This is a genomic window from Vibrio sp. QJM3NY_39, assembly GCF_057785895.1.
Window position 1 is genome coordinate 173,015 of the sequence record NZ_CM173506.1, and the last position, 922,746, is coordinate 1,095,760.

Annotated in this window: 763 protein-coding genes, 6 tRNA genes, 3 rRNA genes, 22 pseudogenes and 1 riboswitch (2 of these 795 only partly in view); of the genes and pseudogenes, 434 read left to right on the forward strand and 360 right to left on the reverse strand. The window is 44.2% G+C overall.

The genetic code is table 11. The annotated features are described in order from the left end of the window. Positions 1 to 1,302, reverse strand: the 5' portion of a protein-coding gene (gene hcp / locus AC3CHU_RS16830) for a hydroxylamine reductase (protein ID WP_488525987.1). The gene continues 357 nt to the left of window position 1, outside the view; only the first 1,302 of its 1,659 coding nucleotides appear in the window; its start codon is at positions 1,300 to 1,302; the stop codon falls past the left edge of the window. A 274-nt stretch (positions 1,303 to 1,576) separates the two neighbouring features. Between hcp and AC3CHU_RS16835 the strand changes: the two genes are divergently transcribed. Together AC3CHU_RS16835 and AC3CHU_RS16840 are read left to right on the forward strand one after the other, a co-directional pair. After that, positions 1,577 to 1,807, forward strand: coding sequence for a hypothetical protein (locus AC3CHU_RS16835; protein WP_029221973.1), 231 nt, complete (start codon positions 1,577 to 1,579; stop codon positions 1,805 to 1,807). Between the two features lie 53 nt (positions 1,808 to 1,860). After that, the gene (locus AC3CHU_RS16840; protein ID WP_488525988.1) at positions 1,861 to 3,024 is read left to right on the forward strand and encodes an alpha/beta hydrolase; all 1,164 of its coding nucleotides are present in this window, start codon (positions 1,861 to 1,863) and stop codon (positions 3,022 to 3,024) included. A 103-nt stretch (positions 3,025 to 3,127) separates the two neighbouring features. Here AC3CHU_RS16840 and AC3CHU_RS16845 read toward each other — a convergent pair whose 3' ends face one another. The 3 genes from AC3CHU_RS16845 to AC3CHU_RS16855 form a co-directional block, all read right to left on the reverse strand. Continuing rightward, a complete protein-coding gene (locus AC3CHU_RS16845) occupies positions 3,128 to 3,742 on the reverse strand; it encodes a LysE family translocator (RefSeq protein ID WP_029221972.1) in 615 nt (204 codons plus the stop codon). A gap of 127 nt (positions 3,743 to 3,869) precedes the next feature. Then, the gene (locus tag AC3CHU_RS16850) at positions 3,870 to 4,790 is read right to left on the reverse strand and encodes a LysR family transcriptional regulator (RefSeq protein WP_102497373.1); all 921 of its coding nucleotides are present in this window, start codon (positions 4,788 to 4,790) and stop codon (positions 3,870 to 3,872) included. After that, positions 4,784 to 5,245, reverse strand: coding sequence for an Lrp/AsnC family transcriptional regulator (locus AC3CHU_RS16855; protein WP_017082486.1), 462 nt, complete (start codon positions 5,243 to 5,245; stop codon positions 4,784 to 4,786). The genes AC3CHU_RS16850 and AC3CHU_RS16855 overlap by 7 nt, the downstream gene beginning before the upstream one ends. A 256-nt stretch (positions 5,246 to 5,501) precedes the next feature. Between AC3CHU_RS16855 and yjeH the strand changes: the two genes are divergently transcribed. Next, positions 5,502 to 6,770 (forward strand): L-methionine/branched-chain amino acid transporter, encoded by a 1,269-nt coding sequence (gene yjeH, locus AC3CHU_RS16860; RefSeq protein ID WP_488525989.1) that lies wholly within the window; start codon positions 5,502 to 5,504, stop codon positions 6,768 to 6,770. Between the two features lie 46 nt (positions 6,771 to 6,816). Here the strand turns inward: yjeH and pdxR are convergent, their stop codons facing one another. From pdxR to AC3CHU_RS16875, 3 genes are all read right to left on the reverse strand, one after another. After that, positions 6,817 to 8,310 carry a MocR-like pyridoxine biosynthesis transcription factor PdxR gene (gene pdxR / locus AC3CHU_RS16865; RefSeq protein WP_488525990.1) on the reverse strand — a complete coding sequence of 498 codons (1,494 nt, stop codon included), beginning with the start codon at positions 8,308 to 8,310 and terminating at the stop codon, positions 6,817 to 6,819. A gap of 129 nt (positions 8,311 to 8,439) precedes the next feature. Beyond that, entirely contained in the window at positions 8,440 to 9,633 is a 1,194-nt protein-coding gene (locus AC3CHU_RS16870) for an ISL3 family transposase (RefSeq protein WP_488524348.1), read from the reverse strand. 174 nt (positions 9,634 to 9,807) lie between these two features. Beyond that, entirely contained in the window at positions 9,808 to 10,815 is a 1,008-nt protein-coding gene (locus AC3CHU_RS16875) for an AraC family transcriptional regulator (protein WP_488525991.1), read from the reverse strand. Between the two features lie 133 nt (positions 10,816 to 10,948). Here AC3CHU_RS16875 and AC3CHU_RS16880 point away from each other — a divergent pair, with 133 nt between their 5' ends. The 6 genes from AC3CHU_RS16880 (at position 10,949) to AC3CHU_RS16905 (ending at position 17,736) form a co-directional block, all read left to right on the forward strand. Then, on the forward strand, positions 10,949 to 11,299 hold the full coding sequence (locus tag AC3CHU_RS16880; RefSeq protein ID WP_108208668.1) for an MFS transporter: 351 nt from the start codon (positions 10,949 to 10,951) through the stop codon (positions 11,297 to 11,299). Beyond that, on the forward strand, positions 11,293 to 12,516 hold the full coding sequence (locus tag AC3CHU_RS16885; RefSeq protein WP_114635582.1) for an HlyD family secretion protein: 1,224 nt from the start codon (positions 11,293 to 11,295) through the stop codon (positions 12,514 to 12,516). The genes AC3CHU_RS16880 and AC3CHU_RS16885 overlap by 7 nt, the downstream gene beginning before the upstream one ends. A gap of 703 nt (positions 12,517 to 13,219) precedes the next feature. After that, a complete protein-coding gene (codB, locus tag AC3CHU_RS16890) occupies positions 13,220 to 14,458 on the forward strand; it encodes a cytosine permease (RefSeq protein ID WP_032545837.1) in 1,239 nt (412 codons plus the stop codon). Positions 14,459 to 14,467: 9 nt separating this feature from the next. Beyond that, positions 14,468 to 15,745, forward strand: coding sequence for a cytosine deaminase (locus AC3CHU_RS16895; protein WP_488525992.1), 1,278 nt, complete (start codon positions 14,468 to 14,470; stop codon positions 15,743 to 15,745). A gap of 360 nt (positions 15,746 to 16,105) precedes the next feature. After that, positions 16,106 to 16,318, forward strand: a complete 213-nt coding sequence (cspE, locus tag AC3CHU_RS16900; protein WP_004730009.1) for a transcription antiterminator/RNA stability regulator CspE — start codon at positions 16,106 to 16,108, stop codon at positions 16,316 to 16,318. 401 nt (positions 16,319 to 16,719) lie between these two features. Then, positions 16,720 to 17,736 carry a GGDEF domain-containing protein gene (locus AC3CHU_RS16905; RefSeq protein WP_004730002.1) on the forward strand — a complete coding sequence of 339 codons (1,017 nt, stop codon included), beginning with the start codon at positions 16,720 to 16,722 and terminating at the stop codon, positions 17,734 to 17,736. Positions 17,737 to 17,922: 186 nt separating this feature from the next. Here the strand turns inward: AC3CHU_RS16905 and AC3CHU_RS16910 are convergent, their stop codons facing one another. After that, positions 17,923 to 18,519 (reverse strand): aldolase/citrate lyase/malate synthase family protein, encoded by a 597-nt coding sequence (locus tag AC3CHU_RS16910; protein ID WP_054547138.1) that lies wholly within the window; start codon positions 18,517 to 18,519, stop codon positions 17,923 to 17,925. Positions 18,520 to 18,688: 169 nt separating this feature from the next. Between AC3CHU_RS16910 and AC3CHU_RS16915 the strand changes: the two genes are divergently transcribed. Then, positions 18,689 to 20,218, forward strand: coding sequence for a DUF3612 domain-containing protein (locus tag AC3CHU_RS16915; RefSeq protein WP_017085410.1), 1,530 nt, complete (start codon positions 18,689 to 18,691; stop codon positions 20,216 to 20,218). Between the two features lie 560 nt (positions 20,219 to 20,778). Here AC3CHU_RS16915 and AC3CHU_RS16920 read toward each other — a convergent pair. Both AC3CHU_RS16920 and AC3CHU_RS16925 read right to left on the reverse strand, forming a co-directional pair. Then, complete coding sequence (locus tag AC3CHU_RS16920; RefSeq protein ID WP_488525993.1) at positions 20,779 to 22,374, reverse strand: DEAD/DEAH box helicase; 1,596 nt, start codon at positions 22,372 to 22,374, stop codon at positions 20,779 to 20,781. A 164-nt stretch (positions 22,375 to 22,538) separates the two neighbouring features. Further along, positions 22,539 to 23,894 carry a diguanylate cyclase gene (locus AC3CHU_RS16925; RefSeq protein ID WP_488525994.1) on the reverse strand — a complete coding sequence of 452 codons (1,356 nt, stop codon included), beginning with the start codon at positions 23,892 to 23,894 and terminating at the stop codon, positions 22,539 to 22,541. A 283-nt stretch (positions 23,895 to 24,177) separates the two neighbouring features. On the opposite strand from AC3CHU_RS16925, the gene AC3CHU_RS16930 reads away from it, so the two are divergent. Beyond that, positions 24,178 to 25,326 (forward strand): DUF3541 domain-containing protein, encoded by a 1,149-nt coding sequence (locus AC3CHU_RS16930; RefSeq protein WP_488525995.1) that lies wholly within the window; start codon positions 24,178 to 24,180, stop codon positions 25,324 to 25,326. Between the two features lie 105 nt (positions 25,327 to 25,431). Here the strand turns inward: AC3CHU_RS16930 and AC3CHU_RS16935 are convergent, their stop codons facing one another. The 8 genes and pseudogenes from AC3CHU_RS16935 to AC3CHU_RS16970 form a co-directional block, all read right to left on the reverse strand. Then, a complete protein-coding gene (locus tag AC3CHU_RS16935) occupies positions 25,432 to 26,049 on the reverse strand; it encodes a class I SAM-dependent methyltransferase (RefSeq protein WP_488525996.1) in 618 nt (205 codons plus the stop codon). Then, a pseudogene (locus AC3CHU_RS16940) lies at positions 26,049 to 27,302 on the reverse strand (sensor histidine kinase). Before AC3CHU_RS16940 ends, AC3CHU_RS16935 begins: the two are co-directional and overlap by 1 nt. Beyond that, positions 27,299 to 28,009 (reverse strand): response regulator transcription factor, encoded by a 711-nt coding sequence (locus AC3CHU_RS16945; protein WP_065206266.1) that lies wholly within the window; start codon positions 28,007 to 28,009, stop codon positions 27,299 to 27,301. Before AC3CHU_RS16945 ends, AC3CHU_RS16940 begins: the two are co-directional and overlap by 4 nt. A gap of 154 nt (positions 28,010 to 28,163) precedes the next feature. Then, positions 28,164 to 31,307, reverse strand: coding sequence for an efflux RND transporter permease subunit (locus AC3CHU_RS16950; protein ID WP_488525997.1), 3,144 nt, complete (start codon positions 31,305 to 31,307; stop codon positions 28,164 to 28,166). Positions 31,308 to 31,309: 2 nt separating this feature from the next. Continuing rightward, complete coding sequence (locus AC3CHU_RS16955) at positions 31,310 to 32,584, reverse strand: efflux RND transporter periplasmic adaptor subunit (protein WP_488525998.1); 1,275 nt, start codon at positions 32,582 to 32,584, stop codon at positions 31,310 to 31,312. Then, the gene (locus AC3CHU_RS16960) at positions 32,581 to 34,029 is read right to left on the reverse strand and encodes a TolC family protein (protein ID WP_488525999.1); all 1,449 of its coding nucleotides are present in this window, start codon (positions 34,027 to 34,029) and stop codon (positions 32,581 to 32,583) included. Before AC3CHU_RS16960 ends, AC3CHU_RS16955 begins: the two co-directional genes overlap by 4 nt. A gap of 114 nt (positions 34,030 to 34,143) precedes the next feature. Next, positions 34,144 to 34,413, reverse strand: a complete 270-nt coding sequence (locus AC3CHU_RS16965) for a hypothetical protein (protein ID WP_065205837.1) — start codon at positions 34,411 to 34,413, stop codon at positions 34,144 to 34,146. 358 nt (positions 34,414 to 34,771) lie between these two features. Then, positions 34,772 to 35,980 carry a NupC/NupG family nucleoside CNT transporter gene (locus AC3CHU_RS16970; protein WP_004729974.1) on the reverse strand — a complete coding sequence of 403 codons (1,209 nt, stop codon included), beginning with the start codon at positions 35,978 to 35,980 and terminating at the stop codon, positions 34,772 to 34,774. Between the two features lie 612 nt (positions 35,981 to 36,592). Here AC3CHU_RS16970 and AC3CHU_RS16975 point away from each other — a divergent pair. The 4 genes from AC3CHU_RS16975 (at position 36,593) to AC3CHU_RS16990 (ending at position 39,336) form a co-directional block, all read left to right on the forward strand. Then, the gene (locus AC3CHU_RS16975; RefSeq protein ID WP_004729970.1) at positions 36,593 to 37,069 is read left to right on the forward strand and encodes a hypothetical protein; all 477 of its coding nucleotides are present in this window, start codon (positions 36,593 to 36,595) and stop codon (positions 37,067 to 37,069) included. A 285-nt stretch (positions 37,070 to 37,354) separates the two neighbouring features. After that, the gene (locus AC3CHU_RS16980) at positions 37,355 to 37,624 is read left to right on the forward strand and encodes a PTS sugar transporter subunit IIB (protein ID WP_004729968.1); all 270 of its coding nucleotides are present in this window, start codon (positions 37,355 to 37,357) and stop codon (positions 37,622 to 37,624) included. A 9-nt stretch (positions 37,625 to 37,633) separates the two neighbouring features. Beyond that, a complete protein-coding gene (ulaA, locus tag AC3CHU_RS16985) occupies positions 37,634 to 38,890 on the forward strand; it encodes a PTS ascorbate transporter subunit IIC (RefSeq protein WP_004729966.1) in 1,257 nt (418 codons plus the stop codon). Further along, a complete protein-coding gene (locus tag AC3CHU_RS16990) occupies positions 38,887 to 39,336 on the forward strand; it encodes a PTS sugar transporter subunit IIA (RefSeq protein WP_488526000.1) in 450 nt (149 codons plus the stop codon). The genes ulaA and AC3CHU_RS16990 overlap by 4 nt, the downstream gene beginning before the upstream one ends. Before the next feature lie 164 nt (positions 39,337 to 39,500). Here AC3CHU_RS16990 and AC3CHU_RS16995 read toward each other — a convergent pair whose 3' ends face one another. Next, on the reverse strand, positions 39,501 to 40,766 hold the full coding sequence (locus tag AC3CHU_RS16995) for an HD-GYP domain-containing protein (RefSeq protein WP_488526001.1): 1,266 nt from the start codon (positions 40,764 to 40,766) through the stop codon (positions 39,501 to 39,503). Positions 40,767 to 40,991: 225 nt separating this feature from the next. Between AC3CHU_RS16995 and AC3CHU_RS17000 the strand changes: the two genes are divergently transcribed. Further along, on the forward strand, positions 40,992 to 41,528 hold the full coding sequence (locus tag AC3CHU_RS17000; RefSeq protein WP_488526002.1) for a GNAT family N-acetyltransferase: 537 nt from the start codon (positions 40,992 to 40,994) through the stop codon (positions 41,526 to 41,528). Between the two features lie 103 nt (positions 41,529 to 41,631). Here the strand turns inward: AC3CHU_RS17000 and AC3CHU_RS17005 are convergent, their stop codons facing one another. Both AC3CHU_RS17005 and AC3CHU_RS17010 read right to left on the reverse strand, forming a co-directional pair. Then, complete coding sequence (locus tag AC3CHU_RS17005; RefSeq protein WP_054547151.1) at positions 41,632 to 42,981, reverse strand: sensor histidine kinase; 1,350 nt, start codon at positions 42,979 to 42,981, stop codon at positions 41,632 to 41,634. Continuing rightward, positions 42,974 to 43,663: a response regulator transcription factor gene (locus tag AC3CHU_RS17010; RefSeq protein WP_065205833.1), complete on the reverse strand. Its 690-nt coding sequence runs from the start codon at positions 43,661 to 43,663 to the stop codon at positions 42,974 to 42,976. Before AC3CHU_RS17010 ends, AC3CHU_RS17005 begins: the two co-directional genes overlap by 8 nt. Positions 43,664 to 44,475: 812 nt before the next feature. Between AC3CHU_RS17010 and AC3CHU_RS17015 the strand changes: the two genes are divergently transcribed. The 8 genes from AC3CHU_RS17015 (at position 44,476) to AC3CHU_RS17050 (ending at position 53,921) form a co-directional block, all read left to right on the forward strand. Further along, positions 44,476 to 46,482, forward strand: a complete 2,007-nt coding sequence (locus AC3CHU_RS17015) for a putative bifunctional diguanylate cyclase/phosphodiesterase (RefSeq protein ID WP_488526003.1) — start codon at positions 44,476 to 44,478, stop codon at positions 46,480 to 46,482. A gap of 249 nt (positions 46,483 to 46,731) precedes the next feature. Further along, a complete protein-coding gene (locus AC3CHU_RS17020; RefSeq protein ID WP_488526004.1) occupies positions 46,732 to 47,211 on the forward strand; it encodes a type II secretion system protein in 480 nt (159 codons plus the stop codon). Positions 47,212 to 48,060: 849 nt separating this feature from the next. Further along, positions 48,061 to 49,806, forward strand: a complete 1,746-nt coding sequence (locus tag AC3CHU_RS17025) for an EAL domain-containing protein (protein ID WP_488526005.1) — start codon at positions 48,061 to 48,063, stop codon at positions 49,804 to 49,806. Positions 49,807 to 50,028: 222 nt separating this feature from the next. Next, the gene (locus AC3CHU_RS17030) at positions 50,029 to 50,400 is read left to right on the forward strand and encodes a GntR family transcriptional regulator (RefSeq protein ID WP_004729948.1); all 372 of its coding nucleotides are present in this window, start codon (positions 50,029 to 50,031) and stop codon (positions 50,398 to 50,400) included. After that, positions 50,397 to 51,251, forward strand: coding sequence for an ABC transporter ATP-binding protein (locus AC3CHU_RS17035; RefSeq protein ID WP_171310849.1), 855 nt, complete (start codon positions 50,397 to 50,399; stop codon positions 51,249 to 51,251). The genes AC3CHU_RS17030 and AC3CHU_RS17035 overlap by 4 nt, the downstream gene beginning before the upstream one ends. Continuing rightward, positions 51,251 to 52,108: a hypothetical protein gene (locus AC3CHU_RS17040; RefSeq protein ID WP_488526006.1), complete on the forward strand. Its 858-nt coding sequence runs from the start codon at positions 51,251 to 51,253 to the stop codon at positions 52,106 to 52,108. Before AC3CHU_RS17035 ends, AC3CHU_RS17040 begins: the two co-directional genes overlap by 1 nt. Before the next feature lie 947 nt (positions 52,109 to 53,055). Continuing rightward, positions 53,056 to 53,343 (forward strand): putative quinol monooxygenase, encoded by a 288-nt coding sequence (locus tag AC3CHU_RS17045; RefSeq protein ID WP_428783018.1) that lies wholly within the window; start codon positions 53,056 to 53,058, stop codon positions 53,341 to 53,343. After that, a complete protein-coding gene (locus AC3CHU_RS17050) occupies positions 53,343 to 53,921 on the forward strand; it encodes a nucleotidyltransferase family protein (RefSeq protein ID WP_488526007.1) in 579 nt (192 codons plus the stop codon). The genes AC3CHU_RS17045 and AC3CHU_RS17050 overlap by 1 nt, the downstream gene beginning before the upstream one ends. A 19-nt stretch (positions 53,922 to 53,940) precedes the next feature. Here AC3CHU_RS17050 and AC3CHU_RS17055 read toward each other — a convergent pair whose 3' ends face one another. Next, on the reverse strand, positions 53,941 to 54,393 hold the full coding sequence (locus AC3CHU_RS17055; protein ID WP_016769103.1) for an NUDIX hydrolase: 453 nt from the start codon (positions 54,391 to 54,393) through the stop codon (positions 53,941 to 53,943). A 315-nt stretch (positions 54,394 to 54,708) separates the two neighbouring features. Between AC3CHU_RS17055 and AC3CHU_RS17060 the strand changes: the two genes are divergently transcribed. The 4 genes from AC3CHU_RS17060 to AC3CHU_RS17075 all read left to right on the forward strand — a co-directional run bounded on the left by AC3CHU_RS17060 (position 54,709) and on the right by AC3CHU_RS17075 (position 59,565). Beyond that, the gene (locus tag AC3CHU_RS17060; RefSeq protein WP_488526008.1) at positions 54,709 to 56,421 is read left to right on the forward strand and encodes an RluA family pseudouridine synthase; all 1,713 of its coding nucleotides are present in this window, start codon (positions 54,709 to 54,711) and stop codon (positions 56,419 to 56,421) included. A 155-nt stretch (positions 56,422 to 56,576) separates the two neighbouring features. Then, positions 56,577 to 56,957 carry a hypothetical protein gene (locus AC3CHU_RS17065; protein ID WP_004729929.1) on the forward strand — a complete coding sequence of 127 codons (381 nt, stop codon included), beginning with the start codon at positions 56,577 to 56,579 and terminating at the stop codon, positions 56,955 to 56,957. Between the two features lie 273 nt (positions 56,958 to 57,230). Then, complete coding sequence (locus AC3CHU_RS17070; protein WP_481586237.1) at positions 57,231 to 58,427, forward strand: multidrug effflux MFS transporter; 1,197 nt, start codon at positions 57,231 to 57,233, stop codon at positions 58,425 to 58,427. 124 nt (positions 58,428 to 58,551) lie between these two features. After that, positions 58,552 to 59,565 (forward strand): alpha/beta hydrolase family protein, encoded by a 1,014-nt coding sequence (locus AC3CHU_RS17075; RefSeq protein ID WP_488526009.1) that lies wholly within the window; start codon positions 58,552 to 58,554, stop codon positions 59,563 to 59,565. Between the two features lie 20 nt (positions 59,566 to 59,585). Here the strand turns inward: AC3CHU_RS17075 and AC3CHU_RS17080 are convergent, their stop codons facing one another. Further along, positions 59,586 to 60,650, reverse strand: a complete 1,065-nt coding sequence (locus tag AC3CHU_RS17080; RefSeq protein WP_488526010.1) for a helix-turn-helix domain-containing protein — start codon at positions 60,648 to 60,650, stop codon at positions 59,586 to 59,588. A 110-nt stretch (positions 60,651 to 60,760) separates the two neighbouring features. Then, positions 60,761 to 61,693, reverse strand: coding sequence for a GlxA family transcriptional regulator (locus AC3CHU_RS17085; protein ID WP_488526011.1), 933 nt, complete (start codon positions 61,691 to 61,693; stop codon positions 60,761 to 60,763). An 89-nt stretch (positions 61,694 to 61,782) separates the two neighbouring features. Between AC3CHU_RS17085 and AC3CHU_RS17090 the strand changes: the two genes are divergently transcribed. Continuing rightward, entirely contained in the window at positions 61,783 to 62,343 is a 561-nt protein-coding gene (locus tag AC3CHU_RS17090) for a cysteine hydrolase family protein (protein ID WP_488526012.1), read from the forward strand. Positions 62,344 to 62,487: 144 nt separating this feature from the next. On the opposite strand, the gene AC3CHU_RS17095 is transcribed toward AC3CHU_RS17090, so the two are convergent. The 4 genes from AC3CHU_RS17095 to AC3CHU_RS17110 all read right to left on the reverse strand — a co-directional run bounded on the left by AC3CHU_RS17095 (position 62,488) and on the right by AC3CHU_RS17110 (position 66,035). After that, complete coding sequence (locus tag AC3CHU_RS17095) at positions 62,488 to 63,846, reverse strand: Na+/H+ antiporter NhaC family protein (RefSeq protein WP_488526013.1); 1,359 nt, start codon at positions 63,844 to 63,846, stop codon at positions 62,488 to 62,490. A gap of 223 nt (positions 63,847 to 64,069) precedes the next feature. Beyond that, the gene (locus tag AC3CHU_RS17100; RefSeq protein ID WP_488526342.1) at positions 64,070 to 64,834 is read right to left on the reverse strand and encodes a hydratase; all 765 of its coding nucleotides are present in this window, start codon (positions 64,832 to 64,834) and stop codon (positions 64,070 to 64,072) included. Positions 64,835 to 65,203: 369 nt separating this feature from the next. Beyond that, positions 65,204 to 65,509 (reverse strand): DUF3861 domain-containing protein, encoded by a 306-nt coding sequence (locus AC3CHU_RS17105; protein WP_017088697.1) that lies wholly within the window; start codon positions 65,507 to 65,509, stop codon positions 65,204 to 65,206. 34 nt (positions 65,510 to 65,543) lie between these two features. Beyond that, complete coding sequence (locus AC3CHU_RS17110) at positions 65,544 to 66,035, reverse strand: DUF2798 domain-containing protein (protein WP_488526014.1); 492 nt, start codon at positions 66,033 to 66,035, stop codon at positions 65,544 to 65,546. Between the two features lie 97 nt (positions 66,036 to 66,132). Between AC3CHU_RS17110 and AC3CHU_RS17115 the strand changes: the two genes are divergently transcribed. Next, positions 66,133 to 66,558: a MarR family winged helix-turn-helix transcriptional regulator gene (locus tag AC3CHU_RS17115; RefSeq protein ID WP_017094528.1), complete on the forward strand. Its 426-nt coding sequence runs from the start codon at positions 66,133 to 66,135 to the stop codon at positions 66,556 to 66,558. A 130-nt stretch (positions 66,559 to 66,688) separates the two neighbouring features. On the opposite strand, the pseudogene AC3CHU_RS17120 reads toward AC3CHU_RS17115, so the two are convergent. After that, positions 66,689 to 67,671: pseudogene (locus AC3CHU_RS17120) on the reverse strand (MBL fold metallo-hydrolase). Positions 67,672 to 67,849: 178 nt separating this feature from the next. Continuing rightward, a complete protein-coding gene (locus AC3CHU_RS17125; RefSeq protein ID WP_488526015.1) occupies positions 67,850 to 69,634 on the reverse strand; it encodes an SgrR family transcriptional regulator in 1,785 nt (594 codons plus the stop codon). A gap of 602 nt (positions 69,635 to 70,236) precedes the next feature. On the opposite strand from AC3CHU_RS17125, the gene rimK reads away from it, so the two are divergent. From rimK to AC3CHU_RS17150, 5 genes and pseudogenes are all read left to right on the forward strand, one after another. Then, positions 70,237 to 71,142, forward strand: coding sequence for a 30S ribosomal protein S6--L-glutamate ligase (gene rimK, locus AC3CHU_RS17130; RefSeq protein WP_065205814.1), 906 nt, complete (start codon positions 70,237 to 70,239; stop codon positions 71,140 to 71,142). Positions 71,143 to 71,174: 32 nt separating this feature from the next. Beyond that, complete coding sequence (locus AC3CHU_RS17135; protein WP_004733090.1) at positions 71,175 to 71,603, forward strand: ATP-dependent zinc protease family protein; 429 nt, start codon at positions 71,175 to 71,177, stop codon at positions 71,601 to 71,603. Between the two features lie 148 nt (positions 71,604 to 71,751). Further along, positions 71,752 to 73,073: pseudogene (locus tag AC3CHU_RS17140) on the forward strand (IS4-like element ISVbsp1 family transposase). Positions 73,074 to 73,378: 305 nt separating this feature from the next. Beyond that, a complete protein-coding gene (locus AC3CHU_RS17145; protein WP_004732005.1) occupies positions 73,379 to 73,882 on the forward strand; it encodes an acyl-CoA thioesterase in 504 nt (167 codons plus the stop codon). 234 nt (positions 73,883 to 74,116) lie between these two features. Further along, positions 74,117 to 74,389 (forward strand): hypothetical protein, encoded by a 273-nt coding sequence (locus AC3CHU_RS17150; RefSeq protein ID WP_488526016.1) that lies wholly within the window; start codon positions 74,117 to 74,119, stop codon positions 74,387 to 74,389. A 9-nt stretch (positions 74,390 to 74,398) separates the two neighbouring features. On the opposite strand, the gene AC3CHU_RS17155 is transcribed toward AC3CHU_RS17150, so the two are convergent. The 5 genes from AC3CHU_RS17155 to malE all read right to left on the reverse strand — a co-directional run bounded on the left by AC3CHU_RS17155 (position 74,399) and on the right by malE (position 81,089). Then, positions 74,399 to 76,051: an ABC transporter substrate-binding protein gene (locus AC3CHU_RS17155; RefSeq protein ID WP_488526017.1), complete on the reverse strand. Its 1,653-nt coding sequence runs from the start codon at positions 76,049 to 76,051 to the stop codon at positions 74,399 to 74,401. A 79-nt stretch (positions 76,052 to 76,130) separates the two neighbouring features. Next, positions 76,131 to 76,742, reverse strand: a complete 612-nt coding sequence (locus AC3CHU_RS17160; RefSeq protein WP_029235752.1) for an outer membrane beta-barrel protein — start codon at positions 76,740 to 76,742, stop codon at positions 76,131 to 76,133. Between the two features lie 607 nt (positions 76,743 to 77,349). Next, complete coding sequence (gene malG, locus AC3CHU_RS17165) at positions 77,350 to 78,240, reverse strand: maltose ABC transporter permease MalG (protein WP_017081399.1); 891 nt, start codon at positions 78,238 to 78,240, stop codon at positions 77,350 to 77,352. A gap of 11 nt (positions 78,241 to 78,251) precedes the next feature. Beyond that, on the reverse strand, positions 78,252 to 79,823 hold the full coding sequence (malF, locus tag AC3CHU_RS17170) for a maltose ABC transporter permease MalF (protein ID WP_017074675.1): 1,572 nt from the start codon (positions 79,821 to 79,823) through the stop codon (positions 78,252 to 78,254). A gap of 81 nt (positions 79,824 to 79,904) precedes the next feature. After that, the gene (malE, locus tag AC3CHU_RS17175; protein WP_146456305.1) at positions 79,905 to 81,089 is read right to left on the reverse strand and encodes a maltose/maltodextrin ABC transporter substrate-binding protein MalE; all 1,185 of its coding nucleotides are present in this window, start codon (positions 81,087 to 81,089) and stop codon (positions 79,905 to 79,907) included. A gap of 664 nt (positions 81,090 to 81,753) precedes the next feature. Between malE and malK the strand changes: the two genes are divergently transcribed. Next, the gene (malK, locus tag AC3CHU_RS17180; RefSeq protein WP_171307598.1) at positions 81,754 to 82,866 is read left to right on the forward strand and encodes a maltose/maltodextrin ABC transporter ATP-binding protein MalK; all 1,113 of its coding nucleotides are present in this window, start codon (positions 81,754 to 81,756) and stop codon (positions 82,864 to 82,866) included. A 242-nt stretch (positions 82,867 to 83,108) separates the two neighbouring features. Here malK and AC3CHU_RS17185 read toward each other — a convergent pair whose 3' ends face one another. Next, positions 83,109 to 83,309 carry a restriction endonuclease subunit S domain-containing protein gene (locus tag AC3CHU_RS17185; protein WP_004732016.1) on the reverse strand — a complete coding sequence of 67 codons (201 nt, stop codon included), beginning with the start codon at positions 83,307 to 83,309 and terminating at the stop codon, positions 83,109 to 83,111. Positions 83,310 to 83,629: 320 nt separating this feature from the next. Further along, a complete protein-coding gene (locus tag AC3CHU_RS17190; protein WP_488526018.1) occupies positions 83,630 to 85,546 on the reverse strand; it encodes a methyl-accepting chemotaxis protein in 1,917 nt (638 codons plus the stop codon). Between the two features lie 459 nt (positions 85,547 to 86,005). Between AC3CHU_RS17190 and AC3CHU_RS17195 the strand changes: the two genes are divergently transcribed. The 6 genes from AC3CHU_RS17195 to AC3CHU_RS17220 are packed head-to-tail and all read left to right on the forward strand — an operon-like array spanning position 86,006 to position 93,032. Beyond that, complete coding sequence (locus tag AC3CHU_RS17195; RefSeq protein WP_017081852.1) at positions 86,006 to 86,962, forward strand: AAA family ATPase; 957 nt, start codon at positions 86,006 to 86,008, stop codon at positions 86,960 to 86,962. Positions 86,963 to 86,972: 10 nt separating this feature from the next. Next, positions 86,973 to 87,899 (forward strand): DUF58 domain-containing protein, encoded by a 927-nt coding sequence (locus tag AC3CHU_RS17200; RefSeq protein ID WP_488526019.1) that lies wholly within the window; start codon positions 86,973 to 86,975, stop codon positions 87,897 to 87,899. Next, positions 87,896 to 88,381 carry a DUF4381 domain-containing protein gene (locus tag AC3CHU_RS17205; protein ID WP_488526020.1) on the forward strand — a complete coding sequence of 162 codons (486 nt, stop codon included), beginning with the start codon at positions 87,896 to 87,898 and terminating at the stop codon, positions 88,379 to 88,381. The genes AC3CHU_RS17200 and AC3CHU_RS17205 overlap by 4 nt, the downstream gene beginning before the upstream one ends. Then, entirely contained in the window at positions 88,374 to 89,396 is a 1,023-nt protein-coding gene (locus tag AC3CHU_RS17210) for a vWA domain-containing protein (protein WP_488526021.1), read from the forward strand. Before AC3CHU_RS17205 ends, AC3CHU_RS17210 begins: the two co-directional genes overlap by 8 nt. Beyond that, positions 89,389 to 91,347 (forward strand): VWA domain-containing protein, encoded by a 1,959-nt coding sequence (locus AC3CHU_RS17215; RefSeq protein ID WP_488526022.1) that lies wholly within the window; start codon positions 89,389 to 89,391, stop codon positions 91,345 to 91,347. The genes AC3CHU_RS17210 and AC3CHU_RS17215 overlap by 8 nt, the downstream gene beginning before the upstream one ends. A gap of 2 nt (positions 91,348 to 91,349) precedes the next feature. Beyond that, on the forward strand, positions 91,350 to 93,032 hold the full coding sequence (locus AC3CHU_RS17220; protein ID WP_428782995.1) for a BatD family protein: 1,683 nt from the start codon (positions 91,350 to 91,352) through the stop codon (positions 93,030 to 93,032). Positions 93,033 to 93,169: 137 nt separating this feature from the next. Here AC3CHU_RS17220 and AC3CHU_RS17225 read toward each other — a convergent pair. The 5 genes and pseudogenes from AC3CHU_RS17225 to AC3CHU_RS17245 form a co-directional block, all read right to left on the reverse strand. Further along, a pseudogene (locus AC3CHU_RS17225) lies at positions 93,170 to 95,321 on the reverse strand (sensor domain-containing diguanylate cyclase). A gap of 337 nt (positions 95,322 to 95,658) precedes the next feature. Then, on the reverse strand, positions 95,659 to 96,408 hold the full coding sequence (pstB, locus tag AC3CHU_RS17230; protein WP_065111481.1) for a phosphate ABC transporter ATP-binding protein PstB: 750 nt from the start codon (positions 96,406 to 96,408) through the stop codon (positions 95,659 to 95,661). A gap of 90 nt (positions 96,409 to 96,498) precedes the next feature. Beyond that, positions 96,499 to 97,362 (reverse strand): phosphate ABC transporter permease PstA, encoded by an 864-nt coding sequence (gene pstA / locus AC3CHU_RS17235; RefSeq protein WP_004732038.1) that lies wholly within the window; start codon positions 97,360 to 97,362, stop codon positions 96,499 to 96,501. 15 nt (positions 97,363 to 97,377) lie between these two features. Beyond that, on the reverse strand, positions 97,378 to 98,307 hold the full coding sequence (pstC, locus tag AC3CHU_RS17240) for a phosphate ABC transporter permease subunit PstC (RefSeq protein ID WP_004732040.1): 930 nt from the start codon (positions 98,305 to 98,307) through the stop codon (positions 97,378 to 97,380). A 111-nt stretch (positions 98,308 to 98,418) separates the two neighbouring features. After that, positions 98,419 to 99,240 carry a phosphate ABC transporter substrate-binding protein gene (locus AC3CHU_RS17245; RefSeq protein ID WP_054545847.1) on the reverse strand — a complete coding sequence of 274 codons (822 nt, stop codon included), beginning with the start codon at positions 99,238 to 99,240 and terminating at the stop codon, positions 98,419 to 98,421. Between the two features lie 464 nt (positions 99,241 to 99,704). On the opposite strand from AC3CHU_RS17245, the gene AC3CHU_RS17250 reads away from it, so the two are divergent. Beyond that, positions 99,705 to 101,348, forward strand: a complete 1,644-nt coding sequence (locus tag AC3CHU_RS17250; RefSeq protein WP_488526023.1) for a methyl-accepting chemotaxis protein — start codon at positions 99,705 to 99,707, stop codon at positions 101,346 to 101,348. Positions 101,349 to 101,792: 444 nt separating this feature from the next. On the opposite strand, the gene AC3CHU_RS17255 is transcribed toward AC3CHU_RS17250, so the two are convergent. The 3 genes from AC3CHU_RS17255 to AC3CHU_RS17265 all read right to left on the reverse strand — a co-directional run bounded on the left by AC3CHU_RS17255 (position 101,793) and on the right by AC3CHU_RS17265 (position 104,874). Continuing rightward, positions 101,793 to 102,698 carry a hypothetical protein gene (locus tag AC3CHU_RS17255; protein ID WP_488526024.1) on the reverse strand — a complete coding sequence of 302 codons (906 nt, stop codon included), beginning with the start codon at positions 102,696 to 102,698 and terminating at the stop codon, positions 101,793 to 101,795. 301 nt (positions 102,699 to 102,999) lie between these two features. Continuing rightward, a complete protein-coding gene (locus AC3CHU_RS17260) occupies positions 103,000 to 103,893 on the reverse strand; it encodes a lipase secretion chaperone (protein WP_488526025.1) in 894 nt (297 codons plus the stop codon). A 39-nt stretch (positions 103,894 to 103,932) separates the two neighbouring features. Continuing rightward, a complete protein-coding gene (locus AC3CHU_RS17265) occupies positions 103,933 to 104,874 on the reverse strand; it encodes a lipase family alpha/beta hydrolase (RefSeq protein WP_488526026.1) in 942 nt (313 codons plus the stop codon). Between the two features lie 546 nt (positions 104,875 to 105,420). Between AC3CHU_RS17265 and AC3CHU_RS17270 the strand changes: the two genes are divergently transcribed. Continuing rightward, positions 105,421 to 106,668: an SGNH/GDSL hydrolase family protein gene (locus AC3CHU_RS17270; RefSeq protein WP_488526343.1), complete on the forward strand. Its 1,248-nt coding sequence runs from the start codon at positions 105,421 to 105,423 to the stop codon at positions 106,666 to 106,668. A 168-nt stretch (positions 106,669 to 106,836) separates the two neighbouring features. Here AC3CHU_RS17270 and AC3CHU_RS17275 read toward each other — a convergent pair whose 3' ends face one another. Then, positions 106,837 to 108,168, reverse strand: a complete 1,332-nt coding sequence (locus AC3CHU_RS17275) for a DEAD/DEAH box helicase (RefSeq protein ID WP_017073676.1) — start codon at positions 108,166 to 108,168, stop codon at positions 106,837 to 106,839. A 361-nt stretch (positions 108,169 to 108,529) separates the two neighbouring features. Between AC3CHU_RS17275 and AC3CHU_RS17280 the strand changes: the two genes are divergently transcribed. Beyond that, complete coding sequence (locus AC3CHU_RS17280) at positions 108,530 to 108,796, forward strand: Lpp/OprI family alanine-zipper lipoprotein (RefSeq protein WP_004732066.1); 267 nt, start codon at positions 108,530 to 108,532, stop codon at positions 108,794 to 108,796. A 168-nt stretch (positions 108,797 to 108,964) separates the two neighbouring features. Here AC3CHU_RS17280 and AC3CHU_RS17285 read toward each other — a convergent pair whose 3' ends face one another. Beyond that, positions 108,965 to 110,041 carry a L,D-transpeptidase family protein gene (locus tag AC3CHU_RS17285; RefSeq protein ID WP_488526027.1) on the reverse strand — a complete coding sequence of 359 codons (1,077 nt, stop codon included), beginning with the start codon at positions 110,039 to 110,041 and terminating at the stop codon, positions 108,965 to 108,967. Between the two features lie 347 nt (positions 110,042 to 110,388). On the opposite strand from AC3CHU_RS17285, the gene deoD reads away from it, so the two are divergent. The 4 genes from deoD to AC3CHU_RS17305 all read left to right on the forward strand — a co-directional run bounded on the left by deoD (position 110,389) and on the right by AC3CHU_RS17305 (position 115,886). Then, positions 110,389 to 111,099 carry a purine-nucleoside phosphorylase gene (deoD, locus tag AC3CHU_RS17290; RefSeq protein ID WP_004732072.1) on the forward strand — a complete coding sequence of 237 codons (711 nt, stop codon included), beginning with the start codon at positions 110,389 to 110,391 and terminating at the stop codon, positions 111,097 to 111,099. A gap of 81 nt (positions 111,100 to 111,180) precedes the next feature. Further along, positions 111,181 to 112,650 (forward strand): lactate dehydrogenase, encoded by a 1,470-nt coding sequence (locus AC3CHU_RS17295; protein ID WP_029222154.1) that lies wholly within the window; start codon positions 111,181 to 111,183, stop codon positions 112,648 to 112,650. A gap of 186 nt (positions 112,651 to 112,836) precedes the next feature. Beyond that, on the forward strand, positions 112,837 to 114,306 hold the full coding sequence (locus AC3CHU_RS17300) for a hypothetical protein (RefSeq protein ID WP_017090319.1): 1,470 nt from the start codon (positions 112,837 to 112,839) through the stop codon (positions 114,304 to 114,306). After that, entirely contained in the window at positions 114,306 to 115,886 is a 1,581-nt protein-coding gene (locus AC3CHU_RS17305; RefSeq protein ID WP_017081835.1) for a GGDEF domain-containing protein, read from the forward strand. Before AC3CHU_RS17300 ends, AC3CHU_RS17305 begins: the two co-directional genes overlap by 1 nt. Positions 115,887 to 115,965: 79 nt before the next feature. Here the strand turns inward: AC3CHU_RS17305 and AC3CHU_RS17310 are convergent, their stop codons facing one another. After that, complete coding sequence (locus AC3CHU_RS17310; RefSeq protein WP_065206709.1) at positions 115,966 to 116,868, reverse strand: DMT family transporter; 903 nt, start codon at positions 116,866 to 116,868, stop codon at positions 115,966 to 115,968. Positions 116,869 to 117,118: 250 nt separating this feature from the next. Here AC3CHU_RS17310 and AC3CHU_RS17315 point away from each other — a divergent pair, with 250 nt between their 5' ends. From AC3CHU_RS17315 to AC3CHU_RS17340, 6 genes are all read left to right on the forward strand, one after another. After that, the gene (locus AC3CHU_RS17315; protein WP_065206708.1) at positions 117,119 to 117,514 is read left to right on the forward strand and encodes a DUF3302 domain-containing protein; all 396 of its coding nucleotides are present in this window, start codon (positions 117,119 to 117,121) and stop codon (positions 117,512 to 117,514) included. Then, positions 117,514 to 118,644, forward strand: a complete 1,131-nt coding sequence (locus AC3CHU_RS17320) for an HlyD family secretion protein (protein WP_488526028.1) — start codon at positions 117,514 to 117,516, stop codon at positions 118,642 to 118,644. Before AC3CHU_RS17315 ends, AC3CHU_RS17320 begins: the two co-directional genes overlap by 1 nt. A gap of 320 nt (positions 118,645 to 118,964) precedes the next feature. Continuing rightward, complete coding sequence (locus AC3CHU_RS17325; protein WP_048609818.1) at positions 118,965 to 119,513, forward strand: ECF-type riboflavin transporter substrate-binding protein; 549 nt, start codon at positions 118,965 to 118,967, stop codon at positions 119,511 to 119,513. Between the two features lie 6 nt (positions 119,514 to 119,519). Then, positions 119,520 to 121,214, forward strand: a complete 1,695-nt coding sequence (locus AC3CHU_RS17330) for an ABC transporter ATP-binding protein (RefSeq protein WP_488526029.1) — start codon at positions 119,520 to 119,522, stop codon at positions 121,212 to 121,214. Beyond that, on the forward strand, positions 121,211 to 122,050 hold the full coding sequence (locus tag AC3CHU_RS17335; RefSeq protein WP_171307580.1) for an energy-coupling factor transporter transmembrane component T family protein: 840 nt from the start codon (positions 121,211 to 121,213) through the stop codon (positions 122,048 to 122,050). Before AC3CHU_RS17330 ends, AC3CHU_RS17335 begins: the two co-directional genes overlap by 4 nt. A gap of 217 nt (positions 122,051 to 122,267) precedes the next feature. Continuing rightward, positions 122,268 to 122,738, forward strand: a complete 471-nt coding sequence (locus AC3CHU_RS17340; protein WP_017090325.1) for a TetR/AcrR family transcriptional regulator — start codon at positions 122,268 to 122,270, stop codon at positions 122,736 to 122,738. Between the two features lie 80 nt (positions 122,739 to 122,818). Here the strand turns inward: AC3CHU_RS17340 and glgB are convergent, their stop codons facing one another. The 3 genes from glgB to AC3CHU_RS17355 all read right to left on the reverse strand — a co-directional run bounded on the left by glgB (position 122,819) and on the right by AC3CHU_RS17355 (position 129,985). Then, positions 122,819 to 124,999, reverse strand: a complete 2,181-nt coding sequence (glgB, locus tag AC3CHU_RS17345; protein ID WP_488526030.1) for a 1,4-alpha-glucan branching protein GlgB — start codon at positions 124,997 to 124,999, stop codon at positions 122,819 to 122,821. 175 nt (positions 125,000 to 125,174) lie between these two features. Further along, positions 125,175 to 127,355, reverse strand: coding sequence for a 4-alpha-glucanotransferase (malQ, locus tag AC3CHU_RS17350; protein WP_488526031.1), 2,181 nt, complete (start codon positions 127,353 to 127,355; stop codon positions 125,175 to 125,177). Between the two features lie 176 nt (positions 127,356 to 127,531). Next, positions 127,532 to 129,985 carry a glycogen/starch/alpha-glucan phosphorylase gene (locus AC3CHU_RS17355; RefSeq protein ID WP_010431613.1) on the reverse strand — a complete coding sequence of 818 codons (2,454 nt, stop codon included), beginning with the start codon at positions 129,983 to 129,985 and terminating at the stop codon, positions 127,532 to 127,534. Between the two features lie 568 nt (positions 129,986 to 130,553). Here AC3CHU_RS17355 and malT point away from each other — a divergent pair. The 7 genes from malT to sstT all read left to right on the forward strand — a co-directional run bounded on the left by malT (position 130,554) and on the right by sstT (position 139,821). After that, a complete protein-coding gene (malT, locus tag AC3CHU_RS17360) occupies positions 130,554 to 133,262 on the forward strand; it encodes an HTH-type transcriptional regulator MalT (RefSeq protein ID WP_488526344.1) in 2,709 nt (902 codons plus the stop codon). 603 nt (positions 133,263 to 133,865) lie between these two features. Beyond that, positions 133,866 to 134,786 carry a polyprenyl-phosphate transporter gene (locus AC3CHU_RS17365; protein WP_488526032.1) on the forward strand — a complete coding sequence of 307 codons (921 nt, stop codon included), beginning with the start codon at positions 133,866 to 133,868 and terminating at the stop codon, positions 134,784 to 134,786. Between the two features lie 203 nt (positions 134,787 to 134,989). Beyond that, positions 134,990 to 135,430: a hypothetical protein gene (locus AC3CHU_RS17370; protein WP_488526033.1), complete on the forward strand. Its 441-nt coding sequence runs from the start codon at positions 134,990 to 134,992 to the stop codon at positions 135,428 to 135,430. After that, on the forward strand, positions 135,427 to 136,023 hold the full coding sequence (locus AC3CHU_RS17375) for an SCO family protein (RefSeq protein ID WP_054545862.1): 597 nt from the start codon (positions 135,427 to 135,429) through the stop codon (positions 136,021 to 136,023). Before AC3CHU_RS17370 ends, AC3CHU_RS17375 begins: the two co-directional genes overlap by 4 nt. Before the next feature lie 116 nt (positions 136,024 to 136,139). Further along, positions 136,140 to 136,598, forward strand: coding sequence for a copper chaperone PCu(A)C (locus tag AC3CHU_RS17380; protein ID WP_473577673.1), 459 nt, complete (start codon positions 136,140 to 136,142; stop codon positions 136,596 to 136,598). Positions 136,599 to 137,120: 522 nt separating this feature from the next. Next, a complete protein-coding gene (gene rsgA / locus AC3CHU_RS17385; RefSeq protein ID WP_488526034.1) occupies positions 137,121 to 138,185 on the forward strand; it encodes a ribosome small subunit-dependent GTPase A in 1,065 nt (354 codons plus the stop codon). Between the two features lie 421 nt (positions 138,186 to 138,606). Then, on the forward strand, positions 138,607 to 139,821 hold the full coding sequence (gene sstT, locus AC3CHU_RS17390) for a serine/threonine transporter SstT (RefSeq protein ID WP_004732110.1): 1,215 nt from the start codon (positions 138,607 to 138,609) through the stop codon (positions 139,819 to 139,821). 123 nt (positions 139,822 to 139,944) lie between these two features. Here the strand turns inward: sstT and AC3CHU_RS17395 are convergent, their stop codons facing one another. The 3 genes from AC3CHU_RS17395 to AC3CHU_RS17405 form a co-directional block, all read right to left on the reverse strand. Further along, positions 139,945 to 141,165, reverse strand: a complete 1,221-nt coding sequence (locus tag AC3CHU_RS17395) for a tetratricopeptide repeat protein (RefSeq protein WP_488526035.1) — start codon at positions 141,163 to 141,165, stop codon at positions 139,945 to 139,947. A 308-nt stretch (positions 141,166 to 141,473) separates the two neighbouring features. Beyond that, positions 141,474 to 142,076 carry a response regulator transcription factor gene (locus AC3CHU_RS17400; protein ID WP_488526036.1) on the reverse strand — a complete coding sequence of 201 codons (603 nt, stop codon included), beginning with the start codon at positions 142,074 to 142,076 and terminating at the stop codon, positions 141,474 to 141,476. Between the two features lie 11 nt (positions 142,077 to 142,087). Next, positions 142,088 to 143,977, reverse strand: a complete 1,890-nt coding sequence (locus tag AC3CHU_RS17405) for a sensor histidine kinase (protein ID WP_488526345.1) — start codon at positions 143,975 to 143,977, stop codon at positions 142,088 to 142,090. A 221-nt stretch (positions 143,978 to 144,198) separates the two neighbouring features. Between AC3CHU_RS17405 and dsrO the strand changes: the two genes are divergently transcribed. The 5 genes from dsrO to AC3CHU_RS17430 all read left to right on the forward strand — a co-directional run bounded on the left by dsrO (position 144,199) and on the right by AC3CHU_RS17430 (position 151,420). After that, entirely contained in the window at positions 144,199 to 145,035 is an 837-nt protein-coding gene (dsrO, locus tag AC3CHU_RS17410) for a sulfate reduction electron transfer complex DsrMKJOP subunit DsrO (protein WP_488526037.1), read from the forward strand. Beyond that, complete coding sequence (gene nrfD / locus AC3CHU_RS17415) at positions 145,032 to 146,189, forward strand: NrfD/PsrC family molybdoenzyme membrane anchor subunit (protein ID WP_488526038.1); 1,158 nt, start codon at positions 145,032 to 145,034, stop codon at positions 146,187 to 146,189. The genes dsrO and nrfD overlap by 4 nt, the downstream gene beginning before the upstream one ends. Positions 146,190 to 146,203: 14 nt before the next feature. Next, a complete protein-coding gene (locus AC3CHU_RS17420; RefSeq protein ID WP_488526039.1) occupies positions 146,204 to 149,296 on the forward strand; it encodes a molybdopterin-dependent oxidoreductase in 3,093 nt (1,030 codons plus the stop codon). Between the two features lie 411 nt (positions 149,297 to 149,707). Continuing rightward, positions 149,708 to 150,349 carry a c-type cytochrome gene (locus AC3CHU_RS17425; protein WP_488526040.1) on the forward strand — a complete coding sequence of 214 codons (642 nt, stop codon included), beginning with the start codon at positions 149,708 to 149,710 and terminating at the stop codon, positions 150,347 to 150,349. 9 nt (positions 150,350 to 150,358) lie between these two features. Beyond that, positions 150,359 to 151,420 carry a c-type cytochrome gene (locus AC3CHU_RS17430; RefSeq protein WP_488526041.1) on the forward strand — a complete coding sequence of 354 codons (1,062 nt, stop codon included), beginning with the start codon at positions 150,359 to 150,361 and terminating at the stop codon, positions 151,418 to 151,420. A gap of 179 nt (positions 151,421 to 151,599) precedes the next feature. On the opposite strand, the gene AC3CHU_RS17435 is transcribed toward AC3CHU_RS17430, so the two are convergent. After that, on the reverse strand, positions 151,600 to 152,529 hold the full coding sequence (locus AC3CHU_RS17435; protein WP_488526042.1) for a LysR family transcriptional regulator: 930 nt from the start codon (positions 152,527 to 152,529) through the stop codon (positions 151,600 to 151,602). 26 nt (positions 152,530 to 152,555) lie between these two features. Continuing rightward, positions 152,556 to 152,996 carry an Lrp/AsnC family transcriptional regulator gene (locus tag AC3CHU_RS17440; RefSeq protein WP_010431662.1) on the reverse strand — a complete coding sequence of 147 codons (441 nt, stop codon included), beginning with the start codon at positions 152,994 to 152,996 and terminating at the stop codon, positions 152,556 to 152,558. A 141-nt stretch (positions 152,997 to 153,137) separates the two neighbouring features. Between AC3CHU_RS17440 and AC3CHU_RS17445 the strand changes: the two genes are divergently transcribed. Beyond that, on the forward strand, positions 153,138 to 153,722 hold the full coding sequence (locus AC3CHU_RS17445) for a LysE family translocator (RefSeq protein ID WP_010431665.1): 585 nt from the start codon (positions 153,138 to 153,140) through the stop codon (positions 153,720 to 153,722). A 57-nt stretch (positions 153,723 to 153,779) separates the two neighbouring features. On the opposite strand, the gene AC3CHU_RS17450 is transcribed toward AC3CHU_RS17445, so the two are convergent. Then, positions 153,780 to 154,169: a DUF1294 domain-containing protein gene (locus AC3CHU_RS17450; RefSeq protein ID WP_372124634.1), complete on the reverse strand. Its 390-nt coding sequence runs from the start codon at positions 154,167 to 154,169 to the stop codon at positions 153,780 to 153,782. A gap of 179 nt (positions 154,170 to 154,348) precedes the next feature. Here AC3CHU_RS17450 and AC3CHU_RS17455 point away from each other — a divergent pair, with 179 nt between their 5' ends. Both AC3CHU_RS17455 and pulA read left to right on the forward strand, forming a co-directional pair. Further along, the gene (locus AC3CHU_RS17455) at positions 154,349 to 156,121 is read left to right on the forward strand and encodes an alpha-amylase family protein (protein WP_488526043.1); all 1,773 of its coding nucleotides are present in this window, start codon (positions 154,349 to 154,351) and stop codon (positions 156,119 to 156,121) included. 403 nt (positions 156,122 to 156,524) lie between these two features. Next, positions 156,525 to 160,175: a pullulanase-type alpha-1,6-glucosidase gene (pulA, locus tag AC3CHU_RS17460; protein WP_488526346.1), complete on the forward strand. Its 3,651-nt coding sequence runs from the start codon at positions 156,525 to 156,527 to the stop codon at positions 160,173 to 160,175. Positions 160,176 to 160,781: 606 nt separating this feature from the next. Here the strand turns inward: pulA and AC3CHU_RS17465 are convergent. Together AC3CHU_RS17465 and AC3CHU_RS17470 are read right to left on the reverse strand one after the other, a co-directional pair. Beyond that, positions 160,782 to 161,630: a MalM family protein gene (locus tag AC3CHU_RS17465; RefSeq protein ID WP_488526044.1), complete on the reverse strand. Its 849-nt coding sequence runs from the start codon at positions 161,628 to 161,630 to the stop codon at positions 160,782 to 160,784. A gap of 73 nt (positions 161,631 to 161,703) precedes the next feature. Beyond that, a complete protein-coding gene (locus AC3CHU_RS17470) occupies positions 161,704 to 163,050 on the reverse strand; it encodes a maltoporin (RefSeq protein WP_479272465.1) in 1,347 nt (448 codons plus the stop codon). A 434-nt stretch (positions 163,051 to 163,484) separates the two neighbouring features. Between AC3CHU_RS17470 and glgX the strand changes: the two genes are divergently transcribed. The 3 genes from glgX to AC3CHU_RS17485 all read left to right on the forward strand — a co-directional run bounded on the left by glgX (position 163,485) and on the right by AC3CHU_RS17485 (position 168,319). Continuing rightward, positions 163,485 to 165,458, forward strand: a complete 1,974-nt coding sequence (gene glgX, locus AC3CHU_RS17475; protein WP_488526045.1) for a glycogen debranching protein GlgX — start codon at positions 163,485 to 163,487, stop codon at positions 165,456 to 165,458. A 253-nt stretch (positions 165,459 to 165,711) separates the two neighbouring features. Further along, on the forward strand, positions 165,712 to 167,454 hold the full coding sequence (locus AC3CHU_RS17480) for a sensor domain-containing diguanylate cyclase (RefSeq protein WP_488526046.1): 1,743 nt from the start codon (positions 165,712 to 165,714) through the stop codon (positions 167,452 to 167,454). Between the two features lie 142 nt (positions 167,455 to 167,596). Then, positions 167,597 to 168,319 (forward strand): tRNA (adenine(22)-N(1))-methyltransferase, encoded by a 723-nt coding sequence (locus AC3CHU_RS17485; RefSeq protein WP_488526047.1) that lies wholly within the window; start codon positions 167,597 to 167,599, stop codon positions 168,317 to 168,319. A gap of 153 nt (positions 168,320 to 168,472) precedes the next feature. Here the strand turns inward: AC3CHU_RS17485 and yihG are convergent, their stop codons facing one another. Beyond that, positions 168,473 to 169,417, reverse strand: a complete 945-nt coding sequence (gene yihG / locus AC3CHU_RS17490; RefSeq protein WP_017072579.1) for a 1-acylglycerol-3-phosphate O-acyltransferase, YihG family — start codon at positions 169,415 to 169,417, stop codon at positions 168,473 to 168,475. A gap of 355 nt (positions 169,418 to 169,772) precedes the next feature. On the opposite strand from yihG, the gene AC3CHU_RS17495 reads away from it, so the two are divergent. The 3 genes from AC3CHU_RS17495 to AC3CHU_RS17505 all read left to right on the forward strand — a co-directional run bounded on the left by AC3CHU_RS17495 (position 169,773) and on the right by AC3CHU_RS17505 (position 172,189). Then, positions 169,773 to 170,576 carry a ferredoxin--NADP reductase gene (locus tag AC3CHU_RS17495; RefSeq protein ID WP_065206681.1) on the forward strand — a complete coding sequence of 268 codons (804 nt, stop codon included), beginning with the start codon at positions 169,773 to 169,775 and terminating at the stop codon, positions 170,574 to 170,576. Positions 170,577 to 170,642: 66 nt separating this feature from the next. Further along, positions 170,643 to 170,975: a TehB family protein gene (locus AC3CHU_RS17500; RefSeq protein ID WP_017072581.1), complete on the forward strand. Its 333-nt coding sequence runs from the start codon at positions 170,643 to 170,645 to the stop codon at positions 170,973 to 170,975. 221 nt (positions 170,976 to 171,196) lie between these two features. Then, the gene (locus tag AC3CHU_RS17505) at positions 171,197 to 172,189 is read left to right on the forward strand and encodes a 2-hydroxyacid dehydrogenase (RefSeq protein ID WP_488526048.1); all 993 of its coding nucleotides are present in this window, start codon (positions 171,197 to 171,199) and stop codon (positions 172,187 to 172,189) included. A gap of 120 nt (positions 172,190 to 172,309) precedes the next feature. Here AC3CHU_RS17505 and AC3CHU_RS17510 read toward each other — a convergent pair whose 3' ends face one another. From AC3CHU_RS17510 to AC3CHU_RS17520, 3 genes and pseudogenes are all read right to left on the reverse strand, one after another. Continuing rightward, positions 172,310 to 173,182, reverse strand: coding sequence for a patatin-like phospholipase family protein (locus AC3CHU_RS17510; protein WP_488526049.1), 873 nt, complete (start codon positions 173,180 to 173,182; stop codon positions 172,310 to 172,312). Positions 173,183 to 173,412: 230 nt separating this feature from the next. Further along, the gene (gene katE2, locus AC3CHU_RS17515) at positions 173,413 to 174,864 is read right to left on the reverse strand and encodes a catalase KatE2 (RefSeq protein ID WP_488526050.1); all 1,452 of its coding nucleotides are present in this window, start codon (positions 174,862 to 174,864) and stop codon (positions 173,413 to 173,415) included. A gap of 200 nt (positions 174,865 to 175,064) precedes the next feature. After that, positions 175,065 to 176,231: pseudogene (locus tag AC3CHU_RS17520) on the reverse strand (glycerate kinase). 422 nt (positions 176,232 to 176,653) lie between these two features. Between AC3CHU_RS17520 and yiaK the strand changes: the two are divergent. The 13 genes from yiaK to AC3CHU_RS17585 all read left to right on the forward strand — a co-directional run bounded on the left by yiaK (position 176,654) and on the right by AC3CHU_RS17585 (position 188,123). Further along, positions 176,654 to 177,655 (forward strand): 3-dehydro-L-gulonate 2-dehydrogenase, encoded by a 1,002-nt coding sequence (gene yiaK / locus AC3CHU_RS17525; RefSeq protein ID WP_488526051.1) that lies wholly within the window; start codon positions 176,654 to 176,656, stop codon positions 177,653 to 177,655. Between the two features lie 24 nt (positions 177,656 to 177,679). Then, the gene (locus AC3CHU_RS17530) at positions 177,680 to 178,168 is read left to right on the forward strand and encodes a TRAP transporter small permease (protein WP_114634598.1); all 489 of its coding nucleotides are present in this window, start codon (positions 177,680 to 177,682) and stop codon (positions 178,166 to 178,168) included. Then, positions 178,168 to 179,448 (forward strand): TRAP transporter large permease subunit, encoded by a 1,281-nt coding sequence (locus tag AC3CHU_RS17535; RefSeq protein WP_017108910.1) that lies wholly within the window; start codon positions 178,168 to 178,170, stop codon positions 179,446 to 179,448. Before AC3CHU_RS17530 ends, AC3CHU_RS17535 begins: the two co-directional genes overlap by 1 nt. Before the next feature lie 21 nt (positions 179,449 to 179,469). Next, positions 179,470 to 180,444 (forward strand): DctP family TRAP transporter solute-binding subunit, encoded by a 975-nt coding sequence (locus AC3CHU_RS17540; protein WP_488526052.1) that lies wholly within the window; start codon positions 179,470 to 179,472, stop codon positions 180,442 to 180,444. A 95-nt stretch (positions 180,445 to 180,539) separates the two neighbouring features. Further along, positions 180,540 to 181,250 carry an L-ribulose-5-phosphate 4-epimerase gene (locus AC3CHU_RS17545; protein WP_017108909.1) on the forward strand — a complete coding sequence of 237 codons (711 nt, stop codon included), beginning with the start codon at positions 180,540 to 180,542 and terminating at the stop codon, positions 181,248 to 181,250. 10 nt (positions 181,251 to 181,260) lie between these two features. Then, positions 181,261 to 182,124, forward strand: coding sequence for a Cof-type HAD-IIB family hydrolase (locus AC3CHU_RS17550; RefSeq protein WP_488526053.1), 864 nt, complete (start codon positions 181,261 to 181,263; stop codon positions 182,122 to 182,124). 49 nt (positions 182,125 to 182,173) lie between these two features. Next, positions 182,174 to 182,662, forward strand: coding sequence for a NanQ anomerase/TabA/YiaL family protein (locus AC3CHU_RS17555; RefSeq protein WP_488526054.1), 489 nt, complete (start codon positions 182,174 to 182,176; stop codon positions 182,660 to 182,662). Continuing rightward, positions 182,662 to 184,155 (forward strand): FGGY-family carbohydrate kinase, encoded by a 1,494-nt coding sequence (locus tag AC3CHU_RS17560; RefSeq protein ID WP_102307576.1) that lies wholly within the window; start codon positions 182,662 to 182,664, stop codon positions 184,153 to 184,155. Before AC3CHU_RS17555 ends, AC3CHU_RS17560 begins: the two co-directional genes overlap by 1 nt. Continuing rightward, a complete protein-coding gene (locus tag AC3CHU_RS17565) occupies positions 184,148 to 184,855 on the forward strand; it encodes a 3-keto-L-gulonate-6-phosphate decarboxylase UlaD (RefSeq protein WP_488526055.1) in 708 nt (235 codons plus the stop codon). The genes AC3CHU_RS17560 and AC3CHU_RS17565 overlap by 8 nt, the downstream gene beginning before the upstream one ends. A gap of 7 nt (positions 184,856 to 184,862) precedes the next feature. Further along, the gene (locus AC3CHU_RS17570; protein ID WP_017092758.1) at positions 184,863 to 185,621 is read left to right on the forward strand and encodes an IclR family transcriptional regulator; all 759 of its coding nucleotides are present in this window, start codon (positions 184,863 to 184,865) and stop codon (positions 185,619 to 185,621) included. Between the two features lie 9 nt (positions 185,622 to 185,630). After that, a complete protein-coding gene (locus AC3CHU_RS17575) occupies positions 185,631 to 186,500 on the forward strand; it encodes an L-ribulose-5-phosphate 3-epimerase (RefSeq protein ID WP_102307574.1) in 870 nt (289 codons plus the stop codon). Between the two features lie 10 nt (positions 186,501 to 186,510). Next, on the forward strand, positions 186,511 to 186,834 hold the full coding sequence (locus AC3CHU_RS17580) for a hypothetical protein (protein ID WP_009845890.1): 324 nt from the start codon (positions 186,511 to 186,513) through the stop codon (positions 186,832 to 186,834). An 89-nt stretch (positions 186,835 to 186,923) separates the two neighbouring features. Further along, positions 186,924 to 188,123 carry an MFS transporter gene (locus tag AC3CHU_RS17585; protein WP_488526056.1) on the forward strand — a complete coding sequence of 400 codons (1,200 nt, stop codon included), beginning with the start codon at positions 186,924 to 186,926 and terminating at the stop codon, positions 188,121 to 188,123. Between the two features lie 185 nt (positions 188,124 to 188,308). Here AC3CHU_RS17585 and AC3CHU_RS17590 read toward each other — a convergent pair whose 3' ends face one another. The 3 genes and pseudogenes from AC3CHU_RS17590 to AC3CHU_RS17600 form a co-directional block, all read right to left on the reverse strand. Next, positions 188,309 to 188,446: a hypothetical protein gene (locus tag AC3CHU_RS17590; protein ID WP_017072598.1), complete on the reverse strand. Its 138-nt coding sequence runs from the start codon at positions 188,444 to 188,446 to the stop codon at positions 188,309 to 188,311. Between the two features lie 248 nt (positions 188,447 to 188,694). Beyond that, positions 188,695 to 188,907: pseudogene (locus tag AC3CHU_RS17595) on the reverse strand (ribulose-phosphate 3-epimerase); the annotation flags it as partial. 56 nt (positions 188,908 to 188,963) lie between these two features. Beyond that, on the reverse strand, positions 188,964 to 189,563 hold the full coding sequence (locus AC3CHU_RS17600; RefSeq protein ID WP_488526057.1) for an HAD family hydrolase: 600 nt from the start codon (positions 189,561 to 189,563) through the stop codon (positions 188,964 to 188,966). Positions 189,564 to 189,809: 246 nt separating this feature from the next. On the opposite strand from AC3CHU_RS17600, the gene AC3CHU_RS17605 reads away from it, so the two are divergent. Next, on the forward strand, positions 189,810 to 190,019 hold the full coding sequence (locus AC3CHU_RS17605) for a hypothetical protein (protein WP_488526058.1): 210 nt from the start codon (positions 189,810 to 189,812) through the stop codon (positions 190,017 to 190,019). Positions 190,020 to 190,213: 194 nt separating this feature from the next. Here the strand turns inward: AC3CHU_RS17605 and AC3CHU_RS17610 are convergent, their stop codons facing one another. The 6 genes from AC3CHU_RS17610 to AC3CHU_RS17635 all read right to left on the reverse strand — a co-directional run bounded on the left by AC3CHU_RS17610 (position 190,214) and on the right by AC3CHU_RS17635 (position 195,751). Further along, positions 190,214 to 191,095 carry an L-ribulose-5-phosphate 3-epimerase gene (locus AC3CHU_RS17610; RefSeq protein WP_488526059.1) on the reverse strand — a complete coding sequence of 294 codons (882 nt, stop codon included), beginning with the start codon at positions 191,093 to 191,095 and terminating at the stop codon, positions 190,214 to 190,216. Between the two features lie 8 nt (positions 191,096 to 191,103). Beyond that, complete coding sequence (locus AC3CHU_RS17615) at positions 191,104 to 191,751, reverse strand: 3-keto-L-gulonate-6-phosphate decarboxylase UlaD (protein ID WP_009845897.1); 648 nt, start codon at positions 191,749 to 191,751, stop codon at positions 191,104 to 191,106. A 4-nt stretch (positions 191,752 to 191,755) separates the two neighbouring features. Next, entirely contained in the window at positions 191,756 to 192,577 is an 822-nt protein-coding gene (locus tag AC3CHU_RS17620) for a pyridoxal phosphatase (protein ID WP_017092751.1), read from the reverse strand. 110 nt (positions 192,578 to 192,687) lie between these two features. Continuing rightward, the gene (locus AC3CHU_RS17625; RefSeq protein WP_488526060.1) at positions 192,688 to 193,386 is read right to left on the reverse strand and encodes an L-ribulose-5-phosphate 4-epimerase; all 699 of its coding nucleotides are present in this window, start codon (positions 193,384 to 193,386) and stop codon (positions 192,688 to 192,690) included. Between the two features lie 10 nt (positions 193,387 to 193,396). Then, positions 193,397 to 193,864: a PTS sugar transporter subunit IIA gene (locus tag AC3CHU_RS17630; protein ID WP_488526061.1), complete on the reverse strand. Its 468-nt coding sequence runs from the start codon at positions 193,862 to 193,864 to the stop codon at positions 193,397 to 193,399. A 66-nt stretch (positions 193,865 to 193,930) separates the two neighbouring features. Next, positions 193,931 to 195,751, reverse strand: a complete 1,821-nt coding sequence (locus AC3CHU_RS17635; RefSeq protein ID WP_488526062.1) for a PTS ascorbate-specific subunit IIBC — start codon at positions 195,749 to 195,751, stop codon at positions 193,931 to 193,933. A gap of 340 nt (positions 195,752 to 196,091) precedes the next feature. Between AC3CHU_RS17635 and ulaR the strand changes: the two genes are divergently transcribed. The 5 genes from ulaR (at position 196,092) to AC3CHU_RS17660 (ending at position 199,701) form a co-directional block, all read left to right on the forward strand. Continuing rightward, positions 196,092 to 196,847, forward strand: coding sequence for an HTH-type transcriptional regulator UlaR (gene ulaR / locus AC3CHU_RS17640; RefSeq protein WP_488526063.1), 756 nt, complete (start codon positions 196,092 to 196,094; stop codon positions 196,845 to 196,847). Between the two features lie 120 nt (positions 196,848 to 196,967). Next, the gene (gene ulaG, locus AC3CHU_RS17645; RefSeq protein ID WP_017072609.1) at positions 196,968 to 198,035 is read left to right on the forward strand and encodes an L-ascorbate 6-phosphate lactonase; all 1,068 of its coding nucleotides are present in this window, start codon (positions 196,968 to 196,970) and stop codon (positions 198,033 to 198,035) included. 64 nt (positions 198,036 to 198,099) lie between these two features. Then, positions 198,100 to 198,342: a hypothetical protein gene (locus tag AC3CHU_RS17650; protein ID WP_102387940.1), complete on the forward strand. Its 243-nt coding sequence runs from the start codon at positions 198,100 to 198,102 to the stop codon at positions 198,340 to 198,342. A 137-nt stretch (positions 198,343 to 198,479) separates the two neighbouring features. Further along, positions 198,480 to 198,935: a helix-turn-helix transcriptional regulator gene (locus tag AC3CHU_RS17655; protein ID WP_488526064.1), complete on the forward strand. Its 456-nt coding sequence runs from the start codon at positions 198,480 to 198,482 to the stop codon at positions 198,933 to 198,935. After that, entirely contained in the window at positions 198,868 to 199,701 is an 834-nt protein-coding gene (locus AC3CHU_RS17660; RefSeq protein ID WP_488526065.1) for an AraC family transcriptional regulator, read from the forward strand. The genes AC3CHU_RS17655 and AC3CHU_RS17660 overlap by 68 nt, the downstream gene beginning before the upstream one ends. A gap of 81 nt (positions 199,702 to 199,782) precedes the next feature. Here AC3CHU_RS17660 and AC3CHU_RS17665 read toward each other — a convergent pair whose 3' ends face one another. From AC3CHU_RS17665 to AC3CHU_RS17675, 3 genes are all read right to left on the reverse strand, one after another. Next, positions 199,783 to 200,121 (reverse strand): Fis family transcriptional regulator, encoded by a 339-nt coding sequence (locus AC3CHU_RS17665; RefSeq protein WP_488526066.1) that lies wholly within the window; start codon positions 200,119 to 200,121, stop codon positions 199,783 to 199,785. A 199-nt stretch (positions 200,122 to 200,320) separates the two neighbouring features. Then, positions 200,321 to 201,295, reverse strand: a complete 975-nt coding sequence (locus AC3CHU_RS17670; RefSeq protein WP_488526067.1) for a Gfo/Idh/MocA family protein — start codon at positions 201,293 to 201,295, stop codon at positions 200,321 to 200,323. Between the two features lie 3 nt (positions 201,296 to 201,298). Then, entirely contained in the window at positions 201,299 to 201,622 is a 324-nt protein-coding gene (locus tag AC3CHU_RS17675; RefSeq protein WP_488526068.1) for a putative quinol monooxygenase, read from the reverse strand. 106 nt (positions 201,623 to 201,728) lie between these two features. On the opposite strand from AC3CHU_RS17675, the gene AC3CHU_RS17680 reads away from it, so the two are divergent. Beyond that, entirely contained in the window at positions 201,729 to 202,667 is a 939-nt protein-coding gene (locus AC3CHU_RS17680; RefSeq protein WP_488526069.1) for a LysR substrate-binding domain-containing protein, read from the forward strand. 65 nt (positions 202,668 to 202,732) lie between these two features. Here AC3CHU_RS17680 and AC3CHU_RS17685 read toward each other — a convergent pair whose 3' ends face one another. The 3 genes from AC3CHU_RS17685 to AC3CHU_RS17695 form a co-directional block, all read right to left on the reverse strand. Then, a complete protein-coding gene (locus AC3CHU_RS17685; protein WP_488526070.1) occupies positions 202,733 to 203,941 on the reverse strand; it encodes a winged helix-turn-helix domain-containing protein in 1,209 nt (402 codons plus the stop codon). A 34-nt stretch (positions 203,942 to 203,975) separates the two neighbouring features. Continuing rightward, positions 203,976 to 204,623, reverse strand: coding sequence for a DsbA family oxidoreductase (locus AC3CHU_RS17690; RefSeq protein WP_488526071.1), 648 nt, complete (start codon positions 204,621 to 204,623; stop codon positions 203,976 to 203,978). Positions 204,624 to 204,813: 190 nt separating this feature from the next. Continuing rightward, positions 204,814 to 205,611 carry a Cof-type HAD-IIB family hydrolase gene (locus AC3CHU_RS17695; protein WP_488526072.1) on the reverse strand — a complete coding sequence of 266 codons (798 nt, stop codon included), beginning with the start codon at positions 205,609 to 205,611 and terminating at the stop codon, positions 204,814 to 204,816. Positions 205,612 to 205,879: 268 nt separating this feature from the next. Between AC3CHU_RS17695 and AC3CHU_RS17700 the strand changes: the two genes are divergently transcribed. From AC3CHU_RS17700 to arsB, 5 genes are all read left to right on the forward strand, one after another. Beyond that, the gene (locus tag AC3CHU_RS17700) at positions 205,880 to 207,043 is read left to right on the forward strand and encodes a glycosyltransferase family 2 protein (RefSeq protein ID WP_488526347.1); all 1,164 of its coding nucleotides are present in this window, start codon (positions 205,880 to 205,882) and stop codon (positions 207,041 to 207,043) included. Beyond that, positions 207,040 to 207,693: an START domain-containing protein gene (locus AC3CHU_RS17705; RefSeq protein WP_488526073.1), complete on the forward strand. Its 654-nt coding sequence runs from the start codon at positions 207,040 to 207,042 to the stop codon at positions 207,691 to 207,693. The genes AC3CHU_RS17700 and AC3CHU_RS17705 overlap by 4 nt, the downstream gene beginning before the upstream one ends. 34 nt (positions 207,694 to 207,727) lie before the next feature. After that, complete coding sequence (locus tag AC3CHU_RS17710) at positions 207,728 to 208,135, forward strand: glycine zipper family protein (protein ID WP_488526074.1); 408 nt, start codon at positions 207,728 to 207,730, stop codon at positions 208,133 to 208,135. Positions 208,136 to 208,329: 194 nt separating this feature from the next. Then, entirely contained in the window at positions 208,330 to 208,671 is a 342-nt protein-coding gene (locus tag AC3CHU_RS17715; RefSeq protein WP_488526075.1) for an ArsR/SmtB family transcription factor, read from the forward strand. A gap of 105 nt (positions 208,672 to 208,776) precedes the next feature. After that, positions 208,777 to 209,832, forward strand: a complete 1,056-nt coding sequence (gene arsB / locus AC3CHU_RS17720) for an ACR3 family arsenite efflux transporter (protein ID WP_488526076.1) — start codon at positions 208,777 to 208,779, stop codon at positions 209,830 to 209,832. A 112-nt stretch (positions 209,833 to 209,944) separates the two neighbouring features. On the opposite strand, the gene AC3CHU_RS17725 is transcribed toward arsB, so the two are convergent. Beyond that, positions 209,945 to 210,832: a LysR family transcriptional regulator gene (locus AC3CHU_RS17725; protein WP_488526077.1), complete on the reverse strand. Its 888-nt coding sequence runs from the start codon at positions 210,830 to 210,832 to the stop codon at positions 209,945 to 209,947. A gap of 130 nt (positions 210,833 to 210,962) precedes the next feature. Here AC3CHU_RS17725 and AC3CHU_RS17730 point away from each other — a divergent pair, with 130 nt between their 5' ends. Continuing rightward, a complete protein-coding gene (locus tag AC3CHU_RS17730; protein WP_488526078.1) occupies positions 210,963 to 211,394 on the forward strand; it encodes a PACE efflux transporter in 432 nt (143 codons plus the stop codon). A gap of 58 nt (positions 211,395 to 211,452) precedes the next feature. Here the strand turns inward: AC3CHU_RS17730 and rtxA are convergent, their stop codons facing one another. From rtxA to rtxH, 3 genes are read right to left on the reverse strand one after another with little or no spacing between them, the layout of a single operon-like run. After that, positions 211,453 to 226,404 carry an MARTX multifunctional-autoprocessing repeats-in-toxin holotoxin RtxA gene (gene rtxA, locus AC3CHU_RS17735; protein ID WP_488526079.1) on the reverse strand — a complete coding sequence of 4,984 codons (14,952 nt, stop codon included), beginning with the start codon at positions 226,402 to 226,404 and terminating at the stop codon, positions 211,453 to 211,455. Positions 226,405 to 226,425: 21 nt separating this feature from the next. After that, a complete protein-coding gene (gene rtxC / locus AC3CHU_RS17740) occupies positions 226,426 to 226,887 on the reverse strand; it encodes an RTX toxin-activating lysine-acyltransferase RtxC (protein ID WP_145569791.1) in 462 nt (153 codons plus the stop codon). A 26-nt stretch (positions 226,888 to 226,913) separates the two neighbouring features. After that, complete coding sequence (gene rtxH / locus AC3CHU_RS17745; RefSeq protein ID WP_017087586.1) at positions 226,914 to 227,258, reverse strand: protein RtxH; 345 nt, start codon at positions 227,256 to 227,258, stop codon at positions 226,914 to 226,916. A 350-nt stretch (positions 227,259 to 227,608) separates the two neighbouring features. Here rtxH and AC3CHU_RS17750 point away from each other — a divergent pair, with 350 nt between their 5' ends. The 7 genes and pseudogenes from AC3CHU_RS17750 (at position 227,609) to glpD (ending at position 239,218) form a co-directional block, all read left to right on the forward strand. After that, a complete protein-coding gene (locus AC3CHU_RS17750; RefSeq protein ID WP_488526080.1) occupies positions 227,609 to 229,714 on the forward strand; it encodes a peptidase domain-containing ABC transporter in 2,106 nt (701 codons plus the stop codon). Beyond that, a complete protein-coding gene (locus tag AC3CHU_RS17755) occupies positions 229,711 to 231,072 on the forward strand; it encodes an HlyD family type I secretion periplasmic adaptor subunit (protein WP_004732228.1) in 1,362 nt (453 codons plus the stop codon). The genes AC3CHU_RS17750 and AC3CHU_RS17755 overlap by 4 nt, the downstream gene beginning before the upstream one ends. Before the next feature lie 122 nt (positions 231,073 to 231,194). Beyond that, positions 231,195 to 233,285: pseudogene (locus AC3CHU_RS17760) on the forward strand (type I secretion system permease/ATPase); the annotation flags it as partial. Between the two features lie 590 nt (positions 233,286 to 233,875). After that, on the forward strand, positions 233,876 to 234,730 hold the full coding sequence (locus AC3CHU_RS17765; protein WP_004732234.1) for an MIP/aquaporin family protein: 855 nt from the start codon (positions 233,876 to 233,878) through the stop codon (positions 234,728 to 234,730). Positions 234,731 to 234,789: 59 nt separating this feature from the next. Then, positions 234,790 to 236,313, forward strand: coding sequence for a glycerol kinase GlpK (gene glpK / locus AC3CHU_RS17770; RefSeq protein WP_004732235.1), 1,524 nt, complete (start codon positions 234,790 to 234,792; stop codon positions 236,311 to 236,313). Between the two features lie 292 nt (positions 236,314 to 236,605). Continuing rightward, positions 236,606 to 237,391 carry a DeoR/GlpR family transcriptional regulator gene (locus AC3CHU_RS17775; protein WP_004732237.1) on the forward strand — a complete coding sequence of 262 codons (786 nt, stop codon included), beginning with the start codon at positions 236,606 to 236,608 and terminating at the stop codon, positions 237,389 to 237,391. Positions 237,392 to 237,658: 267 nt separating this feature from the next. Further along, complete coding sequence (gene glpD, locus AC3CHU_RS17780) at positions 237,659 to 239,218, forward strand: glycerol-3-phosphate dehydrogenase (protein WP_488526081.1); 1,560 nt, start codon at positions 237,659 to 237,661, stop codon at positions 239,216 to 239,218. A 257-nt stretch (positions 239,219 to 239,475) separates the two neighbouring features. Here glpD and AC3CHU_RS17785 read toward each other — a convergent pair whose 3' ends face one another. The 4 genes from AC3CHU_RS17785 to AC3CHU_RS17800 form a co-directional block, all read right to left on the reverse strand. Continuing rightward, a complete protein-coding gene (locus AC3CHU_RS17785) occupies positions 239,476 to 239,712 on the reverse strand; it encodes an HP1242/YdcH family protein (protein WP_017060944.1) in 237 nt (78 codons plus the stop codon). A gap of 608 nt (positions 239,713 to 240,320) precedes the next feature. Beyond that, positions 240,321 to 241,016 (reverse strand): aspartate/glutamate racemase family protein, encoded by a 696-nt coding sequence (locus AC3CHU_RS17790; RefSeq protein WP_488526082.1) that lies wholly within the window; start codon positions 241,014 to 241,016, stop codon positions 240,321 to 240,323. Positions 241,017 to 241,178: 162 nt separating this feature from the next. Further along, the gene (locus tag AC3CHU_RS17795; protein ID WP_488526083.1) at positions 241,179 to 242,162 is read right to left on the reverse strand and encodes an HAD family hydrolase; all 984 of its coding nucleotides are present in this window, start codon (positions 242,160 to 242,162) and stop codon (positions 241,179 to 241,181) included. Between the two features lie 235 nt (positions 242,163 to 242,397). Then, positions 242,398 to 243,642, reverse strand: a complete 1,245-nt coding sequence (locus AC3CHU_RS17800; protein WP_488526084.1) for an NADH:flavin oxidoreductase/NADH oxidase family protein — start codon at positions 243,640 to 243,642, stop codon at positions 242,398 to 242,400. A gap of 280 nt (positions 243,643 to 243,922) precedes the next feature. Here AC3CHU_RS17800 and nfsA point away from each other — a divergent pair, with 280 nt between their 5' ends. Beyond that, complete coding sequence (gene nfsA / locus AC3CHU_RS17805) at positions 243,923 to 244,645, forward strand: oxygen-insensitive NADPH nitroreductase (protein ID WP_488526085.1); 723 nt, start codon at positions 243,923 to 243,925, stop codon at positions 244,643 to 244,645. A 124-nt stretch (positions 244,646 to 244,769) separates the two neighbouring features. Here the strand turns inward: nfsA and AC3CHU_RS17810 are convergent, their stop codons facing one another. Continuing rightward, a complete protein-coding gene (locus AC3CHU_RS17810) occupies positions 244,770 to 246,302 on the reverse strand; it encodes a phospholipase D family protein (protein ID WP_488526086.1) in 1,533 nt (510 codons plus the stop codon). Between the two features lie 161 nt (positions 246,303 to 246,463). Further along, positions 246,464 to 247,027 (reverse strand): TetR/AcrR family transcriptional regulator, encoded by a 564-nt coding sequence (locus AC3CHU_RS17815; RefSeq protein ID WP_488526087.1) that lies wholly within the window; start codon positions 247,025 to 247,027, stop codon positions 246,464 to 246,466. A 60-nt stretch (positions 247,028 to 247,087) separates the two neighbouring features. Between AC3CHU_RS17815 and AC3CHU_RS17820 the strand changes: the two genes are divergently transcribed. From AC3CHU_RS17820 to AC3CHU_RS17830, 3 genes are all read left to right on the forward strand, one after another. Further along, positions 247,088 to 247,654, forward strand: a complete 567-nt coding sequence (locus AC3CHU_RS17820; protein WP_428782939.1) for a dihydrofolate reductase family protein — start codon at positions 247,088 to 247,090, stop codon at positions 247,652 to 247,654. A gap of 128 nt (positions 247,655 to 247,782) precedes the next feature. Next, on the forward strand, positions 247,783 to 248,280 hold the full coding sequence (locus AC3CHU_RS17825; RefSeq protein WP_488526088.1) for a hypothetical protein: 498 nt from the start codon (positions 247,783 to 247,785) through the stop codon (positions 248,278 to 248,280). Between the two features lie 207 nt (positions 248,281 to 248,487). Then, positions 248,488 to 248,778 carry a putative quinol monooxygenase gene (locus AC3CHU_RS17830; protein ID WP_488526089.1) on the forward strand — a complete coding sequence of 97 codons (291 nt, stop codon included), beginning with the start codon at positions 248,488 to 248,490 and terminating at the stop codon, positions 248,776 to 248,778. 123 nt (positions 248,779 to 248,901) lie between these two features. Here AC3CHU_RS17830 and AC3CHU_RS17835 read toward each other — a convergent pair whose 3' ends face one another. Beyond that, on the reverse strand, positions 248,902 to 249,783 hold the full coding sequence (locus AC3CHU_RS17835; RefSeq protein WP_050651057.1) for a LysR family transcriptional regulator: 882 nt from the start codon (positions 249,781 to 249,783) through the stop codon (positions 248,902 to 248,904). 281 nt (positions 249,784 to 250,064) lie between these two features. Between AC3CHU_RS17835 and AC3CHU_RS17840 the strand changes: the two genes are divergently transcribed. Next, positions 250,065 to 251,252 carry an MFS transporter gene (locus AC3CHU_RS17840; protein WP_017062388.1) on the forward strand — a complete coding sequence of 396 codons (1,188 nt, stop codon included), beginning with the start codon at positions 250,065 to 250,067 and terminating at the stop codon, positions 251,250 to 251,252. A 71-nt stretch (positions 251,253 to 251,323) separates the two neighbouring features. Here the strand turns inward: AC3CHU_RS17840 and AC3CHU_RS17845 are convergent, their stop codons facing one another. The 3 genes from AC3CHU_RS17845 to AC3CHU_RS17855 form a co-directional block, all read right to left on the reverse strand. Further along, on the reverse strand, positions 251,324 to 251,887 hold the full coding sequence (locus AC3CHU_RS17845; protein WP_488526090.1) for a sugar O-acetyltransferase: 564 nt from the start codon (positions 251,885 to 251,887) through the stop codon (positions 251,324 to 251,326). A gap of 175 nt (positions 251,888 to 252,062) precedes the next feature. Continuing rightward, positions 252,063 to 253,061: a LacI family DNA-binding transcriptional regulator gene (locus AC3CHU_RS17850; protein ID WP_488526091.1), complete on the reverse strand. Its 999-nt coding sequence runs from the start codon at positions 253,059 to 253,061 to the stop codon at positions 252,063 to 252,065. A 98-nt stretch (positions 253,062 to 253,159) separates the two neighbouring features. Further along, entirely contained in the window at positions 253,160 to 254,599 is a 1,440-nt protein-coding gene (locus tag AC3CHU_RS17855) for a 6-phospho-beta-glucosidase (RefSeq protein WP_488526092.1), read from the reverse strand. A gap of 317 nt (positions 254,600 to 254,916) precedes the next feature. Here AC3CHU_RS17855 and AC3CHU_RS17860 point away from each other — a divergent pair, with 317 nt between their 5' ends. Continuing rightward, positions 254,917 to 256,479, forward strand: coding sequence for a bifunctional metallophosphatase/5'-nucleotidase (locus AC3CHU_RS17860; protein WP_488526093.1), 1,563 nt, complete (start codon positions 254,917 to 254,919; stop codon positions 256,477 to 256,479). Positions 256,480 to 256,840: 361 nt separating this feature from the next. Then, entirely contained in the window at positions 256,841 to 257,920 is a 1,080-nt protein-coding gene (locus tag AC3CHU_RS17865) for a hypothetical protein (protein WP_488526094.1), read from the forward strand. A gap of 81 nt (positions 257,921 to 258,001) precedes the next feature. Here AC3CHU_RS17865 and AC3CHU_RS17870 read toward each other — a convergent pair whose 3' ends face one another. Together AC3CHU_RS17870 and AC3CHU_RS17875 are read right to left on the reverse strand one after the other, a co-directional pair. Further along, the gene (locus AC3CHU_RS17870; protein ID WP_488526095.1) at positions 258,002 to 258,526 is read right to left on the reverse strand and encodes a hypothetical protein; all 525 of its coding nucleotides are present in this window, start codon (positions 258,524 to 258,526) and stop codon (positions 258,002 to 258,004) included. A gap of 51 nt (positions 258,527 to 258,577) precedes the next feature. Further along, complete coding sequence (locus AC3CHU_RS17875; RefSeq protein WP_017075740.1) at positions 258,578 to 258,967, reverse strand: VOC family protein; 390 nt, start codon at positions 258,965 to 258,967, stop codon at positions 258,578 to 258,580. A gap of 209 nt (positions 258,968 to 259,176) precedes the next feature. Here AC3CHU_RS17875 and AC3CHU_RS17880 point away from each other — a divergent pair, with 209 nt between their 5' ends. After that, entirely contained in the window at positions 259,177 to 260,076 is a 900-nt protein-coding gene (locus tag AC3CHU_RS17880; RefSeq protein WP_488526096.1) for a DMT family transporter, read from the forward strand. A gap of 85 nt (positions 260,077 to 260,161) precedes the next feature. Here AC3CHU_RS17880 and AC3CHU_RS17885 read toward each other — a convergent pair whose 3' ends face one another. Then, entirely contained in the window at positions 260,162 to 261,064 is a 903-nt protein-coding gene (locus AC3CHU_RS17885; protein ID WP_488526097.1) for a LysR family transcriptional regulator, read from the reverse strand. 188 nt (positions 261,065 to 261,252) lie between these two features. Here AC3CHU_RS17885 and AC3CHU_RS17890 point away from each other — a divergent pair, with 188 nt between their 5' ends. After that, on the forward strand, positions 261,253 to 263,325 hold the full coding sequence (locus tag AC3CHU_RS17890) for an alkyl/aryl-sulfatase (protein ID WP_488526098.1): 2,073 nt from the start codon (positions 261,253 to 261,255) through the stop codon (positions 263,323 to 263,325). A 126-nt stretch (positions 263,326 to 263,451) separates the two neighbouring features. Here AC3CHU_RS17890 and AC3CHU_RS17895 read toward each other — a convergent pair whose 3' ends face one another. Next, positions 263,452 to 264,366: a LysR family transcriptional regulator gene (locus AC3CHU_RS17895; protein ID WP_488526099.1), complete on the reverse strand. Its 915-nt coding sequence runs from the start codon at positions 264,364 to 264,366 to the stop codon at positions 263,452 to 263,454. A gap of 9 nt (positions 264,367 to 264,375) precedes the next feature. Continuing rightward, positions 264,376 to 265,749 (reverse strand): MATE family efflux transporter, encoded by a 1,374-nt coding sequence (locus tag AC3CHU_RS17900; RefSeq protein WP_488526100.1) that lies wholly within the window; start codon positions 265,747 to 265,749, stop codon positions 264,376 to 264,378. 328 nt (positions 265,750 to 266,077) lie between these two features. On the opposite strand from AC3CHU_RS17900, the gene AC3CHU_RS17905 reads away from it, so the two are divergent. The 3 genes from AC3CHU_RS17905 (at position 266,078) to AC3CHU_RS17915 (ending at position 269,082) form a co-directional block, all read left to right on the forward strand. Beyond that, positions 266,078 to 266,923, forward strand: coding sequence for an enoyl-CoA hydratase/isomerase family protein (locus AC3CHU_RS17905; RefSeq protein WP_488526101.1), 846 nt, complete (start codon positions 266,078 to 266,080; stop codon positions 266,921 to 266,923). A gap of 210 nt (positions 266,924 to 267,133) precedes the next feature. Beyond that, the gene (locus AC3CHU_RS17910; protein ID WP_488526102.1) at positions 267,134 to 268,003 is read left to right on the forward strand and encodes an SDR family NAD(P)-dependent oxidoreductase; all 870 of its coding nucleotides are present in this window, start codon (positions 267,134 to 267,136) and stop codon (positions 268,001 to 268,003) included. A 203-nt stretch (positions 268,004 to 268,206) separates the two neighbouring features. After that, positions 268,207 to 269,082: a radical SAM protein gene (locus tag AC3CHU_RS17915; protein ID WP_488526103.1), complete on the forward strand. Its 876-nt coding sequence runs from the start codon at positions 268,207 to 268,209 to the stop codon at positions 269,080 to 269,082. Positions 269,083 to 269,208: 126 nt separating this feature from the next. Here the strand turns inward: AC3CHU_RS17915 and AC3CHU_RS17920 are convergent, their stop codons facing one another. Beyond that, positions 269,209 to 269,793 carry a TetR/AcrR family transcriptional regulator gene (locus AC3CHU_RS17920; protein ID WP_488526104.1) on the reverse strand — a complete coding sequence of 195 codons (585 nt, stop codon included), beginning with the start codon at positions 269,791 to 269,793 and terminating at the stop codon, positions 269,209 to 269,211. Between the two features lie 51 nt (positions 269,794 to 269,844). On the opposite strand from AC3CHU_RS17920, the pseudogene AC3CHU_RS17925 reads away from it, so the two are divergent. Further along, positions 269,845 to 270,336, forward strand: a pseudogene (locus AC3CHU_RS17925) (EamA family transporter); the annotation flags it as partial. A 76-nt stretch (positions 270,337 to 270,412) separates the two neighbouring features. Here AC3CHU_RS17925 and AC3CHU_RS17930 read toward each other — a convergent pair. The 3 genes from AC3CHU_RS17930 to ascF form a co-directional block, all read right to left on the reverse strand. Continuing rightward, positions 270,413 to 271,030 carry a bifunctional 4-hydroxy-2-oxoglutarate aldolase/2-dehydro-3-deoxy-phosphogluconate aldolase gene (locus AC3CHU_RS17930; RefSeq protein ID WP_488526105.1) on the reverse strand — a complete coding sequence of 206 codons (618 nt, stop codon included), beginning with the start codon at positions 271,028 to 271,030 and terminating at the stop codon, positions 270,413 to 270,415. A gap of 31 nt (positions 271,031 to 271,061) precedes the next feature. Further along, positions 271,062 to 272,492: a 6-phospho-beta-glucosidase gene (ascB, locus tag AC3CHU_RS17935; RefSeq protein WP_488526106.1), complete on the reverse strand. Its 1,431-nt coding sequence runs from the start codon at positions 272,490 to 272,492 to the stop codon at positions 271,062 to 271,064. A 67-nt stretch (positions 272,493 to 272,559) separates the two neighbouring features. Next, positions 272,560 to 274,038 carry a PTS cellobiose/arbutin/salicin transporter subunit IIBC gene (gene ascF, locus AC3CHU_RS17940; protein ID WP_488526107.1) on the reverse strand — a complete coding sequence of 493 codons (1,479 nt, stop codon included), beginning with the start codon at positions 274,036 to 274,038 and terminating at the stop codon, positions 272,560 to 272,562. A 242-nt stretch (positions 274,039 to 274,280) separates the two neighbouring features. Between ascF and AC3CHU_RS17945 the strand changes: the two genes are divergently transcribed. After that, positions 274,281 to 274,802, forward strand: a complete 522-nt coding sequence (locus tag AC3CHU_RS17945) for a gluconokinase (RefSeq protein ID WP_017075726.1) — start codon at positions 274,281 to 274,283, stop codon at positions 274,800 to 274,802. Further along, a complete protein-coding gene (edd, locus tag AC3CHU_RS17950; RefSeq protein ID WP_488526108.1) occupies positions 274,799 to 276,595 on the forward strand; it encodes a phosphogluconate dehydratase in 1,797 nt (598 codons plus the stop codon). The genes AC3CHU_RS17945 and edd overlap by 4 nt, the downstream gene beginning before the upstream one ends. Before the next feature lie 74 nt (positions 276,596 to 276,669). Here edd and AC3CHU_RS17955 read toward each other — a convergent pair whose 3' ends face one another. From AC3CHU_RS17955 to AC3CHU_RS17965, 3 genes are all read right to left on the reverse strand, one after another. Beyond that, positions 276,670 to 277,677, reverse strand: a complete 1,008-nt coding sequence (locus tag AC3CHU_RS17955; RefSeq protein ID WP_017075724.1) for a LacI family DNA-binding transcriptional regulator — start codon at positions 277,675 to 277,677, stop codon at positions 276,670 to 276,672. Positions 277,678 to 277,820: 143 nt separating this feature from the next. After that, positions 277,821 to 278,522, reverse strand: coding sequence for a lipoate--protein ligase family protein (locus AC3CHU_RS17960; RefSeq protein WP_488526109.1), 702 nt, complete (start codon positions 278,520 to 278,522; stop codon positions 277,821 to 277,823). 122 nt (positions 278,523 to 278,644) lie between these two features. Further along, on the reverse strand, positions 278,645 to 279,454 hold the full coding sequence (locus AC3CHU_RS17965) for a DUF4393 domain-containing protein (protein ID WP_488526110.1): 810 nt from the start codon (positions 279,452 to 279,454) through the stop codon (positions 278,645 to 278,647). 89 nt (positions 279,455 to 279,543) lie between these two features. Between AC3CHU_RS17965 and AC3CHU_RS17970 the strand changes: the two are divergent. The 5 genes and pseudogenes from AC3CHU_RS17970 to AC3CHU_RS17990 form a co-directional block, all read left to right on the forward strand. Next, positions 279,544 to 279,741: pseudogene (locus AC3CHU_RS17970) on the forward strand (IS110 family transposase); the annotation flags it as partial. 136 nt (positions 279,742 to 279,877) lie between these two features. Continuing rightward, entirely contained in the window at positions 279,878 to 280,777 is a 900-nt protein-coding gene (locus AC3CHU_RS17975) for a homocysteine S-methyltransferase family protein (protein ID WP_488526111.1), read from the forward strand. Between the two features lie 112 nt (positions 280,778 to 280,889). After that, entirely contained in the window at positions 280,890 to 281,900 is a 1,011-nt protein-coding gene (locus AC3CHU_RS17980) for a Gfo/Idh/MocA family protein (RefSeq protein WP_488526112.1), read from the forward strand. 10 nt (positions 281,901 to 281,910) lie between these two features. Beyond that, on the forward strand, positions 281,911 to 283,431 hold the full coding sequence (locus AC3CHU_RS17985; RefSeq protein ID WP_488526113.1) for an SgrR family transcriptional regulator: 1,521 nt from the start codon (positions 281,911 to 281,913) through the stop codon (positions 283,429 to 283,431). A 185-nt stretch (positions 283,432 to 283,616) separates the two neighbouring features. After that, positions 283,617 to 284,018, forward strand: coding sequence for a DUF1090 domain-containing protein (locus AC3CHU_RS17990; RefSeq protein WP_265974844.1), 402 nt, complete (start codon positions 283,617 to 283,619; stop codon positions 284,016 to 284,018). Between the two features lie 126 nt (positions 284,019 to 284,144). On the opposite strand, the gene AC3CHU_RS17995 is transcribed toward AC3CHU_RS17990, so the two are convergent. From AC3CHU_RS17995 to AC3CHU_RS18010, 4 genes are all read right to left on the reverse strand, one after another. Continuing rightward, positions 284,145 to 285,239 (reverse strand): HDOD domain-containing protein, encoded by a 1,095-nt coding sequence (locus AC3CHU_RS17995; RefSeq protein WP_488526114.1) that lies wholly within the window; start codon positions 285,237 to 285,239, stop codon positions 284,145 to 284,147. Positions 285,240 to 285,473: 234 nt separating this feature from the next. After that, complete coding sequence (locus AC3CHU_RS18000) at positions 285,474 to 286,529, reverse strand: alcohol dehydrogenase family protein (protein ID WP_488526115.1); 1,056 nt, start codon at positions 286,527 to 286,529, stop codon at positions 285,474 to 285,476. Further along, on the reverse strand, positions 286,526 to 287,044 hold the full coding sequence (locus tag AC3CHU_RS18005) for a TetR/AcrR family transcriptional regulator (protein ID WP_145562754.1): 519 nt from the start codon (positions 287,042 to 287,044) through the stop codon (positions 286,526 to 286,528). The genes AC3CHU_RS18000 and AC3CHU_RS18005 overlap by 4 nt, the downstream gene beginning before the upstream one ends. A gap of 167 nt (positions 287,045 to 287,211) precedes the next feature. Further along, positions 287,212 to 288,333 (reverse strand): multidrug effflux MFS transporter, encoded by a 1,122-nt coding sequence (locus tag AC3CHU_RS18010; protein ID WP_488526116.1) that lies wholly within the window; start codon positions 288,331 to 288,333, stop codon positions 287,212 to 287,214. A 97-nt stretch (positions 288,334 to 288,430) separates the two neighbouring features. Between AC3CHU_RS18010 and AC3CHU_RS18015 the strand changes: the two genes are divergently transcribed. Then, the gene (locus AC3CHU_RS18015; protein WP_488526117.1) at positions 288,431 to 289,204 is read left to right on the forward strand and encodes an AraC family transcriptional regulator; all 774 of its coding nucleotides are present in this window, start codon (positions 288,431 to 288,433) and stop codon (positions 289,202 to 289,204) included. Positions 289,205 to 289,304: 100 nt separating this feature from the next. Here AC3CHU_RS18015 and uxuA read toward each other — a convergent pair whose 3' ends face one another. The 3 genes from uxuA to AC3CHU_RS18030 all read right to left on the reverse strand — a co-directional run bounded on the left by uxuA (position 289,305) and on the right by AC3CHU_RS18030 (position 292,573). After that, positions 289,305 to 290,492 carry a mannonate dehydratase gene (gene uxuA / locus AC3CHU_RS18020; protein ID WP_065206616.1) on the reverse strand — a complete coding sequence of 396 codons (1,188 nt, stop codon included), beginning with the start codon at positions 290,490 to 290,492 and terminating at the stop codon, positions 289,305 to 289,307. A 207-nt stretch (positions 290,493 to 290,699) separates the two neighbouring features. Beyond that, complete coding sequence (locus AC3CHU_RS18025) at positions 290,700 to 291,482, reverse strand: FCD domain-containing protein (RefSeq protein WP_054545960.1); 783 nt, start codon at positions 291,480 to 291,482, stop codon at positions 290,700 to 290,702. 107 nt (positions 291,483 to 291,589) lie between these two features. After that, positions 291,590 to 292,573 (reverse strand): TRAP transporter substrate-binding protein, encoded by a 984-nt coding sequence (locus tag AC3CHU_RS18030; protein ID WP_488526348.1) that lies wholly within the window; start codon positions 292,571 to 292,573, stop codon positions 291,590 to 291,592. 299 nt (positions 292,574 to 292,872) lie between these two features. Between AC3CHU_RS18030 and AC3CHU_RS18035 the strand changes: the two genes are divergently transcribed. From AC3CHU_RS18035 to AC3CHU_RS18075, 9 genes and pseudogenes are all read left to right on the forward strand, one after another. Beyond that, a complete protein-coding gene (locus AC3CHU_RS18035) occupies positions 292,873 to 293,385 on the forward strand; it encodes a TRAP transporter small permease (RefSeq protein WP_048609952.1) in 513 nt (170 codons plus the stop codon). 15 nt (positions 293,386 to 293,400) lie between these two features. After that, complete coding sequence (locus AC3CHU_RS18040) at positions 293,401 to 294,708, forward strand: TRAP transporter large permease (RefSeq protein WP_054542885.1); 1,308 nt, start codon at positions 293,401 to 293,403, stop codon at positions 294,706 to 294,708. A 96-nt stretch (positions 294,709 to 294,804) separates the two neighbouring features. Continuing rightward, entirely contained in the window at positions 294,805 to 296,268 is a 1,464-nt protein-coding gene (locus AC3CHU_RS18045) for a fructuronate reductase (protein ID WP_488526118.1), read from the forward strand. Between the two features lie 12 nt (positions 296,269 to 296,280). Then, complete coding sequence (gene uxaC / locus AC3CHU_RS18050) at positions 296,281 to 297,693, forward strand: glucuronate isomerase (RefSeq protein WP_488526119.1); 1,413 nt, start codon at positions 296,281 to 296,283, stop codon at positions 297,691 to 297,693. A 3-nt stretch (positions 297,694 to 297,696) separates the two neighbouring features. Beyond that, a complete protein-coding gene (locus AC3CHU_RS18055; protein ID WP_488526120.1) occupies positions 297,697 to 298,704 on the forward strand; it encodes a sugar kinase in 1,008 nt (335 codons plus the stop codon). Positions 298,705 to 298,713: 9 nt separating this feature from the next. After that, a complete protein-coding gene (locus AC3CHU_RS18060; protein WP_054545964.1) occupies positions 298,714 to 299,337 on the forward strand; it encodes a bifunctional 4-hydroxy-2-oxoglutarate aldolase/2-dehydro-3-deoxy-phosphogluconate aldolase in 624 nt (207 codons plus the stop codon). 128 nt (positions 299,338 to 299,465) lie between these two features. Beyond that, positions 299,466 to 299,969 (forward strand): YgjV family protein, encoded by a 504-nt coding sequence (locus AC3CHU_RS18065; RefSeq protein ID WP_488526121.1) that lies wholly within the window; start codon positions 299,466 to 299,468, stop codon positions 299,967 to 299,969. Positions 299,970 to 300,239: 270 nt separating this feature from the next. Then, positions 300,240 to 302,288 (forward strand): annotated as a pseudogene (locus AC3CHU_RS18070) (glycoside hydrolase family 3 protein). A 64-nt stretch (positions 302,289 to 302,352) separates the two neighbouring features. Then, positions 302,353 to 302,733 (forward strand): hypothetical protein, encoded by a 381-nt coding sequence (locus AC3CHU_RS18075; protein WP_054545967.1) that lies wholly within the window; start codon positions 302,353 to 302,355, stop codon positions 302,731 to 302,733. A 105-nt stretch (positions 302,734 to 302,838) separates the two neighbouring features. On the opposite strand, the gene AC3CHU_RS18080 is transcribed toward AC3CHU_RS18075, so the two are convergent. Both AC3CHU_RS18080 and AC3CHU_RS18085 read right to left on the reverse strand, forming a co-directional pair. Then, complete coding sequence (locus tag AC3CHU_RS18080) at positions 302,839 to 304,290, reverse strand: glutathione synthase (RefSeq protein WP_488526349.1); 1,452 nt, start codon at positions 304,288 to 304,290, stop codon at positions 302,839 to 302,841. A gap of 122 nt (positions 304,291 to 304,412) precedes the next feature. After that, positions 304,413 to 305,360 (reverse strand): LysR family transcriptional regulator, encoded by a 948-nt coding sequence (locus tag AC3CHU_RS18085; RefSeq protein WP_488526122.1) that lies wholly within the window; start codon positions 305,358 to 305,360, stop codon positions 304,413 to 304,415. Positions 305,361 to 305,487: 127 nt separating this feature from the next. On the opposite strand from AC3CHU_RS18085, the gene add reads away from it, so the two are divergent. Continuing rightward, positions 305,488 to 306,486, forward strand: coding sequence for an adenosine deaminase (gene add / locus AC3CHU_RS18090; protein WP_488526123.1), 999 nt, complete (start codon positions 305,488 to 305,490; stop codon positions 306,484 to 306,486). A gap of 167 nt (positions 306,487 to 306,653) precedes the next feature. After that, the gene (locus AC3CHU_RS18095; RefSeq protein WP_488519576.1) at positions 306,654 to 307,229 is read left to right on the forward strand and encodes a sugar O-acetyltransferase; all 576 of its coding nucleotides are present in this window, start codon (positions 306,654 to 306,656) and stop codon (positions 307,227 to 307,229) included. Positions 307,230 to 307,275: 46 nt separating this feature from the next. Here the strand turns inward: AC3CHU_RS18095 and AC3CHU_RS18100 are convergent, their stop codons facing one another. Next, complete coding sequence (locus tag AC3CHU_RS18100) at positions 307,276 to 308,232, reverse strand: helix-turn-helix domain-containing protein (RefSeq protein ID WP_488526124.1); 957 nt, start codon at positions 308,230 to 308,232, stop codon at positions 307,276 to 307,278. 239 nt (positions 308,233 to 308,471) lie between these two features. Between AC3CHU_RS18100 and AC3CHU_RS18105 the strand changes: the two genes are divergently transcribed. Both AC3CHU_RS18105 and AC3CHU_RS18110 read left to right on the forward strand, forming a co-directional pair. Continuing rightward, a complete protein-coding gene (locus AC3CHU_RS18105) occupies positions 308,472 to 309,716 on the forward strand; it encodes a membrane dipeptidase (RefSeq protein ID WP_341634258.1) in 1,245 nt (414 codons plus the stop codon). 283 nt (positions 309,717 to 309,999) lie between these two features. Further along, positions 310,000 to 310,713 (forward strand): GntR family transcriptional regulator, encoded by a 714-nt coding sequence (locus AC3CHU_RS18110; protein WP_065206599.1) that lies wholly within the window; start codon positions 310,000 to 310,002, stop codon positions 310,711 to 310,713. 29 nt (positions 310,714 to 310,742) lie between these two features. Here AC3CHU_RS18110 and AC3CHU_RS18115 read toward each other — a convergent pair whose 3' ends face one another. Next, a complete protein-coding gene (locus tag AC3CHU_RS18115; RefSeq protein ID WP_488526125.1) occupies positions 310,743 to 311,942 on the reverse strand; it encodes an enolase C-terminal domain-like protein in 1,200 nt (399 codons plus the stop codon). 261 nt (positions 311,943 to 312,203) lie between these two features. Between AC3CHU_RS18115 and AC3CHU_RS18120 the strand changes: the two genes are divergently transcribed. The 3 genes from AC3CHU_RS18120 (at position 312,204) to AC3CHU_RS18130 (ending at position 315,345) form a co-directional block, all read left to right on the forward strand. After that, entirely contained in the window at positions 312,204 to 313,637 is a 1,434-nt protein-coding gene (locus tag AC3CHU_RS18120; protein WP_474357012.1) for a PTS transporter subunit EIIC, read from the forward strand. 106 nt (positions 313,638 to 313,743) lie between these two features. Continuing rightward, positions 313,744 to 314,712 (forward strand): sugar kinase, encoded by a 969-nt coding sequence (locus tag AC3CHU_RS18125; RefSeq protein ID WP_488526126.1) that lies wholly within the window; start codon positions 313,744 to 313,746, stop codon positions 314,710 to 314,712. A gap of 3 nt (positions 314,713 to 314,715) precedes the next feature. Then, complete coding sequence (locus AC3CHU_RS18130; RefSeq protein ID WP_488526127.1) at positions 314,716 to 315,345, forward strand: bifunctional 4-hydroxy-2-oxoglutarate aldolase/2-dehydro-3-deoxy-phosphogluconate aldolase; 630 nt, start codon at positions 314,716 to 314,718, stop codon at positions 315,343 to 315,345. A 95-nt stretch (positions 315,346 to 315,440) separates the two neighbouring features. Here AC3CHU_RS18130 and AC3CHU_RS18135 read toward each other — a convergent pair whose 3' ends face one another. The 6 genes from AC3CHU_RS18135 to AC3CHU_RS18160 all read right to left on the reverse strand — a co-directional run bounded on the left by AC3CHU_RS18135 (position 315,441) and on the right by AC3CHU_RS18160 (position 321,658). Beyond that, a complete protein-coding gene (locus AC3CHU_RS18135; protein ID WP_479281970.1) occupies positions 315,441 to 316,592 on the reverse strand; it encodes a M20 aminoacylase family protein in 1,152 nt (383 codons plus the stop codon). Between the two features lie 24 nt (positions 316,593 to 316,616). Further along, positions 316,617 to 317,579 carry a DMT family transporter gene (locus AC3CHU_RS18140; protein WP_171327679.1) on the reverse strand — a complete coding sequence of 321 codons (963 nt, stop codon included), beginning with the start codon at positions 317,577 to 317,579 and terminating at the stop codon, positions 316,617 to 316,619. Between the two features lie 3 nt (positions 317,580 to 317,582). Further along, positions 317,583 to 318,578, reverse strand: coding sequence for a DMT family transporter (locus AC3CHU_RS18145; protein WP_114634486.1), 996 nt, complete (start codon positions 318,576 to 318,578; stop codon positions 317,583 to 317,585). An 80-nt stretch (positions 318,579 to 318,658) separates the two neighbouring features. Beyond that, complete coding sequence (locus AC3CHU_RS18150; protein WP_114634485.1) at positions 318,659 to 319,621, reverse strand: DMT family transporter; 963 nt, start codon at positions 319,619 to 319,621, stop codon at positions 318,659 to 318,661. Between the two features lie 23 nt (positions 319,622 to 319,644). Beyond that, positions 319,645 to 320,415, reverse strand: a complete 771-nt coding sequence (locus tag AC3CHU_RS18155) for a maleate cis-trans isomerase family protein (RefSeq protein ID WP_171315198.1) — start codon at positions 320,413 to 320,415, stop codon at positions 319,645 to 319,647. Positions 320,416 to 320,494: 79 nt separating this feature from the next. Beyond that, complete coding sequence (locus tag AC3CHU_RS18160; protein WP_102280002.1) at positions 320,495 to 321,658, reverse strand: M24 family metallopeptidase; 1,164 nt, start codon at positions 321,656 to 321,658, stop codon at positions 320,495 to 320,497. Positions 321,659 to 322,000: 342 nt separating this feature from the next. On the opposite strand from AC3CHU_RS18160, the gene AC3CHU_RS18165 reads away from it, so the two are divergent. The 3 genes from AC3CHU_RS18165 (at position 322,001) to dpaL (ending at position 324,389) form a co-directional block, all read left to right on the forward strand. After that, positions 322,001 to 322,678 (forward strand): helix-turn-helix transcriptional regulator, encoded by a 678-nt coding sequence (locus tag AC3CHU_RS18165; RefSeq protein ID WP_017095787.1) that lies wholly within the window; start codon positions 322,001 to 322,003, stop codon positions 322,676 to 322,678. Positions 322,679 to 322,700: 22 nt separating this feature from the next. After that, a complete protein-coding gene (locus AC3CHU_RS18170; protein WP_004732389.1) occupies positions 322,701 to 323,084 on the forward strand; it encodes a RidA family protein in 384 nt (127 codons plus the stop codon). A 126-nt stretch (positions 323,085 to 323,210) separates the two neighbouring features. After that, on the forward strand, positions 323,211 to 324,389 hold the full coding sequence (dpaL, locus tag AC3CHU_RS18175) for a diaminopropionate ammonia-lyase (protein ID WP_488526128.1): 1,179 nt from the start codon (positions 323,211 to 323,213) through the stop codon (positions 324,387 to 324,389). Positions 324,390 to 324,496: 107 nt separating this feature from the next. Here the strand turns inward: dpaL and AC3CHU_RS18180 are convergent, their stop codons facing one another. After that, positions 324,497 to 325,048 carry a disulfide bond formation protein B gene (locus AC3CHU_RS18180; RefSeq protein WP_488526129.1) on the reverse strand — a complete coding sequence of 184 codons (552 nt, stop codon included), beginning with the start codon at positions 325,046 to 325,048 and terminating at the stop codon, positions 324,497 to 324,499. A 9-nt stretch (positions 325,049 to 325,057) separates the two neighbouring features. After that, on the reverse strand, positions 325,058 to 325,213 hold the full coding sequence (locus AC3CHU_RS18185; protein ID WP_017075701.1) for a DUF5993 family protein: 156 nt from the start codon (positions 325,211 to 325,213) through the stop codon (positions 325,058 to 325,060). 297 nt (positions 325,214 to 325,510) lie between these two features. Between AC3CHU_RS18185 and AC3CHU_RS18190 the strand changes: the two genes are divergently transcribed. After that, a complete protein-coding gene (locus tag AC3CHU_RS18190) occupies positions 325,511 to 327,754 on the forward strand; it encodes a hypothetical protein (protein ID WP_488526130.1) in 2,244 nt (747 codons plus the stop codon). Positions 327,755 to 327,885: 131 nt separating this feature from the next. On the opposite strand, the gene AC3CHU_RS18195 is transcribed toward AC3CHU_RS18190, so the two are convergent. Next, positions 327,886 to 328,146, reverse strand: coding sequence for a DUF5062 family protein (locus AC3CHU_RS18195; RefSeq protein ID WP_010431978.1), 261 nt, complete (start codon positions 328,144 to 328,146; stop codon positions 327,886 to 327,888). Positions 328,147 to 328,596: 450 nt separating this feature from the next. On the opposite strand from AC3CHU_RS18195, the gene AC3CHU_RS18200 reads away from it, so the two are divergent. Then, a complete protein-coding gene (locus AC3CHU_RS18200) occupies positions 328,597 to 328,812 on the forward strand; it encodes a hypothetical protein (protein ID WP_065607368.1) in 216 nt (71 codons plus the stop codon). Positions 328,813 to 328,960: 148 nt separating this feature from the next. On the opposite strand, the gene AC3CHU_RS18205 is transcribed toward AC3CHU_RS18200, so the two are convergent. Both AC3CHU_RS18205 and AC3CHU_RS18210 read right to left on the reverse strand, forming a co-directional pair. After that, positions 328,961 to 329,392: a GNAT family N-acetyltransferase gene (locus AC3CHU_RS18205; RefSeq protein WP_488526131.1), complete on the reverse strand. Its 432-nt coding sequence runs from the start codon at positions 329,390 to 329,392 to the stop codon at positions 328,961 to 328,963. A gap of 119 nt (positions 329,393 to 329,511) precedes the next feature. Beyond that, complete coding sequence (locus tag AC3CHU_RS18210; RefSeq protein WP_017078472.1) at positions 329,512 to 330,168, reverse strand: QnrS family quinolone resistance pentapeptide repeat protein; 657 nt, start codon at positions 330,166 to 330,168, stop codon at positions 329,512 to 329,514. A 320-nt stretch (positions 330,169 to 330,488) separates the two neighbouring features. Here AC3CHU_RS18210 and AC3CHU_RS18215 point away from each other — a divergent pair, with 320 nt between their 5' ends. Further along, positions 330,489 to 331,079, forward strand: coding sequence for a TetR/AcrR family transcriptional regulator (locus AC3CHU_RS18215; protein ID WP_102561782.1), 591 nt, complete (start codon positions 330,489 to 330,491; stop codon positions 331,077 to 331,079). Between the two features lie 107 nt (positions 331,080 to 331,186). On the opposite strand, the gene AC3CHU_RS18220 is transcribed toward AC3CHU_RS18215, so the two are convergent. From AC3CHU_RS18220 to AC3CHU_RS18310, 19 genes are all read right to left on the reverse strand, one after another. Further along, positions 331,187 to 332,434, reverse strand: a complete 1,248-nt coding sequence (locus tag AC3CHU_RS18220; RefSeq protein WP_488526132.1) for an anaerobic sulfatase maturase — start codon at positions 332,432 to 332,434, stop codon at positions 331,187 to 331,189. 118 nt (positions 332,435 to 332,552) lie between these two features. Next, positions 332,553 to 334,298, reverse strand: a complete 1,746-nt coding sequence (locus tag AC3CHU_RS18225; protein ID WP_488526133.1) for an arylsulfatase — start codon at positions 334,296 to 334,298, stop codon at positions 332,553 to 332,555. A 107-nt stretch (positions 334,299 to 334,405) separates the two neighbouring features. Further along, positions 334,406 to 334,837: a tetratricopeptide repeat protein gene (locus AC3CHU_RS18230; RefSeq protein WP_102566972.1), complete on the reverse strand. Its 432-nt coding sequence runs from the start codon at positions 334,835 to 334,837 to the stop codon at positions 334,406 to 334,408. A 195-nt stretch (positions 334,838 to 335,032) separates the two neighbouring features. Then, positions 335,033 to 336,238: an iron-containing alcohol dehydrogenase gene (locus tag AC3CHU_RS18235; protein WP_488526134.1), complete on the reverse strand. Its 1,206-nt coding sequence runs from the start codon at positions 336,236 to 336,238 to the stop codon at positions 335,033 to 335,035. A 230-nt stretch (positions 336,239 to 336,468) separates the two neighbouring features. Next, entirely contained in the window at positions 336,469 to 336,912 is a 444-nt protein-coding gene (locus AC3CHU_RS18240) for a hypothetical protein (protein ID WP_004732424.1), read from the reverse strand. An 85-nt stretch (positions 336,913 to 336,997) separates the two neighbouring features. After that, positions 336,998 to 338,413, reverse strand: coding sequence for a coniferyl aldehyde dehydrogenase (locus tag AC3CHU_RS18245; RefSeq protein WP_488526135.1), 1,416 nt, complete (start codon positions 338,411 to 338,413; stop codon positions 336,998 to 337,000). A gap of 276 nt (positions 338,414 to 338,689) precedes the next feature. Beyond that, complete coding sequence (locus tag AC3CHU_RS18250) at positions 338,690 to 339,172, reverse strand: MarR family winged helix-turn-helix transcriptional regulator (protein WP_004732429.1); 483 nt, start codon at positions 339,170 to 339,172, stop codon at positions 338,690 to 338,692. Positions 339,173 to 339,535: 363 nt separating this feature from the next. Then, positions 339,536 to 340,747, reverse strand: a complete 1,212-nt coding sequence (gene choV / locus AC3CHU_RS18255) for a choline ABC transporter ATP-binding protein (RefSeq protein ID WP_171327668.1) — start codon at positions 340,745 to 340,747, stop codon at positions 339,536 to 339,538. Positions 340,748 to 340,749: 2 nt separating this feature from the next. Next, the gene (gene choW, locus AC3CHU_RS18260) at positions 340,750 to 341,592 is read right to left on the reverse strand and encodes a choline ABC transporter permease subunit (protein WP_009845976.1); all 843 of its coding nucleotides are present in this window, start codon (positions 341,590 to 341,592) and stop codon (positions 340,750 to 340,752) included. A gap of 95 nt (positions 341,593 to 341,687) precedes the next feature. Further along, on the reverse strand, positions 341,688 to 342,659 hold the full coding sequence (locus AC3CHU_RS18265; protein WP_171327667.1) for a choline ABC transporter substrate-binding protein: 972 nt from the start codon (positions 342,657 to 342,659) through the stop codon (positions 341,688 to 341,690). Positions 342,660 to 342,804: 145 nt separating this feature from the next. Next, positions 342,805 to 344,532, reverse strand: a complete 1,728-nt coding sequence (gene betA / locus AC3CHU_RS18270) for a choline dehydrogenase (RefSeq protein WP_488526136.1) — start codon at positions 344,530 to 344,532, stop codon at positions 342,805 to 342,807. A gap of 72 nt (positions 344,533 to 344,604) precedes the next feature. Beyond that, positions 344,605 to 346,065 (reverse strand): betaine-aldehyde dehydrogenase, encoded by a 1,461-nt coding sequence (gene betB, locus AC3CHU_RS18275; protein ID WP_488526137.1) that lies wholly within the window; start codon positions 346,063 to 346,065, stop codon positions 344,605 to 344,607. A gap of 96 nt (positions 346,066 to 346,161) precedes the next feature. Continuing rightward, positions 346,162 to 346,764, reverse strand: coding sequence for a transcriptional regulator BetI (gene betI / locus AC3CHU_RS18280; protein ID WP_017075682.1), 603 nt, complete (start codon positions 346,762 to 346,764; stop codon positions 346,162 to 346,164). A gap of 402 nt (positions 346,765 to 347,166) precedes the next feature. After that, positions 347,167 to 348,348 (reverse strand): M24 family metallopeptidase, encoded by a 1,182-nt coding sequence (locus AC3CHU_RS18285; RefSeq protein WP_488526138.1) that lies wholly within the window; start codon positions 348,346 to 348,348, stop codon positions 347,167 to 347,169. Positions 348,349 to 348,385: 37 nt separating this feature from the next. Continuing rightward, positions 348,386 to 349,729 (reverse strand): TRAP transporter large permease, encoded by a 1,344-nt coding sequence (locus tag AC3CHU_RS18290; RefSeq protein WP_171327663.1) that lies wholly within the window; start codon positions 349,727 to 349,729, stop codon positions 348,386 to 348,388. Further along, positions 349,726 to 350,268 carry a TRAP transporter small permease gene (locus AC3CHU_RS18295; RefSeq protein ID WP_171327662.1) on the reverse strand — a complete coding sequence of 181 codons (543 nt, stop codon included), beginning with the start codon at positions 350,266 to 350,268 and terminating at the stop codon, positions 349,726 to 349,728. The genes AC3CHU_RS18290 and AC3CHU_RS18295 overlap by 4 nt, the downstream gene beginning before the upstream one ends. Positions 350,269 to 350,388: 120 nt before the next feature. Continuing rightward, on the reverse strand, positions 350,389 to 351,432 hold the full coding sequence (locus tag AC3CHU_RS18300) for a TRAP transporter substrate-binding protein (protein WP_488526139.1): 1,044 nt from the start codon (positions 351,430 to 351,432) through the stop codon (positions 350,389 to 350,391). A gap of 214 nt (positions 351,433 to 351,646) precedes the next feature. After that, positions 351,647 to 352,873 (reverse strand): M20 aminoacylase family protein, encoded by a 1,227-nt coding sequence (locus AC3CHU_RS18305; RefSeq protein ID WP_488526140.1) that lies wholly within the window; start codon positions 352,871 to 352,873, stop codon positions 351,647 to 351,649. Between the two features lie 98 nt (positions 352,874 to 352,971). After that, entirely contained in the window at positions 352,972 to 353,766 is a 795-nt protein-coding gene (locus AC3CHU_RS18310) for a maleate cis-trans isomerase family protein (RefSeq protein WP_488526141.1), read from the reverse strand. Between the two features lie 309 nt (positions 353,767 to 354,075). Here AC3CHU_RS18310 and AC3CHU_RS18315 point away from each other — a divergent pair, with 309 nt between their 5' ends. Next, entirely contained in the window at positions 354,076 to 354,567 is a 492-nt protein-coding gene (locus AC3CHU_RS18315) for an Lrp/AsnC family transcriptional regulator (RefSeq protein WP_004732456.1), read from the forward strand. Positions 354,568 to 354,632: 65 nt separating this feature from the next. Here AC3CHU_RS18315 and AC3CHU_RS18320 read toward each other — a convergent pair whose 3' ends face one another. The 3 genes from AC3CHU_RS18320 to AC3CHU_RS18330 form a co-directional block, all read right to left on the reverse strand. Beyond that, positions 354,633 to 355,826: an ISL3 family transposase gene (locus AC3CHU_RS18320; RefSeq protein ID WP_488524945.1), complete on the reverse strand. Its 1,194-nt coding sequence runs from the start codon at positions 355,824 to 355,826 to the stop codon at positions 354,633 to 354,635. 210 nt (positions 355,827 to 356,036) lie between these two features. After that, on the reverse strand, positions 356,037 to 357,236 hold the full coding sequence (locus tag AC3CHU_RS18325) for a diaminopropionate ammonia-lyase (protein WP_488526142.1): 1,200 nt from the start codon (positions 357,234 to 357,236) through the stop codon (positions 356,037 to 356,039). A 336-nt stretch (positions 357,237 to 357,572) separates the two neighbouring features. Next, positions 357,573 to 358,685 (reverse strand): alpha/beta hydrolase, encoded by a 1,113-nt coding sequence (locus AC3CHU_RS18330; RefSeq protein ID WP_488526143.1) that lies wholly within the window; start codon positions 358,683 to 358,685, stop codon positions 357,573 to 357,575. Between the two features lie 279 nt (positions 358,686 to 358,964). Here AC3CHU_RS18330 and AC3CHU_RS18335 point away from each other — a divergent pair, with 279 nt between their 5' ends. The 5 genes from AC3CHU_RS18335 (at position 358,965) to AC3CHU_RS18355 (ending at position 366,160) form a co-directional block, all read left to right on the forward strand. Continuing rightward, positions 358,965 to 359,669 carry a response regulator gene (locus AC3CHU_RS18335; RefSeq protein WP_017075673.1) on the forward strand — a complete coding sequence of 235 codons (705 nt, stop codon included), beginning with the start codon at positions 358,965 to 358,967 and terminating at the stop codon, positions 359,667 to 359,669. A gap of 36 nt (positions 359,670 to 359,705) precedes the next feature. Further along, entirely contained in the window at positions 359,706 to 361,025 is a 1,320-nt protein-coding gene (locus AC3CHU_RS18340) for a sensor histidine kinase (RefSeq protein WP_488526144.1), read from the forward strand. A gap of 219 nt (positions 361,026 to 361,244) precedes the next feature. Then, entirely contained in the window at positions 361,245 to 361,520 is a 276-nt protein-coding gene (locus AC3CHU_RS18345) for a hypothetical protein (RefSeq protein WP_017065177.1), read from the forward strand. Between the two features lie 556 nt (positions 361,521 to 362,076). Further along, positions 362,077 to 364,461, forward strand: a complete 2,385-nt coding sequence (locus AC3CHU_RS18350; protein WP_488526145.1) for a M4 family metallopeptidase — start codon at positions 362,077 to 362,079, stop codon at positions 364,459 to 364,461. A 142-nt stretch (positions 364,462 to 364,603) separates the two neighbouring features. Further along, a complete protein-coding gene (locus tag AC3CHU_RS18355; protein ID WP_488526146.1) occupies positions 364,604 to 366,160 on the forward strand; it encodes a M28 family metallopeptidase in 1,557 nt (518 codons plus the stop codon). A 151-nt stretch (positions 366,161 to 366,311) separates the two neighbouring features. On the opposite strand, the gene lhgO is transcribed toward AC3CHU_RS18355, so the two are convergent. The 4 genes from lhgO to AC3CHU_RS18375 all read right to left on the reverse strand — a co-directional run bounded on the left by lhgO (position 366,312) and on the right by AC3CHU_RS18375 (position 372,573). Beyond that, positions 366,312 to 367,541 carry an L-2-hydroxyglutarate oxidase gene (lhgO, locus tag AC3CHU_RS18360; RefSeq protein ID WP_488526147.1) on the reverse strand — a complete coding sequence of 410 codons (1,230 nt, stop codon included), beginning with the start codon at positions 367,539 to 367,541 and terminating at the stop codon, positions 366,312 to 366,314. Positions 367,542 to 367,566: 25 nt separating this feature from the next. Beyond that, positions 367,567 to 369,744 (reverse strand): TRAP transporter permease, encoded by a 2,178-nt coding sequence (locus tag AC3CHU_RS18365; RefSeq protein WP_488526148.1) that lies wholly within the window; start codon positions 369,742 to 369,744, stop codon positions 367,567 to 367,569. Between the two features lie 152 nt (positions 369,745 to 369,896). After that, positions 369,897 to 370,910, reverse strand: coding sequence for a TAXI family TRAP transporter solute-binding subunit (locus AC3CHU_RS18370; RefSeq protein WP_017075666.1), 1,014 nt, complete (start codon positions 370,908 to 370,910; stop codon positions 369,897 to 369,899). Positions 370,911 to 371,232: 322 nt separating this feature from the next. Further along, positions 371,233 to 372,573: a sigma-54-dependent transcriptional regulator gene (locus AC3CHU_RS18375; protein ID WP_488526149.1), complete on the reverse strand. Its 1,341-nt coding sequence runs from the start codon at positions 372,571 to 372,573 to the stop codon at positions 371,233 to 371,235. A 228-nt stretch (positions 372,574 to 372,801) separates the two neighbouring features. Here AC3CHU_RS18375 and AC3CHU_RS18380 point away from each other — a divergent pair, with 228 nt between their 5' ends. Beyond that, positions 372,802 to 374,877 carry an ATP-binding protein gene (locus AC3CHU_RS18380; protein ID WP_488526150.1) on the forward strand — a complete coding sequence of 692 codons (2,076 nt, stop codon included), beginning with the start codon at positions 372,802 to 372,804 and terminating at the stop codon, positions 374,875 to 374,877. 120 nt (positions 374,878 to 374,997) lie between these two features. On the opposite strand, the gene AC3CHU_RS18385 is transcribed toward AC3CHU_RS18380, so the two are convergent. The 6 genes from AC3CHU_RS18385 to AC3CHU_RS18410 all read right to left on the reverse strand — a co-directional run bounded on the left by AC3CHU_RS18385 (position 374,998) and on the right by AC3CHU_RS18410 (position 382,973). Then, positions 374,998 to 377,448 (reverse strand): family 20 glycosylhydrolase, encoded by a 2,451-nt coding sequence (locus AC3CHU_RS18385; RefSeq protein WP_488526151.1) that lies wholly within the window; start codon positions 377,446 to 377,448, stop codon positions 374,998 to 375,000. 127 nt (positions 377,449 to 377,575) lie between these two features. Beyond that, positions 377,576 to 378,211, reverse strand: coding sequence for a bifunctional 4-hydroxy-2-oxoglutarate aldolase/2-dehydro-3-deoxy-phosphogluconate aldolase (locus tag AC3CHU_RS18390; protein WP_488526152.1), 636 nt, complete (start codon positions 378,209 to 378,211; stop codon positions 377,576 to 377,578). A gap of 19 nt (positions 378,212 to 378,230) precedes the next feature. After that, positions 378,231 to 379,178, reverse strand: coding sequence for a sugar kinase (locus tag AC3CHU_RS18395; protein ID WP_488526153.1), 948 nt, complete (start codon positions 379,176 to 379,178; stop codon positions 378,231 to 378,233). Between the two features lie 130 nt (positions 379,179 to 379,308). Then, positions 379,309 to 380,820 (reverse strand): sodium:solute symporter family protein, encoded by a 1,512-nt coding sequence (locus AC3CHU_RS18400; RefSeq protein WP_269335272.1) that lies wholly within the window; start codon positions 380,818 to 380,820, stop codon positions 379,309 to 379,311. Positions 380,821 to 381,025: 205 nt separating this feature from the next. Next, entirely contained in the window at positions 381,026 to 381,418 is a 393-nt protein-coding gene (locus AC3CHU_RS18405; protein WP_004732497.1) for a RidA family protein, read from the reverse strand. 121 nt (positions 381,419 to 381,539) lie between these two features. Then, on the reverse strand, positions 381,540 to 382,973 hold the full coding sequence (locus AC3CHU_RS18410; protein WP_488526154.1) for an N-acyl-D-amino-acid deacylase family protein: 1,434 nt from the start codon (positions 382,971 to 382,973) through the stop codon (positions 381,540 to 381,542). A 176-nt stretch (positions 382,974 to 383,149) separates the two neighbouring features. On the opposite strand from AC3CHU_RS18410, the gene AC3CHU_RS18415 reads away from it, so the two are divergent. Beyond that, positions 383,150 to 384,424 (forward strand): amino acid deaminase, encoded by a 1,275-nt coding sequence (locus tag AC3CHU_RS18415; RefSeq protein WP_488526155.1) that lies wholly within the window; start codon positions 383,150 to 383,152, stop codon positions 384,422 to 384,424. A 146-nt stretch (positions 384,425 to 384,570) separates the two neighbouring features. Then, entirely contained in the window at positions 384,571 to 385,434 is an 864-nt protein-coding gene (locus AC3CHU_RS18420) for a MurR/RpiR family transcriptional regulator (RefSeq protein WP_004732501.1), read from the forward strand. Positions 385,435 to 385,574: 140 nt separating this feature from the next. On the opposite strand, the gene AC3CHU_RS18425 is transcribed toward AC3CHU_RS18420, so the two are convergent. After that, positions 385,575 to 386,117, reverse strand: a complete 543-nt coding sequence (locus AC3CHU_RS18425; RefSeq protein ID WP_488526156.1) for an AAA family ATPase — start codon at positions 386,115 to 386,117, stop codon at positions 385,575 to 385,577. A 53-nt stretch (positions 386,118 to 386,170) separates the two neighbouring features. Beyond that, positions 386,171 to 386,710 carry a hydrolase gene (locus AC3CHU_RS18430; protein WP_488526157.1) on the reverse strand — a complete coding sequence of 180 codons (540 nt, stop codon included), beginning with the start codon at positions 386,708 to 386,710 and terminating at the stop codon, positions 386,171 to 386,173. A gap of 191 nt (positions 386,711 to 386,901) precedes the next feature. Here AC3CHU_RS18430 and AC3CHU_RS18435 point away from each other — a divergent pair, with 191 nt between their 5' ends. The 7 genes from AC3CHU_RS18435 (at position 386,902) to AC3CHU_RS18465 (ending at position 394,060) form a co-directional block, all read left to right on the forward strand. After that, positions 386,902 to 387,471: a porin family protein gene (locus tag AC3CHU_RS18435; protein ID WP_488519540.1), complete on the forward strand. Its 570-nt coding sequence runs from the start codon at positions 386,902 to 386,904 to the stop codon at positions 387,469 to 387,471. 233 nt (positions 387,472 to 387,704) lie between these two features. Next, on the forward strand, positions 387,705 to 389,327 hold the full coding sequence (locus AC3CHU_RS18440) for a phosphoethanolamine transferase (protein ID WP_146455201.1): 1,623 nt from the start codon (positions 387,705 to 387,707) through the stop codon (positions 389,325 to 389,327). 329 nt (positions 389,328 to 389,656) lie between these two features. Continuing rightward, entirely contained in the window at positions 389,657 to 390,592 is a 936-nt protein-coding gene (locus AC3CHU_RS18445; RefSeq protein ID WP_054546020.1) for a CorA family divalent cation transporter, read from the forward strand. Then, positions 390,592 to 391,167 carry a mechanosensitive ion channel family protein gene (locus tag AC3CHU_RS18450; protein ID WP_017078430.1) on the forward strand — a complete coding sequence of 192 codons (576 nt, stop codon included), beginning with the start codon at positions 390,592 to 390,594 and terminating at the stop codon, positions 391,165 to 391,167. Before AC3CHU_RS18445 ends, AC3CHU_RS18450 begins: the two co-directional genes overlap by 1 nt. Positions 391,168 to 391,432: 265 nt before the next feature. Next, the gene (locus tag AC3CHU_RS18455) at positions 391,433 to 392,260 is read left to right on the forward strand and encodes a GNAT family N-acetyltransferase (protein ID WP_488526158.1); all 828 of its coding nucleotides are present in this window, start codon (positions 391,433 to 391,435) and stop codon (positions 392,258 to 392,260) included. 139 nt (positions 392,261 to 392,399) lie between these two features. Beyond that, entirely contained in the window at positions 392,400 to 393,239 is an 840-nt protein-coding gene (locus tag AC3CHU_RS18460; protein ID WP_488526159.1) for a helix-turn-helix domain-containing protein, read from the forward strand. 188 nt (positions 393,240 to 393,427) lie between these two features. Then, the gene (locus tag AC3CHU_RS18465) at positions 393,428 to 394,060 is read left to right on the forward strand and encodes an esterase/lipase family protein (protein WP_054546024.1); all 633 of its coding nucleotides are present in this window, start codon (positions 393,428 to 393,430) and stop codon (positions 394,058 to 394,060) included. A 190-nt stretch (positions 394,061 to 394,250) separates the two neighbouring features. On the opposite strand, the gene AC3CHU_RS18470 is transcribed toward AC3CHU_RS18465, so the two are convergent. After that, positions 394,251 to 395,225: an arginine deiminase-related protein gene (locus AC3CHU_RS18470; protein WP_004732521.1), complete on the reverse strand. Its 975-nt coding sequence runs from the start codon at positions 395,223 to 395,225 to the stop codon at positions 394,251 to 394,253. Positions 395,226 to 395,890: 665 nt separating this feature from the next. Between AC3CHU_RS18470 and AC3CHU_RS18475 the strand changes: the two genes are divergently transcribed. Together AC3CHU_RS18475 and AC3CHU_RS18480 are read left to right on the forward strand one after the other, a co-directional pair. Further along, complete coding sequence (locus AC3CHU_RS18475; protein WP_102450049.1) at positions 395,891 to 397,741, forward strand: ABC transporter ATP-binding protein; 1,851 nt, start codon at positions 395,891 to 395,893, stop codon at positions 397,739 to 397,741. A 297-nt stretch (positions 397,742 to 398,038) separates the two neighbouring features. Further along, positions 398,039 to 398,743 (forward strand): DUF445 domain-containing protein, encoded by a 705-nt coding sequence (locus AC3CHU_RS18480; RefSeq protein ID WP_017078426.1) that lies wholly within the window; start codon positions 398,039 to 398,041, stop codon positions 398,741 to 398,743. A gap of 132 nt (positions 398,744 to 398,875) precedes the next feature. Here the strand turns inward: AC3CHU_RS18480 and AC3CHU_RS18485 are convergent, their stop codons facing one another. After that, the gene (locus AC3CHU_RS18485; protein ID WP_004732526.1) at positions 398,876 to 399,364 is read right to left on the reverse strand and encodes an Lrp/AsnC family transcriptional regulator; all 489 of its coding nucleotides are present in this window, start codon (positions 399,362 to 399,364) and stop codon (positions 398,876 to 398,878) included. A gap of 279 nt (positions 399,365 to 399,643) precedes the next feature. Here AC3CHU_RS18485 and AC3CHU_RS18490 point away from each other — a divergent pair, with 279 nt between their 5' ends. Then, complete coding sequence (locus tag AC3CHU_RS18490; protein WP_162838715.1) at positions 399,644 to 399,814, forward strand: hypothetical protein; 171 nt, start codon at positions 399,644 to 399,646, stop codon at positions 399,812 to 399,814. A 616-nt stretch (positions 399,815 to 400,430) separates the two neighbouring features. Here the strand turns inward: AC3CHU_RS18490 and AC3CHU_RS18495 are convergent. From AC3CHU_RS18495 to AC3CHU_RS18520, 6 genes are all read right to left on the reverse strand, one after another. Next, positions 400,431 to 401,285, reverse strand: coding sequence for a nuclear transport factor 2 family protein (locus tag AC3CHU_RS18495; protein ID WP_146455209.1), 855 nt, complete (start codon positions 401,283 to 401,285; stop codon positions 400,431 to 400,433). Positions 401,286 to 401,407: 122 nt separating this feature from the next. Next, positions 401,408 to 402,298: a helix-turn-helix domain-containing protein gene (locus AC3CHU_RS18500; protein WP_146455590.1), complete on the reverse strand. Its 891-nt coding sequence runs from the start codon at positions 402,296 to 402,298 to the stop codon at positions 401,408 to 401,410. Between the two features lie 294 nt (positions 402,299 to 402,592). Next, a complete protein-coding gene (gene putP, locus AC3CHU_RS18505; RefSeq protein ID WP_029203037.1) occupies positions 402,593 to 404,083 on the reverse strand; it encodes a sodium/proline symporter PutP in 1,491 nt (496 codons plus the stop codon). Positions 404,084 to 404,252: 169 nt separating this feature from the next. After that, on the reverse strand, positions 404,253 to 404,957 hold the full coding sequence (locus tag AC3CHU_RS18510) for a 1-pyrroline-5-carboxylate dehydrogenase (RefSeq protein WP_102569572.1): 705 nt from the start codon (positions 404,955 to 404,957) through the stop codon (positions 404,253 to 404,255). An 11-nt stretch (positions 404,958 to 404,968) separates the two neighbouring features. Further along, positions 404,969 to 408,106 (reverse strand): bifunctional proline dehydrogenase/L-glutamate gamma-semialdehyde dehydrogenase PutA, encoded by a 3,138-nt coding sequence (putA, locus tag AC3CHU_RS18515; RefSeq protein WP_488526160.1) that lies wholly within the window; start codon positions 408,104 to 408,106, stop codon positions 404,969 to 404,971. 181 nt (positions 408,107 to 408,287) lie between these two features. After that, positions 408,288 to 409,112 (reverse strand): AraC family transcriptional regulator, encoded by an 825-nt coding sequence (locus AC3CHU_RS18520; RefSeq protein ID WP_017075637.1) that lies wholly within the window; start codon positions 409,110 to 409,112, stop codon positions 408,288 to 408,290. Between the two features lie 493 nt (positions 409,113 to 409,605). Here AC3CHU_RS18520 and AC3CHU_RS18525 point away from each other — a divergent pair, with 493 nt between their 5' ends. The 3 genes from AC3CHU_RS18525 (at position 409,606) to AC3CHU_RS18535 (ending at position 413,959) form a co-directional block, all read left to right on the forward strand. Beyond that, on the forward strand, positions 409,606 to 410,709 hold the full coding sequence (locus AC3CHU_RS18525; RefSeq protein ID WP_004732542.1) for a PEGA domain-containing protein: 1,104 nt from the start codon (positions 409,606 to 409,608) through the stop codon (positions 410,707 to 410,709). 258 nt (positions 410,710 to 410,967) lie between these two features. Then, positions 410,968 to 412,797, forward strand: a complete 1,830-nt coding sequence (locus AC3CHU_RS18530) for an SUMF1/EgtB/PvdO family nonheme iron enzyme (RefSeq protein WP_146455215.1) — start codon at positions 410,968 to 410,970, stop codon at positions 412,795 to 412,797. 376 nt (positions 412,798 to 413,173) lie between these two features. After that, positions 413,174 to 413,959: a helix-turn-helix transcriptional regulator gene (locus AC3CHU_RS18535; protein ID WP_146455217.1), complete on the forward strand. Its 786-nt coding sequence runs from the start codon at positions 413,174 to 413,176 to the stop codon at positions 413,957 to 413,959. Positions 413,960 to 414,091: 132 nt separating this feature from the next. On the opposite strand, the gene pdxH is transcribed toward AC3CHU_RS18535, so the two are convergent. Next, entirely contained in the window at positions 414,092 to 414,727 is a 636-nt protein-coding gene (gene pdxH, locus AC3CHU_RS18540; protein WP_004732548.1) for a pyridoxamine 5'-phosphate oxidase, read from the reverse strand. A 166-nt stretch (positions 414,728 to 414,893) separates the two neighbouring features. On the opposite strand from pdxH, the gene AC3CHU_RS18545 reads away from it, so the two are divergent. The 6 genes from AC3CHU_RS18545 to AC3CHU_RS18570 all read left to right on the forward strand — a co-directional run bounded on the left by AC3CHU_RS18545 (position 414,894) and on the right by AC3CHU_RS18570 (position 424,491). Next, complete coding sequence (locus AC3CHU_RS18545; protein WP_146455592.1) at positions 414,894 to 416,816, forward strand: sensor histidine kinase; 1,923 nt, start codon at positions 414,894 to 414,896, stop codon at positions 416,814 to 416,816. Between the two features lie 98 nt (positions 416,817 to 416,914). Then, entirely contained in the window at positions 416,915 to 418,210 is a 1,296-nt protein-coding gene (locus tag AC3CHU_RS18550; RefSeq protein WP_065206537.1) for a sigma-54-dependent transcriptional regulator, read from the forward strand. A 112-nt stretch (positions 418,211 to 418,322) separates the two neighbouring features. Further along, entirely contained in the window at positions 418,323 to 419,714 is a 1,392-nt protein-coding gene (locus tag AC3CHU_RS18555) for an HlyD family type I secretion periplasmic adaptor subunit (RefSeq protein ID WP_065206536.1), read from the forward strand. Positions 419,715 to 419,773: 59 nt separating this feature from the next. Further along, positions 419,774 to 420,442 (forward strand): transglutaminase-like cysteine peptidase, encoded by a 669-nt coding sequence (locus AC3CHU_RS18560; protein WP_017078414.1) that lies wholly within the window; start codon positions 419,774 to 419,776, stop codon positions 420,440 to 420,442. Between the two features lie 5 nt (positions 420,443 to 420,447). Then, positions 420,448 to 422,358: a bifunctional diguanylate cyclase/phosphodiesterase gene (locus AC3CHU_RS18565; protein ID WP_146455219.1), complete on the forward strand. Its 1,911-nt coding sequence runs from the start codon at positions 420,448 to 420,450 to the stop codon at positions 422,356 to 422,358. A gap of 18 nt (positions 422,359 to 422,376) precedes the next feature. Beyond that, entirely contained in the window at positions 422,377 to 424,491 is a 2,115-nt protein-coding gene (locus AC3CHU_RS18570; protein WP_017078412.1) for a type I secretion system permease/ATPase, read from the forward strand. 148 nt (positions 424,492 to 424,639) lie between these two features. Here AC3CHU_RS18570 and AC3CHU_RS18575 read toward each other — a convergent pair whose 3' ends face one another. The 4 genes from AC3CHU_RS18575 to AC3CHU_RS18590 all read right to left on the reverse strand — a co-directional run bounded on the left by AC3CHU_RS18575 (position 424,640) and on the right by AC3CHU_RS18590 (position 431,120). Then, positions 424,640 to 426,310 carry a flagellar assembly protein A gene (locus AC3CHU_RS18575; RefSeq protein ID WP_065206533.1) on the reverse strand — a complete coding sequence of 557 codons (1,671 nt, stop codon included), beginning with the start codon at positions 426,308 to 426,310 and terminating at the stop codon, positions 424,640 to 424,642. 419 nt (positions 426,311 to 426,729) lie between these two features. Beyond that, entirely contained in the window at positions 426,730 to 428,829 is a 2,100-nt protein-coding gene (locus AC3CHU_RS18580; protein ID WP_146455221.1) for a tRNA(Met) cytidine acetyltransferase TmcA domain-containing protein, read from the reverse strand. A 93-nt stretch (positions 428,830 to 428,922) separates the two neighbouring features. Then, on the reverse strand, positions 428,923 to 429,897 hold the full coding sequence (locus tag AC3CHU_RS18585; RefSeq protein WP_065206531.1) for a ParB/RepB/Spo0J family partition protein: 975 nt from the start codon (positions 429,895 to 429,897) through the stop codon (positions 428,923 to 428,925). A gap of 5 nt (positions 429,898 to 429,902) precedes the next feature. Continuing rightward, positions 429,903 to 431,120 (reverse strand): ParA family protein, encoded by a 1,218-nt coding sequence (locus AC3CHU_RS18590; RefSeq protein ID WP_004732566.1) that lies wholly within the window; start codon positions 431,118 to 431,120, stop codon positions 429,903 to 429,905. A 1,260-nt stretch (positions 431,121 to 432,380) separates the two neighbouring features. Here AC3CHU_RS18590 and AC3CHU_RS18595 point away from each other — a divergent pair. Beyond that, a complete protein-coding gene (locus AC3CHU_RS18595) occupies positions 432,381 to 434,360 on the forward strand; it encodes a replication initiator protein RctB domain-containing protein (protein ID WP_004732568.1) in 1,980 nt (659 codons plus the stop codon). 445 nt (positions 434,361 to 434,805) lie between these two features. Here AC3CHU_RS18595 and AC3CHU_RS18600 read toward each other — a convergent pair whose 3' ends face one another. The 3 genes from AC3CHU_RS18600 to AC3CHU_RS18610 are packed head-to-tail and all read right to left on the reverse strand — an operon-like array spanning position 434,806 to position 437,051. Continuing rightward, complete coding sequence (locus AC3CHU_RS18600) at positions 434,806 to 435,288, reverse strand: hypothetical protein (protein ID WP_054546038.1); 483 nt, start codon at positions 435,286 to 435,288, stop codon at positions 434,806 to 434,808. Then, complete coding sequence (locus tag AC3CHU_RS18605) at positions 435,285 to 436,217, reverse strand: ATP-binding cassette domain-containing protein (RefSeq protein WP_017078405.1); 933 nt, start codon at positions 436,215 to 436,217, stop codon at positions 435,285 to 435,287. Before AC3CHU_RS18605 ends, AC3CHU_RS18600 begins: the two co-directional genes overlap by 4 nt. Before the next feature lie 9 nt (positions 436,218 to 436,226). Then, positions 436,227 to 437,051 (reverse strand): ABC transporter ATP-binding protein, encoded by an 825-nt coding sequence (locus tag AC3CHU_RS18610; protein WP_488526161.1) that lies wholly within the window; start codon positions 437,049 to 437,051, stop codon positions 436,227 to 436,229. Between the two features lie 362 nt (positions 437,052 to 437,413). Between AC3CHU_RS18610 and AC3CHU_RS18615 the strand changes: the two genes are divergently transcribed. Together AC3CHU_RS18615 and ybiA are read left to right on the forward strand one after the other, a co-directional pair. Then, entirely contained in the window at positions 437,414 to 437,608 is a 195-nt protein-coding gene (locus AC3CHU_RS18615; protein ID WP_004732575.1) for a PA3496 family putative envelope integrity protein, read from the forward strand. 190 nt (positions 437,609 to 437,798) lie between these two features. Next, positions 437,799 to 438,359: a riboflavin biosynthesis intermediates N-glycosidase gene (gene ybiA / locus AC3CHU_RS18620; protein ID WP_102450073.1), complete on the forward strand. Its 561-nt coding sequence runs from the start codon at positions 437,799 to 437,801 to the stop codon at positions 438,357 to 438,359. A gap of 182 nt (positions 438,360 to 438,541) precedes the next feature. Here ybiA and AC3CHU_RS18625 read toward each other — a convergent pair whose 3' ends face one another. Further along, positions 438,542 to 439,300 carry a substrate-binding periplasmic protein gene (locus AC3CHU_RS18625; RefSeq protein WP_146455227.1) on the reverse strand — a complete coding sequence of 253 codons (759 nt, stop codon included), beginning with the start codon at positions 439,298 to 439,300 and terminating at the stop codon, positions 438,542 to 438,544. 88 nt (positions 439,301 to 439,388) lie between these two features. On the opposite strand from AC3CHU_RS18625, the gene AC3CHU_RS18630 reads away from it, so the two are divergent. Further along, positions 439,389 to 441,818 carry a response regulator gene (locus tag AC3CHU_RS18630; protein WP_488519526.1) on the forward strand — a complete coding sequence of 810 codons (2,430 nt, stop codon included), beginning with the start codon at positions 439,389 to 439,391 and terminating at the stop codon, positions 441,816 to 441,818. Positions 441,819 to 441,936: 118 nt separating this feature from the next. Here the strand turns inward: AC3CHU_RS18630 and AC3CHU_RS18635 are convergent, their stop codons facing one another. Further along, on the reverse strand, positions 441,937 to 442,665 hold the full coding sequence (locus tag AC3CHU_RS18635; RefSeq protein WP_065206523.1) for a UTRA domain-containing protein: 729 nt from the start codon (positions 442,663 to 442,665) through the stop codon (positions 441,937 to 441,939). A 211-nt stretch (positions 442,666 to 442,876) separates the two neighbouring features. On the opposite strand from AC3CHU_RS18635, the gene AC3CHU_RS18640 reads away from it, so the two are divergent. From AC3CHU_RS18640 to AC3CHU_RS18665, 6 genes are read left to right on the forward strand one after another with little or no spacing between them, the layout of a single operon-like run. Continuing rightward, complete coding sequence (locus AC3CHU_RS18640) at positions 442,877 to 443,980, forward strand: ABC transporter substrate-binding protein (RefSeq protein WP_171315119.1); 1,104 nt, start codon at positions 442,877 to 442,879, stop codon at positions 443,978 to 443,980. A gap of 33 nt (positions 443,981 to 444,013) precedes the next feature. After that, positions 444,014 to 444,919 carry an alkaline phosphatase family protein gene (locus AC3CHU_RS18645; RefSeq protein WP_488526162.1) on the forward strand — a complete coding sequence of 302 codons (906 nt, stop codon included), beginning with the start codon at positions 444,014 to 444,016 and terminating at the stop codon, positions 444,917 to 444,919. Continuing rightward, a complete protein-coding gene (locus AC3CHU_RS18650; RefSeq protein WP_488526163.1) occupies positions 444,916 to 445,809 on the forward strand; it encodes an ABC transporter permease in 894 nt (297 codons plus the stop codon). The genes AC3CHU_RS18645 and AC3CHU_RS18650 overlap by 4 nt, the downstream gene beginning before the upstream one ends. Next, positions 445,809 to 446,594, forward strand: a complete 786-nt coding sequence (locus AC3CHU_RS18655; RefSeq protein ID WP_488526164.1) for an ABC transporter permease — start codon at positions 445,809 to 445,811, stop codon at positions 446,592 to 446,594. Before AC3CHU_RS18650 ends, AC3CHU_RS18655 begins: the two co-directional genes overlap by 1 nt. Beyond that, entirely contained in the window at positions 446,594 to 447,613 is a 1,020-nt protein-coding gene (locus tag AC3CHU_RS18660) for an ABC transporter ATP-binding protein (RefSeq protein ID WP_146455238.1), read from the forward strand. Before AC3CHU_RS18655 ends, AC3CHU_RS18660 begins: the two co-directional genes overlap by 1 nt. A gap of 1 nt (position 447,614) precedes the next feature. Continuing rightward, entirely contained in the window at positions 447,615 to 448,274 is a 660-nt protein-coding gene (locus AC3CHU_RS18665; RefSeq protein WP_054546049.1) for an HAD family hydrolase, read from the forward strand. Positions 448,275 to 448,368: 94 nt separating this feature from the next. Here the strand turns inward: AC3CHU_RS18665 and AC3CHU_RS18670 are convergent, their stop codons facing one another. Beyond that, entirely contained in the window at positions 448,369 to 448,551 is a 183-nt protein-coding gene (locus AC3CHU_RS18670; protein WP_146455240.1) for a hypothetical protein, read from the reverse strand. An 82-nt stretch (positions 448,552 to 448,633) separates the two neighbouring features. Here AC3CHU_RS18670 and hppD point away from each other — a divergent pair, with 82 nt between their 5' ends. Genes hppD through maiA form a run of 4 tightly spaced genes read left to right on the forward strand, consistent with a single transcriptional unit; the run spans position 448,634 to position 452,633 of the window. Next, a complete protein-coding gene (gene hppD / locus AC3CHU_RS18675; protein WP_114634421.1) occupies positions 448,634 to 449,707 on the forward strand; it encodes a 4-hydroxyphenylpyruvate dioxygenase in 1,074 nt (357 codons plus the stop codon). Then, entirely contained in the window at positions 449,700 to 450,860 is a 1,161-nt protein-coding gene (locus AC3CHU_RS18680; protein ID WP_488526165.1) for a homogentisate 1,2-dioxygenase, read from the forward strand. The genes hppD and AC3CHU_RS18680 overlap by 8 nt, the downstream gene beginning before the upstream one ends. Before the next feature lie 9 nt (positions 450,861 to 450,869). Beyond that, a complete protein-coding gene (locus tag AC3CHU_RS18685; RefSeq protein WP_488526166.1) occupies positions 450,870 to 451,907 on the forward strand; it encodes a fumarylacetoacetate hydrolase family protein in 1,038 nt (345 codons plus the stop codon). A gap of 21 nt (positions 451,908 to 451,928) precedes the next feature. After that, positions 451,929 to 452,633: a maleylacetoacetate isomerase gene (gene maiA, locus AC3CHU_RS18690; RefSeq protein ID WP_488526167.1), complete on the forward strand. Its 705-nt coding sequence runs from the start codon at positions 451,929 to 451,931 to the stop codon at positions 452,631 to 452,633. 238 nt (positions 452,634 to 452,871) lie between these two features. Here maiA and AC3CHU_RS18695 read toward each other — a convergent pair whose 3' ends face one another. Together AC3CHU_RS18695 and AC3CHU_RS18700 are read right to left on the reverse strand one after the other, a co-directional pair. Then, positions 452,872 to 453,801 carry a carbamate kinase gene (locus AC3CHU_RS18695; RefSeq protein ID WP_012601290.1) on the reverse strand — a complete coding sequence of 310 codons (930 nt, stop codon included), beginning with the start codon at positions 453,799 to 453,801 and terminating at the stop codon, positions 452,872 to 452,874. Positions 453,802 to 454,409: 608 nt separating this feature from the next. Further along, positions 454,410 to 456,425, reverse strand: a pseudogene (locus AC3CHU_RS18700) (acetoacetate--CoA ligase). Between the two features lie 199 nt (positions 456,426 to 456,624). Between AC3CHU_RS18700 and phhA the strand changes: the two are divergent. The 4 genes and pseudogenes from phhA (at position 456,625) to AC3CHU_RS18720 (ending at position 459,042) form a co-directional block, all read left to right on the forward strand. Beyond that, positions 456,625 to 457,409: pseudogene (gene phhA / locus AC3CHU_RS18705) on the forward strand (phenylalanine 4-monooxygenase). Then, positions 457,399 to 457,737 (forward strand): 4a-hydroxytetrahydrobiopterin dehydratase, encoded by a 339-nt coding sequence (locus AC3CHU_RS18710; RefSeq protein WP_054546061.1) that lies wholly within the window; start codon positions 457,399 to 457,401, stop codon positions 457,735 to 457,737. Before phhA ends, AC3CHU_RS18710 begins: the two are co-directional and overlap by 11 nt. A 282-nt stretch (positions 457,738 to 458,019) precedes the next feature. After that, positions 458,020 to 458,229, forward strand: coding sequence for a DUF3283 family protein (locus AC3CHU_RS18715; RefSeq protein WP_004732615.1), 210 nt, complete (start codon positions 458,020 to 458,022; stop codon positions 458,227 to 458,229). Between the two features lie 96 nt (positions 458,230 to 458,325). Then, positions 458,326 to 459,042 (forward strand): YebC/PmpR family DNA-binding transcriptional regulator, encoded by a 717-nt coding sequence (locus tag AC3CHU_RS18720; RefSeq protein ID WP_004732617.1) that lies wholly within the window; start codon positions 458,326 to 458,328, stop codon positions 459,040 to 459,042. Between the two features lie 276 nt (positions 459,043 to 459,318). On the opposite strand, the gene AC3CHU_RS18725 is transcribed toward AC3CHU_RS18720, so the two are convergent. Beyond that, positions 459,319 to 459,597, reverse strand: a complete 279-nt coding sequence (locus tag AC3CHU_RS18725; RefSeq protein WP_260811202.1) for a DUF2798 domain-containing protein — start codon at positions 459,595 to 459,597, stop codon at positions 459,319 to 459,321. 85 nt (positions 459,598 to 459,682) lie between these two features. Between AC3CHU_RS18725 and AC3CHU_RS18730 the strand changes: the two genes are divergently transcribed. Beyond that, complete coding sequence (locus AC3CHU_RS18730; RefSeq protein WP_488526168.1) at positions 459,683 to 460,585, forward strand: LysR family transcriptional regulator; 903 nt, start codon at positions 459,683 to 459,685, stop codon at positions 460,583 to 460,585. A gap of 12 nt (positions 460,586 to 460,597) precedes the next feature. Next, positions 460,598 to 461,473 (forward strand): NAD(P)-dependent oxidoreductase, encoded by an 876-nt coding sequence (locus AC3CHU_RS18735; RefSeq protein WP_488526169.1) that lies wholly within the window; start codon positions 460,598 to 460,600, stop codon positions 461,471 to 461,473. Positions 461,474 to 461,615: 142 nt separating this feature from the next. On the opposite strand, the gene AC3CHU_RS18740 is transcribed toward AC3CHU_RS18735, so the two are convergent. Continuing rightward, positions 461,616 to 462,497, reverse strand: coding sequence for a LysR family transcriptional regulator (locus tag AC3CHU_RS18740; protein WP_146455248.1), 882 nt, complete (start codon positions 462,495 to 462,497; stop codon positions 461,616 to 461,618). A 116-nt stretch (positions 462,498 to 462,613) separates the two neighbouring features. Here AC3CHU_RS18740 and AC3CHU_RS18745 point away from each other — a divergent pair, with 116 nt between their 5' ends. The 13 genes from AC3CHU_RS18745 (at position 462,614) to rlmJ (ending at position 478,481) form a co-directional block, all read left to right on the forward strand. Further along, positions 462,614 to 463,591 (forward strand): DUF1254 domain-containing protein, encoded by a 978-nt coding sequence (locus AC3CHU_RS18745; protein WP_488526170.1) that lies wholly within the window; start codon positions 462,614 to 462,616, stop codon positions 463,589 to 463,591. Positions 463,592 to 463,837: 246 nt separating this feature from the next. After that, complete coding sequence (locus AC3CHU_RS18750; RefSeq protein WP_488526171.1) at positions 463,838 to 464,518, forward strand: hypothetical protein; 681 nt, start codon at positions 463,838 to 463,840, stop codon at positions 464,516 to 464,518. Between the two features lie 66 nt (positions 464,519 to 464,584). Then, a complete protein-coding gene (locus AC3CHU_RS18755; RefSeq protein ID WP_488526172.1) occupies positions 464,585 to 465,283 on the forward strand; it encodes an ABC transporter ATP-binding protein in 699 nt (232 codons plus the stop codon). Next, the gene (locus tag AC3CHU_RS18760) at positions 465,271 to 466,569 is read left to right on the forward strand and encodes an ABC transporter permease (protein WP_488526173.1); all 1,299 of its coding nucleotides are present in this window, start codon (positions 465,271 to 465,273) and stop codon (positions 466,567 to 466,569) included. Before AC3CHU_RS18755 ends, AC3CHU_RS18760 begins: the two co-directional genes overlap by 13 nt. Next, positions 466,562 to 467,362 (forward strand): outer membrane lipoprotein-sorting protein, encoded by an 801-nt coding sequence (locus tag AC3CHU_RS18765; protein ID WP_488526174.1) that lies wholly within the window; start codon positions 466,562 to 466,564, stop codon positions 467,360 to 467,362. The genes AC3CHU_RS18760 and AC3CHU_RS18765 overlap by 8 nt, the downstream gene beginning before the upstream one ends. A gap of 8 nt (positions 467,363 to 467,370) precedes the next feature. Continuing rightward, a complete protein-coding gene (locus AC3CHU_RS18770; RefSeq protein ID WP_488526175.1) occupies positions 467,371 to 468,663 on the forward strand; it encodes a hypothetical protein in 1,293 nt (430 codons plus the stop codon). Further along, on the forward strand, positions 468,663 to 469,721 hold the full coding sequence (locus AC3CHU_RS18775) for a sensor histidine kinase (RefSeq protein ID WP_488526176.1): 1,059 nt from the start codon (positions 468,663 to 468,665) through the stop codon (positions 469,719 to 469,721). The genes AC3CHU_RS18770 and AC3CHU_RS18775 overlap by 1 nt, the downstream gene beginning before the upstream one ends. 51 nt (positions 469,722 to 469,772) lie before the next feature. Further along, positions 469,773 to 470,639 carry a LytR/AlgR family response regulator transcription factor gene (locus AC3CHU_RS18780; protein WP_488526177.1) on the forward strand — a complete coding sequence of 289 codons (867 nt, stop codon included), beginning with the start codon at positions 469,773 to 469,775 and terminating at the stop codon, positions 470,637 to 470,639. Between the two features lie 240 nt (positions 470,640 to 470,879). Further along, complete coding sequence (locus AC3CHU_RS18785; RefSeq protein ID WP_488526178.1) at positions 470,880 to 473,654, forward strand: M16 family metallopeptidase; 2,775 nt, start codon at positions 470,880 to 470,882, stop codon at positions 473,652 to 473,654. Between the two features lie 311 nt (positions 473,655 to 473,965). Further along, positions 473,966 to 474,430 carry a hypothetical protein gene (locus tag AC3CHU_RS18790; RefSeq protein ID WP_010432361.1) on the forward strand — a complete coding sequence of 155 codons (465 nt, stop codon included), beginning with the start codon at positions 473,966 to 473,968 and terminating at the stop codon, positions 474,428 to 474,430. A gap of 242 nt (positions 474,431 to 474,672) precedes the next feature. Next, positions 474,673 to 476,472: a protein translocase subunit SecD gene (gene secD, locus AC3CHU_RS18795; protein ID WP_237290000.1), complete on the forward strand. Its 1,800-nt coding sequence runs from the start codon at positions 474,673 to 474,675 to the stop codon at positions 476,470 to 476,472. Between the two features lie 2 nt (positions 476,473 to 476,474). Further along, entirely contained in the window at positions 476,475 to 477,413 is a 939-nt protein-coding gene (secF, locus tag AC3CHU_RS18800; RefSeq protein ID WP_488526179.1) for a protein translocase subunit SecF, read from the forward strand. Positions 477,414 to 477,614: 201 nt separating this feature from the next. Next, complete coding sequence (gene rlmJ / locus AC3CHU_RS18805; protein ID WP_488526180.1) at positions 477,615 to 478,481, forward strand: 23S rRNA (adenine(2030)-N(6))-methyltransferase RlmJ; 867 nt, start codon at positions 477,615 to 477,617, stop codon at positions 478,479 to 478,481. A gap of 270 nt (positions 478,482 to 478,751) precedes the next feature. Here the strand turns inward: rlmJ and AC3CHU_RS18810 are convergent, their stop codons facing one another. Then, entirely contained in the window at positions 478,752 to 478,925 is a 174-nt protein-coding gene (locus AC3CHU_RS18810) for an HNH endonuclease (protein WP_488526350.1), read from the reverse strand. Between the two features lie 186 nt (positions 478,926 to 479,111). On the opposite strand from AC3CHU_RS18810, the gene AC3CHU_RS18815 reads away from it, so the two are divergent. Continuing rightward, the gene (locus tag AC3CHU_RS18815) at positions 479,112 to 480,044 is read left to right on the forward strand and encodes a hypothetical protein (RefSeq protein ID WP_488526181.1); all 933 of its coding nucleotides are present in this window, start codon (positions 479,112 to 479,114) and stop codon (positions 480,042 to 480,044) included. 40 nt (positions 480,045 to 480,084) lie between these two features. Here AC3CHU_RS18815 and AC3CHU_RS18820 read toward each other — a convergent pair whose 3' ends face one another. Then, a complete protein-coding gene (locus AC3CHU_RS18820) occupies positions 480,085 to 481,467 on the reverse strand; it encodes a DNA cytosine methyltransferase (protein WP_241906890.1) in 1,383 nt (460 codons plus the stop codon). Between the two features lie 52 nt (positions 481,468 to 481,519). Between AC3CHU_RS18820 and AC3CHU_RS18825 the strand changes: the two genes are divergently transcribed. Genes AC3CHU_RS18825 through AC3CHU_RS18845 form a run of 5 tightly spaced genes read left to right on the forward strand, consistent with a single transcriptional unit; the run spans position 481,520 to position 489,147 of the window. Continuing rightward, a complete protein-coding gene (locus AC3CHU_RS18825; RefSeq protein ID WP_488526182.1) occupies positions 481,520 to 483,370 on the forward strand; it encodes a DEAD/DEAH box helicase in 1,851 nt (616 codons plus the stop codon). After that, the gene (locus AC3CHU_RS18830; RefSeq protein ID WP_488526183.1) at positions 483,367 to 484,962 is read left to right on the forward strand and encodes an ATP-binding protein; all 1,596 of its coding nucleotides are present in this window, start codon (positions 483,367 to 483,369) and stop codon (positions 484,960 to 484,962) included. Before AC3CHU_RS18825 ends, AC3CHU_RS18830 begins: the two co-directional genes overlap by 4 nt. Beyond that, positions 484,959 to 485,882: a hypothetical protein gene (locus tag AC3CHU_RS18835; protein WP_102385229.1), complete on the forward strand. Its 924-nt coding sequence runs from the start codon at positions 484,959 to 484,961 to the stop codon at positions 485,880 to 485,882. The genes AC3CHU_RS18830 and AC3CHU_RS18835 overlap by 4 nt, the downstream gene beginning before the upstream one ends. Before the next feature lie 54 nt (positions 485,883 to 485,936). Continuing rightward, positions 485,937 to 487,883 carry an AAA family ATPase gene (locus AC3CHU_RS18840; RefSeq protein WP_488526184.1) on the forward strand — a complete coding sequence of 649 codons (1,947 nt, stop codon included), beginning with the start codon at positions 485,937 to 485,939 and terminating at the stop codon, positions 487,881 to 487,883. Beyond that, positions 487,870 to 489,147: an LlaJI family restriction endonuclease gene (locus AC3CHU_RS18845; RefSeq protein WP_488526185.1), complete on the forward strand. Its 1,278-nt coding sequence runs from the start codon at positions 487,870 to 487,872 to the stop codon at positions 489,145 to 489,147. Before AC3CHU_RS18840 ends, AC3CHU_RS18845 begins: the two co-directional genes overlap by 14 nt. A 113-nt stretch (positions 489,148 to 489,260) precedes the next feature. On the opposite strand, the gene AC3CHU_RS18850 is transcribed toward AC3CHU_RS18845, so the two are convergent. The 3 genes from AC3CHU_RS18850 to AC3CHU_RS18860 all read right to left on the reverse strand — a co-directional run bounded on the left by AC3CHU_RS18850 (position 489,261) and on the right by AC3CHU_RS18860 (position 492,468). Next, complete coding sequence (locus AC3CHU_RS18850) at positions 489,261 to 490,385, reverse strand: alkene reductase (RefSeq protein WP_488526186.1); 1,125 nt, start codon at positions 490,383 to 490,385, stop codon at positions 489,261 to 489,263. Positions 490,386 to 490,469: 84 nt separating this feature from the next. Further along, positions 490,470 to 491,678: an MFS transporter gene (locus AC3CHU_RS18855; protein ID WP_474356937.1), complete on the reverse strand. Its 1,209-nt coding sequence runs from the start codon at positions 491,676 to 491,678 to the stop codon at positions 490,470 to 490,472. 106 nt (positions 491,679 to 491,784) lie between these two features. Beyond that, positions 491,785 to 492,468 (reverse strand): SDR family oxidoreductase, encoded by a 684-nt coding sequence (locus tag AC3CHU_RS18860; protein WP_488526187.1) that lies wholly within the window; start codon positions 492,466 to 492,468, stop codon positions 491,785 to 491,787. Positions 492,469 to 492,611: 143 nt separating this feature from the next. On the opposite strand from AC3CHU_RS18860, the gene AC3CHU_RS18865 reads away from it, so the two are divergent. The 5 genes from AC3CHU_RS18865 (at position 492,612) to AC3CHU_RS18885 (ending at position 496,472) form a co-directional block, all read left to right on the forward strand. After that, complete coding sequence (locus tag AC3CHU_RS18865) at positions 492,612 to 493,541, forward strand: LysR family transcriptional regulator (protein ID WP_488526188.1); 930 nt, start codon at positions 492,612 to 492,614, stop codon at positions 493,539 to 493,541. 132 nt (positions 493,542 to 493,673) lie between these two features. Beyond that, positions 493,674 to 494,066, forward strand: coding sequence for a GFA family protein (locus AC3CHU_RS18870; RefSeq protein WP_017070209.1), 393 nt, complete (start codon positions 493,674 to 493,676; stop codon positions 494,064 to 494,066). A 28-nt stretch (positions 494,067 to 494,094) separates the two neighbouring features. Then, on the forward strand, positions 494,095 to 494,562 hold the full coding sequence (locus tag AC3CHU_RS18875; protein WP_171327592.1) for an OsmC family protein: 468 nt from the start codon (positions 494,095 to 494,097) through the stop codon (positions 494,560 to 494,562). A 122-nt stretch (positions 494,563 to 494,684) separates the two neighbouring features. Beyond that, positions 494,685 to 495,917, forward strand: coding sequence for a MalY/PatB family protein (locus tag AC3CHU_RS18880; RefSeq protein ID WP_488526189.1), 1,233 nt, complete (start codon positions 494,685 to 494,687; stop codon positions 495,915 to 495,917). Positions 495,918 to 496,127: 210 nt separating this feature from the next. Next, entirely contained in the window at positions 496,128 to 496,472 is a 345-nt protein-coding gene (locus AC3CHU_RS18885; RefSeq protein ID WP_488526190.1) for a ribosome recycling factor family protein, read from the forward strand. A gap of 150 nt (positions 496,473 to 496,622) precedes the next feature. On the opposite strand, the gene AC3CHU_RS18890 is transcribed toward AC3CHU_RS18885, so the two are convergent. The 16 genes from AC3CHU_RS18890 to AC3CHU_RS18965 form a co-directional block, all read right to left on the reverse strand. Beyond that, positions 496,623 to 496,862 (reverse strand): RNA recognition motif domain-containing protein, encoded by a 240-nt coding sequence (locus AC3CHU_RS18890; RefSeq protein WP_004732698.1) that lies wholly within the window; start codon positions 496,860 to 496,862, stop codon positions 496,623 to 496,625. 112 nt (positions 496,863 to 496,974) lie between these two features. Continuing rightward, entirely contained in the window at positions 496,975 to 497,649 is a 675-nt protein-coding gene (locus tag AC3CHU_RS18895; RefSeq protein WP_488526191.1) for an SDR family NAD(P)-dependent oxidoreductase, read from the reverse strand. Positions 497,650 to 497,850: 201 nt separating this feature from the next. Beyond that, positions 497,851 to 498,114, reverse strand: coding sequence for a hypothetical protein (locus tag AC3CHU_RS18900; RefSeq protein WP_004732701.1), 264 nt, complete (start codon positions 498,112 to 498,114; stop codon positions 497,851 to 497,853). A gap of 278 nt (positions 498,115 to 498,392) precedes the next feature. Further along, positions 498,393 to 498,935 carry a DUF3833 domain-containing protein gene (locus tag AC3CHU_RS18905; protein ID WP_488526192.1) on the reverse strand — a complete coding sequence of 181 codons (543 nt, stop codon included), beginning with the start codon at positions 498,933 to 498,935 and terminating at the stop codon, positions 498,393 to 498,395. After that, positions 498,932 to 499,519: a chalcone isomerase family protein gene (locus tag AC3CHU_RS18910; protein ID WP_488526193.1), complete on the reverse strand. Its 588-nt coding sequence runs from the start codon at positions 499,517 to 499,519 to the stop codon at positions 498,932 to 498,934. The genes AC3CHU_RS18905 and AC3CHU_RS18910 overlap by 4 nt, the downstream gene beginning before the upstream one ends. A gap of 3 nt (positions 499,520 to 499,522) precedes the next feature. Then, complete coding sequence (locus tag AC3CHU_RS18915; protein WP_237298720.1) at positions 499,523 to 500,044, reverse strand: DUF2878 domain-containing protein; 522 nt, start codon at positions 500,042 to 500,044, stop codon at positions 499,523 to 499,525. Beyond that, on the reverse strand, positions 500,022 to 501,302 hold the full coding sequence (locus AC3CHU_RS18920) for an SAM-dependent methyltransferase (RefSeq protein WP_102533956.1): 1,281 nt from the start codon (positions 501,300 to 501,302) through the stop codon (positions 500,022 to 500,024). The genes AC3CHU_RS18915 and AC3CHU_RS18920 overlap by 23 nt, the downstream gene beginning before the upstream one ends. A gap of 118 nt (positions 501,303 to 501,420) precedes the next feature. Beyond that, complete coding sequence (locus AC3CHU_RS18925) at positions 501,421 to 502,227, reverse strand: DUF1365 domain-containing protein (RefSeq protein WP_065206478.1); 807 nt, start codon at positions 502,225 to 502,227, stop codon at positions 501,421 to 501,423. After that, positions 502,224 to 503,495 carry an NAD(P)/FAD-dependent oxidoreductase gene (locus AC3CHU_RS18930; RefSeq protein ID WP_488526194.1) on the reverse strand — a complete coding sequence of 424 codons (1,272 nt, stop codon included), beginning with the start codon at positions 503,493 to 503,495 and terminating at the stop codon, positions 502,224 to 502,226. Before AC3CHU_RS18930 ends, AC3CHU_RS18925 begins: the two co-directional genes overlap by 4 nt. A 2-nt stretch (positions 503,496 to 503,497) precedes the next feature. Further along, complete coding sequence (locus tag AC3CHU_RS18935; protein WP_054546096.1) at positions 503,498 to 504,229, reverse strand: SDR family NAD(P)-dependent oxidoreductase; 732 nt, start codon at positions 504,227 to 504,229, stop codon at positions 503,498 to 503,500. Then, positions 504,229 to 504,660: a nuclear transport factor 2 family protein gene (locus AC3CHU_RS18940; protein ID WP_054546097.1), complete on the reverse strand. Its 432-nt coding sequence runs from the start codon at positions 504,658 to 504,660 to the stop codon at positions 504,229 to 504,231. Before AC3CHU_RS18940 ends, AC3CHU_RS18935 begins: the two co-directional genes overlap by 1 nt. A 14-nt stretch (positions 504,661 to 504,674) precedes the next feature. Then, a complete protein-coding gene (gene phrB / locus AC3CHU_RS18945) occupies positions 504,675 to 506,120 on the reverse strand; it encodes a deoxyribodipyrimidine photo-lyase (protein ID WP_488526195.1) in 1,446 nt (481 codons plus the stop codon). Then, complete coding sequence (locus AC3CHU_RS18950) at positions 506,117 to 507,064, reverse strand: YbgA family protein (protein WP_054546099.1); 948 nt, start codon at positions 507,062 to 507,064, stop codon at positions 506,117 to 506,119. The genes phrB and AC3CHU_RS18950 overlap by 4 nt, the downstream gene beginning before the upstream one ends. Positions 507,065 to 507,240: 176 nt before the next feature. After that, entirely contained in the window at positions 507,241 to 507,951 is a 711-nt protein-coding gene (locus tag AC3CHU_RS18955) for a ChrR family anti-sigma-E factor (RefSeq protein ID WP_488526196.1), read from the reverse strand. Next, the gene (locus AC3CHU_RS18960; protein WP_488526197.1) at positions 507,944 to 508,591 is read right to left on the reverse strand and encodes a sigma-70 family RNA polymerase sigma factor; all 648 of its coding nucleotides are present in this window, start codon (positions 508,589 to 508,591) and stop codon (positions 507,944 to 507,946) included. The genes AC3CHU_RS18955 and AC3CHU_RS18960 overlap by 8 nt, the downstream gene beginning before the upstream one ends. A 110-nt stretch (positions 508,592 to 508,701) precedes the next feature. Further along, a complete protein-coding gene (locus tag AC3CHU_RS18965; protein ID WP_114634375.1) occupies positions 508,702 to 509,322 on the reverse strand; it encodes an LON peptidase substrate-binding domain-containing protein in 621 nt (206 codons plus the stop codon). Between the two features lie 277 nt (positions 509,323 to 509,599). Here AC3CHU_RS18965 and AC3CHU_RS18970 point away from each other — a divergent pair, with 277 nt between their 5' ends. Next, positions 509,600 to 509,986, forward strand: coding sequence for a tautomerase family protein (locus tag AC3CHU_RS18970; protein WP_004732720.1), 387 nt, complete (start codon positions 509,600 to 509,602; stop codon positions 509,984 to 509,986). Between the two features lie 119 nt (positions 509,987 to 510,105). Here the strand turns inward: AC3CHU_RS18970 and AC3CHU_RS18975 are convergent, their stop codons facing one another. Next, the gene (locus AC3CHU_RS18975) at positions 510,106 to 510,903 is read right to left on the reverse strand and encodes a DUF4344 domain-containing metallopeptidase (RefSeq protein ID WP_428782838.1); all 798 of its coding nucleotides are present in this window, start codon (positions 510,901 to 510,903) and stop codon (positions 510,106 to 510,108) included. Between the two features lie 383 nt (positions 510,904 to 511,286). Between AC3CHU_RS18975 and AC3CHU_RS18980 the strand changes: the two genes are divergently transcribed. Both AC3CHU_RS18980 and gltS read left to right on the forward strand, forming a co-directional pair. Next, positions 511,287 to 511,643 (forward strand): YibL family ribosome-associated protein, encoded by a 357-nt coding sequence (locus AC3CHU_RS18980; protein ID WP_004732722.1) that lies wholly within the window; start codon positions 511,287 to 511,289, stop codon positions 511,641 to 511,643. 316 nt (positions 511,644 to 511,959) lie between these two features. After that, complete coding sequence (gene gltS / locus AC3CHU_RS18985; RefSeq protein ID WP_004732723.1) at positions 511,960 to 513,186, forward strand: sodium/glutamate symporter; 1,227 nt, start codon at positions 511,960 to 511,962, stop codon at positions 513,184 to 513,186. Positions 513,187 to 513,299: 113 nt separating this feature from the next. Here gltS and norW read toward each other — a convergent pair whose 3' ends face one another. The 4 genes from norW to AC3CHU_RS19005 form a co-directional block, all read right to left on the reverse strand. Further along, positions 513,300 to 514,448, reverse strand: a complete 1,149-nt coding sequence (gene norW / locus AC3CHU_RS18990) for an NADH:flavorubredoxin reductase NorW (protein WP_488526198.1) — start codon at positions 514,446 to 514,448, stop codon at positions 513,300 to 513,302. A 1-nt stretch (position 514,449) separates the two neighbouring features. Further along, positions 514,450 to 515,955: an anaerobic nitric oxide reductase flavorubredoxin gene (gene norV / locus AC3CHU_RS18995; RefSeq protein WP_065206467.1), complete on the reverse strand. Its 1,506-nt coding sequence runs from the start codon at positions 515,953 to 515,955 to the stop codon at positions 514,450 to 514,452. A gap of 366 nt (positions 515,956 to 516,321) precedes the next feature. After that, a complete protein-coding gene (locus AC3CHU_RS19000; RefSeq protein WP_004732726.1) occupies positions 516,322 to 516,978 on the reverse strand; it encodes an NAD(P)H-dependent oxidoreductase in 657 nt (218 codons plus the stop codon). Between the two features lie 324 nt (positions 516,979 to 517,302). Beyond that, the gene (locus tag AC3CHU_RS19005) at positions 517,303 to 518,169 is read right to left on the reverse strand and encodes a glycerol kinase (RefSeq protein WP_488526199.1); all 867 of its coding nucleotides are present in this window, start codon (positions 518,167 to 518,169) and stop codon (positions 517,303 to 517,305) included. A 570-nt stretch (positions 518,170 to 518,739) separates the two neighbouring features. On the opposite strand from AC3CHU_RS19005, the gene AC3CHU_RS19010 reads away from it, so the two are divergent. The 3 genes from AC3CHU_RS19010 to AC3CHU_RS19020 all read left to right on the forward strand — a co-directional run bounded on the left by AC3CHU_RS19010 (position 518,740) and on the right by AC3CHU_RS19020 (position 522,549). After that, on the forward strand, positions 518,740 to 520,626 hold the full coding sequence (locus AC3CHU_RS19010; RefSeq protein WP_054546108.1) for a PTS mannitol transporter subunit IICBA: 1,887 nt from the start codon (positions 518,740 to 518,742) through the stop codon (positions 520,624 to 520,626). 187 nt (positions 520,627 to 520,813) lie between these two features. Next, positions 520,814 to 521,962 carry a mannitol-1-phosphate 5-dehydrogenase gene (locus tag AC3CHU_RS19015; RefSeq protein ID WP_017075531.1) on the forward strand — a complete coding sequence of 383 codons (1,149 nt, stop codon included), beginning with the start codon at positions 520,814 to 520,816 and terminating at the stop codon, positions 521,960 to 521,962. A 50-nt stretch (positions 521,963 to 522,012) separates the two neighbouring features. Next, positions 522,013 to 522,549: an MltR family transcriptional regulator gene (locus AC3CHU_RS19020; RefSeq protein ID WP_208638372.1), complete on the forward strand. Its 537-nt coding sequence runs from the start codon at positions 522,013 to 522,015 to the stop codon at positions 522,547 to 522,549. A 263-nt stretch (positions 522,550 to 522,812) separates the two neighbouring features. Here AC3CHU_RS19020 and nagB read toward each other — a convergent pair whose 3' ends face one another. Beyond that, on the reverse strand, positions 522,813 to 523,613 hold the full coding sequence (gene nagB / locus AC3CHU_RS19025) for a glucosamine-6-phosphate deaminase (RefSeq protein WP_004732731.1): 801 nt from the start codon (positions 523,611 to 523,613) through the stop codon (positions 522,813 to 522,815). Between the two features lie 564 nt (positions 523,614 to 524,177). Further along, a complete protein-coding gene (locus tag AC3CHU_RS19030) occupies positions 524,178 to 524,531 on the reverse strand; it encodes a MaoP family protein (protein ID WP_017092459.1) in 354 nt (117 codons plus the stop codon). A 156-nt stretch (positions 524,532 to 524,687) separates the two neighbouring features. Between AC3CHU_RS19030 and AC3CHU_RS19035 the strand changes: the two genes are divergently transcribed. Continuing rightward, positions 524,688 to 525,578 (forward strand): LysR family transcriptional regulator, encoded by an 891-nt coding sequence (locus AC3CHU_RS19035; protein ID WP_004732733.1) that lies wholly within the window; start codon positions 524,688 to 524,690, stop codon positions 525,576 to 525,578. 236 nt (positions 525,579 to 525,814) lie between these two features. On the opposite strand, the gene AC3CHU_RS19040 is transcribed toward AC3CHU_RS19035, so the two are convergent. Then, positions 525,815 to 526,018 (reverse strand): hypothetical protein, encoded by a 204-nt coding sequence (locus AC3CHU_RS19040; RefSeq protein WP_004732734.1) that lies wholly within the window; start codon positions 526,016 to 526,018, stop codon positions 525,815 to 525,817. Positions 526,019 to 526,254: 236 nt separating this feature from the next. On the opposite strand from AC3CHU_RS19040, the gene AC3CHU_RS19045 reads away from it, so the two are divergent. The 3 genes from AC3CHU_RS19045 to AC3CHU_RS19055 all read left to right on the forward strand — a co-directional run bounded on the left by AC3CHU_RS19045 (position 526,255) and on the right by AC3CHU_RS19055 (position 528,681). Beyond that, the gene (locus AC3CHU_RS19045) at positions 526,255 to 527,631 is read left to right on the forward strand and encodes an AlkA N-terminal domain-containing protein (RefSeq protein ID WP_171327574.1); all 1,377 of its coding nucleotides are present in this window, start codon (positions 526,255 to 526,257) and stop codon (positions 527,629 to 527,631) included. 25 nt (positions 527,632 to 527,656) lie between these two features. Then, entirely contained in the window at positions 527,657 to 528,139 is a 483-nt protein-coding gene (locus AC3CHU_RS19050; protein WP_171311022.1) for a methylated-DNA--[protein]-cysteine S-methyltransferase, read from the forward strand. Positions 528,140 to 528,297: 158 nt separating this feature from the next. After that, positions 528,298 to 528,681 (forward strand): hypothetical protein, encoded by a 384-nt coding sequence (locus AC3CHU_RS19055; RefSeq protein WP_065206460.1) that lies wholly within the window; start codon positions 528,298 to 528,300, stop codon positions 528,679 to 528,681. A 9-nt stretch (positions 528,682 to 528,690) separates the two neighbouring features. Here the strand turns inward: AC3CHU_RS19055 and nhaD are convergent, their stop codons facing one another. Next, the gene (nhaD, locus tag AC3CHU_RS19060; protein WP_017077049.1) at positions 528,691 to 530,130 is read right to left on the reverse strand and encodes a sodium:proton antiporter NhaD; all 1,440 of its coding nucleotides are present in this window, start codon (positions 530,128 to 530,130) and stop codon (positions 528,691 to 528,693) included. Positions 530,131 to 530,461: 331 nt separating this feature from the next. After that, positions 530,462 to 530,641 carry a hypothetical protein gene (locus AC3CHU_RS19065; protein WP_488526357.1) on the reverse strand — a complete coding sequence of 60 codons (180 nt, stop codon included), beginning with the start codon at positions 530,639 to 530,641 and terminating at the stop codon, positions 530,462 to 530,464. Between the two features lie 526 nt (positions 530,642 to 531,167). Here AC3CHU_RS19065 and AC3CHU_RS19070 point away from each other — a divergent pair. The 4 genes from AC3CHU_RS19070 to AC3CHU_RS19085 all read left to right on the forward strand — a co-directional run bounded on the left by AC3CHU_RS19070 (position 531,168) and on the right by AC3CHU_RS19085 (position 533,942). Further along, complete coding sequence (locus AC3CHU_RS19070; RefSeq protein WP_488526200.1) at positions 531,168 to 531,905, forward strand: nucleoside recognition domain-containing protein; 738 nt, start codon at positions 531,168 to 531,170, stop codon at positions 531,903 to 531,905. After that, positions 531,905 to 532,372 (forward strand): YjiG family protein, encoded by a 468-nt coding sequence (locus AC3CHU_RS19075; RefSeq protein ID WP_004737023.1) that lies wholly within the window; start codon positions 531,905 to 531,907, stop codon positions 532,370 to 532,372. Before AC3CHU_RS19070 ends, AC3CHU_RS19075 begins: the two co-directional genes overlap by 1 nt. 644 nt (positions 532,373 to 533,016) lie before the next feature. Then, the gene (locus tag AC3CHU_RS19080; protein ID WP_488526201.1) at positions 533,017 to 533,403 is read left to right on the forward strand and encodes an MAPEG family protein; all 387 of its coding nucleotides are present in this window, start codon (positions 533,017 to 533,019) and stop codon (positions 533,401 to 533,403) included. Between the two features lie 8 nt (positions 533,404 to 533,411). Then, positions 533,412 to 533,942: a DNA mismatch repair protein gene (locus AC3CHU_RS19085; RefSeq protein WP_065206458.1), complete on the forward strand. Its 531-nt coding sequence runs from the start codon at positions 533,412 to 533,414 to the stop codon at positions 533,940 to 533,942. 43 nt (positions 533,943 to 533,985) lie between these two features. Here the strand turns inward: AC3CHU_RS19085 and AC3CHU_RS19090 are convergent, their stop codons facing one another. Both AC3CHU_RS19090 and AC3CHU_RS19095 read right to left on the reverse strand, forming a co-directional pair. Beyond that, the gene (locus tag AC3CHU_RS19090) at positions 533,986 to 534,621 is read right to left on the reverse strand and encodes an START domain-containing protein (RefSeq protein ID WP_017111346.1); all 636 of its coding nucleotides are present in this window, start codon (positions 534,619 to 534,621) and stop codon (positions 533,986 to 533,988) included. Positions 534,622 to 534,881: 260 nt separating this feature from the next. Then, positions 534,882 to 535,358: a YHS domain-containing (seleno)protein gene (locus tag AC3CHU_RS19095; protein ID WP_108109279.1), complete on the reverse strand. Its 477-nt coding sequence runs from the start codon at positions 535,356 to 535,358 to the stop codon at positions 534,882 to 534,884. A 110-nt stretch (positions 535,359 to 535,468) separates the two neighbouring features. Here AC3CHU_RS19095 and AC3CHU_RS19100 point away from each other — a divergent pair, with 110 nt between their 5' ends. Next, positions 535,469 to 536,293, forward strand: coding sequence for an AraC family transcriptional regulator (locus AC3CHU_RS19100; protein ID WP_488526202.1), 825 nt, complete (start codon positions 535,469 to 535,471; stop codon positions 536,291 to 536,293). Positions 536,294 to 536,524: 231 nt separating this feature from the next. Beyond that, on the forward strand, positions 536,525 to 537,403 hold the full coding sequence (locus AC3CHU_RS19105; protein ID WP_054546119.1) for a 6-pyruvoyl trahydropterin synthase family protein: 879 nt from the start codon (positions 536,525 to 536,527) through the stop codon (positions 537,401 to 537,403). Positions 537,404 to 537,527: 124 nt separating this feature from the next. Here AC3CHU_RS19105 and AC3CHU_RS19110 read toward each other — a convergent pair whose 3' ends face one another. After that, positions 537,528 to 538,568, reverse strand: a complete 1,041-nt coding sequence (locus AC3CHU_RS19110; protein ID WP_488526203.1) for an acyltransferase — start codon at positions 538,566 to 538,568, stop codon at positions 537,528 to 537,530. 123 nt (positions 538,569 to 538,691) lie between these two features. After that, on the reverse strand, positions 538,692 to 539,648 hold the full coding sequence (locus AC3CHU_RS19115) for an AEC family transporter (protein WP_488526204.1): 957 nt from the start codon (positions 539,646 to 539,648) through the stop codon (positions 538,692 to 538,694). Positions 539,649 to 539,808: 160 nt separating this feature from the next. Between AC3CHU_RS19115 and AC3CHU_RS19120 the strand changes: the two genes are divergently transcribed. Together AC3CHU_RS19120 and AC3CHU_RS19125 are read left to right on the forward strand one after the other, a co-directional pair. Continuing rightward, on the forward strand, positions 539,809 to 540,402 hold the full coding sequence (locus AC3CHU_RS19120) for a TetR/AcrR family transcriptional regulator (protein ID WP_054546122.1): 594 nt from the start codon (positions 539,809 to 539,811) through the stop codon (positions 540,400 to 540,402). Between the two features lie 207 nt (positions 540,403 to 540,609). Continuing rightward, a complete protein-coding gene (locus AC3CHU_RS19125) occupies positions 540,610 to 541,458 on the forward strand; it encodes an alpha/beta hydrolase (RefSeq protein ID WP_146455328.1) in 849 nt (282 codons plus the stop codon). A 154-nt stretch (positions 541,459 to 541,612) separates the two neighbouring features. On the opposite strand, the gene AC3CHU_RS19130 is transcribed toward AC3CHU_RS19125, so the two are convergent. Together AC3CHU_RS19130 and AC3CHU_RS19135 are read right to left on the reverse strand one after the other, a co-directional pair. Then, positions 541,613 to 544,153, reverse strand: coding sequence for a glycosyl hydrolase family 18 protein (locus AC3CHU_RS19130; protein WP_488526205.1), 2,541 nt, complete (start codon positions 544,151 to 544,153; stop codon positions 541,613 to 541,615). 438 nt (positions 544,154 to 544,591) lie between these two features. Then, the gene (locus AC3CHU_RS19135; protein ID WP_004732753.1) at positions 544,592 to 545,056 is read right to left on the reverse strand and encodes a DUF2850 domain-containing protein; all 465 of its coding nucleotides are present in this window, start codon (positions 545,054 to 545,056) and stop codon (positions 544,592 to 544,594) included. Between the two features lie 307 nt (positions 545,057 to 545,363). On the opposite strand from AC3CHU_RS19135, the gene ppnP reads away from it, so the two are divergent. Further along, on the forward strand, positions 545,364 to 545,645 hold the full coding sequence (gene ppnP / locus AC3CHU_RS19140) for a pyrimidine/purine nucleoside phosphorylase (RefSeq protein WP_054546124.1): 282 nt from the start codon (positions 545,364 to 545,366) through the stop codon (positions 545,643 to 545,645). A gap of 216 nt (positions 545,646 to 545,861) precedes the next feature. On the opposite strand, the gene AC3CHU_RS19145 is transcribed toward ppnP, so the two are convergent. Further along, positions 545,862 to 546,734 (reverse strand): pirin family protein, encoded by an 873-nt coding sequence (locus AC3CHU_RS19145; protein WP_488526206.1) that lies wholly within the window; start codon positions 546,732 to 546,734, stop codon positions 545,862 to 545,864. 177 nt (positions 546,735 to 546,911) lie between these two features. Between AC3CHU_RS19145 and AC3CHU_RS19150 the strand changes: the two genes are divergently transcribed. Further along, positions 546,912 to 547,193 (forward strand): hypothetical protein, encoded by a 282-nt coding sequence (locus AC3CHU_RS19150; RefSeq protein ID WP_054546126.1) that lies wholly within the window; start codon positions 546,912 to 546,914, stop codon positions 547,191 to 547,193. Positions 547,194 to 547,221: 28 nt separating this feature from the next. Here the strand turns inward: AC3CHU_RS19150 and AC3CHU_RS19155 are convergent, their stop codons facing one another. After that, a complete protein-coding gene (locus tag AC3CHU_RS19155; protein ID WP_146455594.1) occupies positions 547,222 to 548,412 on the reverse strand; it encodes a GGDEF domain-containing protein in 1,191 nt (396 codons plus the stop codon). Positions 548,413 to 548,745: 333 nt separating this feature from the next. Between AC3CHU_RS19155 and AC3CHU_RS19160 the strand changes: the two genes are divergently transcribed. From AC3CHU_RS19160 to AC3CHU_RS19190, 7 genes are all read left to right on the forward strand, one after another. After that, complete coding sequence (locus AC3CHU_RS19160; RefSeq protein ID WP_146455334.1) at positions 548,746 to 549,084, forward strand: DUF1840 domain-containing protein; 339 nt, start codon at positions 548,746 to 548,748, stop codon at positions 549,082 to 549,084. Between the two features lie 404 nt (positions 549,085 to 549,488). After that, the gene (uhpT, locus tag AC3CHU_RS19165) at positions 549,489 to 550,883 is read left to right on the forward strand and encodes a hexose-6-phosphate:phosphate antiporter UhpT (RefSeq protein ID WP_004732760.1); all 1,395 of its coding nucleotides are present in this window, start codon (positions 549,489 to 549,491) and stop codon (positions 550,881 to 550,883) included. 176 nt (positions 550,884 to 551,059) lie between these two features. Further along, entirely contained in the window at positions 551,060 to 551,668 is a 609-nt protein-coding gene (gene uhpA / locus AC3CHU_RS19170; RefSeq protein WP_004732761.1) for a response regulator transcription factor UhpA, read from the forward strand. Beyond that, positions 551,668 to 553,164: a signal transduction histidine-protein kinase/phosphatase UhpB gene (gene uhpB, locus AC3CHU_RS19175; RefSeq protein WP_488526207.1), complete on the forward strand. Its 1,497-nt coding sequence runs from the start codon at positions 551,668 to 551,670 to the stop codon at positions 553,162 to 553,164. Before uhpA ends, uhpB begins: the two co-directional genes overlap by 1 nt. 8 nt (positions 553,165 to 553,172) lie before the next feature. Continuing rightward, positions 553,173 to 554,513 (forward strand): MFS transporter family glucose-6-phosphate receptor UhpC, encoded by a 1,341-nt coding sequence (gene uhpC, locus AC3CHU_RS19180; RefSeq protein ID WP_488526208.1) that lies wholly within the window; start codon positions 553,173 to 553,175, stop codon positions 554,511 to 554,513. 295 nt (positions 554,514 to 554,808) lie between these two features. Further along, positions 554,809 to 556,014 carry a mannose-6-phosphate isomerase, class I gene (manA, locus tag AC3CHU_RS19185; protein WP_488526351.1) on the forward strand — a complete coding sequence of 402 codons (1,206 nt, stop codon included), beginning with the start codon at positions 554,809 to 554,811 and terminating at the stop codon, positions 556,012 to 556,014. Between the two features lie 202 nt (positions 556,015 to 556,216). Beyond that, complete coding sequence (locus tag AC3CHU_RS19190) at positions 556,217 to 559,132, forward strand: alkaline phosphatase family protein (protein WP_488526209.1); 2,916 nt, start codon at positions 556,217 to 556,219, stop codon at positions 559,130 to 559,132. A 44-nt stretch (positions 559,133 to 559,176) separates the two neighbouring features. On the opposite strand, the gene AC3CHU_RS19195 is transcribed toward AC3CHU_RS19190, so the two are convergent. The 6 genes from AC3CHU_RS19195 to AC3CHU_RS19220 form a co-directional block, all read right to left on the reverse strand. Then, positions 559,177 to 559,701, reverse strand: coding sequence for a GNAT family N-acetyltransferase (locus tag AC3CHU_RS19195; RefSeq protein WP_054546133.1), 525 nt, complete (start codon positions 559,699 to 559,701; stop codon positions 559,177 to 559,179). A 96-nt stretch (positions 559,702 to 559,797) separates the two neighbouring features. Further along, entirely contained in the window at positions 559,798 to 560,055 is a 258-nt protein-coding gene (locus tag AC3CHU_RS19200) for an HP1242/YdcH family protein (protein WP_010432560.1), read from the reverse strand. A gap of 156 nt (positions 560,056 to 560,211) precedes the next feature. After that, positions 560,212 to 561,201: an oxygen-dependent tRNA uridine(34) hydroxylase TrhO gene (trhO, locus tag AC3CHU_RS19205; protein ID WP_146455342.1), complete on the reverse strand. Its 990-nt coding sequence runs from the start codon at positions 561,199 to 561,201 to the stop codon at positions 560,212 to 560,214. 267 nt (positions 561,202 to 561,468) lie between these two features. Continuing rightward, complete coding sequence (locus AC3CHU_RS19210; RefSeq protein ID WP_114634351.1) at positions 561,469 to 561,900, reverse strand: GNAT family N-acetyltransferase; 432 nt, start codon at positions 561,898 to 561,900, stop codon at positions 561,469 to 561,471. A gap of 73 nt (positions 561,901 to 561,973) precedes the next feature. Beyond that, positions 561,974 to 562,309 carry a 5-carboxymethyl-2-hydroxymuconate Delta-isomerase gene (locus AC3CHU_RS19215; protein WP_114634350.1) on the reverse strand — a complete coding sequence of 112 codons (336 nt, stop codon included), beginning with the start codon at positions 562,307 to 562,309 and terminating at the stop codon, positions 561,974 to 561,976. Between the two features lie 145 nt (positions 562,310 to 562,454). After that, positions 562,455 to 563,603, reverse strand: a complete 1,149-nt coding sequence (locus AC3CHU_RS19220; protein ID WP_488526210.1) for an aminotransferase-like domain-containing protein — start codon at positions 563,601 to 563,603, stop codon at positions 562,455 to 562,457. Positions 563,604 to 563,718: 115 nt separating this feature from the next. Here AC3CHU_RS19220 and AC3CHU_RS19225 point away from each other — a divergent pair, with 115 nt between their 5' ends. Together AC3CHU_RS19225 and AC3CHU_RS19230 are read left to right on the forward strand one after the other, a co-directional pair. Continuing rightward, entirely contained in the window at positions 563,719 to 564,588 is an 870-nt protein-coding gene (locus AC3CHU_RS19225; protein WP_017085035.1) for an AraC family transcriptional regulator, read from the forward strand. Positions 564,589 to 564,612: 24 nt separating this feature from the next. After that, positions 564,613 to 564,855, forward strand: coding sequence for a hypothetical protein (locus tag AC3CHU_RS19230; RefSeq protein WP_171327554.1), 243 nt, complete (start codon positions 564,613 to 564,615; stop codon positions 564,853 to 564,855). A 130-nt stretch (positions 564,856 to 564,985) separates the two neighbouring features. Here the strand turns inward: AC3CHU_RS19230 and AC3CHU_RS19235 are convergent, their stop codons facing one another. The 3 genes from AC3CHU_RS19235 to AC3CHU_RS19245 all read right to left on the reverse strand — a co-directional run bounded on the left by AC3CHU_RS19235 (position 564,986) and on the right by AC3CHU_RS19245 (position 571,458). Next, positions 564,986 to 567,841: an FAD-binding and (Fe-S)-binding domain-containing protein gene (locus tag AC3CHU_RS19235; RefSeq protein WP_488526352.1), complete on the reverse strand. Its 2,856-nt coding sequence runs from the start codon at positions 567,839 to 567,841 to the stop codon at positions 564,986 to 564,988. A gap of 472 nt (positions 567,842 to 568,313) precedes the next feature. Continuing rightward, positions 568,314 to 569,453, reverse strand: a complete 1,140-nt coding sequence (gene lldD, locus AC3CHU_RS19240; RefSeq protein ID WP_488526211.1) for an FMN-dependent L-lactate dehydrogenase LldD — start codon at positions 569,451 to 569,453, stop codon at positions 568,314 to 568,316. Positions 569,454 to 569,751: 298 nt separating this feature from the next. Further along, positions 569,752 to 571,458: an L-lactate permease gene (locus AC3CHU_RS19245; RefSeq protein WP_488526212.1), complete on the reverse strand. Its 1,707-nt coding sequence runs from the start codon at positions 571,456 to 571,458 to the stop codon at positions 569,752 to 569,754. A 247-nt stretch (positions 571,459 to 571,705) separates the two neighbouring features. On the opposite strand from AC3CHU_RS19245, the gene AC3CHU_RS19250 reads away from it, so the two are divergent. The 11 genes from AC3CHU_RS19250 to AC3CHU_RS19300 all read left to right on the forward strand — a co-directional run bounded on the left by AC3CHU_RS19250 (position 571,706) and on the right by AC3CHU_RS19300 (position 588,238). Continuing rightward, positions 571,706 to 572,623, forward strand: coding sequence for a LysR family transcriptional regulator (locus AC3CHU_RS19250; protein WP_017075317.1), 918 nt, complete (start codon positions 571,706 to 571,708; stop codon positions 572,621 to 572,623). An 11-nt stretch (positions 572,624 to 572,634) separates the two neighbouring features. Then, complete coding sequence (locus AC3CHU_RS19255) at positions 572,635 to 574,695, forward strand: prolyl oligopeptidase family serine peptidase (RefSeq protein WP_488526213.1); 2,061 nt, start codon at positions 572,635 to 572,637, stop codon at positions 574,693 to 574,695. Between the two features lie 373 nt (positions 574,696 to 575,068). After that, a complete protein-coding gene (locus AC3CHU_RS19260; protein WP_102445631.1) occupies positions 575,069 to 576,352 on the forward strand; it encodes a carbohydrate porin in 1,284 nt (427 codons plus the stop codon). Positions 576,353 to 576,581: 229 nt separating this feature from the next. Then, the gene (locus AC3CHU_RS19265; RefSeq protein ID WP_488526214.1) at positions 576,582 to 578,600 is read left to right on the forward strand and encodes a methyl-accepting chemotaxis protein; all 2,019 of its coding nucleotides are present in this window, start codon (positions 576,582 to 576,584) and stop codon (positions 578,598 to 578,600) included. Positions 578,601 to 579,048: 448 nt separating this feature from the next. Continuing rightward, positions 579,049 to 580,056, forward strand: a complete 1,008-nt coding sequence (locus AC3CHU_RS19270; protein WP_102551670.1) for a LacI family DNA-binding transcriptional regulator — start codon at positions 579,049 to 579,051, stop codon at positions 580,054 to 580,056. An 18-nt stretch (positions 580,057 to 580,074) separates the two neighbouring features. Then, on the forward strand, positions 580,075 to 581,322 hold the full coding sequence (locus AC3CHU_RS19275) for an ABC transporter substrate-binding protein (protein ID WP_065206436.1): 1,248 nt from the start codon (positions 580,075 to 580,077) through the stop codon (positions 581,320 to 581,322). 68 nt (positions 581,323 to 581,390) lie between these two features. After that, positions 581,391 to 582,377 carry a carbohydrate ABC transporter permease gene (locus tag AC3CHU_RS19280; RefSeq protein WP_102551672.1) on the forward strand — a complete coding sequence of 329 codons (987 nt, stop codon included), beginning with the start codon at positions 581,391 to 581,393 and terminating at the stop codon, positions 582,375 to 582,377. A 46-nt stretch (positions 582,378 to 582,423) separates the two neighbouring features. Further along, entirely contained in the window at positions 582,424 to 583,272 is an 849-nt protein-coding gene (locus AC3CHU_RS19285) for a carbohydrate ABC transporter permease (protein WP_017077012.1), read from the forward strand. A gap of 17 nt (positions 583,273 to 583,289) precedes the next feature. Beyond that, the gene (locus AC3CHU_RS19290; protein WP_488526215.1) at positions 583,290 to 584,639 is read left to right on the forward strand and encodes a GH1 family beta-glucosidase; all 1,350 of its coding nucleotides are present in this window, start codon (positions 583,290 to 583,292) and stop codon (positions 584,637 to 584,639) included. Then, positions 584,639 to 585,730 (forward strand): ABC transporter ATP-binding protein, encoded by a 1,092-nt coding sequence (locus tag AC3CHU_RS19295; RefSeq protein WP_488526216.1) that lies wholly within the window; start codon positions 584,639 to 584,641, stop codon positions 585,728 to 585,730. The genes AC3CHU_RS19290 and AC3CHU_RS19295 overlap by 1 nt, the downstream gene beginning before the upstream one ends. Before the next feature lie 93 nt (positions 585,731 to 585,823). Then, complete coding sequence (locus tag AC3CHU_RS19300; RefSeq protein WP_488526217.1) at positions 585,824 to 588,238, forward strand: glycoside hydrolase family 94 protein; 2,415 nt, start codon at positions 585,824 to 585,826, stop codon at positions 588,236 to 588,238. Positions 588,239 to 588,366: 128 nt separating this feature from the next. On the opposite strand, the pseudogene AC3CHU_RS19305 reads toward AC3CHU_RS19300, so the two are convergent. Beyond that, positions 588,367 to 589,215 (reverse strand): annotated as a pseudogene (locus tag AC3CHU_RS19305) (aldose 1-epimerase); the annotation flags it as partial. A 79-nt stretch (positions 589,216 to 589,294) separates the two neighbouring features. Here AC3CHU_RS19305 and AC3CHU_RS19310 point away from each other — a divergent pair. Beyond that, positions 589,295 to 590,215: an IS5 family transposase gene (locus AC3CHU_RS19310; RefSeq protein ID WP_488524388.1), complete on the forward strand. Its 921-nt coding sequence runs from the start codon at positions 589,295 to 589,297 to the stop codon at positions 590,213 to 590,215. A gap of 54 nt (positions 590,216 to 590,269) precedes the next feature. On the opposite strand, the pseudogene AC3CHU_RS19315 reads toward AC3CHU_RS19310, so the two are convergent. Further along, a pseudogene (locus AC3CHU_RS19315) lies at positions 590,270 to 590,377 on the reverse strand (aldose 1-epimerase); the annotation flags it as partial. Positions 590,378 to 590,441: 64 nt separating this feature from the next. Between AC3CHU_RS19315 and AC3CHU_RS19320 the strand changes: the two are divergent. Continuing rightward, positions 590,442 to 593,540, forward strand: a complete 3,099-nt coding sequence (locus tag AC3CHU_RS19320; RefSeq protein ID WP_488526218.1) for a GH116 family glycosyl hydrolase — start codon at positions 590,442 to 590,444, stop codon at positions 593,538 to 593,540. Positions 593,541 to 593,636: 96 nt separating this feature from the next. After that, positions 593,637 to 594,650: a LacI family DNA-binding transcriptional regulator gene (locus tag AC3CHU_RS19325; RefSeq protein ID WP_488526219.1), complete on the forward strand. Its 1,014-nt coding sequence runs from the start codon at positions 593,637 to 593,639 to the stop codon at positions 594,648 to 594,650. A gap of 200 nt (positions 594,651 to 594,850) precedes the next feature. Here the strand turns inward: AC3CHU_RS19325 and AC3CHU_RS19330 are convergent, their stop codons facing one another. Together AC3CHU_RS19330 and AC3CHU_RS19335 are read right to left on the reverse strand one after the other, a co-directional pair. Then, on the reverse strand, positions 594,851 to 596,479 hold the full coding sequence (locus AC3CHU_RS19330) for an ABC transporter ATP-binding protein (protein ID WP_488526220.1): 1,629 nt from the start codon (positions 596,477 to 596,479) through the stop codon (positions 594,851 to 594,853). Positions 596,480 to 596,491: 12 nt separating this feature from the next. After that, entirely contained in the window at positions 596,492 to 596,986 is a 495-nt protein-coding gene (locus AC3CHU_RS19335; RefSeq protein WP_004732800.1) for a hypothetical protein, read from the reverse strand. Positions 596,987 to 597,226: 240 nt separating this feature from the next. On the opposite strand from AC3CHU_RS19335, the gene AC3CHU_RS19340 reads away from it, so the two are divergent. Together AC3CHU_RS19340 and AC3CHU_RS19345 are read left to right on the forward strand one after the other, a co-directional pair. Further along, positions 597,227 to 599,587, forward strand: a complete 2,361-nt coding sequence (locus AC3CHU_RS19340; RefSeq protein WP_017083022.1) for a Lon protease family protein — start codon at positions 597,227 to 597,229, stop codon at positions 599,585 to 599,587. Positions 599,588 to 599,825: 238 nt separating this feature from the next. Continuing rightward, a complete protein-coding gene (locus tag AC3CHU_RS19345; protein ID WP_488524348.1) occupies positions 599,826 to 601,019 on the forward strand; it encodes an ISL3 family transposase in 1,194 nt (397 codons plus the stop codon). A 91-nt stretch (positions 601,020 to 601,110) separates the two neighbouring features. Here AC3CHU_RS19345 and AC3CHU_RS19350 read toward each other — a convergent pair whose 3' ends face one another. After that, entirely contained in the window at positions 601,111 to 601,857 is a 747-nt protein-coding gene (locus AC3CHU_RS19350; RefSeq protein ID WP_004732802.1) for a flagellar brake protein, read from the reverse strand. Between the two features lie 274 nt (positions 601,858 to 602,131). On the opposite strand from AC3CHU_RS19350, the gene AC3CHU_RS19355 reads away from it, so the two are divergent. The 3 genes from AC3CHU_RS19355 to AC3CHU_RS19365 are packed head-to-tail and all read left to right on the forward strand — an operon-like array spanning position 602,132 to position 604,774. Then, the gene (locus AC3CHU_RS19355) at positions 602,132 to 602,416 is read left to right on the forward strand and encodes a GNAT family N-acetyltransferase (protein ID WP_488526221.1); all 285 of its coding nucleotides are present in this window, start codon (positions 602,132 to 602,134) and stop codon (positions 602,414 to 602,416) included. Positions 602,417 to 602,427: 11 nt separating this feature from the next. Next, positions 602,428 to 603,603, forward strand: coding sequence for an aminoglycoside phosphotransferase family protein (locus AC3CHU_RS19360; RefSeq protein WP_488526222.1), 1,176 nt, complete (start codon positions 602,428 to 602,430; stop codon positions 603,601 to 603,603). After that, positions 603,593 to 604,774, forward strand: a complete 1,182-nt coding sequence (locus AC3CHU_RS19365; protein ID WP_114634335.1) for an MFS transporter — start codon at positions 603,593 to 603,595, stop codon at positions 604,772 to 604,774. Before AC3CHU_RS19360 ends, AC3CHU_RS19365 begins: the two co-directional genes overlap by 11 nt. Positions 604,775 to 605,726: 952 nt before the next feature. Here AC3CHU_RS19365 and AC3CHU_RS19370 read toward each other — a convergent pair. The 5 genes from AC3CHU_RS19370 to AC3CHU_RS19390 all read right to left on the reverse strand — a co-directional run bounded on the left by AC3CHU_RS19370 (position 605,727) and on the right by AC3CHU_RS19390 (position 612,781). Beyond that, positions 605,727 to 607,424 (reverse strand): hypothetical protein, encoded by a 1,698-nt coding sequence (locus AC3CHU_RS19370; RefSeq protein ID WP_488526223.1) that lies wholly within the window; start codon positions 607,422 to 607,424, stop codon positions 605,727 to 605,729. Between the two features lie 722 nt (positions 607,425 to 608,146). Continuing rightward, complete coding sequence (locus AC3CHU_RS19375) at positions 608,147 to 609,493, reverse strand: MATE family efflux transporter (RefSeq protein ID WP_488526224.1); 1,347 nt, start codon at positions 609,491 to 609,493, stop codon at positions 608,147 to 608,149. Between the two features lie 86 nt (positions 609,494 to 609,579). Further along, positions 609,580 to 610,425 (reverse strand): helix-turn-helix domain-containing protein, encoded by an 846-nt coding sequence (locus tag AC3CHU_RS19380; RefSeq protein ID WP_171327541.1) that lies wholly within the window; start codon positions 610,423 to 610,425, stop codon positions 609,580 to 609,582. A gap of 264 nt (positions 610,426 to 610,689) precedes the next feature. Continuing rightward, positions 610,690 to 611,607 carry a DMT family transporter gene (locus AC3CHU_RS19385; protein WP_054546175.1) on the reverse strand — a complete coding sequence of 306 codons (918 nt, stop codon included), beginning with the start codon at positions 611,605 to 611,607 and terminating at the stop codon, positions 610,690 to 610,692. 271 nt (positions 611,608 to 611,878) lie between these two features. Beyond that, positions 611,879 to 612,781 carry a LysR substrate-binding domain-containing protein gene (locus AC3CHU_RS19390; protein WP_372244757.1) on the reverse strand — a complete coding sequence of 301 codons (903 nt, stop codon included), beginning with the start codon at positions 612,779 to 612,781 and terminating at the stop codon, positions 611,879 to 611,881. Between the two features lie 113 nt (positions 612,782 to 612,894). Between AC3CHU_RS19390 and AC3CHU_RS19395 the strand changes: the two genes are divergently transcribed. Both AC3CHU_RS19395 and AC3CHU_RS19400 read left to right on the forward strand, forming a co-directional pair. Further along, positions 612,895 to 613,203, forward strand: a complete 309-nt coding sequence (locus AC3CHU_RS19395; RefSeq protein ID WP_135456930.1) for a putative quinol monooxygenase — start codon at positions 612,895 to 612,897, stop codon at positions 613,201 to 613,203. Continuing rightward, positions 613,203 to 613,598 (forward strand): RidA family protein, encoded by a 396-nt coding sequence (locus AC3CHU_RS19400; RefSeq protein ID WP_488526225.1) that lies wholly within the window; start codon positions 613,203 to 613,205, stop codon positions 613,596 to 613,598. Before AC3CHU_RS19395 ends, AC3CHU_RS19400 begins: the two co-directional genes overlap by 1 nt. A 770-nt stretch (positions 613,599 to 614,368) precedes the next feature. On the opposite strand, the pseudogene AC3CHU_RS19405 reads toward AC3CHU_RS19400, so the two are convergent. Next, positions 614,369 to 615,281: pseudogene (locus tag AC3CHU_RS19405) on the reverse strand (LysR family transcriptional regulator). Positions 615,282 to 615,415: 134 nt separating this feature from the next. Next, entirely contained in the window at positions 615,416 to 616,309 is an 894-nt protein-coding gene (locus AC3CHU_RS19410; RefSeq protein WP_488526226.1) for a DMT family transporter, read from the reverse strand. A 124-nt stretch (positions 616,310 to 616,433) separates the two neighbouring features. Here AC3CHU_RS19410 and AC3CHU_RS19415 point away from each other — a divergent pair, with 124 nt between their 5' ends. Then, a complete protein-coding gene (locus tag AC3CHU_RS19415; protein ID WP_010432677.1) occupies positions 616,434 to 616,916 on the forward strand; it encodes a MarR family winged helix-turn-helix transcriptional regulator in 483 nt (160 codons plus the stop codon). Between the two features lie 274 nt (positions 616,917 to 617,190). Beyond that, a complete protein-coding gene (locus AC3CHU_RS19420; protein ID WP_086714512.1) occupies positions 617,191 to 617,493 on the forward strand; it encodes a hypothetical protein in 303 nt (100 codons plus the stop codon). A gap of 29 nt (positions 617,494 to 617,522) precedes the next feature. On the opposite strand, the gene AC3CHU_RS19425 is transcribed toward AC3CHU_RS19420, so the two are convergent. Next, a complete protein-coding gene (locus AC3CHU_RS19425) occupies positions 617,523 to 618,428 on the reverse strand; it encodes a LysR family transcriptional regulator (protein ID WP_488526227.1) in 906 nt (301 codons plus the stop codon). Between the two features lie 206 nt (positions 618,429 to 618,634). Between AC3CHU_RS19425 and AC3CHU_RS19430 the strand changes: the two genes are divergently transcribed. Beyond that, positions 618,635 to 619,072, forward strand: coding sequence for a DoxX family protein (locus tag AC3CHU_RS19430; protein ID WP_017075257.1), 438 nt, complete (start codon positions 618,635 to 618,637; stop codon positions 619,070 to 619,072). Between the two features lie 123 nt (positions 619,073 to 619,195). Here AC3CHU_RS19430 and AC3CHU_RS19435 read toward each other — a convergent pair whose 3' ends face one another. Together AC3CHU_RS19435 and aceB are read right to left on the reverse strand one after the other, a co-directional pair. After that, complete coding sequence (locus tag AC3CHU_RS19435; protein WP_076674983.1) at positions 619,196 to 619,636, reverse strand: GlcG/HbpS family heme-binding protein; 441 nt, start codon at positions 619,634 to 619,636, stop codon at positions 619,196 to 619,198. A gap of 103 nt (positions 619,637 to 619,739) precedes the next feature. Continuing rightward, entirely contained in the window at positions 619,740 to 621,365 is a 1,626-nt protein-coding gene (gene aceB / locus AC3CHU_RS19440; RefSeq protein WP_488526228.1) for a malate synthase A, read from the reverse strand. Positions 621,366 to 621,678: 313 nt separating this feature from the next. Between aceB and gcl the strand changes: the two genes are divergently transcribed. The 5 genes from gcl (at position 621,679) to AC3CHU_RS19465 (ending at position 627,623) form a co-directional block, all read left to right on the forward strand. Further along, positions 621,679 to 623,451, forward strand: a complete 1,773-nt coding sequence (gene gcl / locus AC3CHU_RS19445) for a glyoxylate carboligase (RefSeq protein ID WP_488526229.1) — start codon at positions 621,679 to 621,681, stop codon at positions 623,449 to 623,451. Between the two features lie 117 nt (positions 623,452 to 623,568). Next, positions 623,569 to 624,345, forward strand: a complete 777-nt coding sequence (gene hyi / locus AC3CHU_RS19450; protein WP_488526230.1) for a hydroxypyruvate isomerase — start codon at positions 623,569 to 623,571, stop codon at positions 624,343 to 624,345. Positions 624,346 to 624,382: 37 nt separating this feature from the next. Next, positions 624,383 to 625,279 (forward strand): 2-hydroxy-3-oxopropionate reductase, encoded by an 897-nt coding sequence (locus AC3CHU_RS19455; RefSeq protein ID WP_488526231.1) that lies wholly within the window; start codon positions 624,383 to 624,385, stop codon positions 625,277 to 625,279. A gap of 252 nt (positions 625,280 to 625,531) precedes the next feature. Beyond that, positions 625,532 to 626,842: a glycerate kinase type-2 family protein gene (locus AC3CHU_RS19460; RefSeq protein ID WP_488526232.1), complete on the forward strand. Its 1,311-nt coding sequence runs from the start codon at positions 625,532 to 625,534 to the stop codon at positions 626,840 to 626,842. Positions 626,843 to 627,005: 163 nt separating this feature from the next. Next, a complete protein-coding gene (locus tag AC3CHU_RS19465) occupies positions 627,006 to 627,623 on the forward strand; it encodes a TetR/AcrR family transcriptional regulator (protein ID WP_017111425.1) in 618 nt (205 codons plus the stop codon). Positions 627,624 to 627,716: 93 nt separating this feature from the next. On the opposite strand, the gene AC3CHU_RS19470 is transcribed toward AC3CHU_RS19465, so the two are convergent. After that, complete coding sequence (locus AC3CHU_RS19470; protein ID WP_488526233.1) at positions 627,717 to 628,967, reverse strand: sensor histidine kinase; 1,251 nt, start codon at positions 628,965 to 628,967, stop codon at positions 627,717 to 627,719. Positions 628,968 to 629,023: 56 nt separating this feature from the next. Beyond that, positions 629,024 to 629,721 (reverse strand): annotated as a pseudogene (locus AC3CHU_RS19475) (response regulator transcription factor). A gap of 231 nt (positions 629,722 to 629,952) precedes the next feature. Here AC3CHU_RS19475 and AC3CHU_RS19480 point away from each other — a divergent pair. From AC3CHU_RS19480 to AC3CHU_RS19495, 4 genes are all read left to right on the forward strand, one after another. Then, complete coding sequence (locus AC3CHU_RS19480; RefSeq protein WP_017075248.1) at positions 629,953 to 630,786, forward strand: efflux RND transporter periplasmic adaptor subunit; 834 nt, start codon at positions 629,953 to 629,955, stop codon at positions 630,784 to 630,786. 2 nt (positions 630,787 to 630,788) lie between these two features. Further along, a complete protein-coding gene (locus tag AC3CHU_RS19485; RefSeq protein WP_488526234.1) occupies positions 630,789 to 633,806 on the forward strand; it encodes an efflux RND transporter permease subunit in 3,018 nt (1,005 codons plus the stop codon). A gap of 194 nt (positions 633,807 to 634,000) precedes the next feature. Further along, complete coding sequence (locus AC3CHU_RS19490; protein WP_488526235.1) at positions 634,001 to 635,437, forward strand: amidohydrolase; 1,437 nt, start codon at positions 634,001 to 634,003, stop codon at positions 635,435 to 635,437. 273 nt (positions 635,438 to 635,710) lie between these two features. After that, positions 635,711 to 636,454, forward strand: coding sequence for an oligogalacturonate-specific porin KdgM family protein (locus AC3CHU_RS19495; protein ID WP_171307348.1), 744 nt, complete (start codon positions 635,711 to 635,713; stop codon positions 636,452 to 636,454). Between the two features lie 138 nt (positions 636,455 to 636,592). Here AC3CHU_RS19495 and AC3CHU_RS19500 read toward each other — a convergent pair whose 3' ends face one another. Continuing rightward, positions 636,593 to 637,237 (reverse strand): MurR/RpiR family transcriptional regulator, encoded by a 645-nt coding sequence (locus tag AC3CHU_RS19500; protein WP_171307347.1) that lies wholly within the window; start codon positions 637,235 to 637,237, stop codon positions 636,593 to 636,595. 171 nt (positions 637,238 to 637,408) lie between these two features. Between AC3CHU_RS19500 and AC3CHU_RS19505 the strand changes: the two genes are divergently transcribed. The 6 genes and pseudogenes from AC3CHU_RS19505 (at position 637,409) to manA (AC3CHU_RS19530) (ending at position 646,298) form a co-directional block, all read left to right on the forward strand. Next, the gene (locus AC3CHU_RS19505) at positions 637,409 to 638,812 is read left to right on the forward strand and encodes a PTS fructose transporter subunit IIC (protein ID WP_048658931.1); all 1,404 of its coding nucleotides are present in this window, start codon (positions 637,409 to 637,411) and stop codon (positions 638,810 to 638,812) included. An 83-nt stretch (positions 638,813 to 638,895) separates the two neighbouring features. Beyond that, complete coding sequence (locus AC3CHU_RS19510) at positions 638,896 to 641,553, forward strand: glycoside hydrolase family 38 N-terminal domain-containing protein (RefSeq protein ID WP_488526236.1); 2,658 nt, start codon at positions 638,896 to 638,898, stop codon at positions 641,551 to 641,553. Positions 641,554 to 641,564: 11 nt separating this feature from the next. Next, positions 641,565 to 643,265 (forward strand): alpha-amylase family glycosyl hydrolase, encoded by a 1,701-nt coding sequence (locus AC3CHU_RS19515; RefSeq protein ID WP_488526237.1) that lies wholly within the window; start codon positions 641,565 to 641,567, stop codon positions 643,263 to 643,265. A 3-nt stretch (positions 643,266 to 643,268) separates the two neighbouring features. Continuing rightward, positions 643,269 to 643,889, forward strand: a pseudogene (locus tag AC3CHU_RS19520) (fructose PTS transporter subunit IIA). A gap of 14 nt (positions 643,890 to 643,903) precedes the next feature. Beyond that, positions 643,904 to 645,067: a glycerate kinase gene (locus AC3CHU_RS19525; protein ID WP_488526238.1), complete on the forward strand. Its 1,164-nt coding sequence runs from the start codon at positions 643,904 to 643,906 to the stop codon at positions 645,065 to 645,067. Positions 645,068 to 645,110: 43 nt separating this feature from the next. After that, positions 645,111 to 646,298, forward strand: a complete 1,188-nt coding sequence (manA, locus tag AC3CHU_RS19530) for a mannose-6-phosphate isomerase, class I (protein WP_171307342.1) — start codon at positions 645,111 to 645,113, stop codon at positions 646,296 to 646,298. 164 nt (positions 646,299 to 646,462) lie between these two features. Here manA (AC3CHU_RS19530) and AC3CHU_RS19535 read toward each other — a convergent pair whose 3' ends face one another. The 6 genes from AC3CHU_RS19535 to uraH form a co-directional block, all read right to left on the reverse strand. Continuing rightward, positions 646,463 to 648,859: a hypothetical protein gene (locus AC3CHU_RS19535; RefSeq protein ID WP_488526239.1), complete on the reverse strand. Its 2,397-nt coding sequence runs from the start codon at positions 648,857 to 648,859 to the stop codon at positions 646,463 to 646,465. Positions 648,860 to 649,010: 151 nt separating this feature from the next. Then, positions 649,011 to 650,249 carry an alpha-xenorhabdolysin family binary toxin subunit A gene (locus AC3CHU_RS19540; RefSeq protein WP_488526240.1) on the reverse strand — a complete coding sequence of 413 codons (1,239 nt, stop codon included), beginning with the start codon at positions 650,247 to 650,249 and terminating at the stop codon, positions 649,011 to 649,013. 795 nt (positions 650,250 to 651,044) lie between these two features. Next, complete coding sequence (locus AC3CHU_RS19545) at positions 651,045 to 652,409, reverse strand: 8-oxoguanine deaminase (RefSeq protein ID WP_488526241.1); 1,365 nt, start codon at positions 652,407 to 652,409, stop codon at positions 651,045 to 651,047. Between the two features lie 159 nt (positions 652,410 to 652,568). Beyond that, on the reverse strand, positions 652,569 to 654,020 hold the full coding sequence (locus AC3CHU_RS19550; protein WP_248392599.1) for a nucleobase:cation symporter-2 family protein: 1,452 nt from the start codon (positions 654,018 to 654,020) through the stop codon (positions 652,569 to 652,571). 262 nt (positions 654,021 to 654,282) lie between these two features. Beyond that, positions 654,283 to 655,626: an NCS2 family permease gene (locus AC3CHU_RS19555; protein ID WP_017075241.1), complete on the reverse strand. Its 1,344-nt coding sequence runs from the start codon at positions 655,624 to 655,626 to the stop codon at positions 654,283 to 654,285. A 247-nt stretch (positions 655,627 to 655,873) separates the two neighbouring features. After that, positions 655,874 to 656,227, reverse strand: coding sequence for a hydroxyisourate hydrolase (gene uraH, locus AC3CHU_RS19560; RefSeq protein WP_017075240.1), 354 nt, complete (start codon positions 656,225 to 656,227; stop codon positions 655,874 to 655,876). 411 nt (positions 656,228 to 656,638) lie between these two features. Between uraH and puuE the strand changes: the two genes are divergently transcribed. The 14 genes from puuE to AC3CHU_RS19630 all read left to right on the forward strand — a co-directional run bounded on the left by puuE (position 656,639) and on the right by AC3CHU_RS19630 (position 667,821). After that, a complete protein-coding gene (gene puuE / locus AC3CHU_RS19565) occupies positions 656,639 to 657,577 on the forward strand; it encodes an allantoinase PuuE (RefSeq protein WP_488526242.1) in 939 nt (312 codons plus the stop codon). Positions 657,578 to 657,599: 22 nt separating this feature from the next. Beyond that, on the forward strand, positions 657,600 to 658,115 hold the full coding sequence (uraD, locus tag AC3CHU_RS19570; protein ID WP_488526243.1) for a 2-oxo-4-hydroxy-4-carboxy-5-ureidoimidazoline decarboxylase: 516 nt from the start codon (positions 657,600 to 657,602) through the stop codon (positions 658,113 to 658,115). Positions 658,116 to 658,238: 123 nt separating this feature from the next. Then, entirely contained in the window at positions 658,239 to 659,225 is a 987-nt protein-coding gene (gene alc / locus AC3CHU_RS19575) for an allantoicase (RefSeq protein WP_048658943.1), read from the forward strand. 14 nt (positions 659,226 to 659,239) lie between these two features. Further along, positions 659,240 to 659,800 carry an ureidoglycolate lyase gene (locus AC3CHU_RS19580; RefSeq protein WP_004732859.1) on the forward strand — a complete coding sequence of 187 codons (561 nt, stop codon included), beginning with the start codon at positions 659,240 to 659,242 and terminating at the stop codon, positions 659,798 to 659,800. Between the two features lie 14 nt (positions 659,801 to 659,814). Next, complete coding sequence (locus AC3CHU_RS19585; RefSeq protein WP_114635731.1) at positions 659,815 to 661,134, forward strand: urate hydroxylase PuuD; 1,320 nt, start codon at positions 659,815 to 659,817, stop codon at positions 661,132 to 661,134. A 390-nt stretch (positions 661,135 to 661,524) separates the two neighbouring features. Beyond that, positions 661,525 to 662,445, forward strand: coding sequence for an IS5 family transposase (locus AC3CHU_RS19590; protein WP_488524388.1), 921 nt, complete (start codon positions 661,525 to 661,527; stop codon positions 662,443 to 662,445). A 367-nt stretch (positions 662,446 to 662,812) separates the two neighbouring features. Continuing rightward, the gene (locus tag AC3CHU_RS19595) at positions 662,813 to 663,052 is read left to right on the forward strand and encodes a hypothetical protein (RefSeq protein ID WP_102552586.1); all 240 of its coding nucleotides are present in this window, start codon (positions 662,813 to 662,815) and stop codon (positions 663,050 to 663,052) included. 31 nt (positions 663,053 to 663,083) lie between these two features. Continuing rightward, positions 663,084 to 663,557: a GrpB family protein gene (locus AC3CHU_RS19600; protein ID WP_488526244.1), complete on the forward strand. Its 474-nt coding sequence runs from the start codon at positions 663,084 to 663,086 to the stop codon at positions 663,555 to 663,557. Positions 663,558 to 663,913: 356 nt separating this feature from the next. Further along, positions 663,914 to 664,417: an RDD family protein gene (locus AC3CHU_RS19605; protein ID WP_488526245.1), complete on the forward strand. Its 504-nt coding sequence runs from the start codon at positions 663,914 to 663,916 to the stop codon at positions 664,415 to 664,417. Between the two features lie 38 nt (positions 664,418 to 664,455). Next, positions 664,456 to 665,691 (forward strand): MFS transporter, encoded by a 1,236-nt coding sequence (locus AC3CHU_RS19610; RefSeq protein ID WP_488526246.1) that lies wholly within the window; start codon positions 664,456 to 664,458, stop codon positions 665,689 to 665,691. A gap of 50 nt (positions 665,692 to 665,741) precedes the next feature. Continuing rightward, positions 665,742 to 666,212 carry a GNAT family N-acetyltransferase gene (locus AC3CHU_RS19615; RefSeq protein WP_488526247.1) on the forward strand — a complete coding sequence of 157 codons (471 nt, stop codon included), beginning with the start codon at positions 665,742 to 665,744 and terminating at the stop codon, positions 666,210 to 666,212. Positions 666,213 to 666,460: 248 nt separating this feature from the next. Further along, positions 666,461 to 666,979, forward strand: a complete 519-nt coding sequence (locus AC3CHU_RS19620; protein ID WP_054546204.1) for a hypothetical protein — start codon at positions 666,461 to 666,463, stop codon at positions 666,977 to 666,979. Positions 666,980 to 667,023: 44 nt separating this feature from the next. Beyond that, positions 667,024 to 667,380: a MerR family transcriptional regulator gene (locus AC3CHU_RS19625; RefSeq protein ID WP_488526248.1), complete on the forward strand. Its 357-nt coding sequence runs from the start codon at positions 667,024 to 667,026 to the stop codon at positions 667,378 to 667,380. Positions 667,381 to 667,440: 60 nt separating this feature from the next. Beyond that, on the forward strand, positions 667,441 to 667,821 hold the full coding sequence (locus tag AC3CHU_RS19630; RefSeq protein ID WP_488526249.1) for a carboxymuconolactone decarboxylase family protein: 381 nt from the start codon (positions 667,441 to 667,443) through the stop codon (positions 667,819 to 667,821). 113 nt (positions 667,822 to 667,934) lie between these two features. Here AC3CHU_RS19630 and AC3CHU_RS19635 read toward each other — a convergent pair whose 3' ends face one another. The 10 genes from AC3CHU_RS19635 to AC3CHU_RS19680 all read right to left on the reverse strand — a co-directional run bounded on the left by AC3CHU_RS19635 (position 667,935) and on the right by AC3CHU_RS19680 (position 679,533). Beyond that, a complete protein-coding gene (locus AC3CHU_RS19635) occupies positions 667,935 to 668,816 on the reverse strand; it encodes an AEC family transporter (protein WP_488526250.1) in 882 nt (293 codons plus the stop codon). A 287-nt stretch (positions 668,817 to 669,103) separates the two neighbouring features. After that, positions 669,104 to 670,438: a guanine deaminase gene (guaD, locus tag AC3CHU_RS19640; RefSeq protein ID WP_488526251.1), complete on the reverse strand. Its 1,335-nt coding sequence runs from the start codon at positions 670,436 to 670,438 to the stop codon at positions 669,104 to 669,106. Between the two features lie 59 nt (positions 670,439 to 670,497). After that, positions 670,498 to 671,379 carry a xanthine dehydrogenase accessory protein XdhC gene (xdhC, locus tag AC3CHU_RS19645; protein WP_488526252.1) on the reverse strand — a complete coding sequence of 294 codons (882 nt, stop codon included), beginning with the start codon at positions 671,377 to 671,379 and terminating at the stop codon, positions 670,498 to 670,500. Between the two features lie 54 nt (positions 671,380 to 671,433). After that, positions 671,434 to 673,839, reverse strand: coding sequence for a xanthine dehydrogenase molybdopterin binding subunit (xdhB, locus tag AC3CHU_RS19650; RefSeq protein WP_488526253.1), 2,406 nt, complete (start codon positions 673,837 to 673,839; stop codon positions 671,434 to 671,436). Then, complete coding sequence (xdhA, locus tag AC3CHU_RS19655) at positions 673,832 to 675,277, reverse strand: xanthine dehydrogenase small subunit (protein WP_488526254.1); 1,446 nt, start codon at positions 675,275 to 675,277, stop codon at positions 673,832 to 673,834. Before xdhA ends, xdhB begins: the two co-directional genes overlap by 8 nt. 496 nt (positions 675,278 to 675,773) lie before the next feature. Then, positions 675,774 to 676,508 carry a GntR family transcriptional regulator gene (locus tag AC3CHU_RS19660; protein WP_488526255.1) on the reverse strand — a complete coding sequence of 245 codons (735 nt, stop codon included), beginning with the start codon at positions 676,506 to 676,508 and terminating at the stop codon, positions 675,774 to 675,776. 194 nt (positions 676,509 to 676,702) lie between these two features. Next, positions 676,703 to 677,389 (reverse strand): DNA-3-methyladenine glycosylase I, encoded by a 687-nt coding sequence (locus tag AC3CHU_RS19665; RefSeq protein ID WP_136974168.1) that lies wholly within the window; start codon positions 677,387 to 677,389, stop codon positions 676,703 to 676,705. Positions 677,390 to 677,478: 89 nt separating this feature from the next. Then, the gene (locus tag AC3CHU_RS19670) at positions 677,479 to 677,994 is read right to left on the reverse strand and encodes a GNAT family N-acetyltransferase (RefSeq protein WP_488526256.1); all 516 of its coding nucleotides are present in this window, start codon (positions 677,992 to 677,994) and stop codon (positions 677,479 to 677,481) included. A 42-nt stretch (positions 677,995 to 678,036) separates the two neighbouring features. Next, a complete protein-coding gene (locus AC3CHU_RS19675) occupies positions 678,037 to 678,663 on the reverse strand; it encodes an HD domain-containing protein (RefSeq protein WP_488526257.1) in 627 nt (208 codons plus the stop codon). A 210-nt stretch (positions 678,664 to 678,873) separates the two neighbouring features. Next, the gene (locus tag AC3CHU_RS19680; RefSeq protein WP_054546214.1) at positions 678,874 to 679,533 is read right to left on the reverse strand and encodes an HAD family hydrolase; all 660 of its coding nucleotides are present in this window, start codon (positions 679,531 to 679,533) and stop codon (positions 678,874 to 678,876) included. A gap of 410 nt (positions 679,534 to 679,943) precedes the next feature. Between AC3CHU_RS19680 and AC3CHU_RS19685 the strand changes: the two genes are divergently transcribed. Next, complete coding sequence (locus tag AC3CHU_RS19685) at positions 679,944 to 681,272, forward strand: anaerobic C4-dicarboxylate transporter (protein WP_029225082.1); 1,329 nt, start codon at positions 679,944 to 679,946, stop codon at positions 681,270 to 681,272. 131 nt (positions 681,273 to 681,403) lie between these two features. On the opposite strand, the gene AC3CHU_RS19690 is transcribed toward AC3CHU_RS19685, so the two are convergent. The 3 genes from AC3CHU_RS19690 to AC3CHU_RS19700 all read right to left on the reverse strand — a co-directional run bounded on the left by AC3CHU_RS19690 (position 681,404) and on the right by AC3CHU_RS19700 (position 683,450). Beyond that, complete coding sequence (locus AC3CHU_RS19690) at positions 681,404 to 681,727, reverse strand: DUF4144 domain-containing protein (RefSeq protein ID WP_488526258.1); 324 nt, start codon at positions 681,725 to 681,727, stop codon at positions 681,404 to 681,406. Between the two features lie 93 nt (positions 681,728 to 681,820). Next, complete coding sequence (locus AC3CHU_RS19695; protein ID WP_488526259.1) at positions 681,821 to 682,612, reverse strand: CLCA_X family protein; 792 nt, start codon at positions 682,610 to 682,612, stop codon at positions 681,821 to 681,823. Positions 682,613 to 682,748: 136 nt separating this feature from the next. Beyond that, positions 682,749 to 683,450, reverse strand: a complete 702-nt coding sequence (locus AC3CHU_RS19700; protein ID WP_054546217.1) for a flavin reductase family protein — start codon at positions 683,448 to 683,450, stop codon at positions 682,749 to 682,751. 263 nt (positions 683,451 to 683,713) lie between these two features. On the opposite strand from AC3CHU_RS19700, the gene AC3CHU_RS19705 reads away from it, so the two are divergent. The 4 genes from AC3CHU_RS19705 (at position 683,714) to AC3CHU_RS19720 (ending at position 687,819) form a co-directional block, all read left to right on the forward strand. Continuing rightward, positions 683,714 to 685,045 (forward strand): ferredoxin reductase family protein, encoded by a 1,332-nt coding sequence (locus AC3CHU_RS19705; protein ID WP_488526260.1) that lies wholly within the window; start codon positions 683,714 to 683,716, stop codon positions 685,043 to 685,045. A gap of 193 nt (positions 685,046 to 685,238) precedes the next feature. After that, on the forward strand, positions 685,239 to 685,646 hold the full coding sequence (locus tag AC3CHU_RS19710) for a hypothetical protein (protein WP_029223609.1): 408 nt from the start codon (positions 685,239 to 685,241) through the stop codon (positions 685,644 to 685,646). Between the two features lie 81 nt (positions 685,647 to 685,727). After that, on the forward strand, positions 685,728 to 685,895 hold the full coding sequence (locus tag AC3CHU_RS19715) for a hypothetical protein (protein WP_488526261.1): 168 nt from the start codon (positions 685,728 to 685,730) through the stop codon (positions 685,893 to 685,895). 550 nt (positions 685,896 to 686,445) lie between these two features. After that, the gene (locus AC3CHU_RS19720; RefSeq protein WP_488526262.1) at positions 686,446 to 687,819 is read left to right on the forward strand and encodes a carbohydrate porin; all 1,374 of its coding nucleotides are present in this window, start codon (positions 686,446 to 686,448) and stop codon (positions 687,817 to 687,819) included. A 135-nt stretch (positions 687,820 to 687,954) separates the two neighbouring features. On the opposite strand, the gene AC3CHU_RS19725 is transcribed toward AC3CHU_RS19720, so the two are convergent. Then, on the reverse strand, positions 687,955 to 688,941 hold the full coding sequence (locus tag AC3CHU_RS19725; protein ID WP_146455468.1) for a LacI family DNA-binding transcriptional regulator: 987 nt from the start codon (positions 688,939 to 688,941) through the stop codon (positions 687,955 to 687,957). 234 nt (positions 688,942 to 689,175) lie between these two features. On the opposite strand from AC3CHU_RS19725, the gene AC3CHU_RS19730 reads away from it, so the two are divergent. The 3 genes from AC3CHU_RS19730 (at position 689,176) to AC3CHU_RS19740 (ending at position 693,212) form a co-directional block, all read left to right on the forward strand. Further along, positions 689,176 to 690,615, forward strand: a complete 1,440-nt coding sequence (locus AC3CHU_RS19730) for a sucrose-specific PTS transporter subunit IIBC (protein WP_146455470.1) — start codon at positions 689,176 to 689,178, stop codon at positions 690,613 to 690,615. A 195-nt stretch (positions 690,616 to 690,810) separates the two neighbouring features. Then, on the forward strand, positions 690,811 to 691,770 hold the full coding sequence (cscK, locus tag AC3CHU_RS19735) for a fructokinase (RefSeq protein ID WP_488526263.1): 960 nt from the start codon (positions 690,811 to 690,813) through the stop codon (positions 691,768 to 691,770). Further along, positions 691,767 to 693,212 (forward strand): sucrose-6-phosphate hydrolase, encoded by a 1,446-nt coding sequence (locus AC3CHU_RS19740; RefSeq protein ID WP_488526264.1) that lies wholly within the window; start codon positions 691,767 to 691,769, stop codon positions 693,210 to 693,212. Before cscK ends, AC3CHU_RS19740 begins: the two co-directional genes overlap by 4 nt. Before the next feature lie 124 nt (positions 693,213 to 693,336). Here AC3CHU_RS19740 and AC3CHU_RS19745 read toward each other — a convergent pair whose 3' ends face one another. From AC3CHU_RS19745 to AC3CHU_RS19765, 5 genes are all read right to left on the reverse strand, one after another. Next, positions 693,337 to 694,779, reverse strand: a complete 1,443-nt coding sequence (locus AC3CHU_RS19745) for an AGE family epimerase/isomerase (RefSeq protein ID WP_488526265.1) — start codon at positions 694,777 to 694,779, stop codon at positions 693,337 to 693,339. Positions 694,780 to 695,037: 258 nt separating this feature from the next. Continuing rightward, on the reverse strand, positions 695,038 to 696,801 hold the full coding sequence (locus tag AC3CHU_RS19750; protein ID WP_488526266.1) for a DUF1501 domain-containing protein: 1,764 nt from the start codon (positions 696,799 to 696,801) through the stop codon (positions 695,038 to 695,040). A gap of 3 nt (positions 696,802 to 696,804) precedes the next feature. Then, positions 696,805 to 697,398, reverse strand: coding sequence for a DUF1800 domain-containing protein (locus AC3CHU_RS19755; RefSeq protein ID WP_488526267.1), 594 nt, complete (start codon positions 697,396 to 697,398; stop codon positions 696,805 to 696,807). Next, the gene (locus tag AC3CHU_RS19760) at positions 697,386 to 697,631 is read right to left on the reverse strand and encodes a DUF1800 family protein (protein WP_488526268.1); all 246 of its coding nucleotides are present in this window, start codon (positions 697,629 to 697,631) and stop codon (positions 697,386 to 697,388) included. The genes AC3CHU_RS19755 and AC3CHU_RS19760 overlap by 13 nt, the downstream gene beginning before the upstream one ends. Then, positions 697,619 to 698,290, reverse strand: coding sequence for a DUF1800 family protein (locus tag AC3CHU_RS19765; protein WP_488526269.1), 672 nt, complete (start codon positions 698,288 to 698,290; stop codon positions 697,619 to 697,621). Before AC3CHU_RS19765 ends, AC3CHU_RS19760 begins: the two co-directional genes overlap by 13 nt. Positions 698,291 to 698,708: 418 nt before the next feature. Here AC3CHU_RS19765 and AC3CHU_RS19770 point away from each other — a divergent pair, with 418 nt between their 5' ends. Beyond that, entirely contained in the window at positions 698,709 to 699,038 is a 330-nt protein-coding gene (locus AC3CHU_RS19770; protein ID WP_488526270.1) for a hypothetical protein, read from the forward strand. Between the two features lie 78 nt (positions 699,039 to 699,116). Here AC3CHU_RS19770 and AC3CHU_RS19775 read toward each other — a convergent pair whose 3' ends face one another. Then, positions 699,117 to 699,764: a glutathione S-transferase family protein gene (locus AC3CHU_RS19775; protein WP_488526271.1), complete on the reverse strand. Its 648-nt coding sequence runs from the start codon at positions 699,762 to 699,764 to the stop codon at positions 699,117 to 699,119. Positions 699,765 to 699,862: 98 nt separating this feature from the next. Between AC3CHU_RS19775 and AC3CHU_RS19780 the strand changes: the two genes are divergently transcribed. Continuing rightward, the gene (locus tag AC3CHU_RS19780) at positions 699,863 to 700,714 is read left to right on the forward strand and encodes a LysR family transcriptional regulator (RefSeq protein ID WP_488526272.1); all 852 of its coding nucleotides are present in this window, start codon (positions 699,863 to 699,865) and stop codon (positions 700,712 to 700,714) included. 10 nt (positions 700,715 to 700,724) lie between these two features. On the opposite strand, the gene AC3CHU_RS19785 is transcribed toward AC3CHU_RS19780, so the two are convergent. Next, on the reverse strand, positions 700,725 to 702,185 hold the full coding sequence (locus tag AC3CHU_RS19785) for an FAD-binding domain-containing protein (RefSeq protein WP_488526273.1): 1,461 nt from the start codon (positions 702,183 to 702,185) through the stop codon (positions 700,725 to 700,727). Between the two features lie 110 nt (positions 702,186 to 702,295). Continuing rightward, positions 702,296 to 704,086: a sigma-54-dependent Fis family transcriptional regulator gene (locus tag AC3CHU_RS19790; protein WP_488526274.1), complete on the reverse strand. Its 1,791-nt coding sequence runs from the start codon at positions 704,084 to 704,086 to the stop codon at positions 702,296 to 702,298. A 355-nt stretch (positions 704,087 to 704,441) separates the two neighbouring features. On the opposite strand from AC3CHU_RS19790, the gene exaC reads away from it, so the two are divergent. After that, positions 704,442 to 705,962, forward strand: coding sequence for an acetaldehyde dehydrogenase ExaC (gene exaC / locus AC3CHU_RS19795; protein ID WP_102442028.1), 1,521 nt, complete (start codon positions 704,442 to 704,444; stop codon positions 705,960 to 705,962). Positions 705,963 to 706,105: 143 nt separating this feature from the next. Here the strand turns inward: exaC and AC3CHU_RS19800 are convergent, their stop codons facing one another. From AC3CHU_RS19800 to AC3CHU_RS19820, 5 genes are all read right to left on the reverse strand, one after another. Further along, the gene (locus AC3CHU_RS19800) at positions 706,106 to 706,843 is read right to left on the reverse strand and encodes an NUDIX hydrolase (RefSeq protein WP_488526275.1); all 738 of its coding nucleotides are present in this window, start codon (positions 706,841 to 706,843) and stop codon (positions 706,106 to 706,108) included. A gap of 218 nt (positions 706,844 to 707,061) precedes the next feature. Further along, positions 707,062 to 707,463, reverse strand: coding sequence for a hypothetical protein (locus AC3CHU_RS19805; protein WP_102402050.1), 402 nt, complete (start codon positions 707,461 to 707,463; stop codon positions 707,062 to 707,064). A gap of 145 nt (positions 707,464 to 707,608) precedes the next feature. Then, the gene (locus tag AC3CHU_RS19810) at positions 707,609 to 707,941 is read right to left on the reverse strand and encodes a DMT family transporter (RefSeq protein ID WP_012601126.1); all 333 of its coding nucleotides are present in this window, start codon (positions 707,939 to 707,941) and stop codon (positions 707,609 to 707,611) included. 160 nt (positions 707,942 to 708,101) lie between these two features. Then, positions 708,102 to 708,941: an S-formylglutathione hydrolase gene (gene fghA, locus AC3CHU_RS19815; protein WP_488526276.1), complete on the reverse strand. Its 840-nt coding sequence runs from the start codon at positions 708,939 to 708,941 to the stop codon at positions 708,102 to 708,104. 154 nt (positions 708,942 to 709,095) lie between these two features. Further along, positions 709,096 to 710,244: an S-(hydroxymethyl)glutathione dehydrogenase/class III alcohol dehydrogenase gene (locus AC3CHU_RS19820; protein WP_017064961.1), complete on the reverse strand. Its 1,149-nt coding sequence runs from the start codon at positions 710,242 to 710,244 to the stop codon at positions 709,096 to 709,098. 510 nt (positions 710,245 to 710,754) lie between these two features. Between AC3CHU_RS19820 and AC3CHU_RS19825 the strand changes: the two genes are divergently transcribed. Beyond that, positions 710,755 to 712,926, forward strand: a complete 2,172-nt coding sequence (locus AC3CHU_RS19825) for a metallophosphoesterase (protein ID WP_488526277.1) — start codon at positions 710,755 to 710,757, stop codon at positions 712,924 to 712,926. 231 nt (positions 712,927 to 713,157) lie between these two features. Continuing rightward, positions 713,158 to 713,502 (forward strand): DMT family transporter, encoded by a 345-nt coding sequence (locus AC3CHU_RS19830; RefSeq protein WP_054546235.1) that lies wholly within the window; start codon positions 713,158 to 713,160, stop codon positions 713,500 to 713,502. A gap of 99 nt (positions 713,503 to 713,601) precedes the next feature. Here the strand turns inward: AC3CHU_RS19830 and AC3CHU_RS19835 are convergent, their stop codons facing one another. Continuing rightward, the gene (locus tag AC3CHU_RS19835; RefSeq protein ID WP_488526278.1) at positions 713,602 to 713,754 is read right to left on the reverse strand and encodes a hypothetical protein; all 153 of its coding nucleotides are present in this window, start codon (positions 713,752 to 713,754) and stop codon (positions 713,602 to 713,604) included. A 993-nt stretch (positions 713,755 to 714,747) separates the two neighbouring features. Between AC3CHU_RS19835 and gbpA the strand changes: the two genes are divergently transcribed. The 8 genes and pseudogenes from gbpA to AC3CHU_RS19875 all read left to right on the forward strand — a co-directional run bounded on the left by gbpA (position 714,748) and on the right by AC3CHU_RS19875 (position 722,336). Beyond that, positions 714,748 to 716,214 carry an N-acetylglucosamine-binding protein GbpA gene (gene gbpA, locus AC3CHU_RS19840; protein WP_488526279.1) on the forward strand — a complete coding sequence of 489 codons (1,467 nt, stop codon included), beginning with the start codon at positions 714,748 to 714,750 and terminating at the stop codon, positions 716,212 to 716,214. Between the two features lie 186 nt (positions 716,215 to 716,400). Then, positions 716,401 to 716,721 (forward strand): hypothetical protein, encoded by a 321-nt coding sequence (locus tag AC3CHU_RS19845; RefSeq protein ID WP_488526280.1) that lies wholly within the window; start codon positions 716,401 to 716,403, stop codon positions 716,719 to 716,721. Beyond that, positions 716,711 to 717,823, forward strand: coding sequence for a cytochrome-c peroxidase (locus AC3CHU_RS19850; RefSeq protein ID WP_488526281.1), 1,113 nt, complete (start codon positions 716,711 to 716,713; stop codon positions 717,821 to 717,823). Before AC3CHU_RS19845 ends, AC3CHU_RS19850 begins: the two co-directional genes overlap by 11 nt. 202 nt (positions 717,824 to 718,025) lie before the next feature. Then, the gene (locus tag AC3CHU_RS19855; RefSeq protein ID WP_488526282.1) at positions 718,026 to 718,841 is read left to right on the forward strand and encodes a hypothetical protein; all 816 of its coding nucleotides are present in this window, start codon (positions 718,026 to 718,028) and stop codon (positions 718,839 to 718,841) included. Positions 718,842 to 718,906: 65 nt separating this feature from the next. Then, positions 718,907 to 720,196 (forward strand): PepSY-associated TM helix domain-containing protein, encoded by a 1,290-nt coding sequence (locus tag AC3CHU_RS19860; protein ID WP_488526283.1) that lies wholly within the window; start codon positions 718,907 to 718,909, stop codon positions 720,194 to 720,196. Positions 720,197 to 720,656: 460 nt separating this feature from the next. Further along, entirely contained in the window at positions 720,657 to 721,061 is a 405-nt protein-coding gene (locus tag AC3CHU_RS19865) for a DUF723 domain-containing protein (protein WP_488526284.1), read from the forward strand. Positions 721,062 to 721,141: 80 nt separating this feature from the next. After that, positions 721,142 to 722,061: pseudogene (locus AC3CHU_RS19870) on the forward strand (IS5 family transposase). Between the two features lie 95 nt (positions 722,062 to 722,156). Then, entirely contained in the window at positions 722,157 to 722,336 is a 180-nt protein-coding gene (locus AC3CHU_RS19875) for a LuxR C-terminal-related transcriptional regulator (protein WP_488526285.1), read from the forward strand. Between the two features lie 27 nt (positions 722,337 to 722,363). Here AC3CHU_RS19875 and mpaA read toward each other — a convergent pair. Next, positions 722,364 to 723,075: pseudogene (gene mpaA / locus AC3CHU_RS19880) on the reverse strand (murein tripeptide amidase MpaA). A gap of 149 nt (positions 723,076 to 723,224) precedes the next feature. On the opposite strand from mpaA, the gene AC3CHU_RS19885 reads away from it, so the two are divergent. The 7 genes and pseudogenes from AC3CHU_RS19885 to AC3CHU_RS19915 all read left to right on the forward strand — a co-directional run bounded on the left by AC3CHU_RS19885 (position 723,225) and on the right by AC3CHU_RS19915 (position 729,893). After that, positions 723,225 to 724,850: an ABC transporter substrate-binding protein gene (locus tag AC3CHU_RS19885; protein WP_488526286.1), complete on the forward strand. Its 1,626-nt coding sequence runs from the start codon at positions 723,225 to 723,227 to the stop codon at positions 724,848 to 724,850. Between the two features lie 432 nt (positions 724,851 to 725,282). Then, entirely contained in the window at positions 725,283 to 726,332 is a 1,050-nt protein-coding gene (locus AC3CHU_RS19890; RefSeq protein WP_488526287.1) for an ethylbenzene dehydrogenase-related protein, read from the forward strand. Positions 726,333 to 726,411: 79 nt separating this feature from the next. After that, positions 726,412 to 727,011 (forward strand): cytochrome C, encoded by a 600-nt coding sequence (locus AC3CHU_RS19895; protein WP_488526288.1) that lies wholly within the window; start codon positions 726,412 to 726,414, stop codon positions 727,009 to 727,011. A gap of 15 nt (positions 727,012 to 727,026) precedes the next feature. Next, a complete protein-coding gene (locus AC3CHU_RS19900; RefSeq protein WP_171330270.1) occupies positions 727,027 to 727,437 on the forward strand; it encodes a cytochrome c3 family protein in 411 nt (136 codons plus the stop codon). A gap of 191 nt (positions 727,438 to 727,628) precedes the next feature. Next, positions 727,629 to 727,943 (forward strand): annotated as a pseudogene (locus AC3CHU_RS19905) (LysR family transcriptional regulator); the annotation flags it as partial. Continuing rightward, positions 727,936 to 728,178, forward strand: a pseudogene (locus AC3CHU_RS19910) (diguanylate cyclase domain-containing protein); the annotation flags it as partial. The pseudogenes AC3CHU_RS19905 and AC3CHU_RS19910, both read left to right, overlap by 8 nt. A gap of 209 nt (positions 728,179 to 728,387) precedes the next feature. Continuing rightward, positions 728,388 to 729,893, forward strand: coding sequence for a putative bifunctional diguanylate cyclase/phosphodiesterase (locus AC3CHU_RS19915; protein ID WP_488526289.1), 1,506 nt, complete (start codon positions 728,388 to 728,390; stop codon positions 729,891 to 729,893). A gap of 203 nt (positions 729,894 to 730,096) precedes the next feature. Here AC3CHU_RS19915 and AC3CHU_RS19920 read toward each other — a convergent pair whose 3' ends face one another. From AC3CHU_RS19920 to AC3CHU_RS19935, 4 genes are all read right to left on the reverse strand, one after another. After that, the gene (locus tag AC3CHU_RS19920) at positions 730,097 to 731,521 is read right to left on the reverse strand and encodes a PTS fructose transporter subunit IIBC (protein WP_065206331.1); all 1,425 of its coding nucleotides are present in this window, start codon (positions 731,519 to 731,521) and stop codon (positions 730,097 to 730,099) included. A 13-nt stretch (positions 731,522 to 731,534) separates the two neighbouring features. Beyond that, entirely contained in the window at positions 731,535 to 731,975 is a 441-nt protein-coding gene (locus tag AC3CHU_RS19925) for a PTS sugar transporter subunit IIA (protein WP_488526290.1), read from the reverse strand. Positions 731,976 to 732,240: 265 nt separating this feature from the next. Next, a complete protein-coding gene (gene manA, locus AC3CHU_RS19930) occupies positions 732,241 to 733,458 on the reverse strand; it encodes a mannose-6-phosphate isomerase, class I (RefSeq protein ID WP_488526291.1) in 1,218 nt (405 codons plus the stop codon). Between the two features lie 92 nt (positions 733,459 to 733,550). Further along, complete coding sequence (locus tag AC3CHU_RS19935; RefSeq protein WP_488526292.1) at positions 733,551 to 735,455, reverse strand: PTS fructose transporter subunit IIABC; 1,905 nt, start codon at positions 735,453 to 735,455, stop codon at positions 733,551 to 733,553. A 378-nt stretch (positions 735,456 to 735,833) separates the two neighbouring features. Between AC3CHU_RS19935 and AC3CHU_RS19940 the strand changes: the two genes are divergently transcribed. Together AC3CHU_RS19940 and AC3CHU_RS19945 are read left to right on the forward strand one after the other, a co-directional pair. Beyond that, positions 735,834 to 736,673, forward strand: a complete 840-nt coding sequence (locus tag AC3CHU_RS19940; protein WP_488526293.1) for a helix-turn-helix transcriptional regulator — start codon at positions 735,834 to 735,836, stop codon at positions 736,671 to 736,673. A gap of 551 nt (positions 736,674 to 737,224) precedes the next feature. Next, positions 737,225 to 739,003, forward strand: coding sequence for a sodium:solute symporter family transporter (locus AC3CHU_RS19945; protein ID WP_488526294.1), 1,779 nt, complete (start codon positions 737,225 to 737,227; stop codon positions 739,001 to 739,003). A 149-nt stretch (positions 739,004 to 739,152) separates the two neighbouring features. Here AC3CHU_RS19945 and AC3CHU_RS19950 read toward each other — a convergent pair whose 3' ends face one another. Both AC3CHU_RS19950 and AC3CHU_RS19955 read right to left on the reverse strand, forming a co-directional pair. Next, positions 739,153 to 739,926 (reverse strand): PTS sugar transporter subunit IIA, encoded by a 774-nt coding sequence (locus tag AC3CHU_RS19950; RefSeq protein WP_488526295.1) that lies wholly within the window; start codon positions 739,924 to 739,926, stop codon positions 739,153 to 739,155. A gap of 8 nt (positions 739,927 to 739,934) precedes the next feature. Continuing rightward, positions 739,935 to 740,273 carry a PTS fructose transporter subunit IIB gene (locus tag AC3CHU_RS19955; RefSeq protein WP_017074509.1) on the reverse strand — a complete coding sequence of 113 codons (339 nt, stop codon included), beginning with the start codon at positions 740,271 to 740,273 and terminating at the stop codon, positions 739,935 to 739,937. 228 nt (positions 740,274 to 740,501) lie between these two features. On the opposite strand from AC3CHU_RS19955, the gene AC3CHU_RS19960 reads away from it, so the two are divergent. Then, the gene (locus AC3CHU_RS19960; RefSeq protein WP_488526296.1) at positions 740,502 to 742,373 is read left to right on the forward strand and encodes a fructose-specific PTS transporter subunit EIIC; all 1,872 of its coding nucleotides are present in this window, start codon (positions 740,502 to 740,504) and stop codon (positions 742,371 to 742,373) included. Positions 742,374 to 742,480: 107 nt separating this feature from the next. Here the strand turns inward: AC3CHU_RS19960 and AC3CHU_RS19965 are convergent, their stop codons facing one another. Then, on the reverse strand, positions 742,481 to 743,065 hold the full coding sequence (locus AC3CHU_RS19965; RefSeq protein WP_065206324.1) for a TetR/AcrR family transcriptional regulator: 585 nt from the start codon (positions 743,063 to 743,065) through the stop codon (positions 742,481 to 742,483). 154 nt (positions 743,066 to 743,219) lie between these two features. After that, positions 743,220 to 743,393 (reverse strand): hypothetical protein, encoded by a 174-nt coding sequence (locus tag AC3CHU_RS19970; RefSeq protein WP_162838716.1) that lies wholly within the window; start codon positions 743,391 to 743,393, stop codon positions 743,220 to 743,222. A gap of 401 nt (positions 743,394 to 743,794) precedes the next feature. Between AC3CHU_RS19970 and AC3CHU_RS19975 the strand changes: the two genes are divergently transcribed. Then, positions 743,795 to 745,774, forward strand: coding sequence for a methyl-accepting chemotaxis protein (locus AC3CHU_RS19975; protein ID WP_488526297.1), 1,980 nt, complete (start codon positions 743,795 to 743,797; stop codon positions 745,772 to 745,774). A 138-nt stretch (positions 745,775 to 745,912) separates the two neighbouring features. Here AC3CHU_RS19975 and AC3CHU_RS19980 read toward each other — a convergent pair whose 3' ends face one another. The 4 genes from AC3CHU_RS19980 to ohr form a co-directional block, all read right to left on the reverse strand. Then, positions 745,913 to 746,692 (reverse strand): 2OG-Fe(II) oxygenase family protein, encoded by a 780-nt coding sequence (locus AC3CHU_RS19980; protein WP_488526353.1) that lies wholly within the window; start codon positions 746,690 to 746,692, stop codon positions 745,913 to 745,915. A gap of 9 nt (positions 746,693 to 746,701) precedes the next feature. After that, on the reverse strand, positions 746,702 to 748,042 hold the full coding sequence (locus AC3CHU_RS19985) for an aldehyde dehydrogenase family protein (protein ID WP_488526298.1): 1,341 nt from the start codon (positions 748,040 to 748,042) through the stop codon (positions 746,702 to 746,704). Positions 748,043 to 748,228: 186 nt separating this feature from the next. After that, positions 748,229 to 748,537 carry an ArsR/SmtB family transcription factor gene (locus tag AC3CHU_RS19990; RefSeq protein WP_488526299.1) on the reverse strand — a complete coding sequence of 103 codons (309 nt, stop codon included), beginning with the start codon at positions 748,535 to 748,537 and terminating at the stop codon, positions 748,229 to 748,231. A 213-nt stretch (positions 748,538 to 748,750) separates the two neighbouring features. Next, a complete protein-coding gene (ohr, locus tag AC3CHU_RS19995; RefSeq protein ID WP_135457044.1) occupies positions 748,751 to 749,173 on the reverse strand; it encodes an organic hydroperoxide reductase Ohr in 423 nt (140 codons plus the stop codon). Between the two features lie 127 nt (positions 749,174 to 749,300). Between ohr and ohrR the strand changes: the two genes are divergently transcribed. Further along, on the forward strand, positions 749,301 to 749,738 hold the full coding sequence (gene ohrR, locus AC3CHU_RS20000) for a transcriptional regulator OhrR (protein WP_488526300.1): 438 nt from the start codon (positions 749,301 to 749,303) through the stop codon (positions 749,736 to 749,738). 159 nt (positions 749,739 to 749,897) lie between these two features. Here the strand turns inward: ohrR and AC3CHU_RS20005 are convergent, their stop codons facing one another. After that, complete coding sequence (locus tag AC3CHU_RS20005) at positions 749,898 to 751,061, reverse strand: amino acid permease (RefSeq protein WP_488526354.1); 1,164 nt, start codon at positions 751,059 to 751,061, stop codon at positions 749,898 to 749,900. Positions 751,062 to 751,357: 296 nt separating this feature from the next. Further along, on the reverse strand, positions 751,358 to 752,296 hold the full coding sequence (locus AC3CHU_RS20010) for a LysR substrate-binding domain-containing protein (protein ID WP_488526355.1): 939 nt from the start codon (positions 752,294 to 752,296) through the stop codon (positions 751,358 to 751,360). Between the two features lie 153 nt (positions 752,297 to 752,449). Here AC3CHU_RS20010 and AC3CHU_RS20015 point away from each other — a divergent pair, with 153 nt between their 5' ends. The 6 genes from AC3CHU_RS20015 (at position 752,450) to AC3CHU_RS20040 (ending at position 759,503) form a co-directional block, all read left to right on the forward strand. Beyond that, positions 752,450 to 753,886, forward strand: a complete 1,437-nt coding sequence (locus tag AC3CHU_RS20015) for a Mur ligase family protein (RefSeq protein WP_488526301.1) — start codon at positions 752,450 to 752,452, stop codon at positions 753,884 to 753,886. 62 nt (positions 753,887 to 753,948) lie between these two features. Further along, a complete protein-coding gene (locus AC3CHU_RS20020) occupies positions 753,949 to 755,154 on the forward strand; it encodes a D-alanyl-D-alanine carboxypeptidase family protein (protein WP_488526356.1) in 1,206 nt (401 codons plus the stop codon). After that, positions 755,151 to 756,374: an MFS transporter gene (locus AC3CHU_RS20025; RefSeq protein ID WP_488526302.1), complete on the forward strand. Its 1,224-nt coding sequence runs from the start codon at positions 755,151 to 755,153 to the stop codon at positions 756,372 to 756,374. Before AC3CHU_RS20020 ends, AC3CHU_RS20025 begins: the two co-directional genes overlap by 4 nt. 84 nt (positions 756,375 to 756,458) lie before the next feature. Next, positions 756,459 to 757,670 (forward strand): MFS transporter, encoded by a 1,212-nt coding sequence (locus tag AC3CHU_RS20030; RefSeq protein ID WP_065206317.1) that lies wholly within the window; start codon positions 756,459 to 756,461, stop codon positions 757,668 to 757,670. Beyond that, positions 757,645 to 758,613, forward strand: a complete 969-nt coding sequence (gene yidZ, locus AC3CHU_RS20035) for an HTH-type transcriptional regulator YidZ (protein WP_488526303.1) — start codon at positions 757,645 to 757,647, stop codon at positions 758,611 to 758,613. The genes AC3CHU_RS20030 and yidZ overlap by 26 nt, the downstream gene beginning before the upstream one ends. A gap of 341 nt (positions 758,614 to 758,954) precedes the next feature. Next, positions 758,955 to 759,503, forward strand: a complete 549-nt coding sequence (locus tag AC3CHU_RS20040) for a carboxymuconolactone decarboxylase family protein (RefSeq protein ID WP_488526304.1) — start codon at positions 758,955 to 758,957, stop codon at positions 759,501 to 759,503. A 94-nt stretch (positions 759,504 to 759,597) separates the two neighbouring features. Here the strand turns inward: AC3CHU_RS20040 and AC3CHU_RS20045 are convergent, their stop codons facing one another. The 4 genes from AC3CHU_RS20045 to AC3CHU_RS20060 all read right to left on the reverse strand — a co-directional run bounded on the left by AC3CHU_RS20045 (position 759,598) and on the right by AC3CHU_RS20060 (position 764,946). Next, a complete protein-coding gene (locus tag AC3CHU_RS20045; RefSeq protein ID WP_488526305.1) occupies positions 759,598 to 760,773 on the reverse strand; it encodes a MalY/PatB family protein in 1,176 nt (391 codons plus the stop codon). A gap of 12 nt (positions 760,774 to 760,785) precedes the next feature. After that, a complete protein-coding gene (gene nhaC, locus AC3CHU_RS20050; protein WP_146455544.1) occupies positions 760,786 to 762,249 on the reverse strand; it encodes a Na+/H+ antiporter NhaC in 1,464 nt (487 codons plus the stop codon). A gap of 145 nt (positions 762,250 to 762,394) precedes the next feature. Beyond that, the gene (locus AC3CHU_RS20055) at positions 762,395 to 763,399 is read right to left on the reverse strand and encodes a LacI family DNA-binding transcriptional regulator (RefSeq protein WP_488526306.1); all 1,005 of its coding nucleotides are present in this window, start codon (positions 763,397 to 763,399) and stop codon (positions 762,395 to 762,397) included. Positions 763,400 to 763,518: 119 nt separating this feature from the next. Beyond that, complete coding sequence (locus AC3CHU_RS20060) at positions 763,519 to 764,946, reverse strand: aminotransferase-like domain-containing protein (protein WP_488526307.1); 1,428 nt, start codon at positions 764,944 to 764,946, stop codon at positions 763,519 to 763,521. A 124-nt stretch (positions 764,947 to 765,070) separates the two neighbouring features. Here AC3CHU_RS20060 and AC3CHU_RS20065 point away from each other — a divergent pair, with 124 nt between their 5' ends. Further along, entirely contained in the window at positions 765,071 to 765,970 is a 900-nt protein-coding gene (locus tag AC3CHU_RS20065; protein ID WP_488526308.1) for a DMT family transporter, read from the forward strand. A 107-nt stretch (positions 765,971 to 766,077) separates the two neighbouring features. Here AC3CHU_RS20065 and AC3CHU_RS20070 read toward each other — a convergent pair whose 3' ends face one another. After that, positions 766,078 to 767,853: an EAL domain-containing protein gene (locus AC3CHU_RS20070; RefSeq protein WP_488526309.1), complete on the reverse strand. Its 1,776-nt coding sequence runs from the start codon at positions 767,851 to 767,853 to the stop codon at positions 766,078 to 766,080. Between the two features lie 17 nt (positions 767,854 to 767,870). Continuing rightward, entirely contained in the window at positions 767,871 to 771,431 is a 3,561-nt protein-coding gene (locus AC3CHU_RS20075; RefSeq protein ID WP_488526310.1) for an ATP-binding protein, read from the reverse strand. Positions 771,432 to 772,019: 588 nt separating this feature from the next. Here AC3CHU_RS20075 and AC3CHU_RS20080 point away from each other — a divergent pair. The 4 genes from AC3CHU_RS20080 to AC3CHU_RS20095 all read left to right on the forward strand — a co-directional run bounded on the left by AC3CHU_RS20080 (position 772,020) and on the right by AC3CHU_RS20095 (position 775,284). Beyond that, positions 772,020 to 772,286, forward strand: coding sequence for a hypothetical protein (locus tag AC3CHU_RS20080; protein ID WP_488526311.1), 267 nt, complete (start codon positions 772,020 to 772,022; stop codon positions 772,284 to 772,286). A gap of 239 nt (positions 772,287 to 772,525) precedes the next feature. After that, a complete protein-coding gene (locus tag AC3CHU_RS20085) occupies positions 772,526 to 772,804 on the forward strand; it encodes a hypothetical protein (RefSeq protein WP_488526312.1) in 279 nt (92 codons plus the stop codon). Positions 772,805 to 773,339: 535 nt separating this feature from the next. Next, the gene (locus AC3CHU_RS20090) at positions 773,340 to 773,546 is read left to right on the forward strand and encodes a hypothetical protein (protein ID WP_488526313.1); all 207 of its coding nucleotides are present in this window, start codon (positions 773,340 to 773,342) and stop codon (positions 773,544 to 773,546) included. A gap of 115 nt (positions 773,547 to 773,661) precedes the next feature. Beyond that, a complete protein-coding gene (locus AC3CHU_RS20095; RefSeq protein ID WP_488526314.1) occupies positions 773,662 to 775,284 on the forward strand; it encodes a methyl-accepting chemotaxis protein in 1,623 nt (540 codons plus the stop codon). A 100-nt stretch (positions 775,285 to 775,384) separates the two neighbouring features. Here AC3CHU_RS20095 and AC3CHU_RS20100 read toward each other — a convergent pair whose 3' ends face one another. Both AC3CHU_RS20100 and AC3CHU_RS20105 read right to left on the reverse strand, forming a co-directional pair. Next, complete coding sequence (locus tag AC3CHU_RS20100) at positions 775,385 to 775,810, reverse strand: DUF3010 family protein (RefSeq protein WP_010432976.1); 426 nt, start codon at positions 775,808 to 775,810, stop codon at positions 775,385 to 775,387. 247 nt (positions 775,811 to 776,057) lie between these two features. After that, positions 776,058 to 776,405, reverse strand: a complete 348-nt coding sequence (locus AC3CHU_RS20105) for a DUF3316 domain-containing protein (RefSeq protein WP_488526315.1) — start codon at positions 776,403 to 776,405, stop codon at positions 776,058 to 776,060. A 262-nt stretch (positions 776,406 to 776,667) separates the two neighbouring features. On the opposite strand from AC3CHU_RS20105, the gene AC3CHU_RS20110 reads away from it, so the two are divergent. Then, a complete protein-coding gene (locus AC3CHU_RS20110; RefSeq protein WP_017076503.1) occupies positions 776,668 to 777,537 on the forward strand; it encodes a LysR family transcriptional regulator in 870 nt (289 codons plus the stop codon). Between the two features lie 104 nt (positions 777,538 to 777,641). Here AC3CHU_RS20110 and AC3CHU_RS20115 read toward each other — a convergent pair whose 3' ends face one another. Continuing rightward, positions 777,642 to 779,303: a methyl-accepting chemotaxis protein gene (locus tag AC3CHU_RS20115; protein WP_017088291.1), complete on the reverse strand. Its 1,662-nt coding sequence runs from the start codon at positions 779,301 to 779,303 to the stop codon at positions 777,642 to 777,644. Positions 779,304 to 779,578: 275 nt separating this feature from the next. Here AC3CHU_RS20115 and AC3CHU_RS20120 point away from each other — a divergent pair, with 275 nt between their 5' ends. The 12 genes from AC3CHU_RS20120 (at position 779,579) to phnE (AC3CHU_RS20175) (ending at position 793,231) form a co-directional block, all read left to right on the forward strand. Next, a complete protein-coding gene (locus AC3CHU_RS20120) occupies positions 779,579 to 780,091 on the forward strand; it encodes an RNA methyltransferase (RefSeq protein ID WP_102450444.1) in 513 nt (170 codons plus the stop codon). Between the two features lie 86 nt (positions 780,092 to 780,177). Then, complete coding sequence (locus AC3CHU_RS20125; protein ID WP_488526316.1) at positions 780,178 to 781,014, forward strand: SGNH/GDSL hydrolase family protein; 837 nt, start codon at positions 780,178 to 780,180, stop codon at positions 781,012 to 781,014. Positions 781,015 to 781,117: 103 nt separating this feature from the next. Beyond that, positions 781,118 to 782,008 carry a LysR family transcriptional regulator gene (locus AC3CHU_RS20130; RefSeq protein ID WP_488526317.1) on the forward strand — a complete coding sequence of 297 codons (891 nt, stop codon included), beginning with the start codon at positions 781,118 to 781,120 and terminating at the stop codon, positions 782,006 to 782,008. Between the two features lie 91 nt (positions 782,009 to 782,099). Continuing rightward, on the forward strand, positions 782,100 to 783,107 hold the full coding sequence (gene dgcN / locus AC3CHU_RS20135) for an N-acetyltransferase DgcN (protein ID WP_237290127.1): 1,008 nt from the start codon (positions 782,100 to 782,102) through the stop codon (positions 783,105 to 783,107). A gap of 57 nt (positions 783,108 to 783,164) precedes the next feature. After that, a complete protein-coding gene (dgcA, locus tag AC3CHU_RS20140) occupies positions 783,165 to 784,151 on the forward strand; it encodes an N-acetyl-D-Glu racemase DgcA (protein ID WP_237290128.1) in 987 nt (328 codons plus the stop codon). A 382-nt stretch (positions 784,152 to 784,533) separates the two neighbouring features. Further along, complete coding sequence (locus AC3CHU_RS20145) at positions 784,534 to 786,507, forward strand: ATP-binding protein (RefSeq protein WP_488526318.1); 1,974 nt, start codon at positions 784,534 to 784,536, stop codon at positions 786,505 to 786,507. Next, positions 786,504 to 787,856: a sigma-54-dependent transcriptional regulator gene (locus AC3CHU_RS20150; RefSeq protein ID WP_054541528.1), complete on the forward strand. Its 1,353-nt coding sequence runs from the start codon at positions 786,504 to 786,506 to the stop codon at positions 787,854 to 787,856. The genes AC3CHU_RS20145 and AC3CHU_RS20150 overlap by 4 nt, the downstream gene beginning before the upstream one ends. Before the next feature lie 302 nt (positions 787,857 to 788,158). Further along, complete coding sequence (locus AC3CHU_RS20155; RefSeq protein WP_488526319.1) at positions 788,159 to 789,379, forward strand: glycerophosphodiester phosphodiesterase family protein; 1,221 nt, start codon at positions 788,159 to 788,161, stop codon at positions 789,377 to 789,379. A 299-nt stretch (positions 789,380 to 789,678) separates the two neighbouring features. Further along, on the forward strand, positions 789,679 to 790,719 hold the full coding sequence (gene phnD / locus AC3CHU_RS20160; protein WP_004732989.1) for a phosphate/phosphite/phosphonate ABC transporter substrate-binding protein: 1,041 nt from the start codon (positions 789,679 to 789,681) through the stop codon (positions 790,717 to 790,719). A 126-nt stretch (positions 790,720 to 790,845) separates the two neighbouring features. Continuing rightward, entirely contained in the window at positions 790,846 to 791,616 is a 771-nt protein-coding gene (gene phnC / locus AC3CHU_RS20165) for a phosphonate ABC transporter ATP-binding protein (RefSeq protein WP_017092209.1), read from the forward strand. Further along, entirely contained in the window at positions 791,604 to 792,428 is an 825-nt protein-coding gene (phnE, locus tag AC3CHU_RS20170) for a phosphonate ABC transporter, permease protein PhnE (protein ID WP_017087092.1), read from the forward strand. The genes phnC and phnE (AC3CHU_RS20170) overlap by 13 nt, the downstream gene beginning before the upstream one ends. After that, positions 792,428 to 793,231, forward strand: a complete 804-nt coding sequence (phnE, locus tag AC3CHU_RS20175; RefSeq protein WP_004732994.1) for a phosphonate ABC transporter, permease protein PhnE — start codon at positions 792,428 to 792,430, stop codon at positions 793,229 to 793,231. The genes phnE (AC3CHU_RS20170) and phnE (AC3CHU_RS20175) overlap by 1 nt, the downstream gene beginning before the upstream one ends. Before the next feature lie 169 nt (positions 793,232 to 793,400). Here phnE (AC3CHU_RS20175) and AC3CHU_RS20180 read toward each other — a convergent pair whose 3' ends face one another. The 3 genes from AC3CHU_RS20180 to hpf all read right to left on the reverse strand — a co-directional run bounded on the left by AC3CHU_RS20180 (position 793,401) and on the right by hpf (position 795,081). Continuing rightward, positions 793,401 to 794,180: an HAD-IIB family hydrolase gene (locus tag AC3CHU_RS20180; protein WP_488525504.1), complete on the reverse strand. Its 780-nt coding sequence runs from the start codon at positions 794,178 to 794,180 to the stop codon at positions 793,401 to 793,403. 109 nt (positions 794,181 to 794,289) lie between these two features. Then, positions 794,290 to 794,445: a DUF3012 domain-containing protein gene (locus AC3CHU_RS20185; protein WP_004732998.1), complete on the reverse strand. Its 156-nt coding sequence runs from the start codon at positions 794,443 to 794,445 to the stop codon at positions 794,290 to 794,292. A gap of 279 nt (positions 794,446 to 794,724) precedes the next feature. Beyond that, complete coding sequence (gene hpf, locus AC3CHU_RS20190) at positions 794,725 to 795,081, reverse strand: ribosome hibernation-promoting factor, HPF/YfiA family (RefSeq protein ID WP_004733000.1); 357 nt, start codon at positions 795,079 to 795,081, stop codon at positions 794,725 to 794,727. 420 nt (positions 795,082 to 795,501) lie between these two features. On the opposite strand from hpf, the gene AC3CHU_RS20195 reads away from it, so the two are divergent. Both AC3CHU_RS20195 and AC3CHU_RS20200 read left to right on the forward strand, forming a co-directional pair. Further along, entirely contained in the window at positions 795,502 to 796,086 is a 585-nt protein-coding gene (locus tag AC3CHU_RS20195; protein ID WP_488525505.1) for a hypothetical protein, read from the forward strand. Between the two features lie 412 nt (positions 796,087 to 796,498). After that, positions 796,499 to 797,929: a YfcC family protein gene (locus AC3CHU_RS20200; protein ID WP_488525506.1), complete on the forward strand. Its 1,431-nt coding sequence runs from the start codon at positions 796,499 to 796,501 to the stop codon at positions 797,927 to 797,929. Between the two features lie 122 nt (positions 797,930 to 798,051). On the opposite strand, the gene glgC is transcribed toward AC3CHU_RS20200, so the two are convergent. Next, a complete protein-coding gene (glgC, locus tag AC3CHU_RS20205; protein WP_171312105.1) occupies positions 798,052 to 799,272 on the reverse strand; it encodes a glucose-1-phosphate adenylyltransferase in 1,221 nt (406 codons plus the stop codon). 398 nt (positions 799,273 to 799,670) lie between these two features. On the opposite strand from glgC, the gene ompW reads away from it, so the two are divergent. Together ompW and AC3CHU_RS20215 are read left to right on the forward strand one after the other, a co-directional pair. Then, positions 799,671 to 800,324, forward strand: a complete 654-nt coding sequence (gene ompW, locus AC3CHU_RS20210) for an outer membrane protein OmpW (protein ID WP_065105261.1) — start codon at positions 799,671 to 799,673, stop codon at positions 800,322 to 800,324. A 201-nt stretch (positions 800,325 to 800,525) separates the two neighbouring features. Then, on the forward strand, positions 800,526 to 802,352 hold the full coding sequence (locus AC3CHU_RS20215) for a choice-of-anchor I family protein (RefSeq protein ID WP_488525507.1): 1,827 nt from the start codon (positions 800,526 to 800,528) through the stop codon (positions 802,350 to 802,352). Between the two features lie 109 nt (positions 802,353 to 802,461). Here the strand turns inward: AC3CHU_RS20215 and AC3CHU_RS20220 are convergent, their stop codons facing one another. Beyond that, a complete protein-coding gene (locus AC3CHU_RS20220; protein ID WP_004733012.1) occupies positions 802,462 to 803,181 on the reverse strand; it encodes an SDR family oxidoreductase in 720 nt (239 codons plus the stop codon). 250 nt (positions 803,182 to 803,431) lie between these two features. Between AC3CHU_RS20220 and AC3CHU_RS20225 the strand changes: the two genes are divergently transcribed. Beyond that, positions 803,432 to 804,337, forward strand: a complete 906-nt coding sequence (locus AC3CHU_RS20225) for a LysR family transcriptional regulator (RefSeq protein WP_050643751.1) — start codon at positions 803,432 to 803,434, stop codon at positions 804,335 to 804,337. Between the two features lie 40 nt (positions 804,338 to 804,377). Here the strand turns inward: AC3CHU_RS20225 and AC3CHU_RS20230 are convergent, their stop codons facing one another. After that, positions 804,378 to 804,716: a winged helix-turn-helix transcriptional regulator gene (locus tag AC3CHU_RS20230; RefSeq protein ID WP_004733017.1), complete on the reverse strand. Its 339-nt coding sequence runs from the start codon at positions 804,714 to 804,716 to the stop codon at positions 804,378 to 804,380. Between the two features lie 105 nt (positions 804,717 to 804,821). Here AC3CHU_RS20230 and AC3CHU_RS20235 point away from each other — a divergent pair, with 105 nt between their 5' ends. Continuing rightward, entirely contained in the window at positions 804,822 to 805,589 is a 768-nt protein-coding gene (locus tag AC3CHU_RS20235) for an SDR family NAD(P)-dependent oxidoreductase (RefSeq protein ID WP_488525508.1), read from the forward strand. A 135-nt stretch (positions 805,590 to 805,724) separates the two neighbouring features. After that, positions 805,725 to 806,378: a cupin domain-containing protein gene (locus AC3CHU_RS20240; RefSeq protein WP_488525509.1), complete on the forward strand. Its 654-nt coding sequence runs from the start codon at positions 805,725 to 805,727 to the stop codon at positions 806,376 to 806,378. Positions 806,379 to 806,456: 78 nt separating this feature from the next. Here AC3CHU_RS20240 and AC3CHU_RS20245 read toward each other — a convergent pair whose 3' ends face one another. Further along, the gene (locus AC3CHU_RS20245; protein WP_488525510.1) at positions 806,457 to 807,095 is read right to left on the reverse strand and encodes an NAD(P)-dependent oxidoreductase; all 639 of its coding nucleotides are present in this window, start codon (positions 807,093 to 807,095) and stop codon (positions 806,457 to 806,459) included. 154 nt (positions 807,096 to 807,249) lie between these two features. On the opposite strand from AC3CHU_RS20245, the gene AC3CHU_RS20250 reads away from it, so the two are divergent. From AC3CHU_RS20250 to AC3CHU_RS20270, 5 genes are all read left to right on the forward strand, one after another. Continuing rightward, the gene (locus AC3CHU_RS20250; RefSeq protein ID WP_488525511.1) at positions 807,250 to 808,146 is read left to right on the forward strand and encodes a LysR family transcriptional regulator; all 897 of its coding nucleotides are present in this window, start codon (positions 807,250 to 807,252) and stop codon (positions 808,144 to 808,146) included. A gap of 188 nt (positions 808,147 to 808,334) precedes the next feature. Then, positions 808,335 to 809,618, forward strand: coding sequence for a hypothetical protein (locus tag AC3CHU_RS20255; protein WP_488525512.1), 1,284 nt, complete (start codon positions 808,335 to 808,337; stop codon positions 809,616 to 809,618). 143 nt (positions 809,619 to 809,761) lie between these two features. Next, positions 809,762 to 811,612 carry a hypothetical protein gene (locus AC3CHU_RS20260; RefSeq protein WP_488525513.1) on the forward strand — a complete coding sequence of 617 codons (1,851 nt, stop codon included), beginning with the start codon at positions 809,762 to 809,764 and terminating at the stop codon, positions 811,610 to 811,612. Positions 811,613 to 811,614: 2 nt separating this feature from the next. Next, positions 811,615 to 813,540 carry a hypothetical protein gene (locus AC3CHU_RS20265; RefSeq protein ID WP_488525514.1) on the forward strand — a complete coding sequence of 642 codons (1,926 nt, stop codon included), beginning with the start codon at positions 811,615 to 811,617 and terminating at the stop codon, positions 813,538 to 813,540. A 2-nt stretch (positions 813,541 to 813,542) separates the two neighbouring features. Continuing rightward, positions 813,543 to 813,968, forward strand: coding sequence for a hypothetical protein (locus AC3CHU_RS20270; RefSeq protein WP_102518179.1), 426 nt, complete (start codon positions 813,543 to 813,545; stop codon positions 813,966 to 813,968). A gap of 248 nt (positions 813,969 to 814,216) precedes the next feature. Here the strand turns inward: AC3CHU_RS20270 and AC3CHU_RS20275 are convergent, their stop codons facing one another. Then, complete coding sequence (locus AC3CHU_RS20275) at positions 814,217 to 814,378, reverse strand: hypothetical protein (RefSeq protein WP_488525515.1); 162 nt, start codon at positions 814,376 to 814,378, stop codon at positions 814,217 to 814,219. Positions 814,379 to 815,026: 648 nt separating this feature from the next. On the opposite strand from AC3CHU_RS20275, the gene AC3CHU_RS20280 reads away from it, so the two are divergent. Together AC3CHU_RS20280 and AC3CHU_RS20285 are read left to right on the forward strand one after the other, a co-directional pair. Beyond that, a complete protein-coding gene (locus AC3CHU_RS20280) occupies positions 815,027 to 815,272 on the forward strand; it encodes a hypothetical protein (protein WP_241910761.1) in 246 nt (81 codons plus the stop codon). A 434-nt stretch (positions 815,273 to 815,706) separates the two neighbouring features. Then, positions 815,707 to 816,303, forward strand: a complete 597-nt coding sequence (locus AC3CHU_RS20285) for a tyrosine-type recombinase/integrase (RefSeq protein WP_341634772.1) — start codon at positions 815,707 to 815,709, stop codon at positions 816,301 to 816,303. 408 nt (positions 816,304 to 816,711) lie between these two features. On the opposite strand, the gene AC3CHU_RS20290 is transcribed toward AC3CHU_RS20285, so the two are convergent. From AC3CHU_RS20290 to AC3CHU_RS20300, 3 genes are all read right to left on the reverse strand, one after another. Further along, positions 816,712 to 817,938 (reverse strand): dipeptidase, encoded by a 1,227-nt coding sequence (locus AC3CHU_RS20290; RefSeq protein ID WP_341634773.1) that lies wholly within the window; start codon positions 817,936 to 817,938, stop codon positions 816,712 to 816,714. Positions 817,939 to 818,034: 96 nt separating this feature from the next. Continuing rightward, a complete protein-coding gene (locus AC3CHU_RS20295) occupies positions 818,035 to 818,982 on the reverse strand; it encodes a helix-turn-helix transcriptional regulator (protein ID WP_488525516.1) in 948 nt (315 codons plus the stop codon). Between the two features lie 104 nt (positions 818,983 to 819,086). Beyond that, positions 819,087 to 820,313 (reverse strand): dipeptidase, encoded by a 1,227-nt coding sequence (locus AC3CHU_RS20300; protein ID WP_488525517.1) that lies wholly within the window; start codon positions 820,311 to 820,313, stop codon positions 819,087 to 819,089. 294 nt (positions 820,314 to 820,607) lie between these two features. Between AC3CHU_RS20300 and AC3CHU_RS20305 the strand changes: the two genes are divergently transcribed. The 8 genes from AC3CHU_RS20305 (at position 820,608) to AC3CHU_RS20340 (ending at position 828,704) form a co-directional block, all read left to right on the forward strand. Further along, positions 820,608 to 821,864: a carbohydrate porin gene (locus AC3CHU_RS20305; RefSeq protein WP_488525518.1), complete on the forward strand. Its 1,257-nt coding sequence runs from the start codon at positions 820,608 to 820,610 to the stop codon at positions 821,862 to 821,864. A gap of 572 nt (positions 821,865 to 822,436) precedes the next feature. Continuing rightward, positions 822,437 to 823,066, forward strand: a complete 630-nt coding sequence (locus tag AC3CHU_RS20310) for a hypothetical protein (RefSeq protein WP_108176355.1) — start codon at positions 822,437 to 822,439, stop codon at positions 823,064 to 823,066. 159 nt (positions 823,067 to 823,225) lie between these two features. After that, positions 823,226 to 824,071: a hypothetical protein gene (locus AC3CHU_RS20315; protein WP_488525519.1), complete on the forward strand. Its 846-nt coding sequence runs from the start codon at positions 823,226 to 823,228 to the stop codon at positions 824,069 to 824,071. 1,185 nt (positions 824,072 to 825,256) lie between these two features. After that, positions 825,257 to 826,057, forward strand: a complete 801-nt coding sequence (locus tag AC3CHU_RS20320) for a hypothetical protein (RefSeq protein WP_372307881.1) — start codon at positions 825,257 to 825,259, stop codon at positions 826,055 to 826,057. Between the two features lie 121 nt (positions 826,058 to 826,178). Further along, positions 826,179 to 826,913, forward strand: a complete 735-nt coding sequence (locus AC3CHU_RS20325) for a hypothetical protein (RefSeq protein ID WP_488525520.1) — start codon at positions 826,179 to 826,181, stop codon at positions 826,911 to 826,913. A gap of 120 nt (positions 826,914 to 827,033) precedes the next feature. Further along, positions 827,034 to 827,540 (forward strand): SLATT domain-containing protein, encoded by a 507-nt coding sequence (locus AC3CHU_RS20330; protein WP_157939954.1) that lies wholly within the window; start codon positions 827,034 to 827,036, stop codon positions 827,538 to 827,540. After that, a complete protein-coding gene (locus AC3CHU_RS20335) occupies positions 827,537 to 828,316 on the forward strand; it encodes an SMODS domain-containing nucleotidyltransferase (protein ID WP_488525521.1) in 780 nt (259 codons plus the stop codon). The genes AC3CHU_RS20330 and AC3CHU_RS20335 overlap by 4 nt, the downstream gene beginning before the upstream one ends. Before the next feature lie 202 nt (positions 828,317 to 828,518). Continuing rightward, a complete protein-coding gene (locus AC3CHU_RS20340; protein ID WP_134771106.1) occupies positions 828,519 to 828,704 on the forward strand; it encodes a hypothetical protein in 186 nt (61 codons plus the stop codon). Between the two features lie 163 nt (positions 828,705 to 828,867). On the opposite strand, the gene AC3CHU_RS20345 is transcribed toward AC3CHU_RS20340, so the two are convergent. Next, complete coding sequence (locus AC3CHU_RS20345; RefSeq protein WP_017074775.1) at positions 828,868 to 830,223, reverse strand: hypothetical protein; 1,356 nt, start codon at positions 830,221 to 830,223, stop codon at positions 828,868 to 828,870. 550 nt (positions 830,224 to 830,773) lie between these two features. On the opposite strand from AC3CHU_RS20345, the gene AC3CHU_RS20350 reads away from it, so the two are divergent. The 12 genes from AC3CHU_RS20350 to AC3CHU_RS20405 all read left to right on the forward strand — a co-directional run bounded on the left by AC3CHU_RS20350 (position 830,774) and on the right by AC3CHU_RS20405 (position 843,836). Continuing rightward, the gene (locus AC3CHU_RS20350; protein ID WP_086774171.1) at positions 830,774 to 831,598 is read left to right on the forward strand and encodes a hypothetical protein; all 825 of its coding nucleotides are present in this window, start codon (positions 830,774 to 830,776) and stop codon (positions 831,596 to 831,598) included. A 241-nt stretch (positions 831,599 to 831,839) separates the two neighbouring features. Further along, complete coding sequence (locus tag AC3CHU_RS20355) at positions 831,840 to 832,304, forward strand: NIF family HAD-type phosphatase (protein WP_488525522.1); 465 nt, start codon at positions 831,840 to 831,842, stop codon at positions 832,302 to 832,304. A gap of 862 nt (positions 832,305 to 833,166) precedes the next feature. Beyond that, positions 833,167 to 833,976 carry a hypothetical protein gene (locus tag AC3CHU_RS20360; RefSeq protein ID WP_488525523.1) on the forward strand — a complete coding sequence of 270 codons (810 nt, stop codon included), beginning with the start codon at positions 833,167 to 833,169 and terminating at the stop codon, positions 833,974 to 833,976. Positions 833,977 to 834,065: 89 nt separating this feature from the next. Further along, entirely contained in the window at positions 834,066 to 834,902 is an 837-nt protein-coding gene (locus tag AC3CHU_RS20365; protein ID WP_488525524.1) for an endonuclease NucS domain-containing protein, read from the forward strand. 225 nt (positions 834,903 to 835,127) lie between these two features. Then, positions 835,128 to 836,015, forward strand: coding sequence for an FRG domain-containing protein (locus tag AC3CHU_RS20370; RefSeq protein WP_488525525.1), 888 nt, complete (start codon positions 835,128 to 835,130; stop codon positions 836,013 to 836,015). Between the two features lie 625 nt (positions 836,016 to 836,640). Further along, positions 836,641 to 837,561, forward strand: a complete 921-nt coding sequence (locus AC3CHU_RS20375) for a TIR domain-containing protein (RefSeq protein ID WP_231904281.1) — start codon at positions 836,641 to 836,643, stop codon at positions 837,559 to 837,561. Between the two features lie 145 nt (positions 837,562 to 837,706). Further along, positions 837,707 to 838,618: a hypothetical protein gene (locus AC3CHU_RS20380; protein WP_102518556.1), complete on the forward strand. Its 912-nt coding sequence runs from the start codon at positions 837,707 to 837,709 to the stop codon at positions 838,616 to 838,618. A 332-nt stretch (positions 838,619 to 838,950) separates the two neighbouring features. Next, on the forward strand, positions 838,951 to 839,094 hold the full coding sequence (locus AC3CHU_RS20385; RefSeq protein WP_170962378.1) for a hypothetical protein: 144 nt from the start codon (positions 838,951 to 838,953) through the stop codon (positions 839,092 to 839,094). 234 nt (positions 839,095 to 839,328) lie between these two features. Then, entirely contained in the window at positions 839,329 to 840,801 is a 1,473-nt protein-coding gene (gene ltrA, locus AC3CHU_RS20390) for a group II intron reverse transcriptase/maturase (protein ID WP_488525098.1), read from the forward strand. A 390-nt stretch (positions 840,802 to 841,191) separates the two neighbouring features. Further along, positions 841,192 to 841,506 carry a hypothetical protein gene (locus AC3CHU_RS20395; RefSeq protein ID WP_102338697.1) on the forward strand — a complete coding sequence of 105 codons (315 nt, stop codon included), beginning with the start codon at positions 841,192 to 841,194 and terminating at the stop codon, positions 841,504 to 841,506. A 3-nt stretch (positions 841,507 to 841,509) separates the two neighbouring features. Then, on the forward strand, positions 841,510 to 842,952 hold the full coding sequence (locus AC3CHU_RS20400) for an SNIPE associated domain-containing protein (protein ID WP_102518636.1): 1,443 nt from the start codon (positions 841,510 to 841,512) through the stop codon (positions 842,950 to 842,952). A gap of 638 nt (positions 842,953 to 843,590) precedes the next feature. Continuing rightward, on the forward strand, positions 843,591 to 843,836 hold the full coding sequence (locus tag AC3CHU_RS20405) for a hypothetical protein (protein WP_086775630.1): 246 nt from the start codon (positions 843,591 to 843,593) through the stop codon (positions 843,834 to 843,836). A 223-nt stretch (positions 843,837 to 844,059) separates the two neighbouring features. On the opposite strand, the gene AC3CHU_RS20410 is transcribed toward AC3CHU_RS20405, so the two are convergent. Together AC3CHU_RS20410 and ribB are read right to left on the reverse strand one after the other, a co-directional pair. Next, a complete protein-coding gene (locus AC3CHU_RS20410; RefSeq protein ID WP_102551303.1) occupies positions 844,060 to 844,908 on the reverse strand; it encodes a hypothetical protein in 849 nt (282 codons plus the stop codon). Between the two features lie 381 nt (positions 844,909 to 845,289). Beyond that, positions 845,290 to 845,946, reverse strand: coding sequence for a 3,4-dihydroxy-2-butanone-4-phosphate synthase (ribB, locus tag AC3CHU_RS20415; protein ID WP_004733029.1), 657 nt, complete (start codon positions 845,944 to 845,946; stop codon positions 845,290 to 845,292). Positions 845,947 to 846,131: 185 nt separating this feature from the next. Then, a riboswitch (FMN riboswitch) is annotated at positions 846,132 to 846,282 on the reverse strand. Positions 846,283 to 846,669: 387 nt separating this feature from the next. On the opposite strand from ribB, the gene AC3CHU_RS20420 reads away from it, so the two are divergent. Continuing rightward, the gene (locus AC3CHU_RS20420; RefSeq protein WP_341634490.1) at positions 846,670 to 847,416 is read left to right on the forward strand and encodes a phosphatase PAP2 family protein; all 747 of its coding nucleotides are present in this window, start codon (positions 846,670 to 846,672) and stop codon (positions 847,414 to 847,416) included. Positions 847,417 to 847,468: 52 nt separating this feature from the next. Here AC3CHU_RS20420 and AC3CHU_RS20425 read toward each other — a convergent pair whose 3' ends face one another. The 3 genes from AC3CHU_RS20425 to AC3CHU_RS20435 form a co-directional block, all read right to left on the reverse strand. Further along, positions 847,469 to 847,831, reverse strand: coding sequence for an MmcQ/YjbR family DNA-binding protein (locus tag AC3CHU_RS20425; protein ID WP_054546295.1), 363 nt, complete (start codon positions 847,829 to 847,831; stop codon positions 847,469 to 847,471). Between the two features lie 70 nt (positions 847,832 to 847,901). Then, positions 847,902 to 848,627, reverse strand: coding sequence for a sulfite exporter TauE/SafE family protein (locus AC3CHU_RS20430; protein ID WP_488525526.1), 726 nt, complete (start codon positions 848,625 to 848,627; stop codon positions 847,902 to 847,904). A 225-nt stretch (positions 848,628 to 848,852) separates the two neighbouring features. Continuing rightward, positions 848,853 to 850,058, reverse strand: coding sequence for an MFS transporter (locus AC3CHU_RS20435; protein ID WP_488525527.1), 1,206 nt, complete (start codon positions 850,056 to 850,058; stop codon positions 848,853 to 848,855). A gap of 29 nt (positions 850,059 to 850,087) precedes the next feature. Between AC3CHU_RS20435 and AC3CHU_RS20440 the strand changes: the two genes are divergently transcribed. Both AC3CHU_RS20440 and AC3CHU_RS20445 read left to right on the forward strand, forming a co-directional pair. Then, positions 850,088 to 850,237: a hypothetical protein gene (locus AC3CHU_RS20440; protein WP_488525528.1), complete on the forward strand. Its 150-nt coding sequence runs from the start codon at positions 850,088 to 850,090 to the stop codon at positions 850,235 to 850,237. Positions 850,238 to 850,697: 460 nt separating this feature from the next. Continuing rightward, entirely contained in the window at positions 850,698 to 851,312 is a 615-nt protein-coding gene (locus AC3CHU_RS20445; RefSeq protein ID WP_029222369.1) for a DUF6198 family protein, read from the forward strand. A 135-nt stretch (positions 851,313 to 851,447) separates the two neighbouring features. On the opposite strand, the gene sigZ is transcribed toward AC3CHU_RS20445, so the two are convergent. Both sigZ and AC3CHU_RS20455 read right to left on the reverse strand, forming a co-directional pair. Beyond that, complete coding sequence (gene sigZ, locus AC3CHU_RS20450) at positions 851,448 to 852,047, reverse strand: RNA polymerase sigma factor SigZ (protein WP_102551309.1); 600 nt, start codon at positions 852,045 to 852,047, stop codon at positions 851,448 to 851,450. After that, positions 852,031 to 852,327 carry an ArsR/SmtB family transcription factor gene (locus AC3CHU_RS20455; protein ID WP_004733042.1) on the reverse strand — a complete coding sequence of 99 codons (297 nt, stop codon included), beginning with the start codon at positions 852,325 to 852,327 and terminating at the stop codon, positions 852,031 to 852,033. The genes sigZ and AC3CHU_RS20455 overlap by 17 nt, the downstream gene beginning before the upstream one ends. A gap of 233 nt (positions 852,328 to 852,560) precedes the next feature. On the opposite strand from AC3CHU_RS20455, the gene AC3CHU_RS20460 reads away from it, so the two are divergent. Further along, complete coding sequence (locus tag AC3CHU_RS20460; RefSeq protein WP_488525529.1) at positions 852,561 to 853,661, forward strand: permease; 1,101 nt, start codon at positions 852,561 to 852,563, stop codon at positions 853,659 to 853,661. 102 nt (positions 853,662 to 853,763) lie between these two features. Here AC3CHU_RS20460 and trmY read toward each other — a convergent pair whose 3' ends face one another. Next, a complete protein-coding gene (gene trmY / locus AC3CHU_RS20465) occupies positions 853,764 to 854,363 on the reverse strand; it encodes a tRNA (pseudouridine(54)-N(1))-methyltransferase TrmY (protein WP_004733046.1) in 600 nt (199 codons plus the stop codon). Between the two features lie 434 nt (positions 854,364 to 854,797). Between trmY and AC3CHU_RS20470 the strand changes: the two genes are divergently transcribed. The 10 genes from AC3CHU_RS20470 (at position 854,798) to AC3CHU_RS20515 (ending at position 861,814) form a co-directional block, all read left to right on the forward strand. Beyond that, positions 854,798 to 855,322, forward strand: coding sequence for a DUF3087 family protein (locus AC3CHU_RS20470; protein WP_065206283.1), 525 nt, complete (start codon positions 854,798 to 854,800; stop codon positions 855,320 to 855,322). Positions 855,323 to 855,894: 572 nt separating this feature from the next. Then, positions 855,895 to 857,449: ribosomal RNA gene (locus tag AC3CHU_RS20475) — 16S ribosomal RNA — on the forward strand. 123 nt (positions 857,450 to 857,572) lie between these two features. After that, positions 857,573 to 857,648, forward strand: a tRNA-Glu gene (locus AC3CHU_RS20480). Between the two features lie 20 nt (positions 857,649 to 857,668). Then, positions 857,669 to 857,744, forward strand: a tRNA-Lys gene (locus AC3CHU_RS20485). 26 nt (positions 857,745 to 857,770) lie between these two features. After that, positions 857,771 to 857,846, forward strand: a tRNA-Val gene (locus AC3CHU_RS20490). A gap of 25 nt (positions 857,847 to 857,871) precedes the next feature. Continuing rightward, positions 857,872 to 857,947 (forward strand) — tRNA-Ala (locus tag AC3CHU_RS20495). A gap of 65 nt (positions 857,948 to 858,012) precedes the next feature. Next, a tRNA-Val gene (locus AC3CHU_RS20500) sits at positions 858,013 to 858,088 on the forward strand. Positions 858,089 to 858,544: 456 nt separating this feature from the next. Beyond that, positions 858,545 to 861,438 (forward strand): 23S ribosomal RNA (locus tag AC3CHU_RS20505). Between the two features lie 98 nt (positions 861,439 to 861,536). Next, positions 861,537 to 861,652: ribosomal RNA gene (gene rrf / locus AC3CHU_RS20510) — 5S ribosomal RNA — on the forward strand. The 16S, 23S and 5S rRNA genes sit together here with 6 tRNA genes alongside, the layout of an rRNA operon. 71 nt (positions 861,653 to 861,723) lie before the next feature. Next, positions 861,724 to 861,814, forward strand: a tRNA-Ser gene (locus tag AC3CHU_RS20515). Between the two features lie 296 nt (positions 861,815 to 862,110). On the opposite strand, the gene AC3CHU_RS20520 is transcribed toward AC3CHU_RS20515, so the two are convergent. Beyond that, positions 862,111 to 863,523 carry a phosphoethanolamine transferase gene (locus AC3CHU_RS20520; protein WP_488525530.1) on the reverse strand — a complete coding sequence of 471 codons (1,413 nt, stop codon included), beginning with the start codon at positions 863,521 to 863,523 and terminating at the stop codon, positions 862,111 to 862,113. 70 nt (positions 863,524 to 863,593) lie between these two features. On the opposite strand from AC3CHU_RS20520, the gene AC3CHU_RS20525 reads away from it, so the two are divergent. After that, the gene (locus AC3CHU_RS20525; protein WP_488525531.1) at positions 863,594 to 864,448 is read left to right on the forward strand and encodes a glycerophosphodiester phosphodiesterase family protein; all 855 of its coding nucleotides are present in this window, start codon (positions 863,594 to 863,596) and stop codon (positions 864,446 to 864,448) included. Between the two features lie 98 nt (positions 864,449 to 864,546). On the opposite strand, the gene AC3CHU_RS20530 is transcribed toward AC3CHU_RS20525, so the two are convergent. Beyond that, on the reverse strand, positions 864,547 to 865,881 hold the full coding sequence (locus AC3CHU_RS20530) for an MATE family efflux transporter (RefSeq protein ID WP_488525532.1): 1,335 nt from the start codon (positions 865,879 to 865,881) through the stop codon (positions 864,547 to 864,549). A gap of 262 nt (positions 865,882 to 866,143) precedes the next feature. Beyond that, complete coding sequence (locus AC3CHU_RS20535; RefSeq protein ID WP_488525533.1) at positions 866,144 to 867,118, reverse strand: helix-turn-helix domain-containing protein; 975 nt, start codon at positions 867,116 to 867,118, stop codon at positions 866,144 to 866,146. 93 nt (positions 867,119 to 867,211) lie between these two features. Between AC3CHU_RS20535 and AC3CHU_RS20540 the strand changes: the two genes are divergently transcribed. Both AC3CHU_RS20540 and AC3CHU_RS20545 read left to right on the forward strand, forming a co-directional pair. Next, a complete protein-coding gene (locus AC3CHU_RS20540; protein ID WP_488525534.1) occupies positions 867,212 to 868,582 on the forward strand; it encodes a serine hydrolase domain-containing protein in 1,371 nt (456 codons plus the stop codon). A gap of 66 nt (positions 868,583 to 868,648) precedes the next feature. Then, positions 868,649 to 869,440, forward strand: coding sequence for a hypothetical protein (locus tag AC3CHU_RS20545; protein ID WP_488525535.1), 792 nt, complete (start codon positions 868,649 to 868,651; stop codon positions 869,438 to 869,440). A gap of 83 nt (positions 869,441 to 869,523) precedes the next feature. Here the strand turns inward: AC3CHU_RS20545 and ppsA are convergent, their stop codons facing one another. Next, positions 869,524 to 871,896 carry a phosphoenolpyruvate synthase gene (ppsA, locus tag AC3CHU_RS20550; RefSeq protein ID WP_488525536.1) on the reverse strand — a complete coding sequence of 791 codons (2,373 nt, stop codon included), beginning with the start codon at positions 871,894 to 871,896 and terminating at the stop codon, positions 869,524 to 869,526. Between the two features lie 178 nt (positions 871,897 to 872,074). Between ppsA and ppsR the strand changes: the two genes are divergently transcribed. Beyond that, positions 872,075 to 872,908 carry a posphoenolpyruvate synthetase regulatory kinase/phosphorylase PpsR gene (gene ppsR / locus AC3CHU_RS20555; protein WP_017069200.1) on the forward strand — a complete coding sequence of 278 codons (834 nt, stop codon included), beginning with the start codon at positions 872,075 to 872,077 and terminating at the stop codon, positions 872,906 to 872,908. Between the two features lie 127 nt (positions 872,909 to 873,035). Here ppsR and grxB read toward each other — a convergent pair whose 3' ends face one another. The 3 genes from grxB to AC3CHU_RS20570 form a co-directional block, all read right to left on the reverse strand. Then, on the reverse strand, positions 873,036 to 873,668 hold the full coding sequence (grxB, locus tag AC3CHU_RS20560; RefSeq protein ID WP_488525537.1) for a glutaredoxin 2: 633 nt from the start codon (positions 873,666 to 873,668) through the stop codon (positions 873,036 to 873,038). Between the two features lie 348 nt (positions 873,669 to 874,016). Beyond that, positions 874,017 to 874,175 carry a hypothetical protein gene (locus AC3CHU_RS20565; protein WP_004733064.1) on the reverse strand — a complete coding sequence of 53 codons (159 nt, stop codon included), beginning with the start codon at positions 874,173 to 874,175 and terminating at the stop codon, positions 874,017 to 874,019. A gap of 164 nt (positions 874,176 to 874,339) precedes the next feature. Continuing rightward, positions 874,340 to 875,320, reverse strand: a complete 981-nt coding sequence (locus AC3CHU_RS20570) for a Gfo/Idh/MocA family protein (RefSeq protein WP_488525538.1) — start codon at positions 875,318 to 875,320, stop codon at positions 874,340 to 874,342. Positions 875,321 to 875,539: 219 nt separating this feature from the next. Between AC3CHU_RS20570 and AC3CHU_RS20575 the strand changes: the two genes are divergently transcribed. After that, positions 875,540 to 876,022, forward strand: coding sequence for a GNAT family N-acetyltransferase (locus AC3CHU_RS20575; protein ID WP_004733067.1), 483 nt, complete (start codon positions 875,540 to 875,542; stop codon positions 876,020 to 876,022). 2 nt (positions 876,023 to 876,024) lie between these two features. Beyond that, the gene (locus tag AC3CHU_RS20580) at positions 876,025 to 876,804 is read left to right on the forward strand and encodes a L,D-transpeptidase family protein (protein ID WP_488525539.1); all 780 of its coding nucleotides are present in this window, start codon (positions 876,025 to 876,027) and stop codon (positions 876,802 to 876,804) included. A gap of 78 nt (positions 876,805 to 876,882) precedes the next feature. Here the strand turns inward: AC3CHU_RS20580 and AC3CHU_RS20585 are convergent, their stop codons facing one another. The 7 genes from AC3CHU_RS20585 to AC3CHU_RS20615 all read right to left on the reverse strand — a co-directional run bounded on the left by AC3CHU_RS20585 (position 876,883) and on the right by AC3CHU_RS20615 (position 884,046). Further along, positions 876,883 to 877,620 (reverse strand): sulfite exporter TauE/SafE family protein, encoded by a 738-nt coding sequence (locus tag AC3CHU_RS20585; RefSeq protein WP_017079569.1) that lies wholly within the window; start codon positions 877,618 to 877,620, stop codon positions 876,883 to 876,885. A gap of 158 nt (positions 877,621 to 877,778) precedes the next feature. Then, on the reverse strand, positions 877,779 to 878,498 hold the full coding sequence (locus AC3CHU_RS20590; RefSeq protein WP_146456524.1) for a glycerophosphodiester phosphodiesterase family protein: 720 nt from the start codon (positions 878,496 to 878,498) through the stop codon (positions 877,779 to 877,781). A 56-nt stretch (positions 878,499 to 878,554) separates the two neighbouring features. Further along, positions 878,555 to 879,865 (reverse strand): sn-glycerol-3-phosphate import ATP-binding protein UgpC, encoded by a 1,311-nt coding sequence (locus AC3CHU_RS20595; RefSeq protein WP_372244528.1) that lies wholly within the window; start codon positions 879,863 to 879,865, stop codon positions 878,555 to 878,557. Beyond that, on the reverse strand, positions 879,855 to 880,697 hold the full coding sequence (gene ugpE / locus AC3CHU_RS20600) for a sn-glycerol-3-phosphate ABC transporter permease UgpE (RefSeq protein WP_012601047.1): 843 nt from the start codon (positions 880,695 to 880,697) through the stop codon (positions 879,855 to 879,857). The genes AC3CHU_RS20595 and ugpE overlap by 11 nt, the downstream gene beginning before the upstream one ends. Before the next feature lie 38 nt (positions 880,698 to 880,735). Next, complete coding sequence (locus tag AC3CHU_RS20605) at positions 880,736 to 881,617, reverse strand: ABC transporter permease subunit (RefSeq protein ID WP_488525540.1); 882 nt, start codon at positions 881,615 to 881,617, stop codon at positions 880,736 to 880,738. Between the two features lie 246 nt (positions 881,618 to 881,863). Next, on the reverse strand, positions 881,864 to 883,156 hold the full coding sequence (locus tag AC3CHU_RS20610; protein WP_488525541.1) for an extracellular solute-binding protein: 1,293 nt from the start codon (positions 883,154 to 883,156) through the stop codon (positions 881,864 to 881,866). 287 nt (positions 883,157 to 883,443) lie between these two features. Continuing rightward, the gene (locus AC3CHU_RS20615) at positions 883,444 to 884,046 is read right to left on the reverse strand and encodes a 2OG-Fe(II) oxygenase (RefSeq protein WP_488525542.1); all 603 of its coding nucleotides are present in this window, start codon (positions 884,044 to 884,046) and stop codon (positions 883,444 to 883,446) included. A gap of 412 nt (positions 884,047 to 884,458) precedes the next feature. Here AC3CHU_RS20615 and AC3CHU_RS20620 point away from each other — a divergent pair, with 412 nt between their 5' ends. Then, the gene (locus AC3CHU_RS20620; RefSeq protein ID WP_488525543.1) at positions 884,459 to 885,247 is read left to right on the forward strand and encodes an MBL fold metallo-hydrolase; all 789 of its coding nucleotides are present in this window, start codon (positions 884,459 to 884,461) and stop codon (positions 885,245 to 885,247) included. A 41-nt stretch (positions 885,248 to 885,288) separates the two neighbouring features. Here the strand turns inward: AC3CHU_RS20620 and AC3CHU_RS20625 are convergent, their stop codons facing one another. The 3 genes from AC3CHU_RS20625 to AC3CHU_RS20635 all read right to left on the reverse strand — a co-directional run bounded on the left by AC3CHU_RS20625 (position 885,289) and on the right by AC3CHU_RS20635 (position 889,574). Next, positions 885,289 to 886,611: an IS4 family transposase gene (locus AC3CHU_RS20625; RefSeq protein WP_488525544.1), complete on the reverse strand. Its 1,323-nt coding sequence runs from the start codon at positions 886,609 to 886,611 to the stop codon at positions 885,289 to 885,291. Between the two features lie 237 nt (positions 886,612 to 886,848). Next, on the reverse strand, positions 886,849 to 888,486 hold the full coding sequence (locus tag AC3CHU_RS20630; protein ID WP_488525545.1) for a peptide ABC transporter substrate-binding protein: 1,638 nt from the start codon (positions 888,484 to 888,486) through the stop codon (positions 886,849 to 886,851). Between the two features lie 194 nt (positions 888,487 to 888,680). Further along, positions 888,681 to 889,574 carry a DMT family transporter gene (locus AC3CHU_RS20635; protein WP_488525546.1) on the reverse strand — a complete coding sequence of 298 codons (894 nt, stop codon included), beginning with the start codon at positions 889,572 to 889,574 and terminating at the stop codon, positions 888,681 to 888,683. Between the two features lie 98 nt (positions 889,575 to 889,672). On the opposite strand from AC3CHU_RS20635, the gene AC3CHU_RS20640 reads away from it, so the two are divergent. Continuing rightward, complete coding sequence (locus AC3CHU_RS20640) at positions 889,673 to 890,461, forward strand: AraC family transcriptional regulator (protein ID WP_017081402.1); 789 nt, start codon at positions 889,673 to 889,675, stop codon at positions 890,459 to 890,461. Positions 890,462 to 890,740: 279 nt separating this feature from the next. On the opposite strand, the gene AC3CHU_RS20645 is transcribed toward AC3CHU_RS20640, so the two are convergent. Beyond that, on the reverse strand, positions 890,741 to 890,950 hold the full coding sequence (locus AC3CHU_RS20645) for a hypothetical protein (RefSeq protein ID WP_488525547.1): 210 nt from the start codon (positions 890,948 to 890,950) through the stop codon (positions 890,741 to 890,743). A 737-nt stretch (positions 890,951 to 891,687) separates the two neighbouring features. Then, positions 891,688 to 892,578 carry a LysR family transcriptional regulator gene (locus tag AC3CHU_RS20650; protein WP_488525548.1) on the reverse strand — a complete coding sequence of 297 codons (891 nt, stop codon included), beginning with the start codon at positions 892,576 to 892,578 and terminating at the stop codon, positions 891,688 to 891,690. Positions 892,579 to 892,681: 103 nt separating this feature from the next. On the opposite strand from AC3CHU_RS20650, the gene AC3CHU_RS20655 reads away from it, so the two are divergent. Beyond that, positions 892,682 to 893,110: a nuclear transport factor 2 family protein gene (locus tag AC3CHU_RS20655; protein ID WP_488525549.1), complete on the forward strand. Its 429-nt coding sequence runs from the start codon at positions 892,682 to 892,684 to the stop codon at positions 893,108 to 893,110. A gap of 260 nt (positions 893,111 to 893,370) precedes the next feature. Here AC3CHU_RS20655 and AC3CHU_RS20660 read toward each other — a convergent pair whose 3' ends face one another. After that, positions 893,371 to 894,570 carry an IS4 family transposase gene (locus tag AC3CHU_RS20660; protein ID WP_132982278.1) on the reverse strand — a complete coding sequence of 400 codons (1,200 nt, stop codon included), beginning with the start codon at positions 894,568 to 894,570 and terminating at the stop codon, positions 893,371 to 893,373. A gap of 223 nt (positions 894,571 to 894,793) precedes the next feature. On the opposite strand from AC3CHU_RS20660, the gene AC3CHU_RS20665 reads away from it, so the two are divergent. Further along, positions 894,794 to 895,588: an endonuclease I family protein gene (locus AC3CHU_RS20665; RefSeq protein WP_488525550.1), complete on the forward strand. Its 795-nt coding sequence runs from the start codon at positions 894,794 to 894,796 to the stop codon at positions 895,586 to 895,588. Positions 895,589 to 895,648: 60 nt separating this feature from the next. Here AC3CHU_RS20665 and AC3CHU_RS20670 read toward each other — a convergent pair whose 3' ends face one another. From AC3CHU_RS20670 to AC3CHU_RS20680, 3 genes are read right to left on the reverse strand one after another with little or no spacing between them, the layout of a single operon-like run. Then, complete coding sequence (locus tag AC3CHU_RS20670) at positions 895,649 to 896,782, reverse strand: lipocalin-like domain-containing protein (RefSeq protein ID WP_488525551.1); 1,134 nt, start codon at positions 896,780 to 896,782, stop codon at positions 895,649 to 895,651. Beyond that, entirely contained in the window at positions 896,782 to 899,316 is a 2,535-nt protein-coding gene (locus AC3CHU_RS20675) for an ABC transporter permease (protein ID WP_488525552.1), read from the reverse strand. Before AC3CHU_RS20675 ends, AC3CHU_RS20670 begins: the two co-directional genes overlap by 1 nt. 4 nt (positions 899,317 to 899,320) lie before the next feature. Continuing rightward, complete coding sequence (locus tag AC3CHU_RS20680; protein WP_488525553.1) at positions 899,321 to 900,043, reverse strand: ABC transporter ATP-binding protein; 723 nt, start codon at positions 900,041 to 900,043, stop codon at positions 899,321 to 899,323. Between the two features lie 738 nt (positions 900,044 to 900,781). Here AC3CHU_RS20680 and AC3CHU_RS20685 point away from each other — a divergent pair. The 4 genes from AC3CHU_RS20685 to AC3CHU_RS20700 all read left to right on the forward strand — a co-directional run bounded on the left by AC3CHU_RS20685 (position 900,782) and on the right by AC3CHU_RS20700 (position 903,835). Next, positions 900,782 to 901,204 carry an HTH-like domain-containing protein gene (locus AC3CHU_RS20685; protein WP_488525554.1) on the forward strand — a complete coding sequence of 141 codons (423 nt, stop codon included), beginning with the start codon at positions 900,782 to 900,784 and terminating at the stop codon, positions 901,202 to 901,204. Between the two features lie 421 nt (positions 901,205 to 901,625). After that, entirely contained in the window at positions 901,626 to 902,090 is a 465-nt protein-coding gene (locus AC3CHU_RS20690) for a DUF2971 domain-containing protein (RefSeq protein ID WP_488525555.1), read from the forward strand. A gap of 472 nt (positions 902,091 to 902,562) precedes the next feature. Further along, on the forward strand, positions 902,563 to 903,477 hold the full coding sequence (locus AC3CHU_RS20695; RefSeq protein WP_488518939.1) for a hypothetical protein: 915 nt from the start codon (positions 902,563 to 902,565) through the stop codon (positions 903,475 to 903,477). 157 nt (positions 903,478 to 903,634) lie between these two features. Beyond that, complete coding sequence (locus tag AC3CHU_RS20700; RefSeq protein ID WP_108196711.1) at positions 903,635 to 903,835, forward strand: hypothetical protein; 201 nt, start codon at positions 903,635 to 903,637, stop codon at positions 903,833 to 903,835. A 497-nt stretch (positions 903,836 to 904,332) separates the two neighbouring features. Here the strand turns inward: AC3CHU_RS20700 and AC3CHU_RS20705 are convergent, their stop codons facing one another. Continuing rightward, entirely contained in the window at positions 904,333 to 904,947 is a 615-nt protein-coding gene (locus AC3CHU_RS20705; protein ID WP_108100858.1) for a DsbA family protein, read from the reverse strand. Beyond that, positions 904,941 to 905,807: an MBL fold metallo-hydrolase gene (locus tag AC3CHU_RS20710; protein WP_488525556.1), complete on the reverse strand. Its 867-nt coding sequence runs from the start codon at positions 905,805 to 905,807 to the stop codon at positions 904,941 to 904,943. The genes AC3CHU_RS20705 and AC3CHU_RS20710 overlap by 7 nt, the downstream gene beginning before the upstream one ends. 113 nt (positions 905,808 to 905,920) lie before the next feature. On the opposite strand from AC3CHU_RS20710, the gene AC3CHU_RS20715 reads away from it, so the two are divergent. Together AC3CHU_RS20715 and AC3CHU_RS20720 are read left to right on the forward strand one after the other, a co-directional pair. Continuing rightward, positions 905,921 to 906,808 (forward strand): LysR family transcriptional regulator, encoded by an 888-nt coding sequence (locus AC3CHU_RS20715; protein WP_488525557.1) that lies wholly within the window; start codon positions 905,921 to 905,923, stop codon positions 906,806 to 906,808. Between the two features lie 277 nt (positions 906,809 to 907,085). Beyond that, positions 907,086 to 907,265 carry a type 2 periplasmic-binding domain-containing protein gene (locus AC3CHU_RS20720; RefSeq protein WP_371963902.1) on the forward strand — a complete coding sequence of 60 codons (180 nt, stop codon included), beginning with the start codon at positions 907,086 to 907,088 and terminating at the stop codon, positions 907,263 to 907,265. 250 nt (positions 907,266 to 907,515) lie between these two features. Here AC3CHU_RS20720 and AC3CHU_RS20725 read toward each other — a convergent pair whose 3' ends face one another. Beyond that, the gene (locus tag AC3CHU_RS20725) at positions 907,516 to 908,151 is read right to left on the reverse strand and encodes a protein kinase family protein (RefSeq protein ID WP_488525558.1); all 636 of its coding nucleotides are present in this window, start codon (positions 908,149 to 908,151) and stop codon (positions 907,516 to 907,518) included. A gap of 452 nt (positions 908,152 to 908,603) precedes the next feature. On the opposite strand from AC3CHU_RS20725, the gene AC3CHU_RS20730 reads away from it, so the two are divergent. The 3 genes from AC3CHU_RS20730 (at position 908,604) to AC3CHU_RS20740 (ending at position 910,636) form a co-directional block, all read left to right on the forward strand. Then, positions 908,604 to 908,747 carry a hypothetical protein gene (locus AC3CHU_RS20730; RefSeq protein ID WP_170962378.1) on the forward strand — a complete coding sequence of 48 codons (144 nt, stop codon included), beginning with the start codon at positions 908,604 to 908,606 and terminating at the stop codon, positions 908,745 to 908,747. 234 nt (positions 908,748 to 908,981) lie between these two features. Next, complete coding sequence (gene ltrA / locus AC3CHU_RS20735) at positions 908,982 to 910,454, forward strand: group II intron reverse transcriptase/maturase (protein ID WP_488525098.1); 1,473 nt, start codon at positions 908,982 to 908,984, stop codon at positions 910,452 to 910,454. A 47-nt stretch (positions 910,455 to 910,501) separates the two neighbouring features. Continuing rightward, a complete protein-coding gene (locus AC3CHU_RS20740; protein ID WP_488525559.1) occupies positions 910,502 to 910,636 on the forward strand; it encodes a hypothetical protein in 135 nt (44 codons plus the stop codon). A 62-nt stretch (positions 910,637 to 910,698) separates the two neighbouring features. Here the strand turns inward: AC3CHU_RS20740 and AC3CHU_RS20745 are convergent, their stop codons facing one another. After that, positions 910,699 to 912,603, reverse strand: a complete 1,905-nt coding sequence (locus AC3CHU_RS20745) for a bifunctional metallophosphatase/5'-nucleotidase (protein ID WP_488525560.1) — start codon at positions 912,601 to 912,603, stop codon at positions 910,699 to 910,701. Between the two features lie 372 nt (positions 912,604 to 912,975). Between AC3CHU_RS20745 and AC3CHU_RS20750 the strand changes: the two genes are divergently transcribed. From AC3CHU_RS20750 to AC3CHU_RS20760, 3 genes and pseudogenes are all read left to right on the forward strand, one after another. After that, positions 912,976 to 913,800, forward strand: coding sequence for an ABC transporter ATP-binding protein (locus AC3CHU_RS20750; RefSeq protein ID WP_488525561.1), 825 nt, complete (start codon positions 912,976 to 912,978; stop codon positions 913,798 to 913,800). Next, positions 913,797 to 914,758: pseudogene (locus AC3CHU_RS20755) on the forward strand (ABC transporter substrate-binding protein). Before AC3CHU_RS20750 ends, AC3CHU_RS20755 begins: the two are co-directional and overlap by 4 nt. Before the next feature lie 101 nt (positions 914,759 to 914,859). Continuing rightward, a complete protein-coding gene (locus tag AC3CHU_RS20760; protein WP_488526320.1) occupies positions 914,860 to 915,807 on the forward strand; it encodes a FecCD family ABC transporter permease in 948 nt (315 codons plus the stop codon). Between the two features lie 21 nt (positions 915,808 to 915,828). On the opposite strand, the gene AC3CHU_RS20765 is transcribed toward AC3CHU_RS20760, so the two are convergent. Next, positions 915,829 to 916,830, reverse strand: a complete 1,002-nt coding sequence (locus AC3CHU_RS20765) for a zinc-dependent alcohol dehydrogenase family protein (protein ID WP_488525562.1) — start codon at positions 916,828 to 916,830, stop codon at positions 915,829 to 915,831. A gap of 20 nt (positions 916,831 to 916,850) precedes the next feature. Beyond that, positions 916,851 to 917,639 (reverse strand): phytanoyl-CoA dioxygenase family protein, encoded by a 789-nt coding sequence (locus AC3CHU_RS20770; protein WP_488525563.1) that lies wholly within the window; start codon positions 917,637 to 917,639, stop codon positions 916,851 to 916,853. A 499-nt stretch (positions 917,640 to 918,138) separates the two neighbouring features. On the opposite strand from AC3CHU_RS20770, the gene AC3CHU_RS20775 reads away from it, so the two are divergent. Continuing rightward, positions 918,139 to 919,326: a GGDEF domain-containing protein gene (locus AC3CHU_RS20775; protein ID WP_488525564.1), complete on the forward strand. Its 1,188-nt coding sequence runs from the start codon at positions 918,139 to 918,141 to the stop codon at positions 919,324 to 919,326. Positions 919,327 to 919,379: 53 nt separating this feature from the next. Here AC3CHU_RS20775 and AC3CHU_RS20780 read toward each other — a convergent pair whose 3' ends face one another. From AC3CHU_RS20780 to kdgR, 4 genes are all read right to left on the reverse strand, one after another. Next, a complete protein-coding gene (locus AC3CHU_RS20780; protein ID WP_479281370.1) occupies positions 919,380 to 919,625 on the reverse strand; it encodes a hypothetical protein in 246 nt (81 codons plus the stop codon). A 199-nt stretch (positions 919,626 to 919,824) separates the two neighbouring features. Next, entirely contained in the window at positions 919,825 to 920,706 is an 882-nt protein-coding gene (locus AC3CHU_RS20785; RefSeq protein ID WP_488525565.1) for a multidrug transporter, read from the reverse strand. 138 nt (positions 920,707 to 920,844) lie between these two features. Beyond that, entirely contained in the window at positions 920,845 to 922,176 is a 1,332-nt protein-coding gene (locus AC3CHU_RS20790; protein ID WP_488525566.1) for an MFS transporter, read from the reverse strand. A gap of 292 nt (positions 922,177 to 922,468) precedes the next feature. Beyond that, positions 922,469 to 922,746, reverse strand: partial view of a DNA-binding transcriptional regulator KdgR gene (gene kdgR / locus AC3CHU_RS20795; RefSeq protein ID WP_488525567.1) — the 3' portion only. It continues 508 nt past the right edge of the window; the window shows 278 of its 786 coding nt (coding positions 509-786); the start codon falls outside the window, past its right edge — the gene reads right to left on this strand; it ends in the stop codon at positions 922,469 to 922,471.

Sequence of the window (922,746 nt, forward strand, 5' to 3'; positions counted from 1 at the left end):
TGCCAATGTCAGGATTACTGAATCTTCTGGCGCTTGAGCTGTGAAGTCTGTGTAGTAGCTACGCTCAGACTTGTCACCGTCACAACCACCGACTAGGAAGAAGTGCTTGATGTTGCCTTCTTTTACTTGCTCAATAACCGCAGGTGCCGCTTCCATCAGTGCGTTACGACCAAAACCGACAGTGATCATCTGCTCGATCTCGTCGTGTTTGAAACCTTCTTGCGCAAGAGCACAGTCGATTACTGCGCTGAAATCGTCGCCTTCAAGGTGATCAACACCCGGCCAGCCTACAATGCTACGTGTAAATAGACGGTCTGCGTATGAACCTACATCTGGGTTAAGTAGGCAGTTAGATGTCATTACGATGGCACCAGGGAAGTTAGCGAATTCTTTTTGCTGGTTCTGCCAAGCGCTGCCGTAGTTACCCGCAAGGTGTGGGTACTTGTTCAGTTCAGGATAACCGTGTGCAGGTAGCATCTCACCATTGGTGTAAACGTTGATGCCCTTGCCTTCAGTTTGTTGAAGGATCTTTTCTAGATCATGTAAGTCGTGACCAGAAACAAGAATACAGTGGCCTTTCTTAGTCTTAACATTCACGGTTGTTGGTTGAGGGTGACCAAATGCATCTGTCTCACCTTTATCCAGCATTTCCATTACTTTGTAGTTCATCAAGCCAATCTGCATTGATGTATCAAGTAACTGTTTTAGATCGGATGGATCTGTACCTAGGAACGCCATGATTTCATGGTATTCAGCAAAAATTGCATTATCAGTTTGACCAAGAACGCGAGCGTGCTCCATGTAGGCTGCCGCACCTTTTAAGCCGTATAGGCAAAGAAGACGAAGACCAATCACATCTTCGTGTTGAGAGTCGTGACCACGGTTTACAGCAGCTTGAGGCGCAAGTGCCAATAGCTCTGAAGAATCTGTTGGTAGATCGAACTGTGCTGCTGCAGAAAGCTCTGGAATTTCAAAACCAATCAATGTTGCTGCGCGCACTTTTTGCTCTAAACGCTGCTTGAATTCATGAGACTGTTGAGCGAATTCGATAATACGAGCAGGGTCGAAGTTAACGTTAGTCAGCGTTGCGAAGAACGCTTTTGGCGCCCACTCATCAACTTCTGTATCAATAACATCGCAAGTGCGACCTAGGCTTGCCCAAAAAGAAACACCTTGAAGAGAATGCACCAACACGTCTTGAAGGTCGGATACTTCCGAGGTTTTTCCACACATGCCTTGTGCGAAAGAACAGCCTTTTACGGTTGGGGTTTGAATCGTTTGTTCACATTGAATACAGAACATAAAGGGGCTCCAGTAATTTTTTATTAGCTGTAAGTGCTTTGCTTACAGTGACTTATTCCAAACCCTATAGAGCATCAACCGTGCCAACTTTTAACTCATTGATTTTATTGGCCTTGCCTTTATTCCCTTGTTTTAGTGCGTGATTATGACTACATATAAACTCTCAATCCACACACACCTGTGTCATAGTGACTCTCTAGAATTATTTGGTGGTGTTCATGTTTCGTTCAGAATAGAAGCGATATAGTAACAACATAGAAAAAGAGGAATGAATATGAAAAATATATTAGTTACGATTGTTGCGTTGTTTACTGGCCTTTTGGCGTTATTCACTAGCTTGATCCTTGCTATTCCTTTAGCTATCGCAGCTTTAATTACTGGCAAGCGCATTCAGAATCAAATGAAGAAACAAGGTTTCGCAGCTCATATGAACACTCGTCAGTCATCAACCAATGATGCCGGTGTTATTGAAGGTGAATACGAAGACCTTTCAAGCAGAAAGTAATCTAAACTTTAGCTTCAAACATAGTGAAAGCACAACAGAGACAACATTAAAAAATGCATAGAAATACCATTCTAACGCTGCTCGCCTTAACGACTTTAAGTCTCGTTGGTTGTTCCAACGAGACATCTATACCCGCTTACGAAACATCTCCAAGCTTGCCGGCCTATCAGCAAGATAGCTTTGATGCCTACGTCAATGACACCCAAGATTGGCTGCTGAAAAACCGCGTGTTCATGACAAAAGACAAGCAGCTTGAGATTCAACTGAACTCCCCGACTGAATACAAACCTACCAAACCTAACGGCAAGGCAGTGTTATTGGTCCATGGATTAGGCGATTCACCCTATTCGTTTAAAGACATCGCTACCCATTTGGCTGAGCAAGGTTACTTAGTGAGAACCGTATTGCTTCCGGGTCACGGCAGTCGTGTGGGTGACCTAATGCAACCGAGCTTAGAAGATTGGCAAGGTGTGGTAGCTCACCATACTAAGTTGCTTGAGCAAGAGTATGATTCTGTGTGGCTTGGTGGCTACTCAACAGGTGCAAATCTCGTCACGTCACAGGCGATGAACGATCCAAAGATCTCCGGGTTGCTGCTGTTTTCTCCTGCGTTTCAACCAAGATCGTCTGCCGTTCAATACGCTGGGCTAGCAAGCTACTTCGTCACTTGGGCGGATCAAGATCCTGAAGACAATGTATTGCGTTACAACTCATTGCCAATGAACGGTGCCTCGGTTTACTACGAGACATCAGAGGTCGTTCGTGATGACTTACAAGATAAGCACTTCGATAAACCGGTGTTTATTATAATGAGTGAAGGCGATAGCGTGATTGACACCAGTTTCGTTCAACAAGCGTTTACTGAGTCCATGCCCAACCCAAACAATGTGTTGATTTGGCAAGGAGAGACGACACTCGATGATCCGCGAGCGGTTCAGTACAGCATGAAGCTCCCGGAGCAACGCATCTCGAACGGTTCTCACATGGGTTTACTGTTCTCACCAAGCAACCCGTATTACGGAATCAATGGTAGCGAGAAGATCTGCTCCAATGGTCAAGAGGAAGGTTTTGAAGAACAGTGCAACGCGACAAGTGAAGTTTGGTACTCAGCATGGGGGTATCGTGAAGAAGGGAAGAACCATGCTCGTTTGACCTATAACCCTTACTTTGCTGACTCAATGAAAGAATTAGATACGGTTCTAAACTCAGCAGGCTAACTTCTGTTAGCTGTTAACTGTTAGCGTTTAGATAAGTAGAAACAAAAACGGCTCACAAGATAATCTCTTGTGAGCCGTTTTAGATCTTAAGGTCTAGTGATGACTAAATCATCCACACCACACGCACAGCAAGCAGAATCAACACCACACCAGATAGTCGGTCAATCAACTGAGCTTTCGATCGAATACGTTCAACAATCAAAGGGCTAGACAACACCAAGGTGATAAATGTGTACCATAAACCGTCTACAAGTAGCGGCGTTGATACGATAATCACTTGATTGGTCAGTTCATTCCCTAACGCAACAAATTGGCTAAACAGAGCGATGAAGAACAGCGCGATTTTTGGGCTCAAGATAGAGATCAAGAAAGCCTCGCGAGCAGACTGCATGTAACTCATCTGTTCACCCGCTTCCAATTTCGCGGCAACACCACCTTTCGAACGCAACGCATTCACGCCGAGATAAAGCAGATACGCTGCACCCGCTAAACTAATGGCTTTGAACAACATGGGTGATTGCTCAAGCACAACGGCTAAACCAACAATGGTTGCGAACGCATAAATACCGATGCCTACGGCGTGAGACCAAGCCGCGATAAGCCCGTTCATACGGCCACCAGCCAGACTGTGTTTTGCAATCATCGCCAAGCTTGGGCCTGGAGACATTGCACCCAACAAGCAAATCGCTAATAAAGAAAACCAAATTGTTACTGTCATCATTCCATTCCTAGTAAAACAAAGCGCCCCAGCGGAACGCTCTTTGCTTAATACTCAATACTTAGCACTTACCATAATTCGCAGAAGGTATTATTTGAAATCAAAGATTATCATTACATCTATGACTTCAAGTCATACTGATATTATAACTCGACTTCTGCATAGCTTGGAATGCCTTTTCTCTCGCCCATTTGTGGGCAGAGTCGTTGTCATACTTGGGGTGCCACATTAACCAATAGGTGTGCATTTCCGTATCAAATGGCAAAGAAAAATAGGCAGTATCGAGGTGCCGACCTAGGTTATAGGCGATATGTTCTGGCACGATCATCAAATAATCATCTTGCATTAATACGGTTCCTGCGGATGAAAAGAACGGGACCTGTAAAGCCACTCTTCGCTTCAGCCCTTGCTTCTTCAATGCTATGTCCGCGTAGCTGTCTTTATCTCCGCCACCTGTCACTTTGATGTGAGAGTAGCTGACGATATCTTCTGCACTCAAAGCCGATTGGTGGGCTAATGGGTGCGACTTGCGCATCAAACACACCGATTTATCTTCACCAAGCTTAATGCTTGATACATGTTCTGGCTTTGTGGGAAACATACTGGAAGCCAAATGAATACCCGACTCGTTCAGAGCTTCAAGGTAGTTTGGCTGCCACAAGCGGAAAGCTAAATTAATGTTCGGGGCTTCGGCGGACACCTCTGCAACAATAACAGGAAGAATATACTGAGCCACATAGTCACTCGAAGACAATACCAGTTCACCCTGCCAGTCTTTCGGTTCAAAGGGTTTATCGTCTAAAAGGTGGTCGAACTCTCCAAGCAAGTCATCGAGTTTACCTTTGAGCAACAAAGCACGGTTAGTCGGAACCAGTTTGTTACCATCACGAACCAGCAAAGGATCACCACATAGATCTCTAAGCTGAGCCAGTTGACGGCTCACCGCCGACTGCGTGATGTGCAAACGCTGAGCTGTTCGACTGACATGACACTCTTCAAGAAGCACATGCAGAGAGCGCAGTAGGTTTAAGTTGATATTGCCTAACATGAATGCACCGTCGCATTCTGTTTGTTAAAAAACTCCGTCAAGACAGTATGAGTCATGAGGTGTCGAAGCTCTGGATAGCTTTGCAGCCGATCGCGGATTTGATTCAAACGGTCCATGCTTTCAACTTCAACATAAAGCATCATGTCAGTCTCACCGCTAATAGAGTGGCACCATTGCACCTCATCAATACTCTGGATTCGTGTCGCGTAAGACTCACAACTATGGTCGCTGCTCGACATGTCGAACTTCAACAAGATGTAAGCGCACACATTCTTCGTTTGATTGGGCTCTGCCACTTGAGCACAATAACCCGTAATCACTTTGTCGCTTTCCAGTTTCTTGATTCTGGCATTCACCGCCGAACGCGAGAGACTGACATCTCGGGCGATATCGCTCACTGAGCATCGTGCATTGGTTTTGAGAATATCCAAAATTTGGCGATCAAATTTATCCATGCTTCTGATTCTTTCCATTTATTGTTCTATTTATAACGCCTAATTTGACACAACTTTCCTACTTATAACAGCCATTATAACAGCCGACACTTTCACGCTTAATCAAGTTAAAACCGTTAAAATGACGGTGTCTTAAGACGTTTCGCTAGCTGTATTATTGATGTCGACAATGTATGCTCTCATTCATAGCATCACCCATACATCAGAAGACAGGCACAAGAAGGCCGATATGATAAGCCAATAGCTAGGAGAGCGAATGACACAACTCAAACAAGAAATCACGCTTATTTCAGGAATCGGACAACTCTCGACTACCTTGCTAGGTACTGGATTATTTATGATCCCTGCCATCGCAGCAGGCATTGCAGGGCAGTTGTCACTACTCGCGTGGTTAATCCTGTTTATCGCTATTTGCCCGATTGCACTAACCTTTGCCGCATTAGGAAAACGCTACCCCAATGCAGGTGGCACGGCCTATTTTGTGCGTCAAGCATTCAGTGAGCGATTAGAAACCAGCGTGGCTTGGCTGTTTGTGAGTGTGATTCCTGTCGGTATTCCGGCTGCGATTGCATTGGCTGGAGGTTTTGCACAACAACTATTGCCAGCGCCACTCGACACACCACTTGGCGCTCAGTCCTTTACCGTCGCTCTGCTTATTGCTGTCAATTTGATGGGCAGTAAGTCTTCTGGCCGCTTACAAACGGTGATTGCCTTGTCGATTTTTGCCTTGGTTAGCGCCTTTGTTTGGAAAGCCGACATCACTGCAGCGGACATCGCAGTTCCGACCATGACGTCTGATTCGATGTGGTCGATTGGCGCAGCCTTAGCGGTAATGTTTTGGTGCTTTGTCGGGATAGAAGCCTTTGCTCACATGGGAGAAGAATTTAAAAATCCACAGCGTGACTTTCCCATCGCAATCATTGCAGGGTGTTTCGTTGCGGGCATAGTGTACTGGGCTTGCTCGGTGGTTATTATCAAGCTAGGCGCTTATGGTTCACCTGAATTTGATGCTGCATCCATCCCGTGGGTAACAGAACAACTGTTTGGTAATGGCTTCAAAACCGTCATCAGTGTGCTTGGTTTCTTTGCTTGTTTTGCTAGCCTAAACCTTTACACACAAAGCTTGTCTCGTATGATTTGGGCTCAGGCTCGCCAACACACTCCTACGAGTAGAATGGCTCAACTCAATAGCCGTGGCGTACCAATTTACCCAACCTTAGCAATTGGCTTTGTCGCGCTTATCTCTTGTGTGATTGGTGAGTTGTCTAATCTCGATCTCGAATTCTTTCTTAAACTCGCCAACGGTATTTTCGTTCTGGTTTATCTGCTTGCAATGTTAGCGGCTTGCCGATTACTGACTGGCGCATCTAGATACACCGCCATGCTCTCATTGGTCATCTGTACTTTAGTGTTTATCTGTTTAAGCTGGTCGATGCTCTATGCCGTGACTATTTTTGTGACATTGTCACTCCCTTGGCGTAAGTGGCTAGGTAAAGGTAAAACCGTTTCTGTCGACAAGTTATAACTCGATTAATGATGAATCGACAAACTGTAAGCATGCCCTACCAATATTACTGATAAAAAAGCCGAGCGATCTGTGTGATCTTCGGCTTTATCTCAGCCAAACGGATATTTCCAAATCCCAACACCGCCCCATTCCAATCACGAGCATCACTTGATCCATATTCATAAAAGTCAAAAGGACGAATGATGATATTTTCAAGCCCTGCTCTACGGCTCCACTCATGTTCAGATATGCCTTGATACCACTTCACGGTCACATGTAGCCCTGCCGCTTGGCTAATCACTTCAAGATCGCCATGAAACTCACTTTTAATCGCTTCTATCATGGCTTCATGCTTGAGTTTGTATGAACGACGCATCTTTCTAATATGACGCAATAAATCGCCTTCGCGAACAAAATCCGCCAAAGCTTCTTGTGTATGAGACGCCGTGTCTCCAGTGAGCGCATCTTTAATCTCAAGACACTTCGCCACCAAACTTTCAGGCACCACTAAGTAACCTAGTCGCAGGCCATTGAACATCACCTTGCTCAGGGAACCGACATAGATGATTCGATCATCGAATCCTAATTTTCCCGCTAAGCCTTGCATGCAGGTATAAGGGCGATGAGCAAACTGGAACTCACTGTCGTAGTCATCCTCTATGATCCAGGACTGATGTTTGTTGGCCCAATCGATGAGTTTAAGCCGTTGCTCAGTGTTGAGCGTTGTGCCCATCGGGTATTGATTACTAGGAGTGACATACAGAGCCTTAGCATCACAGGCGAGAATTTTTTCAATATCGAGCCCAACTTTCTCTCGGACACTTACACCGTCTAATTCAAGCTTCAATAAATCGACAATTTTATGTACTTGTCGGTAACCAGGCTCTTCCATAAGAATTTTATCGCCCATCCTTAAGGTCGCCATTAAACCTATTGAGATTGCTTGCTGTGCACCTGCTGTGATAATAATTCTATCGGCATGACAGCGAACCGAACGACTACTTGCCAAGTAACCACTTAACGCCTCTCTCAAAGCCAAACTCCCTTGAACATCTTGATTGCCCGCAATGTTCTGACGCGTCGAGTGACGTTGCAGTAGTCTCTGCCATTTAGCAAAAGGGAATGCATCAAGGTCAGGCACACCCGGTGCAAAACTGCGATTGATGTCATTAGGTACGGTTCTGATGCCACTTGACTGACTCGCATCTTTATTAACTTTCGTATTAGGCTGCGCGTCTAGAGTAGCTTGTGCATCCAAAGGCATCGGTTTACTCAGATGAGACAAGCTTAGGAAGTGCTCCGGTTGTTCAACTGAGACATAAAAGCCCGAACCTTGCTTGCTCTCGATATAGCCTTCGGTGACCAGTTGTTCATACGCGTAAATCACCGTATTTCGACTCACCGATAACTCAACGGCCAGCTTACGCGTTGAGGGTAACTTGCAGCCTTTACTCCATAAATCATGCACGATCTTTTCTCTGATCGCGTGAAATAAGGCGGTTTGACGCGTGTCATGTTGCTCGTCTAACTTTAGGTCACCGACATCAATAGGCTGCATAACTGGATCCAAATAGTGTTTAAAAGTGGCTCTATTTAATAGACCAGTTAATCGCTACATTAATCAAAAGGCAATGATTAAGGAGCGATTATGTTATCTAACACGAAAAGAACCACGATTAAAAAAGGTTCATCGCGGCTTTCCGGGGAAAGCCGCTTTTATCTTCAAGAAGAAGTAGTCTGTATCTCGATACCCATACCCCATTCGCTTGATTAACTTTATCTTGTTGTTTATCCCTTCCAGTGTGCAGGTGTTCAACGGATAACTTGCCGATGCGATAATGCCGTGAAGATAAGGACTCAGTTTTCGTGCGAACTCTTTCAATGGCTTAATTCCACTCTCTTGCACTTGTTCCCACCACGTGTCCCAGAGCCCCTTCGCGTGCCCTTCGGATTCACAATACCAAAGCTCTTTGAGTTGGGCTCCGAGTATATAAGTGGTCATTAAGTCCTTATTGATATTCAATATTTCAGTAAGATAGCTATCTTGACGTGTATTTAAGTTGCCTCTATTTTTCAGCAGTACCCACCGTGAGCGCTTCACCCATTGCCTCGCTTTTTTATCTTGCTTGAGTTTGTTGGCTTGGTCGACTCTGACTCTATCCATCACCTCGCGACCGAACTTAGCAACAACATGGAATAAGTCGTAAACGATTTTTGCGTTCGGGCAGTGCGCTTGAACTTCAAGGTCAAAAGCCGTATTCATGTCCATCGCTACTGCTTCGATATTTACCCCATTCTCGCCTAGCTGCTCGAAGAACGGCCGTATGTCCTTGCGGCTGCGGCCTAATCCAACCCAAATGACTTGATGAGTCTTCGCATCAGCGATGACGGTGGCATATCGATGCCCTTTAAAGATGGCGAACTCATCCATCACGAGCTGCTTTAGCTCACCCCATTTCACTGGCGGCACCACTTGTCGAAGTCGGCGTTTATCTATTTCTTTAATGGTGTGCCAATGAACGCCCGTAATTTGGGATATATGCTTAATGGGAAGCAGGGGTAGCAGTTGTTCTATATAGCTTTTTAGGCGCTTTGTTATACGAGCATAAGGCTCTAACCAAGAGAGAGATTCTGTTTTTATGCCGCAGTCACGACACTTAATCCTTCGAGTTTGAACGGAAAGTTCAACAGGCACACCGAGCAACATGGCATCCTTTACGTGACGCCATTGATACTCATGGATAGCCTCGGCCTCAAGACCACAAAGGCATTTAGCCTCAGAGCTAGGTTTAAGAGTCAGGGTAATAAGTGATGCTGTCTGGAGAGACTTTACTATTTGAAAGCCTTCCCAGAATGAAGATAGGAAAGTATGATTCGGCATAGAAACGGTAGTTTGTGTATGATTTTTGTTTGGCGACTAAACCATATCACTTACTACCGTTTTTGTTTTTAGTTCCCGCTAATCCGCGATGAACCTTTTATTTTAAGTACTTGGGTTATCGTTTATTTAACCGCTCACTTTCAAAAGCGAGTCAAAGGCTAATAAAAGTAATGATCAGCATTCACTATCAAAACGTTCAATATACTGCTTAGGTGTTAGTCCTCGGTGTTTTTTGAACATCCTATTAAAACTCGCGACATTGGTATAACCTAATCTCGTTGCAACTTCTTCTATCGGCACTGAATACAACAACAGTTCCACGGCCACGTTGCTTAACGCGTATCCCATTATGGTAGAAAAGTTAACACCCAATTTGTGTAATCGTCGCTGGAACTGCTGTTCAGATAGACCGAGTAAACTGGAAACTTTATGTAAGGTAGGCAAACCAAAATGACGACTATAATTGATCATCTCATAAGTCACCTTATGTTCATCACCAGCATCCGGCATATTGAGATAATTGTCTAAGTCATGAAAATTCATCGCCAGATTCGTTTTACTGTTCGATGGTGATTGATTAATGGATAACCTAGACTCACTCCGTATCCAAACCTCTGTACGAGGCTGCCCCCATTGAACCGTGCAACCGAAATACTCATGGTAAAGATCAACGTTATCTCGATGGCCGGCAATTGATACCGCCACAGGTTTAAAATCATCCCCTAAATAACGGCGCAAAATCTTCATAATGAAAATTGCGACTCTTATCGAATCATGCACTTTACCCGTTTCCGAGTACGCAGGGTTGTCGTAGCACCATTTAATCATTGTCCCTACCTGTGCACCATATAAGAAAGCACCCGACTGCAAACAATGAAGTCCGATGTTGACTCTACGGATCGTCGAAGCAAGATCATGCCCAGAAAAAAACCAATTAGTTAACGGGCCTAACCTTTCAATATCAACTCGATCAGCCAATTTCAAAATGATATCCGGATCATTGGTTTGTAATTCCAACAAGCCAAACCATTTGTCGACTTCACTAACTGGAATAAGGTTCATTGAATTATTAAATACAGACTTCGGAATACCCAAACTGTCCGCATTAACCATAGGATTCGTCACGGCGTGCCGATAGATTCCCAAAATCCCTAACGCTCTTAAGAAGTTACAATTACTCACTAATGGCAGTCCTTTATAAATCCAATGACAGATCAAATCATATAAATAGCATTATCGAAGTAATTAGTAAATTTACAACTTGTAAATCCTACACCCATCACACTCGGTGCATCATTTAACTTAGGGTTTATCAATGAGTTTAGTAAGTGTCCCATTTGTCGGAACCGGCGCCGATACCGCTCTACACGTAGTAGCAGGCGTTGTATTGATCGCAACTATCGCTGCTGCATGTTACGGATTCTGGCGTGTGCATGAATTACCAATCAATAAAGCTCACAGCAAAGAGCACCAACAACTCGGCTTAATCACCGCATTAACTTGGATTGGTTTTATCTGGCACTGGGTATGGGTACTCGCCGTCATCTTGGCCTTTGTTGATATGGAAAAAGCGATCATCAATCTGAGAGACACCTGGAAAGCGCCGACAAAGTCTGACGTTCAACCAGAACACAGTGATAAAAATGAGGAGAACCCAGCATGTTAGAAGGCTTAGCTATTTGGGCACTGTTCATTTACTTGCTGAGATTGGTAGGTATGCCTTGGAACAAAGGCACCAAAGCGTTTGCTTACTTAGGTGGTACATCTTGGTTAATGTTCGTATGGGTTGGGTTAATCAACTTCACGCCGATGGATCTCTCGGGCGGTTCAGTTGTTCAATCTCCGCATATTCAATTACGTCCGGACTCAACAGCGGTCACAGGAAAAACCACCAAGGTTCACATCAGCCCAAACCAAGATGTGGTTGAAGGGCAACTTCTTTACGAGATTGATGACACCAAATATGTGATTGCGAGAGACAAAGCAAGCGTTCAACTGGAGTCAACAAAAGTCGCTTTAGACACAGCTCGCCAAGAAGTCAGCATTGCTAAAATTAGCTACCAGTCGGCGCTAGAAGACATCAAAACATCTATTGCACAGATAGAGTCAGCAAAGACAGATCTAGTGCTGCAATCTAAGACCCTTGACCGGTACCAGAAACAAAACAGCGTCGTAGAACATACGATTACAGAAACTGACATCGACCAACAAACAGCAAAGGTTGACCTAGCAACTCACAATGTCACCACGCTGGAGTCACAACTCAGTAAAAAAGAAGTCGATGCCGAGAATGCGAAATTAAATATCCACAAAGCTGAAACCAATGTGAGCAAGAAGCAAACTGAGGTTGATTCTTCTAAGGCAACACTGGCGCAAGCACAATGGGATCTAAACAGCACCAAAGTCACTGCACCGACTGACGGCTTTGTAACGAACTTTATCCTTCGTGAGGGTCAGCGCGTTTCGATGATGCCTCGTATCCAGATGTATACCGAAGAGAAGTACGTATTGATGCGAGTCAATCACCAAGCGATTCGCAATGTTAAGGTGGGTCAGCCAGCAGAATTTTCGACCGCGGTATACCCGGGGAAAATATTCTCTGCAACCGTAGAAGGCATTGTTGAAGCGACGGGTGAGGCACAAGCTAGCTTATTAGGTATTGATGAACAGGTTCGCGTTACCACAGGCAGAAACCTCCAGAACAAACACCACTTTGTTCGCTTAAAAATTGACGAAGCGGAAGGTTACGATATTCCTGTCGGCTCCGTTGGACTAGCTTGGGTAAGCGGTGAGAAGCCAATTGGCTTTATGGGCTTCCTAGACGTAATACGCGGGATTATCATTCGAATGAAATCTCAGTTGTACTTCTTTTACTCAATCTAACTTAAGTAACAAGTAAATCAATACAAAGCCAGTATGCACTTAAAGCATGCTGGCTTTTTTAGGGAAGAACAAAGACGAGCTAGTACTAACTGTCGGCATAAAATACAAAATAGTTCTTATTACATAGCTTAGACAACCCACCCGCATTTGCATAATGCATTTCCATTTTGCAAATTTATAATTTTAAAACGCGAAAAATCAGCTTAAATACGCACCAAATTGCTATAAAACACCCCTTTTACGTGGTTTTAAAAGTTGGCACACTAACTGCAATGGTTACAGTGACCCTTCTTAAGCCGAGGGTCACCTAGCCAACTGACGTTGTTAGTGAACCTTTGTTGTTCACGATATATATAGGCCAATTGCGAATATTGCGATTGGCCATTTTTTTGCCTGTCATTTAAGAAACATCACTCGCTCAATATACAGACACCCATTCATAAATATAATAGCTAACATTCATAGCCAACCATGAACAACAGATATCTGATGCGTTATAGAAAACGTTTTCTATTTATTTTAATTAAAAAAACATAAAACATAACCTTATGTTTTATATTGCTTTTAGTTAAACAACTGATGCCATGCCGCCTTTATTGACAAAATTAGCATTGACTACGTGATTTATATCACCATAATGCGCACGTTTGCCTGCGATACGGCGACCGTTAAATTTAATTTTGATCATTTGCGGAGGTAAAAAATGGCTGCTGATAATAACTACAGTCTTGGGCCGGTTCCTACATCGGCTAGGAAAGGAGTCGCTTCACTCACCATGGTAATGCTTGGACTCACTTTCTTCTCTGCAAGTATGTGGACAGGTGGTTCACTCGGGACAGGTCTTTCATTCAACGATTTCTTCCTCGCCGTACTCATCGGTAACCTAATTCTCGGTATTTACACTTCTTTTCTTGGCTACATCGGCTCATCTACTGGCCTCTCGACTCACCTCCTTGCTCGTTTCTCTTTCGGTACTAAAGGCTCATGGCTTCCTTCTGCTTTACTTGGTGGTACACAAGTCGGTTGGTTTGGTGTGGGCGTTGCCATGTTTGCCATTCCAGTTCAGAAAGCCACGGGCATTGATACCAACACCTTGATTGTTGTATCAGGCTTGTTGATGACGGGTACGGTGTACTTCGGTATTAAAGCACTCATGGTGCTTTCAGCGATTGCGGTTCCTGCAATTGCAATTCTGGGTGGTTACTCAGTACTGACTGCGGTAGACAGTGTTGGCGGGCTAGAACAGCTACAACTGATTGAGCCGGAAACACCAATGGACTTCTCAATGGCGTTAGCAATGGTTGTCGGTTCATTCGTGAGTGCAGGTACGTTAACTGCCGATTTCGTTCGCTTTGGTAAAAAGCCAGCGAGCGCAGTGTTAATTACCATGGTCGCATTCTTCATCGGTAACTCACTGATGTTTATTTTTGGCGCGGCAGGTGCAGCAGCGACGGGTCTCTCTGACATTTCAGATGTGATGATTGCGCAAGGACTACTTCTTCCAGCGATCATCGTTCTTGGCTTGAATATCTGGACAACCAATGAAAACGCACTTTATGCGTCAGGTCTTGGTTTATCCAACATCACTGGTCGCTCAAGTACTACAATGTCTATCATTAACGGTATCGTAGGTACGATTTTCGCGCTTTGGTTGTACAACAACTTCGTCGGCTGGTTAACCTTCCTTTCGCTGGCAATTCCACCCATTGGTGGCGTAATCATCGCCGACTTCTTTGCGAACCGTAAACGTTACAAAGATTTTGCAAAAGCAGAGTTCCAAACCGTTAACTGGGCTGGCATTATCGCGGTAGCAACAGGCGTAGCCGCCGGTCACTTCCTTCCTGGCATCGTTCCTTTGAATGCCGTGTTTGGTGGTGCAATCAGTTACCTCGTGCTTAACCCTCTATTGAATAAAAACGCTCTGAAATCTCAGGCCGCTTAAGGACACACTATGACAACCTTATTAATCAAGAACGCGAAGCTTCAAGACCAAGACGGCTTGAAACAAATCCTGATTGAAAATGGTCAATTTTCTCGCATTCTCGATAATGACGCACCAATCAATCATCAAGGTGACATCCTTGATGCTGAAGGTGGCATTGCAGTTTCTCCTTTCTGTGAACCGCATATTCACCTAGATACGACGCAAACGGCTGGAGAACCTAACTGGAACATCTCTGGTACTTTGTTTGAAGGTATTGAGCGTTGGGCTGAGCGTAAAGAATTGTTATCAATCGAAGACGTAAAGTCTCGTGCGAAACAAACTCTGAAATGGCAGATTGCTAACGGTGTTCAACACGTGCGTACTCACGTTGACGTATCTGATCCAACGTTAGTTGCGTTACGCGCGATGGTTGAAGTTCGTGAAGAGATGAAAGAGTGGGTCGACATCCAGATCGTTGCATTCCCTCAGGAAGGTATTCTTTCATACCCTAACGGCAAAGAGTTGCTTGAAGAAGCCGTGAAAATTGGTGCTGACGTTATTGGTGCTATCCCTCACTTCGAATTCACTCGTGAGTACGGTATTGAATCTCTGCACTATGCGTTTGAGCTTGCTCGCAAGTACGACTGTCTGATCGACGTTCACTGTGATGAAATCGATGACGAGCAATCTCGCTTCGTTGAAACACTGGCAGCCCTTGCGCACAAATTCGACATGGGTGAAAAGGTAACGGCAAGCCATACTACAGCAATGGGTTCTTACAATGGTGCTTACGCATCTCGCCTATTCCGTCTATTAAAGATGTCTAGCATTAACTTCGTGGCAAACCCGTTAGTGAACATCCACTTACAAGGCCGTTTCGACGACTACCCGAAACGTCGTGGTGTGACTCGTGTTAAAGAGATGCTAGCGGCTAATATCAATGTGTGTTTCGGCCATGATGATGTGTTTGACCCATGGTACCCGCTGGGTACAGCGAATATGCTTCAAGTTCTGCACATGGGACTGCACGTAACACAAGTTATGGGCTACGACCAAATTAACACCTCTCTTGATTTAATCAGCAAGAACTCAGCTCGTACATTGAACATCCAAGACAACTACGGTATTGAAGAAGGTAAGCCAGGAAGCCTGCTAATTCTTCCTGCTGACGATGGCTTTGATGCCGTGCGCCGCCAAGTACCAGTGCAGTACTCAATTCGCCACGGCAAGGTAATCGCAGAGACTCAACCAGCGAAAACAAAAATTAATTTAGATAAAACTGAAGATATCAACTTCAAACGATAATATCGTCTATACTAATGATGAAAAGGAGGCTTAGGCGTCCTTTTTACTTTGTCACGGCGTGTAATTTTATAAAACCATCAGCTATTTCAGGTGGTTTTGTTAACGAGCACAACATGACAAAAAAACTCGCTGATTTCTCAATCAATGAGTGTACAACCGGAAAGACTGTGTTAACATGCACTCGCTCTGTTAGCCGGAGTTATTTAAGTTAGATGAATAGTAAAAAATGACATGTAAAATCGTTACCCGTTTTTGTAAGTAGTTTTTCCTTATTTCTTAGCAACATTAAATAATTCAATTATCAGCGCATTGCAGTAATGCAATCAACAATTTAGAAAATTTATGAATAAGGGACAAATTATGTCTAACACAAATACTGGCACTGTAAAATGGTTTAACGAAGAGAAAGGTTTCGGTTTCATTTCTCAAGACAACGGCGGTGCTGACGTATTCGTACACTTCCGTGCAATCGCTTCAGAAGGTTTCAAAACTCTGAAAGAAGGCCAAAAGGTTTCTTTCGAAGTTGAAAACGGTCAAAAAGGCCTACAAGCAGCAAACGTTGTTGCTCAATAATTAGCTTTTAGCTAAAAAGAATTTTAAAGCGCTGATTTTTATCGGCGCTTTTTTGTATCTGCTCATAAATATTTTCATCCTTTCCCTCTCTCGATTCAAATTTCTGCGTTACTTCTTCAATCGAGTTACTTCTCCAATCGATTCTGAAATCACAGTTCTCTCCCAGACTAAGGTTTTAATAAAAAACTTAACCTATGTTCCATAATGAATAACCAAAAATATGGTTAAAGAACAATCCATTAGACACCATTTATGAATACGCAATCGATATTCATAATAAAAATGAGTTATTTATCCAATCCTCATCGATTAATCATATAATTTTTAAAGCAAAGACCTGCGAAATCCGCTAACCTTGTCCACAAGTGGCTTGAGTTAGTTTGGTATCTGCAGTAAAAATAATGAAAAAAGACGAATTCCAGAAATCCACCGCTAATCTAAAAAAAGCGGTACCTCTTATGATGAAGAACAGAGTGTCTACCACACCTGCAAATTACGCACTTTGGTACACCTATGTCGATAATGCTATCCCACAGTTAACTAAAGACATGGATGGTGTTTTAGAACACTACGGCATTTGTCCTCCAGCCGTTGGTGAGCAGCTTTACAACAATTACGTTGCGAGCAAATCTGAAACCAATATCAACGATCTTCGCGCTAACCTAGAACTGTTAGTTTCTGAAGTTTCGAATTCAATGAATGATACTCTCACCGATACCTCCGCTTTCTCCGACATGATCGATCAAAGCTTCGAGGATTTGGCTCGTGTTGATAATGAAAGTTTATCGATCGACGAAGTCATGTCATTGGTTCGTCAGTTGGTTTCTGAGTCTCGTCATATTCGTCACTCTACTCAGTTTCTAAATTCTCAGCTGCACTCTGCTACATCAGAAATTTCCAAGCTTAAAACCCAACTTGTAGAAGTGCAGAAAGATGCGCTCTTTGACAGTACAACGACACTCTATAACCGTCGCTCTTTCGACCGTGATATAGAAACCTTGTGTGAAGCAAAAGAATCTTTGTGTTTGATTCTTCTCGACATCGATCATTTTAAAAATTTCAATGACACCTATGGCCACTTGTTTGGCGATATGGTTCTTAAAGGGATAGCTCGCAAGCTGAAGTTAAGTTGCCGTGAGGGTATTTCTGCGTATCGATTTGGTGGTGAAGAGTTCGCACTCATCGTGCCAAACAAGTCTTTGCGTATTGCTCGTCAGCTCGCTGATACTAATCGACGCTCTCTAGAAAAGCTGTCTATTAAAGATCGTCGCAGTGGTCAACAAGTCGGTAGTATCACCGCATCGTTTGGTGTCGCTGAACTTGAGCCCGGTGAGTCGGCGCAATCACTGATCGAACGAGCTGATAAGTTACTTTACGAAGCGAAATCACTTGGCCGCAACCGAGTCATGCCTCTTTAAGGTTTCACCGCTGGTTCTGCTCAATGAGAACCCGTGAACGCGAATTGATACACATTTAAAAAACAACAAAAAGCCCCAAAGACTAACTAGTACATTAATCTTTGGGGCTTTTTCGTTGGCTATGTGTATCGGCTTAGTACTTACTGGGGTCAAACCCTCCAGCGTTCCAAACCTTATTTCATACGACTAAAGCTGGTAACAATAATTCAGGCAGTAATCTTCACCACTCTTTGCTCTGAACTCTTTATCTTCGCTGCATGCCTTTGGTTTGCCCTTTGCATCACCTTGAATCAAGCTGATCCAGTGGCGCATTGCTGCAATGGTCTCTTCGCGCATTGTGGTGGTTGCTTCTACTGGCGATTGACCGAACGTGGTGCATGATTCTAACTGAATATCATCGATCTCTACCAATTCAATACACCCTGTCCCTTTATGACATCCAAACATCACTTCTAAGTGACTGCCACTGCCATCTCGGAACAAGATAGAGTCTGGGTCATTCTTCTCACCCATGTACGCTACAAACTGTTTAGGGTGCTTTAGGCCGCTGTGCTGACCATCTTTAAAGTAAGCCATGATATGGCGGTAATCAACTACGTAGCTGGTTACGTCTTGATGTGAACCATTCTCTAGTGGGAACAGTCGATCAAGCAGCTGTTTTGCTTTCACTTGCTTCTCTGTTTGCTGGTTGGCACTGATTGTCTCCACGGCAAAGACAGCTTCAGCGATAAATGGTTTTGATTGTTTTTGGATTTCTGTTTTATCGAATGTAAGCATATTCATAGTCTTTCCCTCTTGACTAGCCCGGTGATAACCACCGATTTCTACAGCAAAAATGTGTCCTAGAGCAATTATTCCAAACTAACGTTTAACTTATTTGTCATTTTGTGAATTGCTTAGTTTGTAGATTAGCGCTTTTTTACATACAATTTCACAACAAAAATTTTACAATGTGAATTTTACAAATATGGCCTTGTCAAAAAGTTTAGTTCGTCAGTCTCATTTCCTAGGTACGAAAATACGTAACCTAAGAAAACGTAACCATTTAACGATGGAAGATCTGTCTGCGCGTTGTATTCGAATCAACCCAGAATACGCACCTTCCGTTTCTTACCTTTCAATGATTGAACGTGGAAAGCGTGTGCCAAGCATCGACATGCTGGAAGTGATTGCGCAGGTTTTTCAGAAGACCCCAACGTGGTTCCTCGACGACGAATCAGAACAACAAGCCATTGCACCTGACAAAGGGAATCGTGGTGGAATAAGTGGCATGGCACTCGAGCCTAGCTTTCTTTTCTCCAACGACATCCTGCAGATTGCGATTCCTGAGATGCTGTCACAAACGGGGATCTCTGGCCGTCAGTTTGCGCACCTCTTGATTAGGGCACACCAAGAAAGCAACCAGAACCACTTCCCTGACCTTGAGCGCGCCGCAGAGGAGGTTGGCCTAAAACGTCTTAACCTCAGCGTAGAAGACCTTATAGACATCGCTAGAACCCTTGGTATTAATATCCGCTGGGTTACGCGCACGCCGCAAGACGTGGTTGACGAGCTAGGAATTAATGCCAAGCAACTGGTTACTTCATTCTTTGAGCCTCCCGGTACGATCTTTTTAAACGAAATTCTCAAAGAGTACCCCACTCGTCTGAAATACGATCTCTCGGTTTATATCGGCCATTGCATTCTGCATAGCAAAGAAGGATTAAAGAGTGTGTTGTCGGTCGGTAACAACAACACATGGGATGACAACCAGGTTTCAGGCTCTTCACAGCTGAACTCTCAAGACATTCTGCAAGCGTGGCGAGACTTTGAATCCAGCTTCTTTGCAGGAGCACTTCTGTGCCCGAAAGTCCCGTTTAGACAGCTGCTTGACCGCACAGGTTACGAAATAGACGTTCATAAGAGAGCGGGGGTTTCCCCCTCTGTTGCGATGCGTAGAATGACGGTAGTATCGCCCTACCCTCACTGGCACTACTTTGATGCTTATGGGCCGGGGAAACTCAAGGCGGTATACCGCGGGAACGGGATTCCACTGCCTTGGGGGAATATGAGAACGGTCGCTGACCCATGTCAACATTGGGCTGTATTCCGTCGATTGTCAGAACCTCGGGCAGGTAGCTCAGCTCAGATCTCCATTTTAAATGTGGGAGATGAGCCAAGAATCTATTGCTGTGAATCCATCAATATGACGGATCCTGCGGGTAACAATCGCGTGTTGTGTGCTGGTATAGACTTAAACCCAGCGATTGATGCTCAAGGCGGTAATTCAAGAGATATAGCAGAGCAGCTTAAGGCGTCATGCGTCAACAATGGTGGCTCTGTGGTAATCCCGCGTAACATCAAGAAAGATCTCACGACAATAGCCAAGATTCTAAATATAAATTGGATTGAACGTGGGATTGAGACAGAGGCTAGGCTTATCTGCTCCAGAGGTGGAGAGTGCCCTCGCCAACCAAGCTGTTACTCGAAGTGTGGTGAGTAAAAAAGTAAAACCAACAAGTAGAACTCAAAATTCAGGCAAAAAAAAACCAACCACAATAAAGGTGATTGGTCATATATTTTGTGTGAACAATATGGGTTCACTAACAACGTCAGTTGGCTAGGTGACCCTCGGCTTAAGAAGGGTCACCATTACTAATGCAGCATACGTGCCAACTTTTAAAACACGTATTTACTAAGCATCTGAACACGTATTGGCCGTAAATCCCTGCTTGTTTTGCAAACTGGAATTGCAAATTGCAAAGATCCACAAAAACGCTAGTGATTATGTTGTTATTAATAAATCATTAACGAATCATTACCTTTCCTCTCAATAGCGTATTTCTTTTTGATTCAGTCGTTTTTACGGCCAAGAAATCACTTCTAATTCGCAAAATAATACCCATAAAAAAACGCGAACATTGAAATTCAATATTCGCGCTTATTCGAGTTAAATTGCAGAAATTCGCTACGCTAATAAACGAGAACCTTTTAAAAAAGTAATTCTCGTTACTGAAACGCTACAAAGCTACCTTATCAACCTTTCGCTCTACCAAAGAGCTACTATTTCTGAGGTGCAGACTTAGAACGGCTTCTAGATGGTGAAGGCTTGTTACCTGTAGGCTTATTACCTGCTGATTTGTTCGATGGTTTGCTCGAGCCATTGCCGCCACCGAAACCAGACTTCTTAGGTTTACCTGCACCAGCTGGCTTACCAGAACTATTCGTAGAAGGCTTGTTTGCCGCATTACCACGCTTATAGTTACTGCCATTATTTCTTAAAGATTTATCATCACCCGCAACTGTTGAGTTGCTGTCAGAAGCTTTGTTGCCTGAATTAGGCTTGTTCGCATTAGGCTTACGCTTAGGAGCAGAACCTGAACCAGAGACATGACGCTTGTTCTTACCTGCTGGTTTGTGCCCGCGAGCATTCTCACCAGAACGTTGACCATCAGAGTGTTCACGTGTCTTTTTCGGCTTCTTAGGCTTAATCGGACGCGAATCCAAACGAGATTCAGGCAGTTTGTTTACAGGTGCAAAACCTTCAAGTTCACGGCGCTCAAGCACTTGCTGAATAAGGCGCTCGATACCAAACAGTTCACCCACTTCATCAGCACAAACCAATGAAATTGCCTTACCCACTTCACCAGCACGGCCAGTACGACCAATACGGTGAACGTAATCTTCTGATACGTTTGGAAGGTCGAAATTCACTACTTGAGGCAGTTGCGGAATATCGATACCACGCGCTGCAATATCTGTCGCCACTAATACTCGGACTTTACCCGTTTTGAAGTTCTCTAGGGCTTTCGTACGCGCGCCTTGGCTCTTGTTACCATGAATAGGAGCCGCTGAGATGCCTTGCTCGTCAAGGAAGTGTGAAAGCTTGTTTGCGCCATGTTTCGTTTTGCTAAACACAAGCACTTGTCGCCAATCATTATCTTTGATGAGCTTTGCTAGCATTGCGCTTTTTTTCTTTTTATCTACTGGGTAGATGCTTTGCTCAACGGTTGGTGCTGTTGAGTTCGCAGGGCTTACCGAGATTTCAACTGGGTTGTTAACTAAACCTTTCGCCAAGCCACGAATATCATCAGAGAACGTCGCTGAGAACAGTAGGTTTTGGCGCTTCTTAGGTAGAAAAGCCAAGATCTTACGGATATCGCGAATGAAGCCCATGTCTAGCATGCGGTCAGCTTCATCTAGCACTAGAATTTCTAGTTGATCAAAACGCACAGCATTTTGGTTGTATAGGTCAAGTAGACGACCCGGTGTTGCTACCAGTACATCACTACCTTTACGCAATTTTTGCATCTGAGGGTTAATTTTCACACCACCAAACACCACCGTAGAAGTAAGAGGTAAGTTAATACCATACTTCACTACGCTGCCATTCACTTGCGCAGCAAGCTCACGGGTTGGTGTTAGCACTAGCGCACGTACCTGGTTCTGACGTACGCGAGGGCCTTTTGACAGCATTTCAAGAATAGGTAGCGTGAAGCCTGCAGTTTTACCTGTACCTGTTTGAGCAGCGGCCATAACATCTTTGCCCGTTAGGACAGCAGGTACGGCTTTCTCTTGTATTGGTGATGGCTTATCGTAACCTTGTGCTTCAATAGCTTTAAGGATCGGTTCAGAAAGGCCCAGGGAGGTAAAACTCATAGATTATTTTCTCAGTTGAATAACATTTAGTATGAGCAACGCGCAGAAAGAAGTCGTTGCTACAGCTTTCGCTCATCAATTGGATTGATAAGGAGCAAAGCGCGGTATTCTGAGGCTTTTCCCCACATTCAGCAACTAAATTCTAATCACAGCTCCAATTCAACCTACATAACTTGTCGCTTTTGTTCGTACATTTTTTCATCAGCCGCTTTCAAGAGTGCATCGACATCATCGTAGGTATTGTTATGAATAACCCAACCGACACTAATTCGAAGATAAATTGAGTACGTCTCGTAGACCACTGGTGTCGTACATATCACCTTACGAAGTTTAGCCACAATCGACGATACATGTTGATCATCGATGATGCGTGGCAATAAGACTAAGAACTCATCCCCCCCTATCCTTGCCACGATGTCTGAACCGCGCAACTCACTCTTTATACGCTTGGCACATTCAACTAACACCTGATCGCCAGCTGCATGACCAAACGTGTCGTTGATCGCTTTAAAACCATCGAGATCGATATTCACAACGGCAAAGGTTCTCGCTCTCTGCTTTTGAGTGGTTTTAAATGCCTGCTTGAGGCTGTACATGAAGTATCGACGATTCGGTAACATCGTAAGCTCATCATGCATAGAACGGCTATCAGCAATTAGATACAGGCGATAAATAGTAATAAAGGCAATCGCTAGTACTAACATTATGGTGTAACCCACCAGCCTTACCGCTTGAACTCGATACCAAGGCACGTCCATCAATACATGCTCATTACCGGAGAGAGCAAGGTACCAACCACCGTAAGGAAAGCTCACCTGCTCGGAGGCAAACGCATTATCGAACACATCCTGGGTGCCATAAAAGACAGGGCCATCTTTACCCGAACTGTTGGCACCGCGAATCGCGAGTTCGTACTTGTTCTCGATTTTCCCAATTCCGACATCGTCAAACAGCTCATCTAAGCCAATAACAGCACTGGATACACCCCAATAGTCTTGATTAAAAGGTGGGTCTCGAAAGATCGGAGTTCGCGTAATGAGGGCTTGACCACCTTGAAACAATTCAAAAGGCCCAGCAATAACAGTGTTACCGAGATTACGGGCTATCTCAACAGACTCCCATTGGTTTGGATAATCGCGATAATTAATACCAAGAATCTGCTCATTGCCTTCCATTGGGTAAACAAAGTTTAGAATATCGTCTTTGGCCAGTGCGATAAGTCGAATATGGAAGCCATCTTGAATGATATTCTCAGCAATCTTGTCCCAATTCTTCACCTCACTATCAGGGTTGATGGTCACTAAGGTAGAGAAATTGTTGAGGATATACATATCAGACACGATCGCGGCTTCGATCCGAGAACGAATAATGGATAATTGTTTTTTCCCCTCAGAATACGATTCATTCTTAAGAAAAGTTAATTGCTTGGCGTGAAAGAACTCAATCGCGCCTACTATCGCTAGGAAAAAAAGAAAAGATACTACTTTGGCAGACCACTGCTTGCTAGAACCACTTGGCATTTACGAACCTCTAACACTTTTGTTCTATATACTGCCTTATAACGGCTCATTTCTGGCTTATTGCTCCAGTATGCCGCTAAGTCACTAAAAATCTATACTAACGTCTACTATCTATCAAATATTGTGCCATTCATCACTTCAGGTCTGTTGGTTATACTAATTGCTTAATCAAAAAGGGTTAGTGAACCTTATAAAGCTTACATTGTATTGACTCAAACCTTACATTAAAGGATTCATCGATGTTATTTTACATAGACTATTAATCAGCTTGGTACCTCACGACATGAAGCTAAAAACGATTACACTGTGCACATTATTATCGGCCTCAGTTACGGTCGCTGTTCACGCACAAGAGAACGCTCTGGCGACAAATGTAACGAGTATTCAAATCCAAGCAGATTCTCTTAACTCTCAAGAACAATCTTTTAAACAGTCTGCTGATCTGATACGCACAACCTACGAAAGCCAACTTTACACTCTGGCTGCATTTAAAGAGGGTCACTATGGTTTACGTATGTATCGACAAACATTAGACGATAAGTATTCCGCCGCCGTATGGAGCGACATGGCACGTGTTGCTAGTAAGCTTAGCGGCCTGTCGAATGACGTTCAAACCATGGAACAAATCGTACTCTACTCAGAAAAGCGCGTAGCTTCGTATGTGGGCGACAACGATGAACGCAGTGTACGCCGTTACAACATCACTAAACATATGCCTGAATACCTTTATCTCGGTGTTGACCTACTCGGCTCTATGGCGCGAGCCAATGAATACGGTTTAGAGCACAAGAACGATACCAAGCTTCGTGAGATTATTCGTCGTTACGACTTTTCACGATACGTGACCAATGAAGATATGGTGAAAGCGTGGGCAGCCCAACTCGCTAATCAAGTTTACTGGCTACGCCAATTGGGTGAGCAAGATGTGGTTGATGAGTTTGTCGAAACTTTCAAAAAAGCCTACCCAGATTCCCAAGACAGAAAGCTATCAAGCCAGCAATACGGCAATAAGATCTATGGTATGACACATGTGATCTTTGGTGATTCAGAATATTACCAACATCAAGTAAGCGAACAAGAACACCAATGGATCTACGATTACTTCAGAGAGAACATTGATACCATTCTGCTGCGCGCTAAAGAAGATGTGATTGCAGAGGTTGGATTAACCTTCTTATTAGCTGGCTTAGAAGATGACCCTGTAGTCGAAAAAACGCGACTCGCTATCCAAGCTTCTATCGACAAAGAACACGGCATGATCCCTTCTATCACTGGTGATTTCGACCTTGAGTACGGCGAACATCGCAACGTGTTGGCGATCATGTTACTTGATTGGCAACAAGTGAACGAAGCACCGACGTTAAAAGGCAACCCTAGGGTGTTTACTACGATTCCGTATGGGCTAATTGAAAACCAGCCATTGAGTAAATAGAAACTCTGGAGTTCATCTATAAAACCCAAAAAGCCGCAAACCTCTCAAGGTCTGCGGCTTTTTACTGCTTGCTACATCAGTACTCGTATCAAGATAAAAATGACATCATGCTCCTGACACGGTTTTGTTCATCACTATCGTAAAATCCCCTGCTGCATATCCTTCTATCAAGGAAACATCGTCACAGAGTGTTTTACAGAATCGATATACGCCTTGAGGGTGATAACTCATCAAGGTATTGCGTGATGGATAATAACTTGAGTTCAACAGATTGAAGATCACCGTATGATTCGCAAGATCAAACATGCGAGTGATCATATCAGTAAGGTAATCTGAATCGCGTGAGTTGTAATTGAGCGAACCACTGGCGATAACCACATCGTGTGCTTCGAGGCTCATCTTACTCATGTCACCCGATAAAAACTGGCAGCGTTGTTCTGTGTAGTTTTGCTTGGCCTTTTTTAGGAAGTCTGCGTGTTGATCAACGCCGGTGTACGATTGAATTCGATAGATGCTGTCGAGCAGTTCAAACAACTCGCCATAGCCACAACCCAAATCTAAGACACTCTTCCTTTCGAAGTCAGCCGAACGAGCGATCACTTCGAAGCGACACAATTGACTCTCTTCGCTCGTCCAACCTAGAGCTTTAGCCTTGTCACCATTCGAGCGGTTAGTCTGTTTTCGATGGTACCAATACACCTTAAAACGATCACGCCAGTGCATTACGTAAAGTCCACCTGAACTTTTCGACCACCAGCCTGTTCTTGATTGTGGTATTGCCAATCATATTGTGCGAGTAGCCTTTCTGTTAACTCTAAGCCGAGGCCAAAACCTAATTCATTATCTTCGATTGAGCCATCCGTATTGCAATTAACAATAACGACTCTTGAACCCTTTTGGACGATATCTACAGTGCCATTCCCTGTGTGCTGATAGGCGTTCCGAATCAAATTGGTCAACACAATGCGTGTTAGGCCGGCTGGTAGCTGATATTGTGATTCATCACTCTCTAAGCTAACCGTAACTGGTTTCCCATTGAGTAAGTAGGTTAAGTCGTGGTTTATCTGTTGCAACATATCGCCAAGATGAATGTTATCAAGAGGCAGGTCTTTGTCTTGTTGTCGGGTGAGCCACAACAAAGTTTCTGTCAGGTCTGTCATAGTGAAACCCGCGCGCTTAATTCGGTCTATCACTTCAAGCTGCTTTTCTGGGCTCTTACCCTTTTGAATCAGCTTCTCTAGCAGTTCACTGTTGGTTCTTGTGACAGCAATAGGGGTACGTAATTCGTGGCTCGCATAACCCAAGAACTTCTGTTCCCGCTCTAAGCTGTTTTGAACAGAGCTCAAGCTATCACGAATGATGTTAGCCAAGGTGTTCAGTTCACTGAAGTGAAAATCTGGTGTGGGTTCATTGAGGTTGTCTTTGTCTAACGACTTAGCCCAGGTTTTTAACTGTTCAACAGGCGATGCTACTTTACGTAATATCAAAACTAAAATCGCGAAAAACAGGACAATCGCGGCTAACGCAGTCAGGAAAATTGTCACAAAGTGAGGCAGTGCCTTGTCTTCTAAGAAATGGTCTTGTTTTTGGTTAAACACAGCAGAAACGTAACGCACTTCGGCTCCCTTCATCACTTTCATAACAAAGTAACCTTCTTTTGGCGGTGCAAAGATTGACTTACCAAGAACCTTTTTTTATATGACATTTAACTCAACGTTACTCTGCTCAATATGAGTTTGAATACCTTGTGGTAAATCGCTCCATTGCGTTGCAACCGTAAACTCTTGATTGGTCATAGGCTTGCCCAGTTTCACAACCTCTTGCTGAGCTTGAGCAATCATAGAGCCACGCATAGCGACATCCATACCTGAGATAAAGTAATTTATACTCAATGCTGATAGAACCAGAATCGTCGTTACGCCCGTAACCAGAATCGCCAGCAATACATAGATTCTTAAGCTTGGTCTAATCTTCATCCTTCTGGTTGCTCCTTAATCGCAAACCCTTTGCCCGCAATGGTATGAAGTAATTTGTTCTCTTGTTCAGCATCGACTTGTTTACGTAGATTGAAAATATGCACTTTTAAGCTATTACTGTCTGGTTGATCATCGCCCCACACGCCCTGCATGATCGTCTCTCGTGAAACAGGATTAGGACTAGATCGCATCAAAACTTCTAAGATTTTGAGCGCAGTTGGGGAAAGCTTTAGAGGTGAGTTCGCACGATAAGCTTGATGCTGTTTAAGGTCGATCTCCAGATCACTCACCGATAAGCGGCTAACCTGACCACTGCGCCGCTTTGCCAATACTTGAGCTCGAACAATCAACTCTTCCATCGCAAATGGTTTGATCAAGTAGTCATCGGCACCTTTTGAAAAGCCTGTCAGCTTATCATCAAGCGTATCACGCGCCGTCAGCATCAATACTGGTGTGTCGATCCCCTGTGCCCGCAAGTTCTCACAAACCTGCAAGCCATTCATTTTAGGTAAGTTGAGATCGAGAATTACTGCGTCATAGCGATTAGTTTCAATTAGATTGAGTCCAGCTAAACCATTTGCTGCATGATCACACTGGATGTCTTCTAAATCGAGGTAATCAATAACAGCAGTAGCCAAATCGAGGTCGTCTTCAACCAAAAGCAATTGAAGCTTATCTGTGAGTTTATTAGTGACGGATTCTGCCATCATGGCGACCTCTATTTTAGTTATATTGTGGCTAGTAATGCGCAGTTCTGTAATGCCTTAGCCTATTGAGCCTGACTGCTAATGAACCTAAACAGATGCTGCTGAGACTAACTCAGCATCCACCCGTTAAATATCATCATTAGCTTAGCCATGGTTAAGCCGTTTGTTCAACGCCTTTGACTCGATTTGTGACTTTAAGAATCAGCGACTTAATCTCACACTGAATCATTAGTAATGCTGGCGTCAGAATCAGCGTAATAAACGTCGCAAACAAAATGCCGTAACCTAGTGCCGCCGCTGCAGGGATCAGGAATTGAGCCTGCAGAGACGTTTCACTTAATAGTGGCGTCAAACCTGCGAACGTGGTGACCGATGTGAGTAACACGGCTCTTAGTCGACCAGAACACGCTTCAACAATCGCATCGTGAACCGACTTGCCCTGCTCTTTGATTAGCTCATTGAAACGAGAAACCAACAACAAGCTGTCATTCACCACCACACCACTCAACGCTAGAATACCGTTTAGCGATAGGATACTGATTGTTAAGTCATTCCACCAGTGCCCTAAGATTGCCCCAACAATACCAAATGGAATCGCCGTCATGATAATCACAGGCTGAATGTAAGACTTCAATGGGATAGCAAGTAAGGTATAGATAGCAATCATCGCGAGTACAAACATACTCATCATTGAGCTGGCCGTCTCTTCTTGTTCTTCGGTTTCGCCTGCAAAATCGACCGTTAACCCTGGATATTGCGCTTCTAGATCCGGGACGAATGTGTCTTGCAACTGATGAACAAGCTCAGCAGGCGCAACCACCTCTTTGTCCAATACTGCACTGATGTACACTGCACGTTGGCTATCAATGCGTGTGATCTCTGATACTTGGTAGTCTGAATGCACCTCAGCAACCGTACTCAAAGGCACCACGGTACCGTCGTTGGTTCTCACGCTCGATTGCTTGATATCCGCAATGGTTTGACGATCCGACTCTGGGTAACGAACTCGAACTTTCACCTCATCTTTACCACGTTGGAATTGCTGAACGATGTCACCACCAAACGCCTGTAATACTTGCTGTGAAAGACTTGCCGTATCAAAACCTAACGCACGACCTTGTTGTGTTAATTCGAAACGATACTGAGGCTCACCCAGATCCAAGTTATGATCAATGCCACTCACACCGTCAATAGCTTGAAGCTTGGTTAAGAACTCATTGCCGGCCGCCGAAACTGATTCTTCATTCCACGCTTTTAATTCTACTTTGAAGTTGTCGACCATCTCCATTTTAGACAAGATCTTGAGCTTCTTAACCCCTTCCATTTGGCCCACAGTCTCTTGCCAAGCATCTGCAAACTCGTTCGATGTGTAAACACTGTCGCTGTCCAATTCAATTTTCACTTGGCCAGAATCATCGGCATCGGCGATAACCTGAAGGCTAAGCAGTTCCGATGATTCATCTTGAACACCGTATTGCGCTCTCAGAGTTTCATCCGTTTGTGTTGCCGCCGCTTCAAGCACTAGCAAGTTCTGTTGTGTTTGACCAAAGCTCGCGTCGTTTTGCATCGACATGTCAGCAGTCACGGTGTCGCCCGGCATATCAGGGAAGAATGCCACACGTACCGCCCCAGTCATTGGTAGCCCTGCCACTAAGATTAGTAGCGACAAGAAAACCATCACCACGGCATAACGCAGCTTCAGCGCCCATTCAATCACAGGGCAATAAATGCGCTTATTAAACCAACCGAGTCCAGTATCGGCAGCATGTTGAACACGAGCCCACAGCCCCTTTTTATCGCTGCGCTTGGTATTAATGTGCGCGAGGTGCGATGGCAGGATGAACTTAGACTCAACCAAAGACAGCAACAAACAGATAGTCACGACCGTGCCGAACTGAGCGTAAATCTGACCCATTTTACCTTCAACGTTAGCCAGTGCTAAGAAAGCAACAACCGTCGTTAGCACACCAAATATGGTTGGTGATGCCACCTTCATAGTGCCTCGAATAGTACTGCCGATCGAGTCGCCTTCTTCTTTGCGTGTGGAGTAGATACTCTCCCCAACCACCACGGCATCATCGACGACTATTCCGAGCGCCATAATGAAACCAAAGGTGGTCATTTCATTGATGGTTAACCCCATAAAGGTGTCTGTCATGAAGAACATGGTGCCAAAGAATACGAACGGTAAGCCCGCAGCCACCCAGAAAGCGACACGCACATTAAGGAATACCGCTAACACGATGAACACCAAAGCAATACCCGTTAACGCGTTCTTCACCAACAGGCTCAAACGGTCTTTGATCATGGTACTTTTGTCGTACCACGTTTCGATTTCGACATCGCTCGGCAGCATGTTGCTGTTTTCCCAGCGATCTACCACTTGTTGAGCCTGTTCAACGATGCTGACGACATCTCCATATTCATCCATCACGATCTGAATCGCCATTGCATTATGTTGGTTGTAACGAGAAAGCATGAAGGTATCGTCGGCAAACATGTCTTCAACGTTGGCAATGTCACCCAGTGTAATTTGCGTACCATCGGTGGTAGTCATTACCGGAATCGCGTTGAAATCTTGGATCTCGTACGCCTGATCAGACACCTTCAAACGAACCGTTTTCTCGCCATTGCGAAGGCTCGTCGAAATAGCCGCAGAAGATTCCGCATTGATCGCTTCTGAAACATCAGTCAGGGTTAATCCATAAGCTTGAAGTTTATTCTCATCAACCTCGACCGAGATCATAGGATCGGCTTTAGCCTTAATCTCTAAGTCACGAATGGCCGATTGGCTCAGTAAATCCGACTTTAGTTGCTCAGCTAAGCTCTGCAGCGTTGCTCGGTCTGCATCCCCATAAAGCTGTACCCATAAGGCGTGGTCTTGCATGCGAGCCTTATCAATCACAGGATTGTCAGCGCCCGCAGGCAGGTTATTGATCGCATCAACCTTAGTTTTAACGTCGGTTAACAGAGTATCAAGATCATAGGTGCTCGTTTTCTCAATCGAGACGTGGCTGCCGTTCGCATCAGAAGTCGACGTAATACGCTTAATACCCGGCACAGTTTCTAACGCATCTTCGATCTTGATCGCTAACCCTTCTTCCGCTTGAACAGGGTCACCACTGTCATAAGTCACTGAAACTGTGACAACATCGGGTTCAAGACTTGGGAAGGCCTCTTTACGTAACGTGTTAAGCGATAACACGCCAATAATGATCACGCCCACTAACAATAAGTTCGCTGCCACAGAGTTGTTAGCAAACCATGCAATAGCGCCTGTATGCTGCTTGTTTGACATGATTAACCCTCCGCCTTAGCCAGAACGACCATGCCTGCTTTAAAGCTGCTTAACGGACGCTTAACCACTTGAACACACTCGTCAATTTCCACGCCCAGTTTGGTAGGATCGATGTAAATCAAACCGCCCTTTTCAAACTCAACATCCGCGTTTGATTTAGAAAGCTGACCGTTGTCATCCACAAACCACAGGTCACCCTGCTGCGAAAGTGCAGAAGCTGGAAGTTCCCATAATTGAGTTAATTGCTTACCCGAGATCGTTGCTTTAACGAATGTGCCCGGATAAAGATCTTTCTGTTGTTCCAAAGGATTATCGACTTTCACGATCAACGAACGTTGACGAGTGTCTTGCTGCAAATGTTGCTCAACTCGTTCAACATAACCTTGCCATTGGTATTGACCATCAGAACTCGACAACGTTACTGACCACGGTTGTACTTTCAATTGCGTGTTATCGCTATTCGGTAAGCTCAACCATTGGCTTTCAGACAGAGGCACAGAAACCTCAACTTCATCGATACTGTATAAAGTAGCTATTTGGGTACCCGTTTGTGCATAGCTTCCCGGTTGAACATCACGGCTCACAACCAACGAATCAAAAGGGGCAACTAATGTTGTTTTTTCGAGGTCTTGCTGAGCCTTAACTAGTTCTAACTTGGCGTTTTCTAGAGCTGCGGTAACTTGTGCTAATTGGGGCTTACGCAATACCAAAGGCGAATCAGGCTCGCCGGACAAACCAGAGCGTTGCCATTCAGACTTAGCTTGTTCGCCTTGTCTTTGCTCTTCCAATAAATCCAGTTGAGCTTGAGCAACATTGGCCTTTGCTTGCGTCACTGCTTGTAGGTAACTGGTCGAATCGATATTAGCGATCACGTCACCTTCGCTAATCACTTGTCCAGTTTCGAACTGTGAACTAATCGCTTCCACTCGACCGCTAACTTCAGTCGAAAACATCAACTCATAACGCGACTTCGCTTCTCCGTATCCCACCACTTCCGCTTGGTAATCACCCAGTGTTGCGAGTATTACAGACACTTGTTGCTGCTGCGATGCAGACAAAATTGTCGTTTCAACAGGCGTCATTTCGAGAGACTGAGTGTCAACAAACTTAGTTTCAATAGACTTAGTGTCAACAACCATAGCTTGAGGCTCGGAAACCGCTAATTCATTGGCCTTTTGAGGAGCAGGAGCCACTTGAGAACCGTTGTAAGCAAGGGCAGCAAAGATGCTTGAACCAGCCACTAGAGTGATGGCAATTGTGATGGTGTTCAGTTTCATGAAGATACTCCCAAGCCCAGAGCTAGGCCTAAATCAATTCGGTTTACGAGACGGTTATAAATGGTTTGTGTTAGCTGCGCTTCAAGGTCGTAGGTTTGTTGCTGAACAGTAAGTAGATCAAAAATGTCGACCAAACCCTGACGGTATTTCTCTTCATAGCTGGTGAAGCTGCGTTGTGCGCTCACCAAGGCATTCGTTAGGTGTTGCTGTTGAAGAGTTAATGACGACTCTTGACCCATCGCGTTCTCCACTTCATTTACCGCACTAAGCAATGTTTCTTGGTAAGCCCAGTAACTGGTTTCTGTGGTTAAGTCAGCAATCTCTGCTTGGGCTTTCAGCTTGCCACCTTGAAACAGTGGTGCCGATACTTGGCCAAGCGCACTCCACAAAGGCCCGGTAAGCAGCGCTTCGCTCGGAGATTCCGCCATATCGGTTAGGCTTGCAGATAAGCTGATCGACGGCAGCATCGCTTTGTATGCGGCATCGGCACGTAGTGTTTCTGCTTCAATATTGAAGAAAGCCGCTTGAAGATCCGGACGCCCTGCCAGATCTTGCGTCGGCATGTTGTCTAGCGGGTTAATGATGGTTGGGAATGAACCGAGATCCGCAAGTGATAACTCCTCAGACTCCCCACTCCACTGCCCCGTTAACAAAACTAACGCGCGTCGACTTTGTGCCAGTTGCTCTTGGTAATCGGCCAAAGTTGCTTGAGTCGATGCGCTGCTCGTTTTGGCGTTATCTAGCTCTTCAAGGCTACCTAGCCCTGTGCGATAACGTTCTAAAACCAGCTCTTCGTTGTTTTCGAGGATCACTAAGCGCTGCGTTTCAATATCAACAAGCTGCTGCTTCAAACTGATATCAAGCCAACCTCTCATAACACTCGCGACCAAAAGATCTTGAGCGCCCTGAAGGTTAGCCTGAGACGTCGCAATATCTTTTAACGCGGCGTTGTTTGTGTCTGCTAATTTCTGCCATAAGTCCAACTCCCAACCGACCGTGACATCCGTAGTGTAGCTTTCAGTGGTGCTTGAGCCGTTAGTGCCTTCGTCAGCTTGACCAGAAAAACTCGCATCGACGGTTGGTAAGCGGTCGCCAGACGTCACACCTTGCTGTGCATAGGCAATTTTGAGTGCTGTGATACTTTGTTGAAGGCTTGGACTGTTCTGTAGAGCGCGCTCGATATAGAGATCGAGCTTCGGCGCATTCACTAAATCGGTGAGTTGTAGATTCTCTGTATCTAACTCTTGTTCATTAGAAGCATGCTGGTTCAAAGCCTGTTCTTCAGAGGTTTGTTGGATCAGCTCTGAAAGCAAGCTTTGCTGTGTCTTGCTAGTGCTTTGCTCTGCTAACGAAACATAGTCAGCCTGACTGGTTGTCGTGCAACCGATCAACCCGATTAGAGCAAGTGAAATAAGGGAATGTTTTAAAGGAAGATTCAATTTCATCTTCTTGTCTCCTGTAAGAATGGAGGCAAGATAACGAGCTGGAGGTTAAGGGAGGGTTAAGGCGAACGTTAACCCTAAAAGAAAATGCAAAAAGTGTACGTTTAAACTTCTGTTTTATGCTTCTGACTTACTAGAAAAGAGCCCACCGATCTTATAACCAATCGCATAGCAGACCACTGCAATAGTCACAAACACCAATGCCGAGAAGAAGTACGCCACCGATGCGGCGACGCCAGTGCCCCATACGATGCTGAAGACTAAACCGTGGTAAGCCTCTTGCGGCCACTGAGAGATAGGGAACTGAGTACCACCAGCAATAAGATAAACCATCGCAAACAAGCCGATAAAGGCAGTGATAAGACCGATGAGAACGCGCATGTTCATGGGGAGACCTTTGATTTATTGGACTTGGTTGCCATTGTTCTTAGTCGAAAGCGGATGTGCTTAGTCGAAACCGAATATTCTCAATCGAAGTCGAATGTTCTTAATCGAAGTCGAATGCTATTAATCGCAACCTAATGATATTCAAGTATATCGGATAAAAGGAGCTTGCTCTATTACTCTTCCGAGTGAGCCTAACACACTACAGAACAATGAGAAGTGGTGGCTAGAACCTTAATCAACCTAACGAGCAGGCACAAAAAAGCGGACACCCTTCTTACGTAAACTCCGTAAGTAAGATACCCGCTTTTACTAAATTTAAGCGCTTTTATTGAATCTAGCTACTTTAACTTAATCTAGCTTAAAGCAGGATGAAGATACCCGCTAAACATGCACTCATTAGGTTAGCTAACGTACCAGCCGCTACTGCTTTCAAACCTAAGTTTGCCACTTCTGCACGACGCTCTGGTGCCATCACACCAATCGAACCTAATTGAATCGCGATAGAACCAATGTTGGCAAAACCACACAATGCAAAAGTCACAATGACTTGGCTATGTTCAGATAGCAGCGCTTTGTTCTCAACGAAGTCGATGAAAGCAACGAACTCGTTCATTACGATCTTCTGACCGATGTAAGAACCTGCCATTAATACTTCATCACTCGGGATACCAATTAACCATGCAAGAGGCGAGAATAGGTAACCGAAGATGGCTTGCAGGGTAATGCCCGCAAAACCGAACATTTCGCCTAGACTTTCTAAACCCGTGTTGACCATTGCAATCACACTCACGAATGCAACCAACATAGTGCCGACAGCGACCGCCACCTTCATACCGTTCATTGCGCCACTTGCCAATGCATCGATCACGTTGCTTTGGTCAGCTTTATCTAGCTCAATGTGGTCGTAGTCACTCGGAGTACTACGCTCAGGAACAATGATCTTCGCCATCAATAGGCTGCCCGGAGCCGCCATGAAGCTTGCTGCAATAAGGTATTTAAGTTCAACACCTAATCCTGCATAGCCACCCAGTACACTGCCGGCTACTGACGCCATGCCGCCCGCCATTACAGCAAACAGTTCAGAACGAGTCATAGACTTTAAAAAGGGACGAATAAGAAGAGGAGACTCACCCTGAGAAAGGAAGATATTACCTGTTGCAACTAGAGATTCAGCTTTACTGGTACCCAGCAGTTTTTGCACGGCTCCACCAAGAACTTGAATCACTTTCTGCATAACGCCTAAGTAATAGAGCGCAGAGATCAAAGCACTGAAGAAGATAATGATTGGAAGTACGCGAATCGCGAAAATGAAACCTTCAGTAGCCAGATCACCAAATAGGAAAGCGATACCAACGTCTGCAAAACCAAGCAAGCTCGAAACGCCATTGCTTAGGCTTGTTAACGCCAGTTGTCCCCAAGGGAAATACAACACCAAAGCAGCGAAGCCGATTTGAAGTAATAGTGCACGAGAGACCGTTTTCCAGTTAATAGAAGAGCGACTCTCAGATAGCAGACATGCGCAAGCAATCAGTGCAATAACACCGACAAGACCAAATAGAATATTCATAATGTGTCCTAGTAATCCTTAAAGAGTGAACATGAGCCAAACGAATGACATCAAAGGAATAGGACAAAGAACCGCAAGCAAAACGCTACGCGATGAAGGAGCTAACAACGTTAGCGACTGTAACAACGAGTTGTTCATGTAAAAATCACCTTATACAAGCAGTGGAACGTAGCTGGTCCGGTCCGTGGGGTCATTCACATATCCATGTGACGGCTTGTATTGGCTAAGCACCGGCTTAAAACCGGAAAAGAAGTATAAACAGTTAAGTGAGACTTTCATCACATTTTTTGACGCAAACGATCGCGCGGTCAAGGATTAAACAAAACGCAGTGTTTATCGTCTTTTGTATGCATAAAAACTGTAAACAACCTGTATGAAGTTGAATTTGTAATGTTAAGCCTTTAAACGTACGAGCGTAATCACTCGGTTAATTCTGTGTGATTCTTACTACTTTTCTGTGCTCTGCCTCATTTCCCGATACTTCAAGATTCATCTTAAGTTTAGATGCGTATATACTTTGTATGATCTCACCAAATAATTATCTATAAAATACTAATAGAGCTGATTATATATAACAGCCATCGAGACTAAGAGAGGAAACACTTGAAGAAAATGGAAGCTCCGCACGACATGAACAATGGAGCTAAATTCAAAACAAATAGACATGGCTATGTGACAGTAGTTGAATATTATAACACCTATACTGTTATTGTCGCGTTTGAAAATACCGGAAATATCCGCGCTATCAGTGCGGCGAAATTACGTACAGGTCAGTTAACCGATCGCTCTGTCGCACCTGAATCAATTATGATTGGTGAAAAGGTTGAATCCGTTAAACATGGAATATTGACCATTACCCAAGTTGAATCTGAAAATATTGTGGTACTAACCAACACTAATAACGAAGAAATTCGAATGTTATTACCAGCCGTACAAAAAATGAAAGATAAGGTCGAAGATGTTGAGAATGATAAAACTGAGGCTCCAAAGCCAACCTCTCTTAGTCAATTAACAAAAAGAAATAAAAAGACCAAAGACGTCAATAGCATGCTTAAGAAAATGCTTACCGATTACGGTCGATACGATTAGTTATCTATTTTATTTCACAGATCCTCTAAATATTTGCCTTCCGAAAAATAAATACATTTACTCCTGCCTTTCTCAATAAGATACGTTGCATATTCGAGTGAAAAGTTAAATTTGATCAAAGTCTCACTCTGGATCTTTAACACGAATTAACGAGATCTCCATCACAATCTCATTTTGGCTTTGTGATGTAGATCTTATTGAAATCTGAATATTTCCATTATTATGCTCTCACACAATAAGAGAACGCAGTTTCTCAACCCCTAAAATCCAATTGAGACAAATATTATGAAAAAGATTCTTGTAGTTTGCGGTAACGGCCTTGGTACTTCACTAATGATGGAAATGGCAGTGAAAGAAGTGGCTAAAAAAATCGGTTTCGAAGCAGAGATTGATCACGAAGATCTATCTTCTGCAGCATCAAGCAATGCGGATATTTGGGTCGCGGCAACAGACGTTGCTAACCAACTGAAAGACGGTGGAAAAGAGAATATCATCAGCCTTAAAAATATTTTTGACAAAGCATCAATCGAAGAACAACTAAAAACTTTCATGTAAGGTCAAATTATGCAAAACTTTTTCGAATTCATGCTCGGCTTATTAAAAGAGCCAGCAATCATGGTAGGTTTAATTGCTTTCATTGGCCTTGTTGCACAAAAAGCTGATATTTCTACCATTCTAAAAGGCACAATTAAAACCGTAATGGGTTTCCTAATTTTAGGTTTTGGTGCTGGCGCTCTTGTTGGCGCACTAAATAACTTCTCAGTTGTATTTACTGAAGCATTCGGCGTAAGTGGTGTTATTCCAAATAACGAAGCAATTGTTGCATTAGCACAAGAAGCATTCGGTTATGAAATGGCTCTAATTATGTTCTTTGCATTCGTTGTGAATATTTTATTGGCTCGCATTACTCCTTTAAAATATATTTTCTTAACGGGTCACCACACAATGTTCATGTCTATGCTAGTAGCGGTAATTCTGTCTACAGCAAACATTGAAGGCACTGCTCTAGTCGCAATTGGCTCTATCATTGTGGGTACACTAATGGTTGTGATGCCAGCGCTAGGCCAAAAGTACACTGAAAAAGTGATGGGTACTGATCAACTGGCTATCGGTCACTTCTCGACACTGTCTTACATCGTGTCTGGCTTCATTGGTAGCAAATTCGGTGACACATCAAAATCAACAGAAGACATCCAAGTTCCTAAAAGCTTAATGTTCCTACGTGATACGCCAGTAGCAGTAGCAACAACAATGGCAATCTTCTTCATGCTTGCGTCTATTATTGCGGGCGGCGAGTTTGTAGAAACAGTATCAAGCGGTCAAAACTGGGTTGTGTTTACCTTCATGCAATCTCTAATCTTTGCAGGGGGTGTTTACATCGTATTGCAAGGTGTGAAGATGCTAATTGCTGAAATCGTTCCTGCATTTAAAGGTATTTCTGACAAACTAGTTCCGGGTGCAAAACCTGCTCTAGATTGCCCAATGGTATTCCCTGTAGCGCCAAACGCGGTACTTATCGGTTTCCTTTGTTCTTTCGCTGCTGGTCTACTAGCAATGGCAGTACAAGGTGCACTTGGTTGGACAATCATTGTAGCGGGCGTGGTACCTCACTTCTTCGTTGGTGGCGCAGCTGGTGTTTACGGTAACGCAACAGGCGGTTTACGCGGTGCAATCCTAGGTTCATTCACGCAAGGTCTGTGTATCTCTTTCCTACCGATGCTGCTACTTCCTGTACTGGGTGGCCTGGGTCTTGAAGCAACAACGTTTGCTGACTTCGACTTCGGTGTAGTTGGTCTGATTCTAGGGTGGATTGTTTCATGAGCCTATTTGATTTAATCGGTAACCAAGGCGTTATCATCAACTCTGAAGAGAACCTAACGGTTGATGCTGCGATTGATTTAACCTGTTCAACACTGTTATCAAGCAAAAAAATCGAAGCAAGCTATGTTGAAGCTATCAAGCAAAAGCACAAAGACATCGGCGCGTACTATGTTCTAGCACCAAAGATCGCGATGCCTCATGCTCGTCCTGAAGATGGTGTAAACGAAGCATCACTACAGGTGACAGTATTCAAAAAGGGTGTTGATTTAGAGTCGGAAGACAACGGTGACGTTTACCTTTCAATCACTCTGGCAGCGATGGACTCAGACAGCCATATCCATACTATTATGGCGCTATCAGAGTTGTTCCAAAATAATGATGACATTGATGCCATTATCGCAGCGGAAACAGAGCTAGAGATCATCGAGATCTTAAAACGATACTAGCTTCAATTTTTAGGCCTTAACCTTTAGTTCCTACTGATGTTTATCTCCTGAAAGCCCCCACTAAAAAAGCGATAGCCTCGGCTATCGCTTTTCTGTTTCTGGTGATTGGTCATTTCTCATCGAGTATGAGTGAAGGCATCACACCTCGAAACCATTCACTAGCGTTAAAACGCGTACATTCTTTTATCAGTTGATAACTCGAAACAGTACTGTGCGTGTTTTTCAAGACATTCAAACACTTCTCGATCTAACTTATAGTTTTCAACATAGTCTCTCAAAATAGCCATCGTCTGTTCTAACGTCATACCAGCACGATAAGGACGTGATTGAGATAATGCTTGGAATACATCTACCACAGCGACGATCCGACTCGGTTGATCCAGCTCTTCCGCCGTTTTACCAATTGGGTAACCTGATCCATCTAACCTTTCATGATGATTGGATGCCCATTGACATACCTGAGGAGAACTAAACAGCTCTTGCAGTGCGAATCGAGTGTCCGTTGCGTGGCGTTTAATACAGCAATACTCCTCTTCGGTCAGCAAATCCGGCTTATGAAGAATGTCATTAGGTGTTTGCAGTTTGCCGATGTCATGAACTAGCCCTGCTAAATAGAGTTTACGCTGAGTTGTGTATGAATAACCCAACTGCTTAGCGAGATATTCAGAAAGCTGCCCGACTTTCAACGAATGCTTAAAAGTAAACGAACTTTTTGTATCAACAACATTGGCGATAAACTCGGCAAAGGCCACCGTCTCGTCCAGCGACATTTGCTGAGAGAAGAATGGCACAGGCTCAAAGTTATCCCTCATGTTCTCGATGTAAGGGATTTCCATCGAGAACCAAAAATCATCCAGATCGACCAGCTCACACATGTGTTGTACAAGGTTGGTTTCGAACATCTCATCCGCTTGTTCAGTCAAACATTCGATAATGCTCGCTTTTCCATCTGGTGTTAAATTTCCATAACGATCAGAAGAGGTTATGCCGTATAGATAATCGACTCTGTCGGCAAGCATCACGATCGCGGCCAATTCTTTTTCTAACTCGCTGATATGAATCGCCTTTAACTCAGCCCACGGGGTATGATGATAAAGAACCGGCTTAGCGAATATAGAAAGAACTGGGCACTCTTTTAAGATTTGGTAGCCCTTCTGACAATGGTGATAGCTCGAGTCGGGCACAAACCCAGAAGTTAAGCTGAGCTGCTCATCAATTTGCGATACGCCACAGTCGTGAATTAACCCTAATGAGAACGCAAGTTGGGCCTGCTCTTCTTCCCACCCGACGCTCAGAGCACATCGATACGCGATATAACCGACCCTCTGCCCATGGTTTTTGCTTTCAAAACCGACGTTATCAAGCGCCTTAGCAATACCAAATAGAGCCTTTCTTAGGTCTACGGTTACCTCTTGGCAATGTTGATTCATTATTTAAGCCTAGCATTTTTATAGTTTTTATATATTTAGGCTGCTAATACTAATGCATAGCTAATGGTTATATACACAACTATTGTAAGGTTTAATGAGTTTCGTGATAGAACTAACGTATCACGAAAAATCCGTGCTACAAGTGGTTGCATATTGAAAATCATGCGACATTATAGCCTGCCGACCAAAAATCACTAAATCATCAGCCAAAAGAAAAGGAAAGACATGTTTAAAACGATTATCGATAACGAACTATCCATCGCATTGGTCGAAGAAAGTTTCGCTGCCCATTACGCTGACTATTCACAAAGCCAAAATGAGTATCTTAGCCAGTGGTTAGCATGGCCACCGCACTGCAAAACAGAGCAAGATTTTAGGATTTTCATCCAACGCTCATTACACGATTATGCTGAAGGGAAAAGCATGACATGTGCCATCGTGTATCAAGGAAAGATCGTCGGTAACTGCAGCTTCAATACCATCGACCACAATACCAAGAAGGTAACGATTGGTTATTGGTTGTCACAGACTCAACAAGGCAAAGGCATCGTCACTCGTGTGGTTCAAAAACTGATTGATATTGCTTTCAATGAGTTAGATATGGAAAAGATTGAAATATCAGCCGCTACTGAGAACATGAGTAGTCGTAAAGTTTGTGAGCGCTTACATTTTACATTGGAAGGCACCATCACTTGTAACGAGAACTTGAATGGCCGCATCGTAGACCACGCCATTTATGGACTTCATCGCTCTAAGCTCTAAGCAGTCACTATTATGTAAATGAGCATACTAAAAAGCCACGGTATTCGACCGTGGCTTTGTTATTTTACGAACCTAGAACCTAAGTAGCCCTCAGAGCGCCCAGTTATACGGTCTTAGGAATCACGATACTGAACTTAGCTCCACCATGGTTGCTGTCATCGATTTTGATATCCCAAGAAAGCTTTTTAGCCGCTGAAATCGCAATCGCGAGGCCTAACCCCAAACCACCCGTTGTTGAGGTTCTGCTTGAATCCAAGCGAGAAAACGGAAGAAATACTTCATCACGACTGTCTTCTGGGATTCCAGAACCATTATCTTCAATAACCACTAGCCAATTTTCTGAATTCTCATCCAGTGTCATCCACACCTCATCGCGCGTGTAATTACCCGCGTTTTTGAGAATATTATCGAAGACCAAACGTGCCATTGAGCAGTCACACTTAATCTTGCAATCTTGCCCTACTTTGGATTCAAAGAGCACATTGTCTAACTGAGAGTAACGAATACGATCGAGACAGTACTCATGAAGATCAGAGGTCACTTTAACGAGCTCAAAGAATGAGTTATCCATGACATTCAACTTCGACAGCATGATAATTTCTGAAGTAAGATCGTTGATATCCTCAATGTAGGTATCAATATCATCGAAAAGCGCCTGATGATGGTCGGGAGCTCCCCTTCTTAGAATATCGGTCGCCAGCTGAATACGACTGAGCGGGGTGCGCACCTCATGTGGGATAGCTTGAGCAAAGATGTGGCTTTGTTTCACTTTGCTCTCGATCTCTTCCGCCATGAAGTTAAAGCTGCTGGCCAAATCTGACACTGGATGAATGTCGTCTAGATCAGAACGAGTACTGAGTTTCCCTCGACCAAACTGTTTTTGCTTCTCAACTAGCAACTCGATTCTTTCTTGAAAACGCCTCACAGGTAAGTAAACACTTGCGCCGATCGCGACAATAATGGCGAACAAAAGCCCGAGTAAAAAGTTTCTTTCTGAATCTTCATACCATTCAATTTCAGGAGAGAAAAAATCCCCTACCTCACTGAACGCGAAACTAAATTTAGAATTTGGAAGTTGAAACACCGCCGAGTACAGATCGTTATCACTGAGGTATATAGGTACACCATTTAAAGTGGTAAATAACTCGCATCGTTGGCATGGAGCCTCTCCCGACCAATTATCTAACAGGCGTAAATTGAAGATATAAAATTGTTGGTAGCCTGTTCTATCGAGTTCTTTATACAGAGAATTATATTGATTGTGCTGACGGGTATACTGCTCAACGAAGTAAATACCATCATTTAAGAAAGTTTCGATCTCGGTTCTTCGCATGTGCCCTTCACCTAGGTTCACAAACAAAAAGATCGTTGCCGACATACCAACCACAATCCCAAGATACAATCGGGCAAACATCGAAACAGAACGAAGTTTCGCAGTCATGAACTTACGCAACCAGCATGTACCCCTTATTGCGAACCGTACGGATCAACTGTTTGTCTTTTGCGTGAATGCGTAGTTTTCGTCTTAAACCGGAAACTCGCATATCAATAGAACGATCATTAAAAGCATAATCAATCCCTCGAAATAACTGACAGCACTGGTCTCGAGTCACGACCTGACAGATGTTATTCACAAGAAGGTTTAAGATTTCAAACTCGGCAGAAGTAAGCTTAAGATTTTGCCCATACAGAGTGGCACTTTGAGCAATATTGTTGATCACAATATCGCATTGCTTTTCAGCCGTTTTTTCTGGCGCGATAGCAATAGGAGCAGCTCGACGTAATAACGCTTCAATTCGCGCCAACAAAGCATGGCCACGAATAGGCTTTGCAACGTAATCATCCGCGCCAAACTTAAATAAGCTTACCTCACTCATTTCATCGGCAGAGGCGGTCAACACTAAAATTATTCCATTGTAAAACTCTCGAGCCTGACGGCAAATTTGAGCGCCACTCATGCCTGGAAGCATCAAGTCCAACAGCACTAAATCAGGTTCAATACTGCGGATCGCTTCAAGTGCTAAATTCCCTTCATGAACAACGCTAACATCGTAGCCTTCAGCTTCTAGGTAAAGCGTAGTTAAACGAGCTATCTCTTGGTCATCTTCGACAATGAGCACTTTGGTTTTCGACATTCCTATCACCAGTATTTATTAAAAGCGAGGGCAGTATATATACTGCTCATATATCATCAATGTTGTGATTCGAGCCTCACCTTTACCGTACGCAAAACATTGTAATCACTTTTGTACATACACGTTTACAAAACGCAGTGCTTAACCACCAGTACGCCTTAGTTTAAGAAGGTTGGCCATCAATAACTCGCTATTCAAGGTGTTTTAATTGCCTATACAACGCTTACGTTTGCTTTATTTTCTTACTCACACTTACATTTAAGGCATTTACAAAACCCAATCAAATCAACCTTCCAAATAGTAATGACTTGTCGGTTAATATCACTGACAAATAACATATTTATAGGTTTAAAATCCGAACATATCGTTCAACAGTCGAAAGAAAACGATTACGTTACCCACCAGCCAGTGTTTTGCATTTTCAGGGCCTCGGCAGGCGCTATTAAGCAATATCTTCTTCAAGTAATATTCATGAAATTGATAATTCGATCCAGCATTTGCTAATCACCACTACCACACAAGGTCCACTTTAAGATGAATAAACCGCTTTCACTGTTACTGACCAGCCTCCCTTTATTTTCAACGCAGTTATTAGCTGATAGCAATAAACAAGAAATAGTGAATCCGATTCAAGCGCAGGCAAATTCTTGGATAAACATTCAGGTCGCGCCAAAAATAACATTCGTCAAAAGATGGGCTTCAACTGTGAGTTCTATAGCGCGCTCCTTTCTGTAGCACTTTTTTCTTCTTCAACACGGCTTTTAACGGCTGTTGAAGACCAGAATTCAATTTGATAAGCGCCTACTGAATGCATGAGTTCGGTAGGCACTGTTCGACCAACACATCAGTTCACCGAGTTCAATATGATGACCAATTATCAACCTTTCGAGCATCTCAAGTGTCCTATTTGGATATATGATATTGATAATAAAAGAATAACTTGGGCAAATAGTAACGCGCTTCCCCTCTGGGAGTCTGAGTCGATGTTTGAGCTGACATCACGTGACTTTAGTGTCGAGATGTCAAAAGCGATAGAAGCAACACTGGAAGAATACCAAAGACAATTTCTACGTAACGAAAGCATCAAAACATGGTGGAACTTCACGCCAAACCACATTTCCAAACGTGCATTATGCCTATTTTCTGGGATCCCATTGCCCGATGGTCGAACTGGGATGTTGGTACAAGTCATTGCCGAAGAGGGCAGCCTAAAGCACGACTTAGCTTGCTCTGATGGCGCAAATCTATCCCTTCTATTTGATAACTCGGGAGACGTAGTGAGCGCTAACTCCGCATTCTTTCAAAGCTATGGTTCACCGTTTAGTACCCTATCCGACTTCGTTTCAAGTGAAGAGGCAGCAGCACAATGGTTGTTTGCTGCGCGTAAAGGCCGCGAGATTTTAGAAGAAGTCAGCTGCGAAATAGATAACAAAATTCATCACTTTGACGTTCAAGGAAAATGGCTATTTGATAAAAGCGAGCTTCTGTTAAACCTCACCTGTACAACTAAACAGAAAGAGAAGTTGATCAAAGCCAGATACAACGCTGAGCACGACTGTTTAACTGAGCTTTACAATCGCCGCGGTATCACCAACCTTTTGGAAACCAGTATTGCCTATCGCTCGCCCTTTGAGTTGATGTTTGTCGACCTTGATGGCTTCAAATTGGTCAATGATACTTATGGACACAGTGTCGGTGACCAACTACTTAAGCAGGTTGGCGAACGTCTTAAACACCTCGTCGACGAAACGTGCATGATCGGTCGATTTGGTGGCGACGAATTCATTGTGATTGCCCACGCCTGCCGAAATCACAATATCCCGCTGCTCTGCTCTCGTATTATTGAAGCCTTGAACAAGAGTTTCCACATCAGAGGGATTGGCACCTTGTCTGTTGGTTGCAGCATCGGTACCGCTCATTTCCCTGATAATGCCGTCGATCAAGAGTCACTGCTCAAGCAAGCGGGTATGGCGATGCATATGGCCAAAACAAATGGACGAAATCGATTTCAAACTTTTACACCTTGTCTAGCACAAACCCTTCACCGCAAGGTAGAGATCCGTCATCGACTCACGCATGCCTTAGAGAATGACGACCTCAACCTTCATTACCAACCGATAATGAACACTAACAGCGACAAGGTGAAAGGATTTGAAGCCTTACTTCGATGGTCGGACGAAGAACTAGGTGACATAGCTCCTGACGAATTTATTACCTTAGCGGAGGAGAGTGGGCAAATAGTTCCTCTCGGAAAATGGGTTCTCAATTCCGCACTCAAACAGTTATCGATGTGGCAACGAGAGTTTGATAATGAGTTGATGATGAGCATCAATATCTCGAGTATTCAGATGCACGCTACCTTTGCCGAACAGTTATTGGCAATGCTGAACTTCTACAACATCCAGCCTCAAAGCGTTGCCCTTGAAATCACGGAGTCTTCCATGATCTTCAAGCATGGTGAAGTCAGACAAGCATTAAGTGATATATCAAAATTAGGCGTAGAACTTCACCTTGATGACTTTGGCACAGGGTACTCCTCACTCTCAATGTTGCATGACTTGCCAATTAGCACCGTTAAACTCGATAAAAGTTTTGTCCATGGTTCGCACAAAGGGAGCAAAGCAATAGTCCAAGCCACTCATGCTATCTGCGACAAACTGGGGCTAAAAGTAGTTGCTGAAGGCGTCGAGACCGAAACGCAAAAAGCGTTCTTGATCGATTGTGGGTACCAGTATCTTCAAGGATTCTTGTTTAGTAAGCCCATCCCGTCAAATGAAGTCGAAAGACAATTTTTAACGGGTCGATTAGTAGACATTTAAAAACTTATTTATCAATAAGTTAGAGCTTTTAGCACTTCGTAGTCCAGAGAGTGATACCCACATCAACGCTTACGTATGCTTACATTGCGGCCAATAACGACAAGCCGAAGTTAAAGTATTGTTTATTATGCAATTATTGAGAACAATCAACCTGCAAGCCATATAACAGATATACCTACCTTCTGTAATGGCTTTGGTATTTAGATTACCCTCAAGCAGCCCCTCAATCAGATCAAATAATCGGTAAATATGAGAAGACAAAACGGCTTCACTCTCTTAGAACTTATCATCGCAGTCTTAATTTTAGCTATCCTGTCTGCCACGGCTATGGTCAAGTTCTTAAACGTTCAAGGAAGCGCCCGTGCGAGTAAAATACACGACGTAGCGGGTAACCTACGTACCGGTATCGATATGATCTACGCCAAGTCTGCGATTGCTGGCGTTGATGGAGAGTGCAACTATGTAGAAAAAACGGAAATTGAAACCTACTACGTCTGTCATGGCTACCCAATAGCTTATGTGGATTCACTAAGAAGACTGCTCAATATCGACAGAACAGAGCTTCACGTGATCAACAAAGAAGTCGATCCTGGTAGCAATGCCGAAAGAGTAGCAGCTATCTCTTTTGACGCAGATAACTACACCTATTCACCTGAAGGTGACTTTTGTCAGGTACTCTATCAACCAGAAAAAGAACCTCAAATCGTCGTACTTGATGGCGCATGTTAAATACTCAACGATTTTACTCATACAGAAGTTAGAGCTAAGCCATCGAGACAGATCTTTGAATATCATGTGATTACGATAAATCTGTTCAAAAATAATACGAATAGGACTAAGTTGTTGCTGCTTACATCTTCAAGTGCTGTTTACGTTATAACACGAACCTAATTCATATCTTATTTTTTATAATTAGTCTATAAAGATCTACATAGGTGTATGTCTGATATAGATATCAACAGTGTTTTGATTAAACATCTTTCATAAATGGATAGGTATAAATATATAAATAAAATAACATGCTCGTGCTATCTAAAACTTCCCCACTAAAAACTTCATTATTTAATAAGACGTAATAATACAAATAAGGAAAACTCAAAATACAATATTATCAATGCCATCATCTATCCATATAATTCAATTACTAAAATCATGTCTCAACTAAATTATATTAACATTACATAAATTGACATAATCTAAGTTTATCCGGAAAAATTCTGATAAATCTCACACATCAATAAATCAAATGAATACCATCAAAAGCTACATTAGAAACCTCTAAATTCAGTGGCTAATCCTTCCGCACAGAAGCTGCAAAATGGATAAATACCAAAACAAATGGATAAATCCCCTTTACCCCTTGTAAATCATTGGCTTTCATTTATAAATTCAACTTTTGGGTGAACATCTCGATAACCTTTCATTCAAGCCCAAATTCTGCGATTAGTATCAACATCTTAAGAGAAAATGGTGACATTTTGGTTATATTATTTGGAAAGGACTCTTAGGTTGAATGAAAATCCCAGCCAATACACATCAATCACATAAATATAATAACTGTCGCTTAGGAGTTGAGCCATGCACTGTTCTTTCAATATAAACAACAATAATGAGAGCTTGCAACTGATCTACAATGAAGAAAAAATATATATCAAGAACAACAGCAATAAGATATCAGAGGAAAGTCTTAATAGTAAAGAGAGTTTTGTATTCAAATACCTTATTGAGCACTCATCAATATCTAACCCTCAATCTGCACGAGATGTTGAAGAGTCTTTTAAATTACATTTTGATGAAGAGTTTAGTTTGTATGCATTAAAAAACATCATCGCCTCAATAAGAAAGAAGTATCGAAACTTATGTAAAAAGGCAAAGATAGATAATAATAGCGAACTTATCTCTAACCTTTATAAGGTGGGTTACTTCATCGATCTCGATAAGAACTCTACAAACTGCGTCGCACCAAAGTACGACATCAATCAATTCAAGCCCAGTCAGATAGAAATGTTGAAAATGATGTTCAATACCTATCATAGAGAACTGATTAAGGCTCTGATAACCGTGTTCACCGTCTCTTCATTTTTCCTCTTCGTTGTCTACTTTTTCCAAATCCTTTATACGACGAAGATTGCAGATGAATACAGCGAAAACACCAAACATATTGCTGAAGAAATCATGCTCTATGGTTGCGATAACCAAGGGGCTGTGCACTCATTAAGGCATTCACTCAACTTAGATTCTGTCATCATGACTACGTCTTATGGTTCATGTTATATCTCCAAAACACGCTCGAAAATGGTAGACCTTGATCAAGTTGATGACTTTTACGATAGTACCGATTTCGCTTATTCACGCTTCGTAGATACCAAGCGTGACATTGACCTTACGGTGCGTATTTCTACACGCTCTATTGAAGCTCGATACAAGAACTCACTATTGCCGCTGTTAGTCGACTCGGTCTCGATCCAGAAGAATGGTTATTACATTCTGAACCTAGGTGAAGAAAGTAAAGCTATCTATCAAACACCACTGCCAACCGGTGCAACCATTGCCTTTTACAGTGACGATATTGTCGTACTGTGGACTGCGCTTTCTCTGATTCTCGCCACACTGCTTTATCGCTCCTATATTCTGGGCTTTATGATCTACCTGTTTCGTTGGAAACACATCTCCTTTGAAGAAGAGCCCATCATCAACACCGAAGACAACAGCGTCCTGTATTACGAGTTGCTATCTCGAGTTCGTAACGTCGGCGTTTTAAGCTTCATCAACACCATGAGACGCACCAATTTACTCACCTTTCACACTATCTTGCTCATCGAGACGGTCAGAAAAGCCAAATTACACAACAGCCATGAGATCTATGGTGTCAACGTGTGTCCGAGCGCTTTGGTGGGGTCGAGCTTCGCAAGGCTCAGAGAGCATTTGGCCGCGATGGAAGCGAATGAATTTGTCGTCGAGATTACTGAATATTCGAATATTGGCTATGGATGTGAGGTTATCGATAACATTAAGGATATCAAAAAGCTTGGTATCACTATCGCTCTGGATGACTTTGGCACGGGCAATAACAACATCGAAATCATCAATGTTATCTCTCCGGCCTATCTAAAACTGGATCGTTGCTTTGTTAAGGATATCGAGTCAGGAGAGCACCATCAAGGTGTATTGCTTAATATCTCTGAGATTGGACGCTTATCAAATATCACGATGATTTATGAAGGTGTCGAGACGCGCAGGCAACAATATATCTTGTGTCAGCTAGGCTACAACTTACATCAAGGCTATCTGTATAGCCGGCCCAATGACTCAGAGGAGCAATAGGCCCCCCTAACAGAAATCTTGACGAGCAACCATTTCCTATTCAAATAATCATCGCTCATACAGCTGCTTGAAAGCCCACAAGGACGTAGGCTTCAAGTACCCTCCCCGCCAAACATGCTTTATCCAAATGTAAAAATATCCGATCCATTTTCATAAAACCCTTGCCAATTCGAATAAAAAGGTTAGTGTTATACACATGTATATCACCATGCAGTTTTAATTATGACCGAATGGAAAGACGACCAACCGATCTTTAGGCAGCTTGCCGCAAAGATCAGTGACCAAATTCTTCAGGGTGTTTGGTTAGAGCAACAAGCATTACCCTCTGTGCGTGCGGTTGCTGCCGATCTCAAGATCAACCACCTTACTGTCATGAAAAGCTATCAGTTACTGGTGGATGAAGACTTGGTAGAGAAAAAACGCGGCCAAGGCATGTATGTGGCCGAAGGGGCACTTCAAAAATTGAAAGAGTCTGCACACCAATCATTCATCAACACACAGATCCCAGCCATCGCTGAGACGCTAGGCATCATTGATATGAGTGTCGAAGAACTCGTGAAACAGCTAGCACAACATATAAAGGACAAGTCATGAGTACTTTACTTTCCGTGAAAAACGTAACCAAAACCTATTCAAATCAAGTGGGTGTCGAAAACATCAGCTTTGAGTTAAAGCCAGGGCAAGTACTTGGTCTGCTGGGCCACAATGGCGCAGGTAAATCGACTCTGATCAAATCACTGCTTGGTGGACACAACTATCAAGGTGAGATTGAAGTAAACGGCTACCACCCTATCCACCAGCACGCTGAGCTCATGCAGCACTTGTCGTACATCTCAGATGTTAACGTGTTACCAGAGTGGATGACGGTTAAACAACTGCTTCGATACACACAAGGTGTGCACCCTAGCTTCAACAAGCAAAAAGCAGAGCAGACATTAAGCAGCACCAACATCAAGTTGTCTTCTACTATCAAGCAGCTTTCTAAAGGGATGAAAGTACAACTTCACCTTGCGATCATCATCGCGACTGACACTCAAGTGTTGATCTTAGATGAGCCAACGCTGGGCTTAGATTTGCTGTACCGCGATACTTTTTATCGCCACCTATTAGAATGGTTCCACGATGGCGAACGCGCCATGATCATTGCAAGCCATGAGGTTTCAGAAATTGAACACCTATTAACGGATGTACTGATTTTGAAGCAAGGTCATTGTGTACTGCAAAAAAGCATGGAAGACATCGAGCACGACTACTTCATTATCGAAGTCGCAAACAACCATTCAAGCGAGATACAGAAACTTAACCCACTCACCTCTCAGCCTGGGTTAGGGACGACTAAGTGGCTATTAGAAGGTCAATACAAAGCGCAGGTTGAATCACTGGGTAACATCTATAACGTTGGTCTAGCAGACCTATTCCTTGCAACACAGACGGAGAAGGCATAATGCATCCAAGTTTTTACATGCTAGAAAAAGAACTCATCGAGCACAAAGTTAACACTCGATTGCCTCTGTTTGTCGCATTATGTGGTTTCTTACTGTTCGTTGGTCTGTTCTTTAATGGCGCAGCGCAACATGAGTTTTTCTTTGAAATGCAAGTGAATGGTGACGTGAGCGACATTCACAGAGACTTCGCACAAGATCTCAACTCAGTGATCTACTTTGGCGCGGGCCTTATTTCACTGATCCTGTCGACGCTTTACATCCCTAAAACGCTGCGTAAAGAACGCCAAGAAGGCAGTTCAATGTTTTGGCGAAGTATGCCGGTATCCAATGCAATGACTCACTGCGTAAAGCTAGGCTTCGGTTTAGTGGTTATTCCGGCTATCTGTGCGTTGTTAGTGCTGTTCGCAGATTTTCTATTCTGGATATTGAACGTCTCAAGTGAGCAACAACTGGCGCTATTGGTTGAGCAGCAATCTCTGTTTTATGTGCTGAGCAACTGGGTCGTGTTTTTTGGAAGAATGATGTTAGTTGCACTGGTTTTATTGCCACTGGCAACTGTCACTCTAGCTATTTCGCAGCTGGTGAACTCCCCATTGCTTGTCATTTTCATCTCAAGCTATGCGATTAAGTTCCTCTCTGTCGCCGTGTTTGGGTTCTATGGCGTCAATGACTTCCTATCTCTCATCGCGTCATTACCAATGAATGTGCTCATAGCAAGCAACCCATTAAGTGCGATTGCAGAAGCGCCGATTTTATCTTTAGGTATTTACGCACTGTTCGGTGTTGGTGGCTATCTACTGAGCCTAAAGCTGAACCGAACCGATGATGTCAGTTTGAAGACGCTCTTCCAACGTTAACGCATTCGCTCCTGACGTTGGTGTTATCTCTCCCGAGCAGGTAACCACACCAGATATCAAAATCTAAATCAAAGCTTCTGAGAAATCGGAAGCTTTTTTTGATCACGACTTTGCGAATACAGATATGGGTAACAAGAACAAAGGTACAAAGGTGCAAAGGGGTTTTAGTTAGGAGTAACAGAGTGAAGCAACAAGAGAATCTAAGAGGAGGTATTAATGAGCTGACATTGAATGCATTGTTGTTAATGCCTGTCAGCTCTTTGGAGGATGATTTCTTTAGTCGCCGACCAGATGAAGGTCCTTGAGAGTGCTAATGAAATCGATTTGTTGCGTTTTACATTTGATTAAGCTTTTCAGCTTTTTTATCTTAAAGCTTTACGATTTAAAGCTTATTTCTTTGAAGCTTCTTTCGCTGTGTCTTTCCAGTATTGGATGCGAACGCGATGAAGCTGTGCTCTTCTCATTTTTTTCATAAGGGATATTTCCTTTTCTTTAACTGCTCTTCATGAGCTATTTTTATTGCCAACCATTCGAATCTAACGGTGTTTGATGTCCAGATCAATGATACAAATCACAAAATTTATAGAGTTTTGAGTACCATTTACATCAAAGTATGACCTAGATATCAACTATGGCTCAATTCAATCCTATGAGCCGCTCTTCAAAATTAAGGTTAGTTCTCTCAGATGACAAATTCATTTCAGTATCAATACAGTTCAATGATACTAATTTAATAGACCGGACCAACGCGGATTTAGTTCCAGCATCTTATCTTTTATTACTCGCCTTACCCATAAAGTTACAGCGTAACTAGATCTATATTCAATGTGAACAATTAATCGCCACATTAGCCTATACGTCACAACATCAAAATGGGATTATGTTTGTAACGGATAGAGCTTTTTATAGAAGAAAGCCGTAGTGAATAAAATTAAATGGACGTAATTATGAGTAAAGTAATTTTGCAAGGGCATATTCTAGTGCCAGACAACGACCTAAAAGCCGTCACACAAGCCTTGGTTGTACACAAAGAACTGACACTGGAAGAACCTGGTTGTATCGTGTTTCGAGTCAGTCAAAGCACGCTTCAACCTAATCGCTTTGAAGTGTATGAAGAATTCACTAGCCGAGAAGCATTCGAAGCGCACCAACAGCGAGTAAAAACGTCTGAATGGGGTGATCTTTCCAAGAACGTGACTCGTCATTATCAAGTCACTGATGTTCCGACATCATAATGATACATCCGCTTGCCAATAGTATCGTCACGTTGATCAAACAGGATCCCTTACGAATACAGGTTTTAGACTGTGTCTCTCAGTTGGATTTACCGCAGTGTTATGTTGCTGCAGGCTTTGTGAGAAACCTCGTTTGGGATCACCTACATGGCTATGCCTCCCCGACTCCACTCAATGATATTGATGTGATCTACTTTGATCCCATTGATACCTCTTACGAATCGGATTTTAGATACGAGGCTCAGCTTAAACAATGCTTACCTGAACTGAATTGGCAAGTTCGCAATCAAGCCTGCATGCACACCAGAAATGGGGATGAGCCTTATCAAAGCTCATTGGATGCGATGAGTTATTGGCCAGAGAAAGAGACCGCAGTCGCCGTAAAGCAAAGCCTCAATGGAGACATCGAATGCATTTCGTCTTTTGGTTTAGAGAGCTTGTTTGATTTGAAGATCACTCCGAACCCCAATCGCAGCAAAGACGTGTTTGACCAACGAGTCCAATCCAAAAACTGGCTAACTCATTGGCCAAAGTTAACGATTAGTCACAGTGAACTAGCTTTCGAATTCAAACGCTAAAGTCATTGACTAAATCGAGCTAATTCAATTTCACTCGGTAAAGCGGATTGACTGGCTTATCGACAAAATACGACCAAATATGATCGTAGACGGCATGTTGGTTGGGGAATGGCGCTAACGCTTTTGCCTCTTCTAAATTGCACCAACGGTACTCCGTATGCTCGTCATTCAGTTCAATCGCTTGGTTGGGTGGGCATAGCACCGCAAACACAGGGATGAGCTGAATCACATTAACGTGAGCCTCGTAAAACTGCTCCAGAAACTGCGCGTTATACAAGGCTTCCACTTTAATTTGGGTCTCTTCTTCAAACTCGCGCACGATAGCCTGCCAGCCTGTTTCACCTGCTTCAATCGAGCCTGCGACATGGCACCAAAACTCGCCCTTCACACGCTTCATAAGTAGCATTTTCATTTGTCCGTCGATCTCTGAAATAGCGACACCAGATACAATCGAAGTATTGAGTGGAATCATAACGTTACCTTAGGTTGAACAAGAGGGCGGCAAGGCTACCACCCTTCGTTTGTTAAATTGTTTTCTATGATTAAAAACGAGAAGTTACTCATCAATTAATGAAGTTCAAGCCATAGCTCATGGGTTCAATGTTAACCATCTCGCTTAGCTATCCAGTAATAGAACCATTTCTTATTTGAGGCGCTTTTCGATAAAGAGTAGAATCGCCGCCTTGTACTGTGTTTCTTCACTTTTGTTTTTAGCGCATCAGTTTTTAGACTCTCACACAGTAGACTCACAACCATTTATCACCACGATATAAGTATTAAGACGACTATGCACTCATCAAACTCAACGCACGACTCAGATAACGGCCACACACCTGAGCATTGCTTCACCCGCTTTCAACAGCCGATCGAGTCATATTCGTTGCCAGAGCGTTTCACATTCCCGTTCTACTACGAACCGCACCCACTGTGTGAAATCGCCTCTCATCAGCTTCAACAATATCTAGAAACGCAAACCGATTGGCAGCATGACTTCGGACTGGATTCTGACGCTGGTCGCGGCAAAATGTTTGGTGTGTTACTGGTGAAAAGCCCTGAAGGTGAATTGGGTTATTTCTCTGCCTTCTCCGGCAAAATCGCCGACCAAAACCTACTGCCTCACTTTGTACCGCCAGTCTTCGACATGCTCAGCAGCGACAGTTTTTTCCATCAAGACACAGCCGACATGATGGCTGTAAACGCTGAGTTTAAATCGCTACAAGCAAATACTAAATACCTTGAATTATGCGAGCAACTGGCGCAGCAGAAAGCGCAAGCTGAACAGGAGATTGAAGCTCAACGACTATTGATTATTGAAGGCCGAAAAACGCGTAAAGAACAACGTGAACAAGGTAAAGAAAACCTTGATGAGCAAGCCTTCGAACAACTGAACAATGAGCTAAACAAAGCCAGTGTTGCCGACAAGAACCAGCAGAAGTACCTAAAACTCAACTGGGAACAGACTCTGCAAGTGTTGCAGGCTAAAGTTGATGTGTTCACCACTCAACTTGCTAAGCTAAAAGAGCAAAGAGCACACATCTCTCATCAGCTTCAACACAAGTTGTTTTCACAATACGCTTTCCAAAATGCAGAAGGAAACGTTGAAGACCTTAACCAGATCTTTGAAAACACGCCAAACAAGATACCACCAGCAGGTTCTGGCGAGTGTGCCGCACCCAAGCTTTTGCAATACGCGTATTTAAACGGTTACACACCATTGGCACTGGCTGAATTTTGGTGGGGTCGTTCCCCAAAATCGGAAATCCGTAAGCATAAGAAATACTACGCGTCCTGCCAAAGTAAATGTGTACCGATTTTAGGCCATATGATGAAAGGCCTAGAGGTGGATCCAAACCCATTACTAGAGAACCCAGCAGAAGGAAAAGACCTCGATATCCTGTTCCAAGATGAACACATCGTTGTAGTACACAAACCAGCAGGTTTTCTATCCGTACCGGGTAAAAACATTAAAGACTCGGCCTACACACGCGTTCAAGAAATGCACCAAGATGTTGAAGGGCCATTTGTTATCCACCGTTTGGATATGGCGACCTCTGGCATTCTGATATTTGCTTTAACACGACGTGCGAACAAAAGCTTACAGAAGCAGTTCATTACTCGTGAAGTTGAGAAGCGATATGTCGCAATGATTGAAGGTGTGCTAGACCAAGATGAAGGCTATATTCGACTGCCATTGCGTGGTGACTTGTATGACCGCCCTCGTCAGATTGTTTGCTTCGAACACGGCAAGCCTGCAGAAACCAAATGGGAAGTGATTGAGCGAAACGAACAAACCACTAAGGTTTACCTGCACCCTAAAACAGGCCGTACACACCAGTTACGTGTTCACTGTTCACACCAAGAAGGGCTTAACATGCCTATCGTGGGTGATGGCCTATATGGTAATAAAGCCGACCGACTGCACCTACACGCAGAAAGACTTGCACTGCACCACCCAGTCACCAAAGAGTGGATGGAGTTCCAGTTCGACGCTGAATTCTAAAATCTCTCATTAGTACCGAGCTTTAAAAAAGGAGTCACACCGCTTGTGGCTCCTACCTCTTTTGGGTATATCTCCACGCTTATTGCACTACATCAAGATTCACTTTGTTGTGAAGAGTAGCATGCCCACCTTCTTCTCTCCTTGAGGCCTTTGATATGTCATCAGCTGCTTTGAATTTGCACCACAACACACAAACTTCTTCTTTGATAACTGCGCAAGCACCAAGCTTGAAACCACTAGCAACCAAAAAGCCTAATCTAAATTTGGCAATGCTAAGCTTAATTGAAGAAGTTAAAAACGAACTCCCACTTTACGAATCGGAGACGTTTATCTGTGGGCCAAAAGGAAACTGCTCGGGTTGCTCTAAGAAACTACTAGAGATGGTCGACAGTGAGTTAATGTATTGGGAGCACAGTATTTCCATTGGCCAAGGCCCAAACTTCGAGGAACTGCGCCGCTTTGGTAAGCTTTGCAGCAGCGTTCGACGTGGTTTAGAGCGTAACGGTTTAGTCGAAAAACGCCCAAAGAAAAGATAACAAGCCAAATCGATAATCATTACAATTTGTCGTTGGCGATCACAAGCCACCCTGCTACTAACTGATTGAACTCGTTAGCTATAAAAGTAATAATGTTTTGTAATACAATTCAGTGCGCAGACCGACTTCGTAAATTCGAACTCATAGAGATAAGCTCATCGATACTTTCACCATATTCTTGAACGACTCTATCCTTCTTGTCTGACGTGCCTAGCCTTCTGTATATCAATATCACATCAATTAGAAACCTACCTTGGACAACGGAGAGCCACCTTGAAGAGACCACAACCAGTACTGGGAAAGACCGGTATGCTATTTTTTCTCGTCATAATAAGTGCTTTCCCTCCATTGACTATCGACCTTTACTTACCTGCGCTTCCGCAGATGGTCGAGGTGTTTAATACTGATCGATCCATGGTCAACCTAACCCTGAGCAGCTACTTCGTTACTTACGCCATCGGTCTTTTGTTCTGGGGGCCGCTCAGCGAAAAATTTGGTCGTAAGCCGATCCTATTGATTGGATTAGCGGGCTATATGGTCGCGAGCATATTGTGCGCGATGACCAATAGCATCGAACAGTTGATTGGTGCTCGTGTATTCCAAGCCTTTGTGGGCAGTGCCATCACCGTTATCGCGACTGCCATTGTAAAAGATCTTTATGACGGCCGAGAACGTGAAAAGATCATGGCGACTATCATGTCACTGGTGATCATCGCACCAATGGTTGCGCCTGTGTTTGGAGCCTTTTTACTGAAAATTGCTTCTTGGCGAATGATGTTTGTCACGCTCGCCATTTTTGGTGCATTTGCGTCAGTATTAGCTTGCTGCTACCAAGAAACACTCGAAAACAAATACCAAGGTTCCATATTCCGCTCATGGGGAAGAATGGGCGTGGTCATGAAAAACCGCTCGTTCGTCAAGCTGCTGGTCATTTTCTCTATCATACCGATGGCGTTGATGGGCTTTCTTGCGGCGGGTTCTTATATCTACATCGATCACTTTGGATTGACCGAACAACAGTTTAGTTACGCGTTCGCATTCAATGCATTGTGCGCCTCATTTGGTCCAACAATTTACATGAAGTTGTCCTACCGAATGCCGGTTCAAAAGGTCATCTCAGGATGTTTTGCTTTATTAGCGCTTGCGGGAATCTTCACTCTAACCATTGGCGACCTGTCCCCTTGGTTCTTCATGTTCATTGCTGCACCAGCGACATTAATGGCGATCATCATGCGAGTACCGGGTACCAACTTGATGTTGAATCAACAAGATCATGACACGGGCTCTGCCGTCGCACTGATACAGTTCTTCAGCATGATTTGTGGTTCGCTTGGCATGGTGTTGGTTTCAATCCGCCCAGATTCACTGATTGAAAACCTAGGCTTTATTCAATTATCCGTCGGTACGTTAGGCGGCCTGATGTGGCTAATGATCAGAAACAAAGAGTTCGTGACTAATAAGCTGAATTAGGCGCATCCAAAATAACTAAGTTTGTACTCAAACACGATTTAGGGCGTCCTCGATCGTGTTTGAGGTCTCGCGCTCACTGGCTTTAGCGCATATTGGCTCCAATCACCTCAATTGGAGTTAAACCATGAAATGGATACATTTACTGTTCACATCCCTACTTTTCCTCTGCGCTTCATCCATCGCTTCCGATGTCGGATTCACTCAAGTCACCTTAACTGACGACCCTAATCGCCCGCTAAACACTGCCATTTGGTATCCCACACAAGATGTCTTAGACACAACCTTGATTGGCGATAACCCAGCCTTCATCGGCACGAAAGTCATCAAAGATGGAGAGATTCAATCAGGCATTTTTCCAGTTGTACTGCTATCACACGGCTACCGAGGAAACTGGCGAAACCAAAACTGGTTGGCGACCGAACTTGCGAGTCGTGGCTACATCGTAGCGGCCACTGACCATCCGGGAACCACCTCTTTCGACCAATCTCAAGAGCAAGCGGCCAAGTGGTGGGAGAGGCCGCGAGATATCACTCGAACCATCGATTACCTGTTAAGCGAAGTTCAATGGAAGCAAGCTGTTAACGCCAACAATATCACTGCAATCGGACACTCGCTAGGAGGCTGGACAGTGATGCAATTGGCAGGAGCGAAAATAGATAGAGCGACCTTTGAAGCCGAGTGTCTTATATACCCTAACCCGCGTACCTGTGGGCTGTCTGATGAATTAGGGCTATCACAAGCCCAACCAGCTGAACCAAATGAAAAAGACCTATCAGACCCTAGAATTCAGCGCGTTGTCAGCCTTGATTTGGGGCTTGCTCGTAGCTTCTCAGTCGGCAGCTTAAATGACGTTACAGTGCCAACCTTAATATTGGCGGCTGGGATTGATATTGGGGATCTACCTCAGGCATTAGAATCTGGCTACATTGCTGAGCACATGCCTCTTAATTTAAGACGCTATAAGGTCTACGAAAGCGCTACCCATTTCAGCTTCATTCAAAGTTGCAAAGCTGGGGCGGTACCGATGCTTGAAGAAGAAGTGCCATGCGATGGCATTATTTGTAAAGATGGCGTTGGTACATCACGCGACCAGCTACATCAATTGATCTTAAACGACATCGTTAGCTTTCTGAATTGATAAACGGAAAGCAAACACACTCAATCTAACACTTGCGGCGAACTTCGATACTCACTCGGAGTTTGCCCAGTTATCCTTGAAAACTCGCGATTGAAATTGGACTTGGTCTGAAAGCCTGAACTAAGGAAGATATCCGTTATCGCTTCATCACTTTGCATCAGGAGAGTCTTAGCGTGCTCAATTCGATAGGCGTTAATCACCTTTGAAATGTTCTGGTGGTGAGTTTGATTAACCGCAGACGATATTTTTCGAGCTGGGATACCTAACTTTCTCGCCACTCGATTCAGGGACAAGTCAGGATCTTTGAACACCTGATGATCCTTCATTAACGCATCAAACTTAGCTACGATCTGCGTGACTTCTTTGTCTTCGTCTAAGCTCACCGTTGGTATCAATGCCTCAACTTCGTCTTGTATGCTATTTAGCGTTGAAAGTTCGCTCTGTTGTTGATTTTTTTTCGGAGTCGGAGACGTACTGGTACTGACAACGACCACAGCCCCAACAATTGCGGGAATAAGAACTAGGTAACCAATAGACAGAATTAAGTCGGTGTGTTGTGCGTTAAGCAGCAAAATATCATACGAGATAATGCTATCCACTAGAGCCGAAAACAGTAAGGCTATACCTGCCGTACGCTCAGCATACAAAACATTCGATACATCACTCAGCCTGACGTGCTCTGGGAAGTTAAACGATGATTTCAACAACAAGCAGCCATAGCTGAGATATAGCGAGATCAACAATAGATCAATCGTTCCATCCCAAATATACGAATAAGAAAAGGAGCCAACCAGAACAACGACTGGGCCTAAGCAATGCAAAAGAGACATAGGTTTACTTCGATGAGCTCCCGCAAAGCAGAGCCATGCAGCCACCGGTACACTTGCCCCTAGAACCGGTTGTAAGAAACGGAACAGTGCAATATCAAACGTCCAACGTAGCCCAACGACAGTAATCATCAACGCACACAACATAATAAACCAAAACGGTTTTTGGCTTGTCTGTGGGTAACGATATCTAAGTAAAACAGCCGTGACGCATAACAGCAGAGCTGCAATAAATGGTAGGGGAATGGCGAGCATCAAAATTCCATTTAGGTTCGGGGGAAGATGATTTCAATATCACGTCACATATTCCGTAAGTAAACCATTGAATCAATGCGAGTGATAAGTATTGAGTATCAATCTATGGTAAATCATTCCTCAGAGAGAAATCTAGAACGAAATCTTGATGGTGTTAAGCCAATGATTTTCATAAAGACCTTACGGAAGCTATTTACGTCCTCATAACCAACTAGGTAGCTGATCTGCTCAACCGGTTTATGAGAGCTTTCCAATAACTCGCATGCACTTTGAATACGTACGTGTTGGATATAGTTAATCGGCGTAAAACTGGTCGCCTTGGTAAATTGACGAATAAAGGTTCTTCGAGTCATAAACGCTTCTTCAGCCAATTGATCAAGAGACAACGAAAGGTGATGGTTCTTTTGAATAAAACGCTGCACCGACACAATTTTTTCATTGCCGTGAGCATAGTTCGGCACAAAGCTCTGATAGTAACGTTGCTCTCTCAACCCCGTATCAAGCACCAAATATTTACCTAGATTACGAGTGTTGGTCGGTGTCGTGTATTTGGTCAGGATAAACAAAGCGAGATCCATCCACGACATCAAACCACCAGCGGTCATCACATCCGCATCATCAATCAAGATTTTGTCGATATCGACTGCGATCTGTGGGTAAAGCTCCGTAAACTTCTGCTGCGCTTGCCAGTGCGTGGTCACGGTTCGCCCTTCTAACAAACCTGTTTTTGCCAAAATGAACACGCCTGCACAAGCTGAGCAAAGGATCACCCCCCTTTGGTGAGACTCAATCAGGTACTCAAGCAAGGCGTCACTCGGATCTAGATAGTAACAACCATCTAAATTCGGTGGGAGTATGATGATATCGGCGTTCGACACGCTAACACTGTCATGCGCTTGGATCTGAACGTTGAATTGAGTCTTCTCAGCCGAAGGTTCAAGAGAATTTGCCATCTGCAGAAACTCTTTCACTCCAAACACGGCACTTTGCAAAGAACCCGGATAGTCGATGATTTCGACCATTACTGATTTTGTCACTATTGCCATAGAGTCTGTCATTTTTGACGTGCGATAAAAACTACAGAGTATTCATAATATCCCTACACCGCAACACACTAAATACAAAGGTATAGACTATGAAGAACACAGCCCTGCTACTTATCGACTTTCAAAATGACTATTTCCCTTCATACGAAGGTGCAAAATGGGCGCTGTCTGAAACAGAGAAAGCAGCCGAAAAAGGTGCACAGTTATTATCCGCTTTCAGAGACAAGCAACTTCCTGTGGTTCATGTACGTCATGAGTTTACGACGAATGATGCTCCGTTCTTCTTGCCAGAATCAGACGGTGCTCAAATCCACAGCAGCGTGACTCCGCTAGAAGGTGAGCCTGTCATCGTAAAGCATCAAATCAATAGCTTTAGAGATACAGAACTGAACAAAGTGCTAAAAGAGCAAGGCGTTGAAAAACTGATCATCGCTGGCGCAATGAGCCACATGTGTATTGATGCTGTGACTCGTGCAGCAACCGATTTTGGCTATGAATGCCACGTAGCGCATGATGCTTGCACAACCTTAGATATAGAGTTCAATGGCGTTCAGGTTCCAGCAGCGCATGTCCATGCCGCATTCATGGCTGCACTGAGCTTTGGTTACGGCAATGTCGCAACGGCCAGTGAACTTGAAAGCCAACTTTAGTCAGACTCAAAACCGCCCACATGGGCGGTTTTGTCTCTATTCAAATCAACACTAGCTTCCAAACAACTCTTTCAGGCACAAAAAAGCTCCTATTAAGGAGCCTTCTTATCAAAGCCAGTTACGACTGAGTTTGGTCAATTACTACTAAGCGTTAGCCACTTGACGTGCTGGATGTTTGATAAACACAGCTACCACAGCAACGACTGCAAGCGCGAAACAGTAGTAAGAATTAGCCACTATATCCAAAGGCGATAAGTTAAATACCGAACCTAATAGCAATACCTGTGCACCGTAAGGCAATACGCCTTGAATCACACAAGAGAAGATATCCAATAAGCTGGCAGAGCGACGTGGAGAAACGTTATTTTCTTCAGCTAATTGGCGAGCCACACTACCAGACACAATAATCGCTACCGTGTTGTTTGCAGTACATAGGTTCACCATAGATACCAAGCCCGCAATACCCAACTCACTCGCACGGCCATTCGCTTGCTTAGAGTGTGAAGAGCCAAACGCACGAATCACACCACTTACTAAGCTAGTCAGGAACGCCAATCCACCTTGACGACGCATGAGCTCACTCAAACCGCCAATCAGCATCGACAATAAGAAAATCTCCTGCATGTTGCCGAAGCCTGCGTAGATGTCTTGAGCGTAATCCGTCATACCGTAGTTCTCAACAGAACCTAGGCTTACGCCACCCGCCAGCAAGATACCAATCGTCAGCACAACGAATACATTCATACCCGATACAGCAAGAATCAAAATAGTGATGTACGGAAGGACTTTCAGCCACTCGATTGGGCCCGTTTCAGGCACTTGAGTTGCCGTGCTGTTGAAAGCAAAGATAACAATCGCGATAAGAGCAGCAGGCAGTGCAATGCGGATGTTCTCTTTAAACTTGTCTCTCATCTCACAGCCTTGCGAGCGTGTCGCGGCAATCGTGGTATCAGAGATGATAGAAAGGTTGTCACCAAACATCGCGCCACTTAAAACAACACCAGCCGTCAGTGGAATGCTCATGCCTGCTGAATCTGCAATGCCTAGTGCCACAGGGGCAACCGCAGCGATAGTACCCATTGAGGTGCCCATTGCTGTCGCGATGAAAGCTGAAATTAGGAAGATACCCGGTAGGATCATGCTTGTTGGAATCGCCGATAACCCTAGGTTTACGGTCGCGTCAACGCCACCAGACGCTTTAGCCACAGCCGCAAAAGCACCCGCCAATAGGTAGATCATACACATTGCGATAATGTCTTTGTGACCGACTCCACCTAAGAACTGTTCGATAGCACGGTTCAATTTATCTTTGCTTAGCAACAACGCTAGCATCACCGCAGGTAAAGCTGCAATCGGAGCTGGAAGCTGATAGAAAGCAAAATCGACGCCTTGCAGTGACAAGTACGTACCTACGCCAATAAACAGCGCTAGGAACACGATCAGAGGGATAAGCGCAGCTGCAGAAGGTGCAATTACAGCATTAGAATTTTTTGAATTGGACATGGAACATCAACGCAATAGAACAGGAAGGTGAGCAGACTAATGTCACACTTAGAGCTTGTCAACGTCTAGACGTCTAAACGCCCAATTTAATGCAAAGTAATAAGCACACCATTGAACATCACATAATAGAAAAGGCTATTTACTCACCAGTAAATAGCCTTTAGATAACAGGTAGCGTATGCGCAGAAGCTAGCTTTTTCGCTTACTTCACGCTTTTGCTAAGTTAGCGTTTTTGCTTGAACGTCACTTGGTATTCACCAATGCCTTCGTAGTGGAAGGTTGTTGGTTTATCGAAGTCCATCTCCACGATACCGCAGTATGAACCCGTGATGATTGCTTCACCCGCTTGGAAATCAACGCCACGACGAGTCATGTAGTTAATCAGCCAATAAATAGGGCTTGGTGGTAATGTATTTGGGTGCTTACCTGCGAATGCTTGAACTTGTTCGCCTTGGGTCACTTCGATATTAATCTCAGCAGAAGTGAACGCTTTTTCGCGGTCAATCTCAGGGCCAATGAACAGACCTTGGTTTACTAGGCCATCAGCAAGCTTTTCGTAGAACTCAGCACCGCTGTCATCAGCAAAACGTGACTGCATCAACTCAAGAGCCATGTGGCAAGAACCGATAGCATCGTTGATTTGCTCTTCACTGTAACCTTCTTTGCTTGCAGGCAGGCTCTTAACAAGCGTAAATGCAATTTCAGGCTCAACACGTACTACGTCGTTGTCAGCAAACAGTTCGCAAACTTCGCCTTGTTGAACGCTACCCGAAAAGATAGGCGCAACAATGAACTTGTCTTCAGCCAAAGGAAGCAAACACTTCCAACCGCCGACCTTGTCGCTCTTGAGATCGATCATTGATGATTGGATCTTTAGCGCATCTTCCAAGTTATTCGGACGGTACTGCTCGTCCAAACTTGATGCTTTAGTTCCCGCGACGCGGCGACTCAGCAGTTCTTCAGCTGCTTGCTCAAATACATTTGTAATATAATACCACCTTTGGTTTTATGACCCGTATAATATCGGATTTCTTGAAGCTTGAATAGACAATTCAACAACGAACCAACACCGAAAATTCAGCCATCAATTTCCACATATTCTAGACGCAAACAACTGAAACTATTTTGATTTATACCAATCACAGTAAGTAAGTGTTCAGAAATAGCGCCGGAAAAAGGTTTGAGAATAAGGAATCATTTTTTGATAAGTAGTTATTCTACAATCAAAAATTATAACGCAGTTATCGAGCGTTTTAACCAGCTAGGCTGACCAGTTATTTACTACGATTGGTATTAGATACAAAAAAGCCAGTAAATTGATTACTGGCTTTCTAAGCGTACTACTGATGATTAGGCTTTACTGCCCTTTTAACGTCTTCTTCAGGTTTTGCATGAAGTTTCTAAAGTGAGGCATGAAATCAACAAACAGAGGGTGCTTTCTATCTTGCATCATCATTGGGCCAAGTAAGCGGATGCTCACCCCTAGTCGCGCTGCTGATTGCTCGTCTAAGCCACTGTCTTGTTTGATCTTCTCAACAATCGCGAACATGTTCTCTCTGTCTTCAATTTCAAACTGCATAGTTTGCAGTTCACGATCTTCTTTGATGTTCACTTCTTCGATAGTGATACGGTAGTTGTTATGTTTGCCTGTGAATGCTGTCATGTGGATCTCCTACAATGCTTAAAAAGTGTGTTGGCTAGCTCTTCATGAATCGTTCGAGCTTAGGTTTAACCGTCATCGACATCACGACCATGATCGTAAGGCCAATAGGAAGCGCAGCAATAAATCCATTAAACCATCCACTGGTAAACGCCGATGTATCCGAAAATCCAATATTATTTGCCGCTGTTACAAATGCCATGATGGACTCCATGATAAAAGCCATAATCAATCCCACGATTAGGTTGCGAGCTTTCTCGCCGTAATTGGGTAATACCTTGGCGATCAACTTAGTCACCAAAGTCATCATTACCACGCCAATTGGCATCATAATCACGACAACTAGGGCTAACGAAGAGAGCCAGTTGCCGATGAATGCCTCACCGAGTCCGACATTCATGTAGGTCATCACAGCCGTTAAGCTGCCGCCAATGGTTAGCATTAAGCTCATCATGACCAAAATTTTGTATAAAACTGGGGTGCCTTTTTGCTCAGGAAGAGTTGGCGTTAGTGTTGCTTGGATCGTCATATCTATTTCCTGTCTTGAATTTACGAACAATTAAGTTGATAATGTCAACTATAAATACAGTAGTTGATAATGTCAACTATATTTCTAAGGATCGTTTATGTCTGATAACACATCGCTAGAATCTATTTTTCGTTTAGTGCACTCTTTGAAACGTCAAATGAGCGAGCAGATTGAGAGCTTAGACTCAGAGATCGCACCCATGAACATTCGTGTTATGAAGATCATTACCAAGAAGTCTCCATGTACGGCTATTGATATCGCACACTTCCTAAATCGCGATAAAGCACAGGTCACTCGATTGATTAACGCTTTGATCAGTCAGGAACTTGTAAAGAAATCTCCGAACCCAGAAGACAAGCGTAGCCAGTTATTGGTTCTGACCGATAAGGGTCAAGAGATCATGACTAAGGTCTCGGATATAGATCGAGACATGCTGAAGAGAATGACCAAAGGCATGGCCGAAGATGAGTTAGAGCAATTCAGAAAAATTGCGAAGAAAATGGCGCAGAACTTAGAAAGCTGATCTTCAAAATAAAACGAAAAAACGCCACCGAATCGAATGATCGGTGGCGTTTTTTGTATCAACTGGCTTTATATAGATTAGCAGCATGACTACTTCTAACTTAGATGAGAGTGTTAATTAGATGTCCGTTCTAATTATTCGATGCCAGTTTCCACCATGCCTGAACAGGTACGGGCTCTGAGATCACCAAACGTTCACCCATCACAGGGCTTACCATTTGTACATCTCGCTCTTTGCTTATCGTGAGAGCTTGATCCATTGGGTCTTGCCAATCGTGCATAGAGAGATCAAACGTGCTGTTGTGGATTGGCATCATCACCTTACCTTGCAGGTCGATGTGCGCTTGAACGCTTTGCTCTGGGAACATATGAATACCTGCCCAAAGTGAGTTGTACGCGCCCGTTTCTACCATGGTTAAATCAAACGGCCCAAAACGGTCTCCAATCTCTTTAAAGCCATTGAAGTAACCAGAGTCACCGCTAAAGAAGACTTTCTTATCTGAAGCGTTAATAACCCAACTGCCCCACAGTGTTTGGTCACGATCAAGCAAGCCACGTCCAGAGAAGTGCTGTGTCGGCGTCAACGTGAACTCAATGTCTGAGGCCGTTGCCGATTCCCACCAGTTCAGCTCAATGATCTTTGCTTTATCCACGCCCCACTTTTCCAGTAGCGCACCGACTCTGAGTGGCACCAAAAATGTCCCTACTTTGTCTGCTAATACCTTTACGGCACCTTTGTCTAAATGGTCGTAGTGATCGTGGCTGATCACTACCACATCAATATCAGGCAGTTCTTGCAGTGAGATTGGTGTGGGATGGAAGCGCTTTGGCCCCATCCATTGCACTGGCGATGCACGATCACTGAACACAGGATCAGTTGCTCGGCTGTCATCGGTTTCAGAGGTAATGCAGCACGCGGTACTGGCTCATTCCTTTCCACTGTCACATACGCTTTCAAGATTGAAAAAATATCAGACATACCCGATTTGTATTCCAACTCACTGTTAACAAACTTCTTCGGAAGCTTATCTAGATTGTCGTTTGATTGTGAACCTGTGCTTACGATAGCGACCACGGCAAGTACTCCTAAAATCGGTAATAGATATTTTTTCATTGGTATATCTTTAATCATTGGGATAAAACCAATACAAAACTACACTGGATAGTTTACATATCAAAATACAAAAGTAAACCAATGAGTGTAATTTTTGATTTATCTAAACGTGATCGTGCCAAAATCGATTTTGGAAAAACCGACTTTGAAAAGGAGTTACCCTATTTGGTAGGTAAGGTTAATCAGCAGACCATACATTCTTGAAATCTGGCCATCCCCAGTTGGTGATGGCCACGTTTTTCAAAATGCCTTGGAAACGCACGGTTTGTAGGTGATGGAACATAGGCACTAGCCAATAATCAGAAATCAACGTGGACGCAACAGGCTCCAACTCTGCCAAGTAATTCGGCAGTTCAACCGATGCCTTATGATGATCTAAGCGCTGCTTCAACCAATCGCTGTTCATCTCTCCTAGTGCAGAGTGCAAAACAGGATCATTCATCAACCACGAGAACAGTGAAGAAGGTGCATTGTCATCGAGATTGAGGTTACACAACACCAAATCTTCTTTAAGGTCACCACTCTGAGATAGCTGAGCCAGTTCTCGAAAACTGTAGGTATTTACCTCAACTTCGACACCATATCGTTTCAATATGTCAAATACACAAATAGCACATCTATATAGGGCGTAGTAATTGTAAACGGCTATGGTCATCTTTTTAGGTAATTGAACTTCTTTCGACGGCGTTCGATACAACTTTTGCCAGCTTGGCAATATATTCTGAGCTAAAGACACGCTGAACAACCCTTGATTTTGTTCCAATTGAGACAAAATAGCTTGCGGATTGGCGAGCCCGGAGAGGTATTTACGCTGCTCATCGCTTAACGAGTTTGCCGTTGAATTCTGATTGAACAGGATAAACAAGCAACCATCTTCGACCCGACTACGAAGGCCATCAGTCTCTGCAGACACCAGCTCCGCATCGCTTTTCCCGAGTTGATGAAAACAAGACGAGTCTTCATAAGGTGACACTTGCATTTGGCTGTCATCAAAACGAGCACTGCCCGACATTGATTCTTCAAATTGCCAAATGGTGACTTCATCCGTTAAAGAACGACAGCCATAATAGTGTTCAAATGCCGCGAGTTTGATACGTTCATTATTGGTCTCAACCACTTTGAAGGGCCCTGTTCCAATAACAGCATGAGATACTGAATTTAATGGCGACGGTTCACGGGTCACTTGGGCAGCAGGTTGAATTGAATACTTAACGCCAGCAAGCAAGCCAGCAAAACCAGTATCGGCCTTGGTCAGCTGGAAGCTGATCCTTAACGGCTGCTCACTGTAAACCGAAGCAACATGAGCTAGCTCTGTCTGATAGAAAGGTAGCGGTTGTAAAGCGGTAAACAACGATACTAGCTGTTTGGCGTCGACGGGTTGACCATCGTGAAAAGTGAGACCGGGGCGCAAATAGAAAGTCCAAACCAACTTCTCAGAATCATATTCCCAATGATGTGCAAGTTCAGGCTTCAACTTCCCCTTGCCATTACAAGTGACTAGGCAACTGAACACTTGCCTGATCAAAAACCGTTCACTACTGCGGTGAATATGATGCGGGAACAAGTCCTCAAACTTACGTTTGTAAGTTAATTGAACGTGCAGTAACCCTTCTCGAATCGTCGCACCGGAAGTTTCTTGGAGAAGAGCACCAAATACAGCCCGGTCATCTTCCAAAATAGAAAGTGCTTTTTCGTATTTACCCTGCTCTATCAATTTACTGGCAACATGTTGAGTCATTTCTTGATTACTAAAACGCAATGTCAGGTTAGAACGTTGATTCCGTCCCACTTTAGGCTCCCACACTACCCACTCAGCCTGATGCATCTTGCCTAACAAGGTTCGTGCATGGCGCAAACTAGTAAACAGCTTGTCTGCAACCTCAGTCAAGGTAACCGAGTGTGAGATGTTAGGCTCGAACGAATCCAGCCTTGTGTAGTAACGCATCATGTTTAGATCAGACAAATAATGAACCTTTTAGAAATAACCTTTCCTCATAAAGCCAATTATAAAACACATTTGTCTTAAAGTGACGATAAAAGACAAAAATAGGAACACTTTAATAAAAACCCATCTGTTTATTACTTCCCATTAAACAACCATAATTAATAGGTCAGCAAGGAACTCAAAGTTCCTACCAAAGCCTAATACAAGAGAAGTAATCATCATGAGAAAATACTATCTTAATAAGCTAAAAAGCACCTGTAGCAAGCTCGAAAGAGAAGCACTACGAACACTTATAGAGCTATGTAACTGGCGTTATTAGTACACTTTTTAGCACCGAGTTAACGCGAGTTGAGTGCAACCTAATAGGCTCCTACCCCCAATATGAGTTAGGTCTCAACTCGCTTTTCCATTTCAAATCCCCTCTCAACCTTGCTGTACCAATAGCTCGTACACTTGATAGATTTCCGTTATCGACTCGACAAATTTAATTCGTTTTCTTAGTTAAACGAAAAGCCTTAAGGTTCGCCCCGAAGCAAGCAAAGAGCCTCAGATAAACTGAAAGCTCAGCTAACAACTCATTTATTTGCAGTTACCAATCAGGTATTAACTAAGGAAACGCCATGCGTATCGCAATTCTTTCTCGCAACGAAAATCTATACTCTACTTCTCGCTTAAAAGCAGCAGGTGAAGCTCGCGGTCACCATGTCGATGTTATCGACACGCTGCACTGTGATATAGATATCGCGAGTAACAATCCGAAGATTCGCTACATGGGTGAAGAGCTACCTCAATACGATGCTGTAATCCCACGTATTGGCGCTTCCATTACCTTTTACGGCACTGCGGTTGTTCGCCAATTCGAAATGATGGGCACTTTTTGTATCAATGAGTCAGTGGCTATTAGTCGTTCTCGCGACAAACTGCGCTCACTGCAATTGTTGTCTCGTAAAGGTATTGGCTTACCAAAAACAGGTTTCGCTAGCCGCCCAGACAAGATTCAAGACTTGATCAAAAACGTAGGTGGCGCGCCACTGGTTATCAAGCTTCTTGAAGGCACTCAAGGTATCGGTGTTGTTCTAGCAGAAACAAACAAAGCAGCTGAAAGCGTTATCGAAGCATTCATGGGCCTAAAAGCGAACATCTTGGTTCAAGAGTTCATTGAAGAAGCTAATGGCGCAGACATCCGTTGTTTTGTTGTGGGTAACAAGGTTATTGCAGCAATGAAACGTCAAGCTGGTGAGGGTGAATTCCGCTCTAACCTGCACCGTGGCGGTACAGCTCAACTGGTTAAACTAACCAAAGAAGAGCGCGCTACAGCGATCAATGCAGCTAAAATCATGGGATTAAACCTATGTGGTGTCGATATTCTACAATCTAAGAATGGCCCTGTTGTAATGGAAGTGAACTCTTCTCCAGGCCTAGAAGGTATCGAGAAAGCGACAGGTAAAGATGTAGCAGACATGATTTTCGGATTTATCGAGAAAAATGCAAAACCAAACGCTAACCGTACTCGTGGCAAAGGCTGATTAAACGCCGTTTACTCATGATTGGAAAAAACATGAACAATAAAATGATCATAGGGAATACAGAAGCACTTTGCTTACCAGAGTTAGGGATAACTGGACTACATACGCGTGTTGATACAGGGGCTCAAACCTCTTCTCTGCACGTAGACAATCTACTATGTGTAAAAACAGACGGTGAAAACTTCGTTGAGTTCGATCTTCACCCAGACGTTTACCACCTAGAAGAGACTGTGCGCTGCAAGGCGAAGCTGAAAACGAGTAAAAGAATCAAATCATCGAACGGCGAAGTTGAACACCGTTGTGTGATTGAAACCATGCTAAAAATTGGTGGTCAGGAATGGCCTATCGATATCACACTCAGTAACCGTCAGGATATGACTTATATGATGCTGCTTGGTCGTCAAGGCATGAGTGACAAAGTGATTGTTGACCCTGCGGGCGAATTTCTAATTTCTCACTAATTGAACTGCTCCACAGTTCAAATAGTGAGTCAACAACGCACACTAATAAAGGCCAGTCTTTGAGACTTAATGCCGATCGTTTAAGAAGACTTGAACGATCCTGCAGTTAGAAGATAATCCTCATCAACAATGTTGATGGGGATTTTTTATGCTTGAACAAGAATTAGCAATGGCACACGAGACCATTGAAGATGCCGATAATTATGAATCTGTCGTCGACGCTATTCAGATTGAGTGGATAGAACAAGCTCTTCTTGAAACAAATAAAGCGAGCATAAGACGACGCCGACTTCCCGCGCAGCAAGCTGTCTGGTTAGTTATTTGGATGGGGCTGCAACGCAACATGTCTATCAAAGAGGTATGCAGTTCATTAGACATTGCGCTTCAGCCTAAACCTGAAGATAGCTGGTCTCGTGTTGCACCTAGTGTCCTAACTGATTCACGCCGACGTCTAGATGAGAGCCCATTAGCGGCTCTGTTTCACACAACGGTAAAGGCTTGGAACGGAGATATCCTTCAACAAGATAAAGACTTAGAGCTTAATGTTCTTGCTGTGGATGGAACAACATTTAGGTGCCAAGACTCCCCAGAGAACGCTGAAGAATTTGGGTTCATCTCTAAAAAATTGAAACCTTACCCTCAACTTCGTTTAGTCGCTTTGATGTCAACAGAAACACGAATGATTATGGGGGCGGCTTTTGATGGCTGTCATGTCGGTGAAACGACCTTAGCTAAGCGTCTATTCAATGATATCCCCGCACATTCATTGACCTTATTTGATCGTTGTTATTTCTCGGCAGACCTCTTGTTGTCGTGGCAAGAGAGTGCGGAAAATGCTTACTGGTTAATGCCTGCAAAACGTAAGCTACGCTATGAAGTGTTGGAGAAATATGCGGAGAACGACATGCTCATCTCAATGCCCATCTCTCCTCAAGCTCAACGGCAGAATCCGAATTTACCCGCACGTTGGGAAGCCAGATTAGTCCTATATCAAGAGCCAAAAGGTGAGATAAAAGGTTTTATTACTTCACTTACAGACCCTAGTAGATACTCGCTAGAAAGCCTGCTGCGTATTTATTGGCAACGCTGGGAGATAGAAGAAGGTTATGGTGAAATTAAACAGACTCAACTGCAAAGTCACGTCACTTTACGAAGTCGTTTTTCTGCCGGTGTGAAGCAAGAGCTTTGGGCGTATTACTTGCCTATAACTTAGTGCGATTAGAGATGGTTAAGATAGCTTCAGAAGCCGGGGTTCGAGCGACTAGGGTCAGTTTTACCGCCGCAATTAACCTTATTGATGCACAATTACGTTGGTTAGCTTTAAGTCCAGACGGAACTCTACCTGTAAAACTGAAAAGGATGAGAGACAGTTTGAGTCACTTCATTCTTCCAGATAAAAGAAAGGACCGAACGTTTCCACGTTCAGTCCTCTTTGTCCCAGCCAAATATCCGTTCAGGTTCAAGCAGTAATGCTTATCCGAACGGCATTATAGCATTACGCTAGGTGTTTTTTTTTGCAATCGACCTTTCTAGCTGTCAGATCCACATTTATTGGTTCTTACTCAATATGGCTAGGCACCTGCTTAATATTGCTTCATCCGCGTTTGCCACTCGCCTCTACCGCCTTTAAACATCAATATTCATCCGTTCGTCACCCGTTTGAAAAAATAGTCTTAATCGTGAGAAACACCGCTTTAATTTATGTCATCTTAAGTATATTGTTATTAGCAAGTAACAAGCATGTTATACAGCACAATAATAATGAAGGAAGATAGATGAGCAGTAACAATAACCGACCAGATGGTAAACGAGACGTTACTCTGCGTTTTTTAGCTGAACCTGGGGATGTGAACTTTGGTGGTAAAGTTCATGGTGGTGCAGCAATGAAGTGGATCGATTTAGCAGCCTACGCTTGTTCTGCTGGGTGGAGTGGTAAATATTGTATTACCGCTTACGCAGGAGGGATTCGATTCGTAGCTCCGATCCATGTTGGCAACCTTGTAGAGGTAAGTGCGAAGGTCATCTATACCGGTTCATCTTCTATGCACATCGCTATCGACGTTCAAGCCAGCGACCCTAAAGAACTCAACAACCGCCTAACGACTCACTGTATCGTTATTATGGTCGCTGTTGATGAAAATGGTAACCCGACTAAGGTGCCGGAGTGGGTGCCAGAAACACCAGAAGACATCGAATTAAGAGATTCGGCTATTCGCCTAATGAACATGCGAAAACAGATCGGTGAAGAGATGGAAGCACACGTTAAGTACCTTAAGTAAACTTTACCAACCACGCTACGCAACAAAACCATATTACAATGCCAAGCACCTGCTTGGCATTGGTTGATCTAATACCCTCGCTCTTTACATGCAAAGCCTCAGTAGATCTAATACGATCTATTAGAGCGTGATGCCCAGCCAAAGGTTGAAATGAATCGGCACTTGTTCGCGGATTTATTTTGACTGTAATAAAGTCGTCATTTTGCTCTGTTTAAATACCGCCAATCATAATGGATGTATTTGAATTTCCTGGAGCAACTCTTGAGCGTCACACGTCCCACTCTTAGCGAATCTACACTGAACAATTTAAAGGCGGTTGAGTACCAATGGGTTAGAACTTTGTACGTCGAAGGCTACGACAGCAACGAAATTAACCACTACATCCAAACTTGCTTTGGTGGTGACCAGACGTTTGCGGATCTATTTCGTCGTGTGGCACTCGATCAAGAAAGCATCTATGTGCTGTTGCAGCATCTTGGCTGTGCTCCTTCTAGTAGAGAATTCTAACCTCAACAATCACTGTTCGACCCAAAGTCGATAAAAGTCACTATAACCTGTGTTTCTTACTTGAACCCCTCTGACTTGTTGAGTTCTAGACATTTCTTCATAACCAGAAAATAACGGTAAATAGGTATAACTTAAACGTAAATCCCTTTCCATCTCCATCAACTCACTAGATGGTGATTCGCCACTTATCGCCCGTTTTATCTTAGCTTGATGCTCATCCATTTTAAAACGGTCAAAACTAAATCGTAATCCCGTTGACACACTTAACCATTCGTAAGTTCCGTAATCAACAGGTGTCTCTATTACATCTTCAATAAGGAGAATATCAGCTAGTTCAGACACCAAATGAGGATTACTAATGTTACTGACGATAACAACTTCCAACTCCACTCCTGTTGAACGGATAACATTATGTAACCATTGAGAATTACGAATTAAGTATGGAATAGTCCATTTGGGCTCAGCCAAGACAATCTTCCCTGTCAAGCTTGGGGCATTTGCTATCATTGGCCTAGCTTTACAGGGATCAAAAGCTAAGCTTTCGACCGCATTAATAGGATCATGTAGCTGTTTTTGCTGGTGGATATAATCGGCTAGTTGGCGCCATGTATCTCGCGAAATGTTCGAGTCAACCCTTTCTCGATAAGTTAAATAGAATAAAGCACTAATACCCTGAACTTCAACTTGGTCCGACGGGCAATTAAAGCTAATCATATTTTGCATATCTGCATCGGCATGCGACAAAGTAACTCGTTCTAACAAAGCTCGAGTAGAGAAATAGTCTTTATGTGCTCGAAGTTGAATACTGTCTTCACACCAGTGTTCAATCTTGAACGGCCCTGTTCCAATATGGTAACTGTATTTATCACCGAAATTTTGCTGATCTCGACAAACAATAGATGCGCTAGACATAGCTAGCATATAAGGAAAAAACTTGTTGGCGTACTTGAGAGTAATAACTAAACAATTGGGTGCGACTGCATCTACACGTTCGGCACATTGCCATAACTCTTTTATAGGGCCATTACCCTCAATTAAACGTCTAATACTCCAAACTACATCTTGAACTTGCAAAAGCTCACCATCATGTCGGTAAACGCCGGGACGTAGCCATAGAGTCATCCTTGTATCTTCCATCACCCAATCGTGAGCTAAGGAAGGCATTAGATCACCATCTGGACTCTGAACCAACAATACATCATATACGCTTTTTGCTATATGCAGCTCTGCATGGCGAAATGTCTTAATTGGATCAATAGTGTTTACCCACGGATAGGAAGCTATCAATACAGCATTGCTTGATTCATTGGTTTGGTTAAGGTGTTCGGTCGCTAAAGTAAGAGCTCTGACTGCAGTCGAACCGTATAGGTCGACAAGACGCGATACTAGCTTAAAACTGCCTTTATTTAGTTCGCTAATCAATAGTTCTGCAATCGCTTGTTGCAACGATTTTTTAATCGTAAGTTTACTAGGATTACTCCTACCGACTGCTGGGATCCATTCGATCCAACCTTGTTCGGACAGCTTTCTCATAACAATTGACACATTACGTTTAGAAGTACACAGCGCGACCTCTAATTCGCCTAAACCTATAGAATGAGATAAGTGAATCTCAAAATGCTTAAGCAACTGATCTAAGTGTCTAAGGTTTACATCGTTCACAACAATTCCACTGCTATTTATCTCAGCTAAAACATAGCAAAGGGAACTAAATATTCCTAGCCCCCTTAGATTCTCGGTATTAGAAGTGGTAATTCATTCCAAGAGAAAAAACACTAATTTCAGCATCGACAGAAGCAGTAGCACCAAGTACTTTTGCTACTTCTAGATCAGGTTTCATATAATCCCACGTTGCTTCAATGCGAAGGTTATCTGTCAGTGAGAAATCTGCTCCCAAGCTATACATACCCGTCATTGTTGTATCAGAGAATGTAGAATGACCAGTTGCCCCAACAAAGGAATTACTGACCTTGAATTCAGCATTAAAATATGCCACTCCGGCTTTTGCAAAAAGATTAAAACGATCATTTATCGGTAAAATAACTTTAGGCTGAATCGCTGCAAATTTCATGTCTCCGACTGTCACTGAACCACTGTCCAAAGCATCATAACCTCCAATGGAGCCTTCCAAAGCAATATAACGGTTGAACTGATAACCACCGTAGATTTTGCCAGCTAAACTAGAATCGTCATCTAATTTTAATGATGTGTTGTCAGAACCGTATGCAGAATCAACAGAAAAGTTAGCACTATCGAAATTTGCTTGACCAATAGATGCTCCAATATATGGATTTGCGTATACCGCAGAAGTTAGCATAAGGAGAGTTGTTGTGATTACTGTTTTTCTTAACATTATATTTAACTGCCTATCTAAAAATATTATTTATCGTTTTCCATATCCTTTAGTAACCAATGCAGTCCCTTTCACTGGGTTTCGAAACAAAATAATATTAATGAATAGGAAACCATTAAAACACGTAATTGTTTGTCATCTTTTTTCCACATATCTATACAATTAGACACAACTGCTCACATTCAAGTTGTTAATCATAAAATCTCTTGGACTTTGGACTTTGGACTTTGGACTTTGGACTTTGGACTTTGGACTTTGGAGAATAGTGTGCTTAGATCACATATCAATGTGTAATTTAAGTATGAGCACTCAATATTTACGCTATACGTCGCATGCTAATTTGACTGAAGTGTTGTTTGGAAGTGAGATTATTATAATTGAGACAAGAAATTAAACACTAGGCATAAAAAAACCCAAGTAAATACCTGGGTTAGAGTTACAAAAAACACTAATCATTAATAGCGTAAGGAACCTGATTAGTAGCCAGCTATGCGTAACCTGAGGGTTATTTTTATTACTGATCGGCGGCCAAACCAAATGATGTAATAAAAATGCCAATACAGAGCGACCTATAAGGTCGCTCTTTGTCTTTCTTATAGGGTACAGCTTATCCTTTTACACCACCTGCCGTCAAACCGCCAACTAACCAACGTTGAGCAAGTAAGAACACGATAGTAATCGGAAGTGCTGAAAGTACAGCCGCTGCCGCAAAATCACCCCATAGGTAGTTCTGAGGATATAGGTATTGCTGCATACCTACCGCTAGCGTGTAAGAGTTCACATCGGTTAGCAGGATAGATGCTACAGGCACTTCACCTACTGTAGCGATGAACGAAAGAATAAACACAACCGCTAGAATTGGCACAGACAGTGGTAATAGAACCAATCTGAATGCTTGCCAAGGCGTTGCACCATCCAGTGCTGCAGCCTCTTCCAACGAGTTATCAATCGTCTCAAAGTAACCTTTAATCGTCCAAACGTGCAGTGCTATACCGCCTAAGTACGAGAAGATTAGACCACCGTGCGTGTTCAAGCCTAAGAACGGGATGTATTGACCAAGCTTGTCGAACAGCGCGTAAATAGCGACTAGAGCCAGTACTGCTGGGAACATTTGGAAAATCATCATCGCTTTCAGGATAGTTTCTTTACCTTTGAAGCGCATACGAGCAAATGCATAAGCCGATGTTGTAGACAATGCCACAATAAGAAGCGACGTCACACCCGCGACTTTAATTGAGTTCCATAACCACGTTAGTACTGGGAATGGAGGTGGTGTCACCGAGCCGTCAGCATTCGTTACCGACATACCAAGAGCCAGTTTCCAGTGCTCCAGTGATGGGTTATCGGGAATCAAACTACCTGTTGCAAAGTTACCTTCACGGAACGAGATAGCGATAATCATCAGTAGTGGGAAGATAATCATTGCCAAGAAGCACCACAACACTGCATGCGTTGCCCACACTCGGTATTTAAGGCCTTTACCTTGTACCATAGCCATTGTCGTGCTCCTTAATCTTGAGACAGTTTAGTGAAACGAAGGTTTAGTAACGCAAGTCCACCAACCAATAGGAAAATAAGCGTTGCGATTGCACTTGCTAGACCAAAGTCTTGACCGCCGCCGCCTTCGAATGCAATTCGGTAGGTGTAGCTTACAAGCAAGTCTGTGTAACCCGCTGGCTCTGAGGTGCCAATCATGTTCGGGCCACCGTTCGTCAATAGTTGAATCATTACAAAGTTATTGAAGTTAAAGGCAAACGCTGCAATCAATAGCGGTGTAAGCGGCTTAATCATCAATGGGAATGTAATACGCTTGAAGTTATCAAGGAAGTTCGCACCATCAATGGCTGACGCTTCGTACAAATCATCAGGAATCGCTTTTAGTAGACCCATACATAGAATCATCATGTAAGGGAAACCTAGCCACGTGTTAACCATCAACACCATGGTTTTCGCAAGAATTGGGTCAGAGAACCAGTTCGGGCTTAAGCCGAAGATATTCTCAAGCACCATGTTGATCTCACCAAAGCTCTGGTTGAATAGACCTTTAAAGATAAGAATCGAGATGAATGCCGGTACTGCGTAAGGCAGAATCAGTAGAACACGATAGATTGAACGACCTTTTAGCTCTTCCCATTGCACGATATTCGCAAGTACAAGCCCGATAACAAGTGTGAACGCTACGGTACATACCGAGAAGATCACCGTCCAAATAAAGATGCTGATGAATGGTTCTTTAATACCATCATCTTTCCAAACACGTTCAAAGTTATGTGTACCAATATTAACCACAAAGCCCGGGGATATTGTGTTACCAGTAAACTCACCATTGGCATCAACAGGTTGATAGAAACCCTCTTCCATGTTTGGCTTGAGAACTTCACCCGTTTCATTGTTGATTAACGTTTGTTCATCGTCTTGTAGCGTGTAAAGCGGAGCAACAGAAGCAAACTTACGTAAGCCACTCATGCGGATGTCGTCACCGTTAGGCAGATGGAAATCAACCGCATTAATCGCAGCACGGTTTTGGATGATCGCTTTGATCTTCTCTTTCTCACCTTGTGCAGACTCAATTGCAGATAGGTCCATCTCTGTTGCACTCATATCTTCAAAAGAAAATACGTCTGTTGCTAACAGCTGGTCGCCATCTTTAACAACGATCTGGTGACCGTCATCAGTCTTGTACAAAGTAAATGGGTAGCTCTCACCGCTTTGGAATGAGCGATCTAAAAGAACGGTTTGAGTGCGCTCTAGAGATAGTTGATTTTTTGCGCTGTAGTTAGTGAACGCAAGCCCGACGGTATAAGCCAATGGGAAAAGAATGAACAAGATCATTCCGGCAATACCCGGATAAATATAACGGTGGGCGTAAGTTTTCTTACTACCAAAAATGTAAAGTGCCAAAGCCGTTAAAATCACAGTAAGCAACGCAAAAGCGAGCTCACCGCGTGAATACATTAGAATTGTAGCGTAGCCGTTAATTAAGCCAACACTACCAAGCAACCCCCATTTGATGAAGACGCTTTTACTGCCTAAAAGGCTTGATGGTGCTGGGATAGCATCTGTACCTTGAACTGACTGCATAGAGGAACCTGCTAGCGATATAGATAAAAAATAGAAAAGTAAGGAGAGGTTACCCTCTCCTTAAAAGGTAGTGCTTGGTTGTTACTTAGTCATACGACCTTCAGCAGCTTTTAGTGCTTGATCTACTGTTTGACGACCGTCAACTACGTTACCGATCGCTTCTTCCATGCTGTACCAGAACGTTGTGAACTGAGGGATGTTAGGCATGATTTCACCATTCATCGCATTGTCCATTGTTGCTGCAATACGAGTGTCGCTGTCTAGTTGACGTTGGAAAGAGTTAAGAGCAACAGCGCCTAGTGGCTTGTCGTCATTCAGGCTCTTCATGCCTTCATCAGTTAGTAGGTAGTTTTCCATGAACTCAACAGCTAGGTCGCGGTTTGGAGAAGCAGTGCTGATACCACCCGCCCATACACCAACGAAAGGCTTAGACGCTTTACCGTTGAACTTAGGTAAAGTTGCTACACCGTAATCTACGCCAGCTTTCTTGATGTTTTCCCAACCCCAAGGGCCGTTGATTGTCATTGCAACGTTACCCGCAACAAATTCAGACTCAGCAACTGAGTAATCCATGTCTGCAGAGATAACTTTGTCTTGTACCATCTTCTCGATGAAACCTAGAGACTTCTGAACACCGTCAGTCGCTACGCCCGCATCTTTAATGTCGTAACCTTCTGCAGTCTGTTTGAATGCGTAACCGCCGTCAGCTGCAAGTAGAGGCCATGTGAAGTAAGCGCCGCCACGTAGAGGCCACATGATCGCTTTTTTGCCGTCTTTTTTAAGTTCAGCATCAAGTGCTGGGATTTCTTCCCAAGACTTAGGTGGGTTAGGAACAAGCGCTTTGTTATAAATTAGAGAAACTGACTCAACCGCTACTGGGTAAGCGATTGTTTTACCTTCGTATGAAACAGCGTCCCATGCGAAGTCTACGATACCTTCTTTAATCTCTTTAGAAGGTTTGATATCAACAAGAAGCCCCGCTTCTGCATAGCCGCCAAAACGGTCGTGTGCGTAGAAGATCATGTCTGGGCCATCGCCAGCCGCTGCAACTTGAGAGAACTTCTCTTCTAGTTTGTCAGGGAAAGCGACTGTTACTTTAACACCAGTGTCTTCTTCGAAGCGTTTACCTACTTCAGCCATGCCTTCATAAGCTTTGTCACCACCTACCCAGATAGTTAGTTGTCCTTCTTCGATAGCAGCATTTGCACCAAAAGAACCCAGAGCAACTAATGTTCCTAGAGCTACAGCGCTTAGAGCGTTTTTCATGTGAATATCCTTTTTATATTTATACGTAGGGCACATCTACCAAGACGAGCCAGTTTTCAGGGCTTATGATCTGAGAAAATAGACTCTAACTCATCATCCTAGCCACTACGCCCTAGCTATTATGGCTTAATTTCGTGATCGCCATCCGGTCAGATTAGAGACTGAAATCACAAAATCCATACTCATCGTGATCAACATCACCGTTATGGGGTGGATTTATTTGAACTGGATCGCCAATTATTAATAACCCCATTTATCTACTCCTCCCCTACTACTCCCCCTCGTTAAATTTTCATTGGGAGGATGTACGATTGCGCCAATTCACCGAAACTGCATCCATCCAAGAGTGGATAGTAAGAACCCTTTACCAGCGAATGTTATGCGTGAAGCATTGTTCATTTAGTTGGCTTCACTGCCCGCTGTTGTCTTTATTAAGCATCGAGCTAAATCTGTGATTGAATCACGGGGGAGATTTAGCTGGATGTGGGGGAAATAGGCACCAGTTTGGCTATGACGGGTGGGCTTGGTTAAAGAATCCAAGTCTCACCCACTTTTTTTCTTACTCATTCAATACTTACCAATTCCTACAGTTACTGCTGACCCAAAAATTTCTTATAATGATAAGCAGTAAAACTTAAAATTTGATCGATCGAGGACTAGCTAGATGGCGAGTGTCACGTTAAAAAACGTTTATAAATCATATGGTGATGTACAGATTTCTAAGGACGTAACCTTAGACATCAACGAAGGTGAGTTCGTAGTATTCGTTGGACCATCAGGTTGTGGTAAATCGACGCTATTACGCTGTATCGCAGGTCTAGAAGACATTACGTCTGGTGATTTGTACATTGGTGATCAACGCATGAATGACGTTGAGCCTTCAAAGCGTGGCGTAGGTATGGTATTCCAATCTTACGCGCTTTACCCTCACCTTAACCTTTATGACAACATGTCTTTCGGCCTTAAGTTAGCAAACGCAAACAAAGCTGAAATCGACAAGCGTGTTGAGCATGCTGCAGAAATCCTTCAGCTTGGTCACCTTCTTGAGCGTCAACCTAAAGCACTTTCTGGTGGTCAACGTCAACGTGTTGCTATTGGTCGTACTCTAGTTTCTCAACCAAACGTATTCTTACTTGATGAGCCTCTATCTAACCTAGATGCTGCGCTGCGTGTTCAAATGCGTTCGCAAATCACTAAACTACAACGTCAACTTGGTTGCACCATGATCTACGTTACCCACGACCAAGTGGAAGCGATGACAATGGCCGATAAGATTGTTGTTCTTGATGGCGGTTATGTTTCTCAAGTGGGTAAACCTCTTGATCTTTACCACTACCCTCAAAACCGTTTCGTGGCAGGCTTTATTGGCTCGCCGAAGATGAACTTTATGTCTGTTCACATCGAGCAAGCTGAAGCAGAACGCGTCCAAGTTCAACTTTCTAACGGTATGACTTTCTGGATCCCAGTTGATGGTACGACTGTCAATGCTGGTGACCGTATGTCTCTGGGTGTTCGTCCTGAACACTTGTTGTCTGCTGAAACAGGTGATGCGACGATTGAAGCTGAAGTGATGATGGTAGAGAAACTAGGCAACGAAACTCAGGTTTACCTAAACCTCGACAGTGCTGATGCTGACGTTATTTATCGCCAACCAGACACGTTGACGATTGAGTCTGGTGACAAACTAGCGATTGGTATTCCTGCGCACCGTTGTCACTTGTTCCATAGCGATGGTCGAGCATGTCGTCGCTTGTACAAAGAGTACGGCACCGACTAGTCGGTTCGCCTTTTTAAGATATAACTTGCCCATATCGAATCCCTCTTACCAAGTAAGGGGGATTTTTTTGTTTAAAGACGCCAACTACTTTCGCTTTGATGGTTTAACTTTGCGCACAGCTCAGTTAACTTTTCGCGCAGCAATAAAAAAGGCCTAGCAATGGCTAGACCTTGATTTGTGTAGTCAGGCTAAGCCCACTACTCATTCTACTCTATCTTAGACAAGATGAAACTGCCTTAAGCTTAGTGGATTGGCGTATCACTTGTTTTGTTGAACTGGCCAAAATGCTTTTCTAACACTTCTGGTGTTAGTTTGCCTTCCGCTTCTAGTCGCTTAAATTCAGCAACGATCGCTTTTTGCTCTTCAATTGATGGCAGTTTTACTTCTGGCTCATCGCCCATCTCTTGAGTCATCTGCTCTAGTTCTTTTTCAAAATCGCTCATGATACTTACCTAAATATTAAACCTAATCAGATTTTACTCATTTACGCTCTGTGATGCTAGAGCGATTAAGTGCAAAGCCTGAAACCAGATCAAGCTAAGGCCAGTTAGAAGAAAACAAGCCCATAAATAAAAAAGAGCTGGATTCACGATTAAATGAATCCAGCTCTTCGTCTATGTCTCTTTCTAAGCCAGCTACAGCTTAAAGAATTTAAAGCTTAAAGAGATTAAAGCTTAAAGAGATTAAAGCTTAAAGAGATTAAAGCTTAAAGAGATTAAAGCTTAAAGAGATTAAAGCTTAAAGAGATTAAAGCTTAAAGAGATTAAAGCTTAAACGAGCCAACCATCTTATCCAGACGTGAAGAAAGGTCTCGGAGCTCTTGGCTCGCTTCAGCAAGCTGCTCAGCGGTACCCGTTGTCACTTCATTGATTGCGTTAATCTCTTCAATGTTCTGGTTGATGGTGTGAACTACGGTTGATTGCTCCTCCGTTGCCGTTGCGACTTGCGTGTTACGATCGGTGATGTCTACGATACGGTCCGAAATGCCACCCAGTACATCTACGGCTTCATCCGATGCAGCTACACCTTCAAGGGTAATGACTTTACCTGTACTCATTGCTGCTACTGCATCTTTAGCATCGCTTTGCAGTTGGTTGATCATCTTCTGAATCTCTTCCGTTGAGTCTGCCGTGCGACTTGCTAGATTTCGTACTTCATCTGCGACCACGGCAAAGCCACGGCCTTGCTCACCGGCACGCGCTGCTTCAATCGCTGCGTTCAATGCAAGTAAATTGGTTTGCTCTGAAATATCACGGATAACACCCAGAATGGAGCCGATATCTTGCGTTGTAGAAGCAAGCTGCTCCACCACTTGACCCGTGCTCTCAATATCTTGAGCTAAGCGGCTAATTGCATCTTTTGCTTTATTTACAACAGAGCGACCAACTTCAGTATTGCCCGAAGCTTGAGTGGCCGTTTCCGCAGCCGTTGCCGCATTTGATGCAATCTCGCTGATTGTCATGCCCATTTGGTTAATGGCAGCAACCACTTGAAGCGTTTGATCACGTTGTTCTTGGCTGTTGTCGTGAGTGATATGCGCTTTATTTGAAACACTCTCCGCCGCAACTTGAAGCGCTTGGCTTGTCGAGCACACTTCTTTCATCGACTCGTGAATCTTCTCAATGAATCCATTGAAGCCCTTAGAAAGCTGTGCGATTTCATCGTTGCCTTTTACTTCAATACGCTGCGCCAGATCGCCATCGCCTTCGCCAAGGTCACCAAAGCGCTTAGCCAGAAGCTTAATAGGCTGAGTAATGCTGTTTGCTAGCACTACACCCATTAGGATAAACACTAAAGCCACGATAGCAGTCATGATCAGCATCTTCTGCGCAGTCGCATCGAGCTCAGCAAACACTTCACCGGTTGGTACCACACCAATAACGAACCAGTCCATTGACGACACATACAAACTCGCCACAAACAGTTCTTGTCCTTGGCTTTCAGTGGTAATCAAATTGAAACCCGACTTGTTCAATAGTTGGCTTGATTGAGGGCCGTAAAGTTGTTGAAGTGAAGAATCACTGCGAGAACGCTCACGGTGAATCTGTACATCACCTTGGCTATCAGTCAAAAATACAAAGCCTGTATTTTCAATCTTGAAACCGTTCAGCAGGTTAACCATGTCATCCATCGATTTTGATAAACCTGACATCGCCAAACCAGAAGGCTGTTGGTAGTTAGCAAACATCTTCACTTCACCATTGGCTTCTTGGAACATGCTCACCATGGTTGGCTGGCCTGACTGAGTAAAACCAAAGAACCAACCGTCTTGTTGTTGGTTTAGCTGGCGTAAAAAACCATCTTGGTTCCAGTAGTAAGCTGTTTGACGGTTCGCTACCGAGGCATCATTCAGCTGATATTGGTTACGAACATTGTTCAGTTGTTTAACCAGTTTACTCTCTAGCGCGGCATCGCGTTCGGTCGATTCGATAACATCTGAAATGAATTCATTTGAAGCAATTTGCTCTGCCGCTAACAATAGCTGAGAGACTTCACGATCAATTTCACCATTGATTCGCTCCAACATACCTGGAAGCTCAATATCAACCAAACGGTGGCTCAATACATCTCTTGCTTGCTGTTGTGCCATCGCGCCGACAATCACTGTCGATGCAAGAACCGCAAAGGTAATTCCAAGTACAACTTTTTGTTTGATACTCAGAGAGTTAGTTTTAAACATATTTAGACCTTTAAAAGAATCGCTCGTTATTAGTATACCCTGAACAGGACTTTTCTAGTGCACTCCAACAAGCAATGCACAATCTGAGTGATGTATCGGCCAAAACCAATAAAACTAGAGACTTTTCTCTCAAAAAACTGCAAATATGATGTAACGACTCAATCATTTCTTGTGGGGGTTGAAATTAGCTAGCTAAATACGCCCCCTTATTGATATTCACCCTTATTATCAAACCCTTTAATTTTTATCTGAGTCAGGCAGCATCACACCTTTGAGCTTTATTGTATAAAAAGTGATTGATATGATAAAAATTCACTGTTCAGTGATTTTTCTAGCTCAACACTTGTAAATCTTTCCAATTTTGAAAAAATAAATTCCGCAAATGTACTGGAACTTTTTCCTGGTAATCAGTGACCAATACTCAAAATAAGAATCAAATGGCCCCCAGAGAGTCCAAAAATGCATAAAAATAACTTCGAAATCCTTCAAAACTACCTAGAGTCTCAAATCATTGGTCAGCAAGAGCTCGTAAAACAACTGATGATCGCCTTACTGGCAGATGGTCATATTCTTGTTGAAGGGCCTCCAGGATTGGCAAAAACCCGCGCGGTAAAGTCACTGGCTGACTGTGTCGAGGGAGATTTTCACCGTATTCAATTCACTCCCGATCTATTACCAGCTGATTTGACGGGCACCGATATTTTCCGTCCAGAAACCGGAGAGTTCACCTTCCAATCTGGCCCGATTTTTAACTCGCTAATTCTAGCGGATGAGATCAACCGTGCTCCGGCGAAAGTACAAGCCGCGATGTTAGAAGCAATGGCCGAGAAACAGGTGACTGCAGGTCGAAAAACCTATGCGCTACCGGATCTGTTTTTGGTGATGGCAACGCAAAACCCGATTGAGCAAGAAGGCACCTACCCGCTACCAGAAGCTCAATTAGACCGTTTCTTGCTGCATTTAGAAGTGGCTTATCCAGACATGGAAAGTGAGCTGGAGATCTTGCGCCTAAACAGAGGCGAAGCTCAAGGCAACGAATCTGTTCAGCCACAAGAGATATCTCAGCAAACGATCTTTGAAGCACGCCAAGAAGTGCTCAACATTCACATGGCAGACACCATCGAGCAGTACATTATTCGACTGGTTATGGCGACTCGCCAACCTAAGCAATACAGCGACCAACTTGATCAATGGTTAGATATGGGTGTCAGCCCACGTGCAACTATTGCTTTAGACCGATGTGCCCGAGCGCACGCATGGCTAGCAGGCCGCGATTACGTAACACCGCAAGATGTTCAAGCGATGGCATTCCCTGTATTACGCCACCGTCTACTTCGCAGTTACCACGCACAAGCTGAAGGGGTCACTGCAAACCAAGTGATCGCACACCTTATCTCGTTGGTTGGTAGCGCATAGGGATAAGCGCATGAATAATCAATTACCTAACCATAGTGACGGTGTCACGTTAAATCTGGACGAACTGCTGCAATACAAAGCGCAGTCTGTTCGCTGGTTGCCTCCAGCCAAGAGTCTTTGGTCGCAACTAAACGGGCAACACGAGAGCAATCGTAAAGGTCGCGGGATGAATTTCTCTGAGGTTCGTCAATATCAGGCGGGTGACGATATCCGCAGCATTGATTGGCGCGTCACGGCGAGAACAGGCAAGGCGCACACCAAACTGTTTTCTGAAGAAAGAGAACAGCCTGTGATTTTGTTCTTAGATCTGTCGAGCAGTATGATTTTCGGGTCAACCTTGTTGCTTAAATCGGTTCAACTCGCGCACTTTGCCAGCCAACTTTGCTGGTTAACCGTCGCTCAAAAAGACCGTATTGGCGCAGTGATAGATACTGGCCAAGAGATCATTGAGATTAAACCCAGTGCTAGCAACCACGCTCCGCTGCGGATTTTACAAAAAGTCATAGAAATCAATAACGCAGCGCTGACCAACCAAAACAATCACAACGACACAACCTTAGAGCATGGGCTGAAGTCTCTCCACCAGCTTTGCCCGAAAGGAAGCGATATCATTATGCTCAGTGATTTCGTCCGTTATAACGAAAGTAATTACTCACTGATCAATCAAATACGTCGACATAATCGGGTTCGCTTGGTGCATTTTTACGATCCATTAGAGCAAGGTGTCACTGCTTTCAAAGGTTCAAAACAGATCACCGACGGCAATAAAACTCAATGGTTCAACTTTTCATCCAGTAAGGAAAAGGAAAAGCTGAGTCATGCATTCGACATGAAACAACAACAGCTTATGCAAATGAGCCTTTCTTTGGCGATCCCATACAGTTCATTGTCTTGTGCGCAATCGTTAATGAGTCAAGTATCAGGAGTTCAGTCATGAATCAACCTCTCGACTTGAGTCCGATTATTACGCCAAGCGCACCATCGTGGTGGCCTTTGGCATGGGGTTGGTGGTCAATCATTATCACGGCCATCGTTCTGATCTCCTTAGTGTTTTTCATTGTAAAACGCAGACAAAAGAACCAATACGCGAAAAACGAAGCACTTGCTTGCTTTCGTAATAGTCAGCCTTCAAATGCTTTATCTCCGAGCGCAGCTCAAGACATCGTTCGTCAGGCTGCACTGAGCTATTTTCCACGCGACAAAGTGGCAGGCTTATCTGGTGATGATTGGTTGGCGTTCTTAGATGCGCAATTGGCGAAGCCGTTGTTCGCCGCAAAACAATCGCAATGGCAACAAGCGCTCTACCAAGATACAGCCTTAATGAGCGACGAACAGAAAAAGGCTCAACAACAATTGGTTAATGACTGCGAAATCTGGCTTCGTAAAGCCCTTCCTCCAAAGCGAGGTCGTTATGACTGACCTTTTAAGCTTTGGTTTTCTAAGCACTATGTTTCTAAGCAAGAGCTTACTAAACATCGAGTTCGTTTGGTGGTGGATGTTTTTCCTCGCGCCACTGCCGTTTATCGTTTACTTGTTCTCTCCTAAGGCGGAATCGAACAATGCCCTAAGGCTTCCATTTCTGCCCGAGGACAGCAATACCAAAACGCCGAGCAGCCCCTTACCCAAAGCCTTGTCAGTCATCATCTGGCTTTTATTGGTAACGGCCATGGCACGCCCAGTTTGGTACGGTGAACCGGTCGAGTTTCAGCCGAAACACCGTGATTTGATGTTGGTTGTCGACCTCTCCTACTCGATGAGCCAAGAAGACATGCAATTCAATGGCGAATACATCGATCGCTTATCTGCGGTGAAACATGTATTGAGTGACTTTATTGATCGACGAAAAGGCGACCGAGTCGGATTGGTGCTATTTGCTGATCACGCCTACTTGCAGACGCCACTGACGTTAGATAGAGACACGCTTTCACAACAACTCAATCAGGCTGTGCTTAAGCTGATTGGTACTCAAACTGCGATCGGTGATGGTATCGGCCTTGCTACCAAAACCTTTGTCGATAGCGATGCGCCTCAGCGTGTAATGATTCTACTCAGTGACGGCAGTAATACTGCGGGCGTATTAGATCCACTAGAAGCCGCGGATATTGCTAAGAAGTACGACGCGACGATTTACACCGTAGGTGTCGGTGCGGGTGAAATGATGGTCAAAGAGTTCTTCATGACTCGTAAGGTCAATACCGCTCAAGATCTAGATGAACGTACGTTAATTGAAATCGCCAAACGCACTGGCGGTCAATACTTCCGAGCGCGAGACAGCAAAGAACTGGCAACGATTTACGACACCATCAATCAGTTAGAGCCCGTGACGAACGCCACTAAGATCTGGCGACCACAACAAGAGTGGTTTGTCTGGCCATTGTCTGCGGCAATGTTCTTCGCATTTATGCTGTTAGCCATTAGGAGAAACAATGTCTAACTTTACTTTTATCTACCCATATTGGTTCTTGGCGCTTGCCGTAATGCCCGCAATTTGGTGGCTGAGCAAGAGACAATCCAAGCAAGGATTATTGGCGTCACACATCGCCCGTTATTTGGCACCTGAATCGAGCAAGCCATCGAAAAATCGTAGTACGTACTTTGGCATTTGGTGGATAGTCGGTGTCATCGCGTTGGCTGGACCAAGCTTTGAAAAAAATGAACAGCCGAGCTTTGAAAAAACGCAGGCGCGAGTTGTGATCATGGATATGTCGATGTCTATGTATGCCACTGACATTAAACCAAACCGTTTAACACAGGCGCGATACAAGGCTCTGGATCTACTATCACTCTGGAAAGAAGGCCTAACGGGAATGGTGGCATACGCCGGAGATGCTTACACCATTAGTCCTTTAACGTCTGACATCAACACCATCAAGAACCTCGTACCCAACCTATCACCAGATATCATGCCCTTCCAAGGCGGCAATGCAGCATCGGCAGTTAAGCTTGCGATTGAGATGATGACTCGTGCTCATATCTATAAAGGCGATCTGGTACTGATTGCTGATGATATTGATGGTCAAGAGAAGAAAGATATCGACTCGCTACTCTCTGGTAGTAATTGGACGTTATCAGTCTTGGCTGTAGGTACGGAAAGTGGCGCGCCGATCTCGTTACCTACAGGTTCGATGTTACAGACCGACTCAGGACAAACCGTGGTTGCGAAAACCAACGTAGGCAATATGCGCGACCTGACTCGTCGCTCTGGTGGCACGTTCACTGAAGTTCAATTTGATAACTCAGACGTTGAACACATCGCAAATTACCTCGACCGAGTTGCGACAACATCAGAAGTGACTAAAACCAATAACTCGCTCAACATCAGAGTGAACAACGGTTTCTGGTTATTGCCGTTTCTGTTACTTCCTGCACTTGGGCTATTTCGAAAAGGGGTCATTTGGTGTGGCCTAGCTGTACTTGTCTCGTTCAGCCAACCGAATACTGCGTTGGCGAGCCCTTGGAAAACCGATGACCAAGTAGGTTATCAGTTGTATCAAGATGAGGACTTTCAACAAGCCGCAGAGCAGTTCGAGCAGCAAGAATGGAAAGGCATTGCGCAATACAAAGCCGGTGATTTCGAAGCGGCCGAACAGACGCTACAAGGTCTTTCTGGCGAAGATGCTCGCTACAACCTAGCCAATGCACAAGCAAAGCAAGGTAAGTACGACCAAGCGATTGAAGAGTATCAACGTATTCTCGAAAGCAACCCTAAACATGCTTATACGAAGAAGAACCTAGAGATTGTCGAACAGGCTCAGAAGCAACAGCAACAGCAACAGCAACAGCAACAGCAACAGCAACAGCAACAGCAACAGCAAGACGATTCTGAGTCCAAAGACCAAAACGAACAAGACCAGCAAGGTCAGCAAGGTCAGCAAGGTCAGCAAGGTCAGCAAGGTCAGCAAGGTCAGCAAAATGATTCTTCGCAAAGCTCGCAGGATCAACAACAAAGCTCAGCTGACAATGGGAAGTCGCAAAGTCAAAGCGACAGCCAAGATCAAAGCAATTACCAAGATCAAAGTGAAAACCAAGCTCAGAATACTGACCAAAGCCAAGCTGATAGCCGCCCTGATTCTAAGGCGGATGAAGAAAACGACAAGCAAGCTGTGCAACAAAACAAACCGGATCAAGCAGATAAACAGCCACAGGACGAAGGTGACTCAGCATCTCAGACTGCACAAGCACAAAAAGCTACAAAGGAAGACAGTGATAGAAGTGCTCAACAAGCAGCAGCACAAGTATCAGGTCAACCTATGTCGAGCGATCCTGATATGCGAAAACTTGAGCAAGTAGAAAGCGCTCGTGATCCGAGCCAACTGCTTAAAGCGCAAATGATTTTACAAGCACGACAAAAAAGTGCTCCTAACAACCAAAACAAAAAGTGGTAACCATGCGATTTTTAAACAAGCCATTTTTATCAATGCTACTGACACTGCTAATCGGTGTTTTCTCATCACATTCTGTATTCGCAGCGACCGCTGTTGCGAGTGTTTCGCAAAACAGTGTTACCAAAGATGAAGTCTTCCTACTTAGAGTGGCGACCGATAAAAAAGTATCGTCCGGTGCTTTAGACCTGACCTCCCTTCAGAAGAATTTCTACGTCGGCACACCAAGCTTTGGGTCATCGATGCGAATCGTCAATGGTAGCCGCACTGTGTCTAGCGAGTGGAATATTACCCTTGCCCCGCTTCGATTAGGCCGATTAGAGATTCCTAGCTTTGATATTGAAGGCGCTAAAACTAAGCCGATCACCATCAACGTTGCGGTTAATAAAGCCGCTCCAAAGCAGAGTGATATGGCCGAGTTTCAACTTAATCTGAGTAAAGACTCGCTATACCCCCAAGAGGTCGCGGAGCTTGATGTAAAACTTATCATTAAGGCTGATCCTAGAAGGCTGCAAGATCCTAAAATTGCACCACCAAGTTCAGCGCAATTAGACGTAGAACCGATTGGAGAGTCTAAGCAATTTCAAGATGTTATCAACGGGCAAGAAGTCACGGTTGTTCAGCAATCTTTCCATATATCGTCACAGCAAGCAGGGCAATTTAAGCTTCAAGGGCCAAAGTTAACCGGTGCCGTTGTTTACTCAACCAACAACTCAAGCACAACGCGCCTTTTCCAGCTCGATACGCCTGTTGAAACCTTAGATATAACAGTAAACCCTGTACCAAAAGGCTATCAAGGTGAGTGGTTACCAACATCGAACTTTAAGCTGATACAACAATGGTCAGACAGCCAAGGTAATGAGCTGACGAATAGCAATGCTTTAGCTGACGACAAGCAGAAAATTGAAATGGAAGCAGGTGATTCGTTAACTCGTACCATTACTATGACGGCTAGCAACTTAACTCAGCACCAACTGCCAAAACTGAATATCACCTACCCTAAAACGGTGCGTGTTTATGAAGAAAAACCGCAATTTGGCACCACTCAATCCGGTGATGCTGTCGTTGTTTACAAGCAAGTCTTGATTCCGAAAGAGGCTGGAAATATCTCGCTTCCTGATGTTTCTCAAGCTTGGTTTAACACTGACTCACAATCACAAGAAATCAGTAAAGCTCTTGGTCTTGAGTTGTCGGTTCAGGCAAGTGAACGCGCTAGCTCAAGCTCGCCAGCGCCTGTTATGGAGACACCAACTCAGCAAGCCAGCCCGACGATTGTTACCGTTGAAAAACCAGGAATGTGGCCTTACCTAACCGCGCTATTTGCTGCTTTATGGATAATTAGCTCTGCGGTTGCTTTTTACTTCTGGTCACGCCGCGGTACAGCAGTAAGACCAAAGCAAAAAGATGAACGTCAATCCGATACGGCAGAAGCGCTTATTGCCGCTCTGAAAATGAAAGACGGTGTGAAGACGAGAACTTTGTTCGAACAGTGGAAAACAGAAAACCCAGACTTGAGTGATGAGATGTTAGAAACAATCGAAGCTGAGCTCACCAAGCTAAATCAGAGCCTCTATGCTGAAGCTGGCTCACCAAGTCAGTCATGGGATCCTTCTGAGGTAATCAAAGCGGTTAAGAAACCAAAACGCATATCGAATAAAGCACAAAAGAGCACATTAGAAAGGCTTTAATTAACCGGTGTTCTAAGTAAGCAGAAAGCTAATTAGGCAGAAAATCTAAGTAAGCAGAAAAGAACGAAGCCGTGATGACCACATTGTGATCATCACGGCTTCAGTCGTTTTTGAGATAGGGAAAAATAAACGCCAGGTTAAATCAGTGGCGTCGCGACCTTTCTTCGCTTTAGAGCAGAGACAATTCGATTTCGCCCTGAGTCTTTGGCTTGATACAAAGCTTTGTCTGCCTTGCCATACAGTAGATCGAAATCGAATTGGCGTTGATCGGAGGTGATTGAAGCATAACCGACAGATGCGGTTAAATACTGGCTAGTGCTGCTTTCACAATGAAGGATCTTCGCCTCTTCAATACATTTTCTGATCGACTCTGCACGCTGTTTAGTTTCAGAGTGATGAGTGCCGATCATCAACAACATAAACTCTTCACCACCAATACGGCAGAAGGTTTCTTTATCGCCATGCACATGAGCATTAAGTATCTTGCCTATAGTGCGCAGAGCAGCGTCACCTTCCGTATGCCCGTAAACCGTGTTGTACAAACCAAAGTGATCAAGGTCAACAAGAATGAGTCCAAACGTGACTTCGTGCTCTGTGGCAAATACCCCTTGATCATCACAATTGAGATCATCTAAAACCTGCGACAACATACGACGATTTCCAAGGCGTGTCAGAGGGTCAAGCTTAGAGATGATATCCAACTGCTCATTGGCTCGTTCAAGCTCTTGAGTGCGCTTGCTGACCTCTTGCTCTAGCGTCTCATTAAGCTTTTTGAGTTCCTCTTGCGCCATGGTTCTCTGTAGCACCTCAGCTAAACTAGAAGCGAAGATACGTATCACTTCACGCAGTTGTGACGTTAAAGGGCTGCGAGTTAACAAATTGTCCGCGGCTATAAACGCAATCGGCTCACCCGTATTGGTGGTGAGCATCGTCATTGCCGTCCAACCGACTCCCACAATATTGAAATCGTGATAGATAGGAACGGATTCTTCAAAGGCGACTTGATTAGGGCAAGCGCGAGCTGCTGCGACAATGTCACGCTCCACGAGCTCTGAGCGGTAATAGGATTCATCGACAATGTCACCTTTTATGTCCGTGCCCCACGTGCCTTGCATGTAACTGCAATTTTTATCGGTGAGGAAAACGGCCAGTCGGTCGATGCCTAAATGCTGAATTGCAAAGCTCACCGCCGATTTACACACTTCACTGACGCTATCGCAACGAGACAGCTCCACCATACTTGAGTGCAACATACGGATGTTCTGTTCTTGCCGCTTGCGAATGTAGATCTGAGAAAGCAGAGAACCAAAGGATTCAAGCATCTGCTTTTGGTAATTGGTAATTGGTAATTGGTGAACGGTGAATGTAGTTATCCATTGCAATCCAACCCACTGGTTTATCACCTTCACGTAAGATCAACATTCCATTCCAGCCCTGCCCTACTACTTTTCCTTCGGTGTAGAGAGGTGCCTGTTCGATAATAACCAAGTTGGTGTGATTGTCTGACAACGCTTCAATGTATTCCGCTTCGAGTTGATGCAAGTCGTACTGGGTATGATGTTCGCTGTTGGTTTTACCGGCCTCATCAGTACCATAAGTGCCGCTAAAACAGCGCTTTTTCATATCGAGTAACATGAAGATCGCACGGTCAAAGCCTAGACGGTCGCGCACTGCCTCAACAGAAGCCTTATACAAAGCATCCAAAGAGTCAGGATTAGAAAGCTCTAACGCGACCTGATGGACTAGTTTCATGTTCTCAACAAATAGCTCTCGCAGCTTAATTTCATCAAGGTACTGCGCTTCACGTGTGTCTCTGTGTTTGATCTCAAGTGCCGCGTTCTTTTCCGCACGAATACACTGCCAGCGAGCTGCGGCTAGTTGAAGGACATCAAGATCTTGATCGAAGGTTTGGTTTATCTGCTGAGCATTGCAATTTTGAACAATTAAATAAGTTCTGCAGGCAGGCGCGTTGTCGAGCATCATGATGAACGACTCACCACCCAGCACCTCCATGTGTTCCCACTTACAAGTATTGATAGACATTGGAAGCACACCATCTGCGGTATCAAACTGGGAAACCCAAGGCCAAAAGGTTGAGGGATACTTGTCGAGGGAGGTTAGCTCGCCGCAAGAAAACAAGGGTAACGAATCGCCTTCTGGTGTTGGCTCGGCAAATACTCCGATCCCTTTTGGGGCAAGTACCTCAACAAGGTAGCCAAAAAGAGATTCTGCCAACAGACGGTGGTCGCGAGTAGCAGATATTTGTTTTGCAAAGGCTTTAACAGGCACAGCTTCCGTCCATTGGCTAATGAGATTGAAGCAAAAATACCGAAGCCTTGATATGCAATCAATGTAACTAAAAATGAGATGTTAAGCGGGTCGCAATTTCACTTTTTACATTATCACAAGCATGAGAAGGACGACAAAAATGGGATTTCCTGCCCAAAATTTCATCGACATTAAGACTTTTTTAGCGACATAAAAAAGCCCCACATTAGAGTGGGGCAAAACTTCCATCGCTTATAGTTATAGTGATAATTCTGTCGATCTATTCGATTATCTAACCTGCGTTTCAGTTAGCGTACTGTCTTTAGAAAAAAACCAAAGCAGCACTGAGTTAATCGAATTAACCAAAGTCACCGTTTACGTAACCTTTAGTACGATCATCTTTTGGTTCGCTGAAGATAACACTCGTTTCGTTGTGCTCTACAAGCTCTCCCATTAGGAAGAAAGCCGTGCGGTCTGAAATACGACGCGCTTGCTGCATTGAGTGCGTTACGATAACGATAGTGAAGTCTTTCTTCAGGTCTTCCATCAATTCTTCAATCTTGTGTGTCGCGATTGGATCAAGTGCCGATGTAGGCTCATCCATCAGGATTACATCCGGTTCCATAGCAATCGTACGAGCGATACATAGACGTTGTTGCTGACCACCAGACAAACCAAATGCGTGTGCTTTAAGACGGTCTTTCACTTCATCCCAAAGTGCCGCGCTGCGTAGTGAACTTTCTACTACTTCATCAATGTGTTTCTTGTCTTTGATACCTTGAGCGCGTAAGCCGTAAGCGACATTCTCGTAGATGCTCATTGGGAATGGGTTTGGCTTTTGGAATACCATGCCTACGCGAATACGTAGGTCAGCCACATCAATGTTACCGTAGATGTTAGTGCCATCCATATCTAGCTTACCTTTAATGGTAACGCCTTCAATTAGGTCATTCATTCGGTTCAAACAACGTAGCAGTGTCGATTTTCCACAACCAGATGGGCCAATCAGAGCCGTTACCTGACGCGTTGGGATTGGCAGGTTGATAGACTTAAGCGCTTGGTTTTCACCGTAAAACAGATCTAGGTTCTCAATATCAAATTTGTTCATTGTCGTATTCTCTAAATTCTTAAATTCGTGTCTAACTTGATGCTTTCTTTATCACGGGGGCTCTTTTTATTGTTGAGCCAGCTAATGAGCTTAGTAAGTTGCCGTGTTGAAGCGTCTCGCAATCAGTTTTGTAACCATGTTGATCAAGAGAACCAATACGATTAGGACTGTCGCCGTGCCGTAGGCTTGGTTCCACTCATCGATAGTAAATAGCTCTGTTGTCAGCTTATATAGGTGAACCGTTAGCGTACGGCCAGAATCAAATACCGATTCAGGAACACGTGCCACCATACCTGCTGTTAAGAATACAGGTGCTGATTCGCCAATTACACGACCAATACTAAGAATGACCGAAGTTAAGATACCTGGCATTGCGCTTGGTAAGATCAAACGCCAGATAGTGTAGATTTTTGAAGCGCCAAGGCCATATGAGCCTTCACGATAAGTTTGTGGTACTGACATCAATGCTTCTTCTGTAGTACGAATAATTACAGGAAGAATCAGGATACTTAGTGTTAGTGCACCCGACAGAATCGAGAAGCCAAGACCAAGAATCGAAACAAAGAAGGTCATACCAAACAGACCAAAGATAATCGACGGAATACCTGCTAAAGATTCGGTACAGAAACGAATCACTTTAACCAGTTTGCTGCCCACTTTAGCGTATTCGGTTAGGTATATCGCCGTCATAATGCCGAGTGGCGCCGCCACTGCAATCGATGCGATAACCATGTAGATCGTGGCAATGATCATTGGGAAAATACCACGTTCTTCACCAGTACGAGTGTAGTCGTCGGTGATGAAGTTCCAGTCTACATATTGCAGGCCATTCGATAGGATGTACCAAATAATCCAAAATAAGAAACCAACGGTGACTGCTGCTGCCGCCCAGATAAAGCCTTTCAAGACATTATCTTTCATTTGACGTGCTTGTTTTAGTTTTACGCGATCCATATTACTTATCCTCGCCTACTTCGTTTTTTCACGATTAAGATAAAGCAGAGCACCATTCAACATCATGATGAATACCAGAAGCACAACGCCGGTTGCGTAAAGTGCACTCGCGTGAATACCACTTGCGTAAGACATCTCAATAGCAATATTTGCGGTTAGCGTACGAGCCGAATCCAAAATACCTTCTGGCATTGCTGGCGCATTACCCATCACCATGATGATTGCCATCGTTTCGCCAAGTGCGCGACCGATACCCAAAATCACACCAGTCATAATGCCTGAACGTGCAGCAGGAACGAGTAACTTAAAAATCGTGTAGATTTTAGAAGCACCCAGTGCAAGTGAGCCTTCTTTGTACGTACGAGGTACAGCGCGGATCGAAGTTTCAGAAACCGTAATAACGGTAGGAAGAATCATGATACCCAGAACAATGATACCCGCGAAGATAGTGTTACCCGCTGGTACTTGGAAAATGTTCTGAATCATAGGAACGATGATTACTAGACCGAAGAAGCCGTAAACTACCGACGGGATACCCGCTAGAAGCTCAACTGCTGGTCGAATAATATCGGCAAGACGCTTTGGAGCAATCTCAGCAATAAAAATAGCGGTTAATACACCAACTGGTACACCAACAACTACAGCTCCAAGTGTCGAAACAATCGATGCAACAATCATAGTTGCAACACCGAATAGAGCTGGCGGTAACCAATCCACACCCAGAACGATGCCAGAAACACCGGCCTCTTGGAATGCAGGGATACTCTCTGCAACGATAAAGTAAGCGATAACGGCTAGTGATACGATGCCGATTACAGCACTCGATAAGAACAAGCCGTGGAAGATTCTTTCTCTCCAGTCAATGCGCTTCTTAGCACGTAGACTCGGCTTATTGATTTGAGTCGCTTCAGTATTCATAAGCTTTTCACTATTTGCGATGGTCATATATAAAATCTCAAACTTTGTGGCTCAATAAGAGCTCGAAATAGACAAAGTTGAAAGAAAAGGCTCAGCCTAAGTTAGGCTGAGCAATAATTAAGTGTTGGTCAGTTAAGATTAGTTAACTGTGATGTAGCCTTTCTTGTCAGCGATAGCTTGAGCTTCATCTGCAACCATCCAATCTAGGAATTGTTGAGTTTCTGCTGTTGGAGCGCCGGCTTTGTAAAGAACTAGGAAAGGACGAGCAACTTTGTAAGAACCGTTCTTAACGTTATCAACTGATGCCGCAGCGCCGTCGATAGTTAGAGCTTGAACTGTGTTATCTACAGTACCAAGAGAGATGAAGCCGATAGCGTATGGGTTGCTTGCTACAGAAACTTTAAGTGCGCCGTTACCGTTTGCAACTTGTGCACGTTGAGAGATAGCCGATACTTTCTTGTCGCCAATCTTCTTCTTAAGTTTCATGATGTCTTCGAATGCACCACGTGTACCAGATGCAGTATCACGAGTGATTGCTACGATTGGCTTGTCTGCACCACCAACATCTTTCCAGTTAGTGATGTCGCCTTTGTAGATTGAAGTGATTTGCTCAGCTGTAAGAGCAGATACTTCGTTATTTGGGTTAACAACAACTGCGATACCGTCACGAGCGATAACGAGCTCTTTCAGGTCAGCTGTTTTCTCTTCTTCTTTTAGGTCACGAGAAGAGATACCAAGGTCAGCACTTCCATTTTTTGCTGCTTTGATGCCTGCAGAAGAACCCGGTGCTTGAATTTCGATGAACACTGGTTCGCCTTTATTCATGTAGGTTTCTGCAAAAACTTCAACCAGTGGAGAAGCACTGTTAGAGCCAACTACAGAGATAGTTTCTTTAGCTGAAGCTGTATTCACTGTTAGAGCGCCTAGTAGTGCGATTGCACCGATAACTGTCTTTTTCATCACAAATTTCCTTTAGTGGCGTTATTGCCGTAATGTTGTTTTGCTTGAACGAGGCCTACTTTAGAATCCGAATGTGACAGTTGTGTTTCACTTAATTGAAGCCTATATGACAACTACAATTTATTTTCTTGTTTTCCCCCTACCAAATAGTCTTGAAGTAATAAATGAGCCTCACTCATAGGCACTGAATATTCATTCCAACCTATTTAAGCCAAACTGCTCAATATCTCGCCCCCTGTTATTACCTAATACCGCACAATGCTCTGCGTTAAATAACCCTATCTTAAAAATGGCTAAAGCCTTGTTTGTACGATAAATAATCAGAATTTATGAAATACCTATCGCATATATAAAAATAGCATCTATTACTGATTGAATTGTCATTCTCAATAGTTAGAATCACTGGCTAATAACAATAATAACAATTGCTTCTGCTCATTTACTTATTCAAAGAAGGACAATACATGCGACAACTTCTCAGTGGCTTATCTATAAAAATACAAATTCTTATTCCAGTACTCTTTTCTGTCGTACTACTTTTGACGGGTGTCATTATCGGTGGTGACAAACTGGAAAATGCTTTTAAAGATGTATCAACAGCAACAGATCAACTCATTCTACATAAAGAAGAACTTAGCGAAATCGTCGACAACAGCTACGGAATGCGCATCAAAGCAATCTATAGCTTATTTAATCCTGACGACGTCAAAACGCTTGTCGAAACGCTAAATCAAAAACGTGACCAAAATACTCGCCTACTGAGCTCGCTTGATACCGTACCTGGCATGCAAGATGAAGTGGCCGCAATGAGCAAAGCGATGAATCACTACGTCGACTTTTCTCGCACCACTATGCTTCCTCTATTAAGAGCAAAGCATGGCAGCGCAGCGCTACCTTCTGACTTTGATAACCGCTATCAGATCGCAATCGACCAATATCGTCACGCGGGTAACGAAATGGTGCAGGCTATCAACCTCCTTTCAAAGCAACTGAACCGTATTGCCACTCAAGAAGTGGACATTAATGGCCAGCAACACACCAACACACTCAATACCGCAACCATCGCACTGTTGGTGATTCTTTCAATCGCATTAGTCATCAGCTGGACGCTGGCTGGCATCATTGTTAAGCCGCTTAGCAATATCCAAGAAACCATGCGCGAAGTAGCAAAAGGTAACCTGCTAGTAAAAGCGGAAGAGCATGGCGACAACGAAATATCTCGCCTTGCCCAAGACGTAAACAAATCCGTTGAACAATTGCGCGACACAGTAAGTTCACTATCTCGAATCAGTATTGAAGTGGCGTCTGCATCAACAGAGTTGGCGGCAGTAATGACACAATCAAGTGCTAACTCTGATCAAGAGAAGCAAGAGGTTGAACAGGTTGCTTCTGCCGTGAACCAACTTGAGAGCACAGCATCGCACGTAAACGAGAATGCAGTACAAGCCGATTCAGCTTCCAAGCAAGCCGATGAAATGGCGACGCACAGTATGAGCTTGTTTAATGAAAGCAACCAAGCCAATGAGCAAATGGCGATTCAGCTTAGCGAAGCTGCAAACGTTGTAGGCACGCTAAAAGAGCACTCTGAACAAATTGGTAAAGTGATTGAGGTGATTCAAAGCATCTCTGAACAAACTAACCTGCTTGCGCTTAACGCAGCAATCGAAGCAGCTCGTGCTGGTGAAAGTGGCCGTGGTTTCGCAGTTGTAGCCGATGAAGTTCGAATGCTGGCAGCCCGCACACAAGATTCAACCAAAGAGATCCAAGCGATCATCGAAGGCTTGCAGGTTCAATCGGGCAACGCTAATGAAAGCATGAGCAGTTCACTGTCTATGTTAGAGCACAACCAAACGCTCTCAGGCGAGGTAAGTGCAGCCCTTTCAGGTATTGCTAACTCAGTAACCGACATGACAGAAATTAACACTCAGGTTGCCTCTGCCGCAGAAGAACAAAGCCAAGTGACTGCAGACATCAACCGTAATATCTCAAACATCTACAGCCTAGTAAGCCAAAACGTAACCGGCATTACCCAAGCTGCAGCAGCAAGTCACGAGCTATCTAACCTTGCCGAGCAGCAAAAGCAGCAGTTGGATTACTTTAAGGTGTAGCATCTAAAGTAAGCTCTGACAGTTACCACTTTGCTCAGTATCTGTCAGAGTATATCAAGGCTCTATTATTATTGATGTAGTTTAACCATTCGAAAAATTAAAACCAAATTAAACTCTGGAGTTATTACAACCCTTTAGCGAATTATAAATTCGATTTCGATTTAACCTCTAGAAATCTTACGTAGCAAACTGTATTACAAAACCAACCAATACATATATAGATAATATAATTTTCGAAGAACAAGAAAGAAACCAAGTCTACAATGAAAATTTATTAGACTTCCACATTTATAACGTGGAAGCCAAAAGGATAGTCTATAGTTTCATTCTAGAAAGACCGAACCCTTATAAAATATAAATAATAAAAAAACCATTAACTGACACCTTTGTCATTAGACAATATAAAGTAAAGTAAATCGGTATTCTAGTAGTCTAAATAAAACATTAAAATCTACCAGAATCACTATCACATGTACTAGCATGACACTGAGAACACAACGCTGTTACGGACTTACCCAAAGCAGCTGTAGCAATACCGCTAATAATAAGTCCCGCACCAGTCGGATAAGTGACTGCCATAGCTAGGCTCGCAGCACCTGTTACACCACCAATAAATGCCGATCTTAGAATATCTCCTCTACACGCTCCTTCGCTATCCCACCCTTCTAAAGCACCACCGATAATTGAACCAACAACCGCATAGCCTCCAGTTTTTGATGCTTCACCATAAACGTCATTAATACTCCCGATATAAAGTGGTGCTTCAAAGGTAACAGTATCGACTAAGAACCTTGATACTTTTTCACCTGAAGTATATGGCAAATTTGTAACTATGGATCGATATTTATTTTTCGTAGAGTTTGCGTTCTGTATATCAGATACAACCAATTTTGTTTGTACTCTGTAATATGCCATATCTGATTCTGAAACAATATGTACTCCTCGAGCTGGGTACCGTAGACTCAGTTTACTACCGCCTTCGACTTTAATTATTCCATAAAAATTGTACTTGTCCGCCACATAAATAGGAGTTTGCGTAAAATTTACAACTTCAGTGTAAGATGTCCCAAGAAGACAGTACTCATACCCTGCAACTCCGAAGTTTTTCTTATCTTTCCACCCTCCAGCAACAACATTACATAAACTTGTGGAACCAACAGATAATATACTTCCCTTAGCAAAACTATCGCTTGTTGCAATAGTAGTAAGCATAATGATGATTATTTTATTTATAGAAGAATTATACTTCCAAGATCGCTTATTAATAAAACTACAATTTATAATAAGACTTCTTAAACTGTACAACCCATAAAAAAATGAAGAAAAAGCTAACAATACACATGCTTTCATAAATACAACGAACCCATACGCTAATTTAATAAATTTCGCGTATACCGCACTCAAACGATAATGAGATCAATTATCATTTGCATGATTAATCACGAGAAGGGCATCAATTAATGATGGATTACTATTGTAATCATGGAAGGAATTTATATTTAGATAAGCCTGATAAATCAGTCGATAGTGTTTAGTTCAATCAGAAAAATGACCATTTACAGAATAAGCAAACGTTTACTAAATTTGTTAAACAACTACCTCCACTAAGGCAATTTTGAAAACTTGAATAACGTCGTTAGATCAGCAAACCTTACTGACCGAGCTCAGCAGCTCTGATTCTTTCAATCGCTTCTACCCTTCTAAGCTGTTGTGGCTGAAAATGAGCTTCCCTGAGCTGGGCAATCGTCTCTTTTTGTTCAATTTCTGAAAGTGCTGAGTCATTCAAAATGTCATTTCGTTCGACAAAGTAGACCTCTAAAGCTCCATCAAAGTCCGCCCTTTGTTGATCAAGCGCTTCGAGCCTCTGTGTCGCTTCTTCGCCAACCAGTTCGCTTCTCTTCAAGTATTTCCCTTGTTCATCTAGTCCTTGTGAGCTGGATAGCTGCGGGAGTAATACTTGATTTTGATGGCTGACTTGAACGTAATCCGGCTGCTCAGATAGATAAGACTCAAGCCTTTGTTGATATTCCGACTCGTCTAACCCTTCTTGTTTCAGAAGTAACTTTTCTAAAGCGACTTCCCTCATTCTGTTGTCATGGGTAAATAGAATACTTATCTCGCTCTCACTGAAAAATTGAGATTGGAGGTCGAGCAACGCTTGATTGAGTGCGCGTAGGTCCTCAGCGGATATTGATGTGGTGTCAAATTGGACATCTAATGATGTCAGTGCCGACTTGTACTCAAGATACTTTGCGAACAATGCTTCATCGACAATAGCAGCTTGTGATTGTTCGTGGTGATTCGCCACATTGTCACGAATCTCTTCAAGGGTTAACTCGGTGTTGCCTGACACGAAATATTCCATCATGTCTTTGGCTGATGCATTATCGATTTCGGTATCTTGTTGAGAAGCAACTTTCAAGGAAGAAACCTTTGGTTCTCTATTACCGTTTGGATCTAGGTCCTCTTTTACGACAATGAAAAAGACCGCCGCTGCACTCATCAGGGCTATTGTGGTTATCGACAAAATGGCGGTCTTTTTCATTGTATTTTCCTTGTTCTCTTATTAAATGGGCAGAGCCACCTACAGGCCTGCCAGCTTCAATCGATTGGCATGTTGACGATATAGCGTCACAGGATCGGTCTCAAAAAGATGGTGGATACCCAACAAGCCATTGATCTCGTCTAGGTGATTCATTTTATAATCGTCACCAATCACTTTGCCCAAATGCGCGCTGCATGCTCCCACTAAACCATCATTAGGTTCATTGAATGCTAAGCCAAGGATTGTCATCGCCCCATCAGTAGGATCAAGAAGGTTGGTAAAATTGGAAGACCCTGTCCACGAGTAGTAATAAACGCCATTACTCGCTTGCCATTCGCCATCACCACACTCAGACGTAGGAACGCCTTCAGGGTAAAACTGATTGAATGCTAGCGAACCTTCGGTGGTCAAAGCTTCAAAAGAGGCAAGCCCGTCTTGATCCAAATCTGAGCCACCAGACAGCAAGTTAATAAGCGTGGTCAATCCACCAGCCAACTTAACCGCAATACCTTCTGTCGCAGAGCCTTCATCTACGGTTCCACGCACTAAGTCAGCCACCTTTGAGCCTTTATGAACCCCGCCAATACTCGTCACGGACGCAACAAGATCAGGTCGAACCGACGCCACATAACGTGCAGTCGGCCCTCCGTGGCTATGACCAACCAAATTCACTTTGCTTGCCCCAGTCGCAGCTAACAGAGTCTCTACTTGAGCCAGTAACTGCTCTCCACGTATTTCAGAGCTGTTGGTCGCTGATACTTGCGCTACATACACACTCGCGCCATCTTTGGTTAGGGACTCAGGTACGCCATAGAAATAATCCACACCCGCTAATGTATCGAAACCAAACAAACCATGTACCAACATAATGGGATATTTCGTTTCCGTGTATCCGCTGGCTTCTAACGCCGATGCGCTCGTTCCGGCATAGACACCAAAACTGGATAGGCAGGCTATCGTCCAAATTAATATCTTTTTCAATGCTCTTTCCTTAAACAGATTAGACCTCTGATGAGTAAAGAGAACCGTAGTTGATGATTTTATAAAACAGAAAATAGCAACTTGATATTTGTGATATTGAACTTGAATTAAACAGTTGTGATGAACATTAGACAAATTAGAACCAGCCTAAGTATCTACACCATAAATTATTGATTAAATTAACATTTAACGAAAATCAATGACGCTAAAACTTCAATTATCTTGACCAAAGATAAGCCCGACATTCACGAAAACAGCTCACCTCTTTTAGATCTACGCCGACAAACTGGCGAGTAGTAGCTCTCAGAAATCGAATATTAAATGATAAATCTCTCGCTTCGAGTTGATTATTTTTCAATCAGAAAGTCGTTGGAAAGTTGATACTTATACCAATTATGGAACGCCAACAACCTGAATGTATTGACGGTAATTATTGATTTTCGATATAGGTCGTACCAGTTATTTACTTATCCACTTATCAACAAGCAATAGGTAACAAGCAACAACGTTTTGTTTGGCTCACTAAATATCAAAGAGAATACAGTGATGAAAAATACGGCTTTAATACTCGCGTTAACCATACCATTTGGGGCTTATGCTGCAGATGACTCGATACTGACACCAGAATCGATGACATCAGCACAAGTGCTCAGCACACAAGGTTCAGAGACTTATTCTTATGTTCGATGTTGGTATCGAACCGATGCATCGCACGACTCTGCAGCCACCGATTGGAAATGGGCGAAAAAAGAAAACGGCGACGATTACACGATCAACGGATACTGGTGGTCTTCCGTTTCTTTCAAGAACATGTTCTACAGTGATACCCCACAATCTGAAATCAAACAGCGTTGTGAGCAGACTCTCGGCATCCAACATGACGCTGCCGACATCACCTACTTTGCCGCAGACAATCGCTTCTCTTACAATCACTCCATCTGGACCAACGATAACGCTGTTCAAGCCAATACCATCAATCGCATTGTCACTTTTGGTGATAGCCTCTCTGACACTGGCAACCTATTTAATGGCTCTCAATGGGTTTTCCCAAATGCGAATTCATGGTTTTTGGGACACTTTTCAAACGGTTTGGTGTGGACCGAATATTTAGCAAAAGCGAAAGATCTTCCCCTATATAACTGGGCCGTGGGTGGCGCAGCAGGTACCAATCAATACGTCGCTCTAACAGGCGTCTATGACCAAGTCACCTCTTATCTAACCTACATGAAAGTCGCTAAAAACTATCGCCCAGAAAACTCCTTGTTTACTCTAGAGTTTGGGCTCAATGATTTTATGAATTACGACCGAGAAGTCGCCGATGTTAAAGCTGATTTCGGCAGCGCTCTGATCCGATTAACGGAATCTGGTGCGAGTAATATCTTGCTGTTCACATTGCCCGATGCGACCAAAGCGCCACAATTCAGATACTCGACGGAGCAAGAGATCATTAAAGTTCGTGGCAAGATATTAGAATTCAACCAATTCATCAAAGCCCAAGCCGAATATTATCAAGGTATGGGGAAAAACGTGGTGTTATTCGATGCAAGCGCACTCTTCGCGAGTATTACCGATAACCCTGAACAGCATGGTTTTAGAAATGCGAGTGACGCTTGCCTAAATATCAACAGAAGCTCATCAACCGACTATTTACGCAGTCATAGTTTAACCAATGACTGTGCCACATACGGCTCTGATAGTTATGTGTTCTGGGGAGTTACGCATCCAACGACGGCTACTCATAAATACATCGCAGACCATATCTTGGCGTACTCATTCTCGACGTTCAATTTCTAACTAGGAAGAGCCCAGCGAGTATCATGAGTTACCTCCTGTAAGTACCGGAAGTTAAGGGCTTACACAAAGTACAGACACAAAAAAACCGCCATCATTGGCGGTTTTTTTTACGTTAACTTTTATAAAGATCAGTTTTTATAAACATCAGCTTTAGTTCACGCGAGTTGCTTACTCGTCGTCCACCTTTGGTGCGACTTTCTTCTTAGGGATAAACACGCTATCACCCACTGCCACATTTTGGTGGAAGCTCTTATCGCGCTTAACAGGTTTCTTAGGTGTTTTCTTAGCTTGAGTCTTCGCTTTATTCTTCGCAGGACCGCCTTTAGTAACAACAGGTTTACGCGGCTTAATGCCCTTAAACTTGCCTTTCAAACCTTCAAGAACAGAGAAAGTAAGATCTTGCTGAAGGTAAAGCTCAACACGTTTGAAGCTATCCCAGTCTTTTGGACCTACCAAAGAGATCGCGTCACCTTTGTTACCAGCGCGGCCAGTACGACCAACACGGTGAACATACTCTTCCGTATGTTTAGGCATATCAAAGTTGATAACGTGGCTTACGTTTGGAATATCAATACCACGTGAAGCAACGTCTGTTGTTACCAAAATTTTGTAAACCGCACGCTCAAATTGGCTCATGATCGCGTTACGTTGTGTTTGGTTTAGATTACCACTCAATGCAACCGCTTTAAGCTTCTTCTCATTCAGCTTTTCCGTCAAACGGTCAGTATCGGCACGAGTTGCAGTGAAGATCATCACCTGACGATATTCAGCTTCCTCAATGACACGGTCTAAAATCGCTTCTTTGTGATCAAGGTGATCACACAGGTAGAATTTCTGAGTGATATCAAGGTGCTGCTCGTTAGAAACGCCTACAGAAATACGTTTAGGTGCGTCTAACATCTCACTTGCAATGCCGTTAACTTCCGCATGATCTAACGTTGCAGAGAACATTAGAGTTTGACGACGACGGTGTTTAGCTGCATTCGCAATACGACGTAGCTCAGGAGCAAAACCAAGATCAAGCATACGGTCAGCTTCATCAAGGATTAGCGTTTCAACACCATCTAAAAACAGTGAGCGGTGCTCAAGGTGATCCGCAAGACGTCCTGGAGTCGCAACAATAAAACGAGGGTATTTACGCAGAGCTTTAACTTGGTCGTTAAAGTTTTCACCACCTAAGATAAGTGTGGCTTCGTAAGACAGACCACCAAGCATGCTTCGCAGTTCGCCGTAAACTTGCTTTGCTAGCTCACGAGTAGGAGCCAAAATTACACCACGAGGATCTTTAGCAGAAAACGCTTTGGTTTTTAATGCTTTGTGTATCATTGGCAACACAAACGCCAACGTTTTTCCTGATCCCGTTTTTGATGAAGCCAATAGATCCTTACCGGCAATAGCAACAGGGATCGCTTTTGATTGGATCTCTGTCGCTTTCTTGAAGTCGTAATGTTTTAAGTTCTTCAGTAAGCGGTTGTCTAAGCCTAAATCTTTAAAGTGCAAAGGACTCTCCAGTCTTGATGGTATTGAATAAAATTAATTTAACGTGACATGATACCGCGAAAGTACTTTATAAGGATAGAGATCACAGTAAATTTATCCTCATATCTCAAGTTGCCTAGGATATTGTATGCATTGGCACCAAAGGGATAGGCCCTCCAAATAATGTAAAAATCGATTCCAACTCCACCGTCTCAAAAATGAGACAGACTGTGATGCTTAGCTAATTACCTCAAAAATTTAGCAATTTCTTTAGTTATTGTTTTTGCAGTTAAAAAATTAGTCGCTACAATCATTAATGAAGCGACTATATGATAAAGAATGTATAGCGCATCTTTTGATGATAAATAAGCAAGGAGTTCTTATGAATAAGACGTTAATCGCAGCTGCAGCCTCAGTTTTCATTTTAGCCGGTTGTTCTTCAGAGCCTGAAGAAGCTGCAGTGTCAGAAATGGATCAATTGACTAACCAAGTTGCTGAACTAAGCAGCGAAGTTGAAGCGCTTAAGAGTGATAAAGCAGCCGCAGAAATGAAAGCTCAAGAAGCATCTGCAGCCGCTATGGCAGCAAAAGAAGAAGCGGATCGTGCTAACGACCGTATCGACAACATTGCAGAGTCTTACACTAAGTAATTGAAAGATAACGCAGTTAATCTATAGATTATATAAGTCGCAAAATGCAGTAAATTGATAGCACCACCTCCGAATAGAGGTGGTGTTTTTTATTTGGGGTAGAGAAAAAGAGAAGAAAGAGAAAGAGAAAGAAAAAAAGCAATGATGCTTTCCAAAGAACCTATTGAATTAAAACTCAATCACAGGCGGTGCGATCTCAACAGGCACACCATTTTGCGCAAAAATAACCGCTTTCGCCTTTGAATTCGGTAAATCAGCATCTTCAAGCCACCATTTTAACTCAACCGGAATTTGTAACGACTTTTTAGAACCGTCACTTCGTGTCAATGGTTCATGAGCTTCAACAAACACACTTCTGTCTGGCTCTAAAGACACTTTAATCGGTTCATCAATGATCGTGACCTGCTCGCCACGGTTAACCTGTTCAAAAAGCCACGCAATATCTTTAGGTTCCATACGGATACATCCTGAGCTCACTCGCAAGCCAATCCCAAAGTCTTTATTGGTACCATGTATCAGATAATCACCAGCACCATAAGCAAGCCGCAATGCATATTCACCTAAAGGATTTTCAGGCCCAGCAGGAACCACTCTTGGTAACTCTATGCCTTTCTCTAAGTACTCTTTGCGAATTGAGTTTGGAGGAGTCCAAGTCGGGTTTGGACGTTTTTGGCTTATCTTTGTGATCATCTCGGGAGTATCTCGCCCTACTCGACCGATACCGACAGGGAAGACATGCACCTGATTTTTCTCAGGCTCAAAGTAGTACAACCTCAACTCGGCAAGGTTAATCACAATGCCTTTTCTCGGAGTATCCGGCAAAATCAAACGGCTAGGAATGCTTAGCACATAGCCTTCAGCAGGAAGAAAAGGATCGACCCCTTTGTTTGCCGCCATTAAAGAGAGAAAGCCAATATCGTATTGCTTTGCAATGATCGCCAAGGTTTCACCCGCCGCAACTTCGTGTTGCTGTATTCTGCCCACGATACGGCTTTCTGTTGGTGGCAACTCAAAAGTTGCAGCAGACACCCACGACGAAGTCATCACGCCAGCAAGCAAAATGATTACCCGAGCAAGTAAAGCAGTTCTCACAGCAAACAAAGTCGTTCTAGCCGTAATCAATGTGGACTTAACAGCAATCAATGTGGATTTAACAGCGACCAACGCTAGCTTATGTAACCTTGTTTTCGTCTGTAACTGTGTTTTCATCGAGTGCGAAGGCGTCGAGTTAGCGCAATACGACATACAATTCCTTGGTTTGTCTCTTTATCAAAGTTTAGATTATCGCTGATCAAACGTCTCTACAACGTATTGTTGCCTCCAAGGCAATATGCAACAGATTTATATTTCGAGCTTTATCTTTAAATATCGTGCAATTTACCCATACAAAATCGATTGCCTTTACGCTTTCAACATATTTGGTTATCAATATTAATAAAACTATAATGGCAAAGCGGTTTTGTGACTAAAGTCTCATGGAGCCTCGTTTTAACTCGCTAATATTGCCTCAACAAAACGAATTCAATTCAACAGAATCGGTAATTGATTAAATCCTGTTCCTATCATTACCGTTTAAACTTTGGAGAACGACCATGGCTACACCTCATATTAATGCTCAAGCTGGTGATTTCGCAGAAACAGTACTTATGCCGGGCGACCCGCTTCGCGCAAAATACATTGCAGAAACATTCCTTGATGACGTGAAGCAAGTTTGTGACGTTCGCAACATGTTTGGTTACACAGGCACTTACAAAGGTAAGAAAGTTTCTGTAATGGGCCACGGTATGGGTATCCCATCATGCTGCATCTACGTACACGAGCTTATCGCTGAATACGGCGTGAAAAACGTTATTCGCGTAGGTAGCTGTGGTGCGGTACGTGACGACGTTAAACTAATGGACGTTGTTATCGGTATGGGTGCTTCTACTGACTCAAAAGTAAACCGCATTCGTTTCAACAATCACGACTTCGCTGCAATCGCTGATTTCGGTCTTCTAGAAGAAGCTGTAAACCAAGCACGTGCACAAGAAGTTCCAGTTAAAGTTGGTAACGTATTCTCTGCAGACCTTTTCTACACTCCAGAAGCTGACCTTTTCGAAAAAATGGAAAAGCTAGGCATCCTTGGTGTTGATATGGAAGCGGCTGGTATCTACGGTGTTGCTGCGGATCTTGGTGCTAAAGCACTAACCATCCTAACAGTTTCTGACCACATCATCCGTGGTGAGAAATTAAGCTCTGAAGATCGTCAAAAATCTTTCAACGACATGATGAAAGTTGCTCTAGAGACTGCAATCAACATCTAACGACTTGATAAAGATACATTGAAAAGCGTTACCTCGCAGCCGAGTTCACTTGGCTGCTCAAATAATCCCGAGGGGGAGATCGTGTCTAACGACAAGCTGCCAAAAGATGCGGATGGTTTGCAACTCAACTTTTGTAAAACATTGGCGTGTGACAACTTTGGCTTGAGCGATGCAAAACGGTATGTTTTGCAACACGCGAACCCTAAGCGTCCAGCGATGGTTTGTCGTGAATGTGGAGCTTTCCCCCCCTTACTTAACAATCGTGAAGTGTTAAGCGAACTTCATCGCCTGCGACAACTTCACAGCGATGGCCTTCCTGCTTGCCGCAATGATGATTGCGATAACTTTGGCCTATCGGTTCATACCCACAAACATCTTTACCATGCCTTCGGCTACAGTGGCGACAGGCAGCGTTATCGATGTAAAGACTGCCAGTCAACCTTCGTTGACAAGTGGTCTGGATCCAATAAAAAACTTCAGTTTCAAGAAAACCTCATGGGCTTATTGTTCATGGGTTATTCCGTACGTGAAATCTGCAGAAAACTTGAGATCAACCCAAAGACTTTCTATGATCATGTTGACCACATCGCGAGCCGTTGCCGTCGTAAATTAGCGATGATCGATGCACGATGGGTTAATCATGCCAAAGATTATCAATTCGCTTCTCATTATCAACGTCTGCAACCGCAAAGCAACAATGGTGTGGTTTGGATAGCAACGGGTGAGGCGCATTCTGGCTATATCCTTTGCCAACACGTCAACTATTCTCAAAATGAAGAGCCTTCAGGGAATGTTGACCACAATCCTTACGATGATGTTGCGCGTTTTGTATCCAAAGATCACTCATCAGAAGCGAACCTCGAACAACCTCAGCCATCTGACAAGTTGAAAGAGCGTATTGAACAGCAGTACCAAGTGATTCTAGCGAGAGGTAACGTTGAGGATCCTATGGGTAACCTCACCACATTTAGCTACCCTTCGAAAGGCGCGCTGATTCGACCGCCTTATACCTCCTATGCTCACTTCTTACATGTGCTTGATATGTGTAATGAAGACAAGCATGTTGCTATCTATATGCCACAAGATCCATTACTAAGATCTGCCGCTTTAAGTGTATGTTTGCCGCGCATTCAGAGTCAAAATATTGACCTTATGTATGTAGAGGAAGATCCTGGCTGGCAAGACGATCAAAGTTTCGAAAAGATCGACATCGTTCACATGAGCTGGTGGCGCGATCGTTGGGCTATCGCAAATCAAGGTGATAATCAGAAAGGTATTTGCTACCTGACGGGTAACAATCCAGAACCAAAACAATGGTTTAACACTGCCTCAATTCAGCAAACCAAGTTCTATCAACAACGCTTCCAGCTGTTATTTGATAGCTTCATTAATGAGCCCAGACGTAAGCTTCGTCCTGGAGGCATTCTTCCATTACTCGACATATTCAGAGCTTGGCACAATCTGTGCTACCAAGATAAGCAAGGGCTCACGGCAGCGCAGCGCTTAGGTGTAGCAGAGCAGCCATTGACCTTAAAGCAACTACTTTCATAGACACGTATCAGCTAGATAATTATTCGGGAACTCATTGATTTTAAAGCAACAACATGAGGTAACACCCATAATTAGAAAAGATACATGTTCCTTTGACGCTCTAAGAAAGATAATTGGTGCTTATCTCAAATCACACACTTATAATGATTGTGTTATCAATATGTTCGATAATTATGGATCTAAGTCTTGGACAAAAACCAGTACCTTCTTGAAACAGAACTAGAACAACTCAAAACTCGTGTCGACTCTGAGCCATCGGTGATCCTTGAGATTGCTCAACAGTGCCTAGTCCGATCGGAGCAAGTTCTGTTTGAAGAGGGTGCTATCCAGTCGTTGATGTTAATGGCAAGGTGTAGCTGGAACCTGATGGATTACCAAAAAGGTTTGAAGTACATCAAGGAAGCCTACAAGCGCCAGAACCGATTAGATACCGACCTTTTCCTCCCTGAAATACTCCATTTACACGCGCTCCAGTACTGGGGACAAGCCAAGTATTACTCCGCCCAACAGTTCTGGATCAATGCCTTAGAGCAATCTGCACTGGTTGATGAAGTCGAGATTCAAATTGAATGTCTCATTGGGCTTGGCAACATTTGGCGAATGACTCATGAATATAAGCTTGCACGTTCTACCCATCAGCTTGCCGTTAAAGTGGCTAACAACAGCCGCATTGGTTGGCTAGAGGGCAAAGCAAGAATACTGCTCGCTTGGGATTACTACCTGCTTAACAACTATGTTGAAATGCTGTCGGTACTCGACGGTGCAGAAGAAGCGTTAAAAGAGCATAAAGATAACACTTGGCATGCCGAAGTATGGGACTTTCGAGGCCTTGCTCTGCTTGGGCTTGAACGTCTAGATGATGCAGAGCGCGCGACAGCCAAAGCGCACAATCTAGCCGTAGAACACAACCTCGTTTGGATGAAAGCGCACTCTTACATCAGTCGAGCTCGATTGGAGCTCCTGAGAAAAAGACCAGAACATGCGGCAGAATTGCTGAAACTCGCTGAACACTCTGCAAATGAATTCGATAATGGTGAGTTGCTTAGCCAAATTTGTTACCAACAATCCTTGGTTGCCGAAGAAAACCAAGATTTCAAAGCTGCGTTGGTCGCCTTTAAAAAGTACCGTCAATATTCCATCGGTATGCTTAAAGAGCAAACTAATCGTGTCGGTTTAGACAAAGCGCGCAGTTCAAAACGCCAGCTTGAACAGAGAGCACGAAAGCTGATTAATCGTATTCGTGGCCAGCATGAATACGATCCTGAAAAGCACCTCTCTTATGTCGTCTCTGAAACCTTTTGGTGGGAGAAGCTGGTCCTCTTTAAGACAGAACTTAAGCGTTCGAACCACAGCATCATTATGTTCCATCATGTCGATACCGATTACTTAGATGTCTGTACCGAGATTGCTCATACCTTGTGTAATCAAAACGACTTCATCGCTAGGCTGAGTTCAGAGCGTGTTGCTATGATGCTTTCAGAAAAAGGCGAAGCCGCAGAACAAACCTTCCAAACTCTCAGCACCATGCTAGAAATATATCCATGGCATAGAAAAGGATTAAAAGGTTCGAGACCTACCGTCAGCCTCAATGATATTTTGACGTTCCCGTTCACTCTTGAACAATTAGAAGAAGACGATGCTGAGGTAATAGAATAATGGAAACCCTATTACGCAAAATCACAGATGCTGGTTTAGACCCTTCATCGGTATCGGGTGAAGAAGCGATCATATTCTGGAACCACATTCGCCAGCACGTTTCGACCACGCAAACAGAGCAAGCGCACTGCTATATAATCAGCTCTGAGTACCGTGCCGAGTTGCAACAAAATCAAACCAGTATTGAAGAACTCAGGCTTGCACTCGACCTACTCCACCTTCCTGTAGATATCGAAGACATTCTCACAGTAAAGACCAGCCTAAGTGACCGCTTAGTTGAAATTGGTGATTACACATCGGCACTGAATGAATTCGTCAGCTCATCGACAATCGCGGTTGAACATGGCCATATCGATGAATATGTATTGGCAATTTTAGGCATGGGGAACCTGTGTGATGCCTATGGTGATCACAACAGAGCTCTTCGCTATTACCAAAAAATCAGCAGTATAGACCACGCGATTAGCAGTCGCTCACTTCGCCTCAAATTCAAGCTGCATATGGTAGCAAGCCTACTTCTGCTCAACCGCATTACCGCGGCCAGCGATTTACTGAATGAGTGCGAAGAACTCAGTATTTTGGTAAGTGACAAGCTGCTCACTGCTCAGATATTGCTTTACCAGGCGAAAGTGCTTCGTGCTAAGAAAAAATACCATGAAGCCTTACGTTGCCTATCAAAAGTTCAATACCCAGCCAACAGCACTCAAGCAAGCTGGCTCGCAACCATGACTCGCCTCGAGTTAGCACATTGCCTAAGTGCAACCGGGAAGCAAGACTATGCGAGCATGATTTTGTCGAGCACAGACAAACGTGTAAAAGCCTACTCATCGCCAGTGCTTGCAAAGCGTTTCTATGACTCTTTGAGTGACGTATGTATGAATCAGGGCCGTTTTCAAGAAGCTCTGAGCTATGAGAAAAAAGGTTACCGAATTGAAACGGATCTGATGAAGCAGATCCCGATCAGCGAACTCGGTGCAAGCCAACTACGCCGCCTTTCGCGTTTTGAGTTACAACTCAAACTCATTCTCTCTGAACAAGAAAATAGAGAACTCAAAGAGACGACTGAACAACACAAGAATACAGTTGCTCAACTACAACAAGATGTTTTCACCGACCCACTTACCGGGTTACACAACCGTCGATGGTTAGATGTGAAACTAAAAGACCTGTTGCTTCACGAAGCACCTTTCGCCTTGATGGTTGTTGATATCGACCACTTTAAGTCTATCAATGATGAACTCAGCCACTTAGTGGGTGATAAAGCGATTGTCAGCGTTTCTCAAGAGCTGCGCTCGTACTTTAAGTTTAGAGGCGCGTCATGTGTCAGGTTTGGCGGAGAAGAGTTCCTAGTCATCCTTGAGAACACTGACCTTGCGAAAGCAGAAATGCACTCTGAAAATTATCGAGAGCGCATCTTCCAATTCGGATGGCATGAAATACTCGGAGAACGCGGTTTAACCGTGAGTATCGGTATCACTTTACATCGCGACGGAGAAAATACTCAGCGTACCTTCTACCGTGCCGATAAAGCGCTATACCGAGCGAAAGCCAACGGCCGTAATCAAGTGTGTACAGAATAGTGCCACGTAGGTCTGTAGGTCTGTAGGTCTGTAGGTCTGTAGGTCTGTAGGTCTGTAGGTCTGTAGGTAAGCCTGCATCTTATTGATAAAAGAACAGAGATATTCCAGCAAGGGCAGCAAGCGTCCCTATGACGCTTTGCTTTGACACCTTCTCCCCTTTAATCGCATAAATCACCAAAATAAAGACCGGACTGGTCGCTATCAATGTTTGTGCAATCGCAGGGTTCGCATTTTTCAGCGCCACTTGTTGAAGCCATAGAGCGAGAAACGTCCCGACAAAGATTGCCCCTAATAACCAAAGTTTATCGAGCTTGGTCATTTCCCATAAATCTCTTTTTATCGATGAATACGGCTTCTTTTCAACAAAAGGGATAATCAGCATTACGGCAAACACACCTATCGTGAGACGAATCAGTGCACCTAATAATGGTGGGATATCACCCGCCACTAACGCGTAATGAGAAATCACCACACCGGATGCCTGACAAACACTCGCCACAAGCCCATAACCAATGCCACCCCACTGTGCTTTGTCATTCGATTCACCGCTCGCCGGTTTTGATGGCTGAAAGACAACAAAGGTCACCGCTAATGTTGTAATCACGACTCCGAGCCAACTTTGCAACGTTAATGCGGCACCAAGAAACATGAGTGCCAGCACGCCAGAAAGAGGCGGTGCTAAAGATTCCAGTAACAGTGTCTTATTAGCACCGATTCTTTTCAACGCCGCAAAATAGGCGCTATCTCCAATCGCAATGCCAATCACACCTGAAATTGCCAATATCAGAAAATGGTTGGTACTCAATTCAAATTCAGGCATCGGTATTAACGGCATGACTAACAGCATCATGCCAGAGGCTACAACACCCTTAACAATGTTCAATTGCATCGCAGAGAAGCGATGTCCAAATTGCCCATAGATCCATGTCGCACACGCCCACACAATTGCAGCGCCAATGGCCGCCAATTCACCTATATACATCCGTATTTGCCCCTTGTGGTTATGCACGTCATTTAGAATCGTAGCTGTCATCATTTCAGCTGAAATACCAACCAGAAAGCCGAAATAGCCTCTTCAAACGCGATGAGATTTTATAAGATTCATCAATGCTTTTATTCGCATTAGAAGCGACAACACATTATTTTCAACTCGGTAAATCATTTTTATAACAATTACTTGGATGATAGCGTAGTATATTTATAACTAATATCTAACATTACAAGGATCTGTTATGTTTTTAGACTACTTTGCGCTCGGCTTACTTATTTTCGTAGCATTAGTCATCTTTTACGGCATCATCGTTATTCACGATATTCCTTACGAAATAGCGAAAGAACGCAATCATCCTCATCAAGATGCTATTCATGTTTCAGGCTGGGTTAGCCTATTCACTTTGCACACAATTTGGCCGTTCCTATGGATTTGGGCGACACTATGGCGCAAAGATCGTGGCTGGGGCTTTGCTAAATTAGAAGAAGAACAACACGACATTCATCATCGTGTTGATATTTTAATCGATCAGGTTAGCACGCTTCAGGAAGAAATTGCTCAACTCAAACAAGCCGATTCAGTGAAAGAGAATCAAGCTAAAGATCAAAATAACGCTCAAGATCAGGAGGCTAAATAATGGATTTACTGCTGATAATGACCTATGCGGCGCTTTGTATCACCATTTTCAAGGTGTTCAATATCCCGCTAAATAAGTGGACAGTACCCACTGCCGTACTTGGAGGTGTGATCATAGTAGGTACCCTAATTCTACTAATGAACTACAACCATCCATTTACGCAAATCGGTAACCAAGTTTACTCAACAACGCCAGTCGTTTCAGGCGTTAGGGGTAAAGTTATCGAAGTGCCTGTAGAAGCAAACAAACCTCTGAAGCAAGGGGATATTCTTTTCAAAATCGACCCAGTTCCATTCGAAGCTGAAGTCGCAAGGTTAGAAGCCAAGGTAAAAGAAGCAAACCAAGGTGCGCTTGGAATGGAATCTGAAGTGGCTGAAGCAGAGGCTGCAAAAATCAAAGCCATCGCAGAAAGAGATAAAGCCAAACGTGAGTTTTCTCGTTACAAGCGCGGTTACGACAGCGGCGCTTTTACCGAGCAGCAATTGGATACTCGCAGACAAGCTTACAAAGCATCGGAAGCGGCCGTGAAAGTTGCGGATGCAAACCTAGAACAAACAAAGATCGCCTTGGACTCTGAAATAGGTGGCGAGAATACAGCGGTTTTAAGCTTATTAGCTGAATTACGTAAAGCTCAGTTTGATTTAGAACAAACCGTGGTTCGAGCTCCCACTGACGGATACGTTACGCAACTAGCATTACGCCCAGGTGTAATGGCAGTACCACTTCCTTTAGCTCCCGTGATGACATTTGTTCACACAGAAGAACAGTTCTATACCGCTGCATTTAGACAAAACTCGCTACAGCGCCTACAACCAGGTTACAAAGCTGAGTTCCTATTTAGAGCATTGCCAGGAAAAGTATTTAAAGGACGTATTGATGAAGTGATTCCAGCTATTGGTGAGAGCCAATTCCAAGCTCGAGGCGCGCTTCTAGGTACTGACGCATTGCGTACCAGTGGTCGTGTGTTTGTTAAATTGAGCATCACTGATGATCTGTCTGACTACCATTTACCTATGGGTACTGCAGTTGAGGTTGCCGTTTATTCTGACAGCTTCACTCACGTGTCTATCATGCGTAAGGTCCTTATTCGCATGAAGAGCTGGCAAAACTATCTATATCTAGACCACTAACTATACCTAGACCACAAAATGGTCGTAGATATACGATGAACCCACTTAACACATTGTTAAGATGAATCAAAAAGCCAGACCCGTTCTGGCTTTTTTGTTGCTTGATTAACCGTAAAAGTGTGCTTTTTACATGATATTTGAGTGTTCGGATGGAATTTTAGACATCTAGACACTTACCTTCCCTTATGGAAGGGTTCTACTGTATAATGCGCGCCTTATTTTTTATATTTGCCCAAAAAACGTTCTCCTTGAGACGCATATTAATAATGGCGAATATTCGTTCTTTATCATGCTTTATCTTTCAGTATTCGAGGTTATCTATGAACTTTTCAGCTAAAACAGTGGTCGTTATCGCCATTGGCGCGGCACTGTATGGCATTGGTGGTTTACCTATGTTTGGTGTCCCAGTGTTTGCTAACACGACATTGAAACCAGCAATGGCAGTCTTAGCACTGTTTTCTGTTTTGTTCGGCCCTATCGTTGGCTTCTTGGTTGGCTTTATTGGTCACTGGGTAACGGATTTATTTGCTGGTTGGGGCGTATGGTTAACTTGGGTATTAGGCTCAGGCATCGTAGGCATGGTTATCGGCTTGTTCCCTATGATGACTAAGAACCGTCTTCAACAAGGTGAACTGCCAATGAAAGATTTTGTATTGTTCGTGGTACTTGCCCTTGCAGGTAACGTTGTAGGCTACGGCTGTTCCGCATTCCTAGACACTATCCTATACGCAGAACCGTTTACTAAAGTCTTCACTCAACTGTCTATCATCGCAGCGGGTAACACCGTTCTGATTGCTGTTGTGGGCTTCCTGATCCTAAAATCAGTCGCTAAACGCAACAAACAAAGCCGCAACCTGACTGAGGCATAAGCGCCAATGACTATAGAATTTTCGAACTTCTCTTTTAGATATGAGTCGCTGGATAAACCGACGCTAAAAAATATCAATCTAAGGATAGAGAAAGGAGAGAAAATCGTCATTATTGGACCAAGCGGAAGCGGTAAATCTACCCTAGGTCAATGCCTCAATGGCCTAATACCTCATGCAATTAAAGGTGAGGTAACTGGCTCTTTAGAGATCAACGGCAAGAATATCTCTGAATTTTCGATGCACGACTATACCGAGCAGGTAGGCACAGTATTGCAAGATACTGACAGCCAATTTGTGGGTTTAAGCATCGGCGAAGATATCGCATTCGCATTAGAAAACCAGTTGATGTCGAACATTGACATGTACCCGTTAGTTAAGTCGACGGCAAAAATGGTTGACCTAGCGGACATGCTTGAGCGCTCGCCACACGATCTTTCAGGTGGTCAAAAGCAGCGAGTATCGCTAGCCGGCATCTTAGTTGATGACGTTGATATCTTGCTGTTTGATGAGCCTTTAGCCAGTCTTGACCCTAAGACAGGTAAGGCGACCATCGAGATCATCGACCAACTTCATAACGAAACCAACAAGACTATCGTGATTATCGAGCATCGCCTTGAGGATGTCCTGCATCGCGATATTGATCGTGTGATTTTAATGGAGCGCGGTGAAATTGTCGCGGATATGACGCCCGATGAAATTTTAGCGTCTAAGTTACTTGATACGCATGGTATTCGTGAGCCTCTTTACTTATCTGCGCTTAAAGCGGCGAAAGCCCCACTAACCTGCGAAGATAAGCTGTCAAACCTCAAAGCTTTGGATTACAAAAGGTTCCGCCCAGCAGTTCAAGCTTGGTTTGCTGACCGCCCTGCCCCAGCTGCAGAAAAGCAGTATCAACCTTTACTCGAAGTTCATGGTCTGACTTATTCTTACGACGGCGAGAAGAACGCACTCGAAGATGTGAGCTTCAAGATTGGCAAAGGCGAGTTTGTTTCGATTCTGGGCAAGAACGGCTCGGGTAAATCTACCATCACCAAACTCATCATGGGTGTGATCGATGCCGATTCAGGATCCTCATATCTAAATGGTGAAGACTTATCTGAGCTTTCTATCTTCGAAAGAAGCCAAAAGGTCGGTGTAGTAATGCAGAACCCAAATCATATGATCTCGCATCATATGATTTTTGACGAGATTGCTTTTGGTCTTCGTAACCGCAATATTGCAGAAGAGCTGATCACAGAAAAAGTAGAGCATGTTCTTGAGCTATGTGGGCTGAGTAAATTCCGTCACTGGCCTATCGAAGCTTTAAGCTACGGTCAGAAAAAGCGTGTAACCATTGCTTCTATCTTAGTGTTGGAACCTGAACTCCTCATCTTAGATGAGCCAACTGCAGGCCAAGATTACCGAAACTACACGTCAATGTTGGCGTTTATCCAAAAGCTTAACCGTGATTTGGGTATTACTGTGGTGATCATCTCACACGACATGCATCTCGTTCTAGAGTACACCACACGTTCGATCGTAATCGCAGACAGCAAGCTTATTGCCAATGCCGCCATGACGGAAGTGTTTAGTCAGCCATCGCTTCTAGAACGCGCAAACCTCTGTACCACTAGTATTTATGAACTCGCGACTATGATGAAAATCGACGATACCAATGCGTTTATGCAGTACTTCATCGACTACGAGAGAAGTTCTCTATGAACGCATCAAAAGTAAAATTCGGCATCAACTACATTGATACCAAATCCCCCCTGCACGCATTAAATGGCATCACGAAATTTGCACTCTTCTTAGCTTGGGTAACCGTGGTATTGACTACGTTCGACCTGAGATTGATTACGCTGCTTATTATGACTGGTTTATACCTATTAAAACTCACCAATGTGCCTATACGCGTGTATAAGCCTTTGTTATTAGGCACGGCGAGTGTCTTAAGTCTAAATGCTTTATTCATGTTCCTGCTTGCTCCGCAGCAAGGCACTGAGCTCATCGGTAGCGAAACTGTATTACTGACATTACCGGGTAACTACTCGTTGAGCCAGGAGACTCTGTTTTACTTAGTCACCGTCACGCTTAAGTACATGAGCATGTTTCCGATAGCGTTAATATTCGTCTTCACTACGCATCCGACTGAGTTTGCCGCAAGCCTCAACCGTATCGGTGTTCCGTACAAGATCGCCTATGCGGTAAGCTTAACGCTGCGTTACTTGCCAGAGGTTAAGAAGGACTTCATCAATATCATGCATGCTCAGCAAGCTCGTGGTGTAGAACTCTCGAAGAAAGCGCCCCTAATAACTCGAATCAAAAACGTGGCTAAGGTTCTAGGGCCGCTCATTTTCTCTAGCTTAGACCGCGCAGACGAGATTTCAAATGCAATGACGCTTCGAGGCTTTGGCCGACACAAGGCGCGTACTTGGTATAGCTATGCACCTTTGAAACGTATCGACTTTGTCTGTTTAACAGTTATTACATTAGCCGTGATACTCGCAATCACAAAGAGAGCACTCGAAGATCAACTGTTCTGGTACCCTTTCTAAACTTCGCAAACTCTACACAAACATACCCAATACAAACAAAGGCCGCTTACTCAAGCGGCCTTTATTATTCATAAACAACTATTTACGTATGAAATATGGATAAATTATATTTTTTTATGTGTGATTTTTTGTTTTTTAAGGTCTATTCCCAGATAGTTTGCTAATATCCTCAATCCGTAATTTATATACAGAATGTCACACTCAATAGAGATTTGTAATGGCTCGAATTACTCAAGTACAGAAACTAGAAAATCAAAAGCACTACGATGAGATCGTACTAAACCTTTTTCTGGCTGAAGGACATGAAGCACTAACTTATGCAAGGATTGCTCAAGAAATTGGCATTAGTTTGACGACGCTTCAGGGCTATTATCCATCGACCCGCGCTATCCGATCAGCGTTACACCAACACATGCTATCAATTGTTATAGAGAATCTAGAGTTCTCGTCGGAAGAAGTATTCATTCAATCTTGGCAAAACGCTCTAGATAATGATCAATTTCGATTCGTGATCAAATTGATGTTTTTCCATGCCTCCCAGGTCAAGAGCCCTGAACAGTTTAACATCAGTTCAGATGGTCAATTCCGCGAGATAATGTTTAATAGCTTTGGGCTTGATTCCGTTCGAATCCTTGAGACTGTCGTAGGACGTTCAATGTTCTATCTCACGAACTTCAATCAGCATTAAACCAAGCGTTATAAATACAAAAATGGGAGCCTTTCGGCTCCCATTTTCTTTTTAGTTATCGCTTACTTCAACTTATAGACCTAATTTAGCTTGTAAAAAACGGTCGATAGCGGTGGTAAACGCAGCTCAATCGATGTGTCTAAGCCTTCGCTTTCTACTGATTCAACCTCAGCAACCGGCTTCACTTCAAAGCCACTGCCTGCATAATCAGCAGAGTCTGTATTCAATAACAAAGAGTACTGACCTTGCGCTGGAACACCTAAGCGGAAGTGCTCATGAGGAACGGGGGTAAAGTTAGAAACCACCAGTACACGCTCGCCTGATTCACTGATACGCTCATGAGCTAAGATGCTCGCTTCAGCTGAATCCTGTAGACGCCATTCAAAACCTTTCGGGTCGAAATCAAGATCATACATTGCAGCTTCAGAACGGTACAGGTTGTTCAAATCTTTCGTTAAGCGCTGAACGCCTTGATGACGTTCATAATCTAGCAAGAACCATTGCAGTTGATCATCGTGGTTCCATTCCGCCGTCTGACCAAATTCAGCACCCATGAAGTTCAGCTTCTTACCCGGCTGCGCGTACATGTAACCCATGTAAGCACGTAGATTTGCCGTTTGCTGCCACTCATCACCAGGCATTTTTTCGTGGATAGATCCTTTACCATAAACCACCTCATCGTGAGATAGAGACAATACATAGTTCTCACTGTGTGCATAAACCAATGGGAAGGTAATTGTATCGTGGTGATATTTACGATTGATTGGATCTTCTTGGATGTAAGACAAACTATCGTGCATCCAACCCATGTTCCACTTAAACCCGAAGCCTAAACCGCCCATAAAGGTTGGGGCTGAAACACCAGGGAAAGCCGTCGATTCTTCAGCAATAGTCATCGCATTAGGGAAGTGCTTGTAAACTTCTTCGTTCATCCACTTAAGGGTTGCGATAGCGTCGTAGTTTTCATTGCCGCCATCCGCATTCGGGATCCATTGGTCATGGCTACGCGAATAATCGAGGTACAACATCGAAGCAACCGCATCAACACGAATGCCGTCGATATGGAATTGTTCAAACCAGTACAGTGCGTTTGCAACCAAGAAACGGCGCACATGCTCTTTGCCTAAATCGTAAATGTACGAATTCCAATCTTGGTGCCAACCACGACGTGGATCTGGATCATGGAACAAAGGTGTTCCATCAAAGTTGGCTAAGCCGTGATCATCACTAGGGAAGTGTGCTGGAACCCAATCCAGAACAACACCCAGACCAGCTTGGTGACATTGATCGACGAAGAATTTGAAGTCATCAGGAGAGCCAAAACGACTCGTTGGAGCGAACAAGCCTATTGGCTGATAGCCCCAAGAACCGTAAAACGGATGCTCTGAAACCGGCATCAACTCTACATGCGTGTAACCCAAGTCCGTTAAATATGGGATCAATTCAGCAGCAAGTTCACGGTAGTTTAAGAATTCCCCTTCAGCGTTACGCTTCCAAGAACCAGCGTGCAGTTCATAGAACGAAAGTGCTTCTTTACGCTTTTGCGTTACTGGGCGATTCTGCCACTGAGTATCTTGCCACTCGTAACGCGCGTGATCGTAAGTCACAGAAGAAAATGAAGGGTATTGCTCAGAGTAAAAACCCCATGGGTCAGCTTTGTGTGGTAAGCCTTCGCCATCAGGTCCTTTTAATTCAAACTTGTATTGAGCGCCTTCTTCCAGTTCAGGAATGAATAGGCCCCACATGCCATAATCTAAGCGTTGCATTGGATGACGACGACCATCCCAAGCGTTGAAGTTACCCACTAAGCTTGCCGCTGTTGCATGCGGTGCATACATCAAGAAACGCGTACCTGAAATCATCTGTCCATCACGCTCTAGCGTAATAAACTGAGCCCCCATGTGATGATACATATCTTTAGGTGTATGGAGATCTTCATAACTCGCGTACAGATCGTGGTACTGGTATGGATCATCGATGATCTGCTCGACTCCAGCCCAATCAACCGCGAGCTTGTAGTGAGTAAAACGTAAATCTCTCTCTTGCTTAAGAATGAAACCACTTTCACCCTCTCGCGCTAACTCAATACGAGGTTCCTTTCCAACAATCAACTCGACTTTATTTGCCCCAGGAATCCACACACGTAATGCACCTTGCTCAGAAGGTAGGTATGGCCCTAAAAACGCAAATGGGTCAGTGAAACAAGCCTGTGATAGTTGGGTATATATTTGTTTTTGCTTTGAAATCGAACTTAGTTCCAAAACGCTTCTCCCTAACCAAACATCCAAAAAATATAATACAAAAATGCCCGCTATTAGTGCGGGCAATATAACGACGGTTTATTCTACCAGATGAGCATTCATTATTGAGTGACCGAGGTTGTAGTTTCGTACGGCGTAAGCAAAAAACCACTTAATTTCAAGTCACTCAACGTCATTACTTAGCTGCTTTTTCTCGAACGTCAGTCAGCTTAGAAGCGATACGATTTACCCCTTCGTGAGCAAATATTTCGTCCAAGTTCATTGATAGTTTACGACGCCAGTTAGGGTATTCATCGACAGTGCCAGGAATGTTTACAGGCTTATCCATCTCTAACCAATCTTCCAGTTGAACACTGAGAAGTGTCGAACCACCAGCCGCAACGTGCAGTTGAAGTGCTTCAGCAAGATAAGAGTCCATCGGTACTTGGCTTGCATCACGACCAACACCTTCAGGTAAGAAGCCATGCCATGCCACTGAATCTAAGATACCTTGTTTGCACTCCAGACGGTCATCGAACAAGGTTTCTAGCTGTTCTGCATCTGGGTATAAACCAATCTCTTGACCCATTTTCAAGTCATCACAATGCCAGAAGCCGCGAAGCGTTGGCATATCATGAGTACAAAGTGCCGCCATCGATTGTGGCGCATAATGTTTCGGTGAGATAAAGCCACCGTCATCTTCTGATGTTTCGAAGAAGAATACTTTGTAAGAATGCACGCCCGCATCCGCTAGAATATCGACGATTTCATCCGGCACAGTACCTAAATCTTCACCAATAACGCTACATTGGTAACGGTGAGATTCAAGCGCCAGAATTGACAGCATGTCTTGTACTGGGTAGTAGATGTACGCACCCTTGGTTGCGTTTTCGCCTTTTGGAATCCACCACAAACGCAGTAGGCCTAAAACATGATCAATACGAAGTGCACCACAGTGCTTCATATTGGCACGGAGTAGCTTAATGTATGCGTCGTAGCTCGTTTCTTGAAGCACTTCAGGATTAAGTGGTGGTAAACCCCAGTTTTGACCTAGAGGACCAAGCACATCCGGTGGAGCACCGATGCTCGCATCCATCACTAGGTTGCCTTCATCGGCCCAAGTTTCGCTGCCTGAATCAGCAACACCAACAGCTAGGTCACGGTACAAACCAACGGCCATGCCTTTCTCTTCAGCAAGAGATTGTGCATCGTTGATTTGGCAATCCGCTAACCACTGCAGGTACATGTAAAGGTGAACATTCTCTAGGTTCTCTTTAATGTACTTCTGTGTCGCTGGGCTGTCGAATGTACGGTACTTCTCTGGGAATACTGGCCAGCCCCACATACCTGAATCTTCAGCATGTAACTCACCGTGCAGAGCATCAAACGCCGCTTGATGCATCAGGCTTTCACCACCCTCTTCTACAAACGCTAAGAACGCTTGTGCACGATCGCTGTTTTTATCTAAATGACGAGTCTTAAATTCTGCGAATAACAGAGGCAAGATGCTCATCTTAAGTTCAGACACTTCGGTGTAGTTTACCCAGTGCGCTTCACGAGCTTTTTGTAGACGCTGTTGGAATTCAGCGCTGCCTACCGTTTGTTGTGCTTCAGCACTTAATGCGAATTCAGGTACTGAGCTCACATCAATGTATAAGATGTTCAACCAACGACGTGAGGACGGGCTGTATGGGCTCGCGCCTTCTGGGTTCGCTGGGAATAATGAGTGAATTGGGTTTAGACCAACAAAATCACCACCGCGAGAAGCGATATCAGCAACAAGCTGTTTAAGGTCACCAAAATCACCAATACCCCAGTTGTGCTGAGTTCTTAGTGTGTACAGTTGAACACTTGGTCCCCAAAGCTTTTTGCCTTGCTCGATTGGTGACTGCTTGAAACACGCTTTTGGCGTAATGATCAATGTCATCTCGTAAGGCTTCTTACGGCGCTTACGACTCACAATCAGCTTGTGATAACCCCATGCCAAATCACTTGGCAATGCAAACACTAAAGGGCCACCCTCGGCACGCTCGTCACGAACGACTTGAGATTGAAGATAGCCTTCAAGTACCTCTCCTTGCTCGGTTTCTAAACGCCAGCTGAACTCACTTTCACGAGCACTAACACCTAGATTAAGCGCCACTTCTACTGGCTCACCGTCACGCAAGACAAGAACTGGGTCTAGTACATCTTTTTTGTGTTTTCTTTCTACAGATTTAAGCAGTGCATCATCGCTGCTTGTATCGTAGCCCAATGAAGCCAATAGAGACGTAATCGTCTCTTCTGATACTTGTGCTTCATCGCCCCACGCACTAACGTAACTGTCGGCAATATTTGCCATTTCTGCGACTTGTTTTAATACGGTCTGTTCTTTCATCGCTCTCTCCGAAAACGTTCTGACGCTTTCAATTTTGTAGGGTTGTTAATTTAATTTGTTACTAATCAATTAGCTTGTGACAATCAGTTTGTAAGCATCGCTATCTTTTTAAGCCATCTATTTGCCCACAAGCTAATTGAGCCAAGGCAGAAACTGCCTTGGCTACTTTGGAAGTATTAACGGTTAACCGCTTCAAGTTTCCAAATGTTGTTCACGTAATCGCGGATTGAGCGGTCTGATGTGAACTTACCAACCAATGCTGTGTTAAGAATCGCTTTCTTAGCCCAACCTGCTTGGTCTTTGTACTGCTTGCCCATGTCTTCATGTGCTTTCACATAAGATGCGAAGTCAGCAAGACATAGGTACGGGTCGCCACCGTCTAGTAGGCTATCAAACGTTGCACGTAGAAGGCCTGGTTGACCTGGAGAGAACTCATCGCCAGTCAGTAGGTCTAGAGATGCTTTCAGCAGTGGGTCTGCGTTGTAGTAATCGTATGGGTTATAACCCTGAGCTTGCAATGCCACTACACCATCAACGTCTAGGCCAAAGATGTAGATGTTTTCATCGCCAACTTCTTCACGAATCTCAACGTTTGCACCATCCATCGTACCGATAGTTAGCGCGCCGTTTAGCGCCATCTTCATGTTGCCCGTACCTGATGCTTCTTTACCAGCTAATGAAATTTGCTGAGAAACGTCTGCCGCAGGAATAATGATTTCAGCCATGCTTACACGGTAGTCAGGGATGAATACCACTTTCAGCTTGTTGCCAATGCGAGGGTCGTTGTTAATCTTCTCTGCGATCTTGTTAACCGCGAAGATGATCTCTTTCGCTAGGTGGTAACCCGGTGCTGCTTTTGCTGCGAAGAAACATACGCGTGGCTCACACTCGAAACCAGGTTCGTTAAGAATACGGTGGTACAGAGATAGAATGTGTAGCAAATCTAGGTGCTGACGCTTATATTCGTGAAGACGCTTGATTTGCACGTCGAAGATAGCGTTAGTATCTAGCTCGATACCCATGTTCTCTTGAACCCAATCAGCAAGGCGCTGTTTGTTTTCTTTCTTAACAGCCATGAATTCTTTTTGGAATTTCGCGTCTGTTGCAAACTTAGCGATGCCTTCTAGCTGCTCAAGTTTTGCTGGCCACTCAGTGCCTATCTTGCCAGTAATTAGCGTAGATAGCCCTGGGTTACAGAACTTCAACCAACGACGTGGCGTGATGCCATTCGTTACGTTAGTCAGTTTGCCAGGGAAGATTTCGTTGAACTCTGGGAACAAGTCTTTCTTAACTAGTTGAGAGTGAAGCGCAGCTACACCGTTTACTTTGTAAGAGCCAATCACACATAGGTTTGCCATGCGAACCATTCGGTGGAAACCTTCTTGGATGATAGAAAGCTTCGCTTGCTTCTCACCGTCACCAGGCCACATCTTGCGAACTTCTTGCATGAAGCGGTGGTTGATTTCAAAAATGATTTCCATGTGACGTGGAAGAAGACGGTTGATCAAAGATTCAGACCAAGTCTCTAATGCTTCTGGAAGTAGTGTGTGGTTCGTGTATGCGAACGTATGAGCACTGATTTCCCAAGCTTGGTCCCAAGTTAAACCTTTCTCATCGATCAGGATGCGCATCAATTCAGGGATAGCGATCGTTGGGTGCGTATCGTTCAGTTGAATTGTTTCTTGCTTAGGCAGATCTTCTAGAGAGAAACCTGCTGCTTCGTGACGACGTAGAATGTCGCGAACAGACGCTGCTGAGTGGAAGTACTGCTGCATTAGACGCAGAGTCTTACCTTTCTCGTGGTTGTCGTTCGGGTAAAGTACTTTAGTGATGTTGCCTGCATCGATTAGCGAGTGTTGCGCTTCGAAGTAGTCACCGTTGTTAAAGCTTGCTAATGAGAATGGTGCGATTGCCTGACATTCCCAAAGGCGCAATGGGTAAACCGTGTTTGACTCGTAACCTACGATAGGTAGATCCCAAGGCATTGCTTTTACTTCCATACCCGGAACCCAAGTACGAACTTCTTTACCATCGATGTATTCAACTTCTACATGGCCGTAAAAACCAATGTGTTGTGCTAGTTCTGGACGAGCTACTTCCCAAGGGTAACCTTCAACACCACGCCACGCGTCTGGTGCTTCTTGTTGACGACCATCTTGGAAAGACTGTTTGAATAGACCGTATTCGTAGTGAAGACCGTAACCGACTGTTGGGTATTCTTGAGCGGCACAAGAATCCATGAAACAAGCAGCAAGACGACCAAGGCCACCGTTACCTAGTGATGGGTCGCGCTCTTCTTCTAGAAGGTCAGTTAGGTTTTGACCTAACTCTTCCATTGCGTGAGTGATTTGCTCGTATAGGCCCATGCTGATCAGGTTGTTACCTGTTAAACGACCAATCAAAAACTCTAGTGAAAGGTAGTTAACGCTCTTCGCGTTCTTAATTTTTTCGTCATTTTCAGTTTCTAACAGATCAAATGTTGTCAATTCTGCTAGCGCACGCCCCATTGCTAGGTACCATGCGCGGCTATCTGCGTTTTCAATCGTTGTTGCGTAGGTTGCAGATAAATGCTTCTTAACGCTTTCTTGGAACGACACTTTATCGAAAGTTTTTTGCTGAGTTGGTTTCATTTCAGAAATCTCGCTTTTAATAGTTCTAATTCATCTGTCACATATCGTGCATGGTCACCATTAACTAAACATCCTCCCGCTAACGCGACAAACTAGGAGTAGATGGGAGGGCGTAGGGGGCGTACCGACATAGGGTTAGTGATCTGACTCTCATGTTCTGACTTCGAACAAAAACTTGGAGTGACTAAGATCACAAGCTCCCGTTCGATAACTTACCTTCAATTGATGTGACTTTTATTTAACCGGATTAAAGTCATTATCAAATTTGATATTCAGATCACGAAAATAATTTCTTCCTCTCATCTTTTGCATAGATTTACGTGTTGGGATGAAGGAAGTCACATTCACAAACCAACCCGCTATGTGAGCAAAGTCTCAAATAAAGGGCGTAGAAGCCTAAAAACATGCAGGAGTGCAAGGTTTCTGAGGAGGATCATAGTCGGTGCCGTTTTGCTTCACGTAATATGATTGAAGACTTAAGTAATTAGGCTGATGTCATTCGATTACACTCAACGATAGATTGAGGTAATCCAGAACATAAGCCACGGAATAGGTGAAAAACTTCGACATGTGGATCCCTTCGAAACTGACTCGTCCCGGCCGCTTACATAATGCAATCCTACGACCTAGGGTTCTCGATCTGCTCCAACACGCAGATTGCTATAAGCTTGTATTATTCCGCTCTCCAGCGGGGTACGGCAAAACCACAATGGCAGCACAATGGCTGGTAGATAAACCCAATGTGGGTTGGTACAGCATTGATGACAGTGACAACGATGCTTTTCGCTTTATCAACTACCTAATGCAATCGCTCAATAAAGCGACTCAAAATGCCTGCCCTAATGCCCAAAAGCTGGCAGAAAAGCGACAATTTTCATCGTTGCATTCTTTGTTAAGTGAAGTGTTTGCTGAGATGTCTGAATTCCATCACGAATGTTTCCTTGTGTTGGATGACTATCACTTGGTCAACAATGACGACATCCACGAAGCAATGCGCTTCTTCCTTAAACACATGCCTGACAACCTGACGCTTGTTGTGACTAGCCGTGGGACACCACCACTTGGCACTGCAAACCTTCGTGTTCGTGATCTGATGATTGAAATTGGAAACGATTCGCTGGCTTTTGATACTGAAGAGACGACGCGCTTCTTCAATCAACGTGTCGCCGATGGCGTAGATGACACGACCGCTGGTAGTATCTGTACTTATGTTGAGGGGTGGCCTTCGGCGTTACAGCTTATTGCCCTTCAAGCTCAACATCAAAAACGCACGCTGGCGCAATCGGCAGAGTCTTTCTCTCACTTTAACCATGCTCACCTTTGGGATTATTTGGTTGAAGAAGTATTCGATCTACTGGATAAAGAAACCCGACAGTTCTTGATGCAGTGTTCAGTACTTGATCATTTCAATGACGAATTAGTCTGCGCGCTTACACAGCGTGAAGACGCACTGGGTATGATCGAATCACTCAACCGATTTGGCTTATTCATCTACCCGCTTGAAGGCGAGAAAAACTGGTACCGATTCCACAATCTATTCGGCGAATTTCTTGCCCACGAGCGCCAAGCTCGAATTCCACAGCAAGAAGCCGAGTTGCACCGAAGTGCGGCTAAGGCGTGGATCAAACAGAAAACACCTCATCAAGCACTGCGACATGCACAACGTGCTGAAGATCCAGAACTGATCATTCAAATTCTGACGGAACACGGTTGGCCGATGTTCAATCAGGGCGAGCTTTCATCGCTAGAGATGGCGATCAAGCAACTGACTACGGATCAACTATACAGTGAGCCGAAGCTATCAATGCTGCGCGCTTGGCTTGCACAAAGTCAGCACCGCTATGATCAAGTGGGGACTTTGTTGGAAGAAGCTGAGACTCAATATCAAGCTCGAAACATCGAACTGGATACTCAGCAGCAAGGGCAATACAACGCCTTGCGCGCCCAAGTTGCGATCAACAGCAATGAGCCTGAGAAAGCATTGGAATTGGCTGAGCTTTCGTTGAGCCAGTTGAACACCACCGTTTATCGTAGCCGCATTGTCGCAACCTCGGTTGTGGGCGAAGTGAATCACGTAATGGGTAACCTAAGCCGTGCGCTACCGATGATGCAACAAACAGAAAAACTGGCACGTCAGTATCAGGTTTACCATCAGGCTCTATGGGCAATTCTGCAGCAAAGCGAAATCTTGATTGCTCAAGGTTATGTTCAAGCTGCATTTGAGCTACAAGACAGCGCATTCAAATTGATCGAAGAGCATCAGCTTCAATACGTTCCTCTACATGAATTTTTGCTGCGTGTTCGCGCTCAGATCTTCTGGTGTTGGAACCGATTAGATGAAGCAGAAGAGTGTTGTTACAAAGGCTTAGATATCCTTGGTCACCACTCTCCGAGTAAACACCTGCACAGCTATTCTATGCTGGCTCGTATTTCATTGAGCCGCGGCGAGATTGATAAAGCGTCGAAATTTATCGACCAAATTCAACACCTGCTACGTCAATCAACTTACCACGTAGATTGGACCGCAAATGCTTCTCTTTCTTTGATTCTATTCTGGCAAGTAAAAGGCAATAAAGAGGCAATCCGTGATTGGCTAAGCGTGGCGGTTCGACCTGAATCGGCAAGTAACCACTTCTGCCAGCTTCAATGGAGAAACATCGTACGTTCTCACATCATCCTTGAGCAGTATGAAGATGCTGAAGAAGCGCTGACTTTCCTTAAGAGTGAAGCGCAGCGTTCACATCTGATTACCGACACCAACCGAAACTTGATCGTTGAAGCGGTATTGCGTACACAAATTAACGATGAAGACAGCGCACGTGTGCTACTTGAAGAAGCGCTTCATATGACCAACCAAACCGGTATGGTTGGTAACTTCTTGATCGACGGTGGAACTATCGGGCATATCTTGGATAAATTGAGCAACAAGCCAGGCTTAGGTGACTTAGAACGCCATCGCGCTCAACAGATCATGAAAGATATCTCAACCACCCAACGCAGCCGCTCGGTTCACTTCGATGAAGACTTTGTTGAGAACTTGGTTAATCACCCGAATATTCCTGAGCTTGTGCGCACTAGCCCACTCACCCAGCGTGAATGGCAAGTACTTGGCTTAATCTATTCTGGCTTTAGTAATGAGCAGATAGCCCAAGAGTTGGATGTTGCGGGGACCACAATCAAGACTCACATTCGAAACCTTTATCAAAAGCTCAATATTGCAAACCGTAAAGAAGCGATCAGTACTGCTGAGAACTTATTGCAGTTAATGGGGTATTAAAACGGATTCGAGATTGATTCGAGATTGATTCGAGATTGATTCGAGATTGATTCGAGAAAAGCTTAAGCTAGTCACCAATGGTGGCTGGCTTTTTTTTCATCTGAAGTTTAGAGCTTAAAAATGTAGGAGCTGGAAAAGTAAAAAGACAATCACCAAACGACAGGCAAAAAAATAGCCAACCGCAATAATCGCGATTGGCTCTATATATTTGTGAACAAATCAATAGGTTCACTAACAACGTCAGTTGGCTAGGTGACCCTCGGCTTAAGAAGGGTCAATGTATATAATGCAGTTAGCGTGCCAACTTTTATTCGACGTTTTATAAGCCCTGCATCGCATAAAAACCATGAATTTGTCATGCGAATTGCAAAGTGCATTTGCATAATGCAACCAAGATGCAATATCGATAAGAGATCAGTTTCATCTCTGCTCTTAATGACAAATTACTAAGTGGTTGTATTTTAAATGTTAGGCAAATGTTCAGTTCAACTTATTGCCTTACAATTAAGAGAGTAATAAAAGCCCTTCCCCAATGGCATATTCATACTTTTTTTACACTAAAGTTTGTATACTGCACAAAATCACCCTCAACTCTATGAAGCAATGAACTACTTAAGTACTTTTTTCAAAGGCATGGCAATGGGCGCAGCAGACGTTGTTCCTGGCGTGTCGGGCGGAACCATCGCATTCATCACTGGTATCTACGATACGCTGCTAGAAAGCATTCGCAGGATTAACCCTAGCGTACTTGGCTTATGGAAACGCGAAGGCTTCAAAGCCGCGTTTAACCACATCAATGGTTTCTTCCTGATTTCACTGTTCGCAGGCGTATTCACGAGCATTGCGACATTTGCAAAACTGATTTCTTGGTTATTAGTCACCCACCCCGTTCCACTGTGGTCTTTCTTCTTTGGCCTGATCTTGGTGTCGGTTTTCCATATTCTTAAGCAAGTAGAGAAGCGCGATATGATTCGATTCGTGTTTTTGCTGCTTGGCGTTGCTTTCGCCTATAGCATTACCGTGCTTAAGCCATTGCAAATGGAACCAACCAGTATCAATATCCTCATTGCGGGTGCGATTGCGATCTGTGCGATGATTTTACCGGGTATCTCGGGTAGCTTCATTCTGCTATTGATTGGTATGTATGGTCCGGTTCTTGGTGCGGTTAAAGAGTTCCAAATCGATGTGCTTGCGCTATTCCTTAGTGGTTGTGTGATTGGCCTACTGACTTTCTCGCACGTACTTTCTTGGTTACTGCGCTCATTCCGCGATTTCACACTAGTGTTCTTAACTGGTTTGATGATCGGTACGCTGCCTAAGATTTGGCCGTGGAAAGAAACCATCAGCTGGCGCATAAACTCAAAAGGTGAGCAAGTTCCTCTACTTCAAGAAAATCTGTCACCGTTTGATTTTGAAGCCGTAACCTCTCAGCCTTCTCAACTGGTAATGGCGATTGTAATGATGTTGGCTGCTATTGCCTTGGTTCTAGGACTAGAGAAATTTGCAGAGCGCAACGCTGACTAATCATTCAGCCAACTTCTGGAAAGCGTTTAGAACGGATAATGCTTAGAAATACTAAGCTCACTTCTCGATTGAACAGACAAAAGCGAAGCCAATGGCTTCGCTTTTTTAGTTCTACCATACGCACAAAATTGCTTTTTGATACAAGCACGTATTGAGGGGTATGATAACATCGCCGCTCTTATAAAATTAGATGAGAACACGACATGCACCCAGCATTAAAGGTGGTGGCTCTTGGCATTGCTCTTGTGGCAGGTTTTTATGGGCCGCAAGTATTTCAAAAATTTAAGTCGGTCATTGAGCACTCAACTGCAGTAGTCAACTTGGATGACTACTGCATGCTTTCAACCATATCGTGTGAGCAGGAATCCATTTCAATGTCGCTTGATCGCGAAACCGCGCAACCTCTTCTACCCACAAAGATAAAGGTCGTTTGGGAAGGGGCTGCATCTGAGACACTGATGTTATCGCTCACCGGTTTAGAAATGGAAATGGGATCAGCGCGTTTTCAATTGAAGAGCATTGGCAATAATACCTATGAAGGTGAAGTGATTTTACCTGTATGTACTTTAGATAAAATGACATGGGTCGGTGAACTCACTGATGGTATCGATACTGTAAACCCTGCAATAAGGATGACAAGATGAGTAGAAATTGGTCGTTAGCATTGGTTGTCGCTTTTGTACTTGGCTTTGGTGTCAAAAGCTATCTTGATGGGCAAAACGAAGTTCAAGAACAACACGCTGCAAAACAAGAGTTCTCCGCAACGACTCTTTTCGGCAAAGACAACCAGCCAACGGAAATCTTTGACCAAACCGATGACAGAATTCGTATCGTTTACTTCGGTTTCACACGTTGCCCAGATGTATGCCCTACTTCTTTAGCTATGTTGGCCGGAGCGCTTAACCAAGTATCTGATGAAGCAAAAGCAAAGATTCGCCCAATGTTTGTTTCTCTCGATCCTGAACGTGATGCCGCTGAAGCCTCGTATGAATACGCGCAATACTTCCACCCGATGATGGAAGGGTTAAGTGGTCCATTGGATGTGACAACAACGCTTGCCCATAACTACGGTGTTATTTTCAGAAAAACTAAGCTTGAAGGTTCAGAGTTGGAATACACCTTAGACCACAGCTCATATTTCTATTTTTTAAAGCCCGACGGTACTTTGATTACTAAAGTACCGCACACGTTGACGCCAGCGCCAATTGTTGAGGCCATCAACACGTTAACACGCTAGCGTACCAAGTCATCAACGACTAGGAACAACGTATAGAAAAATAAAGAACTTAACTAATAAAGTTCGAACAAAAAGTCAGGTCCCAGACCAAAAACATAAAAATTAAGGACAACAACATGAAGTTAAAAGCACTTGCTCTAGCAGGCTTATTGCTCACCCCTTTTGCTCAGGCTAGTAGCGACATTATGGTTCATGACGCGTATGCTCGTGCAACCCCGCCTTCAGCAGTGAACAGCGCGGTGTTCACGACTCTGATGAACCACAGCGATAAAGATCGCGCTATTGTTTCTGCAACAACACCTGCAGCAGGTAAAGTAGAACTTCATGATGTCATCATGGATGGCGATGTTATGAAAATGCGCCAAATTCAAGAGATCACTATCCCTGCGAACGGTGAAGCAGTACTTAAACCAGGTAGCCTACACATCATGTTGTTCGACCTAGCAAGCAGCCTAAAAGAAGGTGAGCAAATCGAGATGACACTGACTTTCGCCAATGGTGAAACACAGACCTTCGATGCGCCGGTTAAGAAAGTAATGAGCGGCATGAAAAAGATGAATCACGATCATCATTAATCGTATTCACAATTGATAAAATAATTTAAGCCACGATGACTTCTCGCCATCGTGGCTTTTTGTTAAACTGAGTTCGCTTTTTATTCAAAGCCTGAACACATAAATAACCCAAGGAGAATAGAAGATGATTGTAATGAACACACTAAAACTGGCAGTAAAAGTAGCGCGTTAATTTGTTTGGTGAATCAAACTTAAATACCGATCGGCCAACATCTCGTCACCCGTGACAACCGCACACTTTTACCCGGTTTACTATTGATCGTAAGTGATCAATACCTGCATGCCCAATAGCGCATGACTAAATCCGGGGTCCTATCTATTTGAATTCGACCCAAGCTCAAAACATTTTTGGCGTCTCGATGCTTTTATCTCATCAACGCTTTTTGGTCTCATTAACTCTTTTGATCTCATCGACAAATTGAGATCTCACAAGACGTTAATGCTCTCATAAGACTTTAATGCACTGATAAGACTTTAATGCTCTCACAAGAAAAGAAAGCTCGCACGTCTGGGTAAATAGACATGAATTCACAAAACGCATTTTCTCATCCAATGTCACTTCAACAACTTGGATGGCAACCTGTATTCCAGCAACAACTGACACTCGAAGACTATGACCATTCCGTCATTGCTCGCATTACCGCGCACCATCGCAGCGGATATACATTAGCGTCAGAGCAAGGCGAAATCGTTCTACCCGTTCATAAAAACCAACCCGCAATGACGGTTGGTGACTGGGTGATGTTGAACTCTGAGCTGCAATTCGACCGCTTACTTGAGCGTCAGTCGCTCTTCCGCCGTAAAGCTGCAGGCAGTCGCTTAGCTGAACAATATATTTCATCCAATATCGACACCGTTTTTATCGTGGTTTCGTTAAATAACGACTTTAATCTAAGCCGCATCGAACGCTATCTAGCACTCGCCAACGAAGCGCAAGTTGAAACCGTTATCGTACTCACCAAGAAAGACTTGTGTGACGACTACCAAGACAAAGTACAACAAGTTCAAAGCTTAGATTCTATGCTGATGATCGAAGCAGTGAGCAGCCTAGACCAAGAATCAACTCAAGTATTGTCACCTTGGTGTAAAACAGGCAAAACGGTGGCTTTGATGGGTTCGTCTGGTGTCGGTAAATCGACACTCGTGAACTCGCTACTTGGCGAAACTCAGCAAGAAACGGGCGGTATTCGTGAAGACGACAGCAAAGGCCGTCATACAACCACGTCACGATCGCTCCACTTGCTAACATCGGGTGGTTTACTGCTCGATACTCCTGGTATGCGAGAGTTACAACTCGCCGATTGTGCTGAAGGAGTAAGTGAAACCTTTTCGGATGTGGAAGAGTTAGCGATGCATTGTCGCTTTTCTGATTGCAGTCATGAGTCAGAACCAGGATGCACAATACGCAAAGCCATTGAAAGCGGTAAGCTTTCTGAAAGACGATTCTCTAACTATGAGAAGCTACTCAGAGAGCAAGCAAGAAATGGAGCCTCATTGGCAGAACAGAGAGCGAACAGTAAACAGCTTTCTAAAATGTACAAAACCGTGCAATCAGAGAGCCGTAATATCAAGAAATCGTCTAAATAGCCGATTATTGGATTAGGTTTACAACACGTAAATAAGCCCTATGTCCCTATCGCGTATTAGCTCATTAATTCATGAGCTCTTTAACGCATTGGGCCGGGGCTTCTTTGTATCAACAGGAACTCAATGGGATCATTTCTGCACACAATGATCTTGCTAATCGACTCTGATGGCACTAAAACCAGAACATTGACCCGAATGAGTATTATCATGCAGATTTATATCTCAACAAGAGTACAAAAATTTAACATTTAGCTCTAAAAACACCACGTAGCGCAAACAATCACCCTAAAAGTAAACTATTCCTAGACACCCTCTTAGATCCCGCTAATATGACCGCCCATTCCACTAGTGTATAGTTGGATTTGGTACAACTTTATAAAAAAATACATCACTATAATAAATTAACAATTGCAGGTATTTTATGCAAAATCACAACATGCTCGCCCGCATCGCTCGTGGAAATCTCGTTCTACAGATCCTTGCTGGTATTGTTTTCGGTGTCGTTCTCGCCATGGTTTCTCCTTCAGCAGCTCAAGATGCAGGCCTATTAGGTAGTCTGTTTGTTGGTGCTCTGAAAGCTGTTGCTCCAATTTTAGTATTCATTCTTGTTGCAGCTTCTATCGCAAACCAAAAGAAAGGTCAGCATACTCATATGCGTCCAATCATTGTGCTTTACCTGATTGGTACGTTCTCTGCAGCACTGACTGCGGTAGTACTGAGCTTCATGTTCCCAACCACTTTGACACTGGTTGCTGGCGCTGAAGGTGCTAACCCTCCTCAAGGTATTGCAGAAGTTCTTCATACGCTTCTATTCAAGCTTGTAGATAACCCAGTTAGCGCACTAATGAACGCGAACTACATCGGTATTCTAGCTTGGGCAATCGGTCTTGGCCTTGCACTGCACCACGCATCGGCAACAACCAAAGCGGTTTTCGAAGACCTAAGCCACAGTGTTTCACACATTGTTCGCTTCATTATTCGTCTTGCGCCATTCGGTATCTTCGGTCTTGTTTCGACTACGTTCGCAACAACAGGCTTCGATGCACTGGCAAGCTACGGTCAGCTGCTAGCAGTTCTGCTAAGCTCGATGCTGATCATCGCACTAGTGGTTAACCCACTGCTTGTCTTTGTGAAAACAAAACAAAACCCATACCCACTTGTACTGCAATGTATTCGTGAGTCTGGTGTAACGGCATTCTTCACTCGTTCAAGCGCTGCAAATATCCCAGTGAACATGAACCTTTGTAAGAAGCTAGAACTAGATGAAGATACTTACTCTGTATCAATCCCTCTAGGCGCAACCATCAACATGGCAGGTGCTGCAATCACCATCACTGTGTTAACGCTTGCAGCTGTACACACAATGGGTATTGAAATTGATATCTTCACTGCGATTCTACTAAGCCTTGTTGCTGCAATTTCAGCATGTGGCGCATCAGGCGTTGCCGGTGGTTCACTGCTACTGATTCCTCTAGCTTGTGGCCTATTCGGCATCTCAAACGATGTAGCGATGCAGGTTGTAGCGGTTGGTTTCATCATTGGTGTGATTCAAGATTCAGCTGAAACAGCGCTTAACAGCTCAACAGACGTCGTGTTCACTGCGGCTGTATGTAAAGCTGAGCAAAACAAAGCTTAACAAGCTCTAAAAGCAAATAGCATATAAATAAAAAGGGAAGCATCAGCTTCCCTTTTTGTTGTCTTGAGTTTCTCGATTAGAGCTAAAACGACCTATCAACCGTACACAAACAACGAGTGCAACTTACTGGCTTCTATTCCAGTTAGACTCAACAGCAGACTGACTGAAATCTAGAGGATCACTATTTGGTGTAGCTTGTCTCTCTGTTGAAGCTTGTTCGGTGTTAGGTTGCTGGCTGTAATCAACATTAGTATCTTGAGCATTCGGCGCTTGAGTCGCTATTTGGCTCTCATCTACATTCAACTCATTACCTTCTTCATCGAGCACTTCTTTTACCTTCTTAGGAACAGGCACATTGCGTTTGTAGAGCTTGTTGAGCGCCTTAATGATTGAGTGCTTAGTGATCGCTTCTTGGGTCAACTTGGTCATTATCGGTTTAGTCAGAGCCTGTAAGCCCACGACTGCATCGACACCAAGTTCCCCGCCGACTTTATCCCTCAAATGCTTCGCTTCTGCGTAGCCAAAATGAGCTGATAGGAATAACCAGATATAAGCGATGGCGTTGCCGTGTTCACCATGGTCAATCCAAGCTTCGCCTGCTCTAAACATCGCTTCTGCACTGTTCTTTTCTGCAGCCGTCTCAAACCAGTAAATAGCCTCGCCATGGTTAGGCTCAACACCCACACCGTTCAAATAACTCATACCAAGTTTGATCTTGCCGTCTAAGCTATTCTTTTCCGCAGCTTTTTGGTACCACTCGACAGAGCTTTCGGCGGAGTAGTCTGGGTTTTCTTTATCTAGGCACCAGTCACCGATGAACAGCATCGCTTCGGTATTACCACCAGCCGCAGACTCTTCAATATAGGTATAACCCTTAGGGATGTTCTTATCGGTTCCGCGACCAAAGACGAGCGCTTTACCCATCTCGAATTTCGCAGACACGTCATTGTCCAATGCGGATATCGCAAGCTGCCAAAAGTTGGCTTTCTCTCTTAAAATCAGGTCTTCTTTACGCTTCATGCTTAAGCGCACAATGCCGTACATGCCATTGATATTATCGAGTTGCGCCGCTTTGTCGTACCAATACAGAGCTTCCTTAATATTGTTACGTTCAGCTTCTTTTGCCAAATACAGAATCGACGGTACATGCCCGGTTTCGGCTTTGAAGTGACGCTCTTTTTGCTCTTGTATGCGCGCTTTTTCAATCGCTTTTCGATAAGCGACAGCACGAGCCTTACGTTCTTGTTCCAAGCGCTGCTTTCTTAGCGATAAAGAGATCAGCCACACGGCGACAAGTATTAACGAAAGAGCCGTCGCACCAATTGCGATTCCCATTGTACTCATAAAATATTTTAACCTAACTCGGCTGATACTAGCCCCGATATCGGGAAAGTGATCAACCCATAGTGAATGTTTCTAATTACAGGGAAAAGCGCCGTTATTTAAACGTTCCGCCCTAAAATGAACTTAGTTCAGTATCTCAGGAATACATAGCGATAAAAAGTCTACTAAGACCTATCCTTATGCACTCCATAAATGGTGTGATCTTGCTTCAATAGAGTTCGATAATGAAGGCCACCTTTGAGCAAAATAATCTTAAAAAACGACAACGAAATTGATGAATACCTATCTGCAATTTCGTGTCGCTGTAGTTAGTTCAGTTGACCGTATATGTAAGCTAGCTCAGCAACCGTTTTAGCAGAAAATTTCTTCATTAAACTCGCTCGGTGTACTTCTACCGTTCTCATCGCGATACATAATTCATCGGCAATTTTCTGGTTACGTTTGCCGTCGATAATCTGCTTAAGAATATCGATTTCTCGCTCAGTTAACGACGCATACGCTTGGCGATAAACATTCATGTGTAAATGCTTTTCAGAAGCCTCTAGCCCTTGCTTGATCGCCTCAGCTAACTCACTTCCTTTAACTGGCTTTTGAAAGAAGTTTACCGCACCGGCTTGCAATGCCTCCACCGCCATTGGTACATCACCATGGCCCGTCAGGTAAATCACCGACAATGGGCTCTGCGCTTTCATCATCAACTCATGAACTTGCTGTCCTCTCATTTCAGGCATTCGACTGTCTAACACCACGCATCCCGGCGCATTCAAATCCACTGCATCCAAAAAGCTCGGGCCATCTTCATAGGCTGTCACCTTGAAATCATGCTCTTCCAATAAGAACACCAATGAGTCACGCATCGACTCATCATCATCAACCACATAGACTGGCAACGTATGATGAAGTTCAGACATAACAAGATTCCTTATGAGTCATTTGAAATAGAGGAAGGCAGTGTCACCGCGACATGACAACCATGAGGAGTCAGTGAGGTGATGCTCATTTTGCCACTGTGGTCTTCAATCACGTCTTGGCAAATCGCCAGCCCTAAACCCAAGCCGTTTTCTTTGCTGCTCACAAAGGCTTGAGTGACTTGTTGTTCAGTGAAATCTAAACCGGTGCCATTATCGATAATCGACAGTATCATTTTATCCGGTTGATACTCGGTAATCACTTTAATTGTCGATGGTTCGTTGTTTTTGTTACCAATATCAGACGTAGCGCTTTGTTCGCGATGCTGTTGTGCATTACATGCGTCGGTCGCATTGTTTATCAGGTTTACAATCACTTGCTGCAATCCCACCGGGTCAACATGCAGTTGGATAGGCTTACCTACAGCGTCGCGCTCAATGGTTATCTTGTGTTTCTGTAATCGAAATTGCAGTAGCTCGATAGTGTCTGTGAGTAACTGCTCGATATCAGTCCGTGACTTTTCCGATGAACGTTTCTTTATCATGTTTCTCAAGCGTTGAATGATCGCATCAGCACGGTCCACTTGAGACTGGATCTTCTCAAACACAGGTTCAATATCGGTCAATGGTTTGTTCTTCGAAATCCGCAGTAAACCACCTTCGCTATAATTCCGAATAGCTGCCAGAGGCTGATTAATCTCGTGTGCCAAACTGCTGCCCAGCTCACCAACTACCGAGATACGTTGTGAGTGCTCTAGCTGTTCACTCTTACTTTTCAGCTTATACAGCGTCGCTTCTAGTTGCTTTTTGCTGCGACTGAATTTGTATTCTAGCCAGAAGTGGTAAGCATTCAGAGACACGACAAGAATAAAGAACGCCCATGCCCACTGTTGATTGTACTTGAGCCAGATTAACGCTTCTTTCCACCAAGGTTGTTGCAGTGGATGCATGTCGAGTTGTTGGTATAGCTTGTCGATCGACAGCAGGCTTGTCGGTGACGTCCAGCCCGATGCATTCGCTGCAATGGCTGGCGCACTGCTTTTTGGCATCGCAAATAACACCTGACTCATTTGTTTCGCCAGTGTAGAAGACGCTCTCTCTGTTTTGGCAAACGACCAGTTAGGGTACAAAGGCGTAGACACCTGACATCGGAACCCTTCTGGTGCTTGATTGTCGATAACACGATATTGACTAGCCACCAGCAAACCTTCACTGATCATGCTCTCGACCAAACACGCAGGCACCACCGCAGCTTCAATGTGCCCTTCACGCAGTTGATACAAGCTGGCATCAATAGGGAAACCTAAGAACTGAGTATTAGAGAAAAAGTGATTAGGGTTGAGCCCTTGTTGCATCACTTGGTAACGCATAGTGAGGTAACCACCAAATGCATTTTCCGAGACCGCCGCAATCGGCTTACCGCTCAATTGTTCGAGCGAAATATAAGGCGACATTCTTCTCACCACCAAGGCCGAACCAATACTTTGCGTATTGCTGGCTCCCGACTGTTCAAAGTTATGACTGGTCATGGTGGCCATCCAAGAAAGCGCATACTGGCGTCCTAAGCGAACCGCCTGACCGGGGTTGGTGATAACAAAATCGACAGTGACGTCTTTTACCGCTTCGGCCATCTCTTCCAAGTTGAAAGGCTTGAGGACAAAGTGCTTACCCGCAATACGCTCAGACAGCCAATCCATTGTCGGCTGCCAACGCTGTTGAGCGGAAAGCTTACCTCGAGTCGCCAACACGCCAACCTCGATAACCTGATCGGGTTCATCTGTGTTTTGGTTTGGGCTTAAGCTTGGGGCTGCTATCGCTTGTTCAGATTGAGCTGCTAAACACGCACCCGCGGTTAGGCTCAACCAACAAAGGCCAACAATTGTCATTAGGTTTCTGACTGGCACTGAAATCTCGTTCTCCACACTGACGGCATGTCCATCACTCAAATAACGCATGACGACACTTTAAATAGAGCATTTAAACAAAGCATAACAGCTAGATTAGTAAAACCACATTTGTTCTAGATCAATTTTGATCTGGGTATGTGGAAATCCACAATACCCCGTGAACGGTCAAAAACTGACAATGAGCCTAACAGATCGAATACCCATTTATAGGTACCTCTATGGACTCATTGAAAAGACGGTTTCTCAGCCAATTCGGTAAAGTTTCCGCCGGTGCTGCGCTCATTCCCATTGCCGGAATCAAAACCGCAGTCGCGAGCACAGCCATTCGCAATAACAACCAGCCTGACCGTAAAGGCGAAGTAGGCAAGCGCTACGCGATGGCGATTGATTTACGTAAGTGCGTTGGCTGTCAGGCATGCACTGTTGGCTGTAGCGTTGAAAACCAAGCGCCGATTGGCCAGTTCAGAACCACTGTAAAACAGTATGAAGTCTCCCTTGATGATGGTTCGACAGCTCAACAAGACGTGAAATCTTTCATGTTGCCTCGCCTTTGTAATCACTGTGACAACGCACCCTGCATAAAGGTTTGCCCTGTTCAAGCGACCTTCCAACGTGAAGATGGCATCGTGATGGTCGACAACGAACGCTGCGTTGCGTGCGCTTATTGTGTTCAAGCTTGCCCTTACGATGCGCGTTTCATTAACAACGACACGCTTACCGCTGACAAATGCACCTTTTGTGCGCACCGCCTTGAAGACGGCTTACTGCCCGCTTGTGTCGAAACCTGTGTTGGAGGTGCACGTGTGATTGGTGACCTGAAAGATCCAAACAGCGAGATAAACCGCCTGCTTAATGAAAACCAAGACGACATCAAGGTGCTCAAGCCAGAGCAGAATACCAACCCACATGTTTTCTATATCGGCATGAACGAGCGTTTCGTTAGCCACATTGAAGGCCAACCTGCGATTTATGATCCAGCCGCCATTAATAACTCATCCTCTAGCGAACAAGAATTGGCAATCGCGACACAAGGCAAACAAGGAGAGACAGCATGAATATCACTGAAGTGTTAGTTCCCGCTCAAGAGATCGCTTGGCTACCGTGGGCGGTTCAATATTTCTTCTACATTGGTTCGGCTTACGCGGCCGCTATTCTGTTTTTGATTGCACTGATATTCAAAAACTCAACCAGCCACCAATTTCGTTCTGCCCTTGTACTTGTGACTGCCATCGGCGCAATTGTTGGACCATTAGCGTTAACAGGTGACTTACACCAACCTGGCCGTGCGTGGCACTTCTACGCCCACATCACACCTTGGTCATGGATGTCGTTGGGCTCTCTATTCCTACCTTTGTTCTCTGGTCTGGCTGTTGCTACCGCGTGGGTTTACCTACGTGATGACATCGCACAGCTTAAAGAGAGTGAAAACCCGCTTCTAAAGCGTTTGTCTTGGCTAACACTAGGGCAATGGCAGGTTTCAGCAAAACTGATGATTGCACTCGCTGCTGCGACCGCTATTTCTGGCTTAAGCATCGCGCTTTACACAGGCGCCGAGATTGCAATTTTGGCGAGCCGACCGCTTTGGCATCAACCGGCTTCTCCGCTGCTTTGGTTTACGACTGCATTTTTTGCTGCAACGGGTTTAACGCTGTTGATTTGGGCTCTGCTGCCTTCGAGCAAGCCAAGCTTAAAACCGACAGACCTCGCTCTAGTACAAAGAACCATTACGTTAACAGGTGGCCTTGCCATCATTCTTACCTCGATTTGGGCATCTAACCATGGTCACTTCAACCTGTATGAGAACGACGCTTGGGGCATCAATTTAGGCATCATGACTACTAGTATTTTGCTGTGCATGATCTTAGTGCTGCCACTACAACGCCTATCGCAAAGTAAGCTAGGAATTATCTGTGTTGCACTTGCGACCATCATTTCAGCATGGGCGGTACGTTGGGTCACCATGATGGAAGTTCAAACCATTCCACGTTTTGATGTAGGCCCATTCCCTTATGAACTGCCAATGGGTAGCGCAGGTTTACTCGGCATTGTTGGTATGTGTGGCCTTTGGTTAGCACTTGCGTTGTTCGCCTCTGAAATCGTGTCTACTCGAACTATTGGATCTACACGAACAACTGGCTCTGCGCCAAAGACAACATCAAAGCCTAACCAAAATACACCTTCACCACTTAACCGCTCACATAGCTTGTAGTCTGAGGAATCATCATGGATAACAAACGTCGTCAATTTTTGAAAACAGGCCTTGCTGCCGGTGGTGTTGGAGCTTTTGCTGCAGGTTATGCGACAACCACAAAACACATGGTTCACGGTGCTATCGATGGTACCGCTGGTAAGAAAACCAATCACATCCATCACGGTAACTCACTAGAGACGGAATACAGTGTCGATGAACAAGGTAAGATCTCGCCGAATCCAAACCAACACGTTGCACCATCAATGTGTTTTGGTTGCTGGACATTGTGTGGCCTGCGTGTACGTATCGATAATCGCAATGACGAGATCTTGCGTATCTCGGGTAACCCGTACCACCCGCTATCAAGCGACCAACAAATCCCGTTCAAAACGCCCGTAAAAGACGCCTACATTGGCTTGTCTGGTGAATCAGGTATCAATAACCGCTCGACAGCCTGCGCCCGCGGTAACGGCATGTTAGAAATTCAAAACAGCCCGTATCGAATCACTCAACCGCTCAAACGTGTAGGTAAGCGTGGTGAAGGTAAATGGGAGCCGATCAGCTACGAACAACTCATCTCTGAGATCACCGAAGGTGGTAACTTATTCGGAGAGGGCGAAGTCGAGGGCTTAAGATCGATTCGTGATATCGAAACACCGCTCGATCCGAACAACCCTGAATACGGTCCTAAAGCCAACCAGTTACTAGTGACTAATGCCGGTAATGAAGGTCGTGATGACATCTTGAAGCGTTTTGCGTTTAACAGCTACGGAACACGCAACTTTGGTCACCACGGCTCTTACTGTGGTTACGCATTCCGTGCAGGTTCTGGCGCGATCATGAATGATTTAGACAAGTTCTCGCACTTAAAACCCGACTTCAACAATGCGGAATTCATTCTTTTCATCGGTATGTCTCCAGCTCAAGCGGGTAACCCGTTCAAGCGTCAAGCAAGACAACTGGCTGAGGCTCGTACTAACGGGAAACTGAGCTACACAATCGTGACACCTAGCCTTCCAGCAGGATCTTCCAGCCTTGCAGCGGGCGATCGCAATAACTGGATCCCGATCAAACCGGGCACTGATTCAGCATTAGTTCTGGGCATGATCCAATGGATCATCGAGAACCAGCGCTACAATCACGACTTCTTGTCTCGCCCAAGCGCACAAGCGATGCAAAAAGCAGGCACCACGCATTGGTGTAATGCTTCACACCTTGTGATCAGTGACGAAACACACCCACAAAATGGACGTATGCTCCGTGCATCGGATATTGGATTGCTAGAAACAGGCGAACCGATGTCTGACGATGATGGATTCATCTCACTAAATGTGACAACGTCACTTTTATCATCGCATATTCAGGTGAATGAAGCGGCTCTGTTCGTTGATCAAGACGTAGAAATCGATGGTCAGAGCGTTCGTGTTAAGTCTTCTCTACAAAGATTAAAAGAAGAAGCCTTCAAGTATGACCTTACTTACTACAGTGAGCAGTGTGAAATTCCACAAGACCAGATTATTGCACTGGCGAAACGCTTCACCAGCTACGGAACGAAAGCCGTCGTCGATACCCACGGTGGCAACATGCACACCAACGGCTTCTACAACTCGTTCGCTATCTTAATGCTGAACGCGCTGATCGGTAACATCAACGCGAAAGGCGGTGCGATGGCGAAAGCGGGTGGCTACCCAACTTCTGTTGCAGGTCCACGTTATGACTTTACCAAGTTCAAAGGCAAGACTAAGCCTCAAGGCGTATTCTTGTCTCGCAGCAAATTCCCGTATCACAAGACCAGCGAATACAAGCGCCGCGTTGCAGCAGGTGAATCACCCTACCCAACGCGCGCTCCGTGGTACCCAATCTCTGCGCCGCTTTTAACCGAGCATTTATCAGCTGCGATTGATGGCTACCCTTACCGTGCAAAAGCGTGGATCAACCACATGGCGAACCCACTTTATGGCGTTCCGGGTTTAGACAACTTACTAGGTGAGAAACTTAAGGATCCAAAACAGCTTGGTTTGATCGTCTCTATCGATGCCTTCATCAATGAGACCACAGCATTATCAGATTACCTCGTGCCTGACACGGTGACCTACGAAAGCTGGGGCATGGCAACACCTTGGCATGGTGTCGCGACCAAAGCGATAACCGCTCGTTGGCCGATTGTTGAGCCTAAAACTTCCCGCACTCAAGACGGGCGGGCCATCAACCTAGAGAACTTCTTTATTGATGTGGCGAAAACACTGGGCTTAGGTGGCTTTGGCGACAACGTAATCAAAGACAATCAAGGCAACTGGCACGGTATTCATAGCGCTGAAGACTTCTATTTGCGCTCTGCAGCTAACTTGGCATTCGCAAAAGGCGGTGTACCGAATGTAGACGCTGAAGATATCGTTTGGTCTGGTCTAGAACGCCTTATACCTGTAATGAACAAAACGCTTAAACCAGAAGAGATGCTCAAAGTGGCGTATATCTTTGCGCGTGGCGGTCGTTTTGAAGACGCAACCAATGCGTATACCAATGAAACTATGAAGTACAAATGGACCAAGCCATTGGCTATCTGGAATGAAAAACTTGGTACCTCTCGCAACACAATCAGTGGCGAGCAGTACATGGGTTGTCCTACATGGTATCCACAAAAGTTAGCAGACGGCACGCCTTTGGCAGAGCAGTTCCCAGTAACAGAGTGGCCATTCACCCTAACCAACTTTAAGTCCAACATTCACAGTGCGGTGTCTAACTTGTCACCACGCTTGGAATCCATTAAAGGCGTGAACCCGGTTTACATTCACCCGCAAGACGCCTCTTCTGCTGGCATCAAAACAGGCGATGTATTTGCCATTGAAACACCGAGTTCAACCACACATGCGTTGGCAATGGTGATTGATGGCATTAAGCCGGGAACATTAGGTTTTGAACATGGCTTTGGCCATAAAGAGCTCGGTGAACGTTCGCACTGGATTGGGGGCACACAACAGCCAGTGAAGATGAAGTCAAACGATGGTGTTAACATCAATGATATTGGTTTAATTGACCCGACGAGAGAAGGCAAAGGCGTCATGTTAGATTGGGTTGTGGGCGCAGCGGCAAGACAAGCACTTCCAGCTAAGATCTACAAAGTCTAGGCGTTACAAGCTCAGCTATTTCAGTCAATTAAAGACTGAGCACAGTAGAGCAACTTCGTAATTCGAGGTTGCTCTTCTTTTTCTAACCTACTCAACACCAAATCATCAATTCTTCACATCACTTCTCTACAAGTTTCTTACCTAACTTCATCAAGCGTCTATGCTTATACAATCGGTGCCATAAAGAGCCTTAACAAGCAGTTACACCGAGGCGAACATGGCAGTTCCCTTGCATTTCGTTAACGGCAGTTGGATTCGCCTATCGAAATTCACATCAATACCACTATGGTGACTGAGGTTATTAATGTGAGACTTACCTCAAGTTCCAAGTGAATTAATGTGGAAATCCACAATAGCGCGAACAACCAATTATGTCGAAAATGTGTGCATTACAACCAATAGCGACGCCTCATGACTAAGCTGACAATTAAAACTCAAACTTTAACGCTTTGCATCGCTGCTCTAGGAAGCCTTTCTTTATCCGCTTTTGCACAAGCAGCGCCTAACCCAATGCCAGAAGCTGCAGAAACCTGTAGCGGCTGCCACCAAGCCGACGGTAAAGGCATGCCCAACATCGCCCCTATGCTTGCAGGGCTCAATGCTGATTACCTCGAACACCAACTAATCCTGTTCTCAAGTGGTGAGCGTCAAAGCGCGATCATGAAGGGAATGGCTGACGGTGTGTCTGACCCTGCCGTTCGTCGTGAAGTCGCAGAATACTTTGCATCACTGCCTTCATACGAATTCACCGATTTAGAACAGCGCGGCTCACAAGCTGATATCGATAACCCTTATCGTAAACTTGTATTCCAAGGCGATTGGGACCGAAACATCCCAGCTTGTGCAACCTGCCACGGACCAAGTGGGATGGGCGTAGAAAAATTCCCACGCCTAGCCAGTCAACACGCCGACTACATTCAAACTCAGCTCAACGCTTGGAAAAACGGCACTCGGAAGGGTGATGATTTGAACATGATGGGCAACATCGCGGGCAAGCTAACCGACGATGAGATCAAAAACCTGTCTTACTACTTCGCATCTTTCCGATACTAAAGGGCTCGCATGAAAACATTACTTTTAATTACCGCAACCCTTGTCTCTGGAATCGCTTATGCCGAAGGTGAGTTGCCCGATCGCCAAACCGAACTCCCAGCTGTTGAGAAACCACAAGATAACAAATATCTGGTGCCACGAGACTTGGTCGATATTCCTGCAGGGGAGTTTGGCGACAAAGTTAAACTGGGCTATTCACTGTTTGTCGATTCACAACAGATGCGCGGTACGTTCGTCGGCAATGAACAAAACTGTGTCAACTGCTACATGCAAGCGGGCATGAAGGCGAATGCGGCGCCTCTATGGGGAGCTTATATGGCCTACCCTGCTTACCGTAAGAAAAATGACAAGGTAAACAGCTACGCAGAACGTATCCAAGGCTGTTTTACTTATTCAATGAATGGCCTGCCACCAGCAGTGGGCTCAAAAGAGATGGTCGCGCTCACAGCTTACTCATACTGGCTAGCAATGGGCGGCATCTTGGATAAGAACGGCATGCAAGACACGCCGGTTCCTGAGATCAGCGATGCAGATTTACAAGTCGGAGGAAAAGCAGATAGCTTCCCTCTTCCTAAAGAACTGCTAAGCAAATACCCAATCGATGACCGCAGCAAGTTGGCAGGCCGTGGCTACCCTAAGATTGCTAACCCTGAGCAAGAACCGTCAATAGCGCGTGGTGAGAAGGTTTACCAAACTAGCTGCCAAACCTGTCATGGTCAAAATGGCGAAGGCATTAAAGGGGCGGATGGTCGCTCATACCTACCACCTCTTTGGGGCGAAAACTCGTTCAACTGGGGCGCAGGTATGCACCGTGTGAACACCGCCGCGTACTTCATCTACGAAAACATGCCACTTGGAAAGAGCCAACAGCTTTCAGTTCAGGATGCATGGGATGTGGCCGCGTTTGTAAACAGTCATGAACGCCCACAAGATCCGCGATACAAGGGTGATGTTGCAGGCAATGCTAAGCGTTACCACAACCACCAAGGTTACTATGGTAAAGAAGTCGACGGTCATGTATTGGGTTCAAAAGCGTACCCAAGTGGTAAGGAAGCGATTCACGAACACTAGTCTCGAATCAAGAGACACTCTTTTCGAGAGCAAGAGACAGTTCTTTCGATAAAAAGAACCGCTCACGCCTGCTATAGCTAAGCTTTACATTGTAAATCAGTTATAGCCGGAAGAATAAAAAGGAGCCAGATCGTGTGACGATCTAGCTCCTTTTTTAATTTGAACTATTAGAAACACAACTAACCTTGCTGCATCTTCTCCCAAATGGTCGGAGAGCCAATATAGTCTTGAACCGTAGTAATAAACTCTTTGACCAGTTTGGTCTGCTTACGATGCGGATACACAGCGTAGATCGCGGTATCGATTGTAGAAATCGGGTAATCAGGAAGTAAAGTAACCAAGCCCAGTTCTTTCATTGAGGCATATAGGTTTGATTGGTCAAGGAAGCCATAGCCTAAGCCATCTTTCACGCAAGACACCATGGTGCGAACATCACTGACCTTATAGTTGCCACGAATCGTTAGGCTCTGGAAAGTATTTCCTCCCGGCTCTTGACTGATTCTCAGATGATCGACCGTCATATCACCATTGGTATAAATCACAGCGGGTAACGCGAGCAAATCTTGTGGCGTTTTAGGTTCACCATGCTGCTTCACAAAGTCGTTCGAGGCAACCAACATAAAGTTACTGTCGGCAATCTTCTTGGCAATCAAATTCGATTCAACAAGCTTGCTGAAGCGAAATGCGATATCAAACTGCCCTGCGATAATGTTGGCGATCTTGTCGTCCAATGACAGCACGATCTGAACATCCGGGTACTTTCTCATGAACTGCGTGATGATAGGTTGCAGATATTGCTGACCAAAATAGATCGGTGAAGTAATTCGCAGCACACCTTTGGGTTCAGACTGATAGGAATCAGCAATACCTTGGATCTGATTGATGGTATCTTTCAGCACATAGGTTTGCGCGAGAATATCTTCCCCTGCTGACGTCAGCGAGAACGAGCGCGTGGAACGGTTGAGCAGCTGAACACCTAAGTCTTGCTCGAGTTTTTTTATCTGTTTAGAGAGTGATGAGTTGTCCATATCATGCAAGGTTGCCGCTTTGGTAAACGACCCCTGTTGAACCACATCTAAGAACAATAACAACTGATTAGTATTTGGCACTGCGCCTCTCCTGATATAAAACTCGACTAGCGTTCATCTTTGGGGGTATCCATCACAACCATGGTTGTAATGGATTGAACCTGAGCACATTCCCCAAGTACATCGGCATGAAACTTCTTATAGCCCGGCAGATCTTTGGTTTCTACTCTCAGCAAATATTCGTTAGCGCCGGTAATGTTGTGGCATTCCACCACCTCTTTTTCCATGCTGACATGCTGTTCAAATTCTAGCTGAGCCGATTTGCTGTGGCTCGATAAACCAATCGAAACATAAGCAATAAAGCCGACACCCATTAGGCCATTATCCAGAACTGCGCGGTAACCTTGAATGATCCCTTTACGCTCGAGATCTTGCACTCGCCTTAGGGTCGCTGAAGCTGACAAGCCAATTCGTTCTGAAAGCTCAATGTTGGAGATTCTGCCGTCCAATTTAAGCTCTTGCAATATCCTTTCGTCAAATCTATCCATAGGTACTTATTATTGTGCATTTAGTGATAATAAGTGAAATAAAAGCACATAATTGCCTCACTTTCCACCTACTATGTTTCTCAACACGTGAAAGTCATGACCGGTCAGTCACTTCGTTCATTTTATTGCTGGAGAACCATTATGCCTTTAGAACAACTTAGCGCACTTGCCTTGTTTGCGTTTGTCTCGACGTTCACGCCGGGTCCAAATAACATCATGCTCATGACATCAGGTGCCAATGTTGGCTTTGCCCGTACTATTCCGCACATGCTTGGGATAGCTCTGGGGTTTGCAGCCATGTTGCTATTGGTTGGCTTCGGCTTAATGGGGATTTTCAACGCTTATCCTGTCTCTCACCAGATATTGAAGTACCTAAGCCTGACTTACCTTGTGTACCTAGCAATTAAGATAGCATTGAGCGGCAAAGCCAAAAGTACCGAGGCTTATAAACCAATGACCTTCATTGGCGCAGCAAGTTTTCAGTGGGTAAACCCTAAAGGTTGGTCGATGGCTCTGACGGCGATTTCAGTTTATAGCAGTGGCAGTTCATGGTGGGAACTTGCTATCATCGCAGCGATCTTCACGCTAGCCAACTTGCCGTCAGTGACATTCTGGACAGCTGCAGGCAAGCAGCTACAGCACTGGCTAACAACGCCAGTACGCATCAAAAGCTTTAATTACGGCATGGCGGGCTTACTGTTAGCCTCGACGATTCCAATGCTCTAATCGAATAAGTTTCTTATCTTGTGATGGTTAGTACACAAGTGCTAGCCATCGTTCTGGTTAAAGATATCCAATAATCTCACTTAACCAACGACCAAATAACGCCTGCCCGCTAGGGGTTAGCGTCCACACAAACACCGCTACATTCATTGCCACTGTCAGCCAATAGATAGATCTGAACGGCTGCTTCTGCGTTTTATGGCGCAGCTTATCTTGAGCAATCAAAGCCCCTAACCAACCACCAGCAACAGACAAAATGTGCAGCGTTTTCTCAGGCACACGCCAATTACCATTGATTGCTGCTCTTTTGTCTTTTGCGTATACAAAAAACGTCACCACACCGATAACTAAATACCACGCCAACAGCGCTTTAGAGCTTTCTGCAAACAACACAGACACCGCCACCAGAACCAGATAGGTGATGGCGATTTGAATAGATGAAGACAACATCAACTCCTTTTGGGTAACAGCTCACATACTGTAGCAATTACGCCCTGTAGATTTTGATAAGGATGAGCCGTTATTTACCACGATTGGTATAAATAAAACAGCAATTAGGTCAGCCTCCCAATTCAGAGAAAGCCCTTTCATCCCTACATAACATGATGGAAGTTAAAGGAATTATAAATATGTACAACCAAAAGTACGCCATCTACCAAGTTTTTACGCGTTTATTTGGCAATAAAAACACCCAGCATGTTCCATGGGGCACAATCGAGCAAAATAGCGTCGGTAAGTTCAGTGATTTTACCGACAAAGCGCTGTCAGAAATCCGCAAACTCGGTATGACTCATATTTGGTTTACCGGAGTACCACATCACGCTGTCATCAATGACTACAAACACACCGGGATTTCAGACGATCATCCGAGCGTTGTAAAAGGCCGTGCTGGATCACCTTATGCCGTCAAAGATTACTACTCCGTAAACCCTGATCTCGCTGAGAATCCTGAACATCGATTAGAAGAATTTGAGGCACTAATCAAAAGAAGTCACGACAGCGGCTTAAAGGTGATCATCGATATCGTCCCTAACCATGTTGCACGCCATTATAAAGGCTTAAACAATCCAGAGGGAGTCAGTGACTTTGGCGCTCACGATGACACTGTGCTGGAGTATCACCGAGACAATAACTTCTACTATATTCCGAACAGCGCCTTTGAACTGCCAGATATAGCTCCTGCCTTTACCCCGCTTGGTGGTGAACAGCACCCTAACCTACGCTCTCCGTTTATCGAAACGCCCACCAAATGGACGGGTAGCGGCTCTCGCTTAGCCAAGCCCAATTTCGATGATTGGTATGAAACGGTGAAGATCAATTACGGCGTGCAACCTGACGGTTCAAAAGACTTCCCTGAACTGCCAAGTGACTATGCTCAAAGAAATTACATGGATCATTTCCGCTTTTGGGAATCTGTTGATGTGCCTAGCTCTTGGGTTAAATTCCGAGACATAGCCTTGTTTTGGTTAGAAAAAGGCGTTGATGGGTTTCGCTACGATATGGCTGAGATGGTGCCCGTCGAATTCTGGAGCTACCTCAATTCATCGATAAAGATGAAAAACCAAGATGCCTTTCTGATGGCAGAGGTTTATCAACCGGACTTATACCGCGACTACATTCATCTCGGCAAGATGGACTACCTCTATGACAAGGTTGACCTGTACGATGGCCTCAAAGACATCATGCAAGGCAAAGCTTCAACAGCAATCATTCCTGAGATTCAGCATCAAATGATGGATATTGAACACCACATGCTGCACTTCTTGGATAACCATGATGAACAGCGTATCGCGTCTCCTGAGTTTGTAGGTGACCCGAATATCGCCAAACCAGCAATGCTCGTCAGCGCGTTATTGAGCAGTTCTCCAACCATGATCTACTTTGGGCAAGAAGTCGGAGAACCCGGTGCAGAGAATGCAGGGTTTGGACAACCCTCACGCACTTCTATATTCGATTACATCGGAGTTCCACAACATCAAAAATGGATGAACCACGGTGCCTTCGATGGCGGATTATTAAACGACAACGAAAAGCAACTACGTCACTTCTATCAGAAGGTAATGAACTTTTCGCTTGAGCATTCTTCAATGACTGGAGAATATCGAGACTTACATCGGAGCAACAACTTGAGTGATTCAGTCTACGCATTCCTGCGCTATGATGACCAAGAACTCACTATTGTTGCCGCAAATTTCAGCCAACACGCCACTGAGAGTATTCACTTGAAGGTCCCAAATGATGTCATCCAAAAGCTTAAAACAACGGATGGCAATTACTTGCTAGATGAACATATTGAGGGCGTTCACCAACAAGTATTCAACATTGAAAATAGCATCGGAAATTTTAATATCGAATTAAAACCGCTCGCATCTTTGGTTTGGGTATTATCGTTAGATGAATAACCTATCGTTCAATATTAGTTACCGAACAACTATTAACTTACTAATTGATAATTAACTTAATTCCCAAGTTAAATTAACAACCTCTCAATTCGATACCTTCCTCACATTAATAAGGATGAGCTCTCATCCTTATTATCTACTCCTAGCTTCTACGCCTTATGTTATTAATATCGAACATATGAGCTATTGATCCAATTAATTTCACTTAAACCAAATACAAAGCGTGATACTGACACTAGGTTTCCTATTTTTACGTATTAAAAATAACTTTACATATAGCCATCACAAATAGTTGGCCATCATTCGGACTAGGATATTCATCTTCATAAAAAGTGAAATATGGATATCAAACGTGAACAACATAAATATTAATAAGAACATCACTCTACAACGCACCTTCGACATTACAAAAAAGAGAAGCTTCAGACGGTCAACGCTAGCCAAAGCGATTCTACCTCTCTTCACCGCCACCCTTATCGCAGGCTGTGGTAGCGATAACGACAGCGACACGGATGCTGGCAACAGTGGCTTATACAAAGCAGGCGAAAACGAAGTCGTTGTGTATTACAAACGTGATGTTGCAGCCGCGAGTACTTCTGGCTCAACCTACGACGGCTGGGGACTTCACCTATGGAATGGCGAAGGCTGTACCAGCACCGACTTAATCGCGATGGGTCTCAGCGAAACCGGTACTAACTGGGAAGCACCTTACGAATTTAATGGTATCAGCGATACCTACGGTGCCTACTATGTGTTAAAAGTCGATCCAGATGCTTCTGACCCGCATAAATGCATGAACTTCATCTTACACAATGGCGACGAAAAAGCGTTTGGTAGTGCCAATTCGAAAATCGAGTTGACCAAGCTTGGTGATTCGCAAGGTGTATTCGGATTCCATGGCAGCAGCGAGTTGTACTACGACCCAATCTCAGAAAGACCAGTCAATATTGATGGCCAAAAAGCACATTGGTTAGATGCAACCACCATCGCTTGGGAAGCAGCTAGTAATGCTGACTCTGTAAAATTGTTCTATGCATTAGATAACAGCATAACCATGAACGACGACAAAGAGATCGTGGGTGGCACTGCAATTGAACTAAGCAAAGACGGGGAGCTGTCCTCTGAATTGAAAGAGCGTTTCCGCCACCTTGCAAGCTTACCTGCCCTTGCTATCGACGTTGACGACAACACATTACGCACCATCTTAAAATCTCAGATAATTTTTGTTGCCTATAATACTAATGGCGATGTTATCTCTTCAACTGAGGTTCAAAAGCCAGGTGTGCTTGATGCGGTATTTGCTAGCGAAGATGCTGGTAATGCGATGGGTAAAGAATTAGGCGCGATTGTTGAAGGCAGTGCGGCTACCTTCAAGCTTTGGGCACCAACAGCGCAAGATGTAGAGCTCGTTCTTTACAGCGAAGACCTGAAAAGCTCACAAGTTTTTCCAATGACAGAAAGCACTGAGACGGGTATTTGGGCGACTGACGCGGTACCTAACGCTGTCAACAGTTACTATCGCTACCAAGTGAAGGTTTACCATCCAACCACTGGTAACATTGAAACTCGCCTAGTAACCGACCCTTACTCACTCAGTTTGTCGAAAAACTCTGCATACTCTCAAGTTATCGACCTTAATGATGCTGCATTAATGCCTGAAGGTTGGGTTGGATACGAGCGCCCAACGGTAGAAAAAGACGAAGACCACGTACTCTACGAATCACACCTGCGTGACTTTAGCTTCAGCGATAAGCTCGGCACAAAAAGCCTAAACGGCAAGTACCTCGCTCTCACAGAAGCAGACCGTGAGTCGGTCAAGCACCTACAAGAATTGAAAGATGCGGGTTTAACGACGCTGCATATCTTACCGGCATTTGATATCGCTACCGTTGATGAAGATGAAGCGAGCCGTGTCGATATTACTGACACCGTTGGTAAGCTATGTGATGTAAAACCGACTGCCGCCTTATGTGGTAACGAAGATGAAAGCAAAACCATCGAAGCTGTATTAGATGGTTATGACTCTGCAACGGGTGACGCCCAAGCCCTAATGAACGACCTGCGCATGCTTGATAGCTTCAACTGGGGCTACGACCCATTTCATTACACGGTTCCAGAGGGAAGTTACGCGACCGATCCTAATGGCTCTAAGCGTATTCTAGAGTTCCGTCAGATGGTTAAAGCGACGCACGACATGGATCTTAAGCTGATCATGGACGTGGTATACAACCATACCAACGCGTCTGGCGTGAACGATAAGTCGGTTCTAGATAAGATTGTCCCTGGGTACTACCACCGTCTTAATGTAAACACTGGTGGCGTCGAAAACTCAACCTGTTGTGACAACACTGCGACTGAAAACCTAATGATGGGTAAATTGATGGTCGACTCTCTTAAGGTATGGGCTGACGACTATAAAGTGGATGGTTTCCGTTTTGACTTAATGGGCCACCAACCAAAAGACGTGATGGTAGAAGCTCTTGCTGAAGTACGTAAAATCGACGAGAACACATTGTTCTACGGTGAGGGTTGGGATTTTGGCGAAGTAGCCGATAACGCACGCTTCGATCAAGCAAACCAAATCAACATGGCGGGCACTGAGATCGGGACCTTCTCAGACCGTTTACGTGACGCAGTTCGTGGCGGTAGCCCGTTCGATGGTGGCGTCGATTCAGAAGGCAATCACCCACTTCGCTTTAACCAAGGCTTTGGTAACGCAGCGATTGCCAACGAAGAAACCAAAGTTGACCAAGATTCGATCAATGGTCGTTTACATAACCAAGACCTTGTTCGTTTAGGTATGGCAGGTAACCTCGCAGAATACGTACTGATTGATTACAAAGGCGATACTAAGCTCGGCAAAAACGTTGACTACAACGGCGCGCCTGCTGGTTACACCAAAATGCCTTCAGAGAACATCTCTTACGTTTCAAAACACGATAACCAAACGCTTTGGGATAACAATGCTTACAAGATCGCTGCAGGTACTAGCTCTGCAGAGCGTGCTCGAATGCAGTCTGTATCGCTTTCTACCGTGATGTTAGGCCAAGGCATACCATTCATCCATATGGGTTCTGAACTACTTCGCTCTAAGTCTATGCAGCGTGATTCTTACGATTCAGGTGACTGGTACAACCGCGTCATGTTTGATGGTACTGACAATAACTGGAATGTTGGTTTACCACGTGAAGATAAAGATGGTGCTAACTGGGATTTGATCAAAACCATCATTGGTGACAGCACGGCTGAACCGGACGCAGACGACATTGCGCTGACTAAGCAGCAATTCCTAGAACTACTCAAAATCCGTAGCTCAAGTGAACTGTTCCGCTTAGACACAGCAGACGAAGTCATGAAGCGAGTCGACTTCCGTAATGTAGGTGAAGATCAAGTCGAAGGACTGATCGTGATGTCTATTGATGATGGTGTTTCAGCCGGTGCTAACCTAGATCCTGCCAACGATGCGATTGTTGCTGTTGTAAACTCAACCAATAAATCTCAATCGTTCAAAATCACAGGAGCATCCGGCTTTGCACTCCACACCGTTCAACAAAACTCCGCTGATAACACAGTGAAAGGCGCAAGCTTTGCCGCTGAAACCTTCACCGTACCTGCGTTAACAACCGCAGTATTCGTACAAGCCCAAAATGGCGACGTACAAGGAGCGGGGTTGCCAGTTGATAACTCAGACAAGGATGTATCTAGCATTCCGCCTTACGGCCAAACGACGGTTTACGTTCGTGGTGACATGAATGAATGGGGCGCAACTGATGATTGGGCGATGAGCTTTGTTGCTAATGGTGTTTATTCTGTAACAGGCAACTTAAAGGCTAATAACTATGGCTTCAAGTTTTCGGATGCAGATTGGGGAACACCTAACCTTGGCTGCAACTCTCTTGAACTGGCATCTGGATCTATAGCCCTCAAGACCGCAGATGATGGGAACTGTAAGCTTAGCGTCACTGAAGCTGGCAGCTACACATTCACTCTGAATGCGATTCATGAGTTAGATGACAATGTAGAAAAAGCGGTCGTTTCAGTAACCAAGAATTAGGCCTTAAAGCTTAGAATTCTAATAAACAGATAATAAAACCAGCGCAAGCTAGCCTTTGGGGAGACGTCAGTCTCCCTTTTTTTGTCCTCAATAAACTCCAATCCCAGTGAATCACATCATTCCCTTACCTTCATTGACCAAACCATCAATGTTAAGAGGTAACGAACCTCCTGAATTCTTAGTTCTTAGTTCTTAGTTCTTAGTTCTTAGTTCTTAGTTCTTAGTTCTTAGTTCTTAGTTCTTAGTAGAAAGCATAACGACTTCGTGTGAGCGTCTAATTTAAGTGTGTGTGAAATTTAGGAAGCCGAGTTTAGATTTAGGTTGGTAAATGAAATGGCGATTCGTCAATAGAGTTCGTATTCAGCTGTTTGAGAGGATAAAAATAGACGAGAGTATTTTAATCAGCAGTGAGTAAATCAACACCATAAATAGCCAAGTACGTCCATTTATATTAGTCATTGATTATTATTTTCAAGTCAATAGTTATTTAAAATCCAAATTTTCAGTGAATATAAATATTTCACTTCCATTTATCACAAGCAATAAAAAAGGCCCCCAACTAGGAGCCCTTCTTTTAATATCATTCGGTTTTTACAAACCGTTTGATTACTTTTTATTGACGGCTTTTACAAAAACTTCTTGCGCACCTTCAATACCTAATGATTTTGCTTCATCTAATAGGCTCAGAGCTTTCGGAATATTATCTTCGCTTACTGCCGTTTGAATTGCATTATGGTAGTAAGTTTGCGTCTCTGGTTGAATCGTATCTATCACTATCTTTTTACTTTCAATGACAGGAATTTCAGGAGCTGATGCAGATTTGGACGGCTTAGTTAGCCCACCAAAGAAACCTTCACGCTTTATAGCAACTCTAACTTCCCCCATATCAACATGCTTAGCTTCGGGGTCATCAATAGCAGGAACGACATTTCGTTTAGCAATCGCCATGGCTTTAGCTGGGTGCAGCAATTGGGTGGTTTGTGATAAATCTTGCTGAGTAGTGTAAATAACGCCATAAATACGAGTTGTACTCATGGGTAGATTTAACTCGATGTCACCAAATAAAACATCACCTTTTATAAAGTCGTTTTTATCATAATCAAAAAAGGATGAGTCATAATTTCGTAACAGTTTAAAGTTCTGATCATAGATAGCCAGATTCGGAGAGAAAACTTCTAGATGCTTTACCATTCCAGAAAGTTCTATAATGACCTGTGACTCAGAAACATCAAAAGAAAAACCCGCCACTGGTCCCATTATATCTGTGCTATTTAAAACCTGTGACTCTTCAGAGAAGTGAACAGAAAAGCTTGATGGGATGTTAACTTGATTCCAACTAATCTGCTCTACTGTAGATATTTTTTCTTGCTCAGAGCTCGTCGAAGAAAAATCTTGGTGGCTCGCACAACCGAATAAAACGGTAGCCCCCATTAGAATCGATACTATTTTTTTCATTCACTTTTCCCTCGTAATACAGTAGCCAGCTTATAGCTGGCTACTGTTTTTCTAGTAATGACTAACTTTTAGATTACCACCAAGCTTCAACTTGTGCACCGAACATTAAGTCGTTGTTATCAACAGCTTTGTCGCCACTGTAGCTAGATGCGAATACACGGATTGCAGGACGAGCCCAGAAGTTTGAACCTGCTTGCCATTGTTGAGCTATTGTAACTTTAGTTAAGTCTTCTTTATCAGCCCATGGATATTCGTCTTGATGGTAGCCAAGCTCAAGGATAGTGCTCATACTTTCAGACCATTTGTATCCAGGACGAACAACAACACTCATTGCCTTACCATCACTGTTACCATTACCATCATCTAGCAACTGAGCATAAACAAACGAGTAACCAAGGTTCCATTTTTCAGCTTCGATAACACCCCAATCGATTAAACGTAAAGACTCTCGTCCTTCCTGTCCTAATTCCATGTTGTACGAATCACCTGCGTGGTTACCTATGAACCCAGCCCAAGCATAACCTTCAGTTGCGTACTGAATAACAGCTTTGTTAAAGCCCATGCTATGGCCTTGAGTGTGTTCAGCTGTAAGGAAAAAGCCTGCTTTGTCTAAACCATAATCACCTGAATTACCAACGCCATTGTCAATTGCATCACTTTGGACGTCTGTGTGAGAAGGATCTGCAGCCATTAGAATGAATTCCATGCTGCCTTTGTCATTTGTTTCAATGCCAGTCAAACGAAGATCGATTGAGTTAGCAGTTGAATATACTTGAGTACCTTCAAGTGGCTGTCTTTCATCTTCAGGAGTCGTTGGATCATCTGCTGATAATAATGGAGCTTTCCATTTATGTTGAACGACAGCGGCATGAAGCTTCGCAAAACCTAAATCAATGTTTTCAACACCGGCACCAGCACCAGAGTTATTTACGTAGTACATATCCATAATGTGGATATCTTTGCGCCCATAATAACGCTCACCAGCCCAAATACTCATGCCATTTGCCATAGTATAATCGGCCCACGCTTCACGGAATGATGCTCGCTCACCCGACCAAGGGTCATCAGGATCTGTACCGATGCTTTGGAACGAATTACCACGTCCATCTAAGCCACCATTCTCATACGTGCCAAATGCCATAAGAGTATGGATATTGAATGCATCGCCATCTGAACTTTCCCAAATCTTGTTTACGCCTAGAGAAAGTTCGGCATAGTTATCACACTCATCGCCTAAACGACCAACTGCATGACCAAATGTAGTAGGGCCACCATTACCATAACAATATTGCGAACCACCATCGGCATTCATACCGAAGCCTGCACGCATATATCCATGAAAATCAACTTCGGCTGCGAAAGCTGAACCAGCCATCAATGTCGAAGCCACCGCTGCAGCAATCAAACTTACTTTTTTCATTCTTAACTCCATTAAGGACGATTTATTATTAGGTTTTATATTTTTGCTCTCTTGCGACAACCAAAGGCAGTTATGGCGGACGTAAGATAGAGAGGTTTAGGGTTGCCCCTGATTCGTTTCAACGGAGTCAATATTAAGAGGGGATGACAAGTTTGACTTCCTCCACCCCTAAGTTAATTAAGGGGGACTAGAGGGGAGTAGAAAATAAACAGAACGGTGTTTTAAAGAGGTGGATCACTTAATCTAGGAGGAGTAGACAGCACACAGATCTAATTATTCAGCATAAGTGCGATCTAGTTCAAATATATAATTTGAACTTCATCGATGAATTATTTTTTTAACCGTAATTATTCTGTGAAGTTGCTTGACCTTACTGTGACAAAGCTTTTTACTTATAGTTCACTGATGTCGATAAACGAACAAGAAATCAAGCAATGACTAGAACGCTCGCTCGCCCTTATCCGCTAGGCGCAACGCTAGGTAACACTGGCTGCAACTTCTCAATTTTTTCTCCTGACTGTAAATCACTTTCCCTCGCACTCTTTGACGAGAACGATGAGTTCACCACTTATAAGTTGGAAAATGAATACGCTGATATCAGATATGTGTTTATCGACGGTATAAAAGCAGGACAAAAATACGGCTTCATTGCTGAAACTGAAAATGGTCCAATCCTACTTTCAGACCCTTACGCTAAAGCAATCAGCGAACCGCTCGATTACGTCACGCCGTATACCAATGAAAAAAGCTTTTCGATGGCGAAATGTGTTGTTATTGATGACACTTTCGACTGGCAAGATGTAGACAAGCCGCGTATTAGCCGAGAAGAGACCGTTCTTTTCGAAACCCATGTAAAAGGCCTATCTAAGCTTCACCCTGAAGTCGCGCCCCATACTAAAGGCCGTTACTTAGGGTTAGTTAGCCCTGAAATGCTCGCGTTCTACAAACAGCAAAATATCAACTCTCTACAACTTTTACCTATTGCTGCGTGCATGCATGAGCCTCACCTACTAGATATGGGGAAAGTGAACTATTGGGGTTACAACCCATACTTATTCATGGTGCCTGACCCACGCTACGCCGAAAAGGACGCCGTGAATGAGCTCAAAACTGCGATTCGCGAACTGCACCGTAATGGCATCGAGGTCATTCTAGACGTCGTGTACAACCACACAGCAGAAGGCGGTGAAGGTGGAACTACCTTCAACCTAAAAGCACTGGATAGTCGCTACTACATTAAACATGGTTGTCATTATGCGAACTTTACTGGTTGCGGTAATACAGTCGACCTAACCCACCAACCAGCCTTGAACTTAGTCATGGATACGCTCCGTTACTGGGTAAGTGAATTCCAAGTCGACGGCTTTCGTTTTGATTTGGCTGCAACATTGGGGCGCGAAGGTGACAATTACAACCCTGAGGCTGCATTCTTCAAAGCCGTTGCTCAAGATCCAGTGCTCAAAGAGACCAAGTTAATTGCAGAACCGTGGGATATAGGCCCTAACGGTTACCAGGTGGGTAACTTCCCACTGGGTTGGAATGAATGTAACGACAAACTACGCGATATCACACGTAGCTTCTGGCGCGGTGATCAAGGCTATCTAAAAGAGTTTGCGACTCGTTTGATGGGCTCTCGCGATATCTACAGTGCAGCTCACTGGCCATACAAACTTACCGTGAACTACATTACTTACCATGATGGCTTCACCATGCAAGATCTTGTGTCTTACAAGAATAAGCACAATGAAGAGAATGGCGAAAACAACCGAGATGGGCACGGTGATAATCGCTCAGATAACTACGGTGTTGAGGGAGAAACCGAAAACCTGCTAGTCGTTGCTACTCGTGAAAAGCAGAAGCGTAACTTTATGGCAAGCCTGCTGTTTGCGTTTGGTATCCCACATATTCTGACAGCCGATGTTTTGTCTCATACTCAAAAGGGTAACAACAACGCCTACTGTCAAGACGGTATAACCAGCTGGATTAACTGGGAAGATTCAGAGCGTAAGACTTATTTCAAGACTTGGTTGTCTGAAATGATCTCCGCACGTCAGCAATACATGGTGCCTTTTATTAAGGCGTTCAGTGGAGAAAAGCGCAACTCTAATCGCATCTTCTGGAGCCGTGTCGATGGCACTCTCATGGAGCATGATGATTGGAACCGTTTAAGCTCGGTTGCGTTGCATTTAGGTATTGGTAAAGATGGTGACGAGTTGATCTCTCTGATCAACCAAACCAACGCACCTGCGCGTTTTTCTTTACCTAGTGACCGTGAGCAAAACTGGGTGACTATCTGCGATACTAACCTAAGAAATGTAAAACCAGGTCATGCTGAAGGTGAAATGCTGTTATCTCCAGCTTCAATGGCGATTCTGCACTATTCGCCAGACAAGACTGATTTGATTTAAGTTAAAAGCTAAGCCAGCTTAATAAACCACCAGAAACCATAGGAGCCAGTTATGTTTATGACTGGCTTTTTTGTTAGCCGAATATCACAAAAGTCATTCATTTATATAGAATCATTTGCATTGATGTGATTACGAAAACTGTTTAGTATGGCCGTACTATAAAAATGAATCTATAACGTCTTTGGATATCATGGCTTTACCTAAAACATTAATTCGGCTTTTTAAACCATACATTATTTTATTAACTGGAGGGATGCTCTATCTTGCTGTGGCTCAACTTGAAAAAGTAGAAACAACAGCAACCCACCAATCATCGTCAAACATTCGAATTGCTAGCTCAACAATTCGTTCAAACATCGAAGCCGTGTTCGGCAAGCTTTACTTCCTAGAGACCAGCTTGGGCTCACCTAAGAACTCCAGTTTTGATGACAAAAAATTTCGTGAGCTCAGCGATAACATCCTAAAAAGAACACCGAAATTCTCTGATATCATCCGATACCAGCCTCAATCTCATAACTATATTTCTACCCGAGGCCTTCCCCTTTCGAACGAACAAATCGCCTCAATACAGTGGCACTCAATAGACAACGTTGTTGAGGATTTCTACATATCTTCCGTTTATCAAAAACCTGATGGGCGTTGGGTGTTTGCGGTTAAACACACAGCAGAAAGATTGAATGAAGAAATATGGATTGAGTTTGACCTATTGCATACCACGCAAGGCCTAAGAGATCTTAAAACACTCAACAATGGTTACGTTTTTGTTGTCGATCGAGCAACTGAAAGGTTGGTCTTCCACCCTGACCCAAAACGTATTGGCTCCAAATCCATTAGTTATCATGCAGGTATCAGCAAGCAACTCTCAGAAGGTGAAACTGGCGGCCTGCACGAATACTATTATCAAGATAACTTTAAGATATCGGTTTTCGACGCTGACAACAGTTTAAACTGGGTTTTCATCGCTGGGACTGATCGCCACGATATATTAACCAGTTCACATCAATTCACGTTAACGGGCGTGGTGCTGGGCTCATTGCTTCTATCGTGGATTGGGGCAAACTATCTGGCTTACCGCTTAAACGTGTTGTTATCACGACTCAATAAAGTCGATGACCTCGCCAGCTTTAAGCGAGAGTTAAAATCAATATTGGATAGCTTTACGTATCATAAAGGCATTCAGTTTTGCCTCTATCAACCAGAAAGCCATTCGTTTAGTACCATTGATTATCACGGGAACAAATCAACGGTACATTGCGATAAAGCCCTTGCGGAGCGCTTTCCACCCGACACCATGGTTTATCGAAACGGGAAATACGCCGATCCGTTGGCATGCAAACTAAAAATCCATCAACGTCATTACTGCATACCATTACACTCTCGCAAACAGTTAATTGCGGTTCTCTATGTGAATGCGAGTTTGCCGATCAGCCAGAGCATTCTGCGCATGATCAGAGATTACACCGAAGTCTCTTTATCTAACTTGTTGCTTCATCGCCAATTGAGCAGCAAAGACCTGATGACGCAGCTAGATAACAAAAGCTGTTTCAATATCGCTCTGGAAAACTACGCAAGTGAGCCAGAGACCTATGTTGCTTTGCTTGATATCGATAACTTTGACCACGTAAACCGCGCCTACGGTGAAGCGATTGGCGATAAGATGATAAAACTCACCGCAGAAACCATACGTTCCTACTTCCCTAAACCGAAAGGTCTGTGTCTTGCTCGAATTGGTGGGAAGGAGTTCGCAATCTTATTCAAAGCGAATGATGCTAAGGATGCCAAATTCCAGTTGGATCAATGTCGAGTGAGAATTGCAGAGAAGACGATTACTACGCCAAACATCACGCTATCGTTAAGTGTCAGTGTCGGGTTCTCACAATTAGAAGGCGAAAGAGATTCAGCGTTAGCTCTGGCGGAACAGGCCAAACTTATCGCCCAACAGCTCGGAAGGAATAGAGTGGAAGGTCATATAAGAGCAGTCGCGAAAGCATCTTAAATAGCCTTTGAGTCACGCCTTTTCTTAAGCAACGAATTCTCAAGCACCTAGGGGTTAATTTCTAGGTGCTTTTGTTTTTATAGAAAGTCATTACAATGCGCCTTCACCACAAAAACATCCCATTTATAACGACACCAACTTTATGAAGCTAAGTAACCGACTGCAAACACTCCATTCTCTTGTCAGCAATGATTACCAACACATTTGGGATTGTTGCTGTGATCATGGCTTCTTGGGTGTTCAACTGTTGTCGGATCACAAAGCACCTCAGATTCACTTTGTCGATATTGTCCCTTCGTTGATGAACGAACTTGAACGCAAGCTAACCCGTTACTTTCCTCAAGATAACAACGTTGAGCAACATGAGCAGAGTCAGTGGAAAGTCTATTGCTTAGATGTCGCAGCCATCCCACTGGATAAGCACGCGGGCCGACATCTCGTTATTATTGCGGGTGTAGGAGGCGACCTAACTCAAAAGTTAGTCGATGATATTCATCGTCAACATCCAGACAAAGCGATCGATTTCTTACTGTGCCCAGTACATCAACAGTTCGAACTGAGAAGCCATTTAAAATCACTCAAATTTGGCCTTATCAATGAAGTGTTGATTGAAGAGAACCGTCGTTACTACGAGATTCTATTGGTTAGAAACAATCGACATGAAAACGAAACAAGCTCGTTGCTGACTGAGGTTTCAAATGTTGGCGATAAGATCTGGACTCCGAGCTGTGAACAACAGAAACAAGTATCACTGCAATACAAAGCTAAAACATTGCAGCACTACTTGCGCATTCATCAAGGACAAGAGAAGCAAGGTAAGGCTAGCGAAGTAAAGCACATCATTGATGCTTACCAAGCAATTTAGCACTCACTGATGCTTCATCTAACTTTGCCTGTAAAGCGACCAGATTATAGTGAGCACTAACTTCACGATTTAAAATCACAAAGAATATTCAATAAAAAAGCCGCTAGTTCATTGAACTAACGGCTTTTTTGATGCTATCGATTTGGTTTGATATTACTGTTCTTGTGTTTTATGAACCGCATCAGGCTTATCAATCGTTTCAACCTCATAGAGCGTATCAACCCCATATACAGTATCAAGATAGTCGTCTTTCTCTTTCCAGGTGTTATTCAGCCAACTGTGGAAACGACGCTTAAACGCTTTGTCTTCAAAGTAGTTACCGTTGACGTTTTCGTCCATCGGATGCAATTTAATACGCACGACCACCTTCTTCATTTTACCTTTCAGCATGTCTTCAAACGGAGAGCTTTTGTTTTCAGGGTAAGCCAAAGTGACATCCACAATACCATCCAAGATTGGGCCCATTGCCGATAAGGCAAACGCCACACCACCAGTTTTCGGCTTCAATAGGTGTCGATATGGTGTTTTCGCTGTCGCCAGTTTGTCGAGGTTTGCGCGCGTTCCTTCGACAAAATTCACCAGTGTTGTCGGTGCTAGTTTGAATTTAGTACACGCTTTGTTGATTGCATCAAAGTCATCATTGCGACGCTCAGGGTTACGAATCAAAAACTCACGTGAGTGACGTCTCATGAAAGGCATATCCAAGCCCCAACATGCCAGGCCGACAAAAGGAACGTACAGCAATTCATGCTTGAGGAAAAACTTGGTCATTGGCATCTTGTCTTTCAAGACTGACGACAAAATCACAATATCCGCCCAGCTCAGGTGGTTAGACATCATCAAGTACCACTGCTTGGTCGAGATGTCCTCCCCTCCTTCGACTTGCCATTCGATATCATTATTAACATTCAGCATCCAAAGATTGAGCGAAGCCCAACACCAAAATGTGAAGTTAGCGAGACGAGTACATGACTTCTGCACAACAGAGATTGGAAGAATCAGTTTGATGAGGCCAAAGAAGCTTACGGTAAACGCAGTCATTGCAGTATTAATGGTCACGAACAACACATTCAAGGCCATACGAAGATTATCAAGCATAAAACACGGCTATATTGAGATCGAAAGCCGCCATTATACTCATCTGTAAATTATTCTCTTCAGTTATTAGTGGCATTGTTCAATGGGTCAAACCACTCATTGAGATTGATCAAGCTCAATTCAAAATTAGCCATAGCAAAGCCACCAAGATCCAACTTCCAATAAGAACAAAAAAGACCATAGGTAGTCATTAAGACTCAATTATAAGTGTGTATTTTTGACTCTATTAAAAGCAATCCCTCTCAACAATTCAGTATTGATAAGCATTCTCATTATTGGCATGGTACATGCAACTCCAAAGTGTAAATAGTTGAGTATCCTTAATGAGATAACTTCTCTAAGTAAAGGTGATGATATGACAGATATTCCTCATGGTTTGGTAGCTGGCAAAGTCTTACATAAAACACAATGGACAGATCAACTGTTCTCGCTGCAAGTCAGTGCTCCCGTCTCTCCCTATCAGGCAGGTCAATTCACGAAACTTGGCTTGCTTAACAGAGAGGATGAGTTCGTAAGGCGAGCCTATTCAATGGTGAACGCGCCAGAGCACGAACAAGGTCACCAACATCTGGAGTTTTTGATTATTAAGGATCAGAACGGTCAGCTTTCACCTCAACTTCATGAGTTGAAGGTAGGCGATGACATCTTTGTCGGCAAAGACCCAAGCGGCTTTATGACCTTAGATGAGATCCCAGAGATCGCCGACGATCTATGGATGCTTTCAACCGGGACTGCCGTTGGGCCTTTTATCTCAATGCTCGAAAGCATGCAGATACAGCAGCAAAATGGCTCAGATGTCGAAAGAGTAATGTCATTCAAAAACCTTGTACTAGTTCATGCCGTAAGAACAGAACAAGACCTGACTTATCGAGACCGTATCGCTCAACTCGTTAATCACTTCCAAGGGAAACTACAATATGTGCCAATTATTTCTAGAGAATCAGTCACCGGAACTTTGCGCGGACGAATCCCAAGCTTGTTACTTGGAGGCGACCTTGAGCAAACCACATCTGTCGCTTTCAATCAAACCCGCAGTTTTTTCTACCTTTGTGGCAATCCGCAAATGGTTCGCGACACAAGTGAAGCACTAACCAGCTTAGGTTTCGAGAAGCACTTACGCCGAAAGCCCGGCCAATTCAGCAGTGAAAACTACTGGTAATCACGGTCACCAATTCAATCAAAGCTAAAGCTTGTATTCAAAATACAGGCAGATAAGAGGTTTTATATGAGTCATTTACGCATTCCTTCACATTGGAAGATTCAACGTTCAACACCATTCTTCACTAAAGACAACGTGCCTGCCGCGTTAATCAGTCACCACAACACCGCAGAGGGTGTATTCGGTCAATTATGTGTTATGGAAGGTACGGTTACCTACCACGGTTTTGCAGACGCAGATGCGACAGAACCAGAAGTCACCGTTGTCATCAATGCCGGGCAATTTGCGACAAGCCCTCCGCAATATTGGCACCGTATCGAACTTAGTGACGATGCTCAATTCAATATCAACTTCTGGTCAGAAAAAGAGACCAAGAAAATGTTTAATACTCGAAAGTAAGATCGATTCAATATGAATGAACTTATGAGCTAGCTACTTCGTAATGCGATTTTCAATGTTTAAAAAACGAAGAACAAACCCAATTAACCATAATAATTACAATGGCTAATGGTGATAGACAAGACAAAAAAACTCTAGCACACTGAACAGAGTTATTAGTTTGAACCCGGTTTTAGATAATAAAATTTTGGATCTTCACATTTTAGGTAAGAGAGGAAGCTATGCTCAACATTGCTTTTTTTAGCTCAAAGTCATACGACGAAAAATCATTCGAACTTGCAAAAGGCGAACTCAACGCTGAGTTTCATTTTCACGATTTTCGACTCACTACAACAACAGCAAAAATGGCGCACGACAACGAAGTCGTTTGTGCGTTTGTAAACGATGACCTATCGCGAGATGTGCTAGAGATTCTAGCAAAAGGCGGCACTAAGCTGATTGCGATGCGCTGTGCGGGCTTTGATAAAGTCGACTTAGACGCAGCCAAAGAGTTTAGTCTGCAAGTCGTCCGTGTCCCTGCTTATTCTCCAGAATCAGTAGCAGAGCACACGGTCGGTATGATGATGTGTTTGAACCGTAAACTACACAAAGCGTACCAACGTACTCGTGACGCAAACTTCTCTCTTGAGGGCTTGGTGGGCTTTAACTTCCACGGTAAAACTGTCGGTGTGATCGGCTCTGGCAAAATTGGTCTAGCAACGATGCGTATTTTGAAAGGTTTAGGCATGAATATCTTGTGCTACGACCCGTACCCGAACCCATTGGCAAAAGAACTGGGCGCTACATACGTAGAACTCGACGAGCTTTACCAAGAGTCAGACGTGATTTCTCTGCACTGCCCAATGAGCAAAGAGAACTATCATCTGTTGGATGCAACGGCATTTGGCAAAATGAAAGATGGCGTAATGATCGTGAACACCAGTCGTGGTGAACTGCTTGATTCAACTGCAGCCATTGAAGCGCTGAAGCAAAGCAAGATTGGCGCGCTTGGCCTTGATGTTTACGACAACGAGAAAGAACTGTTCTTCCAAGACAAATCTAACGATGTGATTGTGGATGACGTATTCCGTCGCCTATCCGCTTGTCACAACGTGTTGTTCACCGGTCACCAAGCCTTCTTAACTAAAGATGCTCTGTTCAACATTGCTAATACAACGCTAACCAGCGTCGATGCCTTCTTTACAGGCAACACCAGCGGCAATGAACTCGTTTAATAGAAGATTGAGTTAATAGCAGACTGAGTTAAAAACAAACGAGATCTACAAATACAAAGCCACGCTATTCTGAAGTGAACAGCGTGGCTTTTTCGTTTATCTAGTATTCAAAAATAGTTCTTAGACGCAGAAGTGACAATCTTCGGTGTCTAAACCATAAATGCCTTTTCGAATAGCAAGGTGCTCTTCCCCTGCTTTAACCCCCATCTCATAACCGGCATCAAGCGTTGATTGATCCATAGTTAAACGCTTCACCGCGAATGCTTCAGGTGGCGCAATCACCTTGATGGTCGCATCTTTTGGTGGATTACGAATGAACTCCAAAGATTGGTTGTAGTTTTCAGCACGCACTGCCATTGATTCTGCAATGTGAGGGAATTTCTTTAATAGTTTTTTCAGCATCCATTGGTGCTTTTGAGGCTTCATTCGGTAACTCAAAGGATGAGAAAGAATCACGGTAATGTCTCGTGCGCCGCGACGATAGGCTTCACGAACCGGAATTGAATCGGCTACGCCACCATCGGTATAACAACCACCAGAAAAGCACGGCATTTCTCGGTAAGCGATAGGTAGAGCCGTTGTTGCTTCAACCACGTTAGAAAGGTTTTCAGGCTTGATATGATAGTAGTCTGCACTGCCAGTATCGACGTTAGTTACAGCAGCAATTAAAGGAACACTTGAGAACAGCTCACCGCAATCAAGCGGATAACGTTGGTTAGATTCATCCCACAACCACTTAACGTCGACCAAATTGCCACCTTTAGCAAAGCGAGCAGGGTTAAAGAACGTCTTGTCGGTCGCCATAGTGGTGATTACATTATAGCTGCGTTTAGGCGCTTGAGATAAATAGCCAACCAGATTGGACACACCCGCAGACACGCCAATGGCAAAATCATAGGGACGGAAATCGTCTTGCATAAAGGCGTCTAAAACTCCGGCAGCAAAAATACCTCTCATTGCCCCACCTTCAACGATTAATGCGCTTTTACTCATCTCAAACTCTATTACTTTATAAACTGATAGCTGTAGGATAATCCCGTCCATTTTATAAAGATAATGGGATGTGTTTATCAATTCGATAGGTAAAAACTATCAATAGAAATGGGGCTAATTTTCAAGTAATTAGTACTACTTACATGGCTCACCTAATACACAGCATGATCAAAAAAGACCATTGAGTGATTCACTCAACGGCCTTTCATTTAACTAATCAAACTTATTGATTACGACTTAAATTCACTCACGTCGATTTCAAGCAGTTTACCAATGCCTTCACCGTAAGCTGGATCGGCTTTATAACAGTGTCTTAAGTGACGCAGTTGAATCTCTTTAGGCACGCCACCTAAGTTACGCGCTGTGTTATCAAACAGAATCGTTTGTTTCTCTGGCGTCATCAGACGGAACAGGTCACCCGGTTGCGAGAAGTAATCTTCATCTTCGCTATGATCCCAGTGTGCCGCTGCGCCATCTAAGTTCAATGCTGGTTCTGCAAAGTCTGGTTGCTCTGCCCATTGGCCTTCGTTGTTTGGCTCATAGCCAAGTGTGCTACCAAAGTTACCATCGACACGCATCGCACCATCACGGTGGTAGCTGTGTACAGGACAACGAGGTGCGTTCACTGGGATATGCTGATGGTTAACACCCAAACGGTAGCGCTGTGCATCACCGTAAGCAAACAAGCGACCTTGCAGCATCTTGTCTGGCGAGAAGCTGATACCTGGAACTACGTTCGCCGGGTTGAATGCCGACTGCTCAACTTCTGCGAAGAAGTTTTGCGGGTTACGGTTCAATTCAAACTCACCCACTTCAATCAATGGGTAATCGGCATGTGGCCAGATCTTAGTAAGATCGAACGGATTGTAAGACACTTTCGCCGCGTCCGCTTCTGGCATCACTTGTACTTTCAGTGTCCATTTAGGGAAGTCTTGGTTATCAATGCTATCTAGCAGATCACGTTGATGACTTTCACGGTCATCACCGATCACTTGTGCCGCTTCTGCATCAGACAAGTTCTTAATACCTTGCTGAGATTTGAAGTGGAATTTCACCCAGAAACGCTCGTTGTCTGCGTTAATAAAGCTGAACGTGTGGCTACCAAAACCGTGCATGTGACGGTAAGTAGCAGGAATACCACGGTCACTCATCACGATGGTAATTTGGTGAAGCGCTTCAGGTAAAGAAGTCCAGAAATCCCAGTTGTTCTTCGCACTGCGCATATTGGTGCGCGGGTCACGCTTAACCGCATGGTTTAGATCTGGAAACTTAAGAGGATCACGAAGGAAGAATACTGGCGTGTTGTTACCCACCATGTCCCAGTTACCTTCTTCAGTATAAAACTTCAATGCAAAGCCGCGGATATCACGCTCAGCATCGGCAGCGCCACGCTCACCCGCCACCGTTGTAAAACGTGCAAACAGGTCGGTCTTTTTGCCTATTTCAGAAAACAGTTTTGCCTTGGTGTATTTGGTAATGTCGTGCGTAACAGTAAATGTACCGTAAGCGCCTGAACCTTTCGCGTGCATACGACGCTCTGGAATGACTTCGCGGTCAAAATGCGCCATCTTTTCTAAAAACCAAACATCTTGAAGAAGTTGAGGACCGCGCTTACCCGCAGTTTGAACATTCTGGTTATGAGCAACAGGACAACCCGCAGCCGTAGTTAGTTTTTTACTCATGATCTATTCCTTAAGGTCCAAAGGTGCAGCAATAGTGAGTGCACCTTGATATTTATGCTGGCTTCCTTTCAAAAGCCCCTAAAATACTATGGATATAGAATAGACCTCTAATGGCATAAAATATAATCGTTTCTATTTATCGTTATAATCTATAAAACCTATTAATCGGCCAACTTAGAAACAACGATGTGATGCACTGATTAGCTAAGTATCTTTCTTCCTAGCTTGAGCGTCGCTGCTATATTTCTTGCCGTTCTGGTTAGATTCATTTCGGCCTATTGCAGTACCTGATTGAGTGGTTGAGGAGAACGTACCGTTCCAAACAAGCTGCTCATTTCACCATATAAGGCTTCGACTTCAGTACCTAAAGATCCTGCAATTCCTATGGTTGGAATACCTTGTAAGCTCGCACGTTTAGCAATGCCATAAGGTGTTTTTCCTTGCAGAGTTTGGTTGTCCATTTGCCCTTCGCCAGTGATCACAAGGTCGGAACCTTTCAACACGTCATCGGCTTGTAAAACATCCAGTACCATCTCGATACCAGGTTTGATCTGCATATTGAACAGCAAACCAAGCCCCATCGGTGTGCCACCAGCTGCGCCATAACCGGCACGCTCTTGTACGGGTTCACCACCAACACAACCTTGCGATTCAGCAACTTGAGCAAAATTCGCAAGCGCCTTATCAAGCATTAAGACTTGTTCAGGCGTCGCCCCTTTTTGTGGACCGAATATATGGCTGGCGCCGTTATCACCACACAATGGATTATCAACATCGCACGCCACAATCAATTCGACATCTGTGTAGCGCGAATCTAGGTCGGTAAGATCTATTGATGCGAGTTCTGCAAGTGCAGCACCACCTCGGCCAAGCTCTTGTCCATTCCTATCGAGTAAGCGCCCACCTAGAGCTTGAACAATGCCTGCACCACCGTCGTTGGTCGCACTGCCACCCAATCCAAGAATGATGGTTTGAGCACCCTGCTCTATCGCTTCCAAAATCAACTGCCCTGTGCCGAATGAAGAAGCAATCAAAGGATCGCGCTGATCTGGCGTCAGCAAGTCCAAACCAGACGCGGCAGCTATCTCAATCAAAGCCGTTTGATTTGGGTTCTGAGCAGACGGTTCTAACATCGCCCATTCAGCACTAACCAACTCACCCAATGGCCCTTCAACTTGATGTGTTCGCTTTTGTCCGGCTAAACCTTGTAGCAATACATCGACCGTACCTTCGCCACCATCGGCCAGAGGTAAGGTCACATAGTCAGCGTCTGGGAAGATTTCACGAAAGCCCTTTTCAATGCACGCCGCCACCGATACAGCCGATAAAGATTCTTTAAACGAGTCTGGTGCAATAACAATTTTCATAGAGGTTGATCCGTAAGTGTTACCAATGAGCTTAAAAAAGAGAAATCACACCAAATAGTATAAAAGCTCCCTAATTAGTGCGCCCCAAAGCTGCCATTTGTTGTGACGTCCCTTTTAGTTTTGACGACGGTAAAAGCGAGCTCCGTAAAGTTACTGTTCCTTAATATCTCCACATTTTGCAAAGTTGGCACGAAACAACAATCAATTGACCACAGATATTTGATTGAAATCCAATATGGATCACACCATTTGTTCCACATTACGGAATTTATCAGTCTTTTTGTTTCACTTTTTAACCAGTTAACAGTTATTAGAGAAAAACTTAATAAGGAAATATTTCGTAACTTTGCTCACAGAATATTTTCGGAATAACAGCAATAATTCATTCCGTATTATGGAATTCAACTTATCGGAGAACACAGATGCCTTTAGTATCAACTGAAAAACTACAACAAGAATACGAACGAATCCTTTTGGCTCGCGACATGAAACCAGAAATGGCAACCAAGCTTGCGGCTGGTTTTGTTGAGATGGCAAACGAAGGTACTTACTCGCATGGCATCAACCGTTTTCCAGTGTTCATTGACCAAGTAGATAAAGGTCAAATCAAATTAAATGCTGAACCTGAATGCGTTAACAGCATGGGTGCTCTAGAGCAATGGGATTGTAACTACGGCCCTGGCGTTCTTAACGGCCTTATCTGTGCAGAACGTGCAATGGAATTGGCTCGTGATTACGGCATTGGCATGGTCGGTATGCGTAACTCAAACCACTGGATGCGTGGCGGTGCTTACGTATTGAAAATGGCACGTGAAGGTTTTGCAGGAATTGCGTCAACAAACTCAATCGCAGTAATGCCTGCTTGGGGTGGTAAAGATCACCGTATTGGTTCAAACCCTCTCATCATGGCGGTTGCGGGCGATCCACCCGTAGTTGTTGACTGTTCAATGAGCCAATTTTCTTACGGCCAGCTACAAAACTTCGTACTTGCTGACAAAGAACTACCTGTTGTTGGTGGCTTTGACAACGAAGGTGAACTCACTAAAGACCCACATGTACTTTGGGAAAACAAACGCCTACTTCCAATGGGTTTCTGGAAAGGTTCATCAATGGCAATCGTACTAGACATGATTCTAACGGCAATCACTGGCGGCCACTCAGTACCAGCACTAACTGAAGATATGGGTGGCGAGTTTGGTGTATCTCAATTCCTTATCGCTATCGACTTAAGCAAGACAATGGATCAAAGCACTTACGCACAAGAGATGAAGCGCATCCGCGATTACGTACTTGAGTCAGAGCCTGCAGAAACGGGTTCAGTGATGATTGCTGGTTCTGAAATTGAAAACTTCATTAAGAAACACGAAGCAGCTGGCGGCATTGAAATTAACGATGGAATTTGGGAACAAATTACGTCTCTGTAATTAGCCAAAGGTAGGGAAAGCGTTATGCAAAGTGTATTTAAGAGTATTTGGAAAAGTATCGATGTCATCATGGCAGTTATTCTGTCTTGCATGATTGCTCTCGTGTTTACAAACGTAGTTTTACGCTACGGCTTTTCTTCTGGTCTTCGTCCCTCTGTAGAACTATCTCGCCTTGGTCTTGTATGGATTGTCATGCTCGGTGCCGCCGTTGTGCTGCGCCGAGGTGAACACCTCGCGGTTGCGGAATTTTCTGAACGATTATTTCCAAAAGCAGTACCCGTACTAAGACGTATTTGTTGGGTAATCGTCTTGATCTCAGTAGGCATGCTTTACGTCGGTTCATACCGTCAAATGATGTCTAACTGGTCAGATATTTCTCAACTTACAGGGCTTCCTTCAGCATTATTTTACTTAGCTGGTGTGGTGTCAGGCTTGTTAATGGGTGTGATTGCCTTTGTGCGAATCTTCAAACCAGACTGGCAGCTAGATAACTTAGAAGAGGAGAAAGAATAATGACGTTAGCCATTTTCTTATCGGTATTGATTGTCTCAATCTTACTTGGTCTTCCTGTCGCATTTGCACTGTTGTTGTCTTCAATGGCATTGATGCTTCATATGGACTTTTTTAGTGCCGACATTCTTGCGCAGTCTTTAATTAATGGTGTCGACAGCTTCACTCTGCTTGCCATTCCATTCTTCCTCATTGCGGGCGAAGTAATGGCATCGGGAGGCTTGTCACAGCGTATTGTTCGCCTAGCAACCACGTACGTGGGACACCGTCAAGGTGGCTTGGGTTACGTTGCTATCATGACTTCGGTACTGCTTGCTGGCCTTTCTGGTTCAGCTGTAGCAGATGCAGCAGCCTTGGTCAGTATTCTTTACCCAATGATGAAAGCAGCGAAATACCCAGAAGCACCTTCAATGGGCTTACTTGCTTCAGGCGGTATCATCGCACCCGTTATTCCACCTTCAATCCCTCTGATCCTTGTAGGTGTTGCTGGCGGTATCTCGATCAAAAACCTATTTCTAGGCGGCATCGTTCCTGGCCTGTTAATGGGTATGACATTGATGTTTGTGTGGCGCTGGACAGTTCGCAAAGAAAACCTAGCGACATCAGAAAAAGCGACAAAAGCAGAAAAACGCGCAGCACTTAAAGATGGTGTATGGGCCTTAATGCTGCCAGTCATCATCATTGTTGGTATTCGCTTCGGCATCTTTACACCAACAGAAGCAGCTGTAGTAGCCGCAACTTACGCAATCTTCATCTCTACGTTTGTGTACAAAGAGCTCTCGATTAAGAAGTTCTATCACATCGTACTGAACGCTGGTCGCTCGACCGCAATGGTTATGTTCTTGGTGGGTTGTGCAATGGTTGCAGCGTGGCTAATTACTGTTGCTCAGCTTCCTCAACAACTCGCAGAAATGTTAGGTCCACTGGTGGATAGCCCACGCCTATTAATGGCAGTAATTATGTTGCTCGTACTTTGTGTCGGCATGGTTATGGACTTGAGCCCAACGATTCTAATCCTTGTACCCCTTTTAATGCCTGTCATCAAGATGGCTGGAATTGACCCAACGTACTTCGGCCTACTGTTCGTTATTAACTGTTCAATTGGCTTGATTACGCCTCCTGTAGGCACCGTACTAAACGTAGTGTGTGGTGTAGCGAGAGTACCAATGTCGACCGCAGTGAAAGGTGTATTGCCCTTCATCGCTGCTTACATGGCTCTGCTCACACTGTTTGTCATCTTCCCAAGCATTATCACTGTGCCAATGTCGTTTGTCATTGGTTAATCCTCGACGGAGAAAATAATAATGAAAACCCTACTAAAACTTACTTTACTCGCTTCGACTATCGCAATGAGCTCTAGCGCTTTTGCCGCGACGACTCTAAAACTGGCGCACGCTGCACCAGAGTCGGATTTGCAACAAGACCTATCTTTGTTCTTTAAGAAAGAAGTAGAAGCTCGTTCAAACGGCGAAATCAAAGTAAACGTCTACCCACAAGGTCAATTGGGCAGTGATAAACAGATGATTGATGGTTCACGTGCTGGCATCGTTGATATAGCGATGGTTGGCTTGAACAACTACAACGGCCTAATGCCTGAATCAGCAGCCTTTACTCTGCCGTTCATGTTCCCAGACCGTCAAACAGCATACAAAGTACTTGACGGCGAACCGGGTAAAGAAGTGCTAGCGAACTTTGAAAAATTCGGCCTTAAAGGTCTTGGGTTCCCTGAAAATGGTTACCGCAACATGACCAACAACGAGAAACCTATTCGTATTCCTTCTGATGTTGAAGGCCTACAAATGCGTGTAAATGGTTCTAAAGCTCTAAACGACATGTTCAACGAACTAGGTGCTAACCCGCAACAACTTCCAGTATCAGAACTCTACACAGCACTTGAAACCGGCGTTGTTGACTCTCAAGACCACCCAATTTCTGTAACGCTATCTTTCAAGTTTGACGAAGTACAAAAATACCTAAGCCTTACACAACACGCTTACTCACCACTCGTTCTAACAATGAACCTACGTAAGTTCGACAAGCTAACGGAAGACGAGCAAAAAATCATTGAAGAAGTTTCTGCTGAAGCGGTTGCAATGCAACGTGAGCTAAGCATTGAAAAAGAAGACAAGATGATTGCTCAACTAGAAGCGAACGGCATGCAAGTAAACCGTGACGTTGATGGTGCTGCTTTCCAACAAGCTATCCAGCCTGTTTGGAGCGCATACATCAAGAAAAATGGCGATGTGATGATCAACAAGATCAAGCTAGCAGCTAAGTAACGCGATTGAGTGAGATTGCCTAGTTCTCTTTTTAGCTGGGGAATTTAGCTAGGCAATCCGCTCGTCATTCACTCAATACAACATGGGCAAACACAATGTCTCAAGAACAAAAAACATACCAAGAATTAAAAGAACGCGTGTTCGCAGCAAACTTGCAACTTCCTAAATATGGCTTAGTGACTTTCACTTGGGGCAATGTCTCTGAAATCGACCGTGAACGTGGCGTGATTGCAATAAAACCGTCAGGTGTTGAATACGATGTAATGACGGCAGATGACATCGTTGTTCTCGATTTAGAAGGCAACCGCATTGAAGGCAAGCTGAACCCTTCAAGCGACACGGCTACGCACATTGAGCTTTACAAAGCCTTCCCAACCATTGGCGGCATCGTTCACACACACTCTCGTAACGCAACAATTTGGGCACAAGCCGGCCGAGACATTCCAGCGCTGGGAACCACACACGCCGATTACTTCTACGGTGATGTACCTTGTACTCGCCTGCTAACAAAAGCTGAGATTGAGTCGGATTATGAGAAAAACACAGGCTTAGTGATCATCGAAGAATTCAACCAACGTGATATCGACCCACAAGCAATGCCAGGTGTCATCATCGCAGGCCACGCACCATTTACATGGGGCAAGGATGGTTCAGATGCCGTGCACAATGCAGTGGTAATGGAAGAGATTGCAGCCATGGCAACAGCCACTCGCGCTATCAGTCCAGAAGTAGCGATCCAACCTGAGCTGCTAGATAAACACTACAACCGTAAACACGGCAAGAACTCATACTACGGACAGAAGTAAGGCCTCGCACATGCATAAGTCATCACCGCATAAGTCCTATAAACATACATTGGATAAGCACAAGCTATTGGCGTTAGATCTCGATGGGACGGTGCTCAACTCGCAGCACACGATTAGCCAAGAGTTAGTCGAAGCCATCAAGCAAGTCGCTCAACACACTCATGTGGTTATCGTTACGGGTCGCCATCATGTCGCGGCAAAACCTTATTACGATCTGCTTGGTTTATCGACTCCAATAATTTGTTGCAATGGCACTTACATCTTTGATTACCAGAACGATACGGTCATTCAAGAAAACGCAATCGACAAAGAAATTGCGGCTGAGTTTATCACCCTATCTCAAACTCATGATCTGAAGATGGTGATGTATGTGCGTGATGCAATGCTCTACTCGAGAGCACGCCCTATTGAATACATGGAAACGCTACTGACGTGGTCTCAAACCTTTCCAGAAAGCCAGCGACCAAACATTCAAAAGGTCGACGACTTCCAACATGAAGCACAAATTTCAGAGTATGTGTGGAAGTTTGTCGTTGAAGGTGAAGTAAACACATTCGCAGAGATTCCTTTTGTGAAAGAGAACTTCAACGGCGAACGCTCTTGGATTGATCGTGTCGATTTCGCAGCAACAGGTAATAGCAAAGGTAATTCATTGACTCGCTATATTGAGCCGCTCGGTATCAGCCTAGAGCAGTGTGTAGCGATTGGTGATAACCACAATGACATTTCGATGCTTAAAGCAGCAGGACTTGGCATCGCAATGCAAAACGCAGATGACACCGTAAAAAGCTCAGCCAACCTGATCACGCCTAAAAACAATGACGATAAGACAGGGTTAGCGACACTTTTACAAGACCTATTTAGTGCCCATTAATTTAAAGCATCGGCTTTATTAAGCTGTTTATATTTAAAGAGAATTTTTTATGTTAGTCGGAAATACTCAACCTACGCAGATCAGTAAGTCGTACCCTGTCGTTATTCAAAACGTGCTTGAGTACTTGAACAGTCTCGACCAAGAAAAACTCGCATTAGGTCGCCATGAACTGCCAGGTTTTGATTCAAAACAGGCATGGTTTGTTGTATTGGAATATGACAAAGAGCCTCTAGGAAACTTCCAACCTGAAGTCCATAAATACCATTCTGACTTGCAGATCATTCTCGAAGGTTCTGAAGTGATGGCATGGGCTGTAGACACTGGCGAACACAGCAACGCACAACCTTATAACCAAGAACGTGACCTTCAGTTTTACGAATACCCAGGGATTGAACTCAGCTTCATTCATGCAAAACGCAATCAATTTTATTTATTCACGCCAAATATCGTGCACATCACCAATATTGAAAATGATGACAGCCAACCGGTAAGAAAACTGGTGGTGAAGATTCACAACGATTTACTGGAAGCCAAATAATGAATTACTACATTGGAATTGATTCTGGCGGCACTTTTATGAAAGCCGCGTTGTTTAACGCAAAAGGTGAACAACAAGGTCTTGCCCGCGTATCGGCCAGCGTCATCAATGACAAACAAGGTTGGGTAGAACGCGACCTAAACGCTCTTTGGGGAAATGCGGTCGACGTTATTAAACAGCTTTTAGAGACCACAAAAGTAGAACCAACCTCTATCAAAGGCTTGAGCATTTCAGCCCAAGGCAAAGGCGTTTACCTTCTTGATAAAGAGGGACAAAACCTCGGCCACGGCATTATGTCTTCTGACTCTCGCTCACTGCCTATCGTTAAAGAATGGCTAGAACAGGGTAAAGCACAAGAGATCTACCCAACCACACTGCAAACACTGTGGACAGGTCACCCTGTATCGATTATTCGCTGGATCAAAGAAAACGATGCCGAACGATACAACAACATTGGCGCAGTGATGATGTCTCACGACTACCTTCGTTATCGCTTAACGGGCGAAGTGGCTGCAGAGCTCACCAATATTTCAGAAAGTAATTTTTTCAACTCCATCACTGGTGAGTATGACAAAGCACTTTTGGAAACCTTTGGCATTGAAGAAGTTTGGGATGCGCTACCACCCGTTGTAAAACCTCAACAGCAAGCAGGGAAAATCACTGCGGCCGTTGCCAACGAAACCGGACTAGCAATAGGTACGCCGGTGTTCGGCGGTTTGTTTGATGTGGTATCAACAGCGATCTGTTCTGGAATCAACTCTTCTGAAGATACTCTGAATTACGTGATGGGCACATGGGCGGTCACGTCTGGCATATCAAAGCAAGTAACGCAAGAAAGCCATAATTTTGTTTACGGCCATTACGCCGTCGATAACGAATACATCATTCACGAAGCGAGCCCAACTTCTGCGGGTAATTATGAATGGTTCGCCGACTACCTTGGTGAAAATGGCGAGCTTAACCACCAGCAAAACCAAGCGTTAGTCGAAGCATTAGATCCGGCATCAAGCAGTATCTACTTTGTGCCATTCCTTTACGGTTCAAACCAAGGGCTTGGCCTAAAGTCAGGCTTCTATGGCCTGCAATCGCACCATACTAAAGGGCACCTAGTTCAAGCCATTTGGGAAGGCATTTTATTCTGTCACAACATTCACCTAGAACGTATGCGTCAGCGTTTTCCAAAAGCCAACACACTAAAAGTGACAGGCGGCCCTGCATCTAGCCCTGTATGGATGCAAATGCTGGCTGACCTTACCGGCATGACCGTTGAAATATCAGACGTGGATGAAACCGGCTCATTAGGTGCCGCAATGATGGCAATGGTCGGCGCAGGTGAGTTCGCTTCATTAGCAGAATGTACTCAAGCCATCACTAATTCTACGTCACGTGTCGAGCCGAACCCTGAACACTACGATATATACCAAAAGAAATATAAGCACTATCAAAGACTGGTGCAGTTGTTTAAACAATTTGAGGATGAAATAGATGCCTAGCACCGTATTAAAACCATCTAAATCTTTATTAGAATCATCTAAGCCCCTGTTCAAATCACCGAAGCCGTTGCTACAAATGGCACTGGATGCCACTGATATCGACACGGCATTAGCCTCAATAGAGCATGTTGCAGATAAGTTAGATGTAATTGAAATCGGAACGATTTTAGCCTTCGCCCACGGCGTAGATAGCGTAAGAATCCTACGAGAAAAATACCCAAATCACATTATTGTCTGTGACATGAAAATCACCGATGCCAGCGCCATTTTAACGCGTCTGGCGATGGATGCCGGCGCTAACTGGGTAACAGTAAGTGCAGCAGCACACATCGAAACTATTCGTTCAGCGAAGAAAGTAACGGATGAATTCGACGGCGAAGTGCAAATTGAGCTGTATGGACACTGGACAATGGAAGATGCGCAAGCTTGGGTCGACATGGGCATTAAACAAGCAATTTATCACCGCTCACGTGATGCCGAGCTCGCAGGTGTGAGCTGGACCGAAGAAGATTTGATAAAAATGCAGAAATTATCGGATATTGGAATTGAACTATCCATTACTGGTGGTATTGTTCCTGACGATCTGCATTTGTTTAAGAATCTGTCTGCAAAATCGTTTATTGCTGGCCGAGCGTTAGCTGGTAGCAATGGACGTGACATCGCAGAAAACTTCCATACTGAAATAGGTAAACACTGGTAGCACATATATGAGTGAGCAAATTAAATCGTTGTCTAAAGCACTGACCGTATTGGAATTCCTTGGGAATTATCCTAATGGCGTTTCGCTACAAAAAGTGTCTGAAGGGACTGGCTTCAACAAGTCATCTGTCCACCGTATTTTAGCAACGTTTGAAGCCTCTGGTTATGTTGCTCAAATGTGTTCAGGTAAAGAATATCGCTTAACAATGAAGTTGGTTCAGCTTGGACACGCTGCTATCAACTCTGATGTCACTGGCACCGTTAAGCCATACCTATCTGAGCTACTCGACGATGTGAATGAAACGGTTAACTTCCTCTCTTTTGATGCTGACAACATCATTTTTAAAGACAAGTTTGAACCCGTTAATTCTTCCTTTAGAACTCGAACCTACGTAGGGCTGCATTCTCCAATGTACTGCTCAGCGGCAGGCAAATGTTACTTAGCATTTAGCTCTGACAGCGTTCGAGAAACCTATTGGAAACGCAATGTCAGCACAATGAAGCCGTTAACTGAAAACACGATTCTCGACAAGTCTCAGTTTTTTGGTGTTCTCGATAAAATTAAGAGCCGTGGCTATGCGCTCGATGATGAAGAGAACGAAGCGGGTATTTCTTGTGTTGCTGTCCCTATTTTTGACAAGAACAATTCTCCTGTATACGCGGTTAGCGTGTCTTCGCTTACGCCAAAAATGAAAGCTCTCGGCTACGAAGAAATTGCTAACAGAATTCAAGACATAACAACGCGTATAGAACAACAACTCTTTTAAGGAAAAAGAATGTTTGATTCTAAAAACAAATTCAGATTAGGTATTTACGAAAAAGCGATGCCAACCACCCTTACATGGGAAGAGCGTTTGATTCACGCCAAAGAAGCTGGCTTCGACTTTGTAGAAATTTCAGTGGATGAAACCGATGAGCGCCGCGCTCGTTTAGATTGGTCAGACGACGAAATTTATGAGCTTCGCCGTCTATGTGAAAAGCACCAAATGCCTTTCCAATCAATGTGCCTAAGCGCACACCGTAAGTTTCCGTTTGGCTCAATGGATGATGCTATTCGAACTGAATCGCTGATCATCATGGAAAAAGCGATTTCGTTGGCTTACAAGCTTGGTATTCGCTGTATTCAAATGGCGGGCTACGATGTGTACTACGAGCCGCAATCGGCTGAAACTCACGCTCGCTTCATTGAAGGCATGCAGCAAGCCACCAAAATGGCAGAACGCGCAGGTATCATGCTAGGTGTAGAGATCATGGATACTCCGTACCTCAACTCATTGAGTAAATTTGAAGTGCTTAAGCGTGAAATCCCGTCACCTTACTTTATGGCTTATCCAGATGTCGGTAATATTTCTGGTTGGAACTACGACGTGTGTACCGAACTAAAGCTAAGCCGTGATCACCTAGTACAAGTGCACCTAAAGGACACACTGCGAGTTTCAGAAACCTGCAAAGGTCAGTTCCGAGATCTTGTTATAGGCGAAGGCCAAGTCGACTTCCCAGCTATTTTCAAAACACTCGCTGAAATTGATTACAGCGCGCCATTAGTGATTGAAATGTGGGCTCAAAATGACAACTGGTTCGAAGATATCAAACAAGCAAAAGCAACGTTGAAATCTATCGCTAACCAATCTGGCTTTGAACTGTAAGGAAACGACCATGACAATTTTTCGCACCGCTTTTTTTGAAGCCGATTTAACTGAAGAACAAAAGCAAGACTTCTACCAATACATGGAAAACGAAGTCGCGCCTATTATTCGCACATTTCCGAATAACCAAGGGCTAACGCTGAACAAGCCTGAGGCGATTGAAGCTGAGAGCCATAAAAACCTACTGCTGATGATGCAGCACAGCTACGAGAACGAGTCAGCAATGGCTGCTGCTTTAGATTCTGAGCAACGAATCAAAAGTATGCATGCGACCAAAGTGATTATTGAGAAATACAACATTCATGTTCATCACATCAATTTTGTTCGTGATTAACAGCTTAATAGGCAATACACCGTAAAGTCTCAATCGAAAAGCAGAAGATCATCTTCTGCTTTTTTTATCGCTATCAATAAGGAATCACTATGAGAGTATTCCCGTTAAAAGATGCCCCACTGGTCTTACTGTCTCTGATCTTTTTTATCTGGGGTTTAATTACCGTTTCAAGTAACTCGCTAATTCCACATTACAAAGAAGCTTTCTCTCTCGATTATAAAATGGCAATGCTATTTCCCATGGCCTTTTTTATCACCCGAATTACGGTGTCGCTTCCAACGTCATTTGTCATGGCAAAAATTGGCTATAGAACTACGCTGAAGTTCTGCTTGATCTGGTGCCTTCTGGGCTGTCTAGCGATGGCATATTTAGTACGAGGAGAAGAGCTTGTTCCAACACTCATCGGGATCTTATTGATGGCCTCAGGTGTGTCAGCAATTCAAGTAGTGAGTTCACCTTACGTATCACTTCTCTCGACACCCGATAAGAGTGTTATACGCCAAAGTGTAGCAACAGCATCTAACTCCGTTGGCACTGTGCTTGGTCCGCTAGTGCTTACCGCTGTCATTCTTGTGGCAGCAAGTTTTAACGTCGACAACACCGCCCATCAAGTTTCGTTTCTGTTCTTACTCATCACCCTGTTCTTTTTCGGCTTACTGGTATTTTTTAGCAAAATGACGCTTCCAGATATCAAACCAAAACAGATGACTGGCTTTTGGCGAGGGTTAAGGCTTCTAATTAAAAATCAGCAGTTTATGAAGTTAGCGTTGGTACTGTTGCTGTACATCGGTGTAGAGGTCAGTTTTGGTACTTTTACTATTGCGTATCTTGCCGACCAGCAATATGGCGACCTTGGTTTGGTCTTCGCAACACAGATCATTGCTCTTTATTGGGTATTAATGTTTGTTGGAAGAGTGTTATTCGCCAAGTTTGGAAACACTATAAACAAGCACTATCTCTTCTCATTGTCTTGCGTTATTGCAGCTTTGATTAGCGCCGTTGCGGTCTATCAAAATTATGTTTGGGTTGGCTATTTGATGCTTGCCGTAGGGCTATGTAATTCTGCGCTCTACCCTATCATTTACGCACAAGCGCTACATGCCTCAGGTAAACAAAACTCACAAGGGGCAGCAATTCTCATTATGTGTTCAATTGGAGGTGTTGTTTTGCCATTTGTGCAGGCGAGTTTGATCGATGAACTATCACTGAGCACGAGTTATATTGCGCCCACATTAGCGTATGTATTGATGATAGTTTTGTACTGGTCTAGCTTAAAGCATCGTATTTGAGCTAATTGAAGGAGCGCACTAAAGCAAAGCACTTCAACAAGTAATAGATAACTGGTTTAGCTAGGAAATCGGCCAGGAAGGCCTAGTAGGTATAAAATAGGTTACTGCTATTTCAATGTTAAGTCGTATCAGTGAATGGTGATTCACCATCACTGATCACAATTAACGTCGGTTTATCTAAGAGATTAAACCCAAGCAGAAGCAACAAGTAGGATGATTGCACCCATAAGAGCCGTCGATTTTGCAAAGAAAAGAACTTCGTTCATTACAGAAGGTTTTACCAATACTTGGCTGCTTTCATTTGTGATTACTGTAGCATTCATTCTTCATTCTCATCGTTATGTGATCTTAGGTTGATTTTGCGCCATTATGTGACCAAAGTCAATGTCATGTGTAGTTTTATTACACAAAAATCTTGCCGTGCGGTTGATAAAAACTGATGAATTTAAAACGTTCAAGTCTTGTTTACTTTTGCATACCCTTTCTGAAAATTAACTTTTATTGAGCACAAAAAAACTCGAAGCCTCCATAACGGAGCACTTCGAGCCTATGTATAGCTGATGATTAGAACTTATTTCAATTGAGCTAACTCAGATCTCATCGCACCAATTGCCCGCTGATAGTCTTCACTATCAAAAATAGCAGACCCAGCAACGAACATATCGGCCCCCGCTTCAGCTATCTCTTTTATGTTGTTAACTTTCACACCACCGTCGACTTCTAAACGAATATTTCGACCTGATTCATTAATGCGCGTTCTGATTGAACGCAACTTATCGAGGGTGCGATAAGATATTGTTCCATTTGTTTCCTAGTTATTTTTGTATCGTTAAATTCTGTTTAGCTCGCAGGAACAAACTTAGTTATCTGTCCGTTTTCAACCATGTAGCAATCCATGCCTGCCGATGTCGCTGCGTGCTGACCAATGATCGTATCTTCAAACACCACACAATCGCTCGGGTCGAGCTCTAACTGGCTAGCAACTTTCAAAAACGTATCTGGGTTTGGCTTATGATTCTCTACGTCATCCGAAGTCACAATCGTGCGTATCATTGATGGGATGTCGGTCGTCTTTAGGATTGCTCTTGCATGTTTTGCCTGAGCGCCAGTGCCGATACCTATCTTTTTCAACTGATACTGTTGCTGTAAGAGTGCATAGGTTTCTGGAATAACATCCCCTTTGTGCTCAATAGCCTCAAAGTTAGCGATTTTGTCCGAAGTAATTTGTTGAGCATCAAGGGCTAGATCATAACGCTTGAGGATCTCTTGAGTGACCTTTCGTGATGGCATCCCACCAAGTTGATCCAACCACTCTTTTTCGTAGGGAATATCAAACTTCGTGCAAGTCTGTTTCCATGCATGGGCGTGCGCCACCATAGAATTGACCAACGTTCCGTCGAGATCAAAAATAATTCCTTTATATTTTTCTAACTTTGGCATCCTCAATCTCTCATATTGTTTTGAGACTCATACTACTAATCACCATACATAAAACCTATTCATGATCGCCTTAATATGATCTTATTCAACAATCCGACAATTAAACGAAGTGATGCAATAAAAGCCGTTGTTTTACTATTGAAATCATATTTTGAGCACATCTCACCCATTTTTACTTAAACCAAGTAGAGTTGCATAAATTGAAGATGATATAGTCCACGAAAATCAAACATCTTGGACATCATCATGCACTCTAGCGACATCATTAAATTGGCAAATTTGGGCGTAAACATCGAAATTACAAAAGAGTCTTCATTACATCCTTCAGACGCGTTAGAAGTAGTAAAGATTGTTGCTGAAATCGGTAGCCAAATCACCATCAAGAAAAAGTACCACACAGACTACCTAGTTCAGATGGCTGAAGTAGGCCGTGACCATGTGACGATTGTTGTTTAAACATCGCTTTTTCTAAACACGATTTGTTGGGAAGCAACAAACTATTTAGAAGAAAAAGCAAAGCATCACATAGCTATAAAAATGCAGCATATTGGGGGCAATATGCTGCATTTTCTCTTCCTATTCTGAGCATGTAGAACGCGAAGAGAAACTGGCTAGTCGTTGATAGCGACGGGTTAGTTAGTAACGACTGGTCAATGGTCGAACAATATCGGTACGCCCGTTTGAACACAAACCTCATTCAAACGCTTTTGCGCCGTGAGAATATTCTCTTTCCAACGCTCATCCTGGGCCCACATCTCAATCACGAGTGGTACAACGCACTCAGTCTCTTTCAACGTTTCAAAAATTGCGTTGAAGTCCACTTCACCGTCACCAATAACCAGATCTCGGAACTGCCCTTTGTACTCATCCGTTACTCGATAAGTGTCTTTGAGATGAATTTGAGTAATACGAGGTTTACTCAGCTTCAGCTCAGTCACGATGTCATAGTTCCAGCCAGAGATGTTGCCAACGTCAGGGTATGCCGTGAAATAAGGTGAGTTTATCTCTCGACTCAGCACTTCAAATTTACTCAAAGAGTTTAGGTAATCAGTATCCATGATCTCGACAGCAAGCATAACGCCCGCTCTTTCGGCCAATTGCGCTGAAAGCTTCATGCCTTCAATGAACCTCTGATGGGTCACCTTATCCGCAGGCTCGTAGTAAACGTCATACCCAGCGAGTTGAATGGTACGAATACCTAATTTGTAAGCCAACGAGATCGCTTTCTCCATATGGATAACAGCTTGCTCGCGAATCGCAGGATCTGCTGAACCAAATGGGAACTTACGATGCGCGCTTAAACACATGGATTGCAGCGGTACGCCGTGCTTTTCACAAAGGTGACGCAAGGCATAAACCTCTTCGTCATCCCAATCTAATCGACTGCGACGCTCGTCTGATTCATCTACCGATATCTCAAGAAAATCAAAGCCGAGTTCTTTGGTTTGCTTAAGTTTATCTTCCCAGCTGAGTTCGTTAGGTAGGGCCTTTTCATAAAGCCCTACACGGTGGCGTAACAGGTTTTGATACATAACGCCTCCTAGTTCCAGTAGCGATCGATCTGAGCTTTTAGCGCTTCTGCTGTCTCTTTACCTTTGTCGCCTGCAAGTGCGCGGCCTGCGATAAAGGTTTTCGCTTTAATGCCTTCAAATAGGTAAAGGTCTTCAGGCACGATGCCACCTGTGATAGAAAGCTCGATGCCCATTTCAGACAATGCACGCATCTTCACGAGATCTTCTTCTGTCCAACCCACACCCGCTAATTCAGCGTCACGAGAACGGTGGTAAATCGCTTGTGAAATACCTAGGTCGACCCAAGATTGAGCGTCATCCATTGTCCAGTTACCATAAATTTCGATTTGGATTTCACCGTTAAATTCATCAGCGACTTTCTTACATGCACCAATGGTTGCGATGTGTGCAGCAGCAGAAACGGTAATCCAATCAGCGCCCGCTTCGAATGCCATACGAGCCAAAATAGCACCGCCATCGGTGGTTTTCATATCGCATACAAGGATATGGTCTGGGTGGTTTTTACGAAGCGTAGAAACCGCCGTCATGCCTTCTGCGAAAGCCAAAATAGTGCCCACTTCAATCACATCAACAAAGCTCTCTACATTGTTTGCCACTTCAATTGCAGCAGGAAGGTTTGTTTGGTCTAGGGCAATCTGAATCATTGGTTTAGTCATGTTGTTATCCTTTAATTTGTTCACGTATTAGACGGGCTAAGCCATCATGGTTGTTATCTGTTGAGCACACGCATTGAACGTGTGACTTAACGATGTCATCAGCATTGAGCATCGCTACGCCTAATCCGGCGTACTTGAGCATGGATATATCGTTATGGTTATCACCGACGGCAATGACGTCATCGGCGTGATAACCGAGTTCTGCGATGTATTCAGCAAGGCGTAGGCCCTTACTGTTACCTTTCGCAGCAAAGTCGATTCGGTTTGACCAAGAACGCTCACCGTTGAAGTTCTCTTCTATCCATGGGTGTTGCATTAAACGGTCTACTGAGTCTTGGCTACCTTCCACCACAAACTTCCAAACGTGTTCGGCTTGCTGAGCCGTTTCAATGAATGATTCCACTTGGTAAATTTGAGGGCGATGTTGCTCTGGTGCCGTTTCTGCCCAACTTTCCAATGCCAACATGTAGGCAAATGGGTTGTAGTGTGAGTACGTCATGGCATGCGTGATGTACATGACCATTTTGAGCTGAAACTCATCTGCCATATCGATGAAGGTCAGCGCTTTATCTTTATCTATCGCGTTTTGAGTCAGTACCGTTTCAGTTTGATAGTCATAAACATAAGTGCCGTTACAGCAAATGATTGGCGTATCTAACCCCAATTCGTAGTAATAAGGTCGTGCTGCTGTGTGGTGTCGACCAGTCACAATCACGACATGACAACTTTGTTTGGCTTCTTGGATCGCCTTTTTCAGTTCTGGATGAATCGTGTGATCATCCTTTAACACGGTTCCATCGAGATCTAACGCCAGCACTTTATACATAGAGTCCTCTCACTTATTCCCTGAAGTCGGGCCTAATCAATATTGAAACTACTTAGAGCCGAAGCTCGTTAAACGGCTTACTTAAACAGCCTACTTAAACGAAAGCCGATTTACTGTTGGCCGTAATAAGCATTTTCACCGTGCTTACGTAAGTAGTGTTTGTCGGATAGTTCTGGCTGAATTTTGATGCCGCTATTCAAGGTGCGCGTTGCCAACGCCATTGCAGAAACTTCTTCTAATACCACCGCGTTGTGAACCGCATCGTTGGCGTCTTTGCCCCAAGAGAAAGGTGCATGTCCTGCAACAATCACGCTTGGAACGGCCATTGGATCCATTCGACGCTGCTTGAACTCTTCAATGATCACCAAGCCAGTATTTTTCTCGTACTCTTCAGCAATTTCAGAGTGAGACAATCGACGTGTACATGGGATGTCACCGTAGAAATAATCAGCATGAGTGGTGCCCAAGGCTGGAATATCGATACCCGCTTGCGCCCAAATTGTGGCACTGCGTGAATGCGTGTGAACAATGCCACTGACCTCAGGGAAAGCTTTGTAAAGCTCTAAATGAGTTGCGGTATCACTTGAAGGATTGAGTTTCCCTTCAACAATGTTGCCTTCTAGATCGACGACCACCATATCTTCAGCTGTCATATCGCAGTATTCGACACCTGATGGCTTAATCGCTATCACGCCATTAGTACGGTCAAACTCAGAGACATTGCCCCAGGTGAAAGTCACCAAACCGTACTTAGGAAGCTGCAAATTGGCGTCTAAGACACGTTGTTTCAATTGGCTATATTTAGACATAATTGCCTCCTTACGCGGCTTCCGCTTGCAGCAGTGCAGCATCAATTAAACGCGCCACCTCTTCAGGGCTTTTACATGCGCGAAGTTTTGAGAAGTCTTCATCAAATTCAATCAAATTGGCGACTTGCATCGTGCCTTCGATGTGTTCTTCAGAGTCTTTACCCGCCAGCGTGATCAGAACATCAACAGGTTCATCAACACCTTCAAAAGTAATCGGCGTTTCAAGCACGGTTAACGCAAAACCAGTGCGAATCACGCCATCCTCAGGACGGCAATGAGGCAACGCGAACGCGTCATGAATACAGATGTAAGGGCCTTCTTCACCGATTGCCTTGGTAATCGCCTCGTAGTAACGCTCTTCAGCAATTCCTGCCTTGACCAATGCGTCAGTACCGAGCTTAATTGCCGCTTTCCAATCAACTGCTTTTGCGTTCAGTAGGATAGAGTTATTCTTGATAAGAGATTCTTTTAAGTTCATGTTATTGCTCACTTATATAATTGTTTTTATTGGCTCAGCAGTGCGATACCACTGAGCCATTTATCATTATTTGTGGAAGTTGTTCTCGATGATGGAAACCAGTTCGTCGCCGAAAGTTTTCACCATAATCATGTTCTTAACCGCTAACTGTTGCTTACCTTCCGGCAGACCCGTGATCTTCGCTGCCAAAGCAACCGAAGTAACGATGATGTCGAATGAACCAAGGTGCGATTTGTAATCGGTGATAGCGCTGTTAAAGGTCGAACTTGGGATGCCTTTCTTGTCCAAGTACTCTTTGATTTTCTTAGAGCACATCATTGAAGAACCTTGTCCTGAACCACAGCACACTAAGACACGAACCGGTTTCTGGTCAGCCGCCGATACTCTAGACTCTGTTGTTGTGGAAACCGATGGCGCTTCAGCGGTTGCTGTCGATTGTTGTGGTGCTGCAATTTCAATCTCAATGCCTTCTGGCGTTACTGCTGTCATTGTTTCAGCTTGTTTTTCCGCGTCTTCTTCTGCTCGTAGTTGTTTAGAAGCGAAGAACATGTAAACACCAGCCAAAGCTAAAATCCCGAAGAAGAACATATTAGAACTAGAGATACCTTGCATAATTGGCGGGAATACCAGAGCCCAATCAGCCATGCCCATCCAGCCATTAAACTCAGTACCCGATTGAGCGAAGATGTTGATTGCCCAAGCAGAACCGACAACTTCGATAATGCCCATCACGAAACAGATCTTCATGACGGCTTTCCAACCACCGAAGTGGTTCGCAAATACACCGATAGTGGCATTCGAGAAGAACATTGGGATGAAGCCAGGAATGATCATGATAGGAGCATCAAACGCTAACATCGCAAGAACCGCTGTGAATTGACCAACAGCGCCCCACATGAAACCGAATACCATTGCATTTGGAGAGTATGCGTAGATAGCTGCACAATCGATTGCTAAAACAGCATTAGGAATAAGACGTTGAGAAATACCGTTAAAGGCTTCAGATAACTCCGCTACGAACATACGAACGCCCGTCACGATAACTTGAATAGCCACTGCGAATTTCAAACCAGTTTCGAAAATGTAGATAAACCAGTGCGTTTTGCCTGCCATGTCTTGAAGGTTATCAAGACCAAATGAAAGAAGGATAATGCCGAAGAAAGCAGTCATGACTAACGTTGTTGCTGCAATGCTATCGTGGAAAATGTGTAACCATTTAGGCAGTTTGATGTGATCAACACTGTCATTTTTGTCGCCAAGCTTTGGTGCAACTTTGGTCGCTACCCATGACGCAAACTGTTGTTGGTGACCAATAGAGAAACCCGCCCCACCCGTAACTTCTTGGGTAGGTTTGAACATGATGTTCGACGAAATACCCCAGTACAATGCCATCAATATTGCTGAATAAATGATGGTTTCCCACATACCTGCACCAAGCACGAAGTAGAAAACGGCAATGAGGCCAGCTTGTTGGAACATGATATGTCCCGTAAGCATGATGGTTCTGATACCAGTGACACGACGGAAGGCAACAAGAAGAATGTTTAACCCAAGAGCCAGCAATACGGCATATCCAACCCAAGAGTAATTGTCACCCATGGTTTCCATAGTCGACATCATAGAGGTGTACGGGTCAATAACAGACCCCGTTAATCCATGAATCTCACTCATTTTCTCAATAACCGGTTTGAAACCTGCTACCAATGTTCCTGCACCTACCTGCACTATCATGAAACCAACGATGGTTTTAATAGAGCCGGAGATAATAGTTGTTGCGTCACGCTTGAGTAGAATGTAACCCAGACAAGTAACAAGACCGAGTAGCAATGGTGCTTTGGTCATTACCTGACTGTAAAAAATATAGAAAATATCATATAAGAATTCCATATCTTTACCCCTGATTAATTTTTAATTTTAATGGTATGTAGGATGTGATGATGTCTAGTTTTGCTCACGAACTAGACTTTACCAATCAAAAGTAATCATTCAATGCTCACTTGTGATTACTTTGATTTATATCAATTAACCACACCCAGAATGTGCCTAATTGAGCTTGGGATCACACATAAAAACATCAATTTCCATAAAATCAACAGCTTATAAAACATTGTGATTGAAGTCTGATTTTTATAGCGATGTAGTTTGACAATCACGACGGTGATTATTAGAATCAAAACAAATCAAAAGTAATCATCAAATTGTCACAACGACATAAAGAGTGATAAAAATGAATGAAGTACAAAGACATAACGGCATCTTGTCGCTATTAGAAGATATGCAGACAATAAACGTCTCACATATCATTGATAGATTTAGTGTTTCACCTGCTACCGCAAGACGTGATATCGCTAAACTAGATGAAGTTGGCAGGCTGAGAAAAATTCGAAATGGTGCAGAACGAGTAGAGACTCAAAAGAGAAAATGGTCACCACTCAATATCAACAGCACTGAGTTCTATGAAGAGAAAGCGGAGATTGCACAAGCAGCCGCAGGGCTCTGTGACGCTGGCGATACAATCGTGATCAACTGCGGCTCTACTGCTTTTCTACTGGGCCAGCAATTATGTGGCGATGACGTTCAAATCGTAACGAACTACTTCCCACTCGCAAGCTATTTGATCAACGAAGATCATGACGATGTCATCATCATTGGCGGTCAATACAACAAAGCACAGAACATCTTTCTAAACCCATCCCCTAATTCATTAGGTGGCTACGCTGGAAACTGGATGTTTACCTCAGGCAAGGGTTTAACTGACGCAGGGCTGTATAAAGCTGACATGTTAACGGCTGTGGCCGAACAACAAATGCTAGAACAGGTCGATAAACTTGTTGTCGTGGTCGACAGTTCAAAAGTTGGCCAACGTACTGGAATGCTATTTTGCAACACCAAACAAATAGACATAGTCATCACAGGCAAAAACGCTAATCCAGAAGTCGTAAAACAGATTGAATCTCAAGGGACGCAAGTCATCCTAGTTTAAATCGCAGGGCAGACTAGCCCACAAATAATAATAAATTCAGCTCAGTGCCTTAATCCAAATTAAGGCGCTCGGCGCCCTACATCCAAAATTAATCAAATTAGTGAAATAAAAGGTATTATCATGAGCAATGTAAACGAAATCACTCGCGAGTCTTGGATCCTAAATACATTCCCTGAGTGGGGTACATGGTTAAATGAAGAGATTGAACAAACAGTCGTGCAACCTAATACGTTTTCTATGTGGTGGCTTGGTTGTACAGGTATTTGGCTAAAATCAGAAGGTGGCGCAAACCTATCAATGGACTTCTGGTGTGGTACTGGTAAAAAAACTCAAGCAGTTCAAAAAATGAAAAACCAGCACCAAATGATGCGAATGGGTGGCGTTGAGGCACTTCAACCTAACCTACGAACTGCAATCTTCCCATTGGACCCTTTCGCTATTAAAGAGATCGATGCAGTTATGGCATCTCACGATCACGGCGATCATATTGATATCAACGTTGCGGCAGCCGTTCTACAAAACTGTGGCGATCACGTTAAATTCATTGGTCCTAAAGCGTGTGTTGATTTATGGATGAAATGGGGTGTGCCAGAAGATCGTTGTGTTATCGCGAAAGTTGGCGACGAGATTAAGATCAAAGACGTGAACATCAAAGTTCTAGACGCATTCGACCGTACTGCACTTGTGACACTGCCTGAAGGCACTTCTTCTTTAGATACCGAGATCTTAGGCGGCATGGACGACCGTGCAGTGAACTACTTAGTAGAAACTACCGGCGGTTCTGTTTACCACTCTGGTGATTCACACTACTCAAACTACTACGCTAAACACGGTAACGACCACAAGATCGACGTTGCACTGCTTTCTTACGGTGAGAACCCACGTGGCGTGACTGACAAAATGACGTCTTCAGACATTTTACGTGCCGCTGAATCTTTGGATTGTGAAGTCGTGGTTCCTTTCCACCACGATATCTGGGCTAACTTCCAAAACGACCCACGTGAAATTGAAATGCTTTGGAACATGAAGAAAGAACGTCTGCAATACGGCTTCGCACCTTTCTTCTGGCAAGTCGGTGGCCGATACACTTACCCTACAGACAAAGGCCGCATGCACTACCAACACTTCCGTGGTTTTGCAGATATCTTTAAAAATGACCCAGAACTGCCATACCGCGCATTCTTGTAATTAGAAAATCAACCACAGAGGGAGCATGAGCTCCCTTTTCTTTATCTACTAAAATGGAATTTTTATGTTGTTGCGCGAATTTAAACATCACTTCAAGCGTGGTGATCTAGAATCAGCCGTCGCCGTTAACTCTCCGAATAATGATGGTTATTATCTAATGGTTCGAAGCAGTAAGTGGGGAGTAAATAGTTTCTTAGAGTCTGACAGAAAGCTGAAACCAAGAGTGTTCAAAACCCAACAAGCTCTGCTTAATGCTGCAAGATCAATTGGCTTCAATCATCAATCAGTCGATATGCAAAACCTCTAGAGCCTTCTGAACCCCCAGTTCATCACATGATCCCCTTTGTCCATCTCACCTTTACACTGTGAATATTGAAACTCTGTTTGGATAGGTTAGGCTCTCTGTCTAATATCAATAACAAGCCAAGACAGGCGAGCAAAGCAATGAAAGTTGACTATCAAAAACGGCTGATTCCCGTTATCCGTTATCTAGAAAAACGCTTTAATGAGCCATTAAACCTGCCAGAGGTAGCGGCGTTAGCCAACTTTTCACCCTACCATTTCCATCGTACTTTTAAGGCCGTTCAAGGCGAGACCCTTGCTGATTTCATCAGGCGATTGAGGCTTGAAGCGGCAGCCAATGATCTCTTCAAATCCAAAAAACCTATTATTAACGTCGCATTGGATTATGGCTTTTCATCGTCTCAGAGCTTTGCCAAGGCATTCAAACAACACTTTGGTGTTACACCTAGTGCCTTTCGTGATTGCGAAGATTACCAAGCATTCAGCGAGTTAACTCGAAATAGCAAGATTGGACACTCATTGCGCAAGAATGGAAACGATGCAACTGACGGCAATTCATATACTAACTCCGAACTTTCAACATGGACGTACTTTTAAGGCCGTTCAAGGCGAGACCCTTGCTGATTTCATCAGGCGATTGAGGCTTGAAGCGGCAGCCAATGATCTCTTCAAATCCAAAAAACCTATTATTAACGTCGCATTGGATTATGGCTTTTCATCGTCTCAGAGCTTTGCCAAGGCATTCAAACAACACTTTGGTGTTACACCTAGTGCCTTTCGTGATTGCGAAGATTACCAAGCATTCAGCGAGTTAACTCGAAATAGCAAGATTGGACACTCATTGCGCAAGAATGGAAACGATGCAACTGACGGCAATTCATATACTAACTCCGAACTTTCAACATGGAGTATGACAATGAAAACACAACAATTTGAAGCATCGAAACTGGCGTATGTACGAGTGACTGGCCCCTATGGACAAGGTTATGAAGAGCCAAGCGGTCGTCTTTATCAATGGGCAGAAATGAAAGGACTAGCGAGTAATAGTTGCATCTTTATCTATCATGACAATCCAGAAATCACTCCAACAGATAAGTGCCGAACAGACATCTGCTTGATGGTTTCAGACGACACTGAAGTGCCAAGTGGGATCGAATTAAAAGATTTCCCCGGTGGGCAATATGCGGTGATGAGACAAACGATCACCGAAGTCGGTCAATATGCAAAAGCATGGGATGATTTAATGAGTAACGTCATTGAATCCGGCATTGAAACCGAAGACCGACCTTGTTTTGAGCTCTACCACAGCTACGACCCGCAAACTCACCATTCAGACGTCAGCTTCTGTACTGCAATTAAGTAACAAGAGTAAATACAATAACAAAGCCTACTTCGCGTAGGCTTTCGTCTCTTTAGATCGCTTTACACGTAGCGCTACCGCTTATTAAAGCCTTTTGTTCCACTTCCCTTGATGGTCACGGTCGCAATTCTCTTGTGTATCGAAGTTCACGTGCTTATCGATATTTTTCAGTTGAATCCCAACTTGATTGAACGCTTGTTGGATAGCCCCAGAGACACACTGTTGATCTTCGCCATTTAAGAAGTTCGTTCTATCCTGATTGGTATCGAATACGCAGACAATTTTCAAACTTTGCGGGAATGAAGAGAAGTTGACCGAGTGAGTCACCCACAAAAAACCATCGAAGCCTTTCAGCGTGTCTTCACAAACGTCAGTTAACACGTCTCTGATTTGATTCTCGATTTTCTTATCTGATTTACGCATGCGGTAAAGGTCCTATTTAACACCTTAAAAAATAAGGTTTTTCGGTCAGTTTCGTACTACCTGATATTGGACACTGTGGCGGTTTCAAATGCAAAGTATTTATTGGGAAGAGTCGACTCGAAGATATATAGGAAACGCCTCATGCTTGATCACTGACGGGGCAATCAAACATGAGGCGAATATAGAATTTACGAAGATGTTAGCTCGCCGCTTGTTCCCAATCAGTCAGTAACTTCATGATTACGCGAGAGTCTTGGTGAGTCGCCATCGGAGCAGCAAGTTGTGTGTCACCTCGCTCAACTGCTTGGCGAATATTACGCACTTGATAATGGAAGCCGTCGCCTTGCGCTTCAGCTTTCACTTCACGTGTCGACGTTTCATAGATCTCAACCGTGAACGAGTTTTCTTCAGCCGGTAACCATGGGTTGGTGTCGAGAGTGATACAGCCTTTGCTACCTAAAATCGTGAAGCCATGCTTTAAGCCGTGGTCTTCTGCAGTATGGATTTGTGCGGTAAAACTGTCGTTGAAGCGCATCAGCGCCGACGATTCACAGATATTGCCATCTTGGCCTCGTCGACCGATTGCTGAGATCTGCACATCATCAAACACACTCTCACCAAATTGCTGTTGCGCGACAGAGTGGAGCAGAGACATTGGATAACAACCCAAATTATACAATGCGCCTTTGCTCGCGGGGTTCACGAACTGGTCAATCGCCGCAACGTAAGAACCTTGAATTGAGCGCACTTCGCCAATATCACCTGTCGCTAACTCTTGATGAAGCTTGGCGATCAGTGGATGGTTTAGGTACATCAGACCTTCAGCGAAGAATACGCCCGCTTCTTTCACTGCTTGCAGAGCTTGCTCGGTTTTTTCCATATCAACCGATAACGATTTTTCACACAGAATCGCTTTGCCTTTTTGAGCCGCTTTAATCACGTATTCGTGATGAACGTGGTTTGGTAGAGCAATGTAGATAATATCGACCGACTCATCTTCAATCAAAGCTTCATAGCTGTTGAAGGTTAATGCTGGTTGGTATTGGGCAGCAAACTCATTGAGTGTTTTCTCTGTACGTCCAGCGACGGCATACAGCTCGCTTTGAGCATCGCCTTTAATCGCATCGGCCATTACGCCTGAGATAAAGCTGGTTCCTAGGATTCCCCATTTCATGGCTTAGCTCTCCTGCTCTTGTGTTTTGATAGGTCCACGTTGCGTTTCAAAAGCTTGTACTAACTCCGTTATATCACGCTCAATAAACGCTTGGGTATGAGGCATACCAAAGTGCTGATTAATCGCTTCACGGTTTGCGTATTGCTCAAGCAAAATCACGCGAGCGCTTTGGTTTTGATCATAGGTTGCTATCGCCTGTAAGCAACCCGGCTCGCTCTGCATGTCTAAACAAAACTGTTCGATAGCTTCGATCGCAACAGCTCGTTCTATGTTGGTTTTGATCTTAAGTTCAGCAGTAACAAAGATGGTTTCATTCGTTTGAGGCATTTCACGCTCTTATTTTAGTTAATTATCGATTTGCCATTAATATAATTAACCCCTAATAATTGATAAACTCACCTTTTGTTTATTGTTTATCAACCAAGAGTGTTTAATGGATAAGTTAACCAGCATGAAAGTCTTCGTCTACGTGGTGGAGCAAGGCAGCTTTCGTAGCGCCGCGAACCACTTCAACTTGTCGGCGACCATGATCAGTAAACATGTCCATTCCTTAGAAACTAGTTTGAATTCTCAACTGATCCACCGCACCACGCGTAAGCAATCGTTAACCGATTCAGGTCAGCTTTATTATCGAGAATGTAAACGAATTCTTGAAGACATCAGCAATGCTGAAAACCTGATTCAAACCTTGGAAAACCAACCACAAGGGACGGTAAAAATAAACTGTCCGATCACCTATGGGAACAAGGTACTCGCTCCAATCGTAGCCAAATTCCTCGCGCATCACCCAACGATTAATGTCGAACTCGTGCTGAACAACGACCTTGTCGATCCTTATTCATCCGATATTGATTTGATTGTGCGAATCGGTGACCTGTCTGATTCCAGTTTAGTCGCCAGATACTTAGGGGATTATGAGATGTGTTACTGCGCGGCTCCTGGGTACCTTAACCAACATGCTGAGATTCGTGTGTTGGAAGACCTTGCACAACACCCATCGCTTGGATTCAGCTATAGCAGTCGTCGTGATGTGAGTGGTCGAGATGCACAAGCGCGGGGTGCGCAAAGCAGTGAATCGCAACTCCTAGCCCCTCAGAACCACCAAGCAACGCATAGCGCGGTGAATAAAGGGCAAGTACGTTTGATGTCGAACAATGGGGATGTATTGCGATATGCCGCCCTGCAAGGCGTGGGCGTGTTATTACAGCCGACTATCTTAGTCGCAGAAGAGATAGAGCGTGGAATGCTATTTGAAATATTGCCCGGCATGGCACCGTTACCCAAACCGATTCACTTACTCTACAAAACTAAGCAACTGTCATTGAAGAACAGAACCTTTGTCGAATTCTTGTTAGCCACTCTTTCTGAGTAACTAAGCGCTGACGAATTAGCAAAGAGGCTTCTATGTAACGAAGAGTTTTTTAAACAACAAAACCGCTAGACTGTTTGCCAATGGCTCATCAATCGCTTGCCAAGATCAGAAGGTGTGGTGTTATGGACGATCATCTCATCACATTGGTTGAACACCATGAAGTGCTTAAGTTCATCGCATAAGGCATGAACGAATGATTCATGATTTTTCACTCGCTCTTCAACAACCAAGTTACGAATATTGAGTAAGCCACTCTTCCTGTCTACCTTGCAATCCATTCGTGCCACCAGCTCACCCTGCCACAGAATCGGCAAACTAAAATAACCAAACTGGCGCTTGGCTTCAGGAACATAACACTCAAGAAGATAATCAAAGTTGAACAATGATTGCATTCGCTTTCGTTGAATCAACAAGTTATCAAACGGAGACAGTATCTTTAACTTGGTTCTAGAAAGAGGTTGATTCAACAGATCAAAAGCATTCGGCAGAGCATAGTAATCAGAGCCTTGAACATCCACTTTCAGCACCTGATTATCTTCAAACATCTGCTGGAGTGTTTTCTGAATCAGAGGCTTAGTGTTCTTAAGTAGGTAGCTCATTTCCGACGCTATTCCCACACCATTGGCTTCTAAATAACGCGTGATTAGATGCTCGATGTACTCTTGTTCTGTCGGCTCAGAGATATCAATTCCGCTCGGTAAAACTCGCTCGGTTAGGTCATACACCTTATGAAAATTCACTCGGCTTGGCACCATTAAGTCGCCTTGCATAAACAAAGTCTCTAGTGCCTGTTTGGCAGGTTTACCGCCCCATCCGCCGGGGTTTGGTCTATCCCCTTCAAAGTCTTTCGCCATTAATGGCCCTTCGCTCTCAATGCGTTTGAGAACATGCGCCATCAGTGCGTCATCCTTTTTATACCAATGCTTAAGCTTACCGCTCGCGAAACCATTCTTGCGGTGTAGGCTGAAGCGGTAGTCACGCATAGGCAGATAAGCGGCAGCGTGCGACCAATACTCAAACACTTCTCGACGCTCTAGCAGCTTGTCGAGATGATCAAGCTTGTAGTCTTGATTACGATTCCACAGCGTATGGTGGTGAGCTCGCTGAATCACAGAGATGGTATCAATTTGAACATACCCAAGGTTTTCAATCGCAGACAGCGTGTTCGCCAAAGTGCCTCCATTGCGTTGCTTTTTAGGTGGCAACTTCTTAGGCGGCAGCTTTTGCGAAAGCAATACCATTTTTTGCGCCTGAGCGAGTGACAGTGATTCCATGAGATTCAGACTCTAATTAATACCAATAATCGGCTTATGATTCAGCAATAAGTTCTTGAAGAATTTGCTTGTACGTTTCGACCGTTTGCGCGCCTGTGACTGCACTCTTACGGTTGAATACCACAGTAGGAACCGCAGAGATCCCCATGCGTTGCCATTCAAACTCTTGCGCTTCAATTTGCTTCAAGTTATCGATGTTCTTTAGGCGTTTCAATGCCTTCGTCGAATCTAGCCCAACGGCTTCAAGCTCTTGCGCGATAACCTCAAGATCGGACAGATCTTTCTGCTCTGAAAAATGAGCAGTAAAGAAGCGTAGCTTTAACTCAGTCTGTTTGCCGTGCGCTAATGCAAAATCGAGAAGTACATGTAGATGACGTGAATTCACCATTCTCATGCTGTCATAGAAATTGAAATCGAAACCAACCGATTTGCCACGCGCCGCCAGTTGCTCACGCGAACTTTGGCTCTCTTCCGCACTAGAACCGTATTTTCTCATGATATGGTCACGCAGGTTTTCGCCCTCTTGCGGCATATCAGGATTAAGCTCAAACGGCTGCCATTCAAGTTCAATTTGCTCCGCTAAACCAAGTTCTATAATGGCTTGCTCTAAGTTTTTGTAGCCGACCACGCACCAAGGGCACATTACGTCAGAAATAATATCAAGTTGAAGTTTCTTGCTCATCGTCATTCCAAATGCTCATTGATAAGGCATGTCTGCAGTAAAAGCAGGCATCCAATTTATCTTCAGATTACAACAACCTGAACAATCGTTCAAATTTAACTAATACCAATCACAGCACATGCAGCCAACAAAAAAGCCAACTCATATTACCGAGTTGGCTTTGATAAAAATCGGACTGAGCTTAATCGCGTTACGCTAGCAGTTTCTCAAGCACTTGGAATACACCAGCTTCAACGTTACTTGGCGCGCCAAAACGCGCAATCTCTTTTAACTTTGGGTGTGCGTTTTCCATCGCGTAAGAGTGATAGCTCTCTTTAAGCATTTCCAAGTCATTTAGATAATCACCAAAACTCATGGTTTGCTCGTAAGTGAAACCTAATGTGTTTTGCAGATGCTTAATCGCCGCACCTTTTGACGCTTCAGCATTCATCACATCCAACCAAATTTTCGCACTTACCACCACTTGGTAGTTGTCACCAAACTTGGCGTTGATGCTTGGGTTTACTTTCTCTTGTGAACCATCAAAATGGCAAATAGCCACCTTGATGAAATCGTCTTCTACCGCCAGTAAGTCTTCTACTTGCTCACGGCGATGGTAATACTTAGATATTTCCGCGAGAGCACGCTCATCTTTGGTTTCAATGTACGCCGATTTCTTACCACATAGCACCACATGAGCACCTTCAATCGCGCGAGCTTCTTTAATGATCTCTTTGATGGCATCAGTATCAAGTAAGCAGCTGTATAGCTCTTGGCCTTTATGCATCACCAATGTGCCGTTTTCAGCAACGAACATCATGCGATCTTTTAGCGGGGCAAAGGTTTCCATCAAGCTGTAATACTGACGCCCCGATGCCGCAGCAAAAATAATGCCTTTCGCTTCTAGTCGCTCATAAAGATTGAAGAATTCTGGGTCTAACTTTCCATGTTCATTAAGCAGAGTGCCGTCCATATCAGCAGCGATAAATTTGATGTTCTGTTGTGGCATTTCAGGGCTTACCTATAAGTAAAAATTAAATAGCAAATTATGATTTTTCGTTATCTTGTGTAACGGTTCTGCGTTCGATTATATCGCTAGAGTAGCCAGTGAATGCAATGCTTATTTCTGAGCTCTAATAAATCGCTTCAAACGCAAAACTGAGCTAACCGACATGTCGCTTTGAATGATTGAGTCCTACATACCAGAGGTGAACAAAACCCCTCAAGGCTATACGATCCTTAGACCTCTATCACTTTATTTGTTGACCACTGTAATCATGATTCTAGCTATCACTTCGACTTTGTTTTGCATCGTTACCATCAAGTTTTTAATCACACTTGCCAATTTAGCGCGCCATCGCGTTCACATTACGCCTAAAATTTCGTTGAACCGAACCAAGTGGCCAACCGTGTCCATTATTATCCCTGCGAGAAATGAAGAAGATAATATTGAGACCAGCCTCAGTTCGCTAATGAAGCAAAACTACCCAAAAGACAGGTTTGAAATCATCGTGGTTGATGATTTTTCTACTGATTCGACAAGGGCCATTGTTGATACGCTAATCGACGCATCGAGTGTTAACGTTCGCTGCATATCGGGAAGGAAATTACCACCCAATTGGCTAGGGAAAAGTAATGCTTGCATGGTGGGCTCACAGCAAGCAACGGGTGAGTATTTGTATTTTATCGATGCTGATACAAAGTCTGAACCCTTGATGCTACAGAGCGTTATCCATTTCGCCTCAAGACACAAAACGGATTTGCTGTCGTTCAACCCTAGGCAAGCATTCACATCAACCGTTGAGAAAATCACCTTACCCGGCATATTTCTTTCAATCGCGTCTTACATGAACTTCAAGAACGCAAACGACAAGTCAAAAGCAGACGCCATTGCTAACGGCCAAGCCATGCTTTTTACACGAAAGTCATACGATGCGGTAGGTGGGCATACTGCGGTAGCGAATGAGATATCCGAAGACATCGCTTTTGCAAAACTAATGAAGATATGCGGACTAAAAGCGTTTTGGGCTTTTGCAGACAAGCTCATGAGTACTCATATGTATTCAGACTTTGGTTCAATTTGGGCGGGCTTCTCCAAAAATATGAATCTTATTGTAAATTGCCAATCAAGATTCCAAGTACTTGGTGAATTCATCAAAACGAATATCATTGCATGGGCTGCCCCGGTGATGCTGCTTGTATCAACTCACCATTTCATCGGAGACCCTTCATCAATCAATACCTACTCCTTAGTGATCAATGCTCTGATGTTGCTCGCGTCCATTGTCACTTATCTTATTTTGATCAAAGAACTCTTTATACCAGCTCGTTATGCGCTAACCGTGCCTTTGGGGATTTCATTGCAAAGTTTGTTGATTCTCAACAGTTATCGCTTGTCAAAGAGCAATAAAATCACTTGGAAAGGACGAGCACTGTCGTGATCAGTAAGATTCTAACTTTCATTCTGGTTGCGACGTCTTTTTCAGTGTTAGCGTCGGATGGCAATGAGTGGAAGCTCGTACGTAATAAACAAGGCATCGAAGTCTACAATCGAAAAATTGAAGGTAACGACTTTAAGGAGTTTCGGGCAGAAGCTGATATCCAAGCCAATCTTACTTCAATCATCGCTTTGTTTACGGATACTTCAGTAGGCACTCAATGGGTAGAGAACATTGATGAAATGGAAGAAATCAAACATTTTAGCGATGCTCATACTATCACTAAAACCTATACAAAAGCGCCTTGGCCTGTCTCAGATCGTGAAGCCATTGTCGAGAACGTAATTAGCCAGGAACCAAACACATTAATAGTCACAATCGAACAACATGGGAAACCGAATTACCTTCCAAACAACAAGAAAGTGATTCGAGTCGCAAAGCTCGAGTCTCGCTGGGTTCTCACACCAATAGATAAAGAAACCACTCATATTTCTTATCAAGTATTGAGTGACCCTGGGGGATCTATCCCATCTTGGTTAATCAATATGGTCGCTGTATCTCAACCTTACAACACGCTCCTAGGGCTATCTAAAACATTGAATTCAAAAGATTATAGCGCTCATACTCTTGATTTCATCAAAGACTATAAATAATCAAAACACAACAAACACTCTAGAGGTATACAGTGTGAAAATTAAATTCACTCCTTTTGCTGCGATTTTATTAACGGTATCAAGTGCAGCATTTGCAAATCAAGTCATTGTTGATACTAAAGGCATTGATGAAACACAATATCATGCAGACATATATGAATGTGAACAGTACGCTAAGCAAGTTAGGCCTGAGGAAGTTGACTCTCTTGGAAAGTATATTGTAGGCTCAACCACCAAGGGAGCTGCGCTTGGTGCGTTAGGTGGAGCGGTGTCTGGCGGGAGTGGTCATGATGGCGCAAAAACTGGCGCTGGCATCGGTATTATCAGCGGTGCTTTAAAGCACGGTGCTCAAAAAAGACAATCAGAAGAGCTATCTGAACAGCAGAAGTTTCAAGTTAATCGTAACTGTATGATCAGCAGAGGCTATACCGTTCTTAACTAGCGGATAACCAAGCAAAATGGCGTTTGATCGATGTTCACGCCATTTTACTTGCTGAACTATCGTTAAGTTCAACCATCGTTACTGGAACGTCACCTCAAAATCTGTTCAAATTTACACAGAGCATTGACGCCTGTATTTAATAGGCTTACTATCAATCGTCTTTTAACGATTATAAGTAAGCGAGTTCACCAAGTATGACTGAAACATGCCAAGCAAAAGATAGCTGTTCTTTACCTCTTCCGCCGAGTAATGCTGAAGCAGAAAAAGAGATGGCTGCGTTAGCAAAAGCACTCGCTCATCCAGCGAGAATTCGCATACTTAGTATCTTGTCCGCTTTAGAAAAGTCGGGCGGTTGCTTGAACAGTGATCTGGTGAGTGAACTGGGCTTGGCCCAATCGACTGTATCAGAGCACCTAAGAATATTGAAAACCTCAGGTTTCATCACTGCTGAATCGATACCACCGAAGATGTGCTATCGCATTAACCGAGATAATATTCAGCAACTTGAGTCGCTTATCGACACCATTTTGAAATAGATTCATCGCGCTTAGTTGGTCGAATACTGAATAAACTAAGCGTATTTTTTTGCTTTTATATATCGCATTTCGACGATTTACGATTTAAACAAAAGAGAAAATATCATGAAACCAAAACTAGGTTTTCTAGATCGCTACTTAACACTGTGGATCTTTATTGCAATGGGCCTTGGTGTACTGCTTGGCATCCTGTTCCCACAAATCGAACAGTGGAACGAATCTATGTCGGTTGGCACCACCAACATTCCGCTTGCGATTGGCCTCATCTTAATGATGTACCCACCTCTGGCTCAGGTTAACTACAACCTACTAGGCACTGTGGTCAAAGATAAGAAAGCCATCAAACTGTCTCTGATCATGAACTGGTTTGTTGGTCCAATTCTCATGTTTGTACTGGCACTGACTTTCTTAGGTGATCACCCAGGTTACATGGTGGGTGTAATTCTGATTGGTCTTGCTCGTTGTGTGGCAATGGTTCTGGTTTGGAACGACATCGGCGGCGGTAACAAAGAGTACGGCGCGGCATTGGTTGCTCTAAACAGTGCATTCCAAGTGGTGAGCTACAGCTTTATAGCGTGGCTATTCATCAGCGTTCTTCCACCAGTATTTGGTTACGAAGGCATGATGGTTGATATCTCGATGATCGATATTGCACACAGTGTTCTTATCTACCTAGGTATCCCATTCCTAGCGGGCTTCTTAAGCCGTAAGATCCTAGTGTCGATGAAAGGCGAGCAGTGGTACAACGACGTGTTTATTCCACGCATCTCACCAATCACACTGATTGCACTGTTAGCGACTATCGTTCTAATGTTCAGCCTAAAAGGCGAGATGATTGTTGAACTGCCAATGGACGTATTGTTGATTGCTGTCCCACTGACCATCTACTTCACAGCGATGTTCTTCATCAGCTTCTTCATCGGTAAGAAGATGGGCATTGAGTACGATAAGAACGCATCAATTGCCTTCACAGCGACAGGTAACAACTTCGAGCTAGCTATTGCAGTCGCTATCTCAGTATTCGGTATCAACTCAGACCAAGCGTTTGCCGGTGTTATCGGTCCACTGATTGAAGTACCTGTGTTGATTTACCTAGTGAACGTGGCGCTTAAGATGAAAGACAAGTATTACAATGGTCAAACAGTTAAACCTAACGTCTAGCATCTAGAGCTAGAGCGAACAAAAAGCAGCATCACTTTGAACAGAAAGGCTCACACGTTAAACGGTGAGCCTTTTCTTTATTTAGTTTGATCCAATTTAAGTCTCGCCCAGCTTACGTTTCGTCTAATAGGCCTTTCAATGCTTGTTCAAGCCAAAGCAATGCTGGGCCTTTCGAACGTGTTTTAGACAAAACAAGATCAACGGGCGGCGACCATGTTTTGTGATCAAACGAGACATTCATATCCACTAAACGCTGCTTATTCAGCTCCTCTTCAACAAGGTGTTTGGGTAAGTATGCCCACCCTATATCACTGCCTAGCACCATCTCTTTGATCACAATAAAACTGTTTGACCACCATACCTTGCCCGCAATGAGTGGAAATTGATCCATTACCTTACCTTTGTCTCCCCTCAACATTAACTGGCGATGCGGGAGTAAGTCAGAAAGTTTCGCGACACCTGTTTTTGCGAGCGAATGACTTGGATGACACACGGCAATAAATGGTAAGTGGCCGATAAAGCAAGGCTCAGAGCCGACGTCAAAAGCCAAGTTGGTAAACATCAATCCAATGTCGGCTCTCTCTTCGATAATCAACGGATTGACCTCAGTTGTGGTACACGCAACCAGTTCAACTTCAGTAGCAGGGAATTGTTGACTGAATTCACTAAGGATCTTAGATAGGTTCGGGACCAACAATGAATCATCTAGTGCAATTTTGATGAGCCCCTCTTCACCGCTCCCCATCGCATTAACCGTCACATTCAGATCTTCAACTTGAAGCACGATTGCTTTCACCTGTTTAAATAACTGTTCGCCCGCTTGGGTTAATGAAGGCTTTCGAGTCGAGCGATCAAAAAGCTCAACATTAAAATCTATTTCAAGATTACTGATGCCTTGGCTCACCGCCGACTGTACCTTACCCAAATGACGAGCACTGGCAGAAAATGACCCTAATTCAACGGCATACACAAACATTTTTAGTTGTTCAATGTTGTACATTCTGTGTCTCTCCAAAACTTACCATCACGATATATGATGCTAACTATCTTTATATTATCACTTAAGTAGATATTATCTAGCCAAGTCATTAGCCCATCAGCGGCTATTAAATTGTAAAGAGAGTTAGAAAATGTCACATAAAGAACGCATGTTACACATGGTGCTATTTGAATTGGTTGCTTTAGTTTTGATGGCCGTGGCGGCAACTTACATTGTCGGTGGCGGAGCAGTAAAAATGGCAGGCTTAGCGCTGTCTTTATCGCTGATTGCGATGACATGGAACTACGTCTACAACTACGGTTACGACAAGATTTACGGAACAGACCGAAGCAAAAGAACCACGAAAACACGTATCCTGCACGGATTAGGTTTTGAGCTTGGCTTGATGACAGTGACTCTACCTGTCTTGATGTGGGTTCTACAACTCGACTTCCTAACCGTATTGATCATGGACATCGGCCTAGTTATTTTCTTCGTACTTTACACGATTGCGTTCAACTGGGCATACGACTCGGTTCGAGATCAATTGGTAGCGAAAGGAAAAGTAAGTGTGCTGAATTAATAAAGCCGTCTTCAAAAGAAGACGGCTCATATTATTTACCTAAAGTAGAGATTATTTGCTATGAGATGGCACTGTTCCCTTTAGATACATCGGACCATGCTGTTGTAATCGCAACGCGAGATTTACTATCAAGGTTATCGATAAAGCCATTATCACCAGCCTGAGGCTCAAAAGCGCTCATAGCTTGAACCAATGCATCAACCGCATTATTGGACAACACAGTATGATCTTGGGATGTGCCTTGATCTCCCATCGCCACAACAACTTGCGCACGGTTACCATTGAAGTAATCATTGAAAGTGACAGAACCAATGTGTTCAAACTTGGCTTGACCAGTATCACTTTCAGGATCGCGCAGTATCGACAATTTAAGATCATAGCCACTGCGTTCTAACCACAATTTCTGCCAGTCAATCCCATTGAAAACAATGTTGTCTTCGCTGCGAATGTCTTCAACGAGGTTGTCAATGACGTCACCACTTACAACAAAGCTATCTACGCCAGTGCCGCCCTTGAAGGTATTTTGGAATCCACCAAGTACCATCACGTCACTTCCTTCGCCACCATTGAACTGGCTGAACTTAGAAAGCGCAGCAGCAATTAGGTGATCATCACCTTCGCCACCGTTGAGCACCGCGTTATAACCCATTAACTTAACAACATCATTACCGCCACTAGCATTGATACGGTTGTAATTGCCAAAGACATTGGCGAAGTCATTTCCAGCCCCTAACTCAACTTGGTTATTATTACCAATCGTAACTGAGTAGTCTTGGTCGCCGCCTGTATCAACACGGTTATAGTTACCAGATGTGACGACATAATCACGGCCAGTTCCAGTGTCAATTTCGCCGCCTTCACCAAAGACAAACGACTCATCATCACCCGCGCCCAAGAAGACGTGATTGATTCGTCCAGCAACGACGGCAGTATCATTGCCTTCGCCACCGAACATCATATTTTCACGTCCCATTAGCACGCCCATATCATTGCCTTCACCGCCGGTAAAGATATTAGATGTTCCTGTCGCATAGTAGACATCATCACCTCGACCACCCCAGAAGTTATTGTTATCTCCTAGATACGCGCCGAGATCTTTACCATCACCACCCCAATTGAAGTTGTAATTGCCTAAAGAAACGTTGATGTCTCCATCGCCTTGCAAGTGACCGCTATTACGAAGGAAATCAAATGTTTTCTCCTTCATATTCAGTAGATCAGCCGTCAGGTTTTCTTTTAAGTTTTCCACCAGAGATTTCATTTCTGTTTGCTTATTTTCACTGAAAATGGTCGCAAACAAATTAGGTAGATTTAGCGAATTAAAACCAAATGCACGATCTTCTTTAGCGGAGCTATCTGCCGTTATTGCATGGCCGTTATCCTGAGCTCCAGCGACATTAGTGCCATTGACAGAAACGGATGAATTATCTTCTTCCTCTTCCGGTGCTTTTTCCTTCAAGCCGTGTGTTTCTGCGAACGTCTTAATGCCGTCAGCACCCATATTGATGCCCGACTCTAGGCTGTCTAGCAACTTAGCTGGGTCAACGAAGGCTTGTAATTGATCGCCACTAAACTCACCAACAACTTCCAGCATTTCTTTTAGGATTGCGACACCATCTACTGATTCGCCAGTACGAGACACAATATGCCCTGCAGCTGTGTAATCCACACCGAAAATATCACCTAGCGTTGTATCTGCACCTACACCGGCTAGTTGACCTAGAAGCTTGTTTTTTAACTGACGAGGAAGATCCTCGGGGCTGTAAGTAAACGTTGTTTTAGCTTGCCCCGTTGTGGAAAATTGTTGAGTCATAAGACCAAACAACGAACCCAAATTGGTATCAAGAATCGACTGAATATTATCACCGAACATAAAGTTCCAGTTACCCGTCGTCACTTGAATATCAGCGCCTTGGCCACCAACAGCAAAGTTAAACGCTAGCTTCTCATTCGCTTGTCGGAACTTATCTGCACGGCTCATTTTGCTTGAGTCAGAGTTATCACTTCCGCCTAACCACTGGTTGTATTGCTTGTTTAACGTCGCTTCAGCGTCATTTTTCAAGCCGCGGCTACTGCGTTCATTTTGAGAATCCAAGTCAACCAAGCTTGTGTAATCAACACTGCTACTCTGATCTAAGCCAGACATATCTTTAACGAACTTTTTAGCCCCAGATAATGTCCACTGTTGCTCTTGAGCGGCTAACCAATCTTGACCCTCACCTGAACTCGCTATGCTTTTTAACACACCAGAGATTCGAGAGGCGCCGTCAAACGGATTAACCAGAGGAGGCGTAGGAATTGATTTATCCATCATCACAATAAGATCGTTGCTTTGCCCCAAATTGAAGCTCACATTACGATTACCGATGAACATCTGTGCGCCTTCTAGAGCTTGATAGCCGCCAATATCAAAGCTGTGTTTACTTTTCCCATCACCAACATGAACCATCACGTTGTTGTCACCAAAAGCTAGAGATTTAAAGCCACCTGTACCGACTTTAATGCCAACGTTCGAAGTACCCCAGTTAACCGCGGTAAACTCACCATCACCAACATTGACTTGAATATTGCCAGAGTAGCTGAGCTTATTACTGCTGTTATCAGATGAAGAGGATTCAGTCTCATTCTTACGTTTTTCTGGGGCATTAAACACATCACTGTTTTCAGCAATTGCGCCGCGAGCGGTATCATCAACGTCGCTAGTACCTACGCGAGAAAGATCGATGTCTCCTTCTGCGATACCATTTCTTATACGCTCATGTTTTTCGGTCACTTCGCCTTGTTCATCCCAGCTAAGTGTCACTTTGTTACTTTTCTCTTTTTGTACCCAATGACCATTTTCGTCATGGGTATGTTTACGACCATTCGAATCAACAGCAACTTCTGAGCTACGGACAGAAACATCGCTACGGATATCGTTGTCACCCATCGATTGAATAAGAAGTCTTCCGAAGCCATTTTGTTTGTCATCACTGATTAGCGAACAACCGACCACACTAATATGATCAGGTTTAGCCTTCACATTTTCAGCTTCACTAAACGCTTTATTAAACGCTGCTAGTTTCACGGCTAACTCATCTGCGCTGTAACCACTTAAATGAGTATTATTGTTTTCAGATTCATCTCGACCATGACCAACAAGTTGCCAACGTAATTGTCCAGCTAACTTATCTTTAGGTAGCTTAGATGGGTCACCGTAAATCACACGATAATTGCCGTCTGAATCAAGCTGTACAACCACAGTGCTATCTGGATGTTTGCCAGCTAGATTTTCAGCAGCTTTGGAAACCGCAGAATCATTCTCCATTTGGATAATGATTTGACCCTCAAAGCGCGTTTCACCACCGTCAGATTGAGGGGATACTACGAGGCGTTCCCAACTGTTAACGTCTTTGTTATGAATATCATCATTACGACGGCTTAGCCCATCACCTAAATCAAGCTCATCCGCCACTTTTTTCGGCGTCAAAATATCGGCGACATCGGCACTGTCGAAAGAAGACTTCACACCGTCATGTAGCGTGGAAGTATTCTTATTGATAGCTAAACCAATCTTATTCCCGTCAAATAGGCTATGTACACTTTCACCGACTCTAAAATCTTCCGTATATTTGGCAACAATATGCAGATTCTTATCGGTATTCTTGATCGCCTCTATACGTATATGGGAGCCCGGTTTGAATAAAACCTCTGCCTGATTCAATTGCGCAAGGCCGGCAACATTGGTACCTTTCGCGTCCAGAATCGTTAGCATCACTGTCCCTTTCCCACCACGGAAGTCTTTAGCCAGCTCTGCACTAGTCGATGTAGAACAGAAACCTTTCTCTCCGATCAGTTGCCCTGGTGCAATACGACTCTCCAATTCCGTTAAACTTACTCCTGGCATGAACGCACGGTAAACAGTTCCTTCAAACGTGTCTAGCTTGCTCATACCTTTAACAGCATCAACAGAGTTGTCTTTCACGAAGTATTGAAGTTTCTCGTTCTTCCTCAGTGATTCGTTTACATATTGGTAGCCTTCACTGGTATACCATTGGATACCTTTAATTTCGGCATCATTTAAATTACTGTTGGCAACAACCTCTTCACCAGCCTTCCTTCCATCAAGTAACTCTTGATTATAGCGATTCTTATTGAACGGTTCCTCTTGTCCAATTAGAGCATTCAGGCTTTCTTCACTGACGTATTTCGTACCATCATCAAGCTGCTTAACATCCACTTTTGGCGTCTTATCATCGGTCGCCATCAATATATTAGAAATAACTGTCGCCGCTAAATCAGGCCGTGTTTTAGCCAAATCAGCAATGTCGCTTCTTAATGCTCCAATTGATCCATTATTGTACAAGCGTTCTGATAGTTGCTCTTGGATGCGCTTCAAAGCAGAATTCCGTCCTGAAGTCTCATGTTTAGCAACGTAAGTATCAATAAGGTTATTCAAATTCAAGGCAACTTCAATCTGCTTTAACCCTGTAGATGTATGCAATAGTTCCACCTGTTCGAGGATCTTCTGGTAAGACTCTCCGATTGGTTTCGCAAACACTTGGGCATCTTTCTTCAGCTCATCCTTGGTCATGACTTGTGACAAGTCCACTGAAATCTTGGTCTTATTACCTAGAGCTTCTAGGTCACTCGTCACGTCACCCACAGGCTTTTTAATCAGCGTTGTGTCAAACACAGGTAAATCAAGAATTCCCTGCATTGTCGTCTTGTCACCCAATGTCGGCTTGTAAGTAGCCAACGTATCGCCATCCATCACTACCACGCGGTTGAAGATCGCCTCACCTGCGTCATTTTTACCCAGCTTGTAGCTTTGAGCCATGTTCAGGTCGGACTTACCGAAGAAACGCGTTAGGTAGGCACCAAATTTCTCTGCGGACGAGAACTCAACGATGCCCGCATTTGGGTCATAGAAACCGTAAACACGATCCTCTCCTGAGCCTTTTGCCCAAGCCGCCATCGCGTGACCCGGCGCATCAAGTTCCAACAACACAGGTTTACCGTTAGCCGATACATCGGTGATCTTTTCAACCACACCGTTTACGGTCAGCGCTTGCTTCCCTTCCAGCTTTTCCTGCCATACTTTCATAGAAGTATCATGCATTGGGTTCTTAGCATGAATCGCAGCCAAGCTGCTGAGCAACTTGCTTGCATTGGCTTTTTCACTGTCGGAGTAAAGCGTTGGATTGCTCAGCACCGCCGCCGCAGAATACATTTTCTCCAGCAGTTGTCTTGCAACGCCAGTTTGACCATCGCTTTCTAACTGTTTCGCAACCAGAACAAGTTTAGAGAGAGGATCACAGCGTCCACCAAAACCGTCGTTCGATAGGTTCAACAGCATTAACTGCGGTGCAAGTTGCTCGGTGGCTTTCGCATCCACCACTCCAGCAGAGGCAATCTCACGGAACAGTCGGTTATACTTCTCAGACTTGTTCTGGAACGTCACTTTCAGTGCACGACTTTCGATTTCCCAAGCAAGCGCACCTTTTTGCTCTGCACTCCAGCTACCTTTAACAAACAGATCGACCAGTTGCTTGATGCTCATATCTGAATGGAAGCCGTCAACGATGTCCTTAGCATGGTCGTTTTTGTAACCATTTAGGAAATCTTTGGTGGTACGAATATCTTTCGATTTTCCTGGTACGCTAGTATCCGGTTTCAGCGCATCGCCATAGCGTTTAAAGTCTTTCTCTAGCCCTTTAAGCACTTCGCCCGCTTCTACCGCCGCTTGCTCAGCATTGAACAGACCCGAGACAATTTGATCGGCGTATTGCCCCATCAAGCGGTTGCTCGCTTCGTGGCCATAGAAGGTTTGTTCACCCGTGACGTTGTAGCCAGCAATCGCGAGTTTGGCACGCAGCTTCTCGCCTTCACCGCCTAGACCTTCGTTGTCTGTCAGCAGCAGAACTGGCGTCTCTTTTGGCAAGCCTTTAAGGTTCTTCTCTACCGAGAATTGACCGTTAACGGCTTTCGCGATGGCCCCTACAATGCCCGCAGGATTCGCCACTTCATGAGCTGTAATGGCCTTGGTCATACTTGGCATAGGACGGTCAAGCAATAAGCCCGAAACCGCTTGGCCATTTTGTGCAGCATAACGCGCTAAATCTGCAGCAATTGGACCACCCATTGAGTAGCCGTGAATGATGATGTTGCTTGGGTCAATACCCTTGTCATTCACTAGATACTTGAACATGGTGCGAGCGTCTTGATACAAGCCTTTTTCGCTTGGTCCGCCATCGCTTTCACCATAGCCACGCAGATTGACTGCGAGCATGTCGATGCCTTGTTTCTGATAATGACTGCGAATCGCGCTCGCTTGCTCTTCTGAGGATGAACCAGATCCGTGTAGGAACAGCACTACTTTGCCGTTTCCTTTACTCTCTTCGCCTTCTGGTGCTTTCGCTCCCTTATGGAAGTATCCAGACAAACGACCGGCTTCACCTTTCAGAGTCACTTTTTGAGACTCGCCTTTTTCGACAGCAAGCCCTAGCAATGTTTGGGTGATATCACCGACCTTACGACGAGCATCTTTAGTTCCGAACAACTCATTGTTTAGGAAACGAGTTAACGGACTAACAGACTCTTTGTCGCGCGGTGGCGTACCATCATTTTCGATCGCTACGTTTTCTTTGTGCTTCTCATTGCCTGATAAGACATCACTAACTTCCGGTTTACTGATTGGCGTTGCATCAAACACAGGCAAATCAAGGATTCCCTGCATAGTCGTCTTATCACCAATTGTCGGCTTATAACTCGCTAACGTGTCGCCATCCATCACCACCACGCGGTTGAAGATCGCTTCACCTACATCGTTTTTACCCAGCTTGTAGCTTTGAGCCATGTTCAGATCGGACTTGCCGAAGAAACGCGTTAGGTAAGCACCAAATTTCTCTGCTGACGAGAACTCAACAATGCCAGCATTTGGATCATAGAAGCCGTAAACACGGTCGTCACCTGAGCCTTTTGCCCAAGCCGCCATCGCATGCCCCGGAGCATCAAGTTCCAACAACACAGGTTTACCGTTAGCCGATACATCGGTGATTTTTTCAACCACACCGTTTACAGTAAGCGCTTGCTTCCCTTCCAGCTTTTCCTGCCATACTTTAATCGACGTATCATGCATCGGATTCTTCGCATGGATAGCTGCCAAGCTGCTGAGCAACTTGCTTGCATTGGCTTTTTCACTGTCTGAGTAAAACGTTGGATTACTCAGCACCGCCGCCGCAGAGTACATCTTTTCCAGCAGTTGTCTTGCAACGCCGGCTTGACCATCGTTTTCTAGCTGCTTTGCGACCAGAACAAGTTTAGAAAGTGGATCACAGCGTCCACCAAAACCGTCGTTCGATAGGTTCATCAGCATTAACTGTGGTGCAAGTTGCTCGGTGGCTTTCGCATCCACCACTCCAGCAGAGGCAATCTCACGGAACAGTCGGTTGTACTTCTCAGACTTGTTCTGGAACGTCACTTTCAGTGCACGACTTTCGATTTCCCAAGCAAGCGCACCTTTTTGCTCTGCACTCCAGCTACCCTTAACAAACAGATCGACCAGTTGCTTGATGCTCATGTCTGAGTGGAAGCCGTCAACGCTATCCTTCGCATGGTCGTTTTTGTAACCATTTAGGAAATCTTTGGTAGTACGAATGTCTTTAGATTTTCCTGGCACGCTAGTATCCGGTTTCAGCGCGTCGCCATAACGTTTAAAGTCTTCCTGTAGTCCTTTAAGCACTTCGCCCGTATCAACCTTCGCTTGTGTTGACGTGCTCGTCTCATTGCTTTCGATATAAGGCGCGGTGATTTTTGCCCATTTATCAGCATGCTGCGTCATTAACCATTCGGCTTTGTGATTCGCAGAAGCACTGGATTTAGGCTTTTTAACTGGGGGTTGGCCTTTGCTTGCCCGATACTCCTGATACCAAGTATCGAAATCATCACTACCACTAACCAAAGCGTTCACTTCAGCAATAATGACTTTACGGCTTGCAAAATCAAAATGATCGAGTGCCTTCACATCAACTTTTGCCGTGGATTCTGTTTTAGGCACAAATTCACTTAACACGTTCGGCACACTGCGGAACTCAAACAAGATAGCGGGCTCTGGCTGCTGCACATTTCCTGTCGTGGCGTTGTTGATGCCATGTCCTGCCACTTCGCCGCCATACTGGAAGTATTCAAATACACTCTTAGCAAGGCTTTCTGAATATGAACCTTTCAGCTTGCCAATGATTTGTTGTCTCACGTATCGTGAATCATCTGCACTAAGAAGTTCCAGTATTTTGACAGGCTTAGTTCTTGGCAAAATCTCCCAAGCATTTTTTACTTTCGGATCGGTTAACCCTTGAGCGTTTGGAGAGAAACCCTCCGATGCAGGATCCCAATCATTGATGTAGATACCGTACTCTTTGGCCAGATCTGCAGTTTTTGAATAGACCGATGTGAGATAGGCATAAACGTTTTGCGCAGCCGTCGGATCATCTAACTTGTGCTCATTAGAGTTAACTAAAAACTCATCTCTAAGTCCCGACTGGTACCAAGGTGCCGATTCTAGAAGTCTGACTTCCAATGACGAGCTTGAACCAAATTCTTTCGCACTAATGCCCATAGTGGCTTGTTGTCCACTAGGGGTCATCCCTATTGTCTGCCCTTGAGCTTCAATTGCAGTGCCGTTACCAGCCGCGATGAGGTGCTTCGAATTCGAGATAACCAGCGTAAAGTGTCCATCATCACTCACCAATTGAGGTAAGCTTTGGTGGTTTGACTGGTTGATATGGCCTGTAAACTCTTTCGCTAACCAAAGCATTGCTTCTTTACGACTTTCAATCGCCGTCGTATCACTGGTTTCACTAGGATACGTAACCAATTCAATTGTGTGCGTCTGCCAATTGTTCACCCCATTGATATCCGCAATACGAGCTGGGTTGCTATAACCGCCTTGATTCATATCTTTGGTTAACATGAACAATGGGTTACCCTGTGAATCATGCACATACCCAAACGTCTGTGCTGAATTCTTAGGTAAAACAACAACTAGACCAGATAGTTCGTTTTCTATACCAATTGATGTCGAGGCAAAATGACTTTGAAACCCAGGAACACTTTTTGAACTATGTTGACCCGTTGCTTGATTTCCTTGTCCACCACTTAACCCTTCTAAGTTCACCCCTGAAATACGAATATCTTTTCGGTTTACATCCTGTGACGCTCGATCTGCAACAATGATGCTATCGGCATTGCTCTCAGTGAACAGAGAAGTGATTGAGCTTCCGGTGTTTTTAGAACGAATACCCGCATTGATTTGTAGTCGATTTACGGCTTGAACCGCACCGTCTAGCGCTTCTTGCTCTTGATCGGTTAATCCTTCGCTAAATCGACCGTCCGCATCCTGCGGATTTATCGTATCGACATCGCTACTGGTTGTCTCTTCACTTTGAATAGAGTGACTTTCATTGGATAAACCACTGCCAGAGGCACCTTGACGATCAGGGCGGTCATTTTCGTTTTGCTTAGAACCTTTCGCGTCCGCTTGTGCTTGATTCGCTTTATTTTCAGCATTTCTCGCATCACTATTACCACGTTCTTCAGCGTCTCTAGCGGCATCACTTGCATTCGATTCAGCTTGTTTAGCTTCATTGGTTTTTGTGGTAGCGCCTGCTTTACGCGCATCAGCATCGGCTTTAGCGTCCGTAATATCTTGCTCTGCACTAGCGCGATTCTCTTCGCCTTTCGCAACACCTGCTTCTGATTTAGCCACCGAATCGTTGACGTTCTTTTGGTTGTCTTCATGAGCTTGTTTCGCATCCGCGATCTGCTCACCAGACACATCTTTGGCATTGTCTAATTGGGTTTGAACATCCTCTAGAAGACCACCAGCAAAACGATCGCGCCAATGATCACCAGACACTCCCGTGTATTCAGCTTTGTTGTCAAGGACATCAAGGCCTTGAGCCATTGCCGTTAGATCTTTAGTTACCGCTTCAGACTCTTCGTTCACAGCGTCGCGCTGCGCTTGACCATTACTCTCTAATGCTTCTTGATCGGTTGATTCTAATTGAGCCTGAGAACCTGATACAGCTTCAAGTTGTTTCTGCTTTTCTTGCTCTAAACGCTGGCGATCGGCTTCCGCTCGTTCTTTGTCAGACATTGCATTTTTTGCAGCTTGATTTTGTTCCGCATTATCGGCAACAGCATTAGCTTGGTGTGACGTTTCAGATTTCGCCACCACATTATCTAAAACATAACCCAACCCATCATTATGGCCTGTGCCTTTGAATTCTATTCGGTTGCTGCCAGAATTTGCAGTCAACTTAAGTGTTTTTTGTTGCCAAGCTGCTTCATCGCCAGAGGTTGAGAATACAACATCACCGTTCCAGAGAACCTCTATGCCTTCGTTACTTGAAATGCCTGCACGCTTCGCAAAATCAAAGCTAACCGCAATGACTTCACCTTCCGCTAAATCCGTTAAATCTTGAGAAAGACTTGTATTAGTATAAGTATCTAGCTCTGTTACACGTGAGCCATGGCCTTCGCCACTTACGCCATAAGCGCTACTTGAATATGATGCTTCTACGCCATGAGTAGATTCCCAACCGTCGCCACCTTGTTCAAAATCGCCGTTAACGATCAGGTTAGGTGCTTGCGCTTGATCTGAAGACTCTTCGATGTTGAGTTCATTTTCCATGTTGCTGAGATCAGGTGTTTCAACGTTGGTCACGCTTCCACTTAACCCGTCCCCTAGTTCGGAACCTACTTCTTCGATTTCATCCAGAGCGAAACCATCAAGTTTCGTGATTTCAGGCGTTGAAATAGCACCTCGCCCTTTCTGAATGCCTGATGACGAAGCTTCATCACCTTGAACTAGGTAATTAATCGCTTGGCTGCCACCCACTCCAAGAAGAGTTTGTTTAATATTATCAAACAGTGCTGAAAGCTTATTGCTGCTAGTGTTACTTGACGCGACAGCTAGGCTATAGAAATCACCGTTACCCACTTTGATAGCAACGTTATTTCTGGCATAAGAAGCGTTAATCCCTAGGCCATCACCTACGTGAATATTCACGTTTGCTTTGCCTTTCATCACCGCAACATTGAGACCGTCACCCACTTTGGTGTTGACGTTATATTTGCCCCATGCAACGTTAACCGAAATACCGTCACCAATTTTGGTGTTGATATTCGCATCACCATAGGCCGCCGTTACACTCAGACCATTACCCACTGTTGTCGTAATGTTAGCTTTACCTTTCGCCGCCGTGACCTGCATACCATCACCGACTTTAGTGACAATATTGCCCTTGCTCCAAAGTGCGTTGAAGCTATCTCCGTCACCCACTTGAGTAACGACGTTCGCTTCACCTTTCGCTAAAACAACATTACGGCCATTACCCACTTTCGTAATGATATTCGCTTTGCCCCAAGCTCCAGTGTAATCATCGCCATTACCGACGTGAGTAATGACATTCGCCTTACCTTGAACCACAGAAACTTCTTGGCCATCACCGACTTTGGTGATGATGTTCGCTTCACCTTTGGCGAAGTTGTATCGATCACCGTCACCAACGTGAGTGAAGATATTTGCTTGTCCCCAGGCCACGTTAACGCCTAATCCATCGCCCACTTTTGTGATGATGTTAGCTTTACCTTTCGCCAAACCAATAGTCGTACCATCACCCACATGGGTCATGACATTACCCACTTTTGATATCAGTAAACCAACGGTGGTTCCTTCACCAACTTTGGTTAAGATATTACCTTTACCCGCCAACACAGCTGCGGTTGTTGCATCACCAACATGGGTCACTACGTTTGCTTTCGCAGCTGCGACAACACCCATGAAGTCATCACCGACTTTCGTTATGATATTCGCTTCACCAAGGGCTAGTACGCCAGTAAGACCATCTCCTACGTGAGTCATAATGTTTGCTTTACCAAACATCGCGGCTAAGGTTGTTCCATTACCCACTTTCGTCATCACGTTTAGTTCGCCAGCAAATAAGCCTAAGCTTGTGCCATCACCAACGTGAGTATAGATATTCGCTTTACCGATCATTAATGCAGCAGTTAGGTCATTACCCACTTTCGTCATGATATTAGCTTGGCCAAGCATTGCAGCAAACGTGCTGCCATTCCCCACCTGAGTGAATATATTTGCGTTACCTACCATCGCGGCTATAGAGGTGCCATTACCCACTTTGGTCGCGATATTACCTTTCGCTACCATTAATGCGACTGTTGTACCGTCACCAATATGCGTAAAGACATTCGCTTCCGCGACCATAAGCGCTAATGCATCACCATGACCAACCTTGGTAAATACATTGCCTAGGCCACCCATTAGCGCCCACGCGTTGCCTTCACCAACGTGAGTGAAGATATTGCCTACGCCGATCATAGCGGCTATTGAAGTGCCGTCGCCTACTTTGGTGAAGATATTACCCGCAGCACCCATTACGCCAATTGTTTGGCCATCGCCGACATGAGTCAGTACGTTACCAATACCCAACATAATGCCAGTGGTATTACCATCGCCCACCTTGGTTAGAATGTTCGCCCCACCAACCATGACGCCAGTTGTCGAGCCATCACCAACATGTGTAAGTACGTTAGCGCCTCCTCCCATAACGGCAAGCGCATTGCCATTGCCTTTTTTGGTTAGGATGTTTGCACCACCAAGTGCGACTGCGGTCGTATTTGAGGCCGTATCATCACCGCTAATATGAGTAATGATATTGGCACCACCAAGCATACCTGCCGTGAGGTCACCGTCACCCACTTTAGTCATGACATTCGCGCCACCGACAAGTACAGATGCAATGTCACCCTTACCAACCTGTGTCATGACATTAAAGCCACCAACCGCTAACCACAGCCCGTTGCCAGACCCTATTTGGGTATGCGTGTTGTAGCCGCCTAGCATAGTCAAACGACTATTACCGTTACCTTTTTGAACTGAAACATTGCCATAAGCAAGCAAGTGAGCTAAATATTCGCCATCACCAATACGAACCAACACATTAACCGCACCGCCTGCGTAGACATCCATTTTGCCTTGCTTGCTCTGATGGACTAATACGTTAGCCAAGCCAGCACCACGGAAAGTAAGATCGCCTTCATCGCCACTTTTAACAATAACGTTAGCCGCGCCGCCGCCAATAAATTCGGTATCACCAAACTTAGAGCTATGAAGAATAACGTTAGCAATCCCTCCGCCATTAAAATGAACATCGCCGCGGGTAACGTTGGACTTGATAACGTTACCGCCACCTATGCCATTAAAACGAACATCCCCAGAGCTTTCACCGGTATCGGTAGAAGGTTTGATCAATGCTTGTTCATTGTACTCCTCAATATCTGCGACCGTTTCGCTGGCACTTCTTACCGCATTTACACTGTACTGAAGATCACTCAGCGAATATCCGCCTCGGCCCATTGAGTGATAGCCATTTGCTGTCGAAATATCCTCATTGGCCAAATTTCCGGTGTAATTACCTTCTTTGTACCAAGAGCGGGCCTGGTACTTTAACTCGCCAGTTTCTGAATCATTCGCTAATTCAACAACCACAATTTTTGTATAAGGGCCAAGCACTTTCGCATACACATACGTGTTTGATTTACGATTTGACTTAACACCTTTAACATCAACTGTTGTGCCATTTGTAGAAATAGCATGGCCACCCATTTTTGCATCGGCCAAAACAACATCTTCAGCATCGATTAAGGCACCGTTTGCGTATGTAACCCATTCATATTCAGTCAGGTCTTTCTCAACAGCATGAATCGTAACCACTTGTTGATGTTCGAGTTCGATATTAGAGAGGGTGTAGCCGCCATTGATTGGATTTGACTCAAACCCACCTGAACCAGAAACATCGGAGCGAGCAAGGCTAGCTAAATGATTTCCACGTTTATACCAAGCTTCTGAGTAGTACTTAAGATTTCCAGTTTCCGAGTCATTATAGAGACGAATTTTGTTAATTTTGGTGTAAGCACCATCAGCGATAGCAAACAAGTAAGTATTTGCCTCTCGTTCTGATTTTATTGCCTTAACAGAATGAAACTTATTCCCGTTACCAATCGATAACCCATGCATTTGTGCAGCAGTCAGAACGATCTCACCGGCATTGGCATTGGCTAACCCTTCGCCTTTGAAATCGCTACCTGACCCTTTACGGGTAATCTTGTTGTAAGCCCCGCCGCCAGAGAAATGAATATCACCGTGTGCCACATCAGAGTAAATACTGTTGTATCCACCCACACCTTCAAAGCGAATGTTGCCACGTGTTTCCACATAGACATCATCCGATTGTCGTGTTCGTTCAATGCGGTTTGATGCGCCCGCTCCCTGTAAAGTGATATCACCAACTTTACCTTTGCGAACGAGATGGTTATCGGCACCCGCCCCACGGAAAGTGATATTACCCGTTTCCACTCGCGAGCTAATACTGTTAGCAGCACCAACACCATCAAATGTCACATTACCGCGAGAGCCCTGGTATTGATTGAACCAAGTTCGATCAAGTTTGTTACCGGCTCCTGCACCAGTAAAAGATAAGTTTCCTTGGTTTGTTTCATGCCAAAGGCTGTTATAGCCACCAGCACCACCAAATGTCACATTACCACTTAGGCCTTTACGGGTTATCCCATTATATGCAGCAACACCACCATAATTTACGTCACCGCGATTACCTAGATGATCAATAGAAACTCCGCCAGCAGCGCCAGCGAATGAAACGCTTCCATCGCCACTTTTGTTAATATCCGCATACCCGGCAGCACCTTTTACATTTAGGTTGCCAACAGAGTCTTCTACTCTTAGATATGCCGCACCACCTACTACCGTATCATTTCCGCTACCCGTATAAACCGTCGCCCCGATTGAACCGACAGTGACGTGATCATCACCTCCACGAGCATGTATTTCGCCGCCAAAACCGATAGCAACAATGTTGTTGTTACCTTCATCGGCGGAATAGTTCCCTGTAAAGAAGTATTCAACACTTCTCCAAAATGGTTTTCCCATAAAAAAAACTCTAAATTTGGGTTAAATAGAAAACCACTGTACTTTTCTGATACAGCGATCATTTTGAACATCGACCTTGCCGCGGACAGTGCAAACTTTCTGCCCCTTCCACGGAAGGAATACACGGCGTCGAAGGTCATTTACGACCTCTCGACCATGCCCGAATGGCGCTATCATCTCTGGAATATAAATATGCTGACCGGACCGCCAGTCAGATAAAGAGATTTCTCGATCCCCTGATAGCAGTGCATCTCGACTCTGCTCAGACAAAAACGCCCAATTACAATATGCAATTGGGCGACCTTGTTCATCTTCGTAATAGCAAAACTGGTTTAGCTCAAACGCCGGCATAATGCGCTGCTGCCATTCAGCAACAACGTATCTGCTGTGGAGAGGAGAATGCTGACTTAACAACATCACCCCACCAATTAAATTTTTAATTTGAGCTAAGGTAAGATTTGCTGATTGATGTGTAATAGACATAGGCTCTATATCACCGAATACAGCTATTATTTAGCTTTAGAAGCTCTCTTCTTTGGCGCAGGTTTTTCTTCTGTCTGCACTTCTTCAGTCTGATCAACATTAGGCTCGTCTGAAGGTAAAAAACCTGCTGCAACTAGCTTGTCAAATTCTGCCGACATACGAGGATCTTCGAGCATATTTTTAACCATTGAGACCATATACATAAAACCAGAAGCTGGCATATGAACGACTTGTTTAAGTTCGAGGTCACCATCATTTTCAGCCATTACACCACTAGCCATATTGTTTTGATCTTGACCTACGAAATAAAGAGAGAAAACACCTTTATTGTAATTAACACTAGATACTGTTTGAACAAATTTTTCTGTCATAAATTAAACCCGATTAATTATATACAACGGCTTGATTAGCCTTGGAAACAACTATTATTAAAATAGAAAAACACCAAATAAGAATTAATGGTGTTTTATAAATTAATTTTACACCTCAAAAAAATTTGAATCAACTTACTTTTATTTTTGTTTTAGAGTATATATTCTATTAATTGAAACACTAAAAAATCTCATTATCATAATAAAAAAATAAACAATGTATTTTCCAAGAAAAATATTGCATGTTTTATTTTAATTATTAGTAAATATAAATTTGAAGAGTTCCTAAGGTGCTGATACTATGCCGCCCTTTTTTAAACACCATAAAAATCAGCAATGAAGCTTAAATAATGACACAGAATGAAGTTCTAACCCTGAAGTGTATAAACCTGTACTTAAGTATTTTAGGCGTAAAAAAAGACATAACGAATATAAAAAACACAACTGAAGAATCAAACAGCTTCAACGATGAATTAAAAAAAATACAAATAAACAACAAAGTTAATGTTGTAATTAAGCGTTCAAAAACAAAAAAAATTAACAATATAACAACACCTGTTATTCTATTTGATGCTCAAGGGTTACCATTTATTTTAGCTAAAACTAATAAAGGATCTTGTTTAATACAAAACCCTAATAAAGAATCTCCTGAAGTTATTCCCTATGATAAAATCAACTCGATATGGAATAAAAGTTGGATTGAAATAAAACAACCTCAATCACGTTTTGATATCGCCTGGTTCATTCCTGAGTTTTTGCAACACAAAAGAATACTCGGGGAAATTTTTTTGTTTTCTTTTGTATTGCAAATACTCGCCTTAATCTCACCGCTATTTTTTCAGGTTGTGATGGATAAAGTGCTTGTACATCAAGCTTGGTCAACCCTTGATGTGCTTGTGATTGGACTTGTGATCACTGGCATTGTAGAGGTTATACTTCGCGGCTTACGCGAATATCAATATGCGCACACAGCCAATAGAATTGATATTCAATTAGGACTTAAGTTAGTAAAGCACTTGTTTGGCCTTCCTTTGATGTTCTTCAAAACACGCCAAGTAGGAGCCATCGTAACTCGCGTGCGTGAGCTTGATACCGTACGAGAATTCTTAACAGGCTCGATGTTTACTTTAACGGTCGAGTTCTTGTTCATGTTTGTCTTCCTCTACGTAATGAGCTTACTTTCGTCGACCCTCACATGGTTATTTATTGCAACCATTCCTCTTTATGTATTGCTCGCTTGGTGGCTTACGCCTCGAATGCAAGCGGCGGTAGAAGAGCAATTTACGCACGCCGCTGCAAATACCTCTTTTCTCACAGAGACAGTGGCTGGCAGTGAAACTCTAAAAAGCTTAGCCGTAGAGCCTCGCTTTGTTCGCCGTTGGGACGATCAAACGGAAAAAATGGTCTCTACTGGGTACGTGGTTCAGCAACTCAACAACCGATCCAACCATGTCGTTCAACTCATCCAGAAAGTAACAAGTGTTGGAGTTCTGTGGTTAGGGGCAACAGAAGTACTGTCATTGGAGATGACTATCGGCCAACTGATCGCTTTTAATATGATGACAAACCATATAGCCCAACCTTTATCACGCATGGTTGAGTTATGGGGACAATTTATTCAAACGCGCGTGGCACTAGAAAAATTGGGAGACATGCTCAATTTGCCGGTAGAACAACATACAGGTAACGACATGGTGACAATGCAAGGGGCTATTTCTTTCAAAAACGTTCTGTTTCGTTACCAACTTGATACCCCTCCTACTCTCCATAATTTATCTTTGGATATACAAGCAGGAGAAACCTTAGGCGTTGTCGGCACATCTGGTTCTGGGAAAAGCACCTTAGCTCGATTATTACTGCGACTATACAACCCAGAGCAAGGGTTAATCACGGTTGATGACACTCCACTGAATCAAATTAGTATTCAGCAACTGCGCCAACAAATCGGCATAGTGCTGCAAGAAAACTATTTATTTAACAAAAGCGTTTGCGAGAATATTGCCCAATCAAAACCTGAGGCAAGCTTAGAAGAGGTTATCGAAGCGGCGAAGCTCTCTGGAGCCCACGAGTTTATTATGAAGCTCCCAATTGGCTATGACACGATATTAGCCGAAGGCGGGCAATCTCTTTCTGGCGGGCAGAAGCAACGGCTCGCGATTGCACGAACTCTGCTTTCTAACCCCAAAATCATTATTTTAGATGAAGCTACTAGTGCACTTGACGATGAATCACAGGCGTTGATTCAATCCAATATGGCGAACATCGCAAAGGGCCGAACGGTCATTACTATCGCTCACCGATTATCCACCGTACGAGATTGTGATCGAATTATTGTTCTTCACCAAGGGAGTATCGTCGAGCAAGGCAGCCACCAACAATTATTAACGTTGGGTAAACAGTACAAACAGTTGTGGCAACTTCAACAAGAGCTCAAACAAGAGGATTCAAACGCATGAAAAGCGTAATCAAGCAATTCTTGGCTAGATTCAAGTTCAACCAAGCCGCAGAGAACCACTACGAGTTTTTGCCTGCACACCTCGCTTTGTCACAGCGCCCTCCTTCACCATTTGCTCGTTTAACGGCAATCACTCTTAGCCTAGGGGTAATGGCGGTATTGCTTTGGGCGTATTGGGGAAAACTGGACGTACAAGCGACAGCAACCGGGCGTTTCGTTGTCTCTGGACGTTCACAAGTAATTCAATCTTATGAACAAAGTAGAGTCCTCTCCATTCACGTTAAGGACGGGCAGCGAGTTGATAAAGGCGCGCCACTTCTTACTCTCGACACCCTAGGCATTAATCAAGATATTACACGTCTCATCACTCAATCCGAATATCAGACAAATGAGTTAGTTCGCTACCGATCTCTGAACAGTGGCCTTCCACTCTCTAAAGACCTTCTATTTTCGACCTTACCATCGGCACAGCAGACATTAATCAATGAAAACCACCTTAGCGAGAAACGCGAGTACGAGTCGACTCTTGCAAGTATCAAGGCAGAAATGCACGTCAACAATGCATCACAGGCAGCCCGTCAAAGCGACATCAACGCCTTAATTCAGTTGACCGAAAATATTAGCCAAAGACTCGCGGCACGAAAAACGTTGAATCAAATAAAAGTCATTGGACACGTAGAGTATCTAGAGCAAGAAAAAGAGCTACTGGAGGTTCAGCGTCAAGTGTCTCAGCAGCGAGCTGAATTAGAGGTTTTGAAATCCCAATATCACAGCCTTGAAGAGAGGTTAACCGGTTTCAAAGCACAAAAGCAAAGAGAGTGGCTTGAGAAACGAAAGCAAGCAAAGTTGCAGTTGGTTGGGTTAGCTCAGGAGTTATCTAAAGTTCGTGAGCGTGAACAATTAGAAATAATCCGCTCCCCTGTCGATGGCACAGTGCAGCAACTCAGCATTTACACGCTAGGCGCGGTACTTCAACCTGCACAAAACTTGATGATTATTGTCCCTGGAAATTCCGTTCAACAAGCAGAGATACAGATTCTCAACAAAGATGTAGGTTTTGTTTACCCCGGACAGTCAGTGACCGTAAAAGTAGATGCGTTTCCATATACTCGCTACGGCACTATCGAAGCGGAGTTGTTAAGTATTTCTCGTGATTCGACCACGGATGAACGTCTAGGGCTTGTTTTCCCAGCCCAAGTTAAACTCATCAATAACAATATCTTAATTAACGGAGAAAGCGTTGAGCTAACGCCTGGTATGTCCGTTGTTGCGGAAATCAAAACGGATAAGCGCCGAGTTATCGACTATATACTTAGCCCAATACGTGAATACCAAGCTGAGTCGCTACGAGAGAGATGAGAATGGATATGACCTTATCAACAACACAAGATGTGCCTATCGCCCAAGATACATCTTGCACTCAAGATACCTCTAGCAATCAAGATACCTCTAGCAATCAAGATATATCTGCCACAAAAGATAATGGCGGAATAGACGCCGTCGTTTATGCCGGAAATCACTTTCACAAGAAATCGACTAAAACACAGCTAAAACATGCATTGGGTGTCAATCATTCCAATTTGAGCGACATGCAAATAAGGGAAGCGGCGGATTATATCGGCCTGAAAAGTCAAGTAACGAAAGTAAAATCAAACGAGTTAGATACCCTTCCACTACCCGTTTTAATTGAAATCGACAATAGTTGGAAAGTACTCACAAAGTCAGCTGATGGTTCCTCTCTTTTATATGACCCAACCACTCAATTAGACCAACAGAGTGAGCTTAGTCTGAGTAGTCAATTATCGATGTACAAGGTAATGCTGGTCGCGGATGAAAGACTAAGTAACAAAGAAGTGAAATTTGGCCTTAGTTGGTTTGCCCCCTCTATTTGGCGTCAAAAAAGCCAGATGCGTGATGTGTTCTTCTATGCTATTGCACTTCAGATATTCGCACTAGTAAGCCCGTTGCTATTTCAAAATGTCATCGACAAAGTACTAGTAGGTCGCAGTTTATCAAGTCTTCATGTGCTCGCAATGGCCATGCTCGCATTAGCTATTGCTGAACCAGCATACAGTTACTTACGCAATACCGTATTTGGTCATTTGGCGAGTCAGGTTAATGCAGAGCTATCAGGGCGCCTTTATCGTCACTTAGTTGGCCTTCCACTCACTTATTTTAAGCAGAGACAAACCGGGCAAATCATTGCGCGAGTTCGTGAAATGGCACAAATCCGTCAGTTTTTAACGGGTTCGACGTTAATGTTAGTACTCGACTTAATTTTTGTGGCTGTCTTTATCGCCGTCATGTTCCACTATGCTAGTACTCTGACTTGGTTAGTAATCGGTTCATTGATCATCTATTTCTTACTTTGGCTTATCGCAGGCCCCTTAATAAGAAAAAAAGTGGAATCAGAATACGAATCAGACGCCGACGCCACAACCTTTTTAACTGAAGCGGTAACAGGCATTGAAACCATTAAAACAACTGCGACTGAACATCGATTCTTACATCAATGGCAACGTATACTCAGCCAGCAACTAAAGCGTAGTTTCGATGCTCAAAAGTCTGGGTTAATTGCAGGGCAAAGCATCGCACTTATCCAAAAGCTTACCGCCGCATTATTGCTATGGTGGGGAGTCAGCGCTGTACTAAATGGTGAGCTAACGCCCGGTGAATTGGTCGCATTCAATATGTTAGCTGGTCATGTTACCCAACCGGTACTTAGACTTGCTCAAATTTGGCAAGACTTTCAACATACTCTCATTGCATTGAAACGAGTGGGTGACATTCTTGATGAACCAAAAGAAAACAGTAAACAGGGGCTAGCTTCTGTCCCTGAACTCAATGGTGGCATAGAGTTTAACAACATTAGATTCCGTTACCACGAAGACGCTCCGGAGGTACTAGCTAACCTCTCATTAGAAATAAAACCAGGGCAGTTTATCGGTATTACAGGCCCATCGGGCTCAGGGAAAAGCACCATAACCCGGCTACTACAACGCTTGTATGTTCCCCAGCATGGTCAAGTGTTGGTCGACGGTATGGACCTAGCTATCGCGGATCCTATATCGTTACGCCGCAATATGAGTGTTGTGTTGCAAGACAGCATTCTTTTCTCAGGAAGTGTTGCAGATAACATTCGCCTAAGTAAGCCACAAGCTTCAGATGAAGATATGCGCCACGCAGCGCAACTTGCTGGCGCTCTAGAATTTATTGAAGAGCTTCCCCACGGATTCGATCAACCGGTTGGTGAGAAAGGCTCTTCTCTATCTGGTGGTCAGCGTCAACGTGTCGCATTGGCAAGAGCCTTACTCGTAAACCCTCGAATTTTGCTGCTTGATGAAGCGACTTCTGCTCTCGATTATAACTCTGAAGCTGCCATCATGAGCAACATGGACGAGATCTGTCGAGGTAGAACCGTAATTAGCATCGCACACCGCCTCAACACTCTTCGTCATGCGGATAACATTCTAGTTCTTGATAAAGGCCAAGTGTGTGAAAACGGAACTCACGATGAGCTGGTTGAGAAAGAAGGGCTTTATGCCAAACTCTGGAAACAACAGATAGGGTAATAAAATTATCATATCTATTGCGAGAGAAGATCGAACTTAGGCTGTACCTGAGTATCCGTATTTGATTAATTCAATATCAAACATCGTTCAATAACTAGAGTCTCAAACACCGATCGTAGACAATTCTTTATAACTTGTTGTTAACCAACTACGGCAAGTTAAAAGCCATGAACTGACTAACTATTAAAACTGCCAAACTACAACATAGTTGGCAGTTTATTCATTTATGCATATAAGCTCATTTGTTAACGCCCTTGTTACATAGCAAAAACATCACACAGCCCTCCCTAATTAAGTCTAATAATCCGCCACTCACGAAGTAGCATCACAAATCCAAACATAAACTCCTCGTACCAGTTGCGCATTCATTTACATATAGGTAGTTTGAGCGGCTTCGCAACCTATCAATTCGAGCAATGACGTTCATGCGAGCATCTTTTTCGAGCAAAAGTGTTCGGATTAACATTTCAAGTGACTTTAATTAACAATTTTATGCTCAAACGCTCACTTTTGATGTTCGTTTATTTTCGAGTTCGCAAATATATGCACAATACACGTGCTAGATAAGCAAAACTAAAAAGGACTCGAACATGACAACAAACAAACACCCTTCTTTATTTGGGCAATGCTTGGCTGAATTTATCGGTACAGGATTACTCATATTCTTTGGCGTTGGCTGTGTGGCCGCTCTAGTATTAACTGGTGCGACATTCGGACAATGGGAAATCAGCATCATCTGGGGCTTCGGTGTTGCGATTGCAATTTACTGTACTGCCGGCGTTTCAGGCGCACACATCAACCCAGCCGTAACGATTGCACTGGCCATGTTCCATGGCTTTGATAAAGCGAAAGTGGTGCCTTACATCATTTCGCAACTGCTTGGCGCTTTCTGCTCTGCAGCATTGGTTTACAGCCTGTACAGCAACCTATTTACTGACTACGAAATCGCACATAACTTTGTTCGTAGCAGCCAAGACGCACTATCAACTGCTGGTATCTTCTCGACTTACCCACATGCTTCACTTTCTTTCTTCGGCGCTTTTGCTGTGGAATTCGTGATTACTGCAGTGTTGATGTTTGCCATTTTAGCGTTAGGTGATGAGAACAACGGCGCATCTCGCGGTGCAATGAACCCTCTACTGATCGGTATTCTTATCGCGGTTATCGGTGGTTCTTTAGGTCCACTGACTGGCTTTGCAATGAACCCTGCTCGTGACTTCGGGCCAAAACTTTTTGCTTACTTTGCAGGTTGGGATTTCGCACTAAGCGGTGCTCGTGATATTCCTTACTTCATCGTTCCAATTCTTGCTCCAATTGCTGGTGCGTGTTTTGGTGGTTGGTTGTACCCACGTGTTATCGGTGCTTACCTACCAGTAGAAGGCCAAGGCTGCACAATTCCAAACCAATGTGAAACAGAAGAAGAAGCTGAACAAGCTCAAGCTTAATTCCTAAGCGACCCTACATTTACTAAAATATAAATAACAAAAGAAAAAGGATTCTTACCATGACCGAGCAAAAATACATTGTTGCCCTAGACCAAGGCACCACAAGTTCTCGCGCTGTAATCCTCGATCACGATGCAAACATCGTTAGTTCTTCTCAAAGAGAATTTACTCAGATTTATCCAAAAGCCGGTTGGGTTGAGCACGATCCAATGGAAATCTGGGCGACTCAAAGCTCTACATTGGTTGAAGCTCTTGCTAAAGCAGGCATCCGCAGCGATGAGCTAGCGGGTATCGGTATCACTAACCAACGTGAAACCACCATTGTTTGGAACAAAGAGACAGGCAAGCCTGTTTATAACGCAATCGTATGGCAGTGTCGTCGTACTGCAGACATCTGTGAAGACCTAAAAGCTCGTGGCCTAGAGGACTACGTACGTGACAATACAGGCTTAGTCCTTGACCCGTATTTCTCAGGTACCAAAGTAAAATGGATTCTAGACAACGTTGAAGGCGCTCGCGAAGACGCTGAAGCTGGCAAACTACTGTTCGGTACGGTTGATACTTGGTTAGTTTGGAAAATGACTCAAGGACGTGTACACGTTACTGATTATACCAACGCGTCACGTACTATGTTATTCAACATCAACGACCTATGCTGGGATCAGAAGCTACTTGATGAAATGGGCATTCCCGCAATCATGATGCCTGAAGTAAAACGCTCTTCTGAGGTATACGGTCAAACGAACCTTGGTGGTAAAGGCGGTACTCGTATCCCAATCGCGGGTATTGCCGGTGACCAACAAGCTGCACTTTACGGTCAAATGTGTGTAGAAGCAGGCCAAGCTAAGAATACTTACGGCACGGGTTGTTTCCTTCTAATGAACACAGGCCAAGAGAAAGTAACATCGAAGAATGGTCTACTAACAACGCTAGCATGTGGCCCTAAAGGCGAACCTGCATACGCGCTTGAAGGTGCGGTATTCATGGGCGGCGCATCAATCCAATGGCTACGTGATGAAATGAAGCTACTGGCTGGCGCAGAAGACTCTGAGTACTTCGCAACCAAAGTAGACTCTTCAAACGGCGTTTACGTGGTTCCTGCATTTACTGGCCTAGGCGCACCATACTGGGATGCTTATGCTCGCGGTACGATTGTCGGCCTAACTCGTGGTGTTAACTCTAACCACATCATCCGTGCAACGCTTGAAGGTATTGCTTACCAAACTCGTGACGTACTTGACGCAATGCAAGCTGACTCTGGCATCAAGCTAGCGAAACTACGTGTTGATGGTGGCGCAGTAGCGAACAACTTCCTAATGCAGTTCCAATCAGACGTACTTGATACTGAAGTTCACCGCCCTGAAGTAACGGAAGTGACTGCTCTGGGTGCCGCTTACCTTGCTGGCCTAGCGGTTGGTTTCTGGGACAGTATTGATGAGCTTCAAGACAAAGCCGTTCTTGACCGCACCTTCATGCCACACCACGACGAAGAGAAGCGTAACCGCCGTTACAAAGGTTGGAAACGTGCTATCAAGTGTGCACAGGTTTGGTCTGAGCTACACGATGACGATGACAACGAGTAATACTAAGTACTCAGCTAATCGTTAATCATTAGCCGCTGATCTAGGAACTCGAGTAATCTAATCGACTAGATTGTTCGAACCTCAGCAAACGAAACTAAAAAGAGCACTATTTTGTGCTCTTTTTTGCGTTTCAGGCTCAAATTCCGCGTTTTGCGCAGCGTTTTTGCGGTTTAGACATAATTCCTTACCATCATTACTTCTCTCTTTTCATCAATTCGAGCACAATAGCGTGAGTTTATATTTTCGATTTTGACGCGCTAGAGCCCTTTGCGCGCAGGGAGTGGTAAGTTAAGTGAAGCAGATACCAAGACACCAGCAGATTGTAGATCTGGTAAAAACACAAGGATATGTGAGTACCGAAGAGCTCGTTGAAAAGTTCGATGTCAGCCCACAAACCATCAGACGAGACCTCAATGAACTTGCCGATAGCAACAAAATTCGTCGCTATCATGGTGGTGCAACCATTCCTTTAAGCTCGGAAAACACCTCGTATAACACGCGTAAAGCGCTTAACTTCAACGAAAAAGACGTGATCGCCGACGAACTAGTTAAGCACATCCCAGATGGTGCAACCCTATTCGTTGATATCGGTACCACGCCAGAATCGGTGGCACGCGCACTCAACAAAAACCACAAACAACTAAGAGTCGTCACCAACAACATCAACGTTGCCAGCATCCTTCTACCGAACCCAGAGATCAAGGTTATCTTGGCGGGTGGCGAAGTGAGAAACCGTGATGGCGGCATAGTTGGCGAAGCGACACTCGATTTCGTGAAGCAGTTCCGCCTTGATTTCGGTATTTTGGGCATCAGCGGCATCGACTTTGATGGCTCACTGCTCGACTTTGATTACCACGAAGTTCGTGTGAAACAAGCTATCATCGAAAACAGTCGCAGCATCTTCTTAGCCGTCGACCACACCAAGTTTGGCCGTAACGCGATGGTTAAGCTCGGTAATATCTCTCAAGCGCACATGGTCTTTACCAATAAACAGCCACCAGAAGAGATTCTCAACATCCTTAAAGATTCAGCAATACCATTAGAAGTGATCGATACCGCTCGTCCTGTGAGCGAATAACTCACATAAGTGCTCGGTGAGCCACTTTCTATAATGAATCACGATTCTTTATAGAAAAGTTAAAAAAGTAAAACTTGCTCACTACCACTGTCGCTTCTATGCTCGAATTAGACTTATTTGAACCTCTGCTTTCATAAGCAGAGGTTTTTTTATGCCCAAATCACATAAAACGCGCATAAACGAAAATAATAAATGACCGCAAACGAAAGTTCATATAGGATTCAATTATGTTCTAAAATGCTCGTTCGCTCAGAAGAGGTCAAAACCATGAGTGCTCAACAAAATAATTCAAACAACAGTACATCTTCCACTTTAGACTTGATTGTGATTGGCGGCGGCATCAATGGCGCAGGCATCGCGGCAGATGCATCAGGTCGTGGTCTAAACGTTGGCTTATACGAAGCAAATGATTTCGCGTCTGCGACGTCTTCTGCTAGCTCAAAGCTTATCCACGGTGGCCTACGCTACCTTGAACATTACGAATTTCGTTTGGTTTCGGAAGCACTCGCTGAACGTGAAGTCTTGTTAAGAAAAGCACCTCATGTTGCTCAACCAATGCGTTTCCGTTTACCTCATCGACCATTTTTGCGCCCAGCTTGGATGATTCGCTGTGGCCTATTCCTTTACGATAACTTGGGTAAGCGCACTACTCTTCCTGGAAGTAAGACAGTCAACCTAGCAAAATCAGGGCTACTGAAACCAGAAATGAAGACAGGCTTCGAATACTCAGATTGCTGGGTGGATGATGCGCGTATGGTGTTGCTCAACGTGTTGGCAGCAAAAGAAAACAACGCAGAAGTACGTAACTACTGCCGTGTTGAAAAAGCGCACCGCGAAGGTGGTATTTGGCATGTGACGATCCTTGATGTCATGACAAACCAACGCTTTGAACGCAAAGCAAAATCGCTTGTTAACGCTGCTGGTCCTTGGGTTAAACAGTTCTTTGATGATGGCCTAGAGCAGGCTTCGCCTCGTAACATTCGTCTGATCAAAGGCTCACACATTGTTGTGCCACGCATTCACGACGAACCACAAGCGTACATCCTGCAAAATAAAGACAATCGTATTGTGTTCATGATCCCTTACCTAGATAAGTTCTCGATCATCGGTACCACCGACCTTGAATACAAAGGCGACCCACGTAACGTCGCAATTGATGATGTCGAAGTGGATTACTTGATTGATATTGTTAACCAACACTTTGTTAAACAGCTCGGTCGTGAAGACGTGGTTTGGACATACAGTGGCGTAAGACCGCTTTGTGACGACGAATCGGATTCACCACAAGCGATCACTCGTGACTACACATTGGAATTGGACGCAGAACTGGATCAAGCACCACTGCTTTCGATCTTCGGTGGCAAGTTAACCACTTATCGTAAACTCGGCGAAGCGGCACTTAAGAAGCTTGAACCACACCTAACCAACATGGGCGCACCATGGACAGCGAACGACACACTTCCAGGTGGTAACTTTAGTTGCAGCAGAGAGCAGCTTGCGAAGATGATCCACACTAAATACCCTTGGTCATCTGAAGCATTATTGCTTCGCTACGTGACTCAATTCGGTACTTACACATGGAAACTACTGGAAGGCGCAAATAGCGAAGCTGACCTTGGCATTCAATTCTCAAGCGAAGCGCATGGCGTTTATCAAGTTGAAATCGATTACTTGATCAATAAAGAGATGGCGATGACTGACGAAGACATCTTGTGGCGCAGAACCAAGCTTGGCCTGTACATGAGTGAATCAGAGCAACAAGCAGTAACGGATTACCTGAAAGAGAAACTACAAAGCAAGGTAGTGAGCTTTTCTCAAGTAGGCTAATTCCACCAGCCTAGACATGCTTCAGAACATGATTAACAACGAAGCTTAGCGTCCCCCGCGCTAAGCTTTTTTACATCCGCCCTATTTACAAAATCTTAGTGCTAATTGAGTTTGCCTATATCTACGGTTTCTTGTATCTAAATATTCTCATGCGTTCAGATAGAGACTGGAACGCAGAAACGAAAAAAAACTCCCGAAGGAGTTTTTGTCTAAGTCTGTAATTCGCCATTTAGATAGTCAGCAAAATTACCAACTCACTAGCCCGTTAAACGAGCATGCAGTAAATCTTTAAGCTCAGAACGATCATGTTTCAATTGGTGCATCGAGCCGTCATCAATGGGTGAATCTTTCAGCTCTAGTTTACGAATCTCTTTATCAAGGTTGTCGTATGTCTTCATATCTGCTGCAAAGCCATCGTCAGTTTTAGCAAGCTCAGCAATTTTGTCTTTCATTTCAGGAAATTCGTGAACAAGAGAGTGATTTTCACCTAGCATAGAAACCTCTTAAGTTAAGTAAAGTGATTGGTAGTACACATTCATTATTTACCTTAGCAAGGGACTCAAATAACAAATGAGATCCAGTACACAGCCTAGAATATAGACAGTTCAGATTCACAAATTTACAACATCCACCTAAAAAATAAGATGCTTTACATAGAAGAAAGCCTTGTAAGAACACAAGGCTTTATAAGGTAGATCTATATACAAGTAGAGTTAACAATCGTTATCGAAGCAGCTGAAAAATGTTTCTACAAAGAGATTAGCTACTGCACCCGCTTGTATCTACTTTATTCATTTGATCATGTGAAGATGTTTCAGAGCCTGTTGATTGGCATCCCGCCACAAACAATAGCGTTACAGATAAGATAAGCCATTTCATAATTAATCCTCTTTTAGTCATGACTAAAGCATAGTGCTTAAAAGCGCGAATACCTCAGTCATTAACTAAAGCCTTACCTGCCGATAAAGCCTTAGTTAATGAACAAAGCATCGCTTCATTAATTAACGACCCGCTTTTGTACAAAAAACTTTCACTCAACTGAATAAAAATCGCACAAAAACTAAAAGAGGACTGCTATGGAGCTAAGAATAAGAGCTAGAAGTTAATCGCTCGTCGCCAAACGTACTGCCGCTTCTGCATGGATAGCAGTGGTATCAAACAGAGAAACATCAGTGTGTTGCTGCTGAATCAGTAGGGCGATTTCAGTGCACCCCAGAATAACGGCTTCCGCACCTTGTTGGCTTAGCTTATCAATGATTTGACGATAGACAGCTCGAGATTCTTCTTTTACTTCGCCTCGGCACAGCTCTTGATAAATGATGTTGTGCACTTTCTCTCGGTCGTCCTCATCAGGAATCACCACATCGATACCGAATTTGTTAGTCAGGCGTCCTTTATAGAAATCTTGTTCCATCGTGAAAGCCGTGCCGAGTAATCCGACTTTCTTTACGCCCTGTTCAAGCAGCTTCTGCGCCGTGGTATCTGCGATATGTAAGATAGGAATCGTGATTTTCTCTTCGATCTCAGGAACGACCTTATGCATGGTATTGGTACAAATCAGGATGAAGTCCGCTCCGCCCTTCTCTACCGATAAAGCCGCGTCCGATAAGATGTCAGCCGTCTCAGCCCAACGACCTTGGTGCTGTAGCTTTTCAATCTCATCGAAGTTCACGCTGTACATACAAACCTTTGCAGAATTGAGCCCGCCAAGGGTAGCTTTCACACCCTCGTTGATGGATTTGTAGTAGCTCACTGTCGACTCCCAACTCATACCACCGAGCAAACCGATCGTTTTCATATTTTTATTCCTTTAATTTCCGACTATCCGATTAAACCGTCATGCGTTGAAAATTTATAGTACGTTCTTGCTTAAAATGAGACGAAGCCTTCGCTGTTTCACAAAAAAAGCTCGAATTTAAAATCCGAGCTTTTGAGGTTTTGACCAAGGGTATACTAGGTGTTAGTACACCTCGCACCAATCTGATTTCATGTCGATCAGTGTCCAATCCTCTCTGGAATTCGCCTCATCGAGCGCTTTATCAAGCTTGCCAACATGAGACTCACGGTCGTACTGCCACTCGCGCTCGGCGTCAGTGTGATGAACAATCATAGCCATTGAGTTGGGTTGGCTCGTTGCCCATTGCATCATGGCTTGATCACCGTCTGAGTTACCGACCGCTAGAATAGGTTTTTTGCCGATAATATGCTGAATGTTAGTGACCTTTCCGGCTTTGTCATCAATGGTCAAAATGGACGAATCTTTGGTCACCGTTGGTTTGCCATCGTTGTAGCTGTAATTATATTTAAGGGCGCTGCCGATGATCTGTTCTGTAGGAATGTTGTAAGCTTGCGGAGCCCACGCCCTCATGAAATCAACACCTCCACCCGACACAATGTAAGTCTTAAAGTCATGCTCTTGCAGGTAAGTCAGCATCTCTTTCATTGGCTGATAAGTAAGGTCTATGTAGGCTTTATTGAAGCGTTTATCTTTTGCTACCGCCAACCATTGCTCAACGTCTTGCTGGTATTGTTCAACTGTCATACCAGAATGTGTCGCCATAATAATTTTCAATAACCCTTCTTCGCCACTGCCCAGAACACTTTCAATATCATCTTCAAGTACATACTTAAACGGTGCTTCTGTTTTCCATTCAGGGTGTTCAGGCGCCATCTCTTTTACACGGTCTAGTGCAAAGGCTAGTTGGAAGTAGTAAGGTTTTTCTGACCAAAGCGTACCGTCATTATCGAACACGGCGATACGATCGGCTACCGCAACGAATGTATCGGATTCAGCTTTGGTGGCTTGCCCAACAAAGTCGACGATAGCGGATTTGCTCTCGCTGTCCTTCCAAGAAGGCAGTAAATTAGGATCACAATCTTTAGCAAAAGATGAGAAAGAGAGGCTGGATAAGATCGCGACGGATAAAAGAGTTATTTTCTTCATAGCACTACCATGTTGTTGAATTAATTACCGGGTTTAATGTAATTCATCCTAGTTGGTCTACTCTGATTTTCCACTTATGAACACTATAACCGATACTCATGTTGGTATTAGATTAGTACCACAGCTAAGCTGGCTGAGGGTGCTCTACGATGTATTTATCGAGAATTTAAAAAGAGACAAACAAAAAAGCAGAACTTCAATTCCTCAAAGTTCTGCTTTAACAATCCATGACTGCTTACGCTCTGCGCTTTTTGAAAGCGTGCCAGCCGGCGCTGAAAATTGTTTTTAACACCACACCGAGTGCGCTTAGTTTTGGGTCGGCGTTCTTGCCAGAGGCAATGCGCCACATCTGATGTTCATACCAAACCAGCCCGACCATCGCCATCTTGTCTAAAGCGGGCTTTCCTGTGGTTGGCACGGTTAGTGGCATGCCGTGGCTAGGGTCTTCAATTAACTTGTTAGGGAAATCAGGATCAACCGCCATTGTTCGCGCAATACCAATAAAATCGGTCGCCGAGGAGTTTAATGCTTCATTCATTGCTTGCGCAGTTCGAAAACCACCCGTGACCACCAGCGGAGTGCTGACGAGTTTTCTCGCCTTCACCATGTAATCCATAAAATACGCTTCACGTTTTACCGTGCTGGCCTTGATTGGTTCAGCTTTGCTCTTTGAACCCATCATTGATGGACTTTCATAGGTGCCGCCAGAGATCTCAATCAGGTCGATACCGTTATCACTCAGTGTTTGAACAACCTGCATCGACTCTTCTTCAGTGAAGCCACCTTTCATGAAGTCGGCGCTGTTGAGCTTAATTCCGACAGGGAAATCTTCACCGACCTCTTTTCGAATCGCGCGATAAACCTCAAGCACGAAACGAAGTCTATTTTCAAGTGATCCACCCCATTTGTCTTGGCGTTGATTGTGTCTAGAAGACAAAAACTGACTTACCAGATAACCATGAGCACCGTGAATCTGCACACCGGTAAAACCCGCTTGTTTTGATAGTTTTGCACTCAGCGCGAATTTATCAATGATTGCGATGATTTCCGTCTCAGTCAGAGCTCGTGGCGTATTAAAGCCTTTTTCTAATCCACGCTCTAAAGAGATAGCCGAAGGCGCAACCGGGCTATCACATAAGAATTTAGGGATTTGCTTTCCTGGGTGGTTCAATTGCATCCATATCTGCGAACCATTTTGTGTTCCAGCCTTCGCCCACTCACGAAATACGCTTAAGTCACTTTGCTCATCCAACACAACGTTTTTAGGTTCACCAAGCGCACCTCTATCGACCATCACGTTGCCCGTCATGGATAGGCCAATTCCTCCTTGAGCCCAACGCTGGTAAAGCGTGACTAAACCTTGCTTAGGATTATGATGTTTATCACCTAGCTGTTCACTCATTGCCGATTTGAACAGGCGATTTTTGATCACTTGGCCATTAGGAAGAGAAAAAGGGTCGTTGAGGAAGATCGGATTCATGCGCGTGGTTACTTTCTTTGGTTTATATATTGAGTCCAGTATGCCCTATTTTATCCGACAGTTTTTATCATTTAGTGCCTATTTCGAAGCAAGTTTCGCTCAATAATAAAATGCCAGCGGCATAGCAGCTGGCATTAATCGATTATAAATAGAATCTCAAAAACTGGGCTGACGCTGCTGAAATATGTCAACAAGAAAGGCTCACCCTCCCCTTTACGCTCATGGCAATTGTCGTTATTGTGATTCTCTACGCCATCATCATAAGGACTGTCTGAGAGTTATGAACAGCACGATTGAAACTATTCTGGGGCACCGCTCCATTCGTCAATATACAAATCAACCGATTGAAAAAGCACAACTTGATGTGATCATTCAGGCTGGCCTCGCGGCTTCATCATCCAGTTTACTGCAGGCTGTTTCTATCGTGAGAGTGACAGACAAAGAGAAGCGCAAACTGTTAGCCGAATACGCAGGCAACCAAGCTTACGTTGAGAACGCGGCTGAGTTTTTGGTGTTCTGTATCGACTATCAACGCCACGCTCAAATCAACCCTGAAGTGAAAACCGACTTTACTGAACTGACCCTGATTGGCGCGGTAGATTCTGGCATCATGGCGCAAAACTGCATGCTGGCTGCAGAGTCTCTAGGTTTGGGGGGTGTATATATCGGTGGACTGCGTAACAGCGCACAACAAGTCGATGAGCTGTTAGAACTACCACAACACACTGCCGTATTGTTCGGGATGTGTTTAGGTCACCCGGCACAACAACCAGAGGTTAAGCCTCGCCTTCCTGCTCACGTGGTGGTGCACGAAAACCAATACCAACCGCTGAGCCTAGATGAAATCGCCAGCTACGATGATTCGATGCAGAGCTACTACGCAAACCGTTCAAGCAATCAAAAGCAGAGCAGTTGGTCACAGCAGATCACACAGAAGCTGTCTGGCGAATCTCGCCCACATATCCTGCCTTACTTGAACAGCAAGCAGTTGACCAAGCGTTAAGCCGTTAAGCCGTTAAGCCGTTAAGCCGTTAAGAGCTTGCAACAAACCACAGCAAACCGCAGCACAAACAAAAATGTCAGCGTATTATGCGCTGACATTTTTTATTTCTACGGTGCTAACTCTTTTATAAGTATTTCTCAATCGGTAACAACTGTAAGAAGCCTGATTGCATGCGTTCCCACTTACCGGTTTCTGGTTCGCTGTCCCAACTTTGCTCGCCTGAATACCAATACACATCACCGTCTTCCAGTTCCAAGCGCCAACTGTTGTCGTCACTCATTGCTTGCTCAATGGTTTCTGCTAACGTTTCTGCAATCGCTTTGTTCTCGATGATCAAAACCGATTCAGTATTGAGATAGGTAGAGCGCAGGTTGAAGTTAAATGAGCCAATACTCGCGATGCTACGGTCAAACACCACTGACTTTGCATGCAAGCCATAGGCAGTCTCGGGCGCACATTTAAACACGTCTTGAGTCGACGCTTCACACAGCTTGGATTCTGGTTTTAGCTCAAACAGGTCGATGCCATGACCCAACATGTCGTAACGTCTGCCCGCATAAGCGGAGTGATTAGTCACCAGATCATTAGACGCCATAGAGTTCGTTAGCGCTTTTATCTCAACGCCCTTGTTGTTCAATACCTGCCACTCTTCAAGCTGACCATCATCGAATACAAGGTAAGCGGATTCCAATAAGATCTCTTGTTTCGATTCGCTCGCTAATTTCCCTAGAAGAATCGCGGTCGCTTTCGGTTCATCGGTATTGTCTGAATCATCAGGAACGGGCTGATCGTAAACAAAGCGCGCATTCACCCATGTCATCTCACCAATCACCTCTTTCAGTAAGCTATCCGCAGCCTCACGGTCTAATGGTAATTCAGGGTAATTTTGATAATGCGGAACGACAATATTATCTATCTTTGAGAGATCGGGTTGCTCGTCATCACCCAGCATATCGACAGGGTAAGACCAACGGCTGTTCCAGTATTCAATAAAACTGGTTTGAATGGTGTTAACTACCGAGCCCATGACTAATACATCGCGGTCTCGGAAATTGATTTCATCAGAAAGGTCGAAGTATTCATCACCAATATTACGCCCACCCACCACAGACAAAGTACCATCGACGGTAAACGACTTATTGTGCATACGGCGATTTAAACGAGAAAAGTCACCGACAAAGCTCAACCATTTACTGAAACCACGGCGTGTTGGCGTTGGGTTGAAGATACGAATCTCGACGTTCGGGTGCGCATCCAGTGCCGACAGCAAACCTTCACGTTCGTTGAGGTTGATATCATCCAACATTACGCGCACCTTAACACCACGCTCAGCCGCGGCTAATAAACGGCTAGCGAGATAGCGGCCCGATTCGTCAGAGTTCCAGATGTAGTATTGAATATCGATAGTGTGCTCAGCACTTTCGACCAGTGCTAATCGCTGTGCCAAAGCATCCCAACCCGACTCTTGCAGACGAACAGCGGTAGTCGCCTGCTCTAGTGCTTCTGATTGATATTCATCCGCTAAAACCGACAAAGTGCTTGGTCCATAAGAGGTGTACGGTTCTGCAGGGTGGTCGATGCCTTCAGGAAGTGAAGAACACCCACCTAAAACGGCGATTAAGATTAACGTTAAACTGATGCGTTGGAGCACAGGCATGTATCTGACTTCCTTTTCACGATGGCGTCTTTAGAAACTTTCCGTACAGCTTTTCAATGAACAAGCTATTCCGATCTATTCATTGATTATTACTGCTAAAGCCTGAAATTTATAGGTAATTATCCAGTATAAATTTAAAGGTCGGTAAATTGGCCTACAGATCACTTAAGTTGAGTGAGCGCCAAACAGTATAAACTCAGCGGCTTTTCGACCATTTCAATAGTGAGTTCAGTTCGGTCTGGATTGCAGTTCAAAGCCAAAGCATAGCCATGTAAATAATCCACCAGCAAATCCAACGCGTTTTTGGTTTGCTCATCGGTTAACGCTAACGGGCTCAACACCGCTTCAAAACGCTCACTAAACACTTCCATCGGCCCAAGAGATTTCATGGTCAATAAGGTCTCTAACAAGCCTCTATATTCATTGAGCATCGACAAGTAACTCACACTGAGCCGATAAAGATTACCTCGCCAGTCTTGATTCAGCTCTGGCTGCGCGACTTCTTCAATCAAAGAAACTGTGATTGCCTCAAGCAGCTCGTTTTTGTTTTTGAAGTAATGGTATATGGCCATCGCATCGACCCCGAGTTCTGTCGCCAACCCTCGAATGCTTGGCACTTTGCCACTATCTCGCATCATGCTTTTGGCAATGGTGAGAATTCTCTCGGCGCTGAGTTGGCTTGACCCACTCTTTGGTCTACCTCGTTTCTGATCCTTGACAGTCATACCGTCACCTCTTAAACTTTATTTCTACACTGTAGAATATTTTAATTTATTATCGTGTAGATGCCAAGTTTCTCATCGATATCGGAGTTAAAAATGTCAAATATTGTATTTATCGCAACCAGCCTTGACGGTTACATTGCAGACAAGCAAGGCGGCTTAGATTGGCTGCAAGCAATTCCAAATCCAGACGGTGACGACATGGGTTACAACGCTCATACCGATCGTATCGATGCGCTGGTCATGGGACGTAATACAATGGATATGGTGTTGAGCTTTGGTATCGATTGGCCTTACAGCAAGCCAGTCTATGTACTTAGCAATACTTTGAATGAAGTACCTCAAGAACTTGAAGGTAAGGTATTTTTGATGAAGGGCGAGCTTAAACAGATTGTCGCGGATTTGAATAACAACGGCCTAAAGAACTTGTACATCGATGGCGGCATCACCATTCAAAACTTCCTGAAAGAAGACATGATTGACGAGCTGATCATCTCGACCATTCCTGTCTTGCTTGGTGGTGGGTCTCCGCTATTTGGTGACTTAGTGTCCCCTGTCGATTTTACGTTGAAAGGCGTCACGACGTACCTTGATGAGATAGTGCAAACGCATTACTTACGTAAGCGCTAGAGCTGTTGTTCATCAAAGGGGCATGTAAGGATCATTGTTCACGCTACATAACGTTTATCGTCCCTACACAAGCCTCCCCTATAGTAGTACCCTTTATCGTCTCTCATTCTTGATGGTATCTGGATCTTATGAAGCTTTTGGTCGATCGCACTGGTGAACAGTTTTTAGAAATTCTGCAAGAATCGGGAGATACATTGACGGTTCAATTCATTACCAATGAAGGCAATCGAAAGGGTAAGCCGTTCCAAGATAACTTAAGTGGATTATTCCTCACGGGGTGGAAGCCGCGCACCACTTCAACCGCCATCGGATTAGAACGCTTTAAGCAAGGCAAGCTTGAAGATCCCAAAGTGAGTTTCGCATTGCACCAACGCTATCCACTGGGTCGAGACGTAAAATTACCTTCCGGTGATATCGCTACAGTCGCAAGTTACGCCAATACTCATAGAGATGGTTACTATATGTTTGTGCGCCTCAACGATGAGTTAACACGACTCAAGATTACGCCCGATTGGGAACTGCAACCTTCCGCTCAAAGATTGGCTCTGCCATATTACCCAGCCCCAAGAACCAAGGAAGAGCTCGACAACATTGATGATTTTGATGCGTGGGCGGGCGGTTTTTAAACACTCTTTACCTACGCCTAGTAGCACATAATCCCCAGGTTATTATCAATTTATTTTTGAAAATAATTCAAATGTGGCGCTGTTTATCGTTTTGAATATTCCTACTATTATTTATCCATCGATACAGACTGTAGCTCAATGAACAAAGAGTGGCGCTGTAAACACAGACAACTCACCATTTCGGTGAAAAGTAATATAGGTACGAACATGACTCAACTGACTATCATCGCAAACATCGTCGCTAACGAAAACAAAATTGAATTGGTTAAAGCCGAGCTATTAAAACTGATTGATATAACTCGCGCTGAAGAAGGCTGCATCAACTACGACCTTCACCAAGACAATGAAAACCCAGCACATTTCACTTTCTATGAAAACTGGACGTCTCGCGAACTTTGGCAAGTACACATGGGCAATACTCACCTTGCTGAGTACATGGCAGCAACCGAAGGCAGTGTTACGTCGTTTACACTTAACGAGATGACTAAGATCGCTTAAGTACAGCTCCAGTAGTCTGTTACTAGAAAGCACACTGACCAGCTATCGAATTCGATTTAAAAGCCCCGCGGCACGTCAGCGGGGCTTTTTTTTATTTAAGCGGATATCGTCAGTCTGCCTTAGCTAGAGCTTCAAACGGGGCTGAATAAAATCAATAAACGCCGAGATACGTTTAGAGACAGAGGACGACTTGTAATAAACCGCATTCACTCGCTCTCGGTCTGTGTTGGCAAGTTTGTCTTGTTCCAGAATAGGGATTAGACGCCCTGCTGCCATATCTTCCTGCACCATAAACCCCGATAAACAAGCAATACCATTTCCTGCTAAGACTAGTTGACGCACGGTTTCACCATTACTGGCTGTCACAGTAGGCGCGACATAACTTTGGTTTGGTAAAGGCCAATGGTTAAGCACTTTGTTACCCGCAAATCCCACAATTTGATGCGAGCTCAAATCTTCAGGTTTGGTGGGTAGCCCACGCTTAGCGAGATAATCAGGTGACGCCACAATATGGAGTAAGCTTTTGCCTAACGGGCGAGCGTGCAGTGTTGAATCGGACAGCTTACCGATTCGAATCGCAACATCAGTTCTCTTTTCCAGAAGATCAACGAAGCCTTCGTTGGAAGTGAGTTCCAATTCAATGTCTGGGTAAGCCTCTTTGAATGACTGCACCAACGGCACTAACTGGTGAAATACGAATGGACTGGCGGCATCGACTCTTAAACGACCTTTTGGCAACTCACCGCGCGACACGATTTCTTCTTCCGCGCTCTGGATCATCTGTAATCCCACCCTGACTGAATCGACAAACTGCCGCCCTTCCTCCGTCAATTCCACGCGTCTCGTTGTTCGGTTGAATATTGAGACACCGAGTTGCGACTCAACCTTACTCACCGAACGAGATACCTTGGCGACCTGCACATCCAACGCCTCTGCCGCCGCAGAAAAACCACCAGCATCGACAACGGTGAGTACCATTTCTAAATCATCTGAACGGGTTAACATGAGGCTCCTTCGCTATCTTCATTTTGTTTAATGTCATCTCGCTTGTGCTCATCACAGCTCAAATCATCTATGTCTTTTCGATCTCATCAGCTTAATCCAATGATCGGTTAACTCTTCAATTATTGCATATTTAACAAAGGTTATTTGTTAATAGCGCCATTTATCACAAATATATATTGCTAGATAATCCTCGCCATCAAACGAAGCGCTCCTATTGCAGTCACAAGCTGCCCCATTTTATCGCGCTCGGTATTTAACAAAGAACAGTAAGAGAGATGATTATGCCATTAGCATTACTTGCATTGACGCTCAGCGCCTTTGCCATCGGAACCACAGAATTTGTCATCGTAGGCTTGATTCCTACCATGGCGAGCGACTTGAATGTATCTCTGCCATCGGCAGGCCTATTAGTCAGTTTATACGCGCTTGGCGTTGCTATTGGTGCGCCAGTGTTAACGGCATTAACCGGAAAATGGAATCGTAAGGCGGTGTTGCTGACCGTGATGGCATTGTTTGTCATTGGTAACTTATTGGCGTGGCAAGCTCCGGGCTATAACACGCTGATCGCCGCACGAATTTTGACCGGTCTTGCCCATGGTGTGTTCTTCTCGATTGGATCAACCATCGCGACAGGTTTGGTTTCAAAAGATAAAGCAGCCAGTGCCATTGCGATCATGTTTACGGGTTTAACAGTTGCATTGGTAACCGGCGTACCACTGGGCACTTATATCGGCCAAACCTTTGGCTGGCAAGCGACCTTCTTGATCGTTGCTCTGCTTGGTCTTATTGCTCTTATCGGGAGCGCTATCTTGGTTCCAAGCAACCTTAAGCAACCACCAGCGGCGAAGATTTCGGCACAGCTAAAGGTTCTAACTCAACCACGCTTACTGTTGGTTTACGCTATCACAGCACTGGGTTATGGCGGCACATTCACAGCGTTTACGTTCCTTGCTCCAATACTGGAAAATGTATCAGGATTTGATTCGAGCTCAATCAGTTTAATCATGTTGGTTTACGGTGTGTCAGTCGCGGTAGGTAACATCTGGGGCGGTAAAATGGCCGACAAGATGGGCCCGATTAAAGCGCTGACCGTTATCTTCTCTGGTTTAGCCGCGGTACTGGTGGTATTCAACTTTACCGCTGTAAACCCTTATGCAGCCGTTGCGACTATTTTGGTTTGGGGTGCATTTGCATTCGGTAACGTTCCGGGGCTACAAGTGTATGTTGTGAAACTGGCTGAGAAATACACACCAGACGCAGTCGATGTCGCTTCTGGGTTGAACATTGCTGCCTTCAACGTCGGTATTGCATTGGGCTCATGGGGCGGTGGTTTGATTGTCGCGAAATCTGGATTAATGAACACCCCTTGGGTAGGTGCTGTGATCGTTTTGATCGCTCTTGTTCTGACTCGATTCAGTGGTGCGTTAGATAAGAAGCAAGCACAACAAGCTGTTCCATCTAGCATCTAGCATCTAGCATCTAGCAAGGATAGAAAAAACAAAGCCCGAACCTAGGTTCGGGCTTTGTCATTTAAATCTGATTATTGTCCGTTATCGATCGATTTCAGCACTTTACATGGGTTACCCACCGCAACCACATTGGCCGGGATGTCTTTGGTTACCACACTGCCTGCGCCAATAACGCTGTTTTCGCCAATAGTGACACCGGGGCAGATAATTACACCGCCGCCAAGCCAAACATTGTCGCCGACGTTAATCGGTGTGCCAAACTCAACACCCTCTTCAACTCGGCCTTTCACATCGAGTGGATGACCTGCGGTCAGGATTTGAACGTTCGGACCAAGCAGCACATTGTCACCAATGGTCACTTCGGCCACATCCAAAATCACACAGTTAAAGTTAGCGTAGAAGTTCTTGCCCAACTTGATGTTCGAGCCGTAATCACAACCAAATGGGGGTTCTAAATGCGTATTTTCACAGCCAGGAATAAGCTCTTGAGTAGCCGCTTTCCATTCAGGTGTGTCAGGAATACTGTTATTAAGTTTTTGAAGCACTTTTCGGCACTCAATTCGCGCCGAGTACAACTCTTCATCCCAAGCTTGATAAGGTTCGCCTGCTAGCATTTTTTGTTTTTCTGTTCTCACGTTACTTACCTGTTTTCACATAACTTAACTAGTGGTGGTCAATTCATACACCAAAAAACGCAATATCGCATATCTAGAACGGTCACAATAAGTTCGGTTTCTAACGGATTTCGAAGATGCGTAGCCAATCACGATTTGTAGGTAAAATATGAAACTCACTCACAGTTAATTGAGCCTAGACACGCTGAGCAACTGAGTCGCGAACCACTAAACTTCCAGTCGTACTCAAAGCTTTGGCTTGCTCAGTTTCACCGACAATTTGCAGGATCGCCTTTTGAGTCATTTGCTCCAATGGCACACTTACAGACGTGAGGCTTGGCGTTAAAAACGCACCCACTTTACTATTATCAAAACCAACGATAGAAACATCTTTAGGTAATGAGTAACCAAGTTCAGTTAACGCTTTAATCGCACCAATCGCCATATCATCGTTTTCAGATAAGATAGCCGTGAACGTTGCTTTGCTTTTTACCAAGGCTTGAACGGCGTGATAACCGCTCTCCATCGTCCAATCGCCTTGAACGACTTTAGATTCATCCAGTGCAATACCGTGCTTGGTTAGCACATCTTGATAGGCTTGATAACGCTGTTCATCGGTCGAAGACCCGGCTTTACCACGAATCACCGCAATGTCTGTATGACCTTGATCGATGATGTGCTCAACCATCAAGCAAGCGCTCTGATAATGGTCGGTGGTGATAGCATGATTGGGCTTCGATGGCATTTCACGGTTGAGCACCAGAATCGGTGTGTCAGTGCTTTCGATGATCTTTGCAATCTCACTTTCGGTTAAGCACTGTGGATAGATGATGATGCCAGCGCACTTCATATCGAGCAGAAAATTGATCGCCTTTCTTTCATCTTCAGCGCTGTGTTTACCATCGGTGATCACCAGTTGGTGATTCGACTTTTCGCTGTAAGAAGCGGCGTGATACATCAAAGAAGAGAAGTACGGGCCGTTGAACAGCTCATTGGTGATCACGAAGCCGATGAAGTTGGTCTTTTTGGTCGCCAATTGCTGAGCTAACAGGTTTGGCCGATAACCCGTCTCTTGTATCGCATCGAATACCTTTTTCACCACGTCTGGGCGCACGATGTTCTTGCCATTTAAGACACGAGAAACGGTCGACTTAGATACGCCTGCGCGGTTCGCGACATCAAGCATGGTTACCATTACTTCTTTTCCTTTATAAAAAATTAGTCGACATAGGCCGACTAATTCATTGCAAAATCACAGCTCACAGTTCGCATAACTGCGCTGGGAAATGCATTCTAAATAGTGGCACCGTTAGATGCAATCACGCCTTTGTACCACTCGAACGACTTCTTGCGCTTGCGCTCTAAAGAACCAGATTGATCGTTGTGCTTATCTACGTAAATGAATCCGTAGCGCTTTTTCATCTCACCGGTCGTGAACGACACCAAATCGATGCAGCCCCATGGGGTATAACCCATCAAATCAACACCATCGATCACCACGGCTTTTTTCATCTCTTTAATATGGTCGCCAAGGTAAGCAATGCGGTAGTCATCATTAATACTGCCATCTTCTTCTATCGCGTCCACCGCACCAAAACCGTTTTCTACTATAAACAGCGGTACTTCGTAACGTTCATACAGAGAAGCCAAGCAGAAACGCAGCCCTGTTGGGTCAATCGGCCAGCCCCAATCGCTAGACTGGATGAACGGGTTATCGACCGAGTTTTCATGACCGCCGTCCATTGTTTCTTCAGTCGACTGATACGAAGAAGAATCCAAGGTATTCGACATGTAATAGCTAAAGCCTAAGTAATCAGCCTTACCTTCTTTTAGGGTCTGCTCGTCTTCAGGCTGCATTTCAATGTTGAAGCCTTTGATTGCCCAATCACGCTTGGCGTAATTTGGGTAATGACCACGCACCATCACATCTGAGAAGAAGTAGCGATCACGCATCGCTTGCTGTGCCACCATAATGTCTTCTGGCTTTGAAGAACGAGGATAAAACGGCACCATCGCGCACATTGCACCGATCTGAAGATCTGGGTTGATCTCGTGACCTTTCTTAACGACCAAAGCACTGGCAACAAACTGGTGGTGAACCGCTTGATACATAGCCTCTTGCGGCTTTTCGCATTGTGGGAACTTCACGCCAGAGCATAACCAACCGAAGATATCCGCCGAGGTATTCATCTGATTGTTGATCTCATTGAACGTCATCCAATACTTCACCTTGTGCTGGTAGCGTTCCATCACTGTGGTCGAGTACTTAACGAAGAAGTCGATCACTTTACGGTTCATCCAACCGCCGTATTCTTTGGCTAGGTGATAAGGCATTTCAAAATGGCTCAGCGTCACGACTGGCTGAATATCGTATTTCAGAAGCTCATCAAACAGATCATCGTAAAACGCTAAACCCTCTTCACACGGCTCGGCTTCATCGCCATTTGGGAAAATACGCGTCCAAGCAATACTGGTTCTAAAACACTTAAAGCCCATCTCAGCGAATAACTTAATGTCTTCTTTGTAACGGTGGTAGAAATCAACAGCCACTTGGTTTGGGTAGTTTTCACCATCGATCACACCATCGGTGATTCGACGTTGTACACCATGAGCGCCTGCCGTTAATACATCGACCACACTCACACCTTTACCATTCGCATCCCAGCCGCCTTCTAGCTGATGCGCAGCAACCGCACCACCCCATAAAAAATCGTTCGGAAATTCGTTGTTCATACCATTACTCACTACAAGTTGTTCGTGAAAAAGATAGGAATTAGAGAAGCGATTGCAACTCTGAAACCGATTTCAATATAAAACAAAGATACACACTGAAACCGGTTTCAACAATGCTTTTTAATCTTTTTTTGATCAAAATTAGGATTGATTTGAGCTCATACCTGCCCACACGACTCCTTTCATTAAAACCAACTCAAAAGGTAATTCCTTAGTTTCTAGGATCAATCTAGGCCAAGGACTGTGCTTTGGCGCACACTCATCCCACTCGCGCTCACTAAAATGGCAAACGTTTCCTTCACTGACATGAGCACGCTATGAAAAACCTTAAAATGAAACCTTTATGCTTTGCTGTCTCGGTATTAACGACAGTGGCTTCAATGCCAACCTTAGCCGAAATAAAAGAGATCACTCTGCTTCATACCAACGATATTGAAAGTGTTTACGAACCAGTAGATGCATTCTGGAATGATGATATTGAGCTGATTGGCGGTATCCCTTACTTGGCGACGTTGATCAAAAACGTTCAAGCTGAGGAAGAAACCAGTTTCCTATTAGACGCTGGTGATATTTATACGGGCGCACTCTCTAAAAAGTCAAAAGGTAAGCTGCCTTTCGACCTATATAACTCAATGGGTTATGACGTAATCACACTGGGTAATCATGAATTCGAATACGGTTGGGAATCACTGGTAGAAACCATGCCTCGTGCTCGTTTCCCTGTGCTCAACGCGAACATATTCCATGAAGCTTCTGATTCGATGTTTGCTCAACCTTACACAATCCTTGAGCGTGATGGCGTTAAAATCGGCGTGATTGGTGTCATGGGAATTGATGCGTTCTACAACACAATGTGGAAAGGAAACCGTAAAGGGCTAACCGTCAAAGATCCTACGGAAATCGCTCAAAAATGGGCTGATAAGATCCGTGATGATGTCGACATGATCGTGGTACTAACGCACCAAAACAAGACAGCGCCAATGCAAACCGACAAAGAAGCCGACGCAGAAGTTCAACGCGGATTTGATGAAGACTACGAAATGGCCGGAAAACTCAAAGGCGTTGATGTGATCTTCGGGGGTCACTCTGACAATGGTTTAGTTGAACCAGTCGTTCACCCAAAAACAGGCACCGTTATCGGCTTGACCTTTGGTCAAGGCATGCACCTTGGCTACACCAAATTTACTGTCGATACCGAAAAGCATGATGTGAAATTCTTAAGCGGAAAATTGATTCCCGTTGAATCGGCCAAATTAGAGCGTGACGAAGCGACTTACGCATTGATTCAGAAAATTCGTGATGCTCACCCAACATTAGCAGATCAGCTTTCGACCCTAGATAAAGCCGCATCACGCCGTTACTATCGAGAGTCAAATATTGGTAACCTTGTGGCTGATTTGATGAAAGATGCAGGCCAAGCAGACATCGCGATGATCAGCTCAGGCAGTCTTCGTGTTGACCTAAACCCAGGTGCAGTCACTCGTGAAAATGTAATGAACCTTTTCCCGTTTACTGACACACTAACTGTAGTTGAACTAACGGGTGACAACGTTCAAGAGCTGCTTGAATACAGCTACACATTACCTTACGGTCTGGCGCAATTCTCAGGGATTAAAGCCACTTACGACAGTACACAACCGGAAGGTGAGCGCTTGATTAGCTTGAGTATCAACGGCGAGCCCGTATCCGAGAATCAGAAGTACAAAGTTGCGACATATTCATACGTGGCAAGTGGTGGCGATGGTTACACTGTATTTAATAAAGGCGAAACACTATCGAACGGAGAGCCGGTCATGCAAGTACTTGTTGAGGGTTTTCAAGAACGCAAAAGCATCACAGTTCCTGAACTTGGTCGTCAAGTCGATGTAAGTCGTCAGTAACAGAGATATCCAACAACCAACGTCATAAAATATGTATCAGGGAGTAGCAGGTACAATGCTCATGAGAACCCAGTTCAATTGCTGTAAAACATATAACTGTTTTAACCTAGCTAATCCTGATCTAAGCCTTTATCAGCGCAGCTCTCAATTAGGCTTCGCGTCTTATAAATGCCCCTTGTGTGGGGCATTTACTCCGATACTGGAAAACGAGCCGCTCCTCGCTTTAGCGAAGCAAATCGAAACTAATCAACTCCACTTAGCTGATATTGAATGTCCTACTTGCTTAAAACACACAGAAACCAGCGCCTATGGGAGCACAAGGATCGGCACGCCGCGTGTTAAATGCAACCAATGCTTAACGGTGTTCAGCCTACTCAATCCACACAAGACCAGTAGCACACTACAACCTTTGTTAACCCAGCTGACTTCTGGCGTTTTACCTAAAGATCTTCAACGATTATCTCAACTCAATAGCAAACTTTTCTATACTCGCTTAAAACAGTTGGCTCAGTTGCTGCAACAGTTCAATCAACTGCTGATTCAAAAATACCTCAGCGAAACCGAAAGCAGCGTGTCTTTGTACACCTCAAGCTTCACGTTTTTATCGCGCTCAGGAAAAGGCAATACCCTAAAATGCTGGAACCTATCGACCACTGACAGTCAGTATGGTTTCCATGTTTTAGACACTGACAACTTTTACCAACATGGCACACAGAAAAGTCCCGCAGGGCTCTATTACTTGGACTTCGTCGAAGTAACTGATGATTCGTCAAGTTCACCTTTAACAACCGTTCAGGCGACTTACGACAAAATCTTCTCTCGAAGCAAATTTGACGAATTAGGTTACGCCTATCAAATAGAGTGTCAGTCCAATGAAGGAAGCGTGCTGCGTCCCGTCTATGCAGCTCACGCCCATTGGATAAGTTTGTCTAAAATATTGCCTGAACATCACCAATTCGACTTCTTTCTAGAACACGAGAGTTTCATTCGCGGTGGCGCCATCACCAACCTTACCCAAGAGATAGTAGCTGGTCGCTTCAATCTCTATTACCTATACACAAAACCCTCGGTAAAGAATTCCACGACTGATATTGAGCAAAAGAGTATTGGTTGGTGGGGAGAAAACTGGTCGACTCAAACCAAGCAATACCCAAGTGGTTATTGGGATATCACTCTATGCGCTCTAACTGAAAACAAAGAGCCTAACCTTGAATTCAACGGCACTGAATGGCACCAAGACTACTTAAACCAGCTAACTCAATGGTTACCAACCCAATATCAAAAGACCATCTCATACCAGATGTCGCAGCATTGGCGTGCCATATTCAACTATTTATACAACTTCACCTATAGCCTAGATAGACGTCAATGTTTCACCGAATGTGAATTCGAATCAATTCTAGAAATAGTATCAACGCTTAACGACTCAACCTCAAAATAGTGCTGCACAAACCTCTTATCAAAATATTCCGAAAGCCATGTTTGGCCCGTCCAATTCGATAGGGACGAAGGCATCCCAACATCAATGTTGCTCAAAATACTGATCATGCTGTGATTTACCAGATTGGTTTTGAGTTCTTGGGTAGAACTGAACGAGCGTTTGATCAGCTAAAGTGAGGTGAATCCAACCCTCTTTAACTTTCAGCCAATTGGTGCCGTTTGTCTCGTAGACGGTAGGAAAACTGCCCCAGCCTGACTCTGATACCCGCAGCTGTTGAAAGCGATTAATCGGGGTGAGTTTATTACTGTTGAAAGTGGCATCGGAATAAACCAGCAAAGGCTTAATAGCATCGTTTGGCTTAAACGAATAACAACTTACAGAAGCTAAAGTGCGATCAAACCATTGGTAGGGTTGCGCGCCTGTTAAATCGTAAACCGTGCAGTCATTGAATTTAACAGCCCATTCTTGATTCGCTTTGAATCCAAGGTAGCCGATTGGTTGAGACGGTTCAGGCTTCGCATCTGGCTTCTTCTCATACACCAGAACTGAGGTAGCACATCCCATAAGCCCAAGACTAAAAAAGAAAGTCAAAGTACGCTTCATCATTGTAATACCTCAGTTCTGTTAGTGAATTAAACGCTATTCAAGCTCCTTCTATTAAACGGTAAGTTCTAAACGATTTCCATCAGGATCGAGTACACAACTCTCATAATAGCCATCACCTGTTCTTCTTGGGCCATCTAAGCGCTCATAACCATCTTGAATCAAGCGGCTTGTTAACTCATCGACCGCTTGTTCTGAGCCCAATGAAATCGCCATATGAATGAAGCCTGTGAATTGGTCATAAATATCATCCTTTGATTCAGGAACCGAATCCATTTCCATGATTTCTAATCGGCTACCACTCTCGAAAGAGAGGAAGTAGGAAGAGAAGCCTTTAGTTGGATTGCGATATTTCTGGTTAGACGCCGCACCAAAGTAATCTTCATAAAACCGCTTAAGTACTTCGAGCTGTTTGGTCCATATTGCGATGTGTTCAATCTTCATTCTGTTCACCTAAGTTTGATGTCTAACGTTAGATTACTCATCAAAAAAGGAACAATAAACAGAACGAAATTCATCGAATGTGTTCCTGTTTAACGGTCAGTTGAGTTATCAAAATAATAACAAGTAGCTGCACAGTATTAACATCTAAGTTTGTGTAATACATAGCTTTGATCCATAGTCGATGTTTTACACATTCTGAGATTGAAGCTGTGAACTTTTTAAAACTAATAACTCTTGCTGCGATATGGGGTGGCTCGTTTCTTTTTATGAGAATAGCTGCGAATCCATTGGGGCCAGCAGTATTAATTGAAGCACGAGTGATGTTTGCAGCAATCACGCTACTGTTGGTGTCTTTGTATTTAAGAAAGAAATTGGCGTTCAACGATCACGCTAAACATTTCTTTATTCTTGGGTTGTTTAATACCGCTGTACCCTTTTTATTGTTCGCTTACGCTGCGCAAACACTTAACGCTTCTACCCTTGCCATTCTCAATTCAACGGCGCCAATATGGGCGGCGATCATAGGTGCTATATGGACGAAAACCGCACTTGAAAGCAGAGTATTACTCGGGTTAGGTATTGGTGTGGCTGGCGTTGGTGTGTTGGTGGGTTGGGATGCGATGAACATTGGCCAAGAGGCAATTGTTCCTATTTTGGCTGCTATGATGGCCGCGTTTAGTTATGGGATAGCGTCTAATTACACAAAACAGGCGCCAAAAGTTGAGGCGTTCAATAATGCTCATGGCAGCATGTGGGCTGCCGTATTGATCGTGTTGCCGTTCGTCTTTTTCTTCCCGATGAGAGAAGCGCCAGACTTGACGATTACAACATCCGTCATACTATTAGGGGCTGTTTGTACGGGTCTCGCTTACTTGCTTTACTTCAACCTTGTTTCAGAATTAGGTGCGCCTTCGGCTCTGTCTGTCACCTTCTTGATTCCGGTATTTGGTATCTTGTGGGGCAACCTGTTCTTAGACGAAGCGATTGGTCTTAACACCATTTTCGGATCGGTTCTTGTTATTACCGGCACCATGTTAGTGACCGGTATGACGCCTTCTAAAATGATAGAAAGTGCAAAACAGAAACGTGCAGCGAGAGCCGCACGCTAATCAGTAATCATAAACCCGTAACGCTTCAACAATGCATGTTTGAACCGCTATAAAAGCCAGTCGACCACAGATAATTTATCCACGGTTAGTCAGCCATGTATTGTTGAATCCTGTTTCTCAACCACTGATGAGCGGGGTTCGACTCTGTTCTTTTATGCCAAATCATATATTGTTGCATCGGAAGCACCTCAAATGGCTGTTCAAGTACTTGAAGTTGGAATCGCTCCGCAAATTGATAGGCAAAGTCACGAGAAGTACTGCCGACACAGTCAGAGCCAGAAACCAACACACACATCATCATTAATGAATCACACTCAGAGCTCACTTTTCTCGGTTTGATAGCCTGCTTAGTAAAATAGTCAGCAGTGTATAGGCGAGAACGACGCATTCTAAAAGTAACGTGCTTTTCATCGTAATATTGTGCTTCTGTTACTGAACCATCAATTCTTGGGTGCCCCTTGCGAGCGATCAACACCAACCTATCCTCAATCACTTTCTGATTCATGTATCCATTAACTTGCGGGTAGTGGATATCGATAGCTAAATCGGCTTGCTGCATACTTAAGCTTTGAAGAAGATCCTCCTCATTACTCGGTACCATATTGAACTCAATAGAGATATTTCCAAGAGTATTGTCTTTTTCCACAAGAGGTTGAAGCTTGGTCAAACCGATCTCATTAACCAGAATTCGAAACACATGATGTTGTTGATTATCAAACTGTTGCAATGAACTTACAGCACTAGAAATACCGTCTAACGCAGGTTCGATTCTAAGAGCTAATTGCGTTGCAGCATTCGTCGGACTGATCCCTCGCCCTTCACGAATAAAAAGATCAGTATCAAGCTGAGATTGGAGTCGCTTCAAAGCTCCACTTACCCCGGGTTGAGTCATACCAAGCGATTCTGATGCAAGCGTGATCGACTTTAATCGATACACTTCTAAGAACACGCTCAATAGATTTAAATCCAACGTTTCCACGTCGCTCACCGTTACTCTCCCTGTCAATGTGGTCTTAATCAATCATAGGTCAGGATTCGTCTTCGTTCCCCAACCATTGCATGACTCAATACATAGCCAATCGTGATGTATTAAATAAAGCTTACTTTATTTTTTACTATATGTCTTATTCCTATAATCGCCTCAACGAAACAAAATTCTGAAATGAAGAGGCTCTTATGACAACTTCTCGCACGTTCAAAAATGCATCACTATTCCTAGCTATCTCGCTGGCATTCCCTGCGATTGCAGCTAACCATGACCACGCACACTTCAGCGAAATTGGCGACCAAGGTGGCAAAAGCGCAACCGAGATGACCACTAAAGCAAACCAAGAGTTCGCAAAAACACTTAACTTTGCCGACACTCGCGCTTTCGACAATAACAATAAAGGTCTTGTTGCTAGCTTTGATCAAGAGACGGGTGACATCATTCGTAATAGCTTTAACTTCATCGATCCAAGTGTAACGAATGCAGACCAAGCACCAGATTCGGTAAACCCTTCACTGTGGCGCCAAGCGGTATTGAACCAAGCGGCGGAAGGTTTATATGAAGTTGTTCCGGGTAAAGTTTACCAAGTTCGAGGCGCGGATTTAGCGTCTATCTCTTTCATTCGTAGTGACAACGGTTGGATCGCCTACGACGTTCTTCTTACCAAAGAATCAGCCGCCAAATCACTCGAATTCTTCAAGAACAATGTGCCTGATGGCGGTGAACTGCCAGTCGTTGCAATGATTTACTCTCACTCGCACGCTGATCACTTTGGTGGCGCAAGAGCAATCAAAGACGCGTACCCAGATGTAAAAGTGTACGGTTCGAAAAACATCACCAAAGAAATCGTAGATGAAAACGTGCTGGTGGGTAATGCCATGTCTCGTCGTACCGCATATCAATACGGCGCGACGTTGAACCGACATGAACACGGTATTGTTGATGCCGCGTTATCTAAAGGATTATCGACGGGTAGCATTACTTACGTACTGCCTGACTACGAGCTGAACCATAACGAAGAAATTGAAACGCTGGTGATTGACGGCCTAGAAATGCAATTCATGGACGCTTCGGGCACAGAAGCGGCATCAGAAATGGTGACGTATATTCCAAGCATGAAAGCACTTTGGACAGGTGAACTGACCTACCAAGGCATGCACAACCTGTACACGCTGCGCGGTGCAAAAGTACGTGATGGTTTGAAGTGGTCTAAAAAAATCAACGAGATGCTCGTCACTTGGGGTGAAGAAACTGACGTGTTATTCGCCTCTCACTCGGCACCAGTTTGGGGTGAACAAGAGATTTCTGATTACCTAAAAATGCAGCGTGATGCTTACGGCTTTACTCACAACCAAACGCTTCGCTTAGCGAATAACGGCGTGGTTCTACAAGACATCGGTGACGAAATTTACAAGGTAATGCCAGACAGCATTCAACAATCTTGGCACACCAATGGTTACCATGGTACCTACTCTCACAACGCTCGCGCTGTGTACAACATGTATCTTGGCTACTTCGACATGAACCCGGCTAACCTAAACCCATTACCAATCGAGCCAGAATCGGTGAAATTTGTTGAGTACATGGGCGGCAGCGATGCTGTGATAGAAAAAGCACAGCAAGATTACCAAGAAGGCGAATATCGCTTCGTTGCAACAGCTCTGAATAAGGTTATTCAAGCAGAACCAGAGAACAAAGTTGCACGCGGCTTATTGGCAGATACTTACGAGCAACTGGGCTACCAATCAGAAGGCGCAGGTTGGAGAAACATCTACCTAACGGGTGCTCAAGAACTGCGTATCGGCACACAACCGGGCGCACCAAAAACGGCTTCTCCGGATGTATTGGCAAACATGACCATCGAAAACTTACTGGATTACTTAGCAGTAAAAGTAGATTCATTGAAAGCGCAAAACACGCCATTTACATTGAATATTCAGCTACCTGATGTGAAAGAGTTCTACTACGTTGAGATGTCTAACGGTAATCTGAACAACATTCAAGTATCAGAACTGCAAGACGCAGAGACCACACTGATCATCAACAAATCAGATGTGTCTGACATCGTACTTAAGAAAACGACACTCAATAAACTGATAGAAGCAGGTCAAGCCGGTGTGAAAGGCGACAAGTCGTCTCTTAACAAACTGTTGTCTTCTCTAACTGAAGCTGACACCTCGTTTGAGATTGTACCGCGCCCGAATAAAGGCGAAGAAGTTGATGCTGAGCTATACCAAGATTCAGCTGTTCACGCTCATTAAACGCCCGTTACACTAAATCGATAAAAACAACAGCAGTTAGCTAGAAAAAACGTTCTATAAAGAACCTAAAACAAGCCCCAACCTTTGGTCGGGGCTTTCTTGTTTATTGTGTCGTAATGGGATGGTTTATTGCGTTTGACGGTTCGCTTCACAGTCCCAATAAGATGGCGAACCATAATACTGAACGAAGTAATCGATAAAGACACGCACCTTCGGCGCAAGCAATTGAGCACTCGGGTATACCGCCCAAATCGCAGCCGCATCTTTCAACGGGTAATCCCGCAGCACCTCAACCAGTTTTCCTTCAGCAAGCTGCCTATAAGCAATCCAAGTCGCGCACATTGCAATACCTAAACCATCAACACACACATCCCTAACGGCTTCACCCTGATCAACGCGAATCGCGCCTTTCTTCTTGATGGTCACATCACCTTCTGGTGTATCGAACGTCCAACCTTCCAGGCCAGTTTGGTTAATACATTGGTGTTGCTTAAGATCTTCCGGTGTTTTCGGATAGCCATGATCTGCCAGATATTCTGGCGACGCACACAAAATACGTTTATCAGTAGAGAGCTTACGAGCGATCAGACTAGAGTTTTGAAGCTCGGCATTACGAATTGCTACATCAAAGCCGCCATCAACCAAATCGACGATTGAATCACTCAGTGAAATATCGACCGACAAATCAGGATACTTATCTAAGAAGCCTTTCAAAGCAGGCATAACATGCATTCGACCAAACGATGACGGAGCAGATATTCGTAAAACACCTTTTGGCAGTTCGTTACCCGTTCCGACCGACGCGACACCCGCCTCCACACTCAACAAAATTTGTTTAGCGTGAGGAAGAAATGCCATGCCCTCTTCAGTAAGAGACACCTTTCTCGTGGTGCGATGCACAAGACGAGCACCAAGGCTCTCTTCCAGCTTGCCAATATGAATACTGGCAACCGGAGGCGACAACCCCAGCTCTTGTCCGGCTTGGCTGATATTGTGCGTAGACGCGAGTCGCACAAACAATTTTAGATGTTCAATATTCATCAATATTTATTAGCCTGCGCTGAGTGCACACTGCTTATTGGCTGCAGCGGCACGAGGAATAATGTGAGTTTTAATATAGGCATTAAGCTTAAACCATGCAAAAGCGCCTACTAAAACATTGGCGACTGTCGCAGCAATAACCGCATTGATCATGTCTCCGGTTATAGAGCCGATCCATAAAGCGGGAATGTAGAAAACAAACAAACGTAGGAAAGAGACATTCAACGCTTTACGAGGCACACCCAAGGCGTTAAACACCGAGGCCACCAACATGCAAAGCCCCAGTGGCCCATAGCTGAATGGTATGAACAACAAGGTCACTTCAAACCAACTTCGAATGCTCTGCTCTTCTGAAACAATAGGAATAATCCAGCCACTAAAAAGCGCTAACAGTGCTGCCATCACGGTGTGAAAAACCAATAAGAACTTCGCTGTTGTATTCAATAGTTCAGGGATTTTGCATCGCTGCTGCACCCCCAGGTAACGACCAATCATAGGTGGAATAGACATGGTTAGAGCAAGAGAAAACACCAACATAAAACTTTCAACACGGGCTAGTAAACTCCAAAAAGCCATCTCATCGGTTCCGATTCTCGCAATCAAAAGCATTGAAAAGAATGCGCTGACCGCAGGTAATATCTGATTCGCAGTGGTTGGCATTACCGTCTTGAATAACTCAAAACTGTAGCCTTTAATTTGGTTACGGCACGCGCCATTGAAGCCAAACCAACCTTTGCCGCGAGACTTGATTAACATGTAAATGGCACCAAATGCGTAGCCAATGCTCGATGCGATCGCTGCTCCTGCAATGCCCATATCCAATCCAAAGATCAGAATAGGGTCGAGAATTAGGTTGATCACGCTGGCAGCCAAGAACATGCTGCCGGTTGTTTTGGTATCGCCATTAGCACGATAAACGCAGGTTGCCAGATAAAGCACCGCAACCATCAATGCACTGAACAGCCACAGTGGCCAGTACACATTAAAAATCGACAGCATGGATTGATATTGAGCGTCAGAGACATCGTTCACAAACGACGCAAAAACAGAATCGCTAAAAACAATCAGCCCTAAGCAGACCAAAGCAATCACCAAGACACCAAATCCGACAGACAGCGTGGCAATTGAAGTAGATTTGCGTTGCTCTTTTGCCCCTACCGCTTGAGAAATGATGGACGTTGCCGCCACACCTATGCCCACTTGAACACCGGTAAACGCCGCCTGAAATGGCAAAGTGATACCGTGTACCGCCAACTCATTCACACCAAGCTGACCGATAAAGATCGAATCGACCAATTGCACCATCATGATCGCAAACACACCCAGCGTCAGTGGCAGTGTTTTCTCAATAATGGTTTTCAAAGTCGCGGATCTGATCTGCATAGGTCGGTTCACTCTTGTCTGTACTTCGGGCACTAATTACCCAGTTGAGCAGTATACGAAGCTAAATAAAAAGGATAAGAGCACCAAACAAGGAATGAGTTTTTAGATTTCATTGACAATCGAATTGGCAAGGTACTTCCAACGACAAGATCACCCGCTAACATACTGAATAAATTGCAGTTATCAAACACACCAACACTCTTAACAATTCGTTAATAGTGTTTCGTTTAATGGTTAATTGTTGGTTCGAACATTCCTCGCTAGCCTGAATTTAGGTCGCATTCACACTGAATAGGCTGAAATGAAATCTCTCAGAAGGAATATGGAAATGGCATATCAAGGTTATACAACGTTTAAAGCTCAAGCCGAGGATGGGATTCTTACCGTCACTTTTGACTTCGGTACTGTGAATGTTCAAGGGCAAGAGATGCTTGCCGACCTCAATGGTTTAGCAATGAGACTAGAGCGCGATCGTGATATCAAGGTCGTTGTATTTCAGTCAGCAAACCCTGAAATTTGGGTCTGTCACTACGACACCAATTTATTAAAAGACATGTCGACAGAAGCCGTTTCTCGTGAAGATGCGAAGTTACTCGACCTGCAAGTGGTGCTAGAAAGAATCAGCAAACTGCCACAAGCCACCATTGCCAAGCTTGAAGGCTTCGCTCGAGGTGGAGGCCACGAATTTGCACTGGCATGTGACATGAGATTCGCAGCTCGTGGTAAATACAAATTCATGCAAATGGAAGTCGGCATGGGCATCCTTCCTTGCGGTGGCGGTGCATCACGTATGGCACGTCAGGTCGGCTTAGGTCGCGCACTCGAAATTGTCTTAAGTGCACGAGACTTTGATGCTGACGAAGCCGAAGCATACGGCACCATCAACAAGGTATTAGAACCGGATGAAATTGGCGAATACGTCGATACTCTTGCCAAACGAATTTCAAAATTCCCAGCAGAATCGATCAACGCATGTAAGAAAGCGGTGTACGAATCTATCGATAAACCCATCGACGAAGCTCTCAAAGCGGAGGCCTACTGGTTGTACCAAGCCACCAGCAAAACCCCTGCGGTTAAGCGCTTCCAAATTGCCGATGAGCAAGGCCTTGAGCACGATATGGAAAACCAACGTAACTGGGAAACTCTGGTTATGAACGTTCAAGACATCAAATAATTCGTTCACTGCTCTTAATTTGGGTCAGCCACAAACTGACCCATTGTCTTACTTAATCGTTAAACGCTAGCTGTTAACCACCAAGTGTTAAAATGGTCATTATTTGCCCCATAGACTCACATTTGAGTCTTCATCCTGTGAGCCAAATGCAACTATGTGTCATTAATCTCTGTTATAACGTTGTTCAAACTATTTTTTGAAGGACCAAAAATGCAAAAAATAATTCTGATCACAGGAGCCACAGATGGCATCGGTTTAGAGACCGCAAAAGCGCTGACTCAGCAAGGGCACCACGTTCTCATCCATGGCCGAAACTCAGCTAAGGTCAATAAAGTAGTGACCGCTCTGTCTCGCCTGTCTAAGAATGCCATCATCGAAAGCTACATCGCAGATCTATCAACGCTCTCTGAAGTTGAGGCGCTCGCCACCCAAATCAAAAGCGATCACAAGCGACTCGATATACTCATCAACAACGCTGGCGTCTACAAGGTGTCGGACGTCACTACTCCAGATAATCTTGACGTGCGTTTTGTGGTGAACACCATTGCGCCCTATCTTCTGACACAGAAGCTGCTCTCTCTTTTTGATGCGACAGGTCGTATCGTGAACCTATCTTCAGCAGCTCAAGCATCCGTAGATTTAGACGCACTAACCAGCCCAAATGCTGGCGAACTGGATGGTCCGGTTTACGCACAAAGTAAGTTAGCACTGACGATGTGGTCTATCGAATTAGCCAATTCTCTATCAACTAGCCAGAGAAGCTCCCAAGCAAATAACCAAACAAGCTCCGGATCAAAAAATGGCCCCGCCGTTATCCCTGTAAACCCAGCCTCTTTCCTCGGCAGCAAGTTAGTGAAAGATGCTTATGGCGTTGACGGCAATGATCTGGCGATTGGTGCCGATATTCTTTGTCGCGCAGCACTCAGTGAAGAGTTTGCCAACGCTTCCGGTAAATATTTTGATAATGATTCTGGGTTATTCAAAGCCCCTCATGCCGATGCATTGGATCCTGCCAAAACCCGACAACTGGTGACTGTGCTTGACCAGTTATTCGAAGAAAAGTTGTGCGTCGCGCACTGATCATTAATTAGTAAAAACGACTACTAACACTTCCCCAACAATCCAAGCCGCAGTTCTATCTATCTAGACGAAGAACTGCGCGCTCATTCGATTATTAAAATTTCTTTAATACTGATTCCCTGCTTTGCCCAATTATCACTCAAGATGCAGATTGTTAGACTTGTCCTCGTCGAAACAATACAGGCTAAGGCCGAGGAGCATTTATGCGTTTTGAAGGCAAAGTTTATCGCCCTTGGATGGAAGCAGAGAGCGTACTCATCCAAACAACATTGGGATGCAGCAATAACCAATGTACCTTCTGCACGATGTTTGATGATAAGCGTTTCAAAGTAAGAGACATCAAAGACATCTTTGAAGATATTGATGCGGCGAGAAAGATCTATCCGTATGTAGAGTCTATCTTTTTAGTCGATGGTAACGTGATGGCAATCCGAACCGAGATGCTGATTTCGATTCTGGATTACATCAAAATCACCTTCCCAGAGATCAAGAATATTTCTTTGTATTCAGGGTTCAACGACTTCCGTCGTAAGAGCTTATCGGAACTGAAAGAGATCAAATCGGCAGGTTTAAGCATGGCGTATTCAGGCTTGGAGTCAGGTGACCCTATTATTCTGGATCGTATTCAAAAACGCATGACACGTGAGCACGCAATTGAAGGCATGAACCTAGCGCGTGAAGCCGACATTAAAGTACTGGCTTCGTTTATCTTTGGTCTTGGTGGTCGTGAACGTTCAAAAGAACATGCGATTAATACCACCAGCTTGCTGAACATCATGCAGCCAGATGCGATTGCACCGATGGCTTTGGCGGTTCAACCGGGCTCAGTATTAGAGAAAGAAGTGCAGCGCGGCGAATTTGTATTACCAACACCATTGCAGATTCTAGAAGAAGAGAAGTACTTGCTCGAAAACCTAGAGGACTTCGATTGTTACTATTGGGGCGACCACGGGAACAATATCTCGCCAATGCGTGGCATGCTCCCTCAAGCGCGCAAGCCATTTCTTGATAAGATCAATCAAGACATCGCGCATAACCCGATCACCAAACAGAATGTGATCAAGACTTTTGCTTGGTAACCGCTCGATTTAACTCGTAACGAACAAACGTAAACAAACTAAACGACAGGCGTTGCCACTCCATATTATGGAATAATCAAAGTACAGCAGCGCCTAACGTATCTCTTACTTTTCAGACTCACAGCCCTAAGCCAAAGCTGCTAACAATAAGTCAGTACTCGCTTCAACGTGTGCTTCAATCTCTTGTTCTATTGGTGCAGGCATTCCCATCAACACACCATTTCTGATACTCATCACCATACCAAGCCACAGATTTATCTTGGTTTTCGGCTCTGCAATATAGAATCGGTCATTGAAAAACTGCGCCAACACTCGGTCGATATCATCAGGGCCAATATCCATAAAACGACGGACTAATTCGGGTGACTTACTGCCCTCTGCGATTAGCAGCTTGAAGGTCGCGATGTGTTCACTAGAAAGATGGAACTCGACAAAGTCTTTTGCGAAACCCACCAATGCTTGTCGAGTATCTTCTTGTTGTAAATGCATTACCAACTTCTCATCCGTTTGGCTACCCATTTGTCTCAACGTCGCTTCAAACAACACATCCTTAGACGAGAAGTAACGATAGAGCGTTTGCTTAATCATTTTCGCTTCGCTGGCAACTCTATCCATGCTGGTCTGCATATAGCCTTCTGCTAAGAATATATCTTTCGCCGCTTTCAAAATCTCGAGTCGCTTCTTTTCTTTGTTCTGCTCAATTTTGCTCATTACTTCATACACCTCAAAGCAGAAGTAAGAAACACACGAACCTTCGGCTTCACCCTCGCAATTGCGGGCGCCGTGATGATTGGTATTACGATCGTCGTTTCGAGTTCATTTTCTTCAGGTAATTGGATAGGTGATGCTTTAGCGGTATTCGCAGTAATCTGTTTATCGATGATGTTTACCTTGCTACGCAAATATCAAGATGTCAGCCGATTGGCGAGTGTTGGCTTCGGTGGCTTGTTATTGGCGATAGTGATGTTCTTCTTTGTTACACCATCGAGCTATAGCATTGAAACGTGGTTAATAATGGGGATGATAGGCTTGTTTACCGCTCCGGTGGGTCGTGTGCTTTCCATGGTTGCCACTCGCCATATCATCGCACTAGAAGTATCAATGACTTTGATGTTGGAAACTGTGTTAGCTCCGGTATGGGCGTTTATCTTCTTCACCGAGATCCCGCCAACGACCCTCATTATCGGTGGTGTGGTGATCCTAATTACGATCTTCATCTACACCTTAGTGACCATGAAGAGCCAAGAGAAATAAAGAGCTAAGTGAAAACAAATAAAAAGGCCAGTATCAGCTGGCCCTTTCATTTTTATCTATGTCGCTCTCTATCGAACTATCTTGAGCCGATCGCTCTAACTAATTTAGCAATTCCATCCCAATCACCCTTGTCCATTTTGTCTGTCGGTACCATCCAAGTACCGCCACAGGCAACGACTGATTTCAGCGCTAAGTAAGACTCTACGTTCGTTGGGCTTACGCCGCCTGTAGGCATAAAGTTAACCGGGTAAACAGCCGTCAACGCTTTCAACATAACAACACCGCCAGATGGCTCCGCAGGGAAGAACTTCAGTGTCTTAAGTCCCATATCCATTGCTTGCTCAACCAAGCTTGGGTTGTTCACGCCAGGGACAATCACAATCCCTCTTTGTTGACAGTACTTTACCGTTATCGGATTCAGTCCTGGGCTAACAATGAAATCAACACCCGCATCAATCGCCGTATCCACTTGCTCTGTCGTTAACACAGTACCAGCACCAAGCAATAACTCAGGGTACGCTTCACGCATCAAACGAATAGACTCTGCTGCCGCTTCAGTGCGAAACGTCACTTCAGCACAAGGCAAACCATTTTCAACCAGTACTTTCGCAAGTGGTACAGCCTGAGCAACGTCATTAATGGCGATCACCGGAACGATGCGAATATTTCTGAGTCGCTGTTCAATTGTTTTCATTATTCATTTCTCTCATTATCAAACAAACAAGTTAAGCCAAGTCGCTGCCGTTGCTTGCGATCACTTTTTTGTACCAATGGAATGACTTCTTAGGAATACGATTTAACGTACCATTGCCTAGGTTGTCTCTGTCCACATAGATAAAACCATAGCGCTTGCTCATTTCTCCGGTCGATGCCGCGACAAGATCGATACAACCCCAAGGCGTGTAGCCCATCAATGGAACACCGTCTTCCATTGCTTCATGCATCGCAACAATATGCTGACGAAGATAATCGATACGATAGTCATCGTTCACTTCACCATTGTCATCTAAAGTGTCACGGGCCCCTAAGCCATTTTCTACCAAGAAAAGTGGTTTCTGGTATCGGTCATAGAGTGTGTTCATCGTGATTCGAAGACCTGTAGGGTCAATTACCCAGCCCCAATCACTTGCTGGAAGGTGAGGGTTTTTGATGGACTTAACAACGTTCGCCGCGCTGGTATTACCCGCATTCATATCGGCAGAAGCACAACGAGAAGCGTAGTAACTGAATGAGATAAAATCGACGGTATTCTTCAGAATCTCGAAATCTTCTTCTTGCGTTTCAAGCACGACACCTTTGTTATCAAATACCTTTTGAGCATAAGATGGGTAGTAACCACGAGATTGAACATCGATAAAGAACAAGTTCTCACGGTCTTTTTCCATCGCCATGAGTACGTCTTCAGGTTTGCAAGAGTATGGGTAGAAGTTACCACCCGCTAACATACAACCCACTTGGTTCCGCTGGTCCACTTCATGGGCAATTTTAGTCACTAAAGCACTCGCCACTAGCTCATGGTGAGCTGCTTGGTATTTCACTTGATCGTGATTTTCACCTTCTTGGAACAACAATCCAGCGCCTGAAAACGGGCTCGCCAGTAAAATATTGATTTCGTTGAAGGTTAGCCAGTATTTCACCAAGCCTTTGTAGTTCTCGAAACAGGTTCTCGCGTAACGACTAAAGAACTCGATCATCTTGCGATTACGCCATGAGCCATATTCGTTCACCAAGTGCATCGGCACATCGAAATGGCACAAGGTAACCAGCGGCTCAATATCGTACTTCTTACACTCTTCGAAAACATCACGGTAAAAATCTAAACCGGCTTGGTTCGGCTCTAGCTCATCACCTTTTGGAAATATTCGGCTCCATGCAATCGATATACGGAAGACTTTGAACCCCATCTCTGCCAGTAAGGCGATGTCTTCTTTGTAACGGTGATAAAAATCTATTGCGTTGTGGCTTGGGTAAAACTCATCTTCGCTAAGGGTGACCTTATCAACCTGGCCAAGTTTAATTGGCATACGGTTCTCACCGTAGGGAATCATATCTACCGTTGTTAGGCCTTTGCCACCGGCCAAGTGAGCACCTTCAGATTGGTTGGCAGCGATGGCGCCGCCCCATAAGAAATCTTCAGGAAATTGAATGTTTGACATTGAATACCTCGGAAACAATAAAAGTCACCTCACGATGAAGTGAGGTGACTAAATAAATTAATATTAATTAGGAAGCAGACGCCACGGTGACCTTCTCTTCTGCCTTACCAGCTTCTTTCTTTGCTGGCTCTGAATTTGCGTTTTCATCGGTCTCATCTTCTGGAATATCTTCAAAGCCTAAAACTAGAGTTAGAACAAATGACAGCACAATGGACAATGCGATCAGACCGAATACCCAAACGATACTCATAGGATCATTCACATCAAAGAACTGTACGCTCGTAAACAGGCTTGGTGCCGCCATCGAGTGACTCGCAAGACCACCCATTCCCGCCAATGCTCCCACAATAAAACCAGTAATCATTGTCGCGATCAACGGGCGTTTTAGACGAACAAGCACGCCGTACAATGCTGGCTCAGAGATACCGGCAAAGATAGCCGATGCACCCGCTGCTAACGATGTTTGTTTTAGAGCGCTGTTTTTTGTTTTATAAGCAACAGCAAGACAAGCACCACCCATACCAAGATTGGCACCGATTTCTGAAGGCATAACCATACCTTCACGACCAGTCTCAGCAATAGTTTGAATAATCGTTGGAGTAAACACACGGTGCATGCCAGTCAATACAAGTAGTGGCCATAATGCCCCCATGATAGCGACGGACAACCAACCTAACGTCTCATGAATTGTGTAAACAAGCGCTGAAAGTGCAGTACCGACCCAAATACCAAATGGACCGATAAGTACAATCGCAATCGGAGCAGCGATCAGTACAATCAACATAGGCTTGAGGAAGTTTTTGGTCACGGCTGGAGTAATGCTATCTACCCAACGCTCTATATAAGAAAGCGCCCAAGTCATCACGAGTACAGGAATAACCGTGTAGGTGTATTTTACTGACGTGATTGGAATGCCGAAGAAATCAACGTGCTTGCCTTCTGCAGCTTGCGCCATCAATTCCATAAAATTGGGGTGAATTAAGACGCCTGCAATCGCAATAGACAGCGACATGTTGGTCTTAAATTTGATTGATGCAGAAGCTGCAACCATAACGGGTAGGAAGAAGAATGCACCATCACCAATTGCTTTCAGGATAAGCAACGTTGGGGCATTAGGTTCAACCCAACCCAGCATCTCAAGTACCATGGCGAGCAACTTGACCATTGAAGCGCCAATGATTGCGGGGATAAGAGGAGACATGGTACCAACCAATGCGTCCAACATTTTCGCGCCAATCGCTTTAGCCGTTAGCTTCTCTTTTTTAGTTGGAACCTCTGGCTCAGAATCTGAAGATAACTCACAAATAGCCATCACTTCTTTGTATGCATACGATACCTCGTTGCCAATTATAACCTGTACTTTGTCGCCATTATCAACAACACCCATCACACCTTTCAGTGTTTTTAGCTTGCTGATGTCGACGCCATCTTGGCTGTGTAAAACGAATCGTAGTCGAGTCATACAGTGTGTTAGCGCAGCGACATTTGCCTTGCCCCCAAGATGCTCAACAACAGATTTCGCAATTGTGCGGTAATCGTTGGCCATGTTATCCCCCAAAGCTCTTTCTAGTGATATTTAAACGCGAAATATAGTGAGATGCGACCATGTTTGAGTCAATTCGCCGCAAAAAACAATCGCAGAGGCTGCGGATTGTTGTTTTGTGTTCTTCATCACACTTTCTTAAGTTACCGGTAACATGTTACCGATAACACTTATAAGATAAAGCCATATTTACAAGCGATGTTCAAAATTGAGATCACGCGCAAATTTGTTAAGAGGATTGAGTTATGGCTGGTAGTAGTGTCATCGTCATGGGAGTCAGTGCTTGCGGGAAAAGCACAGTAGGCGAGCATTTAGCAAAAAAACTTGGACGTAAGTTTATTGATGGTGACGATCTTCATCCTCGATTAAACATTCAAAAAATGGCGTCTGGCCAACCTCTTAATGATGATGATCGCATTCCATGGCTAGAACGAATTCGTGATGCGGCTTACAGCTTAGAAAATAAAAACGAGCACGGTATTATTGTGTGTTCTGCATTGAAGAAAAAATACCGCGACCAAATTCGTGAAGGAAATAACAACATTACTTTTCTATTTCTCGATGGTGATATTGACCTGATTTTGCAGCGCATGCGTCAGCGCCAAGGTCATTTCATGAAAGAGAACATGATTAAAAGCCAGTTTGAAACACTAGAAAGGCCAGACAATGAACCGAATACTGTAGTGATTAATATTGACGGCGATATAGATAAGGTCGTTGATTGTGCTGCCATTGTTCTTTCGATGACAAATGAGGCAGTTGTATGACCCACCCGATTATCCAAGCGGTTACTCAAAGGCTGCTAGATCGAAGCCAAACTACTCGTAAAGAATTTCTAAACAGAACCCAACATCAAGCCTCTGCGGGCAAAGGTGGGAAAGGGCTCTCTTGCGGTAACTTGGCCCATGCCGTTGCTGCATCTTGCTCTGATGAAAAACGATCGATTCTTGATCTCACCAAGTCTAATGTCGCGTTAATCAGCTCTTACAACGATATGTTAAGTGCCCACCAGCCATATCAACACTATCCTGATCAGATAAAAAAGGCGTTAGCTAAGTTCGGCCATACCTCTCAAGTAGCGGGTTGTGTCCCTGCAATGTGTGATGGTGTAACTCAGGGGCAACCAGGTATGGATATGTCTTTGTTTTCAAGGGACTTGATTGCTCAATCAACAGCACTATCACTTAGTCATAACGTATTTGATTCGACCCTGTTACTTGGAATTTGTGACAAGATAGCGCCAGGACAACTCATGGGCGCGCTCTCTTTTGCACACCTGCCCACCGCATTCGTTCCTGCGGGCTTAATGGCAACAGGCATCAGCAATGATGAGAAAGTACACGTTCGCCAAGAACATGCAGCAGGTAAAGTCGGAAAGAGTGCCTTATTGGAAATGGAGTGCAATGCTTACCATTCTGCTGGAACATGCACTTTTTACGGCACGGCAAATACCAATCAGCTCGTGTTTGAAGCAATGGGGCTCATGCTGCCAGGCTCAGCATTTATTCATCCTGACTCTCAATTGCGAGCGTCACTGACTCAATATACCGCCATTGAAATCGCTTCAATGACACCAAATTCAGCAAACTTCCGACCGCTATCTGACGTCTTTACAGAAAAAAGTCTCATCAACGGCATCGTTGCCTTACTCGCATCGGGCGGAAGCACGAACCACAGTATTCATATGGTCGCAGTCGCCCGCGCAGCAGGATTTATTCTGACTTGGCAAGACATCAGCGATCTATCCGATGTGGTCCCTTTACTTGCTAGAGTCTATCCAAACGGACCTGCCGACATGAACGCGTTCCAAGCGGCGGGAGGTGTTCCTGCACTATTACGTCGATTAGACCAAACGAATTTACTGCACCGCGATGTCTTACCTATTTTTGGATCATTTGAAGATCAAATGAGCATTCCAGAGCTTGAAAATGGAAAGTTAACGTGGAAAAAATGCGAACAGTCAGCAGACTCAGAGGTAATTGCAGGTCCAGATCACGTCTTTCAAACGACAGGTGGAACAAGAGTCCTTTCTGGGAATCTTGGTAACGCGGTAATTAAAGTGTCAGCGGTTGCAGAGGAGCAGCGTGTGATAGAAGCACCTGCGGTAGTTTTTGATTGCCAACATAAGGTAGAAGCCGCGTATCAAAGAGGCGAACTCAACAAAGATTGCATTGTCGTAGTGATAAACAATGGCCCCGCAGCAAACGGGATGCCAGAGCTACACATGCTGATGCCTATTCTTGGCAACATCCAAAAGCAAGGTTTTAAAGTGGCCTTGGTTACCGATGGCCGCCTATCCGGAGCTTCTGGGAAAATCCCATCCGCGATTCATGTATCGCCAGAGGCTATTCGAGGCGGATCTATAGGGCTGGTTCGTGAAGGGGATATCCTGCGCTTAGATTGCACGAGTGGCGAACTCAATAACCTCAACGACGTGCAATCTCGCCAAGCGAAGGTGTTTGGGACAGAGGCCAACCAACAAACCATGGGGCGCAACCTATTTAGCGTTATGCGCCAAAGCGTTTCGAGTGCAGAGCAAGGTGCGAGTTTTATCGTTTAACTGTGTTATCGCTTAGATGCAAAAAACAAAAGGGGCATCATTTCGATGCCCCTTTCAGTATCCACCATACTTGGCTAAACGCTTTCGCCATCAGTGATGCGATAACCCATATCCACTATCGTTTCCGTTACTGGCTCGCCTTTCAATCGAGCAAGAAGAAGCTCAGCGCTTTTCCTGCCTATCTCATAACGAGGTGTATCAACACTGGTCAGTTTTGGTCGTATGGTTTGACCAATATCTAAGGCGTTATAACCAACGACTGCTAGCTGTTTAGGCACTTCAATTCCACGTTGCTGTGCAATAAGCAAAGTACCAATCGCGATGTCATCATTGGTGCAGAATACACCATCGAGATCTGGGTAATCAGAAAGAGCGCGATCGAGAAGGTCTTCTGCCAAAGAGAAGTTTGAGTGCTGCTCGGTCAACACATGTTTAGGCTCTAATCCAGCCTCGTGCATCGCTTTATCATAGCCTTCTAAACGAAGCTTAGTTCGCGCATCAAGTCGAGCACCGAAGTAAGCAATAGAGCGCTTTCCTGCTTCGATCATTCGCTTCACGACATGGTAAGAAGCATCAATATGGTCCAAGCCAACAACCATGTCGATCGGATTTGTCGGTAGCTCCATCGTTTCAACAACAGAAACACCTGAATTCTTTATCATCTGTAGCGTGCGAGGCGTATGGTGACTTTCCGTTAAGATCAGCCCATCAACTTGATAAGAAAGCAACGAGGCAATTTTTTCCTCTTCTTCTGTTGCATCATAGCTAAAGTGGGCAAGTAACGTCTCATAGCCGTTCTCTCTGGTAACCGTTTCAATACCTTGAACAAACGCCGCAAAAATTTGGTTTGATAGCGATGGAAGTAAGATACCAATCGCTTTGCTCGACGATTTGGAAAGCATCGCTGGCGCTTTGTTTTCGATGTATCCCATCTCTTCAATAACCGCAGCAATTTTCACGCGAGTTTTGGCGGCAACTGAATCGGGGTTGCGCATGTAACGAGAGACGGTCATCTTAGTGACGCCTACTTTATCTGCCACATCTTGAAGTGTGGTTCGAGTTTTCTTCTGTTGTTCTGTCATAACTATTTGAACTCTTTATTATGTTACAAGTAACATTATAAAGTTCTCACTCCCTCAAGTTCAACCCATTCGTTCTCATCAACACACAATATTGAAATACTTTTCCCCTTTGCTGGTTCATAAGACGTAAGCGACGCAGAGCATTACGCGTATTTGATGAAAGCTTGGCTTAACTGCTGAAAAAGTGAATCTACGTTGGGCAGGGGCGTCACATGAGCAGACAACGGAGTATGAACCTGCGCATCCACCACGGTTGGGTTATCGCAAATTTGATTATAAAAATTTACGGGCGCAACGATGTTTTCTAAGTCGACGTCTAACAAGATACAGGCTTGTGAAAGCACAATTTGGCCGCCTCCTCGTTTCAACAAAACACGCTGAGCAGTACCCACTATTTTTTGTTTATTGATATTGAGGTTGTACTCACCATCACAATAAGAACCGGGGGTTGCGTGTACATCTACATCGATGTCCAGTTCTTTAAAAAACTGGGTTAAGACATCGCATAAATGTCGATACGCTTTTGGGATGTTGTAGGCTTCATCACGAGGCCAATGGTAAATGTGCGATAGGTTAATGATCCCCGGCAGTTGAGGAACGGGAGCGCCACCTGTTTTACGCGAGGTAAGTTGCCAACCTTGTGCCGCGAGTTGCTTTCTAGACTCTACGGTCACTGGCCACTTTTTACCCGCAGGCAAAACGAGTGTCGGCGTTTTTGCTTGCCAAAGCATTAAGGCTTGTCCAATCTCGCCAGCCTGTATCTGCTGCAATAATTCAGCTTCTTTTTCAAACGCACGATCAACATCAATGTGCGGGTAACGTACGAGTTTATTCACTAACTTCAATGCACTTTCCCTCTACAGATTGTGGTGACCTAACATTTAACGTTCTGAAATGGTTGATTATAGATTGGACTATGTGGAATGGAAACAACACCAAAAGTTAGTTATTGGCGCCATAGTGTTTGTTATGTTTTATTTCGCACACATGATTCAATGAACTTCAAACCCAAAGAAGTAAATTGCAATTTATCTTCCTGCATGATGGTCAACTCTAATTGCCCGCTAAGTTTGTCTTCAAATATCGTACTAAAGCTATCTTCCAGCGAGTGGGATGATTTAGTTTGAACTTCAAGTAGCTGAAGACGTAAAAGGTTATCAAATGCAGTACCAAAATCTAAATTTGGAATTAACTCAGAGTGCTCTTCAATGAATTTTTCCTTTATTTGCGAACTTTTAATATCTGAACCAAAAGACCAACCACCTTCTACTGTATGTCTTTCATTATACTGACTGACCGATGGGTAGTTAGGTAACTCACATAAAGCACCTAGAAGTGTCGCTTCTAAAGGTAAAAGTTGACTAATTATTTGTACAAATGATGGATGGACCGACTCTTGTGTTTCACAGTCCATAGCATTTGCTAGTAGATTTGCGTACATTTCTCGAAGTGTTTCTTCACTACCAGAAAACTTCAACGACTCGAGTGTTGGACCTGCAATAATAGTTGGAGGGGTTACGATATTTTCTACTGGCACATTTTTCAACTTTGAAGACAATTTTGTATTAACAAAATCCTCTAGTTGCTCCATACCCCATACTACCCCTCTCAGAGGCATAAGAGCTGCATTGACTGTCCTGCCAACTGTCTCGAGTGCTTTACCCGTTTGCTTTGCTAAAGGCTGCACTGCATCCTGATAAATAGGTACTTTCTCAACCAGCCCTGAGACCGCATTTATTGTTCCGTCAATAGAATTACCCGAATTTTCACCACTCATACTTCCTCCTAAAACATAACGAATGACATGGATTTCCCCTGCCGAGGATCTGCCACACTTATGTGGTACTTAAATGCATCGGAGGCACCATGTCTGATTATTCTTATTTCTGCGGTATCGACCTAGCTAAAAACCACTTCAGTCTTCATGCCGTGGACCAAAATGGTAAGGTCCTGCTTCATAAGTCAGTAACCCGCTCTAAACTACTGACTACAATAGCAAATATGCCACTCGTGCGTATAGATATTGATGCGTGTGGTGGTGCACATTATTGGCAAAGAGCGATCTAAAATATGCCGTGGCTATATCCAAAACTGTCCAACACCATTTCTCGATAACACAGGCTCTTGATGGCTTCTGTCTGACAAGGTTGTCTGATATGGTGACGGCAGAACTTCAGCAATTGTTTAGATAGTATTGAATATGAAAACACTAACCATACTTGATGGCGGCATGGGCCGAGAACTCAAAGAAATTGGCGCGCCATTTTCTCAACCGCTTTGGAGTGCTCAAGCGCTGATTGAAGCACCCGAATTTGTCAGCCAAGCGCATCAAAACTTTGTCGATGCAGGTGCTGAAATCCTGATCACCAATAGCTACGCGTGTGTGCCTTTTCACTTGGGTGAAGAGCTGTTCAAACAACGAGGCTTTGAACTCGCCGCACTGTCTGGTGAGCTGGCTAAAGCAGTTGCTGACAATGCTTCTCACACCGTGAAAGTAGCGGGCGCGATTCCACCGCCATTTGGCAGCTACCGACCAGATTTGTTCAAGGTGGAAGAAGCAGCGCCAATCATCCAAACGCTTTACGATGCACAAGATCCAAATATCGACCTTTGGATAGCAGAAACCATCTGTAGCCTGCAAGAATTCGAATCCATTCATTCGGTACTCAAGCAATCAAGCAAACCTTGTTACTACGCATTCAGTTTGGAAGACACCAAGGGCGATTGTGCCAATATTCGTTCTGGCGAGAGCGTAACAGACGCCATCAAACTTGCCTGCCAATCGAACGCGAAAGGCATTATGTTTAACTGTTCAGTGCCTGAAGTGATGGATCAAGCCATTATCGATGCTAAGAAAATGATCGATGAGCTAAGTAGTAGCTTAGAAATTGGGGTATATGCCAACAACTTTGCACCTATCAGCAGAGAACATGAAGCGAATGACATGTTTCAAGAAATGCGTGAGCTGGATGGCCAAGGTTACTTAGCTTACGCCAAGCGCTGGCATGCTCTTGGCGCGAATATTATCGGTGGCTGTTGTGGCATCGGGCCAAAACACATTCAAGCCCTAGCCGATTGGAAACGCTCCATACAGAGCTGATCCAGAGCTTCAACTAGAATAAAATAAATAGAGAACAGGTTGAGAAATCTGTTCTCTATTTGTATGTGGCGTCTCTGAGTACACTGATACAAAACACGATTTGGAGCAACTGATGAGCGACACGCAACGAAAAATTAAATGGGGCATCGCAGGGCTAGGCAATATCGCCAATCGATTCGCAACAGCTGTAACAGAGCACTGTCTGCATGGTGAACTTTATGCGGTTGCCGCAAGAGACCATAAACGCGCAGCCACGTTCGCCAACAAGTTTGGTTGCGACAAGGCTTATGGCTCTTATGAAGAAATGGCGCATGACCCAAATGTTGAAGCGGTTTACATCGCCACCGTTCACCCATACCACCAGCCACTCGCTGAACTGTTTCTAAAGAACAATAAGCACGTATTGGTTGAGAAGCCGGCTTTTACCAATCTTGCTGACTGGCTTAAGATGAAAGCCCTCGCGAAACAAAATGGCGTGATGCTGTTAGAAGCGATGAAAACCGTGGTGTTTCCCGCGTATCGTGAGCTCCAATCATTCTTGGTCGACAACAACATTCAGATAGATTCCATAGAAGCCAGCTTTGGTAACCATCACGACTATGAGCCCGATTTGTTTATCTTCAATCCGGTTTTGTCAGGCGGAGCAACGCTCGATGTTGGGGTCTATGGGCTTTGGTTCTTCTACGATCTGTGCCGCACTCTGGGAGTGAATCCTTCAAAACCTCAGGTAGAGATGTCATGTCTGTATGAGGGGGCGAATGTTGATACCGATGCGTGCTTTACATTCTCTGGCGATATAAACGGTAAGATATCGGCATCAACAGTGCAAAACCTTCCCCGATCAGCACACTTGACTGGGCCCGACACTAAGATCACCATTCACGAAAAATGGTGGAATCCGGCCTTTATTGAGATTGAGCATCAAGGGCAGAAGTCGACCATCAACAACCGAGTTATGGGCAATGGGTTCGAATTTGAAATCGACCATTTTTCAAATTTGGTGCTTCAAGGCAAAACTGAATCGGATATCCTAAGCTCAGAGGTAACCTCTCAAGTGCTCGATACGATGGAGAAAGCACTCATTGACTCTGGCTATAAACATTTAACTCAACCTCGTCGTTAGGAAAAGCAAATTGGGCAACCTTAAGCGCAAGCTTGAACTGTATGAAAAGATATTTCAGGCTTTTGGGCCTGGCGTATCACATTGTCAGGTCAACCAACTGGCCACACTGCTGCGCGTGAGTGAACGTCACGTTCAAACCTTACTCAAAGCGATGACAGCACAAGGCTGGATTGAGTGGCACGCCAGCTCAGGCCGCAGCAAGAAGGCACAACTCACGTGTCTGGTTGAGCCCATTGAGGCGTGTTACCAATACGCAAAAACCCAAGCTGACGCAGGCAACATCGAACAGGTGTTTAGCACCTTGAGCTTCAATGGCCGCAATGCTGGCGCTGAGTTACAAGCCTTTCTAAGCAACACCAATCCATCGGCGCAGAATATCGCGTATATCCCATTTCACCGAGAACTCGAAGCGCTTCACCCTCAACGAGTACTTAGACGCACCGAACGTTTCTTAGTGATGCAAGTTTGCCAACGCCTAACCTCAGTTCAACACGGTCAACTCAGCGGCGATTTAGCGTATCATTGGCAACCTAATCAAGATGCTACACAGTGGCACTTTCAAATTCGCAATGGCGTTCAGTTCCATAACGGTCGAACACTCGAACCTCAAGACATAGCACGCAACCTTAACTCGCTAATTCAAAGCAAAATATGGCGTCGCTGTTATCAGCATATTGATGAGGTCTCTGTCTCGACTGGTAATGTGGTTGTCGTGAAATTGAATCAACCTGATTGGCACTTACCACGCCTACTTGCCAGAGTTGAAGCCTCCATATTTGATCACTCATCACCGACTGAAAGGCTGATTGGATCTGGCGCGTTCTCATTAGACATATTCTCGAGCAAGATGTTGAGATTGAGCCGCAATAGCGCGTATTCACACAGTACACCCATTCTCAATCGAGTCGAATTGTGGGTCTATCCAGAATGGGCACAGAGCAAAGCTTGCGCTCAAAATCAGGTGTGCGTGAAACTGCCCGAGAAAACGATCACCGTGCGTGGCGATGACCATTCTTCTCAACCGGATTTCGGCTCAACGTTTTTCCAAATTCAGAACCCAACATTGTCGAAAACCGTTCGTGAATTCACCGTTGAAGACACCTCTGAATGCCAAACTCTTTTCGAGCAATTATCAGTATCCGGCGACAGCAAAACCAGCGTGGAATATGGACACTACCTACCTAACTACCTAACTACCAAAGACGTCGCGCTATGCAGCATTATTGAGGAGAACGACACCTTCACTTCGTGGTTAAGCTTTTTCATTCGCTTTCCGTTTGAGGACTTAGCTCTGCCTGCTGAGATGCTAGAGACAATCGAACAAGGCTTAGCCTCAATAAGAAACCAGCCAAACTTTGAATTAGCAGCGAACGCACTGTTGAAGCTTCGGGATTGGTTGAATGACTCTGAGGTTGTGGTTGAGCTCAAGCAAGAGGTGTTCAATTTACAAGTTTCTGAAAAGATAAACGGCGCGCAAGTAAATGGCTTCGGTTGGTGCGAACTCGATCAGTTGTGGATTAGCCACTTCTAAGTAAGACCTGAAAGAAATCACTAGGCACAAAGACTTATCTTTAACATTCAGCTGCCAATAGCGTCATTATCAGGTGCTAAAGTAATATAGACATGAGGCTAAGCTAAATTAGTCTCAACCAAGGTAAGCTTGAGAACAGTAAAAAAATAAGCTCAAGCTAAATAGACCCAGTGAGAAGGTAAATCATGACTCGACACCTAAAAGGCTCAATACTGTTTCTTTGCGCATTTTCGTTTAACAGCGTAGCTGCTAGCACTCAATGCGACGCGCTAACGGGCTGTGAGAAGAAGTTCTGTGAGATCGAATATCAGATAAAGAAAGCGGAACAGTACGACAATCAGTACAAAGTAGAGCGATTAACCACGGCGTTGAAAGCGGCGAAAGAGAACTGCACCAATGAAGGTTTGAAGGATGATCTGCGTGAGAAGATTGAATCAAATGAGCAAGATTTGACTGAATACCAAGCAGACCTAGAAGAAGCCAAAAGAGATGACAGAGCGGATAAGATTCGAAAGTATGAAGGTAAGATCGAAAAAGAACTGCGTAAAATCGATAAATTGAAGCAAGAACTGACTGAGATCCCTTAATCGAAGCTAGATACAGAAATGGCCTTACTGCTTTACTGCTTTACTGCTTTACTGCTTAGTAAGACCATTTAGAAAATACCGCTTTATGGCAGCCTCAAGAACCAATCTAGCCAACGCCAGTCGTTATTATCCCACCAGCGCCAATTCAGACTCTTTATAGATACGGTTGGCCACTTTGTATGCCGCAGGCAACGTTAGGGTCTCTTTGCATCTGCGCTTAAACTGCTCAACTTCAATCGTTTGTTCTTCTAGTAAATAGTACAGCTCACTCAGGTAGTTAGCTTCAAAAACAGCTTGACCAAGTGGCGTGCATTCGTATCGGCTCGACTCTTGATAACCAATCACCGTCAGCACAGATTCTGGCAACTCCCAGAACTTAGCAATGGTGTAAGTCAGGCGAATAGAGTAGCTGTTCATCAAACGCTTCAATGCCAATGAGTTGGGTGGAACAGAAGGATCAACATGCTTGAAGGCTTCGACCATCATTTGGAAAATGATCATCTTGCCTAAGTTGCGAATCAACCCAACAAAGTACGCCGCCGCTTGATCTTCTTGGGATGAAGAGTCTTTCATCAACTCCTTAGAAAAAGACGCGGTTTGAACGCTGTGGTTCCAAATTTTCTCACCAAAATGACGCCAGTAAATATTGTTGCCCGGCGTGAAGTTCTTCATATAACTATTCACAACCCCTTCAACAAGTCCTTGAGAACCCATATTTAGGAATGCTGTTTTTAGGTCGGTTACCTGTTTTTCACTGCGTTTGTAGAAAGCACTGTTAGCCAGTTTAATTACATCGGCAGCCATACTCGGCTCTCGCTCAATCACTTTTAGCAATGCATCTACATCAAATTCGTCACTCTGTAATTCTGCCATTAATGTGGTCACAGAGGCTGGCATCACTGGCAATTCATTGAGTAAGGCTTTTGGAGAGCGAATCAAACGTTCGATCTGACAAGCAACAAAATCACTAAATGGGTCTGACTCTGTTCGCAGGCGAGACTCTCCAAACAAGTAATCAAGGAACTCACCATCGTGAAGGCTAAGCGTCTTATCGACGATTAATGATGATGGTTGAGCTGACGACGGCGGAACAAAGGTTGAAGACTGAACGGAATCAATAGCAACGGTTTGTTGTTGCTCTTTTGGGACAGGCTCTGCAGAGGGTTTGTTTTTTGGATCAACAAAAGATGAGAATAATGCCTGCAATACCCTTTTAAACATCAATACGGCTCCTAGATGAATACAACATAGATAGGGATATATAACGGCGGTGATTATCGCACAGACAACTCATAAACCATACAGTGATAATTGAATCATTAACTATTCAACTGTATAGGATCTGTTACTTAACAGCCTGCGAGACTAGGCCTCCTGTATTCGTCAGAAACAAAAAAGCGAGCACATAACAATGACTCGCTCTTACATAGGTTAGATGTGTGGCACTGTCTAAAGTTAGCTCTGGGACACTTCCAATACAATCTTACCGACATGCTTTTTCTTCAAGAAGTCGTCTTGTGCTTTGTGGATATCAGCGAGCGGATAAGACTGCGCGACGATTGCTTCGATCTGCTGTTTCTCGATACGATTGACTAGATTCTGGAACACTTGTGGTTCTAAAACCGTACAACCAAAAAAGCTGAGATCTTTGAGATACAAAGTTCGTACATCGAGCTCGACCATAGCGCCACCAATTGCGCCAGATACGGCATAACGGCCACGGGGTTTCAGCACTTCAAGGAACTGAGGCCACTTGTCACCGGCAACTAAGTCGATAACCACATTGACGCTGTTTGCGCCTAACGCTTTAACCAGATCAGCATCACGAGCAACCACTTCATCTGCGCCAAGTTCAAGTAACTGTTGGTTTTTACTTGGGCTAGTAATGGCAATCACATAAGCACCGCGAGCTTTCGCCAGTTGTATAGCAGCCGAGCCCACACCACCCGATGCACCTGAGATAAGCACGCGATCAGCTTCAGCCACGTTGGCACGGGTCAGCATGTTTTCTGCGGTCGAGTAAGAGCACGGGAAAGACGCTAGCTCAACATCCGACATGGTGCTGTTCACCGCATAAGCGTGTTTCGCGGCCACTTTGGTGTACTCCGCAAAGCCACCATCGCACTCCGAACCGAAATACCATGGCTGTGATAAATCTCGTCCGTAAACTTCAGTTAAACAAGGTTCAATCAGTACACGTTCCCCAATACGATCGGTAGAGACTTCATTGCCGACCGCCACGATAAAACCACACACATCAGCACCTTGGATGCGAGGGAACTTCAACGCTTCACCCGACCAACTTGCGTCGTCTGAGTCATCACTTTTAGAGTACCAGCCGATTCGTGTGTTGATATCCGTGTTGTTTACGCCCGCAGCCATCACTTTGATCAGCACTTCATTAGGTTCAATTTCAGGAACAGCGATATCTTCACGGTAACCAAGCATTTCTGCTCCGCCGTGTCCTAACATCTCTACGCCTTTCATTGTTTTTGGTAATTCGAATTTCATCGTGTTTCCTTGAGTAATTTTGTCACCATATTCTGTGCTGATGTCACTGCTTCTTCGCCTAATACTGGCCACGCGCTTGATACACCTTCATGAAGTAGAAAAAGCTCTGAAGCCAGATCGTCTCGTTGACTCTGCTTACCCAGAAGTGCTTTTACTTCTCGTTTATGTTCAGTAACAGCTTGGTTAATTATCTCGTTGTCAGGAAAAGCCGCCATCGCATTCATCGACATACAACCGTGCGGCGCATACTCTTCCATCCACTGTTGTAACTTGTTGAAGATATCAAGCATCGACTCAAGGCCACCAGCAGGTACATTTTCTAATAGGAAATTTAGGTAACGGTGATGACGGTGCTCTAAGGCGCCCACTATCATCGCTTCTTTCGATGGAAAATGTTTATAGAGCGTACGTAGGCTCACGTTACACGCCGTCTTCAGTTGAGCCACACTCGGCTCAGCAAACCCTTGTTGGCTAAACGCCACTTCAAGACTTGCTGCAATCTGTTCTCTTAACAAGCTGACCTCTTATACCTAACCAAAAGTAGAATGATTGTTCTACATACATAGTAGAGCGATCATTCTACCCATGTCAATATGCAAATTTGCGAAAGGATCAGATGATAAATCCCGCAACAAATAGGACGCGGGATTTATCAATATGAATGAGAGACTTACCGTTAAATCTAGCGTCGGCTGCGTATCGTCACCAGCACAGATAACGCACCACAAAGCACCAACACCACACCTAAATCTTGAATCATTCCCGCTAAAGCGAGCCCTGTACCGATCAAGGTGTAGTACATCAAACCAAACAGTGCGCCTGCACTTCCTGCTTGAGATTGGTAACGCACCAACGCACGGCTCAATACATTAGGAATCGCAATGCCAAACGCCATAACCACCAACATCATCGGAAGCAAGAACCAGATAGTGTGTTGTGAAAAATACACACCTACCGCACCTAATGTTTGAAGCCCTGCCGCTAAGCTAATCAAAGAGATAGATGACACTTGTCGTTTCAATAGTGCCTTATTAACCAAACTTCCCAACAAGGTTCCGAACCCAAGCACAACACCACTATAACCAAACTGCTCGATGCTGAATCCAAGCTGTAAGAAGGTGAATGAACCCAGTTGGTAATACGAAAACAACGCAATGTTGAATGACGCAACAAGCAGTGCCGATACCCAAATACCGCCATCTTTAATCATGTGAATACTGAGCGATTTTAATTGCAACGGCTGCTGAGATTGTTGTGTTTCAGGCAGCGACCATAAGCTATGTGCCAACAACGCTAATACCATAATAAAAAAGGCAATAAACACATATTGATGTCCGCCCGCTTGGCTTAGTTGACCACCAAGTAGCAACCCGATGATTGGGCTAATCGACAACCCCATTCCCATGTAACCAAATACTTTAGCCAGTTCAGTACCGCTGAAAGCATCTCGCAGCATGGTTTGAGTGACGACAGAGCCAACAGCAAGTCCGAAAGCGCCCATCGCTCTTGCGACCATCAACCACGCAAAGCTGTGGGTTTGCATGGCTATGAGTGCAGAACAGGCAAATAATCCCATGCCCAATAACATGGTGGGACGACGTCCCCATTTATCCGCTAACACGCCCCATACCACCACACCCAAAGCAAATGCAGAGAAGTAGATAGAGAGGGTTTGAGCAGCTTGTGTGTAACTGACATCAAAGGATTTCGCGATTGAATCCAGAGTCGGGCTATAGATGGTTTCTGCGATTTGAGCGAACATCAACAGCAGCACCATTTGCCATAAAGAAGGTTTTGTTTTCATCATTTTTCCAAGACCAGTGAACTTGACGGGAAGTCTAGAGGAAACTAACCTTGGCTCGTTAACAACATTAAAACCAAAAACAACAAGATTGAGACAAATGGCATTAATCAGCGAAACCATTGAGTTTGATGCAGACAGCTTGCCTGCGCCCGTGATAGGGATTGCGGCAGAGCTAGGTCAGCATGACTCAGGAATACATCACCATATAAAAGGACAGCTGCTGTATGCTCCGCGAGGTTGTATCACCTTGACCTTAGAAAACGCCCTTTGCATCTTACCGCCGACCAAAGCCGTGTGGATCCCACCTTATACCAAGCATCGCGCGCAGATGACCAATGTGGTTGCTTATCGGTCGATCTATTTTGATAGCAGTATTTTCACCTGCCCAGAAGTGATTGAAATTGTGGAAGTGAATGAGCTTTTAAAAGCTCTGATCAATAAGATGGCTTTCTGGGATTGGAACATTGCACGCGAGCAAACCACCAATACCGCCAATCTATTCTGGGAAGAGTTTTACAGCGCTAACCAACACTCGTTTATCTTGCCGCTACCGACAGATCGCCGCTTTAAAAGCTTTTGCAAACGAGTCCGAACCGCTTCCTTTTTAGCTCCAGCCCTCTCGACATTAGCGAGTTCGGTTGGTGCAAGCACCAAGACGATTACTCGATTATTCAAAGCCGAAACAGGCATGACTTATCAAGAGTGGCGACAACAATGGCGCTTGTTTAAAGCAATTAAACTGCTATCAGAAAACCGACAAGTCGGTGACGTAGCTCATCTGCTAGAGTTCTCGTCCAACAGTGCATTTATCGCTTTTTTCAAACAGCAGACCGGACAAACCCCGTTGGCCTTTACCAAATTAGGGGCGTGATTGTAGTAATCCAAACTCTTAAGTTTTACTTAGCTCAGACACAAAAAAACCAGAACATGAGTTCTGGTTTTTAGGCGTATTTTAAAGCTAGATGCCGTCGTTACTTGGTGTAGAAAGCGCGTTTCAATGCCATCTCTAAACCGCGAACTTCAGCCAAGCCTTTCAGTCGACCAATCGCCGAATAACCTGGGTTAGTGGTTTTCTTCAGGTCATCCAACATTTGATGACCGTGATCCGGACGCATTGGAATTAAACGGTGATCGCCCACTTCTGAACGACGATTTTCTTCATCCAAAATTGCCATTACAACGTTGTACATGTCCACATCACCATCTAGGTGCGCTGCTTCGTGGAATGTCATTGGGTTGCTCTCTTCACGCTTAGTTGAACGCAGGTGCGTAAAGTAAATTCGGTCACCGTGCTTTTTGATCATATTAACCAGATCATTGTCGCCACGAACACCGTATGAACCCGTACACATCGTCAAGCCATTCATTTTGCTCGGTACATGTTCGGTCAACCAATCAATGTCTTCGATCGTTGAAACGATACGAGGCAAGCCTAGAATTGGACGCGGTGGATCGTCTGGGTGAACCGCCATCTTCAAACCACTCGCATCACAAATTGGCATCAACTCAGTAAGGAAGTAAGACATGTGCCCACGTAGCTTGTCTTTGTCGATTCCCGCATAGCGATCCAGCTGCACTTGAAACGCTTCAAGTGTGTAGCCTTCTTCAGCGCCTGGCAGGCCAGCGATGATGTTATTGGTCAGCTGTTGAATTTGCTCTGGCGTCATGTTGTTGAAGTAATCCAACGCTTGCGCTTGCTCTGACTCTGAATAGTCCGATTCTGCACCCGGGCGCTTCAAGATATGCAGCTCAAAGGCCGCAAACGCGATTTGGTCAAAACGCAATGCGCGAGAACCATCAGGCATTTCAAATTCTAAATCGGTACGCGTCCAGTCCAATACTGGCATGAAGTTATAACAAACCGTATCGATGCCACACTCAGCAAGGTTAGACAGAGTTTGCTTATAGTTATCAATCCACTGCTGGTAATTGCCAGTTTGAGTTTTGATCTCTTCGTGCACAGGCACGCTTTCTACGACCGACCACGTTAAACCTTTCTCTTCGATAATGGCTTTACGCTTAAGGATTTCTTCTTTTGTCCAAACTTCACCATTTGGAATATGGTGCAGTGCATTCACAATACCAGTTGCGCCCGCTTGACGAATATCGTCTAGCGAAACTTGATCATTAGGGCCATACCAACGCCACGTTTGTTCCATGAGACTTACCTTTCTTTAAGACGCACTTAGCCGGCTCGAATTAATCAAGCTAAATGCAATAACGACTTCTTAATGGCAGCAATGACAATTACTGCCCGAGATAGTACCGGTCTACGCCGGTCTAAAGACGATTACCTATCTACAACCTAGTGATTGAGCCAGCTTTCAAGAGGAACCTTGTCACTGAATTCCACATTAGCTTCAGAACTAGCTTTCTGAGCTAAGCAGCACCACTGGGTTGGAACTAAATAAGTAACCATCAAAGTTTGGGTCATCAATGTCTGACAGCGCTAACAAACGCTGTTTAACATTCTCAAGGTGTTGCCACATTGCGTTCTTAGCAGCGACAGGGTCTTTGCGCTGTAAGGCTGCGAGGATACGAGCATGATCATCTAACCATTCTTCACGGTAATCTTGACCACTGATGTGAGAGTGGAGTTTATTCCACATTGGACTCTTTTCGCGTCGATCCCAGGATTGTTTCAACATATCTACCAGAACAGAGTTTTGAGTGGCCTCTGCAATACACATGTGAAATCTTTCATCTCCGCTGCAATCGGTGGTGCCGCTTGCAAGCTCTTCGCGCTCGAGTTCGAGTGCAGAGCGCATCTTAATGATGTCGCCCGGAGTGACCTGAGTTGCCGCAAACTCCGCGATATTACTTTCCAGTAATTGGCGGGCCTGCAGCATCTCGAATGGACCAGCGTCATCGCTGACCACATTCTCGCGAGAATGAGTTGGAATGTTCAGGACATAAACACCCGACCCTTTTTTCACCTCAACTAAGTTTTCAAGCTCCAGCATGATGATCGCTTCACGCACCACTGTGCGGCTTACATCTAGACGATCAGCAATATCGCGTTCTGGAGGTAATCGATCTCCAACCTTATACAGGCCTTCAATCAGTTCTCTTCTTAGTACTAACCCTATCTCCTGATAAGGTCTTTTCGGCTCGAAAGGCATCATGATGATATTGTCACTTCTTTCCATTGTATTTCTCTCGCCATCATAATGACCAAATATAATTGGTCAACCTCTATATCTTAAAATGCAGTAACACCTTGTTTTTGTATTACTATTTTTTCTATATTTGCTCGTTATTCAACAGACTGAATACGATCAATCAATGCGCTCAATTCTGGATCCGTTTTATCTAGCGCGTCATACATAGGTTGAACCGCGAGTGCGAACGCAGCCTTGTCTGGTTCCACAAAAGTAACGCCCATTTCCTCGGCTTTAGCACGCTCTTTTGCTTCCGATTCAGCCCACAATTTTTTCATCAATTCAGATGAATCACTTGCCGCTTTCATTAGCGCATCTTGTTGTTCTGTAGTCAGTTTATCGTATGCTCTGGTTGAGATAACCAACACATCCGGAACCATCGTGTGCTCATCTAAGCTGAAGTATTTAGACACTTCACTGTGACGGCTCAAGCTGAAAGAAGGAATGTTATTTTCAGCCGCATCCACTACACCTTGCTGCAGTGCTGTGTACAACTCACCGTAAGCTAGTGGCGTTGGGTTACCGCCTAACGCTTTCACCATAGCAATTGCTGATGGGCTTGGTTGAACACGAACTTTCAAACCTTTCAGATCTTCTGGCGTGTTAATTGGCTTATTGGTATAGAAGCTACGCGCACCAGCGTCGTAGTAAGTCACACCAATAAAGCCGCTATCACGAGAAGAGTTAAGAATGTCACGGCCTACTTCACCATCAATCACACTGTAGTAGTGCGCTTGATCGCGGAATAAGTAAGGCATGTTGAATGATGAATAAGCAGGAGAAAAAGCTTCTAGCTCAGCAGCATTACTTTTCACCATATCTAAAGCGCCGTTCTGCATCAACTCCATAGATTCACGCTGTGTACCCAATTGAGCGTCAGGGTAAATACGAATACGCACCTCACCATCAGTCAATTCACGTACTTCTTTCGCCATAAACGTCATCGCTTCATGTACTGCATGGTCACGAGGGTGGTTATGGCTCAGTTTCAATGTTGTCGCTGCATAAGCAGAAGCTGTTGCTCCAAAAGTGAAAGCAGCACCGACAACCGCACTAATCAAAGTTTTACGCGTCATCATCATTCTTATTCTCCGTGGATTGGTTATCCAAAATGTAGGGTGTTTTTTGTTATGGGCTCATATTGGGGCTCAAAAAAGGAACCGTCAAAGCTGAAATTAAAATTGATTGACCAATATCACAATAAAAACCCATAAATTGGTCAACCAAAATCATTTGTGAAGTTGCTCACGCCAACCAAAAAATGAATAGCTTATGATTCAGCCAGATTTTTGAACATACCATCCCTACATAGAAACAATTTCTTACATTGGTAAACCAATTGTTATGAGATACGCAATTTTGTTGAAAGGAAATAAACATGAATAAATTGGTCAGTTACATAAATAGAGGGTTGGCCGCCTTTACAGTGTCTCTATCGTCTTTCTTAGTGCTATGTGTGATATGGCAGGTTTTATCCCGCTATGTTATTGGCAAACCAAGTACTGTTACCGACGAGCTCGCGCGTTATCTCTTTATGTGGGTAGCCTTAATTGGTGCCGCCTATACAACGGGTCTGAAACGCCATCTTGCCATCGACCTGCTTACAATGAAGCTGACTGGCAAACGTAAATTAATCAACGAAATCGTTATCCAAATAGCCATCGCTTCTTTCTCTTATATCGTTCTGGTGCACGGTGGAAGCCAACTTGCTGCTAAAACGCTTGCGATGGGACAACTGACTCCCGCTCTAGGTTTAGAAATGGGCTACATCTACTTCTGCTTGCCTATCAGTGGCGCTTTAATGATTTTTTACTCCGTCGTGTTTACTTACGAACGCGTTAAACAATTAATGTCAGGTGACGATTTGATCACCGACTCACAACTTGATTGATAGAAGGATTTCACAATGGAATGGCAAGTAATACTGACCTTATTCGGTAGTTTCGCTGTACTGCTTACAATCGGTGTACCGGTCTCTTTTGCGATTGGTTTATCGTCACTAGCAACCATCTTAATGAGCTTACCGCTTGAGCCGGCTATCGCGGTGGTTGCTCAACGCATGGCCGCTGGCCTTGATAACTTTGCATTACTGGCAATCCCGTTCTTCATTTTGGCGGGCAACATCATGAACCAAGGCGGCATTGCGCTGCGTTTGATTAACTTCGCGAAAGTGTTGGGTGGTCGTCTGCCGGGTTCATTGGCACACGTAAACGTGATGGCAAACATGATGTTTGGCTCTATCTCAGGATCGGCGGTAGCATCGGCAGCTGCAGTTGGTGGCACCATGTCTCCTCTGCAAAAGAAAGACGGCTACGACGAAAACTTCTCTGCGGCGGTTAACATTACTTCGTGTCCTACTGGTCTATTGATTCCACCAAGTAACACGCTGATCGTTTTCTCTTTGGTTTCTGGTGGTACTTCAATCGCGGCATTGTTCTTAGCAGGTTACATCCCAGGTCTCATCATGGGGCTAAGTATCATGATTGTGGCGGGTATTATTGCAAAACGTCGTGGTTACCCTGTTGCAGCTCGTCCTTCACTATCAATGGTTTGGGATACCTTCCTAAAAGCAGCGCCTTCTCTGGCACTGATCGGCATCATCATGGGTGGCATCATTGGCGGTATCTTTACTGCAACTGAAGCTTCTGCGATTGCCGTGGTATACACGTTTGTTTTAGCCGTGCTTATCTACCGTGAAGTAAAATGGCGTGATATTCCAAAGATCATCCTTGAGTCTGCAGTAACAACTTCTATCGTTCTATTACTTGTTGGCGCATCAATGGGGATGTCTTGGGCAATGGCGAACGCCGATGTGCCTTACATGATTGCTGATGCATTACTGGCGGTTTCTGATAACCCGCTAATGATCCTATTGATTATCAACGTGATTCTGCTGATTGTGGGTATCTTCATGGATATGACACCAGCGGTACTGATCTTCACACCAATCTTCCTACCAATCGCGCTAGACCTAGGCATCGACCCTGTGCACTTCGGCATCATGATGACCTTCAACCTTGCTATCGGTATCTGTACGCCGCCAGTAGGTAGCGCTCTATTCATCGGTTGTTCGGTTGCCAACATTGCCATCGACAAAGTCATCAAACCTTTGCTGCCATTCTATGCTGCACTGATTGCAGCCCTAATGGCCGTTACTTTTATCCCTGAGCTGAGCTTGTTCCTACCTGAATTAGTACTGGGCTATGGTTCGTAATTTGGTCACAGATACATTCTAAGACTACTAAACACTCAAACGCTTTATCAAATAATAAAATCCCGCTGGTTCGCTGGCGGGAAAAGGAACTGAATAATGAAGACTGTTGCTAACTCTACGCTGCCAAACACTGTATTACGACCTGACTACGACCGTTCAGCACTCCAAAGCCGTATTGTGCACCTTGGTTTCGGTGCATTTCACCGAGCGCACCAAGCGCTATTCACCAATGAAATGCTAAGCAAAACCAACACTGATTGGGGTATTTGCGAAATTAACCTATTCGGCGGCGAAGATTTGATTGAATCACTTCGCGCGCAAGACCACCTTTACACCGTTGCTGAAAAAGGCGCTGAATCCACAGACGTTAAAGTAATCGGCTCAGTGACTGAATCACTGCATCCAAACCTAGACGGTATCGAAGCTGTTTTAGAAAAAATGGCTGAGCCTCAAGTGGCGATCGTGTCGATGACGATCACAGAGAAAGGCTACTGCGCTGACCCAGCGACAGGCAAACTCGACAAAAACAACCCATTAGTCATCGCTGACCTAGCTAGTCCAACTCAGCCTAAATCAGCATTAGGTTACATTGTCCAAGCCCTAAAAATTCGCCGCGAACGTGGCTTAACACCATTCACGGTCATGTCTTGCGACAACGTGCAAGAGAACGGTCATGTGGCAAAAGCAGCGATCATTGAGTTCGCTCAACTGCTTGACCCAGAATTACGTGATTGGATTGAAACTAATATCACCTTCCCATGCACCATGGTTGACCGCATCGTACCCGCAGCAACCGAAGAGACACTGACAGAAATTGCAGAACTGCTTGGTTGTGAAGATCCATGTGGCATCGCCTGTGAACCATTCCGCCAATGGGTGATTGAAGATAACTTTGTGGCAGGCCGCCCAGACTGGAATGTTGCTGGCGCAGAGTTCGTAGAAGATGTGGTGCCTTACGAAGAGATGAAACTGCGTATGCTCAATGGCAGTCACTCTTTCCTTGCTTACCTTGGATACCTTGGTGGTTACGACCATATTTCCGACACCATGACAGATGCAGGCTACCGCAAAGCCGCTTTTGACATGATGATGAAATCCCAAGCACCTTCACTAACGATGCCTGAAGGGACTGATTTGGAAGGTTACGCAACCTTGCTGATCAACCGCTTCACCAACCCAAGTTTGAAACATAAGACATGGCAGATTGCGATGGATGGTAGTCAGAAGATCCCTCAGCGTATGGGTGGCAGCTTGCGATTCCATTTAGAGCAAGGATCAGATTTCTCGTGGCTTGCAACCGCCATTGCTGGCTGGATGCGTTATGTATCGGGTGTTGATGAGCAAGGCAATGAGATCGATGTCCGCGATCCAATGGCAGACACACTTCGCCAGATCTGTGACGAGCATGGACTCAATGTATCTGTGGTTCCGGCGTTGCTTGCGGTTGAAGCAATTTTCCCTGCCGAGCTAGGTCAAAATCCACAGGTCATTGATGCAGTAAGTTCAGCGTACCAATCATTAATTGAACACGGTGCCGTTGCTACCGTGGCTGCGTTATAAGGAGAACAAACAATGAAGAGTTTCTTATGTGAAGACTTTTTACTGTCGAATGAGACAGCGCGCCGCTTGTACCACGAACACGCAAGCCACCAGCCGATTTATGACTATCACTGCCACCTAAACCCGGCAGAAGTTGCTCAAGATCGTCAGTTCGAAAACATGTCTAAGATTTGGCTTGAGGGTGACCACTACAAATGGCGTGGTATGCGTTCAGCAGGTATTGACGAGCGCCTGATCACCGGAGGCGCTAGCGATTATGATAAGTTCATGGCCTTGGCTAAAACCGTCCCTCAAGCCTTGGGCAACCCACTTTACCACTGGACACACTTAGAACTCCGTCGCCCATTTGGTATTACTGGCACTCTCTTTGGCCCAGACACAGCTGACCGAATTTGGCATGAATGTAATGAACTATTAGCGACACCGGAATTTAGTGCTCGCGGCATCATGCAACAAATGAACGTTGTTATGGCTGGTACGACTGATGACCCTATTGATTCGCTTGAACACCATAAAGCGATCGCAGAAGACAACACATTTGATGTGAAGGTTCTGCCAAGTTGGCGCCCAGATAAAGCGTTCAAAATTGAACTCGACGGCTTTGCTGATTACTTGCAAAAGTTAAGCATGGTTACTGACATTGAGATCACTCGCTTCCATCACCTATTGAATGCTTTGGACAGCCGCTTAGCACATTTCAACGACCATGGTTGCCGTGCAGCTGACCACGGTATTGAAGTGGTTCGCTATGCGCCGATTCCATCAGAATCCGATTTAGATGCTCTGTTAACTCGACGCCTCAATGGCGAAACGCTCACCGATTTAGAATGTGCACAGTTCTCAACAGCCGTTCAAGTGTGGTTGGGCAAGCGCTACGCAGCTATGGGTTGGGTAATGCAGCTTCACATTGGTGCTCAACGCAATAACAACACGCGTATGTTCGAACTGTTAGGCGCAGATGCAGGGTTTGATTCAATTAGCGATAAGACGTTTGCATTCGAACTGGCTCATCTGTTGGACGAAATGGATCAAAGTAATGAGTTGCCTCGCACCATCCTCTACTGCTTGAACCCAAGAGACAATGAGATGATTGCCACCATGATTGGTAACTTCCAAGGTGGAGGTATCGCGGGCAAAGTTCAGTTTGGTTCTGGTTGGTGGTTCAACGACCAAAAAGACGGCATGCAACGTCAAATGGAGCAGTTATCTCAGCTTGGTCTACTTAGTCAGTTTGTTGGAATGCTGACTGACTCTCGCAGCTTCTTATCGTACACACGTCATGAATACTTCCGACGAATTCTGTGTAACATGCTTGGTCGCTGGGCTGAAAACGGTGAGGTGCCAAACGACATGTCGCTGCTTGGCCCTATGGTCGAAGACATCTGCTTTGGTAACGCAAAACGCTACTTCGAAGAGAGGGCGTAACCCATGAAACATATCGCCATCATTGGTGAGTGCATGATCGAGCTTAACGGCAAACCGTTCGGCTCAATGCATCAAACGTTTGGCGGAGACACTCTCAATGCTGCGGTCTATTTAAGCCGCGGCTGTGAAGCCAACCTCAATCAAGATGACATCAAAGTGTCCTACGTCACGGCTTTAGGTGCAGACCCGATTAGCAAGGGGATGCTAGAACGCTGGCAACAAGAGGGGGTGTCGACGGACCTAGTTCTACAAGACAGTCAACGTACCCCAGGTCTATACCTGATTCAGCTTGATGACGCAGGCGAGCGTACCTTCTTATACTGGCGTAATCAGTCAGCAGCACGGTACCTGTTGCAACATCCAGATTTTAGCCAGATAAAACAAGCTTTGCGCAACGTCGATATGGTCTTTCTCAGTGGCATAACATTAGCGATTCTACCCGAGCAAGATCGTATCCAGTTATTGAACATCTTGGTTGAATTGAAGACGCAAGGCGTTGAGATCGCCTTCGACAGTAACTTCCGCCCTGCGCTTTGGCCACAGGACGAAAACCAAACCGTCAAAAATAGCTACCAAGCCATGTATACATTGACGGATTTAGCGTTAGTGACATTCGATGACGAACAGTTGATTTGGGGAGATACTTCACCAGAACAAACTATCGAACGTCTAACAGCGCTGGGTGTTAAGCGATGCATCGTCAAACTGGGTGCAGATGGCTGTCTCATTCAAGATGCCACAAGTCCAGGTGACACAAGTCAAGCTAACAGAGAGCAAGATTCTGGTACCGCTTCGGCTCCACGGGCGGTGCCTACCCAACCTGTTGAACATGTCGTTGATACGACCTCGGCAGGAGACTCATTCAATGGCGGATTTTTATCTGCTTACCTTGCTGGTGAAGACTTAACAACGTCATGCCAGCGTGGCAATACCATGGCAGGCGTCGTTATCCAGCATCGCGGTGCCATTATTGCAAAAGAACATACTCAAGCGGCCATCACAGCCATTTAAGGAATACCAATGAACATCAAACAACAACTAAAAACACTGAAAGTTATCCCTGTGATCGCTATCGACAACGCTGAAGACATCATCCCTCTGGGTAAAGTGTTAGCTGAAAATGGTTTACCTGCAGCAGAAATTACGTTCCGTTCTGAGGCTGCTGTCGAAGCTATTCGTCTACTTCGTGAATCACAACCAGATATGTTGATCGGCGCAGGCACTGTACTCAATCGTGAGCAAGCGATCGCGGCTAAAGAAGCGGGCGCAACGTTTGTGGTCTCTCCTGGCTTTAATCCAAATACTGTCCGAGCTTGTCAGGAAATTGGTATTGACATCATTCCTGGGGTCAACAACCCAAGTACAGTAGAAGCCGCTCTAGAAATGGGCTTAACCACATTGAAGTTTTTCCCTGCTGAAGCATCAGGTGGCATCAACATGGTTAAGTCACTTCTCGCGCCTTACACGGATATTGAGATCATGCCGACAGGTGGCATTAACCCAAACAACATTAAAGACTACCTAGCGATACCTCGAGTACTCGCATGTGGCGGTACTTGGATGGTGGATAAGAAGCTGATTGAAGAGGGCAATTGGGAAGAACTGGCTCATTTAACTCGTGAAGCCGTTAAGTTAGTCAATTAAACCTAATGCAATAGCAACTTCGTATTATATCTAGCCCTCCTTTTGGAGGGTTATTTTATGGTTAAGAATTATTCATTAAAAATTAATATTAAATCGTATTATATAGCCTCTAAAAGTCAAGGGTAAATATGGACAACTGGATAGCACAAGGAGTCGGCGGACTGGCTTTTTTTATTGGTGTGATGGCATTTTGGCAAAAGGATGATATGCGATTTCGCTATCAAATGGTGATATTTTGTTTTGTCATGAGTATTCATTTCATATTAATGGGTGCAATAGTAGCCGCTATAGGTGTAATTATTAATGCTATTCGAAGCTACGTATCGATAAAAACTCAATCACGCAAAGTGATGTGGTTCTTTATCGGGTTAATGTGGTGCATGACTTTGCCGAACATGAACCATTTCTTTGAGTTTATTACGGTTTTTGGTTCATCCGTTGCAACATGGGCACTCTTTTCAAAACACGGCATCGCCCTGAGGTCCTTGATCTTGTTCAATTCCTTCTGCTGGGCTAGCCATAACATTTGGATTGGTTCTATTGGCGGATCTTTTGTCGAAGTCACCTTTATTGTCACCAATTTAGTCACAATCTACCGTTTACATCAACGCAGATTGTTAACTATAAAATAGGCAATACATTTTTTATTCTAGATTTAAAATATGGAAGTAATACACCATTAATTAAATGAAAATTAATTATATATAAAAAAGCAAATCTAATTAAGTATACGTTATTTAAACGTCGTCAATATATTTCTAATACTAAATTGAATTAAATCACCAATTAAATTTATATGGTAATCCAAATCTTTAGTTTGATTTATTTTGGTTAATCAATATTCCGTTAAATATTAAAATTGGTCATGTACTTATTATTATACCAACAATAGGACCGTGACCATGAAGCGTCTTACCCTGACACCTATAGCAATCGCGTTGCTTCTTGCAGGATGCAACTCATCTGATAGCGACAATAGCCTCCAACAACCCCAAGTTAACTCTCGTGTTCATGATGTATTGAACGTTGAGGGTTACCAATTCCGAGATTCTAACGGCAATGGAACACTGGAACCCTTTGAAGACTGGCGATTATCTCCTGAAGAGCGAGCAGCAGACTTGGTTAGCCGAATGACGCTAGACGAGAAAGCCGGCATGATGCTCATTGACACCTTAAACTCATCCGAAGGTGGGCTTGTTAGCAGTAAAGGGCAAGACATGGTTGCTGATGCCCAAATGACTCGCTTTATCTTTCGTAACAGCGTAGTTGAAACCCCAATTAATGTACCGGATTGCGATGCAGGACGTTCAGGTTGTCAGATAACCCCAACAGAAGCTACCCAGTTCATGAATAGTGTTCAAGAACTGCGTGAACAAACTCGAATGGGTATCCCCGCCCTATTCAAGTCCAATGCTCGTAACCATATTGATCCATAAGCTAAAGCAGGGATCAACGTTTCTTCTGGTGCCTTTTCTGCTTGGCCTAAAGAGGCAGGTTTAGCAGCCACTCGCGACATGGATTTGATCACTGAATTTGCTGGTATCATGAATGACGAGTGGTCTTCAATTGGCCTGCGCAGTATGTACGGATACATGATGGATTTGGCGACAGAACCTCGCTGGTATCGAGTACACGAAACCTTTACCGAAGATGCAGATTTAGCGTCTGACATTATGCGTTCACTGATCAAAGGGTTGCAGGATGGCGGTGAGGTCAACGAAGACAGTATCGCGCTAACCATCAAACACTTCCCTGGCGGCGGTCCACAAGAAAACGGCGGTGATCCACACTATGACTTCGGTAAGAACCAAGTCTATCCAAAGAACAATTTTGATTATCACCTAAAACCGTTTATTGCCGCAATTGAGGCTGGCGCTTCTTCAATCATGCCTTACTACGGCATCCCTGTAGATCAAAAGTGGATGCCAAATGATGTTGGTATGTCCTTTTCAAAAGGCATTGTCACCGATTTGCTCAGAGACGAATTAGGCTACACAGGTAACGTGAACTCAGATACCGGCATTATTGGCGATCGAGCATGGGGTGTGGAACACAAAACGATTGATGAACAGGTTGCAATGGCGGTCGAAGCTGGCGTTGATGTGCTTTCAGGTTTCCATGATAAAGAAGTCATCGTGAAACTGGTCGAAAAGGATCTGCTCACCGAAGAGCGTGTCGACCTATCCGTAACGCGCTTACTTGAAGAACAATTCAAGCTTGGCCTTTTCGAAAATACCTACGTTGATGAGAAAAAAGCTCAAGAAATCTTAGGTAATGAGAAGTACCAAGAACGCGCTGATTACGCTCAGAAAAAGTCTGTCGTCTTACTTCAAAATACCAATAAGACTTTACCTTTAGCTGAATCAACCGCACAAGCTCCTGTTGCTCTGTATGTCATGGGAATGGACGAAAACATTGCAGGAGGCGACAAGTACAACTTTGCCGTGACTTCTGGTGATTACGAAGCGGGAGAAACACGTCCACCAGTTCCAGCCGATACGGACTATGCGGTTATTCGTGTTCGCGTATCTAACGAAGGTTCAGATCCTGACCTTATCTTTGGTGGTGCTAACCCAGATGAGCTCGACATTCTCGCCTTCAGCCAAATGGCGACTGCTGCGTCTTGGCATATTGAACCAAGCCTAAGCGACATCAACGCCGTTATGAACGAAGTGGGCGCTGACAAAACGGTATTGTCCATCAACTTTAGACAACCATTCGTATTGGACGATCAAAGTAATCTTAAGCAAGCAGGGGCCGTGATAGCGACATTTGGCGTCTCGGACAGCAACCTAATGGAAGTGCTTTCAGGCAACTTTGCTCCTCAAGGAAAGCTGCCATTTGCTTTAGCAAACAGTGCCCAAGCCATTCAAAACCAAGACTCAGACTACCCTGGGTATAATCAAGCCGACACCCTTTACCCGTTCGGACATGGTTTAAGTTACGAATAATATTTGAGCTAATTCAGGCAGTGTTGAGCACTGCCTTTCCTTCTTAGATACCAAGGACAAAGTCATGGAACATATCTTACAACTGAGTTGGGATGATCACGCTATTCCACATAAGATCTGGATAGAACAATACTACGATGGGTGTCGTATCTGCTTGAAAGTCGTAAAGGACGTTGAGCCAGAAATGCTCTCATTGATTGTTCCAAATATTGATGTGCAAACCACTCATAAAGCGTGGCAAGGTAAAGCGACGAACATTACACCGGCCTATGATGACGGCGTGTTGTTCACGCAAACTCGCTCGCTATTCAATTTGCCTCACGGCTGCGTGATCTGGGCGGTAACACATATCCAGATGCAAAACGGCTTAAAGATGTCGGCAGACAAACTGTGCTTCGTACCAAAATACAGCAATCAAGATTCTTGTTTTAAGGTTCCAGCGTAACGCAACGAGCTGAGTCGCTTATCCAACTTGGCGCTAATCTGCAAAGAATCATAAAAAAGGCCAACGTATAAACGTTGGCCTTCTGTCTGTCATCAAGATTAAGCACTAATCAATCAACACCAGCGAATCGAGAATACCTTTACCACTGTGGATTCCACCTTCATTTTCGCCAGCGGGTTTGCTGCGAATCAAATAGCCTGCGTAGCCGCCTAGCTCTGTTACTGGTTCACCTTGGTAGTAAGCGGTAAATAGACCGACTTCGCTGACTAAATCTGTTACGAGTGTTTGTTGAGTATCACGCACTGCAATAGTTGGCACCTCTCGCTCATGTGGGTACAAGCGCTGCATGAGTGCCCACGCGTCGTACTCTTCTGGCTTAAGTCGACTAAGTTGCTCGCTGATATCGTCACCGAACACACAATGGCCGCCGCCCTCACCTTGGTTTTTCAGCACCCATTCTTGCTTATCAGCTTGTGTGTTAAACCATTCAATCGACTCGCTGGTGATTGGTTTCATATCTGCTAAAACACTTTTCACCAATTCGGCTTCTTCTAGCGTTAAGCCCCAACGAGCGTATTCTGATACAGACATCATGGTTAGGAGCATCTGCATGGTTTTACTGGTTGCTAGCTGTTGGCTGAAGGTAGCATTCACAGCGACATGGTGTTGTTCGATGAACAAACGCGTCTGACTTAGCGTGTGGCAACAAACGGATTCATTAAGCTCAGGCGCCCAGTAGTCTGAATACTGATAACCCGCTCTTAGGTACACAACATCGACTGCGCCAACATCTTGCAAAAGCAGACGTTGGTTATCGCCCGTTGAAAGCTGAGAGCTCAATTGATCGAAGGTACGGCGAACCGTGCGAATACCCTGCTTTTGCAGTTCCACTTCGAGTAAGTGTTGGTCATACACATTGTCTTCACTCTTCTGCACCACCATCAAGAAAATCGGTTTGCCTTGTTCATTGAAGTCCGCTTTAACTTGCTTTGCAGCACTAGCGATACCATAAGCCAACTGCGTTAAGCCTTGGTTTTCAGCCGGTGTTGCTGACGGTTCTTCCAACCAATGGTTATAAACGTTTGGCCATTGGTTTTGCATGAATGAGTGAAATTCTGTTGCACGTTGACCAAACGGCGCCATCCCTGCAGCAATACCATTAAACTCAATCACTTTTGCACCGTGTTGGCGATCGTCCATAAAATCAGTACGCATCAACAACAGTGGCTGACGAGCTGGATTCAAGCGCTCATCCACACTGCCATGGGCTTGTTGATGCAATTCCATTAAGCGACCAAAAAACGGATCGGCTTTAGCCATGTCGCTCAATGATGACTGTAAAAAATCATGATCTTCCGACACGTTACTGATCAACTTAGTGATAAGCGGAGTGACTCGGCGCAAGTGATCATAAACCTCGCGCTCCATTGTCATTGGCGCAATACTGAAAGGACAATGCCTCGCGGTATTGTCAGACTGACGAAAAGCGACACCGTGCATGATTGCCCACTCACACGCGTCTTCAATAATTTGTTGCGGAATCAATGACGTTAGCATTGGATTCATTTTGGTTTCTCACTATTAACTCAGATTAAGCACTCTACTAAGACGATGCCCATTCTAGAAAGACGAATAAAAACGAAAAATATTTCATTTCTTTGAGTGTTCTAGTTAATGATTCACATCTGGGTATCTTGGGTCTTATTGACTATCAGGTCTCGAAGCCATTTGTGACTTGGTTCAGAGTCAAAGTAACGGTGCCAAAGCAGAAACAAGCCACCGGGAACTAACTCAATAGGAATCGGCTTCATCACCAACTCACCACTCTCAATATAGTCACGAACCGAGTTGTACGGATAACACATCAGCAAATCGCTTTGTTTACACAGTTTTACTGCGCTGGTGATGTCCGACACATTGGCGGCTTTATTGATTTGGAGCTGTTTGGCCTGCAAAATTTCAAGTAGTAGCCAGTCACCAACACCACCGGTCACTAACTGAATATGACGATATTTTAGGAAGGCTTGCAGATTCCACTCTTCTTGAAGCACTGGATGATCATTTCGTATCAAACACACAGAGTAATCTTGCAGCAACTCAACATAGTTCAGCTCAGCAGGGATATTTTGAATATGGGTACTCGCCCTTTCATCGAGCTCAAAAATTCCTATCCCAAAATCAACCTCACGCTTAAGTAAACGTTTAAAGGTTTCGCTACTCCAAGTAGTGCTGTTTACCGTAATGTTAGGTGCATCTGCCAACGCGTTAGGCATGAATTTAGGGTAAATAGCGGTATATGCGGTTTCGACAAGATCGATATTAAAAGTACGTTCACTGTCTTTCGGCTCAAAAATGTCTGGCACGGTTAGCTGTTCAACTTGCAGAAGGATCTGATGGATCTTAGGCGCTAAAGAGGTGGCTTTCGGAGTTGGAAACAGACCTTTTGACTCACGTTCAAACAAAGGGTCATCAAACAGAGAGCGCAGCTTAGTGAGTTGCTTACTCACCGCTGACTGACTAAGGAACAATCGCTCTGCCGTTTTGCTCACGCTACGCTCTTCAAGCAACACGTGTAAACACAGCAGTAAATTCATATCACATTTGAGTAAGCTCTTAACATCTACCATGATATTCCTTAGATTCAGATTAATGATGACTTTATGTCACTTTAAATCATATCACAAACTTGTTAATTTAAGCCCATGTAACCTATGAGTTAATAACTCAAAAAAATAATAGACCTAAGGAATACTCATGAATTTTCTAGCACTCCCTAAGATTGATCTGCACTGCCACCTAGACGGAAGTGTTCGTCCAGATACGATTATTGACCTAGCAAAACAATACAATATCGAACTACCTGAAGATCGCGATGCGGTTGTTCAATCTCTAACGGTGCCAGAAGATTGTAAAAACTTAGATGAGTACCTGGCTTGTTTCAGCCTGCCATTACAAGTAATGCAGACTGAAGAAGCGATTGAACGTATCTCTTTCGAGCTTTACGAAGACGCTGCACTAGAAAACGTTAAGTACCTAGAAGTTCGCTTTGCACCAATCCTGCACGTAAATAAAGGTCTGTCTCTTGATACGATCATTGCAAGCGCAGTTAAAGGCATGAAGCGTGCTGAAGAGAAATACGACATCAAAGGCAACTACATCATGTCTGTGCTTCGTATGTTCCCTAAAGACTCTATCAAAGACGTGATCGATGCAGGTCAACCCTACCTAGGTAAAGGTGTTGTAGCATTTGATATCGCAGGCGGTGAAAAGCCAGGCTTCTGCGCTGAATTCCCTGAGTACACACAGTACGCGCTTGAAAAAGGCTACCGCATTACCGTGCACGCTGGTGAGCAATGGCATGGTCAAAACGTTTACGATGCAGTTACTTTGCTAGACGCTGAGCGTATCGGCCACGGTGTTCACATCCAAGGCAACGAGGACGCATACAACATCGTTAAAGAGAAGCAAGTTGCGCTTGAAACTTGCCCAACAAGTAACGTGCAAACTAAATGTATTCACAAATTCAGCGACCACCCAATTGCTGAATTCAAGAAAGACGGCATCGTTGTTACGATCAACACAGACAACCGTACTGTGTCGAACACAACCATGACCAACGAAGTGAAGCGTGTGTGTGAAACATTCGGCCTAACAAAAGAAGACTACGTAGAAATCTACAAGTACTCAGTCGACAGCGCTTTTGCTTCAGACGAAGTGAAACAACACCTAATGGGTTTCGTTGAGCAAATCTAATTTGGCAAAGCGCGCCTTTTGCTGAATAGCTGGGCTCACTTAGCATTAGTGCTTAAAGCACAAAATAGGAAGAGAAAGGCTGAGGCTTTTCTCTTTTTTTATGTCCAAAAATCGCTAATCTTGCAGTATTCGTCATTTAGACCGAGACTCTCGGAAAGTGGGCAAGCATGAGTAATACAAGCGATAAAACTGAACTGGAAAAGATGCTATCTGGGCAAGTGTATGATGGTGCAGACCAAGAAATTGATACCATGCGTTCCAATGCAAAAAAGGCGCTAATGGCTTTCAACAACCACCAAACCCCAGATCAACAACACACATTGCAAGAGCAGCTATTCGGTAAGGTTGGTAGTAGCAGCTTAATCCAGCCCCCTTTTCATTGTGAGTTTGGTAAAACCATTGAAATTGGTGACGACACCTTCATCAACATGAACGTGGTGATGCTGGATGGTGCGAATATCAAGATCGGTAACAATGTTTTAATTGGACCAAGTGCCCAATTCTATACGCCATCACACTCCCTTGATTATCGTAGCCGCCGTAAATGGGAAACCTTCTGTTTACCAATAACAATCGAAGATGATGTGTGGATTGGCGGTAACTCAGTGATCAACCAAGGCGTGACGATTGGGGCTCGTTCAGTCATCGCAGCTAACTCTGTGGTCAACAGCGATGTACCACCAGACTGCTTATACGGTGGTACGCCAGCCAAGTTGATTCGACACTTGAATACTGAGCAATAGAGTGACTAGTTCTACAACAATCTAAATCTAAGAAAGGCCATGTTTATCACTCAACATGGCCTTTCTTCCATTGATAAGGTGTAATCCCATTTACTCGCTTAAATGCTCTTATAAACTGCGATGAATCGGCATAACCTAAGTGAAGTGCGACATCAGAAATAGTATAGGTTTGCTGTGAAATAACCCGCTTAGCGAAATCAAACGCGAGCGTCTCTTTTATCGCTTTGAAGGTCGTATTTTCTTTATTCAACGCTCTTTGAATAGTACGCTTTCCAATCCCGATTAAATCGCAAAATGTATCTAAGTCGATATCGACTCGACCAATATATGGCGACAAAGCCTCAGTGACTTTGCGAGCATCGGCCATGGGTTTCACTTTGGTTTCCAGCAAATGTTCCACTTCTAACCGATCGTATTGAATACGCGTATTCTCTTGCCCAAGGTATTGAGGTGTCTCAGTTTGGATTTTTAACTCGCTTAATGCCTGCGACTTCGTTGTCACTAAATCATATCGAATTGGGTTACCGAGCTCAGCATATTGCGCCTTCAAATAAGCGTGAGTATAAGCGATAAGAAACAACTCAGATTCAACGTGACTAACTGACTGCATTGACGTCTTAAACGAGACAGAAAACTTTGCCCCACTTTGTTCCACAGATAGCTTTTCAATGGGGAAAGAATCAAGGAAATCTTGCATCGAAAGAGCAGGAAATCGAAGTTCTTTAGCTGCTCGGGTTGCACTCTCTAACAGCACAACAATGAAGTCATTCGGGCCTAGGTTAACCCTGATATGGTGTAAGAAGAGGGAAAAAACGTTATACGGAACATAGCTAGCCGATGACGTATCCATACTGAATGGAAGTTTCACTTCTAACGCCAGATCTACAACCAATGAACGGCCGAGAGCAAGCGAGTTATCTTCTTGCAAACACTGTTGAAAGTGGTTCACCACACGCTTATCAATCAGAGGAATATCAAGCCCCATCACTCTATCCTTTTCCATCTTAACTAGTGACGCAAAATGCACATTTTCATTTCAGAGCTTAGCTACAATTATCTCAAGTTAACAAGGTTCACTTACAGTTTTCACTAATAAAGTGAACCACATAGCCAACAAGAGCAGCTTTGATTGCAAAGTATGACAGGGTTATCAATTTTAAATAATCCCGAGATACCGTCAGGGTCTACTATTAAATATAGATATTGAATAAATGGACTTAAACCAATAATTGAGAGGTTTTCATGTTTAAAAAGATCACGTTAGTAGCAGCGAGTATAGCAATGAGTTTTGGTGTTGCTAACGCCAGTGTTGAAAGCAAAACTTGGCCAGCATCAGACAAAGCCAAAACATTCGTTCAAGACACGATCGTCATTGGTATGCTCGCGAGCCCATATGGAGCGGGCTGGAGTGACGACCAACAATTATTGGATTACTTCCAAGGTGCACGTGACGCGGGTATTACAGGGCATGAATACACCATTACTGCTGCCGACCACAACTTTGATGACTTCTTGTTCCACCATCACAAGCATCGTTCTGTGATGGCAAAACAACCTGATAAGTTCATCGTTGCCCACTCTAATCACGATATTGAAAAAGCCCATACAGAAAGAAAGACTGCCGTTCTATGGAATAGCCAAACTGCGACAATTTTGGAAGAAGATGTCACCAAGATGGCGATCCTTAAAGATATGGGTCTCAAAAGCATGATCTTGTCTTATAACGACATTTTCAGAACAGGTTCGGGCCAACTTGCTGCATATAATGGCAGAGACATCGGCTTAACATCTTGGGGAGAGTCTGTTATCGATTCGATGGTCGAGTATCAGGTGATTCTAGATCTCAGCCACACAGGCTCAAAAACGGCTAATGATGCCATGGGTTATATGGAAGAAAACTACCCTGATGTGCCATTTGTATACACCCACTCTGTGCCTGCCGGTTTATACAAAAACGAAGCGAATGCGACACCAAAAGGCTGTTACCGTGCCATTCCTGATGATGAAGCAATACGCGCAGCTAAATCAGGAGGCTACGTTGCCCCAACTTTCACTGAATGGATGATGGACGGCGTTTGGCCTGAAGATATCTCTCCAGTTCAAGCTGCCGATATGATCGACTACTACGTAAAATTGGTCGGCGTTGACCACGTAGGTATCGCCACCGATGACATGTTCTCAACTGACATGGTGGTTGATTTCGCAACCAAGAACGCGAAAATGTACGACGATGGTGGTTACATGATCGAGGCGTTCAACAAAGGCGCGACGGGCAATGGTGAATTAGCGAAGATCCTTGCAGCCATCACCGATGAACTGTGGAAACGTGGCTACAGCAATGATGATCTTGCGAAGATCTACGGCGGTAACAAGATGAGAGTTTACGCTCAAGTTTCTGAAGGTGCAGACCCCGACAAGTTCCAAAAAGAGTATGCAAAACGCCTAAAAGAACTAACCAAGTTAAGAAATGAAAACTTAGCCATGTAGCTCGCAACTAACAAAGCTCAAGCATTCGAAGCACGTCCTATTGGGCGTGCTTTTTTATTTAACATCTTGTAGACAACATCCTCATTCAGCCGCTATATATCGAAGAAAGAGAATGAAGTCACACACCCAGAAGTAATACTCAAATTCGCCCTCCAAAACACCCTATATCCCATCATCTAATCGGCCTTCTATGTTAGAATTAACGGCTGGTTCGGAATGCGCTGAGTATCTGATCTAGTTAACTATAATTTAATCACCATAAGTGCTTTTTTAAGTTTTTAGAATGAAAAAATATGAATTAGTTGTCCAAGATATTGTTAGCAAGATCTGTCAAAACAGTATCAATCATAAGCTTCCTGCAGAAAGGGAACTCTCTGAAATATATGGCTTATCTCGATTTACTATTCGAAAAGCGCTAGCCAAACTAGAAGCGATTGGCATGGTGACATCTAAGGTGGGCTCAGGGTACTTTGTTAATACATCTTTGGTTGGAACCCCTCTAGTTTATAACTCGATTACTGAAAACAGCTTTGAAGAAATATCTTATAAAAAGATTCAATTAAATAAAGCGTTACCAAACAACCACGAACAACAAATATTTTCTCTACGTGACGATGAATATATTTGGAAGATCAAACGTCTTAGGTTAATTAATAATAAAGTCGTTCAAATTGAAGAAACAAAAATACCTGTCAGTATCTTTCATGAAATGAACACAGACATCATCGAGAGTTCGCTTCAAAAACACGCACTCGCTCAAGGCTTAGAGATCGACAGTTACTTAACGACTTATCAAGCCATCAACGTATCCAAAGATGATGCCGATTTACTGGGCTGTAAGAAGAATGTCGCGGCAATGAACATCACCAACCGTGGCTTCCTTACCTCTGGCGAATTGTTCATCGTCAGTGACATTATCGACATCAACTATCAATGCACTTATCACACGCCTTTTAACAACGAGAGCATGAATTTCAGAGATAAAAATAGCCGCTAGTGCGGCTAAATTTTGATTGAAATAACAGACTATGGCGTATGAATTGAGCCATCTGGTAGTCGACTTTGAGTCCACTCATGAGGGCGGTACATCACAGGAAACTCTGCAGCAACCTCTCGATCCATCTCTACACCAATACCTGCGATTTCAGAAGCGTATAAGTAGCCATTAATTGGCTCAGCAGCGTTCGGGAATACCTTATGTGTATTCTCGTTGTATTCAACATGCTCTTGAATTGCCGCATTGTGCAAATGTACATTCAAATGCGTGTTTACCGCAGCGCCAATTGGCGTCATATCCGGCGGGCAATGCCATGCAATACGAACACCGAAGTTCTGACATAGATGACCTAGTTTCAGAGCTGGAGTAATGCCGCCAATTTGTGAAACATGGCAACGAATAAAATCAATACGGCGGTTGGCAATCAAAGACTTCCACTCTTCAGGGTTGTTAAATAACTCCCCTAAGCCTAATGAAACTGAGCTTTGGCTACGAATATTATCCAACCATTCCGTTTGATTTGGCGGCAGAATATCTTCAATGAAGTAAGGCTTATATTGCTCGACTTCTTTAGCAAATTGTATTGCTTGATTTGGGAAAAGGCGCTCATGAACATCATGAAGAATATGGAATTTATTACCGTATTTCTCTCTAAGCGACTTAAACATCGTTAGTGTATTGTCCATGTACTGATCTTGGTCGTAATACGAACCTTCAGTCGGGTTTTGAGTGGTATGCAAATCGGTTGGAACACCGCCATAGAAACCAAGCTGACAACGAATATGCTTGTAACCTTTGTTTAGGAAAGATTCCACCAACTCATAAATACCTTCCATTGTGTCGCTAGTCGCGTGTGTGTATACAGGAATAGCATCACGAGACTTACCACCAAATAATTGATGTAACGGCATACCCGCTAGTTTGGCTTTAATATCCCACAGTGCCATATCAACACCGGAAATTGCATTATTGATAACAGGGCCATTTCGCCAATAAGCATTGACCATCATCATTTGCCATAAGTCTTCAATATTATTGGCATTTTTACCAACTAGAAGAGGTTTTAGATACTCATCGACCATGGTTTTTACGGCTAAAGGTCTTTGTTGGAAGGTCGCGCAACCAAAGCCTGTCACACCTTCATTGGTTTCAACAACAACCGTGATGAGATTATGCCTATCTGGCTTGGTAATAATACAATGGATATCGGATATAATAGTTTCTTTCACAATTAAATAACCTAAACTAACTTCAACTCTTATTATCTAACCGTGTTAAAAAGCACATTTCAAGCGTTAAATTTCATGAAAAAATAATTGGTACGTTTAGTGTTTTTTTTTGATAAACAAAACATACCAATTGGCCCAAAACGGTCGAAAATAATTTATTCGAATTTTAAGTGTGATTGAAGTCTCTTTTTATCCCATTGGCTTTAAATAAGTTATCGATATGATTACTGGAGTTAAATATATCCCAGTAACAGGTGTAGTATGCAAATTGTTGAAAATAATGATGCTGTTATGAATAACTCTAAGTCATCGTCTAAAAAGAAAAATTTCATAGAAAATATACAGTTATTAGTCACTGCACTTGGTGGTGAAGATAATATCGTGAGTCTCACGCACTGTATGACAAGACTAAGATTCAAATTGGCAGACGAGTCTCTGGTAGACGAAGAGGCTATCAAGCAGATCGCTGATGTGAAAGGTGTGGTACTTCAACAAGGCCAAACCCAAGTTATCATTGGAGTTGAGGTCGAGAAGTGGTTCAACGCGCTATCAAACACTCAACAAGCTGACGCTAATCCGGCTGATGAGCTAGAGAAAGGCAAGCTGTTCCAGGGCGTGATGCGCATTGTCGCAGGCATCTTTGGCCCTGTCGTGCCTGCAATTGCTGGCGCTGGTATGTTGATGGGCCTGTTGTCTGGTCTTATTGCGACCAATGTTATCTCTGAAACCTCAGACACAGTTTATTTCTTCCGCTCAATATCTGTTGCTGTGTTCTTCTTCTTACCTATGCTGGTTTCTTTCTCTGCAGCTAAAGTATTCAAAGTAAACGAATACATTGCACTTGCTGTTTCCTCCGCAATGTTAGCACCCAAGCTAGTAGATAAAGCGGCGATGCTAAAAGATGCTGGCGCAGCTCCGGAGCTGACTGTTCTTGGCGTGGTTCCGATTGAACTGCTCAACTACGGCGGCGCAATTGTTCCTGCGATTCTAGCAATCTGGTTATTGTCTAAAGTGACTCCGTTAGTTGACCGTCTAGTTCCTTCTTCTGCGAAGCCTGTATTTACACCACTGCTTGCCTTTACGGTAACTTCGACCATCACGCTATCATTTGTTGGCCCTGCAGGAATTTGGCTAAGTAATGGCGCAGGTTGGGTGATGAGCTCGCTACTGGAGATCTCTCCGACATTAACGGGCTTTGTGTTTGGTCTGACTCGCCCGATTACCATCGTATTTGGTATTCACCACAGCATGACGCCGATTAGCCTGAACAACTTTGCTCTGTATGGTAAGGATTTACTAATGCCGATCATGTGTTTAGGTAACATGGCAATTGCTGGCGCGACAATGGCTATCTGGCACAAGCAACGTAAAACAGTTTCTAAAGAGCAATCTTCAATCACGATGGGCTCAAGTGTTACCGCTATCTTAGGCATCACGGAGCCGGCTCTATTTGGTGTACTTACGAAATACACCAAAGCGATGATGACCGCGAGTTTGGCTGCAGGTGTGTTCGGTGCTATCTCGGTAACAATCGATACCCATTTAACCAGCTACATTCTTTCTTCTGTATTCAGCTTACCGGCTTACCTTGCAGGCGGTACGCAAAACTTCATTCAAGCACTAATGGGCGTGGTTGGTGTGTTCGCACTGTCTTATGTTCTAACGCTGTTGTTCGTGAAACTAGACAACAAGTAAGACCTCCTCTCAAGCTATTGGGAAAAGAATCAACGTGGCTACTTTCCTTGTAGCCACGTTCCATCATTTATACCTAGCAATACCAATCTTTCTGTAAGGGCACACTATGAGCCACATTGCGATTATCGGCGAGTGCATGATAGAACTGAACGGCGTTCAATTCGGTACCATGCAACAGACCTATGGTGGGGATACGCTCAACGCCGCTGTTTATTTGAACCGAAGTGCCACCAGCTATTCCTGTTCGTCAGATACACCTATGATTCGTACCAGTTATGTCACGGCTCTTGGAGCAGATTCCATTAGCCAAGAGATGCTTAAGCGTTGGCAAGATGAAGGGTTATCAACCGATTTAGTGCTTATCGACGAACAGCGCTCGCCAGGCCTGTATCTGATTCAATTAGACGACGTTGGCGAACGCACATTCTTGTATTGGCGTAATGACTCTGCTGCTCGTTACATGGTGCAGCACCCAGATTTCGATAAGATAACAGCCCAACTTTGCGATGTTGATATGGTGTTTTTGAGCGGGATATCTCTGGCGATCTTGCCTCATGGCGATCAGCTAAAGTTACTCACTATCATCCAAGGTCTACGTGAACGTGGTGTGGCCATCGCCTTTGATAGTAACTACCGACCAAAGTTGTGGGACTCACAAGACGCAACCAAAGAAGCTTATCAGCTTGCCTATCAAGCGACAGATCTCGCCTTGGTTACCTTTGATGACGAACAACTATTGTGGGGCGATACAACGCCGCAAGACACCATAAGAAGGCTGCATTCACTCGGCGTCAAAACCGTTGTTGTGAAGCTTGGTGCTGAAGGCTGCTTGATCAGCGAAAACCCTGAAAATGAGCCAGTAAAAATCACAACGACACCTGTCGAGACTGTGGTTGATAGCACCTCTGCTGGCGACTCTTTTAACGGCGGTTTCTTATCTTGCTATCTCGCTGGAGGTTCTGTTTCAGAAGCCTGCCAACAAGGTAATGCACTCGCAAGACTAGTGATTCAGCACCACGGTGCAATTATTCCAAAAGCCATCACCGATACTCTTTCAAACCCTATTAAGAAGTAAACCATGCCTACAATTAACGAACAGCTAAAAGCACTTAAAGTTATCCCTGTTATCGCGATTGATAACGCAGAGGATATTATTCCTCTAGGCAAAGTATTGGCTGAGAATGGCCTTCCCGCCGCTGAGATTACGTTCCGTTCAGACGCCGCTGTTGAAGCTATCCGACTGCTTCGCGAAGCTCAGCCTAACATGCTGATCGGCGCGGGCACCATCTTGAACCGTGAGCACGCACTCGCAGCCAAAGAAGCAGGCGCAACCTTTGTGGTATCACCGGGATTCAATCCAAACACAGTTAAAGCATGCCAAGAGATCGGCATCGATATCATTCCTGGAGTGAACAATCCAAGCACCGTTGAAGCGGCATTAGAGATGGGCTTAACAACCTTGAAGTTCTTCCCAGCAGAAGCTTCTGGCGGTATCAGTATGGTGAAATCGTTAGTCGGACCTTATGGCGACATAAGACTCATGCCTACAGGCGGTATCACGCCATCAAACATTGGCAACTACCTAGCCGTTCCTCAGGTATTGGCATGTGGTGGCACCTGGATGGTGGATAAGAAGCTCGTCGAAAACAAAGAGTGGGACGAGATTGCCCGTCTAACAAGAGAGATTGTTGAGCAGGTGAATCGCTAAGTAGTTAAGTGGTTAGTCTAAACTGTTCGCAGATTTGGAAATGCGTTACATACAAAAAGAGCGAGAGGCTTGCCTCTCGCTCTTTTTTCATCTATCTATTGTGACAATTGTTGCTCTACAAGCGTCTTCCAGAACCCAACGCCATGTTCCAGAATATTGTCGTTGAAATCGTAGTGTGGGTTATGAAGCGCAGTGCCTCCACATTCACCAACACCATTCCCAACTAGCACATAGCACCCTTTTACTTCGCGTAACATGAACGAGAAATCCTCACTGATGGTGAAACGTTCACAAACTCCATTCACATTCTCTTCACCAACAACCGCTTGTGCTGCTTTGATTGCGTGAGCAGTCTCTTCCGGCGTGTTGATTGTTGATAGAAAGCTATTGTTAAAATGATATTGATAATCAACGCCTGCTGACATGCACTGACCCGCAACGACACGCTCGATCGCTTTCTCAATCTTGTGTAACGCTTGATCCGTGAAGCTACGAGTATCACCTGAAATGGTCACTTGCGAAGGAATCACATTAACTGTGCCGTTGGTAACAAAATTAGTCACTGAGATAACCGCCGTCTCATCAATTGCACTCAAATTACGTGAAACAATAGTTTGTAAGGCGGTCACAACCTGAGCTCCAACTACAATCGGGTCGGTTCCCATGTGTGGCATAGCGGCATGACCACCCGTAGCCTTGATAACAATTTCAAAGCTACTTTCACTCGCCATTAATGAATTGGGGCGAGTCACAAACTTACCTTCAGGAATACCCGGTAGGTTATGCATTGCGTAAATCGCATCCATATTCCAACGAGTAAACAGGCCGTCTTCGATCATCGCTTTGGCGCCTGTACCACGCTCTTCATCGGGTTGGAAAATGAAGTAAACGGTGCCATCAAATTGCTTGCTGTTTGCTAGCTCTTGCGCGGCACCCAACAACATAGCTGTATGCCCGTCATGACCACAAGCATGCATCGCGCCATCATGTTTAGAAACATGACAAAACGTATTCTCTTCATGAATACGCAGGGCATCCATGTCAGCACGCAACCCAATCGAGCGACCGCTTGTACCATTTTTTAAAATCCCCAGAACACCGGTTCCACCAATACCACGGTGAACTTCAATGCCGAACTCTTCGAGTTTATTCGCAACAAATTCAGAGGTTTTGAACTCTTCAGTACCAAATTCAGGGTACTGATGTAGATGGCGACGCCATTCTGTGACAGTGGCAGTGTTAGTCATGGAAACTCCAATAAATACTTAAAATTAATTTGTTGAAACTGTTTTGGATGTCATTTCGCGAGATTTGTTGGAGGTTGCAAATAGCATCATAGCAACGATGATTAAGCCAACCGCCATCGCCCTCAAGGGGGTGATAGGCTCTCCGAACACCAAAACAGCAATGAAAAATGCTGACATAGGGATGAGGTTTAAAGCCATGCTGCTGCCTTCAACTCCCACACGTTCTATGCCGTAGATATATGCGATATAGCCCAGACCTGATACAAAACCTCCTAGCACCATAATGCATAGAAGTGACCAAGAAGGGCGCATCACCAGTAGCAGGCTGGGTACATCTATACCTGACACCAATAAATAAATGAAAAAACCAACAGCTGCGAAACCAAACTGATAATGCATGGTGCGAGTTGCACCGTATTTTTCTGCCAGATGAGCCCGTAAGTGGGTGACAGATGCAAAGCTCAACACACTCAATAAGCAAATCAGATGGCCAATGTTCACTCCGCTATCTTCCGAAGTAAACGGCGGAGCAAGAACCAATATGCTCACTCCAATCAAAGCAATCCCACTTGAGGCAATTTGCATACGCGTAAAGCGTGCACCATAGAAAACTTGCCCAATAGCCAAGATTGCAATCGGTACAAGACCTTGAATGACTCCGTTTTCCGATAGCGAAATATAATCGAGTGATAGAAATGACAAGAAGCTAAATAAACCTTGGCCTACTACACCACACACTAATAACTTAAATAAATCGCTTCGATTAGCCCAACTGAACGACAGTTTCGGTTTAGTTTGAGTATTGGCTTGACGTATTGCGCCAAAAATCAGGACTAAAGATAAAACCGAGAATGCCATCATGTAGCGCAGCCACACTAACAATCGCGCATCAATGGTTTGCAGTGGCAAGGTAGCTAAAGCAGCCTCAGAGCCCCATAGCAAACCAACGCTAATTGCTGCAATCCAACCTTTAGTCACTGATTTCATCACTTAGCTCACTTCTGGCGTTGCTTTCTTATCGCAAGCTAAGTTTTCTGCTGTCTGTTCTTCTTGCTTCGTTTCAAACTTAGTGAACACGTAAAGTGCTACGACAATCAATGAAACGACAATGGTTTTCCCCATGGCCATCTGCTCACCAAGTGTCACAACTGCCACTAAGTAGCCAACCAAAGGCATGAGATTTAATGCCATCGTTGCCTTTTCTACACCGATACGCTTGAAAGAATACAATTGAATCAAGTAGCTACCACCAGAAATGCCTGTACCTAAGAAAATAAGCAGTGCAATCAACAGCGGGCTAGAGAAAATAATGTAAATCTGAGACAAGTCCAAGCCCATGGTCAACACAACGATAATGCCCATCACAGCAACCGAAATGTATTGGTAAAGCATGGAAACCACTGAGCCGTACTTGTCCGCTAAGCTAGCACGTAAATGTGCCGTCCACGCTAAAGCCAGCATCGAACATGTCACGTAAACATAACCCAGCAGCGGAGTACCGCCTTCAATGGTGTTTGTTGGCCCGACACTCATTGCGTAAATACAAACTGCAGATGCGATGAAAGCGCCCCACTGAATCTTGTTCATACGGAAGTTCATAAACATCATGCCAAAGAAAACCGTCGCGAACGGCTGCATACCTTGGATAACACCGTTTTCAGTCGCACCAATATGAGAAAGAGAAAGGAAATTAAAAAGTGAGAAAACCCCTTGTCCCACGATGCCACAAAGCGCAATACGTCCAATATCTTTGGTATCGATCTTTAATGAAGAACCTAAGTCTGCACTTAAGTTTTTGCTACGTGATGTAAAAAAGAAAATGATTGATAGGCCAATTACCGCGGTAACGTAGCGGAAAAATACCAATGTCATCGGATCAACAGCCATAGAAAGCGGCTTAGAGACCACCCCTGTTACGCCCCAGATACAGGCAACAGCAATGGCTGCAGTCCATCCTAAAAATGTGTCTCTGTTTGTTGTGTTCATCTTTCTATCTTCCATAATTTTTCGATAATGGCGGTGCGGCACACCGCCTTATTACTTGTAATTTGTATCGTGGTTGACGGTTAGTTAGCGTTTGTCGCCGTTTTCATCTGAGGCGCTTTTTTCTTCGCCTTACCAAACTTCATGAACAGCATCATTGAGCCAATAACGACCGCAATCGCTAATAGTCGCATTGGCGTTACCGCTTCACCGAGAGCAAACACAGCTAGGACGAAAGAAGACAGAGGCATCAAGTTAAGTGCCATACCCGTTCCGTCTACGCCGACTCGTTCCATGGCATAGATGTAGATTAGGTAGCTGATTCCTGAAATACCCACACCCAAAATTGCAATACAAGCCATACGAAGTGGAGAACTGAAAATACCGAGTGCTGAAGAGAAGTCCGCCCCCACAACCAGTAGATAAAGACCAAAACCGATTGCCGCAAAAATGAACTGGTGGTACATCGTCGCCACTGAGCCATATTTCTCAGCAAGTTTTGCACGAGCGTAAGCCATCGTAGAGAAGCTCGCCGCGCTACCAAGACAGATCAAGTGACCAATGTTGAAACCACTGCCTTCAACAGATGGATCCATTACCAAGATAGCGACACCAGCGAACGCACCAACCGCCGCCAAAATTTGCATGGGAGTAAAACGTTCACCATGACGAAGGAAACCAACACATAAGATAATGATTGGAATAAGCCCTTGGATTACGCCGTTTTCTGAAGCCGTGATGTAGTCAAGAGACAGGAACGATAGAAAACTGAAAGCGCCTTGACCGATAATGCCGCAACATGCTGCCCAGAAAATGTCGTGTCGATTTTCCCAGTTAAGCTTAAAGTCGACTTTTTTCTGTGGTTTACCCATCGCATTGCTGACTTGGATAATCACAAATAAGGTAATGAAGGCTACGGTATAGCGAACCCATACCAAGACCTGTGCATCCATTACTTCTAGAATTGGTGTTCCAACGATCCAGGGAATACCCCATAGTAGGCCAATGAAAATGGCCGCGATCCAACCTTTTACTGTATTACTCATCTTTAAATTCCTTTCATTGGTTGCTATTGATTTAGCAATTGTCCGTAACCTGGACACTGAGCTGTCTTGCCGACTAGGTGCAGGCAATGCCAGAACATCGCAGAGTTGCTACACACGACAGGAATACCAAATCGATCTTCAATCTCTTGAATGTGGTCAAGAACACGAAGGTTGGTGCAAGACATAAATACAACATCGGCACTAGAATCAGGCAGCATTTCGCTTAATGCTTCCATCATTGATTCCTTTGAAACCGTGGTAATGTCAGTGTCTTTCTCAATGCCAAGTGAACCTAAAACAGGAACTTCAAAGCCAGCGGCAGTCAGTTGTTGATAAAGAGGGAAATTCACTTCTGTTGGATAAGGGGAAAACACGGCAACTTTCTTTGCACCCAAGTGCTTAAATGCAGCTTGAGCAGCTGTCCATGGATTGGTTGCGGGAATATCACCGCGATTTTGTGTAAGAAGGTTTGCTACTTTTTCTTCACCAATGATGATAGAAGCTGAAGTGCAACCAAACGCCATAACATCCATGGGTAAGCCAGTAGCAATCAAATCTGATGCTTCACTGATCCCAACCGCAATTTGGTCGAGCGCTTCTGGTGTCATCTCGCTGCTGTAATAAACGCGGGAGCTAAACACACCCGCTTGTGTACCCAGTAACTTTGCCCAGTCCATCTCTAAAGAGTGGTCAGTACTTAGTTGCACTAAACCGATATGAACTCGACCAATTCTTGGGGCCTGAACGTGCTGTAATGGGATTTCAAATTGACGAAACTGTTCTATTGTTTGCATGAGAAACTCGTATTTTTATAATTTTTATGTGCTGACTCTGGAGTCCAGAGCCAGCTTTTGTAGGGTGTTAAGTTTTTAGCTAAATAATGATCAGTTCTGGCTCTGCGCGTTTGCTTAACCATTCAGCGCCGTCTTCAGTAATCACGATATTCTCTTCGTGAACCATTGACTTACCCGGTGCGTAAACCATGCCCGGTTCTAGTGTCATCACCATACCCGGCTTAAGTACTGTGTTGTCGGTAGCCGTGTTAGACGGGCGCTCTGTCAGCTCCATACCTAAACCATGACCTAGACGACCAACATCGTTGCCCAATGCACCATTGGCTTCTAGTACTCCCCACATCGCGTTGTAGATGTCAGTCGTGGTTGCGCCCGGTTTCGCTGCCTCGAAGCCTTTCGTGGTCGCTTCGTAAGTAGCGCGGTATGCCGCTTTGGTTTGCTCACTCGCATGACCAAATGCCCAGTTACGGTCGAAATCAGAGAAATAACCATCACGTACAGCACCCGTATCGATGATCAACACATCTCCCGGCTCAATGATGCGATCAGTTGGGCCCATGATGATGCTGTCATAACCATCTGGCCCTGAGCCTGCGATGATGTAAGGACATTCGTCCGCACCTTCTAACAACATATCGATACGGAACTGTTTACAGATTTCACGCTCGGTCATGCCGGCTTTTGCGTAACCCGGAATCTTGCTAAACCCAACATTAGTAATGCGGCAGATTTCACGTGTTTTCTCAATTTCAGCTTGTGATTTGATCTGACGAAGTTCATGCATTGCTAAAGACACATCAACAAAGTCTTTCTTAACCATGGTGGTTAATTTCAAGTAGTTGTTCACCGGCATACGTAGGTGAGATTCAATGCCCAGCGTTGCGCCTACTCGGCCATGACGACAAGGCAGAGAGTTCAATGCGCTAGCAACTAAGCTAATGCCATCATCTTCAGGACGAGGAGAAGGCCAAGTAATAATGTTGTCGACCCATGTTCCCGCCATACCACTTGCTCCGATTTCAGGAACAATCGCAATCGGCTTTCCTTCTGCAGGAACGATGACAAACCATGGACGAGTTGGGCTATGCCAAAACTGAGTGTGGAAGCCAGTGAAGTAGCGAACGTTTGGCTCGGTTGTGAAAATCATCGCATCCAGATTCATCTCATGCATGACTTTTTGAGCGCGTGATGTTCTGTGTTCAAACTCAGCTTGTTCAAAGCCGCGGTTTAGGTAGTTAGTCATTGGAACCTCTAATTATTGTATTTAGGTAGGCACTTCTGCTGCTCTTCACAACCAGTAACCAACCCTATAGTTCAATTTTGTTTACGTTACGGTGAGCATCTTACTGACATTTAAGTTAAATAATGTGACCAATATCTTAGGGTTAACTATAGTGACCAGAAAACATCTAAAACTGGAAATATTGTTGATTACGATCAATTTTAGGTACCTATTTGTAACTTTAGACTTGTGTAGGAAGCGGATGTATAGTCTTATAGTTACATAAAGTTAATTGGCAACTTGAAATACATCGAGTAACCAAAGATAATGAAAGGCAATTAAAGTTAACAACAGTGGTCTAAAATGAACGCATCAGCATATAAATCGTTTAACGTAGAATTCACCGACAATGACAGAGAGCATCTCGCACTGAACTTTCGCTTAGCCGAAACCATTGCCGACTTTATTGGTCCGCACTGTGAGGTTGTGATTCATTCATTCGAGAGCTTTGAAAAGTCGGTAGTGAAGATAGTGAACGGACACCACACGGGTCGAGAAGTAGGGTCACCTATCACCGATCTGGGGCTGAAGATGCTGAGTGTGTTTGAGAGCACTGGTGAGGTCACGCCAAAAAGTTACTTCACCACCAGCAAAGATGGATCGTTACTTAAGTCTACGACCTGTGTACTAGCTGGAGAAAATGGCAAACCAATTGGGCTGTTCTGTATCAATATGAACTTGTCTCACCCGTTTCCTGAGATCATAAAAACTTTAATGCCAGACATGGCTCATGCCCCTGTGGGTGTGCATGAGAACTTTGGAGCTTCAACAACAGAAGTGATTGAGCAAGCGCTTGAGCACGCTATTTTTGAAGTCGACAACGATGAGTCAGTCAACTTAAAAGGTCGAAACAAAGCCATTACCAAGCTATTGCTTGAGAACGGTATTTTCGAATTAAAAGAGGCGACAGCATTCGTATCTGAGCGTCTTGGTATTACTCGCCACGCTATTTACAAATACATCCGCGAGTTTAGAGCATAGAAATCCTATAAAGAGAAACGAAATGAAAACAAAAATCCATACAGATCTAGCACCAGCAGCAATCGGCCCTTACTCTCAAGGTATGGCATTCAAAGACCTAATCTTCACTTCAGGTCAATTACCGCTTGATGCAAAAACAATGGCGTTTGTTGAAGGTGGCATCAAAGAGCAAGCTCGTATGTCACTAGAAAATCTAAAAGCAGTTTTGGAACAAAGTGGTGGTTCACTAGATACCGTTATTAAAACCACATGTTTCTTATCTGATATGGAAAACTTCGTTGCATTTAACGAGGTGTACACGGAAGTATTTGGTACAGAGAACGCACCTGCACGCTCTTGTGTTGAAGCGGCTCGTCTACCAAAAGACGCATTAGTTGAAGTAGAAGCGATCGCTTACATCAAGTAATCACGTATTACTTTTAGTGACTGCGTATAGCAAAAAATAACTATGTAATGTTATTAACGACAAAGTAAGGTCATTGAACATCGCTCGATGGCCTTTAATTCCTCTGCCTGTATCTAAGTGTGCCCTATGTTAAAACTATCAAAAAATTCATTCTACACTGGACAAGTTTGCGAACTATTCACTGCATCTCAAGCGCAACAAGCGCGTGAGTTTCACCGTCAGATCGAAGGTTACCAACCAACGCCACTTGTCTCTCTTCCACATCTTGCTAAACAGCTTGGTGTTAAAGCGATCCTAGTAAAAGACGAATCAAAACGCTTCGGTTTGAATGCATTCAAGGTACTCGGCGGTTCTTACGCTCTGGGTCGCCAATTGGCAAAACACCTTGGCATTGATATCTCTGAGATCAATCTTAAAACCGTTGCTTCAAAACTGGATAAGCCACTTGTATTTACGACAGCAACCGCAGGTAACCATGGCACTGGTGTCGCGTGGGCAGCTCGTGAAATGGGCCAAAAAGCCGTGGTTTACATGCCAAAAGGTTCATCTCAAGCAAGCGTTAACCGCATTCAAGGTCTAGGTGCAGAATGCATCGTGACGGAAGTTAACTATGACGACACGGTACGTATGGCGAACCAAACGGCGCAAGACAATAGCTGGATGCTTGTTCAAGACACTGCATGGGATGGTTATGAAGAGATCCCAACATGGATCTCTCAGGGTTACATGACCATGGCAGACGAAGCCGTCGAGCAAGTTCAAGAGCAAGAATTTAGCGCTCCAACTCACGTATTCTTACAAGCTGGCGTAGGTGCAATGGCAGGCGGCATATTAGGCTACCTTGCAGACAAGCTAGGCGCAGATACATTTGAAACCATCATTGCAGAGCCAGCAGCCGCAGATTGTATTTTCCGCTCAGGCGAGAAAGGCGAAATGGTCAACGTAACCGGTGAGTTGAACTCAATCATGGCGGGCCTTGCATGTGGTGAACCAAACCCAGTGACATGGCCAGTATTGCGTGATTGCAGTAGCTTTTTTATCTCGGTTGACGACAGTATTTCAGCAAACGGGATGCGTATTCTAGGTAACCCACTACAAGATGACAGCCAAATCATCAGCGGTGAGTCAGGTGCGATTACACTAGGTCTTCTTTACCAACTTTGCCGAGAGGGCGCAGACCAAGCAACGCGTGACACTCTAGGCTTAAATGAAGACGCAACCATCATGCTCTTCAGCACCGAAGGCGACACCAACCAAACACGTTACCGCGACATCGTTTGGAATGGATTGCACCACTCTAACTAATTGCTGACGGTCATAAACTCCACAACACTAACGACAAAGCCACAGCGAACGCTGTGGCTTTTCTTTTACCAGTTGTTCTTTAATCGCTCTCTCAAAGCACCATTTTTCTAACTCGCACCTTGATTGAGCAACCAATAGCTCACCGGATTATCCGGACACTGATATGGCCCACACTCCACAAACGTAGCAATAGCATTCAAGGCCACCACCGCGATTGCCAGAATACACACAATCCGTCCAAAGTTACTCATTTTGTAAGGTTCGTGAGACTCGGCCTTATTGGTCAGCATCAAAATAACCGACACAGCAAGAATCGTCGCCACAAACAGTACAAATGCCCATGTGTAATAGTGCATTCCCAAAATAGGGCTGCCGTAGCCCGGTGTTCCGGGAATTACGTGCAAAGAGACTTGTCTTAGCGATGTGGCCACACCATACAAAGCACCAATCAGAATGACGCCATAGTGACGAGATTGAGGCCCATAAACCACATTCAGCATGAAGCCAAACGCGACCATCACAAAGCCAATCCGTTGCAGTAAACACAGTGGGCAAGGAAGTTCATTGAGAACAAACTGAAGAATAAAGCCGATCAACAAAACGGCTGTCATACCCAGTAAGCCAAGCGTATTCAGAAGAGTTAACTGATTTCGATTCATGTTAGCTCCTTACAATAAGATCGACAGAGGGTCAGTCGCATGGTGATTAAACCAATACAAACCAAGGATCACTGAGCCAGCGAAAAAGCCATACGCGGCGGTCTTCTTGCCGAAAAACCCGCACACCATCGCCACAAGTAATAACAAAAACAGTAAAGACATCATAAGGGGCATCCCCTCCTTACTTATCGAGTTCAGTCATATTGAACATCACAAAACACCCGCACCTACGTCCTTAGTCATTCAACTTAGGTGAACCAATGGATTACGGATTAAAAATCATCAACTTAATAGTTGTTAGTAACCTCCAAACTGTCAAGTTAGAAGCTACGTTCTGATATCTATTCGAGCTAACCTCCAGAGGTAAACCTAACCCCAATACCGTGCTTTGCTACACTGACATAGCGTGAGATGCTTAATTTGGCTGATATAAAATCGCTCCCATTGTGACTAGGAAGCTTGATGAAAAAACACCGTACTCGACTACTATTGGCCCTTCCCTTTACATGCCTTGTGTCTTCAAACACCAGCTTGGCAAGCTATACCATTGTGCTACCAAGCCAACATGAGAATGGGTTCAACTTACATGGCTCCTCCTTATCAGCCAGAGAGGTGATCGATTGGGAGGTCAACAATAGTGACTTGGTGTTTGGGGCTTACGCCGATAAAAATGATAACGAAAGCGTCAGCGCGATTGGTTATATGTACAACCAAAAATTGGATCTGAATTCAGGAGAATTAGAAAACGAAATTAGAAATGCCGCAGAGCGAAATGGCATTGATTACGAAGATTTTTTCCTACACTTTTCAGAAGACACGATTCTGGCAGAGCGTGATACGAGTCACGGTGCCAATACCACTTTAAATCGCAAACCTATAATTATCGGCTATACCGCTGATGAAAAGCACGCGGGCTTTTCTCTTTATCAACCACCACCTTGGGATGCTGATGTGTTTGAACATTTCGACAAAGGTGGCGCTCTCTACGTTTATCACTCTGAGAAATTCAATCACTTAGCATTTGAATTTTCACACTTTGCACAGGGCGGAGAGTTTCAGATTGAGTATCCATCATCGATGAACGTTGAGGGCAAAGTCACGGCATGGTCTAGCGTCGTTATAATGGAAGATAACACAAGCAACATGACCCGAAACCAAGCCGTAAACTGGCGAGTCCCATCTAACTGGGTAAGAGCAAATACTCATGATGGAAGTGGCCAGAGTTATGGTGGGGGTCAGTATTTTGGTTCTACGTTTATTCGCGATGGCGGGCGTTTATACGTTGTTAGGGTACGCTGGCAAGGGAACCAAAATGATATTCGCCCTCGCTTAAATCAAGTTCAATTGAAGGACCATTTCCCGAAAATCAAACTCAAAGATCTGCAAACTTCAAAGACAGATTCACAACCACCAAACGAAACCAAGTATTGGCGCAAGATCCGTGGTTTTGACCAATCAGCCGATCTCGACCAAGACAACTATTTATCACCTTCTGAATATGAAAATAGGAATAACAAATTGGCTACGGCTCGATTTCGTTGGGAGTCTCGCGTCATTCCTTTCGGCCGAATGTGGAACCAAAACTCATCATGGTCATTGACCAACCTTGCTAACCCAGAGCTACTGATGTTGATGCAAAACTACTACTCCAAACATTGGGGGCAACAAGAGCTCAATGGCGCCTACAACGACGATACCAACAAACTCCTTGGCAGCAATCAATTTGAGGTTCATTCAGGAGGAACCATTCAAGAGCTTGGTCTTGTCGTAGGGTCTAATGAAGCGGATAAGCAATACAAGACGCACTTCGCAGCCTTTCTCAAACAGTTATCAGCTAACGACGACACCCTTTCAATTGGCCTTAATATTGGAACGGCCAACCTTTATGGCCGAAACGGGCAATCACACTTAATTGACTCAGGAAACCTGTACTTTAGGGAGCACTACTTATTCCCCTCTACAGGCTTTAGTGGTTATGCCGGATTGTCTAAGTTTTGGGATAACTCAGCGTTAGCTAACACTGATTCAAACGTTATATTCCAAGCCACTACTCGCTATGGGCGCGTTCAATACCTAGGCAACAGCCAAGATAACTGGCAACAAGATCAGTATTCAACCCTCGCTATTTATTACCTCAGCTACCAGCCACAACATAGTTATTTTAACCGGTGGAATAGCAGTTATGTGTATGGCAGCGACAATACTACCGAAGAGAATTTTTGGAAGAGTGGTGTGCCAAAAAACATGGCTTACCGACCGACACAGCTGCTCAAGGTCGACCTAGGCTTTCCAGCCAACCGGATTCCGAATAAATTAGAGCCCATTCCGTTAATGCTTTCGACCACACACTCAACACCCAGTGACTACACCATTGTCGGCGATTCAACCAAGCATCAAGTTGTGCATGCTGATCTGCCAAACGGTAAGGTTCAGCTGTTACCAACCTATACCTATTTTCTTTATCGTTCGGAAACAAACATCGTAGAGGGAGGCCCTCAAGAGATGGTGCTCGCAAGAGAGTTTGAGCATGGGCGCGTACTTTATCGAACCGATTTCTATGGTAAAAATCATGACTTCTATTCGGCACCGAAACTCAGTATTCCATTAAACAAGCCAATGAGGCCCGTCGATGTGAACGGCAATGTTGGTGAGTATGTGAAAGAAGTTAAGCTTGGGGGGTATCAAGGGCTATTTCTGCTTTATTGAATACACTAAAACTAAAAATGACGTATCCAAAAACAAAAACCTAACGAGAGCTCGCTAGGTTTCTTATCTAACATGTCTGTGAATAATGCACTCAGATGAAACGAGATCAGAAATATTCACTTGGAAAAGGTTTACTTCAGGGGGTCATTGTCAGGCAATGCTTTATGTATCCATAGCGCCAGACGCTTTTTAATGTTTGCCCCATCAAGCTTACTTTCTGGTAACGGCGTGATCTGATTTACTTCAACAAGGAACAAATACACCGCTTTAACCTTTATTGGTTGAGATGAATGTGGCAAATCAAAACCTTGTAGTTTTGCCATCTTAAAACCGACCTCAACTGCTTTTTTTACCAACTTATCTTCATTAATGATCTTCGCGGTTTTCGACATATCATCTCCATCACATTTATCGAATGTACATTGAGTATATCAAACAGAATTGCGAACGAGATTGCCGCGATCTCAAATCAAAAAATCTCTTTGATAAATAACATAAAACCCATCACAGACTAAAAACTGATTCTAATTATGTAGACATTGACGAGACAAATAATGATAAGCAAACGATCTCTTAATAGAACACTCAATAAATGAGACCTTCAGTCAAGAAACCAAAAATCGAGCAATTTTTGACTTATCATCATAAAGAATACGGAATATTATGAATTATCATATAGATGGTAACCATTCCATCAACAAGCGATAACTTTATGTTATTTAATCAGTTTTATAACACAAAGGCCTAGATCATGTTTACAGTCACCTGTAGTGAAAAATATATTTACAAAACACTCACTAGGGAAATAGAATAAACCCACTAATATTATACTGGTGTTAAAAATGCGTTACCTATGGGCTTCATTCTGTCATAAAAATCCAATCCCCGGTCGGATCGTTCATATCTTTATTATCTTGGTAGCGTTAGCTTCTATCGTCGTTCCACTGGTTTCAAAAGACGCAACAACGATCTTAGTATCACTAGGTGTTGCTCTAGTATGTTTTGTGCTGTTTGTCTTCTTTGCGCTTGCCGATAAAATGCGCTCAGGTATGCACTAATCAGCTCAGTATTCGCCAAGCATTCTCTTTTCTAAACTTCATTATAAAATGCATGCGACCAAATACGGAAAAGCCCAAAGTTATTAGCTTTGGGCTTTTCTTCTAGCGACTGTGGTTGATTACAACCGAGTGATACGACAACCGAGGCTTACAGCATCATATGCAGAATTGGAAATGGTTTTCCCATGTCATCAAGTGGAGAGCGTGATTCAACTTTGAACCCCATGTGCTGATAGAAACCTACCGCTTGTGGGTTTTGCTCATTTACGTCAACTTTGGTGGCCGCTAACTGCTCAATCGCATATTGCAATAGCACCGTACCTACTCCTTGCCCTCGAACTTCATTCAAAACGAAAAGCATCTCAACCTTTGCATCATGGACACCCACGAAGCCAACAATCGAGCCACTTTCATTTTTAACGCATTTCAAAGAAACCGCAGGGAACGCATGTTCCATGATGATAGGTTTAAAAAACTCAATATCTTCTTCTGTAATAAAGTCATGGGTTGCTCGGACTGAATTTTCCCAAACCTTAAGCATTTCTGCATAACCTTCAGGAAGCACATTTTCTATAGTCATCATTTTCTCTAGATTAAACTGAATATAAACATGTGCAGCCGCGAGGCCATAGTGTAACAAGCGTTAGTAATACAAAACAACACTGTTCACTATTTGCTTTCTTAGCTCCACCAACTCGATTAATCGGGCATCACAACAATACCCATGGTTTCAAGCAGTTGCTCTTGCTGCCAAGCGACAATTTTAATCCCCGATGTGTCTACCTTGCGAGGATCTAACCCTTCTAATTCAGCATGACACAAATTAGCCCCCTGCATACTGAATTGCCCCCATACATCTTCCGAGAACACACCTCGGCTGAGATCAGACTCTTTCAATGACGCGCCGCCAAGGTAAGTGCCTATCCAACGGTTCTCAAACAGTTCGCACTTCTCTAAACAAGCCTGTTCAAAATTAGCGTAAGACAGGTTGCAACCCGTGATGTATGCCGAGCAAAAATACATGCGATTGCTCACCTGATTGGCAAAATTCGCACGAGTAAAGTTCGCCCCTTTCAAGTCGCATTCACGTAGCTCAATACCATAGCAATTCGCGTTACTAAAATTCGCCATCGCCAACTGACAATTCTGAAAACTTGCATCTCGTAAGTCGGCAATATCAAAGTGGCATCCCTCAATATCGCCTTGCTCAATAAACTTACAGTTAATAAACGTTGCATCACGTAAGTTCGAACGTCTGAAATCACAACGGATAAACGTGCAGGCTGTAAATGTAAGCTCTGATAAATCTTGCTGAGCAAAACTGTGGTGATGATAAGTGCTGTTATTGGTGTCCATTTAGCCCCCTAAAGAAATTAAGCTAAGACTACCATTGCGATCTTAAGAAAACACCAAATTAAAAACCAACAAAAACAGCAACTTAAAACACCCTGATTTAGCCATTTTAAGGCACCAAACAAGCCCTTTAAGGTTGTTATTTTCGATTTATAGGATGTGCCTATCTTGAAAAAAGTTTTGTCGCTTAGAAGTACCAATAAGATAAAAAGTTACTTTGACGAAACGAGTCAATTATTGACCGCGTCCTAACGCGCTAGACTGGACGGTTGGTATGTTGATCGTTACACTATTCCTCATTCTCAGCATAAAGAGTAAGAACAATGAAAGACATGCGACAAGCTATGCTCGATGCAGGGTTTAGCCTTATTAATGAACACGGGTTTGCTGGTGTTGGCCTGATGAAAATCATCAACCAAGCGGAAGGCACGAAGGGTTCTTTTTACCATTACTTCAAATCCAAAGAACACTTTGGTGAGATCCTTCTTACTAACTACTTTGATGAGCATCTCGCTAAGCTAGATGACTTTTTAAGTGATGAGTCGCTTTCTCGTCGGGACCGCGTAAAAGCCTATTTCGAGTTTTGGTGTGCATCGAAACTGACTGAAGACTTCAATATCCAATGTCTTGTCGTAAAACTAGCGGGAGAAGTATCTGGGTCTGCTAACCCGTTACAGTCCACAATGGCAATAGGCGCAGAAAAGATCATCCTGCGTATGGCGAAGCTATTTGAAGAAGGCAATGAGACCGGTGATTTCACGATCGCAGAGCCCGAATCGCTGTCTCGAATGCTTTATGGCCTATGGCTAGGCTCAACGCTCATGGCCGCCATGCAGCGTAACCGTTCGATTCTAAACAATGCCATGGAAGAGACTCTTCTCGCCATGAGCCCAGCCCAGGAATCGGCTGACTAGATACCCGTTACCTAATACCAAATACCAAATACCAAAAGGCTCGCATAATTTATGCAAGCCTTCTATCTTACTGTAAACATTGATTAAATCGATTCACGCTTACTCCGTCATCCCAGATGAGACGGAATATTATTAGCTTTGAGTAAGCCCTTAATAACAGGGTCGATATGCTTGAAGAAGCTCAGCCATCCTCCACAGAGATAATTTAACCCAGCCTCACCATCTCGACTTTTGATGATGCGGTTTTTAGGGCACTCGCCATGGCATGCAAATTTAAACTCACAGGCTTGGCATTGTTTCGGCAGAGACTTCTGTTTGGCGAACCCAAAACGCTGCTGCGCTGATGAGAAAGCTAAGGTGGAAAGTTCTTGCTCCTGAATGTTACCCAACTGAAATTCAGGAAAAACATAATGGTCACATGAATAGACATCACCATTCGGTTCAACCGCGAGCCCTTTCCCGCAAATCTCACTCAATGTGCACATCGTGCTTTCTTTCCCCATCCACACACCAAAGAAGTTTTCAAAATAAGGCACGAGCACCTGACCAAAATCATGTTGGTACCATTCATCAAAAATCGTAGAGAGAAACTCTCCCCATTGTGCTGATTCAACACTCCACGGCTCTAGATCGCCTGAAACAGGAATGATCGCCTTCTGGTTGGTGAGCCATTTGTTGTTAGTATGAGCAGCACGCTTATCGACCACAGGAATAAACTGCAATTGCTTCGAACCCACTTCATCACGCAGAAAGCGATAGACCTCTAATGGATATTTTCCTGTCACATCATTCACGCAGCTTAGGGTCGCGAACTCGACATCATGCTGCTTCAAGTAGCGAATGCCACGCATTGTTTGAGAAAAAGTACCTTTGCCTGCACGGTTGGTTCGGTAGTGATTGTGTAAGTGCTCTGGGCCGTCAATGCTCACACCAATGATAAAGTCATTCTTTTTGAAGAACTCACACCACGCATCATTCAGTAACGTACCGTTGGTTTGAAGGTCATTGCTAATCTTGCTGTAGCTAGGACAATATTTTTTCTGCAGATCGACGACTTTTTGAAAGTACTCAACCCCCAACAAGGTAGGCTCTCCACCGTGCCAAGAAAAGATGATTTCATGCGTATTCTGCCCTTCTATGTACTGCTTGATATAACGCTCTAACAGAACTTCATCCATCGTATATTGAGAGCCTTTTGGGTATTCAAGCAGCTGTTGTTTTTCTAAATAATAACAGTAGGTGCAACTGATATTACACACCGCACCTATCGGTTTTGCTAACGCCTGAAGTTTGCTGTGTGCTTTGCCATTGAACTGCGGAACTGAACTCAAATTTGATAGCGATAATGTCGTCATGAAGAGTGCCTCGATGTAAAAGTTATTGTATTAGCCAAAACAATTCGTAATTCCTTTACACGGTGTTCATCGGCCAACCAAGCTTGATGGCATTAGGTTGGCCGAGTGGTTTTTTCCTCTATTTCACGTTTTCAAACGGGTTCCACGTTTCGTCAACTGGGACGATATTTTGCGCTTTTTCGTATTCTTGATATTCAGCGACCATTTCAAGGAACAGATCTGGCATTTCATTTCTCAAGTCATGTTGCTCTGCAGGATCTTTCTTGGTGTTGTATAGGTGCCACTCACTGTCACCGCCCATTCCCGTAGAGATTCGGATGATCTTGTAATCACCTTTAAGCAAAATCCCGCTACCAAACAATTCAAATGGAATCGCATTATCGGCATTGTGAACCTCTGCCGTTTCACCTTTGAAGTAAGGCAGCAAGCTCACACCACTCATTGGTGCGACTTCTCGACCTTGGTACTCTGTTCCTGGATGCTCAACATCGGCGATTTCAAGAATGGTGGCTGCGATGTCTTTTACTTGTGACAAGTCATCGGTTTGAGTGCCGGGTTGCAGCGCTTGATCGCCCTCTAAAAGCGCTTTCGCAGGCTTAACAATCAAGGGGACTCGAATACCACCTTCTGCCGTGTACGCTTTATACCAAGACAAGCCACCTGTTGATGCGCTTGCCCATTCTGGGCCCAATGAAACGCTGGAGTTGGCTTTCCCTAGGTTTTCTGTCGAGTTGTCAAAGTGATGCGCCGTCCATGTGCGAATCAAATCACTGATGTTTTCACCGGTAATATCCGCGGCTTCAGGACCGTTATCTGTCAGATACATAATGTAGGTATTGTCATATTCCCCAATCTCTTTTAGGTAATCGACAACCTGACCGACTTGTTGGTCTTGCATCTCCATCATGCCCATTGCCACCGCCATCTTCTTGCCATACCACTCTTGTTCTTTCTCAGACAAAGAGTCCCAAGGGCGACTTAATGCATTACGACTTGAGATATCGGCGTCTTTTGGAATCACACCCATCTCTTTCATGCGTTGGAAACGATCTTCTCGAACCAAGTCCCAACCATGTTCAACGTAGTAATCGACTTTATCTTGATAGGCAGACTCAGGCGCTTGCAGAGGCAGGTGAATACCGGTGAATGGAACGTAAGCGAAAAAAGGCTTACCGTCGTCTTTTTTGTTGTCGATCATCTTGATGATCTCGTTGGTGTAAACTTGGTCTGAGTACTCGCCTTTGTACTTGTCTTCAACCACTTCACCGTTACGGTAAGTTGGCTCAACTTCGACGCTGGGAATATCGCCTTTTTGCAGCGCATCCGCTGTCGCGGCATTTTTGGCCGGGAACATCATATCTCGATTAAAGTGATTCGAGCCTCCCGTTAAGATACCGTAACTCTCTTCAAAACCTCGATCGTCAGGTAAGAAACCATCGTCGTGCCCCAAGTGCCATTTCCCAGAGAGGTAAGTGTTATAGCCACTCTCTTTAAGCAACGTTGCGACCGTAACCCCTTTCTTGGTGAGGTAACCTTCATAGCCCGGTTTGCCAATCGCGCCCGGATAGACAGCATAATCAAAGGTGCCTAGCCCAACCTCGTGGCTATTTGCTCCGGTTAACATCATAGAGCGCGTTACCGATGAGGTTGGTGACGCGTGAAAGTTAGTAAACTTAACCCCCTCTTCAGCCAGCGCCATTAGGTTTGGTGTATTGGCTTCTGAGCCATAAGGCTGAGTATCGGCAAAGCCCACATCATCGCCAACAATGACAACAATATTCGGTTTTTCTGATTCTGCGGCCAGAGCAGCACTGCTTGCCGCGGCCATTGCAGTGAAGACTAACGATTTCTTGAATGTCTGCATAAGACGTTCTCCAATTTCTGTGATTAACTTTTTCAGTAATTAACTTTTCTGCGAATAACTTTTTCTGAGGCTAACCTTTCTGTGATTAACCTGAGTTAGGATTTGAATTAGTGCGCGGCTTGCGACATCCAATGTAATAAGTCGAGCGCGGGGTCATACTCTTGAGCTGCTGCCATGCCAATCCAGGTGACAGCCTCCGCTTGGCTGGCTTGAACGCCACTTCCAGAGATATACATCAACCCAAGCTGTGTTTGAGCTTCAGGGCTACCGTTATTGGCTGCGGTGACGAACCACTCCGCGGCTTTTTCATCATTCTGTTCTACGCCATCTCCGCTCAGATATAAGTAAGCGACAGAGAGCTGGGCATCCAATTGCCCTTGGTAAGCTTCATCCAACAGTTGCACGACATCTTGATGCTGCTGTACTTGATCAGTTATGGCTTCATTCTCAAAGCTCTCGCTTCCAAAGCTTGCCTTGGCAAAAAACAGAACAACCAAAACACCCGCCAAAATCACGGTAGTTAAACGTTTATTGAGCATTTATTTCCTCCTCGGGAATAAAGTTCACGACGTCCCTGTTGAATGAATTAGGTGAAAAGTAGGAATGGCGCGATGATGCATAAGCTTGATAGCAATACGTTTTCAATTTTCATAATTGGCTCTCGAGTAATGATTGTTGAGTGAATCATCGACTGAATTAAATGGTCATAACATTCAGTCGATTAAGACAGAGACTTAAATCGCTTTCTCTATGATGGTTTCAATCGTCTGTTTCGAGATTGGGTAGAACTGAAAACAGATGTCTTTTTCAATCGCTTCTGCAATGTTGCTCTTCTCTTGGTCATCAAACTTCCAGCTGCTGAAACGCTTCATCGCACCCACACTAGTTTGGAAGTTATTTAAGAAATCCAACACGCGTAGGTAAATCATTTCATCGGTTCCCGTGCTGTCGACAGAGAATGCTTGAGCTAACTTCGCCGCATTCGGCATGTAGAACTCTGGCAGTGCTTCAATCACAACCGGCATTAATACCGTGTTGGCATCACCATGTGGAATGTGGCTAATCGCACCAAAAGCGTGAGCGCAGTTATGAATCGGAATCCCGCCCAAAGACGAATAAAATGCAGAGATCGCCATAGTGCTCGCTTGAAGAAGGTTGCCGCGCGCGGTTAGGTTTTCTGGTCCTTTCAATGCCAAGGGTAAGTTTTCAACAATCAGTTTTGCAGCCTGAATGCCGTAAGCGTCGGTGAATGCATTACTCATTGGAGAAACAATCACTTCAACAGCGTGTGTTAGCGCATCCATGGCTGTAGAACGAGTCAGGTGAGCTGGCAGCTTAGTGGTCACCGTTGGATCAAGGATTGCGATATCGGCTTCCAGTCCAGACGCAACTAGACTTGCCTTAATGTTTTCATGTTCATTGTAAAAAACAGCAATAGGAGAAGCTTCTGCGCCCGTGCCAGCCGTTGTCGGAACCGCAATGTGGGGCACTCGAATGTCTTCATTGTTTGGCCACACATCCATATGACCGCCGCCCGCAATCACCGTACGGATATCATCTATCTGTTTATGAAATGCGTATTTCACACCTTTAGAAGCATCAATTACGCTGCCGCCGCCAACAGACAAGATCGCATCAGCATTGACGCTGTTTGCAAACTCAATTGCAGCGTTGATGTTGTCGCAAGTCGCGTCTGGCGCGATATCGGTGTACACGCCAACAAGCTGAACCGCTTGTTGGTTCGCTTCCTGATTCGCATTCTGGTTTACAAACAACGCCGAGAACTGCTCAACAAAGCCAAGAGACTCCAAGCCTTTATCAGAAAAGAGCACGACTCTTTGCGCACCTAAGCGACCAAAAAGAGAAGGGATATTTTCAATGCCATTCTCTTGAGCATGAACAATGGTTTTAAGTTGAAAGTTAAAATTATTGGTTGTCATGGTATTTACCTCATTTCTAGTTGATGACTAAACAATAATCAATACAAACCGGTCGGTCTAGAGTGTTAATGTCAAAGATATGTCAATTAAGATCTTTATGGATCATTGCCCCAAAACGAAAAAAGCCCGCAAATGCGGGCTGTAGTAATAAGTTAGTGAGTGATCATTAAATAAGTGTCATTGACTCACCATGAGCAACTTATTAACTATTAACTATTAACTATTAACTATTAACGAAGATGAGCTGGCACCTTGCTTTTGTCTCTAGTGAGGTAGTAATACAGATAAACTAAAGAGTAGACGGTCACAAATCCATCGAGCGCAAACACACCGCTCCAACCATAAAACCACTCATAATCGTTGATACACACGTTGTATAAGAATATGCCCACAAACATCGACTTCTCAAATGCACTGTAAATCATGGTCGAAGTACGCAGCGATTTGTACTTCGCCGAGAACATCAACAACACACCAATACAGCCAACCATGACTCCCCAGTGTTGATAGGTACCCATAAGATACTCTTTGTTCACCATCATCGTATCGTTGTACGAGAACAGCGTTTGCATGCTCCAATCAGGCGCAAGGAAAGTAGAGAAAGCGGTTGCGGTTAAGAATCCTGTAACCATCAAATACGCTTTCATCGTTCGTTCAAAAAATCGTTCTAACATAAAAATAACCTCTTAAAATAACGTCGTAAAAATAATTTCTTATAAATAACTTCGTGTAGATAAACTGAGTAATAACAGAAATGATTTACTTACCAAGCATGCTCATCACTGCGGTCTTTAATTCGTTATCTTCTTTTGAAAACAGATACTTAACTCGATGGTCTAAGCCTGTTTCCAAGACTGTTTTGGCATGGGAGAAGGTAAGGAAACCTTCTTTACCGTGATAATTGCCCTGCCCTGATTCACCAATGCCACCAAACGGCGCGTCATCAACCGCTAGATGGAAAACACAGTCATTGATACACATTCCGCCGGAATGAACTTGGTGCTTAACCTGAGCCTGTAAACTCAAATCAAAGCTCATCAGGTAGAGTGCTAACGGCCTTGGTTTGCTATTGATGACTTGGAGCGCCTCTTCGATATTGCGATACGTAATCAAGGGTAATAGTGGGCCGAAAATCTCTTCGTTCATCACCTTGGATGACAGGCTTGGTTCAACAATCAGGTGCGTCACCAAGCGGTGGTTATCTAAGTCCATCGCTTCGTCATGGCAAGCGACGGTTCGCGTTCCAGCTTGTCGTTCTTCATTCAACAAACCCACTATCCGGTCGCATTGACGAGGATTGATTAGGGACGTCAAACTCTCGGAATACACCCCTTCATCGAACAGCAATTGGTACTGTTTTTTATACTCTTGAATGAAAGATTCAACTTTCCCTTCAGGTAGCAATACATAGTCGGGAGCCACACACACCTGCCCGTTATTGAGGCTCTTACCATAAATGATTCGCTCAACCGCGATATCAATTGGCATGTCTTCTGCAACGATAACCGGTGACTTACCGCCTAGCTCTAGCGTGACTGGAGTTAGCGTGTCAGCCGCTGACCTCATCACTTGGCGACCCACTTGGGTTGACCCCGTAAACAGAAGATGATCAAACGGCAATGCCGAAAATGCGGCTGCGATTTCTACCTCACCTTCAACCAAGCACACTTCATCGGCAAGGAAAACTTCTGCCAATAGCGATCTTAATACTTGGTTCGTCGCAGGGGTAAATTCACTCATCTTGATCATGGCGCGATTGCCCGCTGCCAACGCCGAAATAAGCGGGCCGACGGATAACATGATCGGGAAGTTCCACGGAGCAATGATCCCGACAACGCCTTTGGGTTGATAAACCACTTCAACACGAGAGGTTGAAAGCAAAGGGCCGGAATGACGAATCGAAGATGTCGACCAATGAGGTAAACACTCAATGCTGTGATCAATATTTCCGATACAAGGCAATATGTCGGCCATCAAAGTGTCTTGTCGACTGCGGTGACCATAGTCTTCACTCACGGCTGAACACAAACGATCTGTGTAATCGATAAGCGCAGATTTAAGTGCAAGCAACTGCTCAATTCTCACCGATACCGCTGGCATCGGGTTCTGTGCAAAAGCTCCCTGCATGTTGTTCAACGTCATGGTCATTTGTGTTGGCGTCAATTCGTATTTCATACATCACCTCGTGGTTAAGATGAGCACACAATAATACAAACCAGACCGGTCGGTCTATATCTTTATTGTCAGAGAATCGTCAATGCATTTTTGAATACAAATAAATAAGGTGATTACAACGTAGGGTTAAAACCCAGGGAGATTTAAAATAGAAGGGCGTAGCGAACAGGCAGTATAACTAGAAACTTTACATGATGAGATCAAAAATGGCCGCTTAATGCGACCATTTAATAACTATTTAAGTTTTTGTTTTAAATAAACAATTTAAAACTAACGTTAGCTTTTGGCTACGTTTGCAATGCCTTCAAGCTGAAGCACTGGAGCAGCGTCGATGTCTTCTGCGTTCATCATTGCTGATACGCGCTGCATCGAAGAAAGCAGTAAGCTTTGCTCCCACGTCTCTAGGTTTTGGAATTTTTTCACGAAGTTATCTTGCAGCGGCGGTGGCGCATTGTTTAGCAACTCTTGACCTTTCTCAGTCAGGTTCGCGTGTACTTTGCGGCGGTCCGATGAACTGCGTACTCGTTGTACATAGCCATTTAACTCTAGACGGTCGATGATCGTCGTCGTCGTTGCTTGGCTTACATTGGTCTGATTAGACAATTCTTTGATCGTCACATTACCCATTTCTTGGATTGCTCTCATTAAGATTAATTGAGGGCCAGTCAAACCATACTCTTTACTCAGCTTCTTCGAGTGTAAATCGATAGCGCGAATAATTTGGCGAATAGCGACCAGGATTTCGTCATGTTTGTCCAAGATGCAGACCTTTGTACTAATATACTGTGAATGGTTTTACAGTGTCGAAGCGATGAAATGTCTCGAGTGATTACGTCCACGCGCGCTCGAATTACACTGTAAATTGATAAATTACTTCATTGATTTTTCCGCATTGTACTGATGTTCATACTATTCTCAATCTTTTCTATACCACTAAACTTGCGTGGTACGGCACTTTTACTTAATGAAGGGGGAATGAAAGCTTCAATGAAGGCAAAAATAATGAATCAGAGAATACAAGTTCAAAGAATAATATATTTTAATAATCATAGAGGTAGAGAGATTTAACCCTCTCCACCCAATAAAAAATCAGCCCTAATCTCCAAGCTGGAAAACGAAATTTTACGCGGCTGTATTCATCTGAAAATTACCCGTAAGCGCGTTGTAAAACTCGCTGTTATCCAAAATCCCTACCAATTGATTGTTTTCAACCAACAGAATTGGGTGGTTACTGATCTGCTTAAGCTTAATCGCATCACGCATACCAATCTCCGGGCTTGTCACTACCACACTAGACGCGTTAATCGCGGTTAGGTCGTCAGACTCGCTCCACTCAACAAGCGCCAAAGTAGATTCACCTTTCACTGATAAAGCACCTTCACTCTGTTCAATCCAGAGATCTTTAGAATCGCAGATCTTCCAGCTTTCATTTTCTTGCGTCAGTGAATCAAGAGGCTGCATTAAAGAGCGACCTTTTAGCACATTCAATGGATTGGTGTGAGCAACGAAGTCTTTTACGTATTCGGTTTTTGGCGTCAACACGATCTCTTCAGGCTTACCGTGTTGAATCAGTTTGCCTGACTCCATGATCGCAATGTTATTGCCAATCTTCAAAGCTTCATCTAGGTCGTGGCTCACGAACAGAATTGTTTTATTGAGTTTGTTTTGCAGCGTGATCAGTTCATCTTGCAGCTGAGCACGAATCAGTGGATCAAGCGCCGAAAACGGTTCATCCATCAACAGAATGTCGGTGTCCATTGCAAACGCACGTGCCAAACCAACACGTTGCTGCATGCCGCCAGAAAGCTCATGTGGAAATTTGGTTTCCCATTCCGCTAGGCCGACCATTTCTAATTGTTCACGCGCTTTTGTACGACGAACATCTTTCGCTACACCCTGCATTTCAAGACCAAACGCCACGTTGTCTAATACGTTAAGCCATGGCATCAAAGCAAACTTTTGGAACACCATGGATACGCGGTGAGTACGAAGATGACGCAGAGTCGCTTCATCACATTGCGCTAAATCGACTTGTTGGTCACCGTCTTTGATTGTCAGTGAGCCACGGCTGATCTCATTCAAGCCGTTAACTGCACGCAGCAAAGATGATTTACCAGAACCAGACAAACCCATCAACACACAGATCTCGCCTTCTTCCACCGTCAGCGACACATTGTCTACGCCGACAACTTGACCAGTTTCATCAATGATCTCTTGGCGAGTTTTACCTTGGTCGAGTAGCTCAAGCGCTTGTTTCGATTTATTACCAAACACAACATCGAGGTTCTTAATGGTAATCGCGTCCATTGTCTTTTTTTCGTGAGAGTTAGACATGATTAAGCTTCCTTCTGGTTTGGTGTTTTGCACAAGCGGTCAAGGATGATTGCGACTAATACAATCGCTAATCCAGCTTCAAAACCTTGTGAGATGTTCACTGTGTTCAATGCACGAACAACAGGTTTACCAAGTCCGTCAGCACCAACAAGAGCGGCGATAACCACCATCGAAAGCGACAACATAATACATTGAGTTACACCCGCCATAATGCTTGGTAAAGCCGCCGGTAATTCGACCTTCATCAGCAATTTCATGCGGCTCGCACCAAAGGCTTTACCCGCTTCAATCAACTCTTCAGGGACTTTAGTTACCCCTAAGTAGGTCAAACGAATCGGCGCGGCAATGGCGAAGATGATAGTCGAGATTAAGCCAGGAACGATGCCCAAGCCAAATAAAACCAAAGTCGGAATCAGATACACAAACGTTGGAACCGTCTGCATCAAATCAAGGATTGGACGCAAAACTGTATATAACCAAGGACGGTGAGCAGCCATGATGCCAACCGGTACGCCAATTAATACGGAAATCGTTGTCGCTGCAAACACGAGGACAAAGGTTTCCAGCATTTCTTGCCAGTAGCCAAGGTTTAAAATAGTCAGCAAAGCTGCAACCACAAAGATCACCAGCGAAGGTTTACGGTGTAAGTACCATGCAATCGCCGCGGTCATCACGATTGGTAAAGCCGGTGGCATCCACTTAAATACATCGACTAAAAACATAATGACGGTTTCTAAAAAGATAGAAATAGCATCAAAAAAGCCTGCTGCATTGATTGTTAGCCAATCAACACCCGCTTCCATCCATTGTCCGACAGGGATTTTGTTTTCCGTAATAAAATTCACAATATTGCCTTTTATTATGGGTGGGCTACTTCAAACCAATCGATAAATTGGCAAGCCCACCTTTATTATTTATGTAGCTGTTGAGATAGGTAGAACTAAGCTTTAACTTGCTTTAGGTATTCAGTAACGGCTTGAGTTGCTGATTCACCTTTATGTGTTTTTACATTGTCTAACCAAGCTTCAACTTGTTGAGAATTGTTGATCAACCATTGTTGTGCGGCTTTTTCTGGCTTAGTTTTCTGGTTAAGAATCTCTTCCATCAACTGGTTTTCCATCTCTAGAGTGAACTCTAGGTTTTGCAGAAGCTGACCGACGTTTGCACACTCAGACAGGTAGTTTGAGCGAACATTGGTGTAGACATTCGCGCCACCGTAGTTAGGGCCAAAGAAGTCGTCACCGCCAGAAAGGTATTCCATTTCAACATTACTGTTCATTGGGTGTGGTGCCCAACCAAGGTAAACAATCCATTGGCTACGACGCGCAGCGCGTGATACTTGCGAAACCATGCCCGCTTCACTTGATTCAACTAGGCTGAAATCTTTCAAGCCGAACGCGTCAGAATCAATCATTGATTGGATTAAGCGGTTACCGTCGTTACCCGGCTCGATGCCGTAGATGCGGTCTTTAAATTTGTCGGCATGTTTTGCTAGGTCTGCGAAGCTTTTTACGCCAGAGTCGTACACATATTTTGGTACAGCTAGTGTGTATTTTGCGCCTTCAAGGTTGGCACGAACGGTTTCAACCGTGCCCGCTTCACGGTACTTAGCAATATCGCCTTCCATAGTTGGCATCCAGTTACCTAGGAATACATCAATATCGCCGTTCGCCATTGAAGAGTAAGTCACCGGTACTGAAAGTAGGTCGGTTTTGGTTTTGTAACCAAGGCCTTTTAATAGTTCAGAAGTAACGGCGGTTGTTGCGGTAATGTCAGTCCAGCCTACATCAGCGAAGCGAACATTTTCACATTGCTGTGGTTCAATAGAAGCGTTAGCACCAAATGCAAATGAACTGATGGCTAGTGCTGTTAACGTTTTCGTGGTCATGTTCTGAATATTTAGAGTCGTCATAATGGTTCCTTTTTATCTTTCCTTTTTCTGCTCGATATCAACACCGATAGAGAGCAGTTCTTCTGACTTTTGACTAATTTTTGTTGTTACTTTTTGCTTTTTCTATTTTTGAAATATTTTCTATTTTTTAACTAATAACAGAGACTTACGCTTCTCTTACTGGTTTATTTATTCTTTGCTTGTCTTCCCATTCAGGTGCAATCCACACTGAAACGCCCTGTTCTTTGAGCATCGGCTTACCTAAAATCAAATCGGAAGCACGCTCAGCAACCATAATGGTCGGGGCATTCAAGTTGCCGTTTGGAATGGTTGGGAAAACCGATGAGTCGACAACACGTAAGCTGTCGATACCGCGAACTCGACACTCTTCATCAAGCACCGCCATTGGGTCGTTATCTGAACCCATTTTGCAGCCACAAGAAGGGTGATATGCACTTTCAACGTTCTGCTTAACCCATTCGTCGATCGCTTCATCAGAAGTAATATTTAGACCCGGCTGAATCTCTTTACCTCGGTACACATCCATCGCAGGTTGAGACAAAATCTCACGCGTCAGACGAATACAATCGCGCCAATCTTGGCGATCTTGTTCAGTCGAGATGTAGTTGAAAATGATCTCTGGCTTGGCATGCGGATCAGCAGAAGTGATCGCAACCGTACCGCGACTCTCTGGCTTGTTCGGGCCAACGTGTACTTGGAAACCGTGACCATCAAAGGCCGCTTGCCCGTCGTAACGCATCGCTGCTGGCAGGAAGTGATACTGAATGTTTGGCCACTTAAGTCCTTTGCGAGAGCGAATGAACGCGCACGATTCAAAGTGGTTAGTGGCACCAAGGCCTTTGCGAGTCAGAATCCATTCCGCGCCAATCATGCCCTTGCTGACCAAGCCAAGCTTGCTGTTGAGCGTGATGGGTTCGTTGCAGTGATATTGGAAGTACACTTCTAGGTGATCTTGAAGGTTTTCACCTACGCCATTCAGCTCGTGTTTAAGCTCAACGCCTGCCTTTTCAAGCACCGCTTTCGGGCCGATACCAGAAAGCTGCAGCAGTTGAACAGAACCGATAGAACCCGCAGACGAGATCACTTCTTTGTTCGCTACAGCCACTTGGGTATTGCCTGACTTTTCAAACTCGACACCAACAGCTTTCAACCTTGATTGACCTTTTGATGACTGGTCTTGTGCGTCTTGTGCTTCAAGTAAGAAACGACGCGCCACAATACCTTTCTTCAAGGTTAGGTTTGAACGCTTCAATGCTCGACGTAGATAAGCGTTAGAGGTTGAGGCTCTAACACCCTTGTCTACCGTCATATGCATGGTGCCGAAGCCTTCTTGCTGGTAGCCGTTATAATCTTGTGTTTCTGGGTAACCTGCGTCTTTACCTGCATCAATGAATGCTTGGTAAAGCGGGTTGAGCTCCATATCGTTACCGTTACAAGTGCCGACAGGACCATTGTCGCCACGATATTCGTCACCACCTTTATTCCATGATTCAGCACGGCGGAAGTAAGGCAAGCAAGCTTGGTAATTCCAACCGGCTGCGCCCTCTTCTTCCCATTGGTCAAAGTCACAAGCGTGGCCACGAACATAAACCATGCCGTTGATCGATGAGCTGCCACCTAACACTTTGCCACGTGGGCAGTGCAGTTCACGTCCATCAAGGCCCGGTTCTTGTTGAGTCTCAAACTGCCATGCGTACTTTTCGGTATTCATCGGGTAAGAAAGCGCCGTTGGCATTTGGATAAAAATGCTCTTATCCGTACCACCAGCTTCCAGTAATAAAACGCTATGTTCACCGCTTTCCGTTAGCCTATCCGCTAACACACAGCCGGCCGAACCCGCGCCGACGATAATATAATCGTAGCGTTGTTCCATATTTTAAGTTCCCTGAGATGAGTCAGTGAGGCTAACTCTTTTAAGCTAGCCCGTTGAATTAAGTATTACGCGTTAGGCATAAGGGCTGGCGTAGTCGCCTAGCTCAATAAGAATGCTCTTAGTTTGCGTATAGTGGAGTAGGGTTTCTGGGCCATTTTCACGACCAACACCCGAAAGCTTGTAGCCACCAACAGGCATTTCTGCAGGTGAGTCACCCCACGTATTAACCCAACAAATACCAGCCTGCATTTGATGGATCACGCGGTGAGCACGAGAAAGGTTTTGCGTGAACACGCCAGCCGCAAGGCCATATTTGGTGTCGTTAGCACGGCGAATAACGTCGTCTTCATCACTGAATTTTAGAACCGACATTACAGGGCCAAAGATCTCTTGTTGAACGTGTGGCATGTTGTCTTCGCAGTCCACAAACACGGTTGGGATAACAAAGTTGCCGTTCGCTAGCCCGTTGTCTGTCACTTGATAACCGCCAGTCAGCAATGTTGCGCCAGACTGTTTTGCTAGCTCAATCGCTTCGAGCACTTTTGAAAGGTGTTCTTTGGAAATCAACGCACCAATTTGAGTCTCCATGTCCATTGGATCACCAATGATCAGCTTTTCAGTACGTGTCTTAAGTTGGTCGATAAAATCGTTGTAGATGCTTTCGTGTACATAAACACGAGTACCATTAGTACACACTTCACCTTGGGTGTAGAAGTTTGCGACCATAGAAGCGGAAACCGCATCATCCAATTTCGCATCATCAAACACGATCATTGGTGACTTGCCGCCAAGTTCCATGGTGACTGATTTCAGCGTCTTAGCGCTGTCTGCCATTACCGCTTTACCGGTACCGGTTTCACCTGTGAAAGACACTTTAGCGATGTCGGGATGAGCCGTTAGCATTTGGCCGACACGGTAGTCACCCTGAACCACGTTAAATACGCCATCAGGAAGGCCAGCTTCAGTAAAGATCTCTGCAAGCTTAAGTGCCGTTAGCGGGGTTTCTTCGGAAGGTTTGAAAATCATCGCGTTACCCGCAGCCAATGCCGGAGCTGATTTCCACATCGCGATTTGAATCGGGTAGTTCCACGCGCCAATGCCTGCACAGATACCAAGCGGTTCACGACGAGTGTAGAAGAATTGAGATTCACTAAGGGGTTGTTGATCGCCTTGCAGCGTAGGCGCAAGGCCTGCGAAGTATTCAATCACATCGGCGCCAGATGCCACATCCACTTCAATCGCTTCTTGCAGTGGCTTACCCGTATCAACAACCTCAAGGTTTGCAAGGTCATCATTTCGATCTCTAAGTATTGCTACCGCTTTCAAAAGAATACGACTGCGTTCCACGGCTGTCATTGCTGACCATACCGCAAATCCACGTTTCGCTGATTCAATAGCGCTATCCACGTCCGCTGAAGAGGCTTGGCCTAGCGTTGCATTAGGTTCGCCGTTTGCCGGGTTGATACTATCAAAGGTTTCACCAGACGTAGCTTTAACCGCTGCGCCATCGATGTATAACGAGTTCATTTCCATTTGAGATTCTGACTTAATTATTGTTATTAGACTCTGCTGGTCTATATGTGAGTGTTTGCCGTTCAGGTACTATGATTGCAATGCTACGACCGCGTTCTATGCGGTGTTACACGAGTAAAACGTCAGTTGTTTATCAAGATAATCATTGATGATGGCACGAGCCTTTTGAGCATCGATACCTTCAGGGTTTAACGTGCCTCTCAGCCATAACCCATCAATCAGAGAAGCAATCCCGTGAGCAACGAGATCCGCCTGTTCATGATTCAAAATACCTTTCAACTCAAGACGCAGATGTGAAATCAAACGTTTTTCATTCACACGCTGCAGTCTTTTCAGTTGTTGGTCATGCATTGAATAGGACCAAAATGCCAACCATGCCTTCGCGACTTTATTTTCGGCTTGGTAACCTTCGAAGTTACCGTCGATGATCGCGTTAATTCTCTGTTGGTGAGCATCAACAGGAAGCGCTTTTAGTGAAGTCGTGATGGTGTTGGATAATTGGCGAAGGATTTCACGCATCGTCTCTTCGAGCAGACCGTGTTTCCCACCAAAATAGTGATTAATGATACCTGTAGACACGCCCGCTTCTTTGCTGATTAACGCAATACTCGCGGCATGTAAACCCACTCGATCAATCACCGTCATGGTGGCTTGAACAAGCTGTGGTTTACGTATGTCAGGCATCCCAACCTTCGGCATTTCTTAGTCCTTTTATTTTATATTGAACGTTCAGTTAAGTATAAAATGACAGAAATTTAATTAGGGTTCAAATGATTATTTAAAACAAACCTGTAACAATACAGCGTTCAAAAACAAAAATAATCCACAAAAACAAAAAGTTAAATATCATTTAGACCACTAATGAAATTAATTAAAGATTTGAGGTGTGATAGTTATTGGTCAAATGTTTTTGCTCAATAAGCATAATATTTAAACAGAAAGAGAGATTCTAGAAACAAGAACGCATTCAACAATTAGAGGTCTTTGGGTGTAAAAAATGAAGGGGTATGATGCAGTAAAAAATAGAACAGAGCGTCCAACAAAGTGCTTGAACGCCCTCCTCTACTAGGATTCAACATTATGGCTAGATTCTAAGAGTAACTAACCGATAATCGGCATCGATTGCCATGCCCTTTGGTGCAACATTTCGCAACCAGATTCTGTGATAACAATGTTCTCCTCGTGCACCATCATTCGGTTTTTCGCAAACGCCATGCCCGGCTCAAGGGTTAACACCATACCGGGTTTTAAGATCACATCCCCATTTGGCACATGTGATGGCCACTCGGTTAGCTGCATGCCCAAACCATGCCCCATTCGACCCACATCGTTGCCGAGTGCACCGTTCTTTTCGAGCACCGACCACATGGCTTGCCACACGTCTCCAGTGGTTCGTCCCGGCTCTGCAATCGCGAGCCCTGCTTCTGTCGATTGATAAACGGCGTCATAAGCCGCTATCGTATCTGGCTGCGCATGCCCAAACGCATAATTGCGGTCAAAGTCGCTGAAGTAGCCGTCAAAATTAGCCCCCGTATCGATGATCAACACGTCACCTTCATCGAGTACACGGTCCGTTGGCCCCATGATGATGTTGTCATAGCCACCTTGGCCAGATGCCGAAATCAGATAAGGGCAAGCATCGGCACCCAAACGCAGCATCTCCAAATGCATGGCTTTACACGCCTGTCGTTCTGTCATCCCTATCGCGAGATGATGACGAAGATACTCAAAGCCCGCCGCCGTGACTTGGCAAGCAAAGCGTACTTTATCGATCTCCGCTTGAGACTTAACACTACGTAAGTCTCGAACCATCAGTGACACATCAACCACACTGTGTTGGCTCAGCTTCTGCTGTAACAACGCATAGTTAGTGGCAGGCATACGCAGATGTGTTTCAGGGCCAATCATCGAACCGATTCTGCGAGAACCCTTGGAGACTTCAAATAAAGTAGAAGCTAACAAAGAGATACCGTCATCTTCTGGCCTTGGTGAAGGCCAACTGCGCACATCGTCAATCCATGTCTCGTCGAAACCAGCCACACCAATCTCTGGTACTACCGCTATGGGCTTACCAACCGCTGGAACCACCAAAAACCAAGGTCGAGTTGGGCTTTCCCAGAACTGCGATTTAAAGCCACTAAAGTAACGAAATTCAGGCTCGGTCGTAAAAAACGCAGCATCAATGTTTTGGGCGCGCAGACGTTGTTGCAACGCGACTGTACGTTGCTCTAATTCTGCTGATTCAAACCCTCTCTGCGGAGGTGTTAACGGCAATATACTCATATCTCTATCCTTGATTGAATAAGGGTAACTCGACGGATTAATTGAATAAAATGTCTCTTGGTAACAGAGCAATGCTTGGGAAGAAAATCAGCAACGCAGACATCAACACCAAGATCAGGAAGAACGGCAGCGTCCCGCGAATCACTTCCATATAAGGCTTTTCAAAGATGGCGATAGCAGTAAAGATGTCACAACCGAATGGAGGCGTTGCCGACCCAATAGCCATTTGCAGCGTCACCATCACGCCGACCAATATCGGATCGATACCTGCGGCATCCACAATCGGCATGAAAATCGGCGTCAAGATAAGCAAAACCACCAATGAATCCACGAACATACAACCGACAAAGAAAGTCAGTGCGATAACAAACAGAATGAACTCGGGAGAAGCATCTTCTAGATTGAGAGGAGCCAACAACTCTTGAGGGATTTGTTCAAACGAGATGTACCAAGAGAACGCCTGACCAACACCCACCAGCACAAATACCACCGCCGTAATCAAGCCGGTATTTAACGCCGCATCGCAGATGTCTTTTACGCCAAGTTTGCGATAAAAAATGCACTCAACGATGATCGCATACAACACCGCGAATGAGGCCGCTTCGGTTGGCGTGACAATGCCCGAATAGATACCGCCGATAATCAAAGCAGGGAAACCAAGAGGAAGAATCGCTTTCTTAATTGCTTCAATGCGTTCTGCTGTGTTGGCTTTTTCAACCAAGGTGATGGTATCGCTGTGTTTTACGCTGTAGGCATAGCTGTACAACGAGAACAGGCTCGCGAGCACTAAACCTGGGCCAATACCGGCAATGAATAATTCACCCACACTGGCGTTAGCTAAGGTGCCGTAAAGAATCAGACCAATACTCGGTGGAATAAGAAACGCGATGTCACTGGCATTGATGATCAAGGCCATCACAAAGCTGTCTTTGTAGCCCGCTTGCAGCAACTTCGGACGCATGATTTGGCCGACCGACACCACGGTCGCTTGGGTCGAACCGGAAACAGAGCCAAACAAGGTACAGCTGATACACGTCGTAATCGGTAACCCACCACGCAGATGTCCAACAAACGCTTGGATCAAACCAAGTAAATTATAGGCTGTGTGTCCACGCGTCATAATATCGGCCGCCAAGATAAACATGGGAACCGCAATCAATGCGTTGGGTGAGATGCCCGTAACCATCTGTTGAATAAGCACTCCCGGCTCAACCTGAGAGAAATGAATCAAGCCAATTAGAGCCCCAACCGCTAGCGGCACAATCATTGGGAAGCTCAAAAACAGCAGAATCACCATCACAGAGACAAGAGTAAATGTGATGACATAAATATCTAATTCTCCGGCAATAATGTCCGAGAAAAACTGTGCAACATCGCTCATTCGAACTCACCTACTTTAGTGTTTCTATTTTCAATCACGTCAAATGACACGTAGATCTCTTTGTGCAGTAAGTTCATCAAAAAACTCATGCTGTATTGCAATCCGGCAATGAAAAAACCAATCGGAATGATCGCGTACACCCAATAAACCGGGAACTGCAAGGCTGGACTTAATCGATTGATGTCTTTGAGCTCTTTAACGTAGAAGAACGCATGGTAGGTGAGGTAAAACATCAACATCCCAGTCAACAATGCAATCACGGTGGTGAGCACCTTCTGGGCTTTGAAACTCAGTGAATCGTACACCGCAGTCATGCGGATATTTCGACCTTGGCGGACGGCATAGGCGAAGCCAATAAAGGTCACTGAGACAATAAGGAATTGATTAAGCTCTTCTGAGAAGAACAGGCTTTTATTGAAGGCATATCGCCCAATCGCATTGGCGGTGGAGTTGATCATCATCGCGAGAATAGCGGTTGTGATTAAAAAGCGTTCTAGCTTTTCTGTCGCGACGCTTATTTTATGTAGCAGTTCTTTCATAACAGGCAGTGCTCCATACTTCGTTCAGTGACAGGGGTCCATTGCCACAATTTGGAGAAGGTGGGGATAAGCTAACCGCTGCCAATAAACAGCGGATAGCATTCATCCTAACAACGCTTTCTATTGCGTCGCTGAAGCAGCCTTCACTTCATCTAGGATTTCTTCGAGAATAGTTTTTGCCCCCTCGCGCGCTTCACTTTGCTCTCCTGAAGGATAAGCATTTGCCACCACGTCATAGTAAGTGGTGTGCAGCTTTTGACTGAGTACCTTGAAGCGTTCACGCTCTTCCTCGGTTAACACAACCACTTGCATGTTTGGACGCTCTTTCAAGATCTTGTCCATGTTCTCTTTGTTGATACGGATCTGATAGTCGTAAGCCGCTTGGTCTGCCGCGGTGATTGCTTTGTCGACCATAGCTTGCTTCTCTTCAGACAGGCCGTCGTACCACTTGCTGTTGGTCGAAACCGTGCTCACATAAGGTTGCTGGCCTGGGAACATTAGGTAGTCTTGAACCTCATGCCACTTCGCGTTGTAGATGAAGTAGATCGGGTTAACCATGCTATCAATGGTCTTAAGTTGTAGTGAACCGTACACTTCACCCCAAGAAAGAGGGGTAGGTGTTGCACCAAACGCTTTGTAGGTTTCAACAGGGATGGTTGAAGTGAAAGTACGGATTTTCTGGTTAGCAAAATCTTCAGGTGTACGGATAGGTTTGTTGCCACCCCACACCATTTCGCCTTCAGACATCATCGACAACAGCTTGAGGTTTACGCTCTCAAACTTGGGTGCTAGCTTGTTGTAGATGGTTGGACTTTCCGTTAAGACCTTATGTGTGATCGCTTCGTTAGTACCCAGTACATACGGCAAGCTCACCGCTTGTACTTCAGGAACATAAGACCCTAAGTGACCCGCGCCTACAGACACAAATTGAATCGTGCCTTTAGCTGCTAGTTCTACGATGTCGTTTTCTGTGCCTAATTGACCGTAGTAATAGATGCGAACACGGATATCACCATCAGATTCCTTCTTGATTACTTCCGCAAATTTTTGCGCATAGATATCTTGAACGTCTGTTTTGTCCTCTTCTGAAGCAAACTTCCATGTTTCGGCATGAACGCCAAAAACCATGCTCAAACTTAGCAGTGCTACGCCTAATCGTTTCATCCTGTTTTTCCTTTTTATTATCCTAATTACACGCTGATGACCTTGGTCACTTCACGCGCTTCAGTTTTGACTGTGTCGACAATAAACTCCGTTTAAAGTCAGCCATCTTGCAGTGCCAAATGCGTCACTGCTGAATTTGTTTCTCTTCTGATTGCTTCTAATTGAGTTGCTTCTAATTAAGTGTTTCTAATTGAGCTGCTTCAATTAAGTGTCTCTAAATTGATCGTGCTAAACGGTCGTTCACCAACTGAATCCAGTAACTCGCACCGAGCTTTAAGATGCCGTCATTAAAGTCGTATTTCGGGTTATGCAATGCGCAACCACCGATCGATTCCGTACCATTACCCAACAGCACATAACAGCCCGGTTTAACGCGCAACATGCTTGAGAAATCTTCCGAAATTGTGAGTGGATCGCAGGCGTCATTAACGTTCTCAACACCAAGTACCTTCTGCGCGGCGGTAACCGAATACTGGGTTTGTTGCTCACTATTGATAGTTGGGTAGAAGGTATTGATAGACTCGAAATCGTAAGTCGCGCCAGCTGCCTGACAAATGCCCGCCACGATTCGCTCCATACTTTGTTCGATTCGATCAAGAGAAGATTCAGTAAAGCAGCGGCAGTCACCCTTGATAACCACTTGAGTAGGAATGACGTTAACCGTGCCATCAGTAATAAATTCGGTCGCAGAGACCACAGCGGTGTCGTGGATCGCACTCAAATTACGAGACACGATGGTTTGCAAACCAAGAATGACTTGCGAACCAACGACGAGAGGATCGACCCCTTGATGCGGCAGAGCAGCATGCCCACCCACACCATTGATGGTGATCTCAAAGCTACTCTCACTGGCCATTAATGATCCGGGGCGAACCATCAATTCACCTTCCGCTAAGCCGGGAAAGTTGTGTACGCCATACACTTCATCAATCGAGAATCGCTCAAACAAGCCGTCATCAATCATCGCTTGCGCCCCACAACCGTGCTCTTCATCGGGTTGAAAAATGAAATACACCGTGCCATCGAAGGTTGGGGGTTCTGCTAATAAGTTTTGGGCTAATAGGTTTTCTGCCAAATAACTTGCAGCGCCAAGCAGCATTGCAGAGTGTCCATCGTGACCACAAGCGTGCATCTTCCCATCGTGTTGTGAACAGTGTGCGAAGCTGTTTTGCTCATGAATATGCAGAGCATCCATATCAGCTCGAAGACCGATGCTCGCTTCACTTGATCCAGAACGAAGTATCCCTACTAACCCTGTTTTACCGATATTACGCACAACCTCGATACCAAAGCTGTGTAACTTGTCGGCGATAAAATCGGAGGTGAGATTGACGTCAAAGCCACACTCAGGGAAACGGTGTAAGTGTTGACGCCATTCCGTCATATTTTGAATAAGCTGTGAAGACAGTTGGTCTGGATTGATCGAGAAAGTAGACGGCATAGTAGTGATCCCAAAGTGTGATTCTTTGTATTAGTAAATATGGAGTTAGCTTGGCTGCTGAATGTAAACGCAAAGCGAGCAGCCTTAATCGAAGGTCGTTACAACGACTGCGACCTTCGGCAATTATCTGAGGATGGTTGAAGATGGTGCTCTAGTAGTGCACCGAAGCCTTTTATGGGTATGGGGTAGTTCATCAACTGAAGCGAATGCCAAGCCAACACCTGATTACTGCTAACAACGGGCTTATCTAATTGCGCTTCAATGGATTCAATCACCGATGCTACACGCAATGCCGTGCAAGAGATAAACAGAAGATCCGCTTCAGGGTCGCAAACTTGTAGTGCGGCGTGTTTGATGTCCATTGGATCAATGAACGTCATCGCGGTGTCATCTTCAAAGCCAAAGCCAGCGATGCTCAGCACCTCAATGCCTTGCGACTCAAAAAATGCGGCCACGTCTTGATTCACGGCTTCGGTATAAGGCGTTAATACCGAGATACGCTTCGCTTTAAAGCTGTCGAAAGCCGCTAAGGCAGCGGTCACCGGATTCGTTACCGCTGCGTTTGGGCGAGACTGATGAATGAGCTGGGTAATTCGCTCGCTGCCAATCGCTATGGTGCCGGAGGTACAAGCGTAAATCACCACATCCAATTCGGTGCCCGGTAGGATGGTATCGGCACAAGCAGCGATTCCCGGCTCCATTCTACGTAGGTTCTCTATCGTCAACGGGTTGTAGTTTCTCAGGCGGCTGGTGAACGATTGCACATCGTTTGGATACAGCGCGTTTAAATCACGCTCAATATTGAAATCTGTCGCCAACGCAATCACACCGACGCGTCCTGCTGGTGCCAATTGTTCTAATTCAAACTGTAAAGTAGCGGTTGCAGATTTCATACTTTCCAACTCCTTGAGCGAGAGTTAACACCGCCAAATGATGTTAACAACATATTTCATATAAATTTAAATCTCTGTTGATTTGATCTTTACATTTCGTTCACAAGATTAATAATGCACCGATAACTTTAAGGATTATCATTAAACGAATACCTTATTGTGCGGAAATTCCGCATTTTTATTGCGATATAGTGATTTTTTGCTCTCATTCATCGAGGGCTAATTGTTAAGGCTAAATACCTTTAACTCGATCACACACTGGTTCAAAAGAAACAATTAATTTACAAACAGATATTGGGAAGTATGGGTATGACACAGCAACCTGCATTGGTGGTCGACAGTTTCGACAAGAAGATCCTCAACATCGTACAAGACTCAAACAGAGCTACCTCTGACAAGATTGCAGAAAAGGTCGGACTCTCTCCTGCTGCTGTTCAGCGCCGTTTAAAACGCATGAGAGCACAAGGTGTCATTCAAGCTGATGTCTCCGTGATCAACCCAAAAGCAGTCGGACACGGAATGACGTTTATCGTTCAGGTAACGCTAGAGCGTGAGCGTGTGGATTTAATGCACAACTTCAAAAAAGAGATGAGTTCGAACCGCTCAGTACAGCAATGCTATTACGTCACCGGCAGTTCAGATTTCATCATGATTGTTACGGCAGCGGATATGGAGGGTTACGACAATTTTACTCGTGAAGCCTTCTTTGATAATGCCAATATCAAGAGCTTTCAAACCAATGTGGTGATGGATAACGTCAAGGTTGGGCTGACGATTCCAATTGATGAGCAGCGCGATTGATGACCAGTGCGATTAGCAAACAAGGCGTGTCGTGAAATGCAGTCAAAAAGAGAATAAAAAAAGGTTCATCGCGGCTTTCCGGGGAAAGCCGCTTTTATCTTCAAGAAGAAGTAGTCTGTATCTCGATACCCATACCCCATTCGCTTGATTAACTTTATCTTGTTGTTTATCCCTTCCAGTGTGCAGGTGTTCAACGGATAACTTGCCGATGCGATAATGCCGTGAAGATAAGGACTCAGTTTTCGTGCGAACTCTTTCAATGGCTTAATTCCACTCTCTTGCACTTGTTCCCACCACGTGTCCCAGAGCCCCTTCGCGTGCCCTTCGGATTCACAATACCAAAGCTCTTTGAGTTGGGCTCCGAGTATATAAGTGGTCATTAAGTCCTTATTGATATTCAATATTTCAGTAAGATAGCTATCTTGACGTGTATTTAAGTTGCCTCTATTTTTCAGCAGTACCCACCGTGAGCGCTTCACCCATTGCCTCGCTTTTTTATCTTGCTTGAGTTTGTTGGCTTGGTCGACTCTGACTCTATCCATCACCTCGCGACCGAACTTAGCAACAACATGGAATAAGTCGTAAACGATTTTTGCGTTCGGGCAGTGCGCTTGAACTTCAAGGTCAAAAGCCGTATTCATGTCCATCGCTACTGCTTCGATATTTACCCCATTCTCGCCTAGCTGCTCGAAGAACGGCCGTATGTCCTTGCGGCTGCGGCCTAATCCAACCCAAATGACTTGATGAGTCTTCGCATCAGCGATGACGGTGGCATATCGATGCCCTTTAAAGATGGCGAACTCATCCATCACGAGCTGCTTTAGCTCACCCCATTTCACTGGCGGCACCACTTGTCGAAGTCGGCGTTTATCTATTTCTTTAATGGTGTGCCAATGAACGCCCGTAATTTGGGATATATGCTTAATGGGAAGCAGGGGTAGCAGTTGTTCTATATAGCTTTTTAGGCGCTTTGTTATACGAGCATAAGGCTCTAACCAAGAGAGAGGTTCTGTTTTTATGCCGCAGTCACGACACTTAATCCTTCGAGTTTGAACGGAAAGTTCAACAGGCACACCGAGCAACATGGCATCCTTTACGTGACGCCATTGATACTCATGGATAGCCTCGGCCTCAAGACCACAAAGGCATTTAGCCTCAGAGCTAGGTTTAAGAGTCAGGGTAATAAGTGATGCTGTCTGGAGAGACTTTACTATTTGAAAGCCTTCCCAGAATGAAGATAGGAAAGTATGATTCGGCATAGAAACGGTAGTTTGTGTATGATTTTTGTTTGGCGACTAAACCATATCACTTACTACCGTTTTTGTTTTTAGTTCCCGCTAATCCGCGATGAACCTAAAAAAAGACGGTATGAAGAAACCTTATATACCGCCAACTTTGGGGCTTACTTTATTATTTGTTGTTCGCGATTAGCTATTAACTGCTAACTGCTAACTATGTACTTTTCGCTATTAGATTTTGTTGTCGATGATTTGTTGGTAGAGATCCGGGTCGGTTGCCCCTTCAGTACCAATCACTAGCACTCGACTGTCTTGAGTCAAATTCAATTTTTCAGCGAAGTTTGGGTCTTGCTTAGCGATGATCGCTGCAGCAAATCCAGGAACTGCAGATTCGCCTCCTTCTATTGCCACTTCCGTTTGTTCGCCGCTTGCTAGCATACGCATCGCTTGCGGAATGGCCTCTTCGCTCAGCGTCATAAAGTCATCAGCGCCATTTTGTAGAATCGTCCACGCCAAGCTTGAAACCTCACCACATGCAAGGCCTGCCATCAGCGTCTCTAAATCGCCCGTAACCACGATAGGTTTTCCAGCTTGAGCACTCTTCTGAAGACAGTTCGCCTGCTCAGGTTCAACGATAACAAAGCGTGGACGATCAACACCCCACAGATCCCAGAAGTAACCGCAAACTGCTGAAGCTAAACCACCCACACCGCCTTGCACAAAAACATGGGTTGGGATTTCACCGTCCAGTTGCTCGACAATTTCAGCCAACATCACGGTATAACCCAGAGCAACGTCTTTAGGGATTTCCATGTAGCCTTCGTAGGAGGTGTCCGACACGATCACACGGTTTTTCGCTCGCGCTTCTGAATCGGCCAAACGAACGGATTCATCGTAGTTACCGGTAATGCGAACCACTTCTGCACCAAACGCTTGCATCGCTTGCTTGCGGCCTTCCGAAACGTCACGGTGAATGTAGATAACACAACCACAACCAAACATTTGTGCGCCCCATGCCACTGAGCGACCATGATTTCCATCGGTTGCACAGCTGACAACAATTTCAGCAACTTCTGATTTCCACTCACCGTTGAGCAGCTCACTGATGGTCGGGTTCTTTCCATAGCGATTGGCAATCTCAATCTGAAGCTGACGAGCAACAGCATAAGCGCCGCCCAGTGCTTTAAAACTTTTTAGGCCAAAACGCTGCGATTCATCTTTGTACCAAAACTTGTTTACACCGATCTCAGCAGAGATAACATTCAGCTCATGCAAAGGAGTAACAGAGTAGCCTGGCCATTGGGAAATATCTTTAATCGCCTGTTGTGAGTTCGCGACACTTAAAATGTCACGCTGCTCACTCGAGTATTCCAATTCAGGGCGTGCTTGAGGGTTAGCGTAGTGTGTCAGAGTGCCTGCCAGTAACTGCATAAATGATCGTCCTTATTAGTCATTCACATGCTCCTTACATCGTTAGATTATAGAAACCTATCGACTAGTAAGGCTGCGGATAATAAATTCTATCGACAAAAATTGCCGTGATTACACATTCTTATCACTCGATCTGCGGGAATTAATTGTTACACCACGGTTAAATGCAGTATTTGTTCATCTTATGAAATTGTGTAAAACATTCGTTGATAGAACGGATAAAAACCTTTATTCAACCACTACAAAGATCAAATTAAAAACACCAGGCACAAAAAAGGCCGGTAATGACAGAGCCATGACCAACCTTTGCGGAGTCGTTATTGCTACTTTCTTTGACTACTCAATACGAGTAATGAAACCGTACTTATCAGAGTCGGCTTTCGTCATCCAGTGCTCACCGGAAGCTGGGGCGGAATCTAAAGTGAAAATATAAAAGTCGATCCCTTTGTCTCCCATCACCTTTTTAAAATAGGTCGCTTGCTGACGATGACTCTCATTGGTGTAAGGGAATTGTTTGGCCGTTTTATCCCCTTCAGCCCAACTATGCACACCGACCTGTTTATTGAGTTCAATAGCTTTAGAAGTATCAGCGCGTTGTAAAACTCGTGGATGACCTGCAGCGAATAGATCTGTACCTCCAGAAAATACCGAACCCGTTGGCGTTACAACCGTCGTCATTTTATTATTTTTAATCATGCGCCCGGTGTACATATTGATGTCATCGTCGCCACTGCCACCAATATGATTGTTAAACTTCAAGGTCATCTCACTGCCTTGGTATAACTTCACAATATCGAAAAGCTGGGAATAGGTTGTCGCCCCAAGGGTAGAGGTAATGCGCTCAACGGTTCCAGTGTCTCTTAACACATCACGATAAAAGGCATTGAAAGCAAACGAAGTAGTGATCGTGACTTTGTTACCATTTTTAGTTTTGCTCAGAATCGTAGAACCAAGGCTAGTCACGTACTGCGACATCACATTGTGATATTCAAGCTCAACCGGTCGTTTTTTATCACTCGTCGTCGTTTGAATTAACGTAGTGTCATTCCCAATTGAGCGTTGAGCCACACCACAATCAAATGAATCAAAAAAATTACCTTCGCTGTAAATCGCACAGTCATCAGCTCCAGCATCAGGGAGGTACAGATCCACGCTTTGACCTAAACTATCCGCAAGCCTAATTACTTTTTGTTCGTCACTAATATCTTCAGCAAACTGCACTGTTTCATACTGCACACCATCATAAGTCAGTTTCATTGACTCTTGGATCTCTTGTCGCTCTTGATACAATTTACCGAGTTTAGCCGATGAAAATACGTAATCCGCTTTAGGTTTAACTTGCGCTTTAGTCGCCGCGTTACCAGAACTTGAGCCCGAGTTGGAGCTTGAGTTACACCCAACTAAAATAATCAAAGGTAATGCCAGTAACGTTTTTCTATAGCTATTCATGTGGTAATTCCCAAAAATGTTTGATGGGAAAATTCTATTATTTAAAAGCGCAAACATCTGTCGTGCGAATGTATGAGAATGTATACCTTTTTGAACATTGTTTTTTATTTTCACATAAATTCAAAATCATCATTGAACTGGCGTAGAAAGTGTTTAATCATTCACGTCAGGTATTTTACGTAAAGCATGCAAATTGGATATGCCACAATAGCTAACCACTAGATAAGGCACCCTCACGTAATCTCAATACGAGAAACGCACGACAAGGCTGATAATGGAATGACAAAACCTAAAATGATCATCGTGGAAGACGATTTGAAACTTCAGAAAATGTTGCAAGACTACTTTGTCGCGCAAGATTTTGACGTCACGGTGCTAGGTGACGGCGGTAATGCCGCGCAGACCATCCTCGCGGAACAACCTGATATTGTACTGCTGGATTTGATGCTTCCTGTAACGGATGGACTGACAATCTGCCGACAGACGCGTACACACTATAAAGGTAAAATCTTGATGCTCACCGCTAGCGATGACGACTTTGATCACGTCGCTGGTTTAGAGACAGGGGCTGATGACTATGTCACTAAGCCAATCAAACCAAGAGTTCTGCTGGCCAGAGTTCGTTCGCTATTACGCCGCCAAGACGCCAATACCGCTTCAGTCGATGACTCAGACAACCTTCAGTTTGATCAACTCGTTCTGAAAAACACTTATAAGAAGTGTGAACTTTCAGGTGCGGTTTTATCACTTACTGACAGTGAGTTTGACCTACTTTGGTTATTAGCGAGCAACCCTGATACTCCGCTATCACGTGACTATTTGACGCAAACACTGCGCGGCATTGAGTACGATGGGATCGACCGAACGATTGATAACAAGGTCGTGCGTCTAAGAAAGATACTCGGTGACGACCACGCGCCAGCAGAGAAAATTCAGACCATTCGCGGCAAAGGCTACCTATTTGTTTCAACCGCCTGGCATTAACTTCGCTCACTACGAGCGTAATGAAAGAGATCGATTATGCGACGTATCTATTTAGAATCCCTATTAGGGTTGTTAGTTTGCTTTATGGCCGGCCTTGTCGCCTACGAGATTTGCGTCTATCAGCTCAATACCGACTACGAATATGTACTGGAAGATTACGAAGCGACTGCCCACCAGCAACTCATAGAAAACATCGCAAAGAATCAGGGGCTTGAAGCGGCTCATCAAGCGATAAGTCAGTTTGTAGAGACCACTCGAAATACACTCGTCACTTTCAGTCCAAATGATGAAATACCGGAACCAGTTTCGAGATTTTTCAGTACTCACCCGAATAGCTTTATCTTTCACGATGATGAACGTGACCTATGGTTTCGCTTAGCAAGCAGTGACAATACCTATCATTACCTACCCAACAGTGAAGCGTTCGTTAGGCAAAAGATAGAGTTGGAGGATGACCTCATTTGGTTGTTCTTCCTAGCAAGCTTTATCTTATACGGCTTATGCCATCTGATAATTATATTCCGCCGAGTTAAAAAGCTTGAATCTGCCACTCTACGCTTTGCAGAAGGCGATCTCTCCGCGCGAGCCGAAACGTCAAGCGGCATTGCCATCGGCTCACTCAATAAATCCTTCAACCTAATGGCTGACCGCATTCATCGCTTGATTGAGAGTAACCGCTCGCTCACCAATGCGGTAGCTCATGAACTGCGCACGCCAATATTCCGTATCCAATGGCAAGCTGAAATGCTCAAGGACACGCCACTCAACGAAGCACAACAAAGCACCGTAGAAAGTATTGTCGAAGATACCGAAGAGATGGAAAAGATGGTCGACGAACTATTGTGTTACGCCAAGCTCGATAGCATTGACCTTGAAAACCTACAGCAACCACTAGAGATAAGAGACTTTCTGAATCACGCAATGGCACGCTGGAGCAAAGACACTGAGCTCAACATTGACCTATCACTGCCTGAACAAGCCCACTCAATTCTGGCGGATAAAATATTACTCAACCGCGCCTTAGATAACCTAGTACGCAACGCGATGAAATTCGCACGCTCACAGGTTTCTATTGAAGTAAACGTTCACCAAGATCAGCTTCAAATTGCCGTGCATGACGATGGTGATGGCGTGGCACAAGAGCATCAGGCTCGCCTGTTTGAACCCTTTTACGTTGGCGATAAGGCTCGTAACAAAGCCAAGAGTGGCCATGGGCTCGGGCTTTCTATCGTCGACAAGATCTGTGCTCAACACGGCGCGAGCGTGGAGGTTAGTCAGAGCCAAACTTTAAAAGGTGCGGTATTCACCATAACCATTCAGCTATGTAATGATTCAGCTGACAAACCCATACAGTAACTACAAAACACCTCTGGAATAATGTTCAACATCGGTCGGGAGATGCTGTCTCCCATGAACTTATTGAATCTAGATAATCATGACACTGTCGTTTATGGCTTGTCATCACAGCACTGCTGAGTAGTAGCAAAGCAACCCGTTACTCGTTAACTCGCGCTTTGCTAGCAGTTCAAGCCATAGGCTTACTATCTAAATTCCAATCATTCTTAAGGTATTTTTATGAAGAAGTTATTAGTTGTTTTAGGCATTGTTTCTTTGGCAGGTTGTTCAGGTATCAGCCACAACGAAGAAGTTTACACAGCGCACGCTGAGAGCTTCAACATTGTTGGTTTCCAAGTTCCTGGTAACACACAAGATCGTGCAATGGAATTAGTACCTGAAGGTGCAACGGTTGATACTATTCGTTCAACAAACTCTGATACAAGCTCTGTGCTAGGTATCATCAACCGTATTATCGGTATCGACTACGTTCAAGTTGGCGGTAAAAAGCAATAATCCTAAAAAACAGCAGCTTGCTAAAGCTTGCGTGCCTTTAAACGCTAGCTAGTACAAACTGAAACAATCTAAGCCAGTGACCATCCGTCGCTGGCTTTTTCATACCGCTTATTTTGTGCTCTGTGCCAAATAAAGCCCCATTTAGCTAACTCTCCTATAACTAACAATTCAGAAAATAAGCCCTAAAATCGTCAATTTCTTATCAAATTGCCCTTAAATTCGCTTAATAGTCTTTCGCTTAAACTGACACACTCAAATCATTGATCCTTCTATCAGCCCAAAATCCGTTAATTGAGGCACAGATCAATTCCCCCTGAAATCTTAATTTCCATAAGAAAACAACACTTAATAAAAGTGTCATGATTTTATAAATAAAACATATGTGTACGTTCAAAAATAAACAGAAACGATAACTATCTGTAAATATGAAAAGTATAAGTTTCATGAATAAAAGAGATCATTGCCATGCTACTAATTAATCAGATCGAATGATGTAAATTCATTGTGATAATTTTGTTACGTTTTCTTTGTTTTTACATGGAAAGAGAAAATAACAATGAAAATAAGAAAACGTTTAGTTGCCGTTGCTATAGCCAGCGCTATGTCTTTGTCTGTTCATGCAAGTGAATCAGTTCAAATCAATCAACCGATCAACTTTACAAGCTTTTCTGGGCTAAACGCTCAGTTAGGTGTCAGTAACGCTTCTAGCTTCAAGATGGTAAAAGAAGTTAACCTCAAAAAGCGTGGTCTCTACAAAGTTAAGATCCAACAGAACATCTGGGGAACACCTGTTTGGGGGCACTACCTAAATGCCACCCAAAGTGTACAAGGTGGCGCACTTAAGTCTGTTCAAGGCAACTACCTTAAAACGACGACCCTAGAGCGATCGTTTGTTAAGCCATCAATCAACAGCTCCCAAGCGATTGAGCTTGCGAGTAAAGATCTCAAGGTTCAGGGCTTAACCAGCAAATCTCTAGACAACGTACAGCATGAGTTGTTTATTTATCAGGGCATTGCTAACCAAGGAGCCGATAAACAAGGCCTTGGCAAACAAGGTATCGATAAAACACGCCTAGTCTACGTTATCTCTTATCTTGTCAAAGGCAGCGAACAGCCGACTCGACCATTCACCATGCTAGACGCGCACACCGGCGAAGTTATCGACCGTTGGGAAGGCATTGCTCACGCACAGATCGGAACAGGCCCCGGTGGTAACGAAAAAACGGGCATGTACGAATACGGTACCGACTACCACTACCTTGATGTGGTAGAAAATGGCACAGAGTGTGTGATGGAATCGGAAAATGTTGTCACCGTTGACCTAAATGGTGCGACCGATGGCGACACCACGTATAGCTACGAATGTCCTCGTAACGAACATAAAGAAGTGAACGGAGCCTTCTCTCCACTCAACGATGCGCACTACTTCGGTAACATCGTGTTCGAGATGTATAAGAATTGGTTCGACACTGCGCCACTCTCTTTCAAACTCATGATGCGTGTTCACTACGGTAACAACTACGAGAATGCATTTTGGGACGGCAAGGCAATGACCTTTGGCGATGGTGAAAGCTTCTTCTATCCACTTGTTAGCCTAGATGTGTCAGCGCACGAAGTGAGCCACGGTTTCACTGAGCAAAACTCAGGTTTGGTTTACGCGAATCAGTCCGGTGGTATGAACGAAGCTTTCTCTGATATGGCAGGTGAAGCGGCAGAATACTACATGAAAGGCACCAACGACTGGATGGTCGGCCGTAATATCTTCAAAGGAGACGGGGCGCTGCGTTACATGGACGATCCATCACGAGATGGTTCTTCAATCAATAATGCATCCGAGTACTACGATGGCTTGAACGTGCACTACAGCTCTGGGGTGTTCAACAAGGCCTTCTATCATCTTGCAACCACGCAAGGTTGGGATACAAAAAAAGCATTCGAGCTTTTCGTACTATCCAACCAAATCTACTGGTCTGAAAACAGTGATTTTTGGCAAGGTGCTTGTGGCGTGAAAAACTCAGCAACCGACCTTGGCTACAATGCCGATGACGTTGTTTCTGCGTTCGCTCTTGTGGGTGTTACCCCATGTGCAGAGCCACCACTGCCGCCAGAACCGGAATATCAACGCCTTGAAAACGGTGTTGAAGCTGCGGTTGCTGGTGAAACCGGCTCAAAAACGTACTTCGATATCGAAGTACCAGAAGGCCAAGACAAGCTAACGATTGATCTTGCTGTCTCTACTGGTGATCCGGATATGTATGTCGGTCTAGATTATGCGCCAAGCTCTCAAGAGAATATCTGTAAGAGTGAAAGCGTAACCGATGAAGTATGTGTGATTGAAAACCCAACAGCTGGTCGCTACACGGTGAACATTCTGGGTTACTCAGATTACACCAGTGCAAATCTGAAAGCATCGTACGAATCAGGCAATGCTAACGTACCGCCAGTTTCTTCTTTCGAACACACCATTGTCGGCAAAGAAGTAGAACTGCGCAGCACAAGTTCGGACAGCGATGGTCAGATCGTCTCTTACCAATGGAACCTTGGCGATGGCAACACACAAACCGGTGAAGTAACTCGCTATACCTACACTGAAGCTGGCGACTACGTGGTGACTCTAACCGTAACTGACGATGCAGGCGTTGCAACATCAACAAGCAAGTCGATCACGATTGAAGGTGACTCAGCGGAAGGCTTCCCACTAAAACTGAAGTTTGGTAACAAAAACCCGAATGGCAAAGCTCGCGTTAAGCTGGCATGGGATTACGACACCAATGACTACTTCGTGATTAAACGTAATGGCAAAAATGTTGGTGCTACAGACTTCAACTCATACGTCGACAAGTTCCGTCACAACGGCACAGTAGATGTTGAGTACCAAGTGTGTACCTCAAGCGATATCTGTTCAGAAACCAAGCACTACCGTTTCATTAAAACACAATAATCGATAGTAAATTCAGGGCTCCGAAAGGGGCCCTTTTCGCGGTTATCTGTTCAGCAAATGAAACATCTACACAAAGCATCCACGTAATACACAAAAATCACACCCATCAACATAACAATACTCACCATAAAAAGGACGACAAATGGCTATTCAAAAAAGCATGCTAGCTTTGGCTGTACTCGGAGGCTCTTTAGCCTTAATCAACAGTACTTCGGCTTACGCATCCCTAGGCATCACACCACCAGAGAACGAGGAGGTTTGGATTACCACCGATGCTGACGCACAGCATATAATGACTCAGCATGGTGCAACGGTTTACCCGGGAATAACGGGAAACAAACATTCCATCGTCGCTAAAATTAACGCAAAACAGCTCGCTAAACTCTCAAGCCACATGCACGAAGAAACCCACCGCTGTGGTGGCTACATGGTGCACGAAGACAAAGCAAGCGCACTCAAAGCGGCAGCGATGCCACTGACAATGAGCACCTTCGAAAAGCCGGTGATCAGTCATCAAGATACGGTGAACGACCTACTCGCTCAGGTCGAGCCGAACAACATGGTCACGACCATCGAAAATCTAACCAACTTCACCAACCGTTTTTATACTACTTCTACTGGTGTCGCTGCTTCAGATTGGCTTTTAGAACGCTGGAAAACAGAAATTAAGGATGTGCCGTATGCGTCAGCACGCCAGATCACGCATGCCGAATATCCGCAAAAATCCGTTGAAGTGACACTGCTTGGCGCTAAATATCCTAAAGAGATCGTCGTTGTTGGCGGACACCTTGATTCAACCGTTGGATCTTGGACGAGCGAAGGCACCATCTCACCGGGAGCCGATGATGATGCTTCGGGCATTGCGACCGTAACTGAGTCACTTCGCCTGATGGTCGCCAGTGGTATTCAGCCAGACAAAACCATTAAGTTCTATGGCTATGCCGCAGAAGAAGTAGGGCTGCGTGGTTCACAAGATGTCGCTAACGCTTTAAGAGACGAGCAAGCAAACGTTGTGTCGGTGTTGCAATTAGACATGACCAACTACAACGGTTCAGCGCACGATATCACCTTCATCACGGACTATACCGACAGTAACTTAAACGCCTACTTAAGCGAGCTGATCGACACTTACGCTAGCGACATCAGTTACGGTTTCGATGATTGTGGCTATGCCTGTTCTGATCACGCCTCTTGGCACAATGTTGGCTACCCAGCCGCCATGCCATTCGAGAGTATGTTCAACGACTACAACCCAAGTATTCATACTCAGCACGACACGCTTGAGAATTCCGATCCAACCGCAACACACGCGACCAAGTTCGCTAGGTTGGCGATTGCTTACCTTGTAGAAACTAGCCTTGATTCGCCCGTTACAGGCCCTAAAGAGCTGCAAAATGACGTGCCTGTTGAAGGACTTACTGCAGGATATGGTGAAGAGCAGTTCTTCACATTTACAACGGAAAGTGCAGGTCAGTTAACGGTAACATTAACAGGCCCTCGTAGTGGCGATGCCGATCTTTACGTGAAACACAACGGCACCGTATCGAAAGCGAGCTACGATTGCCGACCATACCAGAACAGCAGCAACGAACAGTGTGTATTAGACATGCCTGCGGGGGAATTCAACATCATGGTGCGTGGTTATCGTAACTTTAACGATGTCACCATCATCGCTAACTTTGTGCCTGATTGGCTGTAAGATTAGTTAATTGACTAACAGTTAAACCGAGTAAACACGGCTAAAACTAAAAATCCGCAAGCCCACGATCATAAATAGATTGGAGCTTGCGGATTTTTTATTGTCTACGTTCTTCACTTACTATGAAAGCCCTGTTCGAGCAAACAAGCCATTAGTTCAATTGACAGTTAAGACGTTTTTTTAACACCTTGCCACAAATATACTCACCAATCGGCATTGCAGAGGTCGCCGCTGGTGATGGTGCATTGCACACGTGCAAGCTTCTTGGGCTTTCGGCAAACAGAAAATCATGAACCAAGGTGCCATCTTTGAGTACCGCTTGGGCACGAATGCCTGCTGGGTAAGGTTTGAAATCTGACACCGTAATACTCGGGCAATATTTGTTCACTAACTTTAGATAACCCGGCTTCCACCACGAGTTTTTAAACTCGACCAAACCGGTTTTTAGATTATTCGCAGTCACTTTCCAAAAGCCCGCAAAGCTCAGCATCTGCCAAGTGTCTTTGAAACTAAAGTTAAGCTTACCATAACCTTCTCGCTTCCAGCCTTGAACTGCATTTGGCCCTACCGTTACCGAGCCATCGATCATACGTGTTAAGTGCACGCCCAAGAAAGGCAGTTCTGGGTCAGGGATCGGATAGATAAGGTGATTCACCACCTGGTTGTGTTTCGCGTCCAACTGATAATACTCACCACGATAAGGCACGATTTGAAAGTCGGTTTCAATGCCAAGCATGCTGGTCATTCTGTCGGCCATCAAACCAGAGCAAGTGATCAAGAATCGGCTGTTCAGTTGTAGAGTTTGACCATCTACTTTGCACGTTAACTGCACTTCATCTTCTTGCTCATCCGCCATGATCACTTCTGTGCCTAGACTGAGCTTGCCGCCCGCCTCAACAAACTCTTGAGCCATTACTTCGGTGACTTTTTTGTAGTCGACGATGCTGGTGGTTTTGACATAAATCGCGCCCAAGCCCGTGATGTTAGGCTCGGCAAGTTTCAGTTGCGCTTGGTCCAACAAATCGACATCAATGTCGTTATCATGACAACGTTGATAGAGCGCATTCATGCGCTCGACTTCCTGCTCATTGGTCGCGACCAACAGCTTACCGCAGTTTTCGACAGGGATATCGTGATGGCTGCAAAAGGCGATGGTGCGCTCTACGCCACGCTTACAAAAATCCGCCTTTAAACTGCCTGGAGCGTAGTAAACGCCAGCGTGAATCACACCACTGTTATGACCCGTTTGGTGCAGCGCGAAGCCACGCTCCTTTTCGACTAAAAGGATACTTTTATCAGGGTGAGCTCGCTGTAATTGCCATGCCGTCGACACACCAACAATGCCACCACCAACGATAATATAGTCGTATGTTGAGTTCATAATATTCCTACATTCAATCCTTTAATTATAGGGAAGACGCGACAGTGTTAGACCCGGTTTGAGGTAACTTTTTTTCCTCAATTTCTGATTCCTTTTTCACTTGATTAGCATCGTATTTACGACCGCTGTAGATAAAGATGCCAACAAAAATGGCAACACATACCAAACGGATCACGACTGAAACATCAGGCCATACTAGAGCTACACCTATCGCAACCAACACTACTCGAGTAATAATATTAACTTCGCTCTCTAGATAACCTTCAATCGCCGCGATAAACGCGTAAGTACCAATAACAGCAAAGCCACCCGTGACTAACACGGAGGTCACATCCCAACTTACCAAGTTAGTGTAGGCAATCAACAATGGTACTAAATACAAGCCTTTGGCGATCTTCCATGCCATTAAGCCTGTTCTCATCGGGGGTGTTTTAGCAATGGTTGCAGCCGCAAATGCAGTTAAACAAACAGGCGGAGTCACGTTGCTGTCTTGCGATAACCAGAAAATAATTAAGTGAGCCGAAAGCAGTGCGAGACTGATTGCTTCTAAGCCAAGGCTCTGTTCAAGCAGAGTTTCCACAAAATCAGCAGGAACCAACGCAATCATCTCTTTCGCCGTTTCCAACGCCATCGGTGCGTTCAATAGATCAAGCTTATCTGGCGCAGCCAACATAAAGATGGCTTTAGCTTGCTCAGGAAGCTGCCCTGACACCAACAAGTCGAGCAGCTGACTTTCAGCAATCAATTTATACAAGGCAGGGGCAGACAATGTTCCCAACACAATATAAGCCGCCGTTACTGGTAACCCCATACCCAGAATCAAAGACGCCAGTGCGATCAACGCAATCATCACCAGTAACTCGCCATTCGCCCAGCTGTTGATCATCAAAGAGAAGGTGTTACCAATTCCCGTAGTGCTAATGACATTAACAACTAGACCAATACCAACCAATAACACAGCCGTTGTCGCCATGTTTTTTGCGCCTTGAGACAAAGCTTCAATGATCGCTTTCGGTCCCATTTTGTGATTTTTAGAGAACCATGATGCCACCACCACAGAAAGAATCGAAATACCCGCAGCGTAAGTCGGCGTAAAGCCTTGAACGAGCAAAGTCACTAACACGGCCAATGGGATCAGGTTGTGCCAACCCGACAGCAATACCTTTAACAAAGGTTCACAGCCAGAGGTCACCTTTTGTACACCACTACGCTTCGCTTCAATACGCACGAAAAAGGCCACAGACAAAAAGTAGATAAGCGCAGGAACAAAGGAAACCGCAATAATATCGACATAAGGGATCTGCGTGTAAGAGGCCATGATGAATGCGCCCGCCCCCATCACAGGTGGCATCAGCTGCCCGCCAGTAGATGCAGCCGCTTCAACACCTGCCGCGAAACGCGAAGGGAAACCTGCCTTTTGCATCAAGGGAATACTGATCACGCCCGTCGATACTGTGTTTGCTACGCTCGACCCAGAGACAGAGCCCATCAAGCCGGAGCCAATAACGGCAATGAAACCAGGGCCACCAATCACTTTGCCCGCCGCGGCACGGGATACATCAATAATGTAGTCGCCGACACCAGATCGAACTAAAAATGCGCCAAATAGGATGAACATGAACACGAAGGTCCAACTGATTCTAGAGATAGAACCGAACATCCCTTCCGATGAGTAAAAGCTTCGATAAAGCAGTGTTTCAAGGCTCAAGCCCGGGAAATGGAAGATGCCGCTAGTCCATTGTCCCCAAAGCACCACATAGCTCAAACACACCAAGATAAGCACCGGAATAAACCAGCCCATGGTGCGGCGAATCAGCTCAATAACGATGGCAATCGCCAAGATAGAGAAGAACCAATCACTGGCGATGAACTTAACGCCTCGCTCATAAAGGGCGTCTTCCGCAAAGGGAATGTAGATAAGACAAGCCAGAGCCGCCAAAGCAATTCCGATATCGACAGCCAGAGCAATTTTGCTCTTTTTTAGCGAGATATGAGCGGGATACCAAAGCGCACAAATAATCGCAAAGCCAGCAAAGTGGGTCGCCGAGATCCAAAGCTCTGGCAAGGTAGATAAGGTGTTGAACCAAATGTGTAACAGCGAGAGTATCACTCCCATTGTCGTTATCGCTTTGCCTACCCACGGAAAATCCGTTCGGGTCGGCAGTTCAAATTTTTTCAGTTCCTGCTGCAGCGAATCGCTCATAGAAAACTCCTGCTCTCCGCAGCAAACACGAAGAGAAAATCCATAAAGTGAGGAGGTGCACGTACACATTCTTGAGCGAACGTGCACCAAGCAATTAAGTCACGAAAGGTGTCTTTGTTTAACTAACGTAAACCGTCATTCGGCGAAAGCCGTTAGTTAACGATCAACTCAGAAGGGATATCGATGCCCACTTCTTGGTAGTAACGTGCAGCGCCCGGGTGAAGTGGAACAGGCAGACCTGCGATCCCTTTCTCGAGTGCCATTGCTTTGGTTGCTTTGTGGATACCTTGCAGGAAAGATAGGTTTTCATAGATAGCTTTGGTCAGCTGGTACACATCTTCTTCAGAAATGTCTTCACGAACCGCTAGGAAGTTAGGTTGGGCGATTGTAGTAATCGGCTTATCAACACCTGGATAAGTGTTTGCCGGGATCTCATATTTAGTCCAGATATTGTAATCGCCGTTCGCTTGTTTAATTTGCGCATCGGTAAATGACAAGATTTGAATGTCTTCACCCAAGGCTGCAAACGCTTGAGTTACCGCACCAACAGGTACACCAGCGGGCGTATTCATGCCATCGATGGTGCCATTTTGTAGTGCGCTAGCGCTGCCGCCGTAACCCATAAAGGCGAGTTTAAATTGTTCTGGGTTAACCGACAGGCCTTGCATGATCTGGCGTCCTGAATTCTCGGTACCTGAGTTCTTCTTACCGATAGAGAATTTTTTGCCGTTTAAATTTTCTAAATCACTCATGGTGCCCGTTTCTGTGAGATCAGAGCGCACAATAAAGTGTTCAACGTTTTGCCATAGCATAGAGACTGAACGCAGTTGTTTTTGACTGCCTGACTTCTCATATGGACCAAGCCCTTGCCACGCCCACGCGCCATACAGACCTTGTAAAATGGCAAACTGTGCTTCGTTCTCATTGAGAAGTTTCACGTTTTCACCCGATCCCGCAGAACTGATAGCCGCCAAAGAAAAGTGCTGCTTTGGCGCAAGCTTAACTTTACTCAATGTCGCTAAAGCCACACCCACTGGATAGTAAGTACCACCCGTTGAGGCCGTCGCTAAAATGTAGCTGCGATCTTCTTGAGCTGAGGCGTTGCTGATAAGGCCAATAGAGGCCATTGCGATTGCTAAAGTTTTAACTAGCTTGTTGTATTTCATTATTACTCTCCATGTAGAGTTATTCACGTTATATTTTTGTTAACAACAATTGCTAGATAGCAAGCACAATGCCAATTCTTAAATGACTGTTTTTATTGATATTTTCTTGATAGCCCACCTAAAGTAAGCCATTTTTTGCTTATTTGGCTACGAATCAGTGAGCTATTTTTTGCTTATCCTAAGCAACGAATAACATCGATTTAAAGGTAGCCAAGTCACACTATGTTACATTTACGTGATCAATGTTTATAAAATGATAAATATCTGATGAGTCATTTTTTGCTCATTGATGATGAGACAGCATCTCTAATCTCATCATCACTTACGAATCGACATAGTCACTTCGGTTCAACGCATAGCGCACCATTTTTTGGTTCAATGTTCGACGGGGTAAATCCAAGTCTTGCATCACATCATTGATGCGCCCCTGATAACGCACTAACGCATCATGAATCACTTTCCGCTCAAAGCTCTGCACTTGAACCGCCAACGGGATGCCTGCCGTTGTGGACTCTGTGACAGAATTGGGGCGACACGCCAAAATATCCCCAACAGTCAGGCTTTCATCCAGTGCAAAACGAATCGCGATATTACGCAGTTCACGCACATTGCCCGGCCATGCATACGACAACAAGGCATAGCGATCAGCCTCACTGGCGACTCGAGTTTCACTGTTCGCTTCTTGAGTGAAGTGTTCGAAAAGGATCAAAGCATCGTCTTCTCGTTCACTAAGGGGAGGCAAATGCAGTTGGGCAACGTTCAAACGATAGAAAAGGTCTTGGCGAAAATCGGGGTGATTAAGTAGATCGCTTTTCGAGGCAGAGACCACTCGTAGATCAACATGTTGTTGCTGGTTACCACCCACGCGTTCAACGATATTATCTTGCAAGGTGCGCAGCACTTTGACCTGCATCGACAGCGGCATACTCTCTATTTCATCGAGAAACACCGTGCCTTTGTCGGCAAATTCAAGCTTACCAATGCGTCGCTTAGCGGCACCAGTAAATGCCCCGGCTTCATGACCAAACAGCTCGCTTTCAAATAGATTTTCTGGAATCGCACCACAGTTGAGTGGCACAAACGGATGGGTTTTACGCAGGCTAAACTCATGCAGACAAGAAGCGACCAGCTCTTTACCACAGCCGGTTTCACCATAAATGATCACATTGGTATCAATCGAGGCGACTTTTTGGATTTGCTCTCGCAATTCACACATCACTTTGCTGCGACCAATCAGAACCTGTTCAATGCCCTTCAGGTTATCCAGATAGTTCTGACGACTGTTTCTGTCTTGGCCACTTTGATACTTGTCGACCGCTTCCGAAACCGTTTGAGACAGACGCTCTGGGTCGAATGGCTTTTCAATGAAATCATACGCCCCTTGCTGTAACGCTTTCACCGCCATGTCGACATCACCGTGACCGGTGATCAAGATGACAGGCACATCTGGCACAAGATGTTTAAAGCGCCCCAGCAGTTCAACACCATCAATATCAGGTAACCGTACGTCACTAATGATAGTTTGGAAATCACCCTGCTCTACTGCGTTTAACGCATCTTGCCCAAACTCAAATGCGGTGACATCGAAGCCCGCTAATTGTAACCATTGGCTGGTTGCCTGACGCACAATCGCATCATCTTCAATCAAAGCTATACGCTGCATGGTTTGGTTCCGCCGCTTATATCTGAATAATATCGCCCACGGTATGTAAAAAAGCTGCAGACGAAAAGGAGCTAGCTCCCACTTTGAATAACACTCCTTTAACAGTTTTATAATGTTTGTTAGCGTCAACTTGTCTCACTTGCCATCCGCTTAAAAAGCAAACAGAAAACCTTATCAAGCCACTAGTTTAAATGGACAAGTCACTAATTTTAAAAGGATTTAATCAAAATGGTTAACAACAATCGATATTGGTTGTTCCTATGTGCCTGTTTATTAATTGGTTTAGTTCAGGTAACCACCAAAAGTGGCATAAGCCAATGGAAGCTCGAACAAGCCCAACGCTATGCAGAACAACGCTTCCTCGGATACATTGCAGAAGCTAGGCGCACGCTCAAACGCTTCTATTATCTGCCTTACTTGGTAACGAACGATGAAACCAGTGTGCGTTTCATTGATGGTGAAGTACGCCTCGAAAATCGCATTAAGAAGCAGCTGATTCAATTGGATAAAGCCGCCAATACTAAGGGTTGGTATCTGCTTTCTGGCGAAGGTGATTTGTTGGTATCGAGTGTTGAAAGAAGCAAGCTGAGTAAAAAGAACGCCAGCACGATTGTCTCTAAGATCCACCAGCAAGGCGGTGCGATTTCGGTAGTGACCAAAAATAAAGGCGTGACACCCGATTACTTCATTGCTGCGCCGGTTTATCGGGCGTCCGATGTGGTCGGTATTGTTGCGGTGCAGATCGATTTGTCATTGTTAACCGATCAATGGTTTGCCGATGGTGAAGCGATACTGTTCCAGAACCCTCGTGATCAGTTCTTTCTCTCCAGTGATCACCGACTGAGTGCCGATTGGTTCAACGACACATTCAATTCTCAGCCCACAGCGACAAAACGTGAGCTGTACGACCAAACCCATATTCGCGTGTGGCGACTGCAAGATAAAGATTACCTCATTCAATCCATCAAGTTAGACGACCTCAATTGGCGTTTAACCTACCTAACCCCATTAACCAGCCTCAACCAAACCACTAACTGGATCAGCTGGAGTGTGGCGGTGGGTTGTCTTTTCATTCTGCTGTTGCTGGTTATTCTTTATCAAAGACGTCAGAAAAAACTCAGTAATCTACGAATTCAAAAGCTCATCGAAGAGTCGGAAAAACGACTGTCAGGAATGATTAATAAGACGCATGTCGGGTTGGTATTGATCGATAAACATGGTCATATCCACGATATTAATCTAATGGCGAAGAACTACTTTTGCCTTTCTGATTCGATGATCAGCAACATCAAGGCGTGGCAATTATTTGAAGCAGGTAACCCAAATTCAACCACCTTGCAGTTGCTTCAGAACCTAGAGCAACACCAAGAACTGGCCGAAATAACCAGCGTCGAAACCATGGCAAGGCGCAGCGATGGTAGCTACTTTCCGGTACTATTTTCTATAAGTGCCTTTCCTTGGCATGCGACCACTTATTATCTGTGTACCGTGATCGATATTAGTAAGCGCAAAAAAGCAGAAATTGCAGTGCAAAACGCTAATAAAACGCTTCAACTACGTGTAGAAGAGCGAACACAAGACCTCAAAGACGCACAACAAGAACTGGTTGAATCAAGCAAACTTGCCGCACTAGGGCGGATGTCGAGTGCGATCACTCATGAGCTTAATCAACCGCTTACTGGTCTAAAAACCCTGCTTTCAAGTAATCAACTACTGATGGAAAGAGGCGAGACCAAGATGTTGAAAGCGAACATGGACTTAGTGATGAGCCTCATCGACAGAATGGCCAACATGACCAGTCAATTGAAGTCGTTCGCATTTAAAAGACTTGAGAAGCCCTATCCAGTTTCACTGACTGACGCACTGCAAGAAACCCTACGAATTCACCAAGCCGAATTAGACAACATCGATATTCGCGTGCGTGTTGCTTCTAATATTTCGATGGTGATGGGTGAAGAAGCCAGGCTAAGCCAAGTTCTTGGAAACCTGATTCGAAACGCAATAGACGCCACTCAAAATCAAACACCCGCGACCATTGTTATCAGCGCACATACCGATCAACAACGCGTGATCATCAAAGTGCAAGATAATGGCTGTGGCGTATCAGAAGACCAACTCGAAACCATTTTCGAACCCTTCCATACCAACAAAAAGATGGGCGAAGGCTTAGGACTCGGGCTGGCTATAACAGCAAACAATGTTCGGGATATGCAAGGTACCTTGATAGCGAAGAACAACCCAGACCAAGGCATGACATTCACGTTAACGCTACAGAATAGTGATAGTGATGGTGATTGTAAGTAGCCGCTTACATAGAGTTTAGAGTTCACACACTATTGAAAAACTAAAACTAAAAAACCGCCCCAAAAGAGCGGTTTTGATTCACTTGTTGGCGTGTGACTTATTCGCTAATCCGTTAACGGCTTACTCAGCTAACTGCTTCAACAGTAGCTCTGTCGGGCGAACAATCGCGATGATCGATTCATCATAGATCTTCGCTGAATCAGACAATATCACTTGGTAGGCATTCGCATCTGATGCTCGAACTTTTTCACCTGCTTGTGCTTTGGCAATCAAGGTTAGCGCCAAGTCTGCAACTCCAACGGTTTTCTCTGCGACAACCACAGTCTCTACCGAAGATACATTTCCGGCGAAGACAGTTTCAGCAGCGAGTGCAGCCGCTTTTGCTTGTTGATAATGCTCTGCAAGTTGCTCAAGCGCTTGTTGATTACCCGTTGCAACGTCATTGACTAAATCTTGCATCTCATACACAGCGTAACTTTCCACTGGCAGTGCATCAACAAAGCGATTTAGACGCTCGTACTGGCTGTATAAAGTACCCTTAGGTTCAGTTGAGTTCCACTTCTCCCAGTTGCGCGCATAGTATTGTGCTGGCTCGGTGTACTTGGCAAGCACGCGCAGGTCGTGGATATCCTGCCCTTTTGCAATGCGTTTTAACAGCATGTCAGCATCCGCATGATGACGAAGTCCAACAGACACTTCAGACCATGTATCCATCGCTTTCATACGCTTGTACATGCTGCGCTCGTCCGTCAACTCCGCATCCGACCAGAAGCGCTCTGCAATCGCATAGCTGCGTGGCCATAGGTAGTTTTCGACCGTGAGGCTGTCTTTGTTCTCTAGCCACATGGTGATCTCGCCGCCCAAGATAAGCTCTTTTTCTTTATCTGTTAATTCCGCAGGATAACCACCATTCGGTTCAGGAATCTCGCTGCCTTCAACATCACTGCTCGCAATCACTTCACCTGTGGTTGGCCAACGCACGTTACCGACCAGTTGGTAACTGCCTTCTGCAAAACCCTTTGCATTCAGGTTTAGGTTGAATTCAGTGTACGACATGAAGTTATCGAAGTGGCCAACAAAGGTTTTGCCCGGCACATAATCAAGGATAAAGATCTCTTCGCGAGACTTACCGTTGTAATCACTGAAGGCACGGAAAGTACCGTCTTTCGCTTCAATGATGGTCAGTGTTCCCTTACGTGGGCCGCCTTTTGAACGTGGCTTTTCCCATTGATACGTCACGAATTTCTCGCCACTGTGCAGCTTATCGTCAACAGTGATACCGCTTGGCATTGGGTCATTGCGATAATGGTAGCTCGTCGGCTGAGGTTGATCTAGGTAGTAACCCGTAGAAAGAATACCTGGGTAGCCCTCTTTCGCCGCACGACCAATACTGTCGTGCCCTTGCCAGCTTTGAATCACGATCGAAGTCGGCAGATCTTTATGCCAAATTTCATCCCAACCGGTCATCTTCTTACCGCGCTCTTCGAGCATCATCTCAACTTTTACATTGAGGTAAGACTGCAGACCACGCTCGCCATCGATATTGTTCTCTTCAATGAACTGTTGGTGCTTTTCGCTGTTTTTCCACTGCGCATAATTTGGCTCATCGCCACCGATATGAAAGTACTCATCAGGGAACAGCTCGGTCACTTCATTAAACACATCACCCAGCATTTCATAGACTTCTGGATTCAATGGGTCCATTAATGGTTCAAACACACCCCAGCCACGTTCTTGTTCGTAGCTTTGACCTTCACCACCCGACATCAAGCGTGGGTAAGCGTGAGCAACCGCAGAAGAGTGACCCGGAAGAGACACCTCTGGAATCACACGAATACCAAGGTTACGCGCGTATTCAACTAGGTAGCGAACTTGGTCTTTGGTGTAGTAATTACCATCAGCGGTTTCAGACCACAGACGCGGCCATGATTCGGTTTGAATGCGAATGCCTTGGTCGTCCCAGAAGTGCCAATGGAGCACGTTCATCTTCGCCGACGCCATCGCATCTAACTGACGAATCAACACATCGAATTCAATAAAGTGACGTGACGTGTCGTAAGAAACACCACGCCAGCGAAAGCGAGGCTCATCGACAATTGTTACGGCAGGAATATGGTAGCCAGTCGCCGTAGTTTCAACGAGCTGTAAAAGGGTTTCGATGCCGTGAATTGAGCCGTATGGGCTTGGAGAGCTCAGCGTGATTTGTTCACCCTGAGTGGTAATTTTGTAGGACTCTACAGAGTCGATGTTCTGTACTTCAGACTTTGGCGCTGCGTCGATATCAATGATCAGGTTCGCTTCGTCTGCACTATCCACCTGCCAGTTCAGAATCGGTACACCCGTCTGACGCTCAAGGCGATCAATAAAGCGTTTCGCCGTGTATTCAACACGATCAGAATTAAAGCCTTTGATGTAAACCTTGAAGTTACCGTCGACCTTAACTTGTCCAGCTTGCAGCTCAACCGTTTGTGGATACGGCATTAAATTTAGATCGGTATTTGGAGCCATTGCTAACGCCATTGGGGACACTACTGAACCTGAAATCAATAGGGATAATATAGTTTTTTTCATTATTAGTTTTCCTATATAAATATGGTTCTGTTTTGTTTATCGGAGGCGATTCACAAAACAGAACCATCAGCCACTGCTGTTGCTCGTTATCTCTCATTCGAAAGGTTGTTATCGCTAGTTCAAAAGCTTATTGATCGTTAACAAGAGCGACCGCTTCACGAACCAATACTGCAATCTCGTCCCATTGCTCGTTCTCGATCATTTTTGGCGACACCATCCAAGTACCACCGCAGCACACCACGCGATCCACTGCTAGGTAGTCATTCACGTTGTGTTTACCGATACCGCCCGTTGGCATCAAAGACACATCGACATATGGCGCTAGCAGAGACTTCACCATGTTGATGCCGCCAGACGCTTCTGCAGGGAAGAACTTCAAGAAGTTAAGGCCAAGTTCTAGCGCTTGCTCGACTTGGCTTGGGTTGTTTACGCCCGGAACGATTGGCATACCGATTTCTTGGCAACGTTTTACGGTGTTTGGATTCAGGCCCGGAGCTACGATGAATTCGCTGCCCGACTCTTTCGCAAGGTCGATCTGCGCTGGCGTTAATACTGTGCCAGCACCGATACACATCTCTGGGTACGCATCGCGCATCGCACGAATCGCGTCTGCTGCCGCTTCAGTACGGAATGTTACTTCAGCAACTGGCAGGCCGTTTTCTACCAACACTTTTGCCAGTGGAATCGCGTGTTCAACCTTGTTGATTTGGATAACAGGGATAACTTTGAATTGCTTAAGTTTGTTGATCATTTCTTTAGACATAATAATTCCGCTTTTTATTTTATTTTTTAATCAGTTGGCTCATAGCGCTCACGGGGATGATTGCGCCAGAGTATTGAATAACGATGGAAGCCAGTTGGTGGCCAAGTTCGACTGCGTCGGTGGCGCTCTCGCCAGTAAGACGCGCAGCTAAATAACCCGCGGCGAATGAGTCACCCGCAGCACAGGTATCAACCACGTTAGAAACACGAGTCGCTGAGACATAATTCTCAACAATGTTGCCCTGTTCAACTTGAACAATCTTGCATGGCTCACAGCCACGTTTGATGACAATCTCTTGGCAACCGAAACGAAGGCAGCGTTGTTGAACGTTCTCTGAGTTACCCCATACAAGCAGATCGTCGTCTTCGGTAATCAAGGCGATGTCCACCAGCGGCAGTAACTTGGCATACCAATGTCGAGCTTGCTCGGTGCTCCAAAGTTGCGGGCGATAGTTGTTATCAAAAATCACCTTGCCGCCTTGGTTTGAGAACACGCTAATGGCTTTGAATAAACGCTCGCGAGAGGCGTCATCTAAAATCGCGATACTGATACCGCTGATGTAGACCGCGTCGACTTGTTTCTCTGTCAGTGCGATTTCAAGCTTATTCAAGTCATTAGCAAGGAAGTAAGATTTTACTGCCGCATCGTTGCGCCAGTAATGAAAATGTCGCTCACCCGTTTCATCGGTTTCGACCATGTACAAGCCAGGCAGCTTACTTGGGATGCGTTCAACGAAATTGGTTTGAATACCTTCGAGCTGCCAATTATCAATCATATTTTGAGACAGCTCATCGCTACCCAGACCCGTCGCGTAATGAACAGAGAGGTTTTGATGTTGGGTTAAACGAGAAAGGTAAAGTGCGGTATTGAGCGTGTCACCGCCGAATTTTTTGGTTAATGGAGAGCCGCTGATTTCGACCATGCACTCGCCAAAGAAAGCAATATTGAAGTTAGAAGATGCAGGCATAGCAGATCCTAAAATAGAGAGATAAATGGGGAATAAGGCCCTACCGAGAAGCAGAGCCTGAGCTAGCTAAATCACTCCACAACGTGTTGTACTAGCTTTGTTGTACTAACTTGCTGTGGAGCGTTTTAGATTAGCTTGTTTGATTTGCAGGACGTTGAGAAGACGCTTCTTCAAGCACACCTGAGTCTGACAATTCCATCTCCATCAGAGCACGCTCGTCATCAAGAATTGCTTTCGCCATTTCTGGTGTTACTTGATTAGCCGGAGTACATAGGCTTACCAGCACACCAGCCGTTAGAGCCACTAGACAAGAAGGAATCACAGGGTTACCCCAGAAAGCCGTGTAGTCTGCGTTTAGCATGACGACAAATGAAGCCACAGATGCACCCGCTAGCGTAGCAAGCGCACCCTGCCAGTTGTAACGTTTCCAGAATCGACCCAACATACCGCACACAAACATGCCCGACATTACGGTTGAAATCATTTTAGTGATGTAGCCAATGATGTCGTTTGACGTTAGTGCGAACAACAGTGCAAAACCAATCACCACAATCAGTGCCAAGCGAGAGTAGTTCACCATTGACTCTTTGTTTGGTACGCGGCCAGTGAACATCACGTAAACATCACGAAGTAGGATAGAAACACCGGCTATCGCATCTGAACTTGCGCTCGACATGGTTGCAGAAAGACCCGCGATAAGAACAATCATGCCAACGCCAACCGGAAGAACCGTTGCAGCGACATAAGGGAACGAGTAGTTCGCGTTATCCAATGATGGGTCAATCGCATGTGCTGCCATACCGATGATTGCAGGGATGATTGAGAAGAAAAGGTACAACACACCCGATGCAACAAATGAGCGACGAACGGTTGATACGTCTTTACCTGAGTAGATACGTTGACGGAATGAAGGCGTCGCAAGAACACCCACACCAATAACCACAGCCAGAGACACAGCAGGCAGAAGACCCAGTTTATCGATGGCTAAAAAGCTCGTAGCAGCAGGGTCCATCGCAGCGTAAAGGTTATCCATGCCGCCGATGTAATCGACTGACATTACCGCCATCAAGATGAAGCCAGCAAAAAGAATGATAGCTTGAATAGTATCGGTCCAAACAACCGCGGTGTAACCACCGATCACCACGTAAATAGTGAATGCCGCGGCAATAATGATTTTCGCTAGGTTAAGATCGATGTCCGCAATCCACGCTAAGTACATGCCGCCACCTAGAATGTGCGCGCCTAACCAACCAATTGAAGCGACAAAGATCAGTACACCTACAACGTTTTTCACGATGCGGTTAGCGCCAACATAGTAAGCCAGCTCTTCACTCATGGTCATGAAGTTCAATTTACGAACCGGAGCAAACCAAAGTGCAAGTAATAGGATGCCTATCGCACCACCAATACCGTACAGAGCACCTGCCCAGCCATTTGCGTAGCCGAAGCCAACCGCACCCATACTAGAACCCGTACCAACCATCGTCGCTACTGTTGTACCAAGTACTAAGAACATAGGTAGGCCACGGCCACCTAATAAGAAATCTTCGCCAGATTTTTGGTTACGCGAGACAAACCAGCCTAACCAAATTAAAAATAATACGTACACGCCGAAGCCTGTAAGAAAAAGTGTGCTGTTCATTTGACACCTCTCAGTGAAATATTGAGTTCATTCTTGAACTTTATTTATGATTCATTCATTTTATATTTCATATAATTACTTTATTGATTTTATCTTTTTTAATTAAAGTAATTTTTATAAATGTAGGGTGAGAGTATTAAAGGATAATAACAGGGATAACTAACCCCTAATACTCTCTAAGTAGGTAATTGTGATTAGGTTATTACTATCCGCGATCGGCGCGGTAGCAAGTCACATCTACTTCAACCTTCACGTCTACAACTAAGTCGCAAACCATGCAGATACGAGCCGGTGGATTAGCACCGAAGAACTCTTTGAATACCTTATTAAAAGATTGGAAGTAACGAGAATCCGTTAGCACAACCTTTACGTGCATTACGTCTTCTAGGCCGTAGCCCGCTTCAGTCATGATATCGACACAGTTTTGGATCGCTAGGCGAGACTGGTCAACAATACCACCCTCAACCACTTCACCATCTGTCATCGGTGTCTGGCCAGAAACGTATAGGAAACCACCTGCTTCAGTTGCACGTGCAAATGGTAAATGTTGTCCGCCTGTACCTGTACCGCCTTCAACACCGTAACGTTTAATAGTCATTTTTTAACTCCACTTATTTATAGATAATATTGGCTTTATAAATAAAACAGTTTCTATTCCAATATATTTAAACTAATTCGCCGTTTTTATAATCACCTGAATTTAATAAATAATTTAAATTCTAGTTTCGGTAAATAAAAACGCCTGAACGATTATTTCTTACTTTTCCTTGCTGGTAAGTTAACTCACCATTTACAAATACACTTTCTATTCCTTCAGCAACTGAAATAGGATTTTCAAATGTTGCTGTGTCTTTAATATTCTTTGGATCAAATAAAACTAAATCGGCAAAGGCACCACAGCGAACTTCGCCTCGGCCCGCTAAGTTGTAACGCTGAGCCGACATTCCGGTCATCTTGTGAATCGCTTCTGGCAACGAGAACAGTTTTTCATCTCGGCAGTAGTGACCTAGCACTTTCGGGAAGGTGCCCCACAATCTTGGGTGTGGATGCGGGTCATTAGGTAAACCGTCTGAGCCGACCATGGTCAATTTGTATTTCAATACACGCTTTACGTCGTTCTCATCCATGCAGTGGTAAACCGCACCCGCAGGTTGAAGCGCTTTTGCTGCGTCCATCAGGGGTAAGTTCATTTCATCAGCAATCTGCTTCAGCGTTTTGCCTGCATGTTCTGGTTTTGCTTCAGACCAAGTGATGAAGATGTCGAAATCGTCGGTCACTTGTTTCAAATCTAATGTCGAAGAGCTCGCAGAGTATGGGTAGCAGTCGCAAGACACATCTTGGTGCTCAGAAACCTTGTCCATCAAATCAAGAACTTCAACAGTTCTGCCCCAGTTGCCCGCACCTGCACATTTAAGGTGAGAGATAACAACCGGCACTTTCGCGTATTGTCCTGTCTCAAACGCCTCTTCCATCGCGCTTAAGATCTCTTCAAATTCGGTACGCATATGCGTGGTATAGATGCCGCCGTGACTAGAAAGCACTTTCGCTAACTGCATCACTTCGTTGGCATTCGCTTGTTTCGCGCTGGCGTAAGCCAAACCCGAGCTCAAACCTAATGCACCTTGCGCCATCGCTAAATCAAGGTTGGTTTGCATCGCCACGATTTCGTCTTCACTTGCGGTGCGTTGCAGGTCGTCCATCACTTGGTTACGCAGTGTGGTATGGCCGACTAACGCGGCAACGTTCACTGCGGGTTGAGCTTGCTCTACCGCTTGTGCATACGCGGCAAAGGTTGGGTATTTGAAATCAGCTTGTGCGCCTAAAAGATTCATTGGGTCTGGTGGATCGCTAGCCAAAACGGTTGGTGATGCGCTGATGCCACAGTTGCCAACAATCACGGTTGTGACACCTTGACTGATCTTAGGCAGGCAGTCTGGGTAACGAATTACATTGGTATCGTCATGTGTGTGTACATCGATAAAACCAGGAGCCAATGCTAAGCCTGCTCCCTCAACCAACTGGCCACAATCTTCGTGATCGATTTGACCAATTTCGGCTATTTTTCCATCTCGGATTGCTACATCGGCACAAAACGATTGTTCGCCGGTGCCGTCAAACACCTCTACATTTTTGATTATCGTATCGAACAACATTTTTCACTCTCTCAATCCACTGTGTTGATGGAGCTATATTAGAAATTCAGCCGATTATTTTCAGTGACAAAACACACATAATATTTTAATTTGTGTGATAGTTTCTACCACAAAACAGATTGTGGATATATTTAAATATTAAATAACAACAACTTAAATCATGTTAGGAATCAGAAATGAAACATAACTCGGCACAAAAATATGTTATAAAGTATCAAAACGATAGTTTTGTCTTGACTGAAAAAGGCCAAAAAGGGAGAGCAATATCACAATCTGAGAACGGTATTTATCGACTGGTTAATGAAGATGTTTCACTTCCGGTTGCAGTTATCAAACAATCGGCATTGACCAATAACCTAAATTGGATGCAATCATTCGCTGATCATCATCAGGTTAAATTATCGCCACACGGCAAAACTTCCATGACTCCTGATTTTTTCCGCCAACAGCTAGAAAATGGCGCTTGGGGCATAACAGTAGCCACACCTGCACAGGCAGAAGTTGCCGCAATGGCGGGTGCGAAACGCATCATCATGGCCAACCAGTTAGTGGGTAAAACCAACATGGCGATCATCGAACAACTTATTCGCGAGTTTGATGTCGATTTCTATTGTTGTGTGGATTCATCGGTAAACGTGCAGCAACTTAACCAATATTTCGCCAATGCAAAGCAGACACTAAAGGTACTGATCGAGTTTGGTGTACCGGGCGGTCGTTGTGGATGTCGTTCACCACAAGAAGTTCTAGAACTGGCTCAAACCATCCAAGACACACCAGCCCTTTCGCTGGCAGGTATTGAGGTGTACGAGGGTGTGATTCACGGTGACAATGCCGAACAAGACATTCGTACCTTCTTAAATCAGGCGCTCACTTCGGTCGAAAGCCTCGCATCAGATGGCCTAATTGCAGGGCAACCTATTATCACTGGCGCTGGCTCTGCTTGGTATGACGTGGTGGCAGAATGTTTGGCGAACCTAACCGATTACTTGGCGATCATCCGCCCGGGCTGCTATGCCATTCACGACACAGGTATTTACCTAGACGCACAAAGCAAGGTGTTGCAACGCGCCCAAGTAAACCAAGGTTACGCGTGCGAATTGGGGGGAGACTTGGAATCGGCACTTGAGGTGTGGGCTTATGTGATCTCTCGTCCTGAACCGACCAAGTTAGTGGTTGGGCTAGGCAAGCGTGATGTGGCCTTTGATGCGGGTTTACCGATTGCCGAGCGCGGCTATCGCAATGGCGAAGCTATATCAGTGAAAGGCTTAACGTCTACTGCCGTGATGGATCAACATACCTTTGTTGAAACTGACGGCTCTTCTAAGATTGAAGTGGGCGACATGATTGCTTTCTCGACCTCACACCCGTGTTTAACCTTCGACAAATGGCGCTACATTGCCATCAGCGATGACGAACATCAGGTGACCAAATGGGTAGAAACCTGCTTCTAGTTCGATTTTTCAATAAGCTAGAATCAGCGAAGCAATAAGATATACTAACGGGGCTAAGGCTTAGTTTTAAATAGATTAGTGCTAAATGGCTTGGTTCTTAAAAACTAAGCAATACGATTAGCCCCATCAACAAAGGATCAGGATTCTTGAGTTTAGAAGTAGATATCATTTCACAGATAACAGAGCGTTTTCCTGTTCTTCGTGATGCAGAAAAGAAAGTCGCCAAGTTGATCATGGACGACATTGATTTTGCTGCCAATGCCAGCATTACAGAACTTGCTGAAGGTGCTCAAGTAAGTGAAGCCACCATCACACGTTTTGCTAAAGCGATCGGCTGTAACAACGTACGTGATATGAAGATTAAGTTGGCTCAGACGCTAACCGTTGGCCAGCGCTTTATCCTCGAACCTGTTGACCAAACGGGTTATCAAGGTATCTACGAATCGATCAAGCAGAGCCTAGACATCAACCGCACTTTGTTCAAAGAGCAAGACGTTGAAACCGCAGTCAGCTGGCTGCATAACGCCAGACAGATCATTGCTATCGGCATGGGTGGCGGTTCAACCATTGCTTCTCAAGAGCTGCAACATAGACTGTTTCGTTTAGGCTACCCTGTGGTGTCGTACAACGACGGCTTGATGTCACGTATGGTTGCCGCCACGGCAGATGCCAATGACGTGATGGTGATGATTTCAGCGACAGGCTTTACGCCCGTGATCACTGAAACCGCAGAGCTAGCTAAGCAGTATGGACTTAAGATCATCGCGATTACGCCACAAGATACACCGCTAGCAAAAATTGCCGATATCTTGTTACCCATCAAGCATATGGAAACCGACTTCATCTACAAACCATCGGCTTCTCGCTACGCTATGTTGGCATTAGTGGATGTGCTTTCTATGGGAATCGCAGTCAATCACAAGAACCGTTCGCGCGACAAACTGCGCCGCTTGAAAGTTGCGCTCGATTCTTACCGAGGCGGTGGCGATAGACAGCCTCTTGGTGACTAAACGTTATCGCGACTAAGCTCCTCACTGTTAAGTCACCAAAAACTAAGTCATCACAAACTGAATCTGAATAAAAAATCCCCGCAGTATTCACTCAATCGAGTCGATACTGCGGGGCTTTTTCACTTGTGTGTTACAGGCTGTCACTCGCCAGAATTAAACGAAGCTAAGATAAACTCGACTCGGTCCTCAATAGATAGCTTGGGCACTTCCACCAGCTGATAACCAAACTGGGTATAAGCTGTCACCATCTTTTCATAAGTGGCGATCGCTTCCTCGAAATCTTGTTTACGTTCTTCGTCATTGATGAAAATCGAATCCCATGGCGGGAAGATAAATACCTTGCTGTTGTATTCAAGCTCATTGCATTGATTCAACAGATATTCAGAAATCGGCAAAGCTTCCAACAAGCTGTAACCGTATGAATCTACGATGCTTCTATCAAAGAAAACGCGCTGTTCACTCGATTCAAACGCTTGATAATTAGCGAGCTCTTTTCGTACCATTTCGTCACGAAAAGCCACTTTATCTAACCATGGCAAAGCATCTCCTTGTTGCTCGATTTGGTGTTGAATCACTTTACGCCCGACTTCTGGTGCGCAGCGATAGCCGTGACTTTTCAATGCATCGATAACCGAGGTTTTTCCTGAGCCCGGACCACCAGTAAATACGATTAGATTATTCAAACAAACCTCTTCAAAAGGGAAAATTAACGAATCGGGCCGTAACGAAACCCAAGTTAACGAATTAAGCCTAGGATCGGCTTAAACTCTGGTGCGCGACAATCTTTCACTAGCTCGTACAGGCTCATTTCCAACCCAGTTATTTGGACACCAGCACCTGTTAATCGGCGGATTGCCAAATCCTTGTTAAGTGCTGTTCGTGAACTAATGCAATCACCAACTACCTGAACCTTATACCCAAGCTCCAACAAACCCATGGCAGTTTGATAGACACAAATATGAGCCTCAATACCACACACCAACCACGTATCCACATCTTTGGCTTGCACTGCTTCAACAAACTTGGGCTCATCACACGCGTTGAACGTGAATTTAGTTACTGGCTCAACATCGCTCAATAAGTCATTCAGTTCGCTGACTGTTGCTCCCAATTTATCTGGATTCTGTTCCAAGTAAATGATGGGCAACCCCAAAACCTGCGCGCCCTTAATCAGCTTCCGACAGTTAGAAATAAGTGTCTCACTCTCATCAACAAGGCGTGCGAGCTTGCCTTGTACGTCCACAACCACCAAACCTGTGTTTTGCTTCGTTAGCATGTTTATTCCTTGTTTGAACAACCTGACTCAATAGGCAATCTGATGTGTATCTTTTCTACTATGTAACGATTCAACTTACAAAGCCATACAGTAATAGGTACAAGACTACGGAATAATGCTCACCAACGGTCGAAAGGTCGCAAAACAAAAATTATTGATACTGGCATGACATTTAAGAGTGAGTAACAAAGATGAACAAGATAACGAAATCAGCATTAGCACTGGGCTTAATCAGCGCAGTTTCTCTTCCAGCTTTAGCTGCGGGTACTGACGGCGGTGCATACATTGGTGGCGGCCTTGGCATATACCAAGATTCTGATACCGATGGTCAAGGTAGTTTAGATTCAGACGGTATGGGCTACAACCTATATGGCGGCTACCAATTCAACCGTATCGTTGGTGTTGAACTGGGTTACAACGATTACGCAGACTACAAAAAAGGGACTGCAAAAATGTCTCCGACGTCTGTTTCTTTGTCAGCAAATCTTGGTTACACATTCGACAACACAATCCGCCCATTCGTATTGGCTGGTTTAAGCTCTGTTGACCTGAACGCAAACAAAAGCGCTGGTTACGATGACGATAGCGGTACTGGTTTCCACTTTGGTGTTGGTGTTGAATACACGCCAATCGAACATCTAACATTGCGCCTAATTTCTCAAGCAGACGCAGTGAGTGTTGAGAACGACTACGGCTTTAAGAAAGAAGACAAAACACTTGCCTTCAACAGCATTAGCTTCGGTGGTTCATACAACTTCTAGTGTGATTGAACCACATAGAATAAGCTGAACATACTAATTCACTTTGCTGTTCCACCTTGTCATGAAGGTCACTCAGTAAAGTGAATTATTTGTTTCTACACGCCCTACCGCGTCATTTCACTTTAACCAGTTTATCGCTCGTCACGCCTAATTGAGATTTATGCGTTGATATTAGAGCTTTCTTGGTAGCGAGACTAAAATAAAGGGATAAGAGACGCAGGAACTCAACTACGATGAATCTACCACGCTTAAATATGTCGATAAACAAACTCCCTTTCGTGCTGGCTGTGTATTACCTGCTTGTCATTAACTTACCTATCTCACGCGAACTGTTCAATATTCTTAGTGCCTCACAAGCCGAAAGCATTGGGTTTATCATCTCGATCCCATTTTTCTTTCTCGCCGCATTCAACTTTATCTTTCAAGTATTCAACTGGCCTATATTCGCCAAAGCTTTTTTTATCTTGTTACTACTTACTTCTTCTTTAGTCAGCTACAGCATGTTCAACTACGGCATTTTTGTAGACTATGGAATGATAGAAAACGTCTTCGAAACCAACAGCGGAGAAGCCGCTAGCTACCTAAGCAGCTATTCTATTTTATGGTTTGTCTTGATGGGTGGAGTCCCGTCACTGCTTCTTTTGTTTACAAACCTTGAAAGAGAATCTTGGAAAGATTTTGCGATTTGGAAGTCGATAGGGCTGCTGTCTTCTTTGATCCTCATTGCCATCATTGCAGGGTTGTTTTACAAAGATTACGCATCGATTGGTCGTAATAACTCTCATCTTAAAAAGATGATCATTCCGACCGAATACGTCGCTTCAACCGCAAAATACATCAACAATACTTACATCAAAGAACCGATTCCTTACCAAGAAATCGGCTTAGATGCGCAGCTAAAACCAGAAGCTAAACAAGCTGAAAAACCAACCTTATTGGTGTTTGTTCTTGGTGAAACAGCACGTGTATATAACTACCAATATTATGGCTATGAGAAAGAAACCAATGCTCATACCAAACCCTATAACCCGATCTTTTTCTCTGATGTCCAGTCATGCGGAACAGCCACTGCGGTTTCTGTGCCATGTATGTTTTCTAACATGAACCGAAGCAACTACGATCGCGACAAAGCCTACAACCAAGATAACGTGGTCGACATTATGAATCGCGCGGGCATTCATTCTATCTGGCGAGAGCACGATGGTGGAGACAAGGCAGTCGCACATCGAATCAAAGAGATGACTCTCGTCGCCAAAGACAGCGACCCGCTGTGTAATAAAGATGTGTGCTATGACACAGCCATGCTAGAGAACTTCGAACAAGATACACAAGATCTAACTGAAAATAACATCCTTTTCTATCATATTTCAGGTTCTCACGGGCCAACTTACTATGAACGTTACCCTGAAGAACATAGGAAGTTTATGCCAGACTGCCCACGTTCTGATATAGAAAACTGCACCAAAGAGCAAGTGGTCAACACCTACGACAACACCATCTTGTACACAGATTTCTTTCTATCACAGGCTATTCAGAAGCTAGAGAAACTCACCGATAAGTACAATGTCGCGCTGATGTACATTTCCGATCACGGAGAATCATTGGGAGAAAATGGCATCTACTTACACGGCATGCCTTATTCATTGGCACCGAAAGAGCAAACCCATGTGCCTATGATCATGTGGATGTCTGATGGTTTCGCCGAGCAGAAAGGGATAAACCAGACCTGCTTAAGAAAGGCAGGCAAAGAACAGAGCTTCTCCCAAGACAACCTGTTCGACTCTTTACTCGGCCTAATGGATGTACAAACCAAAGAATACCGAGAGAACCAAGATATTTTTGCTTCGTGTCGGTAGTGTTTTTGCTTATGTAAATCATCGGAAAACTCGAGTTGCCTGAGCAAGCTCTCCTCAACTTCCCCGAAAAAGAAAAGACCTCGGTCTTTTCTTTTTTTTTCGTCGCTAACATGGATCCAGAGTGTTAATTTATAACGACGAAACAATGAGCTACATTTAATAGAGACAATAATGGAACAGTCCGTCGTGCTCCAAAGACCAACCTGTCTTATTAGACTTTATCTCACTCACATCGCTCATTGAACTTACCACGATTAAGCTCAGTTCAATACGGCACCTGAATGGCGCCGCAATATCAATGTTTACGTCATATCATTAAGGACAAATGAATGGACGCTTTCATAATTTCAAGCTGGCAATTTTCTGAGGGTGTGGCACATGAACACACCACCAGCCCAGCCTCATTCGAGCAATCAACTTGGTATCACTGCCAAAGAGATGCTGACGGTTTGAGAGAATGGCTCCACAGTAATACGGTTCCAAATGCCATAATCGATTCATTACTCACCGATGACACCCGCCCTCGATTTGAACAATTTGGCCACGACTGTTTTTTGATGATTCTGCGAGGCATTAATCTAAACGAAGGTGCTAACCCTGACGACATGCTTAGCCTACGCATCTTATGGTACAAAGGCACTTTAATATCGACACGCAAAGTTCCTTCAAAAGCGGTCAGTAATCTGATATCCGATCTCAAACAAAACCAAGGCCCGACATCATTACCTGATGTATTACTGGGCATGATTCGTGGAATCAACCACAGCATTTCAACCTTCCTAGTACCCGTCGAACTCTTGATTGACGAGTTAGAATCTACATCCAATATCGACATAAGATCGATTAACGCTCTGCATTCAAGGCTACTTAGACTCAGGCGCTATTTGAAGCCACAGAAATACGTTTTTGAGGACTTAATGAGTGACCTGCCTGCACCATTGAGTAAGCACAACAGTCATATAAAAAACAGCCTTGATACCATCCTGAGAATTAATGAGTCTGTTGAGTTTTACATCGAACAAATTAATGTATTTTTAGCGAGCCTAAGTCAGCAACAAGCTGAAAAAATGAATAGAAATACGTACCTATTTTCTATCATTGCGGGTATTTTCCTCCCTGCTGGGTTTTTCACCGGTTTGCTGGGTGTCAATATTGCAGGAATACCCGGAACAGATAACCCAATAGCATTCCCACTATTTTGCATTGGGTTGCTCGTGGTCATAGCGGCAGAGGTCATTATTTTGAAAAAATTGAGGTTTATTTAATGGTTGAGTTTTTGCAATCCAATATGTGGCTTAAACAAGTGGGTTTAGGTTTACTTCTTATCACTGTGTATTGGGTGATAAAACGCTTGGGGAAAAACTGGATAGAAACATTAGCGGAAAATAAGCGCGTCGAATTGAAGCGAAAGCAGTTCGTGATTAAGTGTTTCAATATCGTTCTGTTTCTACTCTTCATCGCTGTGTTTACGATTGTTCTTAACTTGGGTTTTGGTGATATTTCGCTGTTCTTGTCATCCATATTTGCGGTGCTGGGTGTCGCTTTATTCGCGCAATGGTCGATTCTAAGTAACCTCACAGCCAGCGTACTAATATTTTTCGTCTTCCCTTATCGCATTGGCGACAGAGTAAGAGTCGCGGAGAAAGACGAAGACATCAGCGGTGTGATCATCGATATCACCATGTTCCACGTTATTCTTCGACACAGTTCGGGCAACATTATCACCTACCCCAACAACCTGATTCTACAAAAGGGCGTGATAAAGGTCTTAGTTGAACCTGAGTTAAAGAGTGAAACTGTCGATACAAAACTCATCAAAGCTGAAGACTCGGGAAAGTAATGCGCCCGATTCAACGTCCCAATCAATAAGTTCAGCAGAGGGCAAAATATCTTGCCCTCTTTCAATTAACATCAGCTCTTCTGTTAACACCCACACACCTTTCAAAACTGTCGTTTTTATTCAATACCGGCCTCAAGCGGTCGCCTACAATTGCTGTCATTGATACGTGGCTCAGCTAATCAATTATCTCATCGTCAATTGACGTACCTGAGAACAAGATGGCGACCACGCACTCTATCGAATCAAGACAGCAGGAATTCAAGCGATGTTAGACATCAAAAAAATCTCAGCACTGAGTGACTTAAGCGAACTTAAAACGGCTTACTTTACTGAGTCAACAGCGCCACTCGATGGCATGTGGCACTTTGGCTTTGTGCCAATGTCTGACCATTTTGGTTTTTACGAAAACGGTAATCTTGTCGGTTATTGCGTATTGAATGGCGAAGGCTACTTACTTCAGTTCTACCTAACGCCAACAGCCAGCACTCATATTGAAGACTTGTTCACCTTAATCGTAGAGAACAACAGCTCTGTGATTGGTAAGGTGAAAGGCGCATTCGTGAGCACCGCTGAACCACAATATTTATCACTGTGTGTCGACAACACAGTGTCATTTAAAGTGAATGCGATGATGTACCGCCAAAACTCTCAAGCCAGATCTGATTGTGATTCAGACCGCATTGAAGAGAGAGAGATGAGCCTCTCGACAGAAGAACAACTGGAGCAGCTCGTTGAGTTTGCTTCATCAGCGATTGGCGCGCCAAAAGAGTGGCTCACCGGTTACTACGGTAATTTGATTGCCCGCCAAGAGCTATGGGGCTACTGGGAAAGTGACGACATTCTCGCTACTGGAGAGTGCCGTAAGTTCGATGAGCATCAAACACAGTTTGCCGACCTAGGTATGATTGTCGCACAAGAAGAACGCGGTAAAGGCTTAGCAACGCGTGTTCTTAACTTTCTAAAGCAGCACGCTAACCAGCAAGGTTTGGACGTTATTTGCTCCACAGAAAGCAGCAATATTGGCGCACAAAAGGCCATTAAACGCGCTGGGTTATCATCAAAACATCGCATCTTGCAGTTTGATTTTAGCTAGCTAAAGAAAGCAACTCAGCCATGATGCGGATTACCAAACATCAAGACTAAGTTCTAATAATAGATGCTCTTAAAAACTGTCACCTCCAACGATATCCACATATAGTTGGAGGTGACAGTCATCTGAAATAGAAGGTCTAATGATCAATTGGTTACAGTCTCCAAAATCCCCTGTAGTTGCTCAGTTCATTGATTGCTACTGGCTGATTGAAAAAACGCCCGACGCTCAAACTCATCAATTTCCGATACTCAACCCCGATCCATCAGCGCACCTGATCTTATCGCCAAGCGAGCAGGTTTATCACTACACGATTGAGCAACAGGTCGATCAAGGCATTGGTTGCCATCTGCTGCTGCCACACCATAAAGCCATCGAATTGGACCACTCGCGGCCATTCATTCACTTGGGCATCAAATTCCATGTCGGTGCCTTGTATTCATTGGCTATCCCAGATAGTCCTCACCCTAGCTTAGACGGCGTTAGTCCAGTCAATCTCGTAGGTTTGCTAAACAATCCAAACGCCGATGCAACGTCACTGATCAAGCTCGCCCAAACCGATGTTGAGGCCTGCTGTCAGCAGTTAGATAATTTGCTGCTTCCTTGGTTATCGACAGCTAAAACGGATAGGCACAACGAACTGACACGTAAGGTGTTGGGTGTGCTTGGTTCGACACCGATTGCAGAGCTTGGCGACAAGCTGTTTTGCTCGCAAAGAACATTGGAAAGAAGCTTCAACAAGGTAACAGGGCTGACATTAAAACAATGCCAATCGATGAACAAGCTCGAAGCGATGCTGGAATACTTGTATAAACGAAATTTTGATGACATTGATTGGATAGACGTCGCCTACCAGTTTGGATTTAGCGACCAGCCACACCTAATTCGTTACCTAAAGAAAACCATCGGTCTAACACCCAATACTTACTCTAAACAAGGCGGCCTAACCATTGATGTGTATGGTGGAGTGAGATCGGACTAACCCACTCTTTGTCCATCAAGCACTCTTTGTCTATAACGCGCATTCTTTCTATAACGAACGCTCTATCTATAACAAACGTCCTGTCTATAATGCACACCTCTGTCTTTTGTGTCCTATTAGTAGCAAGTTTTATTGAGTTTAGATTTGCGACTAAATATACTGGGGACATCATCAGACGGAGGACAAAAATGAATAATAAAAACAAACATATAGTTTTAATTCATGGTCTATATATGCCTGCGTTGATCATGCAATATCTGGATAGAAACTTCAAAAAACGCGGCTTTACAACGCACAAGTTTGCCTACAACTCGCTGCGTTTCCCTTCTGCAGCCAAACGTCTCAATCGTTTCGTGAATGCTCGTTTTAATGAGTATGATGAGGTCTATTTTTTCGGTCACTCACTGGGTGGCTTGCTGATTCGTCATTACTTTAAATTCTACCAACCACACTTCGCCGACACCTGCATTATTACAGCAGGCACTCCGCACAATGGGGCAACCATCGCCAAAACACTGTCTAATCATGGGCTTGGATTTATATTTGGTTCGAGCAAAATGATTTTAAGCGATGGCTTGGGTGACTACGATATTGATGTGCCGATTGGCGTGATTACAGGCACTTACGACGCCGGAGTTGGACGTATTGTACTGGGAAAAAATCCGGGGGATGGCACGGTAACACTCGAAGACGCAAACCTGAGAGGGGCAACGGATACTTACGCTCTCAAACTCAACCACACGGCGCTTGTCTACTCTAAGGAAGTCGTGGCACTGTCGGCTCAGTTTATCGAACACAGAGCTTTTAAGGACGCTTCATAGCTTTTCTCTGTTAGCTTTTTTTCCGCTGGCGCGCTAGCTCTTGTATCAAGCTCTGGTTCTATTATTTCTGTTTTCTTACTTCTGGTAGACCAATACAAAAATAGATAAAAACAAAAATACCACTCTGCGATAAGAGTGGTATTCAAAGATTCATTGCTAAAGTGAGTGCTTGTTATACTTTCTATACTTGTTACAGACGATTCACTCGCGTTGGTAAAAACACCTCACCCAACATGCATCGCACCGAACCACCACCGATGTCTTCGATCGTTTTAACGTTAAACGGTAGTAACTTTCCGTGTGTCGAAAGCTGAGCTAACTGAGCTGGAGAAAATGCATCGTAAGCCGACTGAGACATCGCGATTACCTTATCGCCATTCACGGTTTCCAATTGCAGAATGTTGCCGCAGAATCGGTTCATCTGATCGATCGAGATCGAGATAACTTGCTTGTCTTTGGCAAGAGATTTCACCACAAAGCGGCGTTCAAACTCAGGAATCACTTCATCACAGATCACGCAGAAGTTATCACCAATCGCCATCATCACATTGGTGTGATAAATCGGCTGACCCGACGGTAATGCCGTTTGGAACGAAACCACGCGAGAATAACCAATACGCTTCGCATAATCTTCTAATACTTCACGGTCGCAACGCTGAGAAAGCGCCGCATAGATCGTCTTATTGATGTGATCGATAACCATCACACCGGTGCTCTCTAGATAAGAACCTTGAGCAACGTACGACTCCATAGACTCACTGTGGTTAACAATGCGACCAGACGCTTCCAACACTTCAATAAGAGCAGTAGGCTTAACTTCATGCTGACGGTTTTCACAGGCCATAGGGAAAGTGAATAAACTTCCATCACTACAAGTACTGAACCAGTTGTTTGGGAACACTGCGTCAGGGGTTTCGACACCCAATTCTGGGTAATCAAACTCTACAACTTGCACACCTTCTTTACGCAACGAAGCCACCATAGCCTTAAATTCGGCCATCGTTTCTAGCTTCACCTCAGCTTCGGTCAGATTGACTCTGTGCTGAAACTCATTATCACGTGCTGTTTCTTCGTTAAATCGAAACTCTTTTGGCGGAACCATAACAACGCAATTGGCGTTTTGAACATTAGTAATATGAAGTGATTTTTTGTGTAGGTTTAACATCTCAACCGTCCCTATCTTTTATTTACCTCAGAATTGTAAACAACTTGTTACGACAAGATTCACTGAAAATAATAATGATTTGAATATTTATCCCAAACAATCACTGCAGATCTTAGATTAATCGGTAATTTTTACTGCAAGATAACAGCACATCAGAAAGAACCAACTGTATGCATATTCGTTAAGTCGCTTTATGGATAAATATTCCGATTTCATTTTCTCGCTCACCACGAGTTTTGGTTACAATTCAATCCATTTAACGTTAGGATTATCACCGTTGCATAACCATCAATTACGTTTGAAATAAGCTTAACTTTTCCTGTCTAATTCAATCTAAAATAAGCGTCATGAAAGACACTCTTTGGATCTTTCCTTCGTCACTTAAACAAAGTAATTAACGTTAAAGCTAAGCATTAACGTTGAAACTAAGCATTTAACGTTAAAACCAAGTGATTAAAGCTAAGTAATTAAAGCTAAGCGCTTAAACCAAGTACTTAGATAAGAGCTAGAACAACACCCATCGAATGACTCAATGCTTATAAGAACCCATGGGCGCTTATATAATTTCAAACTAAGACGGTAAAATTTCAAATCAAGACTATAAAAACAAAGCTGCACCAACGATGCAGTCGCTTATAGATGCACTAGTTTATAAAGGGAAATCTATGTACAAGAAATTTGAAGGCTTTACTGAAGCCTTTCCAAAGGGAGAGCCGATACAACCTCCTACTGGAATACTGGCATTCTGCCGCCATTACACTCGAGGTTTCGAAAAGCCGTTGATCTTGCTCGGGTTGATGAGCATGACCATCGCGATCATCGAAGTCGCGCTATTCGGTTACATGGGACAACTGGTTGACTGGCTATCAACAAGCAACCCCGAAACCTTCCTTGCTGATAATAAATCAACACTGATGGGGCTCGGCGTTCTACTGTTGGTCGTGATGCCAATCTTGATCAGCGTCTACTCGCTATTGCTTCACCAAACTTTGCTAGGCAACTACCCAATGTCGATTCGTTGGTTAGCGCACCGCTACCTTTTGAAGCAAAGCTTGTCGTTCTATCAAGATGACTTTGCCGGACGTGTCGCCACCAAGGTGATGCAAACCTCGCTCGCAGTACGTGAAACCGTGACCAAAATGGTCGATGTATTCGTCTATGTAACGGTCTACTTTACGGCAATGTTATTCATACTCGCAGAATCAGATTGGCGCTTGATGGCTCCGATGCTGGTTTGGTTGTTCATTTACGTCAGCATTCAGCTGCACTTCGTACCGAAACTCAAAGATGTGTCTTCTGAGCAAGCCGATGCTCGCTCGTTGATGACGGGTCGTATTGTGGATAGCTACACCAACATCGCAACGGTCAAACTGTTCTCACACAGCAAAAGAGAAACAGAATACGCCGAAGAAGGCATGGAAGGCTTCTTAGATACCGTCCATCGCCAAATGCGCTTAGTGACCGGCTTCAACATCTGCGTTGAGTTCGCTAACTACTTGTTGGTGTTCAGTATTGCCGGCATCTCTATCTACTTATGGCTAGACAACGCGATCACCGTGGGTGCAATTGCCATCGCAGTCAGCTTGGCTTTGCGTATTAACGGTATGTCGAAATGGATCATGTGGGAAATTGGTGGCTTGTTTGAAAACCTAGGCACCGTGATTGATGGTATTAAAACGCTGTCTAAGCCCATCGCTATTGAAGACAAAAAAGACGCTAAGCCTTTGGATGTGCCACAAGGTGGCATCAACTTCGATAACGTGAGCTTTAACTACGGCGAGAATAAGGGTGTGATTAACAACCTAAACCTCAACATCAAACCGGGTGAAAAAGTCGGCTTGGTTGGCCGTTCAGGTGCAGGTAAATCAACCTTAGTTAACTTGCTACTGCGTTTCCACGATGTAGAAAATGGCCGCATCCTGATTGATGACCAAGTGATCTCAGATGTCACGCAAGACTCACTGCGCAGCAACATTGGCATGGTGACTCAAGACACCTCATTGCTTCATCGTTCAATCAAAGAGAACATCCTTTACGGTCGACCTGACGCGACAGATGAAGAGGTGTATGCCGCAACCAAACAAGCGCACGCGCACGAGTTCATTGAAACGCTCACCGACCCGTTTGGTAACATTGGTTACGATGCTCAAGTTGGTGAGAGAGGCGTTAAGCTTTCGGGTGGTCAGCGTCAACGTGTTGCTATCTCACGCGTACTTCTGAAGAATGCACCGCTGTTGGTTCTGGATGAAGCAACATCAGCACTTGATTCAGAAGTAGAAGCCGCAATTCAAGAGAGCTTGATTGAGCTCATGGAAGGCAAGACCGTGATTGCAATTGCACACCGTTTATCGACGATTGCAGCAATGGATCGCTTAATCGTACTCGATCAAGGCAATATCGTTGAAGAAGGCACTCACCAAGAGCTGATTACACAAAATGGCATCTATGCTCAATTGTGGAATCACCAGACCGGAGGCTTCATTGCCGATAATCTTGACCAAGCGTCGAGTGCTTAATTTATGTGCTACTTTAAAAGTGCGGCGTAATTCACACCAATTTGTTAACTAATGGTAAATTACACGTGGCAGAATGTTATGTCGTAATTATATAATGACATTAACACCAAAGACGCCTCGCTTGCGCGTTCTGGAATAAGGCTAGACTTCGGGGGGAGGCTAGCCTTTTTTATGTCTGTTATTCTTCGCCTCTTTCTCATCTATTTTCGTCTTCCCCATAAACTTCATCGATCCTTTTGTTTTTTTCTTGGCGTTTTTTTCTTAAAATGCGCGCAGTATTCTTTCTAGAGATCAACCATGAACAAAAGTGTCTTAACTAACGTAATCGCGTTAGCACTGCTTGCTGGCGGCTATGCGACAGCAAACCAATACTTGCTTTATGCAGGCCTATTCGCCTTTTCTGGTGCCATCACCAACTGGCTTGCGATTCACATGTTGTTCGAAAAAGTACCCGGCCTATACGGTTCTGGCGTTATTCCAGCTCGTTTTGAAGAGTTCAAGGCGGCTATTAAACAACTGATGATGGAACAGTTCTTTACCGAAGGTAATATCGACCGCTTCCTAAGCAGCGAGATGAGCGGTAAGTCACTCAACCTAGAACCCGTGATTAAGAAGATCGACTTTAACCCTGCATTCGATTCACTGGTGCATGTTATCGAGAACTCACAATTTGGTGGCATGCTAGCGATGGTTGGCGGAACTGAAGCACTACAGCCAATGAAAGCGCCATTCGTGGAAAAGATGCAAGAGTCTGTGATTGAAATCAGCAAGAGTGATTCTGTAAAAAATGCCATCAAGGATGAACTTGAATCGCCTGCAATGATGGATGAAATCAAAGAGAATATTGAAGCGATCATCGATCAGCGCTTGAATGAACTGACACCAAAGCTGGTTAAAGAGATGGTTCAAGCCATGATCAAGAAACACCTTGGCTGGTTGGTCGTTTGGGGCGGAGTATTCGGTGGTGTGATTGGCTTAATTTCTGCGGCAATTACGCTATAAGCAGTTTATCTGTTCTCACTTTATTTGCTCTAACTTAATCTGATGCCCTCATCTGACGCTCAACAAAAAATGGAAGCTTATCGGCTTCCATTTTTTATATCTAAATAACCTTGGTAAGGCGAAAGCAGGCCACTATTTTAGGGTAGCCAACAACTCAGGGTTAACACCAAAGCCTTTCTTATGCTCTTCAATCACTACTTCGCTTCGAGTCTGAATCACGCCCGGCAGTGTACCCAGCTTGGTTGCCATAAACGCTTGGTATGCCTTCATGTCTTTCACTCGAACCTTGATCATGGTGTCAAAATCACCCGACAGCGAATAACACTCTTCCACCTCAGGCATCATTTCAACCGCTTGGGCGAATTTATCGAAAATCGAAAAGCTGGTCTGGTCGAGACGAATATGGATAAAGACTTGGACATCGAGTCCCAGCTTTTCTGAACAGAGCTCGGCATGATAGCCCGTTATGTAGCCTTCTTTCTCCAATCGCTTCAATCTATCAGAACAAGGGGACGTCGTTAGGTTGACCTGCTTTGCCAACTCAACAACAGGCAAACGCCCTTTCATATGCAGAATTCTTAGTATCTCTTTATCGATACGATCGAGTTGATGCTGAGACATAACATTCCTTAAACATTCTAAATTCCGCTCAGTATATTCCATACCACGAACAATCGAAGAAAACCTCGCTCACACATTTAAAAAACTAAATACGCCATTAGCATTCACATCAAATATAAATCAATATGAAACGATAAGACCCCTTATAAATCAATCTTTGACTATTAACAAATTATTATAGAAATGACCCGAATAACAAATAAGTTGAGCCAGAAACGAAAGAAAGGATATAGGCCAAAGTGAATAATGGGATTATCAAAGAGAAAGGATAACTCTATTATGAAGACACAAGAACTCGCGTACAAACCATACGGTATTGGCTCATGGACACACGTAACAGTATCAAAAGATGTTGCTGAAGCACTCGCAAGTGAATACTCGAACTATGGATGGGAAGTGAAGATTGATGGCAACGCCATTGACGCCGAACTAGCACTCAAAGCCGCATAGAAACGCAAAAACCTCCTAAAACGGAGGTTTTTTGATCTAAGTTAGTGAGCGCTTACTTTAAGTTAAGCTAAACCAACTTGGGGTACAGTACTTCCTGTTTCGCAACGGCAGTTACACGTTCGACAGAAGTGCTGAGTTTCCATATCGTAGTACAGATTTCCACTAAATAGCTTTGACGTCCATTGCATCATACGGCCAGAGGTTGTCTCGGGCTCAGATTCACAACGTTTCATTATAGACTTATGTAGTGTTGTTTTTTTACATCCTTTGCAATAGAGATCAGGCATACCTTTGTCCTATAGGTCTTTAGTGGTTACTGACAATTGACACATCATGTCGAATTTGGTTTCACTATTCACCGAGCTAATTACAAAAGTGAGCGCCAAGTTCAAAAAATAGCCATTTTTCTCTTTCGTTTTTTGACATCAAACGCCATCAAGATCCTTCTTCTTCCATTTATCCTCCCTCGTTCATGCGGTTTCGATTTACATTGTAAAACCCCATAACGACAGTACTTCCCCCGTCTTAGTCATCAAATTGATCGATAAAAAAACGGCACTTCCTCTGCGAAAGTACCGCTTAAGCAAACCATGTTTGGTTGAATTTAGCTCACATTTTAAAAGCCAAATTTACCATTGTCATTTTTCCACTCTGAACGAGCAGGAATGGTTTCGATGGTATCCCAGTGCTCTACGATTTTTCCGTTATCAACACGGAATAGATCATAAAAAGCAACGTGATTATTCATGAACTGGCCTTCACTGATCGACAACACAAAGTTACCTTGGCCTAAAATCTTATGGTTGGCGGTATAAACCATTGGCATACCCGCTTCTGCTAGCGCACCCAAAGCTTCACCCAAACCGCTTAGACCATCGGCTACTCCTGGGTTGTGCTGTAAGTAAGCACTGTCTTCATTATCGATATAGTTATTAATCTTCGCCATATCACCGCCGATCAGGATGTCTTTAACGAAACCACTGACCAACTGCTGATTTTTGTCCGTTTGATCGAGATCTACGACTTTAGTCGTGCCATCTAATTGAGTTCGTCCACTGGCGTTTGGCTTGGCAATTTCTTGCAAGTTGTCCCAATGCTCAACTATCTGCCCCTCTTCAAAGCGGAACACATCAAAGCCGACTTTCGGACCAAAGAAGTTATATTCGGTATGAATGACAACATAGTCGCCATCTTGAAATGAGCGCGTCACTTGTGCTTTCGCAGAGCCTTCAGGCAGCATTTGTAGCACTTCACCAAAGCCCGCTAAGCCATCGCCAACAGCTAGGTTATGTTGAATGTACTTTTCAGGGTTAATGTAGCTCACCGCTTTTGCGTCGCCCGTTTCAATGCTCGAAATAACCGCTACCGCTTTTTCTTGAATAGACAGCTCTTGGGCAGTCGCAATGGTTACGAAAGTAGAAGCGCTAAATACGCTTGCCGCTAGTAATGTAGATTTAGTTATTGTTTTCATTTTTAAAGTCCTCTCGTTGGCTTGGAAACTATATTAATCAACGAGAGAGACTCACGGCAGAGTGGATTTAGGCAGAAAAATGGTAGATATCGAACCTTAGATGATTCGTGTCGACCCATTCACTATTCAGAGAGGGAAGGCTTGGAATATTTCTTTTGAAACTCGCTCGGCGTCATTTGAGTATGATTTTTAAAGTACTTAACAAAATTACTGGCGTCTTCAAAACCAAAATCCGACGCCATTTTTTGAGACGTAATATTGGTTACCACCAGCTGACGCTTCATTTCTAAAACGGTAAAAGAATCGATGATCTGCTTGGCAGTTAACCCCGTTGCGACTTTGCACACTTGGTTCAACGTCTTGTAGGTGGTGTTAATTTGATTGGCGTACCAGTTTGCATCACGCACGCGCAGGTAGTTGTTTTGAAGAAGCTCAAAATAGCGGGCAAACTTAATGTTCTGCTGCAAGCTCAAGGCGTCTTGCTTCACTTCTGGTCGCAGGCGATGAAGAATCAGTGCTAGTGCTGAGAACAGGTACATCACAATCAAGGGATCGGATTCTGACTGTTTCAGTTCCGTCTTAATTTGCTGTATGAGACTTCGCGTCCGATCTTGGTGGGACTCGTCTAGTGACAATAATACCGAGTGCGCCTTGTTCAAATGAGTAGGCGTGTAGTTCGGCAACTTCATGTTAGCGTGAACGCTGTCTAAGAACGCTTGAGTAAACAAAACCGCAGTGCCTTGTGGCTTATTACTAAAATCAAAGGCGTGCACCTGCTCTCTTTGAATGAACAACACGCTCCCTTGGCTAAAAGGGTAGTCCTCAAAGTCGACCATGTGCGTGCCAGAGCCTTGCTCGATAAACAAAATCAGGAAGAAGCTGACACGATGGGGCAGTTGAGGGTCATGATAAATATTGCTTTCTGAATAGAGCCGAGACAAGGGCACCAACTCCAGCTCAGCCTGCGCCGTTTTTTCATGGTTAAAGCCAATATTCGGGATTACTTGAGGCACTACTACCTTCCTATTCATTTACTCAACAGCTCTTAGCAAGAGTAATGTATCCCTGTGGGAACTGAAATGTTCCGAGCCTAGAAGTATGACTTAGCCAGCGTCACCAACAAGGTAAACATGCTTAATACTCTCAACTTACCAGACGCAACAAAGGTCGAAAGGTCAAAGCATTGGGGTATAGTCAAAAAAATAGAGCCACCGAAGTGACTCTATTGCTTTTATTTTTCAATTTCTTTTTACAATTGCTTTTTAGCTAACGTTCTTTGCTAATTCACATCTGTTTTACAATGTAAATTAGTCTAGCTCAACTAGGTTCTTCTTAAATTCAGCGTGTTGCTTCTTAACTTCGTCTTCTGGTTCGCCAGTAATTAGGCTCACAATAACGATAGAAAGAGTCGATAGGATGATTCCCGGTACGATTTCGTACACATCGAACCAACCGCCCGTGAACTGTTTCCAAAGAACAATCGTAACACCACCAACCACGATACCCGCTAGAGCGCCGTTACGGTTCATACGAGACCAGTACAGGCTCAACACGATAGCTGGACCAAACGCAGCACCAAAACCTGCCCATGCGTAAGATACAAGGCCAAGAACTGAACTGTCTGGCGTCATCGCTAGAACAAGTGCAATCAGAGAGATTAGGATAACCGCGAAACGTCCTACACGAACAATCTCTTCCGACGTTGCGTCTTTCTTCAGAATTTGCTTGTACAAGTCTTCTGCCATTGCAGATGAAGAAACAAGAAGTTGTGAATCTGCAGTACTCATGATTGCCGCTAGGATTGCAGCAAGTAGGATACCTGCGATGACTGGGTGGAACATCGCGTTAACAAGAAGCATGAAGATCTTCTCGCCATCGTCTAACTTAGGTGCGCCAGAGTTAGTCACGTAAATTAGACCAACAAGACCGACTAGCATTGCACCAACCATAGACAATGCAGTCCAGATAACCGCAATGCGGCGTGCTGTCACAAGATCTTTGTTTGAACGAGTTGCTTTAAAACGAGCCAAGATGTGTGGTTGACCGAAGTAACCTAAACCCCATGCCGCTAGCGAGATGATCGCAATAGCAGAAAGCGGCTCACCTTTCGCATCATTCCATAACGTTAGAAGCTCTGGGTTGATGTTGTGTAGGTCGCTAGACAGCTGACCTAGGCCACCGTTCATTGCTGCGATTGGTACAATCAATAGCGCAGCAGACATTAGCAAGCCTTGAACTAAGTCAGTCCAAGATACCGCAAGGAAGCCACCAAACAGGGTGTACGAAACCACACATACCGTACCGATAATTACCGCAGTTGTGTAATCTAGGCCGAATACCGTTTCAAACAATTTACCACCTGCTACCAAGCCTGAACTTGTGTAGAAAAGGAAGAATAAAAGGATAAAGAAAGCAGAAATTGTTTGGATCAGCTTAGAATTATCATTGAAACGACGAGATAGGAACTCAGGCAGCGTCAGTGATTCAGTCGTAATGCTGTAAGTACGTAGACGTTTTGCACTGATTAACCAGTTTGCCCAAGTACCTACAAGTAGGCCACCAGCAAGCCAAAATGCTTCAAAGCCAGCAGCGTAAGCGTAACCAGGCAGGCCAAGTAGCAACCAACCACTCATGTCTGATGCACCAGCAGAAAGTGCAGCAGGCCATGGGCCTAACGAACGACCACCTAGGAAGTAGTCAGTTGAGTTAGATGTACGTTTGTAAGCAATAACACCGATCGCTAGCATCATAATTAGATACGCAATGAACGTCGTCGTTATTGCAAAACTGTTTTCTATCATTTGATAGTCCTCATTTTGTAGAAAGCCTTCCATGCCTAATTCAATGCAAGGTACTCACCGTAAAGGCAAGCAAGTGCATTGAGTTAGGTATTGAGGCTCCAAAGCACTCAGGGTTAAATCCAAAAATGGGAAAACCAAAAGTCTTTAGAGCCAATTTTACTGAAGGTTAGTGAGCTTCGCTTCCAAGTTCGAGCAAGGTCGCGTTACCGCCCACGGCTGTTATATTTATAGTTCGCGTACGCTCGGTAATGAAGCGCAGCGATAGGTGTGGATCATTGGCAACATTCATTGTCGCCAGATCCGTTTCAGCTACTAAACCGACGATTGCACCGTCACGCTTAGCAAGCTGTAAATTGATAGCTTGTGCCGTTTGTGAATTACCTACGTAACCCGCGCTTCGCACATCGCAAGACAACAACTGTTGAGCAGCGTCGTACGAGGCAACCTGCACCAAGTTGGTTGGTAGATTCGCTTGTTTCGCGGCATCTGCAATTAAGGTATTGAACTGCACGTCATCACTGCACAATTGAACGCTGTTACCTGCCAATAGTGCTGCAGTAATCATCGCTGTTGCAGTTTGCAGTGCGGGCACTTTCTCTTCACAATCACCAACAATCACCAAAGCCACACCGCGGCCTGCGGCATACAACTCATTGGTTTCGCCCGTAGGACCTGCCATTAGGTGATGTTCAGAAAGCAGCGCAGACGCTTGCTCTAGATGATAAGTTGCCACTGCAGCCAAAGGCACAGATTGACTTTCGATCTCTGATTTCAGCGCAAGTACCTGAGCACTCTTGTAATCAAAGTCGGTAAGATTCCATTGTTCCCACGCTAGCAAAGCATCAGAAAAACCTGTCACTTGATGAACCATGATACTGCTCCTTATGCCTTGTCTTGTGATTGAGAGAAATGAACATCTGTAAAACGGTATAGGTAGTGAGGACCACCCGCTTTAGGGCCAGTACCTGACAAACCTTGGCCGCCGAATGGCTGAACCCCAACAACGGCGCCCACTTGGTCACGGTTGATGTAGCAGTTACCCACGCGAACGTGTTTTTCGATCCAACGATAAGTTGTCTCGTTACGACTGTGGATACCCATGGTTAGGCCAAAGCCCGTTTGGTTAATTTGGTCTACAACTTGCGTCAACTCACTCGCTTTGAAGCGAACGATGTGTAGCACAGGGCCAAACTGTTCTTCTTTCAAGCAGCTGATGTCATCGATTTCAAACGCACTTGGTGGAACAAAGTCACCATGTTCACAATCACTACCTAGAGAAAGTTGAGCCACCTTCTTCTGGGTATTGGTCATGTTTTCTAAGTGCGCCAACAACTTCTGTTTCGCATTTTGGTCGATAACAGGGCCAACATCCGTTTTATGAAGATGTGGAATACCCACACTCAATTCGTCCATTGCACCGTGAATCAATGCAACCACGCGGTCTGCGATGTCTTCTTGAATGTAAAGCACACGCAGCGCAGAACAACGTTGACCTGCTGAAGCGAATGCAGAACGAATAACATCACGAACTACCTGTTCAGGCAGTGCGGTACTGTCGACGATCATCGCGTTCTGACCACCGGTTTCCGCAATAAACGGAACAGGCTTAGCGTTACGACTTGCCAATGAAACGTTGATGCGTTGTGCTGTTGGTGTTGAACCCGTAAAAGCAACGCCAGCAATTGCATCATGGCTGGTTAGTGCACTGCCGATCTCAGCACCGCGACCCGGTAGTAACTGAATGGTGCCAGCAGGGAAACCCGCTTCATTCATCAATTCAACCGCGCGAGCTGCAATCAAGCTTGTTTGCTCGGCAGGCTTAGCCACAACCGTGTTACCCGCAACCAAAGCTGCTGTAATTTGGCCAAGGAAGATGGCCAGAGGGAAGTTCCAAGGGCTAATACAAACGAACACACCACGACCTTGTCGTGAAGCGATTCGTGTTTGGCCATCAAAACCTTTTAGTTCGAAACCTTGTAGGTTATCCGCTTGTTTTGCGTAGTAACGACAGAAGTCGACCGCTTCACGCACTTCATCAACGCTGTCGTGAATCGTCTTACCTGCTTCTTGATGACAAATTGCCACCAGCTCAGCAAGGTTGTCTTCCATCAGGTCAGCCAGCTTATCAAGTGCTGCCGCTTTGGTTTCAACTGAACTTGCGTTCCAATCAGCAAATGCTGCATCTGCGCCAGTGATCGCTGCGGAAACATGATCAAGGTTAGCGAAAGCCACCTGACCCACATTAATACGACGATCGTAAGGTGCGGTCACTTGCTCAACATTCTGATCAGCCTTGATCATGCTTTCGGCAAGAGATTCACCGTTGATCACAGGGCCAGCAGTCCATTGATTATTAAGGAAAGCTTTAACCTGCTCTTCAAACTGATGCGCTTCACTTTCAATATCGATGTTCACACCGTAAGAGTTTTTACGCTCAGGGAATACCGCTGGAGGCAGAGGAATCTTAGTGTTGTGCAGCGTATCGAACGCCAGAAGCATATCGACAGGGTGTTGAGTCAGCTCTGCTACAGGGCAACGTGCATCAACTAAACGGTGGACAAACGAGCTGTTTGCGCCGTTCTCTAGCAAGCGACGTACTAGGTATGGCAGTAAGTCTTTATGGCTACCAACCGGTGCGTAAATACGTACCGACTGTTGGTAAGCTTCCATCGCGTGGTTGTAAAGAGAATCACCCATGCCGTGTAAGCGTTGGAATTCAAAGTCTTTATGGTCGGTCATGACGGCAATAGCAGAAACCGTATGAGCATTGTGGCTCGCAAACTGCGGGAAGATATTGCCACGAACGCTTGGGCTCAATAGGTAACGCGCACATGCAAGGTAAGCTACGTCTGTCGCTTCTTTACGTGTGTAAACTGGGTAATCAGTAAAGCCAGCTTGTTGCGACCATTTGATTTCGCTGTCCCAGTACGCGCCCTTCACTAGGCGAAGCGGGATTAAATCACCCTGCTCTTTCGCTAGGCGGTTTAGCCATACTAGAACCGGTAGTGCACGCTTTGAGTAAGCTTGAATAACCAGACCAAATTTACCCCAACCTTTTACAAGGTCAGTGCGGTACAGTTTTTCGAATAATTTAAGAGAAAGCTCTAGGCGATCCGCTTCTTCCGCATCAATCGTAATCGCAACGTCTAGCTCTACTGCGCGGCGCAATAGCTGCTCTAGCGTGTCGCAAAGTTCCGTCAATACGCGGTCTTCGTTCGCCACTTCATAACGTGGGTGAAGCGCAGAAAGCTTGATAGAAACAGACGGTGCTGGGCTAGATTTTGAAGAGACGTATGTGTCTCGACCTACGGCTTCAATCGCCATTAGGTAATCTTTGAAGTATTTGTTTGCGTCTGCAGTAGTCAGTGCCGCTTCACCTAGCATGTCGTATGAGTAGGTAAAACCTTTGTCACGCATAGACTTACCGTTCTTTTGCGCTTCAGCAATGCTGCGGCCAAGAACGAATTGGTGACCCATCACCTTCATTGCTTGGTGCATCGCTTTACGAATCACCGGCTCAGAAAGTTTGTTCACTAAGCGGTTAACGGCTTGACCCGCACTCTGCTCGTTAGATGAAAGTCCAACCACCTTGCCTGTTAGCATTAGGCCCCAAGTGGATGCGTTAACAAACACTGAGTCAGAATTCTTTAGGTGAGATTTCCAATCCGCAACGCTGAGTTTGTCGCGAATCAGTGCATCAGCGGTTGCTGAATCAGGAATACGCATCAAGGCTTCCGCCAGACACATTAGCAAGATGCCTTCTTGAGTATCTAGACTGTATTCAAGCAACAGTGCATCGATCATCTGGATAGAAGTCTTATCCGCACGGATAGCTTCGATCAATGATGTCGTTTTGCCTGTGATTTGCTGCTTTTCAGACTCAGAAGGGGTAGCTAGCGGCAGAAGTTGCTCTAGCCATTGGGTTTCATCCACCATATATAATGGTGAGATAAGCGTCCAAAGATCAGCAAGCGACTGCTCGTTGAATTCTGGCTTTAACACATCAGTAGCTGTAAACATGCGTTTTCCTTAATCTCACACCCGAAAAGAGTTCGGGATCTCTACAATGGCTGCAGTGTATTTAGAGTATATAAGGATTACTTGTCAAAAACTCCGAGTTTTTTGCTAAAAACTCGCTTTATTAACAAAACAAACACAAGGTCACATATGAAACTTTAATATAATATGCCGTTTTGTTTTTTTATTTAACAGAAATTTGCTTTTTGTATTGAGATGGTGACATGCCTTGAAGGCGAGAAAAGGTGTGAGTAAAGGAGGATTGACCGGAAAAACCAGCAAGTTCTGCAACCTGTCCAAGGCTAAGATTACCTTGTTCAATAAGGCGTCGAGAGCGGTCGATACGCTTTCCTAAAACATATTGGTGAGGGGTAATGCCCATTTGATCTTTGAATAGCATGTGGAATTGGCTTTCGCCCAAGAACACACTGCCTGCAAGCTGCGCGACTGAGATCTTATTAGCCAAGTGTTGTTCGATGTAGCGATCCAACGACTCAAGATCGAAACGCGAATCTTTAATCGAGGTTTCAAATGCCGAGATGTGTCTTTGCATCAACGCAATCACCGTGTCATTACAAGCTCGACTCAACAAAAGATCATCAGGGCTGGCCTGCATCTCTTGCACCAACATATGGATAAGCTTTTGAATTTGCGCATCTAATTGGAAGTAGACGTTCGATGATTCTAACTGGTTAATCTTCTCTAGCATCAGAGGGTCATCATCGGTTGGCATAGGCATGTTGAGTACGAGAATATCCGACTGACCAACCACTCCACCGAAAGCATGATCAGAGCGAGCCGTGACTACACAGCCTTGCCCTGGACCGACAAGATTACCTTTACCGCTTACTTCAAATTCCGCCTGACCTTTTAAACCAATGACTACCTGCGAATAATGGTGATCGTGACAATCCATATGCGAAGGCAAAGTAATAATCTCCGCAGGGCGAGGGCCAGTAAGGCTTAGCGGGGACAAGTCAAAGTTTGGAAAGGGTAACGGTTTAGGCATAACATCAAAATACTCAGGTCGACATAGTAAGAATAATACTCTGAAATCTGCATAAGATGAATTTGTAAATGATCATGAGAGTCATTTCCTCGCCTTAAACAAAAGATCATTATCGAGATCGTCTTGATCATGCCTCCGGAAAGATGATCAAGAGTGCACAAACTACGGGCATTGTAAAACCAATCGTTCCGGTGAGTTTAGGGGCTTACAGCACTCATACAAGCAAGTACACCAGCACGAAAAACCATGTCATCAATATATGCTTCAGCGCCCCAGCATAATGAATAAATTTTCTTATATAGCTCAAATAATTGGCGATAAACCTGCAAAAAGTGTATCCGAAGTACCGAAACTTGGCTTTTGAGTAGATTGGATAGCAATAAAACGGTATAAAGACGGGTACTGTGTTAATTGCTAATAACTAGTGACTCACAACTAGGAAGTAGACACTTTATTAACGAGCCAATTTTCAATCTACAAGTTGCAGGGACCTATGACTAACTTTCGAATTTCAGCGCTTTTACTCGCGCTATCCCCACTTTGGGTATCTGCATCGGTATCCGCTGAAGAACTGAATCAAGTCGATCCCGTTTCAGCTATCGATGCAAAGCTAACAGAGAAAAACTCAGATATTGAGCGTATTTCAGCAACCAAAGTATCGGCGACTGAAAACCTAAAACAACTTCAAAATAAGAACAGCAAGTTGTTACGCGAAGGTGAAGAACTTAAGGCAAAACGTAACAGAGCCAAGTCTGTACTCGACAAACAGTACAGTCGCTTGCTTGAAGATCCAGAAACGGATTTGGTCTCTTTCCAGAAAAGTTACCAAGACGCTTGGGCTGCGGTTAAAGAGAATCAATCGTCTCAGCTAGATAACGAACAAGCGATGAACGAGAGCGAAATTCACCTTTCTCAAATCAAGCAAAAGCAAGCTCGCCTGAATAATGAGCTGGCTAACTTGAGAGAGTCGAAAGTTGAAGCTCGCGTTAAACGTATTGCATCAGAACTTCGCGAAAGTGCCGTTCTTGAAACCAGCTACACCACCACATGTTCATCAACGATGACATTGGGTGAATGTACTGCTCAAGGTAAACACCTGACCAATCAAAAAGCAGTGAAAACGTTCAAGAGCCAATTACTTGAGCAGCTCACGGAAAGTTCATTAGCAAAACAGAACTTGCAAGGTGTTCAACTGAACATCCATGTTCAAGACAGCCAAGCGATCAAGAGTGGCTTTTCTGGTAACAACTCTTACTTCATGCAGATGCAGGCTCAGCTTCAAGCAAAACCTGAAGCGGTTGCAGCATGTAACTTATTGAACGTTTCAACGCGCTACTGTTTAACGGGCAGTGACGCTGCAGTCGTTAAGAAGAGTGACAAACAATGGGCTAACGTGACGGTACGTTCTGATCAGTACAATGACTCAGTGACCATCAACGGCATTAAGTATGGCAGCACCCCTCTTGAGGTTGCGCTACCAAGTGGTCGTCACCAAGTAACCATTTCAAAACAAGGTTACGAGTCTTACAACCGCACAGTTACCATCAACGGTAGCGACACTATTTGGGTTAAGCTTCTTCCAAGCAAGGAAAGCTAAGTCCAGTATGAATAGCTCAGCGCTCTAATTAAGATAGCCGTGCCTATTTCACAAAGCTGAATGAATACTCGCCATTTTGTTGGTAGTTATAAACTGTATGAACGTTATAGACAGTATGATCGTTATAAACTGTACGGTCGTTATAAACTGTACGGTCGTTATAACCTTGTTTGATCGTTATAAACAGTAGCTGCAGACGAAATGGCGTTTTCGTTTAGAATATTCGATTAACCTAAATTACGATTGAAGTAGCCCATCATGCGCCAAGGTCTTCCTACTCTACTATTTGCACTTGCTCCCTGCCTAATGACGCCTGCTGTTTTCGCTGAGGCGACACCACCAGCGATCGCGTCTTCTGTCAGCGACGTTGAAAGCTCACTTTTCGAAAAGCATGCCAACTTAACGGCTGTTGAGAAGAAACTAGCTGACAAACAAAATGAAGTCGACAATCAAGCGCAGCAAACGGCACGTCTAGCCAAGTTATCGGCTCAAGCAGAGCTAACACTCGCAAAAGCGAAAGCCAGCCTAGAGCAAGATTACACGCGCATGATTGATGAGCCCGATTTCGATATCTCGCCGGCTCAAAACCGCTTCCAAGGCGCTTGGAAAACAGTAAAAGAAGGCAAGCTTGCGATTTCAGATTCAGAGCAGAAACAGCAAGGCTTGATGATGGAGCTTGAGGCTATCCAAGCCGAGAAAGCAGCGGCAGAAGCTTCAATCGCTAATCTGAACCAAAATAAGCTAAGAGCAAGAGCTGAGCGACTCAGAAACGAGATCACTCAGACGGAAGAGCAAACCGTTAGCTTTACGAACCGTTGCAGCAACGATATGACACTGGCGCAATGTTCAGACCAAACGGTGACCTTAGCACTTCAAAAAGCGGTAAAACAATTCCAGCACAGCCTGGTAGACAACGCGACCGAATCGAAAACAGTGAAAGAGCACCTTGCGTCTGCTTCATTGAATATTCACGTTCTGCAACACAAAGTGAAATCCTCGGGCTTCTCTGAAGATAACCGTTACCGAGCAGTGATTGCGGCCAACCTAGAAACTCGTCCAGATAAGAACACACCTTGTCGTCTGCTTGGTATTCAGTCATCAAACTGTTTCACTCAAAGCGAGCAACAAGCCAACGACCAGCAAAAAGAAGTCGCTTGGGTTAACTTGGTGGTTCGTTCAAATCAATACAACGACAAGGTTTCTATCAACGGCGTGAACTATGGCAGCACACCCGTTGAAGTGATGTTACCAACAGGCCAGCACATGGTCACGATTGAGAAAGAGGGTTACCTTTCTTTCAACCAAGAGCTGAAGATAGCCCGCGATCACAACCTACGAGCCGTATTACAGGCCAAGCAGAACTCATTGAATGTCGGTACCAAGTTTGCAGACCCGATGGGAAACAACATTCATAGCCCTGAAATGATTGTTGTCGGCTCGGGTCGCTACCTACTCGGTGAAAACAACGCACAGCAAGTCACGATCAAACAGCCGTTCGCATTAGCCGCAACACCAACCCGTGTTCAAGACTTTAGAACATTTGTTGACAGCACTGGCTACCAAACAGACGCAGAACTGATGAACACCTGCGATACGTTCGTGAATGCAGAGATCACAACCGTTTCGGACAATGACTGGCAAAGCCCTGGCTTTAAACAAGCAGATAACTCACCCGTTGTATGTGTCAGCCAAAATGATGCAAAAGCGTATACTCGTTGGTTATCTCAAAATACCGGCTTCACTTACCGTTTACCTACACCACAAGAGTGGGAAGCTGCAGCAAGAGCAGGCCAAGACACCAGCTTCTGGTGGGGTAACGAGTTCCGCTCAGGTAAGGCCAATACTGGCTGGGCGGGTACGCCTTGGTCAAACGTTAGCACATCTCCAGTTAAATCATTCCTGCCAACACCAACAGGCTTCTACGACATGGTGGGTAACGTATGGGAATGGACAACCATTCAGAAAGGTTTAGCGAAAGGTGGCGCGTGGAGCTTCTCTCCAGAAGAAGCAAAAGTGTTTAACGAACTGTACGTACCGCCTTCAACGGCAGCGAACTATCTAGGATTCCGAGTCGTGCGAGAGCTGTAGGCTCCCAATCACAGGCTCAGAATCTCAAATATTTACTCTAAGTTCTCAATTATCACATTGAGCAGCATTTATAGGGGAATTCCCCCCTTATGCATAAGCATTCCTAGGAGTAGATTCGTCGATAGAGTAGTAAGTCACTCTGGGTATCAAATTGATGCCTCAGTTTAATTTACCTGACCCTCGTAAATTAAGCTGAAAATCTTCTACATGTCGACAAGGCATATCTTGTCTTTAGCCAGCCCCTCTTCAGGCTGGCTTTTTTTTGCCTGTTTATCATTCTTTCTGACCACCTATTCCCCGTGATTGAAGCAGTTAGTCAGCAATCTGTTTAACTGTCATTCACCACCCTATTTTTCGAACAGAGTACAAACTCTAATTGCCATTGCAGCGCTATAAGAAACTGATATTATTGCTATACCTCTGCTTACGAGATAAAACCTTGCCAGATCCATTCAACGCCATACATCGTTCTTTATTTGAACAACTACCAGGTTGCTGGGGCTGCAAAGATACTGATTCGGTCTTCGTGTACGCAAACCTTACCTACAACAAACTGATTGGCTTAAAACCCGATGAGACTTGTACTGGTTTGACCGACTTCGACATGCCCAGTCAAACCATTGAGTGCGCGCAAGATTTCAGAGCTCAAGACAAACATGTGATGGATACACGCAGTACTCTTAAAATCCTCGATATTCACCCTTATCCAGACGGACGCTGGCATGCCCATATTTTTACCAAAACCCCTTGGCTTGATGATAATGACAATGTCCAAGGCACTATCTTCTATGGGCAAGAGCTCACTGATACTGCAATCTTAGAGGTCGGTCATTGGGTTTGTCAGGCAACAGGAGCGAAAGGTAATCAAGCATCACTTGCGGGATCAGAGCCGCGTGTGTCTAAGCTGCAAAAGCGGCTGACTTCGCGAGAATCAGAGGTGTTGTTTTTACTGCTTTTCGGCAAGAAGCCTCAATACATTGCGTCTACGTTAGACATTTCAATCAAAACGGTCGAAGGTCATGTCGCGAGATTGAAACAGAAGTTCGATGCGCGCAGCAAAAGCCAATTAATTGAGTATGCATTGGACTCAGGCTTAGGCTCCGTGATCCCAGAAACTCTGCTCAATAAACAGATCTCCGTTGTGCTGCACAGTGATAAATGAGTTGAATGACCAACTCGTCGATGAACCTGGGAATGTACAGATAAAAAATACCGCTGCTTGATGTTTCTAATCACCAAGTCAGCGGTATTTTTGTATGTTCTATTCGGTGTAGACCACTTAAGATCCATAAGCCTAAGGCGCTAGGCGATCAATATCCCAGCTGTTGTCTTGGCGTGAGAACAAGAAACGGTCATGCAAGCGGTGTTCACCCCCCTGCCAAAACTCAATGCTATCCACGCGAACTCGGAAGCCACCCCAGAAAGAAGGCACCGGAATCTCTCCTTTAGCAAACTTCTGTTTAAGCTCTAGATACTTACCTTCTAAAATGCCACGAGCTGAGATACGGCTACTCTGCTTACTTGCAATCGCGGCCAATTGGCTCTCTTTTGGACGTGACGAGAAGTACTTCATGTTTTCCATTGCTGTCAGCTTTTCAGCGGTGCCAGTAATGTGAACTTGTCGCTCAAGTGGATGCCAAGGGAAGTGCAGGCTTATCTTACTGTTGTGCTCAAGTTGGTGCGCTTTACGGCTACCTAAGTTGGTGTAAAAAACGAAACCGTCTTTATCAACATTCTTTAGCAAAACAATTCGTTGGAATGGCTGACCATTTTCATCAACCGTGGCAACTGTCATGGCAGTAGGGTCAGTCATCTTAGCTTCGATGGCTTGCTCTAACCATAGATTGAATTGCTCAATAGGGTCTGCGGCTAAGTCTTTACGTCTCAGTCCACCCTTAGCATATTCACGACGAATATCTGTCAGTTCCATTTCGTTGCTCCTTTCAATTTTTTGTGATTTTGCGCTGTAATCCTTTGAAACACAAGTCTAAGCCATGGTTTTGTCTCACAGAAGGTGTTCGGTGTTAACAAGATCTCGGTACTCAATCAATCATATTGATAATCTTTATACAAACCGATTACACGCTGAGATCCAAGTGACCAAGATACTGCCTAACCTAATGACTCCTTTTGTTTTATTCTCATTATTATTGGGAACTGCAGGACTGACTGCAACCCACTTTATGGCAGTACAATTCCAAGAAAAAATCGTCACTCAGCAACTCAATGAAGCGGCCAATAAAGCCAATCTACAAATCGATTCTGAACTGGATAAGTTCAAACAGATCCCGGATTTACTCAGCCATGACCCGCGTCTGCTCTCTTATTTTGACTCATCACCACAAACAGACAAGATTTCCGCCACTCAACTCAATCAATTACTGTTTGAATGGTCTAATCAAAGCCAAGCTGACACCATCTATATTCATGACCCGAGCGGTACTGTAGTCGCTTCCAGTAATTACCAAAAGCCTCGCACTTTTGTAGGCGAGAACTTCTCATTTCGCCCCTACTTTGCTTCAGCCATTCAAGGCAACAATACACAATATGTCGCACTAGGCGCTCGCTCGAATGTACGCGGTTATTTTTTATCTTCACCACTGTATGTTGAAAATGACATTGTTGGTGTTATCACCGTAAAGGTGAGTTTAGAGAACCTCGAAAACATCCTAACCAGCGACGACTTTGAGATCGTAGTACTCGACTCTAACCAAGTCGTCTTTTTATCAAGCCAAGCTCCATGGCTTTACCATTCATTGTTGCCATTAACTCAGCAACAACAAACTGATATCGCACTTCAACGCCAATACGGTCAAAGCGAAATTTCGATCATCGAAGCCTTTCGTTCTTTCAAATCTAAACAAGAAGTTAGCAGCACCAATCAGCCTAATGATACTCAACCAAATCAAGTGCAAAAAGAACTCACGGCTAACCAGCTATTCAAGCTTGGTGCTTTTAATCTTTACCCTGCAACGGTCAGCAACAACCAGTACCAAGTCGTCGCGCTAAAAGAGACCAGAGCTGAGCTTATTAAAGTTTTGCAGATCGATGTCATCTTCGTGGTGATTTACAGCTTGGTGATGCTAATCGCTTGGTCGTGGCGCCAGACTTATCTCGCAAAAGTGGCGTTGACCCGACTCAACCAAAACCTAGAGCAAACCGTTGATAAACGCACTCACTACTTGAAACAATCCAATCAACAGCTGCAACAAACCCTTTTTCAATACCAAGAGTCGCAGTCGAAGTTGAAACAGACAGAACAAGAGCTGACACAAACCGCAAAATTAGCGGTACTCGGTGAGCTGTCAGCCAGCATTAACCACGAAATCAACCAACCACTTGCAGCGCTGCGAACATACAGTGAGAACAGCTTAAAGCTGCTTGAAATGGAACGGACTGATTTGGTCAAAAGCAATCTCGATAAAATGATTGCTTTGAATACCTCAATTACCGAGATCATCGCGCGTCTTAAAGTCTTCACTCGCAAGGTCACCAAGCAAGAACACCACGTCGCAAACCTGCATCAATCGATCAACAACGCGACCAGTATTCTTAGTGCGCTAATGATCAAACAAGGCATCACGTTAAGGTTAAGCACAGTGCCAGACGACATTAACATTGCGATTCACCCAACCGAGCTCGAACAAGTGCTGGTTAACCTGATTCACAACGCGACTCAAGCGCTTCAACAACAAGTTCTTGAACAGAAAGTCTTGCAGCAGCAACAAAACCTGGAAAACGTAGACCAACAGGCTAGCCCACAGATAGGCATCGAATGGCAACTGCATCATGACTCTTGTCAGGTGATCATTTGGGATAACGGAATTGGCATGCAGGACGACAAATTAGAAAAGTTGTTCGACCCGTTTTTTACCACTAAACCGGAAGGCTTAGGACTAGGCCTTTCAATATCGAAACGGATTATTGAGGCGTATTATGGCACGATCAGCGCGAACCGATTAGAGCCTTCAGGCATGGTATTCTCGCTAAACATCCCGTTATATAACGATAAGGGCTGACGTGCGGTTGTTATTGTTGATTAGAAAACGAATGTCACATACTGCTAATCTGACATACAGAAAATCACATACTGTTAAGGACTCGACTTTTGCACTCTATGCCCAAGCTCTATTTTGTCGACGATGAACCCGCAATCCGAGACTCCGTAGAACAAGCCATGCTCATTGAAGGCATCGATATCGTCTGCTTTCCTAATGCTATTGAAGCATTAAAGAAAATAGATACCGCGCAAGCTGGAATTGTCATCACCGATATTCACATGCCAGTGATGGATGGCATTCAATTGACACGAAAGTTGCTGAGCCAAAATCCTCATTTTCAGATCATCGTCCTTACTGGGCATGGTGACGTGCAAACAGCGGTATCTGCGATGAAAGCCGGCGCCTACGATTTTCTGGAAAAGCCATTTGTGGTCGATGCCCTGCTCACTGCGGTAAAAAAAGCCGCAGATAAACTCGCACTGGTTGAAGAGAACAACTTATTACGTAAAGAGTTGGCGATGCAGAATCAGGTGGGACCAAAACTGATTGGTCAATCGCCATCCATGCAGGCATTACGCCGAGAACTGATTACCTTAGATACCAAAACTCACCCTCTTCTACTGTTTGTCGGCGATCTAGGGACAGGTAAAAGGGTCACGGCGCAGTACACACACGATCTACACAGCCATCAATCCGCAGAACTTTGCCCTGTCGCTGCGTTCAATTTACCACGCAATGACCAAGCTACGTTTGATCAGTTTGTTGTGCAATTATTCAGCAAACATCAGGGCGGAACACTTTATATCCATGAAACAGAAGCATTAACTTCACAACAATGGCGCTGGTTAGCAGCTCTAAAACCCACTCTACTTCGTGAAAACTCATGCAAGACCAATGCAACTTGTATCATTATCGCAACCACAATAGTTCCAACTACAATTGTAGGTGAGTTCCGCCGATTTGATTTGCTAACCTTAGCGCAACGAACCGAAGATATTGGCTCCTTGTTTAAGCATTTTGCTCGTGGTGCGGCAAGTCGATATCAGCTGCCGCCACCTGTCATTACAGAAAAAGAGATTCAACGACTCATTGCGACTCATTGGACGGAAAACATTCGTCAGCTTCGCCAACATGCCGAACTCAGAGTGCTGACTCAAATTAAGCAGCCGTCGCTCGACGGTGATACTGGTGAGCAAAGTGACGCGGATGAACGTGACGTGAGCATTGAGGAGCAGCAACAGTCGTTGAACCAACGCACTGATAGCTTTGAACAAATTATCTTAATTGAGGCACTACATCGCCATCAAGGGCGTTTAAAAGAAGTGCAACAAGAGCTGCAAGTGTCGCGAAAGACACTGTATGACAAGCTGAGAAAGCACCAATTGGATAAAACAGATTTCAAGAACCGATAAGTCTTAAAAAATATATAAATTCAAAGATTTAAAGGAGCAAAATCTTAACATTTATCAAAAGTAAGAATACACTCAATAGGCTTGCACTTTTATTTAGCAAACAAGGACTGTCATGAGCCAGAAGAATTACAGCAAATTGAACGAAACCGAACTTGAGTACGTCGATGATAAAACAGCGGCACTACTACTCAATACGCCCACCAGTGCGCGTATTATGTTATGGGTGATCGTTCTGTTTTTTATTGCTGCTATTGGGTGGTCCGCTTGGGCTGAGATCGATAAAGTCACCGTTGGCCAAGGCAAGGTCATCCCCTCTTCCCAAATCCAAGTGGTGCAAAACCTTGAGGGCGGCCTCGTAAAAGAGATATTAGTAAGGGAGGGTCAACGCGTTCAAAAAGGTCAACAGCTGCTGTTGATCGATGACACTCGATTCCGTTCTGACTTCCGAGAGCGCGAACAACAAGTGGCAAACTTAACTGCCAGCGTGTTGATGCTTTCAGCTTCATTTAACAGCGTGGTCATCAACGAAGAGTTCTCCGTCGAAGACTGGAAACAAAGTGTGTTACTCGACTACGGCAAACTCGCCTTCCCACCAAAGCTATACGAACTTCAACCTAAACTGGTTAATCGCCAAAAAGCCGAATATCGTCAAGACCTAAACAATTTAAGAAACCAACTTTCCGTTTTTGATCAACAAGTTGAACAGAAGCAACAAGACCTTGTTGAAATAAAATCGCGCGTCAATAACTTAAGACAAAGTTACAAATTTGCCCGCCAAGAATTAGATATAACAAAACCGCTTGCCGATGAAGGGGTGGTACCAAGAATTGAACTCCTCAAGCTTCAAAGACAAGTGAATGACACTCGCCGAGAAATGACCTCGAGCGAACTCAAAATCCCTCTTCTACGTTCCGCCATCAAAGAAGCGATGCTCAGCCGTATCGATGCTGCATTGAGCTTCCGCTCAGAACAACAAGAAAAACTGAACCAAGCACAAGACAAGCTCTCTGCAATGACCGAATCTTCGGTTGGCCTTGAAGACAGAGTAAACCGTACCATCGTGGTCTCTCCCGTAACGGGCACAGTCAAAACACTAGGTATTAATACCGTGGGCGGTGTTATTCAGCCGGGTATGGACATTGTTGAGATTGTACCGACTGAAGACTCGCTATTGGTTGAAGCTAAAATCGCTCCGCAAGATATCGCATTTCTACGCCCAGAACTGACCGCCATTGTTAAATTTAGTGCCTATGACTTCACAAAATATGGCGGTTTGGAAGGTGTGTTAGAACACATCAGCGCCGATACCACTCAAGATGAAGAAGGCAATAGCTTCTACATCGTGCGTGTACGTACCGATAAATACAGCTTTGGACACAACGAAGAGTTGCCGATCATTCCTGGTATGACAGCCTCTGTCGATATCATCACGGGCAAGAGAACCGTACTTGAGTACATGTTGAAGCCACTATTAAGCGCTCAAAACAACGCATTAAAAGAATAAGGACGCTTGATGCTTGATAGCGCCTTTCAATACACAGTGAACAGACAAGAGCAGAGGCTATGAAATCTCGGATTTCGTTATTGTTGCTGGTCCTCACCTCTTTTACCTCAGTCGCGCTCAACAAGAGCGACCAAAGGTGGATAGACGCGGTTACTGCAACTTATGGGGAAAGAGCCGGAAAACGAGTGGCAACATGGCGCTCCAATATGACGTCGTACGAAGGGCTAAGTGAAACGGAAAAGCTTGATTCGGTAAACCGGTTCTTCAACCAAATGTACTTTGTCGATGACAACATACTATGGGGAAAGAATGACTACTGGGCGACACCACTGGAGTTTTTAGGCAGCAACGCCGGTGATTGCGAAGACTTCACTATTGCAAAATACTTCTCTTTACTTGAACTCGGCGTCCCAGATAAAAAATTACGATTGGTGTACGTAAAAGCACTTGAGTTAAACCAATTCCATATGGTGTTGGCATACTACTCAACACCCAGTGCAGAACCACTAATTTTGGATAACTTAAACCCTGAAATAAAACGCGGTTCTAAACGCGGAGACCTGCGACCGATATACAGTTTCAATGGTAAAAACCTTTGGTTAATTAAGTCGGCAGCAGGCAGCGGTAAGCTGGCAGGGAAATCTTCAAGATTGAGCTTATGGAACGACCTACGTTCTCGTGAGCGCTCTCTAAATTTAAACAAACCCATTATCAATTACGATGAGTAGGTACAATGACTTTATATAAACAGCTTGTGGTCGGGATGGTTGCGGTATTCATACTGCTGATGACGTCAGTTTTTATGATCGAATTCAATACCACCCGTGGATACTTAGAGGAGCAGCAACGCTCTGAGGTAAGTAATACCATTAATACTGTTGGACTGGCTCTCGCCCCTTACCTAGAAGAAAAGGACAAGGTGGCAGTGGAGTCTGTTATCAACGCCCTATTTGATGGCAGTTCTTATTCCGTCGTGCGATTGATTTTCCTAGACACCGGAGATGACATTCTCCGTTCATACCCTGTAAAGCCAACTGGCGTACCAGAGTGGTTTACTAACCTTAACCTATTTGAGCCTGTTCATGACCGCCGCGTAATTACCAGTGGCTGGATGCAACTGGCAGAAGTCGAGATCGTAAGTCACCCTGGTCCTGCCTACGATCAGCTTTGGCAAGCGTTCATCCGCTTACTGAGCATCTTTGGCACGATCTTCTTGCTCGGTTTAGTGTCTATCTCTTGGATCCTTAAGCGTGCTTTACGCCCGCTCTCGTTGATCATTACTAAGATGGATCAGATCGCGAAGAATCAGTTTGGTGAACCACTGGCTCGTCCAAAGACAAAAGATCTCACCTTGGTTGTCGATGGTATCAACCACATGTCGACCCAAGTTGAACTGGCCTTTAAAAACCAAGCGAAAGAAGCTCAAAAGCTGCGTGAAAGAGCGTATATCGACCCTGTATCTCAGCTAGGCAACCGCGCTTACTACATGTCTCAGTTAACTCAGTGGTTAGAAGAGTCCAGTTTAGGTGGTTTAGCCGTACTAAAAGCCGAATTTATTAGTGAAGAGTACGACGAAAAAGGCTATCAAGAAGGTGATGCCTTGGTCCATCAACTGGCTGAACAGCTGCAAGCTTCAATCTCATCACCAGATATCACCATCGCCCGTATTTCTAGTGACGAATTCGGTTTCATCATGCCAAACATTGATGAAAGCGAACTTAAACTTGTTGCTGGCAGCATCGTAAACTGCATTCAAAACCTAGGTTCAGACCCAACAGGTACGGCGAATCCACACATCGCGCTAGGTGTGACATACAGCAATACGCGAAAAACCAGTACCGAAATCATGTCGTTGGTCGATAACGCGCTCTCAAGTGCGAAGGCGAACCGTGAACTGACTTACGGCTACGTAACGGCAGACGATCATGGTGCTGTGATGGGCAAACAACAATGGCGTATGTTGGTTGAAGAAGCAATCATCAACGACCTTGTCACCTTCCGTCTGCAAGCTGCAAACAATAGCTTTGGCAAAACGTATCACCAAGAAGTGTTCTCTGCGATTGAAAAAGACGGAGTTCGTTACAGTGCAAACCAATATCTATACGCACTAGAACAGTTAGAAATGAGCCACATTCTCGACCAATACGTTATCGAGAAGATGATAGAGAAACTGAATGCGAAAGAAATAACGAGCCCCGTTGCTATCAATATTTCGCCAAGCAGTATTTCTCAGCCAAGCTTTATCCGCTGGATTGGTAAAACTCTTGAACACAATGCCTCAATTGCTCATCTGTTACATTTTGAGATTCCAGAAAATTGTTTCATCAATGTTCCGCACTACACGGCGCTGCTGTGTAACACCATTCGTAACGCTGAGTCCGTATTCGGTGTTGATAACTACGGACGTAATTTCCAATCATTGGATTACATCAACGAGTACCGCCCAAGCTATGTGAAGTTGGATTACTTGTTTACGCACAACCTTGATGATGAAAAACAGAAATTCACCTTAACGTCGATCTCTAGAACCGCTCACAACCTAGGCATAACCACCATTGCGTCTCGAATAGAAACTCAGACTCAGCTAGATATCCTGTCTGATAACTACGTAGAAGTGTTCCAAGGCTTCATTGTTGATAAATAGTTGTAAGGGTTATATCGCATGCAAGATCCACTATTAAACTCACTGATCTACGTTAGTCGGTATTACGGGTTAGCTAACTCGCCCGAAGCGTTGATCAATGGGCTACCACTATCCGATGGAAAGCTAACCCCTTTCCTATTCCCTCGTTCAGCTGAACGAGCGGGATTAGTGGCGAAAGAAAACCGTTCCGAGTTAGAAAGTATTCCTCACCTGATTCTGCCTGCTATTCTACTTCTCAAACAGGGCGAAGCATGTGTTCTAAATAGTATCGATTTAGAAAAACAAGAAGCAGAGATCATCACCGCAGAAAGCGGGATGGTGCCTATCGTCATTCCAGTCGATGAACTCAAAGAACAATTCATCGGCCGCTACTTCTTGGTAAAAAAACAATTCCGTTATGATGAACGTTCACCAGAGGTTCTAAAAACACGCAAAGGTCACTGGTTTTGGAGCACTATTTGGGAATCTAAAAACATCTATCGTGACGTGTTGATAGCATCCATTCTGATCAATATCTTCGCCATTGCCGCGCCAATGTTTACTCGTTTGGTGTACGACAAAGTAGTCCCTAACCTTGCCTTTGAAACCCTGTGGGTGTTGGCGAGTGGTATTTTCGTCGTCTTCCTTTTCGATCTGCTTCTCAAGTTAATGCGCAGTTACTTCATTGATGTCGCGGGGAAAAAATCCGATATCTTAATTTCCTCTAAACTGTTCAGTAAAGTTCTGGGGATTCGCATGGAAGCAAAGCCCGCCTCTGTTGGCGCTTTCGCGAAAAACCTGCAAGAATTTGAATCAATCCGTGAGTTCTTTACCTCAGCAACTATTGGCTCGTTAATCGACTTACCATTCGCGCTGATGTTCTTGGCGTTAATTTGGCTGATGGCCGGAAACCTTGTGTTTGTTCCTGTCGTCGGTGTGGTCATTTTGATTATCTATGCACTGTTAATCCAAGGGCCACTGCGTCGTACGATTGAAGAAGGCTCTCGACTTGCTTCTCAGAAGTACGCGAACTTAATTGAGAGCTTGGCTGGGTTAGAAACCGTTAAGCTATTCAGCGCGCAAAGTCAGTTCCAATTCCGTTGGGAAGAAGCGGTTGCGCACATGGCAAACTGGAATATCAAAAGTCGCCGCATCACCGACAGCATCCAAAACACGGCTGGCTTTGTTCAACAAAGTACCAATGTAGGTATGATCATTTTTGGTGTGTACCTCATCGCAGAAGGTGAACTCACTATGGGTGGCTTGATTGCCGCGACCATGTTGAGCGGCCGTGCAATTGGCCCTCTTGTTCAACTGTCTTTGCTTTCTACACGTTACAACCAAGCGAAGTCATCAATGACTTTGATTGAACAAGTAATGTCGATGCCTGATGAACAGGAAGAAGGTAAGCGCTACATCCACCGTCCGATTATTCAGGGTCATATTGCGCTAGATAAAGTGACGTTCCACTACCCAGACTCGCCTGTCGCTTCTATCAGAGACCTAACCCTTAATATCAAACCCGGTGAAAAAGTCGCGATCATTGGTCGAATTGGTTCAGGCAAGACCACGCTAGAACGTTTGATTATGGGCCTATACAAGCCTACAGAAGGCCATGTGCGCATTGATGACACTGACATGGAACAACTGCATCATGTTGATGTACGACGCAATATAGGCTGTGTACCGCAAGACAGTAACCTGTTCTACGGTTCAGTAAGAGACAACATTACCTTAGGTCGACCGTTGGTCGATGACCGTGATGTGATGGACGCAGCCAACCGTGCAGGCGTGACCGCGTTTACTCAGCAAGATCCAGCAGGCTTAGAACGCCAAGTGGGCGAAGGTGGTGCATTGCTATCTGGTGGTCAACGTCAGTCGATTGCCATAGCGAGAGCCTTCTTAGGACGTCCACCCGTGCTTTTGATGGATGAACCGACCAGTGCGATGGATAATCGCTCGGAGATGCACATCAAACATCAACTCAACCAGTTATTGCCAAGCGAGACATTGATTCTTATCACCCACAAAACATCGATGTTGGATATTGTAGATCGAGTGATTGTGATGGAGAGAGGCAGTATTATTGCCGACGGCCCGAAAGCACAAGTTCTGTCAGACTTGAAGCAAGGCAAGGTAAGAGCAGCAAGTTAAAGCGCGCATGTGACTTAAAGAATCTAACTAAATCAATATCAGCAAAAGCAAAGGGGGAGCATCAGCTCCCCCTTTTTTTGTTTGTTCTAATGAGTAGAAAATAGCTCGAGCCGCTCTATTCAGGGTCGGTCAATTTCAAAGTAATTCATTACAACGAGATATCTTCTTGCTCCATTTTGAATGAACATTGAATCTCGTATTGGTTGAACGAGAAAACGCTGCCGCCATGGGTTCGCTTGGTGGTGACTGTCTCATCACAAAATTGAATCGTCACTCGCGTATACACCTTTTCATGCGCCTCAACTGTGCACTCAGCAAGGTTGGTTTCAAACTCAGCTTCAAGCGTATCCAACTGTGATTTAGTATTTTCGATCGCAAGATTATTTTTTTCTCTTTGCTGCTCAATTTCTAGTGCTTGCTCTTCGCTTCGTTCCGCTTTTGGTCGCTTCTTAAATTCGAGCTCTTGGCGAATCACATCCATGGTCTGCTCTTGAGCGTGTTTATAAGTTTCTTTCAGCTCGGCTATCTTTTGTCGGTAACCATCGTAACGTGCAAATCCGTGTACCTTGGTTGCGGTATCGCCTTCTACGCCTAAAAAGACACACTCCACTTTCCCACCGACTCTAGCTTCGCCGCCACTGAGCGTACCGTGCTTCTTCAAACTGTCCATCACGATAAGGTTGTTACCACAACGAATATCATTACTCATGCTGTGCACACCCAGTCGAAGGTCGGTGGCGGTTTGGAGTTCGGCGTTCTGCGCGTAGCTTGCTGTGATAGAACCTTTGCTAAACACCTTGCAGCTTTTCGGCTCACCCTCTTTAGTCGTATGACCGATAATCCCCTTCGCGACCTTTATGTCACCCTGTGCTTGGACTTCTGCCGATTCAATAAAGCCACCAACCGTGACACTTCCTGTCGCTTTAACGATCATTCCCGGTTCAATGTTCCCAGAGACAAAGACATTGCCTTTGAATTTAACGTGTCCGGTTGAGACATCTACGTTGCTAACACACAAGGCGTCATCTACTTCAATAGTTCTATCTTTGATTATGGGTAATCCAGGAAAGGAAGCGAGTAATAAATTGGGGTCGTCAGGGGAGATGTAAGTGCCCTTTCCAGGCTTAATTAAACTGTCTTGTCCAGGAAGCGGTGGGATAATTCGACCTTGGACGGTAAAGCCAGCGATGCCTTTGGTCGCGGGAGTACGCTTCATCAAGTGATCATTTTGACCAACAGTAATGGTTTGCCCCAAGTCTCGCATATCAATCTTGCCTTCGTCTTTACTGCGAGGCTTCAAGACTTGGCGAGTAATGTCTTCAACCAAGGCGGCAAACTTAGCATCTTTGCCCTTTACTGGCTGCGTCCCTTTCGCGACGGGTTGAGTAAACTTTTCACCGGGTTTAAGCTTGTTACTCATCATCAGCACTTTTCTGAGCGCTAACTTATTAATTCCCTTTGTTATGTGGGCTTGGGCTAAACAATGAATGATGTCGCTCCCGCGCAGTGCGTGTCCATGATGTGGTCCCGTCACCACCAGACTCGCCAGCATCTCGTCATCAGACAGTTCGACGGCAACGCTTGCGTTACGAACTTCGGCAATCAAGACTCCTTCGTAAGCTTCCCCTTTACCTTCTTTGGCAAGAGTGACGAAGCGCAACACCTCTTCTTCAAAAAGAAAATAGTTTGATGCGTCCAAAGCTTCCAAGGTTGGTGGCAACGTCGTGTTATCAAAGCTTGCTTCAACCACAAACCCCGACGGCAGACATGCCACCACTTGTTTCTTGTCTTCTGACAATGTAACAATGTTATCCCACATTCGAATTGAGTATCCCTAATGACTCAGTTGTTATTCAGTCTATATAATTCGTTCTGCGCTGAGTATCACATTATTAAAATAATCAGCGTCACATCACTTACTTTCGATTCTGCAAACATGACTCATAAATAAGACTTACACATTTTATGATCTACTTCGCCTTTACAAATACATAGGGAAATTTTTCAGAATATTTCGTGTGATTGAATGTCGATTCGATATTAGAGCAAGATAGTAAAGGCGAATAGCTTTAGAAGATTAAAGGCTGTTATGGAGAAGTGGAACAGAAGTGATGAAGCTGATAATCAAGGTAAAAACGGATTTCAATATGGAGCTTCAGTTTACAGTGTAAATCCAAGATTCTAATTTACACTGTAAATCTAATTTGTAACGGTCAGTCTATTTAAATGATGGCTTGTCTATTTACACTGTAAATTTGCTAGCAAAACATCGACGTCCTTACGAAACTGAATCTCTGCTTGTTTGCGACCAACAAGATTAGACTGTTCAACACAAGTCCCCCACTCTTTCTGCTGAACGACCTTTGCGATGAGTAAGTCAGAAATACCTATGTTTCGATCGTTACCAAGTAGAATCAAGTTCAGTACGCTGAAGCTAATCGCATCGTAACTGTTGCCACCGTTCACGTAATTTCTAACTAACTGAGTTTCAAACTCGCTAACGGTATCGACACTCTTTGGCAGCAGTACGCGCACCATTTCGGTTTCAAGTGAAACTAAAGAACCTGCAACAAGAAAGCAGTAGCTACGCTCGAAGTGACTTAGAGCTTGGTTAATCCAGCTTTGGGAGTTTGAGGTAAGCGCCTTAACCATCAATACCGAGTGGCAGCCACTTGCCTGATCCCGCTGGTGGCCAATATGGACAGGTACAAAATCGTTATCGCGCCAGAATGAAATCAACTCACTAGTCGCACCGAAGCTTGTCGCCAGATAATCCGCTTGGCTGGTTTGCTCTGATAACTTAGCCAACATCCAACCACCAATGCCCAAACCTTGATGACGAGTTGAAACTGCAATGCGCATCACTCGAAGGCAGCGACTGGTGGCCGCTTCTGTACAGCCTAGTTGGTTTGCCAGCAACACAGGAGCAAGGTGTCCTTGAGGCCTGCGTTTTCCAATTTGAATCTGAGCAATCAAATCTTTATCTAAACCACCCTCTTCAGTGACCAACATGCAACCTAAACATTCATCTTGCTGCCAGGCAGCGTACAAGTGGATTGCTGGATTGTTAAGGAACTGCATTAAGTCATTGGGCGACGTCTGATAATGAGCATCCACAAGAAGAGAAAAACATCGTTGTAACTTGTGTGGATTAGCCAAACAATCTGCTTTTGATAGTTCAACTAAATTTAATTGGTTGATTGTCTTATCAGAAAAGTTATCTAACTCATGAATCGCCGAGTCACTTAGCGACGCGTCGTTACCAAGCAGGAAGCAGTCAAACAACCAAGCTTCTAGTGGGTCGTTGTTATTCCAACGAATAGGTTGTTCGAGCTTAAAGCCTTTCCAACCAGGGCGGTGTACAGAAAGCCAAAATTCAAACTTAATCCCAAACCCTCGACCACTGCCCTCGTAACCGTGTACCGTGGTTGAAAAAACCATACGATGATAAATGCCGACCATGGACTTGAGCATAGGGATTGGAATAGCAGCCGCTTCATCAACCAATAGCAGGTCGCAATCAGGCTTAGATTGAAGTAGTTCATCCGGTGCGACGAATCTTAGGCTGCCACCTTGATGGCCGATGTTAGTAGTACTTATAACTTCACAAGGGCCTAGCCGTTGGCTTGCGTGAGCAAATACTGGCTCAACCGCTTTAACAGAAGGAGCGGTAACAATGATGTTAAGCCCGTGACGCTCAACCAAAAGCTCCGCTGCCGCGATACCTAATGTCGAACTCTTGCCGCGACCTCTGTCTGCAGTGAGAATCAAGGGACGCTTTCGATGTCCAGAGACGACTTTCTTGACTAACTCTACTGCCGCCTTTTGTTGCTCAAATCTATCGAACAAAATCGGTTGGGTTAATTCTTCAGGCAAAGGATTACGAGTATAGAGTTGCGTTAGCTGTTCATCGTCTTGTGAAACAGAAAACAGTTTGGCGAAGTTAGACGCTAACCAACGTTTTCCAAAAGTAGAATTCAAACCCTCTTCATATTCATCGGATTTGGGCGGGATAACCAACAACAAACCGCCACCGACTAACGCACCTAGTGCCGCACTAAAACTGTTGGCATCAAACTGCTCTCTAAAATCACAAACAAGAAGTTGGCATTCACGGCCTAAGAGTTGTTGCCCCTTTTTAACCGGAACATGTGTTACCGATAGAAAAGGCGAACCACCCATCTGGAAAACTGTTTGTGCTGAAGAGGCATCAAGAAAGCTTTGAATCGTAGCGTCTTGCCAACCACTATCACCAGAAAAGACAACGCCATAACGATGCTGATTATGCTCGGCTGTTTGGGAAAGAGTATGTAGGAAAGTGTTTGTTGGGTTCTTCATAATTAGCGTCCAGATTCATCTAGACACAGTTTATCACAGCCAAATAAAAAGCCGCATAATGCGGCTTTAGAGTCGTAATGGAAAGTCGTCGACTTAGTCGAGCTTCGATTGAACGAAGGCTAAAATCTCTTCCATTGTCGCATCATCCACTTTCTTAAGGTTCAACGCTAAGTTTGAACCCTTACGGCTGTATGAAGCGCGGCCTTTAATAAGCTCAACTTTTGGAGAAGCTTTCTTCGCTGGCGCTGGCGCCAATTCAAGAATCCAACCTTCCAAAGTTTCAGTAACGTCTTTAGTTAAACGCGTAACACCTTGTGCTTCGCTACGCTGCCATACAAAACCTTCAGAAGCATCGCACTTAGTCAGTAATATTTGCTGCTGTTCGCCAGTCAGGCCACCGAATTGTTTGTGTAGCTTAACAATGGTTGGTCGACCAAGATCGCTCACATTTGGGTAAGCTTGTAGCAGTTCAAGAGGCAAAGCCGCCGCTTTCAACGCGCCACTCACCAAAGCTTCACTGCACTGGAACATTTTCGCTAGTGCTTTCTGGTCTTCAGCTTCGCCTTTATCTAGCTTCGCTTGCATCTCTTTGCCCTTCTCATACAGAGAAAGCGGTTTATGAGCGTTAGCAACATCAGATAGGAACTTAGCGTGTTCGCCGTTGATGTTTTCAGCAACATAGATAAGGAACTCTTTGTCAGCCAAAATACACGACATACGACGACGGCTACCATCAAGAACTTCAATCTTACCGTCTTTGTTTTTACGACCAACCGCTGGGTATTGCTGGCCACGTTCTTTCAATGTTGTAAGAACATCAGAAAGCGCGTGCTCGTTTAAGAAAGATTGCTCACGAGCATTTTCTTCGAAAACAACCGTTTGAGTTGCTACGTCAGCCGCCGGGATTCTAACTAGTTCAAATGAAACCAATTCTTCGCCTGCAACAGAAAGCTCGATCACTTGAGCCTGCTCTTTAGCCGCTGTTTGAGCTTCTTGTGGCGTAGCTACGCGACGTTTGTTTGCTTTACCAAATAGCTTTGCATTTAAGTCAGATGTTTTAATCGCCATTCTTGTTATCCCTGATTAAGTGAAGGCCAGTTGCTATGTAATACACGCTCTAATTCTAGAGCACTTTTTTGTACTGCGTCTTGAGCGACAGCCAGAGTTTTCTTACCACCCTCAAAGTCGCTCACCGTTAGATCGAAAACCGTGCTGTAAGTATCTGCACAGGTTTCAAAAGCGCGGCTTCTTGGAATAGTGGCCATCATTACTTGGTCATTCAACAGGTAGTTCATCTCAGTTAATACTGATACCTGCTTCTTGTTGTCGTCTTCAAACATGGTTGGCATTAGACGAACAAATTCGAGCCCTTTCCAGTCGTCCGGGAACATCTCGTACACGGTTGGTAAGTGCTGGAAGAAGTTAACCGTTGAAGCCCAATCCAAACGCTTGGCAGCACATGGAATCAGAAGAGCGTTCGATGCGTACATTGCGTTCCACACTAGAGGGTCTACGTGCGGGCCGGTATCAATCATAATCACATCAAAATCATCAGCAATTTTGTCGATAAGCTTCTCTTTTAAAAGACGAACAATATCAAGTGACTGATCTTGAGATAGGCTTTGCCACGCTTCAGCGTTAAACATCGCGTCTTCTGGGAACGCCGAGATCGTCTTTAGATTCGGATACTGTGTTGGTAAAAGTACGTTCTTACGCAAGAATTCAAGATCAACATCTTGGCCTTCTGGCACGTTGTCCAACATGATATCAACAGCAGAATAGATACTGTCGTGCTCTGCACCACTAATTTGTGGGTTTAAGAACAGACGCAAAGAACCTTGTGGATCCAAGTCAATCAAGCAGATACGGTAACGCTTATCTAAGTTCAAAGACAGACAAGCCGCTAGGTGAACCGCTGTCATTGATTTACCCGTACCGCCCTTTTGGTTCTGTACGTTAATAACCCATGGCTTATTGTCTACATGCTGCTTACGTTGGTGGAACTTCGGCACTTCAGCTGCGTCCATCAGCATGTGAGCTTCAGTCAATGAAATCGAGTAATGATTGGCGTTGTTCTTTGTAAACTGATGACCATCCGCTTCAAGCTTGTTGATAGCCTCATCCAATTTACGACGAGTTAAGCCTGAACGCGTCTCCATCATAGCTTTAGACATTGGAGGGAAATGTTCATCACTTCGCTCTTCCAGAATAATCTCAATTCGGTCAGCCTGAACTTGTTGAGTTTGTTCGGCCAGCTGATAGAGCTTATCAATCGTTTGTTCTCTTTTCATTGCCAGTTTCCGTAATGATTAACTAAGTACAAATTGTACAGCGATTAACAACAAACACAACAAAAACATGAACATACATTTATGAGTAAAATCACATAAAATAGACTGTATTTTTACAGTTTGATGAAACAACGGCTAATACGAACACAAAAATGACCTTTTTTGTCATGTATAACCGTTCTATTTCATCCTTACATTTAAAATGTTACAGCATCACTTATTTACAATGTAAATAGAATTTCAGAGAAAAATCTTCGGAACGATTGAAACACAAGTATAGATTACGGTTGGTGTGATTTGCATTCGAAATTGATAGATTTTCAACCAACAAAGAGTAAACCCTAAAAAATCGCTTAGTTAATAGAAAATAAAGCGAAGAAGAGATGTCACTAAACAAAAGAGAATTGAGCCTCAACCGGAAGAATGATCATGGGATACATAACTCGTAAGAAAATTGATAAGTCCATATTATGAAGCATGATCAAGGTGTAAACTCATCAATATTGATCCGTATGAATGCCCGTTCGAAATGATCAACCTCCGGAAAAATGATCAAGTAAATATCGTTCCGGAAGCATATAGATTTAGAGCTAACTTACGGACAAATGCTTTTGCAATGGGGATTCAAGCTCTATAAGGCCTGATTGGTTAGAAATTCAATCGACACAGAATGGAAATGCAGAAACATGACAATTTCATGATCATGCTTCCTGATTTATTGTGTTGCGAGCTAAAAGTGCCCAACCACTGACGCTGTGACCAATATCGACCAATTTTTAAACATAAAAGGGGAGGAACGATATAAAAGCCCCATTACTTGATCATTGTTCCGATGAATTGGCTGTCAAAAATATCCACATAGGTGACTTAGAAGCCGCTTAATACAACTTGATCAATTACGGACTGTGGATAAGCTGTATAAGCATAATGATCATGCTTTCGAACCGATAATGATCATGCTTACAATGACTTAATGATCATCGTTCTGAAGTTCTGTGATCATGCTTTCTTTAATTTAATGATCATCGTTTCGGGTTCTTTATGATCATGCTTTCTAATTGGATTTTTTTAAACACTTATAATTCACATACTTAAAAGCAAATTCAAAGCCAGATCATTAGATCACTTAATCATTTAAGATCATATTAATCAAAAAGATCAGTTATTTAAAAGCCAATAAATTCTCTTTATTTATGATCATTCTTTCTTTATCATTCAGGAACTATAGTGAAATTACGGTTAGTGTGATACGGATCAAAAATGAAACCAGAAGAGAAATTGTTAATTAAGGCACGAAGCCACAAAGATGGTCATTTATTTGAGGTATCTGAAACAGCCGTTGAATGGATAGAACAATATCAACACTTCAAAGGGGTCACCAAAAGCATCGTTGAGCTTCTTAACCTAATTTCACTACGTGGGTTTAGCAGCAAAGATGGATACGTCTCCACCACCGAGATCATTGAATCAACTGATGGTCAAGTGACTCGCGCCGCCTTGCAACAAAGGCTGAGAGCCGCTGTAAGTATTGGTCTGTTCAAACAAATCCCAGTTCGTTTTGAAGAAGGCCTTGCGGGTAAAACCATGTTGCATCGCTTTGTGAACCCAAACCAATTGATATCGGTTCTGGGTGCTACCAGTTTAGTGACAGAAAGCGTCAAGCAAAATGAAAAACAGAAGCGTTCTAAAGCGCTAGCTCAAACCAAAGTAAACAAGCGCTTACTGAATGAACACGGACTGAATACGCCACCGACGATGAAAGACGAAGCGGATCAATTCATTGTTTCTCCAACCAATTGGGCGGGGATTATTGATCAAGCGTTGGCGCCACCTAGAACCCGTAAGAGCTACCAGAAATCTATGGTTTCGATCTCTGGCACTCGAGCGGTGATCGAGACACGATCTTCTAAAAACATCATGACGGTTGACGATCTGATGACGCTGTTCGCGTTATTCACGCTTACTGTCCAATATCATGATCACCACCAAGATGATTATCATCTCGACGCGAAACACACACCGAACAAAACACCACTCTACATCACGGATATTTTGTCTTTGCGTGGCAAGAAAGACAGCGGTCCTGCACGCGATTCGATCCGTGACAGTATTGACCGTATCGAATTTACCGATTTCCAACTGCACGAGCTCACGGGCCGTTGGCTTAGCGAGAACATGCCAGAAGGCTTCAAGAGTGATCGTTTCCGATTCTTAGCTAGAACCATTACGGCATCGGAAGAAGCGCCTACAGAGGGCTCTGATGGCGAAATTCGCATTAAACCGAACCTGTATATCCTTGTCTGGGAACCTTCGTTCTACGAAGAGCTCCTGACGCGTGATTATTTCTTCCTATTTCCGCCAGAAATCCTGAAACAACATACCTTGGTCTTCCAAATGTATTCGTACTTTAGAAGCCGTATGGCACGTCGCCACTCAGATTGTATGTTGCTGAGCGAGCTGAACCAGAAGTTGGCTCGTAATATCGATTGGCGTCGCTTCTCGATGGATTTGATCCGCGAACTCAGAAAATTGGGTGAAGTAGGGGATCAAGAAGATACTTTCCTAGTGAATCTTTGGGGTTATCACTTGACGATCACGGCGTTGATCGAAAAAGGCAAAACCACCGATTATCAGGTTGATATCAAATGTAATGTTGAAGAGGTGTTGCGTTATTCAAGAGCGCGTACCACCAACGCTGGTAAGCGTAATATGGCCCCAACGCTACCGAACCCGCTGCGTAATGAGATGGTGTCTAAGCAGAAGCTGGAAGAGCTGTCTGAGATTATCGATGGTGAGTTTGAGCCAATTCAACGTAAAGCTCCGTCGCCAAGAGGCAAATTGGGACGTCGAGTTAAGCAGCGTAAACATTCTGTTGAGATCAACGCTGATGAGATCATGATTACTCTCTCTAAATATACCTCCACAGAGGCTCTAGAACGCAGTATAACGGCTTTATCTGCTATGACCGGGCATTCACATGCCTCAATCAAAGAAGAGTGCTCAGAGCTCATTGAGAAGCTTGATTGGTTGAGAGTAGGGGAGGATGTTATCCCATACGAAACACTGAGTCGCTTAATTGAGCTGTACAACGACCGTGACAGCACCAGCAATCGACACCTGTCCATTGAACGTTTGATTTCTGGTTTGGCTGTACGTCGTAAAGTGTGTAAACAAGTTCACGAAGGCCATTTGGACGAGAATGTGTTTCTAGCGCTCGATGAAATGGCGATTGGCCATTAATCACGAGGGCGTGTTGATCTTTCGACCTGATTTTTGCAGTAGAAATACCCAGTAGCAAGAAGCCACTATTTACGGTCGATGAATGGATAGTTTGAACACATTAGGTGCTGATTAAAACCGCACCTAACGCTGACAAAGTTCTGACAATGTAACGCATCCAGTTGATTATTATTTATCCCGAATAGACAACCTTTGTCCTTTCTTATGATTAATAGATTGGCTCATATTTTGTTACATCATACTGAATAGATTTTTGCGAGTTCCTAAGGGACTCGCTTTTTTTTGCCTGAAATTCGCATAATGATTAAAATTCAATAGCTTATGTATTAGTCCTTACTGCTGACCCTGAAGCATGATCAAGGTTAGATCGTGCTTTTTACGGATCCTATTTGTGAAAGGATTCTGCTTTGGTGTTTGATCGATCAGGGTTAAACCGTGGAGTGGATCAGTGGCGTTGACGTAGAGCTGCACCTTGATCATCGTTCTGGTGTTGGCTTGCCATAAAACGCACATGCGATTCGATCAGTTTTTCTGATTCTTCCTTCCAGCGCGGTTCTTGTTGTTGGTTAGCAAACTCCAAAGCCAGTACACATAAGTGTTGTACCCGCTTGGTACACCACTCTTGTAGGCCGGGTTCCGCTTTTGGGTCACAAGACACCGCCTGAAGCTTACCGTAAGCAAACATCAGGTATTGATAGGCCTTTTCTTGATGGTGCGGGTTTTCGATTGAGTTTCGATAGAAAGTAAAGATTCTCAGGCATCCATCCAACCAACACGCGATGCCTTTGCTTTGTTCATCCGTGATCAAAGGCCCCCAGAGTGCATCTGGAGGCGTTAAGATCAAAGGTTCTAACCGGTCCACTTGATCATGCTTTCGGTCTTTGTACCAATCTCCGATCCGCTCTAACCAAGTGTCTAGTTCATTCATGCAACGTTATCCCACTGTTTTACAAAGTGATTATCAGCAACTTGCTTGATTTCATGCTGTATTTCACAGCTCTGCTCTCGAATTCGATCTGCGTTTATTGAATAGTTTGGCTCATTTTTGACGAGTTCGCCAAATGGCAGATCGGGATCGGGAACGGCAGAGATCAACAGTTTAGTGTACGGATGTTGTGGATTGGTTAAGATCGACTGTGTTGATCCCCATTCGACGATCTGCCCTTTGTACATTACCGCCGTCTCTTCTGCGATGTAATGTGCCGTAGCAAGATCGTGAGTTATGTACAAAAAGCCAATCCCCAACTCTTTCTTCATTTTTTGCATCAGGTTTAACACGCCAAGTCGTATTGAAACATCCAACATCGAGGTAGGTTCATCGGCAAGGATAACCTCGGCCCCAACCGCAAGCGCTCTTGCTAAATTAACCCGCTGTCTTTGGCCTCCACTGAGCTCGTGTGGGTATTTGGCGAGAGTTTCTATGGGTAACTCCACCAGCGTTAATAACTCCTTGAGACGCTCTGTGAGAGCCTGTTTTGTGGCAACTTGCTTATGGATTTTAAGCGGGCGCGTTAAGTGGTGCTCAATGGTGTGAGTTGGATTAAGTGAGCCAAATGGGTCTTGAAATATCATTTGTACGCGGCTGCGGTAATCCAAGATATCTTTACGGCTTTTTAGGGTAGAGATGTCTCTGCCATTGAACAGTATCTCTCCCTCTGTCGGTGCGTAAACCTTGGTCATCAATCGGGCGCAGGTGCTTTTCCCGCAGCCTGATTCTCCAACCAGCGCCAATGTTTTACCGGCATGCAAATCAAAACTCACCCCATGTAGTGCTCTAAAGATTGCTTCTTTGCCAAATCCACCGCCGACGGTGAACTCTTTAACGAGGTTTTTCACTTGAAAAATAGGTTGTGACATGGAGCTCTCCTAGCACGTAGTCGCGTGCGCATGTTCGTGAATGTTAGGGAAAGAACTCCATAGCTTTTGGGTATAGGAGTGCTGAGGGTTGTTACGAATCTCATAGGCTTGGTTGATTTCAACGATCTGGCCGTGGCGCATGATGGCAATGCGGTCACATAGCTGGCTCATTAGTGCGAGGTCGTGGGTGATGAACAGTATCGAAAACCCAAACTCTTCTCTGAGTTGGTGTATTTGCTGCAGAATTTCGCGTTGTACAACCACATCAAGCGCCGTTGTCGGCTCGTCCATGATGATCAGCTTCGGGTTAAGGGCGAGAGCAATGGCAATCACCAAACGCTGACGCATGCCGCCACTGAACTGATGCGGATATTCGGTGAGGCGGTTACGAGGAATGTTTACAAGGTCGAGGAGCTTCTCTGCACGATCTTTAGCTTGTTCGTTGGTCATTCCTTTGTGATAACGTAAAACATCAGCGAACTGCTCTTTAATGGTCAGTACAGGATTGAGTGAGTTCATCGCACTTTGGAAAACCATGGCGATTTCGCTCCAGCGCAAGGTGTTCAAGTGGTCGTCAGATAAACCGAGCAGATCTTGCCCGTCGAACAGTATCTTCCCTCCAGAGATGAAAGCAGGCGGTTTGTGTAAACGGTTAATGGCAAACGCGATGGTACTTTTTCCGCACCCTGATTCGCCAGCCAAACCAAAAATCTCGCCTTGGCCTATGCTAAAGCTTACGGATTTTACGGCATTAAAATCGCCGTCATCGGTGATGTAATCGACACATAGATTCTTCACTTCGAGAAGTGGTTTATCTGGATTTTCCCTAGACATGATAAATACTCAGTTATGATATTGATAACTATTATCATTAGCATGAAGTGAATTTAGTGAAAGCGATGAGCACAAAAAGAATGAAGTGCCTCGAAATTTATCTTGGGTTATTTCACGAAGTTTCAGTGAGAAACAAGAAATGAGAACGGGGAAAATGAGAGGTGGATCAAACCACATTTCTTATGGGGAATCTTGTAAATGTAATTGCAGAAAATGGCTTTGGCAAAGTTTAAATGAGGCATTTATTAATTAGCTTTGTGAAGCGTCGGAATCATCACATTTCAGTACAGAATGTCTTAACAAGTGAAATAGCATTTGCTACAGATTACCTGTCCATTACATGGTGCTTTTCGGAGGAAAACATGTCCATTAATTCTATCAACCATGATGAAATGACAAATATTGCAAACAAGTGGGATGCTGAAGAAGAAGTATCTTTCAAACCAGAAAAGAAAATGAAGTCCGCTGAAGCTCGTCGTCGTATTGAAGCTCTAAGAGAAATTAGAGAAAGCGGTTTTAGTCTGGAAGAAGCGAGGGAACTAGGTCTTATTCACTAAGGACCCCTATTGCATTTAAGAGGGTGGCGCACCGCCACCCTTTGATTTATATGACTTTTTAAAAGGGCTGTGAGTTTTTTATAAGTAAACCATGCTCCTTGTCTCCCACCATTTATATCCATTGTCCTGCCTTTACATTGCTTGTTCCCGACTAAAAACATGCTCATGGCATACTCTTGAACTAAGTTGTTTGACAGCAATATGCAACGCCACTAATTTTAAAGTTAAAGCAAAAATATGCGATGTCGTTGGTAAGGAGAAGGCTATGTCTAATTCTGTGGCTAAAGCCAAAGAAGTGCTGTTTTATGAACCTGAAGATCCAAACGGATACCTGTCAAATTTTGCAGCTTGTCCCATCAAGGTTAACGATCAAGTTTGGGCAACCAGCGAACATTATTATCAAGCGATGAAATTTGCTTCTGAAGCGTTACGCAATACTATTTTGGAAGCCAGTACCCCTGCTGAAGCGTTCTCTTTAAGTCGTGATTATGAAGACCAAGTTCGAGAAGACTGGTATGACATTCGTGTTGAAGTGATGCAGTTCATTGTGACTGAGAAGTTCAGACAGAACCCCCAGTTTGCGTTGTTTCTGACTAACACCGGAGATTCGGTGATCAAAGAGCATTCTCATAAAGACCATTTTTGGGGCGATGGTGGTGATGGAACTGGTGAGAACCGCTTAGGTGAAATTTTGATGGCGGTGCGACAACAGCTTCGTAATCAACAACTGCATTTGATTGCTTCGCACTAACCTATCGAGTACAAGTTCAAAGATAGTTTCCCTAAACGTTAAATTTTAAAGGCCGCTCTGCAATTTAATATTAAGCTAGACTAAGCAGAGCGGCCTTTTCGTTGCAAGTCGAGCTAAGGTGACTAAGAGTAGAAAAGTGCTCTACAACGTCAACTAGGCGCTATTACAGATAAATGAAGGATCTATAAGTACCCTTGCACGATGTCATCGAGCTGACCATCGTCTTTCATTTGGTCGAGACGTTGGTTGATGAAGCTTTGCAGCTTAGGATCCATCTCAGGGTCAAACGCCAAATGGATAGGGTAGTTATTGATCACTGAACCAAAATCTTGCATCTGGTAATCATCAATACTTAACTTCTGCTCGTTTAGGTTGTATTTGATTCTCGATTCCATCTCAACAAAAACGGTATCGCCCGGAGTTCGGTTTAATACACGAAAAGCCGCGCTGTAATCTTTAACTCGAATCTCGTTGAGCTTACCTTGTTTGATGTAAGGCTCTAGGTTTGGATATTCGAATCCCACCAGCAAGACCACCGCTTTTCCGTTTAAATCGTCGATAGTATTGAACTCAAATGGTTCCTTGCCACTGCTGAGTAACACGTGTTTTACATTGTAAATTGGATCTTTAGACAGGTTTACAGATTGGATATTTCCCCAACTAGGACTGCCGTAGGTTACCCAGTTTGGATTCTCTCTCGCGTCGAGCTTATCAATCATGCGGTTGAAAGGGTAGGTGTGGTAATCGATCTCGTATTGGCTGTCATCAAATACGGCCTCAACAATATCCGAAACCATTCCTCTGTGAGATGACCCGTCAGTTTCGATCTGAAAAGGTTGCGCTTGGCTCGCAATAATGTAGTAGTGAACAGGTTCGCTTGCAAAAGCATAACTGCTTGAAAACAAACTGACTATGGATGCAAATATAAGATGTTTTTTCATAACCTTCCCTAGTTATTTGATGAATGACTACTATTATACTAGTTGAGTAATTGTAGTTTGCTAGGATAACAATAATGGTAATTTGTGTATGGTGACAAAAGGAAAACGCTATATTGGACTCTCCCGACAGTTGATCGGGACTATAATAGCAATCAGCACCTTATTCACAGTTATAGTGACAGGTCTAGGGTTGTATGTGGAGTACCAAAGTCGAGTTTCTTTTATCAGTTCTCAGATCGAACAGGTTAAGGCTGGCTATCTTTCGGGTTTAACGTCCAGTTTGTGGGTTGAAGATCGAGAGCAACTGTTTGTGCAAGCCGAAGGTATCTCCCGCTTACCCTCGGTTAGTTACCTTCTTATCGAAAGTCCCGATGAAAAAATTCTAGAATTAGGTCAAAAGACCTCAGGTCAGTCTTATTCCCAGTCTTGGGAAATGGTGCACCAGATGGGGGGGACAGATTTCCCATTAGCGACGCTCACGGTGCAATCTGATTTGAGCATGATCCTCAACGACTTTGAAGAACGAGTTTTACTATTGCTCGCCTTCGAAGCCGTTAAAATCTTCTTATTGTCTCTGGTTTGCTTAACGATCGTCTATCGCCTCGTGGTCAAACGCTTAATGACTATGTCTTCCCAGATCAACCAGCAACAGGTTGAAGACAACAAACCACGCTTCATAACGCCAACCGATTCTACTTATAGAGACGAGATCTCGACACTAGAGAGTAGCTATAACCAGTCTGTTGAACGTATTCGTCAACAATACCAAGAACTGGAAAAAGCCAAAGATGTCGCTGAGGTTGCCAACCGCAACAAAAGTGAATTTCTTGCCAACATGAGCCACGAGATCCGCACCCCGATGAATGGGATTATCGGACTGTCGTCTCTACTCTCTGAAATGGATATGCCGAAAGAGCAAAAAGAGTATGTCGATATGCTCAATACCTCTTCGCTTACTCTCCTTGATCTAATTAACGACATTCTCGACTACTCGAAGATAGAAGCGGGTCGTTTAGAACTGCAACAAGAACCAATGAAGATGATGGGTATTGCTGCCGATGTTGAATCGACGTTTAGAGTTAAAGCCGAGCAGAAAGGGCTCAGGTTCCAACTGGCGATTGATCCTAAGATCCCAACTATGGTGATTGGCGATGGCACCCAGCTAAGACAAGTGCTTAATAACCTAGTCGGCAACGCCATCAAATTTACCGAGCATGGTCATGTCACACTCTCACTTCGCTTGGAAGAAGTCATAGAGCCAGACCAAAAGCTCAGAGTGAAATTTGAGGTAACTGACAGTGGTATTGGTATTGCTGAAGACAAGCAACAATCGGTGTTCGATAAGTTTCAACAAGCCGACGGCAGCACCACCCGTATTTACGGAGGCACCGGGCTTGGTCTGACGATATGCGATAAGATCGTGACCTTAATGGGCAGCAAGCTTGAGCTAACCAGTGTCGTAGGTAAGGGGAGTACATTCTACTTTACCGCTGACTTTGACCCGAGCTTGGACGTTGACGAAAGCAATATCGATTTTAATAAAGTTTCGGTACTTCTGGTTGATGATAGTCAGCTGAATATGCGTATTACCTCAACACAGCTTCAATCATTCGGCGTTAAGTCTGAGTGCTGTGAAACCGCGACCCAAGCGTTAGAGCTTGTTTCGGAGTCTGTGGCGAAGTCATTGCCTTATGATCTGGTGCTGATTGATAAAGTGATGCCGTCTATTGATGGATTCCAGTTAGCAAGAAGCTTGATTGAGCGTTTTGACAAAGCGTGTCCTAAGCTGGTGATGATCTCTGCAGACCCACGAAAACAAGATGAAGCGCGCGCTAAACAAGTGGGTTTTGTTGCCTACATTGCTCGCCCTTATCAAGACAACCAGCTTAAATGGACGTTGAGTGAAGTTCTCGCGAGAGCAGCGGATACCTCAAACTTTACTTATCCAAATAGAGGTGAGGTCGCGTTCAAAGACAATGAACCAGTACCATTAACCAAACCAACGGGTTCTGTTGAAGCGACACCAACGGCTTCTGTCACAACCACACAAACAGACAAACAAGCTCCAATCAAAGAAGAGCCAGAACCAGTGGCTGCTTCGTTTAGTGGCAAAGTATTGGTCGTTGAAGACTCGCGAGTGAACCAACAAGTCGCCAAGATGATGCTCAAGAAGCTTGGGTTTGAGGTTGATATTGCCGATAACGGGGAAATTGGTGTCGAGAAGTTTAAGGCCAATGACTATGTGATGATCTTTATGGATTGCCAGATGCCGGTTCTCGACGGTTTCGAAGCGACTAAACAGATCCGAGCGCTCGAAGAGGGTTCTTCAAAGCACATTCCTATCGTTGCGCTGACGGCCAACGTCGTGCAGCGAGACAAGCATTTGTGCTTCGATGTAGGCATGGATGAGTTTTTACCAAAACCGGTTAATCAAGGGAAACTGAGAGAGATCGTTGCCAGTTTTTTATCTAAGGAAAGCGATTCGACCAAAGAAGAAGATGAGCAAAAGATTGTTTAGTTAGTGCCTCATCAAACGCAACCGTTGAAAATAAAAACTCCGACTGAATCAGTCGGAGTTTTTGTATGTGCTCGCTTTTTCTTCCTAAGCCTAAACCTAGGCAAATAATCATGTGACGCTAACCAATGCTATCAATATGAATGACCACAGAGTCTGGGCGCCAGTACTCCAACTCGCAATCCATTAATTCACCGTCCTGTTTGTAGTTCACTCGGCAGATCTTCAAAACGGGCTGGCCCTCTGCCAAATTCAGCGCCTTGGCGACATGCGCAGGGGCAGAAGTGGGAATCACATCAAAGCGCGAGCGTTGGGTCTCGTAGCCATACTTTTCTCGGTAGATACCTGTCAGTGACATAGTGAGGTTTTCCGACAGTACTTTTTCAAACAACGGCGCTTTTAAGACGTTTTCAACAAACAGCACCGCTCTGCCATCAATAAATCGTAATCGCTCAATCACATGTATCGGGGTTATCTGCTCTATCTCTAATGCCTTGGCGTAATCGCCTGCCGCCATCTCTGTACGGGTACTCAGCAGTTGTGTTTCAGCAATACGATGCTGTTCGCGAATCATTTGATGAAAGTGAGAGCGTGACAGCGGGTTGTAGCGGATACGTTCGGGTGACACATACCAGCCACGACGCTCTTCTCTGTATATCAAACCTTCGGTTTCCAGAGACACCAACGCATCTTTGAGCGTGATTCGCGTGGTGGAAAACAGTTCGCTAAGGTTTCTTTCTGATGGCAGTTTTTGCCCTTCAATGAAGATACCTGATTGAAGCTGCTCTCGAATACTCGCCTTAATTCTTCCTAACTGTGTCCCTGACTGCCCGGTGCCCAATGTTCTCATTACTGATCTAGTCCATAAGTTCGTGTGCTTAATAAGGTAAACCATGGAGTTAACAGGAATGTGACAGTAAACAAGGGCTTATTGTCATATGAGTGAAATATAACTGCCACGTAAATGCACTCGAACTGTCAAATAAGTTGCGCGAAAGCGTCACACTCCGGCGATAGCATACAAAACGAACTTACTGACCTAGTCCAGAAGGATAGAGACAATGAAAACTTTGCTTAGCCGTTCAACTGTATCGCCAGCCAAACTTATGGGTTCATCTACAAAGCTAATAGGTGCAACATTAATAACGGCAACACTTTCAATGCCAGCGATGGCGAAAGATGCTGATCTTGAGTCACTGATTGAAGCCGCTCAAAAAGAGGGTGCAGTTTACAGTGTGGGTATGCCAGACAGTTGGGCAAACTGGAAAGGCACATGGACTGACCTGAAAGCAAACTACGGTTTGAAGCATCAGGATACTGACATGAGCTCGGCGCAAGAGATCTCTAAATTTGAAGCAGAGAAGAAAAACGCAACCGCAGATATCGGTGATGTTGGTTTTGCTTTTGCACGTGTCGCTGTGAAAAAAGACGTAACACAGCCATACAAGCCAACGACTTGGAATGACATTCCAGACTGGGCGAAAGACAAAGATGGTCACTGGGCTCTGGCTTACACAGGTACTATCTCGTTCATTTCAAACAACAACCTTGTTGAAGATGCACCAAAATCTTGGAGTGACCTACTAGAAGGCGACTACAAAGTCACAGTCGGCGATGTCGGCGTAGCAGCGCAAGCAAACAACGCGATTCTAGCGGCAGCATTCGCTAATGGCGGTGATGAATCAAACCTAAAACCTGCGATTAAATTCTTTGGTGAACTAGCGAAGCAAGGCCGCCTGTCTTACACCGACCCAAGCATCGCGAACCTTGAAAAAGGCGAAGTGGAAGTGGCAATCATGTGGGACTTCAACGCACTGAACTACCGCGACAAGATTGACCGTGAGCGCTTTACAGTCAGCATTCCACAAGATGGCTCAGTGATTTCTGGTTACACCACCATCATTAACAAATACGCACAAAACCCAAACGCGGCGAAGTTGGCTCGTGAATACATCTTCAGCGACCAAGGCCAAATCAACCTAGCAGAAGGTTACGCGCGTCCAATCCGTAGCAGCGTTACGCTACCTCAATCAGTACAAGACAAGCTGATCTCGAACGAGCAATACAGCAACGTTCACCCAGTAACTGACTTCTCAGCATGGGAAAAGTCAGCACGTCGCCTGCCACGCCAATGGCAAGAAAGTGTGTTGATTCACCAACAGTAATTCGTATTCAAAACAAGCAATAGAGAATAGACCATGAGCAATAAGGTTATCCTTGTTGTTCTAGATGGATTGAACTATCAGGTAGCCCGTGATTGCATGGGCTACCTGAACGGTCTTCTAGAACTAAGCGATTTGCAGACAAAACAGGGCGATTCGCAAAGCAACCAAGGCGATTTGCACAATAAACAGAGCAACTTGCAAAACATGAGCACGCAAAAAAACAAGCTGCGTGCCACGCTTTACCCTGTGCAGTGTGAGCTGCCGTCAATGTCCCGTCCATTGTATGAGTGCATCCTGACCGGTGTTCGCCCTGTCGAGAGTGGCATCGTCAACAATCAAATTGTGCGTTTGTCGAATCACGAGTCGGTATTTAGCTTGGCGAAGTCGCAGAACAAAGTGACGGCAGCTGCGGCTTACCATTGGGTGAGCGAGTTATATAACCGAGCGCCATTTGATGCAGCACGCGACCGTTTCACAAACGATGAAACCATGAACATCCAACACGGTTGTTTCTACCACTGGGACCACTACCCAGATGAAGCCTTGTTCTTGGATGCAGAGCATCTGCGCGTCACTCATCAACCGGATTTCTTATTGATTCACCCAATGAACATTGACGACATGGGACATAAGCACGGGCTGGACTCTCGCCAGTATCGCAATAGTGCACGTGGCGCGGATATCTACCTATCAAACTATCTTGAGAAATGGGTAGACGATGGTTATCAAGTGATCATCACTAGTGACCATGGCATGAACAATGACTTGTCTCACGGTGGCATTTTGCCTGAAGAGCGCGAAGTGCCTTTCTTTGTGATTGGCGATAAGTTTACACACCAAGAATGTTCAGTGAAACAGACCGACATCTGCGGCAGCGTCTGTCAGTTACTCAACCTTGAACACGATAAATCTTACAATCAGGAATTGTTGGCCTTATGAGCAGTTCTATAATTACGCAGAGCGATGGCTCTGCGCTTCAACCTAAAACTAAATCTTTGTTTCAACGCCTCAAGCCCGCTTTGTGGCTTGCGCCTTTCGCGCTGTTTTTCTATCTGTTCCAACTGGCACCTATGGTTTGGGTGCTGATCAACAGCTTCTTCTATGACGATGAGCTCTCTCTCGAAAACTATTCTGAAATATTCGATTCTGCTTTCATGATGCAGGCTTTTGGCAACAGTTTATGGTTGTCGATTTGGTCGAGCATTGTTGGCTTGGCGATTGCGACTCTGTTGGTCTCTTCATTGCGCCGTGTTGATTCTAAAATCCGCGATGCGGTGATCGCGTTTACCAATATGAGCAGCAACTTCTCTGGTGTGCCTCTGTCGTTCGCATTCATCATCATCTTGGGCACCAATGGTGCGATTACCTTATTGCTCAAGCAGTATGGATTGCTGGGTGATTTCGACCTTTACGGCAAGTGGGGCTTGCTGGCGATTTACATCTACTTCCAGATCCCATTGGCGGTGTTGTTGCTGTATCCAGCGTTTGATGCTCTGAGTGACGACTGGCAAGCAGCTTCGGCACTGCTTGGTGCGAAAACTTGGCAATACTGGACCAAAATCGCGCTGCCTGTGCTGTCTCCGGCCTTGTTCGGCACTTTCATCATCTTAATTGCCAATGCGATTGGCGCGTATGCGAGCGTGTATGCGTTAACCGCGGGCAACTACAACGTGATTACGATTCGGATCGCGAGCTTGGTATCGGGTGACTTGTTCTTAGAGCCAAGCCTAGCTGCCGCAATTTCCGTGATTTTGATGGCGATGCTGGCCTTCATCACCGTGATTAACCAATGGCTGATCAGCAAAAGCTACGCAGGGAAGAGAAAGTAATGAACACCGTAAATACTCGCTTTCACAAAACGGTTGTCTATTCGATTGTTGGCATCATGATGATCCCGATCTTAGCGACCTTTATCTACTCGATCTCCTCTCGATGGGGCGCAACGATCCTGCCGGATGGCTTCACGTTAGATTGGTACATCAACCTGCTGACGGATCCTCGCTTCTTACAAGCCTTTGGTCGCTCACTGTTTATCTGTGTGGCAGCGCTGTCATTGAGTGTGGTGTTGGTTCTGCCTGCGATTTTCGTGGTGTTTTACTATTTCCCGAAACTCAACAAGGTGATGAATATCCTGATCTTATTGCCATTCGCTGTGCCGCCTGTGGTGTCGTCGGTGGGTTTGCTTCAACTGTACGCTGATAGCGAAATCTCACTGATAGGTACACCATGGATTCTGATTGGTACCTACTTCACCATCGCGCTGCCATTTATGTACCGCGCGATTGCCAACAGCTTTGAAGCAATCAACCTGCATGACCTGATGGACGCGGCACACCTGCTTGGCGCGAGTACCACCAAGGCATTCTTGCTGATTATTTTGCCAAACCTTAAGAAAGGCTTAATGGCGTCACTGTTCTTGTCGTTCTCGTTCCTATTGGGCGAGTTCGTGTTCGCCAACATCTTGGTAGGAACACGCTACGAGACACTGCAAATCTACCTATACAACATGCGTCAAACCAGCGGCCACTTCACGTCAGCCCTTGTGATGACGTACTTCCTGTTTATTTTCTTACTGACTTGGTTGGCAAGTCGTTTCAGCCAGGGAACAAAATAATGAGCTATGTAAATGCGAAAAACCTCACCAAGCGCTTTGGTGACAACACAGTGTTTGAAGACATTGAATTTTCCATCGAGAAGGGCGAATTCATTACTCTGCTTGGCCCAAGTGGCTGTGGTAAATCGACTCTACTGCGTAGCTTGGCAGGTTTGAATCCGGTCGATGGTGGCGAGATCTGGGTCAACGGTGAAGAGATAACTCACCAAGTGCCGCAACAACGTGGCATCGGCATGGTGTTTCAATCTTATGCCCTGTTCCCTAACATGACGGTTGAAGGCAACATTGCGTTTGGCCTGAAAATGAAAAAGCTTGCTGCTGACGAGATTAAACGTGAAGTGGCGAAAGTGATTGGGCTGGTGGAATTAACGGGCAAAGAGAAGTTCTACCCGCATCAGTTATCGGGCGGTCAGCGTCAGCGTGTCGCCTTGGCAAGAGCCTTGGTAGTGAAGCCGCGTATTCTGCTACTTGATGAGCCGCTTTCGGCGCTGGATGCGAAGATCCGTAAACACCTACGCCAACAGATCCGAGATATTCAAAAAGAGATGAATCTGACCACGATCTTCGTGACTCATGATCAGGAAGAAGCAATGATCATGTCTGACCGTATCTTCTTGATGAACAAAGGCGAGATCGTACAAGCGGGGACACCCGAAGAGATTTACACTCAACCTGCCAATGAGTTCGTAGCGGGCTTCATGGGCCACTACAATCTGGTGCAAGCGAACAAAGCCAAGCAACTTTTCAATATTGAAACAGAGTGGAAAGTGGCGATTCGACCTGAATCTATCTACGTTAAAGAGCAAGGCCGACAGTATGGCGAACACATCTCTGCGCCGAAAACGGGTACCATTCGCAACCATCAGCTGTTGGGCAACGTGATTCGCTACCAAGTGGATGTCGATGAATGTGAATTAACGGTCGATCTATTGAACCGTTCCTCTGAGCGACTGTTGGCAAACGGCAGCCAACTTGAACTCCTGTTTAACCTTAACGAAATTCAACCCGTGAGAGCCTAAGATGTTCAAACCTTTGTATGTATTTGATATGGATGAAACGCTGATCAATGCTGATGCAGCAATGCTTTGGAATGAGTTCTTGGTTGAAAAGGGCATTGCCACTGCGCCCAACTTTATTGAAGAAGATAAGCGCTTAATGGGCCTGTATTCGGAAGGTAAACTGAATATGGAAGATTACCTAACATTTTCCATGCAACCACTGGCCGACATGCCAACAGAGCAAGTCACAGCATTGGTCGAAGAGTGTGTTGAACAGCATATTTTGCCTAAACAGTTCAAGCAGTCGAAACCTTTGATTGAGCAGCTTGAGAGTGATGATATCGATATGTTGATCATCTCTGCCAGCGTGACTTTCTTAGTGGAAGCGGTGGGTCGTAAGATTGGTATCGAGAATGCACTAGGTATTGATTTGATTGAAAACCAAGGCCGTTTTACTTCTCAAATATCAGGCGTACCAAGCTATCGTGAAGGCAAAGTGACGCGTTTAAAAGAGTGGTTAGACAATCAAGAAACCAATTACTCAGATATCCACTTTTATACCGATTCAATCAATGACTTACCTTTGTGTGAGCATGCTGATTTTGCCTATCTGGTGAATCCGTGTCCGCGTTTAAAAGCGTTAGCTGACCAACCGAACTGGTCGATCCTCGACTGGGATTAACGCGAACCTTATATTCGAATTAGGTTCTTTCTAGAACTCATCAAGCCGCTGACGACAGCGGCTTTTTTGCATCATCAGTCTAATATTCGATTTATCACCTTAGCTGACAAAAGTACGTATGTAACAATTCAATAACATCTATTGCTCTGCTGTAAATCAAACCACCATCTTTCAATCCCTTGATAGCACTCACTTTGTTGTTGTGAGGGTTTGTGTGTAACAAATATTTTACAATTTGACGGGTTTTTAGCGTTATTGCCCATTTCCTTCGATGCATTCCAATCTTTCCGCTTGTGGGCCAAATTTAATTAAGGACAAAAAACACGTAATACAAACCAATAGGTACAAGGAGAAAGTTCATGGTGGATACATACAACCCGCTTGGCACGGATGGATTCGAGTTTGTTGAATACACGGCCGTTGACCACAAGGGAATTGAGCAACTTAAAGCGTTGTTTGTGTCACTTGGTTTTGCTGAGGTCGCCAAGCACCGCTCAAAAGAGGCTTGGCTGTATCGACAAGGTGACATCAACTTTATCGTCAATGAACAGCCACACAGCCAAGCGGAAGCGTTCGCCAAGGTACATGGTCCATCGGTATGTGGCATGGCTTTTCGTGTCAACGAGGCAACGGCTGCAATGGAGCAAGCTTTCAAGGGCGGTGGTGAAGAGTACAAAACAGAAATAGGGCCGATGGAGCTGAGCATTCCGGCTATTTACGGCATCGGTGAGAGCCTGCTCTATTTTGTGGATCGTTATGGCAAGCAGAGCATCTATGACGTCGATTTCCGATTCTATGACGATGCGGAAGAGCGTATGGCCGAAGCCAATGTTGGTTTGTTCGAAATCGACCACCTCACGCATAACGTGAAGCAAGGCAATATGGATGTGTGGTCTGGGTTCTATGAGCGTCTTGGCAACTTCCGCGAGATTCGCTACTTCGACATCGAAGGCAAGCTGACAGGCCTTGTGAGCAGAGCCATGACCTCACCGTGTGGCAAAATCCGCATCCCTATCAATGAGTCTTCCGACGACAAATCACAAATCGAAGAGTTCATTCGTGAATACAACGGCGAAGGTATTCAACACATCGCACTCGCCACCGATGACATCTACAAAACAGTGAAAACCCTGCGTGATCGCGGCATGGACTTTATGCCAACCCCAGATACCTACTATGAGAAAGTTGACGATCGTGTAAAAGGCCACGGGGAAGATACCGACCTGCTGCGTGACCTGCGTGTTCTGATTGATGGCGCACCGACCAAAGACGGCATCTTGCTGCAAATTTTCACGCAGACAGTAATCGGGCCTGTGTTCTTTGAAATCATTCAGCGTAAAGGCAATGAAGGCTTTGGCGAAGGTAACTTCAAGGCGTTGTTTGAATCGATTGAAGAGGACCAGATTCGTCGAGGAGTATTAGACGATGCATAAATGGATCTCGTTTCCTCATCGGGAGGGGGTGTGCTCTAAACAAGCGCACGCCGATTTTCCCGAAGAGGCAATTTATGAGCGAGAAGCGGGTCGGAGTGGTTTCTTCGGCCCTGCCGCTCACTTTCATCACCAACATGCCCCAACAGGTTGGTCGGAATGGGAGGGTGATCTGCGCCCTCGCGCTTTTGATTTCACGCTGGTGGAAAAATCCAGCCAGATAACGCCTTGGGCTGTGCCTCATCTTTTGCACAATGCGGACTGCAAAATTCGTGTGTGGCGCATGGACGAGAAGATGGATTTCTTGGTGCGTAATTCCGACGGTGATGAGCTGTTGTTCATTCACCAAGGCAGCGCTGATCTCTATTGCGACTATGGCCATTTAGAAGTGAGTGAAGGGGATTACGTGATGATCCCGCGCTCAACCAACTGGCGTTTAGAGCCAAGCGAGCCGATGTTTATCTTGATGATAGAAAACACCGACGCGGCTTATTCCTTGCCAGAGAAAGGCATGGTCGGCAATCACGCGGTGTTTGATCCTGCTGTGCTCGACATACCTTCAATCAATGATCAATTCCGCGCTCAGTATTCAGAAAACCAGACTCAGGTTCAGGTGAAACGCCACGACAAAGTCAGTGTCATCACCTATCCGTTCAACCCATTGGACGCAATTGGCTGGCATGGCGACTTAGCGGTGGTGAAAGTGAATTGGCGTGATATCAGACCGTTGATGTCACATCGCTACCACTTGCCACCTTCTGCGCATACGACGTTTGTTGGCGCTGGATTTGTGGTGTGCACCTTTGTGCCACGCCCGATTGAGAGCGACCCTGGTGCATTGAAAGTACCGTTCTACCACAACAATGATGACTACGACGAAGTGCTGTTCTATCACGCTGGTGACTTTTTCAGTCGCGACAACATTGAAGCGGGCATGGTGACTTTCCACCCTGCGGGCTTCACTCATGGGCCTCACCCTAAAGCCTTTAAGGCAGGTCAGGCGCATAAGAAGAAGTTTACCGATGAAGTCGCGGTGATGATCGATACTCGCCATGCGCTGCAGTTCTCTGATGAACTCGATAGCGTTGAGAACAAAGAATATGTCTATAGTTGGCAAGACTCTGGTTTGAAAGAAATGGCTGACGATAAGAAATAAGGGACAAGGATGAAATTAGCAACCAAGAAAAATGGCACTCGCGATGGCCTGTTGATGGTCGTAAGTAAAGATCTTAAACAATGTGTACCTGCCACCGAAATCTTCCATGCGATGCATCTGGCGCCAACCATGCAGGTAGCATTGGATAACTGGGACAGCGTGGCTTCTCAGTTAGAAGAGTTATACACCTCGTTAAACAACGGGCATGTGACTGGCAGTGAAGTGTTTGCACCTCAGTACTGTGAATCACCTCTACCACGCGCATATCAATGGGCTGATGGCAGCGCGTATGTAAACCACGTTGAACTGGTGCGTAAAGCGCGTGGCGCTGAAATGCCAGAAAGCTTCTGGGTCGATCCACTCATGTATCAAGGCGGCTCAGACGCGTTTATCGGTCCTCGTGACAACATCGAATTTGCCAGCGACGAGTGGGGCATCGATTTCGAAGGTGAGGTCGCGATTGTGACCGGTGATGTGCCTATGGGTGCCAGTGCTAAACAAGCGCACGATTCGATTCGCTTGCTGATGTTGGTGAATGATGTGTCGCTGCGTGGTTTGATTCCGGCTGAACTCGCTAAGGGTTTTGGTTTCTTCCAGTCTAAACCGTCTTCGGCGTTCTCTCCGGTTGCCGTTACACCTGATGAGCTAGGTGAACAGTGGAAAGGCAGCAAGGTTCATCTACCGTTGATATCGACCTACAACGACCAGCCTTTTGGTTGTCCGAATGCGGGCGTCGATATGACTTTCAATTTTGCTGAATTAGTAGTCCATGCTGCGAAAACTCGTCCACTATCGGCCGGTGCAATCATTGGCTCAGGCACGGTTTCCAATAAGCAAGGGACTGACCACGGCACCTCAATTGTCGAGGGCGGCGTAGGCTATTCCTGCATTGCTGAAGTGCGCATGATAGAGACGATTCGAGATGGCAAGCCGTCGACTCAATTCATGTCGTTTGGTGACTCGATCAAGCTTGAGATGTTTGATGCGGCGGGTGATTCTATTTTTGGCGCAATAGACCAAAAAGTGAGCCAGTATCGAGTGGTATAATCCACGTAATAGGATTTCTGTATGAGCGAGAGCATCGTGAACAAGAACATTATACTTTACGGTTACTGGCGCTCGTCCGCAGCCTATCGAGTGCGTATTGGATTAAACCTGAAGCAATTCAACTACGAGTCTAAATCGGTGCACTTGGTGCGTAATGGTGGCGAGCAGCATGATCCACAATATCGCGATCTCAATGCCAGTGAATTAGTGCCGGTGCTGGTGGATGGTGACGTTCAACTCAATCAGTCGCTGGCTATTCTTCAATATCTCGATGAACACTATTTGTGTGAGAGCAGCCCTGACTCCTCGCTCATTCCAGAGCAAACACCACTGCGCTATCAAGCGTTGGCAATGGCTCAGGATATCGCGATGGAAATTCATCCTCTGAATAACCTGCGTGTGCTGCAGTATTTGGAGAGAGAATTATCTTGCGAACAAGAGGTGAAAATGGATTGGCTTCATCATTGGATGAGCCAGGGTTTCCATGCTTTAGAAGAGAAGCTGGCGAAGTATAGAAAAGCGCACGGCGACTCGGTGTATAGCCTCACAGATTCGCCATGTATCGTAGATATCTGCTTAGTGCCGCAAGTCTACAATGCGTTGCGTTTTGATCTTGATATGTCGCCTTATCCGCTAATTAATTCGATTGTCGAAGCGTGTAACCAGTTACCCGCGTTTATTGAGGCGATGCCAGAGAACCAAGCGGATGCGAATGCACCGATGTGAACGTATTGAATTGTTTTTTAATGAACTGGAAACGTTATTTGGATTAAATAACGTTATAATTAAGATTGGGTATATTTAAAGATGTTATGTATTCATTCTTTTCATATTTAATTTCCAATTTTATGAGTATTTATCTCATCTAGCATTAAACGGGCACTAATGAAACAAGCCTCATTATAATTAAATCAAGAGGCTTGTTTAATGGGTCTATATTAGTGAAGTTTATTACTCGATAATATTAGTAATAAACAATACCCTCGCCTTTCGTTATCAGAGTGCCAGCTTCATTGGTGATTATTTTATCTAAATCAAATAATGAACCAATCGCCGCATTACCCAATCCAGCTTCAACGAATTTACAAACGGCATCAATTTTTGGCCCCATAGAACCAGCAGGGAATGAAAATTCTGCTAAACCAGCAGGCGTTGCTTGCTTCATTTCTGCTTGGTCTTCTTTACCATAGTTACGGAAAATCGACCCATCGGTTAAGATAATAAATAAGTCGGCATGGATTTTTTCAGCCAGCAGTTCAGCCGTAAGATCTTTGTCAATCACGCACTCTACGCCAGTACTCTTACCTTGCTCAATACTCACGGGAACACCGCCGCCGCCACAAGCGATAACAAGGTTTTCTGTATCTAGAAGAGTTTCAATTTGCTGAATTTCAACAATGCTTTTTGGCATAGGAGAAGGCACAACGCGACGGTAGTACTCGCCATCAGCTTTAAATTGCATTGTGCTTTGAGCCATTAACTCTTTAGCTCGTTGCTCTGTATATACAGGGCCAACAAATTTAGTCGGGTTAGCAAACGCAGGGTCTTTTTTGCATACTTCAGTTTGCGTGACTAGCGTCGCTACGTCTAACTCAGGATCAATGTTTCTTAGCTCTTGTTGTAACATGTAGCCCACCATGCCACAAGTTTGAGAGCCGAGTACATCCATTGGGTATGGGGTAGTCTCTGGCGAATATTCGCTATAAGCCGCGTTTTGTTCCATCAACAAACCTACTTGTGGGCCATTACCATGAACGATAACAATCTCATGCTCGCGTGCGATTGCAGCAATACTCGCCGCTGATTTGATTATATTTTCACGTTGGTTCTCAGCCGTTAATGCTTGGCCTCTTGCTAAAAGAGCGTTACCGCCTAAAGCTAATACTATGCGCATGATAATGTCTCCGATCATTTAATAATGATTTTATTTATTTTACGTAGGGATTAACCGCTTGTTTATAATTAAACTCAAGCTTATTAATAACAATGACTAGATTTTTTAATTACTCTTAAGTAATTAACATGCCGAGATAGTATGGGAAAATAACTGTTCTAATTGTGATAGCTATCAAACTATCATTTCACTAGAAATAGAGCTGTGGGAGCGGAAATTATTATAATTCGATTAAATATCCATAAGCTGGGATACAATCCAGTGGTGGACTCTTTTTTTGTATAAATGATTCGTCTTTAGTGAATATTATCTCAGCCCCAAAAATGAATAATTTAACATTTTTGTTTTAAATATGACGTTCAGATCTCATTAAGAACTTTAGAAACGGTACGGGGCAAAACTGAGGCGAGGGTTCACGAGCTTAAAGAGTAGTTTAGATTCGGTTTTTATTGGCCAATCAAGGGCTGCTTAAAGTGTTCAGTGTTTAATGCTTCTCCCGTTGCTTGCTTCACTCCGTCATCGGTTTTCAATCGGCTGCCTTTACTTCAGATATTATTTGACAGCCAAGTGAAAAGTGGAGATAGCTTGCTACGTTCTAGGCCTAATTGCTAAAGCGACACAACGCGCTTTATCTCTTCCAAGACCTCGGCGTTAGCGATAGCCCCGAGGTTTTCTACATCCTTGCCATTTACTACCTGTTTCACTGCTAGCTCCACAAGCTTGCCCGACCGTGTTTTTGGCACATCGCTGATCGCAAATATCTGGCTTGGTACATGCCTCGGCGAACAGGAGGATTTGAGTTTGCTTTTGATGGCTGTCAGTAACTCATCATCTAGATCCACACCTTGTTGTAGTTGAACAAACAGCCATATCTGTTCGTTGCGGTCGATGTCTTTACCGACTGCTATCGAGTCAACAATGCCGTCAATGGTGTTCACTTGTTGATAGATTTCAGCGGTACCAATTCGCACGCCACCGGGGTTGAGTGTGGTGTCGCCTCGCCCATAGAACAAATAGCCACCATGCACGCTCTGTGCGACTTCGTCACCGTGATGCCACACATTATCGAATCTATCCCAATAAGTGCTGTGATAGCGCTCTCCGGTGTCATTCCAGAAGCCAACAGGGAAGTTGGGTAGGGAATTTGTACACACCAGTTCGCCGCGTTCGTGATTGACCTTTTGACCCGACGAATTGAACACCTTGATGTCGACGCCAAGCCCGGCCTGTTGGCACTCACCGCGATACACAGGCGAGATAGGGTTGCCTAAAACAAAGCAGCCACAAATGTCCGTACCGCCAGAAATGGACGCTAAATGCAGGTCTTGTTTGATGTGTTTGTAAACATAATCAAACTGCTCTGGGTAGAGCACAGAACCCGTCGAGCACAGTGTTCTTAATTTAGGAAGGTTGTGACTGTCGATCGGTGAGAGTTCCGCTTTCTCAATCGCCTCTAGATACTTGGCTGAAGTGCCAAATGTCGATACATCAGCTCGCTGCGCTAAATCCCACAGAACGTTAGGTTGCGGATAAACTGGGCTACCATCAAATATCACCAAACACGCCCCACTGGCGAGCGCAGATACGTGCCAGTTCCACATCATCCAACCACAAGTGGTGTAGTAGAACACGCGATCGTTTGGCTTTATATCGCAATGAAGCTGATGCTCTTTTAGGTGGTTGATGATAGTGCCACCTACCGAATGCACAATACATTTTGGCTTGCCTGTGGTGCCGGAAGAGTAGAGCACAAACAACGGTTCATTGAAGCCGATACGCACAAATCGAAGAGGTTTTGTCTGATAGTGATTAATGATGCTGTGCCAGCTTAGAATCGATACATCATGTTCAACTTTTTTCTTCTCTAAATCGCTCTTCTCTAAGTCATTACTCGGTTTCAAATAACCGATCTCACACACCTGTTTTAATTCGGTTAAGTGCTCGGTGATTTCACGGTTTTTGTCCGTCATATCGAACGTTTTGCCATTGAAGGTGTAGCCATCACAAGTGAACAGCACCTTAGGTTTCACTTGGCCAAATCGCTCAATCACACTCTCGACGCCAAAGTCAGGCGAGGTTGACGTCCAAATCGCGCCTAAGCTGGTGGTTGCTAACATCGCTATTACGGTTTGTGGTAGGTAGGGCGTATAAGCGGCAACCACATCACCTTGTTGAACGCCACAATCCACGAGCCATTGTTGAACGTTAGAAACTTCCTCACAAAGGGTTTGCCATGTGTAGCTTTGTTGCTCGTCACGCTCGTTCTCAAACCAAATCGCAAGCTCATCAGGCATGGTGTGTGTCAAACGCAGCAAGTTCTCGGCGTAGTTAATTTGAGTATTCGGAAACCACACCGCATCGCGATTTGATTTCGGCTGCTGCCAGCGACTCTCACCTTGAGTTTTGGTGTCATCCCCTTGCGAGCCGACCATTCCACAAAACTGCTATACGTTCTGCCAAAACGACTCGGGATGTTCCACAGACCATTGATGGAGATCCGCATAGTTTTGTAATTCCCGTCCGAGTACGCTCTGTTGATCAAGGCTATCAATGAATTGGGTTACGTTGGCGTCTGCGATACGCTGGTCGCTAGGTTGCCAAATTGGCTTATTGCTCTCGTGCATTCCTTTACCTTTAACAAAAAGTTAACGATTTCAGTCTGGTATTTAGGTTTTACAAAGTCAAAAGATCAGTAAAATAAGGGGTTGCCGGAATTGTGTAAATAAAATGTTACACGATTGCTTGTTTCGAAAAATCGCGCAAATTGGCGGATATAAGGAGTGGAGATAGGCTTAAAGGGAGACATTCGAAAGGAGGTGTGTAATGACTCAATATCATTCTAAGCCCGTGAGCCAAGAGGGATGGGTTGAGTGGAGCCTCGAAGAAGACGCCATTTGGCACGACTTAGTGAAAAGGCAACTGGACGTCATTAATGACCGCGCATGCGATGCCTATTTGCACGGTTTGACCCTGCTGGATCTGCCATTAGACAGAGTTCCCCAGCTTCCAGAGATAAATAAAGTGCTAATGGAAACAACGGGTTGGCAGGTACAGCCTGTACCTGCGTTAATCGATTTCGACCGTTTCTTTGATTTGCTCGCCAACAAGAAATTCCCAGTCGCGACATTTCTGAGAACGCGAGACGAGTTCGATTATTTGCAAGAGCCCGATTTCTTCCATGAAATTTTTGGCCACTGTGCCATGCTCACCAATGCCGATTTTGCGACATTCACTGAGCATTACGGAAAACTTGGCCAAGCAGCCACACCTAAACAGCGTGCGTATCTTGCCCGTTTGTATTGGTTTACGGTTTAGTAAAAGAAGGTCATAGGCTGAAAATCTATGGCGGTGGCATTCTTTCGTCTCCGGCGGAAACCATGTATGCGTTGGGAGGGGACTTGGCCGTTCGTGAGCGGTTTGACCTGCAAACCGTGCTAAGAACGCCTTATCGTATCGATATTATACAACCGAAATATTACGTGATTGATGAGTTATCTGAGCTCTTCAAAATCAGCCAGGAAAACCTATTGCAGCAAGCTGATCTCGCGATAGACGAGGGATTACTACCACCACTTTTTGAACCTAAGGAACCAACACATGTTGAATGAACAAAAATGCGAAGCCTGCAGTATTGACGCAATTGCCCTCAATAAAGATGACCAACAATCTTTACTTTTGGAGTTGTCTGATTGGCAGATCATCGAAAGAGACGGCATCCCACAACTTGAGAAGGTATTTAAGTTTAAGAACTACAAGCAAGCATGGGCTTTCAGTAATAAAGTATCAGAGTTGGCAGAAGAAGAATTCCATCACCCTTCGATCTTATTGGAGTGGGGCAAAGTGACCGTAACGTGGTGGAGCCACTCAATCAAAGGCCTGCACAAGAATGACTTCATCTGTGCCTCACGCTGCGATGTGTTTGCGGTGAGTGAATAGCCTTTTTGGTCTAGATGAGGCTTTTCCGACATCTGTGATGTGATTATCTTATTATTTGGCTCATAAGGTGAGTCGAATAACTGCTTAAACGGCTCATGGTATGAGTTGAATAAGCGATACTTTTGTATCATAGAGCGTAACTTCTCCCAAACTAGCTTGACCTGCATCAGCGACTTGCTGGTTTCTTGCCCCACAACCCCCTCTATTGCTCATAGTATTGGTTTTATGAGGCTGCTCTATGATATATTTCTTGGCCAAGTGTATTACAGACGAAGGCTAATAATGTCTATCAACCTTTCACTCCTTCCACCCAGTGAGAAAAATAAAATCGAACTGGATAAGCAGGCATCGTTTCTTGTATGGAAATTGAAGCAGGCGAAATGTGGCCCTGAAGCCATTGTTGAAGAAGCAATGAAGCTAGGTGATCCAGAAGAAAAGGCTTGGTTTGATCAGTCTGTAGAAAAATACAAACGGGTAATGGGTGTCGCATAAACGCACATAAACCTTACCCAGCAAAGCTGTAGAATTGAAATGACACAGTAATTTGCTAGAATTTGCTCCGTTAATTGAATCAGAGAGAAGATCCCGATGGGAAGAAGTTTTGAAGTGCGCAAGGCCTCAATGGCGAAAACTGCAGGCGCAAAAATTAAAGTTTATTCTAAATACGGTAAAGAGATTTACGTACTGGCTAAGAACGGCAGCTCTGACCCAGACATGAACTTACCTCTTAAGCACCTGATTGCTAAAGCTAAGAAAGACCAAGTACCCGCTCACGTTATCGACAAAGCGATCGATAAAGCGAACGGCGGCGGCGGTGAAGACTTCCAACCAGCTCGTTACGAAGGTTTCGGCCCTGGTGGCACAAGCGTAATCGTTGACTGTCTAACTGACAACGGCAACCGTACTTTCCAAGACGTTCGCCAATGTTTCGTTAAGACTGGCGCGAAAATCGGTGTTGAAGGTACTGTTTCTCACATGTTCGCTCACCAAGCTGTATTCCAGTTTGCTGGCGAAGATGACGAGATCATCCTAGAAACGCTAATGATGGAAGACGTAGACGTGACTGACGTTGAGCTAGAAGACGGTGTTATCACTGTATTCGCTCCAACGACTGAGTTCTTCAAAACGAAGACTGCACTACACACTGCGTTCCCAGAGCTAACTCTGGACGTTGAGGAAATCACTTTCGTTCCTCAAACGACTACGCCAGTAGCTGAAGAAGATTCTGAGAAGTTCCAGAAGTTCTTAGACATGCTTGACGACTGTGATGACGTTCAGCAGGTTTACCATAACGCTGAGCTGTAATATCAATCTATAATTGATAGCTTTGCTCTTGTGAGTAGAATGTAGAATACAAAAAACCGAGCCTAGTGCTCGGTTTTTTTATGCCGTTTATTCAGAGATAGAAGAATTTAAAAGTGTGCCTCTGAGTGTTGGCTGTTTTCTTTGGTCAGCTTCTGTGATTGCTTACTGTTTTTACTCACTGTACCCGTTCGCAGTATCTGTTCGGAACCGCTGGTCGAATTCCCCTTGATCATCGTTCCATGGTAGCGACATGATCCGCCTGGCCTCGTGATCGACTTAGTTAGTCGTTTCAGGTGAAATTGAAGTTTCAGGTAATGGGTTAGGTATCGCTTTGGTTCTTGGCTTACATATCCACGCTGCTAATTTTCGAATCAATGGCAGTACGGTTAGGTTAAGTGTTAATGCGCAAGGCCAAGCAATAAAGAAGCTTTGTAGCCAAATAGGCGGCCATTCGTGGCTGAACCCCATTTTGTAGCCTGAGATAACCCCAGACATAATCATTGCCATGGTCAGGGAAGATAAAATAGCAGTTACCCAAAATTGTTTATTGTTCATTGTATGTTTCTCCCGTGATTTTCTGTTGTTGATGAGATAAGGTTACATCTACCCATTAATGAGAAAAATAGGCACATATAGAAGTATGAATTCCATATTTGGAAACATTGATGATCTGTTCTTATTCTGTGCAGTGGTTGAAGAGGGTTCTTTGCTTTCGGCATCGAAACGCCTGCAATTACCTGTGTCGACCATGTCGCGTCGATTAACCGCATTGGAAGAGCGCCTGAGTATCCGACTTTTAGAAAAGAAAGGTCGTGAGTTGGTGGCCACTAAAGATGGCGAGGCGGCCTTTGCTGCGTTGAGCAGCGGTATGGAGTCGCTGCATCAAGGATTCAGTAGCTTGTTGGAAGAGCGCGATGCGATTCAAGGTAAGATAAAGCTTGCAGTGCCTCATAACTTCTACAGTGGCTTTCTACGTTCGACCATTGAGCAATATCTTGTTGAGTATCCCAATGTGCAGCTTGATTTAACTCTGAGTCAGCAGCAAGTGGTTCCTCAAACTGATCGTGATTTGTTGATTACGTTTAAGATTTCCGACATGGAAGGCATGATTGCTCGGCCACTGTTTAAAGCCAAGCACGGTTTCTTTGCGAGCCCAGATTATTTGGATTCCCACAGTGCGATTAAAAATCCAGGTGATCTAGAGCACCACGACTGGATTAATGTCGATGATGTTTTTGATATGCCGCTCTACAAATCCGACCGCTTAGAGCAGATGGTGACGATTAAACCGAAGTTTATTGTTAATGACATCAATGCTGTGGCCGCCGCAGCGTTGAAGGGGTTGGGGCTTGCTTCACTGCCTTTTCGCCATGTATCTCCAGATATGAATCTGATTCAAGTGCTCCCTGAGTATCATCGGGGTGATCGCCAAGCGTATTTAGTGTACAAAGAAAGAAAATATCAGCCAAAGGCTTTGACCCTGCTTATCGATGCATTGATTGGGAGTGTTCGATCTTTCCATAGTGATGACTTGGTCAAATAAAAGGAGAAAGGAATGAAAGTAAGTTTTATCGGGCTAGGCGTTATGGGTTTTCCAATGGCAGGCCACCTAGTCAAAGCCGGTTTTGAAGTAACGGTATTTAACCGCACTCATAGTAAAGCGCTAGACTGGGCTGATAAACACCAAGGTAAAGCCGCAGAAAGCGTAGCTGAATGTGTAGCAGATGCGGATGTTGTACTTGTCTGTGTTGGCAACGATGACGACGTACGCAGCATGACGACCAGCGAAACAGGCGCACTGGCTGCAATGAAGCCAAACGCGATTCTTGTCGATCACACCACAACGTCTGCAGTACTGTCTGAAGAGCTTGAAGTTGCATCGAAGGAAGCAAATGTTCGCTTTATGGATGCACCAGTGTCTGGTGGCCAAGCGGGCGCAGAAAACGGCGTGCTAACCATCATGTGTGGTGGCGAACAAGATTTGTTTGATGACCTTCAATCTGTGTTCAAAGCTTACGGTAAGTCGTCGGTTCTGATGGGTAAAGTAGGTCAAGGCCAACGCGCGAAAATGGTCAATCAGATCTGCATCGCAGGTGTATTGAATGGCCTTTCTGAAGGCTTGGTACTTGCTGAGAAATCAGGTTTGGACATCCAAACTCTGGTTGATTGCCTTAAAAACGGCGCAGCTGGTTCATGGCAGATGGAAAACCGCGCCACCACAATGGCGCAAGATAAATTCGATTTCGGCTTCGCAATTGATTGGATGATCAAAGACTTAGGATTCTGCTTAGATGAAGCAGAGCGTCAAGGTATCCAACTTCCATTGACTGAAAAAACCAACAACGCATACAAGGCACTGTCTGCCGAAGGACAAGGCCGCATGGATACATCAGTATTGATGAAAGCCGTGGTTGAAGAGACGAAAAAGTAGAAGAAACAGTCGCAACGAAGAAGCCGTAAAAGCTTGGCTTAGATAACTAAAATAGCCGCTGATTAGCGGCTATTTTTGTTTGTGTGAAACGATAACGAGCCTTTTTAACTCGCTTCGGGGCACTAACGATCTAGATTAAAGCCTATCTAGATTTAAGCATAACCCTTTTTATTACGTCATGAACGGCAAGGTTTAGAGGGCTTTGGCGATCGACAAGACGCATGCAGGACACAAGGTTTAGATCGATTCTAAACTCTTTGGGTGGCTCTATGGTATTAAGCGAAGCATCCTTCCAACTATCGCTTAATACGCAGGCGTGTTCACCCTGCTCTAGAATTTGCCTCGCAACTGAAAAATTGTCCACCGTGATACTGATGTGAGGCTCAATACCACTACTTTTCAACATTTCTAAATATCGGTAACGATCTTCATTCCAACCTTGACTGCGGATCTTGATAAAAGGCAATTGCAACGCCTCTTCCCATGTTAATTGCCCCAATGACTTTGAAACGGCGATCACCAGTTGATCGGCCATGATGCGTTTCTGGAAGATATTCGTACTGCGGTCTTCATTTAAAAAGTGCACACCTAGAGTGATGTCACCCTCTTCTAACTTTTGCTCTGTATCTGATGCCCAAGTCTTCAGCTCTATTTGCGCTTTGGGAAACGTTTTCGAGAGTTCCCTAAATAGATCAACACCTGAAAACTCCAGTGTGTAGGCGAAAAAAGCAAGAGTGATTGGCCCATCATAGGTGGCAGAATCGAATGTCACAGGTGAAGTCGCAGAGTGCATCAAGGACAAGGCGTGTTCAATATTGGGCAAAATAGATTTGCTATAATGTGTTGGCCTTAGTCCTTCAGTGGTGCGTTCGAAAAGTGGGTGCCCTAATTGATCTCTGAGCTTGGTCATTTGCTTGCTGACTGCGCTCTCAGAGATCCCTAGCTTCATCCCCGCCCTTTTAAGGCTGTTCGACTGACACAGCAATACAAAAGTACGCAGCAAATTCAGGTCTATACTTTCCATTTGGGCAAGTCCTATTTTCCACACTTTCCTTTTGGGAAGTATAAAGTGATCACTATCGGCAGAGCAAATAATACTCTTCCAAATGACATTCACTTTGAAATATAAAGGTCGCTATTATGAAAAAGCTATTCCCTCTTACTGCTGTCGCTTTATTCTCAACCAGCGTTTTTGCAGCGCCAACTATCGTCACGGAAGATAATTTTGCTCAGGCATACACCAACATGCGTCTCGGCTCGGTGGTAGAGAAAGCCGGTGGTATTAATACATTCTTTGAGATGCCAGTGCCGAGCAGCGTTCCAGAAGAGCAGTTCGTTGTACGAATGAATCGAGACACTTTTTATTCCGTTTCTGTCATCGATATGTCGAACGATGATGTCTATGTGACTGTTCCAGAAACTGACCAATATGTGTCACTGCAAGTCGTGGACGAAAACCACGAGACACAGCCAATGATCTACGGTTCCGGTCGTCATAAAATCAGTTCAAAAACCGACCACGCATTTGTCATTGTCCGCGCTCTTGAAGATGACGCACGCCGTAACCTGAAGATTGAAACAGGCAGTGAGAAGCCGTTTGAAGTAAAAGAGTGGGACATGGCGTCTTTTAGTGCCACAGATAAAGCTGGCAACATAGATTTCAGTGACGGATATGACCAATCAAAGGCGTTTGGTAACAAAGAAAGCGGCCAAACTGATTATATGAATTACGTTGGCGCAGCTGGCGGTTGGGGTGGCGCGATGGTCGAAGACAATATCTATCAAACCAGCCAGTACTTCGATGCGAATGCATGTTATGAGACGACTTTCAAAGATCCGAAGGCAGGCTCATTCTGGTCCGCGACCGTATATAACGCTGATGGACGAATGTTTAACGATAAAGCCAATATTTCGAGTGAAATGGCACCCGTTATGAACAGCGATGGAACCTACACTCTCCGTTTTGGGTGTGAAGGTCAGCCAAACAATATCCCAACGATGGAAGGTAATAAGACCGGTAAATTTAATGTTCTTATACGCCATTACAACCCGAGTGAGCCAGTTAGCAAAGGCGAGAAAGGTTACAATCCAGCGACGATGATTAAAAAAGTAGGCTAATTTAAGTGGTAAATTGATGCTATTAAACGTAGTGAAATAACATAATCTGTTAAAAGCGACGTGATGCCGAGTAAGCAAAAGTGCTTCGAAGGTATCACGCGCTTTTTCTTTCACCACTTCTGCTCTCCCATTCACACCCTCTCCAAACCATTCACTCCTTGTTATTACCATTCGTCGCATTGATAAAACGGCGTGACAAATTCTAGTTAACCTTTCAACGTCAACATTTGAAAGGGATTAGAAATCATGACTACTTCACACTCATTTAATTCAAGTTCTACCACCTCTCTGCTTAAGCGTTCATTACTGATTGCGCTTGTTTCTTTTGTACCGTCATTAGCTTTGGCTAACCCAAGTTCAGACGTGCTTGATATCTACAATCAAGCCGCGCAAGGCAATGAAGACTTGGTTGAGGTGGCTTATGAACGCCTGAATGACACGCTACAACAAGATGGTGCTACGCCACTGACCTTGGTTTACTTAGGCAGTACAGAAACCTTAATGGGACGTGATGCATTCTTGCCTTGGAACAAGATGAAGTATGTGGAGAAGGGCTTATCGACCATTGATAAATCACTGGTGCTGCTTAAAGACGAAGTCCAACCGATTCATGAACAACCTCGTGTTCAAGGGTTGCCAGATTCTTACCTAACTCGCGCCATGGCAGCGGTGACTTACACCTCTCTGCCAGACATGTTTAACCATTTTGATCGTGGTTATGACTTGTTCCTATCGTTACTCGCTGAAGATGATTTCCAACAACAACATTTCGCTGCGACATCGTGGATTTACCGTTACGCCATTACCGCATCGATTCGTGCTGAAGACTTCAAGCAAGCACAGGTGTGGCTTGAAAAAATGGAAACTGCCGATGCTGGCAACATCGAAACTATGACGGCTAAAGCGCTCATTGCGAAAGCTAAATAACGGTTTACTCAAGCTCAATAACAGCAGCGAACGCTTAAGAGTGATTGGCAATCAGAGGACAACGAAATGATTGAATTTAAAGATATCGGCAAAGCATATGTCACGGGCGGTCAACGTGTTGATGCATTAAATGGGGTCGATGGACACATCCAGCGCGGTGAAATGGTGGCGCTGTGCGGCCCGTCTGGGTCAGGGAAAAGCACACTTTTGAATATTCTTGGTTTGTTGGATATGGATTATCGAGGGCAGATTAATATTGATGGCCAACCGTATCCGACAGAGCAAATCGCCGCTGCGCGTTTTCGTCGTCAGTCGCTGGGTTTTGTGTTTCAGCGCTTTAATCTGGTTCCTGTAATGACAACACTTGAGAACGTCGCTTACCCATTGATGTTGAACCAATGCTCTAAGCAAGAACAACAGAGCAGAGCGCAGGACATGTTAGAGCGTGTTGGGCTAGGAGATTACGTTCATCACCGACCGGACAACCTTTCAGGTGGCCAGCAGCAACGTGTCGCGATAGCCAGAGCGCTAATCCACAACCCAAGCTTAGTGATTGCCGATGAGCCGACCGCGAGCCTAGACAGCCACACCGCCAACCTTGTGATCGACATTATGAAAGATCTCGGCCACGAAATGGGCACCACCTTTATCGTCGCAACCCACGACCCAAGAATGGCGCAGCGTTGCGACAGAATCATTGAGTTAATCGATGGTCAATTGGCTCCACAAGCTGCAACCACGGAGGCGATCTCATGGGCAAGTTAACACAAAGAATGAGCACGTTTTTACTTCCAACTTCGGTGCGTTTGGCGTGGTTGAACTTATTGAGAAACGGTCGACGCAGCCTGCTTTCAGTGTTGATCATCGCCATTGCGGTATTTGCACTGACCAGTGCCGGTGGTTATGGGCTTTACACCTATGAGTCACTGAGAGAATCGACTGCGCGTGATACTGGCCACCTTACTTTGAGCACGCCGGGTTATTTTGAACAAGATGAAGACATGCCGCTGAGCAATGGTCTGGACAACGTTCAAGCGCTAACCAAGAGCATTATTGGCGACAGTGACGTGCGTGGTGTGCAGCCGCGAGTCTATTTTAGTGGCTTGGTTTCTAATGGCAGTAAGTCGACCATTTTTATGGGAACGGGCGTCAATGAGCGCGAGTTCGACATGAAAGGTCCTTTCCTTGATGTACGCAGCGGGCAAACCCTGTCGGATGTGAAATCCCTAAGATACGACAGTCAAGAACCACAAGTGATGCTGGGTACTGACTTGGCTCGTAACCTTAAAGTTGCGGTAGGGGATTGGGTGACTCTGCTCGCGACCACAAGTGACGGCGCATTGAATGCCTTTGATTTTAAGGTGCAGGGCATCTACTCGACTGGGGTTCCTGAGCTGGATAAGCGTCAGTTATATGTTCATATCACTGCCGCTCAAGAGCTTTTGGCCTCAGATAAAGTCAGCACCTTGTCGGTGTTCCTATTTGAAACAAGCAAAACCTCGACCGTTCAACAGCGCATCCAAACTGCTTTAGAGCGAAATAGCGCGAGCCAAAACGATCAAGGCTCAGAGATCGAGATTACCCCATGGCAAGATCGCGCGTTTTTCTACACCAAGGTTAAAGATCTTTACGACCGGATCTTCGGCATCATGGGCGCTGTGATGGCATTGGTGGTGTTCGTGTCGCTGTTTAACACCATGACCATGTCGGTGACAGAGCGCACTCGTGAAATTGGCACCTTGTCGGCACTCGGCAGTTACCCCTCTGAAATCGTAGCGGGCTTCTTAAAAGAGGCGGGTTTGCTGGCACTGATTGGTAGCGTTATTGGAGCACTAGTGAGTGGTTTGGTGTCGTTGCTACTGTTGGTGGTTGATATACAAATGCCGCCACCTCCCGGCAGAACCGAAGGTTACCCACTCAACATTTACTTCTCATTGGAATTGGTTGGTTACGCCACCTTAGGTGTGCTGACAATATGTTTAATCGCTGCTTATTTCTCTGCTCGTAAAGGCGTGAACAAGCCAATCACGGAGGCGCTGGCTTATGTGTAAATTAACTCGTTCAATTAAAACGTTGGGCTCTGTTTTGGCTTTGGCCTCGGTTTTAGCACTAACTGTAACATCGACGCCAAGCTGGGCTGTCGAGTCACAACAAGTCACTGAGATGATCGCCAAAGCGGATAGCTACCGCTTGAACAGTGCACAAGCCTCTAAGGTGGTTTCTCTGGTAGCGCTATACCAAGACGAACAACTGGATAAAACCCGTGAATACAATGTCTACACAAGGCCAAATCGAGAGTCATTGGTCGTCTTTAAATCAGCTGTTGAGGCAGGTCAAAAGATGCTGATGATTGAAGATAACTATTGGTTACTGATGCCGAAATCGCGCCGACCAATTCGTATAACACCGATGCAAAAGTTATTGGGTGAAGCCTCGGTGGGCGATATCTCGACACTCACTTGGAGTGAAGATTACCAAGGTGAGTGGGTTGCCGATCAACTGGTTGAGATGCCGACTGGCGAGACAATTGATACCCATCACCTAAAGCTGGCGGCGAAAACCAAGGGTGCCAGCTATCAATCGATTGATCTGTGGTTAACGACAGACCGATCGTTTCCAGTTAAAGCGGATTTGTACCTGCGTTCAGGAAAGTTAGCGAAGCAAGCGTGGTTTACTGAAGGTGTGCGAGATGGCTTGCCAAGTGTGGTATCGATGACCTTGCTCGATAAGATTCAGCCGAGTAAGAAAACCGTGATTGAGTATCGTGAAGTAATAGAACAAAGCTTGGAAGACAAATACTACAACCCTGCTTATTTGTCGCGTAACAGTGTATCTGGATTGTAGGTGATCGTATGAGAGCGCCCAATCGCCGATTCCACATAAAGTCTTCAATCACTACTTTGCTTGCTTTGTCTTGTGTGAGTAACACGATTCAAGCAGACGATCTGAGCTTGGCCTGGGATTGGCAACTGAGCGCTGAGTCGGTTGAATCGCGAGAGTCGCCATTCAGTCCTTTAGCATCAGATAATCGCCAGTCACTTAATGGTTTGCTGGATCTAGAGGTTGGATATGGCAATTGGCTTGGTCTGTTCGCAGTGAAAGCCAATGATATTGTGAGCAACAACCCTCAAGAACAAGACGCGACCTTTGAGTCTGAATTCATTGTACGAGAGTTGTTTTGGCAAGGTGGTGTTGAACTGTCTAATTCTGCTTTCGGGGATCACTACCTTGATGTCACGCTCGGTAAGGTTCGTCTCGATTGGGGCGTGGGTTATGGCTACCGTCCTTTAGACATCATCAAGCCTTATCGACAAAACCCGGTGGGCATTGTCGCAGAAGAGGGCGCGGGTGTGGCCTCGGCGTCACGGTTCGATATGACGGGAGAATGGACACTGCTTTACAGCGATTCGTCATGGACTTCTCAAGACGTAAATGAATTCGAAAAGCAGAACCAACAACAAGGGGCTGGCTTACGTCGTTACAATCTTGTAGGTGATCACGAGTATCAATGGGTCGCTTATTATGACGATGTACGTCACGGCTTGCTTGGGGCGAGTTTAGTGTCGGTGTTGAACCTCGCTTGGGAGTTTCATGGCTCGGTGGTCTATCAACGACAAAGCCTTGGCTACAGTCAGCCTAACTTACTGCTTAAACCGGTTTATCTTGAAGAGCAGGGCGAAGCTTATCAAGCGTTGGCAGGACTAACATGGGCCAATGACACGGGTCACAATGTGGTCTTGGAATATTGGTTTGATAGCCGCGCTTGGAGCAATTCTGAATGGCAAAGTGCAATAGAAAGTGCAGAGTCTTTGTCGGTTAATCCGATGACAGCATCACTGGCAGGTTCTTACGCGCAAGGTTATCAACACGCCAATTTGGTTCAACACAACATCATGTTTCACTGGTCTTTGGATTCGACACATGGCTGGTTTGAAGATATCACGCCGACATTTGATGTGATGTTGTCTCCTCAAGACGGCGGCTTTATTGCGACCCAGTGGCTCAACTATCAGGCTTTAGATAATGGCAATTCATCGTTGGATTTGGAACTTGCTGCACGCTTTCTAGGCGGTAAAAGTGATTCTGCTTACGCCAACTTACCCGATAGTCATATGATTCTTTTAAATATCAAAGGACGATTTTAATGAACACTTTTTCAAACAGTAAGTTTCCATGGATTAAAAGCTTTACGCTGACCACTCTGTTTTGTTTCGTTATCGCCATCACCACACAGACAATTTGGGGCGGCGATCTTGTGGTTAATCTCGCGATAAGCTTTGGTTTTGGCTACAGCGCGGTGGGTTCTTCTTTTATCTTGGTTGAGGTGTTTAAGAGGAAATCAAAGGTGTTTGATGTAGGGATCTCAATGGTGATTGCGATGACCTTTGGTACCTTGAACGCGCACTATTGGTTGAACGGATATTTCGGGGCCAATATCTCGGACCTTAAATCCGTAGTCTTGCTCGGTGTGATCTTCTGTTCGGTTTGCTATTACTACTTCTATACACGAGAGCAACAACTACGCGCCGATAACGAATTGGAAGTGGCCAAGCGTCGTCAGGCCGATCAAGAAAAGGTGGTGGTGCTCAGTCAGCTTAAGCAACTGCAAAGCCAAATTGAACCGCACTTCTTGTTCAACACACTTGCGACCATCAATGTGTTGATTGAGAGTGATAGCGCGAAAGCCAAGTTGATGCTCGAAAAACTGACTGACTTATTGCGCGTGACTTTGAAAAACAGCCGCACCGAGCAATCGACCATCGCACAAGAGGTCGACTTGTTAGACGCTTATCTTAATATTCAGAAGATACGCTTGGGGGAGCGCTTAGCGTTCTCGATTGAAACGCATGGCATCAGCGACTTGCAGGTGATTCCGCCATTCTTGATTCAACCTTTGGTCGAGAATGCACTCACGCACGGTATCGAACCTAAAGCCGCGGGTGGCCAAGTGAATATCCGCATAGCTCAACAGGCGCAGCAGCTAAAAATTGAAGTTGCAGACAATGGCGCTGGGCTGAACTCCCCTTCTATTAGTGCGGGCCATGGTGTGGGACTTAGCAATATTCGTCAGCGAATCGAAACCCTTTACGGTGAGAAAGCTAGCTTGACGATCACTGAGCAAGCTGAGGGTGGGGTGGTATCGACAATCTTATTACCGCTTATCAGCGAAACTAGATCTGAGAACGATGAGCCGAACCTCTAAGATCAGTGATTACAAACAGACGATTTACAGTGTGAATTTAAAGGAATAATAATGACTAACCTAGCAGTAAAGCCGAACGTAACGGCAATTATCGCAGACGATGAAGCACTGTTAAGGCACCATTTAGACAAGAGCCTTGCTGAGGTTTGGCCTGAGCTAGAGATCGTCAGTAAGGCAACCAATGGTTTAGAGGCGATGCAGAGTATTCAACAGCTTAAGCCCGATGTGGCTTTTCTCGATATTCGCATGCCAGAGCTCGATGGAATCTCGCTGGCGAAACAATTGAACAAGTTAGACTCTCCGCCGTTGGTGGTATTCATCACCGCTTATGACGAATATGCAGTCAAAGCCTTTGAGCACAATGCGATGGATTACCTACTGAAGCCAATCAACGAAGAGCGCCTACTCGCTACCTGTCAGAAGGTTCAAGCGCGCTTGTCGAGCAACCAAACGCAATCAGGTAGCACGCCTGAGCAGCCTGATATTGCTGCGTTAATGAGTCAGCTTCAGCAATTATCTCAATCAACATCACAGCAAGCTCAACCTCCTTATCAATCGCAGCCCCTTTATCAACAGCAGAAGAAACATCTCACATGGCTTAAAGCCAGTGTTGGGGAAGACATTCACCTAATCGCCGTCGATGATGTGGCCTACTTCAAAGCGGAAGACAAATACGTGTCTATATTTAAAAAGGGTCAAGGCGGTTCGTTAGAAGAGTTTATTCTTCGCGTGTCGCTAAAAGAACTGATCGCTCAGCTCAATCCTGATGAGTTTTGGCAGATCCACCGTTCCGTGGTGGTGAAAGTCTCCGCTATTGATAAGGTGAAGAAAGGCCTCTCAGGCCAGATGTCGGCGTATGTTTCTGGAGAGAAGTTACCGATCAGCCGCGCTTCGCAAGGGCTCTTTAAAGGTATGTAGAGAACTAGCTTAAGGGGATGTAGCCATTGATTTTAAAAGTATGTGGAGTAAGCGAGTTTAAATGGATGTTTTAGGCTCTTATCAAAACGCTGCTTTAAACGAGTACAGTGGGTCTTACACAACGTATAGCGATTTATAAAATAAAGATCTAGATCACAAAGATACTCATCCGGTTCAATATTAAATAATAATCGTTAACTCAATCTGTATATTGTCGATGAATGACATTAAGAGGTTGTTATGAAAACATATTATTTAGCGGCGGCTGTATGCCTCACCTTAGTTGGCTGTAGTTCAACATCAAGTATCACCGAAACCTTAATCCAGCCGGATCCGGCATGGACATCAGGCCAACTAGAAAATGGCCTTACCTATCATGTTTATCCAGATCATGAAGAATCCGTATCTGTTCGTTTAGTTGTGCACGCGGGCTCAATTCAAGAGACTCATCAGCAAGAAGGTTATGCTCACTTTCTGGAGCACATGGCATTCAATGGCAGTAAGAAGTTCTCTCAAAATGATGTGATTCGTCTATTCGAAGATGCAGGCGCTAGCTTTGGTGCAGATATTAATGCCTACACCTCTTATGAAGAGACGGTCTACCAGTTAGATTTGCCAGATAACATCCAATTGCAGTCTGCTTTGACGTGGATGCGTGACATTGGTGATGGCCTGGATCTATCAAGTTCAGAAGTAGATAAAGAAAAAGGCGTGGTTCTTGGTGAGTTCCGTATGGCTCGCCTCGATGATAAGTCATTCGGAGAGATATTTTATGATCACTTCATTGAAGGCGGCCCGTACCAATCGCAAGATGCGCTAGGGACTAAACCGTCGATTGTGAATGCCACTCCTCAAGGCATCACCAACTTTTATCAGACTTGGTATCAACCTCAAATAGTTGAGCTGGTCGTTTCAGGTGATGTGGACATCAAAACCGTACTTCCACTCATTGAAGAAAAGTTTTCTAGCTGGGAGCGTGGCGACACGCCGAGACCAGAAAAACAGAAAGTGACCTCGTTCAATGAAGATGATTATGTTGAGTACGCTGGAAGAGAAGCGCCAAGCATCACTCTGACGTTTAACCGAGGTTTAAATCGAGTTGAAAATCATGCTCAGCAGCATCAACGCTGGTTGGATGAAACCGCTCAACTATTGATTCGACAACGATTAGAAGCAGTATTCAATGATGCAGCGCTGCCGACTCAATGGATAGCATCTGATAACTATCAGATGGGCTCTCTGAATTATTCATCAATAAGTGTTGGGTTTCCGGCTGGCGGTCGTGAAGTGATCCAACAAGATCTGCTTTCTACATTGGCATCACTGCGTGATTTTGGCGTTTCGCAAACGGATATTGTTGGCGAACAGCACTACTACCAAGACTTGCTGGATAACATCGAGCATGACTGGGATAAAATGGACAGCGTTGAACATGCGAACTACAAAGCGAGTGCGTTAGTCACTGAACGAATCGTCCAATCACAGAACGACTATCAAGTAAGTTTGGAAGCCTTCATTGCTAACTTGAGCCTTGAAGTGATCAACGACAACATCAAAAATCTACTTTCTGATGACTACTTCCTCGTTATTGGTGTTGATGATTCCGAAGACAGAACAGCGGTCATCAACTCTTTAGATAGTTTAAAAGCCGCGTATAGCGAGACGGGAGTTCCGCCGCTTGCGATTGGAACAGCCAGTGCCTTTGCTATACCTAGCTCGCAAGGCGAGGTTGTACTTGCTGAACAAATGTCCGTAGACCCATACATCCAAAAGTGGACGTTAAGTAATGGTATCGATATGTGGTACCTGCGTGATTATGTGGCAGGTGATGATGTCGGTGTAATGTATATGAGCCTCGGCGGAAAAGCCGCTTTGGATCCGAGCTTGTACCCAGCGGTTGAGGTTGCGTTACCTACCTTCGCTCGAAGCGGTGCCGGTGAGTTTACGGGCTCTGAGCTTTTAGCGTACTTTGATCGTGAAAATATTCGTGCCGATTCCTTCATTGGTAATACTCGTCATGGTATTGAATTTAATATTAACAAAGATGGGCTTGAAGACACGTTTGCTGCGCTTTATACCTTCATCACTGCGCCTAAAATTGTTCCCGAGCAGTTAGAGGCGGTGAAGCAGGAGTTTGTACAAGGTCAAGAATCTTTCTTGAGCAGCCCTGTTGGTCAGTTTGAACGCGCAAGAAACCAGAACATCTATGGTCAGGACAGTGGCCACCTCTTTGTTGATAAAGAACGTGTTGAAGCGGTTTCTGTGGAAGACATCGCTAATCTTCACCAGCAGCTGTTTGGTCAAATGAGACATAACCAATTGGTGATCGTGGGTGATATCGACCCAAGTGAATTAAAGCCTTTGGTTGAGCAATACTTGGCTTCGATTCCATTAGAAAAAGCCGAGGTTCCTGACTTTAAGGTGGCTTACAAGCAGCCATCTGAATCACGCATTGATTTAGCCATCAACAATGTGAATAGCGCAGAGTACGTCTTACGAGTCATCTCTGAACCTGCAACCGAAACCGACCAAGGCGTAACGGCAAAAGATATCTTCACGGAAAGCTTGCTAGAACGACTGCTGGCGACTCGCTTAGATGCTTATATTCGTGAAGAGTTGAGTTTAGATTACTCACCTTATGCATATTCGGCGTCTGCAGATAGAGAGCTGAGTCATGAGTGGGTTATTGGTGCGATGATAGCGCCTGAGAACGTTGATAAAGTGGAAGTGGCGATCGATAAGGTGATTGCAGACCTTCTACAAGGTGTCTCTGAAGAGGAAATGCGAGCGGTAGTGAAACAGTTTGAAGCTGACTTCACGCCTCTCGAGATGAGCTCTATCGACCAAGCGTGGTACCTATCTCGTTATTTACTTCATGGTTACGACATCGAAGCGTTGTCTCAAGTTAAGCGTGTTGCGAGGTCGATCACTGCGGAAGACATGAATCAACTTGTGCAGCGTGTATTTGGTGAAAATAGCCGTAAGGTTAAGAATATCATGCGCCCTAAAGCCTAAAGCCTAAAGCCTAAAGCCTAAAGCTATAAATAAGCTATAAGCAAACAGAAATAGATGACTCAAAGCCAAGCACACACTGCTTGGCTTTTTTGTTTTTTTACATCATTCATAACGTCAATGTATTACGTGTTGTTGGTCGTATTTAAAGGAATGTAATTCTAAATGCTAGGGTGCTTAATCGGTTGCTTCGTATCATTTTCTAAAAAAATGTTTTAAATCAAGACAGCATTTCATTTGTATTGTAGATTGGCGATCTACGAGAATGTTGTTTGGATATTAGATTGCTTAAATTAGGTACCCGATTAGTCTTAATGTTGTTTTTACTGAGCTTTGGCTTAGTGAATTCTAACGGCTATTCGTTCCCTTCTAAGCCATTCCAAATCCACTCCGCTCAAGAGCAGCCTTCGCAGAATAATCTTTGTAAACAAGCTGCTGCGGATAACCCGTCGAGCTACATGGAATGCGATCAGGTTCAGTTTGACACTGCGTCTTTAGGTGATAGTTCCAATTATCACGACACTGAATCGAGTCTCCAAGCGGTAACCTTTAGACGTATGCTCAGCAACGAGCAAGAAAGCGTGGCCGACCTTGAGCCTGCTTATCATCTACTGATCGATTTCTCTCCCCCATCACTACTGGCTTCTCTGCTCTTCAACACGCCGATGTTGGATACTAAGCAGCATTGGACCAGCATTGTGAGTTCTCCGTCCTCCCGGCTTTCGGGGTGGAAAGAGGGCAACATCCAATACTCGCATTTCCGAGAACTTCTTAGCTAATCGTTTGACCCCAAATTGGTCGTATCGATGGTCACTTGTGCCCGTTAAGCTCGCCAGTTAACCAAGACAAACATAGCGACATCAGCTTTAGCATCACTACCGTTCAATCAGCTTGTTCTGGTTTCGGCTATCGATCGTGTTCGCAAAACATTAGTTATACCAATCGTAGTAAATAACTGGTCACCCTAGCTGGTTAAAATGCTCGATCACTTATTTACTGTGATTGGTAAAAAGAAGAGATCTTGACTGTGAAAAAACGCATTCCAAGAAAACAAATCAACCACTACTCAAAGTGGAAATACGTGGTGCTTATCGCCACTATCATCGTTATGGTTCTGAGTGCTTTACCTTCTTGGTATGGCGAGAACGCCTCGGTTCAAATTAGCAACCGTTCTGAACAGACAATCGACGCCACTCAAATTACTCAATATCTCGCGAGTGAAGGCATCCAAGCGACATCAGCCTTTCAAAAAGACAAACGCTTAGTTGTGATTTTAGAAGATGCAGAGCAGCAAGCGAAAGCTAAAGAAGTACTTAATGAGCGTCTACTAGACAGCGCAACCGTTGCTCTAGCGATGGAGCCAGCTGCACCTAAATGGCTAACTGATATGGGTTTTGCGCCGATTCAACTAGGCCTTGATTTACGCGGTGGCGTGCAGTTCTTGCTAGAAGTGGATATGGCTCCGGTTTATCACGCGCAAGCTCAAGCGGTGGTCGACGAGATCACAAGCGAAGTGCGTTATGCCCGTGGTGAAGTGGTGAACAACCAAGTTAAGTTTAATTTCCGCACTGATGCTGATTTTGAACAAGCTCAAAAGCTGATTCGTGAAGAGTTCCCACAATGGCAACGTGATCGTTCAGATAAATCGCTAACGTTAACCCAATCTGAAGAAGAGCAAAGAACGCTACGTAACCTAACGGTTCAACAAAACCTGCAAATCATGCGCAGCCGTATTGAAGAGCTAGGCATCACAGAAGCATCAATTCAACGCCAAGGTGAAAGCCGTATTCGTATTGAACTGCCGGGCGTACAAGACCCTGCAGCAGCGAAAGATGTGATTGGTGCAACCGCATCACTTGCTTTCTATTCTGTGTACGACAACCCAACGCGCAGCACTCAAACGCTGAAGGACACAGACGGCAACCGCGTGGTAGTCGACCGCAAGGCTGTGTTGAGTGGCGAACACATTATCGATGCTCGTAGTGGCATTGGTGAGATGGGCAGCGCAGAAGTAAACATCACACTGGATTCTTCTGGCGGCAAGAAAATGTCTGAGTTTTCTCGCCATAACATCGGTAAGCCAATGGCGACTGTTTACAGCGAATACAGCCGTGATAGAGCAGGCAACAGCAAGCAAGACAGTGAAGTGATTAGTGTAGCAAACATCCAATCTCAACTGGGTAGCCGTTTCAGAATCACTGGCGCAGGCAGCTTGGCAGACGCACAAGAGCTTGCGTTACTGTTGCGTGCGGGGTCATTAACCGCGCCCGTTACCATCATTGAAGAACGTACTATTGGCCCATCTCTGGGGGCTGAAAACGTAACCAACGGCTTTGCTGCGCTGGCGCTTGGCCTTGGTCTTACTCTGACGTTTATGGCGCTATGGTATCGCCGCTTAGGTTGGGTCGCGAACTGTGCATTGGTGGTGAACATGACCACATTGTTTGGCTTGATTGCCTTGCTACCAGGTGCGGTATTAACCCTGCCGGGCATTGCGGGCTTGGTACTAACCGTCGGTATGGCGGTGGATACCAACGTGCTTATCTTCGAGCGTATTCGAGACAAGATGAAAGAAGGGCGCAGCTTTGCGAGTTCTATCGATCGTGGCTTTGACAGTGCGTTCTCTTCTATTTTCGATGCCAACGTCACCACCATGATTGTTGCTGTAGCCCTATACACCATTGGTAATGGTCCGATTCAGGGCTTCGCTCTGACACTGGGCTTAGGTCTTCTAACCAGTATGTTTACGGGCATTTTTGCTTCACGAGCGATCATCAATTTGGTTTGGGGGCGTGACCAACGCCACGATGTAAGGATTTAAGCATGAGTATTTCAAAAATGACTATTTCAGACCGCTATTTTTCAAACAGTAATATGACTCGCCTTCGTAAGGTGATGTCTATGATCTCTATTGTGCTGTTCATGAGCTCTGTGATGCTGGTGGCAGTGAAAGGTTTTAACTGGGGTTTGGACTTTACAGGCGGTGTCGTTGCCGAGGTGCAACTCTCTGAACAAGTGACTAAAGACGCCTTAAAAACAAAACTTGATACGGCTTTCCAACAAGACGTTCAAGTGGTTGGTATGGCAGAACAAGATCGCTGGACGATTCGTTACAGCCAACTGACAGACGCGCCACAGCCAAACCTAGTGGATGCTTTGTCATCGGTGAGTGATCAAGTAAAAGTGCTTAACAGCAGCGTGGTTGGCCCTCAAGTGGGTCAAGACATGGTTGACCAAGGTGGCTTGGCGGTATTGGTGTGTTTCCTAATGATCATGCTGTACCTGAGTGTACGTTTTGAATGGCGTTTGGCACTTGGTGCTCTTGCCGCGATCATCTATGACGTGACGCTTATCTTGGGTCTGTTCGCTTTTACTCAGTTTGAGTTCAACCTGACTGTGTTAGCGGCCGTGCTAGCGATTCTCGGTTATTCATTGAATGACTCGATCATCATTGCTGACCGTGTTCGTGAAATGCTGCGCGGCAATCCAAACGGTGATACTGACAACCTGCTCAATGAATCGGTTAAAGCGACCTTCTCACGCACTATGGTGACTTCAGGAACAACTTTAATCACCGTCTCTGCGCTTTGGCTACTTGGTGGCGCAGCGCTGCAAGGTTTTGCTATTGCATTGGTTGTCGGCATTGTCAGCGGTACGTGGTCTTCTGTTTCTGTAGGTATCACACTGCCTAAGTTACTTGGCCTACAGCCTTGTCACTACCAAGTGAAAGCGCCAGTAGAAGTTGAGGGAGAGTACCCTTAGGTTGTCTATGCTCTAGCAGTACAAGTTAGCAAGTAACGTCAGTAAAGCCCTTCGTTTGTAATAAAACGAAGGGCTTTATTTTTTATAAGAGTCAGACAGTTAGCGAAAAGAGAAGCTATTTCAAAAAACGATGGATTGAATAGGCAACTGCGTGTGATATGAAGTATGTTTAGATGACGTTAGTAGAAATGAGGCAAGGGAATGGAATATCGACATCAATGTCATGTAGGCGACCATGGTGATGCACTGAAGCATCCAGTATTGAGTGCACTTGTTCAGTCATTAATGCAGCAGCATTCACGTCTCAATGTTATCGACACGCACTCAGGTACAGGGTATTATGACCTCACCACCGCACCAAGTAATCATGCAGGTGAGTTTGCTGAAGGGGTCGGGTACTTGTGGCGCAATAAGGCTTATCTTCCTCCGGCATTCGCTTCTTTTATGTCGGTACTGGAATACTACAATCCGAATCAAATTATCTCTTTGTACCCCGGCTCTGCGGCCATCACTTACCAACAAGGTCGCAGCCAAGATAGCTTCTATTTTTCAGACATTCAGCAAGATGAAGCTGATTTACTGCAAACCAATATCGAGAGGTTACAGTGTAACTTAGGTATTTCAAGCAAGCTTACGATTAGCGCAGGTGATGGGCTTAAAGCGTTACCTGATGACGTAGCTAAACATGACAATCATCATCTGATTGTTATCGACCCACCCTATGAAACCGATTCAGAATATCTCGCGGTGATTGATGCCTTAGTTAAGGCATATCAGCAGTCGGAGAAAGTATCTGCACTAATTTGGTACCCGCTCTACACGGATGACAAGAGCTCACTGATTTTGAACCACTGTGTGACCGCAGTGAAAGATGGTTTGCTGCCAAGTCCGATTAAGTCGGAGCTTCGCCTTCGAGATCCTAAGGGTGATGATCGCCTGATCGGTAGTGGTTTACTGTTGTTCAATCCACCGCAAGGCATTGCCGGACAGGTTGCTGATACGCTTGATTATTTACACAGTCAGCTCGCAACCAATGGTGAGGGTTATTGGCAAATGAGAAGCCTATAAATCTGATTTCTATAGGTTTTATGATGATTTTCTAGACGCCGTTCACTAAATCACTGTTATTTATGTGGTTTAAATTGACCAAACGCTAACTTTTATCGATTGATTAATTGCAGTGAATCATTTAAAAATAGAATATCAATGCGCACAAGTGCATAATGGCTCATAAGTTAAATAATTAATCTTAAGATTAAACTAGATTGTGGTTTACCCCCTAAACTGCATAAGGCTCGCACTAGTCATGCGAGCCTTTCTTTTGCCTGAAGGAAATGTTTACAACAGGTTCTCTTCAATCTTTAGTGCTTTCTCGATGAGTTTCGCATTGAAATCTGCAGCTTCCACTGAGTAGTGCGCTTTACGATGGCAAGTCGGACAGAGTGCAATTACATTTTCAGGGCAATCAGCGCCGTTGTTGTTTTTAAGAGTGAGTGCTGATTGGGAATATATTAGTACGTTATATTGATATTAAAATTTACTGATGAGGGGTGATATTATTTTGTAGCCTTCACTCTAAGTTACTAAGAATAGGTACTAAATAAGTATTAGGAAATGAGATATTGGTCGATTAAACAATGTAATGTGATCTTTTTTAGTATGAGATATTAAGGTTTTGATTTTTTATGGGTTTTTAAGATGGACCGTTCTCAATTTGACTCGATTAGTGTACTCCAACCTTTTCCTACTCAGGTGCAATTTGTCCAATTAGTGGACCGCCTTCAGGATAAAGTTGAGTTGTCTCAATTGTACCTAGAAATATGTACGGAGGTTAGTAGTGATTTCTTTTATGACTGTGATCTCTGCGATGGGCATTCTGATCCTAACCTGTCTAGAAAACGCATTAAGACCAAAATTTTGGCTAAAGTCCCTCAGTTAGCTCTTTTCTTAAAAAATATTCACCCAGGAGCGGCTCATCAAGTAGAAGCCCTCTCGGTTCTTCGTCGAGAAGTTGTAGACTTTTCAAATATATCGGACTTTAAAAGAGATCTTAGATCAAGGCATGAGGAGCGTTGGACTAGGTTGCAGAAAGAAGATCAAGGAAATAACGAAGCTCAGGGAGGAGTATCTGTCCTTGGTTCTCTATCTGAAGAACTGCTTAAACGTGCGATAGAAACAGTCTCAACGAGTCCAGATATTTTTCAAACCAATCAAGATGACACTAGGTCCTATGGGGACTTTGTACTAATGTCTTTGCCTAATAATCTTTGGTTTTCTGTGAAATCAGGGTATTCGAGAGAACGCCTTCTTGCATCAGGCTTCTCCAATGATCTAGTCGGTGTTGGTTTTTTCGAGGAACCGTCAGAGTTTACATCTCAGTACAAAGTTAGAAACTTTAAAAAGGCAGGCTTTCTGGCTATTTATCTACCAGATGTTGCCGTGACAGAGGAACAGCATAATGAAAATACATCTACTTATGCAGAAGTTTGTGCTTTTTATAACCAGTCGGGTGGGGCTGGACCCCTTAATATCAATGGAACAGGTTTTTTCCGACCGTTATCAGAGTTAGGTGACGATATTAAAGCTCTACTAGAGCAAGACCTTCAAAGAAGAAGTACTTTAAATTTTTAATGAAGAATAAGCCCCAATTAGGGGCTTATTTTCAAGGGACTTAATTAGCTTGACGTTTACCACCCATCAACTGGTCGGCGGCTGATAGTGTGCTAACCATTTGTTTAGCTACAGCATGTATTACATTCATGCAAACTGAGTTGCCAAACTGTTGATATACTTGGTTTTGCGAAACGGCATCAACCTTAAAGCTCTCAGGAAAACCTTGTAACCTAGCGCACTCACGTGGTGTTAGCTTGCGTGGGTTTTTATTGAGGTGAGCTTGGTCAATTAATATCTCTGAACCGTCTTTATAGTATCGAGCACTGATGGTATTCGTGTACTCACTCTCTGCATTGAAAAGTGAATAACCAAACCCGTTGCCTTTGGTCTTATGTCCTTCCTTTCGCTTTTGATGTCCTTCCCATAGTCTATCTGAAATAGTAAAACGGTCTTTACCATGCTCAGAATAATCTGCAGCCAATTCCTCTGGCGTTTGTAGGATGTCTCCAACACGTGTTGGTGTCTTTGGTGGTTCAGGCCAATTGAACATATCGTCGAAATTTACGCCTGGGAACTGGTCCTTATCAAAACCAATAATGAATACTCGTTCTCGGTTCTGAGGTGCACCAAAGTCACCTGCTCGTAGTACGCGTACATCAACCCAGTAGTTCAACTCATCTTGCAACGCTCGTCGTGCTTCTTCACTCATAGGCACATCTTCTGGGATCTGTTGTTCATGCTCCCCTTGTAAGATATCCATAATCGTTTTTAGTGTTCGACCTTTGTCATGCCCTCTGAGCTGTTTGACGTTTTCAAGTAAAAAAGCTTTGGGCCTCTTCACAGCCAAAATCTTCTGGACCTCAAAGAACATCGTCCCTCGTGTATCACTAAATCCTTGTTTTAGACCAGCTTGAGAGAAGGCTTGACATGGAAAACCACCTAAAAGGATTTCATGATCATCGATCTCTTCAGCTGAGATCTTGGTGATATCACCATTTGGCATGTCGCCATAGTTAGCTAAGTAAGTTTTTTGGGCGAATTTATCCCATTCTGAGGTGAAAACACAATGACCGCCTAACTGCTGAAATGGGTAGCGGATACCACCAATACCAGCAAAAAGATCGATAAAACGAAAGCTTGCGTCTTCTATTTTTCCTTGTTTTAAAGGGGCATTATCGTAGAACCTTTTCATTTCATCTTCTAGGTCGATAATTTTACCCCACTTTAGAGGTGAAGGTTTATGCTCTCCAGCTTCCCAACCACGAATTGTTCGTTCGCCGTCTTTGCCTAGGCCTATCAAATTTGCTAGCTCGCGCTGCCCTAAACCAAGTCTATCTCTTAACTCTTTGATATAATGGGAGGTATTCAATTTGTGCACCATATTTCTCAATTGATATCCGGTTTTTGCCCCGGTGATAGTGTGCACTGTATATTTAGACATACATAATTGCAAGTGGTTATCCGGTTTTTAACCCTGTAAACAGGAAGTGAGAATGGCTTATATAATTAAAAATGGGATGGTTGAGCACAATGGTGTTTTTTTGGAAGCTGAACACCTATTTAAGCTGGGGAGAATATCAGCCAACTCTGACGGTGTTGAGGTTGGGTTAGTTATTTCTAAGCGCCCGGCTCAAATCCATTTTAAATTTGAAACAGAACCTGCCCCTAATTTTGTTTTGTTTTTTCGTGGAAAACCATTAGATAAAGAACAAACACATTCGTTGGTTAAGTATGGCTACTTCATATCTGATGGTAAAAGAGTGCATTTTGTTAGCTCCCGCATCAATGAGCACCTAGCTATCGCTTTTGGTGACTTACCGCTACCTAAGTTGATGAAACTTCTTCGTTCCTTACATTTAGAAGCGTTGATTGATGAGTTCCCAGCTCACTTAATTGAAATGCTGAGAGATAATCAGAAGAAACAAGCTCATCATGAAAAGCTATTCGTGCAATCGTTGTATCCGTATCAAGAAGAAGGGGTCAACTGGCTAAGTTTTTGTGCTGAAAACGGCGTGGGAACTATTCTTGCCGATGATATGGGGCTAGGAAAGACAGCCCAAGTGATTGCGCTGTGTTGCGATGTCTTAGAGAAGAATCCTAACAGTAAAATTTTAATCGTCGTTCCAAACCCTTTACTCGATAACTGGGTTAGAGAGTTCCAGTTTTTTGCTCCAAGTATTGTTCCATACCTTCATTATGGAAAACATCGTCGTGGTGTCGCTTCCGCTTTTGATGAACATAATGTCGTGGTTACTCCTTACACGACGATGTCTTCAGACATTACTATGTTTGAAGACATGTATTTTGACCTCGCTCTGTTTGACGAGGCGAGTATGTTAAAAAACCCTAAATCGAGCCGTTCCATGTCTGCTCGTCGGTTGAATATTGGTGTAACCGTCGCTATGTCTGGAACTCCTGTAGAAAACAGTTTGATGGATGCATGGGCCTTAACGGACCTAGTATTTGAAGGCTTTTTGGGGGCGCAAGATAGCTTTAAGAGTCGATATGTTCATTCTGATTTGTCTGAGACACTCAATAAGAATTTAGAAGAGCTTGAATGTAGTTTGCGTCAAATTACTTTACGCAGAATGAAAAAAGATGTGTTGGAGCAATTACCAGAAAAGCTTGATATACACACAGCCGTTTCTATGGGAGAAGTTGAAAAATCACAGTATGAATCGTTGATTGATGAGATGCAGAGAGATAATCAAAACGGCGGCGGTGGGATCCTTCCATTAATAAACAAACTCCAGCAATTTACAGCTCACCCAGCACTGATTGACTCTACAATACCTCACGAAGTTAGAGCTCTTACTAAGCATAGCGCTAAGTTCGAGTTACTTATGATCCAATTGGATAAAATTGTACAAGCTGGTGAGAAGGTTATAATTTTTGCCACTTTTCAAAAGGCGATTGATTTAATACAAGGTGTGATAAGTGAAAGGTATGGCATATTGCCAGGGGTTATTGATGGCCGAACTCCTAATGATGAGCGTCAACCTCTTATTGATACCTTCTCTTCCTCAAAAGGCTTTGACGTTTTGTTACTGCACCCTCGAACGGCAGGTATGGGGCTCAATATTACAGCCGCAACGAATGTAATTCACTACTGCCGTCAGTGGAATCCAGCACTAGAAGAGCAAGCAACGGCAAGAGCTTGGAGAAATGGTCAAAAATCTGTAGTGAACGTCTACTACATGTACTATGCGGATACGATTGAAGAAAAAATAGATGACCGAATTCGTCTGAAACAACAGCTCAGTGAGCGTGTTGTTTCAGTCACCGATGATAAAGAAACAGACAAGCAGATCATGCTTGCGTATTTGGAAACGTTAGGCTCATGAATCAAAAAATAGAACTACCAGAAGAAGATGACTTTCGTCCCTCAGCGGCCCGACTTGTCGAGAGTTTACGTGATACCGGTTATAGCAAAGAGGCTGCATTTGCCGACATCGTTGATAACTCTATTGCAGCGAATGCAACTCACATTGAAGTTGAGCTCCAATATATGTTTGGAGAGTTTAGAGTCATCATTAGTGATAATGGTGATGGCATGTCTGAAGAACAGCTTCGTAATGCAATGCGTTATGGCTCGCCACGCCGTGATAACCCTAAATCACTGGGTAAGTTCGGTATGGGGCTTAAGACCGCTTCTACTGCATTCTGTCGCCGCCTTGTCGTGCTATCTCACCAAAACGGTAGCAATGTCGGTCGAGCATGGGATATTGATAAAATTATCAGCTCAGACCGTTGGGAGTTAGAAACCCCTGATGAAGATGATTATTACGATTACTTTGATGCACTCAACGATTTTTCTGAAACTAGCGGTACCATGATCATCTGGGAGCATGTAGACCGTTTAGTGAAAACAGGCAGTGAGAAACAAGTACAGGCGCAAATTCAGTCTCTTGGTAAAGAGCTTTCTTTAGAGTTGAGCGCTGTATTCTTTAAGTTCTTAGACTCTGGTGAAGTAACAATCTCAATGAAAGTTGGAGACAACCCTGCCGTCAATTTAAAAGGGTGGGATCCTCTTTGTGCTGGTTTGAATCGCAATACAGACGGCGCACGATCTCGTATATTGAAAGAGAGGCCCGTACCAATTGAAGTTGGCAATAAAGAGCTTCACTTTACCGTTAAAGGCGGCGTTATCCCTTCTCAAAATGAACTTGATGCTGATGAGCGAGAATACGTTCGTTATAGCCTAGATAATCAAGGGCTTTACATCTATCGTGAAGGGCGCCTTATCTGGCACGATGGCTGGCCACATCGTATGTATAAGAAAGAAAGTAAGATCACTCGACTTCGAGTTGAGCTGAATTTCAGCCACGAATTGGATGATGTTTTCAGTATCGATTTTCGCAAGAGTCGAGTCATTATTCCTGTCGAAGTGAGAGAAGAACTAAAGCGCCTCATTGCTCCTTGGCGCCAAGAATTGCTGAAGGGTCAAGATCGCTTAACTTCTGCTAACACCAAGCGTGCGCACGGTCCTGCAGATAAAGCGATTGATAAACATAAAAAGCACACAAAGAACTCTGAAATTAAAGTTGATGGTGACACGGTAACAATCCGTAATCAAAATCAGATGAAGCCGACGGTGATTGAAGGCATCCGTGTATATGATGACAAAGCTGTGCGTGTACACGAAGAGGATTCATTACTTGGTGATTGCTTATGGGAACCTTCGTGTGATGAAGAGGGGAATACATGTGTCACCCTTGGTAAATCACACCCTTATTTCCACAAGATGTATAACGTCTGCAAAGATAATGTTGAGGCCATGAAAGCCTTGGATATGCTGTTGTGGAGTTTATCAAATGCTGAGCACGGTGAGTTCTCTGATGCTAACAAGCATACGTTGAATGGGTTTCGCCAAAAGGTAAGTCAAACACTACGCCATTTGAGCATTGAGTTGCCTGATGTGGAGGAAGGTGAATGAGTTACCAATATGATTTATCCGACTTCAAACGCTACTTGAATGATAAGAATCCAAAGTACCGAGTGGATGGCCTGATTTTTTGGCAGAACAGAATCCCATTACCAATTGATTTATTTAATAAAATTTTTAATGAATCTGATCACATCGTTACTGATTACGTCTATCAACTAACGGCAAGTGCAGTTGTATTTAGTAATCGCGAGTTATTTGAAAGCTCCTTTGAGGTTTCAGTGACCGACTTGCCCAAGGGGGACTTAAAGAAAAAGCATGTTGCTCTGTTAGATTGGCTCAATGAACAGTTACCAGAACGCTCTGAAATTACTCAAATGGCTTACGAAGTTGCTGATACTTTAGGACTTGATTCATTTACCTTTTCTATTGCAAAAGTTGCGGAAGCACTGCAGCACCAAGGTAAAAAATATGCTCGTATTTTTATGCCTGGGTCTGTAAAGGCACAATACGCTTTGATTCCTGGTTGTGATGATGTTGGAGCGGATAACACAGATATGTTCGGTAATATTATTGCTGACCGTTATAACATCTATCGCTCTGGTTTTAGCGATGCGCTTGCTATTATTTTCAATGCCTTATTAGAATTTCGCATCCATTGTTCTGGCCGTGGTGAACATTTAAGCAACTACAGAATAGTAGCTCCTTTGATTGAAAATATTGATATTCGGCTGGCAAAAACAAGTGATGGTTCACTCTGGGAACCAGGATATGAAGACGATCATTACGTCACGCTTAATAATGAACACCCTCTTATGCGTAACCTATCGGAAGAGCAATCAAAGCCTTTAGCGGAGTGTCTGTTTTTTATGGGTGAGTTTGAGAATAGCCAGTTTTCAGATAGCAACAAGAAGCTCATCGAAAATTTACGACAAGAGATCTCACGCAGCCTTTGGATCAAGCACGATTAACCTCTACACAGCTACCTGCGGGTAGCTGTGATTGAACGTAGGGATAAGAAAGTTATGCTTTCAAAAATAAACACTGTCGGTGAATGGTATAAGAGTGAGCCGGATTCAAGCTGGCACTTTGATGAAATTTTGTTTACAAAAGAGGTTAAGAGTGCTTTTAGTAATCTCAACTTAGATCTTGAGTTCTTTAAACATTCAGCTCGAATTAAGATCACAACAAATAAAAACCACTGTTATATTCCTAGCCATTATTTTCTATATGCACTAAAGATCCAACCTTTAGTTTCTCTGCTTAGTAACTACATGGCTGTCTTTGATCAAGTAAAAAGTTCGGTAAAGACAGCAGTTGATTTTCATAATTTAATTAATAGCTCTTCACCATCAAACCCAATATTAACCTCGTTAGATCCTTATAGCCGAGATAATTTTTTAAATGCATTCCGCTTGAAAGCTAATCGATTAGGTGGGAAAGATATTATTAACGATGATAAAACTAAAGGGAAAAAATATCGTTCACAAGATGATTTTATGACCTCTATCCTGCTGAAAGCGTTGCCTGTCCCAGATGCAAGCTCCGGTGTACTTGGTGATTTGCTTTATGCGTTCTCCAAATCTCCATCAGCTTACCAAGCTCTTATGGATAACTACTCTCCAGCTATTCCATACCTCTTTAGGTCAACAAGTGGCGATGAGTTGATGTTTAGGATCTTATCGACACTTGGATGGCAAGATAAATTGGATGCTGAATTAACCCCATCCTCATCAGGGTTTGCTGATTGGGGAGCAATAGATAAAGCATTCTTGTTTAGACCTACCTCTATATTGGGTCACGCAGAATATGTTGAAGAGCCGATTCACTATCATTTACCTTCACACCAGTATGTATATGTTAAAAAAGGCTTACTTGATACTGGTGAATTAAGAGCAAGTGTCTCTGAGCTTATCTCTAAGCTGTGGAGTAACATGTCTATTCAGAAAGATGATGAGGTGTTTTTCTTTAAGTCTTTTCTTCGCTTTGACTTGAAAGCCCCTGCATTTACCGGTGCGAGCAATAAAATCTTTTATGGTGCGCCTGGAACAGGTAAGAGCCATCACATTCATAATGTAGAGTGTGAAGGTGCTAATAAAATCGTGACGGTTTTTCACCCTGACACTCAGTACAGTGACTTTGTTGGTGCCCTTAAACCTAACATGGCAACAGATGAAAACGGAAAACCCTACGTTGCTTACCAATTCCGACCAGGGCCGTTTACTAAAGCACTAATAGAAGCGAAATCTCACCCGTCTAAACATGTCTGCTTAGTAATTGAAGAGTTGAACCGAGCACCGGCAGCTGCTGTCTTTGGGGAGCTATTCCAACTATTGGATAGAGAGGATGATGGTGAAAGTACTTACAAGATTGATGCGTCAGACCCTGACATGTTGTCTTACATCAACCAATCTCTTGATAAGGTCGGTATAGCAAACATTAAACAGTTGGAAATACCGGCTAACCTTTCCTTATTAGCCACGATGAACAGTAGTGATCAGGCAGTAATGCCTTTAGATACAGCATTCAAACGACGCTGGCGTTTCAAGTTTATTGATATTGATTTTTCTCATGTCGATGTCCCAAACTACGACTTTCACTTATCAACTCAAAGTGGTGTATATAGAATTTCTTGGCCAAAGTTTGCTTCAATCATTAATGATGTATTGATTGAAGCTCACGTTGCTGAAGATCGCCTACTAGGTCCTTTCTTTGTGAAAAAAGATGAAATAGAAACAGCTGAATCGGCAAAAGAAACCCTTAGCAGTAAAGTGTTTGTTTATCTTTGGGATGATGTACTTCGTCATTTAGGGCATACAAAAATTTTCTCTTCTAAATATAAAACGTTCGGTAAATTATCAAGCGAATTCAAAAAAAATATGGCTGTATTTAATTTGTTAATTGAAGAGAAAATTGAAAAGGAAGGCCGAAAAATTGAGGTGGCTGAGGCACCAGAAAATGCAGTTGAATAATATATTGTACTTATCTGATCGTAGTTTCCTTGAAGACCCATCGATTCCTCGAAGCGTATTGGATGAGTTACAAAATCAGGGGCTGATTGCCCCTGATATGAGGAGGATACATTTTTGTGGAGTAGTGCGTTACAGCGATGGCATAGCTGTTTTTTTACCGCGTAACCATCTTGCATCAATAGAAGATGGTGGCATTGCTGGCTATTATCTGGTCCAAGCTCTACTAAAATATTATCAAGATAAAGATAGTGGCATTTATGCTCAAGAGAACGGTACTGAAGTGATAGGTGGTCGTGCCTTATCTTTAGCGATCTCGCTCATTGATGACTATCGATCGAATGGCTTATATGTACGTCGAGTGAAAGAGAATACAGTTAATTCTGGGAAAGTTAATTGGTCGCGTACTATTGCACGTAGTTCATCATATCCGGCTAATAGTGGATCTGTTTATTTGGAATTACACTCATCTCGTGCTAAGTACCTTACACACTGTGAAACAGCGAAGATACATGCAGAGGTTGTCAAAGAATTACTATCAGATTATGGATCTTTATGGTTTGGTACTTTTTCTCATTCCGACCTGAAAGTGGAGTCTCTTGTTAGTTCCATTGGGAGTACTGAAGCCAAACTCTTATATCTTGAACAGCAATTGCAGCTTAGTTATTCTGAAAGAGATATGTTTTTGATAAAAGCCCTAATCAAATATCTTAGAGTAAAAAAGGGCAATGAGGTTAATTGTGTATTAATTGGTGTGCGTAAATTTCACAACTTATGGGAGTCAATGCTCGATCAGTGTTTGATTGGTAAATATCCAGTAAATAGCAAGTTACCTGTTCCTATCTACCAGACGAATGAAGGTGATTTTATTACCGTAGCTCAAAAAGGTCAGAGGACAGATACCGTTCTGAAGCATGAACAAGAGAACAAGTTTGCAGTCGTCGACGCAAAATACTATAGCGCGACTTCACCATCGACTGCTCCGGGCTGGTCGGATTTGGTTAAACAGTTTTTCTACCAGCAGGCAATTCATGAGCTTGAAGGAAAAGATACTCCTGTATCTAATCACTTTATATTTCCAGGTAGCACGCAAAAACTAAAGTCAGCACATGTCGCAAAAAGAGGCGTTGATGTTCGTTCTGTAGATGAATGTATTCCTCGATATGCGACTATTCATTGCCACTATCAAGATCCAATCAGATTACTAGAAGTTTATGTGAAAGGTGAAAGGTTGACTCAATTAACTCAGGAAATATTCAATTCATAATAAAAAAGCCACATGACGTGGCTTTTTGTCTAACTGCGAGAGCTAGATTTACTTTAATTTGGCACGCCTAGTTTATCATAGTTTTCGAGGTTTCGCTTTTAGTGAATATTTCGTTATGAATATTCTTTTAGAACATCGTGTTGAGGCTCCGCCAGCGCTGGATAATCGATATAGCCTTTTTCGTTGCCGCCGAATAGCGTTGCGCCGTCAAGATCGGATAGTTCGTTGCCGTTTTGTAGGCGTGAAACTAGATCTGGGTTCGCAACAAATGGGCGGCCAAATGCGACGAGATCGGCGTAGCCTTTACTCAATACTTCTTCGGCACGTTCTGGTGTGTAACTGCCAGCGACGATGATGGTGTTGGAGAACAATTCTCTTAGTTCTACGCGGAAGCTTTCAGGTATCACAGGTGCGTCATCCCAATCGGCTTCTGATAGATGCAGATAAGCGATATTACGAGCTTGCAGTTCCTTTGACGCTTCTAAAATCGTTGGCACGATGTCTGGGCAGTTCATGTCTTTGAAGGTGATGAATGGGGCCAAACGCACGCCCACTTTGTCAGCACCAATCGCTTCAATCACAGCATCGACCACTTCGATTAGGAAGCGAAGTCGGTTCTCACGGCTACCGCCATAGTTGTCGGTGCGCTTGTTTGAATTGGTGCGTAGAAATTGATCGATGAGGTAGCCATTACCACCGTGGATTTCCACTCCGTTGAACCCTGCCTCGACGGTTTTCTTCGCTGAGTGAGCAAAATCTTGAACAACACGATCGATGTCTACTTGCGTCATTTCTCTTGGTTGGATGCAATCGACCATATTGCCGTTACCATTCTCATCAGAAATCCAAACTTGAGTTTCGACTGGAGCAAGTGCAGAAGGGGCAATCGGCAGTTCACCTTTTTGAAAGGTAGGGTGAGACACGCGGCCTACATGCCATAGTTGGCAGAATATCGCTGCACCTTGCTCTTTTGCTGCTGTTGTTACTGATTTCCAACCTTCGATTTGCGCATCGGTATAGACGCCGGGTGTGAATGAGTAACCTTGAGAGTCATCTGAAATTTGTGTGGCTTCAGTGATGATAAGCCCTGCACTTGCTCGTTGTTGGTAATAAGTCGCCATCATGTCGTTTGGCACGTTTCCAGGTTGGCTAGTGCGAGCGCGTGTCATGGGTGCCATAACGACACGGTTTTGCAGCTCTAGGCCTTTCAGTTCTGATGTTTCGAATAACTTGTTCATGATCTCTACCTTTATGAATTTTTAGTGCTGCGCCAATTCCAGTTTGATAATGAATTGGCACTTTGAAGTTACGGAGTTCTTAAATTATTTAGCTTCTGTTGGTGCAAATATTGAGTTGCTTTGTGGTTTCTCGTTTCGGTTAGCTTTAGCGATTAAGAACAAGCCGACGATAGGAACCACAACGGCTGCGAACGGGATCACTCCTGCGCCTAGTTGGCTATCGAGTACCATGCCGCCAAGGAAGCCACCGAAGGCATTGGCCAAGTTAAACGCTGAAATGTTGGCTGTTGCTGCTAGCTCTTGCCCTTCGCCACCGTGGTTCATTACTCGAAGCTGCATGGCAGGGACGTTGGCAAATGAAGCGATACCAAAAATGAATGCGGCTGCAACGAATAGGATTTTGTTGTCTACCACAAGGCCAACCGCAACCAATGAAGCGATCATCGCGACAGCCCAAAACATTGAAGCTTTGCCTAGGTTTTTGTCAGAAGATCGTCCGCCTAAGGTGTTACCGATGATTAAGCCAACTCCAACAACCACTAAAATCCAAGTTACTGATTCTTGACTGTAGCCAGTGATGTGCATGGCGATTGGCGCAAGGTAGCCGTAAAGCGTCATGAAGCCAGACCAAGCAAAAGCGGTGATTGCTAAGCTGAGAATGAGCATTGGGTTTTTGAATGCCATGAGCTGAGTTTTGATGTCTTTCGCTTCACTGTGACCTGTGGATTTGATTGACGTTAGGATAGAGATCATTGCAACTGTGCCAAGTGCTGCCACGGTAAAGAAAGTGGTGTGCCAGCCGAATTGCAAGCTCACCCAAGTACCTGCGGGAACGCCAAGAACGTTAGCGAGCGTTAAGCCTGCGAACATTTGGCCAACGGCTCTACCTGCCATTTTCTCAGACACTAAATTGGTCGCGACAACTGCCCCTATGCCATAGAAAGGACCTTGCACTAAGCCTGCGATAACGCGGCTTGCAAGTAGAAGTGGGTAGCTAGGAGCAAGGGCTGATAAGACATTACCGATGATGAACAGTGCCATTAAGCCAATCAGCACCATCTTCTTGTTAAAGCGAGCAAGGTAGATGGTTAAGATTGGCCCTCCGATAACGATAGCAAGCGCGTAAGCACTGATTAGGTAGCCTGCTTGACCTTCAGTGATCGAAAGCGATGTGGCGATTTGTGGGAGAATACCTGCAATCACAAACTCAGCCGTACCTATGGCAAAAGCCGCGAGTGTCAGTATCCAAACCTGAAACGGCATCTTTTCTTGTTTCATGACTTGTTGTTTCATGTTGAGTGACCTGTGTTGATATGGTTGTTAAGGGCGCTTGAATTACGCGCCCTGCCTTCAATTTTTCTGTGAGTTATACAGCCTGAAATTTTGAAAAAATCGGGAACTAGCCGAGCAGTGCACCGCCATCAATGTCGATGATCGAGCCCGTAACGTAAGGGTTATTAATCGAGAACAAGTAACCCATAGCTATCTCTGAAGGTTCACCAACCTTGCCTGCGGGTAGGTTGTTTTTGGCGTTGTCATACATGCTTGAACGAGTTGAGTCGTCCATGTTTTTGTAGGCTTCCGTCATGGTAAGGCCGGGGCTGATGGCGTTTACTCGAATCGGTGATAGTTCTTTCGCTAACACTTTAGTGACGCTTTCTAGCGCTGCATTTATCGCAGTTTTTACGTAAGTGCCAGCAACAACTTTGCGTGACAGCATGCCGGTTGTGAGTGTGATAGAACCGTTTGATGTCATGTAACGTGCAGCATGTTTAGCAACGTTTAGGCTTCCCCAGAATTTGGTGTCAAAGGCTGTTTTCGCGTCTTCGATGGCAACGTCGGTGACTTTTCCGCCCGGAGCGTATGAGCCTGCCGTTACTACCAAATGATCAAAGGCACCAATTGATTCAAAGTAATTACAAATCGATTTTTCATTGCTGATATCAACGCCGGTGTGTCGGCTTGCAATGTGTACTGTGTTGTTTTCGTTTCTCAATTGCATTGCTAATGCTTTGCCGATACCTGATGTGCCACCAATGATGACGAATGTGTGTTTTTCTTGGTTTTTAAGTTCGTTGTTCATGTTCTGAATTCCTGCGTTGTTCTGCTGATGGTTGTTATTATATTCATTCGATTAATTTTGATAATTAGCTAAAATATAAAATCATTATTCGGTTGGGCTGAATAATGAGGTTAAGTAACGGGGAATAAGCGAAAGGGCGAGAAATGGACAAATTTTCAGATATGGCAATGTTTGTGGGTATCGTGAAGCATCACGGGCTAGCAGCGGCAGGGCGTGAATTGGGCTTGTCTCCTGCGACAATGACAGCAAGGCTGCAGGCGCTTGAAGAGCGATATGGTGTGAAGCTGTTGAACCGTAGCACTCGCCATGTGTCGTTGACCGATTCAGGGGAGCTGTATTACAAGGCGTGTCTTGAGATATTAGATAACGTTAGCGAAGCAGAGAACCTGATTCAAAATGGCGTAAAAGAAGTCAAAGGTTCGCTAAAAATCGCCGCGCCAAAAGACATCGGTAAGCAGTACATATTGCCTATTTTGTCGGAGTTTTGTCAGCAATATCCCGACGTTATTCCCTACCTGTATTTGAACGACAATCTGTCGAATATCGCTGAGTCGGGAATGGATATCGTGATCCGATATGGTGAGTTGGTCGACAGCAGTTTGATATCCAGACGCTTATCACCGAGCCGACGTGTGCTGTGCGCTTCCCCAGAATACCTCGCCAAACACGGGACGCCGATCAAACCTCAAGATTTGGTTGATCATGCGTGTCTGGCGATGCTTCGCAGCAACGAAGAACTCAAAACCTGGCACTTCCAAGATCATGACATGAAGAAGGCTGTGACGGTGGTGCCTAAGCGATTCTCAGACGATGGTGAAGTGATTCGCTACTGGGCATTAAAAGGAGAGGGCATTGCGCTTAAATCGGTATTGGATGTGCAAGACGATATCAATAACCAGCGACTCGTGACGTTACTCAACGGCTACATGAAGAACTTCAATACCGCGATGTCTGTGTCCAGTGCCGACTTGAATGTGGTGTACATCAGCAAGAAATATCAGCCGAAGCGTATTCGACTGTTTTTGGATTTTCTATTTGAAAATTTTGGCGGTTTGGTTGAGAAATCAGACTAGTCAGATAAAGAAAATGCAGAAGAATCGCTCACTCGCTTATGACGGATCTCTCGAACTCAATGCCAGGTTACGGACAAGGTAAATGGTTCTCGTTAAGATAGTGCGACTACAAGGACGTGATTGGAGAGAAAAATGAAAGTAGTCGGCAACACGGTTATCCAACCTTTTCACAAAGCCACCTGCCACTGTGGTGCAGTCGAACTAGAACTCAGCCTACCTAACGGAATAGAGAAGCCACGTCGTTGTGATTGCTCTATCTGTCGTCGCAGGGGAGCGATTGTGGGCTCTGTTGCGCTAGATGGCATCAAGATCCTCAAAGGTGCGGAGCATCTTAAGCTTTATCAATTTAATACCAACACCGCGAAGCATTACTTCTGCTCAAACTGCGGTATCTATACCCACCACCAACGCCGCTCAAGCCCAAATGAATACGGTTTTAACATCGGCTGTTTGGAAGGAGTGAACCCTTTTGATATTGGTGATGTGGTGACCAACGATGGTGTGAATCACCCTGCTGATCGTTAAGTAATGAACATTAAAAAGGAACGGATCTATGTCTGAATATGGTGCGCTCATTCGCTGGCAAAAAGCGGCAGATGAAGCCTTTAGCGACAATCAATACAGCCGCGGTCATACGTGGGAGTTTGATGGCGGAGTTACTGTGCCTGCTTCATCTTCTCCTCATGTTGTGCCGCTCCCATTCTCGGTGGAAGCGAATGTTGACCCAGAAGAAGCCTTTATTGCGGCACTCTCTAGCTGTCATATGCTGACTTTTCTGGGAATCGCCGCGAAGCAGAAGTATGTAATCGACTCTTATGTGGATGATGCGATTGGTGTGCTTGAGGAAGATGAATCAGGCCGCTCATCGGTCACGAAAGTGACTCTGCGACCTGACATTGTGTTTCTAGGCACCAAACAACCAACCGCCAAACAACTCGAAAAACTGCATCACTTGGCGCACAAAAACTGCTTTATCGCGAACTCGGTAAAAACAGAGATAAAGGTCGAGATGCGAGATTGATTTAAATTAATCGCAAGATTTCTTTAAAAGCTTCGTCTTTTTGATTTTGCCGTCGTCTTAAGGGTATTCATGCAATTCAGTTGATTGCAAAAAGACCGAACACACTATTTGAGGACACCTCCATGACAGCGTTTAACAGTACATCGAATTACGGTGAAAATGCGTTTATCAAAAGCAAACCAGAGATGCTAGAGAGCATTTACAACACCACCGATGTATTCCCTTATTGGGTTGCCGATATGGATTTTCAGGTGGCGGAACCCATAACTCAAGAGTTGAACCGTTTGGTTGAGCGCGGTGTGTACTCTTATGAGTTTCATGAGCAGGCTGTATTTGAAGCGCTTTCTCAATGGTATTCAAAGCGTCATGGTTTAAACCTTTCTACAGACAAGTTTGTTCAGGTACCGGGTGTGCTTTCTGGTATTGCATTGTTACTTCGCCAATTCACTAACGAAGGCGATGGTGTGCTGATCCATACGCCGGCGTATCACCAGTTTGCTAACTTGGTGAATAAAGCAAATCGTCAGGTGGTGAAGAGCCCACTTATCAATGATGAGCAAGGTTACCGCATTGATTTCGATGGTATGGAGCAACAGATCATCGAGCAAAAAGTGAAGACGATGATTTTCTGTAATCCACACAACCCAACAGGCCGAGTGTGGACACCGCAAGAAATCGAACAGGTTATCGAGATTGCTAAGCGTCATGATGTATTGATCATCAGTGATGAGGTCCATTCAGACATTATCTTTGAAGGTCACTCTTTTACGAGCTTGACCAGCTTTGACTACGACAAGATCATTGCCTTGATTGGTTCTCCGGCGAAAACCTTCGGCATGCACAGCATCTCAAACGGCTATGTGTATACAAACAATGATGAGCTATTTGAAGCGTTCAAAACCAATGTGGTGGCGATGTATCTTGATCACGGGAATGCATTCAGCACGTTTGCAACCGTTGCGGCCTTTGAAAAAGGCGAAGAGTGGCTAGATGGCATGTTGGTGTACCTGCAAGACACGGTTAAGTGGATTACCGAGTTTGCAGAGCAGCGAATTCCTCAGTTAAAAGTCTTCCAACCGCAAGGGACTTACCAAGTGTGGTTTGATTTCTCAGGCTTAGGCTTTTCGGAAGATGAATTGAAAAACGTGGTGTTTGAGCAGGCTAAAATGGGGTTAACTCCAGGCGGTTGGTTTGGTGCTGAAAGTCCTAACTTTATGCGAATGAACATCGCAACGTCACGTGACAATATCGAGCAATCATTTACTGCTTTAGCAGACGCGATTGATGGCTTTGAACGAGGAAGTCAGGAGAGTTCAAACTGCTGTGATAGCGGAAATTCAAAAAGCTGTTGCTGATTATCCATGTTGAATTGAAAACGCTTAGCTGTTGATGCTGAGCGTTGGGCTCTAAAGAACAAAAAACCGCGAGGCTGCTTAGTGCATCACTGGCGGTTTTTTTATGTCTGTGTAATCCTACGTACGGTTTTATTGAGTGACAGTTAGAAAGTACTGAGAGATAGGTAGCGATCTCTTGAATGGTAGGAATAGATTGGTTAGCAGAGAGTTATGTTTAGCGTCCCACTGAATAGTTTTGTACATCGTGTGAGTGATAAAAGCCAAGTGATGGCGCATGCTGCAGAATGTGGATGCCAGTTGAAGCGAGTTCGTCGTTCACGCAATTGGCTGTTGGTCGCTCAAGAGCGTCAACTCGTTGAATTTAAAACGATGTTAACTCACGAAAAAGACGGTTGGATAGCAATCGCAATCGATAAAGTGCTGCCTAAACCTGTGGTGTGTTTGGCATCTCTGTTGGCCGCGACACCCTCAATGACCGTCGCTCAACTGGTGATGGAGTCTGGATGTTCAATGGCAGAAGCAAGGCGTGCCATTGATGAACATGAAGGGCTGTAGGCGTATTCGAATCGTGTGAAAAGAGAATCGCGAGCAGCAAAAAGCCCGTAACGATATTGCGCTGGAAAACGTCATATCGTTACGGGCTTTATCATCTGTGCTTGTGCTGCTGCTAAGCTAAGCCATGTGGCTTATAAAGCGTTTACTCGATTAAGAGTTAGCCACTTTTACACGAATCGTGTTTTTGCCAAGCTTTGACAAGTTCAGCTTGTTTAGTGCTGCTTTAGCTTCTTCGTGCTCTGGCATTTCAACAAAAGCAAAGCCTTTAGATTCGCCAGTTTCTTGGTCTAAAACTAGGCTGCACTCTTTTACTGAACCGAACTCAGAAAATAGAACACGGATGTCTTGCTCTGCAGTAGAGCGCGATAGGTTACGAACTAGAAGTTTCATAATAAACCTTGAATATGAATTTACGCCGAGCATTGTCGCACACTTTCGTGCTCACCCTCACAAATAATTAGCTGAATAGCTCGGTTTACCTGTTCGCTGCTCTTATTAGCCGTTAACCGCGGTTTATCGTGATATCTGACACATATCCATGCTCGGTGCTGGTTAACGCCTGTTGCAGCATTTGAGCGGCTTCTTGAGCGCTCATAAAGCTTGAGGTATCCATTGCTTTGCCGCTGGTTCCCCAAAACTCGGTTGCCATACCTCCAGGATAAACCGCCACGATTTTCATCGGGTGTCCTTTGAGCTCCAATCTGACCGATTCGATAAAGCCTTTTACCGCCCATTTTGCTGCGCAGTAAGTAGACTCTTCCGCTTTAGCGCCTTGAGCTGCAGTCGACATTACAACAGCAATAGTGACGGGTTGATCTTTGTAGCGTTGAACAAGCTCGCGAATCAAAAAGATGGAAGACTCGATGTTGTTTTTCAGCATGTCGCTGATGGCGGTGGGATCTTGTTGTTCAATTTTACCGAAGTACCCACTGCCTGCGCTATGAACTACCAGTTTTGGTGTTTCAGGCAACGCATCCAATAACTCGCTCACTGATTGTGAATCACACAAGTCACAGGCTTGGCTAACAGTATTCGCTGGCAGGCTTTTCGCTAATTCAGCTAAACGCTGTGAGTTACGGCCAGTGATCATTAAGCGCTGATGGCTGTTCGATGTGTTCGCATATTGCTTGGCTAAAGCCGCGCCTAAACCGCTGCTTGATCCGGTGATTAAAATCATGGTGACTCGGAATTGTTGAATTGAATCGAGATAGTAAGGCTTTGAATACCTGTTTGCTGAGATCTAAGACCAAGATGCAGAGATCCATGAGCAAGATCGATAAAACAGAGGTTTGAGAAAGTAATGTAAGTAGGGAGGGGGAAATAAGGATAACTAAAAAGTAAAAACGCCGGCACAGGGCCAGCGCTTTTGAAAATCAGATTACTCTTCGTCGAACTGTTTGGTAGTGAACGAGTCTTCGATTCTGTTGAGCTCTTCTTGATCTTTCACTCGCTGTTCTTCTTGGCGAATGACTTTCGCTTCATTGAAGCGTTTCTTTTCCGACTTAGTCAGGAATTTTACAGCTTTCTTGTTGGTCAGTGCGTAAGCAACTACGTCTTCGCCTTTTTCTCTGCGGTCGTTTACACGTTGTGAGAAACGTTCATTGTCGCGAGCTTTACGCTCCGCTGAGGTCAACTTGCTCATGCTTTAAAGCCTTTTCAATTAATCATGGTAGGGAATCTACACTTAGCGAAACAAATAGGAACTGTTGTGTATGAGTCTAGCCCATTTGCATGCTGGTGGCGCATCTTAGCACAGAGACTTAATCTTGCAGATATGCTATTCGAGCGATTAAAAAAAACAGCCCACAATTTTTTGTTGTGGACTGAAGTTTTCTTGTGGGGTGGAGACGCCCTGTAAAATGAATCGAAAGGTTAATGAAACAAAGAATAATTAGCCTTGAAGCATCAGCATTGGTTTATTCAAATTTTCTCAATGTATAAGATTATTTCACCAACTTTGAACCCAAACTTGGACATTTCGGTTTTGTTGAACAATCGTTTGTCATCCATTAAGAACATCCAATCGTCTAACACCACTTCATAGGTGCTGCCGTCTACTTCGATTTCTAAGTCATATTTCCAATACAGAGCAGAACCTAGAGTCTCGCCATAAGCGGTACCGACTACATCATTAGCAGTGCCTGAATAGGTGTTTTCGCCGGTTTTTATCAGGTTCCAAACGCGTGTTGAGCGCTCGCCATCAGCGAAGGAGAACCACTCTTTAATTTGTCCGTTGTTCCCTTCCCAAGTAGCGATAAGCTTGACGTCAAAGCGGCGCAGTAAGTCGCCTGAACGATCGAGTACCATGCCATAGGCCTTCAGTTCACCATTAAAAAAGGTTTCAAGCTTAAGTTCCGGAGTGGTGTCTACGTGGTTATCTAAACTTGCGGAACCACAGCCTGCTAGCCAAGTCAGCGACAAAATGGCTACCGCGAATTTTATTATTTTTGTTTTTGGATTCATTTGTTCAAACCTAATAGTTGTTTGCGTAGACCAGGCTCGGATGTGTTTTCAGATAACCAAATCGCGAGAAAGGCTTCACCAAATTGCTTGTCTTGGATGGTGCCGATGGGTTGCTCATCGAAATAGAAGCGACTTACGTTGTCTTCAGCAACTCGGATAGTCAGCGTGCTGCCTTCCTCAACGTTGGGCCACATTGCGTACAAAGGCTTCAACCAACGTTGGATATTGTTGCTGGAGTAACCGAGTTTGCTCCACTGGTCTTTGGTTGCGTCTACAAGGTCTTTGCTGTCAATTGCTCGGTAGTACTCAAGTTTCAAAGCACGCTCAGAGTTAGACGGAGTGGTGTAGAACTCTGCAGAATACAAAGTCCAAAACAAGTAGCTCATTTCTCCCTGACCGCGCTTATTTAAATCATCGACAGCAGAAGCTTTGGCATTCCCGGTAAATAGGAGTGCTGCGTAAATGAGGGTTAAGGTGACTAAGCTAAATAGTCGGACTCTTGATTGCTCGCTTGTTTGAGTGCGAACGCGACTAATATCGCTCTCAGATTTGAACGCTTGCATAGGGTTGCGTGGAAAAACCATAAGTCACCTCGTTGTTGCCATTTTGGGTTGTACTAAGTTGGAGTAAGCGGCCACAAGTAAGGGCAACAAAATCCCCCAACTTATTGCAAGGGCAGCTAACACCGATGCGTCTGGCCAAGTAGTCAGAAGGGCGCCTGCTTTGATGCCTCCCCAATAACTACTAGTACCTGCTACGAACCCTATGACAAACAAGATCACTTTCGAGCATTTTAAAAGCCAATTTAGGCTGTGGTTAAAACTGATTAAAAACATGATCCACAGGCAAACAAGCCACACCGGGAACCACGATTGATTAGAAATTTCAGAGTCGACGGCAAACACGCCGAAGTGAAGAAAGAGGCTATCAAGCAACAGCCCTAATGGTAATAAAATGAGTATTTTCAGATCGCTACTACGAGTAGGGGAGAGAAGGAAGTGAACGGCCACAATCAGTGGCGCCACGAACGGGGCTTGCGCGGTAAAGAACGCGCTGCAAACCCAGGTCGCTTGAAACAGAACGAGATTAATAATCCAAAACCGTTTCATCTTTTGCTCCAAAGTAACGAGGTTTTCTAGCAACTAAGTGATGAGTACTGATCACGCGCTCTTTGAATGCACCTTCACAGTAGCAGAAGTAGAAGATCCACAAGCGCTTAAACTCTTCTGAATAGCCGAGAGACTCTAACTCTTCCCAACTGTTTTCAAAGGCAACATTCCAATCATTAAGCGTTCGAGCGTAGTGCAGGCCAATGTCATCGATTTCTTGGACAACAAGGTCTGTACTGGTCGCAAGGTGTTGGGTCATCACTGAAACCGAAGGTAGGCAACCGCCGGGGAAGATGTACTTTTGAATAAAGTCGACACCTTTACGGTATTTATCGTAACGGCTGTCGGCAATAGTAATCGCTTGGATCAGCATCTTGCCTGAAGGTTTAAGTAGCGATGAACATTTCTCAAAGAAGGTCTGGAGATATTCATGACCGACCGCCTCAATCATCTCGATAGAGACCAACTTGTCATACTCACCAGTGAGGTTACGATAATCCTCTTTAAGCAGGGTGATTTTGTCTGTTAAGCCAAGCGCTTTTACTCTCTGTTCTGCAAGCGCGTGTTGGGCATCTGAGATTGTGGTAGTGGTGACATGGCATCCGTAGTGTTGCGCCATGAATATCGCTAAGCCACCCCAGCCTGTGCCTATCTCGACCACGTTATCTTTCTCTGACAACTCTAATCGCTCACAGATGGTTTTCATTTTGTTTTGCTGAGCTTTGGATAGGGTTTCTGCTTCTTCGCTGTAGATAGCGGAAGAGTATTGCATCGAGCTGTCTAGGAAGCGCTCGTACAACTCATTGCCAATATCGTAGTGCGCAAGAATATTACGTTTAGAGCCTTGCTCGGTGTTAGCATTCTTACGACGCAGCAATAGATTTTTGATGCGAGAAATCCATTGCGTTTTATCGTCAAGCTCGTCGAGTTGAGATTGATTTCGAGCCATGATTTGAATCACTTTGGTGAGATCTGGGCTTGTCCATTTTCCATCAATATAGGCCTCAGATGCGCCAATACTGCCGTCAATCACGACATCTCTAAAAAAGGTTGCATCGTGAATCACGATTCGACCTTTCAAGTCGGCTTCTCGATCGCCGAACACCGAATGCTGGTCGCGCTCAATGATCTCAAGCGTCGCGAATTGCAGGCTTTCTAAAACCTTAAAGATTAAAGCTCGATATTTACAGTTGCTTGAAACAGCAACGGCTTTAGCTTGTTGTTCAATGTTGTTGTTTTGTTTGGCAAGCTGTTCCATGTAAACCTCGCTGATAACTCATTCTAATATTTTGTGCCAACTTAGCTGGGTTGTGCCCCTTGGTTGGAGCCAACCCAAGCTTGGGTCGAGTTCTATTATTTAGTTGCTGTGAAGACACTTAAGATGTTGAATCTGGATGCCCCACAAACGGTACTTTTTTCAGGAATAATTTGAGAGCCTGATAATAAATTCCCATCACGACTTTAATCGTCATTGCCGGAATCTTGAATACCGTTCGTCTAATGTTTGTCTTGGTTACTGACTGTTTCGTCAAAGCCAGTGTCGCATCGAAAAGCTTGTCGTCTCGGCGGCTTTCAATGTGGACCAAGGTGCGTTTCGCTGGTGGCTTAATCTTCCAAAAATAAGTCATGTTCAAATCCATAAACGGCGAAACGTGAAACTCTTTTTTTACTTTCAACTCTTGGTGCATGTCGATCAGATAATAGTGTCTTTCTCGCCAAGGCGTGTTACTCACCTCAGCCAACATATACTTACAATCGCCAGTTTCGTCGTAACAGAAGAAACAGTTGATTGGGCTGAAGTAGATACCTAAACAGCGGCACTGAGCCAGCATAGTCACACGGTTTGAATCAGACCAAACCCCACCAAGTTTTTGCACTTTGGAAGCTATACGTTGTTTAAGTGATTTTGGTTCATCCGTGGTGGCATTTTCTTTTTTTTCAGCTAGATAATCCGATTCGACAAAGCGAATCGGGTTGTACCATCGAGTTCCGAACAGCGCACTACGCGCTGTGGTTTGGGGCAGTTCATCGAGATCTAACCCCATCATATACAGCTGATAGCTGAACTCATGAGTGATGTCGCCAAAGCGGCGGTGTCTGACGTTGCCCCAATAGATACCGCTGAGTTCTTCACTCTTTTCGGATGCGATCTCCATTTCGGATGTCAGGGTTTGACTGTTCATAGCGCTGAACTCGTACTCAAATCTAAACCGAAGCGTTTGGTCACGTCGAGTGCACTGTGGACGCCATCTTCATGGAACCCGTTGTACCAGTATGCGCCGGCGAAGTGAGTCTGGTTTTTGCCACAGATCTGTTCGCGTTTGTGCTGAGCTTCTACCGTGTTCGAGTTAAGTACCGGGTGATGATAAACAAAGCTGCGAATGATTTTTTCTGGGTCGATAGCTTCGCTCTGATTCAAGGTCACACAGAAGGTGTCCTGGCTTTCGATGCCTTGCAGAATGTTCATGTTGTATGTCACACAGGCAGGTCGTTTACTGTCGCCATCCAACATGTAGTTCCAACTTGCCCAAGCTAGCTTTCTGTCTGGTAACAATCGGGTATCAGTGTGCAGAACCACTTCATTGCGGCTGTATGGGATCTCGCCTAGAACCTGTTGCTCTTGCTCTGTCGCATCGCCGAGTAAACGTAACGCTTGGTCTGAGTGACAAGCAAATATCACTTCGTCGAAGTCTTGTGTACCACCGTCTTCGAATTCGATGGTGACGCCTGTTTCTTGGCGAGTCACTTGTTTGATCGATGTGTTTAACGCGACGGATTTGTTCAAGCGTGAAAGGATGATTTCAACGTAAGAGCGCGACCCTTTAGGAATCACATACCATTGTGGACGGTTCGCGATGTCGAGCAGGCCGTGGTTATAGAAGAATTGAATGAAGAATTTAAGCTCAAATTCTTCCATCTCCTCTAAGCTTGTCGACCAAATTGCTGCGCCCATCGGTAGGATGTAATGCTGGCTGAAAAAGTCGGAAAACTGGTTTTCACGTAGGAAGTTGCCCAAGGTAATATCCGGTGTGAACTCGTTACTTTCGAATTGAGCCTTACACAATTTGTTGAACTTGAGAATGTCAGAGACTAAAGACCAAAATTGAGGTTTGAAAATATTACTTCGTTGAGCGAACAGAGAGTTTATGCTGTGTCCGTTGTATTCAAACTTAGTCGTAGTGTTGTGAACGCTGAAACTCATCTCGGTAGGTTGCCTTTCAACACCGAGTTGTTCGAGTAGCTGATTGAAGTTTGGGTAGGTTCGATCGTTAAATACGATAAAGCCAGTATCTATCGAAAACGCCGAGCCTTGATGTTCAATATCAACGGTGGCGGTGTGGCCCCCAACATAATCGTTTTTTTCGAATACTGTTACGTCGTGGTGCTTATCTAATATGTGTGCGCAAGTGAGTCCAGAGATACCTGACCCAATAATGGCGATTTTCTTCATTGTTATACCATCCTTGAAGCGAGTTTTTGCCAAACTGGAGTTGGAAGCATTCTTAGTAGCTTCATCAACATGATGAATCGTCTTGGGAAATCGATTTCACTCTTTCCTTGAGCAATACCATTTACGATTCGCTGAGTTGCGGCCTCACTACTAATAATCATAGGCATAGAGAAAGTATTTCGCTCGGTTAATGGCGTTTCAACAAAGCCTGGGTGCACAATTGAGACATGAATATTGTGCTCGGCCAGATCAACCGACAGTGTTCTGCCTAAGTAGGTGAGGGCTGCCTTTGAAGCGCCATAAGCCTCGGCTCTTGGCAAAGGTAAAAAGCTGGCGCTGGAACTTACTAAAACCAAGCGGCCGCCGGGCTTGATGTTTTTTAGCCAGGCTTTAAGGGCGTAGCCAATTGAAATTAGATTGATGTTGATGACGCGCTCGAAAAGCTCGGCATCAAAATTCACTGGGTCGTTGATGTATTCACAATCACCCGCATTTAAAATCAGCAGATCGAGCGGCTTGTCTTGGTCGAGCTCTGGGAAGTTGTGGTAATCGGTTAAGTCGAAACAGAGCGGCGTAATGGATGAATGCGCAATGTCTGTCTCGTGAGAATCAACTAAGGCTTGCAGCTTGTCCGGGTTACGGCCGCAAGCAATCACCTGATGCCCTTGTTGAGCATAATCGATAGCGAGTGATTGGCCAATACCTGAGGTCGCGCCTGTGATCATAATACGCATTATTGGCTCGCTCTCTTTTTGATGGATTTGATGGCGCAGCCCAGAACTGGAATGTGTTCGTACAACATAGAGCCGACGTCAAGATAGTCTCTGTGATAAACCACTTGGCCGTCGAGCATCTTGAGGTGGCTGTGTCCTTGTACTTCGATCGGCTTTTGTCCATTTAATTGCTTGTGAGCAAACTGCATCGTCCAGTAAACAGAAGCTTCGTCGTTCGCTTCGAAAGTGTGTTCGATATGAAAGTAACAGCTCGTTACCTGAGTGTAGAGATTCTCGAAGTAGTGGGTAAGCGCCGCAATTCCGCTGACATGATGCAGCGGATCTTGGAATTCGATATCAGGGTGATAAACCGTCTTAAGCACGTCGAAATTGTCAGTTCCGAGTTCTCGATACATGTTGAGAAAGTTATCAAGCCATAGAGAGTTATCCATAATATTCACTCTAATTATTTGAAAAAGGCTAAGGCTCTCAATCGTGCTTCTTTGTGTTCAACGATGGGTTGCCAGTATTCGCTGTTAATTCCATTTTTTGCAATGTAATCATGTGGAAAATGCACATGCTTGTCAGGAATAATTTGCAGCTCTGGTATGTACTTACGAATAAAAATTCCTTTCGGATCAAACTTTTCACTTTGTGTGATCGGATTGAAAATTCGAAAGTAGGGTTGAGCATCACAGCCTGTACTTGAAGCCCATTGCCAACCGCCATTATTCGCGCTGAAATCACCATCGATAAGGTGCGACATAAAGAATCGCTCGCCCCAACGCCAGTCAATCAGCAGGTGTTTGGTTAGGAAGCTCGCAACGACCATTCTGAGCCTGTTGTGCATCCAGCCTGTCTCAACCAATTGACGCATCGCTGCATCAACTAATGGGTAGCCTGTTTTTCCTTCGCACCACGCCTTGAAGCTCGGGTTGTCGTGATACCAATCTAAGCCGTTGTATTTCTGCTGAAAGTTCGCACCTTTAACCAGTTTAGGGTGGTGGAACATCAAATGCTTATAAAAATCTCGCCAAATCAATTCATTAAGCCAAGAAAAAGCTGGCAACTGAGTATCAAATAACAAGTCAGGTTGTTGCTGAATCAATTGAATCGCTAACCAACGAGGGCTGACTGCACCAATAGCCAAGTAAGGAGATAGGCCTGATGTCCCCTTCACTGATGGAATGTCTCTAAGGCGAGAATAGTCGTTAACTTTATTGGCTAAGAAATTGGGGATCACGCTCTCAAGCACATCTTGGCTTAATGGCCAACGGCTTGAATCAACACGCGGAAAGTCGAAATCGTACTCGCCAGAAAAACCACTTAACGATTGTTTCAGTTGTGATGGATTCTGAAGCGAATCCGTTTCAGATGAACCTGCTTGCGCTGATCCTGTTGAATGCACTGGAGCGCGACTGCAAATGATGCCTTTCGCTTGCACTTCTTTTAACCATGCGTTTTTGAAAGGTGTGAAAACCTTGAACATCTCACCTTGTTTATTCAGCACGCTACCTAATGGCAGAATCGTATCGCAGTCGGTTATTTTCAGCTTTATACCAGTAGCGATTAAGCGTTTGTCTCTTAACTGCTCATCCACTTCCGTCTCTGAATTGGCATACACACATGTCGCATCGACCTGTTTGCACAAGTTGATGAGTTGAGTGGCTTGATCGTTAAAGTCTGTGGCTTTGAGGTGCAGAAGATCGATCCCAAATTCAGCGAGTTGGGATTCAAGTTGCTGCAGGTGACGATAGATTAAATCGGCTTTGATTGGCGCAAGGTGGTGTTGCTGCCATTGCTGTGGCGTTGAAATGAAAACGGCGGTCGTCACACCGTTTTCAACTGCCGCGACGAGCGCAGGGTTATCGTGAATCCGCAGGTCTCGTCTTATCCATAGAATGTCGCTCAATATCCGTATCTCAGCTTAAGTTCTTGTGGGTGCGGGTTTAGGTAAACCTGTGATTCAAGGTACTCGTTTGGGTATTCCATCAAGTAGTGGTTGATCAGTGTTAGTGGAACTAACAGAGGAACAAGACCTTCTCTGAATGATGAAATCTGATTGGTAAGCTCTTGCTTGTGCGCGCTGCTCAATTGTTTCTTAAAGTAACCTTGCAAATGATGCAGAGTATTGGCGTGGCTACCACGGTTCGCGTGGTGAGATAATGCCGTCATCAAGCCTTCAATATATTGTTTTGCCAACTCATCGATTTCAAGATCGTTGCTTGCTAATAATTTCCCAAGTTTCTTATAGCCTTCAATGTGGTGACACATTACCAAGTACTTGTGAGCGCTGTGGAATTGAATCAGCTTGTGTTTAGTTACGCCTTCGTCAACAAGGTTGAGCCACTTTTGATAAGTGAAGACACGTGTCATGAAGTTTTCGCGCAAAATAGGGTCATTGAGGCGACCATTTTCTTCAACAGGAAGTAATGGGTTGCCTTCCATCACTTGTTTGGTGAACATGCCTACGCCTGTCGATTCAGAGCCGCGACCGTGGTGGTGGTACACTTTTACTCTTTCCATACCGCAGGTTGGGCTTTTTTGACACACAATGAATCCTGCGATGTGCTGGTTGCTCTTTGAATAGTTTTGTCCAAACTCGATCAGATCATTGGTCACATCACCAGAACCGTCAGGTCTAGAAACGTGAATGATATTGTCTAGCTGACGAACTTGGCGAATGGTTGGGCGAGGTGTTGGAAGACCCACTGCCATTTCTGGGCATACTGGTTCTAGTTCAACATAATCTGCAAGGTCATCTGTACAAAAACGAGAGCGTTTGTGACCTGTATCGAAACGTACCTTATGTCCTGCAACACAAGCACTAATGCCTATTTTAATTTTCTTTTCCATTGGCCAACTCCTTTGCTCTTGCTTTGAGCTATTTATTATATTTCAACATTGCTAATCGTACTTACAGAGCCGGGTGTGTTTTAAGTCTCAACACCGTTGATGTTTTAAGCCAGATGTATTTGACGATATACAGGATAACTTCATGCCATCCTGTATATTTATAGCGTGCAACTGGGTTAATAGATATATTTACCGAGTGGATTGAATAACTGGCTCACACCTTTTGTGAAGTAAAGCGCATCACTTGAAACAGTTAAACACACACAACCTTCTTTGGTAGCTGGTTGATGGGTGTGGTCACCATCTAACCAGATGAAGTCGCCTTTGTTGTAGACGCCCATTTCGTCCTCGAAACTGCCTTCCAAGAGAAGCGTAATCTCAAAGCCTTTGTGGGTGTGGCAAGGCACTTGTCCATCTTTGTCGATGTGCAGCAAGCTGGTGTGGTGTGCTTCGTCGTCAAAATCGAGTCTTGCGCGTGAAATTTTGCCTAAGTTCATCCAGTCTTTTCTTGCCACTGAGTTCAACGCGCGAGGAATAGTGAATGTGGTGTCTGCAACCGTAACTTGCTGAACTTCGGGTTTCACTTCGATAGCTTGAGATGAATCAGCAGTGATTTGAGCAATCGCATCAAAATCAAACTCCCCATCATCGGATAGGAACGCATCCATTTCGCTGTCAGAAAGTTGAAGCCCTGAGGTATCACTTTCAAAGACAGGTGTATCGCTTTCAAAGACTGAGTCAGCAGCTTGCGCCGTCAGCATGCTTACTTGTTGTTGGCAGTGTTCACACAGTTCAACATGGCTAGAGACAATCAAAGAAACTGAGTCTGCGAGTGTGCCATCGACAAAATCTTTCAAAATTGCGGCATTTGGGTGATGTTTAATCATGATCTTGTTCCCCCATGTGAACCTTAAGTTTGGCTAAAGCGAGTCTTAGACGTGATTTCACGGTTCCAAGTGGGACGCCAAGTTGTTGAGCGAGTTGCTCTTGTGACAACTCCTGAAAGTAAACGCCTTTAACAATCGTTTTCTGAGCCAAAGGCAACTTCTCTATTTGAGTCATTACATGTCGGCTCATCAAATGATCACCAAACGGTAATTCATCGCTTTGAGATTCCGCGACCATTGCATCTATTGGCCAAATGTCGTCAGCAATGGTTTGTTCTGCTTTTGCTTTCACCTTTCGTAACATGTCGAAGGCCGCATTTCGCATCACGGTATAGACCCAAGTAGTCGCAGCACCTTTCTGTTCGTTGTAGAGATGTGCTTTTTTCCAAACGTTAGTCATTGTGTCTTGAACTAGCTCGTTTGCAGCAGCCTCGCCGCCCAACTTGCTGATTCCAAAACGCTTAATCTTAGGTGCGAAGAACTTGAACAAACAGGTGAAGGCTTGTTTGTCTCGGTCTGAACCAACCAAAATCAACCAACTTGAGAGCTCTGTAGGTACCTTATTTTCATTAGGTAATTTGTTGTCGGGAATAATGACATGCTCCTTGCCGTTCCCTGAACTTCTGCTTTCGACTTGCATAGTACTTAACCATCATGCGAATTTGAGTGGCACTACGTGAAAGGAGAAGGTCGGGATCACTTTAATTTAAATTAATTTCCACTATACAAAATTATAGTGAAGAAAAGTGCTTATTGCCCCGTAATGATTTGATTCAAAAAAGGAACTAAAGAAGGAAAGCTAGCGGGTTCGGTAAATTCTGTTTTCTTTTCCAATGGGATAGGCATCATTTCGAGTAATCGCGCACAAATCCATCGTGGGCTTTCGAAGTCTGGAGTGGGGTAGAGCGTTCTGATTGAATCGTGGTCTCGAAACAGCTGTACTAAGAATGCAGTAAATACGTTCGGTACTTTGCATTCTAGATCTGGCCAATGAGGTAACAACCTGAACTGGCTTTTTATCAGGTCATCGTCGTCTCGAAATGGTCCGTGAAGCTGAACCAGTTGTTGGCCTTCGACATCGATTTCCAAAATTTGGTCGTCAGACATGTTGAAATCAACGATAGACACTTTGGTTCCCCAAGAACTGAGATGTTCAGAGTTGGTGCTGTCTTGGGTGGCAATAATGAACCCATCTCCTTGGGCCGCATGTGCAACCATAGCAAGATATTTTGGTTCAAAGATGCGTAGCCTCTGGCGACCTCCGGGCAGAAGGAATATCGGAAGGGGAAATACGGCGAGCTCGAGAGAAGACTCTACGAGTGCCTCTGGTTCGGCGTCTGGCCGTGTGATCTGGCTCGATGAATTCGGCACATAGCACTCCTTAGTTCAAATTTAATTTGAGAAGATATACGCGGAGTCGGTGGTGTTCGATCAATTGATTGTGGTTGTTGTTATTGGGTGATGAGCTACAGACATGAGCCAAAGCAGATTGTTTTTTGTTGCACATGCTCATAAATTCATTGTTTTTACCTTCTTTCATACGCGTCATTAGGTAATATATGTACGAATAGTAAGCGGATGGGGGGGCGCCAAACGATGCTTCTACCTATCCTTCTTCTTTACCTGACATCGCATCAAAGGAATGGTCATGATTGTTATATATGGTATCAAAGAGTGCTTGAATCCAATTAAGTTGCAGCTCTCTAATGTGTTGCAACAGTGCTTAAACAGTGAAATGGGTTTACCCGATGACAAGCGAGCGCATCGATTTGTACCATTGGAGCGAGATGATTTCTTTTATCCAGAAGGAAGAACAGAAGCCTATACCGTTATAGAGATCAATATGATGGAAGGTCGAGCGGTCAACACCAAGAAGCGCTTAATTAAGAAGATATTCTCTGAAATAGAGAAGCAGTTAGCTATCTCTCCGATTGATATTGAAATAACCATCAAGGAACAACCTGCACACTGTTGGGGGTTTCGAGGCATGACCGGTGATGAAGCCCAAGACCTGAAGTATAAAGTGAAGGTCTAAGGTCGCAGGACTAAGATATATTCCACTTCAAATCTTGGATTTATAGATTACTGAGAGCGGCTTTAGAAAAACACTAAGCCGCTTGTTATTGAAGAAGACCAATAGAGAAGGTTAAACCATTAGCTCTCGTCGTTCTCTTTTAGGTAACGGTGCCAGTTGGCATTGATGACATCAAAGTGCTCCACACAGAACTCTTTCCTATCTTTCAAATAGTCGTTTTCTACTTCATCGAGCAAGTTCTTGTAGGCATCAGGATCGCTGCCATACACCAAGCATAATGTGGAGAAGTAGCGCTGTAGATCAAAACTGTGCTCATCAATGTATTCACCCAAGTCGTAATACTCAGGGCGGTCTTCTGACTCGAAAGCGAACATGTCAGCGGCGCTGATTGCGGCATCACCTCCATGTTCTACATAGTTAAGTAAAAGCACTGTCGCGAGGTTATCAACGGCATCTTCCTCTTTGCCCAGTATGGCAATATTCTGGTCTTCGATATAAGCGTGCCCAGCTTCGTGCAGTAGAGTATGAAGCAAGGTATCGATAGCACCAGTTTGCGCGGTCTTTCCATACTCTTTTTCGTATTGATTCTTTTCAAAGTAATTAAGCGACTCAGAGTAGAAGCTATACGGGATAAGCACTTGATGCGTTTGTGGATCGTAGAGTGGACCTTCTTCCCCGCCGTATTGAATGGTTAATGGCTTTTCAAACATGAAGAGTTGGTTTGACAGGTCAATCACAGTGTCATTGACGCCACTGTTTTGAATTTCACGTTTGAGCTGCTCTTCTTCAGTATTTTGTGGTGAAGAGAACTCAACGATCAGGTTATTTTGGGTGGTTTGTTCACTAGATGCATAAGTTGCGGCTAACACTGAGCTAAGGGCTAGGCTGTAGGCCAGTGTTCGTTTCAATAATGTCATCGGCTATCCTTGTGATTATGCTGCGAGTCAGGCTCAGTGTTAAGGTGATCCCCCTAAGTCATGTAACTCAAGTTACGCGATCTAAGTTATGTACCTTAAGCTGTTTAAGCTGTTTGAGTTAATTGAGTTATTTACTGTGGTTAGATTACAAGTTTAGACTGAATTTTGAAGCATCGAGGACAGCAATTTTTGAAGTCGACACGAGCTGATTAATGAGTGACCCGCTTTGAGGTTCGGCTACAAAGAATTGGCGAGCTGAATGACCAGCGGTGATGTGATTCGTTTCTGTTGGTAATTGATAGATAAATTTCGGTTCAAGTGAACCCTTGTGCTATACTCCGCGCCCCAATCCGAATTGGCTTGTTAAATCTTAGGAAATTATTATGAGTGTTAAAAACGAACTTCAACAAATTAACAACCGTCTAGACAAATGTCGCAACAAGTTAGCGGCTGCTAAAACTCGTAATGATCGCCCTGTTGTTCGTCAATTTGAAGACGAGATTAAGAAGCTAACCAAGAAAATTGCTCAGTTGAAACACAAAGAAAGCTTCGATGTAAATCAAGAGCGTAAGTCTTTGGTTGATATGCCATTTAGCCGTGAGATTACAAAAGCTGAGCAAGCGGATATGGGTAAACTTAAGAAGTCTGTAAAAGGGCTCGTAATTGTTCACCCAATGACGAAGATCGGTAAAGAGCTTCGCATTGAGGTTATGACTGGTTACGCACCGAAAAAATTCTAATTACCAGTGATGGTGATGAAAGAGGAGCTAGTAATAGCTCCTTTTTGCTTTTTTAGGTATTAAAAAAGCAGAGTTAGCGGCAAGGATACTCACGCCGTTATCAACTTTTTGGAGGTGATTTTTGTCACAAATCCTTTTATCTCCTATAAAAGTTAACGTGTCACTAACATGGCACCAAGTGAACGCAGTAATGTGTTCGCTTTTCGAATCTACAATTTCTCTCCAGTTTGTATAAATATAGGTAGAGCAGCACAGATAATTACAGATAAAACTAGACTCATTAAGGAAGATGAGAACGTAAAAAAATAGAGGTTATATGAATCAATTAATTTCAATTGGACCACTAGAATCCTTCCTAATCGCGATTAGTGTTTTGTTTCTAGGTCATTTCGTCAATGCAAAGCTTCCGGTTCTCAAAAAGTACAATATTCCAGAGCCCATTGTCGGCGGCTTGATTGTCGCTTTTGCTATTACAGCCCTGCACTTTAACGGCCTTGATCTTGAGTTTTCCTTGCCCCTGCAGAACACTTTTATGTTGATGTTCTTTGCAACGGTCGGTCTTGCGGCTAACTACACGCAGCTGATAAAAGGTGGCGCTAAGGTATTCCTATTCTTAGGGGTGGCTTCGGTTTACATCATTATCCAAAACGGTGTAGGTGTAACACTTGCAACGGCACTAGGCCTTGAACCCTTGATGGGTTTGATTGCTGGATCTATCACGCTTTCGGGTGGTCACGGCACAGGCGCAGCTTGGTCTCAAACTTTTTCAGACACGTTTGGCATTGCCAATACTCTAGAAATCGCGATGGCTTCAGCGACGTTTGGTTTGATCATCGGTGGTATTATCGGTAGCCCAGTAGCACAAAAGCTGATTGATAAAAACCAGCTTGAATCTGAGTACGGCACTGGCACACAAACCCACGAGCGTTTTCCTGAACTTGTTACTTACAACGAGTATGAAGAAGACAAAGTAACAGCGAAGAAGGTGATTGAAGTATTGTTCATTCTTCTAATCTGTATCTCGGGGGCGAAATACTTAGAAGAGTGGGTAGCGACTTTTGAAATTTCTTGGTTGATGATTCCTGACTTCGTTTACGCGTTGTTTATCGGTGTGTTCATCACTAACGTTTTTGAAGTGACTAAGCTGCATAAAACCGACAGTGAAACGGTCGATATTCTTGGTACGGTGTCATTGTCGCTGTTCTTAGCTATGGCGCTAATGAGCCTTAAGCTTTGGAACATCTTTGACCTTGCGATTCCGTTCTTGGTTATCCTTGCGGTTCAGGCTGTGGTGTTGGGTATCTTCTCTTACTTTGTGACGTTCAAAGTAATGGGTTCTAACTACGACGCAGCGGTTATGGCGGGTGGTCACTGTGGTTTCGGCCTAGGTGCAACACCAACAGCGGTAATGAACATGGGTTCTTTGGTGAACCGATTCGGTCCGTCGCCACAAGCCTTCATGGTTGTGCCAATCGTTGGTGCCTTCTTTATCGATATCGTTAACCTGATCATCCTTCAAGGTTACATCTCGTTTATCGGTTAATGTTCGCCTTTGCTTAAATGCGATGAGCTAATCACACTAAGATGAATACAAGAAAGCCAGTCTGTTGACTGGCTTTTTTATTGTCTAGCGTATACGAACTTATAGATTTTATCTTATGTCGGTGAGCTGATCTGTAGTTCTTTAAGCAGAGGAAATGCTGCTTTAGTGTGTTCCCCTGTGACAATGAATCCGACGAGTTGGTTTGCCTCATTAAAACCTTTGGCGACAATCCCTTTTGGATCAAACCGAGTCTCCCAACTCTGAGCAGTTTGAATATCACGGCCTGCCAGTTGAATCGGATAACTAGGCGTTTTCACTTTAGTCATAATATGCGGAAAGCTTAGCTTTCCTTCACCCGTAGTGAGTTGTTTCGCTAATACGTTGGCCGCTAATATCGCGGGTTGCAGGTAAGCCATTACTCGTCCTTGAATCTCAGTACAATCCCCAATGGCATAGACATTTTTGATGTTGGTTCTCATGGTTTCGTCAACGAGAATACCTCTATTCACATCAATGTCCGCTTGTTTGGCTAATGCTGTGTTTGGCTTTAACCCTGCTGCGGCGATGACTACATCGGTTTTGATTAATCGAGAAGAGGTCGTTTGTAACCGGACTCCATCAGCGAGATAGGTGGCGTGGCTTACCGTAGCATCAGTCTCAACAGTTACACCGGCTTTACGAAGCTCTCTCTCCAGCTCTAGAGAGACAAAAGGTGGCACCAAACTACTTAATAGGTAACTTGCAGGTTCAATGATCGTGACATTTTTACCCGACGTTTGAAGATCGAAAGCGAGCTCGACTCCAATGAGCCCGCCACCAATGACCGTGATTCGCTTGGCTGCATCGATCTGAGCTTTGTGTTTTTCGAACTCTTCTAAGCTATTTAGCGTAATGGTCGCTCCAGGGTTCAAGCCTTCGGCTGGCGGTATGAAAGGCGTAGCACCTGTCGCCAGTACAAGTTTTGAATACGGGATGACATCGTCACCGGCGACAATGAATTGTTGCTCGGTATTAATCTCGCTTACCCAAACGTTGGTTTTAATGACAACGTTATATTGCTCAGCCAATTGTTGAGCAGTATTGATCGCAAGCTGCTGAGGTGTTTGAGCCTGACTAAACACATGCGAAAGATTGGGTTTACTGTACTCTATGCCTGCATCAGCGGTGACCATAGTGATCGCGATATTTTGGTCAGCTTTACGGAGCATCTTGATGGTTTGTAGGGCAGCAAAACCGCCACCCACAATGACAATATTTTCCATATTACTTCTCCACAAACACTTCTTTACCTAAGTGGCACTCTGGGCAAAGGAAATCATCAGGTACCTGTGCCCAAGGTGTTCCTGGTTCAACGCCTTGGTAAGGTTCGCCTAATTGTGGGTCGTACACCCATTCGCATACTGTGCAACGCCAGCAAGTGCAGTCTGCGCTGTGTACTGACTTGTCTTGCGCTTCTTCTGGCTTCTGCTCTGTTGTGTCTTTGAGCTCGGCAGTGGTGTTTGCCGGTACTGGGGTGGCCTCAATTGGTGTTACATTACGTGATACTTGTTTTGGTACGCTCACTTCATCGGCGTCTACGCGCCATACTTCAGCGAGTGTCATGCCGTAATCGATGCATTGACGTAGTGCGTCTGTGTCTGGTTTCCAGTGGATGTGTTGTGGCGCACTGACTTCGAAGTTTGCTTCATGTAGTCGAGCGTCGATGCGTTTTACTGCGCCTCCCGTCCAGCCTGAAGAGCCAAATGCTGCAGCTCTTTTACCTGCAAAGCGTAAGCCGTGGATCTCTTCTAGTAGTGCAGCGATTTGCGGCATCATCACGTTGTTCATGGTCGATGATCCAACAAGCACGCCCTTTGAACGGAAGATATTGGCAAGGATGTCATTCTTATCGTGCTTTGAAATGTTGAAGACCTTGATGGCTGTTTCTGGGCTGCCTTTACGAATACCCTTTGCGATCGCGTCTGCCATCATGCGAGTGTTATTGGACATGGTATCGTAGACAATGGTGATACGATCTTCTTTGTAGGCTTTTGACCACTCGTAATATTGCTCAACGATTTGAGTCGCGTTGTCACGCCAAATACAACCATGAGAAGTAGCAATAACATCGATTGGCACGCCTAAACTCAAGACTTCTTCTATCTTCGCTTTCACCAAAGGCGCGAAAGGCGTGAGGATGTTTGAGAAGTAACGCAGACATTGATCATGCAGCTCTACTTGGTCTAGTTGGTCATTGAATAGGTTTTCGTCGCAGTAGTGTTGTCCGAAAGCATCGTTACTAAACAGGATTTCATCACCGGTTAGGTAAGTCGCCATTGAGTCTGGCCAGTGCAGCATTTTCATCTCAACAAAGATGAGTTGCTTGCCGTTACCGACATCGAGCGTGTCGCCTGTTTTAACGGTTCGGAAGTTCCAGTCAGGCTGGTGGTGATGGCCAACAATAGAGTTAACGCCAGCTTCTGTGCAGTAGACGGGTGTGTTCGGAATTTTAGCCAGTAGCGCAGAGAGGGCGCCTGAGTGATCTTCTTCTGCATGCTGACAAATGATGTAGTCGATCTCGTTGATATCGATTTCCATCTCTAGGTTTGCAAGGAATTGTTCAGTAAAGCGATGATCGACAGTATCGACAAGCACTGTCTTCTCTTCACGGATCAGGTATGAGTTATAGCTCGTACCTTTGTTCATGTGGTATTCCTTACCGTGGAAGTGCTCGGTTTCCCAATCGTGGACGCCGACCCAATGAACATTTGATTTAACGTGAATAGTCATAATGATAATACCTTATTTAAATATCTAAGGCTCCTATTGCACTAGTTGTGCCATGTTTTTAAGTATTTGTTTTTATAGTGTTTATTTGGTTTTTCATTGTCATGATGTGTCTTTATGACATTGATAGATGTGTAATCAAAATAAACTCATCGTGTCTTTATGACTAAGTTGTTGATGGTTGGTAATTGGTAGTTGCTTGGATAAATAACAGATACAAAAAAGGCCAGACGAATGTCTGGCCAAAACAAGGCAGTGTAATTTAACAGTCTAAAGTGCTGCTAAAACTATATTTTTGTAAAACGAAAAAGCGTTTTAAAAATTAAAGCGTTGTAGCTATCAGTACATAATGCATATGCATTGGATTTATTACAGTGTAGTAACCACTTCATCAAGCGCTAGACGCGCTTTTGGTTTACCGTGGTTATAGTCTTCGCCGTCTTTGTGGTAGCCGATAGCCAGTGCTACATCAACAACGTGACCTTCCAGTTCGTCAGCAAACTCTTCGCCGATCATAGCGGCATCTACGCCTTCCATCGGTGTTGATGCAATGCCAAGACGAGCCAGTGTGTGCATTGTGTTACCTAGTGCGATGTACACTTGAGACTTAGTCCAGTTACCGTTGAAACCCGTTTCGTCTGTGTTCATTTCTGCGAATGCATAAGCACCTAAGAATTGCTCGTACATTTCAGCAGGTAGGTGACCAGAGCTTACTTCTGTATCAGCACGCTTCGCGAACTTCTCTTTAGTGTATTTAGGATCGTGAGCAAACAGGATTGTGTGCGACGCTTCTTTCGCATGTGGTTGGTTAAACTGGAACATGTTCTCGAAAGTATTGTGAAAACGTTGTTTTGCTGCGTCGCTCTCAATGATGATGAATTTCCAAGGCTGAGAGTTGATAGAAGAAGCTGATAAACGAAGTGCTTCTTTGATTACTTCCATGTCTTCCGCAGAGATGCGTTTGTCGGCATCGTATTTTTTAGCTGTGTAACGAGTGTTTAGATCAGTAATGATTGGATGAGTCATGTTGAATCCTAATATCTATCAATAATAAATGTTGTAGGGTTTTATGTTCGGTAACGTCAACAATAAACGGATAACGCATTTAGGCTATATCTCTATAGAAGTCGTTTTTAGAACAGCCAGCCTCTAAAAGGCTGAACGCTTAAATGGCTATCGAACATGCCCCAATAAATCGAGTATCTGCGGTAGCTCAAGTCGATGGGTGTAAGATAATAGAAGATTGGCTCGGGAAAAATAGCGAACACATCAAATCACTATGGTTAATAATGTCCACAATGATTTGATTTATGTGATCTGGGTGTGTGTTGGTTTTCGAAAATCAGCCAGTTAGTACGCCTTGATTCCATATTGGCGTAATAAAGAGGGAAGTACGCTGTCGAGGTTTGGGATATCTTCAGGGTTAAGTTCAATCAAGCTAAAACCATGCTCTTGGTAAACTTTCTTGGTCGCACTTCGTTTGTCTTCTTCTATAGAGCCTGAATCTGTTCCCCAGAACTGAATGTATACTTTGCCGCTTGGCAGGTAGAAATCGCTCATTACTTCTTTTGATATCGGGAGCGGACGTTCATAGGCATGAACCACTCCCGCCATATAAAGCCAGTTATCAATGATCAGCTCTCCCTTTGAACGTACATAATGTCCGTCTAAGGTTCGGTGTTTCGCCTCAAATTTCTGACGAAAGCTAGAAAACGAGACATCGGTAGAGTGGCTTTCAGCATCATGCCCTAGAAATTCGACAACAGACTGCTTCAAACGTTTATTGCGAACCAACGAATCGTGCCATACCACAAATAGGTTTTGAGTCGCTTTATCTTCTCTCTGCTCACCACCGGCTTTCAGTCCCGTTGAGGTGACGCGCCAGCCGTCTTCTTCTTTCTTTATCCAGCCAAGCTCATTGAGCAATAAGTTGATTTTCTTTGCACTGAGCTGAAAGGCACTACCCAACTGAGTCGCGGTTAGCGTTTTTCCTGAGAATGAGTCTAAGTCGATGAGCAGTTTTTCTGGCCATACTATAAAGACACCAAACTTTTTGTGTTCTACATACTCTCCACCAAAGCTTTCTCCACGCTCTGTGAGCACCCAACGTTCTTGTGAGCGCACTATATAGCCAGCAATTTTTAAATCGCTAAATAGAGCTTTAGCTTCTATGCCTTTTTGTTTAGCGAGTGCTGATGTGGAAATTTTGTCTGACATAGTCTTTTCTCAAATAGCAGAGTGATCCGCTGATGGGTTTTGGAGAGATACATGATGTGATAGCACTGATGAATACCATATCACATCTACTAATGGCAACTGCTGCTCACTGGTCTATGTTTTTAGTCGAAAGTCATGTCTGATTTTGATTTTGTGGGAAATGTGGTTCTTTTTGTAATTAAATTACATAATTGGCGACTTTGCTCATCTGGGTGCATATTTTCTATACGTGACACGATGTTCTTTTATACGGTTTATATAGATCTTAGATGCCATATTTTATCGAGTGTGATTTTGATCACTATTTATTTTTAAGTATTACAAAATAAAATGTGATCTAGATCTTGTATGGGTGATATTTATTCTCATTAATTTGGCTTTGTAATTTAAATTCATGGTGTTTTTGTGATCTAAGGTGCTCTTGTTAACCCTAAAGTGTTTTTTGTGTGTGATGGTTGTCACGAAAGTTGGGCTAAGGTGCATTTTGGAAATGTTGTGATACATTTTAATCGACTTTTGAGTACACACTTTCGGTCATTTGACCAACCAATACATTACGGGGTTCTACCTATGTTATCACCAGAAGCTAAGATTAAGGTTCAAAACTTTGGTCGTTTCTTATCCAATATGGTAATGCCAAACATCGGCGCATTTATTGCGTGGGGTTTCATTACTGCACTATTCATCCCAACCGGTTGGTGGCCTAACGAAACGTTAGCATCAATGGTTGGCCCTATGATTACATACCTACTGCCACTATTGATTGGTTACACCGGTGGTAAAATGGTTGGTGGTGACCGCGGTGCGGTAGTGGGTGCCATCACGACAATGGGTGTTATCGTTGGTACTGATATCCCAATGTTCATGGGTGCAATGATTGTGGGTCCACTAGGTGGTATCGCAATTAAGAAATTCGATGAAGCTGTTCACGGTAAAGTGAAGAGTGGTTTCGAAATGCTAGTGAACAACTTCTCTGCTGGCATCATCGGTATGATCTGCGCAATCATCGCATTCGTTGTGATTGGTCCTGCAGTTAAAGTACTGTCTGGTGCTCTTGCTGCTGGTGTTAACGCAATGGTTGAAGCTGGTGCCCTTCCTTTAGCTTCTATCTTTGTTGAACCTGCGAAAATCCTTTTCCTAAACAACGCAATCAACCACGGTATCTTTTCTCCATTAGGTATCCAGCAATCTGAAGAGATTGGTCGTTCAATTTTCTTCCTAATTGAAGCGAACCCAGGTCCTGGTTTTGGTCTTCTACTTGCTTACATGGTATTTGGTAAAGGTAGTGCGAAACAGTCTGCTGCTGGCGCATCTATCATCCACTTCCTAGGTGGTATCCACGAAATTTACTTCCCTTACGTACTAATGAACCCACGTCTAATTCTTGCTGTTATCGCAGGTGGTATGACAGGTGTATTCACTAACGTAATGTTTGATTCTGGCCTTATCTCTCCAGCATCTCCAGGTTCTATCTTTGCAGTTCTATTGATGACGCCAAAAGGCTCTTACGTTGGTGTTGTTCTTTCTGTTATCGCATCAACCGCTGTGTCTTTCATCGTAGCTTCAATCCTACTTAAGACTGCAGCTCAAGGTGACGACGAAGATTCACTAGAAAAAGCATCAGCGCAAATGAAAGACATGAAAGCGTCTTCTAAAGGTGCGGCATCAGGTGCAAACGTGAACCTAACTGATGTAGAAGCAGTGTATGTAGCGTGTGATGCGGGTATGGGGTCAAGTGCAATGGGTGCCGGTCTACTGCGTAAAAAAGTAGAAGCAGCAGGCCTGAACATTGTGGTAACCAACTACGCAATCAACAATCTACCAGCTGATTCGCAAATTGTTATTACACACAAAGACCTAACAGACCGTGCACGTAAAACCGTACCAGGTGCAATGCATATGTCTCTTAACAACTTCTTAGATGGTGCTGTATACGACCAGCTAGTTGCAGACCTTGTAGAAGCAAAAAGTGGTGAAGCAAAAGCGCCAGTGACTGCAGCCGCTCCTACACAGAAAGGCAACAAACTTGCACTAACTAACGACAGTATCTTCCTTGGCCTTAAAGCTACGCAGAAAGAAGACGCTATCAAGTTTGCTGGCGACCAGTTAGTAAAACTTGGCAACGTGTCACCTGAATACGTAGACGGTATGTTTGCTCGTGAAGAGCTTGTGTCTACTTACTTAGGCGAGTCTATCGCGGTACCACACGGCACAATCGAAGCAAAACAATACGTACAAAAAACCGGCATCGTGTTCTGCCAATACCCTGAAGGTATTCAGTGGGGCGAAGATGAAGATGATATCGCTAAGATGGTTATCGGTATTGCAGCACAAGGCGATGAACACAACATGGTGTTGATGGCTATTACCAATTCACTTGATGACGAAGAAGCAGTGGAATGCTTACAGAACACAACTAACCCAGATGATGTTCTACGTATTCTAAACGGAAATTAATACGCTCTAGTCAAGCTCCTGAGTGAAGGAGGCCGGTGTCCCCCCACTGGCCTCATTTTCGGTCTTACTCTTTATCGGTTAAAGATTCAGTCTGAATAGCTTACTGCTTAATGCCTAGGGCACGTCGTCAAGGCATGTTGTTGAGTGGTTAGCTATCTAGATTCAAATATTTATAAGGTCTAAAATTATGAAAGCGTTACATTTTGGTGCAGGTAATATCGGTCGTGGTTTCATTGGTAAGCTTCTTTCTGATGCTGGTATGAAGGTTACGTTTGCAGACGTAAATGAAACGGTTGTTAATGCGTTAATTGAGCGTCAAGAGTACCCAGTAAAGATTGTTGGTGAAGAGTGTGTTGTTGAGATCGTGAAGAACGTAACAGCAGTGAACTCGGCGACAAACGCAGTGGTAGATTGCATTGCTGAGTCTGATCTTGTAACAACAGCGGTAGGCCCAACGGTTCTTAAGATTATCTCTAAATCGATCGCTCAAGGTATTGAAAAACGTGCTGCGGCAGGTAACACAGCTCCAATGAACGTAATCGCGGCAGAAAACATGGTTCGGGGTACTAGCCAATTAAAAGCAGCAGTTTTAGAGCACCTTTCTGATGAAATGAAAGCGTTCACTGAAGAGCACATTGGCTTTGTTGACTCAGCGGTTGACCGTATTGTTCCACCTGCAGAAGCGGGCGAAACAGACCCTCTAGCTGTGACCGTTGAAACGTTCAGCGAGTGGATTGTAGATCAAACACAATTTAAGGGTGAGATTCCAAACATCCCTGGTATGGAATGCACTGATAACCTAATGGCTTTCGTTGAGCGTAAACTGTTTACCCTTAACACTGGTCACTTAGTAACGGCTTACCTTGGTGTTCTTGCTGGCCATGAGACAATCAAAGATTCTATTGAAGACGACGTAATCCGCGCTGAAGTAACTGCAACAATGGAAGAAAGCGGTGCTGTGCTTATTAAGCGTTACGGTTTTGATCCAGAAGCTCACGCAGCCTACATCCAAAAAATCCTTGGTCGTTTTGCAAACCCATTTTTACGTGATGAAGTTGATCGTGTTGGCCGTCAGCCAATCCGTAAACTAAGTCCTCAAGACCGCCTAGTTAAGCCATTAAACGGCACATTGGAGTATGGTCTTCCAAACGCTCATCTCGTAAAAGCGATTGCAGCGGCTTTCCATTACAAGAATGAAGATGACCCGCAAGCGGTTGAACTTCAGGCAATGTTTGCAGAAAAAGGGTTTGCTGAGACATTAGCGCATTATTCTGAGCTGAATAGTGACTCAGAAGTTGTTAAACTAGCGGAAGAAGCTTATCTAGCATTGAAATGATAAACCATCAAAGTGCCACACCAGTGGCACTTTCTTATTGCCGAGCCGTTATGCCAATACAAACTAGCCACGAAACTGAATTACTCGAAGCCCTATCTGAAGCTGAGAGCGCTAGCGCCTGTCTAATGGCGGCTTACGATGCATTGGACGACACGGTAGATGCCGTATTAAAAAACATTTTCAAGAAAGACGACACGGCAATTAAATTTGTTGTTGAACCACTTCTCAACAGTGGCGGGCCGTTGGGCGAGATTATGATCCGCGCTAAGCTGCTATTAGGGCTTGGTGTGATCAGTAAAGAGCTCTACGATGATTTAGAGATTTTCGTTACCTTGAAAGAGTGGGCGAAAATACAGGGTGAAGACACCAGTTTCACAGAAGTCGACGTTATATTTGAGCTCAACAAGGTGCACGCGGTTCAGCGTATTATGCCTATCGAATATGATGCGGAGATGGTGGAAACCATGTCTGGCCCAATGCTTCAAATGTTCTTGGGTCGACACAATCAGAAAGTGAAGTCGACGATCGTTTTGGCTATCACTGACATTATCACGACCTTATGCCGAGATAACGCACTGAGTTCTTAGTTCTAGTTTGCAGTCCTGCTTATCTTGTTTCGCATCCTACATATCTTGTAGCTGTTCGTTCGTATCAATACAAAGTTTAAAATGATGGCGGTTTCTCTCGTTGGGGAAATCGCTTTGTTGTTTTTGTGTCTATAAAAAATACCCGAAACCTCTCTCCCATTAAACACAAAAGCAGCAGGTACAAAAAAAGCCACATTCAGTGGCTTTTTCTATTCAAGACGCTCTCTTTATTAAAAACGCCCTTCTATCCAAGACGATGCGGATTATAGGTCTTGGATGTTCTCAGCTTCTAACTCTTGGAAGTAGCGTAGAGTCTTAACTTTTAGCTCTTGTTGAGCTGGCTCATCAGCAACGATGATAGCTTTACGGTGCATCTGTAGAGCTGTAACAGTCCACATGTGGTTTACAGAACCTTCGATAGCCATTTGAAGCGCTTGCGCTTTGTTGTGGCCAAGAGAAAGGATCATTACTTCTTCAGAATCTAGAAGAGTAGCAACACCGATAGTTAGTGCGTATTTAGGAACTTGGTTGATGTCGCCATCGAAGAAACGAGAGTTCGCGATACGAGTGTCTTCAGTCAACGTTTTGATACGAGTGCGTGAAGATAGAGAAGAACCTGGCTCATTGAATGCGATGTGACCGTCGATGCCTACGCCGCCCATGAATAGGTTGATTTTGCCGTATGAACGGATTTTCTCTTCGTATGCTGCACAGTGAGCATCGATGTCTTCAGCTTTGCCGTCTAGCAGGTTGATGTTTTCTGCTTGAATATCAACGTGGTTGAAGAAGTTCTCGTGCATGAATGTGCGGTAAGATTCTGGGTGGTTAGGGTCGATACCAACGTACTCATCCATGTTGAATGTTACAACGTGCTTGAAGCTTACTTCGCCCGCTTTGTGTAGTTCAATTAGCGCAGCGTAAGTAGTTAGAGGTGTGCTACCAGTAGGAAGACCTAGAACAAATGGACGCTCAGCAGTAGGAGCGAATTTGTTGATAGAATCTGCGATGTGACGAGCAGCCCATTTACCTACTTTAGCTTTGTTGCTTAATGGAATAAGTCTCATTGATTTTGCCCCTAGAAATAAAATTTTATAGTGTTCTGAAACATTAATTCGCATTATAAAATAAGTTATTAAATTCCGCTATTGTTTTAGGTCAAGTTTTTGCTTTTTTCGTCGTATCTGTGACTAGAACTCTCAAATTTGCACAATTATTGTATGGATATTTGGTAGCGTTAAACAAGATTAATACGTTTGTCATATATCGTCAGGTAGGTTTGATTCAGGGTCTGAAAGATCAACAAGCTTTGCTGAGTGGATGAGCGGATAGATGGATGGTCAGGAGTGCAATGGACGTATGATCAAAGAGTGATACTTATGTGGTACTGCCGTGCAAAAAAGAGGAGAAAAAGTGAGGAAGTATCACCGACAGGCGTGAATGAGCATGGGTATATTTAAGAATAGTGATTATTCAAAGCTATCACTATGAATTTTATATAAATATTGGTAAAACTGGACAGGTTGGCTAAACTTACTAATTACGAAGAAGATGCGTGTTTGTTTTAAGTTGCCGCTAATATGCTATGAAAAAAAGCCCAAAGTGATTAGGTATCACTTTGAGCATTTTTACTAATCTTCTAACACTAACTCTCTGTCGTATTCTTCCCTAGGCACTTCACCGCGTTTGCAGCCGTTTAGGGTATGAAAGCGACGGCGTCCACGAGCCAGTTGAATGTACTTCAACCAAACACGGTCTAACTTGGACTTAGCCTTATGAGGGTGAGCCAATACTTTGATGAAATGTCTTTCTTCAGCATTGGTCGGTGTTAGTTCACCAGTCTCAAGTGCAAGCATAGTGTCACCAAACAAGGTTAGGATTTCTTCTTCTGAAAGAGTAAAATCACCTGACTTAGCGAACCCTCGTGGGAATTTAATGGTGTCATAAAAACGTTTTTTTCCGTGTCGGAATTCGGTCTCAGACATATCAGCCTCAGTAATGTGGTTAGATAGAAATTAGTGTTTATTGCTCACGCGAAAATATTGTTAAAAGGCTAAAATAGGAAACAAAACGTTTTTGCCTTTACGATAAACAATCCTAGATCGGCTAGTTAGCAGATTTATTACAGAGATGTATTTTTGATGGATGTGAAAGTATTTAGAACCTTTCTTGAGGTTGCAAGGGTGCGCCACTTTGGGCGCGCAGCTGAAAACTTGTATTTAACACAAGCAGCGGTGAGTGCGCGGATCAAACAGCTTGAAGGCTATTTTGATACTCAGCTCTTCATTCGTGACCGCAATAACATCAAGCTTACCTCTTCCGGTGAGCGTTTGATTGGTTATGCTGAAGTGATGGTATCCACCTTACAACAAGCCAAGTTTGAGCTGTCGTTAGAGAGTGGAAAAGCCTTGCAGTTAACACTAGGTGGCACTCCGAATATTTGGGATGCGTATCTGCAAAACTGTTTAAGCGTAGTGACCGATTCTTTTGGTGGTTATGGCTTCATGGCTGAGGTGATGGGGCGCGAGCAACTGAACCGTAATTTGCTAGAGCGAACCTTAGATATGGCTTTCGCTTTCGATCAGATTAAAGCAGAAGAGCTGAACTGTAAAAAAGTCGCTGATTTGGTTTTGGTGTTGGTATCAACGCAGCAAGATGACCTGGAATCTGTGTTCCAACATAAGTATGTGTATGTCGATTGGGGAACGCGCTTCGGTTCAGAACACGCAGAACGTCACCCTAAAGTTCCAGCTCCGTATTTACGTACCTCTACGGCTCGTATTGCCCTCGATTTCATTTTAGAGAAAGGTGGCAGTGCGTATTTACCTGTTTCTATGGTTGAACCTTTTATCGATTCGGGTCAGCTGCATAAGGTAAAAGGGGTAGAAGATTGGTATCGCCCCATTTATCTCAGCTACCGCAAAAGCAGCACCTCGGTTGATGCGATCATGCAGGTCGAGAAGCTGGTTAACGAGATTGACCCATCGACCGCCTACACGTTGCAACAAGCCGCTGAACAAGCACCTGAGTAAGGGCGTTGTAATGAATATCGTGTGTTGCAACCAATATCGCTTGTTGAAATATGCGTTGCTGACTTAACGTGACTGAATTAACTTTGTTGATTAAATAAAAAATGGCTCCTAACTATTTATATAGTTGGGAGCCATTTTCGTTTTAAACCAGAGATGATCTTCATTGCCCAATCAGAGATAACCCTAACTCGGATAAATCAGTTTAAGCCTGGTATGCGTAACCTTTTTTAAAAGCCCTATAGGTTCATTAGATTCTCAATGGACTCTTCAAGAGAGTGTGACAGGTATGAATGGATTTGATTGCCATCCGTTGCGTCAATCTCAATTTTAGAAATCCCCTTACTCGCTTCGTCTTCAAGAAAGCTGAGAGACTGCTCGACTGATTGACTGGTGAGAACCTGTTGGTTTGATAAAACAATACGACACGTGTGAAGAACCATAGCCTTTTCCTTTTTATATTCGACAGGTCTCTGCATCTTAGTGTGCTAAGTACCTATCGTTGACGTTGTGAGAAGAGTTTCTTCTCAAGGTTAAATTTAGTCTAATTGCGTAAAAAGAAAACCCTTTTTTGTGATTTATCTAACCTTCAGTTCCGAAAGTGGCTAGCGACAATGACAGTTCACGGTAAACTTTTAGGTATCGGAGTAAAAGTTATGGCAAATGGGAAGAGCACAGCATGTCGAGAAATATTCATCACAACAGTACGTTAACGAGTGAGCAGTGCCATTTGGCTCGATATGCGCGAGACGCTCGCTTTGATGGGATGTTTTTTACAGCGGTAAAAACCACCGGAATTTTTTGTCGTCCGATTTGCCCAGCAAGCCCGCCCAAAGAAGAAAATGTCGAGTATTTTTCTCATCAAGCTCAAGCCTTGAAGGCTGGATATCGCCCATGCTTACGTTGCCGGCCAGACAGCGCACCTTTTTCTCCGGCTTGGAAAGGTGTTGAAACGACTTTCTTGCGTGCTTTACAGTTGATTGATCATGGTGCGCTGAACTCAGGATCAATCGTCGACCTTGCCACTCGATTAGGTATTTCAGACCGCTATTTACGAACCTTATTCGATAATTACATCGGCGTGTCGCCGAAGCAATATAGCCTTTATAGCCAATTGATGTTTGCCAAGCAGTTGCTGCACACCAGTAGCATGAGCATTACCGATGTTGGCTTTGCGAGTGGTTTTAATAGCACGCGTCGTTTCAATGATGCCTTTCTAAAAGAGCTGCAGCTCTCGCCAAGCCAAATCCGACGAACAAAGCTAAGTGAAAACCTGAGCAATCATATTCAGCTAGTCTTTCACGGCCCATTAGACTGGAAGCATTTACTGGGTTTCTATCGACGAAGAATGATTGAGGGCTTAGAAGACGTTGGCGAAGACTATTACAAGCGCACAGTGAATGTTAATGGGTCAAAGGGTTGGTTCAAGGCCACTTTGGCTAAAGAGAACCGCTTAGATATTGAATTTGAGTTGGACGATATAAGCCAGTTAAGAAGCTTGATTGCGAACATTCGACGCATGTTCGACCTTGATGTCGATATTGCCAAGGTTGAGGTCTTCTTTACAACCATTGACCCCAACTTAGTGGCTAAGAGTGGCATCCGCATTCCTGGCGTGTGGAGTGCTTGGGAAGCCGGAGTAAGAGCGATTCTCGGGCAGCAAGTTTCGGTAACCGCGGCGATTGGGCAGCTTAACTTGTTGGTCAAAGAGCTTTCTGATGCACATGAGAAGGTCAGCTTCCCGACACCTAAACAGATAGCGGAGGCTGATGTCAGTTTCTTAAGAATGCCGGGAAGCCGCAAAGAGACCTTAAAGCGTTTTGCTGAATACATGGTCGACAATGAAGCAGAGCACCCTTCCAAATGGATTGAGCTAAAGGGCATTGGGCCTTGGACGATTCAATACGCGCTGCTTCGTGGGTTAAGTGAACCTAACCACCTGTTGGTTGGCGATTTGGTGGTGAAGAAGTTCATTGAGCATCGCCCCGCCATCAACACAGAGAGTGTTTCGCCTTGGGGTAGTTACGCCACGTTCCACTGTTGGAATCAATCTTAATCGGAATACTAAGCTAGGAGATATCATGGACAACCGTTTTACTTACTATGAGAGCCCGTTGGGCACGGTGACTTTACAGGCGAACGATGAAGGGTTGCTCGGTCTTTGGTTTGAAATATACACCACCAAGCCTGAAGAATTAGGTGTTCGAGATGATGGCTTTCCGATCTTTGAATTGGTTGCCGAGCAGCTCAATCGCTATTTTTCTGGTGAGGTTATCCAATTTTCTGTGCCGATCGCCGCAAAGGGCACGCCATTTCAGCAATCGGTTTGGCAAGCGCTCATGACTATTCCTTATGGAGAAACATGGAGCTATGCACAACTGGCTGATGCGATTGGTAACCCAAAGGCCGTTCGAGCCGTGGGTTTAGCGAATGGTAAAAATCCAGTGTCAGTGATTGTGCCGTGCCATCGAGTTATTGGTAAAAATGGCAAGCTGACCGGGTATGCGGGTGGCGTAGAACGCAAACAACGCTTGTTAGTTATTGAGGGAAGAGAAGAAGATTAAAGAGTCTTTTTCGGAATGTTTGTTGAAAATTGCGTATCAATTATTGGTGAACGTTAAGGGTTCTTAAAGTGTGACTTTGCAATAAAACTGCCACTTGCTGGAAAATACTTGTTTGGTTGCATATCCTTTAACCATGTTCTCGAGGCAAGGATGCCCAAATGAATAGCCATCATTCACTTATACTCTGCTGCAGTAGCGCACTATTGCTGACCGGTTGTTTAACCGACACCAGTCGACCCTTCGAAGTACCACAACTTGTTCTGTTTAAGGGCATGTATGAGAACGCTGACAATGACAGTTACTTGCTTTTTGAATCTGGGCAAGTGACTTATCAAACAACGGATAAGTCTGTTACTCGAACTTATCGTGTTGAAGATGACTTAATCAATATTGAGTTGAATTCAGCGAACCGCCGATCTGACTCCGGGCTAGTGATGCGAATTCAACACGAGGGTGCAGTGTTAACCTGCAACCAGTGTCCAGCGATGCAGTTAAGTAACGTCTGGACACGCGTTGAGAAGCCTCTAGCTGATATGCATTAGAGCGTTTTACTAGAAAAGATCGCCATTCAGCCATAGGTGAGCGGCGATACTGACGGCATAGCCAATCATGATCACTGGCATCCATTTCAAGTGGCCAAAGAAGGTGTATTTGCCATGCGCCGCGCCCATTAACGCCACACCTGCCGCACTACCAATAGATAACAAGCTGCCACCAACGCCGGCGGTTAAGGTGATCAGTAGCCAGTTGCCCATCGACATTTGGGGTTCCATGGATAACACGGCAAACATCACCGGAATGTTATCGACAATAGCCGATAAGATTCCCACCATGACGTTGGCCCAAATTGGATCCCATTGGCTATACATCACGCCCGAGGCTAATTCCAAGTATCCAAGTAAACTCAAGCCACCGACACACATTACGACGCCGTAGAAGAACAGCAACGTGTCCCATTCGGCATGCGAAACTCTTCGAAATACATCGAATGGCACAACAGAACCGAGTCGCTTCAGGGCGCCTTCATCATTATTGGCGATCGCCACCGCTTTTTTCTTCGCGAGTGAGTTGGGTAAGGTCTTACGTAAGTAATAACCAAAGAACTGCAGATAGGCGAGCCCCATCATCATCCCCATTACAGGAGGGAAGTGGAGTACGGCATGGAAAGCAACCGCGGTCGCTATTGTCATGATGAACAAGAAGACGATTCGTCTTGCACCACGTTTTAATTCAACGTGTTGATGAACCGTGTCGGGCTGAGTCGTGGGTACAAAATAAGACATGATCAACGCAGGGACGAGGTAATTCATCACCGAAGGAATAAACAAAGGAATGAACTCACTAAAACTCACATAACCAGCCTGCCACACCATTAGCGTTGTGATGTCGCCGAATGGACTGAACGCGCCGCCAGCATTGGCGGCTATCACGATATTCACACAAGCGAGGTTAACGAATTTAGGGTTAGAACCAGCAACCTTGAGAACCACGGCACACATCAATAGAGCTGTCGTAAGGTTGTCGGCAATAGGCGAGATAAAGAAGGCTAGAATACCGGTTATCCAGAACAGAGAGCGGAAATTGAAGCCTTTGCCTACCATCCACGCTTGCAGCGCATCAAACAGTCTTCTCTCTTCCATGGCGCTAATGTATGTCATGGCGACGAGCAGAAAGAGTAATAGCTCGGCATATTCCAGCAGGTTGTGTTCGAGTGCTTGTTTGGCGACTTCAACAAGGTTGTGTTCTTGGTAGGTAAAACCAATGATTATCCAGATCAGGCCCGCCGCAAGTAGAACCGGCTTGGATTTTCGGAGTTTTAGGTATTCTTCCATCATCACCACGATGTAGGCGACAACGAAAATGGTCAGCGATAGGTAGCCAGCAAATGAACTGGTTAGTTTGAGCGGCTCTCCCAACTGAGAAGTGGCAGCGCCTGCTACCGTAGAAAAAAATAATAAAGAGAGAACAGCAGAAAGCTGGATACCTAACATGGATTACGCTCCGAAGTTAATAAGTTATTAACACGGGTAAAAGCGTAGACCTAAATAACCATGTGCAGTGTGATAGATATCTTAATAATTCAATAGATTATATAGAAAACAGTAGATTGGGTGAAAACGTGAGGTCACAGTGAAAGCCGTCGATTATAGGACCCCTTCGTTCATAGGAAAACGGTCGATCATCGGTAACTCGTCAATCATAGAGAAATAGAGAAATAGAGAAATAGAGAAATAGAGAAATAGAGATTATAGAGAAAATAGAGGTTAGGGAAAAAGCCCTACCGGGTTTATTACCGATAGAGCTTATTCGCCATTGCCAATATTATGCAGCATTGAGATCAAACGTTAGTGTTTGTTCTGCGGCACATACTTCAACAGGCCAGCCGTAGGATTGATATTCCAGCGCAAGTTTGTCCGCTACTGCGCGAGATACTGTTGCAGTGTTCCACATGCCTTTGCCCATTACTTGATATTTAAGCGTTCTCATTTCCATCATCATCACCACCGTTCTCCTTCGATATTGGCAGCGCGAAGTCTATAGCACCTCTGAGGGCTGAAATTTCGGATTAAGCTCAAATTCTTTATAAAATGGCTCACGGTTTAGCCATGGTTCAAAACTCAACCAATAATAGGTAAACGATTGCATTCTAGAAGCGTAACCACGATTTAAGCCGCTGTATTATAATCGAATTAAAATTGAACAGAAAAAGCATGTAAGAGATCACTTACATCATTATCAGAGATCAGACTAGGTAAAAACCTGTCATTTGAAACCTTATTTGTGTGGTGATTGTGTGCGTTTTTGGTTGCGCTGTTGAAGCGAATTTTGTTTAGTTTTGTATGTGAAATATTCTAATTATTTTAGCGTATACCTCTGCTTTTAAATCTAAATCACAGTTTTATATGTTGTTGTGGTTCTTTTGTTCAAACCGATACGCTATTTGATTTTGGTCATTAACCTATTGCTCATTAGTTTGCACTATCTATACGTGTTCTGTTCCACATAAACGAGATGTATAGAGGTCCTTATGACTAATCCAACTAAAACCGATCGTAAAGTCACGATCGGCAGCTATATCGCACTCGCATTCGCGATTGTGTTCTTTTCAGGCTTAATGCAGTCCAATGAATGGTATGGAGTGCTCGATTTTACAACGCTCAACGGTTCATTCGGTAAGGTCGCTTACGATGTCAGTGAAACGGCCGATGGTATCCAAGCGGCAACGACGTCACTGCGTGGTAAAGGCGGTAGTGGTGCTCGCGACGGTTTCATTTTTGCTTTGACACTTATTCCGACCGTGATGTTTGCACTGGGTATGATCAACGTACTTGAGCACTACGGTGCACTGGACGCGGCTCGTAAGTTGCTTACACCTCTACTTCGTCCTTTGATGGGTATTCCGGGCAACTCAGGCTTGGCACTGATTGCGTCTTTGCAAAGTACCGATGCTGGCGCAGCGATGACGCGTCAGTTAAAAGACGAAGGGCATCTAACTAAGCGTGAAACCGATGTCTTCACTATGTTCCAGTTTACTGCTGGCGCGGCTATCGTTAACTTTTTCTCTTCGGGCGCAGTGTTGTTCACGCTGACAGCGATGGACGGCTCTCTTGCTGTGACTTCGTCTATTGGTCTAGCGGTTGCAGTGATGTTTGTTTTCAAATTTGTTGGTGCGAACCTATTCCGCCTCTACCTCAATATTACTGAAGGCAAAGAAGACAAACCAAAATCAGACAAAGAACAAAAACTGGAAGAGGAAGTAGCATAATGAGCGAAGTTAAAGCAAAGAAACCAATGGTTACTGATATTTTCGTTGAAGGTGCTAAGAAAGGCTGGGTTATTGCGACTACCTCTACGGTACCGAATGTTCTGATGGCGTTTGTGATCATCAAGGCATTGCAGATCACCGGTGCGCTGGATTTGATGGGCAGTGTATTTGCTCCAATCATGGCGGTATTTGGTTTACCTGGTGAAGCGGCAGCAGTATTGATTGGCGCTTGGATGTCGATGGGCGGTGCTGTGGGTGTGGTTATCACGCTGTTTGACCAAGGCATCCTGAACGGCAACCATATCGCTATCTTGGCGCCAGCTATCTACTTGATGGGCTCTCAGGTGCAATACATGGGTCGTATTATGGGACCAATTGGTACTGAAGGTCGCTACATCCCAGTGATGATCGCGATTTCGGTATTGAATGCGTTTGGTGCAATGTTTTTGATGAACATTATTTTGTAACGTGACTTTTAACGGTTAGCTACTATTAACGGTTAGTTGCTAACAGCTTTTAGACGTTACAAAAAAAGGAAACCCCGTTTGGCTTTCACCAAACGGGGTCTATTCTTTTCGTAGCCATCCTGCTACTGCGCGTTACTTATCTTTCAATAGGTAACTGGTGCTCCATGCATCATTCCTTGACGTGGCTAAATCCTTTAACCTATCCAATTCATCGCCTTCCTAGCGGTGTCCTTGCTAACTCATCATCCTGACAAGCGACTCTATCCTAGAGCAAAACTTCCTTGCTGATAACTCATCCTAAGTCATCAAATCTTCATCCTGAAGATACCTAATCCGTTAGGCTTTTTCCTGTTCCTGCCAACTCCCTGTCGACATGTGTATTAAACAATGCAGAGGCTTTACTCACAATCCACCTCAAGAAATAAATGTACTCACTAACCGAAATAAATATGCGTGGATTCATACAAAACAAGGGGTTGGGTTTGTATTTTAGGAATTTTCTGCGAAGCTTGATTGTGATCTCTTACGTTCGGTGTGAGAGATCTCTTACAAACTTTCGGGCTCGACTATCATTTTGCGTTGACCGCATCAATGAATTGATGGGTAATGGATGATGAATAAACACCAAGTAATAGGGAAATATAATGGTTACAGCATTTTACGCAGCTCTGCTGACGGTAGTAATGATTTGGTTGGCGATTGAAGTTATTAAGCAAAGACGAATCAATCTTGTTGCTCATGCCGATGGCGGTGTTGAGTCGTTACAGATAGCACGTTCGGCACAAAGTAACGCGATGGATTACATCCCAATAACGGTGATTTTGATGGGGTTGCTAGAGGTGAATGGGGCTGGTGTGTGGCTTATTCATGTCATTGGTGTGGCGTTTATTCTGGGGCGAGTGATTCACGCGAAAGGGATCTTAGCGAAGAATTTCAAAGGCAGAAAAGTGGGTATGGTGTTAACGCTTATCTGCATGATCTCTTTGATTGTCCTAAACTTAGCTTACCTACCTTTTGATAAAATGTTCTAGGGAGCATTATGGCATTGCGCCTTCCTCCTGCTTGGGCGATTGTCCTTGCAGGGTTAATACTCAACATCATGGCGATTGTCATGTCGAGCTTGGTGTTGGACAAAATTGAAGCGGAGAAATCGGAATACAACGATCGTAAATACGGCAATGTGTACTCGATACAACTTTCCTGGAATACGATCGAAACCTTAGAGCGTAAGCGTGAAGCGATTCTGATTCACCTTGATAAGCTATCCCCAGAAACCGCTCAACCTGCCACTGTTCTTAATGAAGCGCTTCGCGGCCAACTCCGGAGTTGGGTGAGTGATGAGGTGCCAGCCATCTCGTTGGCTAATTTACCCAAGCTTATGATGCTGATAAACAGTGCTCAAGAAGCCCAACGAGCACGAATTGATGACTACTATTTGGATAATCTGACCTTGGTTGAATTAATCCAAAGGCTCGATGAGAAAATGGCTTTCTACAAGAATATTGCCCTGTTTCTTCAGGTGTTTGGTTTAGCACTTATCTTGGCTCGCGATCTAGCCAGAAGACCATAGCCTATCTAGCTTTTATGGTTAGCGACTGGAATTATCTGTATAGCTATCGAGACTCGCTTGGCAGGTTAGGGTGCTGTTGGTCTTGGTACTTTGGTAATTGTTCTTTTAGCCCTTTAAACGTGCTCAGTGCACTGCCAATCGATAACTTATTCATCAACCAATTTGGCAAGATGCCACCTGCGTTCGCATATGCGGTGTAGGTAATGTAGGTGTTGCCGTTGGTGAGCGGTTGCAGTGTCCAAAGTGCGTCCACATCGTAAATTCGAATATACCCCGACTCTTTCGCCAAATAGTTAGATGCATCTTTAATCGACAAGACAAACTGGCCATCCTCAATGCTGTATTTTGAGTAAGTCACCATATCGCGATCTCTAGCAGGCCATGGCGCTTTGAATTGGGTATAGACGATATTTTCATCCTCAGATATCTGCATCAAGACACGACTTTCCGATACGTTATCTATCCAGTTTGGCACGTTCTCGCTGTCTTCCAATAACAGTAAAAAACCAGAATAAGTGGTGGGCGTTTGCATTTGTGCTCGTATCTCTACCAAGCCTTCAGTGTGAGGTCTCTTATCAATGATGATGCCATCTTCACTTTTGACGAACTGCCACGGGTTGGCATAAGTCAGTGTTGATAAGGCGCAAAGTCCGAGTGCAAAAATCCTAGGTAATATCATTATTCTTCCATTAAAAGAAAAGCTTATCTTCTAGGAGTATAGAATAGAAATGGGCTTGATTCGTGCTAAAGGCTGACGGGTTTTTCCTGATTTGAGCTGCGCATCGCTATTTATTGTGGTGATGCCAATAGCTGGAGGCTTATTAATATTTGGAACGTCGAAATGAAAACGGAAGCGTTCGGTCGCTTCCGTTTTTATTAATGGGCAATGGATAAAGGTTAAAGTTACTAGGCTAAAACTTGTAGGTTAAAGCTTATAGACTAAAGCTTATAGGCTTCTACGGTTTTGATCGTCGTCCAGTTGCTGTTGGCGTCTTGGATGAACTCTTGCGTATCTTCCAACCATCGTTTTTGTACTGATTTGTCTAAGTTCAGATACAGCTTTCCATTTTCGACTTTCCAAGCGTTAGGGTCGGTCTCAAATTTCTTACCCATAGCCACACCAAAGGCACAATAGCCACCGTATTGAGGCGCATAAGCTTCAGGGTTGGTGCGGAACTGATCTCGGTTGTCACTGTTTGCGAACTGATAAATAGCGTTCTTATAAGTAGCAGTGAATTCTGATGAACCTTGAACGGCACCAGCATCAGTAAAGTAAGCCACTGGGTCATAGCCTTTGATCGCGATGTCATTGCTATCAACGCTCATGTCGATGTCTGCTGCCATCAGTGAAAAGCTGGTTCCTAGTAACGCGGCCAATAGAGTGATTTTTTGACTGGTCGATTTCATGTGTGACATATCAAGTTCCTTGTCAGTGTTGGTTATCTTGTTTGAAGTAATTTAGCCCACTCGTCCGGTCTATAGAGGGACAAAAGAACTTAAAAGTAAGCGAATCGTTCGGAGGATGCATGGATCTGCTTTCACAATTAATGGAACACTTCTCGATACGTACCGGTGTTTTCTATTCTGGCAATTTGTGCGGAGTGTCGTCATTTAAGCCGCAACAGGGTAAAGAAGGGCATCTTCATGTATTGAGCGCGGGTGAGTTGACCTTGTCTAGTGCGCACACGGAGTACAGGCAACTGTCACAGCCCTGCATTATTTACCTTCCGAACAGCACACCACATGTGATTGAAGGCGTGGGAGACGGTGCTGAGGTCGTGTGTGCGAATGTCGAATATCGTTCAGGGCAGATGAATCCTTTATTGTCTGCTCTGCCTGACGTGATAGTAATTCCGTTTGTGGATGCACCTAACTTAATGCCAGTGATTGAGGTGCTATTTCGAGAGTCGAGCCAAGAGTCATCTGGGCAACAATATCTAATGGATAAGTTGAGTGACGCCTTGATGGCTTTGATTTTTCGTCACCTCATTGAACAGCAGCAAATTGATCAAGGGGTATTCTCAGCCCTAGCTCATCCACGATTGGCTTCGGTGGTTACGGCTGTTCACCTATTGCCTGCTCGCCACTTTTCGATTGCGGAAATGGCGTCACTGGCCGCGATGTCTCGAACTCAGTTTATTGAAGCGTTCAAACGAGAAGTCGGTGAGACGCCCGGAGATTATGTGCAAAAGTGGCGAGTCTCAGTGGCTCAATCCCTGTTATTGCAAAATAAGCCCATCAACTGGGTTGCTGATGAAGTGGGTTACAGCAGCTATTCGGGATTTTCACGCGCTTTTCAGCATGTTGCTGGGGTGTCACCGCGCCTTTGGCTAAAGCAAAATGTATCGTGAAACGCTCGGCAACCTTACCCAAGATATGGCTATTCACGTCGGGCTGGTCTATGTTTTAGCGGAAATTGTGCAGAGTTTGTTCTTTTCTCAAAAGAGGGTCTAAAAAGGTGGACTTTTTAAGCTTGTCGTAACATCCTGCTCGTCCTATTTTATCTAGACACCAATGAGACGAAGTGCCTGCTGGACATTATTCAGCCTCCCGTATCTCATTAAAGTATTAAGGAGTTCAACTTGAACCTATTTGTAAGAGACCTTACCGTTATCGATTCTTCATACATCTGTGAACACAGAGGGGTCGTAGGAGATAGTTGGATTTTAGATGTCACCATGTCTGGTGAACTTAATGAAATGAGCATGGTGCTGGATTTTAGCAAGGTCAAAAAGCAGATCAAACACCTCGTTGATGAGCACGTTGATCACCGTTTGCTACTGCCGATGCAAAGCGCTGCAGTTGTTCTTCAAGCGAGCAAAGCGGGCTACTCTAAGGTTGATGTGTTGCGTGGTGACAAGAGCCTCCACCTACATTGCCCTGACGAAGCATACTGTCTGATTGATGCAGAGGCGATCACCATCGAGAGTGTGACCGCTCATGTTTATCATATTCTGCGTGATAACCTTCCAAGTAACGTCACTGGGTTAGAGATCACCCTTCGTCATGAGAACATTAATGGCGCGTTTTACCACTACACCCATGGTTTAAAAAAGCATGATGGCAACTGCCAACGTATCGCACATGGCCACCGTTCTCCAGTCGAAATCTTGGTTGATGGTCAGCGTGACGAACAACGCGAACAGGCGTTTGCTCAGCGCTGGGAAGACATTTATTTAGGTTCTAAAGAAGACCAAGTTTCAGTTTCATCACTTAATCTGAGTGAACACGCGCAAAGCGTTAATGATGAAAGCCACTATGGCTTCCGCTACACGGCGCCTCAAGGTGAATTTGAGCTAGCGATTGCTAAGAGTGAAACAGAGATTTTGCCGACAGATACCACAGTAGAATTACTGGCAGGCTATATTGCGGATCAAGTTGAGCCGAGCCTAGCAGAGAACCAATCACTACAAATCGTCGCTTATGAAGGGGTCGGTAAAGGTGCGATGGCGTTCCTATAGCACCTCTCGAGTGAGATAATCTCGGTTCCAATATGATGAAAGAAAGGCAAGATATTAAGTTATCTTGCCTTTCTTTTTTGTGGCTCTTTAAAATTGATTTAGCGGATAGTTTTAGGCACAAACACTAGCGAAGCAGCGCGTGTCGTAATGGTGTTTTTTCGATACCAGCAACCAACATAAAGCTCAGGATAAAGGTGCCGAAGAAGACGGTGATGTCTTTACCGAGCTCCGTGATACCCAAGACTCCACAAACGTTGAACAGCACAATAATGATCAAAAGGTGGCAAACGTAGATACCTAGCATGCGATTCGAGATAGCGCGAACCCAAGCGTAGTTACCCATGTTTGGATTAGCTAAAAGCCACATAAACACACCAATCCCCCACAGAGCCGTACCAAACAAGAAATCATTCATGTTGAATCCGACGTCGAACGTGGTGAGCCATGCCGCCTCTGCAAAGTGAATCAACATGCCTAACGCTAATAACCCCAACGCTTTAGTTGATGACACCTTCCATTGATTCTGACGAATAAGGAAACCTAAGGTCACCATTAATGTGCCAAAGAACGGGCCGTTACGCGTGAAGAAGGGTGCTTCCAATCCGGTCAGCGTTGCGTAGCTTCCTGCCAAAACACCATAGCCATAGAGTGCAATAGCGATCGGTAATAGAAGTTTGTTGAGTTTCAATTCAATCAATAAAGCGATGATCAACACTGCGCAAACAAGGGCTGGAATGAACCACAAATGCACCAGACCTCCCTCTAAGAATGAGTTAAGAGGAGTGCTCATTAAGAAACCCCAATAGCCTTCACGTTCACCTAGATAGCCAAACTCTTCTACCTTCGCGAGATTGAATGGCATCACTAAGCAAATGATGCTCCATGCCAACCAAACCTTAAGCAGTGGTCTAGAGTAGTTCAGGACGGTTTCCCATGGCGATGCAGCCAACTTAGGCTGAATAAGGTAACCAGAAATCAGGAAGAACAGAGGTACCGCAAAACGAGCGGTTTGGTTGAGCACATAACCAATCCAAGGCACTTCATCTATTTGCCAATAAGTGAGTGCCATTTGGCCGTGTAAACCAATGATCGCCAAGATAGCAATCACTCGGCCTAACTCGATACTGGCGATGTGTTGTGAAGGCGTATGTTGAACGGAAGACATATTAGATCTCTTAGTAAAATTTTTACGAAATCTAGCAGCCTTTATGCCCAACCAGTTAGTCCTAAATCAAGGCTTATGACCTTTATTTCAGGGCTTGTGTCGGTTTTTTGAAGCCTGTCGCAGCTATATTAAACCCATTGCGGTGAGTGCAAAAATACCTAATGTACAAGTGATAAGAGAAACAACGGTCGTGAGCGCGATGATGTTAGCCGCCAGGGTTGAATTCCCTCCCATTGCACGAGCCATAACATAGCTCGCTGCTGCCGTTGGTGCAGCGCTCATCAAGAAGATAAGCCCGAGATCGAGCCCTTCAAACCCTAAGTACCCAGCAGCCAATGTAATCAGTAACGGTGAGGCAATTAACTTGTAGCTAGAGGCGAACCACGTCGACAACTTTTCTTGTTTGAGCGAGCTAATATCCAGCGACCCGCCAGTACAGAGCAGGGCTAAAGGTAATGTCATATTGGCAAAGTATTGCCCAGCGTCAGCCACCATTTTTGGAATCGGAATTGAAAGCGCATAGAAGACGACCGCTAAGAAAATAGCAATAATTAACGGGTTTTTGGTGATGGACTTGGCGATCACTTTAATCGCTTTCGCGCCTGTGTCTTCGCCTTTTGGGGTCAGTGCAATCACGGCTTGAATGTTATACAGCACGGTGAGGGATGCGACATAGATAGCCGCCAATGCCACGCCTTGGTTGCCATAGATATTAGCCACATAGGCGAGGCCAATGATCGCGGTATTAGCGCGGAATCCACCCTGGACAATCACACCTTGATCTTTCGAGTCTTTGAATACCAATTTGGTCGAGAAAATCGTAAACAAGAAAAAGACAAAGTTAGCGATGACGCCAAAGGCAACTAACGCGCTACTGGCTGAAAAATTATGATTTGATTGAACAATGCTGAGAAATAACATCGCGGGTAGAGTGACTTGAAACACCACCTTGGATGCGACATCAATGAAGTTGTCATTGATTAAGCCAATTCGCTTGAGCATCACACCAAGAAACAGCATTAAACAGATAGGGCCTGTTACTGACGCCGAAAACGCAAACTGTTCCCAAAGTGTGTTCATTCTTTTTCCTTTGTTAGTCGATTTCAATTTCCTTTGAATACTGTCGCATTTTTCCACAATTCTTTGATAATACAAAATGAATACCAAGGGTTAAGTAAAAAACTTGAAAAAAAGTACGAACGTGCTAAAAATAAAGCATCAGATTTATTGTTGGTGAATAATGAGCAAAGGAAAGATAACCAAAGAGTATATTTTGAGCCATGCATTTTCACTTGCGAGTGAGAATGGTCTTGAGAGTTTAACGATTGGCGAATTAGCCAAGCAGTGTGGCATGTCTAAGAGTGGTTTGTTCGCGCACTTCAACTCTAAAGAGAACCTGCAACTCTCTGTACTCGAGTATTCCAACGCCATATTCACTGAAAGAGTCATCATTCCTGCGAGAGAGTTGGGTGATGGTGATATTGAAGCGAAATTGAAACAGCTGCTTGATAATTGGCTGGGCTGGAATCATTCATTCCAAGGCAGCTGCATGTTTATTGATGCTTGGAAAGATGCAGGCAGCGAAACGTCTGTCATTCAGAAGGCACTGCAGAAAACCATTTCAGTGTGGATTGATTACTTGACGATTCAGGTAGCAAAAGCAGTTGAGAGCAAACAGTTTAGGGCTGATTTAGACCCAAAGCAGGCCACTTTTGAGTTATATGGTCTGTATTTAAGTGCGAACTTGTTTTACTCATTGCGAGGGCAGCAAGCGAGCCATACTCATTTTTGGAGTGGTGTTGAGCGCTTGGTCGCTAGCTGGAAAGCGGTTTAACTCGCCAAGCTACTTAGCTCGCAAACTATTGAGTTCGCAAACCATGTGACTTTGTTTCACTAAGGTTTGCAAAAGATTTTAAGAGAAGTGGCGGCAAGCAGTCATAAACAGCGCTATCGCCATTTTTTATACTAATAAATAGCACGGTCGTTCGATTTTAGGGCCGAGCTCGATCCGCCAATAATGATGGCGATACAAGGAACGGTCATGAGTGACAAAATCTATTTTAATACATCGAACAAATTTAGCTTCAAGCGTAGCTTGATTGGTGCTACGACGAATCTGCATTACATCCTAGCACCGAGCCACGCAAAGAAAACGGCACGTAAACTGCTGCTCACTCCGATGCGTACCGAGCAAAAAAACGCGGATCCACAAGGGCTCATCAAGAGTGAAATCGAAGGTCGTGATGGCGTTATCAAAACGTATTCTTTGGGTACTGGTCCAGTTTGGGTGCTTACCCACGGTTGGTCAGGCACCGCGAGTCAGTTCTTTCCTTTAATGGAACACATCGCTGCTAAAGGCTTTACTGCAATGGCTTACGACCACCCTGCTCATGGTGGCAGTGATGGCGTACATGGTCATATCCCAGCGTTTGTGAACGGCTTGGAAGCGATTCTAGATTCGGTTGGCGAGGTGGCAGGCTTGGTCGGTCACAGTATGGGTACCGCTTCTGCGTTGGAATGTAAGCACGTTAAATTGGAAAACAAGCCGTTATTGCTCATTGCACCTGTGTTGGATTATCTAGAAAACCTATTTGGCAGCGTGGCGCGTTCTGGTTACTCAATGAAGTTATTTGAAGCGGTCGTGGGTGAGGTAGAAGAGCAGTTTAACTATCCAATTCAATCGGTTGATCCTTATGGCAAACTTGCGCTTCGAGAATCGCAGACGATTATCGTTCATGATGAGCAAGATAAGTTTACGAAGTTTGACGTGTCTCAGCGTGCGGCTAATGAAATGGGTCGTGTTACCTTGATCGCGACTCAAGGCCAAGGCCACGGACGAGTGATGAAATGCCCACAAGTATTCGAGAGCTTTGATAACTTAATTGACTAAGTCCAACGATCGCAAGTCAGTAGAACGCCAGTAAAAAGATCGTAAGCTCAAAGCTCAGAAAACATAAATAAAAAGGCCAACCAGACATTATCTGGTTGGCCTTGCTTTTAGGTGTCTAGTCGACGCTTAGTGAGCGTTTAGCTAAACCCTATTTTTAGCTTGCACAGTTTGCAGGGCCGATCTCTTTCCACACGCCCCATTGGCCTGTCGTTGTTGGATCTTCACCTGTTGTCCACCATTTCGCTTCCCAAACCTTACCGCCTTGAGTTACTTGGTCGCCGCCAGTGTAGACCGCACTTGAATCCCAAGCGTTAGTACATGTACCGCCGCCAGTGGTTTTCTTAAGAACGTTCACTGAAGTAGCCGCTACCGATGTATCAGTGCCATCGCTGACCGTTACAGAGAAGTTCAGCGTCGTATCTTGCGTGTATTCCGCCGCGACAAAGCTCACTGAAGCACCTTGAACCGTAGCATCAATACCAGCAGGCACATCCCACGTGAAGGTCAATGTATCTTGGTTAGCATCACTCGAAGCCGAAGCATCAACCACGACTACATCACCCGCATTAACTTCAGCCGGAGCCGTAACCACAGCAACTGGTGCTGTATTGACTGGACCCGTGTCTTTAGGGGTTACTGTTACAACAACGGCGTCAGTTGCAGTAGCGCCTTCGTTATCAGTTACCGTTAGGCTAAACGTTAGTACTTCTTGTTGCACGACTTCAACCACATCGAAGCTTGCAACTGCTGTATTAGCGTTGGCTAGCGTTACGGCTGTTCCGCTTACTTGTGACCAAGCGTAGCTAACAATTGTGCCGTCGCTGTCTTTTGAAGCGCTACCGTCTAGAGAAACAGAAGCTGGGCCTTCAACCGATTGGTCTGCGCCCGCTGCTGCGGTTGGTTTACGGTTTACAGGATCTGTTGTTCCGCCCGCTAGGCCTTCATGCATTGCGTTGAGGATGTCGCCGTTATCTGCATCAATTTCCCAAGAGAATAGACCCGCAAGGCCAAGGCTACGAACGTACGCGCCTTTTGCTTTTACTGAGCGGTCATCATCAAATGTGATCAGCTTGCCCGAAGTACGGTTCCAAACGTAAGGCGCTTCTGCCATTTCGTCGTAACCATATTCAAAGCCGTTGATGCCTTGGTTGTTTGCACCAAGCATGTTCGCCTTAATGCCTTTGTAATCGATAACGCCATCTTCCCATACACCCTGAGCAGAGCTGCCGGTCAGTTTGCCATTACCTACGCCAGTCATTGGATCACTAGGATCTGAAAGTGATGATGGTAATACGCCTTCCCAACCACGGCCGTACATCGCTGTACCAACCACAAGTTTGTTCGCAGGAACGCCTTGCTCAAGCAGCAATTGGATGCCGTTGTCTGTGGTGTAAGCTGGGCCAGTGTATTGTTCGCCATTTTCATCAAGGCCTGTGCCATCGCATTGACCAGGGCGCATGAAGTTACCGCAGTTTAGTGCTGTTTGGTGACCTAACACGTTGTTCCAACCGCCGTAGAAGTCGTAAGTCATTGCGAAGATGTAATCCATGTATTGGATAGCATCGCCGTAGTTCACGTCTTCAATCTTATCGTGACCAACACCGATCGCTGATGTTAGCTCGTAAGTACGGCCGTTCTCAGCTTCTAGCTCATCCAACATAACGCGCAGCTCTGCCATCAATGCAATGTAAGCAGGGCCGTCATTTACAGGATCACCAAGATCGGGAGCAGCACCGCCTCCACCAGGGAATTCCCAATCGATATCGACACCATCGTAGAATTTCCATGTGTTGAGGAATTTCTTAACCGATGCAACGAACGTGTCGCGGTTGGCTTTAGTCGTGAAATCGAAGAACGGGTCAGACAGTGTCCAACCACCAATTGATGGGATGATTTTCAAGTCTGGATTGCGCTGTTTTAGCGCCATCATCATTGCGTAGTTACCCTTGATAGGTGAGCTGTATTCGTGACCAGCTTGCGGGAAACTCTTTTGGAAAGCGGCCCAAGGGTCATGAATCACCACTTCGTAATCGTTTACACCCTGACAGGCTGTCATGAGTGCGTTGTAGCTGTTGCCGCCTACCGATTTTACTGATTCATTAGGACCACAAATTGGGATGAAGCCATAAAGGATATGGGTCAAGTTGTCAGCGGGTAGGTTATCAACGGTGTAATCACGACCATAAATACCCCACTCAACAAAGTAAGTACCTACTACCGTGCTTGGGTCTGTATTGTATGACTTGTTGTTCGGATCAACATTCATTGCAAGTGGTGCTAAGTGTGAACCATCGGTATCTGCAATCGTGATCTGAGCAGGAGCACTTTTGGCGCAGCCTGTTTCGTCACACGCTTCGATTTCCATCTGAAATAAGCCGCCTTGGCCGTATTCGAATGAAGCTGTAGTTTGGCTGCCAGTAATAGGGCCAGTGGACACTTTAACGCCATCGAAGTAGATGTTGTACGTGTTTCCTGACGTTCCGCTCCATTGGTTGAACTTGACGTCGACCTTTGCTTTGTCGTGATATTTAACCATCTGGTTGTAGCCTGATGTGGTTTCCATCGCGAGTTCAATTTTGGAAAACTGCAGGTTGTTGGAACCGTACATGTCGATGCTAGGTGCTGTTGGAGCAGCTAATGCTGTACCAGATAGCGCTAGAGCAATGCTCGCAGCACAGGTATTTATACGAATCATACTTTTTCTCTCATTCCTTGAAGGTTACGAGAACCAAATGGCCCCATAAACGGCTCCAGTCAGTTTTGAAGGAGCTTCCCAGTCAGTATTCGAGAGAGTTTTAATTTTATAACTGAAAATAAATCCGTTTTCGATGGACAACTAAAAAATAGTATTTCGTTACAATTCTGTTGCTTAATGAGTGAGAGGCTGAGTCCATGTTTTATAAAATAAAACACCCTTCAGAAGTAAAATCTCATAAGTGAAAATCCACGACATGAAGTTATGAAAAGATGCGACAAACGATAAGAAAATATCGCAAGTTGAAGCAGTATCACAAAGCGAAGTGTGTTGAGTGAGCGGCGCAGATCGGTAGGTAAATATGAAAGTAGTGATGCGGAGAATACTTTTTACGGAGAAGACTATTATTTAGACGACTGAAGAAGACTGAGAAGGGGATTATCTTTTGAATTGCTCAGCTAAGGAAGCGCGTCTTTGTTGCATCACACTGTGGGTATCACCAGCTGCAGTATCTTCGTAGCCTTCTTTAATAAATTGCTGAGATGGTACGCTTGGCTCTAGTCGCTTCAAGCGAGGAGAATCGTAAGTTCCACTGATGGTGTAAACGGTGGTTCCAGAGCCTGTGCTGATCGTGACAATCTTGCCATCAAAATCAAACGAGGTAGCAATGAGGCGATGATTCATCATCACACCATTATCTGAAAGTGTCAGGGTATCAGTATTGTAAGGTGGTGCTGCAATCTCTATCCATGTGCCATAGACATTGCTTGGGCTGACAGATTGTTGGTGGGCTTGGTAAGCAAAATAGCCCGCGGTGAGGGCAATCATAAAACCAGCTAATAGGAAGCTGTAGAGTAACGAGTTGGCAAATAAATCTCTGCTTTTGATCGACTTTTTTGCCATTATCTCTTCATTTTCCCACTGATATTATTTTAGATTCTATTAACTAAAACCTTAGTTTGCAAAAATTGTTATAAGAGTTAGAAGCAGGATCGAATGTTCCAATAAATTTGGTTGCGTTGGCGATTTTTTGCCTAATTCCTTGGTATTTACGTTATCAATGAAAGTGAATTCAATAAATGCCTAAGCTATGCGTATTTATTTCTTGTAGGACAGTCTCGAATTGGTTAAAACAATTATCACCTAGATTTACGCATAGGCTCATTCGTTGAGTCCAATAATTGCAATTTGAAGATAACAAGGAAGTACAATGATTAAAGAGAATACATACTTTGATGGTGGCGTTAAGTCGTTAGCGTTTAACCAAGCTGGCGCTGATGTGAGTGTTGGTGTGATGGCGGCTGGCGAATACACATTCGGTACCGCGGCTCCAGAGAAGATGACCGTTGTTAAAGGTGCTTTAATTGTAAAGCGTGTTGGCGATGATGACTGGACGACATACCAATCTGGTGAGTCTTTTGACGTTGCGGGTGATTCTTCATTCGACCTACAGGTAAAAGAAGCGACAGCTTACCTGTGTGAGTACCTGTAACTCGCTCTAAATTCGTTTAATCAGGACATCGTTTGTCTCTGATTTAATAGAAAAAAACCACGCTCTAAGAGCGTGGTTAAATAAGTGATAGTAACCGGCAGTGGATAGTGTCACTTGTTTTTGCAGTCATCAAATGGATGACCAAATCGTTGTTCGTTGCAAAATATCTTCAATCTTCAATTCAAATCTCAAAGCTCAAAGACAGACATCTGTAAATCAGTAAGTCTCAAATACGCCGTTGTTGTAATCCTGAATCGTCTGTTCAATCTCTTCCATTGAATTCATGACGAACGGACCATAGTGCACAACAGGTTCATTAATCGGCTGACCAGAAAAAATCAGTACACCTGAATCTTCTAGGCTTTCTAAAGACAACAATTCAGCTTTTGTTAACAGGGTAAGCTGACCTTGCTTGATCACTTTGTCGTTGATCTTAATACTGCCTCGGTACACATAAGTCATGGCATTGTGATTAACATTAGTCCCTAACGTCACTTTTTGCCCAGAATGAGAGCGCCAATCCGCAACGCTTAATGGCACACCTGTTTTCTGCAATGGACCTTGCGCTCGTAAAGCCTCTGAATCATCGTTAGTTTGGTTATGCAGTTCAAACCCACCGGCTATCACTCTCAATAAACCACGTTGTTCACTTTGGTGTTCTGTAATGCTTTCACTCTGGAAGTCGTGATATTGCGCGGGCAGCATTTTGTGTGACGCAGGCTGGTTTATCCAAATCTGAAAACCGTGCAATGCGCCTTCTTCCATCATCGGCATTTCACTGTGAATCACACCACGACCCGCGGCCATCCACTGTGCGCCACCGCTACGTAGCTCTCCAATATTCCCCATGTGGTCTTTGTGTTGGAAGTGACCTTGGAGCATGTAAGTGAGCGTTTCTATCCCACGGTGAGGGTGTGGAGGAAAGCCACCAACATAGTCTTTGCTTTCATCCGACTTAAGTTCATCAATCATCAAAAATGGAGAGAAACGCGTGTTATTGAAACCAGTGAGTCTTTGGATTTTGACTCCATCACCATCGGAGGTGGCATGTGCTGCAATCACATTATCTACTGTTCTTACACTCGTCATTTTGAAATCCTCATAAACTTGAATAGCTGTAGTTTATGTAATTCGATTTAAAAAGAAGATGGCATAGCGTTGAGTGACTTATTCGAAAATTTTGAACAGGTAACAATAATTTTGAACAGGTAACAATATGAAATTATGTCTATACTCAATATAGAGTAGACCGCCAAGGAGGCCGCTATGGCAGTACAGCAAAAACATGGCGAAAGGCAAGGTCGGATGGGCTTTGATAACGACTTTACAACGGAGCAAGGGCAGCGTTTTACCGAGGTTGCGAACAGCGCTGTTAAACGTCGCGTGAAAAAACGTGAGATTGAAGCACCGTTTATTCAGTCGGCTAAGCAAGCTGCTTTTAAAACGGTAGTGAGACCTAGAGGCAATAACCCAAACCGAACACGACAAGTCGTATGGATTATTGTGATCGGGTTAGTGAGCCTATGGCTTATGTATATGGCAGGTTAGCGCGCTTAGCAGTAAGCGATGTTAATGGTTAACGTTGACGCGTTTTTAACAGCGTAACATTGTTCCCTTCGACTTTTGCTTCAAGACAATCTCCAAGCTCAGATGAATCCGATTCTGAGAAGGTTAGATTCGTCGGTAGTTCTTCTATCAAGGTCGATACTGGATTGTCGTGATAATAAGCGTATCGGTTTTTTCCTGAGTGCTTAGCGACATACATCGCTTTATCAGCACATCTCGTCAGTTCATGTAATTCTTGAGCATCTTGCGGATACAAAGACACCCCAACACTGAGCGTTAATTCCTTGATTCTCTCGTTTGTCTGGCAACCACTTTCGAATAACCCGCAAATCCTATCTAAAATACCGTCTAGATCTTTACGAGTTGGTACATCGTAGAGCATCAAAACAAACTCGTCGCCAGCAAAGCGCGCAATCGAATAGTCGTATTCATGGCTTTTCCTGTCTCTGGTTCGGATGTTGTTGCTCAAGCGATTAGCAAAGTGCTGTAAGACACTGTCTCCGACGTCGTGCCCGTAGCTGTCGTTAATGCCTTTAAAATCATCAATATCTAAAAAGACCAACGCCGTAAGTGATCGCTCACTATCCACTGTCGCAAGCTTTTCTACCGCCCAGCGCTCAAAACTCCAGCGGTTTGCCAATCCGGTAAGTTGGTCTCTGTAGGCGAGATCTTCAATGCCTTCTTTATACAGGCGTTGGATGTAACTGACGGCTTTTGTGTAGTAATAAGCGGATGTGTGACACACCAAACTCATGGTAAACAGGCTAAGAATAAATCTGTGTGTGCTGTTAAATGGCAAAGAAAAGTTGTTGGGCATCGCCGTAATTAAGATGCTGATAAATAGGCAAAATGAGGTGCTGAAGATAATGCCAATTCTGAAATCGTTAATGAAAATGACGGCTGCCAGAATCGGATAGAGCCAAAGTATCCGGTCGGGAATAGCGTGACTGTACAAGAATAGGATAACCCCTTGTGCCAGAAGAACGCCACTCAGAATCAATTCTGAATATTCAGGGTTAATGACTTTTCTTACGTAAAATGCATTGGAGATAGCGATCAGTGCAAAACACAATTCGAAAACCGATAGTGTGTAATGTTGGCCTTGGAAGTAAGCCCAAGTGTAGAAAATGAATAACGCAGCGGCAGTCAGTGAAAAGGAGTGGACAATCTTTTGCTTGCGGGTGGATCGTATGTCCGCCATTTCTTCTAGATGTCTGCCGACCAGCCTTTTCATGTGATTTGTGCCAAAGATTTTGATAATGGAGTTAATAGTAGATTAAATAATAAGCTATGCGGATACTTAGATGGCTATTTAGTGTGATTGTTATCAAGGTTTTATATTAAAAGCGCCCAACCGATAGTAAATAGTGATGCGTATCACTGACGGCGCAAGCTTGTCCGAGAGGGAGGATAATCAAGGTTCGAGTTGGCAAAAGCGATTTAGTTATTATCCACTTGCTTTCCAATGATTTACTCAACATAGTTTGTAGATAGCTAAATGTTTATAGATACCTAAATTTGATAGAGGCTCATTATGTTAATTACCTTTAGTTGCAAGGCTCATGCTAGCGTCACGATGTTTGGTGAGGTAGGTCTTCAGTTCATTAAGATGCTTGGACATAGTGGCGCGATCCCAGGAGCGATTGATGCTTCAGAGGTTCCTCAAGCGCTAAACAACTTACGTGCTGCGATCGCTGCTGAGCAGAGCAAACCGGTAGAGCAAGAAAATGCTGATGACGACAGTGAAGAAGAGGTTGTTGAAGCGCCTGTTAATATCGGTAGCCGAGCTTTTCCGCTAGTCGAACTATTGAAAGCGGCAATCAAGGATGAATGCGAAGTGATGTGGGAAGACGGCAGCGGTAAACGACTGTAGTACGATTCGCGCAAAACACGTAACAAGCCTATTGAATCTATTTTAATAGGAATGAATGTTGAGCCAGTATTGATCATGTCATGGAGTTTGATGGTGATGAATCGACACTGGCGCTTTTTTTAGGCGAAGTGTTTCACTTGTGTTTGTTCGTTTACAAAGTTTATCAGCCTTGAAATGAGTTACTTTTGTTATCGTAATATCAATACATAACAGACCGTAAACAAAGTGATGCTGTTCACGCTTTCTTGACTCCCAATTCTGAACTAGGAATTTTTCTTAGTTATTCTAAGACCCTCTCTCATGCGGTCGATTTTTAGACTCCTTATTATTTCACGGTCAACTAACAAAGAATGCATGGTCGCAATTATGCCGTGCAGACCTCACAAAAAATAAGAGAGTTCACAATGTTAAAGTTCCTAGATCAGGTTAGAAAACCGACGCTGGATCTTCCGGTCGAAACTAGAAGAAAGATGTGGTTTAAACCATTCCTGCAATCGTACCTAGTCGTGTTCATTGGTTATCTAACCATGTATCTAATCCGTAAGAACTTCAATGTCGCGCAAAACGACATGATTTCTACTTATGGGTTATCAATGACGGATCTAGGTCTTATCGGTCTTGGTTTCTCAATTACTTATGGTATTGGTAAAACCGTCGTTTCCTATTACGCCGATGGTAAAAATACCAAACAGTTCCTGCCATTCATGCTTGTCCTTTCTGGTATTGCCATGTTGGGCTTCAGCTTCAGTATGGGGGGCGGCAGCGCTAGCTTATTCATGATGGTTGCCTTCTACGCATTGAGTGGTTTCTTCCAAAGTACGGGTGGCCCTTCAAGTTATTCAACGATCACTAAATGGACGCCTCGTAACAAGCGTGGTTCGTATTTAGGTCTTTGGAATATGTCGCACAACGTGGGTGGTGCGGGTGCTGCTGGTGTTGCTCTGTTTGGTGCGAATTACCTATTTGATGGCAACGTAATTGGTATGTTCGTTTTCCCATCTATCATCGCGATTGTGGTGGGTTTTATTGGCATGCGTTTTGGTAATGATTCTCCAGAAGCATACGGTCTAGGTACGGTTGAAGAGTTGTTTGATGAAGAAATTAGCGAAGAAGATACTATCGCTGAAGAAAATCAAATGACCAAAAAAGAGATCTTTGTTGAGTACATTCTAAAAAACAAAGTGATCTGGTTGCTCTGCTTCGCGAATATCTTTTTATACATTGTTCGTATCGGTATCGATCAATGGTCTACCGTTTACGCGTATCAAGAGCTAGGTTTATCAAAAGAAACGGCGATTTCAGGCTTTACTCTTTTTGAAGTCGGAGCACTGGTTGGCACATTGATGTGGGGTTATTTATCAGACCTTGCGAACGGGCGCCGTGCTTTAGTTGCTTGTGTATCGCTTGGACTGATTATTGTCTCTCTAGAGTTCTACCAAAATGCAACGAGCGAGTTCATGTACCTAGCGTCACTGTTCGTACTTGGCTTCCTAGTGTTCGGTCCTCAACTGTTGATTGGTGTTGCTGCGGTAGGTTTTGTACCTAAGAAAGCAATCAGTGTTGCTGACGGCGTGAAAGGCACATTTGCTTACCTAATTGGTGACAGCTTTGCCAAACTTGGCCTCGGTATGATTGCGGATGGCACACCTATTTTCGGCTTAACGGGTTGGAAAGGCACATTCGCAGCATTGGATACATCTGCTGCTATTTGTATTGTTTTGCTGCTATTCGTTGCGGTTGCGGAAGAGAAGAAGATTCGTCACGCGAAGAAGATGCATCTAGCGGCTCAAAACGCCTAGCGAGTTTTCGCAAATAGAGTTTCGGGTAGACTGTCTCACGTGCTTTATTTGATTAAAGCACGTGAGATCATACCAATCGCTAGTTCGATTCAGTATCATCTCTATCAATAAACTTAATATTAAATAGCTCCTGTCGGGGCTATTTTTCTTTCTTACTCCTAATTTTGGTTAATATCATGATTAATGTTGCGCTTGTTGATGACCACGTCATTGTTCGTTCGGGCTTTGCTCAATTACTCAGTCTTGAAACTGATATTACGGTCGTGGGTGAATTCAACTCTGCGGCAGAAGCGCGCCTCGGATTGCCAAGTTGTCACCCTGATGTCGTTATCTTGGATATTTCAATGCAGGATGAAAGTGGCTTGAGCTTATTGGAAGAAATTCCATCAGGCATTGCCAGTATCATGCTGAGCGTACATGACTCTCCGGCGATGGTTGAGAAGTCATTAGAGTTAGGAGCCAAAGGTTATCTCAGCAAGCGCTGCAGCCCAGATGAGTTAATCCAAGCCGTACATACGAGCGCAAATGGTGGCTGTTATCTCACGCCCGATATCGCCATAAAGCTTGCGACACCAATGAAGAATAAAGCCTCTTTAAATCAACTCACCCGTCGAGAAAGCGAAGTGTGCCAGTTATTGGCAACAGGGCTCGATGTGAAATCTATCGCCGTTGAGTTAGGAGTTAGTCATAAAACGGTTCATGTACACCGTGCCAATGCCATGGACAAACTCAATGTTAAGAACAACGTTGAGTTAGCCAAATTGTTCACTCAAGATCAGTACTAATGCGCTCCTATCTAGCCACCTCCCTATGTGGGGTTTTTATGGCTGGCTGCGCATGGTTTTGTTTATGGGTTATTGCCTTTTATTTCATTAATGACCCTGAGTTAGCCATTCTGCTTTTTCCATTCTCACTCAGGTTAGGAATGACGCTGCATACTCGCACTCACTATTGGCCTGCTATCTATATTGCAGAGTGGGGGCTCGCGATCGCTCTAGCTCTATTACTGGATGAACCCCAATGGCTGACGATACTAATCGCCAGTGGACTAAGTATTCCAGCTACTCTAATTGCCAGACGTTATTATTCTGGTGACCAGAATCGTCACTTGTTAGTGATGGCGAGCTTAATCATGGTCACCGCATCAATTAACGTTGCCGTGGTGGGTTCTCATGTTCCAGCCGTTTACATGGTGTGGTTAGCGAGTATCACGGGTGGACTGATGCTGGTGCCTATGTGTTATCTGGTCTGGAACTATCTATTCCAAAATAAGTGGGCGCCACTGAGCTCTTACTTAATCCATAATGTTGTAGAGTTCAAAATCCGTCACATCGCTTTATACAGTGTGTTGCTGGTGGCCAGTATTTTGATACAAACCAGTTTGCCTGATGAACTCAGACGATTTGCCCCATTTTGTATGGCGATCCCTATTATCTTGCTGGCCGTACGTTACGGATGGCAAGGCGCTTTACTGGCGACCCTGTTAAACAGTGTTGCGCTGATTGCTGCTCATAGCGGAACGTCCAAACTTGAAATTACCGACTTACTCTTGTCTCTTTCCGCTCAAACCATCACTGGTATATTGCTGGGTCTTGCAGTTCAAAAGCAAAAAGATCTCAATTCGAAATTGCGCAGTGAGCTCTCCAGGAATCAAAATCTTTCACGTCAGTTAATCACGGCTGAAGAATCGGTTCGTCGTGACATTGCTCGTGAGCTACACGATGAAATCGGTCAAAACATCACGGCAATTCGCACTCAAGCAAGCATTATTAAGCGTGTCGACGCGGCTGAGATGAGCGTTCGTTGTGCGGGCACGATTGAGTCGTTGTCTTTGAATGTTTATGACACCACCAAACGTCTACTTACAAAACTAAGACCTAAGATGTTGGACGATCTTGACCTAAAAGATTCTGTGGAACAGCTTATTCGAGAGATGGAGTTTTCGGATCACGGCGTTGATATCCAGTTAAATTGGCAAGGTGATTACTCGTGTTTGAGTGACACGCTCAAGGTCACTATCTTCAGGCTGTGCCAAGAATCTCTAAACAACGCCTCCAAATACGCCAACGCGAGCGAAATCAGAATTGAACTGATTCTAGATGATCAGGCTTATCTTCGGATTTCAGACAATGGCGTTGGTTTTACAGCGCAAGACCTTCTCAAAGGAATGGGTGTTCGTGGTATGCAAGAGCGTGTTCAGGCGCTCGGTGGCAAGATGACAATCAACGCTAATGGTTCCTCTTCGGGCACCAATATCAGCGTTACATTACCTAAAGTGTGAGAACGAATATGTTTGGATTTCTGCGCTCAACAACGTCAAAGAGTGATGCTCTAACTGATGATGAGATTAATCTGAGTTACCACTACTGGCGCCTTCACATCATGATAGGAATGTATGTCGGCTATGCCGGTTTTTACTTCACTCGTAAAACCTTTAATTATGCCGCGCCAGCCATGATCACCGACCTTGGCTTGGACAAAGGCGATATCGGCTTAATTGGCACGCTCTTTTATCTTTCTTATGGCTTATCGAAATTTATCTCAGGCACGATATCGGATCGTTCAAACCCGCGCTACTTTATGGGGCTTGGATTAATCGCAACAGGCTTGATCAATATCGCGTTTGGCTTTTCTAGTTCGTTAGCGGCTTTCATTTCGCTTTGGGTACTGAATGCATGGTTTCAAGGTTGGGGCTGGCCATCGTGTTCTAAGTTATTGACGACTTGGTATTCTCGCTCCGAAAGAGGCTTTCGCTGGGCTATATGGAATACAGCACACAACGTTGGTGGGGCGCTAATTCCTATTCTCGTGGGTTATCTAACGTTGCAATTCAGTTGGCGAGCTGGGTTTATCTGGCCGGGTGTGATTGGTGTATTTATCGGTCTTATCGTTTGTTGGCGCTTACGTGATAAGCCCACCACCATGGGACTTCCGACGGTAGGGAAGTGGCGCAGTGACCATCTAGAATTGGCGCAAGAGAGCCATGGGCAAGGGTTAAGCTATCGAGAAATCCTGAAAACCTATGTGTTCAGCAATAAGTACATTTGGCTGCTCGCCTTTAGCTATGTGTTGGTTTACATCGTAAGAACGGCGGTTAACGACTGGGGTAACTTATACCTCACCGAAGAACACAATTACAGTTTGATAAACGCCAACGCTGCCTTGTCTCTGTTTGAGATTGGCGGTTTCGTTGGTTCACTTGTTGCTGGGTGGGGTTCGGATAGGCTATTTGGTGGTAACCGCGGTCCAATGAACATCTTGTTTGCCATCGGCATATTTCTTTCAGTTTCTGCATTGTGGTTGATGCCTTTAACCAACTTTGTGTTTCAAGCCGCAGGTCTATTTTGTGTTGGCTTCTTTGTTTTCGGCCCTCAAATGCTAATAGGCATGGCTGCCGCGGAATGCTCACATAAAGACTCTGCCGGGGCAGCAACAGGCTTTGTTGGCTTGTTTGCTTACATGGGTGCAGCACTTTCTGGTTATCCATTAGCACTCGTTCTAGAAACATACGGTTGGAGTGGGTTCTTCATTACCATCTCTACTTGTGCGGCCGTTATTGGCTTGCTGCTGTTGCCTTTCCTACAAGCTCAATCGCCTCAGAAAAGTGCAGAGCTTCGCTCTGGCTTTTAAGGACTCTTCCCGATAACAAGATAGTCGCTGGTGTTTGTATTGTTGCTTGTATCGCTGCTGTAACCAGTGCGATACAAGCAGCTATCTTATTCTCAGCGCTTTCTACTAGTGATATTCAAATGTGACTCTTTTCACGCTTTTCATCGATCTCACCTGTTTCTAAGAATTTTTCCTATTGCGTCTAAGACCTCATCTCATGTGGGTCCTAGCTGCTCTCTGTAGTCTTTCTAATTATTTACGTTATTAGAAATCAGCTCTCTGAATTATGTTCAAAGGGCTCACTATGGAAAACGCCATGTCACTCAGCCACTTCTCAGAACACTCATTTTTCCCAATGGAAAACACCATCCAAAATTATGCATGGGGGAGTATTGCTTCGATACGTGAGCTGTTTGGCTTTAAGAATGAGTCACAAGAGCCGCAAGCGGAAGTCTGGATGGGAGCGCATCCGAAGGGCTGCTCAATGGTCAAGCTTGACCAACATTTGGTGCCTCTATCTGAGCTGATTAACAAGAATAAACCGGCTTATCTATCAAGCGATATTGCGCAGAAGTTCGGTGAACTCCCGTTCTTGTTTAAGATCTTGGCTGCAGAAAAGGCACTATCGGTTCAGGTCCACCCAAATAAGCGCCAAGCTGAAATTGGCTTTGCGAGAGAGGAACAGGCAAGCATTCCTCTGACCGCAGGACATCGTAATTACAAAGACTCGAACCACAAACCTGAATTGGTTTACGCGATCACTGAATACCAAGCGATGAATGGCTTTCGAGATTTCAATGAAATATTAGGCCTGTTCAAAAAGTTGGATTCGAGCGAGCTGGCTGGTTTGGTTGAAGAGTTTGGTAATAATATTGATTCTCTTGGCTTAGAAGCGTTTTTCCGCGATCTGTTAACGCTGAATGACCAACGTAAACACCGAGCATTAGAGCAACTTCTGACTCACGCAGCTGCCCACCAAGATCAAGCTGAGTTTACCTTGGTTACTGAGCTTAGCCATCAGTACCCGAACGATATCGGTTTGTTTTGTGTTCTGCTGCTTAACTTGATCACATTGAAGCCAGGTGAAGCGATGTATTTGAATGCGAACACTCCGCATGCTTACATTAAGGGAACCGGGCTCGAGATCATGGCGAATTCAGACAACGTGTTACGTGCTGGTTTAACGCCAAAACACATTGATGTCGCTGAGTTAGTTGCGTGTACAGAGTTTACGCCAATCCCGTTCGAACGCTTGTTGTTAGCACCCTCAAAACTGGGTCAATGTGATAGCTATGATATCCCGGTCAGTGATTTTGATTTCAATATCTTTCATCGCCCTCAGCAAGAAGAAGTCATCACAAGCGGCGCTGAAATATTAATGGCAATAGATGATGATTTAACGCTAATAAGTCAGAAAGGCGAGCACTTAACCCTCACTAAAGGACAATCGGTATTTATTCCAGCCTATATTGGTCATTACGAATTGAGCAGTAAAGGACGAGTGGCTAGGGCGTTTAACTAAGGGAATAGTTGTCGTCTAACATTAGAAAGCTTTCGGGCTTTGGGTATGCGGTAAAGTCGTAGAGATATTAGTAAGAATGAACATTTCATAACAATAAGAGCTCTTTGAATCAGAAAACAAACGTTTTCATAGGTTGACTAATAAATGCAAACTGAAACAATAAGTCGTATTTATAGAAGTGTGTTGATCTAAAGGAAATTTGATGAGCTCTTATTCTCACGTTCGCAGTTACGCCAGTTTATTCAGTGTCTTATCGTTGGCGGTTGCGTCAGGTCCGAGTACCGCTGATATATCAACAACGCCCGTCATTGGTGGCGTGTTTAGCTCCAGTGAAGTGTTGAAAAATCAGGTGCTTTCAAGCCTAAGTTATTCTGCCAAACTCACTCGTGATGCGGCTCTTTTCACGATTGGTGGCGTTACATTAGATGCGTATATTCTCGCACTTCCTTTAGATGTCAAAACAAAAGCCAGAGTCGTTGCTCAGTTATCTAATCCGACGTACTCAATTCCTTTGGGTTATTTTCTTTATAGTTATTACGACCGCTATTCAGGCTTGGGCAGTGAAGATGTATTCAAATCTTACCTGTCGACGGCTTATGATAAGCAGGCGCTAAAGGGCTTTGAACATAGTCTTTATCATGTTGGAGATAAGCCAACCACTGAGCATCACGAGCCAGATACCTCGACTGAAGCAACGGGACATCATGAAGGCATTCGTATCGATGAACACTTCATTGCCAACATGGTGGTTATCTACGATGCGTTATTCGAAATTGGTGTTTGGCAGGATATGGACACGCTCCCTGCGAATTACACATACTTAACCAATAGCCCTGAAGATCTAGCGATCATCGCTCAGATTCAACCGATCATCGTTGATTTGATCGGTAAAGCGGCATTGGGAATGGATGACGGCGATATGAAGTCTGCAATGTTGGCGATTGCAGAAGATGGTAAACCAGAAAACGCTGATAAGCCGAATAACAAAGCACAGGCTCTTACCATCACGCTTATTGATTTTGTGCGCTTAAACTTGCTGAAAGCCTACCGACAGTTTGTGTTTAAAGAAGAACGTGCAGAAGCGCTCGATGATTGGATGCAGCAAGCGTTCAGTGACCAGCCAGATGCGCTCATTCAGTTCTTAGAATCCCAACAGCACAAGCGCTTTGCGGTCCAAGTGACCGTCGATGGTTTACAGCAAGGGTTGATTGAGGGGTTGGTCGATGAAAGCGCGCCATTCATCTCGGTTGCTTACCAAAATCATAAAAACCGAACGCAATACAAACCTAAGTTAGAAACGGTGATTGAGCCTGAGCATCAACAACAGGTGAGGTTCATGGAAGTTCTGTCTGAACAAACCTACCGTGATCTGAATTACCTTCCGTTCTTCAAAAAACTCTATCAAGAGAACCGAAATAATATAAGCCGAGTGGGTATCTCTTCTACTCCGACAATCAGTGTACGCAACCTACCGATCATTAAAACGGGCGCGAAAGTATCAGGGCAAGGTGGCACTGGTATCCCTAATTTCCACTTTGTTGACCGAGAGATCGACCGAGCGTATTACTTCTTTGGTAATGATGCCCTGCAGTTGGATGTGTTGATGGCAAACAACAAGGTGCAGACCATGTTTGATCGCCTTGATTATCTGAAAACGTTGAACTGCAACGCCCAATACGATTGGAATGCTCACACGACTTACGACGGGCTAGTAAACCTAGGTTTGGGTGAGTCACTGCGTGATTATGGTGAGAAACGCTGCGTTAAAGAGCTTCAAGAACGTTCAGAAGTCGAAGTGGTTTTGCAAGAAAAGCGTCAAGCCTTGATTGAAGATATTGAGGCGTATCAGTCTATATCTGGCTTTGATTTTTTCACCAAGTTTTCAAAGAGAGCTCAGGTTAAACAGTCGATCACTCAGTTTGCCGAGTTAGATGGAAAAGGGATGCCGGATTACACCTTGGTTTATAACCCATGGCCGGATCACTTCGCGCACTTTACCGGTCCTTTTAGTGACGAAATTCTGATGCCGACTGGAGAGCTTAACCGACTGGACTATTGGATTCGCCAGATTGAAGCGACCTACCGCAGTGCAGGCGTTTACGATAAAACGCTATGGGGCATGGCTGGGGATCATGGTTTAACGCCGGTGTTCTACGCGCTCAATCCCGAAAAGCATGTATTTGAAGGCTTACAAGCAGAGCTAGAGTATCCAATTGTGGTGAAGAAGATATCTTCAGACGAGGGTGAAGGGCCTAAAATCACCAATGCTCTAAGCTACCCAAGCTCGAAGGAATTGGATGTGGTGGTCGCCTCGACTGCCGGTGGTAACTTCATGATGGACTTCTTTAATTCGGCTCAAGGGTGGCAGGTTCAGCCTGTTTACCAAGAACTCACGCAGTGGTCTCCGATTGCAGCGCCAGCTGGTCAGAATATCGATATCATTAATCAGATAGCGCAACGCTTGCCTGAAAGTCTTGATTATATGGTCGTAAGAGAAAGCACATGTGACCAACAACGTTGTGCGGTTCGTGTAATTGGTAACCGAGATTTAAAACGAGTCGACGAATTAATTACCCGCGAAGGTGACAAGCTTTTCTATGAGTCATTGGAAGACAACCGAGCACCGATTTTGCTCAATACGCAAAGGTTAAATCCATACCTAGCATCACCAAGCGAAGCTGATTTTGCACAGTATTCTCAATTGGTCGAAAAATGTATTAACCGAGCGGTTAAGGCGGATGTGACAACGTGGTGTAGCAGTGCTGAGTGGACTTCATTGACGCAACCAACACCTCGACCAGATTCAGTGAATCAACTGGCTAATATCTACCTTGAAGATAGGGCTGGCACGGTTAACTTGTTCCCTAAAGCGGGAATTGGCTACAACACCAAGGTGCCAGGGCGTCATGCTGGTGAGGATTACTTAGAGAAAGATGCTTTCATCGGATTCTGGGGAGCGCCAATTGGCGATAACTCTCAGAAATTGAAAATCGAAGCTAATGGATCTTTATCACCAACGCTGTTTGAGTATTTGACCGGAGAACCTGTGGTCGAAGGCGAGAACGGTTGGGGTTTTCCGTCGTTGATTGAGAAATTAGATATTTCAAGCGCGCGCTAACGTAAACGCTCTCTACCTACTCGCTATCTGTATTTTCTCTATGGTTAGCGAGACTTAGAGTTAGCTAGGTTGAGAGCCATCCCCACAAAATCTTCATCACTGTCATCAATAACCTGATAGCCAAGTGACTGATAAAAGCGAATGGCGCGGGTGTTACTTCTAAAGCTCGACAGAGTGACTTGGTTTCGTTGCTCTTGATGGGCTTTTTCGTGGATGAGTGACATGACTTTTTTACCAAGAGATTGATCTTGGTATTGAGGGGAAATGATCAGCAGATGAATATGGTATGCGTTGTCATAAGGCTTAAAACACACAAGTCCAATCCTCTCTTTTCCTCGGTATACCCAATGAAACCAAGAGGGATGGTAATCGTTTAAAAGTCGTTGGCGTTGGAAGTCGTCATCCCAACCGAAAACACTATCGACGTGTATGAAAAGACTTTGTTTAACACACGTAAACCGTTCTTCGAATTCAGAATTTGAAACGAGCTGGAATTGTATATTCTCTTCTTTTATTACCACTCTGATTGCTTCCTTATCAAACGCCTTTGAATAAGCAAACAGTAACATAATTGAAGAAGCCGAATTAGCTTAGATTTGCGATGTGATAAAACCAAAAAGCCATGCGTGATGCATGGCTTAGAATAAAGTCTTGGATTGATTTTTCTATACGATCTTAAGTGCGTGGTGGCGCGTGAGCTGTTTGTGTAGCGAGTCTTTTAGCGCCATGCGTTCAACTTTGAGGTTGTGCATGCTGTCGTCATCGATAGGGCTGCCAGAGATTTCTAGCTGACGGATGTCGTAGTCGAGTTGGTGGTATTTCTGCATGTCTGCTTTGAATTTTTCGTCGTCGTGGTTGAGCTGAACAATGTCTAATTTAAGATCTGGGAAATCTAAGATAAAGGCATGGTTTTCATTGAGCATTGGCACTTCCTCTCTAGTCGAATTATCTTCAGTATAGATCCTATTTTTGAAGATAAATGTGTTCCTAAACACAAAGCGAGAGCAGGATCAAAAAAGGGCATAAGCGTTCCATTGTGGATTCGCTGATGCCCTTTGTTATTTTAGTAATACTAAAAACTACTTCGCTTTCTTACCAGAACGTTGCTGCTCTTTGTGTGCTAGCTTTTCTTTCTTACGTTGATCGATAAGGTGAGCAGCATCGCCGCCTACGTGGGTTTCGCCACGAGCATTCGACAGTTGAACTTGCTTTTCACGTTCGCGGAAACGGGCTTTCTGCTCGTCGCTGTGCTTATCAATACACTTAGGGCAGCTTACGCCTTTCTCGAAGTGCTCAGAGGCTTTGTCTTCGTCAGTGATTGGCAGACGACAAGCGTTACACACATCGTAACCGCTCTTTTCTAGCTGGTGGTTTACCGCAACACGGCCATCAAATACGTAGCAGTCGCCTTCCCACATGCTCTCTTCTTCTGGTACTTCTTCTAAGTACTTAAGAATGCCGCCTTCAAGGTGGTATACCTCATCAAAGCCTTGCTCTTTCATGTAGGCTGTTGATTTTTCACAGCGAATACCACCCGTACAGAACATCGCGACTTTTTTGTGTTTCTTAGGGTCGAGGTTATCTGCAACATATTGAGGGAATTCACGGAAGGTTTCAGTGTTCGGATTTACTGCGTTTTTGAATGTGCCGATATCGACTTCGTAGTCGTTACGAGTATCAACCAAAATCACATCTGGATCAGAGATAAGGTCGTTCCATTCGTTTGGTTTAACGTAAGTGCCGACAACGTGGCGAGGGTCGATACCTTCAACGCCCATGGTTACGATCTCTTTCTTGAGTTTCACCTTGGTGCGGTTGAATGGCTGTTCTTCGTTGAACGACTCTTTGTAAACAACATCAGCTAGACGTGGGTCTTGCTTGAACCATTGAAGAAGAGCGTCGATAGATTCGCGCTTACCTGCAACAGTGCCGTTGATACCTTCACTTGCAAGTAGCAAAGTACCGCGGATTTGGTTAGCTTCTAACACGTAAGTTAGTGGCTGGCGAATTTCTTGGTAATCATCAAGTGCTACGAATTTATACAGAGCACATACAACATATTGAGACATGGTTTTTCCTTTCTGCGAGCTGGAACGTAAATCCAGAGCGTTGCCTTTTATGGTACAGGTTGAGTTTAATTCACTCAGGTTTGCCCATATTGGCTTATTAAAATCCGCCGCAGTATAACCAAGCCAAGGAAGGACAAAAACCAACCAAAAGTAGGGCTATTTAGCATTGTTATCAGTGTGGTTTTAGGTGTGTGAAAATGGTAGCTATTTGATAAACAGTTTCAGCTCAGATAAGTAGTGATATCTTGTTGTTTATTGAATATTTGGCTACGAACTTATGTTGTATCTCATTTCAATGAGCTGGTGTTCCCCGACGATTTCTACTTCACGAATGAACTTAAAGCCAAACTTTTCATAGTAATTTTTTAGGTATTGATGAGCGTGGATTTCAATTACTTTAGCACCATGTTCAGAGGCATGTTTTAGAAGTGCTATAACAATTTTAGATGCGATACCAGATCCTCGATAAGGCTGTAGAACAGCAACACGCGCCATAGTTGAGTGTCCTGATTCATCAATGTGCAAGCGTGCAGTCGCGACTAAATTATCTTCATCGGTCATGAGTGCATGATGTGAGACAGGATCGAGCCCATCAAGATCCAATATCTGCGGTATGCCTTGTTCAACAACGAAGACTTGATGACGAATGGATTGTGCTTTCATTATCAATTCAGGGTTGTTACCAATCACCACTTCCATTTATTGCTCCATGCTGTCTAACTAATGCTTTGAAAATACTCTATTTGAGGGGCTGTTCGTTTGTGACTTGCCTTTAAACTAAGGCTTTTGAATAGCTACTTGTGTCTATATCAATGATCTCTACGGTCAGCGAAGCATTGGATAGTGGAAGAGTCAGTAATTGATCCAAAATGGACTTGGAGAGCATCGTTTTAATGCTTTCGTTACGCCCAGACAAAATACGCACAGAGACATGCACGAAGTCTTCTTTTACTTCACCTGTTTGGTAATGCTGGTAGGCAAGGCTGCGTACTTTGATGTCTTCTCCTGTTGGTGAGAACAATTGAGATTCCATCGCGCCGAGAAACACTTTCTGATTGAGTTGCTGACCATCAATAGTGGATGAGTGTTCGATAATACAATGAGGCAAAGTGATGTCCTTTCTGTGTTTTATAGCGACCTAAAATTAAGGCCAATGTGACTCTCTTGTTGAGAATGACATTGATCCTTAATGCTGATTCGTTGCGGCTTTCTCGGCAATAAGCCGCTCAGGCAATCACCAAAGCGGTCAGCGATTACGCTTGGTTCAGTACTTCCGCTAAGCGTTTCACCGCTTCAGTCAACTCTTCTGGGTTGGCGTTGGTGAAGTTCAAGCGCAGTGCGGCTTTTGCTTCATCTGCTTTTGGATAGAAGACTGGGCTTGGTACAACTGCCACACCATTCGAAAGTAGAGTTTTAGCCAGTTCAAAGGTGTCACACTCTGGGATTTCTACCCAAATGAACATTCCGCCATCAACGGATTTTAATACGCAGTCAGCAGGCAGCTGTTTCTCTAGTTCTGAAAACAACACTTCATAACGAGACTTGTACAGGGTGCGAATGTTTTCCATGTGCAGATTGAAATCTTCATGCTTTAGAAGACCAACAAGCAGCGCTTGCATGGGTACACTTGAGTGCAAGTCAGCGCCTTGTTTCACTTTGATCAGTGGCTCAAGGTAGCTGCGTTTGCCTGTTACCGCGCCAATACGTAGGCCTGGCGATGCAATCTTAGAGAATGAACGAAGAACGATAGAGTTATCAGGGCAGAATGAAGAAACCAACGGCAGTTCCGTACCAGTGAAACGTAGCTCACGGTACGGTGCATCTTCAATGAAGGCTACGTTGTATTTGATACACAGCTCAGCCACTTTTTGACGAGTTTCTGTTGCCCAGCACACGCCGGTTGGATTGTGGAAATCTGGTACGGCATAGAACATTTTCGGCGCTTGTTGTGCAAAGCACGTTTCCAGCTCATCCAGGTTCGGGCCAAATTCTGTTTGAGACACAGTCGCAATGTTTGCTTGAACTAAGCCAAAAACCTGCATCGCACCTAGGTAACTTGGCGCTTCCATCACAACCACATCACCCGGATCAACATAAGCACGTGCAATCAAATCCAAACCTTGCTGAGAACCTGTACAGATCATTGCCGTGTGAGATTCTGGCAATTGGTAGCTTTGTGTTAGGTGATCAAGCAACGGGCCATAACCTGCGGTCGAACCGTATTGGAAAACTTCAGGCATGTTCGCTAGGTTTTCTAGCGTAGGCTTCATTAAATCGATAGGGAATGTTTTCGCATCGGGTAAACCACCGGCCAACGAAATAACATTTGGATCGCTTGCGGCTGCGAGGATCTCTCGAATGTATGAAGATTGAATCTGTTGTAATGACTGTGCGATTTCCATGTGTTGTGTCTCGTCGTTTATCGTTTTTATTCTATCGCTTGATATTACACGGCAATTGTAAAAACTGGCGTGTCCGTTTATGCTCTTAAACATGTCCATTTATGCTATTTGAACGATGTCACGACAACACATATCCCGAATCAATGATGTTTTGTTCCATATTCACCAAGACATCAGTCAGCCTTTGTCGGCAAAAGCGCTCTCTGAGATTGCTGCGTATTCAGAGCAACACTTTCATCGCACGTTCAAAAGTGTGGTTGGGGAGTCGTTGCATCAATACATTAGACGCACTCGAATGGAGTATGCGGCTAATCAATTGATGTTCGATACCAGCTCGTCTGTGGTTGAGATAGCCCATAAATGTGGCTTTAGCTCTGTGTCCTCGTTTAGTCGAGCATTTAAAGCGACCTTTAATATGTCGCCCGGAGAATGGCGTAAGCATGATTTACAGATTGCAGAAAAACCTTACCTGAAAGATCCCGAAGTGGCGGCAGGCTATTTGAATGTGTCGCAGCGGGAGTTGCCGGAACCTAAAATTGTTGAAGTATCAGACCGAATGGCAGCTTATGTTCGACATACTGGTTATAACCGCTCTATTCGCAACGCATGGTTGATATTGAAAGCGTGGGCGAACTCGGAACAGCGTGACTTTTCGAGCCAATTTGGTTTGCATCACTCAAACCCTGCTTGGGTTGAAATGGATCAGTGTCGTTATGTAGCGTGCATCGCGATTGATGAACCGATTAAGTATCGCAGTGTCGTGAACCAGATGGTGATTCCCGGCGGTTTGCATGCCGTATTTCGACTTAATGGCCGTTATGGTGAGCTGCTACCACAGATCAGTATGGTATTAGAAAAATGGTTACCGGCTTCTGGTTTCAAACAGCGTTCGACTCCTGCGTATGTGCATTATCATCGGAACCATTTTCTCAATAGTGATGAAGTGTTTGAGCTTGATTTCTACCTCCCTGTGAGTTTTTATTAGTAACCCCGTTTTTGAGGAATAATTATGTATCTTGTTTTGTATTGCCACAATATTGGTATGACCGACTTCTCCTTCTTTGAAACGGAAGATTTTGACAAAGAAGAGGGCTATATCGTGCGAGGTAAGTGGCCGAACGAGAAAGCGTTTCGTGATTACTTAGTTAAAGAGTTCGGTGATATGAGTGAGTTCCAAGTGATCGACTTAATCGCCAAAGGCGCAGAAGCAGAAAACTACTCACCAGAAGAGTTGATGCGCTTAGCTCAGTAGCCGTTAGCTCTGCAATACCTAGCTCGGTAATACGTTTTAAATCGGATAAAGAAATGGCAGCCTGATTGGGCTGCCATTTTTCGTTTTAGGTTTAAGCTAATTGCTCGATACCTTAAGTGGGGAGGCTCCGCTATTGCGCGACTTCGTCCACCAAGTACAAGATTGACTGATACGGAATGCCACTGTGATGTGACAAACCTATCTCACAGGTTCGGCTGTTGCTGAATCCACGAGTACAGTTGCTCGGCACTTGTTCTTTGAGTGGGTGTACCGCCGCTTCATTCAGCTCTGGAGTGGTAAAACCTTTATCACCCGCCCAACCACAGCATTGAATATGCTCAGGAACAATCACCTTTTCAGTACAGGCTTTAGCAAGGCTCAACATCGCGCCTTCTAAGCCCATTCGACGAGAACTACACGTCACATGCAGCATCACGGTTTCTTGCAGCGGCTTAAGTGTCAGGTGCTCAAGCAGGTATTGATTTACAAACCCTGTCGGCTCTAATACCTCTAACGGTTTGGTGAACTGTTCAATACTGCGTTTAGCACATGGGCTGGTATCCATTAATACTGGGTATTCACCCTGACGACTGGCTTGCCACAACACTTCTTCGAGTTGTTGTGCTTTAGATTGAGCTAAATCGGTCATGCCTTTGCTGTCGTAAGGCATGCCACAACATTGGTCGTCTAGCTTCTTCGGAAGAATAACCTCAAATCCGGCCTTGTTGAGTAAAGACATGGTTACTTCAGTTAGAGGACGTTGGTCGCCCGCATCGCTTTGTTGTCCCATGGTGCGACTCGCACAGGAAGGGAGGTAAACCACCTTCTTATGATTGCTTGAGGATTCTGCCGTCACTGGTGATGAGGTTAGCGAGTGACTGTTGGATTGCGGCATCTCAGGCATCCACACGGGTGTCGCGCCTTTAGTCATAGAGCGCAAGCCATTGGTTAGCTTGCCTACGGTATTTGCGCCTAAAATCTTACTCGCCACTTGATTGGTTTTGAGGCCAGCCTTGGTTAGTTTAGTGGTGGTCGAGAAATGATCCGCGGTCCATTTGGCGATTGGTGTAAATTTCTCGTACTTGGCGATACGAAGCTTCTTAATTAAGTCGCCAGTGTTGATTCCTACTGGGCAGCGCTCGGCACACAGGCCAGTTGCGGCGCAGGTATCGATGCCTTGATATTCGAAGGTTTTCTCTAGCTCGCTTGCTTCTATTTCTTCGCCCGCAGCACGGCGGCGTTGAAGTTCGCGATATAACACAATGCGTTGGCGTGGTGATAGAGTCAGCGTACGAGACGGACAAACAGGCTCACAGAAGCCACACTCAATACAGCGATCGACAAGGTCGTCAGCAGCAGGCATTGGCTTCAAATTCGCGATGTGTGAATTCGGGTTGTCGTTAATGATAACGCCGGGGTTGAGCAGTCTTTCTGGGTCAAACAGCGCTTTGATCTGTTGCATCAAGGCGTAGCCATCTTTGCCCCATTCCAATTCCACATAAGGCGCCATGTTACGGCCTGTACCATGCTCTGCTTTCAGAGAACCTTGGTATTTCACCGCAACCAATTCAGCGACGTCATCCATGAAACCGCCGTAGCGATCGATTTCTGTTTGGCTGTCGAAGCCTTGAGTAAACACAAAGTGTAGGTTGCCTTCTAGGGCGTGACCAAAAATGATTGCTTCGCTGTACTCGTATTTATCGAACAACTCTTGCAGCTCTCGAATGCCATTAGCGAGGTTTTCGACAGGGAAAGCCACGTCTTCGATGATAACGGTCGTGCCAACTTCACGTACTGCGCCAACCGCAGGGAACATGCCTTTTCGAATGCCCCACAAAGTCGCGACTGTCTTTGGATCGGAGGTGAAAGGGACCGATTCAACAATCGTGTATTCAGTCAATGCGTCCAAAATTGATTTACATTGTAAATCTAAGTCCGGCTGGGAGCTGGCGTGTGATTCAACCAAAATTGCTGCGGCTTCTAAATCCAAGTTCGGCATAAACGCAGGCATACCCGGCTTATCTGCGACAGAACGTAGCGCTCTGCCGTCCATTAACTCAACGGCTGCAACAGGAGTTTTGGACAGCGTAGTTACAGCTGTACTGGCTTGCTCGATGTCGGCAAACACAAGCAGTGCAGAAGCTTTGTTCGGATGTTCAATCACTGTGTTGTAGGTGATTTCGGCGATGAAGCCTAGCGTGCCCTCTGAACCGATCATCAGGTGTTTAATGATTTCGATTGGGTCGTGGTAATCGACCAAAGCATTGAGTGCATAGCCAGTGGTGTTTTTGAGGCGGTACTTGTGGCGGATTCTGTCTGCCAGTTCTTGATTCGAGCTAGTCTGTCTGTGTAAATCAACGATGCCTTCAAATAGCGCTTTGTGTGATTGCTTGAACGCCTCGACGCTGGCGTTATCTGCTGTATCAAGTAGGGAACCATCACTCAATACGATTTTCATACTCTCGACGGTGCGATAAGAGTTTTGCGCAGTACCACAACACATGCCGCTGGCGTTGTTTGCTGCAATGCCACCGATTTTACAAGTATTGATTGAGGCTGGATCTGGGCCGATTTTACGTTGGAAAGGGGCGAGGTATTTGTTGGCATCAGCGCCAATCACACCGGGCTGAAGAATGATTTGATTACCGTTGTCTACGATCTCATGGCCGCGCCAGTCGTCGGTTAGGGTAATGAGTACCGAGTCTGAAACCGCTTGTCCTGAAAGACTGGTGCCTGCTGCACGGAAAGTAAAATGGATACCGAGTTCACGACAGCTTTGAATGGTGAATATGACTTCGTCTAAGTTTTTTAGCCTTAGAACCATTTTCGGCACCAAGCGATAAAAACTCGCATCGGTGCCGTAAGCCAAGCGCTTTGCCTCTTGAGTGACAATGCGTTCCGTTTCGATTCTTTGAGCCAGTATCGCTTCAAGCTGCTGATAAGCTTGTGCGTCTATTACTCGCTCATGGGATGTGTTTGTCTCCATCATTGCTTCCTTGTGCTTCTTATTTGGCACTGGTTAGGGCGTGTTGACCTTTAGTGGTTAAATTTTGTTCGAGATAAAAGCGTTTTAATCGCGGCGAGGGGGAAGTAGCCTAGTCACTCTAAGCAAATCCCCCTCAACAAAGAGTAAAACGCTTTTAGCCTAACCCTTCGGGCAGCGTTTGCTGGCCATTTCTACTACGTTATCGGCTTCTCATGTAGGCTAGCTACACATCGACGCCTCTGCCTTGTATAAATACCCAGCAACTCGCTGCAAAAATCAGCTCGAAAGATCAACACGCCCTAGTTTTTTTATTTTATTTTCCAGTGCTTAAACGGTGTCACAACGGCAGTGTAATTGCTGTGACACCGATTGAACTTCAGTCTAAGTAGACCAAAGCATTAGTCTGAATCTGAATCTGAATCTGAATCTGAATCTGAATCTGAATCTGAATCCGAACCGGAGTCGTGGCGGATTAATCTAGCCCCACCAAAGATTCGTGAGTTAAGTCTTTGATTGTCTTGGCGCCAGTTAGAGTCATCGCAACGCGCATCTCTTTGTCGTAAAGGTCGAGTAGGTTCTCAACACCTGCTTGTCCTTGCGCTGCTAACGCGTAGACGAAAGAGCGACCAAGCAAGGTGCAGTCTGCGCCCATCGCCATCATGCGAACTACATCTAAGCCAGTACGAATGCCAGAGTCGACCAGAATCTTAGTGTCGCCTTTTACCGCGTCTGCAATCGCAGGCAAGGCTTTAGCACTCGATAGAACGCCATCAAGCTGGCGACCACCATGGTTTGAAACCACAATGCCGTCTGCGCCAAATCTTACGGCGTCTTTTGCATCTTCTTGATCAAGAATGCCTTTGATGACCATTGGGCCGTCCCAGAAATCACGGATCCACTCTAGGTCTTTCCACGAAATCGATGGGTCGAAGTTGTCACCTAACCAACCGATGTAATCTTCCAGTTTGGTTGGAGAGCCGCGGTAAGTCGAGATGTTGCCAAGATCGTGTGGCTTACCTAGTAAACCTACATCAACGGCCCAACTAGGATGACGCATAGATTGAAATACGCGGCGTATTGCTGCATTTGGGCCACTCATTCCTGAGTGCATGTCACGGTAGCGAGCGCCAGGTACAGGCATATCAACCGTGAAAACCAGCGTTGTTACGCCTGCCGCTTTTGCACGTTCCAATACGTTCTTCATGAAGCCGCGGTCTTTTAGCACGTAAAGCTGAAACCACATTGGGCGTTCGATCTTAGGTGCGACTTCTTCGATCGGGCACACCGACACGGTAGACATGGTAAAAGGAATGCCCTTGTTGTCAGCCGCTTTAGCCGCTTGTACTTCGCCACGCCGTGCGTACATGCCGGTTAAGCCAACTGGCGCTAAGGCAATCGGCATTGCCAGCTTTTCGCCGAACAACTCGGTTTCCAAATTCAGATCTGACATGTCATTGAGGACACGCTGCTTGAGCGCGATCTCTGCAAGATCGGCGGTGTTGCGGCGTAGAGTATGTTCTCCGTAAGAACCGCCGTCAATGTAGTGAAAAAGAAACGGTGGTAATTTCGCTTTTGCTGCGGCGCGGTAATCAGTCGATGCGGATATGATCATAATTTCAGTCCTAAATTCTTGGGATGTTGCCCTTCTATGAGAGCTTGGCTTGGGCTGCTTTAATTCTTGAAAAAGTAAGTGTTGGCTCTTTCTTAAACGGTGAAGTAACTAATCGGTGAAGCAACTAATCTATGAAGCAAATAAACAGTGAAACAGAGAAGCAATAAAATGGCGTTAATACCCGAGGGTGTTGATGTGTTTTAGTATCCATTCCGAAACTCATCAACTGTCTTATTAGACGGTGTTGCAGTCGGGGAATTGAGTATTAACGCCAAGTGCTTTTGTAACGACTTATGGTTTACATAAGTGCGTCTGTCATTTTGAAACCGTAGACAACTACTAGGCCAATGATTCCGGTCATCACCAAGTAGTAGAACGTTGGGATAATCGTTTTACGTAACGTTGCACCTTCACGTCCTAGTAAGCCTACGGTTGCCGATGCGGCGACCACGTTGTGAATCGCAATCATGTTACCTGCTGCTGCGCCCACCGCTTGTAGAGCGACAACCACCGCACTAGAGATCGACAGTGTTTGTGCTACTTCGAATTGGAACTGGCTGAACATCATGTTTGAAACTGTGTTAGAGCCTGCAATGAAGGCACCTAACGCACCAATCGTTGCACTTAACGCTGGGAATGCGCCGCCGACTAGGTCAGCTGCAAAGTTAGCAGTTGTTACTGGCATACTCGCTAAATCAGAACCGTTCACACCTGAGTTAATGAAGATACGGACCATTGGGATGGTGAACACCAATACAAAGCCGGCACCAATCAGTGTTTTGCTCGATTCCCCAAAGGCTTTAGCCAATGGTGCTGCGCTGCGTGATTGCATTAGAACAGCAACCAGTGCAACGAAGACCAAGATACCGCCAGGTAAATACAGAGGTTGAATCGCTGTACTTACGCCTGTCTCGCCAAGGATGTTGCTGAATGAAAGGCTAACGCTCTTAAGTAGGCCTTTGAACTCAGGGCTCACACGGCTAGCAACGAGAGTGACAGCGAGCAGCACGTAAGGTGCCCATGCCATCGCCATGCTCATTTTCTTATGACCTTGCTTACTGTTTGAATGAGTGTCATCTAGATCGATCTTCAAAGAACCTAGCCATTCAGCTGGCCACTTATCTTCGCTTTCAAAATCCCATTTTGATTTAGGGACTAGGAAGCCGCGTTTTGCTGCTGTTACAACAATCGCAAGGCCAACCAAACCACCAATCAGTGATGGGAACTCAGCACCGAGGAAAACACCCGTTAGTGCGTAAGGAATGGTGAAAGCGGCACCTGCGAACAGTGCGAATGGCAGGATATCAAGACCTTCAGTCCAGCTTTTGTTCTTACCGAAGAAGCGAGTCAGCATCATCGCCATCAATACAGGAATCATCACACCAACGCAGGCGTGGATGATCGCAACACTTGATGTGATCTGTTGTAGGTAAGCATCCCATGTTGAACCATTGGCAATCAGGCTTTCACCGATGTTGTGCGTATCCAAACCTTTGTTTACGCCAACAATGATAGGCGTACCAACCGCGCCAAACGATACCGGCGTAGATTGAATCATCATGCCCATCAGTACCGCAGCTAATGCTGGGAAGCCGATTGCAACGAGTAAGGGAGCGGCGATTGCAGCGGGTGTGCCGAAGCCAGATGCGCCCTCAATGAATGAACCAAAACACCAAGCAATGATGATCGCTTGTACGCGACGGTCTGCTGATATGTCAGTAAATCCGTTGCGGATGGTGGTGATAGCTCCGGTGTGTTTCAAAGTGTTTAATAAGAAGATGGCGCCAAACACAATCCAGAGAACCGACACGGTAATGCCGAAGCCTTGGAATACTGAAGCCAGCACGCGAGTGCTAGACATATCCCATGCGAATAGGGCGATAGCAACGGTTAATGCAAATGCCACTGGCATCGCTTTTTTTGCAGGCCAGTTCAGGCCAACCAGCAGAATCGCTGCAACAACTATTGGCGAAAAGGCCAATAATGCTAGTAGAGTTTCACTCATGGGTACTTCCTCGTACTTGTTTTCAAACGTTCATGTTTGAAGTGAATAACACGTCATTAGTTTTGTAGGTGTAATCTGAATCTCGAGGATTCAATTGTTGTAATTAGAGTCGCTTTATTTGTAACCGATGTGATTGCAAAAGCTGTTTTTGTAATTGTTTTGTTAATTTGGCGTGAATTTACCCCTTTATTTTTTATTGATATAGGGAAATAATGAAAATAATTAATTCCAAAATTGGCATAATCAAATGCGAGCAGACGATTTGATCCTGTTTTCACAGGTAGTAGAGCTGGGCAGTTTTAGTAAGGTGGCAGAGCAAAATAACCTTACAAATTCGGTAGTTAGTAAGAGAATTGCGCGTTTGGAAGAAGAGATTGGCGTGCAGCTATTATATCGAACGACGCGTAAATTGACCCTTACCGAGGCGGGTAAGGCAATGTTACATAGCGCCAAAAATGTGAAGCAGGCGGCTCAAGAGGCTATGGACGCAGTTTCAGGCTTTGGTGAAAATGTTAGTGGTCATATCAAAATGTCAGTACCTACTATCTCCGGAGATTTGATTCTCGCAGACGCTGTTGCCGAGTTTTGTAATATGCACCCAGGTTTAACGGTCGATATGTCTCTTAACAATCGCTTTGTGGATCTGGTTGATGATGGCCTCGACTTAGTGATTAGAACCGGCTACTTGGAAGACTCCAGCTTAATTGCCCGTCATATCTTGGACTCTCAATGGGTGGTATGTGCTTCTCCGTCTTATATCGCTAAGAATGGTAAGCCGATGCAGCCCAAGGACTTGGTTGATCACAACTGCCTGCAATACGCCTATCAAACAACAGGTGCCAGCGAGTGGCAGTTCCTGCACAGTAAAGACGGCTTTACTGATAACGATAAATACATCGTGCGTGTTTCTGGTTCTTTTTCTACCGATAACGCCACGGCATTAAGAAAAGCGGCGCTGGGCGGTCATGGGGTTGCGTACGTGCCACGTTGTCTTGTTTATCACGATATTCGTAACGGCCAGCTGGTGGATATCTTTCCTGATTTGGTCGGGAAAAAACTGGGCATTTATGCGGTGTACCCGTTCACTCGTCAGCCACCTAACAAGATTAAGTTGTTGATTGAACACATCAGAACGCGTTACCTGACGATTTCACATTATTTTTAATAAGGATCACGATGAGCTATTCAAAAGAGTATCAATATCCAATCACCAACAAACAGATCGTCAGCGATGATTATTTTGATCAAATAGTTGAAGACCCTTATCGCTGGCTAGAAGATGATCGAAGTGATGAAACCGCACAGTGGGTGGCGAGCCAAAATGAAGTGACGTTCGATTATCTTGCTCAGATCCCGTATCGCGCAGAACTGAGAGAACGATTGGCGAAAGCGCAAGACTACAAAAAGAGTTCGCAGCCGTTTGTGCGAGGGGATTACACCTATTTCTATAAGAATGATGGCCTGCAGAATCACAGCATTCTCTATCGTCAGAAAGAAGGTCAGTCGATTGAAGTATTCTTAGATCCGAATACCTTCTCGGAAGATGGCACCACATCACTTGGCTCAGTGTCGTTTTCAAAAGATTACAGTTTAGTTGCGTACAGCATCTCCGAGGGCGGCAGCGACTGGCGAAAGATCTTTGTAATTGATACCGAGACTAAACAGCAGCTTGAAGCCGAAATCACCGATGCGAAGTTCACCGGTATATCTTGGTTGGGTAATCGCGGCTTTTATTACTCTAGTTACGACAAGCCAGACGGCAGCCAGCTTTCTGCACGTACCGAACAGCACAAACTTTACTTCCATGAATTGGGTGCAGAACAAGCCAGCGACAAAGTGATTTTTGGTGACAACAACACCGATCAGCATCGCTATGTATCTGGCTACACCACTGAAGACGACCGTTACTTGATCATTCTAGGGCGAGAGTCGACATCGGGTAACAGGCTGTTCTATTTCGATTTAAATTCACCCGAACAATCGCTGAACACGCTGATTGACCATGTTGATAGCGATACGTACCTCATCGATAACCAAGATGAAGTCTTTATTTTATACACTAATCTCGATGCGCCTAATGGCAAGGTGGTGAGCTTTGATGCTCGCAGTCAACAGTGGCTCGATATCATTCCTGAAAAGTCACAGCCGTTAGATATCAGCACGGGTGGTGGTTACTTGTTTGCTCATTACATGGTCGATGTGGTGTCTAAGGTTGAGCAGTTGGATTACCAAGGCAACCTCGTTCGTGAAATCCACTTACCAGATCTCGGAACGGCCAGTGGCTTAGGTGGAAAAAATGAGCAAACCGAGCTTTATTACACCTTTACCAACTATGTTACGCCGCCAACGATTTTCTATTTCGATGTCGAATCAGGCAGCTCTGAAATCTACCAACGCTCTGAAGCGCCGTTTGAATCGGAGCAATTTGAGTCTAAACAAGTCTTCTATACCTCGAAGGATGGCACTCAGGTTCCGATGCTTATCTCTTATAAGAAGGGATTAGTGTTAGATGGTAGTAATCCAACCATGTTGTACGCGTATGGTGGTTTTAATGTCAGCTTAACCCCTTCCTTCTCGGGAACAGTGGGTAGTTGGCTGGAGCTTGGCGGTGTGTATGCAGTGCCGAACTTACGTGGTGGTGGCGAATACGGTAAGGCGTGGCATAAAGCCGGTACACAACAACAAAAACAGAATGTATTTGATGACTTCATTGCTGCTGCGGAGTTCTTAATCGAAGAAAACTACACCAGCAGCGATAAGTTAGCGATCCGCGGCGGTTCTAACGGAGGCTTGCTGGTAGGCGCTTGCATGACACAAAGGCCTGAGTTGTTCCAAGTGGCTTTGCCAGCGGTTGGTGTGTTGGACATGTTACGTTACCACACCTTCACGTCTGGCGAAGGCTGGGCGTACGACTACGGTACATCAGCGCAGAATAAAGAGATGTTTGAATACCTGCTTGGTTATTCTCCGGTTCATAATGTGGTGCGAGGCGTCGATTACCCAGCAACACTGATTACGACAGCCGATCACGATGACCGTGTGGTGCCAGCTCACTCTTATAAATTCATTGCAGAGCTGCAAGACAAGCATGAAGGTGGCGCGCCTGTGATGATTCGTATTGACGTAAATGCAGGGCATGGTGCTGGAATGCCATTGAGTAAAGCGATCGATCTCACTGCCGATATCTATGCGTTTACCCTGTTCAATATGGGGATAGCCTCTCTAGATTCATTTTAAATAATGGATTGATTCCAGAAAATTGATACTTGAAGCTGAATAACTGACCTCAAAATCGCTCTTAGATTTTGAGGTTTTTCATATATATGAAAACCAATCAAATTCACACCTCGTTCTCTTTGCTTTTCGGCACCCTTTTACGTGATAGCCGCCACCATTACTGATGAAATGAAAGCGATTTCAAGCTGATATTTTACGCATTTTTCACTATAACCTGTTGATCTAAAATCAGTAGTTTTCGTCATGGATTTTCTAAAAGTTTCATGGCATTTAAGCTGATTTATCAATGTGAACAGCGACCAACTTTTCAACTCTTTCATTGCTTAATATTTCTCTGTTCGATGAAAACTCAAAAAAATAATAGGGAAATACAATGCAAAAATTTAAGCTTTTGCCAATAACGGTCGCAGTGGCGGCATCGCTTGCTTCACTCTCTTCTTTTGCTGCTGATACTAATATCGAAGCATTAGAAAAACGAATCCAAGAGTTAGAATCTAAGGTTGTTGAAATTGATTATGTTAACGATCAACAGCCAGCAGTTTTGACTCCAGACACGAAAGTGCCAGAAGGGATTGTATTCTCTGGTTACGCTCGTTACGGCGCACATTACTCGGATGGAGACAATCGCTATGTTGAAGTTGGTAGCTCAGGCCGCTCTCTTGGTCGTTTAGGTAACGAAGCCAACGGCGGTGAGTTTCAATTAGGAAAAATTTTCCAAGCAGATAGCGGCGCGAAGTGGGACGTAGTGCTCATGCTTGATGATTGGAACAACGATCAGTGGGGTTCTTCTGGCGGCGTAAACTTGAAGAAAATGTACGCTGGTGTCACTAATTTCGTTGAGAGCCAACCTGAGCTATACGCATGGGCTGGTCGTGATTTCCATCAGCGCCCACAACAAGGTTTGAACGATTACTTCTGGATGTCTCACGATGGTCAAGGTGCGGGCTTTAACAACTTAAACCTTGGTGGCATTAAGCTAGATATGGGTTTTGTTGGTGCGGTTGATAGCGAAGACGGTGCTCTAGGTAATGATTCAGGCCGTTATGGTATTACGTCGAAACTTCACGGCATCAATGCTGGTATTGGCAACCTAGATTTGTATGCTAACTATGGTTTCGCGTCTGAAGAAGCCGATACTATCGGGAATAAAGTAAGCGATGAAAATGCATGGCAAATCGGTGCAACTCTTGGCTTAGGTGATTCCAACAAGTTAGTTGCTAAATACGCTGACGGTGCTGACAACTCAGTATTTGAGTTAGCGGGCGATAAGCAAGTTATCTATGTAAGTTTAGAAGGTAACTACGCAACGAGCGATCAATTCATTATTGATTACCTTATATCGTATAAAGACATCTCTGGTGACGATGCAACAGAGCAGAGCGAATACGCTGGTATCGTTCGTCCACAGTACCAATGGGATGACACGCATTCTACATGGTTAGAAGCGGGCTATGCGATGGAAGATCGTGATGATGGTTCTGAGAAAAACGGTTGGAAAGTCACGCTATCTCAAAACGTATCACTTGGTGGTCTACCTTGGAGTCGTCCAATGCTACGTTTCTACACAACAGTGGGTGATGTGGAGACTAAAGGCACAACTGAAACGGTTACTGCAGATACACTTGCGTTCGGCGCAATGTTTGAAGCTTGGTGGTAATCACAAGCTAGAAACAATAGCTCTTTGAATTAGGCATATTTTCAAAGAGCCATACTTTTGAATATCCATGCTTGTTAAGAGCATACGTTGAAATACCTATGCTTTTAAAGAGTAAGTAATACTGTCCATTTTAGCCCTAAAGGCAGATTGATTAGGGCACGTTTCAATTAACTCCATTCTTGGGCACATTTTTGTGCCCTTTTTTTCGCCACTAGATCAAGGAATAACGATGAGACTTTCTTCCATCGTGTCTCGAGTTTATTTAGGTTTCTTCACGCTGATAGTGATCATGCTTGGTAGCGCATGGTTGAGTATTAACAGCAACAAGAACATAACCTCACACATCGAAACCATAACCCAACAAGCCACCCCTTTAATGATCCAATCCTCCACGCTCACTATTAGTTTTTTGGACATTAATCGCAGCACTACTCCCTATTTATCCGCCAATTACATTGATGAACTCGAACCACTGAAACAAACCGTTTTGAGTAATATCGAGCGATATCAGCAGCAGTTAAATTGGTTTGATGGCAAGGCTGAATCGGGCTCACCACTTGAATCCATACTCGAGAATATTGATGAAACGGGTGTTGCCACCATTGATAAGATAGAGCAGGTATTAGAGCTTTACGTTTCTTATTTGGATAGTAAAGATCTCGGTTCGATGGAGCAGGCACAATTTCAATCGGTAGTGGGTCAACTCAACAATACCTTGGTGAATCAACTGGCGAGTACGAGTTCGGGTAACACGCAAAAAGCGGTAGAAGCCTTGTTGGTTCAGTTGAGCTTGATTGCGGCAGAAGCCAATGAGGCTTTTTCTCTGCAAACTTCATCGGAGGTTCGTGGTGTTGAGCGTCGTCTTCAAAGTCGTAAAGAGCGATTCGAACAAGCTGTATCAGACTTGGATAATCTGGACTCGTCTTTGCTACGCCGCAGTAAACAGTCTTTATCATTGCTCGCTTCACATGTATTTTCAGCGCAAGGAGCTGTGTCAACGCATATGGAAGCCGTGAAGCTACATGAGAGCATTGCTCAGCAAAGAGTGGAGATCGAACAGCTTATTGATGTGCAGTTAAGCCATTTTGATGAGCTTTCTATGTATGCGGAAGACACGGCTAAACGTTTATATCACGAGTCGATGGACTTCTCTCATCAAGCACTGTTGATGCAGGCCATCATTGCTATTGGGTCGGTTTTTATTGCGCTGCTAATCGGGCTGAACATCGCTAAAGGGATTCGCAAGCCAAGTAAATTACTGCAAAGTGCACTAGACCAAGTCGCCAAAAAAGACTTGAGCGTGATGGTTCACTATCAAGCCAATAATGAATTTGGTTTGGTGAGCGATAAAGTCAATTTGGTGATCAGTCACCTGACCCAAATGATTGACAACATGCGCCACTCCTCAACACGTTTAAAGGAAGCTTCCCTTGAAAACCAAAGCACCAGCCGTTCTCTGAGTGAAGCGATGCAAGAACAAACCAATCAAACGGTGATGGTAGCGACAGCGATGGAACAAATTGAGTGCTCAGTGACGGAGATCACTCAGGCGGCCAACCAAACTCTAACGCTAGTGACCGAAGCGGTATCCAGTTCCAGTGATGGGCAAAAGACCATGAATAAAAGCGTCGAATTGATGGGCAGCCTAGAAAATAAGCTGGCGGAATCAACGGCGACCATTGGTCAGCTTGAAAGCGAAAGCGCCAGTATTGGATCCATTCTGGATGTGATATCTGGGATCTCTGAGCAAACCAATCTACTGGCGTTGAATGCGGCAATAGAAGCCGCGCGAGCGGGAGAACAAGGGCGTGGTTTCTCTGTAGTTGCGGATGAGGTTCGAGTGTTAGCAGCCAAAACCAATGCATCAACGCAAGAGATACACAACAAGATCGAGCAGTTGCAAACTAGCTCTAAACTGGCGGTTGAACAGATCAATCAGTGCGTGGAGGGGATGATTCAATGCGTAGAACAAACCGGCGAAGTTAATCACTCGATATCGACAGTGTCTGATCTTCTCAACGAAGTAGAGCAAAGAAGCCATCAAATTGCGACCGCGACGACAGAGCATCAAGTCGTTGCCTCTCAAGTCACTCAAAATATCAGCCAGATACACACCTTGGCTGAAGATAACTCGCAACGTTCCCAAGTGCTTTTTTCCCACGGTCAACAGCTTGAAACCATGTCGCAACAGCAATTCTCATTAACTCAAGAGTTTAAGTTAGCGGAATCATCTAATCACAAAGATTAGAGCCAGTTAATTTCTTCCATGATTTCACGCCCAGCCTTCCGCTGGGCGTTTTCGTATCTGGTTTTTTCTGATGAAAAGGCTTTGAGCTAAAAATTACCGTGAAATGTTCTCATACAATTTCGAAAGGCCATTGAAATAACAAGGTCACTTTCCCCGTGTATATTGCCGTCAGCTGCGGATTCATCATCAAATAACGTTTTCAAAAAATGGATTTAGGCGGGCTTGTTTGATCTGACGAACAAGTAACCGAGCGCCATCTTGATAATATGAACAATAATCTCATGAAACAGTTTCATGGCGTGAAGTTAATCTGTAAGCGCTTTCATGATTTCCACAACTGGCCTTTTTACCTCCAACTTTAGTGTGATGACACTCACTTCAACCAAGACGCCTTTCTTTAATAATCGTTTTGTAAGCGGTTACAAGCTAATGAAGTATCGAGGTTCGAGTGGCAACAATTAAACACGTATCAGAACATGCAGGTGTGTCTCAGGCGACAGTGTCTAGAGTCATTAATGGCACCAGTAGAGTCAGTCATGACAAGAAGCTAAAGGTTGAAAAAGCGATCAAAGAATTGGGTTATCGCCCAAACTCTATCGCTCAAGCTTTGGCGTCAAGTCGTACCGGGAGTGTTGGCGTTGTTGTTCCAGAGCTTGGTGGCTCTTTCTATTCAGGCATCTTGCATAGCATAGAAGAAAACCTACGCCGCTTTGGTTACCACGCTGTTGTTGCGGCGGGCTCGAACACCGAACAAGGGCAGCGCGAGTCGGTGGAGTTTCTATTGGGGCGTCGTGTTGATGCTTTGATTCTTCACACTCAACTGCTCAGTGATGACTATTTAATTGAATTGGAAGAACAGGGGACCCCTGTGGTTTTAATTAACCGCTTCATCCCAGAAATGGCGATGAGTTGCATTGATATTGATAACGAAGTCGGGGGGCTACTCGCTACTCAATATCTATTGCAAAAGGGACATACAGATATCGCGTGTATTACCGGGCCTTTAGATAAAGCAGATGCTAGGGGGCGTTTGCAGGGGTATCGAAAGGCCTTGGAAGAAGCGGGAGTGCCATACGATGAAGCATTAGTCTCGGAAGCGGGCTTTACTGAAGAGACTGGCATCAGTGCGATGAAGAAGCTGATAAATCGTAAGTGTCATTTCACAGCAGTATTTGCTTCGAATGATCACATGGCATTTGGCGCCTTCGAGGTGTTGCATCAAGAGGGGCTGTCTGTTCCTAAAGATGTATCACTGGTGGGCTTCGATAACACCATCTTCGCGCGCTATCTGACCCCTAGTTTGACCACCATTAATTTCCCTATTGAAGAGATGAGCGTTGAAGCAGTACAGCTCACTCTACAGAAGCTAAAAAAAATAAAACATGACGTGAACTTTAAATTGCTGCCGACGTTGGTTATTAGAAACTCGGTATCGGATTTACCAGTTACCCTATAAAAATATTAAGGATAGAACATGAAATTTAAGACCTTAGCGCTTTCATGCGCGGTTGCTTTAGGATTAGGTACAACAGCTGCAAATGCAGCAGACAAAGAAATTCGTTTCGACGGTTTCCCTGATTTCGATAGCAGCCTAAAGGTATTACTGCCTGATTTCGAAAAGGAAACGGGTATCAAAGTTGATTACCTAATGAACAACCACGGTGACCACCACACGAAACTGACAACGAACCTTGCAACGGGTTCTGGTGCGGGTGATGTGATTGTTGTCGACGTTGAGAAAATTGGTCCATTCGTGGGTTCTGGCGGCCTAGTTAACTTGTCTGAAAACTACGGTGCAGATAAGTACGAAGAACGATTCGCACCTTACGCATGGGCACAAGGCAAAGGCGCTGACGGCGATATGTATGGTATCCCTGTCGACCTAGGTCCAGGTGTTATGTACTACCGTACCGACGTATTCGAAAAAGCGGGCATTGATGTGAATGAAGCAATCAAAGATTGGGATTCATACATCGCTGCTGGTGAAAAACTGAAAGAGCAAAACGTACAACTTATCGCTTCAGCATCAGATGTTGCACAAGCCATTATCTTCACGACGGTTCCTGAGGGTGAAGGCCTTTATTTTGATAAAGATGGTAACCCAGTGGTGACATCAGAGCGTTTTGTTCACGCTTTTGAAGTAGCAAAAGAGATTCGCGACAAAGGCTTAGACGGCCGCATTCTGGCTTGGTCTAACGAATGGTACGAAGGCTTCCGTAACGGTACGTTAGCAACTCAATTATCTGGCGCATGGCTATTGGGTCACCTTCAAAACTGGATGGCTCCAGATACTGCGGGTAAATGGGCAGTCTCTAACCTTCCAGATGGTATCTACGGAAGCTGGGGTGGTTCATTCCTTTCTATTCCAACTCAATCGGACAACCCAGATGAAGCGTGGGCTCTTATTGAATACATGACGACTGATCGTGATGTTCAGCTGGGTGCCTTTGAGACTATCGCGGCCTTCCCTTCTAACGTAACCACGTATGACGATGAGCTTTTCCAAGAGGAGATGGAGTTCCTTGGCGGACAAAAAGCACGTCTTCTTTTTGCTGAAGTTGCGCAAAATATCAAACCAGTATCTCCAGCACAAGGCGATCACGTTGCACGTTCTATAATTTTGGAGAACGCGTTAATGGAAGTGCTTGATGAAGGTAAAGATATCAAGACAGCGTTGAAAGAGGCTGAACGTCTAATCAAGCGTCGCACACGCAGTTTGTAATTTATTTTTACTTTAAGTAAGTGAGGAAGCGTGGATAACGCGCTTCCTTTTTTTAAGAGGTCGTTACTATGAATCATACAGCGAGCACAACGATGGAACCTGCGGATAAAAGTCTTTTTTCTCGTCTAAATTTGAAAGCGCTTACACCGTATGGATTTCTTCTGCCGTTTCTGATCATTTTTTCTGTATTTGGGATCTTCCCGCTGTTGTTCTCCGTTTACCTGTCGTTCCACGAGTGGAACCCGGTAAGAGGCATGGATGCAATGGAGTTCGTTGGTTTTGAGAACTATCATATTGCCTTGACTGACCCGTGGTTATGGCGTTCATTGAAGAATACGTTTTGGTTAGCTATCACGTCAGGTGTGGCTCAGCATTTAGTTGCTATTCCAGTGGCTTACATGTTGGTTTCTATGGGTGATCGCATGCGTCACTGGCTAACATCAGCGTACTTTTTACCGTTTATCACTTCAACGGTCGCAGCGTCACTGATTTTCTTCAACATGTACTCTCCTAACTCAGGAATCATTAACCAAACGCTGATGGCTCTGGCCGATAGCACGCTGTTTGGTTGGGCATTTGCTTGGGTTAACGATTTCCAACCAATCCGTTGGTTAGACGATGCCACTATGGTGAAGCCGTCTATCGCGATCATGGTTTTCTGGAAATACACCGGTTTTAACATCGTCCTTTACACCACAGGTTTAATGACGATCCCTAAAGACATCTTAGAAGCTGCACGTATGGATGGTGCCAATGCCTTCCGCCGCTTCTGGAACATTTCACTACCAATGATTCGTCCATTCATCTTCTTTGCTATCACGATGACCATCATCGGTAACCTGCAAATGTTTGAAGAACCGTTCGTACTAACACGTGGTACAGGCGGTACTGGCCAATCTGGTTTAACTATCTCGATGTACCTCTACAAAGTGGGCTGGGAATGGCTAGAAATGGGCACAGCATCAGCTATCTCATGGTTACTGTTTGCACTCATCGCGACTTGTACATTGGTTCAATTTTTACTCTTCGGTAAGAAAGGCTTAGGGGAACATTAAGATGTCGACATCAATTAAGACAAATGCCTCACCACTAAGTGGACTGATGCCAAGCGAACGCAGCATGTACATTCTGACTAAGATCTTGATGGTCATGTTAGGCATCTTACTGGTTGTTTCAGCGCTGATTACAGTCTTTCCATTTGTATGGTCGGCACTGCTATCAACGCGTGACCGTTCTGAAATTTTCGGCACGGGCATTAGCTTTGCGATTGGCGATAGCCTGGCGATTAACTACGCCAAATTGCTTGAAATCATGCCGTTTTGGAAAGCGATGTTTAACTCGATTTACGTGGCTTTCTTAGGCACCACCATATCGCTGCTGTTTTGTAGCATGGGTGGTTACGCGTTTGCTGTGTTTAAGTTCCGCGGTAAGAACGTGTTGTTCGGCATGCTGGTTGGCTCAATGGCGATTCCGCCTGTGCTTAGCTTGATCCCTTACTTCATGATCGTGAAATTCCTAGGCTTGTTAGACAACCATATGGCGGTGTGGCTGCCGTTCACAACGACACCATTTGGTATCTTCCTGATGCGTCAGCACGTGATTGCATCGATTCCTAAAGAGCTATTGGAAGCCGCAAAACTGGATGGTGCTGGTGAGTTTAGAACGTACTGGAGTGTGGTATTGCCACTGATGAAGCCCGCATTAGCAACACTGGCTATCGTTCAATTCGTTTTCTTCTGGAACATGTTTATGCAGCCTCTAGTGGTGCTTAACAACCCAGATAATTACGTGATTACACAGGCGCTACGAAGCGTTCAAGGCATTCCAAATACGCCATGGGGCGCGGTGATGCTAGGTACTACAATTTCAATTTTACCACTCGTGATTACTTACTTGTTCGCATCGAAACAAATGATCAGTGGTTTAACGTCCGGCGCAGTCAAAGGTTAGGTCTAAGGGTAATAACAATGAATAAATATCAACTTCCAAGTGATTCAAAGTTACGCAGTAAGGAATTTGTATTCGGTGTCGCGACATCTTCATACCAAATTGAAGGCGGCGTTGAAGAGGGCGGTCGTACACCGTCTATCTGGGACACATTTTGTAAGACGCCAGGTAAGGTCGATAACGGCGACAGTGGTGATGTGGCTTGTGACCACTACCATTTGTGGCAACAAGATATCGAAATGATTCAAGGCCTAGGCGTTGATGCTTACCGTCTCTCTATTGCATGGCCGCGCATCCTGCCACAAGACGGTGTCGTGAACCAGCAAGGCCTAGAGTTTTACGAGCAAATTATTGATGAGTGCCATGCTCGTGGAATGAAGGTGTATGTGACGCTTTATCACTGGGATCTTCCGCAATACCTTGAAGATAAGGGTGGCTGGCTAAACCGAGAAACGTCTTACAAATTCGCAGAATACGCAGAAGTGGTGAGTAAATACTTTGGTGACAACATCGATGTGTACACCACGCTCAATGAACCGTTTGTGTCTGCATTCCTAGGCTACCGCTGGGGCGAACACGCACCAGGTATCAAGGGTGAAAAAGAGGGCTACCTAGCGTCTCACCACCTAATGCTGGCACATGGTTTGGCTATGCCGATTCTTCGCAAGAATGCCCCTCATGCCAAGCATGGTGTGGTATTCAATGCGACCCCGGCTTACCCGTTCACACCACAAGACCAAGCGGCAGCAGATTACTGTGAAGCGGAAAACTACCACTGGTTCATCGACCCAGTATTGAAGGGCGAATACCCACAGTTGGTGGTTGAACGCCAAGCGATAAACATGCCTATGATTCTAGAAGGCGATCTCGACATCATCAGCGCACCGGTTGATTACATCGGCATCAATTATTACACACGCAATGTCGCTCGCTTCAACGAGAACGGCGATATTGAATCGGTGAAACAAATTGAAGCTGAACACACTTACATTGGCTGGGAGATTAACCCACAAGGTTTAACCGACTTATTGGTCAGACTGGATGCTCGCTACGAAAATATGCCACCTATCTACATAACTGAAAATGGTGCTGCGGGCAACGACGAACGTGTAAACGGCCAAGTGATGGACGAGCAACGAGTTCGTTATTTCCAAGGTCATATCGAAGCGGTTCACAACGCGGTTGAAGCGGGTGTGAAAGTCGACGGTTACTTCGCTTGGAGTCTGATGGATAACTTTGAGTGGGCATTTGGCTACTGCCAGCGTTTTGGTATCGTCCACGTTGACTACACCACCCAAGAAAGAACATTGAAACAGAGCGCAATTGCGTACCGAAATATGCTTCTAGAGCGCGCTGAGGAGAACAGATAATGGCTAAAGTAGAATTTAAGAACATCAAGAAATCATTCGGTGATGTTGAGGTTGTAAAAGAGTTTGATTTTACGGTTGAAGACGGCGAGTTCGTGGTTTTCCTTGGCCCATCTGGCTGTGGTAAATCGACAACGCTACGCATGCTTGCTGGCCTTGAAAGCATCAGCTCTGGTGACATCGTAGTTGGCGGTAAGTTGATGAACAAAGTTGACGCGAAAGACCGTGACTTAGCAATGGTATTCCAAAGCTACGCTCTGTACCCACATATGACGGTGTACGAGAACATCGCTTTCGCTCTAAAATTAAAGGGCATGCCGAAAGCAGAAATCGACGTAGAAGTGCTAAAAGCGGCGAAAATGCTAGAGCTTGATCCGCTACTGAACCGTAAGCCGAAAGAGCTTTCTGGTGGTCAGCGTCAGCGTGTAGCAATGGGGCGTGCGATGGTTCGTACTCCTAAGGTTTTCTTGTTTGATGAGCCGTTATCTAACCTAGATGCCAAACTGCGTGGCGTGATGCGTGAAGAGATCAAACACCTGCACCGTGAACTAAAAACGACCACGATTTACGTAACGCACGATCAGATTGAAGCGATGACACTGGCGGATCGTATCGTGATTCTGAAAGACGGTTATGTGGCACAAGTCGGTACGCCAACTGAGGTGTTCCAACGCCCTGCTAACAAGTTTGTCGCGCAATTCATTGGTAACCCGTCAATGAATATGCTGGAAGCGAAACTGACTGAGACTGAAGGTGAGTACTTCGTTGAAATTGGCGATGTTCATATCCCACTTCCTGAGCGCTTTAAGTCTCTGGCATCTAAGAACCTAGCGCTGCATTTTGGTGTTCGTCCAACGGACATTCACCTACGTGCCGAGCAAGTTGACCACGACCGCGTGCTGCCATTCCCTGTGAAAATCAAAGACAAGGAATTACTGGGCGCAAGCATTCTTCTGAAAACAGAAATTGGCGGTCAACCGCTGATGGTTGAAACCCAAGCCGCTGAAGTCGATGTGAAAGAGCTGACACTTTATTTGGATTTGGATGCTTTCCACTTGTTCGATGCTCTGAGTGAGAACTCGCTAGCGAGCTAGCCAGTCAATTTAAATCAGTCATTGAGCTGACACCAACCAACTTACGACAAATTGTTTTGGCTCCTCCTGATTTGGGAGGGGCTAGGGATAGTGATGATGAAATTCGGATATTTTGACGATAAAAACAAAGAATACGTAGCAACCACACCGTGTACACCGATCAAATGGTGTAACTATGTGGGTACATTAGATTTCGGTGGCATTGTAGATAGCAACGGCGGCGTGTTGTTGTGTAAAGGCGATCCTGCACTCAACCGCATCACCAAGTACATTGCTCAACTGCCAAACTCAGATTTCAAAGGCTCGACCTTATACCTTAAGGTGCGTGATGAAGCAGGGAATGTAGAAGTGTTTTCTCCTTTTTACACACCAACTCTGAAGCCATTGGATAAGTTTGAAAACCATACGGGTTTGTCTTACACCACCATTATTGCGGAAGCATTCGGTGTGCGCTGTGAAGCGACCTTCTTTGTGCCAAAAGCTGACCAAGTACTGTTGCAAGACATCAAAGTAACCAACATTTCAGACAAAGCACTGCACGTTGATGTGGTACCCGTGTATGAGTTCACTCACTTTGATGCACTTAAGCAACTGTTAAACGCAGACTGGGTTCCACAAACTATGACGCTTAAAGCGCATCAGCAAGAGTCTGGTCATACCGTGCTTGAGCAATACGCTTTCATGAAGCGTGATTACGCGGTGAACCTGATGACAGCGGATCGCCCTGCGACGTCTTTTGATGGTGACCGCCAATCGTTCCTTGGGAATTTGGGCTACGGTACATGGGCAGCGCCAGAAGCGCTAAACAATGATGAGCTGGGTAATACTGAGTGCTTGCGTGGCGATAACATTGGTGCTCTGAACCTGCGTCTAGGTTGGTTATCTCCAAAGCAGACCGAACGTACGATTGTACAAATCGCACAAGAGCAGAGCCTAGAAGCAGCATTGCCTCTATTGGCTAAATACCGTGACCATCAAGTTGTCGATTCGGCTTTCGCTGAACTGGCTGAACACTGGGATGGTTACCTACAAGCGGTTCAGGTTGAAACACCAGATCCAGCAATGAACTCAATGCTTAACGTACACAACCCGCGTCAGTGTCATACGACTAAGAACTGGTCTCGTTACCTGTCTTTGTATCAGCTTGGCTATGGTGCTCGTGGTATTGGTTTCCGTGATTCTTCGCAAGATACATTGGGCGTAATTACGCACATGCCAGAAGAGGCGCGTGAGTTCATTGAGCGTCTGTTGTCTGTTCAGAATATTAACGGTTCTGCGATGCATCAGTTCTTCCCATCAACGATGGAAGCGAACGCGGGTGACTCACGTGAAGAGGAAGATCGCCCTGATTACTACGGTGATGATCACCTGTGGATCATCTACGCGGTCACTCAATATGTGAAAGAAACGGGCAATGCAGACTTCTTGAATAAAGAGATCCCGTTCTATCAAAAAGACAAAGCGGGCAACCCAGTTGAAACGGGAACGGTTTGGAACCACCTGTGCCGCGCAATTGAATTTACCTACACCAATACTGGCGAACACGGTCTACCGTTATTAGGTTTTGCAGACTGGAATGACACGGTGAACCTGCCAACGGGTGCTGAGTCGATGATGGTGGCGAACATGTACGGCAAAGCACTGCTGGACATGTTGGATTTGTGTGAGTTGCGTGGTGAAGCGCAACTGACAGCTAAGTTTAACGATCAGTATCAACAGATGCAGAGTACGGTCAATGAGTGCGGCTGGGATGGTGAGTGGTTTGTTCGTTACTTTGATGAGCAAGGTTTGCCAATCGGCTCTCATAAAAATGAGCAAGGGCAGATTTACACCAACGGTCAAAGCTGGCCTGTGATCTCTGGTTTCGCGACTCAAGAACGTGCTACTCAAGCTCTAGATTCTGTTTACAACAAGCTGAATACAGCGAATGGCATTAAGCTTTCAACTCCTGGTTACAACGGCTTTGATCCACAGCTAGGTGGTGTTTCAACTTACCCACCAGGTGCAAAAGAGAACGGCGGTATCTTCCTGCACTCTAATCCTTGGGTGATGATCGCAGAAGCGAAAATGGGCAACGGCGAGCGTGCGTACGAGTACTACCGTCAAATCAACCCAGCGTCTAAAAATGATGACATTGATACCTTCGAATCTGAGCCTTACTGCTACCCACAAAACATCTTGGGTGACGAGCACAAACAGTTCGGTTTAGGGCGTAATGCGTGGCTTTCTGGTACGTCTTCTTGGACATACGTAGCGGGTACGCAGTGGATTCTGGGTGTTCGCCCTGAAGTGGATGGCTTGCTGGTGGATCCATGCATTCCGGCAGAATGGCCAGAGTTCAAAGTACGTCGTCAGTTCCGTGGTGCGACATACCATATTCATGTCACTAACCCTAATAACGTCTGCAAAGGTGTGGTGGAGATGAAGGTCAACGGTGACCTAATTTCAGGCAACAGAGCACCGGTATTTACCTCTGGTGAGCACACGGTAGAAGTGGTTTTAGGTTAACAAAGAGAAGGGCGCTTTATGCGCCCTTTATTGCTTCTTTCGTTTGGTTCTTTCCTTATATTGTTTCGTTAGCAATGCGTTCTCTGGGGGCTGATTTCGCATTCAGCAGTTGCCTTGATTTGGTTTAGTTATTTTGGTTGATAGGTGGCTTGGCATTGCCAAGTAAAGGTCTGAGATTGGTTCGGGCTAAGCGTCAATAAGCCAATCTGGTTATTGAATGCATCAGCTGGGCAAGTCATTGGTTCTATTGCAATACTTTGTTCGCTAGTCGGCGTGTAAAGCTGAACGAATGGGTAGCTTGCATCTTGTTGATAGCGAATAGCGGCAGACGAATCTGAGCGCGTAAACGCAAGTTGATTGGTTGTCTTGGAATCAAATTCAAAGCAATGATTTAAGCTTTGATTAGTCAGTGAATCGTCCAAAGACAAACGGTCAAAAGCGTGCTTTTCACCATTGGGTAGGTCGTTTTCGTGTATGACCTCAGAGCAAGGCGACATAGCGAGTCCACATTGTGCTAGCTCAGTACCGAGTGAAAAATAAGGGTGCCAAGCATCACCGAATGGGAAGGCTGAATCACCCAGATTAGAGACGGTCGTTGAGGAAGTGAGTCTACCTGTGATATCGATAGTGAAGGTCACTTCAAGGTTGAACGCAAACGGGAAAGCAGGGTGCAAAGACGATGTTTGATACTGCAACGTCACACTGGCGGATTCTTCAGTGGCTACGCTGTTGGTGATTGAAAAAGGTTGGTTGTAGAGCAGGCCGTGTACGGCGTGATCAGACCAAGGAAAGTTAGCTGGGAGTTGATGGTTTTGGTTATCGAAACTGTAACGACCTAAGTTTAAACGGTTTGGAAAAGGGAATAATTTAGCACTGCGGGAAAAGAACGGATGTTGGTTGATCAGTTCATCATAATTCTGATAACCACAAATAAAAGAGAATGGACTGTTATTTACGATATATTTATTAATAACAGCGGCTTTGTTGCGTAATTCAATGGAACTAAATCAAGAGCCTACGATCTGATCAGCTACGTTCACTCCTTCTCGTAGCTCTATGCCTAAACCTCGTTACAAAACAACCAACTGGAAGCAATACAACCAATCACTTATTAACCGTGGCTCTCTGACCTTTTGGATTGATGAAGAGGCAATAAACGGGTGGGCGCAAAGCAAACAGAGTAAGCGCGGGAGGCCACGTCGGTTCAGCGATTTAGCTATCACGACAGCGCTCATGGTGAAACGAGTTTTTTCTATGCCACTGAGAGCTCTGCAAGGGTTTATCGACTCAATATTTAGGCTTGCCCATGTTCCATTAAGTTGTCCGCATTACACCTGCATCAGTCGTAGAGCAAAGCAAGTTGAGGTCTCATTTAAGACTAAAGCGAGAGGAGCAATACAGCACCTGGCCATTGATGCAACTGGCCTAAAGGTTTATGGCGAAGGTGAATGGAAAGTCAAAAAACACGGGACAGATGGCAAGCGTAGAGTTTGGCGAAAGCTGCATATTGCCGTTGATACAAGCACTCATGAAATTATCGCAGCCGAGCTAAGTTTATCGACGGTTACAGATGGAGAAGTCCTCCCGAACTTACTGAAACAAACACGCCGAAGTATCCTTGAGGTGTCTGGTGATGGAGCTTACGACACGAGATTGTGTCATGCTGCTATTAAGAGTAAGGGAGCCATTGCGCTTATTCCCCCAAGAGAAGGGGCAGCCTTCTGGGAGCGTGGTCATCCTCGAAACCTCGCCGTGGGTTGCCAGAAGTTATACGGCTCAAATAAGTATTGGAAAGAGCGGTATGGGTACCACAGACGTTCACTATCAGAAACAGCGATGTATCGAGTTAAACAGTTACTAGGAGGACGATTGAGCTTAAGACATTACAATGCGCAGGTGGGTGAGACTTACGCGATGATAAAAGCGTTGAACAAGCTTACTGGGTTAGGTATGCCTGAAACTTGTCGTATTGACTAAGAAACACACGAAATGGGGTAGCTCTATCTATAAATTTAATTACGCAACAAAGCCAATAACAGCACCAAATCCATTGATTATTTGAAGTTCTATACCATGTTGGTGGTTTATTAATGTGACAGAGTCAATATTTCCAAATTTTTCATTTATAATTTTAAACATGTTGATGTCTCCATTTTTAAAAGATATTAACAAGAAGAAAAAAATATTCAATGGCGGTTTTAAAATGAATAATAAAATTCCATATACGAGCTACTCAGGAAATTCAGAACACTTGTGTAAAAAAGGGGATGCGGTTGAATTTATTCAACCTTGGTACACGCCAATTTCTACCACACCAGAAAATACCGGTATGGCAGTCGGCGGAATTGGTAGCACATTTACACTCACACCAAATGGCAACACACCAAATTTCAGCTTTATTCCGGGAATATTTGTTGATTGTTCAGAGCAAGTTGTTAGTTTTAATGATTTTTATGCGTCTGTGATGAATGCGCCAACCATCGACACGCTGCAAGTTCTTAGCGAAGAAGAGTTGAGTGTTCACCTGAACTTTTATCCTGCTTTGTTCGATGGCAAGAAGATCGAAAGCAAAAACATATCGAATGCGAATAACCTGATTCGAGCAGCATTAAAAAATGGTCGCTTCTACCAAGAAAATAAAGCTAACTTTAAAAAGTGGAAGGTTGAATTTTCAAATAAGACTCAATTATTTATTGACGAAGATTCAGGTTCAACTATTTGTCAATTATATGTAGCCTTAGATTTCTTTAATGGTTTATTAATAAATGATACAACGAGATTATTATCACTTACTGCGAGTGATAATAATGATATGGATAATATCAATGGCAGTGATATAGATAGAGTTAATGGTAGAGATATAGAATATCAAGCTTTGTATCCATTGGCTGAATATAAATACAGCAGCTTCGAAGATATTAATATAAAGCGTAAGGTAGTCTCTCCGATCGTTAAAGAGAACAAACGCCTCTGTTCTTTACCGATGCACTGGAATCACTTCGAATTAACCAATAATTCAGCGCAAACTCGAGTTATTACGCTTGCTCAACCGCTACAAAACTTGATTGGCTCAACCTACCAAAAAGGGCGCGATGGCATTCAGGATTCGGCTTGTACCTTGTCTCAAAACCCGATCGCCCAGCAGCATGAAGTGGTCAACTTAAAAGGTGAAAGTCACAGTTTTACGGGTGTTCAGCTCTCTAGCCAGTCGCCTTATCAAAGTGACATTGAAGGCGAAGTGGTATTTGGTGTTCAAGCGGATAACCATTTGACTGAATCTGGTAAGGTCTCGATTTCTGTCAAGCCAACGCTTTATACCTCTAAGACAGCTCAGCAAACAGAATTCGCACTCAAAACAGGCCGTACCAACACTGAGTTCCAAACCGGTATCTATACAGGACGTGAAGCACTGAGCGCATTGGTGGTGGTTCAGGTTGAATTGGAAGCGGGTGAGTCTGTTGATCTGCGTTTTGCACAGGTGATGGCGCACAGCAAAGTCATGCTTAATGGCTGGCATTCAGACAAGGCTTACACGCAATTTTACCCGCAAACGCAACCAGCTCTGCCGATGTTAGAAGACGTATTACCTGAACTAGAAGCGATTGAGCAACAGATCGTCGCACAACAAACCACTTTCCTAGAGCAAGCTCAAAGCAAGATCTCGCAGCCTGATTCAGCACTTCGCTATGCGACGATGGCGATGAATTCATTGTCTTTTCTGGCCGAATCAACGGTATGGGATAAAGAAGATAAGTTCTTGGTGAAAGAGTGTGTCGACTACCCATTCTTTAACTCTCTGGATGTGTACTTCTACGGTTCATTCTCATTGCTTTATTTGTTGCCTGAGCTTGATGGCTGCGTGATGAAAGAGTTTTCTAAGGCCATTTTGGCGGAAGACTTTACCGAGCGCCGCTATTGGGAATACGAAGCGACGCCCAATGCCGAATTGATTGATGACAAGTACCAAGGCGTGCGTGCAATTCGAGGTGCGGTAATCCACGACTTGGGTAGTCCGTTTGACATCCAGCCCGATGCTTACAGCTGGCACAACGTGAAAGAGTGGAAGGACTTAGCGCCGAAATACATTCTGATGGTGTACCGCCATTACCAAAACACCCAAGATCTCTCTGTGGTTAAAGAGTGCTGGCAAGCCGTAACTGAAAGCATCGATTTCTTATCGAATTTGATCGCTGAAGGTGACGATTTACCACTAACCCGTGGAACAGACGATACCTTTGATAACCTAGCTTCTCATGGCATCTCAATTTACTGTGCGAGCCTTTGGGTTGCAGGCTTGCAAGCGGCAAGCGAACTTGCACAATTGATGGGTGAAAGCGAGCTAGCTAGTGGTTACTTAACGCGTTCTAAAAAGGCGTTAGCCACGGTTGAGCAAAGCTTGTGGGATGACAAAGAGGGTTACTACCACTTCTTCGTGACGCCAGTTCAAGCCAAGCATCTAACCGGTGCGGGCTATCAAGCTCTGGAAACCTTGGGCCTGACTTTGACGGGTGATGCGATTGCTGACAAGAACACGCTAAATGCCTATTTAAATGAAACGGATACCTCCATCAACATTAGTAAGGTATCTCAAAGAGTCTCGAAGAAACGCTTGCTGAGTGAGACTGCGCCTCAAGCTTTTACACAAGAATACTTAGATTTAGTGCCAGATTCTGACAACAGTTTTGGTGATGCCTTGTTGGCCGACAGTTACCTAAAGCTCATCGGCTTGGAAGGTATTTTCCCACAACAGAACATCCAACGCGCATTGGACTATGTTTATAAGCACAACTTTGAAATTAATAGTCCTAAGTTGGGTGTTGCGAATATGACGTTAGCCGACGGTTCACCACATGAAGCATTTCAGGCACAAGATGTGTGGATTGGTGTTCAGTTTAGCGTGGCAACGGCGTTGAACTTAGCGGGGAAATCGCAACAAGCAGAAACATTGATGGATACTGTGTATACCGCGCTCTATGACTATTCGAAAATTCCATTTGCAGCGCCAGAAGGATTCAATTGCTCTGTGTCTGTCAATGAGAAAGATCTTATAGAAGTATTTAAAGTGTCGCAAAATGATGCGAAAAGCTGGCTAAGTGTACTTAAATGTCAAAAGTGTGTGCTGTCTGACGGTCGCATCAACCCAACATTAACGAAAGATACTGACAATTTTGTTAAAATGATAGGCGGCGAAATTCCGTTAGAAAAGCTGGCAGGCTTACACAAATGGCTATTGAGTACTGGCTTGAAATACACGGCTGGCCGTTACTTCAGACCGGGGATGATCTTCGCCTACATGTATTAACTTAATGACACGATTTTCAACGAAAGCAGTGGTATGCAGGTTGAAATTGACGGGGAGCTTCAAGCTCCCCGAATGTCACTTGATTAGGGTATCGAGATGCGCACTAAAACAAAAAAAACAACAGTATACGATGTAGCAAGACTGGCTGGCGTTTCTCCCAGCACCGTGTCTCGCTTCCTTAATCGAACCACTTATGTGTCTGACGATAAAAGCCAAAGTATTGAGCAAGCGATTAAAGACACTGGCTACAAACCTAATTTTCAAATGCAAGAAAACACCAACCGACGTTCACTCACCATTGGTGTGTTGGTGCAACACCCTGACAGCCCTTATACCAGTCGTATTCTCAATGACATGGAGAAAACACTGATCGCTCAAGGCTATTCGTTAGTGATCGCGACAGGGCATTGGCAGAAAAAGTTGGAAATGCACGCGTTGGAGTATCTTGCAAAAAGTAACGTGGATGGCATGATCATCGTGACAGGAAGCATTACTCAGGAAGAGATTGCCAAGTATGCACAAGACATTCCTATCGTGATGGTTGGCTACGATTTTGTTGAGAATAACGTCCGCTCCATCAACATTGATAACGTGTTGGGCGGCTACATGGCAACCTTACATTTACTGCAACAAGGGCATGTGAATATTGCTCATATTAAGGGGCTTTCAAGTCAACCTGATTCGGGGAATCGCTTTGAAGGCTATAAGAAAGCACTTCAAGAGGCGGGCATAAAAGTGATGCCAAAACTCGTTAAACAGGGTGATTTCAGTAGTGAGTCAGGCTACGAGAAAACCGTTGAATTAATAGAGTCGAAGGTTCATTTTTCCGCTCTATTCGCAGCCAATGATCAAACGGCTTACGGGGCGATTAAGGCGCTGTCTGACCACGGTTATAAAGTGCCAGAAGATGTGTCTGTGATTGGCTTTGATGACTTGCCTACGTCTAAGTATTTCACGCCAGCCCTGACGACGCTGAGACAGCCGATTGAAGAGATTGGTGAGGTGTGTGCTCAGTCGATTTTGAACTTGTTATCTGGCGAGAGGCATGAAGCTCGCTTGCCACCGATTGATTTGATTGTGAGAGAGTCGACCAAGTCATTGTATCGTTAGTATGCCATGAAGTGATTTGATGCCAGGGAGTGACACTTCGAGAAGAATTATTTCCCTTCAGAAACGAAAAATGTCGCATCCATGCGACATTTCTCTTTTGGCGGCCAAACCAGTTTTGCTATATCCATTCTAGATTTCAATCCATTAGGAGATTATTCAGAATGTACATATAAGACGCTGTTAATATTGATTAGTTCCCGTTACGCCGCATTTTTTTTCGATTTATTTTCTAAGTCGAATGACGCTGCGATTAACTTCTTGGTGTAGTCATTTTTCGGTGCATTGAAAATCTCTTCTGCAGACCCTTCTTCCATCACTTCACCCTTCTGCATCACTAATACACGATCCGACAGTGCTTTCACTACCGAGAGGTCGTGGCTGATGAACAGAAAGCCGATATTGTGCTTGGCTTGAATGTCTTTGAGCAGGTCAATCACGGTCAGTTGTACTGAGCGATCGAGTGCCGAAGTCGGTTCATCCAGCAAAATGAAAGAAGGCTCTAGAATCAGTGCGCGAGCAATCGCGATACGTTGTCTTTGCCCGCCTGAGAACTCATGCGGATAACGGTTTATTGAATTCGGCTCTAAGCGAACTTCAATCAATGCTTTGCGCGCTCTTTCTAAACGTTCTTGCTTGGATAGATGAGGTTGATGCACCGTTAAGCCTTCGGTGATGATTTCCCCAACTGTCATGCGTGGTGATAAAGAACCATAAGGATCTTGGAACACCATTTGGACATCTTTCTTGAGCTTGTGACGCTCTTTATCATTTAATAAGCTAACGTCTTGGCCTTTGTAAACAATACGTCCGGTACTTGGCAGCAAGCCAATTAATGCACGTCCAAGGGTCGATTTACCTGACCCTGATTCCCCCACAATGCCTAGCGTTTCGCCTTGTTTAAGATTCAACGAAATGCCTTTTACGGCTTCGAAGTACTGACTTTTACTCTTGATGAAATGTGATTTAACCAAGAACTGAACTCGGATATCGTCAGCAGACAATAGCTCTGGGGCTGACGCCTCAACAGGAACCTTAGCGCCTTTAGGAATCGAGTTAATCAGCATGCGTGTGTAATCGTGTCTTGGATTCTCGAATAAGGCTTGAGTCATCCCTTCTTCAACTAGCTCACCTTTGCACATCACCAGAACACGGTCGGCAAAATGTTTTACTACGCCAAGGTCATGGGTGATAAACAAAATCGCCATGCCCATCTTGCTTTGAATCTCTTTGATCAAAGAGAGCACTTCAGCCTGAACCGTTACATCTAATGCGGTGGTGGGTTCGTCGGCAATCAAAATATCGGGCTCATTAATCAAGGCCATTGCGATCATGATGCGTTGCAGCTGACCACCAGAAAACTCGTGAGGATACTTAGTGTAGGCTTGCTCTGGCATTGGTAGGTGAACCAGTTCAAACAGCTCAAGTACGCGCTGTTTGGCCTTTGACTTTGATACCTTACGGTGACACATAATGGCTTCAGCCACTTGTGTGCCCACGCGAAGGTATGGGTTGAGAGATGTCATCGGTTCCTGAAAGATCATGCCGATTCTGTCGCCACGAATCGACTGCATTTCTCGTTCAGTCTTGCCAAGTATTGATTGCCCCTCAAATTCTATTTCAGATTGAGCATCAATGATGGCGTTATCAGGGAGCAAACGCATGAGTGCGTTAGAAGAGACTGATTTACCTGAACCTGATTCACCAACAATGGCCAAGGTTTCGCTAGAATTAAGGGTAAAGTTAACCTTTTTTACCGCATCAATGATTCCATCATTGGTTGTGAAGCTAACGGAGAGGTTATTGACTTTAAGAATGGCCCGGTCCGACATGATATATCCTTATCAATTTAAGACATTAGGTGAAGATTTCACTTCTGACGTGGTTTTAAGTTGCCCAAAATGGTGATGAGCACGTTGAATTTGTTCTAGTTCGAGCATCCAATACGAACTGCGTTGAGCACTGCAAAAAGCGATCAAATGATTGAGTAGATCTTCACTCTGTTTTTCCAGCAGTGAATAGGTGCGCTGGATCAGTTCTGTGCTTTCGAGAGAGATAAATTGCATCAGTGCGTAAGACTGATTCAAGGTGTCGAAGGCTTGCTGATGATGGCCTAAACGGTTGAAAATCTCTGATTGAGCGACACTTGCGTCTCTAAGCCCTGCAAGTAGACAGGCAAATTGGCAGGGCTTGATGTCGCTTTGGTATGCAGCATCTTGGATGTGGTGAGGAAGAGACGTTAGAACATCACCATACAGGCGCTGTGCTTCTGGCCAGTGACCTTGTTCCATTAACTGTTCAGCTTTTAGGTAGTGCATCCAGCATCGTTCAATTTCCATATCCACATCCTCAATTTATAATATCTTAAAATGTTAATGATATTTATTATCAAATGCAAATTAAAATCATTCACATGTTAAGTTGGTAAATAAAGTGGCCGGTTATTCTTAAAAATGGCTCAAATTGTGCGTTATTTGCTCAGTTGAACAGCGATGTTGCGTAAGTCACTAAATTTATAGGAAATTACATCTACACTGATTTTATCTACACCCAAGTAATGAAGGACTAAGGAGGCGGCGATGGCGATGCAAAGACTCAATACAGAACAGCTGTATAAGGTAGCGGAACTCGATAAGCTACCATGTAAGTCGACCAAAGAACTGGCTCCAATTGACGAAATCGTCGGGCAAGAACGTGCACAAAAGGCCGTTGAGTTCGCGATGTCAATCAAGGAAAAGGGTTACAACATTTATGCGATAGGGCGAAATGGTCTTGGTAAGCGCACCATGATTTTGCGCTATCTAAACCGACACACTCAAGAGGTCCAAGAGCTCTTTGATTGGTGTTATATCGCGAACTTTGAAGATATTCGCACACCGAAGGTACTCAAGTTGCCACGTGGCGTGGGCAGCAGCTTAAAGCAAGACATTGAAAAGCTGATGCGTAAATTGCTTAAAGCCATGCCGCTCGCATTCGACAATGAGATGTACTTTAGCCGTGCAGATAGACTTAAAAACCAATTGGCCACGAAGCAACAAGCTGCGCTCGAAACAATTAGCCAAGAAGCGAAAGATAAGGGCATCAACCTGACGATTACCACTCAGGGTGATTACCAGTTTGTCGCAATGAATGGGGATGATCTTCATACCGAAGAGAGCTTCGATCTGCTTTCGCCGGAAGAGCAAGACCAGTTCGATAAAACCATTGATGGATTGGAAGTGGGTCTACGAACTATTTCTCGCGAACTGACCGAGCTTGAAGAGACGTATACAGAGAAAATTCAAAAGCTTAATGATGATACGGCGCGAGATGTGATAACGCACTTCATCAAGCAGTTGAAGCAAGACTACAGCCAATATCCAGATATCAAAAAGTACCTGACGGCACTGCGTAAAGACATTGTCGATAACGCAGATATTTTCTTGGAAGAGAGCACAGAGCAAGCAGAAGTTGCGACCGCCTCTTTGGATAAGAAAATGCCGCGTCGCTACAAGGTTAACGTGATTGTGAGCCAGAAGGAGGAGACGCTGCCGATCGTGGTTGAAGAGAATCCGAATTATCACTCTCTGTTTGGCTATGTCGAGACGGCAACTTTTAAAGGTACTGTATTTACGGACTTCTCATTGATTCGCGCTGGTAGTTTACATAGAGCCAATGGCGGTGTGTTGTTGATGGATGCGGTTAAAGTGCTCGAACAGCCTTATGTTTGGGAAGGCCTGAAGCGCGCGCTACGTTCGCGTCAATTGAGCTTCACTTCATTAGAAAAAGAGGTCACGTTAACGGGCGCGGTATCGCTTGATCCAGAACCCATCCCATTAGATGTTAAGATCATTTTGTTTGGTGATTACCGCACTTATCAACTGCTGCAACATTACGATGCGGAGTTCGGTGAACTGTTCCGTGTCACAGCCGATTTTGAAGATGAGATGAAGCGTACTGCGGATTCTGAAATGCATTATGCACGCTTCATTTCGAGCATCGTACATGACAACAACATGCTGCATTGTGATCGTAAAGCGATTGCTCGCATCATTGAGCACAGTTCTCGTCAGGCGGGTGACCAAGGTAAGTTGTCGCTGCACTCGGCACACATTGCGAATCTGCTTCGTGAGTCAAACTACGTAGCGAGAGGCTCAAAATCGAACCTGATTCGTGCAACGCACGTCGACCAAGCGTTATCTAACCAACAGATGCGTGTTGGACGACTGCAAGACAGTGTGATGGAAACCTTCACTAACGGAACAACGCTAATCCATGTTGATGGTCAGGCTGTCGGACAGGTCAATGCGCTTTCTGTACTCAGCACAACCGATCATATGTTTGGAGCGCCGAACCGAATCACGGCTACCACAGCTTACGGTGATGGTGAAGTGATTGATATTGAAAGAAACGTAGACCTAGGTGGCAGTATTCACTCGAAAGGGGTGATGATCTTGTCTGCTTATCTTTCTTCAGTGTTTGGTAAGACAGCCAAAGTTCCGCTCACCACTAACATCACCTTCGAACAATCGTATGGTGGCGTCGATGGTGACAGTGCGAGTATGGCCGAGTTTTGTGCGGTGGTGTCTGCGTTTTCTAAGCAGCCAAACCGCCAAGATATTGCGATTACCGGCTCAATGAACCAATTCGGTGAGTCTCAGCCTATTGGTGGTGTGAACGAGAAAATTGAAGGTTTCTTTGATGTGTGTGAAATCAAAGGGCGTTCAAACGAACAAGGGGTGATAATCCCACGATCGAATGTTCATAACTTAATGCTGCGCGGTGACATCGTGAAAGCAGTTGAAAAAGGCGAGTTCAATATCTGGGCGATTGACCATGTAACAGAGGCGATTGAACTGTTCACAGGCAAAGCCGCAGGTGAGGCAAGTGATGAGGGTAGCTATCCAATTGATACTATCTTTGGTATCGCTCAAGCTAAACTGAACGCACTGCGTAAATAGCTGTATAGCTAGACTAGATAGTTAGCTAGTTTATGCCTAGATAAACAGATAAACAGATAAACAGATAAACAGATAAACAGATAAACAGATAAAAACAGCCAAAACGCAAAAGCCATCGATTCTAGAGTCGATGGCTTTTTTATGGTTCATCGCGGATTAGCGGGAACTAAAAACAAAAACGGTAGTAAGTGATATGGTTTAGTCGCCAAACAAAAATCATACACAAACTACCGTTTCTATGCCGAATCATACTTTCCTATCTTCATTCTGGGAAGGCTTTCAAATAGTAAAGTCTCTCCAGACAGCATCACTTATTACCCTGACTCTTAAACCTAGCTCTGAGGCTAAATGCCTTTGTGGTCTTGAGGCCGAGGCTATCCATGAGTATCAATGGCGTCACGTAAAGGATGCCATGTTGCTCGGTGTGCCTGTTGAACTTTCCGTTCAAACTCGAAGGATTAAGTGTCGTGACTGCGGCATAAAAACAGAATCTCTCTCTTGGTTAGAGCCTTATGCTCGTATAACAAAGCGCCTAAAAAGCTATATAGAACAACTGCTACCCCTGCTTCCCATTAAGCATATATCCCAAATTACGGGCGTTCATTGGCACACCATTAAAGAAATAGATAAACGCCGACTTCGACAAGTGGTGCCGCCAGTGAAATGGGGTGAGCTAAAGCAGCTCGTGATGGATGAGTTCGCCATCTTTAAAGGGCATCGATATGCCACCGTCATCGCTGATGCGAAGACTCATCAAGTCATTTGGGTTGGATTAGGCCGCAGCCGCAAGGACATACGGCCGTTCTTCGAGCAGCTAGGCGAGAATGGGGTAAATATCGAAGCAGTAGCGATGGACATGAATACGGCTTTTGACCTTGAAGTTCAAGCGCACTGCCCGAACGCAAAAATCGTTTACGACTTATTCCATGTTGTTGCTAAGTTCGGTCGCGAGGTGATGGATAGAGTCAGAGTCGACCAAGCCAACAAACTCAAGCAAGATAAAAAAGCGAGGCAATGGGTGAAGCGCTCACGGTGGGTACTGCTGAAAAATAGAGGCAACTTAAATACACGTCAAGATAGCTATCTTACTGAAATATTGAATATCAATAAGGACTTAATGACCACTTATATACTCGGAGCCCAACTCAAAGAGCTTTGGTATTGTGAATCCGAAGGGCACGCGAAGGGGCTCTGGGACACGTGGTGGGAACAAGTGCAAGAGAGTGGAATTAAGCCATTGAAAGAGTTCGCACGAAAACTGAGTCCTTATCTTCACGGCATTATCGCATCGGCAAGTTATCCGTTGAACACCTGCACACTGGAAGGGATAAACAACAAGATAAAGTTAATCAAGCGAATGGGGTATGGGTATCGAGATACAGACTACTTCTTCTTGAAGATAAAAGCGGCTTTCCCCGGAAAGCCGCGATGAACCTTTTTTATTGGTTGCGACTTTGCTCGCGAGTGAGTGGTTTGTATTTGGTCAATTCACGAATTAGATGAGCGCAGTGTGTTAAATGATCTTAGCCGTTTCGTAAGCAGAGCTTGGTGCCATCGAACTTTAATTTTGCCAACAAGTGTTTAGCGTTAGCTCGGCCAATATCATCAAATTCCACACCGTATCGAGCGTAGTGCGTCGATTTTTGCAGATTACAGATGATGCCTCTCAATGGAGGAATAAGAGGGCCATTGTAGTTCTCCGGCGTAATCTCGATAGACACTCGATCGGCAATCTGAATTGCACGAGAGGTCGGTGAGGTCACAAAACGACAACCACTTTTCGATAAGTCTCTTATCTCACAGTTTGCTCGTTGGTCGTTGAAGATAATTCTTGAAGCCAAGTTCACTTCATAGCGTGTTTCTTTACGCAGCTGAGTGACTTGCATCGTGCTTGGTGTCGAAAGCACAAGAATAGGGAAGGGTTCACCAATCTTATGGTGAATTTGGCTTCTAAAGTGAATAAGTGCGCCTTCACCTCGCAGAGAGTAGGCTCGAGCGGTCATCCAAAAACCTTCTTGAAAGAAAAAATTCAGATCTTCATTGGATACCTCGGGAACCTCAACCACAATACAGTTATCACTGTGTGTACCGATAAACTTGGTGGTGGCGAGAAACTTCGTGCCAACTGGAGTCGAGACATTTAATGTCAGCTCACTGCCGTGCTCAATCATGGCCAGTGCATCGGTGCTGTTTATCGTAGAAACGGTGCGGTTACGAGGATCTTGAAGTGCCTGATTATGCTCCAAAGGCTTCTTCAGTGGTGCGTTCATTATATATTCTCCATGCGCCAACATGCGTCTGTTAGTTATATTGGTAACTTGCTAACAAGGGGTTATTACGTGCTAGATTGAGTAGGCGTACTCACATAGATTTATAGAGTGCCTTTTATCATTGCTGTTTTTATATTAAGCCGATGGCACTGAATTAACTACTTTGTTTGTAAGTACTTAGTTTTATTTATATGCACTTGCGTTAGTCTATTACAAGGAACTCATACTTCAAACTTTTATTGTTTGTCGTATCAATTATTTGCAGGAGTTGAGAATGCAGGCAGTAAAATGGGATCAAGAAGTGAACCAGATCACAGTTGAGCTAGAACCCAACCAGTTCGCGGTCGTTAAGTATCAAAAGGACGGAGATGTACTACGTATCACTTCGACACGAATCCCTGATGAATTACAAGGCAAGGGCTTTGGCAAGGTGATGATGGAGTCGGTCTTGCCTGAAATTGAACAAGCAGGCTTTAAAATTGTGCCAGTTTGTAGCTATGTCGTTCACTACATGAATAGGCAGCCACAGTGGTCACATCTTCTATCTGATAAAGCATAGCAACGAGTAATATGTCTCAATCAATATCGTCAAATAATCGGGCTCAACCTGAAGCGAGTTCAAGTCAAAATCAGCCTGAGCTTTATCAACAAGAGTTTTATCAAAATGAGCTTTATCAAAAAATAGCGACCTCGTTGGGTTGTCATGAAGGGTTTGATGTCCAAGTGATTCAACGCCTGTGGGGTGGATATGGCGAGTTAGTTCGCTTGGTCTTTTCTCAAGAAGGCCATGCTGAACTGAAAAGTGTGATTGTTAAACATGTCGCGTTACCAGATAAAGCAGAACACCCAAAGGGTTGGAATACCAAACTCTCTCACCAGCGAAAGGTGCACTCGTACCAAGTTGAAACGGCATGGTATCAGTCGTTCACTCAACAGTGGGATGAGCGTTGCCCTGTGCCTGTAGGGTTGCAATGTGAGTTACAAGAAAACGAGTGGCTGATTGTGATGCAAGACTTGGCCGAGATCGGTTTTCCGTTGATCTCTCAGTTTGATGTGCTTGCTGCTTCTGACGATCTGGCAACCAAAGATACTCAACCTGAACTGGCGTTTGGTTACTCTCTAGAAGAGCAAAAACAACGCGATGCCTGCTTACAGTGGCTTGCTAATTTTCATGCAAAGCATATCCATATCGACCAAGAGCAGTCTGCATCATTATGGCAAATAGGTACTTACTGGCATTTAGACACACGTCCTGATGAGTTCAATGCCTTGGTTGATTTACCATTGAAGAATCAAGCGCAACACATCGACCGTTTACTCAGAGAGTGTCCGTATCCAACTTTGGTGCATGGTGACGCCAAGCTCGCTAACTTCTGTTTTGATTCAGAAAGCCAAAACGCTGCTGCGGTCGATTTTCAATATGTGGGTCATGGTTGTGCGATGAAAGACGTGGCTCTGTTTATGAGCAGTGCGGTGAGGCCGCAAGATTGCTCTGAACTTGAGTCACATATGTTAGAGACATACTTCCGATACTTGGAAGAGGCAGTGGCATATTATCAGCCACAGCTTTCGTTTGATGAAATCGAAGACGCATGGCGACCTATGTTTTACGTGGCGTGGGCTGATTTTCAACGTTTCGTAAAAGGTTGGAGCCCAAAGCACTGGAAGATCAACCCGTATACTGAGCAATTGACCTTACGAGTGCTCACTCAATTAGACGAACAGGAGTCCGTCAATGTTCGATAGAACCGCGAGCTGGAAAACGCCGCAAAACTTTTTATTACTGATTTCGATCGTTGTCCCTATCGCGTTTTCGAGCTGGATGGCTCTGTTGAATAACTTCGTGATTGAGAAAGCGAACTTTGATGGTGCTGATATTGGCTTGTTGCAAAGCGTTCGTGAGATTCCTGGTTTCTTAGCGTTTACCGTGGTGTTTGTTTTGGCATTCATCCGTGAGCAACGCTTTATGTTGATATCGCTGGCGATGCTGACCGTAGGCACGGCGATTACCGGTTTATTTCCTACACTCACAGGCTTGTTGCTGACTACGATTTTGATGTCGACGGGCTTTCACTATTTTGAAACGCTCAAGCAATCTTTATCTTTGCAGTGGCTGAATAAAGAAGAAGCACCAGAGATGCTGGGTAAAATGATCTCTGTGGGCGCGCTCGCGTCATTGATAACGTACGGATCTATCTGGGTGATGTTGGAACAGCTTAAGCTGGATTTCGCTTGGGTGTACGGCATTACTGGAGGCATTGGTTTTATTCTGGTTTTAGTGATGACCTTTGGCTTCCCTGAGTTTCAAACCAAGACTCAACAAAATAAGAAATTGGTGCTGAGAAAGCGTTACTGGCTCTACTACGCACTCACGTTTATGAGTGGCGCAAGAAGACAAATCTTCACGGTGTTTGCTGGCTTCTTGATGGTAGAGAAATTCGGTTACTCGGCTGCTGATATAACGCTACTGTTCTTAATCAACTATCTGTTTAATTTCTTGTTTGCCAAACGTATTGGTCGATTTATTGGTGTAGTCGGTGAGCGCAAAGCGCTGATCTTCGAGTATGTTGGTTTGATTGGCGTGTTCGTTGGGTATGCTTTAGTACAAACTGCGGAGTGGGCAGCCGCGCTGTATGTGGTCGATCATCTGTTCTTTGCGTTGGCATTGGCGATCAAAACCTACTTCCAGAAAATTGCAGATCCTGCTGATATGGCTTCAACCGCTGGTGTCTCTTTCACCATCAACCATATTGCAGCGGTTGTTATTCCAGTCGCGTTTGGTGTGATTTGGTTGTCTTCCCCTGCGACAGTTTTTTACATTGGTGCAGCAATGGCAGTGGTTTCTCTAGCGCTGTCTTTAAACATCCCTAAGAAGCCTGAAGAGGGCAATGAAGTTCGGATGTTTAGCTGGCGCTAATGTGCATTTCAATCTGGTGAGATAAATAAAAAGCTCCAATAGTGATATTGGAGTTTTTTGTATGTGCTATCAAGAAGCGTCACGCTCTAAACGTATGAGTTTGAATACTCGGATTTACGAACAGTAGGGTAAGGTGTTTTATATCTCATCAACGCGAGATAAAATAAGCGTTTACGCTTTAAGCGCTCATGTTTAAAGGAATGTGTATAGCAGCCTAATGGACAAGTCTCGTATGTTGGGTTCGAATCACGATGATTTATAATTGAATATAATGTGATAGGTCGAGCGTAGGCTCGACCTTGCGACTAAGTTAATACACGTAAACTGTTTATTTAATAACCGAGAAAAAGAGTGCAGCTATTGATAGTACTGTGGGAATTATCATCCCGAAGATCAGAAATTTCATTTTCATCCAATATAGGCTTCTCTCATACTGGTGAGTTCTTTCCATCAGAAATAATATACGATCTATCTTTATATCTTCACCACCAAAAACAAGTGATAGTTCACTTTCATAACCTGATCTCATTTCAATGTTCCTACTTTTTAGTGACTAATATTATTTTAAATAAAATTTTATAATAACTTACATTGGCTCTGATTAGTTATAGAGTGGTTGATGCCATCAACAATTGATATGGGTATAAGTAAAGTCATCGAGTTTATTATCAGTGAAGTAATTCCCTAATGTAAACTAATCAATAAATAACAATATAATACAAAGTTAAATATTATTGTCCTACTCATAGGGTTAAATTCAAGACTGATTCGATATGAATTTCAATGTTTACATTAAAGTCATGCTCATTAGGTGATTGCCACTAGAGAATGAAATAATAAAATCCTAGATGTGAATATCTACGTTATTGATCCCATTAATTACTTTTCTCAAGTGCGGGCTGTAATTTGGTTCCCCATACCCTTTCAGCTGATGTACAGTTACTCTACTAATTTAGAAAATGTACACGGCTCCAGCATCTTTCCAGGAATTATCACTCCAATCGAGAAGAGGATCCGAAGGATGTCCAGGTGCTCCAATAGCAAGCGCATCAGCGCCGGGTTTAAACATCATTGACTTCCCGAACTCCTCGTTTACACCACTGACACTATCACCAGTAAAAACGCCTTCCCATGCGTAGTCTCGATCACCATAGTTAGTTAAGTGGTAAACATAAACCGCACCGTCTGTATCACCACCAATTTCTAAGGTATCAGGGCTGTGATGAAAACCAAACCCTCGCCATGGGGCCTGTGGGGCGGATACCGCTAGATAACCGTTGTCACTAAGCGCGATATCAGAACCAAAAATTTGACCTTTAAATGCCTTTACTGGATCTATTGAATCGACGTTTGACCAAAAACCTTTCTGTGAGTCGTATTTATAACTAAAGACTTTATCAACCCCAGGAGCTCCAACGAGAATAAGGTTTGCGTCTTTATTTATAGTGACTGATGACCCGAAACCACTGTTTTCAATTGGGATGGGCATTTTCAATACGGTTTCTAAACACCATATATCGGTGTAATGGTTTGGATAGGGGTTAAGACGGTATACATAGACAGTACCACCGTGCTTGACTTCGCTACCTGTATCTTTTCGTAATGAATCCATAGGAGAACCAACGACTATAACGTTGTCTTTTGCAATAGCGACACTAGCCCCGAATTTTGCATCGATAGCTAGATCATCTGGACGCTTTAGTTTTAGTTCACTAGGGTGACATACTGTTTTAATGCCCGATTCAGGAGCCGATGGAAAGTTGAGATCTTTATTGAGGAAGAGTGAGACTTCTCCTGCCATATTTTTATTTTTGTGCCCCATGACGATGATACCACCATTATCACCTGAGCTAGCTAAAGCTTGGCTATAAGAATCAGTAATAGAACCACTTGAATCGCTATAATTTTCGAACCAATGTTCTAGGTATCCATTATTATAGTGACTATTTGTTTTGCCAAAAATAACGAGCGCTTTGTTTTCGTCCGAAGCAGAATACGTCGATGTTGCAAGCATCATGTCTTCGAAAGTGTTACCTATGGCCACTAAGCTATTCGTTGATTTTCGTGCTTCAGTGTTATAGCTCGTTCTATTCGCTATTTCTTCATCATAATTATAATTGCCATTTTCCTGCGCAGTATAAATACCAACTATATGATTTGATTCTTCACCTGAATTGACGATTAAATGATCATTTTTCCAGGTTAGTGCATCGCCAAAGCGAACGTTGCTCGAATCGGAATGCTTAAGGTTCGTTTTAACCCGAATGACAGTTTGTTCTAGATTTTTTAATTGAAATTGTGGAGATTGAACAAGACAATAATCATTATTTTTGCAAGCTAGCAGTTCATAATCAGAAGCTGCGGCATCAAAATCGACGAGGTCGATCTTTAGCTTATATGAAGTACCAGTGATTGATGGTTCAATTACTTCGCTAATTAAGCCATGAGCCGAGGGTCTATAACGTATCAACTTATAATGTTTAATTCCTTCAATTTCATTCCATTCTAAAAGTATGCTTTTAGCTTGAATTGACTGGGATACGGTCAGAGAAGAGTTGTCTTGGTGAGTGTCTGATGATGGAGATGAATCACTTCCACATGCAGATAAGTTTAATGCGGTGAATATAAGAAAAATGTACTTTTTGGTCATTGTGACCCTCCATAGGTAGAAAATTAATCCGAAGTGCTGGTGAGTACCTTAAACTCTGTCTATTGATTAGTTGAGCCATAGAATAATTACTAATTCTCTTTAAATCTAAATTTAAATTATCAACATTACTCTTCAATAAACGTGATATCTAGCACTTTACAAAGACCTTAATTTTCTAATTCGTCAACCTACGAGACAATCAGCGACACTATCTTTAATACACGTAACTTAGGAAAATGGAGTGAACAGAGTTTGTATGTGGGGTTTTCTAAAATGATAATAATAATTTTTTAAGCACTTTATCAGAATATTTATATTTAAATATGTGTCATATTAAGTATGAAATCTAATAAGCCTTTCTGTGTATTGATTATTTAATGTCTAAATTAATGTTCAGTTGTTGATGTGTTATGGATGAATATATACAAAATATCATTGAATCCCCCTTAGCGAAGTGATTATTTGTCTTGGGTTTCTAAAATGAACGTTGGGATGTATAAAATAAGTAAAGCCCTCATGGAAGATTGTTTTGAGGGTTTTACCGTTCATTTTTATTTGACTATTAAAGTCTTCATTTTCCATGGTGTAAATTTTTGATCGGCTCATTTGTTGGTTCTAATGAAACAAGAGTTTGATGATGGAATAATGATAAGGAAGCTCTACTCATGAGTAAACCTGCTACGGATGGTCAAAGAAGCGTTACGCTCTAAACGGATTGCTTCTTATGCCATTGGCTCTGCCAAGGCGCTTGAAAAACGCTTCTTATAGCTGCGTAACATGCTTAAGCTGAATATGGCTGTTAAGGTTTCAGCAAACAGGATACTTGCCCAAATACCTTGTTCTGGGAATAGCTTTGGCAAAATCATGATACCCAATGCGACGAACACAAAACCTCGTCCTAGAGATATCAGTGTTGCTTGCTTAGGTTTGGCCGTTGCCTGAAACAGATTGGCGATCACTAAGTTTATGCCCATCAGCGGCACAGCAAAGAAGAAGAACGTCAATGCGGTTGATGACAGTGCAATCAAATCGCTTGAGTCACCCAAATAGAGGGCTGCGATTTGTGGAGCAAACAGGTACACCAGAACCATAAACACCAAGCCGCTACCAATTGCACTTTTTAAACCTAAGCGAAAAATCGCTTCGATTCGGTTTGGTTTGTTGGCACCATGATTAAAGCTGATGATTGGCTGACATGCTTGAGCTATGCCGACCATTACAAACAGAGCAAAAACCCCAATGTTTGCTGTTAAGCCGTAGGCGATAATATGGTTCTCACCAAATTGATGCAGTAAGACATAGTTGAACAATAAAATGGTCATTGCCGCTGTGACTTCAATGAAGAACGTAGGGGTTCCTATTTTGAGAATACTGGGTAATTTATTAAAACCAATCCCTTTTAAGCTCAGTTCCAAGGTGCCTTGTTTACGCACGAAATGGCTTAATAAAATACAAGCGATAACACCTTGAGCAATTGCTGTACCGTAGGCCGCGCCTTTCATGCCCCAGCCAAATTCTAAGACGAAGAAGTAGTCCAAAACTAGGTTAACCACAGCACCTATCGACATCGCATAAGTTGCCAGTTTTGGGTTGGTATCGTTTCGTACAAAGCATGACATGACCCAAGCTAACGAGTACAACACAAAGAACGGCAGCATCACAGACAGGTAATCGTGAGTCAGTTCAGCCATGTAACCAGAAGCGCCCATTAACGCAATCATGTCGTCTAGAAAATACAGAGCAATGCTGACTGAAATGGTGCTAAGCACAGCGGTACTGAGCATTGATTGGCTAAAGAGGGTTTGACCCGACGTTGTATTTCCTTTGCCGACTTCGATAGACATAAGTGCTGCGCCACCAATGCCCACCATCATGGCAATGGCGGTGAATATTGAAAAAGCAGGGATGGTCAAAGCGATAGCACCAAGCCCATCAGGGCCAACACCGCGTCCGACGAACCAAGCATCTCCCATGATAAAAAGAGACTTGATCACCATGCCCGTTAGTGCGGGCCAAAGGTATTGATAAAAGGATTTTGAGATCGGATCGGTTTTGAGATTAATGCCCATTCCAGAAAGCTCCCAACAAATTGGATGAAATAAAGAGGGAGCATTATCCGAACTTAATTGGATTCTAAAAAGGGATTATCTGCGTATTATGTTGCACTATCTGCACATCGAGTTCGAAACTCTGCGGGTGACTCGTTCATTTGGCCGCGATAAAAACGACTGAAATAGGCAGGGTCTTCGAAGCCGAGTTCAAAAGCGATGGTTTTAATTGTCTTGGTCGAAAAGATCAATTCTCGGTTCGCTTCCAAGATGGTTCGGTCGTGGATTAGTTGCGTGACCGTTTTACCTCGTTCTGCTTTGACGATTTCGTTGATGCGTTTGTTAGTGATCGACAGCGCTTGCGCATAAAACTCGCAATGTTTGTGCGTGGCGTAATGTTGCTCAATCAAATCAGCAACCTTGTTTACTCGGCTGTCGCGCACTTCACCTTTCAATGAGGATTGGGTGGCAAAGCGTAATATGTAGCGCAAAAAGCTATTCATGAGTGATTCTACCAAATCCCAGTCGCTATCCACTCGCTCACATTCTTCTTTGATCATGGTGAAAATAGGCAGCAGGTAGCGGTTGCCTTCCTCACTGCAATCCAAATAGGGAGGGCGACTTTGATGCATGGCAAAAACAGTGTCGACTAATTGTGTGTTGCGATGATTGGTTTTGACAAAACCTGGGGTAAATACCAGTAAACGAGCATTTTCTCCCACCAGTTCTGAGCGGTGCACCTGACCTGGAGCGATGGTAAAAATACGCCCGATCTTGTTGTCATAGTCAATGAAATCAATACTCTGACTGCCTAGGTTATCCACGCACCATACCAACTCCCAATATTCATGCCTGTGTGGTTCAAGAAACGCGTCGTCATCGTTTTTAGACAGCTCAGTGGCACGGCAAGGCTGACCTTTGATGAGTCGAACGTGTTTAATGGGTGCTCTCATGACGTTCCTTTTCTGAATACTGATGTTGTGTAGGCTAAGACAATGGTCGACGATTCTAGTTGTTTCTAATGTAGTTGATAGTAACTTTTAAGTCATTCGTTTGGAGTGTTATTAACTATTAACTATTAATTATGAGTCGTTACACAGTGATTGCGGTGAGACCAGTTGGAGTGTATGCGGAGGGGAGGTAGGAGCTTCGATTCGAGTAACTCAATAAAACCCTAGAAGCTCATTGCGAGCTTCTAGGGTGAATTAACATGGAGCTTAGTTGTTGCTTGCCGTTTTTAGCGTAGAGCGAAGCTTGAAAATTCCCTTTGGCGCCTTGGTGAGCAAGATGCCGCAAAGCAGGGGAATCATCATAAACAATGATTGTTCAGACAGAACTTCACCATTGACGTAGCAAGAGATCAGTAGAGCAACTACAGGGAAAATCAGGAAGCAGATAGAAGCTTGGAAAGGTGACGAAACCTGTCCTAGCTTGAAGTAAGCAACAATGCCCCCAACACTCGCTACCAAGCCTAGGTAAATCACGGCTGAAATCGAATCCCAAGTGAACGATTCAACATTGACGTTTTCACCGATAGCCGAGACAGCGAACAAGAATAGAGAAGCAATAAAGCTCGGTAATGCGTTGTAAGTCAGCACTTCAATGCCCTTGCAGTGTTTCTGAACCAACACATACATAACAGCGTGAATGGCGACAGCAAGTCCTAGGCAAATGGTACCCATTAGGTAATCATCGCCACCCATCTGCATTTCGTTGCCAAGGATTAAACATAGGCTCACAACAGCCGTGATCAAACCGAATATTTGGTGCTTCGCTAAGCGCAGGCCTAAGAATAAACCCGACATCAGCATCACAGCGACCGGCATGTTCGCGAAGATGATCGACGCTAAACCAGAAGAGATGTATTGCTCGCCGTAGATCATCAAAGTAAACGGAATCGCGAAGTACATCAGTGCCACAATAAGTAACCACTGACGCTTACCTTTTGGGAACAGGAGTGGTTGATTAAAGACTTTTGCTAAAACGACTAGCAGAGGTGCTGCAAGGAAAAAGCGCAGTGCAGTGGCAAAAATAGGTGGGATAGAATGCAATGCCACTTCCATAGCGAACCAAGTGGTTCCCCAAATTAAGCAAACAGAGACAAAAAGCAAGATAGTTAGAGACTTCGAATTCATGGTGACTACTCATTAATAATTATTTTAAATCATAGGCTTGTGGCGCCTTAATGACGTGGCACAGTATAGATAAGTAGTCGGAGAAATTTTTTGTCTTTTTGTCTCTGATTTTGCTTTTTTTAGAAATAAAATCTCCAATATTACAATTAAAAGTAAATTATTTCTTCAATGTTTATATTTTACAAAGTCATTATTCTTTGTGGGGTCAAATTAAATATTAGAAAATGGGCCTTCTAATATTTAATTCTCTTCGTTTGATTGTGTGAGTCACTTATGAATAAGATTCAGCGTGTCGTTTTAGGTCGTCAATAAAAGCTCGAATCCTGGCTGGCATTTGCAAGCCATAGTTATGCACGATATAGAAAGGGGCTTTAAGTATCTGCCCTTCCGGCAAAAGGCTCACTAATGTACCTTTGAGCAGTTCTTCTTCAATAGCTTGTTTTGGTAAGCAAGCAATGCCTAATCCAGATAAAGCCATCATTTTTATGGTAGGAACACTATCCCCGGTACGGCTGGCTTTGAATTGATAGGTGTTCACTTTCCCTTTGCTCACTTCAAAACTTCTTTGACTATTAATACCCTCCCATTGATTGGCAATATAATCATATTCGGAAAGATCATTTGAGGTGACGGGTAACTGTAATTGTGTGTTCGCAAGATAGTCTGGGTGGCAGCACAGTACCTGTTGAAGGTCACCAAGCTTTATTGCTCGAGATGTTGAATCTGGTAGGTCGCCTACTGTGACCGATAGATCTATGTATTTATCGATGAGATTGAGGCGCATATCGCTGGCTAATAATTGAGGTTCGATACGGGGATGGGCTTTCATGAACTCACACATCGCCGGTCCAATAAGATTTGTCATCAATGTGTGTGGCGAGGTGATGGTGATGGTGCCTGCAAAATCAGAACAGGACTCGCGTGCTTCTTCTTCAGCAAGTGTCATTAATTTTCGCATTTCCAAACATCGTTGATACAAGCGCTGACCAGCATCAGTTAGAGATTGTCGACGTGTTGTACGAGTGAGTAGTTTTACATCAAGGTATTGCTCAAGCCCTTGTAAATGGTGACTAACGACAGATTTTGATAGTTCTAGCTTATCAGCCGCTTTGGTTATAGAGCCAGACTCTACGATTTGGGCGAATACTTGCATACGATGTAATTCGTTTTTCATTGTTGTTATTGTCTCATAAAATCGAACGATATTTGAAATCCTACTGTATTTATCTATTTTCACAAACAAGTAAGCTTCTCCTCGTACCTTAACAAAATAAGAAAACGGAGAGAATAATGACTATTTTAGTGCAATTCACCTTGAGTCATACTGAAGATAAAACGGCAGAGATCGTTGAGTTTTTTAACGAAATATTGCCAGATACTCGAACTTTCAACGGTAACCTTTCTGCGGAACTTTACCAAAAAGATCTGTCTGAAAACGCCTTGGTTCTATGCGAAGAATGGGAAAGTACCGCCCACTTCAATGAATACATTGCTTGGCGCAAAGATATTGGCGATTTTGACCGTTTAGGCGCGATGCTTACGGATATGCCAATTATCACCGTCATGTCAAAAATCGTCACGACCTCTAAGGCGTAATGATGAATAAGATATGGAGCCCTTCTTCAGTACCCGCTCCGGCCGCTAATTATCACCAGTGTGCGTTGATTCCTGCTGGCTCGACGCGGTTACATATAGCCGGACAACTAGGGATTGATAGCCAAGGTATGGTTGCTGAGAGTGCGGAAGAACAAATTGTATTAGCTTGGAAAAATTTGAGAGGCGTGCTTCAGGCAAACCAAATGGATATCGAAGATTTAATCAGTGTAAGGCTGTACTTAGTTGACCGAAATGATATGCCTGAGTATCAAGCTGCAAAGCAACGCTTGCCTTTCGATGTTGGTGGTCTCCCAACGACATTATTGTTTGTTAGTGGGTTATTTGATGAGCGATGGAAAGTCGAAATTGAAGCTGAGGCGGCGAAAGTGAATTAAGGCGATTGCTTTATGCTCAATTGATATGAAAGACATGCTATGAAGCAAAAAGCCCCTTTATTTAATCAGACTATAAAGGGGTGAGAGCTACCACACGAAACGGTAAACTAAAAACGAAGGTTGAAACCTAGCTCGACGCTGCCATCTGAACGAAATACATCTCCGGGGCTAACGCGCTTTTGACCGAATGTGTATTTCACATAAGGTTCCACCCATTTGGGTTTCAGCGTAAAAGTGACGTCTTGGCTGTTTGAAGCTTAAGCTTTGATCTAGGTAATTGAATGTTTGTCTTTGATGGTTGTTTGTAGATACAACAAAAGGTATCAATAATCGTTTCATCGTACCCTCAACTTTCAAAAAAGGAGCCGCTGATAAGCGGCCCCTTTGCTTTTATATTTATTATTTTGACTAGCGCGATCTTTGACGGCTTGTTTTATTTTCTGACGTTGTTTTTGTTAAAGAGATTTTGTTTTTACGACTTTGATCCGACCCTAAACCTGAGAGAAATTAACTACGCTCTGCGTTCCTTTTTCATCTTGCTTAGCATATTTATATCAATGGTGTTAGCTGATTCTATGTCCGTAATTAGTCGTTCATTTAATTTTCTGCTAGATAGCCTTCTGAATATTAAGATGCTTCAATCGCTAGTTATGTGGCGTTCCTAGCCGATGAGAGAAGTATATGGACTGAACAAAAAAGCCTCTAATCTCTTAAAAGAATAGAGGCCTTAACGATGAGTTATTAATGAAACAGAATAAAGAGGGTGATAACTACTGGTTATTATTGAGTTGTGATTCAAGTATTTTCCTCAACCACAGCGTCATTGGGCTATTTCGGTTTTTATGATGATAGTACGCACAAACCGTTGGTTCGTAATAGCTACTATCAAATAGCAACTTAATGGCTCTTAATGAGGTTTCTTGTTCAATATCTAGGAATTTAGATGCTGGGAATAACATGTCTGAGTTTTTGACGACATCAATAACTGCAGACGGTAATTCTGAACGGAAACCAATGTTTGCTTTCAACCCTTTTACTTTGAGTATTTTCTCCGCTTGTGACTGGTGTGAATTCCAATCAACCGCAATGACTGAAGCTAATTCAAAATTTACCCCATCTTTAATTTCTAAAAATTCTTTTTCGTATGGGTGATCTTTCCTGACATACCCTTTGAAAGTATCTTGTGCAATAGGCTTTTGCAGTAGTTCTTTAGGGGCATGGTTAATCTCGTAGTTCAACCCTATGTAAACTTCATCATTAATAATGTCGGTCATGGTTGTGCCTGACCAATTCAATAGCTGAATTTGTACTAGCGGTGCTTCAGAACGAATGGCTTTAAAGAGCTTACTTGAAAGAGACGACAGCAAATATGGGGATAACGCGACTTTGACCACTCCTTGTAGTTCAGCGGGATTAAAATCATTGCTGTTATTAATAGCGAAAGAAAGTTCATCAAGTATTGGCGAAATACTCTCTGCGAGGATATTGGCATGCTCAGTTGCACGTAATCCGTACAAATAGCTCATCGTCAAAATGATCGCGTAATCTTTGTAGAGCTTTACTGATCGCCGGTTGAGATACGAACAAACGTTCGGATGCTTTGCGCATATTCCGCTCTTGATGCAGGATCATAAAAGTTCGCAGTAGATTTAAATCTAAGCTAGAAAACAAGTCTTTTGCCATATTGAGCACCTTATTATTAGTTATTTAACTATAAGGTTGGGTCGGTACGAGAACAAATACATATTTTATATAGGTGTGATGCCTGTAAAGAAAAACCCGCACTTGGCGGGTTCATAAGTAACAATCTAAATCTTTTACTGCGTAACGGGTTTGACCGTTTTGGTTTGCCTTACTGCCAGAATAAGCTGTGGTAGTAGTGACATCACGATCATGCCTGTCATCAGTGAATACTGTACTGGAGTAAAGGATTCACCCATTAACACCATCCCCGTAACGATGCCAGCCACTGGGTTAGCGATGCCACCGAAGGTGAAATCGACCACTGACATACGTTGTAGTAACCATACATACATACCGTAACCTAGTGCTGTATTTAGCCCAATTACCCACAATAGACCCATTGCATTGCGAGAATCGAAATGAGTGACAGCATTAACATAAGGTTGCGGGTCGACGAACGCATGAACGCCAGACGCGAAAGACAAAATCGCACCGCCCAGAATCAGCTGCCACGTTAATACCTTCCACCAGTGCATGCGATTACCCAGTGACTTTGTAATGCTGCTGCCGATGACAATACACATGATTGCGGCGAACATTGCACCTAAACCGATTGGATTCAAAGCGATTTGGCTTGGGTTAAACAGTATCCACGCTAAGGTGATCAAGCCAATACCAGACAGGGCTTGAATCAAATGCGGGCGCTGCTTTTTCACTACCCAATGAAAGATCATTGCGAATACAGGCACTGAGATCATACCCACGCCAGAAATCGCTGAAGGCAGCGTTAGTGCCATCACGAAGATCAGGCCAAAGAAGGTCGCAATATTGACAAGGCCCAATGTGAAAATGATCTGCCACTCGCCTTTTTTAGGAAGTGTCGGCTTTACTGCTAGCAATAACAAACCAGCAGGTAACGCACGCAAAGCACCGAGTAATAATGGTGGCCACTCCTGTAGCGTAAATTGCGTCACTGCATAGGTTGTTCCCCAAAAGAACGCGGGGATCATTGCTAATAATATGTTCATTTAAAATATCTTTACGTTAAGATAACTATTGTGTGAACTGTATACTGAGAACTAGTGGTTGTAAAGTATCTTTATGTTAAACTAGTTTGAAGTAAACAAGACTAATCACGGAGCTAGATTGCAAATGGATGCTATCGACCGCGTTGTAGAGCAATGGGCAAAGGAAAAGCCCGAATTAGAAACTGAGCCTATGGCAATGATGGGCCGGATTATGCGTATTGCCAAGTATATGGAGACGCAGGTTGCCGAGCTTCATAAAAAATACGACATGAAGCTGGGTGAGTTTGATGTGCTAGCCACCTTGCGACGTTCTGGAAAGCCTTACCGACTCACTCCCTCTGAGCTGATAGGTTCGATGATGCTGACATCCGGCGCGATGACCAATCGCCTTGATAAGCTAGAAGCTAAAGGGCTGATCAGTCGTGAGCACAGCAAAGAAGACAGACGTAGCGTGAGTGTTCAGTTAACAAAAGATGGTCTTATTCTTATTGACCAAATGATGACTGAGCATGTTGAAACGCAGAAGAAGCTGGTGAAATCTCTGTCTGCGAGCCAGAAGAAAAATACTAACCAGCTGCTGAAAACATGGTTGAGTGCTTACGAGTAATTGACTAGCTGGAGCAGCTTGTTGAATTTATTGAACTGAGCTAGCTTAATCTGATTTGAAAACCGAAGTGATGAGCTTCGGTTTTTTTTGTCTGCAATTTGGTGTTGCGCTATTTAGTGTCCGTTAATTTGGGAACGGCACTGAGCCAGAAAACCGAACAAGTTCCATCGATGTAATTCAATATTTTAGGACATCCTATTTAAGACTTCCCGTTATCAATAGAGAGTCCCCATCCGTATATTTCTCGTATTCCCACAATACAGAGAAGACTAAAATGAAACTTAAAATAGCCCTTAGCGCAGCACTACTAGTGACGTCATTTGCATCTCATGCAGAATTGAAAATGTCGATCAACGAACAAACCAATGGCGTCGTCGTTACGGTTTATCAAGATGGAGAACGCGTTCCTAATGCGCAGGTGACCACTAATATTAGAGGTCAGCAGGTGACAGAAACATCAGACAGAGGACAAGCATTTTTCTACAAGGGAAATATCCCGAGGGTGTACCGATTTGAAGCAACCACACCTCAAGGAGAGAGTGTCCAACAAAGTCGATTTATTGGACGAGATAAATAGGCTTGTCGGCTTATCTGAATAGGATCGAGCTAGCGAGTTTGAGCCGATGCTCTCCAGCAGTTTTCTAACTTTTTCAAAGCGAGTGTTTTGGCTTTTCCCATGTTGCCTATTTGCCACGCCAGTACGATATTAACGGTTCTTGCGTGGCCAATTTCCACTAAACTTCCAGCTTCTAACTCGGATGTGATTAATTGCTTGGGTAGAGTACCGATACCAAGGTTACGTTGAATTGCCGTTAACTTACTGCTCATCGAACTTACCGTACTGGTTTTTTGATTCAATAATATATTTTTGGTGATTTTAGGCGCTGACTTAGCGGTATCGGCCACTGCGATGATTGTGTGTTCACGTCGTGTGGTTTCATTGAGCGGATTTGGTTCGTTTAAAATGGAGGCATTTTTCGCGGCCACCCAGATCATTTCTACACGGCCGATGGTTTTACTGTTCACAGTATTCGGTAGCTCGATATTGGGCATCGATGAGATAAGAATATCTGCTTTTCCTGAGATTAATGCTTCCCAGCCCCCCGACAAAATATCCTCTTGGACATACAGTTGCGTGCTGCATTCTGTTGCCATGTCGGCGATTAACGACAACGCAATGTCTTGTCCGATAATGCCGTCATAGGAGACAAACAGTTCGCTTTCCCAACCACTTGAGAAACGTTGTATTTGGTTTATGAGTTCATCTGACCCAGTTAGCAACTGTCGGCCATTTTCCACTAACATTTGTCCAACCTGGGTAAACACGGCTCTGTGTCCTGAACGATCTAAGATCAAGATGCCGAGTTCATCTTCCAACTTTTGAATCTGATAACTCAATGCAGAAACGGATCGATTGAGATGCGCAGAGGCTGACGAGTAAGTCCCTTCACGTTGTAGAACATCTAGTATTTGTAAGGTGTCGAGCGGCAGTGTTTTCTTTAGAGTCTTCATAAAATCAATAGAAGTGAGGCAAGTGTTTCAATGAGTTTAAGGCAATGGTAACAGTATTGAGGCTTTTGAATCTTCGGATTTAGTCAGTAATTTGTATGCGAGTATGTCTACTAAAATTTCAAACAAGTTGTTCTATTTTTCTCGTTATCATCTTAATGCTAAGTCGAATAACCTATCGGCAATGAAACTTATTAAGGCTTAGAACTATGAACACCAGATTGAACGACACACTGACTTTTTTCGCTCGTATTTTATTGGCTTACTTGTTTATTCAAGCGGGTTGGGGAAAGCTATTTAGCTATGAAGGAACTGCGGGATATATGGCATCTCAAGGAGTTAGTGCTCACTTGTTGCCTTTGGTTATCTTGCTTGAACTCGGTGGCGGGCTTGCAATTTTAGCTGGATTTATGACTCGCTTTACAGCGTTCTCGATTGCATTTTTCTCTTTAGTCTCTGGTGTTATGTTTCACTTCGACCCAAGTTCATCGGGACAAATGATTCATTTCTACAAAAACGTCTCTGTTGCTGGTGGGTATTTGGCGTTAGCGGTACTTGGCGCGGGATCGTTTAGTGTTGATTATTGGTTGTCTAATAAGTTTAAGCAAGACGCCAAATGGACGCGCTTAATGGTTCTTGTTCGTTAGTGGTTTTTGTCTAATCGCAGTTTATTCGTTAGTGTTGTTGGCGCAACTTATGAATAAAAACCGAAGCTCAGGCTTCGGTTTTTTGTTCTTGTCTAAGAACTTCAAGTACAGCTAATTGGCTAGTTAAGCTTGCAGCATCTCGTCGCTAAACAGTTCAGCACAGCCAATGCCATTAATGGCGCAGCTTTCGTCGATATCTGATATATCGCCGCTAACCCCGATAGCGCCCAGTACCGTTTTATCTTTGTCTCGAATCAGTAGCCCCCCTGGTACTGGCACCATGTTTCCGTGTGCCAGCACGTTTACGGCGGAGATGAATGCTGGTCGGTTGTCAGCATCTTGGGCGAGTTTTCTAGAGGAACAGCCCAGTGCGAGAGCTCCCCACGCTTTAGCAATCGCGATGTCTGGTCGCATCATGCTAGAACCGTCTTGACGTTGCAGGGAAATCAGCTTGCCACCACTGTCTAAGACGGCGACCGTCAAAGGTTCTGTGTGGATCTTACTTCCTGCTTGTAAGGTGCCATCGATGATGGTTAACGCTTGTTGTAGAGTCAAACTTCCCATGTTATCTCCTAGTTTTTCAAGGGGCATACGTACCAAGCTCAGCCAGCCAATCATTACTCTTGTTGGTGAATATCATTGGCTGATTCAGCTCGGAACAAGAGTCTTAACTGGACTCTTGTAATAGCCCATAGCTGGGTAAAGTTAGGAAGGCAGCGAACTCTTCGGCTGTAGAAAGTTGATAGAAAAGATCGGCTGTCTCTTCAAATCGACCTGCTATATAGCGCGAGTCTCCGACTTCATGTTTTATGGTGTCTAGCTCTTGGTAAAGCCAAGAGTGGAATAGTGATTTGGTAAAGGTTTGGCCATCATCGAGTGTTACTCCGTGGTGGATCCATTGCCAGATATTGGCTCTTGATATCTCAGCGGTCGCGGCATCTTCCATTAGTCCGTAGATAGGTACACAGCCGTAGCCTTGAATCCAAGCTTCGATGTAATACAGCGCGATGCGTATATTTTTACGTACTCCTGCTTCGTCACGGCTGCCTTCACAAGGTTTTAGCAATGAGTCTGCATTGATCACATGCTCTGGGCTTTGGAAATCCATTTGATTCACTTTGCCATCAAGGTGCTTATCAAAGATCGACATTGCCAAATCAACCAGTGCAGGGTGCGCTACCCAAGTCCCATCGTGTCCGTTTTGAGATTCTCTCTGTTTGTCTTCAATTACTTTGGCAGTCACACGCGCCATCTCTTGCGGGTCTTTCGCTGGAATAAAGGCCGACATACCACCCATCGCCAGTGCACCGCGAGCGTGACAAGTACGTACCAACAGCTGGCTGTAGGCATTTAGAAACTCTTGATCCATGCCGATCCCGTGGCGGTCAGGCAGGATGCGGTCTTTATGGTTTTTCAGAGTTTTGATGTAGCTAAAGATGTAATCCCAACGGCCACAATTCATCGCTACGATATGATCGCGCATTGCATACAAGATCTCTTCCATTTGGAATACGGCTGGAAGTGTCTCAATCAAAACCGTCGCACGAATGGTGCCTTTGGGTACGTGGAAATAGTTTTCGGTGAAGCTGAAAATATCGTCCCACCACTGTGCTTCTTCCATGCTTTCTAGCTTTGGAATGTAGTAGTAAACGCCTAAGCCTTGTGGTGCACGTGATTGATAGTTGTGGAAAAAGTACAAGGCGAAGTCCATCAAGCAACCGCCGATAGGCTGATTGTTGAATTGGATGGATTGCTCAGGAAGGTGGATCCCTCGTGGGCGTGCGATCAGCAGTGCAGGATCGTTATTTAATTGGTAACGTTTCTGCTGCTTCTCATCGAAATAACTAATGGTGCCAAGGTTGGCATCTCTTAGGTTGATTTGCCCTTCGACCATGTTGGCCCAAGTCGGGGAAGATGCATCTTCAAAGCAACACATGAAGACTTTCGCGCCTGAGTTTAGCGCGTTGATCACCATCTTTCTTTCGATAGGTCCGGTGATCTCTACGCGGCGATCCAGTAACTCTGGCGGCGGTGTTGCCACTTTCCACTCTTTATTCTGACGAATAGAAACGGTGTCTTTTCTGAAGTTGGGTAACTCACCCTCGTCATATTGAGCTTGCTTTACGTCGCGGTCACTTAGCAGGGCATGACGGCGATCTCCAAACTTATTGACGAGAGCTTCTAAGAATTTTAATGCATCTTTAGACAAGATCTCTTTGTACTCGGAGTTGTCCATATTCCCGAGTACCTGCATACACTGTACTTCTTCTCTCTCTTTTACGTCATTCATCACTGTTGTCTCCTTTGAACAATACGATGTCACTTTGTATACAAAATGCTCTTTTTAAGGATATTTATATTGCATAAATTGTAAACAAGCAAAGGGTATTTAACATTTATTTATCATTTGATTTTTTTGTCATTTATTTTTACGTAAAGATATTTTATGTAAAGCAATGAATTGTAAGCTTTTCAAGGTTGGTGCTTACTCAAAGTGGCCGTGTGATGTAACAAGATTGTTTCATTTTGGGGTTGATAAATAGCGAGGATGGTTCATAGTACACAAAAGTTAGTTTAATTGTATACAATCTGAACTGGAGGTTCGAATGGCAGTTATGAAAGCGATTGAAGCAGCGGTTGAAGTGCTTAAACGTGAAGGTGTAGACATCGCATTTGGTGTTCCCGGCGCAGCAATAAACCCTATGTATGCGGCTATGAAAAAGCTCGGAGGAATCGACCACGTCTTAGCTCGTCACGTAGAGGGTGCATCCCATATGGCTGAAGGGTACACACGTACCAATCAAGGCAATATAGGTGTGTGTATTGGTACTTCTGGTCCTGCGGGAACGGACATGATCACGGGCCTTTATTCTGCGACTGCAGATTCGATTCCAATTCTATGCATCACAGGTCAGGCTCCGCGTGCTCGCCTTCATAAAGAAGACTTCCAAGCGGTTGATATTGAATCCATTGCTAAGCCAGTGACTAAGTGGACAACCACGGTGCTGGAACCTGCACAAGTGCCACGTGCATTCCAAAAAGCCTTTCATTTAATGCGTTCGGGTCGTCCGGGGCCAATCCTGATTGATCTACCGATTGATGTTCAGCTGGCTGAGATTGAGTTTGATATCGATACCTATGAACCGCTAGAACCTTACAAACCGCAAGCAACCCGAGCGCAGGTTGAGAAAGCATTAACCATGATGTCTCAATCGGAAAAACCGCTGATTGTATCGGGTGGTGGCGTGATTAATGCTGGCGCGTCTGAATTGTTGCAGCAGTTTGCCGAGATCACTGGTGTTCCTGTTATTCCAACCTTAATGGGTTGGGGCTCGATTCCGGATGATCATGAGTTAATGGCGGGTATGGTGGGGCTACAAACTTCTCACCGTTACGGTAACGAAACCATGCTGAGTTCTGATTTTGTGTTTGGTGTTGGTAACCGCTGGGCTAACCGTCATACCGGCTCTGTGGATGTTTACACCGAAGGCCGTAAGTTCGTACACGTCGACATTGAACCAACCCAAATCGGACGCGTGTTCTGTCCTGATTTAGGCATTGTCTCTGATGCAAAAGCTGCACTAGAGCTAATGGTTGAAGTGGCACAAGAGTGGCGTGACGCTGGCAAGCTGCCGAACCGAAATGCTTGGGCAAGTGAGTGTCAGGAACGCAAGTCGACCATGCTGCGTAAAACCAATTTCGATGAAGCGCCAATGAAACCGATGCGTGTTTATGAAGAGATGAACAAGGCATTTGGTCGTGACACTTGTTATGTGAGCACCATTGGTTTGTCGCAAATTGCTGCCGCTCAGTTCCTACATGTTTATAAGCCTCGTAACTGGATCAACTGTGGTCAAGCTGGCCCATTGGGTTGGACAACACCAGCCGCATTGGGTGTACGAGCAGCTGATCCTGATCGCGATATTGTCGCTATCTCTGGAGACTATGATTTCCAATTCATGATCGAAGAGCTGGCCGTTGGCGCGCAATTTAACTTGCCATACATTCATGTGTTGGTGAACAACTCGTACTTAGGTTTGATTCGCCAAGCACAGCGCCAATTTGATATCGATTATTGTGTACAACTGGCGTTCGATAACCAGAATGCGCCAGAGCTTGAAGGCTACGGTGTTGACCATGTAGCCGTTGTTGAAGGCTTAGGTTGTAAGGCGATTCGAGTTCGTGAACCAGACCAAATTGCCGCGGCGTTTGAGCAAGCCAAAGAGCTGATGAACAAGCACAAGGTGCCAGTGGTCGTTGAGCTGATTCTTGAGCGAGTAACCAACATTGCGATGGGCGTAGAGATCAACGCCATCAATGAATTTGAACCGCTTGCCGAAAGCCGTGGCGATGCCCCAACAGCGCTAGCGTACAAGTAATCATTAAGTCATGTGTATCCGTAGAGCTGAGGTTTAGCTCTACGGAAAGTCTCCAATAGAGCGAGGCTTTACTACAAATACCCCAGATTTTTACAGATAAAGAATAAGGACAGAGTCATGGCAAAATTTGCAGCAAACTTGTCGATGTTATTCACGGAAGTTGATTTTATGGATCGCTTTGAAGCTGCCGCAGAAGCGGGCTTTCAAGGTGTGGAGTATCTTTTCCCTTACGCCTTTGATGCTCAGGCAATCAAAGCAAAGCTCGACGCTAATGACCTAGAGCAAGTGCTATTTAACTTGCCAGCGGGTGATTGGGACGCTGGCGACCGTGGTATTGCGGTAGACCCAGCGCGAGTTGAAGAGTTTCAAGCGGGTGTGCCTAAAGCGATTGCTTACGCGAAGGCTCTTGGCTGTACACAAGTGAATTGCTTGGCCGGGATTGTTCCACAAGGTGTGACCCAACAAGACGCGCAATCGGCGTTTGTGATTAACCTGCATTACGCGGCAAACGCGCTAGCAGCAGAAGGTATCAGCTTAGTGATAGAAGCGATCAACACCCGCGATATTCCGGGCTTCTTCTTGAACACCACAGAGCAAGCCAAAGCGATCATCAAAGAGGTCGGGAGCAATAACCTTTCTATCCAATACGATATTTATCACATGCAAATAATGGAAGGCGATCTTACGCCGACTATGCAGCAGAACATTGGCCAAATCGCACACGTCCAACTGGCTGATAACCCAGGCCGACACGAACCGGGTACTGGAGAAATCAATTACCCATTCGTGCTCAATTATCTTGATGAGCTGGGCTACCAGGGTTGGGTTGGCTGCGAATACAAACCTAAAACGACAACGACAGAAGGCCTTGGTTGGCTGCACCAGTACCGTTAATTACGTCTGGTAACCCTCAAACGTTAAGGAGAACAACATGTCTAAAATTGCATTTATCGGAACTGGCATCATGGGTAAACCTATGGCGAGTAACCTTCAAAAAGCAGGTCACGATTTGATTCTGTCGGATCACTTTAATGCAGCACCTGCCGATCTTGTGGCAGCGGGCGCAACGGTCTGTCATTCACCAGCGGAAGCGGCTGAAGCCGCGGATATCATTATCCTAATGGTGCCGAATACCCCTCAAGTTGAAGATGTCCTGTTTGGTGACAACGGCGTCGAGAAAGGTCTCACAGCAGGTGGCGCAACGGGTAAGCTGGTTATCGATATGAGTTCAATCTCGCCAATCGCAACCAAAGCGATTGCAGCGCGCATCAACGAAGGTGGTGCTTCATACCTCGATGCTCCAGTTTCAGGTGGTGAAGTGGGCGCGATTAACGCGGCTCTGACTATCATGGTGGGCGGTGAGCAAGACGCCTTTGATAAAGCACGACCTCTGTTCGAAATCATGGGTAAGAACATCACGCTAGTAGGCGACAACGGTGCGGGTCAAACCTGTAAGGTTGCCAACCAGATCATCGTTGCACTAAACATTGAAGCGGTCTCTGAAGCATTGGTGTTTGCATCAAAAGCAGGCGCTGATCCAGCACGAGTTCGTCAGGCTCTATTAGGTGGCTTTGCTAATTCTAAGATCTTGGAAGTGCACGGCGAACGCATGGTTGAAGGCACATTCGACCCGGGCTTTAGAATATCGCTTCACCAGAAAGACCTGAATCTTGCGCTAACGGGCGCACAAGAGTTAGGGGTTGCATTACCGAATACGGCTAACGCTCAAGAGCTGTTTGGCGAGTGTGCCGAAATGGGCGGAGAAAGTTGGGACCACTCTGCGCTTATTCAAGCGATTGAGAAACGTTCTGACCACTCGATTCGTTAATCTAATTAACGGTTCGTCTGTTTAGTGGTTAGTCAATCAACTGATTATCCATTAATTAATTCGGGCTGCTATTGATTCGTAGCCCACCAGTTTCAAACAGTTTGTTTATAAATCGCGTAGTTTCGTCTCCTTTTATACGCGTTCCTGATACGAGGCAGAGGTTGAAGTTGTTCCTTTCCAACTTGATCTTAGCAGGCACCCTTTGGCCTTGTATCGGGGTTCTTTTTTTCTCCGTCAACTAAGGAGTGGCTGATGGACATTGATGCTAAGCAGTTTCTACAAACCCTTTTCTCAAGTGCTGTTAATCAGGCGCTACCTAAAAATCACATCGAACCTTTTCTTCCTAAAGACATTTTTTATCGCTCAGCTAACCAAGCTGGGCGAACTGTGGTAATTGGCGCAGGAAAAGCGGCCGCGTCGATGGCCGCTGAGCTAGAGGCCATCTGGCAAGTTAAGCAACAGCAAGATCTCGCACTGCGTGATCTTGAAGGTTTAGTCGTGACCCGCTACGAACACACCGCACCTTGCGAACACATTGAGGTGATCGAAGCGGCGCACCCCGTCCCGGATGCGATGGGCTTAGAAGTGAGCCAACGTATGCTGGAATTAGTGAGTGGCCTGAGTGCTGACGACACCGTTATTTGTCTACTGTCTGGCGGCGGTTCTGCTTTGCTAAGCCTGCCCGGTGGCGACATCAGCTTGGCTGAGAAGCAACAAATCAATAAGGCGCTGCTTAAATCAGGCGCCGCCATTGATGAGATGAACTGTGTGCGTAAACACTTATCGTCTATCAAAGGTGGGCAACTAGCGAAAGCTGCGTATCCAGCAAGAGTAGTCTCTTTAGCGATTTCAGATGTACCTGGCGATGACATCAGTGTGATTGCATCAGGCCCAACCGTACCCGACACCACGACACGTTTTGATGCGATGGCAATTTTAGAACGTTACCAGATAGAAACGCCACGCTCGGCATTTGAATGGTTAAATAATCCAGAGTCAGAAACCGTTAAGCCAGATGACGTCTGTTGGAAAAACGCAGAGCACCATATTATTGCCACGCCGATGTCGGCATTGGAAGCAGCCGCGGCAGAGGCCGAAGGTTTAGGTATTCCTGCTTATGTGCTGAGTGACTGCATTGAGGGTGAAGCGCGAGAAGTGGCGAAGGTACATGCTGCATTGGCCAAACAAGTGGCTAATAACAATCATCCATTTGTGACGCCTTGCGTGATACTTTCCGGTGGCGAAACCACAGTAACCGTTAAAGGCAATGGTCGCGGTGGGCGTAACTGTGAGTTCTTATTGAGCTTGTATAATGAGCTTAAAGGCCAAGACAATATCTTCGCTCTGGCGGCTGATACCGACGGGATTGATGGCGTGGAAGACAATGCGGGCGCGTGGATTACCCCACAAACATGGCAACAAGGTTCGAGCTTGTCGCTTAAAGCGCAAGACTACCTCGATGCCAACAACAGCTACGATTTCTTCAAGCAAGTCGATGTGCTTCTTACTACGGGACCAACGCTGACTAATGTGAATGACTTCCGCGCAATATTGATTCTTTAACTTGAACAGTTCAAAAACACGGTATGGAATGGTCGCTTCTTAACAAATAGAGCGGCCATTTTATTGTTATCAATGCGGTGACCTTGAGTTCTGAGATTATCTTCTGGACTAATGAAGCACGTTGATTACTATGGCTTTAGTAATGAGCTGTAAAGGATGCAACATGTCTAGGATCAGACAAAAGAATCAAGATTTAATCATCGAAGTCGCGTGTGAACAATTCGCTACTCATGGATATGCCGCAACAAAAATGGCTGATATCGCGAAAGCGGCCGACATCCCTAAACCTAATGTATTCTATTATTTCAGCTCCAAAGATAAGCTCTACAATGCTGTTCTAGAAACCGTCACTCAGCCCTTACTGGAAGCGTCACGTCCGATTGAAGAGCTCAGCGACCCTGTTGAAGCCTTGTCTCAATATATTCAAACCAAGCTGATCATTTCTCGTGATCATCCGCACGCCTCTAAAGTGTTTGCCAATGAAGTGATGTCGGGCGCTAAGGTGCTTCCGAAAGAGATTGGTGATGAGCTGTATAAGCAATCTCAGATGATCCTCGATAAGTTCTCAACGTGGTCAGCACAAGGTTTAATGGATGACGTTCCTGCACACCACCTGATGTTTACCATCTGGGCAGCCACCCAAACTTACGCCGATTTTGGCTGGCAGATTTGCAGCGTGATGCAGAAAGATCAGCTCGATGACAAAGACTATGAAGATGCCGCTGAATTCATCACCCAGTTAGTGATTAAAGGGTGTGGAGTGAAAGGAAAGGCGGAATAGCTCATTCCTCAGATTCATTAAAAAAGGACATCACTCGATGTCCTTTTTTGTATACGCTGTTTCTTGTAAGAGCCGCTTTTGAATATACGCAGTTTATACATCGTTTCGAGAAAAGTTCGCAGTGCAGCCAAAACTGTTTGATGTCGAGTTTGAATGCGCGTTATCAGTCAGAGTTGATGTCCAGCCGTAACTGTCTCCGATGCGTTTTACGATGATTAGGCCAAGGCCGTGTTCAGTTTTTGTATCATCATTCAGCCCTGCGCCAGTATCAGAAACGGAAATCGTGTTTGAGTTGATGGTCACCGAGATTTCACCTTGCGTGGTAAATCGAATCGCGTTTTCAATGTAGTTCTTCAATACCATATTCACCAGTGGCAACGGCATGTTGAGCGTGGTGTTTGGTGCAACGTTTAATACCAATTCAACGCCAGAAGCTAACATCGAGTGGTACTTCGATAAATCGATAGTGGCATCGTTGATAACGGTGAGTGTTTTTTCGGTTGAAGAGTTCTCTTGTTTAACAATGTTCAATAACACCTCAACGGTGGAACTCATGCCATTGGCCGCCCCAAGAATACGTTCGCGTTGCTTGGTTTGGAATGCTAGGTCGTTAGGCTTCATAGCTTGCAATTCGGCAGCGCCAAGAACAATCGCTATCGGTGTTTTTAATTCGTGGCTAGCGTATTTCGCAAACATCATCTCTTGCTTGGCAAGTCGGTCTTTCATTTTTGAGTAACTGTTGAGGTGTGAGGTGAGTATCTGCAATTCATCAACGGTATTCGTCGGGACATGGAAGTTATCGGACTCATGTTTGCTGAGTTGAGTGCTGAGGTTTTTAATCGGTGCCATCAGTTGGTCGAACACTCGCTTGAGAGTAATCCGCAAAACAATGATCAGTCCGAGCATAAGCAAAGTTGAGATTGCCATCAATACACCCCAACTGTCATCCCATAGGTCCATATCAAAAGAGCTGATGGTGATGTAAGTCGGAATATTTTTGCCTTGATCTTCAAACGCAAAGTGATAGACGATCACGCCGGGAATAATAATGTCTTCTTCAGAGAGTCTTATTTCAAAACGTTGGCGATCCACTGTATCCAATGCCATGGGCGGTAGTTTTTTGAGTTGGTCGGTAAAGTCGCCTTCACCATAATAAGCAGTCACGTTGTCCGAGAGCTTTAGGCTACCTTCGGGTGAAAGGCGTTTGTAGAATTGTTCTGCCACACCTCTAAATGATTTGAGGTGGCTCTCTATTTGAGCCTCTTCCTGCCAAACTAAACGAAGCGAGAACACAAAAAATACCACGCATGAAGAAACCAGTGCGATGACAGCAAAGGTACGCATGGTGCGGATCCTGACATCCTCGATGGAGTTGCCTAGCTTGGTTCGAATCTTCATGTTTATTGCGGCTCGCTTGCATATAAGATCAATTGAAAACCGTGTTTAGGAATCGTCTCAACATAGGAAACTTGAATGGCTTATCGAGGACGTTTCTTAACAAATAGATATGGCTACGAAGTACATCTTTGTCTGGAATGTCATCTCCCCAAAGCATGAAGATTAAGCTTTCACGAGATACGACACCGCCCTGAGCTTTCACTAACTCTCTCAGAATTTGGAACAAGATAGGGGTCAGAGTTAGCGTTTGTCCGTCTCTTGAAGCTGTGTGTGTTTTTTCATTAATCATCACCTCGCCATAACTTAAAGTTTTTTGGGTAACCAAGCCTTTATTGCGTTTGATGAGGGCGCAAAGACGAGCTTCTAGTTCTGGAAAATTGAAGGGCTTGGTCACAAAGTCATCCGCGCCAGAATCGAAGCTGTTTAATAGATCTTCTTGGCCATTCAAGGCTGTTAGCATCAAAATCGGTGTCGTTACGCCATTTTGGCGCAGTTTAGTGGCCACTTGCATACCATCAAGCTTGGGCAGCATAACGTCTAGGATAATTGCATCGAAGTTGTTCTTCATTGCTAGCTTGAAGCCTTGATCGCCATCTGAAGCAAAATCCGCGATAGCCTCTTTAACCTCTAAGAAGTCGGCAATAATGCCTTGTAGTTCGATATTGTCTTCAACAACTAAAATACGACTGCGCTCAAGCATCTATTTGCTCCATTAAAATATCTGCTCTCATCAAAACATCGACTCCCAGCAAACTTTGACTCCAAACAAAAACGTAGCCTATCCAAAATTATGTCGAATTTATGTCTAATTGATAGCGTTAATCAAAAAATTCAACGTCTTCCGATTATTTTTCAATGTCGAATCGACTTCGACTTTAATTCGACAAAGACAGTTCAACAATAGCTCACATCAATAGGTGAAGGTTGAATTATGAAAACTCAAATTATCGTGCTGGCTGCACTTCTCGGTGTCTCAACGACTCAAGTATCAATAACTCAAGCAACAGAGCTGATCGGTCACGTTCAAGGGTTGAACAAACACAGTGTTGTGGCAGAAGTGCCCGGTGTCGTGGAGATGAATAACCTTGAAGTGGGCGACGCCGTCAACCAACAACAAGTGCTTGCTCAGATTAAAGCCAACGATTTTAAGTTTAGCGTGGATAAGGCTAAAGCGAATCTAGCCCTTGCTGAAGCGAATCTTGCATTACGAAAAGCAACTTATAACCGCTATCAAGCCCTTATCGAAAAGAACAGCCTCTCAATCGGTGAGCTAGACACAGCACGTGCTGAATTTTTAAGCGCGAAAGCGTCAGTGTCTGTGGCTCAAATTGACTACCAACAATCTCAAGTGGACCTTGAAAATACTCAGATTGAATCTCTTATTTCGGGTTATATATCCAACAAACCCGCGCAATCGGGAGCTTGGGTAAGTGAGGGGGACTTGCTTTATGAAGTGGTCAATATTGATAAGGTCACTCTGTCATTTATGGCAAGTGAGTATGACCTAAAACACTTCACTGTTGGTCAAGAAGTGGTGGTGTGGTCTGAAACCAACCCTGAGATAAAGATGGAAGCGAGCGTGCAGCGCATTGGCGTTGAGATGCAAAATTTAACCTACCCAGTATTGGTCGAGATCACCAACCAAGGTCATCAGTTTAAGCCGGGCATGTCAGTTTACGCCTCGACGGATCTTTCTATTCAAAGTATGACAACCGCTCAAACAGCATCGAATCAAGCAATATCGAATGACAGTAAAGGGCAGTAGAGATGAACTTTTTAGCATACTTCGCGAATCGTCAGTTTTTGGCTCGTATCATCACCGTTATGGTGTTGTTGACGGGTGCTATGTCGCTAATGCAGCTCAATTTACAAGAGTATCCAGATGTTGCGATGGACACGGCAGAAATTGAAACCAGCTATCCGGGCGCGACAGCTCAAGACATTGAACTGAACATCACTAACCCGATAGAGAAAGAACTTCGTTCAGTCGATGGCATTGCCTACTTTTCATCAGAATCCTCAGAAGGACGTTCTTTTATCGAGGTCGAATATTTGCCTGGTGAAGATGCGGCTATGATCTTGAGAGATATACAGCAAGCCGTGGACCGAGTCGGTAATCTGCCGAAAGATATTGACTCGCCCCCGGTTGTGACTCAGCAGAAAACCTCTTCTTTTGATGTTTATCACTTTGGCGTGAGCCTAACTGAGAGCAATACAGATTCAGCGTCGTTACAGCATTATGCGTATCAATTAGAAAAGAAAATTAACAGTCTTGGTGGCGTGGGTTCTATCAAGCTTTCTGGTTTTAATGAGCGAGAGTTTTGGGTTGAAGTTGACCCTGAAAAAGCACGCCGCTATCAAGTTGCTTTCGATGATGTGAGCACCGCGATAGAGCAACACAACCTGTCTCAATCGGGTGGTTTTGTCGAGTCATGGAGCCAAGAGCAAAAGATTGTCACCATGACGAAAGTAGAGTCGACGGGTGATGTGTCTAACATCGTGATTAAGGCGCTAGATTCTGGTCAAGTTGTCCGAGTGTCGGATGTGGCGACCGTTATTGATACCTTCGCGCGAGCAACCGAAGATCCGGTGATGAGCGGGAAACCTGCGGTCATTTTCTCTATCACAAATAGCGGCAGTGCAGATGTCATTACAACTATCGACAGCATTAAGGCTCTGTTGGACAAAGAAAGCGAACGCATTGGCGACCAATTTATTTTCCAGAACAGCCTCGATCTTGGTCAGGATATGGATGAGAAGTTCTCTATCGTGGCAACCAATGGTGCGATAGGTTTGGTGTTGGTTCTGTTGATCTTGAGCATGATCCTGCAACGACGCGTCGCTTTCTGGGTCTCGGTCTCTATCCCATTCTGTGTCTTCGGTGTGATGATCGTTTTGCCAATCATGGGGTTGAACTTAGACAGCATCACACTCGCAGCACTGTTGTTGGTGATCGGCATTATCGTTGATGACTCGGTGATCATCGCCGAGAGCATCTTCCAAGAAAAAGAAGCGGGCAAAAAAGGTGTCGATGCTGCGGTGTCGGGTACTTTAAAAGTGATCAAACCATTGATGGCAAGCCTTGTCACAACGGCCTTGGTATTTATCCCGATGATGTTCATTCCGGGTACCATGGGTAAAGCGGTTGCTGTGATCCCGATTACCGTTATCGCAGCGCTCGTGTTCTCATTCATTGAATGTACCTTAACGTTGCCAGCGCATTTATCGTTGGCTAAAGAGAGCAACTCAAAGACACAAGAGAAAGATCGATTTGAATGGATCTCAAACCGTTATCGCTCTCTGCTGAATATGGCTCTGAACTACAAGAAGTCAGTGATTGCATTGGCGTTGGTTGGCTTCGCAGCTTCTGGCTTTTTGGTATCTTCGTTGAAAGTGGATATCTTCCCGACAGAAGCAGGTAAATACATTGAGGTGTACACCGAAGTGAAGGCGGGTACTCCGCTCACTAAAGTGCGCGATGCTCATCAATTGATAGAGCAAGCGATTGAATCTCTGCCAGAAAATGAATTGGTTAGCTATGAGTTGATTTACTCGTCATCAGTATCTCAAGGGGTTATCAACTTAACTAACTTTGACCAACGCACCCGCTCTGCGGAACAGATTATTACGGCGCTCAATGAAGAGTTGGCAGCGCTGTCTGGTGACATGTTCATCAAGTTTTCGATTGATGCTGGTGGTCCTCCTCCCGGCGACCCCGTTGAGGTACGTGTACTTGGCGGAACTGAGAGTGAACGCAATCAAACTGTGGATTTGGTGATGGCTTGGCTAGAAGACTACCAAGGCGTGACCAGCATCAATCACAGTGAGGCATTGAAAGATCCTCAATTGAATATTGTTCCTCAGTATCATTGGTTGGCGAAGTACAACTTAACGGTGAGTGATTTATCGAATGCGTTGCGTGTGGGTTTTGATGGCAACAGCGTGACATCCACTTGGCTTGGCGATCAAGAAGTCGATATCCGTGTGGTCTTGGACGAGCAATTTCGCGATATCGAGAAACTGAAAACCACCAAAATTTACACAGCAGATGGGCAGCAAGTACCACTCAGTCGATTAGCCATGGTTGAACAGATAGAAATCCCTCGCCTTATTAAGCATTACAACGGTGAGCGAGAAGTAACGGTATCGGCGGCTTTGTCTGATGAGAGTATTAGTCCGGTTGCGTTATCCGATGAACTACTGACAGAGCTCACGGGTCAATATCCACCGAGCGTGACCATTAACGTAGGCGGTGAGGCTGAAAGTACCAACGAAACCATGAGTGGCTTCATGGTGGTATTCCCTGCGGCGATGGTTGCTATCTACTTCGTATTGGCGGTGATGTTCAATTCATTGTTGCAACCACTGCTCATTATGGCGGTCATCCCGTTCGCGATTATGGCTTCATTGATGGCACTCGTGGTTCACATGCAGCCGATGTCTTTGTTTGGATTGATTGGTGTACTTGGGATGACGGGTGTTGTGGTCAACAACTCACTAGTGCTGATAAACCGAATCAATGAGCTAAGAATCGAAGGTTTAGATGTGATAACGGCGGTGACTCAAGCGGCGGTCAGTCGTCTGCGTCCAATTGTAATGACGTCACTGACCACAGTGGCAGGCCTGCTACCTCTAGCTTACGGGTTAGGTGGAATGGATGTGTTTATGGGCCCGATGTCGCTCACACTGGGCTATGGTTTGTTGTTCTCATTACCCGTTGTACTCTTGGTGATTCCAGCCATGTATGCGTTGTTCTTTTCTCGATCTAACAACAGTGAGTCATGATGCGCGGTTTTGTGACTTGTTGTGCAATAAGTCATTTAACTTAAAACTGGTTCGATTAGGTATGCCATTTTATTTAAATAACAGGTTATAGTATCGCGAAAATTGGCGGCACTTATTCTTCTGAAAAGCGAAAAGCTGGAAACTTAAAGATGAAGCCGCTAACGGTATTACACGCACAACATTAAGGTTTAGCAATGACGCTTAAAAGCTTGGCATGCACCATCAGCGCAGTTCTACTGGCAGGCTGTGGTTCGACGGTTGCAACTCAAACATACAACGCCGATCTGATCATCACCAACGGACAGGTTCTCACGATCAATTCAAAAATGGATGTGATTGAAGATGGCGTTGTAGTGGTGAAAAACGACCAGATCATCGCAGTCGGTAACGAGGATTTAATGACTCAATATCGCGCAGAAAAAGTGATTGATGCTCAAGATGGAATCGTCATGCCGGGCATGGTCAATGCTCACAACCATTTACCTATGATCGCGTTTCGTGGCCTAGGGGAAGAGGGCATCTCGAATCGTCTGTTTGCTTACTTCTTCCCTCTAGAAGCCGAAAAGTTAAGCCGTGAACTGATTTACAACGCGACTAAGCTAGGCAGCATCGAACTGGCACAAAGCGGCGTGACCACTTATGCCGATATGTATTACCACATGGATGAGATGGCGAAGGCGACCAAAGAAGTTGGCTTGCGCGCCGTGTTGGGCGAAACCGTGATTAAGTTCCCGGTGGTTGATGCCAAAGAACCTTACGGTGGGATTGAGTATGCTAAAGGCTTTATCGAGCAGTACAAAAACGATGAGCTAATCACGCCGGCGTATGCGCCACATGCGGTGTACACCGTGAGTAAAGATAAGCTTCAAGAAATTAATAAGCTATCGGCTCAATACGATGTGCCAGTGCTGATTCACGTTGCTGAATTTCCGAATGAAGAAAAGCGTATCAAAGATGAAACCAACGCCACGTCACCGGTCGAATACATGGATGAAATCGGTGTGCTCGATGAGCGTGTAGTGATTGCTCACGGTATCCACCTTTCAGAGAACGACCAAAAGCTATTGAAACAGGCTGATGCGGGTATCTCATACAATCCAATGGCGAATGCCAAAGGTGCGACAGGAATAGCTCCTGCGTGGGAAATGTACCGAGCTGATATGCGTATTGGTTTGGGAACCGATGGCCCAATGAGCTCAAACCAAGTTGATATCATGCGTACCCTAAGTTACGCAGCGAACATGCAACGCTTAAAGCATTCCGATCGCACCATCATGATCCCTGAGCAAGTGATTGAGATGGCGACATTAGGCGGTGCGAAAGCTTTGCACATGGAAGATCAAATCGGTTCTCTTGAAGTTGGAAAGAAAGCAGATATCGTGATTGTAGAGACACAATCAGCGAACATGATGCCAAGCTATGACCCATACGCGACATTGGTTTACCAAGCGAACCCAAGCAATATCGACACCACTATCGTTAACGGTCAAATCGTAATGGAAAACCGCGTGATGCAGACGGTTCAACTGGATGAAATCCGCCAAAGCGTCGATGAGTTTGAAGCCGATATCAAAGCCTTTGCCAAAGAGCTTTCTAAGAAAGCGATTAAGTCTAAGAGCTTGATGGATTAGGATCATTTAACGTTCAATGTTACCTGTCGGTTTTGCTTACTCAGAACTGACAGGTGGCTACGTTCTAGTTTGTTCTATTATCTATTATTCGAAAAAATTGCTCACGGTTTACGGCTAAAGCCCGTTTGGATACTGGTTTTGAATGTGACCAATCTTCAAGTTGAACCGTGATACATCGAATGTACCACAATACTTTTTACTCATTGAATACCTCAGTTTTATAGTGGCGGCGACGTAAAAGCTCGTCCCTCTAATAAAATATAAAGGTTGAAAATGAAAACCCAAGTCCTACTTTGTTCTACTCTTATTGCCCTTTCTTCAATGCCCACTTTTGCCGGAGAAACCAAGTTAGATGTGCGTTTTGGTCATAACACGGCATCTGATATTCGTGATAGCCGTGTCAAATTCATGCATACTTTTGATACAGGTTTCTACTTTAGTGCGGAGGCTGCTCAGATACATAATGATGGTTACTTTGCCGGTAATGATTCAAACGATGAAGATAAAAATGGTCTAAAAGCAGCCGCTCAAGAATTTGAAGCAACTTACAAATTCCAAATTAATGATCAGTGGTATTGGGCCCCTGGTCTGGTGACGGTCACCGCTCCAAATTGGACGGAATATCGCCCTTATCTAAAGTTGGGAACAAGCTTCGAAAATGGCGTGTCTTTAACTGGTCGTTACCGTTACAACTGGTCTAACGATGCGAATGGTAAAGACTATTTAGATGGCAGCGGCACGACTCGTGGCGCCTCTAATCAGTTTGATATCTGGCTATCAAAAAGCTTTGGTGACGTAGGTTTAATGTATAACCCTCGTTATCGTTATCAAGACGGTGTCGATCAAGGGACGGGGCGTGACGATTATTGGGAACACACAATAATGGTTAACTACCAGATTAATGAAACTTGGACACCATACATGGAGCTTGTCTCTGTCGATGAAACTTACGTGGACTCTAATGGTAATCGAGAAAACGACTATGCGGTGCGTCTAGGGTTTGTCATGAACCTTTAATTTAGCCCGTTCTAGAACAAGCTATGCCCTTGAACAAACAATGCCCATAGCATATGTCGATTCTTGGGTATGTGTGGAATCCAAAAGAGCAGCCATTGAGCTGCTCTTTTTTTGTTTGAGAGAACTGAAAGATTGATATTAAAAAGTCAGCAGTTCTTTACCTATTTGGTCGATGATTTGCAATGTGTGTATCTGAGACTCCCTGCCATACAAAGAAATACCATCTACCTGCTCCTCCAACGCGACGTTTAAGTGACAAACTTGGTCGAGAGTTGATCCATTGTGGCTTATCCCTAGTACCTTGAGCCCTTTTCGTTTTGCATTTTGTGCCATTTCAATCACAGCGTTAGTCTCGCCAGATTTACTGATAAGCAGCAGGGTACCGAGCTCTGCGCGAGTCAGTTGATGGATGTCTGTGATCACCAGGTGAGGCACATTTGCTAACGATAGAAATCGAGAAAGATAGCTAACACTCACGATGGACGCGCCACGTGAGTATAAATACACCACTGGTGACGACTTGAGTGTATTGGCTACACCAATAATCTGTTGCAGGTTCGTTTCATTCGACGGTTCAGTTACTTGTTGTCTTAGCTCGCTTGCTAACTTGTAACGTAGCGCCGTATAGCTTGCGTAACCCATCTTTTTACAGACACGGTTTACCGAAGTTGTGGTCGTTAAGGCTTTATTTGCAATGGTTTTGGCGGAAATATCTTGAAGTTCACTGGCGTGGCTGATCAAGTATTCATAAATCGCACGTTCTATACCTTGAAATGTGTTCATTGCTCTCAGCTATTATTGAATAGGCTATCAATATTACGCGGGAAAACGAGAAAAATACCATGACTTCAATCACAGATGTATCGTGATACGTCACTTGTACCACGAAACTGTGTCGTCATACATTCCAGCTTCATATACTGGCTGCAGTTGATAATTACAAGGTACTAAACCATGGCTAAGAAAAAACTGGTTGCAGTGACCGCCTGCCCTACAGGCATTGCACATACTTTCATGGCAGCTAAAAAAATTCAGAGTTGGGCTGAGAAGCAAGGCTATGAAGTTAAGGTTGAAACTCAAGGTAGCGATGGTGTTAAGAACAAGCTAACGGCGCATGATATCGCCACTGCCGACGGTGTTGTATTAGCGGTAGATGTGCCAATTATGGATATGGAGCGTTTCGACAATGCGAACCCACTTCAAGTTCGTACTCAAGAGCTCATTAAGCGTGTCGACGATTTACTTCCTACCGTTTTCTTACGTGGTAAAGAGAAATCGGATGCGGACGTTGAGATTCATGATGAGAAACGATCGGCTTACCAAGTTGCGATAGGCCACATTATGACAGGTATCAGCTACATGTTACCTGTGGTGGTATTGGGTGGCTTGCTGATGGCCGTGGCGAAAATTACTGGCGAGTTTGTTGATATCTCGGGTACGCCAATTGAGACACTGGATAAGCTTGGTTTTATGACGATCAAGTTTATGTACCCAATTTTTGCTGGTTACTTAGCCTATTCGATTGCGGGTAAACCAGCCCTGATTCCTGCCTTCATTGGCGGTTTGATGACAGACGAGCCGTACAAACGATTTTTCGACTTGGAAGGTTGGGCTCCCTCGGGCTTCTTTGGCGCGATAGCGATTGGCTTCATCGTCGGCTATTTGGTTCGCTATCTAAATGATGTTATTCGGGTAAGAACCGATCTTACAACGTTGAAAACTATGCTGTTAGTGCCTGCAGTGACGGGCGTGGTCATGGTGTTAACGATGGAGTACGCGATTAACCCATTCTTTGGTGCACTTAATCTCGCAATGGTCCATTTCTTTACTGAAGCTGGTGACGCAGGCCGAGGTATCTACTCAATGGTGATAGCTGCCGGAACGGCATTTGATTTAGGTGGTCCGATAAACAAAGCTGCTGGTTCGGTTGCACTAGGCCTCAATGGTATGAGTGAAGGCTTTGACCTAATAGCGCGTGAACTGGGTATCGTGATTCCACCTATCGGAGTTGGCTTAGCGGCGATGTTAGATGGAAAATTCCGCAAACGTGTGTTTACTCCAGAAGAACAAACCGTAGGTAAAACCTCTTTAATGCTTGGCATGATCGGTATTTCAGAAGGTGCAATTCCGTTCATTCTTAAGAATCCTAAGATGATTCCAATCATGATCCTTGGCTCAGTTATAGGTACTCAATTAGCTGTGGTTCTTAATGTCTTCCAAAGCTTGCCTCTACCCGCTGTTTGGGGGTGGTTCCTGTCTTCAGACCCAATTAGCTACACATTATCTGTGTTCGTTGGTTCAGGGTTTATAGCGATAGCACTCTTGCTGTGTACTAAACCTCAGCCGAGCAATGCCTAAGTAGGTAGCTTCATTATTCAAAATTAAAGAGGGGGAGTAAGTACTTCTCCTTTATTCAAATTAAGACAAGTCGAGATAAATCAATGACTAAAATTCATGTAATTCCGCATACACACTGGGATCGTGAGTGGTATTTTACTCAACAAGACAGTGACGTCTTAGCTGCATACAACTTTACTAAAGTGATTGAAACGCTAGAAGATCAGCCAGAATACAGCTGTTATCACCTAGATGGTCAGTCTTCAATTGTTGAGGATTACCTTAAAGTCCTACCACACATGCGTGAGCGCTTGGCACAGTTGGTCGTGGATAAGAAACTATTCATCGGTCCTTGGTATACCCAAACGGATACTTACAACGTCGCTGGTGAATCGATTATCCGTAATCTGAAATACGGAATGCACATTGCCGAAAGCTTAGGGCACAGCATGAAGGTTGGCTACTTGCCTGATACCTTTGGACACAACGCGCAAATGCCAACGTTATTTAAAGGCATCGGTATTGATAACATCATCTTTTGGCGAGGCATTGACTACGACCAACAAGTAAATCGTTCGAACTTTAACTGGCGCTCGGCTGGTGGCGATGAAATTTATGCTTATAACTTGGTACATGGTTATGGTGCTGCGAAGAATATGGTTGCAACATCGGAGCATTTAGACAAAAAAATCTTCCCAATGGTTGAGAAAATTAAATCACTTTCTGGTTTGAATGAAGTGCTGATCCCATCGGGTGGTGACCAAGTCAATATTGATCCTGAACTTCCAAAAACGTTACAGGCAGCAACGCAGCGCTCTCCAGAAAAAGACGTGTACGCAATTTCATCGATGGAAGCATTCGTCGATGTACTGCGAGCTAACAGTGATAGTTTCGAAACTTACGACGGTGAATTTAAAGCCCCGCGCTATGCTCGAATTCACAAGACGATTGGATCCGTTCGATACGACATCAAGAAGCTTAACTTTGATATTGAGCAGTTCCTAATTAAGAAGCTTGAAGTGGTTGTTGCTATAGCTAAAGCGCAAGGCATCACGGTACACACAGAGCTGATTGATATCGCGTGGAAGAAGATTCTTGAATGCCACGCGCACGATAGCATTGGTGGTTGTAACAGTGATGCGACTAACGCCGATATCATGCACCGCCTCAAACAGGCTCAAGAAATCTGTCACGGCTTATATAACTTAGTGATCAAAGAGATTGCGAGCAGTTGTCACGATGACGAGTTGATGTTGTTCAACGGACAACTTCAACCATACACGGGGTTCGTTAAAACGGTTGTATTCAGTTCGCATGAGAACATCGCCATTACCGATGGTGAACAAGAGTACGCAATCGAAGTGATCAAACGTGAAACTTTAGATGGTGGCAAGGTCATTGAGGTCACTAAAGATGGTGAGAAAGAAGTATCCGTGCCGCCTTACTACCGTTTTGAGTTAAACATTTCGGTGAATGATTTACCTGCTATGGGATATCAGGTATTTGAGGTTCAAGGAAGCAATCAAAGCAACCGCAAAGTTGAAGTACGAGATCAAACGTCGATAGAGAACGGTTCTCTTATGTTGACGTGTGAGGGGAGTCAACTTCAATTAGTCGACAAAAATACCAACCGCGTTATTCCTCAACTTCTCACGTTTGAGGAGCAGGCGGACGACGGTGACTCTTATGATTTCTCGCCGCTAAGAGGTGATACACCACTTTATAACCAAACGATTGAACTCATTGAGACGCAGATTGGTAACACCGAACAAGTGATGACGGTACGAGCAACATTAGACATCCCTGTTGATCTTGATGCCCGCGTTGCGAATCAAAATGATCATCAAGCGGTATTTGATGTGAGGTTAACGCTTTGCAAAGATAACCAGCAACTTGTTGTAAGCATTGTCACGGTTAACCAAGCAAAAGATCATCGAGTGCGTGTCTTGGTTAACTCTGATGTTCAAACCAACACTTCGATCAGCACTCAGCCATTTGCTTTGATGGAGCGACCTGTCGAACCATCGACTTCTGGTTGGGAGAAAAGCTTCCGTGAGTGCCCAATTGATGTAGAAACCACTGATGGTGCCGTAGCACTAGCCGACGAAAACAAAGCGCTAGTCATTAATGGCAGCGGCCTTAAAGAGTTCCAAGTTATCAAAGGAGAGCACTCAGACAAGATTGCGCTCACTCTATTTAAATCAACGGGTGTACTTGGAAAAGATGATCTAGCGTGGCGACCGGGCCGAGCTTCTGGCATCAATAATACGGTTGTTCATACACCGGATGCTCAATTACAAAAATCCATGCAATTTAGTTTTGCTCTCGCTCTTACTGAAGATGCGCACCACAGCACGGTGCGTAAGTTAGAGTGTCAATATCTCGATGTGCCGTTTAGCTACCAAAAACAAACACTGAACAGTTTTGAGAATCGATTAGAGCGTTTCCAAGTGCGGTTCGACGCACGTGACCGTTTGGCCTCGTTTAGCCTATTGTCGATGACTCAAGCATTAGAGTTATCGAGTATTGGTCACTCCTTTTATAAAAAAGATGCGGTGATTATCCGGTTATTTAATCCTACGGATTCGGAAGTCGACCTCGATTTAAATGCGTTTGGACAATTCAAACAAATAGAGTTGGTGGATTACCGAGAGCAGCCAAAAGTGTACACAGGCTCTGGAATCGATGCTGGTGAAAAGAGCTGTGTTGTTAAGCCTAACAACAGTATTGATTTACGCGTAACGTTTAACGTTGCTCGATAAGGATTAAGATTATGATTGAACAAATGATTTTCAATAAAGTTGCTGATATTTATGGCAAAGAGCATGCAAATTCAATTACTAAAGAGATCTTAGTCTTAATTGAGAAATGGAAACCAAGCGCTCCGCAATACGCACCGTGGGTGAATGAACATACATCTTACTTGATTACTTACGGTGACAGCTTTGCTCGTAACGATGAAAAAACGTTGAGTAGCATGAAGGTTTTTGCTGATAAGTATTTAAAAGACTCAATCAGCAACATCCATATTCTACCTATGTTTCCGTACACCTCTGATGACGGCTTTAGTGTGGTTGATTATCGAAAAGTTGATGAGAAATTGGGCGACTGGGAACACCTCAATGCCTTGTCTGATAACTTTGATTTGATGTACGACTGCGTGATCAATCACATCTCAAAAAGCAGTGATTGGTTTCAAAGTTACCTAGCGGGCGATGTGCAATACCAAGATTACTTTGTTGAGTCTGACCCAAGCCTGGACTACTCGAGTGTTACGCGCCCCCGCGCTTTACCGCTCCTGATACCGTTTAGTAAGGCTTCGGGTGAGACATCTCATGTGTGGACTACCTTCTCTGAAGACCAAATTGACATTAACTTCCGCAGCCCGAAAGTGTTGCTAGAAAGTATCGATATTTTATTGATGTATGCAGCAAACGGTGGCCGTTCAATACGCCTAGATGCCATTGGCTTTATTTGGAAAGTGTTAAATACCACGTGTATTCATTTGCCGGAAGCGCATCAGATTATCCAGCTATGGCGAATCATCTTTGATGAGACGGTTCCCGGCGCGTTATTGATCACTGAAACGAATGTGCCACACAAAGAAAATATTTCTTACTTTGGGCAAGGCAATGAAGCGCACATGGTGTACCAATTTCCGCTTCCTCCTTTGACTCTGCATGCTTTCATGAGTCAAAACAGCTCTGTATTGACCGAATGGGCGAAAGGCCTAACCGAAGAAGCCATGGCCTCACTGCAGCAAGGGAATAAGACAACTTACTTTAACTTCCTTGCGAGTCATGACGGTGTCGGTGTTCGCCCAACGGAAGGGATTCTGAACAACGAAGATCGCTTGTTGATGTGTGAACAGGTTGAGCGTAAAGGTGGCCGCGTAAACTATAAAAACAATAGTGATGGCTCTCAGTCTCCTTATGAGTTGAATATCAATTATTTAAGTGCGTTAACTGAAGCTTCCGATAGTGATGATGACAAAGCGAGAAAATTCTTGGCGGCTCAATCTATCTTGCTTTCATTTATTGGTGTGCCTGCCATTTACTATCACAGTTTATTGGGTAGTGAGAATGATATTAACGGAATGGTTGAATCGGGTATTAACCGCAGAATCAATCGTGAGAAGTTCGATTTAGATGAGTTGGAGGCGGAGTTAGCAGAAGCTGGTTCACTGCGCCAACAAGTTTACAGTCAGATGGTTGAGCTGGTGAGGTTGCGGAAAACTCAACCTGCATTTTCCCCACTTGCGAGCCAAAAAGTTCTGTCACTCGGTGACAAGGTGTTTGCATTACAGCGCGGCGAAGGAGATGAATCCATTCGTTTTGCTTTGAACTTAAGTGAGGCGCCGCAAGAGATTCGCCTTGATGCTGGTGGCTATGACTTGATTAGTCGTGAACAGTTAGCAAGTGCCTTTACATTGAAACCGTATCAATTTGTTTGGCTAAAGAGTCATAAGGAATAGCGCATGAAACTATCTAACCTAACATCTGAAAACTTGATTCTATTAGATGCGGTATTTGACGATTGATTTGCAGCGATTGAAGCACTGACTGATAAAATTGACCAAGCAGGTAAGTTAACCAATAAACAACAGTTTTTAGATGCAGTAATGCTTCGAGAGAGCGAGGGCCCAACTGCGCTCGGTGAGTATTTAGCAGTGCCTCATGGTAAGTCCACTGCGGTTATTGAACCTACTTTTGCTTGTGCTTTTGTGAAAGACGAGTTGATGTGGCAAGGCATTGATGGTGATGAGCCAGTAAATATGGTCTTCTTGATTGCCATACCGCCAGCTGAGGCTGGCTCAACGCATATGGAAGTACTGACTACGTTAACCTCCTCTCTTGTTGATGATGATTTCAGAGATGAGTTACTAGCCGCGAATTCGACTCAACAGATTATGAAGTTGCTCGGTTCAGAAGACGACTGTTCTCAAGACGCGAGCAATACTCACAGTGAAGCAAAGTCAGACTCTGAGTCTCAGAAGCAAGAAGAGCCGGAAATGGCGAAGGACATTAGTCAAATCGCCTACCCAGTAGTTCTGGGTATTGGTCTGGTCATATCAGCGTTTTTGTTCTTACTGCTTTAGAGTGAATATCTTCGATGAAAATAGTGATTGCTCCTGACTCATTTAAAGAGTCACTGACAGCTAAGCAGGTCTGTGAATGCATTGAACAAGGTTTTGTTCAAGTATTTCCACAAGCTGAATACGTACACCTTCCTCTCGCCGACGGTGGTGAGGGAACGGTTGACATATTAATGCAAGGTTTAGAGGGCGAGATACGACTTTCGCCTGTGACCGGGCCGCTAAAGTTAGATTCACTCGACTGTGGTGTGACGGCTCAATGGGCGCTACTTGATGACGGCAGTACTGCCTTAATTGAAGTGGCGGCGGCATCAGGCTTAGATCTGCTCGATGTTTCTCAACGTAACCCTGCAGTGACCACTACCTATGGTACTGGCGAGCTAATATGTGAAGCATTAGATCTAGGGGTGAGCAAAATAATGCTTGGCCTAGGTGGTAGTGCAACCAACGATGGTGGGGCTGGTATCGTACAGGCCTTAGGTGGAAAGCTACTGGATCGCGAAGGTAACGAATTACCGAAAGGCGGTGCTGCGCTTTCTAATCTTGCCCGCATCGATTTGTCTGGTGTTCACCCCCGTTGTAAGCAAGTGGAATTCATAGTGGCATGCGATGTTGCGAACCCACTTGTTGGGGTTAATGGAGCTAGTGAGGTGTTTGGTCCTCAAAAAGGAGCGTCTTCAAGTTTGATTGCTGAATTAGAGCGTTGTTTATCTAATTTTGCCAACGTTGCTTACTCAATAACTGGTGTCGACCGTTGTTCTAGCGCTGGGTTCGGAGCGGCGGGTGGGACCCCTTTGGGTGTCTCCTTGTTATTTGATGTTCAAATTAAGCCTGGAATTGAGATGATTTTAGATGCGTTATACGCAGATAAGGTTCTAGAACAGGCAGATCTGGTGATTACGGGCGAAGGTCAAATGGATAACCAAACCCTGCAAGGTAAAACGCCATTTGGCATTGCTAAGCGAGCTAAGGCGAAGTCGATTCCAGTGATTGGAATTGCAGGTTCTTTAGGTTCTGAAATCGATGATTTATACGCCACAATCGACAGTGCTTTTGCCTCAGTTCGCTCACCGCAAAGTCTTGAACAAGTGCTTCAAGAGGCGAGTATGAACGTGACTCGAACGTCTAGAAATATCGCGGCTACCCTCAAGCTGGGCGCGTCAATGATTAATACTAAGTAGTTGACTATGTTTGATTACTTGCAAGTGATACAAAGAAATATCTATGTCTTTATTTAAATTAGATAATGTTATTCAACATTACCCGTGGGGAAGCAAGCAGTCTATTTCTGAACTGTTTGATATTCAAAACCCTAACGCCGAGCCTCAAGCTGAGATTTGGATGGGGGCTCACCCTAGAGGCTGCTCAAGAGTTGCTGATACAGGCCAGTTGCTATCGGAGGTTTTAAGCCAAGACAGCAAGGGAATGTTTGGGGAATACACGGAAGCAAGGTTCGGCGAGCTACCTTATTTGTTTAAAGTTCTTGCGGCAGAAACCCCTCTATCGATACAAGTACACCCAAGTAAGAAAAAGGCCCAGCTTGGTTTTGAACGAGAGAATAAGCGAGGCATTAGTTTGGATGCATCGAATCGAAACTACAAAGATCCTAACCATAAACCTGAGCTGGTTTATGCGCTGACTTTCTACAAAGCTATGAATGGTTTTAGGCCTATTCAGCAAATTATAGAGCTGTTTAAAGAAGCAGAAATTAGCGCACTGGATATTGAAATATCAGCACTAGCAATTAATCCCAACAGCGAAGGCTTGAAAGTGTTTTTTACCTCGGTGATGACACTTGAAGGTGAGCGAAAAAAGTTAGCGTTAGAGCAGTTGTATTCAGCTTATGAACGTAGACCGAAGACTGCTATGGGGCGTGAAGCATTACAGTACAGCAAAGGCTTTGAACAGCATTATGTCGATGATATTGGTTTGTTTTCGCCACTCATGTTGAACACAATCGAGCTTGCACCGGGCGAAGCAATGTTTTTGCATGCCGAAACCCCGCATGCTTATATCGAAGGCACTGGGCTAGAGATTATGGCGAACTCAGATAATGTGTTACGTGCAGGTCTCACTCCTAAGTTTATCGATGTACCTGAATTGATTGATAATACGTGTTTTGAAACGACGGATATCGAAGGCATCAAACTGAAACCTATCGAGAAAGAAGACAAGTTGAGCTTCCCTATACCTGTTGATGATTTCGGCTTCGACATCTTGTCAGTGAGCGAAGAGATCAGCCAACAGTATCTACGGAGCGCAGAGATTTTATTTTGTATCGGTGGTGAGGTAACGATTTCAACTAAAGAGCACAAGTTAATGCTGAGTTCAGGTGAGTCAGTGTTCATCAGTAACGATGCTGGAATGTATGAATATCAGGGACAGGGAATACTTGCTCGAGCGTACAACTAATTCGAAATCTGGCTCGCTGTTCAGTGCCGAGTTGTTATTACTCGATCTATCTAGTCAAGTTAACAAGGCCGACATCATGTCGGCCTTTTTTGTTGCTGGCTTATCCCTTTAACCTCGGTTCCTTGGATTAAAGCAACGCTTCGGTTAATTAAAGTAGCGCTTTGTTAGTTAGAGCAGCTATTGCCATTCGGGATACCGCTACCTAAGAACTCGACTCGAATTTGTTCGACATCTTTTAGGTACTGGTTGTTCGTTTGCTCAGTTTTATCAAAGTTGTTGAGCGTGACATTCCATGATGAAAACGGAGTGGGTTGGAAGTAGGCGTATTCGAATTTATTCGCCACGGCACCATCGGTGATGATGCTAACATCGTTGGTGGTTGGATCATCTAGGCGGTAATAGAACGCGCGTGAAACAGGGTTAGAACTGAACTGATAGTCCTTGTTCTCATATCGGTCTAAATAATTACCCGAACTGGAAACTCGTAAGTTGAGTTGCTTGCCATAAGGTAAGTTTTCCCCTTCTAAGAACACTCGTACCGTGGAAAGCCTAACGCGGTCAAACGAACACAATTGGACTTGTTCTAATGGAATGGTGAAGTTTAGTTGTCCGGTTGTTGCAAAGCTCTCTAGTTGCTCGGGGCTAGAAATGGTGTAGTTGTCGATGGTGAAATCTTGTGGTGCTGGTTGGAAAGAAGACAGAGCATTTACATACTCACTTTCGACAGTAGCCAAATCAAATTGGTAGTCCAAGTAGCTTTTATTCAGAGAAGGCGTAACTTCGCTTGGCTTCAATGCCCAATATTCGTACGCCTGAACATAGTTAGACAAAGCAACGAACATCGGACGTTTGAAGTGCATCAATACTCGTGATAGTTCACGTTCAATCGAATCGAAGCTGTCGGTGTCTACTTGATAACCCTCGATCGCATCGTTCAATCTTTGTTGTTGATTGATAGTCACATTATTGGTGAGTAAGAGGTCTACCAACTTCGCTTGCTCGTGAGCAAAGTTAAGCTGCGTGATGTTAATTGCCTTACCCAGAAGAACCTGCTTTTCGAGTTCGAGTAGGTATTGTCTTGCTCCTTTGATACCTAAGCTATCGGCATATCTTAAGTTGCTGCGGATCTCGGTGATCATCAGATCCCACGCCAGATTGCTTTCATTGATGGTTGGGATGTTGAAGTTAAAGCCATCCATCGCTTCAGATACCTTCTGGAGCTTGATGGTTGATTTAATATCCGCGGTTAACTGAGAAATGCCAGAAATCGTTTTGGTCACGCTATCAATAATGCCTGTGACGGACTTGATATTGGTGACGAGGTTTTTCGCTTTTTCTAATGCTTCAGGTGTTTTAGCCAATTGCTCGGTTAGGTCATTCACACCAGAAAGGTTGCCTGTGAATACCCCACTCACGGCACTTCCAATTTCGGCTATTGCTTTGAATATAGCTAGAGCCGCATTGAGTTGTTGTTGGGTTTTCCAATTCTCGACACCAACTAAATAAGTGGTTCTTGAACTGAGAGTGACCAGTTCTTGTGCTTTATATTGGCTATCGACCTCGGTCAGGCTATCGCCTATCTTGTCTATGTTGGATTGGGTTTGTGTGATGATCGAACTCTGAGCGCGTAGAACGTCTTCGATGTTGGCGAGTGCTAACTTGGCGGCTTCAATCTTGTCTTCAATGACCGTGTTTCTATCTTGAATAATGTCCCATTGAGTTTGATACGCGATCATAGCGTTCAAATAGGCTTCGTATTTATCTTGATATAACACCTTGTCGAGATAAGGAACGTAATTGCTCTCTTTGGTGCTGAAGCTAATGAATTGCTTGAACGCGACCGTTTGTAGGTAAAGGTCGGAAAGAATCGGATCGTCTTCAACCACTGAACCTGAGTAACGCAAGCTCTGTTCAATCCAGTTGATGAGGTCGAGGCTAAGCTTTGGGTTGGTATCGTATAAGCTGGCTGCCATATCAAACGAGCGATTAACAATGTCTGTAAAAGGTTCAGTAGCCAGTTTCATTTGCCCAGTAATGTTCGAGTCAATGGTCGTTCTTCGGTAGTGTTCTCCTGCCAATACCACGGACTCGCCATCACCAGTTTTTCCTGTTAGGGCGTCTCGTGTAATGCTGCCATCGCTTTGGAAAGCGAGCACATTAATGGGTGTTTCTATTTCGCCGGCAATCACAGAAATTGAGGCTGCAGAGCCTTGCTGTCCGAGCACAAACGTCGGCGTGCCTTGGCCAACGATTTTTCGCGCAAAAATAAGGATGTTTTGGTTGTTTACAAGCAAGTTGAAATTCTCTGGAATTTCAATGGTATCTGCAAAAACGACGATTTTTGAGGGTTGAGTGACGTAAAGGTTTTGTTCTGCTATCCAATCACTGAGGTTGATGTGTAAATCGGATGTGGAACGAGATAGAACGCCGACATCGGAATAGGCCGATTGAACCCAAGTTGGGTATTCGGTTGAATTGGGTAAATTGTTCAGTTCAAGCCAATCGCTAGAAAAAGCCTGTGGAGAGAATGAAAGAGAAATAATAATAGGTAGAAGTCTCATATTGATGTCCTGTCGAAATTAGTATTTGCCAAATTTTGGGTAGCAGAAGCCAGCACCTTAATTTTGATAAGGTGTGGCTTTCTGTTAGGGATATATTTTTGGCTATTGCGTTATATTTTTTGTGTTTTTATATGATCGAGAGGTCTATGGACTATTCCATTTCTTGGATATATGCATTGTTTGCGAACGCTTTTGCTTTCTCACTAATATTACTCCAGTTACTTTCTGCAACCGTTGTATTGGCAAGAGCGCCTATTGCGCCTAGCATTGCGTCGTCTTTCATGATGTCTGCATTATTCTGGGCTTGTTCTAAGGCAACGAGCAGTGAAGTAAAGTCGGCATTCATTTTCTGCCAATTTAGTTTCAGCTTATTAATATGTGGAATCGCATTTTCTATTTGTTGAGAAATCATATCGATACTCTCTGAAGAGCGATGATAAGAGTTATATATTTTCTGCGTATAAGTTAATTGGTCTTGAAGCTCTTTTACTTCACTTTGTAATTCGTTACGAAGCTTACGCGCTTTTTCTGCTTTATCGCCGTATACACCCATGATTGGTCCTGCAACCAGAGGGAACCATGCATAAGTTACTGCGGTAGAGGCGACCGTAACATAGTGAGTGTAGTCTTTGTTGAGTTGAGTGATACGTGCATTGATGTCATTCACTCGTTGTTGAAGCGCGCTGCCATCATCGCTTAGGTAACCGTTGTGAGTGCTTTCTAATACATCTAACTGCAATTTTTGTGTATCTAATGTAGCTGAAAATTCTAATAGGTTACCGCCAACGTCAGACACTTCTTGTTGGTATCTCATGGAAAAACTCTGCAGGCTTTTCAGGTAAGCGATCGCCACCTTTCTATTGCGTTCTACCGCTTCGATATCTTCCGGGAGCGGCGAGAATGCTTTGGCCAGCATTTCATTCAAAGCATCGCTAAGCGGGTTAAGCATGTAGTCTTTAATTTGGACGTAATTGGCCAAGCTTAATGAAAGGCCAACGATGCTTGGATAAAGATCTTTTTTCCAATAGAAGGCGGTATCGTGAATATTTGAGTATTGCTGAACCAGTGCTTGGAAATTAGAGAAAGGAATGTCGTTAGGAATACTTAAAGTAGATTTCATACTGGCTTCTGTCACCGGCAGCGCTAAAGCGCCTTCGACATACGCTTGGATTTGATACCACTCTTGTTGCTTAAGAATAAAGTTGTCAGTCTCTAGATCGATAAAGACCCCATTTTCACCGATGATTGTGTCGTAGGTGACTTGAGGTATGTTTTGTTCAGCTGACGCTTGGTTGATTTGAACTGGAGCTGCTTGAGAAGTGAGTGCAAAAGAGGAAAGTAGCCCAATCGAAATCGAAGATAATACGAGTGTTTTTGTGATTTTTTTCATTATTTAGCCCTGTTAGATTTGTTATTAGCTTTTTGCAAAGTCAATAATCCCCCTACCATTTAGATGGTATTTTTAAATATTTATGAAGGGTTATTGAATATTTTAATATTGTTATTTTTGTGATTATTTTTGTTCTTTAAAACTAACCTCTTTAATGTGTTTTTTGTTTTTATAAGATTTGGCCAATCTATAGCAGATTTATAATGAAAAGTTCTATTTAGGTCACACATTTGGATTCATATTGATCGTTTGTTGATCTATTGAATTTAATGATATTTGAATCATTAGTTTTGGTTCTTTTGTCAGGCTAGGTATGGAAAGGTCTCGAGAGGTTTTCATTCTATTCATAAAGGTGGTAAGTGATAAAAATATAATTATCGCCATTATTCGTATTATTACTAAATCTGTTGATTAATTTGATGAATATATAAATAGAACGAACGTTTTAAATTTGATCTGTGCCAAATAATGTACGGGTGATTTGATATTTACCTAAGGGGTTATGAGTGATTTTTTATTAGTGAATGTTTTATTAGTCAATCTTATATTAGATAGAGTTAAATTAGGTTTTCTTTAATTATTAGCGGTTTATGTTTTTGGTATATTGAGTCGAAATTAATTAGGAAATAGATTGATAAATAGACTGAGAGGCATCAGGTTTACATTTTTTTGGGATGATTTGGGATGATTTGGGATGATTTGCGGGTGTTTTCGAATCATTGCGGACGTTTATGGAGGTTTGCCCATCAAAGCCACTCGCTTTGGCTTGCAGTGTTTGATGGGCAAGTGTTTCAACTAATGGTTATTCATCGCTAACTTACCAAGTTTCATCGCAGCGGCGTGGTGACGGTGCATCAGTTGCTCCATGTCTACGCCAATAACGGCACCATCATTAACTCGCCATTTTCCGGCTACCATCACTTTATCCGCTTGTTGAGCACCACAAAGTAGTAATGCAGCGAGTGGATCGTGGCTGCCAGAGAAACGAATATCATCGAGTTTGAACATTGCGATGTCGGCTTGTTTGCCAACCTCTAGCGTACCAATGTCGGTTCTACCCATTGCGGCGGCAGAGCCTGACGTTGCCCAGCGCAGTGCGTCGAAGTGTGAAACATTGGCAGAGCCATATTGCAGGCGCTGTAGATACATCGCCATGCGCACTTCAGCAATCATATTTGAGCCGTCATTGGAGGCCGAACCATCCACACCCAGTCCGACTTTTACGCCTGCTGCTTCAAGGTCGTTGTTCTTACAAATACCAGAAGCCAGCATCATGTTGGACGTCGGACAGTGGCTGATACCAATTCCCGCTTTACCCAAGCGCTTGATCTCTTCTGGATTGAAGTGAATACCATGAGCGAGCCAAGTTCGTTCATTCAGCCAACCGACATCTTCTAGGTAATCAACTGGGCGCAGGCCAAACTTCTCGATACAGAAGTCCTCCTCATCGAGCGTTTCACATAAGTGCGTGTGCATCATTACGTTTTCACGTTCGCTGATCTTGGCGGTTTCTTTCATCAGGTCTGTAGTGACCGAGAATGGCGAACAAGGCGCGAGCGCGATTTGGATCATCGCCCCTTCATCACGCTGGTGGTAATCGCGAATCAAGCGTTGGCTGTCATCAATGATGGTCTGTTCGGTTTGAATGGTGTGTCGTGGAGGTAGTCCACCTTCATCTTCCCCAAGGCTCATGGAACCGCGAGTGAATATCGCTCTTACGCCCAATTTCTCTGCCGCCTCGACTTGTAAATCGATGGCGTGTTCTAGTCCGTTTGGCAGCAAGTAATGATGATCCGACGCAGTGGTACAGCCCGACATCATTAACTCGACCAGCGCCAACTCTGTAGCAAGGCTCATCATCTCAGAGTCGAGATTGGCCCAAACAGGATAGAGGCTTTGTAGCCAATGGAAGAGCTCTTTATTGAGTGCGCCGGGGTAGGCTCGCGTTAGGGTTTGATAGAAGTGGTGGTGCGCATTGATAAGCCCCGGGGTCACAACATGACGAGAGGCGTCGACGCTGTAATCTACGGGTAAAGTTGGCTCTTTGTGTTTGCCAACCAGCTCAATGATTTTATTACCTTTAATGACAATACCGCCTTCTGCATCAGCCAGCGAGCCAGTGTAGTTTGCGAGAGGATTCTTAATCCAGATGGTTTCCATTCATAGTAGTCCTTAGCCATCTCAGCCTTTTCAGGGAAGAGGGTCTTTATTGGTATTTGCTGTTGATAGATAAATTCGAATCAGGGGCGTTAAAACGTTCAATGTTTTAATCATTCCCTGATTCTGTGAAAATTGGTTTTACGTTAGTTCGAGAATCAGTTAATTCGCTTTGGGCTCAGGGTTTTCTGATGCCGCTTGAACATCTGTTTCTGTACTTGCTTGTTGAATCTCTAATTGCTCGTCTGAGTGTAGTTCTTCTTCAGCCTGTTCTTTCATTTCTAGCTCAACTTGCGCTTGGCTCTCGGCCAACGCTTCTTGCTCTTCGGCTCGTGAAGATTTCGGCAACACAAGGTTTAGCAGAACCGTCATGATGGTGCCTGTGGTAATGCCAGAATGAAGAAAGTTCGCTAGATCATGCGGCAAGTGTTGCAGCAATCTTGGTTCGAAAGTTACGGCCAAGCCAGACGCCAAACCGACACAGATTACCAAGGCATTTCGTTTGGTATCTGCGGCTTTTATCAACATGCGGATGCCCGCGTAGGCAATCATACCGAACATCACGAAACCTACACCACCTAGAACAGGTTTCGGAATCGTGACGGCAATTGCGGCTAATTTCGGGAATAAACCGCCTAAAATTAGTAAACCGCCTGTTGCAGCCACTACATAGCGACTTGCTACCCCTGTAATACCCACAATACCGACGTTTTGGCTGAATGACGCCAGTGGCATTGCCGTTAAAATGGAAGACAAGGTACTACCAAGGCCATCGCCCAATAGACCACGTTTTAAGTCTTTACCGCTGACTTGGGTTTGGCAGTTGTTACCCAATGCCATGAAGTCACCCGTTGCTTCGGCGATAACCACGATGTACACCAAACTCATACTGATGATGGCACTCGCAGAAAAGGTAAAGCCGTACTTGAAAGGTTCAGGACCACCCACCCAAGCCGCAGAGCTGATTTGCTCAAGGTCGACCATGCCGAGCGATAGCGCCACAATATAGCCGCCCGCTAAACCAATCACGATGGCCGAAGCGGCAACCGCGCCTTTACAGTAAACCGATACGCCAACCACAATCCCCAAAGAGACCAGTGCTAGAAACAGCTTTGGTAGTGTAGCGAATTGTTCCGTATTGGCTGGCGAGTCTCCGACCCAATTCATGGCAACCGGTAAAATGGTTAAGCCGATTAGGGTAACCACAACACCACTTACCACGGTTGGGAACAGTTTCCGAACCTTGTCCATATAGAAGCTGGCACCAATCACGACAAACGAGCCGATCAACGCCGAGCCCATGATCGCGGCGACGCCACCTTCGTTACCGATCGAAATCGCCACACCTAAAAAGGCAAAGCTTGAGCCCATCACAACGGGTAGTCGAATGCCGACAGGGCCGAAACCAAGGCATTGAGCGACGGTCACAATACCTGACGCTAGTAGCGCAGCATTGATCAGCGAGACGATCTCTGTGTTAGGTAGGCCGATAGAAGCACCGACAATGAGGGGAACAGCTACAATGCCACCAATCGAGGCGAGCATGTGCTGTAATGCGAGTAGGAAGGTTAAGCCGTGAGGCGGTCTTTCATTTAGGGTGTACAGAAGTTTCATTTGATATTCCTCTGCCTGCGTTTCCGTTTACAGGCGATTGGCGGTCAAATAATGACTTCTACAAACTGCGTAGGGTCATAAAAAAGGTGCACTAACCGAGCGGAATGCGTCTGCACTCCGCTGATTAGCACTATTAGCTTTTTCTTAAAAATGTTGTTCTAGCATGTGTCTTGATAGCTTGGCTTGTGAACAAATCAAGCACTCATTCTTGAGCCATCTCTAAATGACCGAATGTCTAAGCGACGGCTCAAGAACGATTTGATTAACCGATGAACACGAGCTTCGCGACAAAAATCGCGGCTAGGAAGTACATCGAAATTGATACGTCTTTTGTTTTGCCTGTCGCCAATTTCAATACCGTGTAGGTAATGAAACCCAGTGCGATACCATTTGCGATAGAGAAGGTCAGAGGCATCATCAGGGCAGTAATAGCTGCAGGTGCACCGTTGGTGAAGTCTTTCCAATCAACGTGTTGCATGCTGCTCATCATTACGAACGCTACGTAAATCAGCGCGCCAGAGGTTGCGTAAGCGGGGATCATGCCTGCAAGTGGCGATAGAAAAATCGCCGCTAAGAACAACACGCCAACCACAATTGCAGATAGGCCAGTTCGCGCGCCTGCTGCAACGCCTGCGGCACTTTCTACATAACTGGTGACTGGTGGACAACCCACACACGCACCTGCCACGCTTGAGATACTGTCGGCTTTCAGTGCTTTGCTTAGTCCTTCGATCTTGCCTGTCTCAGGGTTCGTCAGATTTGCACGCTCAGCCACGCCCATCAAAGTACCTGCGGTATCGAACATGTTGACGAAAAGGAAAGCCAAGATAACGCTGATCATCGAAACATCAAGCGCACCCATAATGTCCATTTTAAGGAACGTAGGCGCTAAACTTGGTGGAGCAGCGAAGAAGCCGTTGTAATGCACTAAGCCAAGCATCATGCCGACCAGAGTCACACTCAAAATTCCGATTAACACGGCACCAAATATTTTACGCTCACTGAGTACCGCGATGATCAAGAAGGCGATAGCGGCCAGTAGAGCTTCAGGTTTAGTAAAATCCCCTAAAGAAACCAAAGTCGCTGGATTTTCGACGACGATGCCCGCTGTTTTAAGGCCAATTAGACCTAAAAATAGGCCAACACCCGCTGTCATGGCATAACGCAGACTCACCGGAATACTTTCGATTATCCATTGGCGAACCTTGTAGAAACTCATCCCGACGAACAAGATGCCGGAGATAAACACTGCACCCAACGCCACTTCCCAGGTGTAGCCCATTTCGCTTACTACCGTGAATGAGAAGAAGGCATTCAAGCCCATGCCCGGTGCAAGGCCGACAGGCCAGTTCGCAAATAGCCCCATTAACAAACAACCGATCGCAGCACCAATACAAGTCGCGACAAATACCGCTCCTGCATCCATGCCTGACGCAGCCATAATTTGTGGGTTAACGAAGATAATGTAAGCCATAGTGGCGAAGGTAGTCACACCCCCCATTAATTCATCTTTCACGCTGCTTCCGTGGGCCTTAATTTTAAAGAGTTTCTCTAAAATTCCGTTATTCGCGTCTTGGTTGAGTATTTCTGTTTTACTCTCACTCATGTCAGCAAGTCCTTTTATGTTGTGATCCATTTATTGAATACAGCGAGATTTCAATATTAAGTTTTAAGGTTTTTTCCTAGCCGTTATTTCTTTAGTTATCTGTTGTTTAGTCATCAACTCTCTAACTAATAACGTTGTTAGTATTTTTATATGAGCGTGTTTAGTGAGCGCGCATCATTTTAGATACACGCACGAATCTGTTTATTATTCGATGGTTGAGCCTAGTTCGAAGTTCTAGGTCACGGGACTAACTGCCCCGATAGGTGGAGAAACTGTACGGCGAGACGAGAAGAGGAACGTGATAATGCGCTTCTGGATCATCTAAGCCGAAACGAATAACCACATCGTCTAGGAAAGGTACGCCATCCAATTCCACACCTTTGCTTTTGTAATAATCCGCAACGTAGAACACCAATTGATATTTCCCCGGTCGGAAATCATTCCCTGCCAGAATCGGCGCATCGGTTCGGCCATCGGAGTTGGTGATCACCGTCGCCAGCTTTTCTGTTGAGTCTTCATTGACCTTATAAAGCTCTACTTTGATCTCTGTGCCCGGTAAGCCGTGCGTGGTGTCTAATACGTGTGTTGTTAATCTTCCCATAGTCCTTTAATAGCGCTTTTGGCGCTCCTCTGTTCCGTGGTTTATCTGTCTGTTTCGACCTTGCAGAGAATGCAACTGGTCACTTTGTTATCACTAACTATGTACGAACTGTACACAATTAGTAAAGCTAATTGTTGGAAAAATGTTAACCATTGTATCGTTTTTTCTGAATTTATAGATCTTGATTATCGTTTTTTTACGAGTATTGATTTGGATAAGTTGTTGTTTTTAAATGGTAATGTTGCGCAAATTTAACTTGAATAACAAAATCTTTACATTGAGATAAATAATTGTATACAATAAATGTACAGGGGTAAGGTTGCTCTGTTTATCGAGAATCCATTTGGTTGAATCATTTGGTGACTCACTTAAAGAGCGGCTAAGCCAACCACTTATGTTAGGAGTACTTGGATGAATAAGGATTATTCAAGAAATTTGATCGGTTACGGAGCTAACCCTCCAAACCCTCAATGGCCAGGTAATGCGCGCGTCGCGGTTTCTTTTGTATTGAACTATGAAGAGGGCGGTGAGCGTTGTTTGTTACATGGAGACGACGAGTCTGAAGCTTTTCTTTCAGAGATCCCGTCAGCACAGCCGATCAAAGGCGAACGTCACATGAGCATGGAATCCATTTATGAATATGGTAGCCGTGCGGGTGTATGGCGTGTTCTTCGCTTGTTCGATGAATATGAAATTCCATTGACCGTCTTTGCGGTTGCTATGGCGATTGAGCGTCATCCAGACGTTGCTAAAGCCATGGTCGAAGCAGGCCACGAAATCTGTAGCCACGGTTATCGCTGGATAGACTATCAATACATTGATGAGTCTGAAGAGCGCGACCACATGACCAAAGCGATCGAGATCATCCAGCAAGTGACGGGGCAACGCCCGCAAGGTTGGTATACAGGTCGAACGGGTCCAAATACGCGTCGCTTAGTCGCAGAAGAAGGCGGCTTTCTTTACGACTCAGATGCCTATGATGATGACTTGCCTTATTGGCACACCGAAACCGGTCATCCACAACTGGTGATCCCATACACACTTGATGTGAACGACATGCGTTTTTCAACCGCGCAAGGCTTTAACTCGGGTGAGCAGTTCTTCCAATATCTAAAAGATACGTTTGACACCCTTTATATGGAAGGCGAAACCGCACCGAAAATGATGTCGGTTGGGTTGCATTGTCGTCTGATTGGTCGCCCCGGTCGTATTGCTGCATTAAGACGTTTCTTAGATTACGTAAAACAGCACGACAGCGTGTGGTTATGTCGTCGAATCGATATCGCCAACCACTGGCACCAACATCATCCATATCAACTAAATAACGCTAATCATCAACAGCAAAAGTAGCAGTGAAGCAAGGAGGCTTAACGTGACTGAATTTCGATTATGCCAACCAACAACCATGGACCGCGATACGTTTGTCGCTCATTTTGCTGACGTCTACGAACACAGCCCGTGGGTTGCAGAACTGGTGTATGACCAAGGTTTGAATGCCGAAGACGACCATATCGAGAATCTTCATCTGAAAATGGCATCGACCTTGTTAAGTGCAGACCAAGGCAAACAGTTGGCTTTGATCAATGCTCACCCGGATTTAGCCGGTCGAGCAGCAGTAAACGGCGAACTCACAGAGTCGTCGACTAAAGAACAAGCGGGGGCGGGCATCGACCAGTGCAACGCCGAAGAATTTGAAAAATTCACTTCTTATAACAACAGCTACAAAAGTCGCTTCAATTTCCCTTTTATCATGGCGGTGAAGGGAGCCAATCGTTACCAAATTCTTGAGTCGTTCGAGATGCGATTAGGAAATGATAGTGAAACTGAGTTTGCTACGGCGATTCAAGAGATCAACAAGATCGCGATGTTTCGTCTCTGGGATATGTAAGTTAACGGAGTTAACAGCTATCTCAGCCCAGTCTTAGTGCGTTAAATTTTTGATTTGTAAAAACATAAGCCACTAAGCTCTCATTTTATTATTACTTGATTAATTTCATAGGATTACACGGACATGACCCATAAATTTGAACAGTACATAAACCTTGCAGACGAAAAACTCGGCGCAGAAGCTACCTTCGCAACCGACGATTTTTTCGCGGATAAAAGCCGTCTACTCAGCCACGCAGCGCCAGAGTGGAAAGACGACTTATACGACGATAACGGCAAGTGGATGGACGGTTGGGAAAGCAGACGTAAACGCGGCGAAGGTTACGACTATTGTGTTGTTCGCCTTGGCCTAGCTGGCACCATTGCTGGCGTTGATATTGATACCTCATTCTTCACAGGTAACTTCCCACCTTCGGCATCAATTGACGCGTGTTATTCACCACAAGGTGAACCAACTGACTCAACAGAGTGGCAAGAAATTCTGCCTTCAATGGCACTACAGGGTGATCACCATCATCTTGAAGCAATCGAAAGTGACCAAGTATTTACGCACCTACGTTTGAACATCTATCCAGACGGCGGTGTCGCGCGCTTACGTGTTTATGGCCGACCAAGTGTGGATTGGGAAGCAATTGATTCTCAGCAACAAGTCGACCTAGCATCGGTTGAACACGGTGGCCGAGCATTGGCATGTAGCGATGAGCACTACGGCAACAAAGCCAACATCTTAGGTCCAGGCCGCGGTGAAAACATGGGTGACGGTTGGGAAACAGCGCGTCGTCGTACACCGGGTAATGACTGGGTTATCGTGGCACTAGGTCATCCAGGTAACATCGAACGCATCGTCGTTGATACGGCCCACTTCAAAGGTAACTACCCAGACAGCTGCTCAATTCAAGCCGCTTACGTGAAAGGCGGTACCGACGACCAAGTAGAAACACAAAGCCTATTCTGGCGTGAACTGCTACCTGCACAAAAGCTGCAAGCGCACGAGATTCACGAATTCATTTCTGAGGTAAACGACCTTGGTGCAATTACCCACGTACGTGCAAACATATTCCCAGATGGTGGTATCAGCCGTTTGCGTCTGTTTGGTACGAAGGCGAAATAGGTAAGGAAATCGATATGAGTAATGGAATACGTCGTTTATCCATCGAACCGTTAACCAAGCAGGCTTTTGCAGAGTTTGGCGATGTTATCGAGTCCGATAATAGTGATTTCTTCATGATCAACAGTGGATCAACACGTCGCTACCACAAGCTAGCGACAACGGATGTGCAAGACCAAGACGGAGAAGCGATCATCAGCATCTTCCAAGCCACACCGTTGAGCTACCCACTGACCATCAAAATGTTAGAGCGCCATCCGCTTGGCTCTCAAGCATTCATTCCATTACTTGGTCAACCCTATTTAATTGTTGTTGCGCCAAAAGGCGACGATCCAACATTAGCCAATAGCCGAGCTTTCTTGAGCAACGGCCGTCAAGGAGTGAACTATCACAAAGGGGTGTGGCATCACCCAGTTCTTGCGCTTACTGATCAAGACCAGTTCTTGATCGTCGATAGAGGCGGCGAAGGGCACAATTGTGATGAAGTTTATTTCGACAGCGATCGAGTGGCATTGCATTTGGACGATCTGCCAACGGACGACAATAAGGAAGAGCAACGCTTAGCTAAAGCGTTGTGATACAGGAGTTTATTATGGATCCGCATATTACAGAGTGGTTGAATTTAGCAATACGCTGGGCTCACATGATTGTTGGTGTTGCGTGGATAGGCGCATCATTTTACTTTGTTTGGTTAGAGAACAACCTTAATCGAGTAAACCCAAAAACGGGCCTTTCAGGCGACTTGTGGGCGATTCACGGTGGTGGTATTTATCACCTAGAGAAGTACAAACTTGCGCCCCCAGAGATGCCAGAGCACCTGCACTGGTTCAAATGGGAAGCCTACTTCACGTGGATCACCGGTGTGTGTCTACTGGGTGTGGTTTACTACCTTAACGCTGAGATTTACCTGATCGCACCGGGCTCTGGCCTTGATTCAACAACGGCAATCGCGATTGGTATTGGTTCATTTGTTGCTGGTTGGTTTATCTACGACTTACTGTGTGACTCACCATTAGGTAAAACCCCCGTGTTGCTTGGTGTTGTGCTGTTTGTGCTGCTCGTCGCTGCGACATATGGCTTAACCCAAGTGTTCAGTGGCCGTGGTGCTTACATCCACGTGGGTGCCATCATTGGTACCATCATGGTGGGTAACGTATTCCGCGTTATCATGCCTGCACAGCGCAACTTGGTGAAAGCGATTGAAGAGAAGCGTGAACCGGATCCGGCATTGCCAGCGAAAGGTTTACTACGTTCTCGTCACAACAACTACATGACACTGCCAGTGCTGTTCATCATGATCAGTAACCACTTCCCAAGCACTTATGGCTCGGAATACAACTGGTTGATTCTTGCTGGCCTAGCGATCTTTAGCATCTTGGTGCGTCACTACTTCAACACCCGTCACGGTAGTCAGAAGTTTGCATGGACAGTACCTGTAGCGGCATTGGGTATGATCACGCTTGCGTTTGTGACCTCACCTTATGCGAAAAAGCAGATGACTCCGGTTGTGCAAGCACCTGTGGTTCAAGAAGTGCAAGTAAGCGCGACGGAATCGGCGACAGAAGAGGCTGTTTCGAACAGCACAGCTTCAACGACAGCTAGTTCTCAAGTTGCACCTGCAGATCACGCAATGCAAACGGCTAGCGCAGGTGTAAGCTTTGAAACCATTAACAAAGTCATTCAAGAGCGCTGTTCTGTGTGTCATTCATCAACCCCAAGCCACGCCGCTTTTGCTGCTGCGCCAGCCGGTGTGATGTTTGATACGCCAGAAGAGATCAAAGCCAACGTACCTAGGATTGTTGCTCAAACCGTAACAACTAAGGTGATGCCGCTCGGCAACATGACTCAAATGACCGACGAAGAACGCGCACTCATCGGCACTTGGGTAGAGCAAGGCGCTACGCTTCAATAGCAGTACTTTGTAATAGCAGTACTTTGCAATAACAGTACTCAGTATCCTTTACCTAAGAGCATGAGTCTTAGGTGAGGCTTGGGGAGAGTTTGGTTTCGGGCACGCGCCAAACTCATCCCACCCTGTTTCCCCGGTTCCTATAACCGGGGCTTTTTGTTTTTTGTATACTTCTATTACACCTTACCTTTAGTGTTAAATTTAACACTAATTAAGTGATTTTCTGTGTTGATACTCACCATTACGAATAATTTCCTACTTTTCTTACTAATACCATGCAATAAATAAGGTGTTTATAAATTATAATTTCCGGCGGCTTTGTTGCGTAATTCAATGGAACTAAATCAAGAGCCTACGATCTGATCAGCTACGTTCACTCCTTCTCGTAGCTCTATGCCTAAACCTCGTTACAAAACAACCAACTGGAAGCAATACAACCAATCACTTATTAACCGTGGCTCTCTGACCTTTTGGATTGATGAAGAGGCAATAAACGGGTGGGCGCAAAGCAAACAGAGTAAGCGCGGGAGGCCACGTCGGTTCAGCGATTTAGCTATCACGACAGCGCTCATGGTGAAACGAGTTTTTTCTATGCCACTGAGAGCTCTGCAAGGGTTTATCGACTCAATATTTAGGCTTGCCCATGTTCCATTAAGTTGTCCGCATTACACCTGCATCAGTCGTAGAGCAAAGCAAGTTGAGGTCTCATTTAAGACTAAAGCGAGAGGAGCAATACAGCACCTGGCCATTGATGCAACTGGCCTAAAGGTTTATGGCGAAGGTGAATGGAAAGTCAAAAAACACGGGACAGATGGCAAGCGTAGAGTTTGGCGAAAGCTGCATATTGCCGTTGATACAAGCACTCATGAAATTATCGCAGCCGAGCTAAGTTTATCGACGGTTACAGATGGAGAAGTCCTCCCGAACTTACTGAAACAAACACGCCGAAGTATCCTTGAGGTGTCTGGTGATGGAGCTTACGACACGAGATTGTGTCATGCTGCTATTAAGAGTAAGGGAGCCATTGCGCTTATTCCCCCAAGAGAAGGGGCAGCCTTCTGGGAGCGTGGTCATCCTCGAAACCTCGCCGTGGGTTGCCAGAAGTTATACGGCTCAAATAAGTATTGGAAAGAGCGGTATGGGTACCACAGACGTTCACTATCAGAAACAGCGATGTATCGAGTTAAACAGTTACTAGGAGGACGATTGAGCTTAAGACATTACAATGCGCAGGTGGGTGAGACTTACGCGATGATAAAAGCGTTGAACAAGCTTACTGGGTTAGGTATGCCTGAAACTTGTCGTATTGACTAAGAAACACACGAAATGGGGTAGCTCTATCTATAAATTTAATTACGCAACAAAGCCCCTCATACTCAGAAAAGTGTTTATGAAGTCAATACGGGGAATAAAATCAAAACCCAACTTGATGTTCTTTTAGTTAGTGCAGAAAATGCAATTCGCTCGTCTGGAGCTGATTTCCATATCATCGGTTTTGACGACAATAAAGTATGACGCTAAAAGCACCGAGGTTTTAACTTTGGTGCTCTCTTCAAGTTTCAATATATTGTGACTTTCTAGTTAACCTTGATTTATAAGTTGGAAGCCTGCATAAGATACTTGATATGAAACTCTACCCGTGGCATTTTCTGTTCCAAATTGACTTTAATTAGGACAGAAAATGGAAGACTTGATAGTCGCGTATTTTAGGGCATTAAGCGCATTCTTCAGATATATGTTTCAGTCGCTCGTGATCGAATTTATTGGTTACGGCTCTGGTTGGATAGTTTGTAAAGTATTCACATTAGGACGCTTCCCTTCATTTACTCCAACTGAAAAAGAGCGAACCAGAATCTCTTATATCGGTGCGATTAGCATCGCACTATTTCTGTTAGCCATCGGTGTGTTCAATAGCTTTTAATGCTTAGAGCCAGTCATAGAAGCGAGTAAGTATGAAATTCTACCCTGCTGAACAATACCAAACTGCTTGTCATGAAATGTTTGCTCGATATGAGCGTGACATCAGAAAGCTGATACCTAATGCGAGAGTCGAGCATGTAGGCGCATCTTCGATTCCATCAGCCGTATCTAAGGGCGATTTAGATATATTCGTTGGAGTTGAGCTTGGCGAACTTGAGGATGCTATAGAGCGACTTACAACACTCGGCTTTACAGAGAAACTCGATACGTTAAGAACACCCGAACTGTGTATGTTGGAATCAACATCCGTTGAGGATGTGGCCTTGCAAGTGGTCACTAATGGTTCTGAGTTTGAATGCTTTCTAACGTTTCGTGACAAGCTACGTGTGAATCCGGCATTAGTGGAGCAATACAATACTCTCAAATTGGCTTATGAAGGCTGGCCTCAAGATGAATACCGTGAAAAAAAGTCTGACTTTATCGAGCATGTGCTGGCTGTGAAATAGCAACAGTGCCCCTGATATCTCATTTTTTTAACTAACAAAAGTCTTATTAATACAGAGTGTTAAGCAAAAACAACGAGCCTCTGAAGATTTACCCTCTTAAATTTCCTTCAAACTGTCTTACCACGTTTTAATAGCTTAAATTTACGCAACTAAGCTCACATATATTGCATGGGGCATTAATGGATGTATTGGTTTGTGTTATGTTTCGCGTGATTTTATAAAGCGTAACTTATCTATTGAAAGCAAAGTGTTTTCTTTTCGGATTAATTTCAAGATTTGTCTATCAGTACATCAACTTGGCGCTATCAAAAATCGATTCCTCTATGCCAATAATCAATACCACCTTAGGAAAAGACATGTCTGAAGTAATAGAAAACACCCCTGCAGTTATACTCTCGTCTCGATCGTCCCGAGTAGGGGCAAGTTTGATTGATGGCCTGATTGGTATCGCTATGATGACGCCAATTTTTCTCTATACCGATTATTTTCAAAAAATATTCGATACAGGGGAAATTGATATGACAGAACTACTTGTAGTCTCAGCTTACTGTTGGTTGGTGTTCTTTTTGTTACACGGATATTTGCTGCATAAGAAGGGGCAGACGATTGGTAAAAACCTTATGGAAATCGCGATTGTCGATATGGAAGGTAAACAAATAGGGTTATTCAATATAGTAGGCAAACGAATGATGCCGATGACAATCGCTACGTACATACCTGTAATTGGTCATTTTATAACGACGCTAGATTATCTGTTTGTTTTGCGTAAAGACAAACGTTGCCTACATGACTTAATCGCGGGCACTCAGGTTGTTAGTGTAGCGGTACCTAGAAGCCTAGATTTCAGTACTATCGAATAGAAATTCATAATCAAGCACTTACATACTTTAGGAACTTCATGATTCATAAGCTTTTCTCAGCCATTTCTATTTACAGGTATTTACCGAATAATATCTATTATTTAGCACTAGCTAGAATGATTCTGGGAATGGGTAACTTTATCGTTCCATTTTTAGTCTTACTGTTAACCGATAAGTTGGGTTATTCCGCAACAGTCGCAGGTTCCCTTGCCATGGGTGTGACGGGCTCTTACCTTTTAGGGAGCTTTTTAGGTGGGAGACTAGCCGATAGGTTGGGACATAAACGGGTCGTGGTGTTTGGCGAGTTTATGTGTGCTGTATTATTGATTATTTGTGGTTTCTTCGCCGATGCTCCGGTAGTCGTACCTGTGTTCTTGTTTTGTGCCTATTTCTTTGGCGGTTTAGCTTTACCCGCGAGTAATGCTTTAGTTGCCGATCTTTCTACTCCTCAGAATCGTGATGCAGTCATGTCATTGAGTTATCTAGCCTATAACTTTGGTTCAGCTCTTGGTCCTGTTATGGCTGGCTACTTGTTCTGGAATTACACCGACTGGATATTTTTCGGCAACGGTTTTGCTGCTCTTTTTTGTGTTTTTATTGTGGCTGCATTTGTGAAGTTGCAACCTGGAACGGAATCGACCAGCGAGAGTGAACTGGAACAGCCCGTTTCTGGTTCGGTTTGGTCAGTTTTAAAATCAAGGCCACGGCTTTTGTTGTTCACTTTTCTATGTGGATTACTGTGGTATTCGCTAAATCAAATGACTATGGCGAGTCCATTGTATTTGAGCCATGTGTTTGGAGAGCAAGGCCCAATTATTTTCGGGCAACTCATGACTTACGCTTGTGTTGTGGTGGTGCTGATTACGCCAATCTTAATGAAGTTCACGTCAAGTAAGGCTGAAACCGTAAGCCTTGCCTATGCAGGTTTTATGTTTGCCTTTGGTTATATGCTCGTCATGTTGTTTCCCAACATTCCTGTTCATTTTTTTGCTTGGCTATTTCTATCTGCGGGCGAGGTTCTTCTTTTGACAAAAGAGGGCATATATTTAGCAAACAACTCCCCTTCGAGTCATCGTGGACGCATTCAAGGCGTGCTCATTACCTTGCGAACGGTTTTCGTTATGCCTAGTTTTATCGTGATTGGCTACTTTATCGATGATTATGGGTACACTTTCACTTGGTTTAATGTGATCTTAATTTCAGTTGTTGGTGCCGTTGGTTTTTATCTTATGTCAGCTAAGGGGAAGCAATCTCCAGCGTTAGTCACCGAGTAGTTATTCGATTTACTAGCAAGTAGTATCTTTTAGTCACCAGAGGTAGGCTTATGATTACAATTAGAAAAGCGGCTGAGTCTGATGCTCAGGATATTTTCGATATTCGAAGTCGTGCCATTGTCGAGAAGTGCTCGGCTTATTACTCAGAAGAACAGCTGTCAATATGGACGCAGGGTGGAATGTCTGATGGATTCATAAGCGATGTAGTCCAAACCTTTCACGTTTCAGAAGTTGATGGTCGAGTGATTGGCAGCGGTAAGATCAACATCGAAACCGGTATGATTGATGCTATTTTTGTTGACCCTGACTTTGCAGGAAAAGGTGCAGCGAAGCAGATGTTGCAGTTCCTAGAAGAATTAGCGATTCAACACAACTTGCCGTTAATGAAGCTAGAATCGACCCTGAATGCTGCGGAATTTTATCGTTCGTGTGGTTTTGTCGGTGATGAACTTTCCACTTATCACTCTCCTAGAGGTATTAGCCTCGACTGCATCCCGATGGAAAAGCCGCTACTTGCTTAAATAAACAGCGCTAACCCCAATGGTTGGTGCTGTTTTTACTTTCCTCTTACACTCTTTTTTAATATCGAACCTAGTATCAAATTTCTCTTTGTTATACAGGCAAGTCTCTCATTATGAAGAACTTCTTCGATAGCGAACTCATGCTCTCTAGCTCCTTGAATTTCGTTTTGCTATCACTAGGGCTAACGTTCCTTTTTCATCTTCCGATTTGGTGTGGGTTCAACTTGAGCCGACGAAAGTGGAAGCTCATGGATTATTTATGGCCGTTCTTGGCGGGTATCGGCATGCTGGGTGCTGTTTCTGAAATTCGAGCATCGGTGGCTGGTGATTGGGTTGAAACCGAACAAACCAGAGCGGTGGCGATTTTAGAATCTGTTCAGCAGTTCTCTTTGGATAAGCTGCGAAGTGATATCTGCACCGGTCAACCATCTTTAGATAATCACGCTCAGCACCATGAAGCGTGTTTGTGGTATTTGAATACGGCGATCACGTTCAAAGATGTCGATTTCACCTTGTTACCCAACGCATCGGATTTTACGGTTCCTGCGCCTAGCGTGTCGCTGGTTGAAAGTGATGCAGTGTGGGTGGATGGTATGTTGAGTCAGTATGAGAAGCAGAAAAACCAGTACATAAAAACCAGAGAAGCGCAGGTGAAGCAGCCACTAGAAAGCATCTTTTGGTATGTGAGTCCTTACTTAGTGTGTTTTGCTATTGCTTTACGTTTGACGAAAGTGACCGCAGAGCTCAAATTAGATAAGTGCGCATAGTTTGAGTTCCTAGTACTTATTACTCAGATAGAAAAGGTGAAGTAATGAATGTGAGTGAGTTTTCTCGGTTGGCGGGTTTGTCTGCCCATACGCTTCGCTACTATGAAAAAATCGGCTTGCTGAAAAATGTTCAGCGGAACAGTAGCGGTCATCGAGTCTATACATCGAAGGATGTTACTTGGATTGAGTTTGTGAAGCGCTTAAAAGACACCGCAATGCCACTGGATGAGATTCTAGAATACGCAAAGCTAAGGGAGTTAGGGCCAGAATCGACTTCGCAGCGTCAAGTGTTACTTGAACAACATCAACAGAATTTGCGAGCCCATATCGAAGAGCAGCAAAAGCACATGGCAGCGTTGGAAGAAAAAATTAGTTTGTATCGAGATGGAAAAGTCCGTTGACTTAGAGTCGACTCTAACTTGTAAGGTGTTCCTGTGGATTATAAATACAGGAACAGACTTATGAATCAATCACGTTTCGACATTGGCTTAGAAAGACTTAATCACATAGACGGAGAAGCAGGGCAACAGGTTATCGAAAGCCTGCAAGACATTTGCCCTGATCTTGCCAAGTATACTATCGAGTATCCCTTCGGAGACATCTATTCACGCCCCGGTTTGGATTTAAAATCGCGAGAGATCGCGACCGTCGCTGCCCTTACCGCACTCGGTAATTGTGCTCCTCAACTTAAGGTGCATTTAAATGCGGCACTCAATGTCGGATGCAGCGAGGAAGAGGTTAAAGAAGTGATATTGCAGATGTCGGTCTACGCGGGATTCCCTTCGGCACTTAATGGCATGTTTGCTTTCAAGGAAGTGCTTGCTGAGAGAAACACAGTGTAAGAGAAACAAAAAATATAGTTTGAAAAAGGGAGCCTCAACTTGGCTAAGTTGTGCTCCCTTTTTATTTATTGGCTAAGTTTTAAAGGTCGTTAATCTGGAAGGTTCGCGGTTCTTTAAGGCGACAAAGACAGCGCGAATGATAGCAAGATCGGCAAGGTGACCACGCTCAGGAAGTTGCCAAACAACACCATAGACGCGACCTTGGGTGGCTCTACATTGAACCTTTCTGCAAACAGGTAGTTCATCACGGCGGGTGGCAGCATGGTGAACAGCACCATCATTTGCAGGTGCAGCGTTGGCAGCGGGATAAAGAAGTAGATGATGGTAAAGGCGATGGCCCCAGTAAATAGCGATTGAGCCGTGCACAATAAGCCGACTTTTAATCCGCTCAATCTCAAGTTGACCATTTGCGAACCCAGCGACAACAGCATGATAGGCACGGCTGCTTGGCCGAGTAGTGATGTGGCTTCGTAGATTGGGTTCCAAACACCAATTCCAGATAAGTTCAACGTCATCGCCAATGCAGCGGCTAAGAATATCGGCATCTTGAGGATCTGTTTTATCGGGTTGCCATCGCTTAATAGCGCCAAACCAACACTAATGTGCACGCAAGCTGACACCACAAACAGCAATACAGCAGGGGCTAATGCGCTCTCGCCAAAGGTATACGTGAACAGAGGAATCGCGAGGTTGCCACTGTTGCGAAACATGTGTGGCGGAGCCCAAGCTTTGAAGTTGAGCTTAAAAATCTTACAGATTGGAATCATCAACAATGCGGGCACCAACACCGCAACCAAAGAAGCGGTGATGAGTGGCAGTTGTTCTGTGTCGAGAGGCATGGTGGTCAGTGATGCAAACACCAAAGCAGGAATACAGACATCCATGTTAATGCGATTGATCGGTTTGAAATCGGGCTTGAGCCAACGACCCACCGCAAAGCCAGCACTGGCTAAAGCAAAAACGGGAAACAGAATGCTGACGACCTGTTCGAACATAGAATTCCTTTCTAGATTGGGTGCTTCCATTCAGCTGAGAAACGAATGTTTTAGAGCGACGCCAAACGAAGCATAAAGTCGATATGTATAAACATTAACCTATCAATATAATGACTTGGCGTCACCGAAGATCGTTGTCTGTGAGCGGTTAATTTATATTTCTTTGAATGAAGCACAAAAAAGACCAGTGGCATCAGCAACTGGTCTTTAAAGGCTAGATAAATCTGGATGGATTATTTAATAAACGACGGTTGTCGCTGTCTAGCGATTGTTACTCGGTTTTAAGCCTAACTAACGAGCTTTTTGTAATCTTTGAAATTCACGTCGTAGGCTTTTTCGCCATAGATGTAAGTCTCGCTGACGGTTCTGTCGTCACCCAAGCTCATCAACACGAATAGCTTCTCTTCAAGCTTGGTGGTTTGTTCCATTCTAAAGCGCATCAGCTGAGTTGCGTGTAGATCCAACACCACGAAATCCGCTTCTTTGCCCACTTCCAAGTTACCAATCTTGTCTTCTAAATGCAGCGAACGTGCACCGCCTAGTGTTGCCAAGAACAGCGACTTAGCCGGGTGCAACTTCTTATGCTGTAGCTGCATGATCTTGTACGCTTCACTCATTGTTTGCAGAATTGAGAAGCTAGTGCCTGCGCCTACATCAGTACCCACGCCGACACGAATACCGTGATCTTCCATCTCTGGTAATCGGAACAAACCCGAGCCTAAGAAAAGGTTAGAAGTCGGGCAGAAGGCGATGGCAGATTCAGTATCGGCAAGGCGTTTACATTCACAATCAGAAAGGTGAATACCATGAGCAAATACCGAACGTTTGTGCAGCAAGCCATAGTGGTCATACACATCTAGGTAGCTGTCGCGTTCTGGGAACAGCGATTTCACCCACTCGATCTCTTTCTCGTTTTCAGAAAGGTGAGTGTGCATGTACACGTCTGGGTATTCTTCTAGCAGTTTACCTACAGTAGCAAGTTGTTCTGGTGTGCTGGTTGGCGCAAAACGAGGTGTCACCGCGTAAAGCAAACGGCCGCGGTTATGCCACTTTTCGATCAGCTCTTTTGAGTCTGTATAGCCAGATTCTGGTGTGTCAGTCAGGTAATCAGGAGCATTGCGATCCATCAGCACCTTACCTGCGATCATGCGTAGGTTACGTTTCTCAGCTTCTTCAAAGAACACGTTAACCGACTCTTTGTGTACCGTGCCAAATACGAGTGCAGTGGTGGTGCCGTTGCTTGCCAATTCGTCTAGGAATAGCTTCGCCACTTTGTGTGCGTAAACTGGGTTTTTGAAGCGCTTTTCTTCTGGGAAGGTGTAGTTCTCTAACCAATCAAGAAGCTGCTCACCGTAAGACGCGATCATCCCTGTTTGAGGGTAGTGGATGTGCGTATCAATAAAGCCAGAGGTGATCAGCTTGTCTTTGTATTGTTTTACTTCGAGTGTTTTAGGTTGGCGAGCCAATACTTCGTCCGCATGGCCTAAGTCGACGACATGGCCGTTCTCAACCACTAAAACACCGTCTTCAAAATAGTCGTAAGACTCATCGATACCGACGTCTTTTGGGTCGGCGACGCTGTGTAAAATACTGGCGCGATAAGCTTTGCGTTGCGTTGTCATGTTTACTTCCTTTTAATGACTTCAGCGACTTTATGGCCGCTAAAGCTTTGCGACTTGTGTTAGGCGATCTTCTCTTCCAATGGTGGTTCGCCTACGTCGCTTGGTTGACTGTGTTGAACGGTCAAATCCTGATTTCGATATTGTTTGGTTGGGCGCTTTTGTTCAAGTGCTTGGCCTTGATAGTGTGCGATCAATTCACCCGCAACCGACACCGCAATTTCCGCGGGATGTTTGCCATTCACGGCACTAATACCAATCGGGCAAAGCATAGTTTCAATTTGTTCTTGGCTGTAGCCACGCTGCTCTAAGCGGAAGTCGAATTTCTTACGCTTCGTAAGCGAACCAATCATGCCAAAGTAACGGCTATCTTCACGGTCAATAATCGCTTTGGTTAGGTCGAAATCGAGCTGATGGTTGTGGGTCATCACAAGGTAATAACTGTTCGGTGGCATGTGTTTGACTTCACCGACTGGATCGTCGCTTACTAGCTTTTTCACACCGTGTGGCAGCGTTTCAGGGAATACTTCTTCACGTTCATCAATCCAGGTCACGCGGAAGGGTAGGGTTGCGACAATGTGCAGCAGCGCTTTGGCAACATGACCTGCGCCAAATAGCACAAGGTGGTTCTGCTGAGTGCCAATCGGCTCAAAGATTAACGTTGCCATTCCGCCACAACATTGGCCTAAGCGAGCACCGAGGTTGAAGCGTTCCACTTTGAGTGATTTCTCGCTGGCAATCAGCATCTCGCGAGCCATTTTAGTGGCCACATGTTCAAGGTGACCACCACCAATCGTAGCGATGATTCGGTCACGAGTGACAAGCATTTTGGTGCCCGCATCGCGTGGAACGGAACCTCTGTCTTCGAGCACCGTCACCATTACACATGGCTCGTAGTTCTCTTCCAGTTTTGCCAGTTCGTGAATCCAATTATCCTTAAACATATGTCCTCCTAAATCCCTTTTTATGCTTCCCAAGCTAAACGATCGATATGAGCCCTAAGCCGTTTCTGATTGAGCATCGACCGAAGTCGGAGCCGTTTCAGTGACTTCCTGAATCGCCATCAAGATACGTTCTGGCGTTGCAGGTGTGTTGAGCTTAGGAATCGCGCCATCGACAGCGACATAGCTAATGGCGTCTTTCAGTGCGCTCCACACCGACATTCCCAACATGAAAGGCGGTTCACCCACGGCTTTCGAGTTGAAGACGGTGTCTTCTGGGTTGTTACGGTTTTCTAAAAGGTGCGTTCTGAAATCAATTGGCATATCAGCAATCGCAGGGATCTTGTAACTTGCAGGGCCATTGGTCATCAAGCGGCCTTGCTGGTTCCACACCAACTCTTCCGTCGTTAACCAACCAACACCTTGCACAAAGCCACCTTCGACTTGGCCGATATCAATCGCAGGGTTCAATGAAGCGCCCACATCATGCAGAATATCGACACGCAGAATCTTGTTCTCGCCGGTTAAGGTATCGACGATAACCTCTGAACAAGAGGCACCATACGCGTAGTAGTAGAACGGACGACCGCGCGCTTTCTCGTGATCGTAATAGATCTTCGGCGTGCGGTAGAAGCCAGTGCTCGATAGCGAGATTTGGTTAAACCAAGCCAGTTCAACAAACGAGTTGAAGGTCATGATCTCATCGCGGATTTGCACCATGCCGTTCTTAAATACCACCTCTTCAGGCCACACTTTGAAGTGCGAGGAAGCGAAGTCAATCAGGCGCTGCTTAATGGTCATTGCGGCGTTTTGCGCGGCCTTACCGTTGAGGTCGGTGCCCGATGAGGCTGCGGTTGGTGATGTGTTCGGAACTTTGTCTGTGTTTGTAGCGGTGATCTGGATACGTTCGACATCGACTTGGAACTCCTGTGCAACGATTTGTGCCACTTTGATGTTCAAGCCTTGCCCCATTTCCGTACCACCGTGATTCAAATGAATACTGCCATCGGTGTAGATATGGATGAGCGCACCTGCTTGGTTCAAGAAAGTCGCAGTAAACGAGATACCGAATTTCACTGGCGTGATAGCAAGGCCTTTCTTCAAGATAGGGCTTTGCTTGTTGAACTCAGCGATGTCTTTACGACGGGCGTGATAGTCACTGCTGCGTTCAAGCTGTTCGGTTATCTCAGGTAAAAAGTTGTCTTCAACGGTTTGGTAGTAATGGGTCACGTTACGGCCTTCTCCGCCGTAGTAGTTCGCCTTACGTACTTCCAAAGGATCTTTTTTCAGGTAACGCGCAATCTCGTCCATGATGTGCTCAATGGTCATCATGCCTTGCGGGCCACCAAAGCCACGGTAAGCGGTATTCGATGCCGTGTTGGTTTTGCATCGATGACCGACCACAGTTGCATCACCTAGGTAATAGGCGTTGTCTGAGTGGAACATTGCGCGGTCGACGATAGAACTTGATAAGTCTGGCGAGTAACCACAGTTACCTGCAACGGTAATATCGGCACCTTGAATCACACCGTTGTCGTCAAAACCGACTGTGTATTGATTGTAGAACGGGTGGCGTTTACCGGTTTGCTGCATGTCTTCGTTACGCAGCAGACGCATTTTGGTAGGTCGACCTGTAAGGTGGGCAATAACCGCAGCCATACATGCTGGAGAGGCCGCTTGAGTCTCTTTACCACCAAAACCACCACCCATACGACGCATATCAATCACGACTTTGTGCATCGGTACGCCAATCACTTCCGCGACCAGTTTTTGAACCTCGGTCGGGTTTTGAGTCGAGGTGTACACGATCATGCCTCCGTCTTCGGTTGGCATCACGCTACTGATTTGAGTTTCTAGGTAGAAGTGCTCTTGGCCGCCGATCTCTAGGTCACCAGAGATCACGTGTTTCGCTTTTGCCAGTGCGGCTTTTGAGTCACCACGTTGTTGAGTGTGGCTTTCTGTTACGAAGTGCTCTTTCTCTAGTGCTTCTTTCACATCAAGGATGGCGGGTAGCTCTTCGTATTCAATAATGGCTGCATGTGCGGCTTTGCGTGCCGTCTCTAAATCGTTAGCTGCCACGGCAATTACAGGTTGGCCGTAATATTCTACTTTGCCATCGGCAAGCAGTGGGTCACCCGGAAGAATCGCACCGATATCCAGTTCGCCCGGTACGTCTTTCGCTTGAATGGCAATTGCCACGCCTTCGAATTCGTAACACGGAGATAGGTCTATTTTGGTGATGTTGGCGTGTGCTTGCGTGCTCAGGCGTGCGTATACGTGCAGCTGATTGGGGAACTCAAGACGGTCGTCAATGTATACCGCTTCGCCCGTGACTTGCTTGGCTGCACTGTCGTGTTTAACGCTTTTACCTACGCCAGTTTTTAGGTCTTGTTTTGCAATGGTAACCATCTCTTCGTGGGTCATCGCATTGCTCTTGTGACCAGAGGAATTTGATTTAGACATAAGACGTTACCCTTGTTTCGATTTGGTTGTTTTTGTTCTGTCGTTCAATGAAGTAGCGACGCAGCATGTTGGCCGCCGACAATGAACGGTATTCTTGGCTTGCACGGAAATCAGATAGCGGCTCAAAGTCGTTATACAGTTCCTGCATCGCTAACTTAATATTAGCGTCTGTCCACGGTTTGCCTAATAACGTATTTTCACAACGAGTTGCACGCTTAGGCGTTGCTGCCATACCGCCGAAAGCGATACGAGCGTAAGAAACCTTGCCATCTTCAATTTGAATATCAAACGCGCCACACACCGCAGAGATGTCGTCGTCTAAACGTTTAGACACTTTGTAAGCTCGGAAGCTGTCGTTGGTTGGCTTAGGAATGATGAGCTGTTCAATGAATTCACTCTCTTTCTGCGCCGTCACTTTATAGCTGATGAAGTAATCTTCAATCGGCATAGTGCGTGATTCATCCCCGCAGCGAAGTTTGATCTTCGCGTCGAGAGCAATCAGCAGAGGAGGGGTATCACCGATAGGCGAGGCATTCGCCACATTACCGCCAATGGTGCCTTGGTTGCGTACTTGCAGTGAAGCAAAGCGATGCAACAGTTCACCAAAATCTGGGTAGTGCTTTTTCAGTAGTGAGTAAGAATCACTGATAGGCAGGTTGGCACCAATGATTAAATCGGTGTCGGTCTCTTCACATACCTTCATGTCTTCAACAAGGTTCACGCTGATCAGTGTTTCAATTTCACGATGGAATTGCGTCACTTCCAGTGCTAAATCCGTACCGCCAGCAACCAGCTTAGCGTTCGGGTGGGCTTGAAAAAGCTTGGCCAGCTCATCAGTGCTTTTCGGGGAAAAAGCGGTGAGGTGACCAAGACGTAAGTTGGCCTCGGTGTCTTGAATACTTTCTAGCTTCTTGATGGTGTTGCGTTCAAGCTCAGCAAATTGGTCGATTAAAGGCTGGTCTGTTGAAAGTGACATCGCTGCATCAACAATTGGTCGGTAGCCAGTACAGCGACACAGGTTACCCGCCAGTGATTCCATGACGTCTTCTTTGCTCGCATCGGGTTTGTTCTTGCCTAACGCAAACATCGACATGACGAAGCCAGGTGTGCAGTAACCACACTGTGAACCGTGAAAATCAACCACCGCTTTCTGCACTGGGTGCAAAGAGCGATCTCGGTTTTGTAGATCTTCTACTGTGATCAGTTGCTTGCCATGCAGCGCTGAAACGAAAGTTAGGCAAGAGTTCACCGAGCGATATTGCAGCTGTCCATCAACCACTTCACCGAGAACTACCGTACATGCACCACAGTCACCCGACCCACAACCTTCTTTTGTACCGGTTTTATTAACCTTGGTACGAAGGTAGTTGAGCACTGTCATATTTGGCGACAGATTATCTTCACGTCTTATTTCCTGATTGAGCAAAAAAGTAATCAAGAGACCTCCTTGTAAATCGACATATTTCCATGTGTATTCTTTTTGACTTCTAGGTCAATAATTATCCATCCTGACCCTGTGGTCAACTATTTATTTACAAAAATGCAACAAATGGTCTTCACGAATTATTGTATACAATTTAATTTTGACTGTAGTTGTCTGTTTTATAAGGGGTTGAATTGAAGGTGAACAGTTTTTTGGTGTGAATGAATTGATAGCTATGTATACAAGATAAAGACAGGGTTTATGGCACTGTTGGAAGTGATTCTGTAGAGGCTAAGATCGTTGTTGAGACTAGATTAGACAGTAATTTTAGATGGATGTGAGCCGGTCGTCGTATTTATTTTTAGGGGAGAGGGCATAAAAAAGAGAAGTAAACGCAGAGGCTTGCTTCTCTCCAATTTTGTTAACGAAAAGCTGTTAATAAAAAGCTGTTAATAAAAAGCTGTTAACGAAAAGTTGTTAAAAGATGGCTGTTAATCGCTTGTTGAATCGTCTATGACTTGCTCTTAAGCAGATCTGAGAACACGACATGCAGGTCGCTCGATGCGGTGCTGCTGTCTAGGTTGAGCTTAGAGCGAATGTGGCTTAGGTGCTCGTGCATCAATACTACCGCTTGTTGTTCGTTGCCAGACTCAATCGCATCCAGTAAGCCTGAGTGCTCGTCTAAAGAGCAGTTCGAGTGGTTACCGGTTTCGTATTGAGCGATCAGCAGTGAGGTTTGCGATACTAAACTGCGTTGGAAAGCGAGCAGTGGTGCGTTCTCTGCCATTTCAGCCAGTTTGATGTGGAACTCACCAGACAAACGTAGGCCAGAGCCGTAATCACCTTGGTCAAAAGCGCAGTTCTCTTTTGCGACCAATTTTCTGCACTCTTCGATTTGAGCTTTAGTCGCGTTTTTAACGGCTAGCTCAGTGATAGCAATTTCCATTACTTCACGTGCTTTAAATATTTGCTTAGCTTCATCCACAGTCGGTGCAGCAATCATTGCGCCTCGGTTTGGACGGATCACCACAACTTGTTCTAAAGAGAGACGCAGCAAGGCACGACGGATAATGGTGCGGCTAACACTAAAGATTTCTGCTAAGGCTTCTTCGCTTAATTTGGTGGCTGGTGGCAGCCTTTGTTCTAGTATCGCGTCGAAGATATGGCAGTAAACAACATCGTCTTGAGTCTGGCCTGTTACTTTCGTTTTTACACCTTTGGAGACAGAATTTTTGAGAGCTGTCATAGAGATAAGGGCCCTTGTTTAGTCGAGTTGGGTAAGTCGAGAATAATTCATGAGAGTTACTCTATATTGTATACATTTATCTATACAATGCCACCGGATGAAAGTGCGATGCACGCTTATTTGTTAATGACTTATAACATTTAGTTTGCAGTGAACTGTGTGCAATCTAGAGCTTTAAGTCATTCTTCTCAAAACTAGACGCGATTATCACCGCAGCTGTACGCAACAATCTGGCTTATTTCGCTCAAGCTACGGCCTGATTGTTGTTGCCATTCGTTGAAGGCTTTGCCCGCTGCCAGTTGTGCTCGCTTGGTGTTACGACCGCTATCGACCACATCTGTACTGCGCAGATGCGCTTCAACGTCAGAAGATAGGATAAAAGTATCTTTGCCCATTTGGCGCAAGGTGTAAGCGCCAGTATTACCGCCCAAACGCTTGCCGTGTTTTTTCAGGTAATCCCAGAGTTCTGTAATGCGCTCTGATGGCCACTCGGCAACCATTTGTGAGAATGAATCCGCCTCACGCTTGGCATTGTGAATCATGGTGGCGTTCGCAGGGATGGTCATTACCTTGGTGAGGTGGCGAATAATACGCGGGTCTTGTGCTTTCTGTTCCCACATTTCATTCGGCAGCATCAGCATTTTTTCGATATTGAATTCAAAGAACACTTCTTCAAATTGCGGCCATTTTTTTCTTACTACATTCCATGAAATGCCACACTGGAATACCTTTTCAGTAAAGGCGGCCAACCAACGGTCGTCGGTGATTTGTGATAGCTCGGTTTGTGAAAGGGGTGCACGAACAATTTTTTCGAGTTCGGCCGCTCCGCCTTTGCGGTGAGCTGCACGTTGATAAATAGTGTCGAATTTTTCTTGGGTCATTGAAGGTTCCAAATTACATCTGTGTAGCCAATGTTTAATGATATGGGGTCAAATCTGGCAATTAAAACGATCGAGCCGAGTAAAACATACTAACCGAGCTTTAATTCCATTTGATACAAGGACCAGGTTTTGCCATTGAATTCTTTCACGCTCGGCTCTTTGTCTACCACCTCAAAGCCCGCTTTGTCGTAGCAACGTTTTGCGCCGATATTCTGCTGAAAGACTGCCAAACTGATGGTGGTGATATCTGGTATTTGTTTCGCGGCTTCTAATGCACTTTCTATCATGGATTGCCCAAGCCCTTTGCCTCGAAGGCTGGGGTGAATCGCAACTCGGCAGAAGCGAAGTTCGCTGTCTGACATGCGTTGAAATTCCATAAAGCCAAGCAAGTCGTCGGTATTCGATTTCGCGTTCGATTCAAAGTATGACTTAGATGCAGAGAAGGTATATAGCTCGACATGTGGCTCTTGTGATCGTTCGATGATCGAGGTTGCTTTTAACGGCCAACCAAATGTTCGCCCACCCCACAGCACGTAGTCTTCTAGGGATGTAAACCAAGTGACGATCTCTTCAGCGTCGGATGCTTTAAAGCGGTTTATTTCCATATCCTTCTCTCTTCCTTATCGCGTGTCTCTTTTTTTAAGCCGTTAAACTTCGGCGCCCAATTGTTCAAGAAAGCCACGCATGTAGTCGGTGCGTTTGTTGGCTTCCAATTTGGCGGATTCTGTATTCATGGTTTCAGCGAGCTTGAACAGCTTCACGTAGAAATGGTCGACGCTGTAATGCTTGTCATCCAAGTCACGATGTTCAGCGAACGGGTCTTCGTGGTTATAGAGTTCGGCGTTAAAGCTTTGACCCACGTATAGGCAGCGTGCAATACCAATCGCACCGAGAGAATCTAGTCGATCCGCATCTTGGACGATTTGAGCTTCTAAGGTTTCTGGTGTGATGTTGGCACTGTAACTGTGAGTGACAATGGCGTGATGGATCTCATCAAGATAGGGCGCAGGATACTCGATAGATTTGAGGAAAGAGATCGCCTTGTCTGCCGCCAATTTTGAGCTTTGAGCGCGGTCTGGGTGGTTCTTCGGAAAGGTGAAGCAATCATGAAGGTAAGCGGCGGGTAGCACGACCTCAAGCTTCGCTTTCTCTTGAGCACACAAAGCCTTGGCGGTTTTGACTACGCGCTTGATGTGGCTGATATCGTGTGCTGCATCTTGTATCATCTCTTGCTGTGCAAAATCAAGCAGTTGGCTTTCAAGTTTTTCAATCACGCGTCTCTTTCTCCATTTTTAGACGTTATCAATGTTGCTTATCGATCAGTGTCGTTTCATATCGACTTTAACAGTTTCAAGCGCGAGTTTTTATCTTTTATAAAAGGAATACCCACAAAAAAACCGACTCTGTGAGTCGGCTTGATAGAGAGGCTTGTCTACGTATTTTAGGACGAGACAGATAAAAGCGTTATCAACGGTAATCAGAGTTTAAGCTGCGGCTTGTTGAAGCTGCACTAACACATCATGCAGCGATGGGCTGATGGTGTGACCAAGCGCTTTTACTTCTTCGCAAGGCTCGACCAAATCTGGGATCTGGAAGCTGATCATGTTGGCTGCCATTGATGCGCGAATACCGTTGTTTGAATCTTCAAACGCTAGGCAGGTTTCTGGGGCAACACCTAGGCGTTCAGCCGCTAGCAGGTAGATCTCGGGGTGAGGCTTACCATTGGTGACTTCACAACCTGTGCTTAACGACGTGAAGTAAGAATCTAGGCCAGCCAGCTCAAGCTTCTTTTTCGCGATATCAAGCTGAGTGGAGGTCGCCACTGCGATTGGAATGTCGTTTGATTTCAGCCATTCAAGAAGCTCAATCACGCCGTCTTTTACTGGGATAGCTTGGTGCTTAACAATCGCACTGTAGCGTGTGCGCCATTCGTTGTTCAGCGCTGGGTAATCTAGCTCTTCACCGTAGCCATTTCTAAAAATCTGTTCGATGGTTTTTGCGTTACAACCGATGATACCTAGGTAAACATCCTGCAAAAACGGAACACCTTGCGCGTGACATGCCTCTTCAAAAACCTGCATACAAAGTCGCTCGGTGTCGAGCAGCAGTCCATCCATATCAAAAATAGCAGCTTGAAAATTCATATCCGTGGTTCTTTATGTGTTGTCATCGTGAGGGCGAGTATTTTGACATAGTGTCTAAGGATAGGCGAGTCAGTGTTGAGTGATAATCAGCGGTGTTGGCTATTGATATGCTCCGGATTGACTTAAAGTGCGATTGTTTTGGGTTAGATTAATATCGTTTGGTTATGAGTTTGATGTTTTATAGGCCGTACCGGTCTAACCGATACAATAATGGTTATCGTACATAACAACTTTGGGTCGAGCGTCTGATTTACTATTACAATTCATAAACTTACAGGCTTGGTAGCGTGACCATAATCTTATAAAAAACAATTTGCGTGAGCCTGCAATGATAGTGTGACCAAGCAATAAGTAAATGGCTGAGCTTAGGGACAAAATATAATTAGTCCATATTTTTAGCAAGGTTGCTTATGTTGTATTTTGAGTTTCTATTTTTATTAGTCGTACTTTATATCGGGTCTCGGTATGGTGGTATCGGCTTAGGTGTTGTTTCTGGAATTGGTTTGGTTATCGAGGTGTTTGTCTTCAAGATGCCACCAACGTCCCCACCTGTCACCGTAATGCTGATCATCCTCGCTGTTGTTACCTGTGCTTCGATCCTCGAAGCGGCTGGTGGCTTGAAATACATGCTTCAAGTTGCGGAAAGGGTACTGAGAAAGAACCCGAAACGCGTCACCTTGATAGCACCGTTCGTGACTTACTCGATGACTTTCCTATTGGGTACTGGCCACGCGGTTTATTCCATCATGCCAATCATCGGTGATGTTGCGTTGAAGAATGGTATTCGTCCTGAGCGCCCGATGGCAGCGGCATCAGTGGCGTCTCAGCTAGCGATTACGGCTTCTCCAATCTCGGCTGCAGTGGTGTATTACCTCGCGCAACTTTCCGATGTTCAACACTCCATTACTCTGCTTTCCATTTTGATGGTGACGGTTCCTGCAACGCTGTTCGGCACACTTTTACTTTCTCTATATAGCTTGAAACGCGGTAAAGAACTGAACGACGATCCTGATTATCAAGCACGTCTAAAAGATCCTGAGTGGAAAAAACGCATCGAGAACACGACGGCGACGTCTTTGGATGAAGTGCTTCCAACTTCGGCTCGTAATGCCGTGTTGATTTTCCTACTTTCAATTGTCGTGATTGTTATCGTGGCGATGGTGCCTGAGATCAGAACTATTGTAGACGGCGACAAGCCAATCAAGATGTCGGTAATCATCCAAATGATGATGCTCTGTTTCGGCGGTATCATCTTGCTGGCAACCAAAACTGACCCACGTGATGTACCAAATGGTGTGGTATTCAAATCGGGTATGGTGGCAGCAATTGCTATCTTCGGTATCGCTTGGATGTCGGATACTTACTTCCAATATGCAATGCCTCAGTTCAAGTCTGGCATCGTGGAAATGGTAACGAATTACCCATGGACGTTTGCTCTAGCGCTATTCATCGTATCGGTTGTGGTGAACTCGCAAGCCGCTACTGCACGTATGATGCTACCTGTTGGCCTTGGCTTAGGATTAGATCCAGCACTGCTTATCGGTTTGATGCCAGCAGTGTACGGCTACTTCTTCATCCCGAACTATCCATCAGACATCGCAACGGTTAACTTCGATGTCTCTGGCACCACCAAGATTGGTAAGTGGTACTTCAACCACTCATTCATGTCGGTGGGTTTAATCGGTGTAGTAGGTGCATGTTGTTTAGGCTACGCACTTGCACAGATTTTTATCGCTTAACCTAACTTCTTGTCGCGTAATCTACGAGCGAGATAAAACGAAAAACAGCGCCTATTTGGGCGCTGTTTTTGTTTGTACTGTATTAATTCACTACTGTGCTTCGAAGTTAGGTTTCGAATTAATAAGCGATATTAACGTGGCTCAAAAGCCAAAGACTGAATCGCTTCTTCGATAGTCTGGAAGTGGATCTTCATCAGGCATACTTCTGCTTTCTGGAACTCGTGATTTCGAATCAGTTTCGTCACGGCTTCAACCGAATATTGCAGTGTTCGTTTAGCTAGGGATAGTTGGTTTGAACTCGATTGAAGCGAGTAGCTATCGCCTTCAGAATCAATGAGATAATCATCTTCGCCTAAGATCATGTCTGAGCATTCTGTTTGAAATTCGTGTTCGGATGCGACGTAAATAAGCTCATCGTCACCGTCGAGTTTTACCAAAGATGGCCAACTGATCATTACTGCCTCTAAATCATGGATGTTTAAGTTTGAGTCTCGACTATAAACATTTTCCACTGCTTGGTCATCTCTTCAAGCAAACGACTTAAGACGTTACTTACTTAGAGAACGACCCAACGGCGCGAAATAACCTTGAAGCGCTTCATAAATCTCTTTGCGATGCTTGAGGTCTGGATAGAGAGGGAACATGTCTGGTTTGGTTGTGCCATCGACTAAGTAAGAATTCTCGATATCTGAGCAGGATTCAATCGCAGATTCAAAGGCTCGCGCCATCATTTCTGTTGGCAATGAGAAGTAACGAGCCGACGTTGCCTTGTCTGCAATAACGCTGCGAGCCACGTAGTCGTGTTTATCTAGGTTGTTGTCATTGAGTAGTGTGGCATCGAACAGCGACATCAAACTCTCGTTTAATGGGTGAGGCCTTACCTTTCTATCGTGCAGCCAACAATCACTGGCGAACAAAATGTGTTTTCGAGGGCCGGACATATCACCAATCTCAAACGCCTTTTCGGCAATGTAATGGTCAAACGCGTGCCAAAACTCGTGGGCTAATGCACCGGCGCCAGCGTTCTTGGCGAGGGCTAGCTCTCGTTGGTTCGGTGCGTAGTGTGCTTGCACACCTTTCCTACCACCACTGCCAAAGGCTAAGCCTAACGTGCCGCGCAGGCCAATCGCTTCTGGAGGTAGAGCCAAGATGTAAGCCAAGTCTGCCAGCGAGTCGAATATCAGGTTCGCAGCGAGCTCTTTCTCTTCTTTAGAAACCCAAGCTCCCACGCGAATGCTCCCCATACCGAAGGTCTGTTTGATGTCCATGAAAGACACCTGATCGCCATGTCGGTAGTCTGGGCCTTTGCGTGTTTTGTATTTAAAGTGAGTTAACTTCAAAGGGGGACCTTGGGAACAGAATTAAGATTGAGTGAGATGCTCTTGAAGGATGCATACCGTTTAGCTGCGTCCTTATGAATCCTTTTTTGAGCTGCCTCTCTTGGAGTCAAAGAAAGTTAGCACTTTTGACGGACAATTACCGAACAAAATGAGTTAGATTGAGCTCAAAAGCTTCCCATGAAGTTGGGTTACCTTCACGAGTCAGCGGAAACAGAGGCTTGTCTGGCTTGGCGTAACTCAATCGGTGAAGCCTTTGCGTGACATGGTAGCTATCGAGCCCTGAAATCGTGACTAAATCTAGCGCTTCTAAATCAAGGTAACCATCCGGCATCATGGCGCGTTTTGGCGCGTGAATCGTAATAACTTCACCAATCAACATTTGAGTTTGATTACTTTCTATTGTGATTTGTTCTTTGAAGGCCAAACCTATTTTTAAAGGGCTTTCTAAGACAAACGGAGCAGGGAACACATTGTCGTAATAAGGTGTGAGACCGACCGCGTTGAATTCTGAGATTGGTTTAGGGTAGCGAGCCGATGTTTGATGCGCCTTTCTAACAAAATCGGCACCAATACTATTAATCGTGAAGTGCTTAGTTTCTAGAATATTCTCTAGCGTGTGGCGTCGACTTTCGCAGGGGCGAACGATAAACCCAAACAGTGGTGGGTTCGATCCTAAATGAACTACCGAGCTAATAACAGCAAGGTTATCGAACCCCTGTTTGTCACAGGTACCAATAAGGTTGGCGCTTTTGAACCCTGACAGAGAGTTAATCAATCGAGTACGATGCCTCTGATCCATTGTTTGCAGATCATGTTTCGAAAGGCTGATGTCCTTCATATCTTCTCTTCTTCTCATTTTTGTTTATCACAAACTTGCTTACTAACGGATCAATATGTACGCAGTATCACTTTCTATCGATCAACGGGTTTGCCCTGAATAGCTATGTGGCACTGGTTTCGTCGGTATTTTTGCGAAACAGGTGCTTCTTTAAAATGTGATTTTTTATGTGGTGCAAACTATTTGCATAGATTTACGCACTTTGACGTCCCTTTACATTCAAGAAACTAAAGTAAAGTTATAGTCTTTGAGAGCGCGAAAACATGAAAACAGTCCGCAATATCATCTGGGCAATGATTGCCACAATGTCAGCCTTTTGGTTTGCGATGGAACCGCAACTCTTCGCTTCAAACAATGTATTTGAATGGCGCTCCGCCATGATTCAGTACTCGGGTATTTTGTCTCTGATGTTAATGTCCATCACCATGATCTTGGCGATGCGTTTGCCTATGGTTGAGAATTGGCTCAACGGCATGGATAAAGCGTATCGCGTCCACAAATGGTTGGGTATCGGTGGTGTAGCTCTGGGTGTGACACACTGGTTGTGGTACCAGATCCCTAAGTGGCTAGTGACGTCTGGAGTGTTGGCTAAACCTGTTCGTCATGACGGTTCTGGCCCTGTAAGAACTTTGTCTGGTTGGGAAGCGTGGGTCAATGGACTACACGGTTTTGCTGAAAATATTGGAGAGTGGGGTTTCTATCTATTGCTTGTTTTACTGGTGGCATCGTTGTGGGCAGCAGTAAAATACAAGCCGTTCAAATTGTCACATCGCTTGATGTCTGTCGCGTATCTGTTGATCGCGTTTCACTCGGTATTACTGCTCAAACATGCTTATTGGGGCCAGCCTATTTATTACCTAACGGTGGCCTTCGCTTTGGTTGGATCTATCGCGGCGATTTACAGTTTGTTGGGTTTTGTCGGGCGTCGTAATCGGCATTCTACTTCTGTTGTGTCCACTCGCTACTTTCCAAAAGCAGAAGTGATGGAGTTAGTGTTAAAGCCAAGTACATCATGGCGAGGTCATAAAGCAGGGCAGTTTGCGTACTTGCGTTTTGGTAACGAAGACCCGCATCCGTTTACCATTGTGTCAGGTAGCGAAGATTCAGAACTGCGCTTCTTGATTAAAGAGTTGGGTGACTTTACTACTGGTCTTTATGAACGAGTAAATGCGGGCGATGCGGTCACGGTGGAAGGGCCTTATGGTCGACTTGAGTTTGACTTAAGTAAGCCACAAATTTGGATTGCAGGTGGTGTCGGGATAGCGTCGTTTTTTGCAACACTTGAAGCGCTCAAAGCAGAGAAGACTCACTCTCGCATCGAGCTATTCTATTGTACTCGTGGTGTCGATGAGCACTTGGTGGATGAGTTATGGCACCTTGCGCATCAAGTTGGAGTGAAGTTGAATGTGATAGATACCTTACATTCACCTCGATTAAACGCTGAACGTATCGCTCACCAGTGTGGTGATTTAAACGATTATGAACTGTATTTCTGCGGGCCAGAGCTGTTCTCAACATCGCTTAAAAAAGAACTCGATGCGTACAAGTTCAATGTTGACCATTATTATCACGAAGAGCTGTTTGTGATGCGTTAAAAAGACCGAGTGAGGTATCAATAGCGCCAAGTTTGGCTCTTTGTTGCGGGGCAGGGGCGACTGTCCGATTTGTTGTAATTGATACCTGACGACAAGTACTCGTGAAAAAGGCAAAACTTGCTCAACTTTTTATTGCAGCGGTTTGCTATTGAGCGATACCATGTACGGCTGTTTTATTGGTAAAGATTGCAAAATGTCAGATGAAAAGCTCGCGCTAGAGTGGATGCGTCAACAAGCGCATAAAATTGATCCATATGTTATAAATCCATCATTTGATGAGTGTGTCGAACTGCTTGAACCTGCTTTTAAAAAAGGGAAAAGTGTCGCGCAGCTAAAATATCTATTATCAGAAGCCGATCGCCGAGCGGGGGCTGCCGAGCGTAAACATGCTGCTTTAAAGTTCGCCAAAGAAAAAAGCCCAAAGGCAGGTCAAAACCTTCGCCTTCAAAGCAAGCTTCAGCAAGTGCAGTTAGCGTTAAAATTAGCAACAGGCGACAACAACATGACCATATCGCAGTTTTGTTCTGAGTATGATGTCAGCAAGCGAGACGGCAACGTAGCGTGGAATGAAAAGCTGGTTGAGCAGAATAAAAAAAAGTAACGCATTCAATACTTCATCGACCAGCTATATAAACAGTGATGCTCCGCCTTACATTCAGTTTCATGGAACACTTGTAAGCGAGTGCCTTTAGCGCAAAGCCAGATCCTCAAAGATGTTTTGGATAAATACGGCATTGAGAATCAGCTATTTATCGAGGAAGGTGTTGGCCATAGTGATCCAATTTTTGCTACTGATAAGTATGTACCGCATGTGATTGCGTTCTTAGAGCGACATTATCCAATTAAATAACCTCTAACACTCTGGCGTTATCACGCGCTAGAAAGCACTCATTGAGCCATTTAAAGCTAAGTTGAGCACTCCCGTTCAACTTAGCTTTTTTATTGGTCGTTTTTATGACCATGTGAGTTCATTCTCATCTTCGCTTTTACCATTCCGTCGTCATTTATGAGATCGAACAAAACCGCCCTCACTTTCGATAATGGAGTTGTTCATCAGTTAAAGTGGGTTGCTATTGTGTGTGGTGTCACGTTTTGCGCGCCATTCACTCAAGCTTATCGACTACCTTGCTAAAGCTGTCAATGTGCGCGATACACTATTTTTCGCCCATTAATCAATTTCACTTGTGACAAAGTTATCAGAATTATGCATTTTCGGTAACGTTCCCGAAATGGTCGATCTATCATCCACCCAGATACAAAAGTGAAGTAATCAACACGACTAACTTCTATTTCTCTTTGATATAACGCTTATACATCAAAATTATAAGCAAAACTGTACTTACGAATTTATTTGGGAACGTTTGCAGATAATCCTAAATAATTAACGTGAGAAAATAAGAATGAAACTACACACTTTAACGGTTGCTGTAATGATGGGGCTAATGACAACGTCAGTATTAGCAAGTGAAGATGTTGCAGCATTAGAACAGCGCATTAATGAATTAGAACAAAGAGTTGCACAAACAGAGCAGGTCTCTACTGAGGCAAATGAAAAGGCTTCTTCGTTTGAGTTTCACGGCTACGCACGCTCTGGATTGTTGATCAATGACGACCTAAACGGCGCGACAGGTACTGGTCCTTACATGACAGCGGCGGGTGCGATTGGTGCACCAGTTGGACGACTTGGTGTGGAAGATGATCATTATGTTGAAGCGAACTTGATTCATAAGCGCTTTGCGGATGATGGCTCTAGTGCCTTGTTTCGTATCATGTTAGCCGATAGTACTGAGACAAATAACGAATGGACAGCCAGTGAAAGCCAGTTGAATGTACGACAAGTGTATTCAGAACTGAATCGCCTGAGCATGTTCTCTGAATCCGAAGCATTTTCTGAAGCAACGTTTTGGGCGGGTAAACGATTCGATCGCGACAACTTTGATATTCACTTTTTCGATTCGGATATTGTCTTCTTATCAGGTACTGGTGCGGGCGTTTACGATGTTCAGATGAGCGACAACTGGAAAGCGAATTTCTCTATTTATGGCCGAGATTTTGGTGAGATTGATAGCTCATCAACAGATGTAGAAAACTATATTGCAACCATGAATAACCGTATTGGCCAATGGCAAGTGATGTTGAGTGGCATGACCTCAGCAGACAACGATAGCCGCTTAAATGGCGCAGCTGAAAGCGGTGTACACGCAATGTTTGCGTACCATGGAGATAACTTCTTTGGTTTGAGCGAAGGCTTCTCTAAGACCGGTATGTTAATTGGTAACGGTTTAGGTGCGGAGCTAAAAGGTATCGGCTCAAATGGTGATTTACTTGATGATGCAAAAGCCGTTCGCCTGTTTAGCTACGGTGTTACTCGCATTGGCGACAACTGGCGCTTAGCACCTGCATTAATGGCTGAGCATAGCCAAGACCGCCTGAAGAAGAATGACGAGTTCACATGGGCTTCTTTAAACGTTCGATTAGCTCAAGAGTTCACAGAGAACTTTGAGATGGTTTATGAAGGTTCATTGCAGTACATGGATTTAGACAACTCGACAGAGCAAGCGAGCGGCGGTTTCTACAAAGCGACAGTGGCACCAACGTTAAAGCTTTCAACCAGTACCGGCTTTTTTGACCGACCAGAATTGCGTTTCGCTGTGAGCTATGTGGATTGGAGTGAAGACCTGAATGGTTACTCTATCAGCACTGAAGCAGATGCTGCAACGATGGGAGAGGGTGGCGAGGTTCTGTTTGCGCTGCAGATGGAAACTTGGTTCTAATTGCCTGATATATCGTTTAGATAGAGAGTGTTAATTATGATGTGATACTCGCATCATCAAATGCCAACCTTATCGTTTCAACTCGAAGGTTGGCATTTTTTTATCTTAGGATAACTTGATCTCTGAAATAAATCGCTAGCAAGACTCTCGGTCAATAGTCTTGAAGGTCAACACCATCTTGCTCATTTCAAAGCCTTTTTTCTCAATACGGTCAAGCAGCAGCTTGGCTCCATTTTCTCCAGCCTTATCAAACGCATAGTTAAACGTAGACAGCGTTGGTGTGCATACTGAAGCGAGCTCATCATCACCCACACCAAGCACCAAGACATCCTTTCCTGGAACGAGGCCTGCTTCCTGAATGGCTCTGATCGCACCGATTGCTATACGGTCAGTTGCGCAGAACAGGCCATCGAGCTTGGTGTGCTCTTTTAGAGACTGTTTAGCCAGTTGGTAACCTGACTCTATGGTGAAGTCGCCACGGGCGTGAAATTGCAGTGTGAGGTCGTTAAATTGAAGCGATTGAGCGAAGCCTTCGGATCTCATCTTATCAACCGCAATATCATCGCCTTGCACGCCGATGAACCCCATATGCTTACAACCTTTCGCTATGAGGCGGTTGCCCGCTTCAAATCCTACGCGAGTGTCGTCGTGCACAATACTTGGGATGTTAAACATTGAACCGTCTTGACCAACTAATACCACCGGCACAGCTGAGCTTTGAATGGCTTTAACTAATTTGTTGTCGAGGTGGGTCGCGTACAAGATGATACCTTCAACGCGTTTTTGGTTAAATATCTGAATATATTCAAGTTCTTTGTGGTGTGTTTGGTGCGTGCTCGCTAATAAAACATGCTTGCCCGCTTGTTCCAATATTGCGGTTAAACCATCGACACCTTGAGAGGTGGCGTGGGAAGAAACCCTAGGAACAATCACGCCAACCAGGTTAGTTTTCTGAGATTTTAAGTCTTTAGCGACTTGGTTTGGGAGATAGCCACACTCTTCAACCGCTTTACGCACCTTCACCTTGGTCGCGTCTTTTACGCCATACTCATCGTTGATTACTCTTGAGACCGTCGACTTGGAAACTCCAGCGAGACGAGCGACATCATGAAGACTAGCCATTATTCATTATCCAATTGTAATTTTAGTTTTGGGATTGTTTGCAAACAGAGCATCAAATTTACCTGTTATTAGGAGATTTTAACTCTGTCTTCTTATCCTAGGGAGATAATTTGAAGATCATTCTCACAGTATTTAGCAATTATCTTTGATCATTTGTTATTTCTAGGCAAAAATTTGTTTTGCAAACGTTCCCGAAAATTCAAAGGCTCAAATGATAATCCAATGGGGTATGTAATGAATTATCCAAAAGTAGCAAAAGAGCTGCTCACTCTATTAGGTGGTAAAAGTAATATCACTGCACTCGCACACTGTGCGACTCGTTTGCGCCTTGCTGTCGCAGACCAAGACAAGATTGATGAAAAGGCGATAGACGACCTCGATGGAGTTAAAGGCCAATTTAAGGTTGCGGGCCAATATCAAATTATCTTCGGCTCCGGGATTGTAAATCAAGTTTATGCTGAATTATCTAAGTTGACAGAGATGACGGAGATGTCTACCAAAGAGGTGGCGTCTGCTGGAGCTGATAACCAAAATATCATTCAACAAGCCGTGAAAGGCTTGTCTGATATTTTTGTGCCAATTATTCCGGCTATTGTTGCTGGTGGTCTGTTGATGGGTATCTACAATCTATTAACTGCTCAAGGCTTGTTTATTGACGGCAAATCTTTAATCGACGTCAATCCGGCTTTAACCGACTTAGCCAATATGATCAACACATTTGCTAATGCTCCTTTTGTCTACCTACCTATTTTATTAGCATTTTCAGCGAGTAAGAAGTTTGGTGGCAATCCATATTTAGGTGCAGCCTTAGGTATGTTGATGGTTCACCCAGATCTTCTAAACGGTTGGGGCTTCGGTGGCGCATCAGTGTCGGGCAACATTCCTGTTTGGAATATTCTAGGTTTTGAGATTGAGAAGGTTGGTTATCAAGGCTCCGTACTTCCGGTTTTAGTATCTGCGTTTATTCTAGCGAAAGTAGAACTCGGTTTACGTAAAGTTATTCCTTCTGTTTTAGATAACCTGTTAACACCTATGTTGGCCATTTTTGTGACGGGGTTGCTAACATTCACGGTTGTAGGGCCATTTACACGTGATATCGGCTTCCTACTTGGCGATGGACTGAATTGGTTGTACAACAGTGCTGGCTTTGTCGGTGGTGCGGCGCTTGGTTTGATTTATGCACCTTTTGTTATCACAGGTATGCACCATAGCTTTATCGCTATCGAAACTCAGTTGCTTGCAGATATCGCAACCACTGGTGGTACATTCATCTTCCCTATCGCGGCGATGTCTAACGTCTCACAAGGTGCAGCAGCACTGGCAGTTGGTTTCATGACTCGTGATACAAAAATGAAGAGTATTGCGATTCCTTCCGGTGTAACAGGCCTGCTTGGTATTACTGAGCCTGCAATGTTTGGTGTGAACTTAAAACTTCGTTACCCATTTATTGCTGCAGTTTGTGGCGCAGCGGTTTCAAGTGCGTTTATCACTATGTTCAATGTGAAAGCACAAGCACTGGGTGCGGCGGGTATTCCGGGCATCATCTCAATATCACCAGAAAAAATTGGCTACTACGTGGTAGGTATGATTATCGCGTTCGTGACTGCCTTTGCTCTGACCGTTGTTTTAGGTCTGCGTGAGCGCAGCAAGCAAAATATTAAAGCAACAGCTTAACGTTTATCCCTAGAAGTGAAGCCCCCCTTTTCACTTCATTTCCTAAGCTTTGGGGTGCTAGCTAGGTGATTTGGCTTAGCTAGCCTTTTTATATTTTTACATGACAGCGTGAAGTGTCACCTTGCTTTCGGTTGCCACTGCTTTCGATGGCCATCGCTTTCGGTTGTCATGATTTTCAGTTTTAAGGTAAGAAAGATGAATCAAGTTTGGGTAACTGGAGACGCCGTCGTCGACCTCATTCCGGAGACTGACGCGACATTATTGAAATGTCCGGGTGGTGCTCCTGCCAATGTCGCGGTAGCGATTTCTCGCCTTATGGGCAAAAGCGCATTTTTCGGCCGAGTGGGTAACGACCCGTTTGGCACTTTTATGGAAGTGACTCTGCAAAAGGAAGGTGTGAATACCGACCGTTTGGTGAAGGACCCTGAACAACGTACATCCACTGTGGTGGTCGATCTTGATGACCAAGGCGAGCGCAGTTTTACGTTTATGGTTAAACCAAGTGCCGACCAGTTTATGTCTGTTGAAGACATTCCCGTATTTAAGACAAACGAGTGGTTACACGTCTGCTCAATCTCTTTGGCTAATGAACCAAGCCGTAGCAGCACTTTTGAAGCAATCCGACGCATGAAAGCCGCGGGCGGTTACATCAGCTTCGATCCAAACCTTCGCGATGAAGTGTGGCAAAACCCATCTGAAATAAAATCTGTTGTCATGAAAGCCGTTGAGCTGGCTGATGTGGTTAAATTTTCAGAAGAAGAACTGGATTTCCTAACCGATTCGACTTCGATGGACCAAGGTTTGGCTCATATTGCTGATCTCAAAAACACGCTTGTTCTGGTTACGCAGGGCGCGAAAGGCGTCTGGCGAGTATTTGAAAACCAAGGTGTGTTGATTTCAGGTCGCTCAGTGACGCCAGTGGATACCACGGGTGCAGGCGATGCTTTTGTTGGCGGTTTGCTTGCAAAGCTTTCTCAACATGAAGAGTGGAATAATCAACAAGTCGTCGATTCTGCAATCCTATGGGCGAATGGTTGTGGTGCATTGGCAACCACGCAAAAAGGCGCGATGACCGCACTTCCAACGCAAGAGGCTCTCACTCAGTTTATTCAAAAAGACTCTTCAAATACGAATTCCGTTGAGGAGAGTGTATGAGTTTGAACTCGAACTGGACAGTAGAGCAAAGATATCGTCGTATAGAAGATATTTCACAAGACAGCATTGATGCGATGGTCAATCTTCGCAATCAAGACGCTGGCTATCCGAGCTACCATATTGCGCCTAAGTTTGGTCTGCTTAATGACCCGAATGGTCTGTGTTTCTTTAATGGTGAGCACCACTTATTTTACCAATGGACACCAGTTGGCCCAGTCCATGGTATGAAGTACTGGTACCACCTTTCTACCAAAGACTTCGTTCATTTCGAAGACCACGGCATTGGCTTGCACCCTGACCAAGATTACGACTCTCACGGTGTTTACTCTGGTGGTGCATTGGTTGAAAACGATAATGCATTGTTGTTCTTTACGGGTAACAAGCGCGATGAAAATTGGTTGCGAGTGCCAACTCAATGTTTTGCCAAGATGTCTGCTGACGGCAAAATAGAAAAGCACGGCGTGGTTATCGTTAATGATCACTACACCGAACATTTCCGCGACCCAAAAGTGTGGAAGCAGGGTGACGATTACCTGATGGTTGTGGGGGCTCAAACGCCTCAAGAGACCGGTTCAATGGCGCTATATCGCAGCCGAGACCTGATGAATTGGCAGCACAAAGGTCCAATTCAAACTCGTTACAACGACCTTGGCTATATGTGGGAATGCCCAGATTTCTTTGAAATAGACAACCAGTCGGTGATGTTGTTTTCTCCACAAGGTGTGTCTAGCGAAAACCCATACGATTTTAAAAATATCTACTCGGTGGCTTATATTGTCGGTGACCGCCTAAATCTAGATTCGGTAGAACTGGAAAACCACCAAGATATTGCACAGCCAGATTATGGCTTCGATTTCTATGCACCACAGACTTACTTAGATGATAAAGGCCGCCGCATTCTGATAGCTTGGATTGGTCTGCCTGAGATTGATACACCATCTAATGAGCATCAGTGGGCGGGTATGTTGTCGTTGCCACGTGAGCTTCAAACCCAAGATGGCTATCTGGTGCAATCGGCTTTACCTGAATTAAAAGCGTTGCAAGGCGAAGCTGTTGCGGTTGAGAGCGTTCTTGAACTGGATACAACCAGCTTCATGGTTCAGCTTGAAACGGAAACGGACGAGTTTGAGTTAACGCTTGTTAATGCTGCGGGTGATAACATCGTGTTCAGTGCTACAGAAACGGAGTTCATGCTTGATCGCAGTAAGATGTCTCAACTTTACGCGGAAGAGTTTGGCTCTGTGAGAAAAGCACCGAGGTTGAGCACTAAGCAAATGATCGAAGTTTATGTCGATAAATCGGTGATCGAAATCTTCATCAATGGCGGTAAACATACAATGACCAGTCGTTTCTTCATTGATGATTTGAGTATGCTGTATATCAAAGGTGACGTGAAAACCGTTTATCACTCGATGAGCCCAATTAAAGGGCTAGATGATTAAGCCATCTTTGTTTCACCAAAAAGCCGCTGCCCAACAGCGGCTTTTGTTTGAGTCTGTTGCATCGTGTTGTGCAGGCTTTCTGAGCTTATCTGTTGCTCCAAGCAATTCAGAACCAATACCAGCGCTAAGGTCGAATGTTATTGAAGCTGACCTTCTGAGTTCCATCTCCAAGTTTCTCCAACTTAACCACGTCCCCTTGATAGTAATACGGTTCCATTGGCATATTGCTGTTGGTCGGTCTTGCGTAGTGCAATACAGCCAGTTTAGCGTCAACTTGCTGAGCATATAAATAGCCAATCAGCGCATGTTCAAATTGGTGATAGCCATTGCCCCAATGGAAAGCTTTAGTACGCTTAGGATCAAGCCCAACGCCACCGTATTTGTGGTCGACCCATACATCATGAAAGGTCGGTAGGGTGTATTGCAGGACGTCTTTCATTGAACCATCGACCAGCGAAACCGTCATGGCCGCTTGATCAAGCTCAGCCCACTCCCATGATGACGCCCACTGGCTGTGCGGTCTGCTTTGCCAGCCCGTGATATCTTGCCCTTGCCACATTTTCTGAAGTCGCTCACCAAAGTAGTTAGATACATCGGCAAAGTCTTTCTGATATTGCGCCTGATCCAGAGTGTGTTTCATGCCGTCTAAACCAAACTCCGACCAATCGGAATTATTTAATGCATGACCGGTTAGATAGGTCATCCAATACGCTTTGATGGTGTGTCCAAAATCGTTGTGATTGGCATTGGGCATCATGGCTGCTTTATCGTGAATAGCCCCGTAGAAGCGTTGTTCATCTTCAGAGTGATAGTGGTCGATCATAGCTTGTGTTAGCCAATTTAGGTCATCAAGCCATTTTGATTTGGTGGGCTCTTTCAGCAAAGGGGCGACTAACAGCATGTAACCGTTAATTTGATCAAGTTGCGCGACCAATTCACGTCGTGTCGCTTTTCCATCTTCACCGTCAGTAAGTACCCAAGCAAGACCGCTGTTGTCGCTAAGTCGATACTTATCAAAGATAAAAGCTTGTTGGGTGATGAGTGCTTCTTCTACCTTTTTGTCTTGGGTTAGGTAGTAATACATCGCGAGTCCAACCAACGCATACGCTTGATCTTGAGAGGTACGTTGCTGCCAATCCTGGCCCACTTTCCCCTCTTTTGTGTAGCCAATGAAGCCGCCATTTTTCTTATCTTCTAGTTGATCAATGAGGTAGTAGGCGCCTTGCTTGGCAAGCACTAAAGCCTGCTTGTCTCCGGTAAGATGGTAGAGCACGCCATAGGCATAAGTTTGACGTGATTTCATGCGCGTAAACTCTTTGCCGAAGTGAGGTGTGATCCAGCCTCGGTCTAACTCGGGGCAAACATTGGTCACATCAAGTAGTGTCCCATCATCACAGCGGAATGTTGGGAAGTTGCCTATCGGTTCTCCTTGTGCGCTAGGCATTAGCCAATAAGATGCAAGCCCTTCTGAAGCATGATTGAACCAGTCTTCTCCAGACGGAAGGGTCACATTGGCAGATACAATTAAGCTCGTGACACTGATTAATGCTATAGAGGCTCTTAACATGATGTTTATCTTAATGATTTGAATTAAGTCGAATATAAACAATCAGGTCTGCACATTGTGGCTAGATGATCACATTCGATAAAACTGGTTTTTATGAGCTGCATCGTTAGCGAAACTTATCGATGTTGGCGGAGTGTATTTTTGCCCCACAGATAAAACTAAGGCACCCGGTCTCACTGAGATAAGATGCCCTAACGATGCAGCTCATAAAAGCCAAGTTTTTAAAGGCAAAGTTATCAGGGAGATATCATCACTTGATTATTTTCCCCAGACTTCAATGTGACGGAAGTTGTTCCAGAGGCGCAAACTTTGGTTGTCGTCCGTATTACCGCGGCACACAAAGCGTACGAATTTTGCATCGATAGCGCCAATCGGATATTCGACAAGGTTTTCACTATTTCCTTCGGTGGTGATACTGATTACGTGATCGAATTGAGAACCATTATGACTAACTTGTAAATCCATCTTATAACGTCGTTGATGGCCTTTGGTTTGAGCGAAGCGCACTGAGGTAACAGTGGAGGATTGGTCGAGCTCTACCGTGTAGGTAATATGCTCGCCTGATGCTGACCACTTGGTAGCCATATTGTTATCAATACCATGCTCTGTTCTATCGATACCATTTGGGTTCTCTGCACTGGCACTTGCCCCCATAATGTTTAGCTTTTGGTCTCTACCGGTATCACAGCTTCGGAAAATAGGCAGTAAAGACTGATTGAAATCTTCTAGTCGTGGATAGATTTGGGTGGTCAGGTCTTCCTTTCTTACTCCCAACCAATTGAGCAAGGACGCGTGAAAAAGATCGACGCTCAGTGTTGGAATCACCCTGCCTCGTGTCATCAAGTCATTGCTGCCTTCCGCTAAATCAGGCCAGTTGCCTAACATTCTTCCGCCCAGAACATCTCCACCGATTACCATTTGACAGTTCCCCCAACCATGGTCGGTGCCTGAACCGTTTGGTTCTAGTGTTCGCCCAAATTCAGACATGGTAAACGTGGTCACAGCATCAGATAATCCATATTCCTCTAATCGTTGGTAGAAAATAGAAAGTTGGGATGATAAAGATCTAAGCAGAGCCCCCTGATCACCTTCCTGATTATTGTGGGTATCAAACCCTCCTAAAGTGACGGAAAAAAACTGCGTTGGGTGTTTGAAGTGCTCTCTCGCCTGAAGAAGGAGAAAAACCACAAGTAATTGTTTTCCAATGCTAGTTTTGAGATCAAAGCCGTAATCTTGCTCATCATCAAAAATAGTTTCAAATTCAGCGTATTTGTCTTGAGCCTCGTAACACATTTCTGCGTAATACTCTTTAAACAAAGAGCCCTGTGTGTGGCTTGATTCACGAAATGCGTCATACAATTCGTCTCCAAACTCCTGAAGGGTCATATCGTTAGGTAAGGAAGTACCAATGCGGTTGGCTGATTTAGCTATACTATTTGTCCACACTGTGTGAGATCCTGTCTCAAACAAAGGCGTTAACTCCTCGAGGCTAAAGGCATTTTCTAGTAGTGCAGATGATAAGCTTCCCCAACCTTCTTTACTTATATAATTGTCGGTTTTGGATTGAGTAATCGTACTCTGATGATTGTGGGAAAAGAGATGAATTGGTTTTAGCTCGTCAATGTCAGTGTCGTTGATGCGTTCTTTTAATAATGGGCCAACGTTCAGTACTGGCAATGCTTTTCCTTCATCAAACAACCACTTAAGCTCTTCCAGTTCTGGAGACATTGCTAGCTGTAATCCCCCGTCGTTTAAATTAAGGTCAACAAGCTCATGTTCATCCCACGCTAAAGTTCCTCTCAATGTTCTGTAATCTTGATATTGTTTGTTCTCTAAAGGAGCGAAACAGTTGAAACCATCGTTACCTCCTCCAAGGTTGATACCGACGAGGGCTTTGTAAGGTAGATTGGAATCGCACTGAGTTAATTGAAAAGCACTTGCTAAAGGGGAGGTAAGGTTAAACGCGGTAACGCCACTGGTCGTTAAGGCGCCTTTTATAAATGATCGTCTTGAAACTTGCATATTTTAGCCTTGAGTCATGAATTCTGGGGACATAAAGATTTGGATGAGTAGAGCCTTTAGCACATTGAGGTTATTGCGATTTGCTGTCGTCATATATTCATGAATCACACTTTTCATGCCCTCACTCATGTTATTCGCAAAAAGGTGCTTATCTATCTCGTCAATCAGGTTAGCCATGCTGTTTGAGTTTTCAGTATTTTGAAAGTGGTGCTCAAAAGTTGGGCGATTCATGTAAGCAACCGGAGGTTCACTCTCTAGTCGAGTAGCAAGGTCTGAAACCTGGCGGAAGTAGTGATATACATCATCCCAGTTGTATATTTTGAATTCTGGAGCTGCGATTCCAACAAACCTGTCGTCATTGGGAGCTTCATCGGGTTGGTAGTGATAAAATACACTTGGTGCATTGAATAGCACTCTTCGATTGCTCCAAGCATAGCTGTTTGAGAATATTTTGTTACCAGGTTTAAGGGTAAGGTTTAAAGCTCTAAATGCATGCGAGAGTGTGATCATAGGATCGCGTATCAATCCATCTTCGTTTTTCCCTGATATATAACCAGCTTGATCATCCGTAAGTATCGCTTTGATCAGCACCTGCATATTAAGTGGCTCTCTTTGAACGCTGTTGCCACGCGATAGACGTAATCTTTTGATGGGTTAGAAGTAACCATCTTCTGGATAAAAAACTTAGCCACAAATGGCGCTATATTTTGATGAGCGCATAGGGTATCCAGTAATTGGTCTAGGTCTGCTTCAGCAGTTGCATTCGCTGGAAAATCGCTGCCTAAAATCGATTTAGGTTCTGGGTTATGTAATTTTTCTATCGCACGCATGGCTGCAACCAATCGTCGTTGTGAAGATTCCACCCTGTCATTACCTTAGCTGCTTCTTCTATGTCTTCCTGCGAATATGACAGAGTCGGGTGGCCATTTGGGTCTGTAATGATTGTTCCATCCATGTTCAGAAGTGCAGGACCAATAGTAAATAGTTGCATGACTTCACGTGCAAAGTTCTCATCTGCGGCCACCCCCTCTTTAAAATTGTTGCCTCGAAATGTCAGGTATTCGCCCATAACTGGGGATGTAGAAATGATTTTGAGTAGATCTCGAAAACTGCCAAAACAGTTGTTGGCTAAGTTGTCGTAGTATTTGGATGATGCGATACGGCGATGATCTATATCCAATTGTGGGTCTCGGAAAGAGACGACAAACAGTTGAGTCAAGATGTAAGCCATACGATGACGTAACAGTGCCCCATTTTTTAGCAAGATATCTGTATAAGCCACGTTCAGGTGAACATCAGACCATTTGGGTTTGTCGTGATGTTCCTCGACGAACCTGTGTTTGTTCACCAAAGATGAACCGCCAATCTCTGTTTGTGTGTCAACCCAATTTTCAATATCACCGGCTTCAATCAGATTGTCCACATCAGTGCTTTTGAAGCCCATAGTGGCTTGAAGCAACACTTGGTGTGCTCGTTTGGTGGTAACCATGTACATACTCCCTCATATAGAATTTATGAGGATTGTACGGGGGGATTTGGTTAGTTCATGACTTTGTGCTGAAAGCTTGAAACGGTTCTTTGTTTGATAAACTTTGACGTAAATATTGAATAAACCTATGGCGTTGACTAAAAAACACCTGTTTACAGAATGGGAGTCAAAGATGTGTCATTAACTAACCATTTAGTGGTACCTACGTTAGGGGGAAGTAAAGGTTTGGTGTTTTTATTGATTTTAAGTTGTTGGTTTTAATTGATTAAGTGTTTCAGTGACTGAAACACTTGTAGGGAGTGTTACCAGTAGAAATGTGGTCATTGAAATGATATATCTAACAATTAGATCGTCTTGAACGTTTTTGCTCTTAATTATCGAATTGTATCCCGTCACCACATCTGCATATTGTGATTCAGTGTTCACAATCGACCACATTCTTGAGGATGAGGGTAACTACCACAGAATATTGAGTCTTTCCTTATTAGATAAGCGTCCTAAACTTCGAAGTACTCAAACTCATGTGTTAATGGAGATTGCCTCTCGCTCTGATGCAGTGGTTTTTGGTATGAACGCATTAAATGAATTGCCAGATTTCGATCATCGATTTGTCGATATTTATGATTTTGTCGACATCAAGCAATATCAGGTAGACCTCTATTTACTGCAACATCAGCGTACATTTACATCTGCTTCGCATCAGTGGATAGCGTCGAAGTTCTGTGAATTATTAAAGAGCATACTTTGAGAAATAACACTCTAGTAAACGTCTACACACTCAACAGTCAATGAGTCTCGAAGCCATTCGAGACTCATTCGCTCCAGACTAAACAGGTTCGCCCGCCTCGTCTTCTTCAACGATATCTTTTTCTAAACTTGCCTCTGCCAACCATTTTTGTATTGATAGGCTGTTGAGCACGCGTTGTTGATACTGCTGGGCTTTTTCAGAAAGCTCAATGCCGTAAGTTTGTACTCGGATGGCGACAGGGGCAAACATCGCATCTGCAATCGACCATTCACCAAACAACCAACCATCTGGGTATTGTTCCATTTGTGCAGACCATATTGCGTCGATGCGAGCGATGTCTTTTAGTGTGCCATCACTCAGCGTGAGCTTTCTTTTGGCTCGGCAATTCATTGGTAACTCATTTCTGATGTTGAAAAAACCAGAGTGCATTTCTGCCGAGATTGCACGGGCGAGGGCGCGTTCTGCGACGGAAGCTGGCCATGCCGCACCATTCAAATAGGCATCGTTAACGTATTCGAGAATCGCCAATGAATCCCACACAGCAACATCACCATCAACTAGGGTCGGGACTTTGGCTGTCGGTGTCACTTTCGCCAGAGTGTCGTAAAAATCTGAGGTGAACAGCTTGAGCTTGATAATGTCTGCATCGAAGTTGTAATGGTCGAATATGAGCCATGCACGAAGTGACCAAGTTGAGTAGTTCTGGTTTGCGATATAAAGCTGCATAGGTGCTTCCTTGCGTTTGGTGGGTATGCATTTGAGCTTAAGGGATTGTATTACGGCGCACTAACGGATAATTTTGATGTAATACATTAATAAAAACGATGGGTGGTGATTTCAATATGGATATTGATGCGTTGCGAGGCTTTCTCGCGTTTGTGGAGACCAGCAGTTTTACACGTGCTGCAAAGCAGAACAATCGCACCCAATCGGCCTTTAGTGCTCAGATGCGTAAGTTAGAGGAAGAACTTAACGTCACTCTGTTTCAAAAGGAAGGACGCAACCTGGTTTTGACTGAGGCGGGCTTGGCATTGCGTTCTCATGCGGAGCAGCTAGTCGCACTCCACAATACGGCATTGAAACAAGTAAAACGTTATGAGGACAAACAGCCACTGCGATTAGGTTGCCCTGAAGATTACAATGACACCATTCTTCCGAAAGTCATTCGCCTGTTACAGCAAGCAGAACCTACGTGCTCAATCCAAATATTTAGCCTGCCCAGCATTACGCTGAGAGAGTGGTTGGATGACGGCCGTTTAGATGCCGCAATTGTCACCCGAGCGCCCGACAGCGAAGAGGGGTATTGGCTGACTCATGATGTCGGAGTGTGGATTAGCAGCCCTGAGTTTGTATTTGATGGTTCTAAGCCTGTTCCATTAGCCTTGTTTCAAACAGACTGTAAATATCATGCTGCAGCAGTGAATGGTTTAACCAAGCAAGGTACTTCTTATCAGTTGCTGGCGTGCAGTAATACGGCTTCTGCGCAGCGAGCAATTGTTAAAGCGGGTTTAGCGATTGGTGCTATGGGTAAGCTCAGCGTGACTCCGGATTTAAACGTTCTTGAAGATATGCCATCGTTACCTGCGGTGGATATCGTACTGTTGTTCGCGAGTAAGCATCATCCGGTGTTGGACAAAGAGGTGCTCAATCAACTTGTTGAGTTGGACTCTGATTAGGCTTCTTTTTCTACGGCCTGACATGGCGAGCCAAAATACGGCTTCGCTCTTGTTTTACCTCGGTCAGTTTTCGCCACGACCATAAACGCACCCGCGCTTCTTTTGCGCTAGTGTCGAGATCGACGACCGGATTAAGGTAAGGGGAATTCGGTTCAAGCTCATGCATCATCACCTCCATGGGAGTCATCTTCCACGGTTCAAACAGAAGTGGAGTGGGTATGTCTGAAAGTTCTGGTACCCATTTTCGAATGAAATCTCCATCAGAATCGTGTTCTTGGGCTTGCTTGGTTGGGTTGTAAATTCGGATGGTGTTGATGCCCGTTACCCCAGCTTGCATTTGAAACTGTGGGTAGTGTATACCGGGTTCAAAATCGAGAAATAGCTGCGCTAAGTGAGTGACACCATCACGCCAGTCCATGTTCATATGATGAGTAAGAAAGCTCACCAACATAGAGCGCATACGAAAATTAATATAACCCGTATGATGTAGGCAGCGCATACCGGCGTCGACTAAGGGCACGCCCGTTAGTCCCATCTTCCATGCCTCCAAACTTGCTGGTTCTTTTACCGTTTCATTCTGTAATAGTGCTTCGTAGGCGTGATTGATGCAGCGAAATTCCATGTCGCATTCCGATTCAAATTTCTGCATGAAATGATAGTGCCAATGAAGCCTTGAAGAGAGCGCGATCAAGCTGCGACGAAACCCTGCAACTTGCCAGTGTCCCAATAGATGTTGATAAACTTCGCGCAGGGATATATTGCCCCAAGCCAAATATGGGGATAGACGTGTACAGGCATGTCGTGAAGCTTCTGGGCTTGAGATGCTGCGGTAGTAATCGCGACCACGGCGTTCAAAGAAATCGTGTAACGTTGCCCAAGCCAGTGCGCTGCCGCCCGTTTGTATGCCGTTGACTTTGGTTAACCATGCTTGTGGAGGCTCGATGGCCAACTTAAGCTCTTCAGCATCAAGGGTGTGCAGTGATTCTGTAGTTAACTGACTTTCTGCTATGGGAGCACGCATGACACTGTTCCAGTGCTTGTCCCAACCGATTCGGTCTTTTGACCCTCTAACGACCGCGCCCTGTGCGAACTCTTGCCAGTGGATGTGGTGCTCTTTAAGCCAAGTAGAAAGTTGTATGTCACGCTCAAAGGTGCAATTTAAACCTATCTCTTGATGGGAGAATACACTTTGGATGTGGTAACGAGATTGGAGCGCTTCGAAGCAGTCCATAGCACTGCCATGGAGTATTGAAATCTGATGTCCATGCTTTTTTAATGACTGGTTCATGCATTGCAGTGACTGCCAAACAAATCGCCAGTGTCGCTCAGAATAATGGGCATTGTTTAACAGCATGGGTTCGAAAATGTAGAGCAATATCGTTGGGTGTTGATCAGATAAAGCGTGTCGTAAAGGTGCGTGGTCGGTGAGTCTTAAATCTCGCTTTAGCCACACTATGTTGATTGTTTGCATCTGAGCCCTCGTTCGTTTTGATGCATTACGAATCAGAGGGCAAAATGTCTCACTGGAAGTGAATTTTATTTATTGATAACGAAAGAGGTAGCCAAGATCGTCCATGGTGATTACTGAAGAATCCCCAAGCTTTTCAGCTTTCGATAAATGGTATTGCGGCTGATACCTAGTATTCGCGATGTCTTGCTGATGTTGCCTTGGTTAGCTTGATAGGTTTGCAACAAGGTCTCTTCAACGGTACTTTTTAAATCGGACTTTGGCCTACCTTCGATGGCATTAGTTGTGATGAACTTATGATGATTATCTTGCGCTAACGACGTGAGGTGTTGAGCAAGATGGCTAGGTACATGTTCTAGCGTGAGTTGTGGTTCATCACTTGCCAATAGAGCAGCAACTTTAAGCAAGTTGTCTAATTCGCGGATATTACCGGGCCATGAATAGGCGCACAGCAAACTCATTAAGTGCGGGCAGATTGTCTGTTCGTCTTCGGCGTATTTACGATGAATGTGCTCGATTAAGGCGTGTTTATCTTGTCGGTGTTGTAGGCTTGGTAAGGTGAAGGCCAAGCCGTTTAGTCTGTAATACAGATCTTGTCGAAATTCTCCAGTTGCGACCAATTTTTCTAAGTTTTTATGTGTGGCAGCGATGATCTGACAATCGACTTGGTAGCTTTGGTTCGAACCCACAGGCACCACGGATTTGTCTTGCAGAACATGCAGTAATCGACACTGAGCCTCTAATGGCATGTCGGCGATCTCATCTAGAAATAAAATGCCTTTATCCGCTTGGCGGATCTTGCCTTGGAATCCTTTGTGGCTCGCGCCAGTAAATGCCCCCGGCGCGTAACCAAACAATTCAGATTCGATAAGATCTTTCGGTAGTGCTCCACAATTTACCGCCACGAGAGGCGAAGATTTACGCTGGCTCTGCTTGTGTAACGCTTTAACAAACTCGCCTTTACCAACCCCAGTTTCTCCTAAGATCAACAAGCTGATCCCTTTGTCGATTACCTTGTTAGCTTGCTGCCAAGCGTGTTCTATTTGTTGTTCACCATGGTGCAAGTCACATGATGCTGAGAGTGAACGCATACGCTTGGTAGTCGTTCGTTTGAGGTGCTGTTTTTCAAATACAAAGGGTGTATCTAATGAGGTTCGGTTGAACAGAGTGTCGATGCTCTCGCCGACGATCGAGGTTTGATCCAACAGTTGAGAGGCGACCTGATTGTGCGCCACAACCTCACCAGCTTCGTTGGCTATCACAATTCCTTGCCAACCACTGTGCAGCAACGATTTCTCACATGCGAGGTCGATTCGAGTAGTGCCTTGCGGGATATGACTCAGTAGCTGGTTTTCAACAAGCTGAACCATATTTTGAACCAGCAATTGCACTGAACTGTCGTGTTGTTGCTGCTCGCTAGTAATGTCTAACACGCCAACCATCTGGCCTTGGTGATCGAACACCGGGCTTGCTGAACAACTGATAAACCGATGCTGGTGGATGAAGTGTTGTTCGCCAATTATGGATACTGGTTTCGCTTCAACAATGGCGGTGCCTATCGCATTGGTGCCTTTCAGTTGTTCCTGCCAACACGCCCCAGAGCTGAGTGCAATCGAAGTTAGTTTCTCCTTAAACCGCTCTTGTCCCCAACTTGCCAGAATGACGCCCTCAATATCGGTCAGAATCAAACGACTGTCAGTGCGTGCAAACATCTGATTAAACAGAGGTAGAGCATTACGTTCGACTATTTGAATTAAGCTCGAAGATTGGTGACGTCGCTGTTTAAGAATCGATTGTGGCAGGCGAATGTCTTCGGGAAGTCGTCTCTGTTTTAGACCCGCTTCTGTGCTGCGGTGCCAAGAGGATGAAAGCCAATCTGAGGTGTTTGCTTGTTGAAGGTGCATGACTGTTCCATGTCGTAACAGTGAGGGTGTACCAATTTGGAACAGTTGAACACTGGAGTGGTTTCCATACGTCCGTTCAATGCCAACTCACTTTGGGTTGTAAACGTTTGGTAATCATAGTTTTACAATTTATTAACAACAAGTTTTGAAGTTCTGGCGTGTGATTTGCGTTGTTACTGTTGTGAAGAAAACACGAAGTATCAGTGTTTTAAACAGAAAGTATAAACATGGTGGCTCTCTTCTTACGAGCTTTCTTCTCACGTGATCTCTTCTCAAGGGAAGCCGCCATGCAAGCTCGACAACATAATCTCAACAACGAATGAACAACGACTAAAAATCAAAGAAGGATCTAACTATGATTTACGCACAGCCGGGTAGTGATAACGCAGTGGTTAACTTTAAAGCGCAATACGATAACTTTATCGGTGGCGAGTGGGTGAAACCTGTTAGCGGCGAGTATTTTGATAACACTTCCCCAGTGAATGGTCAGGTGTATTGCCAAGTGGCGCGCTCAACCGAGGCGGACATTAGCTTGGCACTCGATGCCGCGCACGCAGCTCGTGCAAGTTGGGCGGCGACTAGTGTGACAGAACGTTCGAACATCCTGCTCAAAATTGCCGATCGCATTGAAGCAAACCTAGAAGAAATCGCAGTCGCCGAAACTTGGGAAAACGGCAAGCCTGTGCGTGAAACCTTAGCAGCAGATATCCCTTTGGTTGTCGACCACTTCCGTTACTTTGCAGGTTGTATTCGAGCACAAGAAGGCAGCGCAGCAGAGCTAGATTCAAACACCGCAAGCTACCACTTCCCAGAACCGATTGGTGTGGTGGGGCAGATCATTCCCTGGAATTTCCCGATTTTAATGGCGGCTTGGAAATTGGCACCAGCACTTGCTGCGGGCTGTTGTGTGGTGATGAAACCAGCCGAACAAACACCGACATCGATTTTGGTGATGATGGAGAAGATCGCCGATCTTCTACCTGCAGGCGTGGTCAACATCGTGAATGGTTTTGGTAGCGAAGCAGGCCAAGCATTAGCAACTAGTGATCGTTTGGCTAAGTTGGCGTTTACTGGCTCAACTGAAGTTGGACATCATATTCTGAAATGTGCGGCTGAAAGCTTGATTCCATCAACGGTTGAGCTTGGCGGTAAGTCTCCAAATATCTATTTCCCAGATATCTTTAATCATGAAGACGATTACCTAGATAAGTGTGTCGAAGGCATGCTGCTTGCGTTCTTCAACCAAGGTGAAGTGTGTACCTGTCCATCACGTGTGTTGATTCATGAATCGGTATACGACAAGTTCATCGCGAAAGTGGTCGAGCGTGCTCAAACTATTAAACAAGGTAACCCGCTAGATACCGATACTCAGGTTGGTGCACAAGCTTCAAAAGAGCAGTTCGATAAGATCTTGAGCTACCTAGAAATCGGTCGTCAAGAGGGTGCGAAAGTGCTGACCGGTGGTGAAATAGCGCAGCAACCAGATGATCTCGGCAATGGTTACTACATTCAACCGACCATGCTGGAAGGGCACAACAAGATGCGTGTGTTCCAAGAAGAGATCTTCGGCCCTGTTATCGCGGTAACCACCTTTAAAGACGAAGCAGAAGCACTAGAGATCGCGAATGATACCGAGTATGGCTTGGGCGCAGGCGTGTGGACGCGTGATGCAAACCTAGCGTATCGCATGGGGCGCAACATTGAAGCGGGTCGTATTTGGGTGAACTGTTACCACGCTTATCCAGCACATGCCGCGTTTGGTGGTTACAAGAAATCAGGCATTGGTCGTGAGACACATAAGATGATGCTCGACCACTACCAAAACACTAAGAACCTGTTGATCAGCTACGATACTAATCCGTTGGGCTTCTTCTAATACAGGTTCGCTCTAAAAATATGAGAATGAATCATAGGTACAAAGAATAACTAACAACGCAGTTGGCTTAATTAAGAAAAACAAAAGCTAGAAACCAAAACACCCAACTCATTTGAGTTGGGCGTTTTTATGTTTGAATTGGTCTAGCTTTTCGAAAAGAAGATCTCGGGCTTGTGGACAGGGCCATAGTTGCCTTCTAGCTGAGTGAGCTCTAAACCTTGCTTTCCGATCAGAGTACCGACCAACTGGCGGTTAAACGGGTAGCTGTTGGGGTTGTTAATATACTCTTCAACATCAATCCATTTAGCTTCTGCAATTTCATCAGTATCTTGAATCGCGATATCTTGAGTTTGAGCGATAAGGTGACAAATAAAGTAGAGGTTTGATTTACCGAATTGATACGGGTGTCTTGTCGCCATGCCAACCACAGAAACGAACGTTGCCTCGATACCGGTTTCTTCCAATGTTTCCCGAACTACCGATTCTTCAATGCCTTCACCCAACTCAATATGGCCGCCAGGTAACTTGTAGCCAGTCATACCGTGCTCTTTAATCATCAGCACTTGGTTATGTTCGTTGGTGATCAACGCGCCAGCGCCCAAGGTGTGGGTCGGAATGAAAGGCACAAATTCTACCATCTCGGATTTATGAATCAGTGTAATCTCGTCTTCTAAGCAGTTGTGAAACACGAAGCCTAGCTCAGTCGCTACCGGAATAAGGTGCGAGACTGAAATAGGCAAACTAATCCAAATAATACCTTTGTTATTTTGCTTTGAAAATTCGGTGATCTCGCTAAGTTCGGCATTGAATGAGTCAGCATCGTGAGGGGCTGTTGCTGGGTCAATGATGATGCCGTTAAATTTGTCGAGCGTAAATTCCACGAGTGATCCTTTATTATTTTTGATTTATAGGGAGTCGAACATAGGTGGAGCTTATAACATCTTAAGGGCTTATAAAACCTGCTCTGCTTGTAGCATTTTTAAGAGCAAGGCAGTGATGGGTAAAAACTGAGGGAGAGTGTAAAGCGGGCGGCTTGAAACAAAAACTGCGCTTGGAAGCCAAAACGCAGTCTGAAAATAAATCTTATCTAAGGTTTACTCTAACGAATATAGTTTGCATCAACACTTACGTACCAGTGCTGAAGCTTGCCGTCGGCCTTTTTGATCCACAAATCGTTGGTGTAGCTTTCGATCTTGCCGTTAACCGTTAAATTGAACGTGTTCTCGTCGAATTCGCCAAGCTTCACGAACTGGTCTGTGGTAATCAAAAACGGGTCCATGTCGTCCACGCCAACCACATCAGAAATCACATAGTAGTGGTAGGTCAGCGGCTTGCTCGCATCATTCGGGTTGCTGCGATACGCCACAAGCTTGAACGGTTCCGTTAATGGAACATCGAGCGTTTGTTTGTCCATGGTCGCTGGAATCGGGATAAACAGCCAAGCGGTAAACAGACCGCTCAATAAAACCATCAGGAAGAAAAGAGTCTTAATTGCTTTCATAGCAACCTTCAAAATAGGTGATGTTGAAGACGCTATGGTAACAGGTTTGATTTGCTGATTGTAAGAGTATGAATAAGTGAAGGCGACACCTGTCTGTTAGGAAGTTTGAATGAATTGACACACTGTTAATAAGTCACTATCTACACTAGTGTGAGTGACCTTGAGATAGGTTGATCATCACAACACCTGCCGCCACAAATAACATACCAACCCACACCATAGTATCGAGGTGCTGGCGGTAAACAAACGTAGAAATCAAGCTCACGGTGACGATAGCCAAGCCCGCCCACAAAGAGTGAACCACACCTACAGGCATCCCTTTCATTGCTTGGCTCAAAAATAGAAATGCCGCCAAGTGTCCTGAAATCACCAATAGAGCAGGGATGGGTTTAGACAAACTGAAACCGTCGGTTGCTTTAAGTGCTACGTGAGAAAGTGCTTCCGCCATCACGCCCATCATTAAGAAAAACCAGCTCATAGTCGTACCTTTTAGTTGTATTGTTTTTTTTGGTATAGCGGAGTGTTTGAAAGAGTGAATCTTTGTTGTTGCTATTACGTAGCAGCGGTCTCGCCCAAACAGCAGGCACAAAGAAGCCCACACCTCACGCTTTTGCAAGGTGTGGGCTAAATCGGTGTGACTACTTGTTCAGGTAAGCTGCGTGGAACTCAATATGCTCATCAATAAAGCTAGAGATGAAGAAGTAGCTATGGTCGTAACCTGGCTGCATACGTAGCTCTAAATCGGCATTGGTTATCTTAGCGGCTTCGACTAATTGCTCAGGCTTAAGCTGTTCAATCAGGAAGTTATCGGCTTCGCCTTGATCAACCAACATTGGCAGCTTAGTGCCTTTGGTTTTTAGAAGCTCAGACGCGTCGTAATGTTTCCACTCTTCAATATCTAAGCCCAAGTATTGGTTGAAGGCTTTTTGTCCCCAAGGGCATTGCATTGGGTTGGTGATTGGGCTGAATGCCGAGATAGAACGGTAGCTATCTTCGTTCTTGATGCCAATCGTTAGGGCACCGTGTCCGCCCATGCTGTGACCTGAAATGGATTTCACAGACGTTACTGGGAAGAAAGATTCAATCAAAGCTGGGAGCTCTGTTACCACGTAATCGTACATATGGTAATGGCTGTCCCATGGTGCTTGAGTGGCATTCACATAGAAGCCTGCACCTTGGCCTAAGTCGTAGCTTTCAATGTCGGCAACACCTTCACCACGTGGGCTAGTGTCTGGTGCGACAATCGCGATACCTTGTTCAGCCGCAGCTTTGAACGCGCCGGCTTTTTGCATGAAGTTTTCATCGGTACAGGTTAAGCCTGATAACCAATACAAAACAGGAACTGGGTTTTCTTTACTTGCATTAGGTGGCAAGAAAATCGCAAAACGCATGTTGCAGTCAAGCGTTGCAGAAAAGTGGGTGTATTGTTTGTGCCAACCACCAGCAACCTTTGCTTGGCTAATGTTTTCGATTGTCATCTATTGTGCTCCGTTAGGTTGATGGTTTGGGGAATAACGTGTCTATATCATCTAAAGTTTCACCACCCACCGGGCAGGAGGTGGTGAAGACAGTTTGTTGCTTTTCATTTATAGCTTTGGCCTAGATGCTCGAAAGAACCGAGGCCAAGGAGAATTACTTATCCATGTGTAGAACAGTACGGATAGATTCACCTTTGTGCATTAGGTCGAATGCTTCGTTTACGTCTTGCAGACCCATAGTGTGAGTGATGAACTCTTGAAGACCAAACTCACCCGCCATGTAACGGTTTACGATTTCTGGAAGCTCAGAGCGGCCTTTAACACCACCGAAAGCAGAACCACGCCATACACGACCAGTCACTAGTTGGAATGGACGAGTTGCGATCTCTTGACCTGCACCTGCAACACCAATGATGACTGATTCGCCCCAACCTTTGTGGCAGCACTCAAGTGCTTGACGCATCACGTTTACGTTGCCGATACACTCGAAAGAGTACTCAACACCGCCGTCTGTCATCTCTACGATAACGTCTTGGATTGGCTTGTCGAATTTAGTCGGGTTGATGCAGTCAGTCGCGCCAAGCTGTTTTGCTAGCTCGAATTTGCTCTCGTTGATATCTACACCGATGATGCGGTCAGCACCAGCCATGCGAGCACCAATGATTGCAGAAAGACCGATACCGCCTAGACCGAATACAGCAACGTTGTCGCCTTTTTCAACTTTAGCTGTGTTCAGTACCGCGCCCATACCCGTTGTTACACCACAACCTAGAAGACAAACTTCTTCAAGTGGTGCTTCTTTGCTTACTTTCGCTAGAGAGATTTCTGGAAGTACTGTGTACTCAGAGAAAGTAGAGCAACCCATGTAATGGAAAATTGTTTCGCCGTTAATAGAGAAGCGGCTTGTACCGTCTGGCATTAGGCCTTTGCCTTGCGTTTCACGAACCGCTTGGCATAGGTTAGTTTTACCAGATTTACAGAACTTACATTCGCCACATTCAGCTGTGTAAAGTGGGATAACGTGGTCGCCAATCTCAACACTTGTAACGCCTTCGCCGATCATCTCAACGATGCCGCCACCTTCGTGACCAAGAATAGAAGGGAAGATACCTTCTGGATCGTCACCTGATAATGTGAATGCGTCAGTGTGACAAACACCAGTAGCAACGATGCGAACTAGAACCTCACCAGCTTTAGGAAGTTGTACATCAACTTCTTCCATTTTTAGTGGCTCGCCAGCTGCCCATGCAACCATAGCTTTTGATTTGATATGAGTTTGACCAGGTTTAATTTCGATTGTCATTGGATGCTTCCTATATATGTCAGTACAGCGGATAACTGTGCAATTAGCTTCAACCCGTTAAGAGTAGTTGAGCTTAATTGTTTCCGCTCTCTCGTTTTGTTGGAGCTAGTATAGGTGTGAGCATGAGTTTTGATAATCCCCTTAAATTGAAAATGATTATTACGTATTTGTAATAGTTAGTATAAAGATCTGCTCTGCGTTCCCAGTAATTACTTTATTCAGATCTAGTCGGGTTTTGATGGAGGGCTACTTATCCAAATAGTCTGAATGCATAGTTATCATTGATGTTTGAGTGGTTGTGTTATGGCAGCTTATATATTAATAACTGATTCCTACGATAGAGTTATCAATACTTATAATCGTTACTAACTAATTGAATTTTAATGATTGAAGCAATGTCGCATAAGAACTCTGCATACGACGTTTTGTAAGATATCAGAAACAATAGTGTCATTTTACTCACCTAATCTCCTCGCCAAATTTTGAGTTCTAACTTTTTGGGAAGAGAAAATGAAAAAGAGTACATTGACCGTACTGTCAGGCTTGATAGCAGCCACATTAGCGGGTTGTAATTCAAGTTCGCCAAGTGACGACAGCGGTAATCTAGAGAGTGCAGTGCAAGTCGCATTCATGCCTGATATCCATTTTCATGACGTTTACGGTGATTTTAAAGACGGTTCGTTCGCTGGGCTCTACAACTCAGATAGTGGTGAGTATGCGACAATTCGAACGATGGAGTCGCAGATGAACTCTACTCGTCTGTTCAATGAAAACTACTTTGCGATGATCGCAGCACTTGATGATGTGGTTGAGCGTGGCGTGAAATACGTAGCCCTGCCGGGTGACTTCAGTGACGACGGCCAGCCGATTCATATGCGTGGCTTGGTTAGCATTTTTGATCACTATCGCGATACGTACGGCCTTGAGTTTTTCGCCGCCCCAGGCAACCACGATCCAGTTCGCCCATTTACAATCCCAGCAGGTAAATCTGATTACCTAGGCGAAGGTGGTAAGAATCAGCGTATCTATAGCCGCGGTAAAGAAGAGTGTGTTGGCTATGATGATGAGTGGACAACCATTCCCGGTGAAGGCGACAACCTAGCAACCATATGTACTGAAGAAGTACGTGAATGGGGCTATGAAGAGATCATGAGTATCCTTGGTACTCACGGTTTCTATCCTCAGCAAGATTATCTCTACTTTGAAACGCCTTACAGTAGTGACCAAGCTCGTGCTAACTACAGCTATGACTTAGCTAAAGAAGAAGCAGCGTTTGACAAACGTATGTACGAGATCTGTTACGAAGGCACTGGAGGCAGTTACAAAGAGAGCGGTTACTCAAGCTGTTCTGAAGTGCCTGATACCAGCTACTTAGTAGAGCCTGTGAAAGGACTTTGGTTGTTGGCAATCGACGCGAATGTTTATCGTCCCAAAGAAGGTTCGTCTGATAGTTCTTTAGATGGAAACACGTTTGATGGCTCAAGCAGTGCTGGCTACAACATGATGCTGACCCACAAAGAACATGTGATCGATTGGATCTCTGATGTAGTAAAAGCAGCGAAAGAACAAAATAAGACTCTGGTCTCTTTCTCACACTTCCCAATGACCGATTTCTACAACGGTGCCTCTGAAGAGATTGAAGATTTGTTTGGTGAAGGAAGCCATCAATTGGCTCGTGAACCAGATGACAATACCAGCCGAGCATTGGCAGCGACTGGTTTAAACATTCACGTTGGCGGTCACATGCACTTTAATGATACGGGTAAGAAGAGCTTCAATATTGATGGTGTTCAACACACACTCTTCAACATCCAAGCGCCATCGCTAGCGGGTTACATCCCAGCTTACAAGCTGCTGAACATTCGCCCGGATAACCAAATCGAAGTTGAAACCGTCGTTATCGATCAAGTTAAACGTTACAACGAGCTATTCAGTCACTATGAAGAAGAGCATGAATATCTTACTCAAGCTGCAATCGGAGACCCAGAAGCACAAGCGAAAATCTGGAACAAAGATATTTTGGATTCAGAGAGCTACTACGAACTGACTGATTGGCATATCCGTGAGTTAACGCGTCTGCGTTTCCTTCCTAGTGATTGGCCAATCGAAATGCGTGAAATGATCATGCGCATGAACGGTGAAGATATGATGATCATGTCTCAGCTAGAAACCAATTTTACGGTTTGTCAGCTAGTTGATGAAATGAATTATCCAGTCGAGGGTTGTGTTGTAAATGGAGTAGAAGACTACGAGCAATTTAAACAAGACTGGCAAGCAGCGAAAGTTGAAGCTGACGCTATTGCATCTCAAGAAGGTCTAGTGCTTGAAGATTTCGCAACATGGGAAGGTGAAACTCTTGCAACCGACTTCTACCGACTACGTAATGCAGACGAACTGGCGTTCCGTGATATCGGTGAAACACAACTGCGCCAATACGAGTTGCTAAGCCGAGAGCTTTCAGAGTTTGATGGCACGGTGGATTCAGATCTGGGTGACCTTGGCCAATATACCGTTGGTGAAGTGTTCCGCTCACGTTTCGGCAGCTTGTTCGTGATTCTTGAAAAATTCGCAACAGGTCAAGCGAGTGATCACTTCTTGATTGATATCGACCAACAAACTTTGACGGATCTGAAAGGTGAAGTTAAGCGCGATATTTTAAGAGGCTCTACGTCAGCAAACTAAGTTTCATTGCTTTGTTATAGCTGACTAGGTTTCTAGATCATTGGATTAAAGAAGGACCCACTAAAGATGAATTCGTGGGTCTTTTTTGTTTGTCTGTAGAGAAACTTCAATCGAGGATTACACTCAAGGCTTTTTAGGGTATGTCATAATAATTGCTTACTGAAAATCGCATGAATTGGAAATAAAACTACAATATTCTGAGCGCCGTATTTTATTATTGTGGACTCGAACATGCTTTTATCTCTCCCACCTCCAGTGATGCTATCACTCGCTATCGTGCTTGAAGTTGTCGCGACTTCTCTATTACCTAAAACGCAACAGTTTACTTCTTTACCTGCGACTGCCGCAGTGCTAGTCGGTTATGGCTTTGCTTTCTATCTGTTGTCTCTCACGGTTCAAACTATGTCTTTGGGTGTGGCGTATGCGATTTGGTGTGGGGCCGGGATAGTGCTAGTCGCAGCTTTGTCTTGGTTGGTCTACGGGCAAAAACTCGATATTTTCGCGATAATTGGCATCGCTTTGATTTTGGCAGGTGTTGTGATTATTAACTTGTTTTCGACGTCAGTGAGTCATTAGGGCTCTAGCGCGTTTCTGCTCCACTCTTTTTAGTTAAAGCTACATTTGAGGGAATACAACTATGTCTGTATTCCCTTTTTGAATTGATATCGAGGGAGTCTAATCCAAACCAAGTTGCGCTTTAAGGCCATCAATAAAGGTTCTATCATCAAGGGCTTTACGATTGTCCAGTAGCTCTTTTGCGTCTTCTCTTGCACGATAGCGTAGAGTGTCAGTTCCATCCGTCGTTGCTGTGTAGATTACGTTTGCCACCACTTCAGGCGCGGAGCCTGGGAATTCAGAAGCAGCCCACCCTCCAAAGTTGAAATAGCAGCCTCCCTTCCGTTGATTCTTCTACATTTAGAGCAATGATTTTCCCGTGCTAAAGAATGACTGTTTAACGCGTTAATGGAACTTCAGTGCTCAAGATATTTGTTAATAACAGAAGACAAATGCTTATCGTTGCTTGTGTATTAGCCTTACAGCACGGAACATCAAGCACCATTTGAACTAACAGCTTTATTGAGTAGCCCCATGATTAATGGACAGAGCATTTATGAGTAAGTGTTCAAGCTTATTTTGTTTGGCTGAGCAAACGTGTCTGCGTGAAAGTCATAGGCAATGACCGACATAACGGTATTGTCAAAGTTAAGGTTGTTATCAAAGTTATCGACGTCAGAATGAGAGCAGGCGTGGCTAGAGTATGTAAATCAGATATTTTCAAAATAAGTGCAGTTGTTGTTTTCACTATGAAGCTTTTGGTAGCCCAACACTGATTTTCCTAAGCTGAACATTGTATCGGTTACATAGATTTCGATATCTCTAACATTGAGTTAGTAGTAACTATCCGTAGCCGTTTTTTGTACTCAAAGAGAAAGTTAAGAGGTCTTGACTGAATTACGACCTGCCAGGGTCTGTAAGGTTATCGAAGAATAATTATAGCTAATAGAAAGTCGGATTATACGCATAAATTTATCAACACTTAGTTGCTATATCCGTCCATGGGGCTCTTTTTTCACGTACAGGTACACTTAAACTCTTATGCGCAAGGGTTTAATACGTTGTGTGTGGGAAAAATCCTACAAGAGTAATTATGAACAAATCATTAAAGTGCGTGCCGTTGTCTGTGCAGTATTACCAATGCAGATCGGATGCTGGTTGTCTGTGGCTGATGTCGCTGGTACTCAGTTATTATTTTCCACGAACAACAAATTATAAACAATAAAAGTCACTTCACTAATAGAAGTCATCTCATTAGGAAAAATAATGAAAAAAAATTACATTTCTCATGCTATTGGATTTGCTATTCTAAGTTTGGGTTCAGTTAGCACAACTGTGTCAGCTCATGGTTTCGTCTCTGGTGATCTTCCAGGCCGAGCAGCACTGTGTTCCTCACGAGATGGAAGCGGTCCACTACACAATACGCAATGTGGAGGCGTTCAATGGGAGCCACAAAGTGTAGAAGGCCCAGAAGGGTTTCCTGAAGCTGGTCCTGCTGATGGCACAATCGCAGCGGCAGGTAGTCCTGCTTGGGCACCATTAAATGAGCAATCAGACCTGCGCTGGCACAGAAATCAGATTAGCGCTGGTCACAATGTTTTTACTTGGCAAAAAACAGCGGCGCACGTAACTAAAGATTGGAAATATTACATTACAAAGGATGGGTGGAATCCAAATCAACCTCTTACCCGTGCTCAGCTTGATTTAGTACCGTTCTGTGAAGTAGATGGTCATATGACCCAACCTGATATGTTAACTACACACGAATGTATCGTCCCTGAGCGAGAAGGTTATCACTTAATTTTGGCTGTGTGGGATGTAGGTGATACAGACCAAGCTTTCTACAATGTCATTGACGTTGAATTTGATGGCGACAACACCCCTGCTCCAACCCCTGAATGGGATGAAATTGGCTCAATCTCTTCTCAAATAAAACTGGATATTGGTGACAGAGTTTACACTCGTGTCTTTGACAACGAAGGTGAGAATACATCAATGTCTACAAGCTTAATCATTGATGAATCCACGAAAGACTTCAACCAATGGTCATACGCTCTATCAACGAAGATGAACAGCGAACATACACAGCTTCAAGCTGGTGTGCTGAACTCTGAAGGTGTTGCTCAACCTGTTTATGGTCAGAATAATATTTATGCTTTGAGCAGTTCTAGCCTTTCTAGTGTAGAAATTGCTTATGATTATGCAGAAGTGCCTGAATATGACGTGACTGTTACTGGTTTAGAATCAACTTACGTTATCTCTAATGAGCCAACCCAATTGGATCTTGATCTAACTGCTACAGGTGATGTAAAGGTTGAATTGACTGTTCTCAACAGTGAAACTAACAGTCGTGTTGGTTTTGAATCGATTAACATCTCCGATGGCCTAACTGAAACTGTTTTAATAGAACTGAGTGAATCGAATCCTGGGTCTCACCTGATTCAAGGAGTTTTGAAAAACAGTGATGGTGAATTTGTAAAGCAACACACCTCTCACTTTGAGCTTATTGATGATTCAGTTGAAAAACCAGAACCAGGAGAATACGATTTTGTTTTTCCTAACGGTTTAAGCTCTTATTCTGAAGGTACTCGTGTATTGGCTTCTGATGGTGATATCTACGAGTGTAAAGGCTGGCCATATAGCGGTTATTGTGTTCAATGGTCTGCAAGTGCAACTCATTATGAACCAGGTACCGGTTCTCACTGGCAAGAAGCTTGGACTCGTTCTAAATAAAGCACAACTATAATTCAATAGCCCTAAAAAGTAGGGCTATTTTCAAGTTTAAAATATCACAGTCTCTAATTATTTAATACTTAAGTTCGATGTCACGAATAAACTATATGTATTATAAAGTAGGCTAGTAATTATTAGTGCCTTATGGATAAAGTTACAGATATTTATTTTTAGGAATAAGGGCGAGTGTATAAAATATTTTTATTTTCTCTCATGTCATCAGGTGTAATAGCTGATGATGTATTCAATCCAAATGTCGATATGGAATATAGCTATAATGAATACTACAAAATAGCTTTACCTATAGAAAAAAACAATTGTCATGATTTGTCAATTTCAGGATATATGTTTGGGCATTCTCATGGATTGCCAACCAATCCAGAAATAACATACAAAAATAATTCATGTATAGTAGAAGGGTTAATGTTCAGTATGCCAGGGGTATGGAGTGTGATAGTTTCAAGAGAACAAGATCTTATATTAAATAAGCGGTTTAATGTTAAATAAGACATCAATATTACTAATGCTTGTTTCTGTTGTGATTTTTTTAATTAAAAAATTAGAAACAAATGTTTCTCTAAATACTACAGAGTTGAAATTAATAAAATCATTAGCGTTAGATGAATCTACGTCAAAGAAAAACATGGGTCTTAATGGTGATGAAAAAATAGGGCTAATGCTCTTCATGGATAAAAATCTCAGTGATGATAAAACCATTAGCTGCTCCTCGTGCCATGAACCTAAATATGACTTTAGAGATATCAATAACGTAACGAAACTAAGAGATCGTGATGCTAGTATTATTGCACCGAGCTTGAGAGGTGTTCATAAGCAAGAATGGTTCTTTTGGGATGGTCGTAGTGATGCTATATGGAATCAAGCTATCGAAGCTCTAGAGAATCCTTCTGAGCATAATATAGAGCGAAATGACATTTTTAATTATATTTGTGGTTACTATACTGATAAATCGAATGAGATAGACTCATTATGCAAAAAGAAAGATGAATCTGTTACCGAAGAGTTAGTAATTACCGTAGGTAAATACATAGAAGCCTATGTGTCTTCAATTAATCATTATTGGACCCGGTTTGACCAATATAATCTTGAAATGAAAACTAACGGTGTATCTGACGTATTAAGCCCATCGGAAGTCAGTGGATTAAAACTATTTATAGACAGGAAAAAAACAGGGTGTATTGATTGCCATAATGGTATTCGATTCACTAATAACAATTTCTTTTCTATTGGGACGGTGGAAAAGGGCAGCAGATTCAATCGTTATTATGGAATCGATAAATACTTATCATCTGAGTTTAACTGTCGCACGATACAGGAAGATTGTGCGCAAAGGAAATACCTTAAAGAACCGGGATATGACGATAAGGGAGCGCTGAAGGTTCCGTCTTTACGGAATCTTAGACACCATACACAGTTTATGCATGATGGACGTTTTAAAACATTGGAGGAAGTGTTGTTTTTCTATACAAATCCAATGACTCTCCCTATCACACATATAGATATCAAGCCTCTTAGGGTTTTTCCTCATCAACAAAAGGATTTAATTAATTTTTTAATGGCATTAAATGATGAATACAATACGAGTAATTAACAATAAAATGTTCTATATAGTTAGCGTAGCGCTCGCTTTTCTTTTACTACCATTCAAGTCCTATGCGCACGTTCAATGGTTTGTTGCACCTGAAAACATGAAATCAGTCTCGTTTGAGTTTGATATATTATATTATGTTATATTGGCTGCCATTTTTATATTTGCGTCGATTGCAGTATTAATATCGAACAAACAACACAGTATGAAAATTATCCATAAAATCACAAGTCATAAATTTGATATTAAACGTTCTCATTACGTTGGATACTTCGTTGTACTGAATGTGATATTTTTTCTTTTATTAGTTATTCAAGGGGGATTTATCGCCCCTAATCTTAATTTACCTAACCATTTAATTCCAATGGGTATACTACTTCAATCAATGATAGTCGTATCAGCTGCTATCAGTGTTAGTTTGTCTGGAATTATGATAATAGCCTGTACCATATTTATGTGTTTGGTCTTTCCTTTTGAGCTTTCGATAAACTATGCTGTAGAGTTCTTCGTTGTAGGTTTATTTATGCTGTTCACAGGACCTTACGTTTCTCGTATGGATAATAAGTTATTTGGGCAACTAAATATTAACGTAGATTCTCTTTGGGGGATTGCAATAAAAGTCATACAAATAGGTCTTGGGATTCAGTTAGCTATTCTGGCTTTAACTGAAAAGCTATTATATCCTGGACTAACGGTAGTTTTTATTGAAATGTTTCCATTTTATAATTTTTTCCCACAGATAGGGATGAGTTTTGTTAGTAATTTGCATTTTGTTTTTTTTGTTGGAGTATGTGAATTAATATTAGGCATTTTATTAATAACCGGAGTAGCGAATAGGTTAACAATGATAATGCTAGCATTCGCTTTTACTACTACATCAATAATTCATGGGATGCATGAAATAGAAGGGCACTTACCTATATTCGCAATAGCATTGGTATTACTTTTAGAGCTCAAAAATAGCAGGGTAAGCAGAACAATCAAAACCAATAATCACGTTCTTGAATCAATTAAAATTTAAGATCAGCTAAAATACTATATAGTCGTTATTTTGTAATAACGACTATTTTTATTAAAGAGAAAACTATGTCACAAATAGCGACGCAGATATTTAAAAGGCTTCACTTATACGTAGGTATTTTTGTTGGTCCTTTTCTAATGATAGCTTCACTTACAGGAGCAATATATGCATTAACACCAAGTATAGAAAACTATATCTATAGGTCTATTCTAACTAATTCAACTGAAGGTGTAGTGTTACCCCTAGCACAACAAATTGAAGAGGCTCAAAAGGCTGTGCCAAATTTATCACTTTCAGCAGTGAGGCCCTCTCTAGAGCAAGGAACCAATACTCGGGTTTTATTCGATGACCCTTCTTTGACAAATTGGGAAAGACAAACTGTATTTGTTAACCCAGTTTCAGGTGAAGTTCATGGTGTAGCTCCTTCATATGGAACCAGCGGTATTTTACCGTTAAGGACTTGGATTGACCACTTACATAGAAGTTTACACTTAGGGGAGACTGGAAGATGGTATAGTGAACTAGCAGCATCATGGTTATGGGTTCTATCTATTAGCGGTTTCATTGTTTGGTTCAGGTTAATCCGCGGTAAGCCTTTCAACAGCAAACGTCAAAATAAAAATCACCATAAAATTGGTTTGGTTTTTATGATTGGATTTTTGTTTCTCTCCGCAACTGGGCTTACATGGTCGAAGTATACCGGGCAAAATATAGGCTCACTGCGTCATGACTTCGGTTGGCAAACCCCAACGCTTTCAGCTCAATCAGAACACGCGCATCACGCGCATCACTCGCATTCTGATGATTTTGTAAATGTATACCTCTACGATACCACATTAGCTATTGCTCAGGAAAATGGTATAACCTCTAAAAAAGTGGAAATTAAGCACGCAAATACTCGTACTCAAGGATGGACAGTTACAGAAATTGATCGATCTTGGCCTACAAGTGTTGATGCTATATCAATTAACCCTCGTAATGGGAAAATTCATGATCATATTAAGTTCGAAGACTACCCGTTAGCTGCAAAGTTAACCCGATGGGGAATAGATATGCATATGGGGGTTCTCTTTGGAGTCATAAATGAAATTATTCTTTCCATTATCGGGTTATCTCTTTTCTATGTTTCTTATACTGGTTACAAAAAGTGGATAATGTCAAAGTATAAAATAATATTTAGACAAACTATTATTGGACTTGTAATTAAATTGCCAATAAAGACTAGGATATCATTTGTATTTGTTGGTTCGTTGACTGGGTTTTATATTCCCCTATTAGGGATTAGCTTGATTATCATTTTAATATTTGAACAAATATTACATAGAAATATATATGTCGTTAATTCTATTCAATAATATTTGTATATTATAATAAACAAAAGAATCAACTTGCTCTCTATTCGATGTCAGTCTAATAAGCATCGAAGGTGAATGAATTATTACAGCGACTCATTATCATTGGTTATAGAGAGTCAGATGCCAGGAGCCGCTGTACCAAATAGATTTAACTCACAAATCAGTGTCATTCTTAAACTAAACTCGCTTTTGTTGATAAAATGACAGTCTTCTAAGTATAGAGGAGAAGTAGAGAGTTTTACGGCGGAAGTTAGAGTACAACTTTCGCTTAGTTCCTTATTTTCATTAGGTTGCATAACGTTGAAACTCTATCTTTATTGGAGCAGGATATAGAGGTAATATTCGATAAAATAATGACTTATATGTGGCAGTATTAGTGAGTAAGTTAATTATCATGAATGAGTTACGAAAATGAGATTTTTTCGGTAAACAATCAGCTTTAAGGTCTGGTCGTGAGTCTGTGATTACAAGACCTAAAGACAAAGCAGCACTTGAGACTCATAGTCCTTTACTTTTTGAAGATATAAATATTGAAGTTTTCATGCCGATCCCTAAATATACAAATAACATTTTTATTAAAAAAGCGATTAAGCAATGGGGCAATCGTTACGATTACTCTCTTGTTCAATATGTAAATAGTCGGACACCCGTTGTTATTATTTGTAGAAAGCATCTACAAGAGTTTAAGCAAACCCCTAAAGCCCACTTTGCTGCAAAACACCATTGTTGTCCCTTGTGCTATCAGGAGGTCGCGGGTAGCTATCAGAATGAATGGAGATTGCAGGATAATACAATATCAGAGGGGGGGAATATAAGTAAATTTACGCCTATGATCAAAAGCATATTTTGTAACACTGAGTTATAGGGGCTTTGTTGCGTAATTCAATGGAACCAAATCCAGAGCCTACGATCTGATCAGCTACCTCCACTCTAACTCGTAGCCCTATGCCTAAGCCTCGTTACAAAACAACCAACTGGAAGCAATATAACCAATCACTCATTAACCGTGGTTCTTTGACCTTTTGGATTGATGAAGAAGCAATAAGCGGGTGGGCGCAAAGCAAACAGAATAAGCGCGGAGGCCGCGTCGGTTCAGTGATTTAGCTATCACGACAGCACTCATGGTGAAACGCGTGTTTTCTATGCCACTGAGAGCGCTTCAAGGATTTATCGACTCGATCTTTAGGTTAGCCCATGTTCCATTAAGCTGTCCGCATTACACCTGCATCAGTCGTAGAGCAAAGCAAATTGAGATTTCATTTAAGACTAAAACGAGAGGAGCGATACAGCACCTAGCCATTGGTGCGACTGGCCTTAAGGTTTATGGCGAAGGTGAATGGAAAGTTAAAAAACACGGTACGGATGGCAAGCGTAGAGTCTGGCGAAAGGTTCATATTGCCGTCGATACCAACACTCATGAGATCATTGCCGCCGAGCTCAGTTTATCAACGGTAACAGATGGAGAAGTACTCCCGAACTTACTGAAACAAACACGCCGAAGTATCTTTGAGGTGTCTGGTGATGGCGCTTACGACACGAGAGCGTGTCACGCTGCTATTAAGATTAAGGGAGCCATTGCGCTTATTCCCCCAAGAGAAGGGGCTGCCTTCTGGGAGCGTGGTCACCCTCTAAATCTCGCCGTGGGTTGCCAGAAATTATACGGCTCAAATAAGTATTGGAAAGAGCGGTATGGATACCACAAACGTTCACTCTCAGAAACAGCGATGTATCGAGTTAAACAGTTGCTAGGAGGGAAACTGAGCTTAAGAAATTACAATGCCCAGGCGGGTGAAACTTACGCGATGATAAAAGCGTTGAACAAGCTTACAGGGTTAGGTACGCCTGAAACTTATCGTATTGACTAAGAAATACACGAAACGGGGTAGCTCTATATCTAAATTTAATTACGCAACAAAGTCGTACAGATTTACAATCGGTAGAACAAAACACTCTCAGTAACTTGCTGTCCTCTCGAGAGATGGAAGTGTTGTTTTTTCTCATCAAAGGTAAAAACAACAAAAGTATCGGGGCTCAGCTTGCGATAAATGAGAAAACCGTCTCAACGCTACAAGCGTCAATATTGTCCAAGACTAAGTCGGACTCAATTATCTCACTCGCACAGAAATATGGTTTGAATTAGCGATTGTGTTAACGCTGAAAAAGTTCGTCAGAGGTTAGCTTTATCCCCCAACACCGCCACAAACGCATCCAGATACTGTTCGATGGTTAAATCTGCAGAAACAGGTGGTAGTTCTACGGTAATACACGGTAGGTTTCTTTCTTGGCACCAGGTGCCAAATGAGCCTGGGGTTTCGTAGTCGACGTCTTCAACGAGCGGTAGGTTGAATTTCTTGGCTCAGCCAAGTGGCGAGGTCTGATTGATCGGGATCGTCGACCATGGCGAGTGGTTCGTGGAAAGAGATGACGAATTTAGGTTGGCGCTGCTCAATGAGGTTGATGAGCGACTGCACTTCCGGTTCAAGTTGGTTGGCTTGTCCCGTTTTCACTTTTACATCTCTGACTGGGGTGTGAGAACTCCAGCGATAGATGGTGCCGTTTTCTGTCCAGTTTTGAGTTGGAAAGGCGCGGTTGAGATCGACTTGATTGGCGTTGGCACGGGTGCCTAGTTGATTGCCGTCGGGGTTCATCGATAAGATCACATCGTGTCGCAAGTTGGCGGCAGGCGCGCTTCTTAGCGCGCAAGACAAACCTGCGATAGAAGCGGTTTCATCGCCGTGTGTGCCAGCTAAGATCAGCCCGCGAGATTCGCTTTCTATTTGTGCGGGGAAGTAGAGTAAGGGTGCACCCAACACCGATTTTCCATATGACAGCGGCTTTATCGAAAACGCAGCTCTTTCCGTTCTTGGAATTAAACTCACCTTAATCTCCTGATTGATCAAGTAGTATCAAAGTGTCACTACTATTTAGATGACCTCTATTAAATAAACCATAGCGTCAAAACTCGTCAACCGTCGCATTGTTAATTTTATTACTTTGCTTCAAAGATAGGCTAGGAGAGCAAAAAAACATGGATTTTAAGAAACATTCAACGGCTTTACTCATTTCATCTTTATTGACCCCTTTTATCTCAGTGACTGCCGTTGCTGACACATTGCCTGCCGGAACTTCTCTGGCGAAAGAGCAACACTTGGTGCGTGCCAATGATGCAGAAGCTGCGACGCTTGACCCGGCAAAGGCAGAAGGCTTGCCTGAAATGCACATTCTACGAGACCTATTTGAAGGTTTAGTGATTCAAGATCGCGATGGCAACATCACTCCAGGTGTTGCGGAATCTTGGGAAACCGAAGACAACCAGACCTTTGTATTCCACCTGCGTAAAGATGCTAAATGGTCGAATGGCGATCCAGTGACGGCCGATGATTTCGTGTATGCGATAAGACGAGCGGTCGACCCGAAACTCGCTTCGCCAAATGTGTGGTATCTCAAGCTAACTCAAATCAAAAATATCGCTGATGTGGCAGAAGGTAAGAAGCCTGTTGAAGAGCTCGGTATCTCGGCCGTTGATAAGCATACGGTGAAATTCGAACTCGATAGCAAAGTGCCTTACTTTGTGGCGATGACAGGCCACACTTCAATGATGCCCGTTCACAAGGCAACGTTAGAAAACAGCGATAAGCCGTGGAGCGACCCTAAGCAGTTTGTTGGCAATGGTGCGTTTGTTTTAGGCGAGTGGGTGGTGAACGAACGCATTGAACTGGAGAAGAATCCTAACTATTGGGACAGTTCAGATACGCACTTAACCCAAGTGACTTACATTCCGTTTGAGAACCAGAATGCGTCGATTAATCGCTATGCGGTGGGCGAGGTCGATATTACGTCTGATGTGCCGACACACATGGCTCAGCAGCTCAAAATGAAATATCAAGAAGCGTATACAGCGGTACCTTTATTGTGCACTTACTATTACGCGTTCAATACCACACGCCCTCCGTTTGATGATGCGCGAGTGCGTAAAGCGGTGTCTTATTCCATGATGCGTAATGTGATTACTAATGGAGTGACTCAAGTCGGTAACTTACCGGCTTATACCTTTGCTCATGAATACACGGCAGGTTTTGATGCCACTCAACCTGAGTACAGCACATGGACACAAAAAGAGCGAGACCAAAAGGCGAAAGAGCTGTTGAAAGAAGCGGGATACGATGCAGCTAATCCATTGGATTTCAAATTGCTCTACAACACCAGTGAGTCGAACAAGTCGATTGCAGTGGCTATTGCTTCCATGCTGAAAGGTAACCTAGGCGCGCAAGTTGAGTTGGAAAACCAAGAGTGGAAGTCTTACCTAGTATCACGTCGCCAAGGTGATTTTGATGTAATGCGAGCGTCTTGGTGTGGTGACTACAATGAAGCGTCGACCTTCTTGAGCCTGTTGCGCTCTGAGTCATCGGGTAATTTTGCGCGTTACAACAACGACAAGTACGACTCAGCAATGGACAGCGCATTGGCCGCAACCAATGAGCAAGATCGCCAAGGTTTCTATGATCAAGCTGAGCAGTTACTGGCTGAAGATATGCCTATCGCGCCAATCTACTACTACATGCAGGCTCGCCTAGTGCGACCAAGTGTCGGTGGGTTTGCTAAGAACAACGTTGAAGGGCGTATCTATTCTAAGGATCTTTATATCAAAGAATAGATAGATTAACTGTGAGATCTGATATGGCGGTTTGAAGACATGACGGATCTAAGAAATAGCGCATAAAGATCAAAAAAAGAAGAAGAGGGACGTTGAACATAAATATATGATTAACGTCCCTTTATTATATCTCTGTTTTAGATAAGGCTGTTTATAGGCAATTTTAGCTGCCTATAAATGAACGTTGAGGCTCGAAGTCGATACTAACCATTATTATTTGTGAATTCGTTATGAAGAGCCACTATAAAGCTATTGATATTTATAATATTTGAGGTTTTCTGCAAAAAATTACCCTCTATTTGTTGAGTTCTAAATATCTATTTGGTCTATTTGGTCTATTTGTATTTAAGTTGATATCGATCAATTGAAAAAGCCTAATTAATTCCTACGCTTAATTATATAAATAGAGCAATGGGATTTAGGAGGGTAATAATGAAGTACTCAATGATGACGCTATCAGCCGTGGCTGTACTTATGATCATTCCAGCCAGTGCTGTTCAAGCAAAAGATAAGATACTAGAGAGCAGTAAGCTTGCCTCAAATATAGTTATCGATGGCAGCGTTGATGCCGTTTGGGATCAAGCTAAACCGCTGACTCAGAAGGTGAATAAATTACCGTATAAGCCAAATAATGGCTATGAGGGTATTAAAAAAACCAGCGTGGAAATGAAATCAATGTATGACGATGAATACATTTATTTCTTGTTTAGTTATGCCGATCCGACCAAAAGTATTGACCGCTTTCCTTGGATTAAGCAAGAGGATGGTTCATGGAAACAGTTAAAAAATAAAGATGACACCGGACATGACAATACCTACTACGAAGACAAATTTGCGGTCTATTGGAATATCAATGCTGAAGGCTTTTCTGATAAGGGGTGTAATGCTGCGTGTCACAGAGCTAAAAAGGGAAAAAACGCAGGGCGTGGTGACAAGAACCCTGCACGGAAATACACCAATCGTGAAGGTGAGTTTATTGATATGTGGCACTGGAAAGGTGTGAGAACTGCGGTTCATAACCAGCTCGACGACCAATACGTCGATAGCAATACTGATCCAGAACAAAACAAAGGTTGGGGACGTAAAGGTGACAGCAAAACAGGTGGTGGGTACGTTAATAACGTAAAAGACGGCCAGCCAGCCTATGTATCAGATAACTTGACTAATGAAACGTTACTGATTTTAGATTCAGGGAAGAAACCATTTACACCTGACTACAATCAGTTGGAACGAATTCCAGGTTTAACGGGTAAGCCATTTACCGGTTCTCGTGGTGATATCGAAGTCGGTGCCGTTTGGAAAGAGGGTATTTGGACTCTTGAAATGAAGCGTAAGCTTGTCACTACTGGTGAAAATTCAGAAACGCAAGATGTGCAATTTAACGATTTGAGCCAATTATATCCATTTGGTGTTGCGGTTTTTGATAACTCTCAAATTAATCACATATACCATCGTGGTGTGTTAAATCTTGAGTTTAAATAAGTATAACACTCGTCACTAACTGAAATGATTTGTGTCGAAATAATCGACTCAAATCATTTCTTCACAGAAGAGTATTATTATGGTCAAAACAGTTACTCAATATATTTCTTATTTATTTGTGTTGACCACGTTGAGTATATTCTTTATTCCGTTATCGCTCTGTTCTGAGCCAACAGTTCAGGATTCCGCTGTCCATAATGTAGAACCGTTTTCTAGCCAAGTTACCAATGAAGCGGGAATACAGACTTTAATAAAAGAAAATAAGCGTTGTATACGGTGCCATCAAAAAAAGCGTCTGCTTAAAAATATTGATGCCATCGCTTCTGTAGGCGCACATGCCAGTACCGAGTTTCACAACAACTGCACGGCTTGTCATGGCAGAAAAGGTTCTCACCCCAAAGATTCTGATCTAGTGAGTGTGATTCCATTCGATGATCATATCGACTTACCAATTTTTGAACAAAACCAAAAGTGTATCGCCTGTCATTCTCCAGAAAGCTTGAGGGCCAGTGAGTGGACCCACGATGTACACGCCACCAAATTAACATGTTCCAACTGCCACAATTTACATCGAGATTCAGACCCGATTATCGGTATCAGTAAGAAGTTCCGTATTGGGCTATGTGCAACCTGCCATGAAGCTATTCTGCGTGAGAAAGCGCTTAAGTCGCATCGGTAAGAAGGAGCCAGTTTTATGAGTACGACTAAATATTTAATTGGTGTGTTACTTGCTGGAGTATGCGCTCTGGTGGTCGCTGAAGATTTACCTAATCCAGATGAGCATAATCTTGCGAATATTCACCTAAAGGATGAAACATGTGCGGGGCAGTGCCATCTAGACGAAGAACCTTCTGACGATCTTGAGTTTGAATATAACAGCTGCGTGGAGTGTCATGATGATTTTGGTCACCTCGAAGGACGCCAGCATAATCTAAAGCACAAAGAGAGCGAGGAGATGGAGTGCGTCGAGTGTCATCTTCCCCATGAAGAATTTGATCCTAAGGATAGCTGCATAGATTGCCACGATGAAGAAGACGAGGAATTATCAGACTTTTATTCAGTTAGGCTAGAGCGCTATTTAAATACGTTTAGCCTTAATTTCTAGAAACTCATCATATTAAAAGAGTAGAGCGAGTACTCTTACTTTAGATGTTATGGGTTTACTCTCTTCAACGTCTTTAAGCGGTGCGTGCTTCGCAAATATCTGCATTTTCTAGAGCTGCGTTATTCCAAAGATCGCTACATCAAAGAATAGATAAGTCTGATGTGAGCTTGGATCTATCGCTCAATGAAGCCATGTTACCCCCTCTACGCGCTCTTGTTGCATTCGAAGCTGTTGCTCGTCTCGGTTCCATTGGCGCTGCCGCGAGAGAGCTTTGCGTTACATAAGCTGCGGTTAGTCAGCAGCTCAAAAGTTTAGAAACCTTCCTCGCCTGCCACCCTTCTATAAAAAATACCCTTTTATCAGGCTCGATATTCAGCTGGTGGACTGGCCATCAACTACCCCTTTGTCAGAATGTTGATATCGAACTGACCAATGGCAAGGTCGAAAGCGAAGACACCCATTGCGAGCGACTGTTTCAAGAACATTGGCAGTTGGTGTGCAGCCCTTTCAGAGAAATTATGCTCAGCAATTCAGAAGATCAAACTTGAGCAACAACCAACTCTAACAATTACGTCTAGTTTTGGTATTAGCTTGCTATCAGAAAATGAAAAATGGAAAGACTGTGTCGATCGCGCTGATAGGGCGCTTTATCAAGCAAAGCTTAAAGGACGAAATACAATTGTAATTGAAGAGTCATATGACAGTTACTCGACATCAACAAAAGCGATTGGCAGCTCTTAGTTTGGCTAAGAGCTAATATTCTCACAAATTGTTCTTGCCATGTTTTAACCTTAAAAGGTTTTCGTCGCGCAGAGTGATGACGAAAATCGGTAAACAAAAGTTAAAAATAAAAACGCGAGCGGTAGATTGCGATTTATGTTGGTGCTACGTTATGAGCAATTTATAACATATAAGTCATGACACATTAGACTGAGAGATAGCAGCTAACGATGAACAAGACAAAAAGATATCCGGCCAACATAGTATTCAGTTACTTAATACTGTCATCTTTATGGGTTTTATTTTCTGATCTCGCGGTTGAATCACTATCAAATGACTTGCGAGAACACGCCTTAGCACAGACAGTCAAAGGCCTGGTATTTATCATTCTAACGTCTGCTTTGTTATGGGTAATGGTTCGGAAAAATAATCGAGATTTAGAGAGCGCTAACGATCTTGATAGTGTCACTGGGCTTCATAGCCCATCCGTTTTTTATCGATATTTAAACAAAAGGCTAAAAAAATCCCAGGCCAGTGACCATTATGTCCTCTTCTTACTCGACATTGATAACTTCAAATCTGTAGCTGATCAGATTGGGTTCGAAAATACGAATTTATTTTTAAAAGACATCGCCCGATCGATTGAACTTCCTATTGAGCATCAACCACTTTCGTCACGGGTACATTCCGATGGTTTCGCATGTTTAGTCAAACTCGATGATAAGGAAGATATTGAATCCTACATTGCTCTCGTACATCGTAGATTTAACCAATGTGCTTATCGTTATGATATCAACGCCACTTGTTGTATTGGCGCTGCTCTATTCCCCTCTGATGGAAATAATGCCAAGCAACTTATGGCATCAGCAATCCACGCCTTAACTGAAGCAAAAAAAAGCAAGAATACGATTGAGTTTCATGACCCAAAACTCACTGAGCTTGAACGTCAACGTCAAGAGATGGTGCAAGAATTACGTAAAGCGATTGATGACAAAGCGATTGATATTGTGTTTCAGCCTAAATACAACATTGAAAGTAAATTTGTCGCTGGCGTGGAAGTGTTGTCTCGTTGGACGCATGAGCGCTATGGTGTCGTTTCACCAGATATCTTTGTCGCGCTAGCAGAAGAGAATCATTTTTGTCGTGATTTGACTACGTTAGTTCTAGAGAAGACTGCGTCACAACTTAGGGCTAACGGTTTACTAGGGAATGAGCTTAATAGTGTCTCGGTCAATATTTCAGCGGTAGAGCTAAATAGCGTTGATGACATGAACCATCTGGATGAATATCTACGAAAGGATCCCGAGTTTGCTCGCTTACTTTGTCTTGAAATCACTGAAACCGCTATTTTGAAAGATATAGATCAGTGTGCAATCGCTGTTCAGACGTTAAAAAAACAAGGGGTGTCCTTTTCGATAGATGACTTTGGTGTTGGTTACACTTCTTTTGGTATATTTAGCAAATTAGATGTAGATGAAATCAAAGTCGACCGCAGTTACATCAATGGGTTAGAAGATGATTATCGTTCTAGAGCCATAACGTCTGGTATTATTGATATCGCGCGAGGGTTTGGCATTAATGTCGTGGCTGAAGGGGTTGAAAATGCTCAACAGTTGTCAATTTTGAAAACGTTAAATTGCGAACAAGCCCAAGGTTATTATCTAGGCTACCCGATGTCCTCCAAACAGTTAAAAGTAAGTCTTACCCCTGAAAAAGAACCATGTTCAACAACATAACGTAATATTTTTTCATCTAAGCGACAGGGATACAGATGACTTGTATCGAGAAGGATACTGTTAGCCTAACTATAAAAAATCCCCATTCGTTGATAAACGAATGGGGATTTTAGTTACTAGGGGGTAGTTACTTTATCAATAGTGAGCATTCACTAATTTATTGATTCTTTTAGATAGCTTTTGGCTTTAGATAACCTTTGGCTTTAAATAGCGACCATAGTCGCGGCTTTCTTCATCGCTTCCTTAGTCGAGCATTCAATCACGTTCGCGTTAGCAAAGCGGTGTGCGTCTTTCACTTGAATATCGTGAGCCAAGATAACCAGCCTTGCGTTAGCCACATCTAGGTCGCTGATGCGGTTCTGAATACCGTTTTGACCTTGTGTTTCTACCTTAATCTTAAGGCCTGCTGCTAAACCTGCTTTCTCTAGTGCTTTTGCGGCCATGAAGGTGTGTGCAACACCAGAAGGACAACATGTTACTGCTACGATGTCGTACTCGCCTTCGCCTGCTACTGGAGCCGCTTGAGCTTGTACTGGCGCTTCAGCCATGTCTTCATCGGTTTCAACAGCCACTGGTTTCCAGAAGCCAACGATAACGGCTGTGGTTAGTGAGCCAAGTGCAATACCGACGACGTACATTGGAATGTTGCTTGATACTGGTGCAGTAATTAAGCCGCCCCACGGTGCGTGCAGTAGAACGTCTGTCATGAAGCCAAACACACAACCAACAATACCGCCGGCAACGATTGAAGGAAGTACGCGCATTGGGTCATTTGCTGCGAATGGGATAGCACCCTCAGAGATACCGATAGAACCCATGATTGCTGCAGCTTTACCTGCTTCTTGCTCTTGTTTAGAGAACTTGTTTTTGAATAGGAAAGTCGCCAATGCCATACCTAGAGGTGGCGTACAAATCGCGATGCCTACGCCGCCCATTAGCCACGGTTGTGTGTCTACTTGAGTTTGAGCAAATAGGGTCGCTACTTTGTTGATAGGGCCGCCCATATCAAACGCAGTCATACCGCCAAGGATTGTGCCTAGAACCATCTTAGATGCGCCAGCCATTGAAGCTAAGAACTCGTTCATAGAAGACATGAACAGTTTGATTGGCTCACCGATGCCCCACAATACGATACCTGCAGAGATTAACGTGCCTAGAAGCGGGTAGATGAAGTAAGCACCTAGCGCTGTCATGTTCGCAGAAAGCGGGATCTTCTTAAGTTGGAACACCACGCCACCGGCGATAAAGCCTGCCACGATACAGCCAAGGAAGCCGCCGCCCATGTCAGCCATGATGCCAGAAGAGATCATCGCAGGAGCAAGTGCTGGTTTATCTGCAATTGAGTAACCAATAAAGCCGCCAAGAATGATTGGGAAAAGAACAAGGCCTTTGATACCGATATTAGAGATGTCTGCCAGCAAGCCGTCGGCAGGTACTGCGCCTTTACCCGATGCCATTACCGCTAAAGCCAACAGAACACCACCGGCTACGATGAAAGGTAGCATGTGTGATGTACCAAAAAGCAGGTGACCTTTCATAGTACTGAGGATTTTTTTATAGTCGCTACTACTATTCTTATTATTAGAATTGCTACTGGTATTGGTAGCTTGATTTGCTAGGGTGCTCATAATTTTCTACGCCTTATGAATTAATTAAAATATTAAGGATTTGTTGTTCGTCTTTTGCGTTATGGATATTTTGAATAAATTCATCGCTGAATTTTCCAAATAGTTCTTGTAGTACATAAATATGATGGTCAGCACCGTTATCTGGTGATGCAATCATAAAAAATACGGTTGGGTTAATGCCGTCGTCATCGCCATACTCGATACCTTCACGCTTAACACCGACAGCAATTGCGGGTTCAGTGACTGCCTTGCTTTTTGAGTGTGGGTAAGCAATGCCGTCCATTGAGGTAATGCTTTGAGATTCACGAACTTCGATGTCTGCCAAGAAGGCTTCTTTACTGCTGATTCGCTTGTTCTCAAATAACATGTCTGCCAATTCTTCAAACAGTTCTTTTTTATTTTTCGCTTGAAGGTTGTTATTAATTAAGTTGACGTTAGTTAGCTGTGTGATCATTTATTAACTCATTCACTATTGAAGTTCTTGAATTAAAATTAATGGATTAACCCGATTCGCGAAATAGCAAATAAAAGCCCTTCACTGCATATTTGTACCAAGCAAAATTAAGTGTGATTTGCATCATTAATGCAGTGTGATACGGGTCATACTTAATGGCGTTTTGATTATGTTTTGATACGCCAATAGGCTTCGTAAAAACAAAAATGCCCCGCAAAAGCAGGGCATGATCAGTGTGAGTTTATTTAGATTTGCTCAGTGCTGACTAACTGTAAGCGCGTGCAACACGCCCAACACAATCCAGTTTGTAACTCTCAGCATAAGCGGGAATGAAAACCGATTGGCCTTTCTCTATCACACAGGTTTCACCGCATTGATGGGTGAGCACCATGGATTCATCGAGCGGCAGCAAGATCTCTGCACCCTCAGTAGTGATCTCTCTCTTATGAGAATTCTGGACGATAGAGAACTTAAAATCCTCGACGGGAATTTGGTATTCCATTACATCACCTTGCTCAACTGGGCTTAGCAGTAACCTATCCGCAGGCTTTTCATTGAATTGAGTACAAGAGACTAGTTCATTGATATCCATGTACTTAGGTGTCAACCCGGCACGAAGCACATTATCGGAATTCGCCATGATCTCTAATCCAGTCCCTTTGATGTAAGCGTGGGGCGTTTCAGCATCCAAATACATGGCTTGCCCTGGCTTTAGGGTGATCACATTCAATAGCAGCGGGGCAAACAGGCCGATATCACCCGGATACTGTTGTTCCAACTCTGAAATCAACTGGAACACACAGTTATCAGAAAGCTTCGCCTTCATCAACAACATGGTGAGTGCCATTCCTTTTTGTTCGCCTTCCAAAGACAACAGGCTTGCGAAAAAGCACGCTAATCCATTCGGTGTTTGATCGCCCGCTAAATCGTTGATCATCGAATGCAGCTCTGGAATATCGAGGTAGTGGAAATGTTCAAGGATCTCGTCGATCGACCTAAAACCATTCATCGCCGTGTAGTCGGTTAGGGCATACACCAGTTCTGGCTTGTGATTGGCATCTTTGTAGTTACGGTTGCCCGCCGTCATTGGAATGCCTTGCTGCTCTTCGAGTGCATACCCAGATTCCGCTTGTTGCTTATTCGGGTGTACTTGAACTGAGAGCGCTTTCTCTGCTGCTAATACCTTAAACAGATACGGCAGCTCACCAAAACGACTCGCCACTTTCTCACTTAGAAACAGGTTTAGGTTCTGAGAGATCAAGCTCGATAGGGTGGTCTGCTGCCCGTTATTGTTCACCATAGAACAACCATTGGGGTGAGCGCCCATCCAGATCTCCGCTTGCGGCTCGCCAGATTGGTTATCAATACCAAACAGTTGGCTAAACGAAGAAGGGCTACCCCATGCGTAGTTTTGAATCACATTAGTCATAGGGTAGAAAAAGCGTTGTACGAACGAGTCGTTCGCTAAAGAAAAATCAGACATCGAAATCACCATGAAGGGAAACATGGCTTGAGCTGTATTAGTTCCTAAAAAAAGGAGAGTAAAAGGGCTCAAGCCATTGGAGTTGAAATGGCTTAAGCCGCTGCTGTCGTTAGCTTGGCTTTGCGTAGATTTTTAAGCGCGATACATGTAACCGCAGTTACGCCCGCACCTGAAGCCATACACAGAAGTGCCAGCATTGGGTAGTTCATTGCACCGAGTAGAGCCACAACTGGACCACCGTGGGCAACGCTGTTGGTGATACCAAATGAGAACGCCATAACCGCTGCAGTCATTGAACCCAGTACGTTGGCAGGGATAACCGACATAGGGTCTTGAGCTGCGAAAGGAATCGCACCTTCAGAGATACCCACTAAGCCCATCGCGCCTGCAGCCTTACCCGCTTCAATTTCAGAAGATTCGAATAGGTCGAACTTACGGCCAAGTCTGGTTGCGATAGCCATACCCAGTGGAGCAACAGGAATTGCACACGCCATTGCACCCATGAATTGAGTTTGACCGCTCGCAATCATGCCGACCGAGAATAGGAACGCCACCTTGTTGAATGGGCCGCCCATATCGAAACCAGCCATACCACCAAGGACAATGCCTAGCAGAACCACGTTGCCTGTGCTCATGCTCGTTAGCAGTGCAGTCAGTGCATCCATCAGCCCAGCGATAGGTGCGCCAATCACAAAAATGAACAGACCCGCGATGAACAGAGAACCAGTGATCGGAGCGATCATGATAGGCACAAGTGGTTGAACGAATTTGTGGTAGTTAAATGAGGTAATCCATTTAACGAAGTAACCGACTAATAAGCCTGCGATGATTGCGCCAATGAAGCCTGTACCTGCGTCAGCGCCGTAGAAAGAACCGTTGTTCGCAATCCAACCGCCAATCAAGCCAGGGGTTAGGGCAGGGCGGTCGGCAATCGCGTAAGCAATGTAGCCAGCCAAGATTGGGATCATTAGGGTGAAGGCAACCACGCCCACTTCTAGAATTTGGTTCCACATGCTGCCCGCAGGAATCGCCATGCCGGATTCACTTGGCTCGCCGCCAATGGCCAATGCAAGTGCGATCAATAGGCCGCCAGTTACTACGAATGGGATCATGTGTGATACGCCATTCATCAAGTAACGGTAAAGGTCTGAACGCGCTTGTGAGGCTTTCTCTGCAACAGATTGGTTGGTCGGCGCTTGGTCTGCTTGATAACTTGGTGCGTTGAGCGCTTGCTTAATCAAACCTTGCGCGTCTTTGATTGGTGCTTTTACGTTGGTGCTGATAACGCGTTTTCCCGCAAAGCGCGCCATGTCGACCTGCTTGTCACAAGCCACGACAATCGCGTCAGCACGTTCGATCTCTTCTTGAGTTGGGCTGTTTTTAACACCAATAGAACCGTTGGTTTCGACCTTGATGTCGTAACCAAGTGCTGCCGCGCCTTTCTCAAGTGCTTCTGCTGCTAAGTAAGTGTGTGCAACGCCTGCAGGGCAACCTGTCACACCAATGATGAAGCCTTGCTTCTCAACGTTGGTTTCGGTTGTTGATGGTTCAGGTTTAGTAAGCAGTAGTTCCAACGCCGCTTGTTCTGAGTCGGAATTCATGAAGCTTTCGATAAAGTCTTCTTCAATCAGTTTTGAAGAAAGCTCTGCTAGAACTTCGATGTGATGGTTATCGCCGCCATCTGGAGAGGCAATCATAAAAAAGAGTTTGGATGGCTGACCGTCATCTGCGCCGTAGTCGATGCCCTGCTTGTGGACGCCGATCACAACCGCGGGTTTGATTACCGCGCTGCTTTTCGCGTGTGGAAGGGCGATACCTTCTTCAAAGCCAGTATTACCTTGTGCTTCACGCGCCTTAATATCGGCAAGAAATTGTGTTTTATCTGAAATTCGACCCTGTGCATAAAGCACGTCTATTAGCTCTTTAAATACGTCTTCTTTTGAATTAGCGCTAAGCGAAAGCTTAATCAAATCTTGATTGATCAATGTCGTGATCATAATGAACCCCTAATACGTTTTTATTTTGTAATGGGTATTCTGGAATTGATCACTCACCTTCTGTAGTGCAGAAAAAATGCATTTACTGGATGATTGTTGCGTTCTAAAAAGAGTGTGATTTTGATCGGTATAACCGTCGATTTTAGGCCTATCTTGACAGCATTGATAATGCAACGAGGCTTTTATTTATAAAGGTTGTGGCGTAGTGGTCTATTTTAAAAATGACGTTCTATATCAGTTTTTAGACTGGATATTTATTTCTATGACTGGATTTTTGTAACCTAGATCTCAAATTGTGATTTTGCTCAATAGCGCTATGTTTCACTAAGGGGTATATCTATTCTCGTAGCCTTATTGCTGCCCATCAGAGTACGAATAATGATATTTCATGACTTAATCTCCTCGGTGCTAAATGAGAGAGAACCGTTTCATAACATCTGGTTTGCTGGAGATTTTCATACTCCTTCAGCTTTTAGTTATCAGGTGAACTTTCCGCGTTTAGAGTTGGTTCTAGACGGAGAGTATATTAATGAAATGGAAAGTCATGATCGCAAAATCACTAACGTTATTGCCAAAGCTGGAGATGCGATTTTCATTCCGCCTAACTGCTGGAATAAGCCTAATTGGGATACCGATTGTTCTGTGTTGAGCATGTTGTTTGGGCGTCGTCAGCTTGGTTTAAGTTTGGTGAGTAAGCGCAAAGGGGAAGAGAGTTTCTATGATATTCAAAAGCACAGTATTCAGACTCGATCTGGGTTTGCGATTGATAACATTCTAGAGGCGCTTAGCTCACTAGCAAGAGAGAGCAACAAGCAGCCTATGGATGAGTTATTGCTACAGGCTCTTCTTCAATACAGTAAGTCGATGTTGGATGCGCCGGTCGAGAAGTCTCACAGCCGAGTGCAGGATGTGTATCAGGGAATTTGTATCTACATTCAAGAGAACTTCCATCGCCAAATAACCCGAGACAGCATTGCCTCACGCTTTAGTATTTCATCCAATCACTTATCACGAATGTTCCGCCAGCAGGGCCATATGACGCTGGCAGAATACATCACACGCGTGCGAGTCGACCGTGCCAAGTTCATGCTCAAAAAGTACAACTTCAAGCTCAATGAAGTGGCGGTGCGTTGTGGCTTCAAGGACGTGAATTACTTTTGTCGAGTGTTCAAAGATCGAACAGGAAGAACACCGACACAATATCGTGGGTCAATCTAATATACTCTAAAATTCCCTTTTCTGACCTGAGCTTATACGACCGAAATTTGTATGACTAGAGCATCACTGCTGACTCCGAACTGCTATGATCCATTTGCTTTGTGTTCTCCTCTTCCGTTTATTCCTACGCTTCATATCTAAGTTCATTTTTCTATTTACCGTGTTTCACTAAGTAACTCCAATTAATAATATTAAGGGTTAGTTTTTCGAGTTGCTTATTATTTCCGCTCTCTATTGATTGAATTAAACGTGTGAGAGTTGATGTATTAATGCGATGCATTTAATGGATGTTAAGTAAATTAAAACCACTTATCGAGACGACAAAATCTTGTTATTGTTGTCCGGGTTACTGATTGAGGTGTTTTTAAGTTGTTGATTTTAAATGTTTACCTTGTTTAGGCTTATTCTTTATTTACTAGCGCGTAATTAATGACTCGAAATCAAATATTCAGGTTTATATGCTCTATCACAATCTTGACTTATAATACTACAAATTAAATTATCTATGGATAATATGCTCTTCAGATATTAATAATAAAGAAGATTTATACATGGAACTCAATACTCTGATCGTAGGAATTTATTTCCTTTTCCTTATCGCAATAGGTTGGATGTTTAGAACGTTCACCAGTACCACCAGTGACTATTTCCGCGGGGGCGGTAACATGCTTTGGTGGATGGTTGGCGCAACTGCATTTATGACGCAGTTCAGTGCTTGGACCTTCACTGGTGCAGCGGGTAAAGCGTATGCCGATGGTATGGCTGTCGCGGTTATTTTCCTGGCGAACGCCTTTGGTTACTTGATGAATTACCTGTACTTCGCTCCGAAATTCCGTCAACTGCGTGTAGTAACGCCAATTGACGCGATTCGCATGCGCTTTGGTAGCTTCAACGAGCAAGTGTTTACTTGGTCTGGCATGCCGAACAGTATTGTATCTGCAGGTATCTGGCTAAATGGCTTGGCGATCATCGCATCGGGCATCTTCGGCTTCGATATGACGACAACCATCGTTCTAACCGGTCTTGTTGTACTTGTGATGTCGGTGACAGGTGGTTCATGGGCGGTTATCGCGTCTGACTTCATGCAGATGGTTATCATCATGGCGGTAACAGTAACGTGTGCTGCGGTCGCTATTGTGCAAGGTGGCGGTGTCACTGAGATCATCAACGACTTCCCTGTAGCAGAAGGCGCATCATTCGTTTCTGGTAATAATCTGAACTACGTAAGTATCTTCGGAATCTGGGCATTCTTCATCTTCTTCAAGCAGTTCAGTATCACCAACAACATGTTGAATTCTTACCGTTACCTAGCGGCAAAAGACTCAAAGAACGCGAAGAAAGCGGCTCTGTTGGCATGTATTCTGATGACAATCGGTCCAATCATCTGGTTCATGCCACCTTGGTTTGTTGCAGGACAAGGCGTTGATCTTGCGGCGCATTACCCAGATGCAGGTTCTAAAGCTGGCGATTTTGCTTACCTATACTTTGTAGAGCAATACATGCCAGCAGGTATGGTGGGGCTTCTAATTGCAGCGATGTTTGCGGCAACTATGTCTTCAATGGATTCAGGTTTAAACCGTAACTCAGGTATCTTTGTTATCAACTTCTACCAACCGATTCTTCGTCCAAACGCGACAGAGAAAGAGTTGATGGTTGTGTCTAAGTTGATGTCTTCGGTCTTCGGCGTCGCTATCATCCTTATCGCACTGTTTATCAACTCGCTGAAAGGTTTGAGCCTGTTCGACACCATGATGTACGTCGGTGCATTAATCGGTTTCCCAATGACCATTCCAGCATTTTGTGGCTTCTTCATTAAGAAGACTCCAGACTGGGCAGGTTGGGGCACGTTAGTGGTTGGCGCGATTGTGTCTTACATCGTAGGCTTCGTGATTACCGCTGAAATGCTACAAAACTGGTTCAACCTAGAGCCGCTAACGGGCCGTGAATGGTCTGATTTGAAAGTAGCGGTAGGCCTGATTGCTCACTTAACGTTCACAGGTGGCTTCTTCATTCTTTCGACTCTGTTCTACAAACCACTAGAAGCGTCTCGTCAGAAAGATGTAGATATTTTCTTCAACAACCTTGCGACACCTTTGGTTTCTGAATCAACAGCACAGAAGAAATTGGATAACAAGCAACGCCACATGCTGGGCTCACTGATTGCAGTGTCTGGTGTGGCAGTAATGGCGATGTTTGCTCTACCGAACCTATTCTGGGGAAGAATGATGTTCGTACTGTGTGGCGGTATCGTGTTTATCGTTGGTCTGATGCTGGTGAAAGCCGTGGACGACTCGGTGGAAGATGCGAAACAAGAGAACAAAACGGCTTAGGTAACTAAACCTACAAGATAAGCCATTTAGAATAGAACGGCTGAGCGTAATTGCTCAGCCGTTTTTTATTGTGTGAACCATTGAGATTACAACTAATGGAGCGAGTAACTTAGTTAATCAAGGAAATGAATTTAAAAGGGAGAGATGAACTAAATCAGACGTGACGAGATGTACATCAATAGGGCCTGCAAATCGACACTGCTTCGAGTCATTTGTAAACGTTCATTGACCTGATCGTGGAGCAGGTTTCGCGTTAAATTGGTGGCTGCAATAATATGTTCTCGTTGTGGTTTAGTTGGCAGAACGAGTGCGATGGCAACATACACTTCACCAATGCGTGAAGCCCAATCAATCGGGTCGTCACTGACGATGACCGCAATCGAAAGATCTTGAGTTGATTCAAACATCACATGGGGCAGTGCGATCCCCGGTGACACACATGTCGAAGAGCGTTCCTCTCGTTTAATAAACGCCAGAATCAGTTCATCCGGATCTTGTGGGTAAACGAGGTGAGCGAGCCCTTTTAGGCATTCAAACTTGGTCAGTTGAGTTTGTGCTTTGGCATGATGCCATTTGATCTCGCAAGGTGGGCATATCTGCGGCATACGCTGAATCAAATCGTTAGAGAACTCATGGTTTACTTGCGAGCCAACCATGGCGTAATGCTCGGCGATTATGTCTTTAAGAACAAAGCACGCCAGTTCCGCATCGATACCAACAGCGGTTATCTGACACAAATCACCACGAAGTAGACCGACTTGTAACATCGCGACAGATTTGGATAGATCGGCCGTTCGATTTTGAGTGATGTTGATAATACGGATGTTACTTTTGAACTTCTTCGCCAAACGGGTGAGAGGCTGCGCAACGTGAGAATTAGCCGCTGGGTCGTCTACGAAGAAGGTGATCTGATATTCATTCATACCGAGGATTAGCTGCGACAAGGCTTCGTATCACGACAAGGTTTTAGGTCACGACAATGCTTGATAAAGACCTTTTCGACGCTTAACAGTACTTCCTCCATTGAGATCAACACGGTTTTCGCAGGATCAAATCGGTTTGGTTGTTCAATGTCGATATCGGAGACGATCAGGATTTTATCAGCCTGCACGATATCGTGATCTGTCAGTAAGTTTTCAATACCCATCGCACCTTGCGTTTCAACCTTGATTGAAACGTTGAACTTAGGGGCGGTTTTAACTAATGCATCCGCTGCCATGTAGGTATGGGCAATGCCTGTAGGGCACGCAGTTACCGCTACAATTCTCATTATTATTCTCGGCTTGTGTGGATCAGATACTATTATCCGAATCTGTGGATTTTATGGATTGCCGTTTTTAATTCAAAGGTGGACGTCACACTCTGAGTTCTTGGTTACAATTATCCAGTTAATGCACTTTTCGTCCTATATATTGAGAAGCCTTGCGTCGTTAATCTTTTCATCTCATTAACTTCTTTTAGCTCATTTACTTAAATCGGCACTCGTACGAGGCAGCATATGGATATCACTAACATTATCGAGCCAGAGATTATCTGCTTGGAATTACAGGCAGACTCGAAACAGGCGGTATTTGAAGAGCTTGTTGAACTGCTCGACCGTGCCGGTAAGCTCTCGAGTAAAAGTGATTTCCTTGATGATATCTGGAAGCGTGAAGCTATAGGTAATACTGGATTTGATGATGGTATTGCGATTCCACACGCGAAAAGTAAAGCCGTAGCTAAACCTGCTGTCGCCGTTGGTATCAGTCGTTCTGGAATCGATTATGGGGCCGACGGTGGTGAATTGTCTGATGTGTTCTTCATGCTCGCTTCACCCGATAACAATGATGATCATCATATCGAGGTATTGGCTCAAATATCGACCAAACTGATTGAAGATGACTTTGTTACAAAATTAAAGGCGATGGAGTCGGTAGAGGAAGCTTTAGAGTTGTTTCTCGAAGCCAATTCTGACTCTTTTGACAGCTACGCCTCCAACTATCATGAAGTGTATGTCGAGCCACTCAGCCCTTGGGCTCAATCTCTTAATCGCCTTAAAGAACACTTGTTGTACGGCACTTCACACATGATTCCATTCGTGGTCGCGGGCGGTGTTCTGTTGTCTTTATCGGTGATGATGTCTGGTCACGGTGCCGTTCCAGAGAGCGGCGTTTTGGCTGACATTGCACAAATGGGTATTGCGGGCTTAACGCTTTTTACCGCCGTGCTCGGCGGTTACATCGCGTATTCAATGGCAGACAAACCGGGTTTAGCACCAGGCATGATTGGTTCTTCGGTGGCGGTGAATCAATACAACACTGGTTTCCTTGGTGCGATTGTGGTCGGCTTTTTCGCAGGCTTTGTGGTGAATCTACTTAAGAAGATCAAGCTGCCAGACAGCATGATCTCGCTGAGCTCTATCTTCATCTATCCGCTTGTCGGCACGTTTGTTACCTGTGGGGCTGTGATGTGGGTGATTGGTGCCCCCATTGCGCAGGTGATGCTTGAGATGAACCAAATGCTGACTGGCATGGCCGGCTCAGGAAAAGTGGTGCTGGGTAGCATTCTAGGTGCAATGACCGCGTTTGATATGGGCGGTCCAATCAACAAAGTAGCCACGCTGTTTGCACAAACTCAGGTGAATACTCAGCCATGGTTAATGGGGGGCGTTGGCATTGCCATTTGTACACCCCCATTAGGTATGGCGCTGGCGACTTTCTTATCGCCGAAGAAGTTTAAACGAGACGAACGCGAAGCAGGTAAAGCAGCAGGTATTATGGGAATGATTGGCATCAGTGAAGGTGCAATCCCATTTGCAGCGGCCGATCCTGCGCGTGTTCTGCCTGCAGTTGTGGCTGGTGGCATTGTCGGTAACGTGGTTGGCTTTATGTTCCATGTAGTAAACCATGCTCCTTGGGGGGGCTGGATTGTTTTGCCTGTGGTTGATGGCAAGATTGGCTACATTGTTGGGACGTTAGCGGGTGCACTGACGACGGCTGCGATCGTGATACTGCTTAAAAAGAATGTGGTTGAAGATGAGTCTCGCTCTAGTCAATTTGCGGGTGGTTCGGTCACGGAAGAAGGGCAAGCTGATGTACTTGCTATTACTTCTTGCCCGTCAGGTGTCGCGCACACTTTTCTGGCGGCTAAGTCTTTGGAAAAGGCAGCACATCATCTTGGGGTTCGGATAAAAGTCGAAACACAAGGTGCAAACGGGATAGGCAATCGCATTACACAAAAAGATATTGAAAAAGCTAGGCTAGTGATTTTTGCTCACGATGTGGCAATCAAAGAAGTCGAGCGCTTTGCGAACGTTAAAACCTTAGATGTCAGTACCAAAGAAGCGATGCTTAATGCACAGGCGTTAATCATGACGAAAGTATCAAAGTAATCGGATCTTGAGATTGGCTGAAAAGCGATAAATAAAAAGACGCCCAAGTATTGATAATAATACTTGGGCGTCTTTTTATATGGTCTGAGCTTATATAAGTTCAGCCTCTAAAAAGGGTGGTACTTAAATACGTCCTCAACCATCGAGTTGAGTAATTCGATGTCGTCGCATGTTTTCGCATAGGTACGCAGGCCAGCGATTTGAACTTGAACATGACGAGCAAGCTGAGCGGGTTCTCGCTCTTTGCTTATCTCACCTAGATCTTGTGATTCAGCTATCAACTTGGCGAATTCACCTTCCATGATCTTTAATGATTTCTTCGCTTCTGCTAATAATTCTGCGTGCTCGTCAGTCAGTTCAGCAACCGTTTTAGCTAACATGCACATGCCGTTAGGAGAGCTCTGTTTAGATTCGACAACAGCACGCTTTACGAAGTTTTCGAGCGCTTTGATTGGAGAATCCGTTTCGCTGCGGAAGCGATTCAGATTGAGAATGCCAAGTTCGGTATAACGAGCAAGAGTTTCCTTAAATAGGCCTTCTTTGCTGCCAAAAGTCGCGTAGATGCTGCCCGGACGCATATCAATCACGTCCTGTAGGTTACGCATAGACGTTGCGTGAAAGCCCTTTTCCCAATACAGGTTAGTTGCTTTATCTACTACATCTTGTCTATCGAACTTCGCTGTCTTGGCCATAATATCTACTTCATTAATCTGAACATATGTTCAATATTTTATGCTGAACGCCCGTTCTAGTAAAGAAGAGCCAGCAAGAAAGTAAGCCGCTTAGTTTAGTTATTTGCTAAGTATTTGAAATAAAGTGGTCAGCTTGTCGCTATAAGGCTGTAATTTACGCGTCGACTACTTCTACAGTTTTATGTTGCGCGCCGTAATAGGTGCCTTCATCAATGGTATACATTAAAGTTTCATCGCATTCTGGGCAGTTGAATTCTTCATTGGGTTCGATAGCGGCTTCTTCTACCCACTCCCATCCAATGTTTTCTTCGCAAGCAGGACAATTCATAAAACCTCTAATTATGCATCTACGTTAATTTTAAGAGCTCGGCATTATACATATTTGATGTTGAATTTATAGATGATCGCGAGTGCATTACTTGGTAAGGATTATACTGCGAGTGCCGATCTACCTCTTTGTGGTTATGCAAAATCTGTCAATTTTTAGTCACTCCGCCAATAAAATGTTGTTGCACGCATTTGTATGGCTACTAAGGTTGCATAGCTTGCAGTTTTATAAATAAATCAATGAGTTTTGTAAGGTTAAGTGTTAGATTTATCGATTGCCGTCGATATAGAACGGTAATTGTTAAAACTGAATAATTATATGATCTCAACAAGGGCATGCCGGTTTAGAAGTGTGTCTAATTACATGACAGATAGAGATTTGTTAGCTGCTAGGGAATAAAAATGAAATTATCCGATATGTCTTTTAAGCAAAAAATCATTGCTTTGCTTATTTTGCCGATCTTAGGGTTTCTATGGCTCAGTGTTTCTGCGATTTCAAAAGGCGTAGAAACGGCGAGTGAAATGTCATCATTGAATCAACTGACACGCTTGTCGGTTGTTTACAGTGAATTGGTGCATGAGTTGCAAAAAGAGCGAGGCATGACGGCTGGCTTTATCGGCTCACAGGGTACTCAGTTTGTCAGTGAACTACGCTCACAAAGAACAAGTGCGGATACTCGACGTGACCAAAGAAACGAATATTGGCAGTCTGCTGATATCGATTTGCCGCAAATCACAAAGTTGAATACAGAAATCAGCCGAAGCCTCAATCAGATCACTTCTATTCGTAATCGAGTGGATTCTCAATCAATTCCACTCTCTGAGGCGTTAGGTTACTACACAAAACTGAATGCAAAACTGCTTAGTGTATCGGCTTTGATTGCGGAACTGAGCTCAGACTCGACGATTACTACTGAAACCATCGCTTACTACAATTTCTTGCAAGGTAAAGAGCGAGCGGGTATCGAGCGTGCTGTCCTCAACAACACCTTTTCTAAAAATGAATTTGGCCCAGGTATGCTAGTGAAATTCATCTCTTTGGTGACAGAGCAAAATACTTATTTTTCGAACTTTAAAGTGTTGAGCACTACCGATAATGTTCGTTTCTTTGAACAACAACTGAATGATCGATCTGTAGCGGAAGTAGAAAAACTTCGACAGCTAGCAGAATCGAAAATGAGTGGTTTTGATGTTGATCCTGTCTATTGGTTTGTACAGTCAACGGCACGTATTGTTCAGCTGAAGAAGACTGAGAACCAACTGGCAGACTCTCTTATTGCATTGACTGATCAGAAAACTCAGCAAGCTCAATCAGCAATGATGGGCAGTATCGCGATGTTTGTTGTGATCACCCTGTTTGCGACCTTTATTAGCTTTAAAGCCATTACAGATTTAACAACTCGAGTTAAAGATCTTACGCGTGTGCTTTCTAAAGTCCGTGATGACAATGACCTAACCGTTCGCGCAACATACTTGGGTGAGAGCGAGCTTGGTCAGATATCTTCATCGCTTAACGAAACGTTAGAGAAGTTCTCTCAGGTGATCGATAACTTGTCTCAATCTAGCCTAACACTCGCTTCAGCAGCCGAAGAGACAGCGCAAACTTGCCAATACAACTCTAATACTTTGGTTGAGCAGCAAGACCAAATCGGCTTGATTGCAACAGCGACAGAAGAGCTTTCGGCAACGGTGAGCGAAGTTGCGGCTAAAACACAGCAAACAGCAACTTCAGCTAAGCTGGCTGACGAACAATCACAAGCAGGCTTGAGCACGGTCCAACACTCTTATGAATCGATTGAAATCTTAGCATCTGAGATTAACGGCTTAGCTGAGAAAATTACCCACCTACACGAAAGCAGCAATAACATTAACAGCGTTATCGATGTGATTAAGTCGGTTGCTGATCAAACAAACTTGTTAGCACTAAACGCAGCGATCGAAGCGGCACGTGCTGGTGAACAAGGTCGTGGTTTCGCCGTTGTAGCTGATGAAGTTCGTACATTGGCGCAGCGCACTCAAGAATCCACCTTGGAAATTGAAGGCTTCATTAGCTCTCTACAATCAGACGTGCAAACCGCGTTTAACGTGATTGATAACAGCAAGAAGATGTCTTCAAGAGCAGTTGAAGATTCACGAGGAGTAGAGCAGACGCTGCAAGATATTTCTGGTGCTGTGAGCGAAATATTCAGCATGACAGAGCAGATCGCAACTGCGACCGAAGAGCAAGCGGTCGTCACTCAGGATATTGCTCAGAACGTTGTGGCAGTCGAACAGAAGTCGACAGAATCGACGACAGGCGCGACTCAAATTGCAGCAACAGCCAAAGAACAAGCAGAATTGGCAACATCACTGAAAGAACTCTCGAATACGTTTAAGAGTTAATCTTTCCGATCTCATAGCTAATAGCTAAGAGTTTAAAGTTAAGAGCTATCTCTCTTATATAACGAAATGTCCCGCTTAGTGCGGGACATTTTTTTAGGATTTGAAGCGACTAAGACTGCGCTTTATAGAAACGACAAGTTAAAGCTCAAACAATACGTCAGTACGAATAATGTATTTAGTGCCAGAAAGTATCGGTGCTGAGCCGTGTATACAATGAGCAGGGTGAGTACCGTGAGGAAAACACAGGACACTACCACTGGGTGTTCTAACTGATTCTATATCCGCACTCTCATGATGATGCCCTTGACGACGAGCAGGCTTACTCGGGTCATCATGGCTAACCATGAATTGGGTTTCGCCACCGACGAAATCATCACTCAGGAGAAGTAAAAAGGTATACATGCTCCAACGGTCGCCAAAAGAGTCATCGATCAGTTCTCCATCGACAACTTGACTACCGGGCCAAGAGCCATCGGTGTGCATTTTAAAGAAATCCCCTTCATCGTAGCGATAAAATCGAAAACGACCGTTGATTCCAAGTGGTTTCACTCCAGCAAAATGGTCGTACTTATCAACGAAATGATCTTGGCAACGTTTCCAAATTACGTCGAGCGTATCAGTATCAGCTATCAAGTTGAGATTCTGATTGTGGCGAACTTCTCTTGGTAGAGAAACGGCCGCATCTTCCGTAAAGCCAAGTTGATTGGCTCCATCTAGTATGCGCTGAACTTCTTCAGGGAGTAGCACATCGAGTAACTGAAAAGCTCCCGGTACATTGTTTACTTCAGCGCGTGATACCGCGTTAACGTTCTTATCAAGTGCAAATGGGTTTGCAGACTTTGGTGCCCAAACGGGAAGGTCACTGCGCTGAGTACCAGACTCGCGTCGAACGACATAAAAATTTTCTTTGTTATTCATCATCAACCTCTATCTTGAAACCACTTTTACTTGTGCAAACTGACGGTGTCCGTCAACCGAGCCGTGGTAACCAAGGCCACTCTGTTTCGCACCAACCCATGGAGCATCACCACTGCCGCCTTGTCCTTGATTAATGCCAACCATGCCAGCATCAAGTTCGTCAGCAACGTCATTGACGCCTTGGTTTCCGAACACCACGGCACCCAACCCATACTCGCTGTCATTAGCGCGCTCAATGGCATCATCAATGTTTGAGTAACGACTGATAGCAACAACCGGACCAAAGGTTTCTTCTGTTTCCAGCTTCATTTCTGCTGTCATTCCGGTGATAACAGTAGGGCGGATATAACGCTCTGGTTGTTCAATACCGCCTAGAAGGAAAGTAGCCCCTTTTTGTTGTGCGTCTTTTAGTTGATCCGCGATTTTTCCATGTTGCATGGCATTGATGATTGGTCCTATGTTTACGTTAGGCATATCCCACGGGCCAATCTGGTACATATTGGCGATCTCAGTGACACGTTGTTCGAATTTATCGGCGATTCGCTCATCAACATAAATACGTTCGATGGACGTACACATTTGCCCTGAGTTCTCAAAGCTACCCGCGACGGCAAAACGTGCTGCTTGCTCTAAGTTAGCATCGCGCATCACTATCATGGGGTCTTTGCCGCCCAGCTCCATTACAAGGCGTTTCACTTTGCTTGCTGCACGAACCATGATGTCTTGGCCTGCTGCTTTAGAACCCGTGAACGCAATCATTTGAATGTCACCTTCAACTAAAGCTTTACCCGTTTCGCGATCGCCATGCAAAATTGTCAATACGCCTTCGGGTAGGTGTTTCTGTAGCTCACCAAAGAATGCTTGAGCGATAAGAGGGGTCTCTTCAGAAGGTTTTAGAATCACGGTATTACCCGCGACTAACGCAGGCACGATGAGGTTATTTGCCATCATCACCGGGTAGTTCCAAGGAGAGATTACACCGACAACCCCAAGTGGGCGATATTGAAGTTCAGTGGACCCAGAGAGCTTTCGCGTATTGAGTGCGCGTTGTGCCTCTTCTGCATAATGCTGACCCATATAAATCGCACCAGTTGCTTCGCCAGTGGCGCGACGAATATCTTTACCCATTTCACGAGCAAGTAACTGTGAGAGGGACTCTTCGTACTTATCAAGTTGTTGATAGGCTTTGATAATAGTCCGCACTCGCTCGTTCATTGAGAGTTGACGCCATGCTTTTTGTGCAGCCTTTGACTGGCGAATCGTTTGAACTACTTCATCTCTAGAGGCGTTATTGACCTCACCAAGCAGTTCTCCATTACTAGGATTAAAAGATTGAATAGACTTGCTCATGTTTGTCGGCTCCGCTGCATTTTTAGTATCTGCATCATCATTATTGAATAGTTCGATAACTAGATATCTAAAAATCTCGATATGTTAATTTTTAATAAATGATATTCGTCATAAAGGATGGCGTGAATCCATCCAGTTTTCATCGTGCTATCTAACTGTTGTTCTGTTGATTTTTGTTCTTTTCAACTATAGGGAATCAGACAGCGCTTTTAGGAATTTCTCGATGTATTCGTCATTACGCTTGTAGTAAGTCCACGAGCCAATGCGTTTTGAAGTCACCAACTTTGCACGTTGCAGGTTAGATAGGTAAGAAGACACTGTCGATTGAGACAAACCGCTTTTCTCTTGAATAATGCTGACGCATACCCCTTCAATATCGGTATCAACGAGCTGTTTCTCAAGGTTAAAGTGCTCATGTGGCGACTTTAGCCAATGAAGAATGTCTCTGCGAACAGGGTTGTTGATCGATTTTAAAACTTCATTCATATCTGACATGGCGTTTGGCTGCTGTTTTCGATTAACGTGGAATATACTCTTTAAAGCAAGATATCGCAATATCTCGATATTCTAATTTCGCTACATTGAGGTAAGAATGTCATTCACGCTTATCGTCGGCGTGTTGATTTTCATCGTTAAGTTTTAGGTTCTCGTTCTATGCTTTAAGAACCAAGAACCAAGAACCAAGAACCAAGAATCAAGAACCAAAAACTAAAGCGCTTGTCCGTTAACCGACAATTTCACATCAATGTTGCCACGAACCGCGTTTGAGTAAGGGCAAACTTGGTGAGCCGTTTTCACAAGCGTAACAGCTTGTTCCTGATCTAAATCGAGTTCAACGGCTAGTGAAACGGTTAAAGCAAAGCCACCATTCTCATTTGGACCAATGCCTACCGTTGCAGTCGTTGGCGCTGATGCGATCTTAATCTTCATCTCTTTCGCTACATGAAGCAACGCGTTTGAGAAACACGCAGAGTAGCCCGCAGCAAACAGTTGTTCAGGGTTGGTCGCTTCACCTGTACCGCCCATCTCTTTAGGGTAGCTCAACGCCACTGAAAGCAGGTTGTCATCAGTAGAAACTTGGCCGTTACGGCCTGCCGTTGCTGTTGCAGAAGTTGTGTAGAGTGTTGTCATTGTTTTAGTCCTTACTTGAATTGTGTAAAATTAAATTGCGCACAACTTAATTTTAAAGCTAGCTTAATTGATAAAATTTGAACGCGCAAGTATATTGTGCACAATTTAATTTATTGGTGAGGTGATCATGAGCGACCAAGATGACTATCTAAAGCTGGATAATCAGGTGTGTTTTGCGTTGTATAGTGCGTCGAATGCAATGAGCAGAGCGTATCAACCTTTACTGAAAGCGCTTGATCTTACTTACTTGCAGTACATTGTGATGATGGTGCTTTGGGAAGAAAAAGAGATAAATGTCAAAGCGCTAGGCGCAAAAACGCATTTAGATTCTGGCACCTTGACGCCATTACTCAAGCGTTTGGAAGCGAAAGGTTATGTGCTTAGAACTCGCAGTGTTGAAGATGAACGAGTTCGAGTTATCACGTTGACACTTGCAGGAGTCGCTCTCAAAGAACAAGCGCAAACCGTGCCAGTTGAAATGCTGTGTCTCTCCAAGATGAACGAAGATGAGCTTAAATCATTAAAAGCACAGTGTGAGCAATTGCTTGGTAACTTGACCAAATGAGAGAGGGCTTTTAGTTCTCGGCAATGATAATCAGAAAATGAAAAGCCCATAAGCCTTTACTACTAATTAGCGGTCATTGCTAATCCAGAGTAATGCTCACGGGCTTTTTGGTATCGACTACCGTTTAAATGGTCACTAGATATTGTATTAGTTTGAGAATTAACCCATAAACCAAGAGATAAAAATCAACGCACCAAAACCAAATGTTGCGATAAGTGCCGTGTCGCCGCCGGCTGCGGTATAGCTGCCTTGAGTCTGTAGGTGAGGAAAGTCTGGCCTACGAACTTTAACCACCATTGCAAGTGGTCCCCAGATAGCTAAGAACACCAACACCATCCCCGCGTAATCCAACATGCTCACGAACTGGCTTGCGAATAACTCAGCTAATACCAAAGGTAGAACGAAGGTTAGGGCATAAGCCAATGCTTTGTTGTTGGTGACGGCATCTTTGTTTTGGTCGTACAGCGCCATCGACACACCAAGGAAAGAGGTTACCAATGCCAGTGCTGAGAACAGCGCAATCACTACTTTTAACCAAGCAGACTGCCCGCTAAACGCTGAGATCAGTTCTGAAATGTTATGGAATTGGCTGATAGCGTCTGTACCAAGGTTGCCAATAATTGCGAATAACCAAGTTAGGTAGCAAATTAATGGAATCACTGAACCCAATAGAATCATATTGCGGATCTGTTTTTGAGTCGCTTCTCGGTTGTAGATAACCAGTGACGGAATCACCACCATAGAAGCAAAGCTGGTAAAGATAACCGCGCTGTACTGCACCACGTCATTAGCCGTGTATTTGCTGGCTTGAGTCAGATAATCAATGCGAATGTTGCTAAACAAAGAGGCGATAACGATAAGCAGCATCACCACCATCGTGATGAATAAACCGCGATTTAATTTGTCGATATACGACTTACCCGCCACCACAATCACACCCATCAATAGGCTGAAAACGGTATAAGCAGCGGATGCAGAGATGTCTACGCCGACGTCGAGCAGCAGTTTGTGGATGATGTCACCGACACCCAAGATATAAGCGATCAGCATGCACACCAACAGCAGGTAAAAGAGTGCATTGATAAAGTGTTTGCCTTTGCTGCCTAACGTTAGGTAAGCAACACTGCTCATTCCACTGTTGTCTTTGGTTTTGGTGCACGCTTCTGCCAGGAGGAGTGCTGAGTAGGTAGTGCCAATAAAGATAAGCAGCATAAGCACTGAGCTGATCATGAAGCCAAATTGGGCCAACACCATCGGAATGGCAAGCATACCAGCCCCTAATGCAGTTCCTGAAAGAATCAAAGAACTGCCGAATAATTTCATATTCAAAAAAACAACCTCTAGCGATCCAAATAATTTTTCTTTGGATTGTAAATAATTGTTTCCAAGACTAACAAAATACTCATTAGAGTTAGGGATTAAATTCTAATAATTTTTGAAATTTTCTAAAAAAATTGCAAATGCATCTCTTTGAATGATTGGTTGTCGTTGCTTGTATTTTTCTTGTGATTGTATTTATCGATCGATTAACGTTTATAAATTGCTTGGCAATTCAAGTTCGAGCGGATTCGACCATAAAATGGAGCTTGAATATTTGTAGAATTGGCCTCGATTTGTGCTTATCTGATTAATCTTAGCTCTCTCACTTTATCTTGAATGAGGTTTTGGACGAGTTGCGTCAGAAACTGAATTCGAGGGTGGTTCGCGTTGCGTTTTAAAGTCACCATATCGATATCAAAGTCAGGGATATCAATCGGCGGGTCGCATAACACCAAGTCATCGTCAATTAACTCAGAACGACCGACCATCTCGGCCATTACAGCCAACAGATTTCTTCCTGAAAGCATCCTACGAATCGTTAGAAAACGGGTCGTCCCAAGTACCACATTTCGTTTTACTCCCATTTTTTCCAATGTGCTGTCGACTTGGCTGGTTAACTCTTGATTCGCCGTAATGATCATTTGCGGTGTGTCTAAGTAGGTGTCTAGCGGAATTGGAAGTTTGGTATTCAATATCTTGTTATCAAAGGTACACAGGTGTTTTTCTCGGTAAAGAAAGGTGGTGTTGAGGTGGTTTGGTAGCTCCTGAAATACGCCAATGCATAAGTCAGTATCTTGATCTTCGAGTAACGTTACGCAATTTGCACTGTCGACAGGCTTGAGCAGAACCTTACTTTGAGGAGCAAGTTTCTGAAGCGTGTCGAAAATGTCTGGGCCAAAGATCTGCTCTGCGTAATCACTGACGCCAATGATGAACTGACCTGTGTAGTTTTGTGGCTCAAATTGCTCAGCAGGTAAAATATCTTGCGTGAAAATCGACAAAATTTGCTGAACTTTTGGGGCGACTTCATGTGCTCTCACGGTCGGCTGCATTTTATTGCCTTGCCTTTCAAACAGAGGGTCACCTAATAACTCACGGAGTCGCTTGAGGTTATAGCTGGTGGCTGGCTGTCCCAAGTGCAGTTCTTTTGAGGCTGCAGAAACACTCTTTAAACGAAAAAGTGTATCAAAAGTCAGCAGTAGGTTGAGGTCGATTCCACGCCAATTAAGATCTTTCACAGCAATACTCGCATCTGGTAGAGGTAACACAAAAGAATCTAGGTTATCAATGTGACTAATAACTTGGATTGATTTGTTCAATTTTATCGATGTTGGTCAGCAAAATATACTCAATTTAATCAAGAAATCCTAGCCAACTTAAGGGACAAGTGGATGTTGAGTGAAAAATTGAAAGGCTTTTTAAAACAACTGGGCGTACTGTCGATTAGGCGCTTCTCAACAAACAGTGAGCATATTGAGTCTCAGGATGTGTTTGTTTGCCGCGAAGGGGCTGCTCATGACAGTCATCGCTATATTGAAAGTGCGATTGCGAATGGGGCGGTTGCCATTATTGCAACAAAACCTGTTTCAGCATCGGTGCCTGTGTTGATGACTGGAAGTCATTACCAAAGCTTATTGCTTATTAAGGCTTTTTATCAATACCCGCACAAGAAGATCAATCACATCGGTATTACGGGGACCAACGGAAAAACGACTGTTGCTCATGGTCTGAATCAGATCCTCAAGCACAAGCAACGGAGCGCCTACATTGGAACGCTCGGTGTGGAGTTCGCGGGTAAGAAACAAGATCTGAGTAATACCACACCAGACGGAGTCACATTGTTGAACTTATTCAAGGATATGGCTGAAGCGCAGGTCACGGATAACGTTATGGAGCTAAGCAGTCATGCATTGGTGCAAGACAGAGCTGGATTTGTACCGTTGTCTGTTGGAGTGATCACCAATATTGGCCGTGACCACCTTGATTATCACAGAACGGTTGATGGCTATGTTCAGGCGAAACTTCAGATTTTAGATCGTATTCAACCCAATGGTTTTGCAGTGATCAACCTAGATGATGCGCATGCCAATGTTGCGATAGAACGAGCAAGCAGCCGAGTTAATGTTGTGACATTCTCATTGCATAATCCAGAGGCGGATCTTTATGTTGAACAACTGAAGGTTGAGCAATTTGGCGCTACTTTTATTCTCAATAATCAGGGTAGAAAAGAGCCTGTTTTTAGCCAACTTCCCTTTCAGTTTAATGTCGAGAATGCCTTAGCGATGGCAGCAACCCTGTTGACATTGAAGTGGTCGTTATCGGATATCGCAAACGCGCTGAATGGTGTTGTTGCACCTGACGGGCGTTCAAAGTATCTATCGCTAGACAATGGTGCTTTGGCTTTAGTGGATTATGCACATAACTTTGATGGCCTTTCGGCTCTTTACCAAGGCATTCACTCTCAGTTGGCTAAGCGAGTGATAACGGTCGTCGGTGTTACGGGCGACCGAATACGGGATGCAGCTGACATTGGGAAGTTATGCGCTACCCATTCTGATGTTGTTATTTTCACCTCAGACAACCCACTTGGCGAAATGCAGGAGGATATTTTCCGTGCATTAACTTCGCAAGTGAGTAGTACGCTTTGCTATGAAATCAGTGATCGCCATGAGGCGATTCAGGTCGCTAAGCAATTGAGTCGAAGCGGCGATCTTATCTTGGTTTGCGGTAAAGGCTCGGAAACTCATCAATACATCACGACTAATCAAGTGGGTCGACAATGTTATATCGGCGATGTTGCGGCACTGACTTTGGAGGAGACGCTATGAGTCAGGTCTTTGTAGTGAAGTTCAGAGTCATCTCATATTTTATTGTGGTAGCAAAGACGAAAATGAAGTTTAAAGCGAAGCTTCGATGGCGGTTAGCGTTGGCTTGGTTAACGTTAGCAGGGATCAGTGCACCAAGCTTGGCGGTGGTAACGTCCAATCCGCCAGAGTTGCCCGCCAAAGGTTATGTTTTGATGGACTTTCAGTCAGGCTCCATCATTGCAGATCAAAACTCACGCGCGATTTTAGCGCCCGCTAGTCTGACGAAGTTGATGACAGCTTATGTGATTGGACAAGAGATTAAGTCCGGTAGATTGACATGGCAGGACAAAGTATCGGTCAGTGAAAATGCGTGGTCGGCAAAATTTCCAGAGTCATCCAAGATGTTCATTCAGCCCGGAGACGAGATTTCGGTCTCGAATCTCATGAAAGGGGTGATCATTCAGTCGGGTAACGATGCTTCTGTCGCTTTGGCCGAACACATCACGGGGAGTGAGCAAGCTTTTGTTAGCCTAATGAACGGTTGGGCGAAATCACTTGGGCTACAAGATACTAACTTTGTAAATGCGCATGGCTTAGATGGCGAAGGCATCCAAACTTCTCCGCTTGATATGGCGATTTTGATGCAGTCGATCATCAAGGATGTACCAGACGTTTATGCGTTATACCAAGAGCGTCTGTTCAAATGGAATGAGATCACTCAATACAATCGAAACAAGCTGCTTTGGGACAAGTCCATTAACGTCGATGGTGGCAAAACGGGTTACACCGAGAATGCTGGCTACAGCCTAGTCAGCTCTGCGACGGAAGGTAAGATGCGGTTGATATCGGTTGTGATGGGTACCAATAGCCCGCAAGCACGAACCTCGGCTTCAAAGAACCTACTGAGTTATGGATTTCGTTTTTACGATACCAAACAAGTGATGCAGCGGAATCAGGTCGAGTCTCAGGTACGAGTGTGGAAGGGGGATATCGAACAAGTTAGTGCCAAGATAGCCGAAGATGCGTACCTGACTATGCCTAGAGGGTTGGTCGATTCGCTGCAAAAATCTGTGGTAATGATTGATCCACTAATTGCGCCTGTTGAGCAGGGTTCTGAGGTGGGCAAAGTCGTCTGGAAAAGCAACGGTAATACGGTGGCAAGTTACACTTTGGTGGCAGATCAAACTGTAGAGCAAGGCTCTTGGATGGTGCGACTTTGGGACAGCGTCAAACTTTGGTTCGGTGGGCTATTCTCTGACTTGATGGGTCGGATTGAGGTGAACGAATGATCACTGAAGTGAGCACTACGCCAATGTGGCGCAACCGAGATTATATACGCCTGCTGTCTGCGCAGATTATCTCTTTGGTCGGCACGGGCATGAGCTCTATCTGTTTAGCGTTGCTCGCTTATGAACTGTCGGGTGATGACGCAGGTTTGGTGCTGAGTATTGCTTTCGCGTTGAAGATGTTGGCGTACATTGGATTAGCCCCGGTATTTGGTGCTATCGCACATAAGTTACCGAAAAGACGGACTTTGGTCGCGCTCGATTTGATTAGGGCGTTGCTATTTGTATGCTTGCCGTTTGTCACTGAAGTGTGGGAAGTCTATGTGTTGATGTTTCTTATCAATGCATGTTCGGCGGGGTTTACGCCGTTGTTTCAATCCACGTTGCCGTTGGTGTTGGTGGATAAAACACAGTATGCGAAAGCACTGTCGTTCAGCCGAATGGCTTACGATCTTGAACAGATCTTTAGTCCAATGCTGACGGCCTTATTGCTGAGCTTAATTGGTTTTAGGCAGCTGTTCATGCTTGATGCTGCTACTTTTTTGCTGTCTGGGGTTTTGATCTTGCTGTGCACACTTCCGAATATGAAACGAGTAACTGAGTCAGCTTATAAAACTCAGGAACTTAGTGTGATACAAGGGCTGCGCAATTATTTGAACAAACCTAAATTGAGAGCTTTATGGTTTGCGTATCTGGCAGCGGCCAGTGCTTCTGCGATGGTGCTGGTGAATACGGTTATCTATGTGCATGAAGTGCTGCATGGTGACGAAACGCAAACCGCATTAGCGATGATGGTTGTTGGCTTGGGTTCTATGTTGATGGCGCTTCGGTTGCCTAAGTGGCTAGAAAATCATTCTCCTCAACATTTCCACTGGATAGGTTTACTGACAATTTGTGCCTCTTTTGTGGTGGGTAGCTTCACGCCTGGTTGGGTCGGCTTTGGCGTAATGTGTTTAGCCATGGGAGTAGGGATGTCTTGTATTCAAACTTCCGCAGGCCTATTGATCACCCAAGCGTGCGAGGGAGAAGACACCGCCCCGTATTTTGCAGCGCACTTCTCTTTAACGCATTTCTGGTGGTTGTTCACTTATTTGATCGCGGGGGTGAGCGTGAAATTCTTTGGTGTGAGCGCGGGTTATCTCATCATGGGTGGGGTATGTGTTGTGAGTTGTTTGATGTATGCCTCTATCAAAGATGCAGCACTTAGAAATGGTTTGTCGTAAATGGAAAGATCCGTTGTCGTAGATACCACTCGGTAGTTTGGCGTTTCGCTCTTATTATCCTCACACCAATTATGTGGGGGTGTTATGTACCGTTTTCTATTTTGTAGTTTTACGCTTGTTCTCTTGTATCCAACGGCTATTGATTTGTATTTAGTTGGGTTGCCTCAAATTGCCGCGGACCTAAATGCGTCTGAGGCTCAGCTTCATGCCGCGTTCTCTATTTATCTCGCAGGAATGGCAACCACCATGTTGTTTGCCGGTAAATTTGCCGACAGTGTAGGAAGAAAACCTGTCGCTATTTTCGGTGCAATTGTCTTTGCTACCTCTTCGATGTTCGGCGGTGTTGTGACCAGTGCAGAACCATTTCTTCTCGTGCGTTTCTTTCAAGGTGTGGGTGCTGGCTCTTGTTATGTGGTGGCGTTCGCTATCTTGCGAGATGTATTGGACGACCAAAAACGCGCTAAGGTGCTGTCGATGATGAATGGCATTACCTGCATCGTACCAGTGCTTGCGCCTGTGATTGGCCACTTAATCATGACGGTTTACCCGTGGCCGAGCTTGTTCACGACCATGGCGAGCATGGGTGTTGTGGTGTGTTTGTTGTCGGTGCTCGTGCTAAAAGAGACTAAACCTAAAGTTATAGGGTCGGTGTTAGCGAAAGCTTCTTTATCTGAGACATTTCAACCGACTTCAACTGAAACGTTCAAAGACCCGTTGTTTATCAGCCGAGTGATCATGACCAGCCTAGGAGTGACCGCAATTCTCACTTATGTGAATGTCTCTCCACTGTTGATTATGACAGAGCTTGGCTTCGACCGAGGTCAGTATTCTTACACTATGGCATTAACCGCATTGGTGAGTATGTTGGTGTCATTTTCTGCACCATTTGCTTTGAATGTGTTTAAGCAAAAGAACTTAATGCTGACTTCACAAGTTTGCTTTGTCGTTGCGGCTATCTTGTTGCTCGCATCGATTGATGGTGGGTTAGGGCATTACGTGACGTTGTTGGGCTTTGCTTTCGTGTGTGGCGGCTTCTCATTAGGTTTTGGTGTCGCGATGAGCCAAGCATTGAGCTGTTATTCACAGCGCGCAGGTGTGGCAAGTTCAATACTCGGAGTTTCCCAAGTATGTACTTCAGCACTGTTTATTTGGTTTATGGGCGTTATCGGGCTAAGTGCATTGAATATGTTGGCATTTATATTGGCTGCTGGTGGAGTTATCAGTATTGCTCTAATACTATGGGTAGGTCCTTCCCAAGTTAAAAGTGATTATGAAGAAGCCACTAGCCCGTCTTGATCTGAATTTGTTATTCACTCTGCAATTGCTGCTGCAGGAGCAGAGTGTTTCAAAAGCTGCGAAAAAGCTCAACGTCACGCCTTCAACGGTAAGCAAATCACTGACTAAACTTCGAGACTGGTTCGATGATCCTCTATTTGTGAAAACGCCGAGGGGCTTAACGCCAACACCACTTGCGCTGAGCATGGTGAAAGATCTTCAAGACTGGTTGCAGATCGGTAGCCAAATATTGACGACTCGGGGCGACGATGCTCCAAAAGATCTGCGCTTGAATCTCGAGGCGGAATCTCCTCTGTCGCTAATCATGCTCAATGAGCTGACGCAAAGCGTGTATCAACGCTATCCAGATGCAAAAATAAAAATGCGTAATTGGGATTATGACTCTATCGATTCCATCGTTCGCGGCGAATCTGATATTGGGTTTTCAGGGCGAGAAAGCCACCCGCGTTCGAAAGAATCCTTAGACGCATTGCCATATTTCATCGACTTCGAGGTTCTGTTCCATGACCTGCCTGTGGTGTACCTAAGAAAAGACCATCCTGCCTTGCAAGAAGAGTGGAACCTTGAGGCTTTCCTTAAATACCCTCATATCAATATTGTGTGGGAGAAAAGCGAAACATGGGCGCTGGATGAAGTGCTTACCGACCTACAGCTCGACCGCAATATCGCACTGACATTAGCGGGCTTCGAACAATCGTTATTTATGACTGCCCAGTCAAATCACACCATGACTACTGTTGCGCCGAATTACTGCCGACGTTACGTAGAACAACTTCACCCCAATCTTACCTGCTTACCTATCCCTCTAGATGAAGAAAATGCCAATAAGTTGCTGATCCCATTCACCATGATTTGGCACAAGCGTAATGCCTACAACCCAATCGTTCTATGGTTAAAAGACACGCTCAGAGAGCTTTACCAGTTTGAAGGGAAAAGTGTCTAACCTTGTGATGAGATTAAATGTGATTAGATGACCTGAAGGCTTGTACCGTTAATATTGATCGTTGATTGAAATAAGAATTCAGAGTTAGAAGCGAGCCCATCAGGTGTTGTCTGATGGTTTTTTTATTTTAAATCATATGGATAGAGTCAGAGTTTTTCAAATGAATACGGTTATTTCTTAATTGTTGATTCGATAAATAGTGTTAATCTGAACGATTGTTCAAATTAGAGCTTGAACGATCGTTCTATTTTGATCTATATTGTTTTCACGCCAACGGAGAACAGTCATATATCACTCCGATTGTGAATCAAATTAATATAAAGAATCGAAAGGAATAGAACATGAGCAACTTTAAAATTCACTCAGTAGAATCAGCACCTGAGCAAAGCAAACCCATTCTTGAAGGGGCTGTAAAACAGATGGGTCGAGTTCCTGGTCTTTTTGGGGTGATGGCTGAATCTCCAAACACACTTAAGGCTTACACTCAGCTTCACCAGGCGTTTAGTGACTCATCTTTCGATGCTGAAGAGCTAACGGTTGTTTGGCAAACCATTAACGTTGAACACGAATGCCACTACTGTGTTCCTGCACACACTGGCATTGCACATTCAATGAAGGTTGATCCTGCAATCACCGAAGCACTTCGTAACCGTACTGCACTGCCAACTGAAAAACTGCAAGCATTGCACGACTTCACGTTAAGCATGGTGCGTAATCGTGGCAATGTGCCAGCGGACGAAATGGAAGCCTTCTTTGCGGCGGGTTACGGTCAACAACAAGTGCTAGAAGTCATTCTAGGTTTGTCTCAGAAAGTGATTAGTAACTACGTAAACCGTGTTGCTGAAACGCCAGTAGACAAGGTGTTCGAACAGTTTGCTTGGCAAGGTTAATTCCCATTGAACTAAGTAAAGAGTAAGAATAATCAAAGCCCCACTCGGTTGAGTGGGGCTTTGTTGTATTGGTTGGGTTACGTTTTCTAATTACTTATTTATCTGCACCTAATGCCGCTTTGAGTCGCACCAAAGCGTCTGATAATACTTTTTCAGGACACCCTAGATTCAAGCGAATAAACCCTGAACCTTCCTCGCCAAAGGCACAACCCATGCTCGGTACAATGCCGGCTGCAATGAGTTTACGTTCTAGCTCTGCATCGCTCAGTTTCATTGCACGGCAATCTAGCCAAGCAAGATACGTCGCTTCGGGCTTTGTGAAACGAATATGAGGCAATTCTGCTTTTATGAATCCGTTCAGCGTTTCTATATTGTCTTGTAGATAGTGTTTTAAGTCCATCAACCAAGTTTCACACTCTTGATACGCTGTGGTCGCCGCTGACATTGATAGGCTGTTGAAGCAATCCATGCCATGAGCATCCAAACGACGAACAAACTGATCCTTCAACTGCAAATTAGGGATGATAAAGTTCGAAATTCGCAATGACGACAAACCAAAGGTTTTACTGGCCGCTGTTGCGACAATAAGTTTGTCGGTTAGTGAACTTGGCAATTTCAAAGTGGAGTGAAATACATTGGGTGCTAGTGTTAAATCGCTCCAAATCTCATCACTGATCAGCCATACATCATGTTTTTTACAAAGCTCAGCAACTTGCGTTATCTCTTGCTCATTCCAGGTTCTTCCTGTCGGATTATGAGGATTACAGAAGATCAAAGCCTTTGCGCCACTGGCGAAACAATCTTCCAAATGTGCAAAATCAAGCTGGTAGTGACCATCAGATTCAATCAATGGGTTGTTTAGAACTCGACGATCATTGAGTTCGATGATCTTACGAAATGAACCGTAGCCTGGGCTTTGAATGACTATCTGATCATTCACTTGTGTGAGCATTTGTAATGCCATAGCGATACCGGGCAATACACCATGTATTGTCGTGATCCATTCTTTTTCGATCTCAGTGTTATGTTGGCTTTTGAACCAATCAATCACAGCTCGGTAATAGTCATCCTGACGTTCTGAGTAACCAAAAATACCATGCGAGATATCTTGCGATAAACGGTTGAGCACTTGCTGAGGTGCTTGGAAGTCGTAGTCAGAGACCCACATTGGCAGCAAGTCAGATCCTTCCAACCCTAGTTTCTGCTCCATAAAGTCCCACTTTACCGACCCTGTGTTTCGGCGGTTAATCGTATTGTCGAAAGAATTCATAAGATGTGAGCCTTACTTAGTGCTGTGAGCTAGAGATGTTTCTACTGAGTCTTCTAACTGTTCAGGCTTTGCGCGTGCAATGCCAAACCCAGTGAAGCCATAAATCAGAGCGAAAATGACGCCGGTGTAACATTGGATAGCCCAAGGCAGGTAGTCTAATGTCGCGACACCTAGCGTGCTTGCCATGTAAATACCTGCGGCTGTCCAAGGTACTAGTGGCTCGATAATCGTGCCCGCATCTTCGATGGTTCTTGATAGGTTCTTCGTATCTAGCCCCATTTTACGGTAAGCGTTTTGAAATAACTCGCCTGGGATAAGAAGTGCTAGTTTGCCGTCAGATGTGGTGAATACCACTGTAATTGTTGCGATCACAGTCGATGCGATAAGTTGTCCTGTCGAGTGAATCATGTGTAAGAAGCGACCTAGAACCACATTCAAGGCGCCAGTTAGACTTAAAACGCCTGCAAATGAAAACGCACAGAAAACCAATAGGATAGTGCTCATCATTGAGAACAGACCACCACGGTTTAGTAGCTTCGATACGTCAGGAATTAACCCATTAATCGCCGTGCCGTTCGCTTCAAATAATGAAACGTTAAAGCCGTCGACGTAAGCTTGGAAACCTTGTTGTAGAGAGAAACCTTGAAGAACCATACCTAGTACAATTGCTAGGGCGGAAGCGCCTAACATCAGTGGCAGAACAGGCTTTTTGGTTAACGCGCCCCAAAGAATCATAACTGGCGGAATGATAAGGAAGATGCTGAAGTTATAAAGGCTATCTAGCCCCGCAAGGATTTGCGTTACTTTTTCCGGTTGACCAATGTTTGCGACATCAGCGCTTTGTCCTGCAAAGAAGAAGACAACAGAAGCAATAACAAAGCCTGGTAGCGTCGTGTAAAGCATGTGCTGAATATGTTCGTATAGTGTGGTGCCCGAGACAACAGGCGCAAAGTTTGTTGAGTCAGAAAGAGGGGAGATTTTGTCGCCAAAATATGCACCGGATACAACAGCACCCGCTGCGGCTGCAAGTGATACATCCAAGCCTGCAGCAACCCCCATAAGTGCCACACCAACCGTCCCCGCAGAGCCCCAAGAAGTACCCGTACATACCGATACAATCGAAGTCACAAAGAAGGCGGCGATGAGTATGTATTCAGCACTGATGACTTTAAGCCCCCAGTAAACCATGTATGGGATGGTGCCGCTGATCATCCAGCTAGCAATCAGACCGCCCACTGAAACTAAAATCAAGATGACAGGCATCGCTTTGGCAAGCTTCTCAACAATTGAGTTGATGATGTCATCCCAGTTGTAGCCCATCTTCCAGGCAATACATGCTGTGAACGTTGCAGAAATAAGTAGCAGAACTTCAATTCGAAGTCCTAAAATACCGTAGCCAATAGCGAGCAGTGCAAACATAACGGCTATGGGTGCCAGTGCTAATCCGAACGATGGTAGAGGCTTTGAGTTATTCATATTAGTTGTCCTCAGGTTAATGTAGGGTTTGTTCGGAATGGATAATAAGCGCGCTCTGAAATCGAAAGTGGGACTTCAACACTGTTTTTATGTAAGCGGTTACATGAGGTGCATACATGAGATTTTAGTCACATTTTGGCTGATTTTAGTTCTTGATTGGCGTAACTGTCTGTCTTTCGACTAAGGTTGCTTCGAATTTATGTTGTTTCGGTGGGGCGTATCCAGCTGCCTTCAATTTGATGGCGAGGTTAGCTGCGTAGGTCGACATTTCATCAATGGGGTTGTGCATTGTGCTTAATCGAGGGTAGAGATAGCGAGCGAGCAAAACGTCATCAAAGCCGATCACTGAGATATCATTTGGTACAGAGATGCCTTGATCATGCAGGCTAGTCATTAAGCCTGCAGCCATTACGTCATTAAAGGTGACAGCGGCTGTAACCTCTGGGCATTGGCTTACCAATATATCACCGGCGGCTTCACCACCAGACTCGCTGAAGCTTTGGCTGATGACCCAGTTAGGTTGTACTTCGATGTTAGCTGCTTTCATTGCGTCTTTGTAGCCTTCTAACCGATCGGTTCTGTCTTGGATGGGAAGATCACTGGAGACGTAAGCTATTTTTCTGTGTCCAAGCTTAATAAGGTGTTGCACCGATACCTGAGTGCCTAGTCTATTGTCTACCCATACTGAGCGATTGGATACTTGAGCGATGGTGCGGTTGAGCAATACCATGGCGGGCAACTGAGCTGTGTAACGTAATAGCGTAGCGTCATCGAGCATTTTAGAGTGAACGACCATCGCTTCACAGCCTTGGCTGATTAAGAAATCGAGCCCTTCTTTTTCGCGTTGTGCATTGTGCCCACCGCTCACCACCACGAGCTGGTATCCATTGGTTCTTGCTACTTCCTCGACACTCTTTGCGACGAGCGCAAAAAATGGGTCGGCGAGGTTACCTGTCAGTAATCCAAGCGTGTTACTGCTTCTACTTGCTAAGGCGGTTGCACGCGCATCTTTGTGGTAGTTGAGCTCTTTTACTGCTCGTTCTACGCGTTCTAAGGTTATAGGTTCGACATAGCAGGTACGATTTAATACTCGAGAAACCGTTGCTGTCGAAACCCCTGCAAGTGCTGCTACATCTTTTATTGTTGCCACGTATAATTCTGCCAAGCATAGAAAGGCTGCGAGTGTAGCGAATTTCTACTGTTTAATATGTTAGTAAGGTCAAAGCTTCTGAAAGCCGATCAGAGAATATTTGTTGAATATGCGAGTATTTAGCGTGCATGTTTAGCAATTAATTTCGCCAGCGTCACTATCCCTTCTTTCCAATCTTTACTCTCTTCAATGTTAGCCACAGTAAAGCGCAAACAGTGCTTGAATTGATCGTGGGTACCAAAAACGGTGCCGGGTAAGATCCCTAGTTTATCTTTCAAGCAATCTTGATAAACGGCATAACTGTCGACCGATTCCGGCAGTGTTATCCAGTTTAAAAAAGAGCCTTCTGGCTTCGATAAATGATAACGCCCTTTCATATGAGGATAGCTGTTCAATGCTTGTATTAACAAGCTTTGAAACTGCTTTTGATTGGTTTGATAGAGTCGTTTCATTTTGGACAGGTGACTGCGGTATTTGCCTGTGGTGAGAAACTGTCCGACCGCCGATTGCATGAGATTGGAACTGCCCATGTTGTCGCAAAGTAGATATTTTTCGACTTGAGCTTGGTAACGTCCCGAGAGTAACCAACCAATGCGTAGGCGAGAGTCTAAGGTTTTGGATAGAGAGTTCACGTAGATAACTCTATCTTGGTCATCAAGTTCTTTTAGGCTAGCAATTGGTGTATCAAACGCCAGACTGCCGAACACATCATCTTCGATAATCGGCAAAGATCCGGTTATCTCCAACAGCGCTTTTCGATTTGCCAAAGGCATACGAGAGCCCGTTGGGTTGGTAAAGTTTGGTGTTAGCAGTAGCGTTTTTACTTCCCATTTATCCAATGCAGTTTGTAGTGATGGGATGTCAATGCCATGGCTAACACTGCTTGGTATTTCAAGGGCTTGTAACCCCAGAGATTCGAGCAAAAGTAGATTGCCGAAGTAACATGGCGACTCGACCGTCACGATGTCACCGGGCTTAGTGAGCGCACGTAATGCCAAACTGATCGCCTGTTGAGCACCATGAGTAATCGCAATCTCTTTCGATCCCGCAGGTACGCCTAGATCATGGGTGATCTTTAACAATTGCTTTACTAATTGCTCATCGCCGGGAGGTAATTGGTAATAACCGGGCAATTGAGTTTGTAATCGACTGTGGCGGCCAATCTCGGCATACAAGCTACGAATCGCAGGGTTGTTTATGTTCGGGTGCGCGGAGCCTGCCAATAGCTTCAAGCGACCTTTCGGACGAGAGAGTACAGATTTGGTGACCGACAAGAGGTCAACTTTTTGAGGTTGGCTGGGCGCATCCCAACTTGTGGTGTTCGGGGCTTTGACGCGATAACCCGATTTGGGAACTGAATACACCCAGCCCGTGGCTTCCAATTCTTGATAGGCTCGAATCACGGTGTTTTTGCTCACGCCAAGCTGTTCACTCAACTGGCGGATCGAGGGAAGGCGGTCATCTGGATGAAAAAGCCCTTTATCAATCTGAGTCTTAATATGTTGTTCGGTGGCGAGATATTTATTGCCGATGAGTTCTGCTTCCACGTTATTCTCCCTCGTTGCTTACACTCAATCTGTAACCATTTAAAGTGTTATATCTGTATCTTTATTAGTTATCTGTACCCAACTAAGGTAACAGCACTGATGAAGAGTTGACCAGAGGTTTGTAATGCTGATTAAAATGATTCCGTTTGTGTTTGTAATATTGTGGTCGTCAGGCTTTGTTGGCGCACGTCTTGGTGTGGAATACGCCGAACCCGCGACGTTACTTTCACTTAGGATGGTGGCCAACGTGGCGCTGTTCTTGGTTTTGATTGCAATCCTTAAGCGTCAAATTCCTCGTGGTCGAGCATTCTTCCATGCTTGTGTAGTAGGCATCTTGATTCACGGCTTTTATCTTGGTGGCACTTATCTAGCGATCGATTGGGGGATGCCTGCGGGGTTAAGTTCGCTGTTGGTGGGTCTACAACCTATCCTTACCGCGCTGATTATGGTCAGTTGTACTTCACAGCGCTTTAACTTCGCGCAATGGCTTGGCTTAGTGCTCGGTTTTGCGGGGATTAGCTTAGTGTTGATGGGCAATATTCAATGGCAGTCAGATGACCAAAAAGGCATGGCTACGTTGTTGTGTCTAGTGTCACTGGTCGGTATTACCTGCGGCACTTTGTACCAGAAACGTTTTTGTCAGGGCGCTGATATGGTAGGTGGCGCGATGGTGCAATATTTGGCTTCAGCTGCGCTGTTTCTGCCTTTTGCAATGCGTTACGAAACCATGCAGGTGAATTGGACGGTAGAATTTACGTTAACGCTAATCTGGCTGGTGGTTGTGTTGTCTTGTATCGCAATACTGTTGCTGTTGTACATGGTAGAGCATGGAGCATCTTCAAGTGTGGCATCGGTGTTTTATTTAGTACCACCAACGACGGCAATTCAAGCTTGGCTTATCTTCGGTGAATCGTTCGACATCTATGGTGCTATGGGCTTCGCGTTGTCAGCCGCCGCGGTTTATTTGGTGGTGAAAAAGCCTAATATCTTAAGAGCTCATCGTTTAAGTGCAAGTTCGACCTAAGTTGTGAATTTTAGGAAGGTGTCAAATAATAAAACGCCCGATATGAGAATGCAGGGCGTTTTAGCGTTGTGCTAGAAATTTTATAGGTTAGAAGTGACTTACATTTATTAAATTTGTAAGGATTTACTGTACTTCGATAAATCAATCAGAGACTTAGCATTTAGCTTTTGAAGCAAGCGGCTTTTATAGGTACTCACCGTTTTTTGACTTATATTGAGTTGATTCGCGATGGCTTTGTTACCAACGCCATCGAGTAGTTTTCTTAGCACTTCACGTTCCCTTACGGAGAGCGAGTCCAATGGTGTGGGTGTCGTGTTGATTAAAGGTGTTTCATCCGTATCTTGCCCCCCGTAATAGATGATTTTTTCTATCATTTCGTTGAGTTCGAGACTTTTGGTTATGTATGTCGCACCTAGCCCTTGGCATAAGGAATCATACAGTGGATTGTCCTCCCCTGAGATGAAGATAACTCTTCCTATAAACTCGGTTTGGCGAATCTTTTCGACTAGATGAAAGCCACTTTCATCGGTTAAGTTCACATCGACAATCAGCAGGTTGTAAACATTGTCCCGCATATAATCTAACGCTAGTTGAGGAGTGGTAACACAATGTGCATTTTCGACACTTTGTTGTTCGAGCAGTGCATTCTTTAGAGCAACGCCAATTATGGGTTGATCATCAATCACAAGAACATTGAGTTTTTTAATTTCTGTTGCGGTTTTTTGTTCAACAAGCGATTGCTGAAGATCGTGAATCGACATAGGTTGACCCGTAAAATAACCTTGGCACTCATCCGCACCCATGTTTTTGATATATTGCCAAGTATCAGCATCTTCTATCCCTTCGACAACCACATTTAAATGCAACGCTTTTGCCGTGCCGATGCAGAGCTTGACGATAGACGCATTTTGGTAATCTTGAATCACATTGCGAACAAAGCTGCGATCTATTTTCAGAATATCAAAAGGTATCTGCGTGATTTTCTCCAGTGATGAATAGCCTGTGCCAAAGTCATCGATGGCGAGCTTAACTCCAAGCAATTTAAGTCGGGCTAAATTGATGAGGGAATTAGTATCCGAAGAATAGATATGACTTTCTGTAAGCTCTAGAACAAGGTTGTTGTAGTTGAACCCTTCACGTTCACAAGTCTCAATAATTTCATTACAGATATCACTACACTCAAGGTCTCGTTGAGTGAAGTTGATCGATAGCTTGATCGGCGTTGTTAAGTTTAAACTTTGAATTGCTCGGATAGACTTGTTGAGCACAGTACAAAACAACAAATTGTAGTGTTCAGACTTGGTGATGTATGACAAAAAGTGGTTCGGCGTTAACACCCCAAGCTCTGGATGATCCCACCTAACAAGCGCTTCTACACCGACAATTTTGTCTGATTGAAAGTCCACTTGTGGCTGATAATAATAGAAGATTTCATCATTTTCTATCGCAGATACCACTTCAGATTCAGTAAAGGTTAAGTGTGGTTTGTTGTGCTCTAGGTGTTGTGCGGTTTGCGGCGTGCTCGAAGACACAATTTTTGAGATGCAGCCGTGTGTAAAGGGTTTTTTTAAACTGTGCACACTTTTGAATCTTAGGGTTTTACAAGCTAGGTAAGTGAGCTTAATCACGCTCGTTTCACTCGAGCTTAATATAGTGATAGTGGCTGAGCGTTGGTATTTAGATATTTCACGAAGTAGTAAGATCCCATCAGAATCTGGCAACTGTATATCACAAAAGATATGGCTATACTTCTCACTAGTGCAGAAATCAAGAGCACTCTGACTCGTATGAGCTATCGTGATTTGAGCAATACCTAGGTCATTCAAGAGCAACTTTAATGAGATGGCTTGAATACGATCATCTTCGATTATTAGAATTTTCATTGGGCGTATCACTTAAACTAAGGGATTGCTTCGTCTGCAATCTTTATTATTTTTATTAACTCATTACAGAGTCGTTCGTTGTAAACAGGGTTGTGATATTCAAAGCTTTCCATTTCTTCCGTCAACTCTACGATATGTTGGATCTTTAGAAGTTGAGCTGCTCCTTTCACTTTATGGGCAATTTTTTTATAGTGGTTAGGGTTATTAGACAAATCTTCGATATCTGATGAGAATGATTCGCTAATCACCTGTAATAATTCTTTTTGGTTTGTTTTTTTTATGTGGCTAATCCACTCAGAATGTTCTGAGCTTGATTCGTTTATCGCTTTGGCCTTTTGTTCCTCTTGGTTCAACGGTACGTAACGTCGTAATACATCAATCAGATCTTTCAACTCATAAGGTTTGTAAAGTACGTCACTCATACCAACATCTAAGCATTCAGCATGTGTCGTTTTAGGGTCATCAGCAGTACAGCTAATGATAGGTATGTCTGCATTATTCTGACTATTACGAACCCGTTGTGTGAGTTCAAAACCATCCATAAATGGCATGTGATTGTCTGTGATAATCAGATCATATTTCGTTGGGTCTTGCTCAAAGAGAGCAATGGCTTCTTGGCCATTAGATGCAATAGAGCAGTCGACCCCAATCTCCTCAAGTTGTTGCTTAATAATCTGTTGGTTAATTTTATTGTCTTCTGCAACCAAAATATGAGCTAAAAAATGTACTAGGTTGGACCCAACCATAGGGGGAGCTTGCGTAACGGAAAATACATATGTGTATATTTCACTCGGAAATTTTTCATAGATCTCATCGAGAAGAGGGGCGTTAAATGGTTGGCTTCCTTCGTTGTATATACCCCATTTATCCAACCAAGAATTGATGATCGATGAGGTTGAATCAAATTGTGCTAATGGCATGTCTGGCTTTAAACTAACATCGTGCAATGGTATTGATACGGTTATGCTAGTACCGAAGTCGATTTCGGATGTGATATCTATGCTGCCTTTAAATTGTTTGATAATGGTATCTACAATTGTCATACCGAGCCCAGTACCTCCGAACTGACGTGATGTGCTGTTATCTGCCTGTACAAAAGGTTCAAATACGGTATCCATTTGCTCTGAGGTCATTCCAATGCCCGTGTCTTGTACTTGGAAGTGGAGAGCGCTCTGTTTTATAGAAACGGTAATAGTGACCGCGCCATATTCGGTAAATTTGATTGCATTAGAGAGCAAATTTGATATGACTTGTTGGATCTTATCCATATCAGTCGAAACTAAGATAAGAGGGGTTGGCTCCCAATACACTTTGAAATCGATCCCCTTTCCAAAGGCATGAGATTGGTGAGATTTTAATATCGTGTCTATCCCAACCAAAATGTTGGTTTGTTCTATTATTATGTTGTTTTCTCCTACCTCCATCTTAGAGAAATCAAGAATATCGCTAACATGACTATTTAGGATATACGCCGACTTACGAATGCTATCGATGAACATGTTCTGTTCTTTGTTGTTATTTTTCCGCTCTAGCAGCTCTAGAAACCCAACGATGCCGTTGATTGGGGTGCGCAACTCATGAGTGATGACAGCCAAGAATCGCGTTCGGGTATCAATGGCTTTGTTTGCAATCTTATTTGCCTTCACTAACTCTTTCTTGTGGTTGTGTGCTTTTGTTGTGTCATCTAAAACTAAAATCTGGAATTTCTTACCTGTTCTTGGGTTCTCTACGTGGTGCAAGTATCGTTTAAAGTAACTTTTTTTGTTCGCGCAGTAAGTTTCATCAAATTCATCATTGTGCAATAGAGGATCGGCTAGCACACACAAGTTGTTTTCATTCCAGCACTTAGTGCAATTATGGAAATATTTTCGATATGCCTTATTAGTGAATACTTGGTTGTGCCTATCGTCTACTACTGAGACTAAGACAGGAAGATCATCAAGCAGTGTTGCAAACCAAAGTGCTTCTTCAGACGCTTTTTTCTTCTCACTGTATTGTTCTTGTAAGCTCTTTTGTAGGCGATTTCGACGTAGAAAATGGAATAGAAAAAGCGCTAAGATAATGAGTAGTGACGTGCCACTAATGATCATCAAGGTCCTCTTGTTATAGCCGTAGTTGATGACCCCGAGGTTGTATCGGTTTTTAAATTGCTCGATATGGAGATTTGTCATTGGGTATAGCATTCGATTGATGAGATCCATGGCTGAGATGTGTTGCTTTCTCAGCACCATACCTACTGGAACGCTATAGAAATTCTCAGTTTCTGCTAGTGGAATTTTTCCACTATAGCGAGCGAGAAAATCGTAACCAATGACATCTTTGTTTAAGAAAGCACGACCGATATCACCTTTAATCAATGCCTTAAAAAGTTCATTTGATTGGGTGTAAAATGTTAGCGAAAGTTCGTCACCAAATTTGCTATGGATGTAAGTATTGAAAGCTTCTGCTCGTGATAGAACACCAACATACGGGCTGTCGTTCTTGCCCATTAATACCAAGAACTGTGCATCGGTATAAGGTTGAGATTGAATGATGCTATCATCGAATACCTTTGGATCATCAAGATTTGCGTAGGGGATTAAATCAATTTTATCTTCCTTGAAAAGGTCCAGAGCTTCTTCACCATGACTTTCAACATATTGAAAGTTAAGGCTAGTCCTCAATGAAATCTGTCTCAATATGTCGATAACATAGCCACTTGGCTTTTTCGTTTCTTTATCAATAAAAAGAGCAGGGAACATATCCCGTGTAATCGTATACCTGAGAGTGTTGCTACCCGATTGTTCAGATATCTGTCTAATATTAGCTTGTGTTGCATGAAAATACTTATTATTGGAGTTTATTCCGCCATTGTTATTTATATGTGTAATAGCTTTGTTAATAACGCTCTCTAAAATAGGTTCTTTATTTGAAATTATTATTCTATTCTCTTCAATATAAATATCATCAAATAGTTTTATTTGACCTGTTTCGTAGGTATTGAAGCTATAGTTGATCAGAGATGCATAGTTACTGGCAATGCCGTCGACAATACCCTCTCGAACTAATTCAATACTGGCCAAAAAGTCGAGAGCGGGCACAATCGTGTCGTATCGTTCTTGTAAATAATCGCAATATGAGGAACCCTGAACGCACGTCCAGGTCATATCACTGGGTTTTTCTTCAATGTTCTCAGGGACATCAACCCAGTAGGCCATAACTTCTTTATAGATGATCTTAGAGAAAATAACGTTTTGAGGACGATAGCGACTATCACTATAACCTATCGATATATCTGAATCTCCAGAGCTGATGTCGTCGATCACTCCGGATATGTGTGGGAAGATTTTGGATTCTATGGGTATATTCAAGATATCACTGATTTGGTTGGTGATATCTTGGTGTATTCCCTTTATAACGCCGCCTTCGAATTGTGAGTAGGGCGGGTAGTACATATCGAAGCTAGCGACCACTAAATGATTTTTATTTTTTAAGTACTGTTTTTCTTGTTCAGTTAACCTTAAAGACTCAATAGCTTTAACTTGTAATGATAATAATGATAATAATATAAAAATAAAAAAGTTATTCAAGTTTTTCATATGAGCCTTGTCCCTTTAGATAAGGGATGCTTCACTTTCAATTAAATAGTAACGTTGTATTTATTATAATGTAAATGTTATATTCATTTACATTATAATTAAGAACGTAACTTTACCAATTTTATCATCTTAATCGCTATCAATAAAAATAGCATGTAAGAATTGTCCTACATACTCCATCTTGTTGACCTAATTAGAATTATATTTAAATTCTTAAATTTACTGTTTAGCATTACATTGCCTAAATTTATATATAGGTAAATATGTATAAGCTACAACAAGCCCTCTGGCTATTTGAAAGGTCATTAAAATTATGAAAAGAACAATTGGAGCGGCAATGCTAATTATGGCAGGTTTCAGTTTGAACCCGGCTACTGCAGCGCTTGCTAACGATGTCAATATTGATGTATCGCCTCTGAATCCTAATGGTGGAGCACTTACTAAGTCGAAGTTAAGAACACATCTTTTCAGGCGATAGATATGACAAACTCTGTTCTCGAGTTTGTCCTACCCCATGCGACAACTGATATTCAGTTTTCTTCTCAAGGTTTATCTTAACCAAACCAAAATATTGAACATGAGACAATAATGGATGGTGTTCTACATAAAGTTACATTCTCGTTCGATGACGGCGCTTGGGTAAAAGATGAGCTACTTTCTGATACTGCGTTTTTCCTTTCGTTTGGGGACTACGGTGAATTGTCCTATCTCGTTTCTTTTGAAAGCTCCATTAAGTTTAATGGGGAGGGAGATACCTCCAACCCCTCAGTTCAGCTTTCTATCCTTTCTCCTTTTGAAGGTCAGCGTTTGGCGACAAACCAAGTTACTGAAATTCAAGCATCAGTTGAGGGGTAAGCGGCATCCAAGCTTGGTTTTTGATAGTAGCGACCAGCAGATCGAGCAGAAAACTGTAACGGTGAATGTTGATTCTGACCAAGATTTATAAGTACCAGAAGTAAGTTTTATTATCTTGGAAGAGGGGGCAACGTTTTAGAAAACAAAGACAATTTTTATTTCTGTCGATGCTTTTGATGTAGATGAAGATCTATCTTTGGTGATAATTAAATCTGACAATGCACTGGTGTGTGAATTTGATGCAACTAAAGTCGACCCATTTAGTTGTGATTGGCAATCTGACTGGTGCAAGTGATGAGAGAGTTTGGATCTTGATGGGGTCAGAGCGAAGTCGTGAAGCAATTGCCAGCGGGCTTATTGAAGTGATGTCTCAGCCGTACCTAGTTTATAAGAAAAACCTGGGCCAAGATGAGATTGTAGGTGAATGTTTAGCGACGGATTGGCAAGGTGATTGTGATATTTCTAAGTACCAGTTAGCCAGTTATGTGAGCATTGATGGTGCTGACTTCGATTATTAGACAGCAGCACGCTTAACTGAAAAACAAAACGCGAACTAGAAGATATAACCAATCGAATTCGTGACAAGATTGGACTAAGCAAGACCTTTTCATTAACCACTTACCATGTAGGTGCTGACTCTGTTGAGTGTACAAACCCAAGCGTATACGAAAACTGTTCGTTCATTGAGCCAGATTGCTCTGCTTACCACGGAGAAGTAATATCACTGCTTCTGAATACTTGAGATACGATCGACTTCTATAATGTGATGGTTATATGACGCAGGTGAAAACTTTAAGTATGACGTCGCAATGGAGAGCTTCGCTGATCACGAACAAGATCCAGCGAAGATCGTTTAGGTACAACCATTAACAGTCCGTGGGTACCTAGTGGCCGTTTCATAGAAACTTACGAAAACAATATTGAGCGTGCTCGTTGGCAGAAAGCAAATGGATACGGTGGCTTTTTCATTTGGACTCTAGCTTCAAACAATCAAGGTTAGACGCTCCAAGAGCAATTGGACTACTTCAATGACATGATTGAACGAAACTAAGCATGGAAGAAATAATCCAGCATTCTAATCAAATGGGTCATTTGGCTTACTTTGCTGATTCCCGTCAACAACCCTTTGATAGAGAAAGCCCCATCCTAAAAGAGGCTCAATTGAGCCTCTTTTTTATTATGCATATATGTTTCTATCTCTTATGTGGCAAGGTTCTGAGTATTATGCGTGTCGGAAAAATCCTACAAGAAAAATTGTAAGTAAATGGTTAATTTGGCGTGACGTTATGTCGCACAGAATTGTCAATACTGATTGGAAGCATGTTGGCTACGACTAATGTCACTGATATTCGGTTTTTATTTTAGGGAAGTATCCATGCAAAAGTTGTTCAACAACCTTACTATTAAGCAGCTCATTTTGTTACTTACGATATGTTCGCTTGCGACTGTGTCATTATCTATAGGCTACTCAGCAAAAAAATTAAGCGATGTTAGTCGTTCGTCGACAGTGGAAGTCGACGAGGCGGTTGATGTAGTTTTGAATGTACTTAATGATGAGATCCTTCCATTTTGGGGAATAAGGTTAGACTTTACACGTTCAATCTATTCAGAAGAATGGAGAGAAATTTATCCAGAAGAGCTCGAGAATTGGTATCGCAACTATCAGCGTCTATTTGATTCGGTCGGTCGAGATAACTTTACTCAGTCTTATCTTCAAGATATCGACAGTTACTATGACCACCATAAGCAAGCGGCGGAGATGTTTAATGATTTTGACAAAGGTTTCATATCTTTGGAAGATCGAGATAAGTACATTAGTAAAGGGCGCGATTTAAGTACATCTATCCGAGAGAGTCTTGAGGGCAATGCCAAAGATTTTGGCACGCGTGCGGTTGCGGAAATTATAGAAGCTGAAACTGAAATACACGAAGCCATTTATATGTTGGTTGGTATCTTGTTAATCGTAGTTTTCGCTTCTTTGATTGCAGGCTTCTTATTATCTAATTCAATTTCTCAGAAGATTCACCGCGTATGTAGCGCGCTAGAAGACTTATCTCATCAAAAGCTCACGACAAGACTACCTGAAATCGAAGGTAAAAATGAAGCAAACATACTCGCCAAGTACTACAACCGTTCGGCTGATAATCTTGGCGAAGTTATCAATGACCTGACCAATATCGCAGAAAGTGTAGCTGCATCTTCTGTGGAATTGAGTGCTGTGATGACTCAATCCTCAGCCAATGCGCAAGAAGAGAGCCATCAAGTTACTCAGATTGCGACAGCAATTAATCAGATGTCGATGACGGCGAAAGAGGTTAGCCAAAATGCTAGCCATGCCGAGCAGCAGGCGGGCAACGCGACAGATTCCGTAACTAATGGCCATGTGGCTGTGGATGCCTTGGAAGAGATCTCTAGTCAGATATCTGAATCTGTCAATAGTACCGCAGAGGCTCTTGAAGAACTAAAGACATACTCACTTGATATCAACTCTGTGATTGACGTCATTAGCAGCGTGTCTGAGCAAACTAATTTACTTGCACTGAACGCAGCAATTGAGGCAGCACGTGCTGGCGAGCAAGGTCGAGGCTTTGCTGTTGTTGCCGATGAAGTTCGAAACCTAGCAGGAAAAACGCAACAATCGACGGAGAGCATTCGTACTTTAATCGAAAGGCTGCAAGAGAAGTCAGAGGCGACCAATATCGAGATGTCGAGTAACATTGAGTTAGTGACACAATCGAGAGATGCAGTTGAATCGGTAGCGAAAGCATTCTCTTCCATTATCGAATCGGTTAACTCAATCTCTGAAGTGAATATCCTTGTCGCTACAGCTTCAGAAGAGCAGTCCGCCGTTAGTAGCGATATCTCCAAGAACGTAGAAGTGGTGTCGGATGTGGTTAGCCAGAATGTTGCGGGAATTGCACAAAGCTCGGTCGCAACCGAGGAGCTTGCGAGGTTAGCGGAAGAGCAACAGCGCAGGCTTAAAGAGTTTGTTGTTTAATCTACAGATTAAGTGTGTTGATAACTCGTAAACCCGAGTGTCAAATACAAAAAAGAGCCTGACGATGCAGGCTCTTTTCTTGTAAATCTTCCGCTAACGATTAACGTTGCATCAAGCAAGCGTAAGCCGTTGTAAACGGTGCTTCTTGGTATTGCTTAAGGCCAGTTTCTTTGAACTTCATCATAAGAGGGTTGCGCTTAAGGCTCTCCTTGATGTCAGCAGGTGACACAACGGTTACGTCTAGGCCGTCGATCAGTTGAATTGCTGCTTCTAGTTTGAAGCCAAAGCCACCGCCAGCAAATTTGCCTTTTGTTTGGCGTTGACGAATCACAACTTTGTCTACTTGGTAATCTTCCATCAACTTTGCAAAAGAGAATTGAAAGTCTTTCATATTCTGCGTGTCGTTTGCGTCGCTAATCGCAACCTTAGAAACTCGGCAATCAGGGATATTAAATACACCATCTGACAGAGAAAGAAGACAGATGACTGCATCGTTACCTTTGATTTCAACACCACAAATTTTCATGTTCATACCTATTTACTTTTGAGCCGTACATTATGGTGCTATTTCCAATACTTCTCCAGTGTTTGAGCATGTCTAGGGTAAATAAGTGCGATATTTGCTTTCTTCAGATCTTTTTAAAGTTGACGTTTGGTTAAGTATTCGACAGTTAACTCAAGGGTAACGTTTGCTATGCGACTAGGTTCACAAGCTTTTAGCTAGCTTTTTTTGACTAGGTGATCAGTTTTTAGACCTAATCAATCATTCGGTGTTAGCTGCTGCGACCGTCTTTGTATGTGTAACGGTAGTCAACTTTTACGTTCGCTTGGTAATGAATGTCGCCGTTCATATTCGTGATTTTCTTCACGTCCATATTCGCGTCATCAATCTTGAACGAATCGTACTTTGTTGTTTGTTGGAACTGTGGCAGTTCTCTTGAAAGCTCAAAAGAAGTTTTTGTGCCTAACTCATCCATAAGGTTCGTGCCTGCATCGTATGCTTCCGCTTCAGTAACAAATGTATCAGACTTTAGCGTTGTTTCTTGAATTGTTGTTTTAGTTGCTGCAAACGCTGTGGTGCTGAGAACAAGAGTTGATGCAAGTATGATTAATTTTTTCATAGGATTACCTTACTTTGTTGGAATACCTGTGTTCCGGTACAGAACCAACATACCAATGAAGTGGTAAGATGAGTGTCAGGAGAAAAGCCGATTTTGTTAGTATTAGGTAAGGAATACGGAGAAATGTCAGGTGTTGGTTGTATTGATTTTGAACGATTGTAGATGAAGACCATTTATGAACAGCGCATATCAAGCAAGGTGACAGCAATTTGTAACTTCAATACACTGTATGGGTAACCATCGTTCAACATAGGGTAAAGGCATGGCCAATTGGGAAGGGGTAAGTGAGTTTGTTGCAGTGGCAGAGCGTGAAAGCTTTACTGGTGCGGCGCAGAAGCTCGCTACGTCGGTGGCTCAAATCAGTCGTAGAGTAGCAAACCTCGAAGAACGACTCGCGGTGAAACTGCTCAATCGAACGACGCGTAAGGTTTCTCTAACAGAGGCCGGGCAACTCTATTATCAGCAGTGTAAGTTGCTGGTCGAAGGCTTAGAAATTGCTGAGCTTGCGGTCACGCAGATGCAATCCACACCAAAAGGTTTACTGAAAGTCACTGCGCCTGTGACTTATGGTGAACGCCAACTCGCTCCAATACTTCACCAATTCTTAAAGCTCCATCCGCAGGTAGAACTTGAGCTGATGCTGACCAATCAAAAGCTCGATCTCATCGATTCTGGTGTTGATGTGGCGATTCGCCTTGGCCGCTTAGAAGATTCAAGCTTGGTCGCAAAAAAGTTATCGCAGCGACAGCTTTATGTATGTGCAAGCCCTGAATACATTGAACGTTATGGTGAGCCGCATACGCTTTCTGAGTTGAGCAATCATCAATGTTTAGTGGGTGGTTTTGAACATTGGCGTTTCAAAGAGAATAATCGCCCTCGTTCGGTTCGTGTCAACGGGCGTATTAGGTGTAACAGTGGTCTAGCCTTGCTGGATGCAGCGAAGCAGAGCATTGGCTTGGTGCAATTACCAGAGTACTACGTGAGTGAAGACCTTGATTGTGGAGAGTTGGTTGAGGTGCTATCGGATTACCGAGACGACAAAGAGGGGATCTGGGCGCTTTATCCTCAGAACCGTAACCTGTCTTCAAAGGTTCGCTTGCTGGTGGACTTCCTGTCTGAGCAATTGGATTAGTTCTATTTTACCAAATCACTTCAGATAAAAAGGTGCTTCAGAATAGAAATTCTGAGGCACCTTTCTATAAATGCTCTATAGCTTTACTTGTTAAACGTTTAACGTTAAACCGTGAAGCGATCAACCAAGTGGTACAGCTCATTTGCGCGGCTGTTGAGGTTCTGGCTCCCCGCACGGTTTTGATTCGCTAATGATGCTGATTGTGAGCTTTGATCGGAAATCACCACAATGCGTTGAGATATCTCTTGGCCAACAATGTTTTGCTGCTCTGTCGCGGTAGCAATCAATGAGTTCATGTCCATGATCGTATCAATCGACTCTTGGATTTTCGCCAGTGCAGCAGCTGCGGCATTCGCTTCTTCCACCGTTTGAGCACTTTTATTTTGGCTCGAATCCATTGCTTTTACGGCAGCATCTGAGGCGGCTTTTAGCTGCTGAATCATTTTATGGATGTCGCCAGTGCTTTCTTGAGTTCGGCTTGCCAGTTTACGGACCTCGTCCGCAACCACTGCAAATCCTCGCCCTTGCTCACCTGCACGAGCGGCTTCAATTGCTGCATTCAGTGCTAATAAGTTTGTTTGTTCGGCAATATCTTGAATGACCGTCAGTGACGACGAAATGTTTTGTACATCACCCTCTAATCTAGATACCACTGTGTTGGCTTCGGACACTTCGCTAGCAAGACCAGCAACAGAGTTGGCAGCAGCGTTCACTATTTGTTGAGCTTCTTTGGCATTACCCTCTGCAAGCTTCGCTGAGTCAGCCGCCTGACTTGCGTTACTGGAGATCTCTTGTGCTGTTGTTGTCATTTCGGTCATTGCTGTTGCAACTTGTTCAGTCTCTTCACGCTGACCAGTGGCAATTTCATCAACCTGAGCGGCGCGAGAAGACATACTGCTGGTTTCAGCGACAACTTGCTGGCCAACATCACTCACGCTGCGGATGATGGTTTGTAGGCTAGCAACGAAGGCGTTGAAGTTCTCGCTGAGCTTAGTGAACTCAGGGGCTTTGAATTTTTCCATTCGAGCGGTTAAATCGGCCTCGCCACTTGCAAAGGCACTAATTGAACGGTCGAACTGCTCAAGAGGTTGCATGATGGTGCGGTTCACTGCGACGGCGAAAACGGCTACCACTAGGGCAATCAATCCGCAGAAAATTGCGATAGCAGTCAGGGAACTTTGTAGCGCGACATTTGAACTCTCTTTCATCTCGGCAATAACAGCGTCGATGTCATCGGTGTAGAAGCCAGTACCAAGCATTAAGTCCCATTGCGGAACAAATACTGAGTAGCTGAGTTTTGGTAAAGCGACTGATTGGCCCGGTTTCGGGAAATAGTAAGTCGTAAATTCACCCAATTTTGAGTTCTTGATCAGGTCTCGGATTAGGTAATTACCTTGTTTGTCTTGAAGGTCATAGTAGTTTTTACCAATACCATCGTTACTTTGCCCAACCACAACTCGTACACCTTTAGAGTCATAACCAAAAATATAGCCTGATTCGCCATATTCTAGGGTTTTCAATGTCGGTAGAGCTTCTTCTAGTGTTGCCCCTTTATCTAAAAATGGGCTGATCGAAGAGTAGGCCATTTGCAGGTACGCTTTGAGTTCCTTTTCTTTCATCGCCATCATATTGCTACGCGTCGATTCTACTTGCTGTGCGGTTAGCTCGGTGCTCTTCATATACGTCACGCTCATCATGCCAATTGCCATTAGTAGCAAAGGAATGAAAGAGAGAATATAAAGGCGGTTTTTGATGGTTAGGGTCATGTCACGCTTCCTGTGTGATTTTCTCATGCAATTTTCAACACATTATTAATGTGGTTTCAAAATGTAAATGGGCTTGTTGTCTAATTGTTACTCTAGAGTGTTTTTGTTTGATAAATATGATGATGGTTAAGTTTTTCAAGTGAGAAGCCTTGCAATTAGAGGCTTAAGAGCGAAAAAGCGAGTTTGTATCGATGCTTTTGAATTCGACGCTGCTTTGGTAGAATGCGGCCCTTTGTAGCACCTTGCTATGTTTATTCGTTAAGTGAGAAATATTCATGAACAAAAGCCATGTGATTATTGGTTTAACTAACCCAAAGAGCCCGACGAATGTTGGCGCTGTTATGCGCGCGGCTGGTTGTTACCAAGTCGACGAAGTTAAATACACAGGGCAACGCTACGAAAAAGCCGCTAAATTCCACACTGATACGAAGAGCGCAGCGCGCACGATCCCGCTTACAGCCGCAGAGTCATTTTTAGATAATCTTGACGCGGAAACTCAGATTGTGTGTGTAGAACTAGCAGAAGGTGCGACACCACTGCCTCGTTTTAAACACCCTGAAAACGCTATCTATATCTTTGGCCCTGAAGATGGCTCAATTTCTCAAGATGTTGCGGATAGAGCTGATCACGTTGTGTATGTGCCAACGGTAGGCTGTATGAATCTAGCTGCGACGGTCAACGTGCTACTTTATGATCGCCTTGCAAAGTCAGATGAAATGGATGAAAGCAACGAGCTTATTAAGAAAAGCCGTGATAATCGTAATCACTTATTAGTAAAAGAAAAGTAATTCTCCGCTTCTAGTGTTATCTATCCCTCATGCAATCGGATATTATCTGAGTTCACCACCAGATAATTGAAGGGTTAGATAACACCATGGAAGACAAGCAATTACTTGCCGCGCTACAACAAAATCCTGTCCTCGATTTATACCAGTTATTCCAAGAAGTCGGTCAAAACCACTCTTTATATGCTTTATTAGAGCGATTATCTTCCCTTAAAGAACAGCATCAATTAAATACTCGTCTTAGCCCTTTCAAACCTCACATTGAAGGATTATTGGCTCAATTCGATAGCACCACGTCTGATAGTGAAATCCTCGAATCGGTCGCAATCCAATCTGAGATTCAACAGCGAGGCCACAGCATGAGCCGTTACATCATGACATCAGACAATCACCGTCATTTTTCTCCAAATGCAGACTTAGTGATGTTTGGTGACTCGATCACTGAATGGGCTCCGTGGGCGGATATTTTCCGCGATGTCTCAATGGTCAATCGTGGCCTAGCAGGCGATACCACAACGGGCATGTTGCGCCGTATTGATACCACCTTGAATGTGAAGCCAAAACTGGTGTGCTTTATGGCAGGGATAAACGATTTAGCTCAGGGTTATGATGTCGACCATATCTACCAGAACTACATTGATATGCTTAAGGTGTGGCAAGAAAACGATATTCGAATCTTGGTGCAATCAACGCTTTATGTTGGATCCAAACTGCAAGGTTTGAATTCGTCGGTTGAACTGCTCAATAGAAAGATAAGTGAGTACTGTTCTCAGCAAGGCATTGCGTTCTTAGATGTGAATTCAGTTTTGTCGCCTAATCAGATTCTGTCGAATGAATACTCGTGTGATGACCTGCATTTGAATGCTAAAGCTTATCAAGTTTGGGCTGAGGTACTTCAACCTGCGATAACTGAGCTACTAAAATAGACTCACGCAAAAAGCTAAAAAGCTAGTTAGACCGATAAACAGCTTAGCTATTATAAGAAAATCCAACCCCTAGATTTGTTTCGTGAACCATAAGGACATCAATGTGAACCTAAGACAGCTGGAAGTCTTTTACGCCATTATGCAAACCGGCACCGTATCTGGAGCCGCACGTAATCTGCATGTGTCACAACCTAACGTGACGCGTATTCTGGCGCACACAGAGCAACAACTCGGTTTTGGTTTATTTGAAAGAGTTAAAGGGCGTTTAGTACCAACGGTTGAAGCGAAAACTTTGTTACCGGAAGCGGAGAAGGTCTACCAACAACTGGGTCAATTTCGTTCTTTGACCAATAAAGTGAAGCAAGGGCATCAACACTTGCGCATTGGTGCGCCGCCGATACTGGCGACTAAATTGCTGACTCCGGTGATAGCCCAAATGTCTCGCGTACAAGAGCTCTCTTTTGAGTTACTGACTGCCAACCGCGATGAACTGTGTGCAGGGTTGTTAAAGCATGAGTTAGATATCGCTATCGCGTTTGGCGATGAAGCGCCGCCGGCTATATTAAGTGAAATGCTCTTAACCGAATCACTCAAGGTTTTGGCTCCTTCCAATACGGTTGATCATTTACCCGTCGAATTAACCCTCGATGATCTGATCAATTATCCGTTGCCAATCATCGGGCTCGATAGCCGCGATCCATTAGGCCTCCTGTTACATCAAAGCCTTATTGCACGCGATGAGCATTATCACCATCCGATATCGGTACGTGGATATAGCGCGGCGGCGGAACTGGTGAAGCACCAAGCTGGGTCTGCGATCGTTGACCCCTGGACGGCAGAGCAGTATCAAAATGACGATGCGGTCTGTGTGTTGCCACTTCAACCAGATATCCAATTCTCGGTATCGATGCTTTGCGCAGAGCACACCCCTCAGTCGATTTCCGTGAAGCAATTTATCGCTTCATTGAAGAGCCATACTCACCCTATAACTTAAGGTTATAGGCTCGCCATAAATAGGTATTCGGCAGCTTCGAAGTTCTTAATTAAAGTAAATCCATACAAGGACTTATTAATTAGGAATGCTCATGTCTATTGCTCAACCTTATCTTCTTTTTCTTGGGGATGTTACCGACCCACTTGCCGCAAAAACCGCTCGCGGAATTCAACAATGGCGACCAGAAATTTGCTTAGGCCAACTGCGTTTAACAGACGATACTGTTTCACTTGGCTTAACGGATATGACCTTGCAAGCTGCTCAAGCGCAGGGGGCGAAAACGCTAGTGATTGGCACAGCAAACCCAGGTGGCGTTATCCCTGATTCTTGGCAGTCAACCATAATGGAAGCTGCAGAAATGGGATTTCAGATTGCATCTGGCATGCACCAACGCTTGAGTGAATTTTCACCGCTTGCTGACATGCAGCAACAAGGATTGACTAAGCTTCATGATGTACGCCACTTTGATGGTGCTCTAAAGGTTGGTAACGGCAAACCACGACAAGGTAAACGCCTTCTCACAGTCGGAACAGATTGCTCAGTAGGAAAAATGTTCTCGGCGTTGGCGATTGAAAAATCGCTTAAACAAGCGGGAACGTCAGCTCAGTTTAAAGCGACAGGGCAGACGGGTATCTTGATTGAAGGCAGCGGGATTTCGATTGATGCGGTGGTTGCAGATTTTATTTCCGGCGCGGTGGAAGCGATTAGCCCCGATTTTACTGACCACGAATGGGATATCATTGAAGGCCAAGGTTCGTTGTTCAATCCGTCTTTTGCAGGCGTGAGTTTAGGGTTATTGCATGGCGCACAAGCTGACGCTTTGGTGCTATGTCACGAAGTTGGGCGACCACACATTCGCAACCTTCCTCATGCGCAATTGCCAAGCATAGAGCAGACTATTGAAGCGAACTTGCAAGCCGCGCGATTGACGAATCCAGATGTGAAATTGGTTGGCATCTGCTTGAACACGTCGGCAATTAGCATTGAAGATGCTGAGACATTATGCCAAGAATGGACCACACTCTATCAAGTGCTCGTGACGGATCCAGTGCGTTTTGGTGTACAACACATTACTGATCATTTGCGACATTCACTTTAACGACTCCATCATTTCTACGTTTCCATTTGTTAAAGCGAACATCAACCGAGTGAAATTATGAAGATTACAGCAGAACCCATTACTATCGCGATGCAAACGGCTTTTCGCATCTCTCGTGGCAGCCGAACTGAGTGTCACGTTGTCCGTGTTTATATTGAGCATGATGGCAAACAAGCTCAGGGAGAGTGCACCCCTTACCCACGATACGGCGAGTCATCGGAGTCTGTGTTAGCGCAAATCCAACAAGCGTCTAGTGCTCTTGAAGGTATGTTTGAGCGAGGCGTTACCGCTCCGGCAGAGCTAAGAGATCATCTTCAGTCTTTATTGACCGGAGGGGCAGCGCGAAATGCGGTCGATTGTGCGCTTTGGGAGCTTGAAGCCAAACAACATGACCAGGTCTTCCCAAATAGCCTGTTTGAGTTACCGAATCAAATCGTGACAGCAATGACCGTCTCGATTGGCACTCCAGAAGCGATGGCGACTCAGGCTCGAGACTATGTCGAAAATGGGGCAAAACTCCTGAAAGTGAAGCTTGATGGAGAGCAAGTGGTAGAGCGTGTTCGCGCAGTTCGAGAAGTTGCGGAAGGAGTAACGATTGTATTGGATGCCAATGAAGCGTGGACAGGGCTGAATCTCGAAGAGTTGTTCAATCAACTAACAGAGTTTGATATTGCGATGATCGAACAACCTCTTCCACAGCAACATGATGCTTCACTGGCACACATCAAGCACCCGATTCCACTGTGTGCTGATGAAAGCTGTCATACCACTTCACAGCTCTCATCGCTGTTGGGTAAGTATGAAATGGTCAACATCAAGCTCGATAAAACGGGTGGTTTGACTGAAGCATTGGTTCTTGCAGAAGAAGCACAAAGGCTCGGTTTTACTCTGATGTCTGGTTGTATGCTTGGTACTTCTTTGGCGATGCGTGCAGCTCTGCCTATCGCCGTTCAATCTGAAATCGTCGACCTTGATGGCCCAGTCTTACTTGGCCAAGACGTTTCTCCTGCTCTGACTTATCGCGATGGGATGATTATTCTCTAAGTTCGTTGAGCCTCGGGTTAGTCGATGGACATGGCATAAATGAAATCGCACGAGTGAAAGCTTGTGCGATTTTTTAGATCTCTAGTCCTTAACTTATTAAATAATCGAAGGTTTTTACTGCTTGATTGAGCGCGCTATTCGTATGATTTACGGGCGTATTGATAAAGTAATCACGTTTCTGTCGGTGCGGTCACTTTCTATTATCGCAAAACAGACAGCTCAAGCTTTATAAACCAATTGTTATGATATCTTATGTGAAATGTTAATGATTACTCTTCATTTAATAGCTTCACTAAAGCTATTCGATGCAAACCTAAGTAAGGCTCATACCCTAACTAATTGAATCATTGACAGTTCCTGTTGATTATTTGATGAGAAGAAGGTGGGGCGAGTGAGTAGTCATGTCTCCGAGGTTGTAGAAAATAAGGATAGTTTTGAGCGCCCGTTCTCGATCAAAATCCCACGTCGTAAGTGGTTTGGTTGGAAAGGTATTGAGCTGCGCTTAGTACTTGCGTTAGCCATGCTATCGATGACCACTATCTTCCTCTCGGTTGTCTCCAGCTTTACATTCGATGATTTAAACCAACGTCTTGTTGAGCTAAAGGAGAGTGAAATCCCGGCCTTAGATAATGCCGCACGCCTTAATGATATGGTGCGAGTGATTATCACAACGTCTTCTCAGCTTGGTGACGCTGAATCGAATTTAGAGCGCAAACAGGCGATGCTAAAAATCGAAGACGCTATTTCCGTGATGAATAGCGTTATGGTTCAGTTCCCTGATTATCATGCCTATTTTAAAGACCTTATCGCCCAAGTTAACAATAGTCTGAGTTTGTTGTATCAAAGTGAGATTGAGTCAGAACAACTCAATCAAGAACTTCGTAACTTGCTTGAGGGCTTTTATCCTCTATTGCAACAAGCCAGTGATTCACTCGATAGTTTATCTGACCCAGCCAAAGATCAAATCCAATATACCCAGTTGAAATCTCTGCTTTATTACCAATTAGGCTTGGTAGAGAAGCTGTATAACGACTCAAGCTTTAATGAGCTCGATTACACCAGTTACCGTTTAGAGCAGGTAGGGGAAGAGTGGTGGAAGCTCTGGGTCAGTGGTGATTTAAGAAGTGATTTTCCTCAATTAGATCATCAACTCACGGTGATTTATAGCCTTGCCTCAAGCGATAGCAGCTTGTATGGGATGAAAAATAAAGCGCTCGATCATCTTTATCAAGAGCAATACTTCCTGCAAAACAGCCGCGAGCATTTGAACCAATTAACCGTGCAGATCGAAAGCAACACCAGCAAGGTGAATAGCAATATTGACCAATCGATTCAGCAGGCGCAGCAATCTTTGCAATCTAACCAGCGTCTCTCTCTTTTCCTTTCTCTATTTAGCGTGTTGGCTGCCGCTGCTATTTCATGGTTCTACGTGCGTAAGAGCATTTTGGAAAGACTTTTACAGCTTAAAGACAACATGTTTGCGATTTCTACCGGCCATTTAGATACCGAAGTGTCCATTCGTGGCAAAGACGAAGTGACGCAAATGGCCAAGTACCTAAAGGTATTCCAAACCACGGCCAAAATCGTTAAGCAAACTAACCGAAAATTAGAAGCTGAAGTGGAAGAGCGAACCCTAGCCGAAGCTAAACTTCGAGTGACTCAAGATGAGTTGATCCAAGCCGGAAAACTGGCTGCATTGGGGCAACTCAGTGTTGGGATCACTCACGAAATCAATCAACCTCTGACGGCTGTGAATAGCCACGTTCGAAGTGCTCAGCTTTGGCTCGGTAAAAATAGACCAGACAGAGCACAAGAGAATCTTAAAAAGATCGAAGTCCTGCTAGAAAAGGTGGCTGCGATAACTCGTCACTTAAAAGCCTTCTCACGTAAGAGCGACGGCAAGATTGATAATGTGGAACTAGAGAAGGTGATTGGCGATGCGATTGATCTGTTTGAAACCAGACAGAGCCCAGTATCGATTCAATATTCGCCCCAAAGCTACCAGATGGTTCGAGCCAACAGCATACGCTTGGAACAAGTGCTGGTGAACCTCATCAGCAATGCTCTGGATGCGATTGAGCATAAAGAGCAGCCTCAACTTAGTATTGCAACGCAAGAGCTTTCGAACACCATGCAGATTTTGGTCAAGGATAACGGACTGGGCATACCTGAAGAAGATATCCCGTATTTGTTTGACCCATTTTATTCCAGCAAAACAACAGGTAAGGGGCTCGGGCTCGGCTTGTCTATCGCATACAACATAATAAAAGATTTTGGCGGCTCGATTCACGTGGAATCGGTTGAACACCAAGGCACCACCTTTATCGTCACTCTACCAAAAGGCACAGGTTCATGATTTCAGAAAAACACATAGTTCTTATCGACGATGAAATAGATGTCGTCGAAGCCGTGAGCGAAATGTTAGAGCTAGAAGGGTTTAGTGTCACCACCTTTACTGATCCCAACCTTGGCCTAAAGTCGCTTAAAGCAAACAGTCAGTCGGTTGTGTTGTGTGACGTGCGCATGCCGAAAGTGGACGGTTTGACGTTGTTGAGCTCAATCCAACACCGTGCCCCGAATGTGCCCGTTTTATTGATGAGTGGTCATGGCGATATCCCAATGGCGATCGAAGCGATGAAGCTGGGCGCTTTCGACTTTCTGGAAAAACCGCTTAATTCGAGTGAGCTGGTGGAGAAGCTTGATTTGGCGATTGCCCAGTGTCAGCACAGTTGCCCGTCAACCTCGGATGGCGATGGGCAGGAGGATTTACCGATTGAATCTGTGGTTATTGGCCAATCAAAAGCGATGGATACGATACGTAAGCAAGTGCTCGCTTTAGCGCATACCGGAGTCGATACCATCATCAACGGAGAAACGGGAACGGGCAAAGAGGTGATAGCTCAAGCTCTGCATCAATTCAGTCGTCGTAAGACTAAGCCATTTGTCGCGATTAACTGTGGTGGTATGACAGAGAGCATTATTGAGAGTGAGTTGTTTGGCCATGAAGCGGGTTCGTTTACTAGCGCGAACAAGAAGCGCATTGGCAAAATAGAACAAGCCAATGGCGGTACTCTGTTTCTCGATGAAATTGAGAGCATGCCGATTGCGGTACAAATAAAACTACTGCGTGTGATTCAAGAGCGAATGATTGAGCGTGTTGGTGGTAATGAGTTGATACCTGTCGACATTGTCGTGGTCGCAGCCAGTAAAGCTGATCTTGTGAGTTTGAGTGAGTCTGGGGAATTCAGAGCCGATCTCTTTTATCGCTTGAACATTGCAAGCTTAAACCTTCCGGCACTGCGCCAACGAAAAGAAGACATTCAGGTGCTGTTTCGCCATTTTGTGATTCAAGCGAGCCACAAATATAAGACGCGCCCATCGACGATTTACCCCGAGCAGATACAGCAGCTATGTCGGCATGAATGGCCGGGTAACGTACGTGAACTACGTAATGTCGCTGATCGATTTGTGCTGGGTATCGTCGGTGATGGCTTCGATCTTCAATCGCCAATTTGTGAAGCGTCCGGAGAAGATTTCGCCTTTGAAAAGCAGATGGAGCAGTACGAAAGGAATGTACTGACGGAAGCGCTAATAGAAAGCGCAGGTAACATTAACGAGGTATCAAGTAAGCTGAATTTACCGCGTAAAACCCTTTATCGAAAAATGAAGAAACACCAATTGGATAAAGAGAGTTTCAAAGCTTAATTCGTTCAGGTGTTTGTTAAATGGAAAACCAAAACCAAAACCAAAACCAAAACCAAAGCCAAAATAAAAGCACAAGACAACAATGACCCATTTGGTTTTTAGTCGAATGGCTAACTGTTTCAAGTGATTGTAATAAAAGAGCTTTAACATCTGGCACAAAGCGTGCACTCCCTACATTGTGGCGTCAGCCCACATGAGGTTATTCAGTGTTGAGTCAAAAAAACATATGACGGTTATCCAACATTGAATGATCGAATAAAGGACATTAGAAAAATAATTGCTTGTTGCAAGGAGATACAAACATGAAGCAAATACTGAAAGGTTCGATTGCTCTGATATTAGGCATGAGTTCAATAACGGCATGGGCCGCTGCAGAACCAGCAAACTTAGGACCTCGTCCCCTCTTTTTAGTCAACAATATGGATGAGAGCCCTTTGAAAACTAAGCTGTTGAGTTGCAGCGAAGGACCTTTTCATCGTAGTGATTTTTCTATTGGGCATCGCGGAGCTGCGATGCAGTTTCCTGAGCACACTAAGGAATCCTATTTAGCGGCGATTCAAATGGGCGCAGGTGTTGTAGAGTGTGATGTGACCTTTACCAAAGATAAGGCGTTGGTATGTCGTCACTCGCAAAGTGATCTGCACACCACAACCGATGTATTAGCGCACCCAGATCTTGCTAAGAAGTGCTCAACCCCGTTTACACCAGCTAATCCAACGACAGGTGAAGATGCTCAGGTGGAGTGCCGTACTTCTGATTTCACGTTGGCTGAGTTTAAGACGTTACAAGGAAAAATGGATGGTGCGAACCCAAAAGCCACTACGGTTGAAGAGTACATGAACGGAACTCCAGGTTGGAGAACCGATCTTTACAGTCAAAGTGGGACACTGATGACACACGCAGAAAGTGCAGCACTGTTTAAAGAGCACGGCGTTAAGGTCACACCTGAATTGAAATCGGCAGCAGTAGACATGCCTTTCAATGGATTTAGCCAAGAGATGTATGCGCAGAAGTTGGTGGATGAACTGAAAGAGGCGGGTTTCAAGCCTTCTGAGGCTTACCTGCAGTCATTCAACTTGGATGATGTGAAGTACTGGATCAAAGAAGCACCGAAGTTCGGCAAACAAGCGGTTTATCTTGATGATCGTGTTTACGAACAAGCGGACTTTGTAGCGTCTGTTGAGAACATGAAAGAGCTACACGATGCGGGCGTGAATATCATCGCACCACCTCTGTTTGCTTTGGTTGAGTTAGGTGAGAACAACGAATTGGTTGCGTCTAACTACGCAAAACTGGCAAAAGATGCAGACCTAGACATTATCGCTTGGACACTGGAACGTTCTGGCCCGCTAGCGCAAGGCGGTGGTTGGTACTACAAGAGCGTGAAGGACGGCATCAACAATGATGGCGATATGATGAAAATGCTTGATGTGCTGGCACAAGATGTGGGTGTGATGGGCGTATTCAGCGACTGGCCTGCAACGGTAACGTATTACGCTAACTGTATGGACAACGACGCATAGGCGATTCTGAGAGCGCTGTTACGTCGCTAATTATAGCGTTTGTATAGAGAGCGCTTAGCCAAAGAATAATAAGAGAAAAAGCAGCGGAACAAAGAGCCTCCGGGCTCTTTTTTTACCACTGAAATTGGTGGGACAGAAATGACCCAAATGATGGATTTTTAGTTGGACACGAATGACTCAAAAGATCTTGGCTAGTTTGAGTTTTGTTGTAAGTTATTGAAATTTAGTAAATAAAAATATGGCACGAAGGCTGCAGTAGCTAAGGTGACTTTCAACAATAAGTAAAGTAAGGTTTGAATATGAAAATCAGTGTTAAAGGACTGTTAATCGCTAGCTCATTACTACTTCCTTCAATGGCTATGGCAAGCGACTGCTCTAGTCGTGGTGTGTTAGACGATCGATACTGTGATGAAAACCAAGATTTGGTGGCCGATTCACCAAAGAACCCAGATGAGTGGAATGATCCAAGTACGCTTGTGTTTACTTACACGCCAGTAGAAGACCCTGCGTTGTACAAAGATGCGTTTGCGGATTTCCAAGCTCACCTAAGTAAAATTACAGGTAAGCGAGTGATTTACTACACGGTGCACTCAAACTCTGCGCAAGTTGAAGCGATGCGTTCTGGTCGACTGCACGTTGCAGGTTTCTCTACGGGCCCAACAGGCTACGCAGTTAATTTAGCAGGTTACGTTCCAATTGCGGTGAAGGGCGATGAGTCGGGCTTTCAAGGCTACAACCTAATCACGATTGTGCGTAAAGACAGCGGCATTAACAAAATGTCTGATCTGAAAGGCAAAAAGGTTGCACACACTTCTGCATCTTCCAACTCTGGCAACCTAGCTCCACGTGCGTTATTCCCAGCGAAAGGCCTAGTGCCAGATGAAGATTACAAAGTGCTTTACTCAGGTAAGCATGACCAATCGATTCTAGGTGTCTTCAATGGAGATTATGACGCAGCACCTGTGGCATCGGACGTGTACGATCGTATGGTAGCAGCAGGTCGTGTTGACGATTCTGAACTGAAGATCATCTACCGTAGCCCACGCTTCCCAACGTCTGCTTTTGGTTACGCGTACAACCTAAAACCAGAGCTGGTTGAGAAGATCAACGAAGCTTTCTTTAGCTACCGCTTTACACCAGAGATGAGCGCATCATTTAAAGGTGCAGACCGTTTCTCGCCAATCAGCTACAAAGAAGAGTGGGATGTGATTCGTGATATCGCTCATGCGACAGGTACGGCTTACACCAAAACAGGCCTGAAGAAATTGGCTGAAAAAGATGCGGCTAAACGCGCAAAGAAAAAAGCAGCTGAGCTAGCAAAACAAGCAAACAACGGCTAACTCTTTTTCTATTAGAAGACTAAGTTTTAGAAAGACTTAGTTCTTTAAATACTTACCTTAACTAAAAATCTATGCCCTCGCGGGTAGGGCATAGATCATTCTAAAATTCGCACAAGGAAATGCAGTATGGCCGTAGCAAGCTATGAAGGAATAAAGATAAACAACCTTTTCCACGAATATGTGGCAGGCAAGCCAATCCTTAAAGGCATTAATATTGATATCGATGAACCAGGCATCATCGCGATCATTGGTCCATCTGGTACAGGTAAAAGTACGCTTCTACGCTGTATCAACCGACTCAACGATCCAAGCCAAGGTGAGGTCATATTTGATGGCGCAGACCTGACTCAACTAAAAGGGCAAGCGTTACGCAAACAGCGCCGACATATCGGCATGGTGTTTCAAGAATATAACCTTGTCGAACGTTTAACGGTTATCGAGAACGTGTTGAGTGGCCGTTTGGGTTACATGACCGCTTGGAATGCATGGCGTCGTAATTATTCTGCGCAAGACCTAGCAAAAGCGTTCGAGTTACTTGAATTTGTTGGCCTGCAAGACTTTGCTAACCAACGTGCCGACAGTTTATCGGGCGGCCAAAGACAGCGTGTCGGTATCGCTCGCGCCGTTATGCAAGACCCATATATCTTATTGGCGGATGAACCGACTTCATCACTCGACCCGAAAACCGCGGTTGAGATCATGGAGTTGATGGAGACATTCGCAGAACAGAAAAACATTCCCGTGTTGGTTAACATCCACGATGTGAACTTAGCCAAGCGTTATGCCAAGCGCATCATCGGCATGTGTAACGGTAAAGTTCATTATGACGGTAGCCCTGAAGGGATCTCAGAAGAAGATCTAAAAATTATTTACGGGGGTGAGTCATGGCTGGATTAACCCCAAGTTCATCGCCAAGCGTACCGTCAAACCAGTCGCCAGCGAAGCATGAAAACCCGTTCAAAACCTCATGGACTAACCGAGCAATCATCGCTGCAATCATTGGCTACCTGTTTTACAGCTTTGCGACGTTAGGGCTGACTTTTGATCGTTTGGTCATCGGTTTTGGTGAAAGTGAGCGGTTACTATCAAGAATGTTTCCGCCTGATTTTTCGCGTACTAGCTTACTGCTGAGTGGATTAGCGGAAAGCTTACAAATTGCGATTATCTCAAGCTTCTTTGGCATCGTTATTTCATTGTTTCTGGGCTTGTTAGCTGCGAGAAATATGATGCCTTCAATCGTATCGACGCCAATACGTTGTTTCATCGCATTATGTCGCTCTTTTCACCCGGTGATCATCGCAATCCTATTTGTGAAAGCGGTGGGCTTCGGTGCCCTTGCTGGGATCCTGACCTTGGTCTTCGCATCGATTGGTTTTATTGCCAAGTTGTTTGCAGAAGCGATTGAAGAGATCTCTTTTAAACCAGTTGAAGCGATTAAAGCAACCGGTGCCAGTTTTATCAGTGTCATTTTGTATGCGGTAATGCCTCAAGTGTTTACTCGTTTTATTGGCTTTGCTAGTTACCAGTTGGATTCAAATCTACGTAACTCAACCATGGTTGGCATTGTGGGTGCGGGCGGCCTTGGCGGCACGTTATTTTCGGCATTCCAACGCTTTGACTACGACTTTGTCGCTGCTATTTTGATCACCATTATCGCATTGATTCTTGTGGGTGAATTTCTTTCCAACATTGTTAGGAGAATCTTCTAATGACAACAGCATCTATCGATAAAGAGTGGCAGCGTTTTACACCAAATGAACGAGTAGCTCGATTTGCCGTTTACCTTAGCCTTGTGTGCGCGATTGTTTGGTCTTGGCAGACGGTTGAAGTGATTCCTGAGTTCCTATACGACGCGCCAGCGCAGTTTGCTGATATGTTCGAGCGTATGGTGCCAGTGGACTACGCTTTCTATCCTGAATCAATCCACGCAGCGATGATTGAAACACTGCACATTGCGACGTTAGGTACCTTGTTTACCTTGATATTTGCGATTCCGTTGGCGTTGTTGAACGCGCCAAATATCACACCTAATAAAGCGCTGAACTGGGTGGCACAATTCTTTCTGGTGTCTTCACGTTCTGTGAACTCATTGGTTTGGGCTTTGTTGTTTATCGCACTATTTGGCCCCGGTGTTCTCGCAGGCATTATGGCAATTGCCATTCGCAGTATCGGCTTTGTAGGGAAGCTGTTAGCGGAAGCGATTGCCGAAGTGAACATGGGGCCTATCGAAGCTCTGCGCGCAACAGGCGCTTCTTGGATGAGCATCTTGCTTAAAGGGTATTGGCCACAAGTGATGCCCGCATTCTACTCCATCGTGTTGTTCCGTTGGGACATCAATGTGCGTGAATCTGCGGTATTGGGGTTAGTGGGCGCTGGTGGTATTGGCGTGGTGCTAAACGATGCGCAGAACCTTTTTGAGTGGCAAAAAGTTTCGATGGTATTAGTGAGTATCTTCGCAGTGGTTATCGTTGCAGAAGCCGTAGTGATCCACATCCGTAACAAACTCATATAAACATATGGTGCAATGCAGCGTGTTTTGTGTGATGTGTCAAAGTTAAGAGCTTATCTAGCATTTTGAAGCTCAAACGACCCTAGGTACTTCGGTCTACCTAGCGGTCGTTTTTTTAGTCTATTGAGTGACCTAAGACCTTGTTAGAAGGGCGTGACTCGTTTTTAAGTGTCTAGCTTTTAACTGCCAGCAGCGCATCCACAAATTCTGCAAACCCATAGCCACCCGGCTGCGACATCACCTTACTTGGATGATGATCTAACTTATCCCAATAATGCTTAATGTTTGCCACGCCAACGGTGAGTGGTAGTGATTCGAACATCTGTTGATCGTTCATTGAATCGCCGACATAGCAAGCCTCATTGTGGATTTGCTCAAGCGATAAGCCTTTATCAGCAAGGAAGCGGTGTACTGCGTTTTTCTTTGAGTGTTCGCCATACCAAGCATTGATATGAATTGAACTTGCCGTCGCGTGTGCGCCTAAAGCGTGTATTCTTTCGAGTACCGCTTGAACAGTTTCAGGATCAACAGGCTTACGGTTTTGGCCGATATCAATCGCGACCTCACACAAGCGGTAAGATTGATCCAAAGTTAGCGAGAGGTGGGGGTAACTTAACAAGATCGCTTCAACTTCTTGTTTTAGCTTTGCTTGGTTCTGGCGCACTTGTTCTAGCGGTGTTTCAGATGAGAGTTGTAATGCACCATCTTGCTTCTCTAGTAAGAAGGCGCCGTTCTCTCCAAGCACGGCATCGACAGGCCAAAGCTGCGCAATATGGTCACACCAACCAGCACAGGCTCCCGTTACAGCGACCACTTTGATTCCACTGTCTCTCAGCTTTTGTAACGCAATCAGGGTTTCTGGAGGGAGTGAACCTTGCCAAGTGAGCGTGTCATCGACGTCGGTTAATACCCAGTTGATGTGTTGCCAGTCATTACCTAGTTGGTGTTCCATCCTCAAACTCACTTATTCGGGTTTATTGTGTTGCGTGGAGTGCTCTGTTCGTCGTTAAACGTCTTTCTCTCAGTCTGACTAAGTGACGTTAATTAACGCTTAACCGTGTTTAGAAAACACAATGTTTAGCAAAATCACCGGCTTCATTGGCAGTCCAGTCGCCTTTCGGCTTTTCTTTCATATCTGTACACCAAGCTTCACTGCCCACTTCTGTACAAGCCATCAGTTGAGTCGCTAGAAATAGAATTAGCGCGATTTTTTTCATAATAAAGATTCCTTTATTCTCTAAATTTCTGCTTATAACTGTACCAAATACTACTAGCGATTGTTATAGCAGCCAGTGACATAAGTTTGCTAAAAACGATATAGAGTTGGGCTTGGCTCTAAGATGGGAAGTGAAGGGGTTAGGCCGTCGCGATAGGGAAAATCAAAGTGATAGATTGATAAAGAAATTGAGGGGTAGATCGAAAAAGCCAGCAACATGTGCTGGCTTTGAAATTCTTGTGCGCTTCTATTCGTTAGTGAGCTTTAACTACTTGTCGAGTTATACCAGTTTCATTTCTTGGATGATGTCCGAAGCGATTTCTGGCTTCGTGCTCGTTGGTTTCTCGTGTAGGTCTGCTTTCAATTGTCCCTTACGGTTACTTAAGCCTGCTTCAAGTTTCTTGAGTGCTGCAGCGATAGCTGGGTACATAACATCGTCTGTAGATTTTGCTGTTACTCGTACACCTTCGTAGTTGGTGAATACTTCTACCTGATGTTGACCGTGTTCTTTAGTAATGATGATGTCGCAACTGATCAGTGATGGGAAATGGTTCGATATCTTCTCGAATTTACTTTCGATGTCTTTGCGTGACTCGTCGTTAATTGATACGTGATGTGTTTGAACATTTATTTTCATAAATCATACCTTTCCAATGACTGTGTCATTTAAACGTAGCAAACATCGGTGAGTTTAACCAACTGCGAAATAGCACATGTGTGATTCACTTCAGTGTTATCAAATAATCTCCCATTACTCCCTTGAAAGTCCGATGAACTGGTCGCATATTATGTTTCGTGAATTTCAAACGTGTTTAAAAATCCCTCACCTTTGAAGTATTACTCCAATTCACTCTTTCAACTTAGTTTTTATCGCCCTAATCACGCATCACTCCAAATACTTATTCTAGTCTGCTTTTATAAATCCACATCCATTTTAGTGAACAAAACATATCTGCTCTGCCGATATCACAATTACTGATATAAAGAACAATGAGATATTGAGATGAATTTTAGTACGGGATACTCTAACTGCCATCTTCTATTTGGATCCGTTAACATGAAAATGCCTGTTAAATTAGCTGTAATCGCAGCTTCCCTTTCTTTCGCTTTTAATGCCTTTGCTGCCCCTGTTGAGTTTCAGAAAATTCCAGAGATCATGCAGCAGTTTGAAACGGCAGAACTGTACGTTAAGAAGTCGGTCACTCTAGGTCGTTTGCCAGCAGAGTCTGAAATTGGCATTGATTTCCCTACCTATGTTTCAGACGGTGAGGGCGGTTACAGCATCGAGACAAATAACGTAATGACAGATTCTGTTGTTATCGCAAGCATGCCGAAAGCGATTGTGGATGATGTTTTTAACCAATGGCTAGTACCTAAAGAGACATGGGTCAGCAGCTACGGATCTTTGCCAACCTCAACCACTGAATTTAAGCCCTTTAAGCGTATTAAAACCATTAAAGCGGTTAAGATCGATGCTGAAATGCTTGAGCTGTTAGGCAGTGAAGATGGCAACACGGCGATGATCAAAGTGAGCTGGGATGAGAAGGGAATGAAGGTCTATAAGGATGGTTACTTAGCGGATTATGAGTACGGGATTGCCCCTCATGAGATGCAAGAAAACTATGAGCTAGCGCCTAAGTAATTCAGTTCAATGTAAGAAAAGCGCCCAGTTTTTGCTGGGCGCTTTTTTGAAGCCCACCAAAACATGACGAAACTCACACTTTTCTGACAATTTGCCGCTCGTTGTGTTAGCATGCGCGGCTTGTCTTTGTAATTGATAAAAAACATTTTACTCAGCGGGTTTCTTTGTTTATCTGCCCGTAATGACCTCATTCAGTTTGGCCTGACTTGGCTGAACATCTGCATTTTGCTCGGACGCAAAGAGAGTAGTACTCACTACTTCACTATGTACATTTGAGAGCACCATCTATCAAAGGCCTTTTTGAAACAGCCTAAATTAGCGCGAACTTAGTTCTGCGTGAAGGGTTTCGTTTTTCCAAAAATCCCTCTCGGCGGCTAAGTACTCCTTAGTTGCTGACAAGTAAGGAGTCTATATGACGACTACGGTATCTACGTCCGTACCTACATCTCAAGCTGGTAACACAGCTCCGATAGAGAAAGAAGTAAACCACCCGTTTCTCTCTTTGGTTATCATGGTGATTGTTGCTGCAATCGCAACTTACTTCATCCCTGCTGGTGAGTTTGAACGAGTGGTCATGAATGGCCGCACGGTGATTGATCCAGACAGTTACACACTATTAGCCAGTAACCCAACAACATTAGCCTCTTTTTTCGAATCATTTTTTAAAGGCTTCAAATCCGCTTCTGGTGTGATGGGTGTTGTGGTATTTGTTGGTGGTGCTTTCGGCATTATCAAACACATGGGTTTGTTAGACGCATCCGTCGTTACGCTGACGACGAAGCTAAAGAAGCAAGGCTTGTATGTGATTGCACCTGTGATCATGACGGCGATTTTCTTCAACGTCACCTTCACGGGTATGCGTGAGCTTGATGTCATTTTTATCTCTTTGATGATCCCGATCTGTATTAAGCTTGGCTATGACGCGATCACGGCACTTGGCGTTGTTTTACTGGCAAGTTGTGCCGGTTTCGCTGCAGCTTTGGCTAACCCATTCTTTACGGGTATCGCACACACTATTGCTGAACTGCCTATGTATTCAGGCATGTGGTACCGCTTTATTGTTGGTATGTTCATGTTGCTAACGGGTGCTTGGTATGTACTTAACTACGCGCGCAAAGTTAAGCAAGATCCAACCAAAAGTTTGTTGCATGGTACGGGTTACCACTACGAATCTAGCGTTGAAGCGAAAACACTGACTACTCGTGAAAAGCTTGCGGGTATCGCGTTCTTGGGCGTATTCGCATACATGATCTTCGGCACGTTGACGATGGGGTTCGGCTTTACCGAGATTGCGGGTGCATTCGTGGCAATGGCGATCATTCCGGGTTTGGTTGCTGGTTTATCTCCGAACAAGATTTGTGAGTATTGGACCAAAGGTGTTAGCGATGTATTGGTGGCGGTGCTGATCATCTTCTTCGCTCGATCAGTGTTAACCATTATGGAAGACGCGAAGATCGTCGATTCTATTATCTTCTATCTCGCACAGATCATTTCTGGTAGCTCTAAACTCGTGGCAGCAGCAGGGATCTACTTCTCTCAGGCTGCGATCAACTTATTCATTCCGTCTGGCAGTGGCCAAGCGGTGATCACTATGCCAATCATCATTCCATTGGCAGATATTGGTCAAGTGACTCGCCAAGTAGCAGCACTGGCTTCTCAATTGGGTGATGGTATTTCTAATTATATTTACCCAACTAACGGTGGCTTGTTAGCGGTATTGGCTATTGCAAAAGTGCCTTACACTAAGTGGGTTCGCTTCTTCTTACCGCTGTTCTTGTTCTGGTCGGTGGGTGCTTTGATTTCAGTTGTGATTGCTCAAATGATTGAGCTAGGGCCTTTCTAAGGGTTTCTGTTTAATCGAATGCATGGACAGTTAGGGTTTAACTGAGGCCGTGTGAATTACTAAGAAGGCAGCGAATTCGCTGCCTTTTTTCGTTTAAAGAAAAGCTATTACAATGACCAAGATTACTCTTCAAATTGGTAAGAAGAGGGCACCACAATCACGCCTTTCTTTGATATATGAAATCGTTCTGAATCCGCTCTACTATCAATACCTATTTGGGTACCATCAGGCACTTTCACATGCTTGTCGATGATGCAGTTTTGTATATGACAATTTTTCCCAATTTCAACATCTTCAAACAGAATACTGTCAATAACAATGGCCGCGTTGTTGACTTTAACTTTTGGGAAAAAGATGGAGTTCTGCGCTGAACCACCTTCTATCACCACACCATTTGCGATCATCGAGTTGATGAAGATCCCTTGATTCCCTTCAACTGAAGCGATGGTTCGAGCGGGTGGTAATTGAGGTTCGTAAGTGCGGATTGCCCAATCGGGTTGGTATAAATCGATAGGGGAAACTGGCTTTAGTAAATCCATATTGGCTTGATAATAAGAGTCGAGGGTACCAACGTCTCTCCAATAAGTATCTTGTGTAACTCTGCCTTCGGTGTCTCCAAATTTGTAGGCATAAACGCTTTTATCCCCTACCAATTTAGGTATCACATCTTTACCGAAATCGTGGCTGGAATTTGGATCTTCTGCATCCGCCAATAGTGCTTGTGTAAGCACTTCTTTATCGAAAATATAAATCCCCATTGAAGCCATGCTTCGTGTTGGCCTTCCGGGTACGCAGGCAGGATAACGGGGCTTTTCTGTGAAGTTGTTTATCTGATGCGATTCGTTGATTTCCATAACGCCAAACTCTTTGGCTTCATCAATCGAAACTTCCATACAAGCCACCGTTAAGTCGGCTTCGCTCTGTTTATGTTGTTTGAGCATTGGCGCGTAGTCCATACGATAAATATGGTCGCCTGATAACACCACCACATGTTTCGCTTCGCTGCGAGAAAGCAAATACAGGTTCTGATAAATCGCATCGGCTGTTCCGCTATACCAGCTATCACCCGTTCGCATTTGTGGAGGAACATTGGTGATGTATTCGCCGAGCTCGGGGTTAAGCACCGACCAACCATCACGTAAATGTTTTTGCAAAGAGTGAGACTTGTACTGAGTCAGTACCAGAATTTGGCGAAGTCCAGAATGCAGGCAGTTCGCGAGTGTGAAATCGATGATTCGATATTTGCCACCAAAGGGCACCGCAGGTTTTGCACGGTTATCGGTGAGGGGAGAAAGCCGAGAGCCAACACCGCCGGCCAGAACGATCGTTAGAGTGTCTTGCATGGTCAGAACCTCATGTATTTATGATTATGAACATACACTTGCAAGCACTAAGCCAAATGTAACCTATTGAATATTAAGCGAGGTATGAGCTAATAATACGAGACCGCACCAAATTGATGCGCACGAAATGTTGGCTTGCTCCATTTTGATCCAAAAGGTCCGAGCAAGATTGAGGCGGTGAGTTTAACGGCATGACGCACGGGAAAGTTGCATTACAAAATTGTCAATAAAATGAGGCAATAAAGTGATCGAGTCGATATAAATTTACATAAATAATCACAAGTTTTCACAAATTGATTTCCATCAATAAAGTAGGGTTATTATATGCTACCTTGCACGCAAAATAAGAAATGATTACTCATTCACCAATGAAATGAAGCCCTCAAAAGGAAATTATAATGAAAAAAACAGTATGTGGTATTGCGGTTATTGCGGCTCTTATGTCAACCAATGTTCTTGCTCATAAAGAAGGTGATTTCATCATCCGTGCAGGTGCAGCAACAGTGTCTCCAAACGATAGCAGTGGCGCTGTTCTAGACAACTCAGACCTTGAGTTTTCAGTAGATTCAAATACTCAACTTGGTCTTACTTTCGGCTACATGTTCACTGACAACATCAGTTTTGAAGTATTAGCAGCGAGCCCATTCTCACACAATATTTCTGTAAATGGCTTAGGCAAAGTTGCTGACACTAAGCACCTTCCACCAACATTTATGGTTCAGTACTACTTCGGTCAAGCGAACAGCGACTTCCGTCCTTATGTGGGTGCGGGTATCAACTACACGGTATTTTTCGATGAAAGTTTGAATGGCACGGGTAAAAGTGCAGGCTTAAGTGACCTATCTCTTGACGATTCTTGGGGCTTGGCGGCTAACATCGGTATTGATTACATGATAAATGAAGATTGGTTCCTAAACGCATCAGTTTGGTATGCAGATATTGGTACTACAGCTAAGTACAAGCAGACTGTTAATGGGACGACAACACAATACTCAACAGATGTTGATATCGACCCATGGGTATTCATGATCGGTGGTGGTTACAACTTCTAATCCACCTATTCAGTTTACTAAAGGCGCTCAAGCACCAGCCAGCTTGGGCGTTTTTTTTGCTTGTTTGTTAATGAAATACTCAATCTAACTTACTGTTGTTATGGGTGAAGCAAACTGATTGTCGTCATTTATTGTTGATAAAAGAGAAAGATAACTGTCATAACAGCCCTCTATGATCGCGTTTCAAATCATGGAGGATATATGAATCGTAAATTTAATAAGCTGACATTATTACTGCCTATCGCGGTAAGTTCTGCTCTAGTAGGGTGTTCGCAGTCAACTTCAACGTCGGCAACATCATCAACAACTGCTACGCAGTCTCAAACGTCACTTAATGCTTTTAGCCTTCAATGCCAATCCATCCAACAGCCAATCGCGAGTGATGCTGAGGTAACCGGAATCAGTCTGGTTGGTCGTGCTATTGCTGACGCTCCGTTTGATACTTCTGCAGCCGAAATCGTCAGCTACGATTCATGTACCGACAAGCTTTATGTGGTTAACGCTCAAGCACAGAAAGTCGATGTGTTGTCGATGAACGCTGACAGCGCACCAACCTCTGAGGGCTCTATCGACCTTCAATCAGCCGCTGCGGCTTCTGGTATTACTATCGGTGCTGCGAACAGTGTATCGACTCATCAGGGTTTAGTTGCTGTCGCGATTGAAAACGCCGACAAGCAACAAAATGGCATCATTGCTCTGTATCGCTCAGACACGCTAGAGCTTATCACCACTTACACAGCTGGCGCATTGCCAGACATGGTGAGCTTTTCTAAGGATGGCCGTTACATAGCATCAGCAAATGAAGGAGAGCCGAATGCGGATTACAGCATTGACCCTGAAGGTTCAGTAACGTTGGTGGATCTAACCAATGGTCCTTTGCAAGCGAAAGTCACGCAGATTGATTTTAAGGCATTTAACCAAGGCCAGCCACGCCATGCAGAACTAACCGACAAGGTTCGAATCTCAGCGCCTAATGCAACCGTTGCTCAAGACCTTGAACCGGAATACTTAACGTTTGCTGATAACGGAAAGCTTTACGTAGCGCTGCAAGAGAACAATGCATTGGCAGCAATTGACGTGGCGAGTGCAGAAGTGGATGCGATTTTGGGATTAGGTGGAAAGCCTTGGGATACCGCTCAGTTAGATGCGTCGAACAAAGACAAAAACATCGGTAATCTACAAAGCTACGCAATGTTAGAAGGCCTTTACATATCAGACAGCATCACCAGCTACAGTGTTGATGGGAACACCTACATTGTGACTGCGAACGAAGGTGATGGCCGTGAATATGGCATCAAAACGACACAACAAATGTGTGATGACAAAGGCTTTGAGTGGGATGGTGACGATTACCAAGGCACCGAAAACTACACCACAGAAAAAGACTTTTGTATTGCTTATATCGATGAAGTGCGTGGCAAGAAGCTAGACGTTGACGCTAACCACCCATTGGCAGGTGCATTGAAAGATAATAAGCAACTGGCTCGCCTTAAGGTGATTAAGCCACAAGGGACACTTGCCGCCGACCAAAAGGTTCAAGCATTCGGTAGCCGCTCTTTCTCTATCTGGGATGAGTCGGGTGAGTTAGTGTTTGATAGTGGCGATGATTTTGCTCGAATCGTACTTGAGCAAGATCCTGCAAACTTCAACAGCACCAATGATAACAACCAAAGCGGTGACGATCGCAGCGATGATAAAGGGGTAGAACCTGAAGCTATCGAAGTGGCTGAGATTAACGGCAAGCAGTATGCTTTTATTGGACTTGAGCGCCAAGGTGGCATCATGGTTTACGACGTAACACAGCCTAAAAATGCAAGTTTCATCAGCTACTTGAACAACCGAGACTTTACACAACCAGTGTGCACTAAGGTTGATGAAGACGGTGATTGCGACAACGAGACTTACAACTCGAAAGCAGGTGACCTAGGCCCTGAGTCAATCAAGTATTTCACTCGCTTTGGTAACCACTTTATTGCGGTTGGCAACGAAGTGAGTGGTAGCACGTCAGTTTATCGCGTTGAGTTTTAATCACGGTTACTGCTTGTAGCTAGACTCAATAAAAACAAAAGCGCCACTACTGAATCAGTAGTGGCGCTTTCTATTTATGCATCACAAATATATGCGTGATAATTAACTTCTATGGCTGTTGCTTAGTTGGCGCTAGAGCAATTTCACGGATACAAACGTTCTGTGGTTGCTGGTAAGCGAATGATACCGCGCGAGCAATATCGTCAGCTGCCAGTACGCCGCCCATGTCTTCTTTCCAAGAATCGTAACCGTCTTTGATCTCTTGAGAGGTAGTGTGCGACAGAAGCTCAGTTTCTACAGCGCCCGGTGCGATAGTCGTAACACGAACATTTGAAGCAGCCACTTCTTCACGAACGTTCTCAGAAATAGCGTGTACCGCGAATTTAGTACCACAGTAAGCTGCGTGGCTTGGGAATGTTTTTTTACCTGCGATAGAGCTGATGTTGATGATAGTACCTGTATTACGTTCCATCATCGGAGCAAGTACAGATTGCATGCCGTTTAGAAGACCAATTACGTTCACGTCGAACATTGTCTTCCACTCTTGAGCGTCTTGAGTATCGATTTGACCAAGAAGCATTGCACCAGCGTTGTTGATAAGCGCGTCTACAGGGCCAAATTTCTCTTCACCTTGTGCGATTGCTGCATCAAAAGACGCTTTGTCTGTTACGTCTACTTTCACTGATAGTGAGTTTGGTAGGTTCAGCGCTTCAAGGCGGTCAACACGACGAGCTAAAAGTAGAAGAGGGTGACCTTCATCGCTTAGACGACGAGCGATTGCTTCACCAATACCAGAGCTTGCACCTGTAATTACGATTAGTTTTTTCATTTTATTTCCTCTGTACTTTAATTGCGTCGGTTGGCTACGACGCATTGTTTAAGTGCATTCGAATCAAGTGCTTGTTGCCTTGCTTCGTTGCAATGGAGGTATATTAAAGAAAATAACATTGTTGATATATAGCGCTTTACTTGAAACACTGTTGCTGTGGTGCGACAATAAAGGTATTCACGTTTTAGCTTTATAGCGTCATAACTCTATAGCTTCATCATTTTCAAATTTCACAAGTAAGTTGGCGACTATGCTCAATCAAATTAACCTATCTGATATTCGTTCTTTCGTGCTTATTGCTCGTTTAGGTAACTTCACTAAAGCGGCGGAGGAGCTTGATGTCTCGCGCTCCCATGTATCACGCCAAGTGAGTAGCCTCGAGAAGCAGATGGGTGTAACGCTTTTTATCCGCACTACTCGAACCTTGAGGTTGACTCACGCAGGGCAAGATCTGTACGCGAGATGTGAACAAGCTTTAGATAATATAGACCAAGCCTTGATCGCTGCTGTGGACGATGTCGAAGAAGTGCGCGGCGACATAAAAGTAAACTGTGTTGGTGGCTATCTTGGTGAAGTGATCATCGCGGATCTGGTCAATGAGTTCATGCAGCTCTACCCAGACATCAGCATTAGCCTTGATTTCAGTAGTAACCGAGTTGATTTGATTGAAGATGCTTTCGATATCGCTTTTCGCATGGGAAGCCTAGAAGACGCGGGCTTTATCGCAAGAAAGCTGTTGGACATAGAGATGGGGACACTGGCAAGCCCTGAGTATTTCGCTCGCAAAGGAAAGCCAAATCACCCTAAGGACCTTATCCATCATGATTGCTTAACAGGCTCGGTGCGTAAGTGGAGTTTTCAAGCGTTGGACGACACCAAGAAAACGGTCGATGTGCATGTTACGGGCAGGCTGCAATGTAAAAATGGCCGAGTGTTGGTGCAAGGTGCGAAGTCGGGTAACGGGATTATTCGTGTACCAACCATCTATTGCTTGCAAGAACTGAACGACGGACAACTAGAGCAGGTGTTTGATGAGTGGGTGGTGCCAAAAGTGGACTTTTCAGCGATCTACCATCGAGACCGCTATCAACCAAGTCGAATTCGAACCTTCATTGATTTCGTAAAAGGTCGCTTTGAGCAAATGCCCGTGAGCTAAGTGTGTTTGCTGTTTCTGCTATCCGTTTGACTGGTTTGCGCTACATCTCGTCGATTTCGTTTTGTAGGTTTTCCAGCTGGTCTAGAATCAACAAGAACTTCTCGCCGAACGGCGTCACTTGGTATTCAACTCTTGGTGGCAGTTCGTTGAACATCTGCTTATCTAAAATCCCAAACTCCACATTTCGCTTCAAGCATTCATTCAATACCTTGGTCGATAACCCTTCGACCGAGCGCACCATTTCACCAGGGCGATTAATGCCATTTGCCAGTAATTGGTAAACCGTTAGCGACCATTTACAGCCGTAGATGGTTTCTACCATGCGAGCTGAGCGCTCTGGTGCTGATTTTCTTGAAAAAAAGTTTTCCTGATTTTTCATAAAGATGTACCAATAAGTACCTACCTAACCGATTTGTACTTACTATTCATAGTGTTAGTTCAAGGCCTAAGATTACCACGTTCACATGACTTAGGAGATAACAAAATGAACTTCACTAAAAATGGTATTGCAGTAATTATCGGTGGCACAAGCGGTATGGGCTTTGAAACAGCGAAGCAATTAGTCGCTCAAAACATCCATGTGTTGGTTGTCGGCAATAACCCAACTAAGTTAGATAAAGCGGTGTCAGAACTTCAATCACTAGGCCACGCTTCTGGTTGGCAAGCTAACCTTTATGATGATGCGAGTGTGTCTCGCCTTATTGCGCATTTAGAGTCGCTCGAAGAAGGTATTGGTTATCTTGTTAATGCTGCAGGTTACTTCAACCCTAAAGCGTTTATTGAGCACCAAGAATCTGATTACGAGCAATACATGCAGCTCAATAAAGCAACCTTCTTCATTACTCAAGCGATAAGCAAGTTGATGATCAAGAACGGCGGCGGCAGTGTTGTTAACGTTGGCTCTATGTGGGGTAAGCAAGCAATCAAAGCAACGCCATCTTCTGCCTATTCAATGGCTAAAGCTGGCCTGCACGCATTAACACAACACATGGCAATGGAATTGGCTGAGCATAACATTCGTGTTAATGCAGTTTCCCCGGCTGTGGTTAAAACGCCGATCTACGAATCTTTCATTAAGCCGGAAGAAGTGGATCAAGCGTTAGAAGGCTTCAACGCGTTCCACCCTATTGGTCGAGTAGGTTTGCCGAAAGATATCGCCAATAGCATCTCTTTCTTATTGTCAGACTGTGCTGATTGGGTAACGGGTGCAATCTGGGATGTTGATGGTGGTGTGATTGCTGGTCGTAATTAATTAGGATTCCTTTTAGGTGGCTGTCGCGTAGGCAAAACAGCAGTGAGATGGCCTCCTTGGTGAGTATTCGCGTAGAATAGAAACTAGAAAGACAACAATAATAATTAAAACGATAGCAAGAGTAAGGTCGCCATTATGTTCAACATGGATTTTTCAAAGAGACTGGTTATAGAAACTGAACCGTTAGATTGGATCGCGAGCCCAGCTAAAGGGGTATGGCGTAAGCCGCTTGAAAGAGAAGAGAAAGAATCGGGCCATACAACCAGTGTGGTGAAGTACGATCCTGCATCTTCGTTTTCTGAGCACCCGCATCCTCAAGGCGAAGAGATCTTCGTATTGGACGGTGTATTCTCTGATGAAACAGGAGACTTCCCTGCAGGTACTTACATTCGTAACCCGCCGGGCAGCGCGCATTCTCCATCAAGCAAAAATGGCTGCACGATCTTGGTTAAGCTCAACCAGTTTGATGCGAGAGACTTAACTCAAGTTCGCATCAATACGCTAGAAACGGAATGGTTACCTGGTATTGGTGGCTTACAAGTGATGCCGCTGCATGAGTTCGAACACGAGCATGTCGCGTTAGTGAAGTGGCCAGTTGGTGAACGTTTTCAGCCACATCGTCACTTTGGCGGTGAAGAGATATTTGTACTTTCTGGCACCTTTAAAGACGAACATGGTGAGTATCCAAAACACACATGGATGCGCAGCCCGCATATGAGCGAGCATTTCCCTTATGTGGAAGAAGAGACCGTTATCTTAGTGAAAACAGGGCATCTGCCATTGGATTAAAGGAATGCTCAATATAAAGACGAGAAAGCCGCATTGTTTTGAACAAGCGGCTTTTTTTAGTTTTTATATATGAGCTGACTAGTAAGCGACACCAATACGTTGGCGTGGGAACTTGCCAGCTTCGAGTTCATCAATCATCGCAATAGCGTAATCGCTAACGGATATTTTGCTGTTGCCGTCTTGGTCGGTGAGCAATTGGTCGCCACCGGTACGGTAGGTTGATAGTTTCTCGCCAGGGAAGATTTCTGCTGCTGGGCTAATGAACGTCCAGTTAACCTCGCTGTTAGACTGTTTGAACACTTCAAGCGCTTCACCTTGTGCTAGCGCTTCGTTTTTATGCTCTGCTGGAAAGTCCGGAACGGTAACTAACGGTACGTTTGGCGCTACTTCTAATGAACCCGCACCACCTACCCAAAGTAGACGTTCGATATCAATGCTTGGCAGTGTATCAAGCAGCTTAATTGCTGTGCTTTTTACGATGTCGTGATTACCTAGAGCACGTCCGCCAATCGAAGCAATAACCGCATCAACGCCTGAGAAAGACGTCGCTAGACTGGCTGCTTCATCTTGTAAATCAAATGAACGAACCTCAACATCGCTGATTTCTACACGGCTTGCATCTCTTACAACAGCAACCACGTCGTGACCACGAGATCGAGCTTCTTGAGCGATGTGACTACCAATCCAACCTGATGCGCCTAATACTGCAATTTTCATAATGTCTCTCCAATTATCTAATTTATTGAGTCTGTTTCTCGACAGCCATTGCAGTCTAATAGCTCACTAGATTGCGATAAATATCGTAAAATGATGTAGATTATATCTATATAGTTATCTAATAGGCTTAGTTCAGTGGATAAGGAAAAGTGTGATGGATAGATTGACGGCGATGCGTAGCTTTGTTGAAGTCGCAAATTGTGCCAGCTTCACTCAAGCAGCTGAGCATTTGGATATGAGCCGTTTACAGGTTTCACGCCATGTTCAAGAGATCGAAGGGTGGCTAAAACAGCGATTGTTGCACAGAACCACTCGTAAGGTGAGTTTGACCGCGGCAGGAGAGATTGCCTTACAGCGCTGCGAGAAAATACTCCATGAAACGGCGGAGTTAGAAGTGACCGCACTGAATCAAACCGATGCTCTTTCCGGAACAATTCGAATCGCAGCGCCGATTGGTTTAACTCAAAACATGTTATTGGATGTGGTCGAGCAGTTCACTGAGCGTCATCCAAATATTACGGTAGAACTCTTTGCTTCGGATCGTTTTACTCAGTTGGTGGATGAGAGGATAGATATTGCACTTCGATATACCGATCAACCTGATGAAAGCTTAATTGCCAGAAAGCTAATGGAAATTGATTCGGTTGTGTGTGTATCTGCTGCTTATCTAGACAAGCACGGTGAACCTAAAACGATTGAAGAACTTCGACAACATAATTGCTTTCGCCATTTGAGTGTCTCTAAGTGGGATTTTGTTAAGGATAACCAACATTATTCGGTTGAGGTGTCTGGCACCATTAAAGCCAACGATGTTGGGGTGTTAACCCGCGCCGCACAGCATGGCAAAGGGATCGTGCGATTACCGTGTGACTTAGCGAATCCATTGATTGCCAATGGTAAGTTGAAGCGGATTTTGGAAGACTTTGTTTCACCGAGCAGTGTGCTTTGGGCGGTGTATCTATCACGCAGCTATCAACTCCCTGTTGTACGTCAGTTTATTGATTTTGCAGCAGAAGCTTGGTCTAACGATATTAAATCTGAGGGTGTTTGAGGTTATATATCCTAAGTACACAAGTACACAAGGCATAAACATATAAATACAAAAATCCGATATCAAAGGTGATATCGGATTTGTAACCCTCCTAACTTCTTATATTCCTCTAACCCTCCTAACCTCTTATCTTTCCTGTAATCTGGAGTGATGATATCATTATTCTTCAATTGTTTTAGGGACATGCAGTGAGTATAAAATATTTAGAGGTTGAACTACGAGTCGATGGTACTCCAGTTCTAAGCCGAGATGAATCAAACAACATAACTTCTTCTGTTAATTTTGATACTAGCTGTCGAACCATCAAATCCAACATACTTTACGATTCAGAGACGGGACTCGCCATAACTCCAGTAAATCTATTTCTTATTGATTTGATTGCCGATCCAGCGTTCATGCATGAGAACAATCTGACAACAACCAAGGGACTGAAAGCATACTTTCAATTCTTGAAGGATAACGGTTGTTGTTGGAACGTATTTCCTCGTTCAAAACTTCAGCGTCCGACATATGCATTCAAGAGGCATGTTATGGATAAGGTGAAAAATGGCGATTATTCCTTTGATACAGGAAACCAATGGCTAGGGGCTGTGAAGAGGTTTTACTTATGGGCTTTCCACGAAAGAGTGTTGGATATAAGCGATATCAACCAACCATTCGTCACAGACACTCGAAGAGTTGAAAAGCACACTGCTTCAGGTAAGAAAAGGTTTTATGCTGCGACGAGTGATATGAAGTTGCCACAAAAGTTACGTGGTATCTCTGACTCCTTCAAGAAAAATGGCGGCAGAGAGCTGAAGCCAATAAATGCGCTTGGTCGCGAGCAATTCAAGCTTGGGCTGGCAATTCTTGGAAAGCCTCATATGGTGTTAGCATCTCAGGTTTCACTGTTGATGGGGTTGCGTGAGAATGAAGCGCTGACGCTTCCTTACTCATTTTTCACTGGTGATTTCGCTAATGCAAATCTTAGCGCTCGGGAGAGTGTCGTGGTTTCAGTGGGTGGCAACGAAGGTACTAAGACTAAAAACGGCGTTAGACGTATAGTTGAAATACCGTTCGCTCTTTATGAGCGCCTATGCGACTACGCAACCTCAGATAAGCGACTTGCCTTAGGTAAAAAGTTTGCAGTGGATAATCCAAGGTTGTTTTTGAATAACCGAGGAACACCTTTCCGTTCAGATGAACTTACAAAGAGGATGAGCGAGCTTAGGCAACAGCTTCTTCAAGAGCATGGTGTTGACTTTAATCACAAGTACCACGACTTAAGGGCGACTTTTGCTACTGAATACGGGACTCGATTACTTGATAGAGGCATGAAGTTTTCAGCGGTATTCAATGAGGTGAAAAGCATACTTGGTCATAAGTTGGACAAGGATACTTTTAGGTATATGAGCATCATTGAAAGTCAAGAAGTGAAAAGAGAGTCTGCAATGGAATTAGAGTTGTACACACAAGAGATTTTGAAAGACTAAACATGATCCAGAACCAATTTAAAATTACTTTCACGCCCTATAAGGGGCGACCAATAACGGAAATTGACACTAGAAGGCTGGTCTGCTTCGGTGTACCCAATGAGTTCGACCAATCTGCTGTGTGTAGTCACAGATCTCAATACATGACCGAAATATTCTGTCATGTAGATGCTAGACATAATGCTGGCAAGAAAACCGCTTTCTTTAATCTGAAGAAATACTTTGTTTGGTGCGAAAACAACGATTACCAAAACCCAATGACTGGTGAAGCCGTCAGTGCGTATATATTACATGATAAGCATCATAAGGTGACTGGTACGGTTAAGTCGATGTTTGAACGTTTGGGTATTAAATATGACGCTTCGCAAACGCCAATTGAGTCAATGTTTAACAATAAGAAGCCGCAATCCGTTAAGGAAGGCGTAATGTGGGCTGCTGATGGAACTCATTACATAGGAATTAATACTCGTTCTGCTGGCTTCAAGACAATTGATATGAGTAATGATGTCTCTCATCTGAAAGATGCTGGACTTTTATTCACGGCTATCAAAGCTTTATATGATGAGTTATCTGGTGACACCTTATTGGCGTACATTAGTACAATCAGGAACTATGCAAAGACATGTAGCAGTCATTTTTTCGATGCTGGCAATTTAGCTAACTACATTTCTAATCTTCACAAAGCTGTGGATGCGAAGGCTAAGGGTAGTTCTAAGTCAAAGCCTAAAGCTAGAAGGTTGTTGAAAACTTTCGAAGCTGCTGAGGTTAGTCTGCCACACGCCGTGTCAGTAGCAGTAAATAAGCTCCCAAGCGTCTCTAGTGTCCCTGTGAATGGGTATGATGACGTAAGGTATAAGAAGTTAGTGAGACTTCTATTTAGACTGCACGGAAGAGCTTATCAATATATTAAATCACCAAGTACGTCGGCATATGAATACGTAGGGGGTAACTCAAACCTCAGGTTCTCTTCAAGAAGAGCTGCTATAAATCTATTAAATACGACTGCGTATTACCTTATAGCGCGTTACTCAGCATGGACTGACACAACTTTAACCAATATTCGCACCAGTGACGTAGAGTTCGATAATGAGCATGGTGAGTGGGTTCATCTCAAAGCCCAAAAGAATCGTGGTATATACAAGAATTTATCTATGGATTTGCCTAGTCTGAACAGCTCAAGCCCAGAAGAGTTGAAAATAAAAAAAACGGGATACCGAGTTATTCAGAATCTACTAGAGGTTCACGAATTATTTGATATCCCTACAGACAATCTTCTCTTTAGAGTCACCAAGGACAATCAATCCGCTTTTTACGCTAAGAACCCATGTATAGTTGACTTTATAACTGGGGAAATCGAAGGCTTAAAAACACTAACAACACAGAGAATACGCGAAACTGAGATATCACTTGAGCACAGCAAAGGTGGGACTGTTGCAGCGATCAAACGTTCAGGGAGTAGTCCTGCTGTTGTAATGAAAAACTATTCTGAAGGCTCTCCTGTGGAGCATAAAGTTTCATTAGGTGGTGTTGCTGCTGCGATTCAATCCGTTGCCTTATCGATCGAAGACGATGTAACAGCATCAGAGGTCAAAGATAGACTGTATAAGGCTTCATTGATACCAATTCTAGACGTTCAATCAAACACTCCAATGGGAACTGTCTGCACAAAGCCTACAACAGTTAGTGCATTCAGTAAGAAGGCTGAAAGAAGCAATTTTGGAGTGTTGGCTTGTTCTGATTTATTAGCTTGTTTTGACTGCCCTAGTGCTGCAATTGTGGATTCTATCGATGATATTTGGAACTTCTTGTCATTCAAGGAAAAATTGCTTGAGGGGAAGATATTTAGCATTGATAGGGAGCATTTCGCAAACAACTTTAGTGAAGTGATTGAAAAGATAGATATTATCATAGGAAAATTTTCCGAGGAAACTCTTACGTTAGCCAGAGAGAAATTAATTGATGATGGATTGCACCCATACTGGGACGAGGATTAATCATGACCAGTAATCGAGCATTTGATGTTGCCAGCGTAAGAGCTGATTTTCAATCTAGCTTAGATCTTGAGTTGTTCACCACCTTTGATTTGCATGGGGATGGCTTGAGCAGATTAAAAGATGATAAATGGATAAGTCATCAGAAGGTTCTAGACGAAGTAAGGGTTACGAGGACTTTAGTGGCGAACATACCATTTCTGATCAGGCATTTAATTATAAGGACGTACAGATCAGATGATGCAGAGAAACGAATGGTTAAGGAGGTGTCTTTCCTTAATGCTGTTATAAGGGTCAGGGCGATTATTGGTTGTATGCCACCTGATATAGAACCAAAAGATATGTTCACTCGCTCGGCATTAATGAAATACTTAGAGCACGTTAATGGTAAGTATGCATATTCATCTCTCTCTGAATTGCTTTCAACCTTTAATGTGATGGCGTTTTCTGCTCACAGAGAGGGGCTTTGTGAGTTGCCAAAATTCAACATGACAGCTCTAACCGAGAAATATTGCTCATCAGGACGTCTTGAAAAGAAACAGACGCTCGCCATCCCGTTAGGTATCGCTACAACTATTCTGGGTAATGCGTTGGAGCTTTACAAGGCTGGTAAAGATTCATTAGATGAGATTGAGATGCTAGCACAGCAGTATGGATCTCACTTTGATAAGGCTAAATCGCGTCGAGAAGAAGCAATACGAGAGAAAGGAGAAGCTAATGTCACGGTTGGTGTAAACTACTACATGAAGCCTCGTGGACAGGTCATTACGGAAAGCTGTCTACTTAATAGCGCTTTGTCACCTTACATTGACGGTGACTATAATCCCATTAACGTCTGTGGTTGGCTCAACAGGGTTTTGAACGCATCATACCAATTGCTGCTGGCATTTACTGGCATGAGAATCCATGAATTAGCTAGGCTTCATGATGGTTCGTTCCAAACTTACACGGAAGGTGAAGATGTTTATCACACCTTGACAGCGGAGACCTCTAAGTTGTCAGATTCAGAAGATATTGTCGATGAATGGGTGTGCTCTGAGATGTGTGATGGGATTATTAAGTTTATCGGTAAGATTAAGGCAATAATGAACCTGAACACTCGCTCTCTGTATGTTACTTTTTCGAGTATTCGTAAACTGAGTGTTAAAACCGTATACAGTATAAAAGAAAGGCATGTGGAAAATTTGGTTAAAGGCGTTTGCCTTAGCGAAGCTGACTACAAAGAGTTCTGTACTCTTAATAGAGATCGACAAAATGATGCGCATGTTGGAATGGAGTGGAATCTAACTCCACATCAATGGAGACGCTCATTTGCTGTACTAGCTTTACGTTTCGATTTGGCAACACTACCCGCTATAAAGCGGCAGTTTAAGCATATCTCACTGCAAATGACCGAGTGGTATGCGAATTACGCTCGGATAACGAGGAATGAAGAGCTACGTGTTGATACTAAGCTTAACACCTTGGTAAATGAGATTCAGAACGACATGTCAGCAGATGTACTTTTTGATGCTTATAACACTGATAAGGTGCTTATGGGGGGCTTCTCAGCGAAAATATCAAAGCTTAAAGAAAGTGGCAAAGTTCCAGAGATCTACAGTACACGTTCATCCATTAAAGCCTTGATAGAACGTGGGGATATCCAGTTAAATTACTCAGGACTTACATATTGCACTAATGGCTACCGTTGCGACCAAGATGGTAGTGTAAATGCGGCGTTCTGTGCATCGGAGTGTGACCATACACTGATACCAGAAGAGCTGAAGGATAAATGGATAAAACTACACGAGCGTTGTACTTCGCATCTTGAGTTCGCAAGTGATTGTGGGTCAATTTCGCCCGTTTCTTACTCTCACTTCATGAGTCAGATTAAAGCTGCGGAACATGTCATGCGAGCCTTTGGAGTTGAATTTGAAGAGTATAAGGGTTGATTATGCAAGTTAAGAAATCTGGTTTGGAGCTACTGGAGTCTGCATTAGAGAGGTTATTGAGTGGCAATGTGGTAGTTCTCCCTTCAAATGCAAGATTGAACATCAAGAATGTAGAAATTGAAGCAGGGATGGGGGATGGGTCTGCATACCACTACCCAGACTTAATTGAGAGAATTAAGGAGGCAAAAGCGCGTGTTGCCCCTAAGCGTAAAGAGGTAAAGTCGCCAACCAAGTCGGCATTAACCACGGCAACTAAGAATGTGAGACTTACTAAGTCAAATGCCGAGTTAAAGTTTGAAAAGGCAGCATTATTGGTTGCTCAAACTGAGCTAACGTATAATTTGTTTCAGTGCTGTGATGATCCTAAGTTTATCGTTGATGCATACGAGCACTCAAATAATGTCTTGCCATTTAACAAGCCTAATTAGGGTAGGCTGATAAGTTATGGGGGATCTAGAAGTCACTTAGCCCCCTTTGTTTAATCAATAAAATCAACAGCTTACATTCTTTAGTTTCCATTTTAATTGTAGGGTTATGTTGAAATTACCTTTACTATCAATGAATTGTGATGGTTGCTCTAAATTTTGGCAGATGTATTAACCGTAAACCTAGCACCCACAATAAAGTCAGAGCAACAATGGTATTTTTCATAAAATACAATCTTTAACTATACCTATCAAAATACGGGAGGCTTACTACCTACAAGAACTTGTAACTGACCGTCAGAGAAACCATTCGTTTGTTTTACTTCGAATTGTAACCCTGCATCTTTAAAAGCCTTGATAAGTAGAGCTTTATCTTCGCTTGGTGGCCCAATAATGTAGAGACCAACGGCCATCTCATACCCCGAAAAATACTTTGTTTTGACACCAGAAGAGACTAAGACGGAATTTATCTCCTCTCGATATAACGTAGATTCAGGATCATTTTTTACAAATGATACCCATACATTCGCTTTTAGGTTGTTAGATAGATGGGTGTGTAAAATTTTAGACTGTTCTTCTGATAGTCTACGCCATGCTAATTGAGCTTTTAAGCGCTCTTGCTCCAGTTTAGCTTCTTCTGCTTTTCGAGATAGAAATGCAGCGTGTTCTTTGGCTTTTTCGGCTTCTGCATTAGCTTTCTTCGGAACATCTGAAAGTAATTGTCCACGCCTTGAGTTGAGCTATCAAATAGGTTTTCTGCCACCTTAAGCCATTGTTCTTCATCAACACCGACAAGAGGCTTTAGCTGAGTAGTGTGTTGTGACTTTGGAAACGGGTGTACCAGCCATTCTGAACGGCTGTGTCCTGAAGTGTGTAACTGATTCTGTCAGCGCGTATCAATACGGGAAAGATTTTCTTGGCTTCGATTAACTCTCTAGGTATCAAGCAGATGCCAAGTTCAAAACCCTCATCGTCATCTGCCATCAAGAACGCGTACCCGATAGCATAATAGATAGGTTTCGTAAGCTCTAAATGTGCCATCATAGAGTAGAGGTATAAGCATGGCAGCGGTAGCTGTAAAGCTAGAGAACGCCTTTAATGCACTTTTGAAGGAAGGGAAAAAGATTAGTCCGTTCGCTGTCGAAAAACGTGCGGGTCTGTCTAACGGTTCTTTGAAGAATCATGCTGAGTTGTTGGAGAGGGTGCTTGAAGAAAAAGAAAAGTACCTTTCAGATCCAAAGAAAGTAGGTGTGGTTAAGGCGAAGGAAAATAAGTCAAAAACTCAGGTTTCAAAAGATAAATATTAGGAAGTGTTAGAACAAAATAAAAGGCTCAAAACTAAGAATGAGCAGTTAGAGTCAGAGCATGTTGTCATGGCTGATAAGGTGGCTCAAATGACTTGGGAGTTGCATCGCTACAAAACCAAAACTAGAAAAAATTCGACGAGCGTGAAGAATTTGAAGGTGTAATCAAGAGCCTGAAATGACAAATGTCGACGGACAATAAACTGATCTGTTTTGAGTAATGTCAGGTCTGGAGGAGCGAATTACTGGAGGAGCGAATTAGCTAACACGCTTCTGCCCCAAGATGAGTTTCAAATGGATTCGTAAATACCTATTTCAATTCGTCTTCCATTAGTTTAATTAATGATTATTCCCTTCGGATTAATCAGTGCATGAAGCAAGGATACAATAGTTCACTTGCTATGGTTTAAATTCCTAAACCATGCAAGGATCTCATCATGCAAGTACTTAACAAAAATCGTTTAACTGGAGTCAAAAAGCCATTCAGGTTAGAGGAAATTTGGCGTATACGAACAAGGTTAGAAATTGAGGGAAACCTCATGCAATTGGCACTTCTAAATCTGGCTATTGATAGTAAGCTAAGAGCAAGTGATTTATTAAACCTTCATGTCTATGACGTATCATCTCAAGGTTCTATTTTTGAACGGGTCCATTGCGTACAGCAGAAAACTAAAACAAGTGTTCACTACGAAATCACACCACGAACTCAACAAAGCCTTAGCCACTGGCTTATCACAAGTAATCTTGAACCTGAAAGTTTTTTATTTCCTAGTTGTAGGCACAAGAACCAACCCATTAGCTATTCGTATTATCGAGCTATAATTCGTCAATGGGCAAAAAAACTTGGTTTAAATGCTGATAGTTACGGAACTCACTCGATGAGACGAACCAAAGCTACATTAGTCTATGCAAAAACAAAAAATATCCGTGCGGTTCAACTTTTACTTGGACATGCAAAGGTAGATAACACGATCCGCTACCTTGGTGTGGAATTAGAAGACGCACTGTTACTTTCAGAAGGCACTGATTGTTAGTCGAAACGAACCCTATTTCGTAGGGTTCACCTTCCTCCAATTGAATACTAAATTTTTTGCCAATGTTTAACTCTCCGCTTAATGGTTTGACAGGAGTAAGCTCAATGAGTCTCTGTAAAGGTGGTTCGTGATGACTATCGGACAGAGCCTTTTGAAGCAGCTTTGTAAAGGCAGAAAATGACGTAAATTACGCTGAGTTCGTCTCACGTAGATAGGAACAGGGACATCACACTTCAGTAATAAAGCATCTTTCACTCCATAGTTAAACTGCTCAACAAAGGTAATAGCCGCATACTGTAGACTGGATTGATCAATCCAAGTTCTCCTATTTATTATGATTGAATAATAAAAACGCTCACATCATTTTAGCTGTGAGCATTACTTTTATAGTCTGGAATTAGGCCCGTTTTATTTCCATGTTTGCCCATAAACTCGCATTAGGTTGCCGCCGAATAGCTTGGCTAAATCATCATTCGAATAACCCATTGCCCATAAGCTATCGACGACACCTGCGATGTGTTTTGACAGTTCAGCACAGCCTGTAGAACCTTTGTTAAAGGCATTAACCATGTAGCCGTTATCCGCGTACTTATCTGGGTTAGCGATGGTGAAAGGAACGACTTTCGCTGTGGTCATCATATCATCGGTTGCGATGCCCACATGTTCAATCCCTGCTACTTGCACTGCGCCATCAATCATCTCTGCAAATTGCTTAGGCGTAATATCTTCAGGCCACACACCATCCATCATCCACTCGGTTGCGGTCACAGCGATAACACCGCCCATGTTAGCAACAGTTTTCGCTTGTTCGTCAGAAATAAGGCGGTAACAAGCGGCTAGGCGAAAGTCTGGATCACCTTTTTTCAGGTTCTTCTGCGCCATACGCTTTTCTGTTTCCGTCAGTGTTTCATGTGGTTCACAACCATAAGTAGAGGCGATTGGTGAGTGTGAGTAGATGACAGGCACACCTTTATGGTGTTTCTGCATGTAGTCAGTAATGCCTTGCGTTGTGTAATGAGAAGTATGAGAAAGGTCGACGGTAATGCCATGCTCAACCATCTCATCAAGTACTTCTTTACCAAACTCAGTCAAACCACTGGTATCACCGTTGATCATTGAAATCACACCAGAACCCGTTAGTTCGGTTTCGTTGTAGGTAAGCTGCATGGTTTTGACGCCATACTCCGCCATGACTGCCACGTTTGCTGCGTCGCCCTCTAACGGCATGGTGGTTTGGCTTGCCCACATAATCGCGTATTCACCGTTGTCGTGCGCTTTTTGAAAGTCATCGACACTCTTAACGTAACGAATCGGTGTTTTTGCCGCAGAAGAGGCTTTGGTCCATTTTCCATGCTCTGATTTAAACGCAAGCAGGTTCGGTGTATGTGGTGCACCAAGGGTAACAGAAGCGCCGGTGATGCCACGCTCATGAGCTAAATCAATGTAGTTCGCTACTTCAGAATCTTTGCTAAACCCTGTACCGCTTGGCGAGGCATAGAAGTCGAGCACAATATTGTCAGCAACGTACTGCTTGGCTTCTTTAGATGCAAATTGGTGCCAATCTTTGGTCTCAATTGATGCGTGTGCATTAAAGGTTGCTGCGGAGATTAACGTTGCGATAAGTAGCTTTTTCATTTGTTTGCCCTCGAATTAGTTTACGAGTGCAAATATATCGATTTGAAATGGCCAAAATGTGCAATTTACGACAATGTATGACAGCGCAGTGAATTGTTAAGGTTGTCGAGTCTGTTTAAGCCATTGCAGTGGCGTTGTGTTCTCAGATTTTCTAAAGGCTCGGATAAATTGAGAGGTGTCAGCATAGCCAAGATGTTCTGCCACATCAGAAATCGAGGCATTGCGCTCAACTAAGACTCGTTTTGCAAAAGTGATGTTTAGTGACTCTTTGATTCTTCTGAACGTATAACCCTCGCTCTTTAAATATCGCTGAACAGTGCGCTCATTGACCTCAATGATTTGGCTCAGTTGTTCAATAGAGAGGTTCTTTCGCCCAATATAGCCTTCAAGCACAGCGGAGATCTGGTCTGCATAATTGCGCGGTTCACTATGAAACACTGCGGGATAAGTGACATTGAGGTTTGATTCAAGCTTAACGGTCTGCTCGTAGAAAAGAGCGGTGGACTGCTGGCCTAAGAACTGGGGCGTGCGACTGTCGATGTTGAGCTGCTCAAGGTCAGAGGCATGAGTGTGCTTCAAGTGATATTTAATCGGTGCGCCTATATGGGCATCTATCCTTTTACAGCAACAGTGCACGGTGACTAACAAGTAGAGCTCAGCCAAGAACGGAGACGAGCTTTGTTGCGGTGTTTCAAGTTCTACTGAGTAAGAACTGGCGCTTTCATTTAAGGTAATGGAATGGACAGGTATGTATTCTACAAGGTGCTGTAATAAAGGTATTTTTTGATCATTGGTAGGTAGAGTTTGCTCAATGAACCTTTCCGCAGACTGCTGCATTAGTGCGATGAATGTTGTAGAGGGTAACTTATCATGCGCCTCTTTAAGTAACGTCGAAAAGGCAGAAAATGACGTGAACTGAGTTGAACTGGTTTCTAAATAAATAGGCACGTTGGCACTTTTCACCAATGGCCAAACATCATTTACTTCACGTTTGAGAGACTCAATAAAAGTAATGACTGCGTATTTATGGATCAGAGGGATCAACTCACACTCTCCTATCTCAACTTTTGTGGCTATTCACATACTAAAACGCTCACAATGTTTGATTGTGAGCGTTAAGTCTTGTTACGAAAAAGAGCGGTTAGACTCTATTTCCAAGTTTGCTCATAAACGCGTAATAGGTTACCACCGAATAGCTTAGCGAGGTCGTCATTTGAGTAACCCATCGCCCATAAGCTATCAACAACGCCTGCGATGTGTTTTGACAACTCAGCACAGCCCGTCGCCCCTTTGTTAAAAGCACTGACCATGTAGCCGTTGTCTGCATACTTATCTGGATTTGCAATGGTGAAAGGCACGACTTTCGCTGTGGTCATCATATCATCGGTTGCGATACCGACATGATCAATACCAACCACTTTGACGGCTCCATCAATCATTTCTGCAAACTGCTTAGGTGTAATGTCTTCAGGCCAAACACCATCCATCATCCACTCAGTCGCGGTCACTGCAATAACACCGCCCATATCAGCCACTGTTTTAGCCTGCTCATCCGAAAGTAGGCGGTAACAAGCCGCTAGACGAAAATCTGGGTCACCTTTTTTGAGGTTCTTCTTCGCCATGTGCTTCTCTGTTTCCGTCAGTGTTTCATGTGGTTTACAACCATAAGTAGAGGCGATAGGAGAGTGTGAGTAGATGACAGGCACACCTTTGTGGTGTTTCTGCATGTAGTCAGTAATGCCTTGCGTTGTGTAATGAGAAGTATGAGAGAGGTCGACGGTAATGCCATGCTTAACCATTTCATCAAGTACCTCTTTACCAAATTCAGTCAAACCACTGGTATCTCCGTTGATCATTGAAATCACGCCAGAGCCTGTCAGTTCGGTTTCGTTGTAAGTGAGCTGCATGGTTTTGACGCCATACTCAGCCATGACTGCCACGTTTGCTGCATCGCCCTCTAACGGCATGGTGGTTTGGTTTGCCCACATGATGGCGTACTCGCCATTGTCGTGCGCTTTTTGAAAATCATCGACGCTCTTAACGTAACGAATCGGTGTTTTTGCTGAAGAAGACGCTTTAGTCCATTTTCCGTGCTCAGATTTAAACGCAAGCAGGTTAGGTGTATGTGGTGCGCCAAGGGTCACCGATGCGCCAGTGATGCCACGCTCATGAGCCAAATCAATATAGTTCGCCACTTCAGAATCTTTGCTAAAACCTGTACCGCTTGGAGAAGCGTAGAAGTCGAGTACGATGTTGTCGGCGACATATCTTTGAGCGTCTTTAGATGCAAATTCGTGCCAGTCTTTGGTTTCAATAGATGCGGTTGCCGCTGTAGATAGCGAGGCAATGGTCGTCGCAAGTAGTAATTTACGCATGATAGTCCCTTATCCAATATGTGTATTGTTTAATAATTATTTTGTTTAATTATATTGAAATGGTTAATTATTTCAACTAAGTATACAACATCATTTAATATATAAAGTGATGTGTTAGTTTGAACTGTGGGAAGGTTCAGAGCGTAATCTTTGCAGAGTTATTGAGAGGGGGACTTAGTTGCACAGCTGAAATTTTCGACAGGAAGCGTGCTTCATTGTCGTGAAATGCCTATATTTACCCAATATGAACTCTACACTCATCGAAAGGAAGTCGAGATAATGAGAGAAGCGTTAATGAATATGAAATTGTCCTCACTAAGTTTAGCGATTGTGGCAACTATGGGCTCTACGTCTATTTTAGCTGCCAATTTTGATAGCCCGGATTCGGTCGAAACTACCATAGCTCAGCAGAAGTCTGAGCAACTCGATTGGCGAGAGTCGTTAGCGGCTGATGGCTTTACGTTTGGTGCAGATTACTTCTCTTTGGCGTTACAGTCACCAGATGGGACAAATAGTAATTCGGTTGATGCCTCTTCTGGTGTCGCGCGTGTTTATGGTTCTTGGCACCTAACGGGCAAAGGATCAGAAAACAGCGGCAGTATCGTTTGGAAGGTTGAGCACAGACACTCATACACAGATACGTCACCGAAGCAGTTTGCTTGGCTTGGGCAAGATCAAATCGGCTACGTTGGTATGATTGGCCCGGCGTATAGTGATCAAGGTTTTCGCGTGACCGACCTCAACTGGAAGCAAAAAATCAACGATGGCAAAGGGACGATCATTGTCGGTTGGCAAGATGTCACCAACTATGCGGATGTTTATGCGTTGGCGAGTCCGTGGTCAGGTTTTACCAACCTTGCGTTTTCAACGGGTGCAGGGGCAATGGGATTACCTGATGATGGTGTTCTAGCGCTATCTGCTGGTCATATGCTGGGGGAAAATTTCTACGTTGTAGGCGGAGTTGCCGATGCTAAAGGTAAGTCGGATGATATTTTTGAAGGCTTTGATACGCTGTTTAACGACACGACGTTATTTACCACACTAGAACTTGGCTGGACGGCATCACAAGAGCAAATTTATACCGACAATTTCCACGTGACGTTTTGGCATATGGATGCGGGCTCAAGACACAGTTTGTCTTCAACGGTATTGGTTGATGGTACAGTCGTAGGTGGTGAGTCAGGTCAAGGTGTGAATTTCTCATGGAGCCAATTTGTTACGCCTCAAGTGATGCCGTTTGTTCGTGGTGGTATATCGGAAGGTGATGTTGCGCTGTATGACAAATCGTTATCGGTTGGTGTAGGCTACTTTGGCCTTGGTAAACCGACCAATAACCTCGGATTAGCAGTGAACTGGTCAGAAACGAACAGCGATACGTTGCAAACGTTCTTGAATGCAGGAAAAGACCAAATGGCTGCCGAGCTTTATTACAACATGCAGTTTGGCGATCACGTACAAATTACGCCAGATATTCAATACATCAAAGAACCAGCATTCTCCAACGAAAGCAGCGCATGGGTGTTTGGTGTAAGAGCTCGAGTGTTTATTTAAATTACTTTCTATACGTTCAACATTTATATCAGCATCGAGTTCACTGAGGGATACACAGGTTAAAAAAGTAAGTTGATTCGGCGTATCGGATGTCTCTTTTAACCTCGTTTATGCAATTGTTCTGTACCATTTATACTGGACATAAAGTTAACGACTTTCCATACCTGTAGTTATCTATGAATTACTAATTTAGGAGAAGCACTGACACACTTTTGTCCAAAACCATCACAGGCTGAACTTTTACCTGTGGCACTTTCTACCTCAGAAATGCCCCAAAACTTGTTAGATCAAATGCTCTACAAATTTTAGGGGGCGTGCGTTTTCCCTATCAAATCTAATCCGATGAAAGAGGGTCAGACCGAGCTTATTTTAGGCGTATGTAGGTTGAAAATCGTATTGTTCAGAATCCGCCGGAGTTATACGGAAACTTTCGGCAATTTCTGAAGTTCACATCCTAGTCGCTAGGCAATACGGGCATTAGATTGAGCGTGAGTATAATTAGCGTTATGATTGGTCACGTATAATTACAGAAAAAATCCGTCTATAAAGCGTTGGATTTTGGAGATAGGTCAGTGGATGTATTGTCTATAATTCTTGGTTGGCTTTTGGGTATATTAAGCCCTGTTATAGTTAGTCGTATTACGCGCCAGTACAAGCGTGATGATTTGTATAAAGGGATAATGAAGGAGGTTGACCACATCCGCGAGAGACTTCTTGGAAACATGCACCTTCTATCACATCGAACGGGTTCTTTCGATCGAGAGATTGCAAAATGGTTACTTGAAAAATATGGCGAACTAAAAACTGTGAACTCTAATATTTTGGAGTCATATAAGAAAATTTTGGCAGCGGATGATGCTGAGTTTGACGCTTACAAATATCACTTTCTTAAGTCTCAAGATACAGGATTGACGTTACAAAAGTTCCAACTAACCTTTGTAAACATGCACTTACTAGAATTTTCGCTTTTTTCGTCCGAGTTCCAAACTGAGGTTTTTGAATTAAAAACTAGATTGGAGTTTTTAAATTCTGAGATCGCGCTAGCAGAGAAGTATTTCTTTATGACTTTCGACAGCGGTTTATCTCAAGAAAATCTTGAGATCGTGAAAACTGATTTGACCAATAAGTACCTACATATTGAAACAATGATAAAACGTGTAGTCGAGCAAATCGAAATAATTGGCTCAGTACAAAAAATCTAACAAATTGTTAAAGCTGACAGCTAACCTGTGGCATTTTTGGTTCGGTTGAGTTCATTGATTATGGTGGATTTGCTTGAGTATCGAGGCAGTTAGCTGCAAATTAACAAAGCGTTATGCGCCTAATCGCTGGCCGTTAAATTGTTCGTCAAAGGAGTTGGTTTGGAAAATCTAATTATTGAACAACTAAAAAAACAAGCAGAAGAAAGTAATAATGCCGCTTTAGCTCATAAACAGCTAAGAGAGTCTGACGATTACAAAGAAGAGCTACAGTTTCTAAGAAAAACGATATTAGACTTTACTAATACTCTACGTCTTTGTCAGATAACAGCTTCTCGATGGGTTGATTTTCATGAAAAATATCTTCTCCCTCAACATTTTGACGATCTCGCTGAAGCGGCACTAACTGCACAGCTTGCAATTGAGAATGGAGCTCTTAATCCTGCTCGCAGAGAGCTGCGGTATATGTTGGAAGTAGCAGTAAATATCGCATATGTTGATGAAGAAATGAGTGGCTCATCTCTTCCTGAAAGAAGAGATTTTTATAAAAGTAAGCAAGTTAAGAAAATTAATGTAGATCAGGTTTCAAAATTACCGTTTCGCTTGTTGGGAGAAAATAAAGAGTCATTTTCTCAGCATGTTAAAAATGCTTGGGTAAGGTCTTCTAATTATGTTCACCTAACTAAAAGGCAAATGGACCAAAAGTTAGAGCTTAGAGAAAGAGGTATTACACTTGGTATGGAAACCGTGGCGATGCTTCAAGAAGTCGTTTCGGAAGTGCATGAAGTGTGCAGCATAGTATCTGTATTGGCATTTGAAACCATAGGCCCTTCATTTACTGGACATATGTTTGTTGATAACTTAGATAGCATTGATCACTGGGCACTCCATGCTAGTGGATATATCGCACTTGTCGATTCGTATTTCGACTATAAGCATGAAAGGAAAGAGCGACTAGACGTCATACATGAAACTAGAACTAGTCGAATTAAATACCCAGTCGTCTAACGTTTAAGGTTTCCAGATACTTTGTCTAATCCAAATCTCGCATGTTAGAACCAATCTCCTAAAACGCTTTTGTCCAAAATCTTCATAATCTGAATTCTTACTCACGGTACTTTCTATCACGAAAATGACACTTTCCCACTTAGTGCTTTTACTCATACACATGCTGTTAATGTGCGTTTGCCCTACCAAAACTTATCCATCCCTGTCGTGCTGATCGTTGTGGAACCCTCATGATGTAATACGGGGTGAAAGTTGAAATTTATAGATCCAATGCTAGCTCCTTGTTTATTCATTTAGTGACGTGAAAATAAAGAATTGCAGTTTTATTTCGGCGATAACGTCGATAAGTGGGTCAATTTTAAACTGGAGTTGACAGTAGTTCTGACTTTAATGTTGATCAGGATAGCTCAAGATAACGGATGACATGGAGTTAAACTCAGAGATAATCAAGCAGTCCAATCCCAAATAAATAAGTAACTGTGGTTGATTAGAAAGAGTGTGCTAGAAATCATTCATAGATCTGGCCATAAATGCTCGATGGAAACCACCCCAAATGCATAATGGAGGTGGCTCCAAATGCATAATGCGAGCAAATCAAACAACATTTAATTATTTAATAAACAATAGCTTAATCATTAGTTCGCTTCGAAGTTTCATTAAGCTTTCTTTGGTGACTTTTATGAGTAAATACAGTAGTGCTACTAATGCACTAAATACCATCTTCGACGCTAATAAAATTTTGGGTGAATTGTCCCGTGGGTTCATGGGGCGTTTACGTTAGAGCGTCGTTTTGCCATTTCAAATCTCCGTGTGGTTAGAGACTTGATCTTAATATTTGTACTTGGCGATTAGAATATGGGGTTTATGACATGCTTACAAAGTAACTGACTAACTTATGTCCAGAGACCTGATGGCGGGGTATGAAACACGAAAATGCCCCAAAATCACTTAGATTAAATACTTTACACAATTCAGAGGGCGTGCCTTTTCCTAACTCAAACTTATCCGATGGAGTTAATAACTGTTCATTCTCGTCATTAGGCGACATCTTGCAGCCTAACTTCCCGTCATGTGTCATAACTTATTGATTATCAGTTGAGTTAATATGAAAATGATGGCGTTGCCGAAAGATTAAAGACGACAATATGTCGTCTAATAAGTGTTATGTTTTTCATGAGGAAAACGATGTTTCAAGAATTAAGTACATCTTTAAAAGCAAGTTTGTATGAGCGAGTATCTAGTCCGCTAGTTGGCTCCATAGTATTTTCGTGGGTAGCTTTTAACTGGAAAGGGCTGGCGTACCTTCTGCTATCTGACGCAAGAATTGAAGACAAAATTGACTTCTTTTCAGCTAACTATTCAAACGTAGATACCAATATTTTGTACCCATTTTTAAGTGGAACAACCATAGCGGTTTTTTACCCCATCATAGCGTATATACCTTTTTGGATTTGGGAGCAGATACAGTCGGCAAAGAGAAACCTCAAGAAACGCTTATCGTTGAGTGAGTTACTGTCTGTCGAGCAATCATTACAACTAAGAAATGAGTTGGCACAAAAAGACACTCGTATTCGTGAAATCATCGCAGAAAACCAAGTGAACCTAACTGAACTAAAAGGTCGTGTCGAAGAATTAACCAAAGAAAACTCCTCACTGTATTTCAAGTTATCAGAGCTTAGTCCCCCAGATCCTAAAGCAGATCCGACAAAGGTAGATTTGGCTGACGTAGAGTACAAAATATTGAATGAGCATACAGGTTTAGATAAAGGGTACTCACAATATGTTGGTGGCATTGCACATTCTTTGATGTTACCTGATGCGGAAGTCCAGAGAGCTATGGAACGTTTAGTTAACATTGGCTTTATCAAAGAGAATGGTACAGTCGAAGATGAAAATGGGCTAGAGGCTACCGGCTATATTTTAGATGAACTTGGAAGGAAATATCTTGGTTACCGTAAAGCAGACATGGGTACAGTAAAAGCATAATAATAATCAACATTGGTGAAGATATTGATAGAGCTTGATTATTTTTGTTCAATCTTGCATACAAAGGCTGAAAGGCCTAGATTACTACCGTAAACGAGTGATGTTGATAGTGTTAGCTTGCTTGAGTACATCGCTATACTTTTCAAAAGAGATACTTTATTGGCTAAGTGCAATCGCCTTGCTTTTTCACATCGGTTCATTATTTATGGACTGGACTATAAAGAAAACTCGTGCACTAGCTAGTGAAATTCAGAAAATTTCGATGCTTTCTAAAACCTTCGGACAAGATAACATCGACTTCCACGAAGTTACTAGGTTAAAAGTAGAAGCCGGAACTGGTGTAAATGCAAAAGTTCAGACAAGAATTGACAATAACGAACTGGATGAAAGTACGACGTACACCAATGATGAAACAGAGCCCAACCAAAAGCTATTAAGAATGATCCAAGAAAATGCATTTTGGAATGGGTATTTATATTACTTTGCATATAAGGATGCAAAGAGAAAGATAATATTTATGGTGGCGGTGATCTCAATCTTAGCACTAGTTTTGATACCTAATGTTAAACTCGACCAAGATTACACGTTGATTAGACTTGTCTTTACCGTATTGTCTTTTGGGGTTGTTTACGAATTTGTTGAAAAAATGTTCAAGTTTCAGACATCATCAAAGCAAATGACTGAGCTTGACCACAAAATATCTCGTCTAAACACAATAGAAGAACAAGAGTTACTTAATATATTTTCAAGTTATCATAATGTTATCTCGACAACGTCTCCAATTCCTAGCAATGTTTATGCGTCTAATAAAAATATGCTCAATGCCACTTGGCGAGAACGCATACAAACTGTTTAAGAGGGGTTCCCAACACTTGGGATTTTTGGTTCTAAATCGAGTGTTGTGATTACGGTGGTAATTTTAGGTTAGGTGGTAGCGTTGCTCACCTTAACGGGCGTTAGGGCGCAGGAGGTAAAATTGAGTCATATAGTTAGAAATAAGCTTATTGAAGAGGCAAAGCGCATTGAAGAAGATGCCCTTTATTCCTCGAAAGGACATTATAATTGTGCCGATAATTGGAAGTCTGTTCATTACTGGATCGGAATTCCGGCTGCAGTCTTAGCTGGTGTCGCGAGTGTAAGTGCGTTTTCTGATAACACTGTTATCGCTGGCTACATTAGCGTGCTCGTTGCAATATTAACGGCTTTGAGCACTTTTCTAGATCCTAATGCTCGTCAAAATAGCCATAAAGCATCAGGAGCTGCGTTTGGAGCATTAAAAAACCAATCTAGGTGTTTTTATGAAATCGATGTGCATCTAGAGCAAGATGAAAAAAAATCAAAGAAACAGCTAGATACACTGTTTCTACGTAGAGACGAACTTAACTCTACTAGCCTTTCTATATCCGCCAAAGCCTATAAGAAAGCGAAAAAAGATATAGAGTCGGGAAGTAATAACTATAAGGTGGATATTGATAAATCATGACAGTTTTTTCTCATTTAAATAGCGTGTCTTCAAGTGCGGTACTATCTACTGCTGAAATAGATTCAATTAATCGTTCAATAGCTACTTTGGAGGCTCGGCTAACTTCTTATTTTGGTTCAGATATTAAATCAAAGTTTCGATTCGGCTCTTCGACTAGAGGTACGATACTGCCACGTAGTATGGATGGGAAGTCAGATATAGATTACATGGTTGTATTCAACAATTCGGATTTCAAGCCGAATACCTACTTACAAAGGATTCGTCGTTTTGTCGAGACTTATTATTCCTCATCTGAAATATATCAATCTTCGCCAACAATCGTCTTAAATTTAAACCATATTCGCTTTGAAATTGTGCCTGCTATTGAGTCATGGTTCTCAGGGTTGCAGATTCCAGCTCCAGCATCTGATTTCTCAGAGTGGATGAACACTGACCCAAATGATTTTAATGCTGAGTTAACAAATTTCAATGTATCTAACAACAGTAAAATTAAGCCACTGATTCGCTTGCTCAAGTATTGGAATGCAAAGAACAATTACCCCTTTGAGTCATTTCTACTCGAAAAAGAAGTCATAAATATGAATTTTTGGTTCTGTACAGATTTGAAAGACTATTTTTACACTGCAATTGAAAGCTTGAATGCCGGTTTCTTTGCACCTCAGTGGAAAATAAATGCAGTCGACAAAGCGAAGAGGATCGTTTCTGAGGCAAAAAGTTTTGAGTCGCAGAGTATGCCGTATTCAGCAGAAGCGGAAATAAAGAAACTTATACCGTGATTTTAGCAGCGCCCTAACAAGCATTTAAGGCTTCAAGATACTTTTTCTAATCCAGTTTTGTCACGTTAGAATCCATACTCTAACGTGCTTTTGTCCAGAGATGTGATGGCGGGGTATGAAACACGAAAATGCCCCTTTCGAAGTTATCTAGCTTTTACTTATCAGTTCACAAAATCATCATTTGACTTATTTTTGCTCATGTATGTTTGATATAAGAAGAACTCCTGAAATAAAGGAGGCCAGAAAAAGATATGATGATGCTTGTAGTCATCATAAAGAAATGACAGAGCTTCGCCGAGCTGGAGCTGTGAGTTCTGAAGATTTGAAAGATGCGATAGATGATATGCGTAAAGCAGAAAAAGAACTCAAAAAAGCAAAAAGAAATTAGATTATTGATTCACACTCGTACTGACAGCAACTCTATGTCGTTATTGTCCTTCATTAGATTTATGGGGTAATAAGCTAAATTGAAATTGCCCCATTGCGTATATGGAATCCAAGTATTTACAAAGTGGCAGATCTCGCCCCCATTTGACATACATTAGCTAGTACTACTTCTGCAATTTCCATAAGAAATAAAAATCACTATTTTTAGCCACACTGTCGGGTTGTAGTAGTTGGTTGAAATCCGTAGCAGAAGAAGAAAGAGCAGCTGTACCGCCTACAGTTGCAATCAAAGACGCCATATCCGTTGGTATTATTCCCAAGTACGATCCAACTGTGATTATGCCAGCGCCAAAGACAATGTTTTGGCGACCCTTGGATAAGTATTTCTCTTTATGAGCGCGTAAGTTTCGATCAATATGAGCTATTTCAGATCTTACAAGGTCAGCAAAGGCTTCTTCTTGCTCTTTGGCATTCAGTCCTTTAATTGTTCCAAGAAATTGTTTTGTACGCTCTCGGTAGATGTCAAAATACTCTTCATTAGCTTGTCTCAATTCAATAACAGTTTCAGGTGTAGTGTTTTCTGCCACCGTAAGATTATATTTAAATGGATTGGTTAATACTTCTGTGTTGATAGCGTTGACATTGATTTTGTTCAAGATATTGAACTGTAAGTCATCGTTAGTGAGGAGGTTTGTGCCATAAAACTTAGAGTGCCAATTGTGAAAAGTTATATCATCAAGCAGCGGTTCCAGTAGTAACTTCAAGATACCTTCATTACGTATGTCATCTGTGCTTATCTTGTACGGTAATCCTCGCATACGCATATCATCGATATACTTGCCTTTGTTCTCATATATATGAAGATACATCTCACGGTGTTCAATAAGGTTACTAGGCCCTTTTAGGATTAAATGGCCTTTATCAACACCATATTCATCATAACTAGCAGTCACTCTACTCAGAAAATGCTTTTCCAATGCATCGTACAATCGGCTTTCATTTCTATATAATTTGTCTTTGTATGGCTCTAGAACGTTATTAATGTAGTCATGGCAAAATGAATGAGTGCTGTTGGCATACTTAATAATCCCAACCTTGAAATAAGGGCATAAAGCTCGATATATCTTTAGGTTAGCTAGAAGCTCCACTCGAACTTTTGGTATCACACCGGATGATTGGCATATCTTGTAAAGAGACTCAAAAGGGTTTCTTAAGAACACCTCATCTGCATAGAGGGAGGTAAAGCTAAGCATTTGATCAATTTTTAATAACCGACAGTCAATGGAAGCACATGGGGTATCTAATCCACTTAAAGCCGAATTTGCTGTAAATGAGAAAGGACTTTCCTGAGAAGAACCTGTAGAAAAATAATATTTAGTTATCAAAAAAAGAGTTTCGATAAACTCGAATAATAACTCATCATCTGCATTTTCAATGGCTTCTTGCAAGGTAAGTTGCCCCCCTGACCATATATCAATAACATGGTCAAACTCACCGACAAAGTCATCAAAATCGAGCATTTCAAACCTTTATAAATCAGATGATTACAATTATCGTATTCTAGCAGTTGCACTTTGTTGTGCAAGTCTAGAACCTTTTCCATTCCTACACTTATCTGAACAGAGTTCAGTAGTGTAGTGCTTTAACTCTAGTTTGTTATGTCCCAAGACGTGGTGGCACACTTCTAAATCACCTTTGCCCAAAGTCGCCTTGGTTGTATGAGGCATACACGTAACCAAAATTCATAAAAATACACCCCCGCAATAAAACACTTGATCATAACTGATTGATTACAATGGAAATTCTACCAAAAATGCTATTGACAAAAGCATCACTAGAAATGTAAATTATCGAAAGTTCGCATATCAAAGAGGATTCCATGCTAGAAATTTTGCAGTTTATTACGAGCGGATTTTGGGTGTTCGTAGGTTGTACGTTGTTTTTCTGCTCGGGAGTTAGGTCCATCGGTTGGGCGTTAAACGCAATGCTGTTGGGGTGGCGAGGGATCAGATCTGATGACGTATTCTAGATTAAGTTATTTAACGATTGATAGGACAAATAGTGAGACTTATGTATTTAACTGATTTACAAGAGGACGCAAAACTGACTCGACAATATGCTTCAGTACGGCTCGATGACGACTATCCTCAACAAAAAGATTGGCAAATAGCACTACAAAAGTTTTACTTTTCGATCAGCTATGAAGAAAGGCTTGATCTGTTCATAAAACTGAATGAACTCTATAAAAATGAAAAAAACATCGAGGAAATGGGGTTACTACGAAATGTGATAGATCTAAATATCCAATCAACCAGTGACATTGATTATTTCGATAATGAATGTGTATATCTTGTCGAACCCTCAAAAAATCAACAAATCGCGAGTCATGCTCTTTACAGACATCTCAGAAACAACAGTTCAGAGAGTTTCCAAAATCATTACCCAGATATCTCGTACGAGTTTAACTGTCAAACATCGATACTGAAAATCAGCCAACCGTTGTTGACAGTCTGTAGTCAGAGGAGAAATCAACTAACTCTCAATCTAGAAGGTTACATCGAAGGGAATTTAGTTCCAAATAACTTTAAATTTCAGATAGTTAATAAGGGGGAGGCTTATTTAAAACTGCCTGAATTTTTAACTAGGAGCGCCATTAATTCCACTGCCTTGATTAATGCACTGAGACTAGATCTGAGATCACCTTGTGATACTCACGCAGTATCGGAATTAGCAGGGGCAGATACTGAGATTAAAATGCTAATCCCGATCCATGATAGTAAGAAGAATCATGTTCCAAAACAGAATTTTCCTACTCGAATCTGTGATGTTAGCCTGAGTATCAAAAATCTCGAAAGAATAATTACATCGCTAATACATCGGAAAGAATTTGTTTAATTATTAATCATGAGGAGTAATTTGATGAGAGATGAATTGAATATGTTAATCCCTTTACTAGAAAGTTTCGAGTTGACGAATTCTGCATTTAGAGTAGTAGACCCAAGCTCACTGCCAGCTCATACGCTAGCTGCATTTGATGACTATATGGCAGGCTCAACTGTTCCCCACCCGATCTACGTATACAGCCACGACTACACTAGATTCTGCCTACTAGTACGCAGAGGTGAAATAGTGATAAATGAATAATGCAATTAAAATTATTGCGCTAGATCTTGAGGGTACATTAATCAGCAACGCAATAAGTCAAATTGCACGACCTCATTTGCACTTGTTCCTCGAAGGTTGCAAGGACATTACTGAACGAGTGGTAATGTACACGACAGTTAGTGAATCGCGATTTCGTCAGATAGCACGGCTCCTTGTTTCAGAGGGAGTTGTGCCCGATTGGTTTGCCTCAATGGAGTATGTTGAGTGGTCAAGCCGCAAGAAAAATCTAGCATTTATATGTAATTCGAATGTAGCAAAAACAGTTATCGTCGACGATGTGGAAGAATATATCGAAAAAAACCAGCGAAGCCGATGGGTCAGTATTAAGCAATTCGCAAGCCCATACCCTGATACCGACAGCCAATTGCTAGAGACTCTGGATGTACTGCGATCTTACAACACTGCTGGCTCACAAATACCGAAAAATCAAGGCTGATGGCACAGTGTAGTGGATGATTGATTTTGGACAATCAATAAGAGGGTTTGCACTTCCAATAATGGATAGTATTGTTAATTATCATTCATGGGTGTGAGTACTATCATCTTTTTACCCAAACAGGTGCATAACAAATAGTTTGAATCATGCACTTATTTATCTGAAATAGGACGCAACCAAGGTTTGGTCACCAAACCTTGGTTGCGTGAATTTTCGATTCAGAGCTTATAAATGACCCAAACTTTAGTGGCTTCGTAGATGACATACAATGCCTAGTAGTGCGGCTGTATTTACTCATCAAAATTCGGTAAAGAAAAGTCAATAAAACCTCGCAGTGAAATGACACTTAAATTGTTGTTTATAAATGGATTAAAGATCCTTCAATATACTCGTGTTGGGCATCTGGAGTACCCTCTACCAATGACTCCTAGAACACTTTTGCCCCAAAACTCGTTAGACCAAATGCTCTACACATTTTAGGGGCGTGCGTTTTCCCTACAAAACCTAATATTAATTTCATGGCTGATTTACTTACCATCTTTACTTTCCTTGCTGTGTATCTATACAGTTTGTTAAGTTTGAATATGGAAAGTGGCATGTTTTATTGAGCATTTAGTCTCGCTTTGTCGATAGAGGGTTTAATAAGTTACTGTTCATTGATAGGTTTATGATTTTCATATCTTGTATCACACGCATTGTTAAAAAGTGACAGCACGCCTGCACGTTTTTATGTGAGGAAAAAGTGCGCATTTTGATGTTTTTTCTTTAAATTTTAGTGGCTTATGATAAGTTAATCGAAAGTCAGGAAGGTAGAAAAACGAGATGGCCTATTATTAAGAATGTTAAGTGCACGAGGGGTTTTATGGCACAAAAAGAATGTATTTTCTGTGGTAACCAAGGCGGGATGTCAAAAGAACATCTTTGGCCAAATTGGTTGAATAAACTATCTGAAAAAGATGCGAATGCTAAATACCAAGAAGGTGCAGCTTACGGGTTAGGCAATACCGCGGACAAAAAAGTTAAAATGAATGTGCGCTCTGGCGATGTAATGACTAAAAAACATCGAGTTGTTTGTCGTACCTGTAATGGCGGTTGGATGAGTTCTATTGAAGAGAGTATTAAACCGATCTTATTGGGAGCTTTTGGTGATTGTAATAAATTTCTTACGAATAATGAGTTAAAAGAGCTATCTACTTGGCTAGTTATGAAAAACATGGTTGCAGAGCAAACCGATAATGAATCTGTTGTAACGAGCAAAGAAGAACGCCACTTGTTCGAGCGTAATCGAGGTTTTCCTAAACACTATAAAGTTTATGCCGCAAGGCATGGCCTAGATACTACCGCACTGTATAGTCGAGAGACTGCTTTTCTAAAAACACACCCAGACGCACCAAATGAACTCGATGGGCTGCATAGGAATACACAAGTCACTACATTAGTTGTTGGCAAGGTCGTGTTTTTTATCATTTGCTGCAAAGAACCATCTCTCAATATCTGTCATGACTTTAAACTAAATCGCTTAACTAGGCTTTATCCAGAGCGGCCAAAGAAGACTGGTAAAAAATTTAAACATTTGAAGATATTATCTGAGCAACAATTTGTGTCGGTGGCTAAAGCATTGTCTTTGTACATCGAGTCAGGAAAAGTTGAAATCGTGCGAAAGTGCACTTAACCTTTGGCATTTTTGGTTTGGTTGGGTTTAGTGATTACGGTGGCTTTGCTTAGGTTTCGTGGTAGTTAGCCGCACCTTAGCAAGGCGTTATGCTTCTGGAGAAATTTGAGGCTATGGTAGAAGAATTTAAGAATTGGTTGACTGAATCTGGTAAAGCATCGGAGTTGTCTGTTTACTTGGAATCTATAGATAGATTATCACTTCACTATTCAGAGCAAATAGGCAGTGAGTTCGATATTTTTGAACTTGAAGATGGACGAGAACTAAGTAAGTTACGTAGGCTCTATGGGAAGAACGGTAAATTCTCAAGCGTGGGTGATGAAGGTGACGGTAGTGTTCGGTCAGTACTAGCACACTATGTGAAATTTCGTTCACAGCGATGCCTTGCAAATCAGAATGAAATTCTAATGCTGGCTGTCGAAGACTTTTGTTCGGATATATCACGTGACGAAGCACTTGGATATAGAAATGAAGTACAAGAGTACTGTGCGCAACTTCCATCTGCAATACCTAAAAATCATGGCATAGAGCTAAGTTCGCCATCAATGCGCTTTACTTATGAAAGAGACCTACAGCAACTGTTATGTATGCAAGTATCGAAATTGTTTCCTGAATACGAAATATTCGGTGGTGCTAAGGTTGGTATTGAATACCAAGTCGGAACTAGAAAAATAGATGTGTTGTTAGAGAAAAAGACAGATAAGTCATTATTAGTGGTAGAGCTAAAATCCGGATTAGCTGATTTTAAAGTTTTTGGTCAAATTTCAATGTATATGGGGCTTGTCAGTCGGGAGTTTTGTGACCGAAATGTTGAAGGAGCTATTGTAGCCGGAGAGATTGATGATAGTTTAATTCAAGCTGCGGAAACCAATAGTTTAGTTAAATTATTGACATATCAAGTTGGTGTTAAATTGAAAGAAGCATAACAAATTGCCACCCGTGACTTAAATTACACAGACCTGAAAATACCACCCACAACGGTAGCTTTTTGATAGCTGACACCGAATATTTTTGCTTGTAATTAGCACCACCAAGGCAAGCAGTAATGAAAGAACTCCCGGATCTAAACTTAGCTCCCGCAGCCTAAAAAGAGGATAAAGATGTTCCCCACCTTCCCCCACCGAAAAGAGTATGAGCAACGAATTGACACAATGGAAGAGCTTGAACAGTACGTCCTAAACGCACACTTTCCAGAGGATGCTTGCCTCCGAGGTATGCCAAGCGCTGACTTTATTTGTATATCATCTTTTTACCGCCAGTATTTACAAGACAACAAAGACTCTCTGAATTGGAGTGAACAACAGGTTGGCATTGGTGTAACAATGTCTCTACCTGAAGTTGATAAGCAGCAGTACAAAGAGTCTTCAATTGAAATTCTCGATTACTTCTACAAGTGTTTACGTGAACTTGGTAGTAAAGAGCTGTCCTTTAACTCGATTGCTTACTTAGCTCAACACTATGGTCTACCAACAAATCTCATAGACTTCTCCGCCGATCCTAAGATATCTCTATTTTTCGCATGTTTTGATGAAAAAGAGTGGTTCATTGACAAAGATTGCACTCTGTACGTAAGCGATATTCTTTGGCATGTAAAAGCTATGATGCCGAGCAATCAAACCATACCAATGGGCTACTTTAAACACCCTACAGAAAACCGAGTCCTGACAGAAGCTGAGGCGGATGAAATGATGTTCAATATGTTCACAACTATTGACAGAGATAGTTCTGAAACAGTCACTCCTAAAATCGAGCTTGATGAGGTTAAGTACTCTGCAAGAATCCACAATCAAAAAGGTGTCTTTGTGTACCATTGTGATGATGTTCCTTTTGATCGAATTATGCACACAAGTAAATGCAATGATGGATTCAATAAAGTCTTTGTTATCAACAAAGAGCTAAAACCTAAGATTCTTGAAAAATTGAACAATGAATACAAGATCAATGAAAAGTTCGTATATCCTGACGTAGAGGAAGATCCCAACTTAGACTTGATACTGGCAGCTGCTGAAAAAACCAAGCAGAAATTCGACCTACCTTAACTAGTCGATCTTCAATCTGTATCATTTTGAGAACATCCTAAATGGTGTGTCAGTTTAAGTTGGTTTACACATAACACATCAACGGATACACCATATTTAGGACTTAAAGTGATACAGCAGGAAAGCAAATGGCAAAAGTTGAATATATTCGAATAAATACCTTTGACCTGAACACCACCCGACAGCTAGATGGTATGTTGTGGATTAGTCCAATTGGCCATGGCTTTGTACGCAATTGAAAGGCTTTTACAGTATCTGACGTTATCCGATTTCACGCTGTAATATGAAGTGCGTAACAAGGTTCTGTCCAGAGACGTGATGGCGGGGTATGAAACACGAAAATGCCCCTTTCCTAGTTAGCGATAGCAAACCACATAAGCCTTGCCTCAATAGTTTGCGATAGGTTTCCTTATGCAAAACGAGATGTATGTGGAAATCCCCCAATTAGTCGTATTTTCTCGTTCATAATTTTATGGCGTATGGTGATACACTATTTAAAACAATTGTTTGCGCTTAAATCCGGTGTCCGGTAGATGCGTAAAGAAAACAAAATGGAGTGTATAATTACCCCTCTTTGGGATCTAATAAATTGTTAGATTTTCATTACGTACTGTGACAATGGAGAATGAAGTTGTTTAATTTGTTTGTTTCATACGCCCCAGAGAGTTGGGATTCCTCGCCATATGAGTGTGATAGAAGTCGTGCTGTTGTAGAGTATACGGCTAATGAAATCAGTGAGCGGTACAAATTTTTTGATGACAATGCAATTAGTGAACTGAAAAGCTTTCCTGCTCTATTTGTTACCGAAAATGAGGCGACACAATCCAGAATTGGTTACATAACAAATATTAGGCTACGTAACAGTTCAGTAGTTATCGACTTCGAATTTGATCCTATTCTTCCTTCGCTACCAAAAGGCGCAATAGAGAACATGCGTGTTGATATCGACTTGGGGAGGTTTGAACTTTCTCGCACGCATTGGGCAGTCAAAGATGAACCAATATTTGAAATTCTCATAAAACATGGTTATCTGAATCAAGCTCAAGTAAATGCAGCCATCCAATCGAGAATGCCACTTCCTCCAGTCGTTAAACCAAACACTTCAGATTCTCAAGGTTTTAATAAATCGCAAGTTTTCATCGTACATGGGCATGATGACCTAGCAAAATTAGATGTTTCAAATTTCATTACTAGCTTAGGGTTAGAACCAATAATCCTCCATATGCAGGCAAGTTCCGGAATGACAATCATTGAAAAAATCGAGCATTACTCAAATGTTGGGTTTGGGATTGTGCTTTACACGCCTTGTGATACCGGAGCAAAAGTTGGAGCCTTAAGTGGCCGATACCGTGCGCGCCAAAATGTTGTTTTCGAACATGGATATCTTATTGGCAAATTAGGTCGCCCAAGAGTATGTGCTGTAGTCAAAGGAGACATCGAAACGCCAAACGATATTAGTGGCGTAGTTTATGTAGGTATGGATACAGGTATTGAGTGGCAAGAGCAATTGAAGTTAGAAATGAGAAATGTAGGTTACAGAGTATAGAAATCTAACAATATCATGAATGAAGGACGTTTATCCGTGGCGCATTTTTCATAGAAATGCCGTAATTTAGGCGTTTTAATCAGTTTTGGCTAGTAAACGCCCTTTATTCAAACATGATGCATTATATCCAATAAGGAGTTCGTAGATGAATTTTGATTTTTTATCTGACCTAGCTGATGAGCTTCAAAGGCTGCTTAAAGAGGCTGGACTAATAGTTCCTACATACGAACAATTGCGATTACAAGATAAGCGCAGTGAAGAGCTAAAAAGCAAAATTCAGCATTACGACCTAAGCAATTTATTAATTCACTTTTTCACAGTTTACTCTAGAAGAATCCCTATTACTCAATGGAATGTCCATACCTCAAGTAAACTGGATGGACGGAATGAAATTAGTGACATTGTACGAAAACTCGAGAGTGGAGAAGACGTCAATGGATTACTGAGCAATAAAGTTAAGGAAATAAATCAAGTTAAGCACGCCGATTTGCTCAGATCTGAGTGGGGTATTTATCACTTACATTTTAAAGAAAGTCGAAGTGAAGAGCTGTTGTTTGTTTACTTTAATGAGAGCAATGCGTACCTAATTGATATCTTGAAGCATGAGAAACGCGATGGTTCAGTTGTCACTTGGACAAACACCGATTTAGTTCAAATTATGCATGATAACTGGCCCCATTTAATTAAACCTTATATCTTCAAGACTAATTCTAATGCACCTGTGTTAACTACTGAACAAAGGCGGACTTTGCGGAAAAAAGCAGGGAATACCAATATTGTTGTGAGCGACGGAACAGAATACATGCCATTAGGCGGTGGCTTTTCGTCGAGTAAGCATCCTATTCACGCGGTTATGCAATCAGATTTTCTGTTTCTGACGGTTAAAAAGCTCCAAACTGATGTTAGGAATAACTGTCCTGCTATAAAGAAAGCTTTGGGCGAGTATACACCTGAACCTCATTTGAAATTAAAGCTCGATGATAGCTTTCAACCACTTGTAGTAGAGTCAGAGAAGGGGATATTGCTCAACTTACAAGCAAATGAAGAACACGGATAACACAAATGAGTATTCTCCGGTCAATAAGCGATAGCATGCTTATGGCTGCGTTAGCAGCAATAATTATTTTTTCCTAAACACAACTTATCTGAACCGCAAGGTTTAGAGTGTCAGCCCTAACTAACTTTTGTCCGTGCGACCTGAAGTCGTATGAAGCGTTGTTCACCGCTTTATGAGTGAACCGTCTGTATCACCAGATGAACCTACGAGCCTGAATAAAGCAGCGGCTCGGACAATGTAACGAAACTTGGCCGTTTGGCCGAGTGGGAAAAGAATCGTGAGAGGACGTTCCTCCTGAAAACCACAATTCGGGTAAGTGCTAGGTAGTCAGTATGATGAACGTATGTGAATCCATTCAAGGTGCGTTATGTGATGAAGCAGCGGAAGTGGTTAATACGCTGTGGCCAAAAGGCAATGAGAGTTGGAAAGAGGTTGGACAGTACTTTTTCGTGGTCGCTGTACTCTCCGCACTATAGTGGGCATCTAAGCTGACATTTTACGTAACATACGGAACAGGGTAAGCCTGAATCACTCCCTTTGGGAAAGCCTTTGTGGCCGATAGTGATGCAGGTATAGGAGGTCGGAAAAAGCGAAAGCTGCATTGTAATGATGTAGATACAGACCTGTGTCTGATCACGAAAGTGAGCCCACTTCCGACTGGTCTCCCATTGCGAGATAATTTGAAGAACTTTATTCAAGGAGAAAAGCAAATGATGATCTCGAAAGAGATTAGTGCACCTTCTGACGGCGCTCAATGGCAGTCCATCGATTGGAAATCCGTTGAAGCACACGTATTGAAGCTTCAAATGCGTATCGCAAAAGCAACTAGAGAAAAGAAATACGGTAAGGTGAAGTCCTTACAGTGGCTCTTGACTCATTCTCGCTCAGCCAAGCTTCTTGCGGTTAAGCGAGTCTCTCAGAATAAAGGCAGTAAAACGCCTGGAATAGACGGTGTCACCTGGAACACAGATGCACGCCGTATGAAAGCAGTCAATCAACTGAGTCGCAAGGCTTACTCTGCAAAACCACTCAAACGTATCTACATTCCCAAAAAGAACGGCAAGCTCAGGCCATTGGGTATTCCATGCATGATTGATAGAGTGCAACAAGCCCTCCACCTTCTAGCATTAGATCCTGTGTCCGAAACATTTGCCGACCTCAATAGCTATGGTTTTAGGCCAAATCGCAGCACGGCTGACGCTGTCAGTCAGTGCTTCAAATGTTTGGCTCTAAAGCGATCAGCGAAATGGATTCTTGAGGGAGATATTAAAGCTTGCTTCGACAAAATCGGGCATGAATGGCTGATGGACAATATCACTGTAGATAAACGAATGTTAGAGCAATGGTTAAAATCTGGCTATGTAGATAAGGGGCTGTTCTACGATACCGAAGAAGGTACACCTCAAGGCGGAATAATATCTCCAACCTTGATGCTAATGACTCTCGCGGGAATAGAGCAACAAATAAAATCTACAGCCCTGAAAAAGGGTGCTAGGGCCAACTTTATCGGTTATGCGGATGATTTCGTGGTCACCTGCTCTTCAAAGGAAGTGCTAGTGAACGATATCAAACCGTTGATTGCTGACTTTCTGGCAAAAAGAGGGCTAACCCTCTCCGAAGAGAAAACAAAGGTCACTCATATTGATGATGGCTTTGACTTTCTGGGTTTCAATCACAGGAAGTACAAAGGGAAATTGCTCATTAAACCGAGCAAATCCAACACGTTGTTATTCTTGAGAAACCTACGTGAACTTATTAAAAAGCACGCAACCATCCCTGTTAACGATCTTATCAAGTTGATAAACCCGAAACTCAGAGGATGGGCGAATTACTATCGCCACTGTGTTGCTAAACAAGTATTCGGGTATGTCGGCCACAAACTATTCCAAGCGCTATGGCACTGGGCAGTTAGACGTCATCCAACCAAGTCCAAAGACTGGGTTGTTCATAAGTATTTTCTTAATCGTAAAGGCCAGTGGCAATTTCACGGTTGGCAGAAAATTATGACCATGGACTGTCACTTCAATCTGTTCCAAATAGCGAAAGTACCCATCGAGCGACACGTAAAAATCAGGAATGCAGCGACCCCTTTTGATCCTCAATACCAAGAATACTTGGCGAAGAGAAAACCCAAAAGGCTAGCCCGCAACTCTTGGAAAGAACCTGTCCCGACTGCGTTATAAGTTGCTGGGTATCAATGATGCCTTAGTGGAGGCTTGAGCCGTATGCAGTGAAAGTTGCACGTACGGTTCTTAGAGGGGCGGCACTTGGTAACAAGTGTCGTCTACTCGACAATTTTTACAGTCTGACTTTTAACCCGTGGCACTTTCTACCTCAGAAGTACCTGACTCCTTGGTTCAACTCGCCAGCGCTCTTCTACAAAATAGTACTATTAGTTCAATTTTTGCAATGCAACAAAGCTAAGTTATAGGGTCGCAAGAACTATTTAATCTTCAGTTGGATATAAAAATGGGAACATATTATTCAATCTATTTGATATAAGTAAAAAACCAGTCAAATTGATTATGCTACTATCGCCAGCTCGGTATTGGCTTACTCAAAGGAGGCAGACATTGGCTAGAAGAGGTAGTGGCTTAAGAACCGTTGTGAAGGTTGCTAAGGCGATAGATCGAGCAAGCAAGCAAGCTGCTCGTGACGCTCAGCGCAGAGATAAAGCTCGCCAACGTGCTGAAGCCCAAGCACTTAGAGAACATGAAAGATCTGTACGTGAAGCTCAGCGAGAACTAAAGAAACAAGTGAAATTACAAAAGTCAGCGGCAAAGCAAGCTTTCAAAGATGCCTTGGTAGGTGCAAATGAAGAATACCTAGAGCGTTGCGAAGATCGAGCAGCCCTTAGAAAGCAATTTATACAAGAGGTCTTAAGATAAACAATGGATAACAATATACTGCTATTGGCGGGAATCTCTTTCGTGGCGATTTTGCTCACCTACTTCTTTACAAAACGATCAGCAGACAAAAAAGTTAGTCTGTATAAGTCGCTCGATGAAGCGTTAACAAAAGCTAAGAAAGAACTTGAAGCACTGACAGAAGCTAATGAGTTGGTAAAACAATCCACTAAGAACGCAAAACAAGAGCTTTCTGATGTTAGTGCGGAGACTTCTGAATTGCAGGCTTTAAAAGGACAAGATGAATCGCTTCAGCTTAGTATCGTAGAGCAGCAAGCGTCCCTTGAAGCTATTAAGGGCAGCTTAGGTGAGCTTAATAGTAAGATTGAAAAGGGTGAGCTTGACCTTAATGAGCTGATGGGGGGGATAGATTTGTATTCACGCCTTGATGAATACACTGCCCATGGCCACTTTGAGATGCCAAAATATCTATACGAAACATCAGTTCGATATGCTGAAGAAATTAAAGATATCAGACAGCAACAGAAAGATATGATCAAAGATAAGACAGCAATTACCTTCCCAGAAACAACTGTTATTTCAAGTGACAATGCATTCAACAAGAAAATTCTTAATGGTCAGGTTAAGCTGATGCTCACAGCTTTCAACATTGAATGTGACATGTTAATTGGCAAGGTGTCACCTAGCTCATTCGGTCGAACGCTAGAGCGGATCGAGAAACTAGCAAATACCTTGGAAAAGTCGGCAGCGACACTTGAGTGTGGCTTTGACATCGACTATATCGAGCTTAAGTTCGAAGAATGTAAGCTTCAGTACCAATACACACTGAAGAAGCAGGAAGAAGTCGCGGAACAGAAACTGATCAAAGAACAAATTCGGGAAGAGCAGAGAGCAATTAAAGAGTTTGAAAAAGCAGTAGCTGATGCAGAGAAAGAAGAAAAGATGTATCGAAACCTTCTCAACAAAGCTCAGGAAGAGCTTGCCAAAGCTACTGATCAAGAACGCAGTGAGATGGAGCAGAAAATAATTCTTCTAGAGCAACAACTAGCTGAAGCTGAAGCCAAAGAAGAAAGAGCTAAGAGTATGGCTGAGCAGACCCGTAAGGGCCATGTTTACGTAATAAGTAATATTGGCTCATTTGGTGAAGATGTTTACAAGATCGGTTTAACACGTAGATTAGAGCCGATGGATAGGATTAAAGAGCTTGGAGATGCCAGCGTACCATTCCCATTTGACGTACACGCTATGATCTATACGGATGACGCACCTGCACTCGAAACAGCATTACACCGTGAGTTTAGCTCTCAACGTGTTAACGCTGTCAATCTTCGTAAAGAATTCTTTAATGTCGATTTAGACGATATCAAAGAAGCCGTGGAGAAGATTGCTGGCGTAGAAGCTGAATTTAAGATGACCGCACTAGCTGAAGATTATTATGAAAGCTTAAGATTAAGTGAAGCCGCTTAAGCAAGTAATAAATGCACTAGTATCGTGGCTCTAGTGCATTTCATTACACTTGTTAGTTCATCAATGTTAAAAAATGAGTTTAATGGTTAGTGTATGATTGTGTGAACAGGTGAAATCGAACCAATGATTTTGTCAGAATGAGTATGAACCAGTACATATAAAGTTAGATAAATGGCTTCTAGCCCTCGTTGTGTAACGGTTTTCTAACTTTTAAGTCTAACTTTAAGTTAAGTGTGCTTTTTTTAGTTCATCAAGTAAACTTTTGTTTTTATTGTATTATTTAATATCACCCTACGGCTCTAGATAAGTGAGAGTGCCTTTAAGTTATTGATTTATAAATATAAGAAAGAGGAGCTGAGTCAAGCTCAGATCCCCCGTAACTTATCAGCCTATAATTAGGGTGCTGATTGTTTGCTAATAGAAAAGCCCTAAAGATAATCGTGTTTAGGGCTTTTATTATAAGGGTTGCATAAAAGGAGTACATCTAGGATCATTGTTTAAAAGCCAAATTCAAACGTTATTAATCAAATTTCAATCAAAGGGTATTCTTTGTTTGGAATTGGCTTTTTATCGTTTAGAATTGGATTTTAAACGTTGCTATATATTGACCTATTATTAGAGTCTATGGAGAATAAGTTTTGGAACAACGTGATTTGGAGATTAGATTCGCTGCGGGTGAATTGACTAAGGCTGTTGTGGTGCCAGAGGTGTTTGGGGACAACTGGAACCTAATGTTTGTAGGCAAGAAGAAGTCTGATCAATACTATGTAACACTTCAGCGTTCAGAGACTTTACGTGGATTCAAGACAACTGATGCTGCTATTGGGGTTGCTAGAAAGGTTGGCTTTTTGTCTGTGAGTGTAGAGATGAGTGGTTTAGCTTAAGGGACATCTGCTATAAACAATCGGCATTGTTTTCTGGAAAACACCCTGAATCAGTGCCTTTTAATATGAGATATCCAGTTTTTCTGGAAATTATCTGGAAAGTCAGGGTGCTATATAAGTTGTTGAAAGTATAAGGTTTCAGATTTTAGTCCAGAAAGTCTTGGATAGTTAGATTTGAACTCAATAATTCAGAGTTCCAGCACGCTCTCCTCTCACGAAGTCTTTACATGTAATGATGTACGGATAATCGGGTGTCTATTGCCTTTTCGTTAATGTCAGGTAAAGGTCGATACAAGCTTCTAGTAATGTCCGTCAATACTTGGTCGTATACTTTTGAAACGACGGTTGATATATCACTTGTTAATTCGTACATGCTATCTGCCGGTTGAGTTGCTTCGGTACTTGATGCGATCTCGGTGAGTGCATGCATCGCACGTGTACAAATGGGTGATCCACTGCTTATAGGGCAGATAATTGATAATTGGTTAAGTTTTCTGTGTGTCTGAGAGGCGTAGAATTTGAATCTCGCATACTCTTCTGGCTTCTCCATATCAGGGATACACATTCGTAACTTGGTCAAGATCTCCATGCAGTCCAAGATCTGTTGCCAATTCATATGGTATTCGCTACTCATGTCTTCTCGTTCAGATTGGATCAGCCAGATGATCATGACTTCATCCATCAAGAACATGCTGTGGCGAATGGTTTTACCGTGAATAGATTGGTTACGCACCAAGCTACGATTTTGCCAATCGCTGTGCATTGCGATGAGTTTTAGATGGTAGATGCGATACATAGGACGGCTATCAAACGACACATGAGATTGAAGCAGTTCAGACACCTCAAGTATGTTGTCGTAAATCTCATTCACTTTGCGAATCGAGTCGCTAGACAGCTTATAACCAAGAGCATAATGCGTTGCGGCGCGATGTTTGCGTGATAGCAGCAATAGTTCTCTGAGTAGAACTAAGGTTTCAAACCTATGTGATAGCGCCGTTTGTCTCTTTTTGGAAAAATGAAATAGGGCAGCAAGTACTGCTATGGATAAACCAACTGAAATAATTACAAACATATTTAACTCCTAATATGTGCATACCTACTTAGTGGTAGTGCAGACACCGTGCCAAAATCAATAAGTGTTATATTTCAGTAGTTTATGTTTTTTCTCTATTTATGGATGATCAATGATGGTGCATGACTTCACCATTCGAGTGAATGTTTCTCATATTTTGCAGGATTTTTTGAGAGGTTACGCTTTTCTTGTGATTAGGCTGGGGAGGTTTCGATAGGTAGGGACACTTCGGCGATCAATCTCTAGTTCGTCTCAAAGTACGGAAATTAAAAAGGCCTCATTCTTTAATGCTATTAACTAGAAACAGCATTAAAAAGTGAGGCCTTTCAATATTTACTAGCGATCCAATTATCGCCAGCGCGGGACACTGACGATTAAACGTTACGCAAGCTTAAGGTCGAACTCAGTGCGGTACATCACCATATCTTCAATGGTCAGTACTGGCATGTTGTGCATTTTACCGAAAGCAACGATCTCTGGCGCTTTTGCCATCGTGCCGTCTGGATTGGTTACTTCACACAGTACGCCTGCTGATTGAAGACCTGCCATTTGCATAAGATCCACAGTGCCTTCTGTGTGACCGCGGCGAGCAAGTACACCACCTTTGCGAGCACGCAGTGGGAATACGTGGCCAGGGCGAGCAAGGTCAGTAGGCTTAGCTGTTGGGTTTGCAGCTGTCTTGATCGTTGTTACACGGTCAGCGGCAGAAACACCTGTTGTTACGCCTACTTTTGCTTCGATAGTCACCGTAAACGCAGTTTGGTTTGCGCTGTTGTTATCTACAACCATAGGTGGAAGTTCAAGTTGGTTTGCTTGCTCGTCGGTTAGACACAGACACACGATGCCGCTGCATTCACGGATCATTAGTGCCATTTGAGCATTGGTTAGGTGTTCTACTGAGTAGATGATGTCGCCTTCGTTCTCGCGATCTTCATCGTCAAGTAAAAGTACGCCACGACCTTCGCGTAGAGCTTGCAGTGCGTTTTCAACGCGAGTGATTGGTTCGCCAAATTCGGCAAGTAGTGAAGACTGATTCATGGTTAAACTCCTAAAATATCACCAGAATCAGGGCTGTATGAGGGATCTCAACCGAGCACAACAAAGCCAACTCATTACAAGAGGCTTTAGCTCATTATGGTTTTATCCAAAACGAAATGCACCCGCCTAAGTTGGAGGCATGAACCCAATAAATGGGCATGCCTTTCCAACTTAAACGAGTGTGTTTTCATTCTCTCTCATCCGGACTATGACCGTCGGCTCTGGCATCTCACCAGATCTGCTGACCTCGACGAATCGAGCGCTCGCGGGCTTATCTTTAGATTTTGCTAAGGACATACCGCCGGTGGGGAATTTCGCCCCGCCCTGAGAATAAAAATTAATAATTTGTTTTGCTTTGAAAGCAGACCAGATGGTAATCCTTTCAATAGTGGATTTAAAGGACTGACAGCAAAGTTTTTTAGATTCTGCCTTTTGAAGGCGGTAAGTGCTCATTTTATCAACTAAACAGGCATCACTTGGTTTGCATACACAGTTGTGCGTAGATTTTTGATGTTTGAAAGGGTTTTCATGTGTCTATGAACATGAGTGTGTGTCCAATTCATATCGTTGATAAAGCAAATGTTTATCAAATGAATGCTAACGTGGCTTAATAATTCAATATTGTTACACCATGACGTCTTACTGACCGTTTTGACATAAAATTGATATTAGCGCTGCTAAGCTGCGATAGCATCCGGACACTTTACCTAAAAGATCTTAGCCATGACTTCTCTGTTCTCTAACAAATCCAAAGGCTTATTACTTCTCGTTCTAAGTTTGTATTCTCTCGTACCTTTTTTGATCTTTGGATCGAACTTTGACCTTGGAAGTGCGGTTTTGCCTTTCTATGGTGCCTTCATGACGTTCGTGACGTACTCAGCAGGCAATCAAGGATTCTTGGTAACGCTAGCTGTTTTGTCTCTGGCATTGCTCACGATGAAGTTTTCCAAAGCTAAGCTAGTCAGCCTGTGTCTGCAGCTTGGCCTGTTGTTGGTTCTTAGCTTTGCAGCGAAAACCTTCTTAAAGCATTCAACAGAAAGCCCTCGACCTTATTCTGAGTATTTGGTGACGCAAGAAGTTGTCGAAATGCCAGAAGTGTTTTATGAACTGCCACTGGTAGAAAAGAACGCAGCGATTGCATCTGTGCAAGATAAGGTGAGTGAGTGGCGAACGCGCCACTGGTTGGGTGAGACTGACTATTCTTTCCCATCTGGACACATGATTTTCGTCGGTGTGTGTTTGGCGTTCTTCGGTGGATTGTTTTTAGAAGCGAAGCGTTTTTATTTGGTAGGTGGTTTACTGGTTTGGGCTGGTGGTGTCGCTTACAGCCGAGTTTGGCTTGGCATGCATCGCCCAGAAGACTTAGCCGGGTCTATCGCTTTTGCAGGTCTTATCTATTTATTGGTGCCGCTTATCTCAGAGCAAAAAATAGAACGCTATTTACCTGCATTTTTGAAACAGATTTCCTAGGGTTCCTTCCTCATTCCGAAAGAGGGCTCAGATTAGCAATACGTGATAAACGTTATTGATTGAGCCCTAGTTCTGCTTGTTTCTTTTTGGTTAGCCCTAATGAAACAATTCGGTGTGATTCAGTGAGGTAGTATCTCAGCTCCTCATCCCTTTCTGATGTGCTTTCAAAAAGCTGAATCCACTTCATTCCGCGCGAAGCAAAGTAGGGCGCGGGTTTATAGCCCAGTTCCTCTTTCAGAAAGTCGAAGTTCTGATCGGATGCCTTAAAGATAAACGCAGGCTCGTCGTTAGGCCCCCAACCACCAATCGCAAACACCTTCCCACCTACTTTCCAAACGTGAGAGTTATTCCACTGCATCACATAGCTGGTGGCAGGTAGTGACTCGCAGAATGCATTGAACTCGTCGTATGTCATAGGAGTGTCCTTTCAATAGATGGGTGTGTTGGAACTGTGCTTATTTCTTTATCAGCGTTTTCGTTATGAACTAGCCAGTTAAGCCCTGCCAGATAGCAGTAAAGCCACTGATAGAACATAACAATAAAGAACCTATACGTATCTTTTCTTTTGGAATGCTTTGCGTGGTCATTAACGCCACTTTGTAACCCAACCAAGCCGCAGGAAGCAACGGGATTGTGATAATCAAATGGTGCATCGTGAAGAAGCCAATTGGGATCTGTACCAGTAATGAAATGATAGAACTAAACACGAAAAACGCAGAAAGGTTACCACGAAGTTGATTGGCATCTTGGTGCTGAAGTAGTAACGCCATTGGTGGACCACCAATACCTGAACTGGTGCCAAAGAATCCTGAGAAGAATCCAGCAATGCCCATCTTGGTCGGTGTTGGCTCTAACCTAAACGGCAGCAAGCTGACAATCACCGCAAATACCACTAATAAGCCTAACCACAGAGACAACACGCTCGTTGAAACCATCACTAACAAAGCACCCCCTGCAATCGACCCTGGAATGCGTCCAAGCAGTGCAATTTTTAATCCGCCGATAGAAATGTTTGCTCGGTGTTTAAACGCATTGAATATAGAAATGAACAGGCCAACGAGACAGATAGGCGCGGGTACGTAGTCAGGTGAGACTAAAAACAGCAGTGGGGCTGCCACAATAGCCAAGCCAAAGCCGATTGCGGTTTGCACAAACGAGCCGACAAAAATGAGTGCCATCGCGATAAGTACTGTCTGATCTATGTATTCCATAAGCCTGCGGATTAATTTTAAAGGAGCTAACGAATACTATAAATTAAAACGAAAAGAATAGTCTTATTATTCAGTGAGGTTTATGCAAATATCGACCTTTATTATTGTCGATATAACGGGCAACGAAAAAGAGAGCGAATACCTCAGGATGTTATCCTTCAATACTCACTCTCTTTATTGGAATGACTGTTGGTTTTTAGCTGATGGGGGAGTCAGCGTTAAACGTTAAGCCATTGCCAATTTCAGGCGTTCAATAGGCTTGTCATTAATTGGTAAGTGGATAAGCGCAGCCGTAAATGCCAGTATCACTGTTGACCACCAGATTGGCTCGTAAGATCCGTAGTAATCGTAAATACGACCACCAACCCAAGCGCCTAAGAAACTACCCACTTGGTGAGTAAAGAACACCAAACCGTACAGAGTAGATAGGTAACGCGCACCGAAGATCTGACGAACTAGTCCAGAGGTGAGTGGTACCGTTCCTAACCAACAGAAACCAATCGCCGCACCAAAGATAGCAGCCGTTGATTCAGTTACTGGAAGAGTCACAAACGCACCAATAACTACAGTACGAACTAAGTACAGTGCCGACATTACATGACGCTTGCTGAACTTATCGCCCATCACACCCCAGAAATAAGACCCGAAGATGTTGAAAATACCCACATAAGCCAGTGCCATTGCTGCACTGCTCGCGGGTAGGTTTTTGTCGGCTAAGTAACTCGGTAAGTGCGTCGCAATGAACATCACGTGGAAACCACACACGAAGAAGCCTGCGTGAATTAACCAGTAGCTTTTGTTCGCAAACGCTTCAGACAGCGCTTCTTTTAGTGTCTGAGTGTCTTCTACTTGTTTATTGGTTGCCGACTTCGGCGCTCGCATAAACAGGGCAAAAGAGATCATGAAACAACAAAGCACGCCAAATACTTGCATCGCACTTTGCCAATCGAATTCGTTCAACATGTATTGTGCACCTGGAATCACAGCGAACATGCCAAACGAACCTGCTGCTGTGGTTAAACCAAATGCCTTAGCCGCGTGCTCTGCAGGTACTACTTTTGCTACTGCACCTAACACGATCACATAGCTTGTCGCACTTAACCCAAGGCCAACGAGTGCGCCCAATGAAACGTAAAGCATGCTTGATTCGGTAGAAATTGAGGTAAGAAGTAAACCCAAACCGTAAGCACATGCGCCAGCAATAATGATGCGTCTTGCTCCCCATTTGTCTGCGGCCATCCCCACAAAAGGTTGGAACACACCGAACAGCAGGTTTTGTAGAGCAATAGCGAAGCTGAAAAACTCTCGCCCCGTGCCGAAATGCTCTGAAATTGGCATCATGAAAATGCCGAATGATTGTCTGATCCCTAGACTGATAATAAGTGTGCCGATCCCAAGCCATACCAGTAAAGGAAAACGGAAAATGCTCATTCTAATACTCTTAAATTAATGGTGGTGATGTGAGTGGTCTTGCGCTGACATGTGTTGGCCAGTCATCTCATGGTGATGTTCGTGTCCAGAATGTTCATGCGTTGACTGCTGGTGGCATCCACTGCTCACGGCATGCTGAGCCAAGAGATCAATCAATGGCTGACTGTGATGCACAATAACCAAACTAATGACGAGGAATAGCGTCATTCTGGCCAGTTGGGCAAAAAGAGATTGTGAAAACATAAGGTGTTTACATGCGCTCAATGTTGTAAGAAGTCGCGCATCATAATGACGAGTAGTGTATGTATCAAATGACCTTTTGTGATTTAGTCTATGCGTTTTATGCATAGATTTAAGCATCGTTAGAATTAGAGCGAAACGTGACCAATAAATAGGAAAACTCGAAGCTCACTCATTCAGCGATAGAAACATGCAATTAATAATGAGAGCCTGACTTCAGGTTTTTAACTATCTGTTTAATTGAAGATTTCACAAAACTGTAAAAACTAATATACAAACTAATCACTAAGCAACATTGGCCGTTCACTCGACTTATCTGTCAAACATCGTAAATTTGGGCGTAAATCGTTTCAAAACTACTGAAACGCGATGTTCAAAGATTCAGGGAGAGTCATTCACATGGATAAAGATCATAATCTTCGCGAAAACTTATTGGCACTGCTCTTAGGTAGCGCACTGGTTTCACTTGGCGTTATCTTTTTCAATCAAGTCGGTTTGCTCACCGGAGGCACGGCTGGTCTAGCGATCTTCATTACCAAAGTAACAGATCTAAGTTTTGGTCAAGTGTTCTTCGCGCTCAACTTACCTTTCTATATTTTGTCGGTTGCTCGTATGGGCTGGCGTTTTACCATCAATACCTTTATCGCGGTTTCGATTGTTTCGTTCGCTGTGGACCATTTGTATCACGTGATTCAGATTGCAGAAATTCATGCACTGTATGCAGCTTTAATTGGTGGTGGCTTGATTGGTACCGGCATGCTGGTGATCTTCCGTCATAAGATGAGTTTGGGTGGCTTCAACATTTTGGCGTTATTCTTACAAGAACGTTTTGGTATTCGAGCGGGCAAAGTTCAGATGGCGTTAGACTGTACGATTGTAGTGCTTTCACTGTTTATTGTTGACGTGTCACTGGTTCTATTGTCTGTGCTTGGTGCGATAGTCACCAACTTGATTCTAGCGATGAACCATAAACCGGGGCGCTATCAACCGGTCGTCAAAGCGGAAGCAGCGTAGTAAGTGGAAGCAGAGTAGTTAGGTTCGCTCAAGCACTAGGTTAGCTTAAGCAAAGTGATTTGCAGATTATAAAAACAACAAAGCCAGCATCAATTGCTGGCTTTGTTCATTTCAATAACTATTTCGATGTAGCCATTAGCAGTTGCTGCAATCGTTGTCTGGCTTGAGCTCGCAGTCAATCACATTGCCTTGTTGATCAAGTGACAGGTTACAACACTCTTCAAACAGGTTTTTAAGATCCCCGCGACTTTTCTGAACACGAGACTTAACGGTCGAGTAGCTGATGTTTTGAGCTTCTGCGATCTCTTTTTGGCTTTGGCCTTTGATGTCGACAGCAAGCAGTAATGATGAACTTTGTTCAGGTAGCGCCTGAATAAAGGGTTCAATACATAATGAAAGCTTCTGTTTGAACTCAGAATTGTGGTCTAAATCGGTAAACCATAGATCTTCAGCATCAATTTGGCTGTCACGTTGTTGTCTAGCATGCTTACGATAGAAGTCGATAATGGTGTGATTGGCTAATTGGAATAGCCACGATTTTACGCTGCTTGTATCTTGGACTTTGTCTAGGTTTTGATAAGTCTTAATCAAGATCTCTTGAAGCAAGTCGTCTACATCGGCGGTGTTGCTGACCTTAGAATGCAAGAATGACTTTAACGCTTGCTGATACTCAGCCCAAACCTGTTCTAAGTCCAAAGATGCCCTATTCAAAGGTGCATTAGTTGCACTGTTCATTTACGCAACACTCGTCTTGTAAGAAATCAATCACGCCTTCTAGACATTCATACTCCGCCACGCAGAATAACGTTCTTCCTTCTCGTCTTTGGCTGATTAGTCCTGCCGATGCCAAGCTTGATATGTGGTGAGAAAGGGTAGACCCCGGAATTCCGAGCTCTTCTTGTAGGCCGCCAACCGCAATGCCTTGGTAGCCAGCTTTAACGACACTCTTATAAATAGTTAGGCGAATAGGGTGACCCAACTCTTTAAGTGCTTTCGCAACGACTTCTAAGTTCATATTAACTCCTCGAGATTTAATTTCGATATTAGTCGAAATGTAGTCCGAATACAAATGTAAAAATAGTGATTCTATAACTTATTGAAAATCCTTCCTTTTAAAAATCAATTCGATTTTCATCGAAATAAATCTTGATCTGTTACGAAATATTTCTATAATTCGAGAATATTCGAAATTAAGGGTTGGTTACTTTCCTCATAGAGTCCCGCCTTAAATCCAGTTTGGAGTTAATTATGAGCAATGAAATGTTAACAATGCTAAAAGACGCACTTGATATGTTCGCTTTCTTAGCAGTAGAGCTAATCATCCTTTTCTTGGCGATCAGCTACATTGTTGGGATTCTGCAAGAGTTTCTTACGCCAGAAAAGATTCAATTTATCTTGAGCTCACGTAACGGTAAGGGCTATGTGGTTGCAGCACTATTGGGTGCGATTACGCCTTTCTGTTCATGTTCGACGATTCCTTTCCTAAAAGGATTACTGCGTGCAAGAGCAGGTTTTGGTCCAATGATGGTGTTCCTATTCGGTAGCCCACTCTTGAACCCGGTGATCATTGGCTTGTTCGTGATTACGTTCGGCTGGCAAGTGGCTGTGTTCTACTTCTTAATAGCTATGACGGTATCGGTAGTCGCAGGTTACGCACTTGAGAAGCTTGGCTTTGAGCGTTACGTAAAACCTGAAGCGTATGAATCGACAGGTTCAGCTTCAAGCTGTGGGACTAGCTGTGATGACTCTGCCCCTAATAAAGCAGTACCTGCTAAAGCGGAATCTTCATGTCGTACAAGTGCATGTGGTGAGCCTGCACCTGTAATGGCAAAAGAGACATCTTGCTGCGATTCGAAAAAAGAAGAACCACAGGTGACTGTGTCATGCTGCTCAACGGATGGAAGCGCGACGGCTGAAATCGTAGAGAAGAAAGAACCTAGCCGTTGGATGAGAATTTGGTTCTCAACTTGGAAAGACTTCAAACAAGTATTCCCTTATCTAATGATGGGTATCGCGATTGGTTCATTCATCTACGGCTTTATTCCTACAGACCTAATTGCACAGTACGCTGGTGAAGGTATGTGGTATGCGATTCCAGTAGCAGCCGTGATTGGTATTCCACTGTACATTCGTGCTGAAGCGGTAATCCCACTAAGTGCAGCTTTAGTACAAAAAGGTATGGCGTTGGGTTCAGTAATGGCATTGATCATTGGTAGTGCAGGCGCAAGTTTAACGGAAGTTATCTTGCTTAAATCAATCTTTAAGAATCAAATGATTGCAGCATTCCTATTCGTTATCCTAAGCATGGCGATGGGTGCAGGCTTCCTATACAGCTTTATTTTTGCTTAATCAGGCCTGATTTCGAGATAACACCATCGATACTGAGAGATAAATAAGCAAAAGAGCTCAACTAAGTGAGCTCTTTTTTTGTTTAGATAATTAGCTAGGAGGTTAGAAACCGCGAATATCAAGCTCATTGTTGATCAACACTACACACTGAGAAGCGAACAGCATGTTCGGACCTAAACTGATTTTCTCTGTTCCTAAACGCTTTAAGCTGTTGTAGCTTTTCTTTGGCATAGGGATGTGGTCAGTTAGAAGGAAACATGGGTTTTCCGCAATCTCTGCATCACGGATAAAGTCGCCTTTCTTATCCATCATGTACAGCTGGTGGTCTTCGGCCAGTTCTTTGACCAACTTTTCAAAGCTCATGGTACGGACAGTGATGCCCGGTTCTACCTGACGTGTCTGTTCTTTTGTCATGCCTTGAGAAGCGTCAACCGCTCTTACTACCGCAGATAACAGTGCAGATTCATGAAAGCCACCAATGTTGGTGATTTCATTGGAATCGAATGTAATGGTACGTGAAAAGTCTTTAGTACTCTCTAGCACAAGGTGCACGGTGACATTCTCACGGTGAGATTGAGCAACGAAGATCGTGTTCATCAGAGTATGAGCCAGAATCTCGGTATGAGCGTCTTGTCCAACACCTTCTAAGATAAGTTTACTCTCTGTAGGGGCTGCGCGAGCGCGTAATACAAATGAACGCATGGGATGTACCTTGTCAGTATGTGATAAAGCGAAACAGGCTTTATCAGCATGAATTGATGAATAACCAAAATTATGGCGGTATGTAACTCTTTTCTATTAATGAAGTCAAATGGAGTTATGTATAGTACTGATCAGAAGAGCTTTACGTATTAAATAGAGAGTGACCACATTACAAGACGGTAAAGGTTGAAGTGAACCAAGGTTTACATAGATAGTATGCGCAAATTATTAGGCGACTTATACCAATCACAGTAAGTAAGTGATCATAAACAGTGCAGGAAAAAGGCTTGAAAACAAGGCGGCTCTATTCGACAAAGAGTTTCGATAAGTAGTTATTCTACAATCAAAATTTCTAACGCAGTTATTGAGCGTTTTAACCAGCTAGGATGAACAGTTATTTACTACGATTGGTATTATATATAAGGAAGTAGTCGATGAAGTTACAGAAGATTAATAAAGAAGAATATAGAAAGAAGATGAACCTGCTGTTGGTTTCATTGGTTGGGTCACTCGCCTTGTTTGCTATCGTATTCGGTAGCATTCTGATTGAACTTTTTGGTTCAGCTGGATCCGTTACTGGGGAAGCGACAGGCAATTTCCATTTGAATGTACTCGGGGTGATTTTATCAGTCGCACTGAATGCCTTTATCGCGAGTCGTGTGAAAGGGCATGATTACTTTAAGGAAGCACTTTATGTGTGGAACCTTAAACAAACTCACAATCAAATCTATCGCAAGCTCAAGCGTATTCAACCGAAAGCTGAGCAAGGCGATCGAGAAGCACTGACGATCCTTTACTTCTATTACACTACGCAAAAACAAGTATATGACCTAGATAACAATACATTGACGATAAAAACGGTTCAGCAATCGCTAGATAACATAGTGGAGCTGAGTGAAAAGTGGAGTATCGAACTGGATATAAAGGCATTTTCGAAAGATTTAGTCGCGAAATTCTAAGTTATATGCTCTTGATTGTATTAACTTTGGCCTATGAAAGAGGGTTTTGACGTAAAAGTAGACGCTTAAGCAACTTTTTTGAATTTTTATCAAAAAATGGGTTGCCATGTTTACGATGATCTCTATAATGCCGCCTCACTGACACGGCAGACGCCACAAGGCTTCAGCGGTAATCAGTAAGACGGAAAGTTCGAAAGAAATTAATTTTAAAAAGTGTTTGACACTTAAGATTAAATCGCTAGAATTCACGTCCGCTTTCAAGGGTTTCTTTGTAAAAAGAAAGTTTCGATAAGCAAAGCTCTTTAACAATTTAAACCTATCAATCTGTGTGGGCACTCGTTGATGAATATCAAAACGTTTTATCTTTCCTTTTTATAAAGAGAAGTAAAACAGATTCCTCGGAATCAACTTTGGTTTCAATGAACTGAGTGACCAATACGAATAACTACTTTCTCTTGTAGAAAGAAAGTATTTGGCACAGTCAATTCATTATCTTTCTGTTGGAAAGATAATAGCTTTAGAATTACTTTTTGTAGTTTTGAAGTCAGTATTCATTGAGCCGACAAAATCTTAAATTGAAGAGTTTGATCATGGCTCAGATTGAACGCTGGCGGCAGGCCTAACACATGCAAGTCGAGCGGAAACGACACTAACAATCCTTCGGGTGCGTTAATGGGCGTCGAGCGGCGGACGGGTGAGTAATGCCTAGGAAATTGCCTTGATGTGGGGGATAACCATTGGAAACGATGGCTAATACCGCATAATGCCTACGGGCCAAAGAGGGGGACCTTCGGGCCTCTCGCGTCAAGATATGCCTAGGTGGGATTAGCTAGTTGGTGAGGTAATGGCTCACCAAGGCGACGATCCCTAGCTGGTCTGAGAGGATGATCAGCCACACTGGAACTGAGACACGGTCCAGACTCCTACGGGAGGCAGCAGTGGGGAATATTGCACAATGGGCGAAAGCCTGATGCAGCCATGCCGCGTGTATGAAGAAGGCCTTCGGGTTGTAAAGTACTTTCAGTTGTGAGGAAGGGTGTGTAGTTAATAGCTGCGCATCTTGACGTTAGCAACAGAAGAAGCACCGGCTAACTCCGTGCCAGCAGCCGCGGTAATACGGAGGGTGCGAGCGTTAATCGGAATTACTGGGCGTAAAGCGCATGCAGGTGGTTCATTAAGTCAGATGTGAAAGCCCGGGGCTCAACCTCGGAACTGCATTTGAAACTGGTGAACTAGAGTGCTGTAGAGGGGGGTAGAATTTCAGGTGTAGCGGTGAAATGCGTAGAGATCTGAAGGAATACCAGTGGCGAAGGCGGCCCCCTGGACAGACACTGACACTCAGATGCGAAAGCGTGGGGAGCAAACAGGATTAGATACCCTGGTAGTCCACGCCGTAAACGATGTCTACTTGGAGGTTGTGGCCTTGAGCTGTGGCTTTCGGAGCTAACGCGTTAAGTAGACCGCCTGGGGAGTACGGTCGCAAGATTAAAACTCAAATGAATTGACGGGGGCCCGCACAAGCGGTGGAGCATGTGGTTTAATTCGATGCAACGCGAAGAACCTTACCTACTCTTGACATCCAGAGAAGCCAGCGGAGACGCAGGTGTGCCTTCGGGAACTCTGAGACAGGTGCTGCATGGCTGTCGTCAGCTCGTGTTGTGAAATGTTGGGTTAAGTCCCGCAACGAGCGCAACCCTTATCCTTGTTTGCCAGCGAGTAATGTCGGGAACTCCAGGGAGACTGCCGGTGATAAACCGGAGGAAGGTGGGGACGACGTCAAGTCATCATGGCCCTTACGAGTAGGGCTACACACGTGCTACAATGGCGCATACAGAGGGCAGCAAGCTAGCGATAGTGAGCGAATCCCAAAAAGTGCGTCGTAGTCCGGATTGGAGTCTGCAACTCGACTCCATGAAGTCGGAATCGCTAGTAATCGTGAATCAGAATGTCACGGTGAATACGTTCCCGGGCCTTGTACACACCGCCCGTCACACCATGGGAGTGGGCTGCAAAAGAAGTGGGTAGTTTAACCTTTCGGGGAGGACGCTCACCACTTTGTGGTTCATGACTGGGGTGAAGTCGTAACAAGGTAGCCCTAGGGGAACCTGGGGCTGGATCACCTCCTTATACGAAGATAGTCACGATGAGTGTCCACACAGATTGATTAGGTTTAGAAAAGCAAAGAGAAGAAGAACTCCCAAGGTTCTTCAAAGTTTGTTTCTACTTTTTAAAGTAGAGATAAATTGCAGTGTCCCGTTCGTCTAGAGGCCTAGGACACCGCCCTTTCACGGCGGTAACAGGGGTTCGACTCCCCTACGGGATACCACTTCCTTCAAGAAGTAAAAAGGGTCGTTAGCTCAGTTGGTAGAGCAGTTGACTTTTAATCAATTGGTCGCAGGTTCGAATCCTGCACGACCCACCATTTCCTCCCAAGGAAATAAAAATTTGGGGCGATTAGCTCAGTTGGGAGAGCACCTGCCTTACAAGCAGGGGGTCACTGGTTCGAGCCCGGTATCGCCCACCATTTCCTCCCAAGGAAATAAAAATATGGGGCTATAGCTCAGCTGGGAGAGCGCCTGCCTTGCACGCAGGAGGTCTGCGGTTCGATCCCGCATAGCTCCACCATTCTTTCTCCATGAAGAATGGCTTTTATTTTCACTTTTTGAAAGTGAAGACAAAAGAACTATCATGGGCGATTAGCTCAGTTGGGAGAGCACCTGCCTTACAAGCAGGGGGTCACTGGTTCGAGCCCGGTATCGCCCACCATTTTTAAGCACATTTTTCTTAGTAATAGAAAGCAGAGTGTATTTAAAAATGGTTTTGAAAGTTTAATGCTTTAAAAACTCTTGCTCTTTAACAATTTGGAAAGCTGACTGATTAGCTTAATTATTTTTACTTTTTAAAAAGTAAAACAAAACGGCCAAGGCTGTGATTAAGTTAATCAAATTTAAAAGTTCTCAATGTTTATCTGCTCTTATTTAATAAGAACGGTATAAACACAACAAACACATTCAAGTGTCTTGTATTCGAATGATCAGAAATGATTGTTCATTTTTTGATTCTACTTTTTTAAAAAGTGGAAACAAAAAGTAAATTGAGTCCGGCAAACAGTTATCAAGAATTAACCCTTCTTGATGACAACCAAAAACCTTGGTTAGTTGCCATACAAGTTTGTCTTCACTTTTTAAAGTGAAAGCAAATAGAAACCCTTTCGGGTTGTATGGTTAAGTGACTAAGCGTACACGGTGGATGCCTTGGCAGTCAGAGGCGATGAAAGGCGTAATAACTTGCGATAAGCCCAGATTAGGTAGTAATAACCTTTTGAGTCTGGGATTCCTGAATGGGGAAACCCACTTGCATAAGCAAGTATCCTGTTGTGAATACATAGCAACAGGAGGCAAACCGGGGGAACTGAAACATCTAAGTACCCCGAGGAAGAGAAATCAACCGAGATTCCGAAAGTAGCGGCGAGCGAAATTGGATTAGCCCTTAAGCTTTTAATGATGCAGGTGAAGAGTCTGGAAAGTCTCGCAATAAAGGGTGATAGCCCCGTAACCGACACATCATAATCAGTGAAAACGAGTAGGGCGGGACACGTGATATCCTGTCTGAATATGGGGGGACCATCCTCCAAGGCTAAATACTACTGACTGACCGATAGTGAACCAGTACCGTGAGGGAAAGGCGAAAAGAACCCCTGTGAGGGGAGTGAAATAGAACCTGAAACCGTGTACGTACAAGCAGTAGGAGCACCTTCGTGGTGTGACTGCGTACCTTTTGTATAATGGGTCAGCGACTTAATTTTAGTAGCAAGGTTAACCGTTTAGGGGAGCCGTAGGGAAACCGAGTCTTAACTGGGCGTACAGTTGCTAGGATTAGACCCGAAACCAGGTGATCTAGCCATGGGCAGGTTGAAGGTTGAGTAACATCAACTGGAGGACCGAACCGACTAATGTTGAAAAATTAGCGGATGACTTGTGGCTAGGGGTGAAAGGCCAATCAAACCTGGAGATAGCTGGTTCTCCCCGAAAGCTATTTAGGTAGCGCCTCGGACGAATACTACTGGGGGTAGAGCACTGTTAAGGCTAGGGGGTCATCCCGACTTACCAACCCTTTGCAAACTCCGAATACCAGTAAGTACTATCCGGGAGACACACGGCGGGTGCTAACGTCCGTCGTGGAGAGGGAAACAACCCAGACCGCCAGCTAAGGTCCCAAAGTATAGCTAAGTGGGAAACGATGTGGGAAGGCTCAGACAGCCAGGATGTTGGCTTAGAAGCAGCCATCATTTAAAGAAAGCGTAATAGCTCACTGGTCGAGTCGGCCTGCGCGGAAGATGTAACGGGGCTAAGCTATACACCGAAGCTGCGGCTACGTACCTTAGGGTATGTGGGGTAGGGGAGCGTTCTGTAAGCCGTTGAAGGTGGTCTGTAAGGGCTGCTGGAGGTATCAGAAGTGCGAATGCTGACATGAGTAACGATAAAGGGAGTGAAAAACTCCCTCGCCGGAAGACCAAGGGTTCCTGTCCAACGTTAATCGGGGCAGGGTAAGTCGACTCCTAAGGCGAGGCCGAAAGGCGTAGTCGATGGGAAACGGGTTAATATTCCCGTACTTCTTACAATTGCGATGGGGGGACGGAGAAGGCTAGGTGGGCCTGGCGACGGTTGTCCAGGTTCAAGTATGTAGGCGGGTGGTTTAGGTAAATCCGGACCACTACTAACGCTGAGATACGATGTCGAGCTACTACGGTAGTGAAGTCATTGATGCCATGCTTCCAGGAAAAGCCTCTAAGCTTCAGATTGTAAGGAATCGTACCCCAAACCGACACAGGTGGTCGGGTAGAGAATACCAAGGCGCTTGAGAGAACTCGGGTGAAGGAACTAGGCAAAATGGTACCGTAACTTCGGGAGAAGGTACGCTCTTATCAGTGAAGTCCCTTGCGGATGGAGCAGACGAGAGTCGCAGATACCAGGTGGCTGCAACTGTTTATTAAAAACACAGCACTGTGCAAAATCGTAAGATGACGTATACGGTGTGACGCCTGCCCGGTGCCGGAAGGTTAATTGATGGGGTTAGACTTCGGTCGAAGCTCTTGATCGAAGCCCCGGTAAACGGCGGCCGTAACTATAACGGTCCTAAGGTAGCGAAATTCCTTGTCGGGTAAGTTCCGACCTGCACGAATGGCGTAATGATGGCCACGCTGTCTCCACCCGAGACTCAGTGAAATTGAAATCGCTGTGAAGATGCAGTGTACCCGCGGCTAGACGGAAAGACCCCGTGAACCTTTACTACAGCTTGGCACTGAACATTGAACCTACATGTGTAGGATAGGTGGGAGACTATGAAATTGCGTCGCTAGATGTGATGGAGTCGTCCTTGAAATACCACCCTTGTAGTTTTGATGTTCTAACGTTGGTCCCTGAACCGGGATTACGGACAGTGCCTGGTGGGTAGTTTGACTGGGGCGGTCTCCTCCCAAAGAGTAACGGAGGAGCACGAAGGTGGGCTAAACACGGTTGGACATCGTGTGGTTAGTGCAATGGCATAAGCCCGCTTGACTGCGAGAATGACAATTCGAGCAGGTGCGAAAGCAGGTCATAGTGATCCGGTGGTTCTGAATGGAAGGGCCATCGCTCAACGGATAAAAGGTACTCCGGGGATAACAGGCTGATACCGCCCAAGAGTTCATATCGACGGCGGTGTTTGGCACCTCGATGTCGGCTCATCACATCCTGGGGCTGAAGTCGGTCCCAAGGGTATGGCTGTTCGCCATTTAAAGTGGTACGCGAGCTGGGTTTAGAACGTCGTGAGACAGTTCGGTCCCTATCTGCCGTGGGCGTTGGAAAATTGAAAGGGGCTGCTCCTAGTACGAGAGGACCGGAGTGGACGAACCTCTGGTGTTCGGGTTGTCATGCCAATGGCATTGCCCGGTAGCTAAGTTCGGAATCGATAACCGCTGAAAGCATCTAAGCGGGAAGCGAGCCTTGAGATGAGTTTTCCCTGGCACTATAAGTGTCCTAAAGGGTTGTCGTAGACTACGACGTTGATAGGCAGGGTGTGTAAGTGCTGCGAGGCATTGAGCTAACCTGTACTAATTGCCCGTGAGGCTTAACCATACAACACCCAAGGGGTTTTGTGGACTCAGATGTACCAGACCTTGAATGCGTTTGAAGAGAAATAACTTTTAGATAAGCTTTCCGAATTTTAAAATTTGCTTGGCGACCATAGCATTGTGGACCCACCTGATTCCATGCCGAACTCAGAAGTGAAACGCAATAGCGCCGATGGTAGTGTGGGGTTTCCCCATGTGAGAGTAGGACATCGCCAGGCTTTAAATATCGTTACCTGTGTATGCATGTAACAACATCTACAGTGTACTAATCTGTTGATGACAATTTGTTGGAGGGATGGCTGAGTGGTCGAAAGCACCGGTCTTGAAAACCGGCAACCGTTAATAGCGGTTCTAGGGTTCAAATCCCTATCCCTCCACCACCATTGAAAAGCCCGCTGAGAAATCAGCGGGCTTTTTTTCGTTTTACAGTTTTAAACTATTATATATTCTGACAAATAGTGGACTTTTCGGTTGATTCACTCACGGATGATGTCAGAGCTTCCTAAATCATCTCATTAGGCTATTTGCTAACAAGGTTACTAGGCATGCCTTGAATAAGTAAAATAGAGCTGATATTCGCTCACATAGTACTAAATAAGAGGTAATTTGATGTGAGGATAAGGTTACTTACTAAGTAACTTTTTGGTATTCCGGATCTTCTGTACCAGTTGCCGACTTAGTCGATTTTTCTTATCTTAAACTCACTTGTTAACACTGAGTCGTACTCCTTTCCGATGTACTCGGTATTGAAGATACTTTTATGTAGCTCTGTCTGTTCCGAATCGATTCCTGCCCATTGTGCAAATGTGTCTGAAAAGTCTCTCAAATTATATTTGACCGAATGTGTTTTTGTTTCTTGGGTATCGTCACTCATTGTTACAAACGGTACTTCTACTGCCTGCCTTGAAAAATGTGAGCCAGTACCATGAATTAGATACGGTGGAACGTTTACAGACGTTAGGCCATGATCAGAAAAATAAATGATTTTATATGTTTTATCATGCATCGTGAGTAAGTCTCTAAGCTTCTCTATAAAAGCCACGCCATAAGCCACTGATTTTGAATAGCATTCTAGGTATTTGTTATCTGAGGGTTTTAGTGAAATCTCCTCATCAAATCTCTTACAAAAGTCATAGTGTGACCCCATGGTATGAATGAAAATGACTTTCGGCTTATTAGTTTCTTCACGAATCGCCTTGCTCACTTCTGGTAAGAGAATGTTATCGGGTTCAGCTTTATCATAAGACGTATTTTTATAATATTGGTAATGTGCCCTACTCGCGATTGCGGATACTTGTGTCTCGTATTGTCCGATCTTAGCTTGATTTGATATCCAATAAGTTTTCATTCCAGCATCATTAGCAAGATCTATCACATTTAAGCCTTTGTCATGCCTGTTTACATCTAGGCTCTTTGATAATATTCGAGGGACTGAGAAGTATGTAACAACGGATGGGGAAATAACACCATTAAATATTTCTGCTCCTTTTATCTTTCCATTTTCTTCGTTATACGATGGGTAGTAATTTTTGCTCACAGATTCACCAATATTTACGACATAAATATCCTTTAATACTTTATTTGTATGAACATTCTCCCATTTTGAAGAGAATACTGATTTTCCCCCTTCGAGAAGAGATAGTTCATAATATAAAGAAATAGGTTTAATAACTGCAATTAACCCTAAAAAACTAAACCACACTTCATGATGGATTGTTTTTGAGTATTCTTCATTGAGGTATGTCGTATTTTTATTATTATGTAAGCTATAAAACTTGGTTACCAATATACTGGAAAATAATATCAACATAATTAATGAAAATGACTTACCAACCTTTCCTAAGGTAATGTGAAATGATAAAAAAACCAGAATGAAAAATACAATTATCTTTACATATGTTATGACGCTAATGCTTTTTATATGTTCAAGAGCTTCATCTCGATTAGACTCTAAAACCGATCCTAAGACACCTAAGTCTAAGCTTAGAGAGTTTAATCTTAAGTAGAAATCAAAAGTCATTATTACCGTTAGAAGAAGAAATACAAATCTATTACCGACAAATGCTATTATAGTTGCTATAAATAACATGTTTAAACTCAATATTGATAGGGTAAACCACACATTATCATCAGCCCCAGTTCTCAACAGGTAAAATGTCATGATACTTAAAGGAATCAGAGTCTTAATATCAATATTTTGTCTAGTTCTCATATGTTTTTGGGTAGCTTTTGTTATCGGCCCTTCGATGAGTGTAGTCATTGATGTATGGAGAGGCAATGTAAAGGCATATCCAAATGAACATAATAACATCCCTGATATTATCGATAATTCTGGTGGTTTGATTGCACATGCCGGTGGAGGAATCAACGGATTAAAATATACAAACTCATTAGAAGCGATGGAGCAATCAATTGAACATGGATTCAAGATGATAGAGTTAGATCTACTTATCTCATCGGATGGGAGGATCGTTGCTGTTCATGATTGGAAGTCTTTTCACGAAATGACAGATTCTAATAATACTGGGTCTATTAGCTATAAAGAGTTTGAATCAAAGATAATTTATGATAAATATAAAACACTAAATATATCTACAGCTATTGATATTCTAGATGAAAATGAAGTGGTGTTAGTTACGGATAAAATAAAAAATCTTGCCTTGCTTTCAAAAAATATAATAGATAAAGATAAATCTATTATCGAAGTGTTCAGTATAGATAAATATAATGAAGCAATAGAGTTAGGTTTTAATAACGTCGCATTAAATATAGATCTAAATACACCATTTATTCTTGAGTGGATTGATTTAAATAAAATTAGGGCTGTGACGTATCGGGGTGATAACCTTGGCTCGCTTGGGAGTGAGTATAAGAAGGCGATAGAACTAAGCAACATGGGGGTTTCTTCCATGATCTATTCGACAAATGATTTAGACTTGGATGGTATTAAAGCTTCTGGAATCGGAAATTTTGCGTTATATGTCGACTTTGTTCTTCCATCAGATGAACTATAAGATTGCAGCTTATCTAAAAAGCAGAGCTTAATCGCTCTGCTTTGATGTCTAATTAAATGTTCTTTGGAGATTACTTGGTTGATGAGCTCCCGAATTGCCTATTTGGCAAGCTTAGCCTCGACTTGCCCAAGTGCGCGTTGGTACATAAACCATGCACAGGTTCCGGCAAGTACATTCCCTACCATTGCGCCCCAGAACAGACCTTCAATACCAGCAAGCTGAGAGCCAACCCATAGGCAAGGTAAGAAGAAAGCAAACAGGCGGAGTGCTGATATCGTCAAGGCAGTATAAGGCTTGCCTAAAGCGTTAGAGATAGAAACCATCAACATACAGATACCCAAAGGCCCTAAACTGATAGGAACGATAAGTAAGTGGTAGTTCAAAATGGTCGAGACTTCGTCTTCGCTGGTCATGAGATTTGCCAACCCGCCAGAGAACACCCAAGTGACTAGTGCGATCACTAATTGGAACCCTAATACAAACATCACGGCAATCTTCACAAGACTACGTATGTTCCCTAGGTTCTTCTCTCCCAACATTCGGCCAATCATAGGTGGCATCGACATAGTCAGAGCAAGCACTGCAACAATCGAAAAGAATTCAAAACGTGAGCCTAGCGCCCAGGCCGCAACGGCTGCTGTGCCATAGCCTGCAAGCAGTTTGGTGGCGAGCATCGAAGAGACTGGTGGGAGCAATTGGCTGATCATGGCTGGCCCCATGATGTTTCCTATAGAACGAATACTCTTGCCGATATCAAGATCGTGCCAGTCGAATGTCATCCAATGCTTCTTCGTCACCTTAGGAGCAACGATAAAGATACCCGCACCGAACGCCAAGATGGTCGCAATCGCGGCTCCGTTGATGCCCATGTCGAGCGTGAATATGAAAATCGGGTCCAATATCAAGTTGATGATGCTGGTCGCGATCATCATCGAACCGGGCAGCATGGTATTACCATTGGCACGACACACACTGTAGAAAAAGTAGAGCAGTGCGCCTGTCCAAGAGCTTACCAACCAATAGATCCAGTAAGAATCAATGATCGGCAGTACCGTCGGTGGTGCATCGAGGAGTTGTAAAATAGGACCACGCAACAGATAGATGATGACCGAGAACAGCGCGACACTCACACTGCCCATCGCAACGACTAATCCGCCGAGCTGTTTGGCATAGCGTATCTCGTTAGCCCCAATAGCTCTCGCGATCACAGCCGTTGTCGCGATGCCTAGTCCGACTTGAATCCCGATAATGATCATCTGAATTGGTAGCGTGAAGCCTTGAACCGCGAGCGGCAGTACGCCTAACTGGCCAATAAAAGCACTGTCTACAAGTTGGAAGCTCATCAGGGAGAGCACCCCAAACAGCATTGGCCATGTCATTGTATAGAGTTGTCGGCCAAGAGAAGGCGAGGGAGTTGCGGTCGTAGAATTCATAACACTCTTATCAGTCTTGAAGGTAGGTTTGTCGTAGTGACAATCCACTCAATGAAGAATTGCGTAAAGGATAACGTAACGTTAGCTCGATACCAATAAATGTCATTAAATCTATCGATATTACCTTTGCACAGTTTCATCGGTATGTGAGCATTGTGCAATGCAACTTTATGCGTTCGCTTATTGAAATTTAAGGTGTCGTATCTTGTTTCTGAGTTTTATATTAGCGGATTGGGTCTAAAGGTTTTCAATTCGATTATTTCTAATGTTTCGCTTTATCCCGATAACTTGGTGGCGTGACTCCAACCCAACCTTTGAATGCACGATTGAAATTACTCAAGTCGCTGTAACCCACTTGCCGACTGATCTCTTGAACTGAAAGGTCAGTCTCTTCGAGTAGCTGTTTTGCTTTGGTTTCCCGAACTTGTTCTTTGGCTTCTTTAAAAAGAATGTCTTTACTCTTTAGGTTTCTCTGTAGCGTTCGTTTTGTCATGCCGAGCATGGTCGCAAACCACTCAATATTGAACCAAGGTAAAGTCGAATAAGTGTTTATCAGTGTGTTGACTGCTTGATGCCAATCTTGGGTACTATTTTGTTCTGAGATAGCGCGATAGTCATCGGGCAGTGGGATTGCAATCGCCCCATATTGTTGCTCAAACTGAATATCAGAATTAAAAAAGTGTTTAGGTAACTGACGCGCACCGTTGTTGGTAGAGACAAGTTTAGCGTGTGATGGTTGCCACTGGTCGTCTATAAACTTACGGCATAGGGTAATCACTGTAAGGGATCTAAACCATTCGGATTGTTCAAACCCAGAGGTTGATGGATGATAGCAACTGCGATGACATAGCCACCACAATCCATCTTTTTTCTCCGTCCATATCGTGACGTGGTTGTTCAAATTAGGCATTTCAGCGATCAAACAGCGAATGGCTTGTTCTAACGAACTGCATTTCTCTACCTCATAGTGCAGCTGTGGTGACAGTTGTTCCAGAGAGGTTTTTCGCCCAACCTCAATACCAATCGAATAACCAAGTTTACGCTCAAGTCGATGAATAAAAAGAATTAAATCTTGGGTAGGAAGCCATTGGTTAGATTGTGTTAGCTCAATTGGTAAGCCGCACTCGATAGCGACACTACGCCAATCAAGCGCTCTCTTATCGCAATACGCAATGTATGGGGCAATATTACTGGTAGAGCTCAATAGTATGTTAGTTATGTTCGATGATGCTTTCATTGTTGTTAGTGTTTACCTATAAATGTCACCAAGTGACCTGATTAAGTGTAGCGCAACTCCATATACTTCTTCTAACCCAAAGAGGAGAAGAACATGAAACTTACACCCATTGCCTTAATTATTTCATCACTCACGATTTCATCGATTGCTGTGTCATCGACTGTATTTGCAGAAAACCCAGTAGAAGCCGCGCTTAAAATTGAAGGCGCGCAGGTTACTCTACCTGTGAAAGATGCTCATCAATCTTTTACTCCTGGTTTCGTTGATTCAGCTCGCGAAAATTTCAATAACTTCCATTGGCAAATGGGTGGTGATCACAGTGTCTACTACAACATGCACATGAGTGAATTTTTGCCGACGGCTCTTGCTGCTCCTAATGCTGAATATAAGCCATTGGTTAAAAATATCGATTCACGCCTTGCTAAATTAACGGTAAACACCGAAACCAAAGGTGAATTGACGATGGAGCAATATCTAGCGGATGAGCAGTTCAGAACTCAAGGCTTCATGTTAATTCACAAGGGTGAAATTGTTTATCAGGCTTACCCTGGCATGAGCCCAACAGACACCCACGTTTGGGCGTCAACAGCGAAAACGACAGTAGGCGCAGTAGTCGCAATGTTGGTTGAAGAGGGAAAAGTCGATCCTGAACAAGACATTACTCACTATGTTCCCGAACTCAAAGCAACTAATTGGGAAGGCATCACTGTTCATCAGATTCTCAATATGTCGACTGCGCTAGACAACGAAGAAACGCTTGAATCGATACTGAATCCTGATTCTGACGTAGTGCGTTTCTTTGCTGCATCGTTTAATTCACCAAGAGCTAAAACCGGTGAGATGGAAACGTGGATGAATGTTGCGAAAGGAGCACAGCAGCTAGAGGGTGAGAAAGCGGGTGATCATTTCCGCTATGCCTCTATCAATACAATGGTTTTGACCAAGCTAGTAGAAAACATTGAAAACAAGACTTGGACCGAGGTATTTGAAGACCGTGTTTGGTCTAAAGTACATGCTCGTCAGCCTATGCAGTTCAATCTAACGCCAGATGGAATGGCTATTGCCGTAGGCTTGGTTTCGACGACCTTAGAAGATATGGCGCGTTGGGGTACACTATTTACACCAAGCTGGAAAGCAGTGGCTGATGAACCTGTGATTTCACAAGCGGTGATTGATCGCATTCATAATGGTGGCGATCCGAAAACCTTCGAAGGCACCAGCAAAGAGAGCAGTTCAGTTCATGCTTTTAATGAAAAAGCCGACTACAACGCTTATCAATTCGACTATGTGTTCAATGACGGTGCGATGTCAAAAAGTGGCAACCTTGGCCAGTTCATTTACATCGATCCGGAACGTGATTTCGTAGGCGTGATGTTCTCAACCAACCCATACCACTCTGGTTTTGGTGAGAATAAAGGCCCAGCACTAATGCGTTCAGCTGCAAAACTAGTTGCAGACAAATAATCTATTTATTACCCAACAGGATGTTTCAGGCTTCAAGGAGGAAGCAAACGACTTTCGAGATATATAATGAAAAAGCTTGCTCTATTAATCCCGTTGAGTTTAGGTCTAGCCCTTCCTGCACATGCAGATTCAGATTCAGAACGTGTTATCGACCCTGCTGATGTCACCAAAGTTTATACTCAAGCTGCATTGATGTTGAACGGTAGCTCAGATATCCAATTTCAGGGACAAGTTTCTGGCGGTTTAGAAAACGGTCAGCAGTTTGCCCTACTTGCTGAAGCGACGTTTGTCGATGAAAGTAACACAGCGCTTCGCGATCCAGACAAGTTTGGCACTGAGTACAGTAACTCTAGAGTCCAGTATTTCCATGTATTTGAGACGGGTACTAAGGCGACGCCTAAAGTGGGTCTGTCATTAGATTACATTAATACGCGTACTAACATTAAAAACGATTTGTTGTCGGTTGGCGGGGTTGTTGCGATTAATCCTGCTTACACCGGTGGTTTCCTAGTATTTCCAAGAGCAGGGCTGATGACGGGTAGTATGGAGATCCCTGGTATTACTTCATCTAAAGATGACCTAACGGGATACTCGCTTGGTTTGATTACAGCGAAACATCTCGGTGACTCTGGCGCTTATGTGTCTTTAGTACCAGAGTGGCAGGACCTTTCTGGCGATGACATCGATATGCAGAATTTCTCATTTAAAACATCATTAAATGTACCGATGAACAGTGCAAGAACTTGGTGGTTGAATACGCGTTATGACATTACCAAAGCAGATGTTGATGTGAAAGGTGTGTCAATGCCGAATGATTGGCAAACCGAAGCTTGGATTGGTGTGAGATACTACTTCTAACCCCCTAGCTTGCAAACATGCAAAGAGCCTAAAAAAGCCAGTCATCGTGACTGGCTTTTGTGGTTTAGGTATCGCGTGAAGCGTTATTTACTGGCAACAGTACCCAGTTTCAACCATGTGTCGATAACCGTATCTGGGTTTAGTGAAACAGAGCTGATGCCTTGCTCCATCAACCACTCGGCTAGGTCGTCATGGTCAGATGGACCTTGGCCACAAATACCCACGTATTTACCTGCCTTAGCCGCGGCATCGATAGCCATTTTGAGCATCGCTTTCACCGCTGGGTTACGCTCATCAAATAGGTGCGCAACATCGCCTGAATCTCGGTCTAGGCCAAGTGTCAGCTGTGTCATGTCGTTCGAACCGATAGAGAAGCCATCAAAGTACTTCAAGAACTCTTCAGCCAAAATTGCATTCGATGGTAGCTCACACATCATGATGACTTTTAGACCTTGGTCGCCACGACGCAGGTCGAACTTAGCCAGAATGTCGATAACCGATGCCGCTTCACTTGGAGTGCGAACGAATGGAATCATGATTTCAACGTTCTTAAGTCCCATCTCGTTACGAACACGTTTGATTGCTTGAGTCTCTAGCTCGAAACAGTCTTCAAATACTGGCGAGATATAACGAGATGCACCACGGAAGCCCAGCATCGGGTTCTCTTCATGCGGTTCAAATGTTTTGCCGCCGACTAGGTTGCTGTACTCGTTCGACTTAAAGTCAGACATACGTACGATGACACGCTTAGGCCAGAATGCAGAAGCGATAGTCGCGATGCCTTCTGTTAATTTGCTTACGTAGAAATCGATAGGATCTTTGTAGCCGCGAATACGTTCGTTGATTTCCGCTTTTAGCTCATCCGTTTGCGCATCGAAGTTAAGCAGTGCTTTAGGGTGAATACCGATCATCTTGTTGATGATGAATTCTAGACGAGCAAGGCCAACACCTTCGTTCGGGATTTGTGCGAAATCGAAGGCACGATCTGGGTTACCCACGTTCATCATGACTTTGGTTGGCAGCATTGGTAGCTCATCAACCTCAGAACGTTTGATTTCAAAGTCAAGTTCGCCGTTGTAAACGTAGCCTGTTTCGCCTTCTGAACATGACACTGTCACGGTATCGCCATCGTTCAGGCTGCTTGTCGCTGTACCACAACCAACAATTGCAGGAATACCTAGCTCACGAGCTATGATTGCTGCGTGACAAGTACGGCCACCACGGTTAGTCACAATCGCGGACGCTTTCTTCATCACAGGTTCCCAGTCTGGGTCTGTCATGTCTGTTACCAGTACGTCGCCTTCTTGAACCAATGACATTTGGTCTAGAGAGTCAACTAAGCGAACAGGGCCTGAACCGATGCGTTGACCGATAGCACGGCCTTCAACTAGTACATCTGCCTTGTTGTTTAGCTCGTAACGCTCGATAACGTTTTGGTCGCTTTGAGAACATACGGTTTCAGGACGAGCTTGAACGATGTAAAGCTTGCCGTCGATGCCATCTTTTGCCCACTCAATATCCATCGGACGTTGGTAGTGCTTCTCGATGATCATTGCTTGTTTTGCTAACTCTTTGATCTCTTCATCGTTAAGTGAAAATTCGTTACGCTCTTGAGCATCGGTGTCGATGATATCAACTTGCTTGCCGATCTCTTGATTGGTTGAGTAGATCATCTTGATCAACTTAGAACCAAACGTTTTTTTAACGACTGGGTAGTGACCCGCTTCTAGCATTGGCTTGTGAACGTAGAACTCATCTGGGTTCACAGCGCCCTGTACTACCATTTCACCTAGACCCCAAGAAGAGGTGATGAAGACTACTTGGTCGAAGCCTGATTCAGTATCAAGAGTGAACATGACGCCTGAAGAGGCTTTGTCTGAGCGAACCATCCGCTGGATGCCCGCAGACAATGAAATGCCACGGTGATCAAAGCCTTGGTGTACTCGGTAAGAGATAGCACGGTCGTTAAACAGTGAAGCGAACACGTGTTTAGTCGCTTCGATAACCGCATCGATACCTTTCACGTTAAGGAAGGTTTCTTGTTGGCCTGCAAAAGAAGCATCTGGAAGGTCTTCAGCTGTTGCCGATGAACGAACCGCTACAGACAATTCTTCGTTGCCTTCAATCAGTTCGCGGTAGTTATCACGGATGTCTTGCTCTAGTGATTCTGGGAAGGGTGCGTCTAGAACCCATTGTCGAATCGTTGCACCTGTCTTACGCAGTGCGTCAACGTCTTCAACATCAAGTTCATCAAGGAGTTGGTGAATGCGCTCATCAAGACCTTTGTAGTCAAGAAAGTTATTAAACGCATAAGATGTAGTAGCAAAACCATTAGGTACTGATACGCCAGCGTTGGCTAGGTTAGAAACCATCTCGCCAAGTGAAGCATTCTTACCGCCGACTTTGTCGACATCTTCCATGGAAAGGCCATTGAACCATAGGGTGTTATTTTGCATTTATTTCTCCAGAAACATAGCAAGCATTGTAGGGATTTAAAGGCAAACGATTACGTATCAGTTTAAAAAAATGTAAATTATTTTCTAAAGCTGTGGGGGACGTAATAGTCAGCAGGGTTTCGTTATATATATTATGGTTCCCATCCTACTCAAAATAATTTTAAACATTAAATAAAAAATGCAAATTGATATCCAAAGTCGTGATGTATTCTATGTTTCTGATGGAACGGCCATAACATGTGAGACTTTAGGGCATGTTGTTCTAGGTCAATTCCCATTCGAAGCCAATGAAAAAACCTTCCCGTTTGTCGAAAGTGAGGACAAACTTTCTGATTTATTAAAAGAGATCGAAATTTCATATCGTGATACGGGCAACCACCCGTTGGTCTTTTTTTCGATTGTGATTCCAGACATCAAGCAGAAGCTCTTGGAGGCACCAGCGCATTGTTATGACGTGCTAGAGAGTATTGTGCAGAAAGTGCAAGACGATACCCAAATGGCCCCTGTGCCTAAGCTGCAGCGCTCACGTAGTGTTAATAAAGATTCAGTGAAGTACTTCGACCGTATTGCTGCGATTGAATACACGTTGGCTCATGATGATGGCATTACGCTGAAAGGGCTTGAAGAGGCGGATATCATCCTATTGGGTGTGTCTCGAAGCGGTAAGACACCGACAAGCTTGTATATGGCGATGCAGTTTGGCTTGCGCGTAGCGAACTATCCGTTTATTCATGATGACTTGGCGCGCTTGAAGCTGTTACCCGAATTTGAGATCTACCGACACAAGCTGTTTGGTTTAACCATTGATGCGGAAAGGTTGACTGAAATTCGAGAGAACCGTTTAGCCGGCAGTGAATACGCGAGTGATTCGCAATGCTTGTATGAGTTGCAAACGGTAGAGTCGATGTTTCGCCGAGAAGCGATACCTTACATCAACACGTCTTCGTTATCGGTTGAAGAAATTTCAACACGAATCTTGGAGCGAACAGGGTTGAGAAGGCGCTTGTTGTAGAAAAAGACAATTGAGTCATAAAAATCGAAGCTCGTACGAACAATGGTTCGGGGAGCTTCGATTTTTCGTTTAGGCTAGCTGCTAACGACTAACGACTAATGTTTTAGCAAAGTAGCAAAGTAGAAAATTAGCGAAGAAGCTTAATGCCTAACGTTTGACTCTGTTTTTCTAACCAACGCTCAAGTGCTGGTGGCCATGTGATACTTGGTTCGACACAGAAGCCACGAAGCATTGAGAAATAGAGTGCTTGATCAACCAAAGGTAGCGATGACTCACCATTCTCTAGATTCAGTAAAAGCTCGGCATCTTTCAGTAATGGGTTAATCAGTTGAACGTATTGCGGGGTCTTTTCTAAGAGCTCTTCAAAATTAAAGCCTTCGGTCTCTTTACTAACACGCCAAGCTTCTTTGGCTCCAGCAGAGCGATATTCAGCCAAGTCGAGGTTCCACCAACGTGGGCGTCCGATTTGTTGAGTAAGAGGGAAAGCGCGGCTTTGAAAAAGCGCAGCCTGCTCAGACGGCTCACGTTGATCGTCACTTGATTTCAAATCCATGAAGTAAACAATGATGTCTAGGCTTTCAGCCATAATAGAACCGTCGTTTTTCTGTAGGACTGGCACCATCTTCTTACCGATCAGATCGATAAGGGTTTGGGCATCATCATAATCCACAGAAACAAGTTCGATGTTCAAGCCTAAAGATTGAGCGATGTAGGCAACTCTTGCACAGAAAGGGCAGTGGTCGTAAATGTAAAGCTTCATAGCTTCCCTTAGTTCAGGATAGAATAAATATAAGTTAATGCTAATATACCAGAAAGTATTACGAACATTAAGTGTCAATAAACGCTAAGTACTAATCAACGCTAAGTATTGATAAACAGCAAGCATCAACAACACAATAAGTGCTTGGTATAAATATTCTTTCATTAATTCTATTGTCTGTTGGATTCGGCTTTACTGCAATGAGTAGACTAATGGGAAGGCTAGTGAGAAATAACGGGCACAAAAAAGGCTCTGGCGGCTCACTCTAATGCAGAAGAGTGAAGTCAGCCAAAGCCTCAATGTTGTTACCTTTAGTAGAGTGACTACTAAAAGGGCAGAGTGGTTAAACTATGCTTTTTTAAGATCTTGTGCTGGGTAAGTAAGCGTCATTGCGCCTTCTACCGTTGTAACGTGAACGTAGCCGCCACCAGCACTTAGGCCAGTTACTACCATTTCACCTAGTTCAACACCTTTTGTTGCTACAACGCGATCATCAACTGAAAACACTTTACACACCTTCAATAAATTAAATTAATACGATAGATATCGAACGCGGATTTAAACAGATGGCACCCCAATCAACTAATCCGGTTATTTGTCGTAAAGATTAAATTTAGTTATGTATAAATCAGTATGTCTTAAAAATCAGGTTGTTAACTTATGCTGTGACGTTATTTATCCGCTGGATAAACGACACCAACTTGTTGGCGCATCTCTGTAATTAACTTGGCAACCGTTAAAGCGCGCTGTTGGGCTTGCGCTTTTGTTGTGTTGTCGCCAGCAATGCAACTAGCAAAGGCCTGCGCTTCGTAACTCATGGAGTTTTCGCTTTGTGCTTGAGTGAGGTTTTCTACCGTGCCATCACGAAAGCGAATCTGAACGTCAGTACATTCAGCGATGTGATCGATGATGATCGCTCCTAACTCACCTTGGATCTCGCTTGGCGCATAAGAGTCACTGACTTTGGAGTGAGCAAGTGTTACGTCAAACTCAGGGTACTGGAAGATCGCACAGCCATGAGCATCGACACCTGAATCCAGTAGCTTTGCAGAAGCCTGTGTATTTTCAGGTTGGCCAAATAACGCGACTGTCGCGGCAACACAGTAGAAGCCAATATCGACCAATGAGCCGTTAGAAAAAGCTGGGTTGAAGGTGTTTGGGTTCTCGCCGTTTAGGTATTTTTGGTAGCGCGATGAATACTGGCAGTAGTTGATGTGTGCCTTATGTACCTTGCCAATCTTTTCTAAACCAAGTTGAATTTGCTTAAAGTTCGGCAGAAACTGAGATTTGTACGCCTCAAACATCACCACACCGTTCTTCTGAGCAACCTCAAACATTCGGGTTGCTTCATTAATATTCGATGCGACAGGCTTTTCACAGATGACATGTTTGCCGTGCTCCATCATGAAGATGGACTGTTCGCAATGGAGTGAGTTCGGTGAAGCGATGTATACGGCTTCAACCGTTTTGTCATTGGCCAATGCGTCGAGTGAGTTATACGTCGTTTCAACGTCAAACTCTTGGGCGAACTGTGCCGCACTGTCTAGATTTCGAGAGTAAACCGCTGCAAGTTGCATCGATTGAGATTCGTGAGCAGCTTGAACAAACTTTTGTGTAATCCAATTCGTTCCAATTACAGCAAACTTAATCATATAGGTGTCCAGTCGTTAGTCGTCGTTAGTGTATTGATTCTGCAGAGATAGTAGCACTCAACGGCTGGCAATGTGCCTGAGATTTACGGAACAAATTCCCTAAACATAGTGCCTAATATTAATAACCAGCCTTCACAGAACGTCTGGGTTGACCAGTACAACGGTGCACAACCAAGTCATTTTTGCTAAGGTATTAGTGAATTCAAATAAGGTAATGATATGCAAATCCGGACTGCCAAGGTCACTGATATAAGCTCGATCTTAGAGCTCTCAGAGCAGATAAATCGTCAACATCATCTTGGTGCTCCAATGGTATTTGCGCCACCTTCGTTGGGTTTTACCGACAGTGAAGAGTACTGGTTAGGGTTGATGATCGATCCTGTAGGGGCTTTCTTCGTTGCCGTTGATGAGCAACAAGTGGTCGGCTTCTTAGCCGGGAAGGTGACACAGAACAAAGGGGTGAGCTTTATTCAGCCGCATAAGGTGGCAAGAGTGAATACGATTGTGGTTAACGATCAAGTTCAAAGCCAAGGTGTCGGTCGAGCTTTAATGAAGTCATTCAATCAGTGGGCTCAAGCTAGCGGTGCTATCGAGCTTAGGTTAGAAGTGATGGAGTTCAACCAACAAGCTCAGGGTTTTTATGAGTCGTTAGGGATGGAAACTCAATCTCGAACCATGTCCATGCGTTTTGAGGAGATTTAAGGGTGCGTTTGATTTGGCCTTTATCGTTGTGTTTACTCTTTTCTACTTCGCTCGCTTATGCGGAGAAGCTCGTCGTTGAGAAAATTGTGTCTGATGCGACCGCTATCGAAACCATTGTATTTGAGTCAGCACCTTCCCATTCTAATCGCACACCTACGTCATCGGTCACCTCGAATTCGAAGCATGTCATTGTTATGGACGATGCTCTTGAAGGGGACTCTCAACAAAAGGTCGCCCAGCTTTCTCAACGTTCTTCACTAGATCCCTCTCAAAACTCTTCATTAGGTCAACCTCAAAGTTCCTCTCAAGAGTTTTACACTCTACCTGACGCGTCTTCTGGCATAGACCCGTTATTGCAAGTGGTCACCTTAGTTAAAGTCGACAAATCTAAACGTAGAATGTATCTGCTCAAAGGGGAGGAAGTGGTTCAGGAATTTCGTATTGCGCTAGGTAAACAACCGAAAGGGCATAAGCGCTTTGAAGGGGACAATCGAACGCCAGAAGGGCAATACCAGCTCGACTATGTTATGGAAGAATCAGACTTCTACCGCTCGGTGCATATCAACTACCCGCGATCATCAGATATGCAGTGGGCACAAAAAAATGATGTTGATCCTGGGGGCAATATCAAGATCCACGGAATCAAGAATGGTGAGCGTCGTTCACCTAGTTTTATACAAAGCTTCGATTGGACGGATGGTTGCATTGCCTTAACCAATCAAGATATGGATGCGTTTATTGAGCTAGTCAAAATGGGCACTCCTATCCATATCGAATGGTAGTTGTCGGTACCCAATTTCCCTAAACAACTCTCGAAAACAACTATCAAAAACACTTGCCGAAATCAGCGCTAGAGCCAGTTACAGTAAGACTCGACCTGCACTGAAGATAGCAATCACAATGAGCAGTGCAATCGTGACTGGCTTGAACTTCGCCCCACCAAACCTCTCAAACAATTTTGAACCGACATAGCCGCCAAACATGCTGCTTGGTAAGAGTGCTAGAGTAAGCCAGACCACATCACGATCGACTAACCCTGCGATAGAGGCCGTAACAAAGGCGCTAGAATCAGCTAGTACAAAGAACGCAATCAGGCCGGCTCTGGCAATGTGTGGTGCGACAGGACTTGCCAATGCATGCGTGCCAACCGGAGGGCCAGACATTGAAGCTGCGCCATTCATTACCCCCGCAAGGCTGCCTAGAATATAGGGAGCAAATCTAGGTTCGCTTTTGTATTGGAACCCTTTGTAGATCATGATTGCTGACGCAAAAATGAAGGCACTGATGATCAAGATGATCGTGTCTTGGCTAACGGATTTGAGTAACAGCAAGCCGACGGGCGTGAAGGCCAAACAAGGGATAAATACCTTTGAAACCCATCGCCAATTTACGTGATGTTTAACCTTCGGCAGCAATTGGATATTGCCTAACAGGTCGATCAGCATGAAAACAGGAACCAGTTCGATAACAGGCACGAATAACGCACTCAATGGCAATGCCACTAAGGTGAAGCCAAAACCTGAGAAGCCACGAACAATAGCGGCGAAAATGAAGATTGCACCCAAAATTGGGAAGGTTGGACTAAAAATGAGATCCATAAATTAAGTAACCAATGAAGCTGTCTAATAAGGCGAGCTAGTGAAACCAAGTGAGTAGCGGAATGTACTCCTACTCACTTGTGTTTACTACCTAATTTTCAGGTTTTTCAGGGTTAATTTTAAAGTCTCTCGGGGGTATTTTTGCGGTATTTACGAGGTCAATTTATAGGGTTGAATTGATTCGGAAAATCAGTAAATACAGCATCTACTTTTGAGATAAGCTTGAAGTGAGACGGATCATTGACGGTGTAGCACCATGCTTGAATGTTCGCTTTGTTGAGAGTGTCAAGATCGATCTGATCAACGTGTTCATAGTTCATGTGACAGCTGAACGCTTTGACCTCATTGATGAGCATAAGATCATCTTGAGTCAGTTGCTCTGTGATTACTCCCACTCGATATCTCGGTAAATGACGAGCCATTTCAGCAACCACCTTATGGCTGAAGCTCGAAAGTAAGACCTTATCGGTGTCTAGATTTGAGCGAATCAACTCGTCGTGCAGCAAATCAACGACATAAGGGGCTTGATGTCGGCTGTCGACTTTGATTTCGAGGTTGACGCTAAGATCATGCTGCTCAACAAGTGCGAGTAACTCTTCCAACGTCAGTATTTTTTCTCCAGCGAACTGCTCAGACTTCCAACGGCCAAAATCGAGCTGACGCAGTTCAGCAAGGGTGTGTTCATCAACTCGACCCTTGCCATCGCTGCAGCGCTCAAGCGTGTGATCGTGACAAACGACCAGTTGGTCATCCTGAGTGGGCTGAATATCAACTTCAATCCATTTCAAGCCGAGTTTAGCCGCTTGTTCAATGCTTGCTTTGGTATTTTCTGGGTGAGTACCTGCAACACCCCGATGACCTACGATGATAGACGACATAATTAATCCTTCTTAAAGACGCACCGTAAAAACGCATTAAATATCAGTGTACTCGATTAAGCTAGAGCCGTCGTTAAGCTTGTCGCATCTTCGTGTGACTCCTGTGAGGTGAAGTTATTTGGGTGAATGCGTTTGCCAAGATTGTCAAAAATATGCAGGTTGGATTTATCAATGCTTAATCCGAGCGGTAGTACTTGGCATAGTGTCGTTTCTGGCGTGACGGCGATAAAGGGTTGGTCGTTCACAAGGCCATGAACCAATTGATTCGGCCCCAATGGCTCAACCACACTGATACGCAGTTCGAGAGGCAAGGTGTTCATTTTTAATTCGGAACAAACCTCAGAGTGTTCAGGGCGTATGCCAAGCGTGATTGTCGCGTTCTTAACGTGCGCGTACTCTGGCAGATACATTTGTTGATCGCCGATTTCAAGATAGCCATCATCGAGCGTGGCAGTTAAGAAGTTCATCGCGGGGCTGCCAATGAAGCTTGCCACAAAGGTACTGGCAGGCTGGTGGTAAACTTCTCTTGGTGTGCCGACTTGTTCTATCTGACCTTTGTTGAGAACCACGATTCTATCTGCCAGTGTCATGGCTTCGACTTGGTCATGAGTCACGTAAACACTGGTTACGCCTAGCTCGCGTTGTAGCTTTTTGATTTCTAATCTCATGTGAGCGCGCAATGAGGCATCTAGGTTAGACAAAGGCTCATCAAACAAGAACAGTTGAGGGTCGCGAACGATCGCTCGCCCCATAGCAACACGCTGACGTTGACCACCAGAAAGTTTGGCTGGCTTGCGGTCTAGGTATTCTTCGATTTTCAGCGTTTTGGCAACTCTCTCAATTTTCTCTTCAATAAGGTGCTGACTGACTCCTCGATTCTTTAAGCCATAAGCTAGGTTTTTGTACACCGTCATGTGAGGGTAGAGCGCATAATTTTGAAAGACCATCGCGATATCACGCAGGGCAGGTTTCTCTGTATCAACCCGACGGCCACCTAAGTGAATCTCGCCACCAGAGATGCTTTCCAAACCCGCAATGGATCGCAAAATAGAAGACTTGCCACAACCAGAAGGACCCACCAAAACAAGGAACTCACCTTCATCGATATCAAGCGAGACTCCTTTGACGGCTTGATGGCCGTTTTCATACGTCTTGACCAAGTTTTTGATACCCAACATGGTGGCAGCTTTACGCGTACGATCGTGAGTGGCTTGGTTGTGCGCTAGCGTCTGCTTTAAGTTTGGCATCGAGGTGTCCTCTGTATTTTTGTGGATAGTTTGGTGAGAAGGCAGCTGAGACGTCTTGTACTCATCAAGTGATTGAATGCGGTTATTGTTCATTTGAGTTGTGTCGTTATTATTTTTCACTTTCTACTAGCCCTTTTACAAACCAACGCTGAAATACAACCACCACTAAAACGGGTGGCAACATGGCTAAAATCACCATGGCGAAAGCATAGTCATAGCGCGGTAAACTGGTTTCATTGATGTTGTTGAGTACTTGTTTTATGCCCATCACGATGGTGTTGTAGCCTTCATCGGTAGTCATCATGATCGGCCATAAGTATTGGTTCCAACCCACAACAAACATGATGATGAAGATCGCGGCGATCATGGTTTTAGATAGAGGCAGCAAGATATCGACAAAGAATCGAAATGGACCTGCGTTATCTAACTGTGCGGCTTCTAACAATTCATCGGGGATGGTTTTGAAGAACTGTCTAAAAAAGAAGGTCGCGGTGGCTGATGCGATCAAAGGTAGAATCAACCCTGTGTAGCTATTAAGAAGCCCAAGCCCTGCGACAACTTCATAGGAAGGGATAATACGAACTTCTAATGGCAGTAGCAGCGTTACGAAGATCAACCAAAACCACGCCGTGGCGTAAGGCAGTCGAAAGTAGACCAAAGCATACGCCGCCATCATCGAAATGATGATCTTACCGATCGCAAAACCTAGGCCCATGATCATTGAGTTGGCGATCATTTTACTGGCGGTGACTTCGCCACTGAAGCCCATACTTTTGTTCCAAGCTTCGCTATAAATAGCCGTAAAGTTATCGCCCGGTAGCCATTGCAGACCTTCGCTGACAATGGTGTTTGGATTGTGGGTTGAACTGGCAAAGATTAGCCAGATAGGGACTAACATAAACAGCATCCCAGCAATTAAAATTAGGTGGTCAGAGACCTTATTACTTTTCATAAATAACTCCTGTCGCGTTAAAACCTAGCTGTCGTGGGCTAGTAATGAACACGCTTTTCTACAACGCGAAACTGGATAAATGTAAGAGTGAGGACCAGTAGTAACAACACAACAGACTGTGCAGAGCTGCCGCCTAAATCTGCGCCAACAAAGCCATCTCGATACACCTTGTAGACTAACGACGTTGTGCCTCCGCCCGGACCGCCATTGGTCATGGTGTCTATCACGCCAAAGGTTTCAAAGAAGGAGTAGGTGAGGTTGATGACCAACAGAAAGAAGCCAGTAGGGGCCAGTAGTGGGAAAGTGATGGTCCAGAAACGTTTCGAGTCACTGATACAATCCAACATCGCTGCTTCTTTTACGGCGTAAGAGATCGATTGAAGCCCAGCCAGAAAGTAGATGAAATTCACCGAAACTTGTTTCCACACGGACACCAAAATCAGAGCAAACGTGGCATCAACAGGGTCGGTTTGGAAGCTGAAGTCCCAACCCACAACGGCAAATATTTCGGTAAACACGCCAATGTGTGGGTTAAACAAGAAAGCACCGATAACGCCTGCTATCGCGGGCGCAACCGCATAAACCCAAGTGAGGGTGACTTTGTATACGCCTTGTCCGTGAATGATGTTGTCGGCTTTCACGGCAAGCAGCAGAGCCAAGGCAAGTGATAAGAAAGAGACCACAATCGCGAACATCAAAGTAAAGCCAATCGAGTTCAGGTACTCGCTCGATTCGAATAGCATTTGGTAATTCTCAAACCAGACGAATATAGATGAGGTGCCCCAAGGGTCTTCCAGCATAAATGAAAGGTAAACCGCCTTTGCTGCTGGGTAGATAAAGAAAACGGCAATGATGAGGATCTGAGGCGCCAAAAATAGGTAAGGCAGCGGAGAGTGAAAGAATTGCTGACGTCGTTCCACAGGGTAATCCCTAAAAATAGTTACAGTAGCCACTATTAGATTAGTGACCGTTACCACTAGCGCGATATCAAGGCATGCATCCAGTTGAGTTATCGTTGTTGGAGCAAGAAATGGCGCTAATGAAGAACCTCCTCACGCCTTGCCATTACGTTTTTAATAACGCAGTGACAAGTGGTGAGGAGCAATGAACGGCTTTTGGTGTGTTAAGCCTTCAGTTCAGTTATCTGCTCTAGCTAAAAAGCAGAATTAGTTCATGGTGCGAGCGAAGCGTTTCAGTAGTTTGCTGCTCTCATCTTCGACTTTATCTAGGCTGTTCTCGACACTAGAGCGGCCTGCGAAGATGTTATCGAACTCACGGTGCATCACTTCACGGATCTGCGGGTAATAACCTAAGCGGTAGCCCTTAGTCCACTCGCCCGATTTCAGGCTAAGCTGCTTTACGCCCACTTCCGCGTCTGGCTGGTCTTTGTAGTAACCAGACTCTTTCGCTAGTTCATATGCAGCGGTCGTTACAGGTACATAGCCAGTGGTTTTGTGCCAGTAAACCTGAGTTTCAGGTTTAGTCAGGTAATCAAAGAACGCAGCCACACCTTTGTCTTGTTGTTGGCCATGGCCATTCAATGCAAACAGAGCGGCACCACCAATGAAGGTTAAGCCAGCATCTGAGTTAATCGATTTCCAGTAAGGAAGGTAAGTTGTGCCTAGCTCGAAAGGTGCGCGGTTACGTAAGCCACCGAATGAACCTGAAGAACCCATCCACATTGCCACTTCTTGACGCTCGAAAGGCGTTTGGTTTGCATCCCAGTCGCTGCCGTAATACTTGTAGTAACCTAGATCTGACCACTCTTTCATCTTGCTAACGTGCATCATCATATCTTTAGTGTTGAACATGATTTTAGTGGATAGGCCGTCGTAGCCGTTGTTCTGGTCAGAGACTGGTAGATTGTGGCGAGACTTAAAGTTCTCAAACATGATCCACGGCGTTAGAGATTGAGAAAACGCGATGTGCCCTTCTGCTTTCAACTTCTTGGCTACCACTTCTAACTCTTCATAAGTTTTAGGCGCTTTGGCACCCACTTCTGAGAGAAGGTCTTTGTTGTAGTAAAGAACCGGTGTCGAACTGTTGAAAGGCATACCAACCATTTTGCCTTGGTTGTCGGCATAGAAGTTACGAACGCCCGCCAGGTAATCATTCGAATTAAAGCTGTAGCCCGACTCAACCAGAATATCCTGTACTGGTTTCGCCACGCCTTTAGCGTTCATGATGGTTGCAGCACCGGCATCGAAGACTTGTAGAATGTTAGGAGCTTCGCCTGCTCGATATGCTGCGATACCCGCAGTTAAGGTCTCTGTGTATGAACCTTTATAGATTGGCGTGATCTTGTAATCATCTTGTGACGCATTAAAGTCAGTCGCAATCTTATTGACGGTTTCTCCAAGTTGGCCGCCCATTGCGTGCCACCAAGTGACTTGAGTCGTTGCGAGCGCGGGCATTGCTGCTGTTGCCGAAAGAACGCCTGCCAAAATTAGCTTATTCATCTTCTTTTCCTTTTGGATGAAATCTATGTAGAGGTATTGAATTAGAGTATTAACGAGACGGTAGGGGTGTCGTTTGAAGCTATCTTGAACAGGCCATATTTCACTTACGTGGCTAAACTGTTTCAGTGATATGAAAGATTCGTTTCGATTTTATTTAAGAGAAAAGTTATTGATGGTTTTGATGTTGAACATGTTCGGTTTTTAAGACGTTTTATTGGACAACTGTTGTTCAATAAAAAAGCCTCTCGATGGAGAGGCTTAGAAGAAGGTTCGATGTGGATACAGTTTTAGTGCGCGATATCCAATTGGTTGTCTTTCACGCCGTTAATTCGGAACCAACCAGCGATACTGAATCGCTCTGTGTTGGTTGGCAGTACCTCGTGTGGGAACTGTTCAGACAAGAATACCAACAGTCGACCACCCTTTGGTGGAATGGTCGCGATGTGATTGTCTTTCAGATCGTAAACCACGAGCTCCCCTGCGTCTTCCTCAGACCATTCGTCATTCATATAGAACACGGTGGTTAGGCGGCGGTTTTCATTGCCTTTAAAGCAGTCTAAGTGCTTCTGATAAAAGTCACCTTTTTCGTATTTAGCAAAGTGCGCTTCGTACTCGAACAGACCTAAAAAGAACGCTTGGTTTGCCTCTAAACGAATTTGTTCCATTTTGTCTAGGAACAGAGATGCTGGTTCGCCCATATCACGGCGTACCCACTGAATTTTGTCACTACGAATCGTTGCTTCTCGTGCTACTTCATCATTACGGCCGATCCTAGCCTTTTTCCAGTTCTCTGGAATGCAATCCCTCAATGCCACCACTTCTTCTTGAGTTAAGAAGTCATCCCAAACGAAATAACCTTGGGTAGAAAGAGCATCAATTAATTGGTTCATGTATAGCACTCAGACAATAAAATAGAGGCGCATATATAGTCCGAATAACTTAGGTCAACAAATCACGTATTTTGTCGTTACGATAAATGGTGCTGAGCGCTTAAAGCGTAAGGCTTGTTGAGCAAGGTTTTCGGTAATGTGAGCATTCGATAATGCTGAAAAATATCGGATTAAATTGATGCTCATCTTTGGAATCTGTTCCCGTTGCACTGAGTTGAGTTGAGTTGAGTTGAGTTGAGTTGAGTTGAGTTGAGTTGAGTTGAGTTGGATTTGAGTAATTTAGTGGATACCAATGGAAATCTTTATTCGAGCTTTCTATTCGGTTTAGGTTGTTTTTAACAAAATGATCACAATTGATGGTGAGTTTGCTATGGTATAGGTCTGACCAGTTGTTTTATCACAAGGAGTGGGTTTGCAACTGCATACCATTAAAGGTTATATCCAAGACATGTATCTCGTAGAGTACCCTGATAGGTTGCTGTTGCTTGATGGTGCATGTCGAGCTGACATCCCGCATTTGAAGGCTTTCATCGAAACAGAGCTTATGCGTGATTTTGCTGATCTACATACGGTTGTGGTTACGCACATGCATCCAGATCATGCAGGGGCAGCACACAAGCTCAGAAAGCTGACGAATTGTCATTTGGTGGCAGCAAACCGAGATAAGGATTGGTATCACGGCATTGATGGTATCTTGATGCATTTGACCGATTTGGCATTAGCACGGTGGATGGCGAATCGATTGGGCAGGCCCAAAGCAAACCTGTGGTATTCAAGAAAGTTGAAGCCGGACTACAAGCTGTCGGATGGTGACAGCATTCCGGGTTTTGATGATTGGTTGGTTCTGGAAACTCCGGGCCATACCGACAGAGACCTTTCCGTCTATTGCCCATCACACAGTGTTGCCTATGTGGCGGATTTAATGGTTGAGGTCAAAAAAAAGCTGATACCGCCTTTCCCAATTTTTCATCCCAATAAGTACCGAGAGTCGGTATCTCGTATCTATGACATGCAGCTCGACACCTTGCTGGTGGCGCATGGGGGACAAGTGAATTTGAGTGAGCAAGCCTTTGAACATCTGCTTGTGAGTGCACCAAGAAGGCCAGTGACACATTGGCGAGTGACTAAAATCAAACTCAAAGGATTGCTAAAATCTGTTTGGCGATTTGGGTTTAAAGATAAAAAGAATCGCCATAAATAATAAAGGCCAGTCTCAAAGACTTAATGCCGTTCGGATAAGCATTACTGCTTGAACCTAAACGGATATTTGGCTGGAACAAATAGGACTGAACGTGGAAACGTTCGGTCCTTTCTTTTATCTGGAAGAATGAAGTGACTCAGACTTTCTCTCATCCTTTTAAGTTTGACTGGTAGGGTTCCGTCTGGACTTAAAGCTAACCAACGTAACTGAGCATCTATAAGGTTAATTGCAGCAGTAAAGCTTACCCTAGTCGCTCGAACCCCGGCTTCTGAAGCTATCTTAACCATCTCTAATCGTACTAAGTTATAGGCAAGTAATACGCCCCAAAGCTCTTGCTTCACACCGGCAGAAAAACGACTTCGTAAAGTGACGTGACTTTGCAGTTGAGTCTGTTTAATTTCACCATAACCCTCTTCAATCTCCCAGCGTTGCCAATAAACACGCAGCAGGCTTTCTAGCGAGTATTTGCTAGGGTCTGTAAGTGAAGTAATAAAACCTTTTATCTCACCTTTTGGCTCTTGATATAGGACTAATCTGGCTTCCCAACGTGCGGGTAAATTCGGATTCTGCCGTTGAGCTTGAGGAGAGATAGGCATTGAAATGAGCATGTCGTTTTCCGCATATTTCTCCAACACTTCATAGCGTAGTTTACGTTTTGCAGGCATTAACCAGTGAGTATTTTCCGCACTCTCTTGCCACGACAACAAAAGGTCTGCCGAGAAATAACAACGATTAAGTAAGGTCAATGAGTGTGCGGGGATATCATTGAATAGGCGCTTAGCCAAGGTCGTTTCACCGACATGACAACCATCAAAAGCCGCCCCCATAATCATTCGTGTTTCTGTTGACATCAAAGCGACTAAACGAAGTTGAGGGTAAGGTTTCAATTTTTTAGAGATGAACCCAAATTCTTCAGCGTTCTCTGGGGAATCTTGATATCTAAATGTTGTTCCATCCACAGCAAGTACATTAAGTTCTAAGTCTCTGTCTTGTTGAAGGATATCTCCGTGCCAAGCCTTCACCGTTGTGTTAACTAGAGCTGCTAATGGGCTCTCATCTAGACGTCGACGTGAATCAGTTAGGACACTAAGTGCGACACGAGACCAACTATCTTCAGGTTTAGGCTGAAGCGCAATGTCTAATGAACTACATACCTCTTTGATAGACATGTTGCGTTGCAACCCCATCCAAATAACTAACCAGACAGCTTGCTGCGCGGGAAGTCGGCGTCGTCTTATGCTCGCTTTATTTGTTTCAAGAAGAGCTTGTTCTATCCACTCAATCTGAATAGCGTCGACGACAGATTCATAATTATCGGCATCTTCAATGGTCTCGTGTGCCATTGCTAATTCTTGTTCAAGCATAAAAAATCCCCATCAACATTGTTGATGAGGATTATCTTCTAACTGCAGGATCGTTCAAGTCTTCTTAAACGATCGGCATTATAGCGTAATGCTAGGTGTTTCTAAGCCGTTTGGTACTCATTGCGGTACCTTATTTTGTTTTCGCCAACTAACCGCTGTTTATCTGGTTTAGTTAAATTATTTTAGTCTTTTTACCACTAAAGTGGTAGTTAAAAATATTTGTTATTCAGCTCATTTTTACTCTTGAATAAAGTATAGATCCTTCGCGTAGATATTTCCTTTCGGATTATTGTTAGGGAAGCCTTTGAGAGTATTTCGCACTAATCGGGTGTGATTGTAATGATATAAAGGCATAACTGCTGCAGATTCGTTAAGTAGCGATTCAGCATGCTGGTAGAAAGTAAAGCGTTTAGACTGATCTTCCGTTTTACTTGCTTGCTGTAAGAGCTCATCGTAATCGGGATTGCAGTAGCCACTTTCGTTTGCCGTGTGACCACAAGTGAACGCCTCTAACAGTGCAGAAGGCTCTGGGTAGTCTCCAAATGCCCATGAGCGTGCAACTTGATAGTCACCAGCGCCTTTTGCCGCAACATACGCTTTCCACTCCATGTTTTCCAATTTTACCTTCACACCCAGCGGCTTCCACATCGATGAAATCGCTATTGCTATCTTTTTGTGATTTTCACTGGTGTTATAAGTCAGTGTGAATTTGAGTGGCTTGCTCTCGTTGTATCCAGCGTCAGCAAGTAGTGTTTTGGCTTTTGTTAAACGCTGCGTGCTGTCTAAAGAATTGAATTCGGATAAAGGTGCTGTGTAGTCAGGAATATTATTCGGCGTCACGCTGTATGCTTCTGGCTCACCTTGACCTGTAACTTTCTCTACCAGAATCTCACGATTGACGGCCATGCTCAGTGCTTGGCGTACTCTTACGTCATCAAACGGTGCTTGACGAGTATTGAATGAATAGACGTAAGAACCCAATAGAGCTTGCGCTTTGATCTGTTCAGGGCTTTCTTGGATTAATTTCTGGTAGTACTCAAGCTGAACGCGATTGGTCATATCAATTTCACCCGCTTGATAACGGATAAGCTCAGCATTTTGAGATGATAAGCCTAAATAGGTCACCTTGTTGATGACTGTCGACGTGTCATCCCAATAGTTTGGGTTTCTCTCGACTTCAACGTATTCGTTAGGCACCCATTTACTCAAAGTGTAAGCACCGTTGGTCGCGATATTTTCTGCGCGAGTCCATTGGTCACCTTTCTCTTGAACCAACTTAGCAGGCAAAGGGAAAAAGGTCTTGATGCCCATTAAACTCATAAAGTAGGGCGTAGGTTTTGAAAGTGAAATCTCAACCGTGCGCTTATCTAATGCTTTGATGCCAAGCTCAGAGGGAGCTTTGTCTCCTGATAGAATCTCGCTAGCGTTCACGATATTAGCCGTCGAAAAAACAAAACCTGTGTTGTTACCTGTTTTAGGAGACACAGCGCGCTGCCAACCAAAGACAAAATCGGATGCTGTGACTGCCTCACCATTCGACCACTTGAGGTTGTCTTTCAATACAAACGTCACGGTTTTGCCGTCTTTGCTGATAGACCACTCTTTGGCTTGCCCTGGGATGATTTGCCCGTCACTGTCCTCAATCACAAAGCCTTCAAACATATCATTGACGATAATGTCACCGGGCATACCTGAGTTTACGAAGCTTGGGTCTAGTGTGTTGGGCTCTGCGCCATTACCACGCACAAAATGTTGTTCCTCAGCTAATAGTTCTTCAGCTAATGGCACATCAGCAGGAACAGTGGCAGCAAAGCTTGAAGCAGATGACAAAGCAAGCAGAGACGAGATGATCACAGGGATCGTTGGTTGAGTCATTGTAATTCCTTTTACAACTTAAACGGTACTCAATGCATTAAACCTGAGTCGGTAACATGTTGCAACCACAATGAACGCGTATTAAAAGCATTTGAAAGGCTTGTGAATAAAACAACAGTGCCTACTTCGGGAGTAGGCACTGTGAGAAAAGTGGGTTTGAATATTTACCCTAATGTGAGCGTTGGGTAATGCGTTTAGCCTTGTTGAGGGAGAGGTGCCTCAAGCCTTGGTTTTCTTTTGATTTGAGCAAGGATGACACCGGAAATTACCATCACACCACCAATGATGTGGAACTGGTTAATCTCTTCGCCAAGCCATGTCGCGGCTAATACGATCGCAACAACCGGAAGCAAGTTCATGAACATCGCGCTTGAGTCTGCACCAATCGTGTCAATCGCCTTCACCCACATCCAAGGCGCTAAAATTGAAGCGGCAACCGCTGCGTAAGCTATCAATGGGAGCGCTTGTTGCGGTGGTAAAAGTTGTTCGCTGGTAAGCCAAAGTGGCGTAAGCATCGCGACAGCAAACAGACCCTGAATGTAAATCACCACCCAGCTACTGATTGGCATTTTCCAGCGTTTCAATAGCACACAGTAAGAAGCATAAACAAAGGCTGCAATTAGCATATAGCCATCGCCTTGAGTCAATTCTTGATGCATGAAGAATAACGGATCGCCTTTACCTAACATCAGAGCTAAGCCTGACAGTGACAACACACCGCCAACAATACTCAAACTAGAAATGGACTTGTGCAATAAGGGAACGCTTAGAAACACACTGATCAACGGGACTAAAGACGTGATCAATGCCATGTTGGAAGCGGTTGTGGTTAAGCCGGCGTAGTAACCTAGAGATTGGTTCAACACCATGCCCAAAAAGCCGAGGAACGCTAATTTCGATAGGTTTGGCTTAATGACAGCCCACTGCTTCATCACCGGGCGAATACAGAAAGGCGTGAGAATTAACATCGCAAAAAACCAACGGTAAAAACTCATCGCGCTAGGTTCTATGGTGCTTGCAGCAAGCTTGTTGACGATTGCATTGGCGCCCCAGATACAGACTGTAAAAAATGGTAAGAGATAATGCATGTGAATTCCGTCGCAAATGAGTTGATGCGGCTAGTTTGACAGGTCGTTATACTTACAAGTATCTTTAGAAAGACATCAGGCGCGATAGGAAGACAAGTTTGAAAAAACAGTCCAGAAACCTTCATCCATCCTTATCAATTGATAAGGCACCATCCAACGTATTTATGAATTTTGAAGCGTTTCTTTCGAACACTGAAACCCGAGTTCATAGCCACTCATGGGGACAGGTTCAATTGATCAGTGGCGGTATATTAGAGATGGAAGCGGAAAGCACCCGATTTCTAGCGCCGCCACATTTAGCGATTTGGGTACCAGCCGGGGTGATGCATTGCAGTTACAACCGTAAGCCTTTGGACTACTGTTCGCTAAATATCGCCCCAGAGCTAACGCAACATCTGCCAGATAAAACCAGCCTTATAAAGATCACGCCGATTGTGTCTTCTATCATCGATGATTTTCGCGATCGTGGAATCAATGTTGCGGAAACAGAACAAGATCAAAGACTTGTTCAGGTACTGCTTGACCAACTTGCGCAGCGTGAGGTTGAACATCACTTCTTACCTTCGACTGACAATAAGTACCTCGCGCCTATATTGGCTTCTGTTGAAGAAAACCCAACCGACGAAGTGACACTGAAAGATTGGGCTGAACGTGTCCACACCACGGAAAGAACCCTTTCTCGCCACTGCCAGACGGAGCTTGGAATGAGCTTTACAGAGTGGCGATTGCGTGTCCGCTATCTGTACTCGATGGACTTGTTAAGAAACGGCCAATCGGTCAAAGAGGTCGCTCTTACATTGGGTTATAACCAAGCCAGCCCATTTATCACCATGTTCAAACGTTACGCGAACCAAACGCCAGAACAGTATAAGAACCGATTGTTGTAGCTAGCTCGTGTTCCCAAAAGAACGGATGTTTTCACTAGTTAGTGAGTAGAGAGAACATAAGTAAATAGATACACCATAAGTGAATACGTGCCGTAGGAGCTTATGGAATCGCCCCTAATAGCCTGTATATTTCGTTATGTTGTTCGGTGACATCCTCATAGTGTTGGTTCAATAGAGCACTGTTGCTGCCGACCTTGAACAGTATGTACGTTTCTCCATCGACCTCGAACCAATTGAAGGTTCCATGCTGGTTATACGTGGTCATTGTTTTGTTTATCCTCATGAAATATACATCAGCAGCGCAAGACATGCAGACGTACATAAGCCAAAGAAAGAAAAGAAAAACCACGAGCCTAATACTGTTTTTTCTTTTCCTACCTCTTCATTACTTTGCTGCCAACCAAGTTCACGAACCTGATCCTTAGTAAGGTTGAAGTCGAGTTTCTCTATGTATCTGTTGAGTTCGTCATTATGTACTGAGCTATTCATGTTCTATCTCCCCTAAGCATTTGATTGGTATTTTAGGGGAGCTCAGTGTTTGGTTAAATTAGATATTTTGTAACAAGCGTTTAGATAAATAGAACATGATGAATAGCAAAAAGCCTCCGTCGTGGAGGCTTTGGTTAAAAGTGGTTTAGTCCATGGCTATCGCTATGTTTAAGCCTAAAAACTAAGTCTATGTCGAGGCTTGCTATGGAAGCATAAACCGTGTTTTCGATTCGTCTTCCGAAGCTGGAAGTTGGAGAGCATTTCTTGCACTCAACTGATAATAAGTATCTCGTGCTAATATTGCTTCTGTTGAAGGAAGCGCAACCGATGACATTATATTGAGATATTGAGTTGAACATGTCTACACTACGGTAGGCATCCTTTATCGCCATTACCAAAATGAGCTTTACAGATTAATGATTACGAATGCTTGAACTGCACTTGTTAAGAAGCGGCCAATTGGTCTCTCTTACATTGGGTTATAAATAAGCAAGTCCTTTTATCAAAATATTCAAGCGTCACGCGAAAAAATACCAGAACAGTATAAAAATCGCTTGTTGTGATTATTCATTTAAGTAAACTTTTTTTTGGGAACCTTTAAAGGCTGATCGACAAAAATAACTGAGATTAACCTTAACTCTCGTTGAACCTGATTAAAGTCGGAAATGCGGAAGAAACTCTACTTTGATATAGTAACCTTTTAATATCGATCCATTGTATAAATACAAAACTGAACATTAATTAAATTTGTTCCTTGTGAAATAATCACTTAGAAAGTCAATGATAGCTCTGACTATCGGTGACAAGTGTTTTCGTGAAGGATACAAGACGAAAATATCCAAATCTTGCAGTGCCCAACCTGGCAAGATTTGAACCAACTGGCCATTATCTATAAAAGGTTGAATTAGATAAATCGGTTGAAAAGACACGCCAGCACCATGTATGCAAGCTTGAGTTAAAGAAGTTGCTTCATTAGTTATCAGTCGACAGTTAACGTTTATAACTTTCTTCAAATCGTCTTTGTACAGTGTCCATGTGTTAGTTTCGATGTTTTTATGTCCCAAGCACTGATGATGAACTAAGTCTTCAGGTGAATTAATAGGTTGGTTTTTGTTTAAATAATGCGGACTAGCAACTAATATTGACCGGCACTTCGCTATAGGTTTTCCCAACAAATATGGCGGTGGGGACTTAGCTATACGAATAGCCAAGTCAATACGGTTATTGATTAAGTCTTGAGGTGAATCGAGCAACTCTACATCTATTTTTACTTTTGTATTTAATGACATGAATTCACTGATTGCAGGCATTAATTGAGAGTGACCAAATGACATACTTGTCGCGACACGAACTGTTCCTTGCAGTTCCGCTTTGGGCTTAAACTGGTCAATCATCCTCTCAGTATCATCAACCCAGCGTTTGAGATCTTCTAGGCATTCAACTCCCACGTTGGTTAGAGAAACTTTTCTAGTCGTTCGATGAAATAAACGAGCTTCAAACCACTCTTCCATTACGGCTATACAGCGTGTGACCATAGCTCTTGACATAGTCAAACGATCAGCTGTTGCGCTAAAGCTCCCTGTGTGGGCTACATCGATAAAAACTTTAGCTGCGACTATTTTGTCCATATTTTTGTACGTTTTATGAATTAATGATGCTCATTATTGCGGATATTTCATAGAGCGGCAATACGCTATGATACATACACTGTTTTTTGAGGAGTGAGAGAGTATGATTAAAATGAGTATTTTAATGTTATTATTGATAAGTTCTAGTTTATATGCAGGTCAGGGCCTCGAAGAGAGAAATAAATCGATAGTAATTTCTTTTTATAACGATGTTTTATTTGGTAGGGATTCTGAAGCGGTTGATAAATATATCGGTGACGAGTATATACAGCATAATCCAAGTATTCCTGATGGTAAAAATGCGCTAAAAAATTTCATTAATAATGTCCCAAGCACAACTCCGGGCGAAATTGTACGCGTTTTAGCTGATGGGGATTTAGTCGCATTACACGTCAAACGCTTTTCTCCTGGAGGTGATGAGAATAGGGTCATAGTAGATATTTTTAAAGTTGAAAACTCAATGATAGTAGAGCATTGGGATGTTATTCAGGCTATGCCCGATCATTCAATAAATGGTCATACTATGTATTAGTATACTCTTTTATTTTATGTGATTTAATGTGGGGTTAATTAAACAAGTGTTGTTTAAATAGCGAAGATTCAACTTTAAAGGATTAAGTTATGATTTTTTTGAAAATACTGATTTGTACAGTGATGAAATTTCTAGTGATAGAATTTCATGGGAGGTTAACTGTAATGAAAAATAAAATAAATTTATATGTCTTATTAGGTGGTGCTCGCCATAAAGTTAGCTATTTTTTGCGTCCTGTTATTGGGTGCTGACGGATCCCCTCATAATTTCCCTAGTCCTGCGTTGTGTGTGAGCCTTTGATATTCGAACATTCCCCATTGATATTGGGATTCATTAATTTGATATCGCCGATGATTTCGTACCTCTCTCCCTAGACGAGGTATGGATAGAACTCGGCGGTGTTTAATGCTGTTGGCTTGGAAGTCAAAATGCCATTTGGCTTGTACTGCAATTAGGCCATTCCACCACATCAAGATTTCAGCGAGCAACGCAATAAGAAGCAGGATATCTAATCGCTTAGTACAGCGAGTTCTGTTGTGACGAAGTGCGATCCCATAGGCGGTACTCTTTAGATCGCGGAAGGCTTCTTCTATCTGCATACGCTTGGCGTACAGATTGGTAATTTGTACTTCATTTAAGATATGTCGAGGGACATTAGTCGCGAGTAGCCACGGCTCCTTTGCACTGCGTTGATAGAGATGTGTAGCGGAGTGTTTTTGGCTGGTTCTACTATGGCGCTGGGCTTTTCGGCCTTTTTCTAATCCCTTATAAACATAGGCTTCACAAGATATCGGTGATCTCTTTGCTAATAAGCAGTTGCCAAGATATTTGGGTTTATGGACAGCGTTTGGATAAAAGGTTTTATTTGAGACCCAAGGTTTTTGAGGTTGTTTGATTGATACTTCACCTCGGACACGACCTAACCAAAACCAACCTTTCTCCTGAACTTGGCGGAACCAAGTATTTCTAAAACCCGCATCAGAAACGATGATCGGACTGATTTTATTCGGCAAAATACTCTGCAATTTATCGAGGAATGTTTGGTGACTTTTCGGTGAATTGTATTGGCCATACTCAAAAACTTGTTCAAAGATTGTGACGGCTCGACCATCAAGTGCAACGGATGCTCTTAACGTCATATAACGAAGTTGTTCACGAACATCAGACCAATCCACAAGGATCACAGGGCATGGGTTAGCGCCCGTTATTAAGTAGGCATGCCATTTATAAATAAGGTCTTTTTCACGATGTAGTTGGCGATTTCCAAGCAGTCTATCAACGCGTTTGATCGCATGTTTTACCGTGGTATTAGTTTCTAGTTTGCGACCTAGTTTAGTCAGCGTTAAGTCTGAGCCGTCAAGTACACTTTTTGTAGCAAGTATCAGAGAACTAACGCGTTTTTTGTGAATGGAGGGGCATTGGTTTTGTATGGTTTGTTGTAGAATCTGAATGTCGCGCATTATTAACCCACTTGTTCGAAATGTGTGTTCAGCGATATTCATTAGATCAAAGACGGCGATGCGCGTCTACCTCGTTGTTTTTACGCCTGATTATGAGGGGATTCGCAAGTATTGGGTGTTCATAGCTAGTTTCCAAAATGTTACGTATGAATTGTGTTTTGTAGAGTATTAGGGCACTCATTAATGATGGGTCATTAAAACAATAACAAGGATACTTAAAACAATGAAAATGCGTTTAAATCTAAGCCTTTTCCTAATTTCTACAGCTCTTAGTCCAGTTGCGCTAGCTGATATTACATACCCTGATGGCTACTACCTCGAAGTTGAAGGACTCGACGGAAATGCGTTAAAAGATATGCTCGGCGTGATTGCTGCTCGTGGGCAAAAGCAATTAACGTACACTCAAGTTTGGTCTGCATTGAAAGACACCAACGAAGACCCGAACAATCCGAACAACGTGATTCTGTATTACAGCGGCCGTTCACAATCCAAAGACTTTACCTCATCGGGTAACAACGACAAAAATGCTTGGAATCGTGAACACCTTTGGCCTAAATCTTTTGGCTTTAAGCGCAAAGATCAATGGGGCTATATCGATATCCACCACCTACAGCCAACAGATGCCGAGATTAACTCCATCCGTTCAAATAAAGACTTTGATTTTGGCGGTTCGCCATTGAAAAAGTCGCCACTGAACAAAACGGATTACGACAGCTTTGAACCTCGTGATGCAGTGAAAGGTGATACCGCACGTTCAATTTTCTACATGGCTGTGCGCTATGAGGGCAACAACGCAAACATGCCTGACTTGTATCTGGTTGATGATACTTCGAGTACGTCAGGTAAACCTAAAGTTGGAAAGCTATGTACGTTGCTTCAATGGCATAACGCTGACCCAGTAGACAACTGGGAACGTCAACGCCACGAGAAAGCCGTGCAGTGGCAAGGTAACCGCAACCCGTTCATTGATAACCCAAGCTGGGTAAACGATATTTATGGCAGCCGATGTAACGGTTGATTTTATTCTTATTCGTCTGTTAAAAATTAAAGCTTCTCATTTCAGAAATATGCTGTTGGCTTAATACCCAGTCAACTCCATATAGCCAGATCCGGAATGAGAACCTTTAATCATGATTGGCCCCTCCCAATAAGGAACCGACAGCGGCATTTTGGCATTTGGATTGAGTGCCGAGACGGTCAGTTCGATCTGTTGAGTTGGAATTGAAATTTGCCATTCTGTTGGATAATCGCGTCCGTCGATTTCTGTTTGCTTGACGGCGGTTAGGGTTATCTCTTGTTGTGAAATGGCAATGCCAGAACCGTCTTGCTGCATTAATCTTACGTTAGCATAACTGGCTTCGCCTGATGTTGAGTTTCGAAGCTGAAATACCACTAAGCTGGTTTCATCACTCAGCCTTAGCGCAAACCAATCCCAGCCTTGTTGCGAGTCGAGTAAAAACTGCGAGCTCCACTCTCTGTCTATCCAACCTTTGCCAGAAACCTGATGAGTGACTCCATCAATGGTTACCTGGCCCGATACATCAATGAATGGTTGGCTGTAGTAATAGGAAGCCACTTTGCCATCGCTACTTTTAGTGCTGTAGCCTTGTTCGCCTTGCTTTTGATAAGGCGCGTTGCTGGTTAACTTAAGCGAGTAGCCAAATTGACCCGAGTTAGCGACCAATGTAGCTGGGAACAGGTCATCGGTCGTCGACGTCCATTGCCAGTCATCAAGATAGACACGAAATGGTGAAGCGCTTACTCCTGCCAGTTCTACTTGGTTACGTGACCACTTTTCATCGGCGTAGTGTTTGTCTTTGTTCGTGACTGCACTGTGCGCCATGTAGATCTGCTGGCTTTGCCACGTAGTTTCCTTAGTGCCATTGCCACTTTCCTGTGGTGTAGCCGCGAAGCGGAATTGTGTCCATTGTACGCCCAGAGCATTACCATTCTCATCAATCAAGTTTGCGGTTAAATACCACCATTCATGACGAAAATCAGGGTGTGCTTGATGGTCGGCAGGGAAGGTGATCTCCACGCCTTTTACTACTGGTGTGAATTGCTCAGTCTCTTTTTGTGTTTCATTCTCGGTTTGTGTTTCTGCGCCAAGTATCGAACCCATATTTTGAGCTGATGGTTGCGTGGACTCCTCGCATCCTAAAAGGAGCAAGATGCCAAGTGTGAGAGCGAAAACTCTCATTGATCGATTCATCACAACACCTCACTTTGCAAACTGGATACCACGGGTTTACTGACCAAACGCCACAGTGGAATCAAGGTCGCAAACACAGCCACTAAAATGGTGATGGCTGCGATGCTGAGTGCATCACTCCAATTCCATACGTAATTTAAGCTCCAACCAAAGGCGCGCAGGGTGACGATGTCCGTCAATACATAACCGACCATAGCGCCGAGTGGTAAAGCGATAACCAGAGTGAAGGCGACCAGAACTACGATTTGCCCGACCACCATCGCCATCAATTTTCGCTGACTCACACCGAGCGCGTACAACCTTGCAATAGCGGCTTTGCGTGCATCGAGCAACATGAAACAGGCGCAGAACAACCCTATCACCGCCACCATTAAAGTGACGCCATTAAGCGCCCTAGTGATAGCAAAGGTTTGTGAGAAGATATCTAAAGCGATCGATTTGATCTGTGATTGATCGTAAAGCTGACTTGGGTGCAGATTGAGTTGTTGGCGTAGCTGTTCGTACACCACTTGTGGGTCGCCAGAAACTTTGATTCCCAAGCTGGTGGGTAAGTCAGTAAATCCGCTTTCGAGCCATAAATTAGGTGCAAGCAACACTTCGCCATTCGGTGAGCCGTAATCATGGAAAATCGCCCCGACGATGAGTGTTTTGTCTTGGATCGCGTCGAGCTTGAGTTGGCTTCCAAGGGACAAGCCGAGCTTCACCGCCGTAGGTTCGCTGATCGCCACGAATTCACCTTGGTAAAAGCGCGTCCAGAAATCATCAAGGTGGGATTGGAATACCATGGTTTGCTCAAGTGTGTCTTTGTCTTTGGTGCCGAGCAAAGTAGGTAAGCCCTGCAAGTTATCGTCGACATAATATTGCTTATAAACGGTTTCAACATTTTCAAACTGCTCTAACGCACGTTCCACATTCGCGATTTCACCTTGGGCAGGGCTAACGTAAATATCGGCATGTAAGCGCTGTTCAAGCCATTGCTTTAACGTGGATTCAAAGCTGCCGACTAAGGTATTCATTCCGATATTGGCGGTGACAGCGAGAAGCAACGCCATCATGGCAAGGGAGAGAGGGGAGATAAGTTCACGCAGCTCAGCGAACAGATATTGTATTAACCCCGATTGGGTACGTTTTTCGCTCCAGTTCGCTAACACGCTGAGCGTTTTGGGCAGGTACAAAGGAATCGACACCACTAACACACCGAGCCATGCCATGGTGAAGCGATGATGTTCGCTCAGCCATAACCCTGCTAACGCGACAATGGTTAATACTGACCCGATAACAAACAGTTGATTTTCGTTAGACGCTTCCGGCGCTTGATAGAAACCACCATGGGAAGAGAGGGGTTGTCGTACCCGCTGTTTAAAGTGCTGCCAACACGCGACAAGCGTTGCGGCCAGCGTGAGTAGCAGTGCCTGCACTAACCATTGCCACTGCCATGTGCCGGGAAGCAGTGTTGCACCATAAAGTTGCTCAAGCGTTATCGCGACGGTTGGGTGTAGCCAATGGCTGAGTTGAATGCCGAGAATGAAACCAAGCGACGCGCCCATTGTGACTAAAAGAACCAGCTCGACTAGCAGAGCTGAAAATACGATGCTTGGCGCAATCCCAGCTTGTTGAATTTGCACCAACAGCCGATTACGTTTCAGCAAACTGTACTTCACGCCATTGTAAGCGATGAACAGGCCAACCAAAAACGCCAACAAACTCATGGCGGTGAGGTTGAGGTGAAAGCTATCGGTAATTGAACCGAGATCCGTGCTTTGGTTGTTGGAAATCCATTGCCCCTGTTTGCCGATAAGGCTTTGCCATTTATCCTGAGTATTGCTGTTCGTGTCGCTCTTAGTGTCAAAAATAGCGATGTAGCTCAGTTGCCCTTGCTTGTTAAGCAGTTGCTGAGCGAACCCAATATCCATCAACATTCGGCTACCGAGCTGCCATTCATCTGGCAATACCACGACTTTGGTGAGCACTTCATCCAAAGTGAGTGTGTCTACTCCTCCCAAGTTCTGGTGTTGCGACTGGCTCATCATCACAATGGGTTCACCCGCTAAGAGTTGCGGCAAAGGTAAGGCATTGTCGAACAGGGAAATGTTTGGCTCTTTGGTTTGAGTATTGCTTTTCTCGTCGACGCGAGCGTGACGATTTCTTGAAGTGAGGGCGGCGATCAACTCACTGCCTTGAACAGACCAACGTCGACCTTGCTCGTCTCGTATTCGCCCTTCAATCACGGGCAGCGCTGCGCTTAACCCACTTTGTCTTAAGTTGAAGTAGAGCGATTCTGGCAAATAGTTTTGCCCTGCTGGTGGAATGATAAGGTTTTGTGCTTGGGCGCTAAGTTGCTCGGTCGATTCTGCATAACTGCGCTTGGCATTGAGGTTGATGGCTTGCACTGCGACAAACAAGGTGACCGCTAGCACAATACCGATCAGAATCGCTGCGGCTTGCAATGGTGATTGACGATAGTGCGCCGCGAATAGATTCAACGTCAGTTTAGTATGGGTGATCTGGCTCTGTGCGAAGCCAGTTTGTTTCATTGGATTACTCACAACGTTGCTGCTCTTTGGCTTGGGTTCGATCTGCGTTCTTTAAACAACCATCATCTAACACCAATTTTGTCTGCATAAAGCTGGCGCATTCTGGGCTGTGCGTAACCAAAAGCACGGCAGTGTTGCCTTGTGTAGTGATTTCACTCAGCAGCTTCATAACCTCCAACCCTGCTTTGTGGTCAAGGTTGCCAGTGGGCTCGTCGGCAAGCAATAGTTTGGGTTTATGGGCTAGCGCACGCGCAATAGCGACTCGTTGTTGCTGACCGCCAGAGAGTGCGGATACGTGTCTTTCGAGTAGTTCACTGATGCCCAATGCATCAACTAAATAATCGCACCAGTCGCTCCATTTCTGTTGATTTAAATGGAGAGGAAACGCGATGTTTTGTTTTACGTTGAGTGGGGTTAACAAGTTGAACTGCTGAAAGATAACGCCCAATTTTTGATGACGAAATCGGCTCCATTGTGGATCTTTCCAATTTGATGTGTTCTCGCCATCAAGCCACAATTCTCCACCAGATAGTTCGCCACCGGATAGAGGTTCAAACCCCGCAATGATATTCAGCAGAGTACTTTTCCCACTGCCACTCGCCCCTGTCAAAGCCACGCTTGCCCCTTTCGCCAAAGTGAAGTCGACACCTTCCAATACGTGATGGGTATCTTTGCCATCAACAAAGCTTTTGCTGGCATGTGTGAGTGTGACAATTGGGCTTTCCATTTCCTTTCCTTATAACCAAAACTAACCATCAAAAGGTGTCGTTACTTGTGGCAATTATTGAAGCGACAAGCTCTATAAAACTGTAGACAATAATTTAAAAAATTAGAGCGATTTATATCGAATTATTAATAACTTGTACTTCAAAAATAGGGAAAGAGATCAGTGTGGGGGGAGAATACAGTTGGTGGTGGGAGCTTAGAGTCACCTCGGAGGCTTTGAATTTTTCGTCAGACGGTTCGTGATCTCGTTTAAGTGCAATAAATCATGGCTCAAATTATTAAACGTTTTATTTATGAAAGCGGGGTGGGTTGGTGATCACAACGAGCTAGCCATCGTGACTAACTCAGAGCTGCCCCAAAATGAGCCATATAGGGATTGAACTCAGGTTCAAACTCAGGAACTTGCCTTACTTTCCCTCATGCCTAGAGTTCTAACTTTGTCCCCAAATTCCTAATCCACTAGACCACTAGAGACTGTTCTTCAAACACAACTACGCACGAATACGTTGTTTAAGTGTTTCTAAGCTATTGAATAGTATAGAACAAAATAGAAGTTCTTGATTGATAACGTGCCTCGAATAGGAGGCAATGTGTGTTTGCACGGTTTTTAACTAGAAATTATATCAAAACTGAATTATATACATAATTTTCAGTTGGTTAGAGAGGGTGCTTAATATATGCTAAATACACCAATTCGTGCTGGCACGATATTAAAATGTTATGTACTTTGGAGGAAAAAGTGGAAATTTGCTCAAACGAGAAATGTGGAAAGGCATTTAAAGTTTTTGTTTCTGGTGCAGGCTTTGTTGGTGGTGAAGAGCTAGAAGATATCGACTGCCCTTACTGCAAACAAACAGTTCGTCGTGAAAGGACAAGCGGAACTTATCTTGAATCTAAGCTGGATGTACATAAAGTTCTCAACGAGTCGAGCTCAATCCGTGATTTTGCGGAGGTTTTGCGTGCCATGTATCAGGATGCTCCCCGCGGTGAGCAGGTGTTAATGATTCATCTGTTTGGTATTAAATTTGGTGACGTAATCCGAACAAAAAGCATAAATATCAGTACATTAGTCACCGAAGCTAGAATGAGCACAAACTATGTAACTGAGCTAAATAAAGGCATTGGCTTGGCTAAATATGTGCAACTAAAAGAACGTACATAACAAACAATTTAAGAGTGATTCCCCACGCTTGGCACTTTTGGTTTGGGTTTAGTTCAGTGTTTACGGTGTCCAAATTGAGTGCAGTGGTAGCGTGGCTCACACCTTAATTGGGCGTTATACAAATAGGTGAAAAATTGAAGCTGTACAAATATGTTCCATTTTCAGATGGTTCTAAGAACATCCTATCAAATTGTACTATGAAGTTTTCGTCAGCAGAGGAGTTTAATGATCCATTTGATTGTGTTGTCTCTTATGATGTTGAAAAGTCATTAGAATATGCTTTGTCGAGAACTGATTTACTTGAGAATGCTAAGATGGTTTTTCAAGGGAATGTAGCAGATGAGGGGACAATGCTCGAGAACCTCAAAAGTTCATTGGTGTCCGGAGATTTTACTAAAAGCATGACCTCAAGTTTTGGTATATGTTCCTTTCTGAGACTTTTGAAAATATCTTAATGTGGTCACACTATGCGGATAATCATAAAGGTTTTGTTGTAGAGTTTGAAACACCAACAAATTTTGCTGAGTTTTTGGAGACGCCTGAATATTTGTTAATTGCATGGGCTGTGCAGTACAAAAGTGATATGCCCAAGGTTACGATGGGAAAGGCTGATGGTTTTGAGGCTCTAGCTGAGCAATTTCTGGTAAAAGCAAAAGATTGGGAATACGAGCAAGAGCATAGGTGTTTAGCTCATATTACAGGTCCTGGAATACATTCTTTTTATCCGAAGTTGATAACAGGTGTTATTGCTGGAGCTAAAATGTCAGATGCAGATTTGAATGAGTTGCAGCTATTAGTTAAGTCGTTTGAACGTAAACATGACGTAAGTCTATCGTTTAAGCGCGCAGTAAAAGCTAAAGAGCAATATCGGTTAGAATTTGTATAACAATCTGTTTATGTTCCAATACAAAAAAAGCCAGTGGGTAAAGTACCTCCACTAGCTTTATTATATGGTGCGGGTTGGGGATTCGAACCCCGGGGACTATCTCGAGAACATCTGTGAATCATATCAAGCAATAACTGAATCTTTGGTTACCCGCAGTACCCCTGAGCCGCACCATTCAATCATCGTATTCAAGTCCATAACTGGAACTCCCATAACTGTACATGCTAAACCTAAAACTGCGCCTGCGTATACAACCAGAGACAAGATACCGCTCGTCAAGTCATCAACGAATGCTGATTCTCTCAATTAGTTTATATTAAGTTCAAAACTCAACATTAAAATTAGTTGCATAACCATAGCATGATTTAGATAATATTCAATGGTTTGTAAGGTGTTGTTAGCGCCAGAACATAACAAACTGTTCAAGAAGGGCGTTAGGTTTATCAGGTTAGTTCTTTATGAAGTTGAAATTATGAATATTGAAAATGAAGTAAAAAAATTTAAAACGCATGTATCAACAATGTCTGAAGAAGAGTCCATGAAGCATTTTTCTGAGCAGCAGAAAGCTTATGATATTGAGTATAAATCTTTCAAAAGCGCATATGATGAAGATAAGTGTTATATGTGTGGTAAGCCATTTTCTAGTATTAGCACTGAAAAACCATGCTTACATTGGCTGTTAAGGCGTTGCAAATTCAAGAAAAAAGACTTTAAGAAAATAAGTGAAGCATTCGATTTTTATCAGATTTCAGCCTATCTAAGGTGGGTGGCTTTTGCTGAATCTGGCGCAAAAAATATTAATAACCTAAAAGAAGAAAGCTCGGATCGTAAAAAATTTGAAGTAACAATTAAGTGGAAAAATATTGAGTGGACTTTAGATTGTTCTCATAATGATTTCGCAGGTCATGCAGGTAGTAAAACAGACTTCCCTCATTGGCATTTTCAAATGCGTATTGATGGCAGGCAGTTTATTAATTTTAATGATTATCACATACAATTCTCAAATAACGACCAACTTAAATTGTCTTTGGAGAATGATCAGGATTCAGGTTTTGAGCATAACTTTGGATATGCTGGGAAAGGTATGCAAGAGGTAATGGATGATATCGCTAAAGACTTTGATGGTCACATGGAGAGTGCAATGTCCGCATCAAATCCTGACGATGGCAGTGTTCATATTCAGTCAATGGTAATGGCTCCTGATGGTGGTATTTCTGGTGAAAAAATAGATGAAGCTTTAGAAATGCACAGAAAAACAGGTAAAACTCTTCAATACTGTTTTTCTAAAGTACTTGAATCAGATGAAAACGTATCTATTAAATCTATAGTCAGCCCTTCGGAAAGTGTTCCTGAGATAGCGAAAAGAACGGAACGCACGCGTAGATAAACCTAACAAAAACATAAAGGTGACGCTCTACACTCGGCGGTTTTGGTTCGGAGTTAAGTGCGCTTTGTAAGTTGGTCGTGGCGCCCCTTGTATTAGGCGTAGTGTGTCAGTGTGGGAATGTAGGTGTTCTTATCTAATATCCAAAGGTGTGTAAATAATGAATAAAGTACATGAACTTCAAAAAATGACTGAAGAAGAACTACTTGAGTATGGTGTGTTGATCGAAACTACAATTAGTTCGCTATTAATCGAATCGAAATCAAGCTCACCAATTAGGTCCAATCAGGCTGGAATGAGACTTGATTCTTGGGATAAGAAACAAAGAGAGTTAAATGACTTCCTATATAAGAAAGGTTAGTTAAAAGTTGGACTTTGAAGAACTAGGTGCGTGTCTTTATCGTGGGCTAATGGATATCGAAGGTGGGCTTTCAATGTGCTAAGTTGAGAGCCCATTTGGAAACTTAATAGGACTACGAGGGAAAAACACATACCAGCATTTAAGGTTTCAAGATACTTTTTCTAATCTTGTATAAACGATTTAGAGCTATAGGTCTAAATTGTTTATGTCCACCTTCGATTCAGCAAGGTCTTTGCTGAATCATCTTTGTCCATTTAAGTGTTTGATCAATATACCACCGATAGACTTCATCATTAGTTTTGTTTCAAGTTTATTATTTCAGGCTACCCTTGGTGGTGAACGGAAACCCCCAGAAGCTATCATATGTGGCATCTGCAAAAAATACTTAAGATGCATAATCATCTGGTTGAAAGAAGTTCGCGCCGCAATTTCATTTGCGTCACGAACATTATGAGTGGGGCTTTATACACTATCTGTTAACGCAAGGTCGCGTTTAGTTAAATTTCTAATAATGTCTTCCATTGCTCTGTTCGGCCATAAAACTCGGTATGAGGCAACCTCTTAAATTCCCCATTGTCTTCAATCATAAGTGTTGGGTAACCCTGAACGCCCAATCGGGTCATCATTTGATGGCTAATATCGATTTCGGCGTCTTCTAAGGGTTCCCCTGTTTGCATTTTCTCTCGCCATAACTGTTGGTCGAGCCCTAATTGAACAGCCAACTCTTCCAAACTGCTAAGAGTATTGACAGCTTTCCCTTCAATGTAGTGTGCTTTTTGTATTGCTTTTAACATGTCAAATGGATCAAGCCCTAAAGATTCTCCAACAAGAATTGCCCGAGTAGGAAGATAAGAGTCCAGAACAAGTTGCTCATTATCTGCTACACGTTCGATATAATCCTGTCCGAACTGAGCATTGGTCTGTTCACTAATTCGTCGGTCACTATTTAAAATATGCTGACGAAACGATGGTGCTATCAATTTTGCTGGAAGCATCCCTCCGGAGTGCATTACTAACTGATACTTACTGCTGCTTGCAATTAATTCTACCAATGGAGTCGCGCCATAGCACCACCCACACATAGGATCATAGAAGTAGTGAATAGTTACCATGTCATCTCTCCCATATGAACTTTCGCACCAATGCTTAAAGCAATAGGTAACTTCGAGCCTTTGTATTTCTCAGACATTTTTTCAATGAGTTGTTCGCTATTTTTACTGTTCTTTTTTGACTCACTGAAATCTTCAAGATACTGCAAAGAGTAGTTAATGGATTCAACGTTTAACGCAGTTCCCGATTTCATATGTCCCGGAATAACCGTTTCCGGTTGTAAAGCTTGCATCTCCTTAAGTTGCTCACTCCATGCATTTTGACTCAGCTCGGTTTGCGTATCTGCAGTCCAAAGATGCAAATTTCCAAATATTGCTATGTTACCTAATATTGTTTTACTTGAAGGAATCCATAAGTATGGGCGGTGCGGTAAAATGCCATCCGTACCTTTTATCTCAATCTTGTGTCCTTCCAAAATAAGACTTGTCGCCTCTATTGCTTTAGGAATATAAGGCGTAACAGGTGCATTGCTGCCCATTCTAGGACTCCACACCTTGAGTTTGGAAGGCAGTTTCTTTTCTATGACTTCCTTTACCGCAGGCGTTGTCACAATATCTGCATCGGGAAACAAGGTGTGTAATACTTCAGCGCCAAAATAGAAGTCAGGGTCGGCCTGACTAATGAAAATAGTTTTTAATTCTTTGCCCGTATCCTGTATTTTGGCTGCAATTCGCAGAGCATCTGCTTTAGTAAAGCCAGTATCTATCAGCATTACCTCACTCTCTCCAACAATCAATGTTGAGTTGGCGTGGAAGCTGTTTTCGTCTGCGTTATAAACATCAAAAGTCAGTGTCGTTTGCTCTGTGGCAAAGGCGCTACCTGCGACTAAGGTGGATGCGGCTAATAGGCTGATTCTTTTCATGACTTGCTCCGTAAATTATATGGCTTGTTTTGATGTGATAAATCATAAATTATTGACATGATCTGAAAAACATACAAAATCAAACATCATTATTTCTTAATTCGAGCAAATAAATGGATAAATTAACCGCTGCAAAAGTATTTATTGATATTGCTCAATCAGGCAGTTTTACCGCTACGGCTGACAGACTTGAGATGTCTCGCCCTATGGTGACTCGTTATGTTGAAGCTATGGAGAAGTGGTTAAACGCCCGTTTACTACACCGAACAACCCGAAAGGTAACGCTCACAACGACCGGAGAGCGGTGTTTAAAGGAAGTTGAGGTTTGGCTTGAGCAAGCGAACGGGTTAGTCGCTTTAAGTGATAATAGTGAAGAGCTAACTGGGATAGTACGAGTTGCGACAAGTATGTCATTCGGGTTTTCGCAGCTTGTCCCTGCGCTTTTGAATTTCATGGCTATGCATCCCAAAGTCCATGTCGATATCGACCTACAGGATTCAGTCGCTGACCTAACAGAAAAGCAAATTGATCTTGCGCTTAGAATTGCTTCTAATCCGGAACCATCTTTGATTGGTAAACCGATAGCCATTTGCGAATCGGTACTAGTTGCTTCACCTGCATATTTAGCAAGCAGGAAAGACCTCTCGGAGCCAGAGCAACTGAGTATGCATAACTGTCTGGGGTATAAAAACTTTCAGCGACACGTATGGCACCTCACGAATGGTACTCAACAAAAATCAATAGATGTTGAATGTAAACTAACCGCTAACGAGGCTACGACATTACTCCATGCAGCACTTATTGGTGGAGGTGTCGCCATTCAACCAACCTACTTAGCTAATCAATACATCGAGAGCGGCACATTACAGCCAGTCCTATCAGAGTGGAAACCCGCCGATCTGACAATATATGCGCTCTATTCTTCAAGAAAACATCAATCTCCAACCGTAAGAGCATTAATTGATTATTTGCATGAGTATTTCAAAGACAATCCTTGGTAGAACTTGGGGGTTAGATAGTGGTGGGACAAGAGATTCCTGTCCGCATTCGAAACTTACAATAGCCTATAGGTGGTTTGCGCCTCCCCTCCACATCTAGCAGAACATGTCGCTACTTTATCCCCGAAGACTTACTCGATCACAATTGCTTAACCCACAAACGAATAGACAATGATTGGCTGTTTGTTCCTAAGGTCGGCTCTAACTACGCTCAGCCCGTTAATGTGTGACGGTCACAAGTAACTACTCTGTAAATGATAGTTCCATACTTCTCAATGCCGTGATTAATGGCAAAGGTATATCATGTTTAACATTGCCCTTTATTGTCAACGAAATACAAACTGGGACTTTGACTGTCTTATTGGAGGACTTTAAAATCAAACAATTGGCATATGGGCTCTGTACCCCTCAAGGCAATATCGACCCAAACTATCTCGACACTTTTTGGACTTCTGCATAATTGATGCCCGTAGAGTTACGATACTAGAAGTTATGTGAAAGTTCAGCGTGTCTGATGGTTCGTAACTCAGAATTGTCCAGAGGCTTCATCGATCTGAATTTTGACTCGTGGCACTTTCTAACTTGAAAGTGCCCCATTGCAAGTTTCAGCACCTTGGAAGATCTATAAGCAAAACTTATTCGATAAACTTTATTCGCTTTAGCGCGTACTGAAAACTCGCTTAACCTAGTATTGAGTAAGATAGTGGAAATCATCTAACTCTGAATGCAAAATTAGTGGACTTAGTCATCACTTTTATTTGGCTTAAATAGTTTCGAACAGAATTTTTTAAAGGCTTCAATTTGGTTAGGTTATTTCTCGACCATAACAGTTTTTTGAATAGTTCGGATTCACTTGTTGTTAATTCTTGTGGTTGATGGGCCATTATCAAGCGCAACAGATTGTATTGGTTAACTTTTAGTGCGGCGTACCAAATTGGAGAGTAACGAAAACCTCTGAAGGATACTCTCTCAAAGTCAACCATACCCAAGTTACCATCTTCATCAACAATAAAATCACGTAACGGCATTGCATGACGGGAAATACCGTTTGCATTTAATTCATGCACTAACTTTCTCAATTGATAAACCTGTGATTCAGTGAGTGTCTCAGGCCGTTTTCCGCTGATTCTCGACATGACAATTTGTAGTAAATCGTCATCACACTCAGAAACTTGTGGGAAGCCTTTCTTTTCGAGTAGAAGATTGAGTGCTCTCTTTTCTCTTGTATACCGTTGTTGTGAGTTACGACCTTTCTTGAAAGTTTTTATAACAACATCATCATGAATTTCAACACGCATTTTTGAAGTTTCGTAAACTCCATCAATTACCACTTTACTTGATAACAAAACAGGCCTCCCAAAAAAGAAAATATCAACTGACTTAAAGGTTACTACCTTATAAATTCAGTTAATAATCTCTTAAGTAGGATATGGTCCTCTGTATTGGGTTATTCTAAAGCCCCTAGTTTATGCTGAGATCTCTACTTATGGCTTGTGGTGTTGTGGAACAGCTAATTTGGCCACTAGGTTAGATATTTTTCGATACCTAAGATAATCCGTTAAATCCTAATTTAGAAATGACGCTAACAAGCTTTTGTCCGTGCGACCTGAAGTCGTATGAAGCGTTGTTCACCGCTTTATGAGTGAACCGTCTGTATCACCAGATGAACCTACGAGCCTGAATAAAGCAGCGGCTCGGACAATGTAACGAAACTTGGCCGTTTGGCCGAGTGGGAAAAGAATCGTGAGAGGACGTTCCTCCTGAAAACCACAATTCGGGTAAGTGCTAGGTAGTCAGTATGATGAACGTATGTGAATCCATTCAAGGTGCGTTATGTGATGAAGCAGCGGAAGTGGTTAATACGCTGTGGCCAAAAGGCAATGAGAGTTGGAAAGAGGTTGGACAGTACTTTTTCGTGGTCGCTGTACTCTCCGCACTATAGTGGGCATCTAAGCTGACATTTTACGTAACATACGGAACAGGGTAAGCCTGAATCACTCCCTTTGGGAAAGCCTTTGTGGCCGATAGTGATGCAGGTATAGGAGGTCGGAAAAAGCGAAAGCTGCATTGTAATGATGTAGATACAGACCTGTGTCTGATCACGAAAGTGAGCCCACTTCCGACTGGTCTCCCATTGCGAGATAATTTGAAGAACTTTATTCAAGGAGAAAAGCAAATGATGATCTCGAAAGAGATTAGTGCACCTTCTGACGGCGCTCAATGGCAGTCCATCGATTGGAAATCCGTTGAAGCACACGTATTGAAGCTTCAAATGCGTATCGCAAAAGCAACTAGAGAAAAGAAATACGGTAAGGTGAAGTCCTTACAGTGGCTCTTGACTCATTCTCGCTCAGCCAAGCTTCTTGCGGTTAAGCGAGTCTCTCAGAATAAAGGCAGTAAAACGCCTGGAATAGACGGTGTCACCTGGAACACAGATGCACGCCGTATGAAAGCAGTCAATCAACTGAGTCGCAAGGCTTACTCTGCAAAACCACTCAAACGTATCTACATTCCCAAAAAGAACGGCAAGCTCAGGCCATTGGGTATTCCATGCATGATTGATAGAGTGCAACAAGCCCTCCACCTTCTAGCATTAGATCCTGTGTCCGAAACATTTGCCGACCTCAATAGCTATGGTTTTAGGCCAAATCGCAGCACGGCTGACGCTGTCAGTCAGTGCTTCAAATGTTTGGCTCTAAAGCGATCAGCGAAATGGATTCTTGAGGGAGATATTAAAGCTTGCTTCGACAAAATCGGGCATGAATGGCTGATGGACAATATCACTGTAGATAAACGAATGTTAGAGCAATGGTTAAAATCTGGCTATGTAGATAAGGGGCTGTTCTACGATACCGAAGAAGGTACACCTCAAGGCGGAATAATATCTCCAACCTTGATGCTAATGACTCTCGCGGGAATAGAGCAACAAATAAAATCTACAGCCCTGAAAAAGGGTGCTAGGGCCAACTTTATCGGTTATGCGGATGATTTCGTGGTCACCTGCTCTTCAAAGGAAGTGCTAGTGAACGATATCAAACCGTTGATTGCTGACTTTCTGGCAAAAAGAGGGCTAACCCTCTCCGAAGAGAAAACAAAGGTCACTCATATTGATGATGGCTTTGACTTTCTGGGTTTCAATCACAGGAAGTACAAAGGGAAATTGCTCATTAAACCGAGCAAATCCAACACGTTGTTATTCTTGAGAAACCTACGTGAACTTATTAAAAAGCACGCAACCATCCCTGTTAACGATCTTATCAAGTTGATAAACCCGAAACTCAGAGGATGGGCGAATTACTATCGCCACTGTGTTGCTAAACAAGTATTCGGGTATGTCGGCCACAAACTATTCCAAGCGCTATGGCACTGGGCAGTTAGACGTCATCCAACCAAGTCCAAAGACTGGGTTGTTCATAAGTATTTTCTTAATCGTAAAGGCCAGTGGCAATTTCACGGTTGGCAGAAAATTATGACCATGGACTGTCACTTCAATCTGTTCCAAATAGCGAAAGTACCCATCGAGCGACACGTAAAAATCAGGAATGCAGCGACCCCTTTTGATCCTCAATACCAAGAATACTTGGCGAAGAGAAAACCCAAAAGGCTAGCCCGCAACTCTTGGAAAGAACCTGTCCCGACTGCGTTATAAGTTGCTGGGTATCAATGATGCCTTAGTGGAGGCTTGAGCCGTATGCAGTGAAAGTTGCACGTACGGTTCTTAGAGGGGCGGCACTTGGTAACAAGTGTCGTCTACTCGACAACTATGAGTTAGTCTTTGCGGATCATTTATCCAGTATCAACCGTGTAATTAGTAAAGGTGTGGTGTTGTAGGACGGGAACGACTTAACCACGCTCTAAGCGTCGTTAAGTCGTTATTGGTTTGAGGTCAGGGATTAGTTGAGCGCTTCAATCAGAGTGATTTCGCGTTTGATTTGCTTACTCTCTTGCTCAGTCGCCTGTGCTAGTTTCTTTTCACGTGCGGTTATGGCTGTTTGTTTGGCTTCGTCAGATTTGAACATCAGTTCTTTCACGTTGATAGAAGCGATGTTTGTGTAGCGGCCATCGTCACTGGTCGGGATTGATATGGTTTCATCATTAATCAATGACTTTACGATCTCTCGCTGTTCATTGTAGCGGTTCTCTAACCCCGAAAGTGCCCATCGCTGCTGAGTTTTACCTTCATACTTGCCGTTCTTTTCTTCTTTAAGATACTTGATGGTCATATTACGGATCGTGCCGGCTTCTTCTCCATACTCTGCTTCTGTATCAAAGAGTACAGGGAACGAATCTCCTTCTAGCACGCCACCTTTCTTGGTTAGATGACCCATTCGATAGCTATTCATACCAATACGGATTTCTGTTTCATCTGTAACTGGAGTGCCATCTGCAAACGCGAGGTTGGTGATGCGTGTACCTGCAGGTTGAGTAAGGTCGATGGTATAAGTCACGCCCGCGAAGAAGTCGTTGGTTGAGTATTTTGAAGCTCTACGTTCAGGGTTAAAGCTGTAGGTCACATCACCGGGTTGTACGGAATTGAAGTAACCAGCAGACCATTCCATGTAGGTTCTCAGCTCTTTACCTGTCATCTGGTAGACAGTGATTTCGCCACCCGAGTATTGGTAGTTGTACGCGATGTCTTTGGCTTTGATTGGGCCAACATCAAGCTCTGCATTGTCGTTGTCTATTTGAAGTGCGATGACATTGGCTTTGGGTGCATAGAAGAAGCTCGCTTCTTGGTATAGCGCACTGATGCCTGTGTCTTGAACGTGGACTTGAGGGATGCCGCGGATTTCGTTTTCTGGGACTAAATCAACGCCGGTAAGCTGAGCGACAGGTCGATTCGCCATTTCTCTGAGTTGTTTGTGATAAGGCTGGTATAACTCGTCCATATTTTCATCAGAGTCGATACCTTTAATTTTATAGGTGAAACTGTCTTTGTTGACGAGAGTGAATGTGCCATCGCGTTCTTCAAATTGAAGATCAATACGAGATAAGGCGCGGCCATATTTGTCGGGTTCAGTAATGATAACGCCATTCACAACGGCTTTATCAATGCGAGTGTGCATGTGACCAGCGACGATGGCATCAAGCTCTGGGTTTGCATTGGCAATGTCGGTGACACCGGTGTCAGCAATGTCATTCTCGTTTTCAATCCCCATATGGGCAACCAATACGATGGCATCCACTTGATCATCAATTTCTTTGACGATTTTCTTCACTTCCAAGGTTGGGTTAGTGAAAGTGACGCCTTCTAAACGGTTGGTGCCTTGCGCAAAGACCTCCGTCATTGGGGTATCCATTCCTATCACGCCGATCTTAATACCACCGCGTTCAAGGATGGTGTAACCCGGCAAGAATGGGTTTCCGTTTTTGTTCTTGATGTTGCCACCGAGAGATTGCCCTTTAAATTGAGTAACGGCTCTGTTAAGCGTTTTAAGGCCAAAGTCGAATTCGTGGTTACCTAAAACCCACACATCGTATTTCATGTGATTAAAGCCAAGCATCATTGGATCAACGGGCTCGTCTTTGAAGGTTTCGACGAAGTTGCCTTGGATGGTGTCGCCAGCGTCGACAAGGATAATGTTAGATTGCTCTTTGCGGATATTACCAACTTTGGTCGCGATTTGGCTTAAGCTACCACGAGTGTTGAGTTTATCTGCCGCATAATCCCACGCCATAAAATGACCGTGGATATCTGAAGTACCCAGTATCGTGACATCGTGTATGTCGCCATCAGCTGCAAAGGTTGGAGAGGCTAAAGAGAGTAGGATGGCGCTTGATAGTATGTGTCTTTTCATAAGTATGTTCACATCGTGGTTTTAAGTATGACGCTACCATATAGAATCGAGATTACCTTATGGGTGATCAGTGTCATATTTATAGTGATATAACTTACTGATGTTTCAAATAAATGTGATTAATGCCCATCTCGTAACCACTTAAGTTATAGTCAAAACTCACTACAACTCTTTGCTGCGTTCTCAATACTCAATTCCTTTAATCAAACTTTCTCAGTGAATCAATTTCCGTAAGCACTTCTGTCTCTGTTCAAGGTGATTGGGTTATCCCGCCATTTCCAATGCTTCTTAGCGCGGTCTTAATATTTCTATTATTAACTATATCTTTAATTTATTGTTATGTTATAACATAACAATAAATGATGTTTTTGGATGTTCGGTGGAAAATTGAATAAACCTGTATTGTCTGTGCGCGGGCTCTGCGCTGATGGCTTGGCTAACTGGAGGGCCGTCTCCGACGTGACATTTGATGTGAACGATGGTCAATGCGTTGCCATCATTGGCCCCAATGGAAGTGGAAAGTCCAGTTTGCTGAAAGGCATTACAGGCGAATACAAAACCGTCGCGGGTGAGTTGATGTTGTCTGGTATTGCGCTTGGAAGCCTTGAGCGGCAGCAGATAGCCAAGCAAGTCGCGGTGGTTACTCAACATGAGCATGTTGATCCTCGTTTGAGTGTTGCTGAGTATGTTGGCTTAGGCCGAACTCCTCATACGTTTTGTTGTAGCGCAAAAGAGCACCAACGAGCGGTTCAGCAGGCGATGCAAGATGTCGGGCTTGTTCACAAAAGCCAGCGGTGCTTTGGTGAACTATCCGGTGGTGAACAGCAACGTGCAAGTATTGCTCGCGCATTTGCACAAGAGCCGAGGCTTTTACTCTTAGATGAACCTACAAACCACCTTGATCCTCTCGCTCGTCTTGAACTTCTGAGCCTAATTAAACAACGCGGCATTGCGTCTGTTGTGGTGTTGCATGATTTACCTTTGGTAGCGCCATTCGCCGACAAAGTCTTGTTGATGTCAGACCAAAAAATGGTGGCGTTCTCAGCCCCAGATACCGTGATGCAAGACCGATACATGATCCCTGTTTTTGGATTGTGCGTTCTCACGTTCAATCATCCTAATCTGTGCAGCACCATCCATCATTTTGAAGCTGCATCAACTCACTCTAATCACTCTTTAATAGGAGCAGCCCAATGAAGTGGCCTGTAATTTCCAGTCTTTTGTTTCTTTTACCTTTCTCTTTTGCGCATGCGACAAGCACTCAATACCCAGTGACGGTTGATAACTGTGGGAGCTCACTGACCATTGAAAAGCGACCTTCAAGAGCGGTTGTGCACGACATCAATATGACCGAGATGGCTTTTGCCCTTGGTCTTCAAAAGGAGATGGTGGGTGTTACGGGCATTACTGGTTGGTACAAGATGTCGAGTTCGTTCGAAGAACGTTTAGGAGACATTCCTGAGCTAGCACCTAAGTATCCTTCATTAGAAACATTGATTGCTGCTGATGCTGACTTCTTTTTCGCTGGCTGGAATTACGGAATGAAAGTGGGTGGTGAAGTGACGCCTCAAACACTGAAGCCATACGGGGTTGATACTTTAGTGCTCTCTGAGAGTTGCATTCATACCCAAGACCAAAAAGAAGGCGCGACAATGGGTCTGCTTTATGGCGACATGCAAAGTTAGGCGTTATTTTCGACAAGCAAGCAGAAGCCGAGGCTTTGGTAAACAGCTGGAAAGAGAGAGTTAAAAAAGTAGCAGAAAAGCAAAAAGCATCAGGTAAGCCGAGTCCAAAAGTGTTCTTGTTTGATTCGGGTGAAGATAAGCCTTTCACCGCGGGTAAGTACGGAATGCCAAACGCAATGATTGAAGCTGCTGGTGGCCAAAATATCACTGGTAACATGGAAGCAAGTTGGGCTCGAACCTCTTGGGAGAATGTCGCTCGTGAAAACCCAGATGTGATTATCCTTCTTGATTACCAATCGGCGAGTGGTGCCGATTCGTTGCAACGTTTCCTCGAAGCCCATCCATTAATGAAATACACCAATGCGGTCACTTCTGGTCGCTATGTCAAACTACGTTATGAGCAACTCACTCCTGGGCCTGCCAATATCGATGCCATTGAGAAACTTGCAGAGGCGTTCGTTTCTGAGTGATCGGGAAGGTAGTCATAGAAAATCTTGTTTTTGATAAGAGTAGTAGTTCCTTGATTTTATTTGATAAATATCGAGCAGCATGGCTAATAGGTATCACTGCCATGCTGATCGCCTTCATGATGAGTTTACAATTTGGCTCGGTTCCTTTGTCTTTCAAGGATGTGCTCATAGGGTTGAGTTCTTTCAATGATTCAACGCCGGATATGACGAGTCGAATACTGATCGATTTGAGGTTACCGAGAGCATTGTTAGCCGTTATCGCGGGTGCAGGGTTGGCGATGGTTGGGGCGTTACTTCAAACCTCGACACGGAATGATCTGGCGGATCCGTTTCTGTTTGGCTTGTCATCTGGCGCGTCTGCTGGTGCTGTGTTGGTGATCACCAAAGTGGGAGATGCTCTGGGTGTTTGGTCACTGCCACTGGCTGCATTCTCGGGCGGTATTGTGTCGGCGACGGCCGTTCTGATTCTGTTTTCGATGCAGAAGAAAAAAGGCAATGACAACTTGATCTTGTGTGGTTTGGCGATCTCATTTTTATTCGGAGCCATCACGAGTTTTTTGATTTATTCAGGCGACCAGAGAGCGGCGAGTTCGATTTTATTCTGGACGATGGGAGGCTTAGGACTCGCACGTTGGGATAATTTGATTTTTGCCTTGGTGGGCGTGTTGTGTCTTCTAGCGTTGATTTTCAAACGTTATCGGGAGCTCGATACTTTGTTGGTGAGTGAACAGACGACAAGCTCATTGGGGATCAATGTACACCGCCTACAAAGTGAGATTTTTCTTTGTTGTGCGTTTTGCACTGCGTCGATTGTATCGATGACCGGAGTGGTCGGTTTTATTGGCTTGATGGTACCCCACTTAGTACGACCATTTTCAGGTGTCACTCACAAGCGAGCTCTGCCTTTGGTTGCCTTGTGGGGCGTGGTGCTTTTACTGTTTGGGGATGTTATTAGCCGAACCATATTAGCGCCACAAGAACTGCCTGTAGGTATTGTGACAGCAGCTCTTGGCGGGCTATTCGTTTTGTATCTTGTTTGGCGTAAATAGTGTGCTCTCAATTCCACCAAACTACACAGGCAGCAAGATGATCTTGCCGTTCAAGCGTGTGGTTTTCGATTCAATGAGATCAATCGCGATTTGCACTTCATCGAATGGTAGGTAGCGGTCGACGTCGAGCTGAATGTCGTTTGTGATGAAGTGATCTAGCATGATCGTGAATTTATCACGGCGAACATCTTTACCTTCCGCTTCTTCCCAATAGCGTAAGAAGAAGGTGCTGAAATCGATGCCTTGGCTTTTCGCGTGCTCAAAAAAGCGTGGTTCGTAAAAATCCAGAGACAGCGTCCCATAGTTGATAAAGCGCCCATTGTTGCCAAGGGTGTGAATAAGATCGGTTCCGGGTGAACCGCCAATCGCATCAAAGGCGATGGTTGGCATAGGCAAGTCTAAAGCCTTGATTTGAGAAACTAGATCAGCGTTCGAATCTAACGCCCAACTAGAACTAGAACTAGAAGTGGCTGGGTATTGTTCCGGCTGTGATGTAACGACAATGATTTTGAAGCCGAGTGATGCTGATAACTGGGAAAAGATCTTACCGATGGCTGAGCTACCAGCATTGATGATCAACACATCTTCTTGGTTCAGCTTAGCCACTTCTGTCGTCAACACCCATGCGGTTAGCGCATTAATGTACAACTGGCAGGCGTAGCCATTTTCTAGATGCTGAGGAACTTGGAACAGGTCATCTGGTGATACATCGACATAGGTTTGCCATGTTCCACTGGTTGCCACAAGCACGCGCTGATTCACTGCAAACTCAGCATGGCTGGACTCTACAACTCTTCCTACCGCTTCAAATCCCGGCACTCTCGGCGGTTGGTGGCTATGTTTGTATTGGCCCACACCATAAATCGACAACAGATCACTAGGATTAATGTTAGTGGCTTCAATTTGTACGCGAACTTTATCTTTGTCTAGTGCCCCTAAAGTGACATGTTCTAACTTGAGAGATTCTTTTGGCTGACCGAAACGGAACTGGCTAATTCGGGTGTTTTGCTTAGTGTCAGTCATAGTTCGGGTACCTTTATGGATTATGAGTACTGCATTGATTTTAAGTGTAGCGTGTTCATAAACAATCTTGGGTCGGTAATATTGCTCAACATCGATGGCGTTGGCAGACAATCGTCATCAACGTAGTCGACATAGTCTGCCGCCGAGTCAAAGATCAAAATATCCAAAGCCAAACGATCCAAGCCATAGCGGCCTCGGTGGATCATATCCGCTGAAAACACCAATAAGTCACCTGCGGCTAACGGTATCTGCTTACCGCCAGATATATCATCACTGCTCACTTTGCCGTTTTCTTCTTGGCGAACATTGTACTCTTCTTCATTGTCCCAACGCTTGTGTGTGCCGGGGATAAGCTCCATACCGGGCTCGTCAAAAATAGGGACTCGCAGGTGCAATACTTGAGTTTCCATGATGACTTTCATCTGGTCATTAACGTCGTAGTCGTATTGACAGTCACGATGCCAGAAGTCTTTTTGTTGCGGATTTACCGGGTTGAAGAACAGCTGTGTATTCATGAATGCCGGTTTGTTCGGAATCACCGCATCAACTACGTCCATCACTTGTTTTGAGCTGATGAAGTCAAAAAGCACGCTTCTATCATCGGCAGGCAAATATTTGCTTCCGGTAATTAAAGACGAGTTAAATGCTTCTTCTTTATAGAATTCTTCGTTGTCTGCTTTCCATGATTCATGGAATTTCAGCACGACTTTTCTAAGCGATGCAATTTGAGCTTCATCGAAATAATTTCTGATAACAAAGTAACCATGTTCGTTGTAACGGTCACTTAATTGTTGGCTGTTTTCTACCACTGACTACCTTCATTCATTCTTTACTGTGTAATAACTAGGGGCTGTTGACCTTTCGTGGTTAAGTTTTGTTCGGATGGGGGCGCCTAGCTCGAACCCTTCGGGCAGCTCTTGTGGTTCATTTCTACTGCGTTATTGGTTTTTCATGTAGGCCGGCTACACGTCAAAGCCTCTTCCTTGTATAAATTTTCCACAAGATGCTGCAAAACCCAGCTCGAAAGGTCAACAGCCCCTAGAGATTTCTTGGGCGCATAATGCCAGACAGTCGTCATTCAACCAAGTAACGAGTGCCGAAGCCTGTAGATTCCGTGATGCTATGAAGCCATGTGTGGGCGAGTTTTACATGCCTATCCATGTCATGGACTCATGCGATACAGATCTCCCCATATGTGACACATCCCCTATTTTACAAAGTGTAATGATTCATATGGTGAATAAATTTATGATTTCGATAATTATTGATCATATTGTTATTTAATTGGCTTAGGGAAGAGAGTAAATCATGGATGGTTTTTCGCTGGATATGAGAACACTTAATTTTATTATTATTTTGTTCTCTTTCATTTACTGTATTGGTTTATTGCTGTTCCAATTTACTCAACAATCCATTAAAGGGCTTTCAATTTTTTCCATTTCAATATTTGTTATCGGAAGTGGACCTTTGATGTTGAGCCTAAGAGGGGAACTCCCTGATTGGGTAACCGTTATTGGCGCCAACATGGTCATTGCGCTTGGCTTTCATCTCGCTTTGTATAGCTTATGCCTGTTTCGAGAATATTCCCTAAAATGCACCTACCTCAGCAGTCTGATGATGTTGGCTCTTTTGCCATGTTTTATTTATTTCACGTACTACGAACCTTCCATCAAGGCTAGAATCATCCTCATTAGTTTCTATTTGGCCTTTGTGACTGTTTGTACTGCCTTTGCGGTATTGAAGGGTCAACGCGATGACTTAACCTTAGCAACTCGGATGATGGCCTTGTCATTTTTGATATATGGCGGGTTTATGGTTTTCCGAGTAACGGTGACGTTATTTTCAGCTGAAATGCAGGATTTCATGGCGGCCGCACTCATTCATCAACTTGCCTTTTTAGTGAGTATTGTTCTTATTGTATCGATGAGTTTCACAATGCTTTGGTTGATTAATGCAAGGCTGCTTAGCTCTATTCATGAGCTGTCTTACAGCGATCCTTTAACGGCACTTGGAAACCGCAGAGCATTAGATGAAATGGTTCCAATCATCATGAAGCAGTCGGGGACTACACCTGTCAGTGCCATTATGATGGATATTGATAATTTTAAGTCGATCAATGATCAACACGGTCATATTGTCGGTGATCTCGTCATCAAGTCTTTTTCTGAAATGGTTCAAAGTGCGATAAAAACATCGCCAACAGCCAGTGCGTTCCGTTTTGGCGGAGACGAGATAATGATTTTATTACCCAATGTTAATTTCCTACAAGCACAGGCTATTGCTTGTAAGCTGCGAGTGTCTATTTCAGAGATCTCAGCCGTGAAAGGAAATGAGATGTTCCTGACGTCGAGTTTCGGTGTCGCTCAGCTTCACCCACATGAGAATTGGGATGGGTTTATTGGTCGAGCCGACAAAGCGTTATATCAAGCGAAAACAAACGGTCGCAATATGACTTCAGTTTGTCCTAGTCATATTAACGAGCTCGTCACTGCCTGATGATGACAGGTCTTTATGCGTTGGTTTGACCCGCCACTATTTTGATAAAGCCATTATATTGTTGGTTGTGGCGCTAAGTCTGTTTTTTGGCTTTGCGTTAAAGTCTTTGAGGCAGTGACTTCAGTTTCTTTTACCGGCGTAAAATGCTTATCAGTTAGCGTCACGGTCATTGCTTCATGATTCACTGTTATGGTCGACGCTTCTGATTGGGCTTCATTTGTCGTCCCAGGTTCTGCGAATGCCATTAGTGAGGTTGTAAATACGATTGTTGCTAGTGCGATTTGAGCGAGTGTTTTCATTTGGCTGTATCCTATTGGGTAAGTGGAGATTACAAATAGCTGATACGTGCACTATATAAACTATGTGGAAGTGGTTCTTATCATTTTACGCCACCGTAAAACTTATACGGCGGCGTGATGTATTTATCATGAGTATGGATGAAAGGTCAGTTTGCTCACTTTTGTTTGGCCAATACTCACCTTGGTAGCGTCGGTCAAGCTACTGCCACATCACTAATACCGCTGCAATAGAAAGTAAGATCAGCGCAAGAATGTCTTTGCGAGCAATGCTTTGTCCCAACCAGAAGTAAGAGATTAATACCATAAAGACCACTTCGACTTGCCCTAATGTTTTTACATAAGGCACGGCTTGAAGTGACATCGCGCTAAACCAGCCAAGAGAACCAATCACACTCGCTAGGCTTGTCATCACGACCAGTTTAGATTTCTTGAATATCTGGCGCAGCGTGTCTCGCTCTCTAAAAAAGAGATACGTACAGATAATGCATGTCTGAAGAGTAATCACCAGAAACAGCACCCAAGCAGCGCTATGAGGGAAGGGTAGCCCTATGCTCAAGCTGGCTTCTCGAACCCAAAGAGACGTTAAAGCAAAGGCGGTGCTGCAAGCCATACCTAAGAGAAAGACTTTCGGAGAGAGGCTTCGCCAGCCGGAAGAGCTGCTCATGATCAACACGCCCAAGGTACCAATAAGTACACCAACCCAACCAGTAATAGTCAGAGCGGTGCCAAAAAACAGCACGGACAATACCGCTGAAACTGGGGCCTCACATTTGGCGAGTCCGGCACCTATCGCATAGTTCTCTAGCTTAAACAGCATCACCATCAAGCCGGTCGCTAGGATCTGCATAATCGCAGCAGCAACAATGTAAAAAACAAACTCACCGGAAAAATTAGGCGCGGAGACTGGTTGCCATTGGTACAGCGAATAGAGATAAATAAGCGCGATTGGCCCAGCCCAAATAAAGCGAGCTAACGTCACGCCAGCTACACTCATTGTGCCGGCTAGTTTACTTTGAAATGCATTGCGCCAAGATTGGCTGAAGGCTGCGAGAAGAGTAAAGGCTATCCAACTAAAAGACATGACGCTTCCATGTGTTATGTAAATTAATGATTATCTTAACAAAAAATACCATAATAAGAAGCGACATGGTCTATTTATAACCAGAGGCTCACCTTTCCTTTCGGTATCAGAGCGTTCTTGAAAAGATCGACGTTTTCTTCAAAAGATAGGCTCTTTCTTGTTTTTGAAATAGAACAACGCGCTGATCGAAACGAACAACAAGGCGAAGTAGTAGCAGAACGAAGACAATGAAGCCAAGAAAGCGAGGCTCTGCTCTATCTCTTGTTCGGTGTAGCCCTGAGATACCAACTTGTAGTAGTAAGCGTACAAAATACCGATCAAACCGTATCCGAGATTAAACATCAGGCCTTTAAAGCTAAGAACAGTGGCTCGGTTGTGCGATTCGGTCTTTTTGTTTAGGTGGTAACTAATGAAAATGTTCATCGTCATGATAATAAATATTAACACCAGTGCAGGAATGACCCCGTAGATTGACCACCCCAAACTGATCCAATAGTAGGTCGCCATGCTCGCTAACCCCATGACCACAATAAAGGTTTTAGGCTCGATACTTTCTGCCAATCTACGGCTTTGTCCCGCCAATATGATTTTGAGCAAACTGGTCCCCGCGCCAATAAAACCGAAGTAGATAATAGGAATCTCGATGGCGAGATAGTATTGGCTGTTCATGGTTAGGAACATTCTCGAGGTATGTTCGAACAGGCTGTAGTACAGCAAGATGAACAGCACATAAGGCGTAGCAAGTACCCACCTACCTGTTTCAGCCGTTAATTTAAGGCTGGCAATGGTGGTTGCTAATTTGGTTTGATCGCTTGGCATCACCTTCTTCTCTTCGCGCATGTTAACCGCGGCATAAATGGCGATCATCGCAACAAATAAAGTGGCGAACACGGGAATACGCATCAGGTCTTTAGTGCTTTCTGGCTCTGCTAATCCGAGGGCATGAAAGATGCTCGTCATAAAGTTCACATCGTACATCGCCGCACCAATTAGAGTGACAAAGATACCGACAGTTGAGGCGACACGGAGCTGTATTTGTAACACTCGCGGCCACAACTCTTCATTGCCTTGTTCTTTCAAGGTGTCGTAAGCCAATGCCTCGTCGGCTCCACTGGCCAACGCCATCGCTAAGCCACTTAATATCCGGTTAACCAGAAAAACAATGAAGACTAGATTAGTATCTCCAGTCGGTACAAGCGCGATCATGGCGATCTCAATGAACATCACAATCGAAGACAGCACTACAAGCTTTTTGCGACCTAAGGTATCGGCGAATGCCCCTGATGGCACTTCCGCAAGCACAATGGTCGCCGCCCAAACTACGTTTAGCATGGCAAACTGAGAAAGGGTTAATCCGTAATCTAAATAGAGTAGGGTGAAAATAGGGTAATAAAAACGCGCAAAGTAGCTGCTTCTGAACATCAAGAAGTAGCGGACATTGGGAATTTTCAGGATTTCTTTGAGCGTCATGATAATTTCAGTACTTTAAATAACACATTATTATGTATAAACCGTTTTACCTTATAAATCATGGGATTGTTTCTAAATCCCTAGAATATCTGGTTTAGGTGATCTTTGAGATCATCGTTCATGGTGGGTTATAGGTTTGCAGGTCTTCGTGCGATCTGATGACGGGGGAAGCTATTTATCTGATCTATATGCAGTTCTATTTACACATAGCATGGCTTGTCATGATTCTTGGGCTGGTAATCGATGGGACAACGCGCAATAAAGAAGGCAGCAATAATTGCTGCCTTCTTTATTATTTGATTGGGTAATCATTAAACCCTAATTGCTTGGATATATTTCTGCCTGCGTTGTGCAGTAACTCCACATAGTGAGCTTTTTTCTCTTCATCAAATCGAATAGTAGGAAATGAAATTGAGACACCGGCAGTTACGGTACCAAAGCGGTCGTAAACTGGAGCTGCGATACAACGTAAGCCTGGCTCTTGTTCTTCATTATCTTCGCCAAAGTGCTGTAGCTTAACCGCTTTAAGTTCATCGACAAGTTGGTCGACATTTTCAAGGGTATTTTTTG

What these genes read in the sequence shown, in the direction of transcription:
- AC3CHU_RS17850 (WP_488526091.1), bottom strand. Translation starts at nt 253,061, where the DNA reads ATGGTAACCATGCTTGATGTCGCGAACCGCGCAGGCGTATCTAAGTCG.
- AC3CHU_RS19915 (WP_488526289.1), top strand. Translation starts at nt 728,388, where the DNA reads ATGAACAAGACAAAAAGATATCCGGCCAACATAGTATTCAGTTACTTA.
- AC3CHU_RS17790 (WP_488526082.1), bottom strand. Translation starts at nt 241,016, where the DNA reads ATGAAAACGATCGGTTTGCTCGGTGGTATGAGTTGGGAGTCGACAGTG.
- AC3CHU_RS18660 (WP_146455238.1), top strand. Translation starts at nt 446,594, where the DNA reads ATGAGCTATGTAAATGCGAAAAACCTCACCAAGCGCTTTGGTGACAAC.
- malG (WP_017081399.1), bottom strand. Translation starts at nt 78,240, where the DNA reads ATGGCTATGGTACAAGGTAAAGGCCTTAAATACCGAGTGTGGGCAACG.
- secF (WP_488526179.1), top strand. Translation starts at nt 476,475, where the DNA reads ATGAGTATTTCAAAAATGACTATTTCAGACCGCTATTTTTCAAACAGT.
- AC3CHU_RS20730 (WP_170962378.1), top strand. Translation starts at nt 908,604, where the DNA reads ATGATGAACGTATGTGAATCCATTCAAGGTGCGTTATGTGATGAAGCA.
- AC3CHU_RS18875 (WP_171327592.1), top strand. Translation starts at nt 494,095, where the DNA reads ATGTCTGAATATGGTGCGCTCATTCGCTGGCAAAAAGCGGCAGATGAA.
- AC3CHU_RS19525 (WP_488526238.1), top strand. Translation starts at nt 643,904, where the DNA reads ATGAAAATAGTGATTGCTCCTGACTCATTTAAAGAGTCACTGACAGCT.
- AC3CHU_RS20425 (WP_054546295.1), bottom strand. Translation starts at nt 847,831, where the DNA reads ATGACATACGACGAGTTCAATGCATTCTGCGAGTCACTACCTGCCACC.
- uxaC (WP_488526119.1), top strand. Translation starts at nt 296,281, where the DNA reads ATGAAGAGTTTCTTATGTGAAGACTTTTTACTGTCGAATGAGACAGCG.
- AC3CHU_RS18595 (WP_004732568.1), top strand. Translation starts at nt 432,381, where the DNA reads ATGAAACCAGAAGAGAAATTGTTAATTAAGGCACGAAGCCACAAAGAT.
- AC3CHU_RS19775 (WP_488526271.1), bottom strand. Translation starts at nt 699,764, where the DNA reads ATGCAGCTTTATATCGCAAACCAGAACTACTCAACTTGGTCACTTCGT.
- AC3CHU_RS17895 (WP_488526099.1), bottom strand. Translation starts at nt 264,366, where the DNA reads ATGAATATTGAACATCTAAAATTGTTTGTGCGACTCGCGTCTACGCAC.
- AC3CHU_RS20675 (WP_488525552.1), bottom strand. Translation starts at nt 899,316, where the DNA reads ATGAAACAAACTGGCTTCGCACAGAGCCAGATCACCCATACTAAACTG.
- rlmJ (WP_488526180.1), top strand. Translation starts at nt 477,615, where the DNA reads ATGGAATATCGACATCAATGTCATGTAGGCGACCATGGTGATGCACTG.
- AC3CHU_RS18290 (WP_171327663.1), bottom strand. Translation starts at nt 349,729, where the DNA reads ATGAGCGATGTTGCACAGTTTTTCTCGGACATTATTGCCGGAGAATTA.
- AC3CHU_RS19830 (WP_054546235.1), top strand. Translation starts at nt 713,158, where the DNA reads ATGCTTTTATCTCTCCCACCTCCAGTGATGCTATCACTCGCTATCGTG.
- dgcN (WP_237290127.1), top strand. Translation starts at nt 782,100, where the DNA reads ATGTCTATTGCTCAACCTTATCTTCTTTTTCTTGGGGATGTTACCGAC.
- AC3CHU_RS18400 (WP_269335272.1), bottom strand. Translation starts at nt 380,820, where the DNA reads ATGAACAGCACACTTTTTCTTACAGGCTTCGGCGTGTACGTATTATTT.
- AC3CHU_RS19200 (WP_010432560.1), bottom strand. Translation starts at nt 560,055, where the DNA reads ATGCTCAATGAAAACCATGCCTTTATCTTAGATTTCCCAGATCTTAAA.
- AC3CHU_RS17535 (WP_017108910.1), top strand. Translation starts at nt 178,168, where the DNA reads ATGACGTTAGCCATTTTCTTATCGGTATTGATTGTCTCAATCTTACTT.
- AC3CHU_RS19630 (WP_488526249.1), top strand. Translation starts at nt 667,441, where the DNA reads ATGAATCAATCACGTTTCGACATTGGCTTAGAAAGACTTAATCACATA.
- AC3CHU_RS18695 (WP_012601290.1), bottom strand. Translation starts at nt 453,801, where the DNA reads ATGCGCATAGTATTAGCTTTAGGCGGTAACGCTCTTTTAGCAAGAGGC.
- AC3CHU_RS20370 (WP_488525525.1), top strand. Translation starts at nt 835,128, where the DNA reads ATGGAAGAGCTTGAACAGTACGTCCTAAACGCACACTTTCCAGAGGAT.
- AC3CHU_RS16935 (WP_488525996.1), bottom strand. Translation starts at nt 26,049, where the DNA reads ATGCACTGGCGTGATCGTTTTAAGGTGTATTGGTACCATCGAAAACAG.
- AC3CHU_RS19295 (WP_488526216.1), top strand. Translation starts at nt 584,639, where the DNA reads ATGGCTAAAGTAGAATTTAAGAACATCAAGAAATCATTCGGTGATGTT.
- AC3CHU_RS19290 (WP_488526215.1), top strand. Translation starts at nt 583,290, where the DNA reads ATGAATAAATATCAACTTCCAAGTGATTCAAAGTTACGCAGTAAGGAA.
- AC3CHU_RS20305 (WP_488525518.1), top strand. Translation starts at nt 820,608, where the DNA reads ATGAATATGAAATTGTCCTCACTAAGTTTAGCGATTGTGGCAACTATG.
- AC3CHU_RS17245 (WP_054545847.1), bottom strand. Translation starts at nt 99,240, where the DNA reads ATGAAAAAGACAGTTATCGGTGCAATCGCACTACTAGGCGCTCTAACA.
- AC3CHU_RS17955 (WP_017075724.1), bottom strand. Translation starts at nt 277,677, where the DNA reads ATGACAGAACAACAGAAGAAAACTCGAACCACACTTCAAGATGTGGCA.
- AC3CHU_RS20045 (WP_488526305.1), bottom strand. Translation starts at nt 760,773, where the DNA reads ATGAATTCTTTCGACAATACGATTAACCGCCGAAACACAGGGTCGGTA.
- AC3CHU_RS17715 (WP_488526075.1), top strand. Translation starts at nt 208,330, where the DNA reads ATGACTGAAACATGCCAAGCAAAAGATAGCTGTTCTTTACCTCTTCCG.
- AC3CHU_RS18670 (WP_146455240.1), bottom strand. Translation starts at nt 448,551, where the DNA reads ATGCATCGAAGGAAATGGGCAATAACGCTAAAAACCCGTCAAATTGTA.
- AC3CHU_RS18665 (WP_054546049.1), top strand. Translation starts at nt 447,615, where the DNA reads ATGTTCAAACCTTTGTATGTATTTGATATGGATGAAACGCTGATCAAT.
- AC3CHU_RS19130 (WP_488526205.1), bottom strand. Translation starts at nt 544,153, where the DNA reads ATGATTCGTATAAATACCTGTGCTGCGAGCATTGCTCTAGCGCTATCT.
- AC3CHU_RS20020 (WP_488526356.1), top strand. Translation starts at nt 753,949, where the DNA reads ATGAAGTTTAAAGCGAAGCTTCGATGGCGGTTAGCGTTGGCTTGGTTA.
- AC3CHU_RS19810 (WP_012601126.1), bottom strand. Translation starts at nt 707,941, where the DNA reads ATGAGCTGGTTTTTCTTAATGATGGGCGTGATGGCGGAAGCACTTTCT.
- AC3CHU_RS20355 (WP_488525522.1), top strand. Translation starts at nt 831,840, where the DNA reads ATGAATAATGCAATTAAAATTATTGCGCTAGATCTTGAGGGTACATTA.
- betI (WP_017075682.1), bottom strand. Translation starts at nt 346,764, where the DNA reads ATGCCGAAGGTTGGGATGCCTGACATACGTAAACCACAGCTTGTTCAA.
- AC3CHU_RS18955 (WP_488526196.1), bottom strand. Translation starts at nt 507,951, where the DNA reads ATGATTAAACATCACCCAAATGCCGCAATTTTGAAAGATTTTGTCGAT.
- AC3CHU_RS18265 (WP_171327667.1), bottom strand. Translation starts at nt 342,659, where the DNA reads ATGACGACTCTAAATATTCAGAACATGACCACGAAAACGTTAACAGCA.
- nhaD (WP_017077049.1), bottom strand. Translation starts at nt 530,130, where the DNA reads ATGTTAGGTATCCAGCTTTCTGCTGTTCTCTCTTTATTATTTTTTTCT.
- ltrA (WP_488525098.1), top strand. Translation starts at nt 839,329, where the DNA reads ATGATGATCTCGAAAGAGATTAGTGCACCTTCTGACGGCGCTCAATGG.
- dpaL (WP_488526128.1), top strand. Translation starts at nt 323,211, where the DNA reads ATGTTAAAACTATCAAAAAATTCATTCTACACTGGACAAGTTTGCGAA.
- AC3CHU_RS18455 (WP_488526158.1), top strand. Translation starts at nt 391,433, where the DNA reads ATGTTAGACATCAAAAAAATCTCAGCACTGAGTGACTTAAGCGAACTT.
- AC3CHU_RS18880 (WP_488526189.1), top strand. Translation starts at nt 494,685, where the DNA reads ATGACAGCGTTTAACAGTACATCGAATTACGGTGAAAATGCGTTTATC.
- AC3CHU_RS17625 (WP_488526060.1), bottom strand. Translation starts at nt 193,386, where the DNA reads ATGTCTAAATATAGCCAATTGAAACAACGTGTCTTAGACGCCAATTTG.
- AC3CHU_RS17660 (WP_488526065.1), top strand. Translation starts at nt 198,868, where the DNA reads ATGGAAACGATGCAACTGACGGCAATTCATATACTAACTCCGAACTTT.
- AC3CHU_RS18930 (WP_488526194.1), bottom strand. Translation starts at nt 503,495, where the DNA reads ATGAAGAAAATCGCCATTATTGGGTCAGGTATCTCTGGACTCACTTGC.
- AC3CHU_RS18345 (WP_017065177.1), top strand. Translation starts at nt 361,245, where the DNA reads ATGAAGAAGTTATTAGTTGTTTTAGGCATTGTTTCTTTGGCAGGTTGT.
- AC3CHU_RS18510 (WP_102569572.1), bottom strand. Translation starts at nt 404,957, where the DNA reads ATGGTTCATCAAGTGACAGGTTTTTCTGATGCTTTGCTAGCGTGGGAA.
- AC3CHU_RS18150 (WP_114634485.1), bottom strand. Translation starts at nt 319,621, where the DNA reads ATGAGTAATACAGTAAAAGGTTGGATCGCGGCCATTTTCATTGGCCTA.
- AC3CHU_RS20065 (WP_488526308.1), top strand. Translation starts at nt 765,071, where the DNA reads ATGCTGATTAAAATGATTCCGTTTGTGTTTGTAATATTGTGGTCGTCA.
- AC3CHU_RS16910 (WP_054547138.1), bottom strand. Translation starts at nt 18,519, where the DNA reads ATGAATATGCTTACATTCGATAAAACAGAAATCCAAAAACAATCAAAA.
- AC3CHU_RS17445 (WP_010431665.1), top strand. Translation starts at nt 153,138, where the DNA reads ATGCCTTTAGAACAACTTAGCGCACTTGCCTTGTTTGCGTTTGTCTCG.
- AC3CHU_RS20665 (WP_488525550.1), top strand. Translation starts at nt 894,794, where the DNA reads ATGAAAATGCGTTTAAATCTAAGCCTTTTCCTAATTTCTACAGCTCTT.
- AC3CHU_RS17020 (WP_488526004.1), top strand. Translation starts at nt 46,732, where the DNA reads ATGAGAAGACAAAACGGCTTCACTCTCTTAGAACTTATCATCGCAGTC.
- AC3CHU_RS20750 (WP_488525561.1), top strand. Translation starts at nt 912,976, where the DNA reads ATGTTCGGTGGAAAATTGAATAAACCTGTATTGTCTGTGCGCGGGCTC.
- AC3CHU_RS20225 (WP_050643751.1), top strand. Translation starts at nt 803,432, where the DNA reads ATGCTCAATCAAATTAACCTATCTGATATTCGTTCTTTCGTGCTTATT.
- AC3CHU_RS19020 (WP_208638372.1), top strand. Translation starts at nt 522,013, where the DNA reads ATGCCAATACAAACTAGCCACGAAACTGAATTACTCGAAGCCCTATCT.
- AC3CHU_RS18770 (WP_488526175.1), top strand. Translation starts at nt 467,371, where the DNA reads ATGAGAGCGCCCAATCGCCGATTCCACATAAAGTCTTCAATCACTACT.
- AC3CHU_RS19055 (WP_065206460.1), top strand. Translation starts at nt 528,298, where the DNA reads ATGAATAGCCATCATTCACTTATACTCTGCTGCAGTAGCGCACTATTG.
- AC3CHU_RS19500 (WP_171307347.1), bottom strand. Translation starts at nt 637,237, where the DNA reads ATGAACACATTTCAAGGTATAGAACGTGCGATTTATGAATACTTGATC.
- AC3CHU_RS20040 (WP_488526304.1), top strand. Translation starts at nt 758,955, where the DNA reads ATGAGCAACTTTAAAATTCACTCAGTAGAATCAGCACCTGAGCAAAGC.
- AC3CHU_RS18130 (WP_488526127.1), top strand. Translation starts at nt 314,716, where the DNA reads ATGCCTACAATTAACGAACAGCTAAAAGCACTTAAAGTTATCCCTGTT.
- AC3CHU_RS20705 (WP_108100858.1), bottom strand. Translation starts at nt 904,947, where the DNA reads ATGGTAACTATTCACTACTTCTATGATCCTATGTGTGGGTGGTGCTAT.
- AC3CHU_RS18025 (WP_054545960.1), bottom strand. Translation starts at nt 291,482, where the DNA reads ATGGAAAGAAGTGACAATATCATCATGATGCCTTTCGAGCCGAAAAGA.
- AC3CHU_RS18740 (WP_146455248.1), bottom strand. Translation starts at nt 462,497, where the DNA reads ATGGAAAGTATAGACCTGAATTTGCTGCGTACTTTTGTATTGCTGTGT.
- AC3CHU_RS17510 (WP_488526049.1), bottom strand. Translation starts at nt 173,182, where the DNA reads ATGAGTAAAAGCGCATTAATCGTTGAAGGTGGGGCAATGAGAGGTATT.
- phnC (WP_017092209.1), top strand. Translation starts at nt 790,846, where the DNA reads ATGGCCGTAGCAAGCTATGAAGGAATAAAGATAAACAACCTTTTCCAC.
- manA (WP_171307342.1), top strand. Translation starts at nt 645,111, where the DNA reads ATGTCTTTATTTAAATTAGATAATGTTATTCAACATTACCCGTGGGGA.
- AC3CHU_RS17980 (WP_488526112.1), top strand. Translation starts at nt 280,890, where the DNA reads ATGAGCGACACGCAACGAAAAATTAAATGGGGCATCGCAGGGCTAGGC.
- AC3CHU_RS16850 (WP_102497373.1), bottom strand. Translation starts at nt 4,790, where the DNA reads ATGTTAGGCAATATCAACTTAAACCTACTGCGCTCTCTGCATGTGCTT.
- pdxH (WP_004732548.1), bottom strand. Translation starts at nt 414,727, where the DNA reads ATGGAACTGACAGATATTCGTCGTGAATATGCTAAGGGTGGACTGAGA.
- AC3CHU_RS20585 (WP_017079569.1), bottom strand. Translation starts at nt 877,620, where the DNA reads ATGGATCTCATTTTTAGTCCAACCTTCCCAATTTTGGGTGCAATCTTC.
- AC3CHU_RS18350 (WP_488526145.1), top strand. Translation starts at nt 362,077, where the DNA reads ATGAAAATAAGAAAACGTTTAGTTGCCGTTGCTATAGCCAGCGCTATG.
- AC3CHU_RS19540 (WP_488526240.1), bottom strand. Translation starts at nt 650,249, where the DNA reads ATGAAAAAAATCACAAAAACACTCGTATTATCTTCGATTTCGATTGGG.
- ascF (WP_488526107.1), bottom strand. Translation starts at nt 274,038, where the DNA reads ATGGCCAACGATTACCGCACAATTGCGAAATCTGTTGTTGAGCATCTT.
- AC3CHU_RS20200 (WP_488525506.1), top strand. Translation starts at nt 796,499, where the DNA reads ATGACGACTACGGTATCTACGTCCGTACCTACATCTCAAGCTGGTAAC.
- AC3CHU_RS17035 (WP_171310849.1), top strand. Translation starts at nt 50,397, where the DNA reads ATGAGTACTTTACTTTCCGTGAAAAACGTAACCAAAACCTATTCAAAT.
- AC3CHU_RS19420 (WP_086714512.1), top strand. Translation starts at nt 617,191, where the DNA reads ATGAAACTTAAAATAGCCCTTAGCGCAGCACTACTAGTGACGTCATTT.
- AC3CHU_RS18890 (WP_004732698.1), bottom strand. Translation starts at nt 496,862, where the DNA reads ATGAAACTTCTAGTTCGTAACCTATCGCGCTCTACTGCAGAGCAAGAC.
- AC3CHU_RS18970 (WP_004732720.1), top strand. Translation starts at nt 509,600, where the DNA reads ATGATTGTTATATATGGTATCAAAGAGTGCTTGAATCCAATTAAGTTG.
- AC3CHU_RS19955 (WP_017074509.1), bottom strand. Translation starts at nt 740,273, where the DNA reads ATGAGAATTGTAGCGGTAACTGCGTGCCCTACAGGCATTGCCCATACC.
- AC3CHU_RS17250 (WP_488526023.1), top strand. Translation starts at nt 99,705, where the DNA reads ATGCGACAACTTCTCAGTGGCTTATCTATAAAAATACAAATTCTTATT.
- AC3CHU_RS20410 (WP_102551303.1), bottom strand. Translation starts at nt 844,908, where the DNA reads ATGTTTGTAATTATTTCAGTTGGTTTATCCATAGCAGTACTTGCTGCC.
- AC3CHU_RS16950 (WP_488525997.1), bottom strand. Translation starts at nt 31,307, where the DNA reads ATGTCAAACAAGCAGCATACAGGCGCTATTGCATGGTTTGCTAACAAC.
- AC3CHU_RS17160 (WP_029235752.1), bottom strand. Translation starts at nt 76,742, where the DNA reads ATGTTAAGAAAAACAGTAATCACAACAACTCTCCTTATGCTAACTTCT.
- AC3CHU_RS18925 (WP_065206478.1), bottom strand. Translation starts at nt 502,227, where the DNA reads ATGAACAGTCAAACCCTGACATCCGAAATGGAGATCGCATCCGAAAAG.
- AC3CHU_RS18075 (WP_054545967.1), top strand. Translation starts at nt 302,353, where the DNA reads ATGGAACATATCTTACAACTGAGTTGGGATGATCACGCTATTCCACAT.
- AC3CHU_RS18195 (WP_010431978.1), bottom strand. Translation starts at nt 328,146, where the DNA reads ATGTCGAAAACCGCGAAGATCATTAATGAAGATAAGTTGGTAAAAAAA.
- betA (WP_488526136.1), bottom strand. Translation starts at nt 344,532, where the DNA reads ATGGAACAACGCTACGATTATATTATCGTCGGCGCGGGTTCGGCCGGC.
- AC3CHU_RS17590 (WP_017072598.1), bottom strand. Translation starts at nt 188,446, where the DNA reads ATGAATGCTACAGTAATCACAAATGAAAGCAGCCAAGTATTGGTAAAA.
- dgcA (WP_237290128.1), top strand. Translation starts at nt 783,165, where the DNA reads ATGAAGATTACAGCAGAACCCATTACTATCGCGATGCAAACGGCTTTT.
- AC3CHU_RS19885 (WP_488526286.1), top strand. Translation starts at nt 723,225, where the DNA reads ATGGATTTTAAGAAACATTCAACGGCTTTACTCATTTCATCTTTATTG.
- AC3CHU_RS17915 (WP_488526103.1), top strand. Translation starts at nt 268,207, where the DNA reads ATGCGTTTTGAAGGCAAAGTTTATCGCCCTTGGATGGAAGCAGAGAGC.
- AC3CHU_RS16990 (WP_488526000.1), top strand. Translation starts at nt 38,887, where the DNA reads ATGAGCCTATTTGATTTAATCGGTAACCAAGGCGTTATCATCAACTCT.
- AC3CHU_RS17620 (WP_017092751.1), bottom strand. Translation starts at nt 192,577, where the DNA reads ATGTATAAAGTGCTGGCGTTAGATCTCGATGGAACCGTGTTAAAGGAT.
- yjeH (WP_488525989.1), top strand. Translation starts at nt 5,502, where the DNA reads ATGACACAACTCAAACAAGAAATCACGCTTATTTCAGGAATCGGACAA.
- AC3CHU_RS17495 (WP_065206681.1), top strand. Translation starts at nt 169,773, where the DNA reads ATGACAGATATTCCTCATGGTTTGGTAGCTGGCAAAGTCTTACATAAA.
- fghA (WP_488526276.1), bottom strand. Translation starts at nt 708,941, where the DNA reads ATGACAATCGAAAACATTAGCCAAGCAAAGGTTGCTGGTGGTTGGCAC.
- AC3CHU_RS17310 (WP_065206709.1), bottom strand. Translation starts at nt 116,868, where the DNA reads ATGTATATAGGTGAATTGGCGGCCATTGGCGCTGCAATTGTGTGGGCG.
- glpK (WP_004732235.1), top strand. Translation starts at nt 234,790, where the DNA reads ATGACCGAGCAAAAATACATTGTTGCCCTAGACCAAGGCACCACAAGT.
- AC3CHU_RS20185 (WP_004732998.1), bottom strand. Translation starts at nt 794,445, where the DNA reads ATGAAAAAAATCGCGCTAATTCTATTTCTAGCGACTCAACTGATGGCT.
- AC3CHU_RS18320 (WP_488524945.1), bottom strand. Translation starts at nt 355,826, where the DNA reads ATGCCGAATCATACTTTCCTATCTTCATTCTGGGAAGGCTTTCAAATA.
- AC3CHU_RS20290 (WP_341634773.1), bottom strand. Translation starts at nt 817,938, where the DNA reads ATGAAAAAGCTACTTATCGCAACGTTAATCTCCGCAGCAACCTTTAAT.
- betB (WP_488526137.1), bottom strand. Translation starts at nt 346,065, where the DNA reads ATGGAAATGAACTCGTTATACATCGATGGCGCAGCGGTTAAAGCTACG.
- AC3CHU_RS17840 (WP_017062388.1), top strand. Translation starts at nt 250,065, where the DNA reads ATGCCATTAGCATTACTTGCATTGACGCTCAGCGCCTTTGCCATCGGA.
- AC3CHU_RS19425 (WP_488526227.1), bottom strand. Translation starts at nt 618,428, where the DNA reads ATGAAGACTCTAAAGAAAACACTGCCGCTCGACACCTTACAAATACTA.
- AC3CHU_RS17570 (WP_017092758.1), top strand. Translation starts at nt 184,863, where the DNA reads ATGAGTGAGCAAATTAAATCGTTGTCTAAAGCACTGACCGTATTGGAA.
- AC3CHU_RS19505 (WP_048658931.1), top strand. Translation starts at nt 637,409, where the DNA reads ATGGCTAAGAAAAAACTGGTTGCAGTGACCGCCTGCCCTACAGGCATT.
- AC3CHU_RS20085 (WP_488526312.1), top strand. Translation starts at nt 772,526, where the DNA reads ATGCAACTAAAGTCGACCCATTTAGTTGTGATTGGCAATCTGACTGGT.
- gltS (WP_004732723.1), top strand. Translation starts at nt 511,960, where the DNA reads ATGAATCAATTAATTTCAATTGGACCACTAGAATCCTTCCTAATCGCG.
- ohrR (WP_488526300.1), top strand. Translation starts at nt 749,301, where the DNA reads ATGAGCGACCAAGATGACTATCTAAAGCTGGATAATCAGGTGTGTTTT.
- AC3CHU_RS18680 (WP_488526165.1), top strand. Translation starts at nt 449,700, where the DNA reads ATGCATAAATGGATCTCGTTTCCTCATCGGGAGGGGGTGTGCTCTAAA.
- AC3CHU_RS18385 (WP_488526151.1), bottom strand. Translation starts at nt 377,448, where the DNA reads ATGAAAAAAACTATATTATCCCTATTGATTTCAGGTTCAGTAGTGTCC.
- AC3CHU_RS18200 (WP_065607368.1), top strand. Translation starts at nt 328,597, where the DNA reads ATGCGTTACCTATGGGCTTCATTCTGTCATAAAAATCCAATCCCCGGT.
- AC3CHU_RS19935 (WP_488526292.1), bottom strand. Translation starts at nt 735,455, where the DNA reads ATGATCACGACATTGATCAATCAAGATTTGATTAAGCTTTCGCTTAGC.
- katE2 (WP_488526050.1), bottom strand. Translation starts at nt 174,864, where the DNA reads ATGAGTAAAAAACTAACTACGGCTGCGGGTTGTCCTGTTGCTCATAAC.
- AC3CHU_RS19210 (WP_114634351.1), bottom strand. Translation starts at nt 561,900, where the DNA reads ATGGAAGTGGTGATTGGTAACAACCCTGAATTGATAATGAAAGCACAA.
- AC3CHU_RS18395 (WP_488526153.1), bottom strand. Translation starts at nt 379,178, where the DNA reads ATGCCTGCATCTTCTAACTTCAATATTGCTTTCTTTGGCGAGTGCATG.
- AC3CHU_RS19195 (WP_054546133.1), bottom strand. Translation starts at nt 559,701, where the DNA reads ATGTTACTGTTTGCTTATTCAAAGGCGTTTGATAAGGAAGCAATCAGA.
- AC3CHU_RS20155 (WP_488526319.1), top strand. Translation starts at nt 788,159, where the DNA reads ATGAAGCAAATACTGAAAGGTTCGATTGCTCTGATATTAGGCATGAGT.
- AC3CHU_RS19490 (WP_488526235.1), top strand. Translation starts at nt 634,001, where the DNA reads ATGACGCTTAAAAGCTTGGCATGCACCATCAGCGCAGTTCTACTGGCA.
- AC3CHU_RS17875 (WP_017075740.1), bottom strand. Translation starts at nt 258,967, where the DNA reads ATGAAGATTGAACACATCGCAATATGGACCAAACAGCTCGAAGTACTT.
- AC3CHU_RS19325 (WP_488526219.1), top strand. Translation starts at nt 593,637, where the DNA reads ATGCGCACTAAAACAAAAAAAACAACAGTATACGATGTAGCAAGACTG.
- AC3CHU_RS20015 (WP_488526301.1), top strand. Translation starts at nt 752,450, where the DNA reads ATGTTGAGTGAAAAATTGAAAGGCTTTTTAAAACAACTGGGCGTACTG.
- AC3CHU_RS18305 (WP_488526140.1), bottom strand. Translation starts at nt 352,873, where the DNA reads ATGCCGTCTACTTTCTCGATCAATCCAGACCAACTGTCTTCACAGCTT.
- AC3CHU_RS18830 (WP_488526183.1), top strand. Translation starts at nt 483,367, where the DNA reads ATGAATCAAAAAATAGAACTACCAGAAGAAGATGACTTTCGTCCCTCA.
- AC3CHU_RS18015 (WP_488526117.1), top strand. Translation starts at nt 288,431, where the DNA reads ATGGCATTAATCAGCGAAACCATTGAGTTTGATGCAGACAGCTTGCCT.
- AC3CHU_RS20150 (WP_054541528.1), top strand. Translation starts at nt 786,504, where the DNA reads ATGATTTCAGAAAAACACATAGTTCTTATCGACGATGAAATAGATGTC.
- AC3CHU_RS18490 (WP_162838715.1), top strand. Translation starts at nt 399,644, where the DNA reads ATGAAGACACAAGAACTCGCGTACAAACCATACGGTATTGGCTCATGG.
- AC3CHU_RS20070 (WP_488526309.1), bottom strand. Translation starts at nt 767,853, where the DNA reads ATGAAAATTCTAATAATCGAAGATGATCGTATTCAAGCCATCTCATTA.
- AC3CHU_RS18750 (WP_488526171.1), top strand. Translation starts at nt 463,838, where the DNA reads ATGACTACTTCACACTCATTTAATTCAAGTTCTACCACCTCTCTGCTT.
- AC3CHU_RS20710 (WP_488525556.1), bottom strand. Translation starts at nt 905,807, where the DNA reads ATGAAAAGAATCAGCCTATTAGCCGCATCCACCTTAGTCGCAGGTAGC.
- AC3CHU_RS18865 (WP_488526188.1), top strand. Translation starts at nt 492,612, where the DNA reads ATGGACAAATTTTCAGATATGGCAATGTTTGTGGGTATCGTGAAGCAT.
- AC3CHU_RS19385 (WP_054546175.1), bottom strand. Translation starts at nt 611,607, where the DNA reads ATGAATTCGAAGTCTCTAACTATCTTGCTTTTTGTCTCTGTTTGCTTA.
- AC3CHU_RS19710 (WP_029223609.1), top strand. Translation starts at nt 685,239, where the DNA reads ATGTCAGATGAAAAGCTCGCGCTAGAGTGGATGCGTCAACAAGCGCAT.
- AC3CHU_RS17440 (WP_010431662.1), bottom strand. Translation starts at nt 152,996, where the DNA reads ATGGATAGATTTGACGAAAGGATATTGCAAGAGCTTAAATTGGACGGC.
- AC3CHU_RS18960 (WP_488526197.1), bottom strand. Translation starts at nt 508,591, where the DNA reads ATGCAAGTCGAAAGCAGAAGTTCAGGGAACGGCAAGGAGCATGTCATT.
- AC3CHU_RS19860 (WP_488526283.1), top strand. Translation starts at nt 718,907, where the DNA reads ATGTCACAAATAGCGACGCAGATATTTAAAAGGCTTCACTTATACGTA.
- AC3CHU_RS20245 (WP_488525510.1), bottom strand. Translation starts at nt 807,095, where the DNA reads ATGAAAATTGCAGTATTAGGCGCATCAGGTTGGATTGGTAGTCACATC.
- AC3CHU_RS17560 (WP_102307576.1), top strand. Translation starts at nt 182,662, where the DNA reads ATGAATTACTACATTGGAATTGATTCTGGCGGCACTTTTATGAAAGCC.
- AC3CHU_RS19805 (WP_102402050.1), bottom strand. Translation starts at nt 707,463, where the DNA reads ATGAAAGCAATTAAGACTCTTTTCTTCCTGATGGTTTTATTGAGCGGT.
- AC3CHU_RS18555 (WP_065206536.1), top strand. Translation starts at nt 418,323, where the DNA reads ATGAGCCAGAAGAATTACAGCAAATTGAACGAAACCGAACTTGAGTAC.
- AC3CHU_RS18355 (WP_488526146.1), top strand. Translation starts at nt 364,604, where the DNA reads ATGGCTATTCAAAAAAGCATGCTAGCTTTGGCTGTACTCGGAGGCTCT.
- AC3CHU_RS18445 (WP_054546020.1), top strand. Translation starts at nt 389,657, where the DNA reads ATGGACGCTTTCATAATTTCAAGCTGGCAATTTTCTGAGGGTGTGGCA.
- AC3CHU_RS18000 (WP_488526115.1), bottom strand. Translation starts at nt 286,529, where the DNA reads ATGAAATTCGAATTACCAAAAACAATGAAAGGCGTAGAGATGTTAGGA.
- AC3CHU_RS17370 (WP_488526033.1), top strand. Translation starts at nt 134,990, where the DNA reads ATGCACCCAGCATTAAAGGTGGTGGCTCTTGGCATTGCTCTTGTGGCA.
- AC3CHU_RS18440 (WP_146455201.1), top strand. Translation starts at nt 387,705, where the DNA reads ATGAATCTACCACGCTTAAATATGTCGATAAACAAACTCCCTTTCGTG.
- AC3CHU_RS20100 (WP_010432976.1), bottom strand. Translation starts at nt 775,810, where the DNA reads ATGAAAATTTGTGGTGTTGAAATCAAAGGTAACGATGCAGTCATCTGT.
- AC3CHU_RS17505 (WP_488526048.1), top strand. Translation starts at nt 171,197, where the DNA reads ATGCTCAACATTGCTTTTTTTAGCTCAAAGTCATACGACGAAAAATCA.
- AC3CHU_RS18550 (WP_065206537.1), top strand. Translation starts at nt 416,915, where the DNA reads ATGCCCAAGCTCTATTTTGTCGACGATGAACCCGCAATCCGAGACTCC.
- AC3CHU_RS18565 (WP_146455219.1), top strand. Translation starts at nt 420,448, where the DNA reads ATGACTTTATATAAACAGCTTGTGGTCGGGATGGTTGCGGTATTCATA.
- AC3CHU_RS18630 (WP_488519526.1), top strand. Translation starts at nt 439,389, where the DNA reads ATGGTGACAAAAGGAAAACGCTATATTGGACTCTCCCGACAGTTGATC.
- AC3CHU_RS18570 (WP_017078412.1), top strand. Translation starts at nt 422,377, where the DNA reads ATGCAAGATCCACTATTAAACTCACTGATCTACGTTAGTCGGTATTAC.
- AC3CHU_RS19280 (WP_102551672.1), top strand. Translation starts at nt 581,391, where the DNA reads ATGAATCATACAGCGAGCACAACGATGGAACCTGCGGATAAAAGTCTT.
- AC3CHU_RS17910 (WP_488526102.1), top strand. Translation starts at nt 267,134, where the DNA reads ATGCAAAAAATAATTCTGATCACAGGAGCCACAGATGGCATCGGTTTA.
- AC3CHU_RS20345 (WP_017074775.1), bottom strand. Translation starts at nt 830,223, where the DNA reads ATGCTCGATTTTGATGACTTTGTCGGTGAGTTTGACCATGTTATTGAT.
- AC3CHU_RS17700 (WP_488526347.1), top strand. Translation starts at nt 205,880, where the DNA reads ATGATTCTAGCTATCACTTCGACTTTGTTTTGCATCGTTACCATCAAG.
- AC3CHU_RS17135 (WP_004733090.1), top strand. Translation starts at nt 71,175, where the DNA reads ATGAACAATAAAATGATCATAGGGAATACAGAAGCACTTTGCTTACCA.
- AC3CHU_RS18605 (WP_017078405.1), bottom strand. Translation starts at nt 436,217, where the DNA reads ATGTCACAACCTATTTTTCAAGTGAAAAACCTCGTTAAAGAGTTCACC.
- AC3CHU_RS20115 (WP_017088291.1), bottom strand. Translation starts at nt 779,303, where the DNA reads ATGACCCTAACCATCAAAAACCGCCTTTATATTCTCTCTTTCATTCCT.
- AC3CHU_RS20110 (WP_017076503.1), top strand. Translation starts at nt 776,668, where the DNA reads ATGGCCAATTGGGAAGGGGTAAGTGAGTTTGTTGCAGTGGCAGAGCGT.
- AC3CHU_RS18910 (WP_488526193.1), bottom strand. Translation starts at nt 499,519, where the DNA reads ATGGTTTTTCCACGCAACCCTATGCAAGCGTTCAAATCTGAGAGCGAT.
- ppnP (WP_054546124.1), top strand. Translation starts at nt 545,364, where the DNA reads ATGATTAAAGAGAATACATACTTTGATGGTGGCGTTAAGTCGTTAGCG.
- AC3CHU_RS20695 (WP_488518939.1), top strand. Translation starts at nt 902,563, where the DNA reads ATGAATATTGAAAATGAAGTAAAAAAATTTAAAACGCATGTATCAACA.
- AC3CHU_RS19785 (WP_488526273.1), bottom strand. Translation starts at nt 702,185, where the DNA reads ATGCAAACAATCAACATAGTGTGGCTAAAGCGAGATTTAAGACTCACC.
- pstB (WP_065111481.1), bottom strand. Translation starts at nt 96,408, where the DNA reads ATGAACAAATTTGATATTGAGAACCTAGATCTGTTTTACGGTGAAAAC.
- rtxH (WP_017087586.1), bottom strand. Translation starts at nt 227,258, where the DNA reads ATGACAGAAAAATTTGTTCAAACAGTATCTAGTGTTAATTACAATAAA.
- AC3CHU_RS18215 (WP_102561782.1), top strand. Translation starts at nt 330,489, where the DNA reads ATGAAAGACATGCGACAAGCTATGCTCGATGCAGGGTTTAGCCTTATT.
- AC3CHU_RS18240 (WP_004732424.1), bottom strand. Translation starts at nt 336,912, where the DNA reads ATGTTAGAACGATTTTTTGAACGAACGATGAAAGCGTATTTGATGGTT.
- AC3CHU_RS19375 (WP_488526224.1), bottom strand. Translation starts at nt 609,493, where the DNA reads ATGGGCATTAATCTCAAAACCGATCCGATCTCAAAATCCTTTTATCAA.
- AC3CHU_RS20300 (WP_488525517.1), bottom strand. Translation starts at nt 820,313, where the DNA reads ATGCGTAAATTACTACTTGCGACGACCATTGCCTCGCTATCTACAGCG.
- AC3CHU_RS19975 (WP_488526297.1), top strand. Translation starts at nt 743,795, where the DNA reads ATGAAATTATCCGATATGTCTTTTAAGCAAAAAATCATTGCTTTGCTT.
- cspE (WP_004730009.1), top strand. Translation starts at nt 16,106, where the DNA reads ATGTCTAACACAAATACTGGCACTGTAAAATGGTTTAACGAAGAGAAA.
- AC3CHU_RS17585 (WP_488526056.1), top strand. Translation starts at nt 186,924, where the DNA reads ATGAGAGTATTCCCGTTAAAAGATGCCCCACTGGTCTTACTGTCTCTG.
- AC3CHU_RS20535 (WP_488525533.1), bottom strand. Translation starts at nt 867,118, where the DNA reads ATGAAAGCATCATCGAACATAACTAACATACTATTGAGCTCTACCAGT.
- AC3CHU_RS17870 (WP_488526095.1), bottom strand. Translation starts at nt 258,526, where the DNA reads ATGATGAAGCGTACTTTGACTTTCTTTTTTAGTCTTGGGCTTATGGGA.
- AC3CHU_RS18950 (WP_054546099.1), bottom strand. Translation starts at nt 507,064, where the DNA reads ATGGAAAAGAAAATTAAAATAGGCATTAGTGCTTGTGTTGCAGGACAT.
- putA (WP_488526160.1), bottom strand. Translation starts at nt 408,106, where the DNA reads ATGTTTACAGCTACTGATGTGTTAAAGCCAGAATTCAACGAGCAGTCG.
- AC3CHU_RS19380 (WP_171327541.1), bottom strand. Translation starts at nt 610,425, where the DNA reads ATGAGAGCACCCATTAAACACGTTCGACTCATCAAAGGTCAGCCTTGC.
- AC3CHU_RS16995 (WP_488526001.1), bottom strand. Translation starts at nt 40,766, where the DNA reads ATGAATCAACATTGCCAAGAGGTAACCGTAGACCTAAGAAAGGCTCTA.
- AC3CHU_RS18410 (WP_488526154.1), bottom strand. Translation starts at nt 382,973, where the DNA reads ATGTTGTTCGATACGATAATCAAAAATGTAGAGGTGTTTGACGGCACC.
- deoD (WP_004732072.1), top strand. Translation starts at nt 110,389, where the DNA reads ATGGCTACACCTCATATTAATGCTCAAGCTGGTGATTTCGCAGAAACA.
- AC3CHU_RS19700 (WP_054546217.1), bottom strand. Translation starts at nt 683,450, where the DNA reads ATGAAGGACATCAGCCTTTCGAAACATGATCTGCAAACAATGGATCAG.
- AC3CHU_RS20220 (WP_004733012.1), bottom strand. Translation starts at nt 803,181, where the DNA reads ATGAAAAAACTAATCGTAATTACAGGTGCAAGCTCTGGTATTGGTGAA.
- AC3CHU_RS19620 (WP_054546204.1), top strand. Translation starts at nt 666,461, where the DNA reads ATGGATTATTTATGGCCGTTCTTGGCGGGTATCGGCATGCTGGGTGCT.
- AC3CHU_RS18495 (WP_146455209.1), bottom strand. Translation starts at nt 401,285, where the DNA reads ATGAAAACAATAACTAAATCTACATTACTAGCGGCAAGCGTATTTAGC.
- AC3CHU_RS20435 (WP_488525527.1), bottom strand. Translation starts at nt 850,058, where the DNA reads ATGAGCATTTTCCGTTTTCCTTTACTGGTATGGCTTGGGATCGGCACA.
- AC3CHU_RS17555 (WP_488526054.1), top strand. Translation starts at nt 182,174, where the DNA reads ATGTTAGTCGGAAATACTCAACCTACGCAGATCAGTAAGTCGTACCCT.
- AC3CHU_RS20230 (WP_004733017.1), bottom strand. Translation starts at nt 804,716, where the DNA reads ATGAAAAATCAGGAAAACTTTTTTTCAAGAAAATCAGCACCAGAGCGC.
- AC3CHU_RS17365 (WP_488526032.1), top strand. Translation starts at nt 133,866, where the DNA reads ATGAACTACTTAAGTACTTTTTTCAAAGGCATGGCAATGGGCGCAGCA.
- nfsA (WP_488526085.1), top strand. Translation starts at nt 243,923, where the DNA reads ATGAACAGCACGATTGAAACTATTCTGGGGCACCGCTCCATTCGTCAA.
- AC3CHU_RS19900 (WP_171330270.1), top strand. Translation starts at nt 727,027, where the DNA reads ATGAGTACGACTAAATATTTAATTGGTGTGTTACTTGCTGGAGTATGC.
- AC3CHU_RS18720 (WP_004732617.1), top strand. Translation starts at nt 458,326, where the DNA reads ATGGGAAGAAGTTTTGAAGTGCGCAAGGCCTCAATGGCGAAAACTGCA.
- AC3CHU_RS20650 (WP_488525548.1), bottom strand. Translation starts at nt 892,578, where the DNA reads ATGGACAAAATAGTCGCAGCTAAAGTTTTTATCGATGTAGCCCACACA.
- AC3CHU_RS19230 (WP_171327554.1), top strand. Translation starts at nt 564,613, where the DNA reads ATGTATCTTGTTTTGTATTGCCACAATATTGGTATGACCGACTTCTCC.
- AC3CHU_RS19600 (WP_488526244.1), top strand. Translation starts at nt 663,084, where the DNA reads ATGAAATTCTACCCTGCTGAACAATACCAAACTGCTTGTCATGAAATG.
- AC3CHU_RS18160 (WP_102280002.1), bottom strand. Translation starts at nt 321,658, where the DNA reads ATGACTAACTACCTAAACCGCGGCTTTGAACAAGCTGAGTTTGAACAC.
- AC3CHU_RS17785 (WP_017060944.1), bottom strand. Translation starts at nt 239,712, where the DNA reads ATGCTAGGTGAAAATCACTCTCTTGTTCACGAATTTCCTGAAATGAAA.
- glgX (WP_488526045.1), top strand. Translation starts at nt 163,485, where the DNA reads ATGACTAGAACGCTCGCTCGCCCTTATCCGCTAGGCGCAACGCTAGGT.
- AC3CHU_RS19370 (WP_488526223.1), bottom strand. Translation starts at nt 607,424, where the DNA reads ATGACCAAAAAGTACATTTTTCTTATATTCACCGCATTAAACTTATCT.
- AC3CHU_RS18935 (WP_054546096.1), bottom strand. Translation starts at nt 504,229, where the DNA reads ATGCGTATTATGATCACAGGCGCGACCTCAGGTATTGGCCAATCACTC.
- AC3CHU_RS16960 (WP_488525999.1), bottom strand. Translation starts at nt 34,029, where the DNA reads ATGAAATTGAATCTTCCTTTAAAACATTCCCTTATTTCACTTGCTCTA.
- AC3CHU_RS18900 (WP_004732701.1), bottom strand. Translation starts at nt 498,114, where the DNA reads ATGAGCAAGTTGACCTCAGCGGAGCGTAAAGCTCGCGACAATGAACGT.
- AC3CHU_RS18735 (WP_488526169.1), top strand. Translation starts at nt 460,598, where the DNA reads ATGAAAGTAAGTTTTATCGGGCTAGGCGTTATGGGTTTTCCAATGGCA.
- AC3CHU_RS18745 (WP_488526170.1), top strand. Translation starts at nt 462,614, where the DNA reads ATGAAAAAGCTATTCCCTCTTACTGCTGTCGCTTTATTCTCAACCAGC.
- AC3CHU_RS19780 (WP_488526272.1), top strand. Translation starts at nt 699,863, where the DNA reads ATGGGTGGTGATTTCAATATGGATATTGATGCGTTGCGAGGCTTTCTC.
- AC3CHU_RS17210 (WP_488526021.1), top strand. Translation starts at nt 88,374, where the DNA reads ATGACTGACCTTTTAAGCTTTGGTTTTCTAAGCACTATGTTTCTAAGC.
- AC3CHU_RS17610 (WP_488526059.1), bottom strand. Translation starts at nt 191,095, where the DNA reads ATGTATCAAAACCTGTTACGCCACCGTGTAGGGCTTTATGAAAAGGCC.
- AC3CHU_RS18610 (WP_488526161.1), bottom strand. Translation starts at nt 437,051, where the DNA reads ATGTCTAGGGAAAATCCAGATAAACCACTTCTCGAAGTGAAGAATCTA.
- hppD (WP_114634421.1), top strand. Translation starts at nt 448,634, where the DNA reads ATGGTGGATACATACAACCCGCTTGGCACGGATGGATTCGAGTTTGTT.
- AC3CHU_RS18325 (WP_488526142.1), bottom strand. Translation starts at nt 357,236, where the DNA reads ATGCAGTTACTGGCAGGCACTCTGACACACTACGCTAACCCTCAAGCA.
- AC3CHU_RS18040 (WP_054542885.1), top strand. Translation starts at nt 293,401, where the DNA reads ATGGAATGGCAAGTAATACTGACCTTATTCGGTAGTTTCGCTGTACTG.
- AC3CHU_RS18655 (WP_488526164.1), top strand. Translation starts at nt 445,809, where the DNA reads ATGAACACCGTAAATACTCGCTTTCACAAAACGGTTGTCTATTCGATT.
- AC3CHU_RS17060 (WP_488526008.1), top strand. Translation starts at nt 54,709, where the DNA reads ATGCACTCATCAAACTCAACGCACGACTCAGATAACGGCCACACACCT.
- AC3CHU_RS19670 (WP_488526256.1), bottom strand. Translation starts at nt 677,994, where the DNA reads ATGGAAATAAACCGCTTTAAAGCATCCGACGCTGAAGAGATCGTCACT.
- AC3CHU_RS16855 (WP_017082486.1), bottom strand. Translation starts at nt 5,245, where the DNA reads ATGGATAAATTTGATCGCCAAATTTTGGATATTCTCAAAACCAATGCA.
- AC3CHU_RS19790 (WP_488526274.1), bottom strand. Translation starts at nt 704,086, where the DNA reads ATGCACCTTCAACAAGCAAACACCTCAGATTGGCTTTCATCCTCTTGG.
- AC3CHU_RS17855 (WP_488526092.1), bottom strand. Translation starts at nt 254,599, where the DNA reads ATGAACAACGAATTTCCGAACGATTTTTTATGGGGTGGTGCGGTTGCT.
- AC3CHU_RS17325 (WP_048609818.1), top strand. Translation starts at nt 118,965, where the DNA reads ATGAACTTTTCAGCTAAAACAGTGGTCGTTATCGCCATTGGCGCGGCA.
- malK (WP_171307598.1), top strand. Translation starts at nt 81,754, where the DNA reads ATGGCGAGTGTCACGTTAAAAAACGTTTATAAATCATATGGTGATGTA.
- AC3CHU_RS17465 (WP_488526044.1), bottom strand. Translation starts at nt 161,630, where the DNA reads ATGAAAAAAATAGTATCGATTCTAATGGGGGCTACCGTTTTATTCGGT.
- AC3CHU_RS17145 (WP_004732005.1), top strand. Translation starts at nt 73,379, where the DNA reads ATGAGCAGTAACAATAACCGACCAGATGGTAAACGAGACGTTACTCTG.
- AC3CHU_RS20195 (WP_488525505.1), top strand. Translation starts at nt 795,502, where the DNA reads ATGAAAATGCCTGTTAAATTAGCTGTAATCGCAGCTTCCCTTTCTTTC.
- AC3CHU_RS16840 (WP_488525988.1), top strand. Translation starts at nt 1,861, where the DNA reads ATGCATAGAAATACCATTCTAACGCTGCTCGCCTTAACGACTTTAAGT.
- AC3CHU_RS20030 (WP_065206317.1), top strand. Translation starts at nt 756,459, where the DNA reads ATGTACCGTTTTCTATTTTGTAGTTTTACGCTTGTTCTCTTGTATCCA.
- AC3CHU_RS18095 (WP_488519576.1), top strand. Translation starts at nt 306,654, where the DNA reads ATGAGTAATACAAGCGATAAAACTGAACTGGAAAAGATGCTATCTGGG.
- AC3CHU_RS19390 (WP_372244757.1), bottom strand. Translation starts at nt 612,781, where the DNA reads ATGAAAAACGAATTACATCGTATGCAAGTATTCGCCCAAATCGTAGAG.
- AC3CHU_RS20700 (WP_108196711.1), top strand. Translation starts at nt 903,635, where the DNA reads ATGAATAAAGTACATGAACTTCAAAAAATGACTGAAGAAGAACTACTT.
- xdhC (WP_488526252.1), bottom strand. Translation starts at nt 671,379, where the DNA reads ATGTTTAAGGATAATTGGATTCACGAACTGGCAAAACTGGAAGAGAAC.
- AC3CHU_RS19850 (WP_488526281.1), top strand. Translation starts at nt 716,711, where the DNA reads ATGTTAAATAAGACATCAATATTACTAATGCTTGTTTCTGTTGTGATT.
- AC3CHU_RS17190 (WP_488526018.1), bottom strand. Translation starts at nt 85,546, where the DNA reads ATGTTTAAAACTAACTCTCTGAGTATCAAACAAAAAGTTGTACTTGGA.
- AC3CHU_RS18860 (WP_488526187.1), bottom strand. Translation starts at nt 492,468, where the DNA reads ATGAACAACGAACTTAAAAACCAAGAAAAACACACATTCGTCATCATT.
- AC3CHU_RS18640 (WP_171315119.1), top strand. Translation starts at nt 442,877, where the DNA reads ATGAAAACTTTGCTTAGCCGTTCAACTGTATCGCCAGCCAAACTTATG.
- AC3CHU_RS19990 (WP_488526299.1), bottom strand. Translation starts at nt 748,537, where the DNA reads ATGTCAGATATGAATGAAGTTTTAAAATCGATCAACAACCCTGTTCGC.
- AC3CHU_RS19945 (WP_488526294.1), top strand. Translation starts at nt 737,225, where the DNA reads ATGGAACTCAATACTCTGATCGTAGGAATTTATTTCCTTTTCCTTATC.
- AC3CHU_RS18035 (WP_048609952.1), top strand. Translation starts at nt 292,873, where the DNA reads ATGAATAAATTGGTCAGTTACATAAATAGAGGGTTGGCCGCCTTTACA.
- guaD (WP_488526251.1), bottom strand. Translation starts at nt 670,438, where the DNA reads ATGACAACGCAACGCAAAGCTTATCGCGCCAGTATTTTACACAGCGTC.
- trmY (WP_004733046.1), bottom strand. Translation starts at nt 854,363, where the DNA reads ATGCGTTCATTTGTATTACGCGCTCGCGCAGCCCCTACAGAGAGTAAA.
- AC3CHU_RS19965 (WP_065206324.1), bottom strand. Translation starts at nt 743,065, where the DNA reads ATGGCCAAGACAGCGAAGTTCGATAGACAAGATGTAGTAGATAAAGCA.
- AC3CHU_RS18845 (WP_488526185.1), top strand. Translation starts at nt 487,870, where the DNA reads ATGCAGTTGAATAATATATTGTACTTATCTGATCGTAGTTTCCTTGAA.
- AC3CHU_RS20250 (WP_488525511.1), top strand. Translation starts at nt 807,250, where the DNA reads ATGGATAGATTGACGGCGATGCGTAGCTTTGTTGAAGTCGCAAATTGT.
- norV (WP_065206467.1), bottom strand. Translation starts at nt 515,955, where the DNA reads ATGACTATTCACGTTAAATCAAATGTTCATTGGGTCGGCGTCCACGAT.
- AC3CHU_RS17150 (WP_488526016.1), top strand. Translation starts at nt 74,117, where the DNA reads ATGTATTTGAATTTCCTGGAGCAACTCTTGAGCGTCACACGTCCCACT.
- AC3CHU_RS17565 (WP_488526055.1), top strand. Translation starts at nt 184,148, where the DNA reads ATGCCTAGCACCGTATTAAAACCATCTAAATCTTTATTAGAATCATCT.
- AC3CHU_RS20430 (WP_488525526.1), bottom strand. Translation starts at nt 848,627, where the DNA reads ATGGAATACATAGATCAGACAGTACTTATCGCGATGGCACTCATTTTT.
- AC3CHU_RS16970 (WP_004729974.1), bottom strand. Translation starts at nt 35,980, where the DNA reads ATGAATATTCTATTTGGTCTTGTCGGTGTTATTGCACTGATTGCTTGC.
- choV (WP_171327668.1), bottom strand. Translation starts at nt 340,747, where the DNA reads ATGTCTAACTCTCACGAAAAAAAGACAATGGACGCGATTACCATTAAG.
- AC3CHU_RS20760 (WP_488526320.1), top strand. Translation starts at nt 914,860, where the DNA reads ATGCTGATCGCCTTCATGATGAGTTTACAATTTGGCTCGGTTCCTTTG.
- AC3CHU_RS18185 (WP_017075701.1), bottom strand. Translation starts at nt 325,213, where the DNA reads ATGATGTCTTTACTGTTTTTGTTATTACTTGTGGCGATGGTGTGCGGG.
- AC3CHU_RS17095 (WP_488526013.1), bottom strand. Translation starts at nt 63,846, where the DNA reads ATGTCCAATTCAAAAAATTCTAATGCTGTAATTGCACCTTCTGCAGCT.
- AC3CHU_RS18225 (WP_488526133.1), bottom strand. Translation starts at nt 334,298, where the DNA reads ATGCAGACATTCAAGAAATCGTTAGTCTTCACTGCAATGGCCGCGGCA.
- gbpA (WP_488526279.1), top strand. Translation starts at nt 714,748, where the DNA reads ATGAAAAAAAATTACATTTCTCATGCTATTGGATTTGCTATTCTAAGT.
- AC3CHU_RS19110 (WP_488526203.1), bottom strand. Translation starts at nt 538,568, where the DNA reads ATGTCTTCCGTTCAACATACGCCTTCACAACACATCGCCAGTATCGAG.
- AC3CHU_RS17040 (WP_488526006.1), top strand. Translation starts at nt 51,251, where the DNA reads ATGCATCCAAGTTTTTACATGCTAGAAAAAGAACTCATCGAGCACAAA.
- AC3CHU_RS19690 (WP_488526258.1), bottom strand. Translation starts at nt 681,727, where the DNA reads ATGATCAGTTGGCCATCTTTGGTAAAACTCGACGGTGACGATGAGCTT.
- ascB (WP_488526106.1), bottom strand. Translation starts at nt 272,492, where the DNA reads ATGTCAAACATTCAATTTCCTGAAGATTTCTTATGGGGCGGCGCCATC.
- AC3CHU_RS18460 (WP_488526159.1), top strand. Translation starts at nt 392,400, where the DNA reads ATGATCAATTGGTTACAGTCTCCAAAATCCCCTGTAGTTGCTCAGTTC.
- AC3CHU_RS17990 (WP_265974844.1), top strand. Translation starts at nt 283,617, where the DNA reads ATGACTCGACACCTAAAAGGCTCAATACTGTTTCTTTGCGCATTTTCG.
- AC3CHU_RS18180 (WP_488526129.1), bottom strand. Translation starts at nt 325,048, where the DNA reads ATGAATCGAAATCAGTTAACTCTTCTGAATACGCTTGGCTTACTGGGT.
- AC3CHU_RS18685 (WP_488526166.1), top strand. Translation starts at nt 450,870, where the DNA reads ATGAAATTAGCAACCAAGAAAAATGGCACTCGCGATGGCCTGTTGATG.
- AC3CHU_RS19435 (WP_076674983.1), bottom strand. Translation starts at nt 619,636, where the DNA reads ATGGGAAGTTTGACTCTACAACAAGCGTTAACCATCATCGATGGCACC.
- exaC (WP_102442028.1), top strand. Translation starts at nt 704,442, where the DNA reads ATGATTTACGCACAGCCGGGTAGTGATAACGCAGTGGTTAACTTTAAA.
- puuE (WP_488526242.1), top strand. Translation starts at nt 656,639, where the DNA reads ATGAATAAGGATTATTCAAGAAATTTGATCGGTTACGGAGCTAACCCT.
- uraH (WP_017075240.1), bottom strand. Translation starts at nt 656,227, where the DNA reads ATGGGAAGATTAACAACACACGTATTAGACACCACGCACGGCTTACCG.
- AC3CHU_RS20090 (WP_488526313.1), top strand. Translation starts at nt 773,340, where the DNA reads ATGGAAGAAATAATCCAGCATTCTAATCAAATGGGTCATTTGGCTTAC.
- AC3CHU_RS18335 (WP_017075673.1), top strand. Translation starts at nt 358,965, where the DNA reads ATGACAAAACCTAAAATGATCATCGTGGAAGACGATTTGAAACTTCAG.
- AC3CHU_RS16835 (WP_029221973.1), top strand. Translation starts at nt 1,577, where the DNA reads ATGAAAAATATATTAGTTACGATTGTTGCGTTGTTTACTGGCCTTTTG.
- AC3CHU_RS17835 (WP_050651057.1), bottom strand. Translation starts at nt 249,783, where the DNA reads ATGTTAACCCGTTCAGATGATTTAGAAATGGTACTCACCGTTGTCGAT.
- AC3CHU_RS19265 (WP_488526214.1), top strand. Translation starts at nt 576,582, where the DNA reads ATGAGACTTTCTTCCATCGTGTCTCGAGTTTATTTAGGTTTCTTCACG.
- AC3CHU_RS20615 (WP_488525542.1), bottom strand. Translation starts at nt 884,046, where the DNA reads ATGAACCAATTAATTGATGCTCTTTCTACCCAAGGTTATTTCGTTTGG.
- AC3CHU_RS17650 (WP_102387940.1), top strand. Translation starts at nt 198,100, where the DNA reads ATGTTGTTGCGCGAATTTAAACATCACTTCAAGCGTGGTGATCTAGAA.
- AC3CHU_RS17765 (WP_004732234.1), top strand. Translation starts at nt 233,876, where the DNA reads ATGACAACAAACAAACACCCTTCTTTATTTGGGCAATGCTTGGCTGAA.
- ulaG (WP_017072609.1), top strand. Translation starts at nt 196,968, where the DNA reads ATGAGCAATGTAAACGAAATCACTCGCGAGTCTTGGATCCTAAATACA.
- maiA (WP_488526167.1), top strand. Translation starts at nt 451,929, where the DNA reads ATGAGCGAGAGCATCGTGAACAAGAACATTATACTTTACGGTTACTGG.
- AC3CHU_RS20400 (WP_102518636.1), top strand. Translation starts at nt 841,510, where the DNA reads ATGGATAACAATATACTGCTATTGGCGGGAATCTCTTTCGTGGCGATT.
- AC3CHU_RS17920 (WP_488526104.1), bottom strand. Translation starts at nt 269,793, where the DNA reads ATGAGCAAAATTGAGCAGAACAAAGAAAAGAAGCGACTCGAGATTTTG.
- AC3CHU_RS17695 (WP_488526072.1), bottom strand. Translation starts at nt 205,611, where the DNA reads ATGCCACAACAGAACATCAAATTTATCGCTGCTGATATGGACGGCACT.
- AC3CHU_RS16980 (WP_004729968.1), top strand. Translation starts at nt 37,355, where the DNA reads ATGAAAAAGATTCTTGTAGTTTGCGGTAACGGCCTTGGTACTTCACTA.
- AC3CHU_RS18785 (WP_488526178.1), top strand. Translation starts at nt 470,880, where the DNA reads ATGAAAACATATTATTTAGCGGCGGCTGTATGCCTCACCTTAGTTGGC.
- ulaA (WP_004729966.1), top strand. Translation starts at nt 37,634, where the DNA reads ATGCAAAACTTTTTCGAATTCATGCTCGGCTTATTAAAAGAGCCAGCA.
- AC3CHU_RS18480 (WP_017078426.1), top strand. Translation starts at nt 398,039, where the DNA reads ATGAACAAAAGTGTCTTAACTAACGTAATCGCGTTAGCACTGCTTGCT.
- AC3CHU_RS20445 (WP_029222369.1), top strand. Translation starts at nt 850,698, where the DNA reads ATGGATAAAGATCATAATCTTCGCGAAAACTTATTGGCACTGCTCTTA.
- AC3CHU_RS19455 (WP_488526231.1), top strand. Translation starts at nt 624,383, where the DNA reads ATGTCTAAAATTGCATTTATCGGAACTGGCATCATGGGTAAACCTATG.
- AC3CHU_RS17820 (WP_428782939.1), top strand. Translation starts at nt 247,088, where the DNA reads ATGCCAAGTTTCTCATCGATATCGGAGTTAAAAATGTCAAATATTGTA.
- AC3CHU_RS18435 (WP_488519540.1), top strand. Translation starts at nt 386,902, where the DNA reads ATGAACAAGATAACGAAATCAGCATTAGCACTGGGCTTAATCAGCGCA.
- AC3CHU_RS17320 (WP_488526028.1), top strand. Translation starts at nt 117,514, where the DNA reads ATGGATTTACTGCTGATAATGACCTATGCGGCGCTTTGTATCACCATT.
- phnE (WP_004732994.1), top strand. Translation starts at nt 792,428, where the DNA reads ATGACAACAGCATCTATCGATAAAGAGTGGCAGCGTTTTACACCAAAT.
- AC3CHU_RS17010 (WP_065205833.1), bottom strand. Translation starts at nt 43,663, where the DNA reads ATGTCGAAAACCAAAGTGCTCATTGTCGAAGATGACCAAGAGATAGCT.
- rtxA (WP_488526079.1), bottom strand. Translation starts at nt 226,404, where the DNA reads ATGGGAAAACCATTTTGGAGAAGTGTTGAATACTTCTTTACAGGGAAC.
- AC3CHU_RS20120 (WP_102450444.1), top strand. Translation starts at nt 779,579, where the DNA reads ATGAACAAAAGCCATGTGATTATTGGTTTAACTAACCCAAAGAGCCCG.
- AC3CHU_RS17305 (WP_017081835.1), top strand. Translation starts at nt 114,306, where the DNA reads ATGGAAACCCTATTACGCAAAATCACAGATGCTGGTTTAGACCCTTCA.
- AC3CHU_RS18475 (WP_102450049.1), top strand. Translation starts at nt 395,891, where the DNA reads ATGTACAAGAAATTTGAAGGCTTTACTGAAGCCTTTCCAAAGGGAGAG.
- AC3CHU_RS18125 (WP_488526126.1), top strand. Translation starts at nt 313,744, where the DNA reads ATGAGCCACATTGCGATTATCGGCGAGTGCATGATAGAACTGAACGGC.
- AC3CHU_RS19470 (WP_488526233.1), bottom strand. Translation starts at nt 628,967, where the DNA reads ATGCGTACCTTTGCTGTCATCGCACTGGTTTCTTCATGCGTGGTATTT.
- AC3CHU_RS18220 (WP_488526132.1), bottom strand. Translation starts at nt 332,434, where the DNA reads ATGACGACATTATCGCTATCAAATTTGAGTTCAGTTCCGCAGTTCAAT.
- AC3CHU_RS19615 (WP_488526247.1), top strand. Translation starts at nt 665,742, where the DNA reads ATGATTACAATTAGAAAAGCGGCTGAGTCTGATGCTCAGGATATTTTC.
- AC3CHU_RS19980 (WP_488526353.1), bottom strand. Translation starts at nt 746,692, where the DNA reads ATGAATAACAAAGAAAATTTTTATGTCGTTCGACGCGAGTCTGGTACT.
- AC3CHU_RS18190 (WP_488526130.1), top strand. Translation starts at nt 325,511, where the DNA reads ATGAAAAAACACCGTACTCGACTACTATTGGCCCTTCCCTTTACATGC.
- AC3CHU_RS19365 (WP_114634335.1), top strand. Translation starts at nt 603,593, where the DNA reads ATGTTCGATAGAACCGCGAGCTGGAAAACGCCGCAAAACTTTTTATTA.
- AC3CHU_RS17420 (WP_488526039.1), top strand. Translation starts at nt 146,204, where the DNA reads ATGGATAACAAACGTCGTCAATTTTTGAAAACAGGCCTTGCTGCCGGT.
- AC3CHU_RS17340 (WP_017090325.1), top strand. Translation starts at nt 122,268, where the DNA reads ATGGCTCGAATTACTCAAGTACAGAAACTAGAAAATCAAAAGCACTAC.
- nagB (WP_004732731.1), bottom strand. Translation starts at nt 523,613, where the DNA reads ATGAGACTTATTCCATTAAGCAACAAAGCTAAAGTAGGTAAATGGGCT.
- pstA (WP_004732038.1), bottom strand. Translation starts at nt 97,362, where the DNA reads ATGGATCGCGTAAAACTAAAACAAGCACGTCAAATGAAAGATAATGTC.
- AC3CHU_RS20660 (WP_132982278.1), bottom strand. Translation starts at nt 894,570, where the DNA reads ATGCGCGACATTCAGATTCTACAACAAACCATACAAAACCAATGCCCC.
- AC3CHU_RS18940 (WP_054546097.1), bottom strand. Translation starts at nt 504,660, where the DNA reads ATGGATAACTCTCTATGGCTTGATAACTTTCTCAACATGTATCGAGAA.
- AC3CHU_RS18980 (WP_004732722.1), top strand. Translation starts at nt 511,287, where the DNA reads ATGAGTGTTAAAAACGAACTTCAACAAATTAACAACCGTCTAGACAAA.
- AC3CHU_RS18520 (WP_017075637.1), bottom strand. Translation starts at nt 409,112, where the DNA reads ATGCCTAAACCGTTACCCTTTCCAAACTTTGACTTGTCCCCGCTAAGC.
- AC3CHU_RS17655 (WP_488526064.1), top strand. Translation starts at nt 198,480, where the DNA reads ATGAAAGTTGACTATCAAAAACGGCTGATTCCCGTTATCCGTTATCTA.
- AC3CHU_RS19480 (WP_017075248.1), top strand. Translation starts at nt 629,953, where the DNA reads ATGAAAACTCAAATTATCGTGCTGGCTGCACTTCTCGGTGTCTCAACG.
- pdxR (WP_488525990.1), bottom strand. Translation starts at nt 8,310, where the DNA reads ATGCAGCCTATTGATGTCGGTGACCTAAAGTTAGACGAGCAACATGAC.
- AC3CHU_RS17485 (WP_488526047.1), top strand. Translation starts at nt 167,597, where the DNA reads ATGAAGCTAAGTAACCGACTGCAAACACTCCATTCTCTTGTCAGCAAT.
- AC3CHU_RS17215 (WP_488526022.1), top strand. Translation starts at nt 89,389, where the DNA reads ATGTCTAACTTTACTTTTATCTACCCATATTGGTTCTTGGCGCTTGCC.
- AC3CHU_RS17285 (WP_488526027.1), bottom strand. Translation starts at nt 110,041, where the DNA reads ATGTCGTATTGCGCTAACTCGACGCCTTCGCACTCGATGAAAACACAG.
- AC3CHU_RS17450 (WP_372124634.1), bottom strand. Translation starts at nt 154,169, where the DNA reads ATGTTGTCTTCATCTATTCAAATCGCCATCACCTATCTGGTTCTGGTG.
- AC3CHU_RS17065 (WP_004729929.1), top strand. Translation starts at nt 56,577, where the DNA reads ATGTCATCAGCTGCTTTGAATTTGCACCACAACACACAAACTTCTTCT.
- AC3CHU_RS16880 (WP_108208668.1), top strand. Translation starts at nt 10,949, where the DNA reads ATGAGTTTAGTAAGTGTCCCATTTGTCGGAACCGGCGCCGATACCGCT.
- AC3CHU_RS20525 (WP_488525531.1), top strand. Translation starts at nt 863,594, where the DNA reads ATGATACTTAAAGGAATCAGAGTCTTAATATCAATATTTTGTCTAGTT.
- AC3CHU_RS17050 (WP_488526007.1), top strand. Translation starts at nt 53,343, where the DNA reads ATGATACATCCGCTTGCCAATAGTATCGTCACGTTGATCAAACAGGAT.
- AC3CHU_RS19950 (WP_488526295.1), bottom strand. Translation starts at nt 739,926, where the DNA reads ATGAATGAATATCAGATCACCTTCTTCGTAGACGACCCAGCGGCTAAT.
- AC3CHU_RS17755 (WP_004732228.1), top strand. Translation starts at nt 229,711, where the DNA reads ATGAAAAGCGTAATCAAGCAATTCTTGGCTAGATTCAAGTTCAACCAA.
- AC3CHU_RS20320 (WP_372307881.1), top strand. Translation starts at nt 825,257, where the DNA reads ATGTTTCAAGAATTAAGTACATCTTTAAAAGCAAGTTTGTATGAGCGA.
- AC3CHU_RS18730 (WP_488526168.1), top strand. Translation starts at nt 459,683, where the DNA reads ATGAATTCCATATTTGGAAACATTGATGATCTGTTCTTATTCTGTGCA.
- AC3CHU_RS18755 (WP_488526172.1), top strand. Translation starts at nt 464,585, where the DNA reads ATGATTGAATTTAAAGATATCGGCAAAGCATATGTCACGGGCGGTCAA.
- AC3CHU_RS18790 (WP_010432361.1), top strand. Translation starts at nt 473,966, where the DNA reads ATGTTGTTTTTACTGAGCTTTGGCTTAGTGAATTCTAACGGCTATTCG.
- malF (WP_017074675.1), bottom strand. Translation starts at nt 79,823, where the DNA reads ATGCAGTCAGTTCAAGGTACAGATGCTATCCCAGCACCATCAAGCCTT.
- AC3CHU_RS17800 (WP_488526084.1), bottom strand. Translation starts at nt 243,642, where the DNA reads ATGAATCCGATCTTCCTCAACGACCCTTTTTCTCTTCCTAATGGCCAA.
- AC3CHU_RS19045 (WP_171327574.1), top strand. Translation starts at nt 526,255, where the DNA reads ATGTCGAGAAATATTCATCACAACAGTACGTTAACGAGTGAGCAGTGC.
- ugpE (WP_012601047.1), bottom strand. Translation starts at nt 880,697, where the DNA reads ATGAAAAGTAATAAGGTCTCTGACCACCTAATTTTAATTGCTGGGATG.
- AC3CHU_RS17665 (WP_488526066.1), bottom strand. Translation starts at nt 200,121, where the DNA reads ATGCGTAAATCAGATAAGAAAATCGAGAATCAAATCAGAGACGTGTTA.
- AC3CHU_RS19030 (WP_017092459.1), bottom strand. Translation starts at nt 524,531, where the DNA reads ATGTCTGAGACCGAATTCCGACACGGAAAAAAACGTTTTTATGACACC.
- AC3CHU_RS19340 (WP_017083022.1), top strand. Translation starts at nt 597,227, where the DNA reads ATGGCGATGCAAAGACTCAATACAGAACAGCTGTATAAGGTAGCGGAA.
- nhaC (WP_146455544.1), bottom strand. Translation starts at nt 762,249, where the DNA reads ATGAATAACTCAAAGCCTCTACCATCGTTCGGATTAGCACTGGCACCC.
- AC3CHU_RS18600 (WP_054546038.1), bottom strand. Translation starts at nt 435,288, where the DNA reads ATGAATGAACTAGACACTTGGTTAGAGCGGATCGGAGATTGGTACAAA.
- AC3CHU_RS19985 (WP_488526298.1), bottom strand. Translation starts at nt 748,042, where the DNA reads ATGAGCAAGTCTATTCAATCTTTTAATCCTAGTAATGGAGAACTGCTT.
- norW (WP_488526198.1), bottom strand. Translation starts at nt 514,448, where the DNA reads ATGGAAAATATTGTCATTGTGGGTGGCGGTTTTGCTGCCCTACAAACC.
- AC3CHU_RS16905 (WP_004730002.1), top strand. Translation starts at nt 16,720, where the DNA reads ATGAAAAAAGACGAATTCCAGAAATCCACCGCTAATCTAAAAAAAGCG.
- glpD (WP_488526081.1), top strand. Translation starts at nt 237,659, where the DNA reads ATGAGTGCTCAACAAAATAATTCAAACAACAGTACATCTTCCACTTTA.
- edd (WP_488526108.1), top strand. Translation starts at nt 274,799, where the DNA reads ATGACCCACCCGATTATCCAAGCGGTTACTCAAAGGCTGCTAGATCGA.
- AC3CHU_RS17075 (WP_488526009.1), top strand. Translation starts at nt 58,552, where the DNA reads ATGAAATGGATACATTTACTGTTCACATCCCTACTTTTCCTCTGCGCT.
- AC3CHU_RS18165 (WP_017095787.1), top strand. Translation starts at nt 322,001, where the DNA reads ATGAACGCATCAGCATATAAATCGTTTAACGTAGAATTCACCGACAAT.
- AC3CHU_RS19580 (WP_004732859.1), top strand. Translation starts at nt 659,240, where the DNA reads ATGAGTAATGGAATACGTCGTTTATCCATCGAACCGTTAACCAAGCAG.
- AC3CHU_RS20630 (WP_488525545.1), bottom strand. Translation starts at nt 888,486, where the DNA reads ATGACTCAACCAACGATCCCTGTGATCATCTCGTCTCTGCTTGCTTTG.
- AC3CHU_RS20360 (WP_488525523.1), top strand. Translation starts at nt 833,167, where the DNA reads ATGGCACAAAAAGAATGTATTTTCTGTGGTAACCAAGGCGGGATGTCA.
- AC3CHU_RS19760 (WP_488526268.1), bottom strand. Translation starts at nt 697,631, where the DNA reads ATGCGTGCGATAGAAAAATTACATAACCCAGAACCTAAATCGATTTTA.
- AC3CHU_RS18155 (WP_171315198.1), bottom strand. Translation starts at nt 320,415, where the DNA reads ATGCAAACAATAGAACAGTTTCGTCAATTTGAAATCCCATTACAGCAC.
- AC3CHU_RS18485 (WP_004732526.1), bottom strand. Translation starts at nt 399,364, where the DNA reads ATGTCTCAGCATCAACTCGATCGTATCGATAAAGAGATACTAAGAATT.
- AC3CHU_RS20380 (WP_102518556.1), top strand. Translation starts at nt 837,707, where the DNA reads ATGAATTTTGATTTTTTATCTGACCTAGCTGATGAGCTTCAAAGGCTG.
- AC3CHU_RS19355 (WP_488526221.1), top strand. Translation starts at nt 602,132, where the DNA reads ATGCAGGCAGTAAAATGGGATCAAGAAGTGAACCAGATCACAGTTGAG.
- AC3CHU_RS19310 (WP_488524388.1), top strand. Translation starts at nt 589,295, where the DNA reads ATGCCTAAACCTCGTTACAAAACAACCAACTGGAAGCAATACAACCAA.
- AC3CHU_RS19665 (WP_136974168.1), bottom strand. Translation starts at nt 677,389, where the DNA reads ATGACCCAAGAAAAATTCGACACTATTTATCAACGTGCAGCTCACCGC.
- AC3CHU_RS17860 (WP_488526093.1), top strand. Translation starts at nt 254,917, where the DNA reads ATGAAAAACCTTAAAATGAAACCTTTATGCTTTGCTGTCTCGGTATTA.
- AC3CHU_RS19155 (WP_146455594.1), bottom strand. Translation starts at nt 548,412, where the DNA reads ATGGCGGACATACGATCCACCCGCAAGCAAAAGATTGTCCACTCCTTT.
- AC3CHU_RS17605 (WP_488526058.1), top strand. Translation starts at nt 189,810, where the DNA reads ATGCACTCTAGCGACATCATTAAATTGGCAAATTTGGGCGTAAACATC.
- AC3CHU_RS20780 (WP_479281370.1), bottom strand. Translation starts at nt 919,625, where the DNA reads ATGAAAACACTCGCTCAAATCGCACTAGCAACAATCGTATTTACAACC.
- codB (WP_032545837.1), top strand. Translation starts at nt 13,220, where the DNA reads ATGGCTGCTGATAATAACTACAGTCTTGGGCCGGTTCCTACATCGGCT.
- AC3CHU_RS17330 (WP_488526029.1), top strand. Translation starts at nt 119,520, where the DNA reads ATGACTATAGAATTTTCGAACTTCTCTTTTAGATATGAGTCGCTGGAT.
- alc (WP_048658943.1), top strand. Translation starts at nt 658,239, where the DNA reads ATGACCCATAAATTTGAACAGTACATAAACCTTGCAGACGAAAAACTC.
- AC3CHU_RS18210 (WP_017078472.1), bottom strand. Translation starts at nt 330,168, where the DNA reads ATGGACACCAATAACAGCACTTATCATCACCACAGTTTTGCTCAGCAA.
- AC3CHU_RS17185 (WP_004732016.1), bottom strand. Translation starts at nt 83,309, where the DNA reads ATGAGCGATTTTGAAAAAGAACTAGAGCAGATGACTCAAGAGATGGGC.
- AC3CHU_RS17945 (WP_017075726.1), top strand. Translation starts at nt 274,281, where the DNA reads ATGGCTGGTAGTAGTGTCATCGTCATGGGAGTCAGTGCTTGCGGGAAA.
- AC3CHU_RS17635 (WP_488526062.1), bottom strand. Translation starts at nt 195,751, where the DNA reads ATGGAATTCTTATATGATATTTTCTATATTTTTTACAGTCAGGTAATG.
- AC3CHU_RS18340 (WP_488526144.1), top strand. Translation starts at nt 359,706, where the DNA reads ATGCGACGTATCTATTTAGAATCCCTATTAGGGTTGTTAGTTTGCTTT.
- AC3CHU_RS19610 (WP_488526246.1), top strand. Translation starts at nt 664,456, where the DNA reads ATGATTCATAAGCTTTTCTCAGCCATTTCTATTTACAGGTATTTACCG.
- AC3CHU_RS20105 (WP_488526315.1), bottom strand. Translation starts at nt 776,405, where the DNA reads ATGAAAAAATTAATCATACTTGCATCAACTCTTGTTCTCAGCACCACA.
- AC3CHU_RS19545 (WP_488526241.1), bottom strand. Translation starts at nt 652,409, where the DNA reads ATGGAAACCATCTGGATTAAGAATCCTCTCGCAAACTACACTGGCTCG.
- AC3CHU_RS17905 (WP_488526101.1), top strand. Translation starts at nt 266,078, where the DNA reads ATGGCATATCAAGGTTATACAACGTTTAAAGCTCAAGCCGAGGATGGG.
- AC3CHU_RS19120 (WP_054546122.1), top strand. Translation starts at nt 539,809, where the DNA reads ATGAGCAAAGGAAAGATAACCAAAGAGTATATTTTGAGCCATGCATTT.
- AC3CHU_RS17470 (WP_479272465.1), bottom strand. Translation starts at nt 163,050, where the DNA reads ATGAAAAAAGTAAGTTTGATTGCTGCAGCGGTGGCTTCGACATTGATG.
- ltrA (WP_488525098.1), top strand. Translation starts at nt 908,982, where the DNA reads ATGATGATCTCGAAAGAGATTAGTGCACCTTCTGACGGCGCTCAATGG.
- AC3CHU_RS20270 (WP_102518179.1), top strand. Translation starts at nt 813,543, where the DNA reads ATGCAAGTTAAGAAATCTGGTTTGGAGCTACTGGAGTCTGCATTAGAG.
- AC3CHU_RS18045 (WP_488526118.1), top strand. Translation starts at nt 294,805, where the DNA reads ATGAAGACTGTTGCTAACTCTACGCTGCCAAACACTGTATTACGACCT.
- AC3CHU_RS20215 (WP_488525507.1), top strand. Translation starts at nt 800,526, where the DNA reads ATGAATCGTAAATTTAATAAGCTGACATTATTACTGCCTATCGCGGTA.
- malE (WP_146456305.1), bottom strand. Translation starts at nt 81,089, where the DNA reads ATGAAAAACGCTCTAAGCGCTGTAGCTCTAGGAACATTAGTTGCTCTG.
- AC3CHU_RS18470 (WP_004732521.1), bottom strand. Translation starts at nt 395,225, where the DNA reads ATGTTAAACCTACACAAAAAATCACTTCATATTACTAATGTTCAAAAC.
- AC3CHU_RS20680 (WP_488525553.1), bottom strand. Translation starts at nt 900,043, where the DNA reads ATGGAAAGCCCAATTGTCACACTCACACATGCCAGCAAAAGCTTTGTT.
- xdhB (WP_488526253.1), bottom strand. Translation starts at nt 673,839, where the DNA reads ATGTCTAAATCAAATTCCTCTGGTCACAAGAGCAATGCGATGACCCAC.
- AC3CHU_RS19345 (WP_488524348.1), top strand. Translation starts at nt 599,826, where the DNA reads ATGCCGAATCATACTTTCCTATCTTCATTCTGGGAAGGCTTTCAAATA.
- AC3CHU_RS18235 (WP_488526134.1), bottom strand. Translation starts at nt 336,238, where the DNA reads ATGACAACCAATAATTTTAACTTTCAACTTAAAACCATTGTTCATGCT.
- ulaR (WP_488526063.1), top strand. Translation starts at nt 196,092, where the DNA reads ATGAATGAAGTACAAAGACATAACGGCATCTTGTCGCTATTAGAAGAT.
- AC3CHU_RS19960 (WP_488526296.1), top strand. Translation starts at nt 740,502, where the DNA reads ATGGATATCACTAACATTATCGAGCCAGAGATTATCTGCTTGGAATTA.
- AC3CHU_RS17425 (WP_488526040.1), top strand. Translation starts at nt 149,708, where the DNA reads ATGACTAAGCTGACAATTAAAACTCAAACTTTAACGCTTTGCATCGCT.
- pstC (WP_004732040.1), bottom strand. Translation starts at nt 98,307, where the DNA reads ATGACCATCGCAAATAGTGAAAAGCTTATGAATACTGAAGCGACTCAA.
- AC3CHU_RS18815 (WP_488526181.1), top strand. Translation starts at nt 479,112, where the DNA reads ATGGACCGTTCTCAATTTGACTCGATTAGTGTACTCCAACCTTTTCCT.
- ohr (WP_135457044.1), bottom strand. Translation starts at nt 749,173, where the DNA reads ATGACAACACTCTACACAACTTCTGCAACAGCAACGGCAGGCCGTAAC.
- AC3CHU_RS18715 (WP_004732615.1), top strand. Translation starts at nt 458,020, where the DNA reads ATGTCTATCAACCTTTCACTCCTTCCACCCAGTGAGAAAAATAAAATC.
- AC3CHU_RS18885 (WP_488526190.1), top strand. Translation starts at nt 496,128, where the DNA reads ATGTTTAGCGTCCCACTGAATAGTTTTGTACATCGTGTGAGTGATAAA.
- AC3CHU_RS20340 (WP_134771106.1), top strand. Translation starts at nt 828,519, where the DNA reads ATGTTTGATATAAGAAGAACTCCTGAAATAAAGGAGGCCAGAAAAAGA.
- AC3CHU_RS19085 (WP_065206458.1), top strand. Translation starts at nt 533,412, where the DNA reads ATGGCATTGCGCCTTCCTCCTGCTTGGGCGATTGTCCTTGCAGGGTTA.
- phnE (WP_017087092.1), top strand. Translation starts at nt 791,604, where the DNA reads ATGGCTGGATTAACCCCAAGTTCATCGCCAAGCGTACCGTCAAACCAG.
- AC3CHU_RS20570 (WP_488525538.1), bottom strand. Translation starts at nt 875,320, where the DNA reads ATGATTAAGTTTGCTGTAATTGGAACGAATTGGATTACACAAAAGTTT.
- uxuA (WP_065206616.1), bottom strand. Translation starts at nt 290,492, where the DNA reads ATGGAACAAACGTGGCGTTGGTATGGCCCTAATGATCAAGTTTCGCTA.
- AC3CHU_RS20790 (WP_488525566.1), bottom strand. Translation starts at nt 922,176, where the DNA reads ATGACGCTCAAAGAAATCCTGAAAATTCCCAATGTCCGCTACTTCTTG.
- AC3CHU_RS19135 (WP_004732753.1), bottom strand. Translation starts at nt 545,056, where the DNA reads ATGGCAAAAAAGTCGATCAAAAGCAGAGATTTATTTGCCAACTCGTTA.
- uhpB (WP_488526207.1), top strand. Translation starts at nt 551,668, where the DNA reads ATGCGCTCCTATCTAGCCACCTCCCTATGTGGGGTTTTTATGGCTGGC.
- AC3CHU_RS18310 (WP_488526141.1), bottom strand. Translation starts at nt 353,766, where the DNA reads ATGAAATCTGCAACCGCTACTTTACAGTTTGAATTAGAACAATTGGCA.
- AC3CHU_RS16975 (WP_004729970.1), top strand. Translation starts at nt 36,593, where the DNA reads ATGGAAGCTCCGCACGACATGAACAATGGAGCTAAATTCAAAACAAAT.
- AC3CHU_RS19220 (WP_488526210.1), bottom strand. Translation starts at nt 563,603, where the DNA reads ATGGAAATCGCACAGTCATTACAACAGATTCAATCTTCATACATTCGA.
- AC3CHU_RS18135 (WP_479281970.1), bottom strand. Translation starts at nt 316,592, where the DNA reads ATGACTAACACTGCCACTGTCACAGAATGGCGTCGCCATCTACATCAG.
- AC3CHU_RS18145 (WP_114634486.1), bottom strand. Translation starts at nt 318,578, where the DNA reads ATGAACACAACAAACAGAGACACATTTTTAGGATGGACTGCAGCCATT.
- AC3CHU_RS17400 (WP_488526036.1), bottom strand. Translation starts at nt 142,076, where the DNA reads ATGTCTGAACTTCATCATACGTTGCCAGTCTATGTGGTTGATGATGAT.
- AC3CHU_RS19285 (WP_017077012.1), top strand. Translation starts at nt 582,424, where the DNA reads ATGCCAAGCGAACGCAGCATGTACATTCTGACTAAGATCTTGATGGTC.
- sigZ (WP_102551309.1), bottom strand. Translation starts at nt 852,047, where the DNA reads ATGAACAGTGCAACTAATGCACCTTTGAATAGGGCATCTTTGGACTTA.
- AC3CHU_RS20545 (WP_488525535.1), top strand. Translation starts at nt 868,649, where the DNA reads ATGAAAAAGCTTGCTCTATTAATCCCGTTGAGTTTAGGTCTAGCCCTT.
- AC3CHU_RS19415 (WP_010432677.1), top strand. Translation starts at nt 616,434, where the DNA reads ATGGATGCTATCGACCGCGTTGTAGAGCAATGGGCAAAGGAAAAGCCC.
- AC3CHU_RS18850 (WP_488526186.1), bottom strand. Translation starts at nt 490,385, where the DNA reads ATGAACAAGTTATTCGAAACATCAGAACTGAAAGGCCTAGAGCTGCAA.
- AC3CHU_RS19535 (WP_488526239.1), bottom strand. Translation starts at nt 648,859, where the DNA reads ATGAGACTTCTACCTATTATTATTTCTCTTTCATTCTCTCCACAGGCT.
- AC3CHU_RS19320 (WP_488526218.1), top strand. Translation starts at nt 590,442, where the DNA reads ATGAATAATAAAATTCCATATACGAGCTACTCAGGAAATTCAGAACAC.
- AC3CHU_RS18300 (WP_488526139.1), bottom strand. Translation starts at nt 351,432, where the DNA reads ATGAAACGATTAGGCGTAGCACTGCTAAGTTTGAGCATGGTTTTTGGC.
- AC3CHU_RS20125 (WP_488526316.1), top strand. Translation starts at nt 780,178, where the DNA reads ATGGAAGACAAGCAATTACTTGCCGCGCTACAACAAAATCCTGTCCTC.
- AC3CHU_RS17395 (WP_488526035.1), bottom strand. Translation starts at nt 141,165, where the DNA reads ATGAGTACAATGGGAATCGCAATTGGTGCGACGGCTCTTTCGTTAATA.
- grxB (WP_488525537.1), bottom strand. Translation starts at nt 873,668, where the DNA reads ATGAAGCTTTACATTTACGACCACTGCCCTTTCTGTGCAAGAGTTGCC.
- AC3CHU_RS18915 (WP_237298720.1), bottom strand. Translation starts at nt 500,044, where the DNA reads ATGAAACGGTTTTGGATTATTAATCTCGTTCTGTTTCAAGCGACCTGG.
- AC3CHU_RS17810 (WP_488526086.1), bottom strand. Translation starts at nt 246,302, where the DNA reads ATGCCTGTGCTCCAACGCATCAGTTTAACGTTAATCTTAATCGCCGTT.
- AC3CHU_RS17540 (WP_488526052.1), top strand. Translation starts at nt 179,470, where the DNA reads ATGAAAACCCTACTAAAACTTACTTTACTCGCTTCGACTATCGCAATG.
- AC3CHU_RS19485 (WP_488526234.1), top strand. Translation starts at nt 630,789, where the DNA reads ATGAACTTTTTAGCATACTTCGCGAATCGTCAGTTTTTGGCTCGTATC.
- AC3CHU_RS18330 (WP_488526143.1), bottom strand. Translation starts at nt 358,685, where the DNA reads ATGAATAGCTATAGAAAAACGTTACTGGCATTACCTTTGATTATTTTA.
- hyi (WP_488526230.1), top strand. Translation starts at nt 623,569, where the DNA reads ATGGCAAAATTTGCAGCAAACTTGTCGATGTTATTCACGGAAGTTGAT.
- AC3CHU_RS16920 (WP_488525993.1), bottom strand. Translation starts at nt 22,374, where the DNA reads ATGAGTTTTACCTCCCTGGGCCTTTCTGAACCGATCCTTAAAGCTATT.
- AC3CHU_RS17090 (WP_488526012.1), top strand. Translation starts at nt 61,783, where the DNA reads ATGAAGAACACAGCCCTGCTACTTATCGACTTTCAAAATGACTATTTC.
- AC3CHU_RS19895 (WP_488526288.1), top strand. Translation starts at nt 726,412, where the DNA reads ATGGTCAAAACAGTTACTCAATATATTTCTTATTTATTTGTGTTGACC.
- AC3CHU_RS20530 (WP_488525532.1), bottom strand. Translation starts at nt 865,881, where the DNA reads ATGAATTCTACGACCGCAACTCCCTCGCCTTCTCTTGGCCGACAACTC.
- AC3CHU_RS20095 (WP_488526314.1), top strand. Translation starts at nt 773,662, where the DNA reads ATGCAAAAGTTGTTCAACAACCTTACTATTAAGCAGCTCATTTTGTTA.
- AC3CHU_RS18170 (WP_004732389.1), top strand. Translation starts at nt 322,701, where the DNA reads ATGAAAACAAAAATCCATACAGATCTAGCACCAGCAGCAATCGGCCCT.
- AC3CHU_RS20645 (WP_488525547.1), bottom strand. Translation starts at nt 890,950, where the DNA reads ATGAATAGCTCAGTACATAATGACGAACTCAACAGATACATAGAGAAA.
- AC3CHU_RS16870 (WP_488524348.1), bottom strand. Translation starts at nt 9,633, where the DNA reads ATGCCGAATCATACTTTCCTATCTTCATTCTGGGAAGGCTTTCAAATA.
- AC3CHU_RS17000 (WP_488526002.1), top strand. Translation starts at nt 40,992, where the DNA reads ATGTTTAAAACGATTATCGATAACGAACTATCCATCGCATTGGTCGAA.
- yihG (WP_017072579.1), bottom strand. Translation starts at nt 169,417, where the DNA reads ATGCTTGATAATCTTCGTATGGCCTTGAATGTGTTGTTCGTGACCATT.
- AC3CHU_RS17430 (WP_488526041.1), top strand. Translation starts at nt 150,359, where the DNA reads ATGAAAACATTACTTTTAATTACCGCAACCCTTGTCTCTGGAATCGCT.
- AC3CHU_RS18920 (WP_102533956.1), bottom strand. Translation starts at nt 501,302, where the DNA reads ATGGAACAGCTTGCCAAACAAAACAACAACATTGAACAACAAGCTAAA.
- AC3CHU_RS17025 (WP_488526005.1), top strand. Translation starts at nt 48,061, where the DNA reads ATGCACTGTTCTTTCAATATAAACAACAATAATGAGAGCTTGCAACTG.
- AC3CHU_RS19750 (WP_488526266.1), bottom strand. Translation starts at nt 696,801, where the DNA reads ATGCAAGTTTCAAGACGATCATTTATAAAAGGCGCCTTAACGACCAGT.
- AC3CHU_RS19765 (WP_488526269.1), bottom strand. Translation starts at nt 698,290, where the DNA reads ATGGTTACCACCAAACGAGCACACCAAGTGTTGCTTCAAGCCACTATG.
- AC3CHU_RS20540 (WP_488525534.1), top strand. Translation starts at nt 867,212, where the DNA reads ATGAAACTTACACCCATTGCCTTAATTATTTCATCACTCACGATTTCA.
- AC3CHU_RS19705 (WP_488526260.1), top strand. Translation starts at nt 683,714, where the DNA reads ATGAAAACAGTCCGCAATATCATCTGGGCAATGATTGCCACAATGTCA.
- AC3CHU_RS19825 (WP_488526277.1), top strand. Translation starts at nt 710,755, where the DNA reads ATGAAAAAGAGTACATTGACCGTACTGTCAGGCTTGATAGCAGCCACA.
- AC3CHU_RS17995 (WP_488526114.1), bottom strand. Translation starts at nt 285,239, where the DNA reads ATGTTTAAAAGGGTATTGCAGGCATTATTCTCATCTTTTGTTGATCCA.
- manA (WP_488526291.1), bottom strand. Translation starts at nt 733,458, where the DNA reads ATGTCTGATTTTTCTTTAGCGAACGACTCGTTCGTACAACGCTTTTTC.
- AC3CHU_RS20625 (WP_488525544.1), bottom strand. Translation starts at nt 886,611, where the DNA reads ATGCTTGAACAAGAATTAGCAATGGCACACGAGACCATTGAAGATGCC.
- AC3CHU_RS17825 (WP_488526088.1), top strand. Translation starts at nt 247,783, where the DNA reads ATGAAGCTTTTGGTCGATCGCACTGGTGAACAGTTTTTAGAAATTCTG.
- AC3CHU_RS18110 (WP_065206599.1), top strand. Translation starts at nt 310,000, where the DNA reads ATGAAAAAATATGAATTAGTTGTCCAAGATATTGTTAGCAAGATCTGT.
- AC3CHU_RS18295 (WP_171327662.1), bottom strand. Translation starts at nt 350,268, where the DNA reads ATGAAAGAACTGCTACATAAAATAAGCGTCGCGACAGAAAAGCTAGAA.
- AC3CHU_RS16885 (WP_114635582.1), top strand. Translation starts at nt 11,293, where the DNA reads ATGTTAGAAGGCTTAGCTATTTGGGCACTGTTCATTTACTTGCTGAGA.
- AC3CHU_RS20005 (WP_488526354.1), bottom strand. Translation starts at nt 751,061, where the DNA reads ATGAAATTATTCGGCAGTTCTTTGATTCTTTCAGGAACTGCATTAGGG.
- AC3CHU_RS19970 (WP_162838716.1), bottom strand. Translation starts at nt 743,393, where the DNA reads ATGAATTGTCCTGCTTGCGAAGAAAACATTGGATGGGAGTGGGTAGAA.
- AC3CHU_RS20610 (WP_488525541.1), bottom strand. Translation starts at nt 883,156, where the DNA reads ATGAATAAGCTAATTTTGGCAGGCGTTCTTTCGGCAACAGCAGCAATG.
- AC3CHU_RS18625 (WP_146455227.1), bottom strand. Translation starts at nt 439,300, where the DNA reads ATGAAAAAACATCTTATATTTGCATCCATAGTCAGTTTGTTTTCAAGC.
- AC3CHU_RS17900 (WP_488526100.1), bottom strand. Translation starts at nt 265,749, where the DNA reads ATGCAGATCAGATCCGCGACTTTGAAAACCATTATTGAGAAAACACTG.
- AC3CHU_RS18645 (WP_488526162.1), top strand. Translation starts at nt 444,014, where the DNA reads ATGAGCAATAAGGTTATCCTTGTTGTTCTAGATGGATTGAACTATCAG.
- AC3CHU_RS18780 (WP_488526177.1), top strand. Translation starts at nt 469,773, where the DNA reads ATGACTAACCTAGCAGTAAAGCCGAACGTAACGGCAATTATCGCAGAC.
- AC3CHU_RS19465 (WP_017111425.1), top strand. Translation starts at nt 627,006, where the DNA reads ATGTCTAGGATCAGACAAAAGAATCAAGATTTAATCATCGAAGTCGCG.
- AC3CHU_RS19035 (WP_004732733.1), top strand. Translation starts at nt 524,688, where the DNA reads ATGGATGTGAAAGTATTTAGAACCTTTCTTGAGGTTGCAAGGGTGCGC.
- AC3CHU_RS19685 (WP_029225082.1), top strand. Translation starts at nt 679,944, where the DNA reads ATGTTGTATTTTGAGTTTCTATTTTTATTAGTCGTACTTTATATCGGG.
- AC3CHU_RS19740 (WP_488526264.1), top strand. Translation starts at nt 691,767, where the DNA reads ATGAGTTTGAACTCGAACTGGACAGTAGAGCAAAGATATCGTCGTATA.
- AC3CHU_RS18055 (WP_488526120.1), top strand. Translation starts at nt 297,697, where the DNA reads ATGAAACATATCGCCATCATTGGTGAGTGCATGATCGAGCTTAACGGC.
- AC3CHU_RS20785 (WP_488525565.1), bottom strand. Translation starts at nt 920,706, where the DNA reads ATGTCTTTTAGTTGGATAGCCTTTACTCTTCTCGCAGCCTTCAGCCAA.
- hpf (WP_004733000.1), bottom strand. Translation starts at nt 795,081, where the DNA reads ATGAAAATAAATGTTCAAACACATCACGTATCAATTAACGACGAGTCA.
- AC3CHU_RS18405 (WP_004732497.1), bottom strand. Translation starts at nt 381,418, where the DNA reads ATGACTATTAAACGTTACGGTGTTGAAGGCGGTACAGGTACAGGCGGA.
- dsrO (WP_488526037.1), top strand. Translation starts at nt 144,199, where the DNA reads ATGGACTCATTGAAAAGACGGTTTCTCAGCCAATTCGGTAAAGTTTCC.
- AC3CHU_RS19460 (WP_488526232.1), top strand. Translation starts at nt 625,532, where the DNA reads ATGGACATTGATGCTAAGCAGTTTCTACAAACCCTTTTCTCAAGTGCT.
- AC3CHU_RS18140 (WP_171327679.1), bottom strand. Translation starts at nt 317,579, where the DNA reads ATGAAATCAGTGACTAAAGGTTGGATTGCAGCAATTAGCGTTGGTTTG.
- AC3CHU_RS19090 (WP_017111346.1), bottom strand. Translation starts at nt 534,621, where the DNA reads ATGATATTACCTAGGATTTTTGCACTCGGACTTTGCGCCTTATCAACA.
- AC3CHU_RS19335 (WP_004732800.1), bottom strand. Translation starts at nt 596,986, where the DNA reads ATGGAAATTGAACGATGCTGGATGCACTACCTAAAAGCTGAACAGTTA.
- AC3CHU_RS18065 (WP_488526121.1), top strand. Translation starts at nt 299,466, where the DNA reads ATGGACAACTGGATAGCACAAGGAGTCGGCGGACTGGCTTTTTTTATT.
- AC3CHU_RS19595 (WP_102552586.1), top strand. Translation starts at nt 662,813, where the DNA reads ATGGAAGACTTGATAGTCGCGTATTTTAGGGCATTAAGCGCATTCTTC.
- glgC (WP_171312105.1), bottom strand. Translation starts at nt 799,272, where the DNA reads ATGCAAGACACTCTAACGATCGTTCTGGCCGGCGGTGTTGGCTCTCGG.
- AC3CHU_RS17550 (WP_488526053.1), top strand. Translation starts at nt 181,261, where the DNA reads ATGCATAAGTCATCACCGCATAAGTCCTATAAACATACATTGGATAAG.
- AC3CHU_RS20385 (WP_170962378.1), top strand. Translation starts at nt 838,951, where the DNA reads ATGATGAACGTATGTGAATCCATTCAAGGTGCGTTATGTGATGAAGCA.
- AC3CHU_RS18635 (WP_065206523.1), bottom strand. Translation starts at nt 442,665, where the DNA reads ATGAGAACATTGGGCACCGGGCAGTCAGGGACACAGTTAGGAAGAATT.
- AC3CHU_RS19190 (WP_488526209.1), top strand. Translation starts at nt 556,217, where the DNA reads ATGAGCTCTTATTCTCACGTTCGCAGTTACGCCAGTTTATTCAGTGTC.
- AC3CHU_RS19925 (WP_488526290.1), bottom strand. Translation starts at nt 731,975, where the DNA reads ATGATCACACAGCTAACTAACGTCAACTTAATTAATAACAACCTTCAA.
- AC3CHU_RS20350 (WP_086774171.1), top strand. Translation starts at nt 830,774, where the DNA reads ATGTATTTAACTGATTTACAAGAGGACGCAAAACTGACTCGACAATAT.
- AC3CHU_RS20520 (WP_488525530.1), bottom strand. Translation starts at nt 863,523, where the DNA reads ATGTTATTTATAGCAACTATAATAGCATTTGTCGGTAATAGATTTGTA.
- AC3CHU_RS19400 (WP_488526225.1), top strand. Translation starts at nt 613,203, where the DNA reads ATGATGAATAAGATATGGAGCCCTTCTTCAGTACCCGCTCCGGCCGCT.
- AC3CHU_RS18585 (WP_065206531.1), bottom strand. Translation starts at nt 429,897, where the DNA reads ATGGCGATTAAAACATCTGACTTAAATGCAAAGCTATTTGGTAAAGCA.
- AC3CHU_RS18415 (WP_488526155.1), top strand. Translation starts at nt 383,150, where the DNA reads ATGAAACATAACTCGGCACAAAAATATGTTATAAAGTATCAAAACGAT.
- AC3CHU_RS20775 (WP_488525564.1), top strand. Translation starts at nt 918,139, where the DNA reads ATGGATGGTTTTTCGCTGGATATGAGAACACTTAATTTTATTATTATT.
- AC3CHU_RS17315 (WP_065206708.1), top strand. Translation starts at nt 117,119, where the DNA reads ATGTTTTTAGACTACTTTGCGCTCGGCTTACTTATTTTCGTAGCATTA.
- AC3CHU_RS17260 (WP_488526025.1), bottom strand. Translation starts at nt 103,893, where the DNA reads ATGAAAAAGACCGCCATTTTGTCGATAACCACAATAGCCCTGATGAGT.
- AC3CHU_RS18380 (WP_488526150.1), top strand. Translation starts at nt 372,802, where the DNA reads ATGGTTAACAACAATCGATATTGGTTGTTCCTATGTGCCTGTTTATTA.
- AC3CHU_RS19605 (WP_488526245.1), top strand. Translation starts at nt 663,914, where the DNA reads ATGTCTGAAGTAATAGAAAACACCCCTGCAGTTATACTCTCGTCTCGA.
- AC3CHU_RS20260 (WP_488525513.1), top strand. Translation starts at nt 809,762, where the DNA reads ATGACCGAAATATTCTGTCATGTAGATGCTAGACATAATGCTGGCAAG.
- AC3CHU_RS19820 (WP_017064961.1), bottom strand. Translation starts at nt 710,244, where the DNA reads ATGACAATCGAAATTAAACCTGGTCAAACTCATATCAAATCAAAAGCT.
- AC3CHU_RS17280 (WP_004732066.1), top strand. Translation starts at nt 108,530, where the DNA reads ATGAATAAGACGTTAATCGCAGCTGCAGCCTCAGTTTTCATTTTAGCC.
- AC3CHU_RS17500 (WP_017072581.1), top strand. Translation starts at nt 170,643, where the DNA reads ATGAGTCATTTACGCATTCCTTCACATTGGAAGATTCAACGTTCAACA.
- AC3CHU_RS20670 (WP_488525551.1), bottom strand. Translation starts at nt 896,782, where the DNA reads ATGAATCGATCAATGAGAGTTTTCGCTCTCACACTTGGCATCTTGCTC.
- AC3CHU_RS20180 (WP_488525504.1), bottom strand. Translation starts at nt 794,180, where the DNA reads ATGGAACACCAACTAGGTAATGACTGGCAACACATCAACTGGGTATTA.
- yiaK (WP_488526051.1), top strand. Translation starts at nt 176,654, where the DNA reads ATGCCTTTAGTATCAACTGAAAAACTACAACAAGAATACGAACGAATC.
- AC3CHU_RS18725 (WP_260811202.1), bottom strand. Translation starts at nt 459,597, where the DNA reads ATGAACAATAAACAATTTTGGGTAACTGCTATTTTATCTTCCCTGACC.
- AC3CHU_RS20715 (WP_488525557.1), top strand. Translation starts at nt 905,921, where the DNA reads ATGGATAAATTAACCGCTGCAAAAGTATTTATTGATATTGCTCAATCA.
- AC3CHU_RS18760 (WP_488526173.1), top strand. Translation starts at nt 465,271, where the DNA reads ATGGGCAAGTTAACACAAAGAATGAGCACGTTTTTACTTCCAACTTCG.
- AC3CHU_RS16965 (WP_065205837.1), bottom strand. Translation starts at nt 34,413, where the DNA reads ATGAACATGCGCGTTCTCATCGGTCTTATCACTGCCTTTATCGGCTTG.
- AC3CHU_RS17750 (WP_488526080.1), top strand. Translation starts at nt 227,609, where the DNA reads ATGACACAGAATGAAGTTCTAACCCTGAAGTGTATAAACCTGTACTTA.
- AC3CHU_RS19890 (WP_488526287.1), top strand. Translation starts at nt 725,283, where the DNA reads ATGAAGTACTCAATGATGACGCTATCAGCCGTGGCTGTACTTATGATC.
- AC3CHU_RS19550 (WP_248392599.1), bottom strand. Translation starts at nt 654,020, where the DNA reads ATGAAACTTCTGTACACCCTAAATGAAAGACCGCCTCACGGCTTAACC.
- AC3CHU_RS18105 (WP_341634258.1), top strand. Translation starts at nt 308,472, where the DNA reads ATGTTTAAAAAGATCACGTTAGTAGCAGCGAGTATAGCAATGAGTTTT.
- AC3CHU_RS18855 (WP_474356937.1), bottom strand. Translation starts at nt 491,678, where the DNA reads ATGAAACAACAAGTCATGAAACAAGAAAAGATGCCGTTTCAGGTTTGG.
- rtxC (WP_145569791.1), bottom strand. Translation starts at nt 226,887, where the DNA reads ATGTCTATTACACATCAATCAGCAAATCTTACCTTAGCTCAAATTAAA.
- AC3CHU_RS19070 (WP_488526200.1), top strand. Translation starts at nt 531,168, where the DNA reads ATGACTAATCCAACTAAAACCGATCGTAAAGTCACGATCGGCAGCTAT.
- AC3CHU_RS17965 (WP_488526110.1), bottom strand. Translation starts at nt 279,454, where the DNA reads ATGAGTGGTGAAAATTCGGGTAATTCTATTGACGGAACAATAAATGCG.
- AC3CHU_RS17110 (WP_488526014.1), bottom strand. Translation starts at nt 66,035, where the DNA reads ATGACGATCCAAGCAACACTAACGCCAACTCTTCCTGAGCAAAAAGGC.
- AC3CHU_RS19050 (WP_171311022.1), top strand. Translation starts at nt 527,657, where the DNA reads ATGGACAACCGTTTTACTTACTATGAGAGCCCGTTGGGCACGGTGACT.
- AC3CHU_RS20470 (WP_065206283.1), top strand. Translation starts at nt 854,798, where the DNA reads ATGAAGTTACAGAAGATTAATAAAGAAGAATATAGAAAGAAGATGAAC.
- AC3CHU_RS19660 (WP_488526255.1), bottom strand. Translation starts at nt 676,508, where the DNA reads ATGACAGCTCTCAAAAATTCTGTCTCCAAAGGTGTAAAAACGAAAGTA.
- AC3CHU_RS20240 (WP_488525509.1), top strand. Translation starts at nt 805,725, where the DNA reads ATGTTCAACATGGATTTTTCAAAGAGACTGGTTATAGAAACTGAACCG.
- AC3CHU_RS18905 (WP_488526192.1), bottom strand. Translation starts at nt 498,935, where the DNA reads ATGAATCCAAAAACAAAAATAATAAAATTCGCGGTAGCCATTTTGTCG.
- AC3CHU_RS19015 (WP_017075531.1), top strand. Translation starts at nt 520,814, where the DNA reads ATGAAAGCGTTACATTTTGGTGCAGGTAATATCGGTCGTGGTTTCATT.
- AC3CHU_RS18080 (WP_488526349.1), bottom strand. Translation starts at nt 304,290, where the DNA reads ATGCTAACGTCATTGATTCCGCAACAAATTATTGAAGACGCGTGTGAG.
- AC3CHU_RS17830 (WP_488526089.1), top strand. Translation starts at nt 248,488, where the DNA reads ATGACTCAACTGACTATCATCGCAAACATCGTCGCTAACGAAAACAAA.
- AC3CHU_RS18560 (WP_017078414.1), top strand. Translation starts at nt 419,774, where the DNA reads ATGAAATCTCGGATTTCGTTATTGTTGCTGGTCCTCACCTCTTTTACC.
- AC3CHU_RS20765 (WP_488525562.1), bottom strand. Translation starts at nt 916,830, where the DNA reads ATGACTGACACTAAGCAAAACACCCGAATTAGCCAGTTCCGTTTCGGT.
- AC3CHU_RS19005 (WP_488526199.1), bottom strand. Translation starts at nt 518,169, where the DNA reads ATGTCAGACAAAATTTCCACATCAGCACTCGCTAAACAAAAAGGCATA.
- AC3CHU_RS17575 (WP_102307574.1), top strand. Translation starts at nt 185,631, where the DNA reads ATGTTTGATTCTAAAAACAAATTCAGATTAGGTATTTACGAAAAAGCG.
- AC3CHU_RS18450 (WP_017078430.1), top strand. Translation starts at nt 390,592, where the DNA reads ATGGTTGAGTTTTTGCAATCCAATATGTGGCTTAAACAAGTGGGTTTA.
- AC3CHU_RS17690 (WP_488526071.1), bottom strand. Translation starts at nt 204,623, where the DNA reads ATGAGCAAGAAACTTCAACTTGATATTATTTCTGACGTAATGTGCCCT.
- AC3CHU_RS19555 (WP_017075241.1), bottom strand. Translation starts at nt 655,626, where the DNA reads ATGAGTGAGAGTAAAACAGAAATACTCAACCAAGACGCGAATAACGGA.
- AC3CHU_RS19590 (WP_488524388.1), top strand. Translation starts at nt 661,525, where the DNA reads ATGCCTAAACCTCGTTACAAAACAACCAACTGGAAGCAATACAACCAA.
- AC3CHU_RS17195 (WP_017081852.1), top strand. Translation starts at nt 86,006, where the DNA reads ATGCATAAAAATAACTTCGAAATCCTTCAAAACTACCTAGAGTCTCAA.
- AC3CHU_RS18205 (WP_488526131.1), bottom strand. Translation starts at nt 329,392, where the DNA reads ATGACTATAGAAAATGTGCTTCCTGAAGGTTATGCAGAAATGCTTAAG.
- AC3CHU_RS17015 (WP_488526003.1), top strand. Translation starts at nt 44,476, where the DNA reads ATGAGTTCGGTAGGCACTGTTCGACCAACACATCAGTTCACCGAGTTC.
- uhpC (WP_488526208.1), top strand. Translation starts at nt 553,173, where the DNA reads ATGTTTGGATTTCTGCGCTCAACAACGTCAAAGAGTGATGCTCTAACT.
- AC3CHU_RS20335 (WP_488525521.1), top strand. Translation starts at nt 827,537, where the DNA reads ATGACAGTTTTTTCTCATTTAAATAGCGTGTCTTCAAGTGCGGTACTA.
- yidZ (WP_488526303.1), top strand. Translation starts at nt 757,645, where the DNA reads ATGAAGAAGCCACTAGCCCGTCTTGATCTGAATTTGTTATTCACTCTG.
- AC3CHU_RS20075 (WP_488526310.1), bottom strand. Translation starts at nt 771,431, where the DNA reads ATGAAAAACTTGAATAACTTTTTTATTTTTATATTATTATCATTATTA.
- AC3CHU_RS17375 (WP_054545862.1), top strand. Translation starts at nt 135,427, where the DNA reads ATGAGTAGAAATTGGTCGTTAGCATTGGTTGTCGCTTTTGTACTTGGC.
- AC3CHU_RS17615 (WP_009845897.1), bottom strand. Translation starts at nt 191,751, where the DNA reads ATGACTAAACCAATGATTCAGATTGCCCTAGACCAAACAAACCTTCCT.
- AC3CHU_RS19160 (WP_146455334.1), top strand. Translation starts at nt 548,746, where the DNA reads ATGTTAATTACCTTTAGTTGCAAGGCTCATGCTAGCGTCACGATGTTT.
- ribB (WP_004733029.1), bottom strand. Translation starts at nt 845,946, where the DNA reads ATGAATCAGTCTTCACTACTTGCCGAATTTGGCGAACCAATCACTCGC.
- AC3CHU_RS18870 (WP_017070209.1), top strand. Translation starts at nt 493,674, where the DNA reads ATGAAAGTAGTCGGCAACACGGTTATCCAACCTTTTCACAAAGCCACC.
- AC3CHU_RS18375 (WP_488526149.1), bottom strand. Translation starts at nt 372,573, where the DNA reads ATGCAGCGTATAGCTTTGATTGAAGATGATGCGATTGTGCGTCAGGCA.
- AC3CHU_RS18060 (WP_054545964.1), top strand. Translation starts at nt 298,714, where the DNA reads ATGAACATCAAACAACAACTAAAAACACTGAAAGTTATCCCTGTGATC.
- AC3CHU_RS17270 (WP_488526343.1), top strand. Translation starts at nt 105,421, where the DNA reads ATGAAAAATACGGCTTTAATACTCGCGTTAACCATACCATTTGGGGCT.
- AC3CHU_RS18030 (WP_488526348.1), bottom strand. Translation starts at nt 292,573, where the DNA reads ATGATGACGCGTAAAACTTTGATTAGTGCGGTTGTCGGTGCTGCTTTC.
- add (WP_488526123.1), top strand. Translation starts at nt 305,488, where the DNA reads ATGAATTTTCTAGCACTCCCTAAGATTGATCTGCACTGCCACCTAGAC.
- uhpA (WP_004732761.1), top strand. Translation starts at nt 551,060, where the DNA reads ATGATTAATGTTGCGCTTGTTGATGACCACGTCATTGTTCGTTCGGGC.
- AC3CHU_RS20690 (WP_488525555.1), top strand. Translation starts at nt 901,626, where the DNA reads ATGTTCCTTTCTGAGACTTTTGAAAATATCTTAATGTGGTCACACTAT.
- AC3CHU_RS17335 (WP_171307580.1), top strand. Translation starts at nt 121,211, where the DNA reads ATGAACGCATCAAAAGTAAAATTCGGCATCAACTACATTGATACCAAA.
- AC3CHU_RS17890 (WP_488526098.1), top strand. Translation starts at nt 261,253, where the DNA reads ATGACAACTTCTCGCACGTTCAAAAATGCATCACTATTCCTAGCTATC.
- AC3CHU_RS17580 (WP_009845890.1), top strand. Translation starts at nt 186,511, where the DNA reads ATGACAATTTTTCGCACCGCTTTTTTTGAAGCCGATTTAACTGAAGAA.
- AC3CHU_RS19095 (WP_108109279.1), bottom strand. Translation starts at nt 535,358, where the DNA reads ATGTCACACATGAAATCGACCAGTCAAAAAATCACTCTATTGGCCGCG.
- AC3CHU_RS19360 (WP_488526222.1), top strand. Translation starts at nt 602,428, where the DNA reads ATGTCTCAATCAATATCGTCAAATAATCGGGCTCAACCTGAAGCGAGT.
- AC3CHU_RS19755 (WP_488526267.1), bottom strand. Translation starts at nt 697,398, where the DNA reads ATGCAGGTGCTGATCAAAGCGATACTTACGGATGATCAAGCTGGTTAT.
- AC3CHU_RS16925 (WP_488525994.1), bottom strand. Translation starts at nt 23,894, where the DNA reads ATGCCAAGTGGTTCTAGCAAGCAGTGGTCTGCCAAAGTAGTATCTTTT.
- AC3CHU_RS17105 (WP_017088697.1), bottom strand. Translation starts at nt 65,509, where the DNA reads ATGACAGCATTCACAGGCAAACATAACAACTACCGTATCACTATCGAA.
- AC3CHU_RS18390 (WP_488526152.1), bottom strand. Translation starts at nt 378,211, where the DNA reads ATGTCTAAAGAAATGATCAACAAACTTAAGCAATTCAAAGTTATCCCT.
- AC3CHU_RS18465 (WP_054546024.1), top strand. Translation starts at nt 393,428, where the DNA reads ATGAATAATAAAAACAAACATATAGTTTTAATTCATGGTCTATATATG.
- AC3CHU_RS18615 (WP_004732575.1), top strand. Translation starts at nt 437,414, where the DNA reads ATGTCCATTAATTCTATCAACCATGATGAAATGACAAATATTGCAAAC.
- AC3CHU_RS18590 (WP_004732566.1), bottom strand. Translation starts at nt 431,120, where the DNA reads ATGAAAAGAGAACAAACGATTGATAAGCTCTATCAGCTGGCCGAACAA.
- AC3CHU_RS19725 (WP_146455468.1), bottom strand. Translation starts at nt 688,941, where the DNA reads ATGGCTAGTCTTCATGATGTCGCTCGTCTCGCTGGAGTTTCCAAGTCG.
- AC3CHU_RS19225 (WP_017085035.1), top strand. Translation starts at nt 563,719, where the DNA reads ATGTCACGACAACACATATCCCGAATCAATGATGTTTTGTTCCATATT.
- AC3CHU_RS19330 (WP_488526220.1), bottom strand. Translation starts at nt 596,479, where the DNA reads ATGTCGGACCGGGCCATTCTTAAAGTCAATAACCTCTCCGTTAGCTTC.
- AC3CHU_RS19515 (WP_488526237.1), top strand. Translation starts at nt 641,565, where the DNA reads ATGATTGAACAAATGATTTTCAATAAAGTTGCTGATATTTATGGCAAA.
- AC3CHU_RS20455 (WP_004733042.1), bottom strand. Translation starts at nt 852,327, where the DNA reads ATGAACTTAGAAGTCGTTGCGAAAGCACTTAAAGAGTTGGGTCACCCT.
- AC3CHU_RS19495 (WP_171307348.1), top strand. Translation starts at nt 635,711, where the DNA reads ATGAAAACCCAAGTCCTACTTTGTTCTACTCTTATTGCCCTTTCTTCA.
- AC3CHU_RS17255 (WP_488526024.1), bottom strand. Translation starts at nt 102,698, where the DNA reads ATGAAAGCATGTGTATTGTTAGCTTTTTCTTCATTTTTTTATGGGTTG.
- AC3CHU_RS17600 (WP_488526057.1), bottom strand. Translation starts at nt 189,563, where the DNA reads ATGCCAAAGTTAGAAAAATATAAAGGAATTATTTTTGATCTCGACGGA.
- AC3CHU_RS19125 (WP_146455328.1), top strand. Translation starts at nt 540,610, where the DNA reads ATGAGTGACAAAATCTATTTTAATACATCGAACAAATTTAGCTTCAAG.
- AC3CHU_RS16955 (WP_488525998.1), bottom strand. Translation starts at nt 32,584, where the DNA reads ATGAAACTGAACACCATCACAATTGCCATCACTCTAGTGGCTGGTTCA.
- AC3CHU_RS17530 (WP_114634598.1), top strand. Translation starts at nt 177,680, where the DNA reads ATGCAAAGTGTATTTAAGAGTATTTGGAAAAGTATCGATGTCATCATG.
- AC3CHU_RS20275 (WP_488525515.1), bottom strand. Translation starts at nt 814,378, where the DNA reads ATGGCCGTTGGTCTCTACATTATTGGGCCACCAAGCGAAGATAAAGCT.
- sstT (WP_004732110.1), top strand. Translation starts at nt 138,607, where the DNA reads ATGCAAAATCACAACATGCTCGCCCGCATCGCTCGTGGAAATCTCGTT.
- AC3CHU_RS18710 (WP_054546061.1), top strand. Translation starts at nt 457,399, where the DNA reads ATGTTGAATGAACAAAAATGCGAAGCCTGCAGTATTGACGCAATTGCC.
- AC3CHU_RS19255 (WP_488526213.1), top strand. Translation starts at nt 572,635, where the DNA reads ATGAGCTATTCAAAAGAGTATCAATATCCAATCACCAACAAACAGATC.
- lhgO (WP_488526147.1), bottom strand. Translation starts at nt 367,541, where the DNA reads ATGAACTCAACATACGACTATATTATCGTTGGTGGTGGCATTGTTGGT.
- AC3CHU_RS17685 (WP_488526070.1), bottom strand. Translation starts at nt 203,941, where the DNA reads ATGGAATCACTGTCACTCGCTCAGGCGCAAAAAATGGTATTGCTTTCG.
- AC3CHU_RS17220 (WP_428782995.1), top strand. Translation starts at nt 91,350, where the DNA reads ATGCGATTTTTAAACAAGCCATTTTTATCAATGCTACTGACACTGCTA.
- AC3CHU_RS16945 (WP_065206266.1), bottom strand. Translation starts at nt 28,009, where the DNA reads ATGGCAGAATCCGTCACTAATAAACTCACAGATAAGCTTCAATTGCTT.
- AC3CHU_RS19430 (WP_017075257.1), top strand. Translation starts at nt 618,635, where the DNA reads ATGAACACCAGATTGAACGACACACTGACTTTTTTCGCTCGTATTTTA.
- phnD (WP_004732989.1), top strand. Translation starts at nt 789,679, where the DNA reads ATGAAAATCAGTGTTAAAGGACTGTTAATCGCTAGCTCATTACTACTT.
- AC3CHU_RS18575 (WP_065206533.1), bottom strand. Translation starts at nt 426,310, where the DNA reads ATGTGGGATAACATTGTTACATTGTCAGAAGACAAGAAACAAGTGGTG.
- AC3CHU_RS18840 (WP_488526184.1), top strand. Translation starts at nt 485,937, where the DNA reads ATGCTTTCAAAAATAAACACTGTCGGTGAATGGTATAAGAGTGAGCCG.
- AC3CHU_RS17045 (WP_428783018.1), top strand. Translation starts at nt 53,056, where the DNA reads ATGAGTAAAGTAATTTTGCAAGGGCATATTCTAGTGCCAGACAACGAC.
- AC3CHU_RS18820 (WP_241906890.1), bottom strand. Translation starts at nt 481,467, where the DNA reads ATGTCTAAATATACAGTGCACACTATCACCGGGGCAAAAACCGGATAT.
- AC3CHU_RS20575 (WP_004733067.1), top strand. Translation starts at nt 875,540, where the DNA reads ATGCAAATCCGGACTGCCAAGGTCACTGATATAAGCTCGATCTTAGAG.
- AC3CHU_RS20420 (WP_341634490.1), top strand. Translation starts at nt 846,670, where the DNA reads ATGACTTCTCTGTTCTCTAACAAATCCAAAGGCTTATTACTTCTCGTT.
- malT (WP_488526344.1), top strand. Translation starts at nt 130,554, where the DNA reads ATGTGGATCCCTTCGAAACTGACTCGTCCCGGCCGCTTACATAATGCA.
- AC3CHU_RS19855 (WP_488526282.1), top strand. Translation starts at nt 718,026, where the DNA reads ATGAAAATTATCCATAAAATCACAAGTCATAAATTTGATATTAAACGT.
- AC3CHU_RS18120 (WP_474357012.1), top strand. Translation starts at nt 312,204, where the DNA reads ATGCAAATTGTTGAAAATAATGATGCTGTTATGAATAACTCTAAGTCA.
- AC3CHU_RS18010 (WP_488526116.1), bottom strand. Translation starts at nt 288,333, where the DNA reads ATGAAAACAAAACCTTCTTTATGGCAAATGGTGCTGCTGTTGATGTTC.
- AC3CHU_RS19010 (WP_054546108.1), top strand. Translation starts at nt 518,740, where the DNA reads ATGTTATCACCAGAAGCTAAGATTAAGGTTCAAAACTTTGGTCGTTTC.
- ompW (WP_065105261.1), top strand. Translation starts at nt 799,671, where the DNA reads ATGAAAAAAACAGTATGTGGTATTGCGGTTATTGCGGCTCTTATGTCA.
- gcl (WP_488526229.1), top strand. Translation starts at nt 621,679, where the DNA reads ATGGCAGTTATGAAAGCGATTGAAGCAGCGGTTGAAGTGCTTAAACGT.
- cscK (WP_488526263.1), top strand. Translation starts at nt 690,811, where the DNA reads ATGAATCAAGTTTGGGTAACTGGAGACGCCGTCGTCGACCTCATTCCG.
- AC3CHU_RS19040 (WP_004732734.1), bottom strand. Translation starts at nt 526,018, where the DNA reads ATGGTTCTTCACACGTGTCGTATTGTTTTATCAAACCAACAGGTTCTC.
- AC3CHU_RS19730 (WP_146455470.1), top strand. Translation starts at nt 689,176, where the DNA reads ATGAATTATCCAAAAGTAGCAAAAGAGCTGCTCACTCTATTAGGTGGT.
- AC3CHU_RS20655 (WP_488525549.1), top strand. Translation starts at nt 892,682, where the DNA reads ATGATTAAAATGAGTATTTTAATGTTATTATTGATAAGTTCTAGTTTA.
- AC3CHU_RS17380 (WP_473577673.1), top strand. Translation starts at nt 136,140, where the DNA reads ATGAAGTTAAAAGCACTTGCTCTAGCAGGCTTATTGCTCACCCCTTTT.
- AC3CHU_RS17730 (WP_488526078.1), top strand. Translation starts at nt 210,963, where the DNA reads ATGTCACATAAAGAACGCATGTTACACATGGTGCTATTTGAATTGGTT.
- AC3CHU_RS18650 (WP_488526163.1), top strand. Translation starts at nt 444,916, where the DNA reads ATGAGCAGTTCTATAATTACGCAGAGCGATGGCTCTGCGCTTCAACCT.
- AC3CHU_RS19680 (WP_054546214.1), bottom strand. Translation starts at nt 679,533, where the DNA reads ATGAATTTTCAAGCTGCTATTTTTGATATGGATGGACTGCTGCTCGAC.
- uhpT (WP_004732760.1), top strand. Translation starts at nt 549,489, where the DNA reads ATGTTAAAGTTCCTAGATCAGGTTAGAAAACCGACGCTGGATCTTCCG.
- AC3CHU_RS16895 (WP_488525992.1), top strand. Translation starts at nt 14,468, where the DNA reads ATGACAACCTTATTAATCAAGAACGCGAAGCTTCAAGACCAAGACGGC.
- lldD (WP_488526211.1), bottom strand. Translation starts at nt 569,453, where the DNA reads ATGATCATATCCGCATCGACTGATTACCGCGCCGCAGCAAAAGCGAAA.
- AC3CHU_RS19300 (WP_488526217.1), top strand. Translation starts at nt 585,824, where the DNA reads ATGATGAAATTCGGATATTTTGACGATAAAAACAAAGAATACGTAGCA.
- rimK (WP_065205814.1), top strand. Translation starts at nt 70,237, where the DNA reads ATGCGTATCGCAATTCTTTCTCGCAACGAAAATCTATACTCTACTTCT.
- AC3CHU_RS19585 (WP_114635731.1), top strand. Translation starts at nt 659,815, where the DNA reads ATGGATCCGCATATTACAGAGTGGTTGAATTTAGCAATACGCTGGGCT.
- AC3CHU_RS18975 (WP_428782838.1), bottom strand. Translation starts at nt 510,903, where the DNA reads ATGACATTATTGAAACGAACACTGGCCTACAGCCTAGCCCTTAGCTCA.
- AC3CHU_RS17630 (WP_488526061.1), bottom strand. Translation starts at nt 193,864, where the DNA reads ATGAACTTAAAAGAATCTCTTATCAAGAATAACTCTATCCTACTGAAC.
- AC3CHU_RS18285 (WP_488526138.1), bottom strand. Translation starts at nt 348,348, where the DNA reads ATGAGTATATTGCCGTTAACACCTCCGCAGAGAGGGTTTGAATCAGCA.
- AC3CHU_RS17930 (WP_488526105.1), bottom strand. Translation starts at nt 271,030, where the DNA reads ATGAAAACAATTGAACAGCGACTCAGAAATATTCGCATCGTTCCGGTG.
- AC3CHU_RS19920 (WP_065206331.1), bottom strand. Translation starts at nt 731,521, where the DNA reads ATGAGCACCCTAGCAAATCAAGCTACCAATACCAGTAGCAATTCTAAT.
- AC3CHU_RS18430 (WP_488526157.1), bottom strand. Translation starts at nt 386,710, where the DNA reads ATGCTAACGAAGCAAAACACAGGTTTGGTGGTTGTGGACGTACAAGGC.
- AC3CHU_RS18085 (WP_488526122.1), bottom strand. Translation starts at nt 305,360, where the DNA reads ATGGTAGATGTTAAGAGCTTACTCAAATGTGATATGAATTTACTGCTG.
- AC3CHU_RS20590 (WP_146456524.1), bottom strand. Translation starts at nt 878,498, where the DNA reads ATGTCGTCTATCATCGTAGGTCATCGGGGTGTTGCAGGTACTCACCCA.
- AC3CHU_RS19080 (WP_488526201.1), top strand. Translation starts at nt 533,017, where the DNA reads ATGGTTACAGCATTTTACGCAGCTCTGCTGACGGTAGTAATGATTTGG.
- AC3CHU_RS18365 (WP_488526148.1), bottom strand. Translation starts at nt 369,744, where the DNA reads ATGAGCGATTCGCTGCAGCAGGAACTGAAAAAATTTGAACTGCCGACC.
- AC3CHU_RS17085 (WP_488526011.1), bottom strand. Translation starts at nt 61,693, where the DNA reads ATGGCAATAGTGACAAAATCAGTAATGGTCGAAATCATCGACTATCCG.
- AC3CHU_RS18100 (WP_488526124.1), bottom strand. Translation starts at nt 308,232, where the DNA reads ATGGAAAAGGATAGAGTGATGGGGCTTGATATTCCTCTGATTGATAAG.
- malQ (WP_488526031.1), bottom strand. Translation starts at nt 127,355, where the DNA reads ATGAAAGAACAGACCGTATTAAAACAAGTCGCAGAAATGGCAAATATT.
- AC3CHU_RS19410 (WP_488526226.1), bottom strand. Translation starts at nt 616,309, where the DNA reads ATGAACATATTATTAGCAATGATCCCCGCGTTCTTTTGGGGAACAACC.
- AC3CHU_RS18530 (WP_146455215.1), top strand. Translation starts at nt 410,968, where the DNA reads ATGCGCCAAGGTCTTCCTACTCTACTATTTGCACTTGCTCCCTGCCTA.
- nrfD (WP_488526038.1), top strand. Translation starts at nt 145,032, where the DNA reads ATGAATATCACTGAAGTGTTAGTTCCCGCTCAAGAGATCGCTTGGCTA.
- AC3CHU_RS17675 (WP_488526068.1), bottom strand. Translation starts at nt 201,622, where the DNA reads ATGCCTCAAACGAATGAAACCATCTTTGTTACTGCTGAACTTAAGATC.
- ppsR (WP_017069200.1), top strand. Translation starts at nt 872,075, where the DNA reads ATGCAAATTGATATCCAAAGTCGTGATGTATTCTATGTTTCTGATGGA.
- AC3CHU_RS20745 (WP_488525560.1), bottom strand. Translation starts at nt 912,603, where the DNA reads ATGAAAAGACACATACTATCAAGCGCCATCCTACTCTCTTTAGCCTCT.
- AC3CHU_RS17200 (WP_488526019.1), top strand. Translation starts at nt 86,973, where the DNA reads ATGAATAATCAATTACCTAACCATAGTGACGGTGTCACGTTAAATCTG.
- AC3CHU_RS20365 (WP_488525524.1), top strand. Translation starts at nt 834,066, where the DNA reads ATGCTTCTGGAGAAATTTGAGGCTATGGTAGAAGAATTTAAGAATTGG.
- AC3CHU_RS17815 (WP_488526087.1), bottom strand. Translation starts at nt 247,027, where the DNA reads ATGACTGTCAAGGATCAGAAACGAGGTAGACCAAAGAGTGGGTCAAGC.
- AC3CHU_RS19275 (WP_065206436.1), top strand. Translation starts at nt 580,075, where the DNA reads ATGAAATTTAAGACCTTAGCGCTTTCATGCGCGGTTGCTTTAGGATTA.
- AC3CHU_RS20285 (WP_341634772.1), top strand. Translation starts at nt 815,707, where the DNA reads ATGCAAGTACTTAACAAAAATCGTTTAACTGGAGTCAAAAAGCCATTC.
- AC3CHU_RS17680 (WP_488526069.1), top strand. Translation starts at nt 201,729, where the DNA reads ATGGATAAGTTAACCAGCATGAAAGTCTTCGTCTACGTGGTGGAGCAA.
- AC3CHU_RS19745 (WP_488526265.1), bottom strand. Translation starts at nt 694,779, where the DNA reads ATGTTAAGAGCCTCTATAGCATTAATCAGTGTCACGAGCTTAATTGTA.
- AC3CHU_RS17055 (WP_016769103.1), bottom strand. Translation starts at nt 54,393, where the DNA reads ATGATTCCACTCAATACTTCGATTGTATCTGGTGTCGCTATTTCAGAG.
- AC3CHU_RS19510 (WP_488526236.1), top strand. Translation starts at nt 638,896, where the DNA reads ATGACTAAAATTCATGTAATTCCGCATACACACTGGGATCGTGAGTGG.
- AC3CHU_RS19940 (WP_488526293.1), top strand. Translation starts at nt 735,834, where the DNA reads ATGATATTTCATGACTTAATCTCCTCGGTGCTAAATGAGAGAGAACCG.
- AC3CHU_RS20635 (WP_488525546.1), bottom strand. Translation starts at nt 889,574, where the DNA reads ATGCATTATCTCTTACCATTTTTTACAGTCTGTATCTGGGGCGCCAAT.
- AC3CHU_RS19625 (WP_488526248.1), top strand. Translation starts at nt 667,024, where the DNA reads ATGAATGTGAGTGAGTTTTCTCGGTTGGCGGGTTTGTCTGCCCATACG.
- AC3CHU_RS17480 (WP_488526046.1), top strand. Translation starts at nt 165,712, where the DNA reads ATGCTCTATCTTGCTGTGGCTCAACTTGAAAAAGTAGAAACAACAGCA.
- AC3CHU_RS19635 (WP_488526250.1), bottom strand. Translation starts at nt 668,816, where the DNA reads ATGTTCGAACAGGTCGTCAGCATTCTGTTTCCCGTTTTTGCTTTAGCC.
- AC3CHU_RS18525 (WP_004732542.1), top strand. Translation starts at nt 409,606, where the DNA reads ATGACTAACTTTCGAATTTCAGCGCTTTTACTCGCGCTATCCCCACTT.
- AC3CHU_RS20280 (WP_241910761.1), top strand. Translation starts at nt 815,027, where the DNA reads ATGGCAGCGGTAGCTGTAAAGCTAGAGAACGCCTTTAATGCACTTTTG.
- AC3CHU_RS20375 (WP_231904281.1), top strand. Translation starts at nt 836,641, where the DNA reads ATGAAGTTGTTTAATTTGTTTGTTTCATACGCCCCAGAGAGTTGGGAT.
- AC3CHU_RS20235 (WP_488525508.1), top strand. Translation starts at nt 804,822, where the DNA reads ATGAACTTCACTAAAAATGGTATTGCAGTAATTATCGGTGGCACAAGC.
- AC3CHU_RS17795 (WP_488526083.1), bottom strand. Translation starts at nt 242,162, where the DNA reads ATGAAGAAAATAACTCTTTTATCCGTCGCGATCTTATCCAGCCTCTCT.
- AC3CHU_RS18230 (WP_102566972.1), bottom strand. Translation starts at nt 334,837, where the DNA reads ATGCTCAATAAACGTTTAACTACCGTGATTTTGGCGGGTGTTTTGGTT.
- AC3CHU_RS17030 (WP_004729948.1), top strand. Translation starts at nt 50,029, where the DNA reads ATGACCGAATGGAAAGACGACCAACCGATCTTTAGGCAGCTTGCCGCA.
- AC3CHU_RS19235 (WP_488526352.1), bottom strand. Translation starts at nt 567,841, where the DNA reads ATGGAGACAAACACATCCCATGAGCGAGTAATAGACGCACAAGCTTAT.
- AC3CHU_RS20025 (WP_488526302.1), top strand. Translation starts at nt 755,151, where the DNA reads ATGATCACTGAAGTGAGCACTACGCCAATGTGGCGCAACCGAGATTAT.
- AC3CHU_RS19150 (WP_054546126.1), top strand. Translation starts at nt 546,912, where the DNA reads ATGGCAGTACAGCAAAAACATGGCGAAAGGCAAGGTCGGATGGGCTTT.
- AC3CHU_RS20460 (WP_488525529.1), top strand. Translation starts at nt 852,561, where the DNA reads ATGAGCAATGAAATGTTAACAATGCTAAAAGACGCACTTGATATGTTC.
- AC3CHU_RS18580 (WP_146455221.1), bottom strand. Translation starts at nt 428,829, where the DNA reads ATGAAGAACCCAACAAACACTTTCCTACATACTCTTTCCCAAACAGCC.
- arsB (WP_488526076.1), top strand. Translation starts at nt 208,777, where the DNA reads ATGAAACCAAAACTAGGTTTTCTAGATCGCTACTTAACACTGTGGATC.
- AC3CHU_RS18825 (WP_488526182.1), top strand. Translation starts at nt 481,520, where the DNA reads ATGGCTTATATAATTAAAAATGGGATGGTTGAGCACAATGGTGTTTTT.
- AC3CHU_RS17455 (WP_488526043.1), top strand. Translation starts at nt 154,349, where the DNA reads ATGTACAACCAAAAGTACGCCATCTACCAAGTTTTTACGCGTTTATTT.
- AC3CHU_RS17975 (WP_488526111.1), top strand. Translation starts at nt 279,878, where the DNA reads ATGAAAACACTAACCATACTTGATGGCGGCATGGGCCGAGAACTCAAA.
- AC3CHU_RS19260 (WP_102445631.1), top strand. Translation starts at nt 575,069, where the DNA reads ATGCAAAAATTTAAGCTTTTGCCAATAACGGTCGCAGTGGCGGCATCG.
- AC3CHU_RS17545 (WP_017108909.1), top strand. Translation starts at nt 180,540, where the DNA reads ATGTCTCAAGAACAAAAAACATACCAAGAATTAAAAGAACGCGTGTTC.
- AC3CHU_RS19350 (WP_004732802.1), bottom strand. Translation starts at nt 601,857, where the DNA reads ATGAACGCACCACTGAAGAAGCCTTTGGAGCATAATCAGGCACTTCAA.
- AC3CHU_RS17355 (WP_010431613.1), bottom strand. Translation starts at nt 129,985, where the DNA reads ATGAAACCAACTCAGCAAAAAACTTTCGATAAAGTGTCGTTCCAAGAA.
- AC3CHU_RS18765 (WP_488526174.1), top strand. Translation starts at nt 466,562, where the DNA reads ATGTGTAAATTAACTCGTTCAATTAAAACGTTGGGCTCTGTTTTGGCT.
- AC3CHU_RS19720 (WP_488526262.1), top strand. Translation starts at nt 686,446, where the DNA reads ATGAAACTACACACTTTAACGGTTGCTGTAATGATGGGGCTAATGACA.
- AC3CHU_RS17725 (WP_488526077.1), bottom strand. Translation starts at nt 210,832, where the DNA reads ATGTACAACATTGAACAACTAAAAATGTTTGTGTATGCCGTTGAATTA.
- AC3CHU_RS19100 (WP_488526202.1), top strand. Translation starts at nt 535,469, where the DNA reads ATGGATCTGCTTTCACAATTAATGGAACACTTCTCGATACGTACCGGT.
- AC3CHU_RS19245 (WP_488526212.1), bottom strand. Translation starts at nt 571,458, where the DNA reads ATGAGTGAAACTCTACTAGCATTATTGGCCTTTTCGCCAATAGTTGTT.
- AC3CHU_RS19000 (WP_004732726.1), bottom strand. Translation starts at nt 516,978, where the DNA reads ATGACTCATCCAATCATTACTGATCTAAACACTCGTTACACAGCTAAA.
- AC3CHU_RS19075 (WP_004737023.1), top strand. Translation starts at nt 531,905, where the DNA reads ATGAGCGAAGTTAAAGCAAAGAAACCAATGGTTACTGATATTTTCGTT.
- AC3CHU_RS18895 (WP_488526191.1), bottom strand. Translation starts at nt 497,649, where the DNA reads ATGATTTTAATCACCGGATCAAGCAGCGGTTTAGGCGCGGCTTTAGCC.
- manA (WP_488526351.1), top strand. Translation starts at nt 554,809, where the DNA reads ATGTCACTCAGCCACTTCTCAGAACACTCATTTTTCCCAATGGAAAAC.
- trhO (WP_146455342.1), bottom strand. Translation starts at nt 561,201, where the DNA reads ATGTCTCAATATGTTGTATGTGCTCTGTATAAATTCGTAGCACTTGAT.
- AC3CHU_RS19145 (WP_488526206.1), bottom strand. Translation starts at nt 546,734, where the DNA reads ATGACGAGTGTAAGAACAGTAGATAATGTGATTGCAGCACATGCCACC.
- AC3CHU_RS17670 (WP_488526067.1), bottom strand. Translation starts at nt 201,295, where the DNA reads ATGAAATGGGGAATCCTAGGAACCAGCTTTATCTCAGGCGTAATGGCC.
- AC3CHU_RS18245 (WP_488526135.1), bottom strand. Translation starts at nt 338,413, where the DNA reads ATGAAATACGAATTGACGCCAACACAAATGACCATGACGTTGAACAAC.
- AC3CHU_RS16930 (WP_488525995.1), top strand. Translation starts at nt 24,178, where the DNA reads ATGAAGCTAAAAACGATTACACTGTGCACATTATTATCGGCCTCAGTT.
- AC3CHU_RS17205 (WP_488526020.1), top strand. Translation starts at nt 87,896, where the DNA reads ATGAATCAACCTCTCGACTTGAGTCCGATTATTACGCCAAGCGCACCA.
- AC3CHU_RS18370 (WP_017075666.1), bottom strand. Translation starts at nt 370,910, where the DNA reads ATGAAATACAACAAGCTAGTTAAAACTTTAGCAATCGCAATGGCCTCT.
- AC3CHU_RS18835 (WP_102385229.1), top strand. Translation starts at nt 484,959, where the DNA reads ATGAGTTACCAATATGATTTATCCGACTTCAAACGCTACTTGAATGAT.
- AC3CHU_RS18775 (WP_488526176.1), top strand. Translation starts at nt 468,663, where the DNA reads ATGAACACTTTTTCAAACAGTAAGTTTCCATGGATTAAAAGCTTTACG.
- AC3CHU_RS17115 (WP_017094528.1), top strand. Translation starts at nt 66,133, where the DNA reads ATGTCTGATAACACATCGCTAGAATCTATTTTTCGTTTAGTGCACTCT.
- AC3CHU_RS20265 (WP_488525514.1), top strand. Translation starts at nt 811,615, where the DNA reads ATGACCAGTAATCGAGCATTTGATGTTGCCAGCGTAAGAGCTGATTTT.
- AC3CHU_RS19115 (WP_488526204.1), bottom strand. Translation starts at nt 539,648, where the DNA reads ATGAACACACTTTGGGAACAGTTTGCGTTTTCGGCGTCAGTAACAGGC.
- AC3CHU_RS19250 (WP_017075317.1), top strand. Translation starts at nt 571,706, where the DNA reads ATGCGAGCAGACGATTTGATCCTGTTTTCACAGGTAGTAGAGCTGGGC.
- rsgA (WP_488526034.1), top strand. Translation starts at nt 137,121, where the DNA reads ATGAATTCACAAAACGCATTTTCTCATCCAATGTCACTTCAACAACTT.
- AC3CHU_RS18315 (WP_004732456.1), top strand. Translation starts at nt 354,076, where the DNA reads ATGACACAGCAACCTGCATTGGTGGTCGACAGTTTCGACAAGAAGATC.
- AC3CHU_RS16845 (WP_029221972.1), bottom strand. Translation starts at nt 3,742, where the DNA reads ATGACAGTAACAATTTGGTTTTCTTTATTAGCGATTTGCTTGTTGGGT.
- ppsA (WP_488525536.1), bottom strand. Translation starts at nt 871,896, where the DNA reads ATGCAAAATAACACCCTATGGTTCAATGGCCTTTCCATGGAAGATGTC.
- AC3CHU_RS20080 (WP_488526311.1), top strand. Translation starts at nt 772,020, where the DNA reads ATGGATGGTGTTCTACATAAAGTTACATTCTCGTTCGATGACGGCGCT.